The following is a 922,746-nucleotide window of genomic DNA, read 5'->3' as shown; positions in this document are numbered from 1 at the left end:
GTCGATCACTCCGAGGTAGTGCTCCAGCGCCCACCGGACGACGGCCCGGTTGCACGGGTGGCCGTCCGGGCCGGCGTTGGACAGCGAGACGACGGCGAAGTCGCGTTCGGGCGCGATGAGCAGCTCGGCGAACTGGCCGTTGCCCGATCCGCCGTGCCCGATGGTGCGCACCCCGCCGGCGTCACGCAGGAACCAGCAGATCCCGATGCCGTCGCCCAGGGAGCTCGCCCGCAGCGCGACCGTCTGCTCCCGCATGCGGTGCAGCGCCTCGGCGGGCAGCACGCCGTCTCCGGTGCCGAGGTGGAACCGGGCCCAGCGCAGCAGGTCGCTCACCGACGACACGATGCCGCCGCCCGGGTCGTTGCCGCGGGCGCCTGCTCGCCACGCCTTCCACGGCCGCGCGAACCGCAGTTCCCCGTCGTCGCCGCGGTTGTGCCCGACGGCGAAGGACCGGACCACGACGTCGTCGAGGTCGAAGAAGGTGTTGGACAGCCCGACCGGCTCCAGAACCAGTGCGGCGATGGCCTTCTCGAAGGGCAGGCCCGTGACCTTCTCGACGACCAGCCCGGCCAGGTTGTAGCCGGCCTGGCTGTAGGAGGCGCGTTCGCCGGGCTCCGCGATCATGGGCAGGTCGGCCATCTCGGCTACGAAACCGGCCAGCGATCCGGCCTCGTCACCGGCGTCGATGACGTTCCAGTCCAGTCCCGAGGTGTGGTTGAGCAGGTTCAACACCGTGATCTTCGCGGCGGCCCGCTCGTCGCTGAGTCGCAGTTCGGGGATGTAGCGGCACACCGGTGCCTCCAGATCCACCATTCCTTCGACGGCCAGGCGCATCAGCGCGGTCGCGGTGAAGGTCTTCGTCACCGACGCCAGGTGGAACAGCGTGTTCCCGTCGACCGGCCGCGGGTTGTCGACGCTGGTGACGCCGTGCGACGCGTGGATCTCCCGGCCGTCCGCCCACACCCCGGCGGCGACGCCGGGGATGCCGAACTCCGTCGCGGTCGCCTCGACCGCACCGGCCAGCTCGCGCTGTGTCATCGGATTCCCCCTTCGAGCACTTGAACTAAGTACAAGCAAGAACGTAGACCCGCCTTGAACAAAGTTCAAGGAAATGCCTGAACTTTGTTCAACTACGCTGGAGGCCATGCCGCGAGACACGCTGACCGCAGACCAGATCGTGCGCGCCGCGATCGCGCTCCTCGACGACGAGGGGCTGGACGGGCTCAACATGCGCAGCCTGGGCAAACGGCTCGGCGTGGCGGCCACTGCGATCTACTGGCACATCGCGACCAAGGAGGAGCTCGTCCAGCTCGCCGGCGACGCGATCTGGGGCGAGGTGGAGCTGCCCGATCTGGACTCCACCGACTGGCGGACCGCCGCGACCGCCGTGGCCACCAGTACGCACGCGATGCTCGTCCGGCACCCCTGGCTCGGGCAGGCGTTCGGCAGCTACCTGCTGGCCGGGCCGGAGAAGGCCCGCCGCGACGAGCACACGCTCGCCATCTACGAGAAGGCCGGTTTCGCCCCCGACGACGCCGACCGCGCGGCGGCCACCGTGCTGATCTTCGTGCTCGGCAGCGCCCTCGGGCCCGCGGCGCAGGTCTCCCTGACCCGGCGGCTGAACCGCGACGGAGGCAACGCCGAACAGCGGCTCGCCGAGACCATGGCCCGCAGCGCGGAGATCGCCGAGCAGTTCCCGCGGCTGCGCGAGCGCATCGGCACCCCCGCCGCCGTCGACTACGCCGCGGCGCCCGACAACACCTTCGAGTTCGGTCTGCGTTCCATCCTCGACGGCTTCGAGGCCCGCCTCGCCGAGCGCGGCGGCGGGTGACCGCCATGGCCGCCCGCGTTTGCCCCGGATCGTCGGCAGAGCCTCGACCAGTCCGTTCAACTGGCCGGGGGAGGTGCTGTCGCAGTGCCCTGTTGGCGTACTCAGAACACGACCACCGGCGGTCGTCTCTCGTGGGGCAGCGTCGGCGATGTCCAGCCGGTGTCACGAGCGGTTGTTGCGTGCGAGTGCCCGACCGATCGTGCGGGCCCCGTCGGGGAAGGCGCCGGGGTTCGGGCCGGAGTAGTTGAGCCGGAGGTAGTGCCCGGTGGGCTCGGCGGGGAACCACTCGTCGCCGGGGGCGATGACGACTCCGTCGGCTTCGCAGTCCTGGACGAGCTTCGCCGCGTCGGTGGTGTCCGGCAGTCGTACCCACAGGTTCAGCCCGCCCTGGGGCACCGCTTCCAGATGCGCGGTGGGGAGGTGGTCTCGGATGGCTTCGGCGAGCAGGTCCCGACGTGCGGCCAGCTGCTGGCGGAGGTTTCGCAGATGGGTGTGCCACGCGGGTTGGGTGACGACGTCGAGCGCAACGGCCTGGAGCATGCCGCTGACGTACATGGACACGGACTGGGCATCGGCGAGGATGCGTTCGCGCGCGGGACCGCGGGCGATGATTCCGGCGATGCGCACGGCCGGGGACACGCTCTTGGTCAGCGAGCGCAGGTACACGACGTGTCCGGCGTCGTCGCGGGCGGCGAGGGGTGCGGGGTCGGCGGTGATCCCGAAGTCGTGCGCCCAGTCGTCCTCGATGAGGAAAGCCTTGTGCCGGCGCACGTTTTCCAGCACCTGCTCGGCCAAGTCCGGTGTCCACCGAGCGCCGGTGGGGTTGGCGAAGTTCGGTTGGGCGTAGAGGGCGCGGGCCCCGGTGCGCTCGAAGGCGCGGGCCAGCTCGTCCGGGTCCGGCCCTCGGATGCCGCTGGGCACGGGCACGACCTGCACGCCCGCCTGTGTGGCGGCGAGGATCGCGCCCCAGTAGGTCGGTGACTCCACCAGTAGCGGCCGGCCCGCACCGACCAGTGCGCGGAAGGCCGTGCTGAGCCCGCTCTGGCTGCCGGGTAGCACGATCGCGTCGCTCGGTGCCGGCGGCGTGACGCCGGCCGGCGCGGCCGTGCCCAGTTCGGTCGCGAACCACGCCTGGAGCTCCGGAATCCCCGCGGCCGGGGGTCTGCTGGCGGCTGCACCGCTGCGGGCGGCGCGCGTGAACGCGGCCCGCACCAGTCGTTCGGGCAGCAGCTCCCGATCCGGATAGCCCGAGTGCAGCGCGATCACGTCGTTCGGCGCGGTGCGCAACGCGGTGGGCAGTTGCGGGGTGCGGTTCTTCGCGGACCCGAGTGCGGCGGTCTGCCATCCGTAGTCGTTCGGGCGGGCGACCCGTACCGCGCGCACGAAGGTGCCCACTCCGGGGCGGCTCTCCACTACGCCCTGGGAAGTCAACGTCCGCAACGCCTTCTGCACCGTGACCGGGCTCGCCCCGTACTGCGCCACCAGTGCCCGCGTCGACGGCAGCTTCGCGCCCGGCGGAGCCCCCGCGACCCATGAACGGAGCCCGGCGACGATCTTGGAGCTGCTATCGTTGGACATGACGCAGAACAGTAGCGCTACTCTCCACGTTGGCCCAGTGCTATCCCCTTCTCGTGCCGGTCTCGGGTGGGGGCTGCTCGGAGTGGCGGCGTTCTCCTTCACTGTCCCGTTCACCCGCGTCGCCGTCGCGAGTGGTGGGATGTCGCCGCTGTTCATCGGTTCCGCCCGTGCGGTCGTGGCCGCGTTGCTCGCTGCCGCCGCCCTGGCGATCACGAAGCAGCGCCTGCCACGCGGCATCCAGTGGGGACGAGCGGCGGTCGTCGCCGGGGGAGTGGTCGTGGGCTTCCCCGTGCTGACGTCCTTCGCGCTCACCACCGCACCGGCCGGCCACAGTGCCGTCGTGATCGCCCTCCTGCCCGCCGCGACCGCGACAGTGGCCGTGCTCCGCGGGCACGAGCGGCCCCCGATGTCGTTCTGGGCCATGGCGGTCGTGGGCGCGGTCGCTGCCGTCGCGTTCGCGGCGTTGCAGGGCGGCGGGCTCAGTGGAATGCAGTGGTCGGACCTGCTGCTGTTCGGCGCCGTCGTCGCGGCCGCGATCGGCTACGCCGAAGGCGGACTGCTGGCCCGCGAACTGGGCGCCTGGCAGACCGTGTCGTGGGCGCTGGTGCTGTCCGCGCCGTTGATGGCCGTCCTCACCGGCATCTCGATCGCGCAGCAACCACCGAGCGGTACCCCGCTCGAGTGGGCCGCGTTCGCCTACCTGGCCGTGGTGAGCATGTATCTGGGATTCTTCGCCTGGTACCGCGGACTAGCGATCGGGCCGATGGCGCGGGTCAGCCAGGTACAGCTCGTCCAGCCCGTGATGACCATCTGCTGGGCGGCGGTGTTGCTGCACGAAGCACTCACCTGGCCCACCATCCTCGGCGGGATGGCCGTTATCGTCTGCGCCGGGATCGCCGTCCGCGCACGACTCGGGCAGTGGGCGAGCACAGCCAAGAGCTAGGGCGAAGGCCCGAGTTGGCCGGGGTCGTGCGGAAGCAGCGCTGGAGTCGGGGATTTCCGGTCGTCCGGTGCGTTGCTGCGTCGGACGTGCACGCTGGTGGGCATCTTGGTCGAAGCTGTGGACGAAGCGGGCGGAAGGGAATTCACGGTGGAAGTGGTCGATATGCGTGCTTACGGTGCGCAGGAGCGAGCCGAGATCATCGACGGTGAAACGGATCCGAGCGGCATCGACGATCTGAACCTCGTGTGGCGGGACAAGGTCGGGCACGTCGTGCTCCGCGACAGTGACAAGTTGGTCGCCCATGCGGGCTGGTTGCCGATCGAGATCCGGTCCCGCGGCCAGCACGTGCCGGCTGTCGGGCTGGGTGGTGTGCTCGTGCACCGCTCACTGCGCGGACATCACCTCGGCCAGATGGTGGTCGAGGCCGCGATGGGCCGGATGCGGCGCACAGGACGACCCATCGGCCTGCTTTTCTGCCGCGCCGCGCTGGTTCCGTACTACGAGCGGCTCGGCTGGCGGGCACTGTCCAGCGACATCACGGTGGACCAGCCGGACGGACCTGTCCTGATGCCGCTGACGACATGTTGGGTCCCACTCGTGGACGGTGCGCAACTCACCGAGGGGCCGCTGATCCTGGACGGTTTGCCCTTCTAGAAACGCCACGAAGCGTGGGCTCCGATGAGCACGCGGCTCGTGCCGGGTGGGAGCCGGTACCTGGTCCATAGCGGCCGTCGTTCCTCGTGCCTCGTCGGGGAGCGCCGCGACGGCCAGGTGGTTGAATCCTGTCACTGCGGAAGGGTTGGGCGCCTCAAGTGGGCAACCACATTCGGCCCAGTAGCAGCCCGAAGCCTCACGGCACCGGGCAGCGCGGGTCGCGGTGGGCGACCGGGTCGCGCTGGAAGCGGCCGCAGATTAGTTCGTCCTCGGGCGGGGTGCCCGCCCCGCCGGTGACGCGCAGGATCGAGATCGACTTGTCCACCGGGATCTGCCCGCCCGTCCCGTAGTCGATGGTGCCGCTGGAGCCGACGAACAGCGCCTTGCCGATGCCCCGCCACACCGTGCCGCCGGTGACCGGCGTGCGCTGGGTGGGTGCCGGGTTGTCCCCGTCCATGCCGGTGATCGTCTGCACCGCCAGCGCGATCACCTCCAGCGCGTCGCGGGCCAGCAGTCCGCGCCCGCGCAGCGGTGTGCCCTGCTGGCTCTGCGGGTCCCACGCGCTGCGGCCGGTGAAGGACACGTGGTCGAGCACGACGCCCTCGTGGTCGTTCATCGCGTCGTCGAGCACGAGCTTGCTGGTGTCGTCGCCGGCGAGCAGTTGCGGGTAGTTCTCCGGTTTCCCGCACTCGGGCGGCATCTTCGTCAGGAACGTCGCCAGGTCGTTGGCCCGGCCGGCGAAGAACACCAGGTTCTGCCTGCCGCACGGGATTCTGTCGCTGTCGGGCATCGGTTCGATGCCGTGCGCCCGCAGCTCGCCTGCGGTGAGCTGGGCGAGGTCGTTGCTGTAGAGATCGCGCGGGTTGGAGTAGATCAGGACGTTGTCCGGCCGCCTCGGCGCTCCGGTGCGCGGGTCGTTCGGCCCGGCGGCGATGTAGTTGGCCACCACCTTCGCCTCCCAGGCGTTGGACGGCGCCACCTGGTAGAAAAGCGGGCTCGACTTGGGCAGCAGGTCGGCGGAGATGGTCGTGCCGACCATCGGCACCCCCTTGGCCTCCAGCGCCTCGACGGTGTCGACTGTGGACTGCCAGCTCCCGCCGAGCCCGGCCACCGCCACCACCGAGTCGTCCCGGTCGATCAGCTCCGCGACGTCGGCGGCGACCTGCGGCCCGTGGCGCATCCGCAGCCCGCCGTTGGCCAGCACCACCTTCATGAGCACGTTGCGCCCCAGCGACTCCCGCTGCATCACCGCGACGCCGTCCAGTTCGTCGGCGATGCCCGCCAGCGTCGGCGGATCGTCGTCGGAGCTGGGGAAGGTGCTGAAGTAGACGACGGTGGGGTTGGGCAGGTTCGGCTGGTCTTCCCAGCGCTGCTCGGCCTCCTCGTTCTGCTCGGCGAGCTTCTTCTGCGCCGCGACCATGCGCTCGTCGTGCGCGGAGAAGAAGTAGGAGGTGCCGCTGGTGTCGGAAACGCCGATGCACTCGCCGTCGACCTCGCGGATGTCGGAGTTCTGGTACGGCCACCACTGCCCGCAGTGGGTCTGGAGGTAGCCGGCGTATCCGGCGGTGGAGCCGACGAGCAGCAGGATCACCAGCAGCAGCGGCGTGCGCCGCACCAGCTTGGAGCGCTTCAGCGGCAGATGCGCGCGTCCCAGCGCGCCGGACCGGTCGTAGTCGAATGCGTCGGCGGGTTCCTCGGCGATCCGCAGCGGCACGTACCACGCGGTGGGCGAACGCTTGCGCCGCGCCACCTGGAGGTCGCGCTCCCACTGCTCCAGCGTGACCGGTGCCCTGGGCGTCTCGCCGTCCTCCAGCGGCTGCTCGCCGGTGGCCACCACCAGCAGCGGGTCGCGGCCGCCGGTCTCGTTGCGGACGTTGTTGACCAGCCGGACCAGCGTCTCGCCGACCGTGCCGGGCCGCAGGTCCTTGAGCAGCAGCACCGGATAGCAGTCCTTGGGCACCCACCGCCAGCGCCACAGCCTGCGCGAGTGCGAGTCGGCGAGATCGCTGAGGAAGGCGTGCACCAGCAGCCTGCGGACCTGCTCGGCGCTCTCCCGCTCCGACGGCGTGGTGATCAGCCGCCGGACGAAGCTGGGGAAGTCGGCCGACTCCCGCGGCGCCAGGTACTGCTGGCGCAGGAACCAGCGCGGCACCTTGCCCCGGCGTACCCAAAGCGAGTAGTAGACCGGGAAAGCCACCAGCGACAGCAGGAACAGGTACCAGGGAAGCTGCTCGGTCATCGACGTCCAGGCCGCCGCCTCCCGCGCGTTCTGCTTGCCCCGCCTGGGCCTGCGCCTGCTGTTGAGGAAGTCGTGCAGCAGGTCGCGGATGTTGCTGTGCGGGGCGTGGTTCAGCTCCGCCGGGCGCAGGTTCTGTTTGAGCAGCCAGCTCGTCAACGCGTAGCGGGGGAACTGGAGGCGTCCGATGCGCGGCCAGGAGTCGTGCTCGCGCAGTCCGAGGACGGCGGTGTCCAGCAGCGTGCGGACCTGCACCGACCGCTCCCGTTCGGTGCTGCGGGCGGTGTCGCCTGCGTGGACCTCGGCGTGCGGGACGATCGTGCCGAGGTGGTCGGAGAGCTGGTCGGCCAGCATGCCGGGTGCGGTTTCGCGCACGGCGTGCACGATCGGCTGGTCGGGGATGCGGCCGAGCCGGCGCGGGCGGACCCATCGTGGCGCGACCAGGCGGAGCACGTCCGCGGCCGACATACCGCTGCCGGCCTGCGTTTCCGACATCGCGACCCCCAGGTGACGGCGAACACGTAGAGTTCGGACAGTACCCGCACGGGGTACGGGATCGATATGGATATCGCCGGAAACCGAGCAGGCTTCGGTGCGGCCGACAGCCGCCGTCGCCGCGGCCCTGCTGCGACCGGCGGATCAGATTCGCCCGACTGTCCGCCGGGAACAGGGGGCGTGCCGGGGTTGTGCGTCGCGTCACGGCAGCGGCCGGTTGCCGAGGCGTAGGGTCGGCGCATGGCGCAGAACCAGCACTCGGTCTCCAGCAGCGTTGTAGTGGAAGCGAAACCGGAGGACGTGTTCGCCCTCCTGGCCGACCCGCGCAAGCACCCGCTCATCGACGGTTCCGGCACCGTCCGCGAGGGCATCAGCGGCCCGGACCGCCTGGTGCTGGGCTCGAAGTTCGGCATGCAGATGAAGCTGGGCGTGGGCTACCGCGTCAGCAACACCGTCGTGGAGTACGAGGAGAACCGCCGGATCGCCTGGAAGCACTTCGCCCCGCACCGCTGGCGCTACGAGCTGGAGCCGGTCGGCGAGTCGGGCACGAAGGTCACCGAGACCTTCGACTACTCGCGGATGCCGCTGCCGGGCGTCGTCGGCCGGACCCCGATGCCCGCCAACAGCCTCAAGTCGATCGAGAAGACCCTGCAGCGGCTGAAGTCCCACCTCGAGAACGGCGACGCGGGCTAGTACTCCAGCCGTCGATCGTGATGTGCCTGATCAGAGGCGATGCCACCCTTCTTGTTCAACGTGGCGGCTGAACGGACTTCGGAGGTCTCAGCGGAGGTCGACGACGAGACCGCTGTCGGCGACCGCGATGTCACCGCCGTATGCCCGGCGGGCAGCGTCCACGAAGTCGTGTGGGTCCGCTCCAGGCCATAGGTGGGTGAGCAGGAGGCGACCCACTTGCGCTTGAGCGGCGTACTGGCCGGCCTGCTGCGCGCTGGAGAGGTACTTCGCGGAGTGCTCGGGCACCACTTCGGCATAGGTGGCCTCGGCGATGAGTACATCGGCATCCCGCGCCAGGTCCGCGATGTCGGGGCACGGCCCGGTGTCACCGGTGTAGGCCAGCAGCCGCCCGGCGGCCCTGAGCCGGATGCCGGCGTTGGGCACCCAGTGCGGTAACAACCGGGTGGCTACCTCGAACGGACCGATCTCGAAGTGCGCGCCCGGTATGAACTCGTGCAGCAGGTAGGAGGCGTCCAGCATTCCCGGCCGGTCCAGTGCGAGGACCGCATCGAGGGCCTGGGGCGGGCTGAAGACCGGTAGCGCGGGTGGCGGGTCGTCGTCCAGCGCCCTGGCCCGCAGCAGCGGGTTCAGGTCGGCGCAGTGGTCGGGATGTCCGTGGCTGATCAGCACCGCATCGACGCCCCGCGGAGGCGTGTGCTCCAGCAGCCGGGGAAGGGCGGCGTATCCGAGGTCGACGACGAGGCGAAAGCCCTCGTGCTCAACGAGGAAACCACTGCACGCCAGACCAGCCGACGGCCAGGCACCACAGCCCCCCAGCACAGTGATCCGCATGGTCTTCACCATACGAGACCCGTTGGCCGGCGAGCGGCTCGAACGCGGCGAACAACGGATCGCTCGGGAACTCTGGTCCGCCGTGCACCAATGGCAGTGGCACGCACTGCAGCCCGTTCGCTCGTCTCAGCGGTTTTCCGTCTTGTCCGGCCAGGTGTCTCAGGCGTCGCGGAGATCAAGTTCTCCAGCTTGCTCGGTCAGGAAGTGGGATCATGAGTGGTCGCGCTACCGGACGTCGGCCACTTTCGCCCTCTGCAAGTGTTCGGCGCTTGGGGTGACTTCCGGGATGTCCGGTGGGGAGCTGAGGCTTTTCGGGGCCACGATGGGCGAAATCCGCGATCGTCGAACCGGGAGTCGCCCCATGCTCAAGTCGGATGCCACCCTGCGCGCCCGCCAGCTCGGCGCGGAGCTGCGCCGCTCGCGAAGGGAGGCCGGGCTCGGCGCGGAGCACGTGGCGGACAAGCTCGGCGTCTCCATGTCGAAGATCAGCCGCCTGGAAACCGGCTCGTGCGGCCCGAAGCTGGAGGACGTGGCGGGAATGCTCGCGCTCTACGGCGTGACCGGCCACGCCCGCGCGCAACTGCTGGAACTGTGCCGGGAGATCGCGGCGGGGGAGCGGGGCTGGTGGCAGCGGCGGGAGATGTCGCACAAGCAGCGCACGTTGATCGAGCTGGAGTCGGAAGCCACCCGGATCATCAACTACGAATCGCTGCTCATACCCGGACTGCTCCAAACCGGTGAGTACACCCGGGCTCTGCTGCAAGGCATGGGTGTGGTGCCGGAGAACGAGATCGAGGACCGGATGGTCACCCGGCTCCTGCGGCAGTCGGTGCTGCGGAAGGAGCGGGCGCCGCAGCTCGTCGCGATCATCTACGAAGCGGCGTTGCGGCAGCATGTCGGTGGCCCGGACGTCATGCGGCGGCAGTTTGAGTATCTGGTGCATGCGGCGGCGTGGCCACACGTCACGATTCGGGTGGTGCCTTTCTCCAACGGAGTGCACTCGGGGCTCGATGGTCCATTCGCCAAGCTTGAGTTCGCCAGCGCGCCTTCAGTCCTATACATCGCGAACCTGACATCAAGCCTCTTCCTGGAAGAACGGGAGGACATCGATGTGCACAACAGGGCGATCAAAGGGCTGTCGAAGGCTGCCCTGGATGCGGGAGAATCGGCAAAGTTGATCGCCGGTCTCGCTATCGAGCTGGACCGGCCGCCGAGCGCGTAGTGAGGGGTCTCGATGGGCGCACCTGGTCTGACCGGTCTTTCCTGGCGCAAGAGTTCCTACAGCGGTAGCGACGAGAACTGCGTTGAGGTGGCGTTCCTGCCTACGAAATGGCACAAGAGCACGCGGAGCGGTAGCTCGGAGAACTGCGTTGAGGTCGGGTTCGTGCCCGGTGCGGTCGCAGTGCGGGACTCCAAGGACAAGCAGGGGCCCGTGCTCGCGTTCGCGGCTCCCGCCTTCGCCTCGTTCCTGACCTCGGCGAAGGCCGGGCGGCTCGGCTAGCGCGGCCTGCCAGCCACCCCGGGCCGAGTCTGCCAGGGGTGGGGTCCGGCCGGTGGCCGGTACTCCACGCCCATGGCGTCGAGCCGGGGGAGGTGGTGCGCGGTGAGCCTGCGCTCGAAGTCGGCGTGGTCGCGGCGTTCCCGCGCGCTCCACGCCAGCTCGGCGAAGGCCGCCAGGCGCGGGAACACGGCGTAGTCCACTCGCCTGGGGATGTCCAGGTGCTCGGTCCACACCTGCGCCTGCGCTCCGAGGATGCGCGCCGCCGCGTCCGCGGGCAGGTCCGCCGGTACCGGTTCGTAGGCGTAGACGTCGGCTGTGGTGCGCAGGAATCCCACCGGGATCGGTTCGTCGGGGTGGTCGGACTGGCGGTGGTCGAAGTAGAGGTGCTGCTCCGGGCACATCACCGCCTGGTGTCCCTGCGCAGCCGCCCGAAGGCCGCCCTCGACACCGCGCCACGACGCGACGATGGTGCCCTCCGGCAGTTCGCCGCCCGCGTCGAGGATCTCGTCCCAGCCCAGCGCGCGACGTCCGGACGCGTGAAGGTGTTCGACGACTTGGCGCAGGAACCAGCCGTGCAGGTGCGCAGGGTCGGCGAGGCCGAGTTCACGCGCTCGCTCGTGGGCAGCCGCCTCCCACTGCCCGGTAGGGACCTCGTCACCGCCGACGCAGACGACCGGGGACGGGAAGATGTCCATGACGTGGTCGAAGACGTCGCGGAAGAAGTCCACTGTGGTCTGATCGGCGTTGAGCACGTTGTCGTTGACGCCCCAGCTCTCCCACACTCCCAGCCGTGCGTCCGGGTGGTTTCCCAGCTCGGGGTAGGCGGCGATGGCGGCCTGGGAGTGTCCGGGCACGTCGATCTCGGGCACGACGGTGATGTGGTGGGCCGCCGCGTGCGCGACGATCTCGCGCAGGTCCGCGGTGGTGTAGTAACCGCCGTGCGGGCGGTCGTCGAAGGCGTCGACCTCGCCGCGCCCGACCATCGACCGCCGCCGCCACGCTCCCACCGAGGTCAGCAGCGGATACTTCGGCACCTCGATGCGCCAGCCCTGGTCGTCGGTGAGGTGCAGGTGCAACACGTTGAGCTTGTGCGCGGCGAGCAGCTCGACGAAGCGCATGACCTCGCGCGTGGGCATGAAGTGGCGTGCGACGTCGAGGTGGCAGCCGCGCCAGCCGAAGCGCGGTTCGTCGACGACGACACCGCACGGCAGCGCCCACGGCCCGTCGCCGACCGGCGCCGCGCGATGCGCGTCGGGCCCGAGCAGTTGGCGGAGGGTCTGCGCGGCGTGGAAAGCGCCCGCATCGTCGCTCGCGACGACCGAAAGGGCACTCGGCGCGATCTCGATCCGGTAGCCGCCGGCGGCCCCGGTCTCCGGGGCCACAGCGAAGTGGATCGATGCCGGAGACGCGGTGTCGAAGGGCAATCCGGTTGCCGCGCCGACATGGCGGCGGAACCAGGTCGCCGCGCCCGGTTCGCCGCCGACCGTGGTGGTCCGGTCGACGGTGAACGAGCCGTGCGTGGGTTCTACCCGCAGCGGCCGGGGAATCAGTGCGTCCAACGGCGTCATGCTCACCCCTTCACCGCCCCGGCCAGGCCAGAGACGAGTCTGCGCTGCACGATGACGAAGAAGACCAGCACCGGGATCGTCATGAGCGTCGACCCGGCCATGATCGCGCCCCAGTCGTTGCCCTCCGGGGTGAAGAACACCAGGATCGCCACCGGCAGCGTCTGGTTCTCCGTCGCCGAGATGATGAAGGTCTTGGCGAACAGGAAGTCGTTCCAGGCATGGATGAACGACAGCACGCTCGCGGCGACCAGGCCCGGTGCGACCAGCGGGAAGAGCACCTGCCAGACGAAGCGGGCGCGCCCGGCGCCGTCGAGCGTGGCGGCCTCCTCCAACTCCACCGGGACGCCCGCGACGAACCCGCGCAGCATCCAGATCGCCAGCGGCAGGCTGAACGCCAGGTGCACCAGCACCAGCGAGCCGAGGTGGTTGAGGCCGAACGCCGGTGCGACCGTGCCGACCTGGCGCATCAGGAAGAACAGCGGGATCGTCAGCGCTTCCACGGGCACCATCTGGGCGATCAGCAGCATCACCAGCAGAACCGTGCGTCCCCGGAAGCGGAAGCGAGTCAGCGCGACCGCCGCCAGGAACGACAGCACCATCGACACCAGCACGACCACGCCCGCCACGATGACGCTGTTGAGGAAGTAGCCACCGAGGCCGTCGAGGGTGAACACGCGCCGGAAGTTCTCCAGCGTCGGCGTCATCGTCCACGGCCTGGGGTCGGTGGACTGGATCTCGCCCTCGGGCTTGAACGCCGAGAGCACCATCCAGTACAGCGGGAAAGCCACGACGGCGGCGACCGCGACGGCGCAGATCTCGGCCAGCAGGCGACCCGGGCGCCGGACGCGCAGGGGGATGCTCATGCGAACTCCTCGTTGCCCCGCTGCGCCCGCAGGTAGGCGAGGGTGATCAGCAGCAGGAGCACGGTCATGACCACGCCGATGGCCGAACCGAGACCGTAGTTGGAACCGGCGAACGCCTCCTGGTAGGCGTAGACGTTGAGCACCAGGTTGCCGCCGGCGACGCCGCCGCCGTTGGTCATCACGTAGATCTGGGTGAAGATCTTGAAGTCCCAGATGATCGACTGGATCGTGGCGATGACCAGCAGCGGGCGCAGCATCGGCAGCAGCACGCTGCGCGCCGTGCGCCATGTCGAAGCTCCGTCCAGCGCCGCCGCCTCGACCACGTCGGCCGGGATCGCCTTGATGCCCGCGTAGGTCGTCACCATCACGAACGGGAACGAGCACCAGACGACCTCCGCGGCCACCAGCCCGAAGGCCAGATAGCGGTCGTAGGTCCACGACATGCCCTCGGCGCCGCCGAACCCGAGCCCGACCAGAACTTCGTTGACCAGACCGAAGTCCTGGTCGAACAGGAACAGCCACACCGTCGACCCGGCCACCGCCGGAGTCGCCCACGCGCCGAGCGCGGCCAGGAACAGCAGCAGCCGGGGCAACGCGCGAATTCTCGTCGCCAGCACCGCGAGCGCGATGCCGACCGCGAGGCTGCCGGCCACGCAGACGGCGGCGAACACGCACGTCTGCGCCAGGATCGTCCAGAACCGGCCGTCGCCGAGCAACTCGGCGTAGTTGCCCAGACCGAGGAACTCCAGCGGAGCCCCGCCGCTGGCCTGCGCCTGCCCGTAGTCGTACAGGGAGATCTGCACGAGCTGGTACAGCGGGTAGGCCATCATCGCCACGAGGACGACGGCGGCGGGGGCGAGGTAGAGCAGCGCGCCCATTCAGCGGCCTTCGAAGACGGCGTTCATCTTCTCGGCCGTCGCGCCGGTCGCCTGGGCCACGCCGGTGCCGGTGACGATCTGCTGCACCATCGTCGGCAGCAGGCCCTGGGCGTCGATCTCGGCCCACGCCGGGGAGTCCGGCACGAAGCGGGTTCCCGCCTGCAACGTGTCGACGAACGGCTTGACGACGGGATCGCCCGCGGCGAGTTCCCGCTGCACGTCGGTGAACGTCGGCAGGTTGCCCATCGCGTCGTACATCTTGCGCTGGTACTGCTTGCCCGCCAGCAACTGCACGAACTCGCGGGCGAGCGTGGCGCGCTGCGAGGACTTCAGGACACCGAGCATGTTGCCGCCCGCGAAGGCGGGCGCGATCGAACCGGGCGCGGGGCCGGGAACCGGGACCACCGCGTACTTCCCGGCAGCCACTCCCGCGTCGACCGCCGAGCGGTTGAAGTCACCGCCGATGGTCATCGCCGCCTTGCCGGAGGCGAACGCCTGCACGCTCTGCGTGCCGGTCATGTCGGCGCACTGCTCCGGCGGGCAGATGCCGGGGCTTATGAGCGAGGCGTAGGTGCCGATGCCCTGCTGCGAGGCGGGGGAGTCCACCACCGACTTCCACCGTTCGCCTTGCCGCTGCGCCAGGTCACCGCCCGCGGCCCACAGGAACGGCATCATCGCGTAGTGGTACTTGCCGCCGACAGAGACGCCGTAGAGGTCCGGGCGCGCGGCGCGGATCCGGGCCGCGGTGTCGACGAGCTCGGCGGTGGTCCGGGGCGGTTGCAGGCCGAGCTCGGCGAAGACGTCGGTGCGGTAGTACAGCGCGCGGATGCCGGTGTACCAGGGAACCCCGTAGACCTTGCCGTCCACCTTCGCGGTCTCCAGCACGGAGGGGGAGAGGTCCTTGGCCTCCGGCCACTTCTCCAGATCGGCGGTGATGTCGGCCAGGCCGCCCGCGGCGACGTAGCTGGCGAGGTCGGTGTTGCCGTACTCGGCGACGTCGGGAGCGCTGGCGGGGTCGTTGAAGGCGCCGGTGAACCGCTGCGAGCGGGTGTCGACCGAGATGTACTGCACGTCCACCTCGACACCCTGGTGCGCGGCCTCGAACTCGCGCACCGCCTCGTCCACGGTGGCCTGCTTGGGAGTGCGGTCGGCCTCGTCGAACAGCCACACGCGCAGCGTGCCGGTGCGCTCGTCGGCGGCCGTCGCCGACTGGTCGACCTGCGGCGGCCCGCATGCCGCGAGCATCGCGCAGGCAGCGGTGATGACGATCGGTTTCCACGCCTTCATGACGGAACTCCGTTGCATTGGATGCAATGCGCGTTGCCCAACGCGCGATGTAGGCAGATCGTATGGACGGCCGGGGGCCGCCACAAGGGTCTGGACCAATAAAGCCGGGACATTCCGGCGAATTCCGGCGCAGGATGTGCCAGCCTGCCTTCGTGGACTCGCCCGCGCCGCACCAGGTCCGGGCCCGGCGATAGCGCGGAGGCTCGAACCCGTGGAGCAGCACAGGAATCGGACGCCGCACCCGCGTCGTCCGGCCCGTGGCGGGACCTTCGTGGTCCGTGCCCGGCTGCGGATCGGTGGCCTGCTCAGCGGTGCACTGCTGATCGCGGGCGTGGTCTCGTCGGGAATCGTCGTGCTTACCGTTCCGTGGTGGGTCGGCGCCCTTCTCGGTTCCGTCGACGGTGTGGCCACGGCGTTCGCGGCCCTGCTCGTGGGCGTGTTGGTGTTGGGCCTGCCTTTTTCCGTCGCGGTGCTCGCCGGGATCCGCCCGGGCAACGCCGCGCTGCGCCGACGCGTGCTGGCGATGGACGGCGAGGGCGTGTGGGTCTATGAGTCGGAGCTCTGGTGGACCGCGCCGCGCCTGGTGCCGTGGAAGGACGTCGGCCGTGTTCGGGCGTTCACGGAGGAGAGCGCCGATGTCGATGCCGCGGACACCGGGCCGAGTCCCACGCTCGTGCCGTGGGACTACCTGACGTTCGGCGATCCGTCCCAGGCCGCCGTCCATCTGCTGTGGCTGACCGCGACCGCCGAGGAGATCGTCGTCCAGGCCCGGGCTCGCCGGCCGGACCTCGTGTTCCTCGACGAACGCAAGCCGCCGGCGCCGGGCTTCGGCGGGTGGATCTTGCGTCGCCGGCGTCAAACACGCGGAACGCGCAGCTGACGTCTTCGGGCCGGCCAGCCGGGGCCGGGACGGGTGCGGGCCGTCCCGGCCCGGGGGTGTCAGCCGTGGAAGGTGATCACCGCGACCGACGGCACCTCCAGCACCTCCGGTGCGGGGGCGAGCAGTCCCGTCCCGGCGTCGCGGGTGAGCCGGGTGATCGTGCCGGAGCGCTGGTTGGCCACGTAGACCGAGGTCTGCTCCGGATCCAGGGAGAAGTGGCGGGGCCAGTCGCCGCCGGTGGGCGCGGTCGCGGCGAAGGAGAGCTTCGCGCCCTTCTCCTCGACCGCGAAGGTGGCGATGTCGTTGTCACCGCGGTTGGCCGCATAGACGAACTTCGTGTCGCGGGAAATCGCGATCTCGGAAGGGAAGTTCTCGCCTCCCGCACCGGGTTCCCGGCTGCTGAGTACCTGGCCGGCGGTGAATTTCCCGCTCTCGACGTCGAAGGCGAGCACGGTGATCGTCGAGTTCAGCTCGGCCAGCAGGTAGGCGTGCTTCGCGCTGGGGTGGAACACCAGGTGCCGGGGTCCGGTTCCGGCGGGCAGCACGAGCTGCTGGTTCTGGGTGAGCTTGCCGGTGGAGCGGTCGAACCCGTAGACGAAGACCGAGTCCGCGCCGAGGTCCACCGCCACGACCCACCGCCTGCTGGGGTCGATCACGACCTGGTGGGCGTGCGGCTGCGCGCCGGCGTGGTTGACCAGGTCGGTGGACTCGCCGATGCTCCCGTCCGGGTTGCGGCGGTGCACCGCGACCGAACCGTCGGTGTAGTTGGCGGTGAACAGGAAGTCGCCCTCGGGGTGCACGGCGACGTGCGTCGGCCCGGCACCCCCGCTGCTCTGGCTGTTGATCACCTTCGGCGTGTGCGAGGTGAGGTCGACGGCGGTCACGGTGCCCTGGGCCGTCTCGTTGGTGACGTAGAGGTACTGGTGGTCCGGCGACCACGCCAGCCATGAGGCGTCCGGGACCCCGTCCACGGTGGCGCCGGGTTCCAGCGCGCCGGAGTCGGCGCGGTGGGCGACGTCCAGACCGCGCCCGGCGGGCGTCGACGACGTGTAGCTGCCGATGAGCGCCATCAGCATCGCCGGGTGCGCAGCGGGGTGCGGGGCGTGCGGCGAGGTCGATGCGGCCTCCGCAGGCGGCGTCGCCTTCGTCGACAGCAACGCCGGTCCGGCGGCGGCCGCCGCTCCGGCGGCGCCGAGCCCGGCGAGGAACCAGCGGCGCTGCACCACTTTGTCGCGCAAGGTCTTCTCCTCCCTGTCGGTCGTGCCGCCGGTGTCGCTCGTGCGGCAGTGGCGATCAGTGTGGCCCACTCGACCACGATTGGACTAGACCAAAAAGCCGCAGTTTCCAAAACTCGCCGCGAGGCACATCGCCGGTCACGCCACCAGGACGCTGAGCAGCGCGGCCATGCCGAAGCCGGTGAGCGACAGCAGCGTCTCCAGCACCGTCCAGGTCTTGAGCATCTCCTTGACCGGAATGCCGAAATAGCGCGAGATGATCCAGAACCCGCCGTCGTTGACGTGCGAGGCGATGATCGAGCCCGCCGCGATGGCCACCGCCACCAGGGCGAGCTGCGCCTGCGAGTAGCCCGCGCCGGACACCAGCGGCGCCAGGATGCCCCCGGTGGTCACGATCGCCACCGTGGCCGAGCCCTGGGCGATGCGCAGACCGCTGCTGATGACGTATCCCGACACCAGGATCGGCAGCCCGCCGGCCTGCAACGACCCGGCGAGCGCGTCGCCGACACCAGTCGCCGACAGCACCTTGCCGAAGAAGCCGCCCGCACCGACCACCAGCAGGATCATGCCCAGCGGCTTGAGCGCCGTCCCGGTCAGCGTCGAGAGCTCCGCGCCGGTCATGCCCCGGCGGATGCCCAGCAGCCAGAACGCGAACAGCACCGCGATGGTCAGCGCGACGGTGGGGTTGCCGATGAACGTGAGCACGTTGAGCAGCGTGCTGCCCTCGGGCAGCGTGATGCTGCCGAAGGTCGCGCCGAGGATCAGCACCAACGGCAGTCCGATGATGAACGCGACCACGCCCAGGCTCGGCTCGCGGCGGTCCTCACCGTCGACGGTCTCGGACGCCGCCAGCATCTCCTCGGGAACCGGCAGGTGGATCCGCTTGCCGATCCAGGCGGGGAAGATCAGGCTGCTGACCACGAACGCCGGGATGCCGCAGGCGAAGCCCATCAGGATCAGCCAGCCCAGGTCCACGCCGAGCAGCCCGGCGGCCACAACCGGACCGGGGTGCGGCGGCAGGAACGCGTGCGTCATCGACAGCGCGCCCACCAGCGGCAGGCAGTACAGCAGGATCGACCGGCCGCCCTGGCGCGCGGCGACGTAGACCAGCGGGGCCAGCACGAAGATGCCGATGTCGAAGAACACCGGGATGCCGAAGACCAGCCCCGCCAGACCCATCGCCAGCGGGGCGCGCTTTTCCCCGAAGGCCGTCAGCAGCTTCCTGGTGAGCAGTTGCGCGCCGCCGGAGGCCTCCAGCAGCGAGCCCAGGATGGTGCCGAGGCCGACGATGGCGGTGATGTGGCCGAGGATGCTGCCGAAACCGCCTTCCAGCAACGAGTCGCTGCTGGACTGGGCGGACCCGACGATCTCGTCCACGGGCAGTCCGGCGGCCAGCGCGATGAGCAGGCCGGTGATGATCAGCGCGATGAACGGCTCGATGCGCAACCGGATGATCATCAGAAGAAGGACGAAGATGCCCACGGCGCACAGCGTGAGCAGACCGGCCGTGTCGTGTTGCAGCCAGTTCAGGAAAGCGTCCACAACGGACTCCTCGGGGGAGGGAGGCGGGGGATCAGGCGGGCTTGCGCAGGGCGCGGCCGGGCAGCGCGTCGGTGCGGCGGCCGTCGTCGACGGCCAGCACGCCGTTGACCACGACGTAGGGGATTCCGGCCGCCTGCTGCCGGGGTTCGTCGAAGGTCGCGGTGTCGGCCACCGCCTCGGGGTCGAACAGGACCAGGTCGGCGGCGAAACCCTCGCGCACGCGCCCGCGGTCGGTCAGCCCCAGCCGGTCGGCGGGCCGCGAGGTCATGTGCGCGACGCACTCCTCCAGAGTCAGGACGCCGAGCTCGCGCACGTAGTGCCCGAGGTAGCGGGGGAAGGTGCCCCACGCCCGGGGGTGCGGGCGGGCACCGACGAGCAGCCCGTCGCTGCCCGCGGTGTGCACGCGGTGGCGCATGATCGCCTGGACGTTCTCCTCGTGGCCGACGTGCATGAGGCAGGAGCTGCCGAGCTGTTCGGACAGCAGCACGTCGAAGTACAGCTCCGCGGCGGGTTTCCCCGCCCCGCGGGCGGATTCGGCGACGGAGTGGCCGACCAGGTGGCCGTTGCGTTCGGGGAAGCGCACACCGTTGATCTCGATGGTCTCCCACTCGACCGGCACCCCGTGGCAGCCGTCGGAACCCTCGGCCTCCATGACGTGGCGGATGCGTTCGCGCTGCGCGGGATCGCGCAACCGTTCCAGCGTCGCCTCGACGCCACCCGCGGTCGCCCAGCTCGGCAGCAGCGCGTGCAGCGACGTCGACCCGGGCAGGTAGGGGTAGGTGTCGAGGGTGATGTCGCAGCCGTCGTCGAGCGCTTCGTCCAGCATGGACAGAAACTCGCCTGCGCGGCCCTTGTTGACGCCGAAGTTCATCGTCGCGTGCGCCAGGTGCAGTGGGCAGCCCGAACCCCGGCAGACCTCGATCATCTCCCGGTACGCCTCCAGCGCGCCGGCGCCGTAGCTGCGGTGGTGCGGGCTGTAGTAGCCGCCCCGGGCGCCGACGACCGCGCACAGCGCGGCCAGCTCCGCGGTGTCGGCGTACATCCCGGGCGTGTAGGTCAGCCCCGACGACATGCCGAACGCGCCCTCGTCCAGCGACCGCGCCAGCAGCTCGCGCATCCGGTCCATCTCGGCGTCGGTGGCGGGGCGGTCGTCGTAGCCGACGCACAGCATCCGCAGCGTGCCCTGCGGGACGAGGTAGGCCGCGTTGACCGCGATTCCATGGTCGAGCCGGTCGAGGTATTCGGCGACGCTGCGCCAGTTCCAGTCGAACCCGGCGGGGTCGTCGTTCCAGCCCGCGATCTGGGTGCGCAGGTTGGCCAGCGCGTCGTCGTCGACCGGGGCGTAGGAAAGCCCGTCCTGGCCCAGCACCTCCAGCGTCACGCCCTGCGAGACCTTGGCCAGGTGCTCGGGCTCGGCCAGGATCTGCAGGTCGGAATGGGAGTGCATGTCGATGAAACCGGGCGCCAGCACCAGCCCGTCGGCCTCGATCGTGCGGCCGCCGCTCAGGCCGCCGGGATCGGCGATCGCGGCGATCCGCCCGTCCCGCACCCCGACGTCGGCCCGCCGCCGCGGTCCGCCGTCACCGTCGACGACGTGCGCGCCACGCACGACGATGTCCATAGTGGCCTCTCCTTTGAGTCCTCCTCGCGCCGTCAGCGCGCGAGGCCGTCGACAAGTTCTCCGGCAGGAGCCGGCCTAGAAGAAGGTGCGGACCAGGTCGACGACCTCGTCGCCGTCGACGACCGGGATCAGCGGCCACTTGTCGAAGACCGTGCACGGGTGGGAGAGCCCGAACCCCAGCCAGTCACCGACCCGCACCTCGGTTCCCGGCTCCAGGGCGAGGAAGGCGTGCTGGTCGGCCAGCGACGTCACCCGGCACGAGCCCGGAGCGAGGTCGCGCACCGACCCGTCCTCGCCCCGGACCACCTGCGGTTCCGGCAGGTGCTGGTCGAAGGACACGTCCCGGCGCCCCATCGTCAGCAGCGCCAGCCCCGCCTCGGGCCGGGAGACGACCTGGCTCCAGATCCGCATCGCCGGGCGGAAGGGCGGCTCGTCGCCCGCCAGCCGGTGCTGCCGCCCGAACGGCGACATCTTGCGGTACAGGCCGTCGTCGTGGGTCACGTACCCTCCGCTGCGCAGCACCGGAACCGCCGGCACCGGCCACGGCGCCGCCAGCGCCTCGGCGACCTGGTCGAAGTAGGCACTGCCGCCCGCGGTGACGACGACCTCCTCCAGGTGCTCGAACCGGCCCCGCCCGGCGAGCTCGGACACGACCTCGCGCAGCCGCGTCATGTGTGTGTCCACGATGGACAGATCGTGGTCGGTGAGGTCGTGCGCCGCCGTCGCCTCGTACCCGGCGACGCCCACCAGCCGCAGCGCGGGGCTGGCCGCCACCGCGTCGGCGACCTCCACCGCCTCGGCGAGGGTCCGCACGCCGGTGCGCCCGCCCGGGTCGCCCAGCTCGACCAGCACGTCCAGCGGCCGCCGCGGTGCGCCCAGCGCCTCGGTCATCAGCTCCACGCCCCGCACCGAGTCGACCCAGCACGCGACGGAGAAGTCCGGGTCGTCGGCCAGCTCGCCGGCCAGCCAGGCCAGCCCGTGCGGGTCGACCAGCTCGTTGGCCAGCAGGACGCGCCGCACGCCGAACGCGCGGTAGACGCGCAGCTGGCTGACGTTGGCCGCGGTGATGCCCCACGCGCCGTGCTCGAGCTGGCGCTCGAACAGCCGCGGTGCCATCGTCGTCTTGCCGTGCGGAGCCAGCCGCAGGCCGTGCTCGGCGCACCACCGCGCCATGGTGCGCAGGTTGTGCTCCATGGCGTCGTCGTCGAGAACGAGCAGCGGGCCGACGAAGCCGGAACTGGAGATCCGCGGCCGTCGCGCGAGGAACTCGCCGACGGTGCTGCCGAACGCCTCGGACGGCATCCCCTTGAAACGCCAGTCGATGCGTTCGTCGCGCAGTGCGCGCACCGCGGCTCCGTCGATGCCCGATACCGACACTGACGCCTCCTATTGCGTGTGATGCAACGCGGGTTGCATAGAATGCTTCCGGGGTGTGTAACATTCGCGGCGCAGCACGTCAACGATGGAGAGATGGATGAGCCAGAGCCTCGAACGCGGTCTCAGCGTCCTGACAGCGCTGGCGGCCGGTCCGCAGACGCTGGACCAGCTCGCCGAGCGGCTCGGCGTGCACAAGTCGACGGTGCTGCGGTTGCTCCGGACGCTGGAGTCGGCGGGCTTCGTCCGCCGCGACGGAGTGCACCACTACCGGCTGGGCAGCACGCTGTTCGACCTGGCCCACCGCGCGCTGGAGGACCTCGACGTGCGGGTGGTCGCACGTGCGCACCTGGTCGAGCTGAGCGAGCTCACCGGCCACACCGTGCACCTGGCCACCCTGGAAGGCGACGAGGTCGTCTACATCGACAAGGTGGACAGCCACCACGCGGTCCGGATGTACTCGCGCATCGGCAAGCGGGCGCCGCTGCACTGCACGGCGGTCGGCAAGGTGCTGGTGGCCGGGCGGCCGCAGGCGCAGCGCGAGGCCATCGCGGGCAGGCTGGCCTACCCGCCGATGACGGCGAACACGATCACCTCGGCCGAGCGGTACCTGGCCGAGCTCGACCGCGTTCGCGAGCAGGGCTACGCGGTGGACCGCAACGAGCACGAGGACTTCATCCACTGCATCGGGGCCCCGGTCCGGGACGACGGCGACGAGGTCGTCGCGGCCGTGTCCCTGTCGGTGCCGGACGTACTGCTGGACTTCGACGGGCTGCTCGGGCTCGTCGACGACCTGCTGAGCACCGCCGGCCGGGTTTCCGCCGAGCTGGGGTGCCCGCGCGAGATCACCACGCAACGGAAGGAAGTCTGATGGCCAGGACCGTGGTCACCACGAACAACGCTCCCACCCCGCCCGCGCACATCCCGCTCTCGCAGGGCGTGCGCAAGGGCGGCATCCTGCAGGTCTCGGGGCAGACCGCGGTGAGCCCGGAGACCGGGAAACTGGTCGATGGCGGTGTGCCGGAGCAGACCGAGCAGTGCCTGCGCAACGTCATCGCGGTCCTGGAGGCCGGCGGCGCCTCGCTGGAGGACGTGCTCATGCTGCGCGTCTACCTGACCGACGTCTCGCAGTTCGCGGAGATGAACGAGACCTACGCGCGCGTGGTCGGCGAGCCCTTCCCGGCCCGCACCACGGTCTACGTCGGCCTGCCCGAGGGGCTGCTGGTGGAGATCGACGCCCTCGCCGTCGTCGGGGACTGACCCGTCGCCGCGCCCGCTGCTTTCGGGGCGGGCGCGGCCACCTCGCGGAGTTCGCGCTGCGCATCGGAAAGCCTCGATCTCCCACCGATCCTGCTGGGCGTCACCATGCCGATGCTGCTGTCCGTGGCCGTCATCGCCCCGTTCTTCCTGATCGCCACGAAGCGGCTGTCGGTGTCCAGCCGGGCGGTGAACCTGCCAGCCGAAGCGTTGCGCGTGAGCGTCGTGAACGCGACACTCGGTGACGGCGCCTGAACGCGGGTGAGCAGGCGCTGCTGGTGTTGGTTACCTCCGCAAAGGCGACTCGCTTCTCCCGCAGTTCGTGGAGCCTGGGCGCGGGTCCGTGGCCGCCCGGAGTCTCGTACTCGGGTCGGTACAGATCGCGATCGCGTTCGCAGTCAACCGACTGATCGTTCTCTTGGCAGGATCAATCGCGAGTTTCCTCGGCGCCCGTCCGTCGTGGCCGCGCATCCAGCGCTACGTCATGGGCACCGTTCTGGGCGGACTCGCGCTGCACCTCGCCACCGATCGCTCCCGTGCGGTGACCGCCACACCCTGATCGACTCCACCCGCGAACCGGCCCGAGGGAGCGCAATCCGCCCCTCGGCCCGGCTTCGTCGAGCGGTGGCCCGACGCGGTGCGCCGAGCTAGGGGGCCGTCACGGTCCAGACGAAGACGTTGCCCTGCTCGGCTACGGCGACCGAGTCCGCGCCGCAGAGCAGCGCCTTGCCCTGCGGCAGGTCGTCGAACCACCACGTCGCGTCCAGCGCGGGCGGTTGCGGTGCCGCGACCGGCTTGCACACGTCGGCCGGAAGCATCCCGCCCGCCAGCCGGAACCGCATGATGCGCTCGTGCGCGTCGTGCTTCACCACGATGTTCTCGGCCTGCGGCGGGATCCACGCCGGCACCAGGCTCCGGGTGGCGTCGCCGGCCCGGGCGACCTCGGCGAGGTTGGCGTACTCGGCCTCGGCGTCCGGTGCGTCCGGGAGCAACGAGGCACATCCGGAAGTGAGTCCCGCCGCCAGCAGGATGCTCAGCGATAACCGCACGTTGCGTCCCATGACGTCCTTTCGCGCTTGATCGACAGAACGTATTGTGCACGCGGCCGACCCCCGAGTGGTGCGAGGTGGCCATCACGTCCCTGGTTCGGCGGGAAATCGCACTCGCATGGCGGTTCCGCCGCCCTCGGGCGCCTCGGCGGTGACCGTCGCCCCGTGCGCATCGGCCACCTGCCGGACGATCGCCAGCCCCAGGCCGGAGCCAGGGAGCCCGCGCGCCGAGGCGGCGCGGTAGAAGCGGTCGAAGACGTGCTCGGCGTCCTCGGCCGGGATTCCCGGGCCGTGGTCGCGGATCGTCAGCTCCCGATCTCGCAGCACGACCTCCACGACACCTCCCGGCGGGCTGAACTTGGAGGCGTTGTCGAGCAGGTTGGTGACCGCGCGGGCCAGCCTGGCGGGAGCACCCTCGATGATCGCCGCGTCGAGCCGGGACTCGAAGGTGATCCGCGGCCAGTGCCGCTGCGCGCGCCGCACGCAGTCGGCGACGAGCCGGTCGAGCGCGACGTCCTCGGCCGCCTCCGCCGGTGCCTCGGGATCGTCGCCGCGCGCCAGGTCGATCAGGTCGTTGACCAGCCCGGTGAGCTCGGTTCCCTGCACCCGCAACGCCTCCACGGTGTCGAAGCGCTGCCGCGGGGTGAGGCGTTCGGCGCGGGCGAGCAGGTCGATGTTGGTGCGCAGCCCGGTCAGCGGGGTGCGCAGCTCGTGCGAGGCGTCGGCGACCAGGCGGCGTTGCGCGGACAGCGACCGCTGCGCGGTGTCCAGCGCGTGCCGCAGCTCGACGAGCATCGTGTTGAAGCTGGTCGCCAGCCGGGCCAGCTCGTCGGTGCCGGTGACCTCGATGCGCTCGTCCGGGTCGCGGGTGCGGGCGACCCGCTCCGCGGTCGCGGTCAGCGCCGCGACCGGCGCCAACCCGGTGCGCGCGACGACGAAACCGGCGCCGGCCGCGAGTCCGGCCCCGGCGAGCCCGGCGAGCAGGAAGGCCACGCCGATCCGGTTCAGGCTCTCGGCGTTGCGGTCGGAGCGCACGGCCACCTGCACCGCGGTGCCGGGCGCGAGCGGCGCGGTCAGCACGCGGACCGGATACCCCTCCAGCGTCACGTCGCGGTAGTAGGCGGACCGGGCCCCGGCCGCCACCGCCCGCGCGCCGTCGTCGACCGGCAGCGCGTAGTCGCCCTCGCCCCGCCCGTCGGTGCCGACCCGCTGCACGCACGCCGGGGCGGCGAGGAAGACACACGGCCCCGATGGGCTCCACGAGTCCGGCCGCGCCTGCTCCTGGCGCACCAGCCGCGTCACCTCGCGCTGGAGGCCGAGGTTGAGCGAGCGGTCGAGCTCGTGGGCGACGATCGCGTAACCGGCGACGGCCATCGCCGACACCGCGACCGCGACCGCCAGGGCGGCGGCGACGGCGATGCGCGCCCGCAGCGACCCCCTCACCGCGCGCCCTCCACGGCGCACGCGCTCGGCCGGACGGACCACGGGATCGCTCGGGACGGCATGGAGCAACCATAGGGAGGCCGGTCCCTCCCGGCGCCGCGCGGCGGGGAGGAGCGTCTTCCGTTGGTGCCAGCCGCGGGGACACCGGTCCGTCTGGGCAGGTGTCAGAAGTGGCGTCGGCACCGCGCCGCGAGGAGGGCCCCAGGTACGGCCGGGGTGTCGGCGATCCAGGTCATCAGGCGGCGGGCCAGCGTGGTGCGCCGAGTTCCCGGGAGATGTTGCGGGCAGCCTCGCGCACCGCCGTCGCGACCGCGCCTTCCGCGGGCCATTCCAGCATCGGCACGACCACGCCGATCGCGCCCGCGACCGCGCCCGTCGAGTCGAAGATCGGCGCGGCGAGCCCGCATTCGCCCAGCACCGCCTCCTCCTGCTCGGTCGCCAGCGCGTTGGAGCGCACCGCGGTGAGCTGCTCGCGCAGCGCGTTCGCGTCGGTGACGGTGTCGCCGGTCATGCTGCGCAGCTCGCCGCTGCCCAGCCCGTCGGCCAGCGCGGGGGAGTAGGCGAGGATGACCTTGCCGAGCGCGCTGGCGTGGATCGGGATCACGATGCCGACCTCGGGCATCTGGCGGGACCCGTCCGGCCGCGGCTCGTGGTGGATGATCATCACCTCGTCCGGCAGCGCGACCCCGGTGCGCACCGCGAAGCCGGTGCGGCGCGCCAGCTCCGCCGACCAGGACAGCGTGTGCGAACGCAGCTCCAGCGTGTCGAGGTAGACGTTGCCGAGCTTGAGCACCGCCGGCCCCAGCCGGTAGCGGGCGGTCGCCCGGTCCTGCACGACCATCCCGTGCGCGAGCAGCGTCTTGATGATGCCGTGCACGGTCGACGGCGGCAGCTCCAGCCGGGCGGCGACCTCCGACAGGCTCAGCAGCCGCGCTCCCTGCAGGACGCCGAGAACGCGGATCGCCCGATCGACGGACTGGATCATCGCGTCCTCTCCGGCCGTCCCCCGTGTCCGGCCCGGCGGGGGAATGGACACCGCACTTTACAGCAGTGAAACGGCGCCGTATGGTGCGAAACGCTTTCGACATCGTCGAATCGAATTCGACGATACGGCAACGACGCCGGTTCGGGGCCGGACCGGCGCGACGCTCCCGGAGGAGGGCGCTGGATGTCAGTGCGGCAGTTGATCAACGACCCGGATGACTTCGTGGCCGAGGCGTTGCAGGGCCTGCAACAGGCGCACCCGGACCTGCTGCGCGCCAACCCGGACCCCGCCTACGTCGTCCGCGCCGACGACGACGCCGCGAGCCCGAAGGTCGCCCTGGTCTCCGGCGGCGGATCCGGCCACGAGCCGCTGCACACCGGTTTCGTCGGCAGGGGCATGCTCGACGCGGCGGTGCCGGGCGCGGTGTTCGCCAGCCCGACCGCCTTCCAGATCCGTGCGGCGATCGGCGCCGCCGACCGCGGCCGGGGCGTGCTGCTGGTCGTCAAGAACTACACCGGCGACGTGCTGAACTTCTCCATCGCCGCCGAACTGGCCCGCGAGGACGGCATCGAGGTCGAGACCGTCCTGGTCGACGACGACCTGGCCACCTCCAGCGCCGACGAGGGCGGACCCGGGCGGCGCGGCACGGCCGCGGTGGTCGCGGTGGAGAAGATCTGCGGTGCGGCGGCCGAACGCGGTGCGTCGCTGTCGGACCTGGCCCTGCTCGGCAAGCGGGTCGTCGACTCCGCCCGCACGATGGCGCTGGCGTTGCAGGCGTGCACCCACCCCGGCCAGTCGCAGCCCTCCTTCGAACTTCCCGCCGACGAGGTGGAGTTCGGCGTCGGCATCCACGGCGAGCACGGTGTCGGCCGCCGCCCGTTCGGCCCCGCCCGCGACCTGGTCGCCGAGCTCACCCGGCCGATCACCGCCGAGCTCGGCCTCGGCGACGGCGACCGGGTGATCGCCATCGTCAACGGCCTCGGCTCCACCCACGCCCTCGAACTGTCGGTGGCGCACCGCGAGCTGACCGCCTTCCTCGGCGGCCTCGGCGTCGGCGTGGCCCGGTCGCTGGTCGGCCCCTACGTGACGGCCCTGGACATGCGCGGCTTCTCGGTGACCCTGCTGCGCGCCGAGGACGACTTCGTGGACCTGTGGGACGCGCCGGTCCGGACCCCCGCCCTGACCTGGTGAACGACGAACGGAGACCCGACATGCAATCCCTCACCGCAGAGGACGCCCGGTCCTGGATCGACCGGTTCACCGCCGACATCGACGACCGCTTCGCCGACCTGACCGACCTCGACCGCCGCGCGGGCGACGGCGACTACGGCACCAACCTCCGCTCCGCGCTGCGGCGGGCATCGGCGAACCTGGAGGCCGGGCCCACCGACAGCCCGGAGGCGGTGTTCACCGCGGTGGCCAACGGATTCCTCAACACCGGCGGCACCAGCGGACCGCTGTTCGGCATGTGGTTCCGGGAGTTCGCCAAGGCGTTCGCGGCCGCGACCACCGCGGAGGCCGTCGCCACCGGCGCGGCCAACGCAGCCGCCGTCGTGCAGCGGCTCGGCAAGGCCGAGGTCGGGCACAAGACGATGGTCGACGCGATGGTGCCCGCCGCCGAGGCGCTGAGCGCCGCGGTCGGGGAAGGCACCGACCTGCCCGGCGCGCTGCGCTCGGCCGCCACCGCCGCGCACGAGGGAGCCGAGTCCACCGAGCAGCTGCTGGCCCGGCGCGGTCGCGCCAGCTACGTCGGCGAGCACGCGCGGGGCGTCGTCGACCCCGGCGCGCTCACCGTCGCGTGGTTCTTCGACGCGGCGGTGTCGGTCACGGCGCCCGCCTGACCGGCCGGTCGGCTTGCCGCGGCGGGCCCACCTCGCGAGCCGGTCCCTCTGACTGGCCGGACGGCCTTATGCCGCGGGCCCGCCTGGCGAGCCGGTCCCCCTGACCGGCCGGGCCCGCCTGACGGCCCCGGCCCGCCTGCCCGGCGGGGACGCTTCCCCCCGTCCGTCCCCGCCGGGCCGCGCCGACCGGGTGCGTTGTGCGGACGCGGCCACGTATTCCTCGCCGCTCTGAGCCGAAGTGGCCCCAGCGCGAGCACTCCGCGCGGAAAAGCTTGACCCTGACGCTGCGTCAGGGTTGGAGCCTTGGCGCATGACGAAGAACATCACTTCCGCGGCTCCGCCCGCTCCTGCGGTCGGCGGGTTCCAGGAAGTCGACGGCCGCCGCCTTTTCGTGCATCGGTCGGGCAGCGGCGGACCGGCCGTGGTGTTCCTGCCGGGCGCGAGCGCGGTCGGTCTGGACTATTTCGGTGTCCAGCAAGGGGTTTCACGGTTCACCACCGCCGTCGTGTACGACCGCGGCGGCACCGGCTACAGCGACCCCCTCCCGCTGCCGCGCCCCGCCGCCGCGGTCGCCGCGGAACTGCACGAGCTGCTGCACGCCCAGGACATCGCCGCCCCGTACGTTCTGGTGGCGCACTCCCTCGGCGGCGCCTACGCGCATCGGTTCGCGCAGCTGTACCCGCGGGAGGTGGCCGGGCTGGTCTGGCTGGACGCCTTCCACCGCGACTGGGACGACTTCCTGCCTCCCGAGGCGAGCCTGGCCGCGAGCGAGCGGATGGCGCCGTCTCCGGAGCAGCTCCGGCAGGGGCTCCCTGCCATGCGCGAGATGTGCGCCGAGTTGCTCGGGGACTTCCCGGACCACGTGCGGGAACCGCTGATCGACTACCACGTGAGCGACAGGTGGATCCACGTCGGCGTCGCCGAGCGCGGCACGCTGGCCGAACTCGCCACCGAACTTCGGGCCGGACCGGACGTTCCCGACGTCCCGGTGATCGCGCTGACCCCGTTGGGCATCGACCCCGGCCAGCAGGCGCTGATGCCGGAGCAGACGTTGCAGGCGATGCACGACGGCAAGAAAAGACTGGACGCGGCCCTGGTGAGCGCGGTCTCGCACGGGGAGCAGCGGATCCTCTCCGACACCGGTCACAGCCAGCTCTGCTTCGAGCGTTCCGACGCCGTGGTCCAGGCGATCCGCGACGTCGTCGGCCGGGCGCGCGCCTAACCGAGCACGTCTGCGGCAATTCGGTTTCAGTGCCGCGTGTCGCATACCTGCTCCACCGGCGATCGTCGCCGCAACCACCGCCACGAAAGGAATTCCGATGACCCGAACGGTCCCCATCCCGCACGGCCTCCCCATGGAGCGCGACGCGGGCCCCTTCGACCCGCCCAGCCAGATCACCCGGCTGCGCGATGCTCACCCCGTCAGTCCCATGATCTTCCCCGACGGTCACGAGGGCTGGCTCGTCACAGGCTATGACGCGGTCCGCCGGCTCATGGCCGACACCCGGTTCAGCTCCCGCCAGGACATCGGCATCCAGCACGTGCCGTACGAGACCCCCGGCATGCCCGCCCCCACCGAACCGTCCCCGCAGGTGCCGGGCCTGTTCATCGCCATGGACCCGCCGGAGCACACCCGGCTGCGGCGCAAGCTCACCGGCGCCTTCACCGTCAAACGCATGAAGATGCTCGAAGAGCAGATCGTCGACATCACCGAGCTGCAACTGGACGAGCTGGCGCGCCTGACCCCGCCGGTCGACCTGGTCAAGGAGTTCGCGCTGCCGGTGCCCTCGCTGGTGATCTGCGAGCTGCTCGGTGTCCCCTACGCGGACCGGGACGACTTCCAGGCCAACTCCGCCAAGTTCATGGTCAGGGACCAGTCCCTCGACGAGAAGATGGCCGCGTGGGGAGCGATGACCACGTACCTGGCCGAACTGGTCACGCGCAAGCGCGCCGAACCCGGCGACGACGTGCTGTCCGACCTGGCCCGCCACGACGACCTCACCATCGAGGAGCTGACCGGCGCCGCCTTCCTGCTGCTGCTCGCCGGCCACGAGACCACCGCCAACATGCTGGCACTGGGCACCTTCGCGCTCCTGGAGCACCCCGAGCAGCTGGCCGAACTGCGCGCCGACCCGGACCTGCTGCCCGATGCCGTCGAGGAACTCCTGCGCTACCTGTCCGTCGCCGACGTCTTCTACCGCTATGCCACGGATGACATCGAGCTCGGCGGTGAAACGATCGGCAGGGGATCGACCGTCGTCGTCTCGCTGCTGGCGGCCAACCGCGACCCCCAGCGCTTCGAGAACCCCGACAGCCTGGACATCCACCGCAAGGCCCGCGGTCACCTGTCCTTCGGACACGGCATCCACCAATGTCTCGGCCAGCAACTGGCCCGCATCGAGATGCGCGCCGGTTTCGGCGGACTGCTGCGTCGCTTCCCGGTCCTCGAGCTCGCCATCCCGGCAGGCGAGGTGAAGCTCAGGACCGACATGAACATCTACGGCGTCCACGAACTGCCGGTCACCTGGACGGAAACGGCCCGGTAGAACCGTCGGCCGAACCCGTGGGGAACGAGCCTTCAGCGCCGGTCGCGACGTCGTCGACCGGGTGGCTCGCGCCTAGAAGGTGTCCCGTGGTGATCAAGTGCTGGTGCAGGGCATGGGAATGCGCGGGCTTCGTCGGGGCGGGTGTTCAGTGGGTCATGGTGAGGTTGCGCATGAGGTCCACGCGCCGGTCTGCTCGGCGCCGGGACGTCGCACGATGCCCACCAGCCTGCCGAACTGCCGCACCGACAGCCCCGTGAACGTCGGTATCCACCCCGGCTGGTCAACCCCGATCACCTGCGCCAGCACGTGATCCACTATCGCCCCGGACTCGTGATTGCGGGACAACCTTCAGGCGTAGGCGAAGGTGCCGGACTCGATCCGCTCGATGAACCGAGCGATGTCGTCGGCTTGGGGCCGTGCGTCCTGCCAGCCGCTCGTGGTGAGGTCGACAAGCATCACCGGAGCCGGGTCGTGCCGTAGGTCGACCGTGAGGAGCTCACGGGAACCGTCGCCACCAAGGACGACGGCCCGGGGGAACGCCTCATCCGCCCCGGTGTCCCGGAGGACGGCATCCATCTCCACCGTTTCGCGGGGCGTGTACAGCCATACGTAACAATCAGACGAGAGCCAGCCACGGCGGAACCATGATCGTCCGCGCAGGTAGTCACACCAGGCCGCAGGGAGCGGAGAGCCGAGTGCCCCGGCGGCCGCAGCGAACTCCTCGTCGGCGACAGATCCTCGGTAATCGGCCTCCTCGGTGATCGCGCCGACTATGTTCGAGTTGAGATCCTCCGAATCCTCCGCCGGAATCCCGTATCCCCGGACGTCACACCCGCCCACGTGTTGCACCGTGCATCGGTCGAGGAAGGACTTGCGGACATCGAAACGGGTGACGTAGCCAACCCCCTCGCGCGGGACGTTCGACTCGCGGGTGATCTTCGTGGCGTACCAGCGGTCGAGTACTGAATAGAAGACCGGCTGCTCCGGCCGCCACGGTGGCCAGGCGTGCCACCCAGACGAGGCGACCAGATCGAGTTCGTTCTGCCGGGTCGGCCGCCACAGCGTCACCGTCTCCTCATCGCGTTCCTCCGCGCCCATACCGAACGACTCTACGGCGCAACGAGTGAGGTCATCGGGTGTATAAGAAGCATGGACAGTGCAACGGCGTGTGCTTGGGTTTCGGCGAAAACCGGAGGAGAACGGTGCTCACGATCAGCCAGCTCGCGGCGACCGCCGGCGTGACCGTGCGCACCGTTCGCCACTACCACCAGGTCGGGCTGTTGCCCGAGCCGGAGCGCGATGCCTCCGGTTACCGCCGCTACAGCGCGCAAGCCGCGGTGGATCTCATCCGGATCAGGACCCTCGCCGACGCCGGGGTGCCGCTGGCCCGCATCGACGCGCTGCTGCACGCACAGCAGGCCGAGTTCGCCGCGGCCATCACCGACATCGACGCCGAACTGCAGCGCAAGATCGACCAGCTCACCCAGCACCGCCACCGCATCGCCGAACTGGACAGCGGCGAAAGGCTTGTCCTGCCCCCCGAAGTCGTCGCCAACCTCGACCGGATGCGCAGCCTCGGGGTCAGCGAACGGACCGTACTGCTCGAGCGCGACACCTGGATCCTGATGCAGGCACTGGACCCGGACGCCATGGAGCAGGGAATACGGGACAAGACCGCCAGCTTCGACGACCCCGAGACGGTCCGCCTGTACCTCCTCTGCGATCAGTCGGTCGACTGGGACCCGGACGATCCCCGCGTGGACCAGCTCATCGAAGAGCTGGACAGATGGGAGCTCGAGCACGAACGCGACAGCAGCCGACCGGGGAACATGGAACTGGCCTTCTCCCGGGTCGCCGAGGCGTCACCGGCGTGGCGACGGATCCTCGACGTGCTCGCCGACCGCGGCAGGCGGCGCCGGACCGCCGTGTCCGACAGCTGACCTCCGGCCCCCGCGCACCCGTCAAAGTGACTCGTCCAGCCGGTACCCGACGCCGCGCACGGTGTGCACGAGCCTCGGTTCCCCGGCGGCCTCCAGCTTGCGCCGCAGGTAGCGGACGTAGACCTCCAGCGAGTTCGACGACGGCCCGAAGTCCTGGCCCCACACCCGCTCGACGAGCAACCCGCGCGGCATCGCCTGACCGGCGTTGCGCAGCAGCACCTCCAGCAGCGCGTACTCGGTCCGGCTGAGCTCCACCGTCCGCTGACCGCGCCGCACCCGGTGCGCCCCGGTGTCCACGGTCAGGTCCGCGCAGCGCAGCACGGTGTCGTCGCCGGGGTAGCTGCGCCGCAGCAGCGCCCGCACCCGCGCGAGCAGCTCGTCCAGGTCGAAGGGCTTGACCAGGTAGTCGTCCGCGCCCGCGTCGAGCCCGTCGATCCGGTCGGCCACCGCGTCGCGCGCGGTGAGCACCAGGATCGGCGTGCGGTCGCCGTAGGCGCGCAAGCGGCGGCACATCGTCAGCCCGTCCATGAACGGCATCAGCAGGTCGAGCACGATCGCCCCGGGCCGCCACGCGGTGATCTCGGTCAGCGCCCTCGCACCGTCCCCGGCCGCCCGGATCTCGTAGCCCTCGCTCTCGAGCCCGCGGACCACGGCGTCGCGCACGCCCGGCTCGTCCTCGACCACCAGCACCCGCACAGTCCGCGGATGCTACCGGCGGTTCGGCGCGCCCGTTCTCATCGGACTCTCATCAGCGCCCAGCAACGTGATGTCCATGCGCAGACAACGAACCGCGGCGTGCCTGGTCGGCGCGCTGTGCGTGATGACGGGCGGACTCGGCGCGACGTCGCAGGCAGCCGCGCCCGAGATCGAGCTCGACGGCGACCGGGTCGTGGTGCCGCTCGCGGGTGGCCGGGCCGTGGTGGACCCGGCGACGCTGGAGGTCGAGGCCAGGACGGCCGACGGCCGCGGGTGGCAGCTCTCGGCCCCGGCCGCCGAACCGCTCGGCCCCGCCGGACCGGTGCGGGTGGAGGACGGCAGGGCGAGCTGGCGCTACCCGGGGATGACCGTCACCGCCTCCGAACAGGCCGGACGCCTGTCGATCGCGGTGCACGCCGGCCGCGACAGCGAGATGACCTGGCCGGTCACCGGCACCGATCCGGGCGTCTCCGAGATGCAGTTCCCCCGCGGCGAGGGGCTGTCGGTGCCCGTTGCCGACCCGTGGTGGAACTCCGGGGAAGCCAGGCTCGCCGGGTCCGAGGCGGAGATGGCGGGCGGGCTCACCATGCCGTTCTGGGGCCACTCCGGTGCGGGCCGAGGCGTCAGCTACATCGCCGAGAACGACATCGGAACCTCGCTGCGGTTCGTCTCGCAGCGGGGACGCCTGCACGCCGAGGCCGTCCACGGCTTCTCGGCGCGCGAGGGCACCCTCGACCACACGGTCACCTTCGCGCTCACCGACGGCTCGCCCGTCGCACCCGCCCGCGACTACCGGCGGTGGCTCGACGAGCACGGCGGACGCGAGACCCTGCGGCGCAAGATCGCCGAGAACCCCCAGGTCGGCAAGCTGGTCGGGGCCTTCCACGCCTACACGTGGGGTCAGGCGCGCACACCGGAGGGCGTCCGGCGCCTGCGCGAACTGGGCGTCGACCGGATGTGGCTGGGCTACGACGCCGACGACCGGCCGATGAGCCCCGAGGCGACCAAGGCCGCCAAGGACGCCGGATACCTCGTCGGTCCCTACGACTCGTGGGCCAACGCCCAGGACCCTGCGCAGGCCGACAACCCGTCCTCGCGCTGGCCCGCCCCGGTGTGGCAGGACGCCTGCGTGCGCAAGGCCGACGGCGAGGTCCTGCCCGGCTTCCGCGACCGCGGCTGCTACCTCAGCTCGGAGGCGTTCGCCCGCAACCCGCGGCTGATGGCCGACCGGACCCGGGAGATGACCGCCAACGGCGCCAACAGCTACTTCCTCGACGTCGACGGGGCGGGTGAGCTGCACACCGACCACAGTCCCGCGCACCCGATGAACAAGGAGCGCGACCGGCGCAACCGGCTCGACCGGATGGGACGGCTGGCCGGGGATCTCGTCCTGGGTTCGGAGAGCGCGGGCGCGTGGTCGGCGCCGGTGGTGTCCTACAACCACGGGTCGTCGACCCCGGTCAGCGACCACCTGTGGGAACTGGAGAAGGACAAGGAGTTCTGGGGCGGCTACGCACCCGAAGGCGCACCGCAGGCGTTCTTCAAACCGGTGGAACTGCCCGCCGACGCGGCCAAGGCCATGTTCGCGCCGCAGTACCGGGTGCCGCTCTACCAGACCGTGCTGCACGACTCGGTCATCGGCACCGACCGCTGGGAGCTGCCGTGGTCGAAGCTGCCGCGGCAGGCAACCGACCGCGTGCTGATGGCGATGCTGCACAACACGCCGCTGAACCTGGTGCTCAACGAGGCCGAGCTGGACGCCCACGGCGCCGAGATCGCCGCGTTGCAGCGCTACTTCGCTCCGCTGCACCAGGCCGCCGCGACCGAGCCGATGACCGGGTTCCGCCGGCTCACCCCCGATCACCTGGTGCAGCGGACCACCTTCGGCGACGGTGCCCTGACCGTGACGGCCAACTTCTCGCAGCAGGCCCATGACGGGCTGCCCGCCGGATGCGTGGACGCGGTCGTCAAGGGCGACACCGCCCCGCGCCGGCTCTGCCCGGGCCCGCTGTGAGAGCCCGGGACGTGGCGGTGGCCGCCGCCGCGGCGGGGCTCGCGCTGCTGCTGGCGGGGCACGCGGTCGTCCCGGGGGCAGCGGGCACGATGCTCGACAGCGTCGTGCCCTGGCTCGGGCTCGGCGTCCCGCTGGTCGCGGTGGGCGCGCTGCTCGCCCGCTCCCGCGCCGTCGTCGCGGTCCTGGTGCCCGCGCTGGTGTGGGCGGCGATGTTCGGTCCGTCGTTCCTGCCGTCGGCCTCGGCGGAAGCAGGCGACGTGCGCGTGGTGACGCAGAACCTGTACGCGCAGAACGCCGACCCGGCCGCGACGGCCCGCGACCTGGCGAGCACCGGGGCCGACGTGATCGGCGTGCAGGAGATGGCGGGCGACAGCCGGCGGGAACTCGACGACGTGCTTGCCGACGGACACCCGCACCACCGCACCATGGGCACGGTCGGCCTGTGGAGCAGCTACCCCATCCGCGGCGCCGAGCCCGTCGACCTCGGCCTGGGCTGGACTCGCGCCATGCGGGCGAGCATCACCACGCCGAGCGGTCCGGTCGCCGTCTACGTGGCGCACCTGCCGTCGCTGCGGCCGGACTCGGTCGGCCGGCGCGACCTCGGCCTGGCGAAGCTGGCCGAGGCGGTCGCGGCCGACGACGCCGAGCGCGTCATCGTCCTGGCCGACCTCAACACCGCGGGCACCGACCCGCAGCTCGGGCGGCTGCGCCTCCAGCACGCGCAGCGCGGCCTGGGCTTCACCTGGCCCGCGGCCTTCCCGGTCGCCCGTCTCGACCACGTGCTGTACCGGGGAGTGCGGGAGGTGGGCGCGGAGGTCGTCCGCACCCGCGGCACCGACCACCGCGCCGCCACCGCCGACTTCGCGCTGTGAGGACCAGGGCCTGCTCCGCCGGCTGTCGACGCCGTGCGGAGCAGGCCCGGTGCGATCGTCGGTCGCCGGGAAGATCAGCAGCAGGCGGTCTGGTTCCCGGTCGTCCGGAGCTCGGGTGCCTGCCCCGCGGTCTCGGAGTCGGCCTTGACCACGTAGACCTCCCACGGTTCGCCGCCGGGCCCGTACACCCACACCTTGTCCTGGCGGGCGTAGCAGTAGGTGGTGTCGTTCTCGACCTGCGTGAACAGCCACAGCTCCGACAGCCGCCGGGTGGCCTCGCCGACGGCCTCGCCGTCGCCGACCTCCACCCTGAGGTGGTCCACGGCGGTGGCCTGGCCCGGCTCGCCCTAGATGAGCACGAGCTTCAGCGGCGGTTCGCTGTTTCGACATGCATCTAGACAGGAGTCGTGATGTCGCGCGTCCAGCCAGCCCTCCGCGTCGGTGACCTCGAGGGCTCGATCTCCTTCTACTCGAACCTCTTCGGTGCCGCGCCGGCCAAGCGGCGGCCCGGATACGGGCCGAACTGGCCCGGGTGTTCAAGGCGATCGGCGACCCGGTGCGGCTGCGGCTGCTGTCGCTGATCGCCTCGCACGGCGGCGGCGAGGCGTGCGTGTGCGACCTGACGGGTGCCTTCGACCTCTCCGGCCCCACGATCTCGCACCACCTCAAGGTGCTGCGCGAAGCCGGGGTGATCGAGGGGGAGCGGCGCGGCACGTGGATCTACTACCGGGTGCGCGCCGAGACCCTGCGCGCGGTGTCCGTGGTGCTGGCCCCCGCCGCAGTCGAGACGGTGCTCGCGTGACCCGGACCGCTCGCCGGACCCGGCTCGTCACTCCCGGCGGCCGGTGACCGCGACCGCGATGCCCAGGCCGATCATGGCCAGGCCGCCGGTCCGCTGGGCAAGGCCCAGGCGGCGCCGCGAGCCGGCGAACCACGCGCGGGCGGTGGCGGCCGACAGGCCCCACGCGCTGTCCGACACGAGCCCGATGGTGATCGCGATCAGCCCCAGCGCGAGCATCTGGACCGGAACGTGACCGCTGGGGTGGTCGACGAACTGCGGCAGCACCGCTGACAGGAAGATGAGCGACTTCGGGTTGGCCACGCCGACCGCGAAGCCCTCCCACAGCGTGCGCAGGCCGCCGCGCGTGGCGGTCAGCTCGGGCATCGCTCCGGTGGGCGCCCCGCCGGCCCGCCACGCCTTGACGCCGAGGAAGACCAGGTAGGCGGCCCCGGCGAGCTTCAGGGCGGTGAACGCGACCAGCGAGCGCTCCACGACCGACCCCACGCCCAGGGCGATCGCCACCACGAGCACGCAGGTGCCGATCGCGTTGCCGAGCACGCTGGTCAGCGCGACCCGGCGGCCGTGGGCCAGCGCGCGTCCGACCACGAACAGCACGCTCGGCCCCGGCACGGCGATGATGAGCAGGGCCGTGGCGGCGAAAACGAGTATCCGGTCCGGGGAAACCACTTCAGCGCACCTCCGTCGCGCATGACCACCGCGGTCGCGCAGGGGTGACGTTAGCCGGGGTTCGGCCGGGTCCGCCTCCGGTGCCGAGCCCGCCAGTGCTCCGAGCCGTTCAGTGCTCGAAGCCGGTCAGCAAACCGGGCCGGTCAGTACAGCGGTCCGGGTCAGTGCAACGGGCCGGGTCAGTACACGGGGCCCGTGTACTTCTCGCCCGGTCCCTGGCCGGGGGCGTCGGGCACCGCGGAGGACTCGCGGAAGGCGCGCTGCAGGCTCTGCAGCCCGTCGCGGATCGGCCCCGCGTGCGGCCCCAGGTACTCCACGGCCGAGGTCACCAGGCCCGCCAGGGCGGTGATCAGGCGGCGCGCCTCGTCCAGGTCCCGCGACGGCGCGGCGTCGGGGTCGTCGTGGCTGAGGCCCAGCTTCTCGGCGGCGGCCGACATCAGCATGACGGCGGCGCGGCTGATGACCTCGACGCTGGGAACATCGGCGAGCTCGCGGACGTTGAGCTGCATGTCCGCGTCGTGGAACTGCTCGTCGCCGGCGTCGGCGGAGGGCTGGGTTGGCTGCCGTTCGGTCACGCCTGCTACCCTGGCACGAGCGACCAGCCCCCGCGCAGCCGGGGGCGGCAAAGTGGAGCCCCGCTCCCACCCGAGTAGCCGCATTCTTGAAGGCTTCCGGGTCTTGGTCCCGCCGGTGGCGCACGCGCCTCGGCGGAACGAACGGTATCGCCATACCGGTTCGAGGGGCGAGCTTCACGCGCCGCGGTGCAGCAGTGCAAGCCATCGAACCGAGGAGGCCCCATCAGCTCCGAGACGCGCATCAACGACCGCATCCGCGTGCCCGAGGTCCGGTTGGTCGGACCCAACGGCGAACAGGTCGGTATCGTCCGCATCGAGGACGCGCTCCGGCTGGCGCAGGAAGCGGATCTGGACCTTGTCGAGGTCGCCCCGCAGGCGCGCCCGCCGGTCTGCAAGCTCATGGACTACGGCAAGTTCAAGTACGAGAGTGCGCAGAAGGCTCGCGAATCGCGCCGCAACCAGCAGCAGACCGTCATCAAGGAGCAGAAGCTCCGCCCGAAGATCGACCCGCACGACTACGAGACGAAGAAGGGCCACGTGTCCCGCTTCCTCGGCCAGGGTCACAAGGTCAAGGTGACGATCATGTTCCGCGGTCGTGAGCAGTCGCGTCCCGAGCTGGGCTTCCGGTTGCTGCAAAGGCTGGCCGACGACGTTTCCGAGCTGGGCTTCATCGAGGCCAACCCGAAGCAGGACGGCCGGAACATGATCATGGTCCTGGCGCCGCACAAGACCAACAAGACCAAGCCCAAGGCGAACGCGTCGTAAGCCGCGGCGGGGCGCACGAGCCCGCCGTGTTCGACGGAACGCGCATGTGACCGGGCAGGGTCGAGCAGATCCTGCCCGGCTTCCATGCGAACCCCCGAAGAAATTGAGGATCGAAGATGCCGAAGAACAAGACGCACAGCGGCACTGCCAAGCGGTTCCGCGTCACGGGCAGCGGCAAGCTGCGCCGGGAGCAGGCCGGTCGTCGGCACATCCTGGAGAAGAAGTCCAGCCGCGTCACCCGCCGGCTCGAGGGCACCGAAGCGGTTGCCAAGGCCGACGTCAAGCGCATCAACAAGCTGCTGGGTCGCTGAGCCGGATCCCCATCCGCGCTCACGGCGGGCTCCCGGGCCCGCCGTGTGAATCCCAGTCCCACGCCCGGGCGGTCGCCCCGCCCCCGATGAGATCAACAGGACGGACCCCGTGGCACGCGTCAAGCGGGCAGTGAACGCCCAGAAGAAGCGCCGGACGATTCTCGAGTCGGCGAAGGGCTACCGTGGTCAGCGCTCGCGCCTGTACCGCAAGGCCAAGGAGCAGATGCTCCACTCGATGACCTACTCCTACCGCGACCGGAGGGCTCGCAAGGGCGACTTCCGGAAGCTGTGGATCACCCGCATCAACGCCGCGACCCGGCAGAACGGCATGAGCTACAACCGCTTCGTGCAGGGTCTCAAGGCCGCCGGTGTGGAGGTCGACCGCAAGATCCTGGCAGAGCTGGCCGTCAACGACTCGCAGGCCTTCGCCGCGCTGGTCGACGTCGCCAAGCAGAACCTGCCGGAAGGTGCGGCCTGATCGCCCAGGGCGCGCATTCGGCTTCACGACCCGGGACGGACGCTCCGCTGACGGAGCGTTCCTCCCGGGTCGTCGTCGCTCGCAAGCTCACCCGCCGCGCGGGCCGGGAGAAGGCGGGCGCCTTCCTCGTCGAGGGCGCCCAGGCCGTGCGCGAGGCGCTGGCGGCCCACGCCGAGGGCGCCACCGCGGTCCGCGAGGTGTTCGTCACCGATGACCCGCGCCACGACGAGCTGCTGGACCGGGCACGGGCGGCCTCGATCCCGGTGCGCCTGGTCACCGAACGCGCGGCAGCCTCGCTGTCGGAGACGGTGACCCCGCAGGGGCTCGTGGCCGTCTGCGACGTGCCCGCCACCGCGCTCGCCGACGCGCTCGCGGCGCGTCCCGCGCTGGTCGCGGTGCTGGTCGGGATCTCCGACCCGGGCAACGCGGGCACCGTCGTGCGGGTGGCCGACGCGGCCGGAGCGGGCGCGGTGCTGTTCGCCGGTGACACCGTGGACGCCTTCAACGGCAAGGCGGTCCGCGCCTCCACCGGCAGCCTGTTCCACCTCCCGGTGGCCCGCGAGCGCGACGTGAGCGCGGTGTTCGCCGCGTGCCGTGAGGCGGGCCTGCGGCTGGTGGGCGCCGACGGCTACGCCACCGACGACCTGGACTCCGCGGACCGCAGCGGTGCGCTGGCCGCACCGACGGCGTGGGTGTTCGGAAGCGAGGCCCACGGCCTGCCCGGCCACGTCACCGCCGAGCTCGACGGCACCCTGCGGGTGCCCCTCTACGGCCGCGCCGAGAGCCTGAACCTGGCGACCGCCGCCGCCGTCTGCCTGTACGCCTCGGCCCGCGCCCAGCACCGCGCGGGCTGATCGGCCGACGCCGCCGCCCGCCTGCCGGACCGCCCGGCGGCACACCTGCCGAGGTCCCGCCGCACCGCCCGCGACCAGCGGCGGTACCGCCGGAGGGCGGATCTCCGCGTAATCCCGTTGGGACGGTCGCATAGACTTGCGGGGCCAGCGGCGGTAGGAGTCCGCATGCCAACGAGCAGGTTCGCGTTCGCGAGCCCGGGGTGCTGCCCGGGGAACGCGACCTGTCGGATCACGGGAGTCACGCACTAACGATGTCCGGAGCCAACGACCCGTACGACCCGAAGCAGGTCGCCGCGCTCTCCGCGGAGACGCTGGAACGCGCGGTGGGCGACGCCCGCGAGGCCTTCGACAAGGCCGGTGACCTCGACGAACTGGCCGCGGCCAAGCCCGCGCACCTCGGCGAGCGCTCGCCGCTGCTGACCGCCCGCCGCGAGATCGGCGCGCTGCCGCCGAAGGCCCGCTCGGACGCGGGCAAGCGCGTCAACGAGGCGCGGGAGGCCATCCAGGGCGCCTTCGACGAGCGCCGCGCCGCGCTGCAGGCCGAGCGCGACGAGCGGGTGCTGCGTGAGGAAGCCGTCGACGTGACGCTGCCGTGGGACCGCGTGCCCGCCGGCGCCCGGCACCCGATCACCCAGCTCATCGAGCACGTCGCCGACACCTTCGTCGCGATGGGGTGGGAGGTCGCCGAGGGCCCGGAGCTGGAGACCGAGTGGTTCAACTTCGACGCGTTGAACTTCGGCAAGGACCACCCGGCCCGCACCATGCAGGACACCTTCTACGTGGGCCCGAAGGACTCCGGGCTGGTGCTGCGCACCCACACGTCCCCGGCGCAGGTGCGGGCGCTGCTCGACCGCGAGCTGCCGGTGTACGTGGTCTGCCCCGGCCGCACCTTCCGCACCGACGAGCTCGATTCCACCCACACCCCGGTGTTCCACCAGGTCGAGGGGCTCGCGGTGGACAAGGGCCTGACCATGGCGCACCTGAAGGGCACCCTGGACGCCTTCGCCCGGGTGATGTTCGGTCCGGAGTCCAAGACCCGCCTGCGGCCGTCGTTCTTCCCCTTCACCGAACCGTCCGGCGAGGTCGACGTGTGGTTCCCGCAGAAGAAGGGCGGCCCCGGCTGGGTCGAGTGGGGCGGCTGCGGGATGGTGAACCCGAACGTGCTGCGTGCCTGCGGCGTCGACCCGGAGACCCACACCGGGTTCGCCTTCGGCATGGGCCTGGAACGCACCCTGCAGTTCCGCAACGGAATCCCGGACATGCGGGACATGGTCGAGGGTGACGTCCAGTTCACCCAGCCGTTCGGCATCGACTCCTGACCTGTCAGCACTGCAACGAGAGAAGGGCCTGACCAAGTGCGGATCCCGGTTTCCTGGTTGGCCGAACACCTGGAGCTGCCCGAGGAGACGACCGCGGAGGCGCTGGCCGAAGCGTTCGTGCGGATCGGGCTCGAGGTGGAGGAGGTCACGCACCTGTCGTCGGTGCGCGGGCCGCTGGTCGTCGGCCGCGTCGCCGAGATCGAGGAGCTCACCGACTTCAAGAAGCCGATCCGGCACTGCCAGGTCGAGGTCGGCGAGGACGAGTCGGGCGAGAAGCGCACGCAGGAGATCATCTGCGGTGCCACCAACTTCCGCGAGGGCGACCTGGTCGTCGTCGCGCTGCCCGGCACCGTGCTCCCCGGCGGCTTCGAGATCGGCGAGCGCAAGACCTACGGCCGGATGAGCCGGGGCATGATCTGCTCGGCCAAGGAGCTGGGCATCGGCGAGGACCACGACGGCATCCTGGTGCTGCCGTCGGGCTCGGCCGACCCCGGTGACGACGCCGTCGCGCTGGTCGGCCTCGACGACGCCGTGATCGAGCTGGCGATCACCCCCGACCGCGGCTACTGCTTCTCGGTGCGCGGCCTGGCGCGCGAGCTGTCCAACGCGCTGGAGGTGCCCTTCGGCGACCCGGGCACGCTGCCGGTCCCGGCCGACGAGAAGCCGTCGCGGTCGGTGGAGATCGCCGATCCGAGCGCGTGCAGCCGGTTCGTCTTCCGCCGGGTCACCGGGGTGGACCCGACCGCGCCGACGCCGTGGTGGATGCGGCGCAGGCTGGCGCTGGCGGGCATCCGCTCGATCTCGCTGTCGGTGGACATCACCAACTACGTGATGCTGGAGCTCGGCCAGCCGCTGCACGCCTGGGACGCCACCAAGCTCGCCGGCGACATCGTCGTGCGCCGGGCGAAGGCGGGCGAGAAGCTGACCACGCTCGACGACGTGGAGCGCGAGCTCGACCCCGACGACGTCGTGATCTGCGACGACAGGGGCCCGGTGTCGCTGGCCGGGGTCATGGGCGGTGCCAGCACCGAGATCGGCTCCGAAACCCACGACGTGCTGCTGGAGGCGGCGAACTGGGACCCCGCCAGCATCGCCCGCACCATCCGCAGGCACAAGCTGCCCAGCGAGGCGGGCAAGCGGTTCGAGCGTTCGGTCGACCCTGCGGTCGCGCCGGTGGCCACCGAGCTGGCCGCGCAGCTGCTGGTCCGCTACGGCGAGGGCACCATCGCCCAGGGCCGCACCGACGTCGGTGAGCCGAAGGCGCCCGCGCCGGTGACGATGCCGCTGGCGCTGCCCGACCGCATCGCCGGGGTGAACTACGAGCGCGGCGTCACCGCGCGCCGGCTCACCCAGATCGGCTGCCGCATCGAGGTCAGCACCTCCGACGAGGGCGTCGGCCTGGTCACCGCGACCCCGCCGAGCTGGCGGCCGGACCTGGTCCAGCCCGCCGACCTGGTGGAGGAGGTGCTGCGGCTGGAGGGGTACCACACGATCCCGTCGGTGCTGCCCGCCGCGCCGCCCGGGCGCGGCCTGACCCCTGCGCAGCGCAGGCACCGCGCGGTGTCGCGGACGCTGGCCCACGAGGGCTACGTCGAGGTGCTGCCGTTCCCGTTCACCGGGCCCGAGGTCCTCGACGGGCTGGGCATCGGCGCCGACGACCCGCGCAGGCGGACGCTGTCGCTGCTCAACGCGCTGGAGAGCGACCGCCCGGAGCTGAGCACGACGGTGCTGACCGGGCTGATCGACGCCCTGAAGCGCAACGTCGCCCGCGGTCGCCGCGACCTCGCGCTGTTCCACGTCGGGCAGGTCGTGCAGCCCGCCGCCGAGCAGCCGCCGGTGCCGCAGGTCGGCGTGTCGCAGCGTCCCGGTGACGACGAGATCGAGGCGCTGCACGCCGCGCTGCCCGCGCAGCCGACGCACGTCGGCGTGGTGCTGGCAGGCCAGCGCGAACACGCGGGCTGGTGGGGCAAGGGCCGCGAGGTGAGCTGGGCCGACGCGGTCGAGGCCGCCCGCCGGGTCGCCGCCGCGGCAGGCGTGGAGCTGACGATCACCGCGGGCGACCTCGCTCCGTGGCACCCGGGCCGCTGCGCGCAGCTCGCGGTCGGCGGCACCGTCGTCGGGCACGCCGGTGAGCTGCACCCGAAGGTCGTCGAGGCGCTGGGCCTGCCCAAGCGCACCTGCGCGATGGAGCTGGACCTCGACGCGCTGCCGCTGACCGACGACCGGCCCGCGCCGGTGGTCTCGGCCTACCCGCCGGTGCTGCTGGACATCGCGCTGGTCGTGGACGCGTCGGTGCCGTCGGCCGAGCTCGTGGAGACCGTCCGCAAGGGCGCGGGAGAACTGGTGGAGGACGTCAGGCTGTTCGACGTCTACTCCGGCGAGCAGCTGGAGGCCGGCAAGAAGTCGCTGGCCATCGCGCTGCGCTTCCGCGCGCCGGACCGCACCCTCAAGCAGGACGAGGCGACCGAGGGGCGGGACGCGGCGGTCGCCGCGGCCGAGAAGCGCTTCGGCGCGACGCTGCGCGCCTGATCCCCATCGCCGAAGCCGCCCGTGCACGACTCGTGCACGGGCGGCTTCCTGCTTTCCGGTGGCGGACAGCCGGGGAGCCGCCAGCGCCACTGCGGGCAGCGACACGCTCCGGCGGCCGAGCACGTCCGGCCTGAGGCCCCGCCACCGGACCTTCGTACTGATCCGCTCGCCCGGAAGCGACGAGAAGTCGTTGCCCCGCGCCCACTTTCGCCGGTGCTGCCCGGTTCGCCCGCCCCATAGGTTCTGCCCCAGGAGATCGCCGCTGCGGAAGGAGACCGATGAGCGGGCGTCGTGCGTTGGGGTTGCTGGCGGGTGCCGGGTTGCTGCTGGGGGCGGTGTCGCTGTTGGGCTCGGGGCTGCCGCCCGCGCCGACGGCATCGGCCTCCGCACCGATGATCGTCGACGGCGAGTTCACCGAGTCCGCCCCGTGGGCGGCTCGGCTCTACCAGGACGGCAAGGACGGCCACTGCACGGCGTCGGTGATCTCCCCGGAGTGGATCCTCACCGCGCGGCACTGCATCCAGGACCAGCACCAGTGGGGCTTCCGGATCGGCGACGTCGAGCACGCCAAGGGGCAGTACGTCGACGTCGCGGCCGGCGGTGTGCGGCTCCACGACGCCGCGGACCTCGCGCTGCTGCAGCTGAGCAGCCCGGTGCAGGCCGAGACGGTGCGGCTCGGCACGCTCGACGACGTCGCCGAAGGCGACGAGGTGACCATCCACGGCTGGGGCCAGACCGAGCAGGAGGAGCAGTCGCCGCTGCTGAAGAACGCGAAGCTGCGGGTCACCGACGTCGCGGCGAAGGACGCCTACGGCGGGAAGGCGGTCGACGGCACCGCCATCAACGGGGTCTGCGGCGTCGGTGACTCGGGCGGGCCGATGTTCGCCGGGAACGGCACCCAGGTCGGCGTGCTGTCCACCGGCACCGACAAGACCTGCCAGTACACCCACGTCGGCGCCTTCCGCGACTGGATCCGCTCGGTCGCCGGCGTCTGACCGGACCTTCGACGGGCGACCTCGGCGGCGCCCCGCCGAGGTTGCCCGTGCGGTGCGGGCGGGGAAGGATCGGTGCCGATGCCCCCCGACTTCATCGACGACGACTACCCGGCCGACCCCTACCCCGGCACGCGGCCCGACGGCTCCTTCGTCCACATCGGACGTTCCGGCTACCACGTCGAGCCCTCCGAGGACGCCCCGTCGAGGTGGACGATCGCGGGCCGGGACCTCGACGAGGAGCTGGCCGAGCACGGGGTCGCGCCGCTCGGCGAACGGCTACCGGTGCTGGCTTACGGCTCCAACGTCAACCCCTCGAAGATCAGCTGGCTGCGCGACCGGCTCGGCCTGCGCGGACCGGTCGTGGTGATAGGCGCGCGGTGCCACGGGATCGTCGCGGTGTGGTCGGCGGGGGTGCGGGCCCGCGACGGCCAGCGGCCCGCGGTGCTGGCCGGGATGCCCGGCGTGGTCGAACGGCACGCGGTGTGGCTGGTGACCCCGGACCAGCGGGCGGTCCTCGACGAGTGCGAGGGGCGCGGCCAGCGCTACCGGCTCTGCGAGGTGCACGCGCCGGTGCGGCTCGACGACGGCCGCGTGCTGGAGTCCGTGCTCGCCTACACCGCGCGTCCGGAGGCCCTGCGCACGGGAATCCCGATCCACCTCAACCGCTCGCCGCTGGTGGTCGACGGCCACCTGGTGCGCTGCGCCGACGTCGATCAGGCGGACGCGGTGCACCTGGTCGGGGAACAGGCCGCCTCCGACGGGCTCGTCGTCACCGAGATCGAGGGTGAACCGAGCGGGCCGACGCTGGCGGAGCTTTACGGTTGACGACTCGGGCGGTCGGCCGTCCTACGCGACGGGGCCGTTCGGCTCGCCCGGCCCGTCCAGGTGGGTCGACAGCGCAGGTCCGGCGGGCGCGCCCGCCCCGGCCGGTCGCTGCGGTGATGCGGGGTACGAAAGCCGCGAGTAGGCGAACCGCTGGGCGAACTCGTCGGCGGTGATGCCCATCAGCACCAGGTGCTTGGCCTGCCCGCACAGGTACTCCGGGTCGCGCACCCGCCCCTCCTCGCCGAACCCGAGCTTGCGGTGCAGGGCGAGCGAGGCGTGGTTGCAGCCGTATATCCCGACCTCGCAGCGGCGGTATCCGAGCTGGTTGAACATGAAGTCCAGCAGCACGCCGATGGCGTCCTCGGCGTAGCCCTGGCGCCGGTACCGCGGCCCGATGCCCACGCCGTAGCCGAACCGGTCCGAGCCCGGTGCGATCCGCGTCGCGCACACCGAGCCGACGAGCACGCCGCCGGCGCGGGTCTCGATGGCCAGGCGCGGGTCGTCGCCCGCGGCGGTCGGGTTCGCCCGGTGCGCCGCCCAGTGCCGGTAGCCGTCCACCGAGGGGAACCGCGCGGCGTCCTGGTCGAAGCGGATCAGGGTCGGCCGGTCCGCGTGCTGGACGCGGCGCAGCCGAACCCGCCGCCCGGCCAGCATCGCGTTCATGATCGACATTGAACCAACCCGCCCGCGGGTCCCGCGAGGTCAGGGGCGCACGAGCTCGGTGATCCCGCGCTGCCGCAGGTGCTCCTCGTCGCCTGCGCGGCCTGCGAGGACGAACGCGGCCCGCACACCGTCCGCGGCCAGTTCGAAGAAGAGGTCGCTGCCCTGTCCCGGATCGTCATCGGCGACGATGATGCCGGTGTGCCGCGGCCGCACCTCAGGTGGGTTGCGGTCGAACTCGGCTGCCAGCTCCCGCAGCGCCGCCCCGGCCGGTTTCAGGCGGCGGTCGTTGGTGTAGAGGCCCAGGTCGTACTCCAGCGGGTTGAGCGCGGGCACCAGCGCCTCGGAGACGTCGTGCGAGCACCACCAGGTGAAGCCGAAGACGTGGTCGCAGCTCGCGACGTTGCGCACCGACCGCCTGATCCACTCGCCGAGCAGCGGCCGCGTCCGGTCGCTGAAGTGGATCGACGGCGCGGCGCCGTCCTCCTCCACCCACACGGGGCGGTCGACCACCGGGCTGTAGGCCTGCATCACCTGCACCAGCCGCTCGGCGTTGTGGGTGGCCAGCGGCCCCAGCGGATCCGTCTTCAGCACGCCCCTGAACGAGGTCCACGGGTGGATCGAGGTCACCGAACCTGCCGACGCCAGCGCATGACGGCCGAACAGCTTGGTGCCGCGCGCGTCCCACGGCGCGGAGTCGCAGCCCTTGGTGTTGATCCGGCCGGGAGCGACCTGCTGGCTCACCCGCGACAGCGCGTCCAGCCACGCGTCGGCCTCGGCGGGGGAGACCTCCAGGCCCGCGTAGTTGTCCCAGTAGTAGTAGACCTCGTTGGAGAGGTCGAACCCGAGGAACCGCCGGTGCCCGCCGATCCGCTCGGCGAGCGCCCGCAACAGCCGCTGCTGAGCCGCGATGGCGGCCGGGTCGGTGAACCAGTTGGCAGGCTTGGGCTCGGTCTGCAACCAGTTCGGCGTCCAGTAGCGCGCCGAGATGTGGCCGTTGAAGACCGTCACCTCGACGTCGAGCCCGGCGTCGTCGGCCAGGTCGAGGAACCGGGCCAGCAGGTCGAGCTGGTGGCCGCTGACCAGGTTCGGCTCCGGCTGGAACGCCGGCCACAGCAGGAGCAGCCGGATGTGGTCCAGGCCCAGCGCGGCGATGTCGTCGAGGTCGCGGCGCAGGTCGTCGGCGCGGAAGTCCTCCCAGATGTGGAACCAGCGCGTCGACGGCGTGTAGTTCACGCCGAGCCGCACGCGCCGCCGGGTAGCGCCCGCGGCGTTCGCGGTGCCCGGAGCCAAGGCGAGCGTGCTCGCGGTCGCCGCCGCTCCGAGCAACGTGCGTCGGTTGATGCGCATGCGGCCTCCCCATCTCGCGGCTGCCGGTGATGGTGGTCCAGACCTGCGACGCCGACCAGCGCCCGATCGGCCCATGACCGGCGGCGCGAGTGCGCCGGGTGGTGGATTCAGTCCGCGGGTCCCGCGATCGGAGTTCGCCCGGAAGGGGCCGCCGCGACGCACCGCTGCCGTAATCTTGGCGAGGTCCGAGAACGATCTTGGGGGCGGTGGGGTTGCGTAAGCTGATCCGGCGGGCGAGGTCCCGGGCCGACTACACGTGGTTCCTCGCCGCCCGCGAGTGGCCGGTGGTCGTCTCCGCGCTCGGCGTGCTGCTCGGCGCGATCACCATCCTGCCCAGCGCGGTCGGGATCGTGCTGTCGCTGCTCGCGCTGGTGCTCGGCATCGTCACGTTCGTGCGCGACCTGCGCCAGCTCCGCAGCCGGTGGTCGGCCTACGAGTTCTCCTCGATCGCCTCGCCGTTCCCGCACCAGCAGATCCCAGCGCCCGCGGCTTACCCGGCCTCCCGGTACCTGCACTTCGCCAATCGCGGCACCGCGCTGGTCAGCGACGAGATCGACCGGGCACTGCGCGAGCGCTCGTTCGCCGCCGTGGTCGACGAGCAGCCCTACGCGCTGCCACCGATCCTGCGCGCGACCGCACCGCACGTGTTGCCGATTCGGGCCCGCGGCAGGCTGCTGTTCAACGGTGCGGTGGTGGGCATGCGGTCCGACCCGCTTCCGGGTGCGGACGACGTGCCGACGCCGATCCGCCTGCACCGCGCGAGGTTCTTCGACGTCCAGTGCTCCAACGAGCTGTGCGCGATGCGCATCACCAGGCGAGACACCGGCGAGGAGTTCGACCCGCGCACCCGGCTGCTGACCGACGCCTCGGGCAGGCTGCGCACGCTGGCCGCGGGCGAGCTGGCCGACGTCGTCGGGATCTCCACCCTCGCGCTGACCACCGACGGCCACGTCCTGCTGGTGCTGCAGTCCGACCGCAACGCCGCAAGCCCGATGCTGCTGGCACCCTCGGGCAGCGGCTCGCTGGAGCCCCGCGACCTCAAGGGGCCCGGCGGGGCGGCGCACGGGGCGCTGCGCGACGCCCTGCGGGCAGGCATGGAGCGGGAGCTGTGCGAGGAGACCGGTCTGCCGGCCGAAGCCCTCGCAGGCACCGAGCTGACCGGGTTCGCGCGCTGGATGGAGCGCGGCGCGAAACCGGAGTTCTTCGGGGTGACCAGGCTGTCGGTCTCCAGCGCCGAGGTCCGCGGCACCCGGGCGAAGGGAGCGGAGCTGCTCTACAGCGAGGGCGTGGACGCGGTCGGGATCGACCTCGCCGCGCTGGGAGCGGAGCTGCGGGCGGGCACCGCGATCCTGACCGCGGACGGCCTCCCGGACAAGATCCGCGATGTCGGATCGCTACCCCTGCTGCTGGCGCTGCGCGCCGCGGCGCTCGTCGAAGCCGGCGAGGCGACGGCCGAGGAGCGACGATCGTGACGACGAGGGTGGCGCGGCAGGCCCGCATCCTGGAACTGGTCTCCTCCAAGGCGATCCGCAGCCAGACGGAGCTGGCCAAGCTGCTGGCCGGTGACGGGATCGAGGTGACGCAGGCGACGTTGTCGCGGGATCTCGACGAGTTGGGTGCGGTGAAGCTGCGGGGCCCGGATGGCGGCGCGGCGGTGTATGTGATCCCGGAAGACGGCAGTCCGGTGCGTGGTGTGCAGGGCGGGACGTCGCGGTTGAGCCGGTTGCTGGGCGAGCTGTTGGTGAGCGCCGACGGTTCCGGCAATCTGACGGTGTTGCGGACTCCGCCGGGTGCGGCGCAGTTCTTGGCGAGTGCGATCGATCGTTCGGCGCTGGTGGAGGTCGTGGGTTCGATCGCGGGTGATGACACGGTGATGGTCATCGCGCGGGAGCCGTTGACCGGGCTTGATCTGGCCGAGCGGTTCATGGCGATGGCGGAGACTTTGAAGTCTCCACGTAACGCGGAGGAGGCCCCACCGGGACTTCAAGTTGATTGATGTTGCATAGGAGTGCATAATCATCCGTATGACAGTTCGGGTGGCGGTTGCGGGTGCGAGCGGCTACGCGGGCGGGGAACTCCTGCGCCTGTTGCTGTCGCACCCCGAGGTCGAGATCGGCGCGCTCACGGCGGGCGGCAACGCGGGCAGCGAGCTGGGTGCGCACCACCCGAACCTGCTGCCGCTGGCCGACCGCGTGCTGGCCGACACCACGACCGCGCAGCTCAGCGGCCACGACGTCGTCTTCCTGGCGCTGCCGCACGGCCACTCGGCCGCCATCGCCGCCGAGCTCGGCGACGACACCGTGGTCATCGACTGCGGCGCCGACCACCGGCTCAACGACCCGACCGACTGGGCCCGCTGGTACGGCGGCGAGCACCCCGGCACCTGGCCCTACGGCGTCCCGGAGCTGCCCGGGCTGCGGCAGCGGCTCACCGGCGCCCGCCGGGTGGCGGTGCCCGGCTGCTTCCCGACCGTCTCGTCGCTGACCATCGCGCCCGCGCTGGCGGCGGGCCTGGTCGACCCCGAGGTCGTCGTGGTCGCGGTCACCGGCACCTCCGGCGCCGGGCGGGCGCTCAAGCCGCACCTGCTCTCCGCCGAGGTCATGGGCTCGGCCAGCGTCTACGGCGTGGGCGGCGCGCACCGCCACACCCCCGAGCTGATCCAGAACCTCAGCGCCGCGGGCGGCGAGCCGGTGCGGGTGTCCTTCACGCCGGTGCTGGCCCCGATGGCGCGTGGCATCCTGGCCACGTGCAGCGCCGCGCTGCGCGCCGACACCGACGCCGAAGCGGTCCGCAAGGTCTACCTCGACGCCTACGGCGACGAGCCCTTCGTGCACGTGCTGCCCGAAGGCACCTGGCCGCAGACCTCCGCGACGCTGGGCGCCAACACGGTGCACCTGCAGGTCACCGTCGACCCCGACGCGGGCCGCCTGGTCGCCGTCGGCGCGGTCGACAACCTCACCAAGGGCACCGCGGGCGGAGCCGTGCAGTGCATGAACCTCGCGCTCGGCCTGCCGGAGAGCACGGGCCTGCCGCTGGTGGGGGTGGCGCCGTGACCGGATTCGACCTGCGGCTGCACCCCGAACGGCTCGCGGTCGGTCTGGTGCCCGCGCACGCCAACATCGCGCTCACCGGCGGCACCGCCGCGATCCACGGCACGCTGACGACCGAGGCGGGCCGCACGGTGGTCTTCCCGTACAGCCTCGCCGAGGACGCCGGACCCGACATCCGCGTGGAAGGCCCGTTCGTGGCGCTGGAGGTCGCCGGCCCGCTGGACTTCTCGCTGACCGGCGTCCTGGTCGGCCTGCTGACCCCGCTGGCCGACGCCGGCATCAGCGTGTTCACGCTGTCGACCTTCGACACCGACTGGATCCTCGTCCCGGCCGACGACGCCGAGGCCGCGGCCAAGGCGCTCACCGCCGCCGGGCACTCGGTCCGCACCGAGCCCGGCGGCACCCGCGCGGGCGGATCGCAGGAGCCGCACCACCCGACCTCAGACAGCGCCCAACACACCGAGGAGCAGCGATGAGCGTGACCGGTCCAGCCGGTTTCCGTGCGGCCGGGGTGGCCGCGGGCATCAAGTCCGGCGGCGCCCTGGACCTGGCGCTGGTGGTCAACGACGGCCCGGCGAGCGCCGCGGCCGGGGTGTTCACCACCAACAGGGTCAAGGCGGCACCGGTGCTGTGGTCGCAGCAGGTCCTCCAGGAGCGGCGGCTGCGCGCGGTCGTGCTGAACTCCGGCGGCGCCAACGCCTGCACCGGTCCGGAAGGCTTCCAGGACACCCACGCCACCGCCGAGAAGGTCGCCGACGTGCTCGGCGTCGGCGCGATCGACGTCGCGGTGTGCTCCACCGGCCTGATCGGCGAGCGGCTGCCGATGGACGCCGTGCTCTCCGGCGTCGAGACCGCCGCCAAGGCGCTCGACGGCACCGGGCAGGCCGCCTCCGACGCCGCCGGCGCCGTGCTCACCACCGACAGCCGGGCCAAGCAGGCGCTGGCCACCGGGGACGGCTGGTCGGTCGGCGGCTTCGCCAAGGGCGCCGGGATGCTCGCGCCGAACATGGCCACCATGCTCAGCGTGCTGACCACCGACGCGGTGATCGGCGGCGACGACCTGGAACGGGCGCTGCGCGAGGCCAGCCGCGTCACCTTCGGCAGGCTCGACGTCGACGGGGGCACCTCGACAAACGACACCGTCCTGGTGCTGGCCTCGGGCGCCTCCGGCGTCGAGGTCTCCGCCGAGGACTTCACCCCGGTGCTGACCGAGGTCTGCACCGACCTCGTGCGCCAGCTGCAGGCCGACGCCGAAGGCGCGACCAAGGCCGTCGACATCACCGTGCGCGGCGCGCTCAGCGAGGACGACGCCGTCCACATCGGACGCACCATCGCCGAGGACAACCTGGTCAAGACCGCGCTGTTCGGTTCGGACCCGAACTGGGGCCGGATCGCGATGGCGCTCGGCCGCTCCGGGGTGGACATCGAGGCCGACAAGGTCGAGATCGCCGCCAACGGCGTCACCCTGTTCGCCGGCGGTACACGGGCCCGCGACCGCAGCGAGGCCGACCTGTCCGGCCGCGACATCGAGATCGTGGTGGACCTGCACCTGGGCGGGCACCAGGCCACGATCCTGACCACCGACCTGTCGCACGGCTACGTCGAAGAGAACAGCGCGTACTCGTCATGACCGAGAACCCCGTGAGCGACCGGCTGTCGACCGCCGCGGAGAAGGCCAGCGTGCTCATAGAGGCCCTCCCGTGGCTGCGGCGCTTCCACGGCGCCACCGTCGTGGTCAAGTACGGCGGCAACGCCATGATCGACGACGAGCTCAAGGCCGCCTTCGCCCAGGACATGGTGTTCCTGCGGCTGGCGGGCCTGCACCCGGTCGTCGTGCACGGCGGCGGACCGCAGATCACCTCGATGCTCGAACGCCTCGGCATGCAGGGCGAGTTCCGCGGCGGGCTGCGGGTCACCACGCCGGAGACGATGGACGTGGTCCGGATGGTGCTGTTCGGCCAGGTCGGCCGCGAGCTCGTCGGCCTGATCAACCAGCACGGCCCGCACGCGGTCGGCATGTCCGGGGAGGACGCCGGGCTGTTCACCGCCAGGCGCCGCACCGCCACCGTCGACGGCGAGGCCGTCGACGTCGGCCTGGTCGGCGACGTGGTGTCGGTCAACCCCGACGCCGTGCTCGACCTGATCCGCGCAGGCCGCATCCCGGTGGTCTCCACCATCGCCCCGGACCCCGACGGCGTCGTGCACAACGTCAACGCCGACACCGCCGCCGGAGCGCTGGCGGAGGCCCTCGGAGCGGAGAAGCTCGTGGTGCTCACCGACGTCGAAGGTCTCTACACCGACTGGCCCGACAGGTCGTCGCTGGTGACCAGGCTCGACGCCGACGAGCTCGAGGCGCTGCTGCCGGGGCTGGCCTCCGGGATGGTGCCGAAGATGGAGGCATGCCTGCGGGCGGTGCGCGGCGGGGTGCCGCGCGCCCACGTCATCGACGGCAGGCTCGCGCACTCGGTCCTGCTCGAAGTGTTCACCAGCGCGGGCGTGGGCACGATGGTGCTGCCCGCCGGAACGGGGGAGAAGTGATGACTGGCAACACCGACGGCGGGCAGCGCTGGCAGTCGTCCATGATGGACAACTACGGCACCCCGAAGCTGACCCTGGTCAGCGGATCGGGCTGCGAGGTCACCGACGCCGACGGGCGCACCTACCTGGACCTGGTCAGCGGCATCGCGGTCAACGCGCTCGGCCACTGCCACCCGGCGGTCGTCCAGGCGATCGGCGACCAGGCCGCCCGGCTCGGCCACGTCTCCAACTTCTACGCCCACGACGGCGGCCTGAAGCTCGCCGAGGAACTGCTCGACCTCGCCGGGCTCACCGGCCAGGGCCGCGTCCTGTTCTGCAACTCCGGCGCGGAGGCCAACGAGACCGCGTTCAAGATCTCCCGGCTCACCGGCAGGACCAAGGTGGTCGCCACCGACGGCGGTTTCCACGGCCGCACCATGGGCGCGCTCGCGCTGACCGGCCAGCCCGCCAAGCGGGCCCCCTTCGAACCGATGCCCGCCGGCGTCGAGCACGTGCCCTACGGCGACGTCGCGGCGCTGGAGTCCGCCGTGGACGACACCACCGCGGCGGTGTTCCTCGAACCCATCCAGGGCGAGAACGGCGTCATCGTCCCGCCGGAGGGCTACCTGCAGGCCGCGCGGGAGATCACCAGCCGCAACGGCGCCCTGCTGGTCGTCGACGAGGTGCAGACCGGCATCGGCCGCACCGGATCGTGGTTCGCCTTCCAGCGCGCGGGCATCGTCCCGGACGTGATCACGTTGGCCAAGGGCCTCGGCGGCGGCCTGCCGATCGGCGCCTGCATCGGCATCGGCCCGGTGGGCGACCTGCTGCGCCCCGGCATGCACGGCACCACCTTCGGCGGCAGCCCGATCGCCTGCGCCGCCGCGCTGGCGGTGCTGCGCACCATCGCCTCCGAAGGGCTGCTCGAACACGTCGACCGGATGGGCAAGGACCTCACCGCCGGAATCCAGGCGCTGGGCCACCCGCTGGTCGGCGAGGTCCGAGGCGCGGGCCTGCTGATCGGCATCGGCCTGACCCGCCCGGTGGCCGCCGACGTCGCGGCCCGCGCGCTCGAGGCCGGCTACCTGGTCAACTCGGTCCAGCCCGACGCGCTCCGGCTCTGCCCGCCGCTGGTGATCCAGCCCCAGCAGGTCCAGCGGCTGCTGGCCGACCTGCCCGCTCTGCTCGAGGTGACCAAGTGACTCTGAGGCATTTCCTCCGCGACGACGATCTCAGCCCGGCCGAACAGGCCGAGGTGCTCGACCTGGCGGCCGAGCTGAAGGCCGACCCGCTCGGCTGCGACGCGCTGGCCGGTCCGAAGTCGGTGGCGGTGATCTTCGAGAAGAACTCCACCCGCACCCGGCTGTCCTTCGAGGTCGGCATCCGCCAGCTCGGCGGCCAGCCGATCGTGGTCGACGGGCGGATGATGCAGCTCGGCCGCGAGGAGACCATCGAGGACACCTCCCGGGTGCTGTCCCGCTACGTCGACGCCGTGGTGTGGCGGACCTTCGCCCAGGCCAGGATCGACTCCATGGCCTCGGCCTCGACGGTGCCGGTGGTCAACGCGCTCACCGACGAGTTCCACCCCTGCCAGGTGCTGGCCGACCTGCAGACCGTCCGGGAACGCCACGGCGACCTCGCCGGGCTCACCCTCACCTACCTCGGCGACGGCGCCAACAACATGGCGAACTCGCTGCTGGTCGGCGGTGCGACCGCGGGCATGCACGTGCGCGTCAGCGCCCCCGAGGGTTTCGCGCCCGCCGACTGGGTGCTCGACGCGGCCAAGAAGCGCGCCGCCGAGACCGGCGGTTCGGTGGCGGTGTTCACCGAGCCGAAGCCGTCGGTCGAGGGCGCCGACGTGCTGGTGACCGACTCGTGGACCTCGATGGGCCAGGAGAACGACGGCAAGGACCGGGTCAGCCCGTTCCGGCCGTTCCAGGTCAACACCGACCTGCTGGCCGCGACCGGCAAGCCCGCCGCCAGCGTCCTGCACTGCCTGCCCGCCCACCGCGGCTGGGAGATCACCGACGAGGTCATCGACGGCCCGGCCAGCGCGGTGTTCGACGAGGCGGAGAACCGCCTGCACGCCCAGAAGGCGCTGCTGACCTGGCTGGTGCGACGACTGTGACCACCCGGGTGGCGCGGCAGGCCCGCATCGTGGAGCTGGTGTCGTCCATGGGCGTGCGCAGCCAGACGGAGCTGGCCAAGCTGTTGGCCGGTGACGGGATCGAGGTGACGCAGGCGACGTTGTCGCGGGATCTCGACGAGTTGGGTGCGGTGAAGCTGCGCGGCCCGGACGGTGGTGCCGCGGTGTATGTCATTCCGGAGGACGGCAGTCCGGTGCGTGGTGTGCAGGGCGGGACGTCGCGGTTGAGCCGGTTGCTGGCTGAGCTGCTGGTCAGCGCCGACGGCTCGGGCAACCTCACCGTCCTGCGGACCCCGCCGGGTGCGGCACAGTTCCTGGCCAGTGCGATCGACCGTTCGGCGCTGCTGGAGGTCGTCGGCTCGATCGCGGGTGATGACACGGTGATGGTCATCGCCAGGGAGCCGTTGACCGGGCTTGATCTGGCCGAACGCTTCACCACCATGGCAGCCGGAGAACGCGAGGCGAGCGGCCCGTAGGCCGTGCAGATCCAAACCGAAACCCACGTACGACGACTGAGGAACCCACCGTGACGCAGCAAGACGGCGGCCAGGCCGGCCAGGCAGGGCCCACCAAGCTCTGGGGCGGCCGCTTCGCCTCCGGCCCGGCCGAGGCGATGGCCGCGCTGAGCCTGTCGACGCACTTCGACTGGCGCCTGGCGCCCTACGACATCGCCGGTTCGCGCGCCCACGCCAGGGTGCTGCACAAGGCGGGACTGCTCACCGCCGACGAGCTCGAACGCATGCTGGCCGGACTGGACGTGCTGGCCGCCGACGTCGAGTCCGGCGCCTTCCAGCCGGTGATCGACGACGAGGACGTGCACACCGCCCTCGAACGCGGCCTGCTGGAGCGCGTCGGCCCCGAGCTCGGCGGCAAGCTGCGGGCAGGCCGGTCGCGCAACGACCAGGTCGCCACGCTCTTCCGGATGTGGCTGCGCGACGCGGTGCGACGCGTCACCTCCGGCGTGCTCGACGTCGTCGACGCCCTCACCGCCCAGGCCGCGGCCCACCCCGACGCGGTGCTGCCGGGCCGCACGCACCTCCAGCACGCGCAGCCGGTGCTGCTCGCACACCACCTGCTCGCGCACTGCCAGTCGCTGCTGCGCGACGTCAGCCGCCTGCGCGACTGGGACGCCCGCACCGCGTTCTCGCCCTACGGCTCCGGTGCACTGGCGGGCTCCTCGCTCGGGCTCGACCCGCAGGCCGTCGCGGCCGAGCTCGGCTTCGACGGCGGCGCGGTCGACAACTCCATCGACGGCACGGCCTCGCGCGACTTCGCAGCCGAGGCGGCGTTCTGCCTGGCGATGCTCGGGGTGAACCTGTCCAGGGTCGCCGAGGAAGTGATCATCTGGAACACCGCCGAGTTCGGCTACGTCACGCTCGACGACGCCTGGGCGACCGGCAGCTCGATCATGCCGCAGAAGAAGAACCCCGACGTCGCCGAGCTCGCCCGCGGCAAGTCCGGACGGCTGGTCGGCAACCTCACCGGCCTGCTGGCCACCCTCAAGGCGCAGCCGCTTGCCTACAACCGCGACCTGCAGGAGGACAAGGAGCCCGTCTTCGACTCCGTCGAGCAGCTCGACCTCCTGCTCCCGGCGATGGCGGGCATGCTCGGCACGCTGACCTTCCACACCGAGCGGCTCGCCGAGCTGGCACCGGCGGGCTTCACCCTCGCCACCGACATCGCCGAGTGGCTGGTGCGCCAGGGCGTGCCGTTCCGCGTCGCGCACGAGGCGTCGGGGGAGTGCGTGCGCAAGGCCGAGTCGCGGGGCGTCGGGCTCGACGAGCTCACCGACGCCGAACTGGCCGCCGCGCACCCGGCGCTGACGCCTCAGGTGCGAGAGGTACTCACCGTCGGCGGCTCGATCGCCTCCCGCGACGCGCACGGCGGCACCGCCCCGGCCAGGGTCGCCGAGCAGCGGGAACGCGTCGTGGCCACCGTCGCCGGCCATCGGCAGTGGCTGGCCGGCTGATCAGGACGGGTAACCTCTACGCACGTGAGCCAGGTGGAACGCGACGAACTCGCGCACGACCCGCTGTGGGTGGCGCGGCGGCTGCTGGGCTGCGAACTGCGCTCGGCCAGCCCCGAGGGTGAGGTCCGCGTCCGCCTGGTCGAGGTCGAGTCCTACCGCGGCGGTGACGATCCGGCGTCGCACTGCTACCGCGGCCGGACCGAGCGCAACGCCGTGATGTTCGGCCCCGCCGGGCACCTCTACGTCTACTTCGTCTACGGCATGCACTTCTGCATCAACGTGGTGTGCCTGACCGACGGGGTGCCCGGCGCGGTGCTGCTCCGCGCGGGTGAGATCACCGCCGGACACGATCTCGCCCGCCGCCGCAGGCCCGCGGTGCGCAAGGACACCCAGCTCGCCAGCGGCCCGGCCCGGCTGGCCAGCGTCCTCGGCATCACCCGGGACCACAACGGCATCGACCTCACCGCCCCCGACTCGCCGATCCGCCTGCACAACGGTCACCCGGTCGACGAGGACGACGTGCGCACCGGCCCGCGCGTGGGCGTGGCCTCCGCGATGGACCTGCCGTGGCGCTCCTGGGTGGACGGCTCGCCCGCGGTCAGCTCCTACCGGCGCGGCGGCCGCCGACGGCCCCGCGAGCGGGCGTAACGCGCACCGCGAGGCGGGGACCGGGCGTTATCGCGCTTGCGCGCATGCAGCAGAATTGCACGCGTGAGCGAGCACATCCTTGACGACCTGTCCTGGCGCGGCCTGATCGCGCAGTCCACCGACCTCGACACCCTCCGGTCCGAGCTCGACGCCGGCCCGCTCACGCTCTATGCCGGCTTCGACCCCACCGGGCCGAGCCTGCACGCCGGGCACCTGATCCCGATCCTGACCCTGCGCCGCTTCCAGCAGGCCGGCCACCGGCCGGTCGTGCTCGCCGGCGGCGCGACCGGGCTGATCGGTGACCCGCGCGATGTCGGCGAGCGCAACCTCCACGACGCCGACACCGTCGTGGAGTGGACTGAGCGCATCAGGCGCCAGCTGTCGGCGTTCGTGGACTTCGACGACACCCCGACCGGCGCGATCATGGCCAACAACGCCGACTGGACCGCCGATCTGTCGGTGACGGCCTTCCTGCGCGACATCGGCAAGCACTTCTCGATCAACACCATGCTGGCCAGGGAGACCGTGCGCAGGCGCCTGGAGACCGACGGCATCTCCTACACCGAGTTCAGCTACATGCTGTTGCAGGCCAACGACTACGTCGAGCTGCACCGCAGGCACGGCACCAGCCTCCAGCTCGGCGGGTCGGACCAGTGGGGCAACATCATCGCCGGTGTCGACCTGGTCCGGAAGCAGAACGGCGCCGCCGTGCACGCCCTGACGCTGCCGCTGGTCACCGACGCGGAAGGGCGCAAGTTCGGCAAGTCCACCGGCGGCGGCAACGTCTGGCTCGACCCGTCGATGACCTCGCCGTACGCCTGGTACCAGTACTTCGTCAACGCCGCAGACGCCGACGTCGCCAAGTACCTCCGACTGTTCACCTTCCTGTCCCGGGAGGAGATCGAGGAGCTGGAGCGCACCACGGCCGAGAAGCCCCAGCTGCGCGCCGGCCAGCGCAGGCTCGCCGAGGAGCTGACCACCCTGGTGCACGGCGAGCAGCAGACGCGCCAGGTCGTCATGGCCAGCCAGGCCCTGTTCGGCCGCGGCGAGCTGCGGGACCTCGACGAGCCGACGCTCGACGCCGCGATGGCGGAGGTGCCCACCGGCGAGGTCAACCTCTCCGACGGCCCGACGATCGTGGAACTGCTCGTGGAGACCGGCCTCGTGGCGGGACGCGGCGCGGCCCGCCGCACCATCAACGAGGGCGGCGCCTACGTCAACAACAGCAAAATCGCAGATGAGACGTGGTCCCCGTCGAAGGAGGACCTGCTGCACGGCCGCTGGCTGGTAGTGCGCCGTGGCAAGCGTCACACTGCGGGCGCAAAGGTGTTGCACTAACCTGGAGGCAGCGCCGGAAACGGTCATTGACCTGCGGCTTTAGCCGGGTCGGATCGCTTCGGGCGCTGCTTCGAGCCGATTTGACTCCGTGTTCATCGGCGCGTAAATTACTTCATGTCAGCGCGGAACGGGCCGGACAGAAACGGGCCGGGCACTGACGGGGGTTGCGAACCAAGCTCCTGCCTTCGGGTGGTAGAGTGGGCGGCCTCGAAACACAAAGTGAGCTTTTGTTAGCTTGACTGGTGTTCACAACTCCATGCAGTGGCTCGAGGGTTTTGGTCGGGTTCGAGCGGGGTGCGCGGAAGTGACCCCCCTGAAAACGCCGGAATTGAGTGCTGCTAGTGTGGTGAACACAAGCGAGAGGAAATGCTCCCCGGAGCTTCGCGGCCTGAAATTGGGTCGGGGTGATGGTGTGGGTGTGTTCTTTGAGAACTCAACAGCGTGCCGATGATTTAGGTTAGTGTAGTTTTTATGCCCCTGAATCTCGTGGATGACCAGGGTTTTTGTGGTTGTTTGTCGGGGTTTGGTGGTTTCTTTGAGTATGGCGCTCCGACCCTGTGGGGTTGTTTGAGTGTCTGCTGGGATTGTTTTCGACAGTCATTGTTGGAGAGTTTGATCCTGGCTCAGGACGAACGCTGGCGGCGTGCTTAACACATGCAAGTCGAACGCTGAAGCATCTTCGGGTGTGGATGAGTGGCGAACGGGTGAGTAACACGTGGGTAATCTGCCCTGCACTCTGGGATAAGCCCGGGAAACTGGGTCTAATACCGGATAGGACACATGGCTGCATGGTCTGTGTGTGGAAAGTTCCGGCGGTGCAGGATGAGCCCGCGGCCTATCAGCTTGTTGGTGGGGTGATGGCCTACCAAGGCGACGACGGGTAGCCGGCCTGAGAGGGTGACCGGCCACACTGGGACTGAGACACGGCCCAGACTCCTACGGGAGGCAGCAGTGGGGAATCTTGCGCAATGGGCGAAAGCCTGACGCAGCAACGCCGCGTGGGGGATGACGGCCTTCGGGTTGTAAACCTCTTTCGACATCGACGAAGCCTTCGGGTGACGGTAGGTGTAGAAGAAGCACCGGCTAACTACGTGCCAGCAGCCGCGGTAATACGTAGGGTGCGAGCGTTGTCCGGATTTATTGGGCGTAAAGAGCTCGTAGGCGGTTTGTCGCGTCGTTCGTGAAAACTGGAGGCTTAACCTTCAGCTTGCGGTCGATACGGGCAGACTTGAGTTCGGTAGGGGAGACTGGAATTCCTGGTGTAGCGGTGAAATGCGCAGATATCAGGAGGAACACCGGTGGCGAAGGCGGGTCTCTGGGCCGATACTGACGCTGAGGAGCGAAAGCGTGGGGAGCGAACAGGATTAGATACCCTGGTAGTCCACGCCGTAAACGTTGGGCGCTAGGTGTGGGGACTGTTTCCACGGTTCCTGTGCCGTAGCTAACGCATTAAGCGCCCCGCCTGGGGAGTACGGCCGCAAGGCTAAAACTCAAAGGAATTGACGGGGGCCCGCACAAGCGGCGGAGCATGTGGATTAATTCGATGCAACGCGAAGAACCTTACCTGGGTTTGACATGCACTAGATTGCCTCAGAGATGGGGTTTCCCTTGTGGTTGGTGTACAGGTGGTGCATGGCTGTCGTCAGCTCGTGTCGTGAGATGTTGGGTTAAGTCCCGCAACGAGCGCAACCCTTATCCTGTGTTGCCAGCACGTAATGGTGGGGACTCGCGGGAGACTGCCGGGGTCAACTCGGAGGAAGGTGGGGATGACGTCAAGTCATCATGCCCCTTATGTCCAGGGCTTCACACATGCTACAATGGCCGGTACAGAGGGTTGCGATACTGTGAGGTGGAGCGAATCCCTTAAAGCTGGTCTCAGTTCGGATCGGGGTCTGCAACTCGACCCCGTGAAGTCGGAGTCGCTAGTAATCGCAGATCAGCATTGCTGCGGTGAATACGTTCCCGGGCCTTGTACACACCGCCCGTCACGTCATGAAAGTCGGTAACACCCGAAGCCCATGGCCCAACCCTTTGTGGGGGGGAGTGGTCGAAGGTGGGACTGGCGATTGGGACGAAGTCGTAACAAGGTAGCCGTACCGGAAGGTGCGGCTGGATCACCTCCTTTCTAAGGAGCAGCATTCACTTCCATCGAACTGAGTTCGGTGGGGTGTCCGCAGCGTAGTGCCCGTGTGTGGTGCTGTTGTGGGTGCTCGGAGGATTAGTGGAAACGCTGACCGTTCACCAATGTTGTGTGTGTTGGTGTGGAGGTTGTTGGCACGTTGTTGGGTCCTGAGGGAACACGCTTGTGTGTTGTCTTCTGGTTGTTGTTTGAGAACTGTATAGTGGATGCGAGCATCTTTGTGGCCAAGTTTGAAAGGGCACATGGTGGATGCCTTGGCACCAGGAGCCGATGAAGGACGTGGGAGGCTGCGATATGCCTCGGGGAGTTGTCAACCGAGCTGTGATCCGAGGATGTCCGAATGGGGAAACCCAGCCCGAGTGATGTCGGGTTACCAGCATCTGAATGTATAGGGTGTTGGGGGGAACGCGGGGAAGTGAAACATCTTAGTACCCGTAGGAAGAGAAAACACTGGTGATTCCGTGAGTAGTGGCGAGCGAAAGCGGAGGAGGCTAAACCGTGCATGTGGGATACCTGGCAGGGGTTGCGTGTGCGGTGTTGTGGGGCGCTGCTGGAGGAGGCTGCTGACTCTTCAGCGTGTGTGTGTTGGTTAGTTGAACAGGTTGGGATGCCTGGCCGGAGTGGGTGAGAGTCCCGTAGGCGAAAATCGATGCACTGCGTGTGGTGGTGTTCCCGAGTAGCAGCGTTTCCGTGGAGGGCGCTGTGAATCTGGCGGGACCACTCGCTAAGCCTAAATACTTCCTGGTGACCGATAGCGGATAGTACCGTGAGGGAATGGTGAAAAGTACCCCGGGAGGGGAGTGAAAGAGTTCCTGAAACCGTGTGCCTACAATCCGTCAGAGCCTTTGGGTGATGGCGTGCCTTTTGAAGAATGAGCCTGCGAGTTGCTGCTGCGTGGCGAGGTTAACCCGTGTGTGGGGTAGCCGGAGCGAAAGCGAGTCTGAAGAGGGCGTTGAGTCGCGTGGTGCAGACCCGAAGCGGGGTGATCTACCCATGGCCAGGGTGAAGCGCGGGTAAGACCGTGTGGAGGCCCGAACCCACCAGGGTTGAAAACCTGGGGGATGAGTTGTGGGTAGGGGTGAAAGGCCAATCAAACTCCGTGATAGCTGGTTCTCCCCGAAATGCATTTAGGTGCAGCGTTGCGTGTTTCCCGGGTGGGGTAGAGCACTGGTTGGCTGATGGGCCCTATCAGGTTACTGACGTCAGCCAAACTCCGAATACGCCTTGGGTGAAGCGTGGCAGTGAGACGGCGGGGGAGAAGCTTCGTCGTCGAGAGGGAAACAGCCCAGAACACCGGCTAAGGCCCCTAAGTGTGTGCTTAGTGGGAAAGGATGTGGGATCGCTGAGACAACCAGGAGGTTGGCTTAGAAGCAGCCATCCTTGAAAGAGTGCGTAATAGCTCACTGGTCAAGTGGTCCTGCGCCGACAATGTAGCGGGGCTGAAGTACACCGCCGAAGCCGTGTCAATGCGACTGATGTTGTGTTGGGTAGGGGAGCGTCCTGCATGCAGTGAAGTGCCGCCGTAAGGTTGGTGTGGAGTGTGTGGGAGTGAGAATGCAGGCATGAGTAGCGAGTGCAGAGTGAGAATCTCTGCCGCCGGATGACTAAGGGTTCCTGGGGCAGGTTCGTCCGCCCAGGGTGAGTCGGGGCCTAAGGCGAGGCCGACAGGCGTAGTCGATGGATAACGGGTTGATATTCCCGTACCCGTGCATATGCGTCCATGGTGAAACGGTTGAGACTAACCATCCGCTGGCTGTGTGAGTTTTCGGACGAGCATGGTTGGTGCATGGGACCTGATTCCGCGGTAGTCAAGTGATGGGGTGACGCAGGAGGGTAGCTCTGCCAGTGAGTGGTAGTACTGGTGTAAGCCTGTAGCCCGGTGTGTAGGTAAATCCGCATGCCATAGGGGTGAGGGGTGATGCGTAGCCGTGGTGGTGAAGTGAGTGATCCCATGCTGCCGAGAAAAGCCTCTAGCGAGTGTGTGCATGGCCCGTACCCGAAACCGACACAGGTGGTCAGGTAGAGTATACCGAGGCGGTCGGGTGAACTGTGGTTAAGGAATTCGGCAAAATGCCCCCGTAACTTCGGGAGAAGGGGGGCCATTGCTGGTGAACGTCCGTGCGGCGGGAGCTGGTGGTGGCCGCAGAGGCCAGGGAGAAGCGACTGTTTATTAAAAACACAGGTCCGTGCGAAGTCGTAAGACGATGTATACGGACTGACGCCTGCCCGGTGCTGGAACGTTAAGAGGACCCGTTAGCCCCTTTGGGGGTGAAGCGGAGAATTTAAGCGCCAGTAAACGGCGGTGGTAACTATAACCATCCTAAGGTAGCGAAATTCCTTGTCGGGTAAGTTCCGACCTGCACGAATGGCGTAACGACTTCTCCGCTGTCTCGACCACAGGCCCGGTGAAATTGCAGTACGAGTAAAGATGCTCGTTTCGCGCGGCAGGACGGAAAGACCCCGGGACCTTTACTATAGCTTGGTATTGGTGTTTGGTTCGGCTTGTGTAGGATAGGTGGGAGACTGGGAAGCGCTCACGCTAGTGGGTGTGGAGTCGTTGTTGAAATACCACTCTGGTCGTTCTGGGCATCTTAACCTCGGGCCCTGATCGGGTTCAGGGACAGTGCCTGGTGGGTAGTTTAACTGGGGCGGTTGCCTCCTAAAGGGTAACGGAGGCGCCCAAAGGTTCCCTCAGCCTGGTTGGCAATCAGGTGTTGAGTGTAAGTGTATAAGGGAGCTTGACTGTGAGACTGACGGGTCGAGCAGGTGCGAAAGCAGGGACTAGTGATCCGGCACTGGCTGGTGGAAGCGGTGTCGCTCAACGGATAAAAGGTACCCCGGGGATAACAGGCTGATCTTGCCCAAGAGTCCATATCGACGGCATGGTTTGGCACCTCGATGTCGGCTCGTCGCATCCTGGGGCTGGAGTTGGTCCCAAGGGTTGGGCTGTTCGCCCATTAAAGCGGCACGCGAGCTGGGTTTAGAACGTCGTGAGACAGTTCGGTCCCTATCCGCCGCGCGCGTAGGAGACTTGCGGAAGGCTGTCCCTAGTACGAGAGGACCGGGACGGACGGACCTCTGGTGTGCCAGTTGTCCCGCCAGGGGCATGGCTGGTTGGCTATGTTCGGAAGGGATAACCGCTGAAAGCATCTAAGCGGGAAGCCTGTTCCTAGATGAGGTCTCCCTCCCCTTTGTGGGTTAAGGCCCCCAAGAGATGATTGGGTTGATAGGCTCGACATGGAAGTCCAGTAATGGATGGAGTGGACGGGTACTAATAGGCCGAGGACTTGTTCACAAAGGTTGCTGCGCATCCACTATACGGTGTCTGAAACAACAATCAGGCACATAATTGAATGGTCTGTGATGGACCCTTGAGGTTTCCCGCCTGCACGTGGGTGTGTGGTGGGGTGGGGTTTGTCGGTGGCGATAGCGGTGGGGAAACGCCCGGTCCCTTTCCGAACCCGGAAGCTAAGCCTGCCAGCGCCGATGGTACTGCACTCGACAGGGTGTGGGAGAGTAGGACACCGCCGACAATTCGCGAGGAAGTAGGGGCCGGTCGGCCCGTCCCAGCGGGGACGCAACTGGCCGGCCCCTATTTTCGTGCGCATATTCGATCAAAAGCACTGCAAGTCATCCGTACCGGCACGTGATCTGACGTGGCCGGGACCCGCCGCGACCCGCTTCCGCGTGGGTTTACGCTGGTGGGAGTCAGTTTCACAGCGTTCAGGAGGTCCGGTGTCCGGTTCCGACGACAGGCACGGCGGGTTCCGCCGTGGGGCCGGTTCCGGCCGAGGCGGCCAAGGTGGCCGCGAAGGCTACGGCAATCGCAGCTCCGGCGGCGGGCGCGGCGGTGGCGCCCCGCGCCGAGACCGAGAAGGCGGCGGACCCCAGCGCTGGTCCGGTGACCGCGACAACCGCGGTGGACGGGACCGGTTCGAGAACCGCGGCGGACAGGACCGCCGGTCGGGCGGATACCGCGACGACCGGGGCGGCCAGCGCGGCGGCTCCGGATACGGACGCGACCGCTTCGGCGAAAACCGCAAGCCCTACGGCCGCTCGAACGACAGGACCCCACGCGACGACCGCGGCCCCGGCGACCGTGACGGTGGCTTCCGAGGCGGACGTTTCTCCGACGACCGCCGCCGCCCTGGCGGCGACCGTGGTGACGACCGCCGCGGTGGCCCGCGCGGAGACCGCTCCGGCGGCCGGCAGGACAACCGTCGCGATTTCGGTGACCGCCGAGACTTCGGCGGGCGTCCGCGCCGCGACGACTGGAAGCGCGACGCCCGACCCGCACGCCGCTTCGATCGCGATGACAGGCGAGGTGGCGACGACCGCAAGGACCGCGCCCGTTTCGACGACCGTGGTGGCAAGGCCCGTTTCGACGACCGTGGTGGCAAATCCCGCTTCGACGATCGTCGCGACAAGCCCCGTTTTGACGACCGTGGAGGGCGCCCCCGGTTCGATGACCGAGGGGACAAGCCTCGCTTCGACAAGCGCGGAGACAAGCCCCGCTTCGATGACAGGGGCGACCGCCCGCGTTCCGACGACCGTCGTGACCGTCGTCAGTTCGACGACCGCCGCGACAAGCCGCGTTTCGACGACCGTCGTGAGGGCCCCCGCCGGGATCGCGGCAGGGACTTCAGCGGCCCGCGCGACAGCAGGCGTGACGACGACCGCCGTGACGACAGGCGTAATGACGGTCCCAGGCAGGGCGGCCGCCGCTATGACGAGCGTCGTGACGACTTCCGCAGCGGCAACCGCAACGACGAGCGCCGTCAGGGCGACCGCCCCCGCGGCGACCGGGGCGACCGCCGACGCGACGACCGTCCCCGTGACGACCGTGCCCGTGACGACCGTCGCCGTGACGATCGCCGCCGCGATGACCGGGGCCAGACCGACCGGCCCCGCCACGACCGCCCTCGCGATGACCGGCCCCGCCAAGGCGACCGGTTCGACCGCGGCAGGGGTGGACGCCCCGGCGACGATCGGCGCCGTCCGGACGATCGGCGAGGCCGCCACGACGACCGCACTCCACGCGGTCGCGACGACCGTCCGCGCCGAGACGAAGCCCCCCGTGAGCAGAAGGCTCCCGAGCAGCCCGAGGAAGCCGCGGTTCAGGAGAACCAGGAACCCGAGCTTCCCGAGGGCGCGACCCCGTCGGAACTGCATGGTGACGTCAGGCGTGACCTGCGTTCCCTGCCCAAGGGGCTCGCGGACAAGGTCGCTGCGCATCTCGTCGCCGCTGGCCAGTTGATCGACAGCGAGCCCGAGCAGGCCCTCGCGCACGCCCGCTACGCGCGGCACCGCGCCTCGCGGATCGCGTCCGTCCGGGAGGCCAACGGGCTCACCGCCTACCAGATGGGCGAGTGGAGCGAGGCGCTGTCGGAGCTGCGTGCCGCGCGCCGGATGGCCGGCGGCCCCGGCCACGTCGCGATCCTGGCCGACTGCGAGCGCGCACTCGGCCGCCCCGAGCGCGCCATCGAACTCACCCGGAGCCCAGAGGCGGCCCAGTTGGAAGGTGCGGACGCCGTCGAGCTCCGCATCGTCGCCGCGGGAGCCCGCCGCGACCTCGGCGAGATCGAGGCTTCAGTGGTGAGCCTCCAGATCCCGGAGCTGGACCCGCAGCGCCAGGAGCCCTGGAGCGCTCGGCTGTTCTACGCCTACGCCGACAACCTGCTCGCGGCCGAGCGGACCCAGGAAGCATTCACCTGGTTCGTCCACGCCGCACACGCCGACGACGAGGGCGAGACCGACGCCCCCGAGCGCCTCGACGAGCTGGTCGTGCTGCTCGGCGGCCCGGAGATGATCGAGGACCTGGTCAGCGAAGCCGAGGCCCAGGAGTCCGGAGTCGACGGACTCGAGGTCGACGAGTCCGAAGCCGAGGACTCCGGCATTGAGCAGGCCGAGCTGGAGACGTCCGTGACAGCCGTAACCGAGCGGGAATCGGCCGAGGTGGACCAGCTCACCGGTCCGCAGGACACCGCCCGCCACGACGGCGGTGTCGAGCAAGGCACGCAGGCTGCGGAGTCCAGCGCCGTCGACCAGGACGACGAAGCCGTGGTGGGCGATGCCGATGCCGACAAGGGCGTCGACGCAGACGAGGGCAACGCCCCTCCCGCCGCGGAAGCGCCAATCGAGACCAGCGACGTAGAAGCGGACGACAGCGCCGCTGGCGAGGACAAGATCAACGAGGCGGACGAGGTCGCTGCGGACGGCGACACGACTGTGGACGAGCGAGAAACAGCAGCGGCAGGAGTAGCAGCTGAGCCGGTAGTGGGGCCTGAGCAGTCCGAGCAGCTGAGCGAGGTTGCCGCGACCGCCGAGGGGGACGTCCCGCCGACCGAGAGCGAGAAGCGGGACCGGACGCCGGGAGACGTCGAAGCGCCGTGAGTGAGACGTTGCTCGACGGACACGACGTGGTCCTTCTCGACCTCGACGGCACGGTGTACCGAGGGGGCGAACTCGTCCCCTCGGCCGCCGGGTCCGTTCAGTACGTGCGGGGGCGCGGGGTCAAGGTCCGGTTCGTCACCAACAACGCAGCCAAGAGCCCGCAGGCGGTCGCGGACCACCTGGTCCAACTGGGGCTCCCGACCGAGCCGGTCGAGGTGAGCACCAGTTCGCAAGCGGGCGCGGCAGTCCTCGCAGACAGCCTGCCTACCGGCGCGAAGGTCCTGGTGGTCGGTACAGCCGCCCTCGAGTCCGAAGTGGACAAGGTCGGGCTGGTTCCCGTTCGCGAGGTCGCCGAGGAGCCGGTCGCCGTGGTGCAGGGACATTCCCCCGACACCGCGTGGAAGAACCTCGCCGAGGCGTGCCTGGCCATCCGCGCGGGCGCGCTGTGGGTGGCGTGCAACGAGGACGTCACACTGCCGACCGAGCGGGGTGAGCTGCCCGGCAACGGGGCGATGGTCGCCGCGCTCAAGGCCGCCACCGGCCAGTCGCCGACGGTGGCGGGCAAGCCGGAAAGGCCGTTGCTGGACAACGCCGTCGCATCCGCAGGGGGCACCCGGGCGCTGATGGTCGGTGACCGGCTCGACACCGACATCGCGGGTGCCGTCCGGGCCGGGATGACCTCGCTCATGGTGCTCACCGGCGTGCACACGCCCGCCGACCTGCTCGCTGCCGGGCCGGACAAGCGACCCGACCACGTCGCCGCCGATCTCAGCGCGCTGCACCGGCCGGGCGCGGAGTCGGCCATCGCCGAACAGCCGGAGTGGAAGGTCCGGGTGGACGACACCGGCCTCGAACTCGCATCCAACTCCGGCAAGGACGATCCGCTCGGTGCCCTGCGCACCATGTGCGCGGTGCGCTGGCGGCAGGGTTCTGGCGCGGTCGTCGTCCGAGGCGCCGATCCGCACGCGGACTCCGCTCTCAGGACACTCGGGTTGCGCTGACGAAGTACACGGCCAGGCTGCGGTGTCCCGGCGTGGACATTCCGCTAGCGTGGACATGTCGACGCAGGGACGCGTGCGGCATGATCGATGGGAGCGGGAGCAAATGGCCTCTCCAGGACGGTTCGACGGCGCTTCGGCACCGAATCCGGCGATGTTCGCGGCGCAGGTCCAGGGTGACGACGGCCAGGCCGCGGTGCAGGCGATCGAAGCCGCCCTGTCCAGGCTCGACGAGGTCGGTGACCTTCCGGTGCCCGAGCACGTCGAGCGCTTCGAAGCAGTGCACACCGCGCTCACCGACGCCCTGAGCAAGGCCGACAACCCGCATTCCGGAACCAACGGCAACGGGAGCTGAGCAGTGCCACGCAAGGCGCGGTTGGACGCCGAACTCGTTCGACGCGGACTCGCCCGGTCCAGGGAGCACGCTTCCGAACTGGTCGCGGCGGGCAGGGTGAGCGTGCGCGGAATGGTCGCGCGCAAGCCCGCCACGGCGGTCGAGCTCGACGCCCCCGTGCTGGTCGCCGAGGACGTCGACGATCCGGGCTGGGCCTCCCGTGGTGCGCACAAGCTCCTCGGCGCCCTGGAGGCGTTCGAGCCGGAAGGTCTGCGCGTAGATGGTCGCCGGTGCCTCGACGCGGGCGCCTCCACGGGCGGCTTCACCGACGTGCTCCTGCGGCGCGGCGCCAAGGAGGTCGTGGCGGTCGACGTCGGATATGGCCAGCTCGTCTGGAAGCTGCAAACCGACGAACGGGTCAAGATCCACGACCGCACCAACGTGCGCTCCCTGACCCCGGAGGAGATCTGCGGCCAGGTCGAACTGGTCGTCGCCGACCTGTCGTTCATCTCGCTGAAGCTCGTCCTGCCCGCGCTGATCGCGTGCGCGGCGGAGGGAGCCGACATCGTCCCGATGATCAAACCGCAGTTCGAGGTGGGCAAGCAGCGTCTCGGCTCGGGCGGGGTCGTGCGTGATCCCGATCTCCGCGCCGACGCGGTGCTCGAGGTGGTGCGCTTCGCCGAGAACAGCGGCCTCGGCCTCGGCGGGGTCGTGGCAAGTCCGCTGCCGGGCCCGTCCGGCAACGTCGAGTACTTCGCATGGCTGCGTGTCGGCGAAGGAGCAGACGCGGTGGACGCTGACGAACTCGTCGCCGAGGCGGTGCGCAGGGGGCCGCAGACCGCGGCCAAAGGCGTCGACAACGACGTGACCAAGGCGAGCAAGCAGTGGTGAGGGAGTGACCCTTGACCCGAGAGTTGCTGTTGGTGGTGCACACCGGCAAGCAGTACAACCTGCGGACCGCTGAGAAGGTCGCAGGCCAGCTCCTCGGTGCGGGCATACGGGTGCGCGTGCTCGCCGAGGAGGCCGCGGACCTCGACCCGGCCTGCTACACCCAGGTGGTGAAGACCGGCCCGCTGTCCGCCAAGGGCACTGAGCTCGTCCTGGTCCTCGGCGGCGACGGCACGCTGCTGCGCGCCGCCGAGCTGGCGCGGATGGCGCGGGTCCCGGTGTTCGGGGTGAACCTCGGCAGGGTCGGGTTCCTGGCCGGGGCCGACTCCGACGCGCTCGACGAGGCGGTGAACGCCGTGGTCGAGGGCCGCTACCACGTCGAGGAGCGGATGACCGTGGAGATCACCGCCTCCCTCAACGGTGAGATCCTCGCCACCACCTGGGCGCTCAACGAGGCCAGCGTCGAGAAGAGCAGCCGCGAGCGCATCCTCGACGTGGTCATCGAGGTCGACGGCCACCCGGTTTCGGCGTTCGGTTGCGACGGTGTGCTGTGCTCGACCCCCACCGGCTCCACCGCGTACGCGTTCTCGGCAGGCGGACCCGTGGTCTGGCCGGAGGTGCAGGCCCTGCTGGTCGTGCCCAGCAACGCGCACGCGCTCTTCTCCCGCCCGCTCGTCGTCTCGAGGGATTCGCTGGTCGCCCTGGAGATCGCGCAGAACGGCCACGACGCGGTCCTGTGCTGCGACGGACAACGTCACTTCGACCTTCCTGCCGGGGCCCGTGTGGAGGTCGTCGCCGGCAACACCCCTGTCCGCCTGGTTCGCCTGCACGACACGGCGTTCACCGACCGGCTGGTGGGCAAGTTCGAGCTCCCGGTGCAGGGCTGGCGCGGGCCGGTGACGGACTGACGACCCCTCGAATGCGCTCTGACTACTGAGAACGGCGAGACCGGCGGTGCGCGAGGCCCTGGCCGACTGATCGCTCCGCTCGCCCGAAACGCGTTGATCGGGCTGGCGGCGCCCCGTCCGAATGACGGTGCGGCTAGGGTGCTTGGTGTGTTGGCGGAGATGCGCATCCAGGGCCTGGGCGTCATCGACGACGCTACGCTCGAACTTCACCCGGGTCTGACGGTTGTCACCGGCGAGACCGGTGCGGGCAAGACGATGGTGGTCACCGGGCTCCACCTGCTCGGCGGTGGCCGGGCGGACGCGTCGCGGGTTCGTTCCGGATCTCCGCGCGCGGTGGTCGAGGGCCGGTTCGAGACGACGCCGGAGTCGCCGGCCGCGAAGGTCGCTCGTGACGCCGGAGCGGATCCGGACGAGGACGGCAGCCTGATCGCGGTCCGCAACGTCAACGCGGACGGCCGCTCCCGAGCGCATCTCGGTGGCCGCTCGGTGCCCAACGCCGTGCTCTCCGAACTCGCCGAGCAGGTTCTCGCGGTGCACGGGCAGAACGACCAGCTCCGGCTGTTGCGCGGGGGAGAGCAACGCGCGGTCCTCGACCGCTTCGCGGGCGACCCCGTACTCCGTCCGCTGGCCGACTACCAGCGCACCCGCGCCGAATGGGCCGAAGCGGTCCGGGAGATCACCGAGCGCACCGAGCGCTCGCGGGAGCTGGCCCGGGAGGCCGACCTGCTCCGCCACGGGCTGTCCGAGATCGACGCCGTCGCCCCGGAGCCCGGTGAGGACACCGCGCTGGTCGACGAGGCCCGTCGGCTCGCCGACGTCGACCAGCTCCGGGAGATCGCCACGGGCGCGCAGCACGCGCTGAGCGGCGCCGTCGACGGAGACCCGGATGCACCCGGCGCGATGGGACTGATCGGAGATGCCCGACGCCGTCTCGGTGGCGCTGAGGACCCCGTGCTCAGGGAGATGGAGCCGAGGGTGGCCGAGGCGGCTGCCGTGCTGGCCGACGTCGGAACCGAGCTCGGCGGTTACCTGGACCGGCTCGACGCCGACCCGGCGCGGCTGGAGCAGGTGCTCGCACGGCAGGCGGAGCTCAAGCAGCTGACGAAGAAGTACGCGGCCGACATCGACGGCGTGCTGGAATGGGCCGAAGACGCCCGGCAGCGACTGTCCGGGATGGACACCTCCGACGAGGCGCTGGCCGCGCTCGCGGCGCGCCGCGACGAGCTGGCCGTCGAGGTCGCCGAGCACGCGCAGCTCGTGTCGGCGGCACGTGCCGAGGCGGCGGTGCGGCTGGCCGGCGCGGTGACCGGTGAGCTGGTCGGCCTCGCCATGTCGCAGGCCCGGCTGGAGGTCGTCGTGCGTCCGAGGGAGACCGACGACTCCGACGCGTCGGCGCTGACCGTGGACGGCCGGACGGTGCATGCCGGTCCGGACGGGGTGGACGAGGTGGAGCTGCAGTTGGTGGCGCACTCGGGCGCCCCCGCGTTGCCCATCCACAAGGGTGCCTCCGGTGGTGAGCTCTCGCGCGTGATGCTCGGCCTGGAAGTCGTGCTCGCCGACGCCGACACGGTGCCGACGCTGGTGTTCGACGAGGTCGACGCGGGTGTCGGCGGGCGCGCGGCGGTGGAGATCGGCCGCCGTCTCGCTCGCCTGGCGCGGACCCACCAGGTCATCGTGGTGACCCACCTCCCGCAGGTGGCCGCGTACGCCGACCGCCACCTGGTGGTGGACAAGGGCGCGAGCGACGGCGGGCTGACGCGCAGCGACGTGCGCACCGTCGCCGACGAGGAGCGGGTCGCCGAACTGGCCCGGATGCTCGCCGGCCTCGACTCCACCGAGACCGGCCGTGCGCACGCCGAGGAGCTGCTCGCCACCGCGAGCTCGCACAAGTCGCGCGACGGCTGGACGGAGAACGGCGAGAGGTCCGGACGACGTACGAAGAAGACCACGGCGCGCAGCCGAAGTTGACCAGGCGCAGAGCCGTTCGATCGCGTTGACAATGGGACAGACGGCGTAGTTTTCCCGGCGTGGCGCGACGACCGCACGTGATCGGTTTGTCACTATCTGCGCATGAGGTTCAGCAGACTGCGTTCCCGGGACAAGGAGCGTCTGCCCGGCGTCGTCGGGATCGCCAGGGTCGAGCGCAGGCCGGGTGATCTGCTGCGGCGCGTCAGCGCCGGCGACATCGCCATCCTGGACCAGCCGGATCTCGACCGGCGAACCGCCGAGGCGTTGGTCGCCGCGGAGGTCGTCGGAGTCGTGAACGCCTCGCCCTCGATCTCCGGTCGGTTTCCCAACCTCGGCCCGGAAGTCCTGCTCTCCGCCGGTGTCACGCTCGTCGACGGAGCGGGGAGCGCGATCATGCACCGCCTGCGCGACGGCTCGCGCATCCGGCTGCACGAGGGCGGGGTCTTCGTCGGTGACCGGGAGGTCGGCCGCGGAAACGAACAGGACGCCGACTCGGTCGCCGACCACATGATCGAGGCCAAGGCGGGGATGGCCGCGCAGCTCGAGGCGTTCTCTGCCAACACCATCGAGTTCCTCCGCAAGGAGCGGATGCTGATCCTGGACGGCATCGGCGTTCCGGATCTGACCGTTGCGATGGAGCAGCGCCACGTGCTGGTGCTCGCTCCCGGGCACGGCCACGCCGAGGAGTTCAAGCGGATCAGGCGTTACGTCCGGGAGTACCGGCCCGTGCTGATCGGTGTCGAGCGCGCCGCTGACACGTTGCGCGCGCTGGGCTACCGCCCCGAAGTCATCGTCGGCGACCCCGCCGACATCGGCACCGAAACCCTGAAGTGCGGTGCGGAGGTCGTGATCCCTGCGCATATCGACGGTCACGCTCCCGGGCTCGAACGGATACAGGACCTGGGCATCGGGGCGGTGACCTTCCCCGCGGCGGGAAACCCGGAGGACCTCGCACTGCTGCTGGCCGAGTCGCACCGCGCGAGCCTGGTGGTCACCGTCGGGTTCCAGGCGACGCTGCACGAGTTCCTCGACCGCGGGCGCTCCGGCTCCAACCCCTCCACGTTCCTGACCCGGCTGCGACTCGGAGGCAAGGTCGTGGACGGCACCGCGCTGACCACCCTGCAACGCAGCAGGACGCCGGTCAGCGCGGTGCTGCTCCTGGCGGTGGCAGCGCTGGCGGCGACGTTCATCGCCCTTGTGGCTTCCGGGCTCGGCTCTTCGTACTTCGACGTTTTCGCCGACACCGGCGACGCCGTCTTCGCATACTTCAAGGGGCTTTTCACGTGATCTCGCTGCGATACCACATCGTGTCGGTCGCCGCCGTGTTCCTCGCGCTCGCACTGGGGGTCGTGCTCGGCTCCACCTCGGTCAGCGAACGCCTGCTCTCCAGCGTGGTGACCGACCGGGACTCGCTGAACGGCCAAGCCGCACAGCTGCGCGCCGAGCGGGACGCGCTCAGAGCGCAGATCGAGGGAGCCGACCGGTTCGGACGGGCGATCGGTCCCGCGGCGGTGCGGGGCCAATTGAACGGGCGAACGGTCGTGCTGATCAGCGACCACCGGGTGGACCCGGCGGATCGGGACGCTCTCAAGGAGCTGCTTTCGGCCGCCGGAGCGACCGTGACCGGCGAACTGCAGCTCACCGACGGTGTCACGGATCCGTACCGAGCGGACCAGCTCCGCCAGGTGGTGACCGAACTGCTGCCCACCGGCGTGCAGGTTCCCGCCTCGGCGGACCCGGGAACGCTCGCAGGCGGACTGCTGGGGCCCGTCAGCCTGCTCGACCCGAGGAGCGGCCAACCCCACGCCTCCGGGGAAGAGCGGACGGCCGCGCTCGCCGGGCTCACGGCAGGTGGCTTCGCCCACGTCGTTCAGGACGTGAAGCCGGCGCAGGCGGCGGTGGTGCTGACCCGTGCGCGCGTGGAGGACGAGTCCGCCGGAGCACGCTCGGCGATCCTGGCGAGACTGGCCACCCAGCTCGACCGATCCGGTTCCGGAGCCGTCCTCGCCGGAACCGCGGGTTCGGCCGACGGCAGCGGACCGGTCGGCATCGTGCGGGCCGACAACTCCATCGCGTCGTTGGTGTCCACCGTGGACAACACCGAAACTGCCGCAGGCCGCGTCGCCGTGATCATGGCGCTGCGGGAGCAGTTCGACCGCCAGTCCGGTCACTACGGCAGCGCGGGCAACGCCCAGGGGCCGTTGCCCGGTTCGCGAGGCTGACCCGGGACGCGCCCGGTAGCCGGATCCTCTGCCCGCCCACCGCGGTCGACGGTGGGCGGGCAGAGGCGTGCCGGGCGGTGTGTTCGGGGCGTGCCCGCCCGGCCATGGGATCCGGCGCTCACGGGGGAGGGGGCCTGCGCCGGATCGTGGTCCGAGGTCCATGCAACAGATGATCCACGGGAATTATTCGATCTGGTCAGATTCTTCAAACAATCATTCGAACAGGTGGTATTCCTGGACTGCTGATCTGTGGCTCGGGAAGGTGGAGTCATGACATCGACCTCCGCCTCCACCCCCGCCTCCGCCCCCACCACTGCCACCTCTGCCGCCGCTGTCCACGTCCCTGACGAGGTGGCCATCTCCTCGCCGGGGGTCGCGCCCACGCCAGGGGCGAGACCGGTGAGCCCGACACTGCGTCGCCGCGTCCTCGCGTCCGAAATCAAGCGACTCCGCTTGTCGGCCGGTCTCACCCACGTCGACGTCGCCAACCGCCTCGGTTGGCAACAGGGCAAGGTCAGCAAGATCGAGAGCGCCAAACAGGGCGTGGGAATCGACGCCGTGATCGCTCTGGCCGAAGTGTGCGATGCGACCCCGCAGCAGCGGGACCGGCTGGTGGGGCTCGCACGTGAGGCCCGTGCACGAGGTTGGTGGGAGGGCTACGCCGACGTGCTGCCTCCCGAACGCAAGGTGTACGTGGGTCTCGAGGCGGAAGCGGACGTGATCCGCGGTTTCGCAGCCGAACTGATCCCGGACCTGTTCCAGACCCGCGACTACGCGGAGTCGGCGATGGGACGCGGTGCCTCGGCTCAGGGCTCGACACTTGAACGAAGACTCGAGCTGCTCCTGCAGCGCCAGCAGCACGTGCTCGAGGACCGCGAGACCGAGTTCGACTTCGTGCTCTCGGAGTCGGCGCTGCACCGCGCTTCAGGGGTGGCGCAGCAGCTCAGGAGGCTCTCGGAGATAGTCGCTCGCCCGGAGGTGCGGCTCCGGGTCCTCCCGTTCTCGGCCGGGGCGGTGCCGGTCGAGGCACCGTTCTCGATCCTCGAGTTCAGGCAGAACGTGCATCCCGACATCGTGTTCGTGACCGGGCGCGTCGACTGCGTCTACTTCGAGGAGGCTCCGGAGGTGGCGGCGTACCGCGAGGCGCTGACCGAACTGGAGTCGCTGTCGATGACGCGCGAGGATTCGGCGGCGTTCGTCGAGGAGGTGGTGGGCCGGGGCGCGAGCTGACGCACGGGCGTGCGGGTGTCGACCGTCACCAGGCGCGAGTACGAGGGGCCGGCCAGGCCGTGCACGCGCGGTACCCGGGGCAATGGACCCGGATGGCGGTTGACCTGCCGCATCCAGCGGGCCCGGCAGCGCCGGGGCTTGGTGCGACCCGACGCGGCCGTGCGATAGGCTGGAATTCCGTGGGAGCGACGGATCCAGCCGTCCTGCCAGCGCAGAACATCAGCCCGGCGACGGCTTGACCACGGGGAGCTTTCTTGGTGCCGCAAGCACGCACGATCAAGCACGTGTTCGTCACAGGGGGCGTGGCCTCCTCTTTGGGTAAGGGGCTCACGGCGTCAAGCCTGGGCGAGCTGCTGACTTCCCGCGGGCTGCGGGTGACCATGCAGAAGCTCGACCCCTACCTCAACGTGGACCCCGGAACGATGAACCCGTTCCAGCACGGTGAGGTCTTCGTGACCGAGGACGGCGCGGAAACCGACCTCGACATCGGCCACTACGAGCGGTTCCTGGACCGCGACCTGACCCGCAACGCCAACGTCACGACCGGCCAGGTCTACTCCGCGGTCATCGCGAAGGAACGCCGCGGCGAGTACCTCGGCGACACGGTGCAGGTGATCCCGCACATCACCGACCAGATCAAGGCGCGGATCCGGGTGATGGCCGAGCCGGACGAGGACGGCCGCACGCCGGACGTGGTCATCACCGAGGTCGGCGGCACGGTCGGCGACATCGAGTCGCTGCCGTTCCTGGAGGCGTGCAGGCAGGTCCGCCACGACGTCGGCCGGGACAACTGCTTCTTCCTGCACGTCTCGCTCGTGCCCTACCTCGCGCCTTCCGGTGAGCTGAAGACCAAGCCGACCCAGCACTCGGTGGCGGCGCTGCGCAACATCGGTATCCAGCCCGACGCGCTGGTGTGCCGGGCCGACCGGGAGCTGCCCGAGGACCTCAAGCGCAAGATCGCGCTCATGTGCGACGTCGACTCCGACGGTGTCGTCGCCTGCCCGGACGCGCCGTCGATCTACGACATCCCGCGCGTGCTGCACAGCGAGGGCCTCGACGCGTACCTCGTGCGCCGCTTGGGCCTGCCGTTCCGCGACGTGGACTGGTCGGTGTGGGGCGACCTGCTCGACCGCGTGCACAAGCCGTCCGAGCGGGTGCGCATCGCCCTGGTGGGCAAGTACGTGGACCTGCCGGACGCCTACCTCTCGGTGACCGAGGCGCTGCGCGCGGGCGGGTTCGCCCACCGCGCCAAGGTCGAGATCGCGTGGGTGCCCTCCGACACGTGTGAGACCGAGTCCGGCGCGGCGCACGCCTTGTCGGGCATGGACGGCGTGCTGATCCCCGGCGGCTTCGGCGTCCGGGGCATCGAGGGCAAGCTCGGTGCGATCCGCTACGCCCGCACCAACGGGATCCCCACGCTGGGCCTGTGCCTCGGCCTGCAGTGCATGGTGATCGAGACCGCGCGTGCGCTGGCCGGGTTGGAGCGGGCGAACTCGACCGAGTTCGAGGAGCCGTGCCAGCACCCGGTGATCAGCACCATGGCCGACCAGCACGACGTGATCTCCGGTGACCGGGACATGGGTGGCACCATGCGGCTCGGTTCGTACCCGGCGAAGCTGGTGCCCGGCTCCGTGGTCGCCGAGGCATACGGCGAGGCCGAGGTGGCCGAGCGGCACCGCCACCGCTACGAGGTGAACAACTCCTACCGGGACCGCCTGAGCAAGGCCGGGCTGGTGTTCTCGGGTACGTCGCCGGACGGCCGGCTCGTCGAGTTCGTCGAGCTGCCCCGCGAGCAGCACCCGTTCTTCGTCGGTACGCAGGCGCACCCGGAGCTCAAGAGCAGGCCGACCCGCCCGCACCCGCTGTTCGCGGCGTTCGTCAACGCCGCGCTGGAGTACCGGGCCGCGGAGCGGCTGCCGGTGGACATCTCCGACAGCGTTCAGGAGTCCACCGCGAGCGTGTAGCTGCGGCGAACGCGTTGGGCGGCTCGGGATCGCAGGTGGTCCCGAGCCGCCCGTTTTCTCGGCCTGGTCTGGGGCGGACGTGGCCGGTGACGTCTGGGTGCGCGGCGCGGGCTGAGGTGGCTGGTGTGGTGTCGGCGAGGAGGCTGATGCGATGTCGGCTGGGGTGTGACCTCGGACCGGGCTGAGTTGGGCTGGGGTGAGTTGGCGTGCGGTGGGTGGGCATGCGGTGGCCACCGGGCCATTCCGGGCATGTCGTGTCGACGGGGGAGCGTGCTCAGAAGCCGCGCGGCTTGAGGGGTGCTGAAAGTTGGCACTAGCGCCTGAGTAGGGATCTTTCCAGTGCCTGGTGCGTACGGGACTGGTGAATTGCCGATCTGCGGTGCACGCAACTTGCTTGCGCGCGGTATGCCGATTTTGTTGGCGGACGGAGGTATGGCGTCGGAGCTGTGCCGGAGATGCCGGGAATGACGTGGCCGTTTTCATCGGACTCCGGTCAACTGTGAATCGATCTTGACCAGGGTGTGATGGGCTCGTTTGCAGAGCGAAATCAGCAGTGAGGTGGCTATCGCGTCGAGCGGGAAGCGCTGATTGCAGTGGGTGGAGGGCTGGCAGGAGCCTCATGCGTGCCCGCTGCTCGGGCACCGCAAGCGGCCCTGTGGGGAGGCAGCGGTGCCGGGGAGAGGCGGCGGCCCGGGCGAGATGGCGGTGCCGGGACGAGATGGCGGCACGGGGAGAGACGGCGGCCATGGGGAGTGATGGCGAACTGGACAGGGCGAACGCCGCTTCGGTCCCGGGAGCCGGAGGGCGGACGCCGCTTCGGTCCCGTCTGCTGCCGGAGTTCGGTCCGGTGTGGTCTCGCGGTCGGCCTTTTCGATGATCAGGCTCTAGGGTGGGCCGGGTGAGCACGAGCGACGCTGCAGACGCAGGTGGTATCAAGCGCACCAACGGCGAGCACGAGTTCGCCACGCTGGACAGCTCCGATGTGTACGTGGGGAAGATCCTCGCCCTGCGCAAGGACGAGGTCTCCATGCCGGGCGGCGGGCGGGCGCGCCGCGAGGTCGTCGAGCACCTGGGCGCGGTGGCGGTGGTCGCGGTCGACGCCTACGACCAGGTCGTGCTGATCCACCAGTACCGCTATCCGCTGGGCCGCCGCCTGTGGGAGCTGCCCGCCGGACTGCTCGACGTCAAGGGTGAGGACCCGCAGCGCACGGCGCAGCGGGAGCTGGTGGAAGAGGTCGGCCTCGCCGCCGACGACTGGTCGGTCCTGGCGGACATCGCCTCCTCGCCCGGTTTCACCGACCAGTCCGAGCGGGTGTTCCTGGCCCGCGGCCTGTCCGAAGTGGAACGCCCGGCCGCGGTCGGGGACGAGGAAGCCGACCTGGTGATTCGCCGCTTCCCGCTGGAGGAGGCGATACGGATGGTCTTCGCAGGCGAGATCGTCAACGCGCCCGCCGTCTCGGGTCTGCTCGCGGCTCAGGCTGTGCTGGACGGACGTGCGGAGGCCAGACCTGCAGACGCACCGTGGCAGGATCGCCCCCGGCGCCTGGCCGCACGTGACGAGCGGTGAAGTCCTTCGACGACCTGCCGTCGGAGCTCTCCAGCGTGTTCAGCGGCTACCTGAACCACCTCGCGGTGGAGCGGGGCACCGCCCGCAGCACCCTGGACTCCTACGCCCGCGATCTGCGCCGCTACGCCGACCACCTGCTCGAGTCAGGCGTTCGCGCGCTCGGTGAGGTCCGCTCGACGCACCTGTCCGCCTTCCTCGCCGAGCTGCGTGAAGGCGGCCCCGAGCGGCCCGCGCTGGCGCAGTCGTCGGCCGCGCGAGCGCTGATCGCGGCACGCGGCCTGCACCGCTTCGCCCACGCCGAAGGAGTCGTCGACGCCGACGTGGCCAGGGAGATCTCGCCGCCGAGCCCGCCGAAGCGACTGCCGAAGGCGCTGCCGGTCGCCGACGTGCTGCGCCTGCTGGACAACACCGGTGGTGAGGACGTCCGTGGTCTTCGAGACCGGGCTCTGCTGGAACTGCTGTACTCCTCCGGGGCCCGGATCTCCGAGGCGGTAGGGCTCGACGTCGACGACGTCGACGAAGCCGAACGCACGGTCCTGCTCGACGGCAAGGGCGGCCGCCAGCGCCTCGTGCCGGTGGGCCGCCCCGCTCTGGCGGCGCTCGGGGCCTACCTGGTGCGGGCCAGACCGGTGCTCGCGGGCCGCGGACGGGGCAGCTCCGCGGTTTTCCTCAACTCCCGCGGGACCCGCCTGTCCCGCCAGAGCGCGTGGAACGCGTTGAAATCCGCGGCCGAGCGAGCGGGTATCGGCAGCGGTGTTTCGCCTCACGTCCTGCGGCATTCGTTCGCCACCCATCTGCTCGAAGGCGGCGCCGACGTGCGCGTCGTGCAGGAACTGCTGGGCCACGCCTCGGTCACGACGACCCAGGTCTACACCCTGATCACGGTCAACACGCTGCGCGAGATCCACGCGACCGCGCACCCCCGCGCCCGGCATTGATCACCGCGTGATCGCCCGCGGGTTTTCGATGTGATTCCGCGACATGCGGGACGGCGCGTGACAGGGTAGAAGAAGATCTCAGGAACGCTGAACGCATTTCCGACATGTCGGCGAGGCACGTTGCCGCTGGTCGTTAATGCCGCTTAGGCTGCGATTGATCGCCGCCGGTACAGAAGGAGTCAGATCGCCATGTCGACACCGCAACCCTCCGCCGACGGGCGGTCCCGGGGCGCTGTCGACCTGAGCATCGCCCCGCACAAGCCCGACACCACCGACGACGAGATCGACATCTCGCCGGAAGCCTCCCGGGGCGTCGGCCCGACCGGCCGGCCACTCCGGCACATTCCCGAGCCGCCGATGCTGGACCGGCACGGTCCCGCCTCGGTGCTGGCGATGTGCAACCAGAAGGGTGGGGTCGGAAAGACCACGTCGACGATCAACCTGGGAGCCTCCCTGGCGGAGTTCGGACGCCGGGTGCTGCTGGTGGACTTCGACCCGCAGGGCGCGCTTTCGGTCGGCCTCGGCGTGCACCCCCACCAGCTCGACCAGACGATCTACAACGTGATCATGGAGCGGTCGGTCGACGTCCACGACGTGGTGATGCGCACCACGGTCGAGGGCATGGACCTGCTGCCGAGCAACATCGACCTGTCGGCCGCCGAGGTGCAGCTGGTCGCCGAGGTGGGCCGGGAGCAGACGCTGGGCAGGGTGCTGGGCCCGGCGCTGGCCGACTACGACTACGTGCTGGTGGACTGCCAGCCCTCGCTCGGCCTGCTCACGGTGAACGCGCTGGCCGCCGCCGACGGGGTGATCATCCCGCTGGAGTGCGAGTTCTTCAGCCTCCGCGGGGTCGCGCTGCTGATCGACACCATCGAGAAGGTCCGGGAACGGCTGAACCCCAAGTTGGAGATCAGCGGCATCCTTGCGACGATGTTCGACCCACGCACCCTGCACTCCCGCGAGGTCATGGCCAGGGTGGTAGAAGCATTCGGGGACATCGTGTTCGACAGCGTCATCAACCGCACCGTCCGCTTCCCGGAGACCACGGTCGCCGGCGAGCCGATCACGCGCTGGGCACCGCGCTCGGCCGGCGCGCGGGCCTACCGGGCGCTCGCCCGCGAGGTGATCGCCCGCGAGGTGATGGCTCGATGACCACGGGACGAACTGCTCCACGGTCGTGCCGCCGAGTGACGGGAGCGACAGCGTGACCCGCCGCGCCGCGCTGCCCGGTGCTGCCGAACTGTTCCGGACGACGGTTCGGCCCGCGGAACCGCCGGTCACCGATACCGGACGGGTGGGCTCCGGTCGCAGCAAGCACGACTCGAAGATCACCGTGTACGTCTCTGCCGAGGAGCTGGTCGGACTGGAGCAGGCCCGGCTCGCGCTGCGCGCCGAGCACGGCGTCGCCGTAGACCGCGGCCGGATCGTGCGCGAGGCCATAGCCGTGCTGCTGGCTGATCTGGACGAACGCGGCTCCGACTCGATCCTGGTACGAAGGCTGCGTCGGGAGCACTCCGCGTGACCGCTTCCGCTGTCCCGGACGAGGCATCCGACCCGGCCGAGCAGCAAGGTGGCGGCAGCAGCCGGTTCACCGTGCGGCTCGAGAACTTCGAGGGTCCCTTCGACCTGCTGCTCCAGCTGATCTCGCAGCACCAGCTCGATGTCACCGAGGTCGCGCTGCACAAGGTGACCGACGAGTTCATCGCCTACACCAAGGCGCTGGGCGAGCACTGGGACCTCGACGAGACCACCGAGTTCCTGGTGGTCGCCGCGACGCTGCTCGACTTGAAGGCGGCGCGGTTGCTTCCCGCTGCCGATGTCGAGGACGAGGAGGACCTGGCGCTGCTGGAAGCCAGGGACCTGCTGTTCGCGCGGCTGCTGCAGTACCGCGCGTACAAGCAGGTGGCCGCCCTGTTCGGCGAGCTCGAAGCAGGGGCGCTGCGGCGGTATCCGCGCTCGGTGGCGCTGGATCCCAGGTTCGAAGGGCTGCTCCCCGAGGTCATGATCGGGGTCGGGCCGGAGCGGTTCGCCGAGGTCGCCGCCGCGGTGTTCCGGCCGAAACCACCGCCGACCGTCTCGCTGGACCACATCCACCAGCACCAGGTCTCGGTCCGGGAACACGCCGCGCTGCTGCGGGTCCGCCTGGCCGAGAAGGGCTCGCTGACCTTTGCCGAGCTGGTGTCCGACTGCGGCCACACCGTCGAGATCGTCGCCCGCTTCCTGGCCCTGCTGGAGCTGTTCCGGGAGACCGTCATCCTGTTCGAGCAGGAGAGCCCGCTCGGCGATCTGTCGGTGCGGTGGGTCGGCGGCAGCGTGGCCAAGGCGCAGGCCGACGCGGAGGCGGCGCGGGCCAGCCAGGAGGAAGAGGAGTACGGGTGAGCGAGCGAGGCGGAGCCGAGCACGAGGGCGCGGCGCCCGAGGCCGGGCCCGCAGGGCCGGCCGGGCCCTTCCCGGCGGAGCCGGGGCCCGCGGCGACGGAGTCGCCCTCGGACGCGGCCGTCCCGGCGGAGCCGGACGGCGGCGAGGCGGAGCCGTCGGCCGCCGACGGGTCGGCGGAGCACGGCGGAGCGGCCGCGCCGCCGGAGGCGGCGGCCGACGCAGCCGGGACGCCGACGGCGCAGCCGGGCGGAGCGGCGGAGCGCGGCGACGGCGGAGCCGCGTCCGCGGAGGCAGCGCCTGCCGAAGGCGGCGCGGTTTCCGACGCGGTCGAGGACTTGCTGGCCGCGACGCACGCACCTGCCGAGGCGTCCTCAAAGGCTTCCGTGGCGGTCGAGGACGGTTCTGCCGAGTCGGGCCCGGAACCCGGGGCGGCGTCCGCGGTGGTCGCCGAAGTGCTCGCTGCGGAGACGCCTGACGCCGAAACAGGGGACGACACCGCTGCGGATGATGGTGGTGCCGCGGACGCAGGGGCCGAGGACGGAACGGACGCGGTCGAGACGAACGCCGCGCCGGACCTCAGTTCCGACGACGAGCTCGACGCCGCCCTGGAGGCGCTCCTGCTCGTGGTCGACGTCCCCGCCGGGGAGGAACTGCTGGCGAGCACGCTCGACCAGCCCGTCGCCCGCATCCGGGACGCCCTGCGGCGGCTGTCGGACGGCTACGCCGACGCCAGGCGCGGCATCGACCTGCGCCGGGTCGGCGACGGCTGGCGCTTCTACACCCGCGAGACCTACGCGCCCTACGTCGAGCGCTACCTGCTGGACGGGCAGCGGGCCAAGCTGACCAGGGCGGCGCTGGAGACCCTCGCCGTGATCGCCTACCGTCAACCGGTCACGCGGTCCCGGGTCGCGGCGGTACGCGGTGTGAACGTCGACGGCGTCATCCGTACCCTTGTGGGGCGCGGCCTTATCGAAGAGGCCGGAAACGACCCGGAGACCGGCGGCATCCTCTACTGCACGACCGAGCTGTTCCTGGAACGGCTCGGCCTGTCCTCGCTGAAGGATCTGCCGCCGCTGGCCCCCCTGTTGCCCGAAGTGGATGCGATCGACGATGTCTGAACACCGTTCCCCGACCAACTCGCCCAGCGCTGAAGGCGTCCGGCTGCAGAAGGTGCTCTCCCAGGCCGGGGTGGCCTCGCGGCGCGCGGCGGAGCAGATGATCGTCGAGGGGCGTGTCGAGGTCAACGGCGAGATCGTCCTGGAGCTGGGCACCCGGGTCGACCCGGACACCGCGGTCATCCACGTCGACGGCAACCGGATCATGGTCAACGCGGACCTGACGCACCTGCTGCTCAACAAGCCCAAGGGCATCCTCTGCACGATGTCCGACGACCAGGGCAGGCCGTGCATCGGCGACTACCTGCGCGAGCGGCAGGGAAGGCTCTACCACGTCGGCAGGCTGGACGTCGACAGCGAGGGCCTGCTGCTGATCACCAACGACGGTGAGCTGGCGCACCGGCTGATGCACCCGTCGTACCGGATCCTCAAGACCTACCTCGCCGAGGTCCCCGGCCCGATCGCGAAGGGCCTGGGTCGCGAGCTGCGCAACGGCATCGAGCTGGAGGACGGTCCGGTCAAGGTCGACTCGTTCAGGGTGATCGACGTCAACGAGGGCCGCGCTCTCGTCGAGGTCGTGCTGCACGAGGGCCGCAAGCACGTGGTGCGGCGGCTGCTGAAGCAGGTCGGCCACCCGGTGGAGCGGCTGGTCCGCACCGCCGTGGGCGACGTGCGGCTGACCACCGAGCGCCAGGGCGCGATCAGGCCGCTCGACCGCAAGGAGATCAGCTCGCTGTACCGCGCTGTCGGGCTCTGAGCGCGGAAGTACCTAACGACTCGTACTGTGGCGGTCCGTGCCGCCTGGCGTCTGTAACGCTAGTGGTTTCAGTGTGAGTCGAAATCAATGCCTGTCGGTGAACCGTGGCCATCAAGCGTCCAGAGACCAGCAGGGATGCGCAGGGCCAGACAGCGGGTTCGGGTAGGCGCGACGTGTCAGAGCGCTGGTACGGGCAAGCGGCGGCGTAATGGCGCTGGCCGGAGAGTTGGCGGGGTAGCGAAGCGCCGGTAAGAGCTGGGCGCGGGGCGAAGCTGAGCGCCAGGTCAGTGCTGGACGCGGCGTCAGTGCTGGACGTCGGAGTCTGCGCGCTGGACGTCGGGGTCTGCGCTGGACGTCGGGTCAGTGCTGGGGGCCGGGTCCATGCTGGGCGTCGGGTCAGTGCTGGGCGCGGGGTCAGGACCGGGCGCCGGGCGGCGGACCTGGACGTCGGAGCCGGAGTTGGGCGCAGGAGGTGAGACCTGGGCGGCGGGGCGCTGCATGAGGCGGCGGGCGACCGGCTCGACGAACCGCGCGGCCATCGGTCCGATCACCGCCATGAGCAGGACGTAGGTCGTGGCCAGCGCCGCGAGGTCGTCGGTGACCGCGCCGCTGGCGACGGCCAGCCCGGCGATGACGATCGAGAACTCGCCGCGCGCCACCAGGGCGGCGCCGGCCCGGGCCCGGCCGAGCTTGCCGACGCCCTGCATCCCGGCCGCGACCCAGCCGGTGGCGACCTTGGTCACGCTGGTCGCCACCGCCAGCAGCATCGCGGGCAGCAGCACCGGCGGAATGGCCGTCGGGTCGGTGTTGAGGCCGAACACCACGAAGAACATCGCCGCGAACAGGTCGCGCAGGGGCTCCAGGATGCGCGTGGCGTTGGTGGCGGTCGAGCCGGAGATCGCGATGCCGAGCAGGAAAGCGCCGACCGCGGCCGAGACCTGCAGTTCGGAGGCGATCCCGGCGACCAGCAGCGCGGCACCGAGCAGCCGGAGCAGGAACACCTCCGGGTTGGGGCTGTCGACCAGCGCGGAGACGTAGCGCCCGAAGCGCAGCGCGATGATCAGCACCACCGTGATCACGACCAGGGAGATGCCGACGGCGGTGAGTCCGCCGAAGAAGGTCACCCCGGCCAGCACGGCGGTCAGGATCGGCAGGTACACCGCCATCGCCAGGTCCTCGAAGACCAGGATCGACAGGATCACCGGTGTCTCCCGGTTGCCCAGCCTGCCGAGGTCGCCGAGCACCTTGGCCACGATGCCCGAGGACGAGATGTAGGTGACGCCGGCCATCGTCAACGCCCCGACCGTCCCCCAGCCCAGCATCAGCGCGACGATGACGCCGGGTGCGGCGTTGAGAACCAGGTCGACGAGTCCGGCCAGCCACGAGCGGCGCAGGCCGGTGACGAGCTCGCCCGCCGAGTACTCCAGCCCGAGCAGCAGCAACAGCAGCACCACGCCGATCTCGGAGGCGAGGTGGGTGAACGGTTCGATGCCGTGCAGCGGGATGAGGCCACCGGTGCCGAAGGCGAGACCGCCGAGGAGGTAGAGCGGGATCGGCGAGATGCCGATCTTCCACGCGAGCCTGCCCAGCACTCCCAGTCCGAAGAACACCGCTCCCAGCTCGATGAGCGACAAAGCTGTGTCGTGCAACGGTGTTTCCCCTCACCTGGTCAATGCGTGTGCAGTTGTCGTGGTGCCAGGCCGGACCCGCGCACGTCGGCATGAGCCCGGGTGCCCGGGCTCATCCGATCCCTGATCGGCCGTGCCGGCGCGAGATCAGCCCTTGTCGAGGATCTCGGTGGCCGCCCGCAGGCCGGCCGCGGTGCCCACTGCGACGACCAGGTCACCGCCGGCGAACTCGAAGTCCGGCCGGGGTGAGGGGTGCACGGTGCCGCCGCGGACCACGGCGACGATCGAAGTGCTGGTGCGGGTGCGCATCTCGGTGTCACCGAGGGCGCGGCCGTCGTATGGCGAGCCGGGGGCCACCGGCAGCTGCCGGGTGGTGATCCCCGCCACCTCGCGCTGCTGCTCGGTGAGCTGGGCGACGAGGTGGGGCGCGCCGAGCAGGTTGGCCAGCGCGCTGGTCTCCTCGACGGTGAGGTCGACCGACGTCGCCACCTTGTCCGGGTCGCCGTGGTTGCAGACGATCAGTTCGAACCGGCCGTCCCGGTAGGAGATAACGCCGATGCGGTGACCGGAGCGGGTCGTGAAGTCCTGCTGCGTCCCCAGCCCCGGCAACGGGGTCACTGTCACGTCCACACCGCCGACCCTAGTACAGGCGTTCGGGGCGGCGGCACCGCCGATCCGGACGCGATTGGGGTGCCCGCGTGCCGAACAGGCAGAATGGATTGTCGGTCGCGGTGGGTATCCACCGCCGATGTCGGTACGAAGGAGGACAGGCGACGTGGCACACGCCAGGTTGCGCGGTGTGGTGGCCCTCGACGGCCCGTCGGGCACCGGCAAGTCGACGGTGGCCCGCAAGCTGGCGGCTGAGCTGGGTGCGACGTACCTGGACACCGGTGCGATGTACCGGGCGGTGACGCTCGGCGTGCTGCGGGCCGGGGTGGCCCAGGACGATCCCGCCGGGGTCGAGCGGATCGCCGCCGCCGCGAAGCTGGAGATGGGCACCGACCCGCTGGCGCCCGCGGTCTTCCTGGACGGTGCCGATGTGGCCGCGGAGATCCGCGGGCCGGAAGTGACCGGTGCGGTTTCGGCGGTTTCGGCGGTGGATGCGGTGCGCGAGTTGCTGGTGGAGCAGCAGCGCGGGCTGATCCGCGAGGCGCTGTCGGCGCCGGGAGGCATCGTGGTCGAGGGCCGCGACATCGGCACGGTCGTGGCACCGGATGCCGGGCTGAAGGTGTTCCTGACCGCTTCGTCGCACGCCCGCGCGCAGCGGCGCACGGCGCAGGACACCGCGGAGGGCCGTGTGAGCGACCTGGAGCGGACCCACGCCGACGTGCAGCGCCGGGACGCGCTGGACTCCGGGCGCCGGACCTCGCCGTTGCGGCGTGCCCACGACGCGCTCGAACTGGACACCACTGAGCTGGACGTGGCGGCCGTGCTGGGGCGGCTGCTCGAACTGGTCGAGAGCCGGGGCCTGCTCGCGGGAATGGAACGGACGTCGCGGTGAACTCGATGGGAAGCGGCCCGGCGCCGCAGGGCGGTCGGGCACCGGAGCGGGAGCGTGGCGACACGCTGCCCGACGGTGCTTCGCCGTTCCTGCACCGGTTGGGGCAGTGGATCTCGATCCTGCTCGTGCGCCGCGCGTACCGGGTGCGCATCCACCACGCCGACCGGATTCCGCGCACCGGGCCGGTGGTGCTGGTGGCCAACCACAGTTCGCTGGCCGACGGTCCGCTGCTGTTCGGAATGATCCCGCGCACCGCGGTGTTCCTGATCAAGCACGAGATGTTTCGCGGGCTGCTCGGCTGGTTCCTGCGCAGGATCGGGCAGCTGCCCGTGCGCCGGGGCGAGCCGGACCGCACGCCGCTGCTGGCGGCGGTGCGCGTGTTGCGCGCGGGCGGGCTGGTCGGGGTGTTCCCCGAGGGAACACGTGGCGGTGAGATGGCCACCGCGCAGAACGGGGCGGCATGGCTGGCCCGTTCCTCGGGTGCGGTGCTGGTGCCGGTTGCGTGCCGGGGGACCCGTCGTCCCGAGGGCCGCGGCCGTAGGCTCCTGCCGAGGGTCGACGTGCTGTTCGGGGATCCGGTCGTGCTGCCGGACGCGAAGGGGCGCGCGGGCTTGACCGCGGCGACCGAGCGGGTGCGCACCGAACTGGTCGAGCTGATCGCCGAGTTGGATCGGCTGGTCCCGGCCAAGGACAAGGCTTAGTACTACCGAGAGGAACGAAGCGTGACCGACGAGTCGCTGGAGGGCGGTTCCGGTCTGGACGGCACGTGGTCCGACGAGGCCGAGTGGGCCCAGTTCGACGACGCCGACCTTTCCGATGACGAGAACGCCCCCGTCCCGCAGCCGGTTCTGGCCGTGGTCGGCCGCCCCAACGTGGGCAAGTCGACGCTGGTGAACCGGCTGCTCGGCCGCCGGGAGGCGGTCGTGCAGGACACCCCGGGGGTGACCCGCGACAGGGTGGCCTACGACGCGCTGTGGAACGGCAGGCGCTTCACCGTCGTCGACACCGGCGGCTGGGAGCCCGACGCCAAGGGCCTGCAGGCCGCGGTCGCCGCGCAGGCGGAGATGGCGATGTCCACCGCGGACGCGATCCTGCTGGTCGTGGACGCGCAGGTGGGCGCGACCGCCACCGAGGAGGCCGTGGCGCGGGTGCTGCGCCGCTCGAAGCGGCCGGTGCTGGTGGCGGCGAACAAGGTCGACGACGAGCGGGCGATGGCCGAGGCACACGCGCTGTGGTCGCTGGGTCTGGGCGAGCCGATGCCGGTGAGCGGTCTGCACGGTCGCGGTTCGGGTGACCTGCTCGACAAGATCCTGGCGGTCTTCCCGGACGTGCCGCACGAGGAGTTCGGCAAGACCGGTGGTCCGCGCCGGGTCGCGCTGGTGGGCAAGCCCAACGTGGGCAAGTCGAGCCTGCTCAACCGGTTGACCGGTGAGCTGCGCGCGGTGGTCGACGACGTCGCGGGTACGACCGTCGACCCGGTCGACTCGCTGGTGGAGCTCGACGGTGAGGTGTGGCGGTTCGTCGACACCGCGGGCCTGCGCAAGCGGGTGAAGACCGCCAGCGGTACGGAGTACTACGCCTCGCTGCGCACCAAGGCCGCGATCGAGGCGGCCGAGGTCGCGATCGTGCTGGTCGACGCCTCGCAGCCGCTGACCGAGCAGGACCTGCGGGTGTTCACGATGGTCGTGGAGGCCGGGCGCGCGCTGGTCATCGCCTACAACAAGTGGGACCTGGTCGACGAGGACCGCAGACACCAGCTGGAGAAGGAGATCGACCGCGAGCTGGTGCGGGTCCGGTGGGCCGAGCGGGTGAACGTCTCGGCGCTGACGGGGCGTGCGGTGGGCAAGCTCGCGCCGACGCTGCGTACCGCGCTGAACTCCTGGGACACCCGGATCCCGACCGGGCAGCTCAATTCGTGGCTGTCGGACCTGGTCGCGGCGCACCCGCCGCCGGTGCGCGGCGGCAAGCAGCCGAAGATCCTCTTCGCGACGCAGGCCCATTCGCGTCCGCCGACGGTGGTGCTGTTCACCACCGGGTTCCTCGAGGCGGGCTACCGGCGGTTCCTGGAGCGCAAGTTGCGCGACACCTTCGGGTTCGTGGGCAGTCCGGTGCGGATCTCGGTGCGGGTGCGGGAGCGCAAGGGCCCCAAGAGCGGCCGTCGCTGACCTGCCGTGGCGCCCGCGCCGGGTGGTGCGGGCCCCAGTAGGCTGCTCAAAACCCTCGGAAACAGGGGAGGTGACCGAGGTGCGCGGGGAGACTGCGGGGGCCGCGCAACGTCCGATCCGCCTCGTGCTGGCCGACGACGAGGTCATGTTGCGGCGTGGCCTGCGCGTTCTTCTGGAGCAGGGTGGCCGCATCCGGGTGGTGGCGGAGGCGGGCAACGGCGAGGAACTGCTCGCCGCGGTGCGCGGGCATCGCCCCGACGTGGTGCTGATCGACGTGCAGATGCCGAGCAAGGACGGTTTGAGCGCGCTGCGGGACCTGCGTGCGATGGCAGCTCCGCCGATCGCCGCGGTGCTGACCACTTTCGACCTGGACGACTACGTCGCCGAGGCGTTGCGGTTGGGGGCGAACGGATTCCTGCTCAAGGACGCCGATCCGGCGGTGCTGGTCCGCGCGGTGATCGACCTGGCTGCCGGTGGCGCGGTGCTCGATCCGCGGATCACGGCGCGGCTGCTGCCGCGGTTCCGCAACCTGGGGGACAGCGCCGATGAGGTCCGGCTGGTCCGGACGCTGTCGGCGCGGGAGCGGCAGGTGCTGTTCCTGCTGGCCGACGGACGGTCCAATGCCGACATCGGCGACCGCCTCGGGCTGACCGAGGCGACGGTGAAGAGCTACGTGTCCACTGTGCTCGGCAAGCTGGGTGCGGAGAACCGCGTGCAGGCGGCGTTGATCGCGCAGCGGGTGTCCGGTTGCGGAGACGGCGAGTCGTGGTGAACCGGGCCGGTTCCTGGTGGCGCTTGGCCGTGTCGGAGGTCCTCGCCGTAGGGCTTCCGGCGGTTGCGGTGCTGTTCTCCCACGCCAGTTCGTGGTTCTCGCTGGTGTCGGCGCTGTCGGCGTGCGCGGTGCTGCCGTTGCGGCACCGGTGGCCGAGGCTGGTCGTGGTGCTGTGCGTGCCTGCGTTCGTCGGTGGCCTGGGTTGGGCTCCGGGTGTGGTCGCGCTGTATGCGTTCGGCCGGGCCCGTCCGCACTACCGCTGGCAGGTCGCCGCGCTGCTGGTGGTGCTGGTGGCGGCGGTGGTACCGGTGCTGGTCCAGCAGTCGCTGGGGCCGGCGGCGATCCTGCTGACGGTGAGCTTCGTGCTGTTCGGCGCCGGTGCCCCGGTGGCGTTGGGGGCGTTGGTGACGACCCGTCACCAGCTCACCGACAGCCTGCGGCAGCTGCGTGAGGCGACCGAGGCCGAGCTGGCGGCCAAGGCCGAGACGGCGCGCGCCGAGGAGCGGGCCCGGATCGCTCGGGAGATTCACGACGCGGTCGGTCACCAGGTGACGTTGATCGCGGTGGAGTCGGCGGCGCTCGCGGCCACCAGCGAGGAGCCCGCGACGCAGGAGTCGGCGGGGCGGTTGCGTGCGCTGGCGAAGCAGGCGTTGGACGAGATGCGCACGACACTCGGTCTTGCCGGTGACCGCAACCCCGCGAGCGCGTGCGTGCGCGCGATCCCGGATCTGGTCACCCGCGCCGGAGCCAGCGGTCTCGACGTGCGGTTGGACGTCGAGGTCGACGAGCGCGAGGTGTTCACCCCGGGGGTGGAGCGTGCGGCGTTCCGGGTGGTCCAGGAGGCGCTGACGAACGCCTCGAAGCACGCTCCGGGGGCGCGGGTCGGGGTCCGGGTCGACGTCACCGGGGGCTCTCTGCGGGTTTCGGTGGTCAACTCGGTGGCGGACGGGAAGCCGGTCGACATCGGTTCCGGCGGGTCCGGGTTGGAGGGCCTGTCCGAGCGGGTGCAGATGGCCGGTGGCCGGCTGGACGCCGGACCGGCCGCGGACGGTGGTTTCGAACTGGTGGCGCTGCTGCCGCGCGGACCGCGCTGAGGCGTTCCGGGTATCGATCGGGCTACGTCGATCATCACCCGCAAGCGTGGTGTCGGTGCGTGTTCAACGAGGTCCGAGCGATCTTGGCAAATTCTTAACCTGGGGGAACGGTGCGGGGCATCGGTGATCTGCCGGGTGACGTTACGAGTCGCGGAGGTATCAGAAAAACGAGTCGGCTGCGGTTGAGGGGGCGTGTGTGGCGCGTTGAGAATCGATGGCACGGAAATGGTTCTGGGGAGTTGTCCGAAGGTCATTTCCAAGCATTTGATTCCGAACCGATCAGTTTATGGCGGCTGATCGGCCACCCGTTATGGAAAGGCGTGAGTATGCGTACTGTCTGTCGTGCCCTGATCGCGGGAAGCCTGAGCGTGCCGCTGCTGCTGGGAGCCTCGAGCGCGGCCATGGCGGCCGGTGGCCCTGGCTGGTGGCATGACCACTGGGCCATTCAGGGGCAGTTCAACGCCACGCACCAGAGCAACAAGGTGCACAACAACGTCAGGCCGATCCAGGTCAACGTCGGCAGTGACGACAACATCCAGGACACCCACGTTCACAACAACCTGCTGAACGCCAACGACACCCTGCAGGCGCAGAGCGCCCGCTGATCGGTCACTGGTACGTGGGAGTACGCGGGGTGGTCACCGCTTCGGGCGGTGGCCACCCCGTTTCCGCGTCCGGTGATCGGCGGATCCGGCGCCGCCTAGACTGTCGACGCGCCCGGCACGACCTGTTGATCGAGAACGAGATGCGGAGTGTGCGAGCATGCGACAGCTTCGGTTGCCCGGTGGCGGCGACCTCCCGGTTCTGGGGCAGGGCACCTGGGGGATGGGCGAGCGGCGCTCGGACCGGACGACGGAGGTCGAGGCCCTGCGCAGGGGGCTGGACCTGGGTGTGGGGCTGATCGACACCGCCGAGATGTACGGCAACGGCGGTGCCGAGGAGGTGGTCGGCGAGGCGATCGCCGGTCGCCGCGACGAGGTCTTCCTGGTGAGCAAGGTATTTCCGCACAATGCGAGCAGACGGGGTGCGGTCGAGGCGTGCGAGCGCAGCCTGCGGCGGCTGAACACCGACCGCATCGACCTGTACCTGCTGCACTGGCGTGGTGGCACACCGCTGGCCGAGACGCTGGAGGCGTTCGAGCAGCTGCGCGCCGACGGCAGGATCCGCTACTTCGGGGTCAGCAACTTCGACCCGGACGACATGCGCGAGCTGTGGGAGCACGAGCTCGGCAGGCAGTCGGTGACCGACCAGGTCCTGTACAACCTGACCCGCCGGGGTGTCGAGTACGACCTGCTGCCGTGGTGCGGTGAGCACGCGCTGCCGGTGATGGCCTACTCGCCGATCGAGCAGGGGCGCCTGCTCGGCGACGCGGTGCTCAAGCAGGTCGCGCAGCGGCACTCGGCTACGCCGGCGCAGGTCGCGATCGCCTGGGTGCTGGCGACCGAGGGGGTGTGCGCGATCCCGAAGGCCGCCACCGCCGAGCACGTCGAGCAGAACCACGCCGCGCTGGAGATCCGGCTGTCCGATGAGGACCTGGCCGATCTCGACGCGCGGTTCCCCGCGCCGGGGCGAGCGGTGCCGCTGGAAATCCTGTGACGTCGCGACCGCCGCGAGGCGCACACCTCGCGGCGGTCGCAGGTCAGCGGTTCGCCAGGCTGCGGCGCAGGAAGTCGACCTGCAGCAGCAGGAGGTTCTCGGTCGTGCTCTCGTCGGTGGGCATGTGGCTGACACCGGGGAGCGGGAGCACGGTGTGCGGCCGGGCCGCGGCGGTGAGCGCGGCCGAGAACCGCAGTGAGTGCGCCAGCACCACGTTGTCGTCGACCGTGCCGTGCACCAGCAGCAGCGGGCGTTCGAGTGCGGCGGCGTCGCGCATGAGCGAGTTGGCCTCGTAGACCTCCGGGGCGTCGTTCGGGTCGCCGAGGTAGCGCTCGGTGTAGTGGGTGTCGTAGAGCCGCCAGTCGCAGACCGCGGCGCCTGCGATCGCGGCGTGGAACACGTCCGGCCTGCGCAACACGGCCAGAGCGGCCAGGTAGCCGCCGAACGACCAGCCCCGGATGGCGACGCGGTCCAGGTCCAGCTCGGGGCGTTGCCGCGCCGCGGCGTGCAGGGCGTCGACCTGGTCGTCCAGCGGCGGGCCTGCCAGGTCGCCCGCGATGGCCCGATCCCAGTCCGGGCCGCGGCCGGTCATGCCGCGCCCGTCGGTCACCAGCACGGCGAAGCCCTGGTCGGCGAACCACTGCGAGGTCAGGTAGCCCTGCTGGCGGGCGAGCACGCGCTGCGCCTGGGGGCCGCCGTAGGGGTCGACCAGCACCGGCAGCTTGCCGTGTTCCTCGCGGTAGTCGCTGGGCAGCAGCAGGGCGCCGCGCAGCTTTCGTTCGCCGAGCCGCAGGAGCTCGACGTTGAGCGCCATGTCCGGGGGCTGCGCGCGGGAGTCGACCTCGGCGATCTCGTGGGTGCCGCGCAGCACGCGGAACCTGGTGCGGGGTTCGTCGAGGGAGCCGCTGGCCACGACCACGACCTCGCCGGAGCGGGTGGCGCTGTGCACGCCGGAGGTCCGGGTGATGCGTTCGACGCCGTCCTCGGTCGCGCGGTAGACGTGGACCTCCGCCGGATCGTCCTCCGACGCCGACAGCAGCACGTCGTCGCCCACGTCGATCACCGCGCGGACCTGCAGCTCCGGCGGTGTCCACGGCCGGTCGCCGACGACCAGCCGGTACGCGCCGTCCCGTGCGCTGATCCGGACCAGCCGGCCGCTGGGGTGCCACGCGGGCCAGCCGGGCTTGATCTCGATCCAGTGCGGGTCGGTGTCGCGGTGCACCTCGCCGGTCGCGCCGGTGGCCGGGTCGACCGCCAGGACCAGCTGGGTGCGCTGGTCGCGGGACTGCACGGCGATGAGCGGCCTGCCGTGGGCCGACCAGTGCGCGGCGACCAGGTACGGCAGGGACTCGCGGTCCCAGCCGACGTCGACGCGCGTGCCGTCGAGGCCGAGCACCGCCAGCGTCACGTCGGCGTTGGCGGAACCGGCGGCCGGGTAGCGCATCGGTGTCGGCGGGCGGGCCGGGTCGGCGGGATCGCCGAGGTACCAGTGCGCGACCGCGGACTCGTCCACGCGCGCGCTCAGCACCGCCGAGCCGTCCGGCGACCACCAGTAGCCGCGGTAGCGGTGCATCTCCTCGGCCGCGATGAACTCGGCCGCTCCCCACACGACGTCGTCACCGTCGGGCTCGGCCAGTGCGCGGTCGCCGGTGCCGTCGGCGGAGACGACGCGCAGCGCGCCGCGGGAGAGGTAGGAGACCGTGCGGCCGTCCGGGTCGAGCCTGGGATCGGCCACGGGCTGTTGCGCGGGCAGCTCGCGCACGGTCCCCGCGGCGACGTCGACGATGAACAGGCTCCCGGAGAGGGCGAACACGGCGCGGCTCGCGCTGCTGTCGGTGGCGTAGCCGGTGATGCCGGCACCGCGCTCCCGGGCCCGTTCCCGCCGCGCCTGTTCGTCGGGCGTCACGTGCTCGTCGGCCTGCAGTGCGGCCGGATCGGCGAGGATTCGCTCTTCACCCGTTGCGGTGACCAGTGCGTGCAGTGCGTTGTGACGGTCGGTGCCGCTGGCGGAGCGGAGGAACAGCACGGTCGCGCCGTCACCGGACACGGTGAAATTCCTGGGGGTGCCGAGGGTGAAGCCCTGAGTCCGGGCGCTGCGGCGGGGAAACGACTGCTCTGACGGCATAGCGGCCAGCCTGCCAAATCCGGCGTCCCCCCGCTGCGGCAGGGCGTTGGGCATCCCGGGTGCCGGATGTTGACAAGGCACCCGTCACCGGTAAGAGTCAACCCAGGGTGAACGCGGCATCACTGTGAGTGTGATCGGGAGGCGACCGGTGGCACGCTGGCGAGGGGCGGTGTCGGTGGTGCCGCTCCTGCTCGTGGCGACGATGACCACCGCGACGGCGGAAACGCGCGATTCCATGGCGACCAACGCGACCTACTACAACGACGCGTCGCTGCCCGGCGCGGACCCGTTCGTGCTGCACGACCAGGACAGCGGTTCCTACTTCGCTTACTCCACCGAGGGCGCCGACCCGGGCTACCACTTCGCCATATACCGCTCCCCGGACCTGGCGACGTGGGAGCGTTTGCCGGGCGGGGCGCTGGACGGCGGCGACGGCACCCAGTGGGGCCGGGACTGGTTCTGGGCGCCGGAGGTCTACCACAACGAGGACACCGGCAAGTACTTCCTGTTCTACTCCGCCAGGATGCGCGACGGCGTGGCCGAGCACTTCAAGTACGCCGACTTCGAGGAGCCCAGCAAGGTCGGCGTCGCGGTCGCCGACTCGCCCGCCGGCCCGTTCCGCAACATCGCGGACCGCCCGATCGACTACTTCCCGTACGACCCGGACTACCACGACGTCAACCTCATCATGGACCACACCCAGAAGAAGCCGCCCGCGACGCTCGAGGAGGGCATGACTGCGCCGCTGGGCACCTACCTGCCGTTCATCGACCCGAACGTCTTCTTCGACGGCGACCGCATCTACCTGTACTTCTCCCGCAACGCCTACCGGAACTGGGTGTGGGACCACGATCTCGGCAAGTACGTCGAGGAGAGCAACATCTACGCGGTCGAGCTGACCGCGGACTGGTGGCGCGACCCGGCGGGCGCGACCATGCCCGAGATCCACCCGAGCTACCGCGACGCCAACAGCGCGCCCGACGATCCGCCCTTGGTGCGAAAGGACGGCTTCACCCCGGTGCTCAACTACGGCGGCGACCCGCAGCCGTGGGAGAACGCGCACGTCAACGACTACGCCGAGTCCGGAGGGGACAAGAAGGACCGCCGGTGGGCCGAGGGCTCGACGACCATCAAGCGCCACACCGAGGACGGATCGCCGGTCTACTTCATGACCTACTCCGCCAACAACTACGCCAACGAGTACTACGGAGTCGGGTACGCGGTGGCCGAACACCCGCTCGGGCCGTGGAAGAAGAGCGACGCGAACCCGGTGCTGGAGCAGGACGAGCAGGAGGGCATGTATTCCACCGGACACGGCAGCGTCATCGCGTCCCCCGACGGCTCGCAGCTCTACTACGTCCACCACGGCAGGCCCACCACCGACACAGACCGGAGGCTCTACACCGAACGGATGAACCTCGACGCCGGCTCGGCGTCGCTGAGCATCGACCAGTCGACCACCGACGAGCCGATTCCCGCCGGTGTGGCGCCGTACTCGCTGACCAGCGATGTCGGCCTGGTCGACCTCGGACCCGGGAGCGCGCGGGTGGGCTGGCGGGTGACGACCGCGCCGGGCGCGTCGATGGGGCTGGGCAACGGGCTCAACCGCGTCACGGCGACCGTCGAACCGTCCACAGCCGCAACGGTCGAGAAGTCCGACCAGCACGCGGTGCTGCGGCCAGGGCCGGAGCTACCGGAGATCGCCGCTCTGACGTTGCGCTACCAGCGCCGCACCGCGGCGGGCAGTTACTTCGACATCGACAACCTGGATGGAGACCGCAGGACTCCGGTCGCGGTGACCGTTCCCGTGACGTCGTGCACGCGCACGCTGAGCGGGGCGCAGGAGTCGATCGACGTTTCGGAAGGCGTGCTGTGCCTGCGCGACGCCGCGGTGTCCGGGACGGTGCGCGTGCGCGGAGGTGCGGCGCTGGTCGCGCTCGACTCCACTGTGGACGGCGGCGTGGACGTGCGTGGTGCGCGCGGGGTGTGGCTTTCCGGCGTCGAGATCGCCGGGCGGCTGCGGATCGACGGTGTATCCGGACGGGTTCGGGTGCAGGACGGCCAGGTGTCGGGGCCGGTGCGCCTGCAGGGCAACCGGAGCGCGAGCCCCATCGTGGTGGCGGGCAACGTCTTCGAGGATTCCCTGACGTGCCGAGGGAACTCACCTGCGCCCAGCGACGAGGGCAGGCCGAACGAGGTGCGCGGCGCGGCCCAGGGGCAGTGCGCGCGCCTGTGACGCTTCGGTCCGTTGCGCTCCGCGCGTGGCGAATCGCGGACTTCAGTCCGCTGATCAGCGGAAACAGGGATTCTGGCCGGTGAACGGATGCGCTGCCAGAGCGGCGGCGGATTCTCCTGCCCGGGTGACGCGTCGGTGTGTCGGGCGGGGGGTGCTTTCGGTGGCGCTCCTAGTGTCGATGCGACCGAAAAGCCCGTTCCCAGCGCGGATCGGGCTTACGCCGAGCCTGGATGAGAGCCGGACCATGTACCTCTCCGTTGTGATCCCGTGCTTCAACGAGGAACGCGCGCTGCCGCGGCTGCACGACGCGCTCGCCGCGGTCCTGGCTGCGGTGGACCGGGAATGCGAGGTCATCCTGGTCGACGACGGCAGCACCGACGGGACGCTGATCGAGGCGCGGCGGCTGGCCTTCGCCGACAGCCGCATCCGGTACCTGTCGCTGAGCCGCAACTTCGGCAAGGAGGCCGCGGTGCTCGCCGGGCTTCGCGACGCCCGCGGGGAGCGCGTCGCGATCATGGACGCCGATCTCCAGCACCCGCCCGAACTGCTCAGCAGGATGCTGGCACTGATGGACTCCGGCTGCGACCAGGTCGTGGCCCGCCGGAGCAGGGAGGGCGATCCGCTGCTGCGCTCGCTGCTCTCCCGGATGTACTACCGGGCGCTCAACGCGCTCACCGACGTCGGTGTTCAGGACGGTGCGGGCGATTTCCGCGTGTTGTCGCGCCGGGCGGTCGACGCGGTGCTCTCGCTCGACGAGCGCAACCGGTTCTCCAAGGGGCTGTTCGGGTGGATCGGGTTCGACACGGCCACCGTGCCGTTCCGCGGCGTCCCACGCGCGATCGGCCGGTCGAAGTGGTCGTTGGGCAAGCTGGTCAACTACGGCATCGACGGGCTGGTGTCGTTCAACAGCAAGCCGTTGCGGCTGTCGGTCTACCTCGGCCTGCTCGTCGCGGTGCTGGCCGGTTGCTACATGGCATTCGTTGTCGTGCACACGCTGGTCAACGGGGTGCGGGTGCCGGGCTACACGACGCTTCTGGTCGCGGTCGCGGGCCTGGGCGGTCTGCACCTGCTGTTCCTCGGCGTGCTCGGCGAGTACATCGGGCGGATCTACGTCGAGACCAAGCGCCGTCCGCACTTCCTGGTGAAGGAGTCGGGTGGCGGGGTGGCGCCGGCGCGTGCGCAACGACTCGAGTCGTTGTCCCGGGCGGGCTGACGGCCGCGCTGTTCTGTCGATTTCTACTTCTCTGGGGGAACGGTGTGGGGAGATGCTGCGCGATCGAGGCTCCTGGGTTCGGGCTTCGTGCGCTTCGCCGCGGTGGGCGTGGCGAACACGGTGGTGCATTGCGCAACCTACCTCGCGACCTGGGTGCTGCTGCCCTACGTCGTGGCGCACGTTGTCGCGACGGTGACGGCGATGCTGTGCTCGTACGTGCTGAACTGCCGGTTCACCTTCGGTGTCGTGCCTCGTGCACGTACGCTGCTGCTGTATCCGCTGTCGAACGTGCCCACGATCGCGCTCAGCGCTGGTGCCGTCGCGGTGCTGGTCGGCGTTTTCGGTGCCGGACCGGTGGTCGCGCCGGTTGTAGGTGGTCTGCTGGTGCTGCCGGTCACCTTCCTGCTGAGCAAGCGCGCGCTCACGGCTGCTCCCGCGCCCCCGGTGGCTCCCTGGCGTGATCGCTTTCGCGCGAGGAAGCCGGAAATCCGGGCGGTGATCGCGGTGGCGGTGCTGGTGGCTGTACTCGTCCAGATACCCGCTCTGGTCAACCCGTCCTTCTACTTCTGGGACGACAGCGCGGCGCAGTTCCTGCCCATGTGGCACCGGCTGGGTGAACGACTGCTCGCCGGCGAGTGGCCGCTGCTGCTGGACGCCGATGCCTGGATGGGCGGGAACCTCGCGGCGGAGGCGCTGTTCGGCGTCTGGAACCCGCTGCACCTGATCGACTTCCTCCTGGTCGTCGCGATCGGTGACCTCGCCGTGGCTGCGACCGTGATCAAGACGCAGTTCCTGGTCGTGCTCGGGGTCGGCGTCCATGTCCTGTGCCGTGGCTACGGTGCCTCGCGCGCTGCCGCCTCCGTGCTCGCCACGGCACTGCCGGTATCCGGGTTCGTCCTGTACTTCCAGGCGTCGAGCTGGGCGGCCGGGCTCATGGGGTTCGCGTGGGTCCCCTGGGTGTGGTGGTCGTTGCACCGGATGGCCGACGGCCGGGCCGCACCGTGGGTGGTGTGGGTGTTCTGCTTCCTGTGCGTCTCGGCAGGAGATCCCTACGGCGTTCTCGCGATGTGTGCGGTTTTCGGTGCTGTGCTGGTCGAAACCGCGTTGGCCGGCAAGCCGGTCGCGCGGCTGGCAGGGGTGGGTGCGGCTGCCGCGCTCACGCTGCCGCTGGTCTTCCTGCCGCTGGTGATGACCGGCCCGGTGACCTGGCGTTCCGGTCTGGAGCTGTTCAACGTCGGCCAGTTCGTGCCGGATGTCGGCGACCTGCTCAACGCCAGCATGCCCAGCTTCGCCCCGCAGATCCTGTCGTTCGGTTCCTTCCGGATGACCGTGCCCGCCACCTACCTTGCGTGGTTCGTGGTGCCGTTGCTGCCGTGGCTGGACTGGCGAGCGGCATTGGCGGGAAGGCGGCGGTGCGGCGCCGCGCTCGTGCTCGCGGTCGTCTACGCGCTGCTGTGCCTCGGACCGTCCAACGCGTGGCTGTTCCGGTGGCCGTTGCGGCACGTCGCGGTGCTGTGGCTGGCGGTGGCGGTGCTGTTCGGCGTGGCGCTGTCGCACGGACTGCGCACCGACCGGATGCGTGTTCGCGTCACGTGCACGGCGGCAGCGTTGGCGGGGTCGGCGTATCTGTCGTTCGCGGCTTGGCCGTCGCAGTCGCTCAACCACCTGGCGTCCCTGGTGGTGATCTGCGGTCTGCTCGTGGTGGTACTGGCTTCGCGGACGAGCGCCTCGCGTGCGGTGGTGATCCACCTCGGCACCGCCTGCGCACTGGTCATGCAGATGTGGTGGTTCCCAGCCAACCGCGACGTGGCCACCTACAACTTCCCCACGGACGTCGACCGGGTACGCGCGGAGTTCGCCGATCTGCGTGGTGGCACGCTCTTCCAGGTCGCCGACCGGAATGCGATCAGCGGTGAGGACGTCGAATCCGGGCGCGCGTGGCGTCGGCTGCTGTTCGGACACATGCACGCCGTCGCCGGAGTGCCGAGCCTGGTCTCCTACACCGGCATCGGTTACGCGCCGCTGCACCGCCGGTTGTGCTTGAGCTACTACGGTTCCGCGTGTGCGGCGGCCTACCGGCGGCTGTGGGAAGCCGACGAGACCGGTGCGGTGCTGGCCGACCAGCTCAGGCTCGACCGGGTGGTCGTGCAGCGCAAGCTGATCGACGATCCGAAACCTCCGCTGGGATGGCAGGTTTCCGAGCGGGCTCCAGACGTGGTCGTCGTGCGGAGGCGAGATGCGTTGCCGTGGCGGGAAGGCAGGCTGAGCGTCGCTCACGGTGTGACAGTGAGCGGGAACGCCGAGGATGGCCAGCGCACGGAGACGGTCAGGTTCCGCGCCGCTCGCAGTACGGGTGCAGAGCTGGTTTTCGCGCGCCTGGCCTGGCCGGGCTACTCAGCCACTGTGGACGGTTTGCCTGCGACGGTGCTCTCGACATCTGCGGGACTGCTGAAAGTCGTGCTACCGCCGGGAGTTGAGGCGGGGACGGTGCGAGTCACCTGGCAGCCGCCGTGGTTCGGACTCCAGGCCGTGCTCGCCACGCTGGGTGCAGCGGTGGCGTTCGCGCTGTCCGTGCGGAGGCGAAGGGCGGCGCCATGTTGATCGCGCGGGTGGCGCTCGTCCTTTGCCTGCTGGTGGTAGCGATGTTCGGCCTGCCGGCTGGAGCCGGTGCCGGGGCACCGGTGCGAAGCCACCTGCAGGTCGTCGCGCACCCCGACGACGACATCCTGTTCATGAACCCCGACCTGCGCGCGGCGATCCGCTCCGGCGCGTCGGTCACCACCATCTACCTCACAGCGGGGGAGAGCGATGTGGTCCCTGCCGAGCCCTACGCCGCACGGCGGCAGGCGGGCACGCGGGTGGCGTTCGCGTCGATGGCCGGCGTGCCCGACGAGTGGAACCGCACCCCGCTCGCGCTGTCGCCGCAGCAGTCGGTCGAGGTGTACTCCCTGACAGCGCTGCCGTCGGTGCGACTGGTGTGGGTCAACCTGCCGGACGACAACGACCCACACGCGCAGGGTGGCAAGCACGCACTGAGCAGACTGTGGCGCGACGAGCGCGCCGTTGTACGCACGCTGGTGCCAACGGGATCACCGGTGGGGGAGTCGACCTACGACCGCGGTGCGGTCATCACAGTGCTCGCGCAGCTGTACGCGCGGTTCACGCCAACCGTGCTCCGTACTCAGGATCCGGAGCCGGACGCCAGGTACCAGTCGCAGTGGCCGGGCCACAACCATCCGGACCACACCGCCACGGCGCACTTCGCCAGAGCAGCGCTGCGGCGCCACGACCCGGGCGGTACCGCGGTGCACGTCCTGCACTACCGCGACTACAACATCGCTGACGCACCGGCGAACCTCCCGGCGCGGGTCGTGGCCGAGAAGCGCCGGGACTTCGCCGCCTACGCGGCGCACGACCCGATGGTCAGCATGGACGATCCCTACGCGACGTGGTTGCGCAGCATGCGTCCGCGCTGGGGCCGGTCGGGTTCGTGGACTGCGACCGACCGTGCGGGCCACCCGGTGTGGGCGCACGTGAGCGGCGGTCGGTTGTTCGTCGGCGAGCGAGAGCTGAGCACTCGAGGATTCGTCCCGGCAGCCGGCTCGCCCGCACTCGCCACCGACGGTGCAGGCCGGCACGTGCTGGTCGTGCAGGCGGAGACTTCCGGGCGGGTTTTCCTGAAGCGGGAGGACGATTCCGGGCTCTGGCCGCCGGGCTGGGTCGACCTCGGAGTGCCACCGGTCCTGCGAGAAGTGACCCACGTCGGTCCGCCCGCTGTGCTCGTGGCGCCGGACGGCTCGGTCGTCGTCGCTGTGAAGAACGGCCGGGGTGGGGTGAGCGTCCGTAGCGACCGGTCGGCCACGTGGACCGGCATCGGCGGCGCTGAAGTGGCCGACGAGGTCTCGATGGCCGTGGACAGCTCCGGGGTCCTGCACGTCTTCGCGCTGGAAGGCACGCGGTTGCTGCACTGGCGCGGCACTCCAGGAGGCCGGTTCGAGACCGTGGCGACATCGCACGACCAGCGCCCGGCGGGACGGGTGGCCGTCGCAGGCGGATATGCAGCCTTCCGCGAGGCCGGCACGGGACGCGTGGTCGTGCTCGCCGAGCACGCGGGCTGGAATGCCGTGGCTTCGGTGGAGGCAGCCGCGGTGTCCGAACCCTCGTTGGCCACCATCGGAGACCGCTTGCTCGTCGCGGTGCGAGGTTCGTCCGGCGGCACGGCGGTATTCACCATCGAGAGTGGACGGGTGCACAGCGATGTACTCGCCGGGCACAGCATCGACGGCCCAGCGTTCACGCCGGACGGCAGGTACCTGGTGACCGTGACGGATGAGCCGTGGATGGCGATCCGCCCGCGCCCCTGGGGGAAGAGGCGCGGGCGGAAGGCTCGGGGTTCAGCGGGCCGTGGCACCGACCTCCTGCAGGCTCTTGCCCTCCCTGATCGCCGCTTCGGCGTCCTTGGGAATCTTGAGCTGCGTGGTCAGCAGCGCGGCGACCACGTAGAGCCCGGCGAAGATCAACGTCACCCCGGCGGCCCCGGCCACCGGGAAGAACAGGCTCGCGATGGCCGGTCCGACGAACGTCGCGCCACCGGCGCCGAGGTTGAGCAGCGCCATCGCGCCACCCTTGTTCGTCGGTGCCATCGACGGGATGAGCGCCGAGATCGGGACGAAGCCCGCCAGCGTCGCGCCGTAGAACATGCCGACCAGGACCGCCGCCCAGTAGTAGTCGGGGCCCAGCCACACCGGGATGAAGTACAGCAATGCCACGCTGATCGCACACCCGACGCCGCCGAATGTCGCGATCGTCCGGCGCCAGCCGATCTTGTCGCCGACCACGCCGAAGATCAGGTTGAACACGATGTTGGTGCCGTAGATGATCGCCAGCAGTTGCAGCCACTTGCTCTCGCCGAAGCCCAGACCGTCGGAGAAGATGCGCGGCAGGAACACCAGCATGCCGAACTCGGGTGCGGTGTTGATGATCCGCACGATGCATCCGACGAACACCCGCGGGTGCGTCCAGATCACCGAGACGCTGCTGCTGAGGCTCTCGCCCAACGTGACTTCCTGCGGGATCAACCGGCCGTAGCCGGTGCGCTCCTTGACCCCGAAGAGCGCGAACACGCCGCCGAGACCGATCAGCACCAGCGCCGACCACAGGGTGCCGAGCTGACCGATATAGGGAGTGGTCATGCTCGCCCACAGCGAACCCAGCGTCGGCAGGCCGCCGGTGAAGGCGAAGTAGAACCAGCCGACGGCCGCGCCCAGGCGCGCGCTGGGAGCGGTGGAGGTGATCCACACCAGGAAACCGAAGGCGAACAGCGGATAGCCGAAGCCGCGGATGCCGTAGAACACGAGCATGAGCACGTAGTTCTGCGTGCCGAGCGCGAACACCAGGTACAGGACGTCGAAGACGACCCAGATCACGAAGCCGACGATCATCACCCGGCGCGGGCCCCACACGTCGGAGAGCGCACCGGAGAACCACGACGCGATCATCACCGCGACGCCGTAGACGGTGATCACGTAGCCCGCGTGCACGTCGCTGCCCGCGCCGTGGTCTGCCATGTACGGCGAGATGAAGCCGGACTCGACCCCGTCGCCGATCATGAACAGGAGCACGCCGATGTAGCCGTAGACCAGTGCTTTCGGCAGGCCCCATCTGTCGAGCAGGGACCCGGATCCCGCAGGAGTGGCTGTGGTCACGCCAAACCTCCACGTTGAGGTGCTGATGCGAGTCACGCGCGCCCGCCACCAGGCCGCCGCCGGACCGGGGTAGAGGTGGCCACCGGTAACCGGGGAGCCGTCGTCAGGGGACGCCGATCTCGCTAACGTCGCGCACCATACTCATACGGCGAGCTAGATTTATCAATAGAAGTGTTAAACCTTCTCGCTTCGAGTGTGGAACTGGGACACCGCGCGCCCAGCCCGTCGGCACGGAGCGGCAGCCACGGACGCTGGCCCCGGATGGCCGCCTTACCTGGGGTGTAGGGGCGGAGCGCCCAGCGGCGCGCCGCGCCGCACCAGCGGCCGGAGCTGCAGTGCTATGGGCGTAGATCTGGTGCTGCATGCAGAACTTGGCCTCCGCAGGAGTGAAACCGGGCTCGTCAGGCCATTCCTCCGTGGCTGCGAGCAGCCCGATCGCTCGGCGCACTCCAGACGTGAGGTTCCATCCCGTCCGCTGGCTTGCTAGCTCTGCTCCCGGCTCCCGGCTCCCGGCTCCCGGCTCCCGGCTCTCGGCTCTCGGCTCTCGGCTCTCGGCTCTCGGCTCTCGGCTCTCGGCTCTCGGCTCTCGGCTCCCGGCTCCCGGCGGAATCCTGCCTCCGGGTGCGCGTTGCGGGGCGGGAACTTGCTCGGCTGCCGGGGCTGGGCTGGCTGGGCCACCAAGCCTTGCGTCTTCAGGTCAGGGCAGCTTGGCGCACGTCGGTGTGCTCGCGCATGGCTTCCACGAGCTCCGGGTCGAACTCGCCGGCGAGCAGGACGTGGTCGAAGGCGCTGACGGGGGCGAAGCGGTGCAGGGCCGCGCGGCCGACCTTGCTGGCGTCCATCATCAGCACCCGGGTGCTGGCGCTCTCCAGCATCGCGCGCTTGACCAGCACGATCTCCTGCTCCTGGTGGTAGGTCATCTGGGCGTTCATCGCCGAGGTCGACAGGAACACGATGTCCACCGAGAAGCTGCTGACCATCTCCTGGCAGGGCAGCCCGAGGTAGGAGTCGTGGGTGCGGGAGTACTCGCCGCCCAGGCCGATCAGCCTGATGTCGGGCACCTCGCGCAGCGCCTCCTGCACCTGGCGGTAGTTGCTGACCACGGTCAGCGGGCCGACGTCGGGCAACAGCCGGGCCAGGGCCAGCGCGGTGGTCGAGTCGTCGATCATGACCGACATCCCCGGCGCCACCATGCGCAGCCCCTCGGCCGCGAGCGCGTCCTTCTCCCGGGTGTGGGTGTGCAGCCGGAAGTCCGAGCTGCTCTCGAACACCGTCGACGGCTGGGCGGAGACCCCGCCGTGGAACTTGCGCAGCAGGCCGCGGGTGACCAGGTCGTCGAGGTCGCGGTGCACCGTCATCAGGCTGACCCCGGTCAGGCTCGACAGCTCCGCGGCGCTGGCGAAGCCGTTGGAGACCACGTGGTCGACGATCTTCTGCTGCCGCAGGAGCCGGGGCGACTGCTTCTTCGGTGCGGACGACATGGGGCCATCTTGCCTGCTGCGGCGCCGCGTGGTGATCCTCGGGCAGTCAACCCGGCGAACTATCACATGGGTAGTGACACTTAACGCTTCCGATGTTAATTTGGCTGCACCAGTGGATTGCGGGAGGTTGAGGCATGACGCAGCCCGAGGCGGGCGCGCGCAGCGCGGTCGTGTTCGACATGGACGGCGTTCTCGTCGAGAGCGAACATCTGTGGGAGCGGATGTGGACCGCGTTCGCGGCGGACCGGGGCAAGACCTGGACCGCCGAGCAGACCCGGCAGGTGCAGGGCATGAGCGCTCCGGAGTGGTCGGCCTTCCTGGCCGACTTCAGCGAGGCCGAGGAGACGGCGGCCCAGACCGAGAAGGCCGTGGTCGATGGCATGATCGCCGCGCTGGACGGTGGCGAGATCGAACTGCTGCCCGGATCGCTGCGGATGGTCACCGAGACCGCAGCCCGGGCGCCGATCGCGCTGGCATCCTCCGCGCCGCGCAGGCTGATCGACGCCGTCCTCGACCGCCACGGGCTGACCGAGCACTTCAGCGCCACGGTCTCCAGCGCTGAAGTGCCTCGCGGCAAGCCCAGCCCGGACGTCTACCTCGCCGCCGCGGACAAGCTCGGGCACCCGGCAGAGCAGTGCCTCGCGGTCGAGGACTCCAGCAACGGGTTGCGGGCGGCGGCCGCCGCTGGGATGACGGTGGTGGCCATCCCCAACTCCGACTACCCGCCCGCCGAGGACGCGCTGGCCGCGGCCGGCTACGTCGCCGCCGACCTCGACGACGTGCGCGAGCGGCTGCTCGCCTCGCTGTCCACGCCGGTCCGCGGCTGAAGTCGTCCGCACCGCAAGACGCTCGCGTCCACCAGACAAAGGAGTCCCCATGACCAGCGTTCTCGCCGCGGGCGACCACTTCGTCGCTCCCGAGGTGTTCGTCGAGGCCCTGCGCAACCGCGCGGGCGACCACGACCTGGAGTTCAGCACGCTGAAGCTGCCGTGGCCGGTGGAGCCGTTCGGGCCCGTCGGCAACGTCCAGGAAGCCAGCGGCACCGAGCAGCAGCTGCTGGAGTCGCTGGCAGGTGTGCAGATCGCCACCACCCAGATGGCCCCGTTCACCGCCGACGTGCTGGCCAAGAGCCCCGACCTGCGCTTCGTCGGCGTCTGCCGGGGCGGCCCGGTCAACGTGGACCTGCAGGCAGCCACCGAGGCAGGCGTGGTCGTCAGCTACGCGCCCGGGCGCAACGCCGCCGCGGCGGCGGAGTTCGCGGTCGGTCTCGTCCTGGCCGCGCTGCGCCGCATCCCCGCCTCCGACGCCGAACTCAAGTCGGGCAACTGGCGCGGGGACTACTACGCCTACGAGAACGCGGGCATCGAGCTCGAAGGCTCCACGGTCGGCCTGGTCGGCTACGGCGCGATCGGGCGGATCGTGGCCCGGGTGCTGGCGGCGTTCGGCGCGCACGTCCTGGTCGCCGACCCGTTCGTCAAGCCCGAGGACGCCACCGCTGACGGTGTCGAGCTGGTGGAGCTGGAGGACCTGCTGCGGCGCAGCTCGGTCGTCAGCCTCCACGCTCGGCTCACCCCCGAGACCCAGCACCTGCTCAACGCCGACAACCTCGCGCTGCTGCCGGAGGGCGCGGTGCTGGTCAACTCCGCCCGTGGTGGTCTGCTCGACTACGCGCCGCTGCCCGGGCTGCTCAAGTCCGGCAGGCTCGGCGCGCTGGCGGTCGACGTCTACGACATCGAGCCGCCGCCGCGCGACTGGCCGTTGTTCGACGCGCCCAACGTGATCACCACTCCGCACCTGGCAGGCGCCACCCGGCAGACGGCGCACCGCGCCGCGGACATCGTTGCCGGCGAGGTCGCCCGGTTCCTGGCAGGTGAGCGGCCCCGCTTCGTGGCCAATCCGGAGGTGCTGGACCGCATCGAAGGCCTGCGGCCATGATTCTCGGAGTCGATGTCGGCACATCGGTGACGAAGGCGTCGCTGCTGGGCCGCGACGGCACGGCCACGGTCACCCACGGTGTGCGAAGCACGCTGCGCAGGCTTCCCGGGGGGCGGGTCGAGCAGGATCTCGACGAGGTCCTGGAGACAGTGCTCAGCGTCGTGCGCTCGGTGGCGGCCGAGGCCGACGAGCCGATCGAGGCCCTGGCCATCACCGGGCAGGGCGACGGGCTGTGGTTGCGGGACCGCGAGGGCCACCAGGTCGGCCCGGCCATCTCCTGGCTGGACGCGCGCGCGTCCGGCGTGCTGGACCGCTGGCACGAGACCGGCGTGCTGCGGCGCGTGCACGAACTGACCGGGGCGGGCATGTTCCCGGGCTCGGCAGGTCCGCTGCTGGCGCACCTGGCCGAGCACGACCCCGAGCGGCTGGAGCGCGCCGAGGTCGCCGGCTACTGCGTGGACGCGATCATCCAGCGGCTCACCGGCGAGATCACCGTCGATGCCTCCGACGCGTCGCTGCCGTTCCTCGACGTGCCCACCCGCACGTACTCGGCGGAGGCGCTGGCGGCCTGCGGGCTGGAGTCGCACCGCAGGCTGCTGGCCGAGCCCGCTCCGCCGGGCAAGCTGTTCGCGCTCGACGGCAGCATGGCCCGGCAGCTCGGACTGCCCTCCGGGCTGCCGGTGTCCGCTGGTCCGTTCGACCTGCCGGCCTGCGCGCTCGGTGCCGGGATCGACGAGGTCGGTGACGGCACCCTGGTGATCGGCACGACGCTGGGCTGCCAGGTACTGCGCGATGAGGTCGGTCTCGTCCCCGGTGCCGAGATCGCAGGCATGTGGCTGGCCACGCCCCGCGCCGACAGGTTCCTGCGAGTGATGCCGGCGATGGTCGGTACCGCCAACCTGGACTGGGTGCTGGCCATGGTCGGTGCCGACGTCGGTGAACTGGAGACGTTGCTGGGCAACAGCGAACCCGGTGCCGGTGGAGTGTCGGCGCTGTCGTTCCTGTCCAGCTCCGGCGAGCGCGCGCCGTTCGTCGAGCCGCGGGCACGGGGTCAGTTCACCGGGCTCTCGCTGGAAACCCGGCCCGCCGACCTGGTGCGGGCGATGTGCGAGGCGGTCGCCTACGCCGCCCGGCACAACCTCGAAGCCGCCGGGCTGACCGGCAGGGTCTCAGCCTGCGGCGGTGGCGCGCAGTCGGCGGCGTGGAGCCAGATCTTCGCCGACGTGCTCGGCAGGCCGCTGCACGTGCCGTACGAGCAGTGCGTCGGGGGCCGCGGTGCGGCCATGACCGCGTGGGACTCGCTGGGCGAACCCGTGGACCGTGTCCAGTGGGCCGCGGACCGGCACGTCGTGGAGCCGCACCCCCGCGCGGTCGAGTTCTACGAGCGCGGTTACCGCGACTACCTGGCCGCCATCGACCGGGCGCGACCGGGCTGGCAGGCGGCCGCGAAGGGCCGGCAGGCAACCCCGAAGGAGGCTGGCGAATGACTCGCCTGTACGACGATCCCGCGTCGTTCACCGAAGACATGGTGGCCGGTTTCGTGGCCGCCCACCCCGGCTACGTCCGGTCGGTGCCCGGTGGCGTGGTGCGCTCGCGACGCGGCCGCCAGGGCAAGGTCGCCGTCGTCACCGGTGGCGGCTCGGGGCACTACCCGGCGTTCTGCGGCGTGGTCGGCCCCGGTTTCGCCGACGGTGCGGTCATCGGCAACATCTTCACCTCCCCGTCGTCGGAGGACGCCTACTCGGTGGCCCGCGCCGCTGACAGCGGTGGCGGCGTCGTGTTCTCCTTCGGCAACTACGCCGGGGACAACATGCATTTCGGCCTGGCCGTGGAACGGTTGGAGCGGGCCGGGATCCGGGCGCACAACGTCGTCGTCACCGACGACGTCGCCAGCGCCCCCGCGGAGGAGCGCTCGAAGCGGCGCGGCGTGGTCGGCGACTTCGTGGTCTTCAAGGTCGCGTCCGCGGCGGCCGAGGAGGGCTACGAGTTCGACGAGGTCGTGCGCGTCGCCGAGCACGCCAACGACCGCACCCGCAGCCTCGGCGTGGCCTTCGACGGCTGCACCCTGCCGGGCCAGGACGAGGCGCTGTTCCACGTTCCGGACGGCAAGATGGGACTCGGGCTGGGTATCCACGGCGAACCGGGTGTGTCCGAGCGGGACATGCCGTCGGCCTCGGAGCTGGCGAAGATCCTCGTCGACGGCGTGCTCACGGAAGCGCCGCAAGGCGCGACGCCGCGGGTCACCGCGATACTCAACGGGCTCGGCGCGACCAAGTACGAGGAGCTGTTCGTCGTCTGGGGCGCCGTGTCGCGGCTGCTCGCCGAGGCCGGCGTCGAGGTCGTCGAACCCGAGGTCGGTGAACTGGTGACCAGCCTGGACATGGCCGGCTGCTCGCTGACGCTGACTTGGCTGGACCCGGAGCTGGAACGGCTCTGGAGCGCACCGGCCGACACGCCCGCCTACCGCAAGGGCAACGCGGTCACGGTGTCGGAGCCCGAGAGCACCGAGGTCGTCGAGGCCGCGCCGATCGACGAGCCGGTCGTGGTCGTCGCCCCTGCGGAGGGCCAGGCGACCGCCGCGACCGTGGTCCGCGCGCTGCACTCGGTGGCCGACGCGCTGCGCGGAGCCGAGGACGAGTTCGGGCGGCTCGACGCGATCGCGGGCGACGGGGATCACGGCCGCGGCATGACCAAGGGCAGCGCAGCCGCGGTGGAGGCCGCGGACGCGGTCCTCGCCCATGGCGTCGGCCCGGCAGCGGTGCTGGTGGCCGCCGGCGATGCGTGGGCGGCCAAGGCCGGCGGCACCTCCGGCGCGCTGTGGGGCGCGGCGCTGCGGTCCTTCGGCGACCTGCTGCCGGACCATCGTCCGGCGACCGCCGAGGACCTGGCGGCCGGAGCCGCCGCCGCGCTCAGCGCGGTGCAGCGCCTCGGCCGCGCCGAGGCGGGGGACAAGACGCTGGTCGATGCGCTGATCCCGTTCGTCGACACGCTCAAGAGCGCGGTTGCCGACGGCTCGCGCGGTCGCGACGCGTGGCAGCAGGCGGCACAGGAAGCCACCCGGGCCGCCGAACGGACCGCGGAGCTCACTCCGCGCACGGGCCGGGCCAGGCCGCTTGCCGAGCGCAGCGTCGGAACCCCCGATCCCGGCGCCACCTCGCTGGCACTGGCCCTGAACGAGATCGCCGGTGTGCTCACCGGTGAAGGCGTGCACTGACGTGACAGGTGCGGCGGGGGTTCGGAACCGCCGCACCGACACGGGACCGGACGGCTCCGGGGCGCTGCCGCGTCGAGGAGCGCGGCCGGCCGGTGGCGCCGGCCGGTGGCGACGGCTCGGCTGAGCGGGTTCGTCGCGTCGAGCCGAGCGGACCGGGCCTCCACGCATGGCGTGCGGCTGGGCTGCTCCCCGCCGACCGCCGGCGGAACCAGGACACAGGACAAGACGTGACACGAGGACTGCGAGCATGACTGATCAGACTTCCTGGAGGATCGTCGTCGGTTCCGACGACGCCGGACTGGCGTACAAGGACGCGCTGAAGAAGGACTTGGAGAACGACGAGCGGGTCGCCGACGTCGTCGACGTCGGGGTCGGTTCCGATGAGCACACCGCCTACCCGCACGTCGCCGTGAACGCCGCGCGGATGGTCGCCGAGGGCAAGGCCGATCGGGCGCTGCTGGTGTGCGGGACCGGGCTGGGAGTGGCCATCAGCGCGAACAAGGTTCCCGGCATCCGCGCCGTGACCGCGCACGACAGCTACTCGGTGCAACGCTCGGTGCTGAGCAACAACGCCCAGGTATTGTGCTTCGGTGAGCGGGTGATCGGTCTCGAACTCGCCCGGACGCTGGCCTCGCAGTGGTTGGACCACCGCTTCGACGAGACCTCGGCCTCGGCGGAGAAGGTCGCCGCGATCGGTTCGTACGAGTCCACATCGGACTCACCAGGAGTGGCGTGTTGAACGAGTTCGATGCCCGGCGCCGGGAGGTCATCGACATCGCCCGGAGGATGACCGCCGACGGCCTCGTCGTCGGCACCTCGGGCAACGTGTCGGTCCGGTGCGGTGATCTCGTCGCGGTGACGCCTTCGGGCGTCGACTACGACGACCTCGTCGTGGACGGCATCCCGCTGGTGGACCTCGACGGCACCGTGGTGTCGGGCTCGCTGAGCCCGACCTCGGAGCTGCCGATGCACCTCACCGCCTACCGGGAGCACGACGCCCAGGCCGTGGTGCACACCCATTCCCTGTACGCGACGGCGCTCTCCCTGCTGCGCGACGACGTGCCCGCGGTGCACTACCAGCTCGCCGACTTCGGCGGCAGCGTCGTGGTGGCGGACTACGCGACGTTCGGCAGCGACCGGTTGGCCGAGACGATGTCGGAGGCGCTGAAGGGGCGTGCCGGCTGCGTCTTGCGCAACCACGGCACGGTCACGATCGGCAGGAACCTGGCGCAGGCCTACAACCGGGCGCGGCAACTCGAGTGGCTGTGCCAGCTCTGGTTGACCGCGGCGCAGGTGGGCACGCCGAGGTTGCTGGACGACGCCGAGCTCGCGAGCGCCGCCAAGCGGTTCTCGACCTACGGGCAGTCCTCCCGCTGACGGTGGCGCGCCGCGAGGCGCGGCATGCCGGTGCCGGTCGGCGTGCCGGTTTTCGAAGGTGCCTGGCGGAAATCGGGGGTCCGCCCGGAATCCTCGTGACCCTTGGAATGCGTGTCTGTCCGCTGTCGAGTGGCGATCTGCGGAGTGTTTCGGGGACGTGTCCCGTTCCGGGAGCGCTGTCTCGGGCATGGCGAAACTCCAGTTCGGACGGTCGAAGCGAAATGCCTTGGCATGGAGGGGAAATTCGGTGGGTTGCGGAGTCGTGGAAGTGGTCATGAATCCACGATGCCGCGTCGAACGCCTGTTTGTCATCGCTTGATCAGGTGAAGCGCGGGGCCAGTGGACCGGCTTCCGCACAGCCGCGGCGAGCAGTGCCGCGAACGTGTGAAACGACGCACGTTACAGCCATGTCATCGCAGGCCAACCCGCCGAAATACGCGGTCTCCATGATGGGCCGCATGACTCCCACCGAGAACTCGCACGGAACCGACCCCGGCTCGGCCAGGCGTGGCAAGGGGGACTGGACGCGCGAACTGGTCGAGCTGGCAGCGCTTTTCCTCGCGGCGGGCACGGCGCACCTGTTCGTCGCCGGCATGCAAAGCCACTCCGGCGGTTCCTACGCCCTGATCGCCTTGAGTGGTCTGATCGTCCTCGTGGTCGTGGGGCGCCGGCTGTGGAGGCACCGACGGCGTCCCGTCGAGGCACCGGCGGCACCCGCAGACGGGGTCGACTTCGAGGACGTCCAAGACCGCTCGCGCAGGCTGTGGCGGTTGCGCGCATCGGTCACCGACAGCCCGGGGCGGCTGGCGCGACTGGCCGCCGGGCTGGCCGCGCTCGGCGGCAACATCCGCACGGTGCACGTGCACCCCGTGGCCGACGGCGCGGTCGACGAGGTCCTGCTGCACGTCCCGGCCAGGGTCACCGAGGCCGAGCTGATCGCAGCCGTCGCCGAGGCCGGCGGGCGGGACGCGACGGCGACGCGAGCCGACGTCCGGGAGCTCGATGACGTGCCCACGCGCACGCTGAACCTGGCCAAGGACCTGGTCAACGGCAGGTCCGAGCTGGTCAGAGTCCTTCGCGGCGTGCTCGGCGACATCGGCGTCCAGTGGCGGGAGGACGTCCTGGCACCCGGTGCGGAGGGATTGGACGGGGCGACGATCCGGCTGGCCGCACCCGGCGGCGGAACACTCGTGCTGGAGCGCTCCGGCAGTTCCTTCACGCCCGCCGAGTACGCGCGGGCGCGGGCGATGGCGGAGCTGGCGCAGGACTGCCGCGGGCGGATGCGGCGCGACACCCAGCAGGTCAGCGTCGACGGCGCCGAGCTGACGTTGCGGGTGGCCGACCAGGACGACCTGCCGATGGTGGCGGAGTTCCACGAACGGTGCTCCGCGGCCGCCCGGTACCGCCGCTACTTCAGCCCGGGGCCGTCCGGCGAGAAGGGGCTGCAGCGGCTGCTCACCCCGGCGCTGGGCCGGGCGGTGCTGGCGCTGGCGCCCACGGGCGAGGTCGTCGCGATGGGCAACCTGATGTACGACGGCGACATCGGGGAGATCGCGTTGCTGGTGCGCGACGACTGGCAGCGCAGGGGCGTCGGTTCGGTGCTGGCGGCCAGGCTCGTCGAGGAGGCGGGGCTACTGGGGATCGCTACGCTCAGCGCGCACACGCACGTGGACAACACTGCCATTGCCAGGACGCTGCGCAAGGCCGGGCTCAAGCTCGTCGGCGCGCCCGAGCCGGGCGAATGGTGCTGGATGAAGGCGACCGCCCCGGCCGTCGCCTAGTCGACGGCCTGCGGGCTGCGTCGCGGCGGCCTCCTGGCTCAGGGCGAGTCAGGAGGCTGCGGCCACCTGCTTCTTCTTGGGGGAGACGCGCATCGTGATGTCGGCGGAGACCACGAGGGTGCCGGAGGTGTCGAGGATCCGTACCGGCACGACCCAGTCGCGGGCGGTGTCGTCGGCGTCCGGCAGCGGGTCGAGCTCGGCAACGGCGCGCAGGTCGGTTGCCGCCTTGGCGACGTAGCTGACGCTCATGCCGGTCGGGATCCACCGGTGCGTGGTGGGGATGCTGGCTTCGGTCATGACGCCCGCCGCGATCTCGGCCATGTTGCAGGCCGCGATGGCGTGGAAGGTGCCGATGTGGTTGTGCACGCGCCTGCGGTTGGCGGCCCGGACCTCGCAGAAGCCGGGTCGCAGCTCGGTGATGTGCGGCCGGATCGTGCGGAAGTAGGGGGCCCGCAGGCACACGCCCCAGGAGAAGATCCGGGTACCCAGCGGCAGCTTGGTCGTCTTCTGCCACAGCGCCAGTGTCTTTCCAGTGGAGGCCATCGCCGGATTCCTCGTCTCGCGGGGCGGCGTCGGCCGCCCAGGTTGTTACCGATGGGTAACTTACGCTGGCGGTCGCGAGCGGGTCAACAGCGGGGTCCGCGGCGGTCGCTGCCGGGCGGTGGCAGTGGTGGATGGGCGCTGGCAGCGCGCGGGACGGGGTGCCACGATGTCGGGATGGATGAGGACGTCATCCCGATCCTCCGGGTTGAAGAGGTCGACGTGGCCCTGAAGTGGTACGAGCTGCTGGGGTTCACCGCCCAGTGGGAGCACCGGTTCGAGCCCGGGCTGCCGGCCTTCGTCGAGATCGCGCGCGGGGACGTGCGGATCTTCCTCTCCGAGCACGAGGGCGACGCGCAACCCGACACGCTGGTCTACCTGCGGGTACGCGACGTCGACGCGATCGCCGCCGAGTTCGGCATGACACCGGAGGACGCGCCGTGGGCGCGCGAGATCGAGCTGCGCGATCCCGACGGCAACCGGCTGAGGATCGGGACGCCGGTGATCTGAGCCCCGGCGGTTGCCGCTCGAGGGGCGCCGGTTCGGCACCCTGCCGACGGTGGTCCGGGACGCGGTTCGGTGCCCCACGGCCGGTGGTCCGGTGAGGCCGTTGGACGCCCCAAGGCCGGTGGTCCGGCAAGCGGCTCGGCGCGGCCGGTGGCAGAGGGGAATCGGCGCCGAGCGGCCAGCGGTCCGGCGCCGGGCGGCCACGAATCCAGTGGTTCCGAGCGGCCGCGACTGAGGCCAGCGGCGCCGGCAGGTCACTGCGCGCGGTCGGTCGCGGCGCGGATCAGGCTCGCCAGCACTGCGCGCACGTCGTCGCCGACCGGCATCGCGCCCAGCGCCGCCGTCGCGGCTTCCACCCGGCTGTCGATGAGCCGTTCGCACTCGGCGAGCGCGCCGGTTTCCACGACCAGGTCCTGCAACCGCGTCGTCTGGGCGTCGTTGAGGTCGGCGCCGGTGAACAGCCGGTCGATCTCCGCCGCCTGCGCGGCGGTGGCGCGCTCCCGCGCGGTCGCCAGCAGCACGGTCGCCTTGCGGGTGCGCAGGTCGTCGGCGACCGGCTTGCCGGTCACCGTGGGGTCACCGAAGGCGCCCAGCACGTCGTCGCGGAGCTGGAACGCCTCGCCGAGCGGCATCGCGTAGGCGGTGTAGGAGTCGAGCAGCGCCGGGGACGCCCCGGCGAGCACACCGCCCAGGTGCAGCGGGCGTTCGATGGTGTACTTGGCCGTCTTGTAGTGGATCACCGTGTAGGAGCGGCTGACCGAGTGCCGCGAGCCCGCCTGCTCGGCGACGTCGAGGTACTGGCCGAGGACCAGTTCGGTGAGGCTGTGCGCCACCAGCGGCCGCGCCTCGCGGATCCGGTCGGCGGGCAGGCCGCTGGTGGCGAGCATGTCGTGGAACCACGCCAGGCACAGGTCGCCGAGCAGCAGCGCGATGGAGGTGCCGAACAGCTCGGAAGATCCGCGACCACCGGACCGCCGGTGCGACTCGGCGTGCTGGCGGTGCAGCGACGGCGCGCCCCGGCGGGTGTCGCTGGCGTCGATGATGTCGTCGTGCACCAGCGCGAAGGAGTGCAGCAGCTCCAGCGCCGCGGCCGCGCCGATGACGCCCTCGTCGTCGGCGCCGCCGCCCGCGCCGCGCCAGCCCCAGTAGCAGAACGCGGGACGGATCCGCTTGCCCCCGGCCAGGAAACCGCGCAGGGACTGCGTCGCGGCCTGCCACTGACATCGGCTGTCCGGGTCGCTGATGAGGTCGTCGAACCGCTCCTCCTGCTCGTCGAGGAAGTTCCCGAGCGCGGCGTCGACGCGGTCGCGCAGGCCGTCGGCGTCGATCGGGTTCGCGGGCGGTGAGCAGGTGGCGGTCATGGTGCACTCCTCGGACTCGTTCGTACACCTGCCAACGTAGGTGCGCCGAGCGGTGCCGGGATCGGCCGAAGCGGCCCGCGCCGGTCCGCCGATAGGTCATCGGCGGACCGGGCGGTCTCGTACTTTCGGCCGAGGCTGAATGCTGCGAACGTCCCCGGAGCCGCTATCCGGCGGCGATCACGGCGGCGTCGGGGAGGTCCGCGGGGTCGGCGGCCGGCCACTCGGCCGGGTTGGCGCCCAGCTCGACGAGCTCGGCGACCTGCTGGCGGCACCAGGGCGAGATCTCCCTCGTGCCGGCCAGGACCTCGGCGCTGAAGCCGCTCCAGTCCGCCCACGTGGTCCCGGCGACCTCCTCGCGGTTCGGCGTCGGCTCGTCGTCGGTGAACGCGGCGAAGACCGGGCAGATCTCGTTCTCCACGACGCCGTTGCCCATCACGGCGCGGTAGCGGAACCGGGGCAGGACCAGGGTCAGCTCGCCCACGGTCAGGCCCAGCTCCTCGCCGAGCCGCCGGATGATGGCCTCGGGCATCGGTTCCCGTGGGGCGGGGTGGCCGCAGCAGGTGTTCGTCCAGACCCCTGGCCAGGTGCGCTTCTCGTGCGCGCGCTGGGTGAGCAGCAACTGGCCGCGCCCGTTGAAGACGTAGCACGAGAAGGCCAGGTGCAGCGGGGTGTCGAGGTGGTGCACGGTCGCCTTGTCCGTCACCCCTATCGCCTGGCCGGAATCGTTGAGCAGAACCACCTGTTCCAAGGAATTCGCCTTCCTGCCGTCGCCTGATCGGCCGGTGGGGACGAGCGGGGCCGAATCGGCGTTGGATGTCCGATGGGCCCCACTCTATTGGCAGGCAGCCGTCAAGTGGATCGACCGATGGGCTGGGCGGGCCAGCTACCGCTAGTGCGTTCGGCCATTTCCGAATATTACTCAGCAAAAATGAGAAGCAGTCATGGCTTGAGTACTACTTTGCCGTAGGTCCGGCGGTTTTCCAGGGCGGTGTGGGCGGCCGCGGCCTCGGCGAGCGGGAAGGGATCGCCGACCAGCGGGGTGAGCCCGCCACTTGCCAGCGCCGCCATCGACTCCTCTTCGAGTGCCCGCAGTCCGCCGGGAGTCTTCAGCAGGTTGGGCCCGAGCCCGACGGTCGCGCCGAGAGCGCGGTCGAAGAGGTCCTCGGAGGTGAACCTGTGTTCGGGACCGAAGGGGCGGCCGTACATGACGATCCGGCCGCCGCTGCCGAGGAGGTCGAACGCCTCCCTGCCGTACCGGCCGCCCGCGCCGTCGAGCACCAGCGTGACCTCCCGGCCGCCGAGTTGGTCGCGGACGGCCGTCGTCCAGTCCGGGGTGGTGTAGTCGACCGCGATGGCGGCCCCGAGGGCGCGGACCGTCTCGACCTTCGCCGTGCTGCCCGCGGCGCCGGCGACGGTCGCTCCGACGGTTCGACCTTGCTGTACCAGCAGGTTGCCGATGCCGCCCGCGGCGGAGGTCACCACCACGACGTCGTCGGCGCTCATGCGTGCGATGTGCAGGATCGCCATCGTGGTGCGCCCGGTGCCGATCATCGCGACGGCGGCCTCGAAGCCGACCTCGTCCGGCAGCACGTGCAGCGACTCGACCTCCCGGACTGCGAGCTCGGCGTAGCCGCCGCTGGCCATACCGAGATGGGTGACGACCCGGCGTCCCAGCCAGCCCGGGTCGACGCCGGCGCCGATCTCGTCGACCACGCCTGCCACCTCGCGGCCCGGGGTCATTGGCAGCTCGGGCCGCGGGAACGGTCCACCGTGGACGCCCTGGCGGATCATCGTGTCGACCAGGTGGACGCCCGCGGCCTCGACCGCGATCCGCACCTGGTCGGGGCCGGGATGCGGATCGGCGACCTCCTCGTAGCGGAGGTTCTCGGCGGGCCCGAAGGCGTGCTGACGGATGGCGTGCATGTCGGCTCCCGGTTTCTCGTGCGATCGGCACCGAACCTAGGAGCTGGAGTTAGGTGGAGGTCAACGATCGGCTGGCCATGGCGCTGATCACATCGGGCATCCCAGCGCCGTCCGCGCTCACGGGGCCCCGGCGCTCACCTGCTGGTCGCCGGTCTCCTCGAAGCGCGGGACGTCGGTGCGGTCGCGCGAGTCCGGGACGTCGCCGGGCAGCCGCAGCGTCCTGGGCAGGGGACCGGGCGACCACCGGCCCCAGTGGGTCTCGGTGCGCACGTCCATCGCGGTCTGGGCGGGCAGCGCCTCCGGCGTGTACGGGTCGACCGCGTAGAGCGAACCCCAGTCCCGCCGGATGTCGTTGCGCAGGTAGGTGGGCAGCTCTCGCACGCTGGCCGCGACGTTGAGCCAGCCGAAGTGGCCGCCCGCGTCGGGGGAGGACCAGCCCTGGCCGACGCCCCGCAGCTCGGCACCGGCGGAAACCCGGAACCGGGGCATCTCGGCGATCCCGTCGCGCACCCGCGCGGTGCGCAGGCACGGGTGCAGCAACGCGGCCGGCCACTCCACGAAGGTCGGCGCGTCGCCCACGACGTCGGTCATGCGGATCAGCTGCGGGGCGCGCGGCGCGCTGACCGCGACCCACCCGTCGGGTCCGATGGCCTGGTCTCGCGCGACCACGCGCATCTTGGTCGCGCCCTCCGAGGGCCCGTCGACGGTGACCCGGTGGTCGCGCCAGCGCGGAGCGGGCGACTGCGCGACGGGGTAGCGCTGCATCAGCTCGAAGCCGCCGGCGGTCTCGCGGCCGAACTCGATGTGCACCGAGTTCGCGCCGAGCTCGCGTCCTGCCAGTGCCAGCACGATCGGGACCTCGCCGCCCGCCGCCCGGTCCGGGACGTCGTACCACTGGGTGCGCAACTCGCCGGTGCCCGTCCCTGTCGGCTCGTAGCTGCCCCAAACCGGTGCCCGGTCGTCGCCGAAGGCCGCCGGTGGCCGCCAGTCCGGTTCGCCGGGGCCGGTGCCGTCGCCGGAGGGCAGGCCGTCGCGGCCGAAGCCGTGCATCGAGGCCCGCAGGTAGTGGTCGGGGGTTTCGCCGTCGAGGCCGTCGCCCGGCACCCGCGTTCCCGGTGCTGCGACGGCGGGCTGGTCGGCGGAGACCGTCAGCAGGCCGGAGCGCGGGTTGGTCTCGACGTAGACGTAGTCCGAGAGCCCGCAGCTGGATCCGGTCAGCTGCCGGATGTTGTCCATGCCGAGGCTGTAGCCGCCCGCCTGCTCCTGGATGACCTTGGCGAAGGTGGCGATCTCGCCGACCATCAGCAGCGCGCAGATCACCGACAGCGGCGCGGTGCCCAGCCGCAGGGCGCGGCTGCGCTTCTCCAGCACCACCTCCGGCCGGTGCTCGTCGATGCGCAGGTGCTCGGCGAACGCCACGATCAGCGCGATCCCGGCGGCCACGAGTAGCAACGTGCTCAGCCGGTAACCGCCGACCGACGGCGGCTTGTCGTACCACGGCACACCCCAGCCGGAAACGTAGAACCAGGCGTTCGGCCCGGTCGCGGCGAAGGCCAGGATCAGCATCAGACCGGCGAAGAACACCGCGCGGTTGCGGCGCGAGCGCAGCACGGTGGTGCTGGTGGCCAGCGCGGTCAGCGCCGCCAGCGCACCGCCCACGGCGGCGAAGACCCCGAAGTGGTGGGTGTGCTTGGTCGGGGTGAGCGCGAGCGCGACGAAGGACAGCGCCGTCACGGCCAGCAGCCTGCGGCTGGGCCCCAGCGCCGCGCCGCGGATGCGGCCGCGGCGCAGCAGGACCACCAGGCAGGTCGCCAGGCACAGCAGCACCAGCAGGACCGGGAACCGGCGGGTCAGCGAGCCGTCGACGGTCGGGCTGAACAGCAGGTCGTAGCGGGCGAACTCCTGGAACCACTTCAGGCTCGGCCCCAAGTCGGTGCGCACCTTCGTCGCGTCGGCCGCCGAGCCCAGCGTCTGGTCGCCGAACATCAGCGTCAGCACGACGAGCCCGCAGGCCAGGACCGGCGACAGCACGGCGGCCCACCCGAACCGGGCCGCCCGCCGCGCCAGCAGGTTCGTCAGCGGCTTGAAGGCGGCCACGAACGGCAGCACGGCCACCACGCCGTGCGGGTTGACGCCCACCGACAGGGCCGCGCACACCAGGCCCAGCGCGGCGGGCAGCAGGCGTCCGGTGGCCACCGCGCGTTCGACGAGGCAGAGCACCAGCAGCGAGAACAGCACGACGACCGGCTCCGGGCGCAGGCCGCCGTTGTAGGGCAGCCAGAAGGCCAAAAACACCGCCGCCGCCGCCCACCCGGCCGCGCTGCTCGTGCGGACCTGCCTGCCGAGCCGGGGCAGCACCTGCCTGCTGATCAGCAGCCAGCTCGCCACGCCCATCGCCAGCGCGGGCAGCCGCACCCACGGCGTCGAGGTCGAGACCTGTACCCACGGCGAGTAGACGTCGATGAACCAGCCCATCGGTGCCACGGCGACCACGAACCAGCGGTAGAAGTCGCTGACGTAGCCGAGCTCCTCGCGGGCCCGGGCCATGGTGAGGAAGTAGCCGTCGTCGGCGGTCATCGCGCCGATCAGCCACCACACCACCAGTGCGCCCGCCACCGCGGCGTCGCACGCCGTGGGCCGCCACCAGGCCGCGGCGGCCAGCCTGCGGGGCCGCCGCGCGGCTCGGGCGTCGATCCCGCGCAGGGCCAGCAGCGAGCCCAGGAAGGCCAGCACGGCCAGCGCGATGGCGGCGGTCTTGAGCGGGGTCGCGTAGCTCTGGTAGCGGTTGTCGACCTCGGCGAGGAAGGACACCTCTCCCACGTCGTCGGTGCGGGCGTCGAGATCGGAGTACACGCCGGTGAGCTGCGGGCGCACGTCGCCGTCGGCCTGGGCGAACGGCTTGCCGCCGACCTCGGCGGTGGTGGCGCGGCCGTCGGAGCGGACCGCGATCGAGCAGTCGCCGGCGAGCGGGGTGCTGCCGAGCTGGCGGCCGCGCGAGAGCAGGCTCAACTGTCCTTCGTGGACCTGCAACGTCATCCCGGTGAGGGCGCCGTAGTGCGACGACGGCGAGTTCGTCGAAAGCAGCGTGGCGGGACGTGCGAAGCGGGCGTCGAGCCCGACCGCGGTGCTGCACGGAAGGTCGAGGTCGAGCCGGATGGGGGAGTATCCGGTCAGCGGCGCCGAAACCGGCTCGGTGCCGTGGGCGGTCGGCCACTTCAGGGTCGTGATGTCGTGGTGCACCGGGAGGAACGGCACCGCCAGCGAGAGCGCGGCGGCGAGCAAGCCGGAGACCACCGCTAGGAGTTTCAGCCGGTCGGGCGCGAGGCGTCCGAGCCAGTGCCTCGAATCTCCCTGGCCGTGAGCGGTTCGTCCGCCGGGTGCAAGCTCGTCCCCATCACGCACGGTGGCGAGCATATGCGCGGGCTTCCCATCGGTGGTGGACCCTGCAATCGCCCCGACGGGCGACTTCGGCGAATGCGCCGGGGCCCGCGGACAGGCCCCGGCGCGCGCCGGTCACGCGACGAGGATGCCCGCGATGGTCGCGCTGAGCAGGTTGGCCAGCGTGCCCGCCGCGATCGCGCGCAGCCCGTACCGGGCGATCAGCGGCCTGCGGGCGGGGACCAGGCCGCCCAGCCCGCCCAGCAGGATGGCCAGCGAACCGAGGTTGGCGAAGCCGCACAGCGCGAAGGTGATGATGGTGGCGCTCTTCTCGCTGAACGCCCCGATCTGCGGCCCGAAGTCGGCGAAGGCCACGAACTCGTTGATGACCAGCTTCTGGCCGAGGAACCCGCCCGCGGCGACGGCCTCGTGCCACGGCACGCCGGTGATGTACATGACCGGCGCGAAGACGTAGCCGAGGATCTGCTCCAGCGTCAGGTCCGGCAGCCCGAACCAGCCGCCCACCAACCCGACGAACAGGTTGACCAGGGCCACCAGCGACACGAACGCGAACAGCATCGCGCCGACGTTGAGCGCGAGCTTGAGGCCGTCGCTCGCACCGCTCGCGGCGGCGTCGATGACGTTGCGCGGCTGGTAATCCTCGGTCTGCGACTCGTCCTGCTTCCCGGTGGCCTCGACCGCCTTCTCGGAGTCCTCACCCTCCGCCTTGCCGTCCTCGGCCGACTCAGGCGCCGTGGTGTCGCCGGACCCGGTGGCCGCGACAGCGGCGGCGCGGTCGCTGGAGGTCGGCTCGGTCTCCGGGATCATGATCTTGGCCATGAGCAGGGCGCCCGGTGCGGCCATGAAGCTCGCGGCGATCAGGTTCTGCAGGTCGGCGCCGAGCGCGGCGTAGCCGACCATGACGGTGCCCGCCACGGTGGCCAGCCCGCCGACCATCACCGCGAAGAACTCCGACTCCGACATCCGCGCCAGGTACGGGCGGATCACCAGCGGCGACTCGGTCTGGCCGAGGAAGATGTTGGCGGTGGCGTTGAGCGACTCCGCCTTGCTGGTGCCCAGCACCTTGCGCAGTCCGCCACCGATGATGCGCACCACCCACTGCAGGATGTTGAGGTGGTAGAGCACCGCGGTCAGCGACGCGACGAACACGATCAGCGGCAGCACCTGGAAGGCCACCACGGTCCCCGTCGCGGGCAGGATCGGCCCGAACAGGAAGTCGATGCCCTCCTTCGACGAGTCGATGACCCGCTGCACGCCGCCGGCGGTGGCCGCCAGCGCCTGCCTGCCCGTCTCCCAGCGCAGCACCGCGAAGGCGAAGACGATCTGGATGGCCAGTGCGCCGAGCACGGTGCGCGGCTTGATCGCCCGGCGGTTCGTCGACATCGCGAACGCGATCAGCAGCAGCACGAGCATGCCGCCGATGCCCCACAGGACCTCCACGCCCACCCCTTCCTTCCTCGTCGAGCTCACCGGTTGCGGTGCGGAGTCAGATCCGTGTCGACGCAATAGTTCGTTCGGGTGATGCTCGCATTCCGGCTGGTCATCGCTGCAACCGGGCGCCTTTCCCGGAAAAGCGCTGTGACCTGCATCTCTAGAAAACTGTGAAAGGCGAATTCCCGTCAAAAACGCCGGAGCTTGATCGCGCGCCGTTACGTTCCGTCCACCGGAAAGAGTGAACCGAGACGGAGATGGGCGGAGCATGCGGAATCGACCTCTCGCAATGACGGTGACCGCCGCGGCCGCGGTGGCGGGGCTGGCCCTGCCCGCGTCGTCGCAGGCGCTCAGCGCGTCGCCGCAGGCGGCCACCGGCGCGGCCGCGGTGCAGGAGCACCTCCAGGAGCTGCAGAAGATCGCCGAGGCCAACGGCGGCCACCGCGCCTCCGGCAGCCCGGGCTACCAGGGCTCGATCGACTACGTGAAGGCCAAGCTCGACGCGGCGGGCTTCGCCACCACCCTCCAGGAGTTCGACTCCATGGGGGGCAAGACCTACAACCTGCTCGCCGAGACCCCCGGCGGCGACGCGAACAACGTCGTGATGGTCGGCGCGCACCTCGACAGCGTCAGCGCGGGCCCCGGCATCAACGACAACGGCACCGGCAGCGCGGCGATCCTGCAGGCGGCGCTGGACTTCGCGGGCAGCGGCGCGCAGCCGAAGAACAAGCTGCGCTTCGCGTTCTGGGGCGCCGAGGAGGAGGGCCTGGTCGGCTCCTCGCACTACGTCCAAACGCTGCCCGAGCAGGACCGCGGCAAGGTCGCGATGTACCTGAACTTCGACATGGTGGGCTCGCCCAACGCCGGCTACTTCACCTACGACGGCGACGACTCCGACAACGAGGGCGCAGGCCCCGGCCCCGAGGGCTCGGCCCAGATCGAGAAGGTGCTCAACGACTCCTTCGGCGGGGCCGGCGTGGCCACCGAGGGCACCGACTTCGACGGGCGTTCCGACTACGGGCCGTTCATCGAGGTCGGCATCCCCGCGGGCGGCACGTTCACCGGCGCCGAGGGCACCAAGACCCAGGAGCAGGCGGACAAGTGGGGCGGCCAGGCGGGCCAGGCCTACGACCCCTGCTACCACTCGTCGTGCGACACCGTCGACAACGTCAGCCAGGAAGCGCTCGACCGCAACCTGCAGGTGATCTCGGCAGCGGTGAAGACCTTCGCGGAGCAGACCCCCACTCGCTGACCCCGGACCGCGGGCCCGCGCGCCACCCTGTCGGCGCGCGGGCCTCGCGCTTCCCGTAACGTGCCCCGCCGGTTGCCGTGCCGTGACGCGCCCGGATCTGTCGTGAATCGTTTTACGTCCGATAGGTTATTGTTTTGCCGCGAGATGGGCGGGCAAGAGGGCGGTGCGATGCGAGCAGGGAGCAACAACCATCCCAGCGGGATGGTGAGCATCAAGGACGTCGCCGAACGGGCCGGGGTCTCGGTCGCCACGGTCTCCAACTCCATCAACCGGCCCGACCGCGTGTCGGCGCCGACCAGAGACCGCGTGCTGTCGGTCATCGACGAGCTCGGCTACGTCCGCAGCGAGTCCGCCCGCCAGCTGCGCACGGGCCACAGCCGGATGGTGGCCCTGCTCGTGCTGGACATGGCCAACCCGTTCTTCGTCGACGTCGCCCGCGGCGTCGAGGACGCCACCCGCGCCCAGGACCTCGGCCTGATGATGTGCAACAGCGGCCAGGACGAGAGCGCCGAGGCGCTGTACCTGTCGCTGTTCGCCGAGCAGCGGGTGCGCGGCGTGCTGGTGACCCCCTCCGACGTCGCAGGGCGCAACCTCGACACCTTCCGCAGGCACGGCATCCCGCACGTGCTGGTCGACCGCACGCTCGACATCGAGGACGGCTGCTCGGTGTCGGTCGACGACGTCACCGGCGGCGCGCTGGCCGTCGGCCACCTGATCGAGACCGGGCACACCCGCATCGCCTACATCAGCGGCCCGTCGCGGCTGAACCAGTGCCGCGACCGGCACGCCGGTGCGCTCAGCGCGGTTCGCGAGGCGGGGCTGGACGAATCGGCGCTGTCGGTGCTGGAAGTTCCGTCGCTGGACGTGGTCTCCGGGCGTGACGCCGGCTCCCGGCTGCTGGGCCTTCGTCCCCGTCCGACCGCGGTGTTCTGCGCCAACGACCTGCTCGCGCTGGGCGTCCTGCAGGCGATGTTCGCCGCCGGGGTGCGGGTGCCCGAGCAGATGGCGCTGGTCGGCTACGACGACATCGAGTTCGCCGCGGCCGCGGCGGTGCCGCTGACCTCGGTGCGCCAGCCGGCGTTCCGCATCGGCCGCACCGCGGCCGAGCTGCTGCTCGACGAGACCTCCGGCGACTTGCACACCCACCAGCGCGTGGTGTTCGACCCCGAGCTCGTCGTCCGGCGCTCGACCCTGGCGCGCCAGGACTGACGACGCGCCACGTTCCCCCGCTCCGGGCCTTGTTCCGCGGCAACGCGGCTCGTAACGTCTTCTCGCACGTGCCTGTAACGTTTCATCCAGTCGTTCACGAACGGAGCGCGGGATGGTCGCTGCGGCGGACGGACCCGAGGACGGCAGACCTTCCCGGCGCCACTGGCGGTGGGCGGCGCTGGCGGCCATGGCCTCCTACATCGACGCGGGCTCGATCGTGGCCGCCGCGGCCGGACTGCCGCTGTGGGAGTCCTACCTCGGTCTGGGGTCCACGACGGTCGGGCTGCTGACGGCGTTCAGCAGCAACGCGATCTCGGCCGCGGTCGGCGCGCTGGTCGGCGGCAGGCTCGGCGACCTGTTCGGGCGCAAACGCATCTACGCGTGGGACCTGCTGGTCTTCGCCTTCGGCATCGCGTGGATCGTCTTCGCGGTCAACCTGCCGATGCTGTTCATCGGCTACGTGATCGTGGGGCTGGCGGTCGGGGCCGACCTGCCGACGTCGCTGGCGCTGGTCGCCGAGTTCTCCCCGGCGCGCTCGCGCGGCAGACTGCTGGGGCTGAGCCAGATCGCCTGGTGCGTCGGGCCGTTGGTGACGCTGCTGCTGGCGTTCGCACTCGCCCCGCTCGGACTGCTCGGCGTCCGCATCGTCTTCGCGCACCTGTTCGTGGTCGCGATCGTCACCTGGCTGCTGCGGCGCTCCATCGTGGAGTCCGCGCGGTGGCAGCGCGCGAGCGGTCCGAACCCGATGGCGGCGAGCAGGCTCCGGGACCTGGGCACACCGGTGAACCGCAGGGCGCTGCTGTTCACCGGGTCGGTGTACCTGCTGTGGAACATCGCGGCCGGGACCAACGGCGCCTTCCTGCCCTACATCCTGCAACGGCAGGGCGGTGCCGACCAGGCCACCAGCGTCGCCGTCCAGAGCCTGAGCTTCGTGCTGACCACGTTCGCGGTGCTGCTGCTGTTCATGCCGCTCAGCGACAGCCGGTACCGGCGTCCGGTGTTCGCCGTGGGCGCGGTGATGCAGGTGGCGGCGCTGGCGGCGTTCGTGGTGCTGCCGGTCGGCATCGGCGCGGCGCTGGTCAACGTGGTCCTGTTCGGCATCGGCGCGGCGTGCGCGGGGGAGTCGTTCTACAAGCTCTGGTCGCAGGAGATGTTCCCGACGGTGCTGCGCGGCACCGCCCAGGGCATCACCTTCGCGGTCTCGCGCGTCGTGCTCGGGGTGTGGAGCTTCCTGGTGCCGGTGATGCTCTCGTCGGCGTTCGGGCTGCGGGGCATGTCGGCGATCATGATGGGCATGCTGGTCCTGTTCGGCGTGATCGGCGTGGTGTTCATGCCCGACTCGGCGGGCAGGTCGCTGGGCGAGCTCGACACCGCGCACCGCGCCTCCGCCAGTCCACAGAGGACCTGAGAGCTGGAGGCCCCGTTCGGCCGAATTCGGATGGCATGAACGGGTGCACCGGAATGCGTTGGCGCTACGCCGTTTCCTGCTCGGAAACCAGCGTTACTGGCGGGTATACGCCAAGTTCTCCTGCCTGATCGGAAACTCTCGTTCAATCGATGCGGTTCGCCTGCTCTGTCCGAGACTCTTCGATTCCGGAGGCAGCTGCATGCACTACTTACGGCAGGCCGCGTGCGTCACCGCGGCGACCGCCATGACCCTCGCGACCACCGTCATCGCGGCGCCGGCGTTCGCGGCCGGCGCGGCCACCAACTACGTCGCACTCGGCGACTCCTACTCCTCCGGGGTGGGAAGCCGGGACTACTTCGAGGACAGCGGGGACTGCCTGCGCAGCCCCAAGTCCTACGCCCAGCTGTGGGCCGACGCCCACGGCGTGGACAGCTTCACCTTCAACGCCTGCTCCGGCGCGACCACCGACGACGTCAACTCCGGCCAGCTCGACGGGCTCAGCGCCGACACCACCCTGGTGACCATCTCGATCGGCGGCAACGACGTCGGGTTCTCCGGCGTCGTGCAGGACTGCCTGCTCGGCAACGACGAGGGCTGCGACAACGCGGTCAGCGCAGCCGAGGAGAAGGGCCGCAGCGAACTGCCCGGCAAGCTCGACACCACCTACGCCAACATCAAGCAGGCCGCGCCCAACGCCGAGGTCGTCGTGCTCGGCTACCCGCGGCTGAACCAGCCGACCGGCGGTTGCGGCGTTCCCGGCTTCTCCGAGGCCAAGCGCCAGCGGATCAACGCCGGGGCCGACGTGCTCGCCGAGGTCATCAGCGAGCGCGTCTCGGCGGCGGGCTTCACCTACGCCGACACGCGGGACGCCTTCGAGGGCCACGGCGTGTGCAGCAGCTCGGAATGGATCAACGGGCCGAGCAACCCGCTGCGGGAGTCGTTCCACCCGAACACCTCCGGCTACGCGGAGGGCTACCTGCCGGTGCTGAACTCCGTCACCGGCTGACCCACGGCGTCGTGGGCCTGCCGGAGCAACGGCGGGCCCACGACGTGCCGGCGGGGCTCCTCAGGCGGTGTCGCGCGCGGGGCTCCGTTGCGCGGAGCCGGTTTCGTCCTGCTCTCGCGGGGTGAACTGGACGGGCTGGTCCAGCCAGCGCCCGAGCCGGTACACCCCCACGTACCCGGCGATCGCGGCGGCGAGCAGCCCCGCCACCGGTACGAGTCGTCGCATCACTTCGCCCAGGCCTCCCGGATTCGGCAGCGGGTGCGCGTTCGCGAGCAAGATATCGCGCTGCGGTGAAATTCCCGCTGGTGAAAACGTTTCGTCACCGCTTCGGGTGATCTCAGGGTTGACGACCGTCCACGTTGGGGGGATGCGCCACCACGGTACGGGGACCTGGCCCCGGAAGGACCTGCACCCCGCACCCCTCCGCCCTACGTTGAGCTCGACGTGGTGATCGAGAGTGCGGGAGGCAGTTGTGAGGTCGCTGGTTCGGATCGCTTCGGCGGTGGTGCTGACGACGGTGGCCGCGGTGGTGGCACCCCTGCCGGCGATGGCGCAGGCGAGCGATCCGGTCGTGTTCGTGCACGGATACCGGGGCCAGGCCGCGACGTGGGACGACATGAAGGCCAGGTTCGCCGAGAGCGGCTACGCCCAGGAACGGCTGCACGCCTTCGAATACCCCGTCGGCATCTCCAACGCCGAAGCCGCCCAACGCCTGTCCACCTACGTCGGCGACGTGCTGACCAAGACGGGCGCGAGCAAGGTCGACGTCGTCAGCCACTCGATGGGGGCGCTGAACTCCCGGCACTGGATGAAGTTCCTCGGCGGTGCCGACGTGGTCGACGACTGGGTCGGCCTCGGCGCGCCCAACCACGGCACCGAGACCGCGCGGCTGTGCGCGGACGTGGCCTGCCAGGAGATGCGCCCCGGCTCGGAGTTCCTCAACGCGCTCAACGCCGACGACGCGACGCCCGGTGCGGCCAACTACGGCAACTTCTGGTCCGACTGCGACGGAGTGGTCCAGCCCGCGCGGTCGGCGGTGCTGGCGGGCGCGACCAACGTCCAGGTCGGCTGCGTGAACCACGTGGACCTGGTGCGCAACCACGAGGTCTACCAGCGGGTCGCCGCGTTCATCAGCTGAACCCGTCCGGGTGCACCGACCGCGCGGCGCGGATGATCCCGTCGATGCGCCGCGCGTGCGCCCCGCGCCAGTAGACGCGCCCGCAGTCCCGGCAGCGCGCGTAGTCGTCGTAGTTGCGCCGCGTGCCCGGCTTGATCTCCGGCAGCACCTCCTGCTTGGGCACGGCGGCGAGCTCGCCGTTGCAGGAGGTGCAGCGCGTCCACGGCGCCAGCGGGGGAGCGAAGCGGTCGAGCACGTCGGTGAGCTGGTCGGCCGGGGCGGTCCCGCGCACGTAGGCGCCCACGCGCACCGCGCGGCGGCGGAGCAGCCCGCGGTCCTGGGTGAGTAGCACCCGGTGCTCGCGGGCCGCGCGTTCGATCAGCTCGTCGTCATCGGCGTCGTTGCGGTAGGCGGCGTCGACGCCCAGTAGCCGCAGGCGCCGAGCCAGCTTGCCGAGGTGGACGTCGAGCAGGAAGCGCGCCGGGGCGGGCTGCGGTCGCCGCACCGGCCGGACCTGCACCGTCGATCCCGCCTCCGCCAGGCGACCGGGCTCCCGCGCGGTGCCGTCCACCACCAGTTCGCCGACCTCTGTCAGCGGCACCCCGAGCGACTCGGTGACGTGACCGAGGGTCGCCGTCCCGTCGTGCGGCACCGCGACCTGCCCGACCCGGTGGCGTGGGGCGACGAACAGCCAGAGGTCAGGGTCGATCCGGACGCGCAGCGTCGGTCGCTCGTCCGTCATCGGCCAATTCTGGCCCCGCCGGGGCCGTGTCGTTGAGCCGGGAGTGCTTCACGCTGTAGGTGAAGTACCAGACCAGCGCCACCGCGATCCACACCGCGAACATCAGGTAGGTCTCCAGCGGCAGCTCGTAGATCAGGTACAGGCACGCCGCGATGCTCAGCACCGGGATGACCGGCCCGCCCGGCACCCGGAAGCCGCGCTCGAGGTCCGGGCGGGTGCGGCGCAGCACCAGCACGCCCGCCGACACGACGGTGAACGCGACCAGGGTGCCCATGCTGGTGAGGTTGGACAGCGTGCTCAGCGGCACCACCGCGGCCAGCGCCCCGACGAAGGCCGACACGATGAGGGTGTTGCGCACGGGCGTGCGGCTGCGCGGGTTCACCTTGTGGAAGCTCTCCGGCAGCATGCCGTCGCGGCCCATCGAGAACAGCACGCGGGTCTGGCCGTAGATCGTGGTCAGGGTGACGCCGAAGATCGAGATGACGCCGCCGAGCGCGAGGACGACCGCCGCCCAGCCCGAGCCGGTGAGGTTGCTCAGGATGGCGGCCAGACCGGCGTCCTGGCCCTCGAACGCCCGCCACGACTGGGCGCCGATGCCGGCCACGGCCACCAGGATGTAGACGGTGGTGACGATGACGACCGACCAGAACAGCGCCAGCGGCAGCGTGCGGCGCGGGTTGCGGACCTCCTCGCCCGCCGTGGAGACGGTGTCCATGCCGATGTAGGAGAAGAAGACCATGGACGCGGCGGTGCCGATGCCCGCGACCCCGAAGGGCGCGAAGGGCTGGGCGTTGGCGTCGTTGAAGGCCATCATCGCCACCACCACGAACAGCAGCAGCACCCCGAGCTTGATGAACACCGTGATCGCGTTGATGGTCGCCGACTCCTTGGCGCCGCGCACCAGCAGGAAGCAGCACAGCAGCACCAGCACCGCCGACGGCACGTTGAGCACGCCGCCCTCGCCAGGAGGGGCGCTGAGCGCTTCCGGTATCTGCCAGCCGACGGTGTCGCCCAGCAGGCGGTTGAGGTACTCGCCCCATCCGACCGCGACCGCCGACGCGGCCACCCCGTACTCCAGGATCAGGCAGGCCCCGACGACGTAGGCGATGAGCTCGCCCATCGTGGCGTAGGCGTAGGTGTAGGAGGCGCCCGAGACCGGGATGGCCGAGGCCAGCTCGGCGTAGCACAGCGCGGTCAGCGCGGCGGTGATGCCCGCGATGATGAACGAGACCACCACGGCCGGTCCCGCCTTCGGCACCGCCTCGTTGAGGACGAAGAAGATGCCGGTGCCCACGGTGGAGCCGACGCCGATCATGGTCAGCCGGACCACGCCCAGCGAACGGCGGAGCTCGCCGCCACCGGTTTCGGTTCCGGTCTCGGCGTGCAGGGTGCTGATCGGCTTGCGGCGCAGCAGCCTGCTTGCGTCGAGTGCCTGCCTTGGCATGCGGTGCTCCTCGCGGGTGCGCCCGTGGCTCGGGCGAGCGGTTTTCGCGGCGGGACAGATGGTGAACGAGGGGTTGCGGTGGTCTGACACCGGGGCCCCGGTCCAGTCCGGTGCGGTGGGTCACACCAGGTGGGCAGACCCTATGGAGTACAAGATTCTGACGTCAACAGGGTCATGAACGGGAAGTAACGCCGAATTCAGGTCGCATGTCGGGAATTTCTTCTTCTCAGCGCCAGTGATGTTGGGGTGCGCGTCGGGCTCGCCGAAGCCCGGCGGCACCCGGTGTCGTATCCGCGGGTGCGCCGGGCAGCGCTACTGCGAGCGGGCGTTCGGGGGTGCCGGGGCCGGTCGGTGCGGCGATAACGTGATCTTCCCGGCCGGAGCAGAGGGAGCCTCCGAACCGCTCCCAGGGGCGCCCGCCCACGAGTGGCCGACGGCGCCCGCTTCAGGTACGGGAGACATCATGACCCGATCTCCGAACGGGCCCGGCCCGTTCTCGCGACGCGGGATGCTGGGCGCGGCCGCGGCCACCGGGCTGACCGCGTGCACGCCGGCCTCGACCACGGTCCGGTCCACTGTGGAAGAGCAGGATGCCGTCGCCGCCAGCGGCGGTCCGCTGCTGCTGCGCGGAGCGATGCTGGCCGATGGGCGGCGGACCGACATCCTGCTCGACCAGGGGCGGATCGCCGCGGTCGACGCGGTCGCGAACGGGGCACCCGAGCTGGACCTCACCGGCTACCTGCTGCTGCCCTCCGCCGTGGAGACCCACGCCCATCTGGACAAGGCACTGCTCGGGGACCGCGTGCCGAACCCGGCCGGTGACCTGGACGGGGCTAAGGACGCGATCTCGGCCGCGGCGGCGGGCATCCCGGATGAGGACGTCCGCGCGCGTGCCTCGGCCGCCCTGGAGATGGCGGTGCGGCACGGCTACACCGCCGTGCGCAGCCACGCCGACACCGGCAAGGGCAACGGGTTGCGCGGGCTGCGGGTGCTGCTGGAGCTGCGGGAGCGGTTCGCCGACGTCGTCGACCTGCAAGTGGTGTGCTTCGTCGGCCCGGTGTCGGGGGCCTCGGGTGCCGAGGCCCGCCGGCTTCTCGACGAGGGGCTGCGGATGGGCGCCGACGCGGTCGGCGGCGTGCCCTACGTGGACCCCGACCCGGCGCAGGCGGTGCGGGAGTACCTGGCCGCGGCGCGGGAGCACGGCAAGCTGGTCGACCTGCACACCGACGAGACCACCGACCCGGCCGTGCTGTCGCTGCGCGAGCTGGCGGCCGAGACGGCGCGGACGGGGATGGGCGGCAGGGTCACAGCCTCGCACTGCGTCAGCCTCGGCCAGCAGGACCCGGCCACCGCGCGGCAGGTCGCCGCGGAGGTGGCCGCCGCGGGCGTCGCGGTCGTCACGCTGCCCCAGACCAACCTCTACCTCCAGGGGCGCCAGGCCGGCACCCGCGTGCCGCGGGCGCTGACCGCCGTCGAGGCGCTGCGCGAGGCCGGTGCGGTGCTGGCCGGCGGGGGCGACAACTGGCGCGACCCGTTCAACGCGGTCGGCCGGGCCGACCCCTTCGAGATCGCCTCGCTGCTGGTCAGCGCCGGTCACTTCACCCCGGCCGACGCCTACGAGGCGGTGACCGGCAAGGCGCGGCAGGTGCTCGGCCACCCGCCGGTGCGGATACGGCCGGGAGACCCGGCCGAGCTGATGGCCGTCCGTGCGGGCGATCTCGGCACGGCGGTGGCGCAGGCCAGCCAGGACCGCGCCGTGTTCCATCGCGGCAGGCTCGTCGCGCGGACCAGGGTCGCAGGCGCGCTGCACCGCGCGAGGTGAACGAGGCTGGGCGGCCTGGTGGCGCGGCGGGCGAACAGGCCGGCCCGGGTGCGGCGGGCCACCCGCTGCTCACGCCGCCGGTTCGGGCTGGAAGCGCCGGACCGGCGGTGGGCTGACCCACCAGGTGAGCAGCGGCCCCGCGATCGCCAGCACCAGCACGTAGGCGGTGGCCAGCGGCCCCAGCGGGTTTCCCGGCAGGGCGACCAGGCCGACGATGATGATCGAGAACTCGCCGCGCACGGCCAGCACGGTTCCCGCGCGCAGCCTGCCCCGCGGCCCGGCGCCGTGGCGGCCCGCCGCGTACCAGCCGGTGAGGATCTTGGTGCCGGTCGAGACCACGGCCAGCGCGAGAGCGACCGGCAGCAGCGGCACGAGCGCGGCAGGCGGCACCGAGAGCCCGATCGCCAGGAAGAACGCCGCCGCGAACAGGTCGCGCAGCGGTGCGATGACGCGGCGCAGGCGGCCCGCCAGCGGCCCGGTGACCGCCAGGCCGACCAGGAACGCCCCGACCGCGGCCGAGGTCCCGGCGAGCTCGGCGGCCGCCGCCACGATCAGGGAGAGGCCGATGATCCGCAGCAGCAGCTGCTCGGTGTCGCGGTCGTCGACGAGGCGCCCGACGCGGTGGCCCCAGCGATGCGAGACCGCCAGCGCGACCGCGAGCACGCCGACCGCCACCGCGACGCTGGCCATGCCGTGCAGCAGGCCGCCGCCAGCCGCCAGCACCGCCAGGATCGGCAGGTAGACGGCCATCGCGAAGTCCTCCAGCAGCAGGATCGACAGCACCACCGGCGTCTCCCGGTAGGCCAGCCGGTGCAGGTCGTCCAGCAGCCGCGACACGATCGTCGACGACGACACCCAGGTGACACCGGCCAGCGCGACGATCCCGGTGGCGTCCAGCCCCAGCAGCCACCCGGCCACCGCACCTGGCGCGGCGTTGGCGACCATGTCGACCAGCCCGGAGGGCACGTGCCTGCGCAGGGTGACGGTGAACTCCTCCACGGAGAACTCCAGCCCCAGGCTCAGCAGCAGGAGCACGACCCCGATCGAGGCCCCGACCTCGATGAACTCACCGGCGGCGGGCAGTGGCGCGATGCCGCCCTCGCCCATCAGCAGCCCCACCAGCAGGTACAGCGGGACCGGCGACACCCCGAACCGGCGGGTGATCGTACCCGCCGCGCCGAGGACGGCGAGCACGATCCCGAGTTCCATCAGGAGCGCGACCGAGGTGTGCACGGCGCTCAGCTCGCGAGGATGTGTTCCACACCGGTGATGCCCTGCTGCGTACCGATCACCACGAGGATGTCGCCCGCCCGCAGCTGCTGTTCGGGGCCCGGTGAGGCGATCACGTCCTCGCCCCGCACGATCGCCACGATCGACGACCCGGTGCGGGTGCGGGCACGTGTCTCGCCGAGCGTGCGGCCCGCGAACCGCGAACCCGCCGTGACCTCCACCTGACCCGCGTTGAGGCCCGGGACCTCGCGGGTCAGGTCCGCGAAGCGCTCGGCGATGCGCGGCGCGCCGAGGATCTCGGTGACCGCGTCGGCCTCCTCCGGCCCGAGCCGGAACAGCAGCCGCACCTCGTCGGGGTCGTCGCCGGGGTAGGAGACGAACTCGAAGTCGCCGGTGCGCCGGGCGACCACGCCGATGCGCTGGCCCTCTTCGGTGCTGAACTCGTAGCGCAGCCCGACCCCGGGGAGCAGGACCTCTGTAACGTCCATGACCTCATCATCGCCCGGACGCCCGGCCCCGGCCCGCGCAGACGTCGCCGGAGCAGGTGAGGCCCCGCCCCCGGAGCGGGAGTCAGGAGTACAGGCCGGGCCGCTCGACGAGCTGGACCGTCGTGCGCGCGCCGCTGGTCTGGGCGGCGACGCCTGCCTCGCACGCGGCCGCCGCGGCGTAGCCGTCCCACGCGCTCGCGCCGTCGATGCCGCCGTCGCGGGCGGCATCGGCCCAGCGCTGGAGCTCCTCGTCGAACGCCTGCTGGAAGCGCGGGCGGAAGTCCGGGGTGATCGAACCGCCCCACGCGCCGCGGACGTGGGTGGTCATGCCGCTGTCGCCGCCGACCTGCGCGGTGCCGCCCTCGCAGACCGCCTCGCAGCGGACCTGGTAGCCGAAGCCGCAGTTGACGAAGATCTCGACGGTGACCAGGACGCCGCTCGCGGTCTCGATCGTGACCAGCTGCGGGTCGATCATTCCGGACGGAGCGTTGGCGGTCGATCGCGGATGGCGCACCGAGACCGCGGTGATCTCCTCGCCGAGCAGCCACCTGGTCGTGTCGAACTCGTGCACCACCGAGTCGAAGATCATCATCTGGCTGGTGAACCCCGGTGGGGCCGAGGCGTTGCGGTGCGCGCAGTGCATCAGCAGCGGGCGGCCGAGCTCACCGGCGTCCAGCGTCCGCTTCAGTTCGGCGTACTCGGGGTCGAAGCGCCGCATGAACCCGACCTGGACGAGCCGGCTACCCGCGGCGACCTCGGCCTCCACCACGCGCAGCGACGACTTCGAGTCCGGGGTCAGCGGCTTCTCGCACAGCACCGGGATGCCGCGCTCGATCGCCGCCAGCAGCAGCGGTTCGTGGGTGCGGCCCGGCGTGGCCAGCACGACGGCGTCCACATCGGACGCCTCGATCACCTTCAGCGGGTCGGTCTCGACCCGGCACCCCTCGATCCCGGCGGCCGCGCTCTCGGCGCGCTCCAGGTCTGGGTCGCCGACGGCGATCAGCGAGGCGCCGCTGATGCGCCGGTGGATGCGGGCGGCGTGGTCCGAGCCCATCAGCCCGGCGCCGACCAGCCCGACGCGGAGTTCTGGGTTGCTCATCTGGCGCTCCTGTGGTCAGCGGCGGGAGCCGCAGCGGGTCAGGTACTGGTGGGTGCGCCGGGCGATCGGCAGCGGGGCCTCCGGGGCGCACGGGTACATGTCCTGCTCGACGATGGCGAACATGTCGGCGTCGAGGTCGTGGGCGGCCTCGACGATCGGTGCGAGGTCAGGGACTCCGCCGGGCGGCTCGCACATCACGCCGCGCCGGACCGCGGGCCCGAACGGCAGGTCCTCGGCCGCGACCTCCTCGAGCACCCGCGGGTCGACCTGCTTGAGGTGCAGGTAGCCGATGCGGCTCGGGTACTTGCGGATCAGGTCGAGGTTGTCGCCGCCGCAGTAGGAGACGTGCCCGGTGTCCAGGCATAGCGTCACCAGGTCGGGGTCGGTGATCTCCAGGAAGCGTTCGACGTGGGGCTGGGTGTCGACGTGGCTGTCGGCGTGCGGGTGGAACTGCATGCGGACCCCGTACTCCTCGAACAGCGCTCTGGCGAGCCGGTCGATGCCGGTGCCCAGCGCGGCCCACGACCCGTCGCCCAGCAGCCGGTCCTCGAGCTGTTCGCCGGTGGCCGGGTCGCGCCACATCTCCGGGATCACCACGAGGTGCTTGGCGCCCAGCGCGGTGGTCAGGTTCGCCACCTGGCTGACGTGCTCCCAGGTCTGCTGCCAGACGTCGCCGCGGTGGAAGGCGGTGAAGCAGGTGCCGGCCGACAGCGTCAAGTCCCGCCGGGCCAGCTCGTCGAGCAGCCGGCCCGGGTCGGTGGGCAGGTAGCCGTAGGGGCCGAGCTCGATCCAGCGGTAGCCGGCTTCGGCGACCTCGTCGAGGAAGCGCTGCCACGGGGTCTGGTGCTCGTCCTCGGGGAACCACACGCCCCAGGAGTCCGGGGCGGAGCCGATGCGCAGGCGCTCGGCTGCCGGGTCGGCGGTGGACATGGCCGTCCTCTCTGTCAGAAGGGGGAGTGCGGGGCGAGGGCTCGGCCGCTGCCTGCGTGCCGCGAAGGGTCCGTCAAGTGTGCTCCGGGCGTGGACGCCCGTCAGCGCTCATGGGTGCCCGCAGTTTTGCCGGGGCGCAACACGACTGTCAATACTTAGTCCTGACATATTTACGTACAGAGTTACTCTGGTGCCGAAAAAAGCCGCCGGTCAGCGGGTGCTGATCCGGCGGCCGGGTGTTCGCGGCTCGCGGGGGAGCCTCAGGATTCGCCGCGGAGCGAGAGGTCGAAGCTGTAGCGGGAGGCCCGGTACACGTGCGAGGCGTACTCGACGACCTTGCCCTCCTGGTCGTAGGTCGTGCGCTCCATGGTCAGCAGCGGCGCGCCCACGGGCTCGTCGAGCAGCTCGGAGTCCTCCTCGGTGGCCACGCGCGCCCCGATGGTCTGGTGCGCGGCGTGCAGCCGGACTCCGGCCGACCGCAGCAGCTGGTAGAGCCCGCGCTCCTCCAGGGTCTCGCTGGAGGGCTGGATCAGCGCCGCGGGCAGCTCGTTGCGCATCCGCGCGATCGGCTCGCCGCGCGCCGCGCGCACCCGCTCCAGGCGCAGCACGTCGTCGCCCTCGCTGATGCCCAGCCGCTGAGCGACCTCCGCCGAGGCCGGAACGACCTCGTTGACCAGCACGCGCGTGGTCGGCTTCTGGTCGATGCGGGCGAGGTCGTCGTAGAGGCTGGTCAGCTCCAGTGGCCGCTTGACCCGGTTGAACACGACCTGGGTTCCGGCGCCGCGCTTGCGGACCACCAGGCCCTTGTCCACCAACGAGCCGATGGCCTGGCGGACGGTGGGCCGCGACAGGCCCAGGCGGGCGGCCAGGTCGATCTCGTTGTCCAGCCGGGTGCCGACCGGCAGCGAGCCGGTGTCGATGGCCTTCTCGATCTGGCTGGCGACCTGGAAGTACAGCGGAACCGGGCTGGTGTGGTCCACGGTGATCTCCGTGGCGGGGTCCCACGCCGTGCTTCGGCCGGAGCTGCGCTGGATGGACGTCACGGTCCCACGTTAGCAGGAATGATTGACGTCAATAAGTAAGCATGTCCGGACAAACTATTGACTCGTGCCGTGTGGCGGAGTAGACAGGGAACCCGACGCCGCAGTGACCAGCACCTCTGGAGGTTCCTCGATGACAAGCCCGTTCGACGTGATCACGATGGGCCGGATCGGGGTGGACATCTACCCGTTGCAGACCGGCGTCGGACTGGCGAAGGTGGAGTCCTTCGGCAAGTACCTCGGCGGCACGGCGACCAACGTCGCGGTCGCCGCCGCCCGGCTCGGCCGCGGCAGCGCGGTGATCACCCGCACCGGGGCAGACCCGTTCGGCGAGTACCTGCACGAGGCGCTGCGCGACTTCGGCGTCGACGACCGCTGGGTCACCCCGGTCGAGCAGTACCCGACGCCGGTGACCTTCTGCGAGCTGTTCCCGCCGGACGACTTCCCGCTGTACTTCTACCGGCAGCCCAAGGCGCCCGACCTGGAGATCAACGCCGACGAGCTCGACTACGACGCGATCGCCGACGCCCGCATCTTCTGGATGACCGGCACCGGGCTGGCCGAGGAGCCCAGCCGCTCGGCGACGCTGGCCGCCCTGCGCCACCGCGCCCGGCGCGGCACCACGGTCTTCGACCTCGACTGGCGGCCGATGTTCTGGCCCGAGCACGACGAGGCCACCCACTGGTACCAGCAGGCCCTGCCGCACGTGACCGTCGCCGTGGGCAACCTCGACGAGTGCGAGCGCGCCGTGGGCACCCGCGACCCCGAGGGCGCGGCCGAGGCGCTGCTGGCGGCGGGCGTCGAGCTCGCGGTCGTCAAGCAGGGCCCCAACGGCGTGCTGGCCCGCACCCGCGACGAGAGCACGACCGCGCCCCCGGTGCCGGTCGACGTGGTCAACGGCCTGGGCGCGGGCGATGCCTTCGGCGGCGCGCTGTGCCACGGCCTGCTCGCGGGCTGGGAGCTCGAACGCACGATGCGCTTCGCCAACGCCGCGGGCGCGCTGGTCGCCTCCCGGCTGGCGTGCTCCTCGGCGATGCCCTACGAGCACGAGATCGACGACCTGCTCTCCAGCCGCCCGCTCGGCGCGGCCTGAGCACCCGACCCGAAAGCGAGAACCGTGTCCAACCTGACCATCACCGAACTCACGCGAGTGCGGGCGAGCAGGCCGGAGGCCATCGCGGAGGCGGCTGCCCGGAGGGCCCGGCGCCCGCTGCTGGGCTCCAGCGGCCGCCTGATGATCGTGGCCGCGGACCACCCGGCGCGGGGCGCGCTGGGCGCCGGTGCCGAGCCGCTGGCGATGGCCAACCGCTTCGACCTGCTCGAACGGCTGTGCGTGGCCCTCAAGCGGCCGGGGGTGGACGGGGTGCTGGGCACTCCCGACATCCTGGAGGACCTGCTGCTGCTCGGCGCGCTGGAGGGCAAGGTCGTCGTCGGCTCGATGAACCGCGGCGGCCTGGCGGGCGCCTCGTTCGAGCTCGACGACCGGTTCACCGGGCACCGTGCCGAGGACATCGAGCGGCTCCGCTTCGACGCCGGCAAGCTGCTGCTGCGCATCGACACGGAGGACCCCGGTTCGCTGAACACCATGTGCGGCACGGCCAACGCCATCAACGAGATGGCCGAGCGCAGGCTGATGACGATGGTCGAGCCGTTCATCTCCCGTCGCGTCGGCGGCAAGGTGCGCAACGACCTGTCGCCGGAGGCGGTCATGCGGTCGATCGCCATCGCCTCCGGGCTCGGCGGCACCTCCGCCTACACCTGGCTGAAGATCCCGGTGCCCGGCGGCGACGTCGACCGCATCCCGCAGGTGCTGGAGGCCACCACGTTGCCGACCGTGCTGCTGGGCGGCGAGGTCTCCAGCGACCCGGAGGCCACCTATGAGCGGTGGCACAAGGCGCTGCAGTCGCCGAACGCGCGCGGGCTGGTCGTCGGGCGGACGCTGCTCTACCCGGGCGACGGTGACGTGGAGGGCGCGGTGGACGCGGCCGTCGAGCTGCTGTGAAAGCCGGATCAGTTCAACGAGGAGCGATGGTGACCGACAACGCTTTCTACCGCCCCGCCGGTACCACGGCTCGGGACGGCTACACCACCCACGTGGACCCGGAGTCCGCAGGCTGGGGGTACTCCTCGCTGCGGGTGCTGGAGCTGGCCGCGGGCCGGCGGCACGAGCTGTCCACAGGGGACAGCGAGTGGATCGTGCTGCCGCTGTCGGGCGGCTGCGAGGTCTCCTGCGACGGCGAGACGTTCCGGCTCGACGGCCGGGAGAGCGTGTTCAAGGGCGTGACCGACTTCGCCTACGTGCCGCGCGACGCCGACGTCGCCATCACCTCCGCCGAGGGCGGCCGGTTCGCCCTGACCGGCGCGAAGTGCGAGCGCAGGCTGCCCGCGCGCTACGGTCCCGCCTCGGGCGTGCCCGTCGAGCTGCGCGGCGCGGGCCAGGCCAGCAGGCAGGTCAACAACTTCGGCGCCGCGCACGTGTTCGAGGCCGACCGGCTGATCGCCGTCGAGGTGCTGACCCCGTCCGGCAACTGGTCCTCCTTCCCGCCGCACAAGCACGACACCGAGCGGGAAGGGGAGTCGCAGCTGGAGGAGATCTACTACTTCGAGATCGCGGGCGCCGAAGGCGTCGGCTACCAGCGCGTCTACCCCTCGGGGCCCGACCACACCACCGACGTGCTCGCCGAGGTGCGCGACGGCGACGTGGTGCTGATCCCCGACGGCTGGCACGGCCCGTCGATGGCGGTGCCCGGATACGACATGTACTACCTGAACGTGATGGCAGGCCCTTCCCCCGACCGGGCCTGGCTGATCTGCGACGACCCCGCGCACGCGTGGGTCAGGGGCACCTGGGGCGACCAGCCGGTCGACTCCCGGCTGCCCCTCTACACCGCCCCGGAGGGCGGTCAGTGATGACGGGCGGGCTCTCTTGCGGCCGAACGGGATCGAGCGACCCGCTGTGCGGGGTGGAGGAACGATGAGCGGTACTCGACGGCTGACCGTCGCGCAGGCGCTGGTGCGCTTCCTGGCGAACCAGTACACCGAGCGCGACGGCACGCGGCAGCGGCTGATCGCCGGCTGCTGGGGGATCTTCGGCCACGGCAACGTCGCCGGCGTCGGGCAGGCCCTGCTGGAGGCCGGGCCGGACATGCCCTACCTGCAGGGGCGCAACGAGCAGTCGATGGTGCACGCCGCGGTCGGCTACGCCCGCCAGAGCGGCCGGATGTCCACCTACGCCTGCACGACCTCGATCGGTCCGGGCGCGACGAACCTGGTGACCGGGGCCGCGCTGGCCACCATCAACCACCTGCCCGTGCTGCTGCTGCCCGGTGACGTCTTCGCCACCCGGCCCGCCGACCCGGTGTTGCAGCAGCTGGAACTGCCGCACGCCCGCGACGTCAGCGTGAACGACTGCCTGCGCCCGGTCTCGCGCTACTTCGACCGCATCTGGCGGCCGGAGGCGCTGGTGGCCTCCGCGCTGGACGCCATGCGGGTGCTCACCGACCCGGTGGAGACCGGCGCGGTGACGCTGGCGCTGCCCCAGGACGTGCAGGCCGAGGCCCACGACTGGCCGGAGGAGTTCTTCGCCGAGCGGGTGTGGCGGGTGCACCGGCCGCTGGCCGACCCGCGCTCGGTGACCGACGCCGCGCAGCGCATCCGCGAGGCCCGCAGGCCGCTGGTCATCGCGGGCGGGGGCGTGCACCACAGCGCCGCCGAGGACGCGTTGCGCGAGTTCGCCGAGGCGACCGGGATCCCGGTTTCCGAGACCCAGGCCGGGCGCGGTTCGCTGCGCCACGACGACCCCGCCGAGCTCGGCTCGATCGGCCACACCGGCACCTCGGTCTCCGACGACATCGCAAGGCAGGCCGACCTGGTCATCGGCGTCGGCACCCGCTACTCGGACTTCACCACCGCCTCGCGGACCCTGTTCGCCAACCCGGACGTGCGGTTCGTCAACATCAACATCACCGGCCACGACGCCGTCAAGCAGGCGGCCACACCGGTCGTCGGCGACGCCCGGGAGAGCCTGCGGGCCCTGACCCGCGAACTCGACGGGCACCGCGTGTCCGACGACTACGTGCGCGAGTACCGCGAGGGCCAGCGGCGCTGGGCGGAGGTCGTCGAGCGCACCACCAAGGCCGCCGACGGCGGTGAGCGTCCCGGCCAGGCCGAGGTGCTCGGGGTCATGGACGAGGTGCTGGCCGACACCGACGTGGTGATCAACGCCGCCGGGTCGATGCCCGAGGACCTGAACAAGCTGTGGCGGGCCAAGGACCCCCGCCAGTACCACGTGGAGTACGGCTACTCGTGCATGGGCTACGAGATCCCGGCCGCGCTCGGCGCCCGGCTGGCCGACCAGCAGCGCGAGGTGTTCGCGCTGGTCGGCGACGGTACGTACCTGATGATGCCGACCGAGCTGGTCACCGCCGTGCAGGAAGGCATCAAGATCAACCTGGTGGTCGTGCAGAACCACGGCTACGCCTCGATCGGCGGGCTCTCCGAGAAGGTCGGGGGCGAGCGGTTCGGCACCGCCTACCGCTACCGCGACGAGGACGGGACGTTCTCCGGTGAGCCGCTGCCGGTCGACCTGGCCGCCAACGCCGCGAGCCTGGGCATGGACGTCCTGCGGGCCACGACCGTGGACGAGCTCCGCGACGCGCTGCGCGAGTCCCGCGCCTCGGCCCGGCCGACCGCCGTCTACGTCGAGACCGACCCGGCCAAGGCGCAGCTGCCCCCGGAGGCGTGGTGGGACGTGCCCGTCGCCGAGGTGTCGACCCGGCAGAGCACCCAGCTGGCGCGCAAGCGCTACGAGGAGAACCTCCGGGAACGCCGCAACCACCTGTAACCACCCACGACGGACGTGAAGGAACTGCTTTGAAGACCATTCAGCATTGGATTGACGGTGCGGGGGTCGAGGGGACCTCGGGTCGTTTCGGCGCCGTGACCAACCCCGCCACGGGTGCCCAGACCGGCCAGGTCGCTCTGGCCGGTGTGGGCGAGGTGGACAACGCGGTGGCCGCGGCGGCCAAGGCGTTCACCGAGTGGGGGCAGGTGTCGCTGTCCAAGCGCACCCAGATCCTGTTCCGCTACCGCGAGCTCGTGCACCAGCACCGCGACGAGATCGCCTCGCTGATCACCGCCGAGCACGGCAAGGTCCACTCCGACGCCCTCGGCGAGGTCGCCCGCGGCCTGGAGATCGTGGAACTGGCCTGCTCGATCCCGCAGCTGCTCAAGGGCGAGCTCTCCACCCAGGTCTCCAGCCGGGTCGACGTGGAGTCGATCCGCCAGCCCCTGGGCGTGGTCGCCGGGATCACCCCGTTCAACTTCCCCGCCATGGTCCCGATGTGGATGTTCCCCGTCGCGATCGCCTGCGGCAACACCATGGTGCTCAAGCCCAGCGAGAAGGACCCCTCGGCCACCGTCCGGCTGGTCGAGCTGGCCACCCAGGCCGGCGTCCCCGACGGGGTGCTCAACCTGGTCAACGGCGACAAGGAGGCCGTGGACCGGCTGCTGACCCACCCCGACATCAAGGCCGTGTCGTTCGTGGGGTCGACCCCGATCGCCCGCTACGTCCACGACACCGCCGCCACCCACGGCAAGCGGGTGCAGGCCCTTGGCGGGGCCAAGAACCACATGCTGGTGCTGCCCGACGCCGACCTGGACCACGCCGCCGACGCCGCGGTCTCGGCCGCCTACGGCTCGGCCGGGGAACGCTGCATGGCCATCTCCGTGGTCGTGGCCGTCGACCCGGTCGGCGACGAGCTGGTCGCCAAGATCGCCGACCGCGCCCGCAACCTGCGCATCGGCCCCGGCACCGACCCCGCCTCCGAGATGGGGCCGCTGGTCACCGCCGCCCACCGCGACAAGGTCGCCTCCTACGTGCCCCAGGCCCGTGAGCAGGGCGCCGAGGTCGTCGTCGACGGCACCGACCTCCAGGTGGAGGGACACCAGGACGGGTTCTTCGTCGGGGTCAGCCTGCTGGACAAGGTCACCCCCGAGATGAGCGCCTACCAGGACGAGATCTTCGGCCCGGTGCTGGCGGTGGTGCGCGCCGACAGCTACGAGCACGCCCTGGAGCTGATCAACTCCTCCCAGTGGGGCAACGGCACCGCGCTGTTCACCCGCGACGGCGGCGCCGCCCGCCGCTTCAAGCTCGAGGTCGAAGCCGGCATGGTCGGCATCAACGTCCCCATCCCCGTGCCGGTGGGCTACCACTCCTTCGGCGGCTGGAAGGACTCCCTGTTCGGCGACCACCACATCTACGGCAACGACGGCATCCACTTCTACACCCGGGGCAAGGTCGTCACCACCCGCTGGCCCGACCCCAGCGACGGCGGCATCGACCTCGGCTTCCCCGCCAACAGCTGAGGCGGGACCGGCGTCCTGCCGGCCGCGCCACGCCCGGGCGAACGTCGCACTCGGCGAAACCGGCTACACCGGATAGAATCCGGGTGCCCTTCCGGTGGGCCGCGGCGCACCCGGGGGCCGGCAGAGACTAGCCGCAGGCGGTACCGGCGCCATCTGGTCCGCGAGCGGCTTTCGGGGCGGCCAAAAGGGAGGAACGGCCACCGGTCGTTTCGGCCGTCCGCGTGGGAGACCCGCTGACCTGCACCAGGTCAGCGGGTTTTTCGCATTCCGGGCCGGGCTCCCGGCCTCACCCGGTGGTGTGTTCGCCGGTGCCGCGCCGCCACTCGTCGAGGTCGAGGGCGTACTCGACCTCGCCGTGCTCGGACCCGGCGATCGGCTCGTCGAGGTCGCCGTCGAAGGTCCGGACGTAGCGCAACCCGGCCTTCTCCATCACCCGCCGGGAGCCCTTGTTCACCGTCATCGTGTGCGCGTACACCCGGCGCACACCCAGCTCGGTGAAGCCCTTGCGGATCAGCGCGAGCGAGCCCTCGGTGGCGTAGCCCCGGCCCCACGCCGCCTTGTGCAGCCGGTAGCCGAGCTCGACGGTGCCCGGTTCGTCGAGCTCCCGCGGGCGGAGCAGGAACCAGCCCAGGAACCTTCCGGTGGCCTTCTCGATCGCGGGCCAGTAGCCGAAGGGCCCGCGCTCGTACCAGCCGAGCATGCGCTGGAGCTCGTGGTCGACGCGCTCGGCGGGCACCGGCCTGCCCCCGTTGAGGTAGCGCATCACGTCGGGGTCGTTGTGCAGCGCGAACAGCTCGTCGCGGTCTTCCTCGGTGATCCTGCGCAGGACCATCCGCCCGGTTTCCAGGATCCGCTCCATCTCAGACCGCCTCCGCCTCGACGCCGCACCGGCATTCTGCCCGAGCTCGCCCCCGCGGTCGCCCGGTTCTCCGGTGGGAGTCCACATCGGACCGCAGTGGCCTCGGCTGTGCGCGCGGGAGCGTCGGTGACCTGCGACGCTAGGCGGGTGCGGAAACGGTGGGTGCGGTTCGCCGCCGCTCTGGCGGTGCTGGCCGCGCTGGCCCTGCTGGTGTGGGCCAACCGCAAGGACATCCCGGAGGCGGCGCGGGCGCTGCGCACGGCCGACGGCCACCGGCTGTCGCTGGCCCTGCTCCTGCTGATGGTCTGGTGGCTGAACTGGACGTTGCTGCATGCCGCCGCCCGGCGCGTGGTCGGCGTGGGCGGCTACGCCGAACTCGGCCGCCTGGTGCCGGTCACGCTCTCCTCGATCGCGCTGAACCTGGCGGTGAAGTCCGGCAACGTCGCGGGGTTGGCATCCTTCGCCTACGACGCCCGCCAGCGCGGGCTGCCGCAGGGCAGGGTCACCGCGGCGTACCTGGCCGCCGCGCAGCTCGCCGAGGTCGCCTTCGTAGTCACGCTGGGTGCGGGAATCCTGGTCGTGTGCGCCGACGGGCGGCTCACCCGCGCCGAGTCACTGGCCCTGGTGATCTTCGTGGCGGGGCTGGTGGTCCGGGTCGCGGCGATCGTCGCGGCGGTGCGCAGCAGGGAGGTGGTCCGCAGGCTGTGGACGCTGCCCGCGCGGCTCGCCGACCGGGTGCTGCGGCGCCCCGCGCGGGCACACGACACCAGTGGCGCCGACGAGCTCTACGACGCGGTGGCCGCGATCCGCGACTCGCCCCGCGCCACGGTGCCCGCGCTGTGCTTCGCCGTGGCGGTCGACCTGCTCGGCGCGGCCATGCTGTGGGCGTCGATGGCCGCCGTCGGCGCCGGTGACCGCCCCCTGGTCGCGCTGGTGGCTTACGCGGTCTCCACGCTCTTCGGCATCGTCGGGGTGCTGCCGGGAGGGGTCGGCTTCGCCGAGGTGGGCGCGGCGGCGGTGCTGGTCTCCTACGACACGCCGGTGGGCATCGCCGCGGCTGCCGTGGTCGTGTTCCGGGTCCTGGTGATGTGGGTCCCGCTGGTGGTGGGCGGGCTGATCGGATACCGCGTCCGGACGCGGCCCGCGTGAGCCGCGGGCGGGTGTCACGCCGGCGGGCGCTGCGGTGGCGATCCCGCCTGGCCCGGGGCACCGTACGAGGCATGTCAACCGTGAAAGCACCCAGCGAAGGCGTGTTCTACCGCAGGCCGGCGCCGGACGCCGACCCGTACGTGGCCGAGGGCGGGCACGTCGACGCGGGCCAGACCGTCGGCGTGATCGAGACCATGAAGACCTACAGCCAGGTCAGGGCCGAGAGCAGCGGCACCGCCGCGCACTTCCTGCTGAGCGACGGCGAGGAGGTGCGGACCGGGCAGAACCTGCTGGAGGTCGACGACGAATAATCACCCGCCCATCTGATTGATCTTGATCTTCCAAGGCCCAATATCATGTGCGCGCCGGTACTGGGAGGTGGGCGAGTTCTTGCGCGGCGTCGACTATTACGAGCTCTTGGGTGTGGACCGCGAAGCCACGGCAGCGGAGATCAAGACGGCGTATCGGAGCCTGGCCCGGACCATGCATCCGGACGTGGGTGGAACGGCGGGCACGTTCCGGCTCCTGCGGGAGGCATACGAGACGCTCAACGACCCGGTGCGCCGGGCGGACTACGACGGCGCCGGTGCCATCGCCGAGATGCCGATGCCGGTGCGCAAGCCGAGAACTCGCCGCGCTACCGCCCAGCGGCGGGAGTTCGGCGACGATCCGGACTTCGTGCCCGGACTGCCCAGGCTCAGCCCCGACGACATCCCGTGGTGGGACACCGTCGACCCGGGCGAGCGCATCCGGTACGTGCCGGTGACCGGTCCGGAGAGCGGGCCGGTGCTGGGGCTGCTCGGCGGCTGGACGCTGCTGCTGCTCGCCGGTCTGGCGGTGGAGCTCGACGCGGTGCTGATGGCGGTGTGGCTGTCGCTGCTGGTGGCCGCCGGAGTCGTGGTGCTGTTGCTGCTGCGCCGCTTCGTGGACGCCCGCAGGACCGACCGGCTGTTCGCCGCCGAGTTCCGCGGCCGCAAGGTCTTCGGCAAACCCGACGACCAGCACGACGCGCCGCCCAAGCAGCTCACCGCCGAACTGCTGGCCACCTACCTGACGCGGCTGCCGGGCGTGCGGATCTTCCACGGGCTGGCCTGGCCGGAGTCGGTGTTCGCCGACGTCGACCACGCCGTGCTGTGCGGGCGCAGGCTGGTGCTGATCGAGTCGAAGCGGTGGCTGCCGGGGCACTACAACGCCGACGAGGACGGCGGCCTGTGGCGCAACGGGCACCCGTTCCGCGGCGGCGGCACCCGGCTGCCGGAAGGCGTCGCGGCGTTCGCCGACCTGGTTCCCGACATCGAGGTGCGCGGCGCGCTGGTGGTCTACCCGAGCCGGGCCGGCGAGGTGACCACGGGCGAGCAGCCCGACGCCGCGGCCGCGCCGCTCACCCCGGAGCAGTTCGTGCGCGAGATCGGCGAGTGGCTGGCGGCCGAACCGGCCGTCGTCGACCGCGACATCTTCGGCGCGGTCCTCCAGCAGGTCGTCTCGGACTGACGGCGGCCCGCCGTCAGTAGTCGCTCGGGCGGTTGGGGTCCCAGCCGACCGGCGGCTCGGCGACCAACCCGCCGTTGTCGACGCGAATGGTGTGCACCGACGGCTGCCCGCTCGGGCAGCACCCGGGATCGTCGGGCCCGTACTGCGGGAACTCCAAGCGGACCTGGCGGCCGTCCTGCTCCAGGATGCGCACCAGCCCGGCCTCGACCTTCTGCACGAACGCCTGCCCGTCGAAGAAGAACACCGCCCGGCACCGGCCGTTGGCGCTACCGGTGCACGTCGAGCTGATCGCCCGGATCGGCCCCCGCAGCGCGGTCTCGGGCACCTCCGGGGTGAAGCCCTGCTGCTCGATCAGCGCCAGTGCGGCATCGAGGTCGAACGGTGCGGGGGCGGGCGACGGCGCGGGGGGTGGAGCCGGTGCGTGCGAGTGCACCACCGGTCCGCCGGGCGGGACGGGTTCGGCCTTGCCGCACCCCAAGAGCGGCAGGACGACCAGCAACAGCCCGGCAACACGACGGCGACGCATCGGCGATCTCCTCTTCACCGCAGGCACCCTCCCGGTCCCGCGTTGCTTCCGACGCCGGGGACCGGCGATCGGTTCCACCTGGCGTGCGCCGGCGCCGTCCGCGTGCTGGGACCGCGTTGACACGGTGTTCGCGCCGGTGTTGCGATGAACACGTGATGAGCGCGCTGCTTACCAAACGTCGTCACGTGGACTTCCTCCGCGTCACGACGCAGGCGTGTCGCCGGTGACCTGAACCGGGTTTCCGCGACCGGGGACCCGTCCGTCCACTGCGGACATCGCAGCCAGTGAGCCGACGTCCGCAGGCCAAGCACCGGCACAACACAGGAGGACCGCGTGTCCAGCCCGCTCACCTTCCACTGGTTCCTGCCCACCTACGGCGACAGCCGCCACCTCGTGGGTGGTGGCCACGGCGTGTCCGTCCACAGCGCGTCCAGCGCCCGGCCCGCCACCCTCGCCTACCTCGGCCAGATCGCGCGCAGCGCCGAACAGCTCGGCTTCGTCGGCGCCCTGACGCCGACCGGCGCGTGGTGCGAGGACGCGTGGCTGTCGACCGCGATGCTCACCGAGGTCACCGAGCGGCTGAAGTTCCTCGTGGCCTTCCGCCCCGGCCTGCTCTCGCCGACGCTCGGCGCGCAGATGGCGGCCACCTTCCAGCGCCACTCCGGCGGCCGGCTGCTGCTGAACGTGGTCACCGGCGGCGAGAGCCAGGAGCAGCGCGCCTACGGCGACTTCCTCGACAAGAACGCCCGCTACGCCAGGACCGACGAGTTCCTGCACGTGGTGCGCGAGCTGTGGCGCGGACAGCGGGTCGACTTCACCGGCGAGCACGTGCAGGTCGAGGGCGCGCAGCTCCAGCGCACGCCGGACCCGGTGCCGCAGGTGTACTTCGGAGGTTCCTCGCCCGCCGCGGGCGACGTCGCGGCCAAGCACGCCGACGTCTACCTGACGTGGGGCGAGCCGCCCGCGCAGGTCGCCGAGAAGATCGCGTGGGTCCGCAAGCTCGCCGCGGAGCAGGGCCGCAGCCCCCGCTTCGGCATCCGCCTGCACGTCATCAGCCGCGACACCGCCGAGCAGGCCTGGGCCGAGGCCCGGCGGCTGCTCGACGCGCTGGACCCGGAGACCATCGAGCGCGTGCAGAGCGGCCTGGGCCGCAGCGAGTCCGAGGGCCAGAAGCGGATGCTGGCGTTGCACGGCGGTTCCACCTCGGACCTGGAGATCTACCCGAACCTGTGGGCCGGCGTCGGGCTGGTGCGCGGCGGTGCGGGGACCGCGCTGGTGGGCAGCCACGCCGAGATCGCCGAGCGCATCGAGGAGTACCACGCCGTCGGCATCGACGAGTTCGTGCTCTCCGGCCACCCGCACCTGGAGGAGGCGTACTGGTTCGGTGAGGGTGTGCTGCCGATCCTGGCCCGCAAGGGCCTCTGGCAGCACCCGGCCGGAGTCGAGCAGGACGCACCGAGCGTCCCGTTCGCACCCGCCGCCAGTTCATAGGCGGCCTTGGTCGGATGGGCGCGCGTTAATCAGGTGCGTCCTGACTCGGCGCCGCGCGAGCATGGCCGGATGCGGATCGGGATCGACGAACCCGCCCGGCTCGGACGCACCGAGCTGGGCGGCGGCCGGGTGCTGGGCTGGGCGGAGTGGGGACCCGCGGACGGGACCGCGGTGCTGCTGTGCCCCGGAGCGGCGCAGAGCAGGACCCTCGGCTTCGGCGCCGACGTCGTCGACGCGCTCGGTGTCCGGCTGATCTCGGTCGACCGCCCCGGCCTCGGGGTCTCCGACCCGGCACCCGGCCGGACGCTGCTCGACTTCGCCGACGACGTCCAGGACTTCGCCGAGCGGCGCGAGCTGCCGGCCCTGCCGGTGGTGGGGTACTCGACCGGCGGGCCGTTCGCGCTCGCGTGCGCTGCGCGGGGCGTCGCGGTGGCGGCCGCGGTCGTGGCAGGAGGGGACGAGCTGCCGCGCTTCATCGGCGAGCTTGAGGCGCGGGTTGCGGAGACCGTGGGGTCGGTGCTTGCCGATCCCCGGAGGTCCGAGGAGTCCTTCGCCGGCTTCGGCGATGTGGACGCGATGTGGGACATGATCATCGCGGACAGCTCCGAAGTGGACCGAGCCGTTTACTGCCGGCCCGACTTCGAAGCAGCGTTGCGCCGCGCGATGTCCGGGGGATTCGCCCAGGGCCCCGCGGGCTACGCCCGTGACACGGTGCTGGTCCTGGGCCATTGGCCCTTCGCTGTCGAGGACATCACCGTGCCGGTGCACCTCTGGTACGGCGAGCACGACACCAGCCCGGTGCACTCACCCGACCTCGGTGCGAGCCTTGCCGGGCGCATCCCCGGCGCCACACGCCACCTCCTGCCGGACGCCGGAGGTTCGGTGCTGTGGACCCACGCCGAGGCCATCCTGCGCGAACTCCTGGAGGCGGCTTCGCGCGGCTAGCCGCACTGCCGCTGGGGCGGGTGTCCAGGCAGGCGGTGGTATCTGCGCGTGGTCCAGGTGGTGGCTCAGGGCTTGCGGGCGAGCCCAGCGCGGGTGGTGGTCTCCGGACCGGCCGGTGCCGGTCCCTCCGGCCGCCACTGCCCGCACCGCACCACGCCGGGGTCGACCAGCTCCAGGCCGGAGAAGTACCCGGCGATCTGCTCGGGGCTGCGGTGGTTGTAGGGGATCGCGCCCGACTCCGCGTACCGCGCGGCCGCGCCGACGGCAGCCGGATCGGTGTCGTCGACGTCGAACAGCGCGAGGTAGGAGCCCGAGGGCAGCGCGTCGACGAGAGTGTCCACAACGGACCTCGCGCGCTCGTACTCGGGGATGAGACCCAGGATGCCGAACAGCATCAGGCCGACCGGACGGGTGAGGTCGAGGATGTCGCCGGCCACGTCGACGATCGTGCCGGGCTCACGGATGTCGGCGTGCACGTACCAGGTCGCGCCTTCGGGCGTGCTGGTCAGCAGAGCGCGGGCGTGGGCGAGCACGAGGGGGTCGTTGTCCACGTAGACGATCCGGCAGGCCGGGTCGGCCCGCTGCGCGATGTCGTGGGTGTTCTCCGCGGTGGGAAGACCGGTGCCGACATCGAGGAACTGCCGCACGCCGCCCTCGGTCACCATGTGGCGCACCATCCGCCCCAGGCAGCCGCGGCTGGCCTGCGCGGCGGCCTTCATGCCCGGGAACACGGTCAGGAACTCGTCACCGGCCTGACGGTCGATGGTGTAGTAGTCCTTGCCGTCCAGCCAGTAGTTCCAGACCCGTGCCGCGTGCGGAACGGTCGTGTCCAGTTCGTCCGGCTGCCCGGACACCCGCACCCGGGGCGTCTCGGAATCGGTCATCTCGACGTCTCCTTCGCGGGAAGTGGGCAGTGGGTCCGCAATGTCGCCTGGATCATACCTATCGCATCGCCCGGATTTCCGCGATCCGACGATCTTGTACTGCGATGGCGGTTCGGGCTCGCGCCCCACCGGCAGTGACCGATGACACTGGTCGAATCAACCCGACTGCGCGGCTCGTTGTCCCGATGCGCAGCTGCATGACAGGCGCTGTTGTTGCCTGGCCATGATCCGGACGGCCACGTCACAATCGTGCCAAAGCGCAGGTCAACGCGCTGATCGGCGCGTTTTCACCGCGCCGATACCCGCCGGGCATTCCACCTTCCCGTCACCCGGCGGAAAAATTGTCCACAGTGGATGGACTCGGATTTGCTTCTCGGGCGCACGCCAGGGAAAATGTAATACCGGTGTGTCGCAGTACACGTCGCGATGGTGTAACCCGACGCGACACCGCACCGAAGAACAAGGTGGAAGAAAGACAACCGCGGTTTCTCGCCGCCCGGACATCTGCTGAACCAGGAAGAAGGAGGTCTCCCGTGGCTGCCGACCGACCGGAGAGTCGGGCGTGGTGGATCTGGGGCGCGGCGGTGATCGCCTATCTCGCCGCGGTGTTCCACAGGGGCAGCCTGGGGGTGGCAGGCCCGCTGGCGCTCGACCGCTTCGACGTCGGGCCCGCCGCGCTGAGCGCCTTCACGGTGCTGCAGATGAGCATCTACGCGGCAATGCAGATCCCCACCGGTCTGCTGGCCGACCGGTTCGGGCCGCGGCGGGTGGTCACGGTGGCGGTGCTGCTGCTCGGTGCCGGCCAGATCCTCTTCGCCGTCGCCGCCTCCTACCCGATGGCGCTGCTGGCGCGCGGGGTGCTGGGCGTCGGCGACGCGCTGACCTGGGTGAGCATCCTGCGGCTGGTCGCCACCAGCTTCTCGGCCCGCCGCTACGCGCTGGTCGCCACGATCTCCAGCGCGCTGGGCGCGCTGGGCGGCGTGGCCGCGACCTTCCCGCTCACGCTGGCGCTGGAGGGTATGGGCTGGACGCCGACCTTCCTGCTGGTGGGCGCGCTGACCGCCGGTTATGCCGCGATCACCTTCGGTTTCGTGCGCGACCCCCGCACCTCGAGCACCGCCGGTCGCCCGAGCGGTGCCGCGGCGACCATGGCGCGGGTGCGCGCGGCGTGGGCGGTCCCGGGCACGCGGCTGGCGTTCTGGGTGCACTTCGGCACGCTGTTCGCCGCGGGCGCGCTGACCCTGCTCTGGGGATTCCCGTACCTCGTCGAGGGGCTCGGCGTCGCGCCCGCGACCGCGAGCGCGTTGCTGAGCGTGCTGATCATCGGCCAGGTCGTCGGCGGCCCCGTGGTCGGCGCGCTGATCGGGCGGCGCCCGGAGTGCCGGATGCCGATCGTGGTCGGTTACCTGGTGATCAGCGCGCTGACCTGGACGGCGCTGCTCGGCTGGCCCGGCGGGACCCCGCCGCTGACCTTCGTGATGGTCGCGTTCACGGTGTTCGCCCTGGGCGTCCCGGTGTCGTCGATCGCCTTCGCTCTGGTGCGCGACTACAACCCCATCCAGCAGGTCGGCACCGCGACCGGAGTCGCCAACGCGGGCGGGCACTCGGCCACCGCGCTCGGCGTGGCGCTGGTGGGACTCTTGCTCGACGGGGTGCAGGGCATGCCCGGGGTCGACGCCTACCGCGTCGCGATGCTCGCGCTGCCCGCGATGCTCCTGCTCGCGTCGTGGCGCACCTTCGTGTGGTGGCGCCGGGCCCGCGCGGTCGTGCTGGAGGCTCAGGCGCGCGGCGACGAGGTGCCGGTGTCGCTGCGGCGCCAGCGCTGGGACCTGCCGCGGCTCGCCACGGCTGCGTCGCGGTAGGAATGTTCGCGCAGCGGTGCGGGCCGGGTCCCACGCCGCCTGCGAAGCAGCCCCTACCGGATCGGCGTCAGCGCCGGCGGCGACTCGGCGTGCGCCTCCAGGGCCAGCACGACCTCGCCGGGCGCGGGCATCGACTCGATCTCCGACCTGACCCGAAGGGCCCGGTCGCGGTAGGACGGGTCCTCGAGCAGCTGCTCGAGCGCGGCGCCCAGCGTCCTGGCGTCGCGCTCGCCCCGGCCGACCTGCCGGGCCACGCCCGCCGCCACCAGCCGCTCGGCGTTCTCGAACTGCTCGCCCGCGTGCGGCAGCACCAGTTGCGGCAGACCGCACAGCAGGGAGTTCATCGCGGTGCCGGAGCCGCCGTGGTGCACCACCGCGTCGCAGGTCGGTAACAGCTGGTCGTGCGGAAGCCAGCCGACGGCGCGGACACCGGGCAGGTCGGCCGGAACGTCAGAGCCGGTGAGCACGATCTCGGCCTCCGCGCAGGCCAGTCCTCGCATCGTCTCGTGCACCACCTCGGCGGGCACACCGCCCATGGACACGCAGATCCGCGGCCGATCGCGCGGCTCCCACAGCCACGGCGGCGGAATTCCCGCCCCGCCGTAGGGGATGTGGCGCATCGGCAGCCATCCCCTGCGGTCGAAGCGGGCCAGGCTCGGCGGGCACAGGTCGACGACGAGCTCGGGCGCGGCATCCTTGTCGGATAACCCGAACCGCGCGTGCAGCCTGCGCAACCGGATGGCGGCAGCACCGGAGAAGAGCCGGCGCACCGACTCGTCGGAGAGGTGCAGGCCCCAGTGGTGCGAGACCGCGGGAACCTCGTGCACCGCGGCCGCGACCGGACCGGCGAGCTCGGCGTAATCGCAGACCACCAGGTCCGGAAACCACCGCGCGACGAGATCGGCGGTCTCGTCGACCGCGTGTTCGGCGAGCACGGCCCACGGCTCGGCGGTGAACTCCCGGTACCGCCCGGCGTCCGGGGCGCCGCCACCCACCGGGACGTGCTCAAGCCCCGCAGCGCGGACGGACTCGGCGATCTGGGGCGGCGCGGCGACGAGGACCTGATGCCCCGCGCAGCGCAGGGCCCAGGCGAGGGGAACCATCGGGAAGAAGTGACCGCGGCCGGGCGTGGTGGTGAACAGGACGCGCATGTCGGCAAACTGCCCATCGGACGGAGTCGGCGGACCGGAGGTGCCGCGCGCGGCGACACCCCTCGGCAGAGCAGTCGACATCCGCGCCAGGCCCTTGACCCGCATCACTCGATCGAGTGGTCAGGGCATCGGTGGCCGGATCAGCGCGGTGATCGGATCAGAGCAGTGACCCCGGCAGTGGCCGCGTCAGAGCACCGTGGACAGGTGCCAGGGCACGAACTCCTCGTCGCCGTAGCCGAGCTCCTCGCTCTTGGTGGCCTCGCCGGAGGCGACCGCGAGGACGCGCTCGAAGATCACCCGCCCCATCTCCTCGACGTCCGAGTGCCCGTCGGCGATGGTCCCGCAGTTGATGTCCATGTCGTCGGTCATCCGCTCGTAGAGCGGGGTGTTGGTGGCGAGCTTGAGGCTCGGCGCGGGCTTGCAGCCGAAGGCCGAGCCGCGCCCGGTGGTGAAGCACATCAGCTGCGCCCCGCCCGCGATCAGGCCGGTCGCGTTGACCGGGTCGTAGCCGGGGGTGTCCATGAACACCAGGCCCCTGGCGGTGACCGGTTCGGCGTAGCGCACCACGTCGCACAGGTCGGTCGTGCCGCCCTTGGCCGCGGCGCCCAGGGACTTCTCCAGGATCGTGGTCAGCCCGCCCGCCTTGTTGCCGGGGGAGGGGTTGTTGTTGATCGAGCTGCCGTCGCGCTGGACGTAGGACTCCCACCACGCGATGCGCTCCAGCAGCTTCTCGCCGACCTCGCGGCTGACCGCGCGCCGGGTGAGCAGGTGTTCGGCGCCGTAGATCTCGGTCGTCTCGCCGAAGACGGCGGTGCCGCCGTGGCGGACCAGCAGGTCGGCGGCGGCGCCCAGGGCGGGGTTGGCGGTGATGCCGGAGTAGGCGTCGGAACCGCCGCATTCCATGGCCATCACCAGCTCGGAGGCTGGCACAGCGCGCCGCCGGTTCCGGTTTGCCACCGGCAGCATCTCGGTGATGCGCCGCACGCCCTCGGCGACGGTCTTCCGCGTGCCGCCGAGCTCCTGGATCGTCATCGCGTGCACGGGCATGCCCTCGGGCAGCTTCAGCATCTCGGTGAGGTCGCGGACCTGGTTGACCTCGCAGCCCAGCCCGATCACCAGCAGCCCGGCGAAGTTCGGGTGCCCGGCGTAGCCGACCAGCGCCCGGCGCAGCACCTCGAAGCCCTCGTTGCCCGGACCGCCGCTGCCGCACCCCAGCGTGTGGGTCAGCGCGCACACCCCGTCGACGTTGGGGAAGTCGTCGAGCATCCCGGACGCCTCGACCTGCCTGGCGATCATCTTGGCCGCCGTGGCCGAGCAGTTCACCGAGGTGATCACGCCCAGGTAGTTGCGGGTGCCGACCCTGCCGTCGGGGCGCACGTAGCCCTGGAAGGTGGCGCGCCGCTCCTCGGGCACGTACTCGGTCGGCCTGCTGTCCACGCCGAAGGCGTGGTCGCGCTGGAACTCCTGGTACTGGACGTTGTGGGTGTGCACGTGCTCGCCGGGACGGATCGCGCGCGTGGCGAAACCGATGATCTGGCCGTACTTGCGGACCGGGTCGCCCGCTTCGATGGTGACCGTGGCCAGCTTGTGGCCGCGCGGCACCTCGCCGGGGACCTCGACGGCGGTGCCGCCGCGGGAGTACGAGCCGGGCTCGACGTCGGCTTTGGCGATCACGACGTCGTCGTCGGCGTGGAGTCGGAATGCCAGCTCGTCCAGGTTCTGCAGCGCCACCGGGTCACTCCTTCACGAACGTGAAGTGGCTTCCATCACGTGAACGCAGACTCTACGGGCGGTGCGCACGGCTGTCACTACACCGATCCCGCGAGCGGGAATGATCGCCGCGGACGCCAGGTTGTGCCGGGCATGAAGGCGATTGCAGCGCTGCAGTACGGCGGTCCCGAGGAACTGCGGTTCACCGATGTGCCCGATCCGAAGGTCGGTCCGGACGAGGTGCTGGTGCGGGTGAAGTCCGCGGGCGTGAACCCGGTCGACTGGAAGATCCTCAGCGGCGCGCTCGACCCGTTGCTCAACGTGCACTTCCCGATCGTCCCCGGCTGGGACGTCGCGGGTGTGGTCGAACAGGTCGGCCTGGCGGTCTGGGAGTACGAGCCTGGTGACGAGGTGATCGGGTACGTGCGCAAGGACGAGGTCCAGCACGGCACGTTCGCCGAGCTCGTCTCCGCTCCGGTGCGCACCCTCGCCCGAAAGCCCGCGGCGCTGGACTGGCACCAGGCCGCCGGCCTGCCGCTGGCCGGGCTCACCGCGTACCAGTCGCTGGCGCGGGTGGAGGCCGCCGGAGGCGAGACGGTGCTGGTGCACGCGGCGGCCGGCGGGGTCGGCTCGTTCGGAGTGCAGATCGCCGCCGCCAAGGGCCTGCGCGTCATCGGCACGGCCAGCGAGCGCAACCACGACTTCCTGCGCGAGCTGGGCGCCGAGCCGGTGACCTACGGCGAGGGGCTGGCCGAGCGCGTTCGGAAGCTCGCGCCGGACGGGGTGGACATCGCGCTGGACTTCGCCGGCGGCGACGCCGTGGCGGTGTCGCAGTCGTTGCTGAAGTCGCCGCGCCGGGTGGTTTCCATCGTCGACCCCGGGGTGAAGGAAGCCGGCGGCATGTACCACTACGTGCGGCCGGACTCGGCCGACCTGACCGAGCTCGCGCGGCTGGCCGACGCCGGGAAGCTCGCGGTGAACGTCGACCGGGTGCTGCCGCTGTCCTCGGCGGCCGAGGCGTTCCGGCTCAGCCAGGAGGGGCGCACCCGCGGCAAGCTCGTGCTCGAGGTGTCCTGATCCCGGTGGCGGGTCGCGGAGACCCGCCACCGCCGATCGTTGCGGCACCTGCGGTTTTGTCGCCTCGCTGTGGTCGCGGCGGAATCGTCCCGATCTCGGAATTCGTTGCCGCTCCGGCGGATTTGTGGTCGGCGGAACAGATCACGTCGCCGATGTGTCGCAGGACTCGTCTCCCGCGGTGGACAGCGCCCTAAGTGCGTCGAACAGTGGGGAAAAGGCGCGCTGAACCAGCAGTTCAACCGACCGGCGACGTGAACAACCCGCGCACTGCGCGGGAAATCCGTTCCGCGTCGCGACTCGTTCACCACCACGGGGTTGCTTGTGCGTTCAGAACGAAATCTTTCGCCGCATTCCGAAGCGACGACCGGATCTCCTCGGGTTCTGCTCACCACCGGTGTGCTCGCCATGGCGCTGACCGCTGCGCTGGCGCCCGTGTGCGGCGCTCCCGCGATCGCCGGGAGCACCTCGGGCGCCGAGTCGATCCACAGCCGTCCGCGCGCCGAAAGCCCACCGGGCCCGTGCGAGGGGAGTGGTGATCCCGACCGGGGAACCCGATCGGAAGCGCACTCCCAGCAGCACGACCACGAGGACGAGGACGACAGGCGGTCGCTGCACACGCCCAGAGCGCGGGAGAACAAACTGCCGAAATGACCCTGCGACACGCCTTGGCCTGACGGCGATGGTGGCCGGTGGCGGGTCGCGGGGACCCGCCACCGGTGCTCATGCGGCTGCGCGCAGCGCGCCGGCGAGGGCGCCGACCACTTCCAGCCCGTCGGGGCCGCCCGGCCCGGCGAAACCGGCGAGCGCGCCCGCGTCCACCCCTGCCAGGGCGAGGGCGGCGGCGGTGACCGGCGGCCGCGCCCGGTCCGACCCGTCGGCGATCTTGACCGCGACCGCGGTGCCGTCGGGCAGCGCCGCGACCTGCACCGCCTCGAAGCCGTCCTTGGCGATCAGCCCCGGGACCTCCCGCATCAGAGCGGTGACGTCGCGCCTGCTGCCCGCCACCATCTCCGGATGCGCCCGGATCGCCTCGGCGACCCGGTGGGCCGGACTGCCCGCGGGTGCGGCGGCGATCCGGCCAGCGGCGGTGGCCAGCCCGCGCAGCGACACCGAGAACAGCGGCGCCCCGCAGCCGTCGGTGGCCACGTGCGCGACCGCCTCGCCGGTCAGCTCCTCCACCGTTGCGGCCACCTCGCGTTGCAGCGGGTGGGCCGGGTCGAGGTAGTCCGCGGTGGACCAGCCGTTGCGGCGCGCGGTGTCCAGCATCGCCGCGTGCTTGCCCGAGCAGTTGTGCGCCAGCTTGCGGGCCGAACGCCCGTCGGCCACCCAGCTCGCCCGCTCGACCGGGTCGTAGGGCAGGTCGGCCGGGTTGGCGAGGTCGGATTCGCCGAACCCGCCCGCGTCGAGGATGCGGCGCGTGCCCTCCAGGTGCACCCGCTCCCCGGAGTGGCTGGCCGCGGTCAGCGCGAGCAGGTCCGGCGGCAGCGACAGCCCGAGCCGGACCATCGCCACCGCCTGCATCGGCTTGGCAGTCGAACGCGGGTAGAACGCCGTGTCCGCATCGCCCGCCTGGAACAGCACCGACCCGGCCGGGCCGACCACGACCACCGAGCCGTGGTGGACGCCCTCCACGAGACCGTCGCGCAACAGGTGCACCAGCGGCACGTGCCCCGGCACCCCGATCGGCGCCGCTGCACTCATTCGGCGTCCTCCAGCACCGCGGTGTTGATCCGCTTGCGCACACCGAACCAGCCGACGACCAGCGCGAGCACGATCAGCGGCAGGCACATCAGGGTGATCCGGCCGACCTCGTCGAAGCCCATCAGCACCACCACCGACGCCAGGAACGCCAGCGTGACGATCTCGGTGTACGGGGAGAACGGCAGCCGGTAGCTCGGCCGGGTCACCTCGCCGCGCTGGGCCTTGCGCACGAACAGCAGGTGCGAGAGCACGATGATCGCCCAGGTGCCGAGAATGCCCAGCGAGGCGAAGTTCAGCACGATCTCGAACGCCTCGGCGGGCACCAGGTAGTTCAGTCCGACGCCGATGACGCAGACCGCCGCGGTGAGCATGATGCCGCCGTAGGGCACCTGGTTCTTGTTCATCGCGCCGGTGAACTTCGGCGCCGAACCCGCCATCGACATCGAGCGCAGGATGCGGCCGGTGGAGTACAGCCCGGAGTTGAGGCTGGACATCGCGGCGGTGAGCACCACCAGGTTCATCACGTCGCCCGCGTACGGCACGCCGATGTGGGAGAGCACGGTGACGAAGGGGCTCTCGGCCTTGCTGTAGGCGTCCCAGGGCATGAGCATCGCCAGCAGGACCACCGAGCCGACGTAGAACAGCGCGATCCGCCACATGATGGAGTTGATCGCCTTGGGCATGACCTTCTCGGGGTTCTCGGTCTCGCCCGCGGCGACGCCCACCAGCTCGATCGCGGCGTAGGCGAAGATGACGCCCTGCATGATCAGCACCATCGGCAGCACGCCGCCGGGGAAGACGCCGCCGTTGTCGGCGATCAGCTGCGGTCCGGGCGTGGCGCCGTCGATCGGGTGCTGGGTGACCAGCAGGAAGATCCCGACGACCATGAACAGCACCAGCGCGGCGACCTTGATGATGGCGAACCAGAACTCCAGCTCGCCGAACAGCTTCACCGAGACCAGGTTGATGGAGAGCACGATCGCCAGCGCGATCAGCGCGAGCACCCACTGCGGGATCGGGGTGAACGCCGCCCAGAAGTGCGCGTAGAGCGCGATCGCGGTGATGTCGGCGATGCCGGTGGTCGACCAGTTCAGGAAGTGCATCCAGCCCGCGGTGTAGGCGCCCTTCTCACCCATGAACTCGCGGGCGTAGGACACGAAGGCGCCCGAGGACGGCCGGTACAGGATCAGCTCGCCCAGCGACCGCACGACGAAGAAGGCGAACAGCCCGCACACCGCGTAGACGATGGCCAGCGCGGGCCCGGCCGTGGCCAGCCTGCCGCCGGCTCCGAGGAACAGTCCGGTGCCGATCGCGCCGCCGATGGCGATCATGTTGATGTGGCGGGTCTTGAGCGACTTGCTGTAGCCCGCGTCGCCGGCGTCGAAGGGGGACTTCGGGCGCTCGGCGGCCCGCGTGGTGGTTTGTTCGGTCACGGTGTCAGGACTTTCCGTTCTGCTCGCGGGGTCGCCGCCCGTTCTTGTTGGTGACGATGCTGGTCAGCGCTGCCTCGACGTGTTCGAGGTGGAACGCCATCGCCCTGGTGGCCGCCTCCTGCGAACCCCCGGAGATCGCCTCGACGATCTCCCGGTGCTCGGTGTTGGAGCCGCTGCGCCGGTCGCCGAGCTGGTTCAGCAGCGAGGACTGCCTTGCCAGCGCGTCCCGGATCTCCTCGATGACCTTGCCGAAGACCGGGTTTCCCGAGGCCTGGGCGATGGTGATGTGGAACAGCGAGTCCAGCGCGACCCAGGCGGTGTTGTCGGTCTCCTGCTCCATGCGCTCGAGCAGGTGGGTCAGCATGTCGAGGTCGTCCGAGCTGTGCCGCAGCGCGGCGTAGCCGGCGGCGGGGACCTCGACGTGGCGCCGCACCTCGATCAGGTCCCGCGCCGAGTAGGGCCCGAACACCGGGTTCTCGTCGGGCCCGGCGGCGGTGACGAACGTGCCCCTGCCGGTCCGGGAGACGGTGAGCCCGAGCGCCTGCAGCCCGCGCAGCGCCTCGCGCACCACGGAGCGGCTGACCTCGAACTCCTTGCCGAGCGCGGCCTCCGACGGCAGCTTGTCGCCGACGGCGTACTCACCGCGCTCGATGGCGCCGCGCAGGTGGTCCAGCACGGCTTCCATCGCCGAGACCCGCCGGACCGGCTGTCCGGCTGTCTGGCTGTCCGACAGGTTCATGAGGCGGAATCGTCAGGTCTGACACGCAGAGTTGTCAAGGCCAGGCCCTGATTCACCGTAACTGACGAGGTCAGGACTCGAATGTGTGAACAGCGACAGCCGATTTCGGCTACACGACGCATTCGTCCCTTCTGTTGCTACGCGCACCGGGTCCGGCCTGCGGTCCAGACGAGGGGCAGTGCTCACCTGGGCGGGTCATCTCGGACGAATCGGGCACGGATGTCCTTCCCCGGGTTACCCCTGGGTAGTAGTTTGGTGTGTCCGAGATCACCAGGCCGCTCGTCGTTCGGGGGCAGTGATGACCACGTTGGACTCCACCGGTACCGAACGTCCGCAGGTGGACGCGCAGCAGGCCAGGCAGGTCGCCGAAGAGGCGCGGCAGACCCGATGGGACCGCCCGAGCTTCGGACGCGAGCTGTTCATGGGCAGACTGCGCCTGGACCTGATCGACCCACTGCCCGAAGGCGCGGTGCTGCCCGAGGGCGAGCGCTTCCTGTCCCGGCTGCGGGAGTTCTGCGAGACTCGGATCGACGCCGCGCTCATCGAGCGGGAGGCGCGGGTGCCCGACGAGGTCATCAACGGCCTGCGCGACCTCGGCGCCTTCGGCATCAAGATCCCCAGGAACTACGGTGGCCTCGGGCTGCCCGCCGTCTACTACCACCGCGCGCTCATGCTGGTCGGGACCACGAGCCCGGCCATCGGCGCGCTGCTGTCGGCGCACCAGTCCATCGGCGTGCCGCAGCCGGTCAAGATGTTCGGCACCGAGGAGCAGAAGCGCGAGTTCCTGCCCCGCTGCGTCCGCGAGATCACCGCCTTCCTGCTCACCGAGCCCGACGTCGGCAGCGACCCGGCGCGGCTGGCCACCAGCGCGGTGCCCAGCGAGGACGGCGAGAGCTACACGCTCAACGGCGTGAAGCTGTGGACCACCAACGGCGTGCTGGCCGACCTGCTGGTGGTGATGGCCCGGGTGCCGAAGTCCGAGGGGCACCGCGGCGGTGTGACGGCCTTCGTCGTGGAGGCCGGGGCGCCGGGCATCACGGTGGAGAACCGCAACTCCTTCCTCGGCCTGCGCGGCATCGAGAACGGCGTGACCCGGCTGCACGACGTCGTGGTCCCGGCGCGCAACCGCATCGGAGGCGAGGGCGAGGGCCTCAAGATCGCGCTGACCACGCTGAACACCGGGCGGCTGTCGCTGCCCGCGATGTGCACGGCCGCCGCGAAGTGGTGCGCCCGCATCGCCCGCGAGTGGTCGGCGCAGCGCGTGCAGTGGGGGCGGCCGGTCGGCGCGCACGAGGCGATCGCCAGCAAGATCTCGTTCATCACCGCAACCGCGTTCGCGCTGGAGGCCGTGCTCGAGGTCTCGGGCCGGCTGGCCGACGCCGACCGCCACGACATCCGCATCGAGGCGGCGCTGGCCAAGCTCTACAGCTCGGAGCTGGCTTGGCAGATCGCCGACGAGCTCGTGCAGGTGCGCGGAGGCCGCGGTTACGAGACCGCCGAGTCGCTGGTCGCGCGCGGCGAGCGCGGAGTACCGGTCGAGCAGCTGCTGCGCGACATGCGGATCAACCGGATCTTCGAGGGCTCCAGCGAGATCATGCACCTGCTGATCGCCCGCGAGGCGGTCGACGTCCACCTCTCGGTCGCCGGGGACATCATCGACCCGAAGGCGGACATGCGGCGCAAGGCCCGCGCGGTGGCCAGGGCGGGCGGCTTCTACGCCCGCTGGCTGCCGGGCCTCGCGGTCGGCCGGGGACAACTGCCGACCAGCTTCGCCGAGTACGGGCGGCTGGCCGGCCACCTGCGCTACGTCGAGCGTGCCAGCAGGCGCATCGCGCGACAGACCTTCTACGGCATGTCGCGGTGGCAGGGGGCCATGGAGAACCGCCAGCTCTTCCTCGGGCGCATCGTCGACATCGGCGCCGAACTGTTCGCGATGAGCGCGACCTGCGTCTACGCCACGTCGGTGAACCAGGAGGCCTCGGGCGTGGAGCTGGCGGACGCGTTCTGCCGCCAGGCGCGGCGGCGCGTCGAGGAGCTGTTCGGCAGGCTCTGGCACAACACCGACGCGGCCGACCGCACGCTGGCCGAGCGCGCGCTCGACGGCAGGTACGACTGGCTCGACGAGGGCGTGCTCGACCCGTCGATCGAGGGACCGTGGATCGCTGAGGCGACACCCGGCCCGACCTCACGACCGGACCAGCGGCGCATCGTTGAGCCCGACTGACCGAGTCTGCGTTCACGCGTCCGCGGCGCGTGAGCGCAGGCGCCGCAGCATGCGGCCGTCCTCGAACCCGACGGACCGGGCCGCCGCGTCGACAGTCGCGCCCTGGCCGATCAGGTGCTCGGCCCGCTCCAGGCGCAGCAACTGCTGGTAGCGCAGCGGCGTGAGCCCGGTCGCCCGCGTGAAGCCGCGCGTCAGCGTCCGCTCGCTGCACCCGGCCTCGGCGGCCAGCCGCGCCAGCGGCAGCCGCTCGGCGAACCGCGCGTCGAGCAGGTCCTGCACGCGGTGCACCGCGTCGCTGAGGTGGCCGCGGTGCCGCAGCATGGCGCTGGCCTGCGGCTCGTCACCGTTGCGACGGGCGTAGACGACCATCGCGCGGGCGATGCGGGCCGCCGCGGCCGGCCCGTGCCCGGTGGCGACCAGGTGCAGCGCGACGTCGATCCCGCTGGCGATGCCCGCGGAGGTGACCACCCGGTCGTCGAGGGTGTAGAGGACGTCGCGCACGACGTGGGCCCGCGGGTACCGCGCGGCCAGCTGGTCCTGCAGCTCGTGGTGGGTGGTGCAGCGGCGGCCGTCGAGCAGCCCGGCCCGGCCCAGCGCGTCGGCGCCGGAGCACACGCTGGCGACGGTGCCGCCCCGCGCGTGGTGCCCGCGCAGTCCGCGCAGCTGCGCCTCGGACAGCACGGCCGCACGCGGCAGGAAATCGCACTGCCACCCGGGAACGACGACGAGGTCATCCGCGGACAGCTCGGGCCACCCGGTCTCGGCTCGCACCGGGAGCGACTGCGCGGTCGGCACCGACTCCTGCTCGGCCACGTAGTGCAGGGTGTAGCCGAGGCCCTGCCGGGCGGCGGTGGAGAACACCTGCGCGGGGCCCGCGAGATCGAGCAGGTGCACGCCGGGGACGAGTACGAAGACGACGCGGGTCACGAACCGGTCAGCCTACCGGGGTGGTCGCGCCGGTGAGCTCGTCGACGGTGGCGATGGTGGCGAACCGGCCCGCGAGGGCGTAGCGGGTGCGGGCGATGATCTCGTCGGTGCCGAGGGTGCGCGGGTCGGCGAGGACCTCGGCCAGCGGCCGGTCGGCCGGTGCGTCCCAGTGCGGGATCGGCTGCGTCGCCGTCGCGTCGATGGCGAAGGTGACGTCGTAGCCGTAGTCCGACGCCACGCGCGCCGTGGTCTCGCAGCACTGCTCGGTGCGGATGCCGCACACGACCAGCTCGCGGATGCCGTGGGCGGTCAGCGCCTGCTGGAGGTTCGTGGTGGTGAACGCGTTGTGCGAGGTCTTGGTCAGCACCGGCTCACCGGACCGCGGCTGAAGGCCCTCGAGCAGGCGCACGAACCCGCTTTCGGGATCGAAGACGTTGCCGGTGCCGGGCTCGGTGTGCAGGACCCACACCACGAGGTCCCCCGCGTCGCGGGCCATCCGCACCAGCCGGCCGACCTGGGCGGCGATCCGCGGCTCGGAGATGGCCGCCCAGTTCGGGCGCTGCCGGAAGGATTCCTGGACGTCGATCACGACGAGTGCTCTGTTCACGCAGGCAAGTCTTGCCGGGCGCGCACTGCGGCGGGAAGACATCATCGCGCCGCCGTGCGGAACGATCCGGTCAGCGCCGGACGCCGGTCACGCGGGCCGGATGGCGACGGCGTCGATCTCGAAGAGCATGCCCGGCAGGGCCAGCGCGGCCACCCCGATCAGGGTCTGCGCGGGCGGCCGGTCACCCCAGATGCGCGCGACCTGCCCGGCGAGCACCTGGAGCTTGTCCGCGTCGTGGTCGACGACGTAGGTGCCGACGCGCACGACGTGCTCGAAGGTCAGCCCGACGGCCGCCAGCGCGGTCCCGAGGTTGGAGAAGGCCCGTTCGACCTGCTCGGCGAAGCCGGGCGAGACGACCTGGCCGTCCTCGCCGGAGCCGTACTGGCCGGCGATGAACACCGGGTTCCCGCCGGTGGCCTCGACGACGTGGCTGTAGCCGAACGGGACCGGATCGTGCAGGCCGGCGGGATTGGTGATGAGGCGGGACATCTGGCCGGCATCTCCTGTCGCGGGAAGGGTGTCGCGGTGTCGCCAGGATATGCCCGCCGGAGGGTCCGCGGTGGTCAGCCGCGAGGAACGGTCGAGCCCACCAGTTCCGCCCACCCCGGCGCGATCTCCGACCAGTCGCCGGGGCCGCTGAGGACCGCGACCGCAGCGGTGCGCATCTCGTGCGTCCGCCCGGTCAGCAGCGAGACCAGCCCCTCGAAGCCCGGGTTGTGCCCGACCAGCAGCACCGTGCGCACGATCTCGGGCAGCCCGTTGACCACCGCGAGCAGATCACCCGTGGTGGCGTCGTAGACGTCCTGCTCATAGCGCACCGTCGGCCCGGACGCGAGCTCTCCGGACAGCAGCTCCCAGGTCTGCTTGGCCCGCAGCGCGGGGGAGCAGACGACGAGCTCGACGCCCGGCGCGTTGTGGCGCATCCACTTGCCCGCGGCGGGCGCGTCCTTGCGCCCGCGGTCGGCGAGCGGACGCTCGAAGTCGGACCCGCCGTCGGGCCGGTCGGCCTTGGCGTGCCGGCAAACGATCAGCGTCCGGTTCTCACCCGTCATGCCCAACTCCATCGTTCCGCGTTTCGGTCCAGCACCACGGTAAAGCCGTACCGCGTCACGGGCGCGGGCCGGTGAGGCCGGGGCGCAGCGGTGCCGGTGAAACGAGGCCGCGGCCCGTCGGCCCGCGTCGAAATCCGATGGCCCCGGCTCGCGACGGGTTGCGAGAATCCGCGCATGTCACGTGGTTTCGACGAGCTGGTCGCCGAGGGCGCCGCCGCCTCCGTCGACGGCTGGGACTTCTCCTGGCTGGAGGGGCGTGCCACCGAGCAGCGGCCCTCGTGGGGATACCAGCGCATGATGGGCGAGCGGATGGCCGCCGCCCGTGCGGCGCTCGACGTGCAGACCGGCGGCGGGGAGGTCCTGGCCGGGGTGCCGGAGCTGCCGCCGCTGGCGGTGGCCACCGAGTCGTGGCCGCCCAACATCGCCGAGGCGACCCGGCTGCTGCACCCGCGCGGCGTGGTGGTCGTCGCCGACGCGGACGAGCCTCCGCTGCCGTTCGCCGACGAGGCGTTCGACCTGGTCGTCAGCAGGCATCCGGTGACCACGTGGTGGCCCGAGATCGCCCGCGTGCTGCGGCCCGGCGGCACCTACTTCTCCCAGCAGGTCGGTCCCGCCAGCGTCTTCGAGCTCGTTGAGCACTTCCTGGGGCCGCAACCGCCGGAGGTGCGGCGCAAGCGGCATCCCGAGGGCGCCAGGGCGGAGGCGGAGGCCGCGGGCCTGGAGGTCGTCGACCTGCGCTCGGAGTCCCTGTGCACCGAGTTCTTCGACATCGGGGCGGTGGTCTACTTCTTGCGGAAGGTGATCTGGATGGTCCCGGGCTTCACGGTCGACCAGTACCGCCCGCAGCTGCGGTCCCTGCACGAACGCATCGAGGCCGAGGGCTCCTTCGCCGCCGCCACGACGCGCTTCCTGATCGAGTGCAGGAAGTGACGGGGCGGTGTCTCAGACGTGCTCCGCCGCGATCCGCTTCTCGAACCAGTGGTCGGCGTACTTGCGCCGCGCGTATGCGGGGATCTCGGCGAAGCCGTGCTTGGCGTAGAGCCCGCGTGCCTCGACGAGGTCGGCGCGGGTGTCGAGCCGGAGCAGTGACGCCCCGATCGACCGGGCGTGCTCCTCGGCCGCACCCAGCAGCCGCCCGCCCCAGCCCCGGCCGCGCACCCGCGGGGCGACGTACATGCGCTTGATCTCGGCGACCTCCGCCGACAGCAGCCGGACGCCGACGCAGCCGACCGATGAGTCGCCGTCCCACGCGACCAGGAACGCCCCGTGCGGCGGGCGCAGGTCGTCGCTGGGGTCCTCGGCCAGGGCGCGGTCGATCTCCTCGGCTGTGGCCTGCCGCCCGTAGTACCGGCTGGCCAGCTCGTCGATGTAGGTGCGCAGCACGACCGCCGAGACCGGATCGTCGACCGGGGTGGCGGTGATGCGGCGTTGCCCGCCGACTGCGGGGGAGATGCCCATGCGGACATTGTTCGGGCGCTGTCCAGCGGTTTTCGTTCCACAGCGCGATGTCCGAAAGCCGCTAGGTTTCGGTACCCGGCGCGGATTGACTCGAGTGGTACCGCGAAACGCACGACCACGAGGACGACGACGATGACCACACGAACCGCCGAGACCGACCGGCTTTCCGCCGCTCTGGAGGACTTCTACGCGGCCGAGGCCGCCTACCTCGCCGCCGGCGGCCCCGGCGGGGCCGACTTCTCCGGAGTAGCCCGGCACCTCGACCCGGACGTGATCCTGCACCAGGACCCGGGCCTGCCGTACTCGGGGACCTGGCGCGGCCACGACGGCCTGGAGCGCTTCATGGCCACCATGAGCCGGACGTGGGAGCGCTTCGACATCGGCGAGCAGGACTACTGGTTCGGCGACTCGACCGTGGTCGTGCTCAGCCGGATCCGGGCACGCGCCAGGGCCACGGGCACCGAGCTGGAGTTCCCCATCCTCCAGCACATCCGGTTCCGCGACCGCAGGCTCGCCGAGGTGCGCCCGTTCTACTGGGACACCTCGGCGATCGCGAGGGCGTGCTCAGGCTGAGTCCTTGCGAACCGTCCAGCCGCCGTCGACCAGCAGGCTGCTCCCGGTGATGTAGGACGCCTGCGCGGAGGCCAGGAAGTGCACGGCGGCGGCGACCTCGGCCGGGTCGCCGAGCCTGCCCAGGACGGTGCTCGCCGCGCTCCGCTCGCGCCCCTCGGCGTCGACCCGGTCCCACGCGGCGGTCGCGATCGGACCCGGCAGGACGCAGTTGACCCGAATCCCGGGCCCGTAGTCGACGGCGAGCTGACCGGTCAGCGATAGCAGCGCGCCCTTACTCGCCGCGTACGCCGCATGTCCGGGGATGCCGGCGTGCGCGTGCACCGACGACACCAGCACGACGCTGCCGCCGCCTTTCCGCAGGGCGGGCAGGCACGCCCGGAAACCCAGGTACGCGGCGTCGAGGTTCACCGCGAGCTGGCGACGCCACTCCTCAGGAGTCGTCTCGTGCACCGGCTTCACCGCGACCGCGTAGGCGTTGCTGACCAAGACGTGCATGCGCGGAGTCCGTTCGGCCACCCGCTGCCACGTCTCCTCGGCAGCCACGTCGCCGGTGATCCACTCGGCTTCGGCACCGGCGGCGGCCAGCTCATCGGCCAGCCGCCGTCCGGAGTCGTCGACATCCACGCCCAGCACCGGATGTCCCGCCTCGGCGAAGCACCGCAGGACGGCCGCGCCGATACCGGACGCGGCACCCGTGACGACCGCGCATCCGGACGCGGCGGTGTTCATCGGTCCACCCCGTCGAGCGGCAGCCGCAGTTCCAGGCCCGCGCCGATCGGGCGGTTCGCCGTCCGGATCGCGTCGAGCTGGGTCTGCGGCAGCGCCCGCCGGTAGACCCGGATCTCGTCCAGCGCGCCGTGCCAGCGGTCGGCGCCGTCCACCCGCTGTCCGATGTGGACGCCGTCGATCCCGAACTCGGAGCCACCGGCCGAAACCGAGCCGAGCGGAGCCGTCGCGCCGGCGACCTCGGCACCGTCGACGAGCATCCGGAACCGCCCGCCGCCGCGCCGCAGGACCACGTGGTGCCAGCGCCCGTCGTTGAACGCCGACGTCGAGGCGATGGTGGCGTGCCCCTCTTCGGCCGCCAGGTGCGCGCGGATGCGGTTGCTCTGCGGCTCGGCGCGCAGCCACAGTTGCGGGGTGTTCTCCGAACCCATCCGGTAGGCCCAGAGGAGGGTGTGCGCGCCGGCGGTCTGGTCGTAGGAGAACCACGCCGTGACGGTGAAGTCGTCGGAGCGCAGGTCGAGCGCCTCGGTGAGCGGGACGTGCACGTGCTGCCCGCCTGCCGCCGCCATCGCCGATCCGAACCGGCCCTCGGTCAGGTGGGGCGCTCCGCGCACGTATGCCGTGTGCGCATTCTTCGACACGTCCGGGGTCGTCGGACCCGGCGCGGGCGGCTCCGGGAAGTTCGGCGGTGTGCCGTTGGGCTCCTCCAGGTACGCCTCGCCGAAGCGTGCGAGCACGATCTCCTCGTACGGATTTCCCGTGCCGCGCTCGTAGAGCAGGCCGATCGTGTCCTGGTCGATCCCGGTGAGGTCGGAGTACCCGGACGGTCCCCAGTGGACGATCCTGCCGTCCTGCCAGCTTTCCCAGCTCGTGCCCTCGTCGTAGGACGAGCGGATGCTCATGGCTTCGCGGCCGGCCGGGTGGGCGGGTGCGGAGAACAGGATGCGGTTTCCTGCGTCGCCCTCGTCGACGGCCCGCCAGCGCAGCGCCGAGCCCTGGATGATCGGGGTCTGGAGCTCGGGGATCGTGCGGAACGGCTCCTCGAACGTCTCGCCGCCGTCGGCGGAGACGGCGAAGGCGCGGTGCCCGGGATCGGTGCCGCCCTGGTCGCGGGCCGCGGCGTACACGCGGCCGTCGACCAGTTCCACCACGCTCATCTCCTGCGGCTTGATGGTGTCGGGCCGGTGCTCGGCGTTGGCGCCCACCCGCCAGTTGAGCCCGCCGTCGTCGCTGTAGATGAGGTGGCCGCCCACCTGGCGCTCGTCGGCCGACTCGTGCGACGCGCCCACCACGAGCCGTCCCGCGTGCTCGCCGCGGGTGAGCTGGATGCCGTGCATCGGCCCGGTCGCGTACCAGCGGTCCCACGCCGGGTCCTTGACCTGCGTGGTGATGTCCCGGGGCGCGCTCCAGGTCCGGCCGTCGTCGTCGCTGTGCTGGACGTGGACGGTGCGGTCGCGGTCGACGTCGCCGGGGTTGTGCGTGGTGACGAGGACGACGCGGCCGGTCGCGGAGTCCACGATCGGCACCGGGTTGCCGAAGGTGTTGGGCCCGTTGTCGCCGACGAGCTGGACCGGACCCCAGGTGCCGCCGCCGTCGGTGGAGCGGCGCACGACCAGGTCCACGTCACCGTCGTCGCCGCAGTCGTTGCGCCGTGCCTCAGCGAAGGCCAGCAGCGTGGCGGCGGTGGTCCGGACGATGGCCGGGATCCGGAAGCAGGCGTAACCGGCCTGCCCCCTGGCATAGAGCGTCTGTTCGGTGAAGCCCGCTGAGCCGCTGGGTGGACCGGCGGCGTGGGCGGATGGAGCCAGGACGCTGCTCGCGGTCACGACGGCCGCCGCGAGCACCCGCAGCCGGTGCGCGGCGCGCGGTCGGGAAGCGGCGGGCTCCGGTCGGGAGTTCGCGGACGATCGAGCGGGGCGGAAACGGTTCATGGACGCCGAAAACCCTTCTGACGCCGGATGTTCGACGGTGCGGTCACTCGCGTCCCGGTTCCGGCGACCACTTGTCATCGCCCGGCCCGCCCGCTAGCTTGCACACATCGCCAGACATCCTACGTCCCACGTGTGATGCCCACAACGGTCGAATCGACCACCCAGTCCGAGGAGCGCAATGGTCCAGCCCGGTCCGCAAGCCGAGGTCCCGATCGCCGGCGGGGTCGTCCCGCCGCTGTGCACGCCGCTGACCCCGGAACGGGAGCTGGACGTGCCGTCGCTGGAGAAGCTGACCGGGCACCTGCTCGGCGCGGGCGTCCACGGCCTGTTCGTCACCGGCTCGACCGGCGAGGCCGGCTACCTGCCGGACAGCACGCGCCACCGCGTCCTCGAAGTCGTGGCCGGGGTCAGCGCGGGAGAGGTTCCGGTGCTGGCGGGAGTCATCGACACCGCGACGCCGCGGGTCGTCGAGCAGGCCCGCTCCGCGCGGCGCCACGGCGCGGACGCCCTGGTCGCGACCGCGCCCTTCTACGTGCCGACCCATCCGGCCGAGATCGCGGTGCACTTCCGCCGGATCCGGTCGGCGGTCGACCTGCCGCTGCTGGCCTACGACATCCCGGTGTCGGTCGGCACGAAGCTCGCCCCGGACACCGTCGCCGAGCTCGCCGAGGACGGCACGCTCGCCGGGCTCAAGGACTCCAGCGACGACCTCGACGGCATCCGCACCGTCCTGGAGACCGTGGACACCGACCGGTTCCTCGTGTTCAGCGGCTCGGAGACGATGGCCGACACCGGGCTCCGGCTCGGTGCGCACGGCCTGGTGCCCGGGCTCGGCAACGTCGACCCGGACGGCTACCTGCGGCTGCACCGGGCGGCCGCCTCCGGTGACTGGGTACTGGCCGAGTCCGAGCAGGTGCGGCTGCGCAGGCTGTTCCACCTGATCAAGGTGGGGATGCGGCGTCCGATGAGCCGGTACTCCTCGGCGATCGGGGCGTTCAAGGAGGCGCTGGTGGCCAGGGGAGTGATCGAGCACGGCACGACCAGCGTCCCGATGATCCCGCTTGACGAGGCCGAACGCGCCGAGGTGCGGCGGTTCCTGGTCGAGGCCGCCTTACTGCCGGAGTGACCTATGTGGACCTCGAAGATGACCAGGCGCCAAGGCTTTCGCGCGTTCGCGGGCGCTGCTGCCGGGCTCGCCGCCGCCGGGTGCACGCAGCAGGCGGCTCCCCAGCCGGGACGACCGGCGATGCCGGGGCAACCGGTGGAGCTCGAGTTCTGGGCGTGGGTGCCCGGCATGGACGAGGTCGTCGCCACCTGGAACCGGCAGCGCCCGGACATCCAGGTGCACTACGTCGAGGTCCCCGCCGGGGCTGACGGCGCGTACCCGAAGCTCTACGCCGCGCTGGAAGCCGGGGCCGTGCCCGATCTGGTGCAGATCGAGTTCATGGAGCTGCCGAACGCGGTGCTCAACCGGGGCCTCGTCGACCTGCTCCCGCTCGGCGTGAGCGCGCACCGGCACGAGTTCGTCGACTGGACCTACGAGCAGGTCAGCTTCGGCGGCGGGGTCTACGCGGTGCCGCAGGCATCAGGACCGGTCGCGACCTTCTACCGCAAGGACCTCTTCGATGAATGGGGCCTGACCCCGCCCGCGACGTGGGAGGAGTTCGAGCGGGTCGCCGAGCGGGTGCGGGAGCACGACGCCTACCTCACGACGTTTCCCACCAACAACTCCGAGGTCCTGTCCGCGCTGTGCTGGCAGGCCGGCTCCATCTGGTTCGGCGCCGACGAGCGGCAGTGGGTGGTCGACGTGGACAACCCGGCGACCCACCGGGTCACCGACTTCTGGCAGCGGCTCATCGACCGCGACCTGGTCGACACCATCCCCAACAGCGGCAACGCCTTCTACAAGAGCGTCCAGGACGGCCGGATCGTCAGCCTGCTCGGTGCGCACTGGCACGCGGAGGTGCTGGAGGGCAACGCCGAGAACACGGCGGGCAAGTGGGCGGTGGCGCGGATGCCGCAGTGGGACGCGGCCGGGCCGGTGCGCACGACCAACCTCGGCGGGTCGGTCACCTCCGTGGTGCGCGGCAGCCGCTTCCCGGCGCAGGCGCTGGAGTTCGCGCTGTGGCTCAACACCGATCCCGCCACGGTCAGCGACCTCGTCGTCAAGGGCATGGGGTTCCCGGCGCTCGCCGACCTCTCCCGGGTCCCGGCGATGGACGAGGCGTTCGGCTTCTTCGGCGGCCAGAGGATCAACGACGTGTTCCGCGAGTCCAGCGAGTCGGTGGACAACAGCTGGAAGTGGCTGCCGACGACGAACCAGGCGCTGGAGCACATCAACGCCGAGCTGCAGGGAATGGCCTCGGGCGGGCGGAGCCTGCACGAGATCGCGGTCGACGCCGAGGCGCAGATCATCCGCGACCTGGAGAAGAAGGGGCTGCCCCACCGGTCCTGACCGCCACCGCTCGCGGTGGCCGCGAGCAGCGCTGACAAAGGAGTCGCATGCGCCGCACCAAGGGGACCAGACTGGCCGTCGCCGGCCTCGTCGGCCCGTTCCTCCTGCTGTTCCTCGCCTTCTTCATCGCCCCGGTGCTCTACACGCTGTACCGCAGCCTGCTGGTGGTGCACCGCAGCGGCCCGCTCGGCCTGGGCGGCGCCGAGAACGTCTTCGGCGGCCTGACCAACTACCGGTGGGCGCTGGAGGATCCCGGTTTCCTCGCCGGGTTCGGCCGCATCCTGCTGTTCGGCGTGGTGCAGGTGCCGGTGATGATCCTCGGTGCGACGGTGCTGGCTCTGCTGCTGGACACCGCCTCCGCCCGCTGGAAGGGCTTCTTCCGCAGCGCCTACTTCCTGCCCTACGGCGTACCCGGCGTCATCGCCTCGATCCTGTGGGGCTTCCTCTACACCCCGGGCATCAGCCCGGTTTCGGAGCTGTTCGGCGCACTGGGAATCCCGGTCGACTTCCTGTCGTCGGGTTCGATCCTGTGGTCCATCGCCAACATCGTCACCTGGACCTACGCTGGCTACAACATGCTGGTCATCATCGCCCAGCTCAACGCCATCGACCCCGCGCTGCGGGAGGCCGCGCGCATCGACGGCGCCAACGCGTGGCAGATCGCGATCCGGATCAAGCTGCCGCTGATCCGCCCGGCCCTGGTGCTCAACACGGTGTTCAGCATCATCGGCACGCTGCAACTGTTCACCGAACCGCTGCTGCTCAAGCCGCTCAGCGGCTACATCGACGTCGAGTACACCCCGAACATGAGCGCCTACGCCGAGGCGTTCACCAACAACGACTACGGGCTGGCCGCCGCGCAGTCGATCATCGTCGCGGTGACCTGCTTCGTGCTCTCCTTCGGGTTCCTCAAGCTGGTGGGAAGGAGGGGCGCGTGATGCCGGAGCGCGCGTCGAAGATCCTGGTGACCGCCGTGCTGGCGGTCGCGGCGGTGTACTTCCTGCTGCCGGTGTACTGGCTGGCCGTGGCGGCGACGAAGACGACCACCGGCCTCTACGGCTCCAGCGGGCTGTGGTTCTCCGAACCGAGGCTGTGGACCAACCTCGGGCAGCTCTTCAGCCACGACGGCGGGATCTACCTGCGCTGGGTCGCCAACACCCTGCTCTACGCCGGGGTCGGCGCGCTGGCCGGGACGTGGCTGTCGGCGGCGTGCGGGTACGCCATCGCGAAGTTCTCCTTCCGCGGCAGGGAAATGGTGTTCAACCTGGTGCTCGGCGGGGTGCTGATCCCGTTCACCGTGCTGGCGCTGCCGCTGTACCTCATCTTCAGCTCGCTGGGCCTGGCCAACACCTACGCCAGCGTGCTGCTGCCGAGCATGGTCAGCCCCTTCGGGGTGTACCTGGCGCGCATCTACGCCGACGCCGCGATCCCCGACGAGTTGCTGGAGTCCGGTCGCATCGACGGGGCGGGGGAGTTCCGCATCTTCAACACGATCGTGCTGCGGCTGATGAAACCGGCGCTGGTGACCGTGTTCCTGTTCCAGTTCGTCGCGATCTGGACCAACTACTTCCTGCCGCTGGTGATGCTGTCCGACAGCAGCCTGTACTCGCTGCCGCTGGGACTGGCGGCGTGGTCCACCGCCTCCGAACGCGACGCGGTGCTCACCCAGCTTACGGTGGGCGGCGCGTTCGTCTCGGTCGTACCGCTGATGATCGCCATGCTCTTCCTGCAGCGCTACTGGAAGGGCGGGCTCACCGAAGGGAGCGTCAAGTCGTGACCGAACCACAGGCCGCCCGCCGATTCCGGGAGCGCATCGCCACCATCGCCTACGGAGGGGACTACAACCCCGAGCAGTGGCCGCGGGAGGTGTGGCGCGAGGACATCCGGCTGATGCGCGAGGCCGGGGTTTCCCTGGTGTCGGTGGGTATCTTCGGCTGGGCGCTGGTGGAACCGCGGCCCGGTGACTTCGACTTCGGGTGGTTCGACCAGGTCCTGGACAACCTCGCCGAGGGTGGTGTCGCGGCTTCGGTCGCGACGATGACCGCCTCTCCGCCGCCGTGGCTCGCCAGGAAGTTCCCGGAAACGCTTCCGCAACGCGCCGACGGCACCGTCCTGTGGCCGGGCGCCCGGCAGGCGTACTGCCCGTCGAGCCCGGTCTACCGCGACCACGCGGTCCGCCTCGTCGAGGAGCTCGCCGAGCGCTACGCCGAGCACCCCGCGCTGGCGCTGTGGCACATCGGCAACGAGTACGGCTGCCACGTCCGCGCCTGCTACTGCGACGGCTCGGCGGTGGCCTTCCGGGACTGGCTGCGCGAGCGCTACGGCGACGTGGGCGCGCTCAACGAGGCGTGGTCGACGAAGTTCTGGTCCCAGCGCTACGACGACTTCGACGAGGTGCTCCCACCGCGCACCGCGCCGACCTTCGCCAACCCGGCGCAGCGGCTGGACTTCGCCCGCTTCTCCTCGGACACCATGCTGGAGCTGCTGCGGATGGAGAAGGCGGTCCTGCGCCGCGTGACGCCGGAGATCCCAGTGACCACCAACCACGTTCCCCTGGCCAGGACCCTGGACCTGCACGCGTGGTCGTCCAAAGTGGACGTCGTCAGCTACGACTCCTACCCCGACCCGCACGACCCGCGGGCACACGTGCTGGCCGGCCTGTCCTACGACGTGTTCCGGTCGCTGCGCGGCGGCCAGCCGTGGCTGCTGATGGAACAGGCGCCCAACGCGGTGAACTGGCGGCCCCGCAACGCAGCCAAGGCCCCCGGCCAGATGCGGCTGTGGAGCTGGCAGGCCGTCGCCCAGGGCGCCGACGGCGTGCTTTTCTTCCAGTGGCGGCAGTCGGCGGGCGGCGCGGAGAAGTTCCACTCCGGGATGGTGCCGCACGCGGGCACCGACACCCGCACCTTCCGCGAGGTCACCGAGCTCGGCGCGGAACTGGCGGCCGCCGGGGAGCTGGCGGGCACCCGCCCGGACAACGACGTCGCGCTCGTCCTGGACTGGGACAGCTGGTGGGCCCTGGAGCTGGACTCCCACCCGTCGGAGCTGGGCCAGGTCGAGGCGTTGCTGGCCCACTATGGCCCGCTGTTCGACGCAGGGATCGGCTGCGACGTCGTGCACCCGGACCGTGACCTGTCCGGCTACCGGCTCGTGGTGGTGCCCAACCTGTACCTGCTGCGCGAGGCGACCGCCGCAAACCTCACCGAGTACGTCCGGCGCGGCAGGCACCTGCTGGTGTCGTTCTTCTCCGGCATCGTCGACGAGAACGACCGCGTGCACCTCGGCGGCTACCCGGCCCCGCTGCGCGAGGTACTGGGGCTGCGCATCCCGGAGTTCCAGCCGCTGGCCGAAAGCGCCGGCATCGGCGTGGAACTGCTCGGCAGCCCCGCCCGCGCGACGCTGTGGTCGGAGGAGATCGAGCCCGAGGGCGCGAGCGTGCTCGGCACTTTCACCGAGGGCGCGCTCGCCGGGCACCCGGCCCTGACCCGGCACGCCTTCGGCGACGGCGCGGCCTGGTACCTGGGAACGCGCCCGGAGCCGGAGGCGATGCGCACGCTGATCGACCGCGTGGCGTCGGAAGCCGGTGTGCAACCGGTGCTGGCCGACCTGCCCGCCGGGGTGCAGGCGACCCGTCGAGGCGATTTCTTCTTCCTGCTCAACCACAACACGGACGAGGTGGCGTTGCGGCTGCCGTGGCCCGCGGCCGATCTGCTCACCGGCGCGCAGGCCGCCGAGGTCACCCTGCCGCCGAGCGGAGTCGCCGTGCTGAAGCCCGTCGGGCGGTGATCCGCTGGTCAACCGGTGAATTTCCCCGAACGGAGTACAGGCGGCCGAACGCGTTCCTATGCTCCCCGGGATGATCGACCGGTTAGGTGCGGGTACGCGGGAAGAATCGTCGGAGAAGGCGGCGATGTCCGGATCGCTGCGCGGGACGGCGGTACCGATGGTCCGGCTGGTGCCGTGGGTGGCCGCGTTCTACCTCGCGTCCGGGTGCGCGGCCGGCGCGCACAGCGCCTCCTCCGGACCGGTCCCCACCACGGCGACCCCGACGACCGAGACGACGACCCCGACCACCACGACCGAAACCACCACGACGGAGACCACGACCAGCGACACCGACGACGAGCAGGACTGGGACTACGTCGCGGTGTGCGTCGACCCTGAGACCGAGGTCCGGCTGCCTGACGAGGACTGCGAGGACGCACCGACCGACTACACCCACGTTTCCGGCCAGCACGTGGGCGTCGCGGCCCTCTGGTACCACTACTCGGCCTCGGCCGGCGCCTTCGCCGCACCGGTGGGCACCCGGGTCAGCGGCGGCACCTACACCACGCCGAAGACGGGCCCGTCCGGCCAGACCGCCACGGTCGGCCGGGCGGGCAGCGTCCCCACCACGGGCGGCACGATCCCGCGGGGCGGCTTCGGAACCGGCACGTCGGGCACCTCCGTCGGCGGATAGCAGTGCCTTGTTGCGGCTTGGCCCGGATTCCGGCCTGCTGACATGACAGGCGGTTCAGTTGGGTCGGCTGATGGCCATCTTGGCGGCGAAGAAGCCCAGCAGAGTGCCGGATGCGAAACGCTGTGCCTGGAGCACGCGGGGATGGCGGGCCAGATACCCGGCGAGCGCAGCGGCGGTGAGAACGATGAGGCCGTTGACGGTCACACCGACCACGATCTGTGCGGTTCCGAGCTGGAGAAACTGCCACCACGTCGCACCCAGCGCGGGATCGACGAACTGAGGGATCAGCGCGGCATACAGGAGCGCGATCTTGGGATTCAGGAGGTTCGTCAGCAGCCCCGTGCCGAACAGGCGGGCCGCCGAATGCGGGGCCAGTTCGCGTGGTTCGAACGGCGATCCGCCACCGGGGCGCAGGATCTGCCAAGCCATCCACGCGAGGTACGCCGCGCCCAGGAGTTTCACCACGTGGTAGGTCTCAGGTACGGCCACGAAGAGGGCGGATAGACCGGCGGCTGCCGCGACGAGGTAGACGACGAATCCGAGGGCAACGCCGGCGAGCGACACGAGTCCGGCACGCCGCCCCTGCGAGATGGCTCGCGATGCCAGGTAGACCATGTTGGGCCCGGGGGTCAGTACCATGCCCAACTCCACCACCACGACGCCGAGCAACGAGGCGAGCGATACGAGTTCCATGGAGCGAACGTATAGGGCGGGCTCTCGCCGCCCCCGCCGGGCAGTCGCCTTGCCCGGCCGGGCTCTCGTCGCCCCGCCGGGCTCCGTACGCGATTCACTGGGCAGTCCGGCCGCTGGCGCGGGTTCACGCATCCCCTCTGCAAGTCCCGAACGGACCTTCATCGCAAACCGTGATCACGCTCGACTTCGGTGACGCCGGCTCGACGTGGAATGCCAGAACGAGCCGGCCGGCTCCGTGGCGGGCCCGCGAATGGATCGCCAACTCACGTGAAAGATCCGCATTGGTAGCAGGCCCTTGCCCGACTCCGGGTGGTGGCCCGAACCCACCTCACCTGCCAGACTCCAGGCATGGCCGAGGACGTTGCCGCCTGCGAGGTGGCGCACAGCGATGCACCGGTGGCGACCGGCGACCGGACCCTGGTCGCGGTGTTCGCCTCACCGGTCTCGCGCTACCTGCTCCGCTACGGCCGGGACCTCGGGTACCGGACGCTGCTCGTCGAGCCCGACCCTCAGCGCGCCGACCAGGCGCCGGACACCGACGTGGTCGGGAAGGTGGCCGACATCGGCGGTGACACCGACGTCATCGTGACCGACCACCACCGCCCGGAGCTCGGCCCGATGCTGCGCGACGTGCTGGCGCACCAGGTCCGCTGGGTCGGCGTGCTGGGCAACCCCCGCCACCCGGCACCGCACGTCGCCGCGCTGCGCGAGCTGGGCGTCGAGGAAGAGGCGATCGGCAGGGTGCACCGGCCGATCGGGCTCAACATCGGCTCCCGCCGCCCGCCCGAGATCGCCATCGCGGCACTGGCGGGCCTGCTCGCCGACCGCAACGGCAGGCCGGGCGGCTTCGAGTTCTGAGCCCTCACGACGACGTCCGCAGCTCCGGCGCGACCTCGTCACCGGACACCGTGCGGTCGACCATCGCCGAGTCGTCGCCGAAGAGCCGCTGCACCCGGCCGGGCGCGTTCACGGCGATGAGCACGGCCACGACGATGGTCAGCCCGAACGACAGGCCACCCAGCGCCGCTCCGCGCCCCGTCTGCTCGGCGATGGCATTGCCCAGCACCGGGGCGACCGCGCCGCCCAGCGCGCCGACGTTGTAGGTGAAGCCCAGCCCCGCCGCGCGCCGGGAGGTCTCGAAGTACCCGCCGACCAGCTTGGGCAGGATGCCCGAGATGCCCTGGCCGAACATCTGCTGGAAGAACAGCAGCACCGCGATCCAGCCGAGCTGGTCGCCGCCGAGCGCGAACACCGGCAGCACCGGCACCAGCGAGGCCAGCAGCGTCCAGGTGTAGGCGCGCTTGGTGCCCAGCCGGTCGCCGGTGAAGCCGGCCAGCACGCACCCGACCGCGGTGCCGAACCCGGCGAAGAACAGCACGTCGGCGACCTGGCCCGGGTCGTAACCCAGATCCTGCTTGAGGTAGGTCGGCAGCAACGCCTGGATCGGCCACGAGTACAGGAACGCCAGGAACACCACGACGATCAGCGTGACCATCATCGGCGTCGCCGACCGCGCGAACTGCGCGGCGAAGGCGAGCAGACCACCGGCGGCCGCGACCGCGAGCAGCACCGAGACCACACCCGACGACCAGCCGATGAACAACGCGAACAGCGAAACCGCGACCACCGCGGTCAGCAGCACGTTCCACGGCCGCGCCCGGCCCCGGTAGAGCACCTCGACGAAGGTCGGCTCGTCGTGGGAGGCCTGCTCCCAGTCGGCGGCCTCCGGGATGCCGCGGCGCAGCCACAGCGCGAGCACGATCGGGGCCAGCCCGAGGAAGAACAGCGCCCGCCAGCCCAACGACGGCACGACCCAGCTGTAGACCTGGGCGGCCAGCACGCCACCGAGCGAGAAGCCGGAGAGCAGGAAACCGCTGGCGCGGTTGCGCAGCCGCCGGGGCCAGCTCTCGATGACGTAGGTCGCGCTCGCGCTGTACTCGCCGGCCATGCCCAGGCCCACGACCAGCCGCGCCACGAACAGCGGCCAGTAGTCCCACGCCAGCCCGCAGGCGAAGGTGCCCACCGAGTAGAGCACGATGCTGATGATCATCGCCCCCCGGCGGCCGTAGCGGTCGCCGACCGCGCCGAGCACCAGGCCACCGAACCAGCGGGAGATGAACGCCGCCGACACCAGCGCGGCCGCGGCGGCGCCGGAGAGCCCGAACTCGTCGCTGATCTCGGTGAGCACGAGCGTGATCAGCACGAAGTCGAAGCCGTCCATCGCGTAGCCGAGCCAGGCGGCGAAGAACGCCTTCCAGTCGCGGGCCGAGAGCTGCCGGTACCAGCGCGCGGAGTCGCTCGTTGCACCCACCTGAGCCTCCTCGCTCGTCGCGCCCCGGACATAGGACGTAGGATGTCCAGGCAAGCTACTCTGGGCCATCGCGGATGGCAAGGTTGTTCCCAGCGGTGGCCGAATCGGCGGTGGGAGCCGAACCACCGGAGCAGGCGGAGGGACGGGAATCGATGGCTGGTGGCGGCAGGCAGCTCCAGGACCGAGTCGTGGACCTGATCCTGGAGTCCGGGCTGCCGCCAGGCGCGCCGCTGCCCAGCGAACCGCAGCTGATGGCCAAGCTCGGGGCCAGCCGCAACTCCGTCCGCGAGACGCTGCGCGCCCTGCACACCCTGGGCATCGTCGACATCCGGCACGGCTACGGCACCTTCGTCGGCGAGGCACCCGTGACCGCGCTGATGCCGGGCCTGCTGTTCCGGGCCCGCCAGTCGGCCCGCCAGGACGCCTCGACGCTGGCCGACTTCATCCAGATCCGCCGCATCCTGGAGACCGCGCTGATCGCCGAGGTGCCTCAGCACGCCGACGAGGACTTCCTGGCGGAGCTGGAGTCCTGCGTGGCCGAGATCTCCACGGGCGACGTCGTGGAGGCCGACCGACGCTTCCACCAGACGCTGTACCGGCCCGTGGGCAACGAGATCGCGGTGCAGCTCATCGACCTGTTCTGGACGGTCTACCACCGCGTCGAGGAGGAGATCGACCCACCGGAGTGGTTGCGCGAGGAGATCGGGCGCGAACACCAGTCGATCGTCGACGCGATCCGCTCCGGTGACGCCGGCGCCGCGGCCGAGGCGATGACCCAGCACTTCGCCGACATCGAGCGCCGCTCCCGCCGCTTCATCGACCGCCAGCGCTGAGGAACGCCTTCAGACGTGGTCCGCGTGGCGGCTGACGGCGCTCGCGAAGACCTGGCCGCACCCGGTGGGCGAAGGCCGCAACAAACGCTTCACGCAGCGGAAACAACCGCTGGCCAGAATCACGTCATGAGGATCCAGCAGGTGCGGTGGGCGGACCCCAACGCCGTCACGCTGCGCGCTCTGCAGCGCGCCGAGATCGCCGCGAGGTACGGCACACCGGACAGCGAACCCGGGCTCGCGCCGTCGCAAGCGGACATCGCGGCGTTCTTCGTGGCCCACGCGGACGACGGCACCCCCGTCGGCTGCGGGGGACTGCGCCACCTGGGCGGCGGAGTCGGCGAGGTCAAGCGGATGTACGTCGTCCCGGCCCGGCGCGGGAGCGGCGTCGCGGTCGCGATCCTGGACGCGCTGGAGGACTGGGCACGCGGCCAGGGCTGGACCACCCTGCGGCTGGAGACCGGTACCGCGCAGCCCGACGCGGTGCGCTTCTACACGCGTTCGGGCTACCAACGCATCCCGAACTTCGGCGCCTACGCCGGTGTGGCGACCTCGTTGTGCTTCGAGCGGGTGCTCGAAGCACAACGCAGCGCCTGATCGAAGCGTTCGGACAGCAGTGGGGCCGGTCCTCCGAGGAGGACCGGCCCCACTGCGCTGATGCGAACTACTGGTCGGTCTCGGCGTCCTGGTTCTTGACGTCGCTGCGGTCGCTGGAGCTCGGCAGGTCACCCGGCAACTGCACCGTCTGGCTGATCGGGCCGGGCGAGAACATGCCCCAGCGGACCTCGTGGCTGATCCGCATCGCCGCCTCCGCGGGCAGCGCCTCGGGCGTCTGCGGCTCCAGGACGTAGAGCGAGCCCCAGTCCCGGGAGATGTCGTTCTTCAGATACGTCGGCAGCTCCCGGGTGTTGGAGTTGACGTTCATCCACCCGAACGGCCCGCCCATGTCCGGCGACGACCAGCTCTGGCCGATGTCGCGCACCTCGGCACCACCGGCGACGCGGAACTTCGGCATCTCGAAGATCCCGTTGCGCATCGCGGGGATCCGCAGGCACGGGTGCACCAGCGCCGCGGGCCACTCCACGTAGGTCCCGGCGTTGCCGACGAAGTCGGTCATCCGGGTCAGTTGCGGAGCGCGGGGAGCGCTCAGCGCCAGCCAGCCCTGCGGGGCCAGCGCCTGGTCCTTGGCCACGATCCGCAGCTTGGTCGCGCCCTCGGCGTCGCCGTCGACCATCAGCCGGGAGTCGCGCCAGTTCGGCGGCGCGCCCTGCGCCTTGGGCAGGATGCGGCGGTCCATGATCTCGAACCCGCGCGCGGTGTCCTTGCCGAACTCGACGACCACCGAGTTGGGCTCGGCGTCGATCCCGGCCAGCGCCACGACCACCGGTACCTCGCCGCTGGTCGCCCGCTCGGGGATGTCGTACCAGTCGGTGCGCAGCTCCCCGGTGCCCAGGCCCTGCGGGTCGTAGCTGCCCCACACCGGCGCGGCCGCGTCGCCGAAGTGGTGCGGCGGCGTCCAGTCGGGCTGGCCCGGGTAGGCCTGGTCGCTGGACGGCACGCCCGGCTGCGCGAACCCGTCGGTCTTGGCGCGCAGGTAGTCGTTGGGCTTCTCCTGCTCCGTCTTGCGACCGGGCACCTTCGTGCCGGGCGCGGCCACCGACGGCTGCTGCGGCGAGGCCGCCAGCACGCCGTCGCGGGGCTGGGACTCGACGTAGACGTAGTCCGACAGCCCGCAGCTGTTGCCCATGAGCTGCTGGACGTTGTCCGCGCCGATGCTGTAGCTGCCCCACTGCTTCTGGACGACCTTGGCGAAGGTGGCGACCTCGCCGACCACCAGCAGCGCGCACACGATCGCCAGCGGCGCGGTGCCCCGCTTCAGCGCCCGGCTGCGCTGCTCGATGCTGGTGACGTCGACGACCTTCGGGTTGTTCTCGTCGAGGCGCAGGTGCTCGATGAGCGCGACGACGGCCGCGACGGCGGCGACGGCCAGCAGTGCGGTGCTGGCGTTGAACCCCTTCAGCGACGGCGGCTTGTCGAACCACGGCACGCCCCAGCCGGAGACGTAGAACCAGCCGTTGGGGCCGGTGGCGGCGAAGGCGATGATCAGCATCAGCCCGGAGAAGAACGCCGCCCGGTTGCGCCGCGAACGCAGCACGGTGCTGCTGGTCGCCAGCGCCGTCAGCGCGGCCAGCGCGCCGCCCAGCGCCGCGAACAGGCCGAAGTGGTGCGACCACTTGGTGGGGGTGACCACCAGCACCACGAACGCCAGCGCCGTGACCGCCAGCAGGCGTCGGCTCGGGCCGAGCGCGGCACCGCGGATGCGGCCCCGGCGCAGCAGCATCACACCGCAGGTGGCCAGGCACAGGATCACCAGCAGCACCGGGAAGCGGCGCACCAGCGAGCCGTCCGGGGTCGGGGCGAACAGCAGGTTGTAGCGGTTGAGCTCCTGGTACCAGTGGTCGTTGGGCCCCAGCTCCTGGCGCAGGTCGGTGGCGTCCATGACCGCCTGCCAGGTCTGGTCGGAGAACACCACGACCATGATCACGAAGCCGCAGGTCGCGATCGGCGCCAGCACCGGCAGCCAGCCGAACTGCCTGGCGCGGCTGCGCACCAGCCGGAACAGCGGTTTGATCGCCGCCACGTAGGGCAGGACCGCGACCAGACCGGTCGGCCCGGCACCCACCGCCAGCGCGGCCACCACCAGGCCCAGCGCGGCCGGCATCAGCCGCCGGGTCGCCACCGCACGCTCCACCGCGCACAGCGCGAGCAGCGAGAACAGCACCACCACGGGCTCGGAGCGCAGACCGTTGTTGTAGGGCATCCAGAACGCCAGGAACACCGCGGCGCCCGCCCAGCCCGCGGCGTTGCTGCGGCGGACCTGCTGGCCGAGCCGGGGCAGCACCTCGCGGCTGATCAGCAGCCAGCTCGTGATGCCCATCAGCAGCGCGGGCAGCCGCACCCACGGCGTCGCGGTGGAGACCTGCACCCACAGCGAGTACAGCTCGTAGAACCAGCCGAACGGAGCCTCGGGTACGGCGAACCAGCGGTAGTAGTTGGTGATGTAGTCGGCTTCTTCGCGTGCACGGGCGATGGTGAGGATGTAGCCGTCGTCCGAGGTCATCGCGCCGATGAGCCACCAGACGCCCAGCGAGCCGAGCACGGCGAGGTCGCGGAGGGTGGGCTTCCACCAGCCCGACGGCACCAGCCGCGGCGGGCGCCGCCCGGCCCGTCCGTCGAGCCTGCGCAGCACCACCACGCTGCCGATGAACGCCAGCACCGCCCCCGCCATCACGACGATCTTCAGCGCCGTCGCGTGGCTCTCGTAGCGGGTGTCGATCTCGGCCTTGAACGACAGCCCCGCGGTGCGGTCCACGGCGGTGTCGAGGTCGGAGTAGACGCCGGTCAGCTGCGGGCGCACGTCCTCGTTGGCCAGCGCGATCTGCTGGCCGCCGACGGCGGCGGTGGTGCGGTAGCCGTCGGAGTGCACCGTGATCGCGCAGTTGCCGACCGGCAGCGGCGCGGTACCGAGCTGGCGGCCCTTGGAGGTCAGCACCAGGCGGCCGTTGTCGACCTGCAGCCGCAGCCCCGTCACCGTGCCGGTGTCGGAGTTCAGCGGCGTGGTGCTGACCAGGGTGCCGTGGCCGTCGCTGCGCGCGTCCAGCGACCGCGCCGACTCGCACGGCACGGTCGCGTCGATCCGGACCGGCGAGTAGCTGGCCAGCGGTGCCGCGACCGGGCGGGTGCCCTGCGCGGTCGGCCACTGCAGCGTCGTGACGTCGTAGTTGACCGGCATGAAGGGCACCGCCAGCGCCAGCACCGCTCCGAGCAGCCCGAGGACGGAGGCGACCAGCCGCAGCTTCTTCGCGGCGGGGTCCCGCCCTGATTCCGGGGAGCGCGCCGCGTCGTCGCCGGACGGCACGGGTTCCTCTGTGGTGTCATCCTTGCCCGCACTAAGCACACGAGCAAAATAGTCGCCGCTCGTGGCGCCTTTTCCAGCGCATCGCCGTTGTCAGCGGACCGAAATCAGGGCGGTACCCCTGTCCTGGGCTCTCAGGTTCCTCTCAGCCTGCCGTAACCCGCCGGTGACCCTGCTAGCCCGCGCCGACCCCGAACACGTTGAGGATGGTGTAGACGCCCAGCAGCGTGATCGCGGCGCTGCTGACGACCAGCAGGACGTTGAACGCCGTCGAGCCGTGCAGCCGGGGGTCCACTTCGGTGCGCCGCAGGTACCAGGTCGCGATCACCACCGCGGGCAGGAAGATCCCGGTGGCCACGCCACCGATCTGGACCATGACCACCGGTGAGCTCACGAACAGGTAGGCCACCCCCCACAGCACCGGCTGGATCACGGTCAGCGCGCGCAGCCACCGCTGCCGGACGACGGAGTCCTGCCAGTCGAGCACGCCCAGCGTCGCGAACAGGTTGGTGTACATGCGCGACCAGCTCGGCACCGAAGCCCACAGGGTGGAACCCAGCACCGCCACCGAGCCGAGGAGGAACAGGACGTTGGCCCACTCACCGATCGTGTCGGTGTACATCCGGGACAGGGTCGTGATCATCTCGTTGCCTTCGAGCACGAGACCCTGCGGGTGCAGCACCGCCGCGCCCATCACGAAGAACGCCAGCGTGCTGAACGTGTAGATCACCCACGACAGGAACACGTCCTTGTACATCACCCGGATCCAGCCGCGCGCCCGCCGCACCCACTCGTCGCTGCCGTCCGGCGGCCCCGCCCACCGGGCGTAGCCCTTCTCCACGCACCAGTAGGTGTAGAAGGTGATCTCGTCCGCGCCGACGCCGGTGATGCCGAACATCGCCACCGCCGCGCCGAGCGCTCCCGCCGGGATGCTCAACGCCAGGCCGGCGGCGACGTCGGCGCCCGAGTAGCTGAACGGCGTGAAGGGAAGCCCGAAAGCGATCACGACGGTGACCGCGGAGAACACCGCGACGAGCAGGAACGCACCGCGCTCGATCAGCCCGTAGCGGTTGGAGTACAGCAGCGCGATGCTGCCGGCGACCACGATGAGCGTCCAGGCCAGCAGCGAGGTCGGGCTCAGCGGGTCGCCGCCGACCGGGATCAGCAGGCTCAACGAGACGGCGACCCCGCCGACGATCCCGCCGAGCTGGAGCAGTTTGGACAGCGCCATCGCGATCCACAACAGACTGACCCAGCCGACGCGGCCGAACCGAGGTGGGACGGCGTTGTAACCGGTGAGGCCCGGTTTGCCGGTGGAGATCGTCCAGCGGGCCAGCTCGGCCTGCAACGCGACCTTGACGCCGGTGCTGAGGATGACCATCCACAGCAGCGCGAACCCGGCCTCGGCGCCGAGCGCGGTGGTGGCGATCAGCTCGCCGGAGCCGACGATGGAGGCGCTGACGATCAGGCCGGGGCCGAGGTAGCGCAGGCTGGCGGCCCAGCCACGCGGTGGTTCCTTGATGCCGTCGGCGGTGAGGAGGTACGGGTCGTCGGAGGCGGCTACGTCTGTTCCCATCGCGCACTCCCTCGTGCGTCGGGCCGTGACGGACCAGCGGATACCACGCCGCAGCGTGGAGATTTTCACACTTGTGAAACTGAGCTTTGGTGTGTGAAAAATTACAGCGGCCGATCGCCTCGGTCAACGGTCCCGAGGGGCGGGGATGAGGGGGCGGGCGAGGAGGTGTCGGCAGGAGGTGTCGACCGGACACAGTGGACACGCCGGGGTGATGGCGCACGCATGCCTTCGCGGCTGGATGCTCTTGGTCCTGTACTCGGTGGGGTAGCGGTCTCGTCTTCACGATTGACCGACACCCTCGGGGCTGCGCGAGGCGGGGCCGGCCGCTCCGGCGCGCAGGGACCGGCCCCTCCGGCTCGAGTCGCACCGTGGCAGGTCGCCTCGGGCTGCTGGAGCCGCGCCGAACGACTGCTCACGCGTGGGCGGCCGTCTCCTCGGTGCCGGCGCAGCATTCGGTGGCCCCAGCCTCCGCAGGGGTGGCTCCGAACGTGGCGGAGTCCGCCTTGACCACGTAGACCTCCCAAGGCTCCCGGCCCGGCCCGTGCACCCAGACCTTGTCCTGCCGGGCGTAGCAGCAGGTCGTGTCCTCCTCCACCTCCGTGAACAGGCCCAGTGCGCGCAGCCGCTCGGTGGCGTTGTCGACCTGCTCGGTGCTTTCGACCTCGACGCCGAGGTGGTCGATCGCGGTGTCCTGGCCGGGCTCACCTTCGACCAGAACGAGCTTGAGCGGCGGTTCGGCGATGGCGAAGTTGGCATAGCCGGGCCGCAGCTTGGCCGGTTCGGCGCCGAAGAGCTTCGAGTAGAACGCGATCGAACCTTCCAGGTCCCCAACCCGGAGGGCCAGTTGCATGCGAGACATCTCAACCCCTTAATTAGATTATCATCGAAACAGATGGCGATGTCAGCTTGCTCCACTGATTCGACGAATGTCAAGATAGAAGCATGTCGAACCAAGAAGCGCAGGCGGCCGGCGCGGCCTTGTGCTGCTCGCCGGTGATGCGGGAGCCGCTGACCGCCGAGCAGTCAGCCGAGCTGGCTCGGGTGTTCAAGGCGATCGGCGAGCCGGTACGGCTGCGGCTGCTGTCGCTGATCGCCTCCCACGCGGGCGGGGAGGCGTGCGTGTGCGACCTGACCGGGGCGTTCGAGCTGTCCGGGCCGACGATCTCGCACCACCTCAAGGTCCTGCGCGAGACCGGGGTGATCGAGGGCGAACGGCGCGGGACGTGGATCTACTACCGCGTGCGCCCCGAGACCCTGCGTGCCGTCTCGTCCGTGCTCGTGCCCGCCGATGCCGAGGCGGTCACCGCATGAGCCGGTCCGCCGAGGCACCGGTGGCCGCACGCTTGTCGGCGCTGGACCGGTGGCTGCCGGTGTGGATCGGCTCCGCCATGGCTGCCGGCCTGCTGGCCGGACGGTGGGTTCCGGGCCTCGGCCCGGCGCTCGACGCGGTGCAGGTCGACGGGATCTCGTTGCCGACCGCCCTGGGCCTGCTGGTGATGATGTACCCGGTGCTGGCCAGGGTCCGCTACGACCGGCTCGACACCGTCACCGGCGACACCCGGCTGATGGTCTCCTCGCTCGCGCTGAACTGGATCCTCGGCCCGGCACTGATGTTCGCGCTGGCCTGGATCCTGCTTCCCGACCTGCCCGAATACCGCACCGGACTGATCATCGTCGGCCTGGCGCGCTGCATCGCCATGGTGATCATCTGGAACGACCTGGCCCGCGGCGACCGGGAAGCCGCAGCGGTGCTGGTAGCGCTGAACTCGGTGTTCCAGGTCCTCGCCTTCGCCGGTCTCGGCTGGTTCTACCTGTCGGTGCTGCCGGGCTGGCTGGGCCTGCCCGCGGTCGGACTCGAGGTCTCGGCGTGGGAGATCGCCAAGTCCGTGCTGATCTTCCTCGGACTCCCGCTGGTCGCCGGATACCTGACCCGCAAGCTCGGCGAACGCGCCCGGGGCAGCGACTGGTACGAAACCCGGTTCCTGCCCAGGATCGGCCCGGTCGCCCTCTACGGGCTGCTGTTCACCATCGTGATCCTCTTCGCCCTGCAAGGCGACCAGATCACCAGCCGGCCCGTCGACGTCGCGCGGATCGCGCTGCCGCTGCTGGCCTACTTCGCGGTCATGTGGGCCGGATCGTTCGCCCTGGGCAAGGCGATCGGCCTGGGCTACGAGCGGTCGGTGACGCTGTCGTTCACCGCGGCGGGCAACAACTTCGAGCTCGCCATCGCCGTGGCCATCGCGACCTTCGGCGTCACCAGCGGCCAAGCTCTGGCCGGGGTCGTCGGCCCGCTCATCGAGGTGCCCGCGCTGGTCGCCCTCGTCCACGTGTCCCTGGCCGCCCGCCGCTGGTTCACCGCCCCGCGGCGATCGACACCGAGCACGCCCGCACCACGTCGTGAATCCTGGAGTGACCGTGTCCCGCACCCCTGAAGTCCTCTTCGTCTGCGTGCACAACGCCGGACGCTCCCAGATGGCCGCCGCGCTCCTGCAGCACCACGCCCGAGGCGAGATCGCCGTGCGCTCCGCCGGATCGGCCCCGGCCGAGACCGTCAACCCCGCCGTCCTGACCGTCATGGGCGAGCTCGGACTCGACCTCACGGCGGAAATCCCCAAGAAGCTGACCCCCGACGCCGTCGAAGCCGCCGACGTGGTGATCACCATGGGCTGTGGAGACGCCTGCCCCGTCTTCCCCGGAAAGCGCTACCTGGACTGGGAACTCACCGACCCCGCGGGAAAGAGCGTCGACGAGGTCCGCACGATCCGCGACGACATCGACCGCCGCGTCCGCGACCTCGTTGCCGAACTCGCCCCCCGGCCCCCAGACGGGAACCGGTGACACCGACTCCCGGAACCAATAGCCGCATCCCGGGGCGCCGGGCCGTGCCGGCTGGTCAGAGCGAGGGCGACTGGCCACGGCGCCGCCCTGACCGGGTCCGGTGTTCGTAGCACTCCCGTTCGGGCGATGTGTGGAACCGCCCCGTACCGGGTACTGAGGTGGCTTCCGGAGGATCACCGCCCGCCCGGCCACGCGGTGACCAGGTCCTCGGCGGTAGGCGAGGAGGCTGCATGAAACCAGCACGCGCGGTCGCTTCGTTCGACTCCGCCACCGGCATGCTGCGCGCACTGTCCCGGTTCCTGGCCGGTGCGGACGTCCCGGCGATCGGGCAGGCGCCCTCGGCGCTGGAGCCGCTGCTCTCCGCGGCCCTCGGCACGGTCAACCACCTGCCCAGGCGGCTCGCGGAGCAGGCGTACGCGTTCAGCGGCGTCGGCGAGGCGGTGCCCCGCGACCGCGTCGGCGAGATCGACGCGGAGGCCGTCGCGGGCTGGGTCACCGACCACTACCCGAAACGCCGCTACCCGGTGATCTTCGTCGGCTCGTCCAACGGCGCGCTGGTCCACCTGGCCGCCGCGCTGGACGCGCCGTGGCTGCCCCAGACGCTGCTGATCCCGGTGCGGCGCAGGGGAGTGGACCGCGACGACGCGCGCGCCGAGCTCGCGGCCGGCACCGAACCCGGCCGGGCGCTGCTGTCGGCCAACTCCGACCTGGTGCTGCACCACATGCACGACCCGAACCAGGACCGGCTGATGATCGCCGGGATGTCGTACTTCCGGGTCAAGTGGCAGCGCCTGCCGCTGGCCTACCGGCGCTTCATCCGCGACCACCTGGCGCCCGGCGGCATCGTGGTCACCGCCGAGTGCGGACTGCAGTGGCCGGTCACGCGGGTCGGCGACCGCCACCTGTTCCAGTTCGGCGCGCTGGGCGGAGCCACGGCCGACGAGTACCACCGGGGCGGCCCCCGAGTGGCGCGCATGCTCAAGCGCTACGGAGCCGGGCGCACGAGCTGGGACCCGCCCGAACCCGACGGCGAGGCTCCCGAGGCCGAGTGGGGGTTCGACCCGGCGCTGCTGGACAGCGTCACCGAGTTCGCCCGCCAGGAGGGTTTCGGCCTGCGGCGCCTGACCTTCGCCGAACCGGAGCTGCTGAGCCCGGTCGTGGCCGACCTCTACCGGCAGTGGTACGACCGGCGCGGCCTGCCCGGCAACCGGCTGCTGGCCGAGTGCTTCCTGCTGCTTGAACCGTGGTGGACGTCGCGAACCGGTTCCGTGCCGTTCTGGATGTCGTTCAACGCCGAAGGCTCGCACGACGCCCTGCTCTCCTACATCGACACCGCCCGCACCTACGACGAGATCCGGATCATGCTGTTCTCCCACGGCGTCGAGTCGGTCGGGCTCACCGGCATCCGGGCCTGGCGGGAACTGGCCGCGCGGGCCAGGAAGACCGGGACACTGCTGGGCGTCGACCAGCGCGCCTACCCCCGCGACTTCGCGAGCCTGGCGCGCGCGCACCGCGAGCTCAGCCACGTCCGCCCGCGCTACGAGATGCCCGAGCCGCTGGCCTTCACCGAGGCCGAACCGCTGCTCCAGCACACGCCGGAGGTCGAGGTCGCCTCGGCCTGAAGATCACCCCGAAGCCGTGCTCGCGGCGCTTCGCGCGGATAGGCTCGTGCCATGGTGGGATCACTGCTCGGTAACGAGGTCCCCAGGGTCGAGGACCCTGATTTGCTGCACGGACGAGGCAGCTACGTCGGCAACCTGGAAGTCGAGGGCCTGGTGCACGTCGGTTTCGTGCGCTCACCCCTGGCACACGCGCTCGTCACGTCGATCGACACCGAGGCCGCCGCGTCGGCTCCCGGCATCGTCGCCGTCTACACGGCCGCGGACCTGGACCTGCCGGTGCCGCCGCCGTTCATCGTGGTCAATCCCCAGTGCGCGCGGCCCGCGCTGGCCACCGACCGGGTCCGCTTCGTCGGCGAGCCGGTCGTCGCGGTCGTCGGCGAGAGCAGCGAGGCGGTGACCGACGCGCTGGAGCTGGTCGACGTCGACTACGAGCCACTGCCCGCGGTGGCCGACCCCGAGGCGGCGCTGGCGCCCGGCGCGCCGACGCAGTTCCCGGACCTGGGCTCCAACATCGCCGCGGGCGAACGGGACTCCGCCGGCGCCGAGGTGCTCGAAGGCTCCGACGTCGTGGTGCGCGCCCGGATCGAGAACCAGCGGGTCGCCGTGGTGCCGATGGAGGGCAACGCCGTCACGGCGGTGCCCGGCGGACCGGACGACGACCACGACCTGACGGTGCACGTGTCGACGCAGATGCCGCACGCGCTGCGCGACGGCGTCGCCGGGGCGTTCGGCATCGCACCGGAGCGGGTGCGCGTCATCGCCCCGCACGTCGGAGGTGCCTTCGGCGGCAAGGCAGGGCTCGGCGCCGAACACGCCGTCGTCATCGGCATCGCGCGCAGGCTGGGACGTCCGGCCAAGTGGGTCGAGACCCGCTCGGAGAACATGCAGGGCATGCCGCACGGCCGCGGCCAGGTGCAGTACGCCGAGCTGGGGCTGCGGCGCGACGGCGAGATCGTCGGCCTGCGCTGCCGCGTGGTCGGCGACTGCGGCGCCTACGCCGGGTTCAACGGCCTGCTCGCGATGGGCTCGACCCGCTCGATGGCCCAAGGCGTCTACAACATCCCCCGGATCGCCTACGACGCGATCGCCGCGCTGACCAACACGACGCCGGTCGGCGCGTTCCGCGGCGCCGGACGTCCCGAAGCGGCGTCCATGCTGGAACGCATGATCGATCTGGCCGCCACCGGACTCGACATGGACCCCGTCGCACTGCGGCGCAAGAACTTCCTGGCCAACGACGTCTTCCCGTACAAGACCGTCGTCGGCACCGAGTACGACAGCGGCGACTACGACCTGCCGCTCACCGAGGCCCTGCGGCTGGTGGACTACGAGGCGCTGCGCGCCGAGCAGGCACGCCGCATCGAGGCGGGGGAGACCCGGCTGCTGGGCATCGGCGTGAGCAGCTACGTCGAGATCACCGGCGGCGGTGGCGGCGAGTACGCCGAGGTCGAGGTGCACGACGACGGCCGCGCCACGATCAAGGTCGGCACCTCCTCGCACGGCCAGGGGCATGCGACGTCGTTCGCGATGATCGTCAACGACCTGCTGGGCATCCCGATGGAGTCGATCGAGTTCGTCCAGTCCGACACCGCGACCGTGGCGAGGGGCGAGGGCACCGGCGGCTCCCGCTCGCTGCAGCTCGGCGGCAGCGCGGTGCGGGAGGCGGGCGAGCTGGTGCTGCGGCGGGCCAGGGAGCTGGCCGCCGCACAGCTGGAGGCCGCGGTGGAGGACCTCGAGCCGACCGGTGACGGACTCGGCGTCACGGGCGCACCGGCGGCGAAGGTGAGCTGGCCGGACCTGGTGCGGGCGGCGTCGGCCGACGGCGGAGCGCTGGCCGAGCACGCCGACTTCACGCCGGGCGGGGCGACCTTCCCGTTCGGCGCGCACGTATCGGTCGTCGAGGTCGACGTGGAGACCGGACTCGTGCGCCCGCTGCGCCACGTCGCCGTCGACGACTGCGGGCGGGTGCTCAACCCGCTCATCGTGCGCGGCCAGCAGCACGGCGGGGTGGTGCAGGGCATGGCGCAGGCGCTGTGGGAGCACATGTCCTACGACGAGGAGGGCAACCCCCAGACCGCGACCCTGGCCGACTACGCGGTGCCCTCGGCGGCGGACGTGCCGGCGCTGGAGGTCTCCGGCACCGAGACGCCGACACCGCTGAACCCGTTGGGCGCCAAGGGCATCGGCGAGGCGGCGACCATCGGCGCGACGCCGGCGGTGCAGAACGCCGTGGTCGACGCCGTCAAGCACCTCGGAGTCCGCCACATCGACATGCCGGCCACCCCGCAACGGGTCTGGCAGGCCATCCAGGACGGCGTCTCGGCCCCGCTGTGGCAGGACCCGCCCGCGGCGTTCGAGGCACTTCCCGTGCGCGGCGCCGAGCGAGGCCCGGAGTCCGACCAAGCCGTGGTGTGACAGGACGTGGTGAGCGGTGTCCGGGCGAGGACACCGCTCACCACGGTGCGCCGCCGGCAGCGCCGTGGACCGGAGGTGGTTCGGTGCATGCATCTTCCGCGGGGTGCGACGGTTCTGCCTGGGAACGGGCGATCGCGCACGTCGCCGGGCTCGCCGAAGGCGGACCGGTCGACGATCCACCACCGGTGACGCTGCACTTCCACCCCGACCGGCTCGTGGGCGGCATCCCGATCATCGACGCGATGGTGCGCGACGGCATGTACCGCTCGCAGTTCGAGACCGGAACCAGCAACGGCGGGCTGACCGCCCATCCCGGCGGCGACCGCTGGCGGTGGGAGAGCCGCATCTTCGCCGGTGCCTACGACCACGCGGCAGCGGAGCAGCGTCCGAAGTACGGGTCGCTGAACTTCCGCCGCCGCGCAGTAGGCGGATCACCGCGGTTCGGCTCGTCCCACCTGCGGCTGGCCCCGGCGGTCCTGGAGCGCACGACGTTCTGCTACCCCGACAGCGTGTTCGAGCCGACGGACTTCGGTGTGGCGCAACGGCTTTCGACGCTGATCGAAACCGCACGCGCCGACCACCGCGACCCGCTCGACGACTACATCGAGGCACACGTCCACGGCCCGCTCGACCTCACGCGCGACGTCGAAGCGATCGTGCTCGACCCCAGCTACCGCGGCACCGACGTCGAGCGGGCGGCCACAGGGCTGGCCTGCCGCATCGAGTGGCACCCCGGCTTCTCGCTGACGACAGAAGAACTGCGGCGGCACCCGGACTACCGCGGCCGGCAGTACATCGACCTCGGCCTCTCCCTGGCCGAGGACGGACGCCTGACACCCCGCACCATCGGCGACGCGGCCCGCACCGGCAACCACGACCAGCAGGCGCTCAAGCGCGTCTGGCACTACGTGGCCCGCTTCGGCAACCTCGACCCGGCGGCATAGTCGCCCGCCGCCCGCTGGGTTCGTGACTCTATTTCCCCTCGCTCCGCTTGCGGTACGAGCGCATCTTGTGGCGGGCACCGCAGATGCTCATGCTGCACCAGACGCTGTTGTTGGCCGGTGAGCGGTCGTAGAACAGCCAACGGCAGTCGCCAGAGCGGCAGACCTTCAGCCTGCCCCGCCGCCCGGTCAGTTCCTCGACGAACAGCGCCGAAAGCAGTTGCCCCGCAATACTGTCCACAACGGACTCTCCGTTGACGGGGATCTCCGCGTTCCCCGCCTCGTCCCATCGCGGTGGCCCCAGCGCCTTCCGCGCGAACTCGTTGAGCGTCCCGGACTCCTGGCCCGACTCGACGTGATCGCGGATCGCTTCGCGCAGCCGGACTAGCTGGTGTCTCTTGGGGTCGTCCAGTCCGACCGCTGAGCGGCCGTGCTCGCGAAGCCACCGAGCGGTGCCGTCCACCGTCAGGAAGGCGTCCTCGTCGTAGAGGAAGCGCGCGGAGTTGCAGAACGCCTCGATCGTCCCGAGCGCGTCGGGCGCGGCAGGCCGGTCGTATCCCACAAGCTCACTTTACCCACAGGGCCCGCTTGATGGTAACGTTACTGCTTGAACGGATTAGCCGGTAACGGAGGTGCCGAAATGAGCTGGAAGCTGACCGAGACCTACGACTCGCCGCAGGGCCAGGTGCGATGGGCGAGCTTCGGTGACGGGCCGCCCGTGGTCCTGCTGCACGGCACGCCCTTCTCGTCCTACGTCTGGCGCGACGTGGCTGCCGGGCTCGCGACGCGCCACCGCGTCTACGTCTGGGACATGCCCGGCTACGGCCTCTCGGAGAAGCGCGCCGGGCAGGACGTCTCGCTCGCGGCGCAACAGGAGGTCTTCACCGGCCTGCTGGAGCACTGGGGCCTGCGCTCGCCTGCCGTCGTCGCCCACGACTTCGGCGGAGCGGTGTCCCTGCGGACCGCGCTGCTCGACGGTGTCCGGTATGAGCGGTTCGTGCTCGTCGACGCGGTCAGCCTGCGGCCCTGGGGCTCAAACTTCTTCCGGCTCGTCCACGACAACGCCGACGTCTTCGAAGCCCTGCCGCCGCAACTGCACGAGGCTCTGGTGCGCCGCTACATCGCCACCGCCGCGCACCGGGAACTCCCATCGCCCACGCTCGACGCCCTCACCGAGCCCTGGCTGGGGGAGACCGGGCAGCCCGCCTTCTACCGCCAGATCGCCCAGGCCGACGAACGCCACACGCAGGAGGTCGAAGACCGCTACGGCGACCTGGACTGCCCCGTCCTCATCGCATGGGGCCGCGAGGACAGCTGGCTGCCTGCCGAACGCGGGACCCGGCTGGCGCAACAGATCCCCGGCGCCCGCCTGGAGCTGATCGACGACGCGGGCCACCTCGTGCAGGAGGACGCCCCGGCTCGCCTCACCGGCCTGCTCGCCGACTTCCTCGCCCACTGACGTCCAGGCGCCGAGTAGCGCCCCACTGAGCAACCCCCTCCGGCGTCATCCGCCACCGGCGCCTGTCGGCGTCCTCACCCGCTGCCGTGTCGGCATCCCACATCCCGGATGCCGACACAGCGCCAGTTCACCCCAGGCATTGCCGAACGCGTCAGCCATGCTCGCCGTCTGGCGTCCTGCCCACGATGCGGGCCGAGCGACGCGCGACAGCCGCCCGGCTGCTCTGGCTTGCCTGCCTGCCCACGCCGCCGCTCCATCCGGCAAGGCGCTTTCCGCATGCGCGCCCCCTCCGGGCCACGCCCTCCGCCGCGTGTCCTATCCGCCCAGCGCACGCCTGTCCGACGGCTCAGCCCCTCTCTTCCCTGCCCGCCGGTCGCCACAGTCCCCGCCCTGCGCTGCCACGCGACCCTGCACCCATACCGAGCCCCGCGCTGAAGCCCGGGTCGCCCCTGCGCCGACCAAATGTCCGCCCGCTCTGTCCCGCCTCCGCCGCGCGCGGTCTCCCCCTCCACCTCCGCCCTTCGCCGCCTCCGCCTCGGTCCCCGTTTCCACCCCCCGCTGCCTACTTCGCCTCCGCCCCCGCCCCGCCTCTCCCGCTTCCCTCCTCCGCCCATGATTTGGGAGGCGGGTCTCGATACGTGGTCACCGCCCGCTAGAGTTTCGTTCGACCAATCGTGTTACCCAGGAGGTTCGGCACCATGGCTGTCGGCCACGCTCCCGCTCCGGACGCGGAGAGCTCAGACCAGGCTCCTCGGAACTCGACCCGCCAGGTCGTGGTGGCCAGCCTCGCGGGAACCTCGATCGAGTTCTACGACTTCTACGTCTACGCCACCGCCGCTGTCCTGGTGTTCCCCCACATGTTCTTCCCGGCGGGGGACGCCACGGCCGCGACGCTGCAGTCGCTGGCGACCTTCGCGATCGCCTTCGTCGCGCGCCCTCTCGGCTCGGCGCTGTTCGGCCACTTCGGCGATCGCATCGGCCGCAAGTCCACGCTGGTCGCCTCGCTGCTGACGATGGGCATCTCCACCGTCGTGATCGGCGTGCTGCCAGGTTACGAGCAGATCGGCATCGTGGCGCCGCTGCTGCTGGCGCTGTGCCGCTTCGGCCAGGGCCTCGGACTCGGCGGCGAGTGGGGCGGCGCGGCCCTGCTGGCGACCGAGAACGCGCCGCCGAACCGGCGCGCGTTCTTCGGCACCTTCCCGCAGCTCGGAGCGCCGATCGGGTTCTTCTTCGCCAACGGCCTGTTCCTGCTGCTGTCGGAAGTGATGAGCGACGAGACCTTCCTCGCCTGGGGCTGGCGGGTGCCGTTCCTGGTGTCGGCGGCGCTGGTCGCGGTCGGGCTGTGGGTGCGACTGACGCTGCACGAGACCCCGGCGTTCGCCAAGGTCGTCGAGCGCGACGCGCGGGCCAAGGTGCCGCTGGCCCAGGTCTTCCGCGCCGACTTCAAGGCACTGGTGCTGGGCACGTTCATCATGCTCGCCACCTACGTGCTGTTCTACCTGATGACCGTCTTCTCCCTCTCCTACGGGACCGCGAAGACGGGCCTGGGCTACGACCGATCCGCGTTCCTGGTGATGCTGCTGATCGGCGTGGTCTTCTTCGCCCTGGCGACACCGGTCGCCGGCGTGCTGGCCGACCGCTACGGGCGTCGCTCGACACTGCTGGTGACGACGGCGGCCATCATCGTCTTCGGCCTGCTGCTCGGCCCCTGGTTCGGCGCGAACTCGACCGTGGCGACCGTGTCCTTCCTGGTGGTCGGCCTCGGCCTGATGGGCATGACGTTCGGCCCGATGGGAGCGGTGCTGCCGGAACTGTTCCCGACCGCGGTGCGCTACACCGGCGCCTCGGTCGCCTACAACGTCGCCGGACTGCTCGGTGCGTCGGTCGCGCCGTACATCGCCACCTGGCTCGCCAGCAGCCACGGACTCGGCTGGGTCGGCGTCTACCTCGCGGCGATGGCAGCGATCACGCTGCTCGCGCTGCTGCTGAGCAAGGAGACCAAGCAGTCCTCACTGGACTGAGCCCAGCGAACACCAATACGCGGCACGGGAATTCCAAGCCGCATTCCTGAACCGGGAGCCCGGGGTCGACACGACTCCGGGCTCCCGCTTCATCGCCGCCCATCCGACTTCCCGGTGCGCCGTCCCGCTCGCCACTGATCAGACTCGCTGCCTCACAGCAGCACGACCGGACCGGTCTTGCCCTCCAACGTCGCGACCAGGGCGGGCCGGGTGCCAGCCTGCACCTCCATCTCGACGCCGAGCGCCTCCAGCGCCATGTTCGCCTCCACCCGAGGATGCACGCCGAACATGGAACGCAACGGCACCACCGGCAGGCCCTCACTCGGATGCCGGGATTCGCCCCAGTCGATGAGGAACGGCACCGGACCGTCCGAATACGAAAACGGCGTCAACCGCCACTCCAGCAACTCCCCACCCGGCGTGCGGCGCGACATCGCCTCAGGCGCACCGGGATCCCACCCGCCGTCGCGGGCAGCCCGCACATCCGCATCGAGATCGGTGGTCTGAACCGCCCAGGTCACCAGGCGAGGCTCGCTCAGCTCGTCGATCCCGAACGGCCGCGGCCCCGACGGCTCAGCCGCCTCCGGATCGGGACCGATGACCTCCAAGTACGCGCGCCCACCTAGCCCCAGCAGGTGGTTCGCCGTGCCCTTGCCCGCGTGCCGCCCACCGGGCACCGACCGAACCCCGGTCAACCCCTCGACCAGCGCCACCGCCTCCCCGAGATCCGGGCCGGCGAACACCAGGTGGTCCAACACGCGGGAGACCCCCGCCAAGCTCCCTCGGCTCATGATCACCACTCTCCCACACCCCAGCCCGCCACCGGCTGACCAGCGCGAACACCCCGCCTAGGGGGGTTGCTGATCGCCCGGAGAGGGGTGGGGTAAGCTGTTCACGCACCCCACGGAGGGGATGCGGCCGGGACGTGGCGCAGCTTGGTAGCGCACTTGACTGGGGGTCAAGGGGTCGTGGGTTCGAATCCCGCCGTCCCGACGGTCGAAAGGGTCTTCGCAGGTCAGAGCCTGTGAAGACCCTTTTTTCATGATCAATGTTCGTTCTTCGAAGTCAAGCATGCCGCTCACCGACACCTTGACTTCGGAGCTTCGCGATGCCCCTGATGGATCTTGAACGGCTCACTGACGGCCTGTCTGTGACCTGGGCCGGCTACCTGCGGGACTGGGACCGCAGCCTGCGTTCCGGCAACCGCCCGGAGACCACCCGCTACAACTATCTCCTGGCCGCGGCGCAGCTGGCGCGGTATCTCGCTGAGCACTCACCTGACCCTGAGGCTGCCGCGGCGGCCGAGGACCCGGCCGAGGTCGCCAAGGCTCACATCGAGGCGTTCCAGGCGTGGATGATCGAGACGCGCTCGGCGGCCACGGCGGTGAACAAGCACAAGGCGCTGCAGCAGTTCTTCAAGTGGCTGATGCTCGATGAAGAGGAGATCGATCGCTCGCCGATGGAGCGGGTGCGGTTGCCCACGGCACCGACCAAGCTGGTTCCGGTGATGGAGGAGGAGGCGACCACGCGCCTGCTGGAGGTCTGCAAGGGCAAGGACTTTTTGAGCCTGCGGGATCAGGCGATTATCCGGCTGTTCTGCAACACCGGGGCCCGGCTGGCCGAGGTCGCCCACCTCAGGTTGGAGGATGTCGATCTGAAGACGGAGTCGGTGACCCTCTACGGCAAGGGTGGCAAGGTCCGGCGGGTGCGCATCGGGGCCAAGACCGCCCGGGCGCTGAGCCGCTATCTGCGGGCGCGCGCCAAGCGCAAGGGTGCTGATCTGCCGAACCTGTGGCTGGCTGATCGTGGGGGGCAGGCTCTCAATGCCAACGGCATCAAGATCCGTCTCAAGCGGCTGGGACAGAGGGCGGGTCTGGACCATCTGCACGCGCACCGGTGGCGCCACACCTATGCCCATCAGTGGAAGCGCGCCGGCGGCGACACTGGGGATCTGATGCTGCTGCTGGGATGGAGTTCGGATGCGATGCCGCGGCACTACGGTGCCAGCGCTGCCGCCGAGCGGGCCCAGGAGAGCCAGGTGCGCATGGGGATCGGTGACAACGTCTGATCAGAGGTCGCAGCGCAACGCGGGCGGTGCGGTGTACTCCCGGTACACCGCACCGCCTGCTTCCAGGGCATTGATTTTGATCGAGGAGCCCCGGAGTGGGGCGTCGGCTACTGCCGTTCTGTGCGTGCGCGTCTCTTGCTTCTCGCCTTGGCGGAGCGTTCGGCGAGGCGGAGCATGTAGGCCATGCGGGCGTGGCGTGCTCGCCTTTCTCGCTCCGCTGGATCGAGCGTCCCCTCTGGGTCGACCTGTTGCTCGAAGCGAGTGAGAAACGCGCGGGTTCCGTGGCTGGTTCGTGCCGTGCGGTCAGTGGTGTGGGCCCAGGAGGCATGGGCGGCGGCTCGGGCTCGCCGACTGCGCTGGGAGGGAGTCATTCCCCGGTCGTTAGACATTTTCCCCGATTCTCATTCGCAGTTGGACTTCTTGGGCGCGTTCGGCGGCGGCGCTGGCACCGTAGTGGCGGGCCATCGCATCCGTGCTCCAGCCGAGCAAGAGCATGAGATCGCCTGTGTCGCCGCCGGCGAGCTTCCATGCGTGGGCGTAGTGGTGACGCCATCGGTGGGCGTGAACGCCGGATACTCCAGCGTGCTTGCCTCGTCTTTTCAGCATGATCTTGATGCCGTTGGCCTGCAGTGGCTGGGCTCCGCGTGCGGCCAGCCAGAGGCTCGGCAGGTCCGCTCCGCGGTGACGGGAGCGAGCGCGCAGGTAGCGACTCAGTGCCCGGGCGGTCTTCGGTCCGAACCGCACACGCCGGTCTTTGCCGCCCTTGCCCAGGTACACGACCGAGTCGGTGGCCATGTCGAGGTCGTCGGTGGTCAGGTTCGCGACTTCGGCCAGTCGTGCTCCGGTGCCGTAGTAGAGCCGGATGATCGCCTGGTCTCGAAGGTCGGTGAACGTCTTGCCGTGGCAGGTGTCGAGGATCTTCTTGGTGTCCTCATCGCCCATGACCGGCACCAGCTTGGTGGGTGTGGTGGGGGCCTTGACCCGTTCCATGGGTGAGCGCTCGATCTCCTGCTCGTCCTCGGCGAGCCACTTGAAGAACTGCTGCAGCACCTTGTGCTTGTTCAAGGCTGTTGAGGCCGAGCGTGTCTCGATCATCCAGGCCTGAAACTCCTCGATATGCGCACGCGTCGACTCTGCGGGATCCCGGGCCGCCGTCCCGGCGTCGTGGTCGGCCGCATGGTCGGTGAGAAAGCGGGCAAACTGGGACACGGCAAGGAGGTAGTTGTAGCGCGTGGTCTCGGGCTTTGCCGATGAGCGCAGGGTCCGATCCCAGTCGGCGAGAAGATGGCTCCAGGCTGAAGTAAGCCCTGTTGAAATCCTGCTCACGTCCATCAGCGACCACCGAACGCTGCCCTATGCCCGAGGCTGGGTCCAGCATCAACGTCTGTTCCCGCCTGCACTCTGACGAAGTCCACGTACCCCAGTCTTGGCAATAGTTCGCGACTTGGGGAGTGTCGCCGTGTGTCCACTTCGGTCCACGATGTGTCCTGTTTCGGGACACATGCGGTCTTCGGGGCCTGCCATCCGGCGAGGAGGGCTGAAGGTGCCCGATGGTGCCGAAGATGCCCGCCGCTAGCAGCGGCACCTTCGGCACCTTCGGCGCCTTCGCAAGGATGCGCGCAAACAAAACCGCAGCCGGACCGACTGGGTGCCCCGGCGGTCCGCCTTTCCGTGTGTGGAGAGCACACGCAAGCGGTCCTGACAGAGCGCCGCGTTCAGGTTCAGTTGATGCTGACTACTGCTGCTTCAGTAGAAACCGAAACCAATCTCACGTGGTGTGCGGTGGCCGCCGACGACGGCCTGACCGGGCAAACCCGAACACGTCGCGGCGGACGGCGAAGCCGCCATCCGGCTGGCCGAGTTGTTCGGCCAGCCGGTCCAGCTCGCCGGACTCGGCCATCGCGGCGGCTGACTCGCCGCGGCCCAGCGGCTCCTCACCCCTGGTGGACGGCTGCGGAGGCTGGGAGCGGTAGCTCGGAGGTAGAGGTCGGCGCGGCACTGGTGAGGGGTCATGTCGGGCGATGCCTGGGCGATGAGTCGGTACGGGACGTCGGGGTCGGGAATCTCGATCAAGGTGATCGTGGTGACTCCGGTTTGGGCGTGACGTGCGGCGATCTCGGTGGTCTCAAAGACGTCGGTGGTGCGGGGTGCGTGCCAGCTCTTGCCGTTCCAGGCTTCGAGCCTGCCGTTGCGGTAGCGGGTGTGTCCGGTGTGTGCGCCGGGCTCGGTGGGCTGGTCTCCAGGGAGCAGCATTCGCCACCTCGGCGGGCGTCAGGAGGATGATCTTGTGCGGAAGTTGCAAGAGAGACTCCTCGATGGTCCACGGTTCGAAGCTCGCTATCGTGTTCGGACGGGAAGCCGACGACTGGGGAAGCGCTTCACCATGACGCAGCAGTTCAGCAAGCCGAACAGCCGACAGGACGAGGTGACACGGTCGGAGACGACCAACACCAACAACACCCGCAACTTCTGGAAGACAACCGGCTGCGGGGTTCTGGTCACGGCTGGATGCACTCTGATCGGTGTCCTCATCACGACCACCGGGACGGTCATGACCTCCAAGGACGACAAAAAGGCGCTACCTCCCGCAGCAGCCCCCATCACAGAGACCGTGACGGTTACGGTCCAGCAGTCGCCTGCGGGGACCGCCCAAGTCCCTCCTTCGCCTGCACCCGCTGACCCGAGCATGCGCTGGGAAGGCACATTCACGATGTCTGGGTGGGCCAACTTCGATACCATCCCGCCAAATTCAGAGTTGTCCGTTGGCGGTCTTTTCATGCAGTCCGGCACGGGGGGCGACCTCTACCTCGGGAAGAAGGGGAGTCGTTGGACCGGCGCCGGGAAGCCTACGTCAGAGCAGTGTCTAACGCAGGTAGCAACCCATGCCGAAGACCTGATCCCAGTCAACCCTGGCGACCAAATCTGCTACCAAACTGCGAACGATAACATTGTGTACATGAAAATCCTGAGTACGGCGCCTTATGGTGGTTATGCTAGGCATGAAATGTATGTAGTGATCTGGAACAAGTGAGGCCGATCCGCCCATGCAGCCATACGCTGGACGCGCCCATCGGCGTCTTGCTTGAGCTGAGGGGTCAATTTCGTCGGCAATTTGAGCAGGTCCCATGCGGTTATGATCGAGTTGCTGGCTTGATCGAGTCTTGTGGTCGACGAGTTGTCACGACGCTAGTTATGGGTGCTGGGCGAGTCCTTGTTTCCTCAGTTCACACCGCGTCCGCAAGACGATGGGGCGACGTCGGGCGACGCCGTGCCGTGTTCACGGCCATCGTGTTCGTGGTGTTGGCCGCCCAGTTCGTCCAGCACCGCGCGATGCAGCCTGCGCCACACGCTGGCCTTGGTCCACTCGGTGAACCGGCGATGCGCGGTCGGGACGGTGAACCCGAATGAGGGCGGTAGATACCGCCAGGCGCATCCACTCGTCGCAGAACGCCACCGCGGTCCGCCCGGGGTGCGCAGAAGTGGTCACCAACCTCGGGGCTGCAGCGACCGTCGAATGCCCACCCGCAGACCTCGACCTTGGTCGGTTCGTCAGGAGAGGAGCCGTTCTGCGCCGGTGCCCGGTTTGGCATCGGCCACCTCGGTCTTCAACGCTCGACGATCCGACGGGTCAACCCGAAACGAGCCGCATAGGTCAGGAACGCCCGTTCTGCCTGGCCCTGCACCTGCAACGCCGGGTTCTTCACCGGACCGGAGGCCCCCTGAACGAGCAGCGCCGAGCCGTTGACCAGCGCGGCCGCCGCCCCTTATCGGTCTGCTGTGCCTCATCGGACAGCCGCTGCGGGCACGGCGTGTCCTGCTCGGGTGGCACCGGCTCGGCGTCGCTTAGTACTCCAGCGGTAGTTCGTGTTGTCGTCGCTGGTAGTGGGCGTGGTGGGCTTGGGTCTGGTGGTGTTGTCGCCAGGCTGACCAGGCCAGGGCGTGGCGTCGTTGTTCGGGTGGCAGGGTCAGAGCGTGGCGGATGCGTCGGATTTCGGCGAGGGATAACGGGATCAGGGCCATCGGATGGCGCTGGCCGATCCGGGGTCGGGGGCCGGTGGCGCCGAGGATGGCGAGGTAGGTCAGGGCGAGCATGGCCAGGGTGGTGAACCGGTACCAGGCGTGCCACCGGCGAACCTGGTACTGGTCGAGCCCGACAAGGCTCTTGCCGTTCTGGAACGAATCCTCGATCCGCCACCGTGTTCCGGCGACCCGCACCAGGTCGGCCAGGGACACCGGGCGGGGTGTGAAGCAGCGGTAGTAGGCGTGTTCTGAGGTGGTGTGGTTGCGGCGGATCAACACCGACTGGCCCGGGTGTCCGGGCATGGCGATCCAGGCCCAGTCGTAGTCGCGAGGTCCCTTGGCGCCGTACCCGGCGCTGTGGGCGTGCCACGCCGATTCCGGTAACTCGGCGGCGATGTCGGCCACCGGCAGCTTCGTGCCGTCGGCCCCGACGGTCAGCCGATGATCGCAGGCGACGGCCAGGACGTAGCCGATCCCGTGATCGCGCAGCCAGTGGCGCAGGTATGGGCTTTGGCCGTAGACCTCGTCGGCGGTCACCCACCGAAACGGGACCTCCGCGCACCAGGCCCGTTCCAACATGGTCACCGCCAGCTCGGATTTGGTCGCGAACACGCGATCGTCGGGTATCCCGGCCGTGTCGCGTCGCTGGTCGTCGGCGCACCAGGACTGTTCGGGCAGATCCAGCTCCCGGTCGATCAGCGTGTGCCCGGCCGGGCTGGCATAGGTGGCAAACACGCCCACCTGGCAGTTCTCGATCCGCCCGGCCGTGCCCGAGTACTGGCGTTGCACCCCGGCCGAGCACACCCCTTTTTTTTAGGAATCCGGTCTCGTCCACCACCAGCACCGCGTCCCGGTCACCCAGACTCTCGACGGCCAGCGCACGCACCTCGTCGCGGACGGCATCGGCGCCCCAGACCGCCTGACGTAGGAGTCGTTGCATCCGTTCGGGTCGCGGGTGCCCGGCGTGTTCGGCGACCTGCCAGCACGTCTTGCGTTCCAGTGGGGCCAGCAAGCCGTCCACGAACTGCCGGGCGGTGCGCCGGGGCTCCACGCGGCCGAAATGTCGGCTCACGCGGTCCATCACGACCTCGAACAACGCACCACTGCCGCCAGGGTCTACGGTGTGGCCTGCGGCCACCACGGGCTTATGTGTCGTCACACACTCATGATCACGTGGTGGCCGCTCGCCTTGGTCACCCCCGGCCACCAGCAACGATCAAAGTGTCGCTGGAGTATTAGGCGGGCCTTGCGCTCCCCATGCACGATCCTTGTGTCGGCTTTGGCGCCGGGCCACGCTTGCCCACGGTTCTCACCGCCATGGCTGTGTCCGATAAGCCGGACTTCGGTTAGTGCTGTCGAGGGTTGTTGGTGTGATCTTCGCCGATTCGGTTGTGGGGCTCGGCGTCGTCTGTGAGATTCGGCGGCTGGTCGAGGTGACCTGGTGACGAGAGAGACCGGGGGAGTGGGCGGTGGATCAGATCGCGGTGGACTTCCGCGCTCTGGAAGAAGGCGAAGACGCGTTACGGCGCCTGGTCGACGAGATCGACACGAGCCTCACGGAGCTCGAAAGCTATGTCGCGCAGCTGCTCGACAACTGGGCTGGCGAGGCTGCGGAGGCATACCGGGCGGCGCAGGGCGAATGGGACGCCGCTGTGGCTGGGATGCGGGACAACGTGCACGAGATGCACCTCCTGCTTGTCACGGCCCACGGCAACCACGCCTCGGCGGTGCAGACCAACAACGGCATCTGGCGAGTGTGACGTGACGGAGCCACGTCGTTTGGCGCCGCCCCCGGACCCGGGGCCCTCTACACCGATCAACGTCAGTCCCCAGGACTACTACCGCGTCGCCCAGGACTTCGTCCAGGGACAGAACCGCGTGCAAAGCGTCTATGACCAGTTGGTGGACCGCTTACGTGGACTGTCCGGAGCCGCGGGAAACGATGATCCTGCGCAGAAGTTCGCCGAGTCCTACACCCCTGCTGTTCGTACCCTCTTCGAGGGCCTGGTGCGCCTGCACCGACTGTTCGGAGGGATCGCTCAGGGTCTCGCCCAAGCGGGGGAGAACCACCGTCGCGCTGACGCCGACACGGTCCCCGGTCAAGCGCCTGGCGAACCGATATCGCTCACGCCGCTCACCTGCCCGGCTGCCACGGAACCCCCACCGATCCTGGGCGCGGGAGATACGGACGTCGTGGCTTCCATCGCCGACTTCGTCACCCCGTACTACCCCAACGGCCACGTCGACAAGATGCGGGATGTCTCGGGTGCTTTCGACCAAGCGCACACCGGCCTCGTCGACATCGGCAACCATCTTCACGCGAAGCTGCTGTCGCTGGTTGGCAACAACGAGTCCGAAGACCTCCATGCACTGGAGGACTTCTGGCGTCGAGTGGCTGGCACCAAAGACGGCACCCTGCTGTCGGCGCTGCCGCAGATCTGCCACTCGCTCAGCGCCGGTTGCATGGATTACGCCTCGTCGGTGGAGAACACGCGCAACGAGATCGGCGACATTGTTGAACAGCTCGCTCTTGAGCTCGTTGCGGCCGGTGTGGTCACCCTGATCGGTTCTCTGCTCACCACGCCAGCAGGAGGCGCTGCGATCGCCGAGGCCGGCGGTGGGGCGGCGCTGAGCGCGGCAGGTGCACGCATGGCAGCGGCGGCGGGGCAGCTCCTGATTACCATCGGCGGGGCGACGACCATCGCCGCCGCTGTGGAAGCCATCGGGGCGCTGAGCATGGCGATCAGCAACACTCCGGATCCCAACGTCGCCCAGTCGCAGGCCAGCAGCATCGGCAAGTCAGGCTCGCCCAGCTCCACGGAGGGGCAGGCGGCCGTCGATTCGCGCAAGTTCTCCGACTACGTCTTCAAGGAAGGCGCCGACCACGGCAAGGACAAGGTGTTCCGCTCGCTCGGCTACGAGAAGCAGCACTCGGAGATGCTGACCCGGGAGTACGAGAAGCAGGCGATGGACAAGTTCGCGCGCGGCGAGTACACGCTGGGCAAGGCCGATCAGTACGGGCAACGAATCGACATCGAGATCGAACTGCAGGGTGTAGGGGACGCGGCCGGTAAGGTCAGCTATCTCAAGAGCGGCTGGATGAAGCTTCCTGACGGCTCGATTAAGCTCAACACGCCGTTCACAGGATTCACGAGGTAGTCGTCATGTTGGAGCTCTACAGCAGGGTCCGGATCACTACGGACAGGTTCCTCGAAGAGGACAACGTCCCGGCTGGTGCCGTGGGCTACATCATCGAGTGCTACCCCGACGGCAACTACGAGGTCGAAGTATCCGACGACAACGGCGTCACCGTCGGCCAGTTCGTTGCCACCGAAACTGACCTCAAGCCCGCCCCGCTGTGACTGGTAGTTGGCCCGCGATCAAGGCTGCGGGACAACTACTACCTTCCGGAGTTGCGGCCTCGGCCGGGGCTGGGGGCGCGGCGGGAGAACATGCGGCGGACTCCGGCGGCGGCGCGGGGCGATGCGGTTGAGCATCAGGTCTCGCCTCCTTCCTCGTTGGTCGGCATGGGGATGCCCAAGGCGCGGGCGACGGCGTAACCGTCGAGGTACGTTTCCTACGGCCATGAGCCGGGCGGTCTGGAGACCGAAAAGGAAGTGGCCTCCCGATGCGCGCCGGGAGGCCACTCCTGCCTGGATACCTGAACGCCGATTCAGAAACCGCTCCACGGCGGGCTCATCATGCCTTGATGTCGTCGAGGTCTCTTGGTGTGGGTGCGGCGGGCCGTGAGCGCTCCCACGTGGCCTCGGTTGGGTTGGCGTGCGACATGCTCTTGCTTCGTGAGCTCATGTCCTCCTGTGTCGTTCGATAGGACACAGCCAGGTTCACTGTGGACACAGGGATACTCTTCCGCTGTCGGCGGTCGTCGGCTAGTTGTGGAGATGTGGCACGGCTTGCCGTGATGTGAAGTCGACTTGGTGGTGATGAGCATGAATCGGCTGATCCAGAATCCCGATGAGATCGAAGTCGCTGCGGTGACGGTAGCCGTCGCTGCGACGATGATGTCCTTGTCCTCGTGGCAGGTCCGGAAGTTGATCGCTGATGGAAAGCTACGAGCACGTAATACCGGCAAGGCATACATCATTCCGGTAACGGCGATCACTGAGTTCCTGGCCGGGTCGGATGCTCCGATGCGGCACCTGGACTCGCACCACCTGGACTCGCACTGACCGCTCGGCTTTCGGTGACGTCGCGCTGCCGCGGCGACAGCGGCTGCGGTCCGCAGGTTGCGCGGTGAAGTAGACCGTCGGCGGCGATCGCGTTGTGCTCACAAGGCCGAAGCCTATGAACATTTTCGGTGCCGGTTGGTGCTGGCTGGTGAGTCGTCCATTCTCGCCTGGTGAGGAGATGTTATGTCCCCGGACAACAGCATGATCTCTATCCCTTGCAGTGTCTATGACCTGCTGGTGGCCGAGGCTGCGTGCTGGCGCGAGACCAGTTGTTGGCTGTGGTCGGAACTGCCGAAGGTGGCCCTGCTGGTGGAATCGCCGCAGGTTCGTGACTTGATCGGTGAGTGGATCGAGTGGGACCGGCGGCGCCGCGCCGCGGCAACCTCGCACGCGATCAGTGCCGCGCACGACTGGCGGCGGACTGCCGGGGTGCCGACGTATGCGGAACTGCAGCGTCGACGTGCGCGGCCCGGTCTCCTCGCAGTGCAGGCGCACGCTCGCCACGGCGGCTACCGGGGCGGGCCCGTCGACTGGCACACAGGCCGGTGCCTGGAGCGCCAAAGCGAGTACGCATGAGCATTCGCTACGGCGATTCGAACCCCGACGCCGGTACCTGGTATGACCCCGCCGACGACACCGTTTACACCAGCGGTGCGAGCGTGGACGAGGCCCTGGAGCAGCACCAGCGCCGTGCGCGGCAGGACCACGACGCGGCCGGCGCGGGGATCGTCAGTTTCGACAGCAAGCGGACTACGGAGCCCTCGCGCCGGGTGTCTTGGCGCCAAGCCAGTGAGATCGCGGTCAAGCGGCGGATGTGGCTGTGGGCGGATCGGGTGCCGCTCGGGGAGACCACGTTGTTCGTCGGGCACGCCGGCGTGGGCAAGTCGCACGGTGCAGCGTGGCTGGCCGCGCAGATCACCCGCGGCACGCTGCCGGGCGAACTGCAGGGCCAGCCCTGCCCGGTGATGTATGTGGCCACCGAGGACTCTTGGGAGTACACGCTGGCTCCGCGCTTGCTCGCCGCGGGTGCTGACATGGAGAAGGTCCTGGGCGTGCACACCGAGACCGAGATCGGCACCGACATTGCCGTGGGGACGCTGTCGCTGGCGGTGGATGTGCCCTCGCTGCGCGAGGCGGTGGAAGCCACCGGCACGCGCGTGATCGTGCTCGACGCGCTGTTGTCGGCGATGACCGGCGCCGACCTGATGAAACAAGGAATGGTGCGCAGCCTGCTGGAACCGCTGTCGGTGCTTGCCCAGGATCTCGGGCTGGCCATCATCGGTGTCGCGCACTTCCGCAAGTCGGCTGGTGCTGACCCGTTGCTGATGATTTCTGGGTCGGCGGAGTTCGGACAGGTGGTGCGCTCCGCGATCGGGTTCGCCCGCGACCCCGAAGCCGACGATGCCTCCTGCGTGATGTCGCTGATCAAAAGCAACATCGCCCCGATGAGCACCCCGTCGCTGCGGTACGTGATCGCGCCCGCCTCGGTGTTTGCCGACGACGGGCAACCCACCTCGGTGGGCCGGTTCGAACTGGTCGGAGAGACCGAACAAAGCGTCTCCGACGTGCTCAACCACACCCCGATCTCCCGCGACGAGCAGACCGAGCGCTCCGAGGCACGGGAGTGGCTCACGAGCTACTTGCAGGACGCCGGCGGCCGCGCGGAGGCAGGCAAGGTCATCAAGGCGGCCGAGGCCGCTGGGCTGTCCCGGGACCAGATCAAGAAAGCCCGGATCAAGATCGGCGCGAAGTCGGTCAAAGCCGGGTTTGACCACGGCGGGTGGGAGTGGGTGTTTCCTGAAGGTGCTTGAAGGTGCCATAGGTGCCCGCACCGAGCAGCGGCACCTACGGCATCTTCGCGGAGATGCGCAAACGACGAGGTGTCCTTCCCGTTCGCATCGATCCACGCAGCGCCGAAGGTTCCGCTGGAACCTTCGGCGTACTGGCCTTCCTCGGCTCACCTCCACGTCTATGAAGTGCACGATCCGTTCGCCGCGCAACAGGTCGATCGCGGGACCACCTCCACGTGAGTGGAGAGCACGACCCGGACGCCCCGCCGACGATCAAGCTCTACGGCCCACCTCCACGTGCGTGGAGAGCACATCGCGTCGCCGCCGCCGGAGATCGCGACCCGCGGACCACCTCCACGTGCATGGAGAGCACACCAACGAGCACGACGCACGCGCCCGATCCTGCGGACCACGTCCACGTGCGTGGAGAGCATGAGGAACCGAATGACTACCTGCGCCGCAACATCGGACCACCTCCACGTGCGTGGAGAGCACCCAACAAGGGGCGACACTGCACCTACGCCGACCGGGCCACCTCCACGTGCGTGGAGAGCACTCCACCAAGCTCCGGCAGAACAAGTACACGAGCGGGCCACCTCCACGTGTGTGGAGAGCACGTGGTGAACGTGATGGAGCCGGGCGGCGACTGCGGGCCATCTCCACGTGCGTGGAGAGCACGTCATCGAGATCGCGCTGAACGTTGGCCTCCACGGGCCACCTCCACGTGCGTGGAGAGCACGTGCGGGAGGCTTGGTCAGGGCTCGATACCTGCGGGCCACCTCCACGTGCGTGGAGAGCACGCGTCCGGCCGACGCTGGGAAGACGACCCCGACGGGCCACCTCCACGTGCGTGGAGAGCACCCTTCGTGACCTGGTGATTTACAAAGCGGATTGTTCGTTTTGTGGGGCGCGTAGGTGCATGCTGCGTCCGTTCGGGTGACTGTGTTCGAGCGGTAGGCGGTTTTGGAGGAGCCAGAGACGTGCGCATTGTTGGAGTTCTGGGCGGCATTGCATGACATCGGGAAGGTGACGCCGTCGTTTGCGCGACAGGTGGCGATGGCCGCGGACTTTCCGGCTGATGTGGGAGGGGTACGGGTGCGGCACGAGCGGGCGACGCATCTGTGGTTGCCCTCGGGATTGGAGCCGTGGGGCTATTCCCGTGGGCATGCGTGGTCGGTGGGCCGGGTGAGGTGCCCCGAGTTTGGTGGAGGCCCTGAAGCCAGGATGATCGTCCTGGCAGATGGGAGATCCAAGGTTCGATGGCTGCTCCGAAGAAGTACCCCGACGAACTGCGTGAGCGTGCGGTGCGTGAGGTGGCCGAGTCCGGCCGGCCGATCGCGCATGTCGCTCGTGATCTCGGTATCCACCCCGAGGCGCTGCGTAATTGGGTCCGGCAGGCCGAGGCCGACCGCGGTGAACGCACCGATCGAGCCACGACCAGCGAGAAAGACGAGCTGACACGGTTGCGCCGCGAGGTTGCCGAGCTGCGGCGGGCCAACGAGATCCTCAAGGCGGCGAGCGTGTATTTCGCCAAGGAGCTCGACCGTCCCCGGAGGGCGTGTCAGGTGGGTTGTGTACAAGATCCGATAGTTGATGGAGTACGCAGATGGCCACGTCTGATCCGCAGCAGCAGGAAGGACATCCGTTCGGGGCCGCTGGGCAGTCGCCGCGGTCGGCGCGGGATGCGGTCAACGAGATGGTCGAGGCCGGCCTGCTCGATGGAGTGATGGACAGCGTCGATCGGGACGGGTTGGCGTTGACCGGACAGGGCGGGTTCCTGCCCGAGCTGGTCAAAGCGGTGCTGGAACGCGGCTTGCAGACCGAAATGTCGGATCACCTGGGCTATGACAAGGGTGATCCGGCCGGGCGGGGCTCCCCGAACTCCCGTAACGGCGCCAGCGGCAAGACGATCTCGACCGAGGTCGGCGATGTCGATCTCGAGGTGCCCCGCGACCGCAACGGCAGTTTCGAACCGCGGCTGGTCCCAAAGGGCTCGCGGCGGGCCGGCGGCCTGGACGAGATCATCATCTCGCTGTACGCGGGCGGGATGACCGTGCGCGATATCCAGCATCACCTGCAGCGCACCTACGGCACCGAGCTCTCGCACGAGACGATCTCCAAGATCACCGACGCGGTGTTGGAGGAGGTCACGGCCTGGCAGTCGAGGCCGCTGGAAGAGATCTATCCGATCATCTACCTCGATGCGCTGGTGGTGAAGGTCCGTGACGGCCATCAGGTGCGTAACCGCTCCGCCCATATCGCCGTCGGCGTGGATCTCGACGGCGTCAAACACGTCCTCGGGATCTGGATTCAGGCGTCCGAGGGCGCGAAGTTCTGGGCCGGGGTGTGTGCCGAGCTACGCAACCGCGGCGTCAAGGACGTGCTGATCGTCTGCTGTGATGGGCTTTCCGGGCTGCCGGAGGCGATCGAGGCGACCTGGCCCCAATCGACGGTGCAGACCTGCACGGTGCATCTGATCCGCGCAGCGATGCGGTTCGTGTCCTACCAAGACCGGAAAAAGGTCGCCGCCGCGCTCAAGCCGATCTACACCGCCCCCACCGCACAGGCAGCCGAGACCGCTTTGCTGGAGTTCGCCGACTCCGACCTGGGACGCAAGTATCCGGCCACGGTCCGCACCTGGGAAAACGCCTGGGAACGGTTCATCCCGTTCCTGGAGTTCCCACCCGAGGTCCGCAAGATCATCTATACGACGAACGCGATCGAGTCGCTGAACTACCAGCTCCGCAAGATCATCAAAACCGCGGGCACTTCCCCTCCGACGACGCGGTGATCAAGCTGTTGTGGCTGGCCATCCGCGACATCGAAGACAAACGAGCCCGCAAGCGCGCCAAGCAACGCGGACTACCCGCCCACCAGCGCAACGCCCCCGCACGCCTGGTCGAAGGCGCCACCGTCCACGGCTGGAAACAAGCCCTCGGCGCCCTCGCCCTGCACTTCCCCGACCGACTCGACCCCTACCTCAACTGACCCACCAAAGCCATATACACAAACCACTTGACAGGCTCTCTACTACCGCACCAACCTCACCCTGCGGCAGATCGCGCAGCTGTTCGACATCTCCAAATCCGCGGCCGGACGGGTCGTGGACCACCTGGGCCCGTATCTCGCGCTGTCCCCGGTCACCCGCAAGCACAGCCCAGACACGGTGTTGATCGTCGACGGCACCCTGGTGCCCACCCACGACCGCACGATCAGTGCGTCATCGAAAAACTACCGGTACTCGACCAACCTGCAGGTCGTCATCGACGCCAACACCCGTCTGACCGTCGCGATCGGCACACCGATGCCGGGCAACCGCAACGACTGCCGCGCCTACACCGAATCCGGCGTCGACGAGCACTGTCGAGGGGCGCATGTGATGGCCGATGGCGGCTACCAGGGCAACCCCGAGGTGATCATGCCGTACCGCAAACCCACAGACGGCAGCGAACTTCCCAAATGGAAGGCCGAGCTCAACACCGTCCACAAGCAGGTCCGTGCCCGCGTCGAACACGCCCTGGCGCACATGAAGTCCTGGAACATCCTGCGCAACTGCCGACGCAAAGCCGACGGCGTCCACCACGCCGCACTGGGCGTAGCCCTGATGCGCAACCTCACCATGACCCACTGAACACCAGCCACCCCGACGAGGGCTGTGCCTTCCCTTGCCCAGCAACATCACCTGATCATTACGGGACAGCCTTTAGGCAGCACGAAGGCCCGGCCCTGGTTCGTGGGAACCAGGCCGGGCCCGCGTGCGGTGGTGTTTCTGGTGGGGCGGCGCTGCGGGTCAGGTCCGCCCCGAAAGTCGGCGGGCACTGAGTGCGGTCGGGATGCGGCGATCAGTCGATGCGCACCAGGCGGCGGCAGCGTCGCGCGGCGTGGACGACGCCGGACTCCTCGAGGGTGGTGCCGTTCCAGCGCTCGAACCGGACGGTGGCCTTGCGGCGCGCGCACTGGCACCACGAGTCAGTGCACAGCCGGGACGTGGCGTCCCCGGTGAGCGTGAACCGTGCGGCGGGCGTGCCGGAGAGGTGGAACTGGTCGTCGAACGGGACGGCGTTGAGGCGAGTGTCCCGGTCAGGGGCGCCGGCGGTGAGCTGGTCGGCTCTGCGGAGCCGGGCGTTGATCTGCTCCGGGGCCAGTGGGGGCTCGCCCAGCAGAGGAGTCCATTCCAGGCCGTCGAACATCTGCCAGTAGGCGCCCGCGGGGAGGCGCTCGGCTGGGTCGCGGGCCAGCTCCGCCGCCAGGTCCTCACGGTCGGTACGGCGCAGGAGGATCCCGCGATAGACCAGGGGCGCACCTCGGCGCGGCCCGGAGCTCGCCGTTTCGCGGGGTCGGCGACTGCGGACAACGAACTGGCTCGTGGCGCGCATGTCGGCGACGATGCCGGCGGTCTCGGTTTCGTTGACGATCTCGTTCAGTAGCGTCTCCATGCCCACGGGCCCGGTGTCCATGGGCTGGCCGTCTTGCCGGCATCGACGCAGGAACTCCTCCAGGTTGCGTTTCCCGAACCTGGTGTGGTCGTAGGGGGAGAAGGTGGTGGATCCGCCGTAGCCTCCGTTGGCGATGCAGCCGACGACGCCGAGGTTCGGATGCACGAGCTCGGCGCTGAAAGCCACGCCGCGACCGGTCGACAGCTGGTTGAACCCGGTCACTGAGAACGGATACGGCGCCTCGATGTTGGTGTGCACCCAGCGAGTCCGGAGTCGCGCGTTGGTGATCACGGTGTGACCCTCCTTGTGGTCAGCGAAATCGGTCGTCCAGGCCCTGATACGGGTCTGAGATGCGCGAAGACCCGGCCCCGGTTCGTGGGAACCGGGGCCGGGCCCTCGTGCGGCGGTGCGCTCTTGGTTGCCAGCTGTGCAAGCACCTCGCCATGGCAGCTCCTGCCAGTGGTGTCTGGGCCGAGTCGGAGTGGGTTCAGGGGCTGGTGACGGGGGAATGTGGGCGTGAAAAAGCCCGGCACCGCGGGTGGCGGTGCCGGGCTCGGCTGGGATGCCGTCGGGTCAGCTCAGCGCTGCCTCGATGGCTCGTCGGTGGTCGGGCCAGATCGTGAGCCCGTCGAGGTAGCTGGCCGGGATCAGCGTGGCCTCGGTCTTGGGCTGGTCGGTGATGTCGGCGAGGTGGAACCGGACGGTGTAGGTCACCGTCCAGAAGTTCAGCGTGCATGTTGACCGGACTACGGGGCGACACGCCGGGGTTACCGGTGCGGTGGTTGGTGTTTGAGCGATAGAAGGTCACGCGAACTGTCCTGAAGGGAGTCGTGTGGCCGTGTTCGATGAGGTCGAGCGGGATGTCACCCGCATCGTCCTGCCCCGCTGGGGCGGGGTGGCCTGGGTTGACGATCCGGTGCCGTGGCTGGTGGTCGATGACCACGGGGCGCCGGTGGAGCCGGTCCGGTGGTTCTTTCGGCACCTGATGGCCCAGGGCAAGGCGTCGTCGAGTCTGCGCAGCTACGGCTACGACCTGCTGCGCTGGTGGCGGTGGCTGCAGGTGATCGAGGTGGAGTGGAACAAGGTCACCACGGCCGAGGTCCGCGACTTCGTGCTCTGGTTACGGCAGGCGAAGAAGCCTCGCCGCCATCCCCGCACCCAGTCGGCATCGACGGCGGGTCAGGTGAATCCGGTGACACGCAAGAAGAATCTCGGTGACGGCTATGAGGCCCGGACGATCAGGCATTCTAACGCGGTGCTGCGCAGCTTCTACGAGTACTGGATCACCGATCAGGGCCAGGGCCCGCTGGTCAACCCCGTGGCCCTGGACCGGGCGGGTCGGCGAGCCAACGCGCACCACAACCCGCTGGGACCCATCCGACCGGAAGGCCGGATCCGCTACAACCCGAAGCTGCCCAAGCAGCAACCCCGGGCGATCCCGGACGAGCACTGGAAGAAGCTGTTCGCCGGCCTGCGATCGAACCGCGACCGGGCGGTGCTGGAGTTGTCGGTGTCCAACGGCGCCCGCGCCGCAGAACTGCTCGGGATGTGCCCGGTCGATGTCGACTGGGGCGAGCAGAAGATCCGGGTCTATCGCAAGGGAACCAGGGCTGCGCAGTGGCTTCCGGCCAGCCCGGATGCGTTCATTTGGCTGCGGCTCTACCTCGCCGAACTCGGCACACCCCTGGAGCCCAACGACCCGTTGTGGTGGACCTTACGTCGCCGCGACCGCGGCGACGGGCTGCGGCGCCAGCCGATGAACTACGAGGCCCTGCGGGCGGTGCTGCGCCGGGCCAACGTCCTGCTCGGGACGAACTACACCATGCACGACGCCCGCCACACCTCCGCGATCCGCATGCACCGAGACGACACCCTGTCGTTGCGCGACATCCAGGAAATCCTCGGCCACGCCCACCTGTCCACCACCGCCGAGACCTACCTCGCCGAAGACACCGACGCGATCATCCGCCGCGTCGCCCAGCACCTGGCCGAACGTGAACGCCGCGCCGCCCAACCCCCACCGTCAGTCGCGATCGGCTATGACTCTGCCGATCTGAATGTCTTGTTCGGAGGCACGTCCCGGTGAGCACCACCACCCACCAGCCAACCAGCGAACAGCAGCTGGACCAGGTACGACGGCCGTACTTCATCCGGCACGACGTGCGGTGTGAGCACCCTGTCGGTCCGGTAGACAAGTACTCGATCTGCTCCATCCTCGACCGCCTCCCCGAGATTCCGAGCTGGCCAAACCCGGTGGACAGGTTCACCAAACACAGAGGCGTCATCTACTTGGCTGGGGCAAGGCAGATCTTGGAATGGCTGGCCGAACACGACGGCGAAGGATGGCAAGCCCGCTGGGAAACCGCAGGTGGCGACAACTACACCTGGATCGATGACCTCGCAGACGGCGACAATTACAGGCGCGCAAACCTAGTTGCTGGGTTGCGGTTCCTGCTCCTCGCTCCGGTCTTCAGGCCCGGCTACGGGTTCTTCCGAAGCTTTCGGGCCCAAGCGCTGTTCGATCAGGCGCAACAGCTTCTCGATGCTGATCTGTTCGCGCGTCTGGATCATCTCGGCGGAGAGCTGCGCTTGCCGAAGGTCCAGGTCAACGAGGGCAAGAAGGTCCTTACGAAGATCGCTTTGCACACTGGGAAGGGCGTCCGGGATCTCGCTGAACAGGACTTCTTCGAACTCCGCGCCTTCCAGATCAAGACAGTGGGAAGGTCCGCGCGCGGGCTTGTTGCCGTGGGAGTTGCTCCAAGCAGCGGGGGTGCTGTCGGCGACCGGCTCTTTGCGAGGCGCGTTGCGCCGTGGTCCACGTTCGACCGAGGAACTGGTCGATGCCTACGGTCTGCGCTGCACACAGGTCCGTGACCTGCTAGTCCGCTATCTTGACGAACGTCGCCCCAGCGTCGATTACAGCACTCTCAGGCAGCTCGCTACCAAGCTGGCAAAGAACTTCTGGGGTGACCTTGAACGGCACCATCCCGGGTTCGACTCGCTGCACCTTCCGGCAGAGGTCGCCGCAGCCTGGAAGGAACGTCTACGTCTGGTGACCAGGCGAGATGGCGCCACTGCGCCCCGCAAAGAACGCTTCTCGATCCTGATGTCAGTACAGGCGTTCTATCAAGACATTCGAGAGTGGGCGTTGGAAGACGCTTCCTGGGCGCCGTTCGTGACGCCCTGTCCAATCGCCCGCGGTGAACTTGACGGTATGGCCAAGCACAAGAAGGCCGTCCAGGCAGCTATGCATCAGCGGGTTCGGGACCGACTGCCGCACCTCTCCCGACGCGTTGACGGCGCAGAACAACACCGCCACAACATGGCCGAGGCGCTGGATACTGCCACCAAGACCCTAGTTGAGGGCATCTTCGAACACAGCGGAGCCCGGTATCGGCGCCTGCCTCGATACGCCCCGACACGGCAGCGTTCCTCACGGCACAGGGGAGCGCCGGCGGTGCTCATCGAACGCGTCGACACCAGGGACCAGGTGAGTCTCACCCATGCTGAGGACGAGGCGTTCTGGGCGTGGGCGATCGTCGAGACCTTGCGGCACACCGGGATCCGCATTGAAGAACTACTGGAACTGACTCATCTGGCCTTGGTGCAGTATCGGTTGCCGGACACCGGTGAAGTCGTCCCGATGCTGCAGATCGTGCCCTCGAAGTCCAACGAGGAACGGGTGTTGCTGGTCAGCCCCGAGCTGGCCAGCGTGCTGGCCAGCATCATCACCCGCCTGCGGACCCGACACGGAGGCCACATCCCTACCGTCAGCCGCTACGACCCCCACGAGAAGATCACCGGGCCCGCGCTTCCGCATCTGTTCCAACGCATAACCCGATATAGCTGGAACACAAGCGTGATTTCCGCAAACGGCGTCTATAAGCTGTTGCAACTGGTGGTCGGCCAGTCGGGCATCACCGACGACATGGGCCAGCCGCTGCGCTACGCACCTCATGACTTCCGGAGGATCTTCACCACGGATGCCGTGATCGGCGGGCTGCCGGTGCACATCGCGGCCAAGCTGTTGGGCCACCGCCACATCAGCACTACCGAGTCCTACCTGGCGGTGTTCCAGGACGAGTTGGTCCGCACCTGTCGAGCTTTCCTGGACAAACGCCGTGCCCTGCGCCCCGGCGAGGAATACCGTGAACCGACCGACGCCGAGTGGAATGAGTTCCACCAGCACTTCCACCTGCGCAAACTCGAACTCGGCGACTGCGGGCGCCCCTACGGATCCCCCTGCCAGCATGAGCACGCCTGCATCCGCTGCCCGATGTTGCGGGTGAACCCCAAGCAACGCGGCCAGCTCGTTGAGATCGTCCATAACCTCGGCGAACGCATCCAGGAGGCCAAGCTCAATGGCTGGCTCGGCGAAGTCCAAGGGCTCAACACCAGCCTGGAGGCGGCGAAGAAGAAGCTGGTCAGCCTCGACCGCAGCATCCGACGCAACCAGTCCAGCAAAGACACCGGACCGACACTGCTCGGCATTCCGACCATCGGGCAACCGGGTACTCTGACCAGTGAAGGACCCAGAACGGTCTCTGAGTAGCCACCGGGTGCCGGGCCAAACCGCTGGGGTTTCGGACAGGAAGGCGTCGCGCTCGTTGCTGCGGCGCCTTCGTCGGCTTAGGACACGAGGTCTCCAACCAGTTCGGCAGGCTGACTGGTCTCGGTTTGACCAAGTTGCGGCACGGTGCTCTTAGGCATTTCGGTAGCAGGCGTCAGAAAGCATCGCCTAGTTGGATTAGTGCTGGTCAGAGGGTTTCCTGGCTGAGTCGTGATGGCTGATCCAGTAGGTAGTGGTCAGCCCCGAATCCCCGGCCGACACCGGCGGCCGACAGTCACCAGAACATCACACCACCCTCCTCGCGCTTGCTCCGTTCGGGCGGTAGCCGGACTCCCACGGTCCGGAATCCCGCAATCCCGGGCGCCGTGTGCCTCGACCGCGAGACCATCCGCAGATGTCCCCCGACTCCGATGTCATCAAGTGGATCGTCATCGCCGCCACCCTGGTCCAGACGACCGCAGCCGTCATCCAAGTCCACCAGGGCCGCAGAACGAACCCCGACGCCCCCACGCTCACGGCGCTGGGCCCCGTGTCCAAACTGCTCCTGGCAACCGCGATCACCGGCACGCTGTGGATCATCGGATTCCTCAGCGTGTACGAACGCCGCAGGTCCGAGTCAGGCGAGACCTTCTACAGGATCCGCGACGAGTTTGCCGACCTCTCGGCGCCCGGGATCCTGCTCGGCCTCGGACTCTTCGTCCTGTCCGCCCTGGCAGGTGCCACGATCGTGGTGGGGTGGAAGGCGACGGACGCGCACTTCGCCGGCCTGAGCACACTTCTGGTCATGGTCAGCTCCGCCACTGCGGCCTTCACCGTGCTCACCGCCGCCGTGTTCGCGTACCGGGACAAAGACGAGAACATCCTGCTGATGCTTGCTTTCGCCGGCATCGGCGCCATCGTCGGCGGCACGACGGTGAATACCCAGCCCGAACGCCGCGGACCCTAGAGCACCGCGCAGTGATCGACGCTCAACGCGGCGCCTGGACGCCGAGCGCGGAGGAACTCGCCGCCCGCATGGCCACGGACTGATCGACGTAATCGCAGTTCAGACGCTAAAACGTTGCCTGCTGCGCGAAAGCTACCGGGACGCCTCTTTAGTCCGGAGAATGTGCGGGGAGCTGATCGGGCGGATCCCGCGCACGATCTCACCAGGGCAGTCCTGCGGCAGGTCAATGCCGGTCTCCGCGGCAACCTTGCGCCGCGCGGTGGCCTGGATGCCCTCCACGGTGACCGGGCGCCGGCCCGCGTTCCAGTCGGCATCGGTCAGCCCGTAGTCCCCGGGAACCGGGTATCCGCCGGGTAGGGCCCACCGGCCGGCATCGCCGGTGGCCCACAGCAGGACCCCGTCACCGATGAGGACCACGGCGTCGACGAGGACGTTTTCGCCGAGCCGCCGTCCCCACCCGATGCCGGTGTTCATGCCAATGCTGTCCAGCAGCTGGTCGGCGTGCGGATGGACGGGCCTGCCGTGCTGGTCCAGGGCGAACCCGCCCTGCCAAAAGTGCTGCTGCAGCGCAGCGGAAAGCTGCCAGGCGTCCGCCGCCGTCGGAATATCGGGGTCGAGCCGCGCCGGGTTCACACCGGCACGGTGCGGCGCGCCGGTCGCGTCGTAGCCGGGCGGCAGGACGTAGCCGTGTTCGGTGCGCTCGAACCCCTCGGCCGAGGTGTGCAGGCGCGGTCCGTAGCCGGGCTGCGGGGTCTCGGCCACGTGCTGGGTGAACTCGGCGAGTTCGCTGTCGGTGTAGGCGTGTCCGGCGAAGCCCTGCCCCCAGCGTGTGTCGTCGGGCAGAATCTGCTGGTCAAGTTCGGACCAGGACATCAATTTCTCCATGGTGGAATCAACTTGCCGGACCCTGCGGTGGGGTCTCGGCTGATGCCGTCTCGACGCGGGGAGGGGGAGAGCGGCCAGCCCGGAAAGTGCGAAGTCGGGAGCGAGGAACGAGCGGACGAGTTCGCACGGGGCTTGCCGCTCGAACCTTCCCCGCGTAGGCATCAGTCAGCCGAGATCCCACCGCAGGGGTTCGAGCGCTGGATCCGTCGCTCTCGCCTCTTTGGTGATCCCGTGGCGAGGGGGCAACCCCGGCTACCGGTTCATCGCGGTGCGTGCCGCACGAGCCTCACGTTCACAGCCGACGCCGGTCTTCAACAGCCGTTTCGTGTTTCCAGTCTTGGAAACCGCAGTTGCCATGAGCGCCACGGCTCGGGGGCAAGGAGACAAAGCTCTTGATCTTGACCATGTCGTCGACGACGCTGCGTACCGATCGCAATTTTCGCTGGTCGCGCAGTGCTGGGCTCGACCTGGCGAGATAGTGTTTTCCCTGGTCGTAAGCGTGCTGCGGACGGTTGCCGACGTGTAGGCGTCGTAGTTGCTGCTGGTCGATGTGTTTGCCCTGGTCGTGCCCTTGTGAAGGGTCAAGCCTTGGCATGGGAGGAGCAGCGGAACGTGGACGGCTCACGGCGCAAACCCGCACCGCAGCGTCAAGCTGTCGATCGCGATCGCCTTGGTGACGCGGCCGAGGAAGCAGTGCCCCGTCGTCACGGTCGCTTGATCCGGTGATCTCGACGAGTCCACGTGCTGCCGCACCGTCGGCCGATGTCGGTGGGGCGGATGCTGCACGTGGCAGGATCGCATTCAGAACCACCAGGCGGGGAACGCAGGAGCAGCAGTGGAAGGCGTCGACCACGAGATCTATGTCGCGGCGGGCGAGCGACCCGCCCCCGACGAGGAGCAGCCCACACCTCGTGACCGATGGCATGTCGTCGGTGAAGAGGTCACCCACGAACGGCCCAGCGGCGAGCGTGTGCCCTCGATGATCCCGGCAGCGATGTTGCGCCGCTCTCCGTCATGGGAGCGCGTGTTACCGCCGCAGTCCTGCGATGAGCAGAGGCCGACCGCATCGTCACCGAACACCGACTGACCGCGATCGGTCAGCATCGAACGACGCCGCACCCGGGTAAGCCAGCGCGTTTTTGTCCAGGTCGCGATGATTTCCCCTGGTCGCGGGCTCACGTACCGGAGGCAAGCGCAAGCATCCCCGAGTGGAGGGCGTCCTGTTTCCGTATGTGTCCTCACAGAGGACACGCTCGGCCTGGAAGAGGACACAGAGAAACCGGGTGTCGGCCAGGTTGTCGTACGCATAGTGGAAGGCGTGACTGATCCCGCCCCGACACCGGTGCCCTCGGCACAGAGCACGAGTTCCTCCCGCGGTACGCCGGACCAGGTACCGGGCGGGCTCGTTGCCGAACTGCGAGTGATCTCGCAACGGTTGGCCGAGCTCGGACCGACGATGAATGAGATCGCGGCGACCTTGTACGCCACCGGCTGCCGTGACGACAGGCTCGACCGCGCGGTGGACGCCCACTGCTGTGCCCTGGAACGCTTGCAGCGTCTGCTGGATTCGGAGTCGGATAGGGCGAGTCGAACCGGCTGAGGGTGCCACATGGCGGTGCGCACTCAGGACGAGCTTCGCCTAGCTCGGGCGATGTCCTGCGGCGAAGAGGGCATGGTCATCAGGGCTGTGGTTCGCGCATGACGGCGTCGGAGGCTTCGAGCGCCAGGCGCAGGACGCCGGCCGGGAGTTGGCCAAGTCCAGCGGCAAGCGCGAGTTCGTCAAGCAGGCCGATAAAGACGAACCGGTCGGCGGGCATGACGGGGGCGCGGCCGGCGGCGTGTTCGGCTTGGCCGCGGCTGGCGGTCGTGCGGGCTCGGTCGGCTGCGGCGGCGATGCGGTCACGGGCGGCGCGGCGCTGCCGGTACTGGCGTTCGGTGGTCACGGCATCCCCCCGAGGTATGGCTCGGTGGCCTTTCTACCTCGCGAAACCTCGCGCCGCCGGATGCGCGACGCTATTGGGGGGTGCCAGGTGCGCGTGGGCACGGTTCTATCCAGCCGTCACAGTGGCGCGGACGATCAGCGAGTGCTTACTGGCCTCAAGTTCCATGTCGACCAAGTCGGCGACAGCGGCGAGGTGAAGTCGAGTTTTGCCAAGACCTGCGCCACAGATGTTGCCGCCGCTGGTCGGGATGCCGCATGCGGGTTCGTTGCATGGGATCACGCAGTGGAGCGTCGCCCCTCAGTTCCACCGAACTGTCGGTCACGCTCTGCGGTACTCGGCGCCTACACCGCAAGACAGATGCTTCCTGAATCTTGAAGCGTCCGCACCTGCCCTGGCCCCGACGCCGAGGACAGGTGTGGACGCTCCGCAGCCACCGCGTGCCTACTGCTTGCGGTGGGATCGCGCGCCGCCCGGAGGGGGTGCAGGGGCGCTGCGACCGGAACACTGGTGAGTGCCGGTCAGGGGGAGGCAACAGGCGCTCACCAGCCGCGGGACACGCTAACTTCCCGCGTCCGCGATCCGGTAGAGCCGATTCCATTCGTTTCTCAACGTATACTATATTGAAACCTCAAGGAATGCGAAAACCGTTCACCGGCTCCAGGTGAACTCGAATTTTTCGTGACAATCCAGCGCCTTTTAAGTTTCCAGGCGGCAGCCAGGGTGGGGCGGACTGCGGAAGGCCGTAACAAGTGACGAGGACGTCTCAGGCCTCGACGCATCGGGGTAAGGAGCGCTGTATTAGCAGACTCCCAACTGTGACGACTCAGTCGGGTAAATTCCTGGTTCATCACCCGTATGGTCTAACGGATATGTGCAGGCTGTAACGGGCTAGCGTTGCGTGTGTTCGAACAGAACCAGAGTCCTGCTTCGCATTGATCCGTGGCCTGGACTCGCACGATGTCTCTGCGTCACCACTGGCGACAAATCAGAGGTCGCGCAATGAGCAACCCGGTACGAACGCTGCTTGTGCAACGGTTCGGCAACGGTTGATCGACATCCCAACCCCTTGTCCCTAGAGTTGTGGCTCTTCCCTTTCTGGAGGAAGACGAATGTTTGCTAAGTCGAAGCGACGCGCTCTAATTGTTGGCGCTGCCCTGATCGGCGCGGTATCAGCGCCTGTGGCGGTCGCCACGGAGACGTCGGCCGCACCGAAGAAGAGTGTCGCGAGTACGGTTCGCCTCTCTGTTTCCAGCGACGGTTCGGGCGTGAGCCGCACGGTCGTGTTGCGCTGCCACCCGACGGGCGGCAACCACAAGCGGACCGTGGAAGCCTGTGCTCAACTCGACCAAGTCGGTGGATCTTTCACAGCTTTGAGGGCCGAAGAGCCCCGTGCGTGCACGCTGGAATACGCTCCGGTCACGGCCAGCGCTACAGGCACCTGGCGTGGATCCGAAGTCCGTTTCGAAGAAACCTATTCCAACAGCTGTGCCTTGCGTGTGGAAACAGGTGTGGTGTTCGACTTCTAACCAAACTCACCTGCATCTTGTTGAAAACTTCCGCTGACTTCGGGGGCCGGGGCCATTCACCGGTGCTCTGGCCCCCGAATGCCGAGCCCAACTGTGGAGAAAAGCCGAGATGAGCTACTACGAGATGATGCGTCTTGTCTCGCCCTTGGGGCAGATCGCGACGGAGACCTCTGCTGTTCCTCAGTGGCCTACCGAGGACCCCGACGCCCACCTCCAACGGCGACTCGCGGATCCAGACACAGTCAGGCTGCGAATTCCTCGCCAACGCGCTCCGCGATCGCTTCGGGTTCAAGGATCCCTGTCCTCCTCAACACCCACCGAGGCGCGACATGGCGAAGCAGCCAGGTACCTCCCGCAAGCCGCGGCACGGACCCGGGTCCTGCCGATCCGGAGAACATGACTACAGGGGGGAAGGCATGGCTTTAAGGGACGTGGGACCGTGACAGCTAATGAGGCTGCTTGCCTGTTCGAGCTGCGCGCTCTTCTGAAGCTCGCCGGGCACGAAGACAGCGCCGCCATCTCCGCATTCCATGCACTTGTGGACAAACGTGGCTGCACCGTTGTCCGCAGGGCGCTCACAAGGCTCGAAAGAGAACGGCCTGCAGGAAGCCAGCTGGCTGACCGCGTAGCTCCGCACGCTACCACTGTAGCTCCATCGTGCCTGTTTGTTCAGACCACCGGCAACAACACGTACTGACCCGCCGAGGTCGCTGGCGTTTCGGGGTGCGCCGCGATCGTGTTTCGACAGCTTTGCGGCCATCATGTTCCCCGGCGACGAGTGGTAACTTCTGTACGAGTTGAAAGCTAATAAATGCTCGTATGTCAGCTGGACACGGCAGCGGGCGGGCGAGTGCGACGGCGATCAGCCGCATCAGAATCCACCCGCTCGGCAAACCCGGACAGCAACCGAATCTGACTTGCCACACCCGGGCTCCTCCCTCGCTGGGCGAACAGCGGACGTGGTGATCAGAGCTGTGGTTCGCGCATCACGGCGTCGGGGGCTTTGAGCGCCAGGCGCACGATGCCAGCCGGGAGTTCGTCAAGTCCAGCGTCGCGCGAGTTCGTCAAGGTAGCCGCGGGTGTGTTGCCGAGGCGCACGCGGGCAACGGCCCTACCCTGGCCGTCACGGCGGCGCGGACAATCGGCGGGTGCTTTCTGGCATGGGGCGCCATGTCGGACCGGCGGCGAGCCGCTGCGTGACGACGTTATAGGGGTCGGGGATGTCGGCGCCCTGCTCGGCTTCGAGAAGGACAGCGTGGAGGCAGCGCTCGGCTTGGTCGTCGCCGATGCCGAGCGTGGCAATGTCGCGCCAAAACTGGCCTTCGCGTGCGGCGGCGTGCTGTGCGGACTGCCGGAGGTAGTTCGGGTCTGGAGTGATCACGCTCTGATCGTGGCCGAGCGTGACCGCCAGGGCGGGCACGACTCGCCAAGTTCGGGCAGGCTTCGCGATGCGGCGGAGACCGGGCCGATCCTCGGCGCCCGGACCATCCCCGAACTGGCGACCAAATGCCCGCACACCCGGGCCAGTGGGTGCTCATCCGCCGTAACCGAGCCACCGGCGAGCACGCCTACCACCGCTGCTTTACACCTCGCCCGGTGGCCCTGGCCGACCTGGTGCGGGTCGCCGGAACACGGTGGCGGATCGAGGATTCGTTCCAGAACGGCAAGAGCCTCGTTGGGCTCGACCAGTACCAGGTCCGCCGGTGGCACGCCTGGTACCGGTTCACCACCCTGGCCATGCTCGCCCTGACCTACCTCGCCATCCTCGGTGATCTACCCCCGGTTCGGTGGAGTCGGGTTACTGGATATTCAGTGATCTACTCGACCTCTGGGAGGTTCGTTGCCCCGCCGGTATCCCGCGGAATTCCGCCGCAAGGTTCTTGATCTCGTCGAGTCTGGCCGGCCTGTCGCGCACGATCTCGGCATCAGCGATCAGACGATCTACAACTGGCGCCGCCAGCATCTCATCGATACCGGGCAGATGCCCGGGAGCACCAGCAGTGAGGCCGCAGAGCTCGTGACCGCGCGTAAGCGCATCGCCGAGCTCGAGGCAGAGCTGGCCACCCATCGCCGGGCTGCAGAGTTGCTCGGCGATGTGGTGCCCCCAAAAGACGGTACGAGGCCATCAAAGTGATGGCAGGCGAAGGGCTGCCGGTACAGCTGACCACCCGGGTGCTGAGAGTGTCAGAGTCTGGCTATTACGCCTGGCTTTCGCGGCCGCCGTCAGCGCGTTCGGTGCGGCACGCGTGGCTGACCGATGTCATCCGGCAGGTCCACGCTGCCTCGAGAGGAACCTATGGAGCACCACGCGTCCATGTTGAACTCACCGCCGGGCGCGGGATCACCGTCGGGCACAACACCGTCGAGATGTTGATGAAACGTGCTGGCATCAAAGGACTTCCAGCCAAAAAGCGGTAGCGGCCCAAGCCCGAAACGCCAGCCGCGGCCGATCTTGTTGACCGCAAGTTCACGCGCCACGGGCCAGACCAGCTCTGGGTCACCGATATCACCGAACACCCCACCAGGGAAGGTAAGGTCTACTGCGCGGTCGTGCTGGACACCTACTCGCGCCGTGTCGTGGGCTGGTCCATCGACAGCAGCCAGACCTCGACGCTGGTCACCAGCGCGCTCGGAATGGCCGTGCACAACCGCAGCCCCACCGGCGAAACGATCATCCACTCGGACCACGGAGTTCAGTACACATCCTGGGCATTTACCCGCCGCGTTCAGGAATCAGGGCTCGTGCCCTCGATGGGTTCCATCGGTGACTGCTACGACAACGCCGTCATCGAGTCCTTCTGGGGACGCATGCAAACCAAAGTACTCAACCGCAAACAGTGGAAGACCAGGATCGAACTGGCCAACGCCATCTTCGAGTACCTCGAGATCTTCTACAACCGCCAACGCCGCCACAGCGCACTCGGCATGCTCACCCCGATCGAGTACGAAAACCACCACCCGAGCATCCAGCCCGTCGCCTAAACTCCAGAAAACCGGCTCCACAAAACTCAGGGAACATCAGACCGACGATCAGTAGTGAGCCGGTTCGTGGAGCTCAGGCAGCGCGACGGCGGCAGGCTCTCTGAGCCGTCTCACCACGCGACTGCGGGCGTGAACAGAGCGGTACCGTCAGGGAGACGCACGGTAGGACAACGCCATCGTGCAACCAGGGGGCCGAATTCCGCCGCCCCGGTGCGTCACTGCCGCCCGCCACCGGCCGTGTTCGGCCCGCTCAGATCAGCCGGGTACTGGAATGGGGTCCGTGGCGCACGTCCGGCGACCGTCGAACAAAAGCCAGGGACGCTTCACCCGCCGACGCGGGGACGTTCTGTGGGACGTGCTTGGCGATGTTGCAGATAATAGAGCGTTATCTGTGGGATGAGCGCAAGAACCGGCCAAAGCCAGCACCCTGGCGATCAGCGAGCAGGGCCGACGAGGGCTTGGCGCCAGTTTCCGTTCCGGTGTTCCTCAAGCGCCGAGTCGGCCGGCGGCGCGACAACGACCAGTCCGATAGCCGCGGCGGCGGCCAGATCCTCCCGCATCAAACTTCGGTGTTCGGTGGTGTCGAGGTGCAGGCGGGCGTCCCCGGCCTCGGTGTGGTCGTCGTCGACCATGTCCGGGCGACGGCGAAGGAGGGTCTGGGCGGTACTGGTGGTCTTTGGACGAGGTGCCCCGCTGCGCCCACTGCGGGCCGCAGCGGGGCCCTTCTCATGCAGGATCAACCTCGCTTAACGGTCCCCTACGTCAGGGACGAAGGACAAAGTGCGTCGCTACTTCGGTCGGGGCCGTGGCCACGGTGGATGTCGAGGTCACAGACTGCGAACCCGCTCCGCTTGCTGAGCGAGCGTCAGCCGGGGCTCCGGTAGCGGTGCTGTGGGGCGGGGCCCAGCCTCGATCCGCGCCGGTACTACCAGCTCACCATGCTGGGAGCGGAAGACACGCGTGGCACGCTGTGCGATGGACACGACTCGGCGGCCAGTGCGATGTCAGTTTGCCGCGGTGAGGCCGGTTGGGACTTCCCAGTTGTATCGGCGTCCCCGGTTCGTGAGACGGAGGCCGGCCTTGAACACCACCGTGCCCAGTTCGCCCGCCGCCTTAGCGGCCAGCGGAACGGTGTTGCTCGTCTCGCCGTAGCCGAAGTTGAGGGCTGATCCGGCGCCGACCGCGAGCTGACTGAGATCCGCCGGTGGGACGGCTACGAGGTCGGCTGTCTCGTCGCCCGCCAGGTGCCGGATCAGGGTGGGGCCCACGCCGGCGAGGGCGGGCCCGGGCAGTACCTCCCGGATGAAGTCCAACACGCCCTTGGTCAGGGCGATGCCCGCTTCCGAGGTGCTCTGCTGTCGGCGCAGAATCGTGTCCCAGAGGGCCGAGCCGTCATCGAAGCAGGCGGCGTTGAGCTGTGCGTCGACGCCCAGTACGTGGCCGATGACCCGCCAGATGTGGAAGAAGGCGTCCCGGTCCTCCTCGGCCAGGTCGATGCCTAGCCGTTCCAGGCCCCTGGGAATGACCACCGAGAAGCTCATCAGCGTCCCCGCGAGGTCTTCCTGGTTGACGGGAACACCCCAGGCCGAGTCCCAATCCTTCCTCTGCGATAGGTGGTAGCGCATGGTGGCGTGCAGCAGCCGGATCTTCTGCGCCGAGCGCAGGCCCTTGCCGCCGGCACCCAAACCGTCCTTGTCGAGAACGTCGACCAGGAACTGCGAGGTTTCCATGAGCCGTCGATAGACACCGGAGGTCAATCGTTGTGACATGCCCAGGACCCGGGCGCCGTCGCCGCAGCTATAGCAGGCCACCAGCGAGTAGCACAACAGCGTCGAGACAAGAGAGTTTTCATAGCGACCGAGCAGGGTGCGGCCTCGGTCCATCAACGTCGAGTCGGCCCACTCGGGTAGCACGGCTTCGTCGAAGTAGTGTTGCACCTGCTGGGGTAGACCGGTGGGGAGTGGGTCGTTGTTCCGCTCGAGTCCGAATAGGACCTGCCGCACCTGATCCTGCTGCCCCAGGTCGTAGGTCTCGGCGATCGCGGCGTCAGCCAGGGGGTCTCCGAGCCTTCGCATCCGGTCCAACATGTCGTCCGTCCACAGCGGAGTGGTCATTCAACTGTCCTTCCTCCTGCATGGCCAAGTCCCCTCGGAGCAAGGACTGGGCAGCTGCTGATCAGACTGATCACGGTAGTGATCATCGTCGACATCTACAACGGTGAGTGCCCCGGGCCGTTGCTGCGGTTGCCCGAAGGCGAGCCGGTGGTCGTTGACGACTTCAGCGACATCGACCCCCCGAGCACCTCGCTGACCAAGTTCCTCACCGATCTTGCGCGGCCAGAAAGGCAGCAGGCAGGCGGCCCCGGAGGGGTGGCCCTTGATGGCTGGGTCCGGGTGCCAGGCGGGGTGACTGCGACGGGGCGCGGGCCGGTTGTGCACGGCCTGTTCGGGTACCAGAAGATGCCGATGGGTGGTTCGGCAAGCACACGGGACGCGCCCGGAGGTGATTTTCCGGTGTCGTACGGAGCTGACAATTCCGGCCTGCTGTGATCGAAAGGACTCTCGATGTTGCGTCGTGCTGCCACGGCGTTCCTGGTCAGCCAGTCCTGGGATCGTCAGCGCTCCATCTACAGCACTCTCGCCGGGCTCCCACCGCACGTGATCGACGAGAACACGGCAGGCCCGGCGGCACCCGAATTCTGAAACCCTGCCACGCCGGCCTGGAGGAGGCCACCACCGCGACGAATGAGCCAGGACGCCCAGATCGGAATTCCGGTGGTCGACCCGGGACACCACGGGTCGTCGAGACCGGGCTGCGGCCGCTCGGGCCGGGCACGATCACCGGCGCGGGGCGGCTGCGCGAGGAACTGGACACCCTCCGCGGGACCGGGATCGCGTACGAAGCCGAGGAATCCGGCCCGGGCGTCGCCTGCGCTGCCGCCCCGGTCGTGCACCGGACCGGCAATCCGATCGCCGGGTTGTCGATCAGCACGAGGTTAGGCCAGGTGGACGTCTCCTCGCTCGGCCCGGCCGTGCGCACCGCGGCGATCGCGCTGGGCCGCCAGGCCGGCCAGATGCCCAGCCTGGCCGGGTCGGCGTGGGCGGGACTGCGGTAGGCGGTGGGATGTCAGCCGCGCCGGCGCTGTGCGACTCCAGCGCCGGCGCGGACAGAACGTGCTGGTGGTCGCGTTGACCGTTACCTTATTTGTCTCGACCACTCACCGGCGTCCCAGCTGCTGCTCGTCAATTCGCCGACCCGCACAGCCCCTGGTAGCGCGGCACCAACGAGAACACAAATGGCCTGCTGCGCCGATATCTCCCCAAGGGCACCGATTTCGCCCGCTGGAACCACGACGAACTCGACGCCGTCGCCGCTGCACTCAATGACAACGACGCCTGAGCAAACTCACCCCGGTCGAGTTTGAGACCATCTACACCACCGCGACAGCGGCCTCAAACCAGTCAACCCCCGGTGACAACCGAACTCTGGGTAGACCCCCGGCCAATGCGCGAGCAATGGTCCACGAACTCGACGGGTGCGTCAGGTACCTGCGTGTGCGGAAGTGGCGAACGCGGCCAGTGCCTCTCGGAAGGCGTCGGGGGCGACGCTGAACGGTCCGTGAAACGGGTGCAGGAGCTCGATTGAGATGAAGATGGTGAGGCTGATGGTCAATGTCAGCAGTACCATCGTCGCGATGTTCGCTGGCCGCATGCTGAGCCCGATGATCAGCGGGAAGGCGATCATCAGCACGCCACCGAGGATGCTGGCCGTCAGCAGCATGATGTTGAAGTTCTGGTCGTCGGTGGCCACGTTGACCCGCTGGCGATGCCCCTCGTCGATCTGTCGGAGGTTATCCATCGACTGTTCCCGCGCTGTCTTGAGCGTCTCGTCGTCCGCAGGGAGCGCGAGCACCTCGGCACGTAGCGAGTTCAGGAGCCGCTCGGTCTCGGGGTCGGTCTCGCCCCGATCCAGTGCTGACCACTCGTGGTCGGCGACCCGTGCTGCGTACTGGGCGGTCAGGGAGCGGATGGTGTTGGCATGTGGCTCGGGCGCTGTGCTGATCTGCCAATGTGTGTCGATGAGCGCGTTCGCCTCCTGTTCTGAGGCCTTGTCGATGTCGTCGCCGTTCTGCCAGGCGAACACGATGTAGAACGCCAGCACGACGGTGAACAAGGCGTTGAGTACGCCGCCGACGAACGCTTGCGAATCGGAGTCCGCCTCGCCGGAAACCGCGGTCTTGCGGCGTGCGTTGAGCACGATGAACCCAACGACGCACAGGGGAAGCAGCACCATAGCCAGCAGGGTGGGGAGAAGCACAAGGTTCCGTTCTTGGGTGCGCCTGGCAGGACAAGAATGGGATCGGATGTGGCATGAAGCCACTCGTCCTTCGAAAACAAGGTTACCTGCTGCGGATTGACGTGAAAACGGCCCCGTAGCGAGTGCTACCAACTTCACCCGTTCGGGTGATCTTGAACTGCCACGGAGACGTATCTGCGGTGTCTGCAGCCTCTTTCTGCGCTATGTCGACACGGGTAGTTCCTGGGCAGATAGCACGCGAAGTCCAAAGTGGATGTTTGGAAGTGCAGTACGAGGACTGCAGTGCTTCCTGTTAGGGTCCGGTCGGGCTGATACGGGAATCGAAGCGGGCGTCCTGGCCGGGCCGGGTTCGGTCGGCAGGTATGGAACTTTTCGCAAGTCGATGCACGAAGCTGGTGAGATGCTGTGCGGAAATGGCGTGTGCCATGGCCATCCTGGTTGCTCGCGTTCGCGTTGCTGTTGCTGGCGCCGCTGCTGTGCTCCGCGGAAGTTCACGGGGCCGCTCGGATCGATCCGGGTGATCCCGCAGCCGGCTCTACGACGGTCGGAGGCGTCTCGCCCTTCGGTGCGTCGTCGGTAGCCAAGTTGAAAATCCCGCGTGGAACACGGATTGTCGACGCAAGACTGCGGTGGACCAGCGGACCGGAGGGCCGGTGCGGTGCGCTTCCCGGGCTCGGGGAGCCGATGCTGTCGATCGGTTCGGTGCAGGTCGTGGCCGGACGCATCACCAGTGGGCCGCATGGCGACATCGCACACGCAAACGTGACCGGACAGCTGCCCGGCATGATCGCCGCCGACGGGAGCGTGATCGTCTTCGCTGGTTTGCGGCAGGAACCCGGGACTTCCTGCAGCGTCGGTTGGACATTGCACGTCGTGTGGACCAACGAGAAGCCGGCCATCGACATACGCACCGAGGCGACTTCCGCAGAAGGCGCTCCTGGTGACCGGCTGACCCAGACGGCCGTGATCACCAACTCTGGTGATGTGCCGTTGGCCGGGGTGGTGGCCGATCTCGATTCCGGACCCTGCCGCATGCCGATCGGCCAGCTCGATCCCGGACAGCAGCGCGTGGTTTCGTGCCCGGGTACGCCACCCGTACATGGCCAGGTGGCCGCAGCGACGCACGGCTGGAGCCCCAGCGGCCGACCCGTTCATGCGGAAGCAACCGGGCGGTTTCAATTGCATCCTCCGCCGCAAGCGGCGGTGTCGCTGGACATCGGGCATATAGAGCCCATCCCGGGCACAGATGCAGCCGAGGTTCCGGTCACGGCGCGGAACACATCGTCATCGGTGACACTGGTCGACGTCGCGGTGACCGGGCAGCCGGCGTCGTGTCGGCGCGAGATCGAACGCCTGGAGCCGGGGGAGGCGTTTTCCTACCTATGTCGTGTGAAGACCGGGACTTCGGTGGACCTCACGGTTGTAGCGAGGCCGGTGACCGGGGGCGTGGCGGCGGATTCCGCAGATCTAGTGCGAGCCACTGCGCATGCGATGGTGCCCGCCACACCGTCGGTCACGCCACCTGCTTCGCCAATCGATGAGCCTCCTGCGCCGCGGTACGAGCAAGCCGGTCCCAGTGCCCTGCGGGAGTCACCCGAGAAGGCAGCGGGTTTCATCGCGATCCTCGGTGTACTGGTGATGATGGTCAGCGTCGGTGCGCTGTCCTCGGCAACCCGTGTCGGCAAGTGACCTCACGGGGGACCTTCGCATCGGATCGGCCTGTGGAACTCGACGAGTAGCTAGGAGTCACGCATGTCCGCAGAACTGGTCGTCGTCGGACTGGGCTACGTCGGGTTGCCGCTGGCAGCCCGGGCGTGTGAAGCCGGCTTGGCGGTCATCGGCTTGGACATCAGCAGCGAGGTGGTGGCCGAGGTCAACGCAGGTCGGTCGCACGTCCAGGACGTCTCCGACGAGGTGGTCGTCGGGATGACGGCGAACGGGTTCACCGCGACGACCGACCCTTCGGTGCTCGGCGCCGCCGAAACCATCGTGCTCTGCGTACCCACTGGGTTGTCGGACACCGGGGAGCCGGACCTGACGGCGGTGCGGACGGCGGCCCGAACTGCTTCCGGGTGGCTGTGCCCGGGGACCCTCGTGGTCCTGGAATCCACCTCTTACCCGGGTACCACAGAGGAAGTGGTGCGCCCGATCCTGGAGCAGGGCAGCGGGTTGCGCGCAGGTGACGACTTTCACCTGGCCTACTCCCCAGAGCGAATCGACCCGGGCAACGCGGCGTTCGGGGTCCAGAACACACCGAAGATCATCAGCGGTGTCACACCGCTTTGCGCCAAGTACGGTGTCGCGTTCTACGGCCGGTTCGTCGACACCCTGGTGGTGTCTCGTGGCACGCGGGAGGCTGAGATGGCCAAGGTCCTGGAAAACACCTATCGCTACGTGAACATCGCGTTGGTGAACGAGGTCGCGCTGTTCTGCGACCAGATGGGCATCGACGTCTGGGATGTGCTGCATTGCGCTGCGACGAAGCCGTTCGGTTTCGCCGCGTTCCATCCAGGGCCGGGAGTCGGGGGCCATTGCATCCCGGTCGACCCGCTGTATCTTCAAAGCAAGGCGAACACAGTGGGATTCTCCTTCAGCACGCTCGCCGCCGCGCGCGAGGTGAACCAGCGCATACCGGAGCACGTAGTGACTCGGGTGGCGAAGCTCATCGAGGAGCAGGGCAAGCCGGTTTCCGGTGCGCGGGTGGTGCTGCTGGGCGTGACCTACAAACGGGATGTGTCCGATACGCGTGAGTCGCCGGCGTTCCCGGTAGCGCGCGGACTGTTGGCCAGGGGTGCGGACGTTCGCTTTCATGATCCCCACGTGCCCTCGTTCGCGGTGGACGATTCGCAGCTGGCCAAAGTGGACCGGCTGGCCGATGCGCTGCAGAGTGCGGATATCGCGATCCTGCTACAGGACCACGCGTGCTATGACCCCGTAGAACTGGCAGCTTCCGGGTGTGCGCTGTTGGACACCCGGGGACGCAGCACGGGCAAGAACGTGACTCTGCTGTGACAGCCTGTTCGTGAACTCGATTCCTGTAGTGATACGGACAGCGGCCCTTCAGGCGCCGCCTGGGCTTCGGGACCACCTTCGGATGTATGGTCCACTGCGCTGCGGTGGGATCGATCTCGCCAGGCGACGTGCGAGCACACCCAGCATTCGCCAACAGACTCTGGCGCACCCCAGCGGAGCGCGTGGGGAGTGCCGATTGTGCTGAAGCAAATGCCCTGGGGCGACCGATTCGGCTGGCTCGCGGCTGAGATTGTGAGCTGATCGCCCCCGAATCCGCTTGCCATGGCGGCCGGCGCTCCTCCCATGGGGGCACCGGCCGCGTGTTGCTGCGGGTGGTTCAGTGCGCGGGTAGCAGCGCGGGCGCGAATGCGATGGGCATTTCCGGCTCGAGGTGCAGGTCCGCGCCGGTCACCGGTTTCTCGGCTTGGATCAGGATGTTGTAGTGGTTCGGGAAGTGGCAAGCGTCGAAGCCCAGCACGGTTCCGAGCAGCGTTGAGCCGATCCAGAACTCGTCGCCGCGGTCGATCACGCCGGCGCACCCGATTTCGGCGAACCCCAGGAAGCCGACGCGGTCGATGCGGGCGCCGGGTGAGGTGTCCTCGTGGTCGGTGGTCGCCAGTTCGTGGATCTCGCCTTGCCGGACACAGCGGCTCGCGTGTGGTTCGAGGGACATGCCCCGTTGCTCCCGGCGGTGCAGCAGCACTTTCACCAGGGTGCCGCTGATGGTCCGTTTCGGTCCGTCTTCTTCGAAATTCACCGTGGTTGCCCTTCTGACGCCAGGTCGCCGGTTCGTTCGTTGTGATAGCTCTGTGCGACGAGGTCGAGTGCCGGTAGGCCGCCGTCGTCTCGCGTGGCACCGGAGATGGTCGCGTCGAAGTCGTCGAGGATTCCGATGTATTCGTGCCACAGCGAGGATTTGAAGCCAGGGTGGCCGGCCAGCATGTCCGCCTGGAGCCGTGTTCCGTCTGAGAGTAGGACGTCGACGTCTTTGATCTCCCCAGGATGCGACCAGTCGAGTTCGACGGTGGCCGGAATGCCGGTGGCCGAGCGCAGTTCGATCACGGCTTGGCGATCGGTTCCGTGCTGGTCGCGTCGCACGCTTGCGGCCGCGACCGTGACGTCGTCGAGGAACATGCGAACCAGGTCGAAGGCGTTGGGCCCGTTGTCTGCAACACATCCGCCGCCGCACCGCTGCGGGTCCAGGTACCAGTTGTCGGCACCTATGTGGTCTTCGATGAGTTCGTTGTACCGGACGGTCAGCTTCTCGATCGTGCCGCCTCGGCGGACCTGGTCCGCCAGATGCAACACGTTCTCGTTGTACCGGCGGTGGAAGGCGGTGAACAGCGGTGTTCCGGTGGCGTCGGCCAACGCGGCGAGCTCGCGGCCGTCGTCGAGCGACACCGCCAACGGCTTTTCCACACAGACCGGGATCCCAGCGTGCAGGGCGTCCCTGCACACCGCTTCGTGGACGTCGTTGGGCACGGTGACCACCACAGCATCCAGGTCTACCTCCTGGAACATCGTGCGATGGTCGCGGAAACACGGCGTGTCGGATCGGTGCGGTTTTAGTGCGGCGGAACGGGTGTCGCACACAGCCGCCAACGTCCAACTGGGATTGTGGTGGATCGAGCCCAGGTAGTATTTCGAGATCGTGCCCAGGCCGACGACCGCGACCCGTCGTGCGTTTCCGGCGGTAGCGGTCACTGGTCATCACCTGCGGGTCGGGTGTCGGGCAGCCCGAGTTCGAGTAGTTCTCGGTGGAGGTGTACGGGGATCGGGACTCCGCGGTGGTGGTGTTCGAAGGCTCGTTCGGCCTCCCACCAGCCGGGATACCGGACCAGATCCCCGGGTGCTGCCGGCGGGCAGCTGGCCAGGGAATCGAACATCGTGTGCGCGTCGGCGCCGAAAGAGCCGTCCGGGCGAAGCAGGTCCGGCGCGATCGCCAGGACGAAGAAGCCGATTCCGTCATCGCGTCCGTGTGGGCCACCGTCGCCCTGCAGCGCCGCCGGCGCGGGGCCGAGGTTGGCGCCGGGTAGCAACGCGGCCAGCAGTTCGACGACGAGACCCAGGCCGTAACCCTTGTAGGCGCCGGTTTCCGGGGAACCACCCAGCCAGCCCAGGTGCGCCAGGCCGCGATCGAAGGCAGTGGGATCGGTGACCGGATTCCCGGCCTCATCGGTGAGCCAACCGGGCGGAATGGTCTCGCCGCGGCTCGCGGCGGTGCGCACCTTGCCGGTGGGAACCACTGTGGTGCTCATGTCGAGCACGAATGGGTGGTCGGTCAAGGCCGGGGCGGCGACGGCGAGCGGATTGGTCCCGAGCATCGTCAGTGCGCCGAGCGGTGGCCGGGCGATGCGTTGGCCGCCACAGTTGCTCGCGACGATACCGACCATGCCCTGCTCGGCGGCGCGTGCCGCATGATAGCCGGCGCAGCCGAAGTGCGTCGCATCGCGGATCGAGACCAGGCCGATCCCGTGTTGTCCGGCGCGTTGGATGGCGGTGTCCATCGCTTCGGCGGCTGACCACAGGCCGAGTGCGCGCCGCGAGTCGACGACGGCGCACGCACCGGTGTCGGTGATGATCTCCGGCTCCGCGGCCGGGTCGACGCGGCCGGAGGCGAACAGCGGCAGGTAGAGGCGTGAAAGGTTGAACACGCCGTGCGAGTCGAATCCCTGCAGGTCGCCGTGGCACAGCGCGGAGGCGGCAGTGTGTGCGCGGCGCGGCGGTATCCCGCGTTCGGTGAACAGTTCGCGGACGCATGCGTGCAGGTCTTCGTAGCGCACGCGGACGGTGTCCGCGCAAGTCTGCGTTTGCTGTTGCAGCGTCATTGAGTCCTCCCTTCCTGGGACTGGCAGCGGTGGTGATCGGTGAAGCCGGTGAGGAGTGCGGAGACGATGGATGCGTATCGCCGGAGTTCGTCCAGTTCGGCGTATTCCCCTTCGGCGTGCGCGTTGTTTCCGTCGAGGGTTCCGGGGCCCAGCACTGCGGTGTAGGTGTCGGGAGCGCCGTCCATCCAGATCGCGTCGCAGGTGAAGGACGGGGTGTTATCCGGCCAGCGAGCCGCACCAGCGTTGGTGAGGAGTTTTTCGGCCCATGCCGCGGAGTTGTGCAGACACGGTAGGCCACGCTTGAGCCAGTCCACGCGGGTGATGGACGAGGCGTTGGCTGCGGTGCGGGCGAATTCCCGGGTGTGGGCGAAGGATGCGGTGAACTGCTCGACTCCGCTGTTGACTGCCGCGAGTAATTCGGCCTCCGCCGCAGCGCCCTCGGCAGAGTCCGAGTAGGAGAGGTTCAGCAGCAACTTTCCGCTGCCGTAGACCCGATTGTGCAGGCCGCCGGTGTGGATGCCGGCAACGCAGAGCCGGGCCGGGCGGTGCCGCGGATCGAGTTCACGGGCGAGGTGCTGGGCGAGGAAACCGAGGAGCACCGTGGCGTTGTGCCCGGCATCGGGCCGGTCGTCGATGGCGCCGTGGCCGTCCACCTGCAGGCACGCTGTCATCGAGGCCGTCGCACGAGGCAGGTACTGCAGGCCCGTCGGTTCGCAAAAGATGTTCAGACGACCGAAATATCCGGCCTCCACTAGCGGGCGAGTCCCGAAGGTGCCCATTGCGCCGCCTTCTTCGCCCGACACCGCCTGTACGAGAACTCCGACGTCTCGCCCGAGTGCCGGAGTGGTCCGGGCGGCGTCGCGGATGCCCGCGAGCAGGGCAACCGCTGGCCCTTTCGCGTCGATGGCGCCGCGTCCGGTGAAGCAACCGTCGCGGAAAGCCACCGGTTCGATGCCGGCGACCGTGTCCAGGTGGACGTTGAACATCACGGTGGCCTCGCGTGGGAGCTCGGGGCCGAGGCGGAGCACTAGGCTCGGCTGTTGCGCGAGGAACTGCGGGTCTGCCGCGGCGTCGCGCACGGTACGCGGCACGTCGGCACGCGTTAAGACCTCCGGTGCCGGGCTTTCGTGGCGCACGGTCTGGAATCCGAGGGCGGCCGCGGCCCGGGCGTAGCTGCGCTGTGCTTGCCACAGCTGTGGCGGTGGGTCGGCTGCGGACGCTTCCAACGGCCCGACCGTGGGGGTTGTCAGCAGGTGCAGGAGCAGGTCCCGATCGTCGCAGTTGAAGATCTCGTGATGCATCACGACGTGACGTGTCCGGTCTTGGCGGAGGAATCCCGCTCATCGAGCGCGTTGGATGCTACGGCTTCGTTCAGCAGCGTTTCCAGGCGCCGACCGGCCTTCACGAACGGCTCCGCATCGGAACCGGTCGGCTGGATGCCGTCATGCGGCCGGCTGAGCAGGTGCGGTTCGATCGACAAGGCGCCCGAGTAGCCGTTCGAGATCAACAGTCGCAGGCTTTCGGCGACGCGGCACTGCCCTTGGCCGGGTAGGACGTATGTGGCGTCACCCGGCTCGCCGATCGCGTCCTTGATGTGCACGTGCGCGACGTAGGGCAGGATTCGCCGGAGTACGTCGTAGGTGTCGTAGCCGTACTCGACGCCGTTGCCGGTGTCGAAGAGCAACCCCAGCGAGGCACCACCGGCCTCGTGGACCAGCTCCAGCATCCGGTCGGGGTTGCTGCCAGCCCATCCGGCGCAGTTCTCGTGCACCAGCGTGACGCCATGTCCTGCGGCGCGCTCGGCCAGCAGGGTGAGGCGCGCCAACGCGCGATCACTCCACTCTGCGTCGGAAAGGCCGTCGTTCGGGTAGGACATGATTCGGATCAATCGGGTGCCCAGTTGGTGACAACGTTCCGCCAGGACGTCAAGTTCGTGCACGTCGTCGGCGAATGGCGAGGTGATGGTTCGGGACCAGTTTCCGATTCGGGAGGCGAGGCACACCACGTCGAGGCCGGCGGCTCGGACAGCGCGCAGCACGTGGGAGAACGGCTCGGGGGCCAGATCCGCCAGCGCGATCCCGTCTACTGTGCGTAGTTCGATTGCCGACCAGCCGAGACGTGTGACGGCGGTGATCTGGTCGGTCAGTGCGGTGGCTGCTTCGTCTCCGATGCCGGCGAGACGGTTCGGTGCGGGAGGTTGTTCAGCACGCATGGTGGAGACTTTCCTTCGGCGGGGATGTGACGACCTGCTCGGCCGCCAGGCACAGTCGCTTCGCTGCCGCAAGCAGCCCGACGACGTCGTAGTGCAGGTCGAACGTCCCGTGGTCGCTGCGTGTAGCGCTTTGGAAATGGCGGTAGGCGCTCACCACGAAGTTGGTCAGTGCGTCATCGCGGAAGACTTCCCGGCTCGTGGATTCGCCGCGGATCAGCAGCTGTGCATGGTCGTCACTCTCGCTTATCGGATACTGGCCGATCGCCTGGCCGCGGTCGAATTCCAAGGTGATCTGGCGTTGCTTCATCGGTGCGGTCAGGTCGGAGAAGATCTCGGTGACGACACCGTTGTGGTGCTGGAGGGCCATGCGCGCGCTGCCCATCCGGGGGAGCAGGCAGCTCGGGGCGTGCATGTCGGTCCACGTCGCGTGGCGGACCGCCGCCGACCCTGCCAGGTGTAGTACTACGGCGAGGGAATGCGGCACTTCGACGTCGAACGCCGTCGGGTGCCCGTCGGCACTGGTTGAGCGGGTGAACCGGGGTTTGTGCTGGTCCACCGCGATTGATCGCAGTTCGCCGAGCCGCTGCTGTCGGATCAATGACTTGAGCCGGCGGGTGAGCTCGGAGTCCAGCCAATGCGTCACCACCGCCGGGTCGAGCCCGTGCCGGCTGCGCAGCGCGCTGATCTCATCCAGCTCGCGGACGTCGGTGGCGAGGGGTTTCTCCACGATGAACCGCTGGAAGCCGAGTTCGGCGAGGCCGGCGAGCAGTTCGGCCCGGTTCTGCGGTGGCGTGCAGAGGTGCACCACGGTGCTGTCCGGGTCCAGTAGCTCTGCGGCCGCGCGTGTGGAGTCGACGGTGGTCACGCCGGAAGCGGCACGGCGCCTTTCCGGGTCCGGGTCGCATGCGACGACGGGACGGGGGTGGAAGAGTTCGCTTGCAGCAGCCCGAGCTTTTGCCAGGACCGGCAAATGCAGGCCGGCGCCTGCCCGGCCGAGGCCGACCACGAATGGTTGCAGCATTGTACTCCGTAGCTACGCGCTTTGGTCGCGGGGCCGGATCAGTCGTTCCATGCCGATCGATAGGACCCATCGCGGCGTGACGGCACTCCGGTCGGAGCGAAGGTACTGGTCCTCAGAAGTCGAATGGAAGCCGTCCTGAAGGAAGGAGGTTCGCGTCTCACCCCATCGAGTGAAAACTTCCACCGTGGCGACTGACGGCTTTCGTTACGGATTGCGTGTCCGCTAGCTTGTTGATCACCAACCCGATCGATTGTCCTCACAGGAGTGTGGTCGTCTTGGCCCGCGGGGCGGATTCCGTCGGCTCGAATGATGAGCTCATGACCTCGCCTGATGTAACAGCTCCCGCCGATGTTCCTGTTCCGTTCTTCTCGCAAGCCCGAACGTTCGATCGGCTTTGGTCGTCCATCAGCGCCCGTGTGGAGGAGGTCTTCGACAACGGGAAGTTCTCCCACGGGCGCCAGGTCGGTGAACTGGAGCGCCGGCTCGCCGACTACACCGGTGCGCGTTTCGCGGTAGGGGTCAACAGCGGCACCGATGCACTGATTCTGCTGCTGCGCGCGGCCGGGTTACGTCCCGGTGACGAAGTCGTGGTACCGGCGTATTCGTTCGTCTCCACCGCGACATCGGTCGTGCTCGCCGGCGGGCGACCGGTGTTCGCCGACATCGATCCGGTCACCTACGCGCTCGATGCGGCCGAGGTTGACCGGGTCGCGGGGCCGCGTACCCGCTTCGTGATGCCGGCGCACCTGTTCTGCCAGATGGCCGATATGTCCGCGTTGCGCGAAGTCGCCGACCGCCGCGGGCTGACCCTGCTGGAGGACAGCGCCGAGGGAATCGGGATGCGGCAAGCCGGGATCCACGCGGGGCTGCACGGTGCCGGTGGCGTGCTGTCTTTCTTCCCCAGCAAGACTTTGGGCGCTCTAGGCGACGCCGGTGCGGTGCTCACAAACGATCCCCAGGTCGCCGAGCTGGTCGCCGGGCTACGACACCACGGCCGATTCGGCCGGACCCTCGACAACTTTCCGGGCATTTCCACCGAAACCGGACTGGTGGGCACCAACAGCAAGATGGACGACATCCAGGCAGCCGTGCTACTGGCCAAGATGACGTGCCTGGATACCGACATCGCCCGCCGAGCGAGACTGGCCGAAGCCTACGGGGAACGTCTCAGCGGGGTACCCGGTGCGCTCCGGTGTCCGGAGGTGGTCGACCGGGGACCGGGTTCGGCGGCGGTCTTTTACGTGTACCTGATCGAGGTCGAACATCGCGACGAGCTGGTCGACCACTTGGCTCGGTGCGGGATCGGCACTGAAACGTACTACCCGATGCCACTGCACCTGCAACCCTGCTTTGCCGGGCACGGGCACCGCCGGGGTGACTTCCCGACCGCGGAAGCCGCAAGCGAGCGGGCCGTGGCCTTACCGCTGTACCCCGATCTCGAAGACGGGCAAGTCGACCGGGTCTGCTCCGTTGTTCGCGAATTCTGCTTCCGGAGGTACGGCTGATGCGTGCGGAAATCCCGTTCTTCCCTCCGGACCTGTTCGCCGACGACCGCAAGGTCATGCTCGAGTTGCTGCAGGAGATCGGCACCGCGCGCGAACAGAAGTTCATCCTTGGTACACGCACCGCCGATTTCGAGGAGCTGCTGCGGGATTCGCTCGGCGCAGCCGATGTAGTGGCGTGCGGGAGTGGCACAGCCGCGCTCGGCCTCGTGTTGCGCGCGATGGGAATCGGGTCCGGAGACGAGGTCGTCGTGCCGGCCTTCGGTTGCGCGCCACTGGCATCGTCGGTGCTCGAGGTTGGTGCGAAGCCTGTCTTCGCCGATATCGACCCGCACACCATGGTCGTCGATCCCGACGACGTCGAGCGACGGATCACCGACCGGGCCAAGGCGATCATGCCAGCACACATGTTCTCGATCATGGCGGATATGCCGCGCTTGGTGGAGCTGGCGGCACAGCACAAGTTGCGGCTTCTCGAGGATTCCGCGGTCGCGCAGGGGGCGGTGCTTCGCGGTACGCCCGCCGGGCTCTGGGGGAATGCGGGTGTCTTTTCGTTCGTGCAGGTGAAGTCCTTCGGCATGCCCGGCGAGGGCGGTGCGGTCGTCACTGGCGATCCGGAGCTGGGGCGCACGGTGCGGATGCTGCGCAACCACGGGCAGAACCGGCGGCGGTTCGTCTACGACATCGTCGGGACGAACAGTCGGTTCGACGAGATCCAGGCGGCGTTTCAGACCTACCGGTTCGCGGGATTCCCGGCGCGCCTGGAACGTCGCGCCGCCATCGCCGACTACTACACCGAACGCTTCTCCCGGCTCAACGGTCGCGCCATCGTGCCTCCACCGCCAGGGAGGGAGGGACGTTGCTACTACGTCTACTGCTTACAAGTCGAGAAACGCGATGAGTTGCGCGATCACCTGGCGTCGCGGGGCATCGGCTCGCACGTCTACTACCCGCAGCCACTGCCGCTGCAGGCTGGATTCGCGCCGCACGCTCCCGCAGGTGGGCGGTGGCCGAACGCCGAATACGCGAGCCGGCGGATCCTGGCATTGCCGATCTACCCGCACCTCAGTGACTCCGAGGTCGCTCGAATCGCCGATGCGGTCTGCGATTTCGCCCGAGAGGACGGTGCTCTGCGGTGACGACTGTCCCATCCGATATGCACGGCTACGTGTTCAGCGATGGTAACCACCGAGACGAGCAGTACCGGTGCTTGTCCGCTGCCCATGACCCGATGACCACTGAACGGCTCGCAGCCACTGGCGTTTCCGACGGCTGGCACTGCTTGGAGCTGGGGGCCGGCAACGGCTCCATCGCGAGATGGCTCGCCGACCGCGTCGCGCCCACCGGAACCGTTGTGGCCACCGATGTGGAGCGAGGCCGCATCGGTGATCATCCCAACCTGACAACAGCCGTGCACGACGTCAGGGTCGAACCGTTACCCGAGAACCGGTTCGATCTGATCGCGGCAAGACTGGTTCTCCAACAGCTCGCTGAACGTGATTCGATCATGGCAGCACTCGTACGGGCTTTGAAGCCGGGCGGCTGGTTGCAGATCGAGGAACTCGATACCGCCTATGAACCGCCGCTGCTGACGGCTGATGAACGGTCCGCGCAGGTTTACCAGAAGTTCCTGACCGCAAAAACCACGTTGATGCGTGCGCGTGGCGGCGATCCTGAGTGGGGGAGGCGTGTCGCCTCAGCGATGCGCGTGGCAGGCCTGGTGGACATCGACCCGCGGCCGTACGTCCAGTTGCGACATGCACGGTCAGCCGATCTGCAGCTGCAGGTCAATCACACGTATCAATTGCGGGATGGGCTGGTCTCGGTCGGGATGACCGATGAGGAGTTGGCGGAGGTACGCGCGGTGATGCGCGACCCGTCGTTTCGGGCCTCTTCCAGTGTCATGTACTCGGTGCAGGGGCGAAAGGAACGGCAGTCGTGACGACGACGGCTTCGGTGCCCAAGGCGGTCCCTGAGGTCGCCGCCCGGGTGGCGCAGGCGCAGCTGACCGCCTTACCGGCGGACTGCGCGGCAGCGCAGGTCGAGGCGGATATCGACTGGTCCGGCCCGGTTGGAATTCCGCTGCCGGACGAGTCTGCGGTGCAGGCGGCATGCGGGCTCATGCATGTGCACGGACGGGCCGCAGGTCGTCCGGCTCGGCTCGGGGTGGACTACGCCTCCACTGTGGCCGGAGTACTCGCGGCGCAGGGTGTTCTGGCGGGTTCGATCGCATGTGCTAGGGGCACCCGACTGAGCTCGGTTCGCACGTCCGTCGCGCAGGCCGCGTTGTTGGCGGTGCAGCAGTACCTCGCGGTAGCGACCAGCGATGACGAATGGGTGGAGAGTTGGGAAGCGGGTGGCCGTCCACCGTTTCGGTCGCGGGACGGAACCCGGTTTGAGTTGGAAACGCTACATGCCGAGGGCTGGCAGCTGTTCTGGCGCGAGCTAGGCGCCGAACCCTCAGCGATAGCCGAGGGCTGGTGGCCCTTCCAGCAACGTTTCGCCACGGCATCGGCGAGTCTGCCGTTGGAACTGCACAAGACGTTGGCGGCCGTGGACTATGAGGTCGTGACGGCCGCAGCAGCGTCCGCCGGTATCCACGCGGTGCCGTTGCGGGACGATCCCGCGCATCCGGTCGACGTTGACGCCTGCAGCCTGCGCATGCTCCCGGGGACGGGGGAGATCCCTCCGTCGGCATCCCTTGCGAAACCACTCGAGGGGATCGTCGTGGTGGAGTCGACCCGGCGTGTCCAGGGCCCGGTAGCGGGACACGTTCTGCAGATGCTGGGGGCCGAGGTCATTCGCATCGAGCCGCCGGGTGGTGATCCGATGCGCGGAATCCCACCGATGGCCGGCGATTGCTCCGCGCGCTTCCGGGCCCTGAACGAGGGCAAACGGTTGGTCGAGTTGGACTTCAAGACCGATGCTGGCCGACGCGCAGTTCACGAGCTCGTCGCTGCGGCAGACGTGTTCGTGCACAACTGGGCGCCGGGCAAGGCCGAGCAGCTTGGTCTGGACGCGGCCGATCTCGCCCGCACGAGCCCGGGACTGACCTATGCGTGGGCATCGGGCTGGGAGCCGCTGCCCTGGCCCGACAAGCCGGTGGGCACCGATTTCCTGGTTCAGGCGCACAGCGGTCTGGGCGCCGCTGTGTACCCTGAGGACGAGCCGAGTGCACCGTCGCTGATGACACTCACCGACATCCTCGGAGGGCTGGTGTGTGCGCAGGGAGTGCTGGCCTCGTTGCTCAGACGGGTTCGCACCAATACGGGATCCAGGGTGGACTCTTCGTTGTACTCAGCGGCCGGAGTCGTGCCGCGGTCGCGCCGGCGTCCGTTGTGGACAGAGCTCGATCGGCCGTTGGCGACCGGCGACGGATTCCTCGTGCTGCCGCGCGGAGTAGCTCCCAGCTGCGTTGCGGGGCCACTGGGGCTCAGGTCTGACGGCGGCACCGCCGAGATCGTTGCCAGGGTGCGAGAGCAATCGACTGCGACATTGATCTCTCTGTTGGCGGAAGCAGACGTGGTAGCGACACAGGTGTGCACCGACCTACGGGACCTGGCCGCTGACCCAAGATTTGGCATCGCTCTGGTACACGACAAGCACGTATTCCCCTCGACACCTTGGGAGTTCAAGTGACCGAGCCCTGGATGTCCCAGACGGGCACCGAGATACGAGACTGTGTGCCAGTGGAGCTGCGGAGCCAGTTTGTGCGCCAAGGCAACTGCCCGGACAAGGACGTCTACACGCTGTTCACCGAGCATGTTCGCGCACATCCGGACCGCGACGCGGTGATCGATGCGGAACGGACACTCGACTACGCAACGCTGGACCGTGAGGTACGCCGGATCGCCGCGGCGCTGACCGATGCCGGGCTCGGCGCGCGGGACATCATCGGGATCCGCATGCCCAACGGGTGGCGGATGGCCGTAGCGGAACTCGCGGTCGCCGCGATCGGCGCGGTGGCGCTTCCGTACCCGGCGGGCCGCGGTAGCCGGGATACAATCAGTCTGCTCGGCCGCTCACGTGCCAGCGCCGGCATCTTCGGCGCTGCACAGGACGCGGACGTCGCCAGCGAGCTGGCACATACTCGCTCGGTATTCACCTTCGGTGCAGGCGAAGACGGATCACGCTCGCTGGACGACGTCCGTCCATCGAGCGAATGGTCCCCACGGCCAGTAGATCCGGAGGCACCCGTCCGGATCCTGGTCACGTCTGGTACTTCGGCGGACCCGAAGATGATCGCCTACTCGCACAACGCCATGGCCGGGGGCCGAGCGAACTATGTGCGGGCCCTGCACGACGGGGATGGACCGGTGCGCGGTCTCATCCTCATGTCGATGGCCTCGTCCTACGGTTCGTGCGCGACCTTCGTCGCCATTGCCGCTTTGGGCTGGACGCTCGTGCTGGCTGAGCGGTTCGATTCGGCGCAAGCCTTGCGGATGGTCGCCCAGTACCGTCCGACGCATCTGTTCGGTGTGCCGACGATGTTGCGCCGGCTGTCGGAACATCCCAGTACACCGGACGAAGACACCACAAGCCTGCGGGCGGTCGTGTCGAGTGCTGCTCCGCTCTCTGATGTCACCGCGCAGCAATGCCGTCGGCGGTTCGGCTGTCAGGTCATCACTATTTACGGATCATCGGACGGAGTGAACTGCCACACCGCGAGAACGGGAACAGGTCGTGGAGCAGGTACCGGAACTCCCGATCAATCAGTTGCATCGATCCGCATCGTGGACCGTCAGGGTCAGCCTGCTCCGCAGGGTGAGACCGGCGAAATCTGGGCTCGGGGCCCGATGAGCCCGCTGTGCTACGTCGCAGCCCCCGAGCTCGACGCCCGTTATCGCACCCCAGATGGTTGGGTACGCAGTGGAGACCGGGGTTTGTTCGACGAGCACGGGCGGTTGCACGTCCTGGGCAGGCTCGAACAGGTCATCTCGCGGGGCGGCTACAAGATCAGCCCGGCCGAGGTCGAGCGTGAGATCAGCGCACATCCGGTGGTCGTCGACGTGGCGTGCGTACCGGTGCCGGATGACGATCTCGGTGAACGAATGTGCGCGTGCATCAGTCAAGCCGCAGGAACTCCAGAGCTGTCTCTCTCCGAGATCACCGCTTTCCTCGAGCAAGAACGCGGACTCGAACGTCGGAAACTACCGGAGTTCCTGGTGCGGTTGCCGGAACTCCCGTTGGCTCCAACCGGGAAGGTATGCCGCCGTACCACTACCTCGATCGCCGTCGAGCACATTGCTACCCGGGATCCTGAACCGGTGGGGAGCTGAACCATGAGCCAGCGACTCAATCTCATCCAGGAATCGCCGGACAACTTCGAGGCCCTGAACAAGCTCAGCAGAGCCGCCGAGGAACGCGCGCGGGCATCCGGTGTGGATGCGAAGCTACTCGAGCTCGTCCGCATCCGCGCCTCGCAGCTCAACGGGTGCCAGTTCTGCGTGGAGATGCACACGCGTTCCGCGCGGGAGGCGGGGGAGTCCGAACATCGTTTGCAGGAGCTGCTGAACTGGCCGGACTCGAGCCTGTTCACCGAAGGAGAGCAGGCGGCGTTGCGCTTGACCGAGTCCGTGACGTTGCTCAACGAACGAAAGGTGCCCGACGAGGACTACTGTCCGGCGGAAAAGCACTTCGATAACCCTCAGTTGGCAAGTCTGCTATGGACTGTGGCGCTGATTAATTCCTACAACCGGCTGTCGATCGCGACAGTCTCTGTGTCCTAGGTGCTGGCTTACAAGTTTGCGCAGTTTTCGATCACCACCTCGACTTGTTCGTGTATAGGTGCTGGCAGCCGGCGCGGAACCACGGCCGGCGTCGTTCGCGTGCTATTGGTAGCGAAACGAAAGCAAGAAAGGAATCCAGATGTCTCGGACAGGTATGGTGCTGCTCGGTTTCTTCGGTGCTCTACCCGTAATGGTAGCTGCAGCCGTTCCCGCCTCGGCGGCCACCGAACAGGTGACCGTTTTCGAGACCGAAGCGCAGCCGCTCACCACGTACGAGAACCCGGACGGCTGCTACAAGCTGCCGCCCGCAGCGCATGTCTTGAACAACCAGACCAACGAGCCGGTGCGCATCTACGGGGATCCGCTCTGCCTGGGGCCGAGCATGACCGTAGAGCCGGGACATGGTTCCCACGTCGCTCCGGGCAGTGGGAGCTTCTCCGTCTGAAACGCGGCGCCGGTGCGTGCCGTGTGTTCGGTGCCCCGGCAGTCGACTGCGGTACTCCGCCGGCTCAACCAAAAAGTCATCTGATCTTACACGGACGTTCGGCGAACGTTTGTGTGAGGCGACGCGCACTTCGCGCGCCGCTGTTCCCATGTGATAACGAAATGGAGTGATTGAGAAATGACCGCCACCGTAGCCAACGAGCGGCTGCAGAAGCGTTTTGCCAAGTGGGATCACGACGGCAGCGGCCGTTTGGAGCGGGCGGACTTCGAGCAGGAGGCAGCCCAGATCGCTCAAGCCTTTGGTAAGAGCGAGGACTCGGCGGACGTGCAGCCGATCAAGAATGCCTTGATCGGGCTGTTCGACTACGTTGCCCAGGAGGCCGGGAGCGATGGATCGGTCACCGAGGCGCAGTTCATGGAGGTCACGGGAAACCTCATCTTCGAAAAGGGCGAGGCGGAATTCAACCGCACGCTGAAGCCACTGGTGCAGGGCATCATTGCGCTGTGCGACAAGAACGACGATGGGAAGATCAACGGAGCGGAGTTCGCCACTTGGCTCACTGCCCTGGGGATGGACCGGAGCCAGGCCGCGGAGGCGTTCCAGAAGGTCGACAAGAACGGTAATGGTGAGCTGTCCACTGACGAGCTCCTGGCAGCCGTCCGCGAATACCACTTCGGCCGGTCCGACGTCGAGCTGTTGGGCTGAGCTTCGCCACGGATGCTGATCCCACGCGGCCGGTGCTGTTCTGGTCATCGGCCGCGTGGACATCCGATCTGAGGAGAATGCATGTGTAGCAACGCTTCTGTTGTCACCGCAGGTGACGTAGCGGAGGAGTGGCGGCAGCGGGCCCGGCGTGCTGGCCTGGCCCGAGTGATGCGGGCTTCCCAGCCGGCGGAGTACAACGCCGACACGACGGAGCAGACCCGGCGGGTCGTGGCGGGGAAACTGCGGACCGCGGCGCGCGAGCTCGCCCGCCCACTGTCCGCCGCACTGGAGATCGGGTGCGGGATCGGCCGCCTGACACCGACTCTGGCGGCACAGGCGGATCGCGTTGTGGCGCTGGACATGACTCCCGGAATGCTGAACGAAGCAAAGGTATCCTGCGCAAATCTGTCAAATGTGGAGTTCGAGTTGGGGCGTGCCGAAGACTTGCCCTGGCATGGCCGGAAGTTTGATGTCGCGGTGTCGGTGTGGGTGCTGATGCACGTCCTCGACGAGGTGGCGCTTGCCGAGATCTGCCGATCGATCGCGCGCTCCAGTCGCTACTTCGTGCTCGTGGAGTACGCGCAGGCCGCGATCCAGGTCAGCAAGTGGTCCCGGCTGCGGTCGGTGGACGACTACCTCGCACTGATGCCGGGTGCACAACGAGTGGAGGAGAGCGCGCTGTATTACGGCGGGGACCGTTCCACGGCGGCACTAATCCGGTTTCCCTGCTGAGACGAGGTTCTGATCCATGACCACCGAAACGAGCCGCTCGACGGGATACGTCCGGCCGGAAAGCAAGCTGCGTAGTTACGCGCGGTTGGCCAAGCTCGATGTCTACGACTACTACCTCAGTATTCTCGTGGTCGCCTCCGCGGTCCTCGTGCCGTTGGGTGCGTTCAATGCACGCACCGCCTTGACGCTGCTCGGCTTCCTCGTAGGCGAGGTCCTGGTGACCGTCGCTCTGGTCGCGTTCGACGACCTCACCGGATTCCGTGATGGCAGCGACATCAAGAACTACGGGCCGGACAATCCACTCCGCAAGAAGCTGCGGAAGCCGCTCGTCGCCGGCACGCTTACGCCTGCCGAAGCGGAGCGCTTCGGCTGGATCACGGCCCTGCTCGGGGCTTCCGTCTGGGCGGGTACGATCGCCATCGCACCGGCGAGTCCGGTATGGACCATCGCGGCGATCGGCGTGCTCTACGTCCTGGCGTTGCAGTATTCTTACGGGCTCAAACTGAGCTACCGCGGGCTCCAGGAGATCTTTCTCGTCTGGCTCGGCCTCTCTCTGGTGATCGCCCCCTATGGGCTTGTGTCCGGGCAGTTCTCCTGGTTCCTGCTGGCCCAGGGCGTATTGTTCGGCTTCGGCCCGCTCATGTTCGGGGTCTACTCCAACAGCAACGACGTCGAGGGTGACCGCTTGGTGAACCGGCCGACCGTGGCCGCTCTCGTCTCGGAACGAGGCAACACGATTTTCATCGGTGTACTCTCGTTCGCCGAGTTCACCATCGGTGCGGTGGCTTCGGCGGTCGGAACGGCGCCGTGGTGGTTCGTTCTGCTGATGCTGCCGGCGACGGCACTGCGCGCGCGGCAGTACTACCTCGGTTTCCGAGTCGGCGACATCATGCGAGCCCGCAAATTGGGCTTCGTAGTTCACCGGGTCAGTGTCGGCCTGCTGATCGCGGCGAACCTACTCGTCAGCGCGGGAGGTCCGGCATGAGCACTGATCTCGATGTCGCTGTCGTCGGCGCGGGCATTTCGGGCCTGACCGCGGCGCACGAGTTGCACCGGGCAGGGTTGGATGTACGGGTATTCGAGGCGCAGCCGGAAGTCGGCGGCCGGATGCACAGTTTCCGGCACGAAGGTTTCGTGCTGGATGAGGGGGCGGAGCAGCTGTCCCCGCAAGGCTACCGCGCGACCTGGGAGCTTCTGGCCCGCCTTGGGGTGTCGCTCGACGAAATTCCGAAGATCGGCAGCGCCATCGGTATGTGGCGGAACGGACGCACACACCATGGCGTCGCCGACTGGACTGGGATGGTCACCGGTGCGGGGCTCTCGTTGCGAGCGCGCCTCGATCTGGCGCGGGTGCTCGGTGGCGCATCGCACCGGAAGCGGGAATACGACTGCGACTTTCCGGAGTCCACACCGCTGGACGCCGCAACCGTCCGCGAGTTCACCGCACGCTACCACGACGAGCTGCACGACTACCTGTTCCAACCGGTTGCAGGCTGCTTCTTCGGTTGGGACACGGCGCGCTCGGCGGCGGCGCCGATGCTGAGTCTACTGCTGGCCGTTGGCCAGGCCGGCAGCTGGCGAACCTATCGCGATGGGATGGACACGCTTGCGCGCCGACTGGCCGATGGCCTGGACATCGCCACCGGCGTGCGCGTGGACCAAGTCGCTGCGGAGCGGGACTCGGCACGCTTGCAGGTCGGTGGCGACACCGTGACGGCCCGTTCGGTCCTGCTGTGCGTGCCGGCGCCGATCGCCGCGAAGCTGCACGCCAACGCACCCGACCATGAGCGTCCGTTCTTGTCGGCGTGCACGTTCACCCCGACGCTGAAGGTCAGCTGCCTGCTAGACAGGCCGGTGGCACCGGAGTCCCACCGGCCGCTGTACGTGCTGCTCACCCCGGAAGTCGAGGAACCGGTTCTGTCCGGGATCATCATCGACCACGCCAAGCACCCGGGACGCGCACCGGCGGGCAAGGGACTTCTGACCCTGATGGCCAACGCCCGAAGTGTCCCGGAGTTGCTGGATGTTCCGGAACACGAGGTGATCGAGCGGCTGACATCCGCGGCAGCCCGCTACGTGCCGGGCCTGGAATCGGCCAATGCGGCAAATTTCGTACACCGGTTCCGATATGGGTTGCCCGAAGCGACCCCGGAGGCGTTGCGGTTGCGCTCCGCTTTCATGGCACGCGACTGTGCGCCGGTCGACTACGCGGGTGACTGGTTGACACTGCGGCCGTCAAGCGAAGGCGCCGTTCGCGCGGGAGCGCTCGCGGCGTCTCGAGCGCTGAGCCGGCTCGGAAGAGACCGAGACCGTCGCCGATCCGCGCTCATTTAGGCTTTGGAGACATTGTGAAACCGGATGATATGGGCGTCCTGTTCGATGAAGTCGCCGAACACGGCAGCCCCACCACAGTTCACCTGGACCGCCCGTTCGATCTCGGCGACGACCGCCGCAAGTTCGCAGTCGCGGACCTAGCGGAGCTGGTGCGAGAGCTGGCCGGATGGCTCGCGGCCGCCGGTGCTGGTAACTGCGACCGGGTGGCGATCGTCAAGGAGAACCACTGGGACTACGACTTGTTGTCCTGTGCAGCGGTGCGGATTGGCGCTGTCCCGGCGAAGCTTTCTGACCGCTTGTCCAGCGACATCGTCGAGGTCCTGCTCAAGCGCCTTGAACCCAAATTGCTGGTCACCACATCAGCTGTGCTCGAACGCGGCCGAGCAGCAGGCGTCGACCTTGCCTCGCTGGCAAGTGCGACACTGGTACTCGATGCTGCGATGCCCGGCGCGCTGTCGCTGGATGATGTGCGCGGGCACGACGCACCCGGCCCGCGCCGCCGCCATGACGACGAACCGCTCGCGATCATGCACACTTCCGGCACAACTGGGACGCCCAAACTGGTCGTGCACTCGCGGAACACGATCATCGGTCAGCTGGCGAGGTTCGAAACGGTGCGCTATCCGGTGATCGGAATGCGTGGTGACGACACGCTCGGCAACGCGAGTGCGTACCCGCACGGCCGCACCTTCTGCTGGACCGCGAGCGCGTTCTGCCTGGCACCGCGGGAAATCGTCATCATCTCGAAGCAGGACGCAGACAGGGCAGATCCGGTGCTGCGTGCACATCCGCCAACGGTCATGGAGGCCCTTCCGGCGACGTACGTGCGGTTCGCACCGTTGGCTGAGAGGCTGGACAACCCGTTCCGACGGACGCGATTGTTCGTGAGTACCTACGACGCCATACACCCGCCCACGATCAGATCGTATCTGACCGCGAGTCGTCGTAAGCGCCCATTGTGGATGCAGGGATGGGGTCAGTCCGAGACCGGGCCACTGACTTTCCGCTTCCACACCCGGGCCTCGGTCGATCCGAGACACGGCGGCAGCACGAGCCGCAACGTCGGCTACGCGGTCCCGGTCAAGACCCGGTTGCGCGTGGTCGATCCCGACAGCTTCGAGCCGGTACCGCGCGGTCGGCCCGGGCTCGTGCTGACCAAGACCGCAGCCCGCTGCTTGGACTACGTCGGGGAGACAGACCGGTGGCAGGCCAAGCACTGGGGCGACTGGTGGATCACCGGTGATCTCGGGGTACGCAAGTGGGATGGCAGCGTGGAGTTGCTCGACCGCGAAGTCGACACCGTACCTGAGATGAGTTGTCTGCGTGTCGAAGACCTCTTGGAAGAGCGTCTGCCGCAGGCGCTGGAGTGCGTGATTCTCGGACAACCCGGCAAGGCGCCGCTGCCGGTCGTCGCTACCGTCGACGGCGAGCTCGACAAAGCGAGCTGGTTGCGCGCAACCCACGACATTCCGACCCTCCAAGCGCCGATCGCTCTGACTTGGGATCAAATCCCACGCACCGGTAGCGGCAAGGTCCGCCGCCTCGCCCTGCTGCAGGAGATCACGGCGACGGCTGAAACCCACGGCACCGGAAGGTGGACCTGACAGGGCGTTGCTGCGCGGGTCATGCGGAAGCCGCGAGCGTGTGCACTGCTGCCCGCAACTGACACGACGAAGGTCGTCGGCTTGATGAGCCTGCCAGGCGCAATGACCGGGCTCATCCTGGCGACCGTCGACCAGCCGACCGCTATCCGCTACCAGAGCGTCGTGATGTACATGCTGCTTACCGCCACCGTCGCCAGCCAACTCGCCCAACGCACATTTGTTGTCCAGCATTGCCACGCGTGGACCTCAGATGCACAGTTGAGCGCCTCTGGCCTGGCAGATGCCAGTGGACTCCTTTACTGCGCCGAGTACACTGGTAGTCGACCTCGAAGAATGAGCTTGAGCATGCCGTTGACCCTCGCTTGATCTGGGGGTCAAGGGGTCGTGGGTTCGAATCCCGCCGTCCCGACGGTCGAAAGGGTCTTCGCAGGTAAGCGCCTGTGAAGACCCTTTTTTCATGATCATGCGGCTCATGGTTCGGGCGAGCACGCCGCTCATGGACCCCTTTACCTCTCGTCAAATGGCAGTGGCCTCGTCGCGTCATGCCCGGTCCGCTGGCTGACGGTCGCGTTCTCGACTCCTTGACACGCTTCGGGGCATCCCCTGGCTGTCTTGTGGGAGGCGTGCGGCGGCGGGACGTCCTCAGTGGGAGCATGGCTCCTGAACCCCCGAGAGCATGGGCCACGCAGCTGTCCTCGTCATGCCACGCCCCGCCCATTTGGATGCTGGGTACGCGATGATTCTCGCGACGCTCGCATGCGTGACCGAGGATGTGTTGACGATCGTCGCACCATCGGAGTCGGTCCCGCTGGTGCGACCACTTGTAGCTCAGGACGACGCAGATCTGCTTGGCGTGTCCAGCACCCGTCGAAAGCTCAAGGGGCTCGTCATGGGCGCACCGCCAGATCGTGGCCTTATCGACCAGTGCGTTGAGCGTGCTGAACTCCCCAGCCATGGTTCATGGCAGACTCCAGTGCTGGGGCTGGGTGACGTTGATGTGGAAGTACCGCGCTTCGTCGCCGATGATGGGCGCGGCGTGCTTCCCCTGTTCGTGGCGCACGTCCGCCAGCACGGCCGAAGCGCTGGCACGAGAGAAGCGCAGGGCGCTTCGGTGCCCTCGCGCCTAAAGGTTGTCCCGTAATGGCGGGCGTGGGTCATGGTGGATCATGTACGGGTGCAGGTGATCGGGGTTGACCAGCCGGCGTGGATACCGACGTTCACAGGGCTGTCGGTGCGGCAGTTCGGCAAGCTGGTGGGCATCGTGCGGCGTCGTGGCGCCGAGCAGACCGGAGCCGGCCGCCGGTGGGGACTGTCGCTGGACGACCGGGTGCTGCTGGTTGCGGTGTACTACCGCACCAATCTCACTCTTCGGCAGGTCGCGTTGCTGTTCGATGTCTCCAAGTCCGCGGCCGGGCGGGTCGTGGACCACCTGGGCCCGTATCTCGCGTTGTCGCCGGTCAAGCGCGAACACGGCCCGGACGCGGTGCTGATCGTCGACGGCACCCTGGTGCCCACTCACGATCGGGGCGTGAGTGCGTCGTCGAAGAACTATCGGTACTCGACGAACCTTCAGGTCGTGATCGACGCCAACCCGCGGCTGACGGTCGCGATCGGAAAACCCTTGCCGGGCAACCACAACGACTGCCGTGCCTATACCGAATCCGGTGTCGACCAGGACTGCTCGGGCGCGCAGGTGATGGCCGACGGCGGCTATCAGGGCAACCGCGAGGTGATCATGCCGTATCGCAAACCCACTGACGGCAGCGAGCTTCCCGAGTGGAAAGATGAGCTCAACAGCGTTCACAAGCGAGTCCGTGCCTGCGTCGAGCATGCCCTGGCGCACATGAAGTCCTGGAACATCCTCCGTAACTGCCGGCGCAAACGCGACGGCGTCTGGCACGCCGCCAGGGCGTGGCCCTGATGCGCAACCGCGCTATGACGCACTGAAACCAACCTCCACCACACAGGCCGTGTTTCCCTTGCACGCCACCGATACTTGATCATTACGGGACAGGTTTTAGTAGGTCCCAGATCGACAGTTCCCGAATCGGCACCCCCTGCACACCCGCCCACGTTCACGATCGCCACCTTCACGATCGCCAGGCGTGCTTCCGGTTCACTTCCGCCGACGTGCGGGGCTGGTCCATCGTTCAGTCATCGTTTGTGAGTCTCGTCGAGCTGCTGCGAACCACGAGGGGAGCACAAGCTCGTGATGATCGTCTGGCTCCGCTCACCGGAGGATTGCCAGCACTTGGAGGAGCGGTTGGCGGCCCGCTTGCCGTCGCTTTGTGCTGCCGACATCGCGGACCTGGTCGAGGAGCGGGACGGATTTCCGGCGTTGGTTCGCGCATGAGCACGTGGTGCTGGTGGACTTCGGGCGATTCCGCTAGTGGACCGCCGAACTTCTACGCTGCTCCGGGAGCGGGGCCGGTTGACGCACGAGTGATCAGCGGAGCTGGTAGGAGGATCGAGTTCTCAGTGGACCTGCGACCTTGCAGGCTGTCGTGCAGCAAGCTCCATCCCACGCGGCCGAGTTCGACGCGAGGGCTGTTCGCCGTCGTGAGGCTGGGATCGATGTGGCGACCGATCGCGATGTCGTCGAAGCCGGTCACGGAGATGTCGTGGGGCACCGTGATGCCGAGTTCCCGCAGACGCGACAGCGCGCCGACGGCGGACAGATCGTTGAAGCAGACGATGGCGGTCGGGGTGTGGCGGAGCGCCTCGTCAACTGCGTCGTAGCTGGTTTCGATGGTGCCGTCGGACTCGACGCGGGTGGCCTGGATTCCGAGGACTCGGCTGCTGGTCTCGATTCCGCGCCAGCGTTCGCGGTCTTGCCATGCCAGATCGGACCCGGACAGGTAGACGATGCGACGGTGGCCGAGTTTTGAGAGGTGGGCGCAGATCTCGAGCGTGGCGTTGAAGCTGTCGACTCCGACCATGGGCAGATCGATCCCGAGCTCGACGCGGTTGATCAGCACGACAGGTGTGTCCATGCGGGCCAGTTCGCGCAGGCGCGTCAAGTCGATGCGGGACGACAACAGGGCGAGCCCGTCGACGTGTCCCATGAGGTCGACGACCGTCTCGAACTCGTGGTCGGGGCCGGTGGCGTGGTCGGCGGTCAGCATGCGGTAGCCGGATTCGGAGGCGGTGTCGTGCATGCTCTTGACGATGTCGTGGAAGTAGGCGTTGCTGAGGTCTGGCATGAGCACGCCGATGTTGCGTACTGCGCCTCGTGCCAGGCCGCGCGCGGCTTCGCTGGGCCGGTAGCCCAGTTGCTGTGCGATCTGGCGGACGCGCTGGGCCAGCTCGGGCTTGACGGTTTCCGCCCCGCTCATGACCCGGGAGACCGTCGCGGTCGATACGCCGGCGGCGGCGGCCACCGTTCGAATGGTCGGCTTGCGCTGAGTCGAAGACGTCACGGCCTTGCTCATGGCGCCGCCTCCTTCGTCTGAACGGGCCGGGAACCCCGGTCAACGTCTTTCCACATTGTTTCAGGCAACGGCCACCCCGTGGGCCGTCGACCCCGTTGCGGTCGGCCCCGCCGCATGTACAGCGACGCTCGTGAGCTGGGGCGGGGCCGGGCAACGTCAGCTGGTGGTGACGGGAGCCGTGTCCTTCTCGCGCTGCGTGGTCAGCGCGTCGCGGCTGTCCTCCAGGTTCCGGCCTGTCGGGTCCGGGGTGACGAACGTGGTCGCCACCGTGATGGCGCAGAGGATCGTGGTGTAGCCGGCGATGAACACCCACGCCCCCAGCCCGGCGCCCGGAACGTCAGCGCCGCCGTCCGAACTCACGACTGCGGCGATGATGCCGGCGCCGATGAGCGGAGCGAGCCCGCCGGAGATCACCGCGGAGACCTCGCGGGCGACCGACACCCCGAGGTAGCGGTGCCGGGAACCGAACAGTTCGGTCATGAAGGCGCTCTGGGACCCGAACATGCCCCACGTGCCGACACCCAGCGCGAGCGAGATCACGATGATGGTGACCACTGTGCTGCCCTGGCTCAGTGCCCACCAGATCGGGAAGGCGGCGACCAGCTGGAAGATCGCGAACGCCCGGTAGACCCGGACCCGGCCGTACCGGTCGGACAAGGCACCGGCGATCGGGACCATGACTGCACCGAGGGTGGCTGCGAACACCAGCGACAGGGCGCCGATGGGGCCCTTGATCCCTACTGCGGCGCTGGTGACGTAGGCGACGGCCAGGGCCTGGTAGATCGAGGACGACCCGTTCTCGGCCATGCGCAGGCCGATCCCGCGCAGCAGGGTGCCGCGGGAGTTCGTCAGCAGCTCGCGCATGGGGTGGTCGGCGATCTGCTCACGGGCCTCGAGCTTCTGGAAGGTGGGCGACTCCTTCAGCTTGAGGCGCAGGTAGATGGCCACGAGCACCAGCACGAAGCTGGCCAGGAACGGGATGCGCCACCACCAGGTGCTGGTGACGGTGCTCCCGCCGGCGCCGGAGAGCACGAAGTAGATCAGCGCCGCTACGACGGTGCCGACCTGCACTCCCATGAACGGCAGGGATGCGAAGAACCCGCGGCGCTGCCGAGGCGAGTACTCGGTCATCAGGATCGACGCCCCGGCCATCTCCGCGCCCGCGCCGAGCCCTTGCACGACGCGTAGGACGATGAGCAGGACCGGGGCCAGGATTCCGACTCCGGAGCCGTACCAGTCGCCAGGGTTGTCGTTGTAGGTCGGCAGGAAACCGATGAGCGTGCTTGCGATGCCCATCATGGCGACGGTGGCCATCAGGACGAACTTGCGGCCGAGGCGGTCGCCGAGCCGGCCGAAGATGATGCCGCCGATGGGTCGGACGCCGAAGCCGATGAAGTAGGTCCCGAAGCTGAGGATCAGCCCGGTGGTGGGGTCTCCGCCGGGGAAGAACAGCGGGGTGAAGATCAGCGCTGCCGCCAGGCTGTAGAGCGCCATGTCGTAGTACTCGAGGGCGCTGCCGACTGAACTGGCCCACGCGGCGCGGCGCAGGTCGGCAGTGGTGATGTTCGGGTTGTCCGGTGTGGCGTGGGTTGCGGCCTGAGCGGGTTGGTGCATCGTCGTTGATCTCTCTTTGCCAGGCGGTTGCGCCGGTGGTTGACAAGTATCCGGTCGCGGTTGGAAATGCGTCGTGCTGGTGGTGTTGGTCAGGTGCGGGTCGGTGCGGGCTGTTCGTCCGACCGATCGTGCGCGTGGCTCGGCTGGTCGAGACGCCGGGCGGCTGTGGTGGCGGCCTGCCGCAGCCATCGCAGTGGATCGGTCATCGCGTCCTGGGCCGATCCCGCGAGCACGGTGAGGTCGAGTCCGAGATCGGGCGGCGTCTCGGCGAGGCGCCCGGCCACCACGGCGGTGCGCAGTCCGTTCTCCCGTGCCCGGCCGAGCACGAATCCGACGAGCTTGCCCGTGGCGGACGTGTGGTCGTAGCACCCCTCGCCGGTGACGACGACGTCGCACTCGGGCAGAGCTCGCGTCAGTCCGGTGAGCTCGGCGATGCGACTCGCCCCCTCCACGAGGCACCCTCCCCAAGCTCCGAGCCCGAACCCGGTTCCACCGGCAGCACCCGCACCGGGCTGCGCGGCGTCGACCGGGAGCACTTGGGCGAGCATCTCGGCGAAATGATCAAGGGCGGTGTCAAGCGCGGCGATTTGTGTCGGACTGGCGCCCTTCTGCGGTCCGAACACGCTCGCGGCGCCGTTCGGACCTGTGAGCACGGCGCGGGTGTCGGTGAGCAGCTCGACCCCACCCGGAGGAGGAGCGATCAGCCCGGTGATGTCGATGTGGTCCAGCTCGGCGAGAGCGAGACCACCGTCGGTCAGATGGCGGTTGTGCCGGTCGAGCAGGCGCGCACCTAGGCCGCACAGTGCGCCCGCACCGCCGTCGGTGGAGGCAGACCCGCCCAAGGTGACGCACACTCGGGGCGCGCCCGATTCGACGGCGGCCCGGATCGTCTCGCCCAGACCGCGGGTGCTCGCCCCGACCGGGTCGGGGCGGCGCAGCATGGGAAGGCCGCAGATCTGGGCCAGCTCGATCACGGCCGTTCCATCCGCCAGCGCCAGCCACCGCCCGGAGACCGGATCACCGTCCGGGCCGGTCACCAACGGTCCCGTCCGCCAACGGGCCTGCGCCACCGAGGCCTCGATCGCCGCGGCGGTGCCTTCCCCGCCATCGGCCTGCGGAAGCACGAGCACCTCGTCCCGTGGCCGCTGCCGAGCCCACCCGTCAGCCAGCGCTCCGGCCACCTCGGTGGCGGTCGCACTGCCCTTGAAGGAGTCCGGAGCGACGAGGACGCGCAGCGCGCGTCGCGGGTCGGCGTCGGTCAACCGGCGGCTCATGTGATCGAGTAGCCGCCGTCGACCGGCAGCACGGCGCCGGTCACGTAGCGAGCTGCGTCGGAGGCCAGGAAGGAGACGACGTCGGCCACGTCGCCACCGTCGGCGAGTCGACCGAGCGGGATCCGGCTCATCACCCGGTCGTGGAACTCGGGGTCGCCGAGCTTCTCGGCCGTCATCGGCGTGACGACATAGCCCGGGGCGACGGCGTTGACCCGGATGCCCTGCGGGCCGAGCTCGACCGCGAGGCCCTTCGTGAGCTGCAGGAGTCCGGCCTTGGTCGCGCCGTAGGGCACGATCCCCGCGACCGCGCGGTCCGACGACAGCGACACGATGTTGACGATCGAACCGCGGTTCGCGGTCAGGAACTTCACCGCGGCCTGGGTCAGGCGGTACGCGGCCGTCAGGTTGACCGACAGCAGCCGCTCCCAGTCCTGCGCCGCGATGTCCACCGCCGCCGTTCGGACCTGGATACCGGCGGCGTTGACCAGGACGTCCAGCGAGCCGGTCTCGGCCACCACCTGGTCCACAACGCGCTGCGGGGCGTCGGCCGCGGTGAGGTCGCCTAACACCGCGAAACCCGCCACGTCAGCGGCCACCGCACGAGCGCGGTCGTCGGCGTCGACGACGGCTACCGTCGCGCCCCGGGCCGACAGGGCGCGGGCGATGGCCGACCCGATGCCGCCGGATCCGCCCGTCACGATCGCGGTGCGGCCCGAGAGCTCTCCGGGCGGGGAGGCCGTGGAGGGGCGGGGGGCGTCCTGACTCGACGTCATCGTGCACACCTTCCTTGGTGCGGTCGTCGGAACTAAGCCGGCTCGACTAGGGCGAGTAACCGGATACTTTCTCGGTTCGGTTTCAGATCAGGCCCTTGAACTGGTGGTTCGGGACCGTATACCGTCGCGTCGGCCAATACAAGTAACCGGTTACCGGGAGAGTCAATGAGGGCGATCGCCTTGCCCGCCGCCGACGGGACCATCAGCACCCACGAACTCGGTCGGCCGGCCGAACTGCGTGTTCGCGCCGATCCGGCGTCGAGCCGCCTGGCCTACGCCGCGGCACACGTCGTGGCGGACCCGGTGCGTGCCTGCGCCGAGGCCGGGCCGGACCAGATCGACTGGGATGCCACGCTGCGGCTGCGCCACCGGCTCTGGGACCTGGGCCTGGGCGTGGCCGAAGCGATGGACACCTCGCAGCGGGGTATGGGGCTGAACTGGGAGGCAGCGCGTGAGCTGGCGCGGCGCAGCCTCGCGGAGGCACACGCACGCTCCGCGCGGATCGTCGTCGGCATCGCCACCGACCAGCTCCCCGCCGACAGCAGCGATCTGTCCGCGGTTCGTGAGGCCTACCTCGAACAGCTCCACGACATCGAGGGGGCCGGCGGGGAGGTCGTCCTCATGGCCAGCCGGCAGCTGGTGCGCGCGGCCGACGGCGCCGAGGACTACCTGTCGGTCTACGACGCCGTGCTCAGCGAAGCCACCCGCCCGGTCGTGCTGCACTGGCTGGGCGAGGTCTTCGACCCCGCGCTGGCCGGTTACTGGGGTCACACCGACCCCTACAAGGCGATGTCGGTGGTGCTCGACATCATCGGTCGGCACGCCGAGTCGGTGCGTGGCATCAAGGTGTCGCTGCTCGACGCCGAGCTCGAACGTGAGCTGCGTCGTCGGCTGCCCGACGGCGTGCACCTGTTCACCGGCGACGACTACAACTACACCGATCTCATCGCAGGCGACGGCACCCACCACAGCGACGCGCTTCTCGGCGCCTTCGCGGTCATCGGCCGCTACGCCTCGGCCGCGCTGAACCGCCTCGACGCGGGCGACGAAGCCGGTTTCCGCGAGATCCTGGCGCCCACCGAAGCGCTGTCGCGGCTGGTTTTCGCCTCACCGACGCGGTTCTACAAGGTGGGCGTGGCGTGGCTGGCCTACCTCGACGGGGCCCAGGACCACTTCCGGATGATCGGTGGCTTCGAAACCGGACGCAGCCTGGGCCACCTCGGCGACCTGGTGCGCGCCGCCGACTCCATCGGCCTGTTCGCCGACCCCGACTTCACCGCGCACCGCGTCGCCGGCTACTTCACCGCGCACGGGATCGGGTGAGCGCCATGGACCTGTCGATGTGCAGTCTGAATTCGGTCACAGTGCGCGCGGCGATGCTGCCGGAGCTGGTGGACCTGGCCACCGAGCACGGTTTCGGAGGCGTCGGCCTCTGGCGTGAGAGCTATGCCGAGCACGGCGTCACCGCCGCGGCTCGGCGGATCGCCCGGTCCGGGCTCCGCGTCACGAGCGTGTGCCGCGGCGGGATGTTCCCCCAGCCGACTCCGGAACGGCGCTCCCGCGCGCACGACGACAACCTCCGGGCCGTCGACGAGGCACACGCGCTGGACGCGGCCTGCCTGGTCCTGGTGTGCGGCCCCGCCCATGACCGGGACCTGGCCGGCGCCCGCGCTCAGATCGCCGACGGCATCACGGCACTGCTTGAGCACGCCGCTGCTGCCGGGATCCCGCTGGCCGTCGAGCCCATGCATCCCATCATGGCCGCCGACCGCTCCGCGATCACCTCGCTCGCCGAAGCCGTCGATCTCGTCGACCGGATCGGCTCCCCGTGGGTCGGGCTGGCTGTGGACTCCTACCACGTCTGGTGGGACGTCGCCTTGCCGCAGTTGCTGGCGCGATCCGGCCCGGCCGTGCACACTGTGCAGCTCGCCGATTGGGTCCTGCCCATCCACGGCCAGCTCAGCAGCCGTGGGATGCCCGGCGAGGGACACGTCGACATGGCGCGGTTCGTCGAGCTGTCGCGCCGGGCTGGATACCACGGACTGATCGAGGTCGAGGTGCTCAGCGACCACTGGTGGTCCCAGCCGCCAGAGCAGGCCGCGCAGGCCGCCGCGGCTGCCCTGGCCGCCATCCCGGAGCCCGCACCGACCGTCACGGACCGACCACCACCGCCTTCGCGGCACCGGCACGCCAGCTCGGGCGAACGGCCCACCGCAGACCAACGACGTTGCGAGGAAGCACACGCCATGCACACACCTCAGATCCTCACCGCCCGCCGTGCGGCCGACCTGATCAACGACGGCGACGTGATCACCGTCAGCTCGTCGTCCGGGCTGGGCTGCCCGGACGCCGTGCTGGCCGGGATCGGCGAGCGCTTCGCCGAAACCTCCAGTCCCCGCGCTCTGACCTCCCTGCACCCGATCGCCGCGGGCGACATGTCCGGCATCAAGGGCATCGACCACATCGCCCGTCCCGGACTGCTCAGGCGCGTTGTCGCCGGCTCCTACCCCTCCGGCCCGTCGAAGGCCGAGCCTCCCCGGATCTGGCAGATGATCGAGAACGGCGAGATCGAGGCCTACAACTTCCCCTCTGGCGTGCTCTACCAGATGCACCGCGCCGCCGCCGCCAAGCAGCCCGGCGTCTTCACCAAGGTCGGTCTCGGCTCGTTCGTCGACCCCGACGAGACCGGCGGGCGGATGAACGACACCACCCCCGACCGCTACGTGCGCCGCGCCGAGCTCGACGAGCAGGAGTGGCTCTACTTCCAGGCCATCACCCCGAACGTGGCGATCATCCGCGCCACCACCGCCGACGAGCACGGCAACCTGACCTTCGAGGACGAAGCCTCCCCGCTCGGGGCCCTCGATCTCGCCTACGCCGCGCACAACAACGGGGGAGTGGTCATCGCCCAGGTCAAGCGCCTGGCCCAGGGAGGCAGCCTCGCCCCGCAGTCGGTGAGGGTGCCCGGCATCCTCGTCGACGCTCTGGTCGTGGTCCCCGACCAGCTCCAGACCACCCAGACCGCGTACGACCCGGCCATCTCCGGGCAGCTACGCCGTCCGCTGTCCGCACTCGATCCGCTGCCGTTCTCCCCGGAGAAGGTCACCGCGCGGCGCGCGACCCGCGAGCTGCGCTCCGGCGAGATCGTCAACCTCGGGTTCGGGATCTCGGCACTCGTGCCGCACGTCCTGGTCGAGGAGGGCCTGGCCGGCTCGGTCAGCTGGGTGATCGAACAGGGCGCGGTCGGCGGGGTGCCACTGCTCGACTTCGTCTTCGGGGTCGCTCAGAACCCGGACGCGATCATGCAGAGCAGCGACCAGTTCACGCTTCTTCAGGGTGGCGGTTTTCACCGCACCATGCTGTCGTTCCTCGAGATCGACGCAGACGGCTCTGTGAACGTCCACCACCTGCCCAAGCGGCGCCACGTCACCGCGGGAGTCGGCGGCTTCGCCGACATCGTCTCCGCCGCGCCGGAGATCGTGTTCCTCGGCTCGTTCACCGCTGGGCGCCGCGATATCGGCATCGCCGATGGGGCACTGCGGATCCGCGAGGACGGATCCCACACAAAGCTCGTGAAGAAGGTGACCTCCCCGACCTTCTCCGGACGCCGAGCTCTGGAGAACGGCCAGAAGGTCACCTACGTCACCGAGCGAGCCGTGCTGGAGCTGCGTCCCGAGGGCCTCACCGTGACCGAGCTGGCCCCGGGCGTCGACTTGGAGCGCGACGTCCTGGCCCGCGCGGAGTTCCCGCTCCAGGTCAGCGACGAGCTCAAGACCATGGACGCCGACCTGTTCGTCCCCGGCGTGATGGGCCTGACCCTCGCCGCCGCCGCACCGCACGCCCGCGTCGCTGCCCTCATGAACGGTGCGACCGCCCCGACCGCCCAGGAGCGCTGATGACCGGCACCAGCGAAACCACTGCTGCAGAACCGATTTCGACGAACGGATCGGTGACCCTCAGCTATAGTCACGACGGGCTGGTCGCGACCCTCACTATCGATCGTCCCGCGAAGCTCAATGCCCTGACCCTGGAGATGCTCGACGAGCTGGAACGCCGACTCGGCGAGCTCGCGGTGTCGTCCGCCCGCGTCGTCCTGGTACGCACCGCTGGTACCAAGGTCTTCTGCGTCGGCGCCGACATCAGCGCCTTCTCCCAGCTCTCGGCCGCCGACATGTGGCGTCGCTGGATCAGCGACGGGCACCGGGTGTTCGACCGGCTCGCTCGACTGCGCCAGCCGACCATCGCCGTCGTCGACGGTCTGGCCGTGGGCGGCGGCCTGGAACTCGCACTCGCCTGCGACTTCCGGCTGGCCGGCCGCCACGCCCGGTTCGGCCTACCCGAGGTCGGACTCGGCACGATCCCTGGCTGGGGCGGAACCGAGCGCCTCACCCAGCTCGTCGGAGCGTCTCGGGCCAAGCAGCTGATTCTCACCCGCCGCCAGATCGATGCCACAGTCGCCGAGAAGTGGGGACTGGTCAACGACGTCGCCGCCGACGAACTCGATACCGAGGTCGAACGGTACGTCAACGACCTGCTTGGCTCCGCGCCGATCGCCCAACAGGTGGCCAAACAACTCGTCGACGCCGCTGCTGCGGGTGCCCCCTCGGCCATCGTCGAGACGATCGCCAGCGGCTTCACCTCCTACACCGACGACTTCGCCGAGGGCGTCCAGGCGTTTATGAACAAGTCCGCTCCGGATTTCCGAGGCCGGTAGTCCCTGCCGCGACCAATCCGCGGGATCGCCTCGCCGAGCAGGGTTTGGCAAGGCGGCTCAGGCGTCCGAAACGTGCGTCGTGCGGAATCTACGTGGCGCCGGGAAGCGTTGCGCCGCACGAGAAGGCCAGTTCGGTTTCGCGGTGGCCGGGTGTAGGCGTGTTACCCGCCCCGGGCGACTCCTGTGGATCGCCGGACGATCAGCTTCGTGTCCAGGACCACCGGGATGGTCTGCGGGTGGCCGTCGATCAGGCGTTGTAGCAGCGTCTGATTGCCGGCAAGCACTTGTCCGACGACGCCGGAACGGCGGGTCAGGCTCGGGCGGCGGCATGGAAAGCCTGGCGGTCCGCGCGGCGGTGGACGCGAACGGACGGAGAGGCCAGCCCGGTCGAGAACTGCCTTCCTGCAAGTTATCGCGTCGGCTACGAGGGCTACACGGCCGATGCACACTATTCGAGCCTGTCGCTGGCGTTTTGGGCCCTGGCTCTCGAAAGCGGCTTGGAAGATCGGCCGGTCGACCCTGCTGACCATCCGACAGCCTGGTACGAGCACTTCCCGACCTACCGTGCAGTCGCCCACTGCGGGTCAGTCTCAGCGCACGTGAATGCTGACCCGGCACGCAAGTACGACGTGTTCGGACTGGCGGATATCACGTTCGGTCTCGACCGCCACCTCCACTTCGCCACGCCGACCGAGCACATACAGTCGGGCAAGATCTTCACGGTCGGGCTGGGGCTGCGCGGCGAGCCAGGGCGGGCGCCGGTGAGGGTGGTTGCCCACGACGACTTCTCGCTGCGAGAGCTCGACTCGAATCCTGATCGTGGTGAGCTGCACCTGGCCGCAAGGGCCAAGGGAGCGTCCTACGGCATGGGCCAGCACGAACGCGACGTCTACGTGTCGTCGTCCATGCCTGGGCTCACCGACGACACCTACGAATACCGATGCCGCATCCAGCTTGCCCACGACGAGGTGACGGTGCTTGAAGCGACGCCGCACCTCGAGGGCTACAAGACACTTCTCGTCCCGTACCTGCTCGACGGAGGACGTGGTTGCACCACCTCAGTCTCTCACCAAGGGAACCGGATCGTCTTCGAGCACGGACCTGAACGCATCGAGCTCGTGCTGGACAGTGACTTCGACCCGATTCTCGTCCTCGACCACGGCTTCGAGAGTCGCCGTGGCTTCGCGGGGTTGGTCCGCATCGACCTCACCGAACCCACTGCTGAGGTTCGGTATCGGTTGGTCGTGGTGCAGTGAGGACCGACATCACCGGCGCTCAGGGCGGATTTGGACGCTGGACGAGTCGGCTGCCAGTTCCGCGGAGCGGCGGGTGCTGCGGGAGATCGCTTCCCGGAACACGGTGAGCAACCCGACGCATGGTGTGCTGTCGCATGTCGCCGACGCCAAGGTCCGGTCCGTTGAAACCGCCAGGGCCGAAGAAGTCGGCGGGTGTCGAACCGCTCCGGCCACGGGGATCTGGTAGATCACACGGTTGCTGGCGTGGGGTGCTCCGCAGTCCCGCAGACAGCGTGCTGGATCGCTGACACTGCCTGAGCGAGAAGAGATTTCCCGGGGATTGAGCGCGGGATACTCGTTTCAAGCGATCGCCGCGTTCTTGCAGCGAGCGGTGTCGACGATCAGCCGGGAAGTCACCAAGAACGGCGGTCGCCACGCCTACACCCGGTTCCGCTCCTACTGGGGCAACCGGGGCGCCTCCGGGATGGGCGGATGGCAGGCCCGGCGCGACATCCTGGAATAGCTCCTCGAACCCACACGGGTCTGGCTACTGCGTCTCGACGAGGCCCCGCCCGGTCCGCTGCTCCAGGAACACGTGATCGCGAACCTGCGCGACCCTGCTGCGATCCGCGAACAGCTGGATCGGATTGCACGGGCCGTCTTGCAGGAGGACCCGGCACTGGTGATCGGTAGCGCGAAGGAACTCGTGGAGAGCACTGCCAAGGCAGTCCTCATCGAGCGGGAACACCCAGTCAATGAGAAAGACGACCTCCCAGCCTTGGTCAGCCAATGCCAGCGCGCGCTCGGCCTGCACCCCAGCGCCAATCAGGGACCTGACGGCACTGATGCGGTGAAGAAGATCTTGGGTGGTTTGAGCACCGTCACCAATGGCCTAGCCGAACTGCGCAACCGGTACGGGACAGGACACGGAACCGTTGGCACGCGTATCGGACTGCACCGCCGCCACGCACAGCTTGCGGCGAACGCCGCGACCACCTGGTGCCAACTCGTGCTGGACACCCTCTCCGATCCTGCAGCCCCGTGGAAGTCGACCACCCCGTAGCGTCGGCTGAGTGGGAAACCTGCGGAACGGGGAAGCAGTGAGGAATACGGCAAGTTTCGGATACATCCACTACGCCAGCTTCACGCCAGGTCTGCTGTCTGAGGTCGTCGATCTCGACGCCGACGGCGTGGCTAACCACTCGCTGTTCGGTGGCGCCTACGTCGCGACGGCGAAGGTCACCAAGGGCGTTCCGGTGGTGACGGTGCTGCCGGGATCGATCGAGCGGGAGCAGGCCGCGGGTGCGGTCGTGGTGGAGTGGAGCAGGTCGAAGTTCCGGCGTCGTCGGGTGCGGAGATCACCGGCCGTCAGCCCGGCGTATCCGGTGACCCCCAAGCTGACCGAGGCCAGCCTCGTGGTCTCCGGTGGTCGCGGTGTCGGCTCTGCGGGTCGACTACGGCGTCGTCGGCGATCTGTTCAGCGTCGCCCCTCAGCTCACCGACGAGATCGGCAACCGCAACAGCTGAGCTCGAGCGATAAGGCCGGTCGCACCGCGGTGGACCGGCACGCTTCGCGCGTGCAATCGTCGCGCTCGGCTTTGGGGAGTCGGGGGAAGGCGCTTGTCCCTTGCGCATTCCGGTGCCGACGAGCACTTCGAACAGCTCGGTCAGTGGGTCGTTGATGTCGGCGCAGTAGCGCAGGAACGTGACCGCCTCGGACGGTGTCCAGCACACTCGCTGTGGCTTGGCCGGCCGTGGGATGGCGGTGTATTTGGCGGCGTTGTGGGTCAGTCGGCGGTGGCGGACGGCGTCGTTGAGGGCGCTGGACAGTGTGGCGATACACCGGCGCAGAGTCACCGTGGGGTGTAGTGATCACGAGCGTTGTTGACGCTGGTCGAGCTTGATCAAGGCGAAGACCTCCGGTTTGGTGGAGCTGTCTCGGACTGCTTCACAACCGGAGGTCTTCATACCACCGCAATGCCCTGCTGACCATGCACGGCAGACGGCCGTTGGCTGCCGGTGTCCGGACGGGGCGGCCCCATCGCGCATGTCACGGCAGAGATGGCGTCCCGAGATGCCGACGCGACGGTTCGGAGCTTGCGGTGAAGCAGATGGATTCAGGCGATCGGCGGTGCGAGGTATTCGAGCGTGTAGCCGGTGTCGTTGCGGGTCACGCGTCCCAATCCGGGCGAGTCCAGGTGGGCGCCGGCGACGAAGTGTCCCGGTGACGTTAGTTGCTCAAGGAGAGCGGTTCGAGCCTTGCGTGCTTGCGACTGCTCGCCGTCGAGCTCCCAGGACACCTTCGGCTGGGCGAATTGCAGTGAGGGCACGTGAACTGTGTCGCCCCAGACGAGGAGCTGGCCGGCGCTGCTCCTGACCTCGTAGACGGTGTGGCCGGGTGTGTGCCCGGGCGTTGGGACCGCCGTGACCCAGTCGTTGATCGCGACCTTGTCGGTGATGGGGACGACTCGGTCGCCGACCGGCTCGAGCCGTCCGGTGAACACCGATGTGTCGCCAGCACCGATCCACACGCGTCGGAGTTCGGGGAACGCCTCTGCGCCATCGGGGGCGATGAGGCCGTTGACGTGGTCTTCGTGGTTGTGGGTGATCGCCACATCGGTGATCTCACTGCGGTCGACTGCGGCTTCGTCCAGGGCGTCGAGGAGCGATCCCATGGTGGAATGCCAGGCGTTGGACGCGCCGGTGTCGATGAGGACTGATGTAGTCCCATCGGTGATGAGGAACGCGTTGACCGACAGTCGCAGGTTCCCGTCGACCAGCGGGACCGTATCTGGCAGCTCCTCGAGGGTGCGCCCGCTCTCGTCGCGCAGCCGTGTTGGCGGCATGTCGACATAGCCGTCGCGCAGTGAGGTCACTGTCAGGTCGCCGAACTCGAAGGTGGCATGGTGTCGGCCGCTTGAGATGAGCCGCATGGAATCGTCCTTGTGTGTGCGTGGTTGCTCGGTGGGGGTTGGCTTGTCTGCGAGCAGCTTGTTTCCAGTGATAGCCGCGGCCGCAGCAGCAAGTCCTGTGCCGGCGACGACCAGGAAACTGCGGCGCTGGCGCGAATGGTTTCTCAGGAATCGTCCTTCGTTTGCGTGCTGACGGTGTTGCGGAGCGCGCCCAGTCCGGTGATCGTGCACTCGACGACGTCGCCGGAGGCGAGGAAGCGGGGCGGGGTGAAGCCGAGGCCGACGCCCGCCGGAGTGCCAGTGGCGAGGATGTCGCCGCTGTGCAGGGTGATTCCCGCGGAGATGATGCTGATAAGTTCCGGAATGTCGAAGATGAGATCGGCGACGGACGCCTTCTGGCGGGGCTCGCCGTTCACGGTGGAAGAGACCACAAGGCGCCGAGGGTCGCCGACTTCGTCGGCGGTGACCGCCCACGGGCCCATCGGGGCGAAGGTGTCGAGGGATTTGCCGAGTAGCCACTGCTGGTGGTCCCTTTGCAGGTCCCGTGCGGTGACATCGTTGATGATCGTGTACCCTCACACGTGGTCCATCGCCCGGTCGCGGTGGATGCCGCGCCCGCCCCGGCCGATGATGACGGCCAGCTCGGCCTCATAGTCGAGCTCGGCCGTGACCGTGAGGTGAGGGTCGATGTCGTCGTACGGTCCGGTCACCGTGGTGGGGACCTTCGAGAAGACGACCGGTACGGTCGGCCGGGCCCCGGGCCGTTCCGGCTGGTCGTAGCCGGAACGGCCGAACTCCCGTACGTGGTCGCGGTAGTTCTTGCCGACCGCGAACAGGTTGCGGCGCGGCTGCGGGATCGGCGCGAGCAGCCGGGGCGAGGCCACGGTCGGTAGACCGGTCGCACGGTCGATCACAGGGCCCAGGTGCTCCCAGTCTTCGATGACGTCGAGCAGCGTGCGGTTGCCGAGCACACTGCTCAGGTCACGCACCTGCCCTTCGTCGTCCACGCGGCCGGGTGCCGCACGCTCCGCATCGATGAACGTCACGAGTTTCATCAGGCGGATTTCCCTTCATGAATGCGCGTGAGTGAGCCGGCTGGGGCTTGCTCGGTGTTCCTACTTCGATTCCGGCTGTGGGCGCCATGTGCCGTCGAGCGGAATGCCGGCGGCCGCCGCGATGCGGTCACGGGAAGCGGTCAGCCGGGTCTTCAGCGCGGGCAGGTCCGCGCCCACCAGGGCTCCGTCGCGTTTGACCACACGGCCGGCGACGAGGACGGTGTCGACCAGGCCGGGGTGACCGGCGGAGACGATGGTGTCGGCCGGGTCGGTGACCGGGAACACGGTCAGGTCGTCGGTGCGCAGAAGGATGATGTCGGCGTCCTTGCCGGGGGTGATGCTGCCTGTTCGGGCGTCGAGCCCGCACGAGGCGGCGGCGTCGATGGTGGTGAACTCCAGCAGGTCGTGGGAGTTCAGGCCGCCGTCCAGGCCGCGCTGTGCGGCGAAGGCGGTGCGCATCGCGGAGAACATGTCGCCGGCAGCTGACGGGACGTCGTCGATGGACAGCGTCGGGCGCAGGCCGGCTGCTAGCGCCCGGCCGGTCATGGGTGATCCGAATCCCATCTTCAGTTCGACGTCGGGGCTGATCGACACCGAACTGCCTGCGTCTGCGAGCATCCGTAGCTCTTCGTCGCTGATCCCGTTGGCGTGCACGAACGTGGTGGTCTCCCGAAGCAGGCCATGCGCGTGCAATTCGGCGATCGGGCGCTGCGTTCCGCTGGCGACGGTGTGCAGGCTGGTGCGCAGGCCGAGTTCGGCTGCCAGCTTCAGCTCCCGGTCGACGGTGTCCATGCTGGTGTCCTCGGGGCCGCGCAGTCCGAGCGCCATGGTGACCGGGCCGTCGCCGGGCAGGTCGGAGCGGACGCGGCGGATGTCGTCGTCGACGGGGTCGGGGGTGCCCCATCCGGCGCCCAGGCAGAAGATCGACCGCCCCGGCGCGTCCCGCAGTGCGGCGACGGCGGCGTCCTCGTGCTCGTGGCTCTGCGCGACGTGGTACCAGTCCAGCATTGTGGTCACGCCGGAGTGCAGGGCCTCCAGGCGGCCGAGCAGGGTGCCCACGTACACGTCCTCGGGCTGGTAGTGCGGCTTGGCCGTGCCGTGCATGGCCGCCGCCCACTCGGGGAACGTCCAGTCCGCGCCGACGCCTCGGAATGCGGTCTGCCAGGTGTGGCGGTGGTTGTCGACGAAGCCGGGCATCACGATCCGGTCGGTCGCGTCGATCACCTCGGCGTCCGGGGCGTCGATCCGCTCGGCCACCTCGACGATCACGCCGTCCTCGATCAGCACGTCGCCTCGGTCGAGATCCCCGACAGCCGTGTCCATGCTGACCACATTGCCGCCGGCAAGCAGGATCTTCATCAAAGGAACTCCTTCATGGACGCTTTCGGATTTTCGAGATCGTGTTGTGCCGGCCGCGCGGCTCTGCTCGCGGCCGCGCAGGTCAGCCGTGGGCGCTCAGGGCCTTCTGGCGCAGGTAGCCGATGGGGGAGAGTGCCGCCGCCAGGCCCGCCGGTGAGGTACCGCCGCACGCGGGTGTCGGCGTTGTCTCGGCAGGCGTGCAACGGCGTCGCCGCTCCAGCGCACACGGCCGCTCAGGTGGTCGCCGCGTCGGTGAGCACCGCGTCGGCCGCGGCGAGCGCGTCGGTGACCAGGTCGTCCGTGTCCTCGGTGCCCGCGGCCAGCCGGACCAGGCCCAGTGGAACCGCCTCGGCGATCTGGTCCTCGCTGAGCATCCCGCGCCACATGGACGCCGGATGCACAGCCAGCGACTCCACACCGCCGAGGCTGGCCGACCGGCGGGGGTAGCGCAGCCGGCCGAGGAAGGCGTCGGCCGGCTCGAAACCACCGGCGAACTCGATGCCGAGCACCCCGCCGAAACCGCTCATCTGGTCGGCGGCCAGCTTGTGCTGCGGGTGGGTCGCGAGACCGGGGTAGTGCACCTTCGCCACCGCTGGATGCTCGTTCAACGCCTCGGCGAGCGCCAGGCCATTGGCGTTGTGCCGCGGCACCCGCAGCGGCAGCGTGCGCATGCCGCGCAGCAGCAACCACGCGTCGATCGGGCCCAGCGTGGCACCGGTGAGCAGGCCGACGTCCCAGATCTTGTTCAGGAGCTCGGCCGGTCCGGCCAGCGCTCCGGCGGAGACGTCCGAATGGCCGTTGAGGTACTTGGTCGCGCTGTGCCAGACCAGATCGATGCCGAAGTCCGCCGGTCGCTGGTTGAGCGGCGTGGCGAACGTGTTGTCCGCCATGGTCAACACGTCGTGCGCACGGGCCAGCTCTACGACGGAGCGCAGGTCGGTGATCTGCAGTAGCGGATTGCTCGGTGATTCCACCAGAATCAGGCGGGTCTGCGGAGTCAACGCCTTCGCGAACGCCTCCGGGTCGGTCTGATCCACCAGGGTGGTCGACACCCCAAGACGCGGCAGCAGGTTCAGCAGCACCGACGCCGTACCGCCGTAGGTGGACCTCTGCCCGATGACGTGATCGCCGGCGGACACCAGAGCCAGCACGGCCGTGGTGAGCGCGGCCATCCCGGACGCGGTGACCATAGCCGCCTCGGTGTTCTCCAGTTCGGCGACGACGGTGGCGACCTGTGCGTGATTCGGGTTGCCGAAGCGGGTGTAGAAGTCCTTGCCGCGCGGGTCGACGGCTACCCGCGCGAACGTCTCCGCGTCCTCGGCCGAGAACGCCGCCGTCTGATAGATGGGCGGTGCCACGGCACCGCTGGGATGGACTTCGCGATCGGCATGAACGGAGATAGTGCTCTTGCCCGCCATGGCTGCCCTTCCGTGGACCGTCGGTGTGACTCCATGAAGCGTGGCCGACCGGCGCTCCGATGTGCCCGGATCTCAGCAACTTTGGCAGCAAATTGCGCTCAGGACAGGAGCATGATTGTGGTAGTGAAGCCCAGGGAGCAATAATATGCCTACATGGATGAGGTGGACCGGTCGATTCTGGCTGTGCTCGAGCAGCACGGCCGCATCAGCAACAGCGAGCTCGCCGCCCGGGTCGGGCTGTCACCGTCACCCTGCCTGCGGCGCGTGCGTCAGCTGGAGGAAGCCGGGGTCATCCGCGGCTACCGGGCGCTGATCGATCCCGCCGCGGTCGGCCGCGGTCTGCGGGTGTTCGCGGGTGTCCGGCTGACGCGGCACACCCGCGCGGACGTGGTCGCGTTCGAGCGCGGGGTCACCCGGCTGCCCGAGGTGGTCGCCTGCCACCACATCACCGGCAACTTCGACTATCTGCTCCAGGTCGAGGTGGCCGACCTGCCCGCCTATGAGGACTTCCACGCCAACCAGTTGGCCACGCTGCCCGGCGTGGCCACGGTGACCAGCTACGTCAGCATGAAGACGCTCTCCGCCGACACCACATGATGGTCCAGCCCCGACGCCGGTGGTTCGGCGCATGGATCGCCGCGTAGCTGTCCGCGCTCCGGCAACTACTGCGGGAGCGCGGGCGGTGGGGCGGTCAGAGAGTGATGGTGCCGCGGATGCAGACGGTGGCGGCGCCGCTGACCCAGACGGTGCCGTCCGTGTCGGCGATCTCGATGCTTGCGGCCCGTCCCAGTCTCGTGCCCTGGGAGACCCGGTAGGAGGAGGGTGCGGCGCCGGTGGAGGTGAGCCACTGATCGACTCCTTTACTCCGCTGAGTACACTGGTGACCGACCTCGAAGAATGAGCTTGAGCATGCCGTTGACCCTCGCTTGATCTGGGGGTCAAGGGGTCGTGGGTTCGAATCTTGCCGTCCCGACGGCTGTGACCAGCGGGTTTACTGATTAGGTAGACCCGCTGGTTTCGTTTTTGGTCTGTTGTGGTCGCAATGTGGTCGCATGCCGCGTGATCCTTTTCAGCGGTGATCGTTTTCAGGCTGCTTGGGCGGCGTTGAGGGTGTTGGCCATGGCGTCGACGGCTTGGTGGGCGGTGTGGCGGGCGAGGTGGCCGTAGATGTTGACGGTGACCGAGAGTGTTGAGTGCCGCATGGTCTTGGAGACGACTCCGAGTGGAACGTTGCTGGCGATCATGAGGGTGGCGGCGAGGTGTCGGAGGTCGTGGACCCGGAAGCGGGGTACTCCGGCTGCGTCGGTGAGCTTGTGGAAGTGGTGCAGCACGTACTCCGGTCGTAGCGGCTGACCATCGTTGCGGCAGAAGACGAGGCCATGTCGGTTGCGTGGCGTGCCAGCCGCCAGTCGTTGCGCGTGCTGGCGTGTGGCCTGTCGTTGTAAGGCGTTGACGACCCGTGATGAGAGCCCGATCCAGTCGAGGCTAGATTTGGTTTTGGGTGTGGTGAACACCGGGGTCGTGTTGTTCACATTGGACAGTGTCTGTCGGACGAACAGGACGCGGTCGTCGAGGTGCACGTCTGCCCAGTGCAGGGCGAGTGCTTCTCCTTTGCGCATTCCGGTGCCGATGAGGACTTCGAACAGCTCGGTCAGCGGATCGTTGATGTCGGCGTAGTACTTCAGGAAGGTGACTGCTTCAGTGGGTGTCCAGCAGACGCGTTGTGGCTGAGGGGGTCGCGGGATGGCGGTGTACCTGGCTGCGTTGTGGGTGAGGCGGCGTTGGCGGACGGCGTCGTTGAGCGCGCTGGACAGGGTGGCGACGCAGCGGCGCAGGGTCACCGGGCCGCGGCCGGCGTCGAGCTGCGCGCGGACGAACTGTGCGACGTGCTGGTGGCTGGGTTTTTCGAGTCGGATGCCGCCGAGGGCGGGGATGAGGTCTTTGGTGAGGTAGTCGGTGTAGTGGGCGATGGTGGTCGGTTCAGTGTCAGTGCTTTGGTGGCGAGCGAGTCGGTGAGGTAGTCGACGAGGGTCTGGCGGTCGTCGATGACGATGCCGGTACGTTCGCACGCGAGGATGTGATTGAGCTCGGTCTGAGCTTGGGTCTTGGTGTCGAAGCCGCTGCGGCGCATCGTGCGCCGGCGGCCGGTGATCGAGGGCAGGTCGACGGCGAATGCCCACGTCCCGTGTTTGCCGGCGGCGAGCTTGGGGCAGTGCGGTCCGAGCTGCTGTCCCTGTTCGTTGCGGCAGCCACTGCGCCGGTAGATACGGCCGCGGTTCGGGTTCGAGCGCATCGGGAACATCTTCTTGGGCAGTGGAGAGTGTTTGCGCAGGTCAAAGGCCTGCGTGCCTATCCTGGGCGGGATGCGACCACACCGCGACCACCGGCGCCATCATCGCAGGTCAGCGGCCCGCCACTTGTCGCTATGTCAGCGGCTGCATTGCAGTCTCTGTCACGCGCAGTGCCTCGGTGACCGTCCCGCGAGGACCAGCGATCTAACGGACGCCCAGGTCGCCCACTCGGCGCGGGAGGCTGGCATTTGCCAAGTGAGGAGATCGCTGTCGTGAGTTAATCGACGTCGCGTCGCCGGATAATCTGCTGCTCCGAATAGGTGTTACCGCGGTTCGTTGATTGCAGCCTGTGGAGTCGATCGGCATCCTGGCCTGTTGCTCACAGTTCCCAGGAAGGTGATCATGGCCGCTCCCAGCGACCGTAGTGTGCTGGACCAGACCATCAGGCTTATGGACTTCCTTGCCGAAGTCACCGATGCAGCCGAGCGCGACCCTGTCCGTGACATCCTGGCCGATGAAACCGGTGCCCCGGACCCCTTGATTTGGCTTGGCGAGCTCCCAGATGGCGTTCGGTTCACCCCCCGTGCTGGGGATGACGTCCTTCTGCGGGTTCGCCCGCCAAAGACCATCCTCGAGCCCCGCCCGCCTGCCTTGCTCGCCGGGTGGATCGACTCAGCTGATCCGCGTGGATCGGCCGGCGAAGAACCGCGCCTGCTTGATGTTGCCACTCCTGGGGGCGTAGGTGACCAGCCGAACACGCCTCCAGCCGACGTGCTGCATGCGTTCGACCGGTGGCTCGCTGAATGGCGGCAGTGGAGGCGGGAGCAGAGCCGATCGCAGGGGCGCCGCGTTCTCTACGAATCTCTTGAACAGGCAGCGAAGACACTGGAACAGCAGGACGATGAGTACGAGTTCGTGCTGGCTGTCGGACTGGTGTGCTGGCACGCACCTGACGGTGAGAAGCTCCGCCGTCACCTCGTTACCGAGCCCGTCCGTCCTCGCCTCAACCGCGACACCGCCGAAGTGACCGTGTCATTCATTGGCGGCAAGCGACGCTTCGAAGACCGGGAGCTATTCAGCGACCAGGAAACGTACCTGCCTGACCGTGGCCGTACCGTACGCCAGGCCATCCTCGACAGCGATGTTGCACTGCTGGATGGAGGGCTATTGACTGAGGTCGAGGAGTGGCTAGGTCTCAGCATCGTCGGTGAATTCACGTCAGAGGCTCATGGTGGCGATGCCGCGGAGGAGCTCCCGACGATACCCGAACTGACCGCGTCCCCTGCACTGATGCTGCGACCGCGCAGTCGTGAGCTGCTGGCTGAAACCTACCGTCGGATCGCTGCACAGTTGCGAGAACCGGATGCCGCGGTTCCGGTCGCGCTTGCTCAGCTGGTCACTGACACCGAGGCAGACACAAGAGATCGATGGCTGACCGAACAACGCGCTGCACCGGGCGATGTCCTCGGGGACGCTCCGTTGTTTCCGTTGCCCACGAACGAGGAGCAGGGACGTGTCATCGACCTGCTGAAACGTGAGACCGGCGTCGTGGTCCAGGGGCCTCCGGGCACTGGAAAGACCCACACTATCGCCAACCTCGTCAGCGCTCTGCTCGCGCGCGGCATGCGCGTGTTGGTCACCAGTCAGAAAGACCAAGCGCTCAAGGTGCTCCGTGAGAAAATACCACTGGAGCTGCGCAGCCTGTGCGTGTTGCTGGCAGGCGGTAGTAAGGACGCGGCCAAAGAACTCGAGCGTGGTCTCGACGCGCTCTCCGCTGCGATCTCCTCGCCCTCAACCTCCACGCTGCCCAGTCGTGCCGCTCAGCTCGCCGAGGAGCGGCATGCTCTGAGGTCCCGCAGTGCCCAACTCAACGACCAAATCCGGCGGCTGCGTGAGGTCGAGTACCGAGCGCACGGCCCTGTCGCACCCGGATACAGTACCGATATTTATACCGGAACCCTCACCGATATCGTCCGCCAAGTTCAGGCCAAGGCTGCCCTTTACCGCTGGATGCCAGCAGTCGAGCCGCAGTGTCCGGACCGGCCACCTCTGTCGACCGCGGACCTGCTGGAGTTGCTGCAGCTCACCAGGACCGATCGCGCTGACCGCCGTGTCCGGCAGCAACAGCGGATCCCAGGCCGTAACGATCTTCCGGACGTCGGGAAGCTGGCCGACATCATTACTTCCGAGGAGCAGGCTCGGCAGACCGCTCACGCGGACACCAGCCAACTCACCCAACGACTCGCCGCGCTTGGAAGCGACCTCCTGCTCCAGCTACGGGGGCTGGGTGACCAAGCGCGGACACGCCTGCGCAAGCTCGGCTTTGGTGAGGATTACATCAGTCCACCTGAGCAAAGCTGGGTGACCATCGCGGTCGGCGACCACTTGGCGGATCGACATCGCGGACTGTGGCAACGGCTGCTCCATGTTCGAGACGAGGCCGATCGGCTTCAGCAGCAGACTCAAAGGCAAGACCTTCGCTTCGCCGTGGAACTGCCCTTCGTGCAGGACTACGGCATCGGCAGGACACGTGGTCTGCTCAACGCGGGCAAGCAGCTGCGCGACTATCTCGCGGCTGGCGGAAAGATCCGTAAGTTCGCCAAGTCCGCGGCTCAGAAGGCCGCCGAGGAGTTCTTGTCCGTCGTCACGGTCGACGGCCGCCCGCCGGTTCAGCTCGACCAGCTTGACGCGGCCCTCGAACGACTCGAGGCTGAGGTCGCCGCAGTCCAACTCGTCGAGCTTTGGGCCGAGGCCGACGTGAACATCTCAACGCAGCGCCTCTCCCGAACCCTGTCCGAGCTCACCGACAACGGGCGGCTGCTCGGCTACATCAACGAACTCGTCCAGATTCACTCCGCCGTGAACGACACGCTGCTTCGCGCGCGTTTTTCAACCGACTTGTCCACAGTCGAATCCTTCGTCCGCACCCTCGATGCCGTGCCAGCTGCTCTCAAACATGTCTCGCTCGAAGAGGCCCGTCATCAGGTCGCCGCCTTGCAGGACAAGGTCGCCACGTGGGCCTCGGCGGAGAACGCCTGCCCGGAGGTTGGACTGCTTGTGAAAGCTGTCGCGCAACGGGACCTGGAGGCCTATCGCAGGGGCATCGATGCCCTCGACCTCGTGCGGTTTGAACGCGACCAGGAGCAACGCCGCGGACAGCTCGCGCGGACACTGCACAAAATTCATCCCACTCTGTTCGAACTGCTCGAGACGACTGCAGCCGATCCGGCCTGGGAAGCCCGGCTGGGCGACCTGGCCGGAGCTTGGGCATGGTCGAAGGCCGAGCAGTACATCTTGGCCACCCGCAATGCCGACGATGAACGTCGGCTCGTTGCAGAGTTTGACCAGGTCGAGGACGAGATCAAGCGGGTCACAGAGCAACTGGCCGGGGTGCAGGCGCTGCAAGCGTGTCTGGAGCGCATGACCGACACCCATGCTCGCGCGTTGCGCAGCTACCGCGAACACATGAGCCATGTCGGCGCCGGTGGGGGGTCCAAGGTCCGCGAATTCCGCAAAGCGGCCCGGCAAGCCATGGAGAAGGCAAAAGATGCCGTGCCAGCTTGGGTGGTACCGCTGCCGAACCTGCTCGAGAACATCGCCGCAGTCCGGGATTCTTTCGACGTCGTCATTGTTGACGAGGCCAGCCAGGTAGGCCTCGAGAACTTGTTCCTGCTCTGGATGGCTCCCAGGGTCATCGTGGTGGGCGACGACAAGCAATGCACGCCGGGCGGGAGCAGGCTGGGCAAGCTCGAGCCGCAGTTCGAGAAGCTGAACGAGCACCTCAGTGAGGTCGACAGTGAGATTCGGCTCAACTTCACCTCGAAGTCCCACCTGTACGGACTGCTCTCCGCCCGGTCCGGCAAGGACGCCGTCGTCCGCCTACGCGAACACTTCCGGTGCATGCCGGAGATCATCAACTGGTCATCGACCCAGTTCTACGGAGAAGAAGACCGACCCGGGCTGATTCCCCTGCGTGAACGCAAGGGGACTGACCTGGAGCCGCTCGTCGTTGTTGAGGTCGAGGGCGGATACACCGAAGGCCGCGACACTCGGCGGCGTAACCCGACTGAGGCGAAACGCATCGTCGCCACGCTCGCGGAATGCCTCACCGACCCTCGCTACCAGGACAAGACGTTCGGCATCGTCGTGCTCCAGGGCACAGGGCAGGTGAAACTGCTGGAGCACGAGATCAACGCCACCATCTCCGCCGAGGACCGCCAAAAGCGCAAGATCCGCGTCGGCACACCCGCCACCTTTCAGGGCGACGAGCGTGACGTCATCTTCCTGTCGATGGTCGTGGCCGAACCGCCGCGCGCGCAGCGCGCTCCGCTATGGCAGCAGGCCTACAACGTCGCGGCCAGCCGCGCCAAAGATCAGATGTGGCTGTTCACCTCAGTTCGCATTGCCGACCTCAAACCCGACGACTTGCGTGCTTCTCTGATGAGCTACATGCTTGCCCCGCCTTCGGTAATCGGCACCTCACCAGGCTTGGACGAGGTCAGCGACACCACCCGGTCGGAACTGTTCGACTCCCTCTTCGAACAGAGGGTCTTCCGCGAAATCAAGAAGCGCGGCTACTTCGTCGTCCCGCAATACCCTGTGGGCACCCGTCGCCTCGACCTGGTCGTCGTTGGTCGCGGCGGACGACTCGCGATCGAATGCGACGGCCACCTCTGGCACACCAGCACAGCACAACAGATCTCCGATGCTCGGCGCGACCGAGAGCTGCGACGCATGCGTTGGGACGTGCTCCGCATCCGGGAGAGCGAGTTCGAGTTCGACCCCGCCCGAGAGCTCGCGCCACTGTGGCAGCGCCTCGAGGAACGCGATATCCACCCCCACGACGTCATCGCCACCCAAGCAGCACACGACTGGGCACCGGTCGACCTGCCGAACGACGACACCGCCACAGAACCGGACGAGGGGAACAACCACCTGTGACTAGTTCTGATCACGCAGATGACGACATCAAGGTCGAACTCGACGACAACGTACTCGAACGACTGGCTTCGTTGATCTGCGGCGATGACAGCACGCCCTACTACCGCAGCGCCTACGAGCTGACACGGTTCTTCCAGGCTGCTGGTTGGCGCCGGGTAGGCGAATTCGAGGGCGGTCGCCATCGGTCGGTTCTGGAGATGTTGCATAGGCGCCGCCGTGACTCGGACGCCCTCCGCGGTGTACTGCTGCGTCTAGCCGACCGCCGTGAGTACCTCGACGATGACGAAACACGAGTGATCGTCGTTCAGGAACTCAACGAGCTGCTGGCTGTGGAGGGATACCAGGTCGTCTACCGGGCCGGACGACCTGACCTGACCACCCAAACGCCCACCATGAACCGGCCGGCCATGAAGGCGCCCGTCCAGCTCACGGCAAACCTTGCAGACGTCGTCAGTGATGAGGCGTTCGGTGAGCAGCTCAAATCCCGTCTCGACGAAGCACAGATCTGCTGGAAGAACGGCGCATCGACCGCCGCCATCGTCATGCTCGGCAGCCTTCTAGAAGGTGTGCTCTACGACGTGGCACTTAGCCAGCACACTGGCGGTCGGCCCCCGAACGACCACCTGGAGAGCCTGATCAACCTTGCCAAGGACAGAGGCTGGCTCCCTCAGGACGTCGTCGACTACGCCCACGTGCTGCGCAGCCATCGCAACCTCGTCCACCCGAAGAAGCAGCTCACGCAGGGATACTCGCCGAAGGAAGGCACCGTTCGCATAGCTTGGAACGTTGTTGTCGCGACCCTGAACGACCTCGCCGCACTTAAGAAGACAATCTAATCGCTGCGAGAAGTTGGAACATGCTCCATGCTTGTGTCTATCTGCTGAGGGTGGTCCGGACGTCTCCGGACCACCCTCAGCTGGTGTTATGCAGACGCCGCTACGGCACCCGCTCAGTAGAGCTGCTGGTGATTGGTGTCTTGCGCCCTGATAGCGAGTACTGCTCCGGCAGAATCCATATGGACGAGGCCATCCCAGTCCTTGGCGATGGCTGCCTTCTTTCGTTTCCAAGTCGCCACTGTGTTGGGTAGCGCGGCCTCGTGCTCGTTAAGCTCATGCTTTGCCAGGTGCCGGTGCATGTGCTCGACGAGCCCGGAAAATACTTCCACCCGTCGCCCATTTAGCCTGAACACGTGGTCGGTGCCGACCAAGGACATCCCGCCCAGTGTGATCCCGGTATCAAAACGCATTCCTGAACTGGCGTGGGAATGGCTCGACCCGAGTCTGTGCTGCTGCCGTTTGGTCAACAGGCTGCGGGCGGCGTCACGGTCGCCGGCGAAGGTGAGCAAGCCTGCGGCGGCGGTCCGCGCGAGAATTCGTGAGAGCCACTCCGTGCGTTCGGCCGGGATGGAGAACCCGGGACGAGCGCTCTGCCGGCCATCGGAGTTGGTGAAGTGGATGAGCGGGAGGAGGTTGAGCTCGTCGGCTGGACCGGTGAGGTCAGGTGCCGACTTTCCGGGCACTGCGAGTATCCCGCCGCCGTCAGGGTCGAGGAGACGTGTTTCGATGCCGCCCTTGGCCGCTACTGCGGTTGCCAGCAGCAGGCTGGGTAACGGTGTGACACCGCCATCGACGTCGCCGAGCACGACTGTTTCCACAAGTGCAGCCGATTTGGCCAACTGATCGTGCTGAGCTTCGACTTTGCCGTGCGACCCTTTGCAGTCGACAGAAGCGATCCGGAGTGGTGCCCCGAGCTTTCTCCCGACAAGGAAGTAGTTCGGCCGCAATCGGGTGCGCTCGCGCGCAGTGCTCCCCGCGCCCTGCAAAGCCCATCCAGCCTCGAGCGCCAGCTCGGCATCGACGATGTCAAACCGGTAGTCAGGATGGCGGTGCCGCAGGATGTAGTGCGCGGTGGCGAGCCCGAACGCGATCCCGAGGTCTTGAGCTTGGACGGCTTTGCGGTGGTAACGCGGGTTCTTGCCGTCGGCGGACAGCTCCATCCGCCGTTGGTGATTCGCCTGCAAGGCGGTGACGTAACGAAGGCTGTTCCAGTGCTGGGCGAGCGCTCGAGACGAACCGTGGCCTGCGAGCGTGGTGGCGCGGGCGAGCATGTGCAGTAGCTCCCATGGGGAAATGGACATACCGCGGAGCTTCTCAACCTCGGGTACCGGAGCGAGGTGGAGTTTGCGTTCGTATGGTGACTTCCCCGCTTTGACTCGTTCGGTGTCGATCTTCTTCGCTGCCCGCCGCACATGCCCGACAAGGTTTGATGTTGACTGGAAGGTAACTGCCGCCGGTTCTTCGAGCTGTTTCAACACGGTGGCGACGTCCACCTAACCTCCTGTATCCCTCTGGACATAGACCTTTCAAACCCACCACGTTTCGAAGCGACTGTCTGTACGCCTATCGGTGGTTCTTCAGCCTGCAAGGCGCAAGATGGTCAGTAGCTGGCTAGATGATCGCTTGGTCGAGTGCGACTGGTCGGCGCCTGCTCCATTCGGGCGGCTATATGACGAACCACCGCACAAGGTACGCCCGTCTTCTGGTCTTTGTTGGGTCACATCCGGGCCAACAGTAGAGGTTGGCATGGGGCGCGGGCCTACCAGCTGCGTCGGCGGTAATCCACCCGGGGGGGCGGCTCATTCGGTCACGGCGCAACGACCGCGCGAACTCGGAGCCCAGGAAAGCCTTTCGCCAGTACAGAGATTGAATGATCAGGATTATGGTGGCTCTGGGTCGAGGGTGAGGCCGGTTTGGGCGAGGAAGCCGGTCAGCAGGTCGGGTCGGTACTGGATGCGTTTGAGGCGGTTGCGCACGATGGCGGCGAGGTGGTCCACGCTGGCGGCGGCGAGGTTGCCCAGGCTGCGCTTGACGTGGGACCACACGCCCTCGGTCGGGTTGAGATCGGGGGCGTAGGCCGGGAGTGGGATGACGTGCAGCCAGTCGCGGCCTGCGACCAGCTTGCGCATCGCGGCGCTGCGGTGGGTGTTGAGGTTGTCCCAGACCAGCACGATCGGGGCCTTCAAGTACTGGTGGGCGGCATCGAGCAGGGCGGCGTAGTCGGTCTCGGCGAAGCTGCGGCGTTCGCCCTTGCGGGGGCGGTGGATCTTGATCCGGTACAACAGGCGTGTGCGCTGGCCGGGTCGCGCGCAGAACAGCCCGGCGACCGAGATGCGGCCAGATCTCTTACCCGACACCGGAATGACCGGGGTGTGTCCGCGTAGCGCCCAAGTCCGTGCCTTCGGCGGCCGTAGCGTATGGCCTGCCTCGTCCTCGAAGCAGATCCACGCCCCACGCTCGGCCGCTAGTCTTTTGCCTGCTGCCACACCTCCTCACGCCATGTGGCGATCTTGTCTTCGTCGCGTTCGATCGGCCGATGCGCGGGCATCTGCGGGCTGAATCCCATGCGGTGCAACAACAACGAGACCCCACGCAGGGTGTAGCGGACACGAAAGAGCCGGCCGATGAGATCCGCGACCCTTGTCAGCGTCCACCGCTGGTCCTCCACATAGCCGTGGGCGGCCGGGCCTTCCCGCAGTGCGGCGGCCAACTGGTCCTGCTGCTCTGGCGTGAGCCGACATTCAGTACCCGACGGGCCTTTGGAAACCAACCCCGCTTCGCCGTCCGAGCACCACCGCCTCCGCCACGTGTACACGGCGTTGTGCGAGACCCGTAATCGCTTGGCGATCTCCGGCACCGGTACGTCCTGGGCGAACAACTCCGCCGCCTGCAACCGAACCGCCTCACGCCGGGCACGACCCTCAGCCGTCAGCCCACCACCATCGGGATACCGCACTCGAACCAGATACCGCATCCATCAGCCGCCGTCAGCCCGACACGCCGTGATCAAATCCTGACAGTTCAACCTCTGTAGCAGTCATGACTGAACTTCCGCCCCGGCCGGACCCGGTGTCGGGTGAACCACGTCCACCAGCCGCATCGACGCAGTACCGGGGGGTTCCGTCAGAAGCGCCGAGCAGTCGCTGGCTGATACTGCCCAGCAGGGCTTTGCCCACTGGCGATCGTCGGCGCATGCCGATGATGAGCCGGTGGATGTTGGATCGGGCGTCGATTTCGGCCAGGACGGCGTCGACCGGGTCGCGGTCGCTGGGACCGTTGCGCTCGACGATCGTGATCTCGAGGTCGTCAGGCAAGCTCGAGTCGTCCAGCGGCTGCAGGCGCAGGTTGACCAGGACGAGGTCGGTGCCCAGCAGCCGGGTCTCGGTGATTCCCGCGGCCAGCGCGTGGTCTCCCTCGCTGCCCTCGGCGATGGCGGTCATGACGCTCATGGTGTGCAGGCCCTTTCTCCCGGGGCAGGTCTGGTTAGGCGTAGTGGGCGCGGAAGTCATCCTCGAGCTCTTCGAGTGAGCGGTCCTTGGTCTCCGGGACGCAGGTTGCGATGAACGCGATGGCCAGCACGCCGAAGGCGGCGAAGGCGAGGAAGGTGTTCGAGATCCCTAGGGCCTTGACGACGGGCGGGAAGCCGAGAGCCACCAGAGCGTTGGCGACCCAGAGCACGAAGATGCTGATGCCGATGGCCAGGCTGCGGATTCTCAGGGGGAACATCTCGGAGAGGATGAGCCACACCAGCGGGCCGATTGTGGCCTGCATGGAAAACACGAAGAGCACGACGAAAACGAGGATGAACCAGGCCTTCGTGCTGCCTTCGGGTAGCAACATCGCCGAGAGCCCGACGAGCAGGTGGAACGTCGTGGTCAGAGTGAACCCGCCGAGCAGCATGGTGCGTCGCTTGATCTTGTTGATCACAGACAGGCCCACGGACACGCCGATGACGCTGAAGGCGCCGTTGAGGGTGTTGGCGATGATGGCGGAGTTGCTCGAGAATCCGGCGTCGCCGAGCAGCTGCGTGCCGTAGTACATGATGGAGTTGATGCCGGTGAACTGCTGGCAGATGCCCAGGCCGGCCCCGATGAGGATGAGCAGGCGGACCCAGCGCACTCCGAGGTCCACCGCGCCGGCGGTCTTGGCGGCCCGCTCTTCCTCGGCGAGTCGGTGGACCTCGGCCATCTCGGCGCGGGCGCGCTCGGTGGTGCGGATCTGGGACAGGACCGCGAGGGCCTCGTCCTCGCGGCCCTGGGCGACCAGCCAGCGCGGGCTCTCGGGCAATCGCAGCATGCCGAGGAACAGCACGATCGCCGGCAGGAGGGCGACCAGGAGCATGGCCCGCCAGATCCCGGTGGTCTCGCCCCAGATGCTGAAGATGATCGCGTTGACGACGAACGCGGAGAACTGGCCCACCACGATCATCAGCTCGTTGCGGGTGACGATGCCGCCGCGACGTTCGGCCGGCGCGATTTCGGCGAGGTAGACCGGCACGGTCGCCGAGGCACCGCCCACGGCGAGGCCGAGTACGAACCGGAACAGAGCGAGAATCTGCCAGCTCGGTGCGAGCACGCAGCCTACCGTTCCGAGCATGAACACAATGGACAGCAGCAGGATGTTGTGGCGGCGGCCGTACCGGTCGGATAGGACCCCGCCGGTCATGGCTCCGAAGGCGGCGCCGAAGACGAGGTTGCTGACGACGATTCCCTCGGTGAGCGGGGTCAGGCCGAGGTCGGCGGTGAGAGGGTCGAGGGCACCGTTGACGACGCCGGTGTCGTAGCCGAACAGCAGGCCGCCGAAGGTCACGACGACGGCGACCAAGCCGAGGCGTCGCGAATGGGGCCCTCGCGTGTCTGGAGGTAATGTGTGTGGTGCGGACGAGGTGGTGTTGGCCATGACTGTTGCTCCTCATTGAGCGCTCAGCAGTGGATTCGGCCGTCGCGAATGCTCCAGGCTCGAATGTCGAGGCAGTCCGGAGCGATCGCCTCGACAACGCGGGATTATGTCGTTGGCGAATAACCAGGAGAAGCTGTGGCGTGCGTCTTCTGCTACTGCTCGATGCTGTCGATGCGTACTGTCTGTCCTGTTCGGACGGATTCGATCGCGGCGAGCGCGATGGCGAGGGCGGAGCGGGCGTCTTCGCCGGTCGTCTGGGGTGGCGTTTCGTTGCGCACGCACCGGGCGAACTCCGTCAACTGCGCGGTGTAGGCGTCGTGGAAGAGGTCGACGTTGCGCCGCACGCTGTCGCTTCGCACGCCGTGTGCGCCGTATGCGGTCATGGTGCTGGGCCGGATGTCGCCCATGGTGGCCATGCCTTCGGAACCGAATACCTCGCCGCGGACGTCGTAGCCGTAGAGAGCCTGGAAGCTGGCCTCGGCCGTGGCCATGGCTCCGTTGTCGTACCGGACGTGCACCAGGGCGGTGTCCAGCAGGCCGCGCTCCTTCCAATCCGGACGCACCAGCGCATCAGCCGTGGCGTACACCTCCGTGGCGCGGGTGCCGAGGTTGAGCCAGTTGAGGGTGTCGAAGTCGTGGATCAGGGTCTCCAAGAAGATCCCCCACGCCGGCACCCTGGCCGGGTCGCTCAGCTCCGGGTCACGGGTCAGCGACCGCAGCAGCTGCGGCCGGCCGATTCCGCCCGAGGTGACAAGATCGTGGCCCGCACGAAATCCCCTGTCGTACCGGCGGTTGAAGCCGATCTGCAAAGCCACCCCGGCTTTGGCGGTAGCAGTGATCGCCCGGTCGGCGTCAGCGAGGCTCAGCGCCATCGGCTTCTCGCAGAACACGGCCTTGCCCGCTGCGGCCGCGGTCTCGATGAGGTCGGTGTGGAACTGAGGCGGCGTGGTGATCACCACTGCTTCGATGTCCGGATCGGCGAACAGATCGGAGGGGTCGCTGGTGGGCCGCGGAACATCCAAGCTGGCGGCCAGTTGCTGCGCGGCTTCCGGGCGGGGATCGGCGACGGCGGCCAACCGGGCCTCGGGAATGCGGCGGGCGAGGCTCTCGGCGTGAAAGGCGCCAATGGCTCCGGCGCCGATGAGCCCGAAGACAACAGGGGCGGTGGTCGTCATGATGTTTGTCCTTCCAAGAGCAGGTGAGCGGCGGCCGAGGTACCCGGGGCCGGACGGGAGAAGGCGTCCCGGAAGCGCTGAAGAGCGAGTTCGCTGTCGCCGGAAGCAAAGCCCTCCAGTCCCACAGTTCCCCGGTAGCCCATGTCGGCCAGGGCAGCGGCGATCGCCGGGTAGTTGATCTCACCCGTGCCGGGTTCACACCGGCCCGGCACGTCGGCGACCTGGACTTCGCCGATGAGTGAGCCCGCGCGCCGCAGCAGCTCGATGAGGTTTCCCTCGCCGATCTGGGCGTGGTAGAGGTCCAGCATCATGCGCAACCCGGGGCTGTCCACGGCCTCGACCAGCGCCAGGGTGTCCGCCGCCCGCGCGAACGGGACCCCCGGGTGGTCTACGGCGGTGTTGAGGTTTTCCAGGCAGAACGTCACGCCGGCGCGTTCTCCCAGCTTGGCGATCCGGGACAGCGTGCGGCAGGCGGTCAGCCACATCGCGCCGGTGACCTCGTGTTCCGGACGTACCGGCAGGCCACCTTCGCCGAGTTCGGTGCCATGCAGGTTCAGCCGGGGGCAGTCGAGCTTTTCCGCGACGGGTAGCAACTCTTCCGCGGTGCGGAGCAGTTCGGTGGCGCCGTCCTCGTCGGACAGCCGCCCGTGGACGTATCCGGTCATCGAGGAGAACCTGGCTCCCGTCCGGGCCAGGACATCGACGTCGTGGACCGTGGAGTTCCAGATCTCCACTTGGAAACCCAGATCGTGAATCCGGCGCACGCGCTCCTCGAACGGTCGATCGCGGAACACCATTTCGGCGCACACGGCAAGGTCGAACACGGGCAGATCTCCCCTGTTGAGCAAATCAGGTGGCGGCACAGGTGGCCACCGACGGCGGATGTAGCATGCGACCCACATCACTGAGACCGGTCTCAGTCCGTGACGGGGGATACAGTCCCACGACGCCGGCGGCATAGTCAATACGTAAGGACAAATGGAGGAGTGAGCTCTGATGGCCCGGGCATCTCGCCGCGCAGCAGTCACCATTGGAGACGTCGCCCGCGCCGCCGGCGTCTCGCGTGCCACGGCCGCCCGCGCGCTCGGCGGCTACGGGCAGGTCAGCCAGCGGGTCCACGAACAGGTCACCGCTGCTGCTCGTGAGCTCGGCTACCAGCCCAACGTCCTGGCCCGCAACATGAGCATCGGGCGCACCCAGTCGCTGGGCGTGGCCATCGCCAACATCGACGACCCCTTCTACGCCCGGCTCACCCGCGGCATCACCGACGTCGCTCGCGCCGAAGGGCTCGAAGTCCTGGTGGCCAACACCGACGAAGACCCCGAATTGGAGCGGCGAGCCGTTCAGGTGTTCCAGGCAAATCAGCTCGAAGGCATCTTGCTCACCCCCGCGCCGACCGCCCGCGCCGAGCACCTGATTGCCGCCAAGGAGCAGGGAACGCCCGTGGTGCTCATGGACCGCCACCCGCGAGGGCTCGGCCTCGACGCCGTGGTCGTCGACAACCGCGAAGCGACCCGCCGAGCCATCCACCACCTGCTCGACGCCGGGCACACGAGAATCGCGCTCGTCGCCGGAGGCGGTCGTCCCGACACGAGGGAAGAATCCCCGAGCCCGAGCCCCGGCACGTCTGAGGTGGCACTCGCGGCCACCACCCTGGAACGCATCGACGGTTATCGAGCCGCCCTGGCCGAACGCAACGTCCCCGCCGACTCACGGTATCTGCGCTGCGGCGATTTTCACCGCGAAGCCGCCAAGGCCGAAGCGCACCAACTCCTCGCGCTGGACGAACCACCGACTGCGATCTTCGCGGCCGGCAGCATCCCCGCGCTGGGAACCGTGGAAGCCATTTACGACTCAGGGCTGCGCATCCCCGAGGACCTCTCCGTCGTCGCCTTCGACGACGCCGACTGGTCCAACGTCGTTCAACCACCGCTGACCGCGATCTCCCAGCCGGCGTACGACATCGGAGCACTCGCCACCCGGACCCTCCTCCAGCGCATCCGAGGCGATGACAGCCCACCGGTCGTCCACGTGCTCGACACGGAGTTTCGCAACAGGAAATCCGTCGCTGCACCCTGACCTGCGGCACGGGTGCAAAGCGGGAGTGTTCGATGAACGGCTCTGTCGCTTTTTGAGTGATCAACATCCGGTACGTGCCGCCGCCCGGCATGGGTGAACCCGCGGATGAGGCCGATTGTGAGCAGGTCGTTGTAGGTCAGGACCGCAGTGGGGCGCCTGGCGTGCCAGTTCCGGCGCGGCCGCGAGCCCGCCGGCCATGGTGGGGACGACCAGGCCGTTTGCCAGGACGTGGTTGCCGGAGGTAATGGCGGAAGCAGGTGACGGCGGGGAGTTTGGTATGCGGTTGCCTGGGGTGTGCTTTCACCGTTCCACGCTGACGACGGTGCGGAATCCGGTGTTGCCGCTGGAGCTGTCCGGGGTGTTGGCGGTTCGGGCGGCGACGCGATAGCGGTTGCAGTAGGAGTCGTGGCAGAGGTAGGAGCCGCCGCGCATGGATCGGTTGTGCTCGCCTGGGTCGAACCAGTCGGCGCACCACTCCCACACGTTGCCGGAGACGTTGTGCAGCCCGAACTCGTTGGGCGGGAAGGCGTGGACGGGCGCGGTGCCGGCGTAGCCGTCGTCCTCGCTGTTGTGAGTGGGGAAGCGGCCCTGCCAGATGTTGCACCGGTGTTCGCCGTCCGGGGTCAGTTCGTCACCCCATGGGTAGCGGGCCTGGTCGAGCCCGCCGCGCGCCGCGTACTCCCATTCGGCCTCGGTGGGCAGACGGCGCTCGGCCCAGGTGCAGTAGGCGGCGGCGTCGTGCCACGAGACGTGCACGACGGGGTGGTCCCAGCGGCTCTCGATATCGCTCCCCGGCCCTTCCGGGCAGCGCCAGTACGCGCCCTGCACACCGCACCACCACGGTGCGCCCTGCGGCCGTGGCGAGTCACGCCGCAGCCGGCCCGGCAGGAACTTCGCGAACACGTAGCTCCAGCCGAAGCGTTCGGCGTCGGTGTGGTAGCCGGTGGCGTCGACGAAACGGGCGAAGCGGGCGTTGGACACGGCGTGCGCGTCGATTGCGAACGGCGCGACGGTGACCGGGCGCACCGGTCCCTCGCGGTCTTCGGGGAACCCGTCCGGATCGTCGGTGCCCATGCGGAAGGTGCCGCCGGGGAGCGTGACGAGGGGCGCCGGGTCGTGCCCGCGCCCGGGCCTCGTCGGACGAGACCCGGCGGCGCCTGCTCGCGCGGGCGGGCAGCAACCGGCCACCATGTACCTCCACTTTGGAAAGCGTTCACGCCTGTTGTTTTCGATCGTACCCACCGGGCAGAGGTCGGGAGATGTCCAGCGACACCACTTCCGCCTCGTCGACCACCACGGCGGCGAGCGGTCGGCTGGACCATCGAGGTCCGGCAGGCGTCGACAGCCCCGGCAAGTCTGCCGGGAGCTGATCCGGATGCCCAGGACGGCACGATGGGCGTCAACGCCTCGATCGATGGTCGCTACCGTGAATCTGCAGCGAGACCGGAGCGGTGTCGCTCATCCTGCGGGTTGATTGTCAGGCTTCGTCGTGTTCGAGGCTGGCGGCGCTGTGCTGCAGGAGGATGCGAGTCGCCTTCTCCGCGCGGTCGGCGTCGCGGTCGGCGATGGCATCGGCGATTCGGGCGTGGTGCTCGACCGTGGTGTGCCAGCCTTCCCGGGAGTGCGCAATGCGATCCCTCGCGCGGAGGCCGATCTCGACGATGAGCTCCATCTGTTCCAGGACCTCATTGTGCGCCGCGCGGAACAGAGCGCGGTGGAAGCGCAGGTCCGCGGCGATGACCTTGCCGCTCACGTGATCGGCCCCGCGGAACTGCTCGAGGGCGGCGGACAGCTCGCCCAGGTCGGCTTCGGTGTGGCGTTGCGCGGCGAGCCGCGCGGCGGTCGGTTCCAGGCTCTCCCGCACCTCGAGCAGGTCGTGCAGCAGCGTCATGTCGGTCTGCGTCTCGTACCGCCAGGTCAGGACGTCGCGGTCGAGGAGGTTCCACTCCTGTCGTTGCCGGACGAAGGTGCCGCGGCGAGGGCGGGCGTCGATGAGTCGCTTCTCGGCCAGGGCGCGCAGCGCCTCTCGTAGCACGGTGTGGCTGACGGCCAGCTCGTCGGCGAGTTCCGCCAAGTCGAGCGTGTGCCCCGGTGCGTAGTCGCCCCCCACGATCCGGCGCCCGAGGGTGTCGATCACGTGTCCGTGCAGGTTTCGGCCGGGTCTTGCCACGGGCCTGAAACTATCATAGTTTCAGCTGACCATATTATATGGTTAATTGGCCGAAGGAGTTCGATACCCGTGCCCCCACCGTTGTCCCGGCCCGGACGGTCCCGCACCGGCACCGTGCGTTGGAGGTTGCTCCCAGTCCTGCTCATCGGCATCACGATCGCCTGGATCGACAGGACGAACCTCGGCGTCGCGATGCCGTTCATGCAAGACGACTTGAGCCTGAGCCCTGAAGCCGTGGGCCTCGCGCTCGGTGTGTTCTCGTTCGTGCAGATCTTCTCGCAGCCCGTCGGTGGCTGGCTCGTCGACAAGGTGGGCGTGCGGCTGCTGTTCTCCTTGTCGGCTCTGTCGTGGTTCGTGTTGACCGCGGCCACCGCGCTTGTCCGCGGTGCGGCATCGCTCATCGGACTCCGCTTCCTGCTGGGCATTGGTGAGGGGCCGATGGCGCCTTCGGCGAACAAGTCCGTCGCCGAGTGGTTTCCGAAGCAGGAGCGCGCTTTCGCGATCAGCACCTACCAGGTCGGGTCGGAGTTCGGGCCCGCGATCACGCTCCCGATCGTCACCGGCCTCATCGCCGTGCTGGGCTGGCGCATGTCATTCGTGGTCACGGGTTTGTTCGGACTGTTCTGGGCGGTGTTCTGGTACCGCTTCTACCGTTCGCCACGGCAACATCCCACGATCAGCGAACGCGAGTTGCAGCACATCGAAGGGGGAGAGGCGCGAATCGCGGACGACGACACCGCGGTCCGCTGGCGCGATCTCTTCGGCTACCGCACGATCTGGGGCTTGATCCTGGTGATGTTCTGCCGCGGATCGGTGATGTACTTCTTCATCACCTGGTACCCGAGCTACCTCATCGAGGCGCGGGGGTTCAGCCTCCTGGAAGTCGGCTTGTACGGAGCGATTCCCGGACTGATGGCAGTGGTCGGTGATCTCGCGGGTGGCGCCCTTTCCGACCTGATGATGCGCCGCGGCGCCAGCCCGACGGTTTCCCGCAAGCTGCCCATCCTGATCGGGCTGCTGTTGGGAGGTGCGATCGCGCCGGCTGTCCTCGCTGACGACGCGATGACATCGCTGGTGCTGCTGGGCGTTTCCTCGACCGGTGTCGCGTTCGCTGCCGGGCCGCTCTACGCGATGATGATCGAGGTCGCTCCCAGCGCTCGCAACGTCGGGTCCGCCACGAGCCTGCTCAACTCGACCGGCGCCGTGGCCTCCGCCGTGGGCCCCGTGCTCGTCGGTGTCCTGCTCGGGGTCTCCGGTGGGTCCTACGTCGGTCCCCTGCTGATCGCGGCAGGCTTCATGGCACTCGGCGTCGTCTTCCTGTTCACCCTGGTAGGCAAGAACGAACGTCTCCCGCTCAGAAGTACGAGCACGACTGAAACGGAACCACAGCACTGATGGCCCAGCCCAACGTTCTCCTCGTGACGGTGGACCACTGGTTCGCCTCGCTCCTGCGCACCGCGGGACACCCGGCGGTCCGAACGCCCACTTTGGACGAGCTCGCCGACCTCGGCACGCGCTACACCAACGCCTACAGCGAGTCGCCCGTGTGCATCCCTGCCCGGCGTTCGATCATGACCGGAACACCACCGAGGACGCACGGAGATCGGCTCTTCCAGCCGACCTTGCCGATGCCGGAACTTCCCACAGCGGCGCAGGCCTTCCGCAACGGCGGTTACCAGACCTACGCAGTGGGCAAGCTCCACGTGTGGCCACAACGTGACCGCATCGGGTTCGACGACGTGCTGCTCGCGGAAGAGGGACGCAGCGAAGGTGGCAAGGCCGACGACTACGAGACCTTCCTCGCCGACCACGGGCACGCGGGACAGCAGTTCGGCCACGGCATGAGCAACAACCAGTACCACTGGCGTCCCTGGCACCTGCCGGAACGCTTCCACGTCACCAACTGGTGCACCCAGCAGATGGTGCGGACGATCCGGCGCAGGGACCCGAACCGCCCCTCGTTCTGGTACCTGTCCTACACCCATCCGCACCCGCCGCTGGCGCCCCTGCGTGACTACCTGGACATGTACGATCCGGCCGAGATCGACGAACCGGTCATCGGGGACTGGGCACGCGAGGACCTTCCCTACGCGCTCAGGGTTCGCAACTCAGTCGACAGACCACGTCGGTTCGGTGCGCGCGAGACCCGGGAGGCACGCCGCGCTTTCTACGCCCTGTGCACCCACATCGATCACCAGCTGCGGCTCGTCATCGGCACGCTCCGGGAGGAGGGCCTGCAGGACAGCACCGCCATCGTGTTCACCTCGGACCACGGCGACATGCTCGGAGACCACGACCTCTGGGCCAAGCGGGTTTTCTACGAGCGATCCGCGAACATTCCGATGATCGTCACCGGGCCGGCTCACGACGACAGGATCGCGGCCGGTGCGGTCGACGACCGCGTCGTTGGGCAGCAGGACATCATGCCGACCCTGCTCGACCTCGCCGGCGTCGCCATTCCGGACTCCGTGGAGGGCCGCTCGATGCTCGGCCCGCGACGCGCGGAACCGCTCTACTGCGAGTTCGGCGAAGGTGCGGAAGCCTCTCGCATGGTCACCGACGGGAGATCCAAGCTCATCTACTACCCGGCCGGTAATCGGGTGCAGCTGTTCGACACCGCGGCCGACCCGCAGGAACTGCACGACCTGTCAGCCGACCCGGCGCACGCGGCGACGCGTGATCGTCTCGTCGAGGCGCTGCGCGACCAGCTCTACGGTAGCGACCTCGCCTGGATCTCCGAGGGTGAGCTCGTCGGCGAACCTGAACCGCTACTGCGCCCGGTCCTCGACCGCGGCCTGAACCTCCAACGCGGAACGCGCTGAGACCCTTGGGGGCCAGGTCGGCTGAGACGGGTGCCGTCGGGTGTGAACCGGCGTCGACCGACGCCGGTTCACACCCGCGGAGGTACCGTCCTCAGGGCCCTGTCGTCAGCTCGGCCGAGCCGGCGATGTCGAGGACGGACGCGCCGACGTGCAACGTGAATGTGCCTGGTTCGTAGGCCCACCCGCCGTCCCAGTGCGCGAAAGCGCGTGCTGGGACGGCGATGGTGACCTCGGTGGCCTCGCTCGCGTCGAGGTGGACCACTTGGAATCCGACGAGCCAGCGCGCGGGCCGGTCGATCGTCGTGTCGGTGCGGGAGGCGTAGACCTGCACCACGTGCTTGCCCGGGCGGGAACCGGTGTTGGTGACGGTGGCGGTGACGGCACCGCCACCGTCACCGTCCGGTTCAGCCATCACGTCGCGGATCTCCCACGTCGTGTAGCCCAGGCCGAATCCGAACGGGTAGGCCGGTGCAGTCCCCTCCCGCAACCAGGCGCGGTACCCGATGTGGACGCCTTCGGCGTAGTGAACCTTGCCGTTGACGGGTGTCACGTCCAGCACGGGCACGTCGGTTTGGGCGGCCGGCCAGGTGGTGGGCAGGCGGCCTCCGGGCTCGCGCGCGCCGGTGAGGACGTCGCCGAGCGCGTTGCCGAATTCCTGGCCGCCAAACCAGGTCAGCAGTACCGCGGCCACGTCGTCCCGCCACGGGAGTTCGACCGGTGCTCCGGCGTTGACGACCACCACCGTGTTCGGGTTCGCAGCGGCCACTGCGCGCACGAGTTCGTCCTGGTGGCCGGGTAGCGCGAGTGAGGTGCGGTCATATCCCTCCGACTCGACCTTGGCGTTCGTTCCCACCACGACGACGGCCAGGTCCGCGCCGGTCGCGGTGGCGACGGCCTCGTCGATGAGCTGCTGCGGATCGGTCTCGGTGGGTTCGGTGCCGAACTGGTAGGTGAGCACCCCGTCGAGACCCGAGTCCTGGGCGACGTCGTAGGAGATCCGGATGTCCATCGGCCGCCCGGCGGTCGCCGCGACGGGCACGGACCGCGTGGGCGGGTCGAGGAACGCAGCACCGAGCTGATCGCCGGAGACCGCGACGGTCTCGTCGAGGACGAGTTCTCCGTCGATCCACATCCGCGAACGTCCCGCGGAGCCGATGCCGATCCGGACGGTCCCGGTGTCTTCAGGGGAGTAGGTCGTGGTGATCTCGAGGGTGTCGGCTTCGCGGGTCGGGGCGTCTCCGCCGAACCAGTACAGAGCGGTCGCCCGCCGTTCCTCGACGAACAGTTCCCGTCCGTCGCGCAGGAACGCGACACGCGCGCCGGGTTCGCCGGTGATCGGGTTGGTGATCGTGGCCAGTGGGAACTCGGCGATGCCCTGCTGCACGACGGCACCGATCGCGTGGTCGACCTCGGCGTCGGGGAACGCCGCCCGGATGCCGTCGAGCGGCGAAACCACGCGTTCGGGCACGACGGTGGCACTACCGCCGCCCTGGCTTCTGGCCTGGGCGGCGTTGTGCCCCAGCACGGCGATCCGCGACACCGTCGCCGACTCGGCCGGAAGCACGTGGTCGTTGCGGACCAGCACCATTCCCTCCGCTGCAGCCTCCCGGGCGAAGACGACTCCGTCTTCGCCGTGGCCGTGATCTGCTTGGGCGGGCTCGAAGTCCTCGAGCGCACCGACGCGCGCCGCCAGCGTCAGGATGCGGTGCACCTTGCGGTCGATCGCCGATACCGGCACGTCTCCGGCCTCGACGGCGGTGAGCAGTGCCGGGCCCCACGCGCCGTCCGGCCCCGGCATGGCGAGGTCCTGGGATGCCTCGCAGCGGCGACCGAGCGCACGCCGGTCCAGTCGGAGACCACGACGCCGTCGAACCCCCATTCCGAGTTGAGCGGTGTCTCGAGCAGCTCGTTCTCCGAGGCGGTGACGCCGTTGATCGCGTTGTAGGACGACATGACGGCCCAGGCGTGCGCCTCGGTGACGGCCTTCTCGAACGCCAGCAGGTAGACCTCGCGCAGTGCCCGGTCGGAGACCTCGGTGGACGCGGTGAAACGGTCGGTCTCGTAGTCGTTGGCGATGTAGTGCTTCGGCGTCGCGGCCACGCCCTTGTCCTGCACGCCCGTGACGTAGGAGGCCGCGAGGTCGGCGGTGAGCACCGGATCCTCGCTGAACGCTTCGAAGTGCCGACCTCCCAAGGGGGAGCGGTGCAGGTTGATGGTCGGCCCGAGCACCACGTCGACGCCCTTGCGTCGCGCTTCGACCGCGGCTGCCCCACCGTAGCGGTAGGCGACGGCGCGGTCCCACGACGCTGCGAGCGCTGTCGCGGAGGGCAGGTTGAGCGACGGGTCGCGTTCGTCCCAGACCTCGCCGCGGACGCCGGAGGGCCCATCGGACATCAGGACGCGGCGAAGTCCGATCCGTTCGATGGGCCAGGTCGTCCAGAAGTCCCGGCCGGTGAGCAGCCGCACCTTCTCCTCGAGGGTGAGCTGGTCAACGAGCGCGCCGATGCGTTCGGTCTCTGTGGTCGATGAAGTCATTCCTGATCCTCGGTTGGGCTTGCGAGATGGGCTGGAACTTCGACGTCGTCGCTGGCCAGGTGGCCGAGCCGGACCGCGCGAACCCAGGTGGGCCGGTCCTGCGGCGGTGGACGCTCCGGGGTGAGAAGGCGCCAGTACCGGCCGTCGGTGGGCGGGGCACCGATCACCTCGCCCGGGGAGCCAATCGCGGGTACTCCGGCTCCTTCACTCTCCGGCTGGTCCGAGGGCGGGTCGTCGGTCCAGACCACGACGGCGTCCTCGGCAGAGCTCACCGCGATCCCGCCGGTGGGGTCCCGTTCGACGAGCGGCGGTGGTGTTTTCTGCCAGACACCGCCCGGGCGCCACCTTTCGAGCAGTTCGTCCTCCGCGAGGAAACCGAGGTCGCCGTAGCGGGACTGCCAGTCCCGCAGCGCTTCCCGAAAGCGATGCAGGGTGCCAGCGGCTTGCGGGTCGTCGGCGAGGTTGTGCTCCTCGTACGGGTCCGCGATCAGGTCGTAGAGCTCTTCGACGGGCTTGGTCGGGGCGATGAGGCGGCGCTGCAACAGCGTGAGCGCCGAACGCGGCAGCCCCCGGGCGCGTTGCCCCGCCTCGACCGAGCCCATGCGCCGCATCTCCCGCCAGGTCCACAGCTGGTCCGGGTAGTCGCAGTGCTGCATGGGCGAGCGATCGGGGTGGTAGTGGCGGATGTAGCGGTAGCGGCGGTCGCGGACCGAGCGAGTCATGTCTTCGAGCTCGCCCATCCGGTCGCGTCCGGCGAAGACGTAGCCGTTGGTGTTCTTCTTCAACTCGCCGCGAGCATCGAGGAACGGGACCGCGTGCATGTGGTCCGGGACGTCGATCCCGCAGGCCGAGAGCATGCTCGGCGCGAGGTCCATCAGGTGAACGAGCGCGTCCGTGCTGGTTCCCGGTTCCAGGTGCCCGGGCCAGCGCATGATCAACGGTTCGTGCAGGCCCGAGTCGTTGGCCCATCGCTTGCCGCGCGGCATGCCGAGACCGTGGTCGCTCCAGAACACGACGATCGTGTTCTCCGCGAGCCCGTCTTCCTCGAGCTGAGCGAGGAGGGTGCCGACCCAGTGATCCATCTCGGTGATCAGGTCGTTGTAGCGCGCCCATGCCTTCCGGAACACCTCGGTGTCCGGGTAGTACGGCGGCAGCGGGGCCTTCGTCGGATCATGCCGGTCCTCGTCCCGGACGTGCCGGGTCCGTTCGGCGAACGCGTCGTCGTCGAGGTAGATCTGGGATTCGTGGGTGATCAGGCCGTGGAATGCCGCGAAGAACGGCGTGTCCGCGCTCGGGCGGTTACGCCAGTGCGCGGTGTCGCTGCAGTCGTCGAAAGCGCTCACCGGCACCGGTACCTGGAAGTCGGTGAACGAGTTGTTGGTGACGAAGTAGCCGGCTTCCCTGAAGTACTCGCTGAACAGCCGCACGCCGGGCGGGGGCACCGCCTTGGTCCGCATGTGCATGGTGCCGATCGCGGTGGGATGGCAGCCGGTCATGATCGCTGATCGGGAGGGTGCGCAGATCGGTGCGGCGGCGAAGGCGTTGTCGAACCGGACCCCTTCGGAAGCGAGGCGGTCGAGATGAGGTGTCACCGCGTATTCCGCACCTGGGTAGACCCCGGAGTAGGCGCCGATGTGCGGGTTGATGTCGTGCGTGGTGATCCAGAGAACGTTCGGCTTGGAGCTCATCGGCGCTTCCCGGTCAGCGCGTCGAGGCGTTGTGTGAGCTCCTTGAGGTCGGTGGCGGTGATGAGAGCTGAGGCGGCCAGGTCGAGCAGCGTGGCGCCTGACGGGATGGCGATGAGCTCCGTGGTCGTCAGGCCGGGGGTCAGTTCCTCGAACACGGGCCGGGCTCCGTCGATCGCGAGCAGCTCGAGCACCGGCGTCCGCAGCACCTGCGAGGTCTCCAGATCGTCCAGTGGTTCGGCGACGGCGGTCGCCCGTTCGGCCTGTGCCGCGACGAGCAGGTGTTGCTCACCCGGCTCGCTGTCGAAGGGGAGCCCGAGACGTTCGAACTGGCTGCGGGGAGCGTGCGAGTCGTGCATCCGCCGCGCGAGGAGCCGCATCATGCGCAACTCCAGTGCGTCGTCCCGCAACGGGTGCGCCTGGACGGGATCGTCCCGCAGATCGAACAGCAGGGTGCCGTGCTGCCACGGGTTCATCCACGTCGGCGCGGCCGGTATCCGCATGGCCCGGATGCCCTTGGTGAAGGGCAACGGGTCGCACGGTTGCCAGTCGGCCAGCTCCGCCACCGAGAACCGGGCCCGCATGTGCGTGGGCATGAGCGTGTACTCCTCGAGCGGGCTGTTGGACCGGTCCGCTGCAGCACGCATGTACACGTAACGTCCGTCGGTGACGTTGACGTGCCCGCCGTGGATTCCGAAAAGCGCGCTGTCGTGGCCGTTCTGGGTCGCGAGGTCGTGACCCTGCATGTCTTCGGTGGGTTCGAGCCCGAACCACCGGAGCACGGTCGGGGCGATGTCGATGGTCTGGGCGAGATCCGCACGGCTGCCGCCGCGGTCTCCGGTGCGCGGGTCCCACATGAACATCGGCAGGTGGACCAGCTCGTTGAACCAGGGCTGTACCGACTTGGCCCACCACCCGTGCTCGCCGAGCAGGAAACCGTGGTCGGTGTTGACGATCAGCAGTGTGTCGTCCCACAGGTCGTGCTCGTCCATCGCGTCGAGCACCCGGCCCAGGGAGCGGTCGCACATCGACACCAGGGCCGCGTACTCGCAACGGGCGTGGTCGACCTGCTGCCGGGCTTCCGTGACCTTGCGGTAGGCGGGCCAGTCGAACTCCGGCCCGTCGTAGTCGTGCGGATATCGGTCCTTGTAGTGCTGGTGGGTGAAGAAGGGTTCGTGCGGGTCGAACAGCTCGAGCTGCAGCAACCAGTTGTCGGCGGCGGCGTTGGTGTCGATGAACTCGACACCGGCGTCCACGGTGCGGGTTTGGGAGTGTTCGGCTTCGGTGGGCATGTGCGTCCGGTTGATCCGGTCCTGCCGTTGCATCCGCGCGATCTGCCCGTCGGCTTCGGAGGGATCAGCGACGTGTCCCTTCCACGGGTCGCCTTCCTGTCCGCGGAAGAACTCCCAGGTGGTGTAGCGGGTGTGGTATGTCGCCCCGCCGTCTTCCCAGTAGTGCGGGTGGTCCGAGGCCAGATGGGTGTGCACACCGGCATCGCGCAGCATCTGGGGCATCGAGTCGTCGAAGGGCTCCAGCGGCCCCCAGCTGCGGTGCAGGAAGTTGTACCTGCCGGTGTGCAACTCGCGCCGAGCCGGCATGCACGGCATCGAACCGGCGTAGAAGTTGTCGAACCTCGTGCTGCGCGCGGCGAGCCGGGCGAAGTTCGGGGCGTCGACGAAGGTGTCGGCGTACTGCTCGAGCATGTGCCGGTTGAGGCTGTCGAACATGAGGATGATCGCCTTCACCGCGACGCCCCCTCGGCGGCGCGGGCGCCCGGGACGCCGGCTGGTGTGGTCGCCCGGAGGTGCCCGGGCCCGCGGTGTTGCATCGAAGTGCTCCTAACTGGTCTGCGTGCTCGCGCGGTGGGCGAGTTCGGTCTGAACCGACTGGTGGTCGCAGGCGTAGGGGCGGTAGAGGAGCGTGATGAAGGCGGCGTTGACGATCATCACGATTCCGAGCAACCAGAAGAACGTCGCCTTCATGCCGATCGCTTCGGCCAGGTATCCGGCGCCCGCCGAGTAGATCGCCCAGGCGATCGCCTGGGCGATCGAGAGCAGCACGACGAATGCGGCACCGCGCAGTTCGGGAGGTGTCGTCGACATGACGATCGGCCGGTTGATCCCGGGGTTCACACCTTGCAGGAAGCCCAGAGCCGCGTAGATCACCGCGAAGACGACGATGTTTCCCCAGTTGACCTGCAGGGTCAGGGCAACCACTGCGAAGGCGAGCTGTGCGAGTTGCAGCAGCAGAACGCGCCCGGACCGGGGGCTGCGGCGGGAGACCCGGTCGGTGACCTCACCGCCGATCCACGTCCCGAGGAAGTACCCGATGCCCATGGGCATGAGCACGAGAGCGGCCACAGCATTGCTGTAGTGGTAGACGTCGACGAGGAAGACGACGCCGAAGGTGAGGATCAGCAGGTGTGAGGACAGCAGGCGCTGGACGACCATCAGCTGGAAGGTGCGGATCCGCATCAGGTCCTTGACCCGTGCCCAGGTGAGTTTCGACCGGGCGTCCCGCTGTGCCTGGTCCAGCCTGGCCAGCTGCGGTTCGGAGGCGCCGATTCCCGGGTCCTTCAAGAAGGCCAGCGTCAGCACGCCCATCACGATGTTGAGCACGCCGGAAACGAAGAAACCGTAGCGCCAACCGTCCTCGATCAGCGACAGCATTCCGATCAGCGGACCCATGACCACATTGGACAGCTGCAGGGCGCCGTAGAGATAGCCGGTGGCACGGCCGCGGGTCTTGTCGTCGAAGAGATCTCCGAGCAGGTCGTTGACGATCGGTTGGGCTCCCTGGAACCCGGCCGCCGTGATGGCGTAGAGGACGAGCAGCTGGGTGAAGTTCTGCGAGAAACCCGCCGCGATTCCCCAGGTTCCCCAGAGACCGCTGCAGATCACCAGGATGAGCTTGCGGTTGTACCGACGTGCAAGCCACATCCACACCGGACTGGTGACCATGCCGGTCAGCTGTCCGACCGCGACCAGCACGCCGAGTGCGGACGTCGGGATGGCCAGCGCGCTGCGCAGGACGGGGAAGAGTGTGGTGACGAGCTTGCTCTCATCATTGTCCACCACCAACGTGCCGGTCAGCAGCGCGAGGCCGCGCCAGCGGTGGCGGACTGGCGTGGCGGAGCCGACATCGGGCCTTCCGGGTGGGCGGGCGTCGTCGGTGGGGGTACCGGGCTGGGGCATCGTTGCCTCCTCGGCCACACTGCAGGGAATCTTTTGGAAATCAGCTCACTGATAGTCGAATGTGGACGATGGCAGGAGGCCTTCCGTTGGCGCTGAGCGCGCGGACGATCGCGTTCACCGGTGGCCGCTATCGGGCTGCGTGGCGGTCGCCTCGGACTCCAGCTCGGCGAGCACGCGTTCCAGCCAGTTGATCCACAGATCCATGCCCGCGGCGCCCTGCTCGTGGATGAGATCGCCCAACCGCTGGGCGAGCGCCTCGTCCACGCCGTCGATCGGCTGCATCGGACCGACGGATCGGTCCCGGTCGCGATACAGCGAGACTTCCGCCTTGCGGGTCTCGAGCTCGGTGCGCACCAGGCGGAGCAGGGCCGCGCGGTCGAGCGGGCCCCCGTAGTGGAACCGCACGAGGAATTCCGAGTCGGTGAACTTGCTGGGCGGCTCGTAGGGGCTCGCTACCCACTCCCGCAGCACCTGCTCCCCGATCTCGGTGAGCCGGTAGATCTTCGAGTCGGGACGCCCGTCGTTCGCCTGGACCTCGTAACAGACCCACCCCGAATCGACCATGCGGGACAGCAGCCGGTAGATCTGGCTCAAGTGCACCTTGGAGCGGATGAAACGTCCCTCTCGCTCCAGGTACTTGCCCAGCTCATAGCCGCTGAACGGTCGCCAGGACAGCAGGCCCAGGATCACGTGCTCGAACTTCATGCCACCCTCACGGACTCGATGTGTGAGTCGTCATATAAATGAAGAGTGTTATATGCCTGTGGCATGGAGCTGTCAACTCCTACCGAGCACGGATGCTGTGCCCCTTCCTGCGGGACGGCCCGGCTGCGACCAGGCCGAGTCCGATCGGCTCGGTTCCAATCAGGAGCTCCCCGCCATCCAGTCGCACCATTCGGTTGGAGGGCAGCGTGGAGTGGTCATGGCGAGCTTTCCGGCAAAGAGACTGGTCACAGGCCCAGGGCGAGTCGGTCGGACAGCGAACTCGGCGCGCAGACGAACATGTGGTCCGCTGCGGCGCGCTCGTCGTCATCGAGCAGCGAGTCACGGTGGTCCGGCTCGGCCCGCGAGGATCGTGGTCTCGCAGGTCCCACAGACGTCCATCCGGCACGAGGGCAGCACGTTCACCCCGGCGCGGTGATCGCGTCCAACATGGACTCGTCCGGCGCTACTTCCACCATCTGGACCGAGCGCCTGGACTCGAGCTGGAACGGCTGTGTGCGGTGGGCTTGTGATTCTCCTTGGGTACGAACCGCTCGGTGCGCAACTGCCCGGGCAGGTATTCCGAGTACTGGCGTTCTATCGCGGCGAGGAGTCCTTCGGTCAGCAGCAGATCTTCGTTGCGGAGCCCGCGGTCGGCAGCCACTTCGGCAGGTCGAGCGGGCCGTGCTCGTCCTGCGGTACCACGGTCACCTTGTCGCCGTAGGCGGCAGGCTTCGTGTCGTTCGGCCGAGATGCGACAGTCAGCGCCCTCAGCAGATCCCGGCCGACCTCGGCCCACTCGATCAGCTACACCGGGCCTACGGCGTCGAACGCGGCCTCGCCGTACTCGCCGGCTACGCGAGGTCAGCCACGTTCAAGGCCAGCGTGACCGCGCTGGCGAAGATCAGGAGTCGGCGGGCCGGCCGCAGGTGCGCCGGTGCTGCGCCGGCCAGGTCCAGTTGTCGAATGCCGAGGAGGAGTCCGAGGATCGAGAGGTCGCCGGCCGCCGCGACGAGACACCGTCAGGATTCCCGCCGGCTGCGCAGGGCGATCGCTTCCCGTCAGGTGATCGTCTACTCAACAGTTCGGAAAACACCGGGAAGGCGGGCATCAAACGATTGAGCTTTGTGCTCAAACGTTTGAGTACCTAGGTTCACGGGAGCTGACTCAATGGAGAGGGCTCCGCAGATGACCAATGTGCACGCCGCACAACAGCGCCAGGCGGTGCGCGCCTTCGGGTGGCGCGATCGCGTCGGCTACCTGTTCGGCGACCTCGGCAACGACTTCACCTTCATCTTCGCCTCGGCGTACCTGACCGTGTACTACACCAACGTCGCCGGGCTCAACGCCGCGCACGTGGGGACCGTCTTCCTGATCGCCAGGCTGATCGACGCGTTCACCGACGTCGGCTGGGGCCGCTTCCTCGACCGGCACGCTCCGAGTCGAGGCGGTCGTTTCCGGCCCTGGATCGCTCGGATGGCGATCCCCGTGGCGGTGGCGAGCACGTTCATGTACGCGCCGTTCATCGCCGACTGGGATTACCCGGTCAAGCTCGGCTATGCGGCGGTGACCTACCTCGTGTGGGGGTCGATCTTCTACACGACGACGAACATCTCCTACGGCTCGATGGTCTCGGTCATCAGCGAGGATCCGAGCCACCGAGCATCGCTGTCGGTGTTTCGCGGGTTCGGGGCCAACAGCGCCGGGCTGATCGTGTCCCTGGTGCCGCCGCTTCTCATCTACGGGATGGTCGACGGCAGGTCGCAGATCGTGCCGTTCCGGTTCTTCGCCACCGCGCTCGTGTTCTCGGCGTGCGCGGCGTTGTTCTACTTCCTGTGCCACGCCGGAGTGCGCGAGCGCGTCGAGGCACCGGAGCCGACCGAGCGACGCGGCTTCGGCCGTCTGCTTCGCGTCCTCGCCGGAAGCCGCCCGCTGCTCGTGGTGATCGCGTCGAACATCATCATCATGCTGGCGAGCTTGTTCCTGTCGACGATGGCCGCCTACCTGTGGCTCTACCACTTCAACAACGGCGCGATGTCCGGACCGTCGCAGCTGGCGATGTACGTGCCTGGTCTCCTCCTGGCACCCGTCGCCGCGCGCATCGCCTCTCGGTTCGGCAAGAAGGAAGTGCTCATCGCAGCGCTGCTCGGCGCAGCGGTCGTCTACCTCCTGCTTTTCGCGCTGCGGGTCACCGACCCGTGGGTCTTCGTCGCGCTGAACCTGCTGGCGGGCTTCGGGATCGGGTTCTACAACCTGCTGGTCTGGGCCGTCATCGCCGACGTCATCGACTCCGAGGAGATGCGCAGCGGTGACCGCGACGACGGGTCCATCTACTCGATCAACACCTGGGCTCGCAAGGTGGGCCAGGCCGTCTCCGGCGGCATCGGTGGCTACGCCCTGGCGTTCGTCGGGTTCCAGAGCGGCATGCCCGTCCAGAGCGACTCCACCGTCGAGGGGATCTACGCGCTCGCGACCCTGGTGCCCGGGGTGCTGTTCGCCGTTGCTGCTGCCGTGCTGATGCTGTTCCCGCTCAACCGGGCCCGCGTCGCCGCGCAGACCGCCGAGCTCGACGCCCGGCACGCCGCGCGAAAGCGGGAGGCATGATGCGTCCGACTCTGAAGGACATCGCCGAGCGCGCCGGCGTGTCGGTCTCGACGGTGTCCTACGCCCTCAACGACTCCTCGAAGGTGGTGCTGTCGGCCGAAACCCGGGCACGAGTGCGGCGCATCGCCAAGGAGCTCGGCTACATCCCCAACAGCGTCGCCCGGTCGCTGCGCTCCCGCTCCAGCAACATCGTCGGGATGCTGGTGACCAAACCTCTCACCAATCCGCGTTTCGCGGCGATCGTGCAGGGAGCAAGCGCCGCACTCGCCGAGGAGCGGATGCACCTCACCATCCTCTCCGATCCCTCCAGCGGGGCCTACCTCGCGGACTACCGCAGCGGCAGGCTCGACGGCATCGTGTTCGTCGGGCACGACGACGAAGCGGTACCGCATGCCTTTGCCGAAGCTTCACGGTTGGAGGGTCTGCCGTTCGTCGCGCTCGACTGCGGCCCAGCCGCGGACGGCGCTTCCTACTCCACAGTGGACTTCGACTACGCTCTTGGTGCGCGGCAGATGATCGAGCACGTCGCCGCCCGCGGTTTCCGCGTCGTGCTGCACGTCCAGCCGGAGGTCCCGTCGCGCGCCAACCGGCAGCGGGAACAGGCGGTGCTGCGCGCGCTCGCCGAGCACCCCTCGCTGTCCCTCGGGATCGTCTCGACCGGCCTGACCAGCGCGCGGTTGCGGGAGTTCGAAACATCCCCGCACGCCGACGACTACGCGCGCGAGGTCGCCGAGCGGGTCGGCGCCGCCATCGCGGCGACGCACGAGGAGTCGGACGCGGTCGCCGTGGTGTGCTCGTGGGGTGCGGACGTGGAAGCGGTGATGTCGACGGCCCAGGTGCGCGCCGATGGAATCTTCGTCGGCGCGATGGCGGGCGGAACGCCCTCGCCGCGGATCTGGCCCAACCTCGCTTACTCGCGCCTCCCCCTGGAACGGGCGGGAGCGCAGAGCGCACGGCTGCTGATGCAGGAAGTCCGCGGCGGTCCGCACGGACACCTCGTGCTCGAACCCGAGCTGGACGCCTCCTGACGGCGCGATGACCAACCAGAGAAAGCAGGAACCGATGGCACGCACGAACATCGTCTTCATCATGTCCGACGACCACGCGGCGCACGCGATCTCGGCCTACGGCAGTCACGTCAACAAGACCCCGCACCTGGACCGGATCGCCGATGAGGGCATGCGGATGGACGCGACGTACTGCACCAACGCGATCTGCAGTCCCTCCCGCGCGACGATCCTCACCGGCACCTACAGCCACATCAACGGAGTCTCGTCCATCTGGACCGAAATGGACTACCGGGTACCGACGTTCGTCGAAGCTTTGCGGGACCATGGTTACGCCACAGCGCTGTTCGGCAAGTGGCACCTCGGCGAACACGGGACCTCGCTGCCGCGCGGGTTCGACGACTGGAGGATCTTCCCCGGGCAAGGCGACTACGTCCACCCCGAGATGATCGACGCCGATGGCGCCTCGACGGCGCCGGGCTACGCCACCGACATCGTCACCGACCAGGCCATCGACTGGATCGACAACCGCGGCCAGGACAAGCCCTTCTGCCTGATGGTGCACCACAAGGCACCGCACCGGCCGTGGGTCCCGGACGAGAAGCACCGGCACCTCTACGCCGACGGCGCCATCCCCGAGCCCGAGACGTTCTTCGACGACCACGCCACCCGCAGCAAGGCCGTGCGCGGGGTGCACATGACCATCGCCGACGACCTGGGCGCCGACGACCTCAAGTCTGACGTCCCCGAACACCTGCGCGGTCCGGAGAACCGCGAGGCGCGGATGCGCTGGAAATACCAGATCTACATGCGCGACTACCTGCAGTGCATCCAGTCCATCGACGACAACGTCGGACGCCTGCTCAACCACCTCGACGACACCGGACTCGCCGCGAACACGCTCGTTGTCTACACCTCCGACCAGGGCTTCTTCCTGGGGGACCACGGCTGGTTCGACAAACGGCTGATGTTCGACCAGTCGCTGCAGATGCCGATGCTCATCCGCTGGCCCGCGCAGATCGCCGCAGGAAGCCGGTGCGAGCAGATCATCACCAACGCCGACTTCGCGCCGACGTTCCTGGACGCCTGTGGCCTCGACGCCGCAGATGTGCTGCCTGCGGCGCAGGGCCGTAGCTTCCTCCCGCTGCTGCGCGGCGAACAGGTCACCGACTGGCCGGACGCCGTCTACTACCGGTACTGGGAGCACGACGATCCCATCCACAGCGCCCCCGCCCACTACGGCATCCGCACCGCCGACCACAAGCTCATCCACTACTACGGCGCCGGAATGGGCGTGCCCGGCGCCTCGGAGCGGATCTCCGAACCCGAGTGGGAGCTCTACGACCTCCGCGACGACCCGGCCGAGCTGAACAACCTCGCCGAGGATCCCGCGCACGCCGAGATCCGCCGCGATCTGGAGGCGAAACTGGCCGAATACCAGGGGCACTACGCCGATGAGCCCTACACCGGGCCAGGCACGCCGCAGCCGCAGTGGGGCCCGCACGACGCCGACATGCTGGCCAGGGTGGAGAAGTACGTCGCAGGTATCCGTGCGACGAACTGACGTTCAACAGAGGGGAGAACAGCGCATGACTGCCATCGATGACCACCTCGACGACCTCGTCGGCAAGCTCGGGCTGGAGGACAAGGTCCGGTTGTTGACGGGCCGCGACTTCTGGACGACGTGGCCGATCGAGGAGATCGGGTTGCGGCGGATGGTCGTCTCGGACGGTCCGAGCGGGGTGCGTGGTGAGGTGTGGGACGAGCGATCACCGTCGCTGAACCTGCCGTCGGCGACCTCGTTGTCATCGGCGTGGGACACCGGCATCGCTGCGCGTTACGGCGCGATCGCCGCCGTCGAAGCTCGCCGCAAGGGGGTGGACGTGGTGCTGGGGCCGACGATCAACCTGCACCGCTCTCCGCTGGGCGGCAGGCATTTCGAGGCGTTCAGCGAGGACCCGCTGCTGACCGCCCGGCTCGCTGCGGCCTACGTGCGGGGGTTGCAGGACAACGGTGTGGGGGCCACGCCTAAGCACTACGTGGCCAACGACTTCGAGACCGACCGGTTCACCGTCGACGTGCGGTTGAGCGAACGCGCCTTGCGGGAGGTCTACCTGCGGGCGTTCGAGGACGCCGTGGTGCAGGAGCGGGCGTGGCTGGTGATGAGCGCCTACAACTCGATCAACGGTGCCACGGCGACCGAGAACGAGCTGCTGGAGACACCGCTGAACAGCGAGTGGGGATTCGACGGTGTGGTGATCGGCGACTGGACGGCTGTGCGCAGTGTGGAGAGCGCGAAGCACTCGCAGGATCTGGTGATGCCGGGCCCGGACGGGCCGTGGGGTGAGGCGCTGGTCGAGGCGGTCCGCGGCGGGGTCATCGACGAAGCCGTCGTCGATCGCAAGGTGCGCCGCATCCTGCACCTGGCGGCTCGGGTCGGTGCGCTGGAGGGCTTCGAACCGGTCCGGCCGGCGCGTTCGGAGGACGGGGTCGCCTTCGCCCGGGAGGCCGCGGCGGAGGGCTCCGTCCTGCTGGCCAACGACGGCATCCTGCCGCTGGCGGACCCCGCTCGCATCGCGGTGATCGGCCACAACGCGCTGCACGCCCGAACCCAGGGCGGCGGGAGCGCCACCGTGCTCCCCGACAGGGTCGTGTCCCCGCTGGAAGGCATGCGGGCGGCGTTCCCGGGCGCCGAGGTATCCTACTCACTGGGCGCGATCGTGCAGGAAGGGCTGGCCGAGCTCGACCGCGACGCGATGCGCAACCCCGTCACCGGCGAGCCCGGGGCGCGAGTCGAGATGCTCGACGCCGAGGGCGCACTGCTGTTCACCGAGGATCGGCTGGCCAGCGGTCTGGTCTACTTCGGCGGGGACGCGCCCATCGGCGAGCTGGCGACCTTGGTCTTCGAAACCGACTACACGCCGACCGAATCCGGCCCGCAGCGCATCGGCTTCGCGTCGGTGGGCACCGGGCGCGTCCTCGTCGACGGCGGGCTGCTCACCGAGCAGACCGCGCAGGCCGTCGGGACCGACCTCGGCGCAGCCTTCCTGTCGCCGCCAGCGGTGTCGGCACCGGTGCATTTCCGCTCCGGGCGCAGCGTGCGGCTGCGCGTGGAGTTCAGCCCGCAGCGGATGGGCGGTGGCCTGAGCAACGCCTTGAGCATCACCATCGGCACCGAACCGGCGGACGTGGACGCCGACGAGCTCATCGCTGAGGCCTCCCGCGCCGCCGCCGAGGCCGATGTCGCGGTGGTCGTGGTGGGCACGAACTCCCGCGTCGAATCGGAAGGCTACGACCGGGCCGACCTGAACCTGCCCGGACGCCAGGACGACCTGGTGCGCGCGGTGCTGGCGGCGAACCCGCGCACGGTCGTGCTGGTCAACTCAGGTGCTCCGGTTCTGCTGCCGTGGCGGGAGCAGGCCGCGGCGATCGTGCTCAACTACTTCGCGGGCCAGGAGTACGGCGCGGCCGTCGGTGACCTCCTCACCGGTGCCCGCGAGCCCGGCGGCAGGCTGCCCACCACGTGGCCGGCCGCGATCGACGACGTCCCGGTTCTCGACGTGACTCCTGTCGACGGGGCGCTCGCCTACGACGAGGACGTCCACATCGGCTACCGCGCCTGGCTGCGCGCCGGGACGACACCGGCCTACCCGTTCGGTCACGGGCTCGGATACACGACCTGGAGCCTGACCGATGTGACCACGACTCCGATCACCGACGGCGTCGCCACGGTCGAACTGACCGCGCGCAACACCGGCAACCGAGCTGGCAAGCACGTCGTGCAGGTCTACGCCTCCCGACCCGACTCCGCCATCGACCGCCCCGCCCGCTGGCTCGTCGGCTTCGCCACCGTCCGCGCCCAAGCCGGAGAAGCCGTGGAGGTGCGCGTCCCGGTGCATGAGCGCGACCTCGCCTACTGGGACGACGGCTGGCAGCACGAACCGGGCGAGTATACCCTGCACATCGGATCGAGCGCCCTCGACATCTCCGCTACCACCTCGCTGCGGGCCTGATACGCGAAATCACGAACCGCGCTGCGCCAGGTCTGTCTCGACGTCCTGTGCGGCAACCATGCGCTCGGGGTAGTCGCAGGCGTGATCTGGTTTTCTCGATCGGCGGCGCCCCGAGGCGATCAGCCTCGGGGCGCTGTTGTACTCCGGGCTACTTGGGCCGACTACAGAGATTGAATGATCAAGATTAGGGCGGCTCCGGTTCGAGGGTGAGGCCGGTTTGGGCGAGGAACCCGGTGAGCAGGTGGGGCCGGTACTGGATGCGTTTGTTGTCCAGCATTGCCACACGTGGACCTCAGATGCACAGTTGAGTAGAACGCCTCTTGGCCTGGCAGATGCCAGTGACGTGATCTCAGCGAGTTCTATGGGATTCGGCCGTGTTCGTGGTGGGTGAGGACGAGTGCGGCTTTGACGATGTCGCCGATGCGGCGTGGGCTGGTGGCGCAGTGATCGCCGGCGGCCGGTCAGGAGTGCGAAGCCGCGTTCGCCGAGGCAGCGCAGGCCGCGGAGCAGGCTGTTGTAGGTGCGGTTACCGGGGTCGAGGGCCTGGTCGCTGGTGGGTTGTTTGACTGGGGTGTGCACGCCGATTCCGGCGCTGTCGTAGCCGCCGTCGGCCAGTGCCGGGAGGTCGAGTTGGGAGGTTGCCCAGTACAACGCGCCGAGGACGTGCGTGCGAGCGGCGGTGATGTCGTGCACCGAGCCGGGCTCGACGTCGGAGACCCAGAGCGGGAATCCGTCCGGTTCCAGCAGGCCCTGGATGTTGCCGCCGGGCTGGTGGGCCTTGCCGGAATATTGGGTGTGGATGGGTTTTCCCTTTACGCTGGTGGTTTTCTCGCCCAGCCGGTCGCTGGTGAACAGCTTGCCGTCGAGGATCACATACGGTGTCCCGTCGGTATGGGCCCGGTCCAGGACTTCGTGCAGGTCCGGCGCCTGGGCGGCCAGGATCTCGATGACCTCGGCCAGGTACCGGTAGCCGGTCGCGCGGGAGATGCCGTGATCGCGGGCCAGAGCGGTGACGTCGCGGTGCTCTCGGAACCACCGCAGCCCGAGTACGGCCTGCCAGAAACACGTCAGCGCCCGGGCCTGCTTCCGTGTTCCGCGCCGACGACGTTCAGCGCGCACCAGGCTGGAGACGTAGAGGGCGAGTTCACGAGGGACATCGAGGATGGCACGATAGACGATCACGTGGAGTCTTCGGCATGGAGTTGATCTTTGGCGAGTCTCTTCTACCAAGGACTCCACGCCCTGACTTCACCCGGATCCCCCGCGCTGCCAACCAGATCCGCCACCCACGCGAAAACTCAGCCCGACGCTACTGAGATCACCTCACTGGCACGTAGACGACCATTATGCGGCTGCGGTCGACCATTGTGACCGGCTTCTGTCAGTGGCCACTCCGATACGGACTGAACATCAAAGAAAATATCGGATGCTCTCTTAGTCGACCCTAATCACCAGGCGTCCGCGGATCTGTCCCGACACGATTTTTTCCGCTAGCTGGGGAACCTCGTCCAGGTTTCCGTAGCTTGTGGTGGAGTCCAGCTTTGCTAAAGGTAGGTCCCTGGCAAGGCGTTGCCACGCGTGTTCTCTCAAGGGTAGTGGGCACTGTACGGCGTCAATGCCTAGCAACTGCACTCCGCGGATGATGAGCGGCATTACCGAGAGCGGCAGGTCGGTGCCACCAACGTGACCACAAGCTGCTACCGCGCCAGCGTAGTGGGTTTGTTTGACTGCGGTAGCCAGTGTGGTGCCGCCAACGGTGTCCACGACGGCGATCCAGCGTCGCGAATCAAGTAGTCGTCCGGAGTCTGTGGCAAGTTCGCTCCGGTCGATAAAGGCTGCCGCACCGAGTTCTTTCAGGTAGCCCCGTGTTTCTGGTCGGCCGGTTGAGGCAGTGACGCTGTACCCCAGCTCGGCGAGAAGCGCAACGGCTACGCTACCGACCCCGCCGGCGGCACCCGTGACCAGTACCTCACCGCCCTGCTCGGGACTCAGCCCGGCCCTTTCCAGAGCGAGCACACACAACATCGCCGTCAGCCCGGCGGTACCGATTGCCATGGTCTGCGACAATTCAAGCGAGGCCGGTTTGCGCACCAGCCATTCACCAGGTACTCGTTGGCGCTCGGCATACCCGCCGGGATGGAGCTCTGATAGGCCGAATCCGGTCGCAATCACCTCGTCGCCTGGCTGCCACTCCTGCGATTGCGACGATTCCACTACGCCAGCTAGATCGACCCCGCAAACCATTGGGAACCGCCGCACGATCTTGCCTTTGCCGAGGACAGCGAGCCCGTCCTTGTAGTTGAGAGTCGAGTACCTCACCTTGATCGTGACGTCGCCCTCGGGCAGGTCGGCCTCGGAGAGCCTTTGAAATCGTGCGGGACCGTCGTCCACCCGGACTAGGGCCTGTTTCATAAGTCGATCAAGGTTTGAGATGATCTTGTCTTGTGGGGCGTGGTGATCTGACCAATGACCAGTGGGCGAAGCTGGAGCCCTTGCTGCCCAAGGGAAAGAAGTCCGGGCGTCCGCCGAAGCATACGAAACGCCAGCTCATCGACGGGGTTCGGTACCGGGTCCGGACTGGGGTGCCGTGGCGGGATCTGCCGGAGCGCTACGGCCCATGGGAGACGGTGTATGGGCTGTTCCGGCGGTGGCAGCGGGATGGCACGTGGAAGCGGATTCTGACCGCGCTGCAGACCGATGCGGACGCTGCGGGCCTGATCACCTGGGATGTCAGCGTGGACTCCACCGTGGCCCGTGCACACCAGCACGCGGCCGGTGCCCGTCAAAAGGGGATCTCCAGAAGGAGCCCCCGGGCGGTGTCGAGTTCGAACCAGCCGATCACGGGCTGGGGCGCTCCCGCGGAGGATTGACGACCAAGACTCACCTGGCGGTCGAGCAGGGGCAAAAGCCCATGTCAATCGTGATCACAGCTGGCCAGCGGGGTGACTCGCCCCAGTTTCAGGTGGTGCTCGACCGTATCCGAGTGCCCCGGCGTGATCGCGGTCGGCCGCGCTGCCGCCCGGATCGGGTGCTCGGCGACAAGGCCTACGGGTCCCGCGCCAACCGCGCCTACCTGCGCAGACGCGGTATCCGCTGCACCATCCCGGACAAGGCGGACCAGATCCGCCACCGCAAGAAGAAGGGCTCCCGAGGAGGACGACCACCCGCATTCGACGAGGAGATCTACAAGCAGCGGCACGCCGTCGAGTGCGGGATCAACCGTCTCAAACGGAACCGAGCCGTCGCCACCAGATACGACAAGCTCGCCGTCCGCTACGAAGCCACCGTCACCATCGCAGCGATCAACGAGTGGCTGCCATGACTTTCGAAACAGGCCCTAGGGCTTTGTGACTAGCCATCGTCGTTTCGTCTCCAGATTGGGTGACAGGTGCGCTGCATTACTGGAACCGCCTGGCGTGCAGCGCACCTGGGTATTTTCGCCCGGCCGCAGAATGGGTGAAACTTGAATACGCTCGGGTTGATGGCGATTAAGAGTGCCAGCTACGGGTAATTCCTGGTATGAGCAGAACCTCAGATCGGTTAGCCTCCTGAGTCGGCAGCGTTCAGGAAGATGGCCAGTTTCTGATCGTCCAAGGAGGTCGACCATTTCGGCCGACGGTCTTTGTCGACTAGGGCGGCCCGTACACCTTCGATGAAGTCCGGTGTTTTGGTGATGTAGCAGGCGGCGGTTAGCTCCGCCTCGAGACAGGCCGCAAGATCGAGTTCCCGCGCTTGGCTGATCAGATCGAAGGTGACCTGCAAACTTTGCGGACATGCCTTTTTCAGCACTTCGTGCTGCTCCGCAGACCACACCTCGCCATGCTGCTCCAGCCGGTTCAGGATGAGAGCCAGGCTCGGAGCACCGAAGCACCAGTCAATCGCGGAGCGTCGCTTTGCGAGCTCACTGGAACTTACAGGGTTCGGCTTGCAGAAGCTCCGCAGCACCATGTCCACGCTTTTCGATCCGCGGTTACGCAGAGCTGGCACGATGCCGTCAATATCGCGAGAACTCGTCAGGTGCGTCGCCAGGCCCGTGTAAAGGGCGTCGGCAGGGCCGATCCGCGTCCCCGTCAGGCCTAGGTACATACCCAGGCTCCCCGGCAGCCGCGACAGAAAGAAGCTCGCTCCAACATCCGGGAAAAAGCCTATTGACGTTTCGGGCATGGCGAGCTGTGTGGCTTCGGTTGCGACTCGGAAGTGCCCGTGTACCGACACTCCCAATCCGCCACCCATGCAGATTCCGTCGATCAGCGAAACGAGCGGGCGCGAATAGGTGGCCAGTGTGTAGTTGAGCTTGTACTCGGTGGCGAAGAAGGATTTGTTGCATTCCTGCTTGCCGTTTAGGGTGTTTTGCTGGATGGCCCGGATATCCCCACCCGCGCAGAACGCCTTCGAGCCGCTGCTGTCGATGACCACGGCGCTGAGCGGCTCCTCCCGCCATGCCTCGAGCACCTCGCCGAGGCGCTCCACCATGGGCAGGTTCAGCGCATGGAGGGCGGCGGGCCGGTTCAAGGTGATCCGCCCGACGCCGCCCTCCAGCTCGGTGCGGATGAATTCCTCCGACTCAGCCATGGGTCGGCATCGCAAAGTCGGTGGTAATGCGCTCGTCGGAGGGCCACCGGGTGGTGGCGACCTTGTACCGGGTATAGAAGCGGACGCCCTCGGGGCCGTGCACGTGGTGGTCGCCGAACAAGGAGCGCTTCCAACCACCGAAGGAGTGGAAGGCCATCGGGACCGGAATCGGGACGTTCACACCGACCATGCCTGCCTTCACCTGCGACACGAAGGTGCGCGCGGTGTTGCCGTCGCGGGTGAAGATGCTGGTGCCGTTGCCGAACTCATGCTCGTTGACCAGAGTCAGCGCCTCTGCGAAGGACTCGGCACGAACGATGCCCAGCACCGGGCCGAAGATCTCCTCGAGGTAGACGCGCATCTCCGGCTGGACGTGGTCGAGCAGGGTGGCCCCCAGGAAGAAGCCCGCTTCTGGGATATCCGTCTGACGCCCGTCCACCACCAGCTCGGCACCCTCCTCCACGCCGATTTCGATGTAGTCGGCGACCTTGTCGCGGTGGGCGGCGGTCACGAGCGGACCCATCTCCACACCTTCGTTCAAACCAGGGCCGATCTTCAGTTCGGCGATGGCCTTCACCAGGCGCTCACGCAGCTGACTCGCGGTCTCCTCGCCCACCGGCACCGCCACGGAAATGGCCATGCAGCGCTCGCCAGCCGAACCATAGGCGGCTCCCATCAGCGCGGACACGGCCTTGTCGAGATCAGCGTCGGGCATGACGACCATGTGGTTCTTCGCGCCTCCGAGAGCCTGGACGCGCTTACCGTTGGCCGAAGCGGTGGTGTGGATGTACTCCGCGATCGGGGTGGAGCCTACGAAGCTGACCGCCTCGATGCGCGGATCGGTGAGCAGCGCATCGACGGCGACTTTGTCTCCGTGCAGCACGTTGAACACACCGTCAGGCAGACCGGCTTCCTTCAGCAGCTTGGCCAGTTCGACGGAGAGGGTGGGGTCCTTCTCGGAGGGCTTCATCACGAAGGTGTTGCCGCAGGCGAGCGCGACTGGAAACAGCCACATCGGGACCATCGCGGGGAAGTTGAACGGCGAGATGCCGGCCACGACGCCGAGTGGCTGGCGCAGCGACATGCTGTCGATGTTGCGGCCGACGTTTTCGGTGAACTCTCCTTTGAGTACCTGCGGGATGCCGCAGGCGTACTCCACCACTTCCAGTCCGCGCGTGACCTCGCCCTGGGCGTCGGAGAACACCTTGCCGTGCTCGGCGACGATGATCTGGGCGAGCCGGTCGCGGTGGGTCTCGATCAGATCCCGGAAGCGGAACAGCACGCGAGCTCGCACATGCGGTGGGGTGGCCGCCCAGTCGGGGAAGGCCGCGTGGGCGGAGGCGATGGCAGCGACTGCGTCGGCAGGCTCGGCGAGCGCGACCCGTCCTGTCACCTTTCCGGTTGCGGGGTTGTACACATCACCGCGCTCGATGGAGCTGCCAGGGGTGCTAGCACCCTGGATCCAGTGATCGATGTCAACTACGTCCGTGTCAACGGTTTTCGCGGATTCTGCACCGGGTGTCTTCATAGTGTTTCCTTCGATCACTTGTAAATCTGGACGTAGAGGTCTGCGATCTCGTCGACCGTGGGGACTCGGGGGTTGTTGGCCGGCGAGCCGGAGGCGAGGGCCTGTTCGGACATGACCGGAATCAGCTGGCGCCACTTTGTTTCGTCGATGCCGTACGTCGCGGGCGTGGGTACCTCGAGGTCGTGGCACAGGCCCTGCAGGGCATCCACGAAGCCTTCGGCTGCGAGGTCGTCGGACGTCGATCCTGAGGCCACACCGTAGGCGCGGGCACAGTCCGCATAGCGAGCAGTCGCGTGCCGCGCGGAGAACGCTGTAACGGCGGGGAACAGCATCGCGTTCGACAGACCGTGCGCAACATGGAAGTGCGCGCCGATGGGGCGGCTCATGCCGTGGACGAGCGCCACGCTGGAGTTGGAGAACGCGATCCCTGCCTGAGTGGCTGCCAGCATCATCCCTGCGCGGGCCTGAATGTCCGAGCCGTCAGCGTAGACCCTGCGTAGGTTGTGCGCGATCGTGGCGATCGCGGTGAGACACAACGCGTCAGAGAACGGGTTGGCCCTCTTGCTCACGTAGGCCTCGACCGCGTGGGTCAGAGCATCGATCCCGGTATCGGCCGTCAGTCGGGCAGGCATCGATACAGTGAGTTCGAAATCAATGATCGCCGCGATGGGGAGGAAGGCTGGCCCAGGGCAGAGCATCTTCTCGTCAGTCTTGCTGTCGGTGATGACGGTGAACTGAGTTGCCTCTGACCCGCTACCGGCGGTAGTAGGCACGGCGATGATCGGCAGCGCCGGACCGGTGTTGCGCACCGGCGCCTTGTATTGAGTCATTCCGCCGCCCTGCACGCCCAGCACGGCCAGCGCCTTGGCAGTGTCCATGGGACTACCGCCACCCAAACCAACCACAGCGTCGCAGTTACCGGCCTGTAGTGCATCAAGACCGACTACCAGCGAGTCGGTGGTCGGATCCGGCACCGTGCCGGAGAAAAGCGTCGGAACCAGTCCCGCGCCCGCTAGGGAATCCAGCACGCGTTGCGCGGTGCCGTTCGACATGAGGAAGCCGTCGGTCACCACCAGGGGACGGCTGATGCCCAAGCCCGCGGCGACCTCGCCGGTCTGATCGATCGCTCCGCCGCCGATCCGGAGCTCACGCGGCTGCATGATTGTGCTGGTCACGCCATCTCCTCAACGGTCGCTGTAACGGGCTTCGCGCTTGTTGATGAACGCGTCCATGCCCTCGTTCTGCCCCTCCGTAGCGAAGGCAGCATGGAACATTCGGCGTTCGAACCGGAGCCCTTCGGACAGCGTGGTTTCGAAGGCACGGTTGACACTTTCCTTGGCCAGGAGAACTGCGGGCTTCGAGAAGTTCGCGATCTTCGTTGCCACCGCGACTGCTTCGCTGACCAGTTCCTCGTCTGCTACGACGCGTGCGACCAGGCCCATGCGTTCGGCTTCGGCGGCATCAATCATGCGTCCGGTCAACACCATGTCCATGGCCTTGGACTTCCCGACCGCTCGTGCCAGGCGTTGAGTGCCACCGGCCCCCGGCAGAATGCCGATGGTGATCTCGGGCTGGCCGAACTTCGCACTCTCCGCAGCGATGATCAGGTCGCACATCATCGCCAGTTCCGCCCCGCCGCCGAGCGCATAGCCACTCACCGCGGCGATGATCGGTTTGCGCACAGTGGACGGTCGTTCCCACGAGCTAGTGATGAAGTCCTCGAGGTAAACATCCACAAAGGTCTTGGGCTGCATTTCCTTGATGTCGGCGCCGGCCGCGAAAGCCTTCGCGCTTCCCGTGATCACCACTGCTGCTACGGAATCGTCCCGTTCGGTTGCATCAAGCACCTCGGTCAACTCCTGCGTGAGGCTGTCACACAAGGCGTTCAGCGCCTTCGAACGGTTCAGGGTGAGGAGTACGACGCTGTCACGCCGTTCGGCCAGGATGTACTCCGTGTTCTCGGCTACCTTGATGGGATCCTGCTGCTTCGTTGTCAACGGACGACTCCTTGGATGGCGTTGGGGTGTGCTGCGTGTCTGGTCAACGTCGGCCGAGGCCAGGGGTGCCCGAACCGACGAGAATCACGCTGTTGCCGAAGACCTCGTGTCCATTCCCCATCTCCGAATGAGCGCGGGGAATGTCGGCGAAGGGAAGAACTCGCCCGACGACGGGATCGATCTTGCCCTCACGAACCAGATCGTTGTAGGCGCGGGCTTGCGCGTCGTTTGTGCCGTGGGAGCCCTGCAAGCGCTTCTGACGCGTCCAGTGATAGCGCAGGTCGACCATGGCGTCGAAGCCAGTTGTACCCGCGCAGATCACCACCATGCCACCGGGCTGACACAAGAAGATGCTGGTGGGGATGGTGGCGGCACCAGGGTGTTCGAAGACGATCGCCGGGTCTTCCCGGCTACCGGCGATCTCCCGGACCTTCTTCCCGAACGCCCTAACGCTGTGCGTCCACTCCTTCTGCCCCACGGTGTCATCCACCAGCGGCGGGATTCCCCAGTGACTGAACTCGCGGCGGTCGATGTAGCCGATGGCACCGAACTTCTTCGCGTACTCACCGCGTTCCGTATCGGAAACGACGGCAATCGCCCGACCTCCCGCAGCATCGACCAGCTGAGTGGCCTGGGTTCCCAGACCGCCCGAACCACCCCACACCAGGACCAGATCGCCCTCCTGCACGGTGTTTCCAGCCCAACCGTGCAACATCCGGTAGGCCGTCGTCCCGACCAAGGTGGGGGCAGCTGCTTCCGCCCAGCTCAGGTGAACGGCTTTGGGGAGCAACTGGTGCGACTGCGCGCGAGCAAACTGACCGAATGACCCGTAGTTCGTGTCATAGCCCCAAATGCGGGCCGAGGGAGCGATCATCTGATCGCGGCCGGCGGCAATCCACGGATCATCGGCATCCCACACTCCGGGGTGGACGACAACTTCGTCGCCGATCTCCCAGTCGGTGACGGCTTCGCCGACCGCGTAGACGATTCCGGAGGCATCTGACCCGCCGATGTGGAAGTCCTCGACCTCGCCGCGCTTCTGCCGCACTGCCACCTGATCAACGGGATATCCGCGCGCCGCCCAGACATTGTTGTAGTTGATGCCGGCAGCCATCACGGCGACCAGCACCTCATCTGGGCCGATCTCCGGAGTGGGCACGGCCTCGTGCTGAAAGGCGTTGGCCGGGTCTCCGTAGCGATCGGGCCGCACGACCTGCGCATGCATCTTGGCAGGAACGACGCCCAAAGGAGGAAGCTCGCCGATGTCCGTGATCTCGGCTCCAGCTGTGACCACGCTCTTGCGGGATTCGGGTCCAGTCACCATGACTCCTTGAGTTCGATGTTTCGACAGTCATTGAAACGTAGTGCCTATCGAACTGCAAGAGTTGCCTGGGAGTGAGCGCGGCCACAGTGGCGTCGCGAGCAGGTGCGCGCCGTCGAGAACCCTGGTGTTTTGGTGTCCTGCAAAGCAAAAACCCGCGACGGCGCGGTCGCGGGTTATACGGGGGCCTTCGAGTCCGCCCCGGCGAGCACGACGTGCTTGCCGACGACGGGGGGCGGGGCCTACGGCTCGGTCACTTGCGCTTCCGAGGTGAGGCGGCCCAGCAGACCTGGCGTGTAGAACTCGATGATGTCGCGATGCAGCGTGTAGAAGTAGAATCGACCCTTCTTGCTCACTGACACCAACCCCGCCTGGCTAAGGATCTTGACGTGATAGGAGATCGTCGATTTCCCCACCGGCAGCTCGTGCTCCAGTGTCGTGCACGGGTACTCGTCGCGGCTGGCCATCCGGCTGAGCATGTCCAGCCGGGTCGGGTCGCCGAGGGCTTTCAGCACCTGCACGTAGTTCTCCTTCAGGGACTTCGTGGGAGTAGGCGGCACCAGGCGCGGTGGCTCGGCTGACTTGGGCACTGGTTGACCTCGCATTCAATGCTGCGGACAATCTGTTGTACGATTCTAGCATCATCGAAACGTAGTGCCTGGTTCCGGCCATCGAACGCGACCATGCGTGCCCAGCATTCCTGCACGTCAGCCGACGGTGTCCGTTGGCGGGCGAACGCCGTTCTGTGTCGCTGTGCTGCGCCCCGTCTCCGACGCGCTCCACAGCCCAACGAGTTGGGGGCGCATGTCCAAACCTGTGATGATCCCCTTGTGTGGCCACGACGAGCTGGGATTTCGCTGGCTGTCGTCGAGCAGGCCAGCTTACTCCTTGAAGTCGTAGGCCAGCAGTCGGCCTGCCGTGTCCTGTACCAAGGTCGCGGCGTAATCGCTGGTGAATCTGTCGAGGCTGAGGCCGACCGTCACCATGAGGCCTTCGATCATCGCCATCACCGTGTCGATGAGCTGCTCGAGCGGGAGGTGTGGATTGAAGATGCCCGCGTCGATGCCGTCCTTGATCGCTTGCCTGATCTCGACCCGCCATGCCTCATATATTCGCTCGATCATGGGGGCCAGTTCGCTGTGCCTGGTTGATGACGCGCACGTCTCCATCCACGCCTGGCACCTGGCACGATCGGCGATAGAGCCACGAAGGAGCGAGCGCGTCCGCTCCACCGGGTCTGTTGATTCCTTGCCCTGGGCGGTGAACTCCTCGGCCCGCCTCCAGCTGGCTGCGGCGAGAGTTTCCAGGACGAGGTTGTCGCGCGTGTCGAAGTAGTGCTGGATCGTCCCGATCGAGACACCAGCCGCCTTGGCCACATCTCGCAGCCGCAAAGCGTCGAATCCTTGTTCAGCGATCAAACGTTCGGTCGCGACCATGATCTGACGACGGCGGAGGGATACGGCTGCGGATCGATCCAGATTCCCCTCTGAGGTCTCGGGGTCTGGTGCCGACGGCGTCGGGCGTGCGGCTGCTGTCATGCCCTCCATGGTAGGGGGCCATGGTCAGCGCGATCTCCTGCAAGAGTGTTGTCGCCGTCATAATAATGACTTATTATGACCGACCACATGCTCTCAACGAGGAGACGGTATGGAGCTGATCACCCAGGTTGCAGCGCCCTCGCGGTCGTCGGGACTGCAAGCGCTGTTCGCCCCTCGCTCGGTCGCGATCGTCGGCGCCAGCGATGACCCTGAGAAATATGGAAACTGGCTCGCTGTGCGCGCCGTGTCCGGTCCTCGACCGGCGTTCCTCATCAACGCTCGGCGCTCCGAGGCTATTGGCCAACCGACGTTCCGCAGCCTGTCCGATGTGAACGAGGACGTGGACTTGGCTGTGTTGGCCGTGCCAGCTGCGGCGTTCGAGTCCGTGGTCGATGACGCGCTTGCGGCCGGAGTGCGCGCGATTGTCGGGATCACTGCCGGGCTGGGGGAGAGTGGGGCCAGCGGTCGACGACTCCAGGAGTCGATTGCGAATCGCGTACGCGAGGCCGGGGCGGTGATGCTGGGCCCGAACTGCTTGGGCGTGCTCGACACGACGACGGGTCTCGATGCCACGGTGAACTCGTTCGTCCCGGGGTCGATCGCCCTTCTCACCCAGAGTGGGAACGTCGCCATCGATGTAGGGCAGCAGCTCGCGCAGCACGGGCTCGGTATCTCGCGCTTTGCCAGCCTCGGAAACCAGGCTGACCTAGACGCGGCCGATCTGATCAATGCGTGTGTCGAGCACGATCAGACCAAGGCCATCGCTCTCTACACCGAAGGCATCAAAGACGGCAGGCGGTTCACCGAAGCCCTGGCCAGGGCCGAGAACGCCGGCAAACCGGTCGTGCTTCTGGCTGCCGGCCGCAGCCAGGCGTCCGCACGCGGCGCCGCCTCGCACACCGGTTCAATGGTCAGTTCGCAAACCGTGATCCAAGCGGCGTGCGATGCTACCGGCGCGGAGCTCGTCGCGAGCCCCTACGAGCTCGCGAACCTCATGCAGGCGCTGGTCAAGACCAATCTGCCAACAGGTCGCCGCATCGCGGTGTTCGCCGACGGGGGTGGTCACGCCTCTCTGGCCAGCGACGCGCTCGAGCAGGCGGGCCTGTCCGTCGATCCGTTCAACGACGAGACGCAGCACCGCATTGGCGAACTACTGCCCAACAGCAGTGGGACGGCCAACCCGATCGACACCGCTGGCGCCGGCGAGAAGGACCCGAGGGTGTTCGTACGGGTCGTCGAGGAGCTCGGGCAGGCCTCCGACGTCGACGCCACCTTGCTGACCGGTTACCTAGGCGGCTACGGCGAGTACTCAGTTGAACTGGCGACCAAGGAGGTCGAAGCCGCCCGCGAACTCGCCACCGCCGTGAATCGCGACCAGCGCTGCCTGATCGCTCAGCTGATGTTCGACCGGTCCTCGGTCTCGGACGCATTGCGGGATGGTGGCATTGCGGTCTACCGACACGTCGAGGACGCCGCGTGGGTGCTGCGCAGGCTGACCATTCGCCACGAACGAAAACTCGCCGGACTCCCACGTCAGGTCGCCAGCCAGGCCCCGCTGGATCGCGGCGACTACTGGAACGCCCGCGAGACGCTGTCCGCAGCCGGGATCCCCTTCGTGAGAGCCCACCGCGTCGAGACCGAGGCCGAGCTGATCCACCACGCCCGCCAGATGAACTACCCGCTCGTGCTCAAGGCCCTCGGAGATGACCACAAAAGCGATCGCGGTGGTGTGATGCTCAACCTTCGTTCCGAGGAGCAGCTGATCACCGCCTGGGCGGACCTCCAGGCACGCCTGGCGCCGCCGGCGGTGTCGCTGGAAGAGATGGCAGACCTCTCTACCGCCGTCGAGCTCATCGTCGGAGTCCGACGGGATCCGGCCTTCGGCCCGCTGGTGCTGGTCGGCATCGGGGGGGTCTTCACCGAACTCCTTCACGACACCACCAGTGCACTCGGCCCGGTTAATGCCGAGCAGGCCCTCGACATGTTCAGCGGCCTCCGGGGCGCCCGCCTTCTCAACGGATACCGCGGCAAACCGAGCGTCAACTTGGCCTCCGCGGCGACGCTTGTCGCTCAGCTGTCTGAGTTCGCTGCCGCGCACCCCGAGATCAGCGAGATCGAATGCAACCCAGTCGCCGTCACTCCAGACAGGGCTATCGCGCTCGACGCCCGAATCAGCCTCGGCCAACACAGCTGATCCCACGCCCGAACAAGGAGGAGACACCGCGCATCGGCGTCGACGAGCGCTGATCGCGGTCATGGCCATCGCATTGGGTGCGAGCACTCGTGCGACACCGACATCACCACGAAGGTAGCGAGCCTGACATGAACGACGTCGTCTTGTACGAGATCGACAACGCGATCGCCAAGATCACTCTGAATCGTCCCAACAAGCTCAACGCGATGAACGCCAAGCTCGTCGAGGAACTCGGCCGCCGGGTCCGGGAAGCCGCCGAGGACGACTCGGTCAAGGTCGTTCTTGTCGCTGGAGCCGGCCGATCCTTCTCTGCGGGCTTTGACATCAACGACGAGATCGAGGACGGTACCGAGACCCCGCGTCAGTGGCGGCCGGTGCTCCAGAAAGACATCAGCATGACGATGTCGATCTGGGATTGTCCCAAGCCGACCATCGCGGTTGTTCAGGGACACTGCCTCGCTGGGGGGTGCGAGGTCGCCATGGCGTGCGACTTGGTCGTTGCCTCCGAGGACGCCGTATTCGGCGAGCCGGAGATCCAGTACGGCTCGGGTCCGGTCACCCTGCTGATGCCCTTTATCCTCAACCAGCGCAAGACACGCGAGCTGCTGTTCACCGGCGACTCCATCGACGCCCAGTCGGCGTTGGAAGCCGGGCTGGTCAACAGGGTCGTCGCGGCCAGCGATTTGGACGCCGCGGCCAAGGATCTGGCCCTGCGAATCGCCCCGACGCCGCTTGAGGTCTTGCGGCTTACCAAGCAGACCCTTAACCGAGCCTACGAGGCCATGGGGCTGCGGCACGCCGTCAACTCCAACCTCGAGATCGGCTCACTCATCAACGGCGCGAACACTCCCGAACAGCAAGAGTTCGACGCCATCGCCAGCGAGAAGGGCCTCAAAGCGGCCCTTGCTTGGCGGAACGAGCGCTACGACAGCCAGGCGACCAGCTAGTCGTTCCGGCCACTGGAGACCGTCATTTCCCGTTTCAGCAAGGGAGATGGCTCCCGAAATCGCGGCGTAGGACGGTTTCAGACGTCCCATCATGCGCCGATTCCCTGAAGACTTGTCCTCAACGGCGAGGAGTAGACGTGTCCAATAGTCAACCGCGTGGAAAGCTTGACACACCTCTCAAACAGAAGCACCTCTCGATGATCGCTCTCGGCGGAACCATGGGAGCCGGGTTGTTCATCGGCTCGGGAGCAATCATTAGTGAAGTCGGCCCAGCCGCGATCGTGACCTACGCGCTGACGGGCCTGCTGATCCTGTTGGTCATGCGCATGCTCGGCGAGATGGCGGTCGCGAACCCGCGAACTGGATCCTTCACCGACTACGCACGCGACGCCATGGGGAACTGGGCTGGTTTCGCTACCGCGTGGATCTACTGGTATTACCAGATGATCGTCGTTGGGTTCGAAGCCGTCGTCGGTGCGGAACTCCTGCAGCGATGGATCCACGGAGTGCCCGCTTGGGTCATCTCGGTCGTCCTTCTCCTGGCGCTGACACTGGTCAACCTGATCTCAGTCGGCAATTTCGGGAGGTTCGAGTACTGGTTCGCCGGGATCAAAATCGCGGCAGTCGCGCTGTTCGTTCTCGCCGCAGGGCTGTTTGTAGTAGGCCTCTGGCCAAGTGCGAGGATCGACTTCTCCAATCTCACAGAGCACGGCGGCTTCGCGCCTCACGGCATTCTGTCCTTGTTCGCTGGGGTCGTCGTCGTCATTTTCTCGATGGTCGGGGCCGAGGTTGTCACGGTGGCGGCCGCGGAATCCAAGGAACCAGGACTGGCGATCAAGCGCGCGGTCAACGCAGTTATCTTCCGCGTACTGTTCTTCTTCGTCGCCTCTTGCTTCCTCATCGTGACCATTATCCCGTGGAACTCCATCGCTGAGGAACAGTCTCCCTTCTTGCTGGTCCTTCAGACTATGAATATCCCTTATGTTGCGGACATCCTGAACGCAGTCATCCTTATCGCGGTGCTTTCGTGCCTCAACATCGGTCTCTACTCGACCTCCCGAATGCTGTTCACTCTCGGGGCGCGTGGCGACTGCCCGAAGTGGATGGCGTCGACAAGCAAGCGTGGTGTCCCGGTCTGGGGGGTTCTTTCCTGCACCGTCATTGGCTACGCGTGCATCGCGGTCGGGTACTTCTTCCCCGACACCGTTTTCCTCTTCCTGATCAACGCTTCGGGTGCAATGATCTTGTTCGTCTACCTGATGATCTGCATTTCGCAAATCGTCTTACGCAGGCGGAACCACGCTGACGGCAGTCAGCTGCCGTTCAAGATGTGGTTCTTCCCCTACCTGTCCATCGCAATTACTGCGGTCATCGTGGCGATTCTGGTGAGCATGCTATTCGATCCGACCTCGCGGGCGTCCCTTCTGCAAGGGTTGGTCGTGGTTGCCATCATTCTGGTCGCATTTGCTGGCAAAGCCGCCTATCAACGAAGCCATCACTTCGATTCGAACGCCACCGCCAAAGCAGCTGAGGTCGCTTTGGTGAACACATATGACCGTGACAGAGCATCGCTGCAATAGTCGGCGGGGGTGCTCGTGTTCTACGGATCGAATCGAAGAACTTCATGAGCACGGCGTAAGCGCGCTCGTCACAGATGTCTGACTGACATCTCCGACGCTGCCTTGAAGCTGTGCCGCTCGAAAAGTCATCGCTGCAGGTGGAGGAGGCGCGGTCGGCCCACTGGGATCATGTCCGCGTGATCGTGTCCTTGCTGTACCAGGTGACCAGGAAGTTGCTGTCCGTCCCATCGGCACTGCTCCGCAGCGATGCGGCGAAGGACGCAGAACTCCTGGTATTGCGGCACGAGAACGCGATCCTGCGTCGTCAGTTGGCCGGTCGGCCCGCTACGAGCCCGCCGACCGGCTCTGGTTCGCTGCCCTGTCCACGCTGATACCTCGGCGCCACTGGCGCGAGGTCTTCCCGGTCACCCCAGGCACCCTGCTTGCCTGGCACCGCAGGTTCATCGCCGCGAAGTGGGACTACACCGCGCGCCGACGCTCCGGACGCCCGCCCACCCAAGCTGCGATCAAGACGCTCGTTGTACGGCTGGCCCGGGAGAACTCGCGATGGGGGCACAGGCGGATCCAGGGGGAGTTGGCCCGACTCGGGTATCGGATCGCCGCGTCGACGGTCTGGAAGATCCTCAACACGGCAGGCATCGGCCCGGCGCCGCGTCGCTCCGCCCCCACCTGGCGCGAGTTCCTGACCGCGCAAGCCGAGGGCATCATGGCGGCAGATTCTTCCATATCGACACCGCGCTCGGCAGACGACTGTACGCACTGGCGTTCCTCGAGCACGGCACCCGACGGCTGCACATCACCGGGGTTACCGCCCACCCGACACAGGACTGGGCGGTACAGCAGGCGAGGAATCTCACTGCTGACTTGGGCTTACGCACGGATTCCCTCCGCTTCTTGCTACGCGACCGCGATGGCAAGTACGGCGAGACATTCGACGCCGTCTTCCAGTCCGAGGAGATGGAGATTCTCAAGAGTGCGCCGCGAGCTCCCCGGATGAACGCGCATTGCGAGAGGATAATCGGCAGCATCCGACGCGAGGCCCTGGACCACGTCCTCATCATGAACGAGGCCCATGCTCGCCACGTCCTTGCGGCCTACGAGCGGCACCATAACGAGCACCGACCCACCAGGCCCGTAACCAGCTACCACCCGACGCTCACGAACAGCCTGTCGCGGTGCGTGACCTCGATCCCGGCAAAGTCCTGCGCACCCGGATCCTCGGCGGCCTCATCAACGAGTACACATGTGTGGCGTGACGTGCAGCGACGACTTTTCGAGCGGCACAGGGTGCGGCGCACGCCTACTCGAACGCGCAGCGGGCGGCACGAGCCTACTCGCACAGGCAGTGGTGCCGCGCTGTCGAAGCCCGCTATGGTCGCGGGCTCGGCGGGAACCCGTTGTGCTGGAGAGCGAGTCCGTCTTCGCTGAGGTCGTCCACAAGTGCGGGAGCGATGTCGTCGCCGCGCTCGACCGGGCCCGCGTCGGCAAGAGCCTCGGACCTCTCGGCCACATGCCGCAGGTTCCGGCTCCGGGCGGACGCCCGCCGCAGGTGCCGTGCCGCGCGGTCCAGATCGCCTTCCTGCCGCGCGATCCGCGCCAGTTCGGTCCTCACCCGGATCTCACCGCGATGGTAGGCCCGCTCGGTTGAAATGTGCAGTGCGCGCTCGTAGAGCTCGGTGGCCCGTGCGGTGTCGCCATCGGCGAGCGAGGTCTGCCCGAGCCATGCCAGCGCTTCGACGGCCTCTGTCCACAGTGACAGCTCCTCGGCAACGTGCAGCCCGTCTCGATGCAGCCGGGTGGCTCGTGCGCGGTTGCCGTCCAGCTCGGCCAGCAGGGCGAGCGAACGCGACGCCCGGAGCTGGCCCCAGCGGTCGCGAAGCTCGTGGAACGAGCCGGCTCCCCGTTCCGCGTCGGCTCGCGCCGGGGCCATGCCGTCCTGGTTCGCGCGGTAGCCGGCACGTTCCACCAGCGCGACGGCCTCCGCCCAGCGGTCCTGATGCGCCCGAGCGGTGGCCAGGCCATCCTCCACCAAGCGTCGTCCCCGTTCGTGCGGGCCGTCGCCGAGCAGGGCGGAGCCGACGAACCACTGCAACCGCGCCCGCAGCGCGGGATCGTCGATGCCGGCGAGGTCCGGGACTTCGACGCCGTCGCCCGGTGACGTGCGCACTTCGATACCGGCCAGCCAGCCCCGCGCCGCTGCTCTGGCGGCAGGGGATCCGCCCTCGGCGGCCAGCGCCGACCGCAGGGAGCGGCGGCCTTCGGTGAGGCGCCCGCGCAGGAACCAGAACCAGGCCATGGCGTTCACCAGGCGCAGCGCCGCACCGTGGTCGTCCTCGCGCAGTGCAGTGTCGAGCGCCCGGCGCAGGTTCACCGTCTCCTCGTCCAGCCGTTCGAGGTAGCGGCGTTGTTCGGGGCCGCGCAGCTTGCGGTCCGCGTGCTCGGCGAGCTCGGTATAGCAGCGCACGAACCGGTCGCGGACGGTGGCCAGCTCACCGGACTCGGCCAGGCGTTCGACGCAGTAGGCCGACACCGATTCCAGCAGGCGGAACCGGTCGCCGTCGCGCACCACCAGCGAACGGTCCACCAGACGGGAGAGCAGATCCAGAACACGGTGCGCCGGAATGGTCCCGTCCGCGCAGACGGTTTCGGCGGCATCCAGGGTGCAGCCGTCGGCATGCACGGCCAGCCTGCGGAGGACGACCTTCTCGGCCTCGCTGAGCAGCTCCCAGCTCCAGTCGATCATCGCCCGCAGCGTCTGCTGCCGCACCGCTCGCCCCCGTCCCGGGCCGGTGGGCAGGTTGAACCGGTCGTCCAGGCACTCGGCGAGCCGGGCGGGGCTGAGCGCTCGCAGCCGCGGTGCGACGATCTCCAGCGCGAGGGGGATGCCGTCCAGGCGTCGGCAGATCACCGCCACGGCCTCCGCGTTGTCGGCGTCGAGCGTGAATCCCGGCACGGCGGCCGCCGCCCGTTCCACGAACAGCTGCACCGCGCTGCAGCGGGCCACCGCGGGAAGCTGCCCCGCCGTGGTGTCGTCGGGCAGCGCCAGCGGTGGTACGGGCAGGACCACTTCACCGGGGATGTCGAGCGGTTCGCGGCTGGTCAGCAGCAGGCGCGCTCCCGGGACCGCGGCCAGCAGCGTCTCGGCCAGCGTCGCGACCGGTTCGAGTACGTGCTCGCAGTTGTCGAGAAGTAGCACCATGGTTTTGTCGGCCACTGTCTGGCACAGCCAGTTCATCAGGTCGTATGAATCCGGTTCGGCTGCCGCGGTGTCGCAGAGACCCAGCGTCACCACGATTCGCTCGGCGATGTCGTCGGCTGTGGACGTGCACGCCAGACCGGCGAGCTCCACCAGCCATACCCCTTCCGGGAACCGCTCGGTCAGTTCGCCTGCGGCGGTCACCGCGAGTCGTGTCTTGCCGACGCCGCCCGGACCCGTCAGCGTCACCAGCCGCGCGCCGGGCCGGCCGCCCAGCGATTCGTGCACCTGCCTGATGGCCTCGTCGCGGCCGATGAGCGCGGTCAGCGGGGTGGGGAGGTTGGTCCGCCCGTGCGCCCGCGGCGCCTCGACCGGCGCGGCGAGCTGTGGTTCCTGGCGCAGCATCGCCTCGTGCAGCGCGGCCACCTCAGGCCCCGGGTTCACGCCGAGCTCCTCGGCCAGCCTGCGCCGCAGGTCATGAAAGCTGCGCATGGCCTCGGTCTGCCGCCCGGCGCGGTACAGCGCCCGCATCTGCGCCATGCGCAGCCGTTCGCGCAACGGGTGGCGGGGCACCACTTCCGCCAGCTTCGTGGCCAGCGCGGAGTGCTGCCCGAGCTCCAGGAGCGTCTCGGCGTGGTCCTCGACGGCGGTCAACCGCAGCTCATCCAGCCGGGTGATCTCACTCCGGGCGAACGGCGCGTCGGCGACGTCGGCGTAGGCCGCGCCCCGCCACAGGGCCAGCGCTTCGGCGAACAACTCCGCTCTGGTGTGCGACTCCTCGGTCGCGCGGGCTCGTTCGACCAGTTCCTGGAACAGCAGCGCGTCGACCACCGCGTCGTCCAAGCGCAGCCGGTAGCCGGCCGGTTCGTGCACGACGCGGTCACGGCCCAGTACGCGCCTCAGCTGCGAAACCTTGCTTTGCAGCGTGTTGAGCGGTGCGCCAGGTGGGTCGTCGGCCCACACGTCGTCGACGAGGCGGTCTGCCGACACCGGTCCGCCTCGGTGCACCAACAGGATCGCCAGCAGAGTACGCACCTTCGCCTCGGGGACCCTGACGTCCTGGCCGTCGGCGTCCCAGACGGTCAGCGGCCCAAGAACCCCAAAGCGCATGCCCCCCAGCTTATCGCCAGCGAACCGTCAGCAAGTCGTGCGCGCTGGGGGACAGGCTCGCCGCGGACTGACCTCTAGAACGGAATGGAGCCCCATGCGCACACCAGTCGCGCACCGCGCTGGGCCGAAGGAATGGGCCGGACTCGCGATCCTGGCGCTGCCCACGGTCCTGCTCGGTCTGGACGTCACGGTGCTGTACCTGGCGCTGCCCGCGTTGTCGTTGGACCTGCAACCGAGCAGCACCGAATCGCTGTGGATCATGGATGCGTACGGGTTCCTCATCGCGGGGTTCCTGATCACCATGGGCACCCTGGGCGATCGGATCGGACGACGGAAGCTGCTGATGATCGGGGCCGCTGCCTTCGGTGTGGTCTCGGTGGTGGCCGCCTACTCCACCAGCCCGGAGATGCTCATCGTCGCGCGCGCCGCCCTGGGCGTGGCCGGAGCCACTCTGATGCCGTCCACCCTGTCGCTGATCAGCAACATGTTCGCCGACGCGCGTCAGCGAGCGGTCGCGATCGGCGTCTGGGCCACCATGTTCGCGCTGGGCATGGCGGCGGGCCCGCTCGTGGGTGGGGTGCTGCTGGACCACTTCTGGTGGGGCTCGGCGTTCCTGGTCGCCGTCCCGCTGGTCGGGGTCCTGCTGGTGGCCGCGCCGCTGCTGTTGCCGGAGTACCGTGCCCCCAGCAGCGGCCGGTTCGACCTGCTCAGCGTGGCCCTGTCGCTGGCCGCCATCCTGCCCGTGATCTTCGCGGTGAAGCACTCCGCGAAGGACGGCGTCGATCTCGTCGCCGGTGCGTCGCTCGCGGTCGGCATCGTCTTCGCGGTGGTGTTCGTCCGGCGGCAGCGCACGTTGAGCGATCCCTTGCTGGACATGACGTTGTTCAGCAGCCGCACCTTCAGCGCCGCGCTGGGCGTCCTGCTGGTCGGACTGGTCGGCGTCGGTGGCGCGATGTTCCTGGTCACGCAGTACCTGCAGCTGGTCGAACGGCTCTCCCCGTTCACGGCCGGGCTGTGGATGGGTCCGCCCGCGCTGATGATGTTCGTGGCGGCCCTCGCGGCACCGCTGGTCGCGCGCCGCGTGCGTCCGGGGATCATTGTGGCGGTCACCCTGGCGTTGTCCACAGTGGGCTATCTGCTGCTGTTCCTGGTGGGCCCGGCGGACAGTATCGGTTTGCTGGTGGCAGGGTTCGCCCTGGTGTACCTCGGGTTGGGCGCCATCGCGGCGCTGGGCACGGACCTGGTGGTCGGTGCGGCCCCGCCCACCAAATCCGGTTCCGCCGCCGCGATGTCGGAGACCGTGCAGGAACTGGGCCTGGCCATGGGCGTCGCGGTGCTGGGCAGCCTCACCACAGCGGTCTACCGCGTCCACATCGACGAGGCGGTTCCGGCCAGCCTGCCCGGCGACGTGGCCGAGGCGCTCGGGGACAGCCTGTCCGGTGCCACCTCCGTCGCTCCGCGACTGCCGGGCGACGTGCTGGGCCAGGCCGAGGCGGCGTTCACCTCCGGTTTGAACGTCGCGGCCCTGGTCGCCGGGGTCGGAATCCTCGTACTGGCAGTGGTCTCGGCCACCGTGCTGCGCCACATCGGGACGATCGGCAGCGACGGGTACGAGGAGAGCAGCGAGGCCGACCTTCAGCGCAGTTCCTGACCGCGTTCCAGGGTCATCCGCCGCTGGCGGCGGATGACCCACCGCGCCACCCATCGTTGTGTGTCCGCAACCGGGCCGCGCACATCGCCGTCGGGGTCGACCTCGACGGGGTCAAGCACGTGCTCGGGATCTGGGTGCAGGCCAGCGAGGGAGCGAAGTTCTGGGCCGGGGTGTGCGCCGAGTTGCGCAACCGCGGGGTCCGCGACGTGCTGATCGTCTGCTGCGACGGGCTGAGTGGGTTCCCGGAGGCGATCGAGGCGACCTGGCCGCAGAGCATCGTGCAGACCTGCACGGTGCATCTGAGCCGGGCGGCGATGCGGTTTGTCTCCTACCAAGACCGCAAGAAGGTCGCGGCCGCGCTGCTGTTGCGGTACCTGTTTTGCTTGTTCGGTCCGGTTTTTGATGAGGGAACCGGATTGTCCCGCGAGCAACGCGGTGATGTAGCGGTTGAGCACGGGAAGGCGGGCCATCCCCAGCAGGGCGCGGCGGAGTCCGAGCCGCAGCCGGGACTCGGGCAGGAGTCGTCGGGCACCGGCACGGCCCGCCTTCTGCTTCTCCTCCGCCACCGGACTCCAGAGTTCCTCGTATCGCACCAGTGCCTGTTCATGTCCGTTGTGGACAACACGAACCTGGTGCACCGGTATCGGTCGGCGCGCGTAAGGATCTGACGCACGGATCCTCCAGTCTCGCCTGCCCCGCCTGCTGGCTGCGGTGCTGGTGGGTGCGGCGCCGGGCGTGGCGGGCGCGGTGCCGCAGTTGGTGTCGCGCAACATCATGTCCGCACCCGACACGCTGGCGACCCTCGACCTGCCACTCGGCGGGGCGTCCGCCGCGGACAGGCTCGGGCCACCGCTAATCGAGCAGGCCCATCATGCCCGGCAGTCCCAGGGACAGCGCGGGGATGAAGGTGACGGCGATGAGCAGCAGGACCAGCCCGACGAAGTACGGCATCAGCTTCGGGACGACCCGCTCGACCGACACCCCGCTCACGCCGGTCCCGACGAACAGGACCGAACCGACCGGCGGCGTCATGGTGCCGATGCACATCGCGAGGATGAGCACCATTCCGAACTGGACCGGGTCCATGCCGAGCTCCTCGGAGATGGGCAGCAGGATCGGCGTGAAGATGAGGATCGCCGGCGTGATGTCCATGAACGTGCCCACCACCAGGAGCACGAGCAGCATCAGCACCAGAATGACCGCCTTCGAGTCCGCCACCGACAGCAGCGCCTCCGTGATCGCCGTCGGGATTCCCGTGTAGGCCATCACCCACGACATGCCCGCCGACGCCGCGATGAGAAACATGACGATGCCGGTCGCGACGACCGTTCGGGTCACGACATCCCTGAAGGCCGTCCACGACATGCTCCGGTACGCCAGCGACAGCACCAGCGTGTACAGCACGGCGACCGCGGCACCCTCGGTCGCCGTGAAGACGCCGAACACGATGCCCCCGACCACGACGACGATCAGCAGCAGTCCCGGGATCGCGCTGAGCAGGCACCGGAAGGCCTCGGGCAAGGTGACGCGGTCGGCATTCGGGTACTCCTGCCGCCGGGTGAAGGCGTACGCGATCACCATGATCACCAGGCCCATGAGGATGCCGGGTACATACCCCGCCATGAACAGCGCCGAGACGGACACGCCGCCCGCGACGGTCGAGTAGACGATCGCGGCCGTCGTCGGCGGGATGAGCAGTCCGGTCGGGGCCGACGCGATGTTGACCGCGGCCCCGAACGCCGGGTCGTATCCGGCCTCGCGCTGACGATCGTGCAGCGTGCTGCCGATCGCGGCGGCCGATGCCACGGCCGAACCGGACAGCGCGCCGAACAACATGTTGGCCAGCACGTTGGTGTGCGCCAGCCCGCCGGGGACCCGACCCACCGCCACCAGAGCAAGGTCGACGAGGCGGCGCGCAATTCCGCCGGTGTTCATGATGTTGCCCGCGAAGATGAACAACGGGACGGCCAGCAACGCGAAACTCTCGATGCCGACGTTCATCTGCTGCCCGATGACGTAGGTGGAGTCGTCCCACGGCAGGAACGCCAAGGCGGTGACGAACGAGGCCACCCCGAGCGATACCGAGATCGGCACGCCCGCGAACAGCAGGACGAAGAATGCGCCGAACAGGATGGCGACAGCGGTCAGAGCACCCATCAGTCCGTCCCTTCCGTCTCGATCGAGACCTCCCTGACGAGGTCCTCCCAGATGTTCAGCGACTGCGCGAACGCGATCGCGAGGCCGGCGATCGGCCCGATCGTGTAGACCAGACCCCGGGAGATCCCCAGCAGGGCCGAATAGTTGGTGGCCGCGCTGAGCGCCAGCATCGTGCCGCCGATCACCAGGACGACCACGGCGAAGACCAGCACGAGGACGTCCGAGCCGATGACCAGCGTGCGCCGCACCGCGGGCGAGAACCGGTCCCGCAGGAAGACGAGCGCCATGTGCTTGCGATGGAGGAACGCGTACGCGGCGCTGATCATCGACGTCCAGATGAGCGCGTAGCGCACGAGCTCCTCGGTGAAGGCCGCGGGCGAGCCCAAGACGTAGCGGGTGAAGACCTGGTACAGCACCAGCAGGGTCATGATGACGAGCAGGACACCGGCGAAGGCAGCCAGTACGCCACCGAGCGCTCGTCGCACCCTGTTCAGACGGTCGAGTGCGGTCATGGCGTGTCTCGCTTCCCGGCCGAGTTGATGACGGACAGGAGCTCCGCGACCTCCGGGTACTGCTTGGCGTACTCGTCCACCACCGGCCGGGTGGCCTCGCGGAAGGCCTCGGTGTCGACGTCGGTGATGAACTCGACGCCCATCGCCTTCGCGTCGGCGACCGCCTGCTCGGTGCTCTTCGCCCAGTCGGCCTTCTGCTGCTCGGTCGATGCGCGGGCGGCCTCGGAGAGCAGCTCCTCGTCGGCCGGGGCGAGCCGCTCCCAGGTCTCGGTGCTGATCACGAGCATGTCGGGGATCCGGGTGTGCTCGGTCATCGAGAACGCGCGGGAGACCTCGCCGTGCGCGCTCTCGGTGAGCACCGTCTCGTTGCTCTCGGCGCCGTCGATCAGGCCGGTCTGCAGCGAGGTGTAGGTGTCGCCGAACGCCATCACGACCGGGGCGGCGCCCAGATCGCCGACGAAGTCGGTCTGCGAGCGCATGTCCTGCACGCGAATCTTCAGCCCGCGCAGGTCTTCCGGGGTCCGCACCGGCGTGTTCCGGGTGTAGAAGGACCGCGCCCCGGAGCTGTAGTAGGTGAGGCCGACGAAACCGTCCTCGGCGGTCGAGCGGAAGTACTCGGCCATCTGCGGCGAATCCATCACCTCGTAGAACTCCTGCTCGGAGTCGAAGATGTAGGGCAGGCCGAAGGTGTGGTAGCCGGGATCGTAAGTCGCCAGCCCTGGGGCGCTGACCCGGGTCATGTCGACGATGCCCTCGTGGACCTGGCCGAGCACGTCGGGTTCGGCGCCCAGCTGACCGTTGCCGTAGACCTTCACCACGATGCGGCCGCCGCTGCGCCGCGCGACGTCGTCGGCGAAGGAGGCGAGCGCCTTGGAGGTGACGTGGTCGTCGCTGAGGTTGTTCGCCAGGGTCAACACCAGGGGGTTCTGCGGCGTCGCCTCGGCGCTCGTCCGCGCGCCGGATGCGGGCGCGCACGCGGCAAGGGCCGCAACGAGGACCAGGGCGACGCTGCCGCTGATCAGTCGTTTTTTCATGCCTGCCTTTCTCACATGCCGATCATGTCGACCGGCTCGAACGAGATCGTGACGGCGAGATCGCCGCCGTGGTCGGGGGTTTTGATCAGCACGGATCCGAGCCCGATGTCGTAGTGCCAGCCCAGGTCCGCGGCGTCGAAGCGACTGCGGTGGAGATGCTGCGGGAGCCGCTCGCCGTCGAGGGCGACCCAGTGCGGGCACTGGCCGGGCCGGATGACGTCGAACAGCAGCCGTTCGACGGCGCTGCGGTACTCGCCGCGCCGGGTCAGCTCCAAGCGCACCTGCTCACCGACGGTCATCCGGACGTCGGTCGCACGGAACGCACCGTCCTCGTGGGCGCGGGTGAGTCCGTCGTCCTCGTAGAGCGTGAACCGGGCGTCGCGATCGGGAGCGCAGATCAAGCGCAACTCCGTCACCTCGTCACGGGTGAGGCTGTGCAGCTGGTTCTCCGCGACCGGGACGATGCCGCCGCCACGCAGGAACAGCGGGATCGAGCCGAGGTCCACCGGCAGTTCCACGACCTGTCCGCCCTCGTAGCGCTCGCGGGTCCAGGCGTCGTAGAACACCTCGCCCTGCGGAAGCCGGACGGCTCGGGTGCTCGCCCCCGGGGTGAGCACGTTGGCGACGAGCAGCGCGTCGCCGAGCATGAACTCCTCGGAGGTCTCGTCGAGCGCCGGGTCGCCTTGGAAGGCGCTGACCAGCGGTTCCATGATCGGCCAGCCGGTCGCTGCGGCGCGCGCCGTGAGCGAGTACAGGTAAGGGAAAAGCCGGTAGCGCAGCTTGATGGCGTCCCGGATGTGGGGCGTGTGGTCGCGGTACATCCACGGCTCGGTCACCGTGTTGTCGGAGTTGACCGAGTGGATCGAGAACCTCGGTTGGAAGACGCCGTGCTGCACCCACCGCACCAGCAGCTCGGGATCTGGCGCAGGGCCGTGGAATCCGCCGATGTCACATCCGTGGTGCGGGAAGCCGGACAGGCCCATCCCGAGAATCGTGGCGATGTTGTGCCGCAGCGACTCCCACGAGGTGGAGTTGTCGCCCGCCCAGCTCTGGGCGTAGCGCTGGATGCCCGCGTGACCGGAGCGGCACACGATGTAGGGACGAGCCGACGGAGCGGTCGCGGCGATGCTGTCGCGGGTCACCCGGCACATGAGGTTCGGCATGACGTTGCGCAGCCGGCCGATCGTCGCGCCTGCGCCCTCGAAGTCGACGCCGGAGTCGGTGTCGATGATGCCGTCGTACTCGCAGTTGTCGTTCCAGACCGATGTCGTGCCCTTGTCCAGGATCTCTTCGGTGAGCCAGCGCTGCCACGCCTCGCGGGCGGCGGGCTTGGTGAAGTCGACGAACCGGCCCGGCCCGCCCCACCAGGCACCGGCGGCGGGGCCGGCACCGGCTGACGCGGCCGCGTCGGAGCTGCGGGTGACGAAGACGTCCGCATTGCGGAACTCCTCGAAGCGGGGATGGACGTCGAGGACACCGGGCTTGACGTTCGGGGACACGGTGATGCCCCGCTCGGCCATTCCGGCGAAGAAACCCTCAGGATCGGGGAAACGGCGCTCGTTCCACGTGAAGACGCACCGCTTCGTTCCCTCCTCGGTCTCCTGCGTGGTGTAGCCCGACGAGAGCTGGAAGCCGTCGACGGGAATGTCCTCGGCCCTGGCGATGTCGATGAACTCGGTGATCGCGCCGTCGCAGTCGGCGTCGAGTTCGGAGTAGTACATCGACGAGGCGAGGTAGCCCAGCGCGTATTTGGGCAGCAGCGGTGGTCTGCCGGTCAGCATGGCGTAGCGCTGCACGACGTCGCGGATGCCCGGGCCGGCGATCAGGAAGAGATCGATGTCGCCGCCGTCGGCGCGGTAGCGGCTGTGCGGAGGCCAGTAGTTGCTCCGCTCCCGGCCGAGATCGAAATCGCAGTCGTAGGTGTTGTGGTAGAAGTAGCCGACGGCTTTCCGGTTTTCCCGGTTCATCTTGAGGTAGAACGGGATGTGCTTGTACAGCGGGTCGGTTTCACGCGGATCGTAACCGAGGGCGTCTTTCGGGCTCATCGTGATGAGTTTTTGCGCCTTGTTCAGCGGCCCCGTGGTCTCGCCGAAACCGTAGAACGCGTCGTCGCGCGAAATCTCGCTGGTGTGAATGCGGCGACCGTTCGAATCCTCCAGATAACCGAGCCCGACGATGTCCGAGTGGAGCAGGGTGCCCTCGTCGTCGTGCACGCGGATTCGAAACGGAGCCTTCTCGATGTCCACGCGGAGGTTCCCGCCGGTCGCCCTGAAGAGATCGCCGAGGTCGTCGACGTCAAGCGGCAGCGGCGTCACCCGCGTGCGCTCGGCGCCCATGAACTCGTCGAGCCGGTCCGGCCACGCCGTCGTGGTGAGCGTGTACGACTCCTCGGCGAAATCGCCCTCGAAGCCGGCGCGAATGCGCAGAACGCCGTCGGCCATGAGAATGAGCCGGATCTCGACACCGTCGGTGTGGACCTGGACCTGGTCACCGGCCCGTTCGACTCGCTCGACTCGTGATGTGACTCGCACGTGGACTTCTCTCGATCTGGCGAATTGGTCACTGCCCGGGTGGCAGCGCCGACGAGTACAATGATGAGGCGGCGCGGGCGCTCGGCTCACCAGTCATGAATCGTGCCGTCCTGGAGCCGATTCACCGGCAGGTATGCCCGCTCGTACGGGTACTTCGCCGCCAGGTCGTCGTCGAAGTGGATGCCCAGACCGGGTTCCTCGCTCGGCCGCAGGCCGCCGAGGGCGAACTCGTACGTCGGCCCGAAGACCTCCCGCGTCTGCTCGCTGTGGACCATGTACTCCTGGATGCCGAAGTTGTGCAGTGCCAGACCGAGGTGCACCGCAGCCGCCAGCCCGACCGGTGAGACGTCCGTCGGGCCGTGCATACCGGATTTGACCTGGTACATCGCCGCGTAGTCCATGATCCGGCGCACGCTGGTGATGCCTCCCGCGTGCGTGATCGGTGAGCGCACGTAGTCGATGAGCTGCTCGCGGATCAGGTGCTGGTAGTCCCACACGGAGTTGAACACCTCGCCGATCGCCAGCGGCGTGGTGGTGTGGTGACGCACCCAGCGCAGCGCTTCCTGGTTCTCGGCCGGCGTGACGTCTTCGAGCCAGAACAGGTCGTAGGGTTCCAGGGATTTGCCCAGCTTGGCCGCCTGGATCGGGGTGAGCCGGTGGTGCGCGTCGTGCAGCAGCGCGATGTCCTCGCCGAACTCGCCGCGGACGGCTTCGAACACCGAGGGCACGTGCCGCAGGTAGGCGCGGGTGTCCCAGCTCTCCTCGGCGGGCAGCGCCGAGCGGCGGGCGGGTTCGTAGTCGTACCGGGTGTCGTCGCCGATCGAGGCGGCCGCGCTGGAGGCGACGCCGTACACCGAGTCCAGACCCGGCACGCCGGTCTGGATGCGGATCGCGCGGAAGCCCTCTTCGAGGTGCTCGCGCACCGAGTCGAACAGTTCGGGAACGTCCTTGCCGCTGGCGTGCCCGTAGACCAGGCACCGCTCGCGGCTGGCCCCGCCCAGCAGCTGGTAGAGCGGTAGCCCGGCGACCTTGGCCTTGATGTCCCACAGGGCGGTGTCCACGGCCGCGATCGCGGCCATCGTCACCGGACCGCGCCGCCAGTACGCGCCGCGGTACAGGTACTGCCAGGTGTCCTCGATGGTGTGCGCGTCACGCCCGATCAGCAACGGCACGACGTGGTCGGTGAGGTAGCCGGCCACCGCCAGCTCCCGGCCGTTCAGCGTGCCGTCGCCGTAGCCGACCACACCGTCGTCGGTGGTGATCTTCAGCGTGAGGAAGTTGCGGCCTGGGCTGGTGACGATGACGTCTGCGCGCTCGATGAGCACTGGTCCTCCTTGACTGGAAACGACGAGTGCTCGCCGGTCCGCCGTGCTCGAGTGATCGGTGCGATGGCTGTGAGCCTCGTGGTCGGTTCAAAGTAGGCGGCGTCCCGTAGGCTGGCAATCAGTTGCCACTTGTTGCCAACATCAACAGCGGACGACCACGGAGGTAAGCGGTGGACCAGGCCAGGCCGACGATCTACGACGTCGCGCAGCGCTGCGGCGTCGCGGCCTCCACGGTGTCGCGCACCTTCTCCCACCCCAGCCGGGTCAACCCCGCCACCCGTGAGAAGGTCCGCGCCGCCGCCGACGCGATCGGCTACCTCCCGCGGCCGCTGGCGCGCGCGGAGGCACCCGGCCGCGCGCGGACGATCACCCTGGTCGTCACCGATATCGCCAACCCGTACTACGCCCCGCTGATCAAGGCGGCCCAGTCCCAGGCACTGGAGAAGGACTACACGCTCGCCCTGACCGACAGCGACGAGTCACCGCAGGTGGAGGTCAGCAACCTGCGGCAGCTGCTGGCGACCACCAGTGGTGCCATCCTGGCCACCTCCCGCCTGTCCGACGACGTCATCCGCCAGATCGCCCAGCATCGCGCGCTGGTCATCATCAACCGCGAGATCGACGGAATACCCAGCCTCGTGGTCGATACCGCGGGAGGGATGCGCAAAGCCGTTCGCCATCTGGCAGCCATCGGACATCGCCGCATCGCGTATCTCTCCGGCCCTCACAACTCCTGGATCAACAGCGCACGCTGGTGTGCTGTGCAGGAGGAATCCGGCGCGCTCGGTCTCGACGCCGCGTTCGTGGGGCCGCACGTGCCAAACCTCCGGGGCGGGCACGAAGCCGCCGACGCGCTGATGCTGCAGCACGCGACCGCCGCCATCGCCTACAACGACCTCATCGCCATCGGTGCTCTGCAACGCTTGCAGGCCGCCGGTGTCAGCGTGCCCGCGGACTTCAGCCTCATCGGATGCGACGACATCTTCGGCGCGGACCTGACCGCTCCCGGCCTGACCACCATCGCCGGGCCCACCGAACGGCTCGGCAGGTCCGCCGTCGACGCCCTGCACGCCCAGCTCACGCAGCGCACGAGGGTGGATTCCACGCTGTTCGACGCCCATCTCGTGACCCGCGGCTCCACTGCCGCCCCTCGGCATGACAACTGATGGCAACTAGTTGCACTCGTCGCGCGGGATGACGACGCTGCCCGTATGGACCGTGGCATGGCAGCAACCTCTGGGACCCACCGCGACCGCGAGAACGAAGGCCCCCCTGCCACACCTCGCGGCGCCGCCCCTGCGGGCCGGGTACCGCTGACCCCGCACCCGGACCGTCTGCTCCCGTCCGAACCGTCCCAGCGCCGCATCGCGCGGCGGCTCTACGACAGCGTCCGCGACCTCCCGCTGATCAGTCCGCACGGGCACGTCGAGGCCCGCCTGCTCGCGGACGACGACGCGTTCACCGACCCAGCGTCGTTGCTGGTCACGCCCGACCACTACGTCACGCGCCTCCTGCACGCCCACGGTGTCCCGCTGGCCGACCTCGGACTGCGCGACAGCGCCGGCGACACCGACCCCGCGCAGCCGAGGGACATATGGCGGACCTTCTGCGAGCACTGGCACCTGTTCCTGGGCACCGCGTCCCGGGGCTGGCTGGAGGCCGAGCTGCACGACGTGCTCGGCGTGACGGTGCAGCCGTCGGCCGACACCGCCGACGAACTGTTCGACGAGCTCACCGCCCGGCTGCGCGAGCCCGAGTTCCGGCCCCGGGCGCTGTACGACTCGTTCGCGATCGCGGTGCTGGCCACCACCGACGATCCCGCCGGCGACCTCTCCTACCACCGGGCCCTGGCCGACGACCCGTCCTGGTCGGGCCGCGTCGTGCCAACCTTCCGCCCCGACCGTTACCTCGATGCGACCAGCTCCGGCTGGACCAAGGCGCTGGACGAGCTCGCCGCCGCCAGCGGCATCGATACCGGGGACTACGACGGGCTCATCCGGGCGCTGGAGAACCGCCGGGAGTACTTCCGCGCGCTCGGCGCCACCGCCACCGATCACAGCGCTCCAGATGCGCGCATGGCGTTCCTGGACGCCGCGCAGGCGCAGCGCTTGGTCGATCAGGTCCGATCCGGCACAGCCAGTGCCGGTGACGCTCGCCTGCTGTCGCAGCAGCTGCTCGGCGAAATGGCCCGTATGTCCAGCGAGGACGGAATGGTCATGGCGCTGCACACCGGCAGCAGGCGCAACCACCACCCGGACACGCTGCGCCGTTTCGGCCCCGACACCGGCCACGACATCCCGCTGCAGGCGGAGTTCACCCGCGCGCTGCAGCCGATGCTGGAGCGTTTCGGCACCAACCCGCGGTTCCAGACCGTCCTGTTCACCCTCGACGAGACGGTCTTCTCCCGGGAACTCGCTCCCCTCGCCGGGTTCTACCCCTCGGTCTACCTAGGTGCGCCGTGGTGGTTCCTCGATGCTCCCCGCGCGATGTATCGATTCCGTGACGCCGTCACCGAAACGGCCGGCTTCTACCGGAACGCGGGCTTCATCGACGACACCCGCGGGTTCTGCTCCATCCCGGCCCGCCACGACACGGCCCGCAGGGTCGACGCGGCCCACTTGGCCGGACTCGTCGCCGAACACGTGCTCAGCGAGGACGACGCCGCCCTCGTCATCCACGACCTCCACGACCGCCAACCGCGAAGGGCGTTCCGACTGTGACGACACGACTGACCCGCGCCTCAGCCCACGCACGCCCGCCGGCTCCGGTGCGCGCCGTTCACCTCGGGCTCGGCGCGTTCCACCGGGCCCACCAGGCGGTGTACACGATGGCCGACCCCGAGTGGGGCATCGCGGCCTACACCTTCCGCAACACCGAGCTGCCGCGCAGGCTCGCCGAGCAGGACGGCCTGTACTCGCTGCAGGTGCGGGGAGATGGGGAGCCACAGGCCGAGATCGTCGATGCGATCAGCCGTGCCCATGCCGGCAGCGACACCGACCAGTGGCTCGCCGATCTGGCTTCTCCCGATGTGGCGCTGCTGACGCTGACGATCACCGAGGCCGGGTACCGGGTGTCCGGTGATCAGGACGGGACCGCGATCGGCCGCCTCCTCGCCGGGCTGCGCGGACGCCACCGCGCGGGCGGCGCCCCGATCGCGCTCGTGCCCTGCGACAACCTGCCGGGCAACGGCGGCGTCCTGCGGAGGGCGATCGGCGTCGCCGCACAGGCCGAGGGCCCGGGCTTCCGTTCGTGGATCGAGGACAACGTGTCGTTCGTCGACACGGTCGTCGACCGCATCACGCCCGCGGTCACCGAGCAGGACGTCATCGCCGCCGCGCGGCTCACCGGGCTCGAGGATCGGGCTCCCGTGGTGACCGAACCGTTCAGCGAGTGGCTGCTGGCGGGCGATTTCCCGCTCGGCAGGCCCGCGTGGGAGAAGTCCGGTGCCCGGTTCGTCGACGACCTCGCCGCCTACGAGCAGCGCAAACTGTGGTTCCTCAACGGTGCTCACACGCTGCTTGCCTACGCCGGCCCTGCGCTGGGGTGCGCGACGGTCGACGAGGCCGTCCGGCACCCGGTGTTGGCGAGGTTGACGGAGTCGTGGTGGGACGTCGCGGCGCGCCACGCGCCTCTCCCAGCGCAGGACTTGACCTACTACCGGGAGCGTCTGCTCCAGCGCTTCTCCTCGCGCGGAGTGCGGCACAACCTGTTGCAGATCGCCGCCGACGGTTCGCAGAAGATCCCCGCTCGGATCCTGCCGGTGCTGCGCGCCGAACGCGCCGCGGAACGGATGCCTGAAGCCCCCGTCGCGGCGTTGGCCGGTTGGCTGATCCATCTGCGCGACCGACCGGTCAGCGACCCCCGCGCCGACGAACTGGTCGCGTTGGCCCGTTCGGCGGACGCCCCGCGCCGTGTCCTGTCCGCTCTGGACATCACCCTTGCCGACGACGGGGAGCTGGTCTCCGCTGTGGAGGACTACGTCGAGCACCTGCGGCTATCCACTGGCTGAACCGTGCGAATCCGTCATCCCCGGCGCAGGCACGGCACGACCACCGGCAACCGGTCTCAGCGAGCAGACCCCACGCCTGGCCGGAGGTAGTTCCACGCCGACGAGGATGTTCAGTGGCGGCTCTGACCTCCTCGCCAGGCGTACGATCAGGGCGACCAGTTCCTCGCCGATCGCCGGACGACCACTCCTGCGGCAACGATGCCGGCTCGATCACGGCCTCGGAATATTCAGGCGCAGGCCGTCAGGTGGGTGCCGGTCTGACCTTCGGCTACCTGGCCGCGCGCCACGCCGCCCGCTCTCCGGCGAGTGCGGAGGCCGCGGACGCGGCCCGAGCGAACCGGGGGAGTGTCAGTTGATCTGACGTGGGGGACGCCGCGGCGTCCTGCTCCACGGTGGCGGCGGCCGACGCGGGGTGGGCGTGCGCGGGCGTGCTGATCTCGATCGACTCGTGAGCCACCTCGCGGTAGAAAGCCTGGCCGAACGCCACGAGGCCGAGGAAGCCGAACGGCAACGCTTCGAGCACGAACTCGACTACGTCGACCGTATGCACCGCGAGCTGCACCGCGGCATCGACGGCCCCAGCCTCGGCCTGTGACCGGCTGGCGGTTCGGTCACAGGCGCCCTCGTGCTCACGGAGCGCTTAATGATCTTTCGGTATTTGGGTGATCTTGTTTGTCATAAGTGGAGGACGGTGTGGTCGAGGAAGGAGAAGCACAGTTGGTAGCTGCTGCCGATGCGTTCCAGGCCGGTCTCGGCGGCGGTGTGTGCTTCGTCGATGGTCTTGGGGCAGAGGTTGGCCAGTTCGGTTGCTTTGATGTTGCCCCAGATCTGTTCGACGGGGTTGAGGTCGGGGGCGTAGCCGGGCAGTGGTTCGACGCGCAGCCAGTGTCGTTGGGTGGCAAGCCAGGCTTTCATGGCTTGGGAGCGGTGGGCGGGCAGGCCGTCCCAGATCAGCGTCACCGGCGCACCGTCGAAATGGTCGTGCAGGTCGGTGAGGAACTCGATCAGCGAGGCGGTGTCGTTGGCCCCGTGCTTGGCCTGAAACACCAACGTCGCCTGGCTGCGATCAGGCCGGTAGGCCAGCGCGGCCGACATCGACATCCGTGTCCAGGAAAAACGGTGCCGCACTACCGGGGTCCGCTCTCGTCTTGGAAGCAGATCCAGGCCCCTCGGCGCCGGGCCCCGGTTTTATCCGCGGCCACTCGGTTTTCACCCATTCCTCGATCGCCGCCTCGTCGCGCTCGACGGCTCGCCGTGCTGGTCTCTGGCGGCTCCAGCCGAGCCGCCGGCGCAGACTCACCCACGTCTGCGACTGCGAATACCGCACGCCGGTAAGCCGTTCGATCACCTCCGTCACCCGGGCCAGCGTCCACATCTCGGCGGGAAACCCGCCTGCGCGCGGGCCGTTGAGCAACTCGGTCTCGATCGCGGCCAGCTGCTCATCGCAGAGTGTGGATATCCGCCCGGCGCGACCGGCACCGGCCAGAGCCTCGGGACCACCACTCGACCACGCCCGGCGCCACCGCGACGCGGTCTGCTGCGACACGCCCAGCACGGTGGCCACATCGACCTGCCGCTCGCCGCGACCGAACATCTCCGCCGCCTGCATCCGACGCTCCCGCAACGGGTCGAAATCCCGCCTATCGGCACGCTCACCAGCACGGGCCTGCTCACCCGTCGACCGTGAAAACCTCGCCAAGATCGTCCCATGCCGGAACACAAAACAACCCCAGCGACTCACCCTATTACAAGAAGATCATTAACTGCGGGTCGGTAGGTTGATCCGGTACTGGGCCATCTTGCGGTAGATGGTGGCGCGGCTGAGTCCGAGTTTGGCCGCTGCCTGTGCCACGGTCGCTCCTGGTTCGATCAGGCAGCGGACGATCTCGTCGCGTTCGAGTGCCTGCAGGCGGCTGAGGGGGCGGCCTGGTCCGGTGAAGACCTCGGGCGGCAGGTGGTGCAGGTCGATGACCCTGGCTCGTGGTGCCGCGTCGCGGATGACGCGCCGGAGCTGGCGGATGTTATTCGGCCAGTCGTGGACTGTCAGCGCGCGTGCAGCGGCTGGTGTGAAGGTTACCGAGCGTCCCCAGTCCTGGCGGGCGAGGTGCTGGGCGAGAGGCACGATGTCTGCTGGCCGGTACCTGAGTGCGGGTACCTCGATCACGCTGTCGATCAGCGGGCGCAGTTCTTCGGGGAGCGCCGAGTTCGTCGACGCGGTCAGGACGAGCGGCTGGAGACGTTCGGGGCCGGTTCCGTCGTGGCGCACGGCGGTGAACAGCCGTGCCAGCTCGGTCGTCGCGCATGCGGGCAGGGTGTCCACTCCGGAGACGATCACGCACGTGCTGTCCTTGCCCACCTCGGGAGCCCACAACGCCAGCCATGCCTCGACGTCTTCGGGAGCGGGCGGGCGGGCGTTGAGGATGCGTTCGCGCCGTACTCCGCGACGCGCCTGGGACACCAACGCGGTCTTGCCCGCGCCTGGTTCACCGACGACCGCGACGACGTCGCCCCGATCAAAGGCCGTGCGGGCCTGAGAGACGGCCTCGGTCCAGTCGGCCGAGGGTGGGGAGGCGGTGACCTCCTGGAGGCGGTCGGCGTAAACGCGGAACACCTCGCCGCGCGGCATCGGCCGGGTCTTGTGCCCAGTACCGCGCGCCAGCATGAGGGCCATGGTGTTGCCGGCCGCGGCCTGAGCGAGGGCCAACAGCAGCGTCTCGGAGGAGTCGGACCAGGTGGTGAGGTTGACGGTGCCGGCCAGTCCACCGCTGACCGGGTCGAGGATCGGAGCTGCCGCGCAGGTGTAGCCGCGAAGGCTCGTGCAGTAATGCTCGTCGGCCCTCACCAGCGACGACACACGATCGGCCAAGGCGAGTCCAAGCCCGTTGGTCCCCGCGTTGCGCTCGGCGAAGTAGAAGCCCGGAGCGAGGTTGACGCTGTCGAGCGAGCGGTTGATCGAACGGTCGTCCGACATCCTGGTCAGCACGAGTCCCTCGCTGTCGGTGAGCATCAGGCTGACCGGTTCGTTGGCGAGGGTGTCCCGTAAGCCGCGCAGCACTTCCTCGCCGCATTCGTAGAGCAGCGAATCGGTGTCCACGGAGCCTGTGAACACCGGGCGCATCTCGTCCGCTGACAGCCCGTAGCGCTCACTGCGCTGCCATGAAGCCTGCAGGCGTGGAGCCGCGGAACGCGTGCGGGGTGCGAGTGGCCCTGGCGGCTCCGCGTGTCGGATGCGCCGGCGGTTGTTCATCTCGTGCCTCCAGCTCACGCATCGTTGCGCTGACCCTGGCCACCGTAATGCTTGCAGCGGCGTTCCTCAGCAGCCCGGATGTCTCAAAGTGAGACATCGGAGGCCTCCACGATCGATGTCGTACTGCCTAGCGTTCCCTCCCACGTGCCACGGCCGCCACGTACTCGGAGGTGCACATGTACAGCAAGGACGGCGAGAACTACTTCATCGTCGATGCGCACGTCGCGCTCTGGGACGCTCGTCCCGAAAACCAGCTCAACATTCACGGAAAGCAGTTCATCGACTGCTTCTACGACTACCACCGGAACCTGAGTCCGGGGACCGAGCTGTGGCCGTACGAGGATTTCCTCTACTACGGCGGCGAGCGTTTGATCAAGGACTTGTTCGTCGACGGATACGTCGACCACGCCATCTTCCAGCCCGCCTACCTCGGCGCTTTCTTCCGAAATGGCTTCGCACAGGTGGAAGAGGCGTTCGCGCTCACCCAGCGGCATTCCGACAAGCTGACATACAACCACTGCTGGGACCCGCGTTTCGAGCAGGATGGCCTCGACCAGCTGCGCCGGGACGCTGAGCGGTTCCAGCTCAAGGGCGTGAAGCTCTACACCGCGGAGTGGTATGGCGATTCGCGCGGGTACAAGCTGAACGATCCGTGGACTTACCGCTATCTCGAAGCCTGCCAGGAGCTCGGGATCCGCAACATCCACATCCACAAGGGACCGACGATTCGGCCCTTGGACCGCGACGCGTTCGACGTCGCCGACGTCGACATTGCGGCGACGGACTTCCCGGACCTCAACTTCGTCGTCGAGCACTGCGGCCTCCCGCGCCTGGAAGACTTCTGCTGGATCGCGACGCAGGAGCCGAACGTGCACGCCGGTCTCGCCGTCGCGATGCCCTTCATCCACACCAGACCCAGGTATTTCGCCCAGATCATCGGCGAACTGCTTTACTGGCTCGACGAGGACCGGATCCAGTTCTCCAGCGACTACGCGCTGTGGACGCCCCGGTGGCTGGTCGAACGCTTCGTCGACTTCCAGATCCCCGAGGACATGACGGAGTACCCGCCGCTCACCGTGGGGCAGAAGAAGAAAATCCTCGGACTCAACGCCGCGTCCATGTACGACATCGAGGTCCCCGCCGATCTCGGAGTGCTCGAAGCGGCGGTGGCCTGAAATGCCCACCGCAGAGCTGGAACGAGCCGCACGTGCGGCACTGGATCGTGTGCTCGACCCAGAACTGGACGAACCCATCACAGACCTCGGTTTCGTCCGTTCCCTGGAGGTCTCGGACCAAGGTGACATCACTGTCCACCTCCGCTTGCCGACCTCCTTCTGCTCGCCCAACTTCGCCTACCTGATGGCCTCCGATGCCAAGGACGTGCTGTCGGAGCTTCCGCAGGCGCGGGAAGTCGTGGTGGTCCTCGACGATCACCACGACTCGGAGGTGATCAACCGCGGGCTGGCCGCGGATGCGGGTTATCGAGGAACGTTCGGGGACGAGGCTGAGGAAGGACTCGACGAGCTGCGATTGGTGTTCCGCCGCAAGGCGCACACCGCGGCGATGGAGAGAGCGCTGACCGGCTTGCTCCGGGACGAGCCGACGCTGGCCGAGGAAGACCTCCACGACGTGACCTTGGCCGATCTTGCTGACTCGCCGAACGCTGACGCGCTTCTGCGGCGACGGCAGGCTCTCGGTCTGGACGTCGAACCGTCGGCCAAGGTTCTCGTGGACGACCAAGGCCGACCGTATCCGCGCGACGAGATTCCGGTCCGGCTGCGCTTCGCCCGCTCGGTGCGGATCTCGATCGACGGCAATGCGCACTTCTGCCGAGCCCTGCTGCGCACCCGCTATTCCGACGCCGCCGCGGACCAGTCGCCGCGAGCGGACGAACCGTCCTGGCAACTACCAGCCTGATGAGCACCGAAGGAGAACACGGCATGAAGGCAGCCCAGGTGGTGGGCTATGGCGAACCGCTTCGCATGGCGGACGTGCCAACCCCGAAGATCACCAGCCCGTACGACGTGATCGTCAAGATCGGCGGAGCCGGTGTGTGCCGCACCGACCTCCACATCCTCGAAGGCCAGTGGGCGGAGAAATCCGGCGTGACCCTGCCGTACACGATCGGCCATGAGAACGCGGGATGGGTGCACGCGGTCGGAAGCGCGGTCACCAACGTCGCTGAGGGCGACAAGGTGATCGTGCATCCGCTGATCACGTGCGGTCTCTGCCGGGCCTGCAGGTTCGGCGACGATGTGCACTGCGAACAGTCGTCGTTCCCCGGTATCGACACGGCCGGTGGCTATGCGGAGTACCTCAAGACCTCCGCTCGCAGCGTCGTGCGGATCGACGACTCCCTCGAACCCTCCGACGTGGCCGCCCTCGCTGATGCAGGCTTGACCGCGTACCACGCTGCGGCGAAGGCGGCACGCGGCCTCCGGCCGGGCGACCGCTGCGCCGTGATCGGCGCGGGCGGGCTCGGGCACATCGGTATCCAGGTCCTGAAAGCCACCACAGCCGCGGAACTCATCGTCGTCGACCGCAACCCCGACGCTGTGAAGCTGGCCGTGGCCATCGGAGCCGACCACGGGGTGGTCGCCGAGGGCGGTCAGGTCGAGGAAGTGCTCGAGCTGACCGGTGGGCACGGAGCGGAGGTCGTCATCGACTTCGTCGGTGAGGGCGGCGCCACCGCGGACGGCGTCGCCATGCTGCGCCGCGCCGGCGACTACCACGTGGTCGGCTACGGCGAGAACATCAACGTTCCGACCATCGACATCATCTCCACCGAGATCAACCTCATCGGCAACCTGGTCGGCTCCTACAACGACCTGTGCGAGCTGATGGTCCTGGCCGCACGGGGACACGTTCAGCTGCATACCGCCAAGTACCCGCTCGAGCGGTTCCAGGACGCCCTGGACGACCTCGACGCCGGACGCATCCGCGGTCGCGCGATTCTCGTCCCGTGATCCCCACCGCACCAGCAGTCCAGACACGCGAAGGACACGCATGATCTTCATTGTCGCCAAGTTCCAGGTGAAATCCGAACACGCGGATCAGTGGCCCGGGATCGCAGCCGCGTTCACCGAAGCGACCCGCAGTGAACCGGGATGCTTGTGGTTCGACTGGTCCCGCAGCGTCGAGAATCCGAACGAGTACGTCGTCGTCGAGGCGTTCCGGGATGGCGAGGCGGGTAGCGCGCACGTCCACTCCGAGCACTTCAGGACCGCGCAGCGGAGCTGGCCGCACTACCTCGCCGAGACGCCGCAGGTCATCAACACGACACTCCCGCAGGACGACTGGTCGTCGTTGGGGGAAATGGCGGTGCAACCGCAGAGCTGAGAGCAAGTGGACGGGGCCGGAGTGTCTCCGGCCCCGTCACGCGTTGTTGGTGCGGTGCAGCACGGCGTGGGCGAGAGAACTGTCGCAGACGAGGACGTTCAGGACTCCGCTGCGCAGTGCGCCGAGGACGCCGCGCGTCTTGTCCGTGCCCGCGGCGACCCCGACGACGACGGGAATCGCGGCCAGATCGTCGAGGGATACGGCAAGAACCCGGTCCGCGGTCGGGCCGGTGATCGCGCGTCCTTTGTCGTCGAAGTAACGGGCGCAGATGTCACCCGCGGGATTCGCCGCAGTGAACTGCTCGAACTCTTCCTCGGTGAGCTGCATCGACTCGATGATCGCTGCGGACGAACCGACGTCACGGCTGCCGATGCCCACGATGGCCATCGAGCATTCGCTCGCAGCGCTGAGCGTGGATTCGATCGAGGGCTCGGCCAGCAGCACGTCACGACCTGCCTTCGAGGTGACCAGGGCCGGGGCGTGCAATCGCTGGAAACGTCCGCCCAGACGGCGCGCCAGCTCCCGCACGAGCTCCTCACCGGTGATCTCGGAATCCACGGACGACAGGCCGCCGACCAGAGGGACGACCTCGACGTCGAGGCCGCCCTGCTCGGGCACGGATCGCACGACTGCCTGCAAGCTCCGCCCCCAGGACAACCCGATCCGGTGGCCGGGCCGGAGGTTCTCGACCAGCCATCGGGCTCCGAGGTCGCCGGTCTTCTGCAGGTGCGGGCCGTTCCCGTGGACGTCTGAGACGCGGCAGTCGTGGAGCCCGAAGGCGTCCTTGAGCTGCCGCTCCAACTCGAGGTCGCGGCCGCTGGGATCGTGGATGCGGATCTCGACGATCCCCCGGTCGTGCGCTGCCGCAAGGACCCGCGACACGTTCGATCTGCTCAGACCGAGCGCCCGCCCGATTTCCTGCTGCGAGCGGTTCTCCTCGTAGTACATCCGGGCAGCCTTCACGAGAAGTTCTTGATCACGTGGTGGCGGCACTGGTCCGGTTTCCTCTCGGGCGTGGGTGTGGCCTGCGTCAGGTCAATGTACGGCGTCGTGATCCACCGACAGCGCAGCAGTCAGCGCCGTGAGCGCCGCATCGTCGCCTTCGCCGTCGGTCCGCACTACGGCTTCCTCGCCGTGCGCCAGCGCCAGGCCGAGTACGGCGAGGATGCTCTTGGCGTCGGCGAGCTCGCCGTCTGGGCGGCCGATCCGCACCTCGCACGGGTGCTGGCTCGCGGCCTGCACGAAGGCTGCGGCCGGACGGGCGTGAAGGCCGACGGTCGAAGCGATGGTGACGCGCTGTTCTTGCACGAAACTCTCCTGTAGGTCGTCTTGCGTTCGTCTGGTTGCGGGGTATTGCCCTGCTTGGACGAGCATGTTACACACATCACTGCAAATGTGAACACCTTCTGCACATAGGTGCATATGAGTCGCTGAACAGCGGCGCACTGCACTCGCACCCCCCGACTCGGCTTACCTGCCGCGACCAGGTCGGTGCGAATCGCGATCCAGAAATGCTGATCGAGGAGAACGCGCATGAATGCTCTGACTGCCGCTGCGGCGGAACCAGGGTCGAGCGGAGGCGGCGGCCCGCTGGCGGTGTTCGAGTGGTTGGGGACGCACTTCATCGGCCTGTTCGAAGAGGCCGGGAGGCAGTTCACCGACCTCGTCACCGGCATCCTGCCCACGTTGATCGTCCTGCTGACCGCGATGTACGCGCTGACCAGCGCGATCGGCGAACAGCGGGTGACCAGGGCGGTGAGGTGGTCGGCACGGTGGCGGTTCACCCGCTACACGGTCATGCCCATCGTCTCCGTGCTGATGCTGACCAACCCCATCTGTTTTTCGTTCGGGCGGTTTCTGCCAGAACGCTACAAGCCCGCCTTCTACGACTCGACCGTGTCCTTCGTGCACCCGGTCACCCCGTTCTTCCCGTACGCCAACGCGAGCGAGCTCTTCGTGTGGCTGGGGGTTGCCAGCGGCGTCCAGAAGCTCGGGGTCTCCACGGTCCCGCTGGGTCTGCGGTACCTGCTCGTGGGCATCGCAGTGATCCTGCTGCGGGGGATCGTCACCGAGATCATCACCCAGATCATGATCAAGCGAACCGGTCGGACCGAGGAATTCCGCCGCTTTGATGAGGAGTTCAGCAGTGCCCCCGTCGCCGGACTCGCCAAGGAGCACTGACATGACGACTCAGGAGAACCGCAAGCACGCGGCAGTGTCGGTCCGGCCGGGCTCTGCCGGCTGGGGCACCGGATGGGTCCTGCGACCCACCGAAACGCGCAACAAGGTCCTCTCCGTCACAGGCGGCGGAATCCACCCCGTCGCCGCACGCATCGCCGAGCTCACGGGCGCCGAGCCGGTGGATGCGTTCACCGAGAACGTGCCCGACGACGAAGTGCTGTGCGCGGTGATCAATTGCGGCGGTACCGCGCGCATCGGGATCTATCCCCGCAAGAAGATCCCCACTGTCGACGTGTATCCGGGCGGACCCAGCGGCCCGCTCGCCCAGTTCATCACCGAGGACGTGTTCGTGTCAGCGGTGGGGCTCAACGAGATCGTGCCGTGCGACGCGGACGGCGACTCCACGCCGGAAGAGCCGGTTCCGGATCGCTCTGCGGAGCAGGCGAAGGCCACACCGCCGTCTCCGGCAAGCCCCATGGACAGCGCGGACAAGGGATCCCGGCGGGGATGGCTAAATGCCGGAACTGGAGTGTTCGTCTCCTTCAGCACCGGAGTCGGGGCCGCGATCAACACCCTCATCGCGGCAGGGCGGCAAACGATCACGCTGGTGTTGCAGACCATCCTTCCGTTCATGGCCTACGTCAGCCTCCTGCTGGGCTTCGTGCACTACACCGGCGTGGCCCACGCCGTCGGCCAGGTCCTGGCACCGGTGGCCACCAACCCGGTCGGCCTGGTGGCCATCGGCGCCGTGACGGCGTTGCCGTTCCTGTCACCAGTCCTCGGCCCTGGCGCCGCGATCGCGCAGGTAATCGGGACGCTCATGGGCAGCCAGATCGCGATCGGCGCGATCCCCGTCCAGTACGCCCTGCCCACCCTGTTCGCCATCAACGGCCAGGCGGGATGCGACTTCGTCCCAGTCGGCCTCGCGCTGGGTGAGGCCAAGTCCGAGACCGTCGCGGTGGGAACGCCTGCCGTGCTGATCAGCCGAATGATCACCGCACCGGCCGCGGTGATCATCGCGTGGGCGGCGAGCTTCGGGCTGTGAAAGACCATCACTTCTCTGAAAGGCAGGACACCGACATGGGCAACGACTACTACGAAAGCACGATTCTGCGAGTCGGCGAGGAGGCCGCCGACTTGATCGCGGGCGGCGTACTGATCCTCTACGCCGACCCCATTCCCGATGCCCTCGAAAGCGTCAGCGTCGTGCACTCCCCGAGCACGCCGCTGGTGAACGAGTTGCGCGCCGGAGACACCCTGTGGCTCGGCGACCAGCGCGTCGAACTGACCGAGGTCGGTGAGCGCGCCACGGAGAACCTCCGCACATTGGGGCATGTCGTCATCCACCTCAACCCGGATTCGGACACGAAGTTGCTACCCGGGGCGGTGCACGGTCGAGGTGAGATCGGCGCCGTGGAAGCAGGGGCGCGGCTGGTACTCCAGGCCGTCGCAGCGAAGGTGTGACGCCATGTCCTGGGCTCTCATCGGTGTTGCCGTGATGATCGTCGTGTCGACGGGCCTGGCCTGGGTGCAGCAGCGTGCTTACCAGCAAAAGGTCAACACGCTCGTCACACAGGAACGGCAGGACGGCCGGATTCTGGTCAGCGGCCGAGCCAAGGGAAAGGTGCGCGGCGCCATCGTCCTGCTCGTCATCGACCGTCGCTCCAGCCTCGTCCATCGGGCGGTGGGGATGGCGGGAGCCTCGGTGTTCGCGCGCTTCCACGAGTTGCCGCAATTGATCGGGCCGCTGGCCGGCGCCGGCGGCAGAGCGCCGAGCAGGGCGGTCCGGCGCGCGACCGAGGACGCCATTGAGCGCTACTCGCAGTTGCGGGTGTCGTCGAAGCCCGTCCCGCATTGACCTCGACATCAGGAAGGACGTCATGGAAAAGCGTGTACAGGGTGTGGGTGTCAGCGCGGGCAGCGCTCAGGGACCAGCTGTGGTCGTGGTGTCCGGAAAGGCGGTCGCCCCAGTTGTAGAGGGCGGTGCTGATCCGGCTTCCGAGGCGGTCCGGCTCGATTCGGCGACCGAACGCGTGGCCGCGGAGATCGAGAACCGCGCTGAGCGCGCCGAGGGAAGCGCTGCCGAGGTGCTGACCACCGCCGTGCTCATGGCCAAGGATCCGACGTTGCGCACCAAGGCGAGGGAACGCGTCGACAGCGGCTTGCGAGCCGAACGTGCGGTGTGGGAGGCCGCGGAGGAGTTCTGCGCGGCGTTGGAAGCCAGCGGCGGTTACTTCGCCGAACGCGTGGCGGACGTGCGCGACATCCGCGACCGTCTGATCTCGGATCTGACCGGGGTTCCGCTGCCGGGTGTTCCGGAGCTCGCCGCCCCGTCGATCCTCGTGGCCGACGATCTCGCCCCCGCCGACACGGCCACGCTCGACGCCGATCTCGTGCTGGGCTTCGTCACCCGCGAGGGCGGGCCCACCAGCCACACCGCGATTCTGGCTCGCTCGCTGGGAATTCCGGCGGTCGTCGCGTGCCGGGATCTCGACGGAGTGGCCGACGGGAACTGCCTCATTCTCGACGGCGGCAGCGGGCAGGTCACGATCACCGACGACTCGTCGGTGGTGATGACCAATCCGCGCGCTCGCCCGAAGCACTTGGATTATGCGGGCACCTTGTCGGACGGCACCCCGATCGGGCTGCTGGCAAACCTGGGAGAGCCCTCAGGGGTCCCCACCGCGCGGGATGTCCGGGCACCGGGGGTGGGGCTGTTGCGCACCGAGTTCCTGTTCGACGGCCGCACGAGTGCGCCCGATGCCGAACAGCAACGCCATGTGTACGAGGAGGTGCTGAAGGCCTTCACCGGCGGGCGCGTGGTCATCCGAACGTTGGACGCCGGCTCGGACAAGCCGCTGGCCTTCGTGCGCGAGGACACCAGCCCCAATCCCGCCCTCGGCGTACGAGGGCTTCGGGTGAGTGTGGCGCAACCCGAATTGCTGGACGTGCAGCTTCAGGCGATCGCGGACGCTCAGGAGCGAAGTGAGGTGGAAGTCTGGGTCATGGCCCCGATGGTCTCCACGCCGACTGAAGCGGAATGGTTTTCCGCGAAGGCACGGGAACGTGGAATCCGCAAGGTAGGTGTGATGATCGAAGTCCCGGCGGCGGCTTTGCAGGCTGATCGGATCCTGGAACACGTGGATTTCGCCAGCATCGGAACGAACGATCTCGCGCAGTACACGTTCGCCGCCGACAGGATGTCCGGCGGTCTGGCCGAACTCAACGATCCGTGGCAGCCGGCCTTGTTGGAACTGATCGCAACGGTGGGTGAAGCCGGCCGGCGACGCGGGAAGCCGGTCGGTGTGTGTGGTGAGGCTGCGGCCGACCCGATCCTGGCGCCTGTGCTGGTCGGACTGGGTGCGACCAGCTTGTCGATGACCCCGAGGGCACTGCCCGCGGTCGGTCGGGCGCTGTCGCGCATGACCGCGCCGGAGTGCGGTCAACTCGCCAAGCGGGCCTTGATCGCCGCGACGCCGGAGACCGCGAGAGCTGCGGTGTCGCAGGAGATCGCTTCGGAATAGGAAAAACACAATTGTTTTGAGCTGACATCGAATCCGCTGTCAGCCGATGAACGTTATCCGGAAACGGCGGCAATGGCCGTGCGTGCGGACTTCTCGAAAGCCCTTGTCTTAGCGGGGGCAGCGTGCTATCAAGTTACATAGTCACTAAAGTGCGTACGTTTACACAAATGTGCAAATGCGTCCGCCCGGTTTGCGTCACGGGCGGCAGGGAGGACCGGGCAATGAGCTACGTCGGACGTCTGAAGAGGCGAGAGCGGGAGTTGGGTCGCCCGGTGCGGGTCGGCCTGGTGGGGGCCGGCCAGATGGGCCTCGGCTTCGTCGTGCAGGTCAGTCGGATCCCTGGGATGCACATGTCGGCGATCGCCGATGTGCAGCCCCAGCGGGGCTTCGACGCCCTCCGGCGCGCCGGATACGAGGACGTGGTCTCCGGCCCGTCCGGTCAGGTCGTGCAGGACGGTGGGTCGGTCGTGGTGTCCGACGCGCTCGATCTCGTCGACCTGCCCATCGACATCATCGTGGACGCCAGTGGTGTTCCCGACGTCGGTGCAGCGGTGGCCTTCAACGGTCTGCTGGCGGGCAAGGACATCGCCCTGCTCAACGTCGAATGCGACGTCACCGTGGGATACGTGCTCTCGACGCTGGCGCAGCAGATGGGCCGTGTCTACACGGTCTGTCGCGGCGACGAGCCCTCTGAGTGCCGGGTGCTTGTCGACTACGTGCGCGATCTCGGGCTCGAGATCGTGTGCGCGGGCAAGGGCAAGAACAACCCGCTCAATCCCGCCGCGACGCCCGACTCGGTCTCGGTCCAGGCGGCGGCCAAGCACATGAACCCGAAGATGTTGGCGAGCTTCGTCGACGGGTCCAAAACGATGATCGAAATGGCGGCCTTGGCCAATGCGACCGGTCTACGCGTGCCGCAGCGGGGTATGACGGGTCCACATTCGACAGTGGAAGGACTGGCCAAGGTCTTCAAGCCGCAGAGCGACGGCGGCGTTTTGAAGCACTCGGGTGTGGTCGACTACTGCACGGGCCCGGTGGCGCCCGGGGTGTTCGTCATCGGGTACTGCCCGGACGAGGTGGTCACCGCCGAGCTGGAGTACCTGTCGATGGGGGAGGGGCCCTATTACGCGTTCTACCGGCCGTACCACCTCGCGAGCGTGGAAGCGCCGTTGAGCGTGGCCGAGGCCGTTCTGGACCGGACGCCGTCGCTGGCACCGGCGACGTGGACCGCTGAAGTCGTCGCGGTGGCCAAGCGCGACCTCGCCGCTGACGAGCTCATCGACGGCATCGGTGGGGAAACCGTCCACGGTGTCACCGACGACGCCGCGGTCGCCGCCGCCGAACAGCTCGTTCCCATCGGCCTGGTCGCGGGGGCCCGCGTGCTGCGCCCGGTCGCAGCGGGCACCCCGCTGACCACCGAGGACGTGGAGCTCGACGAAACCACCACGATCGCCCACCTGCGCCGCCTGCAGGACAAGCTCCTGGCCGCCCGGGCACCGGCCGAGCTGTGGGAGACCAACGGTTCTGTGCCCACCACGACCGCCGCTCTGTCGGCCTGAAGGGTAGTGCGATGAAAGACCTGGTCACCAACGTCGAGAACGCGCAGCGGGTTCTCACGACGATGTGGAGCATCCGCCGCTTCGAAGAAGCCGTGGACGACCTGTTCGCTCGGGGTCTGATGCACGGCACCATGCACCTGTCGATCGGGCAGGAAGCCGTTCCCGCCGGCGCCTGCGAGGCGCTGGTCGACGGCGACTACATCACCTCCACACACCGCGGCCACGGCCACTGCATCGCTCGCGGCGCCGCACTGGACCGGATGATGGCCGAGCTGATGGCCAAGGAAACCGGTTACTGCCGGGGGCGTGGCGGTTCCATGCACATCGCCGACGTCGCCACCGGAAACCTCGGTGCCAACGGCATCGTCGCCGGCGGTGTCCCCATCGCGGCGGGCGCCGGTCTGGCGGCGAAGCTGCGTGCTGAACCCGCGGTGGCGGTCAGCTTCTTCGGCGACGGTGCGGTCAACGAAGGCGCCTGGCACGAGGGCGTCAACCTCGCCGCCATCTGGGACCTCCCCGTGGTGTTCGTCTGCGAGAACAACCACTACGGGATGTCGATGTCGGTCGGCAAAGCCTTCCGCGTGGAGCATCTCGCAGACCGGGCCGCCGCCTATGGGATGCCCGGTGTCACGGTCGACGGAAACGACGTCCAGGGCGTCCACGAAGCGGTGTCCGCGGCCGTCGACCGCGCCCGGGACGGAGGCGGCCCCTCGCTGATCGAAGCCGTCACATACCGCTGGAAGGGCCATTCCAAGAGCGACAAGAACCTCTACCGCACGCGCGAGGAAATCGACCAGTGGCGTGAGCGGGACCCGATCATCGCCTTCGAGTCCGTCATCGCCGACGCGAAGACGCTCACCGACGCCGAGATCGAAGCCTGCCGCGCCAGTGCCCGCGACGCGGTCCGCGACGCCGTGCGCACCGCGAACAAGGCACCCGACGCGACCGCCGACGAGCTCACCTCGGCCGTCTACGCGAGCTGAACCGGAAGGAAAGCATCGTGACCGCAGCCCCGCAGGCACCGGCCAGGGAAGCCGGCAGCCGAACTGACGACGAACGCACACTCACCTACGCCGAGGCGGTGCGCGAGGCTCTCGCCGAGGCCATGCAGGCCGACGAGCAGGTCTTCCTGCTCGGCGAGGATGTCGGCATCTACGGTGGCGCATTCGGCGTTACCGGCGACCTGGTGCACCGCTTCGGCGAGGACCGGGTCCGCGACACACCCATCAGCGAGCTGGGGATCGTGGGGGCCTCGGTCGGCGCCGCCATGGCCGGCATGCGGCCGGTGGTCGAGATCCAGTTCTCTGACTTCACCGCTCAGGCGATGGACCAGATCGCCAACCAGGCCGCCAAGATTCACTTCATGCTCGGTGGGGCGGCGCACGTGCCGATGGTCCTGCGCGCGCCGGGTGGCTCCGGTACCGGAGCGGCTGCGCAGCACTCCCAGAGCCTGGAGTCCTGGTTTACCCACATCCCCGGGCTGAAGGTCGTCATGCCGACCACGCCCGCCGACGCCAAGGGTTTGCTGCTCAGCGCCATCGACGATCCGAACCCCGTGATCGTCCTGGAGCACAAGCTGCTTTACAAGCAGAGCGGTCCGGTCTCCGAAGGCGCCGCACGGGTTCCCCTCCAGCAGGCCGCCGTGCGGCGTGATGGCAAGGACATCACGATCGTGGCCACCGGAGTGATGGTCTCGCGCGCCCTGGAAGCGGCAGAGCAGTTGCACGACACGGGCGTGGAGGCCACCGTTGTCGATCCGCGCACGCTCAAGCCGCTCGACGAAACGACCATTCTGCAGGCCATCGCCGCGACCGGCAGAGCACTGCTCGTCCAGGAAGCCCCGCGTACCGGAGGATTCATGGCCGAGATCGCCGCGCTGATCACCGAATCCGACACCTTCGGCGCCCTGCGGGCCCCGATCCGCCGGCTGTGCGGACTGGACGTCCCGATTCCCTATGCGCCGCAGTTGGAGAAGGCGGCGGTGCCGCAGACCCCCGACATCGTCGCAGCGGCCACGAAGCTCGTAGAGGAGTGGTGATGCGCGAAATCCCGCTTGTCATGCCGAAGATGTCGATGACGATGGAGGAAGGCACCCTCGTCGTCTGGCACAAGTCGATCAACGACGAAGTGCGGGTCGGCGACGTGGTCTGCGAGGTGGCCACCGACAAGGTCGACATGGAGGTCGAGTCACCGACCGAGGGCACCCTGACCCGGTTGGTCGCCGACCCCGACCAGGTCGTCGCCGTCGGCGATCCGATCGCCTACATCGCGAGCACCGCCGACGATCTGCTCGAAGGACTGCTCGACGGACCCGACATGGAGTCCGACACGAGCAAGGGCGACGACGCCCCGAGCACACCTGCGCCAGCACCTGCTGTGGCGACACAGCCGTCGGGGGCCCCGAAGCGGGCGGTGCCGCTCGCCCGGATCCGCGCCCGCAAGCTCGGGGTGGAGCTGAATTCCGTCGAAGGCACCGGGGCCGGTGGCACTGTGCGGGTGGTCGACGTGGAGCGGGCGGCCGCTGCGAAGGCCGCACCGCTCAACGGCGGAACCAGTTCGGCGAACGGCTCGAAGCTCGACGCAGCGGTCGCGATCAGCGCGGGCAAGGTCGACGACGAGGCTGCCAGGAGCAAACGCCGCAGCATGCGCGCGGCCGTCGCGCGCAAGATGACGGCCTCTGCTGCGATCCCGCAGTTCACGGTCTACCGCGACCTCGATCTCGGGGTGGTGGCGCCGCACCGGGGACGCCGCACGTGGACGACTGTGCTCACCAGGGCGTTCGCATGCGTCCTTCGGGACTCGCCCGTGTTGAACGCGCAATGGATTGATGAGGGCGTTCAGCCGCTGGAGTCTGTCGCGATCGCGCTTGCCGTGGACACCGACCGGGGTTTGCTGGCACCGGTGCTCGGTGAGCCTGATGTGGCAGGAGTCGACGAGCTCGACCAACGCATCCGCGATCTGGTCCAGCGTGCCCGCAGTGGGAAGCTCACCGTCGAGGAGATGTCGGCGACGGCATCCTCCACCGTCTCGAACTTGGGCGGGCTGGGTATCGACTCCTTCAACGCACTGCTGACGCCTCCGCAGGGAACGGCATTGTCGTTGGGCAGCGTCGGCCCGCGTCTCGTGCCGGTTCTCGGCGGCGTCGAGGCTCGCACCACGTGCACGGTCGGCCTGACCGTCGATCACCGGATCGCGGACGGAGCCGACGCCGCTCGTGCCCTGCAGGCTCTGCAAACGATCCTGAACGAGCCGGAGCGGCTCGGTCTGACCCCAGTGCACCGGTGAGGCGGGGACCGAATGTCGTCCCTCCTCACAGGGTGGTGTGACGTTTACGATGGAGTCCCGACGATCGTGACCGAGAGGCGATGAGAGTGAGTTCACCGACCGCTGCTGGAGTCGTGCTGGCCAGTGGTGCGGGCACGCGGGTGGGTAGCGCGACCAACAAGGTCTTCCTCCCGGTGGCCGGGCGCCGCGTCGTCTCCTGGGCGATGGAGGCCATGGCCAGGCCGGCGGAGGTCGGTGTGCTCGTACTCGTCGTGCGGCCCCAGGACCACGAGCACGTGGAGTGGGTGCTCGATCGCGAACTCGACCACCTGGAGATCGAGATCGTTCACGGTGGTCAGACCCGCCAGGAGTCGGAGCTGCACGCGCTCCGGCACCTCGCAGCCCGGATCGACGACGGCACAATCGACACGGTCCTGATCCACGACGCCGCGAGGCCGGCGCCGTCCCCGTCCTTGATCGCCGGCGTCGTGCACGCCGCGCGTGAGCACGGGGGCGCGATACCGGGAGTGCGCGATGACAGCTTGCGCATGGTCAACGAAGACGGAAGCCGGCTCGAGGGCCAGACACCCGCGGGGCTGATCCGGGTGCAGACTCCGCAGGGTTTCCGCGCCCGCCCACTCCTCGACGCCTATGAGAAAGCTGCTCGGGAAGAATTCGTCGGCACCGATACCGCTTCGTGCATGGAGAATTTCTCCGATCTCCCCGTCCAGTGGATCGCAGGGGAAGGCACCAACATCAAGATCACCTACCCCGATGATCTCGTCCTCGCCGAGCAACTGCTCACCGAACTGAACAGCCACGACTAGGTGCGCGGAGGAAAGGCCATGAGCAACATCGAGCGGGCAAGCCTGCTGTGCCGGAATTGCGGCGAGGAGGCTCCCCACGAGTTGACCTACGCCGGCAATGTCCTCGCATGCACGACGTGCTGCAACTGTGGCTTCGCTTCCAGGCGAGACGTTTCGAGGCAGTACGTGAAGGATCTCGAGCGGAGGGTGCGGGCCAAGCCCCGCCGGATGCTGCGGCGGTTCCGTCGGCACCCGGTCGCCTACAGCTTGTCAGTCGTCCGTGGGCTCGCCACCAAACCTGTGGACATGTGGGGGGAGATCAACCTCGCGGCGCACAGCAGGACGCGTCGCGCCGCGAGACGGCAGTGCGAAGGTGAAACGAGCCGGGGTAACATCGCGGCCTCACGCGAACCCCGTGGGGACGTCGAAAGGCAAAGCTGAGGCAACAGTTGCGTGCTTTCGATGGTTAATGTGTGCAGTGGTGCCATTAATTGTGACGCCTCGTAGTGCTTTTTCGGCGGCCTGAAAACAGTTATGTTCGAAGTCGAAGACTGAATTGAAGTCAGGAAGGAAGTCCTCAGCGTGACTGCGGCGCCGGAGGGGCGGAAGCTGTTGCGTCTTGAGGTGCGCAACAGCCAGACGCCTATCGAGAAGAAGCCATCGTGGATCAAGACCCGCGCTCGGATGGGACCCGAGTACCAGGAGCTCAAGGGCCTGGTGAAGCGGGAGGGACTGCACACCGTCTGCGAGGAGGCGGGCTGTCCGAACATCTTCGAGTGCTGGGAGGACCGCGAGGCCACCTTCCTCATCGGGGGTGACCAGTGCACCCGCCGCTGCGACTTCTGCCAGATCGACACCGGCAAGCCCGCCGAGCTCGACGTGGAGGAGCCGCGCCGGGTCGCCGAGTCGGTGCAGGCGATGGGGCTGCGCTACTCCACGGTCACCGGTGTCGCGCGCGACGACCTCGAGGACGGCGGCGCCTGGCTGTACGCCGAGACGGTGCGCCAGATCCACCAGCTCAACCCGGGCACCGGCGTGGAGTTGCTGATCCCGGATTTCAACGCCGACCCCGGCCAGCTCGCCGAGGTCTTCGGCTCCCGGCCGGAGGTGCTGGCCCACAACGTGGAGACCGTGCCGCGGATCTTCAAGCGGATCCGTCCGGCGTTTCGCTACGAGCGGTCGCTGGAGGTCATCACCCGGGCCCGCGAGGACGGCCTGGTGACCAAGTCCAACCTCATCCTGGGCATGGGCGAGACGCCCGAGGAGGTCACCGACGCGCTGCGCGACCTGCGCGAGGCGGGCACCGACATCATCACCATCACCCAGTACCTGCGCCCCAGCCCCCGCCACCACCCCGTGGAGCGCTGGGTCAAGCCGGAGGAGTTCGTCGAGCACACCCGCACCGCCGAGGAGCTCGGCTTCCCCGGTGTGATGGCCGGGCCGCTCGTGCGCTCCAGCTACCGCGCCGGGCGCCTGTACGCCAAGGCCACCGAGCACCGCGGCATGCCGCTGCCGGACAACCTCGCGCACCTGGCCAAGGCCGGTACCGCCGCGCAGGAAGCCAGCAGCCTGCTGTCCCGCTGAACCCTTGATTCCGTGACCACAAAGGAGTTTCAACAATGACCGACACGTCCGCCGATCTGGTCATTCTCGGCGGCGGTTCGGGCGGCTACGCCTGCGCTTTCCGCGCGGCCGAGCTCGGCCTGTCCGTCGTCCTTATCGAAAAGGACAAGCTCGGTGGGACCTGCCTGCACCGCGGGTGCATCCCCACCAAGGCGCTGCTGCACGCGGCGGAGGTCGCCGACTCCGCCCGCGACGGTGACCAGTTCGGTGTGAAGACCTCGCTGGAGGGCATCGACATCGCGGGCGTCAACTCCTACAAGGACGGTGTCGTCAGCAAGCTCTACAAGGGCGTCCAGGGCCTGTTCAAGGCGCACAAGATCACCGTCGTCGAGGGTGCGGGCACCCTGGTCGACGCCAAGACCGTCGAGGTCGACGGCACCCGCTACACCGGCCGCAACGTCGTGCTCGCCACCGGCTCGTACTCCAAGTCGCTGCCGGGGCTGGAGCTGGGCGGCCGGGTCATCGCCAGCGAGCAGGCACTGAACCTGGACTTCGTCCCGGACAAGGTCGTGGTCCTCGGCGGCGGCGTGATCGGCGTGGAGTTCGCCAGCGTCTGGCGCTCCTTCGGCGCCGAGGTCACCATCGTCGAGGCCCTGCCGCACCTGGTGCCCAACGAGGACGAGTTCATCTCCAAGCGCCTGGAGCGCGAGTTCCGCAAGCGCGGCATCAAGTTCAAGACCGGCGTCAAGTTCACCGGCGCCCAGCAGAGCGCCGAGGGGGTCTCGGTCAGCCTGGAGAACGGCGACCAGTACGACGCCGACCTGCTGCTGGTGGCCGTCGGCCGCGGCCCCAACACCGCCGCGCTGGGCTTCGAGGAGGCCGGGGTGACCATGGAGCGCGGCTTCGTGCGCACCGACGAGCGCCTGCGCACCAGCGTCGACGGCGTCTACGCGGTCGGCGACATCGTGCCCGGCCTGCAGCTGGCGCACCGCGGCTTCCAGCAGGGCATCTTCGTGGCCGAGGAGATCGCGGGGCTCGACCCGCAGGCGATCGACGAGTCGGGCATCCCCCGGGTCACCTACAGCCACCCCGAGGTCGCCTCGGTCGGCCTGACCGAGGCCGCGGCCAAGGAGCAGTACGGATCGGTCGAGACCTTCAACTACGACCTGGCAGGCAACGGCAAGAGCCAGATCCTCAAGACCTCCGGTGCGGTGAAGCTGGTCCGGGTCACCGACGGCCCGGTGGTGGGACTGCACATGGTCGGCGACCGCGTCGGTGAGCTCATCGGCGAGGCCCAGCTCATCTACAACTGGGAGGCCCTGCCCGAGGACGTCGCACCGCTGGTGCACGCCCACCCGACTCAGACCGAAGCGCTCGGCGAGGCCCACCTCGCCCTGGCCGGCAAGCCGCTGCACGTGCACGGCTGACACCGCATCGATCCAGCACCTGGAAACGTTGCTTTCCGCGGTTCGCCATTCCATTCGCAGGCACCTCGGCTCGCGTATCAACCGCCGAAGACGGTCGATGCGCGGGCGTGGTGACCTGCGACGGAGTTGGATCTCGTAGAGGAGAATGATGGTGTGAGTGCACGCATGACCCGGAACGGTTGGCGTACGCGGCGTACCTCTTCGCCACGCCTGCACCCATCTGGAAACCGACTGCGGCGCTGCCGCGACCACCCTCGTCGCCTCGGCCTGCGTCATCCCACCATGGACAGCCGCGACCATTCTCTTTGACGCTGGCGGTGGGAGGAAGGTGGGAGAATTGTGTAGGCGAGTTCCGTGTCGTAGCGCTTTGTGTGGCGGTGAACTGCACCGCTTGGGCCTGCGGTTTCTCGGTTTCTGCTGGTTGCGCGCTTGTTCGGCCACCGCTGGGGGGCAAGGGTCGTAAGTTCGAATCCCGCCGTCCCGACGGTCACAGCAGCCCGCTGACTAGCGCGTAAGCGCAGGTCAGCGGGCTGTTTTGCGTTCCGGGGTGAATCTTTTGTTGATCGTCCATTGTGGTGGGTGATCTGGTTTTTGGGAGGATTTTGGGAGTCGTGATGTTGTGTCGGGGCAGGAGGGGGTCGCGTCCCGGCGGACTCACGTTGACCGGGTACGAGATCCATCTACTTTGTGGTTTGTGGATCACGATTTCGCCGTTATCGCAGGTCGTATCGGGTGTCGCTGGCTCGGGCAGGGTTGGTTGCTCTCGGGTGGGGGTGCGGTTGTGCGGCCCCGTTGCCAGCTCTTGTGTTGGTGGCTCTTGCCCGCTGGTCAAGGGGTCGAGGTGGGGGGTGCTGGTGGCTGGACGCGCGGAGTCTTCAAGCGTGTAGTGGGGTCAATGGGATGAGAGTGTTCGGTGGTGTTGTTGAACTCTTTGTCGGGGTGGGCGTTGGTGTGCTGGAGTCCGGTGAGTTCGCCCCAGCGGGCGCCCGTATAGGCGGCCGTGACGATCAGGGTGGCGGCGGTGTCGCCGCCGAGGATGCGAGCGTGCGTCGCGACGGCGTTGACTTGGTCAGGTGTAGCCCAGGCTGGTTCAGCTCGGCGGTAGCGGGTTCGGCGTCCGCGGTGCCGCCGGGGTAGCAGGGGATTGGTGGGGACGAGGTGGTCGGTGGCGTCGTCGAGCATCATCGACAGGATCTTGAGGATGGTGCTCGCTGTGGAGGGCGCGTAGCCGCCGCAGTGGAGCTGTTTGCTCCAGATCCGGGCGGAGATCGCGGAGATGTCGGCGAGAGGGGTTGTGCCCCACCTGGGAAGGATGTGGTTGCGGGCGAGGCTGCGGTACTGGGCTACTGTCGCCGGAGGTGTTGGACGCGCTCGTGCGCGACGCCCAATCCAAGGGTGGTTCGCTGGGCGTTCAGGAACTGCTCAACCAGATGACCAAAGCAGTGCTGGAACGGGCTCTGGACACCGAGATGACCCACCACCTCGGCTACGCAAAAGGCGACCCCGCCGGGACGGGAACCGGCAATTCCCGCAACGGACGATCAACGAAAACCGTGTCCACTGTGCACGGACCCGTCGAGCTGGACGTTCCGCGGGACCGGAACGGGGAGTTCGAGCCGGCGATCGTGCCGAAACGTTCCAACTCTGTGTAGTGGGCGAGGCTGGCCAGGATCTCGTCAGCGGTCCAGACGAAGGGTCGCGGGTCCTCGCGCCATGCGGCGATCCAGCTGTGGACGTCGTCGAGGGGTTTGACGCTGCGGTGGCAAGAGCGGCGGAGTTTGCGGTTTGTCAGTTCGGCGAAGCAGCGTTCCACAAGACCGATGCCCTGCTTTTCGTTGCGTGTAGATGGAATTCCGGTTCAGCCTCGTCTGCGGGTGGCGAGGTGGGCGAGTGCGGTGAGTTCGGTGGTGCGTGCTGCTGGTTGGGCAATGTGCAGGCAGCGTAGGGCTTGGTTCAATTGGTCATCGGCCTGGGCCTGGGTTGCCGCGCGTCCGCCGGCGGAGTCGATGAGGTCGGCGGCGTTGGCCAGGTCGGTAGACGAGAGTGCTTGTCGGCTGTGATACCACTCGGCGAGCTTGTGGCCGGCTGGCGTGTCGGAGGCGAGCGCGGCGACCACGGGCAGGGTCTTCTTGCGGCCCTGAAGATCGGAGTAAGCGGATTTGCCGGTGACGCTCGGATCTCCCCAAATTCCGAGGAGGTCATCGACGTACTGGAACGCCAGTCCGAGGTGTTCGCCGAAGGACTGCAGGTGGTTGGCCTGTTCGGTGGTGCCGCCGCCGAAGGTGGCGCCGAGGCTGCACGCGCACCCGAGCAGAGCCGCGGTCTTGGCGTGGGCCATGTGATGGTACTGGTGCAGGTCGACGTCGTCGCGTTGTTCGAAGGCCATGTCGATGATCTGGCCGCGGATGAGGTCCTGCACCGCCTTGTTGAGTTGTCGTATTCCTGGGATGGCGGACGGGTGCCCGCTGTCGGCGAGCACGTCGGAGGCCAGGTTGAGCAGCGCGTCGCCAACGAGGATGGCCGCGCTGACGCCGAAGACCCTCCAGGCGGTGGGGCGGTGACGACGGGTGGTGTCGTTGTCCATCACGTCGTCGTGCAGCAGGGAGAAGTTGTGCACCAGCTCCACCGCGACCGCGGCGGGTAGGGCTGCGGTCGCGGTGGAGCCGACGGCTTCGGCGGCCAGGAGGACCAAGGCGGGGCGCAGTGCTTTGCCCCCGCTGGTCTCGGTGGGATTGCCGTGTTCGTCCCACCAGCCGAAGTGGTAGCCGCTGACATGCCGCAGGTCTTCGGGCAGGGTATCGACTGCGGAGCGCAGGGCTGGGTCGACGATTCCGCGGCTCCAGGCCAGCGCCTGGTGCGCGGTGTGTTCGTCGGGTGTCACTCCGGTGGTGGTCATGGTGGCAACTCCTGGTTTCAGCGTCCGATTTCGACGTTTTCGAGGACGCCGAGCGCGTCGGGGGTGAGTACGGCAGCGGAGTGGTAGGCGCTGACGAGGTAGGACGTCACGGCCTTGTCGTTGATGCCCATGAAACGCACGTTCAGGCTTGCTTCGTACTCGTCGGGGATGCCGGTCTGGTGCAGGCCGACGACACCTTGGTTCTCCTCGCCGGTGCGCAGGACCAGGATGGAGCTGGTGCCCGTGTCAGTGATCGGGATTTTGTTGCAGGGCAGGAGTGGAACGCCGCGCCAGGCGGGCACCCGGGTGCCGTGGACGTCCACCGTCTCCGGGTACAGGCCCAGGCGGGAGCATTCGCGGCCGAAGGCGGCGATGGTTCGCGGGTGGGCCAGGAAGAACTCCGACTTGCGGCGGCGCGACAGCAGTTCGTCGAGATCGCCCGGCGTGGGCGGGCCGCTGTGGGTCTGGATGCGCTGACGCAGATCCGCGTTGTGCAGCAGCCCGAAATCGCGGTTGTTGATCAGCTCGTTCTCTTGCTCTTCGCGAAGTTCCTCGATCGTGAGGCGCAGCTGCTGCTCGAGCTGGTCCATAGGCCGGTTGTAGAGGTCGGCTACCCGGGTGTGCACGCGAAGGACGGTCTGGGCGACGCTGAGTTCGTATTCGCGAGGTGCGAGCTCGTAGTCGACGAAGGTGCCGGGCAGGTCGACTTCGCCGTCGTGGCCGGAAGCGAGGTCGATGGCAGCCTCGCCGTGCTTGTTCTGTGCGCGCTGCGGGCTGTTGCGCACCCGCTCGAGGTGCCCGCGCAGCACCTCGGACTGCTGAACGAGGCTTTCGATGGCCTGCCTGGACAGTGCCAGGACGATGCACGGGGTGGTTGCCTTGGCGGTGACCGGCCAGGTCGTCTGTTCGCCGGTGAGGACCCGGTCCCCGAGGAAGTGGCCGTCGGCCAGTACGTCGAGTGTGGACTGGCCGCCGAATTCGCCGTCGGTGAGCGTGCTGATTTTACCGTGGGCGAGAAGGATCAGTTCCTCGGCGGGTTGACCGGCGGTGGCAAGGACGTCGCCGGGCGCGTGCTCGCGTTGGGTGAACCGCTCCGCCAGTGCGGCCAAGACCCCCTCGTCATCCAGATCGCGCAGCGTCGGCAGTTCGCGCAGTTCCGGAGGTACCACCCGCACGCTCTGGCCGGTGTTGGTGAACGTCAGACGCCCGTCGCCGAGGGCGTAGGTCAACCGGCGGTTCACCCGGTAGGCGCCACCCGCGGTTTGCACCCACGGCAGCATTCGCAGTAGCCACCGCGGGGAGATGCTCTGCATCTGCGGTGGCGTCTTGGTCGTGGTGGCCAGGTTTCGTGCCGCAGCAGTTCCCAGGCTCAGCTGGGACTGCCCGTTGTGCTCAGGCGGGAGCTCAGGGCCGGACATGGGAAGACTCTCCATCACGTTGTGTCAAAGCAAGATTCAGGTTCCGTTCACCACGGACCGGGCGCGGAGTGTCCGGTACCGCGTGACGACGCGATCCGGGCGGCGGAGGTGCCCAACCCGCTGGGACCGGAGAGCAGTCGTCGCACTGCTTGCCGATCACCGTCAGCGGCGGAGCGGTGTCCGACGTTCGGCGTGCGATTCCGCTGGAGTTCTGCCTCGGTGTAGCGCACGCACCTGCGATGCCATTCCAGGATCCCCGACATCCACTCCTTGAGTTCGTCGGCGTGGCGGGTCAGGCCCCGGCGGGCGGGCTCGGTGAGGGCGTACTGATCGAACAGCACCGGCAGCTCGTCGGCGATGATGTGCTCGAACTGCCGCATCCTCGCCGCCATCAGGTCGGCGACGATGTCACGGGCCTTGAGGCGATCCACTGCCAGGAAGTTCTCCACCACCAGCACGATGTTGTGGATCTCGCCCTCGAACTCGATCTCCTTCTGGTAGGAGAACAGGTCATTGGTGAAACAGGCGTAGTCCTGCGCCGCGCTCTCCAACTCGCGGATGACCGTCGTCCGGTAGATCTCCGCCGGCACGACATCCGACTGCGCGAGACGGGACAGGCTCATCGTCATGTCGGACCCGAACGTCTTGCGACGCATCTCGATGTAGTCGACCGGGTCCGGAATCCGATGCTGAGCCTGGTTGGCCAACTCCCACAGCCAGCTGGAGGTCATGTCCTCCACCGCGGTGCGGAACTGCTGGCGCGCGGACATCGTCATCGGCCCTGCGGTGCGCCGCCACAGGTCCGCCAGGCCCCGCTCGATCGGGTTCGTCGGCTCCGGGACGGCCCCGGCGTCCAGTGGCATGAACGCCGAGAGCCTGTCGTTGCAGAGCTTCGCCCCCGCGAGATTGCGGGTGGCGCCGAACACGAGGGGGAAGTAGTCGTCGCCGTAGGTTCCCCAGGCCAGCCAGTCCGACGACAGGTTGAGCTGGTCGGGGCTGGCATCGGCGTGGATCATCGCGGCGCAGTGCGCGAAGTCGAAGCCGATGAAGCGCCGCTGGTCCCACACGCCGCCCTGTTCCACGCCGGGCACCGAGTCGAACATGCCCATCTCCCGCGCCCAGCCGACCGCGTACCGCCGCGCGGCATCCAGGTGCGGGCTGACCCGGATCGGGAACGGCATGTACAACTCCGGCAGCGGCAGATGTCCCACCGGTTGCATCGGCGCGTGGGCGTGCCGCTGGGACCTGTGCCGCAATCCAGGCGTTGCTCGGGACAGCAGCAGCGTGCTCGCGGAGGTGCCCAGTCCGGTCGGACCGCCGAGCACGCTCGCCGGTTTGGTGACGGCGCCGTCGTTCATGTAGCGGGACGAACGCAGGTGCCATTCGTGACCGCCGGCCTGCCAATCCTGCAGCCCCTTGATGTAGGTGAGCACACTCGCGCGAGCCACGGGGTCCAGGCCGTTCTCGTCGCACAGGGGCGGTACCTCGGTCAGAGCGGTGTCCTCGAACTGCTGCAACCGAGACGTCAGCAGATCATTGGTGAGGTCGGCGGCCTGCTGCGGGGTGGAGTCGAAGAACCTCTCCATGACCAGCACCCCGTTGTTGACCTCGCCCTCCTCCTCGGTCTCCCGCTGGTAGGAGAAGATGTCGTTGCGCAGGTGCACCCCGTCGGCGAAGGTGTCCTTGAGCACCCGCATCGGCCTGGCCGCGGCGACCGCAGGCGGGATCTCGACCCCGTTGGCGACCTCGACGAGGTCGGCCGACCACGGTGCGCCGCCGACCTTGCGGCGCATCTCGACGTAGTCGATCGGATTGGGCACCCGGTCCTGGGTGATGTTGGTCAGTTCCCACACGCAGTCCTCGAGGAGGTTCTGCGTGCTTTCCGCGAACCGGGCCAGCCAGTCCGCGGACATCCCCGAGGCCGTGCGCGCCCACAGATCCGCCAGCCCCCACTCGACCGGATTGGTCGCACGCGGCGCGGTGTTGGTGGGCTGCGCCGGCATGAACGCCCGGAGACCGGAAAGGTACTCCCGGGCCCCGGCCAGATCTCCGGTGCGCTTGTAGTGCTCGAGGAAGTGGTCGTCGAAGTAGAACACCCACACGTACCAGTCGGTGACCAGATCCAGCTCTCGTGACGGTGCGTCCGGATGGGTGTAGGCGCACAGCAAGGCGTAGTCGTGGGAGTCGAATTCCTTTTCACTCCAGGTGAAATGGCTGCCCTCGTCCGATTCGGGCGCCAGCATGCCCATTTCGCAGGACCACGCCTTGGTGTTCTTCCGCGCCGACTCCAGGTGGGGATTCAGCCGCGCCGGCCAGGGCAGGTAGAACTCCGGCAGCTCGAACGGTTGCATGCGCCGCGCTCAGCCTTCCCGCCCGAGCTCGACGTGCTCGAGCACACCCAGCGCGTCCGGCACCAGCACCGCCGCCGAATAGTACGTGCTGACCAGGTAGGAAATGAGGGCCTTCTCGTTGATTCCCATGAACCGCACCGACAGACCCGGCTCGTACTCGTCGGGCAGACCCGTCTGGTGCAGTCCGACCACGCCCTGGTTCTGCTCGCCGGTGCGCATCAGCAGGATCGAGCTGGTGCGGGTCTTGCTCACGGGGATCTTGTTGCAAGGGAAGATCGGAACGCCGCGCCAGGCCGGGACGTGGTGCCCACCGACGTCGACGCTCTGCGGGTAGAGGCCCCGGCGGCTGCACTCCCGTCCGAACGCGGCGATCGCACGGGGGTGGGCGAGGAAGAAACCCGGGTCCTTCCACACCGTGGCCAACAGCTCGTCCATGTCGTCCGGGGTCGGAGCGCCGGTGCGTGTGTGGATACGCTGACGCAGATCCGCGTTGTGCAGCAACCCGAAATCACGGTTGTTGATCATCTCGTGCTCTTGGCGCTCGCGCAGCTCCTCGATGGTCAACCGCAGCTGCTGCTCGACCTGATCCATCGGCTGGTTGTAGAGATCGGCGACCCGGGTGTGCACCCGCAGCACCGTCTGGGCGACGCTGAGCTCGTACTCGCGCGGGTTGATGTCGTAATCGACGAACGTTCCCGGCAAATCCGGTTCCCCGTCATGCCCCGAAGCGACCGCGATCGCGGCCTCCCCATCCGGGTTGTGCTCCTTCTGCGGGCGATTCCGTGCCTGCTCGAGGTGGGTCCGCAGCGCCTCGGACCGCTCGCTCAGCTCCTGCACGGCCTGCCGCGGCAGCGCCAGCACCGTGCACGGTGTCACCGTCTTGGCCGTGAACTCCCACGTGCCCTGCCCATCGGCCAGCACCTGCCCGCCGATGTAGGCGCCGTCCGCGAGCACGTCCAGGACCGTCTGGTCCCCGTACTCGCCGACCCCCAGCTGGTTCACCTTGCCGTGCGCGATCAGCACCACCTCGTCGGCCTGTCGGCCGGACTCGGCGATCACCTCACCCGCCCCGTACTCACGTTGCACGAAGCGCGAGGCCAAGGCCTCCAGTACGTCCGTGTCCTCGAAACCCCGCAACAGCGGCAATTCGCACAGTTCCCCGGGAATGACGCGCACCTGGGCTCCCTCGTTGGTGAAGGTCACCCGCCCGTCACCGACCTGGTAGGTCAACCGGCGGTTCACTCGGTACGCGCCACCGGACGCCTGCACCCACGGCAGCAGCCGCAACAACCAGCGCGAGGTGATCGACTGCATCTGCGGCGGCGTCTTCGTCGTCGTCGCCAGATTCCGCGCCGCCGCAGTACCCAAGCTCAACTGCGACTGTCCACTGTCAATGCCCTGGGCCACAGGCTCAATACCCGTCACCACACACCACCAATCCATGACACGAGACCACGCCAACCATCCGCGAAGCACGAACCGGTCGACTACCCCAGCCGCTGCTGTTCGACTCAGCGGCAACCCGCCGTGCCTGCGGACATGATGCGAAGTCGATCAAGCAACAGGGTGACGGTCAATCGGCCGATTGAATGACTGCAATTGCGACGGAGGGCACGGACAGTAGTGCCCGCAGGAATTTTCGCATCGTTCCGCCGCAGCCATGCCCTGTGGGCAATCCCATGATCCGCGCCCTTGACAACTTTCAGCTGCATCCGCTCATTGCAGACGCCGTCCGCGGACGTCCACTGTGCGGGCGATTTCCCTCGAATTCACCGACTGGGCTGCGGTGCGCCGCATCTACGCCGAAGGCATCGCCACCGGTCACGCCACGTTCGAAATCGAGGTGCTGGCGCGCAAGCCCGAGTTCAACCGGTCGTCGCAACACCGGGCGTCTTCCAGTCGGGTGTCTTGCGTGGACGGCCATTGAGTGCGGCGGCGACGGCGTCGAGTTCGTCAGGCATCCATCGGGCCAGGTCGGTGCCCTTGGGGAAATATTGGCGCAGCAGGCCATTTGTGTTCTCGTTGGTGCCGCGCTGCCAGGGACTGTGCGGGTCGGCGAAGTAGACCTCGACCCCGGTGTCGATGTGTAGCTGCACGTGCTGGGCCACTTCTTTTCCACGGTCCCAGGTCAGGGATCGGCGCGACTGTTGGGGCAGCGTGGTGATCGTGGACGCGATGGCATTCCGGACGGCCTCGGCGCCATGGCCGGCCAGGGCGGGGCCGTTGTGCACCCTGGGCTCGGTCCCGTAGCCCTGCATGCGCGCGGCAGGTGCAGCAGCATCACCTAGCGGGTGGACCGCTCGACGAGCGTGCCGATCGCGGACTTGTCCAGACCGATAATCAAATCTCCCTCTTAATGCTCGGGACGGCGCGATCGGCGGCTTCTGCGGGCCGCCCGATCGATCGTCACCTCTGGCCTCATCATGCCATCCTGGGTGCGGCGGGCGCGGGCGCGCGGCACCCGCAGTGCGCGGCCGGTGCGCAGGCAGGTAACCAACTCCCGTGTCAGGGCGCCGCGGCTTTGAACGTAGAGCGCCTGGTAAATCGCTTCGTGGCTGATCCGCATGGACTCATCATCGGGGAAATCGACCGTAAGCCGGTGCGAGATCTGCTCCGGACTCCACGCCATGGCCCACCGGCGGTCTTGGCGGTGGGGCTTGTTCCTTTCCTTCCACGGCGCCGTAGCCGGCCCGGGAACCGGGATCCCGTCCGGACGGCGGATCTGCCCCGACAACCGCTCCTGCACATAACCAGTTGAATCCGCCCTGGGCGTTGGAGTGGCGATACCAGCGGCGTCATGTTCAGGGCTGGGCGCATTGTCGCCGCTCACGCGAGGTCGCATCGTCTTTCCGGTGCTGCGTAGGACAAAGCGTGGGCGCGTATTGACAGCAGTCCCGCCATCGCTCATCGTCTGTACGTACAGCGTACACATGTTCGTCAGTCGCACGAATTCCGGGAGGCGATGATGCCGATGCGCTCGCTGTTGTACAGCGCTTTCACGTCGAAGCTGTACGTGACCGTCCTCGTCGCGATCGCACTCGGCGCGGCTCTCGGACTGATCGCTCCGGAGATCGGTGCGTCGCTCGAGCCGGTCGGCACCGGTTTCATCTCGTTGATCCAGATGCTCATCGCCCCGGTGGTGTTCTGCACGATCGTCACCGGTATCGCCTCGGCCGGGGGGTTGACGGCTGTGGGGCGTGTCGGTTGAAAGCTCTGGTCTACTTCGAGGTCGTCACGACGATCGCGCTCATCGCCGGTTTGGTCGTGATGGACGTGTTCGAGCCAGGTAGGGGACTGAACGCGGATCCGAACGCGTCCCAGCTCTCGGGTTCGGCGGAGAAGTACCTGCAGACCAGCGAGAGCCAGAACTGGTATGGCTTCCTGGTTCAGATCATTCCGCGCAGCGTCGTCGGTGCGTTCGCCGAGGGCAATGTGCTGCAGGTCCTGCTTGTCGCGATCTTGTTCGCCCTCGCGATCAAGGCGCTCGGCAGCCGTGGCAAGCTGCTGGTCCGGGGTATCGTCCGTGTCGGCGAAGCGGTGTTCGGTGTGGTCGAACTCGTCATGTATCTGGCGCCGCTGGGGCCTTCGGCGCGATGGCTTACACCACGGGCAAGTTCGGGCTTGGGACGCTGTCCAATTTGGGCAGCGTGATCGTGCTGTTCTGGGCAACCGGGATCGTGTTCAGCCTGCTGGTGTTCGGCTTGATCGCTCGGCTGTGCGGGCTGCGGATTCTCAAGCTGTACCGGTACTTCAAAGACGAGCTGCTGATCACGCTGGGCACCTCCAACTACGAGGTCGTGATGCCGCAGCTCATGCGCAAGCTGGAGAACCTCGGCTCGCCCAAGCGGATCGTCGGCCTCGTCGTTCCCCCCGGCTATGTGTTCAACGGTGACGGAGTGTGCCTCTACCTCGGCTTCGCGTCTCTGTACATCGCGCAGGCGTTCAACGTCGACCTGTCGTTGTGGCAGCAGATCGGGTTGCTGGCCGTGTTCATGGTCACCTCGAAGGGCAGCGCCGGAGTAGCGGGTGCGGCTTCGTCATCCTCGCGGCGACCCTGTCGACCACGGGCACGGCCCCTGTTGTCGGGATCATGCTGGTCCTGGGCATCGACCGGTTCCTGTCGACCATGCGAGGTCTGGTCAGCCTGTCCGGACAGATCATGGGCAGCCTCGTCGTCGCACGCTGGGAACGCGCTCTCGATCTCGAACGTGCTCGCGCCGTCCTCAACGGCGAACCCGTTGCGCCCCTGCCTGACCGCGACGGTTCCGCCGAATCATTCCCAGCGCCTACGGCCGACGCGGTCGCCAACACTGCGGGCCCGTCCTGACCCGCCCGCGGCGCTCCCCTCATATGCATCCTCGGCACGAAAGGATCACGACACTGATGGCACGCCTGGAATACCAGAGCGTTGACAGCGAAATCGCTGATCGGATCCGTGAGCGGCGCGGCGGGCAGCTCACACCACTGGACCAGATGCTGCTGCACAGTCCCCCGATCGCCGACGGATGGAACAGTTTGCTGGGAGCGATCCGCACCCGTGCCAGCCTGCCCGCCGACATCCGGGAACTCGCGGTCCTGCGCGTCGCTGCTCTCAACGGTGCCGACTACGAGTGGAACGCGCACGAACCGGTCGCGCACCGGGCCGGGCTCACCCCCGAGCAGACCGAAGCACTCCGCGTCGGCGCCGTCGACCCGGCGGCCATGCTCACGGCGCCGCAGCGCGCCGCGCTCGCCTACATCGATGCGATGACTCGGGCCATCGAGGTGCCGGACCCGATCTTCGACGCACTGCGCGCACACTTCGACGACCAGCACATCGTCGAGCTCACCGCGACCATCGGCACCTACAACCTGGTCTCCCGCTTCCTGGTCGCCCTGCACGTCGGTCGCCCGGACGAGCCGACCGAACCCGACACCCTCGACGAGAACGGAGCACTGGCATGAGCGGTCGACTGGCAGGCAAGGTCGCGATCGTCACCGGTGCGGGCAGCGCCGGTCCGGGGTGGGGCAACGGACGTGCAACGGCGGTCATCTTCGCCCGCGAGGGCGCACGGGTGCTGGTCGTGGACCGCGAGGCCGGACCACTGGAATCGACCCTGGGGGTGATCGCCGAGGAGGGCGGCACCGCGGTGGCGCACACGTGCGATGTCACCGACTCCGCAGCGGTCGCGGGCATGGTCGAGGAGGCCCGCACCGCGTTCGGGAGGGTCGACGTGCTGGTCAACAACGTCGGCGGCTCACGGCACGGTGGACCGGTGGAACTCGACGAGCAGACCTGGCAGGCGCAGCTGGACACCAACCTCTCCAGCGCCTACCTCGGCTGCAAACATGTCATCCCCGTCATGAAGGAGCATGGCGGCGGTGCGATCGTGAACATCGCATCGGCCTCCGGGCTGCGTTGGACCGGCTCGGCACAGGTGGGATACGCGTCGGCGAAAGCAGGCGTCATCCAGCTGTCCAAAGTGGTCGCTGTGCAGCACGCTCCCGACCAGATCCGGGTCAACACAGTGGTGCCGGGGCAGCTGCACACCCCCATGGTCGAAGCTCGTCTCGCCGGACAACGCGCCGGCGGTGACGTGGATGCGCTGCTCGCCCAACGCCAGGCCCGCATCCCGCTCGGGTTCATGGGAGACGGTCGCGACACCGCACACGCCGCGCTTTTCCTCGCTTCCGACGAAGCGCGATTCGTCACCGGCACCGAGATCGTCGTCGACGGCGGCATGACCGCCCGCTGCGACTGAGCGAGCAGGAGGCCCAGTTGAGCACAGCAGGAGGCCCAGTTGAGCACACCGTCCAACCCAGGACCGCATCCGGCACCCCACGCTCCGATGATCGACGTGCCCGCCGACGCCTGCGGCGCGCACTGCCACATCTTCGGCCCACGAGCCTGTCCCCGTACGCGCCGGACCGGACCTTCACACCCCCCGAAGCGCAGCTCGCCGATCTGGAGAAGCTGCACCACCTGCTCGGGTTCCACAGGGCGGTGATCGTCCAGTCGGCTGTGCACGGCGCCGACCACGCCTCCCTGGTGGCCGCGTTGGAGGAAGGCGCGGGCCGATACCGCGGTGTTGCGCTGATCCGCCCCGGCACCTCCGCTGCGGAAGTCGGCCGCTTGCATGACGCCGGCGTTCGCGGTACCCGTCTGCACTTCACCCCGCATCTCGGACCCGCGCCTACGCCTGGAGCGATCGAAGCGATCACGGATCTGGTTCGTCCCCACGGCTGGCACATCGCGCTGCACGTCGCCGGCAACGGCCTCGCCGAACACGAGGACTTCATCAGGTCGCTGCCGCTTCCGGTCGTCATCGACCACATGGGCCGTGTCGATCTGCGCCGGGGCCTCGACTCTCCTGCGGTGACGGCTTTGCGCCGGCTGCTCGACACCGGGCGGGTCTGGGTCAAGCTCAGCGGCGCCGACCGCCTTGCCACCGTTCCACCGGACATGAGCGACTCCGCCGCGCTCGCCACGCTGCTTGCCAGGACTGCGCCGCAACGGGTTGTGTGGGGTACGGACTTCCCCCACCCCAACACCCACGGCTTCGTCCCCGACGACGGTGACCTGGTCGACCTCCTCGCCGAAGTCGCCCCCACGGAGGCCGACCGAAGACGACTGCTGGTCGACAACCCCGCGAAATGCTTCGATTTCCCGCGCTGATCACGGAGACACCCACCTCGCGGCACCGCCGAGCGCTCCCCGGCGCCGCGAGGTGGGGTAGATTCGAGCCAGTCCGGGCTGGGGTGCGTTCAGCCTGGAAAGGCCCGCGGACAGGGACGGAGAAAGCCAGGAGTGTCACGGGAAGATCCGGATTTCATCGATTCCGTCGACAAGGCCTTCCAGGTCATGATGGCCTTCTCCGCGGAGCATCCGGAGCTGACCATCAGCCAGGCGGCCGAGCTCACCGGCCTCACTCGCGCGACCGTCCGTCGCGTGCTGCTGACCTTCACCCGCGTCGGGTTCGCCACCCAGCGGGACCGCCGGTTCCGGTTGACGTCGAAGGTGATGCGCCTCGGCTACGGTTACCTTTCTTCCTCTCCGTGGTGGGAGCACGCTGAGCCGCACATGCGCGACCTGTCCAGTTCCACGCAGGAATCGTCCTCGCTGGCGACGTTGGACGGCGCGGAGATCGTCTACCTGGCGCGGGTGCCGAGTCCGCGGAGCGTGTCGATCACGCTGAACATCGGCTCGCGGCTGCCGGCTTACCCGACGTCGCTCGGCCGGGTTCTGCTCGCGGCGTTGCCGGACGCCGAACTCGATGCCTACCTCGAAGAGGTCGAGCTCACGCCACTCACCTCGCACACGATCACAGACCGGCGCGAGCTGCGCGAGGCCCTGATGACGGTTCGCGAGGACGGCTTCGCGTTGATCGATGGTGAACGAGAAGAGGGCGTCCGCTCGGTCGCGGCTCCCATCCGGGACCGCAGTGGCGTCATCGCCGCACTCAACATCTCGGTCAACGCGGCGCGCATCCCCGCTGGAGAACTTCGCGACCGATGCGCGCCCCTCGTGCGCGAACACGCCGACGCCATCTCCACCGAAATCAACCACCGCTGACGAGGCCGCTCCACACACTGGAAATTGGGCACGCGGAAACGAAACGTAGCCCTGTGAGGTCGGAAACGACAACGGCGCCATCGTGAGGCCGATGAGGCCGTCGACCCAGAGATCAGGTGCGTGCGGGCTCAGAGGCCGGTGAGGTCCTCCCGGTCCTGTCCGCCTGCGGCCCGCAGTTGCGGGTTCGAGTCGCGGATGGCCGCGGCGTGCCGCACGTGTTCGGCGGTGAGCCTGGCGGCGGCTTCCGCGTCACCTTTTCGCACGGCCTTCAGAATCGCGTCGTGGTCGCGCTGCAGTGCCATGGCGGCGTCCTCGCTGCCCCACACGGTCGCGGGCGGGGTGAAGCGCACCCACAGGGCCTCGACGTACTGCAGGACCAGCGGCGAGGACCGCGCGTAGATCGAGAAGTGGAACTGCTTGTTCAGACGTGAGAGCTCGGCGGGTGCGGCTCCCTCGCGCACCGCCCGGTCGATCTCGGCGTGCTGCCTCTCGATTTCCTGAAGTCCCTCGGCGGTCATGCGCTCGACCGCCATCCCGGCGGCCACGGATTCGACGGCGGCGCGCAGCCGGTAGAGGTCGGCCGCGGTCTCCGGCGTCATCTCCCGGACCGTGGCGCCCTTGTGCGTGGAGTAGACGATCATGCCGTCCGCCTCCAGGATGCGCAGCGCCTCCCGGACGGGGGTGGGGCTGACGCCGTACCGCTTGGCCAGCACCGTCTGCTTGATCAGCTCGCCGGGCCGGATGGTGCCGGCGGCGACGTCCTCGCGGATCCGCTCGGCGACCCAGGCCGTGCGGCTCTGCGGCGGGGAGTCCGCGTTGCCGATGGTCATGTGCCGCCCTTCTGCGCGTCGGTCGGTGATCAGGGTTCGACAGTCTATGGGCTATCGACTACCCGACGGTAGCCGACCGGTATCCATGGACAACACTCTATAGAGTATGTAGCTTCTCTGCAGCCGCCAACGAGGGCGGCCCGAGCACATTGAGCGGGAGAAGTGCATGGACGCACATGCGGGACTGACCCGGCACGTCGCGAAGTGGATCGTCGAGCAGCAGGCACGGCCACTGCCCGCCGACCTCGACCACCACCTGCGCCGGATGACGCTCGACGCGGTGGGCGGCATGGTGGCCAGCTCGGTGAGCCCGGTGTCCGGGGCTGTCGCACGGCACACGGCTGCCCTTTACTCCGGTGACGCGGCGACCGCGATCGGGCACGGAGCGTCGTCAGTCCTGGGTGCGGCGCTGGTCAACGGAACCAACGGGCACGGCATCGAGTCCGACGAGGGCTACACCCCGGGCAGCATGCACCCCACCTCGGTGGTGCTGCCGACGGTGTTCGCCCTGGGCCAGAGCCTCGGCGCCGACGCCGGACGCGTGCGCACCGCGGCCGCGATCGGCATGGAACTCGCGTGCCGGATCGCCGCCGCCGGCCACCCGGCCACCCGCAACCGGCACTTCCACAACACCCCGCTGGGCGGAGTCTTCGGCGCCACCGCCGCGGCGGCCGTGCTCCGCGGGCTGTCGGAAACCGAGACCGCGCACGCACTCGGCATCGCCGGATCCCACGCGGGCGGGCTGTTCGAGTTCCTCGGGGACTCGGCCGAGGTCAAGCGCTTCCACCCGGGCAAGGCCGCCCGCGACGGTATCGCCGCAGCGGACCTGGCCGTCGCCGGACTCACCGGTCCGACCACGGTCCTGGAAGGCACCGACGGATACTTCGCCGCCTACGCTGGTTCGGTGGGGGAGGCATGGTTCCCCGAGCGCGTCACCGACGGACTCGGTGAGCAGTGGGTCGTGCTGAAGACCTACGTCAAGCCTTACCCGTGCTGTCGGCACCTGCACGGTGCCATCGACGGTGCGCTGCGGCTGCGTCGCGAGCACGAGATCGACCCGGCCGATATCGCCGCGGTGCGGGTCGAGACGTTCCCGATCGCCGCCCGGCACACCGGGACCGACCTGGACACGATCCTGCAGGCGCAGCTGAGCCTGCCCTACGCGGTCGCCGTCGCCCTCACCAGGGGCGCGGTGACTCTGACCGACTTCGAGCCCGCTGCCCGCGAGGACGCCGCGGTCCGGGCTCTGATGGGCCGCGTCTCGGTGACCGTCGATCCAGACGCCGACGCCGCCTACCCCCGGTCCGGACGCCCGGCGAGAACCACCGTCGAGTTCACCAGCGGGCGCACCCGCACCACCTGGGTGCAGCATCCGTACGGCGAGCCGGCGAACCCGCTGTCCGACGAGGCGCTCGAGGACAAGGTCCGCGGGTTGTGCGAACCGGTGGTCGGCGCGGCCGCCACCGCCGACCTCATCACCGCTGTCCGGGCCTTCGAGGGGCTGGACTTCCTGGCCGACGTCGACCGCGCGATCCGGTCCCGCGCGCTCGTCGCCGGCTGAACCAGCACGCCCCACGACTGACCGCACCACTTGCGAGGAGCCATCCAATGAGGGTTGGTGTCGAAGCACTGGAGCTCACCTACGGGGAGCACCGAGCCGTGAAGAACCTGGACCTGACGATCCCCGACGGCAGTTCTGTCGTCCTGCTGGGGCAGTCGGGGTGCGGGAAGACGAGCACCATGCGGTGCATCGCCGGTCTGGAGTCGCCTTCCGGCGGCCGGATCACCATCGGCGACCGGACGGTGTACGACGGGGCGAGCGGGATGTCGGTCCCGTCGCACAAGCGCAACGTCGGCATGGTCTTCCAGACCTACGCCGTCTGGCCGCACATGACCGTGCTCGACAACGTCGCGTTCCCCCTGAAGATGAAGGGGGCCGGCCGGGCCGAGGCCCGGCGCAAGGCCCTCGGCGTGCTCGACGTCGTCGGTCTGGGTCACCTGGGCGAGCGCGGGGCCAGCATGCTCTCCGGTGGCCAGATGCAGCGGGTCGCGCTGGCCCGCTCGATGGCCATGGAGCCTGCGGTGCTGCTGCTGGACGAGCCGCTGTCCAACCTCGACGCGCGGTTGCGCGACGAGTTGCGGGTCGAGCTGCGCCGGATCCAGGTCGAGCGCGGTCTGACGAGCCTCTACGTCACCCACGACCAGCAGGAGGCGCTTTCGCTCGCCGACCGGATCGCCATCATGCAAGGCGGCCGGATCACCCAGCTCGGCACGCCGGAGCAGATCTACGCCGCTCCGGCCAGCGCGTCCATCGCCGGTTTCCTCGGCGTCACCAACGTCTTCGAGGTCGAGAAGTGCGAGGGCAACCGGGTTCTTCTGGCCGGCCACGGTCAGGAGCTGGTGGTCGACGACATCGGCGCCGGCGGCGCCGACTCGCGTTTCGCGTGCATCAGGCCCGAGCACGTCCGCGTCGACGCCGGCACTCCCGAGGAGACCGACCCGCCGTCGATGAACCGGTTGCACGGCACCGTCGAAGTGGCGGTCTTCCAGGGAGCTTCGATCCGCTGCACCGTGCGCACCGGCGCCGGTCTGGCGGTGGAGGCGATCTGCCCGCCGCCCACGACCGGCACGCTCACCGCTGGGACCGAGGTCTCGCTCCGCGTCGAAGCCCCCGCCGTCCGGTTGCTGCCAGAGCACGTGGCGGACGCGCAGGAGGTCGTTGCCGCATGACCACGACCCGGACCAGACCCGCCCCCGCGGCGGCCCCACCGGATGCCGGCGTGCCGCGCCGCAGACACCGCAATCCGATCCCGCTGCGAACCCGGGTCCTCGGGCTGCCGCTGCTGGCGTTCATCTCCTTCCTGGTCTTGGTCCCCGCGGCGCTGATCGTGGTGGCGGCGTTCGCCACCGACGTGCCCCGGCCGGGCAACTCCGGGCTCGCCTTCACGCTGGAGAACCTGCGGGTCCTCGCGGCTGAGGGAGTGCTCATAGCGGCGGGCAACTCGCTGCTCATCGCGGTCGGCGCCACGGTGCTGGCGCTGGCGATCGGCGGGGCGCTCGCCTTCGTCGTCGCCCGGACCGACGCCAGAGCCCGCGGCTTCCTCTACCTGATCGGCCTGATGCCGCTGTTCCTCCCGTCCTACGTGGGCGCGCTGGCCTGGTCGATCCTGGCCAGCCCGGGCGCGGGGCTGATCAACGTCGCGTTCCGCGACCTCGGTGCGACGGGACCGGTCGTGAACGTCTACACCATCGTCGGCGTCGTCGTGGTGATGGCGATGTACTACGCGCCCTACGCCTTCCTGATGATTCACAGCTCGATGTCGCTGATGAATCCCGACCTCGAGGACGCGGCCGGCGTGCACGGCAGCCCGACCTGGCGCACCATCCGCTCGATCACCTTGCCACTGTCGCTGCCGGCCATCCTGGGATCCGGCCTGCTGATCTTCGTGCTCGTGTTCGAGAACTTCCCGGTCTCGCAGGTGCTGGCCACCCCGGGCGGGATCGACACCCTCCCGACCTTCATCTACAAGCTCATGAATTCCACCCCGTCGCGGGGCAACGAGGCCGCGGTGATCGCGATCGTGCTCGTCGCGGTGGTATTGGCGGTCACCTGGATGCAGCGCCGCTACCTGGCCAACCGCTCGTTCACCACGGTGTCGGGCAAGGGCGTCAAGGCCCGCACGATCGCGCTGGGCCGCTGGCGGACCCCGGCGCTGGTCGTCGCGGTGGGCTACTTCGCGCTGTCGATCGTGCTGCCCCTGCTCGCACTGCTGTTGTCGGCGGTCCGGAGCTCGCCATACATGAGCTCGTTCGGCGAGCTCGCCGAGCCGGGTGCGCTCGACGCCAGTTCGTTCGCCACAGCACTGGCTTCCGACGGGTTCCTCGGGGCAGCCACCAACAGCGTCGTGGTCTCGGTCGCCGCCGCGGCCATCGGCACTGCGCTGGCCTTCGTGGTCGGCTACGTGGTGTACCGCACCAAGTCCTGCGGTCGCGGTGCGTTGGAGAACGTGTCGATGGTCCCGTTGGCCATCCCGCACGTCGTGCTCGGTATCGGCCTGCTCTGGACCTGGCTTGTCATGCCGCTGCCGGTATACGGCACGCTCGCGGTGCTGATCATCGGCTTCGTCGCGGTTCAGATGCCGCAGGGGTTCCGGGGTATCGCCGCCTCGATCCGGGCCACCGACCGGGACCTGGAGGACAGCGCCGTCATGCTCGGCGCGCGCCGCAGTCGCGCGATCGCCGTGATCACCGTGCCGCTGCTGCGGGTCTCGGTGCTGTCCACGTTCCTCCTCCTGCTCATGCTGAGCATGCGTGAGCTGACCGTGCCGCTGTTCCTCTACACCTCCGACACCGAGATCCTCTCGATCGCGATCTACGACCAGTTCGAGAACGGCGGCGCGCTCAGCGAAGCCTCCGCCACCGCGCTCATCTACTGCGCGATCATGTTCCTGCTCAGCTACCTGCCCCGCCGGTTCGGCGCGGGCCCGGGAGGCCACGGTGCCTGAGACGACGACGTCCCCCCGCTGCGGAGCGCACCGGGTGTGCAGCACGGGGCTGCTGGCCCTCTTGGTCGTGGTGAGCCTGCTGATGTCGGCCTGCGGAGGGTCGGTGCACAACACACCGGCTGCTCGCGCGGCCAAGCTGCTCGCCCCGGCGCAGGTGGACGCCACCGACGGCCTGACCATCGACGGCGAGAAGATCGCCGACAAGGCGCTTTACGACGCCGCCAGGGGCAAGAAGCTGGTGCTGTACTCGGCCGCGGGCAAGGAAGCCGAGGATCTCACGCTGGCGCGGTTCACCGCGGAGACCGGCATCCAGGTCGAGCTGACCCGGCTGCCGAACAACAAGCTCGCAGAGCGAGCGCTGTCCGAGCATGGCGCTGGTCGTCTCGGGGCCGACGTGATCCGGCTGACCGATCCGCGCACCGCACGCGACTTCGGCGAGGCCGGGGTGTACGTGCCCTACCGGACGCCGTTCCACGACAAGCTGGCCGCGGCGGGCGCCACGGTCGACGCGAACTGGTTCCCGGCCTACTACTTCGTGAACGCGATGGCCTACAACTCCGCCATCCACACTCAGAATCCGCCGGACGGCTGGGAGGACCTCGCCGACCCCCGCTACGAAGGGCAGCTCGGGATCGTCGCGATCACCACCGGCGGCACCCTGCAGGCGCTCACCCGGTTCCAGATCGAGGAGTTCGGTCCGCAGTACCTCGACCGCCTGGCTGCTCAGCAGCCCCGGGTGTTCAACTCCACGTCGACCGAAGTGGACGCCCTGGCCCGGGGCGAGATCTCGATCGCGACCGTCAGCTTCAACAACGCCTTCGGCGCGCAGAGCCACGGTGCTCCCATCCGTCTGGTCGTTCCGGAGGAAGGTGTCTCGGCCTCCGAAGGCCCGCTCGGGCTGACCCCGAAGGGAGCCGACAACCCGGCCGCCCAGGTGTTCGCCAACTGGTCGCTGTCCAAGGCCGGCCAGAAGTTCGTCGGCTCCCAAGGCTTCGTCCCGGTCCGCACCGACATCGGTCCGGTCCGCGCCGGTGAATACGAGCTGCCGACGGCCGACTCACCGCGCTTCCACCTGCTCGACGAGGACGGATTCGCCCGGCATGCGGAGGCCGACGAAAAGCTGTGGAAGCAGAAGTTCGACTTCATCGGCTGAACCAGCCGCCACGCCCACGGAAGGCACCAGAATGACTTCAATCCTCGACCGTCCGGCCGACGGTGCGGACGCTGACGACCTGGCCCGCAACGACCTGCTCGACTCGGTCAACGCGTTCGCCGCGCGGCACCTGGCCCCCGGCGCGCTGGAGCGGGCGCACGACCCGCGCTACCCCTGGGACATCGCTGCCACGCTGGGGGAACAAGGCCTGCTGGGCCTGACGATCTCCGAGCAGGACGGCGGACAAGGAGCCGGGCTGGGCACCGCGGTCGCGGTGATCCAGGCGGTCGCCCAGCACTGCCCGAAAAGCGCCGACATCCTGCAGGCAGGCAACTTCGGCGCGATCCGCACCTTCGCCGAATTCGGCACCACAGAGCAGAAGGCGGAGTACCTGCCCGATCTCCTCGCCGGACGAGGTCTGCTCTCGCTCGGGATGAGCGAGCCCGAGGCAGGGTCGGCAGCCACCGAACTCACCACCAGTGCTGTGGAGGACGGCGACGCCCTCGTCGTCAACGGCACCAAGATCTGGGGCACGCACAGCGCGGACGCCACCCTGTTCCTGGTCTACGTCCGCTTCGGCCCCGGCACCCGCAACATCGGGTCGGTACTGGTCGAGCGCGGTGACCCCGGCTTCCAGGTCGGCGAGCCGTCGGCCTACATGAGCGGCGAGACCTGGGCTCAGCTCTACTTCGACGACTGCCGCATCCCGAAGTCGCGGATCCTGCTCGGCCCCGGCGGGTTCAAGAAGCAGATGAGCGGCTTCAACGTCGAGCGCATCGGCAACGCCTCCCGCTCACTGGCACTGGGCAGGCTCGCGTTCAACCTCGCCCGCGAGCACGTGTCCCACCGCACCCAGTTCGGCCGCACGCTCAACGAGTTCCAGGGTGTGCAGTGGACGTTCGCCGAGGCCGCTGTCGCATTGGACGCCGCCGACGCCCTGCTCGCCCGTGCGGTGGCCAACGCCGAGGGCGGGCTGCCTTCGGCCTACGAGACCACCGTCGCGAAGTACGCCGCCAACACCGCTGGATTCCAGGCGGCCGACGCGGCGATGCAGATGATGGGCGCGCTGGGCTACAGCACCGAGTCGTTGGTCGAGTACTGCCAGCGCCGCACCCGCGGCTGGATGATCGCCGGCGGGTCGCTGGAGATGATGAAGAACCGGATCGCGGAGGAGATCTTCGGCCGCCGGTTCCCGCAGCGGGCGGCGTCGTGAGCGGCGACCGGGGACCGGTGCGTGTCGAGCGCGACGGCGATGTCGCCGTCGTCGTGCTCGACAACCCGCCGGTGAACGCGAGCACGGCGGCGGTCCGGGCCGGGCTGCTGGACGCGCTGCGGGCGACCGCCGCGGACGAGACGGTGACCGGCGTGGTTCTGATCGGTGCGGGCAAGCACCTGATGTCCGGATCGGACTTGCGCGAGTTCTCCGTCGACGAGCTGCCGGAACCGCAGCTACCCGAGGTCCTTGCCGCGATCGAGGCACATCCGCGGCCTGTGGTCGCGGCGCTGTCCGGCGCCACCCTCGGCGGCGGGCTGGAACTCGCCCTGGCCTGCGACCGCCGGGTCGCTCTCGCCGGCTGCCGGGTCGGACTGCCCGAGGTCGGCCTCGGGATGATCCCGGGAGCCGGGGGGATCGTCCGCGGCGTGCGGCTGCTGGAACCCGACCGCCTGCTCGACCTGGTGGTTGCGGCCGAACCGATCCCGGTCGGGGTGGCCGGCGAGCTCGGCCTGGTCGACGAGGTCGTCACGGATCGGCTGCGCGACGCCGCGGTGGCCGCGGCCCGGAGCACCGCCAAGTGCGTGCTCAGCACCCTGCCGCCACGGACGGGGAAACCGGTGCTGTTCGAGGAAACCGCCCGTCGGCTGATCTCCCGGCACGGAGCAACCCCGGGCGTCCTGGCCGCGGCAGGTGCGGTGCTGGCCGCGACCGTGCTACCCGCGACGGCGGCACTGCGGCACGAGCGCGCCGAGTTCACCCGGCTGCGGCGCGGGCCCGAGGCCGCCGCCCGAAGGCACTTGTTCTTCGCTCGAACCGCGGTCGCCCGGGCCGGACGACCCAAGGTCGGGCGTCCGATCCGGACAGTCGGCGTGGTCGGGGCCGGAACGATGGGTGCCGGCATAGCCCGGGCTTTCGTCTCAGCCGGCGCCGACGTGGCCCTCGTCGACCGCGATCCGGCCGCGCTGGAGCGGGCCGCCGACCAGGTGGCGCGTGCCGGAGGCGATGCCGCCGCCCGGCTGCGCACCGGGACCGCGCTAGATGTGCTGTCGGATGCGGACCTGGTGGTGGAGGCCGTCGTCGAGGACCGCGGCGTGAAGGCCGCCGTACTCGGCGAGGTCGCCGGCGCCGTCCGACCAGGGCTGCCGCTGGCGACCAACACTTCCTACCTCGACATCGACGCGCTGGCGGCGACCGCCGTCGCCGACCCGGAGCGAGTGCTTGGCATGCACTTCCTGGCTCCCGCGCACCGCACCGGCGTGCTGGAGGTCGTGCGAGGACGAGCGACTTCCCAGGACGCGCTGGACCACGTACTGTCCGCGGCGCGCCTGCTGGGCAAGCTCCCGGTGATCGTCGGAGTCTGCGACGGGTTCGTAGGGAACCGGATTTTCTCCGCGTACCGGCACCAGTGCGAGCTGCTGGTGGAGGAGGGAGCGACGCCGCGGCAGGTGGATGAGGCGCTGCTCGACGTCGGCGTCGCGATGGGCCCGTTCGCGGTGGCTGACATGTCCGGACTCGACGTCGCCTGGCATGCGCGCAGGCGGCGGGACGCCGCCCGGGAGCCGCGCGAGCGGTACTCGGACCTGGCCGACCGGTTGGTGGAGAAAGGCAGGCTCGGGCAGAAGACCGGCGCTGGTTGGTATCGGTACGTCACCGGGGATCGCACCCCCTACGACGACCCGGCCACCGAGGTGTTGATTGCCGAGGCCCGCGCCGCCCATGGGATCGCCCCGCGGGAGATCGGCACGGTGGAGATCGTCGAAAGGGTGCTGACTGCCACTGCGAACGAGGCAGCGTTGGTGCTTGCCGAGGGAATAGCGACCAGACCCGGTGACATCGACGTGCTGATGACACGGGGTTACGGCTTCCCGGAACGCCTCGGTGGACCGTGTCACTGGGCGGCAACCCGACCGCCCGCGGAGTACGCGGCAGCCATTCAACGGCTGGGTGCGGCTCTCGGATGGGGATTCCGGCCCGGTGACCCGGACTTGCTGCGCTGACCGGACCGCGCTGTCCGTTCGCCGTCGTCTCAGGAGATCGGTCAGTCGAGCAGCACGGCGTGCTGGGCGACTGACGCCACGACTCGGCCGTCCCTCTCGAAGAGGGTGCCGCGGGCCAGCCCGCCGCGCTCCCCGGCGGCCGGGCAGTCCTGCACGTAGAGCAACCAGTTGCCCGGCTCGGAGTCGGTGTGGAACCACATCGCGTGGTCCGCGCTGGCCGCGGGCCGGTGCAGGCCCGCCCGCTCGCCGCGGTCCCGGGCGATCACCGGCACCAGCGAGCGGTCCGATGCGAACGCCAGCACCGCGCGCCGCAGATGGCTGTCGGCGCCCGGAACCGGGTCGGCTCGCAGCCACAGGCAGCGCGGTGCCGATGGATCGTCCACCGGGCGCACGTCGAGCGGCCGGGAGGCGGTGCGCCAGTCGCCGTGCGGCGGCAGTCGGACCCCGTCCGCGGGTAGCCCGGCGGTCCGCCGCTGCGGGAGTGAGGGGAGCGATTCGGGTTCCGGAACCTGAGGCGGCCGCACCGAGGCGGTGGAGCTGTTCCTCTCGCCGGGGCCCAGCGAGACGAGGCCGGTGACCAGTTCGCGTCCCGACTGCTCGGCACCGACGGCGAGCACGGTGCGGGTGCGGCCCGTTCGGACGGTTCGGACCTGGTACGCGATCGACTCGTCCGGTCGTCCGGGGCGGAGGAAACAGACGTGCAGCGACTCGACGACCCGGCGGGCAGGTGCGTGTGCGCCGGCCGCCAGGACGAGTTGGGCGAGCAGGTGGCCGCCGAACACGCGCTGGTCGAACCCGGCGACGGGGGAGCCCTCCAGGCATCCGTCCTCGCGGCGCAGTGCGATCCGATCGGCGAGCGGGGTCCGGTTGATCACTCCGGGCAGAGAGGTTTCGTCGCCGCTGAGTCCGGCATCGGGGCGTTCCGTGTCAATGTGGTCCACACCGCAGACACTACAGCAAATAGTCTATAGAGTATTGAGCAAGGTGGCGCCGGTTCGGTCCGGTGACACGCCGCATTCAGCCGAGGAGAGCCGATGGCACCGAACCCCACACCGTCGCAGGCTGACCGCGCTCCGGGCGTGGCCGCGCTGTCCGGCCCGTTGCTGCACCCCGCGTCGGTCGCGATCGTGGGAGCCTCCGACGACCCGAAGAAGACGACCGGCCGCCCCCAGCGGTTCCTCGCGGCGGCCGGCTACGAGGGCACCGCCTGGTTCGTCAACCCGCGTAGGGAGACCGTCCAGGGGGAGAAGGCGTACCCGAGGCTGTCCGCGCTGCCAGCCGTGCCCGACCACGTCTACGTGATGACCGGCGCCGACGCCGCCGTCGACACCGTGGCCGAGGCCGCCCGCCTCGGCGTGCCGGTGGTCACCGTGCTGTCTTCCGGCTTCGCGGAGGAAGGCGCGGAGGGCAAGGCGCGCGAGGACCGGCTGCGCGCTGCCGCCGCGCAGGGGCCGACGCGGGTCGTCGGCCCGTCCAGCCTCGGCGTGGTCAACCCGCGCAACGGCGTCATGCTCACCGGCAATGCCGCATTCGGCGAGGCGGATACCCCGACCGGCGGCATCTTCGTCGCCTCGCAGTCGGGCAGCGTGATCGGCGCGATGGTGTCCCGGGCGCGCGGCCGCGGGATCGGGTTCGCCGGCCTGGTCTCCACCGGCGGCGAGGCGGACCTGTCGCTGGGGGAGATTTGCTCGGCGACCCTGGACGACCCGGAAATCACCTCCTACGCGCTGTTCCTGGAGTCGCTGCGACACGCCGGCGACCTGGCCGACTTCGCAGCCGCGGCCCACCGCGCGGGCAAACCGGTCGCGGTCTACAAGCTGGGCCGCTCCGATGAGGCGGCGGCGCTCACCGTGTCGCACACCGGTGCCCTAGCCGGGGAGGACAGCGAGGCGGAGGCATTCTTCCGGGCGTGCGGTTTCGTCCGGGTCGCCACTTTCGAGGGCCTGTGCGAGGCCCCGGCGCTGCTGGAGCGGATTCCCTCGGACGGCCCCGCCCGACCGAGGGTCGGCGTCGTCACCACCACCGGCGGCGGCGCGGCGATCATGGTGGACCAGCTGGCGTTGCGCGGCCTGTCCGTGCGCGGGCCCAGCCACGAGCTTGTCGAGCGCATGGCCGCCGCGGGTGCCCCGGTGCCGCACAGCTTGATCGCCGATCTCGGCCTGGCCGGCGCGAAGCACGACGTCGTCTCCGCGGCGCTGCGCGAGCTGCAGGACTCCGGTGAGTTCGACCTGGTCCTGTTCGTCATCGGCTCCTCGGCCCGGCTCAACCCCGAGCTAGCCGTGCAGGCGCTGGCCGAGCGCGGCGGGCATGCCGTCCCGGTTGTCGGTTTCGCACTGCCTGAGGCTCCAGACGCGGCGAATCTGCTCGCATCCTCCGGCGTTCCCGCCTTCCGCACTCCCGAGTCCTGCGCGGACGCGATCGCCGCCGCGTTCTCCCGCCGGTCGGCCACCATCGACCCGAAGCGGATCGCCGGTCTGCCTGAGGGCACTCCCCGGCTTCTCGACGAGCAGGCGTCGGCCGAGCTGCTCGCCGGTGGCGGTGTCCCGCCCCTGCCGTCGGTGGCGCTCAAGACCGCCTCGATCGACGACGAGATCACCCTGCCCTTCGGCTACCCGGTCGTGGTCAAAGCGCTTTCCGACCAGCTCGCGCACAAGACCGACGTCGGCGGCGTCGTCCTCGGTGTCGCCGACGCCGACGCGCTGCGCGCCGCTGTTCGCAAGATCGCCGTCGACGTCGCGGAAAGGGCCGGAATCACTGTCGACCGGGTGCTCGTGCAGCCGATGGCGGAAAAAGGCGTGGCGGAGGTGCTGGTCGGCTACCGGCGTAGCCCGGACGTCGGCCCGGTCGTGGTGCTCTCCACCGGCGGTGTGCAGGCCGAGCTGTACGACGACAGCGCCGTCCGGCTGGCCCCGGTGGATCGAGCGACTGCGCAGCAGATGATCGACGAGGTCGCCGGTCTGGCTGTGCTCAAGGGGCACCGCGGCGCGCCGGCTGGCGACATCCCGGCGCTGGCCGACGCTGTGGTCGCGCTGTCACGCCTCGCGGTCGAGCATCCGTCCATAGTGGAGGCAGAGGCGAACCCGGTCCTCGTGCGCACCGAAGGGGTCGTCGCGCTCGACGCGCTGGTTCGCCGTATCGATGACGAGAAGTCCGGACGTGCGTGATGCAGTGATCTGTGTGCCGCGGCCCCGTGCGGGGCACGCCCAGGGCGTCCACGGTTATCACGGTGCTGGTGGACCGGCCGCCAGCGACGACGTGCCGTTCGGGCAGCGCTTGTTGCTCGTCCGGAATGCGGTGGGCGTGACAGGCGGCCCCGGCGCAATTCTGGCACTGGCCACCGCGCGGACGCCACGCAATCGGAGGGTCGGTGGCCGACCAAGTCGTTCCCAGGACTGTGAATGGGCAGACACCGAGACGGTCGTCGAGGCAGACCCTGCACATCCGGGCAGCTGCGAATATCGACTCCTTTACTGCGCCGGGCACACTGGTCCCGACGGTCGAAACAGCCCGCTGACTGGCGCGTAAGCGCAGGTCAGCGGGCTGTTTGACGTTGTCTTCGTGAAGATCATCGAAAACCGTGGGCACTTCCCCTCCGACGACGCGGTGATCAAGCTGTTGTGGCTGGCCACCCGCGACATCGAAGACAAACGAGCCCGCAAGCGCGCCGAGCAACGCGGACTACCCGCCCACCAGCGCAACGCCCCCGCACGCCTGGTCGAAGGCGCCACCGTCCACGGCTGGAAACAAGCCCCGGCGCCCTCGCACTTTACTTCCCCGACCGACTCGACACCTACCTCAACTGACCCGCCAAAGACATATACACAAACCACTTGACAGGCTCGCTACGGCCGCCGAACACCGTCACCGACGCCGTGTACACCAGTCGAAGCAGCAACGATCCGCGATCATGGCGCGATTGCAAGGCTCAACGAAATCCCAGATCACGCAAACGAATCGAGTTTTTGGCGCGGTACAGGGGGCTACGCCGTACTGGCAACACAATCGCAGGCAGTGCGGTGTGCCGGAGCACACCGCGCCGCCTGCTTGCCGCAGTGACGAGCTGCAATAAAGGTTATTCAGCTGTCGGTGCGGTGTTGCTCATCGCGTGTTCTGCGTACACCGACACCGTGCTGACCGAAGCGCAGGAGCCAAGCGGATTCGGAGTCGGCGCAGTCAGCGCAGGTCGAACACAAGCCGGGCTTTGACCTGTCCCTTCTCGACTTCCTCGAAGCAGGTGTTGACCTCTTCGAGGCGACGACTTTCCCGGATCACCCTGGTACGACCTTGCTGGTGCAGCCTGAAGACCTCGTCCAGGTCACCCCGCGTGCCCACGATAGAGCCGATGATGGTGATGCCGTTGAGAACCGTCTCGAAGATCGGCAGTTGCACCTGGTTGTCCGCGGGCAGCGCGACGAACACGAGTTTACCGCCTCGGCGCAGCGAGCTGTAGGCCTGTTCGAACGCCTTCGGCGCCACCGCGACCGAGATCGCGGCGTCGGCGCCACCGAGGTCCTTGATCGCCTCCACGGGGTCCTCGGTGAGGGCGTTGATGGTGTGGTCAGCCCCGAGTTCCCGGGCGAGTTCGAGCTTCTCGTCCACCACGTCGACCGCGATGACCCTCGCACCGAAGATCTTGGCGTACTGGAGGGCGAGATGGCCGAGTCCGCCGATGCCGAACACGGCGACGGTGGCGGCCGGGCGGGCGCCGGAAAGCTTCACCGCCTTGTAGGTCGTCACGCCCGCGCAGGTGAGCGGTGCGGCGTCCAACGGGTCCACGCCGTCCGGGACCTTGGCGACGTACTTCGCCGATGCCTTGGCGTACTCGGCGTAGCCGCCGTCGATGAAATAGCCGGTGTTGAGCTGCTTCTCGCACAGCGTTTCCCAACCGCTGGTGCAGTAGTCGCAGATGCCGCAAGCGACGCCGAGCCACGGGATGGCCACCCGGTCGCCTTCGGCGACTTCGGTCACCTCCGCGCCGACGCTCTCGACGATGCCGACGCCCTCGTGGCCGGGGATGAGCGGGAGGTTGGGCTTGACCGGCCAATCACCGTGCGCCGCGTGGATATCGGTGTGGCACAGGCCGGACGTTTCGATCTTCACGACGACTTCGCCCGGACCCGGTTCGGGCTTGGGGACCTCGGCAAGTGTCAGTTCCTTGGCGAAGTCGTGGACGACGGCGGCTTTCATGGTGACTCCTGTAGCCGGTTGGAATCCGGTGTTGATTCGTTGTAGGGGCGAACGTTTTCGGTGTCGCGGAACCAGGACTCCTTTGTAACCGCCGCAAGCTGACGGGGGAGCTCTCCGAACGGACAGGTTTTCGGTGTGACTCGCGTTGTCTGCGAGTAGAGAACTGCGCCGAAACGACGGCACGTGGAAACCGCCCGGTAGGCCGGGGACAGAGTCGGGGCGTCGGCCTGCCGGGCGGTGGTCTTGTGGTCTTCAGTCCTCGGTGGATTTGCCCAGTCCGGCGGAGATGAGATCCATCACGGAGGAGTCGGCGAGGGTGGAGACGTCGCCGATCTCGCGGTTTTCGGCGACGTCGCGCAGGAGCCGTCGCATGATCTTGCCGGAGCGGGTCTTGGGCAGCTCGGGCACGACCATGATCTGGCGGGGTTTGGCTATGGGGCCGATTTCGTGGGCGACGTGGTCGCGCAGGGCCTTGATGGCGGCTTCGCCGGAGGCTTCGTCGTCGGTGCCGCCGCGCAGGATGACGAAGGCGACGATGCCTTGTCCGGTGGTGGGGTCGCTGGCGCCGACCACGGCGGCCTCGGCCACGGTGGGGTGGGAGACCAGGGCGGATTCGACCTCGGTGGTCGAGATCCGGTGGCCGGAGACGTTCATGACGTCGTCGACGCGGCCGAGTAGCCAGAGGTCGCCGTCGTCGTCGTATTTGGCGCCGTCGCCGGCGAAGTAGTAGCCCTTGTCGGCGAATTTGGACCAGTAGGTTTCGCGGTAGCGGTCGTCGTCGCCCCAGATGCCGCGCAGCATCGCGGGCCAGGGTTGGTCGAGCACGAGCAGTCCGCCGCCGCCGGGGCCGACCTGCTCGCCCTGCTCGTTGACGACCTTGGCGGAGATGCCGGGCAGTGGGACCTGGGCGGAGCCGGGTTTGGTGGCGGTGACGCCGGGCAGCGGCGAGATCATGATCGCGCCGGTTTCGGTTTGCCACCAGGTGTCGACGATGGGGGCGTGGTTGCCGCCGATGTGTTCGCGGTACCACATCCAGGCCTCGGGGTTGATCGGTTCACCGACGCTGCCGAGGACCCGCAGTGAGGACAGGTCGTAGCGGGCGGGGATCTCGGCGCCCCATTTCATGAAGGTGCGGATGGTGGTGGGCGCGGTGTAGTAGAGCGTGACGCCGTACTTGGCCACGATTTCCCAGTGGCGGCCTTCGTGCGGGGTGTTGGGGGTGCCTTCGTAGATGACCTGGGAGGCGCCGTTGGCCAGTGGCCCGTAGACGATGTAGGTGTGGCCGGTGACCCAGCCGATGTCGGCGGTGCACCAGTAGACGTCGGTGTCGGGTTTGAGGTCGAAGACGGTGCGGTGGGTGTAGGCGGCCTGGGTGAGGTAGCCGCCGGAGGTGTGCAGGATGCCCTTGGGGCGTCCGGTGGTGCCGGAGGTGTAGAGGATGAACAGCGGGTGCTCGGCGTCGAAGAACTCCGGGGTGTGGGCCTCGGGCTGGCCTTCGACGGTCTCGTGCCACCACTTGTCGCGGTCGGTGTTCCACTCGACGTCGGTCTTGGTGCGCTGGACCACGAGGACGTGTTCGACGCTGGGGGTGGCGGCCACGGCCTCGTCGACGTTGGTCTTGAGGGGCATGGCCTTGCCGCGGCGGTACTGGCCGTCGGCGGTGATGACGACCTTGGCCTCGGCGTCGTTGATGCGGGTGCGCAGCGCTTCGGAGGAGAACCCGCCGAACACGACGCTGTGCAGGGCGCCCAGCCGGGCGCAGGCCAGCATCGAGTAGACCGCTTCGGGCAGCATCGGCAGGTAGATCGCGACCCGGTCGCCCGCGCCGACACCGAGCGAGGCCAGCGCGTTGGCCGTGCGGGCCACCTCGCGTGCCAGTTCGGCGTAGGTGATGGCGCGGGAGTCGCCCGGTTCGCCCTCCCAGTAGATGGCGACCCGGTCGCCGTTGCCGGCCTCGACGTGGCGGTCCACACAGTTGTAGGCGACGTTGAGCTTGCCGCCGACGAACCACTTGGCGAACGGGGCGCCGGACCAGTCCAGCACCTGCTCCCACTCGGTGTCCCAGTGCAGGTGGCGGGCCTGGTCGGCCCAGAACGCCTCACGGTCGGCGTCGGCCTGGGCGTAGAGCTCCGACGTCGCATTGGCTTGGGCGGCGAACTCCCCGGACGGCGGGAAGATCCGCTCTTCGTGGATGAGGTTGTCCAAAGTGTTTTGAGAGTGCTTGCCCACTTCCAACCTCTCGACGCGTTTTGACGACATGATCGCTATTTCCGTTCACGGCTCGGACCACCCGCCGGCGGGCGGTCCGAGCAACCTGTGGTTTTCACCGTTGCGACGGCGTTGCTTCCGTCCTCGACCCGGCGCTGTGCGCGGTGAGCACGGCCAGGACGCGTTCGCTGACGACTTCGACTGTTCCGGCCGCGTCGACGCGCGAAAGCACGCCCTTGTCCTGGTAGTACCCGGCCAGGGGAGCGGTTTCCTGCTCGTGGAGTTCCAGGCGGCGTCGGACCGAGTCCTGGTGATCGTCTTGGCGCTGGTGGAGGGAGCCGGCGCACGTGTCGCAAATCCCTTCCACTCTTGTCGGATTGAACTCCACGTGCCAGCTCCGGCCGCACTGCCCGCACGTGCGCCTTCCGCTGAGGCGCCGCACGATGTCCTCAGCGGGAACGTGCAGTTCCAGCACGAGCTCCACGACGTCGCCGGACCGGCGCAGCGTTTCGTCCAGGTACCGTGCCTGGCCCAGGTTTCGTGGGAACCCGTCGAGGAGGAACCCCTTGGAGGCGTCTTCCTCTCCCAGTCTCCTGCTCACCATCGTCATGGTGATGCCGTCCGGCACCAGCTCACCGCTGACCATGTGGGCTTTCGCGACGAGACCGAGGTCGCTGCCTTCCTCGATGGCGCGCCGGAAGATGTCGCCGGTGGATATGTGCGGCACGTCCAGCTTGGTCGCGATCGCGTGCGCCTGGGTCCCCTTTCCGGCGCCTGGCGGTCCTAACAGGACCAATCGTGTGGGCTGATCCTGTGGGTCTTTCGCCATCAGAAGAAGCCAAGTGCGTTGTCGGAGTAGCTCACCAGCATGTTCTTGGTTTGCTGGTAGTGGTCGAGCATCATCTTGTGGGTCTCGCGGCCGATGCCGGACTGCTTGTAGCCGCCGAAGGCGGCGTGGGCGGGGTAGGCGTGGTAGTTGTTGACCCACACCCGGCCCGCCTGGATGTCGCGTCCGGCCCGGTAGGCGGTGCTCGCGTCGCGGGACCACACGCCGGCGCCGAGGCCGTAGAGGGTGTCGTTGGCGGTCTTGAGCGCGTCGGTGTAGTCGTCGAACTTCGCGACCGAGACGACGGGGCCGAAGATCTCTTCCTGGAAGATGCGCTGTTTGTTGTGTCCCTGGAAGATGGTCGGCGCGACGTAGTAGCCGCCCGCCAGGTCGCCGTCGAGCTCGACGCGGTGGCCGCCGGTGAGGACTTCGGCGCCCTCCTGTCTGCCGATGTCGATGTAGGACAGGATCTTCTCGAGCTGGTCGTTGCTGGCCTGCGCGCCGATCTGGGTCTCGGTGTCCAGCGGGTTGCCCTGCCTGATCCGCTCGGTGCGCGCGACGGCGTCGGACAGGAACCCGTCGTAGATGCCGGACTGGATCAGCGCCCGCGACGGGCAGGTGCAGACCTCGCCCTGGTTGAGGGCGAACATGGTGAACCCTTCCAGTGCCTTGTCGTAGAAGGAGTCCTTCTGGGCGGCGACGTCGTCGAAGAAGATGTTCGGGCTCTTGCCGCCGAGCTCGACGGTGACCGGGATGATGTTCTGGCTGGCGTACTGCAGGATCAGCCTGCCGGTGGTCGTCTCGCCGGTGAAGGCGACCTTGCGCACCCGGGGGCTGGAGGCCAGCGGCTTGCCCGCCTCCACGCCGAAGCCGTTGACCACGTTGAGCACGCCCGCGGGCAGCAGGTCGGCGATGAGGTCGAGCAGCACGTGGATCGAGGCGGGGGTCTGCTCGGCGGGCTTGAGGACCACGGCGTTGCCCGCGGCCAGCGCGGGCGCGAGCTTCCAGGTGGCCATCAGGATCGGGAAGTTCCACGGGATGATCTGGGCGACCACGCCCAGCGGCTCGTGGAAGTGGTAGGCCACGGTGTCCTCGTCGATCTGGGAGATCGAGCCCTCCTGGGCGCGCAGAGCGCCGGCGAAGTAGCGGAAGTGGTCGATGGCCAGCGGCAGGTCGGCGGCCAGCGTCTCGCGCACCGGCTTGCCGTTCTCCCAGCTCTCGGCGACCGCGAGCTTTTCGAGGTTGTGCTCCATCCGGTCGGCGATGCGCAGCAGGACGCCTGCCCGCTCCGCCGCCGAGGTGCGGCCCCACGCCGGCGCGGCGCCTTCGGCGGCGTCCAGCGCGCGCTCGACGTCGGCGGCGGTGCCGCGGGCGATCTCGGTGAAGGTCTTGCCGGTGACCGGGGTGGGGTTCTCGAAGTACTCGCCCCCGGCCGGGGCCACGTACTCGCCGCCGATGAAGTGGTCGTAGCGCGAGCGGTACTCCACGACCGAACCCGCCGTACCCGGCGCCGCATACAAAGCCATTATTTTGCCTCTCGATGTTGTGCGACTCCTTCTCGAGTCGCGGTGACCTGGGCCACGCATGCTTCTGGTGTGGCGAGGAAGCTAGGAGTCGCGACGTTGCAGCGGCGTTGCACTGGAGACAAAACCGGCTGAGAGGACACTTGCCTGTAACGCCGGTTGCCGCGCACTATGAAACACCCAATAGCCGACTGTTGTCGCGGTCTCGAGAATCTGTGCAGGCGAATGGACATCAGCTACGAGTCTTCGGTTGACCCGCTGGAGCGTGCCCGGCTGCTCGAGCGGGTGCATGCTGCCGTTCTGGCCGGAGACCGGGCTCCGCATGAGCCGCGCCCCGTCGTGTTCGAGTCCTGGCGGCGTTCGCTCGCGGCGCAGATCGTGCCCGACTTCGGTGAACCGCCGGTGTCGTTCGACTATGGCGAACTCGACGAGGTTCGTCAGCAGCACCCGCTGGCGCGATGGGTTCCGATGCTGCGCCAGACCCTGCTGGACGGGGCCGAGGGCGCCGGTCAAGTCATGATCATCACGGATGCAGACGGTACGATCCTGTGGCGGGAGGGACATCCCGCCGTGCGCCGCGACGCCGACCGCGTCCACCTCGCCGAAGGCACCCGCTGGGCCGAGACCGCGATCGGCACCAACGCAATGGGCACCACCCTGGCCACCGGTGCACCGGTGCAGATCCACTCCGCCGAGCATCTCGTGCGCACCTACCACTCCTGGACCTGCGCCGCCTGTCCCATCCGGGACCCCGAAACGGGAGCACTGCTCGGCGCCATCGATCTCAGCGGCCCTTTGCACACCATGCATCCCGCACTCCTGGCTCTCGTGGTGGCCGCGGCGCGGATCATCGAGAACGAACTCCGCTGGCGATTGCTCGCCTCCGACGCCTTGTTCACGCAACGCAACGAGCACCACCTCGCCGAGGCCGGTCAGGGCGCGGCGCTGCTGAGCCACACCGGCCGGGTCGTCGCGAGCGCTCCCACAGCGCGCGTTCTGCCCGGGCAGCGAGTCGGACTCGACGACGGCGGGGCCTGCTTGGGCGAGGCCGAGCTCGAACCGCTCGACGGCGGCTACCTGCTGCGCGTCGGGCAGCGCAGATCCCGCCGCAAACCCCGCTTGTCGCTGGAACTGCTCGGAAGCGGAACACCAGCAGCCACGGTCGATGGTGTTCGCCACGAGTTGAGCCTGCGGCATGCCGAGATGCTCGCGTTGCTCGTGATGCATCCCCGCGGGCTGACGGCGGAACGGCTCGCGCTGCTCCTGCACGGTGAGCAGGGCAACCCGACCACGGTCCGGGTGGAGATCCACCGCCTCCGCAACGTGCTCGGTCGCCACGTGGTCGAAACCAAGCCGTACCGCATCACCGCCGACGTGGACGCCGATCTGCTCGTACTCCGGGAGGCGTTGCGCCGCGGGGATGTCGAAGCCGCTGTCGAGCGAGCCGGACTGCTGCTTCCGGATTCGGAGTCCGCCGCCGTCCGCGCCGAGCGTGACGAACTGCTCGCGTCGATGCGAGGCTGGGTGCTGGGCACCGGGAACCCCGACCTCCTGTGGCGCTTCGCCAACACTGAGGCGGGGCGCGACGATCCGGAGGTGCTGGAGCGGGCTCGTGACCTGTCGGCTCCGGACGCTCCCCACCGCGACGTGCTCGAAACCAGGCTCCGCCTCCTACTCGAAGAAGAGGCGTAGCGCACCTACCCGATCGGACAGGCGGGAGGTGCTCGTTCGGACGGTTCCGAGGTACAGTCCGTTCTTGTAGGTTCACGTGTGGTTTACGCCACAGCAATGCTTCTGGTCTGCTTGCAACCGATCTCGCCACGTGTCGCGGGCGAGGCTAAACGGTGAGTCGGGAGGACCACGCGAATGCCGGAGCTGAACATCGCTTTCGAACACGCGTACGTGCCGCGCCAACTCGGCTGCGAACAGGTGAGCGCGCAGCGTCCGGCACTGGCCAAGTTCCACGCCCCGGAAATCGTCTTCGGCCCGGACTCGCTGGCCGAGCTCGGCTACTCGGCGCGCCGCCTCGGAGCCCGCCGCCCGTTCCTGGTGACCGACCCGGGGATCGTCGAAGCGGGGTGGGTGCGGGAGTCCGTGGCGCACCTGCGGGAGGCGGGGCTCGGTCCTGTCGTCTGGCACGACCTGACGCCGAATCCGAAGGACCACGAGGTGCAGGCCGCCTATCACGCCTACGCCGAGGCAGGCGCGGACGTGATCATCGCGGTCGGCGGCGGCTCGTGCATCGACGCGGCCAAGGGCGTGGCGATTCTGTCCGCCAACGGCGGGCACATCCTCGACTACGAGGGCGTCGACCACGTGGTCAACCCGATCCCACCGCTGGTCATGGTGCCATCCACCTCGGGGACCGGAGCTGACGTGTCCCAGTTCTGCGTGGTCACCGACACCGCGAACGCGACGAAGGCGACCATCATCAGCAGAACTCTGGTGCCCGAGATCTCGATCATCGACCCGCGCCTGCTCACGACGATGCCGGACTGGCTGAACGCGGCGACCGGTCTGGACGCGCTGACTCACGCCATGGAGTCCTACGTCTCCCTCGCGCACAACGTCCTCACCGACCACCATTCCCTGCACGCTGTGCACTTGGTGACCAAGAACCTGCTGCGAACCCTGCTGGACCCGGCTGACGAGGAACCACGCACCGCGATGGCCCAAGGCTCCCTGGCGGCCGGGATGGCGTTCACCAACGCGATCCTCGGCGCCACGCACGCCATGAGCCACCAGGTCGGCGGCCTGCTCGACGCGCCGCACGGCGTGATCAACGGTGTTCTGCTGCCGCACGTCATCCGGTTCAACGCCGAGCAGGACCCGGCCCGGTACGTACCGCTGGCCTCCGCCGCGGGTATCGACACCGGCCGTCTGCCCTCGGACGAGGTCGCCGAGGTGCTGGCGGACCGGGTCCGGGATTTGGCCGACTCGGTGGGCGTTCCGCGCGGGTTGTCGTGCCTCGGGGTCGGCGAGCACAACGTGGCCGACCTCGCGCGGACCACGATGAAGGACGCCTGCCTGGCGACCAACCCCCGCCAGGTCACCCAGGCCGAGATCGAGTCGCTGTTCCGCAGCGCCATGTGAGGTCAGCAGTGTCCGGTGGTGACCGCGTCCGCGTGGGAGAGGCAACCCTCGGTGAACTCACCGGGGTGCGGTCGAGCAAGAGATCGTTCTACCCCGAGTACCGGCGATCGAACGAACGGCTGGCGGTGGCGGTCCAGGCGCTCGACGAGATCTCCCGTGCCGTCGTGCGTTCGGCCGAGGGCCCGAGGGCGCTGGTGGAGGCGGTCGTCCTGGCAGCGGTCGAGCACCTGCAGGCCGAGTGGGTGCTCATCGCGGTCGCCGACGGCGCGCTGCGGGGAATACGTCCGGGCTTCCTGTTCGCCCGTGACGGCGAGCTGGTCGACCAGGAGCATGAGCTACCCGCCGAGGCGCGTGAGCAGCTGGACGTGATCCGCAAGCGGCCGTGGGAGCTGGAACCGGGGGAGGCCCGGCCGGGATGGGTGCGTGCGCCGATGCTGCTCGACGAGGAACCCGTCGGCGGCGTGGTCGGCCGGCCCGGTGCGGACGTGCAGGTCACCGATACGGATCTCGCGGTCCTGCGTGTGCTGGCCAACCAGGCTGCGGTCGCACTGTACAACTCCTACCTCTTCCACACCGCAGCACAGCTCAAGGGACGTGCCGAGCAGCTGGACGCGGAGGCTTCACGCCAGGCCAAGGACCTCGTCGAGCGCAAAGCCGAGCTGCAGGAGGTCCAGCGACGGCTCACCGACGCGATGCAGCGGCAGGTCATCGACGAGGAACGGCACCGCATCGCCCGGGAACTGCACGACAGCGTCACCCAGGCCGTGCTCAGCGCCGGCATGATCGTGGAGGTGTGCCGGGCGGAGCTGGCGGCGCTGGGTGGGGACTCCGAGCAGGTCGCGGAGCGACTGCAGCCCGCCAAGGAGCTGACCCAGCAAGCGGTCGCGCAGCTACGCTCGGCGATCTACGCCCTGCACCGAGGTGCCGAGGAGGGTCCCGGGTCGCTGCCGGTCCTGCTGGAGCGGTTGTCCCATGTGCACCTGCCGGCCTACGTCGACGTCGCGGTGCGGATCGAGGGCAAGCCGGTGCCGCTGCCTGGCGAGGCCGAGCACTCGCTGCTCCGGCTGACCGGGGAGGCGCTGTTCAACACGGCGACCCACTCGGGGGCCGGCCGCGCGTCGGTGCACCTGCGCTACGAGATCGACCGGATCGTGCTGTCCATCGCCGACGACGGCACAGGCGACCCCGCGCAGCTGCGACGGACGCTGCGGATCGCACGCACCAGCGATCTCAACGGACATCACCGGGGGTTGGCGAACATGGCCGCACGAGCCGAAGAACTCGGCGGTGAACTGAGCATCGGCAGGGCGAAGATGGGCGGAGTGCTCATCCGGCTGGAGGTACCGATGCCGCTTGCGGAAGGGGACGGCGATGCGTGAGGAAGCGGCACGGCCGGTTGGAGGAGCCGTGAGCGCACCGCCCGGTCCGGTGCGGATTGTGATCGTCGACGACCACTCAATCGTGCGGCAAGGGCTGAGGTCGCTGCTGGAGCGGCAACCAGACCTGGAAGTCGTGGGAGAGGGTGCGACCGCCGACGAGGCGGTGGCCGTGGTCGCCCGGACGTCGCCGTCGGTCGTGCTGCTGGACCTCAAGCTGTCGTCCGGCGAGGACTCCGAGGGCTTGACGCTGTGCGAGCGGCTCACCGGTGAGCACGACGGCCTGGGGGTGCTGGTGCTGACGACGTTCCTCGACGACAAGCTGGTCGTCGAGGCTGTGCGGCGAGGTGCCCGCGGCTACGTGGTCAAGGACGTCGACACCACCGAGCTTGTCAGGGCGATCCGTGCGGTGGCGCGCGGCGAAAGCGCTTTCGACTCGCGCTCGGCCGCGGCGATGGTGCACTCCATGAACAACCGGTCCAGCGAGCCGGAGCTGACCGAGCGCGAACTCGGCGTGCTCCGGCTGCTGGCCGCCGGCTCGAGCAATCGGCAAATCGGCGGGCAGCTCTACATCTCGGAGACGACGGCGAAGTTCCACGTGCGCAACATCATGCGCAAGCTCGACGTATCAACCCGCGCCGAAGCCGTCTACGAAGCCAGCAAGCGCGGGCTGATCTGATTCACGAGCAGTCGACGACAAGCCAGCCGCCGTGGTGCTCGCAGACCTCGTACGGCTGGCCGGTGCCCATGCCCAGCCGGTGCAGTTCGGCTGAGTCGAAGGTGCGCACGTGCCCGTAGGCGGCCGTTGGTTCCTCCTCGAACGGCACCGCAACCACGACCCGTCGTCGCGCCAACCGGATCGCCTCGGCGAGGACGGCTTCGCCGTGATCGCGTTCGAGGTGCTCCAGCAGGTGGATGACCGTGACCGTGTCGACAGCTTGGTCCGGCAGCGGCACCCGTGCCCCATCGCAGATCAGCGTCCCCAAAGGCAGGCCCAGCTCCCGGGCGATCGCGCGCAGCAACGTGACGGTGCCGTTGGCGATGTCGGACGCGACGACGCGGGTCCCGGGGCGTTCGGCGAGCAGCAGAGCCAGGAAGCCGAAGCAGGAACCCACGTCCAGGACCCTGCCCGGCGGCACCAGCGTCAGAACCCGTGAATAGACGGGCACCATCGCCGAGATCGACGAATCCGGTACGTCGTAGGAGTTCCGGATGAGGCCGAGGGTGTTTCGGTAGAAGGTGGACCAAGCGCTGATCGCGTCATCCACAGTGGACCTGACGACACCGGTGAAGACCCGTTCGAAGATCTCCGCGCCGGAAAGCCACCCTGGCGCGAACAGCTCATCGGCCAGCTTGCCCGCGACGTCGTTGTCGAGCTCCTGCGGCGCGATCCGGTGACTGACGAGCACCTGGTCGCGGTTGCGGTACAAGCTGAAGTGCGGCGTTCGGGTGATCGCTTGCTCTTGCGGCGGCGTGGCGCGCCCCTCGTGCAGCACGACCACCGCCTCATCGCGGTAGCAGCCGGGACTGCTGTTGGCCAGCGGATCGATGGCAGCGCTGCCGGAGAACTGCCTGATGTCGGTCATAGGCCCACCGACTCTGCGGACAGCGCATCCGACGCGTGAGCCAGACCAGCCAGGTCGCGTAGTGGCTGCCGCTCGCACAGGAAGGGCTCGAGCAGCTCCTCGACGTTCATGAGGCGTCTCCTCTCCGACTGGTATCCGCTCGTGACGTGGTCACGGCGCGGGTTGGCGAAAACGCTGGGCCGCCACGGTCGGGCGTCGGTCGACGGCGGGTCGCGAACCGCCGATGTGGACACTCAAGACCGCCCCCACCGGCAGTGCGACACCTGCCCGATCGCAAGGGTGCGGGTCAGGACAGACCCGCGACGAGGTCGTCGACCCCGCGCACCAGCTCCGCTGGATCGCGGGCGACGACGACCGCATCGCATCGTTCGGCGAAGTCCTGCATCGCGCATGACGCCTGTCGCCAGTAGCGCCGTGGTTCCGGCGTGATCCAGCCGATCCGGTGCACCCGGCGCCGCAGCTCCGCCAGTTCCTCCACCCCCGGCGCCCGGCCGTTGCACCGCCCGTCGCCGACGAACAGCACCACCGTTCTCCGGTCGAAGGCGTCGCTGTGCCGGGTCAGTATCCCGGTCAGCACGGCGCCGTAGTCGCTGTCTGCCTCCAGGTCGATGCGGCCACCGGCGAGGATCCGGGACAGCACGTCATCGCCGGCCCTGCGCCGGAGCTCGTCGGTGACCTCGATCGGTTCGTCCACGAAACAGAGGACCCGGCAGCGGTGGGCGGCGCCGTGCATCGTCTGGGCGAGCCGCAGTGCGAAGGCTGTGACGGGGCGGACCGACAGCGACACGTCGGCGACGACCAGCAGCCGCACGCGATCCGGCAGCGGGCGGCGCACGATCGGCTCGAACGGGATGCCGTCGGCGCGCATGCTGCGGCGCACCGTGCGGCGGATGTCGAGCTTGCCCCGCCCGCGCCGCAGCGGGCGTTGCCGCGCCGCGCCGCGCACCCGCCGGAGGAACTCGTGGCACGCCCGCTGCAGTTCGGCGTGCTGCACCGCGTCGGCCTCCTGCTGCGGAGTCTCCTCGGCCGGTGCGACCACCTGCTCCGCGAGCGAGGCGACGAACGCCTCCACCGCCTCGGTGAGCCGGGACAGCTCCTCGTCGGTCGGCTGCCGGGGGTCCTCCGGGCCGTCCCGATACACCGCGTGCGGATCGAGGGTGTCGAGCCAGGCCAGCAGTGAGCGCGCGTCGGTCCAGTCGAGGGTGCCCGCCGACGGCGGTGCGGCCCGGCCGGAAGCGAGCTCGCGGGCGACCGCCGAACCGGCCCGGGACACCTCGACGGTGTAGCTGATCCCTCGGCGGCCGTTGTCGCCTCCCGTACGCACCGACAGCTCGCGCTCGCTTGTGGACAGGCTCAGGTCGTCGTCGTCCTTGTGCGGGTTGAACCCGTCGCCCGGGTCGGGCGGGGCATCGAGCAGGTCCCCGATCTCCTCGGCCCGGGGGTTGTGGTCGGTGTAGCCGGCCAGCGGCTCGTCGTCGACGAGATCCAGCTCGGTGGCCGGCAGGTCCGCCTGCCCATTCGGATCCGGGCGGGCGTCCTCGGTCCCGGCGGACCCGGTTCCGAGGAAGAAGCGGTCGAACGCGGCGTCGAAGGCCGCTGACTCGTGCCGGTACTTGGTGGTCACCGCGCGCAGCGAGGCCCGCAGAGCGGTCAGGTTGTGCGGACCGACCAGGTCGAGCACTTCGCGGGACTCGACCGTCTCGGCCGGCGACACCCCGACTCCGCAACGCCTGAGGAGCTGGGAGAAGGCGACTGCGACAAGGGTGGGCGCGGTCATCGACGGCTCCGGTGGCCGTGCTGGGAGCCGCGATCGTGGTCCCGGCCGCCGTGGCCGCGGAATGCCGCCGCCGGACCCGCCGTGGTGCCGGCGGGTTCGGCGGCGGGCTCGCGGGCGGCCAGGTCGCCGCGCACTACCTCGCGGTCGCCAACGTACTTGACCAGGGAGGTCAGCCACGCCTCGTCCTCGAACCACGTGTCGCCCAGCGTCTCGGCCGCCCGGGCGGCGTCCACCACTTCCGAGATCGACGGCGGTTTGCGCAGCGGCAGCTCGCGGAGGCGGCCGGCCAGTTCGACCAGCGTGCCCAGCGCTTCGTCCTGGATCCCCGGGACACGGCGCTGCACGATCTCACTTTCCCGTTCCGCCGTGGGGAAGTCGATCGGGAAGTGCAGGCAGCGGCGCTTGAGCGCGGGGGTCAGTTCGCGGGTGTCGTTGGAGGTCAGCACCACCCACGGGGAGCTGCGGGCGGTGAAGGTGCCGATCTCGGGCACGGTGACCTGCTGCTCGGCCAACACTTCCAGCAGCAGCGCCTCCAGAGCCTCGTCAGCCCGGTCGACCTCGTCGACCAGCAACAGCACCGGCTCCGGGGACAGGATCGCCTCCATCAGCGGACGGGTGGCGAGAAAGTGCTCGGTGTAAAGGCCGGTGTCCTGGCGCTGCAGCATCTCGGCCGCCGCGGCGAGGTCCGGCGCGTCGGCGAGGGCTTCACCGATGCGTTCGCGCAGCATCTGCACGTGCATGAGCTGCTTGCCGTAATCCCACTCGTAGAGGGCCCTGCCCTCGTCGATCCCCTCGTAGCACTGCAGGCGGACCAACCGGCGGCCACCCGCGGCCGCCAGCGCCTTTGCCAGTTCGGTCTTGCCCACTCCCGCCGGACCTTCCAGCAGCAGCGGCTTGCCGAGCCTGGTGGCCAGCAGCACGACGACCGCCAGCTCGGCGTCGGGGACGTAGTCCTGCTCGCGCAGCGCCTCGACGACCTCGTCCGCATCCGTGAAACCGTTGCCCACTTCGCCTCCCGCGGTTCGGTCCGGGTGGGCGACGCGCCTCGCCGCCCACCCGGACACCGGTGTCAGTACGACTTGTTGATGGCGTGTGAAACGACGGGCAGCATCGACTCGACCGTGACCTCGCGCGGGTTGCCCGGCGTGCACCAGTCACCCTGGATGTGCTCGGAGATCTTGCGGACGGTGGCATCATCACCCGGGATGGAGGGACCGCGCCCGCTGTACTTGCCGGTGTCCATCCGGTTCTTGTCGTAGCTGTCCTTGGTGACCTGGCCGAAGTTGTCGGGGATGCCGACGTCCTTGCTCAGCCGGATCGCGGCGTCTACGGCCGCGTCGGCGGCCTGCACGGTGGTCATACCCGAGGTGTCCACGCCCATCGCGGTCGCGATGCGGGCGTAGCGCTCGTAGCGGGACGGCAGGTTGTACTCCCACACGCGGGGCAGCGCGATGGCGTTGTTGAGGCCGTGGTGGCTGTCGAAGAAGGCGCTCACGGCGTGCGAGATCGAGTGCACGATCCCCAGCCCGCCGGAGTTGAACGCCTGGGCGGCGATGTACTGCGCGTGCATCATCCCGGCGCGGGCTTCCAGGTTGCGCGGCTCGAACACCGCCTCGCGCAGATGCTTGGCGACGAGCTCGATCGAGTACAACGCATTGCCCAGCGATGGCGGGAAGTCCAGCCGCGCCACGTAGGGCTCGCTGCCGTGGGCGAGCACGTCGAAGCCGCAGAACGCTGTGAAGTGCTGCGGGCAGTCGTAGTACAGCACCGGGTCGTCGATGGCCAGTGAGCAGATGGTGCTCTCGTCGAACCCGACCCATTTGTGCGGCTGGTCCATGTCGGAGGTGTCGGTGATGACGTAGGCCCAGGAGGTCTCCGAGCCGGTTCCCGCGGTGGTCGAGATCGCGATGTGCGGCGGGTTCTGCTTGTTCGTGGACTTCTCGAATCCTTCGAACTCGTTGATGTTGCGGCCGTCGTGGGCCACGACCACGCGCGCTCCCTTGGCCGCGTCGTGTGAAGAGCCGCCGCCGATCGAGACGACCCCGTCGCACTTCTCGGACTGGTAGAGCGCGGCGGCCTCCATGACGTTGTAGTCCTTGGGATTGGACTCGACCTTGTCGTAGAGCACGACTTCGACGCCGGCCCACTCCAGCTTGCCCTTGAGGTCCTCGACGATGCCCGAGCCGCGCAGCCCGGTGGTGACCAGAAGAGCACGGGTGAAGCCGAGCTTCTTGGCTTCGACCCCGACCATCTCGTGGGCGCCGACCCCGAGCATCGCCCGTGGGAACGGGTGGAATTCCTTGATCGGGAAATCCCAGATCCGGTTGAGCTCCATGCGTCCTCCTCCGCGTTGAGGTTGATGCGATGAGTCTGTTGTTGCTTGTGATCCGCGACAACGTCCAGGCGTGCAGTGCGCGACCTGTCCGATCGGGTAGCCCGGGTAGGACCGACAGCACGGCGAAACGGCGAGTTGTCGGGGGCTAGCTTCGGGTCGACCACAGCGAGACCGCCGTCACAGAAGGGAAGTCGCCATGTCCGAGGAGATCGTCGAGTTGTCCGCCCAGGAAGTGGAGCCGGACCAGGTTGAGGAGCTGCTCGTCGAAGAGGTGTCGATCGACGGGATGTGCGGTGTCTACTGAGCACCGCGTCTCCGGGGACGTGCCGACGTCCCCGGAGACGCGAGGCCACCCCGACTTCGAACCGGAGGGCCATTACGCGCTGAGCCCGAACGTGGCGTTGCGCCCCGAGCCCTTCGGCGCACTGGCCTACCACTTCGGCAACCGCCGGCTGTCATTCCTCAAGACGCCGTTGCTGGTGACCGTGGTCGAAGGCTTGCACAAGCACCGATCCGCGCGGGCCGCGCTGTCTGCCCACGGCGTCACCGAGCACGAGCAGCGCGCGTATCTCAACGCGCTCGCGTCGCTGGCCCGCGCGGAAATGATCGTCCGCGACTGACCCCCGGGAGCCCTCATGACCACCGCCGATGTGCCACCACTGGTCGAGCAGTTCAAGCACGGCCTCGACTCGCCGATCTGCCTGACCTGGGAGTGGACCTACGCCTGCAACCTGTCCTGCGCGCACTGCCTGTCCTCGTCCGGCCGCCGGGACCCCGACGAGCTGAGCACCGACGAGATCAAGCGCGTCATCGACGAGCTCGAGCGGATGCAGGTCTTCTACGTCAACGTCGGCGGCGGGGAGCCGACCGTGCGATCGGACTTCTGGGAGCTGGTCGACTACGCCGTCGACCACCACGTCGGGATCAAGTTCTCCACCAACGGCTACCGGATCACGCCCGAACGCGCGCGGAAGCTGGCGGCAACGGACTACGTCGACGTGCAGATCTCGTTGGACGGCGCCACAGCCGAGGTCAACGACGCGGTGCGCGGGCCGGGTTCGTACGACACCGCGATGCGGGCGTTGGAGAACTTGTCGTCGGCGGGAATGCGCGATTTCAAGATATCGGTGGTGATGACCCGGCAGAACGTCTCCCAGCTGGATGATTTCAGGGCGATCGCGGACCGGTTCGGGGCGCAGCTGCGCATCACGCGGTTGCGGCCGTCGGGTCGAGGAGCGGACGTCTGGGACGAGCTGCATCCCACTGATGAACAGCAGCGCGAGATCTATGCGTGGCTGGTGGCGCATGGCGATCAGGTGCTCACGGGTGATTCGTTCTTCCACCTCAACGCATTGGGTTCCACCCCGTTGCCCGGGCTGAACCTGTGCGGTGCGGGTCGGGTGGTGTGCTTGATCGACCCGGTAGGCGATGTGTACGCGTGCCCGTTCGCGATCCATGATGCGTTCAAGGCGGGAAACGTGCGCGGGACAGGCGGCTTCGCACGGGTGTGGCAGGAGTCGGAGTTGTTCACCGAGCTGCGTCAGCCGCAGTCCGGTGGAGCGTGCCGGTCGTGCTCGGCGTTCGACGCTTGCCAGGGCGGGTGCATGGCGGCGAAGTTCTTCACCGGCCTGCCGCTCGACGGCCCGGACCCCGAATGCGTCAAGGGGCACGGGCAGACCGCCCTGTCCGTGGTGGACCGTTCCGGGCTGCCGAAGGCCTCGCAGGACCACTCCCGCACCTCTCGGCGCAAGGTGGGGCTGGGCATTCCCGCCGTTCCTGCCAAGCCCTGCGACTCCAGCCCCCTGGTGAGCTGAGCGAAGCACGAGGAAGGAAGCAGTCGATGGCATCCACTAGGAAGTGGTTCGAGACCGTTGCCGAAGCCAGGGAGCGGGCGCGCAAGCGCTTGCCGAAGTCGGTGTATCTGGCTCTGTTGGCGGGTTCGGAACGTCGAACCACACTCGACGACAATGTCGAGGCTTTCGCCGAGCTCGGGTTTCGCCCCCGGATCGCGGACCTCCCTGCCACGCGGAGCCAGGGCACGACGGTGCTGGGACAGGACGTGTCGTTGCCGGTGATCTTGTCGCCGACCGGGGTGCAGGCCGTGCACCCGGAGGGTGAGATCGCCGTCGCCAAGGCGGCTGCGGCTTCCGGCACTGCCGTGGGCCTGTCGTCCTTTGCCAGCAAACCGATCGAGGATGTGGTGGCAGCCAACCCGAAGACTTTTTTCCAGGCCTATTGGCTCGGGAACCGGGAGTCGATCCAGCGCCGCCTGGACCGGGCCAAGCGTGCGGGGGCGAAAGGCCTCATGGTGACGTTGGATTGGACGTTCGCCACCGCCCGGGACTGGGGGAGCCCGCCGTTGCCGGAGCGGGTCGGCATCAAGACGATGCTGAAGTTCGCGCCCGAGGTTCTGACCCGGCCCGGCTGGTTGACGCAGTACCTGCGCAGTGCCAGCCTGCCCGATCTGACGACGCCGAATCTGGTTGACCCGGGGGAGACGGGCCCGACCTTCTTCGGTGCCTATGGGGAATGGATGCAGACGGCGCCTCCGAGTTGGGAGGATCTGGCGTGGCTGCGTGCGCAGTGGGACGGGCCGTTCCTGCTCAAGGGGATCACGCATCCCGATGACGCGCGGCGTGCCGTGGACATCGGAGCCAGCGCGATCTCGGTGTCCAACCACGGCGGAAACAACCTCGACAGCACTCCGGCGACCATCCGGGTGCTGCCCAGTGTCCTCGATGCCGTCGGCGACCAGATCGAGGTGCTGCTCGACGGCGGTGTTCGGCGGGGCAGCGACGTCGTCAAAGCTCTCGCGATGGGCGCCCGCGCCGTGATGATCGGCCGCGCCTACCTGTGGGGAATGGCCGCGGGAGGCGAGCGGGGCGTGCACAACGTCATCGAGGTCCTGCGCGGCGGGATCGACTCCGCGCTGCTCGGGCTCGCCAAGCCCTCGGTGCACGATGTGGATCGCGGCGATCTCGTCATCCCCGCCGGCTTCACCCGTGGGATGCGATGAGCCATGGGGGAACCCACGAGTAGCTTTTGTCGCCGGTGCCGAAAGCGGAATCGGCGCGGCCACCGTTCGGCGGCTGGCGTCGGCGGGGTGGCGTGTGGTGGCCGTTGACCGTTGCGCCGACGACAATCGGGTTCCCTACCCTCTGGCCACCCGGGACGAGTTGGCCGCGCTCGTCGAGGAGTTTCCGGAGGCCGTCGCGGTTGCCGGGGACCGGTTTGGTGGGGTCGATGCGGCCGGCGTCCGGCTGCGGCGGGAAGCACTGCCGGAGGCGGCTCGCCGCAGGGAGAACGCCGTCGTGGACGCCCCCTCCGCGGACGAGGCCCTGGCGAGGGTGCTCTCCCGCGACCCGCTCCGCCCGCGGACGCACGCGCTCGCGCCGCCCGCCGGCACGAGACCACACCAGCGACTCGTGCGGCTGACCGGCGCGTTCACCTCCAGTGCCCCGGCTTGTGTGGTGGGGCCGATGCCGGGATCGGATGCGGTGGACGAACTACTCGGCTACCTCCGAGAGCGCGGATACCACCCAGAGGGGAGTAGGCCATGAGCCTGCTGCTGGCCGAGCAGTCGTGGCCGGACCTGGAGGGCCGCCGCCCGCTCGTCATCGTTCCGTTCGGGTCCTGCGAGCAGCACGGACCGCATCTTCCGCTCGACACCGACAGCTCGATCGCGACCGCGGTCGCGTGGAAGGGGGTGCGAGAACTGGCCGACGGCACCGATGTGCTGCTCGCCCCGACCCAGCACTACACCGCCAGCGGTGAGCACGAGGGGTTTCCCGGAACGGTCTCCATCGGCTGCGACGCGCTGCACCTGCTGGCGGTCGAACTGGGCCGGTCCCTGTCGGGGTGGTGCGGGCGCGTGCTGATCGTCAACGGCCACGGCGGCAACAACGCGGTGCTGGCGAAGGCGGTCGCGCAACTGCGTGACGAGCGGCGCGAGGTGGCGTGGTGGCCGTGTGCGGTCCAGGGTGGCGATGCCCATGCCGGGAGAACGGAAACCTCGATGATGATGGCGCTCAGACCGCTGTCCGTGCGCGAGGACCGCGCGAGAGCGGGACGCACCGAGCCGGTCAGGAAGCTCATGGGTGAACTGGAGCGGAACTCCGTCCGAGCGGTCAGCCCCAACGGAGTGCTGGGAGATCCGAGCGGCGCGTCGGCCGCCGCAGGGGAACGGCTGCTCAACAGGATGGCCGCTGAGTTGTGCACCGCCGTCCATTCATGGAACGTCCGGGCAGGACGTCTGCTCCGAACGAGAACCGAGGTGAGGTCATGACCGCACAGCCGACCGCCGTGATCACCGGTGCGGCACGAGGCATCGGCGCTGCGGTCGTTCGGCGGCTCCGTGCCGATGGTTGGAACATCGTCGCGGTCGACCTCTGCGACGACGACCCGGCCGTGCCGTACCCGCTGGGTACCGCCGACGAACTGCGGACGCTGGCCGAGGACAGCGACGGAATCACCGCGCTGACTGGCGATGTCCGAGAGCGCGCGGTTCTCGACACCGCCGTCCAGCAGGCACTCGATCAGCACGGCAGGCTGGACGCCGCCATCGGTGCCGCAGCCGTGATCCTGGGCGGCCGACCACTGTGGGAGACCACCGACGAGCAGTGGAACGCGCTGTTCGACATCGACGTGCGCGGCTTGCTGAACCTGGCCCGGGCAGCGGTGCCCGCCATGCTTCCCGCGCGGCAGGGCAGGTTCGTGGCGCTCGCTTCCGCCGCGGCGCATCACGGGCTGTGGCACTTGGGTGCCTACTGCGCCGCCAAACACGCGGTGCTCGGCCTGGTGCGCGGTCTGGCCGCCGACTTGAAGGGGTCCGGGGTCAGCGCGGTCGCAGTGTCCCCGGGCTCCACTCGCACCGACATGCTTCGAGAGACGGCCGCCCTCTACCAGCTCGACGACGTGCAGTCGCTCGGCGCGCACCAGCTGGTCGACAGGCTGTTGGAACCCGAGGAGGTGGCAGCGGCGGTGGCATGGGCGAGTTCGCCGGACGCGAGCGCGTTCAACGGGACCGTGCTGCACGCGGATGGAGGCTTCACCGGATGAACGCCGCGCTGCCGAGAGGTTTCGGCGTCGAACTGGACAGGTCGGCCCGCCTGTCCCGCAATGGCAGGCTCGTGTTCGGGGGAAGCCCCGGTCGCCTGCTGCGGCTGCACCCGCGAGCCGCGGAACTGGTCAAGGCCGGCTCGTTCACGGTCCGGGATCCGGCGTCGGCGGCGCTGGCCCGCGCGCTGCTCGACGTCGGCGTCGTCCATCCTCGGCCGGCGCCCGACGAGGAGCGATCGGTCGCCATCGTGGTTCCGGTGCGTGACCGCCAGGACATGCTGGCACGGCTGCTGCACGCTGTCCGCTCGGATCCCCGCACCGCCGGGGTGCCGGTCGTCGTCGTCGACGACGGGTCCTGCGATGCCGGTGCGACCCGTGCGGTGGCCGCAGAGCATGGCGCCGAGGTCATCCGCCACGACCGCAGCCGGGGGCCTGCGTCCGCCCGCAACGCGGGCTTTCACGCGACGACCCAGGAGTTCGTCGCGTTCTGCGACTCCGATGTCGTGCCGAAGCACGGCTGGCTCCCACCTCTGCTGGCGCAGTTCGACGACCCCGGGGTGGGACTCGCAGCGCCGCGAGTGGTAGCGCTGCCCCAGCAGCGACCGACCCGGATCGGCTCGTTCGAGCAGACGTGCTCCGCCCTGGACCTGGGACCGGACGAAGCACCGATCATCCCCATGTCCAAAGTGGCCTACGTGCCCAGCGCCGCGATCGTGCTGCGACGTGCCTCCGCACCGGAAGGCTTCGACGAACAGCTCCAGGTGGCCGAGGACGTCGATCTGTGCATGCGCCTGCACGAGAAGGGGTGGCGCCTCCGTTACGTGCCCACCGCGCAGGTGGCGCATGACCACCGCACCGCACTCCTTTCCTGGGCGGCGCGGCGCGCCTTCTACGGTTCGGGTGCGGCGGCGCTGGCCGCCCGCCATCCTGGGCAGGTGCCGCCGATGCATGTGACGGCGTGGTCACTGCTCGCCGTGTGCCTGGCTCTGACCGGCAAGCCCGCCGCTGTAGCCTCGGCGACCGGACTGGCGGCCATCGCCGGAACGCGACTGGCACGCCGGATGCCGGACGCGGACTCCCCGGTCCGCGCAGCAGGCTTGCTGACCCTGGCAGGCCTGTACTCCACGGCGCTCCAGCTGTTGCGGGCCGGTGTACGTCACCACTGGCCGATCGGGCTCGCCTTGGTGATGAAAAGCCGCCGAGCGCGGTGGCTTCTCCTTGGCATGTCTACTATGGACGGATTGGTGGAGTGGAAGAAGAAGGGCTCGGAGCTTGATCCCGTCACGTTCGTCGTCCTGCGCCGGATCGACGATCTCGCCTACGGAGCTGGAGTGTGGTGGGGTTCGGTCGAGCACCGGACGATGGCGGCGCTCGTTCCCAAGATCACCGGTGGACTACGCGAGGTGTGTCGGGCCGTTGCGGCGGGTACGCGAGTTTTACGATAACGACCTCGACCAGGCGATCCACATCTGGGACCAGAGCCGGGAGGGTGGAGAGCCGGTGTTCTCGGCCGCCGAGGTGGTCTCGATCGCTCGGGCCGGTCATCCGGCGATGGTGGCGGTCGTGCAGCAGGACGTGGTCGGCATGGCGGCCGCCAAGGTGGAGGGCGAGCGCGCCTGGCTGGCGATGTTCGCCCTCGACGCGCGGTGGCGCAACCGCGGCATCGGCAGCGCGCTGCTGGGCGAGCTGGAGAAGAAGCTGCGCGGTCAGGGTGTGCACCGCATCACGAGCCTGGTGCCTGAGGGCGCGGCTGGTTTCAAGGCGATGGTCAACTGCGGCTACCGGCCGCGCACCGACCTCACCTACTTCGAGAAGGTCGAAGACCTCGACCCTGCGGACTTCGGCGTGCTGGAGGAGCTGGGCGGGCAGCTGCTGCCGCCCGGCCGGTGGGACGCGCTGGCCGGGATGACGCGGGAGAAGGACGTCATCGAGCGCCTCGCCGCCGCCGGGGGCGGCGAGGCGCGGGGTCGCGCAGGACCGCCCGGTGGAACGGCAACACGGTCGGGATGCCCTCCACGAGCATCTCGTCGAGTGCGCGTCGCGCCCGCTGGACGGAGCAGGCCACGCGCCATGGAATCCCTTGGCGGCAGGACGAGAACGCCATCGTCGGTCAAGATCCTGGCCAGCGGCCTGCCCATCGCCAGCGTGCTCTTCCCCAGTGCGACCGTGGGCCTCATCGTGCTCCCCGTCATGCTCTACCACCTGCTCCAACTCGTCGTCTGCGCGGTTCTGGCCAGAAGGCGGGGAGCATCCGAGCTTGAGCCCATCCCCGTACCGGCGAAGGCGCCGGCCGCCTGAAACAGGAGTCCGCACGCGTCAGATCTTTTCCGAGGCGGTGCCGATGCTGAGGTAGCACTGCTCGACCTGAGCGGCGAAGTCGCCTTCGCCGATCGTGACCCATCGGCATCCCATGCGACCTGTCCGGCGTTCAAGGCCAGCCTCGCCCGGTCGCGATCGAACCTGCCGAAGCATCGATTTGCGGGCAATCCGCTGGGTCGAACAGACCCCCGGCAAGTTGGGAGGGGCGCTCGGTCATCCTTTGAACCGAGCTTTGATCGTCATCGACGTGCAGATCGACTTCTGCGAGGGCGGCAGCGTTCCCGTGTCCGGCGGCGCGGACGTGGCTGCTGCCATCGCCGACTTCGTGAACGGGCAGACGGGCTACAGCTTCGTCGTCGCCACGCGCGACCACCACATCGACCCGGGCGCTCACTTCTCGGAGCGCCCGGACTTCGTGCACTCCTGACCCTCGCACTGCATGGACGCCGGCGGCTGTGCGTGCGGGTGCACTCCGGCCCTCTGATCGCCCACGTCGCTGCTGAAGCCAATATCTCCCGTCGCTGCCCGGCAAGTGGTACGTCTGCCGGCGCTGACATGGTGCTGCAGGGTTGCCCGCTCGACCGTCCCTGCGTGCTCGCAGCTCGACCGCCACGTCCGATGATGTCGCCGATTTCATCGAGGCATGTCCGGGGTCAGACGACATCCAAAATTCTAGCGCCGAAAGAGTTTCCGATTCTGTCCCAACGGGTGCCGCGCTCCGGAAACGCGCATGTACCGAAAGTAGCTTCCTTCACCGCATTTGCCGATTCATCCCCTCTTCCGGGCGCATCGTGCCCGTAGCGGCGGTGCCGTACGCGCGTCTCTGCCATCCTGGCAAAGTCGGTCAGTTTCTTCGCGCGCTCCGGAAGAGAGGGGGGAAGATTGTGGTCGGGTCCACCGTCTCCGTCATCGGGCATGAGTTGGAAACCGTGCCGTTCACCAACCGTTGCAGGTCGATCTGGGAGCGCGGGGATCACGCGCTCATCGGTGTCAGTCCCGGAAACAGCTACTTCAGCCGCCATCGCCTGGCCGCGCTCGCCTGCTGGGCGGACCGATTCTTCGAGTCAATCGACATCGTCTACGCCGACATGCACCTCGAGGCGGTGCTCACCGCTATCGGTTACACCCCCGGGCATGCCAGGAGGAAATCGAGAAAAGAACTGGAAGGTGTTCGGCGAAGGATAAGACGGGCGATGGAGCAACTGGAGTGCACCGCCGCTCGGATCGGAGTGAGCGCTCTTTCCGATTTCTTGTCCACGCCCGCCTATCGCGATCTGCACAGAACAGTTGAACAATCCGTCCGGAGCGACGACGTGCTCCGGTCCGCCTGCGAGAAGATGGTCGACCAGTTCATCGCCGGGAAGATTCCCGGCGGTAGCCGGCCAACACCCGAACAACACCGGTCCGGAATGGACTACCTGCTCGCCGAGATGCCGTTCTTCGTCGACACGCCGAGCATTCTCGGGGTCGGTTCCTCAGCCTCCTGCTACCACACACTGATGCCGCTGACCCCCGTGCTGTTCTCCTCGCGCGAAGGTCTGCGGGCCGTCGACAACCAGGGCTACCTCCTCGTCCGCCCGCCGGGAATCCCCGGCCAGCGCGACCCCGGCGAGAACACCGCTGCAGAAGGGGATCTCCACTCATGACGCTGTCCCGCACCGAGATCGACTTCCCGTTTTCCCGGCGGGGCGACCTGGTGCCGCGCGAGTGCGCGCATCTGCGTGAGCACGAGCCGGTCGCGCGGGTACGGACGATGACCGGCGACCCGGCCTGGCTGGTTTCCAGCTATGCGCTGTGCAAGCAGGTGCTCGAAGACGAACGGTTTAGCCTGAAGGAGACCGCTGCCGCAGGAGTTCCCCGCCAGTACGCCCTGACGATCCCGCCTGAGGTCGTCAACAACATGGGCAACATCAACAGCTCGGGGCTGCGCACCGCGGTCATGAAGGCGCTGCGGGCGTCGCCGGAAGCGATCGCGCGAATGCGGGAGCGGGCACACGCGCTGCTGGATGATCTGCTCCGGGAAGGGCCGCCGGTCGAGCTGCACCACGGGTTCACCGAGCCGTACTCCGCGACCGTGCTTTGTGACATCGTCGGGTTGCCCGCCCAGGACTGGCGGCGGCTGATGACCGGCATCGACATCGCGTTCGTGACCAGCCCGGTCCCGTTCGAAGGCTCGGCGGTGAACTGGCACAAGGACCACCGCCACATCGTCGAGGTGCTGCGCTCGGGCCCTGCCTCCGGACTGCTCGGCCGGTTCGCCGCACTGCGCGGCACCGCCGAGCTCACCGACGACATGTTGGCGACGGTGGCGATGTCGATGTTCGGAGCGGGCGCGGTCAGCACCTCGGCATTCCTGCTGCACGCGATCCTCCTGCTGCTGCAACGCCCGGAACTGGTCGAGGAACTGCGCGCCAGCCCCGACCGCATGGACCGGGCCGTCGAGGAGATGCTGCGCTGGACCCTGTCGATCGGCGACGGCCTGCCGCGGGTGGCGACCGAGGACGTGCCGCTCGGCGACGTGCTCGTCCGACGGGGCGAGCTGGTGCTGGTACTGGTCGAGGGCGCCAACCACGACCCGGCGGTGTTCTCCGACCCGGACCGCATCGACCTCGACCGCGCGCCGACCCCGCATCTGGCCTTCGGCGGCGGCCGCCACTTCTGCCCTGCGTCGTCGCTGGGTCGCGTGCACGCCAAGGTCGCGCTGTCGGCGCTGTTGGAGCGGCTGCCACGGCTCCGACTCGCGGTTCCGGTGGAGACGCTGGTCTGGCGGACCTGGTTCATCAAGCGGGTGCCGGAACGGCTTCCGGTGATCTGGTGAGGGGGAGCGACATGACGGCCAAGCTGTCGGTCGGTGTCTTCTGCGGCGCATCGACCGGGAACTCACCGCGCTACCTCGACGTGGGCGGTGACCTCGGACGACTGCTTGCCGAGAGGGGTCACCGCCTGGTTTACGGCGCGGGCGGGGTGGGTGTGATGGGCGCCGTCGCTCGCAGCACGGCGGCGGGCGGTGGCCACATCCTCGGCGTCATCCCGGAGTTTCTGCGAGCCAGGGAGATGACCGACGATCTGCCCAGCCAGGAACTGGTGCTCACCGGCGACCTGTTCGACCGCAAGCGGATGATGATCGGCGGTGCCGACGCGTTCATCGCCCTGCCCGGCGGCTACGGCACGGTCGACGAGGTCGTCGAGGTGCTGTCGATGGCCGCGCTCGGTCTGGACGTCGGCCCGCTGGTGCTGATCGACGTCGCCGGTGACTGGGATCCGTTCCTGGACATGGTGGACGGACTTGCCCGACGCGGGTTCGCGCGGCGCACGGACCTGTGCCACGTCGTCGGCGGAGCTGCGGAGGCCCTCGACCTGGTCGAGGCGCTGACGGTGGCGGTCGTGCCGCAGGCCCGCCGGAGTGAGAGCGAACCGGCGCGGGCGCACTGAGCGGCCGTTCCGCTCACCAGGGTCGCCGATTCACTCTCGACCGCTACTTCGAGGAACCGACGTCCTGCGACACCAAAGCTGGGGTGCAGCGCGGTCCCGCTGCGCACAGCCCCCAGTGTGTTCAAGCCACCGGCACCGAAGCATCCGGCGCGCACCCACTGGGGGCTGCTGCAGGGTTTGGTGACAGGTGGTTAGGCCGCCTGGTTGGCGGTCTTGGTCATGATTGTCTCGAACTCGATCGGGGTCAGGCGTCCGAGTCGTGGTTGGCGGCGTCGGCGGTGGTAGGTGCGCTCGATCCAGCGCACGATCGCGACCCGCAGCTCCTCACGCGTGTTCCAGCGGCGCCGGTTGAGGACGTTGTGCTGCAGCAGCGAGTAGAAGCTTTCCATGGCGGCGTTATCGCCAGCTGATCCGACTTGGCCCATCGAGCCGCGGAGGCGGTGCCGGAACAGAGCTTGGTGCAGCCTGCGTGACCGAAACTGCCCACCGCGGTCGCTGTGCAGCACGCACCCGGTCACGCGGTGGCCGTCGGCGCCACGACGAGCGACGGCCGAATCCAGAGCGGTGACCACGATCGCCGATTCCATCCGGTCGGCCATCGAGTAGCCCACGATCCTGTTGGACCACACGTCCTTGATCGCACACAAATACAGCTTGCCCTCCCCGGTGGCATGCTCGGTCAAGTCCGTCAGCCACAACCGGTTCGGGCCCTCGGCGGTGAAATCACGGCGCACGAGATCGTCATGTGCCGGCCCCGCGACGCGACGCTGTGTGCTTCGGGTTTTCTTCTTGCCGAACACGCTCCACCAGCCGTTGTTCGAGCAGATCCGCCAGATCGTGCGCTCGGCCGCCGAGTGCCCGGCCGCCCGTGCCTCGTCGGCCAGCAGTCGGTATCCGAACTCCGGATCATCCCGGTGGGCGTCGAACACGGCGTTGGCCACATACGCCTCGGCCAGTTCGGTATCGGTGACCGGTTGGGTCCTCCACCGGTAGTAGTGCTGGCGGTGGAGCTTGAGTACCCGGCACGTCACCGCCACGGGAATCCCGTCGGCGGCCAGCTCACCCACGAGCGGGTACATCATTTTCCCGGCAGATTGCCCTGCGACAGATACGCCGCCGCCCGCCGCAACACCTCGTTCTCCTGCTCCAACAACCGGTTCCGGCGCTTGAGCTCCCGCAGCTCACGAGCCTGCTCGGAGTCCGCGCCCGGTTTCACACCGGCTTCCACATCAGCGGCACGCAGCCACTTCTGCAACGTCATCTCGTGAATCCCGAAATCCCTGGCCACCTGCGCCAGAGTCACACCGGCCTCGCGGTTGCGGGCCACTCGCACGACGTCGTCGCGGAACTCACGGGGATAAGGCTTGGGCACAGCGACATCCTTCCAGCCCGCCACACAGGCAAGCCATCTCGGCTGTCACACATCCCTGCAGCAGCCCCCTGCTTCTGATCAACGCGCGCACCAGGTGCAGGTCAGTGGTGGCCGGGACGGGCCCGAGAAAGGTCCACGGCGCGAGCACATCAGCCCCCAGCGCGCTCCGCGCCTGCCGTCACCGGTTCCGGAGCGCTCGTGTCGGCCGGCGTTGGCTCCAGAACGTCGTTGCGGTGCCCGCCACGCAGGGCGAACACCACAGCCGCCGCACGTTGTTGGACCGCCTCAGACAGGCGGGCACGCAGGACCAGCGCCTTGTCCGGCGATCCAGATACAACCCGACCACATCACGGACCCTGTTCGACTGCGGATCGATGGACAACTCGAAGGTGTCAACCTGATGCGGCTTGAGCCCGAACGCCTTCCGATCCGGCCCACGGTTGAGCGCGATACTGACTCGTCGCCAGGTCGCGGTCCTGACGCCTCATCCGGATGCGGGTCCCGCGGCCCAGCGGCGTCCGTGTGCCGAGAGGTCGCTGAGCATGGTGGCTACCTGGTCGGCTGTATATCCCGTGTCGCCCTTGAGCCACCACGCGAGCGCCCCGATCAGCTCGCCCGCCCACGCGCGCGCGACGAATTCCACGGGGATGCGCGGGGTGTGGCCGGATTGTTCGGCACGTGTCCGGAACAGCGCCTCGGCTTCGTCGCTGGCGCGTTCGTAGAACTCGCGGAGCGGGCGGCCGTCGCCGGCGCCTTGGAGGATCACCCGGTAGACCGCCTCGTTCTTCTCGGCGTGCGTGAAGATGCTGCGCAGAGGGTCGCCGGTGAAGCCGTCAGGATGCTGCGCCTCGTACTCCGCCACCCACGCAGCCCGATCGGCCGTGAGCGAACGCACGATGTCGAGGAGGACGTCTTCCTTGGCCCGGTAGTGGGCGTAGAAGGTCGCCCTCGCCACGTCCGCGCGGTCGAGGAGGTCCTCGACGGTGAGCGAACCGAAGCTCTGTTCGTTGCACAGCTCGATGAGCGCCTCGCGGATCGCGCGGCGGGTGCGGCGCACCCGCCGGTCGCCGCCTCCGGACTGCGGTGGCATGGCCCGGCTCCTCTCCATCGGCTCCTCGGTTCGGTGGGTCTCGCTCTCATGATTCCCCACCCGGCGTGGGTGGCGGCGCGAAGGGCAGCGCGCCGAGACCGCGGTCGGCACTGGTGTCAACCGGGGACGCGGCCCCGCGCCCGAAGACCCGGCCCGAAGACGTCGCCACCGCCGCGGCGGCGACCCCAGGTGGTTGAAGCGCATTGACCATCGGCGTGACTCATCCTACGATCTCATACATTCAGTTCAAAAACATACGTTCTGTTCGATTCTGGAGTGTGTCTGTGGCGATCGCTGATGATGACCCCCACTCCGCGGCTGCGCTGGCCGAGCGCTTCATCGCCCAGGCGCAGGTACTGCTACCCGCACTCGTGGTGCTCCGACGGGCGAGCCATGCCGATCCCGAGCTGGGCCTGCACCTGCCGGAGACGCAACGGAGGGTGCTGGGGGCGCTCGCCCCGCTCGAACTGGAGTTGCACACCGGAACGGACTCGAGCTCTGTGGTCGCGCTCCTGCGGGGCACAAGTCCGGGCCCGACAGTGCTGTTGCGCGCCGACATGGACGCCCTGCCGCTGCAGGAAGCGACCGGTGTGCCGTACCGATCGAACAACGGCGCCATGCACGCCTGCGGCCACGACCTGCACGTGGCCGGGCTCGTGGGCGCCGCACACCTCTTGCACTCGCACCGCGACGAGCTCGTCGGCAACGTGGTGTTCATGTTCCAGCCCGGCGAGGAAGGGTGCGCAGGCGCCTCGCTCATGCTGGACGAAGGGCTGCTCGACCTGACCGATGAGCCTCCGGTCGCGGCGTACGCCGTGCATGTCGGCCCCGGCCCTCGTTGCACATTCCTGACCAGATCCGGCACGGCCACCGCCAGTTCGAGCACGTTCTCGGTCGAGGTATGCGGTCGTGGAGGCCACGGCTCGCGGCCGCACGAGGCCGTCGACCCGGTGCCGGTGCCGGCCGAGGTCGTGCTGGGCCTGCAGTCCTTCGTCACACGCCGATTCGACGCCTTCGACCCGATGGTGCTGTCGGTGACCAACCTCGCCGCGGGAACGGGAGCCAACAATGTCATCCCCGCCGCCGCCCGCCTCAGCGGAACCGTGCGAACCACGTCCCCCGAGGCGCTGGCCAGGCTCGAGGCGGAGTTGCCCGGTGTCGTAGCTGGGATCGCCGAGGCGCACGCTGCCACTGCCACCGCGAAGATCACCACCGGCTACCCGAGCGTCGTCAACGAACCAGGCGACCACGGAGCGCGCTCTTGAGGTCCTGCGGGCGGCGTCGGCGCCCGGGTCGTCGAGATACCGCATCCCACCATGGGCGCGGAGGACTTCTCCTGCGTCGCTCAGCGCGTGCCGGCAATGATGCTGATGCTGCTGGCGAGTCCACCCGACCTCGACGGGACTCCTGCGCCGAACCACTCCCCGCACGCGGTGTTCGACGACGCCGTCCTCAGCGACCAAGCCGCCGCGCTGGCACTTCTCGCCGCTCGAACGCTGGCCGCACACGCGACCCGCTGACCTTCCCGATCCACCGGAGGAGAGCACACGTGAATCTCGCCCAGTTCCTGCGTCGCAACGCGGTGCACCAACCCGACGCCGAGGCCGTCGTCTGCGAGCAGACTCGGCTGACCTACGCCCAGCTCGACCACGACTCCGACCGGCTCGCCGCCGCGCTCCAAGACCTGGGCCTGGCCGCAGGTGACCGGGTCGCCACGCTGTCCTGGAACTGCGCCGAACTCGTGGTGACCGAGTTCGCGCTCTACAAAGGCGGTTTCGTGCGGGTCCCGATCAACGCCCGGCTGAGCGAGGGCGAGGTCGCGCACCTGTTGCGCGAATCCGACGCCCGTGTCCTCCTCGCCGGTCCCGAGCACATGCCGACGGCAGTCGCCGCCGCTGCGGACAGCCCGGTCGAGCACGTGGTCGGGCTCCCGGGCGCCGAGGGTGCGCAGCACAGCTACGCCGACTTCCTGTCCCGAACCGATGCGCGGCCGACCTGGGCGCAAGTGCGCCCGGAGGATCCCGCGGTGCTGCACTTCACCTCCGGCTCCACCGGAGCCCTCAAAGCGGCGGTGCAGACACAGGGCAACCGGCTGGCCCTCATGCGCAAGTCGGCCTCCAGCTCCGAAGCCCGCGTCGGCCCCGGCCGGCGGCAACTGCTGGTCGGCCCGATCACGCACGCGTCGGGAATGCCGATCATCGGCACCGCGTTCGCCGGTGGCTGCCTCGTGGTGCTGCGCGGCTTCGAGCCCGAGCAGGTGCTGGACACCATCCAGCGGGAGCGGGTGACGCACGTCCTGCTCATCCCGACGATGATCAACTCCATCCTGCAGACCTGTTCGCGCGACGACTTCGACCTGAGCAGCCTGGAACGCGTGGTGTACGGCGCCGCCCCCATGACGCCGACCCGGATTCGCGCCGCCTGGGACTTCTTCGGCCCCGTCCTGGCGCAGGCGTACGGGGCAGGCGAAACCACTTCGGCGGTCATGTTCCTCACCACCGAAGATCATCGGCGCGCCATCGAGGACGGCGAGCAGGAGCTGCTGTCCTCGTGCGGACGACCTGCCACCGAAGCCGAGGTCCTCGTCGTGAACGACGACTTCCGAGAGGTGCCGCCCGGCGAGGTGGGAGAGATCGTGGTCCGCGGCCCCGAAGTGGTACCCGGCTACCACGAGGCCCCGGAGCTGACCGCACGCAGCTTCCGCGACGGCTGGTTCTTCACCGGCGACCTGGCCACCCGCCGCGAGGACGGCTACGTGTTCATCGTCGACCGCAAGAAGGACATGATCATTTCCGGCGGTTTCAACATCTACTGCGTGGAAGTGGAGGCGGTGCTGCACTGCCACCCCGACATCCGCGACGCCGCCGTCGTCGGCGTGCCCGACGACCAGTGGGGCGAGGCGGTCAAGGCCGTGGCGGTGCGGCGTCCGGGATCTGCTGTGGACGCCGAGTCGCTGATCGAGTTCTGCGGCGAGCGCCTGGCACGCATGAAGCGTCCGCGATCGGTCGACTTCGTCGAAGCGTTGCCGATCAACCAAAACGGGAAGATCGACCGGAAGGCGATCCGCGAGACCTACTGGACCGGCGCCGAACGCCGGGTCAACTGAGGAGGCCCAGTGACCTTCACCCTCGAACCCGACTACCGCCACCTGCCCGAGCTGCAGGAGTGGATCGTCAAGCTGCGGACCTACCTCGACCAGGAGCTGATCCCGTTCGAGCGCGAGCAGGCCATCACCGCCGAAACCCGCGTCGACCGGGCGACGCTGCGGCAGGTGTGGCGGCGCAGCCGCGAGCTCGGTTTCTACGGCATCAACTTGCCGCCCGAGCTGGGCGGCCAGGGGCTGGCGCACCACGATCTGTGCGTGCTCAAGGAGGAAGCCGCAGCCCGCGGATCGTCGCTGTTCCCCAACGTCTTGGGTGACATGGGCGGGCCGCTGCGGGTGGGCGTGGCACTCGACGCCGCCACGCCGGAGCAGCTGGAGCGGTACTTCCTCCCGGTGGTTCGCGGTGAACGGGCCTGCTGCTTCTCCCTCACCGAACCCGAAGCAGGGTCCGACATCCGCCGGATGACCACGACCGCCCGACGCGACGGCGACGGCTATCGGCTGACCGGCCGCAAGGTGTTCAGCTCCGCCGCACCCTTCGCAGACTTCGCGATCGTGGTCGCCCGCCACCATCACGAGAACGAGACCTACAGCGCGTTCCTCGTCGACTTCGACGCCGCGGGCTGCACCGTGCTCGATGGCGAAACCCCGATGTCGGGCCAGCACATCGAGGGCGATGTCCTCCTCGAGGACTGCTTCGTGCCCGCCACCAACGTGCTCGGTCCCCTCGGCAAGGGACTCCAGGTCGGCGTCGGCCGGATCAACATGAACCGACTGCTGCACTGCCCAACCATGATCGGCCTCGCCCGGCGCGCCCTCCAGCTGTCGCTGGACTACGCCCGAGGCCGCACCGTCTTCGGCGGCCCCATGCTCGAGTTGCAGGCGATCCAGCACCACCTCGCTCAGATGTCCACCGACCTGCACGCCGCCCGCGCGTTGGTGTTGGGAACAGCGGCTCAGGCCGACCGCGGTGAGCCGGTGGTCGTCGAGGCCAACATGTGCAAGCTGTTCACCGCCGAGGCCGCCTTCCGGGTGGCCGACCTCGCGGTGCAGATCCACGGCAAGACCGGCGTCACGCGGGGTCACGAGGTGGAACAGATCTTCCGCACCCTGCGCATGTTCCGGATCGTCACCGGCACCACTGAGATCCACAAGAACGCGATCGCCAAGGGGCTCGCGGCCGGAGCGGCGCGGTGAGCGCCGACCGGCCGAATGGAGCACCCGGACACGGGACGCGCCTGTCGCGCGGTAAGAACCTCGCCCTGCTCACCGCATCGACCTCCATGGACAACGCCGAGAACAGCATCACTACGGTGATGTTCCCGCTCATGCGTGACGCCTTCGGGTTGTCGGCGGCGGCACTGGGTGCGATCACGGCGGTCGCCAAGGTCGCCGGCGCCGCCACAAGCGTCCCCTGGGCGATGCTGGGCCGGCGGTACTCGCGGCGATCCGTGCTGGCGATCTGCTCCGGGTTCTGGGGCGTCTGGATCATCGCCGCGGGCCTGTCCACGAACTTCACCGCGTTCCTGGTGCTCTACGGCATCGGAGCCGCCGGATTCGCCGGCTCGGGTGCCATCGCCCTCGAGATCCTCGGCGACGTCTACGCCGACCACCACCGGGGCCGCGCCACCGGAATCCTCTACGCTGGGGTTGCCATCATCACCGGTGCCAGCGCTCCGGTGTTCGGATCGCTGGCGCACTTCGACAACGGCTGGCGCTACGGCTATGTCCTGTCCGGCACGGTCTGCCTGCTGGTCGGAGTCCTAGTCCTGGGCTTCCTCGACGACCCCGGGCACCACGCCGCCAGGCACGCACCGCGTCGCGACGATCTCGATACCAAGGCCCGGAAAGTGGGCGATGGTCTTCGCGAACTGCTCCGCATCCGAAGCTTCCGCTACCTGCTCGCCCAGCGTCTGTTCTCAGGTCAGAACGTGATGATGACCTTCGGCGTCGTGTTCCTGGTCGAGGAGCGCGGGTTCTCGACCTCGACTGCCGCGGTCGCCGCGGTGCCGTTCTCCCTCGGTTATGTCGTCGGCACCCTCCTCGGGGGACGAGTCCTGGACCGCCTCCACGTGGCACTGCCCCGAAGCGGCCGCGTCCTGATGCTCCAGGTCAGCCAGCTCGGCTTCGCCGCCATCGCCTTCGTCACGCTGGAGATCACGGCGGAGAACATCGCCCCGTACGCAGCGCTGTTCGCGATGCTCGGGTTGCTCCAGGGCCAAGTTCCCGTCGTGAACCGCCCACTGGTGATGGCGGTCGTCCCCCCGCACCTGCGTGCCATGGCGTTCGCCGTCTCGGTCTACCTGGTCGAGTCCCTCGCCTACGGCGGGTACGCACTGCTCACCGGATATCTAGGTGACCAGATCGGTCTGCGATCCTCGCTGCTCCTCATCACCGCCGGACTCACCGCGGCGAACGGCCTCGCCTCTGCAGCCTTGTACCGCCCTTGTGCCCGCGACAGCGCCGACCAGCCACACCGGGAAAGCGCCAGCCACACCGGCTGAAGCCGGAATGCTGTCCATGAACTCGCCGCACCTGACCATTGGGCTGGCCCCCGCGGTCGGTGTCGCGGTGGCGAACTTGCTCGCTGGAGCCGTCGAGCGGCTACGCCACGGCTCGCGGATCGCTACTCCTGCTCCGGTCTTGACCGGGCGTATCACGGCAACCAGGTACTTTGAACTGTGGAAGACCAGCGCGGAGCCATAGATGCCAAGGTCACGGGCGGCCTCAGCGGCCGCTTTCCCACACGTGAGCACCCGTTCCACAGCCTCACGCTCGAACTCCGCCGAGAACGTTCGACGAGTCGGTCGTTGCCCATCTGACTCGCGGACACTCCTATCGACACGGGTGTCCAGTCCACCGGAGGAAGGTCGGACCGGCTTCCGGCACGCTGGAGAGCGAGAATGCCGCGCTGCGCAAGCGGGTCCGCGAGCTGCAGGAGGAACGCGAGATCCTGCGTAAGGCGGCCAAGTATTTCGCCGGACAGACGCGCTGGTGAACCGCTTCCAGTTCGTCGCAGACCACCAGCGTCGTTACGGCGTGAAGCGGTTGTGCCAGGTCATCGGTGTCGCGCGGTCCAGCTTCTACCACTGGAAAGCCACCGCGGCCCACCGGGCAGCCCGTAGTGTTGCCGATGACCGTCTGGCAGCGTGCATCCGCGTGGTCCACCGGGAATCGGGCGGCACCTACGGCGTCCCGCGGATCACCGCGGGCATCTGGTCAACCACAAGCGGGTCTCCCGGGTCATGCGCGGGATCGGGCTTTGCGGGCTGTGGCAGCGCTGTCGGCACCGCACCACGATCGGCGACCCCGCGGCGGCCAAGGCCCCGGATCTGATCCGGCGGGACTTCACCACCGGGGCGCCGAACACCCACTATGCCGGCGATATCACCTATCTGCCGATCGTCGACGGGACGTTCTGCTACCTGGCGACCGTGATGGATTTGTGCTCGCGCCGGCTGGTCGGGTGGGCCATCGCCGATCACATGCGCACCGAGCTGGTAATCGACGCATTGCGGGCCGCCGAACGCACCCGGGGCAGCCTGGCCGGCGCGATCTTTCACGCCGATCACGGGGCGCAGTACACCTCTCGAGCGTTCGCCGACGCTTGCCAGAAAGCTGGGGTGATCCAGTCCATGGGCGCGGTGGGAAGCTCCGCGGACAACGCCGCCGCCGAAAGCCTGAACGCGGCCTTCAAGCGTGAGACCCTCCAGGGCACCCGGTGCTGGGACAGTGAACGCCACGCGCGACTGGCCGCGTTCGGCCGGCTGCACCGCTACAACACCCGCCGTCGTCATTCCCACCTCGGTCAGCGATCCCCGATCGCCTACGAGAACAGCCTGATCCCGTCATCGACTACGCTGCCCGAAGCCGCATAACCCCGTGCCCAACATCCGGTGGCAAGGCCCGGAGTCGACCTCGCGGACAGCTCGTCGAGGGTGTGGCCGAGGCAGGCGGCTCGGTCTTCGATCATCCGAGGTCTTGTGGCTGTGGCGAAGTCCGTGGAAGGTCAGACCAGGTTTGAGTGGCTGGGTCCGGACGGGCGAGTTGGTGCGGTCGTGGTTGCCGTCTGCTGACCGCGGCGGCCTTGTGCTCCGGGCAGGCGGTGGCGCTCCAGCAGCCAATCGGTTTCGCGATGTCGTTGTGAGCGGGTGACTGCCGGGACCTGTTCGTGCCCGCCTGACTCGCACGTCAACGGGTCTGTGCCGGAGCGGTGGCTGCGAGCCTTCGCTGCATTCGGACCGCCTCCTCGACCCGGAATGGAATACCCCCAGGGGTATGCCTGTTATGCTGTGTGTTGGAGGTGCTCGTCATGGAGATGAAGCCGGAGTTGGTGGGGGACGCGCTGGCGCGGCTGCGCCGGGCGCGCGGGCAGTTGGGCGGCGTGATCGAAGCCATCGAGGAGGGGCGCGACTGCGCAGAGGTGCTGACGCAGTTGGCCGCGGTTTCCCGTGCTCTGGACCGTGCTGGTTTCAAGATCGTGGCCAGCGGGATGCGTTACTGCCAGAAGGCTCGTGATGATGGGGAGGAGCCGCCCATGACCGAGCAGGAGCTGGAGCGGCTGTTCCTCGCCCTCGCTTGAGGGTGGTACTCGGCTCTGAGCTCCTCCATCGGGGAGTCATGTTTGGGTATGTACCCCCCGGGGTATAACGGGTTCATGTTGGAGCAAGCACTGCGGCGTCGGTCTGCGGCGGGAAGCCGACGTGGATCGATGCCGGGCACGAGATCGAGAGGGGTGTTGCGTGGTGACGGCGGTCAACGTGGTCAAGCAGGAAGACCGGCTCGCCGGTGGGCTGGCGGTCGAGGTGATCGAGACGTCCTCGCTCGGGGACCGCAGCTACCTGGCCACTGATGGTGAGGTGGCCGTGGTGGTCGACCCGCAGCGGGACGTGGACCGGATCATCGCCACCGCCGGCCGGCTGGGTGTGCGCGTCGCGTTGGTGCTCGAAACGCATGTGCACAACGACTACGTCTCCGGTGGTCTGGAGCTGGCCCGGTTGACCGGTGCCGAGTACGGTCTGGCGGCCGCGGACGAGGTGCCGTTCGACCGTCGGCAGTTGAGGGACGGCGAAGTGGTGGAGCTGTCGTCGCGGATGCGGGTGCGGGCGGTGGCCACCCCTGGGCATACGTTCCACCACCTGTCCTACGTCCTGGAATCCCAGGATGGCCCGGTGGGCGTGTTCACCGGCGGGTCGCTGCTGTTCGGCACGACCGGGCGCACTGATCTGCTGGGTGAGCAGCACAGCGAGGAGCTGGCGCGCCACCAGTACGCGTCCGCGCGGAAACTGGCCGAGATCCTGCCCGAGGGTGCGCAGCTCTGGCCCACTCACGGCTTCGGCAGCTTCTGCTCGGCCACTCAGGCTTCCGGCGACTCGGCGACGCTGGGTGAGCAGAAGCGGATCAACCCCGCGTTGACGTTGGCGGAACGCGACTTCGTCGAGCAGACGCTTGCGGGGCTGGACGCCTACCCGGCCTACTACGCGCACATGGGTGTGAAGAACACCGCAGGACCGCCACCGGTGGACCTGCGCGCTCCGGCCCGGGCTCGGCCGGAAGAGCTCAAGCGCCGTCTGGAGCACGGCGAGTGGGTGGTCGACCTGCGCTCCCGCAAGGCATATGTGGTCTCGCACCTGGCGGGCACGGTCAGCCTCGGGCTGGATGGACCGATGGTGACCTGGCTCGGCTGGATGATCGACTGGGGCGCGCCCATCACGCTGCTCGGTGACTCCAGCGAACAGGTCGCTGAGGCCCAACGCGAACTGGCGCGGATCGGGATCGACGAGTTCGCCGCGGCGGCCGTCGGCCGGTCGGAGGAGCTGGCGGCCGACCCCGGCCAGCTGCGCAGCACCCGGACGGCCACGTTCGCGGATCTGGCCGCCGCATTGGCCGGCGATACCGACGGCCTGCCCCGCCCCGACGTCGTGCTCGACGTGCGCACCAACAACGAGTTCGCCGCCTCGCACGTCACCGGCGCGGTGCACATCCCGCTCTACGCAGTCAAGGACCGGGTGGGCGAGGTCCCCGACGGGGTGGTGTGGGTGCACTGCGGCAGCGGATACCGGGCGACCGCCGCGGCGTCGCTGCTGGAGGCCGCCGGTCGGACGGTCGTGGTCATCGACGACCGGTTCGACGCCGCCGCCGAAGCGGGTGTGCCGATCGCCGACGCCTCCTGACACGACCCGCAACAACCGAGGAAGGATGCCGAAGATGCCCCAGACCCCGCCCCAGACCATGGACACCGCGCAGGTCCGGGAGTTGCGCGAGACCGAACCCCAGGTTCGGCTGATCGACGTGCGCACACCGGGTGAGTTCGCCTCGACCCACATCCCGGGCTCCTGCAACGTCCCGCTCGACCTGATTCAGAAGAACCGGCACGAGCTCGGCGCGGCGCGGCACGACGACCCGGTGGTGTTGGTGTGCGCCTCGGGAAATCGTGCTGAGCAGGCCCGAACGTTGCTGGAGGCGGCCGGACTGGAGCGGCTCAGCGTGCTGCGCGGCGGCATCACCGGATGGGAACGCGACGGCGGAGACCTCAGCCGAGGCCGGGGCACGTGGGCGATGGAGCGGCAGGTCCGGCTGACCGCTGGCCTGCTCGTGCTCGCGGGGGTCGTGGCGAGCACGGCCTACGAACCGCTGAAGTGGGTCGCGGGGTTCGTCGGCGCGGGTCTGATCTTCGCCGCGGTGACCAACACCTGCGCCATGGCCAGGCTGCTCGCGCTGCTGCCGCACAACCGCACCACCACCGACACATCCTCCCCGATCGAAGCGATCAACGGGAAGGCTCCTGGCGCTCGAACCGGGGGCTAGTCGACGGGGCGACGCACGTCGAAGCGATGACGTCAGCGGTGGCGGACCTGGCCCGCCATCGGAACAGGTGGTGTTCGGTTGTTCTTGGCGGTGGCGTTCGGTGCTGTGATCGGCCTGGCGTTGGGACTGCTCGGTGCGGGTGGTTCGATCCTCGCCGTGCCGGCCCTGGTCTACGGCGTCGGACAACCCTTGCAGATGGCGATTCCCACGTCGCTGGCCGTCGTCGCGCTGTCCTCCCTCGGCGGTCTGCTACCCCGTGAGCGCCGCACGGTCGTGCGGTGGCCGGTCGCGCTGGTGTTCGGCGCGGCCGGCACCCCGGCCGCCTTCGGGGGCGCGGCGCTGGGACGGCTGCTCCCGCAGCGCTGGCTGCTGCTGGCCTTCGCCGCACTCATGATCGTCGTCGCGGTGAGGATGCTACGAGGCGGTGAGAACCGGGCTGGTGCCTGCCGCACCCGGGAAGGCGGCGTCAACTGGCGCACATGCCTGCCCAAGGCGGTGGCCGCCGGCGCGGTCGTCGGTTTGCTGACCGGACTGTTCGGTGTCGGCGGGGGCTTCGTCATCGTGCCGGCTTTGAGCCTGTTGCTGGGGCTGGGCGCGCAGGAAGCGGTCGCCACCTCGCTCGTGGTGGTGCTCATCAACTCCGTCGCAGGACTCGCCGCACACGCGGGCGCGGCCAGCGGCATCGACTACACCGTGCTGTTGCTGTTCGCCGGCACGGCGCTGGTCGTGTCGATCGTGGCTGCTCGGTTGTCCACCAGGCTGGATGCGGCGACCGTGCGCCGGTGGTTCGCCTACGTCGTGCTCGCCGTCGCGGTGTTCGTCGCCGTAGCGGCGTATGTGAACCCCTCCGCGCTGGGATGAGTTCTGACGCCATCGTTAGGCGAGAAATCAGGGCGATGGGCGTAGCGTTGTGGACGCTCGCCTGGGGCTGTGCTCACTTCGCCAGGATGCTGTCGATTTCCGTGCGGAACTGCTTGGAGACCTCGTCGTAGGTCCGCCCCGTTGGCTCGAACAACTCGCCGTTGATGAAGAACGTCGGGGTCCCGCTCACACCTGCCTTCGCCCCGTCCGACCGGTCCTGCTCGATCTTGGACATGACCTGCGGGGAGGCCATGTCGCGGTGGAACCGCTCCAGGTCCAGGCCGATCCGCATTGCGAACTCGTCGAACCGCGCCCGCGCCGCCGAGACGTCCTGGCTGACGCCGCTGCCGTCCGCGGCCACCGCCCACGACTCGTAGCCGTCGTAGAGCGCGTGGTACATCTCCCGGTACTTGCCCTGCATCGCCGCGGCTTCCGCGGCCTGGGCCGCTGGCACCGCCAGTGCGTGCACCGGCAGCGGGAAGTCCCGCGTGGCGAAGTCGATCCTGCCGGTGTAGTCCTCCTCCAGCTGCTTGATCACGTTGTCGTAGTAGGAGGCGCACGACGGGCACTGGTAGTCCAGGAACTCGACTACGGTGACCTTCTCGCCCGGTGCCTCGGTGAGGGTGTTGCTCCCGGGCTTGCGCAGGCTCGCGCCCGATGCGGCGCCGGGTCCGCTGCCGTGGAACAGCAGCACCCCGCCGATCACGCACACCGTGACGAGCACCACCACGGCCGTGAGAACGACGTTGATCGAGATTCCGCGCTTCGCGTACTTCTTCGACATCACTCACCACAGATAGTCAGCTCCAGATGGAGCGCGGTAGGTCCGCGCGGCGCCGGATGGCCTCACCCGGCATCGCGCGGACCCGCTGACATGCGGGTCAGGCCGACCCGGTACGTACCGTTCCTTGTGGATCGAGGTGCACCTGCACGGGAGCGAGGGGCTCCTCGGCGGGGCCGTTGAGCACCTCCCCGGTCGCGGAGTCGAACTTCGCGCCGTGGCAAGGGCAGTGCAGTTCGGCCTCCGCGACCGAGACCGGGCAGCCCTTGTGCGTACAGGCGGCCTTGAACGCGCGAACCGTGCCCGGTTGCGGCTGCGCGACGATGATCGGCTCGTTGTCCGGGCCGGTCACCGAGACCGCGCCACCGACGGGGATACCGGACAGCTTCGCCAGAGCCGCACCCTCCGCACCCGGGGTCGGCGGCGGCGTGTCCTCCGCCGAGCCGCAGGACGCGAGCGCGAGAACCCCGACACCGCCCGCCGCGCTCACGATCACTTCGCGGCGCCCGAGGACGTTCCTGCCGTTCTCCATGTCTCCTCCTCCGTAGTCGTGCCCGTTACCGACCGGCGGCGGTGCCGGTCCACACCGCACCGGCTCCCGACTCGCCGACCAGGTAGATCTGGGTGACCGATCCGGCGCTGAGTGCGAGGGCGCCGACGACCGTGGCCACGGCGATGCCGCGCCGCAGCGGCGATCGCAGCTCCAGCCCCTTCCGCTGCTCCCAGGTGTCCAGGCCGAACACCAGCAGCGCCCACACCGCCAGCCCGGCGATCCAGATCAGCAGTCCTTCGGCCAGTTCCTCGTGCTCTTCGATGAGCGGGGTGAACCGCATTTGCCCGGACAGCCACTCCCCGGATTCGGTGGCCAGCGGGACCGACGCCAGCGCCACCAGCGCCAGCGTCGGGGTGAACCAGCTCAGCTTCCGCCGTGCCGCGGGCCAGACCGCTGCGAGCACAAGCGCGAGCGAGGCCAGCGGGATGAGCACCACCGGGACGTGCACGATCAGGGGGTGGGCCGGCAGTCCGCCGATCGTGGCCGGGCCGAGCCCGGAAGGGGTTCCTCGCGCGGAGGCTGAGGGCGTGACCACGTGGGCCGTGGCGGCGGACAGCAGTGTCGTGGCCGCGTGCTCGGCGGGACTGCGCATATCGGGGCACCTCATTCTTCGTCGAGCGGCGCGGAGGCTCGGTCGGTCTTCGCAGGTCGTGGGGCGGGCGGCGGCGCGAGGTGCCGGAGCGGGCCGGTGAGCCCCGGGACCGCGACGTCGACGACGTCGACGACCGGGGGCACCAGCGGGATCAGGGCGGGGTCCTCCGGGGGCGCGGCGGTATCCGGTGGTGGTGGGGGTGGTGTGGACCCGCCGTTGTCCGGCGGCGGCGCGGGTTCCGGCTGTTCGGGCATCGGTGTGTGAGCGGGTTCGGTGACCGGTGCCGGGCTCGTCACGGCGATCAGCTCGGCCGTGTCGAGACCTTCCGCCCGGTCCGGCTCCGGCCGCCCGCCCCGCTCGTACGCGCGGACCCAGGCCAGGACCGTTCTGGCGTACTCGTCGGAGTGGTTGTAGCGCAGGACCGCCCGTCGCATCCCGTGCTCGGTGGACAGATCCGATCCGTCCGCGCAGAGGTACCGGCCTGCGGCCACCGTGGCGTCGTAGACGTTCTGCGGGTCCACGTGGCCGTCGCCGGAGCCGTCGGCTCCCCAGTTCGCCCATGTCGACGGGATGAACTGCATGGGACCGGCGGCTCGTGCCCAGCGCGTACCGTCGCGGATGGCCATGGTCCCGCCGGTGCCGTCCAGTTCCGGGCCGTAGATCGGGGTGCGCATGTCGCCGTCGGCTGTGACGTCGCCGCTTCGTGCGTGGTGGGACTCGACTCGGCCGATCCCGGCGAGCAGCGGCCAGTGCAGGTGGCAGCCCGGGTCGCCGAGCGCTCGCTCGGACTCGGCGCGCTGGTAGGCACGCAGCACCGTGCGCGGGATTCCCGACCCCACTGCACTGCTTCCGCTCGGCTGCTCCGGAGCGCGGACCGCGGTCGGCAGGTCCGGCGGAAGTTCGAGGTCGAACGGGGCGGTCGTCACCGATGCGGGCAGGCCGGAGGCGGAGTCGCGCTCGGTGCGCATGCGTTCGTAGCTGTCCTCCGGCGTCGCGTGCGCCGCCAGGACGAGCGCACCGGCCAGCACGAGCGATCGGTTCCGGATGCGTTCGCGGTGGTTGGTCCGCTCCGCGAGGAACCCGCGGGGGAGTCGGACGCGCGGGCCCTGTGACCGGGCTGGTTTCCGGCAGTCCACGATCAACCCTTCCTCTCGACGTTGTGATGTCACCCACGAGCCGACGCGGTCGTGCGTCGCCGCCGCAGCCCGGCGGTGATCGCGGCATCGACGAGCACGAACAGCAGCAGGCTCGGCCCGAACAGCGGCATGACCCAGCTGAGCGCCGCAACGGACACCAGCGCGGCTGCCAGGACGGGGCGCGGTAGCTGTCGCCACACCGGCGGCGGCAGGGTGGTCCACCGGCCGCGGTAGGGGTTGTGCACCCACCACATCCGGTAGCCCAAGCCGATCAGCACGAGCAGGCCGACGGCGAGGAGCGCGAGCAGGATTTGGTTCGCCAGGCCGAACAGCGTGCCGGTGTGGAACTCGGCGGCCAGCGTGGTCGCCTTCGCGACCAGCGAGAAGTCCTCCCAGCCGACGCGCTCCACCACGTTTCCGCTGTAGGGGTCGATTGCGACGCGGTCGCGCTGCACCGGGAAACCGCCAGAGCGCTCGGCCACGGTGAACGCACCGTCGGCCCCGTGCGGCGGGGTGACGACCAGCTCGCCGGTCAGTCCTTCGGCGAGGGCGACCGCCAGCGCCTGGTCGATGCCGATCCGCTCGTCTCCGGCGGACTGCGGGCGCACCGGAGCCGGCTCGAACTCCGCGGTCTGAGCCGCGAGTTCCAGCCCCAGCGAGGGGATCAGGGGCAGCGGGAGGGTCGGCACCGGTGGCGGGGTGCTGTCCGGCGGAGGTGTGGTCACCGGTGGTGGGACGTCGTCGGCGGGTGGGGCAGGGCTTTCCGGGGGAGGGGGCGGCTCGGTGGTCGTCGGTGGAGCGGGCGGGGGTGTCGGTTGTGGAGCGTCTGGTGTGGACGTTCGGGTCGGCGCAGGGGGCTCGGGCTCATCCGGCGGTTCCGGTGACGGCGCGGCCTTGTCCTCGGTCGTCGGGTCGTAAACGATCGGTATCTGCGGTTCCGGTTCCGATGGCGGTGCGGGAGTCTCCGGCACGGGCAGTGCGATCCCCGGCGGCTCGGCATCCCGCGTAGGGTCGGCGGGCAGCTCCACCGGGTCCGACACCAGCGCGCGGTCCCGGAAGTGCGCCGGGTCGGCCGCCTGGTCGGTACGGCCCCCGGCGAACTGCGAGATGCCCAGCCCGGACAGCCCCAGCGCGAGCAGCCCGACGCCCAGCCACAGCCCGAGCGGCCCGTGCACCGAGCGCAGCGCCATCCACCCCTTCGCCGACCGCGACCACGGCATCAGCAGCTCCCGCCAGGTCGGTCCGCGGCGCCCGCGCGGCTGCGCCAGCCACAGCACCAGCCCGCCCAGCACGATCAGCGGCAGCCAGGTCGCGGCGAGCTCCGCGTACACCCGGCCCGGCTCGCCCAGGTGCAGGTTGCTGTGCAGCTCCCGCAGCCACATGTTGGCCGGAGTGCGGTGCCCGTCGGTGTTCATCTCGCCGTTGATGAAGTTGGTGTATGGGTCGACGAACACCGTCCGGCTCTGCTCGTCCTGCAGGCCAGGCACCGCGAGCTGGACCTGCGTGGTGCGGTCCGGTTCCGGCGGCGGGATCACCGAGCGCAGCGTGGCCTCCGGATGGGCGTCCAGCGCCGCGCGCACCTGCTCGGACACCGGTGCCGGGATGCCGTCGACCTCGGCGACGAACAGCTGCGAGCGGTACAGGCTCTCGTGGATCTGCGGGCTGAACACGTAGACCAGCCCGGTCAGTGCCAGGACGACCAGGAACGGCGCTACGACGACCCCGGCCAGGAAGTGCACCCGCCGGGACAGCAGGCGCAGCGTGTTCAGCGCGGTGTTGCGCGGCGGTGCCGGTGGACGTGTCTGCTGGTCGGTAGTGGTCCTGGTCAACGCGGACTCCTTCGGACAGCGGCCGGGTGGCCGCTCACCGGACGTCGAGGGGCTGGGTCACCGTCTGCCGGCTCCCGTCGGGGGCGCGCAGCGTGAGTGCGAGCTCCCAGTCGCCGTGCCCGGGCACGGTCGCCGCGCCGCGCGAATAGCCCGGCCCTGCCGCGGTGAGCCGTACCGGGATCGGCGCGCGGCCGGGTCGGCGCAGTTCAGCGGTCACGGCCATATCGCCGGGACCGCCGCGAACCGAGACACGGGTGTCCAGGTGCACCCGGCCGGGCCCGTCCGCGCGGGGCAGCAGGACGAGGTCGACCGCGCCGTTCCCGCCGGGCTTGCCGGTGTCGAACGGGAGCCGGAACGGTGGCAGCTGCTGGCGCACCGACGAAGGGGTGGGCTCGATACGCTGGGCGTGCGCGGTGTGCGGAGGCCGGGTCGCAACCAGCAACGCCGTGGCGATCAGCAAGAGCGCGGCGAGACCGGCGCCGCCGGCGGCCAGGTTCCGGTACTGCTCGAGATGCGGGATCTTCCGCCTGTCCGCTTTGGACTCTGCTGGATCGGCTGGGTGGCGATGCAGCCGGAGGCGCAATACCGTGGTCGTGCCCGCCAGCAGTCCGATCAAAGCCAGCAGGCCGACCAGCAGCCAGGAGTGCGAAGTCACCGAGCCGTCGGTGCTGTGCCAGAGGTGGTAGAGCGCGACGAGCGCGAGCAAACCGGCGCACGCTCCGGTCGAGCGGTACCAGCGCGGCACGTAGGTGTGGCGCGCCGAGCGGTCCTTGCCGCGCAGCAGCAACCAGAGCATCCCCAGCCCGGTCACCGGCACCGCCGCCGACACCAGCAACACGACGTCGACGGCCAGGGACAGCGGCGTCAGCTCGGCGTGCGGACGCGCGAGACTCCAGGTCGCCGCGAGCGCCGCGCCGCAGCCGACCACCGCGCCGCCCCGAAGCGCCCGCTCGCCCTGCCGCTCCGCGGGCGGTGCGGCCATGAGCTCGACGAGGCCCAGTGTGATCGGTACGAGCAGCAGCAACCTGCTCAGCAATCCCGCGCCGGTCTCCGACCGCAGCGTCCCCCACAGCAGCTGCGGATCGAACGCGTCGCCCAGCGGCACCCACGCCGCGTACGGCCCGAACGAGAGGAGCACCGCCAGCGTCGAGACCACGACTCCGATCCACGCGCCGGTGACCACGCGGCGCACGATCCGCAACAGCGCGCCCGCGGGCCAAATCGCGGCCACGAAGAACACCGCGCCGATCAGCACCGCCATCGACGCGACCGCCGCGAAGCGGGCCGTGGTGTGGAAGGCGGCGATCGCCGGGTCGTGGCGGATCTCGATCTCCGGTACGCCGGCGGAGGAGGTCGGCTGGAACACGTCGAAGGTGAACGCGCCGCTGAGCGGTTCGAGGTGTTGCGACGGCAGCGTCCACGCCACGGTGTAGGTCCCGCCGAACCGGGTCTTGGGCATCGGGACGGAGATCGTGTCCGGCCGGCCCGGCGGATTCACCGGCCGCTCGAAGACGACCTGCTCTCCGGGCGGGTTGATGATCCGCACGGTGGCCAGACCGGCGGGCACCGGCCGGTCGAAAGTCAGCTCTACGCGGTCAGGTGACTTGACGGTCTCGGAGTTGCCCGGCGAGATGGTGCGCAGCACAGGGTCGCCGGTCGGCGCCGGGGTCGAGATCAGCAGCGTGGCCCAGCAGCCCAGCACCACCAGCAGGAGGCCGAGGACCTTGCGGCCCTGCGCAGGGATCCGCCGGTCGCGCCGGCCGGTCCGCTGCGGGCGTTCGTCGACGATCGTCAAGGGGATGGTCACCTCCGGACCTGAAAGTGTCCACTGAGGACGTCTGGGCAGGTGCGCAGCGCGCGAGGAGTTGCGGGGAGTTCGGCGGGGCGACCGCGGCCCGGAGCCAGGCCAGGAAGTTCCGGCCCCGGGCCGCGGGCTCACCTCAGCAAGCGCCAGGGGTGATCGGGTTCAGCTGCTCGCAGGTGAGCATCTCCCGCCACTTGCCCTGGTTCTGCTGCGCCCAGCCGTTGTAGACCAGCGGAACCGGCAGCACGCCCTGGCCGCCCATGCCGGACTGGCCGGTGATGGTGCCGTCCATCTTCGTCTCCGCGGTCGCGTCCATGGTCTTCTGGCCGACGACCGCCGCATCCTCGATGTTGCCGTCCCCGTTGGGATCGACGTCGATGATCTGGATGACGTTCGAGAACTTGTTGGACACGTAGCCGTAGTAGCCACCGCCCTGCTTGGCACCGAAGTTGATGCCGTGGCAGCCGGCGGTGCACGGCAGATCCTTCACGACCTTGTCGGTCTTCGGATCGACCACCGACACCGTCGTGGAGAGCACGTTGGCACCCAGCAGGGCCTTGCCGTCCGGGCTCACCGGCAGCTGGATCATCAGACCGCCGAACGGCTTGCCTTGCTTGGGACCGGTCAGCGGGTTGTAGTTCTCCCACAGGTCGATCGGCTTGCTGTGCACCTTCTCGCCGTCCTTGTCGCAGGCGTTCTCCGCAAGCGAGATGCACGTGATGCTCTGACCGAGGAAGTCCGCCGTGTACGCCTTGGCGTTGTCCGGCGTCATGCTCGTCGCGATCGGCAGCTGGCCCGTCTGCTCCGTCCGGACCTTCCCCGACTCCATGTCGACCACAGAGGCGTTGTTGGTCAACGTGTTCGGGGTGATGACCGTCTTCCCGTCGGCACTGGTCCAGTGCGCGTGCGGATGGCGGATCTCACCGGAGGGGCTGACCGTGATCCTCCGGGTGACGTGCGTGCCACCCGGGGCCAGCTCCACGATCTCGTTGCCGGCGTTGAGCCCGACGACCAGCTCGTCGGTGCCGGGCTTGGTCATCACGTGCGCCGGGTTGTGCCCGACCTGGGTCTGCCGGATGAACCGCCCGGTCTCCCGGTCGAAGACGTCCACCTTGTCGTCGAACCACTCACTCTGGTAGAGGTACTTGTAGTTCTTGTCCGTCCACATGTTGTGCGGATTGTTCATGTCGATGCCCGGAGCACCGATCTTCCGCTCAACCGACCAGTTCTCGGCGTTGATCTTGGTGGCGGACCCGACCTTGTTCTTGCCGGCCCACTCCTCCATCTCGGTGTCGATCCAGACCTCGCCGACGCCCGGCGTCGGCGGCGCTTTGTCGCCCGGCTTCAGCGTCTTCGGATACATGAACTTCTTGTCGAAGTAGGCATCCAGGTTCGGGATCAGCACCGGCTTGCCCGCCGCGTCGTACTGCAGGATCGGCGCAGGGGGCTGGATGGGGTTCCAGGTGGTCTCCTCGCCCGGCTTGAACCGCTGCCAGTTGTTCGGGTTGGTGATGTTGAAGAACGTGTTCACCAACCGCTGCACGATGTCGGCATTGGACGGAACGGTCAGCCCGTGCGAGTTGACCTGGAGGTTCTTGCCGAAGTCGAGCCCGATGGTGAGCGGGTCGTCGACCACGACGGCCCCCAGCATGTAGGGGGAGATCCGGTCCGCGAACGCGTACAGGCCCGGCTCGGTGAGCTGGATCGACTGCTCGCCGAAGAACCCACCCTTGGCATCGTCGAAGGGGTAGCCCTTCGCCCCTTCCGGAGCGATGAGCGCGAACGGGTCGCGCAGTCCCTCGGACTTGGCCGGGTCGACCCGGAAGTTGACCGTCACCGGCGGACCCTTCAGCGCGAACCGCTGGAGATCGTTGAGAACTCCTTGCAGATCCACGCCGACCGGCAGCTCGGCCAGGTTGATCGGCTGGTCGGCAGGCATGCTCGCGACCTGCCGGCTGAACTCGCCGATCAGGCCCTCGGCCTTGGCGGCATCGGCCTTGGCCTCCGGCTGTGACGTTCCGATCGAGCGCACCGATGCCAGGGTGCTGTCCAGGTTGAGCGAGTCGAGCAGGCTCACCCCGGTCTCTCCGAGCTTCGGCACGGGGCTCGTAGCGCCCTTCACCAGTCCCGTCAGCGGCGCAGCGATGTTGGAGTTGGTCAGGCTCTGGACCTGGTTCGCCGACAGCGCACCGCCGCCCGCACCACCGCCGGTCACCGTGCCCAGGCGGGGGAGCTCAGCGATGGCCAGCGACTGGCTGCCGAACAGGTTGAGCCCGGAGTCGTACCACTTTCCGTTGTCGTCCTTGATGTCGAAGGTGATGGGCAGCGGGCCGACACCGACAGGCGTCTGCGCCTGCGCCGGTACAGCGGCCGCCGTCCCCGCGCTGGCCGCGGCGATCACCAGTGAAACGGATGTCTTGAACACCCGTCGCCGCTTGCGGGATCCCGGTGGAGATTCTGCGGACATGAACTTCCTCTCTGTTCCGTGCGACCCTGGAGCCGTCGGTGAACGCCGCGCACGGCCGGAGAACTCCGCGCACGCTCGATCCGCGGACCTCTCCAAACGAAATGCGAGGGGTTCCGGCCTTGCTGTTTTCCGGCGGCACCGTTCGAACGAGTCGAACGACGGAAAGTAGAGCACGGCGTGATCCACTGCGAAAGGAAAGAACGGTAAATCGCGTGTAAAGGCGCGCTCACCGCAGGTTTCGCCTATGAGGTGAAACCGCGTTGCGCACTTCGGGCAAATGTTTCCCATCCGATGGCATGCGATGCGCTCGGCGCTGGAATCCCGAGCGCATCGCGTCATTCATTCCTCCCGTGTCTTCCGCTTCGTTCCCGGACGGAGCGCTATCTGGAGAGTCGGGAGGTCTTCGTCCGCGCGGAGCCGCTCCGGGTGGTGACTACAGCCTTCCCGTCGCAGGTCAATCAGGTTCCATCCGGACGCGGTCGTGACCTGGGCGCATCGTGCGGTCCGGTCCTGTCGTGTTGGTCGCAACCCGCGTCGGCACTCGTGTCGCGACCGTCTCTGCAACGTCAACGCCGCATCTCGGCGGATTAAATCTTCCTTTCTTCAGGCAGAGCCCGGAGGTGATGTCGGCGCACGAGTGAGCGTCGGCTGCCGATGTCTCAGCGAAACAGGTGACCGTCGCCGCGTATCCCTGCCGACGGTGCGGTCCAGTTCAAGGCCGCACGCGGCGGTGCGCGGAGTGGGAACCATTTGATCCGAGTGCCGCGACGGCATGTCGCCGTAGTCCGTCCGGAGCGCTTTTTGAAAGCGCCGGCTGAAACCGCTCGTCAGCAGCCACAACGGCTTCCTCGTCCAATGTTGCAGAACCATGAATTCCAGGTTCAAAAGGTACCCATCTGCGCCGGATCGCTGCTGGCCAGAGGCGCATTCGCTATGCCACTATGCCTCCCGGCAACGCCGATTCTCCCCGTTTCACTGCGGGACTCGGAAATGCGAGCCGGCGATGCCCGTCTCACCCGATCAATCGACGCGAACCCGGTTGCGCTGAACGACCCGCGCGCCCGCGTGCTGAGGGAGGTCCATGATGACCGCGACCGTCCTGTCCACGACCGAGGTGGAGCTCGAGGTGCTGCTCGAGCGCAAGGAAGTCATCGCTGACGGGGTGGTGCTGCTGACGTTGCGCCACCCCGCCGGCGAACCGCTGCCCGAATGGGAGCCCGGCGCGCACATCGATCTGCTGATGCGCGACGACCTGGTGCGCCAGTACTCGCTGTGCGGTGATCCCGCGAACCGCGCGGTCCTCCAGGTGGCCGTGCGGCGCGAGCAGGCCGGGCGCGGCGGTTCGGCGCATGTGCACGACGAACTCGCCGCCGGCGACCTCGTGCGCGTGCGTGGACCGCGCAACAACTTCCGGTTGTTCGAGGCCCCGCGGTACCTGTTCGTGGCCGGCGGGATCGGCATCACCCCGCTGCTGCCGATGATCTCGGCCGCCGAGCAGCGCGGCGCGGACTGGCGGCTGGTTTACGGCGGCCGCACCCGGGCGTCGATGCCGTTCGCCGAGGAGCTCACCATGCGCTACGCCGACCGGGTCAGCCTGCACTCGGCGGATTCCGGCGGCCCGCTCGACCTGCGCAAGCTGCTCAAGCGTCCGGGGCGCGGGACCGCGATCTACTGCTGCGGCCCGGAATCCCTGCTTGCCGAGGCGGAGAACCGCTGCCGCCGCTGGCCGGACGCCTTGCACGTGGAGCGGTTCGCCGCGGTCGCACCGGCCGACGCGGGCCCGGCCACCGCGTTCGACGTCGAGCTCGTGCGCTCGGGTATCACGGTCCGGGTGCCCGAGGACCGCTCGATCCTGGACGTGGTGGAGGATTCGGGGGCACCGGCGATGTCGTCCTGCCGCGAAGGCATCTGCGGGACCTGCGAGACAAGAGTCCTCGACGGCGCGCCCGACCACCGCGACTCGCTGCTGACCGAGTCGGATCGCGCGGCCGGCGACACGATGATGATCTGCGTGTCGCGGGCATGTGGGAGCCGGCTGGTGCTGGACCTGTAGCGCTCGCCTCCAGCCACAGCGAACCGGCGCTTTCCCCGCAGCGCGCCATTTCCGGATCAGCGCTGATCCGGAATCCACCCCGGCCTCTACGCCACGCCGGTTCCGCCTTCCAACAAGTTCCACACGGCCGGAGAAGAACTTCCCGGAATGATTCCGGATCCGTCCACAGCGCAAGAGTTGACGCGCGAGCGGTTACACCGGAATCACCTTCCGTGACCCGTTATTAACCAAGTGATCAGGTCGTCCGAGGTACGGTTCTGCCGCTCGTAGAACGACTCCGCCACGCACAACGCGGGTATTCCAGCAAAACGAGAACGTGCGGCGCGGAAACCAGAGGAAAGGCTGCGTGGAAGGTCACGAATCCTACCGGGCGGTGACCGGCCCACGCCCGCTCACGCCCCCGCGCCGGGCGCTCATCGCACGGCGCACATCCGATCTCGAGGAATCGATCACGATGGTCAAACGCGACGCACGCGCGCTTTCGCCGGAAGCGCTCGAGGAGTTGCGCAGACGTGCGGTCGCCGCGGTCGAATCGGGCAGTTCGCAGGCTCAGGTCGCCCACCTGCTCGGCGTCTCGCGGAAGACCGTCGGCGCGTGGGTGCGGGCCTACCGGCGCGGCGGCGAGAGTGCTCTGCGGCCCAGACCGCGCGGCCGCCGACCCGGCGACCAACTCGCCCTCACCCCCGCCCAGCAGGCCGCGATGATCAACGCGATCGTCGCCGGCGCCCCGGACCGGTACGGCCTCGCGCACCGGCTGTGGAACCGGCAGGCTCTGGCCGACCTCGTGCACCGCGAACACCGCGTGTTGCTCACCCCGGGCACCGCCGGGCAGTACCTGGCGCGCTGGGGGCTGGTCGACGAGACCTACCTGAAGACGATGAAGCAGGCGCAGGTGACCGCGATCGTGCCCCGCCGGTCCCGTCCGCTCGGAGATGACCAGGAGTGGATCCCAGGTGCGGACGTCTTGTGGTTGGCCTGGACCCGGCCGCACGCGCCGGGTCCGGAGAGCACCAGGCGGAACCTCATGATGGGCTTCCGCAACTACTTCGGCGACGTGCACGTGCTGCAGGTGATCTCCACCCGCGGCGTTGTGTTCTTCCTGGCCCGGGTCGGGCAGTTCACCCCGATGCAGGTGGAGGGATTCGTCGATGTCCTGCTGGCGCAGTTCGGCAGCCCGCTGAACCTGGTCGTCTGCCGCTGGCCACCGCACTCCGGAGAGATCCTGCGATCCCGGCCGGCCCGGCACGCCGGGAAGGTTTCGGTGCGCTCCATCGCCGACTGACCGCGCACTCCGCGGCACCCGTCGTCCCCCGTGATCCCGGGGGCTTGTTCCGAAGACGAAGGAGAGATCGTGAAGCTGACTTCTGCCCTTTTCAGCGGCCTGGCCTTGCTCGTGCTCGCCCTGGGTGCACCACCCGCACCGGCCGGCGCCTCGGAGGATCCGGGCACGCTCGTCGTCGGCGGTGCCCGCAGCTCGGAGCAGTACCCGTGGATGGCGTCCCTGCAGCGGGAGGGCAGGCACACCTGCGGCGGCTCGCTGATCGACCAGCAGTGGGTGCTCACCGCCGCGCACTGCGTCCAGGACGCCGCACCGGGCGATCTTGGGCTGCGCATCGGCAGTGCCGACCACACCAGCGGCGGCACCCTCGCTGGCGTGGCGAGGATCGTCGCGCACCCCGCCTACGCCGCCGGTCAGCCGAACGGCGACCTCGCGCTGATCGAGCTGGACAGACCTGTTCCGCAGGAACCGATCCCGATCGCCGAGGCATCGGGGACCGCTGGGACCGAGTCGCGGATCATCGGTTGGGGCCTGACCTGCCCGCTGCGCGGTTGCGGCGAGCCTCCCACCGAGCTGCAGGAGACCCAGACCCGCGTCGTCGACGACGTCGCCTGCTCGCTGAGCGGCATCGACGGCCCGACGGAGATCTGCACCGCCAGCAAGGGACTGCTGTCCGGCAACGCCTGCTTCGGCGATTCCGGCGGCCCGCAGCTGGAAGGCGGACCCGGCGCGTGGCGGCTCACCGGCGTCACCAGCCGGCTCGGCGCGGCCGTCCCGGTCTGCGGCGCCGGCCCGTCGGTCTACACCGACGCCACCGCCTACCGGGACTGGATCGACCAGACCGCGCGCTGAACCAGTCCGTCAGGGCACATCGCCTGGGCCTCCCGCTCATCGGCGACCAGGAACGTGCAGGCGGGTCCGGATGATCTGTCCGGGCGGGCGGCCACGATGGCGGCTGCGACGTCGCCGTCGGAGATGAACCGGATGCGGGCGCGGCTTTGCGGACCTCGGCCACCAGCTGCTCGGGGCGGGAGCGGTCCGGACAGGCGGCTGGGGCTGGTGGGCGCAGCCCTGGAGGAGTACGGTGATCGATGGTGTGCCGGGAAGTCTGGTCGGCGTCTTTGTTGACCGGTCTTCTGGATGGAGCACCCGCGAATGAGATCAACACGGCCGTTCGCTCGTCTTCGCCGCGCGGTGTTCGCGCGGCATTCGAACCCCTGGAGTGCGTGGTCCCGTTGGGTGACCGCACCGCTGGTTCTGGTTCCGGTGTGGACGCGGAGCCGGCGGCACGCCGTGGTCGTCGGCGTGTGGTTCGCGCTCAACCCGGTGGTCTTTCCCGAGCCCGCTGACCAACGGGCGTGGGCGACGAGGGCCATGCTCGGTGAGGAGCTGTGGATCGTTGCCCGTCCCAAGGACGCGGCGTTGGTCGTCAACGCCGCGGCCAGCGGTGCGGGACTGATCGCGCTGGCTGCGGCTTGGCGGCGCCGTCCGGTCCCCGCTGGTGCGGCGACCGTTGCCCAGATGCTGCTGTTGCTCGTGTACTGGGAGCTCATGGCACGCTACTTCGAGGCCCACCGCGATGCTGGGGAGGGCTGATGGCGCTGATCTACCGGACCCGGGCGGGAAAGCAGGAGATCGCTCGCTGGTGTCGCGATCAGCTCGACCAGTGGCACGTTCCGCACACCCGCCGGATGCTCGCGGTGCAGGGCGTTTCCACGCACGTGGTCACGGCCGGGGAGAGCGGTCGCACGGTCGTGTTCCTACCCGGCACGAACTTCAGCGCCGCCACGTGTCTCCCGCTGGCGACCGCGTTGTGCGCGCGTGCCCGGGTCGTCGTCGCCGACCTTCCCGGTCAACCCGGATTGAGCTGCGCAGAACGTACTCCGCGCGGTACTCGACTTGAGTGGTACGGGAGCTGGCTCACCGAACTGATCGACAAGATCTCCGATGAGCAGGTCGTGGTCATGGGGCACTCCCTGGGGGCCGCGAATCGCGCTGTCCAGCGACTCGCGGCGGGTCGGACGCCAAGTTCTGGTCTCGCCCGGCGGCCTGACCAGGCTTCGGCTGACCCCCGCCGTCGTCGCCGCCTCGGCGGCGTGGGTTCTGCGTCGCAGCCCGGCCGCCAGCGCCGGACTGCTGCGCACGATGCACGGCCCGGGCCACACGCCACGTCAGCTGGTGGTCGACTGGATGACTCTCGTGGCCAAGCACGTCCGCACCAGCACCGATCCGGGCAAGGCTCGAATCGCTGCTCGCGACGTGGACCGATCCGTCCTCGTCGGGGACCACGACGTGTTCCTGCCAGTACGCGCTCTCGCGCCGACGGTGCGCGACACCCTCGGGATCGAGCCGCAGATCGTTCCTTCGGCAGGACATCTGATGATCGAGGAACAACCCGCCCGGCTCGCGAGCGCATGTCTCGGCTGACCCGGGAATCGAAGCCGCTGCGGATTCGTCACGCAACTGCGAACGCCCGATGCGCCCGATGCGCCCGAACAGTTTGAAAGGACGTGCGAGCATGGACAACCCGGTGGCGCAGACCGCGGTTGGTCCGGTCGCCATCGTTGCGATCGACCAGCACGAGGACATTCCACTCGTGCGGTCCGATGTGGCTTACTGGATGCTTCCGGCGTCGGGGAGGTTGATCGCTACACTCACGAGGATTCCGGTGGTGCGGCGGTTGCTGATCAACGCTGCGGAGAAGAAGATTCCGGGCCTGTGGGCGAGCATGCTGTGCCGCAAGCGCTACATCAACGACCAGATCCGCGACGCGGTCCGTGCCGGGGTCGAGACAGTGGTGGTCCTCGGTGCGGGATTGGATGATTGCGCCTACCGCTTGCGATGGTTGTCGGACACCGTGGTTTTCGAGGTCGACTTGCCGAAGAACATCAGCCGCAAGCGGGCGTTGCTGAAAAGGCTCTACGGCAAGGTGCCGGATCACGTCAGGCTGGTGCCGATCGACTTCGAGACCGGGGACCTCAACCAGGTGCTCGCCGAACACGGCCACCGGAACGACGACACGACCGCGTTCGTCTGGGAGGCCGTCACGCAGTACCTGACCGAGACCGCGGTACGCCGGACTCTCGACGCCCTCGCTACGGCCGCGGGCGGCAGCCGACTGGTCTTCACCTATGTGCGCCGGGATTTCCTGGACGGGGCGGAGCTCTACGGCGGGGAAGCGCTCTATCGGGAATACGTCGTCGAGCGCCGGTTGTGGCGCTTCGGGATGGATCCCGGTGAGGTCGCCGGGTTCCTGTCCGAGTACGGCTGGCGGCTGACCGACGACGCCGGACCGCGCGAGTTCGCTGACCGCTACCTCCAACCGACCTGTCGCGAGCTGACCGCGAGCGAGGTGGAACGCTCCGCCTGCGCCGAGAAGGTCTGACCGCAAGGCGACGGAGGTGGGCTCCGGATGACCGTGATCGGTCAGTCCGAGGTCGACGCTTCCGGCGTTCTTCCTCTTCTTCTTGGCATCCGGGTGATGGCGTGACCGGGACATTGCGCAGCAGATCGTGACGTGTTGGTGCCCTCTTCGGGCTCCGTGCACCGTCCGCTCGTGTTCGGGTGGCATGAGGTCCACCGGTTACGAGGGCGGAATCGGCCTGCGTCGGCAGTGGCGCCCCGTCACAGGAGAGCCGTCTCCGCTCGGCAGGCATCGCCTGCATGCGCGGGCTACCGTGGACCCGGTTCCGACGCCACTCACCCAGGCCAACGGCCGAACGGAGGCCGTGCACTCCGCCGTGCTGCGTGACCGAAGGGAGGAGGAAGGTGACCGAACGATGTCCGGCGCACTCGAAGCGCCTCTGGCACCGCTGGGCAGGAATCGCTGTCACCCTGGTACTGGTCGTCCTCGGGGCGTGTACCGACCTGTCCGATCGCCAGCCACCCCCAGGCCAGGACCAGCAGGAGACGAACGCCTCGCCGCCGGGTGAAGCCGGCACACTCGCGGTCGTGCCGGATCTCGTCGAGCGCCTCGGGCCCTCGGTCGTGACCGTGCAGCTTTCCGAAGGTTCCGGCAGCGGCGTGGTGTACCGGGCGGACGGTCTGATCGTCACCAACGAACACGTGGTTCGCGGAGCGCGTGAAGTCACCGTTGCCTTCGCCGACGGCACCCGAGCCCAGGGCCAGGTCCGGGCGACCGATCGCCGCACTGACCTCGCGGTCGTGCAAGTACCACGTCACGACCTGCCCGCTCCGCAATTCGCCCGCGAGCTACCCCGCAAGGGTGTGCTCGCCGTCGCGATCGGCACACCACTGGGCTTGGAGAACACGGTCACCAGCGGCATCGTTTCGGGCCTCGGCCGCGAGGTCCCCGCAGCAGCCCACGCAGACGACATCCCACTGATCGACCTGATCCAGACTGACGCGCCGATCTCACCCGGCAGCTCCGGAGGTGCCCTGCTCGACGCCGCGGGCCGGGTTATCGGCATCAACCAGGCTTCCGCTCCATCGCAGCTGGGAGCGGAATCCATCGGGTTCGCCATCCCGTCGACCACGGTCGTCAGCACCGTCGAACAACTGCTGGCCGACGGCACCGCACAACACCCCTACCTGGGCGCCTCGATGGTGACCGTCACCGACACGCTGCGACAGGCGATGAAGCTGCAGGTCCAACGCGGTGCGATCGTGCTCAACGTCGAGCCCGACAGCCCAGCTGCCGCCGCAGGTGTGCAACCCGCGGACGTGATCGTGCGCTTCGCTGGTCAGGACATCACCAATGTCGAAAACGTTCTCGGTGCTCTGCGGAACATTCCACCCGGCCAAACCGCCCCGCTCACCGTACGTCGAGGCGGCCAGGCCGTGGAACTCACCGTCACTGTGGCTGAACGGCCCTGAAGCAGCCTGCCCCGTAATGATCAAGTACCGGTGGCGTGCATGGGAAAGCGCAACCTGAGGGAGGTCAGCTGGCCACCGCACCCGTTGCTGTGGCAGGACCGACTGCGGTCGTGTCCACTTCGGTCGGTGGCCTTTCGTCGAACTGGGTGTCGATGCCAGGAGGGTGGCCTTCTAGGCCACGGTTCATGGGGACTCGGGTGGGCAGCGCGTCTGGGATGGTGATGCGTCGTCAGGCCGGGTGGGGCGGTCTGTGCGTTGTGTGCTTCGGCGGAGGTCTTCGAGCGGTCGTGGGGGACGGGGTACGACTGCCGTGAGCCGTTCGGTTCTCAACCCGCGGACGAGTCCCAGGCATAGGAACAGCAGGACGATGCAGAACGGCATTCCGGCCGCGATCGAAGCGGCCTGCAGCGCACTGAGGGCGTCGCTCGCGCCCGCGCCGCCGGCGAGGAGAAGAACGGCGGCGATGACGCCTTCCAGCACGGCCCAGAACAACCTCTGCTGCCACCTCGGGTGGGGGTCGCCGCCGTTGGTGAGGATGTCGATGACCAGCGACCCGGAGTCCGAGGAGGTGGCGAAGAACAGCACGACCACGAGGATGGCGACCACCGAGGCCACGAAGGTCATCACGGCGTGCACCGGTAGCTGGTTGAGCAGAACGAACAGTGCCGATTCTGAACTTGCTTGCGCCAGTGGGTTGTGGGGGTCGTCCAACAGCAGTTGCAGCGCGGAGTTCCCGAAGATCGTCAGCCACACGATCGACGCACCGACGGGAGCGAGCAAGGTGCCGAGGATGAACGCTCGAATGGTTCGACCGTAGGAGATTCGTGCGATGAACATGCCCACGAACGGTGACCATGAGATCCACCAGCCCCAGTAGAACAGGGTCCACGAGGCTTGCCATTCCTGGGCTGCGCTGTCGCCGGGGAAGGTTTGGAGGCTGAGCCCGGCGAGATTCTGCAGGTAGTGTCCGGTGTTGGCGGCGATCGTGTTCAACAGGTCCAGCGACGGGCCGGCGAAGAACACGAACAGCATCAGACCGAACGCCAACCACAGGTTGATCAGCGACAGGCGGCGGATGCCCTTGTCGATGCCCAGCATCACCGACACGACCGCGATGGCCGTGATGCCCAGCACCAGCAGCACCTGCAACGTCGTGGTGTTGGTGATGTCGAACAGCGCGCTCACTCCGGCGCCGACCTGCTGGCCGCCGATTCCCAATGATGTGGCCAGGCCGAACAACGTGCCGAACACCGCCAGAATGTCGACGAGATTGCCGGCCCAGCCGTTGATTCTGTCTCCGAGCAGCGGGTAGAGGGCGGCGGCGGGCCGCAGCGGCAAGCCGCGGCGGAACGCGAAATAGCCCAGGGACAGACCGAGCACGATGTAGATCGCCCATGGATGCAGGCCCCAGTGGAAGAACGTGTAGCTCATCGCGTTCTCGGCCGCTTCGCCCGTACCCGGCTGCCCGGTCGGCGGGCTCGTGAAATGGGTGACGGGTTCGCTGACCGCGTAGAACACGAGACCGATGCCTATGCCCGCGGTGAACAACATCGCGAACCAGGCCAGGTTGCTGTACTCGGGCACGGAATCGGGAGGTCCCAGCTTGACCGCGCCGTAGCGGCTGACCATGAGCGCCAGCACGAAGATCAGGAAGAACGTCGCGGCGATGACGTAGAGCCACTCGAAGTACGTCGTGATGAACGTGTTGGCCGCATTCGCCGCACTCGACACTTGGCCTGGCGCGAACACGCCCCACAAGACGAACCCCACGGCGACGAAGCCGGCGGTGACGAACACAGGTGGGTTGGTGTGCGTCTTGATGTACTCGCGAACCATCGGAACGTCACCGCCCCGCCAGGCCGTCGGCACTCATGCGGGCGCACAACGACGCTGCACACCAGGCTAGTGCCGTGTCAGGCAGGGTTTGCCCTGTTTGATCGCGACGCGCCGTGGTTGGTGCCGCATAGGTTGGTGTGATCGTTTCAGACTGTGGATCATGGCTGAGCGGGTACGGGTTCGGGAGCTCGATGACGATGAGGGCAACCGGTTGTTGCGGATCATTCGTCGTGGCAGTGGGTCGGTGGTGACCTGGCGCAGGGCGCAGATGGTGCTGCTGTCCGCGCAGGGCATGCCGGTGGCCAAGATCGCGACAGTGGCGTTCACCAGCGAGGATCGGGTTCGAGACGTGATCCACAACTTCAACACCGACGGGTTCGACTCGCTGTACCCGAAATACAAGGGTGGACGTCCGCCGACGTTCACTCTGCCGCAGCGGCGAGAGATCAAGAAGGTCGCCAAGTCCAAGCCTGCCGAGCACGGGCTGCCGTTTTCGACCTGGAGTCTGACCAAGCTGGCGGATTTCCTGGTCGCCGAGGGGGTGGTCGAGGACATCAGCCACGAGGGCCTGCGCGCGATCCTGCGCGCGGAAGGGGTGTCGTTTCAACGGATAAAGACCTGGAAGACCTCCCGGGATCCGGACTATGCGGTGAAGAAAGCTCGTATCGAGCACCTGTATGCGATCGCCGACGGCGAGATCGTCGGCGAGACCGACGATCCGACCGTGGTGTTCAGCATGGACGAATTCGGGCCACTGAACCTGCAACCCCACCCAGGACGGCAGTGGGCCGAGCGGGGTGGCAAGCACAAAGATCCCGGCCGTGACCCCCGGCCCCGGCAACGAGCTACCTACACGCGTCCCCACGGGGTCCGCCACCTGCTCGCCGCTCTCGACCTGGCCACCGACAGAATGTACGGACACGTCAAGACATCCAAGAAGCGAACCCAGTTTCTCCAGTTCTGCCGCTACCTGCGCGGTCTGTATCCACCGAAGGTGCGCATCGCGATCGTCTGCGACAACGCCAGCCCGCATCTGAGCACCCGGATCGACACCAGGGTCTCGGTCTGGGCTGAGGCCAACAACGTCGAGATCGCCTACACGCCAACGAACTCGTCCTGGATCAACCGCATCGAGGCTCAATTCACCGCGCTGCGCTACTTCACCCTCAACGGCACCGACCACACCAGCCACACCGAACAAGCCAGCATGATCCGCCGCTACATCGCCTGGCGAAACCGCAACACCGACAACCCCCGACTACGCAAGATCGTCCAACGGGCAAACGTAGCCTGACGCAGCACTAGTCGTGACGCCGTAGGCAGCATAACGGCACGCTCGTCCACACCTGTATTCCTCGGCAGTTGCCGAGGTGGATGAGGAAGCGGTGCAGTCCAGTTGCGAAGAACCGAGCAAGCTCGGTTCTTCGCTGCGCCGCGGCCGGTGCTTGTCATCGAGCTCAGCTCGTTGACTGGTCAGCTCGGACGAGGACGACCGGGCAGGGTGCGTGCCGGAGAAACTCCCTTACCACTGATCCGACCAACAGCCCCGCGAGCGCTCCTCGGCCGGTGTCGCCGAACACGGCCAGATGTGCTTGGCGTGCATTCTCGAGTAGCACGTCAGATGGAACACCACGTTGTACGGATGCCTCTACCGCGCAGTCCGGCACGGCTCTTCTCACGTCCGTAAGCGCGGATTCCAGTGCGGTCCGTGCGTGCGTCTCTTGCTCGTCCACCGGTTCGGCGATCTTGTCGGCGAATGGCGGCGGAATTCGCCACGCGGTCACGGCGCGCACCTCACCGCCGACCCTGTGTGCATAGTGCGCGGCCCACCGTAGCGCTGCATGTGAGCCTGGTGATCCGTCGACACCTACTACGACGCACTCTTTCGTCGGATTCATAGGACGTCCTCTGCTGGTAGGGGAGTGCCATGCGCGGATTCCGCGCTTGCACTCGAACGGAAACCTCGATCCGCGCGAAGCCGGGAGCGGCATCAACCGTGTTTCGGACGTGCAATGAGATGGAAGCCCGGCACCGTCGTAGGGACTGAACCAGGCCGGTAAGCAGCTCGCTGCTGAGGCTGCTTGAATGCCCGCGGCGATCGGGAGATCCTCCCGAGACGGGGAACGGTCACTCCGGTCCCCGGCCAGGGCGCAGGACTCCGCCCGTCGGCGCGCCGCAGTCCCGATGTGGCCTGGCATCGCCGACTCAGCGCTGTGCAGTTCCCCGCTTCCGTGCGGTGCCCCGCAGCTGCAGAATGCGTGCCGTCGCGGCGAGCGCGATCAGCAGGCCGCCGCCGAGCGCGGCGAACAGCATCGCCACACCCAGTGCCAGAGTGCCTTGGGCCCAGAGGAACTGGACGGTGACGCTCGCGGGATTCTGCATGATGAACACCAGGAGGAACGCCAGCACGATCGCCGCGACGACGACCGCGGCCCACAGGCCGCTGACGCGTGTGTGCCCAACGTGCCGCAAGGGCGTGCCCGGGTTCTCCGGCTTGGCAGGGCCGGATTCCCCCACGACCCTGTGCTGGCCGATGTCGTTCAGATGACTGTTGCTGTTGCGTTCCATGACAAACCATTCCTTGCTCTGCTGTCGATCTCGACTCGGTTCGCGGATGCCGTCGAAGCGTTGTGTGCAACCTGCAATAGCTTGCAACCTTGCAAACAAGCATGTGCGCCGATGCAGGTGCATCACAACGAGGGGGACCGGCTGTGTTCGCCGTGGCTTCGTTTCATCCTTTCGGCAAGGTCGGCGCGCGGCGTCGAGCCCGTTGCCGAAGCATGGCGATCAGCTGTGGAGGCGCGTGGAGAGTTCTCCCTCGCCTCGTGGAGCAGGTGTGGTGACGTCCGGCTGAGAACCGTGGGCGGTGATATGGCCGGTGGCGTCGGTCCGGGCCGCGTCAGCGACCGCCTCTGCGGCTTCCTCCGCCGCGTGGGCCGCGTCCTCGACCGCACGGCTCTCCGATGCGTCGGACGAGGTTTCGCGGGTGGACTCCGACTTCGGCAGGGACTCGGTGAATGCGCGTGATACGTCTTCCAGCGCTGAGGTGAGCTCACCGGGAATGACCCAGAAGGTATTGCCCGGGCCCTGGGCGAGCTGGGGCAGCACGCTGAGGTACTGGTAGGCGAGCAGCTTGGGGTCGGGGTCGTTGCGGTGGACGGCCTGGAAGATCTGATCGATGGCCCGGGACTGGCCTTCGGCCTTGAGGATCTCGGCGGATCGGCTTCCCTCGGCACGGAGTACGGCGGCCTGCTTGTCACCCTCGGCGGTCAGGATCTGCGATTGGCGTTGTCCCTCGGCGCCCAGGATCACGGCGCGCTTGTCGCGCTCGGCGCGCATCTGCTTCTCCATCGCGTCCTTGATGGTGCGCGGTGGGTCGATCGCCTTGATCTCCACCCGGTTGACGCGCAGTCCCCACTTCCCGGTGGCGTCGTCGAGAACGCCGCGGAGCTGGCTGTTGATCGTGTCGCGGGAAGTGAGGGTGCGTTCCAGGTCCATCGAGCCGACGACGTTGCGCAGCGTGGTCACCGTCAGTTGTTCGACGGCCTGCAGGTAGCTGGCGATCTCGTACGCGGCGGCTCGTGGGTCGGTCACCTGGAAGTACAGCACCGTGTCGATCTCGACGACGAGGTTGTCCTCGGTGATGACGGGCTGCGGCGGGAACGAGACGACCTGTTCGCGCAGGTCGATCTTGGGGTGGACGTGGTCGATGTAGGGGATGACGAAGTTGAGTCCCGGTCGCAGCGTGCGGTGGTAGCGCCCGAGCCGCTCCACGTTGCGGGCGCGTGCCTGCGGCACGATCCGCACCGTCCGGATCACGGTGAAGATGGCGAGCAGAGCGATGAGCAGGCCCGCGATCAGCGCGGCCGAGACTTCCATGGTCACTCCCGCGGGTAGACGATGGCGGTGGATCCGTTGATCTGCATGACGTCGACGGTCGTGCCCGCAGGGATGACCAGGGTTTCGTCGAAGCTGTGTGCCGTCCATTCCTCGCCGTCGAGGCGGATCCGGCCGTCCCACGCGGTCACCTCTCTGAGGGTGTAGGCGGGCTTGCCGATGAGTGCGTCGACGCCGAAACGCTGGGTTTGCGGGCCGAGCATGTGCCGTGCCGCGATCGGCCTCACCAGCAGGACGCTCGCTGCGGAGGCAAAGGCGAACACCACGAGCTGCACGGGCAGGGGCACGCCGAGCGCCGCGAGCCCGGCTGTGATCAGGGCGGCGCCACCCAGCAGCCCGAGCGCCGCGGTCAGCGTGAAGATCTCCGCCACGCCCAGCACGACGGCGAGCAGCAACCAGACGAGCCACGCGTCCATGCACGACCCTCCTCACCCCGACGAGATCACAGGCACGAAGGGAACCAACCTTGGCGAGAGCATGTGCTGCACCGGTGCGGTAGACAAGTGGGCCTACCGGCCAATTGCGCGTCGCCTTGGTTTCCGGATACCTGCAGTCAGCGGGCGTTAACGTCGGTCGTCGACCGTGGGCGGCGTGCGAGCTGGGCTGGTCAACCGGGCCAGGAGAGGAGGCGTGCACCGAGGACGGCGGCTTGCAGGGTGAAGCGCTGGGTCGGTTCGGTCGCCGAGTACCCGCTGAGGGTCCGCACCCGATCGAGCCGGTAGGACACCGCGCGGACGCTCAGGTTCAGCTCGTCGGCGGCGGCCTGGATCGTGCCCTGGTCGAAGTAGGCCGCGAGCGTTTCGATGAGCGGCCCGGCGCCTCCACGTGCGCTCTGCAGGGGCGCCAGTACCGTCGCGATGAGATCTTCGATCGCGGCGCGGTCCCGCAGCAGGACCTGGAAGACGAGGAAGTCGGTTGATCGGACGACGCGCTCGCGGAAAGCGAGTCGGGCGGCGAACTCGACGCTGGCACGGGCTTCCTCGTAGGAGCGGAGTACGCCTCCGGGCCCGGGGTGGGCGCGTCCGATGCCGACCCGCCATTCGTGATGGGCTAGTGCCCTGGCGACTTGACGCGCCAACTCGGTGCATGCCTGCGGAAGCGTGCTGGGAGCGATGCAGACGAACATGCCGTCCTTGGTCGTGAACAGCAGTTGTCCGGCACCGAAGTGCTGAAGCAGGACGGTCTCCACGTCGTGCAGGGCGTGGGTGGTCTCGTCGAGCGGTTCGTCGGACTTGACGATCGCGACGATGTGCGCTTCGGCGAGGCGCAGGCCGAACCGCTGGGCGCGTTCGGCGAGGCTGCCGGGGTCGCCGCGGCCGTAGAAGAGGTCGTCGATGAACTCGCGCCGGGCGGCCTCCTCCTGCCTCAAGGCCAGCCGGTGCGCGTCCTCGTAGCCCTCGGTGGCCGCGACGACGGCGTCGTTGACCGCGCGAAGGCCGGCGTCCACGCTCCGCGGCGGCTTCGGCTTCGCCGGGGGCGCGGATCGAGCTCGCCGCCAGGTGGTTCGGGTCGCGGTGAGGTATCGCTCCAGCAGGGTGCGGAGTGCGACGCCGCCTTCGGCCGCTTGGCGGCCGGCTTCGCGGCAGCTGGCAAGTTCGTGGCCGGTCAGCTTCCGTCCGGTGGACAGCACGCTGGTGAGCATCTCGGGGTAGCCTGCGAGGATCGGGTCGTCGGGACCGCTCGTGCGAGACCCGCGTGCGGATCCGGGGCGCGGCGCGTGCTGCCCGCGCACTGCGCTGCTCATGTCCGCTCCCCTTCGAGTCTTGCGGGTGACGCGCAACGAAGCGGTGTCCGGCGTGCTCGATTGTGTCATGGCTGGGGTGGTGCCAGCATCTGTTCGCGAGGTGCGCGCAAGCGGCCGAACGGAGTAATCGTGTCCCAGTTGCCCTCTGCTCCCGGCGCGGCAGAAGATCCGGTCGCGAGTGCGTTCCAGGCTGTCGGCCGGGCGATGATCGCTGTCACCACGCGCAGCCTCGCCGGGCTGGACAGCGACGTCACCCTCCCGCAGTACCGTGCGCTGGTGTCCCTGGTCTCGCTAGGCCCGCAGCGCACGAGCGACCTCGCTCAGGAGCTGGGTGTCGCCGCCTCCACCGCGACGCGGCTGGCCGACAGGCTCGTCTCGAAGGGGCTGGTGACTCGCAGCAGGCACAAAGGCGATCTTCGGGTGACGTGGTTGACCCTGACCGGTGCGGGCAAGGCGTTGTTGGGGGAGGCGATGCGCTTGCGGCGCGCGGAGATCAGCAGCCTGGCGAGGGCGGCCTCGGCCGCCACCGGGCACGAGGACGAGTTGGCAGCGGCGCTCAACGCCTTCGCGGAGGCAGCTCGCGAGCCCGTCGATGCCGAGTGGTGGAGCAGGTGGGGGCAGTGCGACCACACGGTCGACGGAGCAGTCGTCACTGACCGCAACACCCGCTCGAAATCACGTTCGAGTTGAACCCTCGCGGCTTTCACCAGGTCTGCGGGTGCTCGTGGGAGTCCGGGTCGCCTCGGGAGCCGTAGTGCCAGGACACCGCACCGATACCGAGGCACGCGCCAATGAAGACCAGGACCGGCACACCCAGCACGGCGCCGATTAGAACCAGCGCAACACCGACGACCACTGCTGCCGTGGTCAGCAAGCACCACCGATCCGGCGGCCACTTCGCCGGAGCGGTGCCGACGTAGGCGGCCAGTCCGGGATCGTTGGCTTCGAACCAGCCCTCGATCTCTCGCAGCCGGCGCCGCTCGTACCGGCTCAGCATGACTGTTCTCCCGACTGGTGCGTTTCCGGCAGGGTTCAGGGCTCCGGTCCGCGGCCGACCGCGATCGCGCGAAGAGCGCCGCTCCTCGGCTCACGCCGCTTGCGGTGTGCGGTTCTGCCGGAGATCAATGGTGGGCCGGTCCTCACCGGTCTGTGACCGGCCGTCGACGGACTCGACCCACTCCGGCGACCGCTGACCTGGCCGGTACGGCGATTCCAGGTGCTTGGCGACGACTCCCGTGAACCGGTGATCCCTTGCCATGGCCTGCACTTGCTCAGCCGCGCCGTCGCGGAAGTGCGGGGGGACGAGCACACGCGGTGGCCAGTACAGTCGCAGGCCTGCCAGAACGGCCCGGCGCTTCCGATACGGATGGGACAGGAAATCTTTGCCGTTCAACGAAAGCAGGTCGAACACGACGTAGGCCAGCGACCTGCCGACGTTGCGCACATGCCACGGCAGGTCCACATCGGCGCCCACAGCGCGTGGGAACGAACTGGGCGGCTGCTGGTCCACTGCGACGATCATCCCGTCGAGGACCATCTCCCGGTCCCGGCTGAACGCTCGCAGCACGGTCAACTCGGGATAGTGGGTCGTGATGGGCCGCTGGGCGCCGTCGACGAGCTGCACCGCGCTGTCGTCCACCCGAGCGAGGCATCGCAGCCCGCTCCAGCGGAACTCGTAAGCCCATTCCGATCCGTTCGGTGCCGATCCACTGATCGGCAGCATCGGTGCGATCAAGGCCATTCACCTCCCCGGAAAAGGGAACGGGTTCCAGCCGGCTGCGCTGATGTACCCTTCCGGCAATTGCTTGCATCCGTGCAAAGAAAGCATGTGCGTTCGCTGCGCAGGGCCGCAAGGACGGTTTCTGGCCGTTTCGAGGTTGCTTCGTTGCCTGGTTCCGGCAATCACCACGCCGAGTGGGACTCGTCGACGTGCCGCCGTCCTATGTGAACGGAATCGCGTCGAGCACCCTCAGTACGTCGCCGTGGCCGCAGCCCGCCGGGGTTCCCGGCTCCAGTCGGCCGTGGACCGCCACGCGGGCGCCGGGGTGCACCACGGCAGGGTCGCCGTCGAGGAGGATGTAAGCGCGGCCGCGTTCGGCGAGGAGCAGGCAGTCCGGTTCAGTGCCCTGTTCGACCGTGCCGATGACGGAGATCTTGCGCTGATCGATGGGTGGTTGCGTCGGGTCGGGCGAGGGCGTCGTGGGCGCCGGTGCCGTGCGGCACGGAGGTACGGGTGGCGCGTCGCCGTCTCGCGTTGCCTGCACCTTCGCCTCTATCGTCGTCGTACCGGCGCGTTCGAAGGTGAGTGTCAGCGGGAAGGTGGTTCCCGGACGGACCAGCGTCGACAGGTCGCTGATCTCCAGGTGGTAGGGGGCGCCTCCTATGCGCTGGCCCGGAGCGTTCGGGACCGAGCCTTCCGGTAGCAGTGGAATCCGCTCGACTCGCTCGTGGACCCCGTCGCACTGCCGGTCCCAGTGCATCTGCACCTGCCTGGCATGCGGGCTTTCCACCCCGACGAGGGCATCAGATGCCTGGGCCTCGTTGAACAGCATCAACTTCGCAGTCGCGGTTTCACCGCGCTGGTAAGGATCTTCGGTCGCAACGAGGTGGACGTTGCGGAGCAGGACATCGCCAACCCTGGCGTTGCTGCCGACGGTGTTGCTGTCGATCACTTCCTGCGGGTTTCCGCATCCGGCTCCCGCGAGACCCGCCAACAGCGTGACCGCGACCAGCCGCCGCGAGAACCGGCGTGGGCCGGGCTGGTGAACGACATCGTTTGCGCACCTTTGCGATCGTCGGGCCTTCGCATCGAGGGAGTGTTGGTTCGTCATGCTGCTCCCGGTTACGGATCGCGGTCGTGTTGCGTGCCGACGGCTTCCGGCGTTTCGCTTTCACGGAACCCGTGCGCGCGGAACCGGCGATGCACCTGGGCTTGCACGCAGTGCGGGCAGAAGTGCGGCCCGAACGACCACGCCCAGCCCCGCCAGCCTTCGTGGTACAAGCCCCGCCACAACTGCGGCCAACGATCAGGAACTCCGTTGGAACTGCTCAGCGAGTGACCGCACCCGTCGCAGACGACCTTGAAGGACGTCCGCTCGCCGGAGCGTTGCCACCGGGTCATCCGAGTGTGTGGAACAACAGTCAACGCAACCTCCTGGGATACCGGCCGACCGGACCTGGATCGACACCGACGGAGTCGGGCCGGCTGTGCGATCAGCACGTCACCCACACGTGGTGCTTGCATGGGTAAAGAGTTATTTGCAACTCTGCAATGAAATGGTCAAGCCCGGTGCGCTGCTCCGCAATTGCGGTTCCCGGCTGGTTTCGAGCTGGATGCTTGCAACGTTTCGGCAAGATGCTGGACCGAGAGCAACGCGAATGCGTTTTCAGCTTTGGTCATTCGATGGGTTGGTTCCCGATCTGCGAGCAGGCGTGGGACCTCGTCAGATGCTTGAGTCGGTGCTGGTCACCGACGTGGCCGGGAGTGACTGCCGGACCGGCGCTGGACGGTGCGATGACGAGTACGGTCGCCATGCTCCTCGGGGGCGCGGTCGGAGTGCTCCTGCGGATGATGATCCGACGCTCGTGGCAGAACGATACGAGTCCGTTTCGGTGGAGCGCCCTCGCGATCACCGCTGGCGGCGCGCTGGCATTCGGTGTGCTGACCGGGTTGGCGCCCGCCGTGGCGAACCCGGGCCAGGTTCGCAGCGCCTTGAGCATCGGGGCGAGCAGCGCGCTGTTCACCTACTGCGTGTTCAACGCCAGCACCATGCAGCTCCTCGCACGCGCAGGTGACCGAGCATCAGTGGTCGCTGCGGTCGTGCACGCATTCGTCGGCTTCGTCGCCGCGGTTCCAGGGGTGCTCGCCGGAATGGCGCTCGCAGGCTAGCAGTCTTCCTCCCCGGTTTCGAGCTCGCGCCCGGCCTCCAGCGTCATCAGTGCGGGAATGAGCCAGGAGCGCACGACGAAGACGTCGACCAGAACACCGACTCCGAGGGCGAAGGCGAGTTCTCGGAACTGCGCCAGGGGCACCAGCGCGACGAGTCCGAAGCTGGCCGCCAGCGCCAGACCCGCGGCGGTGATCGCTCGCCTGGACCGCGGTATCGCGACGACGAGTGCTTCCCGCATCGGGCGGTTGCGCGACTCCGCCCGCACGTAGCCGACGCTGAAGACGCTGTAGTCGGAGCCGAGGGAGATCAGCAGCGCACCGGCCGCGAACGGCACGAAGAAGACGATGCCCTGCTCCTCGGTCGCGTGTTCGAAGAACAGCGTCGTCAGGCCGAGCACGGCGGCCAGCGACAGGAAGCCGGCCGCGAGCAGGTAGAGCGGGGCGACCACCGCCCGCAGGAACAGCACGAGGAGCAGCAGGTCCACCAGTGCGATGACCACGGCCACGCGGACCACGTCGGGTCGCGTGCTCTGGACCAGCGACAGCCCCAGCGCGGTGTCACCGGCGTAGGAGACCGACGTGCCACCGAGGTCGGACGCCGCGAGCAACTCCGGCATCCGGCCTTCGAGCCGGCGTAGATCCTCGACCGCTTCGGCGCCCAGCGGGTCGGCGTCGAGGACCACCAGGTAGCGGGCGGCACCACCGTCGGGAGCCAGGAACAGCCCCGCCTGCTGCCTGAGCTGCGGCGGGAGCGTGAAGTCCTGCGGCCCGAGCACCCTCGCTACACCGGGTTGGCGGGCGATCTCGCCCTGCAGCGCGCTGAGCGAACCGACGTCGGAGGCGATCCCCGGCCTGCTCAGGATGATCTCCGTCGGCGACAGCACGCCCGGTCCGAAGCCGTCCGCGGCGGCCTGCCACGCCACCCGGACCGGGTTGTCGCGGGGGAGGGAAGTCATCGGGGAGAACGACTCGCGCAGTTCCCGCAGCGGCAGGGCGGCCAGGACCAGCAGCGACGTGATCGCCACCGCGACGACGGCGGCGACCCAGCGGCGGGTGAGCAACCGGACCGTCCGCCCCGCGCCGTCGTCCTGCCCATCGGTGCCGGGGCGGGGAGGCAGGGGCCAGAACACCGCACGGCCGAGGACCGCGAGCAGCGCGGGCACCAGCGTGACCGAGACCAGCAGCGCCATCAGCACGGTGACCGCCAGGCCCGGGCCGAAAGCGCGGAACATCGTCGTCTCCGCCGCGACCAGGGCGAGAACACTGCCGGCCACGGTCGCCGCCGCGATGAGCACGATCGGCAGGTATTCCACCGTCGTCGCGCGGGCGGCCGCGCGACGCTCGTCACCTCGGGCCAGCCCGCGCTGCATCCCGGCCAGGAAGAAGATCGAGTAGTCGGTGGCGACCCCGAGCGACAGCGCGACCAGAACGGGCTCCAGCTGCGCCGGCGCGCTGAATCCCGTCAGCTCTGCGCCCGCTCCCACCACCCGGGCGGTCAGCAGGTAGGTCAACCCAGCGGTGAGCAGGGTGACCGCGGGTGCCAGCACCGACCTGAAGGTCACTCCGACGATGAGGGAGACCACGGCGACCGACCCGATCTCGACCCACCGCACGTTGTCTCGCACGATCGTGGTCTGCTCGGCCTGCAACGGCGCGGTCCCGGTCACGCCCACCAGGTGGTCTCCTGGCGGGTCGATGGCGGCCGCGTACTGGTGCGCGGCCTCGGTCTGCTTGCCGAAGTCGGCGGCTGGGTCGGTGAACAGGTAGGTCACCGCGGTGGTCGCCGGCGCACCGCCACCGGCTGCCAGTCCCGGCCGGTTGATCACAGGCAGTGCCAGTCGAACGCCGGACTGCGTCGTGCCCTGCAACGCCTCCTTGTTCACGGCCAGCGCGCGCAGCACCACGCGGGCCTGGGCGTAGGGGTTCAGGCCACCCGGGTCGTGCTCCACGACCGCCACACGCGTCAACAACGGCAGCCGGAACCGCTGCACGGCCTCGACCTGCGCGCTGATCGCCTCCGACTCCGTACCGACCACACCGGCCAGGCCACCGGAGCTGTGCCCGAGGGGCGGCAGGAAGCTCACTGCGGCGTACACGAGCCCGGCCAGGCCCGTGAGCACCAGCCAGCGTCCCCGCACCACGACGGCCGCGTAGCGGTTCGCCCAGGACCTCTCGCCGGCCGCCACGGCAGCTCAGCTCCTGGGATGCTGGGCAGGCCCCGCGCCGGGGCCTGCCCAGTTTTCGGGCGGGCGGATGCCGAGCCGGCGCAGCTCGGCCTCGGCGAGCCGCTGATGGCGGCCTTCGTCGAGGTCCCGCCAGGGAGAGCGCGTGACCAGCCGCAACTCCTCGAACGGCAGCCGGGCGAGCGCGCACCATGCGAGCTCCTCCACCAACATCGGGTCGGCGGGCCCCTCCAGTCGGCCTGCCAGCTTCGCGAGCGCTCGCATCCGCAGAATGCGGAAAGGCAGGTAGACCAGGGCCAACGGCACGAGACCGACCAGCGCCACGGCCACACCGACCACCACCGCCAGAACGCGGATGTTCGAGCGCACCCGCACCGCTTCCGCGTGGACACTGGTCGCGGTCGCCCGGATGCTGTCGGCCAGGCGCGCGACCTCGTCCCCGATCAGCGGAAGAACGCGCACCATCGAAAGCCCCTGCCCGGCCTGGTCCAACGCCGATGAAGCGTCGAACAGGCTGGAACTGAGCCGGGACAGCGCCCACAGCTGCACTGCCACGAGCATTCCGAGCGCCACGAACAACGCCGCGATCAACGCAGCGGCGATGTCGAACCTCCGGACCGCCCGGTGGTCGAGAAGCAACGCCGGTTCCAAGGCACGCGACACGAACCCCACCATGCCAACTCGCCGCAGTGGCCGCGACCTGTCAGGCTCGCACGAAATGGCTGGTGAGCAGGAGTCCGAGGCGCCCGGCCGCCGCAGCATGGCGCGCCGTCGATGGACCGTGGCCTCGGTGGTCCTCGCGCTCACCGCAGGCTTCAGCGGCGGTTACGCCCTCCACGCCATCAGCGTGCCGCCGCGTACCCACCCACCGGCGGCCGGCACGCCACCGCCGGTGGTCAGCCCGTCGCCCGCGCCCACCGACGTCCCGTGCTCGGCGGCTGCCGATGCGGGAAGGGAGCTCATACCTCGGATGCACCGCGCGGCTGAGGCGATCGGCAATCTGGATCCGCGGGCCCTCCAGCAGGTGCTCGACGAGATCGAGCAGATCCAGACCCGGCTGGAAGAGGCGGTGCGGGAGTGCCGGCGAGCATGCGCGGAAGCCGGACCCTGATGGCACCGCCGCCGTGCAGCCCGATCACCGAGAGGGCTGGCCCGGGTACCACCAGCCGGGCGGCGGAGGGGGTCGTCCGGACCCCGCGGTGGAGGCCCCGGGAACCGGGAGGTGCAGTCCTCGCTCCTCGGCGGCGCGGCTGATGTCAGACGGCGCGACGATCCCGACGAGTCCGTCCTCAGCGAGGACGAGAACGCACCCCTCGCCCTCCTCGCTCAGCCTGGGCAGCAGTGCTGTCAACGGCTCCTCGGGGGAGGCGGTGGCGATGCGTTCGGTCGGCCGCGCGACACGACGCAGTGCTGTCGTGCCCCGTTCCGGCTGGGGTACCGCGCTGATGGCGCGGCCGGTGATCACCCCGCCGACGCGCCCGGTGGGATCGAGGACGGGACAGATGGCGCGGCTGCGTGGATGCGGCTGTTCGGAGGAACTGCTCGATGGTCGATTCCCGTCGACCGCGGCGATGGGGTGGGACATCACGTCGCGCACCCGGATGCCGGCGAGCACCGCGCCGGCTCGCGCCTGTCGTTCCTCGGTCATGGCCGCGGCGGCGATGAACATGCCGAGCAGCACCCACCACAGTCCGGCGGTCGGCTCGATGATCAACTGCACGATGCCGCCGGAAGATCATCGCGTATCGAGGCGGCGCATCCATGTTCGTGCACGGGCCGAGACCCAGGTTTCTCTAGGCCGGGTCGGGGTCGAACGGCGTGCGCAACCGGCGCATGCCGGCATCGCTGTGGTCAGCGATCGGGTGGTGCTGTTCGGGGATGGCCCGGGTGTGTTCGGGTTCGGCGAACTGGACCGGACTCACCGTGCTCGCAGCGCGGGTGCACCCGCCGGCAGCCGGTACCCGGTCGGGGACCGGGCCGCCGCGGTGCTGGGGGCGCGGGCGGTGCACTGATGTTGATGCGGTGATGGCATTCCTTCCTTGTCCCGTGTCCGATCCAGTCCAGCGCGTGGTTGCGGTGGTGCGAATCGGTGCGGGCACTGTGTGGGGGCGGTGCGGCGGGGGTGGATGTGCTCGCCGAATGCACCGGTGGCTCCTCGCCCGGGCGGGTGAGGAGCCACCGGAGAAACAGAGAGGGTTGTCAGACCGCTCGCACGAGGTCGGCCTGCGGGCCCTTGGGGCCCTGGCTGACCTCGTAGGACACCTGCTGGTTCTCCTCCAGGCTGCGGAACCCGCCGGCATCGATCGCCGAGTAGTGCACGAACACGTCCGGCCCGCCCTCGTCCGGAGCGATGAAGCCGAAGCCCTTTTCCGAGTTGAACCACTTCACGGTTCCGTTAGTCATGCGTGTCTCCTCCTGGGAGCTGGGGTATGACGGGCGACCGCACCGTGCGGAGGCCCGGGCCGGGGGATCTCAGACGGCGGCTAACTCCAGCTGCGACCAAAGAAAGAAGCTCGCCCGCATCAACATCCTGCGAGCATGCACAAAACACGAACCCAGAAACAACGACCACCAACGACCCTACACGCCCCCCGGACGCCGTCAACCCGGACGCCGCGACGAGCACCCGGCTGTGCGCGTCAGCGCCCGGCTTGGCGTGTTCGGCAAGTGGATCTTGAAGGCTGATGATCCGAGACACAGCAGCGAGCGGGGTGTCCTCGTCGACCCGCTGCCGGGTACGCCTGGCCCGCCGAAGCTGACGGCGGGAACAACGGCGATCCCCAACCTGCCGAGCGCTGCCCGGCTCAGCCCCTCCTGCGCGGGCCGCGAGAGACCACACCAGAGCGGGGGCGGATTTTCTGTATCAGCGACCACAGAAACTCTACATCGGGCGCTCGTGGGACTCGAGTACGTCGCGGCGCCACCAGCGCCCGGCGGCGCACGAGCGTCTGGCCCCGCTGCGCGGTGGCCTGCACGTTCATCGGCCGAGCTGGACGATGTCGGCGGCTCGCGGCCCGGCGCAGAGCAGCGGCCGGCGCGATGGGCCTACTCGCATCCCGAGCCGCAGGGGATGAGCATGACGGAAACCCGCAGGTGAGAGGAGTTTCCTCACCTGATCGATGAAATCTGTGATCGCTGGAGTAGACATTCCCCGCTGAGTGTGTGTAATCTTCTGCTCGTCGCAAGAGAGAGAACGTCAGGTGGCACGGGAGATGACGAACTACCCGTGAGCAAGTGCAAGACGGTCCGGCCTGCCGGGGCCGATCAGTGGAAGGGGCTCCGGCAGGCGACCAAGGACAGTCGGCAACGCATGACCGGTATGTGCAAGCCGCCGGTGCCGACAGTCGCGTGAGGATAGGTAAGTCAGGAAACAGAGGAGAAGGGACGGGTTGCACACCATCGGATCGCCTGCCTCCGGCTGAGTTCCGCCGGGCGGGTACCGCAGTCCCATCGGATTGGAAGGTGGTCTTCGGTTACGCGAACGCGATCCCCGCAGTCTCCGCCTCTAGTGCGGATCACGCGGACACAGAAGGCCGATCTCACGGTCGGCTGATGGAAGTGAAACCCACAACCCTGGGGCCCCGGTGCCAAACGCACCGGGGCCCCTCTTGATGCGGAGGCGCCGATGACCCCAGAAACCCCCGACCCGCAGACCGCGGACGAGAAGTTCGACGACGAGCACTACCCCGCCTACACCATGGGCCGCGCCGCCGAGATGCTCGGCACCACCCCGGCGTTCCTGCGCAGCCTGGACGAGGCACAACTGATCGAGCCGCAACGCTCCTCCGGTGGGCACCGCCGCTACTCCCGCTCCCAGTTGCGCCTGGCCGCTCGCGTCCGAGAACTGGTCGACCAGGGCACCGGTCTCGACGCCGCCTGCCGCATCGTCACCCTGGAAGACCAACTCCAGGAAGCCCGAAACCTCATTGATCCGACGTCACCGTGACGCTCACTGTCGAAACGCGCTCTTCGGTGCGGGCGTAGGTGCGGTTGTAGACGGCGACGGTGTCGCCTTCGCGCGAGGCGAGGTTGCGGGCCGAGTTCGAGCCCATCACCGCCAGGCCGACGACGCCGATGTTGGCTACTGCGGTGCTGGTGGCCATGCGGACCTCTCTCGTTCCGTTGGTGCGGAAATGCTCTGGCGGCGAACAGTGCGCCCGGTCATCGTCTTTCGGCTCCGAAGTCGAGGAGCACCTTTCCTGACACCGAGGCGTCGGCGGCGATCGCGAACGCTTCCAGCGCCTCGTTGGCGGGGAACGTGTGGGTGACGATCGGGCCGATCGCCAACGAACCGTCGGCGAGGGCCGCGATCACCTCGTCGATCTCGTCGTTGAACCGGAACGAGCCCAGGAGGCGGAGTTCTCGGGTGATGGCGAGCGAGATCGGCACGGGCTGGTCACCGGTGGGCAGCAGGCCGACCATGACCACCGTTCCGCCGCGGGTGGCGCCGGCGATGGCGGAGGCGATACCGCGGTGGGTGCCGGAGGACTCGATCACCACATCGGCGTCGACATCGGCGATCGCCGTGCTGTCGGTGGTAATAAGGTTCGGACGCGTAGTGCCATCAGAACTGGTGACAGCGCGGCCGTCATGCAGCCGACCCAGCAGCTCTGATCTACGGGTCCGGCTAGTGGGGAAGGGGCCGCCGCCTTGGTGACGAAGTCGCTCGGCGGCGGCCGTTCGTTCCGGGCGATCGTGCTCCCTGCGTTCTGTTGTTGTCTGAGAGGACGAGGTCAAGCTGCTGCGCGAGACTAGCGATGAGTTCCAGACGCAGGGAGCCAGTGCCGTGTCAGGCAACGTTGGGTAGGTAATCGGGTCGGCGGATTGTGGAGTCGGGGTCACGAGGCAGTTCGGTCGACGGGCGCCGCCGGGTTGAAGGCGGAAACGCTGCGGTGCGTACCCAGGCAACCGCGGCGACGAAGCAACGGGAGCACTGGAGCTACCTCGACGTGACCGCACCCGGATGGCAGGAGGGCTGGGAAGGCCCGGCCGAGCGCTACTCTCAATCGCCGCCGTACGTGAGGTGGAACTGGCACGACGAATACGGCGACGCCACAGCGGCCGAGGGCTGGAGTCCTCAGCCGAGCGCGGCCTGAGGTCGCTCCGGTGATGGACCGTCCCGAAAGCCGACGACCTCGACCCGGCCGCGCCCTGCCCGACGCACGGCGGCGGCGCTGGCGGCAGCCACCAACTTTTGGGCCAGGTATCGGTCAGCGGCGGTCCGTACTGGCGGACATGCTTGGTGATTCGCCTGAGGCGACAAGGGCCGCTACGTCCGCTCGTTGTGCTGGCCCCCAGGTCTCCTTCGTCGCCAGGACACCGATCAGCCCGACGATTCCGACGCACACGTAGAACCCGGCCGGCCCGGCCCAGCTGAACCGTTCCGCCAGCAGCACCGCCAGGAACGGTGCGAACCCCGCGATCGAGGCAGCGAGCTGGTATCCGATCGAAGCTCCCGACGTTCGCGTGTTGGTGCGGAACAGCTCGGCGAACCATGGTCCCTGCGTACCGGTCAGGGCCGCGTGGATGAGGCCGATACTGATGAGGAACACCATCACGACCAAGACCGGCGAGTCGGTGTTCACCAGCAGGTACATCGGAAAACCGAAGGCCGCGGCCAGCCCGCACGCAGCGAGGTAGACCGGGCGCCGCCCGACCCGGTCGGTCAGGATTCCGGACAACAAGGTCATGGCCACGGCGAGAACGCTCGCGGATATGATGCCGATCAACGCCACGCTGCGATCGCCGCCCTGCCGGTCGGTGACGTAGGAGAGCAGGTACGTCGCGGTGAGGTAGTAGGCGCACGATTCGACCACCCGCAGCGCGATGACGCGCAGGATGTTTCGCCAGTCCTCGCGTACCACGGCCAGCAGCGGGTTGCTTTCGATTCGCCCTTCCGTCCTGGTCTTTTCGAACTCCGGCGATTCGCTCAGCTTCATCCGCACGATCAGCCCGACCACGATAAGCACCGCGCTGACGAGGAACGGAAGTCGCCAGGACCAGTCGTTGTTCAACGGTGCCGAGGCCAGGAACGCGATGTTCGCCAACGCGATTCCGAGTGGATTGCCTGCCTGGGGGATGGCCGCGAACCGCCCGCGCTGGTTCCACGGGGCGTGTTCGAACGCCATCATCACCGCGCCACCCCATTCGGCGCCGAAGGCGAGTCCTTGCACCACCCGGATGAGCACGAGCAGGACCGGCGCCAGCAAGCCGACCTGTTGGTAGGTCGGCAGAACCCCGATCAGCACGGTCGCGATACCCATCACGAGCAGCGCACCGACCAGCACGGGCTTGCGCCCGAAGCGGTCACCGAGGTACCCGCCGATCGTTCCGCCGAGAGGCCGCATCAGGAAGCCGACGCCGAGGGTCGCGAAGGCGAGAAGGGTGCCGACGACGGGGTCGGATTCAGGGAAGAACACGTCTCCGAAGTACAGTGCTGAAGCCGTGCCGTAGGCGATGAAGTCGTAGTTCTCGACGCAGGTTCCGGCCGCGGCCGCCAGTGCCGTTTTCAGCTTGCCGGGCGATCCGTGGGCTGCCTGTACCCGCACGTCGTCACGCTCAGATGCGCTCATTCTCGATCTCCTTTGACTTCAGAACGCATACCGCTGTCGTGTCGTGGCGATCAGAGTTCGGCCATCAGCTCACGTGCGCCGTCGAGCTCGAGTTCGCGCAACTTGTGCACCCGGCGCACCGTGTCGGCGTCGTTGTCGAACCGTGCTTTCAGGAAAGCTTCGAGCACCTCCCCCGCTGTGGCCGGGCCGATGAGCCAGGCACCCATGGCGATGGCGTTCGCGTCGTCGTGCTCGACGCTCTGGTGTGCCGAGTAGACGTCGTGGCCGAGCCCGCACCGGATGCCCGGGATCTTGTTCGCGGCCATCAGCGCGCCCGCACCTGTGCCGCACACGAGCACAGCTCGGTCGGCCTCACCGGTGCGAACGCGCTCACACGTCGCTCGGGTGATGTCGGGGAAGTCCACGGGCCCATCGTCGTTGGGGCCGCAGTCGATCACCTCGTGGCCGAGCCGCTCCAGGACGGCGCGGACGTGCTCCTTCATGCCGAGACCGGCGTGGTCGTTGCCCAGCGCGATACGCATGTTCATCCTTTCAGGACAGTTCGGTCGCTGCCGCTCCCGATGACTCGCGAACGATGAGTTCGGTCGGAAGCACCACGGAGTCCGGTGCACCACCTGCTATGACCTCGAGCAGCAGGCGCATCGCGGTCTCTCCCATTTCCCTGGCGGCTTGTCGCACGGCGGTGATCGGAGGATCGAGTTCGGCGAACCACTCGGTGTCGTCGAACGCCACCAGGCCGATGTCCGAGCCCGTCCGGAGACCACGGGCCCGTAGCTCGGTCAGCGCGCCCATGGCCATCGGACTGTCCGCGGCCAGCAACGCGGTCGGTGGTCGCTCGCCGGAGATGAGCCGTGCGGTGGCCAGCGCACCGCTGGCGGACTGGAAGTCCCCGACTGTGATCAACCCGGTATCGTCGTCGAGCCCGTTGGCGGCCACAGCCCGGACGAACGCGTCGTGCCGAGCTCGTCCGGTCGAGATCGAACGCGGGCCTCCGATGTAACCGATCCGCGTGTGACCGCGGGCCGCGAGGTGGGCGACGGCCTGCGCTATGCCGCCCTCGTTGTCGGCGGTCACGCTCGGCACGTCGAACCCGTCCACCGTCCGGTCCACGAACACGAGCGGCACCTCGGCCTCCACCGCGGACCTGAGGTTGCCACCGCCCGCACCCTGCGGTGCGACGATCATGCCGTCGACGCGCTGGGACAGGAACGTGTCGAGATAGGTGTCCTGCTGCCGGGTGTCCTCATCGGCGTTCGCCAGCAGGGTCACGTGCCCCGCACGCAACGCCGCTCGCTCGGCACCATAGGCGATGTCGGCGAAGAACGGATTGCGCACGTCGGATACGAGCAGGCCGATCGCGTTGCTCCTCGTCGACCGCAGACCCCGTGCCCGGGCATCGGGTCGGTAGCCGAGCTCCTCCGCCGCCGCCCGCACCCGCGTACGGGCCTCCGACGAGGTGGCCGGGTTGCCGGAGAGGACCCGCGATGCGGTGCCGACGGACACCCCCGCCCGCGCGGCGACGTGCTTGATGGTCACGGCCTTGGTCACGCGCGAACCCCTGTGGAATCGTTTCCATGCAAACGGTTCCCTGGACTATGTCGAAACGATCCCCGTTCGTCAACCCGCTGCACACCGCACGATTCAGCACAGGGGAGGAAGCCGGTGGATGCTCATGTCCCAGCTCGCGAGACACACGACCGGGTCGCGGCCACCTGCCGCCGTCTTCGGCGACGCGCCTCTGAGCACGACCGATCAGGCGCTTGCCCGTATCGGTTGTGCGGGGGGTGTTTGCTGTCCGGCTTGGCCGATCGCACCGGATGCTATGACACCGCCGAGGACCAAGCCGACTGCGAAACACTCGCCATCGCGGGGATTTCGAAACCGCCCACGGGCTTCCGTCGCTTCGGCTGCGACTCGCCATCGGTGGCCTGGTCGGTGTGTGGTGCTCCTCGGCGCCCGCGTGTCACGCCGAGGTGTCCGCACCGGTGCGGTCGGAATCTGGTCGCCGAGCCCGCGTATCCATGCTTCGGCACTCGGCTTTGCCTACGCCCTCTGGTTCCCAGTGCGGGCCGCGAAATTCGCGGGCACGGCCGACGCCGAATCAGACGGCGTACCTACCAGGACCAGGCTGGTGGCAAAGGAAGGGCGCCACGATGACGACGGCCGGGGCTCTAGAGCAGAGTCACGAGGAAAGAAACGAGGGGAGTGAGGCGGCAGTTCTCCCTACTGTCACATGGCCTTCCGGTACCCAGCGGTCGGCATCGCGATGCGGACCACGCGTTCGGCCAGCAGCTGCGCCGGATCGAGCAACGGCACTTCCACGGAGTCCGCTCGGAGCCTGAGCACGATCTCCGTGCAGCCGGCGATCACCGTATGGGCGCCCGCTTCGACCAGGGATTCGGCGACCGAGGTCAGCGCCCGGCTGACCGATTCGTCGACCGCCCCGGCCTTGACCGCTGCGATCGCGTCCATGACCTGCCGCTGGCTTCGCTCATCGGGCACGACCAAGTCGATGCCCGCAGCGGGCCAGAGCCGAGTGGTACAGCCCCGAGCGGACGGTGCCGGTGGTGGCCAGCAGACCTGCCCTGGAGGGCCGCGGCAGCGCTGTCCCCGCGGCTTCGGCGGTCACATCGATGATGCTGACCAGTGGCAGCCCGCAGGCCTCGGCCACCTGCGGCGCGAACGCGTGGGCGGTGTTGCACGGCACCGCCAGCAGATCCGCGCCGCAGGCCCGCAGCTTTTCCGCCCCTCGTGACAGCCACGGCGTCGGGTCGGGTCCGGCTCCCGTCAGGGCCGCGGTGCGGTCGGGCACGCTGGGGTCTGCCCAGATGACTACCCGAAGATGGTCCTGATCGGTCGCCACGGGCGTGGCTCGAACGAGCTTGTCGTAGAAGTCCGCGGTGGCGGCCGGGCCCATGCCACCGAGGATTCCCACCGTGAGGGTCCGGTCACGGGTGGTGATTGCCGAGCGGTCCGGCTGTCCCGAAAAGGTGCTCATCGGCGGTTCCCCGGCAGCACACCGACGAACAACCGGGGAGTCGCGGAGCCGCCCCTGCCGAGTCTGGTCCACAGTGGATGAACTTCCGGGGATGGGATCAGCGGCGTTCGCACTGCTGCAAGAGCAATTTGCTCAGCGGTGGCGCGGATGTCGGCGAGCGTGACGAGCTCGGTCATCCGAGCCGCCCCCGCACTGCCCTGCCCGGCATCGCATCGGCCAGCAGGCGACCGTCGCGCACGACGAACTCACCGCCGACCGGCAGGTGGTCGACGCCCGCGGAGGGCGCGGCGGGATCGGTGTAGGTGGCCCGGCGTTACCTGGGCAGTCCCGACAAGTGGCAGCTCATCGGCGGTCTCGGTGTCGGTGATGCTGCCGTCGGTGATGTAGCCGGCGCCTGCCGGCGCGGTGGGGGTGACCGCCATCCGCGCGACAGGCGCCAGCGGCAGCGAACAATACGGATGCGGACTGCGTTCGCAGACAGTCGCGCTGGCATGTTCTGCGCACAGTTTTGCGCTATTGCGGATAGCTTGCAAGAGCGAGTGCTGTGCGCCTCGGAAACCGTGTGGTCAGCGGCGGATCGCCTTGGCGATCAAACGGCCGATGACGAGGTAGACGAGGGCGGCGAGTCCGTAGTTGAGGATGACGCCGAGGAGTGCGTCGTCGGGGGTGAAAACGTCGCCGAGTCCGAGGACCAGGACCTGGGCCAGGCCGTAGACGAACGAGACGAATTCGTTGCCCTGGTTCGCATCGAAGACCACGAACAGGATGTGCAGAACGAAGACGGTGACGACCGTGCCGGTCACGATGCGAATGATATTCGCGATCGTGTCGCCCGTCTCGTCCCGCCGCCGGTTTCCCGGCTCGTGGTAATCACCCTGCGGCGGGCCATGTCCCGGAGAGTGCCCAGGGCCCTGCGGCGGGTAGGGATTGTGGCCTTGCGGTGGGCGGTAACTCATGGGGCGCGATTGTGAAGACCCGTGGATCCACATCGCAAGGCCAGATGCGGTGACTGTTTTGAGAGCACAAACACATCGGACGTGAATTCGCTTCGGGAAAGCTTCGTGGTCTGCATTGATGCCGGGTTGGTGATTGCAACTAACAGGAGTGCTCGCGAAAGAGGTTGTTTCGGCGTGACACGGGCGTTTTCTGATCGTTGCCCGCGCTGTGCGTTTGCTCCTATTGGGACGCGTTGATCTTTGCGATGCTTGCGCCCCAGATGGTCGGGGGTCATGGCGAACCGAATTCAACGGCGCCTCAAGCGCGTCCGGGAGAAAAGGGAACAGCGATATGACCTACACGCAACCGGGTCACCAGGCGCGCGGACGGGCGCCGGAGCCTCGGGTCCGGAGGAGGCGGTGGGGCCGCAAGGTCGTCGCGGTGCTGGTGGTGCTGGCGCTGGCGCTGGTCGGGTTCGTGCTCTACGTGGACTACTCGCTCAAGCGCGAGCAGGCGCTGCCGGTCGATGGTGAGCGGCCGCAGGACGGGCCGGGGACGAACTGGCTGCTGGTGGGTTCGGACAGCCGGGAGGATCTGGACCAGGAGCGCAAGGACGAGCTGGGCACCGGGGACACGGCGGGCCGGCGCACCGACACGGTGATGCTGGTGCACATCCCGGCAAGCGGCGGTATGCCGACGATGGTGAGCCTGCCGCGGGACTCGCTGGTCGAGATCCCCGGGCAGGGCGAGGACAAGCTCAACGCCGCCTTCGCCTACGGCGGTTCGCAGCTGCTGGCCCGCACCGTGGAGAACAACACCGGGGTGCGCATCGACCACTACGCGGAGGTCGGTCTGGGCGGCTTCGCCGACATCACCGACGCGATCGGCGGGGTGGAACTGTGCGTCAAGGAGCCGATGCAGGACCCGAAGGCCAATCTGGACCTGCAGCCGGGCTGCCAGACGTTGCAGGGGCCGCAGGCGCTGGGGTACGTGCGCACCCGGGCGACCGCGCGGGGTGATCTGGACCGGGTCCAGCGGCAGCGGGAGTTCCTGGCCGCGCTGACCGAGAAGGTCTCCGGCCCCGGGGTGCTGGCCAACCCGTTCCGTCTGTTCCCGCTGATTCTGAACACCTCCCAGTCGTTTCTGGTCGACTCCGGCGACCACGTCTGGCACCTGGGCTCGCTGGGCCTGGCGATGCAGGGCATCGCCTCCGGGCAGGGCGTGACGACCACCGTGCCGTTCGGCGGTTTCGGTGAGACCGACGGCGGCGCGTCGGTCGTGGAGTGGGACGAGGAGGGCGCCGAGAAGCTGTTCGGCGCGCTGGCCGCCGACACCCCCGTGCCGCAGGAAGTCATCACCACCGCCGAAGGCATCGGAGGCTGACGTGGCGCAGGTTCGTCAGGCTGGTTCGTTCGGCGCTGAACTCGAGCAGGCGCTGGAGGCGTTCGAGGCCTACCTGGCCGAGACCGCACCCAGCGGCCGGCGCCACGCTGAACCGGACATGCACTCGGAGAAGTTCCACGAGCTGCGGATGGAGGTGATCCGCCGGGCCGAAGCCCTGCCGCGCGCGGTGTGGCCACGCCCGACGTGCGAGCACTGCGCCGGGCAGCGCGAGGTTCAAGCGGTCAAGGCCCGGTACCCGGTCGGGGCGGGCTCACCGGAGTTCGACAGCGTTCGCCGGACGTGCCCGGACTGCTGGGGAACCGGACTGGCCTTGAACAGCGACCACGGGGCGTGATCACGGCGGCTTGACGACCAGCGTCGGGACATGTGGGTCCGTCTGGTCGCGCGTTCGACGTCAGGAAGCCTGCAAGAGCGATGTGTTCTTGCAGGCTTCCTGCATTGGCGGCTTGACCGCTGTGCCGTGCGGTTGTCAGAGGCGGCAGGCGCGGACGTCGGAGGAGACGATCGCCTTGGCTCCCGCCGCGGCCAAGCGGTCCATGATCGTCGGTACGTTCTTGCGGCACACCATCGCACGCACGGAGATCCACCGGTCGTCCGCCAGCGCGAGGATCGTCGGGGATTCCAGACCCGGGGTAAGCTCGGCCGCCGCGTCCAGTTCCTCTCTGCGGCAGACGTACTCGAGCATCACGTATTGCTGGGCGACGACGACGCCGCGTATGCGCGCGAGGAACTGCTCCTTGGCGGGCTCGGCATCGGCATCCGCGCGGTCGACGAGCACGGCTTCGCCCGTGCAGATCGGGTCGCCGACGATCGCCAGGCCGTGGCGGCGCAGTGTGTGGCCGGAGCTGACGATGTCGGCGATGGCATCGGCGACTCCCAGCTGGACGGAGATCTCCACCGCGCCGTCGAGGCGGACGACCTCTGCTTTCAAGCCTCGACGTGCGAGGTCGGTCGAGGTCAGGTTCGGGCGGGAGGTGGCGATCCGCTTGCCGTCGAGGTCGTCGACGGTCCATCCGTGCTCGGCTGGAGCGGCGTAGCGGAAGGTGCATTCGGCGAAGCCCAGCCGGAGGCGCTCGGCCAGGGGCGCCCCTGATTCCAGCACGAAGTCACGGCCGGTGATGCCGAGGTCGAGCTCGCCCGAACCGACGTAGAGCGGGATGTCCTTGGGGCGCAGGAAGAAGAACTCGATGTCGTTGTCCGGGTCCAGGACGGTGAGGTCCTGCTTTTCGTGCCGTTGCCGGTAGCCGGCTTCTTCGAGCATCCGGGCAGCCGGATCCGTCATTTGTCCTTTGTTGGGCATGGCCACGCGCAGTCGGTCGTTGTGGGGCAACGTCGCTCCTTCCAGAGCGCTGGGCCAGGAGTTCCGACGAGGGGACCCGGTTCACGCCAGCAGGGTTTCCAGGTAGTGCGCCACGCCGTCGTCGGCGTTGGTGCCGGTCACGGCATCGGCGATGGCCAGGAGGTCGGGGTGGGCGTTGGCGACGGCGACCGCGGTGCCCGCCCAGGCGAGCATGGGAAGGTCGTTGGGCATGTCCCCGAAGGCCACGACGTCCGCGGCGGTGAACCCGAGCTCGGCCGCCACGCGGGCCAGCGCCGCGGCTTTCGTGACGCCGCCGGACATGACCTCGCAGAAGTCGGCGCACGAGACGGTGATCTCGTAGTGGCCGTGGTGGGCCAGGCCGGCTTGCACGAGGCGGACGTAGGTGTGGGCGTTGCCGGGGAGCTGCACCATGATCTTGCTGAAGCCCTGGTCGTCGATCGCGTCTTCCAGCGCGTCCACCCGCATCGGGTCCGGGCACAGCGCTTCGTCGATCCGGAAGCCGTGTTCGAGCACGACGTCCGGGAACCGTTCGGCGCCGAAGCGGATGTTCCCGCGCGCGGAGCGCAGAGCGGTCAGCGCCTGCCGGGTGCCCGGCGCGTTGAGGAACCGCCGGTCGATGACCGCGTGGCGGGCGAAGTCGAAGCACACGCTGCCGTTGCCGCAGATGGCGATCGCCTCGTGGCCGAGTGCGGCCGCGATGTCCCTGACGTCGCGCACGGGCCGGGCGGTGGCGATCACGAACGGCCAGCCCGCGGCGTTGAGCCTGGCTACGACGTCGCGGGTGCGGTCGGTGACCTGCCGCGCCGGGTTCAGCAGCGTTCCGTCCAGATCGGAGGCGATCATCATGCGCTTCGACACCGGGCGGGCTTGCGCGCACCGGTTCATGGCCGGGCCGCGACCGCGGACCGGTAGTGGGAGGACAGCGCGACGACTGCCGCGGCGGCGGTACCCGCGATCGCGGGGAGCAGGAACGCCGTGCCGAGACCGGAGTTCTGCACCACGACGCCGGCGACCGCCGAACCCAGCGAGTTGCCCGCCACGAAGATCGTGACCACCCATGCGAAGGCCTCGGTCACGGTACCGGTCGGGGCGACCTCGCCGACGATGACGAATCCGCAGGCCAGCACGGGGGCGAGGAACAGGCCGCTGATCAGCGCGAGACCGAGCATCACCGGGGGAGCGGCCACGCTGGCCAGGGGCCAGTAGCAGACGGCGAGCGCACCCAGCAGCCACGCCATTCGGCCGCGGTTCGTGCCCGGCCAGGCGCGGGCGCCGTAGACCAGACCGCCGATCAGGGCGCCCAGCGCGTTCGCTCCGAGCAGGTAGCCGGCAAGCCCCGGCTGATGCACGTGTTCCCCGTAGGCCGCGGCCACGATGTTCAGCACGCCGATCGCGGTGCCGACGCAGAGGAGCGAGACCAGCAACACCCGCAGCGGCGCCGACCGCAATGGGCCGGCCCAGTGCGGTGTGCGGGGTTCGGCGCGCCAGGTCCGGACCGGCCGTGCGGCGACGAAGGCGAGCGTGCCGGCGACCGCCACCAGGCCGGTCACCCACACCGCGCCGGTCTCGCCCGCAAGCGAGATCACGCCGATCACCAGCAGCGGCCCCGCGACGAAGATCACCTCTTGCAGAGCCGCGTCGAGCGCGTACGCCCCGGCGACCGCAGCCTCACTGGGCAGCACGCTCGGCCACAGGCTGCGCAGACAGGGTTCGAGCGGGGGAGTGAGCAGACCGGCGATGACCACCGCGACACCGGCCACGATGAGGTTGCCCTCCGACATCGCGAGCAGGGCGAACCCCGCGCCGGAGCCCAGTGCTGCGACGGTGAGCACGGTGGGCTGGCCGTGGTGGTCCACCAGCCGGCCCAGAACCGGGCCGCCGATGGCAGACGCCAGCGCGTACGCCGCCGTGAGCACGCCGATCGGGAGATAACCGACTTCGTGTCCCCGGAGGAACAGCACGATCGCCAGCGCCCCCATCCCGTTGGGCAGCCGGCCCACGAGGTTGCTGATGATGAGGTGCTTGGCATGCGGAGCCGCGAGGACGTTGGTGTAGATGCGCACGTCGTCTCAATTCGTCGTCATGGTGAGTTCGCTGTCCGCCGCGTCGCCCGAGCCGGAGTCCGCGGAGAGGAAGCGGATCTCGATCCGGACCAGCCCACGTTCGTACAGGTAGAGCCGGACGAGGGCGGGGCCCGCCATGCGGCGGACCCGTCCTCCCTCGTTGAGGTGCAACCAAAGCCAGGCCGCGTCCGGGTCGAACTCGATCCCGGACGGTGACATCGGCGTTCCCTGGCGGGCGTGGTACCGCTGCCGTGCTGTTGGTTTCCGGCTGCGGTTGGGCGGGGACCGTGGTCGTGCTCTGGCTGCTCGTACAAAGCCGGGGAACATGACCGACATGGCTGCCGCGTGGTAGCCGGGGTCGGCGGTCGGCTCCGCCTTCGGCATGGCTGCCGAAGGTGTAGTCACCTACTTCGCCGACCGTATCGACCCCCACCCTTGAGGACGCGCTAGGATGCTGGGTCAGCGCCTTCGCCGGATCTGCCCGGCGACTGATCTTGGCTGCGGTGTTTCAGTTCTGCCCGCGTCGACACGCTTCTTGCGCATCAAAGCGCTGAGCACAGCGAATGCCTCGACGTTCCAACTGGTTTCAGCTTCTGAGTGCATCGTCCCTGTCCTCGAAGTCCCGCGTCGAATCGCCGCCTTGTCGCCAACCACACCCATCGGACGTGAGACCGCACAGTTCTTCGGAGCGCAAGAGAACGGAGTGAAATCCCATGAGTAGCAACAGAATTACCAACGGCATCGAGCGAGCGATCATCGAAAACATGCTCGATCGCAACCGCGAAGCCCTGATCGAGACCGTACGCGGCCTCTCCGAAGCGGATGCCCGACGCCGACTCGTCGCTTCACTGACGACACCGATCTCGTTGATCAAGCATGCCGCGGCCGCCGAACGGATCTGGTTCCAACGGTTCTGGGCGGGACTCGACGAATCCGAATGTGACGGATACTCGAACCGGGACGAGGGAACCTTCACCGTCACAGACGACGAGCCCTTGGCTGACGTGATCGCCGAGTTCGAACGCGCGAGCCGACGATCACGTGAGATCGCCGCCCGCTTCGACCTCGACGACACCAAGGACAACCCCCGTGAAGGAACAGTCAGCATGCGATGGACCCTGCTGGCCATGATCGAAGAATTCGCCCGGCACGCAGGACACGGCGACATCCTTCGCGAACAGATCGATCAGGCCCCACCTCGAAAGCCAAACCCGTGAGACGTCGGCACCATTAATGATCTTTCGGTAATAGGGCGAGTCGCTGTGCGTGGTTTGTGTTGTGCGGTGAGATGATCGTGGTGTGCCGAAGTCTTCACGATCGACGGGCAAGCAGGCCCGTGAGAGCAAACCTGTTGCTGCTAGACGGGATTTCGAGGCGTTGCGCCAGCGGCGGATGCGAGCGGCGGAGATGTTCGATCGCGGCGAGCGGCAGGTCGATGTGGCTTCGACGTTGGGGGTGTCGGCGCAGACCGTGTCGAAGTGGTACCGGGCGTGGTCGGCCGGTGGTCGTGAAGGGCTGGCCGGTGCCGGTCGTGCCGGGCGGGTGCCCAGGCTGTCCGATGAACAGCTGGCCGAGGTGGAGGCGGAGTTGCTCAGAGGCCCACGTGCCAACGGGTTTTCTACTGAGATGTGGACGTTGGCCCGGGTGGCTGAGGTGATTGAACGCCTCACCGGTGTCCGGTATTCGCTCACGCAGACCTGGACGATCCTGCGCGAGCGGTTGGGCTGGAGTCGCCAGCGTCCGGCGCGCAAAGCCGCCGAGCGCGATGACGAGGCGATCGAGGAATGGGTCAAGGCCGAGTGGCCGCGGATAAAAAGGGGGCCCGGCGCCGAGGAGCCTGGATCTGCTTCCAAGACGAAAGCGGTTTCTCTCTGCTGCCCGCGGTGAGGGCCACCTGGGCGCCACGAGGCCAGACCCCGGTGCTGCGGCACCGGTTCTCCTGGAAGCGCATGTCGATGTCCGGCGCGCTGGCCTACCGACAGGATCGCAGTGCAGCGGTGTTTGTGTTTCAGATCAAGGAGGACAGCTACAACACCACCTCCCTGATCGAGTTCCTCACCGACCTGCACACCCACCTCGACGGAGAGCCGGTCACGCTGATCTGGGACGGGCTGCCCGCCCACCGGTCCAAAGCCATGAAAGCCTGGCTGGCCACACAGCGGCATTGGCTTGTCGTCGAACGACTTCCCGGATACGCACCCGACCTCAACCCGGTCGAACAGGTCTGGGGCAACCTCAAAGCCACCGAACTGGCCAACCTCTGCCCCAACGTCATCGATGAAGCTCATGCCGCTGCGGAGACCGGACTGGAACGCATCGGCAACAGCTACCAACTGTGCTACTCCTTCCTCGAACACACCGGCCTCCGCCTATGAACCAAGATCACCCAAATACCGAAAGATCATTAAGCGCAGGTTCAGACGAACACGGGCGTGCGTGTCCTCCACTCCAACGTAGGCGGTGGGTGCCGGGCGTTCCAGCGAACACCGTTCGGGCTGGGCAGGGCGCCAGCGAGGCCACCACCGCCTTTCTGGATTCCGCGTGAGCTGTCCTTCGTCGCTCACCTCTGTCACTCAACCAACCGGTGGCGGGGAAATGGGGGCGGAAGAAGGCCTTGGTTATCGGGGGACAGACAGGACCACCCTCGGTGTTCACGCAGCAAAAACGGCCCGCTCCGCCTGGGTGGGGTGTGCCGCGGAGTTTGGTGATCGGTCACCCTGGGTCAGGTTGGCGTCACGTGCGGTGCGGCACGCCGGGTGCGGTGGGGGCTCTGTCCCGCCGGACCCGACGTGCCGTGCCTGGCGCACATCTTCGGCTAGTGTCCGTCGGCGCGTCGCTTCTCGTGCTCTGAGGTGAGCACCTCGTCGCGCTCCCAGAAGTCGGCACCGCGGATGTTCAACGCCTTCGGGTCGAACACCGGATCGAGTCCTTGCTTGCGCTGGCGCTCGTAGTCGCGCCAGATCTTGGAGACCATCGGGAAGAGCAGGGCGAGGCAGGTGAGGTTGATCCACGCGATGAGCCCGAGCCCGATGTCGCCCACGGCCCAGACCAGCTCGGCGTTCACGACCGAGCCGATGAAGACGATGGCGAGGGTGCCCAGCTTGAGCACCAGCTGTAGGCGCGGTCCGCGCTTGCCGTCGAGGAGGAAGAGCAGGTTCGAGTTGGCGACGTAGTAGTAGAGCAGCAGGCATGTGAAGCCGAAGAGCAGCACTGCCACGGCGACGAATCCGGCGCCCCACCCGGGAACGAGGGTGTCGATCGCCGCCTGCACCCAGTTCGGTCCGGCCTCGACGCCGGGCAGGTTGTTGACGAGGAAGCCGCTGGAGCTGTCCGAGACGTTGAACTTCCCCGAGATGACCATCATGAGCCCGGTGGCCATGCAGATGAGCAGCACGTCGATGTAGATGCTGAAGGTCTGGACGAGGCCCTGCTTGCCGGGGTGGGAGGTGCGGGCGGCGGCTGCCGCGAACGTGGCCTCTCCGAGGCCGTTGGCCGAGGCGAAGACGGCTCGGCGCACGCCCCACGCGACGGCGGCACCGGCGATGCCGCCCAGCACGGGATCGACGCCGAAGGCGGACCGCACGATCAGGAGGGTCGCTTCGGGCACGCGGTCGAGGTTCGCGAAGATCACGCCGAGCGCCAGGAGGAGGTACCCGATCGCGAGCACGGGGACCAGGGTCTGCGTCACCTTGACGATCCGCGTGGTGCCGCCGAAGATCACCGCCGCGATCAGTCCGGTCACGAGGACCGCGGGAACCCACTTCGGGAGGTCGAACGCCACCTGTGCGCTCGAAGCGATGGTGCTGACTTGGAAGCCGGGGAACACGAAGCCGTAGCCGACCAGGCCGAGCACGGCCACGATGCCGCCGACCAGCGGAAGGCGAAGGCCGTGCTTGATGTAGTACGGCATGCCGCCGATGTCCTCGTTGGCCTTCTTGCGGTCCTCGTCGTCCACCTGACGCTTGAACGTCTGCGCGAGGGTGGCCTCGGCGTACCCGACGGTGCAGCCGACGATGCCCGTAGCGGCCATCCAGAAGAGCGCTCCAGGTCCGCCGGCGGCGATGGCGGTCGCGACACCGGCGATGCTGCCGACGCCGACCCGGCTGGCCAGGGCGAGGACGAGCGCCTGGAAGGACGAGAGCCCGCCCTCATCGTCGTTGGTCTCCCGCAGCTGCCGGATCATGTCCGGAATCCGGCGGAACTGGACCCCTCTGGTCGCGATCGTGTACGCGATCCCGAGTCCGAGCACCACGTAGGCCATCGGTGCCCAGATCGCGTCCGAGACGTTCGACAGGATCTCCGTCAGGTCCATCAGGCCACCTCCGGCACGAGTCGGGTCAGCGAGTGCCGGATGCGATCGACCGCTCGGCGGGCAGGGCGCCCATCGGACTACGCGGAACTCCTGCGGACTCACCCTGCAACTCGAGTCCCGCCTTGACGGCGGCGATGAACGGCACCGAGATCATCGCGTCGATCACGGGGTACAGGGCCTTCCAGCGGGACAGGGCCCCGGTCAGGTCGCCCTCGGCGACGAGCCGGCTGACCTCGACGATCTCGTGCGGCACGACGTTCGCCGCCCCCGCCATGACGCCCGCGGCGCCTTCGGCGAGCGCGCTGTAGATGTAGGCGTCCCACCCGATGAACGTCCCGATCACGTCGCTGTGGTGGTGGATCAGCCGCAGCGCTTGCTCCCAGTTCGCGCTGGAGTCCTTGATGTAGCGGATGTTGCCCACCTCCTCGGCGAGCAAGCGCACGGTGCCGGGGTCGAGGTTGACGCCGGTTGAGCCTTTGACGACATTCGATGTAACCATTATGGTTACTTTGGAGGGGGTGGTCTGGTGGCGGGCAACAGTCAGCTCACCGTGGCGGCGCACGCTCTGACGTGGATCGAACTGCACCATCGACGTGAGGGTGGAGTCGCGACGTCCGAGAGGATCGCGGGGAGCGTCAATACCAACCCCGTCGTGATCCGGCGGCTGCTCGGCCGGATGCGCGATGCCGGGCTGGTGCACTCTCGTCGGGGCGCTGAGGCGGGATGGGTACTTGCCAGACCGCTGGAAGACATGACCCTGCGGGACGTGTACGAGGCGATCGAGCCGGCGCCGCTGTTCGCCGTGCACCGCTCTGAGCCCAATCTCGACTGTCCGATCGGTTCCGGTATCCGGCCCGTGATGCGTCTCGCGTACGCGCGAGTCGAGGAGGCCGTTCGCGCCGAGTTGGAGCACATAACGCTGGCCGATGTGTTCAGCGATGTCTTGGCCAGCTCAGATCTCACAGAACTGGAGCATTGATCCGCCATGGGGCAACTTGACGGAAAGACCGCCATCGTCACCGGCGGCAACAGTGGAATCGGATTGGCCAGCGCTAAGCGATTCGCAGCCGAGGGCGCGCATGTGTTCATTACCGGGCGACGGCAGGAGGCGCTTGATGCTGCACTGTCCGAGATCGGTTCGAACGCCACGGGAGTCCGGGGCGATGTGTCCGATCTCGCCGATATCGACCGGCTTTACGCTGCCGTCGCCGACCAGGGGCGGCGGGTGGATGTGCTCTTCGCCAACGCCGGCGGTGGCGAGTTCTCCACCCTGGAGCAGGTCACCGAAGAGCACTTCGACACCATCTTCGGCACCAACGCGAGGGGCATGCTCTTCACCGTCCAAAAGGCGCTTCCCCTGCTGAATGACGGAGCCTCGGTGATCCTCACCGGCTCCACCGCGGCGGGTTCCGGTGGCGAAGCGTTCGGCGTCTATGCCGCGTCCAAGGCAGCCATCCGTTCTTTTTCCCGAACCTGGGCCAATGAGCTCAGGCATCGCAAGATCCGTGTCAACACGCTGGTCCCCGGGCCCATCGCAACACCTGGCAGCGCTGGTCTGGCCCCCAATCCGGATGAGGCGGCCAAGCTGTGGGGCTTGTTCGCGAGCCAGGTTCCCCTGGGCCGCATGGGCCGCCCAGATGAGGCAGCCGACGCGGCGCTCTTCCTCGCCGGCGACCAAAGCAGTTTCGTCACCGGTACCGAACTCTTCGTCGACGGCGGCCTCAACCAGGTCTGACCGCCCGCAGCCTCGCTTCTTGCATCCTCACTCGGAGTGGTTTCCGAGGGAGGGCCGCCGAGGCAGCGCGCTAGGTGCAGACCGCGTACTCGCCCGCGAACGGCCTGCTGTCTGAGCTGCTGCCGCCGGGACGGATTCTCCAAGCGAGATTTCCGTTGGCGTCGAAGAAATCCACGTAAACGGGCAGGTTGTTGCGGTAGGAGTTGACGTGTTCGCGGAGCCCGTAGACGAGGAGGGTCCAACAGCCGACTCCGGTTCGCTCGGTCACGAACCTCATGTCGTTGAATCCGGTGTTGTAGTACAGACACAGGCCATGGGGTCGGCAGGCTTCAGCGGCCGAGGCCTGCGGCGCGGTCAGGGCGCCGGTGGTCGCCAGCGTCACCGCGGCAGCGACGGCGACTCCGGCTCGTCCTGCCCGTCGAGTGAATCTCATCGGCGTTTCCCCTCGCGTCCGATTGGTGCCTGGCCCGTTCCGGGTCTCTTCCGCACACACGTCCAGATCGAAAGGGTTGTTGTCCCAGAGCGAGCACTTCACCCAGACGGCGGTATCCGGTCGTCGCGTCGGGGAGCGGCCACGGGGCGTACAGGTTGAGAGGTCGCGCAGCAGGAGCAACCGTGCCAGCGCCGCGGTGCACGACATCCGCGGGACGCTGTCGAAGCCCGCAGCGTGATCGCCTTTTCGGTCGCGATCGGCAAGTAGCTCCTGGCCGATCACGGCACCCGCTCCCGCACCGACGTCCTCGGCCTGGCCTCCACCTGGCTGCTCGCCTAGCGCGGCGGCCGGTCACGCCCGTGGCCCGGCATCTTTCGTTGCCGGGCCACGGGTTCCTGCCGGTCAGTGCAGGGACTGCACCGCGTCCTTGTTGAACGCGACGAGGTCGGTCAGTCGGTCGTTGAGGACCTTGTCGGCCCATTGCGGGTCGGCGAGCAGTGCGCGTCCGACGGCGACCAGGTCGAACTCGTCTTGTTCCAGGCGGTCGAGGAGCAGTTCGATGCTGTCGACCTTCGCGCCGGCGGCGCCGGTGAGGGAGGAGGGCTCGAAGACGCTGTCGAGGCCGACCGAGCCGACGGTGATGACCGGCTTGCCGGTGACCTTCTTCGTCCATCCGGCGATGTTGAGGTCCGATCCGGAGTCGGGGAACTCCGGCTGCCAGTAGCGGCGGCCGGAGGCGTGGAAGGCGTCGACTCCGGCGTCGGCCAGCGGGGTGAGCACGGTCTCCAGCTCACCGGGGTCGTCGGCGAGCCGTGCGTCGTAGTGGTTGGCCTTCCACTGGGAGAACCGCAGCACGACGGGGAAGTCGGGCGCGACCCGCTCGCGGATGGCGGCCACGATGTCGGCGGCGAACTTCGTCCGGGAGACCAGGTCGCCGCCGTAGGAGTCGGTGCGCCGGTTGGTGCGCTCCCACAGGAACTGGTCGATGAGGTAGCCGTGCGCGCCGTGCAGTTCCACGCCGTCGAAGCCGATCCGCTCGGCCTCCTGCGCGGCGTCGGCGAAAGCGCGGATGACGTCGTCGATGTCGGACAGCGTCATCGCCTCGCCTGCGGGGGTGCCGTCCAACGCGAGCCCGGAGGGCCCCATGGTCGGGGCTTCGGGGTACGGCGGTGCCCCCGCCGGCCGCTGGATCCCCACGTGCCAGATCTGGGGCATGATCTTGCCGCCGTGCGCGTGCACGGCTTCCACGACCCGGCTCCACCCGGCGAGTTGCTCCTCGCCGTGGAAGCGGGGGACCTCGCCGCTGAAACCGGCGGACCGGTGGTCGACGAGGGTGCCCTCGGTGATGATCAGGCCGGTCCCCGCCGCGGCGCGACGGGCGTAGTAGGCGGCCACGTCCTCGCCGGGAACGCCGCCGGGGGAGTGCTGGCGGGTCATCGGGGCCATGACGATCCGGTTCGCCAGCGTGGCCGAACCCAGCGTGAACGGGCGGGACAGTGCCTGAGCTGCGCGGGTGCTCACCGTGTCGATCTCCTGCCGTGCGTGTGCGGTGAAGTGTGTAAGTCAAACATACATTTAATGCCGCGAAGTGCAACTGTGATGATTGCTATTCTGGGATGGGAGCGGACGTCGCGTACGCTCGGTGCTGATCTGCGGGCGGAGGTGGATACCATGTTGGACATCCGGTTCTCCCGCGCGCTGCAGGTGATGCTGTTCCTGGCGCTGGCCGCCGAAGACGGCTCCACCGCGTTGAGCTCGGCCCGGTTGGCGCGCGGTCTGCGCGCCAACCCGAGTCTGGTCCGCAAGCTCCTGGTCCCGCTGACGGACGAGGGGCTGGTCGTCTGCACCAAGGGCCGCGCGGGTGGGGCCCGGCTGGGGCGTCCGGCGGACCAGATCACACTGGCGGAGATCTACCGCTGTGCCGTCGGCGACAAGCCCCTGTGGGCGTGCTCGCCGAAGGCGGAGCAGGTGTGCCTGGTCACCGCGCACGCGGCGGAGTACTTCGCCGCGCTCACCGCCGAGGCCGAGCAAGCGGTGCTCGCCTCACTCGGCGACCGCACCCTCGCCGACAGTGTGGGCGAACTGCGCAGCCTCGACACGGATCCCGATCAGTAGAACCCGTCGTCGTACCGTCCGGCCTCGCCGAGGATCGCGGTTCCGATGGGTGCGGCGATGTCTTGCCCACGGTGCTGTTCGTCGCCTCGAAGTTCACCGAAGCCGGATGTGCACCGTCCCTGCGCTGGGTGACCCATGCGCCCATTGGTGCTATGTCATCGATGAACTCACCGCTGCGTGCCCACAGCGTACGCAGCGATCATTGCTGAGCTGGACGCGAACGGATCGGGATTTTGCTGTGTCGATCTTGATGTGGTGTCGCGATCACTGGCAGAGGCCCTCTTCCACTGCACCCCCGGGGCTCAAGAACAGGCGCTCAGACGAGGAGGAGCGATTTTCCGAGCGTGGCGCGTTCGGCAAGTGATGTGTGGGCCTCCCTGGCTCGTGCCAGTGGGTAGGTCGCGCCGATGACCGGGCGGATTCGACGCTGGGCGGTCAACGTGAGCGCCTCGGTGAGCAGTTCTCGCACGGTGGCCTGGTCGGGGGGACCGGCTTCCAAGGAGTTGATGACCGTGACCTGGCGCTGCTCGGCCGCCCGCGGATCGATGTCGGCGAACCCGCCGTTGGAGGTGCCGTAGGTGACGAACCGGCCGCCCTCGGCCACCGTGTCGAACGCCGCCTTGCCGAGTTCTCCTCCCGCACCGTCGAAAGCCAGGTCGACACCCGCGCCGCCCACGGCGTCGCGGACCCGGTGCTGCCAACCCTGTTCCGAGTAGTCGACCACGACCTCCGCGCCCAACTCGCGAGCCAGCGCCAGCTTGCGCTCACCTCGCGCTGCCGCGACCACCCGTGCGCCGGCGTTGCGCACCAGTTGCACCAGCAGCGAGCCCGCGCCACCGGTCGCGGCCGCGACCAGTACCCACTCGCCCTTGTCGATCTTCGCCTCCTGTGCGAGCTTCAGTGCTGTGGCCCCATCGTGGAGCATGGCCGCTGCCTGAGTGGAGTCCACTCCGTCGGGAACCTCCACGACTTCCTCCGCACTGGCGACGATCCGCTCCGCATACCCGCCGGTGGCTCGGGCGAGGACGTGGCGCCCGACCCAGCTCGCATCGACACCCTCGCCCACAGACAGCACGCGCCCCGCACCACCTCCGCCAGGCACATACGGAAGCTCGATGGGAAAGAACTCTCCACCCCACCCACCGCGCAACAACGTGTCGAGGTAGATGACATCAGCGACGGCCAAACCCACCACGACCTGCCCCGGACCAGCCACCGGATCGGGAACTTCTTCGGGCACCAGCACCTCGGGCCCACCGAACTCACGCACCCGGATCACGCGCATCGTCACACCACATCCCAGACTTGACCGACTTGGTGCCCACCGTAAAACCTCAAGCAAAGTCGAGGTCAAGAAGCTCCCGCCGGAACCCGCGCCGGTCTCCGGATTCGACCCGTTCTGCGGTGGCGTATTCGACTTGGTCCAAGCTCCGGCAGGGGTCGCGGGGTTTGATCACTTCGGTGTCATAGAGGCCGTTGATCGTCTCGGCCGAGCTGCTTCGCCTGCAAAATCACCAAGGACTGATGACCAGGCATCGCCAGCACTTGGGGAATTCCGAGGTCGACCTGCGCTGGAGCGCCCCAGCCGGGCCTTGCGCGGAGCATGATGAGGCACTCTGGGCGAGAGGGCATGTACGGCATGGTTGGCCCAGGGTGGTGGGCTTCAAGGAGTTGGGGGTCAGAGAGCGGGCCAGGGGCGGGCGTCGCGCAGCAGTCCGAGCATCCCGGAGATGAGCCGCATCTGCTCCACAGTCCGAATGTCGGCCTCCAGCAGCCGCGGGCTGCACACCAGCACCGCCACCGACTGCGCTCGCGACAGTGCCACGTTCAACCGGTTGCGGGACAACAGGAAATCCAGTCCGCGGGGCAGGTCGATCGCTGACGAGGATGTCATCGTCGTCACCACCACCGGGGCTTCCTGGCCTTGGAACCGGTCCACCGTGCCGACGCGCACATCGCCGAAACCGGCGCCGGACAGTGCGTGCGTGACCGTCCGCGCCTGCAGGTTGTACGGCGCCACCACGAGGAAATCCGCGTCCGTCAGCGGACGGCCCTGCCACGTGCGCCCGTGCAGGTCCGCGATCACCGAGACGACCTGCTCCGCTTCCTCGATCGACCGCGTGGTGTTCCCGCGGTGCTCCACCGACGCGAGGTACAGCCCGGAGGCGAAGCCGTCGACCGAACGGTCCGCGGATGGGTGCGAGTGCAGCAAACCCGCGTACGACAACCGGGAAACCGGCGCGCACACGGCCGGGTGCATGCGCCGTGTCTGGTCCAGGAAGTAGCCCAGCTCGGGTGGCATGATGTCCGCGTCGCCGATCAGATGCCCCAACGCCGACGCCTCTGCGCCCGCCGGGTGCGTGCCCTGCACCACCTGCGGCAGCTGCTGCGGATCGCCGAGCAGCACCACGTTCTTCGCGCACATCGACACGGCCAGCGCGTCCGCGAGCGCGAACTGCCCGGCCTCGTCGATCACCAGTACGTCGAACGGTTCTTCGCGCACGGCGGTGTTCGCGAACGTCCACGCGGTGCCGCCGACGAGGTGCCCGTCGTTGTGCTCGGCGCGCCATTTGGCCAACGCGTTGTTCGATTTCGGCTGTTCCCACGGCAGCGCGGGATCCGGCGTCCGACGCGGCCGTTTTGCGCACGACATCGACGGCGCGTTGCCGAGCGCGGCGGACAGCACGTTCTCCACGGCCTTGTGGCTGTTGGACGTCACACCGACGGTCCGCCCGGACCGCACGAGGTGCGCGATCAGCTTACCCGCCAAGTACGTCTTCCCCGCCCCGGGCGGGCCCTGCACCGCGAGCACCGACCCGGCGAGCGCGTCGACCGCCTCGATCACGGTGGCCACCGAGTCCTCGCCGGACGCGGGCAGCGCACCCCCGCGCAACCGGGGGATCCGGCGCAGCAGGTCCACGCCCGGATGCGCGGGCAGCTCCGGGAGCGTTTCCCCGACCAGCCGGGCCAGCTCGGCCACAGCCTCGTCCTTCGGCGCGGGGCGCACCGGGCCGCCCGGCAGGACCGCGACCGGTCGCTCGTTCGACGTGCTGTCCGGTGCGCTGCTCTCCTCCAGCGTCAGCTCGACCGCCGAGGCCGCCACGACTTTCGCGTCCCGCGCATCGGCGCCGTACCGCAGCCGCACGGCGTCCCCGACCGCGAACGGATGCGGCCGGTCCGGGTCGCACGCCACTGTGAGCGTGCGCTTGGCCGTGCGCAGCCGTCCCGACGGCGGCACCCATTCGCCCGCCGACACCGACACCGGCACAGCGCAGGTCGTGTCCACCTCCAGGTCGCCGACCGGTGCGGCGAGCTGCCGGAAGAACTCCCACCACGCCGGGTTCGTCTCGCGCCGGTGGTAACCGACGGAGGCGGCGAGCAGCGCGCGAGCGTGGTCGTCCGGGGTGAAGTCGGCGGGATCATCGGGCAGGCCGTCGAGCAGCGGGTCGACCAGCGCCGCCAGCGCGGCCGCGCGTTCGGCCCGGCGCAGCGCGGCCTCTTCCTCTTCCGTCTGCCGCAGCAGGGCGTCCACTTCGGACTCCGGTGCCGGGGTTGCGAGCTCGATGCCCGCTTCCTCGCGGACGCGGTGCAGGAACTCCAGCAGCCGCAACGTGGACACGCAGTCGTACTCGTTGTATTCGGCGATGCCGCGCAGCACCTCGTCGGCCTCTTCGACGTCGCCGGCCTTGGAGAGTGTCAGGTAGTCCTCGTACGCCTCGATGCTCGACGCCGCGGTCTTCACGTCGCCGTCGCGGGCTTCCGGCATGTACAACGGTTCGAGGTACTTGATCGAGTACGACCGCTGGCCGACGCGCAAAGCCTTGCGTACCACGGCGTACAGGTCGACCATCCGGCCGCTGCGCAGCAGTTCGTCCACGGCTTCCTCGCGCGTTCCGTGCACCGCGGCGAGCCGCTTGACGGCCGTGACCTCGTACGGCGCGTAGTGGAAGACGTGTGCGTCCGGATCGTCGGTCAGCCTGGCGGTGGCGAAGTCGACGAACTCCTCGAAAGCACGCTTCTCCTGCGTCCGCGTATGCGCCCAGAACGGTGTGAAGCGCGCGTCGTGCGTGACGGCGCCGAACAGGTACTCCAGCCCGGTGCCGGCGAGCGCATACGGGTCGCCTTCCATGTCGAAGAAGATGTCGCCCGGGCTCGGTGGCGGCAGCTCGGCCAGCGCCGACGGGTCGATTACCTCGTAAGCCAATTCGCCGGTTTCGTCCTGCCGCACCTGGATCGCGGCCTGCGCACGCAAGGTCGCGAACGTGCCTACCGACATGTCACGGGGCCGGTCCGCCGGCTCGGCGGTGGCGAGCGCGTCGATCGTGCCGAGCCCGGCAGTCACGAGCTTGCGCCGCTGTTCGCCACGCATGCCCGCGACCAGCGACAGATCCCGGTCCGCCTCGCGCGCGGACGAGCAGTGGTCGGCGAACGCGCAGCCGGTGCAGGCGGGGCGTTCGTCGGCCCACATGCGTTCCGGCAGCCGTGGCGGCCGCGTGACCAGCCGGTCACGGAGGCGATCTAGCAGCGGCAGGAAATCGTCGACGCGCAGGCTGCGCGTGGTGCCGTCACCGAGCAGCAGGTGCATCTCCGGCCCGGCCGGCCAACCGGCGCGGCGCAACGCGTCGGCGTACGCGGTGAGCTGCACGACCGCGGACGGCTTCGCGTGCCGCGCGAGCTTCGTGTCATAGACCTCGTAGCGGCCTTGGTCGTCGCGGAGCAGGAAATCGGCGCGGCCGGAGAACTCGCCGTCGTGGAAAACAGCCTGGTAGACCACCGACGCGTTCGCCCGCAGCGCTTCCGCGGTGGCCTTCGCGGCGGCGACCTGGTCGCGCTCGTCGATTTCGATCACGGTCTTGCGCTCGCCGCGCAGCCGTTCGAGGGTGGCTGCCTCGTGCGCACGGCCGTGCTTGACGGCCAGCCGGTCGGGCCCGGAGCTCGGGCGCGGCGCGCCGGGCAATCCCGCCGCCAACGCCTGCTTGAGGATGCTGCGGTGTTCGCATTCGAGCAGATCGGCGAGGTCGGACGGGGTATGCATCGCCTGGCAGTCTGACATGCGCGCCCGTCCGGGTCGGCGCCGTGGGTGCCGACACGCCATGGCTCGCGGCGCGCGATCACCGCTGCGGTGGGAACGGCGCCACGTCCGGGTTCCAGGCGACGGAGATCTCACCGTCGAAAGCCTGCGCCGCTACGTCACTGAAGCGGTCGGCTTCCGCGTGCGGGAGCTGCTGCGCAAAGTTCGTCAGGACCGGCACCATGGGCGGCGTGCAGGCGCTCGTCGCGAGGGCGTTCGCGGAGCCCGCCGGTGCGCGTCGTCCTCAGCTGCCCGGCACGCCGCCACCTGGCACCGCCTGTCGGCCTGCGACGGAGTCACGCAGTGGCAACCGTTCGCCGCCCGGCGACGGGCGATCAGTGTTCGGAACTTCGCCGCCTGGCGACGAAAATGCCTCCGAGCAGGGCCGCGAGGGCGACCGCGACGCCGAACGCGGTCGCTGCGGTCGGTAGGCCGACTCTGTCGCTGAGGAATCCGGCGAGCATTGGCAGCACCCCGGCTGGGAGGTAGCCGCCGGCGTTGAGCGCGGCGTTGGCCTCGGCCAGGCGGGTCGGCTGCACCGACGCGCCCAGCAGGGAAAGTCCACCGAGCTGTCCGAGTCCCTGTCCGGCGCCGGCCAGCAGCGCGGCCAGCACCAGCGCGGGCACGGAGGCACCGTGCACCGCCACGAGAAGGCTTCCCATGGAGCCGATGGTGGCGCCCGCGCTGAGCAGGAGGATGCGGTGCACCGCGAGCCCGCGCACCGCGAACTGCACCGCTGTCGCGGCGGTGAAAAGCACGAAGATCGTCGCGCCGGACACGATCCGGTTGTCGGTGCCGAGCAGGTCCGACAGCAGCGACGGGCCGAGCGAGAGCACGAACCCGACCGCCGAGATTCCCGGCGCGAACGCGGCCAGCCCCAGTGCGAGCTGTCGCCGGTTCGCGCGGGGTACGGCGGGCAGTCGCACCCAGGAACCACCGGTCGAGGCGGTGCGCCGGGGCAGCGGCATCCGGACTATGACCAGCAACGCCGTGGCCAGTACCGCTGCGACCAGCACGAACACCGCGACCGTCGGGCCGGGCAGCGTTTCCGACAGCACCCCGGCCAGCAGCGGCCCGAGTCCGGCGCCGAGGACCATCGCGGTCGAGCCCAGCAGGGAGGCCAGCCGGGAGCGCCGAGGTCCGGCGACGTCGGTGACGGCGGCGGTCCCGGCGGACAGGATCGCGCCGACGGCGATCCCGGTGAGCAGCCTGGCCAGCACCAGCGTCAAGACCGTGGTCGCGGTGGCGAAAAGCAGGCACGCGAGTGCGCCGAGCAGCAGTGCGGGCAGCAGGATCGGCTTGCGTCCCAGGCGGTCGGAGGCGACGCCTGCGACCATCAGCGCGCCCAGCAGTCCGACGATGTAGGCGGCATAGACGACGGTCACCACGCCTGCGGAGAAGCCGATCCGCTGCTGCCACAGCACGTAGAGCGGAGTGGCGGCGTTGGACAGCACCATCACCGCCGTCACCGGCCACGCGGCCAGCCAGATCTCCCGGCGGGGTGGTGCGAGTGCCGGTGCCGGCAGGACCTGCGTCATGAGAACTCCTCGTCATCCCTTGTACGATCAGACTCGAACTTAGTCATCAGTACGAGAAAAGTCGTACTGTAGATCGTGAGGTGTAACCGATGTCACCGCGTGCCGCCGGGACCGACCTGCCCGCGCCGCTGCCCGAACCCGCCGTGGAGGACCTGCGGCTGGAGACCGTGTTCGGGGCGCTGTCCGACCCGCTGCGCTTGGAGATCGTCCGCAAGCTGCTGCTCGAGTCCGAAGCCTTCGACCACACCTGCGGCTGGTTCGGCTTCGACCGTCCGAAGTCCTCGTTGACCCACCACTTTCGCGCACTGCGCGACGCCGGCGTGCTGCGCCAGCGCCAGTACGGCCTGGAACGGCGCAGTCACGTCCGCGTCGACGACCTCAACGCGCGGTTCCCCGGGCTGCTCGACCTGGTCACTGAGTGGAGGCCCTTGGCGGTCAGCTCAGGCCCGTGATCTGCCCGAGCTGAGCGAGACTTTTGGGCATTTGCTCAGCAGATGAGCACGACCCTTGGGGCTGTCGTCATTGTTCGCGTGCGGCCATTGCTGGACCGTTCTGGAACCACGTGCTCGCCGGAGAACCTGCCGGTGTCCGGCGGCGCTGAGGATGTCCAACGATGAGCCGGAGACTCCATGACGCAGCATTCCACCGAACAGCAAAGATCCGTGCGCAAGGTCGCCGTTGCGAGCCTCATCGGCACCGCGGTCGAGTGGTACGACCTGTTCGTGTTCGCGACGGCGTCGGCCATCGCGTTCAACGCGTTGTTCTTCCCGACCTTCGATCCTCTCGTCGGCACGCTGCTGGCGTTCGGGACGTTCGCCTCGGCCTACATCGCCCGCGTGATCGGAGCAGCCTTCTTCGGGCACTTCGGTGACCGGATGGGCCGCAAGTCGATGCTGCTGATCTCGCTGATCATGATGGGACTGGCGACTTTCGCCATCGGTCTGCTGCCGACCTACGCCACGCTGGGGGTGTGGGCGCCTGTTCTGCTGCTGGTGCTGCGGGTGGTTCAGGGGCTCGCCCTCGGCGGTGAGTGGGGCGGTGCGGTGCTCATGACCGTGGAACACGCGGCCGAGGAGAAGCGCGGGTTCTTCGGGTCGTGGGTGCAGACCGGTGTCCCGATCGGCACGCTGCTGGCCAACTCCGTGTTCCTGCTCGTTGCGCTGCTGCCGAACGAGCACCTGCTGAGCTGGGGATGGCGAGTTCCTTTCCTGGCAAGCAGTTTGCTGGTCCTGGTGGGTTTGTTCATCCGGCTGCGCCTGCTGGAGACGCCGGCCTTCGAGAAGGTGAAGCAGACCAGTGGTCAGGTACGCGTCCCGCTGGTGGAGGTGTTCCGCCGTTACTGGCGGCAGGTCGTCCTCGGCGGGGTGGCCACCATGTCCACCGGTGTCGCCTTCAACATCCTCGTCGCGTTCGGCCTCACCTACGGCACGAACACCCTCGGTCTCGAGCGCAGTGCCATGCTCGCGGTGGTCCTCGTGTCCTGCGCCGCGGGAATCGCGCTCATCCCGATGTTCGGTGCGCTGTCCGACCGCATCGGACGCAAGCCCGTGATCATCGGCGGCATCGTGGCCGAAGCAGCGGTCGCCTTCCCGATGTTCTGGCTCATGGACACGAAGGTCTTCGGCCTGGTGCTGCTGGGCTACCTGCTCCTGATGACCGCCTTCGCCGCCAACTACGGACCGATCGCGACGTTCCTCGCGGAGCTGTTCGGCACGCAGGTCCGCTACTCGGGCCTGTCGGTGAGCTACATGCTGTCGGGGGTCCTGGGCAGCGCCGCGACGCCCGCGGTGACAACCGCGCTGCTGAAGGCGACCGGACATGGTTCGTCCGTCGCGTGGTTCATGATCGGCAGCGCGGCGATCTCGTTGATCTGCCTGATCTTGCTCGCCGAGACGTTCCGCAGCGCGATCGATGAGGACCCGGCGTCCACTGCAGATGCCGACACCGCTAACGCCGTCACGTCGAACTGAGCGGGACCAGGAGCAACGATGACGATCAAGCGCATCCGTTCGGTGCCGGGCGGACCCGAGCCGGTCGGACCCTACTCGCAAGCGGTCGTCGCCGACGGCCTCATCTTCACCTCGGGCCAGATCCCCGCGGTCCCGGGGGAAGCCTGGCCGATGACTTTCGCCGGACAGGTCAGGCAGACCTTCGCCAATCTCGCCGACCTGCTCGCCGGGGCGGGATCGGATCTGTCCCGGGTGGTGAAGGTCAACGCCTACCTCACCGACGAGGCTTACCTCGACGAGTTCAACCGGATCTACCTGGAGACCTTCGGCGATGGGCTCCCGGCGCGAACCACGGTCGCGGTTCGGCTGTGGGGCGTGTTGCTGGAAGTGGACTGCATCGCCACATGCGCGAGGGCACCGGAAGAGCTCTGACCGCGACAGGAAATCCCGCCGTCGTGTCGTTCACGACGGCGGGATCGTTCTGTTCCGGGCTCAGTTCTTCAGATCGCCCCGGCACATCCGGGAGGCGACCTCGGTCAGCATGGTGACCCCGGCCAGCAGATCGGCATCCGAGGTGTACTCGAACTCGTTGTGGGCGATGCCCTGCGCGCTGGGGACGAACAGCATCACCGTCGGCACGATGTCCTTCATGTTGGTCGAGTCGTGGCCCGCCAGGGTGAGCATGCGGCGTCGGGAGAGGCCGAGTTCTCCGGCGATGGCCTCGGCCATCGACACCCCGGCCGGTTGGTACGGCTCGATCTCCCAGAAGTGCGCCTTGGCGACTTCGATCTCGACCTGCGCCTCCCGCTCGATGCGGGCGAACTCGGCGCGCAGCCGGCGATCCGCCTCCTCCAGCACTTCCTGGTCGGGTGAGCGCAGGTCCAGGTGCAGCTTCACCTCGCGGGCGACGACCACGGGTGAGTTCGGCGTGACCGTCAACTGGCCGACCGAGGTGTGCAGCCGTCGCGGCGGGGCGTGGTCGATGAGCTCGCGGGCGGCCACGACGAGCCGCGCCGCGCCGAGCAGCGCGTCGCGGCGCTCTTCCATCGCGGTGGAACCGGTGTGCGCCTGCTCGCCGCGTACGACGACCCGGTACTTGTGGGCGGCCCAGTTGGACTCGACCAGGCCGATGGTGACGCCTTCGGCCTCCAGTTCCCGTCCCTGCTCCACGTGGATCTCGGCGTAGCCCGCGATCTCGGGCATCTGACCGGTGCCGGCGAAGCCGATCTCCTCGAGCGCCTGCTGGACGCTCACCCCGTCGGAATCGGGTGTCGAGAGGGCTTCGGCGAGGTCGAGCTTGCCGGTGAACACGCCACTGCCCATCATGCTGGGCTGGAACCGCGAGCCTTCCTCGTTGAACCAGTTGACCACCGCGACGTTGAAGGGCGGGGGCTCGGGCGAGCCCGCGATCCGGTCGCGAAGGCGGACGGCCGCGTGCGCGGCGGCCAGCACGCCGTAGGCACCGTCGAACCGGCCCGCGCAGGGTTGGCTGTCCAGGTGCGATCCCATGAGGATGTACGGGGCACCCGGCGTCCACTCCAGCAGCCCGAAGAGGTTGCCGATCGCATCCACCCGGACCTCGAACCCGCGCTGCCGCAGCCAGTCCCCGAGCCACACCTTGGTCGCCCTGTCCGCGTCGGTCGCGGCCTGGCGTTCCACTCCTCCGGACTCGGTGGCGCCGATCGCCGAGAGCGCGGCGAAGTCCGCCAGGAACGCCTCGTCGTCCACGGCGGCTTGCTCGCTGTCGATCCCCATGTCCCGTCACTCCTCGCTCACAACTGCGTTGCCGGGTTCATGCTTGGGCGGCCGGATGCCCATTGCAATGGCGATAGTCCACGGGTCATGGCCGAAGTGCTGTGACGATGCACAACGCGTGCGTGCCGTGATCAGGCCGGTGCGGTCGTTGCCCTGTCCACCAACTGCTCGTCGCAGGCCATCGCCACGAGGACGGCGGCCGCGTGCTCGGGTCGTGTGATGTCGTGGCCGGTCAGCTCGGTGAACCGGTGCAGCCGGTTCAGCACGGTGTTGCGGTGGCAGAAGATCTCGTTGGCGACAGTGCTGATCGAACCGGACCGGAGGTAGGCGTGCACGGTCTCGAAAAGCCGGTCCCGTTCGTGGGCCGTGGTGGCGGTGGGGGAGGGGAGCACTTCGTCGCGCAGCGCGGTACCGACTTCGGCGAGGCGCGCCGCGACCACGTGCGGCCAGCGCTGGACCAGCCGGACGGGGCCGCCGAGGTCCCCGGAGATCGTGGCCGCGACTTCCATGCTGATGCGCAGCGCCCGTGGCAGGTCGGCCAGTCCGTTCGCGACGGGGCCCACTCCGCAGGCAACGGAGCCGAGCCACTGCCCGGTATCCCCGCGCGACCGGCGTGGTAGTTCGGCGATGAGCACCTGGCGCCGTTCGACGTTCTGGACGTGCACGGGCATCGACCCCGCTCTCAACCGGTCAGCGGCTTGCCGCAGTGGCCGCGGTGCGTCCGTGGGGGCGGCGGCGACGAGGATGCGGCCGGTCGCGTTCATGCCCAGCGCATTGGCGACCTGCGCCACGATCTGCGCATCACGGCCATGCGTGGCCAGCAACGAGTCGACCAGGCGGTTGCGCTCGTCCTCGCGCTCCCTGGCGAGCACGGCCGCTTCGTTGACGTAGGCCATGTGCACCCGGGTGCTGTATTCCTCGACGACGTCCCACACGCGAACGGTGTTGTGCACCAGACGAGGAAGGTCGGCTTGGTCGACCCGGCGCAGGAATGCCGACCACAGCACCCGGAAGTCCAGCCGCACCGCGCGGAGCAGGACGTCCAGCGGAACGCCCAGATGAGCACGCCTGCGCCCGATCCGCTCGCAGGCGTCGTCGAGCCGGTGCGGTACAGGTAGGCCCGCGGTGGTGCGGAGCAGGAATTCGATGCTGGATTCGGCGTCCTCGCGCAGTTCCTGCCGCGGCACCACACCGCTGGCGTAGGGCTCGATCGCGCTCAGTTCCGCGATGAAGTCGTCGACCAGTTCGTCCAGGTCGTCCAAGCATGCGTGGACCAGGTTGCGGAGTGGCTCGTCCGGATCGAATTCGAGGCTCGACATGTGTGTATGCCCATCTGGTTGTGATCGTCTTGCCGGGAATTTCGCCCAGCCTGTGCATGAGCCAAGGGGATGGTACGCGTTCGCCGTCGACCCCACCGGACGAGTTGAACGCGACCGCGGCGGTGACACGCGGCTGCACCTGCGATGTGCGGATGCACAGAATCCGCCGTGCAAACAGCGACGTTTCACCATTGTGGTGGGCCGCTGCCGCGAGCACGCTGTCGGCAACGATTTCCCAGTGATGTGCCCTACACCTTCTACGGAGAGCTCCAATGCAGTTGATGCCACGTGAGCTGGAACGCCTGCGCCGTTCGCGGTTCACGAGCTCGCCGCCCACGTGTCCGGCATGTGTCCAGGAGAGCCGATATGACCACTGTTGTGACGCGCGATAAGCCGCGGGTTACCGATTCCGAGGCGAGGCGAATCGCGTTCGCCGCGTTCGTCGGAACCGCGCTCGAATGGTACGACTACTTTCTTTTCGGAACGGCCGCGTCGATTGTTTTCAACCGGCTGTACTTCGTCAGCGGCGATCCGCTGGTCGCCATGCTGGCGGCGTTCGCCTCCTTCGCGGTGGGGTTCCTCGCCCGTCCGGTCGGGGCGGTGATCTTCGGCCACGTCGGCGACCGCTACGGCCGCCGGACGTCGCTGATCGTCACGGTCACGATGATCGGAGTGGTCACCAGCCTGATCGGGCTGCTACCGGACTTCGCCGCGATCGGCGTCGCCGCGCCGGTCCTGCTGACCTGCCTGCGCGTGCTCCAGGGCGTCGCGGTCGGCGGAGAGTGGGGCGGGGCGGTCACGCTGGCGGTCGAGCACGCGCCTCCGGAACGCCGTGGCCGCTACGCCGCGCTGCCCCAGGTCGGGTCGCCGGTCGGGACGCTGCTGTCGTCGGGTGCCTTCGCCCTGGTGTCCCTGCTGCCTCCTGAGTCCTTCGACTCCTGGGGCTGGCGACTTCCGTTCCTGGCGGCCATCCCGCTGCTGTTCGTCGCCCTGTACCTGCGGCGGCGCGTCGAGGAGTCCCCGTTGTTCGGCGAGCTGCTCGAACAGCAGGAACGCTCGTCGCTGCCGGTGGTCGAGGTGATGCGCAAGTCCTTCGGGCGGGTGCTCGTCGGCATGTGCGCGTCCCTGCTCGGGGTCGGCGGGTTCTACCTGCTGACGACGTTCGCGATCAGCTACGGAACGGAGACGCTCGGTCTGCCCCGGTCGCTGATGCTGGGTGCGACGCTCGTCGCCGCCGCGGTGGAGGTCGCCATCCTGCTGGCCTTCGGTCGTCTGGCAGAGAGGTTGGGATCGGGCAGGGTCTGCGTGCTGGGAAGCATCGCGTCCGCGCTCGCGGCTTTGCCGGTCTTCTGGTTGATCGACACCAGGAATCCGGCACTGGTGGTCGTCGCGATCACGGTGGGGGTGGCGTGCCTGTCCGTGCCGTACGCGGTGTCGGGCTCGCTGCTGACCGAGCTGTTCCCGCCGCACCTGCGCTACAGCGGGGTGTCGATCGCGTTCAACCTGGGCGGTGTGGTCAGCGGGTTCGTCCCGCTCATTGCGACGTCGGTCCTGGCCGCCAGCGGCGAGCGATCGTGGTCGGTCGCCCTGCTTCTCGTGGGACTGGCCGTTCTGACCGGTCTGGGTGGAGCACTCGGTGCTCGGCTGAGGATCAAGGACGAGGTGAGTGTGCGATGAGCGAGCGTTCGGGCGGGCAGCTGGTGGTGGACCAGCTGCGGCGACACGGGGTCGAGCGGGTGTTCTGCGTGCCGGGGGAGAGCTACCTCGACGTGCTCGACGCGCTGCACGATTCGCCGATCGAGACCGTGGTCTGCCGCCACGAGGGCGGAGCCGCCTACATGGCCGAAGCGTGCGGCAAGCTGCACGGACGTCCCGGCGTGGCCATGGTGACGCGGGGGCCTGGCGCGGCGAACGCGTTGGTCGCACTGCACACGGCATGGCAGGACGCGACACCGGTGCTGCTGTTCGTCGGCCTGGTACCCACGGCACACAGGCACCGCGAGGCGTTCCAGGAGTTCGACCTCCGCGGCTGGTTCGGCACGACGGCCAAGGCTGTTCTGACGCTCGACGATCCCGCACGCGCCCCGGAACTGGTGGCCCGCGCCGTGCACGAAGCGTGCACGGGACGGCCGGGGCCTGTGGTGATCGGTGTCCCGGAGGACGTGCTGGTACGTCGTGCCGAGGTGGACGACGTCGCGCCCCTTCCCGTGTCCGAGGGCGGGCTGAGCGGCGAGGACATCGCGGCGCTCGGGGAGATGCTGGCACGGGCACGACGGCCGCTGGTCGTGCTCGGCGGTTCCCGATGGGATGCCGACTCGTGTGCGGCCGTGACGAAATGGTGCGAGCGGTGGGAGATTCCGGTCGCCACCGAGTTCCGAAGTCAGGACAGGATCGACCACAGCAGCGAGACCTACGCCGGCGCACTGGGATACGGGAGAGACGAGCGCCTGGTGCGTCGTCTGGAACAGGCCGACCTGGTCCTCTTGATCGGCGGGCCGCTGACCGACGTCAACTCCGAAGGATTCACCGTCCAGCGGAGCTCCGATGCGCGAACTGTGCTGATCAGCCCGGACAGCTCCGCGTGGGCGCACGGCACTGATCTCGACCGCCAGATCGTCGCATCACCTTCGGGCTTCGCTTCCGCCGTGCAGGCGCTCCCCGCGACGGGAGAGTGTCGATGGCGGGAGTGGACCAAGGCAGCACGCCAAGACCACCTCGACTACGCGACACCGAAACCGGATGGGAGCAAGCGTGTCGACCTCGGGGTGGTCATGGCCGAACTCGCCGCCAGACTCCCGCACGATGCGATCATCACCTATGGGGCGGGCAACCACGCGATCTGGGCGCAGCGCTACCTGCAACACCGCGTCTACCCCTCGTTGTTGAGTCCTCGCAACGGATCCATGGGATACGGCGTGCCCGCGGCTGTGGCGGCGGCGCTGTCGTTTCCGGAACGTCAGGTGGTGTCGGTGGCCGGTGATGGCTGCTTCCTCATGAACGCGCAGGAACTGGCCACCGCGGTCTCCCGAGACGCCAAGCCCCTCATCCTCGTGGTGGACAACGGGGAATACGGAACGATCCGCGACCACCAGGAACGGGAGTACCCCGGCAGGGTGAGCGGAACAGCCCTGCAGAACCCGGATTTCGCCGTTTTCGCGCGCTCGTTCGGCGCGTTCGGCGAGAAGGTCGAGAGCACGGAGGATATTGGCGGGGCGCTGGATCGTGCGCTTGCCTCCGGAACCGCTGCGGTGCTCCACCTCGTCACCGATCCCGACGTGCGTTGCCCTTCGTGAGAATTGGGAGAAGATCTTGAGCGTTGAACTGCCGAACATCATCGACGGCAAGCGCCAGCAGTCCGCCGCGACGATGCCCTTCGTCGATCCCGCAACGGGTTCGGCGCTCGGGGTGGCGCCCCGCAGCGACGACGGGGAGGTCGATCACGCGGTTCGGGTAGCCGCGGAGGCGCAGCCGGGTTGGGGCCGCACCGTTGCCGGGGAACGGCAGCGGGCTCTGCTCCGGCTGGCCGACCTGATGGAGGAGCACGTGGACGACCTCCTCGACGCGGAGGTGCGCAACACGGGCAAACCGCGGGAGGCGACGCGGCAGCTGGAGGTGCTCCGCTCGGCCGATCAGCTCCGGTTCTTCGCCGGCGCCGCACGGGTCCTGGAAGGTCAGGCCCAGGCCGAGTTCGAACCGGGGCACACCTCGTCCGTGCGCCGGGAGCCGGTGGGAGTGGTGGCCCAGGTGACCCCGTGGAACTACCCGCTGATGATGGCCATGTGGAAGCTCGCCCCCGCGGTCGCGGCGGGAAACTCGGTGGTGCTCAAGCCTGCCGACACCACGCCCTGGAGCACGGTGCTGCTCGGTGAGCTGGCGCAGGAGGTGCTGCCACCCGGGGTGGTCAACGTCGTGTGCGGCGACCGCGACACCGGCCGGTCGCTGGTGGCGCATCCGCGACCCGACATGGTCGCCATCACCGGCAGCACCCGCGCGGGCGCGGAGGTGATGGCCGCGGCCGCCCCGAGGGTGAAGAACGTGCACCTCGAACTGGGTGGCAAGGCGCCCGCGGTCGTCTTCGACGACACCGACCTCGCCCACGCGGCGAAAACGATCGCGCAAGCGGGCTTCTTCAACGCGGGACAGGACTGCACGGCCGCGACTCGGGTTCTGGTCCAGGAAACCGTCCACGACGACTTCCTGGACGCACTGACCGCCGAAGCGCGGCGGACTTCCTGCGGACCGCCGGATGATCCGACTGCGGCCTACGGTCCGCTCAACAGCGCGGAACATCTCGCACGAGTGCAGGGATTCCTGGAACGGCTGCCCTCGCACGCGAACGTGCTCACAGGTGGCAAGACGTTCGGTCCCGGATTCTTCCACGAGGCCACCGTCGTCAGCGGCGTCCGCCAAGACGACGAAATCGTGCAGCAGGAGCTGTTCGGCCCGGTTCTCACGGTGCAGTCCTTCGCCTCGGAGCGAGAGGCTGTCGAACTGGCCAACGGGGTGAACTTCGGCTTGGCATCCAGCGTGTGGACACGTGACCACGGCCGCGCCACCCGGCTGTCGGCCGAACTGGATTTCGGGACAGTCTGGCTCAACTGCCACCAGGTGCTGCCCGCCGAGACACCCCATGGCGGGTTCAAGCAGTCCGGCTTCGGCAAGGACCTGTCGGGCTACGGCCTCCAGGACTACACGCGCATCAAGCACGTGATGAGCGCACACCACTAGCAAGCCCATCGGATGCCGTCGGCCCGGGCATACCCGTCTCGCCTAGTTGTAAGGAGTCAGCTCGCATTATCAGTGGCGTCCGTGCGTGTGCCTGGATCCTTGGCGATGTGGCGTGGCCGGGTGAGCTGTTCGGGCTGCAGCAGCGCATGCAGCTTTTGCGGGGTGATCAGGCCGGTGTCGAGGACGAGGTCGGTGATGGTGCGGTCGGTGGTGAGGGCTTGCTGGGCGATGGTGGTGGCGTTGGCGTAGCCGATGTAGGGGCTCAGGGCGGTGACGAGTCCGATGGAGTTGCGGACGGTTTGTTCGAGGTGGGTGCGGTTGGCGGTGATGCCGGTGACGCAGCGGGTGGTGAGGGTGTGGCAGGCGGCGGTGAGGTGGGTCAGCGATTTGAGCACGCTGTGGGCGATGACGGGTTCGAAGGCGTTGAGCTGGAGTTGGCCGGCTTCGGCGGCCATGGTCACGGTGACGTCGTTGCCGATGACTTCGAAGGCGACCTGGTTGACGACTTCGGGGATGACGGGGTTGACCTTGCCGGGCATGATGCTGGATCCGGCTTGGACGGCGGGCAGGTTGATTTCGTTGAGTCCGGCGCGGGGCCCGGAGGAGGTCAGGCGTAGGTCGTTGCAGGTTTTGGAGAGTTTGACCGCGACGCGTTTGAGCACGCCGGAGAGTTGGACGAGGGCGCCGGCGTCTTGGGTGGCTTCGACGAGGTTGTCGGCGGTGCGGACGGGGATTGCGGTGATGCGGGCGAGGTGGGTGCAGGCGCGGGCGGTGTAGTCGGGGTGGGTGTTGATGCCGGTGCCGATGGCGGTGCCGCCGAGGTTGATCTCCAGGAGGAGTTCGGTGGCTTCGGCGAGGCGTTGCCGGTCCTCCTCGAGCATGATGGCGTAGGTCTTGAGTTCTTGGCCCAGCGTCATGGGAACGGCGTCCTGGAGTTGGGTGCGTCCCATCTTGAGGACGTCGGCGAACTCGACGGATTTGTCGTGGAAGGCTTCGGCGAGTGCGCCCATGGCCGTGCGGAGTCGGTGCAGGCCCGAGGTGAGGGCGAGTTTGATGGCGGTGGGGTAGACGTCGTTGGTGCTTTGGGCGAGGTTGACGTGCTCCAGCGGGTGTAGGTGGTGGTAGTCGCCGCGGGCGTGGCCGAGGTGTTCGAGTGCGCGGTTGGCGATGACCTCGTTGGCGTTCATGTTGGTCGAGGTGCCGGCGCCGCCCTGGATCACGTCGACCACGAACTGCTCGTGCAGCGCGCCGTCGCGGATCTCGGCGCAGGCGGTGGCGATCGCCTCGGCCCGGGTCTGGTCGAGCTGCCCGAGGTCGTGGTTGGCGCGGGCGGCGGCTTCCTTGACCGAGGCCAGGGCGTTGACCAGGTCCGGGTAGGTCGAGATCGGTGTGCCGGTGATGCGGAAGTTCTCCACGGCCCGCGCGGTGTGCACGCCGTAGTACGCGTCGGCGGGGACCTCGCGGTCCCCGATGAGGTCGTGCTCCGTACGGGTTTCGCGGTTGCTCATGACGTCTCCATGCGGCGGTGCGGGTCTGCCCGGCGCTGCACTTGACAGGACGGGCGGTGCCGCTCACTCTAATGCTCCAATACGCAGAACGCAGTATATTGGAGACTAGGATGACTAGTGAACCGCATGTTGCCGAAGGTGCCACTGCGGACTCGTCGCCTCCGGACCACGAGCCGAGACGTCGTCGCTGGTGGCGCGTGCAGATGGGAGTTCAGGCGCTGTTGGCGGTGGTGCTGGGTGCTGCGCTGGGCACGTTCGCCCCGGCGGCCGGTGAGCACCTGAAGGTCCTCGGGGACGTCTTCCTGCACCTTGTGCAGATGGTGGTCGTCCCGCTGGTGTTCCCGCTGATCGTGCTCGGGATCGCCCGCATGGAATCGGTGCGTCACGTCGGCAGGGTCGCGGGCAAGGCGATCCTCTACTTCGAGATCGTCACCACGCTGATCCTGCTGCTGGCCGTGGGGCTGGGGAAGCTGACCGGCATCGGCTCCGGCGCCCCGGTCAACCAAGCCGACGCGGGGTCGTTGAGCGGCATGTCGCAGGGGATCGACTTCCAGAAGCTTCTCCTGGACGCCGTGCCGAAGAACGTCGTGGCAGCCTTCTCCGAGGGCAATCTGCTCGCCGTGATCGTGTTCGCCCTCTTCGTCGGGGTCGCGATGGCAGCACTGGGCGAGAAGTCCGCCCCGGTGCGCGCAGTGCTGGACTCGTGGTCGTCGATCATGTTCCGGATCGTGGGCTACGTCATCCGGTTCGCACCGCTGGGTGTGCTGGGGTTCATCGCCTACGACGTCGCGCACTACGGCTTGCAGGGCCTGACCAGCTTGCTCGGCTTCGTCGCAGTGGTCTACCTCGGGCTCGCCTTGGTGCTCGGCGTGCTGTTCCCGCTCATCGCCGCGATCTTCCGCGTTCCCTACCTGCGGATGCTGCGTTCGACCGGAGACCTGGCGGGCATCGCCTTCGTCACCCGTAGTTCCGAAGCCGTGCTCGCTCCGCTGCTGAGCCGCCTGGAAGCCTTCGGCGTCAGCCGGTCGGTCACCTCACTGGTCGTGCCGCTCGGATACTCGTTCAACACCGACGGCTCCACCCTGTACCAGGGCGTGGCGCTGGTGTTCCTCGCCAACGCCTACGGGACCGACACCAGCGTCCCCACCCTGCTGATGATGGTGCTCGTGCTCGTGGTGCTGTCGAAGGGGATGGCCGGTGTCGCCTCGGCCTCGATCGTGGTCCTCATCGCGGCGGGAAACACCCTCGGCCTGCCGCCGCAAGGCATCGCTCTGCTGGTCGGCGTGGACTTCATCGTCGACATGGCCCGCACGGCGATCAACGTCGTCGGCAACTCCCTGGCCGCGGCCGTGATCGGCCGGTCGGAGCGCGCCTTCACCCCCGCGACCCAGCCAAAGGCCCCCGAGCGTGTCTGACACCGTCTTCGACCTCCCGTCCTCCCGTGCCGCCGACTACCCAGGGGTCCTCGGTCCCACGGTCGGCGTGCTCGGGGGGATGGGCCCGGCGGCCACCGCCGACTTCTACGCCAAGCTCATCCGCGCCACCCCGGCGACCACCGACCAAGAGCACCTGCGCGTGATCATCTGGTCTGATCCGACGACCCCCGACCGCACCCGGGCACTGCTCGAAGGCGGGACCGATCCCACCCCGTGGCTGGTGTACGGCGCCCGCGTCCTCGCCGTCGGCGGTGCCGATGTCATCGCCGTGCCCTGCAACACCGCGCACGCGTTCCTGCCCGCGGTCATCGAGCGCGTCGGCGTCCCCCTGGTGCACATGATCGAGCAGACCAGCCGCCACCTGGCCGCGCTCCAGCCTCCGGTGCGCAAGGTCGGATTGCTCGCCACGACCGGGACGGTGCGCGCCAAGCTGTACGAGACATGGTTGGCGACCGCCGGGATCGCGTTGCTGGTGCCCGACTCCACCTCCCAGGCTGAGGAGGTGACGGCCGCGATTCGGTCGATCAAGGCGGGCAACGAGGATCCGGGCCTGCTGGCGAAGGCTGCGCGGCGGCTCGTCGATCGAGGTGCGCAGGCCATCATCGCCGGTTGCACCGAGGTTCCCCTCGGTCTGAACGCCGGCGAACTGCCCGTGCCCTTGGTCGACCCGACCCAGGTCTTGGCGGAATCCGTCATCGCTCGTGTGCGCGCGGGGCAGGATCTGAACTGAACCGTCTGCGGTATATTGGACGCAATATGGCACGGTGGGATGACGCGCCGGTCGAACGGCCACGCATGAGCGACGCAGCGTACGAGCGTCTCAAGGAGGCGATCGTCAGCGGCGAGCTCGCTCCTGGGGAAAAGATCAGGGACAGCGAGGTCGCCCAGCGTCTCGGACTCAGCCGCACACCGGTGCGCGAGGCCCTCACCCGGCTGGCCGACACCGGGCTCGTCGAAGCCAAACCCGGCGTCTACACCCGGATCACCACGCTCAACCGCCACGACGTCGCCGCCACCCTGGTCGTGCTCCGGTCGCTGGACGAACTCGCCGTCCGGACCGGAGTCCCCCACATGACCACCGACCACATCGACCGCATGCGCCGAGCCAACGAAGACTTCGCGCACGCCGTTGATCAGCACGACATCGCTGGTGCCTTCGCAGCCGACGACAACTTCCACGGGGTGGCGATCGACGCAGCCGGCAACCCGGTCCTGCGCAGGGTGATCGATCAACTGCACCCCCAGGTGCACCGGATCCTCTACCGCAAGTTCTCCACCCTGCTCGGCGGGCACGACACCGTCGACCACCACGCCAAGCTCATCGACCTGTGCGCCAACGGTGACGCGGACGGTGCCGCGGGACTCTCCGCCGAACACTGGGCACATCTCGGCGGACTCATCGACGAGCTTTTCGACGCCGACGCTCTGGAATCCAGCGCCTGACCCCTGTTGACGGTCCTACCGGGCAGCAACGTCACCCTCTTCCTGCCGGATCGTGGCCCGGCTGCACGCCACGAACGGCCCGTGTCGTTTCTGATCACACACGTGCCACCTGAGCGTCCTGCGCTGGTTCGGGCTGGGGGCAGTTGACGGACTTGCCGGACTTACGTATGCGACGTCCCGTCGAGAAAGGCGTTCGACATCGGCGTGGCCGTTCTGGCCCGCACGCTCGGGCAAGGGCTGACGCGCCGTCGGCGGCGGGATCCCCGACCAGGACCGGGGAGGAGTCCGGTCGTTGGACTGTCGCGTCCCAGAAGCCTCATCGCACCTCAGTCGTGCACGGCCGCCACGGGCAACGAGCTACGGAGATACCTCGGATCCGTAGGTAGGTACGTAGTGGCACCAATGTCTCCGCAACCGGGCCGAAGGACACTGGACACAACCTGATGACGCGGAATGTGGGAGGCGGAAGCAATGCTCCTCGAGACCCGCCCCGACCGAGCAGAGGCAGAGACTCCTCAGCCACGGCGTTGGCTACGCCCGTCGCCGCCCGGGCCTGCAGAGGTCCTGCGGTTCGCCGAACGCTACGCCGACGTGCGTGATCGACGCTTGGCGGACACGCTGATCTCGGAGGACGCCGCGGAGGAGCGTGACGAGCTCTCGGCGCTGGAGCGCATCTCCTGCCATGTGCATCGCCGGTGGGCGCACGAATGCATCAGCTCACCTGTGCATGTCATCGTCGTGACCGGCCACCGCTGGTGCCGCCGGTGCGAGGCTGAGGCTTTCGTGGCGGTGGACGAGGTTTCGGGTTCCGTGGATGTTGTCTGCACGCGTTGCCGCGAGGCCCCCGGTACAGCGGCCACGCGGCAGATCATCCGAACCTGCCGAGCCAGCTTGGCCGCCGCGTTCGGCCGTGAGCAGGCGCGTGTGCCTGCGGCGTGACACCGAGGGAGTCACCTGCAGTTGTGGGGATTTGCAGAACCGGCCGGGTGAGGGGAGGAGTTCGAATGCGGCAACGGCTCGGAAACACGCCTGAACGTTGCGCGGCGCTACGCGCGGTGCACGAGGGATGTGTGTGGTACGAGAACGGATTGCACGGACCTGGGCTCGGCTACACGTGGGCACCAGGCAACGATGCGCACCCGATGTCGTTGTACCGCGACACCCTGGACGAGCTCCGCGTGCACGGCTTGATCCAGGTGGAGACGCACCGGACCTTGACAGCCAGGAGGCACGAGGTCTCGCTCACGGTGACGGGCTTCCAACACCTGCACACCTGGCAGCAGGAGCCGGCGGCGCGTCCGAGCGGACACCTGGCTACCCGCGGAATTCTGCGCTGAATGCCAAGGACTGCGCCGCCCGAGAGAACTGTCGAGGTGATGCTGCGTCTCCGATCTCGGAGACGGGCCTGCGCCCCAGATTTCTCACCGAGTGTTCCGCTTCCGAGGCCACGAGCCCTTCTGCGCTGATTGTCCAAAGGGCCAACCAAGTGCACTTCGCCGTCAGGCCGGTGACTGATTGCCATCGAAGCATCGAGCTTGGTCAGCGGAGGGAATTGATCGCCCACCATTGATTCTTCTCAGTGGTAAGCTGGTACGACCACTTGGCTGGGAGAGGAGGGGCTCGTGAGTTCGGAGACCAGTCCGTGGACGCCGGTGCGCCAGGGTTCGGTGTCGGATCTGATCGCGCAGCGGATCCTGGAGGTCATCTCGTCCGAGCAGCTGCGGCCGGGCGATCGGTTGCCGCCGGAGCGGGCGCTCGCGTCGATGCTCGGTGCGAGCAGGCCGTCCTTGCGCGAGGCGTTGCGGACGCTGAAGGTGGGCGGGTTCGTCGACATCCGGCACGGTGCGGGAGTCTTCGTCGCCGATCCGTCGACAACGCGCACGCTGCGTGAGGCGATGGCGTCCGAGGAGATGAGCCTGACCGAGTTGTTCGACATGCGCGAGGTGCTCGAGGTGCCGGCGGCTGGTTGGGCAGCGCAGAACCAGGATGCCGAGCGCCTGGCGCTGGTCGAGGAAGCGTTCCAGCGCCTCGACGAGGCTTCGCGCGCCGATCCGGTCGACTGGGAGAAGTTGCGCGACCTGGATGCCGCCTTCCACTTGCGGATCGTCGAGGCCGCGGGCAACCGCTTCCTCTCCCGCACGCAGGGAGTGCTGCAGGAGATCCTCGCGCAGGGGATGGAAACCACTTTGCAGATGCCGGGCCGGCTGGAGAAGTCCCGCCAGGAGCACACCCGAATCCGCGACGCGGTGATTGCCGGTGATTCGGTCGCGGCGCGGCGGCGGGCGAAAGCCCACATCGAGGCGGCCCGCCGAGCGGCGCTCGCCCGGGTCCGGGGCGAGAGCGCGCCGCTCGGCGATGGAAGCCTGGGGCAGGCACATCCCGAGGCGTCCTCAGGCCACGACGGCGGGGACGGTCGGTAGGCCCTTCACCCCGGGGTCGAGGCGCAGCAGCCGTCCGGCCAGGGGCTGTTGCGCCGCTTCGGCTGCTGACAGCGGGTCGCGGGCGCTGGTGACGAACAGTTCCGACAGATCGCGACCGCCGAACGCGACGCTGGTGGGATGCGTGACGGGAAGCTCCACCACTCGGTCGAGGCGGCCGGTGGGGGTGTAGCGGTGCAGTCGACCGCCGGTGATCAGGGCGACCCACACGCACCCGTCCTCGTCGACGGTCAGCCCGTCCGGGCGCCCTTGAGCTGTGCTCAGGTCCGCGAACGGGCGGCGGTTGTGCGGGGTGGCGGTGGCCGAGTCGTAGTCGAAGCGGTCGATGCGCAGCGTGGGGGTGTCGGCGTAGTAGACGGTGCTGCCGTCGGGGCTCCAGGCGATCCCATTGGAGACGGTCACTCCCGGGACGACCGGAGTGAGCCGGTCCCCGTCGAGCCGGTACAGCGCCGCGGTTCCGCGGACCTTGTCAGCGTGCAGTGTGCCGATGAAGACCCGTCCTGCGGGATCGGTGAGTCCGTCGTTGAGCCGCATGCGAGGCCGCGGTTCGACTTCGGCCACGACCGGGTGAGGTCGTCCGTTTACTGTGATCAGTTGGTGGTCTCGGGCGGCCAGGAGCGAACCTGTCGACGTCGGAAACACCGCGGCTACTTCGCCACCGAGTTCTGCCGTCGTCGTCGTTCCGTCGCGGGTGTCGGTTCGGTGGATCGCGCCGCCGGTGATGTCCACCCACAGCACCGTGGTGCCGGTCGGGTCGCTGAGCGGGCCTTCGCCGAACCGGGCGGTGACGTCACCGACCGGTTCCACGTGCACCTTGTTGGTCATGGAGTTGTCCTGATGGCGTCGAGGAATTCGGCCGTGCGCCGGCGGAGAACGTCGGCGTCGAAGGTGCCGTCGGCGTGGGCGCCGAGCAGGTGTGAGCCGACACCGATCATGGTCGCGCCCGCGGCGACGCAGTCGTGTGCCAGTTGGGGAGTGATGCCACCGCTGGCCATCACGGTCAGGTCGGGCAGCGGCGCGCGCAGCTGGCGGATGTAGTCGGCGCCGACCGCGTTGATCGGGAAGATCTTCACCACGTCGGCACCGGCGCGGCGGGCGGCGACGATCTCGGTGGCGGTGAACGCTCCCGGAATCGAGACCAAGCCGGCTGCCTTGGTGGCCGTGACCACGTCGGCGTCGAGGTGGGGAGAGACCACGAAGCCCGCACCGGCCGCTGCGACGGCTTCGACCTCGGCAGTGGTGGTTACCGTGCCCGCACCGATGTGGGCTTCGGCGCCGAGTTCCTTGCGCAGCAGTCGCAGGGATTCGATCGGGGATCCGCCGGTCATCGTGACTTCGAAGGAACGCACGCCGAGGTCGTGGAGCGCGATGGTGAGGCGTAGGCACTGCTGGGGGGACATGCCCCGGTAGATGGCGGTCAGCGTGGTGTTCATGCGTTGTCTCCCGCGGTGGTCACGGTGCGCTCGCCGAGCGGGTCGTAGCGGCGGCTCAGGCTACGGCCGCCATCGACCGGGATGACGGTGCCGGTGATGAACGACGAGGCGTCGGACACCAGGAACGCGACCACGTCGGCGACTTCGCGGGGCGTGCCCGCACGCCCGAGCAGGGTCGGTGGTGTGGACTCGTCGCCCCAGCTGGCCCCGTCGAGAGTGTCCAGAGTGGATGTCGTGTTGACGACTCCGGGTGCGACTCCGTTCACGCGGATGCCCCAGGGGCTCAGCTCCACCGCCAGCGCGCGAGTCGCCGCGCGGACGCCGCCCTTGCTGGTGACGTACGGGCCATAACCCGGGACCGGCAGTTCCTCCTGCAGGCTGCCGAAGGTGACGATCGCACCCGGGCGGCCCGCGGCATGCAGCCCGCGGGCCATCGCGCTGCTCAGCACACCGAGCGCGGTGACGTTGACCGTCAAAATCCTGGTCCAGGCGGCCACGTCCGTGGCGAGGAAGCCTCCCTTGGGCGGGTAGGCGGCGGCACAGTTGACCAGGATGTCGGTCGCGGGCTCCGCGCCGAGTCGCGCCGCCAGCGCGTCGAGTTCGGCTGGGTCGGAGAGGTCGCAGACCAGCCCTTCCCAGCGTGCGGCGGCGTCGGCGGGCTCGAGCACCCGCGGGTCACGGTCGACGGCGAGCACGGTCGCGCCCCGGTCGGCCAGGTCCTCGGCCACGACCCGGCCGATGCCGGTGGCCGCGCCGGTGACCACGGCGCGACGTCTGTTCAGCTCGTTCATGGTGTTTCCTTGTCGTGGTCTCACAGGTGCCTGCGGGGAATGGCGTGTCCGCGCCGCCCGCGCAGGAAGTCGAAGTCGGCTCCGGTGTGGGCCTGGCCGACGTGGTTGCGGTACAGCCAGGTGTAGCCGCCTGGTGCTTCTGCGGAGGGCTGGGTGTCGTCGCGCTGGGCGAACTCGTCCGGGTCGACGCGCACGTCGAGGCGGCGCCGTGCCACGTCGAGGTGCACGAGGTCACCGGTGCGCAGGCGGGCCAGCGGTCCGCCCGCCGAGGACTCGGGGGAGACGTGCAGGACGACGGTGCCGTAGGAGGTGCCGCTCATGCGGCCGTCGGTGATGCGGACCATGTCGCGGACACCGGCGTCGAGCAGCTTCTTCGGGATCGACAGGTTCCCGATCTCGGGCATCCCGGGATAGCCGCGCGGCCCGGCGCCGCGCACGACGAGCACGGTGTCGGCCTCAGCAGGGAAGTCGGGGTCGTCGCAGACGGCGTAGTACTCCTCGACGGAGTCGAACACCAGCGCCGGGCCGACGTGGTCGAGCAGGTCGGGCGAGGCGGCGGAGAGCTTGATGACCGCGCCGTCGGGTGCGAGGTCGCCGTGCAGCACCGCAGTCGCCCGCCCCGCCGGGAGCACCGGGTCGGCGCACGAGCGGATCACGTCGCTTCGCCAGGTGTGTGCGGATCGGGAGTTGTCGGCCAGCGTTTTTCCCGTCACCGTCGGGACATCGCCGTGCAGCAGGTCGCCGAGTTCGGCGACCACCGCGGGCACGCCTCCGGCGTAGCAGAACTCCTCCATGAGGAACTCGCCGGAGGGCAACAGGTTGACCAGAAGCGGGATTTCGGCCGCCTGCTCGTCGAACGCCTCCAGCGGGAAGTCGACCTCCGCGCGCCCCGCGAGCGCCGACAGGTGTACCACCGCGTTCGTCGAGCCGCCGATCGCGGCGTTGAGGCGGGCGGCGTTCTCGAAGGAACGGCGGTCGATCAACTGCGAGGGCCGCAGGTCTTCCTCGACCAGTTCCACCGCGCGCCGGCCGGTCTGCTCGGCCAGCCGGGAGCGCTGCGCGTCGACGGCGGGCACCGCGGCACTGCCGGGCAGCGACAGCCCCATCACCTCGGTCAGGCAGGCCATCGTGGATGCGGTGCCCATGGTCGTGCAGTGCCCGCTGCTGCGGGACAGGCAGGCCTCGGCCGCGCCGAACTCCTCTTCGCTCATCCGCCCGGCGCGCACGTCCTCGCTGAAGCTCCACACATGGGTGCCCGAGCCCGCGTCGCAGCCGCGGAACTTGCCGTTGAGCATCGGCCCACCGGTGAGCATGATCGTCGGCAGGTCGACGCTGAGCGCGCCCATCAGCTGCGCCGGGACCGTCTTGTCGCAGCCGGCGAGCAGCACGACTCCGTCGAGCGGGTGCGCGCGCAGCGTTTCCTCGACGTCCATCGCCATCAGGTTTCGATGCAGCATCGCGGTCGGCCGCATCAACGTCTCACCGAGGGAGATCGTCGGGAACTCCAGCGGGAAGCCGCCCGCCAGCAGCACCCCGCGTTTGGCGGCCTCGGCCAGCTCGCGCAGGTGCCCGTTGCACGGGGTGAGCTCCGACCAGCTGTTGGCGATGCCGATGACGGGACGGCCGTCGAACATCTCGGGGGAGCGTCCCTGGTTGTAGAGCTTCGAGCGGTGGACGAAGCCCATCTTGCCGCCTGCGGCGAACCAGGAGGCGCTGCGCCGCGGACATCCCGTCGACGTGTCTCCGGCGGCACTGCCGGTTTCCTGCGGACTCAATGCGAGACTCCAGATCGGTGGATAGAGGTCTTACCAGTTATACGGGATGTGCAGATGTGGGTCCAGACGTCAGGCGCGGTGATGCCGCACCGACGCGTCCCCGGCCTCGACTTCGAAGGGCGTCCCGTCGAAGCCGACGAACCGGTGGGTGCCCGACGCCCCGCCGTAGGCGTGGAACGTCCACGGTGCTGCGAGCAGGTCATCGGTGTTGCGCAGCCCGGCGTCGACGTCGACGCGGGGGAGGACCACGCCATCGCGGACGAGCACCGGAATGCGATCAAGGCCAACGGTTTCCGCATGCATTCCCGGCCCGGTGTAGCGCTTGCCGGTCAGCAGATCGGTCCAGCCTCCGTCGGGAACGTAGAAGCGCCGCTCGACCTCGCCGGTGTCGTCGCTGAAGACCGGCACGACCATGATGTCGCTTCCCAGCAGGAAGGCGTCATCGCGCGGTACGGCCAGCTCGTCCTCTGGGAACTCGAAAGCCAGCGCGCGCATCAGCGGCCACCCGTGCCTGGCGGATTCGTGGGCGACCTGCCACAGGTAGGGCAGCAGCGAGTAGCGCAGCCGGATCCAGTTCCGGACCACCTCGAGCGCTTCCTCGCCGAACGCCCACGGTTCGCGCGGGCGCAGGCCGTGGGCTCGCATCAGCGGTGACAGCGCGCCGAACTGGGTCCACCGCACGTACAGCCCCGGGGTCAGCTCGGGCCCGAAGAAGCCGCCGATGTCGTGGCCCCACAGCCCGGGCATGCTCAGCCCGTGCGAGAGCCCGCCACGCAGGGTGGCGCGCATGCCCGAGACCGTGGACTCGGCGTCACCGCCCCACTGCGCCGGGTAGCGGTGCGATCCGGCCCAGCCGGAGCGGCCCCACACCAGTGGTGCGCGCCCGGTGTGCTCGGCGATCGCGTCGCTGACCGCGGCGTTGTAGCGCAGTGGGTAGAGGTTGTGGGCGTGCTCGGCCGGCGTGCCGTCTGCCAGCCGCACCTGGTCCGGCAGCCCTTCGCCGAAGTCGGTCTTGAACACCGCGACCCCGTCGTCGAGGAACGGCCGGTGCATCTGCTGCCACCAGGCGCGTGCGGCCGGGTTGGTGAAGTCGACGAGCGCGCGGGGACGGTCGTCGGGGACAGGCGTGTTCGCGATCCGCGCGGTCCCGCCCTCTGCGTCGTGCACGAGATGGCCCGCCTCGGCGGCCTCCGGATAGCGGGGCGACGCCGGGTCCAGGTAGGGCAGCTCCCACACCGAGAGCCGGATTCCGAGTTCCTGCAGGCCGGCGACGAATTCCTTGCGGTCGCCGAACCGGTCGGTGTTCCACAGGAAGTCGCAGTTGAGCCGGTCCACGATCAGCCAGTCCGGGTCCAGGTGCAGGATGTCGACCGGCACGTCGAGCTCGCGCATGCGCCGGCCGACCTCGGTCATCTGCTCGCTGGAGTGATAGCGGCAGCGCCCCAGCCAGTACCCGAACGCCCACGGCGGCGGAACCGGGCCACGACCGGTCAGTCGCGTGTAGCCGGTCAACGCCTGCCTGGGTGCCGGACCTGCGATCACGAACATGTCGAGCTCCCCGCAGTGGCTCTCGATCCCGAGTACGCCCGCCCGTGAATGCTCCACGTCGGCGACCACGGTCGCGCCCGTGTTGACCAACGCCAGATACCCGGCGGTCGAGTGCCACACAGGAGCAGGCTTGTAAGCCATGCCCGCCCCGGTGCCTAAGGCGTCCTCGACCCGCAGGGTCAGCCGCTGGCCGTTCTTGACCAGCCGCCCGAACTGCTCGCCGAAACCCAGGACCTGCTCGTCCGCGCCGAGTTCGAGGTTCAGCGTCGTGGTCTCGCCGACCATCATCGCGGGCGCGATCGGCAGTCCCGCGACCTGTCGCAGGCGGCCCGCGCTGCGCATCAGCACGCGGCCGGTGCGCACGTCTTCCACCAGCAGGGCGAATGGATGGCGTTCGATCGTCACCCGCACGGCCTCGGTCGAGAGCGTGATCGCCTCGTCGGTCTGCTCGGCCTTCGCGTGCACGGGCTCGGGGCGGGGGTCGACCACGATGCCGTACCGCGTCGCGTCCTGCTCTGCCGCGTCCGCGGACTGCACAAGGATGCGGACCACGTCGGCTGCGGCCCATTGCACCCGCAGGGTGACCTCGGTGGACCGCAGCGGAGGAGTGTCCAGTTCGGGCAGGTTGGGCATTGTCGTCTCGATGCCCTGCTCTGCCGGAGATTCTCCGGTCAGGTAGCCGACCGCGTCGGCACCGCGTCGGCAGAGCACGGTGCGTAGCCGCGCGACGAGATCCCCTCCCTCGCCGACGACGGCCTCGGTCACTTCGCGTAGCAGGAACCGGTCGGTCATGTGCTGGCGCCTCTCTGTGCTCGGCGTGCGCTGTCCCCAGTGGTTTCTTGACGGGTAGATGTGTGCCACCTTACGGTGCCATCTGGCAAGAGGTCTGACCACCTAGGAGGGTCCTATGGCCGTCGGCAACGACGCCGTCGTGCTTCGCACACCACGTGACGTCATCTCGCTGATCGACACCGGCCGCATCAGGCCGCGGCGTCCCGGGCTGGTGAAGGTGGTCGCGCTGGGCAGCATCTTCGTCGACGGCTGGGACCTGAGCAGCTTCGGTCTGGGCACCGTCCAGATCACCTCGGAGTTCGATCTGCAGAGCTCCGGGCTGAACTTCCACTCGCTGCCGTTCATCTCGGCCGCGATCCTGCTGGGAGCGATGGTCGGCGGGCTCCTCGGCGGCTACCTGACCGACCGCATCGGCCGCACGAAGATGCTGCTCCTCACGCTGCTGCTGATGGTCGTCGCGACGGTGCTGTGCGCGACGGCGCCCAATCCGGAACTGTTCTGGCTCTACCGCTTCCTCATGGGCGTGGGCGTGGGGCTCGACGTCCCGGTGGCACTGGCTTTCATCGCCGAGTACAGCGCGGTGTCGAACAAGGGGCGCAGCGTCACCGTTGCCCAGGTGATGTCCACCGGGGCGGCAGCGGCGGCGTTCTTCACGATCATCCCCGTGCACCTGCTCGGGGTGGGCGATTCGCTGTGGCGCTGGGCGATCGGGCTCGGAGCGGTCCCGGCGCTGGTCGTTCTGGTGCTGCGGTTCGTCTACAGTGCAGAGAGTCCGATGTGGGCGGCCAAGTACGAAGGCCTGGAGTCCGCGGCACGAGTCCTGCGCAAGACCTACGGCCTCAAGGTCGATGTGCGACCGGAACCCACCTCCTCGGAGCGCGACGACCGGACCCGCGCGGGAGACCTGCTGGCGCTGTTCCGCACGCCGTATCTCGGCCGGACGGTGCTCGTCACCGTTCTGGTCGTGACCCAGGCGGCGCAATGGTATGCGATCTCGTTGTACACGCCCAAGATCCTCGACCAGCTCATCCCCGGCAACATCATCCTCGTGCTCGTGCTCTCCGGATGCATCAACCTCGTCGGCGTCGTCGGCGCACTCGGCTGCGTCGCCGGAACGCAGCGGTTCGGCCTGCGCCGACTCGCCTTGATCGGCTACTCCGTCGCGGCCGCGGTCCTGATGGTCATCAGCGGCGCCTTCCACCTGCTCGCCGCACCGGTCGCCGCCCTGCTGATCGCGATCTTCTACGCCGCGCACAACTTCGGCCCCGGCTACGCAGGCACGGCCATGGGGACGTTGTCCTACCCGACGGCGATCCGCGGGATCGGCGGTGGCTACACCCAATCCGTCACCCGGCTCGGCGGCATCGTCGGTGCGTACACGTTTCCGGTGTTGCTGGCGGCCCAGGGCATGCAGGTGACCATCGCGGTCATCGTGCTCGCCCCGCTGATCGCGATCGCGACGCTGATGATCAACCGCTGGGACCCGGTCGGCAAGGACGTGGAGAACCCGGAGACCACCGAGCCCGCGGCGCCTTCCCCGGCCACCGTCCACCACTGACACACGCTCGAGAGAGGGAAACAACGATGCCCATTGCCAAGACGCTCATCGGCGGCCGGTGGGAGTCGCGGGACGTACGGCGCCCCGTGCACGACCCCGCCGATGGCTCGCTGGTCGGCGAGATCGACTGGTCGAGCAATCCCGCCGACGACGCGCGGCGTGCCGCGGACGCCGCGGCCCTGGCATTCGAGAGCTGGTCGACCACCACCGCCCGGTACCGGGCACAGGCGCTGCTGGCCGCAGCGGAGCGGATCGAGCAGCGCGCGGACGATCTCGCCGTGCTGCTGGCCCGCGAGGCGGGCAAGAGGCTGCCCGAGGCGCGCGGCGAGATCGCCTTCTCCGTCGAGTACTTCCGCTGGTTCGCCGAGCAGACCCGACGGCCGAACGGGGCTCTCGTGCCCGGTGAGGCCGAGGCGCGCCGGCACCTGGTGCGGCGCAAGCCGGCCGGAGTGGTCGCCAGCCTGACACCGTGGAACTTCCCCTGTTCCATCCAGGCCCGCAAGCTCGCCCCAGCTTTGGCCGCAGGTTGCACGGTCGTGGCGCGAGTGTCCGAAAAGGCGCCGCTCGCGGTCACCGAGATGATCCGCTGCCTGACCGAGGCGGGCCTGCCCGACGGCGTGGTCAACCTCGTGCACGGCAGCCCGGCCGAGACCACCGAGGCCCTGCTGGCCCACCCGGCGGTGCGGATCGTCTCGTTCACCGGCTCCACCGAGGTCGGACGGGCGATCATGGCGCAGGCCTCGGCACGCATCGTGCGCCCGCTGCTGGAACTCGGCGGGAACGCGCCGTTCGTGGTGCTCGACGACGCCGACATCGACGCGGCGGTGGCCGGCGCGATGCTGGGCCGGTTCCGCAACACCGGCCAGTCCTGCATCGCGGCCAACCGCTTCCTCGTGCAGGAGGCCGTGCACGACGAGTTCGCCGAGAAGCTGACCAAGCACATCGATGCGATGGTCGTCGGCAACGGGCTCGACGAACCGTGCCCGGACCTCGGCCCGGTCATCGACACCGACCGCCGCGACGCCGTCGAAGCACTGGTCGGCGACGCGGTCTCGGCCGGCGGCCGACTGCTCACAACACCTCGCGAAGTGCCGTCGCAGGGCAGTTTCGCCGCCCCCGCTCTGCTCACCGACGTTCCACGCGATCGCGGCCTGGCCACCGCAGAGGTGTTCGGCCCCGCCGCGGCCGTCTTCCGCGTCTCCGACGCCGATGACGCCGTCGCCTTCGCCAACGCCACCGAGATGGGACTGGCGGGATACGTCTGGTCCCGCGACATCACCCGCGCCTGGCGACTCGGCGAACGCCTCGACGCCGGAATCATCGGGATCAACGAAGCTCTGCCCAGCGTGGCCTTCGCGCCGATGGGCGGCACCAAGCAGTCCGGCCTCGGCCGCGAAGGCGGTGATCTCGGACTCGAGGAGTTCACCGACGTCCAGTACGCCTCGCTCACGCTGTGAGCGTGCTCGCCGCGGTCCTGCCCGCCGTCCCGGTCCTGCTCGGAGCGTTCACCCAGCGCGCGACAGGACTGGGCTTCGGGTTGTTCGGCGGCCCGATGCTGATCGCGATGACCGGACCGGTCGTCGGCGTTTCCTTGGCCAACACCCTGTCGATCCTGCTGTGCGTGCTCGTGCTCGCGCGCACCTGGCGCGACGCGGACTGGCGGGCCGTGCTCAAGCTGGGCCTGCCCGCCCTGGCCGCCATCCCGATCGGGGCGCTGGTCGTGCACCAGCTTCCCGAAGGGCCACTGCTGATCCTCGTCGGCACCCTGGTGATCGCGGCGATCGGCCTGGTCGTGCTCGGCCGCAGCTGTGCCATCCTGCGCGGCACGGGAGGTGCGGTCGTCGCGGGCGCGCTCTCGGGGTTCATGAACGTCACCGCCGGGGTCGGCGGGCCCATGGTGTCGGTCTACGCGCTGTCGCAGCGCTGGAACCGGAAGGTGCTCGTACCGACCGCGCAGGCCTACCTGCTGTTGATCAACCTGGTCTCGGTTGCCTCGAAAGGCGTTCCCGACCTCACGCCCCTCGGGTGGATCAGCAGCATCACCGGGCTCGTCCTCGGTGCCGTGGCCGGTGAATGGCTCGACCGACGGCTCAACGCCCGCACCGGACACTGGCTGATCATCTTCGTCGCTCTCGCCGGTGGCCTGGCCGCACTGATCCGCGGCCTGATCATTCTCTGACCCGACTGCTCAGCCGCCGAGCGCTCGTTGCAGGTCGCACAGCGTGTCGGTCGAGGTGTCCTGGTCGTCACGCAGAGCAGGAGCGATTCTGGAGCGAGGGATGTGCCGTGGTGGCATCGAAACTGCATTGAACTGCTATGAACGGGGACGTTTTGTCTTGCTTTTCGATGTACGCCATGACACCAGGTTGTGCTTGCCGAACACCTCGTCCACCTTGATCAGGCGGTTGGTGCGCTCCAGCCTGCGCTATGCCTCCCGGCGCCTCGCACACGAAACTTCCGGACACACCCTATGCAGGGGCCGACTTCGACTGATCTGAGACCTGGGCCTATACGCCGGACAAAACGACGTGATGTTGACGCGCGCAGGAGCGTGCTCCAGACTCATGATCATCCGCTGTCCGCATCAGGTAGGAGTGTGCCCGATTCGTTTCATTGCTACCGGGCGTCCGCCGAAAGCGGGCGATATGGACGCGACAGCGACCGCGCCCGTGAACAACGGGAGCGGCAGGTCTGTCAAGGAAGCCCGATGGACTGCCAGGAGGATCACAGTTGACCAGCGACATGCCCGCAGAATTTCATGTGCTCGACGAAGCCCTCGGCTATTTCTACTCCGCCGCGCTGCGTGCCGCCGCCAACCTGAATATCGCGGATCACCTCGCCGAATTCGCCCAGACCCCCGATGAGCTGGCAGTGAGGCTGGAGGCGGACAGCTCCTCGGTCTACCGGCTGCTGCGCTACCTGGCGACTCGTGGGATCTTCGCCGAAGACGACGCCGGAAAGTTCCATCTGACTCCGTCGGCGGAGCCGCTCAGAACCGATGTGCCCAACTCGATGCGCGAAGCCGTGCTGATGTTGACGCACAATTTCTTCTGGGAGCCCGCCGCGGTGCTCGATGAAACGGTCCGCGTCGGCAGCACCCAGTTCGAACGGATTTTCCGCAGCCCCTTCTTCGACTTGCTGGCCCGGGACGAACACGCCGGACAGGTATTCCACGAGGGCATGGCGAGCATGTCCGACTCGGAGAACCGCCAGATCGCCGACAGCTACGACTTCTCCTCCGTCGGCGAACTCGTCGACGTCGGCGGCGGACACGGAGGATTCCTGATCGAGGTTCTGCGGAAGTGGCCGCATGTACACGGGGTGCTGTTCGACGAAGAGCATGTCCTCCGCGACCACCGGCTGAAAGAAGCCGAGGTCGCGGAAAGAAGCGAGACTCGCGCCGGAGACTTCTTCGAGAGCGTGCCTTCCGGCGCTGACGGCTACGTACTCAAACGGATCCTGCACGATTGGGACGACGAGGCATGCGTGCGTATCCTGTCGCACTGCCGTCAGGCCATGTCCTCGCAAGGCCGGGTCCTGGTCATCGACGCGGTCATCCCGCCCGGGAACGAACCACATCCCGGAAAGCCGTTGGACATCCTGCTCATGACGTCCCTGCACGGCAAGGAACGCACCGAGTCTGAGTTCCGGAAGGTGTTCGAGGCAGCCGGCCTCACCTTGACCCGGGTGATTCCCACGGGGACACCGCTGTCGATCGTCGAGGGAACGGCCGAATAGGCACGTGCACGGTGGCTCACCGGCGGTATGGCAACGCCGCCATGCCGCTGGTGCTGGGACGCGTGCCTCGTCAGCTCTGAATGCGGGTCAACTCCGCGGGTGTGCGGCTGACGAAGATCGGCTACATGGCCGGGGCTTCAGCTTGGGCCTTCCGGCGGAGTCTTTCCCTGGCCCGGTCGACGCGCGGGGCTGGTAGTGTCGATGACCTCGGATCCGCAACCTTCCCCGGTCGCCGGGGCGGCGCAAGATCTCCGCTTTCGCGTTGGAGGGTCTTGCCATGGGTGGAATCAAGCGGGTCACGAATGCGTCGCAACCCCGTCTGCGCCTGCTGACTGCCGTCAGCGCCAGGAAGGACGCGGGCAGCAGCCCCACGGGGATCATCGCGCGAAGCCTGGCGCGGCAGCTGCTGGATGCTGGGGATCGGGTGCGTGTTCTCGTCGAGCCCGGCCAGGTGGCCGGCTGGCCCGACGGGGTCGAGGTCGTCGAAGGCTCCATCATCCGGCCGCTGGAGACCCCCGAGGTCTTCGCAGGCGTTGACGGCGTCTTTCTCGCCGGGGCCGTGCCGGCGACGGTGCGGGATGCGCTGACGCTCGCCCGGGGTGCCGGTGTGCGGCGGATCGTCGTGCTGTCCTCGCACGGGCCGGAGTACGAGCAGGCCTATCCGCCGGAGACGTGGTTCTGGCTGGCGATCGAGCGGGCCGTCGAGCGCTCGGGGATGGAGTGGACGCACATCCGCCCGTCTGCGGTGATGGGGGCGGTGATCGAGGGCACCTATCCTGCGACGGGATCGGACTGGCCGGACACGATCAGAAGTGAGCGTGTCGTGCGGGAGGCATTCCTGGACGGCGGCCACTATCCCTTCATCCACGAGGACGACCTCGCCGCCGTCGCGGTGTCGGCGCTGCGTGCCGACGACCATGTCGGCGCCGTGGTCGAGGCGGTCGGAGTGCCGATCAGCACCCGGTCGCGCGTGGCGTGCATCGCCAAGGCCATTGGCTGCGAGATCGCCGCCGTCGAGGTGACGCCCGACGACAGCCGCGTGAGCTGGCGGCATCGCGGCTGGCCCGACAGCGGCATCGACGTGACGCTCTACGCCCTCGAGGAATACGGCGCGCGGCTCGCCGAACTCACTCAGTGGACGCTCGACCAGCGGCCGTCCGTGCGCGAGATCATCGGCCGCCCGATGCGCGGCTTCGATGACTGGGCGGTTGACAACGCCCACCTGTTCCGCTGACCAATCGCCTGACACCACCGCCCGACCAGGAGGGAAACGTCCGCCTGGCCCTCCCGGCCGCCGCGCTGCCGGGCGCATCCGCGACGACAACGTCGAGGCTTCTGGTGGTGATGCAGGTACTCGGCATCACCACCAGAAGCACGGGGCAGACCGCCGACAGTTCCTGACCGTCGGTGATCTGCATACAGTGGTCCCGCGAAACGACGCTGCATTCGGTGGGTAAGCACGACGGTGAACGACTTGAAGTGCTGGTCGAGGAAGGTCTCCAGGTCGCTCTCCACCTCCACCCAGAACTTCGTGACGGCGCGACGGTGTCGCGAAGGTTCTTGGTCCGCGCGAGGTGATTCGCGTCGTTCGCTGCGGCCGTACCCGACCAACGCTGGTCAGGTGATTGCATCTCCGGGGCCGTGAGCAGGTACTCCTCGCCTGTGCCGAAACGGTCAGAACTGGACATCGAGCTCTCCTGCAGCTCGTCCCGGCTGCCGAAGGTGACCGCTCCGCTTGCAGCCAGGCCGCTGAGAATCTGGGAGATCAGCAGGACGGTCAGGATGTGCTTCGCGCCCCGGTTGGACGCGCGAAGGGGGAGTGGGTGCGCCGACGGCGCACCCACTCGGTCAGGCCAGGGTCAGTTCAGTTCGACGCGGTCCATCAGACCGGCCGCGGTGAAGGCGGCGACCAGCTCGTCGCGGCCCTCGGTGAAGTGGGCCCAGCTGTCGCAGTGGATGGGGACGACGCGGTGGGCGTCGAGGATCTTCGTCGCCTCCGCGGCCTGCGCGCTGGTGAGCACGATCGGCTTGCCGTCGTAGATGGCGGAGAAACGGGGTGCCCCGGCGAAGAGGATGGCGGTATCCACCGGGGCGAAGCGCTGAGCGATCTCTTCGACCAGGGCGAGCTGCGCGTTGTCGCCGCTGACGTAGACCGTCGGCAGATCCTCGGCGGTCAGGACGAAGCCGACGACCTCGCCGGTGATCGCTTCGACATCCTCGCGCGGTCCGGGGCCGTGGAGGGCGGGCACGCCGGTGACGGTGAGCGTGCGGCCGTCGGGGCGCTCCAGCTCGATCGACTCCCAGTCGGCAAGTCCCTTGGCCCGCTCGCCGAGGCGGCGGCCGCCGCCGGGCGTGGTGAGGGTGAGCGGGACGCCGGCGAGCAGCGCGCGTCCGGAGTGGTCGAGGTTGTCGGGATGCTCGTCGTGGGACAGCAGGACCACGTCGACGCGGCCCAGGTCGGCGGGAGTGCCGGTGGCGGGGGCGGTCTTGGTCAGGACGGCGCCGCCGGGCGTGGGGTAGTCGCCGGGGGCGTCGAAGGTCGGGTCGGTCAGGAACCGCAGGCCGCCGTATTCGAACAGGGCGGTCGGGCCGCCGAAGACACGGACGGGGAACTGCCCGGTGGCGGGGCTGGTGGCAGACATGAAGAAACGCATCCTCACGGATAGTTGACTGTGTATCCGTGAACTAGACCAAGCATACTTCACGGATGAGTGCAACCTGTACCATGAGAACCATGCAGGAGCCCGCGACCGCCGAGCCGCTGCCGCCCGCACCCGGCGCGGAGCAGCACCTCGCCCTCGACCTCGCAAACAGCGCCATCCACCTGCCCGGCGGGCACATCGACCTCCTCGGCTCGCCCGGGGCGGCCGAACAGTGGCTCGTCGACCGCGGTCTCGCTCCCGTCGACACCGGCATGATGGAGATGTGCGCCACCCTGTTGCGCTCCCTGCGCGAACAGGTCCGGTCCCTCCTCGCCGCCCACACAGCCGGCCAGCCCGCCCCGGATGGGGCGCTGGCCGCTGTCAACGACGCGCTCACCCGCGCCCCCGCGGCCTCCCTGCTCCGCTGGGATCCGGCCCGCGGCCTCTACCGCGAGACCGCCCACCCCACCACCCAGATCGTCGAGCACGCCCTGGCCGTCCTCGCCGCCGACGCCGCCGACCTGCTCACCGGCCCCGACGCCGAACGCCTCACCGCTTGCGCCTCCACCCCCTGCCGCCGCTACCTGCTGCGCACCGGACGCCGCCAGTGGTGCTCCACCCGCTGCGGCGACCGCGCCCGCGCCGCCCGCGCCTACGCCCGCCGCGCACAGGCCACAACGACGGGCAGCAGGCCGACATGAGGAATGCTTCATGGATGTCGGCTTGCAGTCGGCGATGGCCGGCCGATGCGGCCGCTCTCCAGGGCCATGCCCGGAATGTACGACCCGAGTCCACAAAGGAATCAAGAACCTACTCCGATCCCCACAGCATTCTCAGCTCCAGAAAAGTCCTCTAAGGACTTTCTCTGAGCCGTGCCCGTCGCTGCTCGACGCCGTTGGCTGACCGTTCCGCTGCGTGCTGGCGTCTGGTTCGCGTCGCAGGGCATCTCTCATCACCGGTCGTCGTCACGTTGTTCACATTGGACAGTGTCTGTCGGGAGAACAGGACTCGGCGAGTGCTTCCACCTTGTGCATGCCGGTGCCTATCAGAACTTCGAACAGATCGGCCAGGGGTCGGATCGTTGATGCTGTGGCGGTAGCGCAGGAACATGACTGCCTCGGACGGCGTCCAGCACACCCGATGGGCCTTCCGCGCACACCTTCGCACCCGCACCGAGCGATCCCGTCCACGACAGCGGCGAGACAGCAGACGAAAAGCCACCTCGGGGCGCCTGGATCCGAGGTTCAATCCAGGCTGCATCCCGTTTGAACCTCCGTGGTTCATTCTCGGCTGTCCCGAAGACCTGATGATGGGAGCAGGAGGGAAGCGGCCTCGGCGGCGGCCCTGATGCGACTGCGATCCGAAAGCATCGGTGGCCGTCAGGTCCGAGGGCGGCCATGTGGCGCCGGAGGAAGCCGATCGCCCGATCTCAGCCAGGGAGGAGTTGCACGATGCACTCACCCAATCCCATTCAGTGCGTGGTTCCGGACTACGTCCTCGTCGAGATCGCGAAACGGGGGGATGAAGCCGATCGAGACGCCGCTCTGAGCACGCTGGCGGTGTCCACCACGTTGCGTTCGGCGCGATCCCAGGCCGAAGCGGCGCGCTCGGCGGCGGGCAGGCCGCTCGTTGCTACGGCCGGTCTCCGGGAGCCGACGATGGACCGCGTGATCCGCGACGCGAAGACCGGTGTCGACACCGGCTCGCCCATCGTGCGCAAGGAAGGAGACGATCGTGTCGGCGACCCTGCTGTCGACGAGGCGTTCGACCACTTCGGCATGACGTGGAAGTTCTTCTTCGAGGTACTGGCGAGGAACTCGATCGACAACGCGGGGATGACCCTCGACGGAGTCGTGCACTTCGGGAGGAAGGTGGACAACGCGTTCTGGGACGGCGACCAGATGCTTTTCGGGGACGGTAGCGAAAAGTTGTTCACCCGGCTCACGAAGTCGCTGTCGGTCGCCGCGCACGAACTCGGACACGGCGTCATCCAGTTCGACGGCCCCCTCGTCTACCAGGGGCAGTCCGGGGCGCTGAACGAGCACATCGCGGATGCCTTCGGCGTGATGGTGCACCAGTGGGCGCACCACGAGACTGACGACGTCGGTCCGTTCCACCGACCTCGGCGACGAGTCGCGCGAAGCGCTCGAACGCCACATCGAGCAAGCCGAATTCGAACAGTTGGCGCAGCGGTCGCCGATCACCGGTCCCGGCGCGGACATGTACCAGTACGAAGTGACCCTCGAGCGCGGCGGTCGTCGATCAAGCGTGGTGGTGTCCCAAACGGCGGTACCGGACAGTATGCGGCCACTTGTCGAATGGCTGGAGCAACGGGCGATCGACGAACAATGAGTTCGGCGTGGACCAGAGGCTGCCTTGACGTGAGCACCGGCCTTCGGCGAGTTCGATAGCGCGAACCGGATCGCACCCGTCAGGTGTGCGCCCGCACTGACCGGACGCGGCCTCCGGAAGGAGGAAGACTTTCGATGGCCAAGCACACACGTGGCTACCCGGATCGGACCGGTGAGGTGGACTCAGCGCCACGCTGGTATGTGCGCGAGAAGGACGTCGCCGGAGTGACGTCGGCAAACGCAACCACCTCCTCCGGACGTTGCTCGCGGATTTGGCGCAGCTAGTGGACCGCCGGGTCGGGTGGGATCGGCGGCCTACCCCGTTCGGTCTTGCGACGCTGTTCGGCCCATGGTCGGCCTGTTCGAGGAACGGCTCCCGGCCGGTTTCGCCCTCAGCGACACAGCTTTCCGCATCTTCATCCTGATGGCGTCACGCCGGCTCAACAGTGGACCTCCGGAACCCCACCTTGGCGGCGGACATCCCGTTCGATCAGTCGCTGTCCGGGGTGGCGTTCACCTCCCACCGGAACACGTTGGTCGTACAGGCATCCAGCGGCCCGGTGCGCCTGTGGGACCTGACCGATCTCCGTCATCCGGTTCCCATCGAGGACCGCCGTTTCGACGCTGACACCGAGGACGCCAGGTTCATCGACAACCACACCCTGGCGGCCTCCACGGGCAACGACAACAAGGTCCGCCTGTGGGATCTGACCGATCCCCGCCACGCGGCCCTGTTGTCCGGGCTCGCTTCCGAGAACGGTGTGGAACACCTGCAAACCAGTCCCGACGAGAAGACGGTTGCCGGGGTGACGGGTAGCGGCGAGCTGCACATCTGGGATGTGACCAACCCCCGTGACCCCAGCGATGTGGGAACGATCCCGGATATCTCGGCGCAGGGCGTGGAGTTCGGCCACGACGGCTACACGGCCGCCGTAGCCACCTCCAGTCCCCCCGGGTTCGCAGTCGATTCGACCGGCGTGCTCCTGTTCGACCTCGACCCCGATCGGCTCTACCGCTATCTCTGCTCGATCAACGGACAGCCGATCACCGCCGACCAGTGGAAGCAGCTGGTTCCTGACCATCCCTACCAGGAACCTTGCCGCTGACCGGAACGCGCGGCAGTCACCATCGACATCACCGCCGTCCGTAACGGGTCACCACGTCCTTGGCCAGCGCATAGGACTCCGGGGAGACCTCGACGTACCTGTGCTTCCAGAAGCTCCACGCGAACAGTCCCTGGGATGTCAGCTTCGCGATCTGCGCCGGAGCGAAGACCAGGCTCAGGTCGCTGCGCAGCCGTGCGCCCGTGTGGTCCTTGTACGGGCCGAAGTTCGACACCATGACCGGCCCGTACTTGCCCAGTTCGGCGACCATCCGCTCGACGTCGGCGGCGTTGTCCTCGTCCTCGAAGGCGTTGAAGCTCTGGAAGTCGGAGACCGCGAGAGCGTCGGAGAAGTACCCGATCAGAGAACGACCGGAACCGAGTTTCGGGTTGTCCCTGGATGCCTGCCAGCCGTCCCAGTTCAGCGCCACCCTGGCGTTGGGCGCGTGCTGGTGGAAGACCTGCCGCACTTCGAGGTAGCGATCCTTGAGAGCCCGGTAGTAGTTCGTGGTCAGGGGGTCCGCGTGGTAGCCGTCCTCGGTGCAGGCGACCTTCAGCATGCCGTTGAACATCGACACGTAGAGGGGTGGGCCGTCGGCCTTGCCCGCGAAGGACTTCGCCAGTTCGCGCATGTGGTCCAGGAACTCCGGCGACAGCGGATATGCCTTGCCGCAGCCCGGTCCGTACTTCGTGTCGACCGGAGCCGGATCGTCGAAGGTGGGAACCACGAGGAGATGCATGGCCTTGCCGGCGGCGTAGTACTCGGGAATGAGCTGACGACGCCAGCTCGCGTACTGGGGCAGTTCGTCCGGTCCGTCGTACCAGGTGGTCAGCATGCCGACGGGAGCCTGGTCGGCCAGCGGTTGTTGCGCCGCGATCGGTGCCTCGTCGCCCAGCCCGAACAGCAACTGAGGATTGTCGCTCGTTCCCGCCGGGAACCCGGGAACCGGACGTTTCGGGGCGATCGCCCCGAGCTGGAGGTTGGCGGCCGGCTCGCCAGGAGAGTCCGGAGTCAACGCGGTCGAGCGGTTGACGAGAACGGTCCCGCCGACGGCGAGCAGGGCCAGCACGCTTGCGACCACCACGGCGCGGACTGCGATCGGTCTCCCCGCCAACCACCGCGCCGGTGCGCGGCGCTTCGGCGCGGGAACGGCGGTGACCAGCGTGGAAGGCGCAGTGGAATCGGCCGGGGTCCGGGTGGCGGTGGGATCGGTCGTGACACGCTGGGGACGCGGTGTGGGGGCGCCCTCCGTCTCGGCGAGCAACTCCGCGTGCAGTGCGCGAAGCGTGCGTCCGGGTTCGGCGCCGAACTCGGCGACCAAGTCGTTGCGGATCTTCTGGTAGGCGGCCAGCGCGTCGGTGGGCCGTCCGGCGTCCCGGAGCGCGGTGACCAGCCGTGCCCACGTCGCCTCGCGCAGCGGCTCCTCGACGGTGAGCGCTCGCAGCGTGGCCACCGCGTCCTCGGGGCGACCGTCGGCGATGAGGGCGTCGGCGAGGGCGTCCCTGGCAATCCAGCGCAGTTCGCGCAGCCGCGCCGCTTCGATGGCGGTCTCCTGGCTCGGGGCCAGCCGATCCGGATCGCCTCGCCAAAGATCGAGCGCCGTGCGCAGTGCCTGCTCGGCGGCGGCGTTGTCACCTTCGTCCAGCGCCACCCGTCCCCGCGTGATGAGGTCTTCGAAGACGTCGGAGTCGACCTCGCCCCGGTTGACCGCGAGCTGGTAGCTGCCACGTCGGCTGGATATCGGTGACTCCTGGCCGGCCCCGGTCACCAGTTGCCGCAGCTGGTGCACGTAGGTCTTCAGGTTGCCGCGCGCGGAGGCGGGCGGTGTGCCCGTGCTCCAGAGAGCTTCGACCAGGACGTCGGTGTCGACCCAGGAGTTGCGGCGCAACAACAGCGCGGTGAGCAGCAGACGGGGCTTCTCCGCGTTGACCGCGACCATCGTGTCATCGGCAGTTCGCACCTGGAGTGGACCAAGCACGAAGTACTTGACCGACCTGGTCTCGGGTTCGGGCATGGCCACTCCTCGCTGCACCGCTTCCTGGCCGGCGAATGGAGTGTAGGGGGGCGATCACCGTGCGTGCATCCACCGCCCGAATTCAGCCGATGTACCGATGATGAACCGGCTGCTGACCTGCGGTGGACCCTCGTCGGCATGCTCGGTCCGGTGACAGGTGCCATTCAGTTCTCCGCTCACGGACCAGTGGGGGCCACCCGCGGTGGACGCTCGCTGTCCGTGTTCCGGGAGACCGACGCTCGCCTCCGCGACGGACGGGGGGTGGAGGCGAGCGTCGAGTCGTCCACGGTGCGCGGCGCTGTCCGCCGCGGTGATGGGACAGCTCTCTCCGAGCGGGTGGCTCGCAGTGCCGGGGCTTGGTCATGTCGGCCCGTGACGGCGAGGTCCCGTCCGCGACGTGGGCGTAGGGGCGGGAGCGATTCCCCGCAGATGTCGGACTCCGCACCTCGTCGGTGCGCACAGGTGGAAGCACGGAGGCTCGGATGACTTCAGGAACCGGCGCGCGGCGGGAAAGCAGCCGGCGCGACCTCGCGACGGTACTCGTCCTCGGGGCCCAGGCATTGATCGGAATCCTGCTGGGAGGGCTGTGGCTGTACCTGATGCTCGCCGACGCCGCGGTCCAGGGGTACACGGCGGCGGACTACCTCGCGCCCGTGGTCGTGCTCGGGCTGGGCGCCGCGTTCTGCGGCTGTGCCTTTCTGACCACGCGCGGTGCTTCGCGGGCCGTCGTGCCGATCGCCGTCACCCAGGTGATCGCGATGGGAGTCGGTGCGTACAGCCTGTTCCTGGGAGCTCAGGTGGGGATGGTTCCCCTGGTGCTGGGATTCCTCGTGTTGCACGGGCTCTCCCAGAGACGTGCGTCCGAATGACGATCGATGGCCGCCAGGTCGCGCAAAACCGATTGCGGAAACCAAGGGGGAAAGATGTTGTCCCGTTTCGCTGTCCTCAGTGCCGCCGTTGCCTGCGTGCTGACCGGATGCGGCCAGCCGGGGCCGGGCGCCCCGGAGCCGAAGCCCGTCGAGTCACAGCCGGCCGCGCCGGTGGAAGACGTCCCCGCTTCGCAGGCCTCCGTACCAAGCCCGCCCCCGGCCGAGCCGAGCCCACCCCCGGCGGTGCCGAGTACGAACGTCGCGGACTGCTTCGACGCCGAGTGCACGCTCGCGGTGACCGGGCCGATCACCATTCCGCTCGACAGGGCCCGCTTCTACTACCCGGAGCTGTCCGTCGTGTCCGTCACGCCGGAGGGACTGACGTATCGCGTCGACTACCCGCACGGTGGCGGTGCGGAACAGGGTATGGGGCCGGGCGGAGGTTCCGGGTTCGGCTTCAGGGACTTCCCCATGGTCGAGGTGAAGCTGGAGTCGATCAACGACGGGACTGCGGTACTCGTTCTCCGTTCCGCACCGCAGTGAGGCTGCTGGAGGACGGCCAGCGTGTGGGGGACACCTACGACGTCGAGCGCTTCCTCGGTGAGGGCGCGTTCGCCGAGGTCTACCGGGTTCGCCACGAGATCTTCGGCCGCCAGGCGATGAAGGTGTTCAAGCGGGCGGGCACGGCGGGGGAGATCAAGACCATGCTCGACGAGGCCATCATGCTGACACGAATCGGCCACCCGAACATCATCCGGGTGTTCCACGCGGGCACGGTTCCCACCGCGCACGGCACGACCGGCTACTTCACCATGGAGTACGTCGCAGGTGGCAGCTTGCAGCGATTCTGGGTCTCCCACCGCGAGCAGTTCGTGCCGGTCGACGACTCCGCCCGCATCCTGCACCAGGTCTCCGAGGGCCTGGCGGTCGCCCACTCGTCAGTGCCGGCCATCATCCACCGCGACATCACGCCGCAGAACATCCTGATCGGCTACGACGCCGCGGGGCTGCGCTCCAGGCTGAGCGACTTCGGTCTGGCCAGGAGCGTCAACCCGATGACTTCCCTGGCCAGCACGAAGGGCACGTTGGCGTTCAAGGCGCCGGAGTCGCTGCTCAACTGGAAGGGCGACTCGCCGGCCGGCGACGTGTGGGCTCTCGGCACGATCGCCTACCTGCTGCTCACCGACACGCTGCCCTTCGACGACGGGGGGCCGACGTCGTACTTCGGCGCGCGACGCCGGAGCCCGCCGCGCCCGCCGCACGAGTTCAACGGCGAGGTCGATGACGAGCTCGAGCGGATCGTGCTGCGCGCGCTCGATCCGGATCCGGCCGCTAGGACGCCGGACGCCGGCGCGCTCGCCGCCGAATTGGGGCGGTGGCGAGCCGACCGAGGCCGGCAGGACGCGAAGCAGGCGGTCGATCTGCCGCGGACCTCGAAAAGCGTGCTGGGCAACCACCCCGCGGCCGACGAGGCGGAAGCGGAGCGGTTGGTGGAGCAGGCGAAGGCGATGGCCAGGCAGGCGAGCACGCTCGCCGAGGCGCCGGACCTGATGGAGGAAGCGTTCAACAAGTCCCCGAAGCTGCGTGCCGCGCACGAGCACCGGCTTCGGTTGTGGCGCAAGGGGGTGCTGAGCTGATGGAAGGCCACAGCCTGGTGCGGTCCAAGGACGACGAGCTCGACGAGGTCCTGCGTGGACTGGGTGGAGCGCGGTTGTACCGCAACAACATCTTCAGGCTGACCGGGCTGCCGGTCACCGCGTCGACGACGCAGGTCAGGCGCCGCCGGGAAGAGGCCGCGCTGACGGCACGGCTGGGCACGCCGCTCTCCGCGCCCGGTGAGCTCCCGCTCACGCCGATGCCCGACTGGGACGCGGTCGACACCGCGTTCGAGTCGATGCGCAACCCCGTGCTGCGGTTGGTGCACGAGCTGTTGTGGCTGTGGGACGCCGGTGAGGAGGACCAGCACGACTACGCGGTGCGTCAGCACTGCGGTGTGATCGAGGGCGCGTCGCTGACCGCTCCCGGCCGGCCGGACATGGCCAACGACCCGCTCGGGCAGCAGTGGCTCGTGGCGCTGCAGGCATGGGCCCAGGTGCTCTCCGGTGAGCAGATCTGGGATCGCGCGAGGCAGCGGGTGAAGGAGATCGACGACCCCCGCCTGACCACCGGCACCGTCCGGCGCCTGCGCCACCGACTGCCGAGGCACATCGTGGACGTGCACCTGGCGCTCGCGGTCAGAGCGGCCGAGGAACTCGGTGCGGAGGCCGCGGACCGGCACATGTGGCTGCTCGACGAGTCGACGTTCGACGACGACCTCATCGACGCGGCGCTGCGTGACGCGGTGCGGCCGGCGGAGGAACGGGTACGCGCCGCCTGCGAAGCCGCCAACCGCGTCACGGAGACCGCACCACGGGACGCGATCGACGCGGGCCACGTCCTGCTGGAGCAGACCGCGGCACCACTGCGGACCATCGCCGGAATGCTCAGCGGCGACGACCCCGTCACCGCCGCCACCCATGACGAGGTGGCCAGGTCGCTGAACCTGTGCGCGGTGGCCCACCACAACGAGACCGACGCCCGTGGACCGGCGCTGGGCGTGCTGTCCTCGGCCAGAGCGCTGGCTCGCGAGTCCACGACGATCGAGCTCATCGACCGCAATACCACGGTGATCGCCGAGAAGCGTGTGCTGAGCGAGATCGACGACCTCTGCAAGGCCGGGAAGGTCAACACGGCAGCCGACCGGCTCCGCGCGTGGCGTCGGCACGCCGACGACGAGCCGCTGCGGCAGCACATCGACGCGGTGCTCGCCAATCCCGCAGCGTTGCTCACACCGCCGAAAGGCCTACCCGTACAAGGCTCGTTCTTCGGGTGGGGCGCCTACCTGATGGGCCGGCGGGAGACGACGGAGCCCGGCAAGTTCCTCACGACCCACTACCTCACCGTGTTCTTCATCCCTGTCTTTCCGATGGCGGTCTACCTGCGGGACGCGATGTATGTCTACGGGAAGGTGCCGATGAGCATGCCGGCCAGGTGGTGGCGCCTGGTGGCACTCCTGCTGGTCGCCGCCGCTGTCACGCAACCGTTCCAGGACTTGCCGCGGCTGCTGGTCTTCCTCGCGATCGTGGCCGGGGCCGCCGCCGTACTCGGCCTGCGCCGGTACCGGCTGAACGAATGGGCCGCCGCGCAGGCGGACGGCTGAGGAGGAACGAGTTGTCCAGCTTTCGTCAACGGGCCCGGCAGCGGCGCTTTCCGCCCGAGTTCCGCATCCCAGCACCGCAGGACCACCCGACAACCTCAGCGCGGGAACCGGAACCTGCAGGCGTACCTGAACCTGCAGGCGTACCTGAACCTGCAGGCGTACCGGAACCGGCGCGAGTACCGGAACCGGCGCGAGATACGGAATCGCCACCGGAACCGGTGTTTGAACCGTCCGACTTGGACGACACCACGATCGCCGAAGTCGCCACCAGGATGTGGCGCGTGCTCAGGAGGTTCAGCGCCGACGGCGAGTCCAAGGTGCAACGTATGGCGACGAGAGACCTCACGGCCATGTCCGAACGGCTGAGCAAGGCCGGAGTCCGCGTGCAGAACCACGACGGCGTCCCGTGGGACCCCGGCATGTCGTTGAAAGCCATCGCCTACGAGCCGCGGTCGAACCTGGATCGGGAAACCGTGGTGGAGACCGAACGGCCGACGGTCTACCGCGGCGGACGGTGCATCCAGTTCGGCCACGTGATCGTCGGAGTACCGGAGAAGGGACAGGACAGTGGCACGGGACAACATTGACTTCGGTATCGACCTCGGCACCACCACCAGCATCATCGCCGCGGCGACCGCCGACGACGCGACCGTGGTCCGCAACAACCGCCAGGCCGAGCACACGCCGTCCGCGGTCTACGTCAGCCGATCGAACAAGGTGCTCGTCGGCCAGCCCGCGAAAGACCGGGTGGAGGAGGACCCCGACAACGCGTGCGCGGAGTTCAAGCTCCAGATGGGCAGACGGGACGCGCACAAGACCTTCACGGCCTCCGGCCGGAGCATGACCCCGGAGGAACTGTCCGCCGAGGTGCTCAAGTCGCTGCGTGGTGACGTGCAGCATGCCATGGGCGAAAGCATCGGCGCCGCGGTCATCACCGTTCCGGCGGCCTTCGAGCTCGACCAGTGCGACGCCACCCGCAAGGCCGCCGAGCTCGCCGGCCTCGGATTCGCGCCGCTCATCCAGGAGCCGAGCGCGGCGGCGTGGGCCTACAGCACGCACCTCAAGACCGATCGCGGTTTCTGGCTCGTGTACGACTTCGGCGGCGGCACCTTCGACGCCGCGATCGTCAAGGTGTCCGACGGCGAGTTCAGCACCATCAACCACGCCGGCGACAACTTCCTCGGCGGCAAGCTGATCGACTGGGGCCTGGTGGAGGGCTTGCTGGTTCCCGCGGTGCGCGACGAGTTCGACCTGCCGGACCTGGACCGCGGCCACCGGAAGTCGGCGGGCAACATCGCGAAGCTCAAAGCGGCGGCGGAGTACGCGAAGATCGAGCTGTCGCGAGCGGAGAGCTCCGAGATCAGCGTGCGGCTCAACGACGCCGACGGGACGCCCGCGTTCGACTTCGAGTTCGAGCTGACCAGGGGGCACGTCGAGCGGATCGCACTGCCGCTCTACCAGCGATCGATCGCCCTGTGCCGCAAGGCGATCGCCGAATCCGGTCTGGCCCCGGGCGACATCGAGCGGGTACTGCTCGTCGGTGGCACCACGATCGCGCCGGCATTGCGCGAGCTGCTCGCGGATCCCGCTGAGGGCCTGGGCATCCCGCTGGACCACAGCCTCGACCCCGTCACGGTCGTCGCCAGAGGGGCCGCGATCTTCGCCGGCACCCAGCGCATGCCGGCCCGGCCGGAGCGTGCGGAGCAAGCACTGAGCGAGGGCCGCGTGGTGCTCAAGCTGCAGTACCCGTCGGCGGGCTCGGACACCGAGCCCCTGGTGGGTGGTCTTCCACCACGCACCACCCAACAACAGGACTGGACCGGCGCCACCATCGAGTTCGTCCACCCGGACGGCACACCGCCGTGGCGCAGTGGCCGGATCCCGCTCACCCCGGAAGGCACGTTCGCCACCCGGCTACGTGCCGACGAGCAGACCGTCAACACCTACGACATCGAGCTCCGGGACGCTCAGGGCACCCTGGTGACCACCGATCCGGAACGGATCTCCTACCGGCACACCTCGAAGATGGGAACCGCGCCGACGCTCAGCCACTCCATCGGTGTCGCCCTGGACAACAACGAGGTGCTGTGGCTGGTGCGCAAGGGAGCCGAGCTCCCGGCCAAGGCCAGGGCGATCCTGTACTCGACGGTGACGGTGCGGCGCAACGAGCGCACCGGCCTGATCCGGGTGCCCCTGGTGGAGGGTGAGCGGTCGAAGGGCGACCGCAACATGCTGATCGGCCAGCTGGACCTCGTGCCGACCCAGGTCGGCCGCGACGTGCCGGCCGGCAGCGAGGTCGAGGTCGCGCTGCAGATCGACACCAGCTTCACTCCGCGTGCCGACGCCTACGTGCCGCTGCTCGACGAGGATTTCCAGATCCAGGTCGAGCTCGGCCGAGCCGGGTCGGGCACCGACCTGCCCGGGGCGGCGGAGGATCTGGCCGACCGGTTCGACGAGCTGGCCGAGCGGCTCGAGAAGCTGCGGTTCAGCGACGTGGACGCGAGTGAGGCGATCGGGCTGGTCGACCGGTTCCGCGCCGACGACGTCCTGGCCGACGTCCAGCGGCTCGCCGACGCGGCCGGCGTCGACCCGGACGCCGCGTCGACGTGCGAGAACCGGCTGCGCGACGCGCAGACGGCGCTGGACGACATCGAAGCGGCACTGGTGTTCCCGGAGCTGGCCGCCGAGGGGCGTTCGATGGTGGAGGGCGCGCGAGGGCTCATCGACCAGTCGGGCGCCGCCCGGCACCGGACCGCGCTGCACAACGCCGAAAGAGCCATGGAGGCGGCGATCGCCTCGGGCGATCGCACGGTGCTGCAACGCCAGATCGAGGTGATGAGGGACATCGTCCGTGAGGTGCTGCGGGACAGCGGCCAGCTCGCCGCCGTGATCTTCGTCGGGCGGGAGGGGAACCTCGCGGACAACCCCGACCCACGTGTGCAGGAACTGCTCCAGCAGGGCAGGCGAGCGCTGGAGACCGGCGACGTCGCACTGCTCACCAGCGTCAACGCCCAGCTGGCGAAGGCGGCACCGGACACCGCAGGGGACGCGGGCGCCGCGGGCGGACTCGGCAGCACGGTCAGGGCGGGTGACCAGTGAGCAAGGAACTGACCACCTCCCCGGGCCTCGCCCATGCCGCCGAGCTGGCCAGGAACGGTGAGTACACCCACGCCGTGCAGATGCTGCGGGAGCTGGGTGGCCGCGGCAGCACCGACCCCGTGGTGCTGGACCTGCTCGCGCGGATCCACGCGCAGCGCGGCGAGCTGTTCGACGCCGACGAATGCTGGGCGCTGGCGCTGCGGCTGGACCCCGACTTCGCCCCGGCGCGCGCGGGTCGGCAGCGGATCGCGGCGCTCGTGGCCCGCCGGATGCGGCCGCGCACCGGCCGAGTCGCGTTGACCGCGGTGCTGACCGCGGTGGTGGTCACCGGCGCCGGCGTGGGCACGCTGATCGCGGAAACGGCCGGCCCGGACCCGGCAGTGCTCGCTGGTCTCGACGACGTCCAGAACAGCCAGCGCGAGCAGGCGGAACGCCTCGACCGCATCGACGACCAGCTCGACCAGACCGCGTTGCGGAAGCAGCGGACGCTCGACAACCTCAACACGACCCTCGCGGGCAACCCCGAGTTCATCGCGCGCGCGGACGCGGACGCGGTGGTCGTCACATTCCCCGCCGGCGTGTTCCGCACAGGGGTGTCGTTGTCGGACACCGGCTCCGAGGCGCTGGGGAACCTCGCTCAGCGACTCAGCTCCTTCGCCACCGACATGTCGATCACCGTGGTGGGACACACCGTGGACGCGCGTGTAGCCGGCAGTCCCGACTACACGACCAACGCGGAACTCGGCCTGGCCCGCGCGACGACCGCCGCAGAGCGGATGTCCGAGGCAAGCGGCCTGCCGCTGTCGGCGTTTTCGCTGTCCAGCTCCGGTGCGGTCAACCCACCGTTCCCCAACACGACACCGGATGGCCGGGCGCGGAACCGGACCGTGACGGTCGTGGTGCGCCCCCGCTAGCAGCGGCAACGACACGAGCGAGAGGCTCTCATGACCAGGAAGACGATCATTCCCCTTGCCGCGGCGCTGGTACTGGTGGCCGGCTGCTCCCCGCAACTCGAGGACCGCGGTGGGGAGGAGGGCGCGCCGCCGGACTTCATCGGCGACGTCGACTACGTCGAGGTCTACCGCAACGCCGACGACTTTCCGAACGTGGCACGGGTGTGCGTTCGCGGGCTCGCGTTCGCCACGACCTCGACCGGTCGCGGCCATGAGTCCGTTGGAGCCACCCCGATCATCCGGGTCGCCGAGTGGGACGACTTCTGCCGCAACAGGGTGGCCCACCCATGAGAGACCGCCGTTGCATCGGGAGGTGGTACACGTGGGGCTGGACATCCGTCCGTCACCGATGGGTTCGTAGTGGCTGATGAGACATGAGGGTGTTCCGGCCGGTCCGGAAACAAGCGAAGGTCGTCGGACGCCGACACGCATGGATCGCGCAACTGTGCGAGTCGGCTGCCTCGCAAGGGCTGGAGGCGGCCTCGGGCCGGCCTGGACAGCCGGAGCGGCGGCTTGCGAAACTGCTGCACGCGGGTGTGCAAGCCGTGGGAAGTAGAGTTGGTTATGGCGCCAGCTCAGCGCAGTGCGGTGTCGACCTCTTTGCCTTCTCAGAAGGGCAACCTGCCCGTCGACATCACGACTTTCGTAGGACGTCGACGTGAAGTCACCGACGTCAAGCAGTTGCTGTCCTCGTCACGGTTGGTGACGCTCACCGGTCCGGGCGGTGTGGGCAAGACTCGCCTGGCTCTGCAGTCCGCCAGGAACGTGCGGCGGGCGTTTCCCCACGGAGTGTGGGTGGTCGAGCTGGGTGCACTGCGGCAGCCCGGCCTCGTGGTCGAGGCCGCCGCCGCAACGCTGGGTATCGAAGGGCGTTCATCCCGGGGGCTGATCGACCAGCTGTCGGACTACGTTTGCGACAAGCACCTGCTGCTGGTGCTCGACAACTGCGAACACGTGCTCGACAGCTGTGCGCTCCTCGCGGACCACTTGCTGCGGACGGCTCCGCGCCTCACGATTCTCGTCACGAGTCGTGAAGCACTCAACATCACAGGGGAGACCTTCTACCCGGTCCTGCCGATGTCACTGCCTGATCCGGAATCCCCACTGCCCTCAGCACAGATGCTCAGCCGATACGAAGCGGTCGCCCTGTTCACGGAACGGGCGAAGTCGATTCGGCCCGGCTTCACGGTCGACGACGACAACGCGGCCACCGTGGTGCAGTTGTGCCGGCGCCTCGACGGGATGCCGCTGGCGATCGAGCTGGCGGCGGCACGGCTGCAGGGCTTGTCGGTGGAGCAGGTCGTACAACGGCTCGACGACCGGTACCGCCTGCTCACTGCCGGTAGCCGGGCGGCGCTGCCGCAGCAGCAGACCCTTCGTGCGCTGATCGACTGGAGCTACGATCTGTGCACCCCTGCCGAACGCGTCCTGTGGGCGCGGCTGTCGGTCTTCGCGGGCACGTTCGACCTCGCGGCAGCCGAAACCGTGTGTGCTGGTGACGGCATCGAGACCAACGAGGTCGCCGAACTGGTGGTGGGGCTGGTCACCAAGTCCGTACTACTGCTGGAAAAGGATTCTCCGCAGCCGCGTTACCGGCTTCTGGAGACCATCCGCCAGTACGGTGCCGAACAGCTCGCCTCCCTTGGCGACGTTGCCACACCCCGCCGTCACCGCGACTACTTCGCCAACTTCGTCGCCGAAGCGGAGCGGGGCCTGTTCACCCCCGACCAGGTACGACTGTTGCGACAGCTCCACAGCGAGCACCTCAACCTCCGGGCGATGCTGGAGTTCTCCGTGACGACGCCGGGGGAAGCACACACCGGTCTCGCCGCCGCGGCCGCCCTCTGGCAGTACTGGCCCTCGTCAGGCTCTCTCCGCGAAGGACGGCGTTGGCTCGACGGTCTGCTGGCGATGTCTCCCGAAGCAACGGAGCAGCGCGCGTGGGGCCTGTCGGTCACGGCATGGCTGGCCATCCTGCAAGGTGACCTCACCAGTGCCGCTGACCGGCTGGACGAGGCCCGAAGGCTCGGCCAAGAACTGGACGACCGCAGGACGCTCGGCTATGTCGCGCTTTTCTCCGGCATCATCACCGCTCTGCACGGCGATCCACAACGCGCGACGTCGCTCTACGAGGAAGCGCTCACGCACCACCGAGTCGTCCACGAGCCGATCGGCATCGCCATGGCTCTGTACCGGTCGGCGCTCATCGCGTTCCTGGAGGGCGACAGCCAAGAGGTGCACGCCCGATGCGACGAGTGCTGCTCCCTCTGCGACACCTACCACGAACGCTGGTGGAAGGCGTACGCGTTGTGGGTGCTGGGCCTTCAGGTATGGCGCGACGGCGACCCGCAGCGAGCGATCGCCGTCCAAACCGACGCCGTGCGCGGGTTTCACGAAGTCAACGATTTCCTTGGCACAGCCGTGTCGATGGAGGCCGTCGCGTGGGTCGCAGCCGAAGGCCCACGCGACGAAGCCTGCCGTGCGGCCACCTTGCTCGGCGCGGCCGACACCCTCTGGCAGGCCCTCGGTACCCCACTGGCGGAGTTCACCTACCTGAGCAGCTACCGCCGGGACTGCGAAAGGGCTGCGCGACGAACCTGCGGGCCCAATGCCTACGAGTCCGCATTCGACGACGGTAGACACCTCGACCTCGATGACGCCGTGCGCATCGCCCTCGGTGATGCCCCGCAGCGGGCAGAACGGACCACTCCGCAGAACGAGTGGTCCCTGCTCACGCCCAGGGAACGCGAAATCGCCGCGTTGACCACCCAAGGACTCAGCAACAAGGAGATCTCCGCTCGCCTGGTCATCTCCCAGCGCACCGCGGAAGCCCACATCGAGCACATCCTCGTCAAGCTCGGATTCACTTCGCGGAACCAGATCGCCGCATGGGCGGCAGAACACCAGCCGACCAAGGACTGAAGTCGGGTCAGGCCCAGCGCTTCATGAACTCGATCGCCGCGGAGTCGACCTCCGCGGGGTTCGAGGCGCTGAGGAAGTGCTGCCCACCCGTGATGGCTTGCAGGTGCGCCTCGGGGGAGCGGGTGAACAGCTGGATTTCTTCCTGGGCGTTCGCCACGGAGTACACCTGGTCCGCGGTGCCGTGCAACCACAGGACGGGGCAGCGGATTTCGTCGAGTCGGCCGTGGAGCCCGTCGCGGTCCCGCAGGTTCACCGTGCTGACGCGCAGGCGGTGGCGTCCGGCGTCACCGGCGTAGTTCGCACGGTAGGTGGCGAGCCAGAACGCGCGTTCCTCGGCCGTCAGGCCGCCCATGGCCGTGTTGAACACGCCGTCTACGAACTCGTCCGGCACGACCCAGTCCTCGCCGACCGGGTCGGCGAGGGCGTCGATGGTTGGCGTGTTGAACTCGATCCCGTCCCAGCACCCCAGGTCGCGGCTGCGCGGGCTCTCGAAGTCCATCGACGTGCCGAGCGGGATGAGGCCCTTCACGACATCCGGGGCGAGCAGCGCCATGCGGGCCGCCACCCAGCCGCCCTGCGAGGTCCCCAGCACGAACGCCTCGTCGATCCCGAGGGCCGCGAGGACCCGCAGGTTCGCGATCGCGCTGTCCCAGTAGGTGAAGTGCTGGTACGTCGACCTCGTGCGGCCGTGGCCGTAGGGCTCCAGGGCGAGCAGGTTGGCCGCGGACCCGAGCGCCGGATCGGCGAACTGCGCCCGGTACAGCTCGGCCGAGGTGGTGTAGGAGTTGATCAGGACCAGCGTCGGCAGCGCGGGGTCGTACGGCCTGCCGAACGTGTACCCGACGGTCGACCCGCCCAGGTGCGGAATCTCGACGGTCTCCTCGATCTTGCTCACGGATTGCTCCTCCATCTGTACAGGGGAAATCTCTGAGGGCTGGCGTTGGCATTGCAGGATGTCGACGGCGGCGAGTCTAGGTTTGGTTTCCGCCTTGGCGACATCGGTCAACTGACGTATGTGGCAGGCACTGCTGATGTTTTGAGCAGCCTTACGGCGGTCAGCGCGCCCTGCCAAGGTTGCCCAGCTGCAGGTCAGAGCAATGAATGAGCGCTGCGTTGAATCAAGCACAGACCTTCCCGAATGGCCAGCGCAGCTACCTCCGCACGGGACGCCACTGCGAGCTTCGCCAGGATGTGCTCGACATGGGTCGAGACCGTGCGCCGGCTTACGACAAGGGCATCGGCGATCTCGGGGTTGCTGGCGCCGACGGCAAGGAGCGTGACGATCTGCAGTTCTCGCATGGTGAGGTCGTAGGGTGCGGTCGTCTCCCGCTCGGCCACGAGCACCGTTGTTCCCGCGCATCGGGTCAGATCGATCCGGTGGAGCGTCCCGGCCCCGTCGATCCAGAGGTAGCGGCCGTCCCTGTGCGGAACCGACGTCAGAAGCAGCGGCCACAACTGGCCGTCTGATCGGAGGATCGGACCGACGTCACGGCCGGGAATGCGTTGCTCGAGACCGGCGCCGATCAATGCGACGTGCGCGTCGCCATACACCTCGTCCGCGAGAACGCGGTAAGGCTGCAAGAGATTGCTGGCCCCGGCAAGAAGCGGACGGAATTGCTCAACGGTTCGACGCCTGTCGTCCGTGGCCGCACGGGACGCACTCCAGTTCATATGAACGGCGCCAACATGAGAACCGTCAGGTAACGACAAACAGGCAGTGAGACCTTCATGGAATCCGGCGGGGATCAGGTGTTGCTCAGCGATGGACGTCACGGCAAACCGGATGTTCCAGTCACGCGCAAGATCCGACCAGCGCAGCGCCGAACCGACCGTGTTGCGAACCAGGCGGAAACCCGGATTCTCCGCGTCCGGAACAAAGTCGCCCAAAAGCCGCCCGAGTGCTGTGTCCGAGTAGCCGTCGGCGGCGAGCAACTCGTGCTGCGGACTCGACGCGAACGGGTTCGACGCCGTCAACATCACCGCGTCGCATCTGACGAGGTCGCGTAGCAGGTGGACGAGTTGCTCGGCTCGCTCGAGAACGCTGGCGGACGCGACTGGCGACATGAAACCGTTGGCGCTCTCGCGCGAGAACGAGTTCATGATGCATCTCCTCGCCTTGTCGGAGCGGCGTGTAGGTTACTCCAGCTGAGGCTGGCCGGACGCGGTACCCGGGTTGACTGCACTAATCCCTCGGTGTCTATCAAGTGAGCCGAACGAGGGGAGACCGCCGCCACGATGTGAGACCTGTTGATCATGCGCGTCTGCGGCAGGCGCCGGTAGTGTCGGTGGCATGGCTCAGATCAACTTCGGTTCTCGTGTCGGTGTTTGGTGGACCAGCGACGCATGGTCGATCAACGACGTGATCGCCCGTGCCCGCGAGATCGAGCAGCTCGGCTATGCCTCGTTGTTCTACGGCGAGGCCGGCGGCAAGGAGACCTTCACCCAGGCCGCCGCGCTGCTGGGCGGCACCGAGCGGCTGGTGGTGGGCACCGGCATCGCCAACATCCATGCGCGCAGCGCCCCCGCCAGCGAATCCGGTGCCCGCACGCTCGGGGCGCTGCATCCGGGCCGGTTCGTGCTCGGGCTGGGTGTCAGCCACGCCCCGCTCGTGCAGCGCAGCTACGCCGGCTCCTACTCCAAGCCGCTGAGCACCATGCGCGAGTACCTGCAGGCCATGGACTCGGTCCCGCCCGAGATCGAACCGGGCGAGCAGCGCCCTGCCCGACTGCTGGCCGCGCTGGGCCCGAAGATGATCGAGCTGTCCGGCAGCGCCGCCGACGGAGCCCACCCCTACCTGGTGACCCCGGAGCAGACCGCGCACACCCGCCAACTGCTCGGCCCCGACAAATGGGTCGTCAGCGAGCAAGCGGTCGCGCTCACCACCGACCAAGAGACCGGGCTACGCCGCGCGCACCAGCACCTGCACATCTACTCGCAGCTGCCGAACTACCAGAAGTCCTGGCTGCGCCAGGGCTTCGACGAGTCCGACCTGGTCGTCGGCGGCTCGGACAAGCTCGCCGAACACATGGTCGCCATCGGTGACACCGAAGCGGTCGCCGCGCACGTCCAGCGGCACCTGGACGCGGGCGCCGACCACGTACTCGTCCAAGCCCTCGGCGACGACCCCACCGCCGACCCACTACCCGCACTGCGCGAACTCGCCCCCGCCCTCGGCCTGAGCTGAACACGCCCGAACCAGTCCCGCGACTCCCGCGGCACACACGGGCCATGCGCACGCCCGCACCGGTCCGGCTCGACGGTCGTCATCGGCGGCTGTCGGCGGGTACCGATGTCCGCACGCGTCGGGCGTCTGCTTGGGCCTGCGGTTCCCTGTTGCTGCGCATAGGGCACTGGTTGGGCGCCACTGGGGTCAAGGGGCCGTGGGTTCGACTCCCGCAGTCCCGACGGTCGAAGGGTCTTCGCAGGTCAGAGGCTGTGACTGACGCCGACACCCAGGAGCCGGGAGCACGCGGCAGTTGACGTTTTCAGAAGGAACAGGGCAGTACGGGATGAGCCGCACGCCGATCCGCGAGGCGATGAACGCCCTCCGCCGCGAAGGGCTCGTGGTGGTCATCCCTCGGCGGGGCACGTTCGTGAAGGCCGTCGACATCGGGGAGCTTCAGGACACCTACCGCATGCGTGCCCTCCTCGAGCCCGAGGCCGCCGTCCTCGCGTCCCAGCGAGCGACCCCGGCTGAGTTGGACGCCCTCGCCGAACTGAGCGGCTCGACCGTCCGCACGGAGGACGGATCGGCCACGATGAACGAAGCGAACCGGCTCTTCCACGTCCGGATCGCGGAGCTGGCGCGAATCCCCGTGATGGCTCAGGCCATCAACGCCCTCCACGAGGAGATCGAACGCTTTTTGAACCTGCAGGGCGCGCTCGGCCACCCCTACACCGCCACCAACCATCATCGGCTCGTGGACATCATTCGCACCGAGTCCGCCGACGAGATCCGTGCGGTGGTGCGCTCGGGGATCGAGAAAGCCCGGGTGCACATGATCGAAACCCTGCTTGCACGATCCGACCTACCGGGAGTGGGGACACACTAGACGCGTCTCCTGGCACTCGAGCCGGACTTCGTGATCGGTGCTGGTGAGTGGGCTTTGGAGCAGCGAGTAGAAACTTTCCACGGCGGCGTGGTCGCCGGCGGATCCGACCGGACCCACGAGCCGCCGCGTGAGGCGCATGGATGAGGTTTGCGGCAAGGGCACTGTCTGCAACGCTCTATCGCCACGGCCCTGCTCTGCCGGTTCCAGGCGGCCGCATCCATCGGAGGCAGGGGAGTGGCCGCGCCGTTGTGGTCGATGACCGACAACGGCGCGGACGCGTTCAGATCCGTTCCACTGTCAGCTGCCAGATCGGCATCAGAAGCCGCCCCATGTCGTCGGTCTCCAGCGAGCTGGTGTCCAACGCGGAGAGGGCGCTTCGCTCCAGGAGGCCGTGGATCTCCTCGTGGGTGAGCGCGGTGTTGTAAACGCGACGCTGAAGCCGATGGATCGTCCACCCGTCGCTGAATGTCGCGCGCAGTTGGGCCTCGGTGTGGGGATGGATGGGCAGGCCCGCTGGCATCGCGTCCGAGAAGCACATCACGTGCAGCCGAGCTCCGGGTTCGCAGATCGCGTGGAGCGCGGAGACGTAGCTTCGTCGCGACTCCTCGTCCAGGCAGTGCAAGAGCGCGCTGTCCACAACCGTGCGGAACGGGCCTTCGACACCGTCCAGCGTGGTCGCGTCGGCCACGACGAACTCGACCTGCAAGCCGCGCTCGCGAGCCTTGCGCTGGTCTTCCTCGATCGCGGTGGAGGCCGCGTCGATCCCGGTGACCCGGTAGCCGCGTTCAGCGAGGAACAGCGCGTTCTCCCCGAGGCCGCATCCGGCGTCCAGCACGGGGCCGATGATCTCCCCGGCCTGTTCCAGCTCGACGACGATCGGCTGCGGCGCCTGGATGTCCCACGGAACCACGTCGAGAGTCGCGCCGGCCGCGCCCAGCGTCGCCTTCCCGTCTCGGTAGAGCTCCTCGAAGTCGTGAGTTCGCACCGCCGTGCCGTTGTCCTTTTCTGCCATGGGTGAGCCACCCTTCCACGCGTTTAATAGACGGTTGCGTTCACTACGCGAGTGTAGAACGAGGCCGTAAGGAACGCCAGCGGCTACAATCTGTGCATGGCCACGGACAACGCCTCGACGCCGCGCACCCGCCGTCGAGGAGAGGCACTGGAGACCGCGATCCACGCGGCGGTGCTGGCCGAACTGGACGAGGTCGGCTACGCGCGACTCACCGTGGAAGGCATCGCCGCCCGGGCCCGCACCGGCAAAGCCGCGCTGTACCGCCGCTGGTCGTCGAAGCAGGACATGGTCGTGGCCGCGCTGCGGCACACGCTCCCCGATCCGCAGGAGTTCGACCACCATTGCTCCACACGTGACAATCTGCTGGCAGCGCTGACGGTCATGGCCGAGGTCCTGGCCGGGCACCGAGCGTTTCCCGGGTTCGCGGTGTTCGGTGACGTCCTGCGTGAGCCCGCACTGCGAGTGGCCGTCGTGGAGAAACTGATCATGCCCCGGCTCGAGGCGATCGTGGCGATCGTGCGGCAAGGCGCGAGCAACGGCGAGATTGACCCGAGCGCCCCCGAAAGCCTGCTCGCGCGCACCGGCCCGGCGCTGATCCTCCAGCAGTTCATCCTCACCGGGGAGGCGCCCGACCAGGCTGAGATCGCCGGCATCGTCGACGACATCCTCATGCCCCTTCTCCGGCGGCCCACAACCACGGAAACGGACACGCCGGAGGCGCGTTCCCGTCAGCCGTAAGGACTTCTGACCGAATCCGGTGGCCGTCGCGGCCCGAGTCGTCCTCGGTGGAACTGCACTCCTTCGGGCCCACGCAGGGTGGGTGGTTCTTGCCGACGACGTCGGCGACCAGGCCAACCCGGTGGGCTGTAACGCCACCTCGTTCAGGACCGCGCGCAGTACTACGTGGGCCTGCGCTCGCGCACAGGATCAACGCCGGCGCTGGCCCGGGTACCACCAGTTCGGTGGCGGCGGGGTCCGTTCGGCCCCAGTGGTGGAGGCTCCGAGCACGGAGATGTGCAGTCCTCGTTCCGCGACCGTGCGGCTGATGTCCGATGGCGAGACGATCCCGAGGAGTTCGTGTCCGGCGAAGACCAGAACGTGCCCCTCGGCTGCCTCGTCCAGCCGGGGCAGTAGCGCAGTCAAAGGCTCCTCGGGCGCGGCGGTGGGGATGCGCTCCAGTGGCCACGCGACGTGGTGCAGCGTGCTCGTTGCCCGCTCCTGCTCGGGAACCGCGTTGACGTTGCGGACGGTGATCACGCCTTCGACCTGTCCGGCGGGGCCGAGGACCGGGCGGACGGCATGGCCGGCCGGGGTTGCGTACGCTCGCAGGAACTGCTCGACGGTCAAGTCTGCGTCGACCGCGTCGACGTGGGAGGACATCACGTCGCGCACGCGGATGTCAGCGAGCGCCGCGTTGGCTCGCGCCTGTCGTTCCTCTGCGATGGCCGCGGCGGCGATGAACATGCCGAGCAGCACCCACCACAGCCCGGCGGTCGACTGGATGATCAGTTGCACGATTCCGCCGAGGACCAGGAGGTAGCTGAGACCGAGTCCGGCGCGTGCCGACCACAGGGCGGCTCTGTGTCGGTCCCCGCGCCATCGCCAGAGCGCCGCGCGCAGCACTCGACCGCCGTCCAGGGGCGCCGCGGGCAGCAGGTTGAACAGCGCCAAGAGCAGGTTGAGCAGTGCCAGGTAGCCGAGGACCGCTACCACCAGCTCCGGCGTCCCGACCAGATGCGCGGTCCACGCCAACGCACCGAACGCGATCGCCAGCGCGGCGCTGGCGGTGGGGCCGACGATCGCGATGCGAAGGTCGGCACCCGGGCTTCTGGCTTCGTCGCGCAGTCGTGCGACGCCGCCGAGCAGCCACAGCGTGATGCCTTCGACCGCCACCCCGTTCCTGCGGGCCACGACGGCGTGGGCGAGTTCGTGCCCCATCAGCGAGCACACGAGCAGCCCCGCGGCGGCAATTCCGGCGACTGCGTAGGCGAGCTGGGAATGGCCTGGGTATACGGCCGGAAGCTGGTATGCGGCCAGACCGGCAGCCACCACCACGACGATGCCCGCGACACTCCAATGCAGCCCGACGCGGACACCCGCGATGCGTCCCAGCGGGATGGTTCCGTGCATGCCGGCACCTCGACTCAGCGGAGTCCAGCCCTGAACTTCAGTGTGCCTCAAACAGCGATGTGTGTGGGGATTCGCGAGCTGTCAGCAGCATCTGTTGAAGACTTACGACGCCCCCCAGTCCTGAGCTCTTGCGTGCACGGGACGGCTTCCCGTTCGCGGGCAGGTGCGGCAACCAGGCCGGCACGCCGCTGTGTCGCGGACCCGGCGCCGCTCGGCTCCGCGAACAGCGGCCCGCACACGGCCGCGGGCTCGAGAAAGATTTCGACGAGCGGCGCGGCCGAGGCTGTCGAGGCCGAGTCCGGGTCGGTGAAGGTCTGCCAGTCGGGATAGACCAGGTGCCCCACCCAGGACATGAGGACGAACAGCAGTCCGCAGAAGACCGTGCACAGGATGATCGCTCTCGGAATCGTCTTCCGCGGCTCCCGAGCCTCCTCGGAGAGCGTGGAGATCGCGTCGAAGCCCAAAAACGACAGGCAGAGGATGGCCGATCCGGCGACGATCGCGGTGTGGCGGGGTCGACGGTCGGGAAGGTGCGGCCGTCGAGCGCTGCGGTCAACCGGCCGCCGATGAAGCGGCGGTGCGTGGGGTGAGACCCGCGGCGGCCTCGCGCCACTGCTCGTGGGTGAACGCTGGCATGGCTCTCCTCGTGGACCAATAACTTTGAACGCAGATTCAAAACCTCGACAAAAGTAGCATGTTAATAGGCATGAATGGGATTGGAAAAATTGGATCAGAGCATCAATAATGGTGGACGTGACACGGACGAGGAGACAGCGGGCACGCCGGGAACAGTTCATCGACGCCGCGCTGCGCGCGATCAACGAACGCGGGCGCGACAACGTGCGCATCCGCGACATCGCCACGGAGGCGGGAGTGTCACCGGGTTCGGTGCTCTACCACTACCCGGAGCTGGCGGAGCTGATGTTCGACGTGCACCGCACGGTGGCCGACCGCTTCTACCGCCACCGGGCCGACACCGTCGACGCGGCCGGGGACGCGGAACGCAAGCTCGCCGCGGCCATCGAGACCGGCCTGCCCTCCGGGCGCGACGATGAGGTCGCCTGCGTGCTCTACGAGATGCACGGGCTGGCCGACCGCAGTTCCGCGCACGCCGCGCTCATGACCAGTCTCTACGACCGCGAGGTCGCGCTCTACGGCACGGTGCTGGAGGTCGGCCGCGCCGCGGGTCGGTTCACGCTTTCCCGGCCGGTGCGCGAGATCGCCGCGACACTGGTCGCGCTGGAGGACGGTCTCGGGCTGCACCTGATGAGCAACAACACCTCCATCGAGCGCAGTGCTGCCAAGCACTTGCTCACCGAGTACGCACGGGAGGCGACCGGCTGTGCGACCACCTCATGAACGGACGCGACCTCGCCAGGCTTCCGGCAGAGGCGCGCAGACAGCCCCGCACGCGAGGCAGGATGTCGCGATGAACGAGCCTGCCTTCACCCTCGTGCAGCTGCGCTACTTCGAGGCGGCGGCCCGGCACCTCAGCATGACCGACGCGTCGAAGGAACTGATGGTGTCCCAGTCGGCCGTGTCGACCGCGATCGCGCAGCTGGAGAAAGAGATGGGCGTGCAGTTCCTGCTGCGCCACCACGCCCGCGGGCTCAGCCTGACCACGGCGGGCGAGGCGTTCTACAAGAGAGTGCTGGACTTCCTCGCCCACGGCGCCGAGCTCGTCGAGACCGCCCGCCAGGCCGGCACCGAGCTGGTCGGGACGCTGACGGTCGGCTGCTTCGCCACGCTCGCACCGTTCCGCATCCCCGGTCTGCTGGCGGATTTCGAAGCCCGGCACCCGCAGGTCCACGTGTCCCTGCGCGAAGGCGAGCACCACGCGCTCAAATCGGCCCTGCGCTCCGGCGAGACGGAGCTCGCCCTGCTGTACGGCTACGACCTCGACGACGACATCGACCGCGAAGTCGTGGGAACCGCGGCCCCGTACGCCCTGGTGTCCGAGGACCACCGGCTCGCGCGGCGGAAGAACCGCAAGGTGTCGCTGCAGGACCTGGCCGACGAGCCCATGGTGCTGCTCGACCTGCCGCACAGCCGTGAGTACCTGCAGTCGATCCTCAGCGACGCGGGCGTGCAACCCCGGGTCCGGCACCGCACCAGCGGCTACGAGACCGTCCGTGCTTTCGTCGCGCACGGCCACGGCTTCGCGCTGCTCAACCAGCGCCCGCCGGCCGAAACCACCTACTCGGGGGCGCGGGCCGTCCCGCTCACCCTGACCGACGACGTCCCGTCGCTGGACATCGTGGTCGCCTCGATGCGAGGAGTCCGCCTGACCCGGCGGGCGCAGGAGTTCCGGGAGCTGTGCCGCTCCCGCTACGCGAGCTGAGACGCGCGGGACACGCGCACGCGGCACGGTTCGCGGCCGGGAGGCGATCGCCTCCCGGCCGCAGAGCCGGTCGAACGAGTCAGTCCTCGTGGCCGAGGTAGCGCCGCCGGGTCGCGATGTGGTCGGCCACGAACTTGGCGTCGTGCCACACCCCCCAGATGAAGCTCGAGCCACGGCGCGACAGCCAGGGCAGCCCCAGGAAGTACACGCCGGGCTCGCACGACACGCCGCGACGGTGCTTCGGCTTGCCGTTCTCGTCGAAGGCGTCGACCTGCAGCCACCCGTAGTCGACAGCGAAGCCGGTCGCCCAGATGATCGAGCCGACTCCGGCGGCGGCGAGATCGAGCTCGAGGATCGGGTCGGTCACGCAGGCGGGATCCGGCCCCAGCGTGCGAGCCCCCGGTTCCTCCGGCAGGTCCAGGCCGTTGCGCGCGACATAGGCGTCGGCTTCGTCGAGCAGCGCGAGGTAGTTCGCGTCGCCCTTGGTGATGTTGGCCCCGAGATCCGGTGCGAAGCGCAGGATTCCGTTGTCGAACTCGCTGGTCATGCCGACGAGGTCGATCCCGAGTCCGGCGAGGGCGCGGAAGTCCACGGTGTGCCCGCCGCGGGCGCCGCTGACCGCGATGGTGACGTGGTCGGCCCCCGACGGCGGAGTCTCGGCGTCCCACTTGCCGAGCACGCCGAGCCACCAGCAGAAGTCGCGCCCGCGGTAGCGGCGCGGAGGACGGTCGTGGGGACCCACGGACAGGTACACGGCCCGCCCCGACCGGCGGAGCTCTTCGGCGATCTGCACTCCCGACGAACCGGCGCCGACCACCAGCACTCCGCCGGCGGGCAGCTGCTCGGGATTGCGGTAGGCACTGGAGTGGATCTGCAGGGGTCCGGCTTCCCGCGGCACGATCGGCGGGATCACGGGCCGCTGGAACGGCCCGGTCGCCGCGACGACGAACCGGGAGTCGATGGTGCCGTCCGAAGTCTCCACCCGAAAACCGGGCCGTCCCTCGAGCTTGCGGACCGACGTCACCTCGACCCCGGTCCGGATCGGCGCGGCGATCTTCTCCGCATACGCCTCGAAATAGGCCGCGACCTGATCTTTCGAAGCGAACGAGTCGGGCGCGAGGTCGCCGAACTCCAGACCGGGGAAGCGGTCGTGCCACGCGGGCCCGTTCGCGACCAGCGAGTCCCACCGCTGCGAACGCCAGCCCTCGGCGATGCGGTCGCGTTCCAGCACGAGGTGCCGCACGCCGCAGTCACTCAGGTGCTCGCTCATCGCCAGGCCGGCCTGGCCCCCGCCCACGACGAGGGCCTCCACCTCTGGGATCGACATCCAGACCTCCACTCCGGACCGGCGGGCGGACCACGCCGGTCCGCCTCGATGCCTCTGTGCCACCGGATCCTGGCCGCGGAGAATTCCCGTGTCCAACAGATGTTTTGGGTACACGAGATCTGATTTTTCGATCCAGGGTGGCTGTGTCGCCTGGCGGGCGGCCCGGGGCGGCGTCGCCCCATTGCATCTGGATTTTCGATTCATTGGTACTGAAAGATCTACTGGACAGAAGGTCGCGGGCGACGTCAGGCTGAGGCGACGGCGCCGCCGACCGATCCGACAACCACCGCCGGGAAAGGCCACGAAGTGACTGTTCATCGCCGCATCCGCCCGTTCAACACGCGCGAGACCTATCCCGAGCAGAATCTCGACAACGACCTCTGCCAGGCCGTCGTCGCCAACGGCACCGTCTACGTCCGCGGCCAGATCGGGCAGGACCTCGACACCAGCGAGTCCGTCGGGATCGGCGACCCGGCCGCGCAGGCCGAGCAGGCCATGGCGAACATCAAGATGCTGCTGGAGGAAGCAGGCAGCCGGATGGAGCACCTGGTCAAGCTCACCATCTACCTGATCGACCCGCGCTACCGCGAGGACGTCTACCGCACCGTCGGGCGCTGGACCAAGGGTGTGCACCCGATCTCGACCGGTGTGGTGGTCTCCGCACTCGCCCGGCCGGAGTGGCTGTGCGAGATCGACGCCATCGCCGTGATCCCGCAGGAGGAGAAGTGACCTTTTCGATCGTGGCCCGCGACACCTCCGGCGGCACCATCCGCTTCGGTGTCGCGGCCAGCTCGTCCAGCCCCGCCGTCGCCGCCCGCGTCGCGCACCTGCGTCCCGGCGTCGGCGCCGCGGCCTCGCAGAACATCACCGACCCCCGGCTCGGCGGCCGCCTGCTCGACCGGCTCGCCGAGCACGGCGACGCCGAGCGGGCACTCGCCGGGGTCACCGCCGACGCGGACGACATCGAGTACCGGCAGCTCACCGTGCTCGGCCCGACCGGCCCGGGCTTGGCCTACAGCGGGCCCCGGACACTGGGCAAGCACGGTGCCGCCACCGCCGACGGTGTCGTGGCCGCGGGCAACATGCTGGCAGGCGACCACATCCCGCAGGCCATTGTGGACGCGTTCACCTCCGCCACCGGTGAGCTGGAGCAGCGGCTCGTGGCCGCGCTGCAGGCCGGTCTCGCCGCAGGCGGCGAGGAAGGCCCGGTCCACTCCGCAGGCATCGTCGCGGTATCCGATGTGGACTGGCCGGTCACCGACCTCCGGGTGGACTGGGCCGACGACCCCCTCGACCGGCTCGCCGGGCTGCTCGACGTGTGGCTCCCGCAGCGCGACGACTACGTCACCCGCGGGCTCGACCCCTCCTCGGCCCCGTCCTACGGCGTGCCGGGAGACCAGTGATGACGGCACTGAAGAACGCAGCCCGCGCCGAGGTCGACCGGCACGCCGACGAGCTCATCGGCCTGTCGGAACGGCTGCACGCCGACCCCGAGACGGCATGGGAGGAGCACCGCGCCGCCGCGGCGGTCCCGGAGCTGCTCGACCGCGCCGGATTCGCCGTCACACCGGGCTACCTCGGCCTGGACACCGCATTCCACGCGAGCTTCGGCACGGGTCCGGTGCGGATCGCGCTGTGCGCCGAGTACGACGCGCTGCCCGGCCTCGGCCACGCGTGCGGCCACAACCTCATCGCGGCCGGCTCCATCGGTGCCGCACTGGGGCTGGCCGCGGTCGCCGACGACGCCGGGGTGACGGTCGAGGTCTACGGCACCCCGGCCGAGGAGGGCGGCGGCGGCAAGATCGAGCTGCTCGACCGCGGCGCATTCGCGGGCGTGGACCTCGCGATGATGGTGCACCCGGCACCCGTCGACGTCGCCGAGGCCCGGCCGTTCGCCGTCAGCCACTCGAAAATCGCCTACACCGGCAAGTCCGCGCACGCCGCCGCCTATCCCGAGGCGGGGATCAACGCCGCCGACGCGTTCACCGTCGCCCAGGTCGCCATCGGCCTGCTCCGCCAGCACATCCCCGCCTCGGCGCGCGTGCACGGCGTCGTGACCCACGCCGGCGACGCGCCGAACGCGATCCCCGAACACGCCGCCGGCCGCTGGTACGTGCGTGCCGAGACGCTCGCGGAACTGGCCGAGCTGGAGCCGCGCGTGCTGCGCGCGTTCGAAGCCGGCGCGCTGGCCACCGGCTGCGAGCTGACCGTGGAACCGGAAAGCAAGCCCTACGCCGAGTTCCGCGCGGACGAGGCAGCCTTGGCGGCCTACCGCGCCAACGCGCTCGACCTCGGCCGCGAGTTCGCTCCGGACGGCACGGCCTCCCGCATGAACCGCGCCTCCACCGACATGGGCAACGTCTCGCAGGTCGTGCCCGCCATCCACCCCTACATCGGCATCGGGTCCCTGCCCGCGATCAACCACCAGCGCGAGTTCGCCGCACACTGCGTCGGCGGCACCGCGCAACGAGCCCTGCTCGACGGCGCGATCGCACTGGCGTGGACCGGAGTGGACCGAGCACTGGCGTCGTGACCGCCAGCTCGCGCATCCGCCGCACGCTCACGTTCTGAATCCGAACTTTTCCCGGGAAGGACAACGATGTCCCACGCCCCGACGCGCGCCGAACACGACATGCTCGGCGAGATCAGCGTGCCCGCGCACGCCTACTACGGCGCCCACACCGCCCGCGCCCTCATCAACTTCCCCATCACCCGGGAGACCCTCGCCGACCGGCCGCACCTGGTCGCGGCACTGGCGGTGGTCAAGCAGGCCGCGGCCACCGCCAACGCGGAGGCCGGCGCCCTCGACCGCACCAGGGCCGAGGCCATCGCGACAGCCTGCGCGGAGATCAGGAACGGCCGGCTGCACGACCAGTTCGTCGTCGACCTGATCCAAGGCGGCGCCGGGACCTCGACGAACATGAACGCCAACGAGGTCATCGCCAACCGGGCCCTGGAACTGCTCGGCCACGACCGCGGAGACCACTCCGCACTCCACCCGCTCGATCACGTCAACCTGGGCCAGAGCACCAACGACGTCTACCCGACCGCGGTCAAGCTCGCGCTCGACAGCCACCTCGCCGAGCTGCTCGCGACGCTCGCCGGTCTACGCGAAGCGTTCTCCGCCAAGGCGGTCGAGTTCGCCGACATCCTCAAGATGGGCCGCACCCAGCTGCAGGACGCGGTCCCGATGACGCTCGGCCAGGAGTTCGGCGCGTTCGCCGCCACGCTCGGTGAGGACGAGCAACGCCTCGCCGAGGTCCGGCTGCTGCTGCACGAGCTCAACCTCGGCGGCACGGCCATCGGCACCGGACTCAACGCCCGTCCCGGCTACCGCGAGCTCGCCGTGGCGCACCTGCGCGAGCTGACCGGCATCCCGACGCTCGTCTCCGCCCCCGACCTCATCGAGGCCACCCAGGACGTCGGCGTGTTCGTCCAGCTGTCCGGCGTCCTGAAACGGGTCGCGGTCAAGCTCTCGAAGATCTGCAACGACCTGCGGCTGCTCTCCTCGGGTCCGCAGGCCGGGTTCGGCGAAATCACCCTGCCCGCCCGGCAGGCCGGTTCCTCGATCATGCCCGGCAAGGTCAACCCGGTCATCCCCGAGGTCGTCAACCAGGTCGCGTTCGAGATCGTCGGCAACGACGTGACGATCACCCTTGCCGCGGAAGGCGGACAACTGCAGCTCAACGCCTTCGAACCGATCATCGCGCGGGCCCTGACCGCCGGCCTCGACCACCTGACCGCCGCGATCGGCGTGCTCACCGAGCACTGCGTCCGCGGCATCACCGCCCGCCGTGAGCACCTGGCGGGCCTCGTCGCCACCTCCGCGGGCCTGGTGACCGCGCTGAGTCCCGCGCTCGGCTACGAAACCGCGAGCACCATCGCGCTGGAGGCACACCGCACCGGCCGGCCCCCGCTGGAGCTGGTGCGGGAACGGCAGCTGCTGACTAACGAGCAACTCGGGGCGTTGACCACACCTCAGGCCCTCACCGGAGGTCCCCTCAGCTGACTCGGCTGCGGTGACGTTGCCGCTTCAGCCACGCCCCGTGTTTCGGGCTTCTGCATAGATCCTTCCGATGCATTGCTTTGTTTATTTCTTCTTGTTGGATGCCGCGGACCGCTCCTAGCGTCATCACGAGAACCGGTCCAAGGAGGACACCCATGACCGCACGGGAATCCGCTCCCGTCAGGGAGCTCGCCGACACGATCGCCGATCCCGCGACGCTGCGTCGAAGCGTCGCCGCGGGCGCGGTCGGAGTCTTCGTGCACTGGTTCGACTGGGCCGCCTACGCCTACCTCGCGAGCACCATCGCCTCGGTCTTCTTTCCCGCAGACGACGCCACGGCCGGTCTGCTCGCCGTGTTCGGGGTCTTCGCGGTCTCGTTCGGGATCCGTCCCGTCGGAGCGCTGGTGTTCGGGCCACTCGGAGACCGGATCGGCCGCAAGCGCACACTGTCGATCGTCATCTTCATGATGTCCGGTGCCACGCTCGCCATCGGCCTGCTGCCCGACTACTCGAAAATCGGCATCGCGGCCCCACTGCTACTGGTCCTCCTGCGCCTGCTGCAGGGCTTCGCCGCGGGCGGCGAGTTCGGCAGCGCCGCGAGCTTCCTCGCCGAGTTCGCGCCGCGCCGCCGCCGCGGGTTCGGCGTCAGCTGGCTCGAAGTCGGCTCGCTGCTGGGATTCCTCGCCGGATCGTTCGTGTTCCTCCTGCTGACGGTCGGCCTCTCGGACGCGCAGCTCACCTCGTGGGGCTGGCGCATCCCGTTCCTCATCGCCGCGCCGCTCGGCATCATCGGCTTCATCGTCCGCAACAAGATCGAGGACACCCCGGAGTACCGCACCCTCGAAGCGACCGACAACGTGCCCCGCAGCCCCGTGCGGGAACTGGTGCGCAACAACAAGAAACAGCTGCTCCAAGCCGCCGGACTGATGACGATGATGCACGTGCCGTTCTACGCCGTGCTCACCTACCTGGTCACCTACCAGACCGATTACCTCGGCCACTCCTCCGACAGCGCCGCGCTCCTGTCCACGGTCATCTCCCTCGTCGGGCTGGTCCTCGTCCCGACTTTCGGCCGCCTGTCCGACCGCGTCGGCAGGCGACCGGTCCTGCTCGGCGCGGGCGTCGCGCTGTTCCTGCTCGCGACCCCGGCCTATCTGCTGATGCGCACCGGGCTCACCGGAACGTGGATCGGCGGGCTCACGCTCGGCGTCGTGCTCTCCGCGATCCTGGGCACCTACGCCGTGTGGTCCGCCGAGATCTTCCCGACCCGCACCCGCCAGGGCGGCCTGTCCATCGCGTACAACCTCACCGCCGCCCTGTTCGCCGGCACCGTGCCCTACCTGATGACGGTGCTGATCTCGGCCACCGGCAGCACGCTGGTGCCCGGCCCGTACCTCATGGCCGCCGCCCTGATCGGGCTGATCGCGGCCTACTCTCTGCGCGAAACCGCCGGGGATCCGTTGCTGCAGGCAGAAGACCTCACCGGCGAACACACCGAAGCCTGAATCGGAGTCCCGATTCCGGAAGAACCTGCGGACGTGTACCCGACCTGGGTTGTCATCGGTACCAGCTCTGTATCGCCGGGCGGTGCCCGGTGAGCGCGACGTCGCCAAGAGAGCGTCGTCAGTGGCGTCCGGTGCGGGCCAGGCCGGCGATCAGCCCGAGCAGTGCGAGCCCGGTCGCGGGGGCGGCGACGGTCCACGGTGCGGTCTCGGTGTAGGCCAGGGACTGCGACAGCATCGTTCCCCACTCGGGGGAGTCGTGCGGAGCGGCCAGCCCGAGAAAGCCGAGTCCGGCCAGCGCGAGCGCGTTGTGGGGGAGCCGGACGAGTGCGTGCCGGGCGACCGAGGGCAGTACCGACGGCAGCACATGTCGCAACAGGATCTGCGCGCGGCCGGCGCCACTGGTCACCGCCGCCTGCGCGAAGCCGGAAGCGCGGACCTCGGTGGCCAGTGTGCGGCTGTGCACCGCAAGCGGAATCCATGCCACCGCGCACACGGCGACGGCGGCGCTGAGCATGCCGGGACCGGCCACCGCTGCCACGATGACGCCGGCCAGCACCGGCGGCACCGCGTTGAGCACATCGGCGATCCCGGCGCGGGGGCGGGTTCGCGTGGTGCCTGCGACCAGGCCGATCACGAGGGCCGCGGCGCTGACGGCCAACGACGCTCCGATGCTCGGGAGCGCGCCGTGGCCGAACCGGGCCAGCAGGTCTCGGCCGAGCGCGTCGGTGCCGAAGGGATACGCGGCGGTGGGGGATTGGAGGCGGTCGGTGAGGCTGATCGCGTTCGGATCGCGCAGCAGTCCGGCGACGATGGCGGTGCCCAGCACCGCGGCCACGGCGAAGGCCCACCGCGGGGTTGCGGTCGGCCTCGGCGCGGCCGGTGCCATGCCTGCGCTGTGCAGGGCAGCACCCAGCATCCACCGGTGCGCGAGGATTCCCGCCGCGCCGAGCGCGAGGCCGAGCACCGCCAGGACGGCCACACACGCCTGTACCACTGGCAGGTCCTGGGCGAGCACACCGTGCAGGGCGATGGCCCCCAACCCCGGGATGGCGAAGACCGTCTCGATCACGATCCCGGATCCGAGCAGACCGACGAACAGCAGCACCAGCTGCGGCAGCGCGACGGCCACGGCGCGGTGCATGACCGCGGTCAGCACGGCGGCTCTGCGGAACCCGGTCGCTCTCCAGGTGTGCACCCACGGTTCGGACAGGACGTTGTCGACGGCGGTGGCCAGCACCCGGGTGAGCACTCCCGCGGCGGGGATTCCCAGCGCCAAGGCGGGAAGAGGCATGTGTTGCGGTCCTGCCCACCCCGACGTCGGCGCGAGTCCCCAGTGGACCGCCACCGCCGAGAGGAGGACGGCGGCGAGCAGGAACTCCGGCAGTGCCGCCAGCAGTGAGCCGACCGCGATCGCGCCGTTGCCGACCGACTGCGCTGTCCGGGTTGCCCGCCACAGACTCGGTGCGAGCACGAGCAGCGTGCACAGCAGGCAGACCGCGCTGGCGGCCAGTGCCAGGGTGATCGAGATGCCCAGTGCTTGACCGATCGAGGTGGACACCGGTGCACCGGTGACCCAGGACTGACCGAAATCACCCCGCACCGCGCCTGCCAGCCAGCTCACCGTGCCGCTGATCGGGTCGTCGGGCATGCCGACGTCCCGTCGAATGGCCTCCAGCACGGCCGGGTCGAGCTCCTGTTCGGCAGAGCGGGCGCGCAGGACGGTTTGCGCCGGGTCATCGCCGCCGAGCCAGGGCAGGGCGCCGACGAGGAACGCGAGTCCGGTGAGTGCGCCCACGACGACGAGCAGCCCCCGGAGTGCGGGCACCACCGTCGGTGCGCTCGCAAGCGCCCTCATGCGCCCGGAACCGTCTCTGCGGTGATCAATCGACGGTCGAAGCTGTCCTCGGCGACGCCGTGGACGCCGGGTGCGACTCCGATGCGGGTGCGCTCGTGGGCCAGGGGGATGACAGCGTCGTGGGCGAGCACCTGTGCGGCGATCCGCATCGCCGCCTGCTTGCGCTGCTCCGCATCGGCCGCGCCGGCTTCGGCGACAGCGGCGTCGAGGGCGGGATCGCACAGCATCGACAGGTTGTAGCTGCCTCCGCAGGTCCAGTCGGTGCTGAGGTAGCCGACCGGGTCGCCGGTGTCGATCCCGTACGAGCGGGTGCCGATGACCACGTCGTAGTCACCTCGAAGCAGTTTGGACTCCAGTGTGGAGTATTCCTGGACGACCACGTTCTCGACCGTGAATCCCGCGGAGCGCAGGTTCTCGGCGACCACCGAGGCTATCTCGGGAAGCTCCGGGCGTTCGTCGTAGGTGGCGATCCGGATCGGCTGCCCCTGCGGTGTCGCGGGAGCGGTTTCGTGCTGCGGGGCAGGAGGTTCCGCCGCCCACGTGCTGGCAGGCCCGAACAGGCCCTTGGCGGGGTCGGCTTGGCCGGCGTAGACACCCGCGGTGATCTGCGCCGGGTGAACGGCGTCTCGAGCGGCCGCCCTCAGCGCCGGATCGGACAACGTGCCCTTCCTCGTGTTGAGGTGGGCGCTGACCAACCGTGGCAGCGGGAAGTCGAGCACCTGGTGGCCGGTGATCGTGGGCAGTTGGGAGACCGGCACGGTGTCGATGATGTCGACCTCACCCGCACGCAGCGCGTTGGCCCGGCTCGCCCCGTCGGCGATGAACCGGGCGTCGACCCCGGATGCCTTCGGCGCACCGCCCCAATACTCCCGGTTCGCACTCAGCGTCGCGCTCGCGGCCCCTTGGACGCTGTCGAGCACGTACGGGCCAGTGGCGGCGCGAACGGGATCCGGTGCGGTCGGATCTTCGCGGTAGGCCGACGGCGCGAGGATGGCCAGTCCTGGTGCGGTGAGCCGTTGCGCGAGGATCGGATCGGGCGTGGCGGTGGACACCTCCAGGGTGCGCTCGCCGGTTGCCGCGGCGGACAGTTCGACGCCCTTCAGGGCACGCGGTGGAGTGGTTGCCGTGGCGGCGTCGTGGAGCGCGGCGGCGGCGTGCTCGGCGGTCAGCGGTGTGCCGTCGTGGAAGCTCACCCCCGGGCGCAGCGTCATCCGCAGAGTGACGGGGTCGATCTGCTCCCAGCTCTCCGCCAACGCGGGGCGGGGTGTGCCGTCGGGGTCCAGGGAGGTGAGGGTCTCGGTGACGCCGAGCTTGCTGAGCAGCACCGCGTCATCGCTGTAGGGCGACATCTCGGCGGCGGGCTGGAACGCCATCCCCACGTTCAGCCGGTCGGCCGTTCCCGTGCCGGGGCTGCCGGCGAAGCAGCCGGAGAGGAGGAGGGCGCCTGCCAGCATGCTCGCGGTGAGGGAGGCTCTGTTCGGGCGCACGGGCATGGGAGCGGATCTCCTTGAACGCGGAGGGATGTTCCGTAGGACTCTAATGAGAACGGTTTTCATTCGGGTAGTGCCGGGCGAGCACGAGCAGCGTGAGACCTCCCACAGCGGGCAGGACGGCCAAAAACAGCCACGGCACCGCGGCCGCTGCCGCGGGCTGCGCGGCCAGGTCGAGCAGCCCGCCCGCGGCCCCGCTGCCGACCAGCACCGCGAGCCCGCCGGCTGAGGACAGGAAGCCGTAGTAGGAACCGAGGTTGTCTTCGCGTGCCAGCCGCGGCACGAGGTCCTGGGCCACCGGGACGGCCAGCATCTGGCCGAGGGTCAGCAACACCACGAACGCCACGGCGGATGCGAGGCCCAACGGCCCGGGCAGCGGTGTCCACGGCGCCCACGCCGCGACCACGGCGAAGGCCAGGCTCAGCAGGCCGAAACCCAGCGGTAGCGCCCGGGTCGCTCCCAGTCGTGTACGGGCCCATCGCGCGAGGGGGATCTGGCCGAACACGACCATCACCGCGGCGAGGGCGAACATCCACCCCAGCGCCGATTCCGCCCCGACGCGTTCGAGTTCGACCGGAAGCGCCAGGTAAAGCTGGTTGTAGCTCAACAGGTAGGCGCTGTAGGCGGCGGCGAAGACGAGGAACGTGCGGTTGCGCACGATGTCCGACCAGCCCGCCAGCAACGGGCGCCGATCATCCCGGGCACCACGAGGCAGCCAACGCGCGTGCGCGACCAGGATGAGCGCGAAGACCGCCGCGGCCGCCGAACAGGTCAGCCCGAAATCCACGCCGAGGAGAGCGGCCCCGAGCAGCGGACCGGTCACCGCGCCGATTTCACCGCACACCGCGAACAATCCGAACAGCTCGGCGCGGGTGATGATCCCGCGGTCCTCCAGAGCCGCGCCCTGCGCGGCCAACGCGGATTCCACCGCCGGGGAGAACAGCGCTGCGGCGAATCCGATGAGCACGGTGCCGGTCAGGACGGTGCCGAGGTCCCCGGCCGCGGCCAGCACCACGAACCCCGCGATGCGCAGGACGCACCCCGTCAGCACGGTGGGCCTGATCCCGAAGCGGTCGGTCAGGGCGCCACCGATCACGAACAGCCCTTGCTGGCTGAACGTCCGCACCCCGAGCACGACACCGATCGCCCAGCCCGCCATCGCCAGGTCCTTGGACAGGTGCACCGCCAGGAAGGGGACAACCAGGTAGAAGCCCACGTTGAAGGCGAGCTGGGTCAGCAGCAGCAGTCGGGCGATCCCGGGCAGCCGTGCGAACTGCGCCAACAGCGACCAACGCCGTACGAGGGGATTCCGTTGCGTTCCGGCGGTCACTCAACGATTCCTTCGGAGAGGTAGGCGCTCAGGCGCGGGACGGAGTCGAGCAGTGTCCGGGTGTAGTCGTGTGCGGGGGATCTGAAGACGTCGTCGGTGCTGCCGTGCTCGACGATCTCGCCCGCGCGCATGACCAGGACCCGATCGCAGAGCCTGCGCACGACGGCGAGGTCGTGGGTGACCAGGAGCAGGCCGAGGCCCTCGCGTTCGACGAGATCCCGCAGGCGACCCAGCACGCGCGAGCGAACCGATGCGTCCAACGCGGTGACCGGCTCGTCGGCGAGCAGGAACCGCGGCGACGGGGCCAGAGCGCGGGCGATCGCGATCCGTTGCCGTTGTCCGCCGGAGAACGCCGCGGGACGTCGGTCGGCCATCTCCGGCTCCAGCCCGACCAGGCCCAAGACCTCGGCGACCCGCTGTTCCCGGTCGACTGGCACGCGCAGATACCGCAGGGGTTCTGCGATGGCATCACCGATCCGCATCCGGGGATTCAGCGATGACCACGGGTCCTGGGGGATGAACTGCACCTCGGAGCGAAACCACCGCAACGACCGGGCTCCACCCGGCCGTACGGGATGGTCCTGGTAGGACACGGTGCCCTCGTCCGGGGCTTCGAGCGCGAGCAGCATGCGCAGCAATGTCGACTTGCCGCACCCGGATTCCCCGACGATGCCGACCCGCTCACCTGCGCCGAGTTCCACGTCCACCCCGTTGAGCGCGTGCACCCGGGGCGCGGATCCGAGCCCCGGCGAGGAAGCCCGGTAACTTCGACGAAGCCCCCTCGCCCGCAGCATCCTCACGACACCGCCTTCCGGTCGTGGTGTCGTGGGCACGCTTCCAGCGATAGCGCGCTGTCGACCAGCTCGACGGTGCGCGGGTGCCGCGGTGCGCGAACCAGCTCGGTCATGGGGGAGTGCTCGACGATCGTGCCGTCGTGCATGACCATCGCGCTCGAGCAGAGCTGGGCGACCACCGCCAGATCGTGGGAGACGAACAGCAACGCCGGAGCATCCTCGCCGTCGGCGATGTCGGCGAGCAGCGCGAGGATGTCGGCTTGCACCGTGACGTCGAGCGCTGTCGTCGGTTCGTCTGCCACCAGAACCTCCGGTCGGCAGGCCAGTGCCATCGCGAGCGCCACGCGCTGGCGTTGTCCTCCGGACAGCTGCGGCGGGCAGCACCGCACCGCCCGCTCCGGGTCGGTGAACCCGACACGCGCCAGCATCTCGGTCGCCGCGGCATGCGCCTCGGTCCGGGCCAGGCCGCGGTGCCGGCGCAGGGGTTCTGCCACCTGCCGCCCGACCCGCACCAACGGGTTCAGCGCGGACAGCGCGTCCTGGAACACCATCGCGATCGAGGCGCCCCGGAACCGCGCGAGCCGTGACTCGGGCAGTCCGAGCAGTTCCTCGCCGTCGAACCGGACACTGCCACCGACCCGGGCCCCGGTCGGCAGCAAGCCGAGCAGCGCGAGCCCGGTCAGCGACTTCCCCGACCCCGACTCGCCGATCAGGCCTCGTCGCTCACCGCGGCCCAGGCGGAAATCCACTCCGTCGACGACTCGGCGACCACCGATCTCGACGGTCAACCCCTCGACCTCCAGCACCGGACGATCATGCTCCGCCCCGGTCTCCGCGCACTCCATGCTCATATGATAATCATTTTCACTTCTTGGCTCGTCGTCGCATCCGTTTTGCGCGCTTCGCGGCGTGGTCCGGTGCCTGGGGAGACGCCTCAGATACCGGCGTGTTGACACGCGGGAGGCAGGGGGATCTCGAAGTGGATGATCGCGTTGTCGGTGCCGGTTCCCCGCTCGTCGTGAATCTCCTTGGCAAGGCTGCGCCAGAAGGGCTCGGCACCGTCGATCGCGGGATCGGTGTGCAGGTAGACCGTGTCGTACCGGCCGGAGTCGGCGACGAACCCGCAGGCCAGGTCGACCAGAGCGCGGGCAAGGCCGCGGCGGCGGTGGGCCGAGCGCACGTAGGTGCGGCAGAGCTGCGCGGTCGACGGGCGGTCGTAGCGTTCGGCGAGCCAGTGCGGGTTGGGCGGACTCTTCGGGCCACCTGCGCGTACCGCGGCCGTCCCCACGACCTCGTCTCCCAGTGCCGCCACGAACAGCGCCTGCCCCGGCTCCCGGAAGTAGGTGTCGGTCATGTTGATCACGTCGCCGTGCCATTCGGGCACATATCCGTACCCCATGACCTGGTAGAACGTGTCGAACATCAGTGTGCGAGCACCCTCGAGATCGGCAGGGAGCGCCCGCCGGACCACATACTCTCCGAGCCCCCGGACCTCTTCTTGCGACACGTTCCACCCTCCGAGTAGCACAGCCGATGCGGAGGTGGATGCTAACAAGTTGCTATAGCAGCTCTCTGGCGACAGATTGGCCCCGCCGCCCTCGCCGCTGATCTTTCATGCCTGGCCGTCGCCGAGGTCCGGGGGCGGCACGGGGTGCGGGCTCGGTAATGCCGGGGTGTGGTTGACCAGGCGGGCGGAGTTGGCGACGACGGTGATGCTGCTGGCGTTGTGCAGCAGCGCGGCCAGGACCGGGTTGATGGAGCCGCCGGCGCCCGCGAGGAGCCCGACGACGTTGACACCCAGCGCCAGCGCGTAGTTCTGGCGGACGACACGGAGGGTGTGCTGGCTCAGCTCGACCACGGCCGGCACCTGGCGGAGGTCGTTGCTGGCCAGGGCGATGTCGGCGGTTTCGAGCGTCACGTGGGAGGCCTGGGTGCCCATGGCGATGCCGATGTCGGCCAGCGCCAGTGCCGGGGCGTCGTTGGTGCCGTCGCCGACCATGGCCACAGTGTGTCCGTCGGCCTGCAGGTCGCGGATCAGTTGGAGTTTCGCCTCGGGCAGTGCGTGGGCATGGACCTCGGTGATGCCGAGCTTGTCCGCGACAGCTTGGGCGGCTTCGGGCGCGTCGCCGGTGAGCAAGGCGATGCGGTCGACCCCCAGCTTGCGGAGCTGCTCGATGACGGCTTCGCTACCGTCCCGGATCGCATCCGAGATACCGAGCAGGCCGATCAGGTCTTCGTCGCGAGCCAGGCAGATCACGCTTTCCCGCTGCGCGCGCAGCTGCCGAGCCCAGCCTCGGGCATGATCAGGCAGCTCCAGACCGTAGTGTCGGAGCAGGGCGGGGCTGCCGACGAGCAGCCGGGCCCCGTCGAGCTCTGCTCGCATGCCCATACCGAGCACGACCTCGCAGGCTTGGTGCACGGGGATCTCGAGGTGCTCTTCGTGGGTGCGGCGCACGATCGCCTGCGCCAGCGGGTGACGGGCGTGGAGCTCGCCGGAGGCGGCCAGCGCGAGCACCTCGTCGGCGGTGAAGTTGCTGAGCGCGACGACGCTGGTCACCAGTGGGCGACCGAGGGTGAGGGTGCCGGTCTTGTCGAAGACGACGGCGGTCGCGCCGCCGGCACTTTCCAGGTGGGTTCCGCCTTTGATGAGGGTGCCCCGGCGGGCGCCGTTGCCGATCGCCGCGCTGATCGCGGTCGGGGTGGCCAGGCCCGCGGCGCAGGGACAGGCGATGAGCAGCATCGTCATCGCCCGGCGGGCGTCGCGGGTGAGCAGGTAGGTCAGGCCGGCGAGGGCGAAGGAGACCGGGACGAACCGCCGCGTGAACCTCGTCGCGACGGTCTGCACGGGCGCCTGGTCGGCCTGGGCTTCCTCGACGCGCTTGATGATCCGGCCGACGGTGGTGTCCTGTCCCACCGACGTCGCAGCCACCGTCAGCGATCCGGAGGTGATCACGGTGCCCGCGTAGACCTGCGAGCCCTCGCACACGTAGACCGGCAGCGCCTCGCCGGTGATCGCGGCCTGGTCGACCAGCGCGTTGCCCGCGGTGGCGACGCCGTCGACGGGGATCTTGTGGTGCTCGTAGACCGCGACCACGTCACCGGGCTCGACCTGTTCGAGCGGTACTTCGATCTCCACGCCGTCGCGGACCAGCCAGGCGTGCTCCTCGCCGATGGTGAGCAGTTCCTCGATCGCGCGGCGGGTGCGCCGCAGGGTCACGACCTGCAGGAACTCGCCGATGTTGAGCAGCCACAGGACGGTCAGGGCCACGACGTTCTCCCGCAGCAGCAGGGCGACGACGGTCGCGGCGGTCACCAGCGCGTCGGTTCCGGCGTGCCCGCGTCCGGTCAGGGCGTTGAGGAAGCCTCTGAAGAACGGCAGGCCGGTGAACACGGTGGCCGCACGCAGCACTCCGGACGAACCACCGGCGAACCGCGGCAGGCGAAACAGCCTGCGCAGGGCGACGAACGCGAGTACGACACCGCCGATGACCAGGCGGGTGATCTCGCCTGTCGAGGAGTCCGGAGCCCAGCGCGTGCGTTGCTGTGGCGCGACACCTGTCGGGGGCGCTTCCAACGCGCCCACCAGTTCATCCACGTCAAGCTGCTCCGGGGCGACCCAGATGACCACGTTGCCGCTGCGTGCGAAGACCCGCAGCCCGCGGAGCCCGTCGACGGCACCGATGCGCTGGTCGACCACACCCGCCCCGTCCGGCTTGGCCCGCAGCCACGGCACGACCAGCCGCACGCGGCCGCCGGCGACCGCCCGAACGACCACGCCGGACATGGTCAGTGACCGTGCTCGTCTTTCGCCTGGACCGAGGTCGGCGCGGGAGCCTCCTGGCCCAGCGATTCGTGCGCCTCGGCGACGAGGTCACCGGCCTTGAGCCGGGCTTCCTCAGCGAAGCCGCTGAGCGTGCGTCCGACCACGATGCCGCGCGCCATGGTGTTCACCGCCAGCTCGCGCGCCTTCGGCTTGAGCTGCGGAGCGGCGTGCTCGGCAGCCCTGACCACGGCGACGCCCACCGTCCCCGACACCGTGTAGTGAACGAGCTTCGCGGCGAACGAACCCAGCAAGAAGTGCATGACGTCCCCCCTGTCCTTCGAGCGCACCGACGGCTCGGAGCCGGCGCCGGTCCCCGGGACCTCTGGACAAGCGCCGGAAGGACGCTTTCTCCCGCAACCGCACGGCAGACGAAGACGGACAGTACCGCCCCAGTTTGTGGCTTCGTCAGCGGCGATTCAAGAGGCCGTGGGCGGTGGCGCGCACCGGCCGCGTGGAAATCGTTGCCCCCGCGTCGGCGCGTCGGGACCGCGTCCGGCGGGGGCGATTCGCGCGGAGTTGACGACCACGGCGAGGCCACCGGCGTTGTGCAGAACGGCGGCCAGGACCGGGTTCACCACACCGGCCGCACCGACGAGCATGCCGGCGACGTTGACACCGACAGCCAGCCCGTAGTTCTGCCGCATGGCCCGCCGGGTCCGCCGGCCCAACTCGACCGCGGCGACCACCCTCGACAGGTCGGCATGCGGGATGACCAGGTCGGACACCGCCGCGAGGACCCGCCCTGCCGGACCCACCGCGATGCCGACATCGGCCTGCGCGACCGCCAGGGCCTCGGCCGTCGCGTTGCCGATCACGGCCACCACACGCCCCTGGGCTTGAAGGCCGCGAACCAGCGCCGCCCTGGATTCAGGGGAACCAGGGGCGCGAACCTCGATGTCACCGGAAGCAGCGAGTGGTGACGCCGCGTGTGCGCTCTCCGCGGCGAACACAATGATCGGCCCAGCTCCCCAGGCACGCAGCCGTCGAAGCAGCACGGCGGTGTCGGCCGGCGGGCAGTCGGCGAGCACACCGCTGCCGAGGACGAAGGCGTCCGCGAGACCGAGCGCTTCCAGCCCGCGGTCGCTCGTGGCATGAACACCGCGACGTGCCGACGCCGACGCCCCCGCGGCCGCCGCGGCCGGAGTGGACAGGCCCGTCGCACACGGGCACGCGATCAGCAACATCGACATCGCTCGCCGGGCGTCTCCGGTGAGCAGCAACGTCAGCCCGGCCACCGCCAACGCGGCCGGCGCGAACCGCCGGGAGAACGCGCCCCCGACCGTCGGCCTCGGTTCGCGTGCCGCCCGCACGCGTTGCGCAGTGGTGAGGATCTTCGCCGCTTCCGTCTCCGAGCCGACCGCCGTCGCGCGCACCCGCAGCCGGCCCGAGCGCACCATCGCCCCAGTGAGCACGTGGCTGCCCCGTCCGACCCGGGTGGGAACGAGGTCACCGGTGATCGCGGCGCCGTCGACGACCGCCGAACCGTCGACCACAGTCCCGTCCACCGGCATCCGGTCACCAGCGGAGACCGCCACGACGTCGCCGGTCCGCACCTCCGCAGCGGGCACCTCCACCTCGACTCCCTCGCAGACCAGCCACACCCGGTGCTCGCCCGAGGCCGCATGGCGCGCGGCGTGTCGACGGCTGTTGCGCAGCAGCAGCCCCTGGAGGAGTTCACCGAGGTTGAGCACGGTCAGCACCGCCACCGCGACGACGTTCTGCCGCAGCACCAACGACACGACGGTCGCGGCGGTGACCAGGACGTCAGTTCCCAGTTCCTTCCTCCGCGCCAAGCCGAGGGTGGCGCGCCGGAGGAAGGGGAAGCCGATGAACGTCGCCACCAAGCCGGACAAGCCCGAAGCAGCGCGCCCGGCCAGCCTCCGCCGGAGAAGCACTCTGGCTGCGCCCGCAACACCCAGCACCAACGCTCCGGTGATCAGACGACCGGGCCCGAGACCGACCGGTGCGCGCCTCTCGGAGAGTGCAGGGGCAGGCGGCGTGGCAGGTGGGGTGCCGAGCGCATGCACCAGGCGGCCCGGATCGCCGCGACCGTCGACCCATGCAACGACGTGGCCGGTCCGCGGGAAGAACCGTGCTTCCCGAACACCCTCGACCGACGCGAGCTTGTCAGCGACCAGGTCGACCAGACCAGGCTTGCGCACCAGCCACGGCACCGAAACGCGGATACGGCCACCGGCCGCAGCAACTACGCGCACCGGTTCAACGGGGACCGCCGGAGGCTGTTCATCCTGCCGGGCACGCGGACCGGCCACCGTCGCCACCCGGTCGGACGCCATCCCACCCGCCTCTCCTCAGCCGTCAGCGCGAGCCGCAGACTAATCACAACGATTGTCATTCTCAATTTCTCGGCTTCGGGTGTGGCGAGCAGCACTCGACGCGGTTGTCGATGCTCCGGGCTGGGCGGGGTAGGCGAATGAGTTGATGCTCGGACACATCGCTGACGGGGTGTCGACAAGCAGTAACGCGGCGAGCACGCTGCTGCTGGGATAGCTCAACCGAGGTACACCGGCGCGTGCGTGGATCGAGCCGAGTCAGCGGAAGATCGCGAGCGCCCACATCTTGAGGACGCCGGCCTGCTCGTCCCAGGTCTCCACCTTGCCGAGCACGCGCGCCGAGAACGGCGCCCTTTGCTCCGGCAGGGCATCCTGCTCGCGGAGTCCGCTGCGGGTGATCTTGACCCGGACATGGGCGTCGCCGGAGGGGTACGGTGCGCGCAGGCGCACGTAGTCGGTGTCCGACCCGTCGCCTTCCTCGTACTCCTCGAAGCGCCCGTCGATCGACAGCAACATCCTGCTGTCGCTCAGCTTCGCGACACCGGTCGGGTTGTCGGTGAGGGTCCTGTGCGCGTGGATCTCGTCCTTGTGGAAGTCGGCGTAGACGATCGCGTCGGCCTTCTCCAGCTCGTGCACGACCTTGCGGATAGCGGTGATCGGCGATTCCTCGGCCTCGAAGGACTCTGTCGTCGAGCCTTCCCGGTTTCGGCCTCCGACGATGCTGAACAAGCTGTTCTTCACCTCGCCGCGCCCTTCCGCGGTCTCCCGGGTGTACTGCTCCACGCGCTTCTTGAGCGCCTTCACATCGCCCCGGTACTGGAGGATGTCCATCACCAGGGCCTCGTTGAGGTACATGAGCAGCTCGTGGTCGCCGATGACGCCTGTCGTGTCGCGGGAGCGGCGCATGCGGCGCACCTGCAGAACCACCGCCGCGGCCACGAGTCCGGCGCCGGCGAACATGAGGATCCAGAACCACGCGTTATCGACAGCCACGGATCTCCTTGAACGCCTCGGAAAGTGATGTCGCGTTGGCGTCGACCATGCGGCCGCCGGTGGCTCTCGCCGCCCGGTCCAGCTCGCCGGGATTGGCCTCGCCGAAGCGGACGGTGTAGGTGTGCACGGCCTTCGCCGCGGGATTTCGTGCCTGGTGGTTGCGCAGGAAGTCCTGCAGGGAGATGCCGGCGTTGTTCTCGCCGTCGGTCATCAGCATGATCGTGACCGGCTGCTCCGGGTGGTCCCGGGTAGCGGCCGCGGCCTTGGCGTAGGCGGCCTCCAGAGCCGACCACACGCCGGTGGTCTGGTCGAAACGGTCGGCGGCGATGTAGTCCTGGACGGCCTCGAGGTCGGCTTGTCCGGAGATGGTGAAGTCCCGCTCGTCGAGCACCTGGCCGCCGAAACGCATGATGGTGACCGTCTCGCCCTTGTAGAAGCGCACGAACTTGCCCACCGCGGACGGGTCGGCACCGCTGAAACCGGCGAACGCCGATCGCAGGGCGGCGATCCGCGGCCCAGTCATCGACGCCGAGAAGTCGAGCACGAATATCACGTGCGACGGATTGCGCGACTGCGGTCTGGAGTACTCGGCGGCGAGCCGATCGATCGTCTCCTTGCGCTCCGGGAAGTACAGGGTGTTCGTGCTGAACTCCCGGAACCGCGGGTCGCGCGGAACCTGGCTGTCCAGCGGGCGGCGCAGCGTCCGTTCCATGATCTTGCGCTGGCCCTGCTCGGACTTGAACCAGTTCACGACCGTCTCGTAGCTGTCCCGCTTCGCCGGGTCGAGCAGCATCATCGGGTAGTCGGCGAGGACGATGCCGTCGCGCGGGTAGAGGATCTCCAGCGGCTCGCGCAGTTTTCCACTGGCGTTCAGGGAAAGCAACACCGACTCGTAGTTGATCAGGGCGTCCGCGTCGTCCTGGTTGCCGGCGTAGGAGTCGGCGAGCCGGCGCGAGGTGTCGGCGGTGAGGGTGCGCCCGGCGAAGAACCCGCGGAGCCGGTCGCAGCTGACGTCCTCCTCGCGCAGGGCGCCGCCGGTTCCCGCCGCAGCCGTGGCGACTCCGACCAGCGCGGAGAGCCCGCTGCCTGCGTGCTGCGGGTCGGCCATCCCGAAGCGGACCATTCCCATGGCCGACAGGTCGGCCAGATCCGCCCAGGAGAGGTGCTGGTCGGTCGTGGTGGTTCTGAGCAGCTCGGCGACTGCCGGTTTCACACCGATCGCCAGCGGCGAGAACATGAACCTGCTGCTGATCGGCCGCTCTCCGGTGAACCCGATCTGCTTGAGCTTCAGCTCGAAGTAGCGGTCCGTGGACAGCCAGGCGATGTCGTGCCGGTAGTCCCCGGGGGTGAGCGCGTTGGTGGCGTCGATGGTCCCTCGGTGCTCCATGACGAGCTCGATGCCGGTGTCGCGGCGCAGGTCGTCCAGTAGTGGCCCCATGTCGGCGAGTTCGGACGAGGCGAGCACCCGCAGGGTCGTGTGCGGTGGCACGGGCGTCGTGCACGCGGCGACCAGGCCGAGGACGGCGAACAGCACGACGCCGGAGAGCCTTCGACGCCCGGCGCGACGCCGCACGCCCGCGCGATCGCCCAGCCGCATCATCAGCAACCGCCGATCCTGGTGATGAGCATCTCGAACAGATCGAGTGTCGGCAGATAAGCACGCGTGTGGTCGTTGCCCGACGACGGCGCTTCGAGCCCACGATCGTTGAGCAGACGGGTCAGCTGCGGGCTCGCGGTGTCCTGCTCCGCGTCGAGCACGCGGAAACCAAGCTCCACCGCCCGCGTGCGCAACTCCGGATCGGTGCGCAGCAACTGGGCGAGCTTCCTGCCGTTGTCGTTGAGCGCGATGAACGCGGGCTGGGTCTCGAAATGATCGGCAGGGTAGAGCAGTACCCGGTCCTCGTCGGGCTGTCCCACGGGGCGCCGCAACTGGTGAGCGAGGTACTGGTGCTCGTAGATCACGACGATGGGCGCGATCCGCTTGCCCTCCGGCGACAGGTAGAAAGGAACCCGGTCCGGTGTGGGCGCACCCTGTGCCCGGTACAGCGGCTTCATCGACTCGGCCAGCGCGGCCACTTCAGCCTCGGACGAGGCGACGGTGCCCCCGTTCTTGGCGTAGGCGATCAGACCCTGGTAGGTACCGCCGGAGTTGGACAGGCACACGTCGGAGGTGTGGGCCAGCACCAGGTTGTTGTTCTGGATCCCGTGCTCGCGGATGCCGATGTCGTTCCAGCGCCTGCGCAGCTCGGTGAGCTCGACGAACCTGCTGACGTCGATCCGGTAGTACAGCGGGCTGTTGCCGTCTGGATTCATGGGTGTGGCGATGCCCAGCTCGTGCAGCGCCTCGGCGTAGGGCCGATAGGTGGCGAGCACGATCGGGCTGACGAACGGGACGTAGGCCTGGGCGCCCACGTTCGTGTTCATGATCATTTCGGCTGCGGGCTGGCCGGACGGGAACACGAAGTCGTAGCGGGCGACGTCGTGCGTGGCGACCTCACGCGACCCGGAATTGTCGACGATGACCTCGAAGTTCTTGCGCCGCAGGAGCTCCTGGACCTGGGTGTCGCGGAAGAAGTCGACCTTCGAGCCCATCTTGCCCCGCACGACGGTGACGGCGGGCGCGGGCTGGGCGGATCGGACCAGGGCAGGCGTCAGCACCAGCACGACGAGTCCGACCAGACCGAGGGCCAGCACCGAGGTGAGCGCAGGACGAGGTGGAGGTTTTTTGATCTTCAACTGCGGCTCTGCGGCCACGTGCCCCTCCAGCGGTCCCCCACGGCGCCTTCGCTTTCAGGGATACTCGCGCATGGTGAACGTGATCGGAAGAACCGATAACGCTTCAGCTTTCGGTGGGTCGGCGTCACGGCCGACGAGCCCCCACCGGCGTCGGGAACACCATCCCACATCGAGATCACGCGGTTGGCGGCGGCGTGTGCGTCTGGATCGGCTTTCACCGAAGGTGCGTGGAACCAAGGGGCCGGGTGTCCGCCAGGTGACGGGCGAGCGAATTCAGGCCACATGAGTCTCTGTTCTTGCTTGCGCCCTGGAGTCACATTGAGTAGTCGAATGGACCCTTACAGTGACGGTTGCATCGAGGAAAGGGGAGGCGAATCCAAGATCGGCGCACCATCGTCGCGGAGTCTCGGCGCAGCCCTGATCGATAGCGACGGCCGCGCACCGACAGGTGCTTGTTGGGGACCGGGGCTGCCTGGCGTGCTGACAGGAGCACGTGGGCAGATCGTTTCGGCGGGAGCACCGCGTGACCGGCCGTCGAGATTGTCAGGTGAGAGGTCATGACTTCGGAGGCTCCCGGTGGCCCGCGTGCTTCGCTCAGGCAGGCGATCGCGGCTGTGGAGCAGGCCGCCAAGAGCCGGGACTTGCGCGATCGGGCCGGCGACGCGGAACTCGAGGGCCTCGCCGAGGACGTCACGGACGCGCTGCTGAGCTTGCAGAGGCTGGTGGTGGCGGTATCCGAGCGGACGTTGGACATCGATGACCGCCGCCGTCCGCGAGCCCGTTCCGGGGCGGGCCAGGGCAGCGGCGGTTGTGATCCGATCGCCGCGCTGGCTCGCCTGCACGCCGCGCTCCTGGTCGCCGCCGAGCGCGCCGCGGACAGCCACGAGGTGTTTCGCGCTTCGTTGCGCCACCGCGCATAGGCACAAATTGCGGAATGTTGTCCTCGGCTGCCTGCGCTTTGTGAATTGTTTCCTCATCAAGATTTCGGGGCGGATCGCGACGACTCTCCGCTGACGGTCGACAGTGGATGCCTGACCGGAAAGTGCGCGCGCCAACACCCTGTGTGGCCTCGCAGAATCTGTGTCCTGAACACGGGCTTGGAGATCAGGCGTACACCTGATGAGTTTGTGAACACTGCATGAACCCACTCGCTGGGTGGCGTGCGGTCGGGCAGTATCTCTCAGGTGTCGGTGCCGCTTGACGACGTGCGTTTCGCGTATCAGCCGCTGGTCAACGTACGGATCGGCGGCGTCGTCGGAGTGGAGGCACTGGCGTGTCCACCGAGCGGCGACCTCGATGAGCTGTTCGGCAGGGCAGAGCGTGACGGCCTGCTCGCCGAGGTGGATGCTCGGTTGGCCGCGAACGCGGTAGCCGACTTCGCCGGACACGGGACGCTCCTGCCGCTGCACCTCAACGTGTTGGCGAGCACGGTCGCCGACGCTCCCGAGCGGATGGACGCGGTCCGCAAGGCGCTGTGCGATGCCGGGCGCCTCGAACACGAGGTCACTCTCGAAATCAGTCCACCTGTCAGCGGACTGGGCGAGCGGCTGGTGGCCAGTGTGAACGCCTTGCGCGACTTCGGGTTTCGCATCGCCCTGGACCGTGTCGGCGGTGGGGAAGTACCCCTGGAGCTCGTGGCGGACCTGCGTCCGGATGTGGTGAAACTGGACCGCCGTCTGGTGCAGCTCCTTCCGGAGCGACTCCACCGGCTGACCGTCCTGGACTCCGTCCGCCAGGTCTGCGAGGCCACCAGCACCAGAGTGGTGGTGCAGGGTGTCGACAGACAGGAGCACCTGGCGCTTCTGCGGCATCACGGTATCGCCCTGGGTCAGGGCAATCTGCTGGCGCCCACCACCTGGCGACCACCGGAGAACTCGTGGACGTCGTCCACCTGGGTCGACACCGGCGATCCGGCTGTGCCCGTGATCGAAACGCGCTCCGCCGCCGGGCCTTTGGTGACCGACTACATCACACCGGCGACGATGTTGCCCATCGATGTCAGTACTGACGAGGTCCGTCAGACCTTCACCGACGGTCCTGAGATCACCTGCGTCGTGCTGGTCGACGCAGACGGCCGTCCACAGCAGACCATCACGCGCAACCGGTTCCTGCTGGGGGTCGCGGGCCCCTACGGACATGCCCTGCACGTCAGGAAACCCGCAGCGCGGCTCGCCGATGAGCCCCGTTCGGTGACGACCTCGACCACGGCGCTGGAAGCGCTGGACCTCCTCACGCGCTCAGGCCACGAACGTCTCGACGGCGATGCGGTCGTCGTCGACGAGGCCGGCCGCTGCCTGGGGATCGTTCCGGCGGAAGCCCTGATCCGCGGCATGGCCGAGTTCAACGTCGAGGAAGCGGCCTCGCTGAATCCGCTGACGCGGCTGCCGGGAAGTGACAGCCTCGCGCGCGAAGTCGCTCGCCGCATCGACCGCGGTGGCGAGTTCACGCTGAGCTGGTTGGACGTCGACGATTTCCAGACGGTCAACGAGAAATTCGGCTTCGCGGCGGGCGACGAGCTGATCCGCGGCATCGGCCGGGTCCTCGGCGATGCCGCGGCGCAGCTGCCTTCGGTCCGGATCGCCCACCCCGGTCGCGATGATTTCCTGGCCGTCGGCCAACTCGAGGATCTGCGCACCTTGGCGAGGAAGGTCTTCGACACGCCGCACGAGGCCGGCGGCATGCCCGTCACCGTCTCGTTGGCCACGCTGGTGTGTTCACCGGCCATCCGCAGCTATGCCGAGGCGTCACGCCGCCTCGCGCCGTTGAAACGCTTCGTGAAGAACCTGCGCGGAGACAGCTGGGTCTTGTCCCGGCCTGGCACGGAGCAGATCGAGATCCTGCGCGGCAGGAACGAGGACGGCAACCTGCCGTCCGACGGCGGGGGAGCAGAGGCCGATCGACAGCCATCCGATGAGGCCGGAGACTCTTCCGGTGACGGCGTCGCTGCACGGCCAGGGCAGCGGCCTGCCGAGCTCCTGGCCGTCGGTCCGGTGGCGACCGGGGTCTTCGACGAGGCAGAGCGGCTCGTGCACGCCAACGCTTCGTTGTGCGCACTGCTCGGCTACGAGCTGGATCAGCTGCGCGGCATGTCCACATGGGACCTCGCTCACCCGCAGGACGCGCTCGGGGCCTCCCGAAGACCAGTTGCCGGCGCGCGCGAACAGGCGGTTTCGCAACGGATGCTGGTCCGATCCGACGGACGACCGCTGCATTGCGAACTGCACAGCGCGCTGTCGGTCCAGGACGATGGTTCGCAGTTCTGGGTGGTGGCGTTCCAGGACGTCACCCGGTGGCATCAGTTGGCGGAAGACCTCCGCCACCGGGCCACTCACGATCACCTGACCGGCCTGCCCAACCGCGCCACCGCGAAGGAACAGCTCAACGACCTGCTCGGCAAAGCCGACCCGGAAAGCGTCGGGGTGGCGCTCTGCGACGTCGACAACTTCAAGCGGGTCAACGACTCGTTGGGCCACGACGCCGGCGATGACCTGCTGGTCGCGTTGGCGAGACGTCTGGAGGCCGAGCTTCCGCTGTCGTGCACGCCGGCCAAGCTGTCCGGCGACGAGTTCCTGATCACCTGCGCCGATGTTGGCGGTGTCGGTGGGATCGAATCCCTCGCGAGCATCGTCTCGTCGCTGATGCGCACGTCCATGCCGCTGCACGGTCAGCTGGTCCGCGTGTCGGCCTCGGTGGGTGCTGCGGTGCCGACCCGGTCCGCCACCAGCGCCGACGACCTCCTCAGAGTCGTCGACGCCGCGATGTTGCAAGCCAAGCGCCGTGGTCCCGGACGGGTGTCGCTGGCGGGGCCGGGCCGGGTGACCTCCGCCGACCGGCAACTGCGGCTGGAGCGGGAGTTCCGCGACGCCCTCCACGGCGACCGCCTGGGCTTGCACTACGAGCCGATTCTCAAGCGGGACGGGACTCTCGTCGCCGTTGAAGCGCTCGTTCGATGGCACCACCCCGACCGAGGTCTGCTCACGCCCGAGGTGTTCCTTCCGGCGGCCGAGCAAGGCGACCTCCTGCGAGACCTCGACAGCTGGGTTCTGAGCACCGCGTTGCGCGAAGCCGGCAGCTGGCGTGAGCAAGGGGACTGCGCGGCAGGAATCGCCGTCGATCTCTTCGGCCTCGCACCCGACCGACCGGAGTTCGTCGAGAACGTCGCCGCGATCATCGACGGATCGTCCATCAGCGACCACCGCGTCGTCCTGGAGGTTGCGGAAACATCGCTGCTGGACTTGCAGTCACCGGCGCGCAGCGCCCTCGCCAGGCTGGCCGAGAGCGGCGTGCGGTTCGCCGTCGACGACTTCGGCGGCGGCTACTCGTCGCCGGCCCGTCTCAAGGATCTCCCGGCTCGGATCGTCAAGATCGACAGCAGCCTCGTCGCCGCCGTGAGCACCGACGTCTCCAGCCGTGCGGTGACGCAGGCGATCGTGACCGTAGCCCACGCCACCGGGCGGAGCTGCGTCGCCCAAGGAGTCGAGACCGAAGCGCAGTTCCGGGTACTGGGCGAACTCGGCGTCGACGCCTACCAGGGCGGCCTGCTGTCACCGCCGCTCGCCCCGCACGAACTGCGCACCGTTGTGGAACGCGGTTCGCTGCCCGTCCCGAACCCCAGCTACAGAGGTTGAACTTTCAGGATTTGATCACGGCGTGTCGGGCTGACATTGGCTGGTCGGATGCTGTATCTGGTTCGGGTGCGTTATCCCGATGGTGGTGGGCTGACGGCTGAGGGTCGGGCCCGGCGTGAAGCGGTTCGGTTGCAGGCGGCGGAGTTGTTCGCCCGGGACGTGCCGGTGCCGGAGATCGCCAGGCGATTACGGGTGTCACACAACGCCGTGTACGTGTGGCGGCGGCGGTGGCGCTCTGGCGGCGAGGCAGGGCTGGTCTCCAATGGCCCGTCGGGTACTGAATGCCGGCTCGCGCCAGAGCAGTTGGACCAGTTGGCTGCGGTGCTGCGGGAAGGTCCGGCTGCGCACGGCTACACCGAGGACCAGCGATGGACCCTAGCCAGGATGGCGGAGCTGATCGCCCGGCTCTTTGGTGTCCGCTACACCCTGCGTGGAGTCTCGTTGTTGTTGCACCGCATGGGATTCAGCCCGCAGATGCCCGCGCACCGGCCGATCGAACGCGACGAAGACAAGATCGCCACATGGCGTGAGGAGGTGTGGCAGCAGGCAAAAGACTAGCGGCCGAGCGTGGGGCGTGGATCTGCTTCGAGGACGAGGCAGGCCATACGCTACGGCCGCCGAAGGCACGGACTTGGGCGCTACGCGGACACACCCCGGTCATTCCGGTGTCGGGTAAGGGATCTGGCCGCATCTCGGTCGCCGGGCTGTTCTGCGTGCGACCCGGCCAGCGCACACGCCTGTTGTACCGGATCAAGATCCACCGCCCCCGCAAGGGCGAACGCCGCAGCTTCGCCGAGACCGACTACGCCGCCCTGCTCGACGCCGCCCACCAGTACTTGAAGGCCCCGATCGTGCTGGTCTGGGACAACCTCAACACCCACATCAGTGCCGCGATGCGCAAGCTGATCACGAATCGAGACTGGCTGCACGTCATCCCACTCCCGGCCTACGCCCCCGATCTCAACCCGACCGAGGGCGTGTGGTCCCACGTCAAGCGCAGCCTGGGCAACCTCGCCGCCGCCAGCGTGGACCACCTCGCCGCCATCGTGCGCAACCGCCTCAAACGCATCCAGTACCGACCCGACCTGCTGACCGGCTTCCTCGCCCAAACCGGCCTCACCCTCGACCCAGAGCCACCATAATCCTGACCATTCAAACTCTGTAGACGCGAGTCAGGATTGCACGCGGCTCATGTCCACGAGGATCTGATGGAACCACTCATCTCAGCTGTGGCACCCTGGTGCCTTTCCGGGGGCGTCGTCGCCCTCGGCGCGATGTGGCTGCGCCAGCGGCGGATCACGGCACGGCTCCGTCGCCGCGGCGCGGTGCTCGAACGCGGTCTGCGGGAACGGGAGGACGAGGCCGCGCATCTGGTCACGACCCGTCTGCCCGCGCTCACCGATCCCGTGTACCACCGGCCCGCGCAGGTACCGGGCTTGCTGCACCCGGAGCTGCGGGGCACCGACTACGCGCACGAGCTCGAGCAGGTGACGGTCATGTTCGCCGAGTCGGCGGACAAGGCGCTCGCCCGCGCGGACAAGTCGGCACAGGCCGCGCTGAAGGCGGTGATGAAGACGGTCCAAGGCCTGGCCAAGGAGCAGCAGCTCGCGATCAGCACCATGCAGGACGAGCACGACGATCCCACCGTGCTCGAGGGTCTGCTGGAGATCGACCACGCGAACTCCCAGCTCAGCCGGCGGGCGCAGGCCATCGCGGTGCTGTGCGGTTCGTGGGCCGGGCAGCAGCGTTCGGCGGCCACGCTCACCGACGCCGTGCGCGGCGCGACCTCTCGAATCCGGCACTACCTGCGTGTGCGGCTGCACGCGCAGTCCGACGTCGCAGTCACCAGCTGGTCGGTCGAGCCGGTGGTCCTCACCCTCGCGGAACTGCTCGACAACGCCGCGCGCTACTCGCCACCGACGACGACCGTCGAGGTCAACTTCCACCCGGCCCACAACGGCATCGCCGTCGTCGTCGACGACGCCGGAATCGGCATGGACACCGAGGCGCGGGAACGTGCGACGACCGTGCTGTCCGGAGGACGCCGGTCGGTGGACATCACCGCGCTCGGCGACCCCCCGCAGGTCGGCTTCGCCGTCATCGGCGTGCTTGCTGCTCGCTACGGCTTCAGCGTCTCGGTCGACACGGTCTCTCCCTACGGGGGTGTACGTGCCGTGGTCTTCCTCCCCAACGAGCTCCTCACCTCCGTCGCGGCACCAGAGCCCGACCCGCAGATCTCCGAAGCCGACCCGCAAGGTTCCAGCGTGGGCGACCTGCCTGCCCAGCGATCAACGGCCGGCGGGCTCCCGAAGCGGCGTCGCCGCCAGAGGGCGCCCGAGCCGTCCAGCACGGCGCACGAGCCTCCCGCTCGCTCTGCCGGACCCGCCTCGACCGGACTGGGAGCATGGCAGCGCGGCACCCTCTCCGGCCGGAACACCACACCGTCTGACAACGAGGGAAATCGACAGGAATGAACGATTCCGGCAACAACAACCTGGGCTGGATGCTCGACGACGCGATGAGGTTGCCCGGCACGTTGCACGCGGTCCTGCTGTCGGCCGACGGGTTGCTCACCGCCCACTCGCAGGGCATCAGCAGGGACGATGCCGAGCGGCATGCCGCGGGCATGTCCGGCCTGCAGTCCTTGGCGCGCAACACCGCGGCGTTCTGCGGCGACGCGCCGAGCTCGTGGCGCCAGACCGTCAGCGAGTTCGACGGAGGCTACATCTTCCTCGCCGCGGCAGGCGACGGCGCATATGTCGCCGTGTCCACCACGGAGCAGGTCGATGTGGAGGCGGTCTCCTTCCGCATCCAGGAATTGGTCCAGCGTCTCGGCACGTACCTGGCGAGCCCAGCACGAAAGGGCGCGGGCGGTCAGCCGTGACTTCAAGTCGGCGGGGCGAGGGACTGGTGCGGCCGCACGTGATCACCGCCGGACGCGCCCACCCGACCGGCACCGCCCTGGATCCGGTCACGTTGGTCGTCGGCACGGGTCGCTCGCTCAGCGGTGCCACGCCGGAGCAACGTCGTGTGCTCGAGCTCTGCCAGCATGGGGCGTTGTCAGTGGCCGAGGTGGCCGGGCACCTGCGGCTTCCGCTGAGCGTGGCGAAAGTCCTCCTCTCGGACCTCGTCGAAAGCGGCCAGCTGGCCATCCAGGCACCCAGACCGGATGCGCAGGGGCCCGACGTGCATCTGCTCCAGGAGGTGCTCGATGGACTTCGCACGCGCCTCTGAGGACGTCCACCTGCCCACGAGCGTGCGCAGGACGGTCAAGCTCCTGGTCGTCGGCTCATTCGCCGTTGGCAAGAGCACCTTCGTCACGACGTTGTCGGAGATCCGGCCGCTGCACACCGAGGAGATCATGACGCAGGCCGGCGACGGGATCGACGACCTGGCCGAGGTGCGGGGCAAACGCAGCACGACCGTGGCGATGGACTTCGGCCGCGTCACCCTCGCCGACCACCTCGTCCTCTACCTCTTCGGCGTCCCGGGACAGCAGCGCTTCACACCGCTGTGGGACGACATCGCCCATGGCGCGCTCGGTGCCCTGGTGCTCGTCGACACGCGCCGGCTGGAGCAGTCCTTCGACGTCATGGACCTCCTGGAAGAACGCGAGCTGGCGTATGCGGTCGCGGTCAACGAGTTCGACGGCGCCCCGGAGTTCGCCAAGGCCGAACTGCGGGAGGCACTGGATCTTCTGCCGGCGACGCCCTTGACCACCTGCGACGCTCGCGATCAGAGATCGTCGACCCGTGCGCTGATCGCTTTCGTGGAATACCTGCTCGCTACCCATCAGGAGCCCGTGTGACCTCCCAGCACGCAACTGGCGAAGCCCGAGCCCGGCGTTGTCCCGCCCGGCGCACACCGCTGCACGGGCCTGAGTTCGCGGAGGACCCCTCCCGCACCTATGACCAGCTGCGGGAGGAAGGTCCCGCGGCACCGGTCGAACTCGGCCCCGGCGTGCCCGCCACGCTGGTCGTCAGCTACGACATGGCGCTGGAGGTGCTGCGCGACCCGACCACGTTCTCGAAGGATCCCCGCCGCTGGCAGGCAGGAGTCCCGGCCGACAGCCCTGTGCTCCCGATGATGGGCTACCGGCCGAACTGCCAGTTCAGCGACGGCGACCGGCACGCCCGCCTGCGACGGGCCGTCACCGACTGCCTGAGCCACGTCAATCCCAACGCGGTGCGCGAACACGTGGAGCGCAGCGCCGATGCGTTGATCAACGAGTTCGGCTCGGCCGGTGAGGCCGATCTCCTGCCCCAGTACGCGGGGACTTTGACGCTGCGGGTCCTCACCTGGCTCTTCGGCTGCCCGCCCGATCTCGGGAAGCGCTTGCTCGCCGACATGGCGCACATCGCCGACGCAGCCGATGCCGGCGCGGCTGCAGAAGCCGGCGCTGACCTCGACGAGTGCCTTCGGCGCCTCGTGCACTCCAAACGCGGACGCCCCGGCAGAGACGTCACATCCAGGCTCATGGCTCACTCCGCGCAGCTCAGCGATGACGAGGTGGTCCACCAGCTCGTCATCCTCATGGGCATCAGTGCCGAAGCACAGCAGCACCTGATCTCCAACGCGCTGCGCCTCCTGCTGTCCGACGAGCGGTTCGCCGGTGACCTCTCCGGCGGATCCCTCCCCGTCGAGGACGCACTCGACGAGGTGCTCTGGGCGGACCCGCCGATCGCCAACCACTCGATCGCCTATCCCACGCGGGAGGTCCACCTCGACGGCGTTCACCTGCCGCAGGATGAGCCGGTGGTGATCAGTCTCGCCGCTGCCAACAGGGATCCGGCCCGAACCTCCACGCACCGGGTCGGCAACCGAGCCCACCTGGCTTTCGGCGCGGGCCCGCACGGATGCCCTGCCCAGCGGCCCGCCCGCATCATCGCCTCGGCGGCCATCGAGAAGCTGCTCGACCGGCTACCGGAGATGCGACTCGCATGTCCTACCGACCGGCTCTCGTGGCGGCCCGGTCCGTTCTACCGCGGTCTCACCGCACTTCCCGTGCGCTTTCCCCCGGTCGCCGCGGTGCCGCTCCAGGACGATGCTGGAGCGGCACCGCCCTCGGCCGGTGACGTCAATCGCCGGTGAGGTCCCTTGTGGAAAGCGATCCAACCGAACTGCGTGCCGAGCATGTGGCTGACGACCTGCGAGGCCCGGAGATCGTTGTGGCTGGCGCGCGGGCGAAGCGGTGGCCGCGCACTGCGGCCTCCCGCTTCGTTCCGCGGCCTCAGTCGGTGGACAGGGCGTCGACCAGTTCCCCTACCTCGGTGTGTGGCAGCGATCGGGCGACGTCGGACAGGCTGATCATGCCGACGAGCTGTTGACCGTCGATGACGGGCAGCCGCCGGACCTTGTGGCGGCCCATGGTGGCCAGGACCTCTTCGGCGGGATCGTCGGCGCCGACGGTGACCGCTTCGGCCTGGTTCAGGTCCCCGGCCGGGAACGTGCCGACGTCCCGGCCCTGGGCCACCACCTTGACGATCAGGTCACGGTCGGTCACGACACCTTTGATCTTGTCATCGGGTCCGCAGATCGGAAGACCGCCGACCCCGAGCTCGGCCATGAGCCGCGCGGCATCCGCCGCGGTCTGGTCCGTCCGAACACACTCCGCACCGCTGGACATGATCTCCCGTGCCGTAGTCATCGTGTCGACCTTCCTTTCGGGCGCGATCGTGGACATGCCGTTCGTGGAAGCGGCTTGCATTCGGTTACCCACGTTCGGGGCCGACTACTCACCGCCACCCCGATCGGATCGCGCTTTTCCGGCATCCGCTGCGGCCCCGGACGTGCACGCGGCCCAAGATCTGTCGCCATGTCCATAGTGGATCCGACAGGCCCGCGAAGCCGCGGCCGCTCGGCCGCTCGTGGGCCCTATTCTAGTAGTAGAATAGCGTCGTGGAGCTCACGCCGTCGGAACTGATCGTCCTCGGGCTGATCACCGAAAGCCCGCAGCACGGCTACGACCTGGAGCAGGTCATCGAGCGCCGCGGGATCCGCCAGTGGAGCGAGATCGGGTTCTCCTCCATCTACTACCTGCTCGCCAAGCTCGAGAAGCGCGGGCTCGTCCACGCTCCCCGCGCGGCGGCGGGTGCGAAGTCCCGGCGCGTCTTCCACGCCACGGCCTCGGGGCGGGAGGCCGCCGCCCGCAGCGCGTTCGCGCTCATCGGAGAACTGCACGCTGTCCCGCACTCCCTTCTCGTGGGCGTCTCGAACCTGTCCCTGCTTTCGCGGCGGGAGTACGCACAGGCGCTCTGCGAGCGACTCGCCCACGTCGACGCTCGTATCGCCGCGGTCAAGGAGGCCGAGTCGGCACAGGCTCCCCTCGCGTTGCCGGCGCGCGAGGTCTTCTCCTGCTCGCTGAGCCTCTTGGAGGCGGAAAGGTCGTGGCTCGCGGCGCGAGTCCAGGTGCCTGATGACGGACAAGATTGACTTCAAGAGACAGATCGGCGCCTACCGCGCGAGACGAGGTCGGCTCGAAATCGTGGACATGCCGGACCTGCAGTACCTCATGATCGACGGGCACGGCGACCCCAACACCACCCCGGCCTTCGCCGACGCTGCCGAGGCGCTCTACCCGCTGGCCTACAGGCTGAAGTTCGCCAGCAAGCGAACCCTTGGGCGAGACTACGTCGTCATGCCTCTGGAAGGCCTGTGGTGGGCTGACGACATGGACGCGTTCACGGCGTCACGAGACAAGTCCCGGTGGGACTGGACCTTGATGATCATGGTCCCTGACTGGATCGACCAGGGCATGTTCGCCGACACCATCGACCAGATCGCGACCAAGGATCGCCCGCGGCGTCTCGACGAGGTTCGCCTGGCATCGCTGTCCGAGGGCCGCTGCGTGCAGACACTGCATGTCGGCTCCTACGACGACGAGGCCGAAGTGCTGGCACGAATGCACCACGAGTTCATCCCGGACAACGGGCTCCGGATGGTCGGCAAGCACCACGAGATCTACCTCAGCGACTTCCGCAAGGTCGCGCCCGAGAAGCTCCGCACCATCCTCAGGCAGCCGGTCAGCGCGTCAGACTCCTGACGCGGATGGTGTCCAGGGCGGTCCTGCCACTCGTCGAGGTCAGGCAGCTCGGTGCTGACGGCAGACCTGGGATTCTGGAAGCGCGCTGTCTTCGGCCGCGCCGGGTGTGCCCATGTGGCCGACACGGCACACCCGGCCGGCAACCGACTGCCAGCGGCTCAGCTGCCGCCGCTGACGACGACGACATTGGCGGTAGCAGCGTGCACCGACGCAATGGCACTCTTCACGGCCGGGCCGGCGAAGTCGCCCTCCGCGACCTCCTTCGCGCGAGCCTTCAGCGCCGATTTGTCGCCCTCCACGACCTTGTGCACGGCGCGAATGGCGCTGAGCAGCACCACCAGCGAGGAGATGTGGGCATCGGCCTCCTCACCGCGGAGCAGCACGGCGTTGAGCCGCTCGCGGATCCGGCCCTCGTGCTCGGTGTCGAGCGCAGGCCAGCTCTTGCGCGGGAACACACCGAGCACCTTGGACTTCTCGGTGGTGATCAGGCCACGTTCCGCAAGCTGCTCCAGCACCGCGGCGCGGATTCCCTTGACGAGCAGCTCGACAGCCCGCTTGGCCTTGACGGGCTTCTTCTCCAAGCGGCTGAGCCCGTCGTCCAGCACGGCATCACCGGTGGCCGAGTCGTCCCGCACGAGCAGCCGGCCTTCTTTGACGTCTTCGTCGTCGGCGCCGGCGGGAGACACCCGGCCGGTGTTCACGAGTTCCAGCAGAACCGCGCCCGCCAGCGCGTGCTCCAGCGACACGCTGTCGATGAGGGGACGGCCGGACTCGTCGTCGAGCACTAGCAACATGAAATCTTCAGCGAGAGAAGGCACGCCGATGATCTTAATTGGAGTCGAGCAGGTCGGGCCGGTGGGAGTCGAGCGGGTCCGGCTCGACGAGCGAGAGCGGTTCGAGTGCGTCCGGCAGCAGCACGCGCTCGTTGTTCAGCGGTGCGCGCAGCCGCTTGACCTGGTCCTCGCGGATCGGCTCCGGTTCGGCTTGGACGCGCACTACGTCAGCGCCGACGACTGGTGACATCGTCGGCCATGGCGCGCTCGGCGGTGACATCGGCGACGAAGGACGCGATTGCCGCGGCGCACTCGGGCGCGTGGGTTTCGAGCAGGAGGTGGCCGCCGTCGTAGACGTGCATCTCGAGCCGGTCGAGCACTCGCGCGTAGCCCATGATCTCGGACAGGTCGAAGAACGGGTCGTGGCGGCCCCAGAGCAGCAGGCACGGCGGCTGGCGGGACCGGTGGTAGTCGGCCAGCTCGCCGAACCGGGCGACGTGGCCGGCGTAGTCGCGGAACAACTGGAACTGGGCTTCGACGTTGCCCGGCCGCGACATCCGCTCCCAGTCCAGGTGCCACGCCTCGGGCGGGTGGAGGACGCGTGCCCGCTCCGGCAGCCCGCCCAGGTACTGCTCGCGAGTGCCCTCGAAGTTCAGCCACTCGGGCAGCCGGGCACGGTTGGCCTCCGAAGGATCGGCCCAGAAGGCCCGTGTGCTGTCCCACTGGCTACCCAGGCCGTCCTCGTGGGCGTTGCCGTTCTGCACGATGAGCCCGAGGATGCGCTCGGGACGCCGGGTGGCGAGGTGGTAGCCGACCGGGGCGCCGAAGTCGTGGAGGTAGACGAAGAACTCGTCGACGCCGATCTGCTCGAGCAACGTCTCGACTGTGTCGGCCAGGTTGGCGAACGTGTACTCGTACTCGTCGACGCCGGGAGCGGAGGAGAAACCGAAGCCCGGCAGGTCCGGGGCGATGACCCGGCTCACCTCTGCCAGCGGCGAGAGCACGTCCCGGAAGGTGTGCGAGGAGCTCGGGAAGCCGTGCAGCAGCAGCACGCAGGGCTTGTCCGCCGCGCCGGCCTCGCGGTAGAAGACCTCGAGTCCGTCCACGGCGATGCTGCGGTGGCGTGGCTTGTCGGTCGCCTGCATCTGGACGGTCTCCTTGGCTGGTGAGTGTCGTGACGGCACATGCCGGATTCAGGGGCGTCGCCGATGTCGTTGGCGAACGACTCCGTCGCCATCACCCCAGGGGCCGCGCCACGCCGAGGAGCGCACCTGCTCGAGCTTCAGCGCCACAGCACCGATGGCGAATGGTGCTGGGTCATGCATCTCGTCGTGCCCCCGGGCGACGAGGTTGTGGTGCCGGCGCTGGTGAGATGCCCGAGCTTGTTCTCCCACTGAGCAATCACTACCGACTCGTTCCCCACAGCTCCCACGACGCCCGCAGCTTGCGACGCGTCAGTCATCGTGTGCAGAGCAGAAAGTCCCGAGCGGCCAGGCGATCCAGGGCCGATAGCGCGTGCTCTCGGCTTCTCGCGGATGTAGTCCCAACGCCTGTGCGATGCTGGCGTCGTGTCCGTCACGCCGCCCACTCCCGAACCGATCGGCGCCGACCCGCCCGGTTCCACCGGGAACCCGCTGCTCACGCAGTCGTGGCTCGACCTGGCCTTCCTGCACTGGGCCGTCGCTCCGGCAGACGTGGCCCACCTTCTGCCGACCGGAACCGTGCCGGACACGCTCGACGGGGCCACCTATGTCGGTCTCGTTCCCTTCCGCATGCACCGCGTCGGGTGGTTCCGCCTCCCCGGCGTGCCCTATCTGGGTTCGTTTCCGGAGACCAACGTCCGTCTCTACTCCGTGGATGCCCATGGCCGTCGCGGTGTCGTTTTCCGTTCGCTCGACGCCTCCCGCCTCATACCCGTAGCGGTCGCGCGAACCGTGTTCCGCCTGCCATATCTGTGGTCACGGATGACCATTCGCCACAGCGATGACACCGTCACCTACACCAGCACCAGGCGCTGGCCGGGACCTCGGGGTGCGCGCAGCCGGATCACCGTACGTCCGGGCGAGCGGATCCAGGAGCCCACCGCCCTGGAACATTTCCTCACAGCCCGATGGGGCATGCACAACACGTTCTTCGGTCGCGAGATGTACCTCCCGAACACTCACCCGCGGTGGCCCCTGCACCGCGCCGAGCTGGTCGAGTGCGAGGAGGATCTCACCAGAGCGGCAGGGCTGCGCACGGCGCTCGGTGAACCCGTGAGCGTCCTGTACTCGCCCGGCGTCGCCGTGCGCTTCGGGCGCCCCGCACGCCCTGGCGGTATACCCACGCCGTGAACACCCGCTCGCCCCGGAACCGGGTGTCCGCGCCCGCGGCGCGGGTCGCCGATCACCCGCGGAGGAGTCCTGCTCAACCGAACAGATCGCCGAGCTCTTCTTGCACCGTCAGCACCGAGAGCACCCCGAACAGCAGGATCGACCAGACCAGCGCCACGAGCCGGTAACTGCGGATGCGGATCGGCGCCGGCAGAATCTTCCGGTTGATCGCGATCAGCAGTCCGGAGTAGATGAACATCATCACGCCGCCGATGCAGGCCGCGATGACGGCCAGCAGCAGCGGTTGGCCGAGTCCGCCGGCGATGATCGCGGTCCCGATGAGCACCAGGCCCCAGACCAGTCCGGCGTAGATCTTGCTTTCCGAGGCGTTGGGGAAGTAGTTCGTCTTGAGCACGTCGGCGGCCAGTCGGCTGGTGTAGTCGACGATGCCCAGCGCCGCGGCGAACAGCGAGAACGCGCCCACGACCCAGAAGAAGTAGCCGAACCAGGTCCCGGCGAGCTGCATCATCTGCTCGCCCTCGATCTGCAGGAAGGACACGTCGTCGGGCAGGTCGGGTTTGCCGTAGACCGTGGCGTAGGCCAGCAGCGACATGAACATGATGGACAGGAACGTGATCAGCACGAAGGTCAGCAGTTGTTCCTTGTTGGCGAAGCGCCACCACACCCGCCAACGGCCCAGGTTCTCCTGGGTGGGCGGGAATATGAAGCCGGCCTGGCCGCGCGCTTCGATGTGTCCGGTCAGCGGCGAGACGATCTTCGGCATGTGCTGGCCCATGCCGAAGCCCTTGTCTCGGATCCAGTTGCTCTGCACCAGGTTCTGCCCGCCGCCGGCGCCGGCGAACGCCAGCGCGCCGAGCAACACGGCGAATCCGAGTTCGGCGGCCGGGAATCGTGGCTGGGTCACGATCGTCGGCACGTCCATCCAGGTCGAGGCCCCGATGACGAACAGCGAACCGACCACGATGAGCACCAGGATCGCCGCCACCTTGAGCATCTCGGCGCGTTCCAGCGCGGTGTAGACCGTGGGCGCCAGGGTGAGGATGAGCGCGATCGCCACCAGCATGGCCACGGCTACGACGTTCTTGTTGCCACCGGTCGCGTAGGTCAGCAGTGATGCCGAGCTCGTCGCCCATGCCGGCCACAGATTGGCGAAGTACGCCATGATCGCGAACACCAGACCCCAGTGCCGCCACAGGCGGCTGAATCCGGTGACCGCGGTTTCACCGGTGGCCAGGGTGTAGCGCTCGATCTCCATGTTCAGGAAGAACTGCGTCAGCAGGCCCAGCAGCGCCGCCCACACGAAGGTCAGGCCGACCTGGGAGGTGATGTAGGGGAACAGGATGAACTCGCCGGTGGCCAGGCCGACCCCGGCGGCGACGATGCCCGGGCCGATGTAGCGCCACTGCCGGGCGGGCGGCTCGGGGAGATCCCGCACCTGCGGCGGCGGGATGTGCTTGGTGGGAAACGCTTCAACTGGGTCGGAAGCGCTCGCGTCGTCACGGCGAGCCATGAGGGCTCCTCCCCTCGGGCCGGCGCGGTCCGGATAACGCACGAAGGGCTTGGCGCGTCTGTCTGCCGAGCCGCACGTGCCTCGTAGCTGTGTGCGACCGGAACCGCTGAAGACACCTGTGGGATCGGTCGCCGACGGCGTCGGCCACCCGCGCCCGCGTACCCGGCGGCGCCGTCCCACTGCGGCATCGGGTTCGCAGCCGACGCGTCGGACCGGCCGAACCGCCGACCAGCGGACTGCGAACCAGCACGCGCTGAGCACCGAACGCCAGGGGAGTCCGCGGCTGGAGGAGAGTCGCCGCGGTGATGCCCACGCGTCGTGCTCGAACTGCCATTCGAGCACCTGTGGCGCCATCGTGGTCCTGCTGCGTGGCTGCGAACCGCGCTTCGAACCCCGATCGGCCACCGTGCTCAGCGCCATCGTTCACACCACCAGTCAACGCCTGCCGCGCTCGGCCGTCATGTCGTTCTTGGTTGACCGGCAGGTCGGGGTGGTAGTTGAGCTGAGCCATGAGATCCCGGCTGGTCGTGGCCGCGTTCGGTGAAGCGGTGCTGCTGCCGGGAGCGCGCTGGCGGAGCCCCGCCTGACGAGGCAGCCCGCGCTGGCGGTGGGTGGATCGTTCACGGAGCGTGCTGGCGCGGGGGGTGGACGACCGCGGCGCGACCTTGGCGCTCTCCGTGCTGGGACGGCCGGTGATCAGAGCGAGGACATGGTCGCGTGGCATCGGCGCATGGCCGCCTGGACCCGAGGTGCAGGCAGTCGATGTCGGCCGACCTGTGCGGAGGTCGCGGGCAGGGCTGGGTGGGCGCGTGGCGGGTCACGCGGGCGGCGTCGAGCTGTCGCGGGGTCGGGGTGGCACAGCCGGGCGGGCTCGGCGGTGGTGCCAGGTCAATGTGGCGTGGCTTCGACGGCGAAGCCGTGCAGGAGAGCTCCGGTGATGTCGGGGGTCTCGAACATGGGTGTGTGGCCGACACCGTCGAGGATCTCGATCCGGGCGTGGGGGACTCGGCGGTAGTCCTGTGCTGAGGACGGCTGCCATCGCCGGTCCTGGGCGCCGAAGATCACCAGGGTCGGCAGGCCGAGGCCGGCGAGCCGGTCGGGGATGGGTCGTTCCTCCAGGTACGCGCTGGACGCTTCGTCGGTTGCGGTCAGGCTCCGATAGGTCATGGCCCGGATGTCGGCGACGAGCTGGCGGGGGATGCGCACCTCGCGGGTGAACGCGGTGCTCAGCGCGCGGCGGATCGTGCCGTCGGTGCGCAGCCGCCAGATCAGCTCCCCGACCACGGGCGTCGTCATCAGGTCGGCGACGACGCTGTCGCCGAGGAAGGCGTCCGCCCGCGGGCCGGTGTCGATCAGGGCGATCGCCGCCACCAGGTCGCGGCGCTGCTCTGCGAGCGACGTGGCGACCGCGCCGCCGGTGGAATGCCCGACGACGGTCGCACGGCGCACCCCGAGCCGATCGAGTACGGCCCCCACCAGGTCCGCGTGCTCGGCGATGCCGTAGCCATCGGCCGGTTTGGCTGATCCACCGTGCCCGAGCAGGTCCACGCGCACGACGTGCAGGTCCCGCAATGCCGGCAGCACCGGGTCCCACCACGCGGTTGAGCCGGCCAGACCGTGCAGGAGCACCACCGCGGGCGCGCCGGGCGGTCCATCCTGCACGACGTGCATGTCCCCGCCGGGAACGTGCACGATCTGCTCGCCGGAGGCTTCTGTTGTCTCCGCGCGCACGACCATCGTGTTCGACGCCAGCAGGACAACCAGCCCACCGGCGGCCAGCGGCGTGATTCGCCGCCGGGGCCTCCACGACCTCCAGCCGCGCGGACCGTTCGGGGTCGCGTCCACGCGGCGGTGGGTGTGTCGGTCTTGCGGAGTGGTCGTCTCGTCCATGGCGCCTCTGTCTGTCGTTTGCGGGGGTGCCATCACTCTTCCGGCGCCCAACACAATGCGTCTTGGAGAAATGTCAGCGCCTTGTTCCCGGTGCTGAGGCGCTCGTAGAGTTGGCATGTGCGACCAGGTGTCCGGACGGCAGATTCGACCGCTGACTGGGAGATCGCGCGACCGTCGCGGGTGACCGCGCTGTCCGGGGTCGACATGGCGGGATTCCGCATTCGCGGTCCCGTCGAACTGCGCGCCATTCCCCATCCGGCCATCACCGTGGCCGTCGAGTTCGGTGACCGCCCGTTCGACATCCACGGCGCGACCGGCCGAATGCGGTTGGAGAGCTTGGCCGCCGGGCTCGCCTTCAGCGCGTTCCAGGTGTGCGCCGAGGGCATCGCATGCATCCAGATTCGCCTGTCTCCGCTTGCCGCGTGCCCCTTGCTCGGGCTCCCGCTCGCCGAGTTGGGCGGTAGCGTCATCGCGCTTGATGACTTGTGGGGCCGCGACACGCCGCGCCTTCGAGAGCGGCTGCACCAGGCGCGAACGTGGCCCGAGCGCTTCGCGCTGATCGACGCGGAGCTGTCTGCCCGGCTTCACGCGGGCCGGGAGGTCGAGCCCGAGGTGGCCTGGGCCTGGCGCCAGATCGTGGCCAGCCACGGCCGAGCCCGCGTGAGCGACCTCGCGGCCGGGACCGGATGGAGTCGGCAGCGCCTGTGGTCGCGCTTCGGCTCACGGATCGGCCTGACACCCAAACGCGCCGCCATGCTGGTCCGCTTCGACCACGCCGTCCATCGCCTGGTCCGCGGGCACGCCCCCGCCGGGGTGGCGGCGGAGGGTGGCTATGCCGACCAGTCCCACCTCCACCACGACGTCCGCGCGTTCACCGGGACAACCCCCACCGCCGCCGCGAACGAGCCATGGCTGGCCGCCGACGACACAGCCTGGCCATCGCACGGCGGGCTGTTCCCGGAGGGGGGAGAGCCCCGCCGTCACCTGCCGCGTGCTCAGGGCTCACGGGTGTAGACGATCAGCCAGGTTTGATCGCGTTCGTACAGCTCGATCAGTCACCGCGGAAATGGTTTCGGACAAGGAACTTCGTGGTGGTGACCGTTGTGAATCAGGTCTCATCAGTACAAGATCAACACACGTGGCACCTGTGCGTCTACAGACTGGTGCCGGGGCCCGTGCAGTGCGGCACTCGGGCTGTTAGTCGGTGGAAAGCTCGACCAGGAGGGTCGCATTGGATTTCGGCGTGTTCATCCCGATCGGGAACAACGGCTGGCTCATCTCGGAAAGCGCACCCCAGTACCAGCCCTCGTTCGAGCTGAACAAGAACATCGTGCTCGAGGCGGAGCGTCAGGACTTCGCCTTCGCGCTGTCGATGATCAAGCTCCGTGGTTTCGGGGGCAAGACGGAGTTCTGGGACTACAACCTCGAATCCTTCACGTTGATGGCGGGGTTGGCCGCTGTCACAGACCGCATCAAGCTTTACGCGTCCACGGCTGTGCTGACCCTGCCGCCCGCGCTGGTGGCCCGGATGGCCACGACCATCGACTCCATCGCACCGGGCCGCTTCGGCATCAACATCGTGTCCGGATGGGCCAAGGCCGAATACGACCAGATGGGGCTGTGGCCGGGCGATGAGTACTTCACGTACCGCTACGACTACGCCACCGAATACGTTCAGGTGATGCGCGACCTGTTGACCACTGGAGTGTGCACTTTGGAAGGTGAGCACTTCAGCATGCAGGACTGCCGGCTGGAGCCACGGCCGTCGGGGCAGATCGACATCGTCTGTGCGGGCCAGTCCGAGCGCGGTATGCAGTTCTGCGCGGAGATGGGTGACTACAACTTCATCCTCAGCCCCGGTATCAACACGCCCGAAACCTACGAGGCGCCGGTGCGACGGCTGGCGGAGAAGGCGAAGAGCACCGGCCGGGACGTCGGATCGTTGCCGCTGTTCATGCTGATCATGGACGAAACCGACGAGGCGGCTCAGGCGAAGTGGGAATCCTACCGCTCCGGGGCGGACCTGGAAGCCCTCGGATACATGTCCGACCAGGGGTCGAAGGACACCACCGCCGACGCGGGCGGAACCGCCCGCACGATCAACCTTCCCGAAGGGGCGGTCAACCTGAACATGGCCACGCTGGTCGGCTCCTACGAAACCGTCGCGCGTCAGCTCGACAAGGTGGCGCGGATGCCCGGTGTCGAGGGCATGATGTTCACCTTCGACGACTTCGAGAGCGGCGTGCGGAACTTCGGTGAGAAGGTGAAGCCGCTGCTGGGCTGACCGTCGAGAGAGGGCGCGTTCACAGCGTCGAGCTCGCCGGAGGATCGCCTTCGTGGGGGCGATTGGGGGCGGCCCTACGCCGGCGGCGCTCCACCCGCAGCCATTGGTCGGTGTGTAGCAAACGCACGGGGGACTAGTTTCGTCTGACCGTGCCCAGCTGCATGCGGTGGAGGTTGGAGTCGGCGAATTTCGCCGCGACCGCCTGGACGATCTCGGCCATCGTTGCCGCGGCCGGTGTCGGGGTCCGGCTTGCCATGCGTGCCAACAGGATTCGGCGGGTCGGAGCTGGGACGTCGGTGGCGAAGTTCACCAGCCGGACGTCGTGGCGGCGGTTGGTCAGCGCCAGCCGGGGTGCGATCGCGATTCCCAGTCCCGCGGCCACCATTGCCTGCGCCTCCTGGTAGTCGTGCGATTCGTAGGAGATCCCGGGTTCGAACCCGGCGAGCCGGCAACTGCGCCGCAGAACCTCGGCGACCGGGTGGTTGTCGGCCCGGATGATCCACTCCTGCCCCGCGAGGTCTGCCAGGCTGATCTCCGGCTCGTCCAGCAGCTCCGAGTTCGCCGGGACCACCAGGACCGTCGGGTCGTCGAGCAGGTGCTCGATCTCCATGGAGTCGTCATCGACCCGGTTCCAGTCGTAGTCCCACAGCAACGCCAGTTCGATCTCGCCGGTGTGCAGCAGTTCGAGCAGTTCGGCGAGCAACGCCGATCGCACGGTGGTGTGCATCGCCGGGTGCTTGCGGGAGAACCGCGTCAGCGCCAGCGGAAGCAGTGAGGCGCTGGCTGTCGGGAACGATCCCAGCCGGAGGGTTCCCCTGTCGAGCTGCGCGAACGACTCCAGGTCTGCCTGCGCACCCCGCAGCTCGCGCCGGATGGCGCGTCCACGATCCGCGAGCGCACGACCCGCGTCGGTGAGTTGGACACCCCGCGGTAGCCGGTGCAGCAGCGGCTGACCGACTTCGGACTCCAGCCGCGACATCTGCTGCGAGGCAGCCGAGGGCGTGATCCCCAGTGCCTCCGCCGCCGCGGTGAGGGATCCGCGGTCGGATGCCTCCACGAGGAGCAGCACCCTGCGCACGTCGAGCATCCGGCCCCACCCCGAGGTGTTAGTAGCGCTAAACCGACTATAAGAATCCGAACATTGTACTGAACCCTCTGCCTTGTCAAGGTACTCGCCATCGGTTTCGCTCGGTGATGGAAGAAGGTTCCGTGCACATTCCCGCGACGTTGGTCCGCGGCGGTACCAGCAAGTGCTGGTTGTTCGCCGAATCCGATCTACCCGGAACCGTGGACGATCTGGAGGCGCTGCTGGTCAACGCCTACGGGGCTGCCGACCCGGTGCAGCTCGACGGCGTGGGTGGCGCTACGCCGACGACGTCGAAAGCCGCCGTCATCCGCCCTTCCGCCGTGCCCGGCGTGCATGTCGACTACCTCTTCGGACAGGTCGGTATCGGGATCGGCCGTGTGGAGTGGGGGAGCAACTGTGGCAATTGCGCTACTGCGATCGCACTGTGGTCGGTGTCCACTGGCCTGGTTGCTGTTGCAGGGGATGTGACGCGGGTTGCCATGCGCAACGTCAACACGGGTGCGGTGCTGGAGGCCGAGGTCGACACCACCGGCGGTCGTGTGCACGAGTTCGGTACTCAGACCGTGCCCGGAACCCGGGCCGGGGGAGTGGCGGTGGGGCTGAAGTTCCTGAATCCCTGCGGAGGCGTGACCGGGTCGACCTCGCCCACGGGGCACGTCGCCGAGGAACTGGAGGCGGCAGGAATCACGGCTCGCGCCAGCATGCTCGACGCCGGCGCACCCATGGTCCTGCTCGACGCCGCGGCCCTCGGCCGAACAGGAACCGAAGGCCTCGACGAGATCGGCGACCTGGTCGACGTACTGCGCCGGTTCCGGCACCGAGCCGCCCACGGCATGGGGCTGGCCGCACGCGGCGATGCCCCGGACGACGCGGTACCGAAAGTCGGCATCGTCGGCAGCCCGGCGTCCTACCGGACGTGGCTGGGCGACGAGGTCGGTGCCGAGGACTACGACGTGGCGGTGCGGATGCTGTCCATGAACTCACCGCACCCGGCTGTCGGGCTGACCTCCGCGGTCGGTGTCGCGGTCGCCAACCTGCTCGCTGGATCCGTCGTGCACGCCGCCTCGGCCGCCCCCGGAGCGACTGAGCTGCGGATCGGGACTCCAGCCGGTGTCGTCGCCGTCACCAGCGGTGAACCGGCCCCCTCCGGGCCGCGGTGGATCACCATCCGCCGTGCGGCCCGCATCCTCTGCCAGGCCGACATCTTGGTTCCCGAGCCGGCCATGGTCTAACCTTCTCCTGCTCTTTCGCATGCAAGGACAATGATGTCTGCAGAAATGATCTCCATCGTGGCGCTCGGCGTCATGTTCGTCGTGGCCACCGTGATGCCCATCAACATCGGGATCCTGGCCTTCATCGCCTCCTTCATCGTCGGCACCGCCTCGCTCGGGCTCAGCGAAGACGAGATCTTCGAAGGTTTCCCCGTCGAGCTGTTCGTGACCATCGTCGGCGTCACCTACCTGTTCTCGGTGGCCCGCCGCAACGGAACGATCGAGCTGCTGGTGCAGGGCGGGGTCAAACTCGTGCGCGGCAGGGTAGCGCTCGTACCGTGGGTGCTGTTCGGCATCGCCGCGGTGCTCACCGCGTTCGGGACGTTCACTCCGGCCGCGGTCGCGCTGCTGGCGCCGATCGGAATGAACTTCGCCTACCGGTTCCGGATCAACCAGCTCATGATCGGCATGATGGTGATCAGCGGCGCGCACGCGGGGGCGTTCTCGCCGATCGCGGTCTCCGGCGCGCTGGTGCTGGGCATGCTCGACCACACCCCGCTGCACGTCGCGCCGTACGCATTGTTGCTGGCCAGTTTCGGCTTCAACCTCCTGCTGTCGGTGCTGACCTTCGTCCTGCTGCGCCGGAGGAATCCCGAGTCACGGCCCGAGCCGACGGATGTCGACGACGAAGGCACGGCGGGTTCGAAGATCACATGGCGGCAGGGGCTCACGCTGGTCGCCCTGGCCGGCCTCGTGGTGGGCGCGCTCGTCTTCCACTTGGAGATCGGTTTCCTCGCGCTTGCCGCTGGTGCGGTGCTGACGGTGCTGGACATGAAGAATCAGGCCAAGGCGACCGAGGGCATCAGCTGGTCCACCATCCTGCTCGTCGCGGGCATGGTGACCTACGTCGGGATTCTGGAGAAGGCGGGCACCATCGACAAGATCTCGCACGGCGCCGCGGGAATGGGCGCACCGCTGCTCGTCGCCCTGCTGCTGTGCTTCGCGGTGGCGGTGACCTCGGCATTCGCCTCTTCCACCGCGATCCTGACCGCGATCATCCCGATCGCAGTACCCCTGCTGCTGGGCAGCCACCTCAGCGCTGTCGGGCTGGTGGCCGCGCTGGCGATCTCGACCACGATCGTCGACACCTCGCCGTTTTCGACCAACGGCGCACTGGTGCTCAGCAACGCCCGGGGTGTCGACCGCAACCGCTTCTACAAGCAGATCCTGGTTTTCACCGGCGGAATCGTCGGTGCCGGGCCATTTCTGGCGTGGGGCTTGCTCGTCCTGCCCGGCGTGCTTTGACGAGCAGCGAACAAGCGCAGCCGGGTTTGGGGAGCGCGGAGACCGACGGCCACCGTTCGTCAGACCCGCGCAACCGGTGAGAGCGGGGACTTCAGTGCCGGCTGTGGTCGAGGGGAGCGACCTCGCGTACGGCCTCGGCGACGGCGCGGAAGTCCTTGCGCAGGATGGCGCCGTGGTTGCTGGGGACCTTCGCGTGGATTTTGATGTTGGGGTTGCGGGCGGTCACCTCGGGGAGGCTGGCGCGGATGCGTTCTTGCTGGTCACCCTTGCTTCCGAACGACGTCCCCGAAGCGACCACATACCGGGTCGGGACGGTGATGTTGTCCATCACGGGGCCGAGTTCGCGTTCGCGGGCGAGCTCGCCGAGTTCGATGTTGCTGTTCGCCATCTGTTCGGCATTCATCCGCGGGGTCAGGCCGGTCGGGCGCAGCAGCCACATGATCCAGCTCAACCGCCGGAACATCTTGCGTGCCCCCTCCTCCGTGACCTCGTCGAGCCAGTCGTGGGGTTGCGCGCCGTCGACCAGGACCGCGCCCGAGCAACGGTCCGGGTTCCGGCTGGCCCAGTGTGCCGCGACGAACGCCCCGTAGGACCAGCCCACCACCAGCGCCCGGTCCACACCGCGGGCCGCGAGAACGGCATCGACGTCCCGAACGGCGGCCTCGAAGGAATAGTCCGCCGAGCGCTGCGACTTTCTGCCGCGGGCACGCTCGTCGTAGGTGATGTGCCGCAATCCCGTCCCCAGTTCGGCGATGACACGCCGCCAGTACCCCTGAGTGGCGAACTGGCCGTTGAGGTAGATAACAGGGATGCCGGGACCGCCGGTGTCGGTGACCGCGAGGGCCGTGTCGTCCACCGGCACCATGCCGGTCCACTTCGCAGTGGTCGAGGAAGTGCTGTTCTTCGTCATGTGGTCCACCTGCTCGCGTTGGGCGTCTTGTGCGACCTCTTCAGATCCCGTACTCGGCTCATTGGTTCGGAGGTCGTGCGCGGGGTCATCGGGGCTTCTCTTCCTCGGCGCGCGAGATGGCGTCGGTCAGCCGCTTCCGCGCACGGGTGGGGACGTAGCCACCCTCCGAGTAGTTCTGGACGAACACCTCGGCGAACTCCCCCGGGTCATTCCCGACGATCTCGCGGATCGACGTTCCGTCCGCCGCGGCCTGTTCGAACAGGTCGGCGAGGTCTTCGAACATCGACGCAGCGTTGTCGTCGTCGGTCGGCACGAAGTGCATCAGGTACCGCTCGATCGCTTCGACCGCCGTGCGGTAGTTCGGCGGAAGTTGTCTCACGCGAGCCTTGTACTGCCGCCACCGCCGCTTGGGGCCGATCACCTTTGAGATGAAACCGCCCTTTTCAGCGTCGGACATGGTCATCTGCCTCCTTCGCGGAGCTGTTCGAGCCGTTCGGTGAGGAAGCTCCACGTCCTCCAGAACTCTTCGAGGTATTCCTGTCCCTGAGCGTTGAGGGAGTACACCTTGCGCGGCGGCCCCTTCTCGGAGGGGACCTTCTCCACGTCGACGAAGCCGCGGTGCTCGAGCCTGACCAGCAGCGCGTAGACGGTCCCTTCGGCGATGTCGGAGAAGCCCTGATCGCGCAGCCACGTCGTGATCTCGTAGCCGTAGGCGGGCCGGCCGGACAGGATCGCGAGGACGATGCCCTCCAGTGTTCCCTTGAGCATCTCCGTCGCCTGCTTGCCCATCGGCCACCCTTCAGCTACTCAGCAACATTGAGTACCGGTACATAGTAGCGCTGAATAGCGACGGCGCAAGACACCCGTGGAGGCAGGTGTCGGCTCTGCCATCTGTAGGCCGAACGGCGGAACCGCTAGGCCATGGGTGCCGACCTGTCTCCGGCGTTGGATCGTTGAGCTACCTCTTTTGCGCAGGCGGCTGGGGTCGCGGCGCCCGCGGTCCGACCGGCGACGAATACAGCGGGGAGCAGCCCTGTCGATCTACTACGGTAGGAAGCGGCCGGGGTCCAGGAACCGGGGGTTGTCGACCGGCTCGTCGCCGGCCGCTGCCGCGGCTCGGGCCCCGAAGCTGGGCGCCATCTTGAATCCCAGCCCGGAGAATCCGGTGGCGATGATGGTGCGGGGGCGCTCGGGCAAGGTGCCGAGCACCGGTGCCTTGTCGGTGGTGTAGAGATCGGGGTAGGCGTCGGATCGGACGATGCTCGGTACGAGACCCGGTAGGAAGGTGCGGACCGTGTCGTGGGTGTCGGCGATCTCCGCCTCGGTCAGTTCGCGCGCGATGTCGGCGGGTCCCGGTGCTGGGCTGGATCGTCCGTCCAATGTGGCTTTGACGGTCACACCATCGAGGGTCGGAGTCCCGTACATGGACCTGTCGCAAGAAAGTCGCGATCGTCGGCCTCGGCGGGCTCGGCCACATGGGCGTCAAGATCGCCCACGCCATGGGTGCGGAGGTCACCGTCATCTCACAGTCGTTGAAGAAGATGGACGACGGCCTGCGCCTGGGCGCCGACCATTACCACGCCACCAGCGACCCGGCCACCTTCGAGCAGCTCGCCGGTACCTTCGACCTCATCGTCAACACGGTCAGCGCCAAGCTCGACCTGGACGCCTACCTCGGCCTGCTGACCGTGAACGGCACCCTGGTCAACGTCGGCGCCCCGGCCGAGCCGTTGTCGGTCAACGTCTTCTCGCTGCTCATGCGGGGGCAGGTCCCTCGCCGGTTCGCTGATCGGCGGCATCCGCGAAACCCAGGAGATGCTGGACTTCTGCGGCGAGCACCGCATCGGCGCCGAGGTCGAGGTCATCCCGGCCGAGAAGATCAACGAGGCATACGAGCGCGTGCTGGCGTCGGACGTGCGCTACCGCTTCGTCATCGACACCTCGACGCTGGCCTGACCCCGGCTCGGGAGAAGCCCAGCGCCAGATCAGGCCACTTGATGCGCTGCTTCGGGATCTTGTAGCGGCCGAGCCCGAGCGTTGCCCAGCCGCGCTCCCGCAGCACCCAGTACCGACGAGGGGCGGGACACCCCTGTTGCCCCCGTCGCAGTACTGACTGAGAGCCGGAGTGCGAAGGGAGGCTGGGCTGCCTATCGTAGCGGCATGGACGGCCTGCAGGTCGGGATTCGCTGACCTTCTCATGACGTCGGCCGAGGGTGGACCGTGATGACCGTTGCCCAAGTGCCACCTCGCTTTGACGGGCTGCGTGCCCTGTTCATCAACTGCACGCTCAAGCGCTCGCCGGAGCTCACCCACACGCAGGGACTGGTCGACCGCAGTGCCGGGGTCATGCGCGGGCGAGGTGTGGAGGTGGATCAGTTCCGGGCGGTCGACCACGACATCGCCACCGGTGTGTGGCCGGACATGACCGAGCACGGATGGGCCAGTGACGAGTGGCCACAGCTGTTCCAGCGCGTCCTGGACGCCGACATCCTCGTCCTGGCAGGACCGATCTGGTTGGGGGACAACAGCTCCGTGCTCAAACGCGTTGTCGAACGGCTGTACGGCTGCTCGCATCTGCTCAACGATGCCGGCCAGTACGCCTACTACGGGCGCACAGGCGGATGTCTGTTCACCGGCAACGAGGACGGTGTCAAGCACTGTGCGATGAACGTGCTCTACAGCCTGCAACACCTCGGCTACACGGTCCCGCCGCAGGCCGACGCGGGGTGGATCGGCGAGGCGGGCCCCGGACCGAGCTACCTCGACGAAGGCTCGGGTGGCCCGGACAACGACTTCACCAACCGCAACACGACGTTCATGACCTACAACCTCATGCACATCGCCGCCCTGCTGCGGCAGGCCGGAGGCGTGCCCGCCTACGGCAACCAGCGTTCCGAGTGGGCTGCGGGCTGTCACTTCGGTTTCGACAACCCGGACTACCGCTGACGGGTACGTCCGAAGGAGAGTCCACGATGACCGGACAGAACACGGACCTGGCAACGATGGTCACCGGACTCGGTTGCGCTGCCATCGTGGATGCCATGGGACGTGCCCACCAACACCGCGCGCACGTGCTGAGCCTGGTCAGCCCCACTCCGCAGCGCCCGATGTTCGGCCCCGCCGTGACCATCGCCTACGTGCCTTACCGCGAGGACTTCACCGATACCCAGACCGCAGGATTCGCCGGCTGGTTCTACCGAGCGGTTGGAGATGCGCCCGCAGGGGCGGTCCTCGTGCTCTCCAGCGGCGGCTACCCGGACGTCTCGCACGGCGGTGGCACCAAATTGTCCCGCCTGCACAACCACGAGCTCGCCGGGTTGCTCTGCGACGGCCGGCTCCGCGACTTCGACGAACTGGCCCGGTACCGCTTCACCACCTGGTGCAGGGGAGAGGCCACCCGAGCCGGCGACGACACCGTGATGCCGTGCGCGGCCAACGTTCCCGTCGAAGTCGGCGGCGTGTGCGTCACACCCGGCGACTACATCTACGCAGACCGCGCCGGCGCCGTAGTCATCCCGGCGCACAGCGTGCGTGACGTGCTGACCGAAGCGCACCATGTCCAAGCCGAGGACGAGGACTTCATGGTTCGGATCCGCAACGAGGATCCTTCGGAGCTGTGGGCAGGGCGGGGCTCCGTTGGTGAGCGGTAGCGCTCCGCGACCTGATTCGGTCGGGCCTCGTCTGGTCGCTCTGGCCCGCTGGACGCATACCGAGTGCGGCGGGTTCGGGCCTTTCGGCTCTTACGTGCTCTGACCCTGGCCAGCATGTTGGTGGCGGCCGACGCTGATGGGCGGCCCGGCGTGCTGGGCGGCTGTCGACTGCCTGTCCTGCTCGGTGTGCCCGATAAGGGGATTCCTGAGCCGTGCTGGGAGGGACTGCGATGGGTGTCGTGTCGCCTGGTTTTCAGGGGCGGCCGCGTACGGCCGGGCCGCAGTTGCCGCCGGGCCAGTATCTGATCGAGGATTTCCCGGTGTTGTCAGCGGGTCCGACGCCGCGGGTTTCGCTGGACGAGTGGGAGTTCGTGATCACGACGGAGACCGGGCAGGTCCATCGCTGGTCGTGGCCGCGGTTTCGGGAACTGCCCGGGGAGACGCCGGAAGTCGACATCCACTGCGTCACCAAGTGGTCGAAGCTGGGCACGGTCTGGAGGGGCGTGTCGCTGGACACGCTGCTGGCCGAGGTGGACACGGCGGCGGATTTCGCGCTGGTGGACTCCTACGGCGGTTACACCACGAACCTGCCGTTGGAGGATCTGCTCGATGGCCAGGCGTGGATCGTCTACGAGTACGACGGTGCCGATCTTGCACCCGAGCACGGAGGTCCGGCCAGGCTGCTCGTGCCGCATCTGTACTTCTGGAAGTCGGCGAAGTGGGTGCATGGCATACGGCTGCTGCTGGAGGACGAGCCCGGGTTCTGGGAGAGCATCGGCTACCACGATTACGGTGACCCGTGGCGCGAGCAGCGGTATCAGGGCGACTGACCCGCCGACTGAGCTGGCGGGTTGCACGTCTGGTCGACTACCGCGACGAGACGCCCACGGCACGCACGTTGCTGCTGGACGTGGCGGGCTGGCCGGGACATTCGGCCGGGCAGCACGTCGACGTCCGGCTGACCGCAGCTGACGGTTACAGCACGCAGCGCAGCTATTCACTGGCCGCCCCCGCAGACGGTGATCGGCTGGAGCTGACGGTGCAACGGGTGCCCGACGGCGAGGTGTCTCCGTACCTGACCGAGGTGTACTCGGTTGGAGACCCGGTGGAGGTGCGCGGACCCATCGGTGGCTGGTTCGTGTGGCGCCCGACGAAGACCGAGCCGGTGCTGCTGATCGCGGGAGGGTCGGGCATCGTGCCGCTGATGGCGATGGTGCGGGCGCGTCGCACGGCCCGCAGTCGTACACCGTTCCGCCTGCTCTACTCGGTCCGCTCGCCTGCGGACGTGTATTACGCCCGGGAGCTGGCTCGGCCGACGCGTGGGGACGACGGCCTGGACGTGACGTACGTGTACACGCGGTCGGCGCCGCAGGGCTGGAGCGGGAAGCCCGGACGGATCGGCATCGCGGACATCAACCGTGGTGGCTGGCCGCCGGAGTTCGAACCGAGCTGTTTCGTCTGCGGCCCCACGGGTTTCGTCGAGACGGCCGCCGACATTCTGCTGGCGCTGGGCCATGCGCCAGGGCGGATCAAGACCGAGAGGTTCGGCCCGAGTGGAGGATGACATGACACAGCGGTACGTGGACGGCAACGCCCTGGCCGGGCCTTTGGCGGAGGTCTTCGCGGTCGATGTCACGGCCGCCGTCGAGCGTTGCGTCGGCTGCGGGCGCACCGGCCCGGTCGCAGCGCTCCGCGTCTACCAGCAGGCACCCGGCCTGGTCGCCCGATGTCCGGGCTGCGACGGGGTGGTGCTGCGTCTTGTCCGGGGACCGGACACGGCCTGGTTGGATCTGAAAGGCACGATGAGTCTTCAGATCCCGCTGGTCGCTTCCGGTTAGCCCCGCCGGCCGCCCCGATTGGTTGCCCGGCAAATGGGGACGAACGCCCCTGGCAGTTCTCGCGGACCAGGGTATTGGCTGTCTCAACGGGCGCGGCGGTCCTGCCGGGGCGGTTCCACCGCCGACCGGGTCTGGGCCCGGGCTGGTGCCGTCCCCGAGGAGAAGTGTTGCCATGTCCGAAACAGCGACCACGGAATCCGTCCCAACCCGTCCGGAGCTCCGCCCGTTCGAGGTCGAAGTTTCGAAGGACGATCTGCACGACCTGCGCCGCCGCATCGCCGCGACGCGCTGGCCCCACAGCGAGCTGGTGGAGGATCGGTCGCAGGGCGTGCGGTTGGCGACGGTGCGGGAGCTCGCCCGCTACTGGGGGACCGAGTACGACTGGCGCCGGTGCGAGGCGAAACTCAACGCGCTGCCGCAGTTCACGACCGAGATCGACGGGGTGCAGATCCACTTCGTCCACGTCAGGTCGCGGCACGAGAACGCGCTGCCGCTGCTCATGACGCACGGCTGGCCCGGCTCGGTCGTCGAGCTTCTCGAGACCGTCGGTCCCCTGACCGACCCGACCTCGCACGGCGGCACCCCCGCAGACGCATTCGACCTGGTGCTGCCGTCCTTGCCCGGCTACGGATTCTCCGGTGAGCCGACCGAGCTGGGCTGGGGGTCCGGCCGCATCGCACGCGCGTGGGTGGAGCTGATGGACCGCCTCGACTACACGCGCTACGTCGCCCAGGGAGGCGATGTGGGCGCCACCGTCACGGACGCGATGGGCCGCCAAGCGCCCGAGGGGCTGATCGGCATCCACATGAACTTGCTCGCCGGGGCGCTGGGTCTCAAGGACCAACTGCCGGCGGAGTCCGAGCAGGAACGCGCCGCGCACGACGCGCTCAACACGTTCACGACAGACGGCTTCGGCTACTTCCTCGAGCAGTCCACCCGGCCGCAGACGATCGGCTACTCCCTGCTGGATTCACCCGTCGGGCTCGCGGCCTGGTTGCTCGATCACGACACGGACAGCTACTACAAGATCTCCCGCGCGTTCCTCGACGGGGAGCCCGTGGGCAACCTCAACCGGGACACCGTCCTCGACAACATCACGCTGTACTGGCTGACGGGCACCGGCGCGTCGGCCGCCCGGTGGTACTGGGAGTTCGGACGGGTCCAGGCCGCCGGCCAGGTTCCTCCGGAGGTCTCGGTTCCGGTGGGCTTCACGACGTTCCCCGGCGAGATCTGGGCTGCCCCGCGCAGCTGGGTCGAGACGGTCTACCCCAGCCTCGCGTACTTCAACGAGGTCGACCGCGGTGGCCACTTCGCCGCCTGGGAGGAGCCGGAGCTCTTCTCCACCGAGATGCGGGCAGCGTTCAGGGCGCTCCGGTGATCGGCTGGTGATCGGGCCAGCAGTCGCAGCGCGGCCTCGGGCGCACCCGCGTCGAACGTGGCCTGCGCTGCGGCCGGCGCACGCGCGCCGCGACGGGCCGGATCGGGGCTGAGTTCGGTCGCCTGTTCGAGGAACGCGGCCACCGCGGCCACGCCGCCACGGCCATGTACTCGGTCGGCCGAGTGCTCCAGCAAGGTCAAGACCCGCCCATGTGGGCCGGTCGGCACCCCGCGATGCGGCCCGCCTCACGCTCTGGCCGAGCAAGGACCCGAGTGGTTGCTTCGAGGCGCGTCGCTACGAAGACGGGCGGGCCGTGGAACGGTTGGAGGGTCCCGCTCGGTGGTACCCCGGGCTCGATGCCGGCGTGTTGACCGGATGCGCTGAGGAGGAGTTATGGCTACCAAGCAACGGAAATCCGAAGGGCGTGGGGTGACGACGGTCAACCTGCCGGGCGTGACCGCCGAACTCCACCAGCCCGATCACTACATTCCCACGCGTGACGATCTCGCCAATGCGGCGAACACCGTGCGGAGCTATCTTCCGTCCGGCAAGGCGATGGTCTTCTACGGCGGATTGGGAGCGCTGGCCGCGTTCGATGTGCTCGCGTGGCCGGTGGCGGCGGCGATCGGAGTGGGCACCGCGTTGGCTCAGCAGAGCGCGGCTGAGAGCAGGTCGGGTTCGTCCGGCGGCCAACGGTCGGCTGCGCGGTCGAGCTGAGTCGAACCGGCGTTCGGGGGCATCGAGCCACGTCTCGATGTCCCCGAACGCCGGTGGTCATGATGGGCCGACGAGATGAGTGCGTGCGCGGCGTTCGATGAGAATGGGGAGGTAGTTCGCGATCCGCGCGGTGCGGAGTTACTTCCCCGGGTGGCCGGGCGGCGGAGACGGCGCCTCTGGCGCTGAGGGCTGCCCGGCCGAGTCCGGCCAAGAGGTGCTCGCGCGACCGCGCCCGGCGGGCGAATGTGATCTCCAAGCTGGGCCTGCCCGGCGGGGAGCATCATCGATGTTCCCTCTGGCGGACCGAGGCAAACGGGCTGGGATGCTCCGGACCTACCAACCACCGGGACAGGCCTCACCACTGTCCGCTCCCGCGCCCTGCGTCGTCAGGGTCCGATGCCCCTGACGTCAGCCGGGAAAGTGACCACTCGCTGTCAGGCACGCGGGTACGACAGTGCATTTATGCGTACCGAACTGGCCCGAGAAATGCACCGAGCACATGCTGGCCGAGCAGGTCGCAACGGGGCTCCCGACGTGAGATCACGACGTCATCACTTGCGTGGGCGGTCGCTCGACGGCTCACGCATGCGGGGGTGGAGGAGATGGCCCGGACTTACGGCACGCTGCGCGTCGAACGCAGTGACGACGGTGTGCTGGGTGTTGTGATCGATGCGCCGCCGATGAACCTGATCGGGGCCGGAGTTGGTGCGCGACCTGGTGGCCTTGTCCGGCGAGCTGGAGTCCGGCGAGGATGTCCGGGTCGTGGTGCTCGAGAGCGCCGATTCGGAGTACTTCGTGCCGCACGTCGATCTCACCAAGATCGCGGAGTACACGGCCGAGGCGGCCGAAGCGGGTGGCCCGGACGACGCGTCGTTGGCTCGGAGGCGGTCAAGGCCCGCATGGCAACGCTGTTCGCGCAGGGGCTGCAGACCCGTGGCCCGCTCGAACTCGACCTCGGCGACCGCATCGCGTTCCCGTGACATGCCAAGATGATCTACTCAGGATGGGCAGTTGGGACGAATCGTGAAGCTATCCCGGCCTGAGTCTTCGCCCACCTCTGTGCCGAGAAAGTCGTGATGGGCTTGTTCGCGTCAGGTCCCGGGACGGTCAACCGCCGTTGTTCGACGATCAATCCGACCCAGACGACGAACATGACAGGATTTCGCAACTGGTGCCGCGGGGGCAGCTTGCGCACGGCAGCCGGCAGGGGCGGAGAGCAGCTGCCGCGGGGCGAAACGGTGCGAGAGGAACGAGCCCACGACGGCGCTGGTGACCATGCATGGCACCGCGACTCGTCCATGCACAAAGGGCAGAAATCCCCTGCAACAGGGCGCGGATGACCCGCAGTACCGCGCCAGGGATCAGGTGTGCGTGGTGCCCGATTCCCGCTTCCACCGTTCCACGAGCGCGGGGATCTCGGCGAGCACGAACTCGTAGAAGTCGCGCATCTGCGTCAGCCGGCGGCGAGCGGGGCCGTCGTCGGTGGTGGCGGCGATGCCCTCTTCGGCCGCCTGGAGGATGGTGCGCACCACCGCGTTCTGGTGGGAGAACAGTGTGGCCCAGGCGTCGTCGCGCATGCGGTAGTGGTCGCGGCGGCTTCCGGGTGCGGGGGCTTGCTCGACGAGGCCGACGGTGGTCAGCATCTTCAGCGCCCCGGACACCGACCCCGCGCTCACCTGGAGTTCTTCGGTCAGTTGTCCCGCTGTCAGGGTCGGCTCGTCGGTGAACAGGAACGTCGCGAGCAGGCGTGCCGGCATGCGTTGCATGCCGCTGCGGGTGAGCGCCAAGGCGAGTCGTTCCGCGGCGTTGCCGCTGTCCACGCGTCCTCCCGGGAATCCCTTCCTTCAGAATTTTCTGAAGACAGGGTACCTTCGGGTCATCGAGCCCGGAGGGCGTCGATGGTGTGCCGGGAAGTCTGGTCGGCGTGGTGGAAGAACCCGTGGAGAGGGGACTGTCATGCCGACCGGAAGACGTGTGCTGATCGTGGGTGCCGGGATCGCCGGGTTGGCCACCGCGCTCCGCCTGCGGCGCAGCGGCTGGCAGGTCGTCGTGCTGGAACGGGCACCGGGGCTGCGCGACGGCGGCTACATGCTCAACCTGGGTGGACTGGGGTACGAGGCCGCCGAGCGGTTGGGAATCCTGCCCGAGCTGCGGGCGGCCGAGCCCGAGCCGTTCGAACTGGTTCACGTCGACGAGCACGGGCGGCGGCTCGCGGCCATGGATCCGCACGCGCAGCGCGCACTCGTGGGCGATCGGATGCTCGCCCTGTTCCGCGGCGACATAGAACGGGTTCTCCGCGACGCGCTCGGCGACGGGGTGGACTTCCGGTTCGGCACCACGGTGGAGAGCATCAGCCAGGCGACCGATGAAGTGTCGGTGGAGTTGAGCGACGGCACGACCGAGGTGGCCGATCTCGTGGTCGGTGCGGACGGCCTGCACTCGCGCGTGCGGTCGTTGCTGTTCGGTGCCGAACGCGGTTTCCGCCACGACTTCGGCGCGCTCGTCGCCATCAGCCTGCTCGACGAGGTTCCCGCCGCGATCGCCCCCGCGTCGGGGGTCAGCTTGAGCCTGGTGGACCGAGGGGTCAGCGTGGTCAACCCGACCTGCGGCCGGTCCGCCGCGTTCTTCATCTTCGGCTCCCGAACGCCCGAGGCCGACCTCGCCGACGGGGCTCCACCCGTGCTGCGCCGTCGCTACGCCGACCTGGGCTGGGTGGTCCCCGATCTGCTGGACGCGGTCGAAGGCTCGGAGTCGGTGTTCTACGACCAGGTCAGCCAGATCCGGCTGGATCGCTGGAGTTCCGGGCGGGTGGTGCTGCTCGGTGATTCGGCGTGGTGCGTCAGCCTGTTCGCGGGCTACGGTGCCTCGCTCGCGCTCGGCGGTGCCGAACTGCTCGGTACCGTGCTGGAGCGCAACCCGGCGGACATCCCAGGGGCGCTGCGGAGCTGGGAACGGCTCCTGCGGCCGGTCGCCGAGCGCCGAAGGCGTCAGGGACGACGTCTCAAGAGCCTGTTCGTGGCGTCCAACAGCGCCGCACTGCACGCGCGGACACAAGTGCTCCGGCTCTCGGGCAGCCGGCCGGTCACCGCGCTGATGCGTCGCTTCCTCGCGCTGGACGAGGTGGTGTCGCGATGACGTTGATGAGCGCTGCTACGAGGCGCCTGCTCGGACTTCCTCGCGCGCGAGTGCGGGTGCGGGTGCAGCGCGACTTCGCGGTGCCTATGCCCGACGGGGTCCGGTTGATGGCCGACCGCTACTACCCGGCGGATGACGAGCGTGCTCCGCTCGTGCTGATCCGCACTCCCTACGGGCGTCGCCAGGCCTACGCGCTGCTCGCCCGCATCATCGCCGAGCAGGGGTACCAGGTGTTCCAGCAGAGCATGCGGGGCACCGCGGACTCCGGGGGCAGGTTCGACGGCTTCACGATCCACTCCCACGACGGCAGTGCGACGCTGGAGTGGTTGCGCGACCAGCCGTGGTTCCCGGCCGCGATGGCGACCTGGGGAACCAGCTATCTCGGCTACGTGCAATGGGAACTGGCCCGGGAGCCGGTTCCGGAGTGGAAGGCGGCCGTCATCCAGGACGCGCCGTCGGAGTTCTACCACTCGTTCACGTACCCGGGCGGGGTGTTCGCGCTGGGCAACGCGCTGGCCTGGGTCCAGGCCGTGCACACCATGTTCCGCACGCGCGGGCGGCTCCTGCCGCAGTTGCTGACCGCGTTCACTGGGCCGCGCCGACTGCGGCGGGCGTGCATGGTCGCCGACATCCGCGACGCCGACCGGGCGGCGGTCGGTGAGCAGGTCCCGTACTTCCAGGAGTGGTTGCAGCATCCCCAGCCGGACGAGTACTGGGCGCGCATGGACCACCGCGGCAACGTCGGGAACATGCCGCCGCTGGTGCTCCTGTGCGGCGGGTGGCACGACTTCTTCCTGCCGCGCATGGTCAGCGACTACGCGGCGTTGCGCGAGTCCGGTCGGACGGTGCGCCTGCTCGTGGGGCCGTGGACGCACGGGCGGGGTATGACCACCCGCCGCTACCTGGAGGAGTCGTTCGCCGTGCTCGACCACGCGCTGCGTGGCCGGGGCGCACTTCCCGAAGCGCCGGTGCGGGTCAACATCACCGGTGCGAACCAGTGGGAGGACTTCGCCGACTGGCCGCCGCGGGAGCAACGCCGAGCGTGGTACCTGCACGCGGGCGGAACGCTCGCACCGCGGGCGCCCGCCGCCTCCGCCCCGAGCCGGTACCGCTACGACCCGGCCGATCCGACGCCGTCGCTGGGCGGCTCGATCGTCGCGGTCAACGCCGGAGCCAAGGACAACCGGCGCCTGGAAGCGCGTTGCGACGTCCTGGTGTTCACCAGCGACCCGCTGGAAAGCGACCTCGACGTCGTAGGGCCGGTGACCGCCGAGATCCACCTCTGGTCCAGCAACGAGGACACCGACGTCTTCACCAGGGTGTGCGACGTCGCACCCGGGGGCCGGTCCACCAACGTCTCCGACGGCATCGTGCGGCTGGCGCGGTCCGATGAGCCCGGTGTCCGCACAGCCCGGATCGAGCTGTGGCCCACGGCGCACCGGTTCCGCCGAGGGCATCGGGTCCGGTTGCAGGTGTCCAGCGGTGCGCATCCGCGCTACGCGCGCAACCTCGGCACCGGTGATCAGCTCGGTACCGCGATGAAGCCCGCTGATCAGGAGATCTTCCACGATCCCGAGCACCCGTCGGCACTGCTGCTGCCGCAGGCCGCGAACGGCTCGAGAGGAGAGCGATCATGAGCGAGGGCGCCGCGCAGACCGCCGTGGGGCCGGTGACGATCGTCGCGATCGAGCAGAACGAGCCGCGCCCGCTGTTGCGCGACGAACTCGCCCGCCGGATGCTGCCCGCGCGCGTGAAACCGGTCGTGGCGCTGACCCGCTGGGGCCCGGCCCGGCGGTGGATGGCCTCCGCCACCGACAAGCACATGCCCGGACTGTGGGCGAGCATGCTCTGCCGGAAGCGCTACGTCGAGGACAGGATCACCGAAGCCGCCGAGGAGGGGCTGGATGCTGTCGTGATCCTCGGCGCGGGCTTCGACACCTGCGCATACCGGTTGCCGTCGCTCGCGCGCATCCCGGTGTTCGAGGTCGACCAGCCGGAGAACATCGCGCGCAAGCGAGCCCGTCTGCTCAAGCTGTACGGGCGGGTGCCCGAGCCGGTCCGGCTCGTCCCGGTCGACTTCGAAACCCAGGCGCTGCCCGAGGCGCTGGCCGACCACGGCTACCGCGTCGGGCAACAGCGAACCTTCTTCGTCTGCGAGGCGGTCACCCAGTACCTGACCGACGACGCCGTCCGCGCGACGTTCGGGTTCCTGGGTGCGGCCCCTCCGGGAAGCCGGATGGTGTTCACCTACGTCCGCAAGGACTTCCTCGACGGGACCGCCCTGTACGGGGCCGAAGCCGCGTACCGGGAATACGTGCTCAGACGCGGGATCTGGACCTACGGGATGCATCCGGACGACGTGCCGGCGTTCCTCGACGAGTACGGCTGGGAGCAGGTCAAGCAGGTGGGACCGGCCGAGTTCGCCTCCCGCTACCTCGCACCCACCGGCCGCGCGCTGGCCGCTTCGGAGGTCGAGAGGTCGGTCTTCGCGGTGAAGCGCTGAGACGGGCGCAGTTGGAAAGCGGCGGCTGCGGAACAGATGGAGGCGTCGCCGGGGTGTCCATAATGACGAGTGAAGAGTAATTTGATGCTGAGGTGTGCCGGGAAGTCTGGTCGGCGGTATCTGCCCCCTGCCTGGAGTGAGGTTTCCCGTGCCAACCCCAACTACGCGAGCTTCCCGAGCAGCGAACACACCGGCGATCCAGACCCGCGAGCTCACCAAGCGGTTCGGCCGCACCACCGCTGTGGAGGATCTGTCGCTGGAGGTCCACCCGGGCGAGGTGTTCGGCTTCCTCGGACCCAACGGTGCCGGCAAGTCGACGACGATCCGCATGCTGCTGGGGTTCATCCGGCCCTCCTCGGGCACGGCGCGGGTGTTCTCCGACGACGCGCGGGATGTTCGGCGAGCGCACCGCAACCTGGCCTACGTCCCCGCCGACGTGGCACTGTGGCCGACGCTGACCGGCGCCGAGATTCTGGAGCTGCTGGCCGGAATCGGGCCCGGCAGCGACACCGCCTACCGTGACGAGCTCGTCGACAGGTTCGAACTCGAGCTCGGCAAGCGGGGCAAGGCGTACTCGACCGGCAACCGGCAGAAGGTCGCCCTGGTCGCGGCCTTCTCGACCCGGGCACCGCTGCTGGTCCTCGACGAGCCGACCAGCGGGCTGGACCCGCTGATGGAGCGGGAGTTCCGCCGTTGCGTGGCCGAGGCCGGGGACCGGGGTCAGACCGTGTTCCTGAGCTCCCACAAGCTGGCCGAAGTCGAGGCGGTGTGCGATCGGGTGGCGATCCTGCGCGCCGGACGCCTGGCCGAGGTGGCGAGCATTCCGGAGCTGCGCCGGCTGCGCCGCACCGACGTCGAGGTCTCCTTCGACGGGGCCGCACCGGACGTGAGCGGGCTGCCCGGAATCCACGACGTCGAGTTCCTCGACGGCACGGGAATGCGGTTCTCCCTCACCGGACCGCCCGGCCCGGCGTTGCGCGCGTTGGCGGCCTCGGACGTGACGACCTTCCGGATGCGCGAGCCGAGCCTGGAGGAGATCTTCCTCGACTACTACGGGGATGCGGCCCGATGAGCGCCGTGACGTTGCGCGGTGAACCCGGCTCGGCAGCGCGCGTACCCGGCCGAGCGGTGACCGGTCTCGCCGTCCGCCAGATCCGCCTCAGCACCGGCGTGGTGCTCGCCGCCGCGGCGGGCATGTCGGCCCTGGTGGCCTGGCAGTACCAGACCACGTTCGCCGGTGTGCTCAACGCTCCGGTGCTGCAGGCGCTGGCCGCGAACCCGGCGATCCGCACCCTGTTCGGACCGCCGGTGGCATTGGACGACCCGGGCGGATTCACCGTCTGGCGCACTGGCACCCCGGTCGCCGTCCTGGTCGCGGTCTGGGCGGTGCTCAGCGCCACGCGGCTGACGCGAGGTGAGGAGGAATCGGGCCACTGGAACCTGCTGCTGGCGGCATCCGTGCGCAAGACGGCTCTGGTGACCAGGGCCCTCCTGGTCCTCGCGGCCGGCGTCGTACTGGTCGGCGGCGCGGTGGCCGCGGCCCTCGTCGCCGCCGGGACGTCGGCGACCGGGGCTGTTCTGCATGCCGCCGGCATCGCGGGCGTCGGCCTGGGATTCGCCGCGCTGGGAGGGCTCGCCGCGCAGCTCCTGCCCACGCGCGGGGCGGCGAGCGGGCTGTCGGTAGGGGTCCTCGGCGCGATGCTGCTCATGAGGATGGTCGCCGACGGCGTGCAGGCCCTGGCATGGCTGCATTGGGTCACGCCGTTCGGTGTCGTCGCCGAAGTGCAGCCCTACGCGGCCAACCGGCCGGTCCCGCTGCTGGTGCTCGCAGTCGTGCCGCTGATTCTGCTCTTCGGTGCTGTTGTCGTGGCGAGCAGGCGTGACGTGGGCGCTGGGCTGTTGACCGTCGCCGCCACGCGTCCGGCACGGACTTGGCTGCTCAGCTCGGTCGGGTCGTTCGCGGTCCGCAGAAGCATCAGCCCACTCGTCGGTTGGCTGCTGGGAATCGCCTCCTACTTCCTGCTCATCGGGTTGCTCACGCATTCGCTCACCGAGTTCCTCACCGACAACCCGCGTTTCGCCGAACTGGCCGCCGCGGCCGGGTTCGGCGGGCTCGGGAAGGCGACGGGCTACGCGGCGGCGATGTACGGCCTGCTCGCGATCCCGGTCGGGGTGTACGCGGCGGCGCGGATCGCCGCCGTGCGCGCCGATGAGGTCGATCGGCGTTCGGTGCTCCTGCTGGCCCAGCCCGTGTCGCGCGGCCACCTCATCGGGGTGGAGATCGCGGCAGCCGTCGGCGGCGTGTTCGTGCTTCTGGCCGGGGCCGGCGTCGCGACCTGGGCGGGTGCGACCGCGGTCGACGCGGACCTCGGACTCGGGGCCTCGCTGGCCGGCGTGCTCAACATCGCGCCGATCGCGCTGCTGTGCCTGGGAGCCGCGGTCCTCGCGCTGGGCTGGACCCCGCGGGCGGTGCTCGCCGTCGGATCGCTGCCCGCTGCCGGTGGCTTCCTGCTCCAGGTGCTCGCGCAGAGCACCGGTGCGCCGCGATGGGTCGGCCAGCTGTCCCCGTTCGCGCACATCGCCTCGGTACCGGCCGCACCGGCGAACTGGGCGGGTGCGGCCGGGTTGTCGGCCACGGCCTGCGGTCTGGTGATCGTCGGTGTCATCGGCTACGCCCGGCGCGATCTCGCCACCTGATCCCTGACCCGGTCGCGGGCGAGTGCGATTTTGCTTCGCCCGCGGCGTCAGGTACGGCTGGCCAGTACAATGTGGACGCTTGATCCGCGGTACATGTCTTCCTGGAGTGCTTCGACCCGGTATCCCTGCTGTTCCAGCAGTGCGACCACTTCGGTCAGACGACCGTGGACATCGTGTACTTCGACCGCGATGTTGTGGATCCTCGGCCAGTCGCTGTCCGCGATTCCGCGTAGGACGGCCAGCTCGGCTCGCTCCACGTCGATCTTGAGCAGGTCGACCTTGCTGAGGTCGTGGTCGGCGATGATGTGGCCGATGGTCGTCACGGGAACGGTGTACTGCTCGGTGCGCCGGCTGAAGGTCTGCACGTAGTCCTGAACGGAGTCGGCGATTCCGAGGTTCGATGCCACCGCGGCGACGTTGCTCCTGTCGTCTTCGTCGTCGGCCTCGAGTGTCGTCATGGCTTCGGCATCGGGGTAGTAGGTCAGCTCGGCGCTACCCGGTTGTTCGGCGACTGCCGTGTTCAAGGCGATCGCGTTCGGGGCGAAGGCGGTGAGGTTTCCGGCGAGGCAGGCGAAGGACGGCGGTGCTGGTTCGCAGGCGATCAGCCGGACTCCTGGTATGCGTTGGGCTGCGAACAGTGAGAAGAGCCCGATGTGTGCACCGACATCGATGATGGTTCCCCCGGCCGGAATGTTCAGCAGGTCCAGTCGGTAGCAGTCCGTGCGCACCTCCTGCCAGACGAGTTCCGCGTTCCTCGTGTTGACGCACGTGACGACGCGTCCGTCCGGCAGCGCCAGATCGCTGGTGGAGACGGCGGTGCGGTTGTCCATGTGTTGCGCCAATCTGCTCGTGGCCATCGGGGGTGACCGGTTGTCCGACCTGGTCAAGGCATTGGACGTGCGCTACCCAGTCTGGAGCGCGCGCGGTTGGTGCGTCCAGCGGACGTTTGGCGGCTCCCGGCCAACATCGGCAGGGCGTGCGAGCGCTCGGCGGCGGTGGCGAGCTGGTCGCGCACGGTGTCCAGCACCGCCTCACCCAGCGCGGCTACCGCGTTCCGCGGCCCCTCGCCGTGCTCAGCAGTCGGCGAACTCGTCGATGATCTGCTCCGCCTGCGCGATCTCGTCGCTGAGCGGGTGGTCCTCCTCGATCATGGGCAGTTGGCGGGTCGCGCGCGCGAAGGCTTGGCCGACCGGTGCGTCGGGCAGTTTGACGCCTGCGAGCCGCAACGCGCGGACGGCGCCGAGCAGTTCGCAGCCGAGCACCGTGCGGTAGGCGCTGATGGCCGCGGAGGTGCTGCGCGCGGCCTGGGTGGAAAAGCTCGCGTGGTCTTCGAGACCGCGCGAGATCACCGCGGTCCCCAGGGTCACCGGAGCCGCCGCGTGGCGGAGCTGGCCGAGCGCGTCGTGGGCGACGTACTCCAGGATCATGATCCCCGAGCTGCCCGGCGGACCGGAGGACAGGAACGGCGTGAGGCCGGTGAGCTCCGGTTCGACGAGGTCGCTCAACCGCGCCGCGGACAGCTCGGCGACGTGGTGCAGCGCGGCGCGCAGGCTGTCCAGCGACAGCGCCAGGTAGGCGGTGGAGAACTGGCCGTGGTGGTACACCCGCTCGCTGTCGACGTGGATGAGCGGGTTCTCGGCGGCGGCGTTGAGATCGATGGACAGCACCCGCTCCAGGGCGTCGGCCGCGTCCAGTGCGGGGCCGTGGACCTGCGGGAAGGCTCGCAGCCCGAACGGATCCTGCAACCGCCGTCCTTCCGGCGGATCGACGTCCAAGCCGAGGAGTCGCCGCATCTGGGCAGCGCAGCGCACCGAGCCCGGGTGCGGTCGCGCCCCGTGCACCTGTTCGGAAAACGCTTCCGGGGAGCCGCCGAGGGCGCAGAAGGACAACGCGGCGATCACGTGGCTGGCGTGCAGCAGCCTGCGCAGGTCGTGCCAGGCGAGCACCGACTCGGCCAGCGTCGCGGCGTTGCTGGAGATGAAGGCGAGCGCGTCACCGGGGCTGATCGGCACCGGGTCGAGCGATCCGACGTGCCACGGCCGCTGACCGGCCATCGTCAGCCCGATCTCGGCGAGCGCGCTGAGGTCGCCGGTCCCGATGGCGCCTCGGGAGTGCACCAGCGGCAGGGCGCCGACACGCAGCGCGGTCTCCAGCGTGTGCAGGAGGCGCGGGTGCACACCGCTGCCGGCGGCGGCGAGCTGGTTGAGCCGGATCACCAGCGTGGAGCGCACGATCGCGTCGGGCAGCGGCTCTCCGGTGCCTCCGGCGTGGCTGCGGAGCAAGCGGAGCCCGTGCTCGTCGGCGGAGTCGGCGTCGACGACGGCGTGCCGGTTGGCGCCCACTCCGGTGGTCCGGCCGTAGACCGACCGCTTGGCTCCGATGTCGAGTGCGAGGCGGTAGGCGCTCTCGGTGCGGCGCACCGCGTCCTGGTTCAACTTCACCGATGCGCTGCGCCGAGCTACGCGCACGACGTCCGCGCAGCGCAACCCCTTGCCGTCGATGCGGACCCGGCTGCTGTCTGGCATGGCCAACCCCTTGACAATTGTTCATTCAAATCTGATGCTGCATGAAACTCCCCATTCATCGCGTTGGCAAGGGTGGTACCCGGATTGCCCGGTCCTCTGCAGGAGCTCTTCACCGAGCACCGGCTGACCCCGGCCCAGCGCCGGATCGCGGCGTACCTGCTGGCCAACGCCGACACCGCCGCCTACCTCACCAGCGTCGAGCTCGCCGAGGCCGCGGCGGTGAGCCAGCCGTCGGTGACGCGGTTCGTCGCGCTGCTCGGGTTCGACGGTTACGGGCACTTCCGCCGCTATCTCCGCCAGGCGGGTTCCGAGTCCGCCGCCGACCGGGACGCTCGGGGCTCGAAGCTCCAGTCGGGCATCGACGAGGACATGAACAACCTCGCCAGGCTGCGGACCGAGCTCGCCGACGAGAGCACCCTGCGCTCCGCCGGCGCCTTGCTCGCGGCGTCGAATCCGTTGGTGGTGCTGGGTTTTCGGGTCTCCGCCCCGCTGGCTTCGCTGTTCGGCTACCTCGCCGCGAAGATCCACCCCGATGTGCGCCTGCTGACCTCGGGCGGCAGCATCGTCGGCGACCAGCTGCGCCACGCGCGTCGTTGCGGCGCCGAAACGGCGATCGTGTTCGCGATGCCGCGGTATCCCCGCGAGACGCAACGCGCCATGGTGCAGGCCCGTGACCTGGGTCTGCGCATCGTGCTGGTGACGGACAGAACCGTGTCCGCACTGACTCCCGACGCCGATGACGTGCTCGCCGCCGCGGTGGGCGAGGAACTCGTCTTCGATTCGCACGCTGCGGTGATGTCGCTTTCGACCTCATTGCTCGAAGCGATGGCTGACGCCGCGGGAGCATCCGCGCGGCGACGATTGGAGAACTTTGAGCAATACGCCGCAGACCAGGAACTCTTCCTCGACGACTGAGGCAACGTCGTTCGACGACGTCCCGCTGAACCGCTTCCACGTCAAGATCACCGCGTTGACCTTCGGCGCGAACTTCTCCGACGGCTACCAGCTGGGGATCATCGGGATCGCGCTGACCCTGATCGCCCCGCAGCTCGCCCTGGGCCCGGCCTGGCAGGGCCTGCTCGGCGCTTCCGCGCTGATCGGCATCTTCCTCGGCAGCACGGTGGTCGGCTGGGCCGCGGACCGGATGGGCCGCCAGCGCCTCTACATGCTGGACTTCCTGCTCATCGCCGTCGCATCGGTGCTGCAGTTCTTCGTCACCGGCCCGGTGGAGCTGTTCGTGCTGCGGCTGCTGATCGGGTTCGGGATCGGGGCCGACTACGCGCTCGGACCGACGCTGGTCGCCGAGTTCGTGCCGCGCCGCTACCGCGGCGGGCTGCTGGCCTCGCTCACCGCGATGTGGACGGTCGGCTACATCGCCGCCTTCTTCTTCGGCAACTACCTCGTCGGGTTCGGCGGCGACTCCTGGCGGTGGCTGCTGCTGAGCAGCGCGGTACCCGCGATCGTGGTCCTGCTGGTGCGGATCGGCACTCCGGAGTCACCGCGCTGGCTGGTCAGCCGCGGCCGGCTGCACGAGGCCCGGGCCGTGGTCACGCGCTTCATCGGAGCGCGGGTCGACTTCGACGCGTTCGCCGCCCAGCACGTGCCCGAGCGCCGAGCGACCTACCGGGAGCTGTTCGGCAGGCGCCATTGGCGCAACACCGCCTTCGGTGTCCTGTTCTACAACTGCCAGGTCATCCCGTACTTCGCGATCTACACGTTCCTGCCGCTGGTGCTGGCGAAGATCCACCTGGACGGCGACGAGTTCCTAAGCGATGCGCTGCTCAACCTGTTCCTGCTGCTCGGCGGCATCGGTGGGCTGTGGCTCGTCGCGAAGCTCACCCGGCGCGGACTGACCATCGGCTCGTTCGTGGTGATGGCGCTGTCCCTGGCGCCGATCGGCATCTGGCCGGACGCTCCCACCGCCCTGCTGTTCCCGCTGTTCCTGGTGTTCACCTTCACGATGTCGGCGTCGTCCAACCTCGACCAGGTGTACCCGCCGGAGCTGTTCCCCACCGAGCTGCGCAGCTCCGGTGTCGGGCTGCTCAACGGGATGAGCCGGATCGGCTCCGCGATCGGCACCTTCCTGCTGCCGATCAGCTTCGACTCCCTGGGCTTCTCGCCCACGATGGTGGTCTTGACGGCCATCCTGGCCGTGGGCGCGGTCGTGTCGCTGGCCTGGGCACCGGAGACCAGAGGGCTCGCGCTCGACTGAGGCCCGTGCCTGCTGCTTCGGGCTACCAGGACGGCGGCCGGTGAGTCACGGCTTTTCCGGCTCCGGCTCGGGTGGCTGCCTTCCTGTGCAGGCTGTGGGGACAGGTCGGGCCTGGTCCTGGAAGTCGCGGGTGAGGGTGTCGCAGAGTGCGGTGGTGGCGTGCTCGGTGTCGGTGGTCCAGAGGGTGAGGGAGTTGCCTGCGGCGGCGAGCCGCGTTCCGTCCGGGGACCACGTCAAGGTCGAGATCGCGTCAGGTCTGTCGGCCACTGTGCCGGTCAGGGTTGCCCACTCGGCGCGGGATGGGAGGTCGCGGATGACGATTGCGTTGTCCGGGGTGGCCAGGGCGAGGCGTTGGGAGTCGGGGCTGAAGGCGAGGGCGTGGCCGTAGTGGCCGGGGATGGTTCCCAGCGGGGTGCGGGTGATCGCGTTCCACAGTGTCACGCCGGTGGCGGTGCGCACTGCCAGAATGCGGCCGTTCGGTGAGTACCGGGGCACGAGGTCGTCTGCCGGGCCGGCGGCTATCGGCAGAGTGATAGAGCGTCCGGTGGTCAGATCCCACACGCCGAACGATCCATCCACACGCGTGGTTGCCAAATGCTGCGAGTCGGGGCTGAACGCGACCGAGGCATCGGGGTGGACGTCGGAGAACGTGTGGACCAACCGAGCCGCCGGACCCTGGACGTTCCACACGTGGAGACCCTCGGGTCCGGTGGTGGCCAGCAGCGTGCCCTGGGCGTTGACCGCCCGGTAAGTGTCGGGACCAGTGACGACAGCGATGGGTGTGCGGGTGGCGGTGTCGCCGACCGTGATCGTGCCGCTCCGTGGATCGTCGGCACTGGTGACGGCGACGAACCGCCTGCCCTCGGCGCTGAACCCGGCGAGCGTCGCTGCCGGGGAACCCGGCGACAGCGGTGCGGAGTCGACGCGGCGAAGCTGTTCGGCGGCCCAGGTGGTGAGTTCACCGGACTTGTACGCGCCGAGCAGGTGTCTGCCCTCCGCGCTGAAGGTGAGAGCTTCCGGATAGGGACCGCTGTCCCGCCGGGTGGGGAGCCGGTTCGTATCCCACAGCGTGATGATGCTGCCGTAGTTCCAGGAAGTCATGGCGATGACGCCGGTGCTGCTGACGCTCATGCTCGAGGAGCTTTGGTCGGGGCGGGCGGGCACCAGCCGCACGGGAGGCCCGCTGCCGCTGTGATCGCGGCGATCGATGCTGCCGTCGGCGTTCGCGATCAACAGTGACTGATCCGCAGGCGAGAACGCGAAGTCCAAGATCACCATTTCCTGGTCGATTCTCACCTTGGGTGTGCGGGTGGCCAGGTCCCAGATGATCGGCCCCGTGCCGTCGGTACCCATCGTGGCCAGCGTCTGGCCGTCAGGGCTGAACCTCGGGTCGAAGTGCTTGTACGCTTCCGGCAGCGCAGGCATGTGGCGTCGCGTGGAAAGGTCCCAGATCCCGACGCCTACTGGATACGATGCGGAATAGGCCAGAATTCGGCTGTCGGGTGAAAACGACACCGAGAAGCCGTTTTCGACCGGGAGAGCCTCGATGAGGCGCCCGCTGTCGAGATCCCAGAGCTCGATGCGTGTGCCGCCGGCAGCGGCCAGCAGGCGGCCGTCCGGACTGAACTCGAGATCGTTGCCCTCGGCGGTCGACGGCAGGCTGATGACGGGCTGGTCCGGTGCGTCCAGCCGCCACACGTCGATGCGTCCGGTGTCCAGGGTGGTGCTGGCGGCAACGCGGGTTCCGTCGTCGGAGAAGGCCGCGGCCCCGTACGGGGCGGGACGATCCGTGCTGTTCGCGGCGGGGGCGGTGAGCCGGGTGCGCAGCCTGCGGGTGGCGACGTCCCAGACGTGCACCTGCTCGTCGGCGGAGGCGAGCAGGCGTCCGTCAGGACTGAATGCCAGCTTGTTCATCCCGGTGACCGATTTGCTGCTGGGCAGTGTGCCGTGATGAACGAGGTGTCCCGCGGTGCTCAGCAGCGCGCTGCGGCCCTCGGCGGTGGCCGTGCCGTCGAGCGTGGTGGTGCCGTGGGCCTGGACGCTGAGGCGGATCGCCGCGGCGGGATCGGTGGCCTGCGCGACGCGTGCTTGCTGGGCCAGTTGCCGTGACAGGGTCTGCTGACCACCGTTGTAGACGCTGACCGCGGTCACCGACGCCACGACCAGCAGCAACGCGAGGCCGACGCACACGCCCTGGAGCACCCGGGTGCGGAGCAGGCGGGCGCGGTGCTCGCGTTGTTCGGCGGCGGTGCTGGCGTCGAGGAAGTCGCGTTCGCGTCGCGCCAGCGTCGGCTCCGCGCGGGTGACCCAGTCGCGGGTGATGGTCAGCTGCGCGCCCCGGTACAACGCGCCGGGGTCGTGGGCGAGGTGTTCCCAGGTGGTGGTGGCGGCGGTGAGTTCGCGATGCAGCCGCACCCCTTCGCGATCCGCGTCGATCCACTGCCGCAGCCGGGACCAGGAGCGGATGAGGGCTTCGTGGGTGATCTCGATGCCGTCGTCATCGACGGTGACCAGCCGCGCCCTGGCCAGGGCGTCGAGCACCGCGTGGGTGTCGGCGTCGGGGTCGAGCTCGGCGCGGGTGATGCGGCGCTTGGTGTCCTCGGTACCTTCCCCAGGAGCGACCAGCCGCACCAGCAGACCTCGCGCCCGGCGCTGCTGGGGCTCGGTGAAACCGGTGTAAAGCGCTTCTGCGGTCTGGGTCAGGGCATGCCGGATGCCTCCGGTGGCTTCATAGCCGACCAGCGTGAGGGTGTTGCCGCGGCGGCGCTGCCAGGTCTCGCGCAATGCGTGCGAGACCAGCGGCAGCATCCCGACGTGTCCCGCGGCTTGCGCGGTGATCTCGGCCAGCAGCGCCCCTTCGACGGTGCAGCCCTGGCCAACGGCGGGTTGGGTGATCGCGCGGCGCAGCTCCTCGGTCGACATCGCCCCCAGCAGTGCCGGTGCCCGCAGCGCCGGTACCAGCTCGGGGCGGTCAAGGCAGCGGTCGAAGAAGTCCGACCGGATGCCCAGCACCACCCGCAGCCGGGAGTGGCCGGCCGCGGTGGCGCTGGCAAGCTGGGTCAGGAACCGCGTGCGCTGCTCGGTGTCGCGGCAGAGGGTGAAGACCTCCTCGAACTGATCCACCACCAGCACCAGCTCGGCCCCTGCCGGCTCGTCGGCCAGCGCTGTGAGTACCGCCAGGTGCAACGCCTGCGGGTCGTCTCCCAGTTCGCAATGCAGCCGCGCGGCCGACTCGCCGGTGTGGCGTGCCACCTGCGCGGCCAGCACCTCCAGCGGCTGCTGGGTCGGTGTGCACACCGCCACCCGCGTCCCACCGGCTCGCAGTTTCGGCACCACACCGGCGCGCAGCAGCGACGACTTGCCCGCGCCGGAAGCGCCGATCACCGCCACGAACCGCTCGTCACGCAACCGGGCCAGCAGGTCCTCGACCACGTGCTCCCGGCCGAAGAACCGATCCGCGTCCTCGGGGCTGAACGCGGCCAGTCCGACATACGGGCACTCGATCTCGGGCTCGGACCCGTTGGTCGACGTAGCGGAGTCGTTCCGCGCGGCGAGCGCGGCCGTGACCTCCTGCCAGCGCTGCTCCCACTCCTGCCGATCGCCGCCGCATGCCTGCACGTAGGCCAGCGTCACCGCCAGCGTCGGCAACCGCTTGCCGCCCGCGGCCTCCGACAGCGTGGTCACCGAGTAGTGCGTCCACTGCGCCAGCTCCCGGTACCGCGGACTGCCCGCCTTCTCCCGCAGAAGCCGCAGCTCGGCCGCGAACTCCGCCAACGGGCCGTTGTCCAGCGGACGCTCCGGACGAGGCACCCGAACACCTCCATTCGATCAACGCCCGATTGTCTAGATGTGCGTTGTCCGGAGTCCAGCCACCGACCATGGACAACCCATCCGGGCTAGACAGGTATCACGGGCACCGACGGCTGGGGGTCGCCGGAGCCCGCACCCGGGGGACCGGCCCCTGGCAGCGCCCCTCGGGGGAGCTGCCAGGGCCACCCCGAGGTGGGGAGGTCGACTACTGGCCGTAGGTGTTGACGTGCGGTGGTGTTGTCCGCGGCTCAGGCGGGCAACGGCTCATCTCAGACGGAGCCTGTCGTCCACGCGCCGGTGTCGGCACACGTGGTGAACCCGAACCGCGCGGCCGCGGGACCGACCTCCCGCGCGACCTCGTTGACCAAGGCGACCTGCAGGACCAGCAGCGTCTCGGTGCCGCGAGTCGCGTTCTGGTAGACGGATCTCAGCGTCCGCATCTCCACCGCGAGCTTGTCGACCCTGGTGAGCCAGTCATTCAGCCCTCTCTGGTCGGTCTCGGGGCTCGGCATCGCCCGGACATCGTTCTGCAGGTTCTGGAGGAGTGCTGCTCGCTGATCGAGGACCTGCATGCCCTCGTAGGCATCCTTCCCGTCGAAGGAGAGGTCGCCCTTGAACCGAGTGGTGATCTCGCCGCATTCCGCGTCGGCGTGCTGGATGAGTTCCTCCTTGGGGGAGGAGGCGCACGCACCGACTGCGAGCAGCAGTCCGATGCCGGCGAGGAGCCGGAAGAAGGAGGCCATGGGAATCCTCGCAGGGGTCGGTGATGCGTTACAGGAAGTTCGCCAGTTTTGCCAGAATTGGCGAGGGTGCTCAGATCGGACGTCGGGGCCGGCCCGGCGTATCAGGCGGATGAGAGACTCAGGACCGCTTTCCCGTCGCCCACCGCCACGGCTTTCACCTCGATGCCGTTGATGTTCGTGGACCGCCCGGTGTCCAGGGGCGAGGTCATCGACCCGTATTCGAGCTTCGCGCCGATCTCCATCACGCCACCGGCGATGCTGCGCACCCGCAGCGTCAGGAACCCGTACTGCCGAGGCGCTGGGACCACGGTCGCGGGCGACACCAGCACCTCGCACGTCCCGTCCCCGCAGGCGGCCAGGTTCTCGCCGTTCTTCGCCGCGGGCAGGGCGACCGGAGCGGCCGAGGGCCGACCGCTCCGAGCGTCCTGGAGGCGGCAGTCGTCGGCCTTCTCGTGGGCCTGGGCGACGGTGCCGTCCGCGGCCGTCAGCGTGGCCAGGTCGAGCCCCTCCGGCTTGAGGGTCTTGAGCGCGGACGAGGTTTCGGCGACGAGTCCGCGCAGCACGTCCTCGGAAGCGCCGTAATGGCCGGCGTACCCGTCGACCTCGGCGCCCAGCCGCTCGGCCGGGGTGGAGTAGGAGCTGAGCAGCTCCGCCCCACGCGGGAACGCATCCGGGCTCAGGCTGGTGGTCCCGTACTTCACGCTGTCCAGCGCGATGTCCACTGTGCTCAGATACAACGACAGGTCCATCGCGACGAACTCGTCGCGCAGGTCCGGCGGCGGCTCCGCGGGCGAGGTGAACACCCTGGTCGCTCGGCAGAACCCGTTCAACCAGTCCACCTGTTGCGGGGTGGGCGCCGGCGCCGGGGGACTTGGTGCCGGCGGGGGCGGGGCGGCCGGTGGCTCCTCCGGAACGCCGCAAGCGGCGAGGCCGCACAGGACCAGGGTCGCGGCGCCGAGCCGCATGTCGCTTCGCATGCTTTCTTCCTAGCCGACGGAGCGGGAAGGTAGCCGTGCCTGGCAGGTTCAGGCCTCCGGATCTGCGCCTGTTCGGTTCCCACGCCTGATCGGGCGGGATTCGGCGAGGCCAGGTTTCGGGCTTGCGATCCGCGCAACCCCGGCTCGTCGTCAGAGACGCGGACGGCGCAGTCGCCTCGGCTGCTCGGGCTCCACCGCCTCCGGCTTCAAGGGGGACGCGGCGCCTGGGTTCGCGACCTGCCACACCTCGTGATCGAGCGCTTCCTGAGCGGTGGGCTCCTGCGTGCTGTTCTTGGTTCCGGACATGGCGACCGGCCGGTAGCCGCTGCCGACGGGGTCGGCCAGTGCCGATCTCCCTCGTAGCCTTGCCGGAACACCTGGCATGGCGGGTGTGGTCCTCGTACGTCGTTCACCCTCGAGGAAGCGTGTGGCGCCGGAGCGCCTACCGGTCGCCGGTCCGCCGGTACCGGGAACCATCGGCATCATCATGGGCGGGACCATGCCCCCGGGGGTTCGGTTCGTGGCCGGCTCCGTCCCGGTGGGGAGTTCGGGCGGCTGAGGAGCCTTGGGATCGGCCGGTGGTTCCGTGATCGGTACGGGATTGGCGACCTGTTCGATCCGTGGCGGGGTGTCGGGGATGCTTGCGCCCGCAGGGGAGCCGCCGGGTGCGCTGCGCGGATCGAACGCACTCGCGTCGAACCTCCCGCTCGCCGGTGACCGCGATTCCGCCGGGCTGCCACCCGGTCCGCCGCGCCCGGTGGACCGGCCACCGGCCGAGCTTCTCGGTGGGACAGCGATGAGACCTGGGATCGAGACGCTGCCGGGCGGCAGCGACGAACCGCTGACGGGATGCAGCGCCACGGACGGTGTCAGGTTCGGGCCGAGGCCGCCCGCGAGCGTGGGGCCGATGGTCTCGGGCGGCGAACAGCAATCGTCGGCGAGGGAACCGTTCGCGGCCGTGGGTGCCGCGGGGCGCGCGTCGTCGCCGGCTGCGGCGAGCACCGCCTCGGCGGCCGCGTGGAAGTAGCGGTCGAGCTCGGCGAGGTGAGTGGCCGCTTCCGGTTGACTCGCGTCGGTGGAGCGCTCCACCGCGTCGGTGACCTTGGCGCGGACGAGTAGCAGTTGCCTGGCGAGATCGTCGAGAGCCCGCCACGGCCGGTGCTCCTCGATCCGGGTGAGCAGCTCGTCGATCGTGGCCTTGCACCGCGCGACTCGGCGGACGAACTCGAGGCCCGTCGCGTCTTTCCAGTCCGGCCGCAGGCAGTCCAGCTCGTGCCGCAGCGAATCGGACAGCTCGCGCAGTTCCGCCGCGACGGTCCGCCACATCCGGCTTGCCTGCTCGACCCGCGCGAGATGGGTGTGGGCTTCCACGTCGACCAGTGCGAACTGAACCACGGCCGGCAAGCGTGCGTAGTCCATCTTCAGTCCTCCACGATGACGACACCGAGCACGGTGCCCGCCACGGCGTGCGCGCCCGCCTGGTCAGTGGCCAGGTAGTCCTCCGCGGCCTCGGCCGCCGCGGCTTTCAGCGCGGCGATGGCTTCACCGGTTTCGGCGAGGAAGCGCGCGAGCGTCAGGGTCGAGGCCGTGTCGGCGGCGGTGAACGTCGCGCACCCCTGCATGCCTCCCTGACAGGCGGGCGCACCAGGCGACTCGGCGACCACCTCGGGTGCGCAGGGCTCGATGAGCTGCTCGGCGAACCGCCGCATCGACTCCGGGTCTCCGTGCATTTCGTGGCGTGACTCGCACATGGGCTCTCCGTTCACGCGTTGTCGTTCTGCGGCGGCGAGTGCTGGTCTTTGGGCAGCCAGGCGAGCTGGACGAGCCGCGCGGCATGCCGTCTGCCGACCAGCCATGCCCTGCCCGGTGGGAGCAGTTCGGGTTTCAGCCCGCCCAGGAGCGGACCCTCGTCCTTGTCCCCGGACATCAGCAGGCCCGGCGATCCGATGTCGCGCAGCCGGGCGATGAACGGTTCGAACAGCGCTCGGCTGGCGCCTCCCGTGCGCCGGGACAGCACGACGTGCATGCCGATGTCGCGGCCTTGGGGGAGGTAGTCCAGGATCGGCAGGAACGGGTTGTCCATCTGGCTGACCACGAGGTCGTAGTCGTCGATCAGGATGAACAGCTCGGGGCCCTTCCACCAGCTGCGTTCGCGCAACTGCTCCGGCGTGACGTCCGGCCCGGGCAGTCGCACGGCCATCTCTTCGGCCACCTGCCGCATCAGCCGGGACGTCGAGTCGCGGTCGGTGCCGTACCCGATGAGGTGCTCGGACTCGACGTCGCCGAGCAGGCCGCGCCGGTGGTCGATGACGATCAGCCGCGCTCGCCTGGGTTCGTAGCTGTCGGTGATGGCGCGGGTGAGCGCGCGGAGGAAGGTGGTCTTTCCGGCTTCGGTGTCGCCGAGGAGCACCAGGTGGGCGTCCGAAGCGAAGTCCACGTGCACCGCGCCGAGGTCGTGTTCCGCGATGCCCACCGCCAGACGGTGCGCGGGGGCGTCGTGGGCGTCGGCCAGCTGCTCGTACGGCAGCTCGGCCGGCAGCAGCCGCACTGCGGGGGCGGGCGGGCCCTGCCAGGCCGAGGACACCGCCTCCACCAGCTCGCGGACCCCGGCCGCGAGGTCGGCCGGATCGTCGATCCCATCGATCCGGGGCAGTGCGATCAGCATCTGGTGCTTGCGCATCGTGACGCCGCGGCCCGGCGCGCCCTCCGGCACCTTGATCGCCGATGCCCTGTCGACCATGCTGTCCACCGGGTCGCCGATGCGCAGCTCGAGCTTGCTGCCGAACAGGTCCCTGATGTTCATGCGCAGGTCGAACATGCGGGCGGCGGACACGATCACGTGCACGCCGTAGGAAAGGCCGCGCGCGGCGATGTCGGCCACGACCGCCTCCAGGTCCTCGAACTCGTTGCGCAAGGTCGCCCAGCCGTCGATGACGAGGAAGACGTCGCCCCACGGGTCCCCGGCGGCCTGATCACGCCGCAGCCTGCGGTAGGGCTGCATTCCGTCGATCTCGCGTTCGGCGAAGAGGCGCTCCCGCTTCGCGATCAAGGTCCGCAGCTCCGCGATCGTCCGCCGCACCGCGCCGACGTTCTGCCTGCCCGCGACGCCGCCGACGTGGGGGAGGCCCCGCAGCGAGCTCAGCGTGCCGCCACCGAAATCCAGGCAGTAGAACTGCACCTCGCGCGGCGTGTGGGTCAGGGCGAGGCTGGTGATGATCGACCGCAGCGCGGTGCTCTTGCCCGAACGCGGCCCTCCGATCACCAGGACGTGTCCGGCCGATCCGGACAGCTCCAGCACCAGCGGATCACGGCGCTGCTCCATCGGCCGGTCGATGATCCCGACCACGGCACGCAGCGCCCCCGACAGCTGCTCGTGCGTGGAGCCGAAACCCCGGTCGTCGCCGCGGACCAGGTTCGGCAGCAGTTGGTCGAGCGTGGGTGATTCGGCCAGGGGCGGCAGCCACACCTGGTGGGCGGGCGTGCCGCGACCACGCATCCGCTCGACGATGATGTCCAGCAGGCTTTCGCCGACCGCGTCCTCGCCGTCCGGCGTCTGCGCCTCTTCGTCCGCGTCGACGGCAGGCGACAGGTAATGCGTGGAATACTCGAGCAACTCGAGGGCACCATCGTCGCTCTGCTCGGCGGAACTCGCGTCCGGCGCGCGGTGCACCCCGGAGACGTATGCGGAGCGGAACCGGACCATGGATTCGTTGTCGGTCTTCAGGAATCCGTGACCCGGTGCGCGGGGGAGCTTGAAGGCGTCCCCGACCCCGAGCACGTTGCGGCTCTCCATGTCGGAGAAGGTCCGCAGACCGATCCGGTAGGACAGGTGGGTTTCCAGACCCCGGAGCCTGCCTTCCTCGAGGCGCTGGCTGGCCAGCAGCAGGTGCACGCCCAGCGCCCGACCGACCCGGCCGATCTGCACGAACATGTCGATGAAGTCGGGCTTGGCCGAGAGCAGTTCGCTGAACTCGTCGCAGATCACCAGCAGGGTGGGAACCTCGGGCAGCGGAGCGCCGGTGGCGCGAGCCCGCTCGTACTCGCGAAGCGAGGCGAAGTTTCCCGCCGCGCGCAGCAGTTCCTGCCTCCGCAGCAGCTCACCGCTGATCGCATCGGTCATCCTGTCCACGAGGGGAAGTTCGTCGGCGAGGTTGGTGATGACCGCGCTGGTGTGCGGGAGCTCGTCGAGCGTGGCGAAGGTGGCGCCACCCTTGAAGTCGACGAGCGCGAAGTTCAGCGAGCTCGGCGGGTGGGACACCGCCAGCGCCAGCACGATGGTCCGCAGGAGTTCGCTCTTGCCGGACCCGGTGGCGCCGATCAGCAGGCCGTGCGGCCCCATCCCGTCCTGGGCCGACTCCTTCAGGTCCAGCTCGACCGGCGTCCCGTCGCTGCGGATGCCGAATCTGATCCGCAGGCTGTCCTTGGTCGGTCGCTGCACCCAGGTCTCGCTGGGGTCGAACGTGAGCGGGTCGCCGATCTCGAGCAGTTCGGCGAGGTCGAGGTCGGTGCTCATCGGTTGCTCGCCGAGCCGGTCCGCGCTCGCCCGCAGGGGCGCGAGCTGGCGGGCGATGCCCTCCGCCGCGGGCACGTCCAGCGCGTCGGCCCAGCCGAGGTCGACCGCGCCCTCGATCGTCTCACTGGCGAGGGCACCGTCCTGCCCGACGTGCAGCACGATGGTCGCCGGATCGAGAGCGCGCGGCGGCGGGGTGCGCAGGTCGATGATCGTGACGCCTTCGAGCCCGCCGTCGGCCATGAGATCGTCCGATCCCGCGGTCGACCCCCCGTCCAGGACCACGACGACGTGCGGCATCGCGTCCCGGTTGTCGACCGCGGGATCGAACCTCTTGCGCTTGCCGAGCAGGTCGTCGAGCATCGCCTCGATCGAGACGATCGAGGGCGCCACGATCCGCAGCGGGCCCACTGCGTCGGTACGCTCCGGATGCAGGGCGTGGGGCAGCCACTTGAGCCACTCCCAGAGCGCCTGCGCGTCACGGCCGGGGCATGCGGCGATCCGCAGGTCGTCCGGCGAGTGCAACGACGCGAGCTGCATGACCATCGCGCGGACCAGCGCCGCCGATCGGCCGCGGTCGCCTCGGACGTAGATCCGGCTGAACCCGTTGACCGCCATGGCGAGCGGTAGTCCGGGAATTGCGGTGTAGGTGGTGAGGAACCGGCGCAGCGCGAGCGCGGACAGCGGCTCCAACTGCTCCAGCGGCTTGGCCTCGGGTGGGACGAGCGTCATCGCCGGGCGCTGCTGCCCGGTGCCGATGCGCGCGACCCCGAAGTCGGCGTCGACCGGACGGCGTTCCCACAGGCGGTAGCTCGCGACGAGCGACAGCAGGGCCGCGGGTTCCGGATGCAGGTACACCATGGCGTCGCGCTGCTTGTGGATCGCGCGGGTCAGACGCAACCGGTGCTGTCCCAGGTGGCGGAGGTAGCCCCGGCGTTCCTGGCCCATCTCGCGCTTGCTGGGGCCAGAGGAGTTGATCAGCGTGCCGACGAGCATTCCCAGCATGCCGACGGCGAAAAGGCCGAGGACGACCAGCCGCAGCACTCCGGCTCCCTGCCCGAAGTTCCCGGAGAACATCAGCATCATCGCGGCCATCATGGCGATCATCGGGATCACCATGAGGACCTGGGTCCACTGCCTGCCGGGCGGTGGGGGAATCTCGGGCGGCGGGTCCAGGATGAGCTCACCGGAGGGTTGCTCCGGAGCGGGCCTGCGAACCGGCCTGCGCACCACGACCGTGGCCATCACGATCCCTTCTCGCCGCTGTGCTGATGCCGACGAGTGTCACCGCGACTCGATCAGCGGGTGGCCCGCGTGGCCGGAACGTGCCGCGCACACCTGCCGGCTGCCGCGGCAGGGCTAGCGTCCGATCGTGCCCGGACGCTTTCTCGGACTCGATCCGAGCGGCGTTCCGGAGCACTGGACGGCGTGAGCCGTGTGGATGGAAGGAGAATCCGGTGAATGCTGGTGGCGGCGGTGTGTTGGACGCCAACACGGAGACGCTCGCGCGAGTGGTCCAGATGGCGACAGTGGTCGTGCAGGAGATCGAAGGCCAGCGCAGCAAGCTGGACGGCGAGGTGAACTCCGTCATCCCCGCCCAGTGGAACATGGACCAGTCCCAGGCGCTGCTCGTCGCGCACAAGAAGTGGGACGCGGCGATCAAGAACCTGTGCCAGAAACTGGAGAAGCTGGGCAGTGACACCAGCTTCGCCATGAACGACTACCTCGACACCGACCAGCAGGGCGCCTCCTGCTTCAACGGTATCGACGGCGGCGGAGGTGGCGGTCTCGGCGCAGGTGGCGGTGGTGGTGAGTCCGGTTCCGGCGGTGGCGGTGGTGACGGTGACTCCGGCGAGGGCGACGGGGACGGCGGGTCTTCCGGCCAGACCTACGCGTTCGCGGGGCTGCTCCGCGCCGTGTGACCGGTTCGCATCGAATGAAGATTCCTACGACGGAAAGGGGAGTGAATCGTGACTCGTAAACTCGCGATGTTCGGTGCGCTGGACGGCCTTTCGACGAGCATGAACGGCTGTGTCAGTGGTGTGCAGCAGTCGATCGACTCCTGGGGCCAAGCCTCGGGTATGGCCGGGACCGACTGGCTCGACCAGGCTGGCGGGCAGTTCGCCGAGATCAGCAAGGCATGTCAGCAGGTCATGGCAGCGGGGCAGGAACTGATGCAGGCCATGAACCAGGGCGTCCAGAGCTGCAACCAGGGAAACATGGCCGCGGTGCAGCGTTCCTGCAGCAGGCTGGGTTCCTGACAGCAGTGGTCGGAATGTCCCGGTGCGCACGAGCGCACCGGGACATTTCGCTGTCGTCCGAGAAGAACTTCCAGTCAGCGTTTCCGTTGTTGCGGCGACGAATCAGTCAAAGCCTGTGCAAGCGGGACGGGCCAGCCGTGGGCGAGTCCGAGTCGAGTGCGGACAGCATCAGTTCGAAGTCGGCCGCGATCGCCTCGGCCTGCTCGAGCGTGGCGGTCGACGTCGCGCGGAGCACTGGAAACTCGGTGGGCAGGCTTGTCTCCCGAAAGACGGCGTACTCCTCCACCCGCACCAGCCGCTGCAGCCTCGGGCCGGCCCTGTCGGTCAGCCGCAGCACCTGCCTCAACCGTGGCCCACGAGGTCCTTCCCAGGCAGAGCGGCCGACCATGATTCCCGTCGGATGTGCCGCTGCGGCATCGTCGGCCAGCTCGGCCAGCGACGAGTCCGGCTTCATGGTCATGCCCTCGATCACCACGGTGGCGGTGAAGCCGGAGCCGTGGGTGTCGAGCTTGATCGCCAGAAACGCGACGTCGAGGTTCAGCTCGCCCGGTGACACCGGTTGCCACCGGGCGGGCAACGGGAACTCGATCGATCCCGGTGTTGTCATTGTCGTTCCCCTGTCAGCCGAAGATGGAGCGCTTGATGGACTCGACGCTTTGGTTGAGCTCGTTCAGATCGACCTGGACATCCAAGCCGAGCCCGCCGCCGACGAGCGGGGACGCGGAGGTCTTGGTCCTGAAGCTCAGCTGTCCGTTCTCCACCTGCGGCTCGACCTCCAGGCTCGCCCCAGGTCCGACTCGGACTTCTGGCTGGATGGACACCGAGAGCGGCCCGGCGTCGAGCACGTTGATTTCGTCGAGGTTCGCCCTCACCCCGACCTGCCTTTCGGCCTCGATGAGAGGTTCCTTCGAATCCGGCATGTTCACCTGGCCGGACCCATAGGCCCCGGCCGAGTACTCGCCGCTCAACGCACCACCGAAGGCGCGCCACTTGCCGTGGGTCGCGAGGGCCTCCCCTTCGATGCTGCCGACCCCGCCACCGGGGCCGGGCCCCTCCGGCGTGATGCCGGCATCCGGCCCTTCCGGCTCGACCGTCAGCCACCACCTGCCCGCCTCCGTCACGCGCTCGCCCGTTTCGTTGACCAGCTTCCTGAATTTGTCGAAGACGGAATTTTCGGTGCGGGGGTCCATGAACTCGTCCCAGTCGCCGTCCTGCGCCAGGGAGCTCTGGGCGTTGTCCAGCTTCTGCGCTGCCTGTCTGACAGTGCCCCGCCCGCCCGGCGGTGCCGGCGCCCCCGGCGGCGCGGCTCCGGCCGCAGGCACCGCCCGACCCCCGTCCGGAGCCAGCGGCGGAGTGGCATCGGCGGGGTTCGCGGCGTCTCGTGAGCCTTCCGCCCACCCGCCAACGGTGCCTCTGATCTCCCTGCCGGCCTGATCCATCACCTCGTGACCGCGACGCACGGCGTCAGCCACCGTGCGCTCCCTCACCACGGCGTCCTCGCCCGGCGGCAGGGTGTCGGCCATCGCGTAGACGGACCTGCCGTTGTCGAGGTCGGCCTTGCGCTCCTGCGTGGTCCCCTCGACGATGTCGGCGGCGCGATCGACATCGTCGGCAAGCCTGCCGTTGTCCTGCCCGACCGCCCTGGTCTGCTCCGCCTGGTCCGCCACCTGTGTGGTGAGCTGCCTTCCCGGTTCCCCGCCGAAGGTCTCGCCGAGGTCGCGTGCCGCGCGGTTGGCCTCGTCGGCGGCTTCCGGCGCATCGCGAGTCCCCGACGTCCGCAGGTTGTCAGCCGCGGCACGCATGGAGGCCGGGTCCGAGTCCGGCAGCGGGGCCTCGGCGGTGACGCGATCATCGAACTCCTGACCGCCGGGCTGCTGAGTACCGCTGCCCTTCTCCTGGCTGTTGTCGGCATCTTTCGCCTGCCCGGCAGGCTGGTCCTGGGAATCCCCTTGCTCATTCGACCCTGGCGGCTGTCCGTTTGCCGGCTGCTGCTGATCCTTGTCGCCTGCGGTCTTGGAATCCGCGGGCGCCGACTCCGCCGGTTTCTCCTCGGCGGGCGCCGACTCCTCTGGCTTTGACTCGGCCGGAGCCGAGTCCGCGGGTTTGGACTCCGCGGGAGCCAGTTCGCCGCCTCCGCCCGACTCCGGGGCAGCGGACTCGCCGCCCGACTCGGGGGGAGCCGACCCGCCGCCACCGCCCGACTCGGGGGGAGCCGACCCGCCGCCACCGCCGGATTGGCCACCGCCGGGCTCGCCGCCACCGGCAGATGCGTTGCCGCCGCCTCCTGCTGCCCCGGCCATCTCAGTACCCCCTCGACCGTCGACCGATCTCACGCCGCGCTCGAGTGTTGTGTCGGCGGTGTCGCAACGGCGGCCGATGGCCGCAAGAGGTCAGCTGACGCCAGGGCCGCGCGACGCGTGTGAAGCTGAAATCCCCGTTTCACGAGGAGAATCCATGGCACCGACGATCGACGCGGCCCGGCGAAGGGCGGACTACGAACGCCTGCGCGACGACCTGCTCGACATCCGAACGAGGATCGCCGACATCGAGGCGACCGCGGACTCGCCCGACGGTCTGGTCAGCGCCACGGTGGTCGGCCGTGGCGAGCTGAGCGAGCTGTACCTCGATCCGCGGATCTACCGGACCAAGGACTCGAAGGCGCTCGCGTCCTCCATTGTGGACACCATCAAGGATGCCGTCGAGCAGTCGCGGGAGCAGCTCTTCGAGATCACCCGCCAGTACCTGCCGGCCGACGCGAAGCTCGAGGGCACCGACGTGCACACCGACCCCTTCATGCACCAGCTCGACAAGCAGATCGAGGGAGCGTAGTGATGGCGGACTACGACATGGACCCGGACGCCGTGACGAGGAGCATCAACCAGCTGCGGGCTGCGGGGGAGACGTTCGGCAGCGCGTGGGAAAGCCGCAAGAAGGCGATCCAGGCGGCCCAGGCGGGCTTCGGCAGTGACGTGCTCGCCCAGGCGTTCCTGGATAAGTACCAGCCGCTCGCCGAGAAGCTCACGAGGAAGGCCGACGGCATCTCCGCCTCGTACGGGCGGCTGTGCGACGACGCGATGGGCTGCGTCGCGGACTACCGCGCGGCGGAGGCACAGGGTACCGGCTCGGTCCAGCGGCTGACCGGCACCGATGGCCGGGAAATCCCCGCGTAGCGCGATGAACGGGACCAGGAGGTTGGTGACGGCCGCCGCGTTCGCGGCGGCCGTCGTCGTGAATCCGGGTGCGGCCGTGGCCGCGCCGCCACCGGGCGCGTGCGGTGACCCCGATCCGGCGAGCCCCACCGTCACCGAGCTCCCCTGGGCGCAGAAATCGCTCGACGCGCAGGCCGTGCGGCAGCACGGCACCGGTGCCGGGGTCGTGGTCGCCGTGATCGACTCCGGGGTGGATGCGGACCACCCGCAGCTGCGGCAGCCCGGAAAGGTCCTGCGCGGCGAGGACTTCTTCCTCGTCGGGGATCTGCCGGGCGGCTTCGACTGCGTCTCGCACGGCACGGGGGTGGCCGGCATCATCGCCGCCACGCCCGCCGGCGGCGTCGGGTTCGCCGGCTTGGCCCCGGACGCTGCGATCCTGCCGGTCCGCGTCAGCGAGAAGGACGAGACCGCCGGTGCCGCGCAGGCCATCGACCCGGAGGTGCTCGCCAGGGGCATCTGGTACGCGGCCGATCAAGGTGCCGGCGTCATCAACCTGTCCGTCGCCGGTGGGCTCGACAACCACTTCGTGCGCGACGCGATCCGGCACGCGGTGGAGAAGGACGTCGTCGTGGTGGCAGCGGTGGGCAACGCGCAGCAGGGCGCGGCGCCGGGCCCCGTGACTTATCCCGCCGGCTACGACGGGGTGCTCGGGGTCGGTGCGGTGGACATGTCCGGTACCCGGCTGCCGAGCTCGCAGATCGGGCCGCAGGTCGACCTGGTGGCCCCGGGCGGGGGTGTCCTGACCGCGGCCCGGGCGGGCGGGCACCAGTACCGGGACGGCACCAGCTTCGCCGCGCCGTTCGTGTCGGCGACGGCGGCGTTGGTGCGCTCGGCGCGTCCGGAGCTGTCCGCAGAGGAGGTCGCTGCGCGGATCCTCGCCACCGCGACCCCGGCGCCGGGCGGCCGGGACAGCGCGGCCTACGGGGCCGGACTGGTCAACCCTTACCGCGCGCTGACCGACGGCCTTGTCGACGCGGCCCCCGCGCCGTTGCCCCCGGTGGAGCGTCCCGTGCCGGACGCGGCGCAGCTGCGCTCGTCGGCCTGGTGGGACGCCAGCGTGTCGAACGCGCGTACCGCCGCGATCCTCACCGGGGCGGGCGTCGTGCTGGGCGGGGTGGTGGCATTCGTAGCGGTTCGGGGCCGCAGGGAGCGCTGGCAACCCCGCCGTGCCGTCCTTCCGCCGGACGAGTCCGCGCGCGACGACCTGCCCGAGGAGATGTTCCTGGTGCCGCCACCACCGGCGGACAGCTGAGGGATGCGGGTGTGCTCAGGTGGCGGTCGGCGCATGCGAACGCCGAAGTTGTTGCAGTGCAGCGCAAAGACGCAGAACCCCGGTATGAAGACGATCCTGCGCGGATCAACTTCACAGAGGGTCCTGCGCCCCGAAAACCGGACCTACTGGCCAGGTTCCGCGTCCCGCGTTGCATCCGCACCGGTGAGACCGCGGATGGTGCTCGTGCCTTGGGTGTTGGCTGCGAGGTAGTCGTCGACGCAGCACTGCGCGTCGTCGCAGATGTTGCGGTATGAGGAAGGAATGGCGTCGGCGCGTGCCATCAGGCGTTCGGCGATCGGCAGGTACCTGGCTCGGAACGCCTGTGAGATGACGTCGTTGCCGACGCCGGACAGTCCCGAGGTGAGTGCCTCCCGCCGGCTTTGCCATGCCGAGCCGAATGTCTCACCCGCTGCCCGCAGCCGGTTGATTCCGTTGGTGACCCCGTCGGGGTCCATGTCGTATCGGGTCATGGGTCGCCTCCTCCTCGTCTCAGAGACTGTTGGTGAGCTCGAACAGGCTCTCAGGCCGTCGTGTGCCGCGGCTGCGGATTCTGGGGAACAGCCCGGAGTTCCTCCGGGATGACGACGTCGACCAGGACCAGGTCGTACGGTTGCGCTTGATGGAGGTGCTCGAGCACCGACGTGGGGACCCCCAGCCATGGCTGCTGGTCCCCGCAGCATGATTTCAGCTGGTCAAGTGACGAGTATGTCATCAGCGCCAGGCGGTCATCCGCCACACGGCGAAACTCGACGACCGCGTCGGCAGGATCCTGGACGTGGGTGGTGCACGGCAGGTAGACGAACGCGGGCAGTTCGGGCTGATCGTTGTTCTCGTTCATCATCGTGGCTCCCCTCGTCGCCTGGTGATCACGTCTGCGAGCGATGGTCTTGGGCTGGTTGCGGCGCCACGGAACCGTGCTCGACCCAGTTGTCGACCATGCCAGAGGTCACCGCGCTCGCAGCGGCTCCGCCAATGGCCCCGAGCACGGCGCCGACTGGACCGCCAACCGAAGCACCGATGGCGAGTCCGGTGACGAAACCTGTTCCCCAACCGGCCAGATTCGACCCGTAGGCCTGCGCGGGTGATTCACCAGACGCGATGTCGTTCTGGGCGCCAAGAATAGCGAGAGGTAGACCTGCTACCGGCCCCGCGTATTTGCCTGCGAGGTCGGCAATCTTTCCGAGCTGTGAGAGGCGGGTCGCCTCCGCTGCTGTCCGGAGCGCGTTCTTCTGGTGCACGAGCCCTTCGGGGCCGTCCTTGAGTGCTCCGTATTCCGTGTGCAGATTGGATATCTTGGACCAGAAGTCAGCCTTGCGGTTCCACGACTGGGCGGCTTGCCAGCCGGCGATGCCGTAGCCCGCGTTCGCCAGGATGTCGGCCCCGGTAATGGCCTCCGGGTTGTGCGGCGGGGAGGCCTTTCCGGTGGTGCTCGTCTCGATGCCTGCCCAGCCGGGGTCGTTCGTGATGTTGTTCGCCGCCTGGTGGGCGATGTCGCGATTGCCGGCGGCGGTGATGTCGACGATCTGTTGAGCCGCGACCTCGCGTTCTCCGGGGGGAAGGGTCGCGGTGGCGAGGTAGTACCCGGGCGCCTGGCGTTCGGTGTTCCGCTCCATCCCGTCCGCGGCCGCCCGGGCTTGCGCGTTGGCGCGCTGGACTTGTTCGTCCATCGCCCTGGCGGAGTCGCTGACGTTCCTCGTTTCGTCGAGTGATGGGTCCGTCCGCCGCCGCATGTCGTCGAGAGCGGGGTCGTTCCACGACTCGATGACGGCGTCCATGCCGCCGCCACCCTCGGATCGCGCGGCGTCGGCGTCGCCACCGGTGTTGCGCCACTCCTGACCGATGTCGTCCAGTATGGATGTCGGGGTTTCGATGGCTGGAGCCTGCGCTCGTACTCGTGCCTTGAAATCGTCGTCCTTCGGCACGACCTCCGCACCCGGGACAAGGCCCGGGACGTCGGCCTCGCTCCTCTCCGTCACCTCCGCCCCGGGAATGATCCCGGGGACGTCCCCTTCGTCGCCCTCGGCCGGTGGTTCCTGCCCGGACGACTCCGGACCCTCAGGCTTCTGTGGGTCGTCGCCAGGCTGTGCGGCACTGTCAGAGCCGGGATCGCCTGGCGTATCAGGGCGGGTCGACGGTTCGTCGCCTTCCGGCGGTGATCCGGCGGGTTTCTCGCCGTCGCCGGCCGGCTCGGGAGTCGGCGTCGACTCCGGCGTCGGTTCTGCGGCGCCGCCGGCGGACTCGTCCGGCTTCGAGCCGTCCGCAGGTGGTCCCTCCTTCGCGGTCGACGCGTCGGCCGGCGGCTCGCTGGAGTCGGCCGATCCTTCCGGCGGCGCCGCTGCTTCCGTTGTCGACGGCGATTCCGGCTGCCCGCCGCCGCTCTCGCCGGCCGGGCCCGATCCCTCGCCAGTAGGTGTCGACATCTCATACCCCCTCGGGACCGAAGGATCCGCTCTCGTTTCGCCTCAGTCTTGTATGACGTCCTGTCGCGAGGTGCGGCTTGTCAGGTTGCGGCCAGTGGCGGCCGGCGCGTGTGGCGTGACCGGCGTCCAGGCGCGGGACCAGGCTCTGAACGGCGCAGGTGACGTGGAATCAACCACCTGTGGGGCTCAGCGCCTCGGCAGGGTCGAGGCCGCTGCCCATCGGTACCCGGCCGACGATGCCGGCGGGTAGCCGGACGGGTCGGGCGCCGCCGTAGCCGAGCATGTCCAGCACGGCCCGACCCGCCAGGGGGTGTGCGCGGCCTTGGTCGGTGACCAGCACGAGGGTGCCCGCGTAGGCCTCGGAGCTCGGCATCACCTCGACCAGCGCGGCCCGGCCCGGCTCGACGTGGATGCGGTCGGCCATCGGCATCCCGTGGGCTGTCGTGCGCGTGGTGGCCACCGTCGGGAGATCGGGAATCCGCGGGTCGACATGGACCGCCGGGGAGGCGGCGGCAGGCCCGTAGGTGGCGCAGACCGTGCTTCCGGCGATGAATCGGGGCCGCACGCCGGGCACCGCGCCCGGGCCCGCTTCCTCGGCAGGCGCCCGGCGGGCTTCGGCGGCCTCGGCCGGGTCGAGCGGGATTCCGACCGGTTGCCCGCTCGCGTAGGCCCGCCGGGTGTCCGGGTCGGCGCGCTGGATGTCGTACTGCAACGGGGAGATGGGCCTGAGGCGGTCGACCTCGCTGAGGTAGTGCTCGCGTCCTCCGGACGTTTCCACTATGAGTAGTTGTCCCGCACGGATGTCCGCCCTCCCCGGTACCGCTGACGACGGCGTGCCCGCGTCGGCCAGCCGGATCGGCGCGATCGGCGCGCCCGAGGGCAGGACGTCCACCAGCGGCATGCCGGTCCTGACCTTCGGCTCGGACTGCAACGCGAGCCCCACCGCGACGGTGTCGGCCTGGCGGATCCGGTGCCGGTAGCCGTTCGAGATCAGGTACTGGTCGCCGCTAACCGCGACCTCGACGAGCAGCGCGGCGTCGCCCAGCGGCCTGCCCCCGTGCGCTCCCGCACCGACCAGAAGCACCGATTCATCCACTGTGGATCCGCTGGGGTCCGGGGTGGGTTTGGAGCACAGGCTCCAGCCGCCGGTGAGCAGCTTGTCCGGCGCCGCGAGCGCGTCCGGCGCGTCGGGTATCCCGATCCGCGGTCCGCGCGGCACCCCCGTCAGCGACTCGCTCGCCACCGACATCGTCTCCGCGTGCCGGCCCAGGGCCAGCAGCGCCGACACGTAGTTCTCCACGGGATGCAGCACACCGTCCAGGTAGACGTACCGCGCCCCGGTCTCCTCCGCCACGATCACCGCGGGCCGGTCCCGCCACGCGGTGTTCCCGCCCGGGTTGACCAGTCCGTACACGCCGACCGCGACCAGTGCCAGGATGCCGAGCACGATGCTGCCGATCGCGGAGTTGCCGGGACGGCGGAACGGCGGTTGTTCGGGGTCGGGTTCCCTCGTCACCAGTGCCGAGATGGCCCGCTGGGCGAGGAACTGGTGCGCCTGCAGCAGGTCGCGTTTGGACGCCACCGGTCAGCCTCCAAGTCCGCGCACGAGCCCGTACAAGCCGAGCACGGCGCACAGGACGGGCACGCAGGCGAGCACGATCGCGACCTCGAGCAGTTCGGCGTACCGGCCGAAGAACGGGCTGGGCAGCCGCCTGCTGTGGGTGAGCCCGGCCAGGACGGCCAGGCCGCCCACGGCGATCAGGACCGGCGCGGTGACGGCGAGCAGGCCGCCCGTGTTCGCCATGACGGGTCCGGCGGCGAGTGCCCCCGCGCTCGACACGCCAGTGAGCAGCAGCGGGGCTCGGTGCCGGAGGGCCGGATAGAGCCGCGCGCGCAGGCAGAAGCCCACCGACAGGACCGACAGGAGCACGATGACCGAGGTGCTCGCCTCCCGCGCGACGACGAGCAGGCACAGCACGGTGACCGTCGTGGCGCCGCCGATCAGGCCGGTCAGGAGCTGGTCCGCGCGCAGCACCGCGGCGTACACCGCGTGCCGCGGCGGTTGCGGATCGTCGCGCACCAGGTCGGCGGTGGTGCGCGGGAGCACCGGCATCGGCACCCTGGCCAGCCGGATCGTCAGCGGGCCGAACAGCGGTGAGAACAGCAGCACCGCGACCGCCGCGACCGCTGCCCCGTCCACGCCGTCCAGCGCCGCCGTGGTCGCCGGCCACGACGCGAGCGCGCCCACCAGACCCACGGTGATGCCGGCGATGAACAGTTCGGCGCGCTCCACCACGCCGACGTAGCCGAGCGCCGAGGCGACCACGAGCGCCGAGCACCCCGCGAGCACGTGCGGTGCGCCGAGCTCGGCAGGCGGCGGCCCGCTTCCGACGAGCAGCACGCCGCAGGTGAAGGCGGACGGCAGTGCCAGCGCGGCGACGGCCGCGCCCGCGCCCGCGTCGCCAAGTGCTCGGGCCAGCACGGTCCCCGCCGCGAGCAGGACCGCGCAGAACCCCAGTGCGACCCACGCGGCGGCGTTCCACGGTGGTCCTGCCCGCACGACCGCCAGCAGCGCCAGCAGTGCGGCGAACGCCCCCGTGAGCAGGCCGGCGGCGCGGGTGTTCGCGGGCCCCCAGAGGCGGCCGGTGCGTCCGGCTCCCTTCGCGATGGTGTCGGCGAGGTCGTCGTAGTCGAGCTCGGGCCAGTGCAGCCGCCGGGGCACGAGGTGCAGGACCTCGCCGTCGCGGATCCCGTACGTGCCGATGGCGCGGCCGAGGCCGAGCTCGGTGCCGTCGGTGCGGCGCAGCAGCCAGCCGCCGTCGGTGACGCCGTCGTCCGGCAGGCTCTCGCCCGCGCGACGCAACAGCCCCGGCAGGATCTCGGCCACCGACGACCGTTCCGGCAACGCGAGGTCGATGCGGCGGGTCGGCGCGTCGATGGTCACTCTGACGAGGTTCGTGCTGGTCACCCGCGTGTCCCTTCGGCCATGCCGGGTGGGCGGCAGCAAGCTGCCGCCGCACCCGCTGTGGAACTGCCGGTACCTACGATGAGAGCGCGAGCGAGGTAGCGAAATGGGCACGGCAGCTACCGGACACGACGGAATGGCACCAGAATGGCTACCGCGATGACGACACTTCCGGGATTCGACGAACTGGTTCCCCTCGGCGAGGGGCCGGTTGCCGCGGTGTTCGCGAGCGTCGACGAGCAGGGCGGTGCGGCGTTCGCGTTGAAGGCCTATCCCGGACCGATCGACCGGCGCACGCGCAGCGAGCTCGACACCGAACTGCGCGGGCTGGCGGAGCTGCGCGCTCGGGGCGACGTCCTGGTGGCCGACGGAGTCGAGGAGCTGCCCGACGGCCGCTGCGCCCTGCGGATGGAGCTTTGCGCTCAGTCGCTGCCGGAACTCGTCGGCTCTTTCGGGCCGCTGACCATCCCCGACGTGCTCGCTCTGGCGAGTGCGCTGGCGAACGCGCTCGCCGCCGCACATGCCGCCGGGATCGTGCACGGCGGTGTCAGCGCGGGCAACGTCCTGTTCCGCCCTTCCGGTGAGCCCGTGCTCGCCGACTTCGGCCTCACGTTGCGCCGTGCTTTCCCCGGCGAGGTGACCGCCGGTGTGGACTTCCTGGCGCCGGAGACGCTGCGTGACGGCACCCGCGACGAGCGGACGGATCTGTACGGGCTGGGCGCGGTTCTGCACTTCGCCCTGTCGGGCTCGTCGCCGCACCAGGGACGTCCCGGCGAGCAGGTGGACGCGCGGCTGCTGCGCGCGCTCAGCAGCGAGGTGCCCGCGCTGGAGCGCGCCGACCTGCCGGCAGGGCTCGCCCAGCTGGTTTCGGCGCTGCTGGCGAAGAATCCCGATGCGCGTCCGCTCGACACGGCAACGGTGGCCGCCCGGATCGGCGCCATGACAGGGCCGGTGCGGGAGCAACCCGCGTTCGACGACTTCGGTGCCGCGATGCCCGGCAACGCCGTCCGGCAGCCGTCTTCCGCACCCCCTACGCCACCCGTCCCGCCCCCCGCGCCACCTGTCCCGCCCCCTGCGCCACCGGCCGCAGCTCCACCGCCGCCGAGGGGTGAGCTGCTCGTGCAGTTCGGGCCGAACGAAAGGGCACGGGGCAAGCCGCGCGCGGGCGTTGTCATCGCCGTTGCCGGCGTGCTGTCGGTGCTGGCCGTCGCAGCGGTCGTCCTGCTGCTGAGCCAGCCCGCGAAGCTCGACGTGCCCGTCGCGCCCGCGCCGGTCGCCGGACCGGTACCCGCGCAGCCCACAACTCCGCCCGTGCGTCTCGAACTCGACGACCCCGTGGACAAGGGCGACTACGTCGAGCTGTCGTGGCGCAGCAGCGAGCCCCTCGACTTCGCGGTGACCGTCGCTGCCGAGGGGCAACACAACGACACGATCTTCGTGCAACGCAACACCGAGTACCGGCTGCGGATCGACCCGGTCCTGCAGTACTGCTTCCAGATCCAGGGCGCGTCCAGCCTCGGCTTCCACGAAAGCCAGGCCAAGCCGATCCGCGGAGCGATCTGCACCGGCTGAGGGGCCGCGAGTACCTGTCTTTGAACTCACCCAGGGTGCCGGTGGCGGACGTGGGCCAAGCGGCTGCGCCGCTTCAAAGTTCAAAGACCGGCTCCAAGCGAGGGCGACCGGGTAGTGCCTCGACGAGCGGAGCGGCGGAGCTGGAGGACGTGCGCCAGGGTACGCCCCCGGGCCCAGCGGAGAACTGGACCGTCCGCGCGTTGTCTTGACGCGGCGGGGGAGCGGTCGATCGTCATCACGACCACGGACGACTTCGACCTCCGATGCGCCACGGACCAGGAGGCCCGCCAACGTACCGAACTGGTGGCCGCCAACATGAACCTGCGGCTCGTGGAACAGCGGAGACTGTGACGGGGCGTCAGCGCGGGGCGCGCAGGGGAGCGGGATTCAGCGCGGCGCGGAGCCTGGCGCGCAGGCCGCGCCGCCCGAGGCCCCGGCGCACCGCGCGGACCGCGGCCCACGCGTGCCTGCCGCTGTCCGAAGCCGGTCCGGCTCCGGACCACAAGGCGAAGTCCACCGTCGCGCCGAGGGACCGCAGACCGTCCACAGTGGCGCCGTCAGTGGCTGCGACGGCTGTCGTCAGGTCCCGCACCGTCATGCCTGCCGACACGGGAACGCCGTAAGCGCGAAGCCGGTCGCGTGCCTCCTCCCAGGCGCCGATCACAGCTCCCACCCCTGGCCTGCGTCTGCGCCGCCAGGCGCGCAACGCCTTGGCGAGCGGCACGCCCGCTACCCACAGCGGGACGACCGGCAGCGGCACCGCGAGCAGGGCCCAGAACGGGAACGACCAGCCGCCCGCGGTGTCGGAACTCGACGCGACCGGTGCCGGGGCGACCGGAGCGTCGCGCAGCTGGTCGGGAGGTGGCAGCTCCGCTCGGACCGCCTCGGCGGCCGCGGCGAGCCCGCGAGCGGGACCCGGGCTCTGCGCGGCGGCTGTGCCGCTCGGATCCAGCGGCACCCAGCCCACCCCCTCGACGGCCACCTCCGGCCAGGCCAGCGCATCGCCGTTGCGGACGGTGTAGCCCCCGCCCGGCTCGCGGTCGGGCGGTGCGCGGAATCCGACCACGAGCCGCGCGGGAATGCCTTTGATCCGGGCGAGCGCGACGTACGCGGCCGCGAACTGCTCACTGGTGCCGCGCTTGCTCTTGAGCAGGAACTCCTCGAGCTGCGGCCACGAGTGACCGGTGGGCAGGTTCTGCCCCGTCGCGAGCCGGTACTCGTCACGCAGGAAGCGTTCCAGCGCCACCGCGCTCTGGAACGTCGGCCGGACCGGAACGGCGCGATCGGCCAGCTCCGCGACGCCGGGTGGCACCTGTCCGACTCCGCCCAGCTCCTCGGCCGGCGAGCGGTCGACCGCGGCGCCGTCGAGGGCGAACCCGGCGACCTGCGGTTCCCACCAGCTGAGCGTGTAGCGGACGGGTCCTGATGCCTGCGGTGCGAGCAGTGAGCCCTGCCGCTCCTCCACGAGCGGGTCGATGCCGTCCACCCCGGCCGGCAGGGGCTGGCTCGGCAGCCACGGCCCGCCCAGCTCGGCCCGGCCGATCTCGGCGGTTCTCCGCTCCACGTCCACGGCGACCTCGGGGCCGGGACGCAGGGAGGCGCCGAGCCTGCGGTACCTGCTTCCGGGAGTCCAGTTGACGCCGTCGAAGTCGTTCAGCACCACCACCGGCCACCTGTCCACATCCGCGGAACCGTCCACTGTGAACACGGGGGTGTCCGGGTGGGTGAGCCGGTCGGCGAGCTCGTCCAGCGGGCTGGTCATGCTGCTGTCGGCCAGCGGCGCGAACTGGTCGTCCTTGAGCGTGTACCTGGCCTCGCTCGCGGGCAGGAGAGCGCCCACGATCGCGGCGACGACCGTGAGCGCCACCGCGGGCGCGGTGAGCAGCAGCGCCGACATCCGTCGGCGTTCGTCGGTGGCCTGATCGGCCCGGGTGGCCGCGAGCAGCGTCCCGGCCGCGCCCGCGTACGCCACCGCGGCCAGCGCCGCCGCGCTGCCGGTCGTGGCGCTGTAGCACTGGCTGAGCACGACCACCGCGAAACTCGGCACGAGCGAAGGCAACGCGCCCCAGCGGTGCAGAAGTTCGACTCCCAGCACGCAGGCGAGCAGCACCAGCAGCGGCACGAACAGCATCAGCGCGGGTTCCGGCCGGGCAGGCCAGGTCGACTGCAGCGCGAGCCGCCACGACTCCGTCGCCCCGGTTGCCAGCGCGCGGACCGTCTCGCCGGTCGGGATGCCCGCCACGGTCGTGGGCAGCAACAGGGTCTCGACGATGGCGAGCAAGCCCGCGAGCAGCGCCAGCACCGGTCGCCACGGCACGACCGCTTGGCGGCGCGAGCCGAGCACGGTGACCGCGAGCGCTGCCATCGCGGGGACGACCAGCGGGAGGATCAGCGGCGCCACGCCGAAGACGGGCGCGAACAGCAGCCCCGCGACCACGGCTGCCAGCACCACGCAGGCCGTCGGCAGGAACCCGACCCGCGTCATCCGATCACCTCGTTCCACCGGCGCACGGCGTGTTCGGCATTCTCGGCGCCGAGCACCCGAGCACCTGTCACCGCGGGCGCACCGCGTCCGGTGTCGCCGAGCGCGAACACGAAGATCGCGGAGTAGCGGTGCCGCAGCCAGGCCAGCGACGACACCTCGGCGGCTGCCGAGGTGACAACCGTCAGGCAGCCGCCGAAACCACGGCTCGCGGACAGCGCTGCCGGAACCAGCGCCTCCCCGTCACCGCTCTGCTCCAGCAGGCTGAGCTCGTCGAGCAGGCCGCGTGCGGCCTGGCTGCCGCCGGGTGTCGGCACGTCGAGCCCGGACGAGGTGACGAGCCTGCTGTGCTGGCCCGCTCGCGCCGACGCACCGAGCAGGGAGGCCGCGAGGTCGACGGCTTCTTCGAAGACAGGCGGCTGAAGCGAGCCGGGGCGCGTGTCGAGCAGCACGGTGGAGCGTGGTTGCTGCGGGTCGGCGAGTTCGCGCACCATCAACCTGCCCGTGCGTGCGGTGGCCTTCCAGTGCATGTGCCGCACTTCGTCACCGGGCACGTACTCGCGCACGTCGCGCAGGTCCATCGAGCCGTGCAGGGGATCGTCGGTGGTGGCGCCCTCGTGGTGGTGCCGGGGGTGTGCGCCCACCAGTGCCCTGGCGGCGAACTGCCGTGGGTGCACCCACAACGTGGCGGTCTCGCCTGTGGGCAACCGGTTGGTGGCGAGCCCGAACGGGTCGGCCCGGTGCAGCATCAGCGGCCCCACGGTCGTCTTGCCACGGGTCCGGATGGCCAGCTCGTAGTGGTAGGTGGCCTCGCCCTCGGGCGGCAGCGGGCGGATCCGCACGGTTTGCGTCGCGCCCCCCGCGTGGTCTGTGGCGAGGAACGCCGGTTGCCGTTTGCCGGACGGGTTCCGCATTCGCAGCCGCGCCAGCGCGGAGCTGCCGCGCTCGATGCGATCCGGGTAGACCGAGCGGGTCACAGCCACCCGCACCGGGCGCACGGTCACCGCGACAGCGGCGAGTACCGCGGCCAGCAGCATCCCGCCCAGCGCGCGCAACAGCGGATAGCCCGCCCACTGCCCGAACGCGAGCAGCAGCACGCCGAGGACGAACACCGCGATCCCGCGCCGGGTGGGACGCACGGTTACCTGCCGGCCGCGTTGATCGCCGGCGCGGGCGTCGCGGCCAGCACCTCGGCGACGATCTCGTCGGTGCCGCGCCGGTTCAGCTCCGCCTCCGCGGTCAGGATCAGGCGGTGGGCGAGAACCGGCACGGCGACGTCCTTGATGTCGTCGGGCGTGACGTAGCCGCGCCCGGCCATCGCGGCGAGAGCCTGCCCGGTCCGCACCAGCGCGATGCTGCCCCGGGGGCTGGCGCCGAACCGGACGGCCGCGTGGTCGCGGGTGGCCGCGGCGAGCCTGGCCGCGTACTCGACGACCGCGCGGTCGAGGTGGGAACGGCGGACGTCCTCGATCGTCGCGCGCAGGGTGTCGATGTCGACCACGGCGGGCAGGTCGTCGGCGCTGACCCCGGCGCAGTCGCTCATGATGACCAGCACCTCGGAGGAGACGTCCGGGTAGCCCACCGACAGCCGCATCAGGAACCGGTCGAGCTGCGCCTCCGGAAGCCGGTAGGTGCCCTCCATCTCGATCGGGTTCTGCGTGGCGACGACGAGGAAGGGACGGGGCACCTCGTGGGTGACGGCGTCCACGGTCACCCGCCGCTCCGACATGACCTCGAGCAGCGCCGACTGGGTCTTGGGGGTGCCGCGGTTGATCTCGTCGGCCACCACGACGTTGGCGAACACGCTGCCGCGGTGGAAGGTGAACCGCTCTTCCTTCTGGTGGTACACCGTGACCCCGGTGATGTCGCCCGGCAGCAGGTCGGGGGTGAACTGGATCCGGTTCCAGCCCCCGCCGATGCTGCGGGCGAGGCAGCGCGCCAGCGTGGTCTTGCCGAGACCGGGCACGTCCTCGATCAGCAGGTGCCCCTCGGCCAGCAGCGCTGCGATCGCCAGCCGCACCAGTTCCGGTTTGCCGCGGATCACCTGCTGCACGTTCTCGGTGATCAGCCTGGCCACTTCTCCCGCTCGCGTGCTCATCCGGCGGGCCAGGTGTAGCGCTCGGACGTCAGGCCGATCTCCTCGATCACGATCCACACCTGGTAGCCGACCTCCCCGAAGTCGATGTCGTCGAACGAGACGTTGCCGTTCTCGTCGGTTTTCCAGCTCGGGCCCGGGTTTTCCCATCCGGGCGCGTTGGAGTACGGGTTGAAGTGGTACTCCGTGTTGGGTTCCAGACCGGTGGCCTCGATGTGCATCTCGGCGCAGTCCGGTCCGCAGCCGGGGTAGTCGCTGTCCGGTCCGCGGGTCACGGTGATCGTCCGCGCCGGAATCACGACCTGGGTGCTCGCCCTGGTGCCACGGCCCGCGCTGTTCTCGGCGACGACGGTGACCGTGTAGCTGACGCCCTTGTCCAGTCCGGAAAGGACGGCCGAGCGGGCGTTGCCGGGCACGGTGAGGCTGCCCGCGCCGGTGGCCGGTTGCCACGTCACGTGGTAGGCGGTCACAGGCGCGCCGTTGGGAGCGGCGGCCCCCCAGGTGAGCTGCACGGTGTTGCCCTGCGGGGTGGCCGTGAGGCCGGTCGCGATGCCGGGCGGGCTCGCCGGGACCGGCTTCGGCGCCGGGGGCGGCTCCGGTGTCGGCCTGGGCTTCGGTGGCGGCGGGGGTTGTGGCTGCTCGCCTCGAGCAACCTGGTCGGGCTCCCTGATCGGCGAGTGCTCGGCCAGCACGGCAGGCTCCGGGTCCCTGCGGGGTTCGGGCCGCGGCGCGGGTTCCGGTTCCCGCTCGGCCGGTGGCGCCTGCGGCCTGTCGGGCCCGTCCGGCCGCTCCTCGCCGACCAGCGGCACCTGGCTCACCGCGCCGTCGGCGTCGACGACCATCACGTGTCCGCCCTTGTCGCCGTCGATGTAGACGCGACCGTCCTCACCGCGCGTCAGCCTCGGCTCGCCGGTTTCGGGAGGGATGGGGGTGACCCGTGGCGGTGTGCCGTCGCCGGTGTAGGTGCGCGCGGTGTTGCCCCGCAGGTCGAGCAGGACGACCGACGATCCGCTCGGCTCCGGGCCCGCGTACTCGCCCTCGGGCAACTGGACCGTCACGGGCTTGGCGGGCGGCTTGGGCGTGGTGAGCCTCCCGCCGTCGACGAGGTGCAGCTGGTGCTTGGCGGGGTCGAGGACCGGGATGCGTCCGGCCGAGTCCGCGGTGCCGACCTCAGCCGTGGCCGGCAGGTCGACGCCGAGGTCCACCGGGTCGCCGAGCTGCCCGTCGGCCACCACTCGCACGGTGTCCTGGGTGGTGTCGACGAAGGCCGCCTGCCGGCCCACCACGGTCAGCTGACCGCTTTGGCCCGGTGGCGTCACGGTGGGACACGACACCTGGTCCGCGCCCTTGGGCAGCTTGCACAGCACACCCGACGCGAGCCGGTGCAGCCAGAGGGTGCCGTCCGGCGTGACCACCGGGTCGCCCAGACCCTGTCCCGCGCGGATCGTCGCGGGCTGTTCGCCGAGCCGGACCACGGTTCCGGCCTCGCGGTAGACGAGGTACGGCCCGCCGGGAGCCTCCATGCCGACCGGCCGCTCGCCGGTCGGCGGCGTGATGGTGCGCTCGACCTCCAGAGTCGACTTGCCGAACTCCGTGATCCGCGCCTGGCCCACCACGTATGCGCTGGTCTCGCCCTGGTAGACGCGGCTTCCCGGGTCGATCGCGACGGGTGCCTGCGCGTCCACCGCCTTGGCGGCACCGTTGACGTGGAAGGCGATGTCCAGGTCCGGGTTCGCGATCCAGTGCCCGGACGGCGCGAACGCCAACCCTCGCGGGGACTCGCTCGCACCGGAGACAGCGATCGCCAAGGTGGCCGCGCACGCGACCACGAGCAGTGCCACCGGCAGGCGATGCCACAGCTTCCTCCTGCTCACGGAGGGGAGCTTAGGACAAGCCGGTACATGGAGGGTCCAGGTTCGGTACAAGAACCCGGACGGCCCAGCACGGGGGCCCGTTCGCCCTGACAGCGGAGGCGTCACTGCGCGAGCGGGAACTCCAGCTCGAAGATGGCGCCACCCTCGTCCGCGTTGTAGACGCGCAGGAACCCGCCGTGGGCCTGCGCGGTCCAGCGCACGATCGACAGGCCGAGGCCGCTGGATCCGGCGCCGCTGGTGAACCGGTCGAAGGACTCCTCGGCGACCGAGGCGTCGATCCCGGGTCCGTGGTCGGCCACGGTCACCCGCCCGCCCGCGACCGTGATGTGCACGATCGCGGCCGAGCCCGGCTGCCTGCCGTAGCGCAGCGCGTTGTCCAGCAGGTTGCCGACGGCCCGTTGCACCAGGCTCGGGTCGGCGTTCACCTTCGTCGGTGCCGTGGTGACGGTGACCTGCGCTTCGGGGGCGGAGGTCTCCTCGACGACGCCGGTGACGAGCTGGTCCAGCCAGACTGGCTGGATGGCCAGCTGCTCCACCCCGGCCGCGAGCCGCGCCCGCACGAGCAGGTCGTCGATGATGGAGCCCATCCGGGACGCCAGCCGCACCGTGCGGGGCAGCAGGTCGGGGCGGTCCGCGGGGTTGCGCCAGGCCGTCTCCGCCAGTGCTCGCAGCGCGGCCACCGGAGTGCGGAGGTCGTGCGCGGTCTCGGCGAGCAGCACCTCCTGCTGCTCCAGCGCCGTGACCGCGGGCCGGATCGCCCGGCCCGACAGCACGTGGCCGGCCACGCCGACGGCGCCCACCAGCAGCAGGCAGCCGCCGACGACCCACAGCACGACACCCCGGTGCCTGGCCAGCTCGGCGGCCGGGTCGCTCACCGCGACGATCGCGCCGACGTACTGACCGGCCGAACTGAGGAACGGCTGGGTGACCACCCGCACGAGACCGCCGTCGGTGCTGGGCACGTAGCCCTCGACGAACCGTCCGCTGGCGGTCGCCTTGCGCGCGAGCCCGTGCAGGTAGCGCTGGTCCACCGGTGCGCAGTCGCGCCGGCTGAAGTGCGGCTCGAAGTCGCCCGCCCCGGCGGGCAGCACGGCGAACTCGGGGCAGCTCGTGTCGATCTGGTCCTGGCTGATGAACGCCGTGACGACGGTGTCGCCGTTGTACTGGACCAGCCGCGACGCCGCTGCCGCCACCCTCCTGAGCTCGGCGTCCATCCGCAGTTCCCCCTGCGCGCGGTCCTGCGCGACGAGCAGGACCGCCAGCACGAGCAGCCCGGCGGCGTTGAGCACCGTGAACAGCAGGGTGAGCAGCAGGCGCAGCCGCCGCAGCCGGTCGGCGGCCGAGGTCGTCGCGACCCGCTCCGAGGCCGAGGCCGTCACGACCCGCTCCGACCGCCACCGAGCCGGTAGCCGACCCCGCGCACCGTGTGGATCAGCTCGGGTTCCCGCAACTTCGCCCGCAACCGGCGCACCACCACGTCGACCACATTGGACATCGGGTCGGTGCTGGTGTCCCAGCAGTGCTCGATCAGCTCGGTGCGGGTGACGACCTGTTCGGGGCGCGCCATGAGGCACTCGAGCACGGCGAACTCCTTGTCGCTCAAGGTGAGCAGGACACTCGCTCGACGCGCCTGCCTGCGCGCGCTGTCGAGCTCGAGGTCGGCGTGGCGCAGCACCGTCGGACGCCGCTTGCCGGAGCGGCGGCACAGCGCGAACACCCTGGCCGTCATCTCGGCCACCGCGAACGGCTTCACCAGGTAGTCGTCGCCGCCGTGCTCGAAGCCCGCGACCCGGTCGGCCACGGTGTCGCGTGCGGTGAGGAACAGCACGGGTACCGTCCAGCCCTGCTGGCTGCGCCGGTGCACGTAGTCGGCCGCGTCACCGTCGGGCAGCATCCGGTCGAACACCACGCAGTCGTGGACGCCGTCGGCGAGCGCGGCGTCGGCCTGCGCCAGATCCGCGGCCTCGTCGACGCGGAACCCGTGCGCGGCGAGCTCGGTGGCCACCGCGACCCGCAGGTCCTCGTTGTCCTCGACCACCAGCACGCGTGCTGACGTTGTCATCGGAACCTCATGTTCGTGCGGGGATCGTGGCGGCATGATCTTCCACGTGCTGGGGCCGCTGGAGGTGCACGGCCCCGACGGCGAACCGCACCGGCTCGGCCACGGCAAGGCCGCGACCGTGCTGGCGACACTGCTGCTGCACCCTAACGCCTGGGTCACCAGCTCCAGGCTGATCGACGAGACATGGCACCAAACGGCCGCGCCCGCCTCGGCCGAGGCCAACCTGAAGACCTACGTGTGGCAGCTGCGGCGCATGCTGCCCGCGGAAGGCGGCGAGCCGCGCATCGAGAGCGCACCGGGCCGTTACCGGCTGCGGCTCCAGCCGGGCGAGCTGGACACGCACCAGGTCGCCGAGCACGCGGCCAGTGCGCGTGCGGCGGCGGACGCAGGCGAGTTCGCCACCGCGGTCGACGCGCTCGAAGAGGCACTGGGGTTGTGGCGCGGACGCCCCTTCGAGGGCGTGGTGGGTGCCGCCGACCACGAGGCCGATCGGCTCGGGGAGCTGCACCACCACCTGCGGGAGGAACTGGCCGAAGCCCAGTTGGCGCTCGGCCGCATCCGGGAAGCCGTGCACACGCTGCGGGCGCTCACCGAGGAGGACCCGCTGCGCGAAGGAGCGTGGGCGAGCCTGGTGCGCGCGCTGAACGCGTCGGGCAGGCGCGCCGAGGCGTTGCGCGCCTACGGACAGGCCCGGCGGATCCTGGCCGACGAACTCGGCGTAGGCCCGGGCGAGGAACTGAGCACCGCGTATCGGGCGGCCCTGGGGGAGGCCACCGTGAACACCCGGCGGGAGCTGCCGAGCGACGCGGCGCACTTCACCGCTCGTGCGGCCGAACTGGCCACGATCCGCGGGGCATCCGGCGGTGTGGTGCTGGTGGAGGGCATGCCCGGTGTCGGCAAGACCGCCCTCGCGGTGCACGCGGCGCACGGGCTCGCCGACGCCTTCCCCGACGGCCAGTTCTTCGTCGACCTCCGTGCTTGCGCCGTCGTGGACGACGCGAACGCCGGTGCGTCGTCCGCCGCGCGTGTGCTCGATCCTGCCGACGTGCTGGCCCGGCTCCTGCGCCGCGTGGGTGTCGACGACGCGTCCATCCCGGACTCGCTGGACGAACGCGCCGCGCTGTGGCGCTCGGAGCTTTCGCGCCGGCGAGTGCTGCTGGTGCTCGACGACGCCGTCGGCATCGGCCAGGTCGAGCCGCTGCTGCCCGCGGGCAAGTCCAGCTTGACGCTGATCACCACCCGCAACCGCGACTGGCACGTCGACGGCGCCGTGCGGATCGGCCTCGGCCCGCTCGCCGAACAGGACGCGGCGGCGATGTTCCGAGCCGCTGCGGGAGTGCGGGCCGCACATGAGGCGTTCGACCGGCGCGGCGGCGACGATGCGGTCGAGGCCGTGGTGCGTCTGTGCGGTGGGGTACCGGCGGCGATGCGCGATGTCGCCGCCAGGCTCCATTCTCGTCCTATGTGGACTTCGCAGTCGCTGGCCCGCGAGCTCCGCGCCGGCCCGTGCTGGGTCCTTGCCTGCACGCGCGACGGCTACCGGCGTGCTCTGGCGACCGCATTCGCGCAGCTTCCACCGGCCCAGCGCTCGGCCCTGCGCGCACTGGGCGAGTTGCCCGGCGAATTCGACCTCGCCGCGGCCGCGCGGGTGCTCGGCCGCGCACCGGAAGCCGTGCGACCCACCCTGGAAGCACTGGTGGACGCCAGCCTGCTGGATGCGCTTTCGGGAGAGCGGTACCGCGGCCACCGGCTCGTGCGCCACTACGCGCGGTGCCAGGGCTGCGATCCGGTGAGCTCCGGTACGCCTGCCGCGCGGGTCGCGTGAGGGGGCGGCGATGACTGCGGAGAAACAACAACAGCCCGCCGCTGTGGGCGAGCATCCGCGGCTGCAACCCGCCGCGAAAGCCGCGCCTCAGGCAACCGGGCGGCCGGTGGCGACCGTCGCTGCCGCCGTGCGGACCGCCGCGACGCGGCCGGCTGTGCCCGGCCTGGCGCCGCAGGCAGGGCCGGTCGAACCGGCACAAGCCCGGTCGGCCCCCGTCACGGCGCCGATGGCGGTTCAGGTCGAACCGCCGCGCGAGCGACCGGTGCGCCGGGAACGGCTCGAACTGCCGGTGCTGCGCATCGTGTGCTGGCAGCTGGCTCTCGTGCTGGCGTTCCTCGCGGTCGGCAGGCCGTGGCCGGTGGTGATGGCGTGCGTCTTGGCCGCGGCTGCGTTGCTGGCTTGGACCGCGTTGCGGGTGCGGGGCCGCTGGCTTTCCGACGAGCTGACGCTGCAGGCGCGGTTGTTGCTGCGGCGCCGCGACCGCGACCTTCCCGAGACCGAGGGCGGCCGCGTCCTGTTGGAGACCCTGGCTCCGGGTGCCGCGGTGCGCACCGTCGAGCTCGCCGGGACACCCGCCGGCGTGGTGAGCCGCGGCGAGGAGCTGCTCGCGGTCCTGCGACCGGTCGGCGCCGATCGTGCGCTCGCCGACCTCGCGCTTTCGGGGGCACTGCTGGCCGACACCGGCGAACCCGGTGCCGCGCTGCCCGCCATCCGGATGCAGCTCGTGCTGCACCGCGGTCCACGGCAAGCGGACCGGACACGCATGTGGCTGGCCGTGCGGGCGCTGCGTGAACCGGGCTTCGCCGACGACACCGAACTCCTCGTCGCCCTGAACAGCACGGTGCGCAAGCTGCACCGCAAACTCCGCGGGGCCGGCGTGGACGTCGCCGCGCTGACCGAGCGGGAGGTGTTCGCGACGCTGGTCGCGCTCACCCACACCGGACCGGGCCGAGGCGCGATCCGGGAGGAGCGTCGGTTTTGGCGAGCGGGGCCGATCGCGCAGATCGGTGTGCGGCTGACCGGTCTCGGTGCACGCGCGCCGCACGCACGCCTGCACACCCTGCACCAACTGCTCGATGCCGTGCCCGGCGCCGCGTGCACCGTCGCGGTCACCGTGCCGGAGCACTCCGCGGTGCTGCGCCTTGCGGCCACGAACGACGCCCATGCCGACGCGGCCGCCGAGCGGCTGCTGCGGATGCCGGCGGCGCGAGGGCTGCGGCTGGAACGGATGGACAACGAGCACGCACCGGCTGTCGCCGCGTCGTTGCCGATCGGAGGAAACCCATGATTCCCCACTCCTTGCCCGAAGTCCGCGAGATGCCGGCTCGGCTCACGGTCCTGCGCGGGGACTCGTCGTGGCCGCCGGTGTCCCGGCACGCGCGGGTGGACGCGAAGCTGGCCGCCGCGCAACGGGAGGTGCTCGTCGTCAGCTCGCTTTCCGGAGGGCCGGGCGACCCGGTCGCGGCGTGCCGCCGGATCGACCACGCCAACCTGCGGCGCGGAGTCCGCTACCGCATGTTGTGCCCCGACCACGTACGCACCGCGGCCGGACCCGCGCGCCGCCTCGGGAAGCTGGCGCAGGCCGGTGCGGAGATACGCACGATTCCCGCCGTCCCCATCGAGGCTCTGGTCGTCGACGGCGCGGTCGCCATCGTGCCGGACAACCAGCGGGGAAGGCCGGACGACATCGCCGTGCTCCACCTGCCTACCGTCGCCGAGACGATCAGCGAGCTGGTCGAGCACCTGTGGCCCGCCGCGGTGCCCCTCGTCGCGAGTGACCTGCCGGATGCCACCGAGTTGGCGGGGCGGGACCGGGAGCTGCTCACGCTGCTCTCCGCGGGCTGCACCGACGAGTCGGCGGCAGCGGCCCTCGGCGTCTCCGTGCGTACCGTGCGCCGCATGGTGTCGAGCCTGATGAGCAGGCTGGGCGCACGCAGCCGGTTCCAGGCGGGAGTCAAGGCCGCCGACCGCGGTTGGCTGACCGGGAGGGCGAGCTGATGACGGCATCCGCCGGCCGCACCGTCCTGGTCGATCCCGGCAGGCACGGTGCCTACGCCTCCGTCGGCGACGCGGTCCTCGACGCCCCCGACGGCACGTGCGTGTCGATCGCCGCGGGCACGTACGCCGAGACGCTGGAACTCCTCGGCCGCAGCCTCACCCTGCGCGCGGCCGACGGCGCGGACGTGCTGCTCGACGGCACCGGTGCCGACGTGCCGGTGCTGCTCGCGCGCGGTGGCGCGCTCGCCGTGCACGGACTGACCGTTCAGGCAGGAGACGCCGCGGCGGTGCAGGCCGAGAACGCAGAGCTGACCATCGCCGGCTGCACCGTGCGCGCGGACCGCGGACCGGCCGTGGCGGTCAGGGGACCGGGCCCCCTGGCGATCAAGGACGTCACCATCACGGGGGCGGAACACGGGCTGGTGCTGGAAGGCACGTCCGGAGTGGTGGAGAACGTCGTCATCGACAACGTCGCCGCGGACGGGATGATCGTCGGACTCGGCGCCGACCCCGTGATCCGCTCGTGCGAGGTGAGCGGGTGCGGGCAACGCGGGCTCTACATCTACCAGCACGCGCGGCCCGCGGTGGAGAACTGCCGGATCGCCCGCACCGGCCAGGCCGCCATCGTGGTCGCCCACCGCAGCGAGCCCGCGCTGCGCCACACCTCCGTGCGGGACGCCCGTGGCGTCGGCATCGACGTGGGACCCAACTGCGGGGGCTCGATCGAGGCGTGCGACATCGACAACACCGCCGAGCCCGCCATCCGGCTGGCGAGCACCGCGACAGCGGAGGTCGTGGCGGAACCCACCGGCCTCCTCGGCGGTTCGAGCCCGCTGGACGCCTCGCTCGCCGAACTCGACGGCATGGTGGGACTGCCCGGTGTCAAGGCCGAGGTGCGTTCGCTGGTGGACGAGATCCAGGTGAACTCGTGGCGCTCGCGAGCCGGGCTGTCCACCGGCGCGCTGAGCCACCACTTGGTCTTCGCAGGCGCACCGGGCACCGGTAAGACCACGGTAGCGCGAACCTACGGCAAGCTCCTGCGTGAGCTCGGGGTACTGCCGAGGGGCGAGTTCCGCGAGGTGTCGAGACGGGACCTGGTCGGCCAGTACATCGGCCACACGGCGGAGAAGACAGCGTCGGTCTTCGAGCAGTCGCTCGGCGGCGTGCTGTTCATCGACGAGGCGTACACGCTGTCCCGGCAGTCGGGCAGTGGCGGCGACTTCGGCCAGGAAGCCATCGACACGCTGGTGAAGCTGATGGAGGACCACCGCGAGGAGATCGCCGTGATCGTCGCGGGCTACACCGCGGAGATGAGCCAGTTCCTCGCCGCGAACCCCGGCCTGTCCTCGCGGTTCGCCAAGACCGTGGAGTTCGAGGACTACACCCCGGATGAACTGGTCGGCATCGTCGGCCGGATGGTGGCGGCGGGCGACTACGAGCTCGACCCCCAGTCCGGGCCGGCCCTCGCCGAGCACTTCGGCCGGATCTCGACGGCTCCTGGTTTCGGCAACGCCCGTGACGCGAGGAAGCTGTTCGATGCGCTGCGCAAGGCCCAGTCCGGGCGCCTGCGCAGGTTGGGCCGGATACCGGACGCCGGCGAGCTGCGCGAGCTACGGCTCGATGACGTGCTGACGGCGATCGATGCCGGTCAGCAGCTCCACTGAAGCCGGGCCGGTCGCAGCCGGGAGCCAAGGCGGCCGGCTCGTGGAGTGGGGAGGCCGTCAGCCGCGGGGTTCGCCGAGCAGGTAGCCGACACCGCGCACGGTGTGCAGCACTGGTGGCGGGCCGAGCTTGCGGCGGAGCTGGGCGATCAGCACGTCCAGCACGTTGGAGGCAGGCGGCACGAACTCGTCCCACACGGCGGCGATCAGCTCGGCGCGGCCCACCGTGTTCCCCTCCGCGGCGAGGAGACGTTCGAGCACGACGAACTCCTTGCGGGTCAGCCGCAGCGGGGTGCCGCCACGCCGCGCCTCGTGCCCGCCGGTGTCCACCTCGAGGTCCTGCCAGCGCAACACCGAGGAAGCGGGCAGGTCGCCGCGACGGCACAGGCTGCGCACCCGGACGACCAGTTCCACCACGGCGAACGGCTTGACCAGGTAGTCGTCGCCCCAGGTGAGCCCGTCGATGCGGTCGTGCACGGCGTCGCGCGCGGTGAGGAACAGCACCGGCACGCCCCACCCCGACTGCCTTCGGGTCTTGACGTAGCGCAGCGCGTCGCCCGCGGGCAGCATCCGATCGAACACGGCGCAGTCGTAGCAGTTGACCGCCAGCGCCTCGTCCGCCTGGGGAAGATCGTCCGCGGTGTCCACGGCGAATCCCGCGCCGCGCAGGGCGGCCTCCACCGCCACCCGCAGGTCCTCGTCGTCCTCCGTCACCAGCACCCGCATCGGCCTGACGTTAGCGGACCGTGGTTGCCGGCGGGCCTGGACGCCGCAGGGCGGTCAGGTCGCGAGCCACACCGCGCCTATGGGGAGCGCCCCCGGCTCAAACGGGTACGTGCTGATCGTGTGCGCGAGCAGTCCACTTTCGTGGAATTGGCTGTCGAGTCCAAGGCCAAATGCCGGTTAGGCTGCCGCCGGTACAGCTGTCCGCGGCGCACTTGGCCCATCACCGAACCGCGCCGCGGTCTCGTTCCAGGTTTGGCGAAAGGCCGTTTCATCGTGACCCGTTCTCGTGACCTCGCCCAGGTCGATGTCTTCTCCTCCACCCCGTACCTCGGCAACCCGGTCGCGGTCGTGCTCGATGGCGATGGCGTGGAGACCGAGGACATGCAGCGCGTGGCCCGGTGGACCAACCTCTCGGAGACGACCTTCGTGCTGCCGCCCACCACCTCGGAGGCGGACTACCGGCTGCGGATCTTCACCCCGGACGCGGAGCTGCCGTTCGCCGGGCATCCCACGCTCGGTTCCGCGCACGCCTGGCTGGAGAACGGCGGCACGCCTCGTCACGGCGACCGAGTCGTGCAGGAGTGCGGCGCCGGACTGGTCACTGTCCACAGAGGTGACGGCGTCCTGTCCTTCGCCGCGCCGCCCACCATCCGCGACGGGGCGATGGAGGAGGAGTTCCTCGGCGAGGTCGTGACCGCGTTCGGGATCAGCCGGGACCAGGTGCTCGACCACCAGTGGGTCGACAACGGACCCGGCTGGGCCGTGGTCAGGCTCGCGACCGCCCAGGAGGTGCTGGCGCTGGAACCGGACCTCTCGCTCATCCCGACCGCGATGGTCGGCGCTGTCGGGGCCTATCCCGAGGGGTCGCCGTACGACTTCGAGATGCGCACCTTCGCCCCCGGCGCCGGCGTCGCCGAAGACCCCGTGTGCGGCAGCATGAACGCCTCGGTCGGTCAGTGGCTGACCCGCACCGGAGCCGCCCCCGCCCGCTACCGGGTCTCCCAGGGCTCCCGCCTCGGTCGGGCTGGTGACATCACGATCACCGCTGCCGACGACGGCACCGTCTGGGTCGGCGGAGCCACCACCAGCTACATCCGGGGAACCATCAACCTCTGACATGGACAGGTAGCCGAACACGAGCAGACCGCAAGCCGCGCCGGCGCTATCGGCGTCATCTCCGCCCCGCGCCGTCGGCATCGATCCAGTTCCTGCATCGACCGATGCATAAGCTGAGTTGTTCCCGCATTGCTCAGCGCTTAGCGTCCATGGACATCGCGCATTCACCTGGAGGTCGCCGACGATGTCCGAAGACGCTCCATCCGCGCCTGCCGGGCAGTCGGGGTGCGCGCTTTTGTGCCGCGATTTCGCCTGTGGTGCCGTGGTTTTCATGGACGGCAGGCGGATTCTCGCGCACAACCCGCCGCCGTCGAGCTGACCTGGCTCCCGCTCTGCAGCCGGCTCGTCCGGATGCCCGGTCACGCCGTGCACGCCCACGACGGCGGCCGGCCGCGTCATCACCCCCACGTCCATCGACGCACCGAACTCGAAGGAGACCAACGTGAGTTCTCCCGCGGAGCCCGACGCTCGGCTCGTCGCCTCGGGTGCGGCCAAGTTCTTCCGGCGCATCCTGCCGATGCTGGTCTTGATGCTGGTGATCAACCAGATGGACCGCACCAACGTCGGCTTCATCAAGGAGCACGTGCAGCTGGACATCGGCGTCGGTGCCGCGGCGTTCGGGCTCGGCGCGGGCCTGTTCTTCGTGGGCTACGCGCTGTTCGAGGTGCCCAGCAACATGATCCTGGAACGGGTCGGTGCGCGGATGTGGCTGACCCGGATCATGATCAGCTGGGGTGTCGTGACCGTCGCTTCGGCCTTCGTGCAGAACGAGGTGCAGTTCGCCCTGGCGCGGTTCCTGCTCGGGGTGTGCGAGGCGGGCTTCTTCCCGGGCGTCATCTACTACTTCACCAAGTGGCTCCCGGACACCTACCGGGGGCGGGCGAACGCGATCTTCCTCGGCGGTTCGGCCACGGCCTACATCGTCACCGGGCCGGTTTCCGGTGCGCTGCTGGAGATGCACGGCGTCGGCGACATCGCGGGCTGGCGGTGGATGTTCTTCTTCGAGGGCGTGGTGTCGGTCGTCGTCGGGGCGCTGGCGATCTTCGTCCTGCGCTCGCGCGTCGAGGACGCTCCGTGGCTGACGCCGGAGGAGAAGTCGGCCCTGTCCGCGGCGGTCCGGCGCGACGCCGAAGCCCGTCGCTCGGCGGGCACCGCGTCCCGCTGGCGGCTGCTGCTCGACGTCCGGATCGTCTTGCTGACCATCGTCTTCTTCGCCATCGGCCTGACGACGGCGGCGATCACCTTCTGGCTGCCCAGTCTCGTCGGTCAGATCGAGGGCACGTCGGACTTCGCCGTGGGGCTGCTGTCGGCCATCCCGTGGCTGTTCGCGGTGGCGGCGATGTACCTGCTCGCGAAGCGGACCGACGGGGCCCCGGACCGGCGTCCGTACCTGGCCGGCGCGCTGGTGCTTTCGGCAGCGGGCGCTTTCCTCGCCACGGTCGGCGGTCCGTGGTTCGGGCTCGTCGCGCTGGTCGCGGCCGCGGTCGGCGTCAAGTGCGCGTCGACGATGTTCTGGCCGCTGGTCCCGCAAACCCTCGATGTCCGGGTCGCCGCGGGTGGTATCGCGCTGATCAACTCGCTGGGCAACCTCGCAGGGTTCTTCGCGCCGTCGCTGCTGGGCTACATCGAGGAGTCGACCGGCAGCACGGACATCGCGCTCTACGTGTTCGCGGCGGCGTCCCTGGTCGCTCTGGCCGCGTTGCCTGGGCTGCGCCGCATGCGCAAGACGAGTCCGGTCGGCGCCGTCGCCGAGCACGTGGGGAGGTAGTCGTGCTGGATGCGGAAATCGCGGCGCTGTACCAGCGCCGGGACGCGGCCGGAGTCCTGCCCACCTTCGCCGGCGGCCCGTCCGCGGCCGAGGCTCGCTCCCGGTACGCCGCGTTCCAGGCGCTCTACCCGAAGCCGGACTTCGAGGTCGCGGCGATCGAGCGGCGCACGGTTCCCGGCCGCCGGGGAGGCATTCCGGTGCGGGTCGTGTGGCCGCTCCGGCCGCGAGGGACGACCGTCGTCTACTTCCACGGCGGCGGGTTCGTGGTCGGCAGCGCAGACACCCATCTCGATCACGCGACCCGGATCGCCGCGAGCACGGGCGCCGTGGTGGTCAGCGTGGAGTACGCCCTCGCCCCGGAGCATCCGTTCCCCGCTGCGTGGGTGGACGCCGTCGATGCGGTCGAGCACGTCATGGACGATCCGGAGATCGGGGGCGAGGCGGATCGGACGGCCGTGGCCGGAGACAGCGCGGGCGGCAACCTCGCTCTGGGCGCAGCGTTGCACTGCCGGGACGCGGGCCGTCCGCTGCTGGGACAGCTGCTGCTGTACCCGGCGACGGACCTTCGCCTGCTGGCCGCGATCCCCAGCCACGCCACGGTGAACGGGTTCTACGCGGGTACCGATCCCGCGGTCCTGGAGGATCCCCGCGTCTCGCCCGTGCTGGCCTCGCACACGGGGCTGCCCCCGACCGTGCTGAGCGTGGGAAGCGAGGACTTCCTGCGAGAGGACAACTTCGGCTTCGCCACGGCGCTCGAGCGGGCCGGGGTCCCGTTGCGGGCCCTGGTGCACGATGGCCTGCCGCACGGCTACTTCCACCTCGGTGCGGTCTCGCGGGCGGCAGAGGCCGCGTGCACCACCGTCGTCGAGGCCTTCGCCGAGCTGCTCGGCGACGCGACACCACACCGACCCTGAGGAGAGGACTGGCCCATGGCGACCAGGCAGCGCATCGCCGACGTGGCGATCACCCCCGTCGCGTTCCAGGACCCGCCGCTGCTCAACGCGGTTGGGGTGCACGAGCCGTTCGCGATCCGCGCGATCGTCGAGATCCGCACGGACGAGGGGCTGAGCGGCCTCGGCGAGACCTACGGCGACACCAAGCACCTCGAACGGCTCGGACGGGCCGCCGAGCTGGTGGCGGGCACGGATGTCTGGGACCTCAACGCGCTGGCGGCCCGGGTCCGCGGCTCGCTGGAGGGCGACTCCGGCGCCGGCGGGCACGGCATGGCCGGGATGGTCACCAACTCCAGCACCGCCGACGCGGTGTTCTCCCCGTTCGAGGTCGCCTGCCTGGACATCCAGGGCAAGGCCACCGGGCTGCCGGTGAGCAGCCTGCTGGGCGGCGCGGTGCGGGACCGGGTCGACTACTCCGCCTACCTGTTCTACAAGTGGGCCGGGCACCCCGGCGCCGAGCCGGACCCCTGGGGCGCCGCCCTGGACCCGGACGGCGTCGTCGCGCAGGCCCGCCGCATGATCGACGACTACGGCTTCTCCGCGATCAAGCTCAAGGGCGGAGTCTTCGAGCCGGACGAGGAGATCGCGGCGATCAGGGCTCTCGCCGAGGCATTCCCCGGGATGCCGCTGCGGCTGGACCCCAACGCGGCGTGGACGGTCGACACCTCGATCCGCGTCGGCCGGGAGCTCGACGGCGTCCTGGAGTACCTCGAGGACCCGACCGGCGGCATCGAGGGCATGTCCGAGGTCGCGCGGAAGGTCCCGATGCCCCTCGCCACGAACATGGCCGTCGTCAGCTTCGCCGACCTCGACCCCGGAATCCGGCAGCACGCCGTGCGAGTCGTGCTCTCCGACCACCACTTCTGGGGCGGCCTGCGGCGCTCGCGGCTGCTCGCGGGCATCTGCGAGACCTTCGGCATGAGCCTGTCCATGCACTCCAACAGTCACCTCGGGATCAGTCTGGCGGCCATGACCCACCTCGCCGCCGCGACTCCCAACCTCACCTACGCCTGCGACACGCACTGGCCGTGGAAGGACCCGGAGGAGGACGTCGTGCAGCCCGGAGCACTGACCTTCAACGAGGGCGCCGTCGCCGTCCCGACCGCGCCGGGTCTCGGCGTCGAGCTCGACCGGGACAAGCTCGGTGCGCTGCACGAACAGTTCCTGCGCTGCGGCATCCGGGACCGGGACGACACCGGCTACATGCGGCGGATCGACCCGGCCTACGAGCTCCGCAAGCCCCGCTGGTGACGAGCGGAGCGCACCATGGATACCGGCGCCCCGCACCTCGTCAAAGACGTGGTGCGGCCAGGAATAGTCCACTGAGGACGCGGCAGCCCGCGATGCACGAATGCCACAAGGGCTCCGAAGAGCACCCGTCACCGTATGTGGCTCCCTGATCGCCTGCCTGTTGCTGCCGTGTAGTCGCCACGCCCTGCCCAGCGACGATCGGGGCCCACGCCGGGGCGGCACCGGCCGGATGCTGGTGCTGGGCGCGGATGTGATGGGATTGACCCAGATGGTCATGGTCGCGATCATGACCAGGACAGGACGCTGGCCCACATGGGCCACGGCCACTCCGTCGCCGCTGCCGGTGTGGTCATCGCCGTGCGCGTTGGAGCGATGTATCTGCCTTCTCCTCTCAGCGGTTTCCTGGTCGACCGCTTCGGCCCTGTGTGCGTTGCCGCGGCGTCGAGTGTGTCCCTGATCGCCGCCGGTCTGGTGGCGGCCCCGGTTCCTGGGGCATTCGGCACGGTTGTGCGTTAGATGATCCCGCAAGTGAAAGTGGTGTATTCATGGTCCGCTCCGAGCTGAAACGAACCGTGTGCGGTGCTGTCGCCCTCACCGCGGTGGCCACGAGCGTCGGTGTCAGCTCCGGTCCCGCGCTGGCTCAGCCGAGCACGCCGAACACGCTGTCCGAGGCGCAGCGGCAGCTTCGTGATCTGTCTCGCAACGCCGAGCTCCTCACCGAGGAGTACAAGAAGGCGCAGGACGACCATGCGGCGCGCAAGGCCGACCTGGACCGGGCCACCACGGAGGCGGACACGGCCCAGCGGGTGGCTGACCAGGCTCGAATGGAGGAGGAGCGGTTCCGCGGGGAAGTCGATCAGCTCACCAGCGCGTCCTATCAGGGTGCGCGCGTGAACCAGCTCTCCGCTTTGCTGGTCAGCGAGAGCCCCGACGACTTCCTCGACCGGGCGTCGGTCCTCGAGGTCCTGGCCAAGGACAACAACGAGGCGATCTCGCGGCTGGCCGATGCCACGCACCAGGCCGAGGACGCGCAGAGGCGGGCGCAGGACGCCCGCGGGCGAGCGGCGAGAGCCGAAGCCGACGCCGCGCGGATCACCGGCGAGATCGCCGCGAAGAAGGGCGCGATGGACGGCGAGGTCGCCCGGGTCAAGCAGCAGTACGACCAATTGAGCCCGGCCGAGCAGGACTCCCTGTCCGGTGAGAGCAGCAACGTCGGCTCGATCGCCGGGGCCGGTGCGGCGGTCCAGGCGGTCAACGCCGCGCTGGGCAAGCAGGGTTCGCCGTATGTCTTCGGTGCCAAGGGCCCGAGCCAGTTCGACTGCTCCGGGCTGGTGCAGTGGTCGTACAAGCAGGCCGGGGTGGAGGTGCCCGGGTCCACCAAGTCGCAGGTCAGCGAAGGCCGCGGTGTGTCGCGGAGCGATCTCAGGCCCGGGGACGTGGTGTTCTACTACAGCTCGGCCAGCCACAACGCGATGTACATCGGCGGGGGCAAGGTGGTGCACGCGCCCACCGAAGGTCAGGATGTCACCGTTGAACAGCTCGACGACATCGGGGACGTCAACAGCATCCGCCGGTTCGTCGGCTGAGCGCCCGGCGCAAGGTCAGGCGGTCTGGTCCGGGGCATCGAGGGAGTCGAGCCAACGGCGGAGACGGGCGCCCTGGCTGACCATGATGTCCGGGTCGCGCAGGGCATTGGCCAGCAGCGACATTCCCTGATATGCGGAGACGAGGGCGACCGCGAGGTCGTCCGGGTCGGGCAGGCCCAAGGCACGGAACTGGTGTCCGGCCCATTCCAGCAGGCGCCGGATCACCGTGCCGGCCTCCGCATCGAGGGTTCCGTCGGCGCGCTTGTCGAGTTCGACGGCCAGGGTGCCGGTGGGGCAGCCGTGGCGGGCGGCGACGTCACGCTGGTCGATCCAGGCATCGACCAGGGCTTTGAGGCGGTCGCGCGGGTCGGGCAGCTGGTCCAGGCGGCTGGTGAGCTCGTCCAGGTGCGCGCTGTGCTCGGAGAGCGCGGCCAGGACCAGCTCGTCCTTGGTCTTGAAGTAGTAGTAGACGTTCCCGACGGGAACGTCGGCCGCGCGCGCGATGTCGGCGAGGGTGGTGCGCTCGACGCCCTGCTCGTGCAGGACCCGCGCCGCCTCGGTCGTCAGCCGCCGGCGCTTGTCGGCCGCCCGTGCCCGGGGCTTCGCTGAGTCAGTCACCCAACTAACTATAGACAGCCGGCAGTGGAGCCGTGCTACTGTCCGAGTTAGTCAGCCAACTAACTCACAAAAGGATACCGAGATGATCGTGGTGACAGGCGCGACCGGCAACATCGGGCGGACCTTGGTGCCCCTGCTGGCCGAGGCGGGTGAGGACGTCGTGGCCGTCTCGCGACGTCCTCAGTCCGAAGAGCTCGCCGCCGATGTCCGGCACGCGCAGGCCGACGTCGGCGACAGCGCGAGCATGCGGCCGGTCCTCGACGGTGCCGATGCCTTCTTCGTCCTGCTGGGCGGCGAGCTCAACAGCCACGGCGAAAGCCCGGACGCCCTGCTCGGCGTGGCCCTGCACGCGGGGGTCAAGCGCATCGTCCTGCTGTCCTCCCAGATCAACTCCACCCGCCCCGAGGCTCTGTCGCACGCCCGCCTGCGCGACTTCGAGGCCGCCGTGCGCGCGTCCGGAGCGAACTTCACGATCCTGCGCCCGGGCGGATTCGCCTCCAACGCCATCGCATGGGCCGAGACGGTCCGCGCCGAACGCACGATCTTCGCCCCGTTCGGCGATGTGGCCTTGCCCGTCGTCGACCCGGCCGACATCGCCGCGGTCGCCGCGGTGGCACTGCGCGAAGAGGGACACGCAGGCCGTACGTACGAACTCACCGGTCCCGAGGCCATCAGCCCGCGTCGGCAGGCCGCGGTGATTTCCCAGGCCCTGGGCGAGGAAGTTGCCTTCGTGGAGCTGTCCCATGAACAGGCCTACGCGCACATGGCGCGGTTCATGCCCGAGGAGGTCATCGGAGGCACCTTGGACATCCTCGGCATCCCGCTGCGGGCCGAGCAGGCGATCAGCGCCGATGTGGAGAACGTCCTCCGCCGTCCGGCCAAGCCCTTCGGCGAGTGGGTCGCGCGCAACGTGCCGGCCTTCCGATAGCAGCGCTCCGGGCGCGCGAACGGTCACGCGCGCCCGGCGTACTCGCTGGCCACGTCGGCGGTCCCTCCGTTGTGGTGGGCGCTTCCGCGGGCATCGGATGCCGTCGGCGACGGTTCTCCGGCGAGCACTGTCCGCTGAGGACTTCGCCTCGGATTCAATTGGATGTGGATCTGGACATCACGTGTTAGAAACGGGTTCGCCCGATGCTCATTCCTAAGTGGTCTGGAACCACGCCGTCCCGTCGGGCGTGTATAGCCAGCTGCCGGGCTCGACTGGGGCTGGCGCATCCCGTTCCTCATCTCCGGACCGATCGGCGTCATCGGGCTCTACCTCCGCCTGAAACTGGAGGACACCCCCGCCTTCCGGGCCGTCGCCGCGGAGGCGGAGGGCCGCGAGGAAAACCAGACCCTCAAGGAGATCCGCAAGATCTTCGTCACGCACTGGCGGGCGATGGTGATCGCCATGGGCCTGGTGCTGGTCTTCAACGTGGTCAACTACATGCTCACCACGTACATGCTGGAGTACATCGCCTCCAACGCTCCCGCGGTCAGCGCCACCTGGGCGCAGGTCCTGGAGATCGGCGTGCTGGCACTGGGCATCGTGCTCATCACCTTCGTGGGCCGGCTTTCCGATCGGGTCGGCCGAAAGCCGATCATCTTCTTCGGCTGCGGCATGCTGATGGTGTTCGGCATCCCGTCGGTGCTGCTCATCCTCGGGGCGCATCCCTGCGATCCATATATGGGCCCTATAGCTTGACAGGCTTTTTATATCGGTGGGGTATTGCAGGCGGCACCGGCGGAGCTGAGAATCCCCGTCCATGGATGCAGACGTCATCGTCGTCGGGCTCGGCAGCGTGGGGTCGATGGCCAGCTGGCGCCTCGCCGAGGTCCACGGCGCGCGGGTCATCGGGATGGAGCGCCACGCGCTCGGGCACGACGCCGGGGGCTACGCGGGCGAGTCGCGGTTGTTCCGCACCGGGTACCACGAGAGTCCCGAGTACGTCCCGATGCTGCTGCAGGCCCGGGAGCACTGGCAGGAGCTGGAACGGGGTGGGCGGCGGACCCTGTTCCACCCCGCGGGTGTGCTCTCGCTCGGCGCTCCGGCGATCGCGCCGATGCGCAACGTGCTCGCCTCGGTCGAGCAGCACCGCATTCCGCACGAGGTTCTCGACGCGGCCGAGCTGAGCCGTCGATACCCCCAGCACGGGGCACTCACCGACGAGATCGGTGTTCTCGACCGGTTCGGCGGGGTGCTGCGGCCCGAGCCCGCGGTGCACGAAGCACTGCGCCGGGCGCGCGAGGCGGGGGCGGAGCTGATGGACGACACCGCGGTCACCGAGATCGAGCCGGTGCCCGGTGGCGTGCGGGTCACGACCGAGCAGGGCGTGCGCACCGCCAACCACGCCGTCGTCACCGCCGGGGCCTGGTCGGCGCAGCTCCTGCCGCGACTGCGGGAGGTGCTCGACATCCGTCCCCTGGTGCTGACCTGGTTCGCCCCGGAGGATCCGTCGCGCTACGCGCCGGAGGTCTTCCCCGGCTTCATCCGCGACACCGGAGACGTCCACCTGTTCGGCATCCCGAGCGTGGACGGCGCGCTGGTGAAGGCGGGCTGGGCCGACAGATGGGGTTCGATCGACGATCCCTCCCGCCTGACCCGCTTCCTGGAGCCGCGTGCGCTCGCCGGGGTGGGACGCGACGTCCACGCACTGATCCCGGAACTCCCGGCGCAGCCGAGCCGGCACTCGGTCCACATGGACGCTTACACCCCGGACCGGCGGGCTGTCATCGGGACGCCCCAGCCCGGCGTCGCGGTGGTCGCGGGGCTGTCCGGGCACGGCTTCAAGCTCGCGCCCGCGTTCGGCGAGATCGCGGCCCGCCTGGCTCTCGGACTGCCGCAGCAGCACGACATCTCGCGGTTCTCCCCGGACCGGTTCGGGGGCTGACGTGGAACTCCGGTTGCTGCGCCACTTCGTGGCCGTGTACGAGGAACGCAGCTTCACCGCCGCGGCGCGACGCCTGCACACCGCCCAACCACCCGTGAGCCAGGCGATCGCCAACCTCGAACACGAGCTCGGGGTGCGGTTGTTCGAGCGGACCAGCCGCTCGGTGTGGCCGACCTCCGCCGCCGACGTCCTCTACCCGGAGGCCCTCTTCCTGCTGCGGCGCGCCGCGGAGACCAGGACCCTGGTGCGCGGCGAGGCGGGGCGGACCCCGGTCCGGATCGCGGCGGTGACCTCCGCTTTCCCGGCCCTGCTCCCGGCACTGCTGCCGGAGCTGCCGGAGTGGGACCCCGTCGTGGTCGACCTCGGCAGCTCCGAGCAGCGGCACGCCCTCGCGGCCGGGCGCATCGACCTCGCCATCCTCCGGGAGTGGGCCGACGACTCACCCGACCACATCGTGCTCGCCGACGAACGGCTCCTGCTGGCCGTGCCGATCGGTCACCCGCTGGCCGAGGCCGGCACCGCGTCCCTGCGCGGCGTCGCGAACGAACGGATCGTGCTGTTCGCTCGCGACCGCGCCCCGGTCGCCTTCGACGCGATCGCCGCGGCCTGCGCCGAAGCCGGGTTCTCGGCCGAACCGGTGGCCCACGTGCAGAGCGAGCAGGCGATGCTGGGCCTGGTCTCGGCCGGCCTCGGCGTGGCGATCGTCTCCGAGATCCTCGGGCTCACGCCCTGGCCCGGCGTGCGCTTCCTGTCCCTTCCCGGCACGACCGCGCGCTCACCGTTGCGCGCCCGGGTCGCAGACGGAGACCCGCTCGGCCTGCTGCCGGTCGTCGCACGCGCCTTCCACTCAGCCCGGCAAGCACTCGGCTTCGGAGGGGACGACCCCGCCCGCGGCAGCACGAACAGTCCTCCCGCCGAGCAGGTAGCGGAGGGCACCGCACCAACACCGTAGGAGTACGCCCGTGGACTACTCACCCTGGTCACTGCTGGTGGACGCCGGCCTCGTCGGCCTTCTCCTCCTGGTCGGCACCGCGCTGCGGGCGACCGTGCGACCGCTCCAGACCTTGCTGGTCCCGGCCAGCGTGATCGCCGGTGTGCTCGGGCTCGTGCTCGGCCCCGAGGGACTGGGGCTGCTGCCCTTCTCCGAGCAGCTCGACACGTACTCGTCGGTGCTCATCGTGGTCGTGTTCGCCTGCCTCTCCTTGACCGACGACGTGGACCTCCGGCGGCTCGGTCGCTCGGTGGCCGGGTTCGCGAGCTACGGCGTCCTGTTCTACGCCGCCCAGGTCGCCATCGGCGTCGTGCTCGGTCTGCTGGTGCTGGGCCCGCTGTTCGGCACGCACGACGGGTTCGGCCTGCTGCTGTTCGCCGGCTGGGCAGGTGGGTTCGGCTCGGCCGCGGCGATGGGCGCGGTCTTCGGCGAAGGCGGCTGGGAGCAAGCGCAGTCGCTGGCGTTCACCTCCGCGACGGTCGGGCTGCTGGTCGGCATCGTCGGCGGCATCATCCAGGCCAAGATCGGGGCGAAACGCGGCTACGCCAAGGAGTTCGAAGGGCTGGACGCGCTGCCCGAGCACCTGCGCACCGGAGTCCTGCGGCCGGAGGGAGAACGGCCCGCGATCGGTACGCACACCTTCTCGGGCGGTGCGATCGAGTCGTTGGGCTTTCAGGCCGCGATCGTCCTGGTGATCTCCGCGGCGGCCTACGGGGTCAACACGCTCCTCGGCGAGGCCATCCCGGCGGTGTCGTTCCCGCTGTTCTCGATCGCGTTCATGGTCGGGCTGGTGGTGCGCGGGCTGCTGTCGGCCACCCGCACGCGCCGGCTCGTCGACTCCGAGTCGCTCAAGTCGATCTCGGGCAGCGCCACCGACGTGCTCGTCGTCTGCGGCATCGCCTCCATCGTGCCCAGCTTCGTCGCCGACTACTGGCTGCCGCTGCTCATCCTGTTCGTCGTCGGGCTGGCGCTGTGCCTGCTGCTCGGCCTCGGCGTCGCGCCGCGCATGCTCGGCGACGCGTGGTTCGAGAAGCAGATCTTCACCTGGGGCTGGGCGACCGGTTCGGTCTCCACCGGCCTGGCGTTGCTGCGCATCATCGACCCGCGCCTGCGCTCCCGGACGCTGGAGGACTTCGCCATCGCCTACCTGCCCCTGCTGCCGGTCGAGGTGACCGCGGTGACCTTCACCCCGGTGCTCGCACTCGCCGGGGCCGGCTGGGCCATCGCGGGCATCTGGGGCGGGATCGCCGCACTCGCCCTGGTAGTCCCACCTCTCGTTCTCAGGCGACGGACACGGCCCCGCGCCGAGGACCGCACGTCAGAGCCGACAGGCTGACAGTGGCCGGACGCCCTGGATCGTCTGAAGAACGCTGTTCGCTGAAAGGACCGTGAATCCTACAAGCGGATGATCCACTCCGGCGAGCCGATGCGCGTCATCACCGGCGGGGTGCCCCACGTTCCCGGCGACACCGTGTACGAACAGATGGCGTGGCTGAAGCGGCAAATGGATTGCGATGGCCAGGATCGACCAGCCACGATCGCACCATGACTGCGACCATTCCGGTAACTCTGCTGGCTCGTGGGCTGTCCGTGGCTGACCAGCAGCAGTCGATCCAGTCGGGCAGGCGCGACACGTTGCTGCCGTGACGGCCGCGGTCGTCGCGGGCCTGGTGGCCGGGTACGGGATCGCGATCCCGGTCGGTGCGGTCGGTGCCTATCTCGTCGTGCTGACTGCCCGTACCTCATGGCGTGTCGGTGTGGCCGCGGCGCTCGGCGTCGCGACTGTGGACGGCGTCTACGCGCTGGTCGCCGTGGTCGGCGGCGGCGCGCTGGTCCGGGTGGTCACACCTGTCGCGGACGGGCTGCGATGGATCGCAGCCGGCGTGCTGGTCGGGGTGGCCGTGCAGATCACGGTCGGCGCGGTGCGCCGGTACCGGAATCCCCAGCCAGACGGACGTTTTGAGGGTTCTCTGAGTCCTGCCCGCGCGTATGCGGCGCTCGTGGCGATGACACTGCTCAATCCCACCACGATCATCTACTTCGTCGCGGTGGTCGTGGGCGGCCAGGCGAGCATCGCGGACACCTGGCCGGAGCGGTTGCTTTTCGTGGCCGCCGCGTTCACCGCGTCGGCGAGCTGGCAGCTTCTCATCGCCAGTGGCGGAGCACTGCTGGGGCGCACGCTCACCGGCCGCCGCGGCCGACTGGGCACCGCACTCACCTCCAGCGCTGTGATCGCCGTACTCGCGACACTGACCGTGGCGATGTGATCAAGCCGCCTAGCGCAGCAGTGCGCTTATCGGAGTAGGGAACGTCCTGTGCGCAGGTCGATGACGTGCCGCCTCTCGCCCTGCCCGATCACCATCTCCGGCGCGCCGAAGTCGACCCGGCACAGGGGGTTGTCCAGGTGCGGTAGCTCGGCGGGTCGTCCGTTGTCGTCCAGGTCCGCGACGCGACCGTCGATCGTGAAGGCTCCGTGGCGGTGCAGAGCCAGCTGCACGCCGTGGCGCGTGCAGTATTCGACGCCGTCGTGCCGGAAGTCGGGCTCGCCGAGGGCGTCGGCGAACTCCGCGAACGAGCCGTCGGTGGCCGCCCTGCCCACCACGCACACCCACGCGACACCCGGCCCGCGAGGGCGAAGCTCCTGCCACGCGTTCGGCCCGCTGGTCAGGAAGCGGCAGCCGCCTTCGGTGGCCAGCGCGACGTAGCCCTCCCCGCGCCTGCCCGCGATCCACGGACCTCGCATCGTCCATTCATCCATCGTGGACAGCGGGAACCAGCCGTGGGTGAAGCCCATCGGGTCGTCATCCGGGATGTCGTGGACCGCCAGGACGGTGTCGGTGTGCTGGCGGGCGCGGGGCAGGACGCGGTGTCCCGCCCACGCGTTCGGCCGTGCCGAGGAGTGCGTCGCCGCGCTCGGTGGATGGGTGACGTGCACCTGCGTCTCCGGCCCGAGGACGGCACCCCAGACGTGCTCCTGCAGGCCGGGAAGACCGCTGCGGTAGTCCTGCACGCTGGACAGCATCGCGTCCGGCGTCTTGTAGACCAGCAGGTCAGACGCGTACGGCCGGGACAGCAGATCGTGGTGCGAGCGGTATTCGCCCGCGTAGCGCTGTCTGCCGGTCCACTCCTCCGGAAGCTCCTGCGCGGCAGCTACGATCGCCTCGGGCACGGTATAGCGGTCGGCGGTGGCCAGCACGGTGGCGGGCAGCGTGGCGGCGTTCAACGCGCCGGTGCCCCAGCAGACCCACATGATCGACGCGGTTTCCTCCATCCGCGCACTGCGCTGGGTATGCACGTACGACCTGCCGTGCGCGCATGCGTGGGCGCCGCGCCACGAGTTGACCGCGAGCGTGAACAGGGTCTTGTCGAGCAGTCCCGCGGCCAGCTCGGCGAGCTTGGCATCCTCGGCGAACTCGACCAGGGAGACCAGCGCGAGTACGTCCACGGCGACGTAGGCGTTGGAGTCGAACTCGCTGAATCCGGCCGCGAGCTTGCGCACGAGCCACTTCTCGGCGAGCTCCCGGCCGTGCTCGGCGTGCTGTCTGCCGGTCCAGCCGGAGTTCGCGAAGACCTCGCCGGCGAAGGTCTGGCCGGCCAGCAGCTCGGCGGTGTGCCAGACGAGCTGGTGGTTCTCGGTGAAGTAGCACATCGCGTCCAGGCCGGGCTGGTCGATCCAGTACTTGAACCCGCGCAGGGCGTCGGCCACCCGCGCGCGTACGGCCTCGGGCCACGTGTGCTCGGGCAGCCGGTGCCACAGGTGCAGCAGTCCCAGTGCCTCGAAGTCGGCGCAGTCGGCCCGGTTCTCGATCATCCACAGCGATCGGTCGAGCGACTCGGCGTGCAGCCGGTGGCCGGGGTCGAGGGCGGCCGAGGCGAGCTCGGCGGCGCATCCGTTCGGTTGGGTGCGGGCGTGCTCCAGCAGCTCGCGGCGCCACGCCTGCTCATCGCCGACGGGTTCGGCGCGGTAGTGCTGAAGCAGCAGCCGGACGGGGAACTCGCGGAAGACGGGGGAGCGCTCGTCGTCCAGGAACACCCGCAGAACGGCTTCCCCGGTGCTGAGCATCGACGCGGAGTCCCGCTCGCCCGAGTCGGGCGGAGGCAGCTCGACGACCGCCTTCCCACCGTCGAGCCGGACCTGCCTGCCGGCGCCGCCGACCTCGACGCGCAGCGCGGGTCCGTCCGGCCCGTGCAGCTCGACCTCGGTGCCGAGGTTGCTCCACGACGGCGTGCCGACCGAGTCGAGCACCTGCTCGGCGAGCTCGCCGAGCCGTTCGTCGGCTCCTGGGCTGGGCAGCACGACCCGGACCGGCAGGCCCTCGACGCGCAGCCGGACGATCTGGCGGCACTCCCGGAACCCGACCTGCCAGGAGCACACCACGACCTCGTTCACGCCCGGTGGCAGCCACACCCTCGTCGTCTGCTCGGCGGGCTCCATGTAGGCCACCGACTCCGAGCGCGCCACGCATTCACCGTTGACGTAGAGCAGCGTCGGCCCGGTGCTCGCCAACCGCAGCGTCCGCCACTCCGCCTGGTCGACCTCGAGCGCGGTCGCCGCGAGTGCGACCCGGCATTGCGGGGTGAAGCAGAACTCGCTCCAGTCGACGAGACCGTCCCCGGCCGTGTGCGTCCGTCGCCAGGTGCCGGTGTGCGCGGAGCCGTCCGGGCCCGTGTAGCTGACGGGGCCGCCTTCGACGACCTCGGGCGGCACCTGCTCGCGCAAGGGCGCCGCCTGGTAGAGCCGGGCTTTCAGCGGGGTGACGTCCGGGCCGTTGGTGAGCACCCATCTGCCGTCGCGGCCCCAGGGCGATCCGGTCGAGGGCACCAGGTCCGGCAGGGCAGCGACCGGCTCGGCCCACGCTCCCGCCACCAGCCAGTCGCGGACGGTGCCTGCCTCGTCGAGCCGGTGCACGGTGCGTCCGGTCATGGTTGCCAACCTCACTTCAGTCCGGTTTGCGCGATACCGCGCACCACGTGCTTCTGGAGGATCAGGAAGATGACCACCGGGATCATGCTGACCACCGACATCGCCAGGATGTAGTTGAACGGCACCACTTCCTGGCTGTTGAACTGCGCGATGGCCACCGGCAGGGTGTAGAGGTCCTGCGACTGCGCGATCACCAGCGGCCAGAGGAAGTCGTTCCACCGCCAGATCACCGAGAAGATCGTCACCACCGCCAGCGCGGGACGGCACAGCGGCAGCACCAGGCGCAGGAAGATCCGCAGCTCGCCCGCGCCGTCCACCCTGGCGGCCTCGATCAGCTCGTCCGGGATGGTGAGCATGTACTGGCGCAGCAGGAAGACCCCGGTGGGGGTGGCGGCGGGCGGGATGATCATGCCGAGCAGCGAGTTGGTCATCCCGAGCTGCGCGACGACCTGGTGCAGCGGGATCAGGATGATCTGCAACGGGATCATGATCGTGCCCAGTGTGACCAGGAACAGGGCGTTGCGGCCGCGGAAGTTGTACTTCGCCAGCGCGTAGGCCGCCATCGCGTTGATCGCCAGGGTGAGCACCGTCGCGCCCACCGTGACGATCGCGCTGTTGGTGACGTAGACGCCGAAGTCGAACTCCGAGAGCGCACCGGTGTAGTTGTCCAGCCGGAATGTCTCGGGCAGCAGGCTCGGCGGTCGCGCCGCGAGTTCGGTGCGGGTCTTGAACGACGCCAGCACCGACCACACCACCGGTGCCAGCACCAGCACGCTCAGCGCGATCAGCGCGGCGTAGGTGAGCACTTGGCCGGTTCTCGGCGGAGGTCCTCCGGAGGTTCCGGTCCACGACGGCGCCGGAGACTTGCGGCGGTCCGGACGCAGCGCGCCGATCACATCGACTCCTTCCTGCGGCCGTACAGGAAGTTCAGGACCGTGAGCGCGAAGATCGTGCAGAACAGCACCACCGAGCCCGCGGCCGCCAGCCCGTACTGGATCGGCGACTGGAACGCGTGCTCGTAGATGTACTGCACCATCAGGGTCGTGGCCCCGAGCGGTCCGCCGCCGCTGAGCGTGTAGATGAAGTCGAAGGACTGGAAACCTGCGATCATCGCCAGGATCACCACCACCAGCGTCGTCGGCCGCAGCAGCGGCCAGGTGATGTGGCGGAACCGGTGCCACGCCCCGGCCCCGTCCAGGTGCGCGGCCTCGTAGTAGGAGCTGTCGATGGCCTGCAGACCCGCCATCATGATCAGCGTGTAGAAGCCCGCGTGCGCCCACACCCCGACGAAGACCGTCGCGCCGAGCGCGAGCGGGCCGCTGACCAGCCAACCCGGTTCGGGCAGCCCGACCGCGCCGAGGATCGCGTTGAGCGCGCCCGAACGCCGTTCCAGGATCCAGCTCCACAGCAGCCCGACCACCACCGGGGAGAGCAGCACGGGCAGGAAGAAGACGGCGCGGAAGAAGCCGCGGGCCCTGATCGGCTTGGTCAGCAGCATCGCCAGGCCGATCGATGCCGCGGTGCAGACGGCGACGAAGGCCACCACGAAGATCACCGTCGCGCCGGCGGCCTGCCAGAACTCCTCGTCGGTGAACAGCCTGCGGTAGTTCTTGGTGCCGACCGGCGTGAAGGCCCGGCCGTTGTTGCTGTTGTAGAGGCTGATGTTGAAGCCGTTGAGCGCCGGGTAGATGATGAAGACCCCGAACACCAGCATGTTCGGCAGCACGAACAGGTATGGCGCCAGGCGCTGGTTCCACGGTTTGACGCCCCGCTTGCGCGCCGACGGCGGTCGCACGCTCGTGGCGGGCGGGGACTCGGTGGTCGTCATGGGATGGACGCCTCCAGTGCCTCCTGCGCCGAGGTCCGCATCCTCGCCACGGTCTCGGGCACCGACTGCCTGCCGACGATCGCCGCTGCCAGCTCGTCGACCACCGCGTCGGCGGTCGAGTCCATGCCGGGGCTGTAGGCAGAGCTGAAGGCGGCTGGATCGGTCCGCCTGACGTCGTCGAGGAAGACGTCCATCTCCGCGTCGCGCCGGGGGTAGTCCACGCCTTCGGCGAGGAGGTCCTTGCGGGTGGGCAGGAAGTGCGCTTTCTCGGCGTACTTCTCCTGCGCCTGGCGGGAGTTCATGAACGCGACGAACTCGGCGGCCAGCCGCGGGTTCGTGGTCTGGCGCAACGCCACCATGAACTTGCCGCCGGGGAACCCGCCGCAGCGCTCGGCGCACGGGTTCGGCAGCACGGTCCAGCCGAACCGGGCTTCCTGGTCGAACTGGCCCATCTGCCAGTTGCCGCTGAAGTAGACCGGCACGTCCTCGCGCAGGAACATGTCGTCGGCGCCCTCGTACTTGGTGCCCGACTGCACCCAGAAGTCCCGGTACATCGTGCCGTCGTTGTTCAGGTCCACGAACAGCCGCGTGGCGGCGGCGGCCTTGGCGGGGTCGAGCTGCACCGCGCCGTCGGTGCCGAAGTAGTTCGTGCCGAACTGGTTGTACAGGCCGGCGACTCGGGCGCCGGACTTGTCGAACGCGATGGCGTAGGGCGAGCCGGACTTCTGCTGCACCTCTCTGGCCTTGGCGAGCAGCTCGGGCCAGCTCACGGGCCGGTCTTTCGGCGGCAACGCCACGCCCGCCCTGGCGAACAGATCGGTGTTGACCAGCGGGCCGTTCATGGTCAGGTCGCTGGCGACGGCCACCGTCTCCCCGGCGGGGCCGCTGGTGGTCTCCCGGGCCTGGTCGAGGAACTGGTCGCCGATGTCGGCGCCGTTGGCCGAGAGGTTCAGCAGGTCGCTGCGGAACGGGCTGAGGTTGGTCAGCCGGGCGATGTCGGGCGCGTGCCCCGCGGCCAGCCTGCCCTGCAACTGCTGCTCCAGCTCGGAATAGGGAAGTATCTGGAGGTCCACTGTGGCGCCGGTGCGCCGCTCGAACTCGGCGATCAGGTCGCGGGTCACCTTCTCGTCGGGCCCGTCGGTGAAGTAGGCGTAGGTCAGGTGGCCGGGCGGGGAGCCGTTGCTCGCCGGACCGAAGTCGGTGCCGGGCGCGCACGCCGCGAGCGTGGCCAGCGCGACCGCCGCCGCGCCGATGACAGTTCCCGTGCTCCGTCGCATCGGGGTTCACCTCCGCGCTGCGTTCGGCCCGCGTAGAAAGCGCTTACTAGCCTTGCCGCGGAAGGCTAGAGGTAGCCTCCGGGCGCGTCAACGGCCGAATGCGGCACGCCCGAGTCGGGCCGCGCTCGCGATCGCGCCGCCGGACGGACGCGCCTCAGACCCTGTCTTCGATGATCTTCGAAGCGGCGCAGCCGCTTGGACCGCCCTCGCCACCGCCACCCACGCCGCCACGCGAGGGGGGTCAGAGACCGGCACTCAGCGAGGAGCCCACTGCGGAAGTCCGGCGCCCGGTGGTGCCACCGACTCCCTGGCCAGCAGTTCGGCGGGCATCCACAGGATCCGGCCGGGGGCGGTGAGCGGCTCGGCTCCGGCGGCGATCCGGCCTGCGCGCCTGGCGCCCTCCCGCAGCGGGAGCCGGACGGTGGTCAGCGCGGGCACCGCGTCCACCGCGGCGGGCAGATCGTCGAAGCCGGCGACGGAGACGTCTTCGGGCACCGCCACTCCGTGCTGGCGCAGCGCGGCGATCACGCCCAGCGCCATCAGGTCGTTGGCCACGACCACGGCGGTGCTGCCGCTCGCGACGCGCATCAGCTCCAGCGCCGCGTCGAAACCGGAGGCGCGGGAGAAGTCCCCGTGGACCACCGGAGTCGCACCGTCGCCCAGCCCCGCATTGGCCAGGGCCCCGCGGTGGCCGTCCAGGCGGCTTCGCGTCGTGCCGTGGCCAGGCGGCCCGGCGACGTAGGCGATCCTGCGGTGGCCCATGGCCAGCACGTGCCTGGTCAGCGCCTGTGCGCCGCCTCGGTTGTCGTAGGCGATCACCGGCGCCTCGACCCCGGGCGGGGCCGGCCTGCCGCAGAGCACGACCGCCGTACCCGCCGACTGCGCCTGGCCGATCAGCGCCGCGGTGGCGTCGAGGTGCTCGGGCTCGTCGCTTCCGCCGCCGGTGAGCACGATCGCGCGCATGCGCTGGCCCAGCAGCAGCCGGAGGTACTTCAGCTCGGCGGCGGGCGAACCGGCGGTGTTGCAGATGACCGCGAGCAGGCCGGAGTCGGCGGCCTCCCACTGCAGGCCGCTGGCCTGGATGCCGAAGAACGGGTCGGAGACGTCGCTGACGATCACGCCGATCACGTCGGAGGAGTGCGCGGCCAGCGCGCGGGCCGGCGCGTTGCCGACGTAGCTGAGCTCTTCGACCGCCCGGTGCACCCGTTCCCGGGTCGCGGCCGAGACCGGGTAGTTGCCGTTGAGCACCCGGGAGACGGTCGCGGTGGACACCCCGGCCCGTGCCGCGACGTCGGCGAGCGTCGAGGCCATCGGCTCTCCTTCGCGGTCCTCCTCCACGGCCGGCGGGCCGCCGCGTTGACAGTTGCCAAGCGGGTGCCTAGCTTACTCGGATAGCAAGCGCTTTCTACGGATGGGATTGTCCGTTGCGCGAAGTGGCGCTGGTGGGTGTCGGCGGTTACGGCGCTTGGCATCTGCGCAACCTGCGGCGGCTGTGCCGGGCGGGCGAGGCGAGGCTGGCGGCGGCCTGCGACCCGGCCCCGGCCGTGCGCACCGCCGAACTCGGCCCGGTCCCGGTGTACGACGATCTCGGCGAGCTCCTCGCGCGACACCACATCGACGTCACCGTCATCGCGAGCCCCATCCCGACGCATGCGAGGCTCGCCGCCGCGGCACTGCGCGCCGGCACCGATGTCCTGCTGGAGAAGCCGCCGGTGACCAGCAGCGACGAGCTGTCGCAGCTGTGCGCTCTTGCGGCGGAGGCGGGCCGGTCGGTGCAGGTCGGCTTCCAGAGCCTCGGTTCGCACGCCCTTCCCGCACTGACCGGGCTGATCGGCTCGGGAGCGCTCGGCGCGGTGACCGGCATCGGCGGCGCCGGGGTCTGGGTGCGGCCCTTCGCGTACTACCGCCGAGCACCCTGGGCGGGTCGTCGCTGGCTCGACGGCGAGGCGGTCGTGGACGGCACGCTGACCAACCCGTTCGCGCACGCGGTCGCCACGGCGTTCGCGGTCGCGCAACCGGGTTCGCCGGAACGGACTCCGGACGGCGTCGAGGTGGAGCTCTACCGCGCGCACGACATCGAAGCCGACGACACCGCCTGCATGCGGGCGCGGTTCGGCGGTTCCACCGCGGTCGTGGTGGCCACCACCGTGTGCGGGCCGCGTGATCAGGACCCCTACGTCGTGGTGCACGGCGAAGAGGGGCGGGCGGCCCTGCACTACGAGCGCGACCGGCTGACCGTCGAAACCCGCGAATCCGGGTCCTGGCAACGCACCTACGGCCGCACCGACCTGCTGGAGGACCTGCTCGCCCACATCGCGGCGGGGCGGTCCACACCGCTGCTCGCTCCGCTGCACCGCAGCGGCGCGTTCACGGCGGTGGTCGACGCGGTGCGGCAGGAGCAGCGGGTCCGGCCCGTTCCCCCTCGGTACTGGCACGACGACTCGGGGCGGGTCATCCACGGCGTCGACGAGTTCGTCCGGAGGGCGGCGGAAGACATGGCGTTGTTCTCGGAACAGGGCATTGAATGGGCGAGCGGGAGCACGTCTCGTGAGTGAGCTGGCGCTGTGCATGACCGCCGATGCCGTCGACGTGGGCTTCGGCGGCACCACCCTGCTGCGCTACCTCTTCCGGCCGGACCTCGCGCGCACCGACTCGCCGCGATCGTACGCGCACCCGGTCCGCACCCTGGCGGGTGACGAGATCACCGCGGTGGGTCCGGAGGACCATCCCTGGCACCTCGGCATCAGCATGGCGGTCGCCGACGTGGAGGGCGACAACTTCTGGGGCGGACCCACCTACGTCGACGGCTCGGGCTACCGGTACCGCGAGGACCACGGCGAGATCCGCCACCGCCGATGGGCGGACGTGTCGGTGTCGGCCGACTCCTGCGAACTCACCGAGGAGCTGTCGTGGCTGGCGGCCGACGGCCGCGTGGTGTTGGCGGAGGCGCGCGTGCTGCGCGTGGACGGCGTCGATCCGCGCGTCGGCAAGTGGGTACTGCACTGGTCCTACCGGCTGCGCAACGTCTCCGACCGTTGCGTGCACCTGGGCAGCCCGGCGACCGCCGGCCGTTCCGGCGCGGGCTACGGCGGTCTCTTCTGGCGCGGGGCGGCGACGTTCCGCGACGGCGCGGTGTCCACTGAGGACGCTGACGGCGAGCACGCCGTCAACGGCACGTCGGCTCGGAGCCTGACGTTCACCGGGAAGACGGCCGTGGTCACCTTCGCTTCGGCGGATGCCGACCCTGCGACGTGGTTCGTCCGAAGCGCGGAGTACCCCGGCGCCTGCCCGGCCCTGGCGTTCCACCACCGCCTGCCGTTGGATCCCGGCGGTGTGCTGACCGGGCGGTACCGCTTCGAGATCACGAGCCGTGCCGAGCCTGGCGCTGCTGCCGCAGGGGAAGATCGGGGCGGGGAGTCCTGATTCGGACCGTCGGAGTTCGGCGGTGACGAGCGGCTCCACCTCAGGTTGTCACGTTCGGTGTTCATCAAGTGCTGTCCAGCGTCTGCTGGCCGCCGTCGTAGACGAGCAGTCCGTCGTCGCGTACCCGTACCCCGCGGATGGGCCGGTGTTCCGTGGTCGAGCCGTCGTGCATCAGGTGCCGCACACCGATTCCGCGGGTGAGTTGCAGGAAGTCGGAGATCATCCGCCGGTGGCAACGCCACCACACGGACTCGCTGCACATGATCGCGGTGGTGCGGGTGCGGGCCTCTTCGGCCAGGTCGTCCGCGGCGTCGACGAACTCCGGAGTGCGCATGTGGCCCGCGTACGCCCTGAACGCCTCGTTCCTCCACATGAGATCGGGCGACTCGGGAGCAAGCTTCCGGAACCCGCCCAGGCGTCGGTCCCAGCGGTAGGCGATGTTCTCCCGTGGCAGCCAGTGCTCCATCGCGGACCTGGCCATGTCCGGATTGCGGCGGCTGCCAGGGGCGGTGCGCACGTCCACCAAGCTGGTCACGCCCGCCGAGCGCAGTAGCCGGACGATCTCCTCCTTCACGGCGGTTCCGTGTCCGACGGTCAGCAGCGTCGCCTTCGTCATGTCCCTGCCTCGCATCGCGTACGTGGTGTGAGTCTGGCTCAACAGCGATGCTCTCGCCGGTCAGGCGCTCCGATCCCTGCGGGTAGCCGGAGGAATCCGCTCGGTCACGTCCGTGCGTGAGGGGTTGGCCTTTCGCTCCGCAGCAACTATCGTACGTCAACCAATTGAGTTGAACAGACGTACGATTAGTGGTGGGGTTTGGTGGACGAGCAGCATCGCGGAACCGGCCCGGGCCGGATGCGCAGGCGGACTCTGCTGGCCGCCGGACTCGGGTTGGCCGGCACCTCCGCGCTCACCAGCGGCTGCGGTGGGGCGGGTGCGGCGCCGCTGCCCGTCGGAGCGGCGACCGGTACGCCGAGAGCCGGCGGCGTGCTGCGCATCGCGCGACCGCCCGCGTCGCAGGCCGAGACTCTAGATCCGGCCAGCTCCCTCTCGGCGTACGAGTACCTGGGCGCGCTGTACAACCGGGTGGTCCGGCTCGGCCGCGACGGCGAGGTCGTGCCGGATCTGGCCGAGTCGTGGGAGTCCGATGCGCTCGGCCTCCGGTGGCGCTTCCGGCTGCGCCGGGACGTGCACTTCCACGACGGGAAACCGTTCACCGCGGCCGACGTCGTGCACACGGTCCGGCGCATCCTCGACCCGGCGATGTCCTCGCCGCAGGAGGGCGTGCTGTCGCCGCTGCTCGATCCCGCCGGGATCACCGCGCCCGACGAGCACACGGTGGAGTTCGCGCTGAAGTCGCCGAACGCGGAGTTCCCCAGTCTGCTCACCGCCTACCAGTGCTATGTGGTGTCTGAAGGCAGCGGCGCGACCATCGGCGAGACCGGGGTCGGCACCGGTCCGTTCCGACTGGAGTCCTTCACCGCGGCCGGTCGCGGGCGGGTGGTGGCCAACCGCGACCACTTCGCCGGGGCACCGGTGCTGTCGGCCATCGAGTACTTCTCCATCGCCGACATGCAGGCCAGGGCGAACGCCTTGCTGGCAGGGCAGGTCCACCTGCTGTCGCAGACCAACCTCGACTTCGCGACCGCGCGGGTGATCAACGCCTCGCCGCGCACCACGATCGCCCGGTCGCCGAACTCCCAGTGGTACGGACTCCCGATGCTGTGCACGGCGCCGCCGTTCACCGATCCGCTGGTGCGCGAGGCATTCAAGCTCGCCTACGACCAGGAGTCGGTGTTCGGCGTGGCGATCCAGCGGGCGGGTTCGCCGGGCAACGACAACCCGGTGCCGCCGGGGAATCCGATGTGGACCGACTACCGGGTGCCCCACGATCCCGACCGGGCGCGGGCGCTGCTCAAGCAGGCCGGTCAGGAGAACCTCGCGCTCGACGTGTACACCTCGGCCTACGACCCGGTGTTCACGCCGATGGCGCTGGCCTTCGCCGAGTCCGCCGCGGCAGCGGGCATCCGGTTGCGGGTGCGCAACGCGTCGGCGGACTCGTACTACTCGCAGATCTGGATGCGGCAGCCGCTGTGCGCCACCTACTGGTACACCGGCCGGCCGATCGACCAGCTGCTCAACCAGATCTTCCGCAGCGGGTCGTCCTACAACGAGACGAGCTGGGCGGATTCCGCTTTCGACGCGATGCTCGACGCCGCCCGCCGGGAGATGGACGAGGGCCGCCGCCGGGTGCTGTACCAGGACGCCCAGCGCTACCTGGTGGACAACAGCGGTTCGATCACCCCGATGTTCGCCGACAGGCTGGTCGGGATCTCGCGCGACGTCGTGAACTACTCGGAGTACGGATTCGAGTTCGACCACCTCAACATCGGCCTTCGGAGGCAGCCGTGAGCGATCGTCGTCCATTGCCGCTCGCGGTTGCCGACCGGGTGCGGGTGTCCCGCAAGGCACGGGGGAGGCCGTGATGCTGACCTTCGTGCTGAGTCGGCTGGGGTCGGCGGTGCTGACCATCGTGCTGTCCTCGCTGATGGTGTTCTTCGCGGTGCAGGCCCTGCCGGGCGACGTGGCCAGCCAGGTACTGGGCCGCGACGCCACGCCGGAGGCGGTCGCGGCGATGCGCGAGCAGCTGCACCTGGACCAACCGGCGTGGCAGCGCTACCTGTCCTGGGTCGGTTCCGCGCTGCACGGCGACTTCGGCACGTCCCTGGTCTCCGGAGACCCCGTGGCCGCGGATCTGGGGCTGCACCTGCGCAACACCGCGCTCATCGCGGTCGTGACCATCGTCGTGGCGATCACGGTGTCGCTGGCGCTGGGCGTCATCGCCGGGTTGTACCGGGACCGGTGGCCGGACCTGGCGATCTCGTGGCTGAGCCTGATCGGCATGAGCATCCCGGAGTTCGTCGTGGCCACCCTGCTGGTCCTGGTGTTCTCGGTGACCGTGCCGCTGCTGCCGGCCGTCGTGCTCGACGGCCCGAACGCGACCGTCGCCGACCTGCTGCCCGCGATCTGGCTGCCCGCCGCCGCGCTGGGCGTGGTGATGGCGGCCTACATCGTGCGGATGGCGCGGACCAGCGTGATCGACGTGATGGCCACCGACTTCGTCACGACCGCGACGCTCAAGGGGCTCGGGCGCTGGCGGGTGGTCACCCGCCACGCCCTGCCCAGCGCGCTGCTGCCGACGCTGAACGTGATCGCGATGAACATCGCCTGGCTCGTCGGCGGGGTCGTGGTGGTGGAGAACGTCTTCAACTACCCGGGGGCGGGGAAGCTGATGCTGGAGTCCGTCTACAGCCGCGACCTGCCGATGCTGCAGGCGATCGCGCTGCTCGGCGCGTGCGTGTACGTGGTGTGCAACCTCGCCGCAGACTTGGCCGCGATGGCGTTGAACCCCAAGCTGCGGACCAGGGGAGGGAGGGCGTGATGGTGGCGTTGCGAACTCGGCTGCCGCGGTCGGCGACCGCGCGGGTCGGGCTGGCCGTCGTGGGGGTGCACATCCTGCTTGCGGTCGTGGCCCCGCTGCTCGCGCCGTACTCGCCGGTCGCCAACGATCCGGCGCAGGCGCTGCTGGGAGCGAGCTGGCAGCACTGGGCGGGCACCGACCAGTACGGGCGGGACGTGCTGTCCCGCGTCCTGCACGGCGGCCGCTACGCGCTGACGGTGTCGTTCCTGGCGACGGTGTGCACCGTGGGGCTCGGCACGCTGATCGGGTCGTTCGTGGCACTGCGCGGCGGGTGGCTGGACAACGTGGTGATGCGGGTCCTGGACGCGGTGCTGTCGGTACCGCCGATCCTGGCCCTGTTGGTGATCGTCACCGTGTTCGGTACCGGTCCGGGCGTGATCGTGCTGGCCGTGACGGTCGTCTACACCCCGGCGGTGGTGCGGGTGGTCCGCGCCGCCGCACAGAGCGTGGTGCCCGCCGACTACGTCACGGCGGCGCGGGCGCGCGGTGAGCGGACCATGCCGATCCTGGTGCGCGAGATCTTCCCGAACATCATCGACGTGGTGTGCGTGGAGTTCGCGATGCGCGCGTCGTGGGCGGTGCTGCTGATCAGCTCGTTGTCGTTCCTCGGGTTCGGGGTGAACCCGCCCGCGCCGGACTGGGGGCTCATGGTGGCGGAGAACCGCACGGCCATCACCGTCGTGCCGCTGGCCAGCCTCGCCCCGATCGTCGCGCTGGCGACCCTGGTGGTGGGCCTGAACCTGGCCGCCGACGGGCTGTCGAAGGCGTGGGGCGTGGACCGGATCCGGAAGGGGGCGGCATGAGCATCGTCGACGTGCGCGACCTCTCGATCGCCTACCGCGCCGGCCGCCGCGAGGTGCCGGTGGTGCGGGACGTGTCGCTTTCGGTCGAGCCCGGGCAGACGCTGGCGCTGGTGGGCGAGTCCGGCAGCGGCAAGTCCACCATCGCCGGGACCCTGCTCGGGCACCTGCGGCACGGTTCCCGGCAGACCGCGGGCGAGGTCCGGATCGACGGCGAGGACGTGTTCTCGTTGTCCGGCAAGCGACTCCGCGCGCTGCGCGGCCGCACCGCGGCGATGGTCGCGCAGAACGCGGGCTCGGCTCTGACGCCGTCGATGCGCATCGGGCGGCAGCTCGACGAGGTCCTGCACGGGCAGGGGCTCACCGCCGCGGCGCGCCGGAGCCGAGCCCTCGAACTGCTGGACCAGGTGCGGTTGCCCGAGCCCGATTCGCTGGTCAAGCGCTACGCGCACCAGCTCTCCGGTGGTCAGCAGCAGCGTGTGGCGATCGCGATGGCGATCGCCGCCCGGCCGAAGGTCCTGGTGCTCGACGAGCCGACCACCGGGCTGGACGTGATCACCCAGCGCGGCATCCTCGACCTGCTGTCCGCCTTGGCTGACGAGCTCTCCCTGGCCACGGTGCTGGTCAGCCACGACCTCGGCGTCGTGGCGGCGGTGGCCGACCACGTCCACGTTCTCCGCGCGGGCCGGACCGTCGAGTCGGCCCCGTCGCGGCGGTTGTTCTCGGCGCCGGCCGAGCCCTACACGCGGCAGCTGCTGGCCAGCGTGCCGCGGATCTCCGACCGCGGTCTGGTCGAGGTCGGCGCGGACGGCGAGCGGCACGCCAGACCACGTGCCGAGGTGGCCGACGCCGAGCCCGTGGTGGACCTTGACGAGGTTCGCGTCGGCTACGGGAAGCGCACCGTGGTGTCGGACGTGTCGCTGCAGCTGCGGCGTGGTGAAGTGCTGGCGCTGGTCGGGGAGTCGGGAAGCGGCAAGTCCACGCTCGCCGCGTCACTGGCGGGGCTGCGCGCTCCGGCCTCCGGCCGGGTGCGCTACCTGGGCGAGACGCCGGGCGACCTGCGCGTCCCGGCCGGCAAGCGGCCCCGGGACCTGCGGCGCAAAGTGCAGCTGGTGTTCCAGAACGCCGACACCGCGCTCAACCCCCGCCGCAGCATCCGGGATTCGGTGCGCAGGCCGTTGCGCCTGTTCGGCATCGTGCCGCGTGCTCAGCGCGCCACCCGGACCACCGAGCTGATCGAGTCGGTGCGGCTCGACGCCGCGTTGGCGGAGCGCCTGCCCGCGCAGCTGTCCGGTGGCCAGCGCCAGCGGGTCGGGATCGCCCGCGCCCTTGCCGGAGCGCCGGAGGTGATCATCGCCGACGAGATCACCACGGCGTTGGACGTCTCGGTGCAGGCGCAGGTGCTCGCCCTGCTCGACGACCTGCGCCGCGAACACCGGCTCGCCTGCCTGTTCATCAGCCACGACCTGGCCGTGGTGCGCGGCATGGCCGACCGCGTCGTGGTGCTGCACCAGGGCAGAGTGGTCGAGCAGGGCAGCACCGAGGCGGTGTTCGCAGGCCCCAACCACCCCTACACGCGAGCACTGCTCGACGCCGCGCTCGAACCCGACCCCCAGGCCACCGGCACCGCGGGCCCGGCCCCGGCCTGGGCGCACGACGACCACGAAGAGACCTGGACCGATGCCGGCGAGGGGCACCTGATCCGGCGCTGGAAGGAGATTCGGTGAAGTACCGGGAGCACTTCGACCGGGAGGTCGCGGTCGAGGAGCGCTGGATCCCGATGCGGGACGGGACACGGCTGCACGCGCGGATCTGGCGACCGGCCGACGGCGAGCCGGTGCCCGCGCTGCTGGAGTACCTGCCCTACCGCAAGGGTGACTGGACCGCGCCGCGCGACGCGCAGCGGCACCCGTACTACGCAGGGCACGGCTACGCCTCGGTGCGGGTCGACCTGCGCGGCAGCGGCAACTCCGAGGGCGTCATGCTCGACGAGTACACCGAGACCGAGCTCTCCGACGGCGTCGAGGTCATCGAGTGGCTGGCGGACCAGCCGTGGTGCACCGGCAAAGTCGGGATGTTCGGTATCTCCTGGGGCGGGTTCAACTCGCTGCAGATCGCCGCGCTGCGCCCGGAACCGCTGAAGGCCGTCGTCACGGTGTGCTCCACCGACGACCGCTACGACAACGACGTGCACTACACCGGAGGCGCGGTCCTCGGCATCGACATGGCGGCGTGGGCGGGCACGATGCTCGCGTTCACCGCGCGCCCGCCGGACCCGGCGGTGGTCGGCGACGACTGGTCGAAGATGTGGCGGGAACGCCTCGAATCCGTCGCACCCTTCCTGCACACCTGGCTGGCGCACCAGGAACGTGACGGCTACTGGCGGCATGGCAGCATCTGTGAGGACTACTCGGCCGTGCAGGCCGCGGTGCTGGCCGTCGGCGGATGGGCCGATCCGTACCGAGACACCGTTTTCCGGCTCGCCGAACACCTTTCCGCGCCTGTGCGCGGCATCGTGGGCCCGTGGTCGCACCAGTACCCGGACCGCGGGCTGCCGCCCGGACCGGCGATCGGCTTCCTGCAGGAAACCCTGCGTTGGTGGGACCACTGGCTCAAGGGCGCCGACACCGGTGTCCTGGACGAGCCGCTGCTGCGGTCCTGGATGCAGGAACCCGCCGCGCCGAGCACCTTCTACACCGAGCGGCCCGGCCGCTGGGTCGGCGACGACGCCTGGCCGTCTCCGTCGGTGCGGCCGACGCGCTACGGATTCGACGCGGAGCTGACCGGCTCGCAGGTCGTGGTGTCCAGCCCCGAGCACACCGGGATCGACGCGGGCCGGTTCTTCCCGTTCGGCAACCGCAGCGATCTGCCACCGGACCAGCGGGAAGAGGACGGCCGCTCGGCCTGCTTCGACTCGGCTCCGCTGGCCGAACGCGTGGAGATCCTCGGCAGGCCCTGCGTCTCGCTGCGGATGAGCTGCGACGTCGAGCGCGCCAACATCACCGTGCGGCTGTGCGACGTGGCGCCCGACGGGTCGTCGACGCTGGTCACCAGGGGAGTGCTCAACCTGTTGACCCGCAACGGCCGGGAACGCGCCGAGCCGTGGCCGCCGGGCGAGGTCGAGGCGGTGACCGTGGACCTGTCGGCGATCGCCTACGCCTTCCCGCCAGGGCATCGCATCCGGGTGGCGGTCTCCACCGCGTACTTCCCGTGGGTGTGGCCGCACGGCGAACGCGCCACCGTCGAGCTGGACCTGGCCGCGAGCGCGCTGGTGCTGCCGGTGCGGTCCGCGCCCGAGCGGGCGATCGCATTCGCCGAGCCCGAGCACGCACCGCCGCTCGAGGTGCGGACGGGAAGTGCGCCGCAGCGCCCGGAACGGGTGGTGCGCCGGGACGTGGCAGGCCGCGAGTGGGTCCTGGAAGTCGATCCCAACTACGGTGGTTCCCGGACGTTCCCCGACGGGCTCACCTACACCGAGAGCGCCACCGAGACCTACCGGATCCGCGAGGACGACCCGCTCTCGGCCACCGCGACATCACAGTGGACAATCAGGCTGCAGCGCGACGACTGGCTGGCGGAGGTCAACGCCACGACCGAACTGCGCGCGACCGGGGAGGAGTACATCGTGGACAGTCGGCTGGACACCTCCTCCGGCGGGGAGGAAGTGGTGTCCCGCAGCTGGAGGCAGCGAATCCCGAGGACCTCGGCATGACCGGCCGCCGGGCCGTGCCCGCCGAGAAGCGCAGCAGGCACCCCACGGAGGTGCGTCGCCGCCAGGTGGTGCGCGCAGCCCTGGAGCTCATCTCCGAGCAGGGCATCGCCGGTGTCAGCGCCCGCGACATCGCCAGGCACGCGGGCGTTTCGCCGGGCACGATCACCTACCACTTCTCCGGTGTCCGGGAGATCGTCGCCGAGGCGATAGCGCTGGAGATCGACGAGTACTACATCCCGCTGATGGCGCAGTTGCGGACCCTGGCCCCGCGCGAGGCGCTGAGCAGGCTGGTCGACGCGTTGTTCACGCCGGAGACCGAGCGGCACTGGCGGATGTGGTTCGAGTACTGGCTCGCGGGCCTTCACGACGACGACTTCGTCGACCGGCAGGCCGGCCGCTACGCCGCCTGGCAGGGACAGATCCGCGACATCATCGTCGCGGGGCAGGACGCGGGTCTGTTCACCAGCGGCGACGCGGCGGAGGTAGCGGTGCGGTTCGTCGCGCTCACCGACGGCCTCGCCCTGCAGTGGCTGCGCGGTGTCCCACCCCTGACGGGCGAGCAGGCGCGAGATCACCTGCGCCGCTTCGCCGCCGATGAACTGGGGGCCTGAGTCCCCGCGGCGGTGCCGGTCGCGGGGTGGGCCAGGCAACAACAGGTCAGGGCTGGAGGTGGGCCCACACGCTCGCAGGACCGCGGTGGCGGAAGTTCCCGCGCCACTGGGTGCTCCCGGGCGCCACGGTGGTGGACGGGTAGTGGCGCAGCACCGCGGCGACACTGCTGGACAGCAGGTGGTAGCTCAAGGCGGTGGCGGGGCAGTTGTGGTCACCGCGCCCGAGCGCCAGATGCGGGTTGGGGCTGCGTGTCAGGATGAGTTCGTCCGGGTGGTCGAACTGCCGGGGATCCCGGTTGGCCGCTGCCAGGGACAGCAACAGCGTTTGCCCGGCCCGGACGGGGACTCCGGCGATGTCGAGATCGACGAGCGCGAAGCGCGGCGCCGCCAGTCCCTGGGGGGTGTCGAACCGCAGTGCTTCGGCGGCCGCGACGTGCCGGGCCGCGGGGCTCTCGCGCAGCACCGCGCGATGCCGGGTGTCGGTGAGCAGCCGCAGCAGGACCACGCCGAACGCGTCCACGAGTGGCTCGGTGGGGACGAACAGCAAGTAGAACACCTGGGCGGCCAGCTCGTGCGCGCTGAGCCGGCCGTGCTGGCAGGCGGCTTGGAGCTCACCCAGCAGACCGTCTCCGGGGACGGTGGTGGCGGTCTGGATGATCTCGGCCATGCGTCCCAGCGTGTCGCGGGCCCGCACTTCGACCGCGTTCTCGTGCCGGCGAGGGGCCAGCAGAGCGTCGTGCGCCCATTCGGCGAACGCCTGGTGAGCAGGATCGGGCAGGGGCAGCACCGCGCGGACCGCAGTGAGTGCCAACGGGAACGCGAGCTCGGCAACCAGGTCCACCGGCTGCTCTGGGGCCAGCGCGGCGACCAGGCGGTGCGCCTCTTCCTCCACCACTTCGGCTGTCCGATGTAGACCGTCCCCGGAGAAGGGTGAGGAGATCAGCTCCCGCAGCCGGTCGTGCTGGGTCGCGTCGACAGCCAGGAGGTGCGGGCGCAGCTGCGGTGGCAGCTCGAATCCCGCGTAGTCCTCTCCCGCGCTGTGGTCGGGGTTGACCGACAGGCGGGTTTCGTCGCGCAGCAGGTCGCGCACGTCCGCGTACCGGGTCACCAGCCACGCCGGGGGTCCGTCCGGGGTTCGTACGCGGACTGCCGGGCTCTGCTCCCGGAGCGTGGCCAATCCCGCGTGAGGGTTGGTCACCTCGTCCAACACTGCCTGTTCAAGCATGGGTCACCTGGGTTCGGCGAGGGCGTCGGTGGCACGGTTTGCCAGCACGGCGGCTACCAGCGGGTGCGGCAACCGCCAAGCACGGCCGATCTCGCAGAGGGCGCTGACCTCCATCGCGAGCCGGTAGTCGGGATCTCCGGGCGGGTTGCGCCACAGCAGCGCGCCGTGCGCGGCCATGTCCGCCTGCCCGGGGTCGGCGTCGACGTGCTGGTACTCGCGGATCATCGTCGCGCCGTCGAACTTCTGCCCGGCGGCGTGGGCGCGCAGGCCCGCCGCGATCCGCGCCGCCTCGATCGCCGCGTGCCGGCCCCGCCCGTCGAGGCCGAGCCGGTCCGCTTCGGCCTGGGCGAACCGGTCGACCTCCGGAGCCAGGTGCGGACGCAGGGCTCGCAGCAGGTCGTTGGTGGCGATCAGCCGCCGGTACAGGACGGTCACGGCCGGGGTGTTGTCGGCCAGGGCGGGGTTGACGACCCGCAGCGCCGCGTACAGGGGACGCAGATCCCGCCAGGTGCGGACCCGCAACGCCCACCGGGGCACCAGCGGAACGGACCAGCCCAGCGCCATCGTCACCGCGCCGAGCGTGGCCAGCCCCGGCGCCAGGGCGGTCGACACCCACGTGAGATCGGCACCGGCCCACGCCGCGGCGACCTGGGCCGCCTTGCCGACCGTGTAGCCCAGGGCGATGACGCAGCCGATGGGAACCAGTCCCAGCCCGGCCCGCAGCCACGGCAGCCGGCTGGCTCGCGCGGTGCGCCGGCAAACCCGCGCCAGGTGCACGAGGTTGGTGGAGTAGGCCGTCCACCAGGCGAGCTGGAAAGCGACCGCGAGCGGGTCCAGGGCGTAGTGGGCGTCGAAGTCCAGCGGGTGCGAGGCGTCGTGCACGTCCGCGAGAGCGAACAGCACCGCCATCGCGGCGACGGCTGCGGCGGTCACCACGAGCTGGCGGCGACCGGCGGTCCGCGCCCGCTGCTGGGGCATCTCGAGCGCGTGGTGGCACACCACGGCGGCGCCGAGACTGATCGTCACGCCGCTGTAGACCACGAGCGTCGCCAGGTTGGGAATGCCGGTGAGCCGGTCGATCGACTCGTAGTTGGTCGGGATGGCGCTGACGAACGCGATGGTCAGCGCCAGGTGCGCCACGGCGAGGCCCAGGACCCGCACGTTCTTGGGATCGAGGATCAGTGCGCGTGTCTTGGAGGCCACCACGGCCAGCATGAGCGCGCCGGCGAGTGCGTAGCCGAGTGTGTAGAGCACTGTCCCTCCCTACCCGAGAAGATCCTGGAACCGCTGCAACGCGGCGGCCACCTCGGCGGGCATGTCCTGGCGTTCCTCGGCGGCCCGCCAGGACGCCATCCGGACGTGGCACAGCGCCGCCAGCATCTCCGCTTCGATCTCGTGCCCGTGCTCGCAGGTCGTGCGGCTCAGCACCTGTTCCAGCACGTCGTCGGGCAACGTCGGGAACATGGTCCGCAGCGCACCCATGGAGTCCGGCTCTGGCGTGCCGACATGGCCCCACACCAGGTGCATGAGCTCGTGGAGCCAGACGTGCCAGCGGTGCGATGTCCGCAGCTGGGCGTCGGCGACGACCAGGATCGCCTCACCGGTGGTGAGCACCAGTCCGCTGGGCGCGGACGCGGGCAGGTCGACCACGCCGAAGAAGATCGGCTTGCCGAGGCGCCTCTCCAGCGCGCCCCGCAGGTGTTCCATGCGGAACCGCCGAGGTATGCCCAGCTCGCGCAATCGCCGTCCACTGCGCCACCGCAGTATCGGACGCGTCCACAACCAACCGGCGTGGTTGCCCACGGTGTCTCCCGCTCCCCACGTCGTGACCTTCATCCATCGCGCCGTCGTTCGCCCTCGTCAGGGGCGGGGTCCGGGCGGGAACGGAACGCCTCCAGTACCGCCTTGATCGCGCCCGCGAGCTGTTCGCGCGACTCGGGGGCGACATCGGCGGTGAGCTGGCGCAGTGCCAGCTCGCGGACACCGAGCGAGCCCACCAGGGCCAGCCGGTCCAGATCTTCGCCCTGGGGCCCGGGCAGCAGCGCGCTGGGGGAGACGCCGAAGAACCGGGCCAGGAGCTCGATTTCGGTCAGTCTCGGCACGGCCCGGCCGGTGAGCAACTTCCACACCTGGGTGTGGGAGATCGAGTGGCTGGTGTTCGCCCGGATCCAGTCCGCTGCCTGGGCCGCCGTGTACGGCCGCCCGGTCTGCGGGTTGGTCTGCTCGAACAGTGTCCGTAAGCGGGTGCGGAACGCATCCGCCAAGCTCTCGTCGGTCACCCCAGGGTCGTTCATGCTTCTGAGCCTAGGCGCGCCGGTCGGCTGGGTCACGGTCGACCTCCCTCGAATTTTTACTCGTGTTGAGATCTGGGCTCGGAGTTTCACAAATGTTGATGTAGGGTGATCGCGCCTGGGATGTGGGCAGCGCGTAGATGGCCAGGCACGTTGTGGCACCGGTGCGATCAGCGAGCACGGGCGATGCGGTTCGTCGGCGGAGTGCGCGTGACCGAGCTCCCGGCGCCGCGGGTCCGCGTCACCCGACTTTCGCGTGGTGCGCCGGAATCGGTTCTGCCGAGGCGGTCTCGACGCCATGGGGGTGCGCCGAGACCGCCGGCCACGACTGACTTCGGGGACGGGTGCGCTGACCGCGCTCATCGCCCCGCCGTTCGAGCTGGGCTCCAGCCGCGCCGGGCGGTGCCGTGGAGCTTCCCTTCCCCCTGCTTCTGGACTGCCCGGCTGCCCGCCGGTTACGTCTTCCTGCGTGACGACCAGGCCGTGTCGCCCGCGCTCCACCGCGAACGCCGCAGGGATGAACTGACGCGGCGGTTCCCAGCGGGACACGCATCCGGCCCGCTGCCGGAGCCCAGATGTGCGGGTCTGGCCGCAAAGCCTTCCCGAAATCGTCGGGAACCACAGGTCAGGCCCTCGGCCGGGCGGTTGCGCCCGCGCGGCGCCGACTGACCGCTGTGGGCGGTCGGCGAAGTTTGCGCTACAGCCATTGACAGGGGGGAGGCGTTCGCTACGCTGCTGTAGCGAACACGACAGAATGATGTAGCCGGTAGTTGTCGCTACCAGATCGGGAATCTGATGACTCGTCAGTCGCGCGGCCTCGCCTCGGCCGCCGGTCCGGCCGCGCCGCCGGCGGCGGCGCCTCGGCGCGGCCGTGCCGTTCTGGCCGGGTCGGCTGGAAATCTCGTCGAGAACTTCGACGGCGCGCTCTACGCCTTCCTCGCCCCGTACTTCTCGCAGCAGTTCTTCCCCTCGCACGATCCCTCGTCCGCTCTGCTGCTCACGGTCGGCGCCTACGGCAGCGGGTTCGTGATGAAACCGGTCGGCGCGATCTGGTTCGGCAGCCTCGGTGACCGCCGCGGCCGCCGGACGGCGCTGTACCTCTCGATCGCGGTCATGGCGATCGGCAGCCTGATGATCGCGGCATGCCCGTCGTACGCGGTGATCGGTCCGCTGGCGCCGATCGTCCTGGTGCTCGCGCGGTTGCTGACCGGGTTCTCCACCGGTGGTGAGTTCGGCTTGTCCTCGGCCTACCTGGTCGAGTACGCGCCGGCCGGACGGCGCGCGTTCGTCGGCTGCACGCAGCAGGTCACCGTCATCGCAGGCACGCTGCTGGCTTCGGCGTTCGTCGCCGGGCTGGCGCAGGTCGTTCCGGCCGGTGCGATGCACGGCTGGGTGTGGCGGGTGCCGTTCGCCGTGGGGGCGGTGTTGTGCGCGGCCGCCGCGTGGCTCCGCTTCAGGGTCGACGAGACGCCGAGCTACCAGAGGGTGGAAGCGGTCGAGGCGAAGGCGGCGCATCCGGTGTGGGAGGTGCTGCGTTGCCACCCGCTCCAGTCGCTGCGGGTCGTCGGCCTGTCCGTCGCGGGGATCATGACCTACTACGTGTGGTTGCAGTTCCTGCCGAGCTACGCGCACCAGAGCACCGGGATCAGCCTCGCCGACGCGCAAACCGCGAACACGGTCGCGCTCTTGCTGATGCTGCCGGCGATTCCGCTGGCGGCGTTGCTGTCGGACCGCATCGGCAGGCGGCCGACCCTGCTGATCTTCGGCATCGGAATGGGCGTCCTGGTGTATCCGATGCTGGCGATCCTGCAACTGTCGCTGACCGGGTTCGTCGTCGCCCAGCTCGGTGGCGCCCTGCTCATGGCGTTCTACATGGCCAACGGCCCGGTGGTGAAGGCCGAGCAGTTCCCCGCGTCGGTGCGGGCCTCCGGGATCTCCTTCCCGTACTCGCTGGCCAGCGTCGTCTTCGGTGGCTCTGCGCCACTGGTGACGGGGGTCTTCGCGGGCACGGGGCAGTTCGTGCTGTTCGGCGTGTACGTCACGGCCGTGTGCCTGATCAGCTCGGTGGTGTTCTGGCGGATGCCGGAAACCAAGGACGTGGAGCTGGACTGATGGAATCGAGGAATCCGATGACCGGCTTCTCGGAAGCACCGCGATGGCCGGGCGGGGCGCGCTGTGCGGTCATGCTCAGCTTCGACGTGGACGGCCCGACGTTGTGGGTCGACAGGTCGACCGGGCGGTTCGAAGACGTGCGCGGTTTCTCCCTCGGCGCCTACGGGCCCTACCGCGGTGTCCCGCGAATTCTCGGCATGCTCGATCGACTCGGCGTGCCGGCCACGTTCTTCGTGCCGGGAAAGACGATCGAGCAGTGGCCGGCCGTCGTCGCTGACATCGCCCGGTCCGGGCACGAGATCGGTCACCACGGATGGCTGCACGAAACCTTCTTCGACCATCCCCCAGCCCGGCAACGCGACATCATCACGCGCAGCCAGGACCTTCTGCACGAGGTCACCGGAACCCGGGCCGTGGGCTTCCGCAGCCCCAGCGGGGACATCGCGGTCGGCACCCCGGGCCTGCTGGCCGAGCTGGGCTTCTCCTACTCGAGCTCGATGCGCGGGGACGACCGTCCGTACCGCTGGTGCCTCGACGGCCGCCGCTCGGACCTGATCGAGATCCCCGCGCACTGGGAGCTCGACGACTACCACCAGTTCGTCTACCACGACGATCCCGCGCAGCCCCGGGGCCTGGACCGGATCTCGTCCACCGCGGCCACCTTCGACATCTGGCGTCGTGAGTTCGACGGCTACCACCGGTTCGGGCTCTGCTACGTGCTGATGATGCATCCGCAGGTGATCGGCACACCTGCGCGCATGCACGCGTTGGCCGAGCTCGTCGCATACATCCGCGCTCATCAGGACGTGTGGTTCGCCACCGGTGAGCAGATCGCCGCGTGGTGGCGGGACGGAGCACGGCAATGATCACCTGGCCCGGACAGGCGCGGTGCGCTGTCGCCGTCACCTTCGACCTCGACGCGGAACTGTTCTGGCACCGGCTGCATCCCGGTGCCGCGGAACGGCCGAAGACGCTCTCGCTCGGTGAGTACGGCATCACGCGCGGGACTCCGCGTTTGCTGGACCTGCTGGGTGAGTCCGATGTGCCGGCATCGTGGTTCATTCCGATGTGGACTCTCGAACGGCATCCGGTGGCTGTGGAGCGAATCCGGGAGCGGGGACACGAGATCGCCTGCCGCGGTGTCGCCGACGAGGTTCTCGGCGCACTCGAACCCGAGCGGCAGGCGGAGACCGTCGACCGTGCCGCGTGCGCCCTGGAGAAGGTCACCGGATCGCGCCCACGTGGTTTCCGCGCGCCACCGGGCAGGGTCGGCGAGGGGTTCGGCGACGTCCTCGCGCAGCTCGGGTTCGGATGGTCGTCGACGCTCTTCGGCGACGACGTCCCGCACTACCTCGAATCCGGTGGCACCTCGACGGGAGTCGTCGAGGTGCCGCGGCGGTGGGAGCACACCGACCACCCGTACTTCGCCTACAACGGAGGCCCGGTCGCGTTTCCGCCAGGCCGTTCCCGCATCGCTTCCCACGAGGTCGTGCTGGAGGAGTGGAAGACCGCCTTCGACGCGTACCACCGGGAGGGTCTCTGCTTCGTGCTGTGCCTGGAGCCGCAGGTCATCGGGAAGCCGGGCCGGGCTCTGCTGCTCGAGGAACTGCTCCGGCACATCCGGTCCCGTCCTGGGGTCTGGTTCGCCACATGCGGTCAGATCGCCGAGCACTTCCGCAGGCACGGCGGCCAGAACCCGCCTGGGCATCCGGAACGGGTGCGCGCCACGTGGACCGAGAACTGATCATTCCAACAGCTCTTCCAGGGAGGACCGACTCATGCGACCTCTGCGCCGGGACGGGTGGCGATGACTGATGCGAAGACCACTGGCCCTTCTCACCGCCTGCCTGCTGGTCACCGGATGCGGGAGCACCGCGGATCTCGGCACCGTCCGGCTGGTGTCGACAACCCCGCCCGCGGGGGCGGGGGCGGGTGAGGTCACCTGGTTCCTGGACTCCGAGCCGCTCACGGTCGACACCGACTACCAGAGCGGAACGACCGAGGACACCGTGGTGGCCAACGTCTGCGAGCGGCTCTACCAGCTCCAGCCGGACTTCACGGTTCGCCCGTGGCTGGTGGACGAGCCGGTCATGCCCGACCCCACCACGTTCGTCTACCGGGTCCGCGACGGTGTCCGTTTCCACGACGGCACGGCGGTCACCGCCGAGGACGTCGCGTTCAGCCTGCGCCGCCACGCCGAGGACGGCAACGACGAGTCCGACGAGTTCAGTGGCGTCGAGGCCATCGAGGTGACCGGGCCGATGCAGGTCACGGTCCGGCTGGAGGAACCCGACGCCCAGTTCAAGTACCGGATGGCGGGAGACGCCGGGATCGTGCTCAACGCCGACCTGGTGCGACGGCTCGGTGACGCCTACGGCAAGCCGGGACAGCCGGACGCCTGCAGCGGCCCGTACTACCTCGACCGCTGGGACGCGGGCTCCGGCCTGACGCTCAGGCGCTTCCGGGACTACTGGAACCCGGAGCTGCGGCCGTTGACCGAGAGCGTCCGGTTCGTCTGGGGCGACGAGTGGGCTGTGGTCAACAGCCTGCGCACCGGCGCGGCCGACGGCGCCTACCTCGACGACCCGAGCATGGCGCCCGCGCTGAGCAGCAGTTCCCAGGTGTCCCTCCGCTTCGGGCCGACCACGTCGGCGTGGCAGCTGATCCCCGCCGGAGGCGGCGCGATGGCCGACCGGCGTCTGCGGACCGCGCTGTCGCTGGCACTGGACCGCGAAGGCATGGCACGAGCGGCGTTCCGCGGTGCCGCCGAACCCTGGAAGCTCCCGGTCGGTGCGGGCACCTTCGGCGCGGGCAGGGGCCTCTTCGAACGGTCCTACCGGCAGCTCCGGGATGTTCCCGTGCGGCCGGTGGAAGCGGACCTCGAGCGGGCCCGGCAACTGGTCCGGGAGGCCGGTGACCCAGCGGAACCGATCGTGCTCGCCAGTGACGGGACCGCGGTCGGCAACGTCCTGGCCAACGGGGTCCGCGACGCGGGCGTGCGCCTGGGCCTGGCGATGGAGATCCGCACCGTGCCGCCCGCCCAGTTCTCCGAGCTGTTCGCCTCGTCGCGGGCGCGGGCCGATGTCGACCTGATCATCACGGACTGGTACCTGTCCAAACCGGACGGTCTGGGCATGTACGACAACGTGCTGCCCGGCAGCGTCAACAACTACCTCGGTTTCCGCGACGAGCAGTTCGAGCGCGTGTTCGCCGAGGCGGCGGGCACCTACGACGACGTCCGGCGGGCGGAGCAGGTCGTCCGGCTGCAGGAGGTCTACCTCGAACACATGCTGTCCATCCCGCTGGTGATGGCACCGACTGCGCTGGCGATGAGCACCCGGCTCACCGGGCCTCCGGTGACCAGCGCCTACCTGACCTATCCGTGGGTGGCCGATCTCGGGAGGCGACCGTGACACCGCTGCTGCGCTGGCTCGGCCAGGTGCTGGTCACCCTGCTGGTCGCGTCGTTCCTGATCTTCACCGCGATGTATCTCGCGCCGGGCGACCCGGCCACCGTGCTGGCCGGTGGCGCGGACAACGTCAGCGACCGCACGCTCGCCGCGATCCGCGCCGAGTACCACCTGGACCAGCCGTTCCTGGTGCAGTACCTGCTGTGGCTCGGCGACGCCGCGGGTGGCGACCTCGGCCGGTCGTTCGTCTACGGCCAGGACGTCAGCTCCCTGATCGCCTCCCGCCTGGGCACCACGCTGTGGCTGGCGCTGTACGCGGCGGTGCTGACCATCGTGGTCGGAGTGCTGCTCGGCGCGTTGTCGGCCGTGCGCCGCGGCTCGCTGGACTCCGTCGTGTCCGCCGGAACCGCCCTGCTGGCGGGGACTCCTCCGTTCGTCGCGGCCGCGGGGCTGATCGCCGTGTTCGGCGTGGGACTGGAATGGTTCCCGGTCACCGGGGCGGGTGACGGCTTCCTCGGGCGTCTGCACCACCTGACGTTGCCTGCCGTCTCGCTGGCGGTGGCGTCGCTGGCGACCATCACCCGGATCACCCGTCAGTCCATGGCGGACATCCTGATGCAGGACCACGTGCGGGTGGCCCGCACGCGGGGCATACCGGAACGGCGTGTGATCACCCGGCACGTGCTGCGCAACGCGGTCGGCCCGATCGCCACCATGGCAGGCATGATCACCGCGGGCCTGCTGGCCGGGACCGTGGTCGTGGAATCCGTGTTCGGGCTCAGCGGTGTGGGGTCGTTGCTGGTCAACGCCATCAACACGAAGGATTTCCCGGTCACGCAGGCCGTCCTGCTGTGCATGGTGCTCGCTTACGTCGTGACCACCGGGGTGACCGAGCTCGTGCAGCAGCTGGCCGACCCTCGGCTGAGGCGAGCCGGGAACACCAGGAGCGGTCGTGCATCGGCTTCCGCCGGTGACGAACACCAAGCGGTTGCCCCACAAGACGCAGGAGCGGTGTCATGACCCCGTCCACCGGTTCGTTGGCCACCAGCGCAACGGCGGCCGTCGCAGCGGCCGGGAGGCGCCGGCACGGCCCGCTGTTCTGGACCGCCGCGGGAGCGCTCGCGGCCCTGGCGGTAGCGGCGCTGGCCGCACCGCTGATCGCTCCGCACGATCCGACCGCGACCGACTTCGACTCGATCCTGGTACCTCCGGTACCCGAGCACCTGCTGGGCACCGACCAGCTCGGCCGCGACCTGTTGTCCCGCGTCCTGCACGGCGCCCGCACCAGCCTGGTCGCACCGCTCGGGGTGCTGGTCATCGCCACGGTGATCGGCCCCGTGCTCGGCGTCGTCGCGGCATGGCGCGGTGGCTGGCTGGACGCGGTGTTCGCCCGCGCCACCGATGCGCTGATCGCGTTCCCCGGCCTGCTGTTCGCGGTGCTCACGATCGCCGTGCTGGGTACCGGGGTCACCGCGTCGGTGCTGGCCCTGGGGTTGGCGTACTTCCCGGCGGTCGCCAAGGTCACGCGCAGCGCCGCGCGGGCCGAGCGCAAGCGCCCCTACATCGAGGCGTACCGGGTGCAGGGCATGAGTGGTGCGGCGATCTGCCTGACCCGGCTGCTGCCGCGCGTGATGCCGCTGGTGCTCGGCTACGTGGTGGTGCTCTTCGGCGATGTGCTGCTGGCGCTGGCCAGCTTGAGCTACCTCGGGTTCGGGGCGCAGCCGCCGTCGCCGGACTGGGGCCTGATGGTCTCGGAGGGCCAGTTCGCGATGCTCGAAGGCGCGATGGCTCCGACGTTCGTGCCCGGCCTGGTCATCGCGGGAACGGTGGTGGCGTTCAACATCGTCGGCGTGGGCATCGCCGACCGGCTCGGCAGGACGGAGCGGTCATGAGCCTGGTGGAACTCGGCGACCTCACGGTCACCATCGCGGGCGCGGCGAGCCCGATCCTGCGAGGGGTCGACCTGCGCGTCGGCGCGGGAGAGATCGTCGGACTGGTGGGGGAGTCCGGATCCGGCAAGTCCACGACCGCGCTGAGCATCGTGCGCATGCTCCCGAGCTCGGCGGCGGTGTCCGGACGCATCGCGGTGGACGGGCGGGACGTGCTGGGGATGAAACCGGCCGCGTTGCGCGAGCTGCGGACCCGCACGGTCGGAGTGGTGCAGCAGGAGCCGCGCGCCGCGTTCAACCCGCTGCGACCGGTCGGGTACTTCCTGACGGAGCAGTTGTGCACGAACCTGCGCTGGTCGGCACAGGACGCGCGTGCGCGGGTGGTGGGCTTGATGCACGAGTGCGGGTTGCGCGAACCGGAGCGGATGCTCGCCCGGTATCCGCACGAGCTCTCCGGAGGAATGCTGCAGCGCCTGGTCATCGCGGCCGCGCTCGCGGTGGAGCCGGAGCTGCTGCTGGCCGACGAGGCGACCAGCGCTCTGGACGTCACGACCCAGGCCGAGATCATCGCGATCCTCAGCCGGATGCGCCGCGAACGAGGTCTCGGGATCCTGTTCATCACCCACGATCTCCCCCTCGCGGCGGCGTTCTGCGACCGCGTGGCGGTGATGCGCGCGGGCGAGGTCGTCGAGGAGCAGGCCGCACGAGAGCTGTTCGCCCATCCGGAATCCGCGTACACGGCTGAACTGCTCGCGGCTGTTCCGGTACTCGAAGAGGAAGGAGAGCGGGCATGACCGAACTGCTTCGAGTGGCCGGCCTCCGCAAGAGCTTCCACTCCGCGGCCCGCGCCGTCGACGACGTCGAGCTGACCGTCGCCGAGGGCGGTTCCCTCGGCCTGGTGGGCGAGTCGGGCTCGGGCAAGAGCACGGTGGCCCGCATGCTCGCGGGCTTGGAGCGGCCCGACAGCGGCGAGATCACGCTGGCCGGCGAGTCGCTGGTGGACCGGCCGCGGGGCCGCAGGGGGCGGTTGGCGCGGGCGAAAGCGGTCCAGATGGTCTTCCAGGACCCGTACCTCTCGCTCGATCCGGCGGTGACCGTCGGAAGGTGCCTCGACGGGGTGCTGCGCCTGCACGGCTGGTCCGATCGTCCGCAGCGGCACGTACGGGTGGTCGAACTGCTGGACCAGGTGGGGCTGGAGGCGAGCAAGCAGCACGCGCTGCCGCGGGAGCTCAGCGGGGGACAGCGGCAACGGGTGGCGATCGCCAGAGCGGTCGCGGTGCAGCCGCGGCTGCTGGTCCTCGACGAGGCGGTGTCGGCGCTGGACGTGTCGGTGCAGGCGCAGATCCTGCGGCTGCTGGCCGGTCTCCGCCGCGAGACGGGCACGGCGCAGCTGTTCATCAGCCACGACCTCGCTGTCGTGAACGAGGTCACCGACACCGTCGCGGTGTTGCTGCGCGGGCGGGTCGTCGAGCAGGGCGCCACCCGGGATGTCCTGCGGGCCCCTCGGCATCCCTACGTGCGCCTGCTGAAGGATTCGATACCCCGCGTCGGGTGGGATCCGGCCGACATCGCGTCCCGGCGTGCTTCGCTCCTGGGTGCCCGTCCTTGAAGCCATGCGCGGCGGCGCGGGTGGCGCCCGGTCTCAATCCCGCATGAGGCGTTCCCGCAGGGTGGTCAGAGTGGCGCGGGTGGCGATGGCCCGTGCTTCGTGCATGGCGGCCACTCCGTGGACGAGGAGGTCCGTCAGCGCGATGGCCGAGGTGGACTCGGCCGCGATGCGGCCCGCGCCGCCCGCCGCGTAGAGGGAGACGTCCAGCAACGGGCGCAGGCGTTTGGCCAGGTTCCGCTCGGAGATGAGGATGCGTCGGGCGCCGACCGACCGCGCGTGGTCGAGCAGCACCTCCAGCTCGTGCAACGAGCGACCCGGCAGGTAGACCACGAGGACGTCGTCCCGCCCGAGCGGCAGCAGGTCGTCGGCGAGGCGGAACCCCGTGCTGCCGACGAACCTGGCGCGTTGTCCCAGCCGGTTGAGGCGCAGCGCCAGGTGCCGCGCCCCGAGTTCGGAGCCGCCGACGCCGAAGGCCATCACCTCGCGGGCGTGGGCCAGCAGGCTGACGGCCTCGCGCACGTCGTCGACGTCCAGCGCGGCCTGGGTGTTCTCCAGGTCTTCGCGGGCCTCGGTGAACACCGTGGACACCGCGCGTTCCAGGTCCGGGCCGATGGCCGCCAGCCGCTGCTCCAGCCGGGTCGCGGGGGCCACCGTGTTCACCAGCGCCCCTCCGACCTCGCGCTTCAACGCGGGAAGGCCGCTGTAGCCGAGCTTGCGGGCGGTGCGCACCACGGTCGCGTCGCTGGTACCGGTGTGCTGTCCGAGCTCCTCCGCGGTGGCGAAGACCAGTTGCTCCTGCGGCATGTTCAGCAGGTAGCGGGCGACCTTCTGCTCCGCGCGGGAGAGTCCGCCGAGGCGCTCCCGCACCCGCGAGCCCAGGTCGTCGCCGGCGTCCGGCGCGGGCTCGTTTGTAGTGTTCGCTTCATCGCTTGACCCGGATGTCATACCCGCTACAGTCCTTGTAGTGCTCGCATCTGATTCGAATATTCTGTAGTGCATACTACGACAACGGCTGAGAGACCGGATGGACAACCTGACACTTCCCACCGTGGAACTCCGCGGCACCCCCCGAGAACGCGGTCACCAGTACGGAGAGTTCGCTCGTACCCAGATCGGCAGCGCCCTCGCCTACTACGCCGACGCCTTCGGCGGGGCCACCGGCCTGACCTGGCAGCAGGTCGTCGACAGGGTCGGTGAGCTCCTCGAACCCTGCCGGAGGTTCGCGCCCGACCTGGTCGAGGAGATGGCGGGCATCGCGGACGGGGCCGGCGTCGAACTCACCGACGTCCTGGCGCTCAACGCGCGCGGCGAGCTGGTCCGGGACAGCCTGCCCGCCGCCGACGAGGATCTCGGCGCGGACGGCTGTTCGTCCTTCGCGCTGTTGCCGGAGGCCAGCGGCGACGGGCACGTCTACTGCGGGCAGAACTGGGACTGGCGGCACGGCATCCGCGACACCATCGTGGTGGTCCGGATCGTGCAGCCGCCGAAGCCGACGGTGGTGATGCACCTGGAGGCCGGCCAGGTCGGCAGGCAGGGCGCCAACTCCGCCGGACTGGCGCTCAACGCCAATGGGCTGACCGGACGTTTCGGTGCCACGCGCGGCGTTCCGCAGACGCTCATCCGGCGCAAGGTGCTCGACTCGGCGAACATGCACGAAGCGCTCGAGGTCCTCAGCGGCGCCGACGCGCAGATCGCCAGCAATGCGCTGCTCACCCACCGCGACGCCTTCGCCATCGACATCGAGACGACACCCAAGGCACACGGGTGGATGTATCCCGAGAACGGGGTCCTGGTGCACGGCAACCACTACCAGGCCTTCGTTCCCCCGCAGATGGCCGCCGAGTACCGGCCGCGGCCGGTGGACTCGCTGTTCCGCGTGCCGCGCATCCGCGAAGGTCTGCGCCCGGCGGGCGCCGCCTCCAGCGGCGAGGCGGTGCGCAAGGTGATCAAGCAGGCGTTCTCCGACCACTTCGGGTACCCGGAGTCGGTGTGCACCCATCCGGACGAGCGCAGCGACGCCCTGCGCCAGTGGTCGACGGTGCTGCACAACTGCGTCGATCTCACCGCGGGGGAGTACTACATCGCGGCGGGCAACCCGTGCAGCGAGGAGTACCGGCTCGTGCCGTGGAACCTCTACGACGGGCCAGGTGGGGACGACTGACCTCTGTACCGGATCCCAGGACTTTTCCGCATGGCGTCGACGAGCATCTGATCGGTGTGCGCCCCATGAAGTGACGGCGCGACACCCGGTTCCGGGCAGTCGCGGCATTCCGGACGATGGCGGAGAAAACGTCCGTGGACGGATGCGATCCTGGTATATGCCAACGGTTTTGGCATTGGTGGGGCGTTGGTGTGGCGTTGGTGACCTGGGCGAATATTGATCCGTTTGCCTTGTTCCCACACTCACCCGGGATGGTTGCGCTGTGACGAATCCGCTGGTCGCCGAACGCAAGGACTCGACGCAGGGGTTCAGCGGGGTTCCGATCCTGGAGTCGGTGGACGAGACGCGCAAGGCGATCGAGTCCGGTGACTGGGCGGCCGGGGTGCTGGGTGCGGTGGGGACCGGTCTGGATGCGCTGGGGATGGCGTTGGATCCGTTCGGGGCGATCCTGGCCGCCGGGGTGGGGTGGCTGATGGAGCACGTCGGCCCGGTCTCGGACGCGCTGGACTCGCTGACCGGGGATCCGGACGAGATCAAGGCGCATTCGGAGACGTGGAAGAACATCGGTGCCGAGCTGGCCGCGATCGCCGCGGACATGACCGATTTGGTGGACAAGGACACCGCCGGCTGGACCGGGCAGGCCGGCGATGCCTACCGGGCCCGCAGCGCCGACACCGGCAAGCTGATCACCGCCGCGCAGAGCGCGGCGGAGGGGGCTTCCAGTGGGATCGCCACCGCCGGTGAGGTGGTGGGTGCGGTGCGCACGTTGGTGCGCGACATCATCGCCGAGTTGGTCGGTCATCTGGTGAGCTGGGCGTTGCAGGTGGTGGCCACGCTGGGGATCGGGTTGACCTGGGTGGTGCCGCAGGTGGTGGCCGAGGTCGCCAAGGTCGCCGCCAAGATCGCCGACATCACCATGAAGCTGGTCAAGGCGATGAAGTCGTTGATGCCCATGCTCAAAAAGCTGGGCGGGTCGTTCGACGAGGCGGCCGACGCACTCAAGAAGATCAAGAACGACAGCAGCACCGCCCCACCGCCGAAGCCCGGTGAAGGGACCCGTGGCCCCGCTCCCAACGGGCCCGACTCCGCCGGGCCGGGGCCGAACCCGTCCGGCCCGGGGCCGAACTCCGGCGGCCCGGGGCCGAGCTCGACCTCGTCCAACTCCGCCGGGCCGGACTCCACCACGTCGAACTCCGCGGGACCGAACACGAACCCCCCGCCGGATTCGTCGCGGGGCGGCAACGGCCCCGGGGCCGACACGCCCAGTGGCGGAAACGGCCCGGGTCCCGCGAACACCAGGTCCGCGGGAGCCGACGGGCCGCCGTCCGGCATGCCGAACCCGCCGCGCAACGGCGCCGTGTCCGCAGAGACCCGCCCGTGCAAGGGCGACCCCGTGGACGTCTCCACTGGAGAAGTCGTCCTGGTCCAGCGCGACCTCGCCCTGCCGAACCCTCTCGAACTCGTGCTGGAGCGCACGCACCTGTCCGGCTACCGCGCGGGACGCTGGTTCGGCCCGTCCTGGACGTCCACCGCGGACCAGCGGCTGGAGGTCTACCGCGAGCACGTCTGCTACTTCGCCCCGGACGGGGTGCGGCTGGTGTATCCGCTGCCCGCCGTCGGCGCGGAGGTGCTGCCGCTGGAAGGCGCGCGGTGGGCGCTTCGCCGCCGGACCGCCGACACCTACGTCCTGAGCGAAGCAGGACGGGAACGGACGCTGGAGTTCGCCCCGCGGGGCCGGGGCGCGCTGCCGCTGGTGCGGATTGCCGATGACGCCGGCAACTCAATCGACTTCGAGCACGACGAGCGCGGTGCTCCGCGGCGGCTGTCGCACTCCGCCGGCTACCTCGTCGACCTCACGACCTCGGACGGCCGGATCACCGCCGTGCGCGTCCTCGATCCTGGCTCCGACCTCGCGGTCGCCGTCATGCGCTACGACTACGACGGCCGTGGCCGCCTGGTGGGCGTGACCGACTCCAGCGGCGTTCCGCAGCGGTTCCACTACGACGACGCGGGCCGCATGACCGGCTGGGAGGACCGCAACGGCGGCTGGTACCGCTACGTCTACGACTCCACCGGCCGGTGCGTGCGGACCGTGGGAGACCGCGGGTTCTTCGACGGTTCGTTCAGCTACGACCGCGAGCGCCTGGTCACGACGTTCACCGACTCCCTGGGCAACAGCACCGAGATCCACCTCAACGCCGAGAACCAGGTGCTGCGCGAGGTCGGTCCGCTGGGCGCCACCACGTCCCGGACCTGGGACCGCTACGACCGGCTGCTCTCCCGGACCGACCCGCTCGGCCGCACCACCGGCTACGAGTGGGACGCCGAGGGCGAGCTGGCTGCCGTCGTACGGCCCGACAGCAGCCGGGTGCGGATCGAGCGCTGGACGCAGGACGCGCTCGACATCGCGGTGGAGGGCCCCGACGGACGGACCTGGCGCCGGAGCTACTCCGGCGACCATGTCCCGGACCCCCTGACCACGCAGCTCGGTGCCGCCGAAGGCGTCGCCGACTCCGGCGCGGACACCGCTCCGGCCGACGCGCTCGCCGACGAGGTCACGGCCGGCAGCGCGGACGACCGCACCGAGAGCGACCTGTTCGGGCGTCCGCGGGTGGTCGTGGACCGCGACGGCGGCACGACGCAGCTGACCTGGAACGTCGAGGGACGGCTGCTGTCGCGCGTGCTGGCGACGGGAGCCCGCGAGCAGTGGCAGTACGACCGCGAGGGCAACCAGCTGCGTCACGTCGGCGCGCTCGGCCAGGTCACCGGGAACGAGTACGGGCGGCTGGACCTGCTGACCGCGACCGTGGACGCGACCGGCGCGCGCACGACCTACGACTACGACACCGAGGCACGGCTGGTGGCGGTCACCAACCCCAACGGCCAGACCTGGCGCTACACCTTCGACGCGGAGGGCAGGATCGTCGAGGAGAGCGACTTCGACGACCGCGTGACCCGCTACGCCTACGACGCGGCCGGACAGCTGCTGCGGTCGGTCAACGCCGCGGGTGAACAGGTCGAGTACGGCTACGACGTGCTGGGCAACGTGGTGTGGCGGCGCACGCCCACCGAGGTCGCCACGTTCGCCTACGACCCGGTCGGCCGGCTCGTCGAGGCGGCCAACGGCGACGCCACGATCACCGTCGAACGGGATGAGCGGTCGCGGGTCACCGCCCACACCGTCAACGGGCTCACGGTGGCGTTCCGCTACGACGACGGCGGCGGCGTGCACCGCCGCACACCGTCCGGTGTGGACAGTTCGTGGACCTTCGACGACGGCCGTCCCGCCGCGCTGCGCTTCGGCGGGCACCACGTCGCTTTCACCCACGACGAACGCGGCCGCCAGACCCGCAGGCAGGTGGACGACGCGTGGGTGCTCACCCAGACCCACGACGCCGAGGGCCGCCTGACCGGGCAGGCCGTCACCGCCGCCGGGAACGAGGTGGTGCGGCGCTCGTTCGGCTACCGGCCCGACGGCGCGCTCGCCGCCGTCGACGACAGCGGAGCGGGCTCGACGCGCTACGAGCTCGACGCCGCGGGCCGCGTCACCGAGGTGCTCGCCCCCGGGCGTTCGGAGAGCTACCGCTACGACGGCACCGGCAACCTGACCGCATCGGACACCGGCGGCGGGCTGGTGCGGCACCGGTACCAGGGCAACGCGCTGGCCGGACTCGGTGCGGTGAGCTACGAGCACGACGCGCAGGGCCGCTTGGTGCTGCGGCGGGTCAGGGACGCCGCGGGCGCCGAGCGCGTGTGGCGGTTCACCTGGAACGCGCTCGACCGGCTCACCTCGGTCGTCACCCCGGACGGGACGTGGTGGGCCTACCGCTACGACCCGCTGGGTCGGCGCATCGCCAAGCAGCGGCTGGTCGTCCAGGCGCCGGGGGCCGTCCCGGCGGTGGCCGAACAGGTCGACTTCGTCTGGGACGGCACGGTCGTGGTCGAGCAGCGCACCGGTGCCCACGTGCTGACCTGGGAGCACCACCCCGACGACGGCCACCCGGTCGCCCAACTTGAGCAGTCGCCCGCGGGCGGGGCTCGTTTCACCGGTGTGGTGACCGACCAGGTCGGCAGCCCGGTCGAACTGGTCGACGCCGGGGGCAGCGTCGTCCGGCGGGCACGCTGCACCCTGTGGGGCCTGGTCACGGGCTCGGAGGCCGCCGCGACGCCGCTGCGCTTCCCCGGCCAGCACCACGATGCCGAAACCGGGCTGCACTACAACGTCTACCGCTACTACGACCCCGTGACCGCGCGGTACCTGAGCCCAGACCCGTTGGGGCTGGAGCCGGCGCCGAACGCGGTCGCCTACGTGCCGAACCCGCTCGTGGCCTGCGACCCGCTCGGTCTCGTGTCGCAGGGGTCGTCGTGCGCCACGGGCGGCGACGGTGGCGGCGGAGGGCGGGGGCAGAAGCGCCGCAACGCCGACGGAGACTCGAACCACGCCGCCGACACCAGAGGGGGCCCGCGGCGCAGCGACCGGCAGCGCGAGCAGAACATCCGGCGCCAGGAGGAGAGCGGCGGTCGGGTCACACGTCACGGTGGCAGCCGCCCCGCGCCCACCCAGGAGCCGTCCCAGCGCGGCACGTGGAACGAGCGGAGCAGGCCCGGCTACAACGACGGGACCAAGGACGAGGTCCTCGACCGGATGGAGCGCAACGACCGCGGCGACTACAAGTGCCAGGGCCAGTGCGACAGGTTCCTCCCGGAGCAGGACATCACCATCGACCACGTCCGGGACTGGAAGACCTGGATCAAGGACACCGCCGCCCCGGACGAGAGCGGGAAGATCACCTCGCAGTCCGCCAAGGACGCCTACAGCGACATCCGCAACCTCGAGGGCTTGTGCGGTCCGTGCAACAGCTCGAAGAACGGCCCCAAGGGAGTCCACGACTGAGGTTCGGCGAAAGTGTTGCTGCGCGGGCGATCGACCGTGGCAATGCCGAGGCTGTCTTCCCCTGCGCCCGCTGACCTCATCCACGCGCGTCGTCGAACGCTTCGTCCGTACGTGGTGTGAGCCGCCCTCGTCAGCGGGACCGGTGGTCGCTGGATGGGGGTGCTGCCGTTGCGAGTGCTGGGTTTTCGGGCTGCTGTGGGGGTCTCCGGGGCCCGATGCCCCGGGGCGTGGTGTTCCACGGTGCACGACCGGTCAGATCGTGAGGAGATGATCCGGATGAACGTCTGTGTCGAGCGTGTGAAGTCAGCGGAGATCGAGGGTGTTGCCGCCGAGGTGGAGGCGCTGGTCGACTCCGCCGAGCCGCGAGGGGAGTTCCGGGACAGCCCGCTCACCAACTGGCTCCTCATTGTTTCCGCACCTCTTCCGCGTCCGAAGAAGAAGTGACCGGGTGCGTGGTTGATGGAACGCGCGAGCACTGGTGCCCGTCTGGCTGAGGCGGTCCAGAACTGCGCGCTGTCGGTGGTGTCCGTCCTGCGGGGCGGACACCACGGCGGCGTGTTCGAACAGGCGGGCGTGCCGGGTCCGGTGATGGCGGGGGCGGTGCGCGTGCTGGGCGCCGATGTGCTCGCCCCGCGGGCTTTCCTCGGCCTCGCTCCGTGCGCCACCGACCTGGACGTCGTGCGGGCGGTGGCTCGGTGTGGTCTTGCGGAGGGGGCGTCGGTGCCGGTGGCGTGGATGCACTGGGGCCTGCGCGCGGCACTGCACGCGGCCGACGGGGAGCGCGCTTTCGCCGCGCCGGTGGGAGAACCCGAGTCCGCGTGGGTGCCAACGGTGTCGTGGCCTGCGCTGACGCATCGCTTGGCGCAGGTGGCCGCGCTGGCCACGCCGGGTCTGGAGTGCGCGCTGGCCGCGCAGGCGTCGGCGCGGGTGCCGGATCTGGCAAGGGGTTTCGCGCGCGCGGTGCGCCGCGGGGACTGGTTGCAGGCAGCAGGGGCGGGCCGGTGGCTGGCGGCTCTGGGAGGCGCTCCGGCTTCGCTGGGGCTGGCCAAGGGGCTGGAGTTCGTCGAGCACTTCGGCGCGGCGGGCGACGCACGGGTGCGGCTGCACGTGCAGGCCGCCCGACTGCTCCTGGAGGCGAGGCCGTGATGAGCTCACCGGCACTGCTGCACCAGGTCGGCGCACGGGCCTGGGACTGGTTGGCCGTCCACCGCGAGCACTTCCGCCCCCGCCCCGGCGAGGACGATCCCGCGCAGGCGTTCAAACCGGTGGGGGAGCTGGCGATGGCCGCCGCGGTCCTGCTGCGGGAAGGGGTCGCCGGCTCCCAGCAGGCCGCCAGTGCCCGCAGCCTGCTGGACTTCGCCTGGTACGAGGCGCTCGACGCGGGCGACATGCTGGAACGCGTGCAACGCGAGGCGCCGCTGACCTCGGCGTGCATGGAGGTCTACGTCCACTTCCACGAGCGCGGCTACCGCCATCCTGGGCTCGAAGACACCCTGCGAGTTCTGCGGACGCTGCGTGGCTGTTCGACGGCGGAGACACTGCCGTATCGCAGGCTGGGGATCGCCCTCGCCGAGCAACGGCTCGGGCTGGCCGTTGCCGGCGTCGACGATGCTGTGCGGGCGACGTTGCTGGGCGGGGTTCCTGAACCGTGGACGGTCGACCACCACGTGGCCTACGACATCGCCCACACCGTCTTCTACCTCACCGACTGGGGCGCCCGTCCCGAGCAGGTGCACCACGAGATCGCCGACTACCTCGACCTGTGGTTGCCGGTGTGGATCGAGGAATGCATCGAGCGCCGTCAGTGGGACCTGCTCGGGGAACTGCTGGCCACCGACGCGTGCCTGCCGCAGCCCGCTCTGGACGCCGAAAGCTGGCAGCACCTGGCTGTCGCGCAGACGCCCGACGGCGCCCTGCCCGTCACCGGCAATGTCCCGACCGGGGACGCCGACGACGTGTTCGAGCTGGTCTACCACCCGACCCTGGTCGCGGCCTTCGCCGCCACCCTGGCGACCTCCCGCGCGCTCACCGCTCTGGCAGCCAACCCGTGACCGCCCAGCCGGCCACTACGCTCGCCGACCGGCTCCAGCAGGCCGCCGCCGGCATGGACGCCCCCGACGTCGTGTTCGCCTGCTCCGAGCGCGGTCACCGCACCGTGGCCACCTCCGGCACCGCGCCCGCCCACCGGCCACGGGAGCACCTGCACTACGAGATCGGCTCGGCCTCCAAGACGTTTCTCGGGCTGCTGCTGGCCGACCTGGCCACGTCCGGTGTCCTCGACTACGACACCCCGGCCCGGGACTGCCTGCCCATCACACTGAGAACGCACCGGGTCAGCGCGGCGATCACGCTGCGGCACCTGATCACCCACACCTCGGGGCTGCCCAGCGTCCCCCTGCAACCGGCCTTCTACCGCCACCTCCTCTCGCGCGCCAATCCCACCAACCCCTACGCCGCGTTCACGCAAGAGCGGCTGCTGGCCGCGTTCCACCACCACGGCGCCCGTGCCCGGCCCGGAATCCGCTGGCGTTACTCGAACTTCGCCGTCGCTGTCCTCGGCCATGCCCTGGCGCAGGTGACCGGCACCGCCTACGACGACCTGCTCGCCCAACGCATCCTGGCGCCGATGGGGCTGCGCCGGACCCGGCTGGCGCCCGGGCCGCCGGACACCGATGCCCCGGGCCATCGCCGCAACGGCACCACCCCGGTGCCTCCAGTTGAGCTGGGCGCGGTCGCCCCGGCAGGTGCCGTCCGCGCCACCCCGGGCGATCTGCTCACCTACCTCGAAGCCCACCTCACGCCCGAGAACTCGCCCCTGCACGACGCGCTGCACGCCGTGCGAACCCCGCATGCGGTGTCACGACCCCGCCGCGCGCCCGCGCGCACGCTGACCTGGTTTCTCGACGAAACCGAGCACGGCCCGGTCTACTTCCACGGTGGCGCCACCTTCGGTCAGACCGCCTACCTCGGTTACCGGCCCGCCACGCACACCGCCCTGGCCGCCATCGCCACCCGCCGCCACAACCACCGCAACGTCCTGGTCAACACCGCGCACACCCTGCTCACCAGCACACCGGCCTAGGCACAAGGCGAGGGTTGTCAAGAACAGGAGCGAATCCGAGTCAGCGCGCGAGCCATTGCCGGTAGGTGGTCTTGGCGATGACGGCGTCGTCTCCGGCGATGAGGGCGTCGCCCGTGACGACGGCGAACGCGCCTGCGCTGTTGTCGGTGACGACGGTGCGGTGGTCGTCGCGGGCGGCGAGGACGATCTTGCCCAGCTCGTCGAGCGTGAAGACTTCGGGACCGGCGATGTTGCGAGTGCCCTGCAGCGGGGCGCCCACGCTGACGTCGGCCACGGCCTGGGCGACTTCGGCCGCGGCCATGGGCTGGATGAGCGTCGCGGGCAGTCGGACGGTGTTCTCGTCGGCGTTCCAGGACAGCGCCGTGTTCATGAACTCGAAGAACTGCGTGGCGCGCACGATCGAGTACGGCACCGGGCCGGCCTTGAGGATGTCTTCCTGCCGCACCTTGGCGCGGAAGTAGACGCCATCCGGCACCCGGTCGGCGCCCACGATCGAGAGGACGACCGCGTGGCCGACGCCGGCGTTCTCGGCGGCCGTGAGCAGGTTCTCCATGGTCTGCTGGAAGAAGTCGACCGAGGCTTCGTCGAAGGTCGGCGAGTTCGTCAGGTTGACCACGACGTCGGCTCCCGCGAGCGCCTCGCGCAGGCCCTGCCCGCTGAGCAGGTCCAGCCCCGTGGACGGCGAATGCGGCACCGCCTCGTGCCCGCTCGCGTCCAGGATCTTGACCACCTGCGATCCGATGAGCCCCGTCCCGCCGATGACAGCGATCTTCATGTCTGCGACCTTCCCTGTTCTGGCGGGACTGTCCGGTCCTCGCGGTCAGTCCGTGCGCGGGGCCCGGCGGTCCTGACGCTGGAGCAGTTCGTCCTCGTCGACGAGGACGAGCATCGGTTTGCCCGGCTCGCAGTGCATGGTGACGACGAAGCGCACAGGGATGTCGTCGCGGTTGTTGCCGTCCTGGTAGTGGATGACGTCGCCGCCCGGTTCCCAGAACGCCGCGCCGGCCGGGACGACACGCGGCGGTCTGCCTTCGAGTTCGAACACCATTTCGCCTTCGAGTACATAGCCGAAGGCCGGTCCGGAGTGGCGGTGCGGTGGGGTGCCGGGATCGCCAGGTGGGAACTCGACGACGATGGTCATCGCGTGCGCACCCTCCGGTATAGGGGGCGGTTCCGCCTCCTGCACCACGGTGATTGCCGACTTCCACGCGTCGGAGCGTGGCTTCTGCCCGGTCGACTCGATGTCCGGCATGGATGGACCTCCCTCGGCGCTGCCCGCGAATCTCGATCCTCTTGATCGCAACCGGCATGAACCCGGCGCAGCTGGGTGAAGGGCATGCGTCCCTCCAGCATGCCGTTGGCGGCGGGGCGGCGAGTGGGGGCTTTGGTCCTCATCGACGTGCGACCGGGCCGAATCCCGGCTAGCGGAGCAGCGGGTGCTGGAGCAGCGCGGTGAGCAGGTGCGGCAGTGTGGCCGGGTCGGTGACGATGACCGGGACCAGCAGCAGGAGCAGCACGAACCGGCGGAACCGGTGGGAGTCGCGCAGCACGAGGCGGGCGTGGACCTCCAGTGGAAGATATGGGTCGCCGACGGCCGAACCATGTGGTTCGACAGCAGCACCGAGGACTCTGAGGAGCTGGCCGACACCGTCATCGCCGCGTGGCAACGGGAGCAGGGCCAACGATCGCGTTGAAGTGCGGTGATCGAGGGTTGGCACGCGGTCGGCGTGTATGACCGCCGCGGTCTGCCGTCCCGGCCGCATGCGAGACGAGTTTGCGTTTGGCGCTCTTGCGAAGGGGCGAGGTTGCCCGGACGCCGTTGTCTAGAGTCGGGCGCATGGATTTGGACCTTTCCGGGCGTTGCTTCATCGTCACGGGCGCCAGCAAGGGACTGGGTTTCGCCACGGCACGGGCACTGGTGGAGGAAGGCGCGAACGTCGTCGTGTCCTCCTCGTCCGAGGAGAACACCGCCGCCGCGGTCGCCGAACTCGGCGAGGCCGCGCGCGGGCTGGCCGCCGACATCACCGACCCCGCCACCCCGCACCGGTTGATCGAGTACGCGCGCGAGCGGTTCGGCCGCCTCGACGGGCTGTTCGTCAGCCACGGCGGCCCGCCCGCGGGCCTGCCCAGCGCGCTGGACGACGACACCTTGCGGCGCGGCCTGGAGATCGCCGCCATCGCACCGATCCGCATGGCCCGCGAGGTCGCCGCCGAACTCGGCGACGGCGGCTCGGTGCTCGTGCTGACCTCGACCTCGGGCGCGGAGCCGCTGACCGGGCTGGCCAGCTCGAACGTGGCGCGGCCCGCGACGCAGGGCTTCGTCAAGGACCTCGCCAACGAGGTCGGCGCCCGCGGTGTGCGGGTCAACGCGCTGCTGCCGGGCCGGTTCGACACCGAGCGCGCCCGGGAGCTGTCCCGGGGCAACCCGCAGGCGCGGGAAGCCGCGGAGCAGGCCACGGCGTTGAAGCGCTCGGGCGATCCGGCGGAGCTGGCCGCCGTCGCGGCGTTCCTGCTCTCGCCCCGGGCTTCGTACGTGAGCGGGGCGGCGTGGACGGTCGACGGCGGGCGGCGCGCCGAGATGTGAGCACCGTCGGAAGGCTTCGTCAAGTCACCACCGCTGTCGGAGTCCGGCGGTGGTGACTTGGCGTGCGGGTCCGATCCGGCGTGGTTAGCGTGATGCGGTGAGGAACTTGCGCGTGGGGCCGTCGCCGTCCCAGTGGCGCGCGTGAGCCGCCAGACCGCGACGCTGGTGCTGCTGGCGTTCGCGATGCTGATCGTCTCGCTCGACCAGTACATCGTGGTGGTCGCGCTGCCCGAGATCGGGCGGGAGCTGGGGTACTCCGCGCAGTCGCTGCAGGCCGTGATCAGCGCGTACGCGGTGGCCTCCGCCGGGTTCCTGCTGCTGGGCGGCCGGGCGGCCGACCTGGTCGGACGGCGCAGGGTCTTCCTGTTCGGTCTGGTGCTCTACGGATGCGCGTCGCTGGCCGGGGGACTCGCGCCGACGCCGGCGTTCCTGCTCGTCGCCAGGGCGGTGCAGGGGTTCGGAGGCGCGTTCGTCTATCCGGCCACTCTGGCTCTGGTCAACGTCACGTTCGCCGAGGGCCGCGAGCGCAACCGCGCCCTGGCCGTGTGGGGAAGCGCGGGCGCGGCGGGCCTGGTGATCGGAGTGCTGCTGGGCGGCGTCCTCACCTACGCCCTCGGGTGGGAGGCGGTGTTCTTCGTGAACGTGCCGCTGGCCGGTGCCGCCGTGTTCGCAGCGCTGCGGCTGATTCCTCCGGATCCGCGCCGGGACACGCGCCGGAAGTTCGACTTGCCGGGAGCGCTCAGCGCCACTCTCGGCGTCACGCTGGTGGTGTTCGCGCTCATCGAGGGTCCGAGTTTCGGCTGGGGATCGCCCGTCATCCTCCTGGGCGCCGCTGCGGGGGTGGTTCTGCTCGTTGTGCTCGTCGTCATCGAGCGGCGCAGTCGCGACCCGCTCGTGCCACCGCGGCTGCTGGCCAACCGCAGCCTCGACACCGCGGTGGCGATCGCGTTCCTGTTCATGGCGACCTTCGGTTCCGTGCTCTACTTCCTCTCGCTCTACTTCCAGGACGTGCACGGTTACGACGCGCTGGAGACCGGTGTCGGGTTCCTGCTCCCGACCGCGGTCGTCGTCGCCGGCTCGGCCCTGGCCGGCCGGGCGACGACGCGGTTCGGCCTCAGGTCGACGCTGGTCGTGGCGTTGTCGATCGGGGCGCTCGGCGCCCTGGCACTGGGGCTCACGATGTCGCACGACAGCTCCTACGCCGCGCTGGTTCCCGGGCTGATCGCGCTCAGCATCGCCGACGGCGTCGTGTTCACCACGATGTTCATCGCCGCGGGCACCGGTGTGTCCGACCGCGACCAGGGCATCTCGTCGGGGATCGCCTCCACCGGAGCCGGGGTCGGCGCCGCCGTCGGACTTGCCCTGCTGGTCCTGGTCGCCAACCGCGGCACCGAGGGACTCGATGGTGAGGCGCTGCGCATCGCCACCGCGGACGGTCTCAGCGCGGCCGTGCTCGTCGTCGCGGCAGGCATCGCGCTCACGGTGCTGGCAGCTCTGCCCCTCCCAGCCGCCCGCGCGGAGTCCACGAACGTCCCCTGCCCACGTCGGCTGGCCGCGCCCGCACCGCAGGAGCCCACCCCTTGAAAGTGATTTCAGAATGCGTTGCTCGGGTGGTCCTTTTGCCTAGCTGGTCATCCAAGACCACGAGCTTCGCTCGTTCTGGAAGCATTCCTCAACGGCTGATCCCCACTTCCCGGCCGACCAGGCGGTCGGAGGTGTCGACCGCGATGGTGTTGCGGCCCGCGTTCTTGGCCCGGTAGAGAGCCCGGTCCGCGGCGGCGAACAGGGCCGGGAGCGTGGTGGGGCCTGCCGCGACTCCGACGCTGATCGTGGGGCTCGGCCCGCCGCCGAGCTTGGCGTGCCAGTCGTGCTGCTGCACGGCACGGCGGATCCGCTCGGCGACGGCGGGACCTTCCTGCTCGGTCCGCTCGCGCAGCAGCAGGACGAACTCGTCGCCGGCCCACCTGCACAGCAGGTCGTCGGGGCCGCACTCGCGCTGCACGAGCCGCCCGGTCTCCTGGAGCACGAAGTCGCCCACGAGGTGCCCGAACCGGTCGTTGATGTCCTTGAACCGGTCGACGTCGAACAGGATCATCCACGGCGTACCGCCGTGGGCGACCGCGCGACCGACCAGCGCGGGCCCGCGCCGGTCGAAGCCGAGCCGGTTGACCAGTCCGGTGAGCGGGTCGCGGGTGGCCGCCCGGTCGGCGGCTTCGGCCCACTGCTCGGCCTGCGCGGTGAGCCGGTGCTGTTCCAGGGCCTGACCCAGCCCGGCGTGCAGGACCTGCAAGGTCGCATCGCCTGCGCGGATCGCGCGGCGCAGTGCCGACACCTCGCCGGCGTGATCGCCGAGCTCGGAGCAGACAGCGGCGAGGTCCTGGGAATAACGCCTGGTCAGCAGCGCGTCCCGGATGTTTTCGGCGAGATCGGTCGCCGAAGCGGCGAAGTCCCTGGCCTCCACCAGCCGCCCCTGGGTCCGTCGAACGCAGGACAGCGTCCAGTGGGCGACCGAGGCGCAGAAGAGGTCTTCGGACCCGCCTTCGGCGTCCAGCGCCGCCCGCGCCCTGTCCTCGGCGCGGGCGTGCTCGCCGAGCGCGGCCAGCACGCGAGAGCTACCGGCCAGCGCGCGCCGTCGCACCGCTCGGCCGCCTGGCAGCGACAGCGTCTCGTCGAACAGGACCAGCGCCCGCGCGAGCTTGCTGACCGGGTCGGGGTCTTCGCGGTTCAGGGCCCGGTGGGCGTAGGCCGTGGCTTCCAGCAGCAGGCAGTGGGCGAGCGTTTCCCACGCGCCGGCCTCGCGTGCCATGCGGACCGCGGTGCCCAGCAACTCCATGGCGGCGGCGCGGTGTCCTTCGAGGAGGTAGCCGAGCATGCCCAGCGTGTGCGCGGCGGCGGCCTTCGCGGGCCGTCCTGTGTGCACCCCCGCCCACGCCTCGGCGGCGAGTTCCAGCGCCAGCAGGATGCGCCCGAGCCGCCAGGCGAGGATGGCCCGGTGGGCGAGCACCGCCGAGCGGTCCCAGCCCGGTTCGATCGTGTTCGGGGCGGCGGCGATGGCATCGTCGAAAAGCGCTTCGGACTCCTCCAGCCGACCCGCGTCCAGCAGGAACCGGACCTCGCGGTCCCGATCGGGGATTTGCCTGGCCAGCAGCGGGTCGGTGTCGTGCACTTGCGCTCCTCGGAGTCCGGTGCCCGGGGCATCCGAACCATGCCGTTGTGACACACGCTACGGGAAGGGTGGCACTACGGGAAGTGATGATCGAATCGAGGGTGCATTCCTCCCACATATCCGAATTGTTTTCGGAATGGTTGTGGAATCGTCGAGATCGGGTGTGGCCGGTTTCCGGGCGAGAGTCTGTCGAGTGAGGATTCCGTTCAGCTATGGTTCGCCGCCTGATCGTTTTCCGGTGTGATTCTTGGGTTTCGGACGCGGGGCTGGAGCCGGCCCCGCTAGAGGTCCGGCTCCCGGTGGATGATGTGTCCATTCAGGACGGTCATGCGAACCGGGAGTGCCGAGAGTTCTGCGTCGGGTGTGGTGAGCGGGTTGCCGGAGAGGACGGTGAGGTCGGCGCGGTAGCCGGTCCGGAGAAGGCCGGCCTCGTGTTCCTCGCCGGCGGCGTAGGCCGGGTGCAGGGTCATGGCCTGGAGCGCCTGCAACGCGGTGAGCGCCTGGTCGGCGTTGTGCGGGGGCAGCGTCAGGTCGCGGCTGGGGCGGCGGTGGCGCGCCCCCGCCATGACTCCCAGCGGGGGATGAGGCGCGATCGGCCAGTCCGAGCCGAGCACGACGGTGGCGCCGGAGTCCCAGAGGTCGCGGCAGCGCCACGCGCGCGAGGCGCGTTCCTCGCCCAGGCGGCGCGACCAGTTGTCGGTGTGGTCGGCCCGGGTGAAGTCGCAGCAGTGCGTCGGCTGCATCGACGCGATCACCCCCAGCTCGGCGAACCGGTGCAGCGTGTCGTCGGGAACGGTCTCGATGTGCTCGACGCGGTGCCTCGCGCCCGCGCCTGAGTGGGCGAGTGCCCGCTCGACGGAGTCGAGCGCGTGCCGCACCGCCGCGTCGCCGATGGCGTGGGTGGCGGTGGGCACGCCTTCGCGGTGCAGCTCGGCGATGACCTGCGCGTAGGCCTCCGGGTCGGGCCAGAACGCGTGCGTGGACTCCCCGTGGCAGTCCGGGCGTTCCAGCCACGCGGTGCCGTTGTCGATCGTGCCGTCCATGAAGAGCTTCACGCCGGCCGTCCGCCAGAGGCGGCCGCCCGTGCCCTGCTGGGCGACGAGGTCCCGCAGCGAGTCCACGTCCGAGCCGGGCTGGCACCACGGCGCGACGCGCAGTCGCAGCGGGAGGGCGTCGTCGGCGTCGAGCTCGGCGTAGAGGTCGAGGCTGTCGCCGTTGGCGTCCATGGCGTGCCCGCCGGTGAGCCCGGCGGCGGCCATCTCGCGCAGCACCTCGGCGAGTCGGGCCCGCCGTTCGGCGCGCGTCGGCCGCGGGGCGGCCCGCTCGACGAGCGCGCAGGCCGCGTCCTCCAGCAGCAGGCCGGTCGGGCGGCCCCGGTCGTCGCAGACGACCTCGGCGGCCTGGTCGAAGCGGCGCGGCCCGTCGACCCCGGCCAGCTCCAGCGCGCGGTCGCTGGCGAGCACCGAGTGCGCGTCGAAGAGCTGGAGCATCGCCGGAACGCCGGCGAGCACGGGCTCCAGTGCGGAGGCCGCGACCGGCCGATCGCCGAAGACGTTCGGGTCCAGGCCCCAGCCGCGCAGCCACGCACCCGGTGCCAGCGACCGGGCCTCGGCGGCCAAGCGTCCGCGCACGTCGTCGATATCGGCGCAGCCGGAAAGATCCAGTCCGCGCGTCAGCTCGGCACCGGAGACCGGGTGGAGGTGCCCGTCGACGAGACCGGGTGTCACCACGGCGCCGCCGAGGTCGACCACGGTCGTCGCGGAGCCGGCGAGCGCCCGGATGTCGCGGTCGTCGCCCAGCGCCGAGATCCGCCCGTCGGAGACCGCCATGGCCGTTTCCGGCAACAGCTCTCCCGATGCCGGATCGAGCAGTCGGGCGGAGAGCAGAACCAAACTGACGCGCACAGGGGACTCCTCGGTCGGGTTCGTGGTCGGGCGGATCATTCGGCCGCGTGCCGGAGAGTGCCGCTCGCGAGGCCGAGTTCGCGTTCGGCGGTGGCGACCGCCATGGACGTCACGGCGTCGGGGTGGCTGCTGCTGTCGGTGTTGGCGTGCGCCCCGAGGCCGTCGACGACGACCAGGATCCGCATCGCGGAGACGTGCGGGTCACCGGCGCTGAACTCTCCACTGTGGACGCCGTCGTGGATGAGGTTGGCCAGCCGGTCGCGCCACCGGGACTGCTGGTAGCCGACCCGGTCCCGCAGGGTCGTGCGGTAGCGGCTGAGGTGGCGGGCGTTGAGCCACAGGCGGCTGATGTCGTCGAAGCTCTCGCCGGTGGCGAGGGCGAAGAACCGGGCGAGGTGGTCGGTCGGCGAGCCGTCGCCGCGCTCGGCGGGCAGGAGGGCTTCCAGTTCGGACTCGGCGGCGCTGCCGAACGCCTCGGCCACGAGGTCCTCCACGGCGGGGAAGTAGTGGCTGATGAGTCCGGGTCGGACGGCGAGCTCCTCGGCCACCCGGCGCAGCGTGACGACCTCCAGTCCTTCGCTCAGGGCGACGGCCGCGGCCGCGGCGACGATTTCCGCGCGACGGTCGGCCGGAGACTTGCGAGTTCGCTTCCGCGGAACGCTTGACGGCATGCCGGGGATGCTATTGAGTGTGCGACCAATAAGCAACCAGGTGCCCAGGCGGTCATCGGAGGACTCCATGGCATCAACGCATTCCGCACCTCGCGCGGACGTCCCCGATCCCACACCGGGCGACCGGGCGGGCCGGATCGAAACCCGCGGCATCGACCACATCCCGGAGTCCGAACGGCACGGCCGCCCGCGCGAGCTGTTCACCGTCTGGGCGGCGGCCAACGTCAACTATCTGAGCCTGGTCGTCGGCGCCAGCCTCGTGCTGCTGGGCCTGGCGCTGTGGCAGGCGCTCGCGGTGATCGTGGTGGGCAACCTGTTCTGGTTCCTGGTCGGCCTGCTGGCGGTCTCGGGCCCGGCGTCCGGCACGCCCAGCGAGGTGGTCATGCGGGCGATGTACGGCGTGCGCGGCAACCGGGTCAACATCGCCATCACCGGATGGGCCATCCTGCATCTGCTACGTCTCGCTCAACCTCGCCGCCGCCGCGCTCGCGGCGTTCTCGCTCGTGCGGCAGGCGGGCGTGCAGACCGGAACCGGGCTCAAGATCGGCATCGTCGCGGTCATCGCCGCGGTCACCCTGGCCATCGGCGTCTACGGGCACGCCACGATCGTCAAGCTCTACGTGCCGATCACGGTGTTGCTCACCGCGGCGTTCGCCGTGGTCGCGGTCAGCGTCGTGACGCACGCCCACTGGGACCACACGCCCGGCGCCCCGCTGCACGGAACCACGTTGTGGACGGCGGTGGCAGCCGGGGTCACGCTCATGGCATCGGGACCGCTGTCCTACACCAACAGCGCCGACTTCGCCCGCTACCTGCCCACCGGCACATCACCGGTGGCGGTGGTGGTGTGGACGGGACTCGGCGGCTTCCTGCCGAGCGTGGTCGTCACCTCCGTGGGCGCGCTCGCCGCGACCACCGTCGACATGAGCGACCCGCAGGCGGGGCTCGAGACCATCCTGCCGGGCTGGTTCCGGCCGGTGTTCCCGCTCGCGCTCGTGCTGGGCTCGATCGCCATCAACGCGATGACCACCTACAGCTCCGGGCTCGCGCTGCAGGCCATGGGTGTGCGCATCCGCCGGTCGCTCAGCGTCCTGGTCGACGGCGTGCTCGCCGTCGCGCTGACGCTGTACGCGCTGCTCGTCTCGAACTTCCTCGACACCGTCAGCAACGTCCTGCAGCTCACGGTCGTCCTGCTCGGACCGAGCATGGCCATCTACGCGGCCGACATCCTGTTGCGCCGCAACCGATACGACGGCCCGGCGCTGACCGACGAGGCTCCGGGCGGACCGTTCTGGTACACCGGCGGGGTCAACTGGGCCGGTGCCACCGCGCTGGTCGCGGGTACCGGTGCGGCTTCCCTGTGCGTGAACACGCGGCTGTACACCGGTCCGGTCGCCCACGCTCTGGGCGGTGTGGATCTCGCGCTGCCAACGGGAATCGTCATCGCCGTCGCGACCTACGCGATTCTGCTGCGACCACGTCCGTGATCGGGAAGGTCCGCGGCCGTTCTTGGCGGTGGGCGCGGCCTCCCGCCGCCCTGAGAGCGGCGGGAGGCCGGCGACGGTCAGCCGTCGCCCAGGACGCGGAGCTTCGTCGTGACCGTGCCGGTGTTCTTGCAGTCGGCCTCGACGTCGAAGGTGCCCGGGTGCTCCGGATCCGCGACGGCGGTGCCTTCGAAGTGGCCGGGCCCGACCTGCCTGCCACCGACACCGCCGGGGAACGCCTCCGAGAAGATGCCCTCGACCTCGTCGTTCTCGCAGAACGCCTCGACCTTCACCGTCGCGAACCGCGGGGCGGTGTCCGGCGAGACGACCACCCGCGAGCCCGGCGCGGGGGCGTCGACGGCAGCCCTGCCGTCTAGGGCCTGCTCGTCGGCGGCGTTGGTGGCGGCGTTGGCCGCCACGACACCGCCGGAGAGCCCGGCCAGGGCGACGGCGGCCAGAGCGCCGGTGATCAGCTTGCGCATGGGGTTTCCTTCCGGTCGGCCCGGCACTGTCGCCGGGATCTACCGGGGTTTACGCAGCCTCCGCCGATCCGGTTCTCGGCACTCGCGGTCTAGTTCCGGGTGGCTTGCCGTTGGTGGGTTCGGGACCACCGCAGCCGCTGGGGAAGATCGTCGGCGGTCGTCGGTTCGGTTTCGAGCCAGCGCGTCAGTGCCCTGAGGTCTTCGGCGGTGTGCACCGGCCCTACGGGCATGACGGCGCCCAGTGGCTTGCGGGCGCTGGTACATGGCTGCACGAGCACGATGGGTCCTCGTGCCCGTGGTGCTGACGTCTTCCGGGCGTGGCAGGAGAGCGGCCCGAGGGGGCAGTTCGCGCGTACGAGCACCGCGTGGGGACAGCGGCGGATCGTGTCTCGCAGAGTGGCGAGGACCGGCAGTCGTCCGTCGTCCTCGCAGTCGTCGCAGAGGACGACGGTGAAGCCGGTTCGCGCGTTGGTTTCGGTCCTGCGTTGTGGTTGTCGATCCATCACTTCCCCTCGGATCGTGCCGGCGTTCCGGTTGCGCCCAGGTTCCTGCGTGTCGCTGCGGTACCTGCGAGCGCATAGAAAGTAATGATAACCATTTTCGTTAAGTGCCGGGAAGGGGGCAGGAAGGACTGGATGCCGGAGATTGCGGACGGGTCGATGCGAGCGCCGGTAGGGCCGCAGCACCTGTTCCGCGCTTCGCGGCTCGGCGCGGTGAAACCGTCCTCGCCTGCGCGGGCGACGAGTCCATGGATGGCAGGCGGCCGGCGACGGGGTCGCGGCGATGAAGCGAAGCGCGAACCACGGCGCAACCGGCCGCCCACCACTACACCGGCTCAGGAGTCCTGGGACTCCTCGGGGCGTTCGGAACCCTGGGGCTGCTCGCCCTGGGGCTCCTCGGGACGTCCGTCGATGCGGTCTCCGTCGTAGCGCCCTCCCTCGCACACCTGGAAGCTGACCTGCAACACCGAGCCGACCCCTTTCCTGTCGTTGGAGGACCTGCCTCCGGCGTCCACGCACTCCGTTTCGGTCAGGGCGGCTGCGGTGCTCGGGGCCGTGAGTACCCCGACCGCGACCAGGCCGCCCAGAAGGGTCGCCGTCAACGCGCGACGCATGCTGATCAACTCCTTGGGAAGGTGCTACCGGCGCTTCCTGGTGGAAGCGTGATCTCACCCTGGCCCTGTCGATCTCGGTCCGCTCGGTAGATCACCGCAACCGGCGACGCCCGGTCGGAAACGATCACTCGACTTCGCTTCGCCCGCTCGGCGCTCGGCCCGCCTCGCCGATTCTGCTGGTGGCGTAACCAATTTCCGCCACGCGGCCGCAGGCCTACGGTGGTCGGCATGCAACCACCGATCGCGGGCACGGCCGCGGGCGTGCCGTTCACCGCCTTGCCGCCGGCCGACGACGGCGGCGCCGCGCCGCTGATCGTCACCTGGCACATGCTGGACGCGCCGAGGTCGGACGCCGCGTTCGCCGCCGCGTTGCCGATGGACGGCCTGCCCGCGTGGCGGGTGCACCTCGGCATGCCGATGTGCGGAGCGCGCATGGTCGACGGCAGCATGGCCGCGGGCTTGGAACTGCTTCGCGAAGACGTCCTGATGTCGGCTTTGTACCCGTTCGTCCGGCAGGCGGCCGAGGAGTTCCCGGCCGCGCTCGCGTCGATCCGTGCGCAGCTGCCGGTCGACGACGGCCCGATCGGCGTGCTCGGCGGCTCGCTGGGCGGCGCTGTCGCGCTGCGGGTCCTCGCCGACACCGAGACACCGGTCTTCGCCGGCGCCGTCGTGAACGCCGCCATCCGGATCCGGTCCGTCGTCGACCTGTTCCCGGGCGACTACCCGTATGACGCCGAGTCAGGGAAGGCCGCCGACAGCCTGGACTTCGTCGCCAAGGCGGACAGCATCGCCGGCCGCGCGCCGCTGCTGGTCGTCAGCGGCGAGCTGGACCACCCGGCGCTGCGCACCGACGCGTTCAGCCTGGTCGACGCATTGGGGGAGCGGTCCGAACTGCTGTCGATCCCCGGCTTGGCGCATCCGCTCGCCGACGAACCCGGCATCGAGCCCGCTCCACAGCTGCCATCGGCCCGCGAGGTGGACGCCGGCCTGACCGCCTGGTTCCGACGCCACCTCACGAACCCGGGCTAGGCGACACCGACGACCTGCGTGGTCGCGTGGCGGCCCCGCCCCAGGACACCAGGCGGCCTACCGACACGCCGGAGTGGAAGTCGGTGAGGGCTCCTGGTCCAGGTGCTGCTAGTCCTGCCGCTGCTCCTGGGCAGGACGAGTCTTCAAGAGGTTCGACTGGGACACGAAGTCCAGGAACTCGGCGTAGGTGACGGAGCCGTCGCCGTCCTGGTCGAGCTGCTGCATGAGGTGCTCGACCATCTGCTCGATCTTGCTTGCCGCATCCCCGGCTGCCCCCTCGCCGGCGCTCTGCCGGTCGAGCTCGCTGAGATGTCTCAACAGCAGCGCCGTGATCTCGTTGCGGTCGAGCACACCGTTGGAATCGGCGTCGGACGACGCGAAGAAGGTCTCGGGGTCGAACTCGTACATCCCGGTGTCCACATTCGCCATGCTGGCTCCCATCATGTCGCGGCCGTCGACGACGGTGCCATGATCTCATCGCGAGCGAGTGGTCTCGGTACTCGCCTTCGCCGATGTTCGCGAAGCCGGCCGAATACCTCGCGGAGCTGCTGCCCTGCTGGAGGAGACCAGTTCTTGGGCGTTCCGGGTACCGGGACGCCCCCCGGAGAGCTGTTGGCCGCCGGGAATGCGACCGGCGGCCGACAGCTCCCGGAGATCAGGCCGGGCGTCCTGCCGCGAAGCATTCCGCGGCGCCGCGGCACTGGCGGAGACCGGCCAGGGCCGCGTGCAGTGAGTTCCGCTGCTGTTCGCTCAGGCTCGAATACGTGTTGTTGAGCTGGTTCGGGTCCGAGCGCTTGTCGTAGTACTCGCGATCACCGTTGTCGTACTCGACGTAAGTGCCTTCCGGCGTCCGGATCGCGTAGTAGGTCGGCGGGTTGCCCTGGCGCCGCTTCTGCCGGTCCGGGTCTCGGGGCGCGTGGTTCGGGCCGTGGTGCTCGACCAGCGACGCGGTCCGCCACGGGGCCTGCCGCCCGTGCAGTTGCGCGGCGAAGCTTCGTCCGTCCACATCGGGCGGTGTGGGTGCTCCGGCCAGCTCGGCGAAGGTCGGGCGCAGGTCGGTGTTCTCCACCTGCGCCTCAGGGCGGGAACCTGCGGGCACGCCGGGCCCGGTGATCGCCAGCGGCACCACCACGTCGGTCTCGAACGCCGTCTGCTTGCCGTTCTGCAGGCGGTGTTCGCCCATGTGGAACCCGTTGTCCGAGCTGAACACCACGTAGGTGTTGTCCGCCTGCCCGGTCTGCTGGAGCGTTTCCCGGATGTCGGCGAGCATGTCGTTGACCGACTGGATGGACTGCGCCCGCAACCGGTACTGCTCGTCGATCTTGGCCTGCTGCTTCTGGCCGAGCGGCGGCATCCCGCGCAGCCAGCCGGGTTTGTCGCTCATGTCGGCCTCGTTGTAGGCGGGGCCGCGCGGAGCGGTGAGCCCGGGGAAGAGGGTCTCGTGCCTCGGCGCCGGTGTCGAGGGCCCGTGCGGGCTGAAGGTGTTCAGCTGCAGGTAGAACGGCCGGTTCGCGGCGGCGTTGGAGCGGATGAAGTCCGTTCCAACGCGGTTGAGCACGTCGGTCAGGTAGTCGTGCGGGGCGTGGCCGTGCTCGACGATCCGGCCGTTCTCGTTGAGCTGGTAGTCGTACTGCTTGTAGCCGTCCCCGGCCACTGCCCAGGTGTTCCACCCCGGCGGCACGTAGTTCGGCTTTCCGTCCACGGTCCCGTCGGGTTGGTAGCCGTTCATGTACTTGCCCATGAACGCGGTCTGGTACCCGGCGCCCTGCAGCTGGGTGCCGATCGTGGACTGCTCACCGCCGGTTTCGTGGAACTTGTGGAAGCCGCCGTCGGCGCCGGAGTTGGTGAACACGCCGGTGTTGTGCGGGTACTTGCCGGACAGCAGCGAGGAGCGGGACGGGCAGCACAGCGAGTCGGTGACCGAGTACTGCGGGAAGTCGGCGCCTTCCCGTTGCATCCGTTGCACCTCCGGCAGGTACCGGACCAGGTCGGAACTCAGGTCGTCGGTCAGCACGACGACCACGTTCGGCTTCGCCGCGCCAGGCGGCCTCGGCGGCGCATCGGCGGCCGGGTTCGCCGGCGGGGATGCGGGTGCGTTGCCGCACGCGGCGAGCACGAACAACGCGCTGGTCGCGGCGAGGAACCGGGTGAGCAGATTCCGAGATCGCAAGGCGGGCCCCAAATCATCTGTGAGGTGTTCCCGCTCCAGCGTGAGGGGAGAAGCTGAAGACGACCTGAACTCGCGGTCATCCAGGCAGGGTGAGGCGGAAGACCGCACCGTCTCCCGGGTGATCGACGCAGCTCAGCTCTCCGCCGTGCGCTCGTGCGATACCTCGGGCGACCGGCAGTCCGAGGCCCGCGCCACCGCCGGACCGGCTCTCGTCGAGACGCACCCAGCGGTCGAACACGCGCTCCTGCTCGCCGGGTGGCACGCCTGGCCCGTCGTCGGCGACGGTGACCTCGGCGAAGCGCTCGCCGCCGGTGACGCGAACCCGGACGGACCCGCCGTCGGGGGTGTGTTTGCGCGCGTTGTCGAGCAGGTTGGTCAGCACCTGGCCGATCCGGTCGGCGTCGGCGCGGACCACCGTCGGCTCGCCTTCGACGTGCCACCGCAGGGACGGCGCGAGCAGCTCCATCCGCTCTGCTTCGCGGCGGGCCAGCTCGTCCAGGTCCACCGGCTCGCACACGAGCTCCAGACCGGCATCGATCCGGGCGAGCGAGAGCAGGTCCTCCACCAGCCTGCCGGTCCGCCGTGCCTCGCCGATGAGCAGTGCGGTCATGCGCTCGCGGGTCTCCGGGTCGGCCTCGGCATGCAGCAGCGCTTCGGCCGCGGCCCGCACGCCTGCGGTCGGCGTGCGCAGCTCGTGCGCGGCGTCGGCGACGAACCGCCTGGTACGCGCGGCGGACTCGCGCGCATCGCGCTCGGCTTCTTCGAGTGCGCCCAACGCCTCGTCGAAGGCGGCGGCGACCTGCCCGATCTCGGTGCCGGGACGATCCGGGTTCAGCCGTCGGCCCCGGCTGCCCCGGGTGATCGACCGCGCGAGCGTCGTCATCGCGTCCAGCGGGCGCAGGGCCACGCGCACGGTCAGCAGCAGCGCCAGCGCGGTCACCGCCACCGTGGCCGTGACCACCACGAGCAGCAGGCGGTGCAGCCGGGCCGTGGCGGCATCCTGCTCGGAGGTGCTGCTGAGCAGGGTCAGCACCGCCCCGCTCGGCAGTGGCTTGGTCCGGGTTCGCTGGTTCGGCGACGGATCCAGCAGGGCGGCCGGGCCGACCACGTGACCGTCAGGTGCGGTGATCTTGGCGAGCACGCCTCGGCCGCTGACCCGCCGGGCGATCTGCGCGAGCGGCACGTCGCGGCGGTCCATCTGAGCGGCCATCACCTCGCGGTCGGCGAGCTGCTGGCGGGCGTCGGCCCGGGACTGCGCGGTGAACAGCGAGGCCACCGCGATCGCACTGGCCACCAGCGCGCACGTCAGCACCCCGAGCACCGCGAACGTGATCCTGCGGCGCAGCGACGCGGTAGGGAGCTGTCCGCGCCCGGGGGTCACGGCTCCTCCGCGCGCAGGGCGTAGCCGCGCCCGCGAACCGTGTGCACAAGCCTGCGGCCGTGCTGCTCCAGCTTGCGGCGCAGCGCGCTGATGTGGACCTCCACCAGGTTCAGGTCCACGTCGAGCGACTGGTAGCCCCACACCCCGGTGAAGATCTGGAGCTTGCTGACCACCCGGCCCCGCTGTGCGACGAGGTAGCACAGCAGCCGCCACTCCGTCGCCGTCAGCGCGAGCACCGAACCCGCGCGCACCGCCACCCCGGCGTCCTGGTCGATCACCAGGTCGTCCACCTCGACGGTGGCCGCCACCCTGCCCATGCGGCGCAGCACCGCCTCCACCCGGGCGACCAGCTCGGCCGTGTCGAAGGGCTTCACGACGTAGTCGTCCGCGCCGGAGCGCAGCCCGCGAAGCCGGTCGGGCACGGAGTCGCGGGCGGTGAGGATGACGACGCCGAGATCCCCACCGGAGCGCAGGATCTCCAGCAGCGCGAAGCCGTCACGGCCCGGCAGCATCAGGTCGAGCACCACAACGTCGGGCCGGAAGGCGCGCACCACTTCTTCCACGCCGCGACCGTCCGGCCGCAGCTCGACGGTGTGGCCCGCTGTGCGCAGACCGGCTGCGACCGCTTCCCGGATCGGCGCCGAATCCTCGATCACCAGCACGCGCGCCGCCATCACGTCCGCCCAGTCCCGACCGGCCCGGTCGGCAGTCCGGCGTCGATCGTCAAAGCCATGTCCGGCGCTACCCCGCAAAGCGTGTGCGAGCGACATCGTCGCGAGCGCGCGCAGCGTACCTCAGGGGCGACCTGGTCGGTACTGGCCAGAGGATGGGGTCCAGTGCTCCGAACCTTCAGCGCAGGAGTAGCGGGACCTTGCCCGCGCCCGGCCTCCAGCGGCAAACCGAACATGCGCCGGCTGAGCAGGGCTGCCGCACATGACGTGTACCAACCGGCCTATCGCGATCTGCTCCAAGCTCGCTCAGCGCTCCGCGTCGAGAACCGCAGTGAGGGCCTCGTACGTCCGCTGAACCGCTCCCACCTCACTGGTGAGGACGGTCGCACCTGGTCTCCCCGGATCACCTCGGCGAGCTGGTCGTACATGTCCGCGAGGTGGGACGGTCCACCCTGCCGCTCCACGGCCTCCTTGACCTGCTGGTGCCAGGGCGCGTCGTCGTCCTCGCCACGGAGCCCGAAGCGCACCGTTGAGATGGATGAGACGCGGCACGCGCAGAGTCTAGGGCTGCACAGTGTCGGAACGCCGGAACGCCGTGTTGGGCCAGGTGTTCGACGGCGGTTCGCGGCGGTGTCGACTCGCGTGCACGGTCGCCGTTAGGCTGAACTGACCAGTACGTTCAGGGCTGGAGGTCCAGATGACCGACGTAGCCGCGAAGCCGGTGGTGGTCGACGTTCGCGACCGGATCGCCACGCTCACGCTCGACAATGCCGCCCGGCGCAACACCCTGTCCGTGGCGACCATGCGGGAGATCACCGCGGCGCTCCGCGAGGCCGGCGGGTCCCAGGAGGTGGGTGCGGTGGTGGTCCGGGCCGAGGGGCCCGCGTTCTCCGCCGGTCACGACCTGGGCGAGATGCTCGACCGCACGGTGGAGGACGAGCGGCAGGTCTTCGCGGTGTGCACGGAGATGATGCAGACCGTCCAGGAGATCCCGCAGCCGGTGATCGCCGCCGTGCAGGGGCCCGCGCTGGCGGCGGGGTGCCAGCTGGTTGCGACCTGCGACCTGGCGGTCGCGGCCGAGACGGCGGTCTTCGGCACGCCCGGCGTCAAGATCGGCCTGTTCTGCTCGACGCCGATGGTCGCGGTGAGCCGGGCGATCGGCCGCAAGCGCGCGCTGCAGATGCTGCTGACCGGGCAGGTCATCGACGCGGCCACGGCCGCTGACTGGGGTCTGGTCAACGAGGCCGTCGCGCCGGAGCGGGTCGACGAGCGGGCACGGGAGCTCGCCGCTCAGGTCGCCGCCGCGAGCCCGCTGACGCTGAAGATCGGCAAGCAGGCGTTCTACCGGCAGATCGACCTGCCGCAGGACGAGGCCTACGCGGAGATGAGCGAGGTCATGGCCACCAACGCCATGACCTGCGACGCGCAGGAGGGGATGAGCGCGTTCCTGGAGAAGCGCCCGGCGGTCTGGCAGGGCCGCTGAGGGCCGGCGAGCAGGTCTGGATGCTCGCGTATTGGTAGGGAATCGGTGTTCATGGCGGCCTGTCGCACCGGCTTGAACGTCAGGATTCCGGCGCTTCCTCGCCGCTGGTCCGGAATCCGGACAAGTTCGCCGAAGTCGGTATCGACTCCATTTCGGTCACAACGCCGCATTCCTGCGTGTGCGCCGCCGGGAGATGCTCCGATCGGGTCGCGTCATTGCGATGTACGTGTGCACTGACCGATCGCGAAGCAACGTGCCCCCGGTGCCGCGCGTCTCCACACACGGGAACACGTTTCCCTCTCGTAAGAAGTCGTCGAACAGATCCAGGCAGGAATGCAGAGATGCTGAGCAATGCGATGAAATCGACCGCGACCGCCGTGATGGTCTCGGGCGCACTGCTGGGGTCGGGTGCGACTGCGTTGGCGGACTCCGCCCCCGAGACCCCGGCGCTCGTGCCGGGCACGCCGTGCACGGTGACCGCCAAGGCGTGCGTCAGCCTGTCCAAGAACCGCGCGTGGCTCGTGCGGGACGGGCAGGTGTACTACGGGGAGGCGTCCGCGCTGGGGGGACGGCCCGACGCCCCCACTCCCACCGGCACGTTCCGCGTGCAGTGGAAGGACAAGGACCACGTCAGCGGGGAGTTCAACGCCCCGATGCCGAACTCGGTGTTCTTCGCGCCCGGCGGGATCGCCTTCCACCAGGGCAGTCTCACCAAGAGGTCGGCGGGATGCGTCCACCTGTCGAAGAAGTCGTCGGAGGTCTTCTTCAACAACCTCAACCCGGGCGACGAAGTCCAGGTCGTCGCCTGAATCACCTCGGCAGTACTGGTTGCGGGGAACGGGAGTTCGCGAACGAACTCCCGTTCCCCGTTTGTCTTGGGAACTGGCGTCAGCTCGCCTCTGCTCGACGGGGCCGGGCGAAAGCGACGGCCACTGGTTCGAGGGTTGTCATGTGCCGGGTGTGCCCTTCCACGTGAAGGTCGCCGAGGTGTTCGCCGGTAGGTCGTAGGTGAACGACTGGTCGCCCCAGTTCACCCGGACGTTCTGGGTGGAACCGGTGGTGTTGTAGGCGATGAGGGCCTTGGAGCCGTCGGGGTTGCGCCACGCCACGTTCTTGACCGCGGCGTTCTCGGTGGACTCGATCCGGTGCGCACCCGGCTTCACGAACTTGGTCAGGTGGCCCATCGTGTAGTACTCGACGGTGAAGTCGACCTGGCCGTGCCGGTCGTCTCCGTTGTGGACGGTGACCAGGCCGGTGCAGACGTCGCAGCCGCCGTTGTGCGGGTTGTGGTTCTGGTCGAGCGCCAGGCTCCACTTGGTGACGGTGCGACCCCAGTTGCGGGTGTAGTCGATGATGTTGTTCATGTCGTCGGAGTGCTGGTTGCCGACCCAGGTGCCACCGGACATCTCGCTGCCGTACTGCGGGAGTCCGGGGTACTGGTTCTGCACCGCGGTCTGCTGCGCGACGTTGCCGCCGTAGCCGTGCCACGCGATGCCACCGAAGTTCGGGTGGTCGCGGATCGCCGGGTCGTCCACTGTCGGCGCGCCGAAGGAGCCGTACTGGTCCCAGTTCCAGTCCAGGGCGAGCACCTTGGTGGACAGGCCCGCGTTCTGCAGGGCGGGCAGCAGGTGGTTCTTGGTGAAGTACTGCAGGCCCGAGCCGTTCCACATCGTCGACGGGTAGCTCCCGCAGCACGTCGGCTCGTTGTTGACCGAGACGAAGCTGATGGGAACTCCCTGTGCGGCGTAGTCCTGGACGTACTTCACGAAGTACTGGGCGAGCGCGGGGTAGTACTGCGACTCCACCCAGCCGAGCCGGTAGTCGTCGTTGTCCTTCATCCACGGCGGCGCCGACCACGGCGAGCCCATCACCTTGATCGACGGGTTGAGCTGCAGGGCCTGCTTGGTCAGCGGCACCACGTCGGCCAGGTCGTGGGCGATGGAGAACCGCGTGAGGTCCGGGTCCGTCTGGCCGGCGGGCAGGTCGTTGTAGGTGTAGCTGAACCGGGCGAGGTCGGACCCGCCCATCGGGTTGCGGATGAAGCTCAGCCCGATCCCGCTGTCCGGGTCGAACAGCCGGCGCATCGTGTCCTCGCGGGTGGCTTGCGGAACGATGTCGCTGGAGTTCAGCAACCAGGCCGCGGAGTCGGTGAAGGACGCTCCGCCGCCCTCGAACGTCTGGTACTGGACGTTCTCGTCGACGGTGATGGTCTGGCCGCCGGAGCCGTTGCCGGGCTGGAAGCTGGTCGGGGTCTGCTGCTCCAGACCTCGGGTGACCACCCGGCCGCCGCCGTCGGAGGTGGTCGTCAGCCAGATGTCGACCTGTTCTCCCGCGGCCTGCGCGGGCGCCATCGGGGCGATCGTCAGGCTGGCGGCCGCGATGACCGCGGTGCCCAGCAGACGTCCCCTGCGCCTCGGCGTTGTCGGAGGCGTGGAACCGAACATGGGATGTGCTCCTCGATCGCAAGGGAACCGTGGCGGCGCTACCGGCGCGGCGGCACCGCCACGGGTTCGCCGGGACTGTCGGGTTATCCGGCCGCACCGCCGCCGACGTCGTTGGTGACGCGCACGTAGTCGACGGTCAGCGTGTTGGGGAACGGGGTGCTGCCGTCCGGGTCGCCCGGCCAGTAGCCGCCGACCGCCAGGTTGAGGATCAGGAAGAACGGCTTGTCGAACACCCACTGCCGGCCACCGAGGTCCGCGGGCGTCCTGGTCTGGTAGACGTTCCCGTCGACCGACCAGACGATCCGGTTCGGCGACCACTCGACGCGGAAGGTGTGGAAGTCGTCGGCGAAGGCGCCGCCGATCGAGTACCCGGCGCCGATCCCTCCGCTGCCGGAGTAACCGGGGCCGTGGATCGTCCCGTGCACTGTGGACGGTTCGAAACCCACGTTCTCCATCACGTCGATCTCGCCGCTCTGCGGCCAGCCGACGTCGCCGATGTCGTTGCCGAGCATCCAGAAGGCCGGCCACATGCCCTGGCCGCGGGACATCTTGATGCGGGCCTCGAAGGTGCCGTAGGTCTGGGTGAACCGGCCTGCCGTGTTGAGCCTGGCGGAGGTGTACTCGCACCGGCCGTACCAGCACTGGTAGTTGTCGGGGTTCTCCTTCCTCGCCGTGATCACCAGGTTTCCCTGACCGTCGTGCGCGGCGTTGCCGGTGCTGTTGGTGTAGTACTGCCGTTCGTGGTTGTTGACGTTGTCGCCGGTCTCCATCTGCCATTTGGAGCCGTCGACCGGGGTGCCCGCCGGCGCGTTGAACTCGTCGGCGAAGGTCACGGCGGCGACCCCGGCATCGGGCATCGCCGCTGGTTGCGGGGTTTCGGCGGCTTGGGTGGTCATCGGCACACCGAGGACCGCGACGGCTGTCGCCGTCAGGAGGAGCGCGAATCGGAATCGTCGGGAGTTGTAGCGGGTGGATGTCATTTACCACCGATCCTGGAATTGTCGGGGGTTGCAGCTGAATAGTGTGTCTTGGTCTAGACCACCAAACAAGCGGCCATTCTTCGTAACGGTCCGCTACTGGTGATCACGCCCGCGACGGGTCGGTGCGGCGGTGTGCGGGAGTGCTGCGGGCCGCCGCCGTGTGAGACCATCGCGGCACCATGGAAGACCTCCTGCTCGACAATCCGGTCATCGCCAGCGTCAAGGACGATGCCGGTCTGCAGACCGTGCTGCGCTCCGACTGCCCGGTGGTGTTCCTGCTGTACGGCTCGGTGCTCACGGTGCCGTCGCTGGTGGACGCGCTGAAGTCCGGCGGCAAGACCGTCCTGGTCAACGTCGACATGGTCGAGGGCCTGAACGCCAAGGAGATCGCCGTCCAGTACATCCGGGAAAAGACCGGGGCGGACGGGATCCTCAGCTCGAAGGCGGTCATGGTCAAGGCGGCCAGGGAGCAGGGCTTGCTGGCGGTGCACCGCTTCTTCCTGGTGGACTCGTTCTCGTACCACAACCTCGGCAGGCAGATCGCGATCTCCAGGCCCGACTACGTCGAGATCCTGCCCGGCTGCGTGCCCAGGGTGATCACGTGGTTGCGCCAGGACATCGAGGTGCCGATCATCGCAGGCGGCCTGGTCTGCGACAAGGACGACGTGGTCGCCGCCCTGGGAGCGGGAGCGGCGGCCATCGCGTCGTCGAACGTGGACGTCTGGTCGATGTGATCCCCGGCGTTCAGCCGAAGATCCGCGCGGAGCGCCGGAAGACCTCGTCGGTGTGGCGGGTGATGTCGCGGTACACCTCGTGCTGGCGCGCGTACAGCTCGTGGTTGATGCTGTCCGGCCGGAACTCCACATCGACCGACACCATCGCGTCCACGGCCTCGTCCACGTCGGCGAACCGGCCGAGCCCCACTCCCGCGCACAGAGCTGCGCCGAGGCCGGCGGCGTTGTTGACCGCGGTCCGGGCTGTCGGTGTGCCGAAGACGTCGGCGATGATCCCCATCATCACGTCCGATCCCGCCCCGCCGCCGGAGACGATCACCCGCTCGAAGCCGGTTCCGAGCCCGTCCGCCATGGTGCTCGCCCGGTCGTACATGGTCAGCGCGATCGCCTCCAGCACCGACCGGTAGAGGTGGAAGCGGCCTTGACGGCCGTCGAAGCCGAGGAAGGCGCCTTTGCGGAAGGGGGCCTCCACCGGCGCGAGCCAGTCCAGGACCGCCATCAATCCGTCGGAGCCCGCGGGAACCTGCGCCGCGCCCGCGTTGAGGTACTCCTCGACGCCCTGGCCGGTCTCCCGGGCCCGTGCGACCACCTCCTCGCCGAGCAGGTCCCGCAGCCAGCTGACGGTCCACATGCCGCGCCGGATGCCGCCGCTTTCGTAGAGGTAGGCGTGCGGCACGCAGGCGAAGTTGGTCCAGAACCCCTTCGCGTCGGTGATGTTGCGGTCGCCGGTGGTCATGCTCGCGATGTAGGTGCCCAGGGAGATCAGCAGCGTTCCGGGATGGCGCAGCCCGCAGCCCAGCGCCTCCACCGCCTTGTCGTTGGCCGTTGCCACGACGGGCAGGCCGCGGGGCAGCCCGGTGTGCTCGGCGGCCGCTTCGGTGACCCGGCCCAGCGTCTCTCCCGGCATGACGAGGTCGAAAAGCATCTCCGCCGGGATGCCTGCGTTCTCCCGCACCTGGGGGTCCTTCGACCACTGCCAGGTGTCGGTGTCGATCGGCCACATGCCCTGGTAGTTGGCGGCCGTGTCGCGGAACTCCCCGGTCAGCCGGTGGGTGATGTAGCCCGACGAGGTGGTGACGCGGGCGACCGAGTCGTCCTCGTGGACGTAGGGCCGGGAGACCCGCTCGTCCATCCAGCTCAGCACCGGCTGGGCCAGGGTGCCGTCAGCGCGCAGCAGCGCCCGGCAGAAGCGGATGGTGCACAGCCCCGCACCGGCGATGTCGGCGGGATCGCCGTCGAAACCGGCCATCGCCTCGCGGCACGCGGCACCCACCGAGGACCACAGGTCGTCGTCGGGGTGCTCGACCACCCCGGGGCGCGGGGTGTGGCTCGGCCGCAGCGCCCGCCGGCCCTGGCTGACCACGGCCCCGTTCTCGTCGAAGATGGTGACCTTCGTGCTCTGCGAGCCGTTGTCGATTCCGATCAGGTAGCGCGTCAATGCCTCTCCCAGCCGAGGTGCGGAGGTGTCGGGGGTGGCGTGACCGCGACGCCGCGGCCACGCCACCGGCTCAGTTCGCGGGGAAGATCGTTCCGCGGTTCATGATCCCGTTGGGATCGAACGCTTCCTTCAACCGCACGAGCATCTGGTAGGCGCTGCCGTGCTCCTGCTCCGTCCACTGCGCACGGTACTTGCCGATGCCGTGGTGGTGCACCATGGAGCCGCCGTGGCGCAGGGCTTCCTCGACGATGATCGCGTTGATGGGCTTGTGGTACTTCTCGATCTCCTCGCGGGGTTCGCAGTTGATCGTGTAGTCGTAGACGAAGTACATGTTGGTGCCGGTCTGATAGCTGTGCGAGGAGTGCCCGCCCAGCATCGTCAGGTCCCCGGCGTGCGGGTACTCGGTGCGGATCCGGTGCATGACGCTGTCGAAGATCGCACCGACGCTCGACCAGTCCGCCGAGACCTCGGTGGTGTAGCCGAGGTGGCGGTCGGCGAGCATGGCCTCCTGCTCGGCCCTGATCTTGTCCGGCCCCCAGTTCAGGTTCTCGAACCACGACTCGATCAGCGCCGGGTCGACGGTGGTGTGCCGGTGCTGTGCGACGACCCGCTCGATCTCGGCGCTGGTGGCATCGGCGATGCCCTTCGGGCCTTCCGCCACGAACACGAGCACGCACCTGCCCCCGGCGAAGTGCGAGAAGTGCTGTGCGGCGTCCTCTTCGGAGTACACCCTGGCCACCGAGGGGCGGAACCCGTTGATGACCACCTCGCGCAGGATCGCGATTCCGGTGTGGACGTCGTCGACCAGGTAGCCGTGGAAGCGGTTGTTCTCCGGCTGGTGCTTGAAGATCTTGACCGTGACCTCGGTGACGAAGCACAGCGCGCCCTCGTTGCCGATCACGATGCTGCGGATGTCGGGTCCGGCCGCGCGGCGCGGGACGTTCTTGATCCGGCTGGTGCTGCCGTCCGGGAACACCGCTTCCAGGCCGACGACCATGTCCTCGATGCCGCCGTAGAGGGTGGAGAGCTGCCCGATCGAGCGGGTGGCCACCAGCCCGCCCATCTGCGCGAGCGGCTTGGACTGCGGGGAGTGGCCGGTGGTCAGGCCCTGCTCGCGCAGAGCGTCCTCCAGCACCTGGAGCGGGACACCGCACTGGGCTGTCGCCTGCATGTTCTCCGGGTCGATACCGACGATGGCGTCCATGTCGGAGCCGTCGAGCACGATGGTGCCTTCGACGCTGGTCTCCAGCCCGCCTTCGGTTCCGGTGCGCCCGGTGCGCGGCACCACGTTGATCCGGTGCTCGTCGGCGAACGCGAGCACGTCGGCGACCTGCCGCGCGTCGGCGGCGCGCACGACCGCCGAGGGCAGCGGACCGTCGAAGATGCCGTGGACCGCCGTGTACTTCTTGAAGCGGTCCACGCTGGCCTCGCGCAGCACCTGCTCGTCGGTCACCACGCGCTGCGGACCCACGAGGTCGCGCAGGCGGGCGACGATCTGCTCCTGGCTGAGTGCTGCTGCTGATGCGGTCAAGGGGTTTCCTCCGGTTCGTTTTGCGGTGTTGGTCAGCGGGTGAGGTAGCCGCCGTCGACGGTGAGCACGTGCCCGTTGACGTAGTCGGACGCGGCGCTGGCGAGGAAGACGGTCGCCCCCATGAGATCGGCGACCTCCCCCCAGCGCGCCGCGGGGATGTGGTCGAGGACCCGCCGGCTGGTATGCGGGTCGGCCCGGGTCCGTTCGGTGATCGCGGTGGCGAAGTAGCCGGGTGCGATGGCGTTGACCTGGATGTTGTGCTGGGCGAGCTCGTCGCAGTAGGCCTTGGTGAAGCCGACGATCCCGTGCTTGGTCGCCGCGTAGGCCGGTGACCACTGGCCGCCGAGGAACGAGAACAGCGACGCGATGTTGATGATCTTGCCGGCGCGTTGCTCGACCATGAACCGCGCGGCTTCGCGGCCCAGCTCGAACGGGGCCGTGAGGTTGACGTCGAGCATCGGATCCCACTGGTCCCGCACGAAGTCCTCGACGGCGGCGGTGCGGCAGATCCCGGCCGAGTTGACCAGGACGTCGACCGAGCCGAGCCGCGAGACGCAGGTCTCGATCACGGTGCGGGGGGCACCGTCCTCGGTGATGTCGGTGCGCAGGAACTCCATCCGGCGTCCCTCGGCCTCGACCAGTTCGCGGGTGGCCCCGCCGTCGTCGAGCACGCTGGGGACGAACACGTCGGCGCCGGCCTTGGCCAGCGCCAGCGTGAACGCCTGTCCCAGACCGCTGTTGCCGCCGGTGACGACGGCGTTCTTGCCCGCGAGGGAGAACACCTCCAGCGAGAAGTCGCGGATGTCCATGGATCGCCTTTCCTGTCCTGGTTCGGTGGTCGGAGATGGGGAGGTGCTCATGCGGCCGGTGCGAGCTCGGGCCGCCTCCCGCGGGGAGCCCGCCGCTGGGAGCGGACGATGACCGTGGTCAGCACCGCCCCGAGCAGCCCTGCCGCGAGGAGGAACGCGAACAGCGCGTCGTACCCGCCGCCCTGCTGGGGGATGCCGGATGCCGGGTCTCCGGTCCACCATGCGGCCAGCGGAGGCAGGAACGCATCCGGGAGGTAGGCGAGCCCGGACGCCAGGCCGATGACACCGCCGCGGTGCCGCTCCGGGATGCCGGCTTCGGCGACGCCGGCCCAGTAGACCCCGCGGCTCATGAAGACCATCAGGCAGAGCGCGAACATCAGTCCGAGCGCGACCCACTTCAGGCCGGACTCCCTCGGCAGGAGCAGGAAGACGCCCGCGATGGCGGCCGCACCGAGGAACGTCCAGCGCAGGAATCCCGCGGTGGAGCGGGTGATCTTGTCCACGCAGAGCCCGCCGAGGGGCCCGCCGATGAACTGGAAGACGTAGGTGCGGGCCACCCCGATGGCCCCGATGAGCCCGGCGGCCATGCCGAACTCGTTCTGCAGCAGCGGCGAGAAGTAGCCGAGCGTGGTGTAGAAGCTGTACATCAGCATGATCGAGACGCCCAGCAGCCAGGTGTAGGGGTTGCGCGCGGCCTCCAGCAGCTGGCGCAGGGTGACGGTGCTGGTCCCGAGCTCGGCGAGCCGGTCCCGGTCCACCCGCACCACCGACCACACGAGCACCGCGAACACCAGGCACAGCACGCCGTAGACCCGGATGAGGCCCAGGACTCCGGCCGACGGAACGACCGCGTTCGCGACCAGCATCGCGCCGACCGCTCCGATCAGCGTGGAGGTGACGCCGCGAACGGCCTCGAGGAAGCCGAACAGCCTGCCCTGCACCGACGCGCTCCCGAGCATCCCGATCGCCTTGACCAGCGCGGACCAGTACAGGGCCATGCCCATCACGGCCATCACGACGTGCGCCGCGAGCACTCCCGCGTAGCCCGGGGACGTCGTGAGGTACAGGTCGGCGGCGCCGGTGCCGACGAGCGCGACCACGATCAGCGACCGCGGCGAGAAGCGGTCGGCGAACCACCCGCCGAAGAAGTACATCACCGCCGCGACGGCACCGAAGACGGCCATCACGTTCCCGTACTCCTGGCCGGTCAGGCCGAGCGCGGTGTAGGTCGGTTCGAGGAACACGAACCGTATGTAGGCGACCTGGAAAATGATTCCCGCCGTCATCGACAGGATCAGATAGCTCGCCCAGTCGCGGGCCGTTGTCATCGCTGCCACCTCATTGTGGTCTCTGGCGGTCGGGGTGCCGGAAAACGCGGTTCTTTTCCGGGCAGAGCCGCATGCGGGGCCGGCACTCGTCCGGCTCCGGGCACAAAAAAAGAGAACAGTCCCCTGTGCAAGCACGGGTTACTGTTCTCTGCGTCTCTAGTAACCACCCGCAGCGCGCTGCGGGCGAGTATTCGGTTGTCAGCCGGGCTCGGCCGGTTGGCGGGTACCGTAGCCACGGCCTCCGGCTCGTGTCAAGCTCCGGTTCGAGCCCGCTGCCTGCGGTGGAGCGGATCGGCATCGCGAAGTGCTCCGGAGATCTCGCTCTTGACACGCAAGTGGTCGCACCGCAAACTTCCGGCACCAAGCTGGAATGCGTTCCAAATTTGGGACAGAACAGTCGTCTTCTTCAGCTGAATTCCCCTTTGCTCTGCGCGCGGCGGGTCGCCGTGCGCTTCTGCCTGCCATTCGCTCAGCCGAGATGAAAGTGAGCAGCCATGCACGTCACCGCCGCCGTGCTCGAGAAGTACGGCGATCCCCTCCGGCTCCGGGAGCTGGAGCTCGACGCACCCGGACCGCGCGAAGTGCTCGTCCGGATCGCGGCCACCGGCGTCTGCGCCAGCGACGCCCACACCAGGTCGGGGCGCATCCCGTCCCCGCTGCCGGTCGTTCTCGGTCACGAAGGAGCGGGTGTCGTCGTGGCTACCGGCGCGGAAGTCACCCACGTCGAACCCGGTGACCACGTCGCCCTGTCCTGGATGCCCAGCTGCGGGCGCTGCCGGCACTGCGAGGGCGGCCGTCCGGTGCTGTGCGCGGTCAGCGCTCCCGCACTGCTGCGCGGGACGCTGATGGACGGCAGCGTGCGAATGCACGACGGGGACCGGGACGTCCACCACTACTCGTTCCTGTCGACCTTCGCCGACCACGCGGTCGTGCCCGCGGCCAGTGCGATCAAGATCCGCGACGACGTACCGCTGGCCGTGGCCGCGCTCGTGGGCTGCGGTGTGCTGACCGGCTACGGCGCGGTGGTCAACCGCGCCAAGGTCGCGCCGGGCAGCTCGGTGCTGATCTACGGCGCGGGCGGGGTCGGCCTGAGCGCGGTCATGGCGGCGTGCAACTCCGGCGCGCTCCAGGTGATCGTGGTCGATCCGCAACCGGACAAGCGCGACGGCGCCGCGGCGTTCGGCGCCACCCACGTCATCGACCCGAGCACGCAGTCGGTCGTGCAGGCCGTCCGGGCCATGACCGACGGGCTCGGCGCCGACGTGACCATCGACGCGGTCGGGAGCGAGGGGGTGCAGGCCGAGGCGTTCGACGCCACCGCCACCGGCGGCACCATCGTCTGCGTCGGCGTTCCCGGGCCCGACGCCTCGATCGCGGTGCCCGGCGCGCGGTTCGTCCGCGAGGAGAAGTACCTGACCGGCAGCCTCTACGGTTCCAGCCGTCCGGGGCAGGACATCCCCGCACTGCTCAACCTCTTCGCGGCGGGCCGGCTTCCGGTGGACAAGCTCGTCTCGCAGACCTACCCGCTGGAACGGATCAACGACACCTTCGACGACATGCACGCCGGAAGGCTGCGCCGCGGCGTCGTGGTGCTCGACGAAGCCGCCGCCTGGTGACCGGGTGAGAGTCGTTGTCCCGCGACGAAGTGGCCGCGACCGGCACGCGCGCTCCTGCGGTGCGCCAGGCGTTCCTCGTGCTCGACGAGCTGTGCGAGTCGCCGGGAGGGCTGCGGCTCAACGAGGTCCTGCAACGGGTGGACCTGCCGAAGAGCACGGTGCACCGGATCCTGCGGACGCTGGTGGAGGTCGGCGCGGTGGTGCACCAGCCCCGTTCCGGGACCTACCGCATCGGGCCGGGGATGGCCGTCTACTCGCGACACGTGGTCTCCGCGGGCACCGGGCTGCTCGGCATGTTCTACGCGCTCGCCGAGCAACTGCGCGACACCTGGGACGAGACCGTTCAGCTCGGGGTGCTCACCGGAACCGAGGTCACCTTCATCGCCCACGTCGACACCTGCCAGCCCGTCCGCCTGTTCACCCGGGTCGGTCGCAGGCTCCCGGCGCACGCCTCGGCGACCGGCAAGGCGCTGCTGGCCTTGCGCGGCAGTGCCGAGCTTGACGCGGTGCTCGCCACCGGCCTGCCGGCGCTGACCCCGCGCACGGTCGGCGATGCCGAGCAGTTCCGGGCACAGCTGGCCGAAGTCCGCACCCGCGGCTACGCCACCGAGGTCGAGGAGGCCGCGGCGAACCTGTCGTGCTACTCGGCGCCGGTGCTCGGCGGTGACGGGCGAGCACTGGCGGCGGTGACCGTGTGCGTCGCCAACAACGCCGTGCCCGCCGACCGGGCCGGTCAGCTCGCCGACGCGGTCGTGCGCACCGCGGCCGAGATGAGCAGGCACCTGTGACCAACATCGAAAGGACGACCATGTACCAAGATCGTGCGCTGCGAGCCGCGGCCGCGGCGCCGGCACGGCTCTACGTCGACGGCCGGTGGCGTGACACCGAGCGGACGTTCGCCGTCGAGGACCCCGGGACCGGGACCGTGCTCGCCGAGGTGGCCGACGCCTCCGTGCAGGACGCCCTCGCGGCGTTGTCGGCTGCCGCGTCCGCGCAGGAGTCGTGGGCGGCCACGTCCCCGCGGGAGCGTGCGGACCTCCTGCGCTCGCTGTTCGACGCGATCCACCAGTGGGTCGACGAGTTCGCCGACCTCATCACGGCGGAGATGGGCAAGCCGGTGGCCGAGTCGCGGGGCGAAGTGGCCTACGCGGCAGAGTTCCTGCGCTGGTTCTCCGAGCAGGCCGCGCACCGGCACGGCAGCTACGGCCCGGCCCCTCGCGGCGGCAGCCGGATCGTGACGACCCGGCGTCCGGTGGGCCCCTCACTGCTCATCACGCCGTGGAACTTCCCGCTCGCGATGGTCACGCGCAAGCTGGGAGCGGCGATGGCCGCGGGCTGCACCAGCGTGCTCAAACCGGCCCCGCAGACCCCGCTCACCTCCCTGCTGCTCGCCGAGGTGGCCGAGCGGATCGGCCTGCCCGCCGGGGTGTTCAACGTGGTGCCGACAACCCGCGCGGCCGAGGTTTCGGCTGCTCTCATGGGAGATCCGCGCCTGCGCAAGGTGTCTTTCACCGGCTCCACGCCCGTGGGGCGCACGTTGCTGCGCCAGTCCGGGGAACACGTGCTGCGCTCGTCGCTGGAACTCGGCGGCAACGGGCCTTTCCTGGTGTTCGACGACGCCGACCTCGACGCCGCCGTCGAGGGCGCGATGGCGGCCAAGTTCCGCAACGGCGGGCAGTCGTGCGTGGCGGCGAACCGCTTCCTCGTGCACCGCGACGTGATCGACGACTTCACCGATCGGCTGGTCGAGCGGGTGCGCAAGCTCAGCGTGGGCCACGGGTTCGACGGGGCGAGCACCCTCGGGCCGCTGATCGACTCGCGGCAGTGCGCGAAGGTGGCCGGGCTCGTGGAAGCCGCGGTGTCGGAAGGAGCCGTCGCCGTCACCGGAGAGACCGCGCCCCGGGGAGAAGACGGCTACTTCCACCCGCCGACGGTGCTGGCGGACGTGGCGCCGGACGCCGCGATCCTGCGGCAGGAGATCTTCGGGCCGGTCGCACCGGTCACCGCGTTCGACACCGACGAGCAGGCACTGCGGCTGGCCAACAGCACCGAGCACGGGCTGGCCGCGTACCTGTATACGAGGGACCTGCACCGCGCCGTGGACCTGGGAGAGCGGCTGGAGGCGGGGATGGTCGGGATCAACCGGGGCATGGTCTCCGAACCCGCGGCGCCCTTCGGCGGGATCAAGGAGTCCGGCCTCGGGCGGGAAGGCGGGGCCGAGGGCATCGAGGAGTACCTGGAGACGACCTACCTGGCCGTCGACCTGGCTGCCGCCGGGGCGGGCCGATGAGCCGCGGTCAGGCGGTGGCGGACCGCACCCCGGGGATTCCGCCCGGCGACAACCGCCGCAAGCGGCTGCTCGTCCGCCTCACCGCCGCCACCAGCGGTGGCATGTTCATGGACGGCTTCGTCTTCGCCTCGATCGCGGTGGTCATGGCCGGGCAGCTGTTCCGCGACGAGCTCGGTGTGAGCTCCCTGTGGCAAGGACTGATCTCGGCGTCCACATTGGTCGGAACGATGGTCGGTGGTCCGATCGCGGGGTACGTGACCGACCGGTGCGGGCGCAGGCCGATGTTCACCGCGGACCTCTGCCTCTTCGTGGCCGCGGCGGTGCTGATGTACTTCGTCCAGGCCCCGTGGCAGGTGGCCGCGCTCGGCCTGGCCATGGGTGTCGCGGTCGGGGCGGACTACGCGATCGGCTCGCCGATGCTCAGCGAGTTCACCACCGCGGACGAGCGCGGGCGGTACCTGACCGTGCTGGAGATCTTCTGGAACGTCGGCTACGTGGTGGCATTCCTGGCCGGGTTCCTGATCACGCAGGCCGATCCGCACGCGTGGCGGTGGGCCCTGGCCGCGGGAGCGGTGCCCGCCGCGATCATCCTCGCCGTGCGACACGGACTGCCGGAGTCGCCCCGGTGGTTGCTCGCCAGGGGCAGGCGGGAGGAAGCGCACCGAATCCTGGAAGACGCCCTCGGCATCGCTCCCGACGATCCGGAGTTCGCCGACGAGGCCGAGGAGCAGGTCTCGTGGCGCTCGCTGTTCGGCCCGCGGTACCTGGCGCGCACGGTGTTCAGCTGCGTGTTCTGGATCTGCATCGTGCTGCCGTACTTCGCGCTGACGTTCTTCCAGGCCGACGTGCTGCGCGCCCTGGGGATGCAGAACCCGGTCGCCAGCGCGTTGTTCGGCACGGCGGTGGCGCTCACGGGTGCGGTCACCGCGTGGTTCCTGGTGGACCGCGTCGGGCGCAGGAAGATCCTGATCGTGCCGATGTTCGTCACCGGCGCGACGCTGTCGGTGGTCTCGCTGGGAAGCGCGCTGCCGACGACGGTGACCGTGCTGTGCTTCTTCCTCTACCTGTTCTTCTACGGGATCATGAGCGTGCTGCCCGGCGTGTACCCGCTGGAGCTCTTCCCGACCTCCGCGAGGACCACCGGTGTCGGCATCGCTTCGGCCGCGTCGCGCGTCGGCGCCGCGATCGGCACCTTCCTGCTGCCGCTGACCATGAGCGCCGTCGGGTTCGGCCCCCTGATGCTGGTGATGGCACTGGTGTGCGTCGCGGGAGGCGTGTGCTCGGTCTTCATGGCCCCGGAAACCAATGGAAAGGCCCTCTCCGAGACGGGTGGGCATGGCTCGATCAGCACACGAGGAGCATCGGTATGAGCACACCGCGCGATCTGGACGGCCGCATCGCACAGGGGTGGGGCGGGCGGAAGCCCAACGGCTGCCACGTCAACGTCGTGCTGGCCCGGCGGGGGAGTGCCACCGCCGCGGCGATGATCACGACCTACACCGCGCCGTCGGAGGGTTTCACGCCGATCCTGGTGTCTGTAGGCCCCGACCAGCCGTCCTACGAGACGCTGAACCCGCCGACGCTCATGATGAGCAAGACCGCCGGGAACGCGAGGCTGGTCTCGGGAGCCTGCCAGGTCGGCATCGCCCAGGGCGTTCTGGACGCGGTCGGCGAGGACCTGCTGGTGGCGGACCAGGAGACGCTGGTGTTCGTCTCGGTCTGGCTCGATCCCGACGCCGACGACGAGACCGCGGCGAGGTGCTCCAGCAGGGAGGCCACCCGCGACGCGGTCCGGGAGGCGGCGGCCGGACGCGATCCTGCCGCGGCGCAACGCCTGGTCGCCGACCGGGACCGGCTGACCCATCCGTTCTACGGTGGGGACTGACACCGGGGCTACCGCTCATGCGGGAGCGGGCAACTGCGCGGCGATCGCCGACAGGAGGAGTTCCAGGGTCGTGTGGAACGGGGTGCTCCGCATCTGGACGCCGAGCTCGTCCGCTCCCGCCGCGATGTTCGGGAAGTGCTCGGCGGGGAGTTCGCGGTACACGTCGTGCCAGGTGGCCGCTTCCGCGCGCTGCTGTTCGGGATCGCCGGCGTGGATCGTGGAATCCAGTGCCGAGAACGCCAGCACCAGGTCGATGAAGCAGTGGTAGTGGCGGACCGCGTCCGCCGGGGCGAACCCGGCGCCACGCAGGATGCCGAGCATCGTCTCGATCGCGGCCACCTCGTGCCTGCGGCCGGTCACCCGCGAGGTGACCAGCATGGCGGCTCGGGGATGGGCTCGGTTGGTGCGGTAGATCAGCTCCGCCGCGGTGCGCAGGTCCGCGACCCAGTCGCCGCTGGGGTGGAAATCGGCGAAGGTCCGCCCGATCAGTTCGTCGGCGATGGCGAGCACGAGTTGGTGCTTGCCGTCGAAGTAGCGGTACACGGCGGTGGCGTCGGCGCCGAGCGCAGCCCCGAGCCTGCGCATCGACAGCCCGTCGGCGCCGTGCAGCTCGATCAGCCGCAGGGCGGTGTCCACGATCAGCTCCTCGGACAGGACCTGGCCGCGGCGGGTGGGACGGCGGCGGGTGCGGTGTTGGGGTACCCGGCGGGAAGTCACGGCCGGGAGCTTATGTCAACGCCATTGACCTAACCAGTGCGCGAACGTTCACTTTCGGCGGACGTGACCATGACCTGGACCAGGAGTTCGGAACAATGGGAAAACTGGGTAGGCGGACATCGGTTCTGCTCGCTCTCGTGCTCGTGCTGGCCGCCTGCGGCGGGCGCCCGCCCGCTGAGCAGGACGACGAGATCGCCGGTGCGCGGGCCGCGGAAGCGGCCAACGCGCTGCCGCGCAGCGCGCTCTACGACACCCCGCCCGGCGCGGCGGTACCGGGCTCGGTGCTGGGTTCGGAGCGGGCCACCGGGTGGCAGTTGCCCGAGGGCGCCGCGGGAAACCTCGTCGTCTACAACTCCCGCTCGGCGCAGGGCACGCCGGTGGCGGCCTCGGCGGCGGTGCTCACCCCGGCGGGCCCTCCGCCGCCCGGCGGGTGGCCGGTCGTCGCTTGGGCGCACGGGACGAGCGGTGTGGCGCGGCAGTGCGCACCGAGCCTGATGAAGGACCTGTACTACCCCGACGAGATCGCGCACTGGCTCGAACAAGGGTACGCCGTGGTCGCCGCCGACTACTCGGGGCTGGGTGCGGGCAGCAGGCACGAGTACATCACCGTGACAGCCAACGCCAACGACGTGCGCTACTCCGTCGCCGCGGCACGCCAGGCGGTGGCCGGGCTGAGCGAGCGCTGGGTCGCGGTCGGGCACTCCCAGGGCGGCCAGGCCGTGTGGGGCGTTGCCCGGCAGGAAGCCGCCGAACCCACCGGCACGTTCCTCGGTTCGGTGGCGATCGCCCCGGTGACGCCGTACGACCGGCTCCAGCGCGAGGTCGCGGACAACGAGGGCCAGGGCCAGTACCTCGCCTACGTCGCCAGCTCGATCGCCGCGCAGTACCCGGGGTTCCAGCCGTGGAACGTGATCAGCGACAAGGGGATGAGCAACTACGAGCGGTACCTCCACGAGGGCTGCTGGACCTATGGGCGCGCCCTCAGCGGCACGGGCACACCACGAGAACTGCTGCGCCCCGACTGGTCGCAGGACGCCGTTGTCCGCGAGTTCATCGAGCGCAATCGCTATGCGAACGCGCCCCTCGCGGGGCCGATCTTCGTCGCTTCCGGCGCAGCGGACACCGACGTCGCCGCGTCCACTGTGGCGGAGGTAGCGGCGGAGCAGTGCGGTCAGGGCACGCCCGTCGACTACCACGACTACCCCGGCGACCACGAAACCGTGATGCGGCAGTCGGCCGCCGACCGGTCGCGGTGGGTCGCGGACCGGTTCGCCGGTGCGCCGGCACCGAACACCTGCTCCGTCCGATGAGGACTCCCGGCGGCGTCGCGGTGTCGATGGCGTGAGTTGTCGACCTGGTCTACGAGGCGTGCTGGCAGGAGCAGCCCTCGGGGACCGGAGGTGACCGCGTCGATGCCAACGGCGCGGTCACCTTCTGCGCTGCCAGGACGGCGAGGAGCACGGACGGTGAGCACGGCGGTCCTCCCACGGCCACGCTCGGTAGCTGCCTTCGGCTGAATGCGGCGCATGCGGGGGCGGTCGTCACGGCGGCCCTGGTTTGCGGCGCCAGGACGGCTCGGTCACCGTTGCCCCAGGGGAGTCCACATGAGCGGGGCGGAAGTTCTCATCTGCGGGCTGCTGGTGTCGGTGGCGGTGCTGGCGGCCTTGGCGCGGCTGCTGCCGATCCCGTACCCGATCGTCCTCGTGGTCGGGGGAGCGGTGATCGGGTTCCTGCCGGGGCTGCCGCACGTCCACCTCGATCCGGAGATCGTGCTGGTGGTCTTCCTGCCGCCGCTGCTGTACTGGGCCGCGCTGTCGGCGAACTACCACGACCTGCGGGAGAACCTGCGGGGGCTGACGCTGAGCTCGGTGGGCCTGGTGCTGGCCACGGCGGGCGCGGTGGCCGTGCTGGCGCACGCCCTCGTGCCGGGGCTGTCCTGGCCCGCCGCGTTCGCGCTCGGAACGATCGTCTCGCCCACCGATCCGCTCGCGGCCGGGCTCGTCATGCGGCGGCTGGGCGTGCCGCGACGGCTCGTCAGCGCCGTGGAGGGCGAAGGCCTGTTCAACGACGCGACCGCCCTGGTGGCCTACCGGGTGGCCGTGGCGGCGATCGTCGGAGAGACCATGTCCTTCGGGAAAGCGGGACTGGCCTTCGTGGCAGGCGCGGCCGGCGGTGTCGCCATCGGACTGGTGGTCGGCTGGCTGGTGGCGCTGATCCGCCGCCACACCACCGACGCCCAGGTGAGCCTCACGATCTCGCTGCTGAGCGGGTACGCCGCGTTCATCCCCGCGAACGCGCTGGGCGCGTCGGGAGTGCTCGCGGCGGTGACCACCGGCCTCTACATGGGCGTTCGCGGCGTCACCACCCTGCCCGCCCGCACCCGGCTGCAGGGCCTGCTGGTGTGGGACATCCTCAACTTCCTCATCAACGCGGTGCTGTTCGTGCTCGTGGGACTCCAGCTCCGCAGCGCGCTGGAAGGGCTCGCCCGCTACACCGCCGCCGATCTCGCCCTGTACGCGCTCGCGGTGGCCGGGACGGTGGTGGTGGTCCGGCTGGTCTGGTTCTTCACCGTCCCGTACCTCATCCGCATCCTCGACCGGCGGCCCGGCCAGCGGGAGCGCCGCGTCGGGTCGCGGTACCGGCTGGTCCTGGCGTGGAGCGGCATGCGCGGCAGCGTCTCGCTCGCCGCGGCCCTGGCGCTGCCGCTCGCCGCCGCGCCCGGGGTCCCCTTCGCGGCGCGGGACCTGATCATCTTCCTGGTCTTCGCGGTCATCTTCGCCACGCTCGTGGTGCAGGGCCTCTCGCTGCCCGGTCTCATCCGGTTGCTGCGGGTCACCGACGAAGGCGCCGAGGAACGCCAGGAACTGCGGGCCCGGCTGGCGGCGACCGAGACCGCCCTCGCCCAGCTCGACGAGCTCGCCGCCGAGGAGTGGACGCGCGATGACAGCGTCGAGCGGATGCGCCGCTTCTACGAGTACCGGGGCCGCAGGCTCGGGGCCCGCACGGACCAGGACCCCGCCCACGACTACGAGGACCGGTCGCTGGCCTACCAGCAGATGGTCCGCGTGGTGCTCCAGGCGCAGCGGACGACGGTGGTGCGGCTGCGCGACCGCGGGGAGATCTCCAACGAGGTGATGATCCGCATCATCCGCGACTTCGACCTCGAGGAGGCGCGGCTGGAGATCTGACCGGTACGCGGAGGATCCGGTGAACGGCTGCGGAGCCCAGGGCTGAAGCTTTCCGTTGCGGATGAGCGGCCCGTTGCGGCCCGGGTCGACAGGTTCGACGGGGGACCGGTGATCGGCCGGGTGGGAGATTCACCACGCCTGGCCGCTCTGTTGCGGGCTGTCCGCGTGAGTAGGGTGAGGGCGGCCCCCGGAGCGGATGGAGATCGCCGATGACCACTGTGCGCGGAAGCTCCGTGGACGTCCCGACCCCGGACGGCACGGCGGACGCCTACCTGACGCACCCGGACGACGGGCGGCCCCACCCCGCGGTCCTGCTCTACATGGACGCCTTCGGGGTGCGCCCGCACCTGGCGAAGATGGCCGACCGCCTCGCCGAGGCGGGCTACACCGTCCTGGCCCCCAACGTCTTCTACCGCCACGGGCGGGCCCCGGTGGTCGAACTGCCCGAGTTCATCGACCCCGGTGCCCGGCCGGATCTCTTCGAGCAGATCATGCCGATCATGCGGGACCTGACGCCCGAGTCGGCGATGCGCGACGCCGGCGCCTACCTGCGCTGGCTGGCCGAAAGCCCGCTGACCACCGATGGGCCGGTCGGCATCACCGGCTACTGCTTGGGCGCCGTGCTGGCGCTGCGCACCGCCGGCACCTACCCGGAGCGGGTCGCCGCCGCGGCCGGGTTCCACGGCGGGAACCTGGCCACCGAGGCTCCCGACAGCCCGCACCTGGTCGCCGATCGCGTCACCGCCGAGCTCTACTTCGGCCACGCCGACCAGGACCACGCGCTGCCGCCGGAGCAGATCGACCGCCTCGAGGAGGCGCTCACCCGGGCCGGTGTCCGCCACCGCTGCGAGGTCTACCCGGGAGCACCGCACGGCTACACCCAGGCCGACACCGCCGCCTACGACGCCGAAGCGGCGGAACGCCACTGGACCGAGCTGCTGGAGCTTTTCAAGCGCAACCTCTGACCGCGCGCCTCGCCGCCCGAACAGGACACTGTGGACGCTGGCTGCGAGCGCCCGTCATCGAACTCGTCTTGCGGCTCTGAGGGAGGTCCGCTCTGAGTTCCGGTTCGGCGGAGGCGTTGTCGGTCGTCTTGCTGCTGGTGGTGCTCGCGTTCGCGGTGGTCCGTCCGCGCGGGTGGCCGGAGGCGGCTGTCGCGGTGCCGGCGGCGGTTCTGGTGGTGGCGGTCGGGGCTGTGCCGTTCCCGGTCGCCGTCGCCGAGGCCGAGCGGATGGCACCGGTCGTCGGTTTCCTGGTGGCCGTGCTCGTCCTTGCCCGGTTGTGCGATCGCGAGGGCCTCTTCGAGGCCGCGGGAGCGCTGATGGCGCGCACCTGCCGGGGCCGGCCGCGCCGCATGCTCGTGCAGGTTTTCGCCATCGCCGCCGTGACGACGGCGGTGCTGAGCTTGGACGCGACGGTCGTGCTGTTGACCCCGGTGGTGCTCGCGACCGCCGCCGTGGTCGGTGCCCGGGCGAAGCCGCACGTCTACGCGTGCGCTCATCTGGCGAACTCGGCCTCGCTGCTGCTGCCGGTGTCGAATCTGACCAACCTGCTGGCCTTTTCCGCCGCCGGGGTCTCGTTCATGCGCTTCACGGCGTTGATGACGATGCCGTGGTTGGTCGTGGTCGCCGCCGAGTACTTCGTCTTCCGCCGCTTTTTCGCCGCGGACCTGGCCGCGCCCGGTGAGGGAACCACGGAGGTCTCGAAGCGCGGGGTGCCGCTGTTCGTCCTGTGCGTGCTGGCGCTGACTCTCGCCGGTTTCGGCCTCGGTTCGTTCGTGGGGATCGACCCGGCGTGGGTGGCGTGCGCGGGTGCTCTCGTGCTGGCGGTTCGTGCCCTGGCCCAGCGGCGCACGTCCTTCGCCGAGATCGTGGGCTCGGCCAACCTGCCGTTCGCGGCGTTCGTGATCGCGCTGGGCGTCGTGGTGCGGGCCGTGGTGGACAACGGGTTGGCCGCCGCTGTCGGGCAGGTGGTCCCGGATGGTTCGGGGCTGCTCGCGCTGCTGGGGCTGGCAGCCGTGGCGGCCGTGCTGGCGAACCTGATCAACAACCTGCCCGCCGTTCTCGTGCTGGTGCCGCTGGCAGCGTCCGGGGGAGCGGGCGCCGTCCTCGCGGTCCTGCTCGGGGTGAACATCGGTCCGAACCTCACCTACGCCGGATCGTTGGCGACCTTGCTGTGGCGTCGAGTACTGCACGAACACGACGCGCGGGCCGATCTCGGCGAGTTCACCCGGCTCGGCCTGCTGACCGTTCCGGTCACGCTGGTGCTCGCCGTGCTGGCGTTGTGGGGCGGGTTGCAGGTCATGGGCGCATGAACGCCATCAGCTCAGCGCCCGGAGACGGAGTCCTGCCGTCCTCCGGGAAGTCCGAGAACCGGGCCAGGGGCGGTTTTCTCGGTACTGGGTGTTGAGCCGGTCCTGACCCGCTGCGGGGATGCTTCCTGGGTCGCCCGGGCGCCAACCGCCCAGGCGGCCTCGGGTGGTACGCGGGACGCCGGGGCGTCGAAGGCGGCGCCGCTGCGGCCGGGGGGCGCCAGCGGGCCGGGGTCTCGGCCATCGTCAAGGCCAGCAGGAGCCAGAACATCATCGCGATGCGTTCCAGGTTGGCCGGGTGGTCCAGCAGGCTCATCAGCATGAACGCGGTCAGGCCGGAGAGGCAGGCGGCCCCGGTGGCCGAGCCGTCCCTGGCGAGACGGGCAGCCGAGACGACTCCGACGACGGTCACCGCGGTGATCCCGAGCATGCCGAGCACGCCCGCCTCGACCAGCCAGTTCAGCCAGAGGTTGTGCACGTGGGAGAACTCGACGTCGCCCGGCGCGCGGGCGTCGATGACCGCACCGGCGCGTTGCAGGCCGACGCCGAGGGGATGAGTGCCCGCGACCTCGATGGCCGCTTCCCACGCCTGCCCGCGGACCCCGAGCGCGGTGCCGGCTCGCGAGCTGATCGCGATCACCAGTCCGACGCAGGCCAGTCCGCCCACACCGGCGGCGGTGGCCAGGCGGATTCCGGAACGGCTGAAGCGGGGCATCAGGCGGCGTGCTGCGGCGAGCACCAGGATGCCCGCGGCGGCGGCGATGTAGCCGGCCCGCGAGAACGTGGTCAGGACCGCGCCGTAGCCGACTCCTGCCAGGATCAGGACGCTGAGCCGGGCCGTGCGCTCCGACAGCAGCGTCGCCGCGAGCGCGGCGATCGGGGTGAGCATCACCAGGAACGCGGCGAGCGTGTTCGGGTTGGCGAAGGTGCCGATGGAGCGGACCAGCGCGTCGGGCCCGCAGTCGGCGTCACCGAGTAGACCGCTGCGGCAGAAGCCGGTCGGCGTCCCGTTCGTCGCCTGGCTCAACGCCACCGCTCCGGCCATCGACACCGACGCCAGCGCGAGCACCGACAGCGCATGCCAGGACTCGGGATGTCGTCGTCGCAGCCCGACGACCAGGTAGTACACCGTCACCTGGGTCAGAAGCCCGCGCAGCGGCGCGCTGGTGCCGCCCCCGACGGCCGTGGCGAGCAGAGCCGACAGCACGACCACGCCGATGAAGACGTCCATCCGGGTGTGGAACGCGCTGATTCCGGCCCCGTCGAAGACCAATCCCAGCAGGCCGAGCAGGATGATCAGGCGCAGCGGCGTGAGAACGCTGACCAACGGGGCGCTGGGCAGGAAGCCGCTCGCCGACTCCAGCACGACAACGGCCACCGCGGCACCCGGCATGACCTGACCGAGTGCGGGGGAGAACCGCTGTGAGGGTGTGGTCGAGCTCCACCGCAGCGGCGGCGTCGACTTGTCGGCGAACACGTCTCAACGTCGCATCCGAGCGTGACCCGCGAGTGACACGCCATCGTGCGCGAGGGAACAACCGCATGAAACGCACCGGCTCTTCCTGCTCTGGCGGGTTCCGGTACGTGCGCATGTCACCTGATGAGTTGATGAACACCCCGTGAAAGGGCTCGCTGGGCGAACGTGCCGCAGGGCAGTATCCACCAAGTGGTGGTGCTGCTCGATGACGTGCGCTTTCCAGAATGAGCCGCTGAGCGGGAGGTCGCGCGTGGAGATCAGGAAATGACGTCGGGAATCGCAGTCCTGCAGATGCTTTGCGCCCTGCTGATCCCACTGGCCGTGGCCCTGGCCGCGGCATCGACCATGGTCCGCGAAGCGGTTCTGGCGCGACGGCTCGGGATCGCCGCCGGCGCACTGGCGGCAGCGGAGCTGGCGCTGGTCGTGATCGTCTCACTCGTCTGACGGTGCCGCCGCGCTGATTGCCGGGGCCGCGGCGAGCTGCTTGTCACCGCGCGTGGCGGCGGCACTCCGTGGGATGCCGAGCAGCACTTCGTAGCTGCGCGGGCGGCCGAACGTCGCGGGCTGCCGCCCAGAGACCGCGAGAGCCTCCGGGCAGCAGCCCGCGACAGGTCACTTGCCCGGTTTCCACCCGTCCTCGCCGGGCCACTTCCAGTCCTGCTGGCCGGGCCACTTCGTGGCGTCCGGCCCGGCGGGCCACTTGGGGTTGCCGTCCGGTTTGCCTGGGCGGTCGCGGAACTCCTCGATCGTGTCGTGGCGTCCGCTCGGGCGGTCGAGCTCGTGGTACTTGTCGATCAGCTCGTCGACCTTCCCGGGCGGAGTATCACCCGGGTTCCTGCCCATGTGGTTGATCTCGTGGCGCACTCCCATCCACTTGTCGTACTCCTCCCCCTTCTTGTCTCCGCCCGGCCAGTCGAAGTCGGCGGAATCCCTCACGTCGTCCAGGAAAGCCTTCCGCTGGACCGGATCCTTGATGTCGTCGGCCGCCTTCATGATCTCGTTGGGGATCTCCTGCCGGAGGTCCTTGGCATACCCGGCTGACTGCTCGAACGCGGCACTCGGGGCCTTCGGCGGCTCCGGCGTGTCCTTCTTGCTCGGGATGAACTCGCCGTCGATCCTCTTCTCGACGACCGGCCACTTGTCCACGACGCTGCCGATGGACGTGTTCACCGGGCCGTTCCCGAGGGGCAGGTTCTCGAACTTGCTGTTCATCCCCTCGAGCTTCTCGGTGTACTTCTTGGTCATCTCGTCTCGCTGCGGGTGCCCCGGCGGATAGTGGTGGTCGACCCAGGACCTGAGGTTGTCGCGCATCGTCTGGAACGAGATGATGTGCCGCTGGTCGTTCTTCGCGCTGTTGTACCCGGTCCCTGGCGGCGTCGACTTCTTGTCAGCCTGGGTCTTCTTCTCCGTGTCGTGGCTGAACGGCTTGCGGTCCCACGGATCGCCTGCCGTCTTGGTCTTCTTGTTCCCGTTGCCCGTCGTCGGAGGCTGGTTGCCCGAACCGTCGTGCTTGCGCTTCGTCCCGCCCTTCGCCAAGCCCAGCGGGTCGGCGGCGCTGTGGGGGTTGTCGACGTAGGCGACCGGGTTCGGTGCCGGGGCGAGGCCCAACGGGTCCTGGCTGAGGTAGCGACCGGTAGCGGGGTCGTAGTACCGGTGGACGTTGTAGTTCAGCCCGGTTTCCGCGTCGGCGTACTGGCCGGGGAACCGCAGCGGCGTCGTCACCCCGTTCGGCTGCACGGGCAGCTCCTTGCCCCACAGGCTGGTGCGGCCGTGCCACGCGAGCATGCCGTTCGGGGCGATGAGATCGGTCGGCGTCCCGACCGGGTCGGTCACGATCGCGAAGAACCGCCGGCTGCCGTCCACGCCGATCTCGTGCTGCGCGACCGGGGTGTCGTCGTCCGGGCGGTGCTCCCAGGTCGTCACCGCGCGCCGGCCCTGCGCGTCGGTGTGCACCTGCTCGATCAGCGTTCCGCCGTCCCAGACGAAATCGACCTGCTCGGCAACGGCGCCGTCGGCGGCGATCCGCTGCTTGGCGATCCGGCGACCGATCGGGTCGTAGCGATACCGCCACAGGACGCCCTCCGGCGTCGTCACCGCGACGAGCTGGTCGTAGGAATCCCAGGCGTAGCGCCAGTTGCGGCCCGCCTCGATGCGCTGCACGAGCCGGCCCTGCGCGTCGTACTCGAACTGCACCGCGCCCGCCGCGACCAGCCGGTTGCCCGCGTAGCGGCGCGGTCCGGCCGCGGCGTCCGGGACGCCACCGGCGTTGAGGATGTTGCCGAGCCCGTCGTACTGGTAGTTCTCGCGCCGGTCCGGGGAGATGACCTCGACGACGCGGCCGGTCCGGTCGATCTGGTAGCGGATGCTTCCCGACAGCCGGTCGTCGGTACCGATCAGTTCGCCGTCGGGCCGGTAGCGGAACGACCGCGCCAGCACGGACTGACCCGAGTGCCCGGTCACGGTCTGGGACACGAGCCGGTGCTCGCTGTCGTAGTTCTCCTGGGCGGTCGCCGCATCGTCGATCTGGGTCCGTGCTACCCGACCGGCCTCGCCTGTGGTGTAGCGCAGCGTATGCCCGCCCATCGACAGCGCGATCGGCCTGCTCGTCCCGTCGCAAGCCCAGGCACTGTCCACCCCGGACGGGGTGCGCCTGCGGACCACCTTGTTCGTGTCGTCGTAGTCGAACGCGACGGTTCGCTGGTTGACCGTCTCGGCGGTGATCCGGCCGTGCTCGTCCAGCTCGAGCTCCAGGACGGCGTCATCGTTGGTCGCCCTGACCAGGTGCCCGACCGGAGAGTAGGTGTAGGTGGTGACCGACGACGGGGTGCGCCATTCGACGAGGTTGCCGAGCAGGTCGAAGACGTAGTCGGTCGCCTCGCCGGCACCGTTGACCGAGCGCACCAGCTGCCCGGCGGCGTCGTAGACGTAGCCAAGCACCCGGCCGTCGAAGTCGGCTTCCTCGACCACCCGGCCCGCCAGGTCGTGGACGTAGCGCCAGGTCTGGCCCTGCGGGTTGGTCACCGAGGTCAGCCGCCGCTCGGTGTCGAAGGTGCGCTCGGTGCGCGCCCCGTTCTCGTCGACGCCGGCCAGCTCCGTCTCGAACGGGCCGTACTCGGCGGCGGTCACACCGCCCATCGGGTCGATGCGCGCGATCTGGTTGCCTTCCGGGTCGTAGCGCCACTGCTCGCGGGCGCCCAGCGAGTCGACCCGCCAGGACCGGTGACCGTCCACGGTCCAGCCGAGCTGGATCCGCGAGCCGTCCGGCGCCGCCGTCTCCCGGGGCCGCCCGAACAGGTCCAGCAGCGGCCGGTCGGGCTGGGCGCTTCGCGGTTCGGAGGTGCCGGTGCCTCGGTCGGAGCGGAGGTCGTCGACGTCCAGATCCGGTGCTGCGCCGACCTTTCCGCCGAACGGGTCCGGCTTCTCGTCGTCGTAGACCCGGGACCAGGTGTTCTCGCCGTCGGTCGCCGTGATCGAGGCAACGGTGCCGTCGGTGTCCAGGTCCAGCTCGACCACGCTGCCGTCCGGGCGGGTGATCCGCCACGGGTGGCCGGCCGGGTCGTACTCGTAGTGCGTGGTCCGTCCCAGCGGGTCCGTGCGCGACAGCAGCCTGTCGTAGCGGTCCCAGCTCGACAGCGTCGTGTTGCCGAGCGCGTCGACCTCCCGCACGAGCTGCTTCGCGGCGTTGAACTCGAACTCCTTCACGCCGCCGAGCGAGTCGGTGTACCGCGTGATCGAGCGCCGGCCGTCGTTGGAGTAGGAGAACTCGGAGTCGAAATAGCCCTTGTCGCCCACCGTGCGCACGACCCGGCCGTGCTCGTCGTAGACGTAGCGGAACCAGAAGCCGTTGCGGTCCTGCCACTCGGTCAGCCGGCCTGCGCTGTCGTACTGGAACCGCAGAGCCTTGCCGGAGGAGTTGATGACCGCGGCCAGCCGGCCTTGGTCGTCGTAGCCGTACTGCATGACCGGCACGTCGGCACCCTGCTGCGGATCGACGACCCGGATCCCGGTGACGCGCTCCCGGGCGCTGTCGATCTCCACCCGGTACCCGTCGGAATGCCGGATCACCTTGGGCGGGCCGAACCGGTGGTGCTCGATGTCGATCCGCCGGCCGTCGTCGGCCTGGACCGCCATCAGCGGCATGTGCCTGCCGCTGGTGACCAGCGGCGCGAATTGCATGGTCTGCTTCCGGTCCGGGGCGTCCAGGCTGTAGCCGCCGTCCTCCCGGATGCGCAACGGCCACCGCGGGCCTTCGACGGGCAGCACCGGGGAGCCGGCCGACGGCAGCGGGTAGACCAGGATCATCCCGTCGGGGGAGAAGTAGCAGACGTTCTCGTCGTCGACCTCCAGCCGCTGGTCCAGCGTCGAGGTCCACGAGGAGCCGAACCAGCGCCCGGCGCGGTACGACGAGACGTACATCCGCTCGACCACCAGGCTCAGCGGACCGAGGATCTCCAGGTCGACCTCGGTCATGACCATGTGACCCGTGGCCATGTCCACCGGTTCGGAGCCGCCGGTGCAGATGCCGTCCGCCGGTGTCTTGCTGTCGACGGGGTTGGCCGGCTTGTTGCTGTTCGAGGTGTTCGGGTTGTTCTTGGAGTTCGACGGTCCCGCCGACGCGGGGCCGGACGACGACGGCCCGCCGGAGTTGTCCGGGCCGCTGGATTTCGGCGGCGGGTCCGGGTTGCCCCTGTCGCCGCCCGGCGTGGGTCCCGGGTCGGCGCTCGTCGAGTTCGTCTGGGCGGGCGGAGGGCTGCCCTTGTCGTTCGGCGGCGGGTCGGGATCGCCCTTGTCCTTCGGCGGCGGGTCGAGGTTGCTCTTGTCCTTCGGGCCGGGCTCCGGCTTCGGAGCGTCCGACTTGCCGCCGTCGGCCTTGATGTCCTTCAGCGACTTGGCCGCGTCGTCGAAGCCGTCGCCGAGCTTCTTCAGCAGCGGCGTCAGCTTCTGCATCGCCTGCACGAGCTTCTGGGTGATGTCGGCGATCTTCGCCGCGGTCTTGGCCACCGCGGTGACGACCTGCGGCACCACCCACGCCAACCCGATGCCCAGTGTCGCGATGACCTGCAACGCCCAGCTGATCATGTGGCCCATGAGGTCGGCGATGATGTCGCGCACCAGAGTCCGGACGGTCCCCACGACCTCACCGGCGGTGCCCATTCCGTCGGACGCACCGGAGGCGGCGCTCGCCGCGGCGGCGATCAGGTTGCCGGTGTCCTCACCGCGTTTGCGATACGCGTCGGCGGCCTCACCGGTCCACGCCGCCGTGTCCGCCTTGATCAGGTCCGCCAGCTCGGTCTTGAGGTCCTCGAGCTCGGTCGAGATGTTCTTCCAGGTCTCGGAGTGCGCCTTGATCTCGTCCGGGTCGCCGGTGAGGTCGTCCAGCGCCTCCGACAGCGGGCCCACGTGCTCGATCAGCCAGCCCACGCCCGCGGCGAGGGCGGCGCCGAACGGGTCCATCGCCGCGCCGAGCGCGTCCAGCGAGGTGCCGACGACGCCCAGCACCCCTCCCGCCCAGTCGCCGCTCTCGATGGCCTTCCTGGTGTCGTCGACCGACTCGGCGATCGCGATGCCGGTGAACGACTTCGTCGAGTCCTTCCGCTCGGCAACCAACGGATTGCTCAAGGACAACTCCCCAAATTCTCGGTTCGTGCGCCGGCGGTCCGGACGACGTCGACGCTGCCGCCGGCACCGGCGGCGACGCGCACCACATCGTTGCTCTGCCGGAGGGTCCGACTGCGGCAAGCGGGATACCTGGAAGCCCGGTGTGCACTCGCCAGCCCGGCGCGGCGCGGTCCCCCCATGACGATCATCGTATCGACCGCCCGCCGGGGCGCGTGGCGAAACAGCCGCGCCCGGATGCGCGCGGGCCCGGCCCAGGGTGGGTGAACTGGGCCGGGCCGGCTGCCCGCTCAGTTCAACGCGGCGGCGAACATGCCGGGCTCGTAGGACCCTCCCCGCTGGTGCACGATCACGGCGAGCCGGTTGGCCGCGTTGATCAAGGCGACCAGGCAGACCAGCGCCGCGATCTGGTCGTCGTCGTAGTGCTCGCGCACCTGGGCCCAGGTCTCGTCGGACACGCCGAGGTGGGCGTCGGCGAGGCGGGTGCCCTCTTCGGCCAGTGCCAGCGCGGCCCGCTCGGCCTCGGTGAACACGGTGGACTCGCGCCAGGCGGCGACGAGGTGGAGCCGGACGGAGGTTTCACCGGCGGCCGCGGCCTCCTTGGTGTGCATGTCGATGCACCAACCGCAGCCGTTGATCTGGCTCGCGCGCAGCGACACCAGCTCCTGCGTGGACCTCGGCAGCGGCGACTGGTGGACCACCTGGCTCGTGTTGGCGAACCGCTTGGCGAACCTGGCGGCGATCTCGTTGTCGAACAGGTCGAATCGGGCGTCCACGGCTTCGTCCTCTCTCGTGGTGTTGCGCTGGACGAACACGAGATGCCCGCCTCCCGCCCCCTGTGACAACGTGTGATGCGCGCCACGTTGAGTCGGTCTGCTGCCGCCCCGGTGTCACAGAACGGCGGGGCTCGGCGTCTGGTGGATGGCACAGCCGAGGACGTAGAGGAGCCACTCATGGCCGGCATGTCGCAGACCGCATCCGGCGATCGCGGAAGGGACAGCCGCGACGACCGCCCGGACCCCGCCACCGAGACGTTCCTCGCCCACCGGAACCTGCTGTTCACCGTCGCCTACGAGATGCTCGGCTCGGCCGCCGACGCCGAGGACGTCCTGCAGGAGACCTGGCTGCGGTGGGCGGGCGTCGATCTCGGCGCGGTGCGGGACCGGCGTGCGTACCTGGTCCGGATCACCACCCGCCAGGCGCTCGCCCGGCTGCGCACACTCGGCCGCCGCAAGGAGTCCTACGTCGGCCCCTGGCTGCCCGAGCCGCTGCTGACCGCGCCCGACGTGGCCGAGGACGTCGAGCTGGCCGACAGCGTCTCGATGGCGATGCTGCTGGTGCTGGAGACGCTCAACCCGACCGAGCGGGCGGTGTTCGTTCTGCGTGAGGTGTTCGACGTCGGTTACGACGAGATCGGCGAAGCCGTCGGCAAGACCCCGGCAGCGGTCCGCCAGATCGCGCACCGGGCGCGGACGCACGTCGCGGCGCGCCGGCCGCGCGGTGTCGTTTCCCCGGCCGAGACCCGCAACGCGCTCGATGCGTTCCGGCGGGCGGCCGAAACGGGCGAGATGCAGGGCCTGCTCGACATTCTCGCCCCGGACGTCGTCTTCCTGGGCGACGGTGGCGGAGTCAGGCAGGCCGTGCTGCGGCCCGTCGTGGGGGCGGGCAAGGTGGCCCGCCTGCTGGCCGCCGGGCTGGGCAGGCTCGCAGGCACGGCGTCGCTGCTACCGGCACAGGTCAACGGCTACCCGGCGCTGGTGCTCCGGCAGGGCGGCGAGCTCGACACCGTGGTGGCGGTGCGCATCGACGACGGCCTCATCACCGGCCTCTACGCGGTGCGCAATCCCGACAAGCTGTCGCACATGGAGCGGGAGACCATCCTGCGCCGCTAAGGGATGCTCCGCGGCGGTGCGAAGTGGCGCGAGCGGTCGGCGCGGTTCGTGAAGCAGACGGCAGTGTTTTCTCGCGGTCAGCCGGGATCGGTGGACCCGGATGCGCGCAGGAGTGACTCCAGGCGGCGCATGACGTCGAGCTGGGCGGGGTTGTAGAGGTCCACGAGGGCCTTGCCGACCGTCTGCTGGACGAAGCGCGCGCCGCCCGGGGCGTCGGCGCCGGCGTCCCACAGCCCGGGGTGCTCCGCGTAGAGCGCGCGGACGTAGGGGACCAGGCGCTCGGCCACCTCCTGCCGGGTCGGTTCGTCGGCGTCGGCGGGCAGCTCGCCGAACTCCGAGGCCACGGGATCGTCGGGAAGGTCCTGCAGCATCTCGGAGTACGCCTGCATACCTCGTGGTCCGAGGACCCGGGTCAGGACGACGACGAAGGAGCGGTCGGCTTCGGACAGCTCCGGAACGGCGGCGGGAGCGAACTCCGCGGGCAGGTCGGTCGGCGCGGCCTTGCGCAGGATGACGGCGAGTTCGACGCGGGCCCGCTGGAGGCGTTCGATGGTGGCGGCGAGCTCGGCGTCGAGGGTGTGCAGGGCTTCGGCCGGGTGGTCGTCCGCATCGCCCATGGCGGCGATCTGGGACAGCGAGAACCCGAGGTCGGTCAGGCGTTTGATCCGCAGCAGCCGCACGAGGTGGGCCACGCCGTACTGCTTGTAGCCGTTGGCGCGCCGCTCGGGCTCGGCGAGCAGGCCGACCTCGTGGTAGTGCCGCACCGCCCGCAGGCTCGTGCCGGCGAGCTCGGCGATCTCACGGGTACTCCACGCCACAACCGTCTCCTCGTCTCGAAAGCGGCTCGGTCGGCGTGCTCGCGCCGACGGGTTCCAGTCGAAACTGTGCCGTAGCGGCATGGTCAAGCACAGTCGCGCCCTGGAGCGCGAAAGTGGTGCGGGTCACGCTTCCTGGGGATTGAGTCTGCCGCGGCGGTCAGGCGTCTCCTCGGCACCGACACGGCACTCTCTGAGCCAACGCCGGCTCAGATGTCCTGGTCCCGTGCCGGGATGTCGAGAATGGTCAGGAAGGCCGACGCCGCCGGTGTGCGGGTGTGGCGGCTCCAGATGACGTACTCGACGCGGGCGGGCGCGTCAGCGACCTCGATGGTCGCCACGCCGGTGAGCTGGGGCGCGTAGGCGGCGGGGAGCATGGCGATGCCGAGGCCCTCCGCGGCGAGCCGGGCCACGAGGTAGGCGCTGGTCACTTCGAAGGCGACGTCGCGGCTGAGCCCGGCGGCCGAGAAAGCCAGGTCGGACTGGGCGCGTCCGGCCGTGCCGGCCGGGAGGTCCACGAACACCTCGGACGAGAGCCTGCGCAGGTCGGTCGTGGTTTCGCCGGCGAGCGGGTGGTCCGGTGCGACCACGGCGACGAGCCGGTCGCGGGCGAGCTCGTGGGCGTTGACACCGTGGAGCCGCGCCGTGGTCGGCAGCCCGAGGAACGCCACTTCGATGGCGCCTTCCTTGACCTGCTCGACGAGGTCCTGGCTCGCGCCCATGCGCAGGTTGATGCGCACGTGCGGGTACTGCTGGTGGAAGTCGCGCAGGGCGCCGGGGATGTCGACCGCGGCGACGGTGGCGATCAGGCCCACGGCGAGCCGTCCGCGTACCTCGCCGACAGCGGCGGCGGCCTCGGCGGCAGCGCGCTCGGCGGCGTCGAGGCACTGACGGGCGGCCGGGAGGAAGGCCGCGCCGGCCGCTGTCAGCCGCACCCGGCGGCTGGTGCGCTCGAAGAGTCTCGCGCCGAGTTCCCTTTCCAGGCGCGCGACTTGGTGGCTGAGCGCGGACTGGACGACCAGACACCGTTCGGCGGCGCGGGTGAAGCTGTTCGTCTCGGCGACGGCGATGACGTAGCGCAGCTGCTGGAGCTCCATGGATCCATCTTCATCCGCGATCGATGAAGTGACAAACATGTGTTGGACTCATGGATCGCTCGCGGGTGAGATTGCGGGCATGACAAGTCCAGCAGCACCGACGGTTGCCGGCGGAACCGGCAGAAGTGCTCCTCATGGGGATCTGTCCCGCACCGCCCTGACGGCGTTCGCTCCCGCGGTGTGGGGCACGACCTACGTCGTCACCACTGAGCTTCTCCCGCCCGGCCACCCGCTGTTCGCGGGACTCCTGCGGGCGTTGCCCGCCGGCCTGGTCGCGCTGGCGATCGGCCGGACGCTGCCGCGCGGCGCGTGGTGGGGGAAAGCCGCGGTGCTCGGCGTGCTGAACATCGGCTTGTTCCTCCCGCTGCTGTTCGTCGCGGCCGAACGCCTGCCGGGAGGGGTGGCCGCGACCTTGGCGGCGGCCCAGCCGCTCGTCGTCGCCGTCCTGGCCGTGGCGGTTCTGCGCGAAAGTCCCTCGGCCTGGCGGTTCGTCTGGGGTGTGACGGGGGTCGTCGGCGTGGGCCTGGTGGTGATCGGGCCGAACGCGGCACTCGACGCCGTGGGGATCGCCGCCGGGCTTGCGAGTGCGGCCTCGATGGCGCTCGGGGTGACGCTGACCAAGCGCTGGGGCAGGCCCGCCGGGGTCGGTGCCACCGCCTTCGCCGGCTGGCAGCTCACCGCGGGAGGGCTGTTCCTGGTTCCGGTCACCTTCTTCGTCGAGGGGGCACCTCCCGCGATCGACCTGGGCGCGGCGCTCGGCTACCTCTGGCTGGGGCTGGTCGGCGGCCTGGTCGCCTACGTCCTGTGGTTCCGCGGGGTCACCGCGCTGCCCGTCACCTCGGTCGCGGTTCTCGGCCTGCTCTCGCCGCTGGTCGCCGCCGTTCTCGGCGCCGTCCTGCTCGGCCAGGCACTCGGCCTCGTCCAGCTCGTCGGGTTCGCGCTGTCACTCGCCGCGATCGTCGCGGGACAGCTTCCCCAGCCCGCCCGCTCCTCTGTTCCACCCGCAACGCCGGAAAGGACATCTCGATGAAGATCACCGTCGTCGGAGCCGCGGGCATGGTCGGCTCGCGCGTCGTCACCGAAGCCGCGAGCCGGGGGCACGATGTCCTCGCAGTGTTCCGGAAGGCAGCGTCGGCAGCACTGCCGCCCGGCGTGACGGCGGTCGAGGGTGATGCGAACGACCCCGACCGCATGAGGACGCTCTTCCAGGGCGCCGACGCGGTCGTGGCCGCGACTCGCCCCGCCCCTGGCAGCGAGGACGGCGTCACCACGACCACGACCGCACTGCTCGACGCGGCGGGTGCGGCCGGGTCGCGCATCCTCGTCGTCGGCGGCGCCGCGCCCTTGCGGGTTCCGGGACGCCCCGGCCTGCTCGTCATCGACAGCCCGGACCACGTGCCGGAAGCCGTCCGCGCCATCGCCGCGGCCAGCCTCGCGCAACTGGAAGCATGCCGAGCGCACCCGGCCGACTGGGTCTACCTCAGTCCGCCGGCCACCCTCGAACCCGGACGTCGCACCGGGACATACCGCCGCGGCACCACGACACTCATCACCAGCGAGGACGGCGCGTCCCGGATCGCAGCCGAGGACCTCGCCGTGGCCGTCGTCGACGAGCTCGAGAACCCTGGCGAAGACAAGCACTTCACGGTCGGCTACCAGGCAGCGGGTGCATGAACAGGTGAGCCCTGTTCGTCCGAACCCGCCACGAGACGTGGACGCAACACCCATACTCGGTGGGGTCGATCTCCGGAGAAGGGGCAGGCATGACCAACCCGCCACGGCCGTCTTCGGCGTCGGACGAGGCTCACCGTCCGCCGGAACCGCGCAGCAACGGCCTGGCCATCGCCTCGTTGTGCGTTTCGGTGGCGGGGCTCGTCACCTGCTTCGGCGCCCTCCTGTTCGGGCTGATCGGAGCGATCCTCGGGCACATCGCGCTGCGGGCGATCAATCGCAACCCCGGTCACTACCGCAACCACGGCATAGCACTCGCCGGCATCATCGTCGGCTGGATCGCGTTCGTGCTCATGGGCATCGGCTCGTTCTTGCTCTTCTTCGTCGTCACGGCGCCCAGCGAATCCGCCGGCTTCCTGAACGGCATTCTCCGGACCATCTTCGGCGGCTAGGCCGGGCGATCCCGATCGGTCGCCCACTCGTCGGCCGGTCAGGAGGCGGGAGATGTCCCGCCTCCTGACCGGAGAGGCCGAGCCGCGGACCTGCCTACCGGGTTCGTGTCAGAAGTGCTTGCTGCGTGCGCATTCGCGCACATCCGGGTCCGGGTGCTCGCGGAGGGCGGTGAGCCGGTCGCGGCACGAGCCGGCTTCGTCGCCCAGCCTTATGCCCGCGAGGACCAGATGGACGGCGAGCAGTCCGGGCACCGACCCGTCGAGCGTGCTGAGGTGGTCGGCGATGGCCAGTGCCGTGTCCAGTTCGTCTGGACGCAGCGGGGGGTGGAGCAGCCCGTACGACTTCCATCGATAGGGGCGTTCGTCGATCGTGGCGACCAGTTCCGCCCAGGCGTCCGGTTCCGGCGGGCCGGAGAGGGACAGTCGTGCGAGGTGCATGAGCAGCGGCACTGCCGCGGCGTGCATGTCCGCGCGCTTGCACGCGTCGGCGAGTACGCGCGCGGCGGCTCCTTTCGCCTCATCCTGCGTGGGGATCGACCAGCAGGACAGCAGCTCTTCCAAGCGCTTGCGGGCCGTGGCCGAGCCGTTGTCGATCTCCGTGGTGAGTTGGCCGGTGATGGCGCGCAGCGCGCGAATACCGTCGTCGTGGCGGGCGGCACGGCAGAGCAACGACGCCAGGGCGCTGAACACCGTCGGAGGCGCCGCAACCGCGGCAACCGGGTCCAGTCCCGCGAGCGCCTCGGGTGCGTACTGCCACCACTCGGCATATGCGCTGATGACCTCGGCTTCGCCGGTGCCGAGCGCACCGGCCAGGGTGCGCGCGAGTACGGGGCGCTGGTCGGCGGTGACCTCGGCGGGGCGGAGGTCGAGCACCGCGGCCCTGACCGCTTCACCGCCTCGAACCGCCTCGCCCAGGATCGCGGGAACGCGGTCGTCCTCGCCGAGCACGCCCACGAGTGCGGCGACCACGGCGGCTCGAACGTCGCGGTGGAGCCCCGGGGACCCCCACGCGGCCACGAGCAGATCCGGGGCGCCCACCAGGCGTCGGCTTGCGAGAAGTCGCACCGCTTCCTTGGCCGCACCCACCGATTTCCGGCCCAGTACGAAAGGACGAAGTGTGTCGATGGCCCGCGAGTCCGGGAGCGAGTCGACGCAGTCCGCGAGGGCTCGGACGGCGGCCCGGCGGGCCGGTCCGCCGGGCTCGGAGGCGTGCCGGAGCAGGACGCGCAGCGCTTGGCCGGCGGGCGCGACGCGGGCCAGGGTTCCCAGTGCTGCTGCGGCGACCGGTGGGGCGGCGCGGTCGGCGAGAGTGGTGAGCGAGTCCGGATCGGACAAGGCCGCGACGGCCGTTTCCCGTTCCGCCGCTGGGAGATCGGCGTCGAACGCCGCCGCCGTCGCGCCGGCCTCGGCGAGCTGGCATTGAGCGGGTGTCCACCTGCCGCGCCGCCCGGCGGGAATGGGCGGCGGCGCCTGATCGTGCGAGAGCACGCGGTCGAGCAGGTCGGTGCGGCGGGTCGCGACCACCTGCCACACGCACTCGATCCGCCCCAGGACAGGATCGTGCTCGATCAGCTCACCGACGCGGTCTTCGCGCGTCGCGGGCGCGGCGATCCACAGCCGCGCCGCTTCGGCGGCTTCCCGCGGGTCGGTGGCCGTCCGCGCGATCGTGCCGAGCAGCTCGTCGAGTTCGGGCACCGACCCGGGTTCCACCAGTGCGGCCAACCGGAAAACGGCTTCGAACCGGCCACTGTGGACTTGTTGGCCGACTCTGGAACGCAGTCGCGACCACAGTAGTCGCCCGAGATCCTGGCCCGTGACGTCCACTGGCGGGCGCGGCGCTCGGACGTCGCTGTGCAGGCGAACCAGAAGGGCCTGCAACTCCTCCGCGCGTTCGCTCGACGTCTCGGTCAACGCCTGGGCGAGGGACCGGGACAGCCACCGGGAGACCAGGCCGAAGCAGTTCTCGGTCGCATCCCGGGAACTGGTCACCGCGGCGACGACCTCGTGCGGCACCGAGGTCGGGACCGCCGACAGCAGAGCGGTGGGCGCGTGGGCCACCGGACGCAGTGCCGCCACCCGGACGAGGTCCTGGTCGTACCAGGCGCGTCGGGCTTCGGCGACCGCGCGGGCGAAGGCACTGCGATCACCCTCCAACACCGCGCATCCCAGCAAGGATTCCCAGGCGACGCGGCGTTCCTGGTAGCGGTGGCTGCCCGTCGCCTCGGACAGGACCGGGGCCGCCTCCGCGTACGGCAGCATTCCGGTCATCTCCAGATGGCGCCATCCGCGGGTGGGCTTCTCGAGGTCGGCGAGGCTTCGCCGGGCCAGCCCGACGCGATCCTCCGGTGGCAGACGGCGAACTTCGTCGACCGTGACGTGCGTCGACACCTCGTCGCGCGGGTAGGCGCGTTCGAGCACACGACGCCGCGCGTGCGGCGGGACTGCTTCGAGCACCCTTCCTCGTACGGGAAGGGCCGCGAACTTCCTCAGCAGTCTCGCGACCTGCTCGACGTCCAGGCCGGCGATCGCGTGCCGGGCGCCGGGCGACAGCCGGACGTCGTGGTGGATCGGCCAGTGCTGCGCGGACGGGGCGTCGAGAAGCGCCTCCGGCTCGATCAGCAGAGCCGAGGTCATCCGGTGGTCCCGGGTCAGCGCGACGTGCCGCAGTCCGGGGTGGTTGCGCAGCACCGAGGCGAGTTCCCGGGGTGCTCGGGTGGCGAGCACGTCCAGCACGCCTCGGAAACCGAGAAACCCCCGGTTGCGCCGCCGCCCGTCCTGGGTGGGCGGTTCGCTCGCCAGCTGTCGCGCGACCACCGCGGGTGCGGTTCGGGCGAGCCTGCGCAGCAGTGTCGTGTTCGACCCGACGAGGGGCAGCCAGTGCTCGACCACTTCCGGCGAACACGCCGGCAACAACCGCGCGATCTCGGCTCGCCCGTAGCGTTCTCGCACCAGCGGCACGAGCGCATCGGCGAGTTCGCGGCGTCGGGAACGTCGCAGCACCCCGTAGACGGCGGCGCGGTCCCGAGGAGTCGAGTGCTCCACCAGCGCGGTCAGTGCGCGGTCGGAGACCGGGAGCCGGATCGACGCGGAGAGGGCGCGGCGGCGCAGGACCGGGTCCGCGAGAGCCCGTTCGACGGCGGCGAGGTCGCGGCGGACCACCGCCAGGTGCAGGCCGATGTGGCGTTCGTAGGAGTCTCCGGCGTCGAGGGCGGTGTGGACCCGCTCGTACTCCGCGGCCGGCATGGCTCGGGCGCGGGCGGCCAGAGTGCGCATTCGCGCGGGAAAGGGAAGGGCGTCCAGATGTTCCAGGATCGGTTCGCCCGCAGGAGGAATGGGAGGTGTGGTCCCCTGCCGTTCGGCTCGGGGTTCGTTGGCGCTCACCAGATGGAGCGGGTGTCGTCCTTTCGCATGATCATGGCGCCAATGATCCACGCCGCCCGCCGGTTTGGCAATCGGCGAACGGCATGCGGCCTCTTCCGGCTAGAGCGGGTAGGGACCGAATCGGCCCCATGCCACCAATATCGGCGGTGCGGCGAGGTAGAGCATTCCGAAGAACGCCGCGACCGGCCCGATCGAGCCCTGCATCGCCCGCCGCACCGGGATCAGCGCTGCCGGCGCCACCAGTGCCAGCGCGGCTATCGGCGTCAGGATCGTCGCCTGGCCGACCAGTCCGGGAACCACGAGCGCGGTCCCGCAGGCGGCCGACAGGACGCCGCCGAGCCGCGCGGCGGGGCTCGGCCCGTCGCCCGAACGGACTTCCATGCCGTGCACGTAGGCGCGCTCGTTCCGGCGCAGAGCGGTGATCAGGCCCGACGGAACGGTGAGGAAGGCCATGACTCCCTGGAGAACCCACAACAGCGCATCCACGACGACTCACCTCGGCCGGGACTATAGCGGCGAAGGTCGGGGAGCGGTCTGGAAATCGGGACGACATCGTTCATGCGTGATCGGGATTCGTGTGCCGTCGTCGGCAAGCCGGTGTCCGGCGAGAGCCGATCGCTGCTGATCGCCTCGCGCGGACGCTGCTAGGTTCTGTTTCACAAGCGGCGGAGCCGCTTGCGGTGTGGGACTCAGCTGGACCACCCGCGGGTTCTCAGCTGTCTTCTCGCGAGGACGGGCTATGAAGAACCTGGCCATCTCGCGGGACCTGCTCACTGAACGTGATGATCCAAAAATGCCGCCTGATCGCCTGCACGGTCCGTGATCGCTGGTCGGGCTGGTCGTCGTGGTGCGGCTGGGCTGCACAGGGGTGGTGATGCGTCGAGGCCCCGCACCTGTGGTGCGGGGCCTCGACGCTCGCGTACCGATCGTTGTATCCGAGGCTCCGTCTCAGGTATCACCACCTTCGGCTTGCTGACAGATGATTGGAAGCGGCCGGTTGGCGGCTGGTGGCGCAGTTCACCAGCGGTGCCAACCGGCCGCACGGACCGGTGCCGGACGGGGGAGGAAGTGCGCAGTGTCGTACGCACCTCGGCACGACACCGGACCGGGCTTACAGCCGCTCTAGGCCGCGTTGAACGCGGGCGAGGAAGCGGCGGCTACGTGCACGCTGGCTCAGACCTACAGTGACCCGCCTGGCGTCACAGAAGCAGTCGGAACAGGCACAGTGCCAGCGGGTGAGCACAGCGGCGTGCGTCTCGGCTCGTACGGCGGTCCAGCGGTGAGCGCCGATGACGCAGTCAGCGCACAGGACAGGCGAGAAGGTCTGAGTGATCTCGGCGGAAGCCAGGCGTAACTCAGTGCTCATCTCTGCACCCGCCGTCCACCGCTCGCTGTTGCTTCATGTACTCCCTGATGCCCTCAACCAGGGCCTCAAGGCCGTTGGCGAGGTTCGTGAGGTCTTCGCTGGTAGCGCTCGTGTCCAGAACTTTTGGTGCGGTGTCCCTGATGGTGGACTCGGCGGCTCGTAGTACGAACGTCAAGTTCGACTGCGGTGAATACCTCTTCACCGTTGGCGAGAAGCGAAGCGAAACGAACTCGCCCTCATCGTTGGCATCACGACCCGAATTCGGATCGTTCGCCAGTGCTGCCATGATGCCTCCTTTGAAGGGCTGTACACCTGAACCAGTACGCGTACTGCGAAGACTGTAGCGCAGTACGCGTACTGACGTGGGTGGTTCTTTCGGGTGGTTGCGTTCGTCCCTGTACTGCGGCGCTTAGAGTCGGCATATGACCTTGCGACGGCAGATGTTGGGTAGGAGCCTCGCCGAGTGGCGTGAACACGCTGGCGTGACGCGGAGCGAGGTAGCCGCCGAACTGGGCTGCACGGCTGACCGCGTCCGCCACCTGGAATCCGGGCGCAACGTGCCGACGCGGCCTGACCTCATCGTGATGTGTGCGCTGTACGGCGTGCCGGACGCTGACCGTGAGGTACTTCTAGCTACGCGGGCAGAGGCACAGAAGCCGGGATGGTGGCAGACGTACCGCCTTCCAAGCTGGCTCGCGTCCTATGTGACGCTGGAGACTGAAGCGGCACGGGTCCGCAACTGGGAAGGTGAGCTGATCCCCGGCCTGCTTCAAACCGAGGGGTACGCCCGTCGCGTAGCGGAGTTGGGTCACCTGGTCGTCTCGTCGGCAGAAGCCGACAAGCGCATTGCCGCACGGCTCCACCGTCAGCAGCGGCTCACTGCTGATCAACCGCTCGCACTGGACGCGGTGATCTCGGAAGCGGCAATCGAGCGTTGCGCCGCTGAACCAGGCATCGCAGCGGATCAGCTCGCACACCTGCTCAAGATGCTTGAGCGACCAAACGTCACGATCCGTGTGCTACCGATCGCAGCCGGTCTACATCAGGCGATGGCAGGCAGCTTCGCCCTGTTGGACTTCGACCCCGGCACATGGCCTGAAACCGGGTATCAGGAGTACGCCGTAGGCGGCCACCTGGTCGACGACGCTGAAGCCGTTTCCACGCTGGGTAGCCTGTTCGCTGAGCTGCAAGAGCGGGCACTGACTGAGTCGGACAGTGCCCGCTTGATCTTGCAGTATCACCAGAGAAGCGAAAGCAGGTAGCCAATGGAAGCACAACCCGTCCGCTGGCGGAAGTCTAGCCGGAGCACGGCGCAAGGTCAGTGCATCGAGTTAAGCGAACCAGTCGGCATGATCCGGGACTCGAAAGACCCGGACGGGCCGACCCTGAAGGCCGATGTGCCAGCCTTCGTCCGAGCGGTGAAGGCTGGTCGATTCGACCGCTGATCGCATAACAATGGTGCCCCCGGTATTCGTACCGGGGGCACCATTGTGTCTGAAAGACGTTGAATGACTCGGCGGCGCCGACGTCCTCCCGACGTGGCGAGCGTATCAGGCGTGACCGGTGTGTCTTCGGTGATCCTCCACGATCGCCCGCCATGTCATATATCGCTGTTCCGGCACGCTGAACGTGCACTCGCGGCAGGCCCAGTCGCGGTTGTGGAAGTAGAGAACGTGCCCGGTGACGCGGTCCAGGTAGTCCTTTCCACTGTTGAACGGGCGTTGGTTGAATTGGAGCCGGACGCTTCCGGCGGGCGCTTGTGTGAACATGTCTGTTCCCTTCAGCCGACCATCCGCAACATTTGGAGCACCATCGGGATTTGGTCGACCATGTGCGGCGGAACTTCGGCGCTTTGCGTCGTGCTGAGCCGGTGATCCGTAATGGTAAGGGTGTACCGTCCTTCAGCTTCCTGGACTTCCGCAGAATAGATGATCACGCTTGTTTCTCCCTTCAAAAGGACCGGCCCAAACGCGGTGTGCGTCTGGGCCGTGCGGGTTGTCAGGTTTGCGAACTTGTCCTCTTGCGCTTGGGTTCATCCTTGTCGACGGTTTTGAACACAACGGCGGTGGTGTTGTTGTCGCCGTCGCGTTCCTTACCCTGTTCGAACTTGTAACCCTCGCGGTTGCTGAGGCTTCGCAGATACGCCAACACCTGGTTAGCGCAGTCCTCACTAGGGACATCAACCCGCTTGGACTTACCAGTCTTCAAGGACTCATCAACCGCCTTGCGCACTTCAGGCGGAATAGGCAGACCAGCGCGACGCGAGCGCGGAATGTCTCCGTCAGCATCACTGATGTTGAAACCCGACATAGAAAGGTGACTCCTCCCCTAACTACCAATGACTATCGGGGCGTCCGACCACTATGAACTGCGACGTGGTCCCGCGCAAGAACTTTCTTGAAACTGCCTTATTTGGCCCGTTGTGTCGTGTTTGCGAATGCGCTATAAAACTGTGCACTAATCACGGGCTAGACGCTGGCTAAACGCTCCCAGTAGCCGGTACCGGCTGTTTCGCAGTCTGGGCGAATCCGTAGTTCTACGGTACACGAATGGAGTAACGATCGATCGGAGCCCGTGGTAGCACGGGTTCCGACCGTGGCGTCTCCGTAGTTTTACGGAGACGGTTCGGCCGCCTCCATCCACGCTGCATCCCGCATCCGTAGTTTTACGGACGGGCGCCATCATGGCGTGCCCTAGGCCACCTCACAACCTCCATTCATCGCCACTTGCGACGTCTGCGACTGCCAGGGAGACCGTGACGGTCACGGCGTTCGGGCTCGGGTTGCCGATGTAGAGGGTCTGGCCGTTGCGCAGCAGCAGGGAGGCCCGGCCGAACTGGGCGATGCCGCCCGGCTGCCCGCCCACCTGGCCGACGTAGGCAGAGGGAGACGCGTCGTCGGTATGCAGGCTGACCCAGCCGCCATGCACGCTGATACGCCTGATGTCCCAGATGCGACCAGGGCGCGGCCCGATCGGCGCTGTGCCGGTCGTCAGGGTTCGCCCGCTGTATCCGGGCAGCGTGACCGTGGAGGCTCGCACCGTGGCGTACTCCGGTGCCCGCATGAGCATCTGGTGACGCAGGCTGATCGCGTCGGCGACGATGCCGCCGATCTCGTCAGGGGTGGCAATGTCGATCTCCCGCCCCGCTTCGATCTTGACTCTCACGATGATTTCCCTTCTGTGACAAAGAAAAACACGCCAGCGGCGATGAACCCGACGCCAAGGAACCCGCAGAAGATGCGGATGAACAGGTTGGGCAGGTTCGCCCAGCCGAGCACCTTCCCCAAGGCGGTGAACGCGGCACCGCCCAACGGATCGGGAAGCCCCAACATGGAACCCGTTCCGAAACCGGCGGGTGTGGCGCCTGGCGGCGGTGGCTGGCCGGTCGGCGGCGGTGCCTGCGGACCGCCATTGAGCTTGAGCTGACCGGATTTGATCTGCCGGTACCAGTTGTTGACGTTGGTCGCATACGCCGCCTTGTTCGCCGGTCGCTGCGAGGCTGCCGCGATCTGTCCCGGCGACCACGTGGGGTGATCGCGGGCAACATCGGCCATCACCGACAACGCCTGATTGGCATTGTTGGCAGGATTGAACGCCCATTCCGGGGTATGGTTTCCCAACTGGCCACCCCGGTGCAGCTGATACAACCCGAACGACGTCCCGTTATCGCCAACCGCACGCGGATTCAGCTTCGATTCCTGGTATGCGGTCGCCAGCGCCAAAATCGGATCAACGCCGTGTTGCTGGGCAACGCTGGTGATGGTTTCAACGATGTTGGCCATCGTGGCTACTTCCGGAAGTATCGGCTTCGGGACTTGGGAGTGGGCTCGTCGGCTGACTCCGGTTCCTCCTGTTGGCCGCCATCGCCCTTATCTTCCTCTTCATCGCCCTTTTCAGCCATATTCGCATCAGCAGGCGACGCGGGGCCGAAATGCCGGATAAACTCGTCGGGAGATCCAGCAAAGACAATAACCTGATTGGTTCCCGCGGACGCTTCAGCCTCGTTTTCTTCGGTGGTTTCTTCAACGCCTTCATCCTCGTCTTCGGCCAACAGCGCAAGCAACTTTTCACGCTCTTTGTCGCTGAGTCGACGCTTCTTTTCAGGCATGAACAGCCCCTTTCGTGAACGCGATTATCGAGCGCCCGCACTCGGGCGGTATTTGCATATACTCAGGCTAGCATCGAATCCGTTTTTTTCGAGGGGTGCAAATCTCATGCCTGATCTGTCCATCACTACTGTTGACGACAGCCTGAATGCGGCGCAGGAACCGACACCGGGAGACAAGCCGCGTAAGCGCGGCAGGCCGCGCGGAAGTACGAATAAGCAGAAGCAGCAAGCGTTCGCCCGTGAACTCGGCGAAGAATTAGACGCAATGCTGAAGATGATTGCGATGCTGTGGTCTACGCGGGACCCGGTGTGTGGTGGCGCGCTGAATGAGACCAGCTCTCTGATCGCGAACGACATTGCGGAATTAGCGGCATCGTCTGCGCGGGCGCGCAAGTACCTTGAACAGACGATGGGACTTGGCAAGATCGTGCCGCTGCTGATGCATCTGACTCCGTTGATCATGACGATTCGCGAGCACCACCTGAGCCCGAAGAACAGCGACGACGAATCGGCGGAGACTCATGGTCGAGCGTATCCCGTGGGATGAGCTAGAGCCCGCGATTCTGGATCATTGGGGTTGGCCCGGCGGAAAGTGGCAACCCGAACACATGGCCGTGTTGGGGCCGACAGGTTCGGGAAAGTCGTATTTCGCGACGCATCTGTTGCATCAGCGCGTGACGCGGTCCGGGGCGCACGCCATCATTGTTGCGACCAAACCGGCCGATTCCACTATGACGCGCATGGCGCGGCAGGGCTGGGTGATCCGGCGGACGTGGCCACCTGACTACGGGCAGAACCGCGTGATCTACTGGCCGACCTCCGGTAAGCCGTCTGAAGGCATCGCGCGGCAGCGTCAAGCTGTGTTTGAAATGCTGGATGAGCTGTGGAAGCCTGACGCCAATGTCATTATCCAGTTCGATGAGATCGCCTACATCGAACACGAATTGAAGCTCTCACCGCTGATCGCGAAGTACTGGCGAGAGTCGCGGGCGCTGGGAATCACGCTGATGGCGATGACGCAGCGACCCCGTTTCGTGTCGCGCTATATGCACTCCGAACCAAGCTGGTCGGTTGCGTTCAGGCCGGATGATGAGGATGACGCCGCGCGGGTTGCGGAGGTGATCGGCGGGCGCAGGAAGTACAAACCGATTCTGTTGGATCTCGAACCGCATGAATTTCTGATCGTGCGACGACGCAAACGCGAGGCATACATTTCAAAACTGCCCGGATAGAGCACCGCGGGGCAATTTTTGAGGGTCGCTTCCGGAGGTGGCCGGCCTCTACACTGAAAGCGATTCTCCCGAAAGCAGTGAGGGGGTGTACTGTGCACGTTCACTTTTCGGCGACTGCGGCAACGTCGGCGTTTTTCTCTGTGCTTCTGATGGGCACGTTGTGGCGTCTGTTGGCCGCGCATTTCGCTAACTCGAATTCGCCCACGTGGCAGCACGTGGGCCGCGCCATGGCGTTCCAGTACTGATCAATATGATTGGAGTTTTCATGCCTGCTGCGACTGTTGGCGGTCCGGGTGCGCCGCCGCCGAACAAGGGCCACGGCGGGGCTGTGCAGATCCCGTTTCTGGTCGGGTCCAGCCATTACGCTGAGAAGATTTTCACTGACACCTACGAAGTGAAGCCGGGCACGAGTCAGGAGTTTGTTCACAACGTGACGCCTGGCGGTTTTCTGCGGGGTGTCACGTTGTATGTGAAGGCGACCGGCGGTGCGCTGGGGCAGGGCAGCATCGCGCCCGATAATCCGTGGTCGCTGATCACGTCGATTTCGCTGGAAAACATCGACGGTAGCCCGATCAAGTACCCGATGTCCGGGTATGCCTATTACTTGGAGAACAAGTACGGCAAGCCGTGGATGGGCGACCCGACGAAGTACAGCGGGTACAACCGGGGCATCAATCCCAGCTTCGTACTGCGCATCTTCCCGGAAATTCGGGACACGGCTGGGGTGCTGGCTAACACCGATGCCCGTGCGCAGTACCGCATTCGCTACACGCTGGCCGGTGGGGACAACATCGCCACCGGCAACGTGTCAGCCTGGCCGAACGTCACCGTGACGGGATTTCTGGAGACGTGGGCGCAGACCGACGCACAGGACTTGCACGGTAATCCGATTGCCCCACTGCCTCCGGGCCTGTCGGTCGGGTCGCTGTTGCGCCACGATGTGAAGACGCTCAATGCGGCCGGTGCGGACAACCTGTTGCAGCTCTCGAACACGGGCAATGAGTACCGCACGATCATTCTGGTGGTGCGGGACTCCAAGGGCGAACGGCAGGACTATCTCAGTGATCCCATTCGTTTCAGGCTCGACGACCGGTCGGTGTTTGTTCGCTCCCCTGAGTCGCTGTTCTCGCAAATGGAGTGGCACTACGATTCGTTGGGTCTGGGGATCGCGGAACGCGAAACCGGGGTGTATGTGATTCCCCGATTCCGCCAGCCTGGTCAGCTCACCGGTTCGTACTGGCTGCCCACGTCGAATGCCACCTACGTGATGATGGAAACCGCGACCGCTGCCGGTGCGAAGAACCTGCCGGGCACGGTCGAAATCATCACTGACGAAGTGGTGCCGATCAACGCGATTCCGCCGGAAATGGAGGGTATCTAAATGGCAGGCCGCTACCCGGGTGGTGCCGCTGATCAGGCCGCGCCCGCTGCTGCGCCCACACCGCCGGTTTCGGGCGGATCAGGCCGACCCTGGCAGCCCACGGTGTCGTATCTGGTGCTGCTGGTACTCGCCGAATATGGGCTGTTGCTCACGCTCCGCTACATTTTCCGCCACGTTCACGGAGGCTGATCTCATGAAGCGCAAGCACATCATTTTGTGGGTTCTGCTTGGTTGGGCAATTGCCCTGCTGTTCCCGCCGCAAGCCTTGATCGGAGCACTGAAGGGGCCGGGCTGATGCGTCCGGCAATCGGTCTGACTCTCATCATCATCGGAATCGCCTTGGAATGGGTGGCGCTGCACGGCTATAACGCACCCGAACCAGGGTTCAGAGGATTCATTAGGGGTGTGTATGGCGGCATCACCCAAGCAGCCGAAGGACAGTAAAGCCGGAAAGGCTGCCAAGACTGCCGCTAAGGCTGCTGGACCGGAAGCCGCTGCGGCAGTCAAGGTCGCCGGAACGGCGGGCAAGGTCGCCCGCCGTTCCGGCCGGGCAGCCTCGCGCAACATGCACAGCGGTTCGGCCTCGCTGCGGACGCTGAAAGGCGAATGGCTGTGCGGAATTCTGCTGATGTGGCTGTATCCGTTGGTGAAGCCGGATTGGGTCAAGAGCTTCAATCAGTGGATAGCGCGGCAACTGCTGTGGTCGGCGGTGTTCGTGGTGCTGTTCGCCATCGGTGGGATTGGGCCGCGTTCCGGGCGCCTGGCGTCCGCGTTCGGCGGTCTCACGGTGCTGATGCTGCTGTTGGCTCCGTTCACCGATGGCACCGCGTTCGGGGTGCGCATGTCCAACCGGCTCAAGGACATGGCGGCCCGAAAGCCGCGTGAGAACGTCATTCCGCGCTTCAATGCACAGGCGTGGATTGATCAGCTCATCGCACCGCCCCCGCCGCCGCCCGATCCGAATGCCCCGCCGTTGCCGCTGCCGCCGGTACCGCCGGGGCCACCCATCCAATCCACGTAGGAATAGGAGAAGAAAGCATGAATAAGGTTGCTGATATCGCCATGGGCATCATCGTGGTCGCCGGAATCTTCGTCATGGTGCGGCCGGGCAGCCAGGGTCCGGGGCTGGTCAACTCGATCGGCGGGGCCTTCGGTGGGGCGCTCAAGGCCGCGACCGGCGGGGGGACCTGGTGATGCGGCATCGGACCTCGCGCCCGCTGCCGCATGCACGGACGCAGCGGTTCTACGACGAACGAACGCCGCGCCCTGGTCGTGCTGCCGGAGGTGTGCCCTTCACGGGGCGCACCTCCGGTGCCCGCCCGCCGATCGAGTACGCGGCCCCACCGCCGGCATCGTTTGACCAGGGCATTTACCGCGAACGCGGTCCGTGGTGGCACACCGGGAACTACATCCCGGCCGCCGATCCGATGCGGTGGACCGATGCCGGTCCGCTGCGTCCGGACATGCACCAGCACACCCACCAGTGGCGCCGCACCTCCGGCGGGGCGCACTCGGACCGCACCGGCCTGCACAGCCCGACACCGAGCACGACCGGGCGGGACGGGCGCAGTGGGCGGGCGCAGCAGCGGCGCCCGGTGCGCTCGCTGCTGACCTTCCCGCGGTTCCGGGGCCAGTCCTATTCGGACACCACGGCGCCGGTCGATCGGAGGGGGGTTGGTGGTGGCTGAGAAATCCTCTGTGCTGAACCGGAATTTCTTCAAAACCGAGATCGCCGGTATCGAAATGTGGACGTGGATGGCCATCGCCTTGGCGGTGCTGCTCATCGCCTCGGCGTACCGCCGCAACCCGCCTGGCGGTGCGCCTGGCGGTCCACCGGGCCAGCGGCCGGAGCAGGTCGGGACGAATCCGTATGTGTTCCTGTTGCCGGAGACCGCCGTGGCGCGTCCGGACGCACCGGGGGTGACCACCACCTACCCCGTGGGGCAGCGGGCACCGGGGACAGGCCCCAGCAGGGCCAACCCGACTGCGTTTGGCTTCGAGTGGTCGCCTTACACGGTGTTGGGCCTGAAGGAAACGCGGAAGTCGCCCGCTGACACGTCCCCGTTCGGGATCGCCACGGTCGCGTATGGACTCGATAAGGATGACACCGCGAACAGCAGCTATTTCGCGAGTCTGATCACGGCCAATAATCCCGGCATCGATTGGTCCCGCCCGCTGCACGCGGGAACGGTCGTGATGATCCCGAAGCTCAACACCGCCCCGCCGGACGCGAAACCCACGCAGTTCAACGGGTGAGCCGATGAAAGACGAAACGCTCAACGCGGTGATTCTGATCGTGGGCACGTCGGCGGCCGTGTATTCGGCGTTCTGCGGTTCGTACTTCGCTGCCGCCGAACACGAGCCGGATGCCGACACGTGCCACCGGATGCGCCTCGGTGAAGGCTTGGGAACGTTCGTCACGGTGGCTCTGGGCATCGTCGCATCAGCCCATGTCGGCGATTCAGTGCCGTTGTGGGTATCGCTCGGAATGGTCGCGTTGTTCGTGTCGGGATTCGAGTACGCCAGTGCGCACACTGGCACGAACAACGCGACCACGCCCGTTAGCACGATCAGCGCGAACAATGCAATTGTTCGCCGCTAGTCGTTACCGAAAAGTGATCGAAATTCTGGTGTGGGCGGATTAGTCTCGGCCACGCTTCGAATCCAACCCGTTGAAAGGCGGACCCACTTATGCCGCGTAAGACCTCTGCTGCCCAGAATGCCGACAACACGGCTGATGAGAACACGGCGGCTGATGTGAACAACGGTGCTGATACGGCCAAGACGAACACGGGGGCACCCGTGCCCGAAGTCATAAAGAATCACAACGCGCTCAGCGAGCGAGAAGTGCGCGATTTCCTGGCCGAAGGGTTCGCGTCGATCTCGTCGCAGGCGATGGAGGCCAGCGCGGTACTGGGACAAGCGTCCCTGCTGGCGGGCGACGACAAGGCAAAGCTGATCGGCGCCAACATGGTGGTGCTCGGATGGCGCTTCAACGAGGGCCAGTTCGCCGACGAATTCGTGAGCGTCCTGGTTCTCACCGAGCACGACGAGTTCTATGTGTTCAACGATTCCAGCGCGGGTGTGTACCGCCAGTTGCAGAACGCCACTGAACGCCTCGGACGCCAGTACGGGCCGATTCACTGCCCGCACGGTCTGCGCACCTCGGACTACTGGTACGACGAGGCGACCGGCGAGACGTTCACGGTCAAGCCCGACGACCGCAAGACGATTCCCGCCCGTACTTTCTATCTCGCCTGACTGGGGGGACATGATGGACACCACGGAAAAGATCAACGAATCCCGTTTCGCGATCCGTGCACACATGGGACTGACTCCCATCTACACGGACTCGATTGAGCACGTGTACGACTACTTGCAGGATGCGATTCCCGGTGTGGACCGTGAACACGGCGCCCTGTTCCTGTTCGCGGTCGGAATCTTCATGCTCACCGCCGCCGAGTGCGACACGATGTGTGTGCACCAGGCGGGCGCGAACATCGCGGCATTGGCCGACCGCATGTTGATCGACCACGCGTGGGAGCAGCAACTCAAGTCGTGATGACACCGGCCGCCGCTTTTCCGAAATGAACGGAAAAGCGGCGGCCGGCCAGCGCCCCGAACTAACAGAAACAGTGTAGCGCCATGAGCCGACAGCGTAAATCATGGGAATCTCTGTCTGATGCGTATCGGCGGCGGCTGGAACGGGGCGGCATTTCCCGCCAGGCATACGAATCGGGTGCGTCCCTGTCGGCAGCACGCGGGCACCGGTCCACACCGGAACGCCCGGCCGACGCGGTGCGCAACCCCGGCCGCTACGCCGAATACCTGGCACGGAACCCGAACGCAGGCAAAGAGTTTCCCGCGTTCGTGTGGCAAGCCGACCCGAACAACCTCCGCCCCGATGTCCGCGACAACTGGTCACGCCGCGACAAAACCACGATCGCCAAACATTGGAATGCGGTTGCGCGACACCGCATGTCCCACGATGACCAGTTCGCACGCCTGCTTGGACGTTTCGAAAACACCTATGTAGGGGGATATGGTGGCATCCCGAAACAACCACTTGAGACTCGTCAATCCGTCATCGACCAGTTCATTCAGCAGCAGACCGAAGACCGATTCGAAACACTCTACGAATACGCCGCACAGCTTGGAAAGTGACTGCATCCTCTGTGGCGCCACACCCGTGGAAATCCACCACGTCGCCTCACAGCACTGTGACGTGACCGTAGCGCTGTGCGTGCCGCACCATCGCGAGATCACGCGGCGCCAGACCGCAACCGGAATCCCGCCGGAACAGTGGATTGATCGGCTCATCGTCGGAGTGTGCCACCTGATTGATGCCGGATTACATCATGGAATGTCGCCCATCACGCTGTCGCGGTATCTCGTCTCATTCACCGGCGACCCCCGTCGTCGTCTACATCTGGAAGTGGATTAGGGAATGGGATCATACGTTCTGGTCTTCGACACCGAAACCACCATCGACACGCGGCAACAACTGACGTTCGGCATGTTCCGGTACTGCTACGTCAATGCCGGTGCGGTCTCCACGCTGGCGGAGGGCATCCTCTACGCCGACGACCTACCGAGCACCGATCCGGACGGTTTCGCGGTATTGCAGCGCTACGCCGCAACACGCCCGGCTGATGTGGACATGTCATTTCAGGATCGCGAGCCCAACCCGCGTATGGAAATGCTCTCGCGTGATGCGTTCGCGAACCGCTGGCTGTGGCAGGTCGCCTACCGGCATCAGGAAACGGTGGTCGGCTTCAACCTTCCTTTCGACTTTACCCGCATTGCGATCGACGCGGGTGAAGCTCGCAAGGACTACCACGGCGGTTTTTCGCTCGCCCTGTGGCGCACCCGCGACGGACGCATTAACGAATACCGCCCGCGGTTGCGTATCAAAATGCTCGACAGCAAAAAGGCGTTCATCTCCTTTTCGGGCATCGACGGGCACAAGCCGTTCGCCGGAAATTTCTGCGACCTCCGCACACTGGCCTTTGCTCTGTCGAATCGGTCGCACTCCCTGGCATCGGCATGTGAGGCGTTTGGGGTAGAACATGGAAAAATGCACACGGGCCAGCATGGTGTCATTACTGACGACTACGCGGACTATTGCCGACGTGATGTTCTGGCGTCCGTCGAACTCTATGCCGCGTTGTCCCAAGAACTCGCACGTCACGAGCTTGACACGGACGCGACCCGTCTCTACTCGCCTGCGTCAGTGGCAAAGGCATATTTCCGGAAAATGCGCATCCCGCAACCGCTGAAGCGCGGCAACATCGCCCCGGACATCCTCGGATACGCCATGTCCAGCTTTTACGGCGCACGGGCAGAGTGCCGTATCCGCCGCCAAGAAATGCCGGTCGCGGTCTACGACTTCACCAGCATGTACCCGACCGTCAACACACTCATGGGGATGTGGGAATTGCTGACCGCCGCCCGAATCGAGGCCACGCCTGCCCGCCAGCAGGTACAAGACATGCTCAACACGATCACCCTCGAATCGTGTTTCGAGCCCGACACCTGGCGGGACTTCGTCGGCATCGCGAAAATCCGCCCGAATGCCGACGTGGTGCCCGTGCGGGCGCAATACTCCGGGGGCGGTGCGCCCAACATCGGGGTGAACTATCTGACCGACGATGACGCCACCTGGTATGCGATCCCCGATTTGGTGGCCTCCACACTGCTCACCGGACACGCCCCGGAGATCCTGGACGCCATCCGCTTTACCCCGCACGGCACGGCAGCAGGACTACGGTCAACGCTGCTGCACGGCACCGTGGAAATCGATCCCGCACGCGATGATTTCTTCCCGTTCATCGTGGAAATGCGAGCCCAGTACAAGGGAACGGCTACCGGCGACTTTCTCAAGGTGCTGGCCAACAGCGGGTGCTATGGCATCTTCGCCGAACTCAACAAACGCGACCGCGACACCGGCGAAGCCCTGTCGTTTTCGGATCAGCCGCTCGGCCAGCGGAAAAACCCGGAAATGCCAGGACCGTACACGTTCCCGCCGATCGCGACCTGTATTACGGCGGCGGCCCGGCTCATGCTGGCCATGCTCGAAAAAGCCATCACCGATGCGGGCGGTGCGTGGGTCTTCACCGACACCGACAGCATGGCGATCGTGGCGGCTGAGACCGCCGGAAAGCAGCACGGAATCCGTGTGTTGTCCTACGACCAGGCCGAAGAAATCGCAGGCCGCTTCGACCGGCTGAACCCCTATGCCAGCATTCCCGACCTGCTCAAGCTCGAATATCGCGGCTGGTGCTATTCGATCTCGGCGAAACGCTACGCCTTGTACCACGTTGAAAACGAGCGGGTGGTCATCGACAAGAATTCCGAACACGGGCTCGGGCACCTGCTCAATCCGACCGACCCGGAAGCAGCCGATACCCGGTGGATTGCCCAGCTCTGGCAGTACCTCATCAGCACCGAAACCGCACGTGAGGCGACCGAACCTGCCTGGTTGGACCGTCCGGCGATCAGTCGCTATTCGGTGTCGCAACCCTCGCTGCTGCGCTCTTTCGACACCCTGAACGACGGAAAGCCGTATTCAGAACGGATCAAACCGGCAAACTTTATTCTCGTCGGCCATGCCCACCCGATCCAGCCGACCTATACGGGAAAAGTGATGCCCATTGCGCCGTACGACCCGGTCCCTGCCCGGTGGACGCACATAGAATGGCAGAACAAACACCACCCCGGACACGGGTTCCGCATCGATACCTTGGGGGAATCCGAAGAGGACATGCTCAGTATTGAAGCGGGAATCGTGTACGTGCAGTCCTATCGCGACGTGTTGCGCCTCTACGCGGTACATCCCGAAGAGAAATTCGCACAGCCGGACGGACGCCCCTGCACCAAGGGCTACCGGGGGCGACTGGTGCGGATGCACGTGCGGGCAGTCGGAACGGGCTACGTCGGCAAGGAAAGCAACGAAATCGAACTAGTGCAGCAAGGGTTGATCTCGGCCAGCTCCGCCACGCGATCCCGCACAATCGGCCGGTGGGAACGGCTTCACCGGCTCCTGCTGCCCGTGATCGGACATCTCAGCATCGATGAGCTGGCGGCAGAGCTGGGTATCCCCAGAACGACCGCAGGCTACGTTCTCGCGGGCAGGAACCCGTCTCCCGATACCGAGAGTGCCCTAGTGGCGTTCGCGTGCTCTCTGGCTGCCTCAGACCTGGGAATCGGCTACGACGACAAAGCAGACCCGCTTATTGTCCTCACCAAATGGAAAGACACGATGAGGTCACAGGGACCGCTGACCATCACAACCGTGGAGGCTGGATCACTAAAATCGGAGTCATGACAGACCCGATCACCGAAACCTTCACCCGAGAATCCCGTGACCCGTCCGTCGTCGTAGTGGACGGGCACGGGATTTCCATCACCGTCAAGAAAGGCGAACTAGTCATCAAAGACGGCATGTGCGGACGCGGACGCACCCGCACCATCGCCCGCAAGGATCGGCACGTCCGCCGTATCGTCGTCATCGGACACACCGGCCACATCTCCCTTGACGCAATGCACTGGATCAAGGGAATCAGCGTCACCCCCCACGGATACCGACGCACTGACCCAACCTCTCTAGTCGTCGTGAACCCCGAAGGCGGGCTGACAATGACGTCCGCACAATCGCCGAGAGATACGAGGGTGCATCGTGCGCAAGCGCTCTTGCGTGGCAACCCTGCGGCGCTCGACATCACCAAGTATGTTCTTGCTGAGAAGTTTCGCGGACACGGGCGCGTACTCCCAGACTGGAACCCTGAACCGTGGATCGATCAACTCATGTCCTGTGGCGATCCCCGATCCATCCGGGCCGTTGAATCCAGAGAAGCACACACGTACTTTCGGAATTGGCGACTGCAAGAACTCACGTTTCAGGGCAAAGTTCCGTATCACTGGCGTGTCTTCGACAGCCGAGTAAGCGAGCTGAACCACAACGCCAACGGAAAGCAGAACAGTCAGAAGAACGCGACCAATCCAACTAACGCGATGTTGAACTATTGCTATGGTGTCGCCAAAGCAGAAGCGGCACTAGCGTGCTACGTCCAAGGGCTAGACCCGGATTTCGGTGCTTCCCATAGTGACGACTACCGGTGGTCGATGGCGTTAGACCTAGTGGAAGTGGTCCGCCCGTACGTCGAATCCTACGTGTTGGATCTCATCAAACACCGCACATTCAGCCCAACCGACTTTGTCGAGAAAGACACAGGCGTCGTGCGAGTGCAGCGCCCTTTAACTAGCGAGCTTTCCGAACAGCGGTTGAACTTCTACCGGCAGGTTGCGCCTCATGTTGAGCACGTATGGAAGTTGGTTAACTCCACCGTGAAGGGACACAAGAACCCGAACTCCACACCACTCACGGGCACGCGTCTTCGTACGGCCGTGCTGAACGGCGTTCCACAGGAGTGAGCCGCCACCCTGGCTAGGGTAAGTAGCCAGGCTGACGGCTCACAGCGACACAGGATAGGTCAGTGAGGCCCCGCACCACAGGTGCGGGGCCTCGACGCATCACCACCCCTGTGCAGCCCAGCCGCACCACGACGACCAGCCCGACCAGCGATCACGGACCGTGCAGGCGATCAGGCGGCATTTTTGGATCATCACGTTCAGTGAGCAGGTCCCGCGAGATGGCCAGGTTCTTCATAGCCCCTTCTCGCGAGGACAGCTTCGACGCCGCGTATCGGAATACGTCAGTCGGAGATCCCGGAGCGAGAAGGCGGCTGAGGTTCCGCCACGCGTCCCACTACGCAAACCACATCTGAAACACGTCCTAGCGAGGGGTCTACCCCACGTCGACCAGGGCGGGGAGATCAAGGGGCGCCCGGACTGTCGCCTTTCCCGTCGTCGGGAATCTCGATCACCGATCCATCGAGGTTGACTGTTGACAGTCGACTGTTGTCCGCGTTGACTGTGCGGCACTGGCAGGACGAAGGGATGCCGATTGAAGACTCAGAAGTCCGAGCTCGGGTGCTCGACCATCTCGTTCCGCCACCGAGCGTTACCGGAAGCGCTCCGCGCGATCACGGGGCTCGGCCTGTCCGGCATCGACCTCGGCGGCCTGCCCGGGGTGTGCGACCACGTCCCCACACCGCTGGGCGATCACGCCGACGATATCGTCCGCGTGATCGCCGAGCACGACGTGCGGACCTGGGCGATCAACGTCGATCCCGGAGCGATGAACGACCCCGGGCTGGGCGACGAAGTCCTCAAGGCCACCGGCGGCGCCCTGGTCTCGCTGGCCGCTCGGCTCGACGCGGCGATCATCGTGCCCTGCGGTGCGCAGGCGAGGGACCCGTTCGTCGACGAGGCCGCGGACCTCGACCGGTTGGCCCGCGGCCTGCGGCTGCTCGGTGACCTCGCCGCCGCGCGCGGCGTCCGGCTGCTGGTCGAGGGCTTGCACCACCACCGCTTCTGCCACACCCGCGAACGCGCCGAAGCGCTGCTGGCGCGGGTGCCGGCCGAGTCGGCCGGGTTCGTGTTCGACGTGAGCCACGTCGTCGCCGGGGAGATCGACGAGGTCGCCTTCGCCCGCGACTTCGCCGAGCGCATCGAGCACGTCCACCTGCGCGACGCGGTGCCGGGGGACATCAACCTGAGCCTCGGCCTCGGACGCGCGGACTTCGCGGGCGTTGTCCGCACCCTCCGCGAGCACGGCTACACCGACCGCTACGTGCTGGAACTGGAAACCCACGACGTCGCCGAAGCCGACCGCGAGGTGGCCGCCGCCCGAGCCGTCGACCTCATCGCCCCGCACCTCGCCGCCTGACGGCGCCCCCCACGAGCAGCCTGACGGCACACCGAACCCCGAGAAGCCTGACGGCGCCCCGGCCCCGACCCGCAAGGAGAGAACCAATGTCCACCACTCGCACCGCCGTGATCACCGGAGCCGGCTCCGAACGCGGCATCGGGCGCGAGACGGCGCTGCACCTGGCCGGTGCCGGGTTCGCCGTCGCCGTGCTCGACATCGACGGCGCGGCCGCCGAGCGCACCGCGGCCGCGGCACGTGAGCGCTGCGGCGTGCCCGCGCTGGGATTGGCCGCCGACGTCACCGACGCCGCCTCGGTCGGCCGGGCCGTCGGCGAGCTCGAGTCCTGCGATCTGCCGCCGGTCGCCGCCCTGGTGAACAACGCCGGCATCACCCGGCCCACCCGCTTCCTGGACATCGAGCAGGCGGAGTGGGACCTGGTCTTCAGTGTCAACGTCACCGGCACGTACCTGGTCACGCAGCGGGTGCTGCCCGGCATGATCGAGCGCGGCTACGGCCGGATCGTGAACGTGTCGTCGGTCAGCGCCGAGCGCGGCGGCGGCGTGTTCGGCGGCTCGCACTACTCCGCCGCGAAGGCCGCGGTGCTGGGGCTGACCCGCGCACTGGCCCGCGAGGCCGGTCCGCACGGCGTGGTCGTCAACGCGGTCGCACCCGGCCTGATCGACACCGACATCACCGGTGGCGCGCTCGCCGGTGAGCGCAAGGCGAAACTGATCGCCGACATCCCGGTGGGGCGCAACGGCCGCACGGAGGACGTCGCGGCCACCGTCACGTTCCTGGCCGGCGAGCACGCCGGCTACATCACGGGTGCGACCTTCGACATCAACGGCGGCTCGCACATCCAGTGAGTCCGCGGGACGGGGCGTGAACAGACGACTCCCCGTATTCGTGTCGTCACCGTCCGGACGAACGCGATCCGGTCGCAGAGCGAGCGCGGACCAGCATTCCGGTCGTGGTTGACTGCCGAGAACCAGGAGACCAGCGCGCTCGAAGAACCACACCGGGAATGCCTTTTCCCGGCCTTTCCTCAACGTCGAGGTTCACGGAAAGACAAGCGTCATGCCCCATTCGATCATTCTTCTGCACACCGCGATCGCGTTGGTGGGAATCATCGCGCTGATCGTGGCGGCACGGCTGAACCCGGTGATCGTGCTGGTCCTGGGTTCCCTCTACCTGGGACTGGCGACCGGTCTCGGTGTCGAGGGGACCACCGAGGCGGTCACCGAGGGTTTCGGCAAGCTCATGGCCGATGTCGGCCTGATCATCGGTTTCGGTGTGTTGCTGGGATCTCTGCTGTCGGCCACCGGAACACTGCAAAGAATCGTGGAGGTGTTCCTGCGGATATTCGGTCGCGGAAAATCTCCGTACGCGCTCGGGCTGGCCTCCGGCGTCGTGTTCCCTGCGATCTACTTCGACGTCGCGCTGGTGATGCTCGCGCCGATCGCGCGCTCGGTGTCCAGGCGCACCGGGATCAGCGTGGCCGCCGTCGGCGGGGCGCTGGCCATCGGTCTGGAAGTGGGCCTGCTGATGATCCTGCCCGGTTCGGCGGCGCTGGCCGTCTCCGGCGCGCTCGGCGCCTCCCTGGGCATGATGCTGCTGGTCGGCGGAGTGGTCGGGATCCTGTCGATCGTCATCAGCGTCTTCCTGCACGGCAAGCTGATGCGGCGCACCTGGGACCCGGCCAAGGACGAGGCCGAGTCCGACGAGACCTCGCTGGGGATCGCCGTCGACGAGGTCGAGGAACCCAGGCGCCGGCTTCCGCTGATCGTGCTGCTGATCCCGGCGATCGTGCCGCTCGTGCTGATCGTGGCCGGGACCGCCACCGAGATCGCGGGCACCGAGATCGGCTGGGTGAAGCTGCTGTCCGATCCGGTGGTGGCGTTGCTGATCGGCTTGCTGCTGGGCTGCGTGATCTGCGGCTGCTCGCTGTCGATGCGGTCGGTCGAGCGGGCGCTGAGCCGGGGCGCGGCCACCAGCGGCACGATCCTGCTGTTCAACGGCGTGGCCGGTTCGCTGGGCGAGGTCATCAGCCGCAACGGCGTCGGCGACATCGTCGCCGGGATGTTCCACGCGAGCAGCTTCTCCCCGCTGGTGCTGGCCTGGGTGGTCGCCGCGCTGCTGCGGCTCGCGCAGGGCTCCGGGTCGGTCGCGGCGATCACCGGCGCGACCCTGCTGCTGCCGGTGGTCGGCTCGCTGGGGCTCGACCCGGTGCTGGTCGTGCTGGCGGCAGCCGCCGGTGCGAGCTTCGGCGGCCACGTGCACGACAACACCTTCTGGATGTTCCGGGGCCTGCTCGGCCTGTCCACCCGCGGCGCGTTCCAGGTCTACACCGTCGCCCAGTCGATCATGTCGATCGTCGCGCTGCTGCTCGTGCTCTGCGCCAGCGCGATCGTCTAGCGGAGGAATCGTGACCCGCCTTTTCAACGATCCGGCCCGGTTCACCGAGGATGCGATGGAGGGATTCCGCGACCTCTACCCGCGGTACGTCCGCGCGGTCGACGGGGGAGTGGTGCGTTCGGCTCCCGGACCGCGGGGCAAGGTCGCCGTCGTCATCGGCGGTGGTTCGGGCCACTACCCGGCGTTCTGCGGTGTGGTGGGGCCCGGCTTCTGCGACGGTGCCGTGGTCGGCAACGTCTTCACCTCGCCCTCGGCGCAACTGGCCTACAACGTCGCGAAGGAAGCCGACCGCGGCGGCGGCGTGCTGTTCGGATTCGGCAACTACGCCGGGGACAACATGAACTTCGGCGTCGCGCAGGAGCGGCTGCGGGCCGAAGGAATCGACTGCCGCACCGTGGTCGTGACCGATGACGTGGCGTCGTCTCCCCCGGGCGAGGAGGAGAAGCGACGCGGCATCGCCGGTGACTTCGCGGTGTTCAAGCTCGCCTCGGCGGCAGCCGAAGAAGGCCGGCCACTCGACGAGGTGGAACGGGTCGCCCAGGCCGCAAACGACCGCACCCGCACCCTCGGCATCGCCTTCGACGGCTGCACCCTGCCCGGGCAGGACCACAAGCTGTTCACCGTGCCCTCCGGGAAGATGGGGCTGGGACTGGGAATCCACGGCGAGCCCGGTGTGTCCGATGTGGATACCGGCAGTGCCTCGGAGGTTGCCGACACCTTGGTCGACGGCGTGCTGGCCGAAGCCCCGCACGGTGCGGGCGGGCGGGTCGGCGTCATCCTCAACGGGCTCGGTGCCACCAAGTACGAGGAACTGTTCGTGGTGTGGGCGCGGGTGGCCGAGCGGCTGCGGGCGGCCGGGCTCGAGATCGTGGAGCCGGAGGTCGGCGAGCTGGTCACCAGCCTGGACATGGCCGGTGTGTCGCTGACCCTGGTCTGGCTGGACCGCGAGCTGGAGCGGTACTGGTGCGCTCCGGCCGACACCCCGGCCTACCGCAAGGGTCCGCAGCCCACCGCCCCCGTCACCGACCGGAGCATCGAGCGCGAGGTCGCCGACAGCGCCGTGCAGTACCCGCAGGCCACCCCCGAGTCGGTCGCGTGCGCATCGACCGTGGTGGAAGTGCTCACCGCGGTGCAGCGGGCGATCACCGAGGCCGAGGACGAGCTCGGCCGCATCGACGCGGTGGCCGCCGACGGCGACCACGGGCGCGGCATGGTCAAGGGCTCGACGGCCGCCGCCGAGGCCGCCGCGGCCGTCTTCGCCGCGGGAGCCGGAGCGCGATCGGTGCTGGCCGAGGCGGGCGACGCCTGGGCGGCGAGGGCGGGAGGCACCTCCGGGGTGCTGTGGGGGACCGGCCTGCGCGCCTTCGCCGAACGGCTGGGCGACGACCGCACACCGTCGCGGTCCGACATCGCCGCAGGCGTGGCGGCGTTCGCGGACACCGTCCAGCGCATCGGCAAGGCCGAGGTGGGCGACAAGACGATGGTCGATGCGATCGTCCCGTTCGCCCGGTCCTTCGCCGCGGAGGGCTCCTGGTGCCGTGCTGCCGCAACTGCTCGCCAGGCGGCCGAGGACACCGCGTCGCTCACCCCGAGGGTCGGCCGCGCCCGGCCGCTGGCGGAACGCAGCATCGGCACCCCCGACGCCGGTGCCATCTCGTTCGCGCTTGTCACCGAGACGATTGCCCGAGCAGTGGAGGCAGATGATGAGTGAGGCCAAGCCGTTGCGCGTCGTCGTGGGTTCCGACGACGCCGGCCTGCATTACAAGGACGTCCTGAAAGCCGACCTGGCAGCGGATTCGCGAGTCGAGTCCGTTGTGGACGTCGGGGTCAATGGCGACGACGTGACCGCGTACCCGAACATCGCCATCGCCGCGGCCGAAATGGTCGCGCGCGGCGAGGCCGACCGCGCGTTGCTGGTGTGCGGCACCGGCCTGGGTGTGGCGATCAGCGCAAACAAGGTCAGGGGCATCCGAGCGGTCACCGCGCACGACAGCTTCTCGGTGGAGCGCTCGGTGCTCAGCAACAACGCCCAGGTGCTGACCTTCGGACAGCGCGTGATCGGCTTGGAACTGGCGCGGCGGCTGGCCCGGGAATGGCTGAGCTACCGTTTCGACCCCGAGTCCGCGTCGGCCGGCAAGGTCGCCGTTCTCTCCGACTACGAAGGGTGCTGAGGAAGGCCCTACAGGGTCGGGACGAGACTGTCCACGGCGACTGGGTGTCGATCACGGGACGAGAGCCGGTCGAGGATTTCGTCGTGGGTGAGCTCGGCCCAGCCGAGGCGGTGCAGGGTGCGTCCGGTGTCGCGGAACTGCTCGCCGGAGAGCAGGGACATGATGTTGATGGTCGAGCTGATCATCGGTGTCGGCACCGCGGCCTTGGCCGCGAGCGCTTCGAGCGGGACGAGGGTGGAGGCGATGTCCTCGCGCAGGAAGCGGTGGTCGAGCGACTCCGGTGCGGGGATCGTCTGGTACGCCTCGACGCTGCGCATGGCGTCGAGCACGCAGGTGGTCCGGCAGCCGTAGTAGCGGTCGAGGACCTGGGCCATCGGCGTGAGCTCCGCACCGTAGGCGCGGGCGACCGCCCGGAACTCCCGTTCTGCCTGCTCCAGCAGCACCACCGTCCGGTCCGACATGCCGTCGAGGTAGAACAGCAGCTCCTCGCCGCGCTCGATGCTGCCGAGGTTGGCCAGGGCGATCGGGGCGTGGGCCACGGCACCGAAGTCGGTGAGCCCGCGTTCGACCAGGTTCCGCGCCGGTTCCACCCACGGGAAGCACTCGCGCAGCAGGGGAGCGCACCGCGTGACGGACTCCTGGCGGGCACCGGAGAGCAGGTTCCACCGCTTCACACCGAGCACCGCCACCCCGTCCGCGCCTTGGGGCCGCGCTGCGAAAAGGGCGTCGGTTTCCACCACGTCGACGCCGTGGCGACCTTCGCGGGCGAGGGCCTCGGCGAACTCGGCGCTGCCGCACAGCTTGCTGGAGAACAGCACCACGACGTGGCGCTCGGTCAGGTGGGGCGCCAGCGCACGAGCGATGTCGCGGTACGCGGTGGTGATGGCGGCGACGACCAGCACACGGCAGCGGGAGGTGAGGCGGGCCGGGTCGTCGGTCACTTCCCCGACCGGGAAGCAGCCCTCCAGGGACCCGGTGGCCCGGATGCTTCCCGTGCGCCGGATTCCGTCGATCCGCGCGGGATCGCGGGTGCACAGCCGCACCGCGCGCCCGATCGAGGACAGGTAGGCCGTCACGGCCAGTCCTTCGCCGCCCGCTCCGATCACGCCGATCTCGTCCACCTGCGAATCCCTTCGCCGTTGGCGCCGCTCGGCAGGGCCAGCGGGTACCCGCCGCGCGCATGTTGCTTACGGCCACAGGTCGTGGTCATCCCGCTCGCGGTTCCTGCCGCCGCCGGGCGTGTGCGCTAGCGCACACCGAGCTGCGTCGAGGCGGAATCCGGGCGGTGAGGGGACGCAGGAGATTCGCGATGGGCAGCGTCGTGCTGGACGTGTCAATCTCCCTGGACGGTTTCACGGCCGGACCGAAAGTGCGGGAGGCCGAGCCCATGGGCGATGGCGGGGGCACAAGGACGTCCTGGTGCTGGGCGCCGATGTCGCCCGCCAGTTGCTCCGCGCAGGTCTGCTCGACGAGCTGCGCCTGCACCTCGTTCCGATTCTCTTGGGCGCGGGAACGTCACTGTTCGACGGGGAGCAGGTCGAGCTGGTTCCAGCAGGGAAGCCGGCGACCGGGACCGTGACTCATCTGCGCCTCGAGGTCGCCAAGCAAGCAGGACGTGTTTCAGAGTCCGGGGCATAGCCGTTCGTCGATCGTCGTGGAGTGCGGCGTCGCACCGACCAGATCACCGAAGGAAGGAACCAGCAGTGACGCAACCGGATTCGCCGCGGGCAGATACATCCGACGGCGGGGTCAACCTCCGGCTCCTCTGGCTCCAGTGGCAGGGTGCCGGCACGGCCAGCGTCGAGGCGTTCGCCTCCGAGTTCCCGCTCGAGGTCGCCCGCCGCGGCTACGCCGTGGGCACCGCGGTCCTCGAAGCGGTCCTGCCGCCGCACGACGGCCCCACCGCGACCGCGCCGGTCACGATGTCCGGCGAGGGCATCGAGGAGCGTGACGGAGTCGAAGCCAAGGCGGTCGTCCTCGACCAGCTCGCGAGCGCGTTCGAGGTCATCCGCCGCCACGACCCGGCGCGGATCACGACCTTCGGAGGGGAGTGCTCGGTGAGCGTGGCACCGTTCTCCGAGCTCGCCCGCAGGTACGGCGACGACCTGGCGGTCGTCTGGATCGACGCGCACCCCGACATCGGCACTCCGCGAAGCGAGTACCCGGGCTACCACGCGATGGCCGTGGCCGCGCTCACCGGCCACGGCGACCCCGACGTGCAGGAGCTGCTGCCCGCGACCGTCTCCCCGGACCGGGTCGCCCTGGTGGGGCTGCACTCCTGGACCGATGACGACTTCCCCAACGTCGCCGAATGGGGAATCCAGTCGTTCAGCCCCGGCGAACTGCGCGCGACCACGCATCCGGTGCTCGACTGGCTCAAGGCCACCGGGTGCTCGCGAGTGGCCATCCACTTCGACGTCGACGTGATCGACAGCGACGAGGTGGTCCTGGGGCTCGGTGCGGAACCGAACGGGCTCACGAGCACCGAGGTGCGGCGGATCGTGGCCGACATCGACAAGGCGGCGGACGTCGTCGGGTTCACGATCGCGGAGTTCATCCCGCGGCAGGTGATGCACCTGCGGCAGACCCTGCAGGGTTTCCCGCTCATCTCCTGACCGCCGGCTACCTCAGGGCTGTCTTCGAGCTCGTCTTGCGTGCCGGTGCCGGTGCCGGTGGCGGGGGTGGGCCGAGCGGCTGCGTGACTTCGAAGACCAACGCCAGGCGCTCAGGGCGGGTCTACGCGTGTGATCAGTCTGGAAATTCCGGCCGGGAACCGGGAGGCTGTCTCCCGTAGCGCTTCGATCGGCGTGAGGACATCGCGGTCCTCCGGCTGGCGGGTCGGTGGCTCCGTGAGTGGTCGCGCGAAACCTACCGACGGGAGCTGCCCATGCGGACCGGCCACCTCGAGACCGCCGTGCCCACCGGAGTCGACCCGCACCAGTACACCCGCGACCTGGCCCGCGCGCACGAGGCGGTGCTGTCCGGGCAGCGGCCGCCGGTGCAGCCCCGGCCGCTGATCCGCCAGTCGTGGGGACGGGTGCGCAGCCAGGGCGTCGACCCCGACCGGGGCGGGGACTGCGTGCCCGCGTCCTCCGAGGAGGTCGAGCAGCGGCGCGCCACCTGCGGTCTCACCGGGGACGCACTGCTGGCGCTGCGCACCGGGCTGGTGCCCGCGGCCGAGAGCACGGGGCACATCGTGGTCATCGTCGACGTCGACGGCCGGGTGCTGTGGCGGGAAGGGCATCGCGCGGTGTTCCGGCGGGCCGACCGGCTCGGGTTCGTCGAGGGGGCGAGCTGGGCCGAGAACGCGGTGGGCACCAACGCCATCGGCACCGCGCTGGTCGAGGACCGGCCGGTGCAGGTCCACTCGGCCGAGCACTTCGTCCGCACCCACCACGCTTGGACCTGCGCCGCCGCGCCGATCCACGACGCGGCCGACGGCCGCCTGCTGGGCGCGGTGAACATCAGCGGACCCGCCGGCACCGTCCACCCCAGCACGCTGGCGCTGGTGCACGCCGTCGCCGGACTCGCCGAGGCGCGGCTGCGCGACGCGCACCGCACCCGGCTCGACCGGCTGCGTGCGATCGCGGCACCTCTGCTCGCCAGGATCGACGGGCAGGCGCTGGTGACCGACCGCCACGGCTGGGTCGCCGCCTCCACTGGCATGCCGCCGACCGACCGCGTCCCGCTGCCGGAACGCCCCGACGCCGAGCAGGTGTGGGTGTCGGCGTTCGGGACCTGCTCGTGCGAGCCGCTGCCGGAAGGGGTGCTGCTGCGCCCGAAGGGGCAGCGGCCGGCGGCGGGAACCCGGCTGGTGCTCGACGTCGGCGCCTCCGGCCGCCCGGCCCTGACGGTGCACCGCGAATCCGGCAGCTGGACCTACCGGCTCAGCGGCAGGCACGCCGACATCCTTCTCCACCTCGCCGAGAACCGGGCGGGCACCAGCGCGGCCGACCTCGCCGAGCACCTGTTCGCCGACCGCACCAGGACGGTCACCGTCCGGGCGGAGATGTCGCGTCTGCGCAAGCGGTTCGCCGACCTGCTTGACCACCGGCCGTACCGCTTCCTGCCGGACCTGGACATCACCGTCGCGAAGAGCCCGTGAGCCATTCCGGTGGCCACGGCGAGCGGTCTCCACCTACATGGGAGGGGCTATGTCCTCTGCCCGTCTGTCTGGCGCAGTCCGATCAGACTATGTCAGGGGGCCACGGCCTTCGTGAGGGTTGGCGGGTCTGCCCCCTTGAGGCTGTCTGACAGCCCTTTAGGGCTTTCCGCAGGTCCGCGGCGGGGCCGTCCTTGTCGCCCACGCACTGACGGACAGCATCAATCAGCGGGATCAACTGTGTGACGCTGTCGCGATGGGCGTCCACATCACCGGTGACCTCGATGACAGCGGACATCGCCGTCCTTTCGTTCCGCCCAGCACGGGCGGCAAGCACCAGCCGGGCAGCAGGACAGGGGCCTCTGGCCAGGTCAATCGTGTCTTGGGAGATCGCCGGGTGGCGGCCCCTGACTGTCGGCGTAGCTGCGGAGACTTTCCCGGCTTGTGACGGTGATCTTTCCTCGGTGCAGGCGGAGGAGTCCTCGATCGGCCAGTTCGCCGAGCGCGGTGGTGGTGCGTTCCCGGGTGGCGTTGACCAGACCGGCAAGCTGCTGGTGGGTCAACCGAACCGGCTCAGGAGCTGTTCCCGCCGGCACCCCTTTGCTCAACATCCACAGCGTACCCGCAAGGCGTTCCGGAAGTGTCTTGCAGGCGAGGTCGGTCAACCGGTGCTCAAGCTCGGAGATGCGTTCGAACATGTGCTCGGCTATCCGGGTGGCGATACGCGGATCAGCCAGCAGCAGCTCCCGCACGTCCTGCGGGCTCATCAGGCACAGCCGCGAGGGCTCGAGCGATTCCGCCCAGTTCCCGCCCATACGCAGCCCGACAAGCGGAACCTCCCCGAAGACGGATCCCGGCCCCAGCACCGCCGTCGTGACCGCCTGCCCGGCCGGGCTGAGCGTGTACAGCCGGATCCGGCCCCGTTTGATGATGAACAGCGTGCCCGTCGGCCGCTCCGGGCTGAAGACCACCTGCCCCGAGGGCACCTCGCGCAACGGGGCACGCGCGCCCAACTCGGCCATCTCCCGCCGAGACAGATCACGGAAGAGGTCGACTTCGGAGAGGCAGTAGAACTCGTCAGGCACCGAAGCCTCCGGTGATGGCCGCTGTTCACCAGCAACCATCACCCTTGGCCCTGGGGGTTGTCCAGCTTGTGCACCAGCTCCCGCAGCGACGGGTTGCCCAGCGCGATCGTGACCTCGCCGAGGCGGTAGGTGGGTGTGCCCACGAGCCCCTCGGGCATCGGCCCTTTGTACTCGGAGAGGTCGATCACCTCCACCGGCTGGCCCGGCCGCACGCGGCGTACGCTTTCGGCGAGCCTCACCGCGGTCCGGCAGCTCACGCAGTCAGGAGCGACGTAGATCCGCAAGACCGCGGTGCTCGTGCTCGTCACGAGTGACTCGCCCGGTGACGAAGCGCGGTCAACACCATGCCCGTGACAGCGCCGTAGAGCAAGTGCCCAAGAAGGCTCCACATCGCCGTTGCCCCCATCTGGAACACCGGCATGCCCAGTCCGGCAGGCATCAGCAGCAGACCGCCGATCACCCACCACACCGCACCGTAGGCGATCCCGGCCCCCACAAGCGGGCCGAGCTGGGTGAACGGGGTGACCAGGCCGAAGCCCGCCCCGAGGATCGCCGAGATCGCCAAGTGCACCACGATCCCCACGCCGGCGTTGGAGCTACCGACCAACATCGCAACCATCGGCAGCATCTCCAGCGCCGCCATGAGGATGCCGAACACGATCCCGCCACCAATTCCGGCGATCGCCCCGTAGAGCGTCCGGGACACGACGAACTGCACAGGGTGGTGTGCGGGATGAGCAGCAGTTGACATGATGAGCCTCCAATCGCGAATATCACCGCTGCCCAGAGCGTCACCCCTGTCACGACGCCCGTCGGTAACCGCCGTTACATAACAGGACGATCCTTCCGACAGGTCTGCTCGAATGTCATAGCTGCGGAGTTCTGCGTGCCTTGCCTCCGTCCAGGGTTCAACGGGTTCCGGCTCAGCGCAGCACGGACTCGATGGCTTCGCGGGTGGCGGCCGGGTTCTCCATGTGCACCATGTGCCCCGCGCCGTCGACGAAGCGCACCTGCACGCGATCGGCGAGCGCCGAGGCGTTCGTGCTCGGCAGCACCGCGTCCTGGCGGCCCCAGACCACCGCCAGCGGCACGTCGACCTCCGCCAGCGCCGGCCCGGTGTCGATGGCCTGGGCGTCTCCGTGCAGCAGGGTGCCCAGCAGCGTTTGCAGCGCTTCCCGCACGCCGTCGATCCGCTTGTACTTCAGCAGGTCGTCGACCAGGTGGCGGGTCACCTGGGACTCGTCGGCGAACAGCTTGCGCAGGTGCGGTTTGAGCTCCCGTCGGGTGCTCGCCTCCACGAACCCGCGCAGGTAGTCGGCGTCCACTTCGGACCCGAATCCCGCGGGCGCGATCAGCGTCAGCGACCGCACCCGGTCCGGTGCCGACGCCGCGGCGTCGGCGACCACGGCCCCACCGAGGGAGTGGCCGACCAGGTGGGCCTGCTCGACGCCCAGCTCGTCGAGGAACGCGACGAGGGTGGCCGCCAGCGCGTTCAGCGACCCGTCGCCGACGTCCTTGGTCGACGCGCCGTGCCCGGGCAGGTCGAGCGCGTACACGGTGCGGCCTTCCGCCAGCGGTTCCTGGACGAACAGCCAGGAGTTCTTGTCCCCGCCGAAGCCGTGGACCAGCACGACGGCCTCCGGGCCCTCGCCGATCGAGGCGTAGGAGATCATCCGGCCGCCGACGTCGACCTCGGCCACCGCCGGACCGCCCGCCTCCTCGACCTCGCCGGAGGCCAGCTGCTGCTCGGCCTCGGCGACCACCTCGTCGATCGCGCTGTCGGGCACCTCGGCGGGCGCGACGACCGCGATCGTCGCGCCGACCGGTGCGTCCGAACCCGCGGCCACCACGATGCGGCGCAGGACGCCGTCGCCTGTGGACTCCAGGGTGCCCGCGATCTTGTCGGTGTCGATCTCGGCCAGATCGTCGCCGTCGGAGACGTCGTCGCCCTCGGCGGCCCACCAGTCGGTGATCTTGCCGGTGGCCATCGACAGGCCCCACTTGGGCATGGTGACCCGGTGGATCCGCTCGTCGGTCATTCAGCGCTCCCAGCTCATCACGTTCTTGACCGCGTTGACCACCCGCTGCGCGTCCGGGATGTAGAGGTCCTCCAGCACGTCGCTGAACGGCACCGGGGTGTGCGGCGGGGTGACCATCTCGATCGGCGCGAGCAGTGAGCCGAACGCCTGCCGGGCCACCAGCGCCGAGACGTCGGTGGCCAGGTTGCACCGCGGCGTGGCCTCGTCGACGATCACCAGCCGCCCGGTGTTCTCGACGCTTTCCAGGATCGTCTCCTCGTCGAGCGGGCTGGTCGTGCGGGGGTCGATGACCTCGCAGCGCACTCCCGACCGCGCCAGCTCGTCGGCGGCCTCGGCGGCCACCGAGACCATCCGGCCGAACGCGACGATGGTCAGGTCGTCGCCCTCGCGCACGATGTCGGCCTCGCCGAAGGGAATCGTGTACGGCTCCTCGGGGACCTCGCCGGTGGTGTCGTAGAGCGCCTTGTGCTCGCAGAAGATCACCGGGTCGTTGTCGCGGATCGCGGTGGTCAGCAGGCCCTTGGCCTCGTACGGCGACGACGGCAGGACCACCTTCAGCCCGGGGATGTGGGTGAAGATCGGGTACAGCGACTGCGAGTGCTGCGCCGCCGCGCGCAGCCCCGCCCCGTACATGGTGCGGATGACCACCGGTGTGACGGCCTTGCCGCCGAACATGTACCGGAACTTGGCGGCCTGGTTGTAGATCTGGTCCAGGCACACCCCGAGGAAGTCGATGAACATCAGCTCGGCCACCGGCCGCATGCCGCGGGTGGCCGCGCCGATGGCGGCGCCGACGAACGCCGACTCGGTGATCGGGGTGTCCAGCACCCGGCCGGGGAAGCGGTCGTAGAGTCCCTTGGTCACGCCGAGGACGCCGCCCCAGGCGTCGTCGGCGCCGGGCGCCCCGGCACCGCCCGCGTTGTCCTCGCCCATGACGATGACGCTCTGGTCGCGCTCCATCTCCTGGACCAGTGCCTCGTTGAGCGCTTCTCGGTAGCTGATGGTGCGTGCCATGTCGGTCCTCCCGGGGCTCAGTAGGAGATGTAGACGTCGGTCTCGAGGTCGTCGCCGGTCGGCTTGGGCGCCTCCAGCGCCGCGGCCACGGCGTGGTCGATCAGCTCGGCGACCTCGCGGTCGACGGCGTCGAGCTGCTCGTCGGTCAGCTGCCCCGCCGCGGTCACCCGGCTGCGGAAGGTCTTCAGGCAGTCCAGCTCGGCCCGCGCCCGCGCGACCTCGTCGCCGCGGTAGGTCTGCTGGTCGCCCTCGAAGTGGCCGTAGTAGCGGGTGAGCTTGACCTCGATCAGCGTCGGCCCGCCGCCGTCGCGGGCCCGCTGGACCGCCTCGCCCGCGGCCTCGTGCACGGCGAAGAAGTCGAAGCCGTCGACGATGACGCCGGGCATCCCGAAGCCCGCCGCCCGGTCGGCGATGTTGTCGGCGGCCACCGACCAGGTGGCGGCGGTGGCCTCGGCGTAGCCGTTGTTCTCGGCGACGAAGACCGCGGGCAGGTTCCACACCGAGGCGAGGTTCATCGCCTCCAGCGTGCTGCCCTGGTTGCTGGCGCCGTCGCCGAAGAACGCGACGCCGACGCCGCCGGTGCCCTGCTGCTTGGCGGCCAGCGCGGTGCCGCAGATCAGCGGCGGGCCGCCGCCGACGATCCCGTTGGCGCCGAGCATGCCCTTGCTGAGGTCGGCGATGTGCATCGAGCCGCCCTTGCCCTTGCACGCGCCGGTCCTGCGGCCGTAGATCTCGGCCATCATCTCGGTGACGTCCACGCCCTTGGCGATGCAGTGGCCGTGGCCGCGGTGGGTGCTGGCGATCGAGTCCCGGTCGTCGAGGTGGGTGCAGACGCCGGTGGCCGAGGCTTCCTCGCCGGCGTAGAGGTGCACGAACCCGGGGATGTCGCCCTTTGCGAACTCCTCGTGCACCCGCTCCTCGAACTCGCGGATCGTGCGCATCGTGCGGTAGCCGTCCAGCAGCGCGGTGGCGTCCAGCGCGCCGGTCGGCCGAAGGGTTCCGGTCATGATCATCCTCCCGCGATGTGCAGTGCGAAGCGCCGCGGGCGGCCCGCCCGCGGCACGACCTCGGCCCGGGGCCTCATGACGGCCTCGGCGAGAGCGGCGGTGGTGGGGTCAGCAGCCGCCGCCGCGCGGCGGCCTCCAGCACCGATCGGACGTCGACCACCCGGGGACCCTGGTCGGAGAGGGTGACCGCGACCGGTGTCCCGGGACCGAACTCGAGCTCCCGCTCCCCGTCGACGGCGACGGTCCCGGCCGGCGTGGCGCTTACCCGCCGTTGCCCCAGCGGCAGCGGGCGGGCGTCGGCGACCTCCACGGCGACGATGCGGCCGGGGGCGATCGGGGCGAGCACGGCCTGGCTGGACGGGCGGTCTCCGGCGAACTCGATCGCGACGCCCGCCGGGTCGTGTCGCCCGGTCGGCAGCAGCTGCCCGGCGATGCTGGACAGCCCGATGGCGTGCGGCTCGGCGAACGTGCAGTACAGCTCCCGCAGCTCGTCGACCTGCCAGAGCGCCCGCGCGCCGACGTGCGCGGTGGTGGAGACGCACACGTCGACCAGGGCGAGCTCGCGCCGGTCGCCGCACTCGACGTGCAGCACCTTCGCCTGCCGGGTCGCATCCGCCCGGCCGGTGGCCACCAGCGCGGCGGCGCTGCCCGCCACGGTCGCCTCCCACATCTCGGGGAAGGCGTTGTTGGTGCCGGTGCTCAGCGGCAGCAGCGCGGCGTCGCCGAGCTCGGACGCGGCCGCGCGGACGGTGCCGTCGCCGCCGAGGACGATGATCACCTCCGCGCCCTGGGCGCGCATCCGGCGCACGTACCCGCGGGTGTCCTCGGCCGTTCCGGTGAGCGGGTCGAGCTCGCAGAAGTCCAGTCGCGGCCAGCGGCCGGGGTCCCGCCCGGTGCGCTTGCGGGCGGCGCGCAGGACGCCGCCCGCGACGCCGAAGTCGTCGGTGGAGACCAGGACCCGCTCGACGCCCAGCGCGCCGGCGGCGGCCACCAGGCGCAGGACCATGTTGGTCTTCTCGGCGTTGGGGAAGACCGAGGCGTGCGCGACCAGCCGCCGGATGTCCCGGCCGGACATGGGGTTGGCGATGATGCCGAGCGCCGAACCCGGCACCACGGGCAGCTCGCCCGCCGGGCCCGGGGGCGGCACGTGCCCGTCGCCTGAGGGGTCCTGGTGCACCGTTGCCTCCAATCCCCATCGTGTAACCCAGATCACGTCGGGGCGGAATCAGCAGACCCGATCCGCGGTGCGCCGAGCAAGGGTTGCAATCAGTTGCATTCTCGATTCCGGGGCGGCGGGCCACCGGACGACCTCACCCGTTCGAGTTACAGCGTCGTCGGATCGCCGAACGGCTGCCGGGCACGGCGGCAGCCTGCTCCGCACCGGCACAGTTGGATACAGGCACGATCAGCGGAATGGCGGTCAACGTCGCGACGGGGCAGGTGCGGAGGGGGAGCGGGACACCGCGAAGTCGGCTACCTCGCCCGCGTGCACCGCAAGGTCGAGTGACGCCGAGGGCGGCGGTCTTCTGATCAGCCGGGGACGGCCTGGAGGCGTCCTATCGGATCTCCCACAGCTTCACCGTGTCACCGGCACCCGCGGGGGTCCAGTGGTCGTGGTCGCTCGTGGTGGCCAGCATCCGGCCGTCCCGGCTGAAGGCGAGCCCGTGGACTCCGTTCGCGTGGGCCGCGACCGATGCGATCTGCCTGCCGTCGGCCACATCCCACAGCCGCACCCATCCGTCGAGGTCCGCGGAGACCAGCGTCCTGCCGTCCGGGCTGAAGGCCACGCCGGAGATTTCCTCGGTGTGGCCGTGTAAAGCGGCGATCCGCCGTTGAGTGGCCACGTCCCACACGCCCACCCAGGCGTCGCGGCCTCCGGTGGCCACCGCCTTGCCGTCCGGGCTGAACGCCGCGTCGTAGACGCTGTCGGAGTGGCCGGTGAGGGACGCGATCTGCTTGTGCCCGGCGACATCCCACAGCCGTACGGACGCGCGGCCGTCTCCAGCAGGTGAGGCCAGTGTCCTGCCGTCCGGGCTGAACGACAGGCTGTTGGGCCACGTGGGGCGGCTGTCGAAGGACGCGATCTGCTGGCGGCTGTCCAGGTTCCACAGCCGTACCGTGCTGTCCTGGCCGGCGGTGGCGAGCAGGCGGCCGTCCGGACTGAACGTCGCGCTCACAACCGCCGTGGCATGGCCGGTGAGCGTGGCGATGTGCTTGCGTCCGGCCACATTCCACAGCCGGACCGTGCTGTCGGTTCCGGCGGTGGCGAGTAGCGTGCCGTCCGGACTGAACGCCACGCCGAAGACGCCCGCGGTGTGGTCGGTGAGGGTGGCGGAGGGGTGCAGCGCCGGACCGGTGTTGCTGTCGGCCCAGAGCAGCGGGACGGCGATGCCGAGTCCTGTTCCGCCTGCCAGTCCGGTAGCCAGCAGCAAGCGGCGCCGGGTGAGGCGCCGTGCGCTGGACGGGGAGGAGCTTCGTGACTGCGTTTCCGCATCCACCGGCGGCGCGGCGGCCGGACCGTGGTCAGGGCCGGACATGCTGGAGTCTCCCTCTGGTCGGTGACCTGGCACTGATGCCGCGTCGCACTGCATCTGTGACAGCAGCACATCCGTGGTTCCCTTCATCATCCGTCCGCGACATCCGGCGATGGTTGAAGTGAAGGGAAAGCCGTGCCGAACACTCGACGCCGAAGCGCAGTCGCATGACCGCGCGGGATGTCAGGAGGCTTCGTAGTCGAACTCGTACCGGACGAACTGGCTGAGGTCGCGCACAGGAGGGATGAGCTGGGCGAGGTGGCCGAAGAGCGTCGAGCCGCGAGGTACCGAGCCGGGCGGTAGCTGGTCGACCAGGGCCGGGGACATGGCGCTGACGGCATCGGTGCACCGCAGCCTCGGGTTGACGCGTTCCAACTCGTGCGGATCGTCGATGGCCCAGTGCAGGAGCGGTGCTCCGAAGACGCGCTTCAGCCCCTTGTTGACGCCACGAACGCCGAGCCGGTTGTGCGTGTCGAGCAGGAGGGTGCCGCCGGGGAATCGGTCGGTGATCCGGCGGAAGAGCGCATGCCCGTCAGCGGGTCGCAGGTACATGGTCAGCCCCTGGGCGATGGCCAGCACCGGCCGGTCGGCCGGGATCTGCTCCAGCCACCCGGGGTCGGTCACCGACGAGGCGATCAGCGAGTAGTTCGGGCGCGTGGGAAAGAGCTTTTCCCGCGCTTCCACGACTGCGGGGTAGTCGATGTCGTACCAGCGCACTCCGGGCCCGGGATCGACCCGCCACACCCGGGGATCCAGCCCGGCGCCCAGGTGCAGCACCGTGGCTTGTCGATGTGCCGCGAGGAACTCCGCGGCCCAGGTGTCGAAGTGCTTCGCGCGGGCCGCGACGCTGGTCCGCATGTTCTTCGCCGAGACCAGCGGGGTTTTCAGGCGTGTGAAGTCGTAGTCGACCCTTTCGAAGGCCCGCAGGGCCATCGCGTCACCGAGGATCGCCGGCTCCGTGCGGGCGTCCATGGCCAGCCCGTACAACATGATCAGCGAGGTTTCCATCGCGTCGGTCAACCGAACCCCGACCTGCGTCATGCCGCGTGCTCCAGGTCTGCCCGGCCGCGTGGCCGGTCTGCTCGTCCTCGGTGCGTTCCGCCGTTTCCGGCACTTTACCGGCCTGGCGGGCTGAAGCCACGATTTCGGCCAGGGGTGGACATGGTGATGTCGGCCGGTGCGGTGGGGGTTGCCGACGAGCACGTCGGTGGTGGTCCGGGTCGGCGGCAACGTGGACTCCAGCGCCGCTCCCAGGCTGCACGAAACTGCTGTCCGCCCGGTCCTCGATGGCCGAAACGGTGGTGTTGGACCTGACCCGGCTCAACTTCATCGGCGTGACCGGGCTGGAGCTGTTGCTGCACGCGCAAGGGCAGCCCGACGGCCGAGGCGCCGTCGCGAGAGCTTCAGCGGGCGGAGCCCTTGCTCAGTGCGACCCGGAGGGCGTCGAGGTGGGTCCGGCACACGGTGCGGGCGCGGTCCGGTCCGGGAGCGGCGCGGGTGCCCTCGTGGTCGCAGATCCAGGTGCGGGTGCAGGGGTTGCGGTAGACGTGTGGCGCGTGGTGCCTGTGGTGCAGGCCGTCGCCGCGGGGCGGGGCGAACGCGAGGCCGTCCTGGGTGGGGGTGACTGGTGTCGGGTGGACGTACATGGCGAGTGGTGTCCTGGGCTGGGTCGGGGGGTTGGTGTTGACTTCCACACTGGCCCGCGAGGGGCCCGTAGGACGACGGGAGAAATACCAAGAAGGCTACGTACGTAGCCTTCTCGGGACCTTGGGCTCTGGTTCCTTTCGCCCGCCAGTGCCTCCGAGCACTCCTGGCCGCACGAGCCGGACGGCTACCGTCCAGTAGTGTTCGCGGGAAGCGTTCCGCGCGGACCGGCCTACGATGGGTGCGATTGTTGTTGGCGGACGAGTGCGGTGCGTCGTGACGCAGGTGGCCATCCAGGACGTGACTGGTCTTCCTCATGAGCTGACGAGCTTCGTGGGGCGCCGCGAGGCGACCACGGGGCTCCGGCGCGCGCTGGCGGACTCGCGGCTGGTCACGCTGACCGGCTTCGGCGGCATCGGCAAGTCCAGGCTGGCGCTGCACGTGGCGCACGAGCTGCGGCGGGCCTTCCAGGACGGCGCGCACCTCGTCGAGCTCGCCGACGTGCACGACCCCTCGCTCGTGCCGCACGCCGTCGCGGCGGCCCTCGGGCTGCACGACCGGTCCGCGCGAGACATCGAGACGGTCCTCGTGGACTACCTCGCCTACCGGAACCTGCTGCTCGTCCTGGACAACTGCGAACACCTGCTGGACGCGTGCGGGCGGCTGACCGCCGTCCTGCTGACCGCCGCCCCGCGGCTGCGGGTGCTCGCGACCAGCCGGGAGCCGCTCAGGACCGCCCCGGAACAGGTCTGGCCGGTGCCGCCGCTGCCGGTGCCCGCCGAAGACGGCACGGGGACGGCGAAGGCGCAGGAGGCGATGCGCCTGTTCGAGGACCGCGCCGCGGCCGTGCTGCCGGAGTTCTCGCTCGACGAGGACAACGAGTCGGCGGTCGCCCGGCTGTGCAGGCGGCTGGACGGTGTCCCCCTGGCGATCGAGCTCGCCGCCGTGCGCGTGCGCATGCTGTCGGTCGACGACATCCTCGACCGGCTGGAGAGCCGCTTCGACCTGCTCAGCAGCGGGCCGCGCACGGTCGCCCCGCGGCACCAGAGCCTGCGGGCCGCCGTCGACTGGAGCTTCGACCTGTGCACCGAGCAGGAGCAACGGCTGTGGGCGCGTTGCTCGGTCTTCGCGGGCGAGTTCGACCTCGACGCCGCCGAACACGTGTGCGCGGGCGACGGGGTGACGAGCCGGGAAGTGTTCACCGGCATCGCCGGGCTGATCGACAAGTCCATCCTGGCCCGGGTGGGCAGCCATGCGCAGAGCCGGTACCGGATGCCGGAGACGATCCGCCAGTACGGCCGGGAACGTCTGACCGAGGCAGGAGGTGAGGCGGCGCTGCGCCGTCGCCACCGCGACCACTACCTGCACCTGGCCGAGCGGTCCGACGCCGAGTCGGCCGGTCCGCACCAGGCCGCCTGGATCGAGCGCCTGAACGTCGAGCGCGCGAACCTCTGGGTCGCGCTGGAGCACTGCACCACCACCGCGGGCGAGGCGCGAACCGGTCTGCGCATGACCGCCGCGCTGTGGTTGTACTGGGTCGCGTGCGGTTGCGTCCGGGAGGGACGCAACTGGCTGGACCGCGTCCTGGCCCTGGACGCCGAGCCCAGCGCCGAACGCGCCCGGGCGCTGTGGGTCAACGGGTGGGTCGCCCACCTGCACGGCGACCGCGACGCGTCGCTCGCCCTGCTGGAGGAGAGCCGGGCCCTCGCCGAGCGGGTGGGAGCGGAGGCCGAGCTGAACCACGCGATCCAGTTCCTCGGCGACACGCAGATGTGGGACGGCAACCTGGCGGTGGCCGGCCCGTTGCTCGACGATGCCCTGAGGCGTCACCGCGCATCGCAGCACTGGACGGCCCCCGGGCTGGTCACCTTCGCGTTGCAGGCGTCGACGGCGGGGCTGCGGGGAGACGTCGACGGGGCGATGGCCTTCCTGAGCGAGTGCTGGACGGTCTGCGAACCGCTCGGTGAGCGCTGGGCGCTGTCGTGGACGGAGTGGAACACCGGTGTCGTGTGGTGGGCGGCGGGCGAACCGGACAAGGCGGCCGAGCACGTGTCGTCGTCGCTGCGCAAGAAACAGCAGCTCGACGATCTGGTCGGGATCGCGTGCTGCGTCGAGGTGCTGGGCTGGGTGGCGGCCGCGAAGGGGGACACGCGCCGAGCGGCCGTGCTGTTCGGGGCGCTGGAGAAGCGCTGGGACCTGATCGGCTCGCCGCTGTTCGGGTCCGAAACGCTGCTCTCCTGGAGCGAACAGGCCAAGGCGCAGGTCCGCGAACAGCTCCGGGACGCCGCTTTCGACTCCGCGCACCAGGAAGGCGAGCAGATGGACCAGGCGCGGACGGTCGCCTACGCACTGGGCGAGACCTCCGCTGCGCGGGGGGCGGCAGACGCCGGGACGACCCCCGAGGGCGAGCTGCCGCTGACCAAGCGCGAACGCGAGGTGGCCGCGCTCGTCGCCGAGGGCAAGTCCAACAAGGAGATCGCGGCCGGCCTGGTCATTTCCCAACGCACCGCGGAAGCCCACGTCGAGCACATCCTGGTCAAGCTCGGCTTCACCTCCCGCCTGCAGATCGCGACCTGGGTGGCCCAGCGCGAGCAGCCGTGACGCCCACCGTCCGCAAGGGAGCGGATATCGGACACTGTGGACGGCCGGGCTTTTTCGGAGGTGGGGTCGCGTGGCGTCCTGTGCTCCGCTGCGCGTGGGGTGACTTCCGCAACTCGGTTGCGAATTCGCCTGCCGCCGGGCGAGCCGGCTGCGAGAATCCCCCGGACAATCCGCGAGGCCGCGTCGATTCACGTGAGGGTTCGGTGACCATGCAGATCCAGGAACTGCAGCAACACAATCTGTTCCACATGCACCAGAAGATCACCATGATGGTCAACCGCTATCGGATCTTCGCCGATGACGGTGCGGGCGCGCCGGGGCCGCTCGTCGCTTTCGTCGAGCAGAAGCGGATGAGCTTCAAGGAACACGTCACTCTCTACGCTGACGAGGACAAGCGGTCGGTGCTCGCGGCGTTCCAGGCGCGCAAGGTGATCGACCTGGCCAGCGCCTACGACGTGACGACACCGGAGGGGAGTTCGGTTGGCGTCTTCGGCAAGAGGTTCGGCAAGTCCCTCCTGCGTTCCACCTGGCAGCTCGAGCAGCCCGGGCAGCGGCCGGTCACCGTCCACGAGCGCAGCATGGGCATCGCCGTGTTCCGCCGGGTCTGGGGCGCTCTTCCGTGGGTGGGCGATCTGCCGTTCCCGTGGCGTTACCACTTCGACTTCGTGCAGGACACCGGTGCGGTGGGCGCGGTGGACAAGAAGACCCGGTTCCGGGACCACTACCTGGTCCGGATCGACGATCCCGCCCTGGACCGCCGCCTCGTGCTCGCCCAGGCCATCGCGTTGGACGCCCTGCAGTCCCGCTGACCTCGCGGCCCGCGGTTCCTTGACGCGGGTGGACCGGCGAACGACAATGTTGATCTTGAACGCCGGTGTGGTGCCGCGGTCGGAAGGAGCATGATGAACGACGTCGACCTGGGCACGGATCGGGCGCACGGTGCGCGGATCTACGACTACATCCTCGGCGGCAAGGACAACTACGCCGTCGACCGGGCCGCGGCCGAGGCCACCAAGCAGATCTGGCCCGCGCTGCCGGTGCACATGCGCGCCAACCGCGAGTTCATGCACCGGGCGGGCCGCTACCTGGCCACCGAGTGCGGCATCGACCAGTTCCTCGACATCGGCACCGGCATCCCCACCCCGCCGAACCTGCACGAGGTCGTGCAGGAGGTGCGCCCGGACGCCCGCGTCGTCTACACCGACAACGACCCCATCGTGCTGGTCCACGCCCGCGCGCTGATGGTGGGCACCGAGCAGGGGCGCACCGCCTACGTCGCCGCCGACCTCCGGGACCCGGACACGATCCTGTCCTCGCCGGAGTTCCGCGAGACCCTCGACGCGAACCGGCCGATCGGGCTGATGCTCATCGCGGTGGTGCACTTCATCGAGGACGACGACGAGGCGTTGGACGTCGTGCGGCGCATCGTCGACGTGCTGCCCTCCGGCAGCTACCTGGCGGCCACGGTCGCCACCGACGACTTCGCCCCGGAGATGCTCGCCGAGGTCCGCCGCACCTACCACGAACACGGCGAGACCCTGCGCTGGCGCGGCCTCGCTGCGACTGAGCGCTTCTTCGACGGTCTCGAACTGGTCGACCCCGGCATCGTCCAGATGCACAAGTGGCGCCCCGACGACGACGCCTACCGGCAGATCCCGGAAGCCGACATCGCCATGTACGGGGCCATCGCCCGAAAGCCCTGAGCGCGACGTCGTGTGCGGCGGTCGATCGCGTCGTCGAACGACCGCAACGGCTGGAGTAGCAGCCGTTCGGCCGGGATCACATCGGCCGAACGGTCGGAGAAGCCTCGTACGAAAGAAGATCAGAACCTGTCCATCAGGTTGATGTCCAGGCACTTCCGGATGAATACGGTCGACGCGGTAAATGCAGTCGATCTACGAGGGGGCGCGAATGCCTGGCGCCGCACGACGAACGCTGTCTCTGGTCGGTGGGATCCTTGCCGGAGCCGCTCTGGTCTTGCCCGGTTCGGTGGCCACCGCGGACACCCGGCCGTTCATCATCGGTGGCCACGACGCCACCGAGCAGTACTCCTTCATGGTTTCGCTCCAGCAGGGCGGGCAGCACGGCTGCGGCGGCAGCCTGATCCGGCCCGACTGGGTGGTCACGGCGGCGCACTGCGTCGGTGCGCCGGACGGGATGACGGCCCGGATCGGCAGCACGGACCGCACCAGCGGCGGCTCCGAGGCCAAGGTCACCCAGGCCATCGTGCACCCCGACTACAACGGCGGCGCGGGCCCCGGCGGGGACATCGCGCTGCTGAAGCTGGACCACGCCGTCGAGCAGAAGCCGATCGCGATCGCACCGGACTCGGGTGCGGCGGGCACGGCCACCCGCATCATCGGATGGGGTATGACCTGCGACGACGAGCAGCAGTGCCCCGAGCTGCCGGTCACGCTCCAGGAGCTGGACACCAAGCTCGTGGACGACGCCCAGTGCACGAAGTTCGACGGCGGCACCGAACTGTGCACCGACAGCGACACGCCCGACGCGATGGGCTGCTTCGGTGACTCAGGCGGACCGCAGGTGGTGGGCCGCCCCGGCGAGTGGCAGCTCATCGGAGCCACCAGCCGCGACGGGGACAACGACCCGAAGTGCGCGACGGGCCCCGGCATCTGGACCGACGTGACCGCCTACGCGGACTGGATCAACCAGCAGATCGGCGGCTGACCGCTCCACCGCGGAAGCGGACCGTCTACTTGCGACTGGCCCGACGCGACTGCACGCCAGCCGCGTCGGGCCAGTCGAATGTCGCCGAGCCATGCGGATTCGGCTGGTGGCACCCGGGGCCGCGAGCGGTGCCGGTGGCTCCTCGCGGAGACGGCACCGCCCGCGGCCCGGTGGTCAGCGCAGCGTCGGGCGCACCGCGGCGGTCGCGCTGATCATGTTCTTCAGGGCGGCCTCGACCTCGGTGTAGCCGCGGGTCTTCAGACCGCAGTCGGGGTTGACCCACAGCCGCTGGGCCGGAACGGCCTCCAGCGCGGCGCGCAGGAGGTCGGTCACCTCCTCGGTCTCGGGCACGCGCGGCGAGTGGATGTCGTACACGCCGGGACCGACGCCCTTGGCGAAGCCGACCGCGTTGAGGTCGGCCAGCACCTCCATGCGGGAGCGGGCCGCCTCGATGCTGGTGACGTCGGCCTCCAGGGCGACGATCGCGTTGATCACGTCACCGAACTCCGAGTAGCACAGGTGGGTGTGGATCTGCGTGGAGTCGGCGACGCCGGAGGTGGCCAGCCGGAACGACTCCACCGCCCAGTCCAGGTACTCCTTGTGCTGGACCGAGCGCAGCGGCAGCAGCTCGCGCAGCGCGGGCTCGTCGACCTGGACCATCCGGATGCCGGCCGACTCGAGGTCGTGCACCTCGTCGCGGATGGCCAGCGCGACCTGCTTGGCGGTGTCGGCCAGCGGCTGGTCGTCGCGGACGAACGACCATGCCAGGATCGTCACCGGGCCGGTGAGCATCCCCTTGACCGGCTTCTCGGTCTGCTTCTGGGCGTAGGTGGCCCAGTCGACGGTCATGGGGTTCGGGCGGGAGACGTCGCCGAACAGGATCGGCGGGCGCACGCAGCGCGAGCCGTAGGACTGCACCCAGCCCTTGTGGGTGCTGACGAAGCCCTCCATGTGCTCGGAGAAGTACTGCACCATGTCGTTGCGCTCGGGCTCGCCGTGCACCAGCACGTCCAGTCCGAGGTCCTCCTGCAGCTTGATCACGCGCTGGATCTCGTCGCGCATGCGCTGGTTGTAGGCGGCCTCGTCGATGGTGCCCTTGCGCAGTTCCGCGCGCGCCTTGCGGACGTCGGTGGTCTGCGGGAAGGAACCGATGGTCGTCGTCGGCAGCGGAGGCAGCCGCAGCGACTTCTCCTGAGCCTCCTGGCGCAGCGCGTAGTCGTTGCGGCGGGAGTGCTCGGGCCGCAGCGATTGCAGCCGGGCCTGGACGCGGTTGTTGCGGACGCGGTCGGCCTTGGCGCGGTCGGCGACCGCGGCGGCGGCTGCCGCCAGCTCGTCGGCGACGGCGTCGCGTCCCTCGCGCAGCGCGCGGCCCAGCACGACGACCTCGCGCACCTTCTGCACCGCGAAGGCCAGCCAGGACTTGACCTGCGGGTCGATCTGCTCCTCGGCCTCGACGTCGTAGGGCACGTGCAGCAGCGAGCACGAGGTGCCGACGGCCACTTCGCCGGCCAGGCCCAGCAGGGTCGCGCCGGTGGTCAACGCCTTGTCGAGGTCGGTGCGCCAGATGTTGCGGCCGTCGACCAGGCCGGCGACCAGCGTCTTGTCCCGCAGCCCGGACAGCGTCGACAGCTTGTCCACAGTGGAGGAACCGGCCACGAGGTCGACGCCGAGCGCCTCGACCGGGGCGGAGGCCAGCACGTCCAGCGCGTCACCGAGATCACCGAAGTACCCGGCCACCAGCAGGTTCGGCCGGTCGGTCAGCTCGCCGAGCTTGCGGTAGGCCGCGCGCAGCGCGTCCAGTTCCGCCTGCGAGCGGTCGGCGGCGAAGGCGGGCTCGTCGAGCTGGACCCATTCGGCTCCGGCCCGCTTGAGCTCACCGAGCAGTTCGGCGTAGGCGGTCAGCAGCTCGTCGAGCTTGTCCAACGGGCGGAACGACTCCGGCGCGCCTTCGGCGGCCTTGGACAGCAGCAGGAAGGTCAGCGGGCCGACCAGCACCGGCCGCGTGGTGACGCCCAGGTCCGCGGCTTCCTGGAACTGCCGCACCGGAGTCCGGTCGGTCAGCGAGAACCGCGTGTCCGGGCCGATCTCGGGAACGAGGTAGTGGTAGTTGGTGTCGAACCACTTCGTCATCTCCAGCGGCGGCGTGGAGTCCACGCCCCGCGCCATGGCGAAGTAGGTGTCCAGCGGGTTCAGCCCCAGCTCGGTGTAGCGCGGGGGAACAGCGCCGAAGGTGACCGCGGTGTCGAGCACCTGGTCGTAGTACGAGAACGTGTTGCCGGGGACGGAGTCCAGCCCCGCGTCCTGGAGCGTGCGCCAGGTGTCGACGCGCAGCTGGCGCGCGACCTCCCGCAGGTCCTCCGCGCTGCTGCGCGAAGCCCAGTAGCTCTCCAACGCGCGCTTGAGTTCCCGGTTCGGTCCGATCCGGGGATACCCGAGTACGGTCGATCCGATCTTGGTGGTCAACGCCCTCTCCTCGCGAGCTCGACAGCATGGGACTCCGAGGTCCGGACGGAGGCGTGCCGGAGCGCCAGCGAGCGGTCATAGCCGCGGTCTGGGCATCCGCCAGGTCCTCCCTCGAGACCTCGGATCAGCGTGCACGGGTGTGCACGCACCGGTGGCAGGTCTTCGGACTCGCGGGCGCTCCCGGCCTTGGCCGGGGTTCCTAATGGCCGTCGCTTCCCAGACGCAGTGGTCCAGTGCTCTGTTTCCGGTCTTCTGAGACCGGTGACGGCGTTCGTTCCCGCTCACCGCTGCGGGGCAGTCCCGGATTCGCACCGGGTTCCCTCTTGCCTCGTCCACCGCGGTCGCGGCTCTCCACCGCGTCCGTGGCGGACGAACCACCAGCACACGACAGGCTAGTGACCCGATCCCCGTTGGCAAGTCCTCCCGAAGGGTGGTCGCATCGGAATGCGTGCATCGGCGGGGCGGAACTCGGGCCTGAAGTCGTCGTTCATGCATTTGAGCCGCATCGGTGAGAGGCCAGTCACATCCGGCGGCCTCCGGCTTCGTTCAGCAGCCGCGGGACCCGCGAGACCACACCGCGCGCCGGGACCATACGGTCGTGCCGAATGCGGTGATCGGGCTGGAAGGAGTTGGTACGGGTGGGCGACGTCAACGGCGCTCTCGACGCGGTGCGCCGGAACTGGGACCGGCGGGCCCGCGACTACGACCGCTTCTACCGGCGTTTCAGCGCGGATCGGCGCGATGCGTGGCGCACGGCGTGCGAGAAGGTCGTGCCCGCCCTGCATCCGGGCGGTGACGGGCCTCTCGATGTGCTGGACGTCGGTACGGGCACGGGGTTCCTCTCGACCCTGCTGGCCGAGCTCGGGCACCGCGTCACCGCCGTCGACCCCTCCGCGACGATGCTCGGCTATGCGCGGGAGGAAGCCGAGCGCCGGGGCGTGGACGTGCGTTTCGAGGAGTGCGGGGCGCATGACGTCGAAGACCTCGCGGGCACGTTCGACCTCGTCACCGCGCGGTACGTGCTCTGGACGCTGCCCGCACCCGTGCGGGCCACGGCCGCGTGGAGTCGAGTGCTCAGGCCGGGTGGCGCGGTGCTGATCGCCGACAGCACCTGGCACACCTGGCGCGGAGACGGCAGGCGGCTGCTCGCGTCGCTGCGCCCGGGCGGCGACCACGGGTTCGCGTGGAGGCTCCTGCGCGACTACGTCCGCATCGGCCGGGCGACGCCGAACTGGAAGGGGCTGACCCCGCACCGCGCGCAGGCGATCCTCGCCGCCGGCGGGTTCGGGCGGGGCGAGCGCTTCGACGACCTGCTGCCGGAGTTCGCGCGACCGGTGGGCGAAGGTTTCTTCATCACCGGCGCACGCGTGCGATAGGCCGTCGCGCGGGCTGTCCCCGGCCAGCCGGTGCCAGGACATCCCGCCGCCAGCGCACAGGAACGGCCGGGAAATCCTTTGCGGCGCCTGGACATCGATTTCCGGGTCCGCATCCGGTCGAGGGCACCTCCGCCGTCCGCTCCGGACGTGCGGCGCGGCGGACGGGACGCGAGAATGGGTGAACTCTTCCGAGGAGGTGGCAGAAGATGCGCGCCACCCTGGTTCAGCTCTCGGTCTCGGACACCGAATCCGCCGCGCAACGCCGCACTCGGGCCGCCGGGCTCGTCCGCGGCCGGGCCGGTGACGACATCGTGGTCCTCCCGGAGCTCTGGACGACCGGAGCCTGGGACTACGACGCGTGGCAGGAGGGTGCCGAACCCGTGGAGGACGGCCCTACCGCGCGGATCATGTCGGATGCGGCCAGGTCCGCGGGCGTGTGGTTGCACGCGGGGACCATCGTCGAGCGCGACGACAGCGGTGCGCTCTACAACACCGCGTTGGTCTTCGACCGCGCCGGGGCGCTTCGCGGCACGTACCGCAAGATCCACCGCTACGGCTTCGACACCGGAGAGGCCGTGTTCATGGCCGCCGGGCGGGACGTCGTGGCCATGCCCACCGAGCTGGGCGAACTGGGCTTGGCGATCTGCTACGACCTGCGCTTCCCGGAACTGTTCCGCGCGTTGGTCGACGCCGGGACGGAGGTGCTGGTGGTGCCCTCCGCGTGGCCTGCTCACCGCCGCGAGCAGTGGCGGATCCTGGTCCGCGCGCGGGCGGTGGAGGAGCAGGCCGTGGTCCTGGCGTGCTGCGCCGCCGGCACCCACGCCGGCATGCGGCAGGCCGGCGGCAGCCTGGTCGTCGACCCGTGGGGCGAGGTGCTCGCCGAGGCCGGGGACGACGAGGAGGTCATCACCGCCGATGTCGACGTGTCCGAGGTCCGCACCCTCCGGGCGGACCTGCCGGTTCTCGGGGACCGGATCCTCGGAATCGCGGCGCCCGCCGCCAGGCACGCGCCGGCGTAGGGCCTGTGCGGCCCTCGGCGTGAGGCCGACCGGCGTGCGGCCGCCCTCGGTGAGGTACCTCGGTGCACCGGAAAGGCGGCGCCACCGCTGTGCTCGGTGACGCCGCCTCGACTCCGCCGTGGGCTTGACTTGCCGTCCGGCATGCCACCCCGCGCGAGGAGACCTACCCGGGTCCCACCGTCACACGAAGTCGATCCGGTGTTCGGTGATCGGATATCCGGCCCGGGCGAAGGCGGCGGCCATCGGTCGGTTCGTGGTGTCGGTGGCGGCCGCGATCCGGTCCGCGCCCTCGGCGACGAGCAGGTGCGTGGCCTCCACCAGCAGGTCGTAGGCGTAGCCGTGGCCGCGCTGCTCGGGCAGCACGCCGATGTAGCCGATGACCGGGTCGCGCTGGTTGCGGCCGGGGATGCTCAGCCCGGCGAGCTCGCCGCCACCGGTGAAGGCCAACCGCCACCAGGAACGCGGACTGGGCATGTCCAGCATGATGTCCAGGTCCTCGCGGGCGGCGGCGTCCAGCCCGGACTCGTCGGTGGCCCGGCGGGCGTGGGCGTCGAGCGTGCCTTCGTGCACGCGCCGGAAGGCCGCGAGGAAGATTTCGTCGTCGGGTTCCGGGCGGAACCGCAGCCGGCCGGGGCGGGTCGGGAGGCCGTGGTCCGGGGTCCAGCGGTAGCGGTGGCGTTCGACGAGGAAGCGGAGTCCGGCCGCCGTCGCGGCGGCGATGCGGGCGTCCGCGGCCTCCTTCGCCGCCGGAACGTCGCGCCAGTCGGGTGGCAGGACGAGGGTGTACTCGGTACGGACCGGCGCGGTGCGCAGGAGTTGCACGGCGGCGTCGAAATCGGTGAAGTCCAGGACGTCCAAGACGAACGGGACGTCGCTCGCGGTGCCTCCCCGCCAGGCGGCACGGGCGACCACGGTGCCCTCGCGCAGCGCCACCCAGGTCCATTCCGGACGGTATTCGCCGGCAGCGACCAGAGCGTCGTAGGTGTGGCCCGGGGACGCGGGGCCGACCAGCCCGGCTTCCGGCAGTGATTCGAAGAGCGGCCCCTCCTCGGCGACGAGGGGACGGATGACCAGATCGGTCACGGGGTTTCCTTTCGGGAGAGCGCTCCCGGTCAGGACCTCGGTGCCCTCGTGCCGAGGCGGGAGCGCGCGGATGTCGTGATCACGGCACTCACCTCCTCGTTCTCGCCGGGCTCACGCAACTTAGCCGGAGCACATAGCGTTTGGCAACGGGTTTTGCCATCCGAGGCAGCGTCGGCAGACCCTGCTTCGGGGACGACCGGCAATGCTCGGATACCTGACTTCGCCGGAGGTGGCACCGGCTGTCCGCTGCCACCGCCCACGAAAGCAGGAACGAAGTCAGGTCACCGGCCCAGAGGTCCGCGGCTCATGTTGATGACCACCTTCTCGCCCTCGACCAGCACCTCGTAGTCCACGCCGGCGTCGAGACCGACGGTCATCTCGGCGGTGCCGTGGGAGTTGTCGTTGACGACGGCGCTCTTGGCGGTCGGCAGCCCGAACGACTCCGGGCCCGCGGTGGTCCGGGCGGCGTCGGCGGCCTCCAGGTAGACGTGCAGGAAGCTCTTGCCCTCCATGCCCTCGACCGGTTCGCCGGAGCCGCCCCAGACCGGTGCCTGCTCGTTGAGCTCGTGCTTCATCAGCTTGATGCCGCCCGACAGCTCCGGCAGCGTGCTCAGGTCGAACACGACCCGCTCCTCCGAGCCGTGCTGGCCGGCCCGGATGTCGATCTCGCCGGGCTTGTCGTTGATCACTTGGCCGCTCTCGCGGACTTCGCCGCTCTCGCCGGTCCCAGTGGCCTCACCGCTGTTCTCAGCCGCTTCGCTGCTCTCGCCGGCCGCGCCGCCGACACCGGGTGATGCCTGGTTCCCGGTTACCTGTCCGGGAGCGGGCACGGCCGGCTGCGCACCAGCCGAGCACCCGGTCAACGCGAGCGCGGACAACACCACCGAACCGGTGGCGACGGCGAGCTTGCTGCGAAAAGACATGACGACCGCCCCCTTGCTCTGCTGATGCCTTGCAGACCGTGAGACGCGTCGGGAGCGAGGAGGTTCCATCGCATCGGCCGATTGGCCGAATCTCTCACCGGCCACGGCCACGTGCCCAGCTCCGTGTCTATCCATTGTGGAGCGGCGCTCGACGATCTCGTCGCGCGGGCCCGCACACCGCGTCGCGGTAGCCATCGACGGGGACAGCGCGTTCCCGGAGCAGGCTGGTTCCGCCGCACTTCGGTCCCTTTGCCGCGCCTCGTGCACGACGGTGTTGCCGCCGTGCACGATGAGGCGGGTGTCGCTGAGCCCGGCGTGCCTCTGGGCCGTGGTTCACCCGGTCGGCGTGAGCCGTTCAGCTTCGCCGCACGGCCGAGCCACCGCCCTGCACCGCGCGGGGAAGTGCCGTTCAGGTCGCGCGTTGTGGCTTGACCAGCGGGAACGCCAGGGTGTCGCGGATGGAGCGCCCGGTGAGCAGCATGACGAGGCGGTCGACCCCGAGTCCGAGGCCGCCGGTGGGCGGCATGGCGTACTCCAGCGCGGTGAGGAAGTCCTCGTCGACGTCCATGGCCTCGGCGTCGCCCTCGGCGGCGAGCCGGGCCTGGGCGGCCAGCCGCCGCCGCTGCTCCACCGGGTCGGTCAGCTCCGAGTAGCCGGTGCCGAGCTCGGTGCCGAAGGCGACCAGGTCCCAGCGTTCGGCCAGCCTGCCGTCGTGGCGGTACGGGCGGGCCAGCGGCGAGACCTCTGCCGGGAAGTCGCGGTAGAACGTCGGCCCAGTGGTCTCAGTCTCCACGAGCCGCTCGTAGAGCTCCAGCAGCACCGCCCCGCGGCCCCAGTCCCGCAGGTGCGCGACGCCGTTGTCGTCGCAGAGGTGCCGGAGCAGTTCAACGGGCGTGTCCGCGGTGACCTCCTCGCCGGTCGCGGCCGACACCGCCTCGTGCACGCCGACCACCGGCCAGTCACCGGCGAGGTCGGTCTCGACGTCGCGGCCGAGCCGGTCGCGACCGGTCACGACGGTCGAACCGGTCGCGGCGACCGCGGCGGCGACCACCAGCTCCCGGCACAGCTCGCGCATCGTGGAGTAGTCGCCGAACGCCTGGTATGCCTCCAGCATCGTGAACTCGGGGTTGTGCTTGTGCGACACGCCCTCGTTGCGGAACGACCGGCCGATCTCGAACAGCCGCTCGACGCCGCCGACGCAGAGCCGCTTGAGGTAGAGCTCCGGGGCGATCCGCAGGTACAGCCGCAGGTCGTATGCGTTGATGTGGGTGCTGAACGGCCGGGCGTTCGCCCCGCCGCGGACCGGTTGCAGCACCGGTGTCTCGACCTCGACGAAGTCGGACCGCACGAGCACGTCCCGCAGCGCGTGGGTGGCCGCGCTGCGCGCCCGCAGCACGGAGCGCGCGTCCGGCCGCGTGATCAGGTCGAGGTGGCGGGCGCGGACGCGCGAGTCCGGATCGGACAGACCGCGGTGCTTGTCGGGCAGCGGGTGCAGGCACTTGCCCGCCAGGATCCAGCTCTTGGCCAGAACCGTCAGCTCGCCGTGGTCGGAGGTCACGACCTCTCCGGTCACCGACACCTGGTCGCCGATGTCGACCTCGCCGCGCCAGGCCCCCAGCAGGTCGTGGCCGCTGCCGTCGGCGGTGAGCAGCACCTGGAGGTCGCCGGACCAGTCGCGCACGGTCGCGAAGCACAGGCCGCCGTGGTCGCGCAGGCGCATCACCCGCCCGGCCACCGACGTGGTTTCGCCGGTCCGCGTTCCCGGCTGCAGACCGCAGTGCTGCTCGGCCACCGCGCGGCACGGTTGCGTGCGGGGCACCTCGGGCGGGTACGGGTCGACGCCCGCCTCGCGCAGCTCGGCGAGCTTGCGCAGCCGCACCTGCTGCTGCTCCGGTTCGGCGGCAGGCTGCGGTGCGGGCGGCACCGTCGCCGGGGCACCGGGCCGCGCGCCGGACACGGTCACCGCCCGGCGGTGGCCGAAGGCGGGCACGAAGCCCTCGGCGATGGCCGAGGCCAGGCCCACGCGGGCGAGCTCGCGGTGCTCGGCGAAGGCGATGTAGCGGGGGTACCAGTGCGGCTGGTACTTGACGTTCGACCGGTAGAGCGACTCCAGCTGCCACCAGCGCGACAGCAACAGCAGCAGTCCCCGCCAGGCCCGCAGCACCGGGCCGGCGCCCAGCCGCGCGCCTTCCTCGAACGCCGAGCGGAACACCGCGAAGTTCAGCGACACCCGCGTCACGCCCAGCACCGGCGCCGTGCGCATCAGGGCCGCGACCATCAGCTCGACCAGCCCGTTGTCGGCGTCCGGGTCGCGCCGCATCAGGTCCAGCGACAGCCCGTCGCGGCCCCACGGGACCAGCGACAGCAGAGCGTGTCGCCGGCCATCCGGTCCGACCGCCTCCACGAGCACGCAGTCGCCGTCGCGCGGGTCGCCGAGCCGGCCCAGCGCCATCGAGAAGCCGCGCTCGGTGCCGCTGGTGCGCCACCGGTCGACCAGTTCGACGATTTCCCGCATCTGGGCCTCGGGAACGTCCCGGTGCCGCCTGACGCGCGTTCGGTAACCGGCGCGGTGGACCCGGTTGACCGCCTGGCGCACCGGCCGCATGTCCCGGCCAGACAGGCCGAACTCGGCGGTGTGCAGAACCGCCTCGTCGCCCAGTTGCAGCACCTTCAGCCCGGCCCGGGAGAACGCGGCGGCGGCAGGCTCGCTGAGCCCCATCGCCGCGGGCATCCAGGTGTACTCCCGGCACATCGCCAGCCAGTCCTGGATCGCCGGGGTCCACGCCTCGGGGTCGCCGACCGGGTCGCCGCCGGCCAGGCACACCCCGGCGACCGGCCGGTAGCTGATGGCCGCCTTGCCGCTGGCCGAGAACAGCGCCGGCCGGTCGCGGCGGGTCGCGAAGTAGCCGAGCGAGTCGCCGTCGCCGGCGTCCAGCAGCCGCCGGATCCGCTGTTCCTGCTCGGGCGTCAGCGCCGCGGCCACCCGTTGCGCGGCGAAGAGCACGAACAACGTCGCGAACAGCGCGGCGCTGCCGAACAGCCCGAGCAGCAGGTTGACCCAGCCCGGGGCGTGGCCGACGCGGGTGACGTCGAAGACCACCGCGCCGCCCAGCACCCGCTCCACCGTCCAGGTCAGCCGCTCCCACGTGTCGTCCAGCGAACCGGGGAACACCGTCACCAGGCCGAAGCCCAGCGCCACGAACGCCGCGACGAGCCCGCAGAAGGTGGCCGCGGCGCGGCGGACGCTGCCGCTGCTGGTGCGCCCGTAGAACTCGCCCCGCGCCCACACCAGCAGGGTCAGCGCCGCGAGGCTCACCGCGACGTTCACCTCGAACGGCCACGGGCTGACCGGCACCTGCCGCAGCGTGCCCATCTCGTCGATCCACAGCGAACCCTCGCTGCCCGCGGCCACCAGCACCGCCAGGTCCACGAGCAGCTGGAGCAGCACGATGGCCGCGAGAATCCGGTGCGCGACCCACTTGCGCCGCTTCAGCGCCGCCGCGAGCACCGCCAGGAAGGCCCCGTAGGCGAGGTTGGGCGGGGCGGGGAAGACGACGTCGTCGACGAACCGGCGCACCGGCTGGACGTGGCCGTGCAGCACCAGACCGACGGCCGCGAACGAGCACAGCAGCGCGATCGCGAACACGACCCCGGCGGCCGCGCCCGGGACGCGGTCGCGCCACCGGAACCGCCGCGCGTGCTCCACCACGGGCCTCCTCAGCGTCGCGAGCCGATTCTAGGCGTCGGTGACGGCCTTCTCGCGGCGCAGGCGGTGCAGGGCGCCGGTGGTGGTGATGACGGTCGTGGTCCAGGCCAGGCCCAGCGCGTAGCCGCCGAGGACGTCGGTGAACCAGTGCGCGCCGAGGTAGATCCGGGAGAAGCCCACCAGCAGCGCGAGCAGGACCGCCGCGGCCCAAGCGGTGACCTGGTGCCCCCACTGGGGCCAGCGGGCGGCCGCGAAGTAGGCGATGGTGGCGCAGGCCGCCGCGGACTGGGCGGCGTGTCCGGAGGGGAACGAGTAGCTGCCGGTCTCGACCAGCATCAGCGCGAAGTCGGGCCGGTCGCGGCCGATCAGCAGCTTGATCGCGTTGACCAGCACGGCGGCGCCGGCCACCGTTCCCAGTGCGGTGGTCACCGCCCGGCGCCGGTCGCCGCGCGCGGTCAGCAGCGCGGTGGCCAGCGCGGTCGCGGGTACCGCGATCCACGCGCTGCCCAGCGCGGTGGCCACCTGCATGGCTGCGGTCAGCCAGCCGGTGCGGTGCGCGACGAGCCAGTGGGACAGCGGGCTGTCGTCGGCTGCCAGCTCCTCGTGCCCGAGCACGTCCTCGGTGATCTTGCCGAAGGCCCAGCCGCAGCCGACGATGACCAGCAGCCCGAGCGTCAGGTACAGCCCGAGCGCGCCACCGGGGTGCAGCCGCCGCGCCAGGAAGGCGAGCTGGTGGCGGAAGCGCCACCGCACCGCGCGCACCCACGGCAGGTCCAGCGCGGAGGCGGTGACCGTCCGAATCCGGTCGCGGTGGGTACCGGCCCATCGGGCTGCCGCGACGACCGCGACGACCATTGCCAGCAGGACCAGCAGCACCAGCCCGGCGGAACCGGCGAGGTGGGCCACGGCCTGGTAAGAGTGCCCGGCCGCGTACCCGAGCAGGACGAACCCCGGTCCCCAGACGAGCCCGCCGACGGCGGTGTAGAGCAGGAAGGTCCGGTACGGCATCCGGCTGGCGCCCGCGACGAACGGCAGCAGCGACCGCAGCACCGAGACGAACCTGCCGAACAGCAGCGCCCGGCCGCCGTAGCGGGCCAGGGTGGTTTCGACCTTCTCCCACCTCGCGGCGCCGATGCGGCGCCCGACCCAGCCGCGGCGCAGCGCCGGGCCGATCCAGCGGCCCACCTCGTAGCCCAGCAGCGGCCCCACGAGCGCCGCGGCGGTCGCCACGAGCACCATCAGCGGCAGCGACACGTGGCCGGTGAAGGCGAGGAAGCCGCCGAGCAGCAGTGCGAGCTCGCCGGGCAGCAGCAGCCCGGCGAAGACGGCCTCGCCCGCCGCCAGCACTCCGACGACGACGTAGGCCCATGGGGACGCGAGACCGGCGAGGTCGCCGAGCAACCAGTCGTTCACGGCGACCTCAGTGCGCGGCCAGAGCGTCCCGGGCAGGAGTGGTCGGGGTGGTGCGGAGATCATTGCACGACGTTACCGGCGTACCGGTGGCTCTGGCACAGCGGCGACGGTTCGTGACCGTCGCCCGGCCAGGTGCAGCGGGTCCACTGTGGATGAGCGGCGGCGGTCGAACCTGTGTTCCCCCTGTCATGGCGTGCGAAGCCGGGCGAGGTGTCTACCGTGGTGGGTCCGGGCCGTTCCCGCCTGCGCGTCGGGAGGAAGCACATGGACGATTGGCAGCTGACCGCCGCCTACTCATCGGATCTCGGCCAGGTGCGCTGGGAGAAGCTGGGGGCTCCTGACGGCGAACCGCTCGTTCTGCTCCACGGCACGCCGTTCTCCTCCTACATCTGGCGAGACATCGCTCCGGCGTTCGCGCACCGGTACCGCGTCTACGTCTGGGACATGCCCGGCTACGGAGTCTCGGAGAAGTCGGAGGCGCAGGACCTCTCGCTCGACGCGATCACGAGGGTCTTCGCCGAACTTCTCGGCCACTGGGGCCTGACCGAACCGCTGGTGGTCGCGCACGATTCCGGCGGGGCGATCGCGCTGGGCGCGCACCTGCTGCACGACGCCCGGTACCGCAGGCTCGCGCTGGTCGACGCCGTCGCGCTTGGGCCGTGGGGCAGCGCCTTCTTCGAAGTGGTGGGCGGGCACGCGGAAATCTTCGCCGCCCTGCCGCTGCGGGTGCACCAGGCGTTGGTGCGGGAGTACGTGAACACCGCGAGCAGCCGCGGGCTGCATCCGGCAACGCTCGATGCTCTGGCCGCCCCTTGGACGGACGAGCCCGGTCAGGCCGCCTTCTACCGCCAGCTCGGGCAGCGCACGGAAGATCCCTCGTTCATCGACGAGATCCAGGGCCGGTACGAGCGAATCGGGATACCGGTCAAGATCTGCTGGGGGCAGGACGACACCTGGATGCCCGAAGCGCGCGGACGGGAGCTCGCCGCCCGCATCCCTGAAGCGACGTTCCATCCCGTCCCGCGCGCAGGGCATCTCGTGCAGGAAGACAATCCCGCCGACCTCACCGCAACCCTTGTGGACTTCCTCCGGGGATAGGGACCCCTCAAGGGCGGCGGGTGATGAGGTCGGCGAGTTTCGCCAGTCGTGACTCGCGTCCGCGTGTGTGCTCGTGGTGGTCGGCCCAGCCGTAGGCGAGGTACATGGATCGGACGCCGAGCCAGCGCAGGGGTTCGAACTCCCATCGGCGGGTGGTGTGTCCTACCCAGGGCAGGCGGGTGAGTTCGGTGTCGTGGCCGAGCACGAGGTCTCGCAGGGTGCGTCCGGCGAGGTTGGTGGTGGTGACGCCCTGGCCTACGTAGCCGCCGGCGTGTCCCAGTCCGGTGCGGGGGTCGTAGGTGGCGCTGGAGCACCAGTCGCGGGGGACCCCGAGTACGCCGCACCAGGCGTGTGTGACGCGGTGATCGCGGGTGGCGGGGAATCTGCGGTGCAGGATTTCGGTGAGGGAGCGGATGGTCGCCTGCTGGGTGGCTCCGTCGCGGTCGGTGGCCGACCCGAAGCGGTAGGGGATGCCCCTGCCGCCGATGGCGATCCGGCCGTCGGCGGTGCGTTGGCCGTACATGTGGGAGTAGCACTTGTCGCCGAGGGTTTCGCCGCGGTTCCAGCCGATCTCGTCCCAGACCTGCCGTGGCAGTGGCTCGGTGACGATCATGGAGCTGTTCATCGGCAGCAGGGTTCGCCGCTGGCCGGCCAGGGAGGCGGTGTAGCCCTCGGTTGCTCGCAGGATCACCGGTGCCCGGACGACGCCTCGGTCGGTGTGGGCGAGGTGGGGCTCGATGTGTGTCACTGCGGTCGATTCGTGGATCCGCACGCCGAGTGCTTCGACGACGTCGGCCAGTCCGCGCACGAAGCGTGCGGGTTGGATGCGGGCGCAGTGCGGTGTGTAGGCGGCGAGGGTGGCGTCGGGAATGTTGATGCGTTCCCGCAGTTCGTCGCGTTCGAGGATGCGGGAGTCGGGCACGCCCCAGTGGTGGTCTTCCTCCACTCCGGCCCGCAGCCGTTGCGCTTGGGGTGGGGAGGAGGCGATGCGGATGGTGCCGCCTTTGACGGTGTCGGCCTGGATGCCCTCGGTCTCGGCCACGGCGACGAACTCGTCGACCGCCTCGTTCATCAGCCGCTGCTGTGATCTGAGCGCGTCCGGGCCGTGGAGCTTGGCGAAGCGCTCGCGTGATCCGGCGATCAGTCCCGATGCCCAGCCGCCGTTGCGGCCGGAGGCGCCGTATCCGGTGAACTCGCGCTCCACGATGGCGATGTCGAGTGCGGGGTCGGACTTCTTCAGGTAGTAGGCGGTCCACAGCCCGGTCAGGCCGCCGCCGACGATGCAGATGTCGGCGCTGACGTCTCCCGGCAGCGCGGGTCGGGGCGCCGGACGGCCGCCCAGGGCGTCGAACCAGAAGGACACGTTGCCGTTGACCAGATCCGTGTCAGTCGCAGAACTCATGCCGGGCTCACAGCCCCAGCAGCGGGGGCAGCTCGGACAGGTCGCGGATCTCGTCGTAGGGCTGGTAGTGGTCGCTGCCCTTGAGGCCGTAGCGGTTGACCCAGACGCGGCGGTGGATGCCGAGGGCCTTGGTGGGCATGATGTCGTAGTCCCAGCCCTGGGCGACGTGGGTGATCTGGTCGCGGGTTTGGGGGAGCACCGAGAACAGCTTTTCGAAGGCTTGGCGCCGTGGTTTGTAGGCGCGGGCTTGTTCGGCGGTGACGACGTGGTCGAAGGGCACCCCGATGGCGTCGAGGTGGTGGGGGATCAGGTCGTCGTCGCTGTTGGTCAGGATCGCGATGTCGTAGTGCTGCTTGAGCGTGCGCAGTGCGTCGGGCACTTCCGGGAAGGCGGGGAACTTCTCGGCGGCGGCGATCAGGCGGTCGTAGTCCTCGTCGCGGTATTCGATGCCGTGCAGCAGCATGCAGTTCTCGAGGGAGTCCCGGAGGATGTCGCGGTAGCGCCGGTAGGGCTGGACGACGCCCTGGAAGCGCATGACGCGCAGGTTGTCGAGGAACACCTCGTGGTCGACGCCGACCTCGTCGAGGCGGTCGCGGACGATGGGCAGCGTCTCGCGGTTGAGGTCGAAGTCGACCAGGGTGCGGTAGCAGTCGAAGGTGACGACGGGGCGAGGGCTCATGGTCGCTTTCCTTTGCGGTGGTGCGGCGTGGGGCCGCCGGCGGAAGAGGCGCTGGCTCCTTCGGCGAGGTGGTGCTCACGAGGCGGAACGGACCTCGGAGCGGCTGGGGCAGACGCTACGCCCCGCGTGCGCCCTGGCCGGTTGACAAAACGTCCAGTCCTGTCCCGTGAGGCGGACAGGTCATGCCTTGCCGCGGCCATGGGCGTCTCGGAGGCGCGACTACCACGTGTAACGCATCGGTGGCAGGGAGAGAACAGGGCGCGAGGGAGTCGAGGCGTGGTGTCAACGAAGTCGGCGACGAGGTGACAATCTGTCTGCGTCCAGTCGGGGTGCTCTGGCGCACAGTGAACGCAGTCCGCCTTCGTCACCGAGAGGCACCGCCAATGACCACCACCCTGGACGACGTTCCCGTCACCCGCTTCCACCGCCGCCTGGTCACCGTCGCGATGGGTGGGCCCTTCTGCGACGGCTACCTGCTCGGCATCATCGCCGTCGCGCTGAGCCAGATCACGCCGCAACTGGGGCTCGGGCCGGTGTGGTCCGGGCTGCTGGCCAGCTCGGCGCTGATCGGCGTGTTCGTCGGCGCGCTGGTCTTCGGGGCGATCACGGACCGGATCGGGCGCCGGTTGATGTACGTGCTCAACCTCGCGGTGTTCGTGGCCGCGTCGGTTCCGCAGTTCTTCGTCACCGAGGCGTGGCAGTTGTTCGTGCTGCGCCTGGTCATCGGGATCGCGGTGGGCGCGGACTACCCGATCGCCTCGGCCATCACCGCCGAGCTGGTGCCGCGCAAGCTCCGCGGGCCCGCGCTGTCGGGTCTGGTGCTGTCGTGGTGGATCGGTTACGGCGTGAGCTACTGGGTCGGCTTGGCCCTGTCGAACCTCGGCCCCGACGGGTGGCGCTGGATGCTGTTGTCCGGGGCGGTTCCGGCGTTCGTGTTCCTGCTGATGCGTGCCGGGGTGCCGGAGTCGCCGCGGTGGCTGGCCAGCCGGGGCCGGATGGATGAGGCGACGGCGATCGTGCGCAAGTACGTCGGTCCGGACGTGCGGGTGGACGACCTGGTCGCGGAGAGCAGGGCACCGCGGCGCAAGGGGTCCGGGCTGGGCAACATCGGCGAGGTGTTCCGCCGCGGCTACACCAAGCAGGTCGTGTTCTGCTCGATGTTCTTCATGTGCCAGGTGGCGACGGGCTACGCGATCCGCACGTTCCAGCCGCAGATCCTCGAGTCTATGGGTGTCGGCAACGCGACGGCGAGCTCGGCGGTGATGATGCTGATCCCGATCCTGGGCGTGACGGCGGGTCTGGTCCTGGTCAACCGGCTCGGCCGGCGGCCCCTGCTGATCGGCACCTTCGTCGCGATCTTCGCGTCGCTGCTGTGCCTGGCGCTGCTGCCGCTGCACCTCGCGCTGCCGATCATCCTGCTGTTCGTGCTGTTCCACTTCGCCGAGGCCGCGGGCAGCGCGCTGCAGTTCCTGTATCCCAGCGAGCTGTTCCCCACCGACCTGCGGGCCACCGGGGTGGGCTTCGCCTCCGCGATGAGCCGCTTCGGCTCCGCGGGCGGCACGTTCTTCCTACCACTGCTGATCGCCGGTGTCGGCAACACCGGGACGCTGCTGATCGGCGCGGGCATCACGCTGGTCGGCCTGGCCGTCTCGGTGGCCCTCGCCCCGGAGACCAAGGGCCTGGGGCTCGCGGCCGCGAGCAACACCGGCACCGCTGCCGTCGAGGAGCGGGCGGTGTCGTGAAGACCATCGTCAGCGCCGACCGTCCCGCGCGCCGTGACCGCCGTTGAATTCGGCGCCCGCAAGGCGCAGGGTGTGGTGGTGAACAGCGACGGCGGGACTGTGACGCTGGGTGAGGTGTTGTCCCTGCCGGTGCTGGCTCGCGGGCTGCCCAAGGTCCTCGCCGGCCAGGACCGGCTGGACCGGCCGGTGCGCTGGGTGCACGTCACGGAATGGGCCAGCCCCGCCTCGGCCCTGCGTGGCGGTGAGCTGGTGCTGACCACCGGCATCGGCTTCCCCGCCCGGCTGGACGACTACGCGGCCGAGCTCTGCGACGTCGGTGCCGCCGCCGTGGTGCTCGAGCTCGGCCGCTGCTACCGGGAGGCGCCGCGCGAGCTGGTCGCGGGCTGCCGGTCGCGCGGCGTTCCGCTGGTGGTGCTGCACTGCGGGGTCAAGTTCGTCGACGTGACGCAGGAAGTGCACGCGATGATCCTGGGCGGCCAGCTCCGCACGCTGCGGACCGCGCAGCGCATTCACGACACGTTCACCGCGCTCTCGCTGCGCGGCGCCGGGCCCGACGAGATCATCCGGGCGGCGGCGACCATGACCGGCCGCGCGGTCGTGCTGGAGAACCTGGCGCACCAGGCGCTGATCTTCGCGTCGGTCGAGCGGGTCCTGGACGACGTGCTCAACCGGTGGGAGGAGCGCTCCCGCGCCACGCCCTCGCCCGCCGAGCGCACCGGCGTCTGCGGGCAGGAGGGCTGGCTGGTCACCTCGGTGGAGTTCCGGGGGCAGCGGTGGGGGAGGCTGGCCATGCTCCCGGCCAGCCCCGCCGAGCAGCACTTCCACTCCGAGCACGTGGTGATCCTCGAGCGCGCGGCCGTCGCCCTCACGCTGGCGCGGCTCACCCGCGAGACCCGGTGGGAGGAGCAGGCGCACCGGGACGCGCTGCTCGACGTGCTCGAGCAGCGGCAGCTTTCCTGGCGCGACGCCCGGACCAGGATCACCGCGCTGGGCGTGCCGGTCCAGGGGCGCAGGCTCGCCGTCGTCGTGGTGCGCACCGACGAACGGGCATTGCTGCTCGACAAGCTGCGGGCACGGCTGGAAGGCAGCGCTCTCGTGGGCGATCTCGGGGAGCGCGGCGTCGGTGTGCTCCTGTCGTTCCGCGAGCCGGGCGGCTGGCGCCCGCTGGCCGAGGAGATCAGCGAGCTGGCGGGCGCCCCCGTCAACGTCGGAGCCGAGGTGGGCGAGCTGTCCGAAGTGGCCCGGTCCGCGGCCGAGGCCGAACAGGTCGCCGACGCCGTCCCGCGGGGCGGGGCGCCGGGGGTGCACACGGTCACCGACATCGGTCTCCCGGAACTGCTCTACGCGTTGCGCGAGGACCCCCGGGTGCAGTCCTACGCCGAGCGCCAGCTCGCGCCGCTGCTCGCCTACGACCAGTGCCACGGCACGGACCTGCTGGCCACGGTGCGCCACTACCTGGCCGCCGCGGGCAACAAGTCCATCGCCGCCCGGCGGGGCCACCTCTCCCGCCAGGCCCTCTACCAGCGGTTGCGGCTCGTCGAAGAGGTCCTGCACGGCGACCTGGAAGCAGGCGACTTCCGCGCGCAGCTGCACGTCGCGGTAGCCGCCCTCGACGCGCAACGCGCCGGACGCGCCGCCCGAGCCGAAGGCGGCGCGTCCGGGAAGTGACCGCGATCAGCGGCACTGGGAGCAGTCACGGCCTCGGTGTCGTCGGGGTCGCGGTCGGCAGGGCTGCGGTGGGGGCAGGTTCAGGCGGCTCGGCAGCCAGGCTTGCCGTTCCGAGCGCGCCGCCGTCCGCCGCCGGTGTGCTCGGTACCGGCTCCGCGGCCAGGTCCTTGGCGAGCGACACCGCGACTCCGACGATGATCAGCAGGAACGGTGCGGAGCTGACGATCACCATCTGCTGCAGCGCGTCCAGACCACCGGCGGCCAGCAGGGCGATCGCCGCGGCACCGGTCACCACGCCCCACAGCGCCAGAATCCACGACCGCGGGTGCTCGGCGCCGCGGCTGGTCAGCATCCCGAGCACGAACGTGTTGGCGTCGGCCCCCGAGACGAAGAACAGCACGACGAGCACGATCGTGGCCACCGAGCTGACCGCGGGCATCGGCAGCGACTGCAGCGTTGCGAAGAACGCCGAGTTGGCATCGGCGGCCGCTGCCGCCGCGACCCGGGTGGTACCGGCCAGGTCGCTGTGGATCGCGGTGCCGCCGAAAGCGGTGAACCAGACCGAGAAGACCAGGCTCGGCACGAGCAGCACGCCCACGACGAACTCGCGCACCGTGCGCCCGCGGGAGATCCGGGCGAGGAACACTCCCACGAACGCGCCCCACGACAGCCACCACGCGAGCATGAAGTAGGTCCAGGACTGCATGAAGCCGAGATCGCCGCTGGCCGGGGTGATCAGGCTGGTGGAGATCAGCTCGCTGAGGTAGCGGCCGACCGACTGCACGTAGAGGTCCGCCAGGTAGACGGTGGGGCCGACGACGAGGACGAACACGAAGAGCAGCCCGCCGAGGCCCATGCTGGTCTCGGACAGGTAGCGGATCCCCCGGGAGACACCGGTCAGCGCGGACGCGGTGAACAGCAGGGTGATGATCCCGATGATCGCGAACTGCACGGGCCGGGAGTCGGGGATTGCGAACAGGGCCGTGAAGCCGCCGTTGATCTGCAGCGCGCCGAGCCCCAGCGAGGTCGTGGTCCCGAACAGCGTCGCCAGGATCGCGAACACGTCGATGGCTCCGCCGACGGGGCCGTCCGCGCGGCGGCCGAGCAGCGGCCGGAACAGCGCGCTGACCAGGCCGGGCCGCCCGCGCCGGAACATCGACCAGGCCATCGCCAGCCCGAACACGGCGAAGATGCCCCATGCGTGCAAGCCCCAGTCGAAGAACGAGAACTGCATGGCGGTGATCGCGGCGCCCGGTGTCATCGGCGCGGCCATGCCGTGCGGGGGCTCGGCGAGGTGCGAGATCGGTTCGGCCACCCCGTAGGAGATCAGGCCGATGCCCATCACGGCGGAGAGGATCATCGCGTACCAGCTGAGCCGCCGGAACGCAGGGCGCTCGTCGTCGCCGCCCAGGCGCAACCTGCCGTAGCGGCTGCATGCCAGGACGACGAGGAAGACCAGGAACCCGAGCGACACCAGCAGGTAGGCCCAGCCGAACCCGCGCGTGATGCCGTCGAGGGCGGCCGAGCCGACCCTCGACAGCGAGTCCCCGGCGGCAGCGCCCCAGACCACGATCGCGAGGGTCAGGGCCAGCGAGATGTACAGAACGGGGCCGGGACGCCGGCGACCCGGCGGCACGGCGGGGGAATGGGACATCGTCGTCTCCGTGAGCTGGCTGGAAGAACGGTGCCGTGCGAACCGCCCGGAGCGGGCGGCGCGTGTGATGCAGGAAACCGTGGCATGCAAGAAGTCGGCGGTCAATACCGAAGTTTGACACCGCCATGGCGGTGTCCCGGTCGAGACCAGTGCATCTGATCAGTGCTTTATCGGTCATGTGGCCCTTCGGCGAGACTTCTCTTGACGACCGAAGAGACCGCCGCTTAGCTTCTGTTGCATGCAAGAAGACGCGGTGAAGGTCGGCCGACGAGGCGCCCAGGAGCGCGTACTGGCCGGGGTGCGGCGCGGCATCATCGAGGGGCGCCACCTGCCCGGTGAGCCGCTCTCGGAGCTGGCCCTGGCCTCCGAGTACGACGTGTCGCGGACTCCGGTCCGGGAGGCGCTCAAGCAGCTTCAGATCGAGGGACTGGTCGAGGTCCGGCCGCGGGTCGGCACGTTCGTCCGGTCTCCGAGCCGGCGCGAGGTCGTGGAGCTGTTCGAGCTCAAGGAGATGCTCGAGGGCATGGCCGCGCGGCTGCTGGCCTGCCGCGGCGCGGTCCCGATCCTGGACGAGCTCGACGAGAACATCGAGCGTTCCGGCAGCGCCGTGGCCCGCGACGACGCCGAGGGCTACGCCGCACTGGTGCACGAGTTCCACGAGCTGCTCGTGCGCGGGGCGGACAGCTCACAGCTGGAGTCCCACTACCGAACGCTGATGAACCAGCTCGCCTACCACCGGCTGGTGTCGGCGTCGCTGACCCGGCCGGGACGGCTCGGCGCCTCGCTGGCCGAGCACCGCTACGTGCTGGAACTGATCCGCGAGAAGGACGGTTTCGGCGCCGAGTTCGCCATGCGCGACCACGTCCGCTCCAGCGAGCGGGCCACCATGGCCACCGACGACCCGCTCACCGGTGGCCGTCCCCTGCGGAAGGAACTTTAGGAATGCGTTTCTCGGTCTTCCACAACGTCGGCGCACCGGGCCGCCTCGACGACGTCGCCGGGGTGCTCGACGAGATCCGCGAGGTCGCGACCTACGCCGACACCGCCGGCTACCACTCGATCTGGTACACCGAGCACCACTTCGGCCACGAGGGCTACGAGCTGGTGCCCAACCCGGTCCTGATGGGCACCGACATCGCCGCCCGCACCTCGCGGATCCGGATCGGCCAGGCCGCCAACATCGTGACGTTCTGGAACCCGATGCGCCTGGCCGAGGACATCGCGCTGCTCGACCAGCTCTCCGGAGGCCGGGTGGAGGTCGGTGTCGGCCGGGGGCTCTACGGGCGCGAGGCGATGAACCTCAACCCGGCGGCCGACCCCCGCGACCAGGAGCAGAACCGGGCCCTTTTCGAGGAGACCGTCGAGATCCTGCGCAAGGCGTGGAGCGGTGAGTTCTTCACCCACCAGGGCCGGTTCCACCAGTACCCCGCCCCGGACATCGAGTGGAACCACCCGCTGTCACCGTCGTCGCCGGATTTCGTCGGTGAGGACGGCAAGATCTCCGCGCTGCAGGTCGTCCCGCGCTCGTTCCAGCGGCCGCACCCGCCGCTGTCGCAGGTGATCGACACCCCGCGTTCGATCCAGAGCGCCGCCCGCGCCGGGATGAAGGGCATCTTCTGGATGCCGCCGATCTCCGAGCTCAAGGGCCGCTTCGAGCTCTACCGCGACACCCTGTCGGAGGCCACCGGCGTCGAGCAGGCGCTGGGAACCGGGCTGTCGCTGGTCCGCGACGTCTACGTCGCCGAGACCATGGAGCAGGCCCGGGCCGACTTCGAGGAGGCGCTGCTGACCTCCTACCGCTGGATCTGCCACTGGCGCGGGCTGAACAACCTCCGCGAGGTCGGCGAGGACATCACCGGCCGCGAGCTCGACTACGACTTCCTCGCCGAACGCAACCTCCTGGTCGGCACGCCGGATCACGTGGCGGAGAAGGTGCACGAGCTGCAGCAGGAGCTGAACCTGCAGGACCTGCTGCTGTGGACCACCCACCCGGGGCTGGAGCACGACAAGGCGATGCGCAGCTTCGAGCTGTTCGCCGAGAAGGTCATGCCGCAGTTCTCCGGGACCTCGTCGTGAATCCGGGCATCCGCCGGATCGTCACGGTCGTCGAGGAGACCATGCGCGAGGTCGGTGAGCCGGTGCGGGTGCCGGTGCGGCGCGCCGCCGTCGTCGCGGTCGTCGCCAACCCGTGGGCCGGCCGCGGGGTCCAGGACGACCTGTCCGCCGAAGTATCCGTGCTGGCCCCGGAAATCGCCCACGCGCTGTCGGACCGGCTGCTCGACGTGCTCGGCGGGGCCGAGCGGGTCGAGGCTTTCGGCAAGGCCGCCCTGGTGGGCCTGGACGGCGAGATCGAACACGCGGGTGCGCTGATCCACACCCCGTACTTCGGGGACGTGCTGCGCCACCGCACCGATGGCGAGTCGATCATCGTCTTCTCCGACCAGCGCGTCCCGGCGGGAACGACGTTGTCGGTGCCGATCTGGCACAAGAACCACGCCTCGACCCGTTCCCACTACCAGACCGTGCCGGTCCGGGTGCCCGACGCTCCGCGTCCCGGTGAGATCGCCGTGATCGCGGCGGCTTCCGACGGTCCCCGGCCGAACGCGCGCATCGGCGACCGGCGCACCGACGCCGCGCTGGCCGACAACATCCTGAACCGTCCCCTCGACCACGCCGAGAAGGAGCCCGTTTCGTGAGTGCCAGCATTCGCAGCGTCCACACCGTCATCGACGAGATCCACAGCGAGGGAGGCCGTCCCGTCGAGCCGGCCGCGCGCGTGGCGGTCGTGCTCGCGGTCATCGAGAACCCGTGGGCGGGACGGGGTTTCGTCCAGGATCTCGGGTCGACGATCGACGAGGTCGCCCCGCAGCTGGGCAAGCTGCTCAGCGACCGGGTGGTCAGCGCCCTGGGCGCGCCGGTCGAGGCCTACGGCAAGGCCGCGATCGTCGGTCTCGACGGCGAGATCGAGCACGGCTCCGGGCTCATCCACACGCTGAAGTTCGGCAACTTCTTCCGCGACGCGGCCTCGGCCACCACGCTGCTGCCCGCGGTGGAGAAGCGGGCCGCGGCGGGCACCGTGTTCGACATCCCCCTCAAGCACGTCACCGATGCCACGATCCGGTCGCACCACCAGACCGTCGAGGCCCGGGTGCCGGACGCGCCGCGTGCCGACGAGATCGTCATCGGGCTCGCGGCCGCCGCCCAGGGCCGCCCGCAGGCGCGGCTGGCCCCGCTGGCGAGCGAGCAATGACGGTCCCGGCGGACGTGGTCCTGCTGCACGGGGTGGGCCTGGACCACACCATGTGGCACCGCGTCGCCCTGGAGATCTCGGCGGCAGGCCACCGGGTCCACGCACCCGACCTGCTCGGACACGGGGCGGCGCCGGACGCGGAGCCGGGCACGGCGCTGGCCGGCCTGGCCGGGCCGGTGGCCCGGCTCGCGGCCGGTGCGCGAGCTCCCGTGCACCTGGTCGGGTTCTCGCTCGGCGCGCTGGTCGCGACGCGGGTGGCTCTCGACCATCCGGATCGGGTCGCGTCGCTGACGCTGGTCAGCGGCGTGGCCAACCGGTCGGAGGCCGAGCGGCGAGCGGTGGCAGGCCGGCTGGAGGCCGCCCACCGCGACCTGGCGAGCACGTTCGACGTGGCGGTGGACCGGTGGTTCTCGCCGCGCCGGCGGGACGCCGAGCCGGGACTCGTCGACCAGGTCCGCACCGTGCTGCGGGCCAACCGGCCGGCGTCGTACCTGGCTTGCTACGCCGTGTTCGCGCAGGCCGATGCCGAGCTCTGGCCGCAGTTGCCCCGGATGGTCCCGCCGGTTCTCGCCGTCACCGGCCAGGACGACCCCGGTTCCACCCCGCAGATGGCGGCCGCGGTCGCCGAACGCGTCCCGCGCGGGCGGTGGGCAGTGGTCCCCGGCGCCCGCCACCTGCTCCCGCTGGAGCGACCGGACGTGGTGGCCGCCGCGGCCCTCGCCCAGGCCGAAGGACGCCCACTCGAACCTCCAGGAGCGTTGGTCACATGAGCACCCCGACCCCGGCAAGCACAGCTTCCGCGAGCCCATCCACCACTGTGGACACCGGCCGGCTTTCCCGGTGGGAGCACCACATCGACGGCCGGTCCGTGCCGCCGGCGGACGGAGGCTACTTCACCAGTGACAACCCGACCACGGGTCGCCCGTGGTACGAGGCGGCCCGTGGCACCGCGGCCGACGTCGAGCGCGCGGTCGCCGCGGCGCGACGCGCGTTCGAGTCCTCGTCCTGGCGGCGGCTGTCGCAGACCCGGCGAGGCGCGCTGCTGCGTCGCGTCGGCGAACTGATCGGCGAGCACGCCGAGGAGCTGGCCCGCACCGAGTCCACCGACAACGGCAAGCTGCTGCGGGAGATGACCGCGCAGCTCGCCGGGCTGCCGGAGTACTTCTTCTACTACGCAGGGCTGGCCGACAAGATCCACGGCGAGACGATCCCGGCCAGCAGCGTCGACGTCCTCAACTACACGTTGCGCGAGCCGGTCGGTGTGGTCGGGGCGATCACGCCGTGGAACTCGCCGCTGACCCTCTCGGTTGCCAAGCTGGCCCCGCTGCTCGCCTGCGGCAACACGGCGGTCGTGAAGCCCTCCGAGTACACCAGCGCGTCGATGCTGGCTCTGGCGCCGCTGTTCGAGGAGGCCGGGTTCCCGCCGGGCGTGGTCAACGTCGTGACCGGGTTCGGCGGCGAGGCGGGAGCTCCGCTGGTCGACCACCCCGAGGTGGCCAAGCTGTCGTTCACGGGCAGCAGCGCGACCGGAGCACGCATCGCCGAGCGCGCAGGCCGGCGGCTCGTCCGGGCGGGGCTGGAACTGGGCGGCAAGTCGCCGCAGCTGGTCTTCGCCGACGCCGACATCGCCAGTGCCGCCAACGGCGTCATCGCCGGGATCTTCGCGGCCGCCGGGCAGACCTGCATCGCGGGCAGCCGGGTGCTGGCGCACCGCTCGGTCTACGACGAACTGGTCGAGCGGGTCGTGGCCCGGGCGAGCACGATCCGGATCGGCGATCCGCTCGACGCGGACACCGAGCTCGGGCCGCTGGCCATGCCGGCCCAGCTCGCCAAGGTCGAGGAGTACGTGTCGGCCGGCCGCGCGGACGGCGGCACCCTCGCCTACGGCGGCGGCCGCCCGGAGGTCGGGCTCGGCGGCTGGTTCCACGAGCCGACCGTGTTCACCGGCCTGACCAACGAGGCCCGGATGTGCCGGGAGGAGATCTTCGGCCCGGTCGTGGCGGTCATCCCGTTCGACGACGACGCCGAGGCCCTGCGGATCGCCAACGACACCAACTACGGCCTGGCCGCCGGTGTGTGGACCAAGGACCTCGCCCGCGCGCACCGCGCCGCGGCCGCGCTCGAGGCGGGCACGGTCTGGGTGAACATGTACCGCGCGATGTCGCCGATGTCGCCGCGGTCGGGTTTCAAGACCTCCGGGCTCGGCGTCGAGCACGGCACCGAGGTGGTCCGCGAGTACACCCGGCTCAAGAGCGTCTGGGTCAACACCAGTGACGAGCCCGCAGGCGACCCGTTCGTCCTGCGGTCCTGAGCGCCTGTCTTCGAACTCGTCTTGCGCGGAGGTTCCGGTGGCGGAACCTCAGGTGCCCTTTGGCGAGGGCGGGCCGAGCGGCCGCGCCGCTTCGAAGATCGAGGACAGGCTCAGAAAGGAGGCATCATGACAACGCTGAACCCCACCACCGCCGGGGACGGCACAGTGGACACCGCCGGGCTGCGCGAGGCGTTCGGCCGGTTCCCCAGCGGCGTCACGGCGGTGTGCGCGCTGGGCGCGACCGGCGAGCCGGTCGGCATCGCCGCCAGCGCGTTCGTCGGTGTGTCGCTGGAGCCGCCCCTGGTCGGGCTGTGCGTGCAGAACACGTCGACCACCTGGCCGTTGCTGCGCGACCGCCCGCGGCTGGGGCTGTCGGTCCTCGGCGACGCCCAGGACCGCACCTGCCGCCAGCTCGCTTCCAAGACCGGCGACCGGTTCGCCGGGCTCGACTGGCACACCACCGACGAGGGCGCCCTGCTGCTGCACGGCGCGACGGCGTGGCTGGACTGCTCGGTCGAACGCACGGTCCCGGCCGGTGACCACGAACTCGTGCTGTTCCGGGTGCAGCGCCAGTGCACGCACCCGCACCTGGGGCCGCTGGTGTTCCACGCGAGCACGTTCCACACGCTGTCCGGACTGGAACGGGCGTCGTGACCGCCCAGCTCGACCCGCCGGTCTCCCGCTCCGGTCCCGCGGACGGGATCGGGGACGGGATCGGAGACGCACTGGCGGCACTGCAAGCCGGCCGGCCCGTGCTGGTGGTGGACGACGCGGGCCGGGAGGACGAGGGCGACGTCGTTCTCCCGGCGGCGCTGGCCGATCCCGCGTGGGTGGCCTGGACGGTCCGGCACACCTCCGGCCTGCTCTGCGCCCCGCTGGAGGCCGACCGCGCCGACGCGCTGGACCTGCCGCTGATGGTGTGGCGCAACGCCGACCCGCACGGCACCGCCTACACCGTCTCGGTCGACGCGGCGGAAGGCGTCGGCACCGGGATCAGCGCCGCCGACCGCGCCCGCACCGCCCGGGTGCTGGCCGATTGCCGGTCGGTGGCCCGCGACCTGCGCCGTCCGGGGCACGTGCTGCCCCTGCGCGCCCGCCCCGGAGGCGTCGTCGAGCGGCCCGGGCACACCGAGGCCGCCGTCGACCTGTGCCGGCTGGCCGGGCTGCCCCCGGTCGGGGTGATCGCCGAGCTGGTCACCGGGCCGGACGAGCCCCGGGCCGGTGCCACGGCAGGGCGGGCCGAGGTGGCCGCGCTCGGCCAGCAGCACGGGCTGCCGTTGCTGGATGTCGCAGACCTGGTCCGGCACCGGCTGTTCTTCGGTGACGGCTTGCGCGGGCGGGTCAGCCGAGGTGCCCGGGCCGCACTGCCGATCTCCCGCGGGGGGTTCGAGGCCGTCGGGTTCCGGGACGAGGTCACCGGTGCCGACCACGTCGCGCTGCTCGGTCCCTCCTCGTCCGGGCGGCCGTTGGTCGCCGTACACGTCGAATGCGTTGTCGGCGACGTCTTCGGCAGCCTGGCGTGCGACTGCCGCCGGGAGCTGGAGGCATCGCTGGCCGCGGTGGCCAGGACCGGCGGAGTCGTGGTCTACCTGCGTCCGGGTGCGACCGGGGCGCAGATCCTCTCGGGAGGCCATGACGCCGAAGCAGCCCACCCCGACGTGCACGCCGCGGCGGCCGCGGCGGTCCTGGCCGATCTCGGGCTCGCCGAGGTCCGCCTCCGGGAACGCGGACCGGTCGACGTGTCCGCACTGGCTACCGGCGGCATTCGTGCCGTCGCGGTCTGAACGCCTGTCTGCGATCTCACCTTGCGTGCCTGTTCCGGTTGCGAGGGCGGGCCAAGCGGCTTCGCCGCTTGAAAGAGCAAAGACAGGCCGTGAGAAATGCTGCGGAGGATTTTCAATGCCCGACATCGAACCGGCGTCGGCAGACGCTCGCACTGCCGAGTTCACCGCGCGCTTTCCCGGGCTCTGCGACGTGCCCGAGGTCAATTGCGGCGACCAGCCCATGTTCTACGGCGGAGTCCGGGCGCGGACCGCGCGCCAGGCGACGGCCGCCGGTGAGCTCACGGTCATGGCCACGACGTTCGACGCCGGCGCCGGGACGGTGTGGCACACCCACGAATCCGACCAGACGCTGGTGCTGCTCAGCGGCGCGGGTGCCGTCGAGGACGACCGCGGCGTCCACCCGCTACGCGCCGGTGACGTCGTGACCATTCCGCGAGGCCGCCGGCACCGGCACCTCGCCGACGCCGAGCGGTCGATGACGCACTTGTCGATCACCACTCACGGGAACCACCACATCTGCTCGGATGCGGCCCAGTGCGATTGTCAGCGCGGCCATTGACCACAGCTCGTCCCTTTTACCGAAGTTCGCGGAGTAATGCCGGCGCGCTATGAGAAGGAGCACACTGGGCCGCCTCCGGACGGTTGTGACACGATCAAGCCGGATCGAAGTTGATCTCTGGGTGAATCGGGCCCGTCGGCCCGGAGTGGTTCGAAGTGGACGGTCACATGCCGAGGCATGAGGACTGCGCGCCGCTCATCACTGGGGGAGTTGCCTGTTCGGGTAGTTCCGGCCGGTTCCGCAACCGAAACGCAAGGGGAGTGACAGGTCCGGATGTGCGCGTATTACGTCGCCTCCGACGTCGGTGGCACCTTCACCGACACCGTCGTGATCGATGACGTCGGCCGGGTGGGGCGCTACAAGGCCTCGACGGTGCCGGACAATCCGGCGGAAGGAGTGCTCAACACCCTGGTCGACGCGGCCGCCGACCGCGACGTCGACCTGGCCGAGTTGCTCGCCGGCGTCGAGGTCTTCTCGCACGGCACGACGATCGCCACCAACGCGATGCTCGAAGGCCGCCACAAGAAGGTGGGCCTGATCCAGACCCGCGGGTTCGGCGACACGCTGACGATCAGCCGCGGTTTCAAGGGAATCGGGCTGACCGAGGAGGAGACCAAGCGGTTCCGCACGCTGGTCAAGCAGTCCCCCGCCGTGCCGCCGTCGCTGACCGCGGAGATCACGGAGCGGGTCGACTACGCCGGGCGCGTGGTCTGCCCGCTCGACGAGGACGACGTCCGCCGGGCCGTGGCCGACCTGCGCGCGGCGGGGGCCGAGGTCTTCGCGGTCTCGCTGCTGTGGTCGTTCGCCAACGACGTGCACGAGCGGCGGGTCGCCGAGATCGTCGCCGAGGAGGTGCCCGGTGCGAGCATCACGCTCTCGAGCGAGTTCCTGCCGCGCATCGGCGAGTACGAGCGCACGCTGACCACCGCGGTCAACGCCAGCCTGCGTCCCCTGCTCAAGACCTCGCTCGACAGCTTCGAGTCGACCCTGAGCGAGGCCGGGCTGCGCAGCGGTCCGCTGCTCATGCAGTCCAACGGCGGCCTGGCCACCTTCGCCGAGGTGGAGAAGCGCGCGGCGGCGACCGTGATGTCCGGTCCGGTCGGAGGCGTGGTCGCCTCCCAGTTCCTCGGCAGCCGCAAGGGCCACCGCAACATCGTCACGACCGACATGGGCGGCACCAGCTTCGACGTCGGGCTGGTCCTCGACGAACGCCCGGTCATGTCCAACACCACGCTCATCGGACGCGACCAGCTCGCTCTGCCGTCGGTCGCGGTGCGCGCCATCGGTGCCGGAGCCGGTTCGATCGCCTCGGCGCGCAACGGCGTGCTGCGGGTGGGGCCGGAGAGCGCGGGCGCCCGCCCCGGCCCGGCCTGCTACGGCGCGGGCGGCGAACGCCCCACCGTCGCCGACGCCGATCTCGTGCTGGGCTACCTCAACCCGGACAACTTCCTCGGCGGGCGGCTCGCCCTCGACGTCGACCGAGCCCGCCGGGCCATCGACGAGCACGTCGCCCGCCCGGCCGGCCTGAGCGTCGAGCAGGCGGCCGAGGGCATCAAGACCATCGTCGACGCCCGCATGGCCGACCTGGTCCGCCAGGTCACCGTCGAGCAGGGCTACGACCCGACCGACTTCGCGGTCTTCGCCTACGGCGGGGCAGGCCCGCTGCACGCGTTCTCCTACGGCGCAGAGCTCGGCTGCCCGCAGATCGTCGTGCCGATCACCGCCTCGGTCCACTCGGCGTTCGGCATCGGCTGCTCCGACCTGACCATGGTCGAAGAGCTGTCCAAGCCCATGCAGACGCCTCCCGGCACCGCGGACTACAGCACCGCACTCGTCCCCGAGGAGCTCAACGCCACGTTCGGCGAGCTGCAGGACCGCGCCCGAGCCGATCTCGTCGCGGCGGGTGCGGACGACGCGTCGATCAGGTTCGCCAAGTCCGTCGAGATCCGGTTCCGCGCGCAGATCCACGTCCTGACCGTCGGGTTCGACAGCGAGACGATCACCGCTGAGGACGTCAACACCATGGTCGATCGGTTCGTCGAGCAGTACGAGGGGCGTTTCGGCAAGGGCTCGGCCTTCCCCGGCGGCGGCGTGGAGATCACCACGTTCCGGGTCGTGGCGACGAGCCCGGTGCCCCGCGCCGAGTTCGAGACCGGCCGGCCCGCCGACGCCACCACCGCGGGGGAGCCGGGCACCCGGCAGGTGTTCAGCGGGGGCCAATGGGTCGATGCCGCGGTCTACCGCGCCGACCAGCTCCACGAGGGCCTGACCATCGACGGCCTTGCCATCGTCGAGCTGCCCGACACCACCGTCGTCGTCGGTCCCGGCCAGCACGCCGCGGTCGACGGCTTCGGCGACATCGTCATCCAGAACCACCGCTGAGCCGCAGGAGTGAGCATGCCCACCACCGCCAGCGACGCGATCGACCCGGTGACCTACGAGGTGATCCGGCACAAGCTCTGGTCCATCAACACCGAGGGCGCCACCACCGTGGAGCACGTCTCCGGTTCCCCGGTCGTGCACGCCACGGACTACAACTTCGGCATCTACACCGCCTCCGGTGAGATGTCCATCATCGGCCTCTACCTGCTCACCCCGATCTACACCGGTGCGATGGCGATCGAGGAGTTCCTCCGCCGCCACGACGACATCGAGCCCGGTGACGTCTTCATCATCAACGACCCCTACATCGCCGCGATGCACCAGAACGACGTGCAGTTCTGCAGCCCGGTGTTCCGGGACGGCGAGATCGTCGCGTGGCTGGGCTGCATGGCCCACCAGGTCGACCTCGGCGGCATGGACCCCGGCAGCTGGTGCACCACCGCCACCGACGTCTACCAGGAGGGTCTGCGGATCCCGCCGGGCCGGATCGTCCGCAAGGGCACCGTCAACCAGGAGCTGTGGGACACCATCGTCCTCAACTCCCGCATGTCCGGCACGGTCGCCAACGACTTCCGCGCCTTCCTCGCGGGACTGCGGGTCGCCGAGCAGCGCTTCCACGAGCTGTGCGACCGCTACGGTGCCGGCCAGGTGCGCGCGACCATGGACCGCACCATCGACAACAGCGAAGCCGACCTGCGGGCCATGCTGCGCGAGCTGCCGGACGGCGTCTACGAGCACACCTCCTACCTCGACCGGCCGGACGGCGACGGGATCGAGCTGCTCGAGGTCCCGTGCCGGCTGGAGAAGACCGGCGACCGGCTCTCCTTCGACTTCTCCGGTGCCAGCCCGCAAAGCCCCGCCTACGGCATGACCACCCGCGGCGGGCTGCTCGGCGCGGTGGCCACGCTCATGCTCTGCACGTTCGGTTCCGAGATCCCCTGGAACCACGGCATCATGCGGCCCGTCGAGGTCGCCGCCCCCGACGGGCTGTGCGTCACCGCCGTCGAGCCGATGCCCGTCAGCGGCGGCGCCGCGGGCGCGAACTGGACGGCGACCTGCTCGGCGGGCGGCGCGCTCGCGAAGATGCTCAGCTTCTCGGAGAAGTACGAGAGCTTCGCGTTCGGGCCGAGCGACGGCTCCTGGCAGCTCACCCAGTTCGGCGGTGTCGACCAGTACGGGGAGCCCTTCGCCTCGATGTACATGGACTCGCTGCTGTGGGGCGGGCCCGCGTTCTCCTTCCGCGACGGCGTGGACGCCGGGGGAGCGATGGTCATCCTCGGCGGCGGGGCCACCAACGTCGAACAGCAGGAGATGCGGCACCCGCTGCTCTACCTGTGGCGGCGCCAGGTCCCCGACTCCGGTGGCGCCGGCACCTACCGCGGCGGCAACGGCGTGCAGTTCGCGCTGACGCCCATCGACACGACCGGTGTGACCGGCGTGCTCGGCACGCACGGCGTCGCCCTGCCCAACCGGACCGGGCTGTTCGGCGGTCTGCCGGGCTCGTGCGCCCGGTTCGAGCGGGTCGTCGACGCCGGTGCGCTCGAACGTCTCGCCGCCGGCAGTGCCATCGGCGAGCTCGCCGACCTCGACGGCACGCCCGAGGTCCTGCCCGGCGTCGCGCCGGCGGCGCAGGTCGCCCATGGCGACGTCTTCGAGTGCACCGTGCAGAACGGCGGCGGCTACGGCGACCCGTTGCTGCGTGACCCCGCGAAGGTGGCCGCCGACGTCGCGGCGCGGGCGGTGAGCCGGGAGGCCGCTGCCCGCCTCCACGGTGTCGTCGTCACCGAGAGCGGCACGGTCGACGAGGACGCCACGAGGACGTGCCGGGAGCGGATCCGGGAGTCCCGGCGCGCCCGCATGACCCCGCCCGCCTCCCGCCCCGGCGACGGCGCGGTCGAGGGTGAACCCACCGGGATCTGGGGTGCCTCGCTGGTGACCTGGCCTGGTCAGGCGGGACCGACAGCCGGGTGCCGCCACTGCGGCGCGGTGCTCGGCAGCCTGGCGCAGGGCTGGGAAGGCATCGCGGGCCGGGTGTCGCTCGGGCCGGAGGACCTGGGCGGCGACGTGCGCATCCACGAGTCGCTGACGGCCGTCGCCTACGTCTGCCCCGACTGCGTCACCGCGCTGTGGGTCGACACCGAACCGGCCGAGGGGAAGAGCTGGCGGGACTTCGCACTGCACGTGTGACCCGCAGTCCCCCGAGCGTGCCCGCACCTTCTCGTGCGGGCACGCTCGTGTCGCGTCGGACCGTGGTGGTCTTCAGTCGTCGCGGGATGTGCCGAGTCCGGCCGAGATGAGGTCCATGACGGAGGGGTCGGCGAGGGTGGAGACGTCGCCGATTTCGCGGTTTTCGGCGACGTCGCGCAGGAGCCGTCGCATGATCTTGCCGGAGCGGGTTTTGGGGAGTTCGGGCACGACCATGATCTGGCGGGGTTTGGCTATGGGGCCGATTTCGTGGGCGACGTGGTCGCGCAGGGCCTTGATGGCGGCTTCGCCGGAGGCTTCGTCGTCGGTGCCGCCGCGCAGGATGACGAAGGCGACGATGCCTTGTCCGGTGGTGGGGTCGCTGGCGCCGACCACGGCGGCCTCGGCCACGGTGGGGTGGGAGACCAGGGCGGATTCGACCTCGGTGGTCGAGATCCGGTGGCCGGAGACGTTCATGACGTCGTCGACGCGGCCGAGTAGCCAGAGGTCGCCGTCGTCGTCGTATTTGGCGCCGTCGCCGGCGAAGTAGTAGCCCTTGTCGGCGAATTTGGACCAGTAGGTTTCGCGGTAGCGGTCGTCGTCGCCCCAGATGCCGCGCAGCATCGCGGGCCAGGGTTGGTCGAGCACGAGCAGTCCGCCGCCGCCGGGGCCGACCTGCTCGCCCTGCTCGTTGACGACCTTGGCGGAGATGCCGGGCAGTGGGACCTGGGCGGAGCCGGGTTTGGTGGCGGTGACGCCGGGCAGCGGCGAGATCATGATCGCGCCGGTTTCGGTTTGCCACCAGGTGTCGACGATGGGGGCGTGGTTGCCGCCGATGTGTTCGCGGTACCACATCCAGGCCTCGGGGTTGATCGGTTCACCGACGCTGCCGAGGACCCGCAGTGAGGACAGGTCGTAGCGGGCGGGGATCTCGGCGCCCCATTTCATGAAGGTGCGGATGGTGGTGGGCGCGGTGTAGTAGAGCGTGACGCCGTACTTGGCCACGATTTCCCAGTGGCGGCCTTCGTGCGGGGTGTTGGGGGTGCCTTCGTAGATGACCTGGGAGGCGCCGTTGGCCAGTGGCCCGTAGACGATGTAGGTGTGGCCGGTGACCCAGCCGATGTCGGCGGTGCACCAGTAGACGTCGGTGTCGGGTTTGAGGTCGAAGACGGTGCGGTGGGTGTAGGCGGCCTGGGTGAGGTAGCCGCCGGAGGTGTGCAGGATGCCCTTGGGGCGTCCGGTGGTGCCGGAGGTGTAGAGGATGAACAGCGGGTGCTCGGCGTCGAAGAACTCCGGGGTGTGGGCCTCGGGCTGGCCTTCGACGGTCTCGTGCCACCACTTGTCGCGGTCGGTGTTCCACTCGACGTCGGTCTTGGTGCGCTGGACCACGAGGACGTGTTCGACGCTGGGGGTGGCGGCCACGGCCTCGTCGACGTTGGTCTTGAGGGGCATGGCCTTGCCGCGGCGGTACTGGCCGTCGGCGGTGATGACGACCTTGGCCTCGGCGTCGTTGATGCGGGTGCGCAGCGCTTCGGAGGAGAACCCGCCGAACACGACGCTGTGCAGGGCGCCCAGCCGGGCGCAGGCCAGCATCGAGTAGACCGCTTCGGGCAGCATCGGCAGGTAGATCGCGACCCGGTCGCCCGCGCCGACACCGAGCGAGGCCAGCGCGTTGGCCGTGCGGGCCACCTCGCGTGCCAGTTCGGCGTAGGTGATGGCGCGGGAGTCGCCCGGTTCGCCCTCCCAGTAGATGGCCACCCGGTCGCCGTTGCCGGCCTCGACGTGGCGGTCCACACAGTTGTAGGCGACGTTGAGCTTGCCGCCGACGAACCACTTGGCGAACGGGGCGCCGGAGGAGTCCAGCACCTGCTCCCACTCGGTGTCCCAGTGCAGGTGGCGGGCCTGGTCGGCCCAGAACGCCTCGCGGTCGGCGTCGGCCTGGGCGTAGAGCTCCGACGTCGCATTGGCTTGGGCGGCGAACTCCCCGGACGGCGGGAACGCCACATCGTCCGCGGACCTCGCGTTCTCAGCGTCGATGGTCACGACCACTCCCTCACTGTGCTCAGTGCCTGTCTCGAACTCACCTTGTGTGGGGCGCCGGTGGCGGAACCTCACTTTGCGTGTCGGCCAACGTAAGTGGATCGAGTGAGTCCCGGCACGCTTCTCGCGACGGGATGCCGGACAGTCACGACAGAACGCGTCCAGCGCGCGACGAACGGTCGATGAGAGGGTCCCTCGCCCGGGTGGCCTGAACGGAACTAACATCCAGGCATCCTGTCGACGGCGATGGGAGCGACGATGCCGGTGCCCGCCGACCGCACGCTCCACCACGAGCTCCTCGGGGCGTGGTGGCCGCGTTCGCGCACCGCGACGGCGTCGGTGCTGCACATCGCTCGCCGGGTGGTCGACGACCTCCGCGAGGGCGCCGCGGGCCCGCGGGCCTCGGCCGCGGCCCGTGACCTGCGCAAACTGCTCGGGGTCCGCGCCGTGGGGCTCGCCGACCTGTCCGGAGCGGTGCGCTGGTCGGGCAGCCCGCGGACGGCGCCGGACGCGGAGCGGCTGGTGGCCGACGTGCTCGACACCGAGGACCGCAGCGGTCGTCCTCCGCTGGTGGCGATGCCGCTGCACGCGTTCGAGGAGCTCGCCGGGGTGCTCGTGGTGGACGGCGACACCCGGATGACCGCGGTGCGCGAGGTGGCGGCCTGGACCGAGGCCGCCCTGGAACGGGCCCGGCTGGAGCACTCCGCCGACCTGGCCGCGCAGGCCGAGATGCGGGCACTGCGCGCGGAGATCTCGCCGCACTTCATGTACAACGCGATGACCGTGATCGCCTCGCTGGTGCGGTCCGACCCCGACCGCTCGCACGAGCTGATGCTCGACTTCGCCGACTTCATCCGCTACGGCCTGGCCCGGCACCGGGAGTACACCACGGTCTCCGACGAGTTCCACGCGATCGAGACCTACCTCGGGCTGCAGCGCGCGGTGCTCGGCGACCGGCTGAAGGTGCAGATCAGGGTCGCGCCGGAGGTGCTCGCGGTCGCCATCCCGTACCTGGTGCTCGAACCGCTGGTGGAGAACGCGGTGCGGCACGGGGTCGAGCCCCGGCTGACCCCGGACGGGCAGGGCACCGGCCTGGTCCAGGTGCAGGGCGAGGCCGAGGGCACCGACCTGGTGATCAGCGTGGAGGACGACGGCGTCGGCATGGACCCGGCCCGCGCGCAGGCGCTGCTGGCCGGGCAGGGCTCGACGGAGAGCATGGGGCTGGCCAGCGTCGACCGCAGGCTGCGCACCGTGTACGGAGCGTGGTACGGGCTGGTCGTCGAGACCGCCGAAGGCGCGGGTACCCGGGTGGTCGTCCGGGTACCCCGGTTCCAACCGGGGGTGGTGCCGTGATGTCCGCAGGACTGCGCGTTCTGGCCGTCGACGACGTGGCCCCCGCGCTCGAGGAGCTGTGCAGGCTGCTGCGGGAGGCGCCGGAGGTGGCCGAGGTCGCCGGCGCCGCGGACGCGGTCGCCGCCCTGAAGATGATCCGGACCGCCCGCTTCGACGCGGTGTTCCTGGACATCTCGATGCCGGGGCTGGACGGGCTGGAGCTGGCCACCCTGCTGGCCAAGCTGGCCGATCCGCCCGCCATCGTGTTCGTCACCGCCTACGACCGCCACGCCGTGACGGCCTACGACATCGGCGCGGTGGACTACCTGCTCAAACCGGTGCGCGTCGAGCGCCTGTCGGCCGCCCTGGAGCGCGTGGGCAAGATGCTGGCCCCGGGCCCGGAGGAGCCCGCGAGCGCCGAGCAGCCCGCGCCGCAGCCGCCGGACGCGATGGCGGCGCTGCCGGTGGAGGCAGCGGGCCGGACCCGCTACGTGCGGCGCAGCGAGGTTCGCTTCGCCGAGGCCCAGGGCGACTACGTCCGCCTGCACACCCCGAGCGGGGTGCACGTCGTGCGGATGCCGATCTCCAGGCTGGAGGAGTACTGGGGCGACGCCGGCTTCTCGCGGGTGCACCGCAGCTTCCTGGTGTCGCTCGCCGCCGTGCGCGAGCTGCGCAGCGACACGACCGGAGCGCTGATCGCGCACACCGACGTCGGCGACGTCCCGGTCAGCAGGCGGCACGCGCGGGACCTGCGCGAGAGGCTGCTGCGTGACGCCCAGCGCACCGAGCTCGCGCGGTCCGTCCGGAGCGAGTGATGAGCGGTCGCAGGCGGGTCACCGTGATGAGCCCGCAGACGCGGGTCGCGCATGCCCGCCGCGTGGTGCGCCGCCGCTGGCGGGCACCGAGGCTGGACCCCGCCGAGGCCCGGCGTGCCCGACGGCTGTACCTGGCCCAGAGCAGGAGGGGAGCGGTGACGCTGTCGGCGCTGTTCACCCTGCTGTTCGGGTTGCCGGTCCTGTTCGCGTTGGCGCCCGCGCTCGACGAGGTCCGGCTGTACAGCATCCCGCTCTCGTGGCTGCTGCTGGTGGTCGTGCCCTTCCCGGCGATGGCGGCGCTGGCCTGGTGGCAGCTGCGCCGGGCCGACAAGGCGGAGGACCGCTGATGTCCGCCGCGGTCGCGGTGGCGCTGATCGTCCTGCTGACGCTGCTGATCGGCCTGCGGGGTGTGGCGGCGATGCGCACCACCTCGGACTTCCTGGTCGCTTCGCGCCAGGTCTCCCCGCTGGTCAACTCCGCGGCCGTCTCCGGCGAGTACCTCTCCGCGGCGTCGTTCCTGGGCGTCGCCGGGATCATGTTGTCCGACGGCGTGGGCGCGCTGTGGTATCCGGTCGGGTTCACCGCGGGCTACATCGCGATGCTGGTGCTCGTCGCCGCTCCGCTGCGGCGGTCGGGAGCCCTCACGGTCCCCGACTTCGCCGAGGCGCGGCTGGCCTCGCCCGGTCTGCGGCGGGTGGCCGCGGTCGTCGTGCTGATCATCGCCGGGCTGTACCTGGTGCCCCAGTTCCGGACGGCGGGTCTGGTGCTGAGCGTGGTCAGCGGCACGCCGTACTGGGTGGGCGTGGTGCTGGCCGGCACGGTGGTGAGCGCGACGCTGGCGCTCGGCGGGATGCGGGCCGCGACCTACGTCCAGGCGTTCCAGTTCTGCCTGAAGCTGACGCTGTTCATCGTGCCCGCGGTGTGGTTGCTGCTGCAAGCAGGCCCGTCGGTTCGCCACGACGCCCTGCACCCCGTCGAGATCACCCGGTTCGCCGAGGACACCCCGGTGGTGTTCCAGGTGGACGTGGTGCTGGAGGTCGGCGAGCCGACGCCGGTGCGCGGCCCGGACGGTGCCGTTTCGGTGCTCCCGGTCGGAGAGCACGAGATCACCGCCGGGCGCACGGTGGTCTTCGGCAGCGGCGCCCCCGTGCCCGGGTTGCGCGGCGCCGACGTGCCGGGCGGGCACGACTGGCGGCGTCCGCTGCTCGACCTGGAGAACGCCGAACACCCGCTGCTGGGCACGTGGGCGGTGCTGGTGGCGACGATGTTCGGCACCATGGGCCTGCCGCACGTACTGGTCCGCTTCCACACCAGCCCGGACGGCAGGTCGGCCCGCCGGACCGCGGCGCTCACCGTCGTGCTGCTCGGAGTCTTCTACCTGTTCCCGGGGATCTACGGAGCGCTCGGCAGGGTGCTGGTGCCCCACCTCTACCTGTCGGGCGTGACCGACGTGCTCGTCGTCGCACTGCCCACGCAGGTGGACGCGGGGTGGCAGGGCACGCTTTTCACTGCGCTGCTCACCGGCGGTGCTTTCGCGGCGTTCCTGGCCACGTCGCTGGGTCTGCTGCTGGTGGTGTCCGGGGCGATCTCGCACGACCTGGCCGCGGGTGGTCTCGGCCAGCTGCGCGTCGCGGTCGTGCTGGCTGCGGCGGTGGTGGTGTTGCTCGCGCTGCAGGCCACGCACCTGGCGGCGGGGACGCTGGTCACCTGGGGCTTCTCGGTCGCCGCGGCCACGTTCTGCCCGTTGCTGGTGCTGGGCATCTGGTGGCGGCGGCTGACCAGCGCGGGCGCGCTCAGCGGGGTGCTGGTCGGTCTGACGGCGTCGTCGGCGGCCATCGCGGCGACCCTGTTCGGCCCGCCGCTGCCGGGCTGGCTGGCGATTCTGGTCGCCCAGCCCGCACCCTGGGCGGTGCCGCTGGCGTTCGCCACGATGGTGGTGGTCTCGTTGCGCGGGTATCCGCCCCCGTGGGCCGAGGCGGCCATGCTGCGGCTGCACCTCGACGAGGAGTCCAGGTCGGCGCAGCGGGTGCGGTGAGCCCTTCCGGAACGCCGCGGTACCGGTCTCCCGCGCGGGCTTCGCGAAACCGTTCGACCCGTTCCTGATGCCGTTCGTGGACCGTTCGTCGTACCCGTCGTCTATCGGACCGTCATCGGTTCTCCCGCGAGTGTGACGCGCCTAACGTGTCGCGCACCACTCGTTAGGAGGCTGTCGTGACTAGGAGTGAGCGAGCTGAGCCAGCGCCCAGTGCGGACGTGTGGCGCGAAGTGCACGAGAGTGCGGAGTTCCGCGTTCTCCGCCACCGCCTCCGGGGGTTCGTGTTCCCGATGACCGCGTTCTTCCTCGCCTGGTACCTGGTGTACGTGCTGCTGGCCGACTACGCGCAAGGCTTCATGTCCATCAAGCTGGTCGGCAACATCAACGTGGGCCTGGTGCTGGGGCTGCTCCAGTTCGTGTCCACGTTCGTCATCACCGCGCTGTACGTGCGGTTCGCGAACCGGCACCTGGATCCGGTGGCCGACCGGATCCGCGCCGAGGTCGAGGGGGCTGAGCGATGAACAACCTCGCGCAAGGCGTGGAGGGCAGCAGCCCGCTGCTGAACATCAGCATCTTCGCCGCCTTCGTCGTCATCACCCTCGTCATCGTGCTGCGCGCCAGCCGCAACACCCGGACCGCGTCGGACTACTACGCCGCCGGTCGCGCGTTCTCCGGGCCGCAGAACGGAATCGCGATCTCAGGTGACTACCTGTCGGCGGCCTCGTTCCTCGGCATCGTCGGCGCGATCGCGGTGTACGGCTACGACGGCTTCCTGTACTCGATCGGCTTCCTGGTCGCCTGGCTGGTGGCCCTGCTGCTGGTCGCGGAGCTGCTGCGCAACACCGGCAAGTACACGATGGGCGATGTCCTGGCGTTCCGGATGCGGCAGCGCCCGGTGCGCGCCGCGGCGGCCACCTCGACGCTCGCGGTCAGCTTCTTCTACCTGCTGGCGCAGATGGCGGGAGCAGGTGTGCTGGTCTCGCTGCTGCTGGGCATCACCAGCGGCACGGGGCAGGCCGTGGTGATCGCGATCGTCGGTGTGATCATGATCGTCTACGTGCTGGTCGGCGGCATGAAGGGCACGACATGGGTGCAGATCATCAAGGCGGCACTGCTGATCAGCGGTGCGGCGGCGATGACCCTGTGGGTGTTCGGCATGTTCGGGTTCGACCTCTCGGCCGTGATGCAGGCGGCGGTCGACCGGGCCGGGGAAACGGGGGAGAAGCTGCTCAACCCCGGCGCGAAGTACGGCAAGAGCGAGACGAGCAAGCTCGACTTCATCTCCCTGGGCTTGGCGCTCGTGCTCGGAACCGCCGGTCTGCCGCACGTGCTGATGCGGTTCTACACCGTCCCGACAGCCAAGGAAGCCCGCCGTTCGGTGGTCTGGGCGATCTGGCTGATCGGTCTGTTCTACCTGTTCACGCTGGTGCTCGGCTACGGCGCCGGAGCCATCGTCGGGCCGGAGGCGATCAAGAGCGCTCCGGGTTCGTCCAACTCGGCGGCACCGTTGCTCGCGCAGGCGCTCGGCGGCCCGGTGCTGCTCGGCTTCATCGCGGCGGTCGCCTTCGCGACGATCCTCGCGGTCGTCGCCGGGCTGACCATCACCGCCTCGGCCTCCTTCGCCCACGACATCTACGCGAACGTGATCAAGAAGGGGCAGGTCGAGGACAAGGCCGCGGAGGTCCGGGTCGCGCGGATCACCGCGGTGGTGATCGGTGCCGTCGCGATCGTCGGCGGCATCCTGGCGCGCAACCAGAACGTCGCGTTCCTCGTCGCACTGGCCTTCGCCGTCGCCGCGTCGGCGAACCTGCCGACGATCCTGTACTCGCTGTTCTGGAAGCGGTTCAACACCTCCGGAGCGCTGTGGAGCATCTACGGTGGACTGGCGGCCACGGTCGTGCTGATCGTGTTCTCCCCGGCTGTCTCCGGTGGCGACGAGGCGATGCTGACCGGAACCGACTTCCACTGGTTCCCGTTGCAGAACCCGGGTCTGGTGTCCATCCCGCTGTCGTTCTTCTTCGGCTGGCTGGGCACGGTGCTCTCCCGGGAGCACAACGAGGACAAGTACGCGGAGATGGAGGTGCGTTCGCTCACGGGAGCGGGGGCGGAGAAAGCCACCGTGCACTGAACCCCGGCTCCTGCCAAGGCGATCGACCCGGACGGACTTCGGTCCGTCCGGGTCGATCTCTGCGCGGAGGGCCCGCCGCGCAGCGGTGTGAAAGCCGGTCCGGGGGAACCAGCCGCTCGTGCGCCGCGTCGCAGCAGTTGATCAATCCACAGAGGAGGAGCGGCGCATGACCGAGCTGACCGCGTACGAGACCACATGGCTCAGTGTGCTGGAGGAGCTGCGCAGGTGCCCGGACATCAGGCTCGACCAGGGCGAACCGTGCGAGCTGGATACCACCGCTGACGCCGACCAGGTGTTCGCCGAACTGGCCGAACGGGACGGCATCGAGCTCGACCCGTCGCTGAAGAGCTACCACCTGCGCTTTTCCAGCATCGCGGCGGTGTGGGACGTCCCCCACCCGGAGTACGAGGAGGAATCGCTCATCGCCGGGGAGTTCGACCTGCTCAACATCCACCAGGCGGTCCACGGGGGTCCGCTCGTGGCGCGCCTCTACGACCCGTCTCCTGAAGAACGGCAGCTCTATTCCGAGCTGCGGAGCTTCGACGGAACCGGGGAGACCGGAGTCGGGCATCTCTCGATGCTGCGGATCCAGCCCGGCGTGGCCAATCCCGAGCTGTGGTTCGACGCGACGACCAAGGGCTACCACCGGATGGACCTCGACTACCCCGGATACCTCGAAACGCTGCGCATCACGAAGGGAACCTTCGGCTGGCAGTTCCTGTTCACCGACGTCTCGATGCACGACGACGGTGAGTTCAGGGTTTCCGGGCGGTTCATGGAGATCATGCTCGACCTCTTCCCGAGGCTGTTCCCCGACCACGACTACGCGCCGCTGCGGGAGCGGCTGGCCGAACGCCGCCCCGGTTTCCGGGCCTGAACACCGCTCGTGGGCGCGGACCCCGGCCAGCCCTCCGAATGGCCGAGCCCGCTCTCGTGTCCGAGGGTGGGAGCCGAACCGCGGCCGCGGGCGGCCGCACGGCGGATGGGGGAGCGACATGCCGAAGTACCTGGTGCAGGGCAGCTACACAGCCGAGGGCACGAAGGGGGTGCTCGCCGAGGGTGGCACCGGGCGGCGGGAGGCCGTCGAGCGGGTCCTCAGCTCGTGCGGCGGAACGCTCGAGTCGATGTACTTCGCGTTCGGCCCCGACGACTTCCACATCGTCGTCGACATGCCCGACGACGTCTCCATGGCCGCCACGGCCATGGCGGTGCGGGCCACCGGGGCCGTCACGTCCAGAGCGGTGCGGCTCCTGCGCCCCGAGGAGATCGACGAGGCCGCGCGCAAGAGCCTCGACTTCCGCGCCCCCGGCGCCTGACCGCGGCCGAGACCGGTGACCGGCCACCACGCCACCGTGCCGCTTCCGGGTGGCGGCGCGTTCACCTGAAGTCGACGCGAAGTGCTGGTTTTCGCCCGTTCGAACGAGCAAGATCAGCGGTCGGACCCCCTCACCTGGGGCTCGCGTGGACTCTTCGGGAGGAAGGCTGTGGGACGAAGTCCGTTGGGCCGCGGTGCCGCGATGGCCGGGGCCGCGTTGCTGGCCACCATGGCGTTGCCGGGGGCACCGGTGAGTGCGGCAGGTGGGACGGTGGACGTCCGGTTGATCGCGTTCAACGATCTGCACGGCAACCTCGATCCGCCGGCGGGTTCGTCCGGACGGGTGACGTTGCCCGACAGCAGGACCGTGGACGCCGGAGGTGCCGCCTACCTCGCGACGCACGTGGGCCGGCTGCGCGACGAGGCCCCGAACTCGGTGGTGCTCTCGGTGGGGGACAACGTGGGCGCGTCGCCGGTGAAGTCGGCGCTGTTCCACGACGAGCCGACCATCGGCCTGCTCAACGAGCTCGGGGTCCGCGCGTCCGTCGCGGGCAACCACGAGTTCGACGAGGGCTACGCCGAGCTGCGGCGCATCCAGTCCGGGGGTTGCCACCCGGCCGACGGGTGCCAGTTCCGCGACTCCTACGACGGGGCGGATTTCCCCTACCTGGGCGCGAACGTCACGTTCGACGACGGTAGGCCCGCCCTGCTGCCGTTCAGCATCGAGCGGGTCGGCGGCACGCCGGTCGGGATCATCGGGGCGACCCTGGAGGACCTGCCCGCGATGGTCACGCCGGAGGCGGTCGAGGGGCTCGAGTTCGGCGACGAGGTCGAGGCGATCGACCGCACCGCCGACCTGCTGGACCGCTTCGGGGTGAAGGTCCAGGCCGTACTGCTGCACCAGGGCGACAACACCGAGGGCGGCGGCCCCGACGACTGCCGCGTGACACCGGGCCCGGCATCGGAGATCGCCGCGCACGCCTCGCCGAAGGTTGACGTGATCTTCACCGGGCACAGCCACCAGCAGTACAACTGCGTGGTGAACGACCCCGCGGGCAACCCGCGGACCCTGCTGCAGGGCGCCTCGTTCGGCCGGCTGCTGTCGGTGGCCGACCTGACGATCGACAAGAAGAGCCAGGACGTGGTGCGTGCGCGGACCCGGGCGCGCAACGAGGTCGTCACCCGGGACGTGCCGCCCGATCCCGTCGCGCAGCGGCTGATCGACGAGGCCGCGGCGAAGGCGGGGCCGATCGCCAACCGCACGGTCGGCACGATCGCGGCGGACCTCGTGCGCCAGGCCGCGCCCTCCGGTGAGTCCCCGCTCGGCGACGTGATCGCCGATGCGCAGCTGGAGGCGACCGCCGCGGGCGGTGCGCAGGTCGCCATCACCAACCCGGGCGGGATCAGGACCGACCTCGTGCACGCCTCTTCCCCCGCCGGTGAGGGCGACGGGGTGGTGACCTACGGCGAGGCGTACGCGGTGCAGCCCTTCGGCAACGTCATGCAGACGATGACGTTGACCGGCGCGCAGCTGAAGGCCGTTCTCGAACAGCAGTGGCAGCCGGGCGCGACGCGCGTCCTGCAGGTCTCGGCCACGTTGCGCTACACCTACTCGGCATCCGCGCCGGTCGGTTCGAAGGTCTCCGGCATCACCATCGCCGGTCAGCCGGTCGACCCGAACGCGCCCTACCGGGTCGCGGTGAACAACTTCCTGGCAGGCGGCGGCGACGGGTTCACCGAGTTCACCGGGGGAACCGGCATCACGGGAGGCCCGGTGGACCTCGACGCGCTCGTCGCCTACCTCCGCGCGCACCCGGGAGTGGCGCCGCCGCCGGCGGACCGCATCACGGCGATCCCGTAAGGCCAGAACCCCTCGTCGGACCTGCCACGGCAGGCCCGACGAGGGTGCCGCGGCGTCTCAGGGGTGCAACCGCGCCCCTTTGAGGACCTTGTCCACCGCGTTGCGCGGCCCGTGGACGGCCATTCCCACCAGGTCGAGCCGGTCGGTGCCCACCGCCCGCACGGCTGCCCGGTTGTCCCGGTCGTTGCCGGTGCCGAACAGGTCCGAGGTGAACACGGCCGTCGGCAACGAGCGGGACAGCGCACGGCCGTGCGCGGTGGTGAGCACCTCCTTCGTTCCCGCGAAGACCAGCACGGGCTGGCGGAACATGGGCAGGTACGCGGTGCCGTCGGCGTCGGCGTACGGCTCGCCGATCACCTCGGGTGCGGCGGTGCCGAGGCCGCTGACGGCGAAGGCGGTCACGTTCAGCCGCTGCCAGGACTCCAGGTCGTCGCGCAACAGCACGGCGATCTTCGTGTCGAAGCGAACCGGCGCGTTCTCCGCCCCTGCACCGGCCTGGCTCTCAGTCCCTTGCGTCGTTCTCATGCCCCGGATGGTGCGGGCCGCGCGCCCCCGTCGTCTTGTACGTTCTTTGCATGGCGTCCCAGCAGGAAATCTCCGCGTGGCGCCCGTCGGTCCCGGGCGTCACGGAGGTTCTCCACGCCCACTTCACGGAGCACGTGTACCCCATGCACGTCCACGACGCCTGGACGCTGCTGGTCGTCGACGACGGGGCGGTCCGCTACGACCTGGACCACCACGAGCGCGGCACCCCGGGCGACACCGTCAGCCTGCTGCCCCCGCACGTCCCGCACAACGGCTCGGCTGCCACTTCCCACGGCTTCCGCAAGCGGGTGCTCTACCTCGACACGACGCTGCTGGACGAGAGCTTCATCGGGCCGGCGGTCGACGGTCCGGACCTCACCGATCCCGTGCTGCGCGCACGTGTCGGACAGCTGCACACCGCACTCGCCAACCGGGGAGACGAGCTCGAGGCGGAGAGCCGCCTGGCCCTCGTCGGCCAGCGGCTGCGCGAGCACCTGCGCCCCAGTGCGTCCATCGCCGGCGCGGTGCCTGGCCGCGGCATCGCACAGGATCTCCGCGACATCCTCGACGAGCGCCTCCTCGAAGGCACCACGTTGGCCGAGAGCGCGAGCCTGCTGCACGCCCACCCGGCGCACCTCGTACGCGCGTTCAGCGCCGCGTTCGGCATCGCACCCCACCAGTACGTGACGTCCCGCCGCGTCGACCTCGCCCGCCGGCTGCTCCTCGACGGACGACCCCCGGGCGAGGTGGCGACCGCGGCCGGCTTCTACGACCAGTCCCACCTCACCCGGCATTTCAAGCGGGTCCTGGGCATTGCCCCGGGCCAGTACGCCCGGACCGGGGCGACGCTTCGGGGCAACCGCGCGGGCTGACCTCAGCACCTGGCCGCTGTTGTCCCGTCAGCTCGGAACTTTGCGCCCCACGAGGTGGAAGACGCGGCTGAGCCGGCGGTAGGGGTCGCGCCTGCCGGCTTCGAGTTCGACCGCGGCGGCCGCCGCCACCTCCTTCGAGTCGCCCGGGTCCAGCTCGGCTCCGCTGAAATCGAGCCAGTCGACGAACAGCCACACCCCGTACCAGCGCAGTGGCTCCACGCCGCGGTCCCGCACGAGCGCGCTGAGCTCCTCCACCGTGTCGGCTCGGGTCGGCACTCCCAGCACCCCGACCTCGCCGCGGGCGTCGAACGACGCCAGAGCGTCGTCCCACCGCCGTTCCAGGGCCGGGCGCACCGCCATCGCGTTCGCGTTGCCCGCCATGATCGAGACCACGCCGTCGGGGGCAGCGCACCGGCAAAGCTGGTCGACCAACGGCTCCGGCTGCTCCTGGTAGCCGAGCACGCCGTGGCACAGCACGGTGGCGAAGCGCCGGCCGTTCACCGCCTCTGCGGCGTTCTCGCCGTCGGCCTCCAGGAGCGTCACCCGTCGCCGGGCTTCACCGGACAGCCGCTGGAGTCGGTGTCGGGCTTTGTCCAGCATCGCCGACGACGGGTCGAGCAACGTCACGTCGTAGCCGGCCTGGGCCAGCGGAAACGACTGGTGGCCCGCGCCGCCGCCGACGTCGAGCACCGGCGCCGGAGGCGGCGGCAGATGCTCGAGCAGCTGCTGGTGCAACACGTAGGTGCGCACGCGCCCCTTCACCGAGGCGTAAGCCTCGTCGGCGAACTGGTCGGCCAAACCGGCCCAGGTGTCGTCCACACCTGACGGTATCTCCGCCACCCAGCAGGGCCACCACCGGATGAGCAGGGTCTGTCGGCCCTACGGCACCGGTGCGGGCGGTGCTAGAGCGGTGTGAGTCCGGGCCGACGGGAGGGGGCCGCGATGGACCACAGCAAGGTCGACGAGTTCCTCGGGCGGTTCGTCACCGACCTGGCCGCGACGGAGGCCGCCGGCTCGGTCGTGATCGGTCACCGGCTCGGCCTCTACCGCGCGCTGGCGCAGGCCCCGGCGACGCCCGACCAGTTCGCCGAGCGGACCGGGTACGACCTGCGTTACCTCACCGAGTGGCTGCGCGGTCAGGCCGCCGGCGGCTACGTCGGCTACGACCCGGCGACCGGGGAGTTCTCGCTCAGCGAGGAACAGGCGTTCTGCCTGGCCGACCCGAACGGCCCGAACCTGCCCGCCGCGTTCCTCGTCGCGCTGGGCATGCTGCGCGCCGAACCCCGGATCACCGAAGCGTTCCGCACCGGTGCCGGGTTCGGCTGGCACGAGCACCACGAGGACGTCTTCGTCGGCTGCGACGCCTTCTACCGGGCCGGCTACGTGGCCGAGCTGGTCGCGAGCTGGATCCCGGCGCTGGAGGGGGTCGACGCGAAGCTCACCGCCGGTGCCCGGGTGGCCGACCTCGGCTGCGGACTCGGCTCCACCTCGGTGCTGATCGCCCAGGCATACCCGCGCACCACCGTCGTCGGCTCGGACTACCACGCCGAGTCGATCGAGCTGGCCCGCAAGCAGGCCGCCAGGGCCGGGGTCACCGACCGGGTCACCTTCGAGGTCTCCACCGCGCAGTCCTTCACCGGCGGCGACTTCGACCTGGTGACGATGTTCGACTGCCTGCACGACATGGGCGACCCGCTCGGTGCCGCCCGCCAGGTGCGGCGGGCGCTGGCACCGGACGGGACCTGGCTGCTGGTCGAGCCCAACGCCGCCGACGACGTGGAGGACAACTTCAACCCCGTCGGACGGCTGTACTACAGCGGCTCCACGTTCCTCTGCGTGCCCAACGCCCTTTCCCAGCCGGGCGGATACGCGCTCGGTGCCCAGGCCGGCGAGAGCGCGACCCGCCGAGTGGCCGCCGACGCCGGTTTCACCCGGTTCCGGCGCGCCACGCAGACCCCGTTCAACCTCGTCTACGAGATCAGGCCCTAACGACCTGTCCGGTCGCCGGGCCTCAGCGCCCGGGGACGACCACCAGGGCGTCTCCGACGGCACGTTCGCCGGTGGGGTCGGACGGGGAGTTGGCCAGCTTTCCGTCGACGACGAACGAGGTCGAGCCGCCGCCGTCGAGGTTCATCGCGTCCACGGCGCCCAGCGAACGCATGAAGCGCGCCGCTTCCAGCAGGGTGAAGCCCGCGCTGCTGTCCGGCTGGCGCCCGTCGACGGTGACCAGCAGCAGGCGGCCCGCCTCGTCGATGCCGGCCATGGTGCGCGGCTGGCGCCGCACTCCCCACCCGTAGACGAAAGAGGGGTCATCCGGATGCACGATGCCGTCGGTGGCCGCGTCCACGTACTCCCGCCCGTCGCGCACCAACCACGGACCGCCGTTGACGATGTCGTTGCCCGCCAGCGGAACCGCGCTCCTGCCTGCGCGGACCTGCTGGTCGACGACGAGCGGGGTGCCGGTCCTGGCGTGGTCGGTCAGCCAGGTCGCGCCGTTGCCGATCCCTTGCAGGACATGGCCGTCGGCTGGAACCGGACCGCCACGTGGGCGCAGGGCGGTGACCCGGTACTGGGCGTCGAGCACGGCCTCGACGCCCTCGCCGGCCGGGGCCTGCCCGCCCAGTTGCGGCGTGAGCAGTACGAGCTCGTCGGGGTTGGTGCACGTGACGTCGTGCTGCGGTCGCTCGGTGGGCACGCCCCCGGGCTGTCCGCAGTTGCGGATGATGCCGGGTTTGCGGTTGATCCCGTTCACCACGCGTTGCGCGCGGCCCGAACGCACCGACACGGCGGTGGCGAGCTGCTCGATCTTCGGGGACCGGCCCAGCCGAAGAGCCACCCGGCCGTTGGTGGCCTCGCTCTGGAGCCGCCCGCCGTAGACGCCGACGCCGGCGGGCTCGCCGGGGATGCCGTCCTCGTCCTGCATGGTGAAGAAGCCGCCGTTGACGCCGACCACGGCGTTGGCCGCCGAGGACATCGCCGAGGTGGTCTCGCGGCCGGTCACGGCCTGCCCGTGGGAAGCCTGCACGCGGCCGCCGAACCGCTTCGGATCCACCACCGCGACGTGCACGCGCCAGGGGCCTCCGGCCGACTCGCCGTCGTAGCCGGTCCAGTCCGCGGCCGCCTGGTGTCCGGCCGCCGCGATCCTGCTCGCTTCAGCGCTCGCCTGGTCCTTGGTGCCGAACTCGCCCACCCGCACGCGCCAGCCCAGCGCGCCGCGCGGTGTGTCGGCGAACATCGGCCAGGCGACCTGCTCCACCCGGGGCGCGAACCCGGCGCCGGTCAGCTCCCGGCCGAGCGCGTGGGCGTCGGCCTCGGTGCCCAGCTCCGTCGCCGGGGCATCCGGGTCCGAGCCACCGGACCCCGAGCCGCCAGGGATCCGGACCGTCACGGTCCAGCGCTGATCGCCGGAAGGAGCACCGAACACACCACTGCGGACCTCGACGCCGGGTGCGAGTTCCCGGCTCGTCCACTCCGGCTCGGCCTGCGCGGCCGGAGACCCCGATGCGGTGCTCGTCAGCAGGAGCACGAGCGAGCCGGTCGCGAGCGCGGTGCCCGGGCACTTCCCCAACAATTGGACCTCCTTGTGCGGTGGTCGTGAAGCTAACCGGCACGCTGGGCCGCCCTGCTCCCATCACATGAACGACCGGTGACCACTCGTCCAAATTCGAACCGCCGTCTGGACCGCAGGGGCGGACGGCGGCTCGCCGTACATAGCGGGGTGACGCTTAGGTGCCCTGTCAGCGCGCGAACTCCACGTAGCGAACACTCCACGTCAACGGCATCAAGCCGATCCCGCCGGGGTAGCCACGAGGAATGCCTGAGCTGCCCGATGTCGAGGGCTTCCGCCGAGTGGCCGCCGAGGCCGGGCGCCAGCGGGTGCGCGACGTGGAGGTGTTCGATCCGCAGGTGGTGCGCGGTCCCGTCGAACAGGTGCGAGGCCGATACCTGGGCGAGGCCCGCAGGCACGGGAAGTGGCTGGTGCTGCCGACCTCGTCGCGCGACGGGGACGATCCGCCGTGGCTGCTCGTGCACTTCGGCATGACCGGGATGCTGCTGCGCTGCCCGCCCGGCGAGGACGTCCACGCCCACGACCGCGTGGTGCTCCACCTCACCAGGGACGTCCTGCGCTACCGGGACATGCGCAAGCTCAAGGGCATGCGGGTCGTCCGGCGGTCCGAGGTGGACGGGTTCCTCGGCGAGCTCGGACCGGACGCGGCGGCGGTGCCCCTGCGGGACTTCCGCGCGTGCGTCGGCCGGGGCCGGCGCACGCTGAAGTCGGCGCTGATGGACCAGTCGACGGTGGCCGGGCTGGGCAACCTGTGCGTCGACGAGATCCTCTGGCGTGCCCGGCTGGACCCGAAGACGCCGACCACCGAGCTCGACGGCGACCGCTGGCGGTCCCTGCACCGGACGATGCGCTCGGTGCTGCGGCAGGCCGAGCGCGCGGGGCGGGTGCCGGACCGGCCGTCCTGGCTCACCGGGCACCGCGACGACCCGGGCGAACGCTGCCCGCGCTGTTCCGGGACGCTGCGCCGGGGGCAGGTGGCGGGGAGGACGACGGTGTGGTGCCCGGCGTGCCAGCGCGGTTGAGCGCGGGGTTCCGCTCAGCCGGTGCCTTCGGCTGGTCCACCGGCCGTGCGGCGAGCGAGGATGTCGTGCCGGCGTTCGCCGAGCAGCACGTCCTCCTCGCGGTCGATCCACTGCCTGCGCAGCACTCCCAGCGCGATGGACATGGCCGTCTCCCGCACGCCGGGTAGCGCGCCGAGCTCGTCGGTGACGAACGACGCCAGATCGTCCTCGCCGCGGAACACGCCGTGGTGGATGAGCGCGGAGCTGCCCGCCACCATGACGGTGAAGCGGCCGGAGGGGTGCCGGGAGAGCGCGTCCAGCGCGCTCGGGATGTGCCGCGGCTGGACCTTGACCGCGCACAGCGCGGTGACCGGGAAGCCCACCGCGGCGGGCTCGACCTCGACCCGCGGTCTCGCGGCACCGCCGTCCAGCAGGGACTGGATGACGCGGTAGGCGGTCGACCTGCTGAGGCCGAGCTCGCGGGCGACCTGCGCCGCCGAGATCCGGCCGTCGTCGAACAGCAGTCGCAGGACTTCGAACTCGGTGGTGCTCAGCGGCGGGACGGTCCGCGGCTCGCCGCCGGTGCCCGGTAGCCCGTGCTGGGAGAGCGCCGCCGCCTGCTCGGTGGTGAGCCGTCCGATGCGCCAGTCGATGCCCTGCCGGACGGGGCGCAGCACGAGCTCCGAGTGCAGGGACGCGACGCCGGGAATGCTCGGCAGGTCGCGCGAGAGCAACCGCCTCGCGTCGGTGCCGGCGAGCGGGTAGATGGTGCAGTGGATGTCGGCGTCCCCGGTGGTGATCAGGATCGACTGCGCCTCCGGCACGGCCTGCAGCGCGGCCGCGACCTGCTCGGTCCGTCCGGGCTCGCAGCGGATCCACACCACGTAGGGGTTGCCGCTGGTGATCAGCGACCAGTGCACCGTGGAGATCACCCGCACGAGGCGCCGCCGCTGGAGCTGCTGCAGCCGCCTGCCCACCGTGGTGGCCGAGCTGCCGAGCACGTCGGCGATGACGTTCAGCGGCACCCGGGGGGCCAGTTGCAGTGCCGCGATCAGGTCGAGGTCGGCGTCGTCGAGAGCATCCACGTGGGCATCCTAATGGGAACGATGCGCCCGATTACAGGCTTTCGATTGACACATCCTCGCGCCGTGGTGTTGCATTCGCGCACAAGTTTTCAGGTGGAAGGCGGTGGCGGCGTGCGTCGAGCGGTTCGGGAGCGGCCGGGAACCTCGCTGGTGCTCCGTGCGCTCGAGGTCGTGGACCGGGTCGGCAACAAGCTGCCCCATCCGTTCTGGCTGTTCGTCATCCTGGGCGGGCTGGTGGTCCTGGCGAGCTGGCCGCTGGCCGCGCTCGGGGTGTCGGCGGTCTCGCCCGCCGACGGGGAGCGGATCGCCGTGCGCAGCCTCGTCTCCGGTGAGGGCGTGCGGATGATGCTCGGCGACCTCATCGACAACTTCGTCAACTTTCCGCCGCTGGGCCTGATCGTGGTGGTGATGCTCGGCGTCGCGGTCGCCGACAAGACCGGCCTGCTGCCCGCGATGATGCGCGGTGCCCTGTCGCGGGTGCCGCCCAGGCTCGTCACCTTCGCCGTCGCCCTGACGTCGATGTTCGGCCAGGTGGCCTCCGATGCGGCGTTCGTGGTGATCATCCCGCTCGCGATGGTCGCGTTCCGGGCGGTGGGGCGCAGCCCGGTGATCGGTGCCGTCGTCGGTTACGTGTCGGTCGGTGGCGCGAGCAGCATCGGCCTGGTCATCACCGGCAGCGACGCGGTGTTCGCGGGCGTCACCACGTCGGCCGCGCACACGATCGACCCCGGCTACGCCGTCACGCCGGTGTCGAACTACTACTTCTCCGCGGTGTCCTCCGTGGTCCTGGCGATCAGCATCACGGTGATCACCGAGCTCGTCGTCGCCCGCAGGGTGGCCGCGATGAACCGCGCCGAGCCGGAGCTCACCGACGTCGAAGAGCTGCCCGACATGACGCTGTCCGCCGAGGAGAGGACCGGCGTGCGGCGCGCGCTGGTCGCCGCCGCCGCGTTCCTGGCCGGAGTCGTCCTGGCGGTGCTGCCTTCCGGATCGCCGCTGCGCGGCGACGGCGGGTCCATCGTGGACTCGCCGTTGATGGACAACGTCGCCGTGGTGCTGATGCTGTTCTTCCTCGTGATCGGCATCGTCTACGGCGCGACCGTCGGCACGGTCACCGCGCCCGGCGACGTTCCCGAGCTCATGGCGCGGGGCCTGCGGGAGCTGGTGCCGGTGCTCGTGCTGTTCTTCGCCGCGTCGCAGTTCCTCGGATACTTCAAGTGGACCAACATCGGCCAGGTGATCGCCATCGGGGGTGCCGATCTGCTGCGCTCGCTGGGCGCGAGCCCGGTGCTGATCTTCATCGGCGCCATCCTGCTCGTCAGCGTGCTCAACCTGCTGCTGACCAGCGGGTCGGCGATGTGGGCGCTGGTGGCCCCGGTGCTGGTCCCGATGCTCATGCTGCTGGACATCCAGCCGGAGACCACGCAGGCGCTGTTCCGGGTCGCCGACGCGCCGACCAACAGCCTCACGCCGATGAGCCCGTACTTCGTCATCGCGCTCGGTTTCATCCGCCGGTACCGGCCGTCGGCGGGCGTCGGCACGCTGATGTCGCTCGTGCTGCCGCTCGCGCTGGTGAACCTGTGCGTGTGGACCCTGCTCTTCCTCGCCTGGTACGGCCTCGGCCTGCCGCTCGGCCCGGGCGTGCCGATCCGCTGACCTCCCGCGCTCATCGTCCACAACAGACAGAAAGGCCCTGCGCCATGCCCGCCCGGCGACTGTCCGACTGGTGCCATGACCGGCTCGACGCGATTCTGGCCGACCTCCGGCTGCTCGTGGAGCACGAGTCGCCCAGCTCGCGGAAACCGCTGCTGGACAAGACCGTTTCGGCCATCACCACGTGGCTGACCGACCGGCTAGGCCGCCCCGACGAGTGCCACCGGCACCAGTACGACGACTGCGGCGACCTCCTGGAAACCGTGTACCGCGGCACCACGGCAACCGAGGTTCTGCTCCTCGGCCACTACGACACCGTGTGGCCGGAGGGGACTCTGGCGGACTGGCCGGTCGAGATACGCGACGGCAGGATGGCCGGACCCGGTGTCTTCGACATGAAAACCGGCCTGGCCACGGGGGTGTGGGCGCTGCGCGCCCTGCGGGAGCTCGACCTGCCGCGGCCCACCGTGCGGCTGCTGTTCAACGGCGACGAGGAACTCGGCAGCCCGCGCTCGCGGGCCCGGATCGAGGACGCGGCCGCCGGGGCCGCGGCGACACTGGTGCTGGAACCGGGAAGCGGGTGGGACGTCAAGACCGAGCGCAAGGGCGTCGGCATCTTCACGCTGACCACCACCGGTGTCGAGTCGCACGCGGGCCTCGACCCGACGGCGGGCGCGAGTGCCGTGCACGCGCTGTGCGAACTGGTCGGCAGGCTCGTCGCGGGCCAGGACCCGAGCGCGGGCACCACGATCAACGTCGGCACCATCACCGGCGGCAGCGCGCGCAACGTGGTGGCCGCATCGGCGACGTGCCTGGTCGACATCCGGGTCGAATCCGCGGAGGAGGCCGAACGGATCGACCGCGTCCTCGCCGGACTCCGCCCCGCCGACCCGCGGGTCACCCTGGCGGTGCGCGGCCGGTGGAGCAGGCCGCCGATGCGGCTCACCCCGTCCGGGCGGCGGCTGTTCGCCCTCGCCGACGAGGTGGCCACCGAACTGCGCGGACCGCTCGGCGCGCTGCACGTCGGCGGCGGCAGCGACGCGAACTTCGTGGCCGCGCTCGGCCTTCCCGTGCTGGACGGACTCGGCGCCAGCGGCGGCGGAGCGCACGCACGGCACGAGCACGTCCTGGTGGACGCGTTGCCGCACCGGACCGCACTCGTGGCGGGGCTGCTGCACCGGCTCGCCACCGAGCGGGTGTAGCAGCGCTGCCAGGGCCGTCGCCACTCGCTACGGCCGGCGGCTCCACGAACGGAGCCGGCCCCCGTCCGCCCAGGGCACGGTTCCGGACGCTGTGCGGTTCAGGGGGTCGTGCCGGGTCGAACGGAGTCGAGGAAGTGCGAGAGGCGCGGGAGCAACACATCCGCGGACATGGCGCCGAGGTGGTCCTCGCCGGGGATCACCTCGACCGGCCAGCCCAGTGCTTCGAGCTCGGCCTGGTGGCGGGTGACGATCGCGCCGAGGTCGGCGATCGGCTCGGTTCCCGCGGTGATGCGGTCCTCGCCGCCGACGAAGCACAGCCTCGGGCAGGTGATGCGCCGCTGCGCGGCGCGGTCGTCGAAGCCGGCCAAGTGCTCGTAGTAGGTGACGAACCGGGTCAGCTGGGCTCGTTGCTCCTCGGGGATCTTCTGGCCGAACGCGTCCAGTTCCACGTCGGCCAGCGCGCGGCTGTAGTAACTCGACGAGATCAAGAACCTTGCGGCGGAATTCCGCGGGATACCGGCGGGGCAACGAACCTCCCAGAGGTCGAGTAGATCACTGAGTATCCAGTAACCCGACTCCACCGAACCGGGGGTAGATCAAAGCCTCCGAACTAACGGGGGAACCTCAGTGCATCCCGGAGTCATCCGGACCCCGATGATCCAGGACCTGCTCGACGAGCAGGGCGACCAGCAGCCCGACATCGTGCGCACCCCGATGCGCCGTGCGGGACGCGCCGACGAGGTCGCGCCCACGATGCTGTTCCTGGCCGGTGACGAGTCGTCGTTGGTCACCGGAGCCGAGCTCGTCGTCGACGGCGGACTGACCGCGCACTGAGCCCGGCAGCGCGAGCTCAGCCGCCCGGTCCGTCCACGGGAACGGGCCGGTCGGCGACGATGTCGTAGACGAGGTCGGTGGTGACCGAGCCGGTGCGGGCGAGGTCGCTGGTGATGGTGTCGAGGTCGGCCATGTCCGCGGCGAGCACCTCCATGACGTAGCAGGATTCGCCGGTGACCCGCACGCATCGGACGATCTGCGGGCTCTTGGCGAGGTGCGCCTCGACCTTGTCGTAGAGGGCACCGTGCACCTTCATCCGGACCAGTGCGCGCAGCGTGAACCCGAGCGCCGAGGGGTCGACGCGGGCGGTGAAGCCCGTGATGATCCCGTGCTCTTCCAGCCGGCGCAGGCGCACCCGGGTCGCCGAGAGTCCGAGCCGCGCCTGCCGGGCCAGGTCGGTCATCGAGAGGCGGCCGTCGCGTTGGAGAGCCTCCAGCAGCACCCGGTCGACCTCGTCGAGCTCCGGTGTCACGCGGCGTGTGGTCATGCGCGGATTCTGCCGCAGATTCTGTGGTGATCCGCCCGGAATCGCGTCATCGTGCGCTGTGATTCGGGGGTGGGGCGTACCTAGGGCCTGTTTCATAAGTCGATCAAGGTTTGAGATGATCTTGTCTTGTGGGGCGTGGTGATCTGACCAATGACCAGTGGGCGAAGCTGGAGCCCTTGCTGCCCAAGGGAAAGAAGTCCGGGCGTCCGCCGAAGCATACGAAACGCCAGCTCATCGACGGGGTTCGGTACCGGGTCCGGACTGGGGTGCCGTGGCGGGATCTGCCGGAGCGCTACGGCCCATGGGAGACGGTGTATGGGCTGTTCCGGCGGTGGCAGCGGGATGGCACGTGGAAGCGGATTCTGACCGCGCTGCAGACCGATGCGGACGCTGCGGGCCTGATCACCTGGGATGTCAGCGTGGACTCCACCGTGGCCCGTGCACACCAGCACGCGGCCGGTGCCCGTCAAAAGGGGATCTCCAGAAGGAGCCCCCGGGCGGTGTCGAGTTCGAACCAGCCGATCACGGGCTGGGGCGCTCCCGCGGAGGATTGACGACCAAGACTCACCTGGCGGTCGAGCAGGGGCAAAAGCCCATGTCAATCGTGATCACAGCTGGCCAGCGGGGTGACTCGCCCCAGTTTCAGGTGGTGCTCGACCGTATCCGAGTGCCCCGGCGTGATCGCGGTCGGCCGCGCTGCCGCCCGGATCGGGTGCTCGGCGACAAGGCCTACGGGTCCCGCGCCAACCGCGCCTACCTGCGCAGACGCGGTATCCGCTGCACCATCCCGGACAAGGCGGACCAGATCCGCCACCGCAAGAAGAAGGGCTCCCGAGGAGGACGACCACCCGCATTCGACGAGGAGATCTACAAGCAGCGGCACGCCGTCGAGTGCGGGATCAACCGTCTCAAACGGAACCGAGCCGTCGCCACCAGATACGACAAGCTCGCCGTCCGCTACGAAGCCACCGTCACCATCGCAGCGATCAACGAGTGGCTGCCATGACTTTCGAAACAGGCCCTAGTCTCGTGGCATGTCCTCATGGTTGGCAGAAATCCGCGATCCCGTTCCGTTCGCCCTGGTCGACGTGTTCGGGTCGAGCCCGTTGTCCGGCAACCCGCTGGCGGTGGTCGACGCCTGCGAGCTGGGCGGCGAGGGACCGCCGTCGCACTGGATGCAGCAGGTCGCCCGCGAGATGAACCAGGCGGAGACCACGTTCGTGCTGCCCGCCAGGAGCGGGAGAGCGCACAAGCGGCTGCGTTCGTTCACCGCGGGTGGTGTGGAGGTGTTCGGCGCGGGCCACAACGCGCTGGGCGCGTGGTGGTGGCTGCTGGCCACCGGACGGGTGCCGCGCCCGGACGACGGGGTGATCGTGCAGGAGATCGGGGACCGGCTGCTCGAGGTGCGGGTCGGGGATTCGGGCAGGCTCACGATGGCGCAGACCGCCGCCGCTTTCGGTGCCGAGGCCGAGCCGTCGGCCGTGGCGGCAGCGGTCGGGCTCGCAGCTGAGGACCTGGACCCCGAGATTCCGCCTCGCGTGGTGGGAACCGGCGCCGACCACCTCATGGTCGGCATCGCGAGCAACGCGGCGCTGGACGCGGCGGCCGTCGACAAGAAGGCCCTGGTCGAACTCGCCCGGCACGTCGGAGCGCAGGGGGTCTACCTCGCCGTCGTCGGCGACCGGCGGCCGGTGGCCACCGCATCCGCCCGGTTCTTCAACCCCGGCTCCGGTCTGGACGAAGATCCCGCCACGGGGAGTGCGGCCGGGCCGTTGGCCGCCTACCTGGCGCACCTCGGGATTCTCGACCGGACGGGGGAGCTACTGGTGCACCAGGGCGAGTCGATGCAACGGCCCAGCACCATCGCGGCGTTCGCGGGGGCCGGTGGCGAGGTGACCGTCAGCGGGTCGGCGGTGCTCAGCGCGGAAGGGCGTCTGTGCGGACCGAGCCGGGACTGAACCAAGGATTTCAGGAGGGCCAAGCGGCTGCGCCGCTTGTGAAGCAGACCGCGACGCACCCCCGGGACGGCTCATCGCAGGGGGTCCAGTTGCCGCAGCCACGCGGGACCGGGTCGTCCCGTGATCGAGTCCGCGAGGAGTTTGCCGGTCAGCGGGCCGAGGACCATGCCCCACATGCCGTGACCGCCGGCGACGTGCACGCGGGGAGACGTGGTGGGGCCGACCAGGGGGAGCCCGTCGGCGGTGCACGGCCGCGCACCGACCCAGTCCTCCCGGCGGGCCTGCCAGTCGACTCCGGTGAACATGGGACGCGCGGAGTCGATGATCGTCCGGATGCGGCGTGGATCGAGCGGGGCGTCGGCGTGGCGGAGCTCCATCATCCCGGTCACCCGGAACCGGTCGCCCAGCGGTGTGCAGGCCACTCGTTGCGCGGGCAGGTAGATCGGGTGGGTGGGCATGGAGCGGGGTTGGATGCTGAAGCTGTAGCCCCGTGCAGCCTGGACGATGCGGCGCACGCCGAACGGCCGGGCGAGTCCGGTGAGCCAGGCTCCGCCGGCGAGGACGACCGCATCGGCCCGGATGTCCGCACCGGCGGTGGAAACCAGCCGGACCCCGGACGCGCCCAGGTCCGCGATGTCGGCTGCGTCGAAGCCTTCGACGATCTCCCCGCCGCGCGCGCGAACGCCGCGTGCGAGTGCCTGCATGAAGTCGGGCGGGTTGATGAAGCGCTGGCCGTGCACGCGCACACCGGTGACCACGCGACTGCTCAGAATCGGTTCCAGGGCACGGAGTTCGTCGCCGTCGACGAGCTCGTGGCGTGCCTCGCCGCCGTGTTCGCGGACCGTGTCGAGCTCGCGGGTCAGGTGGTCGCGGTCGTGGACGTCGGCGCAGGCGGCCAGCAACGGCTTGCCCTGCCGGGTGGGCGCGGAGACGCCACCGGCGGCGAGTTCGTCGTAGGCATCCAGGCTGACCTGGTTGAGCTGGGTGAACACCGCCATGGCGCTGCGCCACCGCGACGGTGTGCAGTGCGCGGCGAACTGGGCGAGGAAGAGCCACAACCGGCGGTCGGCGGTCGGTGCCACGGCCAGCGGTGTGCGAGGCCGGAGCGCGGCGGACAGACCGTAGCGCAGAGTGCCGGGTTCGGGCAGGGGCACGGTGAACGCAGGGTTGAGCATGCCCGCGTTGCCCCACGACGCACCGGCCGCGACCCCGGCGCGGTCGACGACGGTGACGCCGACACCCCGGTCCTGGAGGAACCAGGCCGTGGCCAGACCGGCCATGCCTGCTCCGACGATCGCGACGTGTTCGGGACTGGTGGATGGCACGCGGGTTCCTCCTTCGCTCACGACAGGTTCCGCGCGGTCAGGCCCGGCTGGGCGTTGACGCGGGTGTGGGGTTCAGCGGCTTTCGCGCGGTTTCCGGGCTCGCCAGGATCGGCACCAGTGCCACCAGCGAGACGAGGGCGAGGTAGAACGCGGGCATGTACAGGTTTCCGGTGGCGTTGACCAGGATGGTCATGAGCAGCGGTGCCGTCCCGCCGAACACGGCGAACGACAGGTTGTAGCCGACGGCGACGCCGGTGCCGCGGACCCGTGCGGGGAACAGCGCGGGCAGGGTCGCGGTCGTGGTGCCGAGCACGGGGATGTGGCACAGCGTCAGCATCAGCAGCCCGGCCAGGGTGTGGCCCCACGTGGCGTGACCGATCAGCCAGAACGCGGGCAGGGCGAGCACGGGATAGCCGATGGCCGCGGCGGCGAGCATGGTCCTGCGGCCGAGCCGGTCCGACAGCGCACCGGCGACGGGGATGGACGCGGTCAGCACCGCGCCGACGACGAAGGTCTGCGCCTGCGCGGTCGCCGCGGACATTCCCAGGTTCTGTTCGAGGTAGCTGGGCATGTAGGTGAGCAGGACGTAGGTGCCGATGCTGGAGTAGATGACGATGCCGCCGCAGATGAGCACGCGGGTGCGGTGCCGGGTGAACGCCTCCCGCACCGGCGCCTGGGATTCCGCCGCCTGCTCGGCGAGTGCGTTGAAGGCGGGCGTGTCGGTGAGCCGCAACCGCAGGTAGAGGCCGATGGTGCCCAGTGGGAGTGCGACGAGGAAGGGGATGCGCCAGCCCCAGGAGTGCAGGGCGGCCTCCGGCAGGGCGTAGGTGAGATAGGTGGTGATGCCCGAGGCGAGCAGGAAGCCGCCGATCGCCCCGAACTCCAGCCAGCTGGCCCACAGTCCGCGGCGGGCGTCGGGTGCGTACTCGACGACGAAGGTGGCGGCACCGCCGTACTCGCCGCCGACCGCGAACCCCTGCACGAGCCGGGCCAGGATCAGCGCGATCGGCGCGAACGCGCCGACGGTGGCGTACCCGGGCAGCAGGCCGATCGCGAAGGTGGCGAGCGCCATGGTGAGGATGGTGATCGACAGGGTGCGCTTGCGGCCGATGCGGTCGTTGAGCGGGCCGAGCACGAACGCCCCGAGGGGGCGGATCAGGAACGCCACCGCGAAGGTCGCGAACGAAGCCAGCAGCGACAGCGTCGGATTGCCCGGTGGGAAGAACACCGCGCCGAGAACGCCTGCCAGGTAGCCGTAGGTCGCGTAGTCGTACCACTCGGTGGCGTTGCCGATCATCGCGGCCGTGACGGCACGCCTGCGCAGCGCCGGGTCCACCGCGGCAGTGGGCTCAACGGGTGTGGTCACTAGTGCACCCTCTTCCGTGCGAGCTCTTGGATGGAGCTTGTGGTAGGAACTAGGCGGAAGTCGGGGTGACGGCCTGGTTTGGTCGCCCTTCGAGGGCTTGCATGACACTGCCGCCCCCGGCTTCCCTGGAACCGTGAAGCGATGACAAAGGGATGCGCCGTAGAGCGCCGGTTAGTGACCACTCTGCTGTCGGTTCCCTCGTGTCCGTCTGGTGCCTGCCCTGGATTGTGATCAGGAAGGCGGCATCGTTGTTGTCGCAGCACGATGGGCCGTTGTTCTTCGTCGGGATTGACTGGGCCGCGGTCGAACACGCTGTGTGTGTGCTGGACCGGGACGGCCGCAGGGTCGTCGCGTTCACCATCGATCACACCGCCGCCGGGTTCGCTCGGCTGGCCGCCCGGTTGGGCAAGCTCGGCCGGCCCGAGCAGATGCCGATCGCGATCGAGCGCCCGGACGGGCGGCTGGTGGATGCGCTGCTGGAGGCAGGGCATCCGGTGCTGCCGGTCAAACCCAACGCGATCAAGGCGTGGCGTGAAGCCGAGGTGCTTTCCGGCGCCAAGAGCGACCCTGGTGATGCCGCGGTGATCGCGGACTACCTGCGGGTGCGCATCCACCGGCTGCGTCCCGCCGCGCCGTTGTCGGGTCACACCAAGGGATTGCGCGCCGTGGTCCGTACCCGAGCCGACCTGGTCGAGGCCCGGGTGGCTGCGACCAACCAGCTGGCCGCGCTGTTGCAGGCCTACTGGCCCGGAGCCGAGGCGATCTTTGCCAACGTCGCCTCGGCGATCGCGCTGGCGTTTTTGACCCGGTACCCAACGGCCGCGTCCGCGGCCAGGCTGACCGACAAGCGGCTGGCCGCGTTCTGCGCCGAACAGGGCTACTCGGGCAAGAAGCCCGCTGCGGTGCTGCTGGCCCGCCTGCGTGCCGCTCCGGCCGGCGTGACCGAGCCCGACCTCTGTGCCGGGGTGCGGGACGCCGTGCTGGCCCAAGTCACCCTTCTGACCACACTCAATACCGCGATCAAGGACCTCGACCGCTGCATCGCCGAGAAGATGAAGACCCACCCCGACGGGGAAATCTTCCGGTCCTTCCCCCGTGCCGGCACCATCAACGCAGCCCAGATCCTGGCCGAGTGGGGCGACGCCCGCGCCGCGTTCGGCCATCCCGACGCGATCGCCGCACTGGCCGGGATCACCCCGGTCACCAAGGCATCCGGCAAACAACGCAGCGTGTCGTTTCGCTGGGCCTGCAACAAACGCCTGCGTCTGGCGATCACCACCTTCGCCGCGAACAGTCGCTTTGCCAGCCCCTGGGCCGCCGACATCTACAACCGGGCCCGCGCCTCGGGCAAGGACCACCCCCACGCCACCCGCATCCTCGCGCGAGCCTGGGTCAGGGTGATGTGGCGCTGCTGGCAAAACAACACGCCCTACGACCCGACCCTGCACCGAGCCACCCAACACCAGGTCGAACAACAGACCGCAGCCTGACTTCGATCTTGAGGTTGACACAAGGGGTGTCATGACGCGTGCTCCCCGAGTTCGATGACGTCGGCAGGGCCGTGCGTCAGAACGCGCGCCCCGTCGCGTTCGACCACGAAGGTCTGGCTCAACCCCACGCAGCGCCTGCCGAACGACCGGAACGAGCCGGGTATGTGGAAGACCATTCCTTCTTGCAGCGGCTCGTGGTTGCCGCTCGTGATGTGGAACGGCAGACCGTCCATCCAGTGCGGCTTGTGCGCCAGCCCCACCGGATAGCCGAACAGGTGGTGGAACACCACGTCCTCGGGCAGCGGTCCGAGAGCCTCGCTCGCGTGCGCGGCGACCTGGGAGCACGGCATGCCCGGCTTGGCGTGGGCGAGCACCGCCGAGACCGCGGTCCGCGAGAGCTCGGTCAGAACTCGGTCGACGGCATCTGGCCGCCCACGCAACACGGTGCGCATCACGGGTGCGTGGTAGCGGTGGTGTGTTCCGGCGAATTCCAGGAAGGTCGGGCCGGCGCTCAACGGTTCCCCGCGCCAGCTCGAGTGCGGGATGCCCGCCCGCGGGCCGGTGACCACGACCGGGCCCCACGCGGAGACCGAGTTGGCGTGCTCGATCAGGGCCGCCGCGATCGCGGCGGCGACTGAGGAATCCGTCGCATGGGGTTCGGTAGCCGCCAGGACCGCGGCCCGCTCGCCCGCGCCGGTGGCCACGGCGGCCTGCTCAACGCAGCGGATCTCCGCGGGCGAAAGCACGAGCCGCTCCCGCTCGACGAGGTGGTCGGCATCGACGACGGTCACCTCGCGCTCGGCGAGCACCTCCACCGCACGCGGAGGAGTGGAGGTGTGGGCCGTCTCGATGCCCACCCGCGCGGTGCGGGGCAGGCCACCCACCGCGTCGTCGAGGAACATGCGCAGCCCCTGCAACGCGTCGGTGTACGCGCAGTAGCGGAGGTGGTCGACCCTGGCGCTGGCCAGGGCCCGCCCGACTTCCAGGTCGGGCACGTAGAGCGTCGTGGCGGAGTCGGTCACCACCAACGGCTGCGGTGCTGTTTCCGCGGTGTGGTAACCGCAGACGTACTCGATGCTCGAGGGCCGGAACACCATCAGCGCGTCCAGCCCGAGCCGCGACATCCGTTGCCGGATGCAGTCCAGGCGCGCTTCGTACTCGGCATCGGTGAAAGGCCGTGGCTCCGCCGTGGCGACGCCGTCCATCGCTGCCGAGGTCAGCCACTTCGGTGCGGCGCCGCGGTCCAGTCCCGTGACCGTCGGCGGGGACACCGTTCGCTGCTGTTCACCCACGAGCATCTCCCTGGTCGCTGGCGGTGGCAGGAGTCGCGCCGGAATGCGGGTTCCGCGGCGCGCGTGCGGTACGGGGAAGTCTGCGCGCGTCGTCGCTTCACGTCCATTTGTGAAATCTGCGCTGGAAGTTTTAGCGTTCCTTCATGGAACTGTCCCTGCGGCGGTTGCGGATCCTGCACGAGTTCGCCCGGCGCGGAACGGTCACCGCGACCGCGCGGGCGCTGCACTACACGCCGTCCGCGGTTTCCCAGCAGCTCGCAGAGCTGGAACGGGAGGTCGGCCACGTCCTCCTGGAGCCGGTAGGGCGGCGCCGTCAGCTCACCGACACCGGCCGGACGCTGGCGATGCACGCCGAACAGATCCTGGCCGCCGAGGAACGAGCCAGGATCGCACTCGAGCAGCAGCACGACGTGGTCACCGGCACCCTGACCGTCGGTGTGCTGGCCACGGTCGCGGCGTCGCTGGTGCCGCCGGCGCTGGCCATCCTGTCCCGGAGGCATCCCGGACTGGCCGTGCGCACGCGGGAGGTGAGCCCGGAAGCCGCGTTGACCGCGGTCCGCGACGGAGACCTGGACATGTCGTTCGTCCTGGACTACCCGCCCGATGCCTCCGCGCCATGGGAGCTGAGCCTGGACGCCACCGTCGTGGCTGTCGAGCAACTGCACCTCGTCGTTCCCGCCGGGATGTTCCAGCATGGTTCTCCTGTCGAGCTGGCCGATCTCGCCGAGTGCTCGTGGGTCGCATCGGGCCGGGACACAGACTTCGGGCGCGCTCTGCTGGCGGTGTGCCGACGCGCCGGCTTCGAACCGCGCATCGCCCACCAGGTCGACGAGCAGGCGACCGCCATGGCCATGGTCGCGGGCGATCTCGGCATCACCCTGGTCGCCGACCTCGGCCTCACGCTCCGGCCGCGGGGTGTCGAGATCCACCGGCTCCAGCAGCCGATCGCCCGTCGCGTCATACTGTTGCGCCGCAACGCCACCCGTCAGCGTCCGTCCGAGTCCGCGTTCCTGCGGGCGGTCCTGGACGCCGCCGCGTCGCTGGAGCTGGCTCCCTCCGGCCACCCCGAGACGAGTCCGAGCGTCATCGGCCGCACCTCGGGCCCGACGAGTTCCGCGAGAACCCGTTCGAAGGAGTTCCCGGCGTCACCGTGACGGCGGTTGCGTCGTCGGCCGAACGGAAGCCGGATATCACCGGAGAAGAGTAATGATCACGCCGGACGTGTGCACTATCCTGCCCGGCAAGGTGACGCAGCGCTTGCGCCGACACGCGCGCCGCACCGCGAAGCCGCGCAGGAAGGGGCGATGGGGTCGATGCCGACGCAGGACGGAGTGCAGGCTCCATCGGGAGTCGACGAGTCCGTGCCCAGCGCGGCGCGAATCTACGACTGGCTGCTCGGTGGATCGCACAACTTCGAAGCGGATCGCCAGTTCGGGCAGCAGCTCCTCGCCCAGCACCCCTACACCCGCCACATGGCGATGCTCAACCGCAACTTCCTCCGCGTCGCCGTGGAGATGATGCTGGAAGCGGGCATCCGGCAGTTCCTGGACCTCGGTTCCGGCATTCCCACCGTGGGCAACGTCCACGAGATCGCGCACCAGCGCCACCCCGAGAGCCGCGTGCTCTACGTGGACAACGAGGCCGTCGCCGTGGCGCACACCGAGATCCTGTTGCAGGACACCGAGAACGCGACCATGGTGCGGGCCGATGCCTGCGACGTCGACGCCGTGATCGGGGATGAACGCACGCGCGAGATGCTGGACCTGTCGCAGCCTCTCGGGCTCCTGGCCGTCACCCTGTTCCACTACGTCCCGGCGGAGAGCAACCCGGCGCAGGTGATGGCCCGCTACCGCGACGTTCTCGCACCCGGCAGCGTCCTCGCGATGACGCATCTGTTCACCGATCGCGCGACGGAGGAGATCGTCGAGCTGATGCGCCGGACTCAGAACAACGTGTTTCCCCGTACCAGGGAGGAGATCGCCGGGTTCTTCGGCGACCTCGACGTCGAGGAGCCCGGCCTCGCACCGGTCTCGTCGTGGCTCGCGCACCAGGGCGTCGACGTCGACCAGGACGACGGTGCGGGACGTCTCCTCGCCGGCGTGGCGCGAAAGCGCTAGCGCCTCGCGCGGATTCGGGCTCCACGAGGAACCCACTGCGCGGCGCTCCCGCACGGACACCGGGTAGGAACGCGATCACGCGGTTGCCAGGCTGGGCGCCACGTGATCGCGTTTTCCTTACCGCGCGCCGTACTCGTCGTCGGTGACGTGCTCGCCCCACTCGGTTTCGGGGCGGTCGTCCTCGGGCGCCTCCCACATCGCGAGGTGGCTCATGAAGTGGTCCGGGGCCGCGCCGTGCCAGTGCCACTCACCGGGTGGTGTGTACACCGTGTCGCCCGGGCGCATCTCCACGATCTCCCCGCCGCGTGCCTGCACGAGCCCGACGCCTTCGGTCACGTGCAGCGTCTGGCCGACGGCGTGGGTGTGCCAGGCCGTACGGGCGCACGGCGCGAACCGGACGACGTTGACGCGCATGCGCGACGGCGCCTCGCCCTTGGCGATGACGTCGAAGTACACGTCGCCGGTGAACAGCTCCGCCGGACCCTTGGCCGACGGTTGCTTCGGTAGCAGTTCCATGGTCCGTTCCTCCAGCCGGGAATCGCGGTGTTGTTGACGAATCGGTGCGCACGCCCGAGGTGCGCACCGCATGCGGCTCAGGGACGCACCATCACCTTCAGCGCCTCGCGGTCGGCCATGGCGCGGTAGCCGTCCGGGACCTCGTCGAGCCCGACGGTGCGGTCGAACACCTTGCCCGGCTCGATCTTCCCGTCGAGCACGTCCGGCAGGAGCTCGTCGATGTAGGCGCGGGCGGGGGCGACTCCGCCGGTGAGGGTGATGTTGCGGAAGAACATCGTCTCGAACCCCATCGGGCCCTCCTCGTACTGCGGCACCCCGACCCGGCTGATCACGCCGCCCTCGCGGGCGACACCGAACGCGGTCTCCAGCGCGGGTTTAGTGCCGACGCATTCCAGCACCCGGTGCGTGCCGTCACCGCCGGTGAGGTCGCGGACCTTGGCGACACCTTCCTCGCCGCGCTCGGCGACCACCTCGGTGGCGCCGAACTCGCGGCCGAGATCGGTGCGGTCGGTGTGGCGGCCCATGAGGATGATCCGCTCCGCGCCGAGGCGCTTGGCGGCCAGCACCGCCGACAGGCCCACGGCGCCGTCGCCGATCACGGTCACGCTCGTGCGCTGGTCCACCCCCGCGGTCACCGCGCAGTGGTGTCCGGTCGGGAAGACGTCCGACAGCGTCAGCAGCGACGGCAGCAGCGCCGCGTCCTCGCCCACCGGCAGCTTCACGAGCGTCCCGGCCGCCTGCGGCACCCGCACGGCCTCGCCCTGGCCGCCGTCGACGTCGCCGGCGCCCCACATGCCGCCGTGCCGGCACGAGGGCTGCAGTCCTTCCGTGCAGAAGTCGCAGGTGTTGTCGGCCCACACGAACGGGGCCACCACCACATCGCCCGGAGCGAGTCCGGACACCTCCGCGCCGGTCTCCTCCACGACGCCGAGGAACTCGTGTCCGATCCGGTCGCCGTGGTCCGAGCTCGGCTTCGAGGCGTAGGGCCACAGGTCGCTGCCGCAGATGCACGCGCGCAGCACGCGCACGATCGCGTCGGTCGGCAGCTTCAGCTTCGGGTCCGGCACGTCTTCCACGCGCACGTCGCCGGCCCCGTAGAGCAAAGTCGCTCGCATCAGAACTCGCTTCTCGATCTTGTTTCCCCGAGACCGCGTGTTCCGCGGTTCTCGTGGGTCTGCCGGGTCGGCTGCGGTTCGCCGGTGCGCTCATCGACGGGCACTGCTGCCCAAGCACCCGGCTGCCGACACGTTCCAGCCAACACCGGGTCCCGGCCGCGCGGGAGGGACTGTCGTGCCAGGTAACGGCAGTCCCTCCCACGTGCGCCGAGTCGTTCCTAGCGTGGAGGCATGACCACGAGCTTGACCTTGAGCAACGGCATCGGGATGCCGGCGCTGGGGTTCGGTGTGTTCCAGACCCCGCCCGAGGAGACGGTCGCGGCGGTCGAGACCGCGCTGCGCACCGGGTACCGGCACATCGACACCGCGGCGGCTTACGGCAACGAGCGCGAGGTCGGCGAGGGCATCCGCCGCTCCGGCCTCGACCGAGCGGACATCTTCATCGAGACCAAGGTCTGGATCAGCGACTACGGCTACGACGAGACCCTGCACGCCTTCGACAAGAGCGCGGGAAAGCTCGGCGTCGAGCAGATCGACCTGCTGATCCTGCACCAGGCGCTGCCGTCGCGGTTCGACCTGACCCTCGACGCCTACCGCGCGCTGGAGAAGCTGCTCGCCGACGGGCGCGTGCGTGCGATCGGCGTCAGCAACTTCATGCGCGACCACCTGGAGCGCCTGCTGAAGACGGCCTCGGTCGTGCCCGCGGTCAACCAGATCGAGGTGCACCCGTACTTCCGCCAGTCCGACGTGCTCGCGGCCGACGCGGAGCACGGGATCGTGTCGCAGGCGTGGTCCCCGATCGGCGGCATCACCTTCTACCGCGACAGCGGGCACACCAGCACGCTGCAGGACCCGGCCATCGCGCGCATCGCCGAGGCGCACGGCAGGACGCCTGCCCAGGTGATGCTGCGCTGGGGACTGCAACAGGGCCGCTCCGTCATCCCGAAGTCCACCCGGCCCGAACGCATCGCCGAGAACTTCGCGGTGTTCGACTTCGACCTCGCCGCCGACGAGCTGGCGGCGATCGACGCGCTCGACACCGGTGTCCGCGGCGGACCCGAACCCGAGGACATCACCTTGGAGACCTTCGGCCGGGACATCCCCGAAGCCTGACCACAGTGCCCGCGGACGGCTCGGGGCTCGCGCCGTCCGCGGGCACTCGAGTTCAGCGGCGCGCTGTCTCGCCAGTGCCGCCGCGCGGGGATCGTGCCTGGTCAGGGAGTCGCGGCCGTCCCAGGTACTGCCAGGACCTCCCTGGGATCCGGCCGGCCACCTACCGTGGGGTGCATGGCCCGGATCGACCACCGCGCCGAGGTCCGCGAGTTCCTCAGCTCGCGGCGGGCGCGCATCACCCCCGAGCAGGCAGGGCTGCCCGCCTACGGCGGCACGCGCCGCGTCAAGGGACTGCGCCGGGAAGAGGTGGCGATGCTGGCCGGCGTGTCGGTCGACTACTACGTCCGCATGGAGCGGGGCAACCTGTCCGGCGCTTCCGAGGCGGTGCTCGACGCGCTGGCCGCCGCCCTGCAACTGGACGAGGCCGAGCGCGACCACCTGTTCGCCCTCTCCCGGGCCACGGCGGGCCGCGGTCGGCGCCGTACGCCTCCGACCAGCGTGCGCCCGGCCGTCCAGCAGGTTCTCGACGCCATCACCGACGCGCCGGCCTGGGTGCGCAACGCCCGCCACGACATCGTGGCCATGAACCGCCTCTGCCGTGCTCTCTACGCGCCCGTCCTCGCCGACCCCCGCAGGCCGGCGAACACCGCGCGGTTCGTCTACCTCGACCCGGCCGCACGCGACTTCTTCGTCGACTGGGACCGCGTCGCCAACGACGCCGCCGCGATGCTGCGCCTCGAAGCCGGCCGCCACCCCCAGGACAAGGCGCTGATCGAGCTCGTCGGCGAACTCTCGACCCGGAGCGAGGTCTTCCGGCAGCGCTGGGCCTCGCACGACGTGCAGTTCCACCGCAGCGGCCAGAAGCGGATCCACCACCCCGTCGTCGGCCAGCTCGATCTCAGCTACGAGTCGATGGAACTGCCCTCGGAGCCGGGGCTGGTCCTCAACGTCTACACCGCCGCGCCGGACAGCCCGACCGCCGACGGCCTCAAGATGCTCGCGAGCTGGGCCGCCACCCAGGAACTCACCGAAGATCCACTCACGTCCGACCACACCTGATCCGCCGGAGCCGATGCGGCTTCCGAGCCGCCGCACCGAGGCCGGCTCTACGGCTCGGCCGGGGTGCGCAGGGTGACGCAGCACTCCCCGGGGCGCGGTTCGAGGACGGCCTCCACGGATCGGGCCTGCAGACCGGCCAGGAACCCGCGCAGGAACGCGTGGTTGAGCCCGCACACCAGCTCCGGCGATTTCGCGGTCAGCGGGTGGAACGGGCAGTTGCGCAGCCGGACGCAGGTCGGCGTCTCCCGGTCCGGTTCGAAGCCGTAGCCGGCGAGCGTGTCCTCGGCCTTGGTCAGCGTGCGCTCGGCGCCGAGACGGCCGGGGCGGCTGCGGTTGCGCTCCTCGGTGCCGAGGCGGTGCCCGCGCTCGCGGGCCGTGCGCATCGCCGCCTCGACCGCGGTCTCCTGCTCACCCTCGGTGAGCACGGCGTCGAGCAGGACGTCGGCCAGCAGGTCGGGTCTGCGCGGCGGGATGCTCACCCCGATGTGGGTGTCGGTCGGTTCGTAGACCTTCGGCGTGCGGCCGACCTTGCGGATGCCGCCCACCGGTTCGAACCGCGCGCACAGCAGCCCGGCGTCGACGAGTTTGTCCAGGTGGAAGGCGGCGAGCTTGCGGGAGATGCCGACCGCGGCGGCCGCCTCGTCCCGGCTCACCGGCCGCCGGGCGCGGCGGATGAACTCGTACATCCCGCGCCGCAGGTCGTCGGCCAGCACGGCCACCGCCGCCACCGCCGAACCCGTCCGCTCGCCGCCCTCGGGCACCTCCATGGGGCAACCCTAGCGCGTTCTCGGTTCATCGCGGTGTCCGAAACTCGACAGACAAACCCGTCTGCCTGCGGCGTTGACCGGGGGGCGGCAATAAGACTAGCGTTTGTTGGCGAAAAGTGGGGCGGAGGGGAGGTGCGCGGTGGACGATCCGCTGCGGCAGGTCGGCACGAACGCCGCGAAACGGCGTCGCGCGTCTCCATGCTCGCCGCCCACGGGGCGTTCGCCTTGGTGACCGCGGTGCCGGCCCTGCCGGCCGCACTCGAGTACTGACCGCACACCGATCACGAGGAACCCTTGATGTCCGCACCTGCCCTGCACGTCGTCCACCAGCCCGAAGCCGAGATCGACCTCGCCGCCGCGGAGAGGGCGGCCGGAGACATGTTGCGGGCGCTGGGGATCTCCACCGACTCCGAGAGCCTGCGCGGCACACCCGGGCGGATGGCCCGCGCGTACGCGGAACTCTTCTCGCCGCGTCCGTTCGACCTGACGACCTTCCCGAACGAGGAGGGCTACGACGAGCTGGTGCTCGCGCGGGCGATCCCGGTGCGCTCGGTCTGCGAGCACCACCTGCTGCCGTTCGTCGGCACAGCGCACGTCGGCTACCTGCCGGGGGAGCGGATCCTGGGGCTGTCGAAGCTCGCCCGGGTCGTCGAGCACTTCGCCTGCCGCCCGCAGGTCCAGGAGCGGCTGACCAAGCAGGTCGCCGACTGGCTGTCCGAGCAGTTGCAGCCCAAGGGCGTCGGCGTCGTCATCGAAGCCGAGCACACCTGCATGACCTTGCGCGGAGTGCAGGCGACGGGCTCCAACACGGTCACCTCGACGATGCTGGGCACGCTGAGGCAGGACGCGCGCTCCAGGCAGGAGTTCTTCGCCCTCACCGGAGTCAACGCCTGAGCGCTCGCGCGACTCCGTCGTGCGCGCAACCGGCCGGGGCCGGAACCGCGTTGTTGCGCGCCTTCCGGCCGCCGTTGCGCGATCCCGGACGTCCAATTCCGCGCTGTGCAAGGAAAGGCCGGTGCGCGCAGGCCGCTGCCGCAAGCGGGAACGGCAGCGGCCGGTCAATTTCGGGTGGACGGCCCGTTTCTTTTCGGTTCCGAATCGGCGAGGCTGGAACGCGGAAGATGAAAAACGGGAAAGATTAGCTGCGAAGAACGCTATCGCAACTGAATCGGCGGTTGTTCCGCGGCCCCTCCCGGTGTCATATTTCTCCTGCTCAATCGAGTGGTCTTCATGTTTCTTGGCTGTCCGGTCCCGCCGGGCACCCCTGCATGAGGGGAAAATCCATGAATCGAGTTCGAGCTGGTTGGCGCCGACGGTCGGTCGGCATCGCCCTGTCCGCGGTGACCGGCGTGGTGCTGGCCGCGGCGACCTCCCTCCCGGCCCAGGCCGAGGGCGAGATCCGCAACTCCGACACCGGGGAGATCATCCCCGGCAGCTATCTCGTCGTTCTCTCCGACACCCCGCAGATCCAGGCCGCCGACGTCTCGGCGGTCACCGCGAATCTGCTCTCCCGCTACACCGGGGAGCTCGAACACACCTTCCGCACCGCTCTGCGCGGCTTCTCCGCCACGATGACCGACCAGGATGCCCGGCGGCTGGCCGCCGACCCGGCGGTGGCGCTGGTCGAACCGAACAAGCGGGTGCACGCCGTAGACACCCAGCAGAACCCGCCGTCCTGGGGCCTGGACCGCATCGACCAGCGGAACCTGCCCCTGGACAGCGCCTACAGCTACAGCACGGGGGCCGACGGCGTCGCCGCCTACGTCATCGACACCGGTGTGCGCACCACCCACCAGACCTTCGGCGGCCGCGCCAAGCACGGCTTCGACGCGGTCGACAACGACAACGACGCCACCGACTGCAACGGCCACGGCACCCACGTCGCGGGCACCATCGGAGGGTCGGAGTACGGCGTGGCCAAGGACGTCGACATCTACGGCGTCCGCGTCCTGGACTGCCAGGGCAGCGGCAGCGTCGCCGGCGTCATCGCGGGCATCGACTGGGTGACCCGGAACGCCCAGAAGCCCGCGGTCGCCAACATGAGCCTCGGCGGCGGCGCCAGCAGCACCCTCGACCAGGCGGTGCGCAACTCCGTCGCCTCCGGCGTGACCTACGCGGTCGCCGCGGGCAACGGCGACATGTTCGGCAACCCGCAGGACGCCTGCTCCTCGTCGCCCGCGCGCACCCCGGAGGCGATCACCGTCGGTGCCACCGACAACACCGACACCAGGGCGAGCTGGTCGAACTACGGCACCTGCCTCGACATCTTCGCCCCGGGCGTGGGCATCACCTCGTCGTGGCACTCCGGCGACACCGCCACCAACACCATCAGCGGCACCTCGATGGCCACCCCGCACGTCGCGGGCGCGGCGGCGCTGTACCTGGCGGCCAACCCGTCGGCCACCCCGGCGCAGGTCGGTGCCGGCCTGGTGGCGGCCTCGACGCCGAACGCGGTCAAGGACCCCAGGACCGGCTCGCCCAACAGGCTGCTGTTCACCGGCACCGGCGACACCCCGCCGCCCACGGGCTGCGAGCCGGTGACCAGCTCCGCGGCGGTGGCGATCCCCGATGCGGGGGCGGCGGTGACCTCCTCGGTCGGCGTCACCGGCTGCACCGGCAACGCCCGTGCGGATCTGGCCGTCGAGGTCAACATCACCCACACCTACCGGGGTGACCTGGTCATCGACCTGATCTCGCCCAGCGGCCGGACGTGGAACCTCAAGCAGGCCGACGTGTGGGACTCCGCCGACAACGTCCGCGCGACCTTCACCGTGGACGCCTCCGCCGAGGTCGCGAACGGCACCTGGAAGCTGCGGGTGCGCGACGTCTACTCCCAGGACGCGGGGCGGCTCGACAGCTGGACCCTGCGCGCCTGATCCACCGCTGAGCGGCGCACCGGCCGCCGGCGCTGAAGCCCTGCGGGTCACCACGGCCCGCAGGGCTTCGACGCATTCGCCCGCCGGTGACAGCCAGGGCCGCCCCACATGCCCGACGTAAGGTGGGAGCGAGGACGGACGGAGACGCAGGGGAGGTCGTCGTGGCGACTGGTTCAGCACCGCAAGCCACTGCCAGCGACGTGATGGCGGAACTGGCGGCTTTGGAAGAACCGAAGATCCGTGCGGTGAACGAACGCCACGGGGACGATCACGGTGTCAACCTCACCAAGCTGCGCGCGGTGGCCAAACGCCTCAAGACCCAGCACGACCTCGCCGGTCAGCTCTGGGAGACCGGCGACACCGCGGCCCGTCTCGTCGCGATCCTGATCAGCCGTCCCAAGGCCTACACCGCGTCCGAGTTGGACGCCATGCTCCGCGACGCGCGCTTCCCCAAGGTGCACGATTGGCTCATCAGCTACGTCGTCAAGAAGAACGCGCACGTCGAAGAACTCCGCACCGCCTGGTTCGCCGACCCCGACCCGGTCGTCGCCAGCGCCGGGTGGGCGCTGACCAGCGACCGCGTGGCGAAAGCCCCTGGAGAGCTCGACCTGCCCGAACTCCTCGACCTCATCGAGACGCACATGAAGGACGCGCCGGAACGCCTGCAGTGGGCCATGAACGAATGCCTCGCCACCATCGGCATCCACCACCCCGAGCATCGTGCCCGCGCGATCGGCATCGGCGAAAGTCTCGAAGTCCTCAAGGACTACCCCACCCCGCCCGGCTGCACGTCCCCCTACGCGCCGATCTGGATCAACGAGATCGTCCGCCGCCGAACGCACGGGTAGCCGACGCCCGTGCGCGCTCTCAACGCGGGTGAGGCAGCCCACCGGGTGGTTCGCCCTTGATACGGCGCAGGACGACGTCGAGTTCGGATGAGTAGGCGTCGTCGTGGGGGCGGATGATGCCGGAAACGAAAGCGGCGCGGAAGCGTTCGAGCCTGTCGGAGCGGCAGAGGAAGCCGTGGCCGGGTTGGTCGGGAAGTCCGGAGGCATGCGGAACACCGATGAACGCGCGGGACTCCTCACTGTTGAACGTCCGCAGGGCGATGCGGTACTGGACATGCTCATCCACTGCGGACCGCAAGCGCGAGTCGATCCGCGGAACGGTCAGGAGGGTGTGCATGTGCAGGTCGTGGCTGTTGCGGGCGACGGCGGCGAGCACGTCGAGGAACTGCGGCCGGTGGTAGGAGACCTCGGAGATGTCGTCGAGCGCGAGGAAAAGCAGCGGGAGCGGCGGCAGGTCGATGCCCCGCTCGCGTTCGCGGAGGTAGTCCTGCGCGTCGCGAGCGCCGGCCTGCGCGATCAACTCGCGCCGCCGGCGCATCTCGGCGTGCAACGTCTCCTCCAGCAGGCGCAGTCCGGTGAACTCGTAGTCGCCGGCGATGTTGGAATCGTCGGCGAAGATCCCCGCGCAAGCCACCACGTGCGGGGCACCCTTGAACACCCGCATGGCGGAGCCCATGTGGTCGCCCAGCACGAAGTTGACCTCGTCCGGGGTGTGGGTCGCCATCAGTGTCAGGACGATCGTCCGCAGCAGCTCGCTCTTGCCGCACCCGATACGGCCGACGCACATCCCGAAGTGGCCCAGCCGAGTGAGATCGAGCGCGAACACGCCGTGCGCACCGACGCCGATCGGGACTCGATAGAGCTGCGCGGGCGGGCGCGGGCGCCGCTCGAAGTCCGCGAACGAAGTGAACCCCAACGCTTCGAAGAGGGTGCCGGTGGTCGGCGCGACATCGGGCAGCGACTGGTCCACGACGGCAATCCGGTCGGTGCGGGCGTCGTCCGGGAAGAGTTCTCCGGACGACATCCGCTGGACGCGTGGTGCGCTGGTGAATGCGGATGGGTCGGTCAGGGTTCCTCCGAGGTCAGAGCGGGCGTCCACACCCTAGCCAACGGCACCGTGGAGGAATGCTCTTTGGATGCTGTGTGCGCTCTCAACTTCCCCCGGTGGCGTCTGTGCCGGTCAGCTCCTGGATCTGCTGGTCGCTGTATCCGAGTCCGCTGAAGATTTCGTGGTTGTGCTGGCCGAGAGCGGGTGGCGCGGTGCGGACCCGCGGGCGGTTTCCGCTGTAGTTGACCGGAAAGCCCACCTGTTCGAGCGGGCCGGCCGCCGGGTGGTCGACTTCCTGGACGATGCCGAGCGCGTCGGTGTGCGGGCTGGCGTACACCTCGTCCAGGGTGCGGATCGGGGTGACGGGAATGCCTCCCGATTTCAGCGTCGTGCACCAGTGTTCGACGGTGCCGCCGCGCAGCGTCGCTTCGAGTTCGGCGTTGAGCTCGTCGCGGTGGACCACCCGGTCCTGGTTGGTGCGGAAGCGCAAGTCGTCGGCCAGTTCGTGCCTGCCGAGCAGCGCGCACAGGCGTTGCCACAGGCCGTCGTTGCCGACTGCGATGACGAAGTGGCCGTCGGCCGCCGGGTACGCCTGGTACGGCACGAGGCTCGGGTGCCCCGAACCGAGCCGCCGCGGTGTCCGCCCGGTCGCGAAGAACCCGGTCGCCCAGTTGATGTGCAGGGCGAGCTGCGATTCGTACAGGGAGGTGGTGACGGTCTGGCCCCGCCCCGTGCGGTCGCGTTCGACGAGAGCGGAGAGCACCCCGATGATGCCGAAGAGCGCAGCACCCAGATCGCCCATCGCGTAACCGGCTTTGACCGGAGGGCCGTCGGGTTCGCCGGTCAGCGACATCAGCCCCGCCGCGGCCTGCGCGACCATGTCGTAGCCGGGTTCGTCCCGCAGCGGGCCGGTGTCGCCGAACGCGGAGATGCGCAGGACGATCAGCCGGGGGTAGGTCTCGGTGAGCCGTTCGGGGTGGAAGGTCTCGTGCAGCGCGCTGCCCGGCCGGAAGTTCTGCACGACGACGTCGGCGTCGGCGATGAGCCGGTGCGCGGCTTCCTGGCCCTGCGGTGACTTCAGGTCGAGGGTGACCGACCGCTTGCCGCGGTTGGCCGCCAGGTAGTACGTCGAGTCCGGGCCGCGGAACGGGGGACCCCACTGCCGCGTGGGGTCGCCGCCCTCGGGGTGCTCGACCTTGATGACGTCGGCGCCCAGGTCGGCCAGTGACATCGTGGCGTAGGGCCCGGCCAGGATCTTGGAGAGGTCGACGACCCGCACGCCCGCGAGGGGGCGTCCGGGCATGCCGTCAGCCGTGGACATGTGCGCCGCCTTCCAACAGGTCGAGCACCGCGCGGGCGGCCTCCGGCGGCACGTCTCCGCCGTCGGCGATCCGGTCCAGCTGCTCCAGCGCGGCGGTCGGCAGCGCGCTAGCCGGCCGCAGCAGGCGGTGCAGGTAGGTGCCGGCCACCAGGAGCTTGCGGTGGCCGAGGCCGTTGGCGATCTCGTGGGCGGCCTGTTCCAGCAGGAGCGAGGCCATGGTGGTCCGCGCCAGCGCGTCGGCGTAGACGCCGATCCCGGCCTCCTGCTCGGCGGGACTGGTCGAGAGCAGGTGTTCACCGCGGTCCAACATGGACTTCCAGTGCGCGAGCAGCACTTCGGCGAAGGGACGGACGCCGGGATCGGCCATGTCGTGCAGCCGGCTCGCATAGGTCTCGGCCACCGCCTGGTGCGCCGACTCGCGGCGCATGCATCGCAGGACGTCGAGTGCGATGACGTTGGACGATCCTTCCCAGATGGAGCCGAGGTGGGCGTCGCGCAGCAGGCGCGGGTTGACCCAGTCCTCGATGTAGCCGTTGCCGCCGCGGATCTCCATGGCCTCGCCGGTGACGCCGCGTGCCTGCTTGCACACCGTGTACTTGGCGAGCGGGGTCAGCACCCGGATCAGGCTGCGCGCGGTCTGGTCGCCGGCGTCGGAGTCGTCGAGCCGCGCGGCCGACTCCAGGACGAGCCCGAGAGCGGCCTCCGCGTCGGTGATCATCGGCAGCAGCGTCGCCCGCATCAAGGGCTGGTCGAACAGCGCCTTGCCGAACACGGGGCGTCGGCGGGTGTGCTCGACGGACTCCAGCACCGCGCGCCGCATGAGCGCTGCCGCGCGCATCGCGTTGGACAACCGGGACACGTTGAGCATCTCGGCCATCTGCCGGAACCCGTTGGTCAGCTCCCCGACGGGGACGGCGAACGCGTCGTCGAGGGTGACCTCGCCGCTGGCCATCGACCGCGACCCCAGCTTGTCCTTGAGCCGGTCGATCCGGTAGCTGTTGCGGCTGCCGTCCGGCAGCAGCCGGGGGACCAGGAACATGCCGAGCCCCCTGGTCCCCTCGCCCTGGCCCGGTACCCGCGCCAGGGTGAGGATGATGTCGGCCGAGACGTTGGAGGCGAACCACTTGTGCCCGCGCAGCGTCCAGTGCGTGCCGTGGTCGGTCGCCTCGGTGGCGGTCCGGCCGACGTCGGTGCCGCCCTGCTTCTCGGTCATCAGCATCGCCCCGGTCGCCAGGTCCTCCATGTCGGAGGCGGTCAGCGCGGCGATCTCGGCGGCGAACTCGTCCGGGGCGAACATGCGCAGGATGCGGGCGGCCGAGTCGGTCATCGACAGCGGGCAGGCGAGTCCGAACTCGGCCTGCACGAACACGTAGGACAGCCCGAACTTCACCACGTGCGGCGCAGGAGCGGGCCAGCCGAGCACGCCGGGCCGGTGCGACATCGCCGCGAGCCCGAACCTCGCGAAGGCCAGCTGGGCCATCTGGTCGTAGGCGGGGTGGTGGTCGACCTCGTCGATGCGCTGCCCGTCCGGACCGTACTGGCGCAACCGGGGCGGGTGCGCGTCCGCGGTCGCGGCCAGCCGGTCCAGCTCGCCGGCGGCGAGCTCGCCGAGCTCGTGCAGCGCGGGCTCGACGCGTTCCCGGTCGGCGGGCGACAAGAGCCGGTCCAGCAGCGGCCGCAGGGCGGGGTCGGAGTCGGCGAAGTTCACGCCAGTTCCTTTCGGTCGGTTGCCAGGGCGGGGGTGGGCCGGGGTGACAGCGCGGTGCTCCGGCGGATGAGCGCGGACGCGCACAGCAGGGTGATCACGACGTAGCCGAGGCCCAGCGCCACGACGGGCACGATCGATCCGCTGCGGGTGAGCAGGAACTGGCAGGCGATCGGCGCCGTTCCCGCGAAGATCGTCGTGCACAGCTGGTAGCACAGCGAGATCGCGGTGTAGCGGACCTCCACGGGGAACACCTGGGCCAGCAGACCGGCCAGCGCCGCGTAGTACATGGCGTGCGGGGCCGTCGCGAGCGCCATGCCGATGGCCGACAGCGCCAGGGAACCGGTGCTGACCAACGCGAACATCGCGGGCAGCAGCACGATCTCGGGCAGCAGCATCCACAGGACGGCCCGCCTGAGGTCGATCCTGCTCGCCAGCACGGCGCCGAGCGGTTGGGTGAGGACCTGGACCACGAGCGCGAGCGTGATCACCGTCAGGAACGACGAGCGGCTGAAGCCGAGATCCTCGGTCGCCCAGGACAGCGCGAACGTCGTCTTGACGTAGGTGATGGCCACTCCCGCCGTGCCCGCGCCGACGCCGAGCGCGACCAGCAGCGGGTAGCGTCCGAGCACGTCCCTGATGGGCAGCCGCGACTGCCGCTTGGACTCGATGATCGTGCGCATCTCCGGTGTCTCGCTGAGCCGGAGGCGGATGAACAGGCCGATGAACACCAGCACGGCGGAAGCCAGGAACGGCAGGCGCCAGCCCCAGGACTCGAAGGCGCTGTCGGAGAGGTGGGCGATGCCGAGGAACGCCAGTGTCGCGAGGAGGTTCCCGACCGGAGAACCCTGCTGGGCGAAGGCCCCGTAGAGGATCTTCTTGCGGGGCGGTGCGTACTCGGTGGCGATCAGGACCGCGCCGCCCCACTCACCACCCATCGCGACGCCCTGCACCATGCGCAGGGCGATCAGCAGGACCGGGGCGGCGGCGCCGATCTGGGCGTAGCCGGGCAGCAGCCCGACGCAGAAGGTGGCTCCGCCCATCAGGACCAGCGTGATGATCAGGGCCTTCTTGCGCCCGAAGCGGTCGCCGAAGTGCCCGAACACCACTCCGCCCAGCGGGCGGGCGAGGAAGCCCACCCAGAACGTGGCGAACGCGGCGAGCGTGCCCAGCGCGGGGGAGACCTCGGGGAAGAAGATCCTGCCGAGCACCAGTGCCGACGCCGAGCCGTAGATGTAGAAGTCGAACCACTCGATGGTCGTCCCGACGAACGCCGTGATGCCGGCCTTGCGGGCTTCCCGGGCCTGGGCCGGCGGGTGCTCGGTGGCAGCGGTCCCGTCGATGCCTGCTCGCTCCATTGCGAGGTCCTCTCGTGTCGGCTTTCCCCGTCACGCGAGGCGCACCAACGGCACGGCCGGATGCCCTGCATCACGAGATGCGCATCACTCTGGCAGTCGGATTAGGACCTGTCCAAGACCAATAACCGCTACCGGCAAGACCGAACAGGCATCAATGTCCGGGAGTGGGAAGAACGGTCTCGGCGAGGCGCAACACCGAGCGCAACGCGGCCGACGGGTTGTCCGTGCGCCACGCGAGGGCGATCAGCATCGCCGGGACGTCGTCGGTGATCGGCCGGTACACGACGTGTTCGGAATGGACGTTCTGCGCCGAGCTCACCACGATCGCGACGCCGACGCCGGCGCCGACGAGGGTCAGCACGTTGTAGGCGTCGGGGGCCTCCTGGGCGATCAGCGGCGTGAACCCGGCCTGGAGGCACGCCTGCATCGCCGCGTCCCGCACGGCGGAACCACGCGAGGCGGGGAAGGAGACGAACCGCTCGCCCGCGAGGTCGGCCAGCGACACGCTGTCCGCCTCGGCCAGGGCGTGGGTGTCGGGCAGCGCCACCACGAGGCGCTCGACCCGGACCACGCGCGTCGACACGCCCTCGCGCGCGGGCAACGCGACGAACCCCAGGTCGAGGGTGCCGTCGGCGACCCGGGTGAGCGCCTCGCCCGAGTAGGTCTGGCCGCGCAGCGAGAGCTCGATCCCCGGCAGCTCGGAGGCGACCGCGCGGGTGAGGCGGGGGAGCACGTAGTAGCTGCTCGCGCCGGCGAACCCGACCACGACGCGGCCGATCTCCCCGAGGCTCGCGGCCCGCACCGCTCGCCGCGCCACAGCCGCCTCGGCCAGCACCCGGCGAGCGGGCTCGAGCAGCGACTCACCGGCCGCCGTGAGCCGGACTCCCCGGGTGTTGCGCTCGAAGAGCGCCACCCCGAGGTCGCGCTCGAGCAGCCGCACCTGGCGGCTCAGCGGCGACTGCGCCATGTGCAGCCGCGCGGCCGCGCGGCCGAAGTGCAGTTCTTCCGCGACAGCAACGAAAACACTCAGATGACGGAGCTCCACGTGCCGCATTCTCGGCTATCGGTCCGCGCAGCGACACCACCCGCGGGTCCGAACCTGCCGCGCGGCGAGTGACTCCTGGGTCTGGGGTCGATCTGGCGGCTGCTCCATCGACCGCACCGACCCGGCTGGGGTTCGGCTGGCCGCTGTTCGCCGATGCGCGGGAAGTTCGCCGCGAAACCCCGTCGGACACGGGCGTAGCTTCCACTCGGTGAGTGGAAGCTACGCGGGCTTGCCACAACTCATGGCTGGCAGGGTTCTGCCGGAGTGCTCGGACTGGTCAGGGGGTTGTCACCAGCCGCCCCAGCCCCAACCCCAGCCCCAGCCCCAGCCGTGGCCCCAGCCCCAACCGCCGCCGCGGCCCCAGCCCCAGCCGGAGCCCCAGCCCCAGCCCCAGCCCCAGCCGTGGCCGCCCCAGCCCCAGCCGCCGCCGCGGCCGGTGCTGGCCTTGAAAACGTTGGAGATACGCATAGTGGTTCTTCTTTCGACCTGATCTGAACGGGGGAGTGATACCCACCTGTTTCGCTGATCTGCTCAAATGAGGTCGTCGCAGTGCGACTCGACCCTCGGAGTCGGCGTAGTGACTCAGCCGCGACAAGTAGTGCGGGCCCTTGCGCGCGCTCCATACCTGTCCTCGCCCCACGCTAGGGGTCTGCATGTGTGCCTGTAGGGCAATTCGGCCCGAATACGGAGAGTGCACGGCGTGGTCCCCGTGATCCGGCGAGACGGCGCTTCGGCTCTTGTAGGCTGTTGATGTCTTCTCACCGGAGGGCCGGCAGGCTCTCGAGCTTCGGCCTCACCGACTGCTTTCCCGGCGCCACGTGGTGCCGGGGAGGTGGGAGTCGCTTCCGATCCCGGTGAGGTGTGCCTTGACCAGGCTTGCATCAAGACCGCGTCCGTCTGTCCCTTCCGGCCCGTCTGTCCCCTCCGAATTGTTCGCTACCCACAAGCAAGGGGTTTGGGTATGACAGAGGTCGTACTGTTCCATCACGCGCAGGGGCTGACGCCCGGAGTCGCCGCTTTCGCCGACGAACTCCGCGCGGTCGGCCACACCGTCCACACGCCCGACCTTTTCGACGGGCGCATCTTCGACTCCCTCGAAGAGGGCCAGGGCTACGTCGAGCAGCTCGGCTTCGGCGAGATGACCGAGCGCGGCGTCCGCGCGGCCGAACTCCTTTCGCAGGACGTCGTTTACGCTGGCTTGTCACTCGGTGTGCTGCCCGCCCAGAAGCTGGCGCAGACGCGGGCGGGCGCGCGGGGCGCGCTCCTGTTCCACGCCTGCATCCCCGTCTCGGAGTTCGGCGCGGCTTGGCCCAACCGTGTGCCGGTGCAGGTGCATGCGAAGGAAGCCGATCCGCTCTTCGCCGAGGACATCGACGCTGCCCGCGCGCTCGTCTCCGATTGCGCTGACGCGGAGATGTTCCTGTACCCCGGAGACCAGCACCTGTTCACGGACAATTCGCTGCCGTCCCACGACCCGGACGCCGCCAAGCTCCTGACCCAGCGGACGATCGAGTTCCTCGGCTCGCGCTAGCTAGCCGACTGGGGCCGGACGTTCGTCCTGGCGTTGCCAGGTCCAGGGCACGCAGGGGTCCATCTCGCCGGAGAGGGCGAGTGTGATCAGGCAGCGGCGCAGCTCGCTGAGGGGAATCACGTCGTCGGAGAGGAACGTGGCGTTGTGCTCCCGGTTCGCGGTGATGGCGGGCCGGTCGTCGCCGCCGGAGCCGCGCGCGGTGAAGCAGAGCGCGGGCGTGTGGTCGGTTTCCGGGAACTCTGCCATGACCGCGCCCCATCCTTCGCGGTAGCCGAAGGTGACGAAGATGTACTGGTCCACCACGTCTTCGGCCGGGGCGACGCGCCACGCTTCCGGCGGTTCGACGAGCACGTAGACCTGGTCGTCGTCGGGCACCGACAGGATCGCGTCGATCGCCTCGATCTTGGCTTCTTCGGTGGCCACGACGGCGTAGTCGTCCTCGGCTGCGTTCGAGCGGTCCACGCGCATCCGTCCGGTGATCTGGCCGGCTGCCGTGCCCGCGCGCTCGTGGACGCAGGGCAGCCCGGTGGGCACCGGGACCACGGTCAGTGCGGCATCGTCGACCACCGCCGTGGTGATCACGCCGTCGCGGGCGTTGGTCAGCCACTGGGCGTGGTCGGCCGACAGGTCGGCGCCGTCGTCGAGCACATTCCCGATGAGAATGGCCAGCCAGTCGGCGGCTTCCTCCGGGGTGACCAGAACCCGGTCGGGGACGACGTTCTTCACCCTGTCCTCATCGGACAGTGCGGCGTTCGCCTCGGCCTCTTCGATGTAGCCGTGAAAGTGGTAGCCGGGCATCGGGTCGGGGGCCCCTTCCTGTTGATCTGCCAGCGCAGGCTAGTGGAAGTGCGGGCCACCCGTGGCCGCTATCCGTGGATGATCCGGCGATCAGGAGGGAACATCCAGCTCAGCGCACAGCGGGTTGTTCACGGGGCACCGAATGCACCGACCGGCCGGTGCCCACTCCGAGGTCCTCGATTACGCGGGCCAGCACGTCGACCGCATGCGCCCAGCGTTCGTCGTCGAGGCCGACGTGGGTGGTGATCCGGAGCCGGGAGATCCCGTCGGGCACCGACGGCGGCCGGAAGCACCCCACCCGCACTCCCGCCGCCAGCGCCGCGGCCTGCGCGGCGACGGCGGCCTGCGGGGACGGCATCGGCACCGAGAGCACGGCGCCCGCCGACCGTCGCACGCCGAGCCGGTCGGCCAGCTCGGCGCCGCGCTGGTGGATCCGCGACGGGAAGCCGGGTTGCCCGCGCAGCAGGCGCAGGGCGGTCAACGCACCGGCGGCGGGTGCCGGTGCCAGCCCGGTGTCGAAGATGAACGGGCGGGCCCGGTTGGTGAGGTGGTCGACCATCGCGGCGGAGCCGAGTACCGCACCGCCCATCGCGCCGAGCGACTTGGACAGCGTCGCGGTCATCACCACGTGCGGGTGCTCTGCCATGCCGTGGGCGTGCACCAGACCGCGGCCGCCGTCACCGACCACACCGAGCCCGTGCGCCTCGTCGACGACGAGGAGCGCGTCGTGGTCGGCGCAGGCCGCGGCCAGGCCGGTGAGCGGGGCGGCGTCGCCGAGCACCGAGAAGACCGACTCGGTCAGCACGATCGCTCGCCGGTCACCGGCCGCTGCCAGCGCGGCCCGGACCGCGGCGACGTCGTTGTGGGGGACCACCTCGATCGCCGCTCGGGACAGCCGCGCGGCGTCGATCAGCGAAGCGTGCACGTGCGCGTCGGAGACGATCAGCGTCTGCTTGTCCGCCAGCGCGGTCACCGCGGACAGGTTGGCGTGGTAGCCGGTCGAGAAGACCAGCGCCGCCTCGCGGCCGGTGAAGCCGGCGAGTTCGTGCTCCAGGTCGGCGTGCAGCGTGGTGGTACCGGTCACGAGCCGGGATGCGCCCGCCCCTGCGCCCCAGGTGAGGGCGGCGTCGGCGGCCGCTCGTCGCACCTCGGGGTGGCCGCTCAAACCGAGGTAGTCGTTGTTGGCGAGGTCGATGACGTCGTCGTCGGCGGCCCGAGGCCGAAGCGTGCGCTGCAAACCGGCGTCCTCGCGCGCGGCCCGCTGCTCGGCGAACCACCTTGTCCAGCCGTTCATCCGGCCTCCGCGGCCGCCGCGATCCCGGAGCAGATGGCGGCGATGTCGTCGTCGGTGCACACGTAGGGCGGCATGGTGTAGATCAGGTCGCGGAACGGGCGCAGCCACACGCCCCGGGCCAGCGCCGCCTCGGTCGCCTTGGGCACGTCGACCGCGTGGTCGAGCTGGACCACGCCGACCGCGCCGAGGACGCGCACGTCGACGGCGTCGATCTCGTGCAGCGCCTGCAACCCGGTGTTGATGCGCCGCACGTCGGCTGCCCAGTCGCCGGTGGTGAGCAGGTCCAGGCTGGCCGAGGCGACCGCGCAGGCCAGCGGGTTGCCCATGAAGGTGGGGCCGTGCATGAGGACGCCCGAGTCGCTGGCGGACAGGCCGCGCGCCACCTCGGTCGTGCACAGCGCCGCCGCCATCGACAGGTAGCCGCCGGTGAGCGCCTTGCCGACGCACAGCACGTCCGGGGCCACGCCTGCGGCATCGGCGGCGAACAGGGTGCCGGTTCGGCCGAAGCCGGTGGCGATCTCGTCGAAGACCAGCACCAGCCCGTGCTCGTCGGCGACCTCGCGGAACACCGCCAGGCACTCGGCGGGATAGGGGTGCATGCCGCCGGCACCCTGCAGGAGCGGTTCCACGACCAGCCCCGCGAGCCGGTCCGCGTGCTCGGCCGCGAGCGCGCGGAAACCCGCGGCCCAGGCGTCGACGTCACCGCCGAGCGGGGGCGGACGTTCGCCGAACACCTGCTCCGGCAGCACGCCGGACCACATCGCGTGCATGCCGCCGTCGGGGTCGCACACGCTCATGCAGTCGAAGGTGTCGCCGTGGTAGCCGCCGCGGACGGTGAGGAACCGGGTTCGCTCCGGCCGGCCGGAGCCGCGCTGGTACTGCAGCGCCATCTTCATCGCGACCTCGATGCTCACCGACCCGGAGTCGGCGAGGAAAACGCGGTCGAGGCCGTCCGGGGCGAGGTCGATCAGGCGCCGGGCCAGCTCGACCGCCGGCTCGTGGGTGAGCCCGCCGAACATCACGTGCGACATCCGGTCGAGCTGGCCGCGCACGGCCTCGTCGAGCACGGGATGCCGGTAGCCGTGGATGGCCGACCACCACGACGCCATCCCGTCGACGACCTCGCCGACCCCGTCGAGGGTGATCCGGCTGCCCGAGGCGCCGGTGACCAGACGCGTCGGCGTCGGGTCGGTCATCGACGTGTACGGGTGCCACAGGTGTTCGCGGTCGAACGCGAGCAGTGCTTGCGCGTTCATCTGTCAGGCGTTGGGGACGACGTCGGTGCCCGCCCCGCGGCGCCGGATCGCCGGATCGACCGGGCTCGCCCGCTCGGCCTGCTGGGCGATGTCCTCTTCGGACCCCAGGACGACGAAGCCGTTGTCCCGGATCATCTCGAGGTCGGCCTTGGCGTCCTGGCCCTCCGAGGTGAGGTAGTCACCGAGGAAGATCGAGTTGGCGACGTGCAGCGCGATCGACTGCAACGATCGCAGGTGCATCTCGCGACCGCCCGCGATCCGGATCTCCTTGTCCGGGCACACGAAACGCGCCATCGCCAGGATCTTCACGCAGCGGGCCGGGGAGAGCTCCCAGGTGTTCTCGAACGGCGTCCCGTCGAACGGCATCAGGAAGTTGACCGGGATCGAGTCCGAGCCCAGCTCCCTGAGCGCGAACAGCGACTCGACCAGTTGCTCGTCGGTCTCACCCAGGCCCCCGATCAGGCCGGAACAGGGGGAGAGACCCCCGCCTTTCGCCTTCTCCACGGTGTCGACCCGGTCGGCGTAGGTGTGGGTCTGCACGATGTTGTCGTGGTTGCTCTCGGCGGTGTTGATGTTGTGGTTGTAGGCGTCGACACCGGCGTCCTTGAGACGCTCTGCCTGACCGTCCTTGAGCAGGCCCAGGCAGGCGCAGACCTCGACCCCGGGGTACTCCTGCTTGAGCGCCGACACCATCTCGGTGACCTTGTCGATGTCCCGTGTGGACGGTCCGCGACCGGAGGAGACCAGGCACACCCGGCTGGCGCCGCCGCTGAGCCCGGCGCCGGTCTGCTTGAGCGCCTCGTCCTTGGACAGCCACGAGTACTTGAGGATGGGCGCGTCGGAACCGAGCGCCTGCGAGCAGTAGTTGCAGTTCTCCGGGCAGAGCCCCGACTTGAGGTTCACCAGGTAGTTCACCTTCACCGTGTTGCCGAAGTGCGCGCGGCGCAGCCGGCCCGCGGCTGCTACGACGGACATCAGCTCGGCGTCGTCGGCGCGCAGCACGGCGAGGGCGTCCTCGGGCGTGGCCGGTGTGCCCGCGAGGATCGCGTCGGCGAGCTGGTGGGCGGTGGCGCTCATCGCTTCTCCCGGTCTCGGCTGGTGCAGCAACCTGAACAGCGTTCACCTGAACGTCGTTCAGGCTAGACTGGGAGCGTCGACAGGTCAACGGGAGGGGTCTGCGTGCGCTATCACCGCAGCGACGTCGTGCGTCGCGCGATCACGGTCCTCGACGAGTACGGGCTGGAGTCGCTGACGATGCGGAGGCTGGCCGCCGAGCTCGGCGTGCAGCCCAGCGCGCTCTACCACCACGTGCCGAACAAGCAGACGCTGCTGGCCGCGGTCGCCGACGAGATCCTGGGCCGGGGCAGGCGCCCCTGCCGGGCTCGGCAGTGGGACCGGCGCGTCGTCGAGGTCTGCCGCGAGCTCCGGGACGCGATGCTCGCCTACCGCGACGGTGCCGAGGTGGTCGTCACGGCCTACACCTTCGGCCTCGGCGCCGGGGAGCCCCCGAGCCGGCTGCGGGAGGCGCTGCGGGACGGCGGCCTGCCCGACGACCTGGTCGACGTCGGTACCCGTGCCCTGCTGCACCTCGTCTTCGGCCACACCGTGGAGGAGCAGACCGCGTTGCAGGCCGCGAGCGCCGGGGCGATCGACCGGGCGCCCGGAGGGCCCGCCGACTTCGAGCGGGGGCTCGAGCTGGTGCTGGACGGCCTCCGGTCCAGGGTCAGCCGGTGACCACAGCGAGGCGCGGGGACTGCGGGCAGGGCGGTTGCGCTGCTTCGAAGACCGAAGACAGTCTCTTGGCATTCCGGAAGCGACGACGAAGGGGAGTGGAATGCGGGCGTACGGATTCACCGAGGTGGGCGGGCCGGAGAAGCAGGGTTTCCTCGACGTCCCGGTGCCGGACCCCGGTCCCGGTGAGCTGCTCGTGCGGGTACGTGCCGCGGGAGTGAACCCGGGGGACTGGAGGCTGCGAGAGGGTTCTTACGGTGTGTCCGGGCCCGCGGTGCTGGGCCGCGAGGTCGCGGGGACGGTCACCGCCGTTGGGCTGGAGGTGGACGGCTTCTCGATCGGCGACGAGGTGTTCGGTGGCTGCCCCGGAATGGTCGGCGGCTGGGCCGAGCAGGCGTTGATCACCGCGTCGTTCGCCGCGCATCGGCCTGACGCGGTGCCACCGGAGCTGGCCGCGGTGCTGCCCGTCGCCGCCGGCACCGCACACGATGCCCTGGAGAACCTCGGTCTGCGCGCTGGTGCGACGCTCCTGGTCAACGGGGCGGGTGGCGGTGTCGGAATTCCGGTCGTGCAACTCGCGCGGGCCCGGGGGATCACCGTCGTGGGGGTCGCGAGCCCGGCCAAGCACGATCTCGTCGCCGGATTCGGGGCGATCCCGGTGGCATACGGCGACGGTCTTCTCGAGCGGGTGCGTGCCGCGGCGCCGGGTGGGGTCGACGCCGTCTTCGACCTCGTCGGTGGCGAGGCGCTGCGCACCGTCGCGGGTGTGGTCGCGGACCGGTCGAAGCTCCTGTCCATCGCGGACAAGCCGCTGGTTCGTGAGCTCGGCGGGCGGGAGGTCGAACGGGACCGGAGCACGGCCGTCCTCGCCGGACTCGCCGAGCTCGTCGCCTCCAGGGCGCTGGACCCGCACGTCACGCGAGTCCGGCCGCTCGACGAGGCGGGCGAGGCGCTCGCCGAGGTCGAAAACGGGCACGTGGTGGGCAAAGTCGTCCTTGCGTCCCGGCCGAACCGAAACGTTCCTCGAGGCGCGGTCCATTGAGGACGGCGGTTACTCCTTCGCCCCTCTGGTTTTCCGGGGCGAGGGAAGCAGGTCCGACGCGGTGGTGCTGATCGTCGACAGGGCCGCCGCGATCATCGGGTGGTCGCGGCGGCCGAGCCGGGTGGCGGCCAGGATGCGTCGTGCGGGCGCAGGCTCCCCGCGCAGCGGGATGCGGACAACGGGCCAGTCGTCGTGCAGCCGGGCGAGCCGGGGCACCAGGATGATGCCGAAGTGGTGGGCGACCAGGGCCGTTCCGGTGTCCCATTCGTCCGCGTAGTGCGCGATGTTGGGGGTGAACCCCGCGGTCATGCAGGCCGTGCGCACCAGGTCGTGGTAGGTGCTTCCGGGGCGGCCGACGATCCACGGCTCGTCGGCGGCATCGGCCAGGGTGACGGCGGGAAGGCCGGTCAGCCGGTGCCCGGCGGGCACCACCAGGTCCAGCGGGTCGTCGAGCAGTGGTTGCTGGTCGAAGCGCTCGTCGGCGGTCGGAGGCGTCCCCGCGGTGTTGATCACCAGCGCGAGGTCGGCGTCCCCGGCCAGCAACAGGTCGAAGCAGCGGTCCGGTTCGGCTTCGATGACCCGCACGCGCACGTGCGGATAGCGTTCCCGCAGGGCCGCGGCCACCGGTGGCAGCAGGTGGGTGGCGGCCGTGGAGAAGCCGCACAGGGTGAACGACCCGCTGGGCTCCTCCGAAAGCGAGGCGAGTTCGGCGTAGGCGCGCTCGGCTTGCGCGTGCAGCGCTTCGGCGTGGCGCAGCACGGTTCGGGCGGCGGCGGTGAGCTGGATACCGCGTCCGTGCTGGGTCACCAGCTCGACGCCGAGCTCGTCGGCGAGCTGGCGCAGCCGGTACGACACCGCCGACGGGGTGTAGTGCAGCGCGGCAGCGGCGGCGGTGACCGTCCCGTGGTGGGCCACCAGCTGGAGCACCTTCAGCCTCGGATCAATCATGCAACAATTCTGCACGGTCTCCTCGAATAACGTTTGATTCCCTTCACGAGTCACAGCAGGCAACCTGTGGACGTGATGCTCACGAAGCGTTCTGTTGTTGCTGGAGGAGGAGTTGCTCCCGGGAGTTGTGCCCTCGATCGCGCGGGCGAGGTGCGCACCGGCCTCTACCTGTTGGTGGTGCTCACCGCCGGGGCCTACCTGCCGAGCCCGCTGTATCCCGCCTACCAGCGGGTCTTCGAGGTCGGCGACCTCGCCATGACGCTGATCTACGCGACGTTCGCGCTGGTCAGCGCGCCTGCTCTGCTGTTGTTCGGATCGGCTTCGGACGCGCTCGGGCCCCGGTCGGTGCTGCGGGCGAGCATCGTGCTGGCCGCGGTCGGCTCGGCCTGCTTCGCGCTCGCCTCCGGCCCGGTCTGGCTGCTCGCCGGGAGGGCCGCGCAGGGGCTCGCCCTGGGTGCGGCGACGGGGGCGGCCAGCGCTCTGATCAGCGAACTTTCCCATGGTCACAGCCGGGTCTCCGGGACGGTGCTGGCGAGCACAGCGTTCGTCGCGGGCACGGCCGCCGGTCCCGTCGCGGGCGGTGTGCTCGCCGAGTACGCGCCTGCGCCGCAGGTCCTGCCGTACGTCCTGCACCTGGTCTTGCTGGGAGTCGGTTGGTTCCGAGTCTCGGCCCTCCCCGCCCCCGCACCGCGGCCGGGGCGTTGGACGCCCACGCGGCCAGAGATCCCGTCCGGCATGCGGCTGCTGTTCGCCTCGGCCGCGGCGACCGGCTTTCTCGCGTGGACGGTGGCCGGGCTGTTCCTGGCGGTGATCCCCGCCCTGCTCGACGGAGCCGCCCAGGCCGGTCAAGCGCTCATCGGCTGCATCCTCGGTGCCGTCCTGCTCTGCTCCGTGCTGACCCAGCCGCTCGTGGCCCGTCTCGGCGCGCGGCGCGCACAGCTTGCCGGACTCGGTGCTCTCCTGATCAGTCTGGGCCTGCTGGCGCTGACCGCCGGCTGCTCGGCATCGGTCACCCTGGTCGCGGCGGTCGTGGCCGGCGCCGGAAACGGCTTGGCCTACGGCGGTGCCGCCGCCGCCATCGACGGGAGCGCGCCCGCGGCCAAGCGCGGTGCCATCACCGGCGCGCTGTACCTCGTCTTCTACCTCGGAGCCGGGGCGCCGGCCGTCGCCGTCGGCCTCGTGACGCTCGAGCACCCGTTGGCGACCGCGACTTCCTGGGTCACCGCGGTGGCGGCCGGCTTCGTCCCTCTGGTCGGTACGGCCGTTGCGGTGGCCGGCCGCGTGAGGGGCACGCCCATCTTGGCCCGGCCGCCGGCCCGCTGATCCCCGCCGCACCGCCTCCGGTGCGCGCGGCTGCCCGAGGCGCACGGGGCTGGGCGTGTCCGGTTCCCTACCATGGGGGATCGGACATGTCCGCTGGTGCGCGCGGCGGGTGGGATGCGTGGGGAGTGAAGTCGGGATGGACCGCCCGAGCGAGCCGGTGGATCTGACCAACAAGTCGGTGGTCAAGGCCGCGCGGCTGCTCCGGGGCCTCGCGCATCACGGCAGCGGCGCGTCGGTGACCGTGCTGGCGGCCGAGTCCGGCATCGCGCGGCCGACGGCGTTCCGGTTGCTGTCCACTCTCGAACGCGAAGGCCTCGTCCACCGCGTCGAGAACAACTACTCGCTCGGCTGGGAACTCGCGCGCCTGGGAAGGCTCGCGGATCCGCACTCGGGACTGGTGTCCCGCGTCCAGCCCGCGCTGGACGAGCTGGCGGCCGAGCTGAGCGAGACGGTGACGCTGGCGGTGCCGACCCCGGGCCACGACTTCGACATCGTCGCCGAGGCCACCGGTCCGCACGTGGTCGGTGTCGCGGTGCACAAGATCGTGGGGCAGCGCTTCCCGCTGCACGCGACTTCGACGGGCAAGACCCTGCTGGCGGAGCTGGCGCCGGAGCAGGTCCGGGAGCTCCTGCCGGAGACGCTGGAGGCGTTCGCCTCCCGCACCATCGTGGACCGCGAGGCCCTGTTGCGGGAGCTCAAGGAAGTCCACGAGCAGGGTTACGCCGTCATCGACAACGAGCTGGAGGAGGAGCTGCTGTCGGTGTCGCGCCCCGTGCGCGACTCGGCGGGCGCGGTGGCCGCGGTGCTGACGGTGGAAGGGCCGCGCTACCGCTTCGGGCGGGCTCGGATTCCCAGCGCGTTGCAGAGCATGCAGGCGACCGCGGCACGGGTCGCTGAGCTGCTCTGGCATGGCGAGGACGGCACGCCCGTGTGAGCCGGAGCACCGGCTTCTTCCGGACATACGTCGGTCGGAGACACCGAGCGAGAAGTCGGCTGAGGTTCCGCCAGGCGACCCACTGGGCAAGCCCCTGAAACGCGTCTAGTTGTCGCGCAGACTCAGGTAGTTGTCGAGCTGTGCGGCCGCGTTGAGCATGGCCCGGCCCCGCGCCGTGAGCCTTCGCCGCCAGTCGTCGAGGGCGGTGGCCAGCGCGTCCGTGCCGCCGGCCGTCCGGACCTGCTGGACCACGGTGGAGATGTGGTCCAGCGGGTAGCCACCGCGTCTGAGGAGATGGGCGAGTTCGGCGTCGCGGGTGTCGCTCGCGCGGTAGAGGCGGTATCCGGTCGCCGGATCGCGCGCGGGGGCCAGGATGCCGACGGCTTCCCAGTTGCGGATGGTCGCAGGGGTGACACCGAGGTGGTGGGCGAGTTCGCCAACGGTTCGGGGTCTGGCGGCGGCCGGCTGGTCAGCAACGGCGTCGGGTTCGGCCGTGAGGTGGTCCACGGCCTGTTTGACGGCGTCGAGGGTCTCGCGGTCGCGGAGCAGCCGGCGGTGGCCGCGGTCGATGATCAGCAGTGCGTCGTCGAGCTCGCCCTCGTTGAGCGCGTTCATGATCTGCCCGCCTGCCGAGTGGCCGTGCGCCGGTATGAGCGCCAGGAAGGCGCGCAGAGCCGCCGCGTGCACCTCGGTGTAGATCCGGTAGCCGGCCGGTGTCCGCTCGGCGGGCGGGATGAACCCGTCCTGTTCGTAGTTGCGGACGGCCTGGGTCGAGATGCCGTGCTCGCGCGCGAGGTCGGTCGGTCGCAATGTGATCACCGGTTTGAGACTTTACCGCAGGATTTGACGGCCATCGCGGTAGAAGTCTCAACAGATCTTTCAACGATACGATCGAATCCCATGAGTCAGGACATTCGCGAGTTCGCCGCGGCGCCATGCGACCTGTTGGCGTTCGGTGAGCCGACGCACCAGGAACCGGCCTTCGGGCGGGTCCGCAACGACCTGTTCGCCCAGCTGGCCGGCCACGGCTTCCGGTCGATCGCGATCGAAACCGATCGCGTGGCCGCGCTCGCCGTGGACGACTTCGTCCGGGAGGGAGCGGGAACCCTCGACACGGCGATGAGCGAGGGCTTCTCCCACGGCTCCGGCGACCTGGACGCCAACAGGCGACTGGTCGCCTGGATGCGCGAACACAACCAGAACCGGCCGCCGGAAGAGCGTGTGGCCTTCCACGGATTCGACGCGCCGACCGAGATGGTGAGCGCGCCGAGCCCGCGGTGCTACCTCGAACACGCCCGCCGCTACCTGGGGTTCGCCGTCGACCTCACAAGCCTCCTCGGTGATGACCAACGGTGGAGCCGCACGGAGGCGGTCATGGACCCGGCCATGTCGGTCGGTGCCACGGCCGACGCCGAGCGGCTGCGATCGATCGCCGACGACATGCTCACCTCGCTCTACGCGCGCGCACCCGAACTGATCGCGGCGACATCACGCGCCGAGTGGTTCAGGGCCAGAACCCACCTCACCGCCGGTCTTGGCCTTCTGCGCTACCACAAGCAGTCGGCACAGCGCATCGAGCAGACCGCACGGGTGTCCGGCCAGCTCGCCGTCCGGGACGCGATCATGGCCCAGAACCTCCTCGACGTCCGGGACTCCGAAGCCCGCCGGGGCGCGACGTTCGTCTTCGCGCACAACCGCCACCTCCAGCGAAGCCTGAGCAACCTGCGCCTGGGAGACCTGGACCTGAACTGGTTCGGCGCCGGCGCCATCGTCGGGTCTCTGCTGGGCGAGCGGTACGCCTTCGTCGCCGGCAGCCTGGGCCGCAGCGAAGCTCTCGGGCTCCGCGATCCCGATCCGGACACCTACGAGGGCTTCCTCCAGCGCGATACGACCACCTGGGGTCTGACAGCGGCCACCGCGATCACTTCCGCCCGCACGCGCACCGACACCACCCCGGAACAGGGCTACTTCCCCCTCGACCAGGCGACTCTCCACGCCGCTGACGCGGTCCTGCACATCAGCGACGGCATGGCTTCGCGGAGCGGAGTCCGCCTGCCCGCGCACGAGGGCGAGGCGTGATCAGCCACCGGAGCGCGCAGGTGGTCCGCCGCTCGGGCAGCGGCGGACCACCTGCGGCGAGCTGTCCGGGTCAGAGGACAGACGTGGCTTCGAGCAGCGTGTGCCGGAGGATGCGCTCGATCTCGTCGAACTCGGCCTGCCCGGCGGTCAGCGGCGGGGCGAGCTGGACGACGACATCGCCGCGGTCGTCGGGGCGGCAGTACAGCCCGTTGTCGAACAGGGCCCCCGGCAGGAAACCGCGGACCAGGCGCTCCCGCTCGGCGGCGTCGAAGGTCTCGCGGGTGGCCTTGTCCCTGACCAACTCGACGGCCCAGAAGTACCCGTCGCCGCGGACGTCACCGACGATCGGCAGGTCCAGCAGCTTGCCGAGCGTCTCGCCGAACGTCCGCTCGTTGTCCAGAACCCGCTGGTGGAGCCCTTCTTCCTGCACCAGGTCGAGGTTGGCGAGCGCGACGGCCGCCGAGACCGGGTGGCCGCCCCAGGTGTAGCCGTGGGGGAAGGTGACGCCCGGCCGCAGGAACGGTTCCATCACCCGGTCGGAGGCGATCAGCGCTCCGAGCGGGCCGTAGCCGGAGGTCATGCCCTTTGCGCAGGTGATCAGGTCGGGCACGTAGCCGAACTTGTCGCAGGCGAAGGTGTGGCCGTGCCTGCCGAACGCGCAGATGACCTCGTCGGAGACCAGCAGCACGTCGTGGCGGTCGCAGATCTCGCGGACCCGCGCGAAGTAGCCGGGGGGAGCGGTCAGGCATCCGCCGGAGTTCTGCACCGGCTCGAGCACGACGGCGGCCACCGTGTCGGGCCCCTCGAAGAGGATGGCCTCCTCGACGCGGTCGGCGGCCCAGCGGCCGAACGCCTCCGGGTCGTCTGCGAACTCGGGGTGCCGGTAGATGTTGGTGTTGGGCACCCGGAACCCGCCCGGGGCCAGCGGCTCGAAGTCCTGCTTCATCTTCGGCAGTCCGGTGATGGCCATCGCGCCGTGCGGTGTGCCGTGGTAGGCCACGGACCGGCTGATCACCTTGTGCTTCAGCGGTTTCCCGACGAGCTTGAAGTACTGCTTGGCCACCTTCCAGGCCGACTCGACGGCCTCGCCCCCGCCGGAGGTGAAGAAGACGCGGTTGAGGTCGCCCGGGGCGAGGTGGGCCAGGCGCTCGGCGAGCTCGGCCGCGGGCGGAGTGGCGTAGCCCCACACCGGGAAGTAGGCGAGCTCGGCGGCCTGGCGGGCGGCCACCTCGGCCAGCTCGCGGCGGCCGTGGCCGGCCTGCACCACGAACAGCCCGGCCAGGCCGTCGAGGACGCGGCGGCCGCGGTCGTCCCAGATGTGCACGCCCTCGCCGCGGGTGATCACCGGGACGGGGTTCTCCGGCCCGTGGCCGCCCATGCGGGCGAAGTGCATCCAGAGGTGGCGCGCGGCGGACTCGGCCGCCGGGGTTTGGGATGTGGACGGTGCGGTGGCGTTGTCGAGAGTGGTCATCGAGATCCCCTCGTGAGGTCTGTCAGTCGTTCTGCGGGAAGCCGAGGTTGATGCCGCCGTGGGAGGGGTCGAGCCAGCGCGAGGTCACGACCTTGCCGCGGGTGAAGAAGTGCACGCCCTCGGTCCCGTGCGCGTGGGTGTCGCCGAACAGGGAGTTCTTCCAGCCGCCGAAGGAGTAGTAGGCCATCGGCACCGGGACGGGGACGTTGATGCCGATCATGCCGACCTCGACCTCGTTCTGGAACCGGCGCGCCGCGCCTCCGTCGTTGGTGAAGATCGCGGTGCCGTTGCCGTACGGGTTGGCGTTGATCAGCTCGATGGCCTCTTCGTAGGTGTCGGCGCGCACCACCGACAGCAGTGGACCGAAGATCTCGTCGGTGTAGATCGACATGTCGGTGGTGACGTGGTCGAACAGGGTCGGTCCGACGAAGAAGCCCTGCCCGTCGGCGTCGAACTCGCCGTTGCGGCCGTCGACGACCAGCGTGGCCCCGGCCGCCTCACCGGCGTCGATGTAGCCGGAGACCCGCTGCTGGGCCTGCTTGGTGACCAGCGGGCCCATGTCGCAGGAGCGGCGGCCGTCGCCGGTGCGCAGCGCCTTGGCCCGGTCGGCGATCTTGCCCACGAGGACGTCGGCGATGTCGCCGACCGCGACCAGCGCGGAGATGGCCATGCACCGCTCGCCCGCCGACCCGAACCCGGCATTCACGGCCTGGTCGGCGGCCAGGTCCAAGTCCGCGTCGGGCAGCACGACCATGTGGTTCTTCGCGCCGCCCAGCGCCTGCACCCGCTTGCCGTGCGCGGTGCCGGTCTCGTAGACGTAGCGGGCGATCGGAGTCGACCCCACGAAGCTGATCGACTTGACATCCGGGCTGGTCAGCAGGGCGTCCACGGCGGTCTTGTCGCCGTTGACGACGTTGAACACGCCGTCGGGCAGGCCGGCTTCCTTCCACAGCTCGGCCAGCCACAGGGCGGCGCTCGGCACCTTCTCCGAAGGCTTGAGCACCACGGTGTTGCCGGCGGCGATGGCGATGGGGAAGAACCACATCGGCACCATGGCCGGGAAGTTGAACGGCGAGATGATCCCGACCACGCCCAGCGGCTGGCGGATCGAGGAGACGTCGACCCTGGTCGAGGCGTTCTCGGTCATCGAGCCCTTGAGCAGGTGGGGGATGCCGCAGGCGAACTCGACGACCTCCTGGCCGCGGGCGACCTCCCCGGCGGCGTCGGAGAGCACCTTGCCGTGCTCGGCGGTGATCAGCTCGGCCAGCTCGCCCGCCCGTTCGTTGAGCAGCTCGCGGAACCGGAACACGATCTGGGCGCGCTTGGCGAGGCTGGTGTCGCGCCAGGCGGGGAACGCCACCTTCGCCGCCGCGACGACCTCGGCCGTCTCCTCCTCCGAGGCCAGCGGAAGGCGCGCGGTCACCTCACCGGTCGCCGGGTTGGTGACCTCGGAGAAGCGGTCGTGCCTGCCGACCTTCGGGCCGCCCGCCCAGTGGTGCAGCGTGGGAACGGCCTCGTCGGCCTGTGTAGTAGCCACCATGGAAGGGAGTGTGGCGGGAGACCCGGCACGCGGGGAAGCAACAGAACGTCGGCCTCGAGCCGCTCTGCCTTACGAAGTGTAAAGTCCGTCCGATGTTCCCGACGGTGGCCGACGTCCTCGCGCTCCCGGCTCTGCAGGCCGGCACCCCGACCGTCCGAGCCGGCCGGTCCGCCCTGCCCAACCGCGTGCGCTGGGTGCACGTCAGCGAGCAGCGCCAGCCCGCGGGCACCCTGAGCGGCGGCGAGCTCATCCTCTCGATCGGAGCGGCGGTGGCCGACCCCGCCGCGGACCACCTGGAATACCTGACGACGCTGCGCGACGCCGGTGCCGTGGGCCTGGTCATCGAGCTGGGCCAGCACCTGCGGTCGCTGCCCCAGACCCTGGTGCAGGCGGCCCGAGCGTTGCGCTTCCCTCTGGTGGAGCTGCGCGGTACGGTGCGGTTCGTCGAGGTCACCGAGGTCGTGCACGCGTGGATCCTCAACGAGCAGTACGCGCACATGCAGTTCTCGCAGCGGGTCACCGAGACCTTCCGGACGCTGATGGTCGACAGCGCGGGGGTCGGCACGGTGGTCGCCGAAGCCGCTGCGCTGCTGGAGCTTCCGGTCGTGCTCGAAGACCTCGGGCACCGCGCGCTGGCGTTCGCCGGCGACGTCGCGGAAGACCTGCTGCGGGACTGGACTGTCCGATCCCGGCAGGCGCTGCCCGCCGGTCCGGCGGAGCCGTCCGGCCCCGAAGGGTGGTTCAGCGCTGCGGTCGGCCCCCGCGTCGAGCGCTGGGGGCGGCTCGTGGTTCCGCGCCGCGACGCCGATGCCGAGCGCGTCCGCCTCGTCCTCACCCAGGCCGCCGACGCCATCGCGGTGCTCGTGCGCATCGACGCGAGCTCCCCGGGCATCGAGCTCGAGGCGCAGGGCGGTCTTCTCGCCGACATCCTCGGAGCGTCGGAGGCGTCCGAAAGCGCCCTGCGGGTCCGGGCCAGGGCGCTCGGGCTGCCCACCGGCGGACCGTTCGCGGTGTTGGTCGTGGTCGCTCCCGCCGCCGCGGGGGAGGGGGACAGGGCAGCCCTCGAGGTCGTCGCGTCGGCAGTGCGCCACACGCGCCGGGCCGCATTGGTCGGCCCGCTGCGACCGGGGCGGATCGCCGTGGTCGTCTCCTGTGCGTCCCTCGACGACGAGCCGGACGTGGTCGCCGAGCTGGTGCCTGGTCTCCCGGCGGATCGGGTCCGCGCGGTCGCGGCGTCGGATCCCGCCGCCTCCTTCGCGGAGCTGCCCGATGCGCTGCACCACGCACTGCAGACCGCAGACGTCGCCGACGCCTCTCCCGACCCGGCGGCCCGTGCGGTGTGGCGGCCCCGTCACCTCGGCGTCCGCGGGCTCGTCTGGCGGCTGCGCGACGACCGCCGCCTGCTGTCCTATGTGGAGGAACAGCTCAGCCCGCTGCTGCGGCTGCCCGAAGCGCGCCGGGACGAGTTGCTGAAGACGTTGCGCGCCTACGTCGAGACCGACGGCGTCGTGACCGCGTTCGCCGCGCGGATCGGCACCAGCAGGCCCGCGGCCTACGCCCGCCTGCGGCGGCTGTCGGAGGTCCTCGACCGCGACCTCGACGACGCACCCACGCGCCTGTCGGTGTACCTCGCGCTCCTGGTGCTCGACCAGGGCTCCACCGGGCGGGAAGCGGCCCTCGCTCCCGGCCGCTGAGCCTTTCCGGGCCGCTCACACGAGATCCGAGCACTGGCCCACAAGTTTCGCGCCCTTGCGTCTTGACCGGCCCGCGCGTCCGTCGTAGTGTCCCGGCACAAACCCGCAGATTGTCTGACAAACTGCAATCGACCTGCTGGCAGTGGTCGTGGTCGCGGTGTCGAGCTACTGGTGGGCGGTTCGCAGCGGCTTCCACACCGCGCAACTCCAGGACGTCCTCGATGGACCTGCCGAGGGGGCGGAAACGCCATCGGAACGGGAAATCACCGGAGCAGCAGCCGAACCCACCGCGTCCAGCGGTGCGTAGGCCGTTGGCCCAGACGGAGAGGGGGCTCGTCGCTGTGTGCGACGAGCCCCCTCGGTGCTGAACCGGCCTGCTAGCTGAGCTCGTAGATCCGGCCGGTGTGGGCGCCTTCGACGGAACGGACGTAGGCCTGCGCGACCTGGGAGAGGTCGACCGGAGGGACCCCGGGGAAGAAGTCGCCGTACTTCGGGAGGCTCTCGGTGAACACGGTCGGGCTGATCGCGTTGATGCGCTGCGGGGCGATCTCGATCGCCGCGGCGCGCACGAACGCCTCCACCGCGCCGTTGGCCATCGCCGCGGCGCTGCTCGTCGGGATGGGGTCGCGGCACAGCACGCCGGTGATCAAGGTGAACGAACCCCGCTCGGCGATGCGCGAGACGCCCTGGCGGACCAGTTCGATCTGGCTGAGCACCTTTCCGCGGAACGCGGCCTCGTAGTTCTCCGGAAGCATCTCCGCGACGGGCTTGTACGGCACGTCGCCCGCCGCGCCGGCCACCGCGTCCACGGTCCCGGCCCGGTCGTACAGCGCGGAGATCTGCGCCGGGTCGGCGATGTCGTAGCGCAGGTCCCCGCTCGAACGCCCTGCCGTGAGCACCTCGTGGCCGCGAGCGGTCAGCGCCTCGTGGACCGCGGTGCCGAGCTTCCCGGCGGCACCGATCAGCAGAAGCCTCATGCCGCCGACGCTATGGCCGCTTACCGGCGCGAGGGAAATGCTCGTTGCCGCGTATCCATGTCCGGCGGTTATGAATGTGGAGCCGGGGCAGCCCTCGGCGCGCACAGGCCCCCGCCCAGGTGGGCGGGGGCCTGCACGTCACTTCGGTCCGACGGCGTGTGGTTCACACCGGGGTGAACCACACGCCGGGATCAGGCGAGGTCGAACCGGTCGAGGTTCATCACCTTGTCCCACGCCGCCACGAAGTCGCGCACGAACTTCTCCTCGGCGTCGTCGGACGCGTAGACCTCGGCCACGGCCCGCAGCTCGGAGTTCGAGCCGAAGACCAGGTCGAACCGGGTGCCGGTCCACTTCACCTGGCCGGAGGCGTCGGTGGCCTCGAAGGCCTCCGAGCTCTCGTCGGTCGCCTTCCACGTGTTGCCCATCTGGAGCAGGTTCACGAAGAAGTCGTTGGTGAGCGTGCCGGGCTTCTCGGTGAACACGCCCTGCTCCGACTGCTGGAAGTTCGCACCCAGCACGCGCAGGCCACCGACCAGGACCGTCATCTCCGGCGCGCTCAGGGTGAGCAGGTTCGCCTTGTCGACGAGCTGGTACTCGGCGGGCAGCGGGTGCCCCTTGCCGAGGTAGTTACGGAACCCGTCGGAGGACGGCTCGAGGTGCGAGAAGGACTCGACGTCGGTCTGCTCCGCGGTGGCGTCGCCGCGACCCGGGGTGAACGGGACCTCGACGTCGAACCCGGCCGCCTTGGCGGCCTGCTCGACACCGACGCCGCCGGCGAGCACGACCAGGTCGGCGAACGAGACCTTCTTGGCGCCGGACGCGGCGTTGAAGGACTCCTGGATGCCCTCCAGCGTGCTGATCACGGTCGCGAGCTGGTCCGGCTCGTTGACCTCCCAGCTGCGCTGCGGCTCGAGGCGGATGCGGCCGCCGTTGGCGCCGCCGCGCTTGTCGCTGCCCCGGAACGTCGAGGCCGCGGCCCACGCGGTGGAGACCAGTTGCCGCACGGTCAGGCCGGACTCGGCGATCTTGCCCTTCAGCTCCGCGATCTCGGCGGCGCCGACCAGCTCGTGGTCGGGCTTGGGGATCGGGTCCTGCCAGATCAGCTCCTCGGAGGGGACCTCGGAGCCGAGGTAGCGGTCGGCCGGGCCCATGTCGCGGTGGGTCAGCTTGAACCACGCACGCGCGAAGGCGTCGGCGAACTCCTGCGGGTTCTCCCAGAACCGCCGCGAGATCGGCTCGTAGATCGGGTCGACCTTGAGCGAGAGGTCCGTGGTGAGCATGTTCGGGGCGATCTTCTTGGACGGGTCGTGGGCATCCGGGACGGTGCCCTCACCCGCGCCGTCCTTCGGCCGCCACTGCCAGCCGCCGCCCGGGCCCTGGTACAGCTCGTACTCGTAGCCGAACAGGTTCTCGAAGAAGCCGCTGCCCCACTGGGTCGGCGTGGAGGTCCAGGTGACCTCCAGGCCGCTGGTGATGGCGTCGGCGCCCTTGCCGGTGCCGTGGCTGCTCTGCCAGCCCAGGCCCTGCGCCTCGAGCGGAGCGGCCTCGGAGTCGGGGCCGAGGTTGGAGTCCGGGGCGGCACCGTGGGTCTTGCCGAAGGTGTGACCACCGGCGATCAGGGCGACGGTCTCCTCGTCGTTCATCGCCATCCGGCCGAACGTCTCGCGGATGTCGCGCGCGGCGGCCACCGGGTCCGGCTTGCCCTCCGGGCCCTCCGGGTTGACGTAGATGAGACCCATGTGGGTCGCACCCAGCGGCTTCTCCAGGTTGCGCTGCTCGCCGCCGGAGATGCGCTGGTCGCTGCCGAGCCAGGTGGTCTCGGCGCCCCAGTAGACGTCGTCCTCGGGCTCCCAGGCGTCCACGCGGCCACCGGCGAAGCCGAAGGTCTCGAAGCCCATCGACTCCAGGGCCACGTTGCCGGCCAGGATCATCAGGTCGGCCCAGGAGAGCTTGCGGCCGTACTTCTGCTTGACCGGCCACAGCAGACGGCGGGCCTTGTCCAGGCTGACGTTGTCCGGCCAGCTGTTCAGCGGCGCGAACCGCTGCTGGCCGGTGCCTGCGCCGCCGCGGCCGTCGCTGACGCGGTAGGTGCCCGCGCTGTGCCAGGCCATGCGGATCATCAGCGGGCCGTAGTGCCCGAAGTCGGCGGGCCACCAGTCCTGGGAGGTGGTCAGGACCTCCTGGATGTCAGCCTTGACGGCGGACAGGTCCAGGGTCTTGAACTCCGCGGCGTAGTCGAACTCCTCGCCCATCGGGTCGGCCACGGCGGGGTTCTTGGCCAGCAGCTTCAGGTTGAGCCGGTTCGGCCACCAGTAGTTGTTGGCGCCACCCTGGGTCGGGTGCGGGAGCCGGTCGCCGTGCGCGACCGGGCAGCCGCCGGTGGTGGCGTCAGGGCTGTCAGTCACCGGAATTCCTTTCGGGCTCAGGTTGGTCGGGATCCGAGTCGGGAACGCAGTCGGGGCACAGTCCCCAGTAGATGACCTCGGCCTCGTCGATCGAGAAGCCGTGGGCATCGGACGCGGTCAGGCAGGGGGGTGTACCCACGGCGCAGTCGACGTCGTAGATGGTTTCGCACGACCGGCACACGATGTGGTGGTGGTTGTCCCCGACCCGTGCCTCGTAGCGAGCCACGGAGCCCATCGGCTGGATGCGACGCAGCAGCCCCACCGAGGTCAGTGCGCGCAGCACGTCGTAGACGGCCTGGTGCGACACCTTGGGGAGTGCTCCGCGCACGGCACCGATGATGGTCTCCGTGTCGGCGTGCGGATGATCGTGCACCGCGGACAGCACCGCCACCCGAGGGCGCGTCACACGCAGCTCCGCCTCGCGCAACATGCGCTCGAAGTCCGCAGTCGTCGTTGGCACGGTGCGCAGTCTGGCTGATTTTCTGGAATCAATCAAGAGTCGACGAGTGATTCACGCCACGAGCCCTCGTGTCGGTTCACTCCGTCGAGTGGCAGAGCTGTGGCTGCGGGGTCTCTGGCGCGCTAACGGAGATCCGTCACGTTCCGCTCGGCAGCAGTCCCTCGGCGACGAGACCGGCGTGCACCGCCTCGCCGATCGCGGTCACGGCGCTCAGCGGCCGGACCATGACCGTGAACTCCGCGATCAGTCCGTCGTCGTCGAGCTGGATCAGGTCGATGCCGTGGATCTGCCTGCCGCCGACCACGGCCCGGAAGATCAGCAGGTGCGAGTCGGCCGCCGCGCCCGCCGCGGTCTCCGCCGTGCCGTGCAGCTCGCCGGCGTACCGGAAGTCGTCGAAGACGCGCCGCAGGAGAACTCCGAAGACGCCGAGAACCATGGCCCTGCCCTCGAACGGGGCGAACTTGATCGGGCTGAAGAACCGCGGCTCGGGCGCGAACAGCGGCTCCAGCGCGTCGGCGTCGCGCCGTTCGACGGCGGCGCGGAAGCGGTCGATGGTCTCCATGTGCACTCCTTGGTAAAGCATGTGATTAGTCAGAAAATTGACTATAGTGAGAAGGAGTGGTCCGGGCTAGGGAGGATGCGGGATGGCCTTGCGGCATGCGGTGCTGGCGGCCCTGCTGGACGGTGAGTGCAGCGGTTACCAGCTGGCCAAGGCTTTCGACGTCGGCATGGCCAACTTCTGGCATGCGCTGCCGCAGCAGCTGTACTCGGAGCTGGCGAAGCTGGAGCGGGAGGGTCTGGTCTCCGGCCGCGAGGTGGTGCAGGAAACGCGGCCGAACAAGCGGATGTTCACGCTGACCCCGGCGGGGCTCACCGAGCTGCGCCGGTTCGCGGCCGCGCCGTCCAAGCCCTCGTTCGTCCGCGACGACCTCATGGTCAAGGTCGTGGCCGCCGACTCGGTCGGCGCGGCCGAGCTGATCGGGCAGCTCGAGGAACGCGCGGCGATCGCCGCCGCGAAGATCGAGCTGTTCGACAAGCTGCTCGGCAAGATGCGCGGTGACCTCGGCGAAGCCGACTTCCTGGCGCGCGGTGCCCAGGTCGGCCCCTACCTGACGTGCATGCGGGGCCGGGAGTTCGAGCGCGGGAACCGGGATTGGTGCAACCGGGTTGCTTCGGTGCTGCGGGCCAGGGAGGGCGCCGATGTCCGGCGATGACCGCGGCTCGGCCGTGCCCGGCTACCGCCGGTTCGTGGCGCTGGGCGACAGCCAGACCGAAGGTCTCAACGACGGCGATGACGTGAAGGGATACCGCGGCTGGGCGGACCGGCTGGCTGAAGAGCTCGCGGTCGCCGACTCCCGGCTGCGGTACGCGAACCTGGCAGTGCGCGGCAGGCTCGCCCGCGAGGTGCGCGCCGAGCAGTTGTCCGCGGCGCTCGCGCTCTCGCCCGACCTGGCCACCGTCATGGCCGGGGTGAACGATCTGATCCGCCCCCGCTGCGACGTCGCGGCCGTGAGCGGGCACATCGAGCACGTGCTGAGCGCGCTCGCGGCGACTGGCGCCACGGTCGTCACGTTCACCTATCCCGACCCCGGGCGGCGCATGCCGGTCGGGCGACTGCTCACCGCGCGGACCCGCGATCTCAACGACCGCGTCCGGGCCGCGGCGAACCGGCACGGGGCCCTGGTCGTGGACCTGTCCGCCCACGCCGTCACGTCCGATCCGCGGTTGTGGAGCGCAGACCGGCTGCACCTCAACGCCTTCGGCCACGCACGGCTGGCCGCGGCCGTCTCCCGTGCCCTGGACCTGCCGGGCAGCGGAACCGCGTGGAGCGAGCCGCTCCCGGCGCGGCGGCCGGTGCCCGCGTTGCGCCGAGCCGGGGCGGAGCTGCGGTGGATGGTGGGTTTCGTCGGACCCTGGATGCTCCGCCGGGTGCTCGGCCGCTCCTCCGGGGAGGGTCGCCGGGCGAAGCGGCCCGTCCTCGCTCCTGTCGCGACGACGGCCTGACCGTCCCGGACGACGTCGGAGCCCGGGTGATCGTGTGCCCGGGATGTGCAAGGCGGAGAACGTCATCTCGATGTCCACAGTGGACTGGCCGCACTCCTCGGCCCCATGGGCGGCTCGGACACCCGCGAGTCGGACGATCGATGCTCGGGGCTCGGCACGTCCGGTCACCGGAAAGCCGGCGCCGACGCCGCGCGCGGGTGTGCGGTGGTAGGGCACCAAGTCCCTGGCTTTTCGCCTTCACGACTGTGTTTGGTTCGCCGTCGGGTGCAACGAGTGAATCCGTGCGGGCGCTGCCGGTGTACATCCTGGTGGCACGCGCCTACGATGACGGAGAGAAACTGGAGTGGCCCTGCGTGGTGACGTGGCCTGGGGGTTCTCCCCCTGGTGCAGCCGAAAATGAACACCCGCCGAAGTGGGTCGCAAGGCAATTGCGATTTCCTGCGCGGCCCGGCATTCGGCTCGTCCGCAAAGGGAGAAAAACGGTGTCTGGCGAACTGAGCGTTTCCGAGCTGGAGAACGAGCGGATCGAGTTCCTCCCGGCGCGTACCCTGCTGACGGCGTTGGCGTTCGCGGGCGGTTCCGGCGCGACCCACAACGCCGACGCCGGCGATGGCGGCAACGGCGGCGGTACGGGTGGCGGGGCCGGCGGCGGCGAAGGTGGCGCCGGCGGTGCCGGGAGCACGGTCGGCGACGGTGGTCCCGGTGGTCCCGGTGGCAGCGGCATCGGTGCTTCCGGCGTCGGCGGTGACGGCGTCGGTGGGGCCGGTGGCAACGCGCACGCCGGCTGAGACGGGAGGGGATGAGCAACTCACCCTCTGCTGGAAATCAATGTGCGTCGACGGACGCTGAAATACCGGCCGCATGCGGTGCGGGCAGTTTCCGCCATGGGTGCCGTACGTGCGGGAGCTTTCAACTGGGGCATCGACACCGGTGTTCTGTTCGTGCGTGCATTCAGTGCGGTAGAGGTGCGAAGGCTGGGGTACGGGCTTTTCGCGGGGTGTCTGTGGCCCGACGGCGTCCGAAAACGGAACGGGCGTCGTCCGGCTCCTCCCGCTGGTCGGTTTCGGACCCATCGCGGCGCGTTTTCGAGCGTCCTCGTCGAAGCCTTTCGATCGGTTACCGGAACGTTCCGGTAACCTGTGGTGGCGGGCATCCGGAGCCGTGGTGCCTGCGTCAACACATCATCCGTAGTGCTTTCCCCGCGCCGGCGCGCGGCTGCGAGCACTCGGTGTGTCGAAAGGCGGGTGCACGTGGCGGGGAAGGCCGGCAAGACCACGATCGTCGACGTGGCGAGGGAAGCGGGTACGTCGGTTTCTTCGGCGTCGGTGGCGCTGCGTGGTGAGCCCGGTGTTTCGGACCGGACGCGGGCCCGCATCCTCGATGCCGCGCACCGCCTCGGCTATCGGCCCGACCAGCGTGCGCGGTTGCTGCGCCAGCAGCGGTCGCGGCTGCTCGGCGTGACGTTCTCGGTCGACCAGAGCTTCCACGCCGACGTCATCGAGAACCTGTACCGCGCCGCGGAGGGGACCGGCTACGGCCTGCTGCTCAGCGCCACCGCCCCGAACCGGCCGGCGCGTGAGGCCATCGCAGACCTGCTGCGAGACCGGTGCGAGACGTTGATCCTCGTCAGCCCCGATCTGAGTGAGGATCAGCTCGCGGAGGTGGGTGCCCTCGCGTCGGTCGTCAGCGTCGGTGCCGGTGTGCGGGCCGACGGGGTGGACTCGCTGCGTTCCGACGACCGCCAGGGCGTCATCGACGCCGTGGGCCACCTCGTCGGGCTCGGGCACCGGTCCATCACCTACGTCGACGGCGGGGGCGCGGTCATGAGCGCCATCCGGCGCGATGCCTACGTCGAGGCGATGGGCGCGCACGGTCTCGGCGAACAGGTCTGCGTGCTCCACGGCAGTCCTGCCGAGGAGTCGGGCGTGGAGATCGCCAGGCGGCTCCTCGACGGCGGAGAGCCGCTGCCCACCGCGATTCTCGCGCACAACGACATGATCGCCTTCGGACTGCTGCTCACCCTGCGAGCCCGGGGTGTCGCGGTGCCGGGGGAGGTCTCGGTCGTGGGCTACGACAACACCAGGATGGCGGCGCTGGCCACGGTGCAGCTAACCTCGGTCAGCCAGGACGCCGCCCAGCTCGCGCGGGCCGCGGTCGGCCGCGCGATCGCGCGCACGGAGAACTCCGTGGTGGCAACGGAAACGGTCACTCCCGCCCGGCTGGTCGTGCGGGAGACCTCCGGGCCGCCGCGCAGCGGCGCGTAGCAGCCGCCGGCCCGCCGCTGGTTGGCGACGAGCAGCGCGTCAAGGCGGGCGGGGCGGTGCGGAAGTTCCCGCGCGGGGCGGTCACGCTCCGAGGACGTCGGGGTCCGGGCCGATGCGGGCGCCGAGCTCCAGGCCGGCCAGGGCTTCCATGTCGTCGCCGGACAGCTCGAAGTCGAAGACGTCGATGTTCTCCTGGATCCGGGAGGGTGTCCGGGAGCGCGGGATGGTGATGTTGCCGAGCTGGAGGTGCCAGCGCAGCACGATCTGCGCCGGGCTGCGGCCGTGCCGGGCGGCCGGCTCGGTGATCGCGGGGCTGTCCAGGAGGCCCTGCGCCCGCCCCAGGGGGCTCCACGCCTCGGTGGCGATGCCGTGCTCGGCGTGGAACGCCCGCAGCCCGTACTGCTGCAGCCGGGGGTGCAGTTCGATCTGGTTGACCGCGGGGACGACTCCGGGCTCGTCGAACAGCCGCCGGAGGTGCGCGATGTGGAAGTTCGACACGCCGATGCTGCGGACCAGGCCGTCGGCGTGCAGCTTCTCGAACGCCTTCCACGTCTGCGCGTAGAGGTCCCGGCCGGGCATGGGCCAGTGGATCAGGCAGAGGTCGACGTGGTCGAGGCCGAGCTCGCTCAGGCTCGAGTCGAAGGCCCGCAGCGTGGAGTCGTAGCCCTGGTGGGTGTTCCACAGCTTCGTGGTGACGAACAGCTCCTCGCGCGGGATGCCGGACTCGGCGATCGCCCGGCCTACCGCTGCTTCGTTGCGGTAGGCGGTCGCGGTGTCGATGCTGCGGAACCCGGCCCTGAGCGCGGTGCTGACGGCTTCGGTCGCCTCGTCCGCCGCGAGCTGGTACACGCCGAACCCGAGCTGGGGCATCCGCGCACCGCTGTTCAGGGTGACGGCCGGACTCGGCGAGGACGGGGCGGATGTCATCTGCGTGGAACCTCCAGAGTGGTCGTGCCAGAGGAGAGCGGTCGCGGCGGCGGGGGAGCGGAGCCGGGCGAGTGGCGGCTGAGATCAGGAGCGCGCGGGCACCGGGAGATCGCCCACGACGTACTGGGCGCGTCCGAAGCCGAAGGACCAGTCCGCGGCGGTGTTCTCGACGATCCCGACGAACACGTCGTTGCCGCCGATGCCGAGCGCGCCCAGGCGCGACGCGATGGCCTCGAAGACCTGCTGCTTGGTCGAGGTGTCCCGGCCGGCCTGGGTGAACACCTGGATCATGACCAGCGCGTCGCTGCGCTGGAAGCCCAGGCCGGCGTCCTGTGCGATGACGCGCTGCGGCTCGTGTTCGCTGATCACCTGGAAGCGGTCGTCCTCGGGAATTCCGAGGACGTCGACCAGCGCCGCGTGCACGGCGTCGGCGACGGCGCGCACGTCCCTTTCGCTGCGACCTCGCACGAGATCGATCCGGACCAGAGGCATGGCAACTCCTAGCGGTGGGAACAGGTACGAGAGGTGACCTGGTCCGACGGTGCTTCCGGGTCCATGTGTAGCTACCGGGTTGAAACCTGTCAACAATATGTCCGTACATTAGGACAGATCATGAGCCTGCTCTCGCCCGGCCGGAGCCGCGGGTCAGCGCGCCGTGCTCCCGTCCCGTGGGGGAGCGCTGGTGTTGCGCACGACGAGCTTCGGTTCGAGGACGATCTCGTCCGGGGCGAGCGAGTCGTCGTCGAGCCGCCTGACCACCGAACGGACCGCGTGCTCCCCCATGCGCAGCGCGTCCTGGCTGACGGTCGTCAGGTCGTGGAGCAGGTGCGAGATGTGGCTGTCGTCGTAGCCGACGACGGAGACTTCCCCCGGCACGTCCACGCCGGCGCGCAGGAGCGTGCCGATCAGCCCGATGGCGCACCGGTCGTTCCCGGCGAGCACGGCGGTGGGCAGCCGGTCTCGGGCCAGCAGGGTGTGGCCGGCTTCGATCCCGGCGTCCTCGGTGTGGTTGCCGCGGAGCACGTCGACGTGCTCGGCCAGGTGGTGCGCGCGCATGGCGGCGCGGTAGGCGCGGCGGCGGTCGGCGGCCGCGGGGGCCTGTCCGCCGTCGACGTGCGTGATCGTGCGATGTCCGAGTTCCACGAGGTGGTCGACCGCCTGCCGGATGCCGAGTGCGTCGGCCGTGTGCACGCTGTCCACGTGCGCGCCGGGCAGGCGGCGGCCGACGATGGCGGTGGCCGTGCGCTGCCCGAGCTCGTTCAGCCATCGCGCGTCGGCCCGCGTGCCGAGCAGGATCAGGCCCTCGCAGCGGTGGCTGAGCAGCGCCTCCACGGCCTTGGTCTCGTCGCGCACCGGTGCGCTCGCCGACAGCAGCACCTCGTAGCCGACCTGCTCCGCTGCCGGGTAGATGGCCTCCACGAGGTCGGCGTGGAACGGCTGGTGGACGGTCAGCATCACGCCGAGCGTGCGGCTGCGGCCCCGCGCGAGCAGCTGCGCGGCGGTGTCCGGGCGGTAGCCGAGCTCGTCGGCGGCCTTGAACACCCGCTCGCGGGTGGCGGCACTGGCGCCTGGCAGGCCCCGGAAGACCAGTGAGACGAGCGCGCGGGACACGCCGGCCCGCGCGGCGACGTCCGCCATCGTGGGCCTGCGGTCCCGTGCGCTGTCGCGACGGCGTTCGGTCGGGGGTTCGTTCATCGCTCTATGTTGCCTTGCGGTTTGTTTGATAGAACGTCTTGACATTTGCATGTGACCGGCAGCATAGTACCGGGCCTAGAGCGCGATAGTAGCGCGCTCTAGTCGCCCCGATCCCCGAGCTTGAGCTCGTCGTGAGGAGGTCCGTCGATGACGACGGCGTCACAGCCCACCATCGCCCGCACCGTGGCGGGCAATCTCTGCCTCGGCTCCGCACCGGACTCGTGGGGGGTGTGGTTCCCGCAGGACGACCACCAGGTCCCCTACACCCGCTTCCTGGACGAACTGGCCGAGGCCGGCTACGAGTGGCTGGAGCTCGGCCCGCCCGGCTACCTGCCCACCGACCCGAAGCAGCTCGCCGAGGAGGTCGGTTCGCGGGGACTGAAGGTCTCCGGCGGCACCACGTTCGGCGCGCTGCACCGGCCGCACGAGTGGGACGAGATGCTGGCGGCCGTCCGCCAGGTGGCAGAGCTGACCGCGGCCGCGGGCGCGCACCACCTGGTGTTCATCCCGCCGATGTACCGGGACGAGAAGACCGGCGCCTACACCGAGGAACCGGTCCTGAACGCCGAGCAGTGGACCGCGCTGGGCAAGGCCGCCAACGAGCTCGGCAAGATCCTGCTCGACGACTACGACGTGCGGCTGTGCCTGCACTCGCACGCCGACAGCCACATCCAGACCCAGCCGGAGATCGAGCGCTTCCTCAACGAGACCGACTCCCGCTACGCCAACCTGTGCTTGGACACCGGGCACGTCGCCTACGGCGGCGGCGACAACCTCGACCTGATCCGCCGTTTCAGCGAGCGCATCCGGTACGTGCACATCAAGCAGATGGACCCGCAGGTGCTGGAGCAGGTCTTCACCGAGGGGCTGTCCTTCGGGGAGGCCGTCAAGCGGGGGGTGTGCGTGGAGCCGCCCGCCGGCGTGCCCAACCCCGCCGAGGTCACCGAGGCCCTGGCCGGCCTGGACGACGAGCTGTTCGTGATCGTCGAGCAGGACCTCTACCCCTGCGAGCCCGACGTCCCGCTGCCCATCGCCGTCCGCACCCGCGAGTACCTCGCCCGGTGCGGCCTCAGCGGTACCCGCCGTCCCGAGACCCGGTGACCTGGCGCATCCACTCCGGAACCCCTCCGACGACGAAGAAGAGATGAGATGTCCGAAGTGCACAGTGACGTGCCCCCGGCTCCGGCGGTGCCGCTCGAGGCCAAGGGGCCGCACTCACGCCGTCTGAAGGTCATCACCGTGGTCTCGACCTTCGGTGGCCTGCTGTTCGGCTACGACACCGGCGTGATCAACGGGGCCCTTCCCTACATGCAGAAGGACCTCGGGCTCACCCCGGTCACCGAGGGAGTGGTGACGAGCTCGCTGCTGCTGGGCGCCGCGCTGGGCGCGTTCTTCGGCGGCAGGCTCTCCGACGCGCGGGGACGCAGGCGCAACCTGCTGATGCTCGCGGCGATCTTCGTGCTGGGCACGCTGGCGTGCACCTTCGCTCCCAACACGGCGGTGATGGTGGCCGCCCGGTTCGTGCTCGGCCTGGCGGTCGGCGGCGCGTCGGTCACCGTGCCGACCTACCTGGCCGAGATCTCACCCGCCGAGCGCCGGGGCCGGCTGGTCACGCAGAACGAGCTGATGATCGTCACCGGCCAGCTGCTGGCGTTCAGCTTCAACGCGGGCATCGCGAGCGTGCTCGGCGACTCCGCGCACGTGTGGCGCTACATGCTCGTCGTGGCCACCCTGCCCGCGGTGGTGCTGTGGCTGGGGATGCTCGTCATGCCCGAGAGCCCGCGGTGGCTGGCGTCCAAGGGCCGGTTCTCCGACGCCCTGGAGGTGCTGCGCCAGGTGCGCTCGGCGCAGCGCGCCGAGGACGAGCTCACCGAGGTGAAGAGGCTCGCGCAGGAGGACCAGAAGTCGCAGACCGGCGGCTGGTCCGACCTGGCGGTCCCGTGGATCCGCAAGCTCGTGCTGGTCGGCATCGGGATCGCGATCGTCCAGCAGGTCAGCGGTGTCAACACGATCATGTACTACGGCACGCAGATCCTGAAGAACTCCGGGTTCTCGGCCAACGGCGCCCTGATCGCCAACATCGCCAACGGCGTGATCTCGGTGCTGGCCACCTTCGTCGGGATCTACCTGCTGGGCAGGGTGAACCGGCGTCCGATGCTGCTGGTCGGCATCGCGGGCACGTCGACGGCACTGCTGCTGGTCGCGGTCGTGTCGATGGTGATGCCGGAAGGCTTCGCGCGCGGGCTGGTCGTGCTGGCGCTGACCGTGACGTTCCTTGCCTTCCAGCAGGGGGCGACCTCGCCGGTGACCTGGCTGATGCTCGCCGAGATCTTCCCGCTGAAGATGCGGGGTTTCGCCTTCGGCATCGCGAGCCTGACGCTGTGGTCCACCAACTTCGTCATCGGCCTGACCTACCCGGTCATGGTCGACGCGTTCACGATTTCCTACACGTTCCTCGTCTTCGTCGCCGTCGGCGTGCTCGCTCTCGGTTTCGTCGCCAGGTACGTGCAGGAAACCCGTGGCCGTTCCCTGGAAACGCTGGAAACCGAGCTGCACGCGCGCTTCAGCGCCTGAGGCCGCGCCGAGCGGGATTGCTGAGAGGAGAAGGAAGATGTCCGTGCGCGTGGGAGTGATCGGGACCGGCATGATCGGCCAGGACCACATCCGCCGGCTGACCCGAGCGGTCACCGGAGCAGAGGTCGTCGCCGTCACCGACATCGACGGTGACCGCGCCGCGAGCGTGGCGGGTGGAGTCGGGGCGAGGACGATGCCGTCCGGCGCCGACGTGACCGGGTCGGCCGACGTGGACGCCGTGCTGGTCACCTCGTGGGGGCCGACGCACGCCGAGCACGTGCTGGCCGCGATCGAGGCGGGCAAACCGGTTTTCTGCGAGAAGCCCCTGGCCACCGAGGTCGAGGACTGCCTTCGCATCGTGGAGGCCGAACGCGCCCGCGGCGAGCGCCTGGTGCAGGTGGGTTTCATGCGCCGCTACGACGCCGGGTACCGGGAGATGAAGGAGCTCGTCGACGCGGGCGACATCGGCATCCCGCTGATGGCGCACTGCGTGCACCGCAACCCGACCGTGCCCGAGGCCTACCATTCGGCGATGGCGGCGCAGGACACCGCGGTGCACGAGATCGACACGCTGCGCTGGCTGCTCGACGACGAGATCGTCTCGGCGCAGGTGATCAGGCCGCGGCGCACCAGCAAGCGGTTCGAACACCTGCAGGACCCGCAGATCATGTTGTTCGAGACCGAGTCCGGCGCGCGGATCGACGTCGAGGTGTTCGTCAACTGCCAGTACGGCTACGACATCCAGTGCGAGGTGGTGGGTGAGAGCGGGACGATCCGCCTGCCCGACCCCGCGCGGACGGGTCTCCGGTCGGCGGCATCGGTGCGGACGGCGATCACGCAGGACTGGAAGCAGCGCTTCGCCGACGCGTTCGACGCGGAGATGCAGAGCTGGGTCGACTCGGTGGCGCACGGCGCCGCCAGTGGGCCATCCGCGTGGGACGGGTACGCGGCCACCGCGATCTGCGGCGCCACCGTGGAGGCGCTGCACAGCGGGCAGGTCGTACCCGTCGCACTGAAAGACCGTCCCGGCCTGTACGGAGGAACCAACCAGTGAAGATCGCCCTCGACCCCTTCATGCTGCGCAAGCTCCCGATCCGGGAGATGGTGCGCACGGTGGCCGACATCGGCTACGAGTACATCGAACTGTCCCCGCGGGACGAGTTCATGCCGTTCTTCCTGCACCCGCGCGCCGACGACGACCGGGTCGCGGAGTTCAAGAGCGCGTTGCGGGAGACCGGCGTGCAGGTGGCGAGCGTGCTGCCGCTGTACCGGTGGTCCGGTCCCGACGAGACCGAGCGCCAGGCCGCGGTCCGGTACTGGCGGCGGATGATCGAGGTGACCGCCGAGCTGGGCTGCCGGCAGATGAACTCGGAGTTCAACGGCAGGCCGGAGCGTCCGGCCGAGAGCGAGGCGGCGTTCTGGCGCTCGATGGAGGAGCTGCTCCCGGTCTTCGAGCGCGAGGGCATCGCGCTGAACCTCGAGGCGCACCCCGATGACTTCTGCGAGGTCAACACCCCGGCGGTGGACCTGGTGCGGGCGATCAACAAGCCGTGGGTGAACTACCTGTACTGCGCCCCGCACACGTTCCACCTGTCCGGCGACGACACGGGCGCCGACATTCCCGCCATGCTGCGCTACGCCGGGGACAAGCTCCAGCACGTGCACATCGCCGACAGCTTCAACCACAAGGGATCGTCCGGGCTGC

At 69.4% G+C, this 922,746-nt stretch carries 806 protein-coding genes, 1 tRNA gene, 3 rRNA genes, 30 pseudogenes, 1 CRISPR repeat array and 1 riboswitch (2 of these 842 running past the window's edge); of the genes and pseudogenes, 488 read left to right on the top strand and 352 right to left on the bottom strand.

What is annotated here, in order from left to right; genetic code table 11:
• A protein-coding gene (locus HUO13_RS29620) for a serine hydrolase domain-containing protein (RefSeq protein ID WP_211898252.1) crosses the window boundary here: on the bottom strand, positions 1-1,038 show its 5' portion. 339 nt of this gene lie to the left of the window's left edge; 1,038 of the gene's 1,377 nt are visible here — the first part of the coding sequence; its start codon is at positions 1,036-1,038; the stop codon falls past the left edge of the window.
• 106 nt (positions 1,039-1,144) lie between these two features.
• Here HUO13_RS29620 and HUO13_RS29615 point away from each other — a divergent pair, with 106 nt between their 5' ends.
• Positions 1,145-1,831, top strand: coding sequence for a TetR/AcrR family transcriptional regulator (locus tag HUO13_RS29615; RefSeq protein ID WP_211898251.1), 687 nt, complete (start codon positions 1,145-1,147; stop codon positions 1,829-1,831).
• Positions 1,832-1,993: 162 nt separating this feature from the next.
• On the opposite strand, the gene HUO13_RS29610 is transcribed toward HUO13_RS29615, so the two are convergent.
• Positions 1,994-3,409 carry a PLP-dependent aminotransferase family protein gene (locus HUO13_RS29610; RefSeq protein ID WP_211898250.1) on the bottom strand — a complete coding sequence of 472 codons (1,416 nt, stop codon included), beginning with the start codon at positions 3,407-3,409 and terminating at the stop codon, positions 1,994-1,996.
• A 37-nt stretch (positions 3,410-3,446) separates the two neighbouring features.
• Here HUO13_RS29610 and HUO13_RS29605 point away from each other — a divergent pair, with 37 nt between their 5' ends.
• Entirely contained in the window at positions 3,447-4,352 is a 906-nt protein-coding gene (locus HUO13_RS29605) for a DMT family transporter (protein ID WP_211898249.1), read from the top strand.
• Positions 4,353-4,448: 96 nt separating this feature from the next.
• Positions 4,449-5,006, top strand: a complete 558-nt coding sequence (locus HUO13_RS29600; RefSeq protein WP_211898248.1) for a GNAT family N-acetyltransferase — start codon at positions 4,449-4,451, stop codon at positions 5,004-5,006.
• Positions 5,007-5,202: 196 nt separating this feature from the next.
• On the opposite strand, the gene HUO13_RS29595 is transcribed toward HUO13_RS29600, so the two are convergent.
• A complete protein-coding gene (locus HUO13_RS29595; RefSeq protein ID WP_211898247.1) occupies positions 5,203-7,737 on the bottom strand; it encodes an ABC transporter substrate-binding protein in 2,535 nt (844 codons plus the stop codon).
• Positions 7,738-7,977: 240 nt separating this feature from the next.
• On the opposite strand from HUO13_RS29595, the gene HUO13_RS29590 reads away from it, so the two are divergent.
• Positions 7,978-8,430: an SRPBCC family protein gene (locus HUO13_RS29590; RefSeq protein WP_211898246.1), complete on the top strand. Its 453-nt coding sequence runs from the start codon at positions 7,978-7,980 to the stop codon at positions 8,428-8,430.
• Between the two features lie 87 nt (positions 8,431-8,517).
• On the opposite strand, the gene HUO13_RS29585 is transcribed toward HUO13_RS29590, so the two are convergent.
• Positions 8,518-9,261 (bottom strand): MBL fold metallo-hydrolase, encoded by a 744-nt coding sequence (locus HUO13_RS29585; RefSeq protein ID WP_211898245.1) that lies wholly within the window; start codon positions 9,259-9,261, stop codon positions 8,518-8,520.
• A gap of 361 nt (positions 9,262-9,622) precedes the next feature.
• Between HUO13_RS29585 and HUO13_RS29580 the strand changes: the two genes are divergently transcribed.
• Positions 9,623-10,483 carry a helix-turn-helix domain-containing protein gene (locus HUO13_RS29580; RefSeq protein ID WP_211898244.1) on the top strand — a complete coding sequence of 287 codons (861 nt, stop codon included), beginning with the start codon at positions 9,623-9,625 and terminating at the stop codon, positions 10,481-10,483.
• A gap of 12 nt (positions 10,484-10,495) precedes the next feature.
• Positions 10,496-10,762, top strand: coding sequence for a DUF397 domain-containing protein (locus HUO13_RS29575; RefSeq protein WP_211898243.1), 267 nt, complete (start codon positions 10,496-10,498; stop codon positions 10,760-10,762).
• Here the strand turns inward: HUO13_RS29575 and HUO13_RS29570 are convergent.
• From HUO13_RS29570 to HUO13_RS29555, 4 genes are read right to left on the bottom strand one after another with little or no spacing between them, the layout of a single operon-like run.
• The gene (locus HUO13_RS29570) at positions 10,759-12,330 is read right to left on the bottom strand and encodes a beta-N-acetylhexosaminidase (protein ID WP_211898242.1); all 1,572 of its coding nucleotides are present in this window, start codon (positions 12,328-12,330) and stop codon (positions 10,759-10,761) included. The two genes, HUO13_RS29575 and HUO13_RS29570, sit on opposite strands and share 4 nt — an antisense overlap.
• A 2-nt stretch (positions 12,331-12,332) precedes the next feature.
• The gene (locus HUO13_RS29565) at positions 12,333-13,193 is read right to left on the bottom strand and encodes a carbohydrate ABC transporter permease (RefSeq protein WP_211898241.1); all 861 of its coding nucleotides are present in this window, start codon (positions 13,191-13,193) and stop codon (positions 12,333-12,335) included.
• A complete protein-coding gene (locus tag HUO13_RS29560) occupies positions 13,190-14,071 on the bottom strand; it encodes a carbohydrate ABC transporter permease (protein ID WP_211898240.1) in 882 nt (293 codons plus the stop codon). The genes HUO13_RS29565 and HUO13_RS29560 overlap by 4 nt, the downstream gene beginning before the upstream one ends.
• Positions 14,072-15,358, bottom strand: coding sequence for an extracellular solute-binding protein (locus HUO13_RS29555; RefSeq protein ID WP_211898239.1), 1,287 nt, complete (start codon positions 15,356-15,358; stop codon positions 14,072-14,074).
• A 271-nt stretch (positions 15,359-15,629) separates the two neighbouring features.
• Here HUO13_RS29555 and HUO13_RS29550 point away from each other — a divergent pair, with 271 nt between their 5' ends.
• Positions 15,630-16,238, top strand: coding sequence for a hypothetical protein (locus tag HUO13_RS29550; protein WP_211898238.1), 609 nt, complete (start codon positions 15,630-15,632; stop codon positions 16,236-16,238).
• 59 nt (positions 16,239-16,297) lie between these two features.
• Here the strand turns inward: HUO13_RS29550 and HUO13_RS29545 are convergent, their stop codons facing one another.
• From HUO13_RS29545 to HUO13_RS29530, 4 genes are all read right to left on the bottom strand, one after another.
• Positions 16,298-17,476 carry a lactonase family protein gene (locus HUO13_RS29545; RefSeq protein WP_249124169.1) on the bottom strand — a complete coding sequence of 393 codons (1,179 nt, stop codon included), beginning with the start codon at positions 17,474-17,476 and terminating at the stop codon, positions 16,298-16,300.
• Positions 17,477-17,611: 135 nt separating this feature from the next.
• Positions 17,612-19,015 (bottom strand): GntP family permease, encoded by a 1,404-nt coding sequence (locus HUO13_RS29540; protein ID WP_211898237.1) that lies wholly within the window; start codon positions 19,013-19,015, stop codon positions 17,612-17,614.
• 31 nt (positions 19,016-19,046) lie between these two features.
• On the bottom strand, positions 19,047-20,636 hold the full coding sequence (locus HUO13_RS29535) for an N-acyl-D-amino-acid deacylase family protein (RefSeq protein ID WP_211898236.1): 1,590 nt from the start codon (positions 20,634-20,636) through the stop codon (positions 19,047-19,049).
• Positions 20,637-20,711: 75 nt separating this feature from the next.
• Positions 20,712-22,013, bottom strand: a complete 1,302-nt coding sequence (locus HUO13_RS29530; protein ID WP_211898235.1) for an amino acid deaminase — start codon at positions 22,011-22,013, stop codon at positions 20,712-20,714.
• A 97-nt stretch (positions 22,014-22,110) separates the two neighbouring features.
• Between HUO13_RS29530 and HUO13_RS29525 the strand changes: the two genes are divergently transcribed.
• From HUO13_RS29525 to HUO13_RS37845, 4 genes are all read left to right on the top strand, one after another.
• The gene (locus tag HUO13_RS29525) at positions 22,111-22,881 is read left to right on the top strand and encodes an IclR family transcriptional regulator (RefSeq protein WP_211898234.1); all 771 of its coding nucleotides are present in this window, start codon (positions 22,111-22,113) and stop codon (positions 22,879-22,881) included.
• Positions 22,881-23,270, top strand: a complete 390-nt coding sequence (locus HUO13_RS29520; RefSeq protein WP_211898233.1) for a RidA family protein — start codon at positions 22,881-22,883, stop codon at positions 23,268-23,270. The genes HUO13_RS29525 and HUO13_RS29520 overlap by 1 nt, the downstream gene beginning before the upstream one ends.
• A 105-nt stretch (positions 23,271-23,375) precedes the next feature.
• The gene (locus HUO13_RS37850; RefSeq protein ID WP_249124168.1) at positions 23,376-23,522 is read left to right on the top strand and encodes a hypothetical protein; all 147 of its coding nucleotides are present in this window, start codon (positions 23,376-23,378) and stop codon (positions 23,520-23,522) included.
• A 163-nt stretch (positions 23,523-23,685) separates the two neighbouring features.
• Complete coding sequence (locus tag HUO13_RS37845) at positions 23,686-23,826, top strand: hypothetical protein (protein ID WP_249124167.1); 141 nt, start codon at positions 23,686-23,688, stop codon at positions 23,824-23,826.
• An 88-nt stretch (positions 23,827-23,914) separates the two neighbouring features.
• Here HUO13_RS37845 and HUO13_RS29505 read toward each other — a convergent pair whose 3' ends face one another.
• From HUO13_RS29505 to HUO13_RS29495, 3 genes are all read right to left on the bottom strand, one after another.
• Positions 23,915-24,328 (bottom strand): hypothetical protein, encoded by a 414-nt coding sequence (locus HUO13_RS29505; protein ID WP_249124166.1) that lies wholly within the window; start codon positions 24,326-24,328, stop codon positions 23,915-23,917.
• A 72-nt stretch (positions 24,329-24,400) separates the two neighbouring features.
• Positions 24,401-25,759 carry a HAMP domain-containing sensor histidine kinase gene (locus HUO13_RS29500; protein WP_211898232.1) on the bottom strand — a complete coding sequence of 453 codons (1,359 nt, stop codon included), beginning with the start codon at positions 25,757-25,759 and terminating at the stop codon, positions 24,401-24,403.
• A gap of 235 nt (positions 25,760-25,994) precedes the next feature.
• The gene (locus HUO13_RS29495) at positions 25,995-26,744 is read right to left on the bottom strand and encodes an IclR family transcriptional regulator (protein WP_211898231.1); all 750 of its coding nucleotides are present in this window, start codon (positions 26,742-26,744) and stop codon (positions 25,995-25,997) included.
• Positions 26,745-26,927: 183 nt separating this feature from the next.
• Here HUO13_RS29495 and HUO13_RS29490 point away from each other — a divergent pair, with 183 nt between their 5' ends.
• From HUO13_RS29490 to HUO13_RS29475, 4 genes are all read left to right on the top strand, one after another.
• Positions 26,928-27,935, top strand: coding sequence for a dihydroxyacetone kinase subunit DhaK (locus HUO13_RS29490; RefSeq protein ID WP_211898230.1), 1,008 nt, complete (start codon positions 26,928-26,930; stop codon positions 27,933-27,935).
• A gap of 20 nt (positions 27,936-27,955) precedes the next feature.
• Positions 27,956-28,585, top strand: a complete 630-nt coding sequence (gene dhaL, locus HUO13_RS29485) for a dihydroxyacetone kinase subunit DhaL (protein WP_211898229.1) — start codon at positions 27,956-27,958, stop codon at positions 28,583-28,585.
• A gap of 310 nt (positions 28,586-28,895) precedes the next feature.
• Positions 28,896-29,807, top strand: a complete 912-nt coding sequence (locus HUO13_RS29480; RefSeq protein ID WP_211898228.1) for an alpha/beta fold hydrolase — start codon at positions 28,896-28,898, stop codon at positions 29,805-29,807.
• Positions 29,808-29,904: 97 nt separating this feature from the next.
• Complete coding sequence (locus tag HUO13_RS29475; protein WP_211898227.1) at positions 29,905-31,131, top strand: cytochrome P450; 1,227 nt, start codon at positions 29,905-29,907, stop codon at positions 31,129-31,131.
• Positions 31,132-31,284: 153 nt separating this feature from the next.
• Here the strand turns inward: HUO13_RS29475 and HUO13_RS29470 are convergent, their stop codons facing one another.
• Positions 31,285-31,437: a hypothetical protein gene (locus HUO13_RS29470; protein ID WP_211898226.1), complete on the bottom strand. Its 153-nt coding sequence runs from the start codon at positions 31,435-31,437 to the stop codon at positions 31,285-31,287.
• A 42-nt stretch (positions 31,438-31,479) separates the two neighbouring features.
• Positions 31,480-32,229 carry a hypothetical protein gene (locus HUO13_RS29465; protein WP_211898225.1) on the bottom strand — a complete coding sequence of 250 codons (750 nt, stop codon included), beginning with the start codon at positions 32,227-32,229 and terminating at the stop codon, positions 31,480-31,482.
• Positions 32,230-32,333: 104 nt separating this feature from the next.
• On the opposite strand from HUO13_RS29465, the gene HUO13_RS29460 reads away from it, so the two are divergent.
• Positions 32,334-33,071, top strand: a complete 738-nt coding sequence (locus tag HUO13_RS29460) for a MerR family transcriptional regulator (protein ID WP_211898224.1) — start codon at positions 32,334-32,336, stop codon at positions 33,069-33,071.
• A 21-nt stretch (positions 33,072-33,092) separates the two neighbouring features.
• Here the strand turns inward: HUO13_RS29460 and HUO13_RS29455 are convergent, their stop codons facing one another.
• Positions 33,093-33,767, bottom strand: a complete 675-nt coding sequence (locus HUO13_RS29455) for a response regulator transcription factor (RefSeq protein ID WP_211898223.1) — start codon at positions 33,765-33,767, stop codon at positions 33,093-33,095.
• A 76-nt stretch (positions 33,768-33,843) separates the two neighbouring features.
• Between HUO13_RS29455 and HUO13_RS29450 the strand changes: the two genes are divergently transcribed.
• Positions 33,844-35,781, top strand: a complete 1,938-nt coding sequence (locus HUO13_RS29450; protein ID WP_211898222.1) for a glycoside hydrolase — start codon at positions 33,844-33,846, stop codon at positions 35,779-35,781.
• 11 nt (positions 35,782-35,792) lie between these two features.
• Positions 35,793-36,653, top strand: coding sequence for an endonuclease/exonuclease/phosphatase family protein (locus HUO13_RS29445; protein ID WP_211898221.1), 861 nt, complete (start codon positions 35,793-35,795; stop codon positions 36,651-36,653).
• Positions 36,654-36,727: 74 nt separating this feature from the next.
• Here the strand turns inward: HUO13_RS29445 and HUO13_RS29440 are convergent, their stop codons facing one another.
• On the bottom strand, positions 36,728-36,976 hold the full coding sequence (locus tag HUO13_RS29440; RefSeq protein WP_349253343.1) for a hypothetical protein: 249 nt from the start codon (positions 36,974-36,976) through the stop codon (positions 36,728-36,730).
• Between the two features lie 87 nt (positions 36,977-37,063).
• On the opposite strand from HUO13_RS29440, the pseudogene HUO13_RS37840 reads away from it, so the two are divergent.
• Together HUO13_RS37840 and HUO13_RS29435 are read left to right on the top strand one after the other, a co-directional pair.
• A pseudogene (locus HUO13_RS37840) lies at positions 37,064-37,168 on the top strand (VOC family protein); the annotation flags it as partial.
• Complete coding sequence (locus HUO13_RS29435) at positions 37,165-37,455, top strand: ArsR/SmtB family transcription factor (protein ID WP_249125187.1); 291 nt, start codon at positions 37,165-37,167, stop codon at positions 37,453-37,455. The pseudogene HUO13_RS37840 and the gene HUO13_RS29435, both read left to right, overlap by 4 nt.
• A gap of 27 nt (positions 37,456-37,482) precedes the next feature.
• On the opposite strand, the gene HUO13_RS29430 is transcribed toward HUO13_RS29435, so the two are convergent.
• Entirely contained in the window at positions 37,483-38,121 is a 639-nt protein-coding gene (locus HUO13_RS29430; RefSeq protein ID WP_211898220.1) for a LysE family translocator, read from the bottom strand.
• Between the two features lie 179 nt (positions 38,122-38,300).
• Positions 38,301-38,630 carry a DUF1844 domain-containing protein gene (locus tag HUO13_RS29425; protein WP_211903247.1) on the bottom strand — a complete coding sequence of 110 codons (330 nt, stop codon included), beginning with the start codon at positions 38,628-38,630 and terminating at the stop codon, positions 38,301-38,303.
• 252 nt (positions 38,631-38,882) lie between these two features.
• Here HUO13_RS29425 and infC point away from each other — a divergent pair, with 252 nt between their 5' ends.
• From infC to HUO13_RS29385, 8 genes are all read left to right on the top strand, one after another.
• Complete coding sequence (infC, locus tag HUO13_RS29420; protein ID WP_211898219.1) at positions 38,883-39,461, top strand: translation initiation factor IF-3; 579 nt, start codon at positions 38,883-38,885, stop codon at positions 39,459-39,461.
• A 116-nt stretch (positions 39,462-39,577) separates the two neighbouring features.
• Positions 39,578-39,772: a 50S ribosomal protein L35 gene (gene rpmI / locus HUO13_RS29415; RefSeq protein ID WP_009951172.1), complete on the top strand. Its 195-nt coding sequence runs from the start codon at positions 39,578-39,580 to the stop codon at positions 39,770-39,772.
• A gap of 109 nt (positions 39,773-39,881) precedes the next feature.
• On the top strand, positions 39,882-40,250 hold the full coding sequence (gene rplT / locus HUO13_RS29410; RefSeq protein WP_211898218.1) for a 50S ribosomal protein L20: 369 nt from the start codon (positions 39,882-39,884) through the stop codon (positions 40,248-40,250).
• On the top strand, positions 40,250-41,104 hold the full coding sequence (locus tag HUO13_RS29405; protein WP_211903246.1) for a TrmH family RNA methyltransferase: 855 nt from the start codon (positions 40,250-40,252) through the stop codon (positions 41,102-41,104). Before rplT ends, HUO13_RS29405 begins: the two co-directional genes overlap by 1 nt.
• Positions 41,105-41,355: 251 nt before the next feature.
• Positions 41,356-42,423 carry a phenylalanine--tRNA ligase subunit alpha gene (gene pheS, locus HUO13_RS29400; RefSeq protein WP_211898217.1) on the top strand — a complete coding sequence of 356 codons (1,068 nt, stop codon included), beginning with the start codon at positions 41,356-41,358 and terminating at the stop codon, positions 42,421-42,423.
• Between the two features lie 36 nt (positions 42,424-42,459).
• Entirely contained in the window at positions 42,460-44,952 is a 2,493-nt protein-coding gene (gene pheT / locus HUO13_RS29395) for a phenylalanine--tRNA ligase subunit beta (RefSeq protein WP_211898216.1), read from the top strand.
• Between the two features lie 278 nt (positions 44,953-45,230).
• Positions 45,231-45,947 carry a S1 family peptidase gene (locus HUO13_RS29390; RefSeq protein WP_249124164.1) on the top strand — a complete coding sequence of 239 codons (717 nt, stop codon included), beginning with the start codon at positions 45,231-45,233 and terminating at the stop codon, positions 45,945-45,947.
• Positions 45,948-46,025: 78 nt separating this feature from the next.
• Positions 46,026-46,772 (top strand): gamma-glutamylcyclotransferase family protein, encoded by a 747-nt coding sequence (locus HUO13_RS29385; protein ID WP_211898215.1) that lies wholly within the window; start codon positions 46,026-46,028, stop codon positions 46,770-46,772.
• A gap of 21 nt (positions 46,773-46,793) precedes the next feature.
• Here the strand turns inward: HUO13_RS29385 and HUO13_RS29380 are convergent, their stop codons facing one another.
• The gene (locus tag HUO13_RS29380; RefSeq protein WP_249124163.1) at positions 46,794-47,435 is read right to left on the bottom strand and encodes a GNAT family N-acetyltransferase; all 642 of its coding nucleotides are present in this window, start codon (positions 47,433-47,435) and stop codon (positions 46,794-46,796) included.
• 39 nt (positions 47,436-47,474) lie between these two features.
• Entirely contained in the window at positions 47,475-48,782 is a 1,308-nt protein-coding gene (locus tag HUO13_RS29375) for a glycoside hydrolase 5 family protein (RefSeq protein WP_249124162.1), read from the bottom strand.
• Between the two features lie 206 nt (positions 48,783-48,988).
• Here HUO13_RS29375 and HUO13_RS29370 point away from each other — a divergent pair, with 206 nt between their 5' ends.
• From HUO13_RS29370 to rrf, 15 genes are all read left to right on the top strand, one after another.
• Positions 48,989-50,254: a hypothetical protein gene (locus tag HUO13_RS29370; RefSeq protein ID WP_432757778.1), complete on the top strand. Its 1,266-nt coding sequence runs from the start codon at positions 48,989-48,991 to the stop codon at positions 50,252-50,254.
• A complete protein-coding gene (locus HUO13_RS29365; protein ID WP_211903242.1) occupies positions 50,248-50,778 on the top strand; it encodes an arginine repressor in 531 nt (176 codons plus the stop codon). The genes HUO13_RS29370 and HUO13_RS29365 overlap by 7 nt, the downstream gene beginning before the upstream one ends.
• 28 nt (positions 50,779-50,806) lie before the next feature.
• Positions 50,807-51,835, top strand: coding sequence for an N-acetyl-gamma-glutamyl-phosphate reductase (gene argC, locus HUO13_RS29360; protein WP_211898213.1), 1,029 nt, complete (start codon positions 50,807-50,809; stop codon positions 51,833-51,835).
• Positions 51,832-52,308 (top strand): ACT domain-containing protein, encoded by a 477-nt coding sequence (locus HUO13_RS29355; protein WP_211898212.1) that lies wholly within the window; start codon positions 51,832-51,834, stop codon positions 52,306-52,308. The genes argC and HUO13_RS29355 overlap by 4 nt, the downstream gene beginning before the upstream one ends.
• A complete protein-coding gene (argJ, locus tag HUO13_RS29350; RefSeq protein WP_211898211.1) occupies positions 52,305-53,462 on the top strand; it encodes a bifunctional glutamate N-acetyltransferase/amino-acid acetyltransferase ArgJ in 1,158 nt (385 codons plus the stop codon). The genes HUO13_RS29355 and argJ overlap by 4 nt, the downstream gene beginning before the upstream one ends.
• Positions 53,459-54,370 (top strand): acetylglutamate kinase, encoded by a 912-nt coding sequence (argB, locus tag HUO13_RS29345; RefSeq protein WP_211898210.1) that lies wholly within the window; start codon positions 53,459-53,461, stop codon positions 54,368-54,370. The genes argJ and argB overlap by 4 nt, the downstream gene beginning before the upstream one ends.
• Positions 54,370-55,551, top strand: a complete 1,182-nt coding sequence (locus HUO13_RS29340; RefSeq protein ID WP_211898209.1) for an acetylornithine transaminase — start codon at positions 54,370-54,372, stop codon at positions 55,549-55,551. Before argB ends, HUO13_RS29340 begins: the two co-directional genes overlap by 1 nt.
• Positions 55,548-56,477: an ornithine carbamoyltransferase gene (gene argF, locus HUO13_RS29335; protein ID WP_211898208.1), complete on the top strand. Its 930-nt coding sequence runs from the start codon at positions 55,548-55,550 to the stop codon at positions 56,475-56,477. Before HUO13_RS29340 ends, argF begins: the two co-directional genes overlap by 4 nt.
• Positions 56,474-56,971 (top strand): arginine repressor, encoded by a 498-nt coding sequence (locus HUO13_RS29330; RefSeq protein ID WP_211898207.1) that lies wholly within the window; start codon positions 56,474-56,476, stop codon positions 56,969-56,971. Before argF ends, HUO13_RS29330 begins: the two co-directional genes overlap by 4 nt.
• Before the next feature lie 50 nt (positions 56,972-57,021).
• Positions 57,022-58,464 carry an argininosuccinate lyase gene (gene argH / locus HUO13_RS29325; RefSeq protein WP_211898206.1) on the top strand — a complete coding sequence of 481 codons (1,443 nt, stop codon included), beginning with the start codon at positions 57,022-57,024 and terminating at the stop codon, positions 58,462-58,464.
• 24 nt (positions 58,465-58,488) lie between these two features.
• On the top strand, positions 58,489-59,112 hold the full coding sequence (locus HUO13_RS29320; protein ID WP_211898205.1) for a DNA-3-methyladenine glycosylase: 624 nt from the start codon (positions 58,489-58,491) through the stop codon (positions 59,110-59,112).
• Between the two features lie 63 nt (positions 59,113-59,175).
• Positions 59,176-60,450, top strand: a complete 1,275-nt coding sequence (tyrS, locus tag HUO13_RS29315) for a tyrosine--tRNA ligase (protein WP_211898204.1) — start codon at positions 59,176-59,178, stop codon at positions 60,448-60,450.
• A gap of 600 nt (positions 60,451-61,050) precedes the next feature.
• Positions 61,051-62,575 (top strand): 16S ribosomal RNA (locus HUO13_RS29310).
• 237 nt (positions 62,576-62,812) lie between these two features.
• Positions 62,813-65,885: ribosomal RNA gene (locus HUO13_RS29305) — 23S ribosomal RNA — on the top strand.
• 121 nt (positions 65,886-66,006) lie between these two features.
• Positions 66,007-66,123: ribosomal RNA gene (rrf, locus tag HUO13_RS29300) — 5S ribosomal RNA — on the top strand.
• Together the 16S, 23S and 5S rRNA genes form the textbook arrangement of a ribosomal RNA operon.
• A gap of 190 nt (positions 66,124-66,313) precedes the next feature.
• Here rrf and HUO13_RS29295 read toward each other — a convergent pair.
• Entirely contained in the window at positions 66,314-67,879 is a 1,566-nt protein-coding gene (locus HUO13_RS29295) for a hypothetical protein (protein ID WP_211898203.1), read from the bottom strand.
• On the opposite strand from HUO13_RS29295, the gene HUO13_RS29290 reads away from it, so the two are divergent.
• The 17 genes from HUO13_RS29290 (at position 67,844) to HUO13_RS29210 (ending at position 86,251) form a co-directional block, all read left to right on the top strand.
• Positions 67,844-68,983 carry a hypothetical protein gene (locus HUO13_RS29290; protein WP_249124161.1) on the top strand — a complete coding sequence of 380 codons (1,140 nt, stop codon included), beginning with the start codon at positions 67,844-67,846 and terminating at the stop codon, positions 68,981-68,983. The genes HUO13_RS29295 and HUO13_RS29290 overlap by 36 nt on opposite strands.
• Positions 68,980-69,984 carry an HAD-IIA family hydrolase gene (locus HUO13_RS29285; protein ID WP_211898202.1) on the top strand — a complete coding sequence of 335 codons (1,005 nt, stop codon included), beginning with the start codon at positions 68,980-68,982 and terminating at the stop codon, positions 69,982-69,984. Before HUO13_RS29290 ends, HUO13_RS29285 begins: the two co-directional genes overlap by 4 nt.
• A 103-nt stretch (positions 69,985-70,087) precedes the next feature.
• Positions 70,088-70,336, top strand: a complete 249-nt coding sequence (locus HUO13_RS29280) for a hypothetical protein (protein WP_432757777.1) — start codon at positions 70,088-70,090, stop codon at positions 70,334-70,336.
• 3 nt (positions 70,337-70,339) lie between these two features.
• Positions 70,340-71,206: a TlyA family RNA methyltransferase gene (locus HUO13_RS29275; protein ID WP_211898201.1), complete on the top strand. Its 867-nt coding sequence runs from the start codon at positions 70,340-70,342 to the stop codon at positions 71,204-71,206.
• Between the two features lie 11 nt (positions 71,207-71,217).
• The gene (locus HUO13_RS29270; protein ID WP_211898200.1) at positions 71,218-72,111 is read left to right on the top strand and encodes an NAD kinase; all 894 of its coding nucleotides are present in this window, start codon (positions 71,218-71,220) and stop codon (positions 72,109-72,111) included.
• 147 nt (positions 72,112-72,258) lie between these two features.
• A complete protein-coding gene (gene recN, locus HUO13_RS29265; protein WP_211898199.1) occupies positions 72,259-74,079 on the top strand; it encodes a DNA repair protein RecN in 1,821 nt (606 codons plus the stop codon).
• A 102-nt stretch (positions 74,080-74,181) separates the two neighbouring features.
• Positions 74,182-75,366 (top strand): putative cytokinetic ring protein SteA, encoded by a 1,185-nt coding sequence (gene steA, locus HUO13_RS29260; RefSeq protein WP_211898198.1) that lies wholly within the window; start codon positions 74,182-74,184, stop codon positions 75,364-75,366.
• A complete protein-coding gene (locus HUO13_RS29255) occupies positions 75,363-76,301 on the top strand; it encodes a copper transporter (RefSeq protein WP_211898197.1) in 939 nt (312 codons plus the stop codon). The genes steA and HUO13_RS29255 overlap by 4 nt, the downstream gene beginning before the upstream one ends.
• A gap of 270 nt (positions 76,302-76,571) precedes the next feature.
• The gene (locus tag HUO13_RS29250) at positions 76,572-77,531 is read left to right on the top strand and encodes a helix-turn-helix domain-containing protein (RefSeq protein WP_249124160.1); all 960 of its coding nucleotides are present in this window, start codon (positions 76,572-76,574) and stop codon (positions 77,529-77,531) included.
• A gap of 257 nt (positions 77,532-77,788) precedes the next feature.
• On the top strand, positions 77,789-79,495 hold the full coding sequence (locus HUO13_RS29245; RefSeq protein ID WP_432757776.1) for a CTP synthase: 1,707 nt from the start codon (positions 77,789-77,791) through the stop codon (positions 79,493-79,495).
• An 898-nt stretch (positions 79,496-80,393) separates the two neighbouring features.
• Entirely contained in the window at positions 80,394-81,062 is a 669-nt protein-coding gene (locus HUO13_RS29240) for an NUDIX domain-containing protein (protein ID WP_211898195.1), read from the top strand.
• Positions 81,059-82,000 carry a site-specific tyrosine recombinase XerD gene (xerD, locus tag HUO13_RS29235; protein ID WP_211898194.1) on the top strand — a complete coding sequence of 314 codons (942 nt, stop codon included), beginning with the start codon at positions 81,059-81,061 and terminating at the stop codon, positions 81,998-82,000. Before HUO13_RS29240 ends, xerD begins: the two co-directional genes overlap by 4 nt.
• Before the next feature lie 189 nt (positions 82,001-82,189).
• A complete protein-coding gene (locus HUO13_RS29230) occupies positions 82,190-83,152 on the top strand; it encodes a ParA family protein (protein WP_211898193.1) in 963 nt (320 codons plus the stop codon).
• 52 nt (positions 83,153-83,204) lie between these two features.
• Complete coding sequence (locus HUO13_RS29225) at positions 83,205-83,522, top strand: hypothetical protein (RefSeq protein ID WP_211898192.1); 318 nt, start codon at positions 83,205-83,207, stop codon at positions 83,520-83,522.
• Complete coding sequence (locus HUO13_RS29220) at positions 83,519-84,379, top strand: segregation and condensation protein A (RefSeq protein ID WP_211898191.1); 861 nt, start codon at positions 83,519-83,521, stop codon at positions 84,377-84,379. The genes HUO13_RS29225 and HUO13_RS29220 overlap by 4 nt, the downstream gene beginning before the upstream one ends.
• Before the next feature lie 383 nt (positions 84,380-84,762).
• Complete coding sequence (gene scpB, locus HUO13_RS29215) at positions 84,763-85,497, top strand: SMC-Scp complex subunit ScpB (protein WP_211903238.1); 735 nt, start codon at positions 84,763-84,765, stop codon at positions 85,495-85,497.
• Complete coding sequence (locus tag HUO13_RS29210) at positions 85,490-86,251, top strand: pseudouridine synthase (protein ID WP_211898190.1); 762 nt, start codon at positions 85,490-85,492, stop codon at positions 86,249-86,251. Before scpB ends, HUO13_RS29210 begins: the two co-directional genes overlap by 8 nt.
• A gap of 302 nt (positions 86,252-86,553) precedes the next feature.
• Here HUO13_RS29210 and HUO13_RS29205 read toward each other — a convergent pair whose 3' ends face one another.
• Together HUO13_RS29205 and HUO13_RS29200 are read right to left on the bottom strand one after the other, a co-directional pair.
• The gene (locus HUO13_RS29205) at positions 86,554-87,900 is read right to left on the bottom strand and encodes a cation:proton antiporter (RefSeq protein ID WP_211898189.1); all 1,347 of its coding nucleotides are present in this window, start codon (positions 87,898-87,900) and stop codon (positions 86,554-86,556) included.
• Positions 87,901-88,026: 126 nt separating this feature from the next.
• On the bottom strand, positions 88,027-88,509 hold the full coding sequence (locus tag HUO13_RS29200; protein WP_211898188.1) for a cation:proton antiporter regulatory subunit: 483 nt from the start codon (positions 88,507-88,509) through the stop codon (positions 88,027-88,029).
• Positions 88,510-88,654: 145 nt separating this feature from the next.
• Here HUO13_RS29200 and cmk point away from each other — a divergent pair, with 145 nt between their 5' ends.
• The 7 genes from cmk to HUO13_RS29165 all read left to right on the top strand — a co-directional run bounded on the left by cmk (position 88,655) and on the right by HUO13_RS29165 (position 95,007).
• The gene (gene cmk, locus HUO13_RS29195; protein ID WP_211898187.1) at positions 88,655-89,380 is read left to right on the top strand and encodes a (d)CMP kinase; all 726 of its coding nucleotides are present in this window, start codon (positions 88,655-88,657) and stop codon (positions 89,378-89,380) included.
• 5 nt (positions 89,381-89,385) lie between these two features.
• On the top strand, positions 89,386-90,081 hold the full coding sequence (locus HUO13_RS29190; protein ID WP_211898186.1) for a lysophospholipid acyltransferase family protein: 696 nt from the start codon (positions 89,386-89,388) through the stop codon (positions 90,079-90,081).
• A 21-nt stretch (positions 90,082-90,102) separates the two neighbouring features.
• On the top strand, positions 90,103-91,545 hold the full coding sequence (gene der / locus HUO13_RS29185) for a ribosome biogenesis GTPase Der (protein WP_211898185.1): 1,443 nt from the start codon (positions 90,103-90,105) through the stop codon (positions 91,543-91,545).
• Positions 91,546-91,624: 79 nt separating this feature from the next.
• The gene (locus HUO13_RS29180) at positions 91,625-92,317 is read left to right on the top strand and encodes a response regulator (protein ID WP_249124159.1); all 693 of its coding nucleotides are present in this window, start codon (positions 91,625-91,627) and stop codon (positions 92,315-92,317) included.
• A gap of 29 nt (positions 92,318-92,346) precedes the next feature.
• Complete coding sequence (locus tag HUO13_RS29175; RefSeq protein ID WP_249125184.1) at positions 92,347-93,411, top strand: sensor histidine kinase; 1,065 nt, start codon at positions 92,347-92,349, stop codon at positions 93,409-93,411.
• Between the two features lie 239 nt (positions 93,412-93,650).
• Positions 93,651-94,016: a hypothetical protein gene (locus HUO13_RS37835; protein WP_249124158.1), complete on the top strand. Its 366-nt coding sequence runs from the start codon at positions 93,651-93,653 to the stop codon at positions 94,014-94,016.
• A gap of 157 nt (positions 94,017-94,173) precedes the next feature.
• Positions 94,174-95,007: an aldo/keto reductase gene (locus HUO13_RS29165; RefSeq protein ID WP_211898182.1), complete on the top strand. Its 834-nt coding sequence runs from the start codon at positions 94,174-94,176 to the stop codon at positions 95,005-95,007.
• A gap of 43 nt (positions 95,008-95,050) precedes the next feature.
• On the opposite strand, the gene HUO13_RS29160 is transcribed toward HUO13_RS29165, so the two are convergent.
• On the bottom strand, positions 95,051-97,132 hold the full coding sequence (locus tag HUO13_RS29160) for a S9 family peptidase (RefSeq protein WP_211898181.1): 2,082 nt from the start codon (positions 97,130-97,132) through the stop codon (positions 95,051-95,053).
• A 148-nt stretch (positions 97,133-97,280) separates the two neighbouring features.
• On the opposite strand from HUO13_RS29160, the gene HUO13_RS29155 reads away from it, so the two are divergent.
• From HUO13_RS29155 to HUO13_RS38455, 4 genes and pseudogenes are all read left to right on the top strand, one after another.
• Positions 97,281-99,368, top strand: a complete 2,088-nt coding sequence (locus tag HUO13_RS29155) for a glycoside hydrolase family 43 protein (protein WP_249124157.1) — start codon at positions 97,281-97,283, stop codon at positions 99,366-99,368.
• Between the two features lie 244 nt (positions 99,369-99,612).
• Positions 99,613-100,581, top strand: coding sequence for a glycosyltransferase family 2 protein (locus HUO13_RS29150; protein WP_211898180.1), 969 nt, complete (start codon positions 99,613-99,615; stop codon positions 100,579-100,581).
• A 42-nt stretch (positions 100,582-100,623) separates the two neighbouring features.
• Entirely contained in the window at positions 100,624-103,182 is a 2,559-nt protein-coding gene (locus HUO13_RS29145; protein WP_211898179.1) for a GtrA family protein, read from the top strand.
• Positions 103,176-103,796, top strand: a pseudogene (locus tag HUO13_RS38455) (PIG-L family deacetylase); the annotation flags it as partial. The gene HUO13_RS29145 and the pseudogene HUO13_RS38455, both read left to right, overlap by 7 nt.
• Positions 103,797-104,975: 1,179 nt before the next feature.
• Here HUO13_RS38455 and HUO13_RS29135 read toward each other — a convergent pair.
• Together HUO13_RS29135 and HUO13_RS29130 are read right to left on the bottom strand one after the other, a co-directional pair.
• Positions 104,976-106,286, bottom strand: a complete 1,311-nt coding sequence (locus HUO13_RS29135; protein WP_211898178.1) for an MFS transporter — start codon at positions 106,284-106,286, stop codon at positions 104,976-104,978.
• A gap of 692 nt (positions 106,287-106,978) precedes the next feature.
• Positions 106,979-107,767: a DeoR/GlpR family DNA-binding transcription regulator gene (locus HUO13_RS29130; protein WP_211898177.1), complete on the bottom strand. Its 789-nt coding sequence runs from the start codon at positions 107,765-107,767 to the stop codon at positions 106,979-106,981.
• Positions 107,768-107,901: 134 nt separating this feature from the next.
• Between HUO13_RS29130 and HUO13_RS29125 the strand changes: the two genes are divergently transcribed.
• The 7 genes from HUO13_RS29125 to HUO13_RS29095 all read left to right on the top strand — a co-directional run bounded on the left by HUO13_RS29125 (position 107,902) and on the right by HUO13_RS29095 (position 116,074).
• Positions 107,902-108,594, top strand: coding sequence for an HAD family hydrolase (locus tag HUO13_RS29125; protein ID WP_211898176.1), 693 nt, complete (start codon positions 107,902-107,904; stop codon positions 108,592-108,594).
• 49 nt (positions 108,595-108,643) lie between these two features.
• Complete coding sequence (locus tag HUO13_RS29120; RefSeq protein ID WP_211898175.1) at positions 108,644-109,702, top strand: 2-hydroxyacid dehydrogenase; 1,059 nt, start codon at positions 108,644-108,646, stop codon at positions 109,700-109,702.
• Entirely contained in the window at positions 109,699-111,189 is a 1,491-nt protein-coding gene (locus tag HUO13_RS29115) for an FGGY-family carbohydrate kinase (protein ID WP_211898174.1), read from the top strand. Before HUO13_RS29120 ends, HUO13_RS29115 begins: the two co-directional genes overlap by 4 nt.
• Entirely contained in the window at positions 111,186-112,916 is a 1,731-nt protein-coding gene (locus tag HUO13_RS29110) for a dihydroxyacetone kinase family protein (RefSeq protein ID WP_211898173.1), read from the top strand. The genes HUO13_RS29115 and HUO13_RS29110 overlap by 4 nt, the downstream gene beginning before the upstream one ends.
• Before the next feature lie 247 nt (positions 112,917-113,163).
• A complete protein-coding gene (locus tag HUO13_RS29105) occupies positions 113,164-113,655 on the top strand; it encodes a ribose-5-phosphate isomerase (RefSeq protein ID WP_211898172.1) in 492 nt (163 codons plus the stop codon).
• Complete coding sequence (locus HUO13_RS29100) at positions 113,652-114,293, top strand: class II aldolase/adducin family protein (protein WP_211898171.1); 642 nt, start codon at positions 113,652-113,654, stop codon at positions 114,291-114,293. The genes HUO13_RS29105 and HUO13_RS29100 overlap by 4 nt, the downstream gene beginning before the upstream one ends.
• 458 nt (positions 114,294-114,751) lie before the next feature.
• A complete protein-coding gene (locus tag HUO13_RS29095) occupies positions 114,752-116,074 on the top strand; it encodes a GNAT family N-acetyltransferase (protein ID WP_211898170.1) in 1,323 nt (440 codons plus the stop codon).
• A 48-nt stretch (positions 116,075-116,122) separates the two neighbouring features.
• Here HUO13_RS29095 and HUO13_RS29090 read toward each other — a convergent pair whose 3' ends face one another.
• Positions 116,123-116,617 carry a hotdog fold domain-containing protein gene (locus HUO13_RS29090; RefSeq protein WP_211898169.1) on the bottom strand — a complete coding sequence of 165 codons (495 nt, stop codon included), beginning with the start codon at positions 116,615-116,617 and terminating at the stop codon, positions 116,123-116,125.
• Between the two features lie 174 nt (positions 116,618-116,791).
• Here HUO13_RS29090 and HUO13_RS29085 point away from each other — a divergent pair, with 174 nt between their 5' ends.
• Entirely contained in the window at positions 116,792-117,124 is a 333-nt protein-coding gene (locus tag HUO13_RS29085) for a glyoxalase superfamily protein (RefSeq protein WP_211898168.1), read from the top strand.
• 251 nt (positions 117,125-117,375) lie between these two features.
• Here HUO13_RS29085 and HUO13_RS29080 read toward each other — a convergent pair whose 3' ends face one another.
• The 5 genes from HUO13_RS29080 to HUO13_RS29060 all read right to left on the bottom strand — a co-directional run bounded on the left by HUO13_RS29080 (position 117,376) and on the right by HUO13_RS29060 (position 125,250).
• Complete coding sequence (locus HUO13_RS29080; protein WP_211898167.1) at positions 117,376-118,482, bottom strand: polyprenyl synthetase family protein; 1,107 nt, start codon at positions 118,480-118,482, stop codon at positions 117,376-117,378.
• 163 nt (positions 118,483-118,645) lie between these two features.
• Positions 118,646-119,230 (bottom strand): isopentenyl-diphosphate Delta-isomerase, encoded by a 585-nt coding sequence (gene idi, locus HUO13_RS29075; protein WP_211898166.1) that lies wholly within the window; start codon positions 119,228-119,230, stop codon positions 118,646-118,648.
• Positions 119,231-119,421: 191 nt separating this feature from the next.
• Complete coding sequence (locus tag HUO13_RS29070; protein ID WP_211898165.1) at positions 119,422-120,405, bottom strand: zinc-binding dehydrogenase; 984 nt, start codon at positions 120,403-120,405, stop codon at positions 119,422-119,424.
• 117 nt (positions 120,406-120,522) lie between these two features.
• Positions 120,523-123,699, bottom strand: coding sequence for an arabinosyltransferase domain-containing protein (locus tag HUO13_RS29065; RefSeq protein WP_211898164.1), 3,177 nt, complete (start codon positions 123,697-123,699; stop codon positions 120,523-120,525).
• 219 nt (positions 123,700-123,918) lie between these two features.
• Positions 123,919-125,250 carry a NupC/NupG family nucleoside CNT transporter gene (locus HUO13_RS29060; protein ID WP_249124154.1) on the bottom strand — a complete coding sequence of 444 codons (1,332 nt, stop codon included), beginning with the start codon at positions 125,248-125,250 and terminating at the stop codon, positions 123,919-123,921.
• 274 nt (positions 125,251-125,524) lie between these two features.
• Here HUO13_RS29060 and HUO13_RS29055 point away from each other — a divergent pair, with 274 nt between their 5' ends.
• From HUO13_RS29055 to HUO13_RS29040, 4 genes are all read left to right on the top strand, one after another.
• Positions 125,525-126,487 carry a M28 family metallopeptidase gene (locus HUO13_RS29055; RefSeq protein WP_211898163.1) on the top strand — a complete coding sequence of 321 codons (963 nt, stop codon included), beginning with the start codon at positions 125,525-125,527 and terminating at the stop codon, positions 126,485-126,487.
• A 201-nt stretch (positions 126,488-126,688) separates the two neighbouring features.
• Positions 126,689-127,696, top strand: a complete 1,008-nt coding sequence (locus tag HUO13_RS29050) for a LacI family DNA-binding transcriptional regulator (protein ID WP_211903234.1) — start codon at positions 126,689-126,691, stop codon at positions 127,694-127,696.
• Between the two features lie 112 nt (positions 127,697-127,808).
• On the top strand, positions 127,809-129,104 hold the full coding sequence (locus HUO13_RS29045; RefSeq protein ID WP_211898162.1) for an MFS transporter: 1,296 nt from the start codon (positions 127,809-127,811) through the stop codon (positions 129,102-129,104).
• Between the two features lie 199 nt (positions 129,105-129,303).
• Positions 129,304-130,110: an SGNH/GDSL hydrolase family protein gene (locus tag HUO13_RS29040; RefSeq protein WP_211898161.1), complete on the top strand. Its 807-nt coding sequence runs from the start codon at positions 129,304-129,306 to the stop codon at positions 130,108-130,110.
• Positions 130,111-130,170: 60 nt separating this feature from the next.
• Here HUO13_RS29040 and HUO13_RS29035 read toward each other — a convergent pair whose 3' ends face one another.
• A complete protein-coding gene (locus tag HUO13_RS29035) occupies positions 130,171-130,338 on the bottom strand; it encodes a hypothetical protein (RefSeq protein WP_211898160.1) in 168 nt (55 codons plus the stop codon).
• A 244-nt stretch (positions 130,339-130,582) separates the two neighbouring features.
• On the opposite strand from HUO13_RS29035, the gene HUO13_RS29030 reads away from it, so the two are divergent.
• Positions 130,583-131,248: an esterase/lipase family protein gene (locus HUO13_RS29030; RefSeq protein WP_211898159.1), complete on the top strand. Its 666-nt coding sequence runs from the start codon at positions 130,583-130,585 to the stop codon at positions 131,246-131,248.
• Here HUO13_RS29030 and HUO13_RS29025 read toward each other — a convergent pair.
• Together HUO13_RS29025 and HUO13_RS29020 are read right to left on the bottom strand one after the other, a co-directional pair.
• Complete coding sequence (locus HUO13_RS29025) at positions 131,241-131,969, bottom strand: Mut7-C RNAse domain-containing protein (protein WP_211898158.1); 729 nt, start codon at positions 131,967-131,969, stop codon at positions 131,241-131,243. The genes HUO13_RS29030 and HUO13_RS29025 overlap by 8 nt on opposite strands.
• Positions 131,926-133,413 carry an amino acid permease gene (locus HUO13_RS29020; RefSeq protein WP_211898157.1) on the bottom strand — a complete coding sequence of 496 codons (1,488 nt, stop codon included), beginning with the start codon at positions 133,411-133,413 and terminating at the stop codon, positions 131,926-131,928. Before HUO13_RS29020 ends, HUO13_RS29025 begins: the two co-directional genes overlap by 44 nt.
• A 463-nt stretch (positions 133,414-133,876) precedes the next feature.
• On the opposite strand from HUO13_RS29020, the gene HUO13_RS29015 reads away from it, so the two are divergent.
• Positions 133,877-135,235: an amidohydrolase family protein gene (locus HUO13_RS29015; RefSeq protein ID WP_211898156.1), complete on the top strand. Its 1,359-nt coding sequence runs from the start codon at positions 133,877-133,879 to the stop codon at positions 135,233-135,235.
• 69 nt (positions 135,236-135,304) lie between these two features.
• Here HUO13_RS29015 and HUO13_RS29010 read toward each other — a convergent pair whose 3' ends face one another.
• The 5 genes from HUO13_RS29010 to HUO13_RS28990 all read right to left on the bottom strand — a co-directional run bounded on the left by HUO13_RS29010 (position 135,305) and on the right by HUO13_RS28990 (position 140,025).
• The gene (locus tag HUO13_RS29010; RefSeq protein ID WP_211898155.1) at positions 135,305-136,468 is read right to left on the bottom strand and encodes a cation:proton antiporter; all 1,164 of its coding nucleotides are present in this window, start codon (positions 136,466-136,468) and stop codon (positions 135,305-135,307) included.
• 5 nt (positions 136,469-136,473) lie between these two features.
• Entirely contained in the window at positions 136,474-136,953 is a 480-nt protein-coding gene (locus HUO13_RS29005) for a cation:proton antiporter regulatory subunit (RefSeq protein WP_211898154.1), read from the bottom strand.
• 82 nt (positions 136,954-137,035) lie between these two features.
• Entirely contained in the window at positions 137,036-138,052 is a 1,017-nt protein-coding gene (locus HUO13_RS29000) for a Gfo/Idh/MocA family protein (RefSeq protein ID WP_211898153.1), read from the bottom strand.
• A 15-nt stretch (positions 138,053-138,067) separates the two neighbouring features.
• A complete protein-coding gene (locus HUO13_RS28995) occupies positions 138,068-138,982 on the bottom strand; it encodes a sugar phosphate isomerase/epimerase family protein (RefSeq protein WP_211898152.1) in 915 nt (304 codons plus the stop codon).
• Between the two features lie 260 nt (positions 138,983-139,242).
• Positions 139,243-140,025, bottom strand: a complete 783-nt coding sequence (locus HUO13_RS28990; protein ID WP_282974979.1) for a GntR family transcriptional regulator — start codon at positions 140,023-140,025, stop codon at positions 139,243-139,245.
• A gap of 130 nt (positions 140,026-140,155) precedes the next feature.
• On the opposite strand from HUO13_RS28990, the gene iolC reads away from it, so the two are divergent.
• The 5 genes from iolC to HUO13_RS28965 all read left to right on the top strand — a co-directional run bounded on the left by iolC (position 140,156) and on the right by HUO13_RS28965 (position 146,388).
• Positions 140,156-141,115 (top strand): 5-dehydro-2-deoxygluconokinase, encoded by a 960-nt coding sequence (gene iolC / locus HUO13_RS28985; protein WP_211898151.1) that lies wholly within the window; start codon positions 140,156-140,158, stop codon positions 141,113-141,115.
• 24 nt (positions 141,116-141,139) lie between these two features.
• Positions 141,140-142,024 (top strand): Cgl0159 family (beta/alpha)8-fold protein, encoded by an 885-nt coding sequence (locus HUO13_RS28980; protein ID WP_211898150.1) that lies wholly within the window; start codon positions 141,140-141,142, stop codon positions 142,022-142,024.
• A 26-nt stretch (positions 142,025-142,050) separates the two neighbouring features.
• Positions 142,051-142,932 (top strand): 5-deoxy-glucuronate isomerase, encoded by an 882-nt coding sequence (gene iolB, locus HUO13_RS28975; RefSeq protein WP_211898149.1) that lies wholly within the window; start codon positions 142,051-142,053, stop codon positions 142,930-142,932.
• 64 nt (positions 142,933-142,996) lie between these two features.
• Entirely contained in the window at positions 142,997-144,865 is a 1,869-nt protein-coding gene (iolD, locus tag HUO13_RS28970) for a 3D-(3,5/4)-trihydroxycyclohexane-1,2-dione acylhydrolase (decyclizing) (RefSeq protein WP_211898148.1), read from the top strand.
• A gap of 29 nt (positions 144,866-144,894) precedes the next feature.
• The gene (locus HUO13_RS28965) at positions 144,895-146,388 is read left to right on the top strand and encodes a CoA-acylating methylmalonate-semialdehyde dehydrogenase (protein WP_211898147.1); all 1,494 of its coding nucleotides are present in this window, start codon (positions 144,895-144,897) and stop codon (positions 146,386-146,388) included.
• A gap of 286 nt (positions 146,389-146,674) precedes the next feature.
• Here the strand turns inward: HUO13_RS28965 and HUO13_RS28960 are convergent, their stop codons facing one another.
• On the bottom strand, positions 146,675-147,247 hold the full coding sequence (locus tag HUO13_RS28960; protein WP_211898146.1) for a GNAT family N-acetyltransferase: 573 nt from the start codon (positions 147,245-147,247) through the stop codon (positions 146,675-146,677).
• A gap of 147 nt (positions 147,248-147,394) precedes the next feature.
• Here HUO13_RS28960 and HUO13_RS28955 point away from each other — a divergent pair, with 147 nt between their 5' ends.
• From HUO13_RS28955 to HUO13_RS28945, 3 genes are all read left to right on the top strand, one after another.
• On the top strand, positions 147,395-148,396 hold the full coding sequence (locus HUO13_RS28955; protein WP_211898145.1) for a flippase-like domain-containing protein: 1,002 nt from the start codon (positions 147,395-147,397) through the stop codon (positions 148,394-148,396).
• 71 nt (positions 148,397-148,467) lie between these two features.
• Complete coding sequence (locus HUO13_RS28950) at positions 148,468-148,707, top strand: acetyl-CoA carboxylase (RefSeq protein WP_211898144.1); 240 nt, start codon at positions 148,468-148,470, stop codon at positions 148,705-148,707.
• Positions 148,708-148,774: 67 nt separating this feature from the next.
• Positions 148,775-149,887 carry a J domain-containing protein gene (locus tag HUO13_RS28945; RefSeq protein WP_249124153.1) on the top strand — a complete coding sequence of 371 codons (1,113 nt, stop codon included), beginning with the start codon at positions 148,775-148,777 and terminating at the stop codon, positions 149,885-149,887.
• 13 nt (positions 149,888-149,900) lie between these two features.
• On the opposite strand, the gene HUO13_RS28940 is transcribed toward HUO13_RS28945, so the two are convergent.
• Positions 149,901-150,413, bottom strand: coding sequence for an LppP/LprE family lipoprotein (locus HUO13_RS28940; RefSeq protein WP_211898143.1), 513 nt, complete (start codon positions 150,411-150,413; stop codon positions 149,901-149,903).
• A gap of 333 nt (positions 150,414-150,746) precedes the next feature.
• Here HUO13_RS28940 and HUO13_RS28935 point away from each other — a divergent pair, with 333 nt between their 5' ends.
• A complete protein-coding gene (locus HUO13_RS28935; protein ID WP_211898142.1) occupies positions 150,747-151,904 on the top strand; it encodes an LLM class flavin-dependent oxidoreductase in 1,158 nt (385 codons plus the stop codon).
• Between the two features lie 69 nt (positions 151,905-151,973).
• The gene (locus HUO13_RS28930) at positions 151,974-152,849 is read left to right on the top strand and encodes an alpha/beta fold hydrolase (RefSeq protein ID WP_211898141.1); all 876 of its coding nucleotides are present in this window, start codon (positions 151,974-151,976) and stop codon (positions 152,847-152,849) included.
• A 65-nt stretch (positions 152,850-152,914) separates the two neighbouring features.
• Here HUO13_RS28930 and HUO13_RS28925 read toward each other — a convergent pair whose 3' ends face one another.
• Positions 152,915-153,733, bottom strand: a complete 819-nt coding sequence (locus HUO13_RS28925) for an SAM-dependent methyltransferase (RefSeq protein ID WP_211898140.1) — start codon at positions 153,731-153,733, stop codon at positions 152,915-152,917.
• A 533-nt stretch (positions 153,734-154,266) separates the two neighbouring features.
• On the opposite strand from HUO13_RS28925, the gene HUO13_RS28920 reads away from it, so the two are divergent.
• Positions 154,267-155,595 carry an MFS transporter gene (locus tag HUO13_RS28920; RefSeq protein ID WP_211898139.1) on the top strand — a complete coding sequence of 443 codons (1,329 nt, stop codon included), beginning with the start codon at positions 154,267-154,269 and terminating at the stop codon, positions 155,593-155,595.
• A gap of 53 nt (positions 155,596-155,648) precedes the next feature.
• Here HUO13_RS28920 and HUO13_RS28915 read toward each other — a convergent pair whose 3' ends face one another.
• Together HUO13_RS28915 and HUO13_RS28910 are read right to left on the bottom strand one after the other, a co-directional pair.
• Positions 155,649-156,746, bottom strand: a complete 1,098-nt coding sequence (locus HUO13_RS28915; protein WP_211898138.1) for a nucleotide disphospho-sugar-binding domain-containing protein — start codon at positions 156,744-156,746, stop codon at positions 155,649-155,651.
• A 186-nt stretch (positions 156,747-156,932) separates the two neighbouring features.
• On the bottom strand, positions 156,933-158,477 hold the full coding sequence (locus HUO13_RS28910) for a UxaA family hydrolase (protein WP_211898137.1): 1,545 nt from the start codon (positions 158,475-158,477) through the stop codon (positions 156,933-156,935).
• 132 nt (positions 158,478-158,609) lie between these two features.
• Here HUO13_RS28910 and HUO13_RS28905 point away from each other — a divergent pair, with 132 nt between their 5' ends.
• A complete protein-coding gene (locus HUO13_RS28905; RefSeq protein ID WP_211898136.1) occupies positions 158,610-159,533 on the top strand; it encodes an NADP-dependent oxidoreductase in 924 nt (307 codons plus the stop codon).
• A 720-nt stretch (positions 159,534-160,253) separates the two neighbouring features.
• On the opposite strand, the gene HUO13_RS28900 is transcribed toward HUO13_RS28905, so the two are convergent.
• From HUO13_RS28900 to HUO13_RS28890, 3 genes are read right to left on the bottom strand one after another with little or no spacing between them, the layout of a single operon-like run.
• Positions 160,254-161,234, bottom strand: coding sequence for an asparaginase (locus HUO13_RS28900; protein WP_211898135.1), 981 nt, complete (start codon positions 161,232-161,234; stop codon positions 160,254-160,256).
• The gene (locus tag HUO13_RS28895) at positions 161,231-162,667 is read right to left on the bottom strand and encodes an amino acid permease (protein WP_211898134.1); all 1,437 of its coding nucleotides are present in this window, start codon (positions 162,665-162,667) and stop codon (positions 161,231-161,233) included. The genes HUO13_RS28900 and HUO13_RS28895 overlap by 4 nt, the downstream gene beginning before the upstream one ends.
• A 4-nt stretch (positions 162,668-162,671) precedes the next feature.
• A complete protein-coding gene (locus tag HUO13_RS28890; RefSeq protein ID WP_211903231.1) occupies positions 162,672-163,352 on the bottom strand; it encodes a FadR/GntR family transcriptional regulator in 681 nt (226 codons plus the stop codon).
• 352 nt (positions 163,353-163,704) lie between these two features.
• Here HUO13_RS28890 and HUO13_RS28885 point away from each other — a divergent pair, with 352 nt between their 5' ends.
• Complete coding sequence (locus tag HUO13_RS28885; RefSeq protein ID WP_211898133.1) at positions 163,705-165,630, top strand: acyl-CoA dehydrogenase family protein; 1,926 nt, start codon at positions 163,705-163,707, stop codon at positions 165,628-165,630.
• Positions 165,631-165,642: 12 nt separating this feature from the next.
• On the opposite strand, the gene HUO13_RS28880 is transcribed toward HUO13_RS28885, so the two are convergent.
• The 4 genes from HUO13_RS28880 to HUO13_RS28865 form a co-directional block, all read right to left on the bottom strand.
• Entirely contained in the window at positions 165,643-166,557 is a 915-nt protein-coding gene (locus tag HUO13_RS28880; protein ID WP_211898132.1) for a GlxA family transcriptional regulator, read from the bottom strand.
• A gap of 7 nt (positions 166,558-166,564) precedes the next feature.
• Complete coding sequence (locus HUO13_RS28875; protein WP_249124152.1) at positions 166,565-167,164, bottom strand: cysteine hydrolase family protein; 600 nt, start codon at positions 167,162-167,164, stop codon at positions 166,565-166,567.
• Between the two features lie 87 nt (positions 167,165-167,251).
• On the bottom strand, positions 167,252-167,653 hold the full coding sequence (locus HUO13_RS28870) for a RidA family protein (RefSeq protein WP_211898131.1): 402 nt from the start codon (positions 167,651-167,653) through the stop codon (positions 167,252-167,254).
• A gap of 74 nt (positions 167,654-167,727) precedes the next feature.
• Positions 167,728-168,216, bottom strand: a complete 489-nt coding sequence (locus HUO13_RS28865; RefSeq protein WP_211898130.1) for a SixA phosphatase family protein — start codon at positions 168,214-168,216, stop codon at positions 167,728-167,730.
• A 174-nt stretch (positions 168,217-168,390) separates the two neighbouring features.
• Here HUO13_RS28865 and HUO13_RS28860 point away from each other — a divergent pair, with 174 nt between their 5' ends.
• A complete protein-coding gene (locus tag HUO13_RS28860; RefSeq protein ID WP_211898129.1) occupies positions 168,391-169,146 on the top strand; it encodes a class I SAM-dependent methyltransferase in 756 nt (251 codons plus the stop codon).
• Between the two features lie 12 nt (positions 169,147-169,158).
• Here HUO13_RS28860 and HUO13_RS28855 read toward each other — a convergent pair whose 3' ends face one another.
• Positions 169,159-169,674 carry a GNAT family N-acetyltransferase gene (locus HUO13_RS28855; RefSeq protein ID WP_211898128.1) on the bottom strand — a complete coding sequence of 172 codons (516 nt, stop codon included), beginning with the start codon at positions 169,672-169,674 and terminating at the stop codon, positions 169,159-169,161.
• 132 nt (positions 169,675-169,806) lie between these two features.
• Here HUO13_RS28855 and HUO13_RS28850 point away from each other — a divergent pair, with 132 nt between their 5' ends.
• The gene (locus HUO13_RS28850) at positions 169,807-170,247 is read left to right on the top strand and encodes a nuclear transport factor 2 family protein (protein WP_211898127.1); all 441 of its coding nucleotides are present in this window, start codon (positions 169,807-169,809) and stop codon (positions 170,245-170,247) included.
• Here HUO13_RS28850 and HUO13_RS28845 read toward each other — a convergent pair.
• Complete coding sequence (locus HUO13_RS28845; RefSeq protein WP_211898126.1) at positions 170,239-170,976, bottom strand: SDR family NAD(P)-dependent oxidoreductase; 738 nt, start codon at positions 170,974-170,976, stop codon at positions 170,239-170,241. The genes HUO13_RS28850 and HUO13_RS28845 overlap by 9 nt on opposite strands.
• Entirely contained in the window at positions 170,973-172,799 is a 1,827-nt protein-coding gene (locus HUO13_RS28840) for a sialidase family protein (protein ID WP_249124151.1), read from the bottom strand. The genes HUO13_RS28845 and HUO13_RS28840 overlap by 4 nt, the downstream gene beginning before the upstream one ends.
• 283 nt (positions 172,800-173,082) lie before the next feature.
• On the opposite strand from HUO13_RS28840, the gene HUO13_RS28835 reads away from it, so the two are divergent.
• The 6 genes from HUO13_RS28835 to HUO13_RS28810 all read left to right on the top strand — a co-directional run bounded on the left by HUO13_RS28835 (position 173,083) and on the right by HUO13_RS28810 (position 179,818).
• A complete protein-coding gene (locus tag HUO13_RS28835; RefSeq protein WP_211898124.1) occupies positions 173,083-174,030 on the top strand; it encodes a dihydrodipicolinate synthase family protein in 948 nt (315 codons plus the stop codon).
• Positions 174,031-174,048: 18 nt separating this feature from the next.
• Positions 174,049-175,359 carry an ABC transporter substrate-binding protein gene (locus HUO13_RS28830; protein ID WP_249124150.1) on the top strand — a complete coding sequence of 437 codons (1,311 nt, stop codon included), beginning with the start codon at positions 174,049-174,051 and terminating at the stop codon, positions 175,357-175,359.
• A 47-nt stretch (positions 175,360-175,406) separates the two neighbouring features.
• The gene (locus tag HUO13_RS28825; RefSeq protein ID WP_249124149.1) at positions 175,407-176,297 is read left to right on the top strand and encodes a carbohydrate ABC transporter permease; all 891 of its coding nucleotides are present in this window, start codon (positions 175,407-175,409) and stop codon (positions 176,295-176,297) included.
• On the top strand, positions 176,297-177,136 hold the full coding sequence (locus HUO13_RS28820; RefSeq protein ID WP_211903228.1) for a carbohydrate ABC transporter permease: 840 nt from the start codon (positions 176,297-176,299) through the stop codon (positions 177,134-177,136). The genes HUO13_RS28825 and HUO13_RS28820 overlap by 1 nt, the downstream gene beginning before the upstream one ends.
• Positions 177,133-179,145: a beta-galactosidase gene (locus tag HUO13_RS28815; protein WP_211898122.1), complete on the top strand. Its 2,013-nt coding sequence runs from the start codon at positions 177,133-177,135 to the stop codon at positions 179,143-179,145. Before HUO13_RS28820 ends, HUO13_RS28815 begins: the two co-directional genes overlap by 4 nt.
• Positions 179,146-179,215: 70 nt before the next feature.
• The gene (locus tag HUO13_RS28810) at positions 179,216-179,818 is read left to right on the top strand and encodes a hypothetical protein (RefSeq protein ID WP_211898121.1); all 603 of its coding nucleotides are present in this window, start codon (positions 179,216-179,218) and stop codon (positions 179,816-179,818) included.
• A gap of 54 nt (positions 179,819-179,872) precedes the next feature.
• Here HUO13_RS28810 and HUO13_RS28805 read toward each other — a convergent pair whose 3' ends face one another.
• Positions 179,873-180,511 carry a LysE family translocator gene (locus HUO13_RS28805; RefSeq protein ID WP_211898120.1) on the bottom strand — a complete coding sequence of 213 codons (639 nt, stop codon included), beginning with the start codon at positions 180,509-180,511 and terminating at the stop codon, positions 179,873-179,875.
• Positions 180,512-180,859: 348 nt separating this feature from the next.
• On the opposite strand from HUO13_RS28805, the gene HUO13_RS28800 reads away from it, so the two are divergent.
• Entirely contained in the window at positions 180,860-181,369 is a 510-nt protein-coding gene (locus HUO13_RS28800) for an XdhC family protein (protein ID WP_211898119.1), read from the top strand.
• A 4-nt stretch (positions 181,370-181,373) separates the two neighbouring features.
• Here the strand turns inward: HUO13_RS28800 and HUO13_RS28795 are convergent, their stop codons facing one another.
• Positions 181,374-182,822, bottom strand: a complete 1,449-nt coding sequence (locus HUO13_RS28795) for an MFS transporter (protein ID WP_211898118.1) — start codon at positions 182,820-182,822, stop codon at positions 181,374-181,376.
• Positions 182,823-182,896: 74 nt separating this feature from the next.
• Between HUO13_RS28795 and HUO13_RS28790 the strand changes: the two genes are divergently transcribed.
• Positions 182,897-183,655, top strand: coding sequence for a FadR/GntR family transcriptional regulator (locus HUO13_RS28790; RefSeq protein ID WP_249124148.1), 759 nt, complete (start codon positions 182,897-182,899; stop codon positions 183,653-183,655).
• 126 nt (positions 183,656-183,781) lie between these two features.
• A complete protein-coding gene (locus HUO13_RS28785) occupies positions 183,782-184,249 on the top strand; it encodes a GNAT family N-acetyltransferase (protein WP_211898117.1) in 468 nt (155 codons plus the stop codon).
• A 67-nt stretch (positions 184,250-184,316) separates the two neighbouring features.
• Here HUO13_RS28785 and HUO13_RS28780 read toward each other — a convergent pair whose 3' ends face one another.
• The 3 genes from HUO13_RS28780 to HUO13_RS28770 all read right to left on the bottom strand — a co-directional run bounded on the left by HUO13_RS28780 (position 184,317) and on the right by HUO13_RS28770 (position 190,003).
• Positions 184,317-187,571 (bottom strand): arabinosyltransferase domain-containing protein, encoded by a 3,255-nt coding sequence (locus tag HUO13_RS28780; protein WP_249124147.1) that lies wholly within the window; start codon positions 187,569-187,571, stop codon positions 184,317-184,319.
• Positions 187,572-187,743: 172 nt separating this feature from the next.
• Positions 187,744-189,144: an Nramp family divalent metal transporter gene (locus HUO13_RS28775; protein ID WP_211898115.1), complete on the bottom strand. Its 1,401-nt coding sequence runs from the start codon at positions 189,142-189,144 to the stop codon at positions 187,744-187,746.
• 412 nt (positions 189,145-189,556) lie between these two features.
• Positions 189,557-190,003 (bottom strand): ArsI/CadI family heavy metal resistance metalloenzyme, encoded by a 447-nt coding sequence (locus HUO13_RS28770; protein ID WP_211898114.1) that lies wholly within the window; start codon positions 190,001-190,003, stop codon positions 189,557-189,559.
• 83 nt (positions 190,004-190,086) lie between these two features.
• On the opposite strand from HUO13_RS28770, the gene HUO13_RS28765 reads away from it, so the two are divergent.
• The 6 genes from HUO13_RS28765 to HUO13_RS28740 all read left to right on the top strand — a co-directional run bounded on the left by HUO13_RS28765 (position 190,087) and on the right by HUO13_RS28740 (position 196,963).
• Positions 190,087-190,455, top strand: a complete 369-nt coding sequence (locus HUO13_RS28765; RefSeq protein ID WP_211898113.1) for an ArsR/SmtB family transcription factor — start codon at positions 190,087-190,089, stop codon at positions 190,453-190,455.
• The gene (gene arsB / locus HUO13_RS28760; RefSeq protein WP_211898112.1) at positions 190,452-191,576 is read left to right on the top strand and encodes an ACR3 family arsenite efflux transporter; all 1,125 of its coding nucleotides are present in this window, start codon (positions 190,452-190,454) and stop codon (positions 191,574-191,576) included. The genes HUO13_RS28765 and arsB overlap by 4 nt, the downstream gene beginning before the upstream one ends.
• Positions 191,560-191,982 carry an arsenate reductase ArsC gene (locus tag HUO13_RS28755; RefSeq protein WP_211898111.1) on the top strand — a complete coding sequence of 141 codons (423 nt, stop codon included), beginning with the start codon at positions 191,560-191,562 and terminating at the stop codon, positions 191,980-191,982. The genes arsB and HUO13_RS28755 overlap by 17 nt, the downstream gene beginning before the upstream one ends.
• Positions 191,983-192,212: 230 nt before the next feature.
• Positions 192,213-193,604 (top strand): hypothetical protein, encoded by a 1,392-nt coding sequence (locus tag HUO13_RS28750; RefSeq protein WP_211898110.1) that lies wholly within the window; start codon positions 192,213-192,215, stop codon positions 193,602-193,604.
• A gap of 51 nt (positions 193,605-193,655) precedes the next feature.
• A complete protein-coding gene (locus tag HUO13_RS28745; protein WP_211898109.1) occupies positions 193,656-196,019 on the top strand; it encodes a xanthine dehydrogenase family protein molybdopterin-binding subunit in 2,364 nt (787 codons plus the stop codon).
• 185 nt (positions 196,020-196,204) lie between these two features.
• Positions 196,205-196,963, top strand: coding sequence for a DUF3626 domain-containing protein (locus tag HUO13_RS28740; protein ID WP_211903226.1), 759 nt, complete (start codon positions 196,205-196,207; stop codon positions 196,961-196,963).
• Positions 196,964-196,991: 28 nt separating this feature from the next.
• Here HUO13_RS28740 and HUO13_RS28735 read toward each other — a convergent pair whose 3' ends face one another.
• Positions 196,992-197,522: a CGNR zinc finger domain-containing protein gene (locus HUO13_RS28735; RefSeq protein WP_211898108.1), complete on the bottom strand. Its 531-nt coding sequence runs from the start codon at positions 197,520-197,522 to the stop codon at positions 196,992-196,994.
• Between the two features lie 78 nt (positions 197,523-197,600).
• Here HUO13_RS28735 and HUO13_RS28730 point away from each other — a divergent pair, with 78 nt between their 5' ends.
• On the top strand, positions 197,601-198,419 hold the full coding sequence (locus tag HUO13_RS28730; RefSeq protein WP_211898107.1) for an alpha/beta fold hydrolase: 819 nt from the start codon (positions 197,601-197,603) through the stop codon (positions 198,417-198,419).
• Between the two features lie 698 nt (positions 198,420-199,117).
• Positions 199,118-200,440, top strand: coding sequence for an MFS transporter (locus tag HUO13_RS28725; protein ID WP_211898106.1), 1,323 nt, complete (start codon positions 199,118-199,120; stop codon positions 200,438-200,440).
• A 152-nt stretch (positions 200,441-200,592) separates the two neighbouring features.
• Here HUO13_RS28725 and HUO13_RS28720 read toward each other — a convergent pair whose 3' ends face one another.
• Positions 200,593-201,198, bottom strand: coding sequence for a VOC family protein (locus HUO13_RS28720; protein ID WP_249125181.1), 606 nt, complete (start codon positions 201,196-201,198; stop codon positions 200,593-200,595).
• A gap of 161 nt (positions 201,199-201,359) precedes the next feature.
• Between HUO13_RS28720 and HUO13_RS28715 the strand changes: the two genes are divergently transcribed.
• Positions 201,360-201,433: transfer RNA gene (locus HUO13_RS28715), tRNA-Pro, on the top strand.
• Positions 201,434-201,548: 115 nt separating this feature from the next.
• Entirely contained in the window at positions 201,549-202,508 is a 960-nt protein-coding gene (locus tag HUO13_RS28710) for a tyrosine-type recombinase/integrase (protein WP_211898104.1), read from the top strand.
• 381 nt (positions 202,509-202,889) lie between these two features.
• Here HUO13_RS28710 and HUO13_RS28705 read toward each other — a convergent pair whose 3' ends face one another.
• Positions 202,890-203,840, bottom strand: coding sequence for a tyrosine-type recombinase/integrase (locus tag HUO13_RS28705; RefSeq protein ID WP_211898103.1), 951 nt, complete (start codon positions 203,838-203,840; stop codon positions 202,890-202,892).
• Positions 203,841-204,254: 414 nt separating this feature from the next.
• Entirely contained in the window at positions 204,255-204,761 is a 507-nt protein-coding gene (locus HUO13_RS28700) for a hypothetical protein (RefSeq protein ID WP_211898102.1), read from the bottom strand.
• Between the two features lie 130 nt (positions 204,762-204,891).
• Between HUO13_RS28700 and HUO13_RS28695 the strand changes: the two genes are divergently transcribed.
• The gene (locus HUO13_RS28695) at positions 204,892-205,539 is read left to right on the top strand and encodes a hypothetical protein (RefSeq protein ID WP_211898101.1); all 648 of its coding nucleotides are present in this window, start codon (positions 204,892-204,894) and stop codon (positions 205,537-205,539) included.
• A 269-nt stretch (positions 205,540-205,808) separates the two neighbouring features.
• Here HUO13_RS28695 and HUO13_RS28690 read toward each other — a convergent pair.
• Both HUO13_RS28690 and HUO13_RS28685 read right to left on the bottom strand, forming a co-directional pair.
• A pseudogene (locus HUO13_RS28690) lies at positions 205,809-205,949 on the bottom strand (transposase); the annotation flags it as partial.
• Between the two features lie 402 nt (positions 205,950-206,351).
• Positions 206,352-207,609, bottom strand: a pseudogene (locus HUO13_RS28685) (IS701 family transposase).
• A gap of 388 nt (positions 207,610-207,997) precedes the next feature.
• On the opposite strand from HUO13_RS28685, the gene HUO13_RS28680 reads away from it, so the two are divergent.
• The 10 genes and pseudogenes from HUO13_RS28680 to HUO13_RS28640 form a co-directional block, all read left to right on the top strand.
• Entirely contained in the window at positions 207,998-208,288 is a 291-nt protein-coding gene (locus HUO13_RS28680; protein ID WP_249124146.1) for a WXG100 family type VII secretion target, read from the top strand.
• 1 nt (position 208,289) lies between these two features.
• On the top strand, positions 208,290-209,687 hold the full coding sequence (locus HUO13_RS28675) for a WXG100 family type VII secretion target (RefSeq protein WP_211898100.1): 1,398 nt from the start codon (positions 208,290-208,292) through the stop codon (positions 209,685-209,687).
• Positions 209,688-209,692: 5 nt separating this feature from the next.
• Entirely contained in the window at positions 209,693-209,890 is a 198-nt protein-coding gene (locus HUO13_RS28670; RefSeq protein WP_211898099.1) for a DUF4926 domain-containing protein, read from the top strand.
• 588 nt (positions 209,891-210,478) lie between these two features.
• Positions 210,479-210,718 carry a hypothetical protein gene (locus HUO13_RS28665; protein WP_211898098.1) on the top strand — a complete coding sequence of 80 codons (240 nt, stop codon included), beginning with the start codon at positions 210,479-210,481 and terminating at the stop codon, positions 210,716-210,718.
• 183 nt (positions 210,719-210,901) lie between these two features.
• Positions 210,902-211,294 carry a hypothetical protein gene (locus HUO13_RS28660; RefSeq protein WP_211898097.1) on the top strand — a complete coding sequence of 131 codons (393 nt, stop codon included), beginning with the start codon at positions 210,902-210,904 and terminating at the stop codon, positions 211,292-211,294.
• A complete protein-coding gene (locus HUO13_RS28655) occupies positions 211,291-212,529 on the top strand; it encodes an AAA family ATPase (protein ID WP_211898096.1) in 1,239 nt (412 codons plus the stop codon). Before HUO13_RS28660 ends, HUO13_RS28655 begins: the two co-directional genes overlap by 4 nt.
• Before the next feature lie 205 nt (positions 212,530-212,734).
• Positions 212,735-213,369: direct repeats of the CRISPR family, unit length 25 nt; unit sequence CCACCTCCACGTGCGTGGAGAGCAC.
• 102 nt (positions 213,370-213,471) lie between these two features.
• Positions 213,472-213,639 (top strand): annotated as a pseudogene (locus tag HUO13_RS38450) (HD domain-containing protein); the annotation flags it as partial.
• 128 nt (positions 213,640-213,767) lie between these two features.
• Positions 213,768-214,235 carry a transposase gene (locus tag HUO13_RS38445; protein ID WP_432757775.1) on the top strand — a complete coding sequence of 156 codons (468 nt, stop codon included), beginning with the start codon at positions 213,768-213,770 and terminating at the stop codon, positions 214,233-214,235.
• A pseudogene (locus HUO13_RS28645) lies at positions 214,235-215,496 on the top strand (IS256 family transposase). Before HUO13_RS38445 ends, HUO13_RS28645 begins: the two are co-directional and overlap by 1 nt.
• 34 nt (positions 215,497-215,530) lie before the next feature.
• A pseudogene (locus HUO13_RS28640) lies at positions 215,531-216,139 on the top strand (transposase); the annotation flags it as partial.
• A gap of 211 nt (positions 216,140-216,350) precedes the next feature.
• On the opposite strand, the gene HUO13_RS37825 reads toward HUO13_RS28640, so the two are convergent.
• Positions 216,351-217,235, bottom strand: a complete 885-nt coding sequence (locus HUO13_RS37825; RefSeq protein WP_249124145.1) for a hypothetical protein — start codon at positions 217,233-217,235, stop codon at positions 216,351-216,353.
• Positions 217,236-217,517: 282 nt separating this feature from the next.
• The gene (locus tag HUO13_RS28630; protein WP_211898093.1) at positions 217,518-217,658 is read right to left on the bottom strand and encodes a hypothetical protein; all 141 of its coding nucleotides are present in this window, start codon (positions 217,656-217,658) and stop codon (positions 217,518-217,520) included.
• 118 nt (positions 217,659-217,776) lie between these two features.
• Here HUO13_RS28630 and HUO13_RS28625 point away from each other — a divergent pair, with 118 nt between their 5' ends.
• The 4 genes from HUO13_RS28625 to HUO13_RS28610 all read left to right on the top strand — a co-directional run bounded on the left by HUO13_RS28625 (position 217,777) and on the right by HUO13_RS28610 (position 222,460).
• Positions 217,777-219,030, top strand: coding sequence for a tyrosine-type recombinase/integrase (locus HUO13_RS28625; protein WP_249124144.1), 1,254 nt, complete (start codon positions 217,777-217,779; stop codon positions 219,028-219,030).
• A complete protein-coding gene (locus tag HUO13_RS28620) occupies positions 219,027-219,818 on the top strand; it encodes a hypothetical protein (protein ID WP_211898092.1) in 792 nt (263 codons plus the stop codon). Before HUO13_RS28625 ends, HUO13_RS28620 begins: the two co-directional genes overlap by 4 nt.
• On the top strand, positions 219,715-221,496 hold the full coding sequence (locus HUO13_RS28615) for a site-specific integrase (protein ID WP_211898091.1): 1,782 nt from the start codon (positions 219,715-219,717) through the stop codon (positions 221,494-221,496). Before HUO13_RS28620 ends, HUO13_RS28615 begins: the two co-directional genes overlap by 104 nt.
• A gap of 412 nt (positions 221,497-221,908) precedes the next feature.
• Entirely contained in the window at positions 221,909-222,460 is a 552-nt protein-coding gene (locus tag HUO13_RS28610; protein ID WP_211898090.1) for a hypothetical protein, read from the top strand.
• A 132-nt stretch (positions 222,461-222,592) separates the two neighbouring features.
• Here HUO13_RS28610 and HUO13_RS28605 read toward each other — a convergent pair whose 3' ends face one another.
• The gene (locus HUO13_RS28605) at positions 222,593-223,333 is read right to left on the bottom strand and encodes an NUDIX hydrolase (RefSeq protein WP_249124143.1); all 741 of its coding nucleotides are present in this window, start codon (positions 223,331-223,333) and stop codon (positions 222,593-222,595) included.
• 304 nt (positions 223,334-223,637) lie between these two features.
• Positions 223,638-223,940 (bottom strand): hypothetical protein, encoded by a 303-nt coding sequence (locus tag HUO13_RS28600; protein ID WP_211898088.1) that lies wholly within the window; start codon positions 223,938-223,940, stop codon positions 223,638-223,640.
• Positions 223,941-224,180: 240 nt separating this feature from the next.
• Between HUO13_RS28600 and HUO13_RS28595 the strand changes: the two genes are divergently transcribed.
• Entirely contained in the window at positions 224,181-224,432 is a 252-nt protein-coding gene (locus tag HUO13_RS28595) for a hypothetical protein (RefSeq protein ID WP_211898087.1), read from the top strand.
• 231 nt (positions 224,433-224,663) lie between these two features.
• Positions 224,664-224,945: a hypothetical protein gene (locus HUO13_RS28590; protein WP_211898086.1), complete on the top strand. Its 282-nt coding sequence runs from the start codon at positions 224,664-224,666 to the stop codon at positions 224,943-224,945.
• Positions 224,946-225,024: 79 nt separating this feature from the next.
• On the opposite strand, the gene HUO13_RS28585 is transcribed toward HUO13_RS28590, so the two are convergent.
• A complete protein-coding gene (locus HUO13_RS28585; RefSeq protein ID WP_211898085.1) occupies positions 225,025-225,288 on the bottom strand; it encodes a hypothetical protein in 264 nt (87 codons plus the stop codon).
• A 1,109-nt stretch (positions 225,289-226,397) separates the two neighbouring features.
• On the opposite strand from HUO13_RS28585, the gene HUO13_RS28580 reads away from it, so the two are divergent.
• Complete coding sequence (locus tag HUO13_RS28580) at positions 226,398-226,814, top strand: SSI family serine proteinase inhibitor (RefSeq protein ID WP_211898084.1); 417 nt, start codon at positions 226,398-226,400, stop codon at positions 226,812-226,814.
• A 1,123-nt stretch (positions 226,815-227,937) separates the two neighbouring features.
• Here HUO13_RS28580 and HUO13_RS28575 read toward each other — a convergent pair.
• Positions 227,938-228,234, bottom strand: a complete 297-nt coding sequence (locus tag HUO13_RS28575) for a hypothetical protein (protein ID WP_211898083.1) — start codon at positions 228,232-228,234, stop codon at positions 227,938-227,940.
• Positions 228,235-228,323: 89 nt separating this feature from the next.
• On the opposite strand from HUO13_RS28575, the pseudogene HUO13_RS37820 reads away from it, so the two are divergent.
• Positions 228,324-228,578: pseudogene (locus HUO13_RS37820) on the top strand (IS701 family transposase); the annotation flags it as partial.
• A 76-nt stretch (positions 228,579-228,654) separates the two neighbouring features.
• Positions 228,655-229,796: pseudogene (locus tag HUO13_RS28570) on the top strand (IS3 family transposase).
• A gap of 434 nt (positions 229,797-230,230) precedes the next feature.
• Here HUO13_RS28570 and HUO13_RS28565 read toward each other — a convergent pair.
• On the bottom strand, positions 230,231-230,428 hold the full coding sequence (locus tag HUO13_RS28565) for a hypothetical protein (RefSeq protein WP_211898082.1): 198 nt from the start codon (positions 230,426-230,428) through the stop codon (positions 230,231-230,233).
• A 372-nt stretch (positions 230,429-230,800) separates the two neighbouring features.
• Entirely contained in the window at positions 230,801-231,910 is a 1,110-nt protein-coding gene (locus HUO13_RS28560) for an oxygenase MpaB family protein (protein ID WP_211898081.1), read from the bottom strand.
• Between the two features lie 78 nt (positions 231,911-231,988).
• Between HUO13_RS28560 and HUO13_RS28555 the strand changes: the two genes are divergently transcribed.
• The 4 genes and pseudogenes from HUO13_RS28555 to HUO13_RS28545 all read left to right on the top strand — a co-directional run.
• The gene (locus tag HUO13_RS28555) at positions 231,989-232,345 is read left to right on the top strand and encodes a hypothetical protein (RefSeq protein ID WP_211898080.1); all 357 of its coding nucleotides are present in this window, start codon (positions 231,989-231,991) and stop codon (positions 232,343-232,345) included.
• Between the two features lie 15 nt (positions 232,346-232,360).
• Positions 232,361-232,498: a hypothetical protein gene (locus HUO13_RS37815; RefSeq protein WP_249124142.1), complete on the top strand. Its 138-nt coding sequence runs from the start codon at positions 232,361-232,363 to the stop codon at positions 232,496-232,498.
• Complete coding sequence (locus HUO13_RS38205) at positions 232,492-232,911, top strand: IclR family transcriptional regulator domain-containing protein (RefSeq protein ID WP_282976946.1); 420 nt, start codon at positions 232,492-232,494, stop codon at positions 232,909-232,911. The genes HUO13_RS37815 and HUO13_RS38205 overlap by 7 nt, the downstream gene beginning before the upstream one ends.
• Positions 232,912-233,042: 131 nt before the next feature.
• Positions 233,043-233,180, top strand: a pseudogene (locus HUO13_RS28545) (transposase); the annotation flags it as partial.
• 156 nt (positions 233,181-233,336) lie between these two features.
• On the opposite strand, the gene HUO13_RS28540 reads toward HUO13_RS28545, so the two are convergent.
• Positions 233,337-234,089, bottom strand: coding sequence for a DUF4239 domain-containing protein (locus tag HUO13_RS28540; RefSeq protein WP_249124141.1), 753 nt, complete (start codon positions 234,087-234,089; stop codon positions 233,337-233,339).
• Between the two features lie 708 nt (positions 234,090-234,797).
• Between HUO13_RS28540 and HUO13_RS28535 the strand changes: the two genes are divergently transcribed.
• Together HUO13_RS28535 and HUO13_RS28530 are read left to right on the top strand one after the other, a co-directional pair.
• Entirely contained in the window at positions 234,798-235,802 is a 1,005-nt protein-coding gene (locus HUO13_RS28535) for a hypothetical protein (protein ID WP_211898077.1), read from the top strand.
• A gap of 63 nt (positions 235,803-235,865) precedes the next feature.
• Positions 235,866-237,125 carry a nucleotide sugar dehydrogenase gene (locus tag HUO13_RS28530; protein ID WP_211898076.1) on the top strand — a complete coding sequence of 420 codons (1,260 nt, stop codon included), beginning with the start codon at positions 235,866-235,868 and terminating at the stop codon, positions 237,123-237,125.
• A gap of 337 nt (positions 237,126-237,462) precedes the next feature.
• On the opposite strand, the gene HUO13_RS28525 is transcribed toward HUO13_RS28530, so the two are convergent.
• From HUO13_RS28525 to HUO13_RS28500, 6 genes are read right to left on the bottom strand one after another with little or no spacing between them, the layout of a single operon-like run.
• Positions 237,463-237,828, bottom strand: coding sequence for a DUF6917 domain-containing protein (locus HUO13_RS28525; protein ID WP_432757866.1), 366 nt, complete (start codon positions 237,826-237,828; stop codon positions 237,463-237,465).
• Positions 237,829-237,878: 50 nt separating this feature from the next.
• The gene (locus tag HUO13_RS28520) at positions 237,879-238,829 is read right to left on the bottom strand and encodes a Gfo/Idh/MocA family protein (protein ID WP_211898074.1); all 951 of its coding nucleotides are present in this window, start codon (positions 238,827-238,829) and stop codon (positions 237,879-237,881) included.
• Entirely contained in the window at positions 238,826-239,953 is a 1,128-nt protein-coding gene (locus tag HUO13_RS28515) for an Ldh family oxidoreductase (RefSeq protein ID WP_211898073.1), read from the bottom strand. Before HUO13_RS28515 ends, HUO13_RS28520 begins: the two co-directional genes overlap by 4 nt.
• Complete coding sequence (locus HUO13_RS28510) at positions 239,950-241,254, bottom strand: M20/M25/M40 family metallo-hydrolase (protein WP_211903223.1); 1,305 nt, start codon at positions 241,252-241,254, stop codon at positions 239,950-239,952. The genes HUO13_RS28515 and HUO13_RS28510 overlap by 4 nt, the downstream gene beginning before the upstream one ends.
• Positions 241,254-242,165 carry a sugar phosphate isomerase/epimerase family protein gene (locus HUO13_RS28505; RefSeq protein WP_211898072.1) on the bottom strand — a complete coding sequence of 304 codons (912 nt, stop codon included), beginning with the start codon at positions 242,163-242,165 and terminating at the stop codon, positions 241,254-241,256. Before HUO13_RS28505 ends, HUO13_RS28510 begins: the two co-directional genes overlap by 1 nt.
• Complete coding sequence (locus HUO13_RS28500) at positions 242,155-243,186, bottom strand: Gfo/Idh/MocA family protein (protein ID WP_211898071.1); 1,032 nt, start codon at positions 243,184-243,186, stop codon at positions 242,155-242,157. Before HUO13_RS28500 ends, HUO13_RS28505 begins: the two co-directional genes overlap by 11 nt.
• A 317-nt stretch (positions 243,187-243,503) precedes the next feature.
• On the opposite strand from HUO13_RS28500, the gene HUO13_RS28495 reads away from it, so the two are divergent.
• The 15 genes and pseudogenes from HUO13_RS28495 to HUO13_RS28425 all read left to right on the top strand — a co-directional run bounded on the left by HUO13_RS28495 (position 243,504) and on the right by HUO13_RS28425 (position 258,184).
• Complete coding sequence (locus HUO13_RS28495; protein WP_211898070.1) at positions 243,504-244,691, top strand: DegT/DnrJ/EryC1/StrS family aminotransferase; 1,188 nt, start codon at positions 243,504-243,506, stop codon at positions 244,689-244,691.
• Positions 244,691-245,827 (top strand): DegT/DnrJ/EryC1/StrS family aminotransferase, encoded by a 1,137-nt coding sequence (locus HUO13_RS28490; protein ID WP_211898069.1) that lies wholly within the window; start codon positions 244,691-244,693, stop codon positions 245,825-245,827. The genes HUO13_RS28495 and HUO13_RS28490 overlap by 1 nt, the downstream gene beginning before the upstream one ends.
• Positions 245,828-245,919: 92 nt before the next feature.
• Positions 245,920-246,630, top strand: a complete 711-nt coding sequence (locus HUO13_RS28485) for a methyltransferase domain-containing protein (RefSeq protein WP_349253342.1) — start codon at positions 245,920-245,922, stop codon at positions 246,628-246,630.
• Entirely contained in the window at positions 246,627-248,327 is a 1,701-nt protein-coding gene (locus HUO13_RS28480) for a CoA transferase (RefSeq protein ID WP_211898067.1), read from the top strand. Before HUO13_RS28485 ends, HUO13_RS28480 begins: the two co-directional genes overlap by 4 nt.
• A gap of 50 nt (positions 248,328-248,377) precedes the next feature.
• Positions 248,378-249,967: a class I adenylate-forming enzyme family protein gene (locus HUO13_RS28475; protein ID WP_349253341.1), complete on the top strand. Its 1,590-nt coding sequence runs from the start codon at positions 248,378-248,380 to the stop codon at positions 249,965-249,967.
• A 3-nt stretch (positions 249,968-249,970) separates the two neighbouring features.
• A complete protein-coding gene (locus HUO13_RS28470; protein ID WP_211898066.1) occupies positions 249,971-250,417 on the top strand; it encodes a carboxymuconolactone decarboxylase family protein in 447 nt (148 codons plus the stop codon).
• Positions 250,418-250,556: 139 nt separating this feature from the next.
• The gene (locus tag HUO13_RS28465) at positions 250,557-250,862 is read left to right on the top strand and encodes a hypothetical protein (protein ID WP_249124140.1); all 306 of its coding nucleotides are present in this window, start codon (positions 250,557-250,559) and stop codon (positions 250,860-250,862) included.
• A gap of 177 nt (positions 250,863-251,039) precedes the next feature.
• Complete coding sequence (locus HUO13_RS28460; protein ID WP_211898065.1) at positions 251,040-251,567, top strand: EF-hand domain-containing protein; 528 nt, start codon at positions 251,040-251,042, stop codon at positions 251,565-251,567.
• 81 nt (positions 251,568-251,648) lie between these two features.
• Positions 251,649-252,299 (top strand): class I SAM-dependent methyltransferase, encoded by a 651-nt coding sequence (locus HUO13_RS28455; RefSeq protein WP_249124139.1) that lies wholly within the window; start codon positions 251,649-251,651, stop codon positions 252,297-252,299.
• 16 nt (positions 252,300-252,315) lie between these two features.
• Positions 252,316-253,284 carry a UbiA family prenyltransferase gene (locus HUO13_RS28450; RefSeq protein ID WP_211898064.1) on the top strand — a complete coding sequence of 323 codons (969 nt, stop codon included), beginning with the start codon at positions 252,316-252,318 and terminating at the stop codon, positions 253,282-253,284.
• On the top strand, positions 253,281-254,633 hold the full coding sequence (locus HUO13_RS28445; RefSeq protein ID WP_211898063.1) for a protoporphyrinogen/coproporphyrinogen oxidase: 1,353 nt from the start codon (positions 253,281-253,283) through the stop codon (positions 254,631-254,633). Before HUO13_RS28450 ends, HUO13_RS28445 begins: the two co-directional genes overlap by 4 nt.
• A gap of 29 nt (positions 254,634-254,662) precedes the next feature.
• Positions 254,663-256,237 carry an AMP-binding protein gene (locus tag HUO13_RS28440; protein WP_211903219.1) on the top strand — a complete coding sequence of 525 codons (1,575 nt, stop codon included), beginning with the start codon at positions 254,663-254,665 and terminating at the stop codon, positions 256,235-256,237.
• A 21-nt stretch (positions 256,238-256,258) separates the two neighbouring features.
• A complete protein-coding gene (locus HUO13_RS38440) occupies positions 256,259-256,603 on the top strand; it encodes an ABC transporter permease (RefSeq protein WP_211898062.1) in 345 nt (114 codons plus the stop codon).
• A gap of 394 nt (positions 256,604-256,997) precedes the next feature.
• Complete coding sequence (locus tag HUO13_RS28430) at positions 256,998-257,378, top strand: hypothetical protein (RefSeq protein WP_211898061.1); 381 nt, start codon at positions 256,998-257,000, stop codon at positions 257,376-257,378.
• Between the two features lie 15 nt (positions 257,379-257,393).
• A pseudogene (locus HUO13_RS28425) lies at positions 257,394-258,184 on the top strand (transposase family protein).
• Between the two features lie 458 nt (positions 258,185-258,642).
• Here HUO13_RS28425 and HUO13_RS28420 read toward each other — a convergent pair.
• The 4 genes from HUO13_RS28420 to HUO13_RS28405 all read right to left on the bottom strand — a co-directional run bounded on the left by HUO13_RS28420 (position 258,643) and on the right by HUO13_RS28405 (position 263,329).
• On the bottom strand, positions 258,643-259,668 hold the full coding sequence (locus HUO13_RS28420; protein WP_211898059.1) for a LacI family DNA-binding transcriptional regulator: 1,026 nt from the start codon (positions 259,666-259,668) through the stop codon (positions 258,643-258,645).
• A 156-nt stretch (positions 259,669-259,824) separates the two neighbouring features.
• Complete coding sequence (locus tag HUO13_RS28415) at positions 259,825-261,282, bottom strand: MFS transporter (RefSeq protein WP_211898058.1); 1,458 nt, start codon at positions 261,280-261,282, stop codon at positions 259,825-259,827.
• Positions 261,283-261,371: 89 nt separating this feature from the next.
• Positions 261,372-262,556: a glycerate kinase gene (locus tag HUO13_RS28410; protein ID WP_211898057.1), complete on the bottom strand. Its 1,185-nt coding sequence runs from the start codon at positions 262,554-262,556 to the stop codon at positions 261,372-261,374.
• Positions 262,553-263,329 (bottom strand): SDR family NAD(P)-dependent oxidoreductase, encoded by a 777-nt coding sequence (locus HUO13_RS28405; RefSeq protein ID WP_211898056.1) that lies wholly within the window; start codon positions 263,327-263,329, stop codon positions 262,553-262,555. Before HUO13_RS28405 ends, HUO13_RS28410 begins: the two co-directional genes overlap by 4 nt.
• Before the next feature lie 165 nt (positions 263,330-263,494).
• Between HUO13_RS28405 and HUO13_RS28400 the strand changes: the two genes are divergently transcribed.
• From HUO13_RS28400 to HUO13_RS28375, 6 genes and pseudogenes are all read left to right on the top strand, one after another.
• Positions 263,495-264,652, top strand: coding sequence for a DUF993 family protein (locus HUO13_RS28400; RefSeq protein ID WP_211898055.1), 1,158 nt, complete (start codon positions 263,495-263,497; stop codon positions 264,650-264,652).
• Between the two features lie 17 nt (positions 264,653-264,669).
• A complete protein-coding gene (locus tag HUO13_RS28395) occupies positions 264,670-267,225 on the top strand; it encodes a TIM barrel protein (RefSeq protein ID WP_249124138.1) in 2,556 nt (851 codons plus the stop codon).
• Positions 267,225-268,043, top strand: a complete 819-nt coding sequence (locus tag HUO13_RS28390) for an enoyl-CoA hydratase/isomerase family protein (protein ID WP_211898053.1) — start codon at positions 267,225-267,227, stop codon at positions 268,041-268,043. Before HUO13_RS28395 ends, HUO13_RS28390 begins: the two co-directional genes overlap by 1 nt.
• A 284-nt stretch (positions 268,044-268,327) precedes the next feature.
• Positions 268,328-269,299 (top strand): hypothetical protein, encoded by a 972-nt coding sequence (locus HUO13_RS28385; protein ID WP_211898052.1) that lies wholly within the window; start codon positions 268,328-268,330, stop codon positions 269,297-269,299.
• 280 nt (positions 269,300-269,579) lie between these two features.
• A pseudogene (locus tag HUO13_RS38435) lies at positions 269,580-269,720 on the top strand (helix-turn-helix domain-containing protein); the annotation flags it as partial.
• 153 nt (positions 269,721-269,873) lie between these two features.
• Positions 269,874-270,341: an abortive infection family protein gene (locus HUO13_RS28375; RefSeq protein ID WP_211898051.1), complete on the top strand. Its 468-nt coding sequence runs from the start codon at positions 269,874-269,876 to the stop codon at positions 270,339-270,341.
• A 156-nt stretch (positions 270,342-270,497) separates the two neighbouring features.
• Here HUO13_RS28375 and HUO13_RS28370 read toward each other — a convergent pair whose 3' ends face one another.
• The 5 genes and pseudogenes from HUO13_RS28370 to HUO13_RS28345 form a co-directional block, all read right to left on the bottom strand.
• Positions 270,498-270,674, bottom strand: a complete 177-nt coding sequence (locus tag HUO13_RS28370; protein WP_211898050.1) for a hypothetical protein — start codon at positions 270,672-270,674, stop codon at positions 270,498-270,500.
• Positions 270,675-271,395: 721 nt separating this feature from the next.
• Positions 271,396-272,211 (bottom strand): MBL fold metallo-hydrolase, encoded by an 816-nt coding sequence (locus HUO13_RS28365; protein WP_211898049.1) that lies wholly within the window; start codon positions 272,209-272,211, stop codon positions 271,396-271,398.
• A gap of 143 nt (positions 272,212-272,354) precedes the next feature.
• A pseudogene (locus HUO13_RS37805) lies at positions 272,355-273,245 on the bottom strand (fumarylacetoacetate hydrolase family protein).
• A 60-nt stretch (positions 273,246-273,305) separates the two neighbouring features.
• Positions 273,306-274,604 (bottom strand): amidohydrolase family protein, encoded by a 1,299-nt coding sequence (locus HUO13_RS28350; protein ID WP_211898047.1) that lies wholly within the window; start codon positions 274,602-274,604, stop codon positions 273,306-273,308.
• 233 nt (positions 274,605-274,837) lie between these two features.
• Complete coding sequence (locus HUO13_RS28345; RefSeq protein ID WP_211898046.1) at positions 274,838-276,022, bottom strand: trans-sulfuration enzyme family protein; 1,185 nt, start codon at positions 276,020-276,022, stop codon at positions 274,838-274,840.
• A 153-nt stretch (positions 276,023-276,175) separates the two neighbouring features.
• Here HUO13_RS28345 and HUO13_RS28340 point away from each other — a divergent pair, with 153 nt between their 5' ends.
• A complete protein-coding gene (locus HUO13_RS28340; protein WP_211898045.1) occupies positions 276,176-276,619 on the top strand; it encodes an Lrp/AsnC family transcriptional regulator in 444 nt (147 codons plus the stop codon).
• 488 nt (positions 276,620-277,107) lie between these two features.
• On the opposite strand, the gene HUO13_RS28335 is transcribed toward HUO13_RS28340, so the two are convergent.
• A complete protein-coding gene (locus HUO13_RS28335) occupies positions 277,108-277,863 on the bottom strand; it encodes a tyrosine-type recombinase/integrase (RefSeq protein WP_211898044.1) in 756 nt (251 codons plus the stop codon).
• Positions 277,860-278,315, bottom strand: a complete 456-nt coding sequence (locus HUO13_RS28330; protein ID WP_211898043.1) for an Arm DNA-binding domain-containing protein — start codon at positions 278,313-278,315, stop codon at positions 277,860-277,862. The genes HUO13_RS28335 and HUO13_RS28330 overlap by 4 nt, the downstream gene beginning before the upstream one ends.
• A 400-nt stretch (positions 278,316-278,715) precedes the next feature.
• Here HUO13_RS28330 and HUO13_RS28325 point away from each other — a divergent pair, with 400 nt between their 5' ends.
• Both HUO13_RS28325 and HUO13_RS28320 read left to right on the top strand, forming a co-directional pair.
• Positions 278,716-283,254, top strand: a complete 4,539-nt coding sequence (locus HUO13_RS28325) for an AAA domain-containing protein (protein ID WP_211898042.1) — start codon at positions 278,716-278,718, stop codon at positions 283,252-283,254.
• Positions 283,251-284,090 (top strand): hypothetical protein, encoded by an 840-nt coding sequence (locus HUO13_RS28320; RefSeq protein WP_211898041.1) that lies wholly within the window; start codon positions 283,251-283,253, stop codon positions 284,088-284,090. Before HUO13_RS28325 ends, HUO13_RS28320 begins: the two co-directional genes overlap by 4 nt.
• Positions 284,091-284,203: 113 nt before the next feature.
• Here HUO13_RS28320 and HUO13_RS28315 read toward each other — a convergent pair whose 3' ends face one another.
• The 7 genes from HUO13_RS28315 to HUO13_RS28285 form a co-directional block, all read right to left on the bottom strand.
• Entirely contained in the window at positions 284,204-285,583 is a 1,380-nt protein-coding gene (locus tag HUO13_RS28315) for a hypothetical protein (protein ID WP_211898040.1), read from the bottom strand.
• 387 nt (positions 285,584-285,970) lie between these two features.
• Positions 285,971-286,576 (bottom strand): transposase, encoded by a 606-nt coding sequence (locus HUO13_RS28310; RefSeq protein WP_249124136.1) that lies wholly within the window; start codon positions 286,574-286,576, stop codon positions 285,971-285,973.
• Positions 286,555-286,983 (bottom strand): winged helix-turn-helix domain-containing protein, encoded by a 429-nt coding sequence (locus HUO13_RS28305; RefSeq protein ID WP_211898039.1) that lies wholly within the window; start codon positions 286,981-286,983, stop codon positions 286,555-286,557. The genes HUO13_RS28310 and HUO13_RS28305 overlap by 22 nt, the downstream gene beginning before the upstream one ends.
• Positions 286,984-287,077: 94 nt before the next feature.
• Positions 287,078-287,530, bottom strand: coding sequence for a universal stress protein (locus HUO13_RS28300; RefSeq protein ID WP_211898038.1), 453 nt, complete (start codon positions 287,528-287,530; stop codon positions 287,078-287,080).
• A 43-nt stretch (positions 287,531-287,573) separates the two neighbouring features.
• Complete coding sequence (locus tag HUO13_RS28295) at positions 287,574-288,989, bottom strand: sugar porter family MFS transporter (RefSeq protein WP_211898037.1); 1,416 nt, start codon at positions 288,987-288,989, stop codon at positions 287,574-287,576.
• Positions 288,990-289,141: 152 nt separating this feature from the next.
• Positions 289,142-290,164, bottom strand: coding sequence for a Gfo/Idh/MocA family oxidoreductase (locus HUO13_RS28290; RefSeq protein ID WP_211898036.1), 1,023 nt, complete (start codon positions 290,162-290,164; stop codon positions 289,142-289,144).
• Positions 290,161-291,123, bottom strand: coding sequence for a TIM barrel protein (locus tag HUO13_RS28285; protein WP_249124135.1), 963 nt, complete (start codon positions 291,121-291,123; stop codon positions 290,161-290,163). Before HUO13_RS28285 ends, HUO13_RS28290 begins: the two co-directional genes overlap by 4 nt.
• 37 nt (positions 291,124-291,160) lie before the next feature.
• Here HUO13_RS28285 and HUO13_RS28280 point away from each other — a divergent pair, with 37 nt between their 5' ends.
• A complete protein-coding gene (locus tag HUO13_RS28280) occupies positions 291,161-292,243 on the top strand; it encodes a LacI family DNA-binding transcriptional regulator (RefSeq protein ID WP_211898035.1) in 1,083 nt (360 codons plus the stop codon).
• A gap of 300 nt (positions 292,244-292,543) precedes the next feature.
• Here HUO13_RS28280 and HUO13_RS28275 read toward each other — a convergent pair whose 3' ends face one another.
• A complete protein-coding gene (locus HUO13_RS28275) occupies positions 292,544-293,317 on the bottom strand; it encodes a formylglycine-generating enzyme family protein (protein WP_249124134.1) in 774 nt (257 codons plus the stop codon).
• Between the two features lie 403 nt (positions 293,318-293,720).
• Positions 293,721-294,413: a FadR/GntR family transcriptional regulator gene (locus HUO13_RS28270; RefSeq protein WP_211898033.1), complete on the bottom strand. Its 693-nt coding sequence runs from the start codon at positions 294,411-294,413 to the stop codon at positions 293,721-293,723.
• On the opposite strand from HUO13_RS28270, the gene HUO13_RS28265 reads away from it, so the two are divergent.
• Positions 294,327-295,808: an MFS transporter gene (locus HUO13_RS28265; RefSeq protein WP_349253340.1), complete on the top strand. Its 1,482-nt coding sequence runs from the start codon at positions 294,327-294,329 to the stop codon at positions 295,806-295,808. The genes HUO13_RS28270 and HUO13_RS28265 overlap by 87 nt on opposite strands.
• Positions 295,808-297,235, top strand: a complete 1,428-nt coding sequence (locus tag HUO13_RS28260; protein WP_282974913.1) for a sulfatase-like hydrolase/transferase — start codon at positions 295,808-295,810, stop codon at positions 297,233-297,235. Before HUO13_RS28265 ends, HUO13_RS28260 begins: the two co-directional genes overlap by 1 nt.
• 91 nt (positions 297,236-297,326) lie before the next feature.
• Here the strand turns inward: HUO13_RS28260 and HUO13_RS28255 are convergent, their stop codons facing one another.
• From HUO13_RS28255 to HUO13_RS28235, 6 genes are all read right to left on the bottom strand, one after another.
• A complete protein-coding gene (locus HUO13_RS28255) occupies positions 297,327-299,033 on the bottom strand; it encodes a glycoside hydrolase family 3 C-terminal domain-containing protein (protein ID WP_249124133.1) in 1,707 nt (568 codons plus the stop codon).
• On the bottom strand, positions 298,931-299,770 hold the full coding sequence (locus HUO13_RS37800) for a glycoside hydrolase family 3 protein (protein WP_249124132.1): 840 nt from the start codon (positions 299,768-299,770) through the stop codon (positions 298,931-298,933). The genes HUO13_RS28255 and HUO13_RS37800 overlap by 103 nt, the downstream gene beginning before the upstream one ends.
• Positions 299,767-301,458, bottom strand: a complete 1,692-nt coding sequence (locus HUO13_RS28250) for a sulfatase family protein (protein ID WP_211898030.1) — start codon at positions 301,456-301,458, stop codon at positions 299,767-299,769. The genes HUO13_RS37800 and HUO13_RS28250 overlap by 4 nt, the downstream gene beginning before the upstream one ends.
• The gene (locus tag HUO13_RS28245; RefSeq protein WP_211898029.1) at positions 301,455-303,200 is read right to left on the bottom strand and encodes a sulfatase; all 1,746 of its coding nucleotides are present in this window, start codon (positions 303,198-303,200) and stop codon (positions 301,455-301,457) included. Before HUO13_RS28245 ends, HUO13_RS28250 begins: the two co-directional genes overlap by 4 nt.
• Positions 303,201-303,293: 93 nt before the next feature.
• Positions 303,294-304,649 carry an MFS transporter gene (locus tag HUO13_RS28240; protein WP_211898028.1) on the bottom strand — a complete coding sequence of 452 codons (1,356 nt, stop codon included), beginning with the start codon at positions 304,647-304,649 and terminating at the stop codon, positions 303,294-303,296.
• A 114-nt stretch (positions 304,650-304,763) separates the two neighbouring features.
• Positions 304,764-305,354 carry a PadR family transcriptional regulator gene (locus HUO13_RS28235; protein ID WP_211898027.1) on the bottom strand — a complete coding sequence of 197 codons (591 nt, stop codon included), beginning with the start codon at positions 305,352-305,354 and terminating at the stop codon, positions 304,764-304,766.
• A 1,185-nt stretch (positions 305,355-306,539) separates the two neighbouring features.
• On the opposite strand from HUO13_RS28235, the gene HUO13_RS28230 reads away from it, so the two are divergent.
• From HUO13_RS28230 to HUO13_RS28215, 4 genes are read left to right on the top strand one after another with little or no spacing between them, the layout of a single operon-like run.
• On the top strand, positions 306,540-307,955 hold the full coding sequence (locus HUO13_RS28230; protein ID WP_211898026.1) for an MFS transporter: 1,416 nt from the start codon (positions 306,540-306,542) through the stop codon (positions 307,953-307,955).
• Positions 307,952-308,983: a LacI family DNA-binding transcriptional regulator gene (locus tag HUO13_RS28225; RefSeq protein ID WP_211898025.1), complete on the top strand. Its 1,032-nt coding sequence runs from the start codon at positions 307,952-307,954 to the stop codon at positions 308,981-308,983. Before HUO13_RS28230 ends, HUO13_RS28225 begins: the two co-directional genes overlap by 4 nt.
• Before the next feature lie 34 nt (positions 308,984-309,017).
• On the top strand, positions 309,018-310,526 hold the full coding sequence (locus HUO13_RS28220) for a sulfatase family protein (RefSeq protein ID WP_211898024.1): 1,509 nt from the start codon (positions 309,018-309,020) through the stop codon (positions 310,524-310,526).
• 25 nt (positions 310,527-310,551) lie between these two features.
• On the top strand, positions 310,552-312,975 hold the full coding sequence (locus tag HUO13_RS28215) for a beta-glucosidase family protein (RefSeq protein WP_211898023.1): 2,424 nt from the start codon (positions 310,552-310,554) through the stop codon (positions 312,973-312,975).
• A 359-nt stretch (positions 312,976-313,334) separates the two neighbouring features.
• Here the strand turns inward: HUO13_RS28215 and HUO13_RS28210 are convergent.
• Together HUO13_RS28210 and HUO13_RS28205 are read right to left on the bottom strand one after the other, a co-directional pair.
• Positions 313,335-314,157 (bottom strand): annotated as a pseudogene (locus tag HUO13_RS28210) (transposase family protein).
• 252 nt (positions 314,158-314,409) lie between these two features.
• A complete protein-coding gene (locus HUO13_RS28205) occupies positions 314,410-315,366 on the bottom strand; it encodes an MDR family oxidoreductase (RefSeq protein WP_249124131.1) in 957 nt (318 codons plus the stop codon).
• 53 nt (positions 315,367-315,419) lie between these two features.
• Between HUO13_RS28205 and HUO13_RS28200 the strand changes: the two genes are divergently transcribed.
• Positions 315,420-316,297 (top strand): IS5 family transposase gene (locus HUO13_RS28200; RefSeq protein ID WP_211896822.1). Its coding sequence is split into 2 segments (ribosomal slippage): positions 315,420-315,758 and positions 315,761-316,297, totalling 876 coding nucleotides; the frame shifts between segments, so codons are not numbered across the junction.
• 218 nt (positions 316,298-316,515) lie between these two features.
• Here the strand turns inward: HUO13_RS28200 and HUO13_RS28195 are convergent.
• From HUO13_RS28195 to HUO13_RS28165, 7 genes are all read right to left on the bottom strand, one after another.
• A complete protein-coding gene (locus tag HUO13_RS28195; RefSeq protein WP_211898021.1) occupies positions 316,516-317,547 on the bottom strand; it encodes an enoyl-CoA hydratase/isomerase family protein in 1,032 nt (343 codons plus the stop codon).
• Positions 317,540-319,075, bottom strand: a complete 1,536-nt coding sequence (locus HUO13_RS28190) for a CoA-acylating methylmalonate-semialdehyde dehydrogenase (protein WP_211898020.1) — start codon at positions 319,073-319,075, stop codon at positions 317,540-317,542. The genes HUO13_RS28195 and HUO13_RS28190 overlap by 8 nt, the downstream gene beginning before the upstream one ends.
• Before the next feature lie 14 nt (positions 319,076-319,089).
• Positions 319,090-320,250, bottom strand: a complete 1,161-nt coding sequence (locus tag HUO13_RS28185) for an iron-containing alcohol dehydrogenase (protein ID WP_211898019.1) — start codon at positions 320,248-320,250, stop codon at positions 319,090-319,092.
• Between the two features lie 9 nt (positions 320,251-320,259).
• Entirely contained in the window at positions 320,260-321,072 is an 813-nt protein-coding gene (locus tag HUO13_RS28180; RefSeq protein WP_249124130.1) for an enoyl-CoA hydratase, read from the bottom strand.
• Positions 321,073-321,115: 43 nt separating this feature from the next.
• Complete coding sequence (gene ccrA / locus HUO13_RS28175) at positions 321,116-322,396, bottom strand: crotonyl-CoA carboxylase/reductase (protein ID WP_211898018.1); 1,281 nt, start codon at positions 322,394-322,396, stop codon at positions 321,116-321,118.
• A 239-nt stretch (positions 322,397-322,635) separates the two neighbouring features.
• Positions 322,636-322,914 (bottom strand): ArsR/SmtB family transcription factor, encoded by a 279-nt coding sequence (locus HUO13_RS28170; protein ID WP_211898017.1) that lies wholly within the window; start codon positions 322,912-322,914, stop codon positions 322,636-322,638.
• A gap of 360 nt (positions 322,915-323,274) precedes the next feature.
• Positions 323,275-323,931 (bottom strand): TetR/AcrR family transcriptional regulator, encoded by a 657-nt coding sequence (locus HUO13_RS28165; RefSeq protein ID WP_211898016.1) that lies wholly within the window; start codon positions 323,929-323,931, stop codon positions 323,275-323,277.
• A 109-nt stretch (positions 323,932-324,040) separates the two neighbouring features.
• Between HUO13_RS28165 and HUO13_RS28160 the strand changes: the two genes are divergently transcribed.
• The 4 genes from HUO13_RS28160 to HUO13_RS38430 all read left to right on the top strand — a co-directional run bounded on the left by HUO13_RS28160 (position 324,041) and on the right by HUO13_RS38430 (position 330,080).
• Positions 324,041-326,125, top strand: coding sequence for an acetate--CoA ligase family protein (locus tag HUO13_RS28160; protein WP_211898015.1), 2,085 nt, complete (start codon positions 324,041-324,043; stop codon positions 326,123-326,125).
• A 128-nt stretch (positions 326,126-326,253) separates the two neighbouring features.
• Positions 326,254-327,072, top strand: a complete 819-nt coding sequence (locus HUO13_RS28155; protein WP_211898014.1) for an enoyl-CoA hydratase-related protein — start codon at positions 326,254-326,256, stop codon at positions 327,070-327,072.
• A gap of 137 nt (positions 327,073-327,209) precedes the next feature.
• The gene (locus tag HUO13_RS28150) at positions 327,210-328,652 is read left to right on the top strand and encodes an amino acid permease (protein ID WP_211898013.1); all 1,443 of its coding nucleotides are present in this window, start codon (positions 327,210-327,212) and stop codon (positions 328,650-328,652) included.
• Positions 328,653-328,898: 246 nt separating this feature from the next.
• Positions 328,899-330,080, top strand: coding sequence for an integrase core domain-containing protein (locus tag HUO13_RS38430; RefSeq protein ID WP_432757774.1), 1,182 nt, complete (start codon positions 328,899-328,901; stop codon positions 330,078-330,080).
• Here HUO13_RS38430 and HUO13_RS28140 read toward each other — a convergent pair.
• On the bottom strand, positions 330,022-332,958 hold the full coding sequence (locus tag HUO13_RS28140; RefSeq protein WP_211898011.1) for a BTAD domain-containing putative transcriptional regulator: 2,937 nt from the start codon (positions 332,956-332,958) through the stop codon (positions 330,022-330,024). The two genes, HUO13_RS38430 and HUO13_RS28140, sit on opposite strands and share 59 nt — an antisense overlap.
• Positions 332,959-333,052: 94 nt before the next feature.
• On the opposite strand from HUO13_RS28140, the gene HUO13_RS28135 reads away from it, so the two are divergent.
• Positions 333,053-334,609: an MFS transporter gene (locus HUO13_RS28135; RefSeq protein ID WP_211898010.1), complete on the top strand. Its 1,557-nt coding sequence runs from the start codon at positions 333,053-333,055 to the stop codon at positions 334,607-334,609.
• On the opposite strand, the gene HUO13_RS38195 is transcribed toward HUO13_RS28135, so the two are convergent.
• On the bottom strand, positions 334,594-334,728 hold the full coding sequence (locus HUO13_RS38195) for a hypothetical protein (protein WP_282977000.1): 135 nt from the start codon (positions 334,726-334,728) through the stop codon (positions 334,594-334,596). The two genes, HUO13_RS28135 and HUO13_RS38195, sit on opposite strands and share 16 nt — an antisense overlap.
• On the opposite strand from HUO13_RS38195, the pseudogene HUO13_RS28130 reads away from it, so the two are divergent.
• Both HUO13_RS28130 and HUO13_RS28125 read left to right on the top strand, forming a co-directional pair.
• Positions 334,672-334,971 (top strand): annotated as a pseudogene (locus HUO13_RS28130) (transposase); the annotation flags it as partial. The gene HUO13_RS38195 and the pseudogene HUO13_RS28130 sit on opposite strands and share 57 nt — an antisense overlap.
• Positions 334,972-335,284: 313 nt before the next feature.
• Positions 335,285-335,398, top strand: a pseudogene (locus HUO13_RS28125) (iron chelate uptake ABC transporter family permease subunit); the annotation flags it as partial.
• A gap of 63 nt (positions 335,399-335,461) precedes the next feature.
• On the opposite strand, the gene HUO13_RS28120 reads toward HUO13_RS28125, so the two are convergent.
• From HUO13_RS28120 to manD, 5 genes are read right to left on the bottom strand one after another with little or no spacing between them, the layout of a single operon-like run.
• Entirely contained in the window at positions 335,462-336,766 is a 1,305-nt protein-coding gene (locus HUO13_RS28120; protein ID WP_211898009.1) for a TRAP transporter large permease, read from the bottom strand.
• Positions 336,766-337,278: a TRAP transporter small permease gene (locus tag HUO13_RS28115; protein WP_211898008.1), complete on the bottom strand. Its 513-nt coding sequence runs from the start codon at positions 337,276-337,278 to the stop codon at positions 336,766-336,768. The genes HUO13_RS28120 and HUO13_RS28115 overlap by 1 nt, the downstream gene beginning before the upstream one ends.
• Positions 337,275-338,312: a TRAP transporter substrate-binding protein gene (locus tag HUO13_RS28110; RefSeq protein WP_249124129.1), complete on the bottom strand. Its 1,038-nt coding sequence runs from the start codon at positions 338,310-338,312 to the stop codon at positions 337,275-337,277. Before HUO13_RS28110 ends, HUO13_RS28115 begins: the two co-directional genes overlap by 4 nt.
• Before the next feature lie 11 nt (positions 338,313-338,323).
• Positions 338,324-340,933, bottom strand: a complete 2,610-nt coding sequence (locus HUO13_RS28105) for a glycoside hydrolase family 31 protein (RefSeq protein WP_249124128.1) — start codon at positions 340,931-340,933, stop codon at positions 338,324-338,326.
• Positions 340,930-342,168: a D-mannonate dehydratase ManD gene (gene manD, locus HUO13_RS28100; protein ID WP_211898007.1), complete on the bottom strand. Its 1,239-nt coding sequence runs from the start codon at positions 342,166-342,168 to the stop codon at positions 340,930-340,932. Before manD ends, HUO13_RS28105 begins: the two co-directional genes overlap by 4 nt.
• Before the next feature lie 170 nt (positions 342,169-342,338).
• On the opposite strand from manD, the gene HUO13_RS28095 reads away from it, so the two are divergent.
• The 4 genes from HUO13_RS28095 (at position 342,339) to HUO13_RS28080 (ending at position 346,772) form a co-directional block, all read left to right on the top strand.
• Positions 342,339-343,334, top strand: coding sequence for a LacI family DNA-binding transcriptional regulator (locus HUO13_RS28095; RefSeq protein WP_211898006.1), 996 nt, complete (start codon positions 342,339-342,341; stop codon positions 343,332-343,334).
• 57 nt (positions 343,335-343,391) lie between these two features.
• Positions 343,392-344,888 (top strand): glucuronate isomerase, encoded by a 1,497-nt coding sequence (gene uxaC, locus HUO13_RS28090; protein ID WP_211898005.1) that lies wholly within the window; start codon positions 343,392-343,394, stop codon positions 344,886-344,888.
• Positions 344,889-344,935: 47 nt separating this feature from the next.
• On the top strand, positions 344,936-346,177 hold the full coding sequence (locus HUO13_RS28085) for a mannitol dehydrogenase family protein (protein ID WP_249124127.1): 1,242 nt from the start codon (positions 344,936-344,938) through the stop codon (positions 346,175-346,177).
• Positions 346,178-346,625: 448 nt separating this feature from the next.
• Complete coding sequence (locus HUO13_RS28080) at positions 346,626-346,772, top strand: hypothetical protein (RefSeq protein ID WP_211898004.1); 147 nt, start codon at positions 346,626-346,628, stop codon at positions 346,770-346,772.
• 80 nt (positions 346,773-346,852) lie between these two features.
• Here HUO13_RS28080 and HUO13_RS28075 read toward each other — a convergent pair whose 3' ends face one another.
• The 3 genes from HUO13_RS28075 to HUO13_RS28065 are packed head-to-tail and all read right to left on the bottom strand — an operon-like array spanning position 346,853 to position 349,295.
• Entirely contained in the window at positions 346,853-347,272 is a 420-nt protein-coding gene (locus HUO13_RS28075; protein ID WP_249124126.1) for a transposase, read from the bottom strand.
• Entirely contained in the window at positions 347,244-347,897 is a 654-nt protein-coding gene (locus tag HUO13_RS28070; RefSeq protein WP_432757865.1) for a winged helix-turn-helix domain-containing protein, read from the bottom strand. Before HUO13_RS28070 ends, HUO13_RS28075 begins: the two co-directional genes overlap by 29 nt.
• 39 nt (positions 347,898-347,936) lie before the next feature.
• A complete protein-coding gene (locus HUO13_RS28065; RefSeq protein ID WP_249124125.1) occupies positions 347,937-349,295 on the bottom strand; it encodes a GAF domain-containing protein in 1,359 nt (452 codons plus the stop codon).
• Positions 349,296-349,600: 305 nt separating this feature from the next.
• Between HUO13_RS28065 and HUO13_RS28060 the strand changes: the two genes are divergently transcribed.
• From HUO13_RS28060 to HUO13_RS28045, 4 genes are read left to right on the top strand one after another with little or no spacing between them, the layout of a single operon-like run.
• On the top strand, positions 349,601-350,599 hold the full coding sequence (locus HUO13_RS28060; protein WP_211898000.1) for an amidohydrolase family protein: 999 nt from the start codon (positions 349,601-349,603) through the stop codon (positions 350,597-350,599).
• 1 nt (position 350,600) lies between these two features.
• Positions 350,601-351,341, top strand: coding sequence for an iron-sulfur cluster assembly protein (locus HUO13_RS28055; protein WP_211897999.1), 741 nt, complete (start codon positions 350,601-350,603; stop codon positions 351,339-351,341).
• 23 nt (positions 351,342-351,364) lie between these two features.
• Positions 351,365-352,390: an NAD(P)-dependent alcohol dehydrogenase gene (locus HUO13_RS28050; protein WP_211897998.1), complete on the top strand. Its 1,026-nt coding sequence runs from the start codon at positions 351,365-351,367 to the stop codon at positions 352,388-352,390.
• Between the two features lie 40 nt (positions 352,391-352,430).
• On the top strand, positions 352,431-352,763 hold the full coding sequence (locus tag HUO13_RS28045) for a putative quinol monooxygenase (protein ID WP_211897997.1): 333 nt from the start codon (positions 352,431-352,433) through the stop codon (positions 352,761-352,763).
• A gap of 36 nt (positions 352,764-352,799) precedes the next feature.
• Here HUO13_RS28045 and HUO13_RS28040 read toward each other — a convergent pair whose 3' ends face one another.
• Both HUO13_RS28040 and HUO13_RS28035 read right to left on the bottom strand, forming a co-directional pair.
• Complete coding sequence (locus HUO13_RS28040; protein ID WP_249124124.1) at positions 352,800-353,726, bottom strand: sugar-binding transcriptional regulator; 927 nt, start codon at positions 353,724-353,726, stop codon at positions 352,800-352,802.
• Positions 353,727-353,798: 72 nt separating this feature from the next.
• Entirely contained in the window at positions 353,799-354,071 is a 273-nt protein-coding gene (locus HUO13_RS28035; RefSeq protein ID WP_211897995.1) for an HPr family phosphocarrier protein, read from the bottom strand.
• 225 nt (positions 354,072-354,296) lie between these two features.
• On the opposite strand from HUO13_RS28035, the gene srlA reads away from it, so the two are divergent.
• The 13 genes from srlA (at position 354,297) to lpdA (ending at position 367,087) form a co-directional block, all read left to right on the top strand.
• Positions 354,297-354,944, top strand: coding sequence for a PTS glucitol/sorbitol transporter subunit IIC (gene srlA / locus HUO13_RS28030; protein WP_211897994.1), 648 nt, complete (start codon positions 354,297-354,299; stop codon positions 354,942-354,944).
• 1 nt (position 354,945) lies between these two features.
• Entirely contained in the window at positions 354,946-355,989 is a 1,044-nt protein-coding gene (gene srlE, locus HUO13_RS28025) for a PTS glucitol/sorbitol transporter subunit IIB (RefSeq protein WP_211897993.1), read from the top strand.
• Positions 355,990-356,024: 35 nt separating this feature from the next.
• Positions 356,025-356,408 (top strand): PTS glucitol/sorbitol transporter subunit IIA, encoded by a 384-nt coding sequence (locus tag HUO13_RS28020; RefSeq protein WP_211897992.1) that lies wholly within the window; start codon positions 356,025-356,027, stop codon positions 356,406-356,408.
• Between the two features lie 4 nt (positions 356,409-356,412).
• A complete protein-coding gene (locus HUO13_RS28015; RefSeq protein WP_211897991.1) occupies positions 356,413-356,802 on the top strand; it encodes a transcriptional regulator GutM in 390 nt (129 codons plus the stop codon).
• Positions 356,803-356,824: 22 nt separating this feature from the next.
• Positions 356,825-358,468, top strand: coding sequence for a phosphoenolpyruvate--protein phosphotransferase (ptsP, locus tag HUO13_RS28010; protein WP_211897990.1), 1,644 nt, complete (start codon positions 356,825-356,827; stop codon positions 358,466-358,468).
• Between the two features lie 221 nt (positions 358,469-358,689).
• The gene (locus HUO13_RS28005) at positions 358,690-360,027 is read left to right on the top strand and encodes an NAD(P)H-dependent oxidoreductase (protein ID WP_211897989.1); all 1,338 of its coding nucleotides are present in this window, start codon (positions 358,690-358,692) and stop codon (positions 360,025-360,027) included.
• 11 nt (positions 360,028-360,038) lie between these two features.
• Entirely contained in the window at positions 360,039-361,010 is a 972-nt protein-coding gene (locus HUO13_RS28000; RefSeq protein ID WP_211897988.1) for a thiamine pyrophosphate-dependent dehydrogenase E1 component subunit alpha, read from the top strand.
• A 17-nt stretch (positions 361,011-361,027) separates the two neighbouring features.
• A complete protein-coding gene (locus HUO13_RS27995) occupies positions 361,028-362,065 on the top strand; it encodes an alpha-ketoacid dehydrogenase subunit beta (protein ID WP_282974875.1) in 1,038 nt (345 codons plus the stop codon).
• Positions 361,957-363,312, top strand: a complete 1,356-nt coding sequence (locus HUO13_RS27990) for a dihydrolipoamide acetyltransferase family protein (RefSeq protein WP_249124123.1) — start codon at positions 361,957-361,959, stop codon at positions 363,310-363,312. Before HUO13_RS27995 ends, HUO13_RS27990 begins: the two co-directional genes overlap by 109 nt.
• A gap of 80 nt (positions 363,313-363,392) precedes the next feature.
• Positions 363,393-364,118, top strand: coding sequence for an IspD/TarI family cytidylyltransferase (locus tag HUO13_RS27985; protein ID WP_211897987.1), 726 nt, complete (start codon positions 363,393-363,395; stop codon positions 364,116-364,118).
• 18 nt (positions 364,119-364,136) lie between these two features.
• Complete coding sequence (locus HUO13_RS27980) at positions 364,137-364,538, top strand: hypothetical protein (protein ID WP_211897986.1); 402 nt, start codon at positions 364,137-364,139, stop codon at positions 364,536-364,538.
• A gap of 141 nt (positions 364,539-364,679) precedes the next feature.
• Positions 364,680-365,681: a lipoyl synthase gene (gene lipA, locus HUO13_RS27975; RefSeq protein WP_211897985.1), complete on the top strand. Its 1,002-nt coding sequence runs from the start codon at positions 364,680-364,682 to the stop codon at positions 365,679-365,681.
• Between the two features lie 35 nt (positions 365,682-365,716).
• Positions 365,717-367,087, top strand: coding sequence for a dihydrolipoyl dehydrogenase (lpdA, locus tag HUO13_RS27970; protein WP_211897984.1), 1,371 nt, complete (start codon positions 365,717-365,719; stop codon positions 367,085-367,087).
• A gap of 828 nt (positions 367,088-367,915) precedes the next feature.
• Here the strand turns inward: lpdA and HUO13_RS27965 are convergent.
• Complete coding sequence (locus tag HUO13_RS27965) at positions 367,916-368,272, bottom strand: hypothetical protein (RefSeq protein ID WP_211897983.1); 357 nt, start codon at positions 368,270-368,272, stop codon at positions 367,916-367,918.
• A 188-nt stretch (positions 368,273-368,460) separates the two neighbouring features.
• Between HUO13_RS27965 and HUO13_RS27960 the strand changes: the two are divergent.
• A pseudogene (locus HUO13_RS27960) lies at positions 368,461-368,727 on the top strand (transposase); the annotation flags it as partial.
• Positions 368,728-368,945: 218 nt separating this feature from the next.
• Here the strand turns inward: HUO13_RS27960 and HUO13_RS27955 are convergent.
• The 5 genes and pseudogenes from HUO13_RS27955 to HUO13_RS37780 all read right to left on the bottom strand — a co-directional run.
• On the bottom strand, positions 368,946-369,983 hold the full coding sequence (locus HUO13_RS27955; protein ID WP_211897982.1) for a family 2 encapsulin nanocompartment cargo protein polyprenyl transferase: 1,038 nt from the start codon (positions 369,981-369,983) through the stop codon (positions 368,946-368,948).
• A gap of 17 nt (positions 369,984-370,000) precedes the next feature.
• Complete coding sequence (locus tag HUO13_RS27950) at positions 370,001-371,401, bottom strand: family 2B encapsulin nanocompartment shell protein (protein WP_211897981.1); 1,401 nt, start codon at positions 371,399-371,401, stop codon at positions 370,001-370,003.
• A 47-nt stretch (positions 371,402-371,448) separates the two neighbouring features.
• A complete protein-coding gene (locus tag HUO13_RS27945) occupies positions 371,449-373,752 on the bottom strand; it encodes a family 2 encapsulin nanocompartment cargo protein terpene cyclase (protein WP_211897980.1) in 2,304 nt (767 codons plus the stop codon).
• Between the two features lie 9 nt (positions 373,753-373,761).
• Positions 373,762-375,195, bottom strand: a complete 1,434-nt coding sequence (locus tag HUO13_RS27940; RefSeq protein ID WP_211903209.1) for a family 2B encapsulin nanocompartment shell protein — start codon at positions 375,193-375,195, stop codon at positions 373,762-373,764.
• Between the two features lie 422 nt (positions 375,196-375,617).
• Positions 375,618-376,501: pseudogene (locus HUO13_RS37780) on the bottom strand (IS30 family transposase); the annotation flags it as partial.
• A gap of 213 nt (positions 376,502-376,714) precedes the next feature.
• Here HUO13_RS37780 and HUO13_RS38425 point away from each other — a divergent pair.
• The 5 genes and pseudogenes from HUO13_RS38425 (at position 376,715) to HUO13_RS27905 (ending at position 381,304) form a co-directional block, all read left to right on the top strand.
• Positions 376,715-378,164: pseudogene (locus tag HUO13_RS38425) on the top strand (cation:dicarboxylate symporter family transporter).
• Positions 378,136-378,696 carry a carboxymuconolactone decarboxylase family protein gene (locus HUO13_RS27920; protein ID WP_211897977.1) on the top strand — a complete coding sequence of 187 codons (561 nt, stop codon included), beginning with the start codon at positions 378,136-378,138 and terminating at the stop codon, positions 378,694-378,696. The pseudogene HUO13_RS38425 and the gene HUO13_RS27920 overlap by 29 nt, the downstream one beginning before the upstream one ends.
• The gene (locus HUO13_RS27915; protein ID WP_211897976.1) at positions 378,693-379,493 is read left to right on the top strand and encodes an SDR family NAD(P)-dependent oxidoreductase; all 801 of its coding nucleotides are present in this window, start codon (positions 378,693-378,695) and stop codon (positions 379,491-379,493) included. Before HUO13_RS27920 ends, HUO13_RS27915 begins: the two co-directional genes overlap by 4 nt.
• A 17-nt stretch (positions 379,494-379,510) precedes the next feature.
• Positions 379,511-380,407: an amidohydrolase family protein gene (locus HUO13_RS27910; RefSeq protein ID WP_249124119.1), complete on the top strand. Its 897-nt coding sequence runs from the start codon at positions 379,511-379,513 to the stop codon at positions 380,405-380,407.
• A gap of 132 nt (positions 380,408-380,539) precedes the next feature.
• Positions 380,540-381,304 carry an IclR family transcriptional regulator domain-containing protein gene (locus HUO13_RS27905; protein ID WP_211897975.1) on the top strand — a complete coding sequence of 255 codons (765 nt, stop codon included), beginning with the start codon at positions 380,540-380,542 and terminating at the stop codon, positions 381,302-381,304.
• Positions 381,305-381,432: 128 nt separating this feature from the next.
• Here HUO13_RS27905 and HUO13_RS27900 read toward each other — a convergent pair whose 3' ends face one another.
• On the bottom strand, positions 381,433-382,134 hold the full coding sequence (locus HUO13_RS27900) for a GntR family transcriptional regulator (RefSeq protein WP_211897974.1): 702 nt from the start codon (positions 382,132-382,134) through the stop codon (positions 381,433-381,435).
• Positions 382,135-382,300: 166 nt separating this feature from the next.
• On the opposite strand from HUO13_RS27900, the gene HUO13_RS27895 reads away from it, so the two are divergent.
• The 6 genes from HUO13_RS27895 to HUO13_RS27870 are packed head-to-tail and all read left to right on the top strand — an operon-like array spanning position 382,301 to position 391,005.
• On the top strand, positions 382,301-383,695 hold the full coding sequence (locus HUO13_RS27895) for an MmgE/PrpD family protein (RefSeq protein WP_211897973.1): 1,395 nt from the start codon (positions 382,301-382,303) through the stop codon (positions 383,693-383,695).
• 47 nt (positions 383,696-383,742) lie between these two features.
• Complete coding sequence (locus HUO13_RS27890; protein WP_211897972.1) at positions 383,743-384,864, top strand: ABC transporter ATP-binding protein; 1,122 nt, start codon at positions 383,743-383,745, stop codon at positions 384,862-384,864.
• Positions 384,861-386,639: an ABC transporter permease gene (locus tag HUO13_RS27885; RefSeq protein WP_211897971.1), complete on the top strand. Its 1,779-nt coding sequence runs from the start codon at positions 384,861-384,863 to the stop codon at positions 386,637-386,639. The genes HUO13_RS27890 and HUO13_RS27885 overlap by 4 nt, the downstream gene beginning before the upstream one ends.
• A complete protein-coding gene (locus HUO13_RS27880) occupies positions 386,632-387,792 on the top strand; it encodes an ABC transporter substrate-binding protein (RefSeq protein WP_249124118.1) in 1,161 nt (386 codons plus the stop codon). The genes HUO13_RS27885 and HUO13_RS27880 overlap by 8 nt, the downstream gene beginning before the upstream one ends.
• Positions 387,793-387,823: 31 nt before the next feature.
• Positions 387,824-389,005, top strand: coding sequence for an acyl-CoA dehydrogenase family protein (locus HUO13_RS27875; RefSeq protein WP_211897970.1), 1,182 nt, complete (start codon positions 387,824-387,826; stop codon positions 389,003-389,005).
• Positions 389,002-391,005, top strand: coding sequence for a 3-hydroxyacyl-CoA dehydrogenase NAD-binding domain-containing protein (locus HUO13_RS27870; protein WP_249124117.1), 2,004 nt, complete (start codon positions 389,002-389,004; stop codon positions 391,003-391,005). Before HUO13_RS27875 ends, HUO13_RS27870 begins: the two co-directional genes overlap by 4 nt.
• 41 nt (positions 391,006-391,046) lie before the next feature.
• Here the strand turns inward: HUO13_RS27870 and HUO13_RS27865 are convergent, their stop codons facing one another.
• Positions 391,047-391,946 (bottom strand): acyl-CoA thioesterase, encoded by a 900-nt coding sequence (locus tag HUO13_RS27865; protein WP_211897969.1) that lies wholly within the window; start codon positions 391,944-391,946, stop codon positions 391,047-391,049.
• Positions 391,947-392,039: 93 nt separating this feature from the next.
• Between HUO13_RS27865 and HUO13_RS27860 the strand changes: the two genes are divergently transcribed.
• Together HUO13_RS27860 and HUO13_RS27855 are read left to right on the top strand one after the other, a co-directional pair.
• Positions 392,040-394,169, top strand: coding sequence for an acetate--CoA ligase family protein (locus HUO13_RS27860; RefSeq protein WP_211897968.1), 2,130 nt, complete (start codon positions 392,040-392,042; stop codon positions 394,167-394,169).
• A gap of 397 nt (positions 394,170-394,566) precedes the next feature.
• Positions 394,567-394,808: pseudogene (locus tag HUO13_RS27855) on the top strand (IS256 family transposase); the annotation flags it as partial.
• A 370-nt stretch (positions 394,809-395,178) separates the two neighbouring features.
• Here the strand turns inward: HUO13_RS27855 and adhP are convergent.
• From adhP to exaC, 4 genes are all read right to left on the bottom strand, one after another.
• Positions 395,179-396,192, bottom strand: a complete 1,014-nt coding sequence (gene adhP / locus HUO13_RS27850) for an alcohol dehydrogenase AdhP (protein WP_211897967.1) — start codon at positions 396,190-396,192, stop codon at positions 395,179-395,181.
• Between the two features lie 252 nt (positions 396,193-396,444).
• Positions 396,445-398,451, bottom strand: coding sequence for an acetate--CoA ligase (acs, locus tag HUO13_RS27845; RefSeq protein ID WP_211897966.1), 2,007 nt, complete (start codon positions 398,449-398,451; stop codon positions 396,445-396,447).
• Positions 398,452-398,515: 64 nt separating this feature from the next.
• Positions 398,516-399,229 (bottom strand): adenylate kinase, encoded by a 714-nt coding sequence (locus HUO13_RS27840; RefSeq protein ID WP_211897965.1) that lies wholly within the window; start codon positions 399,227-399,229, stop codon positions 398,516-398,518.
• The gene (gene exaC, locus HUO13_RS27835; protein ID WP_211897964.1) at positions 399,229-400,752 is read right to left on the bottom strand and encodes an acetaldehyde dehydrogenase ExaC; all 1,524 of its coding nucleotides are present in this window, start codon (positions 400,750-400,752) and stop codon (positions 399,229-399,231) included. The genes HUO13_RS27840 and exaC overlap by 1 nt, the downstream gene beginning before the upstream one ends.
• Before the next feature lie 222 nt (positions 400,753-400,974).
• On the opposite strand from exaC, the gene HUO13_RS27830 reads away from it, so the two are divergent.
• The 4 genes from HUO13_RS27830 (at position 400,975) to HUO13_RS27815 (ending at position 405,897) form a co-directional block, all read left to right on the top strand.
• On the top strand, positions 400,975-402,441 hold the full coding sequence (locus HUO13_RS27830; protein ID WP_249124116.1) for a GAF domain-containing protein: 1,467 nt from the start codon (positions 400,975-400,977) through the stop codon (positions 402,439-402,441).
• 174 nt (positions 402,442-402,615) lie between these two features.
• Complete coding sequence (locus tag HUO13_RS27825; protein ID WP_211897963.1) at positions 402,616-403,842, top strand: iron-containing alcohol dehydrogenase; 1,227 nt, start codon at positions 402,616-402,618, stop codon at positions 403,840-403,842.
• A gap of 32 nt (positions 403,843-403,874) precedes the next feature.
• Positions 403,875-405,221, top strand: a complete 1,347-nt coding sequence (locus HUO13_RS27820; protein WP_249124115.1) for a MadS family sensor histidine kinase — start codon at positions 403,875-403,877, stop codon at positions 405,219-405,221.
• Complete coding sequence (locus HUO13_RS27815; protein WP_211897961.1) at positions 405,214-405,897, top strand: MadR family response regulator transcription factor; 684 nt, start codon at positions 405,214-405,216, stop codon at positions 405,895-405,897. Before HUO13_RS27820 ends, HUO13_RS27815 begins: the two co-directional genes overlap by 8 nt.
• 1 nt (position 405,898) lies before the next feature.
• Here the strand turns inward: HUO13_RS27815 and mftM are convergent, their stop codons facing one another.
• The 4 genes from mftM to mdo form a co-directional block, all read right to left on the bottom strand.
• On the bottom strand, positions 405,899-406,804 hold the full coding sequence (gene mftM / locus HUO13_RS27810) for a mycofactocin oligosaccharide methyltransferase MftM (protein ID WP_211897960.1): 906 nt from the start codon (positions 406,802-406,804) through the stop codon (positions 405,899-405,901).
• Between the two features lie 286 nt (positions 406,805-407,090).
• Complete coding sequence (madC, locus tag HUO13_RS27805; RefSeq protein ID WP_211897959.1) at positions 407,091-408,581, bottom strand: MadC family VWA domain-containing protein; 1,491 nt, start codon at positions 408,579-408,581, stop codon at positions 407,091-407,093.
• Entirely contained in the window at positions 408,578-409,588 is a 1,011-nt protein-coding gene (locus HUO13_RS27800) for a MadB family AAA-type ATPase (RefSeq protein ID WP_211897958.1), read from the bottom strand. The genes madC and HUO13_RS27800 overlap by 4 nt, the downstream gene beginning before the upstream one ends.
• 62 nt (positions 409,589-409,650) lie before the next feature.
• Positions 409,651-410,916: an NDMA-dependent methanol dehydrogenase gene (mdo, locus tag HUO13_RS27795; RefSeq protein ID WP_211897957.1), complete on the bottom strand. Its 1,266-nt coding sequence runs from the start codon at positions 410,914-410,916 to the stop codon at positions 409,651-409,653.
• A 196-nt stretch (positions 410,917-411,112) separates the two neighbouring features.
• Here mdo and mftA point away from each other — a divergent pair, with 196 nt between their 5' ends.
• The 14 genes and pseudogenes from mftA (at position 411,113) to HUO13_RS27725 (ending at position 421,725) form a co-directional block, all read left to right on the top strand.
• Entirely contained in the window at positions 411,113-411,220 is a 108-nt protein-coding gene (gene mftA, locus HUO13_RS27790; RefSeq protein WP_009947188.1) for a mycofactocin precursor MftA, read from the top strand.
• Positions 411,210-411,536 (top strand): mycofactocin biosynthesis chaperone MftB, encoded by a 327-nt coding sequence (gene mftB / locus HUO13_RS27785; RefSeq protein WP_432757773.1) that lies wholly within the window; start codon positions 411,210-411,212, stop codon positions 411,534-411,536. The genes mftA and mftB overlap by 11 nt, the downstream gene beginning before the upstream one ends.
• Positions 411,537-411,551: 15 nt before the next feature.
• Positions 411,552-412,730: a mycofactocin radical SAM maturase gene (mftC, locus tag HUO13_RS27780; protein ID WP_211897956.1), complete on the top strand. Its 1,179-nt coding sequence runs from the start codon at positions 411,552-411,554 to the stop codon at positions 412,728-412,730.
• Between the two features lie 26 nt (positions 412,731-412,756).
• Positions 412,757-413,932, top strand: a complete 1,176-nt coding sequence (gene mftD / locus HUO13_RS27775; RefSeq protein ID WP_211897955.1) for a pre-mycofactocin synthase MftD — start codon at positions 412,757-412,759, stop codon at positions 413,930-413,932.
• Positions 413,877-414,005 (top strand): annotated as a pseudogene (locus tag HUO13_RS38420) (hypothetical protein); the annotation flags it as partial. The gene mftD and the pseudogene HUO13_RS38420, both read left to right, overlap by 56 nt.
• Positions 414,006-414,029: 24 nt before the next feature.
• On the top strand, positions 414,030-414,476 hold the full coding sequence (locus HUO13_RS27770) for a hypothetical protein (protein WP_249124114.1): 447 nt from the start codon (positions 414,030-414,032) through the stop codon (positions 414,474-414,476).
• On the top strand, positions 414,473-415,201 hold the full coding sequence (mftE, locus tag HUO13_RS27765) for a mycofactocin biosynthesis peptidyl-dipeptidase MftE (RefSeq protein ID WP_211897953.1): 729 nt from the start codon (positions 414,473-414,475) through the stop codon (positions 415,199-415,201). The genes HUO13_RS27770 and mftE overlap by 4 nt, the downstream gene beginning before the upstream one ends.
• The gene (locus tag HUO13_RS27760) at positions 415,198-415,974 is read left to right on the top strand and encodes a mycofactocin-coupled SDR family oxidoreductase (RefSeq protein WP_211897952.1); all 777 of its coding nucleotides are present in this window, start codon (positions 415,198-415,200) and stop codon (positions 415,972-415,974) included. The genes mftE and HUO13_RS27760 overlap by 4 nt, the downstream gene beginning before the upstream one ends.
• Positions 415,971-417,419 (top strand): mycofactocin biosynthesis glycosyltransferase MftF, encoded by a 1,449-nt coding sequence (gene mftF / locus HUO13_RS27755; RefSeq protein ID WP_211897951.1) that lies wholly within the window; start codon positions 415,971-415,973, stop codon positions 417,417-417,419. The genes HUO13_RS27760 and mftF overlap by 4 nt, the downstream gene beginning before the upstream one ends.
• Before the next feature lie 55 nt (positions 417,420-417,474).
• A complete protein-coding gene (locus HUO13_RS37760) occupies positions 417,475-418,272 on the top strand; it encodes a GNAT family N-acetyltransferase (RefSeq protein WP_249124113.1) in 798 nt (265 codons plus the stop codon).
• Positions 418,273-418,513: 241 nt separating this feature from the next.
• Positions 418,514-418,717 (top strand): annotated as a pseudogene (locus tag HUO13_RS27740) (nicotinamidase); the annotation flags it as partial.
• Between the two features lie 460 nt (positions 418,718-419,177).
• Entirely contained in the window at positions 419,178-419,939 is a 762-nt protein-coding gene (locus tag HUO13_RS27735) for a tRNA-dependent cyclodipeptide synthase (protein ID WP_211897950.1), read from the top strand.
• Positions 419,936-421,111 (top strand): cytochrome P450, encoded by a 1,176-nt coding sequence (locus HUO13_RS27730; RefSeq protein WP_211897949.1) that lies wholly within the window; start codon positions 419,936-419,938, stop codon positions 421,109-421,111. Before HUO13_RS27735 ends, HUO13_RS27730 begins: the two co-directional genes overlap by 4 nt.
• An 11-nt stretch (positions 421,112-421,122) precedes the next feature.
• Entirely contained in the window at positions 421,123-421,725 is a 603-nt protein-coding gene (locus HUO13_RS27725) for a TIGR00730 family Rossman fold protein (RefSeq protein ID WP_211897948.1), read from the top strand.
• A 191-nt stretch (positions 421,726-421,916) separates the two neighbouring features.
• On the opposite strand, the gene HUO13_RS27720 is transcribed toward HUO13_RS27725, so the two are convergent.
• From HUO13_RS27720 to HUO13_RS27715, 3 genes and pseudogenes are all read right to left on the bottom strand, one after another.
• A protein-coding gene (locus HUO13_RS27720; protein WP_249124112.1) for an IS3 family transposase occupies positions 421,917-423,097 on the bottom strand; the annotation gives its coding sequence in 2 pieces (ribosomal slippage) (positions 421,917-422,810 and positions 422,813-423,097; 1,179 coding nt in all).
• A gap of 328 nt (positions 423,098-423,425) precedes the next feature.
• Positions 423,426-423,550, bottom strand: a pseudogene (locus tag HUO13_RS37755) (IS630 family transposase); the annotation flags it as partial.
• Positions 423,551-423,581: 31 nt separating this feature from the next.
• Positions 423,582-424,187, bottom strand: coding sequence for a TetR/AcrR family transcriptional regulator (locus tag HUO13_RS27715; protein ID WP_211897947.1), 606 nt, complete (start codon positions 424,185-424,187; stop codon positions 423,582-423,584).
• 203 nt (positions 424,188-424,390) lie between these two features.
• On the opposite strand from HUO13_RS27715, the gene HUO13_RS27710 reads away from it, so the two are divergent.
• The 10 genes and pseudogenes from HUO13_RS27710 (at position 424,391) to HUO13_RS27670 (ending at position 434,958) form a co-directional block, all read left to right on the top strand.
• Complete coding sequence (locus HUO13_RS27710) at positions 424,391-425,452, top strand: M20 metallopeptidase family protein (protein WP_249124111.1); 1,062 nt, start codon at positions 424,391-424,393, stop codon at positions 425,450-425,452.
• Between the two features lie 51 nt (positions 425,453-425,503).
• Positions 425,504-425,707 carry a hypothetical protein gene (locus HUO13_RS37750; RefSeq protein WP_249124110.1) on the top strand — a complete coding sequence of 68 codons (204 nt, stop codon included), beginning with the start codon at positions 425,504-425,506 and terminating at the stop codon, positions 425,705-425,707.
• A gap of 29 nt (positions 425,708-425,736) precedes the next feature.
• On the top strand, positions 425,737-427,293 hold the full coding sequence (locus HUO13_RS27705) for an acyl-CoA synthetase (protein ID WP_211897946.1): 1,557 nt from the start codon (positions 425,737-425,739) through the stop codon (positions 427,291-427,293).
• Positions 427,294-427,302: 9 nt separating this feature from the next.
• The gene (locus HUO13_RS27700) at positions 427,303-428,487 is read left to right on the top strand and encodes an acyl-CoA dehydrogenase family protein (RefSeq protein WP_211897945.1); all 1,185 of its coding nucleotides are present in this window, start codon (positions 427,303-427,305) and stop codon (positions 428,485-428,487) included.
• Positions 428,484-429,794: an MFS transporter gene (locus tag HUO13_RS27695; protein WP_249124109.1), complete on the top strand. Its 1,311-nt coding sequence runs from the start codon at positions 428,484-428,486 to the stop codon at positions 429,792-429,794. Before HUO13_RS27700 ends, HUO13_RS27695 begins: the two co-directional genes overlap by 4 nt.
• A 347-nt stretch (positions 429,795-430,141) precedes the next feature.
• Positions 430,142-431,168, top strand: a pseudogene (locus HUO13_RS27690) (IS3 family transposase); the annotation flags it as partial.
• Between the two features lie 434 nt (positions 431,169-431,602).
• Positions 431,603-431,872: a metal-sensitive transcriptional regulator gene (locus HUO13_RS27685; RefSeq protein ID WP_011873679.1), complete on the top strand. Its 270-nt coding sequence runs from the start codon at positions 431,603-431,605 to the stop codon at positions 431,870-431,872.
• A 163-nt stretch (positions 431,873-432,035) separates the two neighbouring features.
• Positions 432,036-433,463: an MBL fold metallo-hydrolase gene (locus HUO13_RS27680; RefSeq protein WP_211903203.1), complete on the top strand. Its 1,428-nt coding sequence runs from the start codon at positions 432,036-432,038 to the stop codon at positions 433,461-433,463.
• A 58-nt stretch (positions 433,464-433,521) separates the two neighbouring features.
• Positions 433,522-434,097, top strand: coding sequence for a rhodanese-like domain-containing protein (locus HUO13_RS27675; protein ID WP_211903202.1), 576 nt, complete (start codon positions 433,522-433,524; stop codon positions 434,095-434,097).
• 78 nt (positions 434,098-434,175) lie between these two features.
• Positions 434,176-434,958 (top strand): sulfite exporter TauE/SafE family protein, encoded by a 783-nt coding sequence (locus tag HUO13_RS27670; protein WP_211897943.1) that lies wholly within the window; start codon positions 434,176-434,178, stop codon positions 434,956-434,958.
• A 73-nt stretch (positions 434,959-435,031) separates the two neighbouring features.
• Here the strand turns inward: HUO13_RS27670 and HUO13_RS27665 are convergent, their stop codons facing one another.
• From HUO13_RS27665 to HUO13_RS27635, 7 genes are all read right to left on the bottom strand, one after another.
• Positions 435,032-435,742 carry a DsbA family protein gene (locus tag HUO13_RS27665; protein ID WP_211897942.1) on the bottom strand — a complete coding sequence of 237 codons (711 nt, stop codon included), beginning with the start codon at positions 435,740-435,742 and terminating at the stop codon, positions 435,032-435,034.
• A 97-nt stretch (positions 435,743-435,839) separates the two neighbouring features.
• Positions 435,840-436,271, bottom strand: a complete 432-nt coding sequence (locus HUO13_RS27660; protein ID WP_211897941.1) for a Rieske (2Fe-2S) protein — start codon at positions 436,269-436,271, stop codon at positions 435,840-435,842.
• Positions 436,272-436,296: 25 nt separating this feature from the next.
• On the bottom strand, positions 436,297-436,884 hold the full coding sequence (locus HUO13_RS27655) for a DUF2231 domain-containing protein (protein ID WP_211897940.1): 588 nt from the start codon (positions 436,882-436,884) through the stop codon (positions 436,297-436,299).
• Positions 436,885-436,895: 11 nt separating this feature from the next.
• Complete coding sequence (locus HUO13_RS27650) at positions 436,896-437,912, bottom strand: lytic transglycosylase domain-containing protein (RefSeq protein WP_211897939.1); 1,017 nt, start codon at positions 437,910-437,912, stop codon at positions 436,896-436,898.
• Positions 437,913-438,049: 137 nt separating this feature from the next.
• On the bottom strand, positions 438,050-439,849 hold the full coding sequence (locus HUO13_RS27645) for a PepSY-associated TM helix domain-containing protein (protein ID WP_211897938.1): 1,800 nt from the start codon (positions 439,847-439,849) through the stop codon (positions 438,050-438,052).
• Positions 439,850-439,883: 34 nt separating this feature from the next.
• Positions 439,884-441,656 carry a copper resistance CopC family protein gene (locus HUO13_RS27640; RefSeq protein ID WP_211897937.1) on the bottom strand — a complete coding sequence of 591 codons (1,773 nt, stop codon included), beginning with the start codon at positions 441,654-441,656 and terminating at the stop codon, positions 439,884-439,886.
• A 133-nt stretch (positions 441,657-441,789) separates the two neighbouring features.
• On the bottom strand, positions 441,790-444,459 hold the full coding sequence (locus tag HUO13_RS27635) for a copper oxidase (protein ID WP_249124108.1): 2,670 nt from the start codon (positions 444,457-444,459) through the stop codon (positions 441,790-441,792).
• A 745-nt stretch (positions 444,460-445,204) separates the two neighbouring features.
• On the opposite strand from HUO13_RS27635, the gene HUO13_RS27630 reads away from it, so the two are divergent.
• From HUO13_RS27630 to HUO13_RS27600, 7 genes are all read left to right on the top strand, one after another.
• On the top strand, positions 445,205-446,173 hold the full coding sequence (locus HUO13_RS27630; protein WP_211903200.1) for a PDR/VanB family oxidoreductase: 969 nt from the start codon (positions 445,205-445,207) through the stop codon (positions 446,171-446,173).
• 454 nt (positions 446,174-446,627) lie between these two features.
• Entirely contained in the window at positions 446,628-447,455 is an 828-nt protein-coding gene (locus HUO13_RS27625; RefSeq protein WP_211897936.1) for a helix-turn-helix domain-containing protein, read from the top strand.
• A 69-nt stretch (positions 447,456-447,524) separates the two neighbouring features.
• The gene (locus tag HUO13_RS27620; RefSeq protein WP_211897935.1) at positions 447,525-448,304 is read left to right on the top strand and encodes a S1 family peptidase; all 780 of its coding nucleotides are present in this window, start codon (positions 447,525-447,527) and stop codon (positions 448,302-448,304) included.
• 288 nt (positions 448,305-448,592) lie between these two features.
• On the top strand, positions 448,593-449,048 hold the full coding sequence (locus HUO13_RS27615) for a DUF6653 family protein (RefSeq protein ID WP_349253339.1): 456 nt from the start codon (positions 448,593-448,595) through the stop codon (positions 449,046-449,048).
• Positions 449,049-449,399: 351 nt separating this feature from the next.
• Positions 449,400-449,879, top strand: coding sequence for an alpha/beta fold hydrolase (locus tag HUO13_RS37745; RefSeq protein WP_249124106.1), 480 nt, complete (start codon positions 449,400-449,402; stop codon positions 449,877-449,879).
• 91 nt (positions 449,880-449,970) lie between these two features.
• The gene (locus HUO13_RS27605; RefSeq protein ID WP_211897934.1) at positions 449,971-450,837 is read left to right on the top strand and encodes an SAM-dependent methyltransferase; all 867 of its coding nucleotides are present in this window, start codon (positions 449,971-449,973) and stop codon (positions 450,835-450,837) included.
• Positions 450,838-451,220: 383 nt separating this feature from the next.
• Positions 451,221-452,288, top strand: coding sequence for a S1C family serine protease (locus HUO13_RS27600; protein WP_249124105.1), 1,068 nt, complete (start codon positions 451,221-451,223; stop codon positions 452,286-452,288).
• 183 nt (positions 452,289-452,471) lie between these two features.
• Here the strand turns inward: HUO13_RS27600 and HUO13_RS27595 are convergent, their stop codons facing one another.
• Positions 452,472-454,124, bottom strand: coding sequence for a BCCT family transporter (locus HUO13_RS27595; RefSeq protein ID WP_211897932.1), 1,653 nt, complete (start codon positions 454,122-454,124; stop codon positions 452,472-452,474).
• Positions 454,125-454,284: 160 nt separating this feature from the next.
• Here HUO13_RS27595 and HUO13_RS27590 point away from each other — a divergent pair, with 160 nt between their 5' ends.
• Positions 454,285-455,418, top strand: coding sequence for an IS630 family transposase (locus HUO13_RS27590; RefSeq protein ID WP_211897129.1), 1,134 nt, complete (start codon positions 454,285-454,287; stop codon positions 455,416-455,418).
• Positions 455,419-455,581: 163 nt separating this feature from the next.
• On the opposite strand, the gene HUO13_RS38415 is transcribed toward HUO13_RS27590, so the two are convergent.
• From HUO13_RS38415 to HUO13_RS27565, 5 genes are all read right to left on the bottom strand, one after another.
• Positions 455,582-456,022: a universal stress protein gene (locus HUO13_RS38415; protein WP_211897931.1), complete on the bottom strand. Its 441-nt coding sequence runs from the start codon at positions 456,020-456,022 to the stop codon at positions 455,582-455,584.
• A 307-nt stretch (positions 456,023-456,329) separates the two neighbouring features.
• On the bottom strand, positions 456,330-456,692 hold the full coding sequence (locus HUO13_RS27580) for a LapA family protein (RefSeq protein WP_211897930.1): 363 nt from the start codon (positions 456,690-456,692) through the stop codon (positions 456,330-456,332).
• A 219-nt stretch (positions 456,693-456,911) separates the two neighbouring features.
• Positions 456,912-458,003, bottom strand: a complete 1,092-nt coding sequence (locus HUO13_RS27575) for an SPFH domain-containing protein (RefSeq protein WP_211897929.1) — start codon at positions 458,001-458,003, stop codon at positions 456,912-456,914.
• Positions 458,004-458,005: 2 nt separating this feature from the next.
• The gene (locus HUO13_RS27570; RefSeq protein ID WP_211897928.1) at positions 458,006-458,437 is read right to left on the bottom strand and encodes an NfeD family protein; all 432 of its coding nucleotides are present in this window, start codon (positions 458,435-458,437) and stop codon (positions 458,006-458,008) included.
• A gap of 191 nt (positions 458,438-458,628) precedes the next feature.
• The gene (locus tag HUO13_RS27565) at positions 458,629-459,765 is read right to left on the bottom strand and encodes a PucR family transcriptional regulator (protein WP_249124104.1); all 1,137 of its coding nucleotides are present in this window, start codon (positions 459,763-459,765) and stop codon (positions 458,629-458,631) included.
• A gap of 129 nt (positions 459,766-459,894) precedes the next feature.
• Here HUO13_RS27565 and HUO13_RS27560 point away from each other — a divergent pair, with 129 nt between their 5' ends.
• Entirely contained in the window at positions 459,895-460,455 is a 561-nt protein-coding gene (locus HUO13_RS27560; protein WP_249124103.1) for a MarR family winged helix-turn-helix transcriptional regulator, read from the top strand.
• A gap of 13 nt (positions 460,456-460,468) precedes the next feature.
• Here HUO13_RS27560 and HUO13_RS27555 read toward each other — a convergent pair whose 3' ends face one another.
• From HUO13_RS27555 to HUO13_RS27545, 3 genes are all read right to left on the bottom strand, one after another.
• Entirely contained in the window at positions 460,469-460,762 is a 294-nt protein-coding gene (locus HUO13_RS27555; protein WP_211897927.1) for a DUF3040 domain-containing protein, read from the bottom strand.
• 90 nt (positions 460,763-460,852) lie between these two features.
• Positions 460,853-461,506 carry an ATP-dependent DNA ligase gene (locus HUO13_RS27550; protein ID WP_249124102.1) on the bottom strand — a complete coding sequence of 218 codons (654 nt, stop codon included), beginning with the start codon at positions 461,504-461,506 and terminating at the stop codon, positions 460,853-460,855.
• A 199-nt stretch (positions 461,507-461,705) separates the two neighbouring features.
• Entirely contained in the window at positions 461,706-462,596 is an 891-nt protein-coding gene (locus HUO13_RS27545; protein WP_211897926.1) for a copper chaperone PCu(A)C, read from the bottom strand.
• 506 nt (positions 462,597-463,102) lie between these two features.
• Between HUO13_RS27545 and HUO13_RS27540 the strand changes: the two genes are divergently transcribed.
• A complete protein-coding gene (locus HUO13_RS27540; protein WP_211897925.1) occupies positions 463,103-463,654 on the top strand; it encodes a FluC/FEX family fluoride channel in 552 nt (183 codons plus the stop codon).
• Here the strand turns inward: HUO13_RS27540 and HUO13_RS27535 are convergent.
• Both HUO13_RS27535 and HUO13_RS27530 read right to left on the bottom strand, forming a co-directional pair.
• Entirely contained in the window at positions 463,651-465,840 is a 2,190-nt protein-coding gene (locus HUO13_RS27535) for an MMPL family transporter (RefSeq protein WP_211897924.1), read from the bottom strand. The two genes, HUO13_RS27540 and HUO13_RS27535, sit on opposite strands and share 4 nt — an antisense overlap.
• A 6-nt stretch (positions 465,841-465,846) precedes the next feature.
• A complete protein-coding gene (locus HUO13_RS27530) occupies positions 465,847-466,512 on the bottom strand; it encodes a hypothetical protein (protein WP_249124101.1) in 666 nt (221 codons plus the stop codon).
• A 43-nt stretch (positions 466,513-466,555) separates the two neighbouring features.
• On the opposite strand from HUO13_RS27530, the gene HUO13_RS27525 reads away from it, so the two are divergent.
• Positions 466,556-466,948, top strand: a complete 393-nt coding sequence (locus HUO13_RS27525) for a hypothetical protein (protein WP_211897923.1) — start codon at positions 466,556-466,558, stop codon at positions 466,946-466,948.
• A gap of 24 nt (positions 466,949-466,972) precedes the next feature.
• Here the strand turns inward: HUO13_RS27525 and HUO13_RS27520 are convergent, their stop codons facing one another.
• From HUO13_RS27520 to HUO13_RS27515, 3 genes are all read right to left on the bottom strand, one after another.
• On the bottom strand, positions 466,973-467,557 hold the full coding sequence (locus tag HUO13_RS27520; RefSeq protein ID WP_249124100.1) for a CBS domain-containing protein: 585 nt from the start codon (positions 467,555-467,557) through the stop codon (positions 466,973-466,975).
• Between the two features lie 73 nt (positions 467,558-467,630).
• Entirely contained in the window at positions 467,631-467,759 is a 129-nt protein-coding gene (locus tag HUO13_RS38190) for a hypothetical protein (protein WP_282974815.1), read from the bottom strand.
• 277 nt (positions 467,760-468,036) lie between these two features.
• Positions 468,037-468,240 (bottom strand): cold-shock protein, encoded by a 204-nt coding sequence (locus HUO13_RS27515; RefSeq protein ID WP_211897922.1) that lies wholly within the window; start codon positions 468,238-468,240, stop codon positions 468,037-468,039.
• Positions 468,241-469,462: 1,222 nt separating this feature from the next.
• Here HUO13_RS27515 and HUO13_RS27510 point away from each other — a divergent pair.
• Positions 469,463-469,783 carry a MerR family transcriptional regulator gene (locus HUO13_RS27510; RefSeq protein WP_211897921.1) on the top strand — a complete coding sequence of 107 codons (321 nt, stop codon included), beginning with the start codon at positions 469,463-469,465 and terminating at the stop codon, positions 469,781-469,783.
• On the opposite strand, the gene HUO13_RS27505 is transcribed toward HUO13_RS27510, so the two are convergent.
• Positions 469,761-469,940, bottom strand: a complete 180-nt coding sequence (locus HUO13_RS27505; RefSeq protein WP_211897920.1) for an NAD(P)-binding domain-containing protein — start codon at positions 469,938-469,940, stop codon at positions 469,761-469,763. The two genes, HUO13_RS27510 and HUO13_RS27505, sit on opposite strands and share 23 nt — an antisense overlap.
• 58 nt (positions 469,941-469,998) lie before the next feature.
• A complete protein-coding gene (locus HUO13_RS27500) occupies positions 469,999-470,634 on the bottom strand; it encodes a zinc-binding dehydrogenase (RefSeq protein ID WP_211897919.1) in 636 nt (211 codons plus the stop codon).
• Positions 470,635-470,729: 95 nt separating this feature from the next.
• Between HUO13_RS27500 and HUO13_RS27495 the strand changes: the two genes are divergently transcribed.
• A complete protein-coding gene (locus HUO13_RS27495; protein WP_211897918.1) occupies positions 470,730-470,933 on the top strand; it encodes a hypothetical protein in 204 nt (67 codons plus the stop codon).
• A gap of 114 nt (positions 470,934-471,047) precedes the next feature.
• Here the strand turns inward: HUO13_RS27495 and HUO13_RS27490 are convergent, their stop codons facing one another.
• The 6 genes from HUO13_RS27490 to HUO13_RS27470 all read right to left on the bottom strand — a co-directional run bounded on the left by HUO13_RS27490 (position 471,048) and on the right by HUO13_RS27470 (position 476,210).
• Positions 471,048-472,409: an MFS transporter gene (locus tag HUO13_RS27490; RefSeq protein WP_211897917.1), complete on the bottom strand. Its 1,362-nt coding sequence runs from the start codon at positions 472,407-472,409 to the stop codon at positions 471,048-471,050.
• Positions 472,410-472,459: 50 nt separating this feature from the next.
• The gene (locus HUO13_RS27485; protein WP_249124099.1) at positions 472,460-472,936 is read right to left on the bottom strand and encodes an RpiB/LacA/LacB family sugar-phosphate isomerase; all 477 of its coding nucleotides are present in this window, start codon (positions 472,934-472,936) and stop codon (positions 472,460-472,462) included.
• 4 nt (positions 472,937-472,940) lie between these two features.
• Positions 472,941-473,957, bottom strand: a complete 1,017-nt coding sequence (locus HUO13_RS27480) for a LacI family DNA-binding transcriptional regulator (RefSeq protein WP_211897916.1) — start codon at positions 473,955-473,957, stop codon at positions 472,941-472,943.
• A 681-nt stretch (positions 473,958-474,638) separates the two neighbouring features.
• The gene (locus HUO13_RS38185; RefSeq protein WP_282974809.1) at positions 474,639-474,911 is read right to left on the bottom strand and encodes an aspartate/glutamate racemase family protein; all 273 of its coding nucleotides are present in this window, start codon (positions 474,909-474,911) and stop codon (positions 474,639-474,641) included.
• Positions 474,901-475,407 carry an aspartate/glutamate racemase family protein gene (locus HUO13_RS38180; RefSeq protein ID WP_282974806.1) on the bottom strand — a complete coding sequence of 169 codons (507 nt, stop codon included), beginning with the start codon at positions 475,405-475,407 and terminating at the stop codon, positions 474,901-474,903. The genes HUO13_RS38185 and HUO13_RS38180 overlap by 11 nt, the downstream gene beginning before the upstream one ends.
• A gap of 566 nt (positions 475,408-475,973) precedes the next feature.
• The gene (locus tag HUO13_RS27470; protein WP_211897915.1) at positions 475,974-476,210 is read right to left on the bottom strand and encodes a hypothetical protein; all 237 of its coding nucleotides are present in this window, start codon (positions 476,208-476,210) and stop codon (positions 475,974-475,976) included.
• A gap of 484 nt (positions 476,211-476,694) precedes the next feature.
• Here HUO13_RS27470 and HUO13_RS27465 point away from each other — a divergent pair, with 484 nt between their 5' ends.
• Entirely contained in the window at positions 476,695-477,726 is a 1,032-nt protein-coding gene (locus HUO13_RS27465; RefSeq protein ID WP_211897914.1) for an LCP family protein, read from the top strand.
• 1 nt (position 477,727) lies between these two features.
• Positions 477,728-478,081, top strand: coding sequence for a hypothetical protein (locus tag HUO13_RS27460; RefSeq protein ID WP_211897913.1), 354 nt, complete (start codon positions 477,728-477,730; stop codon positions 478,079-478,081).
• Between the two features lie 135 nt (positions 478,082-478,216).
• Here the strand turns inward: HUO13_RS27460 and hisG are convergent, their stop codons facing one another.
• The 4 genes from hisG to HUO13_RS27440 all read right to left on the bottom strand — a co-directional run bounded on the left by hisG (position 478,217) and on the right by HUO13_RS27440 (position 481,350).
• Positions 478,217-479,047, bottom strand: coding sequence for an ATP phosphoribosyltransferase (gene hisG, locus HUO13_RS27455; protein ID WP_211903192.1), 831 nt, complete (start codon positions 479,045-479,047; stop codon positions 478,217-478,219).
• A gap of 81 nt (positions 479,048-479,128) precedes the next feature.
• Positions 479,129-479,926, bottom strand: coding sequence for a Cof-type HAD-IIB family hydrolase (locus HUO13_RS27450; protein ID WP_211897912.1), 798 nt, complete (start codon positions 479,924-479,926; stop codon positions 479,129-479,131).
• 23 nt (positions 479,927-479,949) lie between these two features.
• A complete protein-coding gene (locus tag HUO13_RS27445) occupies positions 479,950-481,131 on the bottom strand; it encodes an MFS transporter (RefSeq protein WP_211897911.1) in 1,182 nt (393 codons plus the stop codon).
• Between the two features lie 6 nt (positions 481,132-481,137).
• Entirely contained in the window at positions 481,138-481,350 is a 213-nt protein-coding gene (locus tag HUO13_RS27440; RefSeq protein ID WP_211897910.1) for a hypothetical protein, read from the bottom strand.
• Between the two features lie 494 nt (positions 481,351-481,844).
• On the opposite strand from HUO13_RS27440, the gene HUO13_RS27435 reads away from it, so the two are divergent.
• From HUO13_RS27435 to HUO13_RS27425, 3 genes are all read left to right on the top strand, one after another.
• A complete protein-coding gene (locus HUO13_RS27435; RefSeq protein WP_211897909.1) occupies positions 481,845-482,348 on the top strand; it encodes a DinB family protein in 504 nt (167 codons plus the stop codon).
• An 82-nt stretch (positions 482,349-482,430) separates the two neighbouring features.
• Positions 482,431-483,018, top strand: coding sequence for a winged helix-turn-helix domain-containing protein (locus HUO13_RS27430; RefSeq protein ID WP_249124041.1), 588 nt, complete (start codon positions 482,431-482,433; stop codon positions 483,016-483,018).
• On the top strand, positions 482,916-483,506 hold the full coding sequence (locus HUO13_RS27425) for an IS630 family transposase (protein WP_211897576.1): 591 nt from the start codon (positions 482,916-482,918) through the stop codon (positions 483,504-483,506). The genes HUO13_RS27430 and HUO13_RS27425 overlap by 103 nt, the downstream gene beginning before the upstream one ends.
• A 440-nt stretch (positions 483,507-483,946) precedes the next feature.
• Here HUO13_RS27425 and HUO13_RS27420 read toward each other — a convergent pair whose 3' ends face one another.
• Both HUO13_RS27420 and HUO13_RS27415 read right to left on the bottom strand, forming a co-directional pair.
• The gene (locus HUO13_RS27420; RefSeq protein ID WP_211897908.1) at positions 483,947-485,443 is read right to left on the bottom strand and encodes an alanine/glycine:cation symporter family protein; all 1,497 of its coding nucleotides are present in this window, start codon (positions 485,441-485,443) and stop codon (positions 483,947-483,949) included.
• A 25-nt stretch (positions 485,444-485,468) separates the two neighbouring features.
• The gene (locus HUO13_RS27415) at positions 485,469-485,942 is read right to left on the bottom strand and encodes a dihydrodipicolinate synthase family protein (RefSeq protein ID WP_211897907.1); all 474 of its coding nucleotides are present in this window, start codon (positions 485,940-485,942) and stop codon (positions 485,469-485,471) included.
• Between the two features lie 27 nt (positions 485,943-485,969).
• On the opposite strand from HUO13_RS27415, the gene HUO13_RS27410 reads away from it, so the two are divergent.
• Positions 485,970-486,422, top strand: a complete 453-nt coding sequence (locus tag HUO13_RS27410; RefSeq protein ID WP_211897906.1) for an Rrf2 family transcriptional regulator — start codon at positions 485,970-485,972, stop codon at positions 486,420-486,422.
• A 6-nt stretch (positions 486,423-486,428) separates the two neighbouring features.
• Positions 486,429-487,178: an SDR family NAD(P)-dependent oxidoreductase gene (locus HUO13_RS27405; RefSeq protein WP_211897905.1), complete on the top strand. Its 750-nt coding sequence runs from the start codon at positions 486,429-486,431 to the stop codon at positions 487,176-487,178.
• Between the two features lie 70 nt (positions 487,179-487,248).
• Here the strand turns inward: HUO13_RS27405 and HUO13_RS27400 are convergent, their stop codons facing one another.
• Positions 487,249-487,893, bottom strand: a complete 645-nt coding sequence (locus HUO13_RS27400; RefSeq protein WP_211897904.1) for a hypothetical protein — start codon at positions 487,891-487,893, stop codon at positions 487,249-487,251.
• 120 nt (positions 487,894-488,013) lie between these two features.
• On the bottom strand, positions 488,014-489,132 hold the full coding sequence (locus tag HUO13_RS27395; RefSeq protein WP_211897903.1) for an NADH:flavin oxidoreductase: 1,119 nt from the start codon (positions 489,130-489,132) through the stop codon (positions 488,014-488,016).
• A 150-nt stretch (positions 489,133-489,282) separates the two neighbouring features.
• Here HUO13_RS27395 and HUO13_RS27390 point away from each other — a divergent pair, with 150 nt between their 5' ends.
• Positions 489,283-489,726 (top strand): RrF2 family transcriptional regulator, encoded by a 444-nt coding sequence (locus HUO13_RS27390; protein ID WP_211897902.1) that lies wholly within the window; start codon positions 489,283-489,285, stop codon positions 489,724-489,726.
• A gap of 316 nt (positions 489,727-490,042) precedes the next feature.
• Here HUO13_RS27390 and HUO13_RS27385 read toward each other — a convergent pair whose 3' ends face one another.
• The 3 genes from HUO13_RS27385 to HUO13_RS27375 all read right to left on the bottom strand — a co-directional run bounded on the left by HUO13_RS27385 (position 490,043) and on the right by HUO13_RS27375 (position 496,335).
• Complete coding sequence (locus HUO13_RS27385; RefSeq protein WP_211903191.1) at positions 490,043-491,011, bottom strand: zinc-binding dehydrogenase; 969 nt, start codon at positions 491,009-491,011, stop codon at positions 490,043-490,045.
• A 393-nt stretch (positions 491,012-491,404) separates the two neighbouring features.
• Positions 491,405-494,761, bottom strand: coding sequence for a TM0106 family RecB-like putative nuclease (locus HUO13_RS27380; RefSeq protein WP_211897901.1), 3,357 nt, complete (start codon positions 494,759-494,761; stop codon positions 491,405-491,407).
• Positions 494,762-495,132: 371 nt separating this feature from the next.
• Entirely contained in the window at positions 495,133-496,335 is a 1,203-nt protein-coding gene (locus HUO13_RS27375; RefSeq protein WP_211897900.1) for an MFS transporter, read from the bottom strand.
• 89 nt (positions 496,336-496,424) lie between these two features.
• Between HUO13_RS27375 and HUO13_RS27370 the strand changes: the two genes are divergently transcribed.
• The 3 genes from HUO13_RS27370 (at position 496,425) to HUO13_RS27360 (ending at position 498,716) form a co-directional block, all read left to right on the top strand.
• Positions 496,425-496,787: an ArsR/SmtB family transcription factor gene (locus HUO13_RS27370; protein ID WP_211897899.1), complete on the top strand. Its 363-nt coding sequence runs from the start codon at positions 496,425-496,427 to the stop codon at positions 496,785-496,787.
• A 177-nt stretch (positions 496,788-496,964) separates the two neighbouring features.
• Entirely contained in the window at positions 496,965-498,305 is a 1,341-nt protein-coding gene (locus HUO13_RS27365; RefSeq protein ID WP_211897898.1) for an MFS transporter, read from the top strand.
• 18 nt (positions 498,306-498,323) lie between these two features.
• Positions 498,324-498,716, top strand: coding sequence for a RidA family protein (locus tag HUO13_RS27360; protein WP_211897897.1), 393 nt, complete (start codon positions 498,324-498,326; stop codon positions 498,714-498,716).
• A gap of 60 nt (positions 498,717-498,776) precedes the next feature.
• Here HUO13_RS27360 and HUO13_RS27355 read toward each other — a convergent pair whose 3' ends face one another.
• Complete coding sequence (locus HUO13_RS27355) at positions 498,777-500,039, bottom strand: M20 family metallo-hydrolase (RefSeq protein ID WP_211897896.1); 1,263 nt, start codon at positions 500,037-500,039, stop codon at positions 498,777-498,779.
• 131 nt (positions 500,040-500,170) lie between these two features.
• Positions 500,171-501,301: a PucR family transcriptional regulator gene (locus HUO13_RS27350; protein WP_249124097.1), complete on the bottom strand. Its 1,131-nt coding sequence runs from the start codon at positions 501,299-501,301 to the stop codon at positions 500,171-500,173.
• 423 nt (positions 501,302-501,724) lie between these two features.
• On the opposite strand from HUO13_RS27350, the gene HUO13_RS27345 reads away from it, so the two are divergent.
• Genes HUO13_RS27345 through HUO13_RS27335 form a run of 3 tightly spaced genes read left to right on the top strand, consistent with a single transcriptional unit; the run spans position 501,725 to position 506,086 of the window.
• Positions 501,725-503,035: an MFS transporter gene (locus HUO13_RS27345; RefSeq protein WP_211897894.1), complete on the top strand. Its 1,311-nt coding sequence runs from the start codon at positions 501,725-501,727 to the stop codon at positions 503,033-503,035.
• Complete coding sequence (locus tag HUO13_RS27340) at positions 503,032-504,651, top strand: thiamine pyrophosphate-binding protein (protein WP_211897893.1); 1,620 nt, start codon at positions 503,032-503,034, stop codon at positions 504,649-504,651. The genes HUO13_RS27345 and HUO13_RS27340 overlap by 4 nt, the downstream gene beginning before the upstream one ends.
• A gap of 16 nt (positions 504,652-504,667) precedes the next feature.
• Entirely contained in the window at positions 504,668-506,086 is a 1,419-nt protein-coding gene (locus HUO13_RS27335) for a gamma-aminobutyraldehyde dehydrogenase (protein WP_432757772.1), read from the top strand.
• Between the two features lie 56 nt (positions 506,087-506,142).
• Here HUO13_RS27335 and aspA read toward each other — a convergent pair whose 3' ends face one another.
• Positions 506,143-507,594 carry an aspartate ammonia-lyase gene (gene aspA / locus HUO13_RS27330; protein ID WP_211897892.1) on the bottom strand — a complete coding sequence of 484 codons (1,452 nt, stop codon included), beginning with the start codon at positions 507,592-507,594 and terminating at the stop codon, positions 506,143-506,145.
• Positions 507,595-507,797: 203 nt separating this feature from the next.
• Between aspA and HUO13_RS27325 the strand changes: the two genes are divergently transcribed.
• The 6 genes from HUO13_RS27325 to HUO13_RS27300 all read left to right on the top strand — a co-directional run bounded on the left by HUO13_RS27325 (position 507,798) and on the right by HUO13_RS27300 (position 512,893).
• Entirely contained in the window at positions 507,798-509,009 is a 1,212-nt protein-coding gene (locus tag HUO13_RS27325) for a dicarboxylate/amino acid:cation symporter (protein WP_211903189.1), read from the top strand.
• A complete protein-coding gene (locus tag HUO13_RS27320) occupies positions 509,002-509,760 on the top strand; it encodes an aspartate/glutamate racemase family protein (protein WP_211897891.1) in 759 nt (252 codons plus the stop codon). Before HUO13_RS27325 ends, HUO13_RS27320 begins: the two co-directional genes overlap by 8 nt.
• Positions 509,761-509,825: 65 nt before the next feature.
• The gene (locus HUO13_RS27315) at positions 509,826-510,473 is read left to right on the top strand and encodes a GntR family transcriptional regulator (protein ID WP_249124096.1); all 648 of its coding nucleotides are present in this window, start codon (positions 509,826-509,828) and stop codon (positions 510,471-510,473) included.
• A gap of 606 nt (positions 510,474-511,079) precedes the next feature.
• On the top strand, positions 511,080-511,412 hold the full coding sequence (locus tag HUO13_RS27310) for a hypothetical protein (protein ID WP_249124095.1): 333 nt from the start codon (positions 511,080-511,082) through the stop codon (positions 511,410-511,412).
• A 203-nt stretch (positions 511,413-511,615) separates the two neighbouring features.
• Positions 511,616-511,810, top strand: coding sequence for a hypothetical protein (locus HUO13_RS27305; protein WP_211897888.1), 195 nt, complete (start codon positions 511,616-511,618; stop codon positions 511,808-511,810).
• A gap of 285 nt (positions 511,811-512,095) precedes the next feature.
• Positions 512,096-512,893, top strand: a complete 798-nt coding sequence (locus HUO13_RS27300; protein WP_211897887.1) for a FadR/GntR family transcriptional regulator — start codon at positions 512,096-512,098, stop codon at positions 512,891-512,893.
• Here the strand turns inward: HUO13_RS27300 and HUO13_RS27295 are convergent.
• The 5 genes from HUO13_RS27295 to HUO13_RS27275 form a co-directional block, all read right to left on the bottom strand.
• Entirely contained in the window at positions 512,864-513,736 is an 873-nt protein-coding gene (locus HUO13_RS27295) for an SMP-30/gluconolactonase/LRE family protein (RefSeq protein WP_211897886.1), read from the bottom strand. The two genes, HUO13_RS27300 and HUO13_RS27295, sit on opposite strands and share 30 nt — an antisense overlap.
• Entirely contained in the window at positions 513,733-514,344 is a 612-nt protein-coding gene (locus tag HUO13_RS27290) for a bifunctional 4-hydroxy-2-oxoglutarate aldolase/2-dehydro-3-deoxy-phosphogluconate aldolase (protein ID WP_211897885.1), read from the bottom strand. Before HUO13_RS27290 ends, HUO13_RS27295 begins: the two co-directional genes overlap by 4 nt.
• On the bottom strand, positions 514,341-515,135 hold the full coding sequence (locus HUO13_RS27285) for an SDR family NAD(P)-dependent oxidoreductase (RefSeq protein ID WP_211897884.1): 795 nt from the start codon (positions 515,133-515,135) through the stop codon (positions 514,341-514,343). The genes HUO13_RS27290 and HUO13_RS27285 overlap by 4 nt, the downstream gene beginning before the upstream one ends.
• 20 nt (positions 515,136-515,155) lie before the next feature.
• Complete coding sequence (locus tag HUO13_RS27280; protein WP_282974787.1) at positions 515,156-516,910, bottom strand: IlvD/Edd family dehydratase; 1,755 nt, start codon at positions 516,908-516,910, stop codon at positions 515,156-515,158.
• A gap of 69 nt (positions 516,911-516,979) precedes the next feature.
• Positions 516,980-519,250, bottom strand: coding sequence for a TIM-barrel domain-containing protein (locus tag HUO13_RS27275; protein WP_211897883.1), 2,271 nt, complete (start codon positions 519,248-519,250; stop codon positions 516,980-516,982).
• Positions 519,251-519,365: 115 nt separating this feature from the next.
• Between HUO13_RS27275 and HUO13_RS27270 the strand changes: the two genes are divergently transcribed.
• The 5 genes from HUO13_RS27270 (at position 519,366) to HUO13_RS27250 (ending at position 525,780) form a co-directional block, all read left to right on the top strand.
• Positions 519,366-520,808, top strand: a complete 1,443-nt coding sequence (locus HUO13_RS27270) for an MFS transporter (protein WP_211897882.1) — start codon at positions 519,366-519,368, stop codon at positions 520,806-520,808.
• Positions 520,809-520,834: 26 nt separating this feature from the next.
• A complete protein-coding gene (locus HUO13_RS27265) occupies positions 520,835-522,265 on the top strand; it encodes an aldehyde dehydrogenase family protein (RefSeq protein ID WP_211897881.1) in 1,431 nt (476 codons plus the stop codon).
• A 2-nt stretch (positions 522,266-522,267) separates the two neighbouring features.
• Positions 522,268-522,987, top strand: a complete 720-nt coding sequence (locus tag HUO13_RS27260) for a sulfite exporter TauE/SafE family protein (protein WP_211897880.1) — start codon at positions 522,268-522,270, stop codon at positions 522,985-522,987.
• A 551-nt stretch (positions 522,988-523,538) separates the two neighbouring features.
• Positions 523,539-524,546 carry a methyltransferase gene (locus HUO13_RS27255; RefSeq protein WP_211897879.1) on the top strand — a complete coding sequence of 336 codons (1,008 nt, stop codon included), beginning with the start codon at positions 523,539-523,541 and terminating at the stop codon, positions 524,544-524,546.
• 277 nt (positions 524,547-524,823) lie between these two features.
• Positions 524,824-525,780, top strand: a complete 957-nt coding sequence (locus HUO13_RS27250; protein WP_211897878.1) for an SDR family oxidoreductase — start codon at positions 524,824-524,826, stop codon at positions 525,778-525,780.
• A 625-nt stretch (positions 525,781-526,405) separates the two neighbouring features.
• On the opposite strand, the gene HUO13_RS27245 is transcribed toward HUO13_RS27250, so the two are convergent.
• Positions 526,406-527,188, bottom strand: a complete 783-nt coding sequence (locus HUO13_RS27245; RefSeq protein ID WP_211897877.1) for an MBL fold metallo-hydrolase — start codon at positions 527,186-527,188, stop codon at positions 526,406-526,408.
• Between the two features lie 92 nt (positions 527,189-527,280).
• Here HUO13_RS27245 and HUO13_RS27240 point away from each other — a divergent pair, with 92 nt between their 5' ends.
• From HUO13_RS27240 to HUO13_RS27230, 3 genes are all read left to right on the top strand, one after another.
• Positions 527,281-527,889: a CGNR zinc finger domain-containing protein gene (locus HUO13_RS27240; RefSeq protein ID WP_211897876.1), complete on the top strand. Its 609-nt coding sequence runs from the start codon at positions 527,281-527,283 to the stop codon at positions 527,887-527,889.
• A 750-nt stretch (positions 527,890-528,639) separates the two neighbouring features.
• On the top strand, positions 528,640-529,599 hold the full coding sequence (locus tag HUO13_RS38410; RefSeq protein WP_249124094.1) for a M4 family metallopeptidase: 960 nt from the start codon (positions 528,640-528,642) through the stop codon (positions 529,597-529,599).
• A gap of 407 nt (positions 529,600-530,006) precedes the next feature.
• Positions 530,007-530,645, top strand: a complete 639-nt coding sequence (locus HUO13_RS27230; protein ID WP_211897875.1) for a WD40 repeat domain-containing protein — start codon at positions 530,007-530,009, stop codon at positions 530,643-530,645.
• Positions 530,646-530,673: 28 nt separating this feature from the next.
• Here HUO13_RS27230 and HUO13_RS27225 read toward each other — a convergent pair whose 3' ends face one another.
• On the bottom strand, positions 530,674-532,656 hold the full coding sequence (locus tag HUO13_RS27225) for a BTAD domain-containing putative transcriptional regulator (protein ID WP_211897874.1): 1,983 nt from the start codon (positions 532,654-532,656) through the stop codon (positions 530,674-530,676).
• 482 nt (positions 532,657-533,138) lie between these two features.
• Between HUO13_RS27225 and HUO13_RS27220 the strand changes: the two genes are divergently transcribed.
• The 9 genes from HUO13_RS27220 to HUO13_RS27180 all read left to right on the top strand — a co-directional run bounded on the left by HUO13_RS27220 (position 533,139) and on the right by HUO13_RS27180 (position 543,698).
• Positions 533,139-533,525: a hypothetical protein gene (locus tag HUO13_RS27220; RefSeq protein WP_211897873.1), complete on the top strand. Its 387-nt coding sequence runs from the start codon at positions 533,139-533,141 to the stop codon at positions 533,523-533,525.
• Between the two features lie 243 nt (positions 533,526-533,768).
• Complete coding sequence (locus HUO13_RS27215; RefSeq protein WP_211897872.1) at positions 533,769-534,068, top strand: hypothetical protein; 300 nt, start codon at positions 533,769-533,771, stop codon at positions 534,066-534,068.
• The gene (locus tag HUO13_RS27210) at positions 534,065-535,162 is read left to right on the top strand and encodes a serine/threonine-protein kinase (protein WP_211897871.1); all 1,098 of its coding nucleotides are present in this window, start codon (positions 534,065-534,067) and stop codon (positions 535,160-535,162) included. The genes HUO13_RS27215 and HUO13_RS27210 overlap by 4 nt, the downstream gene beginning before the upstream one ends.
• The gene (locus HUO13_RS27205) at positions 535,162-536,724 is read left to right on the top strand and encodes a hypothetical protein (RefSeq protein ID WP_211897870.1); all 1,563 of its coding nucleotides are present in this window, start codon (positions 535,162-535,164) and stop codon (positions 536,722-536,724) included. The genes HUO13_RS27210 and HUO13_RS27205 overlap by 1 nt, the downstream gene beginning before the upstream one ends.
• A 326-nt stretch (positions 536,725-537,050) precedes the next feature.
• Positions 537,051-537,311, top strand: a complete 261-nt coding sequence (locus HUO13_RS27200; RefSeq protein WP_211897869.1) for a hypothetical protein — start codon at positions 537,051-537,053, stop codon at positions 537,309-537,311.
• The gene (locus HUO13_RS27195) at positions 537,292-539,823 is read left to right on the top strand and encodes an Hsp70 family protein (protein WP_211897868.1); all 2,532 of its coding nucleotides are present in this window, start codon (positions 537,292-537,294) and stop codon (positions 539,821-539,823) included. The genes HUO13_RS27200 and HUO13_RS27195 overlap by 20 nt, the downstream gene beginning before the upstream one ends.
• Positions 539,820-540,737 (top strand): OmpA family protein, encoded by a 918-nt coding sequence (locus HUO13_RS27190; protein ID WP_211897867.1) that lies wholly within the window; start codon positions 539,820-539,822, stop codon positions 540,735-540,737. Before HUO13_RS27195 ends, HUO13_RS27190 begins: the two co-directional genes overlap by 4 nt.
• Before the next feature lie 30 nt (positions 540,738-540,767).
• Positions 540,768-541,067 (top strand): hypothetical protein, encoded by a 300-nt coding sequence (locus tag HUO13_RS27185; protein ID WP_211897866.1) that lies wholly within the window; start codon positions 540,768-540,770, stop codon positions 541,065-541,067.
• 297 nt (positions 541,068-541,364) lie between these two features.
• Positions 541,365-543,698, top strand: a complete 2,334-nt coding sequence (locus tag HUO13_RS27180; RefSeq protein WP_249124093.1) for an ATP-binding protein — start codon at positions 541,365-541,367, stop codon at positions 543,696-543,698.
• Between the two features lie 7 nt (positions 543,699-543,705).
• On the opposite strand, the gene HUO13_RS27175 is transcribed toward HUO13_RS27180, so the two are convergent.
• Together HUO13_RS27175 and HUO13_RS27170 are read right to left on the bottom strand one after the other, a co-directional pair.
• A complete protein-coding gene (locus tag HUO13_RS27175; RefSeq protein WP_211897864.1) occupies positions 543,706-544,593 on the bottom strand; it encodes an alpha/beta fold hydrolase in 888 nt (295 codons plus the stop codon).
• A gap of 194 nt (positions 544,594-544,787) precedes the next feature.
• On the bottom strand, positions 544,788-545,798 hold the full coding sequence (locus HUO13_RS27170) for a helix-turn-helix transcriptional regulator (protein ID WP_211897863.1): 1,011 nt from the start codon (positions 545,796-545,798) through the stop codon (positions 544,788-544,790).
• Positions 545,799-545,988: 190 nt separating this feature from the next.
• Between HUO13_RS27170 and HUO13_RS27165 the strand changes: the two genes are divergently transcribed.
• Both HUO13_RS27165 and HUO13_RS27160 read left to right on the top strand, forming a co-directional pair.
• The gene (locus HUO13_RS27165) at positions 545,989-546,882 is read left to right on the top strand and encodes an LLM class F420-dependent oxidoreductase (protein ID WP_211897862.1); all 894 of its coding nucleotides are present in this window, start codon (positions 545,989-545,991) and stop codon (positions 546,880-546,882) included.
• Positions 546,883-547,207: 325 nt separating this feature from the next.
• The gene (locus tag HUO13_RS27160) at positions 547,208-547,750 is read left to right on the top strand and encodes a GntR family transcriptional regulator (protein WP_211903187.1); all 543 of its coding nucleotides are present in this window, start codon (positions 547,208-547,210) and stop codon (positions 547,748-547,750) included.
• A gap of 280 nt (positions 547,751-548,030) precedes the next feature.
• Here the strand turns inward: HUO13_RS27160 and HUO13_RS27155 are convergent, their stop codons facing one another.
• Positions 548,031-548,762, bottom strand: a complete 732-nt coding sequence (locus tag HUO13_RS27155; RefSeq protein ID WP_211897861.1) for a class I SAM-dependent methyltransferase — start codon at positions 548,760-548,762, stop codon at positions 548,031-548,033.
• Positions 548,763-548,858: 96 nt separating this feature from the next.
• Between HUO13_RS27155 and HUO13_RS27150 the strand changes: the two genes are divergently transcribed.
• Positions 548,859-549,500, top strand: coding sequence for a TetR/AcrR family transcriptional regulator (locus tag HUO13_RS27150; RefSeq protein ID WP_211897860.1), 642 nt, complete (start codon positions 548,859-548,861; stop codon positions 549,498-549,500).
• A gap of 189 nt (positions 549,501-549,689) precedes the next feature.
• Here the strand turns inward: HUO13_RS27150 and HUO13_RS27145 are convergent, their stop codons facing one another.
• Positions 549,690-550,892: a site-2 protease family protein gene (locus HUO13_RS27145; RefSeq protein ID WP_211897859.1), complete on the bottom strand. Its 1,203-nt coding sequence runs from the start codon at positions 550,890-550,892 to the stop codon at positions 549,690-549,692.
• A gap of 47 nt (positions 550,893-550,939) precedes the next feature.
• Complete coding sequence (locus HUO13_RS38175; protein WP_282974766.1) at positions 550,940-551,689, bottom strand: amino acid permease; 750 nt, start codon at positions 551,687-551,689, stop codon at positions 550,940-550,942.
• On the opposite strand from HUO13_RS38175, the gene HUO13_RS27135 reads away from it, so the two are divergent.
• Entirely contained in the window at positions 551,646-552,251 is a 606-nt protein-coding gene (locus tag HUO13_RS27135) for a TetR/AcrR family transcriptional regulator (protein ID WP_211897857.1), read from the top strand. The two genes, HUO13_RS38175 and HUO13_RS27135, sit on opposite strands and share 44 nt — an antisense overlap.
• Before the next feature lie 70 nt (positions 552,252-552,321).
• A complete protein-coding gene (locus tag HUO13_RS27130; RefSeq protein ID WP_211897856.1) occupies positions 552,322-553,233 on the top strand; it encodes a LysR substrate-binding domain-containing protein in 912 nt (303 codons plus the stop codon).
• 79 nt (positions 553,234-553,312) lie between these two features.
• Here the strand turns inward: HUO13_RS27130 and HUO13_RS27125 are convergent, their stop codons facing one another.
• A complete protein-coding gene (locus HUO13_RS27125) occupies positions 553,313-554,560 on the bottom strand; it encodes a flavin-containing monooxygenase (protein WP_211897855.1) in 1,248 nt (415 codons plus the stop codon).
• Positions 554,561-554,866: 306 nt separating this feature from the next.
• On the opposite strand from HUO13_RS27125, the gene HUO13_RS27120 reads away from it, so the two are divergent.
• The 5 genes from HUO13_RS27120 to HUO13_RS27100 all read left to right on the top strand — a co-directional run bounded on the left by HUO13_RS27120 (position 554,867) and on the right by HUO13_RS27100 (position 560,071).
• Positions 554,867-555,289: a RidA family protein gene (locus HUO13_RS27120; RefSeq protein WP_211897854.1), complete on the top strand. Its 423-nt coding sequence runs from the start codon at positions 554,867-554,869 to the stop codon at positions 555,287-555,289.
• Positions 555,286-555,963, top strand: coding sequence for a DUF1028 domain-containing protein (locus tag HUO13_RS27115; RefSeq protein ID WP_211897853.1), 678 nt, complete (start codon positions 555,286-555,288; stop codon positions 555,961-555,963). The genes HUO13_RS27120 and HUO13_RS27115 overlap by 4 nt, the downstream gene beginning before the upstream one ends.
• Positions 555,963-557,093 (top strand): M20 family metallopeptidase, encoded by a 1,131-nt coding sequence (locus HUO13_RS27110; protein ID WP_211897852.1) that lies wholly within the window; start codon positions 555,963-555,965, stop codon positions 557,091-557,093. The genes HUO13_RS27115 and HUO13_RS27110 overlap by 1 nt, the downstream gene beginning before the upstream one ends.
• Before the next feature lie 66 nt (positions 557,094-557,159).
• Complete coding sequence (locus HUO13_RS27105) at positions 557,160-558,569, top strand: aspartate ammonia-lyase (RefSeq protein ID WP_211897851.1); 1,410 nt, start codon at positions 557,160-557,162, stop codon at positions 558,567-558,569.
• Between the two features lie 152 nt (positions 558,570-558,721).
• Positions 558,722-560,071 (top strand): MFS transporter, encoded by a 1,350-nt coding sequence (locus HUO13_RS27100; RefSeq protein ID WP_211897850.1) that lies wholly within the window; start codon positions 558,722-558,724, stop codon positions 560,069-560,071.
• A gap of 118 nt (positions 560,072-560,189) precedes the next feature.
• On the opposite strand, the gene HUO13_RS27095 is transcribed toward HUO13_RS27100, so the two are convergent.
• The 12 genes from HUO13_RS27095 to HUO13_RS27040 form a co-directional block, all read right to left on the bottom strand.
• Positions 560,190-561,926, bottom strand: coding sequence for an ABC transporter permease subunit (locus HUO13_RS27095; protein WP_211897849.1), 1,737 nt, complete (start codon positions 561,924-561,926; stop codon positions 560,190-560,192).
• On the bottom strand, positions 561,923-563,419 hold the full coding sequence (locus tag HUO13_RS27090; protein ID WP_211897848.1) for an ABC transporter substrate-binding protein: 1,497 nt from the start codon (positions 563,417-563,419) through the stop codon (positions 561,923-561,925). The genes HUO13_RS27095 and HUO13_RS27090 overlap by 4 nt, the downstream gene beginning before the upstream one ends.
• 43 nt (positions 563,420-563,462) lie before the next feature.
• Positions 563,463-564,746 (bottom strand): MDR family MFS transporter, encoded by a 1,284-nt coding sequence (locus HUO13_RS27085; protein ID WP_211897847.1) that lies wholly within the window; start codon positions 564,744-564,746, stop codon positions 563,463-563,465.
• A complete protein-coding gene (locus HUO13_RS27080; RefSeq protein WP_211897846.1) occupies positions 564,743-565,471 on the bottom strand; it encodes an ABC transporter ATP-binding protein in 729 nt (242 codons plus the stop codon). The genes HUO13_RS27085 and HUO13_RS27080 overlap by 4 nt, the downstream gene beginning before the upstream one ends.
• 71 nt (positions 565,472-565,542) lie before the next feature.
• Positions 565,543-566,391: an ABC transporter ATP-binding protein gene (locus tag HUO13_RS27075; protein ID WP_211897845.1), complete on the bottom strand. Its 849-nt coding sequence runs from the start codon at positions 566,389-566,391 to the stop codon at positions 565,543-565,545.
• A gap of 83 nt (positions 566,392-566,474) precedes the next feature.
• On the bottom strand, positions 566,475-566,963 hold the full coding sequence (locus tag HUO13_RS27070; protein WP_211897844.1) for a GNAT family N-acetyltransferase: 489 nt from the start codon (positions 566,961-566,963) through the stop codon (positions 566,475-566,477).
• A gap of 189 nt (positions 566,964-567,152) precedes the next feature.
• Complete coding sequence (locus HUO13_RS27065) at positions 567,153-569,324, bottom strand: heavy metal translocating P-type ATPase (RefSeq protein ID WP_211897843.1); 2,172 nt, start codon at positions 569,322-569,324, stop codon at positions 567,153-567,155.
• Positions 569,325-569,326: 2 nt separating this feature from the next.
• Positions 569,327-569,623, bottom strand: a complete 297-nt coding sequence (locus tag HUO13_RS27060; protein WP_211897842.1) for a DUF1490 family protein — start codon at positions 569,621-569,623, stop codon at positions 569,327-569,329.
• Between the two features lie 156 nt (positions 569,624-569,779).
• A complete protein-coding gene (locus HUO13_RS27055) occupies positions 569,780-571,216 on the bottom strand; it encodes a hypothetical protein (protein ID WP_211897841.1) in 1,437 nt (478 codons plus the stop codon).
• A 699-nt stretch (positions 571,217-571,915) separates the two neighbouring features.
• Positions 571,916-572,650, bottom strand: a complete 735-nt coding sequence (locus HUO13_RS27050) for a hypothetical protein (protein ID WP_249124091.1) — start codon at positions 572,648-572,650, stop codon at positions 571,916-571,918.
• Positions 572,637-574,250, bottom strand: coding sequence for a vWA domain-containing protein (locus HUO13_RS27045; RefSeq protein WP_211903185.1), 1,614 nt, complete (start codon positions 574,248-574,250; stop codon positions 572,637-572,639). The genes HUO13_RS27050 and HUO13_RS27045 overlap by 14 nt, the downstream gene beginning before the upstream one ends.
• Positions 574,250-575,344 carry a hypothetical protein gene (locus HUO13_RS27040; protein WP_249124090.1) on the bottom strand — a complete coding sequence of 365 codons (1,095 nt, stop codon included), beginning with the start codon at positions 575,342-575,344 and terminating at the stop codon, positions 574,250-574,252. The genes HUO13_RS27045 and HUO13_RS27040 overlap by 1 nt, the downstream gene beginning before the upstream one ends.
• A 599-nt stretch (positions 575,345-575,943) precedes the next feature.
• Between HUO13_RS27040 and HUO13_RS27035 the strand changes: the two genes are divergently transcribed.
• The 9 genes from HUO13_RS27035 to HUO13_RS37735 all read left to right on the top strand — a co-directional run bounded on the left by HUO13_RS27035 (position 575,944) and on the right by HUO13_RS37735 (position 585,105).
• On the top strand, positions 575,944-576,306 hold the full coding sequence (locus tag HUO13_RS27035) for a hypothetical protein (RefSeq protein ID WP_211897839.1): 363 nt from the start codon (positions 575,944-575,946) through the stop codon (positions 576,304-576,306).
• Positions 576,307-576,570: 264 nt separating this feature from the next.
• A complete protein-coding gene (locus HUO13_RS27030; protein ID WP_211897838.1) occupies positions 576,571-580,014 on the top strand; it encodes an EAL domain-containing protein in 3,444 nt (1,147 codons plus the stop codon).
• Between the two features lie 48 nt (positions 580,015-580,062).
• Positions 580,063-580,572, top strand: coding sequence for a winged helix-turn-helix domain-containing protein (locus tag HUO13_RS27025; protein ID WP_211897837.1), 510 nt, complete (start codon positions 580,063-580,065; stop codon positions 580,570-580,572).
• Positions 580,551-581,156: a transposase gene (locus HUO13_RS27020; protein WP_249124089.1), complete on the top strand. Its 606-nt coding sequence runs from the start codon at positions 580,551-580,553 to the stop codon at positions 581,154-581,156. Before HUO13_RS27025 ends, HUO13_RS27020 begins: the two co-directional genes overlap by 22 nt.
• A 66-nt stretch (positions 581,157-581,222) precedes the next feature.
• Positions 581,223-582,488 (top strand): ATP-binding protein, encoded by a 1,266-nt coding sequence (locus HUO13_RS27015; RefSeq protein WP_211897836.1) that lies wholly within the window; start codon positions 581,223-581,225, stop codon positions 582,486-582,488.
• Positions 582,485-582,898 (top strand): roadblock/LC7 domain-containing protein, encoded by a 414-nt coding sequence (locus HUO13_RS27010; protein WP_211897835.1) that lies wholly within the window; start codon positions 582,485-582,487, stop codon positions 582,896-582,898. Before HUO13_RS27015 ends, HUO13_RS27010 begins: the two co-directional genes overlap by 4 nt.
• 38 nt (positions 582,899-582,936) lie before the next feature.
• Complete coding sequence (locus tag HUO13_RS27005) at positions 582,937-583,248, top strand: DUF742 domain-containing protein (RefSeq protein WP_249124088.1); 312 nt, start codon at positions 582,937-582,939, stop codon at positions 583,246-583,248.
• Positions 583,226-583,822 carry a GTP-binding protein gene (locus tag HUO13_RS27000; RefSeq protein WP_211897833.1) on the top strand — a complete coding sequence of 199 codons (597 nt, stop codon included), beginning with the start codon at positions 583,226-583,228 and terminating at the stop codon, positions 583,820-583,822. The genes HUO13_RS27005 and HUO13_RS27000 overlap by 23 nt, the downstream gene beginning before the upstream one ends.
• On the top strand, positions 583,819-585,105 hold the full coding sequence (locus HUO13_RS37735) for a cytochrome P450 (RefSeq protein ID WP_249124087.1): 1,287 nt from the start codon (positions 583,819-583,821) through the stop codon (positions 585,103-585,105). The genes HUO13_RS27000 and HUO13_RS37735 overlap by 4 nt, the downstream gene beginning before the upstream one ends.
• 139 nt (positions 585,106-585,244) lie before the next feature.
• On the opposite strand, the gene HUO13_RS26990 is transcribed toward HUO13_RS37735, so the two are convergent.
• Complete coding sequence (locus HUO13_RS26990) at positions 585,245-585,661, bottom strand: CBS domain-containing protein (RefSeq protein ID WP_211897832.1); 417 nt, start codon at positions 585,659-585,661, stop codon at positions 585,245-585,247.
• Positions 585,662-585,912: 251 nt separating this feature from the next.
• Here HUO13_RS26990 and HUO13_RS26985 point away from each other — a divergent pair, with 251 nt between their 5' ends.
• Both HUO13_RS26985 and HUO13_RS26980 read left to right on the top strand, forming a co-directional pair.
• A complete protein-coding gene (locus HUO13_RS26985; protein ID WP_211897831.1) occupies positions 585,913-586,446 on the top strand; it encodes a PadR family transcriptional regulator in 534 nt (177 codons plus the stop codon).
• Positions 586,430-587,056, top strand: coding sequence for a GyrI-like domain-containing protein (locus HUO13_RS26980; protein WP_211897830.1), 627 nt, complete (start codon positions 586,430-586,432; stop codon positions 587,054-587,056). The genes HUO13_RS26985 and HUO13_RS26980 overlap by 17 nt, the downstream gene beginning before the upstream one ends.
• A 158-nt stretch (positions 587,057-587,214) precedes the next feature.
• On the opposite strand, the gene HUO13_RS26975 is transcribed toward HUO13_RS26980, so the two are convergent.
• From HUO13_RS26975 to HUO13_RS26965, 3 genes are read right to left on the bottom strand one after another with little or no spacing between them, the layout of a single operon-like run.
• Positions 587,215-587,874, bottom strand: a complete 660-nt coding sequence (locus HUO13_RS26975; RefSeq protein WP_211897829.1) for a GOLPH3/VPS74 family protein — start codon at positions 587,872-587,874, stop codon at positions 587,215-587,217.
• Between the two features lie 10 nt (positions 587,875-587,884).
• Positions 587,885-588,079, bottom strand: a complete 195-nt coding sequence (locus HUO13_RS26970) for a hypothetical protein (RefSeq protein ID WP_211897828.1) — start codon at positions 588,077-588,079, stop codon at positions 587,885-587,887.
• Positions 588,057-588,974 (bottom strand): alpha/beta fold hydrolase, encoded by a 918-nt coding sequence (locus HUO13_RS26965; protein WP_211897827.1) that lies wholly within the window; start codon positions 588,972-588,974, stop codon positions 588,057-588,059. Before HUO13_RS26965 ends, HUO13_RS26970 begins: the two co-directional genes overlap by 23 nt.
• 423 nt (positions 588,975-589,397) lie before the next feature.
• Between HUO13_RS26965 and HUO13_RS26960 the strand changes: the two genes are divergently transcribed.
• Positions 589,398-590,162, top strand: coding sequence for a YqjF family protein (locus HUO13_RS26960; RefSeq protein ID WP_211897826.1), 765 nt, complete (start codon positions 589,398-589,400; stop codon positions 590,160-590,162).
• A 73-nt stretch (positions 590,163-590,235) separates the two neighbouring features.
• Here the strand turns inward: HUO13_RS26960 and HUO13_RS26955 are convergent, their stop codons facing one another.
• Together HUO13_RS26955 and HUO13_RS26950 are read right to left on the bottom strand one after the other, a co-directional pair.
• Positions 590,236-591,672: an Nramp family divalent metal transporter gene (locus HUO13_RS26955; RefSeq protein ID WP_211897825.1), complete on the bottom strand. Its 1,437-nt coding sequence runs from the start codon at positions 591,670-591,672 to the stop codon at positions 590,236-590,238.
• 888 nt (positions 591,673-592,560) lie between these two features.
• Positions 592,561-593,517: an alpha/beta fold hydrolase gene (locus HUO13_RS26950; RefSeq protein WP_249124085.1), complete on the bottom strand. Its 957-nt coding sequence runs from the start codon at positions 593,515-593,517 to the stop codon at positions 592,561-592,563.
• A 225-nt stretch (positions 593,518-593,742) separates the two neighbouring features.
• Here HUO13_RS26950 and HUO13_RS26945 point away from each other — a divergent pair, with 225 nt between their 5' ends.
• Positions 593,743-594,576 (top strand): helix-turn-helix domain-containing protein, encoded by an 834-nt coding sequence (locus HUO13_RS26945; RefSeq protein ID WP_249124084.1) that lies wholly within the window; start codon positions 593,743-593,745, stop codon positions 594,574-594,576.
• 183 nt (positions 594,577-594,759) lie between these two features.
• Here HUO13_RS26945 and HUO13_RS38170 read toward each other — a convergent pair whose 3' ends face one another.
• Positions 594,760-594,891, bottom strand: a complete 132-nt coding sequence (locus HUO13_RS38170) for a hypothetical protein (protein ID WP_282976998.1) — start codon at positions 594,889-594,891, stop codon at positions 594,760-594,762.
• Between HUO13_RS38170 and rutA the strand changes: the two genes are divergently transcribed.
• Complete coding sequence (gene rutA / locus HUO13_RS26940) at positions 594,839-595,846, top strand: pyrimidine utilization protein A (protein WP_249125178.1); 1,008 nt, start codon at positions 594,839-594,841, stop codon at positions 595,844-595,846. The genes HUO13_RS38170 and rutA overlap by 53 nt on opposite strands.
• A 133-nt stretch (positions 595,847-595,979) precedes the next feature.
• Here rutA and HUO13_RS26935 read toward each other — a convergent pair whose 3' ends face one another.
• Entirely contained in the window at positions 595,980-596,933 is a 954-nt protein-coding gene (locus HUO13_RS26935; protein ID WP_211897821.1) for a LysR family transcriptional regulator, read from the bottom strand.
• 122 nt (positions 596,934-597,055) lie between these two features.
• Here HUO13_RS26935 and HUO13_RS26930 point away from each other — a divergent pair, with 122 nt between their 5' ends.
• Positions 597,056-598,165 carry a PrpF domain-containing protein gene (locus HUO13_RS26930; protein ID WP_249124083.1) on the top strand — a complete coding sequence of 370 codons (1,110 nt, stop codon included), beginning with the start codon at positions 597,056-597,058 and terminating at the stop codon, positions 598,163-598,165.
• A 45-nt stretch (positions 598,166-598,210) separates the two neighbouring features.
• Positions 598,211-599,449, top strand: coding sequence for an SLC13 family permease (locus HUO13_RS26925; RefSeq protein ID WP_249124082.1), 1,239 nt, complete (start codon positions 598,211-598,213; stop codon positions 599,447-599,449).
• 91 nt (positions 599,450-599,540) lie between these two features.
• Here the strand turns inward: HUO13_RS26925 and HUO13_RS26920 are convergent, their stop codons facing one another.
• From HUO13_RS26920 to HUO13_RS26905, 4 genes are all read right to left on the bottom strand, one after another.
• A complete protein-coding gene (locus HUO13_RS26920) occupies positions 599,541-600,314 on the bottom strand; it encodes an alpha/beta fold hydrolase (RefSeq protein ID WP_249124081.1) in 774 nt (257 codons plus the stop codon).
• 130 nt (positions 600,315-600,444) lie between these two features.
• Entirely contained in the window at positions 600,445-600,822 is a 378-nt protein-coding gene (locus HUO13_RS26915; protein WP_211897818.1) for a DUF1048 domain-containing protein, read from the bottom strand.
• Positions 600,819-601,148 carry a PadR family transcriptional regulator gene (locus HUO13_RS26910; protein WP_211897817.1) on the bottom strand — a complete coding sequence of 110 codons (330 nt, stop codon included), beginning with the start codon at positions 601,146-601,148 and terminating at the stop codon, positions 600,819-600,821. The genes HUO13_RS26915 and HUO13_RS26910 overlap by 4 nt, the downstream gene beginning before the upstream one ends.
• Before the next feature lie 255 nt (positions 601,149-601,403).
• Positions 601,404-601,757, bottom strand: a complete 354-nt coding sequence (locus tag HUO13_RS26905; RefSeq protein WP_249124080.1) for an FAD-dependent oxidoreductase — start codon at positions 601,755-601,757, stop codon at positions 601,404-601,406.
• A 38-nt stretch (positions 601,758-601,795) separates the two neighbouring features.
• Between HUO13_RS26905 and HUO13_RS26900 the strand changes: the two are divergent.
• The 8 genes and pseudogenes from HUO13_RS26900 to HUO13_RS26865 all read left to right on the top strand — a co-directional run.
• Positions 601,796-602,315, top strand: a pseudogene (locus tag HUO13_RS26900) (zinc-binding dehydrogenase); the annotation flags it as partial.
• Positions 602,316-602,582: 267 nt separating this feature from the next.
• Positions 602,583-603,305, top strand: a complete 723-nt coding sequence (locus HUO13_RS26895) for a flavodoxin family protein (RefSeq protein ID WP_211897815.1) — start codon at positions 602,583-602,585, stop codon at positions 603,303-603,305.
• A gap of 26 nt (positions 603,306-603,331) precedes the next feature.
• Positions 603,332-604,009 (top strand): RraA family protein, encoded by a 678-nt coding sequence (locus HUO13_RS26890; RefSeq protein WP_249124079.1) that lies wholly within the window; start codon positions 603,332-603,334, stop codon positions 604,007-604,009.
• A 230-nt stretch (positions 604,010-604,239) separates the two neighbouring features.
• Positions 604,240-604,839: a molybdopterin-dependent oxidoreductase gene (locus HUO13_RS26885; RefSeq protein WP_211897814.1), complete on the top strand. Its 600-nt coding sequence runs from the start codon at positions 604,240-604,242 to the stop codon at positions 604,837-604,839.
• Positions 604,809-605,573 (top strand): ferredoxin reductase, encoded by a 765-nt coding sequence (locus HUO13_RS26880; protein WP_211897813.1) that lies wholly within the window; start codon positions 604,809-604,811, stop codon positions 605,571-605,573. The genes HUO13_RS26885 and HUO13_RS26880 overlap by 31 nt, the downstream gene beginning before the upstream one ends.
• A gap of 1 nt (position 605,574) precedes the next feature.
• Positions 605,575-605,847, top strand: coding sequence for a DUF6510 family protein (locus HUO13_RS26875; protein ID WP_211897812.1), 273 nt, complete (start codon positions 605,575-605,577; stop codon positions 605,845-605,847).
• 172 nt (positions 605,848-606,019) lie between these two features.
• The gene (locus HUO13_RS26870) at positions 606,020-607,225 is read left to right on the top strand and encodes an epoxide hydrolase family protein (protein ID WP_211897811.1); all 1,206 of its coding nucleotides are present in this window, start codon (positions 606,020-606,022) and stop codon (positions 607,223-607,225) included.
• Between the two features lie 393 nt (positions 607,226-607,618).
• Positions 607,619-607,942: a hypothetical protein gene (locus HUO13_RS26865; protein ID WP_211897810.1), complete on the top strand. Its 324-nt coding sequence runs from the start codon at positions 607,619-607,621 to the stop codon at positions 607,940-607,942.
• A 57-nt stretch (positions 607,943-607,999) separates the two neighbouring features.
• Here HUO13_RS26865 and HUO13_RS38405 read toward each other — a convergent pair.
• The 3 genes and pseudogenes from HUO13_RS38405 to HUO13_RS26855 form a co-directional block, all read right to left on the bottom strand.
• A pseudogene (locus HUO13_RS38405) lies at positions 608,000-608,074 on the bottom strand (three-helix bundle dimerization domain-containing protein); the annotation flags it as partial.
• Between the two features lie 419 nt (positions 608,075-608,493).
• The gene (locus tag HUO13_RS26860) at positions 608,494-608,925 is read right to left on the bottom strand and encodes a hypothetical protein (protein WP_211897809.1); all 432 of its coding nucleotides are present in this window, start codon (positions 608,923-608,925) and stop codon (positions 608,494-608,496) included.
• A 378-nt stretch (positions 608,926-609,303) separates the two neighbouring features.
• Entirely contained in the window at positions 609,304-609,762 is a 459-nt protein-coding gene (locus tag HUO13_RS26855; protein WP_249124078.1) for a GbsR/MarR family transcriptional regulator, read from the bottom strand.
• A 136-nt stretch (positions 609,763-609,898) separates the two neighbouring features.
• Between HUO13_RS26855 and HUO13_RS26850 the strand changes: the two genes are divergently transcribed.
• From HUO13_RS26850 to HUO13_RS26830, 5 genes are all read left to right on the top strand, one after another.
• Positions 609,899-611,077, top strand: coding sequence for an FAD-dependent oxidoreductase (locus tag HUO13_RS26850; RefSeq protein ID WP_211897808.1), 1,179 nt, complete (start codon positions 609,899-609,901; stop codon positions 611,075-611,077).
• Positions 611,078-611,082: 5 nt separating this feature from the next.
• The gene (locus HUO13_RS26845; RefSeq protein WP_211897807.1) at positions 611,083-612,714 is read left to right on the top strand and encodes a CocE/NonD family hydrolase; all 1,632 of its coding nucleotides are present in this window, start codon (positions 611,083-611,085) and stop codon (positions 612,712-612,714) included.
• Entirely contained in the window at positions 612,711-613,580 is an 870-nt protein-coding gene (locus HUO13_RS26840; RefSeq protein ID WP_211897806.1) for an SAM-dependent methyltransferase, read from the top strand. The genes HUO13_RS26845 and HUO13_RS26840 overlap by 4 nt, the downstream gene beginning before the upstream one ends.
• A gap of 148 nt (positions 613,581-613,728) precedes the next feature.
• Positions 613,729-614,652, top strand: coding sequence for an ABC transporter ATP-binding protein (locus HUO13_RS26835; protein WP_249124077.1), 924 nt, complete (start codon positions 613,729-613,731; stop codon positions 614,650-614,652).
• Complete coding sequence (locus tag HUO13_RS26830) at positions 614,649-616,277, top strand: ABC transporter permease (RefSeq protein ID WP_211897805.1); 1,629 nt, start codon at positions 614,649-614,651, stop codon at positions 616,275-616,277. The genes HUO13_RS26835 and HUO13_RS26830 overlap by 4 nt, the downstream gene beginning before the upstream one ends.
• Positions 616,278-616,324: 47 nt before the next feature.
• On the opposite strand, the gene HUO13_RS26825 is transcribed toward HUO13_RS26830, so the two are convergent.
• Together HUO13_RS26825 and HUO13_RS26820 are read right to left on the bottom strand one after the other, a co-directional pair.
• Positions 616,325-617,107, bottom strand: a complete 783-nt coding sequence (locus HUO13_RS26825) for an FkbM family methyltransferase (protein ID WP_211897804.1) — start codon at positions 617,105-617,107, stop codon at positions 616,325-616,327.
• Positions 617,108-617,350: 243 nt separating this feature from the next.
• Positions 617,351-618,802: an aromatic amino acid ammonia-lyase gene (locus tag HUO13_RS26820; protein ID WP_211897803.1), complete on the bottom strand. Its 1,452-nt coding sequence runs from the start codon at positions 618,800-618,802 to the stop codon at positions 617,351-617,353.
• Between the two features lie 84 nt (positions 618,803-618,886).
• Between HUO13_RS26820 and HUO13_RS26815 the strand changes: the two genes are divergently transcribed.
• Positions 618,887-619,717 carry a MurR/RpiR family transcriptional regulator gene (locus tag HUO13_RS26815; RefSeq protein ID WP_211897802.1) on the top strand — a complete coding sequence of 277 codons (831 nt, stop codon included), beginning with the start codon at positions 618,887-618,889 and terminating at the stop codon, positions 619,715-619,717.
• Positions 619,674-621,014, top strand: a complete 1,341-nt coding sequence (locus HUO13_RS26810) for an MFS transporter (RefSeq protein ID WP_211897801.1) — start codon at positions 619,674-619,676, stop codon at positions 621,012-621,014. The genes HUO13_RS26815 and HUO13_RS26810 overlap by 44 nt, the downstream gene beginning before the upstream one ends.
• A 45-nt stretch (positions 621,015-621,059) precedes the next feature.
• On the opposite strand, the gene HUO13_RS26805 is transcribed toward HUO13_RS26810, so the two are convergent.
• The 6 genes from HUO13_RS26805 to eccCa form a co-directional block, all read right to left on the bottom strand.
• Entirely contained in the window at positions 621,060-624,824 is a 3,765-nt protein-coding gene (locus HUO13_RS26805; RefSeq protein ID WP_211897800.1) for a helix-turn-helix domain-containing protein, read from the bottom strand.
• Positions 624,825-625,093: 269 nt separating this feature from the next.
• Positions 625,094-625,567 carry a hypothetical protein gene (locus tag HUO13_RS37730; protein WP_249124076.1) on the bottom strand — a complete coding sequence of 158 codons (474 nt, stop codon included), beginning with the start codon at positions 625,565-625,567 and terminating at the stop codon, positions 625,094-625,096.
• Between the two features lie 101 nt (positions 625,568-625,668).
• Entirely contained in the window at positions 625,669-626,406 is a 738-nt protein-coding gene (locus HUO13_RS26795; protein WP_211897799.1) for a hypothetical protein, read from the bottom strand.
• A gap of 288 nt (positions 626,407-626,694) precedes the next feature.
• Complete coding sequence (locus tag HUO13_RS26790) at positions 626,695-627,963, bottom strand: hypothetical protein (protein WP_211897798.1); 1,269 nt, start codon at positions 627,961-627,963, stop codon at positions 626,695-626,697.
• 2 nt (positions 627,964-627,965) lie between these two features.
• Complete coding sequence (locus tag HUO13_RS26785) at positions 627,966-628,295, bottom strand: hypothetical protein (protein WP_211897797.1); 330 nt, start codon at positions 628,293-628,295, stop codon at positions 627,966-627,968.
• An 11-nt stretch (positions 628,296-628,306) separates the two neighbouring features.
• Positions 628,307-632,299, bottom strand: a complete 3,993-nt coding sequence (gene eccCa, locus HUO13_RS26780) for a type VII secretion protein EccCa (RefSeq protein ID WP_211903178.1) — start codon at positions 632,297-632,299, stop codon at positions 628,307-628,309.
• A 212-nt stretch (positions 632,300-632,511) separates the two neighbouring features.
• Here eccCa and HUO13_RS26775 point away from each other — a divergent pair, with 212 nt between their 5' ends.
• Both HUO13_RS26775 and HUO13_RS26770 read left to right on the top strand, forming a co-directional pair.
• Positions 632,512-632,976: a WXG100 family type VII secretion target gene (locus HUO13_RS26775; RefSeq protein WP_249124075.1), complete on the top strand. Its 465-nt coding sequence runs from the start codon at positions 632,512-632,514 to the stop codon at positions 632,974-632,976.
• 48 nt (positions 632,977-633,024) lie between these two features.
• Positions 633,025-633,315, top strand: a complete 291-nt coding sequence (locus HUO13_RS26770; protein ID WP_249124074.1) for a hypothetical protein — start codon at positions 633,025-633,027, stop codon at positions 633,313-633,315.
• Positions 633,316-633,421: 106 nt separating this feature from the next.
• Here the strand turns inward: HUO13_RS26770 and HUO13_RS26765 are convergent, their stop codons facing one another.
• A complete protein-coding gene (locus tag HUO13_RS26765; RefSeq protein WP_211897795.1) occupies positions 633,422-633,871 on the bottom strand; it encodes a hypothetical protein in 450 nt (149 codons plus the stop codon).
• A 64-nt stretch (positions 633,872-633,935) separates the two neighbouring features.
• A complete protein-coding gene (locus HUO13_RS26760) occupies positions 633,936-634,982 on the bottom strand; it encodes a hypothetical protein (RefSeq protein WP_211897794.1) in 1,047 nt (348 codons plus the stop codon).
• A 787-nt stretch (positions 634,983-635,769) separates the two neighbouring features.
• Between HUO13_RS26760 and HUO13_RS26755 the strand changes: the two genes are divergently transcribed.
• From HUO13_RS26755 to mycP, 3 genes are read left to right on the top strand one after another with little or no spacing between them, the layout of a single operon-like run.
• Positions 635,770-636,144: a YbaB/EbfC family nucleoid-associated protein gene (locus tag HUO13_RS26755; protein ID WP_211897793.1), complete on the top strand. Its 375-nt coding sequence runs from the start codon at positions 635,770-635,772 to the stop codon at positions 636,142-636,144.
• Positions 636,145-636,146: 2 nt separating this feature from the next.
• On the top strand, positions 636,147-636,485 hold the full coding sequence (locus HUO13_RS26750; protein WP_211897792.1) for a hypothetical protein: 339 nt from the start codon (positions 636,147-636,149) through the stop codon (positions 636,483-636,485).
• A gap of 4 nt (positions 636,486-636,489) precedes the next feature.
• The gene (gene mycP, locus HUO13_RS26745; protein ID WP_211897791.1) at positions 636,490-637,776 is read left to right on the top strand and encodes a type VII secretion-associated serine protease mycosin; all 1,287 of its coding nucleotides are present in this window, start codon (positions 636,490-636,492) and stop codon (positions 637,774-637,776) included.
• A 143-nt stretch (positions 637,777-637,919) separates the two neighbouring features.
• On the opposite strand, the gene HUO13_RS26740 is transcribed toward mycP, so the two are convergent.
• The 5 genes from HUO13_RS26740 to eccD all read right to left on the bottom strand — a co-directional run bounded on the left by HUO13_RS26740 (position 637,920) and on the right by eccD (position 643,185).
• Positions 637,920-638,267 (bottom strand): hypothetical protein, encoded by a 348-nt coding sequence (locus HUO13_RS26740; protein ID WP_211897790.1) that lies wholly within the window; start codon positions 638,265-638,267, stop codon positions 637,920-637,922.
• A 50-nt stretch (positions 638,268-638,317) separates the two neighbouring features.
• Positions 638,318-638,638, bottom strand: a complete 321-nt coding sequence (locus HUO13_RS26735) for an SAV_915 family protein (RefSeq protein WP_211897789.1) — start codon at positions 638,636-638,638, stop codon at positions 638,318-638,320.
• Between the two features lie 25 nt (positions 638,639-638,663).
• Positions 638,664-640,217 (bottom strand): hypothetical protein, encoded by a 1,554-nt coding sequence (locus HUO13_RS26730; RefSeq protein WP_211897788.1) that lies wholly within the window; start codon positions 640,215-640,217, stop codon positions 638,664-638,666.
• Between the two features lie 169 nt (positions 640,218-640,386).
• Entirely contained in the window at positions 640,387-641,799 is a 1,413-nt protein-coding gene (gene eccB, locus HUO13_RS26725) for a type VII secretion protein EccB (RefSeq protein WP_211897787.1), read from the bottom strand.
• Between the two features lie 3 nt (positions 641,800-641,802).
• Entirely contained in the window at positions 641,803-643,185 is a 1,383-nt protein-coding gene (eccD, locus tag HUO13_RS26720; RefSeq protein ID WP_211897786.1) for a type VII secretion integral membrane protein EccD, read from the bottom strand.
• 156 nt (positions 643,186-643,341) lie between these two features.
• Between eccD and HUO13_RS26715 the strand changes: the two genes are divergently transcribed.
• The gene (locus tag HUO13_RS26715; RefSeq protein ID WP_211897785.1) at positions 643,342-644,754 is read left to right on the top strand and encodes a protein kinase domain-containing protein; all 1,413 of its coding nucleotides are present in this window, start codon (positions 643,342-643,344) and stop codon (positions 644,752-644,754) included.
• A 358-nt stretch (positions 644,755-645,112) separates the two neighbouring features.
• On the opposite strand, the gene HUO13_RS26710 is transcribed toward HUO13_RS26715, so the two are convergent.
• The 6 genes from HUO13_RS26710 to HUO13_RS26685 form a co-directional block, all read right to left on the bottom strand.
• A complete protein-coding gene (locus HUO13_RS26710) occupies positions 645,113-647,239 on the bottom strand; it encodes a transglutaminaseTgpA domain-containing protein (protein WP_211897784.1) in 2,127 nt (708 codons plus the stop codon).
• On the bottom strand, positions 647,236-648,375 hold the full coding sequence (locus tag HUO13_RS26705) for a DUF58 domain-containing protein (protein ID WP_211897783.1): 1,140 nt from the start codon (positions 648,373-648,375) through the stop codon (positions 647,236-647,238). Before HUO13_RS26705 ends, HUO13_RS26710 begins: the two co-directional genes overlap by 4 nt.
• Positions 648,376-648,377: 2 nt before the next feature.
• Positions 648,378-649,334, bottom strand: a complete 957-nt coding sequence (locus HUO13_RS26700) for an AAA family ATPase (protein WP_211897782.1) — start codon at positions 649,332-649,334, stop codon at positions 648,378-648,380.
• Positions 649,331-651,205: a fibronectin type III domain-containing protein gene (locus HUO13_RS26695; RefSeq protein ID WP_211897781.1), complete on the bottom strand. Its 1,875-nt coding sequence runs from the start codon at positions 651,203-651,205 to the stop codon at positions 649,331-649,333. The genes HUO13_RS26700 and HUO13_RS26695 overlap by 4 nt, the downstream gene beginning before the upstream one ends.
• A gap of 101 nt (positions 651,206-651,306) precedes the next feature.
• Positions 651,307-652,584: a sensor histidine kinase gene (locus HUO13_RS26690; RefSeq protein WP_211897780.1), complete on the bottom strand. Its 1,278-nt coding sequence runs from the start codon at positions 652,582-652,584 to the stop codon at positions 651,307-651,309.
• A complete protein-coding gene (locus HUO13_RS26685; RefSeq protein ID WP_211897779.1) occupies positions 652,581-653,267 on the bottom strand; it encodes a response regulator transcription factor in 687 nt (228 codons plus the stop codon). The genes HUO13_RS26690 and HUO13_RS26685 overlap by 4 nt, the downstream gene beginning before the upstream one ends.
• Positions 653,268-653,301: 34 nt before the next feature.
• On the opposite strand from HUO13_RS26685, the gene HUO13_RS26680 reads away from it, so the two are divergent.
• From HUO13_RS26680 to HUO13_RS26665, 4 genes are all read left to right on the top strand, one after another.
• Positions 653,302-655,092, top strand: a complete 1,791-nt coding sequence (locus HUO13_RS26680) for an AfsR/SARP family transcriptional regulator (protein WP_211897778.1) — start codon at positions 653,302-653,304, stop codon at positions 655,090-655,092.
• A gap of 226 nt (positions 655,093-655,318) precedes the next feature.
• Positions 655,319-656,380 (top strand): hypothetical protein, encoded by a 1,062-nt coding sequence (locus HUO13_RS26675; protein WP_211897777.1) that lies wholly within the window; start codon positions 655,319-655,321, stop codon positions 656,378-656,380.
• Positions 656,377-657,090, top strand: coding sequence for a helix-turn-helix transcriptional regulator (locus HUO13_RS26670; RefSeq protein WP_211897776.1), 714 nt, complete (start codon positions 656,377-656,379; stop codon positions 657,088-657,090). Before HUO13_RS26675 ends, HUO13_RS26670 begins: the two co-directional genes overlap by 4 nt.
• On the top strand, positions 657,090-658,754 hold the full coding sequence (locus HUO13_RS26665; RefSeq protein WP_211897775.1) for a right-handed parallel beta-helix repeat-containing protein: 1,665 nt from the start codon (positions 657,090-657,092) through the stop codon (positions 658,752-658,754). Before HUO13_RS26670 ends, HUO13_RS26665 begins: the two co-directional genes overlap by 1 nt.
• Positions 658,755-658,811: 57 nt before the next feature.
• On the opposite strand, the gene HUO13_RS26660 is transcribed toward HUO13_RS26665, so the two are convergent.
• The gene (locus HUO13_RS26660) at positions 658,812-659,477 is read right to left on the bottom strand and encodes a response regulator transcription factor (protein WP_211897774.1); all 666 of its coding nucleotides are present in this window, start codon (positions 659,475-659,477) and stop codon (positions 658,812-658,814) included.
• A gap of 273 nt (positions 659,478-659,750) precedes the next feature.
• On the opposite strand from HUO13_RS26660, the gene HUO13_RS26655 reads away from it, so the two are divergent.
• The 5 genes from HUO13_RS26655 (at position 659,751) to HUO13_RS26635 (ending at position 666,151) form a co-directional block, all read left to right on the top strand.
• Entirely contained in the window at positions 659,751-660,593 is an 843-nt protein-coding gene (locus HUO13_RS26655) for a PhzF family phenazine biosynthesis protein (RefSeq protein ID WP_211897773.1), read from the top strand.
• Positions 660,594-661,035: 442 nt separating this feature from the next.
• Entirely contained in the window at positions 661,036-662,361 is a 1,326-nt protein-coding gene (locus HUO13_RS26650) for an MFS transporter (protein ID WP_211897772.1), read from the top strand.
• 2 nt (positions 662,362-662,363) lie between these two features.
• Positions 662,364-663,275, top strand: coding sequence for an alpha/beta hydrolase (locus tag HUO13_RS26645; protein ID WP_211897771.1), 912 nt, complete (start codon positions 662,364-662,366; stop codon positions 663,273-663,275).
• 15 nt (positions 663,276-663,290) lie between these two features.
• Entirely contained in the window at positions 663,291-664,565 is a 1,275-nt protein-coding gene (locus tag HUO13_RS26640) for a glucarate dehydratase family protein (RefSeq protein ID WP_211897770.1), read from the top strand.
• Positions 664,566-665,110: 545 nt separating this feature from the next.
• Entirely contained in the window at positions 665,111-666,151 is a 1,041-nt protein-coding gene (locus HUO13_RS26635) for a C40 family peptidase (RefSeq protein ID WP_211897769.1), read from the top strand.
• 15 nt (positions 666,152-666,166) lie between these two features.
• On the opposite strand, the gene HUO13_RS26630 is transcribed toward HUO13_RS26635, so the two are convergent.
• On the bottom strand, positions 666,167-666,769 hold the full coding sequence (locus HUO13_RS26630) for a TetR/AcrR family transcriptional regulator (RefSeq protein WP_211897768.1): 603 nt from the start codon (positions 666,767-666,769) through the stop codon (positions 666,167-666,169).
• A gap of 82 nt (positions 666,770-666,851) precedes the next feature.
• On the opposite strand from HUO13_RS26630, the gene HUO13_RS26625 reads away from it, so the two are divergent.
• The 7 genes and pseudogenes from HUO13_RS26625 to HUO13_RS26595 all read left to right on the top strand — a co-directional run bounded on the left by HUO13_RS26625 (position 666,852) and on the right by HUO13_RS26595 (position 672,897).
• Positions 666,852-667,697 (top strand): SDR family oxidoreductase, encoded by an 846-nt coding sequence (locus HUO13_RS26625; RefSeq protein WP_211897767.1) that lies wholly within the window; start codon positions 666,852-666,854, stop codon positions 667,695-667,697.
• A 282-nt stretch (positions 667,698-667,979) separates the two neighbouring features.
• A pseudogene (locus HUO13_RS26620) lies at positions 667,980-668,453 on the top strand (MFS transporter); the annotation flags it as partial.
• Between the two features lie 61 nt (positions 668,454-668,514).
• Positions 668,515-669,639 carry an N-methyl-L-tryptophan oxidase gene (gene solA / locus HUO13_RS26615; RefSeq protein WP_211897766.1) on the top strand — a complete coding sequence of 375 codons (1,125 nt, stop codon included), beginning with the start codon at positions 668,515-668,517 and terminating at the stop codon, positions 669,637-669,639.
• Between the two features lies 1 nt (position 669,640).
• Positions 669,641-670,591, top strand: a complete 951-nt coding sequence (locus HUO13_RS26610; protein WP_211897765.1) for a LysR substrate-binding domain-containing protein — start codon at positions 669,641-669,643, stop codon at positions 670,589-670,591.
• 10 nt (positions 670,592-670,601) lie between these two features.
• The gene (locus HUO13_RS26605) at positions 670,602-671,966 is read left to right on the top strand and encodes a sodium/glutamate symporter (RefSeq protein WP_211897764.1); all 1,365 of its coding nucleotides are present in this window, start codon (positions 670,602-670,604) and stop codon (positions 671,964-671,966) included.
• Positions 671,967-672,035: 69 nt separating this feature from the next.
• Positions 672,036-672,179: a proline racemase family protein gene (locus HUO13_RS38400; RefSeq protein WP_211897763.1), complete on the top strand. Its 144-nt coding sequence runs from the start codon at positions 672,036-672,038 to the stop codon at positions 672,177-672,179.
• A gap of 94 nt (positions 672,180-672,273) precedes the next feature.
• On the top strand, positions 672,274-672,897 hold the full coding sequence (locus tag HUO13_RS26595; RefSeq protein WP_211897762.1) for a LysE/ArgO family amino acid transporter: 624 nt from the start codon (positions 672,274-672,276) through the stop codon (positions 672,895-672,897).
• A gap of 26 nt (positions 672,898-672,923) precedes the next feature.
• On the opposite strand, the gene HUO13_RS26590 is transcribed toward HUO13_RS26595, so the two are convergent.
• The 5 genes from HUO13_RS26590 to HUO13_RS26570 all read right to left on the bottom strand — a co-directional run bounded on the left by HUO13_RS26590 (position 672,924) and on the right by HUO13_RS26570 (position 679,970).
• Positions 672,924-675,554 carry a hypothetical protein gene (locus HUO13_RS26590; protein WP_211897761.1) on the bottom strand — a complete coding sequence of 877 codons (2,631 nt, stop codon included), beginning with the start codon at positions 675,552-675,554 and terminating at the stop codon, positions 672,924-672,926.
• An 11-nt stretch (positions 675,555-675,565) separates the two neighbouring features.
• Positions 675,566-676,360 (bottom strand): carbohydrate ABC transporter permease, encoded by a 795-nt coding sequence (locus HUO13_RS26585; protein WP_211897760.1) that lies wholly within the window; start codon positions 676,358-676,360, stop codon positions 675,566-675,568.
• 86 nt (positions 676,361-676,446) lie between these two features.
• Positions 676,447-677,382, bottom strand: a complete 936-nt coding sequence (locus HUO13_RS26580) for a carbohydrate ABC transporter permease (RefSeq protein WP_211897759.1) — start codon at positions 677,380-677,382, stop codon at positions 676,447-676,449.
• Complete coding sequence (locus HUO13_RS26575) at positions 677,379-678,659, bottom strand: ABC transporter substrate-binding protein (protein WP_211897758.1); 1,281 nt, start codon at positions 678,657-678,659, stop codon at positions 677,379-677,381. Before HUO13_RS26575 ends, HUO13_RS26580 begins: the two co-directional genes overlap by 4 nt.
• Before the next feature lie 255 nt (positions 678,660-678,914).
• A complete protein-coding gene (locus tag HUO13_RS26570) occupies positions 678,915-679,970 on the bottom strand; it encodes a LacI family DNA-binding transcriptional regulator (protein ID WP_211897757.1) in 1,056 nt (351 codons plus the stop codon).
• 122 nt (positions 679,971-680,092) lie between these two features.
• On the opposite strand from HUO13_RS26570, the gene HUO13_RS26565 reads away from it, so the two are divergent.
• Positions 680,093-681,214 (top strand): Gfo/Idh/MocA family protein, encoded by a 1,122-nt coding sequence (locus tag HUO13_RS26565; RefSeq protein WP_211903175.1) that lies wholly within the window; start codon positions 680,093-680,095, stop codon positions 681,212-681,214.
• Positions 681,207-682,082 carry a PmoA family protein gene (locus HUO13_RS26560; protein ID WP_211897756.1) on the top strand — a complete coding sequence of 292 codons (876 nt, stop codon included), beginning with the start codon at positions 681,207-681,209 and terminating at the stop codon, positions 682,080-682,082. Before HUO13_RS26565 ends, HUO13_RS26560 begins: the two co-directional genes overlap by 8 nt.
• A 64-nt stretch (positions 682,083-682,146) precedes the next feature.
• Here HUO13_RS26560 and HUO13_RS26555 read toward each other — a convergent pair whose 3' ends face one another.
• Positions 682,147-682,698, bottom strand: a complete 552-nt coding sequence (locus HUO13_RS26555) for a DUF488 domain-containing protein (RefSeq protein ID WP_211897755.1) — start codon at positions 682,696-682,698, stop codon at positions 682,147-682,149.
• Between the two features lie 201 nt (positions 682,699-682,899).
• On the opposite strand from HUO13_RS26555, the gene HUO13_RS26550 reads away from it, so the two are divergent.
• The 6 genes from HUO13_RS26550 (at position 682,900) to HUO13_RS26525 (ending at position 690,684) form a co-directional block, all read left to right on the top strand.
• Positions 682,900-684,492: an ABC transporter substrate-binding protein gene (locus HUO13_RS26550; RefSeq protein ID WP_211897754.1), complete on the top strand. Its 1,593-nt coding sequence runs from the start codon at positions 682,900-682,902 to the stop codon at positions 684,490-684,492.
• A gap of 73 nt (positions 684,493-684,565) precedes the next feature.
• Positions 684,566-685,522, top strand: coding sequence for an ABC transporter permease (locus HUO13_RS26545; RefSeq protein WP_211897753.1), 957 nt, complete (start codon positions 684,566-684,568; stop codon positions 685,520-685,522).
• Positions 685,522-686,364, top strand: a complete 843-nt coding sequence (locus HUO13_RS26540; protein ID WP_211897752.1) for an ABC transporter permease — start codon at positions 685,522-685,524, stop codon at positions 686,362-686,364. Before HUO13_RS26545 ends, HUO13_RS26540 begins: the two co-directional genes overlap by 1 nt.
• Complete coding sequence (locus tag HUO13_RS26535) at positions 686,361-688,088, top strand: dipeptide ABC transporter ATP-binding protein (RefSeq protein WP_211897751.1); 1,728 nt, start codon at positions 686,361-686,363, stop codon at positions 688,086-688,088. The genes HUO13_RS26540 and HUO13_RS26535 overlap by 4 nt, the downstream gene beginning before the upstream one ends.
• A complete protein-coding gene (locus HUO13_RS26530; RefSeq protein ID WP_211897750.1) occupies positions 688,085-690,073 on the top strand; it encodes a CocE/NonD family hydrolase in 1,989 nt (662 codons plus the stop codon). Before HUO13_RS26535 ends, HUO13_RS26530 begins: the two co-directional genes overlap by 4 nt.
• Entirely contained in the window at positions 690,070-690,684 is a 615-nt protein-coding gene (locus HUO13_RS26525; RefSeq protein ID WP_211897749.1) for a TetR/AcrR family transcriptional regulator, read from the top strand. The genes HUO13_RS26530 and HUO13_RS26525 overlap by 4 nt, the downstream gene beginning before the upstream one ends.
• A gap of 46 nt (positions 690,685-690,730) precedes the next feature.
• Here HUO13_RS26525 and HUO13_RS26520 read toward each other — a convergent pair whose 3' ends face one another.
• The 4 genes from HUO13_RS26520 to HUO13_RS26505 all read right to left on the bottom strand — a co-directional run bounded on the left by HUO13_RS26520 (position 690,731) and on the right by HUO13_RS26505 (position 694,203).
• Entirely contained in the window at positions 690,731-691,882 is a 1,152-nt protein-coding gene (locus HUO13_RS26520; RefSeq protein ID WP_249124073.1) for a cytochrome P450, read from the bottom strand.
• Between the two features lie 30 nt (positions 691,883-691,912).
• Positions 691,913-693,163 (bottom strand): MAB_1171c family putative transporter, encoded by a 1,251-nt coding sequence (locus HUO13_RS26515; protein ID WP_211897747.1) that lies wholly within the window; start codon positions 693,161-693,163, stop codon positions 691,913-691,915.
• A 9-nt stretch (positions 693,164-693,172) separates the two neighbouring features.
• Positions 693,173-693,616, bottom strand: coding sequence for a hypothetical protein (locus tag HUO13_RS26510; RefSeq protein ID WP_249124072.1), 444 nt, complete (start codon positions 693,614-693,616; stop codon positions 693,173-693,175).
• Between the two features lie 125 nt (positions 693,617-693,741).
• Entirely contained in the window at positions 693,742-694,203 is a 462-nt protein-coding gene (locus HUO13_RS26505; RefSeq protein ID WP_211897745.1) for a helix-turn-helix domain-containing protein, read from the bottom strand.
• 792 nt (positions 694,204-694,995) lie between these two features.
• On the opposite strand from HUO13_RS26505, the gene HUO13_RS26500 reads away from it, so the two are divergent.
• The 8 genes from HUO13_RS26500 to HUO13_RS37720 all read left to right on the top strand — a co-directional run bounded on the left by HUO13_RS26500 (position 694,996) and on the right by HUO13_RS37720 (position 703,219).
• Positions 694,996-696,312 (top strand): MFS transporter, encoded by a 1,317-nt coding sequence (locus HUO13_RS26500; protein ID WP_211897744.1) that lies wholly within the window; start codon positions 694,996-694,998, stop codon positions 696,310-696,312.
• Positions 696,312-697,178: a polysaccharide deacetylase family protein gene (locus HUO13_RS26495; protein WP_211897743.1), complete on the top strand. Its 867-nt coding sequence runs from the start codon at positions 696,312-696,314 to the stop codon at positions 697,176-697,178. Before HUO13_RS26500 ends, HUO13_RS26495 begins: the two co-directional genes overlap by 1 nt.
• Entirely contained in the window at positions 697,175-698,056 is an 882-nt protein-coding gene (locus HUO13_RS26490; RefSeq protein WP_211897742.1) for a polysaccharide deacetylase family protein, read from the top strand. The genes HUO13_RS26495 and HUO13_RS26490 overlap by 4 nt, the downstream gene beginning before the upstream one ends.
• 70 nt (positions 698,057-698,126) lie before the next feature.
• Complete coding sequence (locus tag HUO13_RS26485; protein ID WP_211897741.1) at positions 698,127-699,725, top strand: ABC transporter substrate-binding protein; 1,599 nt, start codon at positions 698,127-698,129, stop codon at positions 699,723-699,725.
• Positions 699,722-700,741, top strand: coding sequence for an ABC transporter permease (locus HUO13_RS26480; protein ID WP_211897740.1), 1,020 nt, complete (start codon positions 699,722-699,724; stop codon positions 700,739-700,741). The genes HUO13_RS26485 and HUO13_RS26480 overlap by 4 nt, the downstream gene beginning before the upstream one ends.
• On the top strand, positions 700,738-701,613 hold the full coding sequence (locus tag HUO13_RS26475) for an ABC transporter permease (RefSeq protein ID WP_211897739.1): 876 nt from the start codon (positions 700,738-700,740) through the stop codon (positions 701,611-701,613). The genes HUO13_RS26480 and HUO13_RS26475 overlap by 4 nt, the downstream gene beginning before the upstream one ends.
• A complete protein-coding gene (locus tag HUO13_RS37725; protein ID WP_249124071.1) occupies positions 701,610-702,404 on the top strand; it encodes an ABC transporter ATP-binding protein in 795 nt (264 codons plus the stop codon). Before HUO13_RS26475 ends, HUO13_RS37725 begins: the two co-directional genes overlap by 4 nt.
• Positions 702,401-703,219 (top strand): ABC transporter ATP-binding protein, encoded by an 819-nt coding sequence (locus tag HUO13_RS37720; protein WP_249124070.1) that lies wholly within the window; start codon positions 702,401-702,403, stop codon positions 703,217-703,219. The genes HUO13_RS37725 and HUO13_RS37720 overlap by 4 nt, the downstream gene beginning before the upstream one ends.
• A 33-nt stretch (positions 703,220-703,252) precedes the next feature.
• Here the strand turns inward: HUO13_RS37720 and HUO13_RS26465 are convergent, their stop codons facing one another.
• Positions 703,253-704,164, bottom strand: coding sequence for a MurR/RpiR family transcriptional regulator (locus tag HUO13_RS26465; RefSeq protein ID WP_211897738.1), 912 nt, complete (start codon positions 704,162-704,164; stop codon positions 703,253-703,255).
• A 79-nt stretch (positions 704,165-704,243) separates the two neighbouring features.
• On the opposite strand from HUO13_RS26465, the gene HUO13_RS26460 reads away from it, so the two are divergent.
• The 6 genes from HUO13_RS26460 (at position 704,244) to HUO13_RS26435 (ending at position 713,356) form a co-directional block, all read left to right on the top strand.
• The gene (locus HUO13_RS26460) at positions 704,244-705,380 is read left to right on the top strand and encodes a C45 family autoproteolytic acyltransferase/hydolase (RefSeq protein WP_211897737.1); all 1,137 of its coding nucleotides are present in this window, start codon (positions 704,244-704,246) and stop codon (positions 705,378-705,380) included.
• Positions 705,381-705,642: 262 nt separating this feature from the next.
• Entirely contained in the window at positions 705,643-710,274 is a 4,632-nt protein-coding gene (locus HUO13_RS26455; RefSeq protein ID WP_249124069.1) for an RHS repeat-associated core domain-containing protein, read from the top strand.
• Positions 710,275-710,541: 267 nt separating this feature from the next.
• A complete protein-coding gene (locus HUO13_RS26450) occupies positions 710,542-710,718 on the top strand; it encodes a hypothetical protein (protein ID WP_211903418.1) in 177 nt (58 codons plus the stop codon).
• A 15-nt stretch (positions 710,719-710,733) separates the two neighbouring features.
• The gene (locus HUO13_RS26445) at positions 710,734-711,420 is read left to right on the top strand and encodes a hypothetical protein (protein ID WP_211897736.1); all 687 of its coding nucleotides are present in this window, start codon (positions 710,734-710,736) and stop codon (positions 711,418-711,420) included.
• Entirely contained in the window at positions 711,420-712,325 is a 906-nt protein-coding gene (locus HUO13_RS26440) for a DUF6895 family protein (protein ID WP_211897735.1), read from the top strand. Before HUO13_RS26445 ends, HUO13_RS26440 begins: the two co-directional genes overlap by 1 nt.
• Positions 712,322-713,356, top strand: a complete 1,035-nt coding sequence (locus HUO13_RS26435; RefSeq protein ID WP_211897734.1) for a serine hydrolase domain-containing protein — start codon at positions 712,322-712,324, stop codon at positions 713,354-713,356. Before HUO13_RS26440 ends, HUO13_RS26435 begins: the two co-directional genes overlap by 4 nt.
• Before the next feature lie 40 nt (positions 713,357-713,396).
• Here the strand turns inward: HUO13_RS26435 and HUO13_RS26430 are convergent, their stop codons facing one another.
• The 3 genes from HUO13_RS26430 to HUO13_RS26420 all read right to left on the bottom strand — a co-directional run bounded on the left by HUO13_RS26430 (position 713,397) and on the right by HUO13_RS26420 (position 715,023).
• A complete protein-coding gene (locus HUO13_RS26430; protein ID WP_211897733.1) occupies positions 713,397-714,131 on the bottom strand; it encodes an SDR family oxidoreductase in 735 nt (244 codons plus the stop codon).
• A 45-nt stretch (positions 714,132-714,176) separates the two neighbouring features.
• Positions 714,177-714,608 carry a cupin domain-containing protein gene (locus HUO13_RS26425; RefSeq protein ID WP_211897732.1) on the bottom strand — a complete coding sequence of 144 codons (432 nt, stop codon included), beginning with the start codon at positions 714,606-714,608 and terminating at the stop codon, positions 714,177-714,179.
• 169 nt (positions 714,609-714,777) lie between these two features.
• Positions 714,778-715,023, bottom strand: a complete 246-nt coding sequence (locus HUO13_RS26420; RefSeq protein WP_211897731.1) for a hypothetical protein — start codon at positions 715,021-715,023, stop codon at positions 714,778-714,780.
• A gap of 170 nt (positions 715,024-715,193) precedes the next feature.
• Here HUO13_RS26420 and HUO13_RS26415 point away from each other — a divergent pair, with 170 nt between their 5' ends.
• Both HUO13_RS26415 and HUO13_RS26410 read left to right on the top strand, forming a co-directional pair.
• Complete coding sequence (locus HUO13_RS26415; protein ID WP_211897730.1) at positions 715,194-715,940, top strand: SDR family NAD(P)-dependent oxidoreductase; 747 nt, start codon at positions 715,194-715,196, stop codon at positions 715,938-715,940.
• Positions 715,941-716,081: 141 nt separating this feature from the next.
• On the top strand, positions 716,082-717,524 hold the full coding sequence (locus HUO13_RS26410) for an MFS transporter (protein ID WP_211897729.1): 1,443 nt from the start codon (positions 716,082-716,084) through the stop codon (positions 717,522-717,524).
• Between the two features lie 88 nt (positions 717,525-717,612).
• Here the strand turns inward: HUO13_RS26410 and HUO13_RS26405 are convergent, their stop codons facing one another.
• The 3 genes from HUO13_RS26405 to HUO13_RS26395 all read right to left on the bottom strand — a co-directional run bounded on the left by HUO13_RS26405 (position 717,613) and on the right by HUO13_RS26395 (position 721,681).
• Entirely contained in the window at positions 717,613-719,106 is a 1,494-nt protein-coding gene (locus tag HUO13_RS26405) for a GGDEF domain-containing protein (protein WP_211897728.1), read from the bottom strand.
• Between the two features lie 281 nt (positions 719,107-719,387).
• Positions 719,388-721,010, bottom strand: coding sequence for an amidohydrolase (locus tag HUO13_RS26400; protein ID WP_249124068.1), 1,623 nt, complete (start codon positions 721,008-721,010; stop codon positions 719,388-719,390).
• Positions 721,011-721,045: 35 nt separating this feature from the next.
• The gene (locus HUO13_RS26395; RefSeq protein WP_211897727.1) at positions 721,046-721,681 is read right to left on the bottom strand and encodes a TetR/AcrR family transcriptional regulator; all 636 of its coding nucleotides are present in this window, start codon (positions 721,679-721,681) and stop codon (positions 721,046-721,048) included.
• Between HUO13_RS26395 and HUO13_RS38395 the strand changes: the two are divergent.
• A pseudogene (locus tag HUO13_RS38395) lies at positions 721,680-722,045 on the top strand (cytosine permease); the annotation flags it as partial. The gene HUO13_RS26395 and the pseudogene HUO13_RS38395 sit on opposite strands and share 2 nt — an antisense overlap.
• Before the next feature lie 154 nt (positions 722,046-722,199).
• Positions 722,200-723,168 carry a purine-cytosine permease family protein gene (locus tag HUO13_RS26385; RefSeq protein ID WP_249124066.1) on the top strand — a complete coding sequence of 323 codons (969 nt, stop codon included), beginning with the start codon at positions 722,200-722,202 and terminating at the stop codon, positions 723,166-723,168.
• A 77-nt stretch (positions 723,169-723,245) separates the two neighbouring features.
• On the opposite strand, the gene HUO13_RS26380 is transcribed toward HUO13_RS26385, so the two are convergent.
• Both HUO13_RS26380 and HUO13_RS26375 read right to left on the bottom strand, forming a co-directional pair.
• Positions 723,246-723,647, bottom strand: coding sequence for a hypothetical protein (locus tag HUO13_RS26380; protein ID WP_211897726.1), 402 nt, complete (start codon positions 723,645-723,647; stop codon positions 723,246-723,248).
• 835 nt (positions 723,648-724,482) lie between these two features.
• The gene (locus tag HUO13_RS26375) at positions 724,483-724,761 is read right to left on the bottom strand and encodes a hypothetical protein (RefSeq protein ID WP_211897725.1); all 279 of its coding nucleotides are present in this window, start codon (positions 724,759-724,761) and stop codon (positions 724,483-724,485) included.
• Between the two features lie 228 nt (positions 724,762-724,989).
• Here HUO13_RS26375 and HUO13_RS26370 point away from each other — a divergent pair, with 228 nt between their 5' ends.
• Positions 724,990-725,790, top strand: a complete 801-nt coding sequence (locus HUO13_RS26370; RefSeq protein WP_211897724.1) for an alpha/beta hydrolase — start codon at positions 724,990-724,992, stop codon at positions 725,788-725,790.
• Positions 725,791-725,898: 108 nt separating this feature from the next.
• On the opposite strand, the gene HUO13_RS26365 is transcribed toward HUO13_RS26370, so the two are convergent.
• The 4 genes from HUO13_RS26365 to HUO13_RS26350 all read right to left on the bottom strand — a co-directional run bounded on the left by HUO13_RS26365 (position 725,899) and on the right by HUO13_RS26350 (position 730,015).
• Entirely contained in the window at positions 725,899-726,219 is a 321-nt protein-coding gene (locus tag HUO13_RS26365) for an EF-hand domain-containing protein (RefSeq protein WP_249124065.1), read from the bottom strand.
• A gap of 226 nt (positions 726,220-726,445) precedes the next feature.
• On the bottom strand, positions 726,446-727,960 hold the full coding sequence (locus HUO13_RS26360; RefSeq protein ID WP_211897723.1) for a sulfatase family protein: 1,515 nt from the start codon (positions 727,958-727,960) through the stop codon (positions 726,446-726,448).
• 76 nt (positions 727,961-728,036) lie between these two features.
• Positions 728,037-729,341 carry a HAMP domain-containing sensor histidine kinase gene (locus HUO13_RS26355; protein ID WP_211897722.1) on the bottom strand — a complete coding sequence of 435 codons (1,305 nt, stop codon included), beginning with the start codon at positions 729,339-729,341 and terminating at the stop codon, positions 728,037-728,039.
• Positions 729,338-730,015 carry a response regulator transcription factor gene (locus tag HUO13_RS26350; RefSeq protein WP_211897721.1) on the bottom strand — a complete coding sequence of 226 codons (678 nt, stop codon included), beginning with the start codon at positions 730,013-730,015 and terminating at the stop codon, positions 729,338-729,340. Before HUO13_RS26350 ends, HUO13_RS26355 begins: the two co-directional genes overlap by 4 nt.
• Before the next feature lie 694 nt (positions 730,016-730,709).
• On the opposite strand from HUO13_RS26350, the gene HUO13_RS26345 reads away from it, so the two are divergent.
• Both HUO13_RS26345 and HUO13_RS26340 read left to right on the top strand, forming a co-directional pair.
• Complete coding sequence (locus tag HUO13_RS26345) at positions 730,710-731,495, top strand: enoyl-CoA hydratase (protein ID WP_211897720.1); 786 nt, start codon at positions 730,710-730,712, stop codon at positions 731,493-731,495.
• Positions 731,496-731,851: 356 nt separating this feature from the next.
• Positions 731,852-732,304, top strand: coding sequence for a L,D-transpeptidase (locus tag HUO13_RS26340; RefSeq protein WP_211903170.1), 453 nt, complete (start codon positions 731,852-731,854; stop codon positions 732,302-732,304).
• A 138-nt stretch (positions 732,305-732,442) separates the two neighbouring features.
• Here the strand turns inward: HUO13_RS26340 and HUO13_RS26335 are convergent, their stop codons facing one another.
• Both HUO13_RS26335 and HUO13_RS26330 read right to left on the bottom strand, forming a co-directional pair.
• Positions 732,443-733,939, bottom strand: a complete 1,497-nt coding sequence (locus HUO13_RS26335; protein ID WP_249124064.1) for a glycoside hydrolase family 30 protein — start codon at positions 733,937-733,939, stop codon at positions 732,443-732,445.
• Between the two features lie 86 nt (positions 733,940-734,025).
• A pseudogene (locus tag HUO13_RS26330) lies at positions 734,026-734,919 on the bottom strand (glycoside hydrolase family 16 protein); the annotation flags it as partial.
• Positions 734,920-735,098: 179 nt separating this feature from the next.
• On the opposite strand from HUO13_RS26330, the gene HUO13_RS26325 reads away from it, so the two are divergent.
• Positions 735,099-735,653 carry a glycerol-3-phosphate responsive antiterminator gene (locus tag HUO13_RS26325; protein ID WP_211897718.1) on the top strand — a complete coding sequence of 185 codons (555 nt, stop codon included), beginning with the start codon at positions 735,099-735,101 and terminating at the stop codon, positions 735,651-735,653.
• Positions 735,654-735,663: 10 nt separating this feature from the next.
• Here HUO13_RS26325 and HUO13_RS26320 read toward each other — a convergent pair whose 3' ends face one another.
• The 4 genes from HUO13_RS26320 to HUO13_RS26305 form a co-directional block, all read right to left on the bottom strand.
• Positions 735,664-737,091: an FGGY-family carbohydrate kinase gene (locus HUO13_RS26320; protein WP_211897717.1), complete on the bottom strand. Its 1,428-nt coding sequence runs from the start codon at positions 737,089-737,091 to the stop codon at positions 735,664-735,666.
• A gap of 70 nt (positions 737,092-737,161) precedes the next feature.
• The gene (locus HUO13_RS26315; RefSeq protein WP_211897716.1) at positions 737,162-738,622 is read right to left on the bottom strand and encodes an FAD-binding oxidoreductase; all 1,461 of its coding nucleotides are present in this window, start codon (positions 738,620-738,622) and stop codon (positions 737,162-737,164) included.
• A gap of 32 nt (positions 738,623-738,654) precedes the next feature.
• The gene (locus HUO13_RS26310) at positions 738,655-739,431 is read right to left on the bottom strand and encodes an SDR family NAD(P)-dependent oxidoreductase (RefSeq protein ID WP_211897715.1); all 777 of its coding nucleotides are present in this window, start codon (positions 739,429-739,431) and stop codon (positions 738,655-738,657) included.
• A gap of 47 nt (positions 739,432-739,478) precedes the next feature.
• The gene (locus HUO13_RS26305; protein ID WP_211897714.1) at positions 739,479-740,759 is read right to left on the bottom strand and encodes an MFS transporter; all 1,281 of its coding nucleotides are present in this window, start codon (positions 740,757-740,759) and stop codon (positions 739,479-739,481) included.
• A 494-nt stretch (positions 740,760-741,253) separates the two neighbouring features.
• Between HUO13_RS26305 and HUO13_RS26300 the strand changes: the two genes are divergently transcribed.
• Genes HUO13_RS26300 through HUO13_RS26280 form a run of 5 tightly spaced genes read left to right on the top strand, consistent with a single transcriptional unit; the run spans position 741,254 to position 746,550 of the window.
• Complete coding sequence (locus HUO13_RS26300) at positions 741,254-742,375, top strand: zinc-binding dehydrogenase (RefSeq protein ID WP_211897713.1); 1,122 nt, start codon at positions 741,254-741,256, stop codon at positions 742,373-742,375.
• Between the two features lie 14 nt (positions 742,376-742,389).
• Positions 742,390-743,163 (top strand): IclR family transcriptional regulator, encoded by a 774-nt coding sequence (locus HUO13_RS26295; RefSeq protein WP_211897712.1) that lies wholly within the window; start codon positions 742,390-742,392, stop codon positions 743,161-743,163.
• A 20-nt stretch (positions 743,164-743,183) separates the two neighbouring features.
• A complete protein-coding gene (locus HUO13_RS26290) occupies positions 743,184-744,665 on the top strand; it encodes an NAD-dependent succinate-semialdehyde dehydrogenase (protein WP_211897711.1) in 1,482 nt (493 codons plus the stop codon).
• Complete coding sequence (locus tag HUO13_RS26285; protein ID WP_211897710.1) at positions 744,662-746,035, top strand: MFS transporter; 1,374 nt, start codon at positions 744,662-744,664, stop codon at positions 746,033-746,035. The genes HUO13_RS26290 and HUO13_RS26285 overlap by 4 nt, the downstream gene beginning before the upstream one ends.
• Positions 746,032-746,550: a formaldehyde-activating enzyme gene (locus HUO13_RS26280; RefSeq protein ID WP_211897709.1), complete on the top strand. Its 519-nt coding sequence runs from the start codon at positions 746,032-746,034 to the stop codon at positions 746,548-746,550. The genes HUO13_RS26285 and HUO13_RS26280 overlap by 4 nt, the downstream gene beginning before the upstream one ends.
• A 15-nt stretch (positions 746,551-746,565) precedes the next feature.
• Here the strand turns inward: HUO13_RS26280 and HUO13_RS26275 are convergent, their stop codons facing one another.
• A complete protein-coding gene (locus HUO13_RS26275) occupies positions 746,566-747,267 on the bottom strand; it encodes a TetR/AcrR family transcriptional regulator (RefSeq protein ID WP_249124062.1) in 702 nt (233 codons plus the stop codon).
• Positions 747,268-747,362: 95 nt separating this feature from the next.
• Between HUO13_RS26275 and HUO13_RS26270 the strand changes: the two genes are divergently transcribed.
• The 4 genes from HUO13_RS26270 to HUO13_RS26255 all read left to right on the top strand — a co-directional run bounded on the left by HUO13_RS26270 (position 747,363) and on the right by HUO13_RS26255 (position 752,769).
• Positions 747,363-748,577 carry a lipase family protein gene (locus tag HUO13_RS26270; protein WP_211897708.1) on the top strand — a complete coding sequence of 405 codons (1,215 nt, stop codon included), beginning with the start codon at positions 747,363-747,365 and terminating at the stop codon, positions 748,575-748,577.
• Positions 748,578-748,871: 294 nt separating this feature from the next.
• Positions 748,872-750,455: a Na+/H+ antiporter gene (locus HUO13_RS26265; protein ID WP_211897707.1), complete on the top strand. Its 1,584-nt coding sequence runs from the start codon at positions 748,872-748,874 to the stop codon at positions 750,453-750,455.
• A gap of 209 nt (positions 750,456-750,664) precedes the next feature.
• Positions 750,665-751,420 (top strand): dienelactone hydrolase family protein, encoded by a 756-nt coding sequence (locus HUO13_RS26260; protein ID WP_211897706.1) that lies wholly within the window; start codon positions 750,665-750,667, stop codon positions 751,418-751,420.
• A gap of 116 nt (positions 751,421-751,536) precedes the next feature.
• On the top strand, positions 751,537-752,769 hold the full coding sequence (locus HUO13_RS26255; protein WP_211897705.1) for an SLC13 family permease: 1,233 nt from the start codon (positions 751,537-751,539) through the stop codon (positions 752,767-752,769).
• Here HUO13_RS26255 and HUO13_RS26250 read toward each other — a convergent pair.
• On the bottom strand, positions 752,756-754,243 hold the full coding sequence (locus tag HUO13_RS26250; protein WP_249124061.1) for an O-antigen ligase family protein: 1,488 nt from the start codon (positions 754,241-754,243) through the stop codon (positions 752,756-752,758). The genes HUO13_RS26255 and HUO13_RS26250 overlap by 14 nt on opposite strands.
• A 264-nt stretch (positions 754,244-754,507) precedes the next feature.
• Between HUO13_RS26250 and HUO13_RS26245 the strand changes: the two genes are divergently transcribed.
• The gene (locus tag HUO13_RS26245; RefSeq protein ID WP_211897704.1) at positions 754,508-754,687 is read left to right on the top strand and encodes a hypothetical protein; all 180 of its coding nucleotides are present in this window, start codon (positions 754,508-754,510) and stop codon (positions 754,685-754,687) included.
• 168 nt (positions 754,688-754,855) lie between these two features.
• Here HUO13_RS26245 and HUO13_RS26240 read toward each other — a convergent pair whose 3' ends face one another.
• Both HUO13_RS26240 and HUO13_RS26235 read right to left on the bottom strand, forming a co-directional pair.
• Entirely contained in the window at positions 754,856-759,862 is a 5,007-nt protein-coding gene (locus HUO13_RS26240; protein ID WP_211897703.1) for a DUF6531 domain-containing protein, read from the bottom strand.
• 287 nt (positions 759,863-760,149) lie between these two features.
• Entirely contained in the window at positions 760,150-760,635 is a 486-nt protein-coding gene (locus tag HUO13_RS26235) for a carboxymuconolactone decarboxylase family protein (protein ID WP_211897702.1), read from the bottom strand.
• A 177-nt stretch (positions 760,636-760,812) separates the two neighbouring features.
• Between HUO13_RS26235 and HUO13_RS26230 the strand changes: the two genes are divergently transcribed.
• Positions 760,813-761,751, top strand: coding sequence for an RNA polymerase sigma-70 factor (locus HUO13_RS26230; RefSeq protein WP_211897701.1), 939 nt, complete (start codon positions 760,813-760,815; stop codon positions 761,749-761,751).
• 77 nt (positions 761,752-761,828) lie between these two features.
• On the opposite strand, the gene HUO13_RS26225 is transcribed toward HUO13_RS26230, so the two are convergent.
• Both HUO13_RS26225 and HUO13_RS26220 read right to left on the bottom strand, forming a co-directional pair.
• Positions 761,829-762,569, bottom strand: a complete 741-nt coding sequence (locus HUO13_RS26225) for a MerR family transcriptional regulator (RefSeq protein ID WP_211897700.1) — start codon at positions 762,567-762,569, stop codon at positions 761,829-761,831.
• Positions 762,570-762,775: 206 nt separating this feature from the next.
• Positions 762,776-763,663, bottom strand: coding sequence for a LysR family transcriptional regulator (locus HUO13_RS26220; RefSeq protein ID WP_211897699.1), 888 nt, complete (start codon positions 763,661-763,663; stop codon positions 762,776-762,778).
• Between the two features lie 79 nt (positions 763,664-763,742).
• Between HUO13_RS26220 and HUO13_RS26215 the strand changes: the two genes are divergently transcribed.
• Genes HUO13_RS26215 through HUO13_RS26205 form a run of 3 tightly spaced genes read left to right on the top strand, consistent with a single transcriptional unit; the run spans position 763,743 to position 765,786 of the window.
• Entirely contained in the window at positions 763,743-764,693 is a 951-nt protein-coding gene (locus HUO13_RS26215) for an EamA family transporter (RefSeq protein ID WP_282974647.1), read from the top strand.
• Positions 764,690-765,337, top strand: coding sequence for an NAD(P)-dependent oxidoreductase (locus tag HUO13_RS26210; protein ID WP_211897698.1), 648 nt, complete (start codon positions 764,690-764,692; stop codon positions 765,335-765,337). Before HUO13_RS26215 ends, HUO13_RS26210 begins: the two co-directional genes overlap by 4 nt.
• A gap of 59 nt (positions 765,338-765,396) precedes the next feature.
• On the top strand, positions 765,397-765,786 hold the full coding sequence (locus tag HUO13_RS26205; RefSeq protein ID WP_249124060.1) for a DUF4190 domain-containing protein: 390 nt from the start codon (positions 765,397-765,399) through the stop codon (positions 765,784-765,786).
• A gap of 108 nt (positions 765,787-765,894) precedes the next feature.
• On the opposite strand, the gene HUO13_RS26200 is transcribed toward HUO13_RS26205, so the two are convergent.
• From HUO13_RS26200 to HUO13_RS26190, 3 genes are all read right to left on the bottom strand, one after another.
• Positions 765,895-769,059 (bottom strand): hypothetical protein, encoded by a 3,165-nt coding sequence (locus HUO13_RS26200; protein WP_211897697.1) that lies wholly within the window; start codon positions 769,057-769,059, stop codon positions 765,895-765,897.
• Positions 769,060-769,266: 207 nt separating this feature from the next.
• On the bottom strand, positions 769,267-769,653 hold the full coding sequence (locus HUO13_RS26195) for a hypothetical protein (RefSeq protein WP_211897696.1): 387 nt from the start codon (positions 769,651-769,653) through the stop codon (positions 769,267-769,269).
• An 869-nt stretch (positions 769,654-770,522) separates the two neighbouring features.
• The gene (locus HUO13_RS26190; protein WP_211897695.1) at positions 770,523-770,819 is read right to left on the bottom strand and encodes a hypothetical protein; all 297 of its coding nucleotides are present in this window, start codon (positions 770,817-770,819) and stop codon (positions 770,523-770,525) included.
• A gap of 136 nt (positions 770,820-770,955) precedes the next feature.
• Between HUO13_RS26190 and HUO13_RS26185 the strand changes: the two genes are divergently transcribed.
• Positions 770,956-771,795 (top strand): helix-turn-helix domain-containing protein, encoded by an 840-nt coding sequence (locus HUO13_RS26185; RefSeq protein WP_211897694.1) that lies wholly within the window; start codon positions 770,956-770,958, stop codon positions 771,793-771,795.
• A 3-nt stretch (positions 771,796-771,798) separates the two neighbouring features.
• Positions 771,799-771,978, top strand: coding sequence for a DUF397 domain-containing protein (locus HUO13_RS26180; RefSeq protein WP_211897693.1), 180 nt, complete (start codon positions 771,799-771,801; stop codon positions 771,976-771,978).
• Positions 771,979-772,313: 335 nt separating this feature from the next.
• Here HUO13_RS26180 and HUO13_RS26175 read toward each other — a convergent pair whose 3' ends face one another.
• From HUO13_RS26175 to HUO13_RS26155, 5 genes are all read right to left on the bottom strand, one after another.
• Positions 772,314-772,469 (bottom strand): hypothetical protein, encoded by a 156-nt coding sequence (locus tag HUO13_RS26175; protein WP_211897692.1) that lies wholly within the window; start codon positions 772,467-772,469, stop codon positions 772,314-772,316.
• A gap of 62 nt (positions 772,470-772,531) precedes the next feature.
• Positions 772,532-772,843 (bottom strand): hypothetical protein, encoded by a 312-nt coding sequence (locus tag HUO13_RS26170; RefSeq protein WP_211897691.1) that lies wholly within the window; start codon positions 772,841-772,843, stop codon positions 772,532-772,534.
• 393 nt (positions 772,844-773,236) lie between these two features.
• Positions 773,237-773,698: a hypothetical protein gene (locus tag HUO13_RS26165; RefSeq protein WP_211897690.1), complete on the bottom strand. Its 462-nt coding sequence runs from the start codon at positions 773,696-773,698 to the stop codon at positions 773,237-773,239.
• Entirely contained in the window at positions 773,695-774,315 is a 621-nt protein-coding gene (locus HUO13_RS26160; protein WP_211897689.1) for a transglycosylase SLT domain-containing protein, read from the bottom strand. Before HUO13_RS26160 ends, HUO13_RS26165 begins: the two co-directional genes overlap by 4 nt.
• Before the next feature lie 5 nt (positions 774,316-774,320).
• On the bottom strand, positions 774,321-774,641 hold the full coding sequence (locus HUO13_RS26155) for a hypothetical protein (RefSeq protein ID WP_211897688.1): 321 nt from the start codon (positions 774,639-774,641) through the stop codon (positions 774,321-774,323).
• A 106-nt stretch (positions 774,642-774,747) separates the two neighbouring features.
• Here HUO13_RS26155 and HUO13_RS26150 point away from each other — a divergent pair, with 106 nt between their 5' ends.
• The 19 genes from HUO13_RS26150 to HUO13_RS26060 all read left to right on the top strand — a co-directional run bounded on the left by HUO13_RS26150 (position 774,748) and on the right by HUO13_RS26060 (position 791,612).
• Positions 774,748-775,188 carry a hypothetical protein gene (locus HUO13_RS26150; RefSeq protein ID WP_211897687.1) on the top strand — a complete coding sequence of 147 codons (441 nt, stop codon included), beginning with the start codon at positions 774,748-774,750 and terminating at the stop codon, positions 775,186-775,188.
• Positions 775,163-775,873 carry an ATP-binding protein gene (locus HUO13_RS26145; RefSeq protein ID WP_211897686.1) on the top strand — a complete coding sequence of 237 codons (711 nt, stop codon included), beginning with the start codon at positions 775,163-775,165 and terminating at the stop codon, positions 775,871-775,873. Before HUO13_RS26150 ends, HUO13_RS26145 begins: the two co-directional genes overlap by 26 nt.
• Positions 775,874-776,138: 265 nt before the next feature.
• Complete coding sequence (locus HUO13_RS26140) at positions 776,139-777,254, top strand: hypothetical protein (protein WP_211897685.1); 1,116 nt, start codon at positions 776,139-776,141, stop codon at positions 777,252-777,254.
• A gap of 409 nt (positions 777,255-777,663) precedes the next feature.
• A complete protein-coding gene (locus tag HUO13_RS26135; RefSeq protein ID WP_211897684.1) occupies positions 777,664-778,275 on the top strand; it encodes a hypothetical protein in 612 nt (203 codons plus the stop codon).
• Between the two features lie 17 nt (positions 778,276-778,292).
• Complete coding sequence (locus tag HUO13_RS26130) at positions 778,293-778,448, top strand: hypothetical protein (RefSeq protein ID WP_211897683.1); 156 nt, start codon at positions 778,293-778,295, stop codon at positions 778,446-778,448.
• A gap of 92 nt (positions 778,449-778,540) precedes the next feature.
• Positions 778,541-778,942 (top strand): hypothetical protein, encoded by a 402-nt coding sequence (locus tag HUO13_RS26125; RefSeq protein ID WP_211897682.1) that lies wholly within the window; start codon positions 778,541-778,543, stop codon positions 778,940-778,942.
• Positions 778,935-779,510: a hypothetical protein gene (locus HUO13_RS26120; protein WP_211897681.1), complete on the top strand. Its 576-nt coding sequence runs from the start codon at positions 778,935-778,937 to the stop codon at positions 779,508-779,510. The genes HUO13_RS26125 and HUO13_RS26120 overlap by 8 nt, the downstream gene beginning before the upstream one ends.
• A gap of 4 nt (positions 779,511-779,514) precedes the next feature.
• Positions 779,515-779,856 (top strand): hypothetical protein, encoded by a 342-nt coding sequence (locus tag HUO13_RS26115; protein ID WP_211897680.1) that lies wholly within the window; start codon positions 779,515-779,517, stop codon positions 779,854-779,856.
• 89 nt (positions 779,857-779,945) lie between these two features.
• Positions 779,946-780,515 carry a hypothetical protein gene (locus HUO13_RS26110; RefSeq protein WP_211897679.1) on the top strand — a complete coding sequence of 190 codons (570 nt, stop codon included), beginning with the start codon at positions 779,946-779,948 and terminating at the stop codon, positions 780,513-780,515.
• Between the two features lie 10 nt (positions 780,516-780,525).
• Positions 780,526-780,816 (top strand): hypothetical protein, encoded by a 291-nt coding sequence (locus tag HUO13_RS26105; protein WP_211897678.1) that lies wholly within the window; start codon positions 780,526-780,528, stop codon positions 780,814-780,816.
• Positions 780,817-780,899: 83 nt separating this feature from the next.
• Positions 780,900-781,418: a hypothetical protein gene (locus HUO13_RS26100; RefSeq protein WP_211897677.1), complete on the top strand. Its 519-nt coding sequence runs from the start codon at positions 780,900-780,902 to the stop codon at positions 781,416-781,418.
• 61 nt (positions 781,419-781,479) lie between these two features.
• Positions 781,480-781,698: a hypothetical protein gene (locus HUO13_RS26095; RefSeq protein WP_211897676.1), complete on the top strand. Its 219-nt coding sequence runs from the start codon at positions 781,480-781,482 to the stop codon at positions 781,696-781,698.
• A gap of 3 nt (positions 781,699-781,701) precedes the next feature.
• Positions 781,702-784,581, top strand: coding sequence for a hypothetical protein (locus tag HUO13_RS26090; protein ID WP_211897675.1), 2,880 nt, complete (start codon positions 781,702-781,704; stop codon positions 784,579-784,581).
• Complete coding sequence (locus HUO13_RS26085; RefSeq protein ID WP_211897674.1) at positions 784,578-785,687, top strand: CRISPR-associated endonuclease Cas1; 1,110 nt, start codon at positions 784,578-784,580, stop codon at positions 785,685-785,687. Before HUO13_RS26090 ends, HUO13_RS26085 begins: the two co-directional genes overlap by 4 nt.
• 532 nt (positions 785,688-786,219) lie before the next feature.
• Entirely contained in the window at positions 786,220-787,044 is an 825-nt protein-coding gene (locus HUO13_RS26080) for a sugar phosphate isomerase/epimerase family protein (RefSeq protein WP_211897673.1), read from the top strand.
• Between the two features lie 86 nt (positions 787,045-787,130).
• Positions 787,131-787,892 carry an SDR family NAD(P)-dependent oxidoreductase gene (locus HUO13_RS26075; RefSeq protein WP_211897672.1) on the top strand — a complete coding sequence of 254 codons (762 nt, stop codon included), beginning with the start codon at positions 787,131-787,133 and terminating at the stop codon, positions 787,890-787,892.
• A 211-nt stretch (positions 787,893-788,103) separates the two neighbouring features.
• Positions 788,104-789,441 carry a GntP family permease gene (locus tag HUO13_RS26070; RefSeq protein ID WP_211897671.1) on the top strand — a complete coding sequence of 446 codons (1,338 nt, stop codon included), beginning with the start codon at positions 788,104-788,106 and terminating at the stop codon, positions 789,439-789,441.
• A gap of 10 nt (positions 789,442-789,451) precedes the next feature.
• On the top strand, positions 789,452-791,152 hold the full coding sequence (locus HUO13_RS26065; protein ID WP_211897670.1) for a dihydroxyacetone kinase family protein: 1,701 nt from the start codon (positions 789,452-789,454) through the stop codon (positions 791,150-791,152).
• Positions 791,145-791,612: a ribose-5-phosphate isomerase gene (locus HUO13_RS26060; protein ID WP_211903165.1), complete on the top strand. Its 468-nt coding sequence runs from the start codon at positions 791,145-791,147 to the stop codon at positions 791,610-791,612. The genes HUO13_RS26065 and HUO13_RS26060 overlap by 8 nt, the downstream gene beginning before the upstream one ends.
• Before the next feature lie 8 nt (positions 791,613-791,620).
• Here HUO13_RS26060 and HUO13_RS26055 read toward each other — a convergent pair whose 3' ends face one another.
• The gene (locus tag HUO13_RS26055) at positions 791,621-792,733 is read right to left on the bottom strand and encodes an NAD/NADP-dependent octopine/nopaline dehydrogenase family protein (protein ID WP_211897669.1); all 1,113 of its coding nucleotides are present in this window, start codon (positions 792,731-792,733) and stop codon (positions 791,621-791,623) included.
• Positions 792,734-793,031: 298 nt separating this feature from the next.
• On the opposite strand from HUO13_RS26055, the gene HUO13_RS37710 reads away from it, so the two are divergent.
• The 3 genes from HUO13_RS37710 to HUO13_RS26040 all read left to right on the top strand — a co-directional run bounded on the left by HUO13_RS37710 (position 793,032) and on the right by HUO13_RS26040 (position 795,717).
• Positions 793,032-793,250: a dihydrofolate reductase family protein gene (locus HUO13_RS37710; RefSeq protein WP_249124059.1), complete on the top strand. Its 219-nt coding sequence runs from the start codon at positions 793,032-793,034 to the stop codon at positions 793,248-793,250.
• 65 nt (positions 793,251-793,315) lie between these two features.
• Positions 793,316-794,227: an arginase family protein gene (locus tag HUO13_RS26045; RefSeq protein WP_211897668.1), complete on the top strand. Its 912-nt coding sequence runs from the start codon at positions 793,316-793,318 to the stop codon at positions 794,225-794,227.
• Between the two features lie 272 nt (positions 794,228-794,499).
• Positions 794,500-795,717, top strand: a complete 1,218-nt coding sequence (locus HUO13_RS26040) for a helix-turn-helix domain-containing protein (RefSeq protein ID WP_211897667.1) — start codon at positions 794,500-794,502, stop codon at positions 795,715-795,717.
• Positions 795,718-796,085: 368 nt separating this feature from the next.
• On the opposite strand, the gene HUO13_RS26035 is transcribed toward HUO13_RS26040, so the two are convergent.
• From HUO13_RS26035 to HUO13_RS25990, 10 genes are all read right to left on the bottom strand, one after another.
• On the bottom strand, positions 796,086-796,799 hold the full coding sequence (locus HUO13_RS26035) for a Crp/Fnr family transcriptional regulator (protein WP_211897666.1): 714 nt from the start codon (positions 796,797-796,799) through the stop codon (positions 796,086-796,088).
• 38 nt (positions 796,800-796,837) lie between these two features.
• On the bottom strand, positions 796,838-797,107 hold the full coding sequence (locus HUO13_RS26030) for a hypothetical protein (protein ID WP_211897665.1): 270 nt from the start codon (positions 797,105-797,107) through the stop codon (positions 796,838-796,840).
• Positions 797,104-797,550 (bottom strand): hypothetical protein, encoded by a 447-nt coding sequence (locus HUO13_RS26025; RefSeq protein WP_249124058.1) that lies wholly within the window; start codon positions 797,548-797,550, stop codon positions 797,104-797,106. Before HUO13_RS26025 ends, HUO13_RS26030 begins: the two co-directional genes overlap by 4 nt.
• A gap of 172 nt (positions 797,551-797,722) precedes the next feature.
• Positions 797,723-798,838 carry an acetoin dehydrogenase dihydrolipoyllysine-residue acetyltransferase subunit gene (locus HUO13_RS26020; RefSeq protein WP_211897664.1) on the bottom strand — a complete coding sequence of 372 codons (1,116 nt, stop codon included), beginning with the start codon at positions 798,836-798,838 and terminating at the stop codon, positions 797,723-797,725.
• Positions 798,839-799,852 (bottom strand): alpha-ketoacid dehydrogenase subunit beta, encoded by a 1,014-nt coding sequence (locus HUO13_RS26015; protein ID WP_211897663.1) that lies wholly within the window; start codon positions 799,850-799,852, stop codon positions 798,839-798,841.
• Positions 799,853-799,869: 17 nt separating this feature from the next.
• A complete protein-coding gene (locus HUO13_RS26010; protein ID WP_211897662.1) occupies positions 799,870-800,859 on the bottom strand; it encodes a thiamine pyrophosphate-dependent dehydrogenase E1 component subunit alpha in 990 nt (329 codons plus the stop codon).
• 73 nt (positions 800,860-800,932) lie between these two features.
• Positions 800,933-802,036 (bottom strand): ATP-NAD kinase family protein, encoded by a 1,104-nt coding sequence (locus HUO13_RS26005; protein WP_249124057.1) that lies wholly within the window; start codon positions 802,034-802,036, stop codon positions 800,933-800,935.
• A gap of 379 nt (positions 802,037-802,415) precedes the next feature.
• The gene (locus tag HUO13_RS26000; RefSeq protein WP_211897660.1) at positions 802,416-803,396 is read right to left on the bottom strand and encodes a WD40 repeat domain-containing protein; all 981 of its coding nucleotides are present in this window, start codon (positions 803,394-803,396) and stop codon (positions 802,416-802,418) included.
• Between the two features lie 180 nt (positions 803,397-803,576).
• Positions 803,577-804,434, bottom strand: coding sequence for a class I SAM-dependent methyltransferase (locus tag HUO13_RS25995; protein ID WP_211897659.1), 858 nt, complete (start codon positions 804,432-804,434; stop codon positions 803,577-803,579).
• Between the two features lie 362 nt (positions 804,435-804,796).
• Positions 804,797-805,039 carry a hypothetical protein gene (locus HUO13_RS25990; RefSeq protein ID WP_211897658.1) on the bottom strand — a complete coding sequence of 81 codons (243 nt, stop codon included), beginning with the start codon at positions 805,037-805,039 and terminating at the stop codon, positions 804,797-804,799.
• A gap of 274 nt (positions 805,040-805,313) precedes the next feature.
• Here HUO13_RS25990 and HUO13_RS25985 point away from each other — a divergent pair, with 274 nt between their 5' ends.
• The 4 genes from HUO13_RS25985 to HUO13_RS25970 all read left to right on the top strand — a co-directional run bounded on the left by HUO13_RS25985 (position 805,314) and on the right by HUO13_RS25970 (position 810,326).
• Complete coding sequence (locus tag HUO13_RS25985; RefSeq protein ID WP_249124056.1) at positions 805,314-807,638, top strand: ATP-binding protein; 2,325 nt, start codon at positions 805,314-805,316, stop codon at positions 807,636-807,638.
• 248 nt (positions 807,639-807,886) lie between these two features.
• Positions 807,887-808,447 carry a hypothetical protein gene (locus HUO13_RS25980; RefSeq protein ID WP_249124055.1) on the top strand — a complete coding sequence of 187 codons (561 nt, stop codon included), beginning with the start codon at positions 807,887-807,889 and terminating at the stop codon, positions 808,445-808,447.
• A 90-nt stretch (positions 808,448-808,537) separates the two neighbouring features.
• Positions 808,538-809,341 carry an SAM-dependent methyltransferase gene (locus HUO13_RS25975; RefSeq protein ID WP_249124054.1) on the top strand — a complete coding sequence of 268 codons (804 nt, stop codon included), beginning with the start codon at positions 808,538-808,540 and terminating at the stop codon, positions 809,339-809,341.
• A gap of 208 nt (positions 809,342-809,549) precedes the next feature.
• Positions 809,550-810,326: a S1 family peptidase gene (locus tag HUO13_RS25970; RefSeq protein WP_211897657.1), complete on the top strand. Its 777-nt coding sequence runs from the start codon at positions 809,550-809,552 to the stop codon at positions 810,324-810,326.
• A gap of 174 nt (positions 810,327-810,500) precedes the next feature.
• Here the strand turns inward: HUO13_RS25970 and metE are convergent, their stop codons facing one another.
• Positions 810,501-812,789 carry a 5-methyltetrahydropteroyltriglutamate--homocysteine S-methyltransferase gene (gene metE, locus HUO13_RS25965; RefSeq protein WP_211897656.1) on the bottom strand — a complete coding sequence of 763 codons (2,289 nt, stop codon included), beginning with the start codon at positions 812,787-812,789 and terminating at the stop codon, positions 810,501-810,503.
• 136 nt (positions 812,790-812,925) lie between these two features.
• Positions 812,926-813,183, bottom strand: a riboswitch (cobalamin riboswitch).
• A 244-nt stretch (positions 813,184-813,427) separates the two neighbouring features.
• Between metE and HUO13_RS25960 the strand changes: the two genes are divergently transcribed.
• Positions 813,428-814,165, top strand: a complete 738-nt coding sequence (locus HUO13_RS25960; RefSeq protein ID WP_211897655.1) for a class I SAM-dependent methyltransferase — start codon at positions 813,428-813,430, stop codon at positions 814,163-814,165.
• A gap of 206 nt (positions 814,166-814,371) precedes the next feature.
• Positions 814,372-815,184 carry a carbon-nitrogen family hydrolase gene (locus HUO13_RS25955; protein WP_211897654.1) on the top strand — a complete coding sequence of 271 codons (813 nt, stop codon included), beginning with the start codon at positions 814,372-814,374 and terminating at the stop codon, positions 815,182-815,184.
• A gap of 180 nt (positions 815,185-815,364) precedes the next feature.
• Here the strand turns inward: HUO13_RS25955 and HUO13_RS25950 are convergent, their stop codons facing one another.
• From HUO13_RS25950 to HUO13_RS25935, 4 genes are all read right to left on the bottom strand, one after another.
• Positions 815,365-816,267: a GNAT family N-acetyltransferase gene (locus HUO13_RS25950; RefSeq protein ID WP_211897653.1), complete on the bottom strand. Its 903-nt coding sequence runs from the start codon at positions 816,265-816,267 to the stop codon at positions 815,365-815,367.
• 281 nt (positions 816,268-816,548) lie between these two features.
• A complete protein-coding gene (locus HUO13_RS25945; protein ID WP_211897652.1) occupies positions 816,549-817,190 on the bottom strand; it encodes an AMIN-like domain-containing (lipo)protein in 642 nt (213 codons plus the stop codon).
• 409 nt (positions 817,191-817,599) lie between these two features.
• Positions 817,600-820,899, bottom strand: coding sequence for a bifunctional lysylphosphatidylglycerol synthetase/lysine--tRNA ligase LysX (lysX, locus tag HUO13_RS25940; RefSeq protein ID WP_249124053.1), 3,300 nt, complete (start codon positions 820,897-820,899; stop codon positions 817,600-817,602).
• A 27-nt stretch (positions 820,900-820,926) separates the two neighbouring features.
• On the bottom strand, positions 820,927-822,309 hold the full coding sequence (locus HUO13_RS25935) for a bifunctional DedA family/phosphatase PAP2 family protein (protein WP_211897651.1): 1,383 nt from the start codon (positions 822,307-822,309) through the stop codon (positions 820,927-820,929).
• Positions 822,310-822,573: 264 nt separating this feature from the next.
• Between HUO13_RS25935 and HUO13_RS25930 the strand changes: the two genes are divergently transcribed.
• Positions 822,574-823,407, top strand: a complete 834-nt coding sequence (locus HUO13_RS25930) for an alpha/beta fold hydrolase (RefSeq protein WP_211897650.1) — start codon at positions 822,574-822,576, stop codon at positions 823,405-823,407.
• Positions 823,408-823,414: 7 nt separating this feature from the next.
• On the opposite strand, the gene HUO13_RS25925 is transcribed toward HUO13_RS25930, so the two are convergent.
• Together HUO13_RS25925 and HUO13_RS25920 are read right to left on the bottom strand one after the other, a co-directional pair.
• Positions 823,415-824,809: an NAD(P)/FAD-dependent oxidoreductase gene (locus tag HUO13_RS25925; RefSeq protein ID WP_211897649.1), complete on the bottom strand. Its 1,395-nt coding sequence runs from the start codon at positions 824,807-824,809 to the stop codon at positions 823,415-823,417.
• Positions 824,810-824,816: 7 nt separating this feature from the next.
• Positions 824,817-825,488, bottom strand: coding sequence for a haloacid dehalogenase type II (locus HUO13_RS25920; RefSeq protein WP_211897648.1), 672 nt, complete (start codon positions 825,486-825,488; stop codon positions 824,817-824,819).
• Positions 825,489-825,871: 383 nt separating this feature from the next.
• Between HUO13_RS25920 and HUO13_RS25915 the strand changes: the two genes are divergently transcribed.
• Together HUO13_RS25915 and HUO13_RS25910 are read left to right on the top strand one after the other, a co-directional pair.
• Complete coding sequence (locus tag HUO13_RS25915) at positions 825,872-827,230, top strand: MFS transporter (RefSeq protein ID WP_211897647.1); 1,359 nt, start codon at positions 825,872-825,874, stop codon at positions 827,228-827,230.
• Positions 827,231-827,263: 33 nt separating this feature from the next.
• Positions 827,264-828,898: a PucR family transcriptional regulator gene (locus HUO13_RS25910; RefSeq protein ID WP_211897646.1), complete on the top strand. Its 1,635-nt coding sequence runs from the start codon at positions 827,264-827,266 to the stop codon at positions 828,896-828,898.
• Positions 828,899-828,923: 25 nt separating this feature from the next.
• Here the strand turns inward: HUO13_RS25910 and HUO13_RS25905 are convergent, their stop codons facing one another.
• On the bottom strand, positions 828,924-830,552 hold the full coding sequence (locus tag HUO13_RS25905) for a BCCT family transporter (RefSeq protein WP_211897645.1): 1,629 nt from the start codon (positions 830,550-830,552) through the stop codon (positions 828,924-828,926).
• A 238-nt stretch (positions 830,553-830,790) separates the two neighbouring features.
• Here HUO13_RS25905 and HUO13_RS25900 point away from each other — a divergent pair, with 238 nt between their 5' ends.
• From HUO13_RS25900 to HUO13_RS25850, 11 genes are all read left to right on the top strand, one after another.
• Complete coding sequence (locus HUO13_RS25900; protein WP_211897644.1) at positions 830,791-831,492, top strand: GntR family transcriptional regulator; 702 nt, start codon at positions 830,791-830,793, stop codon at positions 831,490-831,492.
• A gap of 2 nt (positions 831,493-831,494) precedes the next feature.
• Positions 831,495-832,628 (top strand): LLM class flavin-dependent oxidoreductase, encoded by a 1,134-nt coding sequence (locus tag HUO13_RS25895; protein WP_211897643.1) that lies wholly within the window; start codon positions 831,495-831,497, stop codon positions 832,626-832,628.
• On the top strand, positions 832,625-833,248 hold the full coding sequence (locus HUO13_RS25890) for an amino acid synthesis family protein (RefSeq protein WP_211897642.1): 624 nt from the start codon (positions 832,625-832,627) through the stop codon (positions 833,246-833,248). The genes HUO13_RS25895 and HUO13_RS25890 overlap by 4 nt, the downstream gene beginning before the upstream one ends.
• A complete protein-coding gene (locus HUO13_RS25885; protein WP_211897641.1) occupies positions 833,245-833,802 on the top strand; it encodes an amino acid synthesis family protein in 558 nt (185 codons plus the stop codon). The genes HUO13_RS25890 and HUO13_RS25885 overlap by 4 nt, the downstream gene beginning before the upstream one ends.
• A complete protein-coding gene (locus tag HUO13_RS25880; protein WP_211897640.1) occupies positions 833,799-834,572 on the top strand; it encodes an alpha/beta fold hydrolase in 774 nt (257 codons plus the stop codon). The genes HUO13_RS25885 and HUO13_RS25880 overlap by 4 nt, the downstream gene beginning before the upstream one ends.
• Positions 834,569-836,113, top strand: a complete 1,545-nt coding sequence (locus HUO13_RS25875) for an aldehyde dehydrogenase (protein ID WP_249124052.1) — start codon at positions 834,569-834,571, stop codon at positions 836,111-836,113. The genes HUO13_RS25880 and HUO13_RS25875 overlap by 4 nt, the downstream gene beginning before the upstream one ends.
• A 126-nt stretch (positions 836,114-836,239) precedes the next feature.
• Positions 836,240-836,767, top strand: coding sequence for a flavin reductase family protein (locus HUO13_RS25870; protein WP_211897639.1), 528 nt, complete (start codon positions 836,240-836,242; stop codon positions 836,765-836,767).
• The gene (gene ribB / locus HUO13_RS25865) at positions 836,764-837,897 is read left to right on the top strand and encodes a 3,4-dihydroxy-2-butanone-4-phosphate synthase (RefSeq protein ID WP_211897638.1); all 1,134 of its coding nucleotides are present in this window, start codon (positions 836,764-836,766) and stop codon (positions 837,895-837,897) included. The genes HUO13_RS25870 and ribB overlap by 4 nt, the downstream gene beginning before the upstream one ends.
• A 115-nt stretch (positions 837,898-838,012) precedes the next feature.
• Positions 838,013-838,456: a cupin domain-containing protein gene (locus HUO13_RS25860; RefSeq protein ID WP_211897637.1), complete on the top strand. Its 444-nt coding sequence runs from the start codon at positions 838,013-838,015 to the stop codon at positions 838,454-838,456.
• 273 nt (positions 838,457-838,729) lie between these two features.
• A complete protein-coding gene (locus tag HUO13_RS25855) occupies positions 838,730-840,838 on the top strand; it encodes a hydantoinase/oxoprolinase family protein (RefSeq protein WP_211897636.1) in 2,109 nt (702 codons plus the stop codon).
• Between the two features lie 15 nt (positions 840,839-840,853).
• Positions 840,854-843,025: a hydantoinase B/oxoprolinase family protein gene (locus HUO13_RS25850; RefSeq protein WP_211897635.1), complete on the top strand. Its 2,172-nt coding sequence runs from the start codon at positions 840,854-840,856 to the stop codon at positions 843,023-843,025.
• 72 nt (positions 843,026-843,097) lie between these two features.
• Here HUO13_RS25850 and acs (HUO13_RS25845) read toward each other — a convergent pair whose 3' ends face one another.
• Positions 843,098-845,065, bottom strand: coding sequence for an acetate--CoA ligase (gene acs, locus HUO13_RS25845; protein WP_211897634.1), 1,968 nt, complete (start codon positions 845,063-845,065; stop codon positions 843,098-843,100).
• A gap of 255 nt (positions 845,066-845,320) precedes the next feature.
• Between acs (HUO13_RS25845) and HUO13_RS25840 the strand changes: the two genes are divergently transcribed.
• From HUO13_RS25840 to HUO13_RS25800, 9 genes are all read left to right on the top strand, one after another.
• The gene (locus HUO13_RS25840; RefSeq protein WP_432757864.1) at positions 845,321-846,415 is read left to right on the top strand and encodes a sensor histidine kinase; all 1,095 of its coding nucleotides are present in this window, start codon (positions 845,321-845,323) and stop codon (positions 846,413-846,415) included.
• Positions 846,415-847,209: a LytR/AlgR family response regulator transcription factor gene (locus tag HUO13_RS25835; protein WP_211897632.1), complete on the top strand. Its 795-nt coding sequence runs from the start codon at positions 846,415-846,417 to the stop codon at positions 847,207-847,209. Before HUO13_RS25840 ends, HUO13_RS25835 begins: the two co-directional genes overlap by 1 nt.
• Entirely contained in the window at positions 847,209-847,556 is a 348-nt protein-coding gene (locus HUO13_RS25830) for a hypothetical protein (protein WP_211897631.1), read from the top strand. The genes HUO13_RS25835 and HUO13_RS25830 overlap by 1 nt, the downstream gene beginning before the upstream one ends.
• The gene (locus tag HUO13_RS25825; RefSeq protein WP_211897630.1) at positions 847,556-849,244 is read left to right on the top strand and encodes a cation acetate symporter; all 1,689 of its coding nucleotides are present in this window, start codon (positions 847,556-847,558) and stop codon (positions 849,242-849,244) included. The genes HUO13_RS25830 and HUO13_RS25825 overlap by 1 nt, the downstream gene beginning before the upstream one ends.
• A gap of 176 nt (positions 849,245-849,420) precedes the next feature.
• Positions 849,421-849,765, top strand: coding sequence for a DUF485 domain-containing protein (locus HUO13_RS25820; RefSeq protein ID WP_211897629.1), 345 nt, complete (start codon positions 849,421-849,423; stop codon positions 849,763-849,765).
• Positions 849,762-851,372 carry a solute symporter family protein gene (locus HUO13_RS25815; RefSeq protein WP_211897628.1) on the top strand — a complete coding sequence of 537 codons (1,611 nt, stop codon included), beginning with the start codon at positions 849,762-849,764 and terminating at the stop codon, positions 851,370-851,372. The genes HUO13_RS25820 and HUO13_RS25815 overlap by 4 nt, the downstream gene beginning before the upstream one ends.
• Before the next feature lie 166 nt (positions 851,373-851,538).
• Positions 851,539-852,249, top strand: coding sequence for a hypothetical protein (locus HUO13_RS25810; protein WP_211897627.1), 711 nt, complete (start codon positions 851,539-851,541; stop codon positions 852,247-852,249).
• 118 nt (positions 852,250-852,367) lie between these two features.
• Positions 852,368-852,688, top strand: a complete 321-nt coding sequence (locus tag HUO13_RS25805) for a GYD domain-containing protein (protein WP_211897626.1) — start codon at positions 852,368-852,370, stop codon at positions 852,686-852,688.
• 201 nt (positions 852,689-852,889) lie between these two features.
• On the top strand, positions 852,890-854,548 hold the full coding sequence (locus HUO13_RS25800) for a bifunctional metallophosphatase/5'-nucleotidase (protein ID WP_211903157.1): 1,659 nt from the start codon (positions 852,890-852,892) through the stop codon (positions 854,546-854,548).
• Positions 854,549-854,605: 57 nt separating this feature from the next.
• Here the strand turns inward: HUO13_RS25800 and HUO13_RS25795 are convergent, their stop codons facing one another.
• Positions 854,606-855,073: a DUF2000 domain-containing protein gene (locus HUO13_RS25795; RefSeq protein ID WP_249124051.1), complete on the bottom strand. Its 468-nt coding sequence runs from the start codon at positions 855,071-855,073 to the stop codon at positions 854,606-854,608.
• A 50-nt stretch (positions 855,074-855,123) separates the two neighbouring features.
• Here HUO13_RS25795 and HUO13_RS25790 point away from each other — a divergent pair, with 50 nt between their 5' ends.
• Positions 855,124-855,945, top strand: a complete 822-nt coding sequence (locus HUO13_RS25790; RefSeq protein WP_211897625.1) for a helix-turn-helix transcriptional regulator — start codon at positions 855,124-855,126, stop codon at positions 855,943-855,945.
• Positions 855,946-855,972: 27 nt separating this feature from the next.
• Here HUO13_RS25790 and HUO13_RS25785 read toward each other — a convergent pair whose 3' ends face one another.
• Entirely contained in the window at positions 855,973-856,764 is a 792-nt protein-coding gene (locus tag HUO13_RS25785) for a class I SAM-dependent methyltransferase (RefSeq protein WP_249124050.1), read from the bottom strand.
• A gap of 123 nt (positions 856,765-856,887) precedes the next feature.
• Between HUO13_RS25785 and HUO13_RS25780 the strand changes: the two genes are divergently transcribed.
• Positions 856,888-857,934, top strand: a complete 1,047-nt coding sequence (locus tag HUO13_RS25780; RefSeq protein ID WP_211897624.1) for a class I SAM-dependent methyltransferase — start codon at positions 856,888-856,890, stop codon at positions 857,932-857,934.
• A gap of 22 nt (positions 857,935-857,956) precedes the next feature.
• On the opposite strand, the gene HUO13_RS25775 is transcribed toward HUO13_RS25780, so the two are convergent.
• Entirely contained in the window at positions 857,957-859,516 is a 1,560-nt protein-coding gene (locus tag HUO13_RS25775) for a phosphodiester glycosidase family protein (RefSeq protein WP_211897623.1), read from the bottom strand.
• A 242-nt stretch (positions 859,517-859,758) separates the two neighbouring features.
• Here HUO13_RS25775 and HUO13_RS25770 point away from each other — a divergent pair, with 242 nt between their 5' ends.
• A complete protein-coding gene (locus tag HUO13_RS25770) occupies positions 859,759-860,535 on the top strand; it encodes an Fpg/Nei family DNA glycosylase (protein WP_211897622.1) in 777 nt (258 codons plus the stop codon).
• 14 nt (positions 860,536-860,549) lie between these two features.
• On the opposite strand, the gene HUO13_RS25765 is transcribed toward HUO13_RS25770, so the two are convergent.
• The gene (locus tag HUO13_RS25765) at positions 860,550-861,599 is read right to left on the bottom strand and encodes an Lrp/AsnC ligand binding domain-containing protein (RefSeq protein WP_211897621.1); all 1,050 of its coding nucleotides are present in this window, start codon (positions 861,597-861,599) and stop codon (positions 860,550-860,552) included.
• Positions 861,600-861,749: 150 nt separating this feature from the next.
• On the opposite strand from HUO13_RS25765, the gene HUO13_RS25760 reads away from it, so the two are divergent.
• On the top strand, positions 861,750-863,255 hold the full coding sequence (locus HUO13_RS25760) for an AbgT family transporter (RefSeq protein WP_211903154.1): 1,506 nt from the start codon (positions 861,750-861,752) through the stop codon (positions 863,253-863,255).
• Between the two features lie 44 nt (positions 863,256-863,299).
• A complete protein-coding gene (locus tag HUO13_RS25755) occupies positions 863,300-864,454 on the top strand; it encodes a M20 family metallopeptidase (protein WP_211897620.1) in 1,155 nt (384 codons plus the stop codon).
• A gap of 98 nt (positions 864,455-864,552) precedes the next feature.
• Here the strand turns inward: HUO13_RS25755 and HUO13_RS25750 are convergent, their stop codons facing one another.
• Positions 864,553-864,942 (bottom strand): hypothetical protein, encoded by a 390-nt coding sequence (locus tag HUO13_RS25750; protein ID WP_249124049.1) that lies wholly within the window; start codon positions 864,940-864,942, stop codon positions 864,553-864,555.
• Between the two features lie 136 nt (positions 864,943-865,078).
• On the opposite strand from HUO13_RS25750, the pseudogene HUO13_RS25745 reads away from it, so the two are divergent.
• Positions 865,079-865,288, top strand: a pseudogene (locus tag HUO13_RS25745) (SDR family oxidoreductase); the annotation flags it as partial.
• 16 nt (positions 865,289-865,304) lie between these two features.
• Here HUO13_RS25745 and HUO13_RS25740 read toward each other — a convergent pair.
• Entirely contained in the window at positions 865,305-865,775 is a 471-nt protein-coding gene (locus tag HUO13_RS25740; protein WP_211897619.1) for an Lrp/AsnC family transcriptional regulator, read from the bottom strand.
• A gap of 128 nt (positions 865,776-865,903) precedes the next feature.
• Between HUO13_RS25740 and HUO13_RS25735 the strand changes: the two genes are divergently transcribed.
• Positions 865,904-866,781, top strand: a protein-coding gene (locus tag HUO13_RS25735) for an IS5 family transposase (protein WP_211896822.1) whose coding sequence is annotated in 2 segments (ribosomal slippage) — positions 865,904-866,242 and positions 866,245-866,781 — 876 coding nt in all. Because the reading frame shifts where the segments join, the coding sequence is not laid out codon by codon here.
• Positions 866,782-866,809: 28 nt separating this feature from the next.
• Entirely contained in the window at positions 866,810-867,733 is a 924-nt protein-coding gene (locus HUO13_RS25730) for a PhzF family phenazine biosynthesis protein (protein ID WP_211897618.1), read from the top strand.
• Between the two features lie 71 nt (positions 867,734-867,804).
• Here the strand turns inward: HUO13_RS25730 and HUO13_RS25725 are convergent, their stop codons facing one another.
• Both HUO13_RS25725 and HUO13_RS25720 read right to left on the bottom strand, forming a co-directional pair.
• Entirely contained in the window at positions 867,805-869,058 is a 1,254-nt protein-coding gene (locus HUO13_RS25725) for an NAD(P)/FAD-dependent oxidoreductase (RefSeq protein WP_211897617.1), read from the bottom strand.
• A 37-nt stretch (positions 869,059-869,095) separates the two neighbouring features.
• Positions 869,096-870,424, bottom strand: a complete 1,329-nt coding sequence (locus tag HUO13_RS25720; protein WP_211897616.1) for an MFS transporter — start codon at positions 870,422-870,424, stop codon at positions 869,096-869,098.
• A gap of 200 nt (positions 870,425-870,624) precedes the next feature.
• Between HUO13_RS25720 and HUO13_RS25715 the strand changes: the two genes are divergently transcribed.
• Positions 870,625-871,914, top strand: a complete 1,290-nt coding sequence (locus HUO13_RS25715; protein WP_249124048.1) for an IS110 family transposase — start codon at positions 870,625-870,627, stop codon at positions 871,912-871,914.
• Positions 871,915-871,943: 29 nt separating this feature from the next.
• Here the strand turns inward: HUO13_RS25715 and HUO13_RS25710 are convergent, their stop codons facing one another.
• Positions 871,944-873,212 (bottom strand): M24 family metallopeptidase, encoded by a 1,269-nt coding sequence (locus HUO13_RS25710; protein ID WP_211897615.1) that lies wholly within the window; start codon positions 873,210-873,212, stop codon positions 871,944-871,946.
• Between the two features lie 137 nt (positions 873,213-873,349).
• Between HUO13_RS25710 and HUO13_RS25705 the strand changes: the two genes are divergently transcribed.
• Positions 873,350-874,360, top strand: coding sequence for a LysR family transcriptional regulator (locus HUO13_RS25705; RefSeq protein WP_211897614.1), 1,011 nt, complete (start codon positions 873,350-873,352; stop codon positions 874,358-874,360).
• A gap of 159 nt (positions 874,361-874,519) precedes the next feature.
• Positions 874,520-875,323: an SAM-dependent methyltransferase gene (locus tag HUO13_RS25700; RefSeq protein ID WP_249124047.1), complete on the top strand. Its 804-nt coding sequence runs from the start codon at positions 874,520-874,522 to the stop codon at positions 875,321-875,323.
• Positions 875,324-875,440: 117 nt separating this feature from the next.
• Here the strand turns inward: HUO13_RS25700 and HUO13_RS25695 are convergent, their stop codons facing one another.
• Together HUO13_RS25695 and HUO13_RS25690 are read right to left on the bottom strand one after the other, a co-directional pair.
• A complete protein-coding gene (locus tag HUO13_RS25695) occupies positions 875,441-875,839 on the bottom strand; it encodes a (R)-mandelonitrile lyase (RefSeq protein WP_211897612.1) in 399 nt (132 codons plus the stop codon).
• Positions 875,840-875,916: 77 nt separating this feature from the next.
• On the bottom strand, positions 875,917-876,954 hold the full coding sequence (locus tag HUO13_RS25690) for a zinc-dependent alcohol dehydrogenase family protein (protein WP_211897611.1): 1,038 nt from the start codon (positions 876,952-876,954) through the stop codon (positions 875,917-875,919).
• 231 nt (positions 876,955-877,185) lie between these two features.
• On the opposite strand from HUO13_RS25690, the gene HUO13_RS25685 reads away from it, so the two are divergent.
• The gene (locus tag HUO13_RS25685; RefSeq protein WP_211897610.1) at positions 877,186-878,067 is read left to right on the top strand and encodes an aldo/keto reductase; all 882 of its coding nucleotides are present in this window, start codon (positions 877,186-877,188) and stop codon (positions 878,065-878,067) included.
• A gap of 174 nt (positions 878,068-878,241) precedes the next feature.
• Positions 878,242-879,126 (top strand): helix-turn-helix domain-containing protein, encoded by an 885-nt coding sequence (locus tag HUO13_RS25680; protein WP_211897609.1) that lies wholly within the window; start codon positions 878,242-878,244, stop codon positions 879,124-879,126.
• Between the two features lie 47 nt (positions 879,127-879,173).
• On the opposite strand, the gene HUO13_RS25675 is transcribed toward HUO13_RS25680, so the two are convergent.
• On the bottom strand, positions 879,174-879,893 hold the full coding sequence (locus HUO13_RS25675) for a helix-turn-helix transcriptional regulator (RefSeq protein ID WP_211897608.1): 720 nt from the start codon (positions 879,891-879,893) through the stop codon (positions 879,174-879,176).
• A gap of 297 nt (positions 879,894-880,190) precedes the next feature.
• Here HUO13_RS25675 and folE point away from each other — a divergent pair, with 297 nt between their 5' ends.
• The 3 genes from folE to HUO13_RS25660 all read left to right on the top strand — a co-directional run bounded on the left by folE (position 880,191) and on the right by HUO13_RS25660 (position 883,617).
• Positions 880,191-880,787 carry a GTP cyclohydrolase I FolE gene (gene folE / locus HUO13_RS25670; RefSeq protein WP_211897607.1) on the top strand — a complete coding sequence of 199 codons (597 nt, stop codon included), beginning with the start codon at positions 880,191-880,193 and terminating at the stop codon, positions 880,785-880,787.
• Between the two features lie 389 nt (positions 880,788-881,176).
• Positions 881,177-882,769, top strand: a complete 1,593-nt coding sequence (locus HUO13_RS25665) for a S8 family peptidase (protein WP_249124046.1) — start codon at positions 881,177-881,179, stop codon at positions 882,767-882,769.
• Between the two features lie 203 nt (positions 882,770-882,972).
• Entirely contained in the window at positions 882,973-883,617 is a 645-nt protein-coding gene (locus HUO13_RS25660; protein ID WP_211903152.1) for a DNA alkylation repair protein, read from the top strand.
• A 19-nt stretch (positions 883,618-883,636) separates the two neighbouring features.
• Here HUO13_RS25660 and HUO13_RS25655 read toward each other — a convergent pair whose 3' ends face one another.
• The 6 genes from HUO13_RS25655 to HUO13_RS25630 all read right to left on the bottom strand — a co-directional run bounded on the left by HUO13_RS25655 (position 883,637) and on the right by HUO13_RS25630 (position 890,562).
• Positions 883,637-884,641, bottom strand: coding sequence for an FtsK/SpoIIIE domain-containing protein (locus tag HUO13_RS25655; protein WP_211897606.1), 1,005 nt, complete (start codon positions 884,639-884,641; stop codon positions 883,637-883,639).
• A gap of 127 nt (positions 884,642-884,768) precedes the next feature.
• Positions 884,769-885,986, bottom strand: a complete 1,218-nt coding sequence (locus HUO13_RS25650) for a CaiB/BaiF CoA transferase family protein (protein WP_249124045.1) — start codon at positions 885,984-885,986, stop codon at positions 884,769-884,771.
• On the bottom strand, positions 885,973-887,694 hold the full coding sequence (locus tag HUO13_RS25645; RefSeq protein WP_211897605.1) for an acyl-CoA dehydrogenase family protein: 1,722 nt from the start codon (positions 887,692-887,694) through the stop codon (positions 885,973-885,975). Before HUO13_RS25645 ends, HUO13_RS25650 begins: the two co-directional genes overlap by 14 nt.
• Positions 887,691-889,049, bottom strand: coding sequence for an MFS transporter (locus HUO13_RS25640; protein WP_211897604.1), 1,359 nt, complete (start codon positions 889,047-889,049; stop codon positions 887,691-887,693). The genes HUO13_RS25645 and HUO13_RS25640 overlap by 4 nt, the downstream gene beginning before the upstream one ends.
• A 151-nt stretch (positions 889,050-889,200) precedes the next feature.
• Positions 889,201-890,094 (bottom strand): LysR family transcriptional regulator, encoded by an 894-nt coding sequence (locus HUO13_RS25635; RefSeq protein ID WP_211897603.1) that lies wholly within the window; start codon positions 890,092-890,094, stop codon positions 889,201-889,203.
• Positions 890,095-890,382: 288 nt separating this feature from the next.
• Complete coding sequence (locus tag HUO13_RS25630) at positions 890,383-890,562, bottom strand: hypothetical protein (protein WP_211897602.1); 180 nt, start codon at positions 890,560-890,562, stop codon at positions 890,383-890,385.
• A gap of 493 nt (positions 890,563-891,055) precedes the next feature.
• Between HUO13_RS25630 and HUO13_RS25625 the strand changes: the two genes are divergently transcribed.
• Positions 891,056-891,625 carry a dienelactone hydrolase family protein gene (locus HUO13_RS25625; protein WP_211903150.1) on the top strand — a complete coding sequence of 190 codons (570 nt, stop codon included), beginning with the start codon at positions 891,056-891,058 and terminating at the stop codon, positions 891,623-891,625.
• Here HUO13_RS25625 and HUO13_RS25620 read toward each other — a convergent pair whose 3' ends face one another.
• The 4 genes from HUO13_RS25620 to bioB all read right to left on the bottom strand — a co-directional run bounded on the left by HUO13_RS25620 (position 891,626) and on the right by bioB (position 896,050).
• On the bottom strand, positions 891,626-892,423 hold the full coding sequence (locus tag HUO13_RS25620; RefSeq protein WP_211897601.1) for a hypothetical protein: 798 nt from the start codon (positions 892,421-892,423) through the stop codon (positions 891,626-891,628). It abuts the gene before it with no gap.
• A gap of 109 nt (positions 892,424-892,532) precedes the next feature.
• Entirely contained in the window at positions 892,533-893,717 is a 1,185-nt protein-coding gene (locus HUO13_RS25615) for an 8-amino-7-oxononanoate synthase (RefSeq protein ID WP_211897600.1), read from the bottom strand.
• Positions 893,714-894,973, bottom strand: coding sequence for an adenosylmethionine--8-amino-7-oxononanoate transaminase (locus HUO13_RS25610; protein ID WP_211897599.1), 1,260 nt, complete (start codon positions 894,971-894,973; stop codon positions 893,714-893,716). The genes HUO13_RS25615 and HUO13_RS25610 overlap by 4 nt, the downstream gene beginning before the upstream one ends.
• Before the next feature lie 3 nt (positions 894,974-894,976).
• Positions 894,977-896,050 carry a biotin synthase BioB gene (bioB, locus tag HUO13_RS25605; protein ID WP_211897598.1) on the bottom strand — a complete coding sequence of 358 codons (1,074 nt, stop codon included), beginning with the start codon at positions 896,048-896,050 and terminating at the stop codon, positions 894,977-894,979.
• A gap of 102 nt (positions 896,051-896,152) precedes the next feature.
• Between bioB and HUO13_RS25600 the strand changes: the two genes are divergently transcribed.
• Positions 896,153-896,707 carry a TetR/AcrR family transcriptional regulator C-terminal domain-containing protein gene (locus tag HUO13_RS25600; RefSeq protein ID WP_211897597.1) on the top strand — a complete coding sequence of 185 codons (555 nt, stop codon included), beginning with the start codon at positions 896,153-896,155 and terminating at the stop codon, positions 896,705-896,707.
• A gap of 100 nt (positions 896,708-896,807) precedes the next feature.
• Positions 896,808-897,746, top strand: a complete 939-nt coding sequence (locus HUO13_RS25595) for an NADP-dependent oxidoreductase (protein WP_211897596.1) — start codon at positions 896,808-896,810, stop codon at positions 897,744-897,746.
• A 9-nt stretch (positions 897,747-897,755) separates the two neighbouring features.
• Here the strand turns inward: HUO13_RS25595 and HUO13_RS25590 are convergent, their stop codons facing one another.
• The gene (locus HUO13_RS25590) at positions 897,756-898,694 is read right to left on the bottom strand and encodes a LysR family transcriptional regulator (RefSeq protein ID WP_211897595.1); all 939 of its coding nucleotides are present in this window, start codon (positions 898,692-898,694) and stop codon (positions 897,756-897,758) included.
• Positions 898,695-898,844: 150 nt separating this feature from the next.
• On the opposite strand from HUO13_RS25590, the gene HUO13_RS25585 reads away from it, so the two are divergent.
• Together HUO13_RS25585 and HUO13_RS25580 are read left to right on the top strand one after the other, a co-directional pair.
• A complete protein-coding gene (locus tag HUO13_RS25585) occupies positions 898,845-900,017 on the top strand; it encodes an MFS transporter (RefSeq protein WP_249124044.1) in 1,173 nt (390 codons plus the stop codon).
• Positions 900,018-900,153: 136 nt separating this feature from the next.
• Positions 900,154-900,951: an IclR family transcriptional regulator gene (locus tag HUO13_RS25580; RefSeq protein WP_211897594.1), complete on the top strand. Its 798-nt coding sequence runs from the start codon at positions 900,154-900,156 to the stop codon at positions 900,949-900,951.
• 105 nt (positions 900,952-901,056) lie between these two features.
• Here HUO13_RS25580 and HUO13_RS25575 read toward each other — a convergent pair whose 3' ends face one another.
• A complete protein-coding gene (locus HUO13_RS25575; protein WP_211897593.1) occupies positions 901,057-901,770 on the bottom strand; it encodes a TioE family transcriptional regulator in 714 nt (237 codons plus the stop codon).
• 81 nt (positions 901,771-901,851) lie between these two features.
• Here HUO13_RS25575 and HUO13_RS25570 point away from each other — a divergent pair, with 81 nt between their 5' ends.
• Complete coding sequence (locus HUO13_RS25570; protein ID WP_211903148.1) at positions 901,852-903,030, top strand: erythromycin esterase family protein; 1,179 nt, start codon at positions 901,852-901,854, stop codon at positions 903,028-903,030.
• 70 nt (positions 903,031-903,100) lie between these two features.
• Here the strand turns inward: HUO13_RS25570 and HUO13_RS25565 are convergent, their stop codons facing one another.
• Both HUO13_RS25565 and HUO13_RS25560 read right to left on the bottom strand, forming a co-directional pair.
• Complete coding sequence (locus HUO13_RS25565; RefSeq protein ID WP_211897592.1) at positions 903,101-904,501, bottom strand: aspartate aminotransferase family protein; 1,401 nt, start codon at positions 904,499-904,501, stop codon at positions 903,101-903,103.
• Between the two features lie 22 nt (positions 904,502-904,523).
• A complete protein-coding gene (locus HUO13_RS25560; RefSeq protein WP_211897591.1) occupies positions 904,524-906,041 on the bottom strand; it encodes a CoA-acylating methylmalonate-semialdehyde dehydrogenase in 1,518 nt (505 codons plus the stop codon).
• Between the two features lie 92 nt (positions 906,042-906,133).
• On the opposite strand from HUO13_RS25560, the gene HUO13_RS25555 reads away from it, so the two are divergent.
• The gene (locus HUO13_RS25555; protein ID WP_211897590.1) at positions 906,134-907,735 is read left to right on the top strand and encodes a PucR family transcriptional regulator; all 1,602 of its coding nucleotides are present in this window, start codon (positions 906,134-906,136) and stop codon (positions 907,733-907,735) included.
• Positions 907,736-908,112: 377 nt separating this feature from the next.
• Here HUO13_RS25555 and HUO13_RS25550 read toward each other — a convergent pair whose 3' ends face one another.
• The 4 genes from HUO13_RS25550 to HUO13_RS25535 all read right to left on the bottom strand — a co-directional run bounded on the left by HUO13_RS25550 (position 908,113) and on the right by HUO13_RS25535 (position 912,139).
• On the bottom strand, positions 908,113-908,712 hold the full coding sequence (locus HUO13_RS25550; protein WP_211897589.1) for a short chain dehydrogenase: 600 nt from the start codon (positions 908,710-908,712) through the stop codon (positions 908,113-908,115).
• Between the two features lie 191 nt (positions 908,713-908,903).
• Entirely contained in the window at positions 908,904-911,117 is a 2,214-nt protein-coding gene (gene katG, locus HUO13_RS25545) for a catalase/peroxidase HPI (RefSeq protein WP_211897588.1), read from the bottom strand.
• The gene (locus HUO13_RS25540) at positions 911,110-911,547 is read right to left on the bottom strand and encodes a Fur family transcriptional regulator (protein WP_211903143.1); all 438 of its coding nucleotides are present in this window, start codon (positions 911,545-911,547) and stop codon (positions 911,110-911,112) included. The genes katG and HUO13_RS25540 overlap by 8 nt, the downstream gene beginning before the upstream one ends.
• A gap of 166 nt (positions 911,548-911,713) precedes the next feature.
• Complete coding sequence (locus HUO13_RS25535; protein ID WP_211897587.1) at positions 911,714-912,139, bottom strand: nuclear transport factor 2 family protein; 426 nt, start codon at positions 912,137-912,139, stop codon at positions 911,714-911,716.
• Between the two features lie 82 nt (positions 912,140-912,221).
• Here HUO13_RS25535 and HUO13_RS25530 point away from each other — a divergent pair, with 82 nt between their 5' ends.
• The 4 genes from HUO13_RS25530 to HUO13_RS25515 all read left to right on the top strand — a co-directional run bounded on the left by HUO13_RS25530 (position 912,222) and on the right by HUO13_RS25515 (position 915,845).
• Complete coding sequence (locus HUO13_RS25530) at positions 912,222-912,791, top strand: PadR family transcriptional regulator (protein ID WP_211897586.1); 570 nt, start codon at positions 912,222-912,224, stop codon at positions 912,789-912,791.
• Positions 912,778-913,581 (top strand): SGNH/GDSL hydrolase family protein, encoded by an 804-nt coding sequence (locus tag HUO13_RS25525; RefSeq protein WP_211897585.1) that lies wholly within the window; start codon positions 912,778-912,780, stop codon positions 913,579-913,581. Before HUO13_RS25530 ends, HUO13_RS25525 begins: the two co-directional genes overlap by 14 nt.
• 482 nt (positions 913,582-914,063) lie before the next feature.
• Entirely contained in the window at positions 914,064-914,369 is a 306-nt protein-coding gene (locus HUO13_RS25520) for a hypothetical protein (RefSeq protein ID WP_211897584.1), read from the top strand.
• 462 nt (positions 914,370-914,831) lie between these two features.
• A complete protein-coding gene (locus HUO13_RS25515) occupies positions 914,832-915,845 on the top strand; it encodes a LacI family DNA-binding transcriptional regulator (protein ID WP_249124043.1) in 1,014 nt (337 codons plus the stop codon).
• Positions 915,846-915,926: 81 nt separating this feature from the next.
• Here the strand turns inward: HUO13_RS25515 and HUO13_RS25510 are convergent, their stop codons facing one another.
• The 3 genes from HUO13_RS25510 to HUO13_RS25500 all read right to left on the bottom strand — a co-directional run bounded on the left by HUO13_RS25510 (position 915,927) and on the right by HUO13_RS25500 (position 918,467).
• Positions 915,927-916,772: an aldo/keto reductase gene (locus tag HUO13_RS25510; protein ID WP_211897582.1), complete on the bottom strand. Its 846-nt coding sequence runs from the start codon at positions 916,770-916,772 to the stop codon at positions 915,927-915,929.
• A gap of 84 nt (positions 916,773-916,856) precedes the next feature.
• On the bottom strand, positions 916,857-917,264 hold the full coding sequence (locus HUO13_RS25505; RefSeq protein WP_211897581.1) for a tautomerase family protein: 408 nt from the start codon (positions 917,262-917,264) through the stop codon (positions 916,857-916,859).
• Positions 917,265-917,417: 153 nt separating this feature from the next.
• Positions 917,418-918,467, bottom strand: a complete 1,050-nt coding sequence (locus HUO13_RS25500) for a LacI family DNA-binding transcriptional regulator (RefSeq protein WP_249124042.1) — start codon at positions 918,465-918,467, stop codon at positions 917,418-917,420.
• Positions 918,468-918,614: 147 nt separating this feature from the next.
• Between HUO13_RS25500 and HUO13_RS25495 the strand changes: the two genes are divergently transcribed.
• The 4 genes in view from HUO13_RS25495 to HUO13_RS25480 are tightly spaced (at most 48 nt apart) and all read left to right on the top strand, a layout consistent with a single transcriptional unit that may run on beyond the window.
• Positions 918,615-919,568 (top strand): TIM barrel protein, encoded by a 954-nt coding sequence (locus tag HUO13_RS25495; RefSeq protein WP_211897580.1) that lies wholly within the window; start codon positions 918,615-918,617, stop codon positions 919,566-919,568.
• A gap of 48 nt (positions 919,569-919,616) precedes the next feature.
• Positions 919,617-921,041, top strand: a complete 1,425-nt coding sequence (locus HUO13_RS25490) for a sugar porter family MFS transporter (protein WP_211897579.1) — start codon at positions 919,617-919,619, stop codon at positions 921,039-921,041.
• Positions 921,042-921,078: 37 nt separating this feature from the next.
• A complete protein-coding gene (locus HUO13_RS25485; RefSeq protein ID WP_211897578.1) occupies positions 921,079-922,095 on the top strand; it encodes a Gfo/Idh/MocA family oxidoreductase in 1,017 nt (338 codons plus the stop codon).
• Positions 922,092-922,746: the 5' portion of a sugar phosphate isomerase/epimerase family protein gene (locus HUO13_RS25480; protein ID WP_211897577.1), read on the top strand. The gene runs 212 nt beyond the window's last position; only the first 655 of its 867 coding nucleotides appear in the window; the start codon lies at positions 922,092-922,094; its stop codon lies off the right edge, out of view. Before HUO13_RS25485 ends, HUO13_RS25480 begins: the two co-directional genes overlap by 4 nt.

This window comes from Saccharopolyspora erythraea (assembly GCF_018141105.1).
GTDB lineage: Bacteria > Actinomycetota > Actinomycetes > Mycobacteriales > Pseudonocardiaceae > Saccharopolyspora_D > Saccharopolyspora_D erythraea_A.
This window is presented reverse-complemented; position numbering and strand designations above follow the sequence as displayed.

Bases quoted from the DNA above. Each gene is read 5' to 3' on its own strand.
- HUO13_RS29615 (WP_211898251.1), top strand. From the start codon at position 1,145: ATGCCGCGAGACACGCTGACCGCAGACCAGATCGTGCGCGCCGCGATC.
- HUO13_RS29610 (WP_211898250.1), bottom strand. From the start codon at position 3,409: ATGTCCAACGATAGCAGCTCCAAGATCGTCGCCGGGCTCCGTTCATGG.
- HUO13_RS29595 (WP_211898247.1), bottom strand. From the start codon at position 7,737: ATGTCGGAAACGCAGGCCGGCAGCGGTATGTCGGCCGCGGACGTGCTC.
- HUO13_RS29590 (WP_211898246.1), top strand. From the start codon at position 7,978: ATGGCGCAGAACCAGCACTCGGTCTCCAGCAGCGTTGTAGTGGAAGCG.
- HUO13_RS29585 (WP_211898245.1), bottom strand. From the start codon at position 9,261: ATGCGGATCACTGTGCTGGGGGGCTGTGGTGCCTGGCCGTCGGCTGGT.
- HUO13_RS29580 (WP_211898244.1), top strand. From the start codon at position 9,623: ATGCTCAAGTCGGATGCCACCCTGCGCGCCCGCCAGCTCGGCGCGGAG.
- HUO13_RS29575 (WP_211898243.1), top strand. From the start codon at position 10,496: ATGGGCGCACCTGGTCTGACCGGTCTTTCCTGGCGCAAGAGTTCCTAC.
- HUO13_RS29570 (WP_211898242.1), bottom strand. From the start codon at position 12,330: ATGACGCCGTTGGACGCACTGATTCCCCGGCCGCTGCGGGTAGAACCC.
- HUO13_RS29565 (WP_211898241.1), bottom strand. From the start codon at position 13,193: ATGAGCATCCCCCTGCGCGTCCGGCGCCCGGGTCGCCTGCTGGCCGAG.
- HUO13_RS29560 (WP_211898240.1), bottom strand. From the start codon at position 14,071: ATGGGCGCGCTGCTCTACCTCGCCCCCGCCGCCGTCGTCCTCGTGGCG.
- HUO13_RS29555 (WP_211898239.1), bottom strand. From the start codon at position 15,358: ATGAAGGCGTGGAAACCGATCGTCATCACCGCTGCCTGCGCGATGCTC.
- HUO13_RS29535 (WP_211898236.1), bottom strand. From the start codon at position 20,636: ATGGACATCGTCGTGCGTGGCGCGCACGTCGTCGACGGTGACGGCGGA.
- HUO13_RS29525 (WP_211898234.1), top strand. From the start codon at position 22,111: ATGAGCCAGAGCCTCGAACGCGGTCTCAGCGTCCTGACAGCGCTGGCG.
- HUO13_RS29520 (WP_211898233.1), top strand. From the start codon at position 22,881: ATGGCCAGGACCGTGGTCACCACGAACAACGCTCCCACCCCGCCCGCG.
- HUO13_RS37850 (WP_249124168.1), top strand. From the start codon at position 23,376: ATGCCGATGCTGCTGTCCGTGGCCGTCATCGCCCCGTTCTTCCTGATC.
- HUO13_RS29505 (WP_249124166.1), bottom strand. From the start codon at position 24,328: ATGGGACGCAACGTGCGGTTATCGCTGAGCATCCTGCTGGCGGCGGGA.
- HUO13_RS29495 (WP_211898231.1), bottom strand. From the start codon at position 26,744: ATGATCCAGTCCGTCGATCGGGCGATCCGCGTTCTCGGCGTCCTGCAG.
- HUO13_RS29490 (WP_211898230.1), top strand. From the start codon at position 26,928: ATGTCAGTGCGGCAGTTGATCAACGACCCGGATGACTTCGTGGCCGAG.
- dhaL (WP_211898229.1), top strand. From the start codon at position 27,956: ATGCAATCCCTCACCGCAGAGGACGCCCGGTCCTGGATCGACCGGTTC.
- HUO13_RS29480 (WP_211898228.1), top strand. From the start codon at position 28,896: ATGACGAAGAACATCACTTCCGCGGCTCCGCCCGCTCCTGCGGTCGGC.
- HUO13_RS29475 (WP_211898227.1), top strand. From the start codon at position 29,905: ATGACCCGAACGGTCCCCATCCCGCACGGCCTCCCCATGGAGCGCGAC.
- HUO13_RS29465 (WP_211898225.1), bottom strand. From the start codon at position 32,229: ATGGGCGCGGAGGAACGCGATGAGGAGACGGTGACGCTGTGGCGGCCG.
- HUO13_RS29450 (WP_211898222.1), top strand. From the start codon at position 33,844: ATGCGCAGACAACGAACCGCGGCGTGCCTGGTCGGCGCGCTGTGCGTG.
- HUO13_RS29425 (WP_211903247.1), bottom strand. From the start codon at position 38,630: ATGCAGCTCAACGTCCGCGAGCTCGCCGATGTTCCCAGCGTCGAGGTC.
- rpmI (WP_009951172.1), top strand. From the start codon at position 39,578: ATGCCGAAGAACAAGACGCACAGCGGCACTGCCAAGCGGTTCCGCGTC.
- pheS (WP_211898217.1), top strand. From the start codon at position 41,356: ATGTCCGGAGCCAACGACCCGTACGACCCGAAGCAGGTCGCCGCGCTC.
- HUO13_RS29390 (WP_249124164.1), top strand. From the start codon at position 45,231: ATGAGCGGGCGTCGTGCGTTGGGGTTGCTGGCGGGTGCCGGGTTGCTG.
- HUO13_RS29385 (WP_211898215.1), top strand. From the start codon at position 46,026: ATGCCCCCCGACTTCATCGACGACGACTACCCGGCCGACCCCTACCCC.
- HUO13_RS29380 (WP_249124163.1), bottom strand. From the start codon at position 47,435: ATGAACGCGATGCTGGCCGGGCGGCGGGTTCGGCTGCGCCGCGTCCAG.
- HUO13_RS29375 (WP_249124162.1), bottom strand. From the start codon at position 48,782: ATGCGCATCAACCGACGCACGTTGCTCGGAGCGGCGGCGACCGCGAGC.
- argC (WP_211898213.1), top strand. From the start codon at position 50,807: ATGACAGTTCGGGTGGCGGTTGCGGGTGCGAGCGGCTACGCGGGCGGG.
- argJ (WP_211898211.1), top strand. From the start codon at position 52,305: ATGAGCGTGACCGGTCCAGCCGGTTTCCGTGCGGCCGGGGTGGCCGCG.
- argB (WP_211898210.1), top strand. From the start codon at position 53,459: ATGACCGAGAACCCCGTGAGCGACCGGCTGTCGACCGCCGCGGAGAAG.
- HUO13_RS29340 (WP_211898209.1), top strand. From the start codon at position 54,370: ATGACTGGCAACACCGACGGCGGGCAGCGCTGGCAGTCGTCCATGATG.
- HUO13_RS29280 (WP_432757777.1), top strand. From the start codon at position 70,088: ATGGCCTCTCCAGGACGGTTCGACGGCGCTTCGGCACCGAATCCGGCG.
- steA (WP_211898198.1), top strand. From the start codon at position 74,182: ATGAGGTTCAGCAGACTGCGTTCCCGGGACAAGGAGCGTCTGCCCGGC.
- HUO13_RS29250 (WP_249124160.1), top strand. From the start codon at position 76,572: ATGACATCGACCTCCGCCTCCACCCCCGCCTCCGCCCCCACCACTGCC.
- HUO13_RS29230 (WP_211898193.1), top strand. From the start codon at position 82,190: ATGTCGACACCGCAACCCTCCGCCGACGGGCGGTCCCGGGGCGCTGTC.
- HUO13_RS29210 (WP_211898190.1), top strand. From the start codon at position 85,490: ATGTCTGAACACCGTTCCCCGACCAACTCGCCCAGCGCTGAAGGCGTC.
- HUO13_RS29190 (WP_211898186.1), top strand. From the start codon at position 89,386: ATGGGAAGCGGCCCGGCGCCGCAGGGCGGTCGGGCACCGGAGCGGGAG.
- HUO13_RS29165 (WP_211898182.1), top strand. From the start codon at position 94,174: ATGCGACAGCTTCGGTTGCCCGGTGGCGGCGACCTCCCGGTTCTGGGG.
- HUO13_RS29160 (WP_211898181.1), bottom strand. From the start codon at position 97,132: ATGCCGTCAGAGCAGTCGTTTCCCCGCCGCAGCGCCCGGACTCAGGGC.
- HUO13_RS29150 (WP_211898180.1), top strand. From the start codon at position 99,613: ATGTACCTCTCCGTTGTGATCCCGTGCTTCAACGAGGAACGCGCGCTG.
- HUO13_RS29130 (WP_211898177.1), bottom strand. From the start codon at position 107,767: ATGTCGTCCGCACCGAAGAAGCAGTCGCCCCGGCTCCTGCGGCAGCAG.
- HUO13_RS29125 (WP_211898176.1), top strand. From the start codon at position 107,902: ATGACGCAGCCCGAGGCGGGCGCGCGCAGCGCGGTCGTGTTCGACATG.
- HUO13_RS29120 (WP_211898175.1), top strand. From the start codon at position 108,644: ATGACCAGCGTTCTCGCCGCGGGCGACCACTTCGTCGCTCCCGAGGTG.
- HUO13_RS29115 (WP_211898174.1), top strand. From the start codon at position 109,699: ATGATTCTCGGAGTCGATGTCGGCACATCGGTGACGAAGGCGTCGCTG.
- HUO13_RS29110 (WP_211898173.1), top strand. From the start codon at position 111,186: ATGACTCGCCTGTACGACGATCCCGCGTCGTTCACCGAAGACATGGTG.
- HUO13_RS29105 (WP_211898172.1), top strand. From the start codon at position 113,164: ATGACTGATCAGACTTCCTGGAGGATCGTCGTCGGTTCCGACGACGCC.
- HUO13_RS29095 (WP_211898170.1), top strand. From the start codon at position 114,752: ATGACTCCCACCGAGAACTCGCACGGAACCGACCCCGGCTCGGCCAGG.
- HUO13_RS29090 (WP_211898169.1), bottom strand. From the start codon at position 116,617: ATGGCCTCCACTGGAAAGACACTGGCGCTGTGGCAGAAGACGACCAAG.
- HUO13_RS29085 (WP_211898168.1), top strand. From the start codon at position 116,792: ATGGATGAGGACGTCATCCCGATCCTCCGGGTTGAAGAGGTCGACGTG.
- HUO13_RS29080 (WP_211898167.1), bottom strand. From the start codon at position 118,482: ATGACCGCCACCTGCTCACCGCCCGCGAACCCGATCGACGCCGACGGC.
- HUO13_RS29070 (WP_211898165.1), bottom strand. From the start codon at position 120,405: ATGCACGCCATCCGTCAGCACGCCTTCGGGCCCGCCGAGAACCTCCGC.
- HUO13_RS29055 (WP_211898163.1), top strand. From the start codon at position 125,525: ATGACGGTGACCGCCGCGGCCGCGGTGGCGGGGCTGGCCCTGCCCGCG.
- HUO13_RS29050 (WP_211903234.1), top strand. From the start codon at position 126,689: ATGGTGAGCATCAAGGACGTCGCCGAACGGGCCGGGGTCTCGGTCGCC.
- HUO13_RS29045 (WP_211898162.1), top strand. From the start codon at position 127,809: ATGGTCGCTGCGGCGGACGGACCCGAGGACGGCAGACCTTCCCGGCGC.
- HUO13_RS29040 (WP_211898161.1), top strand. From the start codon at position 129,304: ATGCACTACTTACGGCAGGCCGCGTGCGTCACCGCGGCGACCGCCATG.
- HUO13_RS29025 (WP_211898158.1), bottom strand. From the start codon at position 131,969: ATGACGGACGAGCGACCGACGCTGCGCGTCCGGATCGACCCTGACCTC.
- HUO13_RS29020 (WP_211898157.1), bottom strand. From the start codon at position 133,413: ATGCCAAGGCAGGCACTCGACGCAAGCAGGCTGCTGCGCCGCAAGCCG.
- HUO13_RS29015 (WP_211898156.1), top strand. From the start codon at position 133,877: ATGACCCGATCTCCGAACGGGCCCGGCCCGTTCTCGCGACGCGGGATG.
- HUO13_RS29005 (WP_211898154.1), bottom strand. From the start codon at position 136,953: ATGGACGTTACAGAGGTCCTGCTCCCCGGGGTCGGGCTGCGCTACGAG.
- HUO13_RS29000 (WP_211898153.1), bottom strand. From the start codon at position 138,052: ATGAGCAACCCAGAACTCCGCGTCGGGCTGGTCGGCGCCGGGCTGATG.
- HUO13_RS28995 (WP_211898152.1), bottom strand. From the start codon at position 138,982: ATGTCCACCGCCGACCCGGCAGCCGAGCGCCTGCGCATCGGCTCCGCC.
- iolC (WP_211898151.1), top strand. From the start codon at position 140,156: ATGACAAGCCCGTTCGACGTGATCACGATGGGCCGGATCGGGGTGGAC.
- iolB (WP_211898149.1), top strand. From the start codon at position 142,051: ATGGTGACCGACAACGCTTTCTACCGCCCCGCCGGTACCACGGCTCGG.
- iolD (WP_211898148.1), top strand. From the start codon at position 142,997: ATGAGCGGTACTCGACGGCTGACCGTCGCGCAGGCGCTGGTGCGCTTC.
- HUO13_RS28960 (WP_211898146.1), bottom strand. From the start codon at position 147,247: ATGGAGCGGATCCTGGAAACCGGGCGGATGGTCCTGCGCAGGATCACC.
- HUO13_RS28950 (WP_211898144.1), top strand. From the start codon at position 148,468: ATGTCAACCGTGAAAGCACCCAGCGAAGGCGTGTTCTACCGCAGGCCG.
- HUO13_RS28940 (WP_211898143.1), bottom strand. From the start codon at position 150,413: ATGCGTCGCCGTCGTGTTGCCGGGCTGTTGCTGGTCGTCCTGCCGCTC.
- HUO13_RS28930 (WP_211898141.1), top strand. From the start codon at position 151,974: ATGCGGATCGGGATCGACGAACCCGCCCGGCTCGGACGCACCGAGCTG.
- HUO13_RS28925 (WP_211898140.1), bottom strand. From the start codon at position 153,733: ATGACCGATTCCGAGACGCCCCGGGTGCGGGTGTCCGGGCAGCCGGAC.
- HUO13_RS28915 (WP_211898138.1), bottom strand. From the start codon at position 156,746: ATGCGCGTCCTGTTCACCACCACGCCCGGCCGCGGTCACTTCTTCCCG.
- HUO13_RS28905 (WP_211898136.1), top strand. From the start codon at position 158,610: ATGAAGGCGATTGCAGCGCTGCAGTACGGCGGTCCCGAGGAACTGCGG.
- HUO13_RS28900 (WP_211898135.1), bottom strand. From the start codon at position 161,234: ATGAGTGCAGCGGCGCCGATCGGGGTGCCGGGGCACGTGCCGCTGGTG.
- HUO13_RS28890 (WP_211903231.1), bottom strand. From the start codon at position 163,352: ATGGAAGCCGTGCTGGACCACCTGCGCGGCGCCATCGAGCGCGGTGAG.
- HUO13_RS28885 (WP_211898133.1), top strand. From the start codon at position 163,705: ATGACCACGTTGGACTCCACCGGTACCGAACGTCCGCAGGTGGACGCG.
- HUO13_RS28870 (WP_211898131.1), bottom strand. From the start codon at position 167,653: ATGTCCCGCCTCATCACCAATCCCGCCGGCCTGCACGATCCGGTCCCG.
- HUO13_RS28865 (WP_211898130.1), bottom strand. From the start codon at position 168,216: ATGACGGGTGAGAACCGGACGCTGATCGTTTGCCGGCACGCCAAGGCC.
- HUO13_RS28860 (WP_211898129.1), top strand. From the start codon at position 168,391: ATGTCACGTGGTTTCGACGAGCTGGTCGCCGAGGGCGCCGCCGCCTCC.
- HUO13_RS28855 (WP_211898128.1), bottom strand. From the start codon at position 169,674: ATGGGCATCTCCCCCGCAGTCGGCGGGCAACGCCGCATCACCGCCACC.
- HUO13_RS28850 (WP_211898127.1), top strand. From the start codon at position 169,807: ATGACCACACGAACCGCCGAGACCGACCGGCTTTCCGCCGCTCTGGAG.
- HUO13_RS28845 (WP_211898126.1), bottom strand. From the start codon at position 170,976: ATGAACACCGCCGCGTCCGGATGCGCGGTCGTCACGGGTGCCGCGTCC.
- HUO13_RS28835 (WP_211898124.1), top strand. From the start codon at position 173,083: ATGGTCCAGCCCGGTCCGCAAGCCGAGGTCCCGATCGCCGGCGGGGTC.
- HUO13_RS28830 (WP_249124150.1), top strand. From the start codon at position 174,049: ATGACCAGGCGCCAAGGCTTTCGCGCGTTCGCGGGCGCTGCTGCCGGG.
- HUO13_RS28825 (WP_249124149.1), top strand. From the start codon at position 175,407: ATGCGCCGCACCAAGGGGACCAGACTGGCCGTCGCCGGCCTCGTCGGC.
- HUO13_RS28820 (WP_211903228.1), top strand. From the start codon at position 176,297: ATGCCGGAGCGCGCGTCGAAGATCCTGGTGACCGCCGTGCTGGCGGTC.
- HUO13_RS28810 (WP_211898121.1), top strand. From the start codon at position 179,216: ATGATCGACCGGTTAGGTGCGGGTACGCGGGAAGAATCGTCGGAGAAG.
- HUO13_RS28805 (WP_211898120.1), bottom strand. From the start codon at position 180,511: ATGGAACTCGTATCGCTCGCCTCGTTGCTCGGCGTCGTGGTGGTGGAG.
- HUO13_RS28800 (WP_211898119.1), top strand. From the start codon at position 180,860: ATGGCCGAGGACGTTGCCGCCTGCGAGGTGGCGCACAGCGATGCACCG.
- HUO13_RS28790 (WP_249124148.1), top strand. From the start codon at position 182,897: ATGGCAAGGTTGTTCCCAGCGGTGGCCGAATCGGCGGTGGGAGCCGAA.
- HUO13_RS28785 (WP_211898117.1), top strand. From the start codon at position 183,782: ATGAGGATCCAGCAGGTGCGGTGGGCGGACCCCAACGCCGTCACGCTG.
- HUO13_RS28775 (WP_211898115.1), bottom strand. From the start codon at position 189,144: ATGGGAACAGACGTAGCCGCCTCCGACGACCCGTACCTCCTCACCGCC.
- HUO13_RS28770 (WP_211898114.1), bottom strand. From the start codon at position 190,003: ATGTCTCGCATGCAACTGGCCCTCCGGGTTGGGGACCTGGAAGGTTCG.
- HUO13_RS28765 (WP_211898113.1), top strand. From the start codon at position 190,087: ATGTCGAACCAAGAAGCGCAGGCGGCCGGCGCGGCCTTGTGCTGCTCG.
- arsB (WP_211898112.1), top strand. From the start codon at position 190,452: ATGAGCCGGTCCGCCGAGGCACCGGTGGCCGCACGCTTGTCGGCGCTG.
- HUO13_RS28750 (WP_211898110.1), top strand. From the start codon at position 192,213: ATGAAACCAGCACGCGCGGTCGCTTCGTTCGACTCCGCCACCGGCATG.
- HUO13_RS28745 (WP_211898109.1), top strand. From the start codon at position 193,656: ATGGTGGGATCACTGCTCGGTAACGAGGTCCCCAGGGTCGAGGACCCT.
- HUO13_RS28730 (WP_211898107.1), top strand. From the start codon at position 197,601: ATGAGCTGGAAGCTGACCGAGACCTACGACTCGCCGCAGGGCCAGGTG.
- HUO13_RS28725 (WP_211898106.1), top strand. From the start codon at position 199,118: ATGGCTGTCGGCCACGCTCCCGCTCCGGACGCGGAGAGCTCAGACCAG.
- HUO13_RS28710 (WP_211898104.1), top strand. From the start codon at position 201,549: ATGCCCCTGATGGATCTTGAACGGCTCACTGACGGCCTGTCTGTGACC.
- HUO13_RS28705 (WP_211898103.1), bottom strand. From the start codon at position 203,840: ATGGACGTGAGCAGGATTTCAACAGGGCTTACTTCAGCCTGGAGCCAT.
- HUO13_RS28700 (WP_211898102.1), bottom strand. From the start codon at position 204,761: ATGCTGCTCCCTGGAGACCAGCCCACCGAGCCCGGCGCACACACCGGA.
- HUO13_RS28695 (WP_211898101.1), top strand. From the start codon at position 204,892: ATGACGCAGCAGTTCAGCAAGCCGAACAGCCGACAGGACGAGGTGACA.
- HUO13_RS28670 (WP_211898099.1), top strand. From the start codon at position 209,693: ATGTTGGAGCTCTACAGCAGGGTCCGGATCACTACGGACAGGTTCCTC.
- HUO13_RS28665 (WP_211898098.1), top strand. From the start codon at position 210,479: ATGAATCGGCTGATCCAGAATCCCGATGAGATCGAAGTCGCTGCGGTG.
- HUO13_RS28660 (WP_211898097.1), top strand. From the start codon at position 210,902: ATGTCCCCGGACAACAGCATGATCTCTATCCCTTGCAGTGTCTATGAC.
- HUO13_RS28655 (WP_211898096.1), top strand. From the start codon at position 211,291: ATGAGCATTCGCTACGGCGATTCGAACCCCGACGCCGGTACCTGGTAT.
- HUO13_RS38445 (WP_432757775.1), top strand. From the start codon at position 213,768: ATGGCTGCTCCGAAGAAGTACCCCGACGAACTGCGTGAGCGTGCGGTG.
- HUO13_RS28610 (WP_211898090.1), top strand. From the start codon at position 221,909: ATGTCCCCCGACTCCGATGTCATCAAGTGGATCGTCATCGCCGCCACC.
- HUO13_RS28605 (WP_249124143.1), bottom strand. From the start codon at position 223,333: ATGTCCTGGTCCGAACTTGACCAGCAGATTCTGCCCGACGACACACGC.
- HUO13_RS28600 (WP_211898088.1), bottom strand. From the start codon at position 223,940: ATGCCAAGGCTTGACCCTTCACAAGGGCACGACCAGGGCAAACACATC.
- HUO13_RS28580 (WP_211898084.1), top strand. From the start codon at position 226,398: ATGTTTGCTAAGTCGAAGCGACGCGCTCTAATTGTTGGCGCTGCCCTG.
- HUO13_RS28565 (WP_211898082.1), bottom strand. From the start codon at position 230,428: ATGGTCGACGACGACCACACCGAGGCCGGGGACGCCCGCCTGCACCTC.
- HUO13_RS28560 (WP_211898081.1), bottom strand. From the start codon at position 231,910: ATGACCACTCCGCTGTGGACGGACGACATGTTGGACCGGATGCGAAGG.
- HUO13_RS37815 (WP_249124142.1), top strand. From the start codon at position 232,361: ATGTTGCGTCGTGCTGCCACGGCGTTCCTGGTCAGCCAGTCCTGGGAT.
- HUO13_RS28540 (WP_249124141.1), bottom strand. From the start codon at position 234,089: ATGGTGCTGCTTCCCCTGTGCGTCGTTGGGTTCATCGTGCTCAACGCA.
- HUO13_RS28535 (WP_211898077.1), top strand. From the start codon at position 234,798: ATGCTGTCGATCGGTTCGGTGCAGGTCGTGGCCGGACGCATCACCAGT.
- HUO13_RS28530 (WP_211898076.1), top strand. From the start codon at position 235,866: ATGTCCGCAGAACTGGTCGTCGTCGGACTGGGCTACGTCGGGTTGCCG.
- HUO13_RS28515 (WP_211898073.1), bottom strand. From the start codon at position 239,953: ATGACGCTGCAACAGCAAACGCAGACTTGCGCGGACACCGTCCGCGTG.
- HUO13_RS28510 (WP_211903223.1), bottom strand. From the start codon at position 241,254: ATGCATCACGAGATCTTCAACTGCGACGATCGGGACCTGCTCCTGCAC.
- HUO13_RS28505 (WP_211898072.1), bottom strand. From the start codon at position 242,165: ATGCGTGCTGAACAACCTCCCGCACCGAACCGTCTCGCCGGCATCGGA.
- HUO13_RS28500 (WP_211898071.1), bottom strand. From the start codon at position 243,186: ATGCTGCAACCATTCGTGGTCGGCCTCGGCCGGGCAGGCGCCGGCCTG.
- HUO13_RS28495 (WP_211898070.1), top strand. From the start codon at position 243,504: ATGACCTCGCCTGATGTAACAGCTCCCGCCGATGTTCCTGTTCCGTTC.
- HUO13_RS28490 (WP_211898069.1), top strand. From the start codon at position 244,691: ATGCGTGCGGAAATCCCGTTCTTCCCTCCGGACCTGTTCGCCGACGAC.
- HUO13_RS28485 (WP_349253342.1), top strand. From the start codon at position 245,920: ATGACCACTGAACGGCTCGCAGCCACTGGCGTTTCCGACGGCTGGCAC.
- HUO13_RS28470 (WP_211898066.1), top strand. From the start codon at position 249,971: ATGAGCCAGCGACTCAATCTCATCCAGGAATCGCCGGACAACTTCGAG.
- HUO13_RS28465 (WP_249124140.1), top strand. From the start codon at position 250,557: ATGTCTCGGACAGGTATGGTGCTGCTCGGTTTCTTCGGTGCTCTACCC.
- HUO13_RS28460 (WP_211898065.1), top strand. From the start codon at position 251,040: ATGACCGCCACCGTAGCCAACGAGCGGCTGCAGAAGCGTTTTGCCAAG.
- HUO13_RS28455 (WP_249124139.1), top strand. From the start codon at position 251,649: ATGTGTAGCAACGCTTCTGTTGTCACCGCAGGTGACGTAGCGGAGGAG.
- HUO13_RS28450 (WP_211898064.1), top strand. From the start codon at position 252,316: ATGACCACCGAAACGAGCCGCTCGACGGGATACGTCCGGCCGGAAAGC.
- HUO13_RS28445 (WP_211898063.1), top strand. From the start codon at position 253,281: ATGAGCACTGATCTCGATGTCGCTGTCGTCGGCGCGGGCATTTCGGGC.
- HUO13_RS28440 (WP_211903219.1), top strand. From the start codon at position 254,663: ATGGGCGTCCTGTTCGATGAAGTCGCCGAACACGGCAGCCCCACCACA.
- HUO13_RS38440 (WP_211898062.1), top strand. From the start codon at position 256,259: ATGCGGAAGCCGCGAGCGTGTGCACTGCTGCCCGCAACTGACACGACG.
- HUO13_RS28420 (WP_211898059.1), bottom strand. From the start codon at position 259,668: ATGAGCAAGGCCGTGACGTCTTCGACTCAGCGCAAGCCGACCATTCGA.
- HUO13_RS28415 (WP_211898058.1), bottom strand. From the start codon at position 261,282: ATGCACCAACCCGCTCAGGCCGCAACCCACGCCACACCGGACAACCCG.
- HUO13_RS28410 (WP_211898057.1), bottom strand. From the start codon at position 262,556: ATGAGCCGCCGGTTGACCGACGCCGACCCGCGACGCGCGCTGCGCGTC.
- HUO13_RS28405 (WP_211898056.1), bottom strand. From the start codon at position 263,329: ATGACGTCGAGTCAGGACGCCCCCCGCCCCTCCACGGCCTCCCCGCCC.
- HUO13_RS28400 (WP_211898055.1), top strand. From the start codon at position 263,495: ATGAGGGCGATCGCCTTGCCCGCCGCCGACGGGACCATCAGCACCCAC.
- HUO13_RS28395 (WP_249124138.1), top strand. From the start codon at position 264,670: ATGTGCAGTCTGAATTCGGTCACAGTGCGCGCGGCGATGCTGCCGGAG.
- HUO13_RS28390 (WP_211898053.1), top strand. From the start codon at position 267,225: ATGACCGGCACCAGCGAAACCACTGCTGCAGAACCGATTTCGACGAAC.
- HUO13_RS28365 (WP_211898049.1), bottom strand. From the start codon at position 272,211: ATGCGGCTCATCTCAAGCGGCCGACACCATGCCACCTTCGAGTTCGGC.
- HUO13_RS28350 (WP_211898047.1), bottom strand. From the start codon at position 274,604: ATGAAGATCCTGCTTGCCGGCGGCAATGTGGTCAGCATGGACACGGCT.
- HUO13_RS28345 (WP_211898046.1), bottom strand. From the start codon at position 276,022: ATGGCGGGCAAGAGCACTATCTCCGTTCATGCCGATCGCGAAGTCCAT.
- HUO13_RS28340 (WP_211898045.1), top strand. From the start codon at position 276,176: ATGGATGAGGTGGACCGGTCGATTCTGGCTGTGCTCGAGCAGCACGGC.
- HUO13_RS28330 (WP_211898043.1), bottom strand. From the start codon at position 278,315: ATGCGCTCGAACCCGAACCGCGGCCGTATCTACCGGCGCAGTGGCTGC.
- HUO13_RS28325 (WP_211898042.1), top strand. From the start codon at position 278,716: ATGGCCGCTCCCAGCGACCGTAGTGTGCTGGACCAGACCATCAGGCTT.
- HUO13_RS28300 (WP_211898038.1), bottom strand. From the start codon at position 287,530: ATGACCGCCATCGCCGAGGGCAGCGAGGGAGACCACGCGCTGGCCGCG.
- HUO13_RS28295 (WP_211898037.1), bottom strand. From the start codon at position 288,989: ATGGCCAACACCACCTCGTCCGCACCACACACATTACCTCCAGACACG.
- HUO13_RS28290 (WP_211898036.1), bottom strand. From the start codon at position 290,164: ATGACGACCACCGCCCCTGTTGTCTTCGGGCTCATCGGCGCCGGAGCC.
- HUO13_RS28285 (WP_249124135.1), bottom strand. From the start codon at position 291,123: ATGCCGCCGGCGTCGTGGGACTGTATCCCCCGTCACGGACTGAGACCG.
- HUO13_RS28280 (WP_211898035.1), top strand. From the start codon at position 291,161: ATGGCCCGGGCATCTCGCCGCGCAGCAGTCACCATTGGAGACGTCGCC.
- HUO13_RS28275 (WP_249124134.1), bottom strand. From the start codon at position 293,317: ATGGGCACCGACGATCCGGACGGGTTCCCCGAAGACCGCGAGGGACCG.
- HUO13_RS28260 (WP_282974913.1), top strand. From the start codon at position 295,808: ATGGCCCAGCCCAACGTTCTCCTCGTGACGGTGGACCACTGGTTCGCC.
- HUO13_RS28255 (WP_249124133.1), bottom strand. From the start codon at position 299,033: ATGCCGGGGCCGGACGGCGCGTGGGGCCCGGCACTGCTCACCGCCGTC.
- HUO13_RS37800 (WP_249124132.1), bottom strand. From the start codon at position 299,770: ATGACTTCATCGACCACAGAGACCGAACGCATCGGCGCGCTCGTTGAC.
- HUO13_RS28250 (WP_211898030.1), bottom strand. From the start codon at position 301,458: ATGAGCTCCAAGCCGAACGTTCTCTGGATCACCACGCACGACATCAAC.
- HUO13_RS28240 (WP_211898028.1), bottom strand. From the start codon at position 304,649: ATGCCCCAGCCCGGTACCCCCACCGACGACGCCCGCCCACCCGGAAGG.
- HUO13_RS28235 (WP_211898027.1), bottom strand. From the start codon at position 305,354: ATGAAGTTCGAGCACGTGATCCTGGGCCTGCTGTCCTGGCGACCGTTC.
- HUO13_RS28230 (WP_211898026.1), top strand. From the start codon at position 306,540: ATGACCAATGTGCACGCCGCACAACAGCGCCAGGCGGTGCGCGCCTTC.
- HUO13_RS28225 (WP_211898025.1), top strand. From the start codon at position 307,952: ATGATGCGTCCGACTCTGAAGGACATCGCCGAGCGCGCCGGCGTGTCG.
- HUO13_RS28220 (WP_211898024.1), top strand. From the start codon at position 309,018: ATGGCACGCACGAACATCGTCTTCATCATGTCCGACGACCACGCGGCG.
- HUO13_RS28215 (WP_211898023.1), top strand. From the start codon at position 310,552: ATGACTGCCATCGATGACCACCTCGACGACCTCGTCGGCAAGCTCGGG.
- HUO13_RS28195 (WP_211898021.1), bottom strand. From the start codon at position 317,547: ATGGCTGAGTCGGAGGAATTCATCCGCACCGAGCTGGAGGGCGGCGTC.
- HUO13_RS28190 (WP_211898020.1), bottom strand. From the start codon at position 319,075: ATGAAGACACCCGGTGCAGAATCCGCGAAAACCGTTGACACGGACGTA.
- ccrA (WP_211898018.1), bottom strand. From the start codon at position 322,396: ATGGTGACTGGACCCGAATCCCGCAAGAGCGTGGTCACAGCTGGAGCC.
- HUO13_RS28165 (WP_211898016.1), bottom strand. From the start codon at position 323,931: ATGACAGCAGCCGCACGCCCGACGCCGTCGGCACCAGACCCCGAGACC.
- HUO13_RS28160 (WP_211898015.1), top strand. From the start codon at position 324,041: ATGGAGCTGATCACCCAGGTTGCAGCGCCCTCGCGGTCGTCGGGACTG.
- HUO13_RS28155 (WP_211898014.1), top strand. From the start codon at position 326,254: ATGAACGACGTCGTCTTGTACGAGATCGACAACGCGATCGCCAAGATC.
- HUO13_RS38430 (WP_432757774.1), top strand. From the start codon at position 328,899: ATGCGGCGAAGGACGCAGAACTCCTGGTATTGCGGCACGAGAACGCGA.
- HUO13_RS28140 (WP_211898011.1), bottom strand. From the start codon at position 332,958: ATGCGCTTTGGGGTTCTTGGGCCGCTGACCGTCTGGGACGCCGACGGC.
- HUO13_RS28135 (WP_211898010.1), top strand. From the start codon at position 333,053: ATGCGCACACCAGTCGCGCACCGCGCTGGGCCGAAGGAATGGGCCGGA.
- HUO13_RS28120 (WP_211898009.1), bottom strand. From the start codon at position 336,766: ATGGGTGCTCTGACCGCTGTCGCCATCCTGTTCGGCGCATTCTTCGTC.
- HUO13_RS28115 (WP_211898008.1), bottom strand. From the start codon at position 337,278: ATGACCGCACTCGACCGTCTGAACAGGGTGCGACGAGCGCTCGGTGGC.
- HUO13_RS28110 (WP_249124129.1), bottom strand. From the start codon at position 338,312: ATGAAAAAACGACTGATCAGCGGCAGCGTCGCCCTGGTCCTCGTTGCG.
- uxaC (WP_211898005.1), top strand. From the start codon at position 343,392: ATGGCAGCAACCTCTGGGACCCACCGCGACCGCGAGAACGAAGGCCCC.
- HUO13_RS28075 (WP_249124126.1), bottom strand. From the start codon at position 347,272: ATGTCGGCCGCGCTGGCCTACCGGCCTGATCGCAGCCAGGCGACGTTG.
- HUO13_RS28065 (WP_249124125.1), bottom strand. From the start codon at position 349,295: ATGCGCCCGGTGTTCACAGGCTCCGTGGACACCGATTCGCTGCTCTAC.
- HUO13_RS28060 (WP_211898000.1), top strand. From the start codon at position 349,601: ATGTACAGCAAGGACGGCGAGAACTACTTCATCGTCGATGCGCACGTC.
- HUO13_RS28055 (WP_211897999.1), top strand. From the start codon at position 350,601: ATGCCCACCGCAGAGCTGGAACGAGCCGCACGTGCGGCACTGGATCGT.
- HUO13_RS28050 (WP_211897998.1), top strand. From the start codon at position 351,365: ATGAAGGCAGCCCAGGTGGTGGGCTATGGCGAACCGCTTCGCATGGCG.
- HUO13_RS28045 (WP_211897997.1), top strand. From the start codon at position 352,431: ATGATCTTCATTGTCGCCAAGTTCCAGGTGAAATCCGAACACGCGGAT.
- srlA (WP_211897994.1), top strand. From the start codon at position 354,297: ATGAATGCTCTGACTGCCGCTGCGGCGGAACCAGGGTCGAGCGGAGGC.
- srlE (WP_211897993.1), top strand. From the start codon at position 354,946: ATGACGACTCAGGAGAACCGCAAGCACGCGGCAGTGTCGGTCCGGCCG.
- HUO13_RS28020 (WP_211897992.1), top strand. From the start codon at position 356,025: ATGGGCAACGACTACTACGAAAGCACGATTCTGCGAGTCGGCGAGGAG.
- HUO13_RS28015 (WP_211897991.1), top strand. From the start codon at position 356,413: ATGTCCTGGGCTCTCATCGGTGTTGCCGTGATGATCGTCGTGTCGACG.
- ptsP (WP_211897990.1), top strand. From the start codon at position 356,825: ATGGAAAAGCGTGTACAGGGTGTGGGTGTCAGCGCGGGCAGCGCTCAG.
- HUO13_RS28005 (WP_211897989.1), top strand. From the start codon at position 358,690: ATGAGCTACGTCGGACGTCTGAAGAGGCGAGAGCGGGAGTTGGGTCGC.
- HUO13_RS28000 (WP_211897988.1), top strand. From the start codon at position 360,039: ATGAAAGACCTGGTCACCAACGTCGAGAACGCGCAGCGGGTTCTCACG.
- HUO13_RS27985 (WP_211897987.1), top strand. From the start codon at position 363,393: ATGAGAGTGAGTTCACCGACCGCTGCTGGAGTCGTGCTGGCCAGTGGT.
- HUO13_RS27980 (WP_211897986.1), top strand. From the start codon at position 364,137: ATGAGCAACATCGAGCGGGCAAGCCTGCTGTGCCGGAATTGCGGCGAG.
- lpdA (WP_211897984.1), top strand. From the start codon at position 365,717: ATGACCGACACGTCCGCCGATCTGGTCATTCTCGGCGGCGGTTCGGGC.
- HUO13_RS27965 (WP_211897983.1), bottom strand. From the start codon at position 368,272: ATGATGCTCGACGACGCCACCGACCACCTCGTCCCCACCAATCCCCTG.
- HUO13_RS27955 (WP_211897982.1), bottom strand. From the start codon at position 369,983: ATGACCACCACCGGAGTGACACCCGACGAACACACCGCGCACCAGGCG.
- HUO13_RS27950 (WP_211897981.1), bottom strand. From the start codon at position 371,401: ATGTCCGGCCCTGAGCTCCCGCCTGAGCACAACGGGCAGTCCCAGCTG.
- HUO13_RS27945 (WP_211897980.1), bottom strand. From the start codon at position 373,752: ATGCAACCGTTCGAGCTGCCGGAGTTCTACCTGCCCTGGCCGGCGCGG.
- HUO13_RS27940 (WP_211903209.1), bottom strand. From the start codon at position 375,195: ATGGATTGGTGGTGTGTGGTGACGGGTATTGAGCCTGTGGCCCAGGGC.
- HUO13_RS27920 (WP_211897977.1), top strand. From the start codon at position 378,136: ATGGCACGCCTGGAATACCAGAGCGTTGACAGCGAAATCGCTGATCGG.
- HUO13_RS27915 (WP_211897976.1), top strand. From the start codon at position 378,693: ATGAGCGGTCGACTGGCAGGCAAGGTCGCGATCGTCACCGGTGCGGGC.
- HUO13_RS27900 (WP_211897974.1), bottom strand. From the start codon at position 382,134: ATGACCATCGGCAACGCGGACTCCCCGCCGCAGAGCCGCACGGCCTGG.
- HUO13_RS27895 (WP_211897973.1), top strand. From the start codon at position 382,301: ATGGACGCACATGCGGGACTGACCCGGCACGTCGCGAAGTGGATCGTC.
- HUO13_RS27890 (WP_211897972.1), top strand. From the start codon at position 383,743: ATGAGGGTTGGTGTCGAAGCACTGGAGCTCACCTACGGGGAGCACCGA.
- HUO13_RS27885 (WP_211897971.1), top strand. From the start codon at position 384,861: ATGACCACGACCCGGACCAGACCCGCCCCCGCGGCGGCCCCACCGGAT.
- HUO13_RS27875 (WP_211897970.1), top strand. From the start codon at position 387,824: ATGACTTCAATCCTCGACCGTCCGGCCGACGGTGCGGACGCTGACGAC.
- HUO13_RS27860 (WP_211897968.1), top strand. From the start codon at position 392,040: ATGGCACCGAACCCCACACCGTCGCAGGCTGACCGCGCTCCGGGCGTG.
- adhP (WP_211897967.1), bottom strand. From the start codon at position 396,192: ATGAAAGCCGCCGTCGTCCACGACTTCGCCAAGGAACTGACACTTGCC.
- acs (WP_211897966.1), bottom strand. From the start codon at position 398,451: ATGTCGTCAAAACGCGTCGAGAGGTTGGAAGTGGGCAAGCACTCTCAA.
- HUO13_RS27840 (WP_211897965.1), bottom strand. From the start codon at position 399,229: ATGGCGAAAGACCCACAGGATCAGCCCACACGATTGGTCCTGTTAGGA.
- exaC (WP_211897964.1), bottom strand. From the start codon at position 400,752: ATGGCTTTGTATGCGGCGCCGGGTACGGCGGGTTCGGTCGTGGAGTAC.
- HUO13_RS27830 (WP_249124116.1), top strand. From the start codon at position 400,975: ATGGACATCAGCTACGAGTCTTCGGTTGACCCGCTGGAGCGTGCCCGG.
- HUO13_RS27825 (WP_211897963.1), top strand. From the start codon at position 402,616: ATGCCGGAGCTGAACATCGCTTTCGAACACGCGTACGTGCCGCGCCAA.
- HUO13_RS27815 (WP_211897961.1), top strand. From the start codon at position 405,214: ATGCGTGAGGAAGCGGCACGGCCGGTTGGAGGAGCCGTGAGCGCACCG.
- mftM (WP_211897960.1), bottom strand. From the start codon at position 406,804: ATGACCGACATCAGGCAGTTCTCCGGCAGCGCTGCCATCGATCCGCTG.
- madC (WP_211897959.1), bottom strand. From the start codon at position 408,581: ATGACCGCGCCCACCCTTGTCGCAGTCGCCTTCTCCCAGCTCCTCAGG.
- mdo (WP_211897957.1), bottom strand. From the start codon at position 410,916: ATGGAGCTCAACCGGATCTGGGATTTCCCGATCAAGGAATTCCACCCG.
- mftA (WP_009947188.1), top strand. From the start codon at position 411,113: ATGTCCGAGGAGATCGTCGAGTTGTCCGCCCAGGAAGTGGAGCCGGAC.
- mftC (WP_211897956.1), top strand. From the start codon at position 411,552: ATGACCACCGCCGATGTGCCACCACTGGTCGAGCAGTTCAAGCACGGC.
- mftD (WP_211897955.1), top strand. From the start codon at position 412,757: ATGGCATCCACTAGGAAGTGGTTCGAGACCGTTGCCGAAGCCAGGGAG.
- mftE (WP_211897953.1), top strand. From the start codon at position 414,473: ATGAGCCTGCTGCTGGCCGAGCAGTCGTGGCCGGACCTGGAGGGCCGC.
- HUO13_RS27760 (WP_211897952.1), top strand. From the start codon at position 415,198: ATGACCGCACAGCCGACCGCCGTGATCACCGGTGCGGCACGAGGCATC.
- mftF (WP_211897951.1), top strand. From the start codon at position 415,971: ATGAACGCCGCGCTGCCGAGAGGTTTCGGCGTCGAACTGGACAGGTCG.
- HUO13_RS27730 (WP_211897949.1), top strand. From the start codon at position 419,936: ATGACGCTGTCCCGCACCGAGATCGACTTCCCGTTTTCCCGGCGGGGC.
- HUO13_RS27725 (WP_211897948.1), top strand. From the start codon at position 421,123: ATGACGGCCAAGCTGTCGGTCGGTGTCTTCTGCGGCGCATCGACCGGG.
- HUO13_RS27715 (WP_211897947.1), bottom strand. From the start codon at position 424,187: ATGCCACCGCAGTCCGGAGGCGGCGACCGGCGGGTGCGCCGCACCCGC.
- HUO13_RS37750 (WP_249124110.1), top strand. From the start codon at position 425,504: ATGGGCGCGGAGGACTTCTCCTGCGTCGCTCAGCGCGTGCCGGCAATG.
- HUO13_RS27685 (WP_011873679.1), top strand. From the start codon at position 431,603: ATGGAGATGAAGCCGGAGTTGGTGGGGGACGCGCTGGCGCGGCTGCGC.
- HUO13_RS27675 (WP_211903202.1), top strand. From the start codon at position 433,522: ATGGACACCGCGCAGGTCCGGGAGTTGCGCGAGACCGAACCCCAGGTT.
- HUO13_RS27665 (WP_211897942.1), bottom strand. From the start codon at position 435,742: ATGTCGAAGAAGTACGCGAAGCGCGGAATCTCGATCAACGTCGTTCTC.
- HUO13_RS27660 (WP_211897941.1), bottom strand. From the start codon at position 436,271: ATGGAGAACGGCAGGAACGTCCTCGGGCGCCGCGAAGTGATCGTGAGC.
- HUO13_RS27655 (WP_211897940.1), bottom strand. From the start codon at position 436,884: ATGCGCAGTCCCGCCGAGCACGCGGCCACGACACTGCTGTCCGCCGCC.
- HUO13_RS27635 (WP_249124108.1), bottom strand. From the start codon at position 444,459: ATGACGCGATGCGCTCGGGATTCCAGCGCCGAGCGCATCGCATGCCAT.
- HUO13_RS27630 (WP_211903200.1), top strand. From the start codon at position 445,205: ATGACCGCGACCGTCCTGTCCACGACCGAGGTGGAGCTCGAGGTGCTG.
- HUO13_RS27625 (WP_211897936.1), top strand. From the start codon at position 446,628: ATGGTCAAACGCGACGCACGCGCGCTTTCGCCGGAAGCGCTCGAGGAG.
- HUO13_RS27615 (WP_349253339.1), top strand. From the start codon at position 448,593: ATGGAGCACCCGCGAATGAGATCAACACGGCCGTTCGCTCGTCTTCGC.
- HUO13_RS37745 (WP_249124106.1), top strand. From the start codon at position 449,400: ATGAGCAGGTCGTGGTCATGGGGCACTCCCTGGGGGCCGCGAATCGCG.
- HUO13_RS27605 (WP_211897934.1), top strand. From the start codon at position 449,971: ATGGACAACCCGGTGGCGCAGACCGCGGTTGGTCCGGTCGCCATCGTT.
- HUO13_RS27595 (WP_211897932.1), bottom strand. From the start codon at position 454,124: ATGGTTCGCGAGTACATCAAGACGCACACCAACCCACCTGTGTTCGTC.
- HUO13_RS27590 (WP_211897129.1), top strand. From the start codon at position 454,285: ATGGCTGAGCGGGTACGGGTTCGGGAGCTCGATGACGATGAGGGCAAC.
- HUO13_RS38415 (WP_211897931.1), bottom strand. From the start codon at position 456,022: ATGAATCCGACGAAAGAGTGCGTCGTAGTAGGTGTCGACGGATCACCA.
- HUO13_RS27580 (WP_211897930.1), bottom strand. From the start codon at position 456,692: ATGGAACGCAACAGCAACAGTCATCTGAACGACATCGGCCAGCACAGG.
- HUO13_RS27575 (WP_211897929.1), bottom strand. From the start codon at position 458,003: ATGGAAGTCTCGGCCGCGCTGATCGCGGGCCTGCTCATCGCTCTGCTC.
- HUO13_RS27570 (WP_211897928.1), bottom strand. From the start codon at position 458,437: ATGGACGCGTGGCTCGTCTGGTTGCTGCTCGCCGTCGTGCTGGGCGTG.
- HUO13_RS27565 (WP_249124104.1), bottom strand. From the start codon at position 459,765: ATGAGCAGCGCAGTGCGCGGGCAGCACGCGCCGCGCCCCGGATCCGCA.
- HUO13_RS27555 (WP_211897927.1), bottom strand. From the start codon at position 460,762: ATGCTGAGCCGGTACGAGCGGCGCCGGCTGCGAGAGATCGAGGGCTGG.
- HUO13_RS27550 (WP_249124102.1), bottom strand. From the start codon at position 461,506: ATGGCCTTGATCGCACCGATGCTGCCGATCAGTGGATCGGCACCGAAC.
- HUO13_RS27545 (WP_211897926.1), bottom strand. From the start codon at position 462,596: ATGACGAACCAACACTCCCTCGATGCGAAGGCCCGACGATCGCAAAGG.
- HUO13_RS27530 (WP_249124101.1), bottom strand. From the start codon at position 466,512: ATGGTGGGGTTCGTGTCGCGTGCCTTGGAACCGGCGTTGCTTCTCGAC.
- HUO13_RS27525 (WP_211897923.1), top strand. From the start codon at position 466,556: ATGGCTGGTGAGCAGGAGTCCGAGGCGCCCGGCCGCCGCAGCATGGCG.
- HUO13_RS27515 (WP_211897922.1), bottom strand. From the start codon at position 468,240: ATGACTAACGGAACCGTGAAGTGGTTCAACTCGGAAAAGGGCTTCGGC.
- HUO13_RS27510 (WP_211897921.1), top strand. From the start codon at position 469,463: ATGACCCCAGAAACCCCCGACCCGCAGACCGCGGACGAGAAGTTCGAC.
- HUO13_RS27505 (WP_211897920.1), bottom strand. From the start codon at position 469,940: ATGGCCACCAGCACCGCAGTAGCCAACATCGGCGTCGTCGGCCTGGCG.
- HUO13_RS27490 (WP_211897917.1), bottom strand. From the start codon at position 472,409: ATGAGCGCATCTGAGCGTGACGACGTGCGGGTACAGGCAGCCCACGGA.
- HUO13_RS27485 (WP_249124099.1), bottom strand. From the start codon at position 472,936: ATGAACATGCGTATCGCGCTGGGCAACGACCACGCCGGTCTCGGCATG.
- HUO13_RS38180 (WP_282974806.1), bottom strand. From the start codon at position 475,407: ATGAGCACCTTTTCGGGACAGCCGGACCGCTCGGCAATCACCACCCGT.
- HUO13_RS27465 (WP_211897914.1), top strand. From the start codon at position 476,695: ATGACCTACACGCAACCGGGTCACCAGGCGCGCGGACGGGCGCCGGAG.
- hisG (WP_211903192.1), bottom strand. From the start codon at position 479,047: ATGCCCAACAAAGGACAAATGACGGATCCGGCTGCCCGGATGCTCGAA.
- HUO13_RS27440 (WP_211897910.1), bottom strand. From the start codon at position 481,350: ATGTCACCGTCCGGGATCGAGTTCGACCCGGACGCGGCCTGGCTTTGG.
- HUO13_RS27435 (WP_211897909.1), top strand. From the start codon at position 481,845: ATGAGTAGCAACAGAATTACCAACGGCATCGAGCGAGCGATCATCGAA.
- HUO13_RS27425 (WP_211897576.1), top strand. From the start codon at position 482,916: ATGGGTCAAGGCCGAGTGGCCGCGGATAAAAAGGGGGCCCGGCGCCGA.
- HUO13_RS27420 (WP_211897908.1), bottom strand. From the start codon at position 485,443: ATGGACCTGACGGAGATCCTGTCGAACGTCTCGGACGCGATCTGGGCA.
- HUO13_RS27415 (WP_211897907.1), bottom strand. From the start codon at position 485,942: ATGGTTACATCGAATGTCGTCAAAGGCTCAACCGGCGTCAACCTCGAC.
- HUO13_RS27405 (WP_211897905.1), top strand. From the start codon at position 486,429: ATGGGGCAACTTGACGGAAAGACCGCCATCGTCACCGGCGGCAACAGT.
- HUO13_RS27390 (WP_211897902.1), top strand. From the start codon at position 489,283: ATGTTGGACATCCGGTTCTCCCGCGCGCTGCAGGTGATGCTGTTCCTG.
- HUO13_RS27385 (WP_211903191.1), bottom strand. From the start codon at position 491,011: ATGCGCGTGATCCGGGTGCGTGAGTTCGGTGGGCCCGAGGTGCTGGTG.
- HUO13_RS27380 (WP_211897901.1), bottom strand. From the start codon at position 494,761: ATGCATACCCCGTCCGACCTCGCCGATCTGCTCGAATGCGAACACCGC.
- HUO13_RS27375 (WP_211897900.1), bottom strand. From the start codon at position 496,335: ATGACGCAGGTCCTGCCGGCACCGGCACTCGCACCACCCCGCCGGGAG.
- HUO13_RS27370 (WP_211897899.1), top strand. From the start codon at position 496,425: ATGTCACCGCGTGCCGCCGGGACCGACCTGCCCGCGCCGCTGCCCGAA.
- HUO13_RS27365 (WP_211897898.1), top strand. From the start codon at position 496,965: ATGACGCAGCATTCCACCGAACAGCAAAGATCCGTGCGCAAGGTCGCC.
- HUO13_RS27360 (WP_211897897.1), top strand. From the start codon at position 498,324: ATGACGATCAAGCGCATCCGTTCGGTGCCGGGCGGACCCGAGCCGGTC.
- HUO13_RS27355 (WP_211897896.1), bottom strand. From the start codon at position 500,039: ATGGGGATCGACAGCGAGCAAGCCGCCGTGGACGACGAGGCGTTCCTG.
- HUO13_RS27345 (WP_211897894.1), top strand. From the start codon at position 501,725: ATGACCACTGTTGTGACGCGCGATAAGCCGCGGGTTACCGATTCCGAG.
- HUO13_RS27340 (WP_211897893.1), top strand. From the start codon at position 503,032: ATGAGCGAGCGTTCGGGCGGGCAGCTGGTGGTGGACCAGCTGCGGCGA.
- aspA (WP_211897892.1), bottom strand. From the start codon at position 507,594: ATGAGCAACCGCGAAACCCGTACGGAGCACGACCTCATCGGGGACCGC.
- HUO13_RS27325 (WP_211903189.1), top strand. From the start codon at position 507,798: ATGGGAGTTCAGGCGCTGTTGGCGGTGGTGCTGGGTGCTGCGCTGGGC.
- HUO13_RS27315 (WP_249124096.1), top strand. From the start codon at position 509,826: ATGAGCGACGCAGCGTACGAGCGTCTCAAGGAGGCGATCGTCAGCGGC.
- HUO13_RS27305 (WP_211897888.1), top strand. From the start codon at position 511,616: ATGTCGTTGTACCGCGACACCCTGGACGAGCTCCGCGTGCACGGCTTG.
- HUO13_RS27295 (WP_211897886.1), bottom strand. From the start codon at position 513,736: ATGACCAACAAGGTGCACGTGGAACCGGTCGGTGACGTCACCGCCCGG.
- HUO13_RS27290 (WP_211897885.1), bottom strand. From the start codon at position 514,344: ATGAACACCACGCTGACCGCCATCTACCGGGGCATGTCCCCCCAGCAG.
- HUO13_RS27285 (WP_211897884.1), bottom strand. From the start codon at position 515,135: ATGAACGAGCTGAACAGACGTCGCGCCGTGGTCACCGGCGCGGCCACC.
- HUO13_RS27275 (WP_211897883.1), bottom strand. From the start codon at position 519,250: ATGACCGACCGGTTCCTGCTACGCGAAGTGACCGAGGCCGTCGTCGGC.
- HUO13_RS27270 (WP_211897882.1), top strand. From the start codon at position 519,366: ATGGCCGTCGGCAACGACGCCGTCGTGCTTCGCACACCACGTGACGTC.
- HUO13_RS27265 (WP_211897881.1), top strand. From the start codon at position 520,835: ATGCCCATTGCCAAGACGCTCATCGGCGGCCGGTGGGAGTCGCGGGAC.
- HUO13_RS27250 (WP_211897878.1), top strand. From the start codon at position 524,824: ATGGGTGGAATCAAGCGGGTCACGAATGCGTCGCAACCCCGTCTGCGC.
- HUO13_RS27245 (WP_211897877.1), bottom strand. From the start codon at position 527,188: ATGTCTGCCACCAGCCCCGCCACCGGGCAGTTCCCCGTCCGTGTCTTC.
- HUO13_RS27240 (WP_211897876.1), top strand. From the start codon at position 527,281: ATGCAGGAGCCCGCGACCGCCGAGCCGCTGCCGCCCGCACCCGGCGCG.
- HUO13_RS38410 (WP_249124094.1), top strand. From the start codon at position 528,640: ATGCACTCACCCAATCCCATTCAGTGCGTGGTTCCGGACTACGTCCTC.
- HUO13_RS27225 (WP_211897874.1), bottom strand. From the start codon at position 532,656: ATGCCCGAACCCGAGACCAGGTCGGTCAAGTACTTCGTGCTTGGTCCA.
- HUO13_RS27220 (WP_211897873.1), top strand. From the start codon at position 533,139: ATGACTTCAGGAACCGGCGCGCGGCGGGAAAGCAGCCGGCGCGACCTC.
- HUO13_RS27205 (WP_211897870.1), top strand. From the start codon at position 535,162: ATGGAAGGCCACAGCCTGGTGCGGTCCAAGGACGACGAGCTCGACGAG.
- HUO13_RS27200 (WP_211897869.1), top strand. From the start codon at position 537,051: ATGGCGACGAGAGACCTCACGGCCATGTCCGAACGGCTGAGCAAGGCC.
- HUO13_RS27185 (WP_211897866.1), top strand. From the start codon at position 540,768: ATGACCAGGAAGACGATCATTCCCCTTGCCGCGGCGCTGGTACTGGTG.
- HUO13_RS27170 (WP_211897863.1), bottom strand. From the start codon at position 545,798: ATGAACTCGTTCTCGCGCGAGAGCGCCAACGGTTTCATGTCGCCAGTC.
- HUO13_RS27165 (WP_211897862.1), top strand. From the start codon at position 545,989: ATGGCTCAGATCAACTTCGGTTCTCGTGTCGGTGTTTGGTGGACCAGC.
- HUO13_RS27160 (WP_211903187.1), top strand. From the start codon at position 547,208: ATGAGCCGCACGCCGATCCGCGAGGCGATGAACGCCCTCCGCCGCGAA.
- HUO13_RS27155 (WP_211897861.1), bottom strand. From the start codon at position 548,762: ATGGCAGAAAAGGACAACGGCACGGCGGTGCGAACTCACGACTTCGAG.
- HUO13_RS27150 (WP_211897860.1), top strand. From the start codon at position 548,859: ATGGCCACGGACAACGCCTCGACGCCGCGCACCCGCCGTCGAGGAGAG.
- HUO13_RS27145 (WP_211897859.1), bottom strand. From the start codon at position 550,892: ATGCACGGAACCATCCCGCTGGGACGCATCGCGGGTGTCCGCGTCGGG.
- HUO13_RS38175 (WP_282974766.1), bottom strand. From the start codon at position 551,689: ATGAACTGTTCCCGGCGTGCCCGCTGTCTCCTCGTCCGTGTCACGTCC.
- HUO13_RS27130 (WP_211897856.1), top strand. From the start codon at position 552,322: ATGAACGAGCCTGCCTTCACCCTCGTGCAGCTGCGCTACTTCGAGGCG.
- HUO13_RS27125 (WP_211897855.1), bottom strand. From the start codon at position 554,560: ATGTCGATCCCAGAGGTGGAGGCCCTCGTCGTGGGCGGGGGCCAGGCC.
- HUO13_RS27110 (WP_211897852.1), top strand. From the start codon at position 555,963: ATGACGGCACTGAAGAACGCAGCCCGCGCCGAGGTCGACCGGCACGCC.
- HUO13_RS27105 (WP_211897851.1), top strand. From the start codon at position 557,160: ATGTCCCACGCCCCGACGCGCGCCGAACACGACATGCTCGGCGAGATC.
- HUO13_RS27100 (WP_211897850.1), top strand. From the start codon at position 558,722: ATGACCGCACGGGAATCCGCTCCCGTCAGGGAGCTCGCCGACACGATC.
- HUO13_RS27095 (WP_211897849.1), bottom strand. From the start codon at position 561,926: ATGAGGGCGCTTGCGAGCGCACCGACGGTGGTGCCCGCACTCCGGGGG.
- HUO13_RS27090 (WP_211897848.1), bottom strand. From the start codon at position 563,419: ATGCCCGTGCGCCCGAACAGAGCCTCCCTCACCGCGAGCATGCTGGCA.
- HUO13_RS27075 (WP_211897845.1), bottom strand. From the start codon at position 566,391: ATGAGCATGGAGTGCGCGGAGACCGGGGCGGAGCATGATCGTCCGGTG.
- HUO13_RS27070 (WP_211897844.1), bottom strand. From the start codon at position 566,963: ATGTTCGACACGTTCTACCAGGTCATGGGGTACGGATATGTGCCCGAA.
- HUO13_RS27065 (WP_211897843.1), bottom strand. From the start codon at position 569,324: ATGTCCGGCGTGGTCGTTCGGGCGGTCGCCGGCGGCCGCGTGCGGCTG.
- HUO13_RS27060 (WP_211897842.1), bottom strand. From the start codon at position 569,623: ATGCACTTCTTGCTGGGTTCGTTCGCCGCGAAGCTCGTTCACTACACG.
- HUO13_RS27045 (WP_211903185.1), bottom strand. From the start codon at position 574,250: ATGATGCGGCTGGGCGATCGCGCGGGCGTGCGGCGTCGCGCCGGGCGT.
- HUO13_RS27035 (WP_211897839.1), top strand. From the start codon at position 575,944: ATGACTTCGGAGGCTCCCGGTGGCCCGCGTGCTTCGCTCAGGCAGGCG.
- HUO13_RS27025 (WP_211897837.1), top strand. From the start codon at position 580,063: ATGCTGTATCTGGTTCGGGTGCGTTATCCCGATGGTGGTGGGCTGACG.
- HUO13_RS27015 (WP_211897836.1), top strand. From the start codon at position 581,223: ATGGAACCACTCATCTCAGCTGTGGCACCCTGGTGCCTTTCCGGGGGC.
- HUO13_RS27010 (WP_211897835.1), top strand. From the start codon at position 582,485: ATGAACGATTCCGGCAACAACAACCTGGGCTGGATGCTCGACGACGCG.
- HUO13_RS27000 (WP_211897833.1), top strand. From the start codon at position 583,226: ATGGACTTCGCACGCGCCTCTGAGGACGTCCACCTGCCCACGAGCGTG.
- HUO13_RS26990 (WP_211897832.1), bottom strand. From the start codon at position 585,661: ATGACTACGGCACGGGAGATCATGTCCAGCGGTGCGGAGTGTGTTCGG.
- HUO13_RS26980 (WP_211897830.1), top strand. From the start codon at position 586,430: ATGACGGACAAGATTGACTTCAAGAGACAGATCGGCGCCTACCGCGCG.
- HUO13_RS26970 (WP_211897828.1), bottom strand. From the start codon at position 588,079: ATGTCACCAGTCGTCGGCGCTGACGTAGTGCGCGTCCAAGCCGAACCG.
- HUO13_RS26965 (WP_211897827.1), bottom strand. From the start codon at position 588,974: ATGCAGGCGACCGACAAGCCACGCCACCGCAGCATCGCCGTGGACGGA.
- HUO13_RS26955 (WP_211897825.1), bottom strand. From the start codon at position 591,672: ATGGCTCGCCGTGACGACGCGAGCGCTTCCGACCCAGTTGAAGCGTTT.
- HUO13_RS38170 (WP_282976998.1), bottom strand. From the start codon at position 594,891: ATGTTCTTGTTCAGCTCGAACGAGGGCTGGTACTGGGGTGCGCTTTCC.
- HUO13_RS26935 (WP_211897821.1), bottom strand. From the start codon at position 596,933: ATGCTCGACGTGCGCAGGGTGCTGCTCCTCGTGGAGGCATCCGACCGC.
- HUO13_RS26925 (WP_249124082.1), top strand. From the start codon at position 598,211: ATGATCTCCATCGTGGCGCTCGGCGTCATGTTCGTCGTGGCCACCGTG.
- HUO13_RS26920 (WP_249124081.1), bottom strand. From the start codon at position 600,314: ATGGTGCCGGTGGACGACACGGCCCTCGCGGTCACCGACACCGGCGGT.
- HUO13_RS26915 (WP_211897818.1), bottom strand. From the start codon at position 600,822: ATGACCATGTCCGACGCTGAAAAGGGCGGTTTCATCTCAAAGGTGATC.
- HUO13_RS26910 (WP_211897817.1), bottom strand. From the start codon at position 601,148: ATGGGCAAGCAGGCGACGGAGATGCTCAAGGGAACACTGGAGGGCATC.
- HUO13_RS26895 (WP_211897815.1), top strand. From the start codon at position 602,583: ATGACCGTTGCCCAAGTGCCACCTCGCTTTGACGGGCTGCGTGCCCTG.
- HUO13_RS26890 (WP_249124079.1), top strand. From the start codon at position 603,332: ATGACCGGACAGAACACGGACCTGGCAACGATGGTCACCGGACTCGGT.
- HUO13_RS26885 (WP_211897814.1), top strand. From the start codon at position 604,240: ATGGGTGTCGTGTCGCCTGGTTTTCAGGGGCGGCCGCGTACGGCCGGG.
- HUO13_RS26875 (WP_211897812.1), top strand. From the start codon at position 605,575: ATGACACAGCGGTACGTGGACGGCAACGCCCTGGCCGGGCCTTTGGCG.
- HUO13_RS26870 (WP_211897811.1), top strand. From the start codon at position 606,020: ATGTCCGAAACAGCGACCACGGAATCCGTCCCAACCCGTCCGGAGCTC.
- HUO13_RS26865 (WP_211897810.1), top strand. From the start codon at position 607,619: ATGGCTACCAAGCAACGGAAATCCGAAGGGCGTGGGGTGACGACGGTC.
- HUO13_RS26860 (WP_211897809.1), bottom strand. From the start codon at position 608,925: ATGTCACGGGAACGCGATGCGGTCGCCGAGGTCGAGTTCGAGCGGGCC.
- HUO13_RS26850 (WP_211897808.1), top strand. From the start codon at position 609,899: ATGCCGACCGGAAGACGTGTGCTGATCGTGGGTGCCGGGATCGCCGGG.
- HUO13_RS26845 (WP_211897807.1), top strand. From the start codon at position 611,083: ATGAGCGCTGCTACGAGGCGCCTGCTCGGACTTCCTCGCGCGCGAGTG.
- HUO13_RS26840 (WP_211897806.1), top strand. From the start codon at position 612,711: ATGAGCGAGGGCGCCGCGCAGACCGCCGTGGGGCCGGTGACGATCGTC.
- HUO13_RS26830 (WP_211897805.1), top strand. From the start codon at position 614,649: ATGAGCGCCGTGACGTTGCGCGGTGAACCCGGCTCGGCAGCGCGCGTA.
- HUO13_RS26825 (WP_211897804.1), bottom strand. From the start codon at position 617,107: ATGGACAACCGCACCGCCGTCTCCACCAGCGATCTGGCGCTGCCGGAC.
- HUO13_RS26820 (WP_211897803.1), bottom strand. From the start codon at position 618,802: ATGCCAGACAGCAGCCGGGTCCGCATCGACGGCAAGGGGTTGCGCTGC.
- HUO13_RS37730 (WP_249124076.1), bottom strand. From the start codon at position 625,567: ATGGCCTCCTTCTTCCGGCTCCTCGCCGGCATCGGACTGCTGCTCGCA.
- HUO13_RS26790 (WP_211897798.1), bottom strand. From the start codon at position 627,963: ATGGACTACGCACGCTTGCCGGCCGTGGTTCAGTTCGCACTGGTCGAC.
- HUO13_RS26785 (WP_211897797.1), bottom strand. From the start codon at position 628,295: ATGTGCGAGTCACGCCACGAAATGCACGGAGACCCGGAGTCGATGCGG.
- eccCa (WP_211903178.1), bottom strand. From the start codon at position 632,299: ATGGCCACGGTCGTGGTGCGCAGGCCGGTTCGCAGGCCCGCTCCGGAG.
- HUO13_RS26755 (WP_211897793.1), top strand. From the start codon at position 635,770: ATGGCACCGACGATCGACGCGGCCCGGCGAAGGGCGGACTACGAACGC.
- HUO13_RS26750 (WP_211897792.1), top strand. From the start codon at position 636,147: ATGGCGGACTACGACATGGACCCGGACGCCGTGACGAGGAGCATCAAC.
- mycP (WP_211897791.1), top strand. From the start codon at position 636,490: ATGAACGGGACCAGGAGGTTGGTGACGGCCGCCGCGTTCGCGGCGGCC.
- HUO13_RS26740 (WP_211897790.1), bottom strand. From the start codon at position 638,267: ATGACCCGATACGACATGGACCCCGACGGGGTCACCAACGGAATCAAC.
- HUO13_RS26735 (WP_211897789.1), bottom strand. From the start codon at position 638,638: ATGATGAACGAGAACAACGATCAGCCCGAACTGCCCGCGTTCGTCTAC.
- HUO13_RS26730 (WP_211897788.1), bottom strand. From the start codon at position 640,217: ATGTCGACACCTACTGGCGAGGGATCGGGCCCGGCCGGCGAGAGCGGC.
- HUO13_RS26715 (WP_211897785.1), top strand. From the start codon at position 643,342: ATGACGACACTTCCGGGATTCGACGAACTGGTTCCCCTCGGCGAGGGG.
- HUO13_RS26710 (WP_211897784.1), bottom strand. From the start codon at position 647,239: ATGACGCGGGTCGGGTTCCTGCCGACGGCCTGCGTGGTGCTGGCAGCC.
- HUO13_RS26700 (WP_211897782.1), bottom strand. From the start codon at position 649,334: ATGAGCACGCGAGCGGGAGAAGTGGCCAGGCTGATCACCGAGAACGTG.
- HUO13_RS26685 (WP_211897779.1), bottom strand. From the start codon at position 653,267: ATGACAACGTCAGCACGCGTGCTGGTGGTCGAGGACAACGAGGACCTG.
- HUO13_RS26680 (WP_211897778.1), top strand. From the start codon at position 653,302: ATGATCTTCCACGTGCTGGGGCCGCTGGAGGTGCACGGCCCCGACGGC.
- HUO13_RS26675 (WP_211897777.1), top strand. From the start codon at position 655,319: ATGGCGGTTCAGGTCGAACCGCCGCGCGAGCGACCGGTGCGCCGGGAA.
- HUO13_RS26670 (WP_211897776.1), top strand. From the start codon at position 656,377: ATGATTCCCCACTCCTTGCCCGAAGTCCGCGAGATGCCGGCTCGGCTC.
- HUO13_RS26665 (WP_211897775.1), top strand. From the start codon at position 657,090: ATGACGGCATCCGCCGGCCGCACCGTCCTGGTCGATCCCGGCAGGCAC.
- HUO13_RS26660 (WP_211897774.1), bottom strand. From the start codon at position 659,477: ATGCGGGTGCTGGTGACGGAGGACGACGAGGACCTGCGGGTGGCGGTG.
- HUO13_RS26640 (WP_211897770.1), top strand. From the start codon at position 663,291: ATGGCGACCAGGCAGCGCATCGCCGACGTGGCGATCACCCCCGTCGCG.
- HUO13_RS26635 (WP_211897769.1), top strand. From the start codon at position 665,111: ATGGTCCGCTCCGAGCTGAAACGAACCGTGTGCGGTGCTGTCGCCCTC.
- HUO13_RS26625 (WP_211897767.1), top strand. From the start codon at position 666,852: ATGATCGTGGTGACAGGCGCGACCGGCAACATCGGGCGGACCTTGGTG.
- solA (WP_211897766.1), top strand. From the start codon at position 668,515: ATGGATGCAGACGTCATCGTCGTCGGGCTCGGCAGCGTGGGGTCGATG.
- HUO13_RS38400 (WP_211897763.1), top strand. From the start codon at position 672,036: ATGATCCACTCCGGCGAGCCGATGCGCGTCATCACCGGCGGGGTGCCC.
- HUO13_RS26590 (WP_211897761.1), bottom strand. From the start codon at position 675,554: ATGACCGGACGCACCGTGCACCGGCTCGACGAGGCAGGCACCGTCCGC.
- HUO13_RS26580 (WP_211897759.1), bottom strand. From the start codon at position 677,382: ATGACGACCACCGAGTCCCCGCCCGCCACGAGCGTGCGACCGCCGTCG.
- HUO13_RS26575 (WP_211897758.1), bottom strand. From the start codon at position 678,659: ATGCGACGGAGCACGGGAACTGTCATCGGCGCGGCGGCGGTCGCGCTG.
- HUO13_RS26570 (WP_211897757.1), bottom strand. From the start codon at position 679,970: ATGGCCTCGACGCTCGCCGACGTCGCGGCACGGGCCGGGGTGTCCACC.
- HUO13_RS26555 (WP_211897755.1), bottom strand. From the start codon at position 682,698: ATGACGAAGGCGACGCTGCTGACCGTCGGACACGGAACCGCCGTGAAG.
- HUO13_RS26545 (WP_211897753.1), top strand. From the start codon at position 684,566: ATGCTGACCTTCGTGCTGAGTCGGCTGGGGTCGGCGGTGCTGACCATC.
- HUO13_RS26540 (WP_211897752.1), top strand. From the start codon at position 685,522: ATGGTGGCGTTGCGAACTCGGCTGCCGCGGTCGGCGACCGCGCGGGTC.
- HUO13_RS26535 (WP_211897751.1), top strand. From the start codon at position 686,361: ATGAGCATCGTCGACGTGCGCGACCTCTCGATCGCCTACCGCGCCGGC.
- HUO13_RS26525 (WP_211897749.1), top strand. From the start codon at position 690,070: ATGACCGGCCGCCGGGCCGTGCCCGCCGAGAAGCGCAGCAGGCACCCC.
- HUO13_RS26510 (WP_249124072.1), bottom strand. From the start codon at position 693,616: ATGGAACACCTGCGGGGCGCGCTGGAGAGGCGCCTCGGCAAGCCGATC.
- HUO13_RS26505 (WP_211897745.1), bottom strand. From the start codon at position 694,203: ATGAACGACCCTGGGGTGACCGACGAGAGCTTGGCGGATGCGTTCCGC.
- HUO13_RS26500 (WP_211897744.1), top strand. From the start codon at position 694,996: ATGACTCGTCAGTCGCGCGGCCTCGCCTCGGCCGCCGGTCCGGCCGCG.
- HUO13_RS26495 (WP_211897743.1), top strand. From the start codon at position 696,312: ATGGAATCGAGGAATCCGATGACCGGCTTCTCGGAAGCACCGCGATGG.
- HUO13_RS26490 (WP_211897742.1), top strand. From the start codon at position 697,175: ATGATCACCTGGCCCGGACAGGCGCGGTGCGCTGTCGCCGTCACCTTC.
- HUO13_RS26485 (WP_211897741.1), top strand. From the start codon at position 698,127: ATGCGAAGACCACTGGCCCTTCTCACCGCCTGCCTGCTGGTCACCGGA.
- HUO13_RS26475 (WP_211897739.1), top strand. From the start codon at position 700,738: ATGACCCCGTCCACCGGTTCGTTGGCCACCAGCGCAACGGCGGCCGTC.
- HUO13_RS37725 (WP_249124071.1), top strand. From the start codon at position 701,610: ATGAGCCTGGTGGAACTCGGCGACCTCACGGTCACCATCGCGGGCGCG.
- HUO13_RS37720 (WP_249124070.1), top strand. From the start codon at position 702,401: ATGACCGAACTGCTTCGAGTGGCCGGCCTCCGCAAGAGCTTCCACTCC.
- HUO13_RS26465 (WP_211897738.1), bottom strand. From the start codon at position 704,164: ATGACATCCGGGTCAAGCGATGAAGCGAACACTACAAACGAGCCCGCG.
- HUO13_RS26460 (WP_211897737.1), top strand. From the start codon at position 704,244: ATGGACAACCTGACACTTCCCACCGTGGAACTCCGCGGCACCCCCCGA.
- HUO13_RS26450 (WP_211903418.1), top strand. From the start codon at position 710,542: ATGATCCGGATGAACGTCTGTGTCGAGCGTGTGAAGTCAGCGGAGATC.
- HUO13_RS26445 (WP_211897736.1), top strand. From the start codon at position 710,734: ATGGAACGCGCGAGCACTGGTGCCCGTCTGGCTGAGGCGGTCCAGAAC.
- HUO13_RS26440 (WP_211897735.1), top strand. From the start codon at position 711,420: ATGAGCTCACCGGCACTGCTGCACCAGGTCGGCGCACGGGCCTGGGAC.
- HUO13_RS26430 (WP_211897733.1), bottom strand. From the start codon at position 714,131: ATGAAGATCGCTGTCATCGGCGGGACGGGGCTCATCGGATCGCAGGTG.
- HUO13_RS26425 (WP_211897732.1), bottom strand. From the start codon at position 714,608: ATGCCGGACATCGAGTCGACCGGGCAGAAGCCACGCTCCGACGCGTGG.
- HUO13_RS26415 (WP_211897730.1), top strand. From the start codon at position 715,194: ATGGATTTGGACCTTTCCGGGCGTTGCTTCATCGTCACGGGCGCCAGC.
- HUO13_RS26395 (WP_211897727.1), bottom strand. From the start codon at position 721,681: ATGCCGTCAAGCGTTCCGCGGAAGCGAACTCGCAAGTCTCCGGCCGAC.
- HUO13_RS26380 (WP_211897726.1), bottom strand. From the start codon at position 723,647: ATGCGCAAGCTGATCACCGGCGCTCTGGCCGCCGTCGCCCTGGCCGGG.
- HUO13_RS26375 (WP_211897725.1), bottom strand. From the start codon at position 724,761: ATGCGTCGCGCGTTGACGGCGACCCTTCTGGGCGGCCTGGTCGCGGTC.
- HUO13_RS26370 (WP_211897724.1), top strand. From the start codon at position 724,990: ATGCAACCACCGATCGCGGGCACGGCCGCGGGCGTGCCGTTCACCGCC.
- HUO13_RS26365 (WP_249124065.1), bottom strand. From the start codon at position 726,219: ATGGCGAATGTGGACACCGGGATGTACGAGTTCGACCCCGAGACCTTC.
- HUO13_RS26350 (WP_211897721.1), bottom strand. From the start codon at position 730,015: ATGGCGGCGCGCGTGCTGGTGATCGAGGATTCGGCGCCGATCCGGGAA.
- HUO13_RS26345 (WP_211897720.1), top strand. From the start codon at position 730,710: ATGACCGACGTAGCCGCGAAGCCGGTGGTGGTCGACGTTCGCGACCGG.
- HUO13_RS26340 (WP_211903170.1), top strand. From the start codon at position 731,852: ATGAAATCGACCGCGACCGCCGTGATGGTCTCGGGCGCACTGCTGGGG.
- HUO13_RS26335 (WP_249124064.1), bottom strand. From the start codon at position 733,939: ATGTTCGGTTCCACGCCTCCGACAACGCCGAGGCGCAGGGGACGTCTG.
- HUO13_RS26325 (WP_211897718.1), top strand. From the start codon at position 735,099: ATGGAAGACCTCCTGCTCGACAATCCGGTCATCGCCAGCGTCAAGGAC.
- HUO13_RS26310 (WP_211897715.1), bottom strand. From the start codon at position 739,431: ATGGACATCCGCGACTTCTCGCTGGAGGTGTTCTCCCTCGCGGGCAAG.
- HUO13_RS26305 (WP_211897714.1), bottom strand. From the start codon at position 740,759: ATGACAACGGCCCGCGACTGGGCGAGCTATCTGATCCTGTCGATGACG.
- HUO13_RS26300 (WP_211897713.1), top strand. From the start codon at position 741,254: ATGCACGTCACCGCCGCCGTGCTCGAGAAGTACGGCGATCCCCTCCGG.
- HUO13_RS26290 (WP_211897711.1), top strand. From the start codon at position 743,184: ATGTACCAAGATCGTGCGCTGCGAGCCGCGGCCGCGGCGCCGGCACGG.
- HUO13_RS26285 (WP_211897710.1), top strand. From the start codon at position 744,662: ATGAGCCGCGGTCAGGCGGTGGCGGACCGCACCCCGGGGATTCCGCCC.
- HUO13_RS26280 (WP_211897709.1), top strand. From the start codon at position 746,032: ATGAGCACACCGCGCGATCTGGACGGCCGCATCGCACAGGGGTGGGGC.
- HUO13_RS26270 (WP_211897708.1), top strand. From the start codon at position 747,363: ATGGGAAAACTGGGTAGGCGGACATCGGTTCTGCTCGCTCTCGTGCTC.
- HUO13_RS26265 (WP_211897707.1), top strand. From the start codon at position 748,872: ATGAGCGGGGCGGAAGTTCTCATCTGCGGGCTGCTGGTGTCGGTGGCG.
- HUO13_RS26260 (WP_211897706.1), top strand. From the start codon at position 750,665: ATGACCACTGTGCGCGGAAGCTCCGTGGACGTCCCGACCCCGGACGGC.
- HUO13_RS26245 (WP_211897704.1), top strand. From the start codon at position 754,508: ATGACGTCGGGAATCGCAGTCCTGCAGATGCTTTGCGCCCTGCTGATC.
- HUO13_RS26230 (WP_211897701.1), top strand. From the start codon at position 760,813: ATGGCCGGCATGTCGCAGACCGCATCCGGCGATCGCGGAAGGGACAGC.
- HUO13_RS26220 (WP_211897699.1), bottom strand. From the start codon at position 763,663: ATGGAGCTCCAGCAGCTGCGCTACGTCATCGCCGTCGCCGAGACGAAC.
- HUO13_RS26215 (WP_282974647.1), top strand. From the start codon at position 763,743: ATGACAAGTCCAGCAGCACCGACGGTTGCCGGCGGAACCGGCAGAAGT.
- HUO13_RS26210 (WP_211897698.1), top strand. From the start codon at position 764,690: ATGAAGATCACCGTCGTCGGAGCCGCGGGCATGGTCGGCTCGCGCGTC.
- HUO13_RS26200 (WP_211897697.1), bottom strand. From the start codon at position 769,059: ATGCGCACTCTGGCCGCCCGCGCCCGAGCCATGCCGGCCGCGGAGTAC.
- HUO13_RS26190 (WP_211897695.1), bottom strand. From the start codon at position 770,819: ATGGCAGCACTGGCGAACGATCCGAATTCGGGTCGTGATGCCAACGAT.
- HUO13_RS26185 (WP_211897694.1), top strand. From the start codon at position 770,956: ATGACCTTGCGACGGCAGATGTTGGGTAGGAGCCTCGCCGAGTGGCGT.
- HUO13_RS26180 (WP_211897693.1), top strand. From the start codon at position 771,799: ATGGAAGCACAACCCGTCCGCTGGCGGAAGTCTAGCCGGAGCACGGCG.
- HUO13_RS26170 (WP_211897691.1), bottom strand. From the start codon at position 772,843: ATGTCGGGTTTCAACATCAGTGATGCTGACGGAGACATTCCGCGCTCG.
- HUO13_RS26160 (WP_211897689.1), bottom strand. From the start codon at position 774,315: ATGGCCAACATCGTTGAAACCATCACCAGCGTTGCCCAGCAACACGGC.
- HUO13_RS26155 (WP_211897688.1), bottom strand. From the start codon at position 774,641: ATGCCTGAAAAGAAGCGTCGACTCAGCGACAAAGAGCGTGAAAAGTTG.
- HUO13_RS26150 (WP_211897687.1), top strand. From the start codon at position 774,748: ATGCCTGATCTGTCCATCACTACTGTTGACGACAGCCTGAATGCGGCG.
- HUO13_RS26145 (WP_211897686.1), top strand. From the start codon at position 775,163: ATGGTCGAGCGTATCCCGTGGGATGAGCTAGAGCCCGCGATTCTGGAT.
- HUO13_RS26140 (WP_211897685.1), top strand. From the start codon at position 776,139: ATGCCTGCTGCGACTGTTGGCGGTCCGGGTGCGCCGCCGCCGAACAAG.
- HUO13_RS26135 (WP_211897684.1), top strand. From the start codon at position 777,664: ATGGCGGCATCACCCAAGCAGCCGAAGGACAGTAAAGCCGGAAAGGCT.
- HUO13_RS26130 (WP_211897683.1), top strand. From the start codon at position 778,293: ATGAATAAGGTTGCTGATATCGCCATGGGCATCATCGTGGTCGCCGGA.
- HUO13_RS26115 (WP_211897680.1), top strand. From the start codon at position 779,515: ATGAAAGACGAAACGCTCAACGCGGTGATTCTGATCGTGGGCACGTCG.
- HUO13_RS26110 (WP_211897679.1), top strand. From the start codon at position 779,946: ATGCCGCGTAAGACCTCTGCTGCCCAGAATGCCGACAACACGGCTGAT.
- HUO13_RS26105 (WP_211897678.1), top strand. From the start codon at position 780,526: ATGATGGACACCACGGAAAAGATCAACGAATCCCGTTTCGCGATCCGT.
- HUO13_RS26100 (WP_211897677.1), top strand. From the start codon at position 780,900: ATGAGCCGACAGCGTAAATCATGGGAATCTCTGTCTGATGCGTATCGG.
- HUO13_RS26090 (WP_211897675.1), top strand. From the start codon at position 781,702: ATGGGATCATACGTTCTGGTCTTCGACACCGAAACCACCATCGACACG.
- HUO13_RS26085 (WP_211897674.1), top strand. From the start codon at position 784,578: ATGACAGACCCGATCACCGAAACCTTCACCCGAGAATCCCGTGACCCG.
- HUO13_RS26075 (WP_211897672.1), top strand. From the start codon at position 787,131: ATGTCCACCACTCGCACCGCCGTGATCACCGGAGCCGGCTCCGAACGC.
- HUO13_RS26070 (WP_211897671.1), top strand. From the start codon at position 788,104: ATGCCCCATTCGATCATTCTTCTGCACACCGCGATCGCGTTGGTGGGA.
- HUO13_RS26060 (WP_211903165.1), top strand. From the start codon at position 791,145: ATGAGTGAGGCCAAGCCGTTGCGCGTCGTCGTGGGTTCCGACGACGCC.
- HUO13_RS26040 (WP_211897667.1), top strand. From the start codon at position 794,500: ATGCGGACCGGCCACCTCGAGACCGCCGTGCCCACCGGAGTCGACCCG.
- HUO13_RS26025 (WP_249124058.1), bottom strand. From the start codon at position 797,550: ATGTCAACTGCTGCTCATCCCGCACACCACCCTGTGCAGTTCGTCGTG.
- HUO13_RS26020 (WP_211897664.1), bottom strand. From the start codon at position 798,838: ATGACCGACGAGCGGATCCACCGGGTCACCATGCCCAAGTGGGGCCTG.
- HUO13_RS26015 (WP_211897663.1), bottom strand. From the start codon at position 799,852: ATGGCACGCACCATCAGCTACCGAGAAGCGCTCAACGAGGCACTGGTC.
- HUO13_RS26010 (WP_211897662.1), bottom strand. From the start codon at position 800,859: ATGACCGGAACCCTTCGGCCGACCGGCGCGCTGGACGCCACCGCGCTG.
- HUO13_RS26000 (WP_211897660.1), bottom strand. From the start codon at position 803,396: ATGTCCGGCCCTGACCACGGTCCGGCCGCCGCGCCGCCGGTGGATGCG.
- HUO13_RS25995 (WP_211897659.1), bottom strand. From the start codon at position 804,434: ATGACGCAGGTCGGGGTTCGGTTGACCGACGCGATGGAAACCTCGCTG.
- HUO13_RS25990 (WP_211897658.1), bottom strand. From the start codon at position 805,039: ATGTACGTCCACCCGACACCAGTCACCCCCACCCAGGACGGCCTCGCG.
- HUO13_RS25980 (WP_249124055.1), top strand. From the start codon at position 807,887: ATGCACCAGAAGATCACCATGATGGTCAACCGCTATCGGATCTTCGCC.
- HUO13_RS25975 (WP_249124054.1), top strand. From the start codon at position 808,538: ATGATGAACGACGTCGACCTGGGCACGGATCGGGCGCACGGTGCGCGG.
- HUO13_RS25970 (WP_211897657.1), top strand. From the start codon at position 809,550: ATGCCTGGCGCCGCACGACGAACGCTGTCTCTGGTCGGTGGGATCCTT.
- HUO13_RS25955 (WP_211897654.1), top strand. From the start codon at position 814,372: ATGCGCGCCACCCTGGTTCAGCTCTCGGTCTCGGACACCGAATCCGCC.
- HUO13_RS25945 (WP_211897652.1), bottom strand. From the start codon at position 817,190: ATGTCTTTTCGCAGCAAGCTCGCCGTCGCCACCGGTTCGGTGGTGTTG.
- HUO13_RS25930 (WP_211897650.1), top strand. From the start codon at position 822,574: ATGGACGATTGGCAGCTGACCGCCGCCTACTCATCGGATCTCGGCCAG.
- HUO13_RS25925 (WP_211897649.1), bottom strand. From the start codon at position 824,809: ATGAGTTCTGCGACTGACACGGATCTGGTCAACGGCAACGTGTCCTTC.
- HUO13_RS25920 (WP_211897648.1), bottom strand. From the start codon at position 825,488: ATGAGCCCTCGCCCCGTCGTCACCTTCGACTGCTACCGCACCCTGGTC.
- HUO13_RS25915 (WP_211897647.1), top strand. From the start codon at position 825,872: ATGACCACCACCCTGGACGACGTTCCCGTCACCCGCTTCCACCGCCGC.
- HUO13_RS25905 (WP_211897645.1), bottom strand. From the start codon at position 830,552: ATGTCCCATTCCCCCGCCGTGCCGCCGGGTCGCCGGCGTCCCGGCCCC.
- HUO13_RS25900 (WP_211897644.1), top strand. From the start codon at position 830,791: ATGCAAGAAGACGCGGTGAAGGTCGGCCGACGAGGCGCCCAGGAGCGC.
- HUO13_RS25895 (WP_211897643.1), top strand. From the start codon at position 831,495: ATGCGTTTCTCGGTCTTCCACAACGTCGGCGCACCGGGCCGCCTCGAC.
- HUO13_RS25880 (WP_211897640.1), top strand. From the start codon at position 833,799: ATGACGGTCCCGGCGGACGTGGTCCTGCTGCACGGGGTGGGCCTGGAC.
- HUO13_RS25875 (WP_249124052.1), top strand. From the start codon at position 834,569: ATGAGCACCCCGACCCCGGCAAGCACAGCTTCCGCGAGCCCATCCACC.
- HUO13_RS25870 (WP_211897639.1), top strand. From the start codon at position 836,240: ATGACAACGCTGAACCCCACCACCGCCGGGGACGGCACAGTGGACACC.
- HUO13_RS25860 (WP_211897637.1), top strand. From the start codon at position 838,013: ATGCCCGACATCGAACCGGCGTCGGCAGACGCTCGCACTGCCGAGTTC.
- HUO13_RS25855 (WP_211897636.1), top strand. From the start codon at position 838,730: ATGTGCGCGTATTACGTCGCCTCCGACGTCGGTGGCACCTTCACCGAC.
- HUO13_RS25850 (WP_211897635.1), top strand. From the start codon at position 840,854: ATGCCCACCACCGCCAGCGACGCGATCGACCCGGTGACCTACGAGGTG.
- HUO13_RS25840 (WP_432757864.1), top strand. From the start codon at position 845,321: ATGCCGGTGCCCGCCGACCGCACGCTCCACCACGAGCTCCTCGGGGCG.
- HUO13_RS25835 (WP_211897632.1), top strand. From the start codon at position 846,415: ATGTCCGCAGGACTGCGCGTTCTGGCCGTCGACGACGTGGCCCCCGCG.
- HUO13_RS25830 (WP_211897631.1), top strand. From the start codon at position 847,209: ATGAGCGGTCGCAGGCGGGTCACCGTGATGAGCCCGCAGACGCGGGTC.
- HUO13_RS25825 (WP_211897630.1), top strand. From the start codon at position 847,556: ATGTCCGCCGCGGTCGCGGTGGCGCTGATCGTCCTGCTGACGCTGCTG.
- HUO13_RS25815 (WP_211897628.1), top strand. From the start codon at position 849,762: ATGAACAACCTCGCGCAAGGCGTGGAGGGCAGCAGCCCGCTGCTGAAC.
- HUO13_RS25810 (WP_211897627.1), top strand. From the start codon at position 851,539: ATGACCGAGCTGACCGCGTACGAGACCACATGGCTCAGTGTGCTGGAG.
- HUO13_RS25805 (WP_211897626.1), top strand. From the start codon at position 852,368: ATGCCGAAGTACCTGGTGCAGGGCAGCTACACAGCCGAGGGCACGAAG.
- HUO13_RS25800 (WP_211903157.1), top strand. From the start codon at position 852,890: ATGGCCGGGGCCGCGTTGCTGGCCACCATGGCGTTGCCGGGGGCACCG.
- HUO13_RS25795 (WP_249124051.1), bottom strand. From the start codon at position 855,073: ATGAGAACGACGCAAGGGACTGAGAGCCAGGCCGGTGCAGGGGCGGAG.
- HUO13_RS25790 (WP_211897625.1), top strand. From the start codon at position 855,124: ATGGCGTCCCAGCAGGAAATCTCCGCGTGGCGCCCGTCGGTCCCGGGC.
- HUO13_RS25780 (WP_211897624.1), top strand. From the start codon at position 856,888: ATGGACCACAGCAAGGTCGACGAGTTCCTCGGGCGGTTCGTCACCGAC.
- HUO13_RS25770 (WP_211897622.1), top strand. From the start codon at position 859,759: ATGCCTGAGCTGCCCGATGTCGAGGGCTTCCGCCGAGTGGCCGCCGAG.
- HUO13_RS25755 (WP_211897620.1), top strand. From the start codon at position 863,300: ATGCCCGCCCGGCGACTGTCCGACTGGTGCCATGACCGGCTCGACGCG.
- HUO13_RS25740 (WP_211897619.1), bottom strand. From the start codon at position 865,775: ATGACCACACGCCGCGTGACACCGGAGCTCGACGAGGTCGACCGGGTG.
- HUO13_RS25730 (WP_211897618.1), top strand. From the start codon at position 866,810: ATGTCCTCATGGTTGGCAGAAATCCGCGATCCCGTTCCGTTCGCCCTG.
- HUO13_RS25710 (WP_211897615.1), bottom strand. From the start codon at position 873,212: ATGCTCGTGGGTGAACAGCAGCGAACGGTGTCCCCGCCGACGGTCACG.
- HUO13_RS25705 (WP_211897614.1), top strand. From the start codon at position 873,350: ATGGAACTGTCCCTGCGGCGGTTGCGGATCCTGCACGAGTTCGCCCGG.
- HUO13_RS25700 (WP_249124047.1), top strand. From the start codon at position 874,520: ATGCCGACGCAGGACGGAGTGCAGGCTCCATCGGGAGTCGACGAGTCC.
- HUO13_RS25695 (WP_211897612.1), bottom strand. From the start codon at position 875,839: ATGGAACTGCTACCGAAGCAACCGTCGGCCAAGGGTCCGGCGGAGCTG.
- HUO13_RS25690 (WP_211897611.1), bottom strand. From the start codon at position 876,954: ATGCGAGCGACTTTGCTCTACGGGGCCGGCGACGTGCGCGTGGAAGAC.
- HUO13_RS25685 (WP_211897610.1), top strand. From the start codon at position 877,186: ATGACCACGAGCTTGACCTTGAGCAACGGCATCGGGATGCCGGCGCTG.
- HUO13_RS25680 (WP_211897609.1), top strand. From the start codon at position 878,242: ATGGCCCGGATCGACCACCGCGCCGAGGTCCGCGAGTTCCTCAGCTCG.
- HUO13_RS25675 (WP_211897608.1), bottom strand. From the start codon at position 879,893: ATGGAGGTGCCCGAGGGCGGCGAGCGGACGGGTTCGGCGGTGGCGGCG.
- folE (WP_211897607.1), top strand. From the start codon at position 880,191: ATGTCCGCACCTGCCCTGCACGTCGTCCACCAGCCCGAAGCCGAGATC.
- HUO13_RS25665 (WP_249124046.1), top strand. From the start codon at position 881,177: ATGAATCGAGTTCGAGCTGGTTGGCGCCGACGGTCGGTCGGCATCGCC.
- HUO13_RS25660 (WP_211903152.1), top strand. From the start codon at position 882,973: ATGGCGGAACTGGCGGCTTTGGAAGAACCGAAGATCCGTGCGGTGAAC.
- HUO13_RS25655 (WP_211897606.1), bottom strand. From the start codon at position 884,641: ATGTCGTCCGGAGAACTCTTCCCGGACGACGCCCGCACCGACCGGATT.
- HUO13_RS25650 (WP_249124045.1), bottom strand. From the start codon at position 885,986: ATGTCCACGGCTGACGGCATGCCCGGACGCCCCCTCGCGGGCGTGCGG.
- HUO13_RS25640 (WP_211897604.1), bottom strand. From the start codon at position 889,049: ATGGAGCGAGCAGGCATCGACGGGACCGCTGCCACCGAGCACCCGCCG.
- HUO13_RS25630 (WP_211897602.1), bottom strand. From the start codon at position 890,562: ATGCGTATCTCCAACGTTTTCAAGGCCAGCACCGGCCGCGGCGGCGGC.
- HUO13_RS25625 (WP_211903150.1), top strand. From the start codon at position 891,056: ATGACAGAGGTCGTACTGTTCCATCACGCGCAGGGGCTGACGCCCGGA.
- HUO13_RS25620 (WP_211897601.1), bottom strand. From the start codon at position 892,423: ATGCCCGGCTACCACTTTCACGGCTACATCGAAGAGGCCGAGGCGAAC.
- HUO13_RS25615 (WP_211897600.1), bottom strand. From the start codon at position 893,717: ATGAACGGCTGGACAAGGTGGTTCGCCGAGCAGCGGGCCGCGCGCGAG.
- HUO13_RS25610 (WP_211897599.1), bottom strand. From the start codon at position 894,973: ATGAACGCGCAAGCACTGCTCGCGTTCGACCGCGAACACCTGTGGCAC.
- bioB (WP_211897598.1), bottom strand. From the start codon at position 896,050: ATGAGCGCCACCGCCCACCAGCTCGCCGACGCGATCCTCGCGGGCACA.
- HUO13_RS25595 (WP_211897596.1), top strand. From the start codon at position 896,808: ATGCGGGCGTACGGATTCACCGAGGTGGGCGGGCCGGAGAAGCAGGGT.
- HUO13_RS25590 (WP_211897595.1), bottom strand. From the start codon at position 898,694: ATGATTGATCCGAGGCTGAAGGTGCTCCAGCTGGTGGCCCACCACGGG.
- HUO13_RS25580 (WP_211897594.1), top strand. From the start codon at position 900,154: ATGGACCGCCCGAGCGAGCCGGTGGATCTGACCAACAAGTCGGTGGTC.
- HUO13_RS25570 (WP_211903148.1), top strand. From the start codon at position 901,852: ATGAGTCAGGACATTCGCGAGTTCGCCGCGGCGCCATGCGACCTGTTG.
- HUO13_RS25565 (WP_211897592.1), bottom strand. From the start codon at position 904,501: ATGACCACTCTCGACAACGCCACCGCACCGTCCACATCCCAAACCCCG.
- HUO13_RS25560 (WP_211897591.1), bottom strand. From the start codon at position 906,041: ATGGTGGCTACTACACAGGCCGACGAGGCCGTTCCCACGCTGCACCAC.
- HUO13_RS25555 (WP_211897590.1), top strand. From the start codon at position 906,134: ATGTTCCCGACGGTGGCCGACGTCCTCGCGCTCCCGGCTCTGCAGGCC.
- HUO13_RS25550 (WP_211897589.1), bottom strand. From the start codon at position 908,712: ATGAGGCTTCTGCTGATCGGTGCCGCCGGGAAGCTCGGCACCGCGGTC.
- HUO13_RS25540 (WP_211903143.1), bottom strand. From the start codon at position 911,547: ATGTTGCGCGAGGCGGAGCTGCGTGTGACGCGCCCTCGGGTGGCGGTG.
- HUO13_RS25535 (WP_211897587.1), bottom strand. From the start codon at position 912,139: ATGGAGACCATCGACCGCTTCCGCGCCGCCGTCGAACGGCGCGACGCC.
- HUO13_RS25530 (WP_211897586.1), top strand. From the start codon at position 912,222: ATGGCCTTGCGGCATGCGGTGCTGGCGGCCCTGCTGGACGGTGAGTGC.
- HUO13_RS25525 (WP_211897585.1), top strand. From the start codon at position 912,778: ATGTCCGGCGATGACCGCGGCTCGGCCGTGCCCGGCTACCGCCGGTTC.
- HUO13_RS25510 (WP_211897582.1), bottom strand. From the start codon at position 916,772: ATGACATCCGCCCCGTCCTCGCCGAGTCCGGCCGTCACCCTGAACAGC.
- HUO13_RS25505 (WP_211897581.1), bottom strand. From the start codon at position 917,264: ATGCCTCTGGTCCGGATCGATCTCGTGCGAGGTCGCAGCGAAAGGGAC.
- HUO13_RS25500 (WP_249124042.1), bottom strand. From the start codon at position 918,467: ATGAACGAACCCCCGACCGAACGCCGTCGCGACAGCGCACGGGACCGC.
- HUO13_RS25495 (WP_211897580.1), top strand. From the start codon at position 918,615: ATGACGACGGCGTCACAGCCCACCATCGCCCGCACCGTGGCGGGCAAT.
- HUO13_RS25490 (WP_211897579.1), top strand. From the start codon at position 919,617: ATGTCCGAAGTGCACAGTGACGTGCCCCCGGCTCCGGCGGTGCCGCTC.
- HUO13_RS25485 (WP_211897578.1), top strand. From the start codon at position 921,079: ATGTCCGTGCGCGTGGGAGTGATCGGGACCGGCATGATCGGCCAGGAC.